Source organism: Paenibacillus sp. FSL H8-0122, assembly GCF_038005345.1.
Taxonomy (GTDB): domain Bacteria; phylum Bacillota; class Bacilli; order Paenibacillales; family Paenibacillaceae; genus Paenibacillus_AQ.
In genome coordinates this window covers 1786701-2709446 of record NZ_JBBOTB010000001.1, presented here as the reverse complement: position 1 = coordinate 2709446, position 922746 = coordinate 1786701, and the positions used below count along the sequence as shown (strand labels likewise).

General features: G+C 52.3%; 854 protein-coding genes, 1 tRNA gene, 6 pseudogenes, 6 riboswitches and 1 other annotated feature (2 of these 868 running past the window's edge). Of the genes and pseudogenes, 201 read left to right on the top strand and 660 right to left on the bottom strand.

Annotation, left to right across the window (positions count from 1 at the left end):
* Together NSS64_RS11935 and NSS64_RS11930 are read left to right on the top strand one after the other, a co-directional pair.
* On the top strand, window positions 1-1851 hold the 3' portion of the coding sequence (locus NSS64_RS11935) for a glycoside hydrolase family 3 C-terminal domain-containing protein (RefSeq protein WP_341140210.1). Its footprint begins 471 nt before the window's first position; only the last 1851 of its 2322 coding nucleotides appear in the window; its start codon lies beyond the left edge, outside the window; its stop codon occupies window positions 1849-1851.
* A gap of 33 nt (window positions 1852-1884) precedes the next feature.
* The gene (locus NSS64_RS11930; RefSeq protein ID WP_341140209.1) at window positions 1885-4476 is read left to right on the top strand and encodes a family 78 glycoside hydrolase catalytic domain; all 2592 of its coding nucleotides are present in this window, start codon (window positions 1885-1887) and stop codon (window positions 4474-4476) included.
* A 217-nt stretch (window positions 4477-4693) separates the two neighbouring features.
* Here NSS64_RS11930 and NSS64_RS11925 read toward each other — a convergent pair whose 3' ends face one another.
* Both NSS64_RS11925 and NSS64_RS11920 read right to left on the bottom strand, forming a co-directional pair.
* Window positions 4694-5545 carry an oxidoreductase gene (locus tag NSS64_RS11925; protein ID WP_341140208.1) on the bottom strand — a complete coding sequence of 284 codons (852 nt, stop codon included), beginning with the start codon at window positions 5543-5545 and terminating at the stop codon, window positions 4694-4696.
* Window positions 5546-5626: 81 nt separating this feature from the next.
* The gene (locus NSS64_RS11920) at window positions 5627-5995 is read right to left on the bottom strand and encodes a MerR family transcriptional regulator (RefSeq protein WP_340940545.1); all 369 of its coding nucleotides are present in this window, start codon (window positions 5993-5995) and stop codon (window positions 5627-5629) included.
* 198 nt (window positions 5996-6193) lie between these two features.
* On the opposite strand from NSS64_RS11920, the gene NSS64_RS11915 reads away from it, so the two are divergent.
* The 14 genes from NSS64_RS11915 (at window position 6194) to NSS64_RS11850 (ending at window position 24727) form a co-directional block, all read left to right on the top strand.
* Complete coding sequence (locus tag NSS64_RS11915; protein ID WP_341140207.1) at window positions 6194-6664, top strand: DinB family protein; 471 nt, start codon at window positions 6194-6196, stop codon at window positions 6662-6664.
* A 231-nt stretch (window positions 6665-6895) separates the two neighbouring features.
* Window positions 6896-9205, top strand: a complete 2310-nt coding sequence (locus NSS64_RS11910; RefSeq protein ID WP_341140206.1) for a helix-turn-helix domain-containing protein — start codon at window positions 6896-6898, stop codon at window positions 9203-9205.
* Window positions 9206-9363: 158 nt separating this feature from the next.
* Window positions 9364-10998, top strand: coding sequence for an extracellular solute-binding protein (locus tag NSS64_RS11905; RefSeq protein WP_341140205.1), 1635 nt, complete (start codon window positions 9364-9366; stop codon window positions 10996-10998).
* 2 nt (window positions 10999-11000) lie between these two features.
* Window positions 11001-11930 (top strand): ABC transporter permease, encoded by a 930-nt coding sequence (locus tag NSS64_RS11900; protein ID WP_341140204.1) that lies wholly within the window; start codon window positions 11001-11003, stop codon window positions 11928-11930.
* Window positions 11931-11945: 15 nt separating this feature from the next.
* Window positions 11946-12845, top strand: coding sequence for a carbohydrate ABC transporter permease (locus tag NSS64_RS11895; protein ID WP_341140203.1), 900 nt, complete (start codon window positions 11946-11948; stop codon window positions 12843-12845).
* Between the two features lie 39 nt (window positions 12846-12884).
* Window positions 12885-14708 (top strand): hypothetical protein, encoded by a 1824-nt coding sequence (locus NSS64_RS11890; protein ID WP_341140202.1) that lies wholly within the window; start codon window positions 12885-12887, stop codon window positions 14706-14708.
* A gap of 114 nt (window positions 14709-14822) precedes the next feature.
* Window positions 14823-15767 (top strand): aldo/keto reductase, encoded by a 945-nt coding sequence (locus NSS64_RS11885; RefSeq protein WP_341140201.1) that lies wholly within the window; start codon window positions 14823-14825, stop codon window positions 15765-15767.
* A gap of 22 nt (window positions 15768-15789) precedes the next feature.
* Complete coding sequence (locus NSS64_RS11880) at window positions 15790-16176, top strand: MerR family transcriptional regulator (protein WP_341140200.1); 387 nt, start codon at window positions 15790-15792, stop codon at window positions 16174-16176.
* 244 nt (window positions 16177-16420) lie between these two features.
* Window positions 16421-17386 (top strand): ABC transporter permease, encoded by a 966-nt coding sequence (locus NSS64_RS11875; RefSeq protein ID WP_445667790.1) that lies wholly within the window; start codon window positions 16421-16423, stop codon window positions 17384-17386.
* 13 nt (window positions 17387-17399) lie between these two features.
* Window positions 17400-18281, top strand: a complete 882-nt coding sequence (locus NSS64_RS11870; RefSeq protein WP_341140199.1) for a carbohydrate ABC transporter permease — start codon at window positions 17400-17402, stop codon at window positions 18279-18281.
* Between the two features lie 38 nt (window positions 18282-18319).
* Window positions 18320-19813, top strand: coding sequence for an extracellular solute-binding protein (locus NSS64_RS11865; RefSeq protein WP_341140198.1), 1494 nt, complete (start codon window positions 18320-18322; stop codon window positions 19811-19813).
* Between the two features lie 60 nt (window positions 19814-19873).
* Window positions 19874-21727, top strand: coding sequence for a sensor histidine kinase (locus NSS64_RS11860; protein ID WP_341140197.1), 1854 nt, complete (start codon window positions 19874-19876; stop codon window positions 21725-21727).
* Complete coding sequence (locus NSS64_RS11855; RefSeq protein ID WP_341140196.1) at window positions 21708-23336, top strand: response regulator; 1629 nt, start codon at window positions 21708-21710, stop codon at window positions 23334-23336. The genes NSS64_RS11860 and NSS64_RS11855 overlap by 20 nt, the downstream gene beginning before the upstream one ends.
* A gap of 41 nt (window positions 23337-23377) precedes the next feature.
* Window positions 23378-24727 (top strand): FAD-dependent oxidoreductase, encoded by a 1350-nt coding sequence (locus NSS64_RS11850; protein ID WP_341140195.1) that lies wholly within the window; start codon window positions 23378-23380, stop codon window positions 24725-24727.
* A 91-nt stretch (window positions 24728-24818) separates the two neighbouring features.
* Here the strand turns inward: NSS64_RS11850 and NSS64_RS11845 are convergent, their stop codons facing one another.
* Window positions 24819-25562, bottom strand: a complete 744-nt coding sequence (locus tag NSS64_RS11845) for a suppressor of fused domain protein (protein ID WP_341140194.1) — start codon at window positions 25560-25562, stop codon at window positions 24819-24821.
* Window positions 25563-26066: 504 nt separating this feature from the next.
* Between NSS64_RS11845 and NSS64_RS11840 the strand changes: the two genes are divergently transcribed.
* The 3 genes from NSS64_RS11840 (at window position 26067) to NSS64_RS11830 (ending at window position 30951) form a co-directional block, all read left to right on the top strand.
* Window positions 26067-28328 carry an AAA family ATPase gene (locus NSS64_RS11840; RefSeq protein WP_076075110.1) on the top strand — a complete coding sequence of 754 codons (2262 nt, stop codon included), beginning with the start codon at window positions 26067-26069 and terminating at the stop codon, window positions 28326-28328.
* Window positions 28329-29663 carry an HNH endonuclease gene (locus tag NSS64_RS11835; RefSeq protein ID WP_341140193.1) on the top strand — a complete coding sequence of 445 codons (1335 nt, stop codon included), beginning with the start codon at window positions 28329-28331 and terminating at the stop codon, window positions 29661-29663.
* A gap of 109 nt (window positions 29664-29772) precedes the next feature.
* Window positions 29773-30951 (top strand): hypothetical protein, encoded by a 1179-nt coding sequence (locus tag NSS64_RS11830; protein WP_341140192.1) that lies wholly within the window; start codon window positions 29773-29775, stop codon window positions 30949-30951.
* Window positions 30952-31027: 76 nt separating this feature from the next.
* Here the strand turns inward: NSS64_RS11830 and NSS64_RS11825 are convergent, their stop codons facing one another.
* The gene (locus NSS64_RS11825; RefSeq protein WP_341140191.1) at window positions 31028-32002 is read right to left on the bottom strand and encodes an NAD(P)H-dependent flavin oxidoreductase; all 975 of its coding nucleotides are present in this window, start codon (window positions 32000-32002) and stop codon (window positions 31028-31030) included.
* 144 nt (window positions 32003-32146) lie between these two features.
* Between NSS64_RS11825 and NSS64_RS11820 the strand changes: the two genes are divergently transcribed.
* A complete protein-coding gene (locus tag NSS64_RS11820) occupies window positions 32147-32710 on the top strand; it encodes a TetR/AcrR family transcriptional regulator C-terminal domain-containing protein (protein ID WP_076075098.1) in 564 nt (187 codons plus the stop codon).
* A complete protein-coding gene (locus tag NSS64_RS11815; protein ID WP_076075096.1) occupies window positions 32707-33240 on the top strand; it encodes a 3'-5' exonuclease in 534 nt (177 codons plus the stop codon). The genes NSS64_RS11820 and NSS64_RS11815 overlap by 4 nt, the downstream gene beginning before the upstream one ends.
* 19 nt (window positions 33241-33259) lie before the next feature.
* On the opposite strand, the gene NSS64_RS11810 is transcribed toward NSS64_RS11815, so the two are convergent.
* The 4 genes from NSS64_RS11810 to NSS64_RS11795 all read right to left on the bottom strand — a co-directional run bounded on the left by NSS64_RS11810 (window position 33260) and on the right by NSS64_RS11795 (window position 36268).
* The gene (locus tag NSS64_RS11810; RefSeq protein ID WP_076075093.1) at window positions 33260-33727 is read right to left on the bottom strand and encodes a hypothetical protein; all 468 of its coding nucleotides are present in this window, start codon (window positions 33725-33727) and stop codon (window positions 33260-33262) included.
* 205 nt (window positions 33728-33932) lie between these two features.
* Window positions 33933-34096: riboswitch (cyclic di-AMP (ydaO/yuaA leader) on the bottom strand.
* 346 nt (window positions 34097-34442) lie between these two features.
* Window positions 34443-34937: an arsinothricin resistance N-acetyltransferase ArsN1 family A gene (locus NSS64_RS11805; RefSeq protein ID WP_143803571.1), complete on the bottom strand. Its 495-nt coding sequence runs from the start codon at window positions 34935-34937 to the stop codon at window positions 34443-34445.
* A 21-nt stretch (window positions 34938-34958) separates the two neighbouring features.
* The gene (locus tag NSS64_RS11800; RefSeq protein ID WP_341140190.1) at window positions 34959-35765 is read right to left on the bottom strand and encodes an arsenite methyltransferase; all 807 of its coding nucleotides are present in this window, start codon (window positions 35763-35765) and stop codon (window positions 34959-34961) included.
* Between the two features lie 53 nt (window positions 35766-35818).
* Window positions 35819-36268 (bottom strand): MarR family winged helix-turn-helix transcriptional regulator, encoded by a 450-nt coding sequence (locus NSS64_RS11795; RefSeq protein WP_341140189.1) that lies wholly within the window; start codon window positions 36266-36268, stop codon window positions 35819-35821.
* Window positions 36269-36402: 134 nt separating this feature from the next.
* Here NSS64_RS11795 and NSS64_RS11790 point away from each other — a divergent pair, with 134 nt between their 5' ends.
* From NSS64_RS11790 to NSS64_RS11700, 19 genes are all read left to right on the top strand, one after another.
* Window positions 36403-36729: an ArsR/SmtB family transcription factor gene (locus NSS64_RS11790; RefSeq protein ID WP_339257071.1), complete on the top strand. Its 327-nt coding sequence runs from the start codon at window positions 36403-36405 to the stop codon at window positions 36727-36729.
* 111 nt (window positions 36730-36840) lie between these two features.
* The gene (locus NSS64_RS11785) at window positions 36841-38136 is read left to right on the top strand and encodes an arsenic transporter (RefSeq protein WP_445667839.1); all 1296 of its coding nucleotides are present in this window, start codon (window positions 36841-36843) and stop codon (window positions 38134-38136) included.
* Window positions 38137-38157: 21 nt separating this feature from the next.
* Complete coding sequence (arsC, locus tag NSS64_RS11780; RefSeq protein ID WP_076075075.1) at window positions 38158-38577, top strand: arsenate reductase (thioredoxin); 420 nt, start codon at window positions 38158-38160, stop codon at window positions 38575-38577.
* A gap of 468 nt (window positions 38578-39045) precedes the next feature.
* Entirely contained in the window at window positions 39046-41022 is a 1977-nt protein-coding gene (locus NSS64_RS11775; RefSeq protein WP_341140187.1) for a sigma-70 family RNA polymerase sigma factor, read from the top strand.
* Between the two features lie 303 nt (window positions 41023-41325).
* Window positions 41326-46671: a sugar-binding protein gene (locus tag NSS64_RS11770; protein WP_341140186.1), complete on the top strand. Its 5346-nt coding sequence runs from the start codon at window positions 41326-41328 to the stop codon at window positions 46669-46671.
* A gap of 266 nt (window positions 46672-46937) precedes the next feature.
* Window positions 46938-48086, top strand: coding sequence for an AMP-binding protein (locus tag NSS64_RS11765; protein ID WP_341140185.1), 1149 nt, complete (start codon window positions 46938-46940; stop codon window positions 48084-48086).
* Complete coding sequence (locus NSS64_RS11760) at window positions 48079-48360, top strand: phosphopantetheine-binding protein (RefSeq protein WP_340993071.1); 282 nt, start codon at window positions 48079-48081, stop codon at window positions 48358-48360. The genes NSS64_RS11765 and NSS64_RS11760 overlap by 8 nt, the downstream gene beginning before the upstream one ends.
* A gap of 23 nt (window positions 48361-48383) precedes the next feature.
* A complete protein-coding gene (locus tag NSS64_RS11755) occupies window positions 48384-48659 on the top strand; it encodes an acyl carrier protein (RefSeq protein WP_341140184.1) in 276 nt (91 codons plus the stop codon).
* A 1-nt stretch (window position 48660) separates the two neighbouring features.
* The gene (locus tag NSS64_RS11750; protein ID WP_341140183.1) at window positions 48661-49620 is read left to right on the top strand and encodes a DUF6005 family protein; all 960 of its coding nucleotides are present in this window, start codon (window positions 48661-48663) and stop codon (window positions 49618-49620) included.
* Window positions 49571-50944: a glycosyltransferase family 4 protein gene (locus NSS64_RS11745; RefSeq protein WP_341140182.1), complete on the top strand. Its 1374-nt coding sequence runs from the start codon at window positions 49571-49573 to the stop codon at window positions 50942-50944. The genes NSS64_RS11750 and NSS64_RS11745 overlap by 50 nt, the downstream gene beginning before the upstream one ends.
* A complete protein-coding gene (locus NSS64_RS11740; RefSeq protein WP_341140181.1) occupies window positions 50931-52727 on the top strand; it encodes an ABC transporter ATP-binding protein in 1797 nt (598 codons plus the stop codon). Before NSS64_RS11745 ends, NSS64_RS11740 begins: the two co-directional genes overlap by 14 nt.
* Window positions 52724-54268: a class I adenylate-forming enzyme family protein gene (locus NSS64_RS11735; RefSeq protein WP_341140180.1), complete on the top strand. Its 1545-nt coding sequence runs from the start codon at window positions 52724-52726 to the stop codon at window positions 54266-54268. The genes NSS64_RS11740 and NSS64_RS11735 overlap by 4 nt, the downstream gene beginning before the upstream one ends.
* Entirely contained in the window at window positions 54252-54509 is a 258-nt protein-coding gene (locus NSS64_RS11730) for an acyl carrier protein (protein WP_340940506.1), read from the top strand. Before NSS64_RS11735 ends, NSS64_RS11730 begins: the two co-directional genes overlap by 17 nt.
* Window positions 54506-55648, top strand: a complete 1143-nt coding sequence (locus NSS64_RS11725; RefSeq protein WP_341140179.1) for a hypothetical protein — start codon at window positions 54506-54508, stop codon at window positions 55646-55648. The genes NSS64_RS11730 and NSS64_RS11725 overlap by 4 nt, the downstream gene beginning before the upstream one ends.
* Before the next feature lie 4 nt (window positions 55649-55652).
* Window positions 55653-56645 carry a hypothetical protein gene (locus NSS64_RS11720; RefSeq protein WP_339314478.1) on the top strand — a complete coding sequence of 331 codons (993 nt, stop codon included), beginning with the start codon at window positions 55653-55655 and terminating at the stop codon, window positions 56643-56645.
* A gap of 46 nt (window positions 56646-56691) precedes the next feature.
* Window positions 56692-57501, top strand: a complete 810-nt coding sequence (locus tag NSS64_RS11715; RefSeq protein WP_341140178.1) for a sugar phosphate isomerase/epimerase family protein — start codon at window positions 56692-56694, stop codon at window positions 57499-57501.
* Window positions 57501-58787 carry an ATP-grasp domain-containing protein gene (locus NSS64_RS11710; RefSeq protein WP_341140177.1) on the top strand — a complete coding sequence of 429 codons (1287 nt, stop codon included), beginning with the start codon at window positions 57501-57503 and terminating at the stop codon, window positions 58785-58787. The genes NSS64_RS11715 and NSS64_RS11710 overlap by 1 nt, the downstream gene beginning before the upstream one ends.
* A complete protein-coding gene (locus NSS64_RS11705; protein WP_341140176.1) occupies window positions 58784-60055 on the top strand; it encodes a hypothetical protein in 1272 nt (423 codons plus the stop codon). Before NSS64_RS11710 ends, NSS64_RS11705 begins: the two co-directional genes overlap by 4 nt.
* Window positions 60056-60085: 30 nt before the next feature.
* On the top strand, window positions 60086-61147 hold the full coding sequence (locus NSS64_RS11700; RefSeq protein ID WP_341140175.1) for a hypothetical protein: 1062 nt from the start codon (window positions 60086-60088) through the stop codon (window positions 61145-61147).
* A 145-nt stretch (window positions 61148-61292) separates the two neighbouring features.
* Here the strand turns inward: NSS64_RS11700 and NSS64_RS11695 are convergent.
* From NSS64_RS11695 to NSS64_RS11665, 8 genes and pseudogenes are all read right to left on the bottom strand, one after another.
* Window positions 61293-61457: pseudogene (locus NSS64_RS11695) on the bottom strand (tyrosine-type recombinase/integrase); the annotation flags it as partial.
* Between the two features lie 182 nt (window positions 61458-61639).
* Window positions 61640-64456, bottom strand: coding sequence for a hypothetical protein (locus tag NSS64_RS11690; protein ID WP_341140174.1), 2817 nt, complete (start codon window positions 64454-64456; stop codon window positions 61640-61642).
* Window positions 64449-67436: a hypothetical protein gene (locus NSS64_RS11685; RefSeq protein ID WP_341140173.1), complete on the bottom strand. Its 2988-nt coding sequence runs from the start codon at window positions 67434-67436 to the stop codon at window positions 64449-64451. The genes NSS64_RS11690 and NSS64_RS11685 overlap by 8 nt, the downstream gene beginning before the upstream one ends.
* 27 nt (window positions 67437-67463) lie before the next feature.
* Complete coding sequence (locus tag NSS64_RS11680; protein ID WP_341140172.1) at window positions 67464-68054, bottom strand: SIR2 family protein; 591 nt, start codon at window positions 68052-68054, stop codon at window positions 67464-67466.
* 724 nt (window positions 68055-68778) lie between these two features.
* A complete protein-coding gene (locus NSS64_RS32750; protein WP_445667838.1) occupies window positions 68779-69996 on the bottom strand; it encodes a response regulator in 1218 nt (405 codons plus the stop codon).
* A 243-nt stretch (window positions 69997-70239) separates the two neighbouring features.
* Window positions 70240-71391: pseudogene (locus NSS64_RS32745) on the bottom strand (CHASE3 domain-containing protein); the annotation flags it as partial.
* Between the two features lie 294 nt (window positions 71392-71685).
* The gene (locus NSS64_RS11670; protein WP_340940494.1) at window positions 71686-72159 is read right to left on the bottom strand and encodes a C40 family peptidase; all 474 of its coding nucleotides are present in this window, start codon (window positions 72157-72159) and stop codon (window positions 71686-71688) included.
* A 124-nt stretch (window positions 72160-72283) separates the two neighbouring features.
* On the bottom strand, window positions 72284-74077 hold the full coding sequence (locus NSS64_RS11665; protein WP_341140170.1) for a glycoside hydrolase family 2 protein: 1794 nt from the start codon (window positions 74075-74077) through the stop codon (window positions 72284-72286).
* Window positions 74078-74207: 130 nt separating this feature from the next.
* Here NSS64_RS11665 and NSS64_RS11660 point away from each other — a divergent pair, with 130 nt between their 5' ends.
* The gene (locus NSS64_RS11660; protein ID WP_341140169.1) at window positions 74208-74987 is read left to right on the top strand and encodes a helix-turn-helix domain-containing protein; all 780 of its coding nucleotides are present in this window, start codon (window positions 74208-74210) and stop codon (window positions 74985-74987) included.
* 23 nt (window positions 74988-75010) lie between these two features.
* On the opposite strand, the gene NSS64_RS11655 is transcribed toward NSS64_RS11660, so the two are convergent.
* The gene (locus NSS64_RS11655) at window positions 75011-75568 is read right to left on the bottom strand and encodes a GNAT family N-acetyltransferase (protein ID WP_341140168.1); all 558 of its coding nucleotides are present in this window, start codon (window positions 75566-75568) and stop codon (window positions 75011-75013) included.
* Window positions 75569-75838: 270 nt separating this feature from the next.
* A complete protein-coding gene (locus tag NSS64_RS11650; protein ID WP_341140167.1) occupies window positions 75839-76030 on the bottom strand; it encodes a hypothetical protein in 192 nt (63 codons plus the stop codon).
* A 154-nt stretch (window positions 76031-76184) separates the two neighbouring features.
* Between NSS64_RS11650 and NSS64_RS11645 the strand changes: the two genes are divergently transcribed.
* A complete protein-coding gene (locus tag NSS64_RS11645; protein WP_341140166.1) occupies window positions 76185-76787 on the top strand; it encodes a TetR/AcrR family transcriptional regulator in 603 nt (200 codons plus the stop codon).
* On the opposite strand, the gene NSS64_RS11640 is transcribed toward NSS64_RS11645, so the two are convergent.
* Entirely contained in the window at window positions 76784-77737 is a 954-nt protein-coding gene (locus NSS64_RS11640) for an NADP-dependent oxidoreductase (protein WP_341140165.1), read from the bottom strand. The genes NSS64_RS11645 and NSS64_RS11640 overlap by 4 nt on opposite strands.
* A 203-nt stretch (window positions 77738-77940) precedes the next feature.
* Between NSS64_RS11640 and NSS64_RS11635 the strand changes: the two genes are divergently transcribed.
* Window positions 77941-78303: a 50S ribosomal protein L7/L12 gene (locus tag NSS64_RS11635; RefSeq protein ID WP_341140164.1), complete on the top strand. Its 363-nt coding sequence runs from the start codon at window positions 77941-77943 to the stop codon at window positions 78301-78303.
* Between the two features lie 97 nt (window positions 78304-78400).
* Here the strand turns inward: NSS64_RS11635 and NSS64_RS11630 are convergent, their stop codons facing one another.
* The 5 genes from NSS64_RS11630 to NSS64_RS11610 all read right to left on the bottom strand — a co-directional run bounded on the left by NSS64_RS11630 (window position 78401) and on the right by NSS64_RS11610 (window position 83872).
* Window positions 78401-79039, bottom strand: coding sequence for an ABC-2 transporter permease (locus NSS64_RS11630; RefSeq protein WP_341140163.1), 639 nt, complete (start codon window positions 79037-79039; stop codon window positions 78401-78403).
* Window positions 79032-79901, bottom strand: coding sequence for an ABC transporter ATP-binding protein (locus tag NSS64_RS11625; protein WP_340940478.1), 870 nt, complete (start codon window positions 79899-79901; stop codon window positions 79032-79034). The genes NSS64_RS11630 and NSS64_RS11625 overlap by 8 nt, the downstream gene beginning before the upstream one ends.
* Window positions 79898-80278, bottom strand: coding sequence for a GntR family transcriptional regulator (locus NSS64_RS11620; protein ID WP_340940476.1), 381 nt, complete (start codon window positions 80276-80278; stop codon window positions 79898-79900). Before NSS64_RS11620 ends, NSS64_RS11625 begins: the two co-directional genes overlap by 4 nt.
* Before the next feature lie 100 nt (window positions 80279-80378).
* Window positions 80379-81059: a succinylglutamate desuccinylase/aspartoacylase family protein gene (locus tag NSS64_RS11615; RefSeq protein ID WP_340940475.1), complete on the bottom strand. Its 681-nt coding sequence runs from the start codon at window positions 81057-81059 to the stop codon at window positions 80379-80381.
* Between the two features lie 266 nt (window positions 81060-81325).
* The gene (locus tag NSS64_RS11610; RefSeq protein ID WP_341140162.1) at window positions 81326-83872 is read right to left on the bottom strand and encodes a diguanylate cyclase domain-containing protein; all 2547 of its coding nucleotides are present in this window, start codon (window positions 83870-83872) and stop codon (window positions 81326-81328) included.
* A gap of 211 nt (window positions 83873-84083) precedes the next feature.
* Here NSS64_RS11610 and NSS64_RS11605 point away from each other — a divergent pair, with 211 nt between their 5' ends.
* Together NSS64_RS11605 and NSS64_RS11600 are read left to right on the top strand one after the other, a co-directional pair.
* Window positions 84084-84206, top strand: coding sequence for a hypothetical protein (locus NSS64_RS11605; RefSeq protein ID WP_341140161.1), 123 nt, complete (start codon window positions 84084-84086; stop codon window positions 84204-84206).
* 308 nt (window positions 84207-84514) lie between these two features.
* Entirely contained in the window at window positions 84515-85672 is a 1158-nt protein-coding gene (locus tag NSS64_RS11600) for a C45 family peptidase (protein WP_341140160.1), read from the top strand.
* 8 nt (window positions 85673-85680) lie between these two features.
* Here NSS64_RS11600 and NSS64_RS11595 read toward each other — a convergent pair whose 3' ends face one another.
* A complete protein-coding gene (locus tag NSS64_RS11595) occupies window positions 85681-86208 on the bottom strand; it encodes a GrpB family protein (RefSeq protein WP_341140159.1) in 528 nt (175 codons plus the stop codon).
* Window positions 86209-86304: 96 nt separating this feature from the next.
* Between NSS64_RS11595 and NSS64_RS11590 the strand changes: the two genes are divergently transcribed.
* The 4 genes from NSS64_RS11590 (at window position 86305) to NSS64_RS11575 (ending at window position 88850) form a co-directional block, all read left to right on the top strand.
* Complete coding sequence (locus tag NSS64_RS11590; protein WP_341140158.1) at window positions 86305-86475, top strand: hypothetical protein; 171 nt, start codon at window positions 86305-86307, stop codon at window positions 86473-86475.
* A 147-nt stretch (window positions 86476-86622) separates the two neighbouring features.
* Window positions 86623-87429, top strand: coding sequence for a glutamate racemase (gene murI / locus NSS64_RS11585; protein WP_341140157.1), 807 nt, complete (start codon window positions 86623-86625; stop codon window positions 87427-87429).
* Between the two features lie 6 nt (window positions 87430-87435).
* Window positions 87436-88209, top strand: a complete 774-nt coding sequence (locus NSS64_RS11580) for a GNAT family N-acetyltransferase (protein ID WP_341140156.1) — start codon at window positions 87436-87438, stop codon at window positions 88207-88209.
* Between the two features lie 44 nt (window positions 88210-88253).
* Window positions 88254-88850, top strand: a complete 597-nt coding sequence (locus tag NSS64_RS11575; protein WP_341140155.1) for a DUF2441 domain-containing protein — start codon at window positions 88254-88256, stop codon at window positions 88848-88850.
* Here NSS64_RS11575 and NSS64_RS11570 read toward each other — a convergent pair.
* The 17 genes from NSS64_RS11570 to NSS64_RS11490 form a co-directional block, all read right to left on the bottom strand.
* Window positions 88828-90030, bottom strand: coding sequence for a response regulator (locus tag NSS64_RS11570; RefSeq protein ID WP_339257161.1), 1203 nt, complete (start codon window positions 90028-90030; stop codon window positions 88828-88830). The two genes, NSS64_RS11575 and NSS64_RS11570, sit on opposite strands and share 23 nt — an antisense overlap.
* Window positions 90027-91814, bottom strand: coding sequence for a cache domain-containing sensor histidine kinase (locus tag NSS64_RS11565; protein ID WP_341140154.1), 1788 nt, complete (start codon window positions 91812-91814; stop codon window positions 90027-90029). The genes NSS64_RS11570 and NSS64_RS11565 overlap by 4 nt, the downstream gene beginning before the upstream one ends.
* A gap of 95 nt (window positions 91815-91909) precedes the next feature.
* On the bottom strand, window positions 91910-92734 hold the full coding sequence (locus NSS64_RS11560; protein ID WP_341140153.1) for a carbohydrate ABC transporter permease: 825 nt from the start codon (window positions 92732-92734) through the stop codon (window positions 91910-91912).
* Window positions 92735-92752: 18 nt separating this feature from the next.
* The gene (locus tag NSS64_RS11555; protein WP_341140152.1) at window positions 92753-93643 is read right to left on the bottom strand and encodes a carbohydrate ABC transporter permease; all 891 of its coding nucleotides are present in this window, start codon (window positions 93641-93643) and stop codon (window positions 92753-92755) included.
* A 145-nt stretch (window positions 93644-93788) separates the two neighbouring features.
* Window positions 93789-95165 carry an extracellular solute-binding protein gene (locus NSS64_RS11550; RefSeq protein WP_341140151.1) on the bottom strand — a complete coding sequence of 459 codons (1377 nt, stop codon included), beginning with the start codon at window positions 95163-95165 and terminating at the stop codon, window positions 93789-93791.
* 103 nt (window positions 95166-95268) lie between these two features.
* Window positions 95269-95709 (bottom strand): GNAT family N-acetyltransferase, encoded by a 441-nt coding sequence (locus NSS64_RS11545; protein ID WP_341140150.1) that lies wholly within the window; start codon window positions 95707-95709, stop codon window positions 95269-95271.
* A gap of 358 nt (window positions 95710-96067) precedes the next feature.
* Window positions 96068-96739 carry a hypothetical protein gene (locus NSS64_RS11540; protein ID WP_341140149.1) on the bottom strand — a complete coding sequence of 224 codons (672 nt, stop codon included), beginning with the start codon at window positions 96737-96739 and terminating at the stop codon, window positions 96068-96070.
* Between the two features lie 152 nt (window positions 96740-96891).
* Window positions 96892-99093, bottom strand: a complete 2202-nt coding sequence (locus NSS64_RS11535) for a DEAD/DEAH box helicase (RefSeq protein WP_341140148.1) — start codon at window positions 99091-99093, stop codon at window positions 96892-96894.
* Window positions 99090-100409: an ATP-binding protein gene (locus NSS64_RS11530; protein ID WP_076085734.1), complete on the bottom strand. Its 1320-nt coding sequence runs from the start codon at window positions 100407-100409 to the stop codon at window positions 99090-99092. The genes NSS64_RS11535 and NSS64_RS11530 overlap by 4 nt, the downstream gene beginning before the upstream one ends.
* Window positions 100410-100419: 10 nt before the next feature.
* Window positions 100420-102237 (bottom strand): TerB N-terminal domain-containing protein, encoded by a 1818-nt coding sequence (locus tag NSS64_RS11525; RefSeq protein ID WP_341140147.1) that lies wholly within the window; start codon window positions 102235-102237, stop codon window positions 100420-100422.
* 575 nt (window positions 102238-102812) lie between these two features.
* Window positions 102813-104432: a response regulator gene (locus NSS64_RS11520; protein ID WP_341140146.1), complete on the bottom strand. Its 1620-nt coding sequence runs from the start codon at window positions 104430-104432 to the stop codon at window positions 102813-102815.
* Entirely contained in the window at window positions 104429-106243 is a 1815-nt protein-coding gene (locus NSS64_RS11515) for a sensor histidine kinase (RefSeq protein ID WP_341140145.1), read from the bottom strand. Before NSS64_RS11515 ends, NSS64_RS11520 begins: the two co-directional genes overlap by 4 nt.
* A gap of 30 nt (window positions 106244-106273) precedes the next feature.
* Window positions 106274-107122, bottom strand: a complete 849-nt coding sequence (locus tag NSS64_RS11510) for a carbohydrate ABC transporter permease (RefSeq protein ID WP_076086200.1) — start codon at window positions 107120-107122, stop codon at window positions 106274-106276.
* Between the two features lie 3 nt (window positions 107123-107125).
* Entirely contained in the window at window positions 107126-108034 is a 909-nt protein-coding gene (locus tag NSS64_RS11505; RefSeq protein ID WP_341142800.1) for a carbohydrate ABC transporter permease, read from the bottom strand.
* Window positions 108035-108095: 61 nt separating this feature from the next.
* A complete protein-coding gene (locus NSS64_RS11500) occupies window positions 108096-109439 on the bottom strand; it encodes an ABC transporter substrate-binding protein (RefSeq protein WP_341140144.1) in 1344 nt (447 codons plus the stop codon).
* 187 nt (window positions 109440-109626) lie between these two features.
* On the bottom strand, window positions 109627-110844 hold the full coding sequence (locus tag NSS64_RS11495; RefSeq protein ID WP_340940442.1) for an MFS transporter: 1218 nt from the start codon (window positions 110842-110844) through the stop codon (window positions 109627-109629).
* An 82-nt stretch (window positions 110845-110926) separates the two neighbouring features.
* The gene (locus NSS64_RS11490; RefSeq protein WP_341140143.1) at window positions 110927-111694 is read right to left on the bottom strand and encodes a DUF1836 domain-containing protein; all 768 of its coding nucleotides are present in this window, start codon (window positions 111692-111694) and stop codon (window positions 110927-110929) included.
* 115 nt (window positions 111695-111809) lie between these two features.
* Between NSS64_RS11490 and NSS64_RS11485 the strand changes: the two genes are divergently transcribed.
* Both NSS64_RS11485 and NSS64_RS11480 read left to right on the top strand, forming a co-directional pair.
* Window positions 111810-113132: a hemolysin family protein gene (locus NSS64_RS11485; protein ID WP_341140142.1), complete on the top strand. Its 1323-nt coding sequence runs from the start codon at window positions 111810-111812 to the stop codon at window positions 113130-113132.
* Between the two features lie 86 nt (window positions 113133-113218).
* Window positions 113219-113503 carry a hypothetical protein gene (locus tag NSS64_RS11480; RefSeq protein ID WP_341140141.1) on the top strand — a complete coding sequence of 95 codons (285 nt, stop codon included), beginning with the start codon at window positions 113219-113221 and terminating at the stop codon, window positions 113501-113503.
* An 89-nt stretch (window positions 113504-113592) separates the two neighbouring features.
* Here the strand turns inward: NSS64_RS11480 and NSS64_RS11475 are convergent, their stop codons facing one another.
* Window positions 113593-114009: a GNAT family N-acetyltransferase gene (locus tag NSS64_RS11475; RefSeq protein WP_341140140.1), complete on the bottom strand. Its 417-nt coding sequence runs from the start codon at window positions 114007-114009 to the stop codon at window positions 113593-113595.
* Window positions 114010-114068: 59 nt separating this feature from the next.
* Window positions 114069-114428, bottom strand: a complete 360-nt coding sequence (locus NSS64_RS11470; protein WP_341140139.1) for a VOC family protein — start codon at window positions 114426-114428, stop codon at window positions 114069-114071.
* A 148-nt stretch (window positions 114429-114576) separates the two neighbouring features.
* Here NSS64_RS11470 and NSS64_RS11465 point away from each other — a divergent pair, with 148 nt between their 5' ends.
* Window positions 114577-115929: a TrkH family potassium uptake protein gene (locus NSS64_RS11465; protein ID WP_340993112.1), complete on the top strand. Its 1353-nt coding sequence runs from the start codon at window positions 114577-114579 to the stop codon at window positions 115927-115929.
* A gap of 224 nt (window positions 115930-116153) precedes the next feature.
* On the opposite strand, the gene NSS64_RS11460 is transcribed toward NSS64_RS11465, so the two are convergent.
* On the bottom strand, window positions 116154-116435 hold the full coding sequence (locus NSS64_RS11460; RefSeq protein ID WP_036695355.1) for a hypothetical protein: 282 nt from the start codon (window positions 116433-116435) through the stop codon (window positions 116154-116156).
* A gap of 162 nt (window positions 116436-116597) precedes the next feature.
* Here NSS64_RS11460 and NSS64_RS11455 point away from each other — a divergent pair, with 162 nt between their 5' ends.
* The 3 genes from NSS64_RS11455 (at window position 116598) to NSS64_RS11445 (ending at window position 119804) form a co-directional block, all read left to right on the top strand.
* Entirely contained in the window at window positions 116598-117842 is a 1245-nt protein-coding gene (locus NSS64_RS11455) for an aminopeptidase (protein ID WP_341140137.1), read from the top strand.
* Window positions 117843-117893: 51 nt separating this feature from the next.
* Entirely contained in the window at window positions 117894-119123 is a 1230-nt protein-coding gene (locus NSS64_RS11450; protein ID WP_341140136.1) for an aminopeptidase, read from the top strand.
* Between the two features lie 504 nt (window positions 119124-119627).
* Complete coding sequence (locus NSS64_RS11445; RefSeq protein WP_155991496.1) at window positions 119628-119804, top strand: hypothetical protein; 177 nt, start codon at window positions 119628-119630, stop codon at window positions 119802-119804.
* A gap of 156 nt (window positions 119805-119960) precedes the next feature.
* Here NSS64_RS11445 and NSS64_RS11440 read toward each other — a convergent pair whose 3' ends face one another.
* The 5 genes from NSS64_RS11440 to NSS64_RS11425 all read right to left on the bottom strand — a co-directional run bounded on the left by NSS64_RS11440 (window position 119961) and on the right by NSS64_RS11425 (window position 123134).
* Window positions 119961-120653: an AlkZ-related protein gene (locus tag NSS64_RS11440; RefSeq protein WP_341140135.1), complete on the bottom strand. Its 693-nt coding sequence runs from the start codon at window positions 120651-120653 to the stop codon at window positions 119961-119963.
* An 88-nt stretch (window positions 120654-120741) separates the two neighbouring features.
* On the bottom strand, window positions 120742-121026 hold the full coding sequence (locus NSS64_RS11435; RefSeq protein ID WP_341140134.1) for a hypothetical protein: 285 nt from the start codon (window positions 121024-121026) through the stop codon (window positions 120742-120744).
* Between the two features lie 23 nt (window positions 121027-121049).
* Window positions 121050-121409, bottom strand: coding sequence for a HesB/IscA family protein (locus tag NSS64_RS11430; RefSeq protein WP_341140133.1), 360 nt, complete (start codon window positions 121407-121409; stop codon window positions 121050-121052).
* A 29-nt stretch (window positions 121410-121438) separates the two neighbouring features.
* Window positions 121439-121771, bottom strand: coding sequence for a winged helix-turn-helix transcriptional regulator (locus NSS64_RS32740; RefSeq protein WP_445667789.1), 333 nt, complete (start codon window positions 121769-121771; stop codon window positions 121439-121441).
* Window positions 121728-123134, bottom strand: a complete 1407-nt coding sequence (locus NSS64_RS11425) for an MFS transporter (RefSeq protein ID WP_341140132.1) — start codon at window positions 123132-123134, stop codon at window positions 121728-121730. Before NSS64_RS11425 ends, NSS64_RS32740 begins: the two co-directional genes overlap by 44 nt.
* 167 nt (window positions 123135-123301) lie before the next feature.
* Between NSS64_RS11425 and NSS64_RS11420 the strand changes: the two genes are divergently transcribed.
* Window positions 123302-123961, top strand: a complete 660-nt coding sequence (locus tag NSS64_RS11420; protein ID WP_340940422.1) for a helix-turn-helix transcriptional regulator — start codon at window positions 123302-123304, stop codon at window positions 123959-123961.
* A gap of 37 nt (window positions 123962-123998) precedes the next feature.
* On the opposite strand, the gene NSS64_RS11415 is transcribed toward NSS64_RS11420, so the two are convergent.
* The 7 genes from NSS64_RS11415 to NSS64_RS11385 form a co-directional block, all read right to left on the bottom strand.
* Entirely contained in the window at window positions 123999-124583 is a 585-nt protein-coding gene (locus NSS64_RS11415; protein WP_341140131.1) for a TetR/AcrR family transcriptional regulator, read from the bottom strand.
* Entirely contained in the window at window positions 124576-125304 is a 729-nt protein-coding gene (locus tag NSS64_RS11410) for an MBL fold metallo-hydrolase (protein WP_341140130.1), read from the bottom strand. Before NSS64_RS11410 ends, NSS64_RS11415 begins: the two co-directional genes overlap by 8 nt.
* Window positions 125305-125380: 76 nt before the next feature.
* Window positions 125381-125662 carry a hypothetical protein gene (locus NSS64_RS11405; RefSeq protein ID WP_341140129.1) on the bottom strand — a complete coding sequence of 94 codons (282 nt, stop codon included), beginning with the start codon at window positions 125660-125662 and terminating at the stop codon, window positions 125381-125383.
* A 94-nt stretch (window positions 125663-125756) separates the two neighbouring features.
* Complete coding sequence (gene pstB, locus NSS64_RS11400; protein WP_036695365.1) at window positions 125757-126533, bottom strand: phosphate ABC transporter ATP-binding protein PstB; 777 nt, start codon at window positions 126531-126533, stop codon at window positions 125757-125759.
* A 51-nt stretch (window positions 126534-126584) separates the two neighbouring features.
* Window positions 126585-127481, bottom strand: coding sequence for a phosphate ABC transporter permease PstA (pstA, locus tag NSS64_RS11395; protein WP_036726586.1), 897 nt, complete (start codon window positions 127479-127481; stop codon window positions 126585-126587).
* Window positions 127478-128311: a phosphate ABC transporter permease subunit PstC gene (gene pstC, locus NSS64_RS11390; RefSeq protein WP_442792645.1), complete on the bottom strand. Its 834-nt coding sequence runs from the start codon at window positions 128309-128311 to the stop codon at window positions 127478-127480. Before pstC ends, pstA begins: the two co-directional genes overlap by 4 nt.
* Window positions 128312-128476: 165 nt before the next feature.
* Complete coding sequence (locus tag NSS64_RS11385) at window positions 128477-129424, bottom strand: phosphate ABC transporter substrate-binding protein PstS family protein (protein WP_340940417.1); 948 nt, start codon at window positions 129422-129424, stop codon at window positions 128477-128479.
* Between the two features lie 259 nt (window positions 129425-129683).
* On the opposite strand from NSS64_RS11385, the gene NSS64_RS11380 reads away from it, so the two are divergent.
* Entirely contained in the window at window positions 129684-130601 is a 918-nt protein-coding gene (locus NSS64_RS11380; RefSeq protein WP_341140128.1) for a LysR family transcriptional regulator, read from the top strand.
* Between the two features lie 37 nt (window positions 130602-130638).
* Here the strand turns inward: NSS64_RS11380 and NSS64_RS11375 are convergent, their stop codons facing one another.
* From NSS64_RS11375 to NSS64_RS11340, 8 genes are all read right to left on the bottom strand, one after another.
* Complete coding sequence (locus NSS64_RS11375; RefSeq protein WP_341140127.1) at window positions 130639-131475, bottom strand: class I SAM-dependent methyltransferase; 837 nt, start codon at window positions 131473-131475, stop codon at window positions 130639-130641.
* A gap of 73 nt (window positions 131476-131548) precedes the next feature.
* On the bottom strand, window positions 131549-132463 hold the full coding sequence (locus NSS64_RS11370) for a DMT family transporter (RefSeq protein WP_341140126.1): 915 nt from the start codon (window positions 132461-132463) through the stop codon (window positions 131549-131551).
* 200 nt (window positions 132464-132663) lie between these two features.
* On the bottom strand, window positions 132664-133482 hold the full coding sequence (locus NSS64_RS11365) for a VanW family protein (protein WP_341140125.1): 819 nt from the start codon (window positions 133480-133482) through the stop codon (window positions 132664-132666).
* A gap of 168 nt (window positions 133483-133650) precedes the next feature.
* Window positions 133651-134373 carry a 7-carboxy-7-deazaguanine synthase QueE gene (queE, locus tag NSS64_RS11360; RefSeq protein ID WP_341140124.1) on the bottom strand — a complete coding sequence of 241 codons (723 nt, stop codon included), beginning with the start codon at window positions 134371-134373 and terminating at the stop codon, window positions 133651-133653.
* Window positions 134366-134848 (bottom strand): 6-pyruvoyl trahydropterin synthase family protein, encoded by a 483-nt coding sequence (locus tag NSS64_RS11355; RefSeq protein WP_340940409.1) that lies wholly within the window; start codon window positions 134846-134848, stop codon window positions 134366-134368. The genes queE and NSS64_RS11355 overlap by 8 nt, the downstream gene beginning before the upstream one ends.
* Window positions 134848-135513, bottom strand: a complete 666-nt coding sequence (queC, locus tag NSS64_RS11350; protein ID WP_341140123.1) for a 7-cyano-7-deazaguanine synthase QueC — start codon at window positions 135511-135513, stop codon at window positions 134848-134850. The genes NSS64_RS11355 and queC overlap by 1 nt, the downstream gene beginning before the upstream one ends.
* Window positions 135514-135558: 45 nt before the next feature.
* The gene (gene queF / locus NSS64_RS11345; protein WP_340940406.1) at window positions 135559-136059 is read right to left on the bottom strand and encodes a preQ(1) synthase; all 501 of its coding nucleotides are present in this window, start codon (window positions 136057-136059) and stop codon (window positions 135559-135561) included.
* Between the two features lie 82 nt (window positions 136060-136141).
* A riboswitch (PreQ1 riboswitch) is annotated at window positions 136142-136185 on the bottom strand.
* A gap of 72 nt (window positions 136186-136257) precedes the next feature.
* Window positions 136258-136998: a ZIP family metal transporter gene (locus tag NSS64_RS11340; protein WP_341140122.1), complete on the bottom strand. Its 741-nt coding sequence runs from the start codon at window positions 136996-136998 to the stop codon at window positions 136258-136260.
* A gap of 174 nt (window positions 136999-137172) precedes the next feature.
* Here NSS64_RS11340 and NSS64_RS11335 point away from each other — a divergent pair, with 174 nt between their 5' ends.
* Window positions 137173-137508: a hypothetical protein gene (locus NSS64_RS11335; RefSeq protein ID WP_340940404.1), complete on the top strand. Its 336-nt coding sequence runs from the start codon at window positions 137173-137175 to the stop codon at window positions 137506-137508.
* 96 nt (window positions 137509-137604) lie between these two features.
* Here NSS64_RS11335 and murB read toward each other — a convergent pair whose 3' ends face one another.
* From murB to NSS64_RS11250, 17 genes are all read right to left on the bottom strand, one after another.
* Window positions 137605-138519, bottom strand: a complete 915-nt coding sequence (murB, locus tag NSS64_RS11330) for a UDP-N-acetylmuramate dehydrogenase (protein ID WP_340940402.1) — start codon at window positions 138517-138519, stop codon at window positions 137605-137607.
* Window positions 138520-138686: 167 nt separating this feature from the next.
* Entirely contained in the window at window positions 138687-139496 is an 810-nt protein-coding gene (locus tag NSS64_RS11325) for a (2Fe-2S)-binding protein (protein WP_341140121.1), read from the bottom strand.
* 43 nt (window positions 139497-139539) lie between these two features.
* Window positions 139540-140346, bottom strand: coding sequence for an ABC transporter ATP-binding protein (locus tag NSS64_RS11320; RefSeq protein WP_340940398.1), 807 nt, complete (start codon window positions 140344-140346; stop codon window positions 139540-139542).
* Between the two features lie 41 nt (window positions 140347-140387).
* Window positions 140388-141422 (bottom strand): FecCD family ABC transporter permease, encoded by a 1035-nt coding sequence (locus NSS64_RS11315; protein ID WP_341140120.1) that lies wholly within the window; start codon window positions 141420-141422, stop codon window positions 140388-140390.
* Entirely contained in the window at window positions 141419-142480 is a 1062-nt protein-coding gene (locus NSS64_RS11310; protein WP_341140119.1) for a FecCD family ABC transporter permease, read from the bottom strand. The genes NSS64_RS11315 and NSS64_RS11310 overlap by 4 nt, the downstream gene beginning before the upstream one ends.
* A 152-nt stretch (window positions 142481-142632) precedes the next feature.
* Entirely contained in the window at window positions 142633-143670 is a 1038-nt protein-coding gene (locus NSS64_RS11305; protein ID WP_341140118.1) for an ABC transporter substrate-binding protein, read from the bottom strand.
* 174 nt (window positions 143671-143844) lie between these two features.
* Entirely contained in the window at window positions 143845-145662 is a 1818-nt protein-coding gene (locus NSS64_RS11300) for an APC family permease (RefSeq protein ID WP_340993132.1), read from the bottom strand.
* A gap of 128 nt (window positions 145663-145790) precedes the next feature.
* A riboswitch (cyclic di-AMP (ydaO/yuaA leader) is annotated at window positions 145791-145951 on the bottom strand.
* 226 nt (window positions 145952-146177) lie between these two features.
* A complete protein-coding gene (locus NSS64_RS11295) occupies window positions 146178-146612 on the bottom strand; it encodes a disulfide oxidoreductase (protein WP_340993133.1) in 435 nt (144 codons plus the stop codon).
* On the bottom strand, window positions 146609-147373 hold the full coding sequence (locus NSS64_RS11290) for a DsbA family protein (RefSeq protein ID WP_340993134.1): 765 nt from the start codon (window positions 147371-147373) through the stop codon (window positions 146609-146611). Before NSS64_RS11290 ends, NSS64_RS11295 begins: the two co-directional genes overlap by 4 nt.
* Window positions 147374-147466: 93 nt before the next feature.
* Window positions 147467-149386, bottom strand: a complete 1920-nt coding sequence (locus tag NSS64_RS11285; RefSeq protein ID WP_341140117.1) for a sensor histidine kinase — start codon at window positions 149384-149386, stop codon at window positions 147467-147469.
* Window positions 149387-149547: 161 nt separating this feature from the next.
* Window positions 149548-150864, bottom strand: coding sequence for a hemolysin family protein (locus NSS64_RS11280; protein ID WP_341140116.1), 1317 nt, complete (start codon window positions 150862-150864; stop codon window positions 149548-149550).
* A gap of 315 nt (window positions 150865-151179) precedes the next feature.
* Entirely contained in the window at window positions 151180-151581 is a 402-nt protein-coding gene (gene gerQ / locus NSS64_RS11275) for a spore coat protein GerQ (RefSeq protein WP_341142799.1), read from the bottom strand.
* 174 nt (window positions 151582-151755) lie between these two features.
* A complete protein-coding gene (locus tag NSS64_RS11270) occupies window positions 151756-152178 on the bottom strand; it encodes a cell wall hydrolase (protein ID WP_340940390.1) in 423 nt (140 codons plus the stop codon).
* Window positions 152179-152417: 239 nt separating this feature from the next.
* On the bottom strand, window positions 152418-152816 hold the full coding sequence (locus NSS64_RS11265; protein WP_076079279.1) for a DUF2500 domain-containing protein: 399 nt from the start codon (window positions 152814-152816) through the stop codon (window positions 152418-152420).
* Between the two features lie 174 nt (window positions 152817-152990).
* Complete coding sequence (locus NSS64_RS11260) at window positions 152991-153167, bottom strand: hypothetical protein (RefSeq protein WP_179090460.1); 177 nt, start codon at window positions 153165-153167, stop codon at window positions 152991-152993.
* Between the two features lie 229 nt (window positions 153168-153396).
* The gene (locus NSS64_RS11255) at window positions 153397-154644 is read right to left on the bottom strand and encodes a WD40/YVTN/BNR-like repeat-containing protein (protein ID WP_340993136.1); all 1248 of its coding nucleotides are present in this window, start codon (window positions 154642-154644) and stop codon (window positions 153397-153399) included.
* 85 nt (window positions 154645-154729) lie between these two features.
* The gene (locus NSS64_RS11250; RefSeq protein ID WP_340940383.1) at window positions 154730-156115 is read right to left on the bottom strand and encodes an APC family permease; all 1386 of its coding nucleotides are present in this window, start codon (window positions 156113-156115) and stop codon (window positions 154730-154732) included.
* Window positions 156116-156314: 199 nt separating this feature from the next.
* Between NSS64_RS11250 and NSS64_RS11245 the strand changes: the two genes are divergently transcribed.
* Window positions 156315-157238 carry an L-lactate dehydrogenase gene (locus tag NSS64_RS11245; protein WP_340940382.1) on the top strand — a complete coding sequence of 308 codons (924 nt, stop codon included), beginning with the start codon at window positions 156315-156317 and terminating at the stop codon, window positions 157236-157238.
* 282 nt (window positions 157239-157520) lie between these two features.
* On the opposite strand, the gene NSS64_RS11240 is transcribed toward NSS64_RS11245, so the two are convergent.
* Together NSS64_RS11240 and NSS64_RS11235 are read right to left on the bottom strand one after the other, a co-directional pair.
* On the bottom strand, window positions 157521-158450 hold the full coding sequence (locus NSS64_RS11240; RefSeq protein WP_340940380.1) for a tyrosine-type recombinase/integrase: 930 nt from the start codon (window positions 158448-158450) through the stop codon (window positions 157521-157523).
* Window positions 158451-158484: 34 nt separating this feature from the next.
* Window positions 158485-159384 (bottom strand): LysR family transcriptional regulator, encoded by a 900-nt coding sequence (locus NSS64_RS11235; RefSeq protein ID WP_341140115.1) that lies wholly within the window; start codon window positions 159382-159384, stop codon window positions 158485-158487.
* Window positions 159385-159504: 120 nt separating this feature from the next.
* Here NSS64_RS11235 and NSS64_RS11230 point away from each other — a divergent pair, with 120 nt between their 5' ends.
* A complete protein-coding gene (locus tag NSS64_RS11230; protein ID WP_341140114.1) occupies window positions 159505-160779 on the top strand; it encodes an APC family permease in 1275 nt (424 codons plus the stop codon).
* Between the two features lie 321 nt (window positions 160780-161100).
* Here NSS64_RS11230 and NSS64_RS11225 read toward each other — a convergent pair whose 3' ends face one another.
* Both NSS64_RS11225 and NSS64_RS11220 read right to left on the bottom strand, forming a co-directional pair.
* The gene (locus NSS64_RS11225; protein ID WP_341140113.1) at window positions 161101-162480 is read right to left on the bottom strand and encodes a DUF4179 domain-containing protein; all 1380 of its coding nucleotides are present in this window, start codon (window positions 162478-162480) and stop codon (window positions 161101-161103) included.
* Complete coding sequence (locus tag NSS64_RS11220) at window positions 162477-163013, bottom strand: RNA polymerase sigma factor (RefSeq protein ID WP_341140112.1); 537 nt, start codon at window positions 163011-163013, stop codon at window positions 162477-162479. The genes NSS64_RS11225 and NSS64_RS11220 overlap by 4 nt, the downstream gene beginning before the upstream one ends.
* Window positions 163014-163150: 137 nt before the next feature.
* Between NSS64_RS11220 and NSS64_RS11215 the strand changes: the two genes are divergently transcribed.
* Window positions 163151-164101: an alpha/beta hydrolase gene (locus tag NSS64_RS11215; protein WP_340940368.1), complete on the top strand. Its 951-nt coding sequence runs from the start codon at window positions 163151-163153 to the stop codon at window positions 164099-164101.
* Window positions 164102-164241: 140 nt separating this feature from the next.
* On the opposite strand, the gene NSS64_RS11210 is transcribed toward NSS64_RS11215, so the two are convergent.
* The 4 genes from NSS64_RS11210 to NSS64_RS11195 all read right to left on the bottom strand — a co-directional run bounded on the left by NSS64_RS11210 (window position 164242) and on the right by NSS64_RS11195 (window position 167087).
* The gene (locus NSS64_RS11210) at window positions 164242-164598 is read right to left on the bottom strand and encodes a hypothetical protein (RefSeq protein WP_051478104.1); all 357 of its coding nucleotides are present in this window, start codon (window positions 164596-164598) and stop codon (window positions 164242-164244) included.
* Window positions 164599-164719: 121 nt separating this feature from the next.
* Entirely contained in the window at window positions 164720-165940 is a 1221-nt protein-coding gene (locus NSS64_RS11205; protein ID WP_341140111.1) for an aminotransferase class I/II-fold pyridoxal phosphate-dependent enzyme, read from the bottom strand.
* A 254-nt stretch (window positions 165941-166194) separates the two neighbouring features.
* Window positions 166195-166692 carry an AAA family ATPase gene (locus NSS64_RS11200; protein WP_341140110.1) on the bottom strand — a complete coding sequence of 166 codons (498 nt, stop codon included), beginning with the start codon at window positions 166690-166692 and terminating at the stop codon, window positions 166195-166197.
* Window positions 166693-166781: 89 nt separating this feature from the next.
* Window positions 166782-167087, bottom strand: a complete 306-nt coding sequence (locus NSS64_RS11195; protein ID WP_341140109.1) for a hypothetical protein — start codon at window positions 167085-167087, stop codon at window positions 166782-166784.
* A 169-nt stretch (window positions 167088-167256) separates the two neighbouring features.
* On the opposite strand from NSS64_RS11195, the gene NSS64_RS11190 reads away from it, so the two are divergent.
* The gene (locus tag NSS64_RS11190) at window positions 167257-167430 is read left to right on the top strand and encodes a hypothetical protein (RefSeq protein ID WP_200869554.1); all 174 of its coding nucleotides are present in this window, start codon (window positions 167257-167259) and stop codon (window positions 167428-167430) included.
* 72 nt (window positions 167431-167502) lie between these two features.
* Here NSS64_RS11190 and NSS64_RS11185 read toward each other — a convergent pair whose 3' ends face one another.
* Window positions 167503-169287, bottom strand: a complete 1785-nt coding sequence (locus NSS64_RS11185; RefSeq protein WP_341140108.1) for an ABC transporter substrate-binding protein — start codon at window positions 169285-169287, stop codon at window positions 167503-167505.
* Window positions 169288-169432: 145 nt separating this feature from the next.
* Between NSS64_RS11185 and NSS64_RS11180 the strand changes: the two genes are divergently transcribed.
* Complete coding sequence (locus NSS64_RS11180) at window positions 169433-170674, top strand: MDR family MFS transporter (protein WP_341140107.1); 1242 nt, start codon at window positions 169433-169435, stop codon at window positions 170672-170674.
* 769 nt (window positions 170675-171443) lie between these two features.
* Here the strand turns inward: NSS64_RS11180 and NSS64_RS11175 are convergent.
* The 8 genes from NSS64_RS11175 to NSS64_RS11140 all read right to left on the bottom strand — a co-directional run bounded on the left by NSS64_RS11175 (window position 171444) and on the right by NSS64_RS11140 (window position 180559).
* The gene (locus tag NSS64_RS11175) at window positions 171444-172784 is read right to left on the bottom strand and encodes an FAD-dependent oxidoreductase (protein WP_341140106.1); all 1341 of its coding nucleotides are present in this window, start codon (window positions 172782-172784) and stop codon (window positions 171444-171446) included.
* A 45-nt stretch (window positions 172785-172829) separates the two neighbouring features.
* Window positions 172830-173678: a carbohydrate ABC transporter permease gene (locus tag NSS64_RS11170; protein WP_341140105.1), complete on the bottom strand. Its 849-nt coding sequence runs from the start codon at window positions 173676-173678 to the stop codon at window positions 172830-172832.
* The gene (locus NSS64_RS11165; RefSeq protein ID WP_340993150.1) at window positions 173662-174576 is read right to left on the bottom strand and encodes a carbohydrate ABC transporter permease; all 915 of its coding nucleotides are present in this window, start codon (window positions 174574-174576) and stop codon (window positions 173662-173664) included. The genes NSS64_RS11170 and NSS64_RS11165 overlap by 17 nt, the downstream gene beginning before the upstream one ends.
* 18 nt (window positions 174577-174594) lie before the next feature.
* Window positions 174595-175287: a hypothetical protein gene (locus tag NSS64_RS11160; RefSeq protein WP_340993151.1), complete on the bottom strand. Its 693-nt coding sequence runs from the start codon at window positions 175285-175287 to the stop codon at window positions 174595-174597.
* A gap of 86 nt (window positions 175288-175373) precedes the next feature.
* Entirely contained in the window at window positions 175374-176663 is a 1290-nt protein-coding gene (locus tag NSS64_RS11155; RefSeq protein WP_340940357.1) for an ABC transporter substrate-binding protein, read from the bottom strand.
* A gap of 130 nt (window positions 176664-176793) precedes the next feature.
* Window positions 176794-177561 (bottom strand): response regulator transcription factor, encoded by a 768-nt coding sequence (locus NSS64_RS11150; RefSeq protein ID WP_341140104.1) that lies wholly within the window; start codon window positions 177559-177561, stop codon window positions 176794-176796.
* Window positions 177554-179383, bottom strand: coding sequence for a cache domain-containing sensor histidine kinase (locus NSS64_RS11145; RefSeq protein WP_341140103.1), 1830 nt, complete (start codon window positions 179381-179383; stop codon window positions 177554-177556). Before NSS64_RS11145 ends, NSS64_RS11150 begins: the two co-directional genes overlap by 8 nt.
* Before the next feature lie 204 nt (window positions 179384-179587).
* Window positions 179588-180559: a helix-turn-helix transcriptional regulator gene (locus NSS64_RS11140; RefSeq protein WP_341140102.1), complete on the bottom strand. Its 972-nt coding sequence runs from the start codon at window positions 180557-180559 to the stop codon at window positions 179588-179590.
* Window positions 180560-180660: 101 nt separating this feature from the next.
* Here NSS64_RS11140 and NSS64_RS11135 point away from each other — a divergent pair, with 101 nt between their 5' ends.
* The gene (locus NSS64_RS11135; RefSeq protein ID WP_341140101.1) at window positions 180661-181608 is read left to right on the top strand and encodes a Gfo/Idh/MocA family protein; all 948 of its coding nucleotides are present in this window, start codon (window positions 180661-180663) and stop codon (window positions 181606-181608) included.
* Between the two features lie 529 nt (window positions 181609-182137).
* Here the strand turns inward: NSS64_RS11135 and NSS64_RS11130 are convergent.
* The 5 genes from NSS64_RS11130 to NSS64_RS11110 form a co-directional block, all read right to left on the bottom strand.
* Window positions 182138-182626: a flavodoxin domain-containing protein gene (locus NSS64_RS11130; protein WP_341140100.1), complete on the bottom strand. Its 489-nt coding sequence runs from the start codon at window positions 182624-182626 to the stop codon at window positions 182138-182140.
* Between the two features lie 12 nt (window positions 182627-182638).
* Entirely contained in the window at window positions 182639-183538 is a 900-nt protein-coding gene (locus NSS64_RS11125; protein WP_341140099.1) for a hypothetical protein, read from the bottom strand.
* A gap of 1 nt (window position 183539) precedes the next feature.
* A complete protein-coding gene (locus NSS64_RS11120; protein WP_341140098.1) occupies window positions 183540-184172 on the bottom strand; it encodes a TetR/AcrR family transcriptional regulator in 633 nt (210 codons plus the stop codon).
* A gap of 189 nt (window positions 184173-184361) precedes the next feature.
* Window positions 184362-185384: a hypothetical protein gene (locus NSS64_RS11115; protein ID WP_341140097.1), complete on the bottom strand. Its 1023-nt coding sequence runs from the start codon at window positions 185382-185384 to the stop codon at window positions 184362-184364.
* 72 nt (window positions 185385-185456) lie between these two features.
* Window positions 185457-185966, bottom strand: coding sequence for a GNAT family N-acetyltransferase (locus NSS64_RS11110; RefSeq protein ID WP_340940346.1), 510 nt, complete (start codon window positions 185964-185966; stop codon window positions 185457-185459).
* A 135-nt stretch (window positions 185967-186101) separates the two neighbouring features.
* On the opposite strand from NSS64_RS11110, the gene xerS reads away from it, so the two are divergent.
* From xerS to map (NSS64_RS11090), 4 genes are all read left to right on the top strand, one after another.
* Window positions 186102-187196: a tyrosine recombinase XerS gene (xerS, locus tag NSS64_RS11105; RefSeq protein ID WP_340944526.1), complete on the top strand. Its 1095-nt coding sequence runs from the start codon at window positions 186102-186104 to the stop codon at window positions 187194-187196.
* A gap of 48 nt (window positions 187197-187244) precedes the next feature.
* Entirely contained in the window at window positions 187245-188111 is an 867-nt protein-coding gene (locus tag NSS64_RS11100) for a pentapeptide repeat-containing protein (RefSeq protein ID WP_341140096.1), read from the top strand.
* A 143-nt stretch (window positions 188112-188254) separates the two neighbouring features.
* Window positions 188255-188881, top strand: coding sequence for a TetR/AcrR family transcriptional regulator (locus NSS64_RS11095; RefSeq protein ID WP_341140095.1), 627 nt, complete (start codon window positions 188255-188257; stop codon window positions 188879-188881).
* A gap of 43 nt (window positions 188882-188924) precedes the next feature.
* Window positions 188925-189674 (top strand): type I methionyl aminopeptidase, encoded by a 750-nt coding sequence (gene map / locus NSS64_RS11090; protein ID WP_341140094.1) that lies wholly within the window; start codon window positions 188925-188927, stop codon window positions 189672-189674.
* Between the two features lie 629 nt (window positions 189675-190303).
* Here the strand turns inward: map (NSS64_RS11090) and NSS64_RS11085 are convergent.
* The 8 genes from NSS64_RS11085 to NSS64_RS11050 all read right to left on the bottom strand — a co-directional run bounded on the left by NSS64_RS11085 (window position 190304) and on the right by NSS64_RS11050 (window position 196869).
* A complete protein-coding gene (locus NSS64_RS11085) occupies window positions 190304-191671 on the bottom strand; it encodes a molybdopterin molybdotransferase MoeA (RefSeq protein WP_341140093.1) in 1368 nt (455 codons plus the stop codon).
* A 181-nt stretch (window positions 191672-191852) separates the two neighbouring features.
* The gene (locus NSS64_RS11080) at window positions 191853-192359 is read right to left on the bottom strand and encodes a DUF4178 domain-containing protein (RefSeq protein WP_036695414.1); all 507 of its coding nucleotides are present in this window, start codon (window positions 192357-192359) and stop codon (window positions 191853-191855) included.
* A 41-nt stretch (window positions 192360-192400) separates the two neighbouring features.
* The gene (locus tag NSS64_RS11075; protein WP_036726501.1) at window positions 192401-192811 is read right to left on the bottom strand and encodes a DUF350 domain-containing protein; all 411 of its coding nucleotides are present in this window, start codon (window positions 192809-192811) and stop codon (window positions 192401-192403) included.
* A 126-nt stretch (window positions 192812-192937) separates the two neighbouring features.
* Window positions 192938-193606 (bottom strand): PspA/IM30 family protein, encoded by a 669-nt coding sequence (locus NSS64_RS11070; RefSeq protein ID WP_340753376.1) that lies wholly within the window; start codon window positions 193604-193606, stop codon window positions 192938-192940.
* A 68-nt stretch (window positions 193607-193674) separates the two neighbouring features.
* The gene (gene lpdD, locus NSS64_RS11065) at window positions 193675-194025 is read right to left on the bottom strand and encodes a prenylated flavin chaperone LpdD (protein WP_339248860.1); all 351 of its coding nucleotides are present in this window, start codon (window positions 194023-194025) and stop codon (window positions 193675-193677) included.
* A gap of 87 nt (window positions 194026-194112) precedes the next feature.
* Window positions 194113-195045 carry a dihydroorotate dehydrogenase gene (locus tag NSS64_RS11060; protein ID WP_341140092.1) on the bottom strand — a complete coding sequence of 311 codons (933 nt, stop codon included), beginning with the start codon at window positions 195043-195045 and terminating at the stop codon, window positions 194113-194115.
* The gene (locus tag NSS64_RS11055) at window positions 195038-195742 is read right to left on the bottom strand and encodes a dihydroorotate dehydrogenase electron transfer subunit (RefSeq protein ID WP_340940340.1); all 705 of its coding nucleotides are present in this window, start codon (window positions 195740-195742) and stop codon (window positions 195038-195040) included. Before NSS64_RS11055 ends, NSS64_RS11060 begins: the two co-directional genes overlap by 8 nt.
* An 86-nt stretch (window positions 195743-195828) precedes the next feature.
* Window positions 195829-196869 (bottom strand): NADH:flavin oxidoreductase/NADH oxidase, encoded by a 1041-nt coding sequence (locus NSS64_RS11050; protein WP_341140091.1) that lies wholly within the window; start codon window positions 196867-196869, stop codon window positions 195829-195831.
* A 173-nt stretch (window positions 196870-197042) separates the two neighbouring features.
* Here NSS64_RS11050 and NSS64_RS11045 point away from each other — a divergent pair, with 173 nt between their 5' ends.
* Window positions 197043-197939, top strand: a complete 897-nt coding sequence (locus NSS64_RS11045; protein ID WP_340940338.1) for a polysaccharide deacetylase family protein — start codon at window positions 197043-197045, stop codon at window positions 197937-197939.
* A 116-nt stretch (window positions 197940-198055) separates the two neighbouring features.
* Here the strand turns inward: NSS64_RS11045 and NSS64_RS11040 are convergent, their stop codons facing one another.
* Window positions 198056-198739: a 3D domain-containing protein gene (locus tag NSS64_RS11040; protein WP_341140090.1), complete on the bottom strand. Its 684-nt coding sequence runs from the start codon at window positions 198737-198739 to the stop codon at window positions 198056-198058.
* Between the two features lie 299 nt (window positions 198740-199038).
* Between NSS64_RS11040 and ppk1 the strand changes: the two genes are divergently transcribed.
* Window positions 199039-201159, top strand: coding sequence for a polyphosphate kinase 1 (ppk1, locus tag NSS64_RS11035; protein WP_340993170.1), 2121 nt, complete (start codon window positions 199039-199041; stop codon window positions 201157-201159).
* Here the strand turns inward: ppk1 and NSS64_RS11030 are convergent.
* The 4 genes from NSS64_RS11030 to NSS64_RS11015 all read right to left on the bottom strand — a co-directional run bounded on the left by NSS64_RS11030 (window position 201107) and on the right by NSS64_RS11015 (window position 205071).
* Window positions 201107-202633, bottom strand: a complete 1527-nt coding sequence (locus tag NSS64_RS11030) for a Ppx/GppA phosphatase family protein (protein WP_340993171.1) — start codon at window positions 202631-202633, stop codon at window positions 201107-201109. The genes ppk1 and NSS64_RS11030 overlap by 53 nt on opposite strands.
* Window positions 202634-202742: 109 nt before the next feature.
* Entirely contained in the window at window positions 202743-203465 is a 723-nt protein-coding gene (locus NSS64_RS11025; protein ID WP_341140089.1) for an amino acid ABC transporter ATP-binding protein, read from the bottom strand.
* Entirely contained in the window at window positions 203452-204111 is a 660-nt protein-coding gene (locus NSS64_RS11020; RefSeq protein ID WP_076079313.1) for an amino acid ABC transporter permease, read from the bottom strand. Before NSS64_RS11020 ends, NSS64_RS11025 begins: the two co-directional genes overlap by 14 nt.
* A gap of 135 nt (window positions 204112-204246) precedes the next feature.
* On the bottom strand, window positions 204247-205071 hold the full coding sequence (locus NSS64_RS11015) for a transporter substrate-binding domain-containing protein (RefSeq protein WP_209873716.1): 825 nt from the start codon (window positions 205069-205071) through the stop codon (window positions 204247-204249).
* Between the two features lie 283 nt (window positions 205072-205354).
* On the opposite strand from NSS64_RS11015, the gene NSS64_RS11010 reads away from it, so the two are divergent.
* Entirely contained in the window at window positions 205355-207118 is a 1764-nt protein-coding gene (locus tag NSS64_RS11010; protein WP_341140088.1) for an alpha-glycosidase, read from the top strand.
* Window positions 207111-207482, top strand: coding sequence for a nuclear transport factor 2 family protein (locus tag NSS64_RS11005; protein WP_341140087.1), 372 nt, complete (start codon window positions 207111-207113; stop codon window positions 207480-207482). The genes NSS64_RS11010 and NSS64_RS11005 overlap by 8 nt, the downstream gene beginning before the upstream one ends.
* An 81-nt stretch (window positions 207483-207563) precedes the next feature.
* Here the strand turns inward: NSS64_RS11005 and glgA are convergent, their stop codons facing one another.
* Both glgA and glgB read right to left on the bottom strand, forming a co-directional pair.
* Complete coding sequence (glgA, locus tag NSS64_RS11000; protein ID WP_340940325.1) at window positions 207564-209000, bottom strand: glycogen synthase GlgA; 1437 nt, start codon at window positions 208998-209000, stop codon at window positions 207564-207566.
* Between the two features lie 46 nt (window positions 209001-209046).
* The gene (gene glgB / locus NSS64_RS10995; protein ID WP_341140086.1) at window positions 209047-210963 is read right to left on the bottom strand and encodes a 1,4-alpha-glucan branching protein GlgB; all 1917 of its coding nucleotides are present in this window, start codon (window positions 210961-210963) and stop codon (window positions 209047-209049) included.
* A gap of 216 nt (window positions 210964-211179) precedes the next feature.
* Here glgB and NSS64_RS10990 point away from each other — a divergent pair, with 216 nt between their 5' ends.
* Complete coding sequence (locus NSS64_RS10990; RefSeq protein WP_076079318.1) at window positions 211180-212403, top strand: glucose-1-phosphate adenylyltransferase; 1224 nt, start codon at window positions 211180-211182, stop codon at window positions 212401-212403.
* 100 nt (window positions 212404-212503) lie between these two features.
* Here NSS64_RS10990 and NSS64_RS10985 read toward each other — a convergent pair whose 3' ends face one another.
* The 5 genes from NSS64_RS10985 to NSS64_RS10965 form a co-directional block, all read right to left on the bottom strand.
* Window positions 212504-213937, bottom strand: coding sequence for a sensor histidine kinase (locus NSS64_RS10985; protein ID WP_341142798.1), 1434 nt, complete (start codon window positions 213935-213937; stop codon window positions 212504-212506).
* The gene (locus NSS64_RS10980; RefSeq protein WP_036695433.1) at window positions 213934-214632 is read right to left on the bottom strand and encodes a response regulator transcription factor; all 699 of its coding nucleotides are present in this window, start codon (window positions 214630-214632) and stop codon (window positions 213934-213936) included. Before NSS64_RS10980 ends, NSS64_RS10985 begins: the two co-directional genes overlap by 4 nt.
* Window positions 214625-215932 (bottom strand): hypothetical protein, encoded by a 1308-nt coding sequence (locus NSS64_RS10975; protein ID WP_340993178.1) that lies wholly within the window; start codon window positions 215930-215932, stop codon window positions 214625-214627. Before NSS64_RS10975 ends, NSS64_RS10980 begins: the two co-directional genes overlap by 8 nt.
* A gap of 33 nt (window positions 215933-215965) precedes the next feature.
* Window positions 215966-216691, bottom strand: coding sequence for a phosphonate ABC transporter ATP-binding protein (locus NSS64_RS10970; RefSeq protein WP_036726471.1), 726 nt, complete (start codon window positions 216689-216691; stop codon window positions 215966-215968).
* A gap of 89 nt (window positions 216692-216780) precedes the next feature.
* The gene (locus tag NSS64_RS10965) at window positions 216781-217941 is read right to left on the bottom strand and encodes an MFS transporter (protein WP_341142797.1); all 1161 of its coding nucleotides are present in this window, start codon (window positions 217939-217941) and stop codon (window positions 216781-216783) included.
* 160 nt (window positions 217942-218101) lie between these two features.
* Between NSS64_RS10965 and NSS64_RS10960 the strand changes: the two genes are divergently transcribed.
* From NSS64_RS10960 to NSS64_RS10950, 3 genes are all read left to right on the top strand, one after another.
* Complete coding sequence (locus NSS64_RS10960; protein WP_340993179.1) at window positions 218102-219019, top strand: ArsR/SmtB family transcription factor; 918 nt, start codon at window positions 218102-218104, stop codon at window positions 219017-219019.
* 24 nt (window positions 219020-219043) lie between these two features.
* The gene (locus tag NSS64_RS10955; RefSeq protein ID WP_340940318.1) at window positions 219044-219796 is read left to right on the top strand and encodes an HAD family hydrolase; all 753 of its coding nucleotides are present in this window, start codon (window positions 219044-219046) and stop codon (window positions 219794-219796) included.
* Window positions 219797-219905: 109 nt separating this feature from the next.
* Complete coding sequence (locus NSS64_RS10950) at window positions 219906-220643, top strand: DsbA family protein (RefSeq protein ID WP_209873688.1); 738 nt, start codon at window positions 219906-219908, stop codon at window positions 220641-220643.
* Window positions 220644-220727: 84 nt separating this feature from the next.
* On the opposite strand, the gene NSS64_RS10945 is transcribed toward NSS64_RS10950, so the two are convergent.
* From NSS64_RS10945 to NSS64_RS10935, 3 genes are all read right to left on the bottom strand, one after another.
* Window positions 220728-223007: a type IA DNA topoisomerase gene (locus NSS64_RS10945; protein WP_341140085.1), complete on the bottom strand. Its 2280-nt coding sequence runs from the start codon at window positions 223005-223007 to the stop codon at window positions 220728-220730.
* Window positions 223008-223110: 103 nt separating this feature from the next.
* Window positions 223111-223524 carry a hypothetical protein gene (locus NSS64_RS10940; RefSeq protein WP_341140084.1) on the bottom strand — a complete coding sequence of 138 codons (414 nt, stop codon included), beginning with the start codon at window positions 223522-223524 and terminating at the stop codon, window positions 223111-223113.
* 64 nt (window positions 223525-223588) lie between these two features.
* The gene (locus NSS64_RS10935; RefSeq protein WP_341140083.1) at window positions 223589-225319 is read right to left on the bottom strand and encodes a proline--tRNA ligase; all 1731 of its coding nucleotides are present in this window, start codon (window positions 225317-225319) and stop codon (window positions 223589-223591) included.
* A 523-nt stretch (window positions 225320-225842) separates the two neighbouring features.
* On the opposite strand from NSS64_RS10935, the gene NSS64_RS10930 reads away from it, so the two are divergent.
* Complete coding sequence (locus tag NSS64_RS10930; RefSeq protein WP_341140082.1) at window positions 225843-227843, top strand: methyl-accepting chemotaxis protein; 2001 nt, start codon at window positions 225843-225845, stop codon at window positions 227841-227843.
* A gap of 115 nt (window positions 227844-227958) precedes the next feature.
* Here NSS64_RS10930 and NSS64_RS10925 read toward each other — a convergent pair whose 3' ends face one another.
* The 7 genes from NSS64_RS10925 to pdhA form a co-directional block, all read right to left on the bottom strand.
* On the bottom strand, window positions 227959-229446 hold the full coding sequence (locus NSS64_RS10925; protein WP_340940310.1) for a glutamate synthase subunit beta: 1488 nt from the start codon (window positions 229444-229446) through the stop codon (window positions 227959-227961).
* 156 nt (window positions 229447-229602) lie between these two features.
* Window positions 229603-230094, bottom strand: coding sequence for a dihydrofolate reductase (locus NSS64_RS10920; protein WP_341140081.1), 492 nt, complete (start codon window positions 230092-230094; stop codon window positions 229603-229605).
* Window positions 230091-230885, bottom strand: a complete 795-nt coding sequence (gene thyA / locus NSS64_RS10915) for a thymidylate synthase (RefSeq protein ID WP_341140080.1) — start codon at window positions 230883-230885, stop codon at window positions 230091-230093. Before thyA ends, NSS64_RS10920 begins: the two co-directional genes overlap by 4 nt.
* A 250-nt stretch (window positions 230886-231135) precedes the next feature.
* Window positions 231136-232548: a dihydrolipoyl dehydrogenase gene (gene lpdA / locus NSS64_RS10910; RefSeq protein ID WP_076079331.1), complete on the bottom strand. Its 1413-nt coding sequence runs from the start codon at window positions 232546-232548 to the stop codon at window positions 231136-231138.
* Between the two features lie 3 nt (window positions 232549-232551).
* On the bottom strand, window positions 232552-234204 hold the full coding sequence (locus tag NSS64_RS10905) for a 2-oxo acid dehydrogenase subunit E2 (RefSeq protein WP_340940306.1): 1653 nt from the start codon (window positions 234202-234204) through the stop codon (window positions 232552-232554).
* 106 nt (window positions 234205-234310) lie between these two features.
* Window positions 234311-235288 carry an alpha-ketoacid dehydrogenase subunit beta gene (locus NSS64_RS10900; RefSeq protein WP_036726449.1) on the bottom strand — a complete coding sequence of 326 codons (978 nt, stop codon included), beginning with the start codon at window positions 235286-235288 and terminating at the stop codon, window positions 234311-234313.
* A gap of 15 nt (window positions 235289-235303) precedes the next feature.
* Window positions 235304-236371, bottom strand: coding sequence for a pyruvate dehydrogenase (acetyl-transferring) E1 component subunit alpha (gene pdhA / locus NSS64_RS10895; RefSeq protein ID WP_340753349.1), 1068 nt, complete (start codon window positions 236369-236371; stop codon window positions 235304-235306).
* Between the two features lie 265 nt (window positions 236372-236636).
* On the opposite strand from pdhA, the gene NSS64_RS10890 reads away from it, so the two are divergent.
* Window positions 236637-237368 (top strand): alpha/beta hydrolase, encoded by a 732-nt coding sequence (locus NSS64_RS10890; RefSeq protein WP_076079333.1) that lies wholly within the window; start codon window positions 236637-236639, stop codon window positions 237366-237368.
* A 135-nt stretch (window positions 237369-237503) separates the two neighbouring features.
* On the opposite strand, the gene NSS64_RS10885 is transcribed toward NSS64_RS10890, so the two are convergent.
* Window positions 237504-237977, bottom strand: a complete 474-nt coding sequence (locus NSS64_RS10885) for a low molecular weight protein-tyrosine-phosphatase (RefSeq protein WP_341142796.1) — start codon at window positions 237975-237977, stop codon at window positions 237504-237506.
* A 165-nt stretch (window positions 237978-238142) separates the two neighbouring features.
* Here NSS64_RS10885 and NSS64_RS10880 point away from each other — a divergent pair, with 165 nt between their 5' ends.
* Window positions 238143-238784, top strand: a complete 642-nt coding sequence (locus NSS64_RS10880; RefSeq protein ID WP_341142795.1) for a thiamine diphosphokinase — start codon at window positions 238143-238145, stop codon at window positions 238782-238784.
* 281 nt (window positions 238785-239065) lie between these two features.
* Window positions 239066-239605: a C40 family peptidase gene (locus NSS64_RS10875; protein ID WP_340940304.1), complete on the top strand. Its 540-nt coding sequence runs from the start codon at window positions 239066-239068 to the stop codon at window positions 239603-239605.
* 76 nt (window positions 239606-239681) lie between these two features.
* Here the strand turns inward: NSS64_RS10875 and NSS64_RS10870 are convergent, their stop codons facing one another.
* From NSS64_RS10870 to NSS64_RS10785, 18 genes are all read right to left on the bottom strand, one after another.
* The gene (locus NSS64_RS10870) at window positions 239682-240440 is read right to left on the bottom strand and encodes a winged helix-turn-helix domain-containing protein (protein ID WP_341140079.1); all 759 of its coding nucleotides are present in this window, start codon (window positions 240438-240440) and stop codon (window positions 239682-239684) included.
* A 133-nt stretch (window positions 240441-240573) separates the two neighbouring features.
* Complete coding sequence (locus NSS64_RS10865) at window positions 240574-240879, bottom strand: Dabb family protein (RefSeq protein ID WP_341140078.1); 306 nt, start codon at window positions 240877-240879, stop codon at window positions 240574-240576.
* A gap of 16 nt (window positions 240880-240895) precedes the next feature.
* Window positions 240896-241939: a ThiF family adenylyltransferase gene (locus NSS64_RS10860; protein ID WP_341140077.1), complete on the bottom strand. Its 1044-nt coding sequence runs from the start codon at window positions 241937-241939 to the stop codon at window positions 240896-240898.
* Between the two features lie 79 nt (window positions 241940-242018).
* Window positions 242019-243578 carry an ABC-F family ATP-binding cassette domain-containing protein gene (locus NSS64_RS10855; RefSeq protein WP_341140076.1) on the bottom strand — a complete coding sequence of 520 codons (1560 nt, stop codon included), beginning with the start codon at window positions 243576-243578 and terminating at the stop codon, window positions 242019-242021.
* Window positions 243579-243723: 145 nt separating this feature from the next.
* Window positions 243724-245244: a serine/threonine protein kinase gene (locus NSS64_RS10850; RefSeq protein WP_341140075.1), complete on the bottom strand. Its 1521-nt coding sequence runs from the start codon at window positions 245242-245244 to the stop codon at window positions 243724-243726.
* Between the two features lie 127 nt (window positions 245245-245371).
* Window positions 245372-246409, bottom strand: coding sequence for an SAM-dependent methyltransferase (locus NSS64_RS10845; RefSeq protein WP_341140074.1), 1038 nt, complete (start codon window positions 246407-246409; stop codon window positions 245372-245374).
* Window positions 246406-247188, bottom strand: coding sequence for an ABC transporter ATP-binding protein (locus NSS64_RS10840; protein ID WP_341140073.1), 783 nt, complete (start codon window positions 247186-247188; stop codon window positions 246406-246408). Before NSS64_RS10840 ends, NSS64_RS10845 begins: the two co-directional genes overlap by 4 nt.
* Window positions 247188-247511 carry a thioredoxin family protein gene (locus NSS64_RS10835; RefSeq protein WP_340993191.1) on the bottom strand — a complete coding sequence of 108 codons (324 nt, stop codon included), beginning with the start codon at window positions 247509-247511 and terminating at the stop codon, window positions 247188-247190. Before NSS64_RS10835 ends, NSS64_RS10840 begins: the two co-directional genes overlap by 1 nt.
* A 2-nt stretch (window positions 247512-247513) precedes the next feature.
* Entirely contained in the window at window positions 247514-248365 is an 852-nt protein-coding gene (locus tag NSS64_RS10830) for a deoxyribonuclease IV (protein WP_340993192.1), read from the bottom strand.
* The gene (locus NSS64_RS10825) at window positions 248355-249170 is read right to left on the bottom strand and encodes an Fpg/Nei family DNA glycosylase (protein WP_340940291.1); all 816 of its coding nucleotides are present in this window, start codon (window positions 249168-249170) and stop codon (window positions 248355-248357) included. The genes NSS64_RS10830 and NSS64_RS10825 overlap by 11 nt, the downstream gene beginning before the upstream one ends.
* Window positions 249171-249215: 45 nt before the next feature.
* On the bottom strand, window positions 249216-250004 hold the full coding sequence (locus tag NSS64_RS10820; protein ID WP_341140072.1) for a TIGR01457 family HAD-type hydrolase: 789 nt from the start codon (window positions 250002-250004) through the stop codon (window positions 249216-249218).
* A 293-nt stretch (window positions 250005-250297) separates the two neighbouring features.
* A complete protein-coding gene (gene rnz, locus NSS64_RS10815) occupies window positions 250298-251248 on the bottom strand; it encodes a ribonuclease Z (protein WP_341140071.1) in 951 nt (316 codons plus the stop codon).
* 235 nt (window positions 251249-251483) lie between these two features.
* Window positions 251484-254861, bottom strand: coding sequence for a methionine synthase (gene metH / locus NSS64_RS10810; RefSeq protein WP_445667837.1), 3378 nt, complete (start codon window positions 254859-254861; stop codon window positions 251484-251486).
* A 168-nt stretch (window positions 254862-255029) separates the two neighbouring features.
* Window positions 255030-255452 (bottom strand): FixH family protein, encoded by a 423-nt coding sequence (locus NSS64_RS10805; RefSeq protein WP_341140069.1) that lies wholly within the window; start codon window positions 255450-255452, stop codon window positions 255030-255032.
* Window positions 255453-255731: 279 nt separating this feature from the next.
* On the bottom strand, window positions 255732-256517 hold the full coding sequence (locus NSS64_RS10800) for an HAD family hydrolase (protein WP_341140068.1): 786 nt from the start codon (window positions 256515-256517) through the stop codon (window positions 255732-255734).
* Window positions 256518-256552: 35 nt separating this feature from the next.
* On the bottom strand, window positions 256553-257080 hold the full coding sequence (locus tag NSS64_RS10795; RefSeq protein WP_341140067.1) for a hypothetical protein: 528 nt from the start codon (window positions 257078-257080) through the stop codon (window positions 256553-256555).
* Window positions 257081-257127: 47 nt separating this feature from the next.
* Window positions 257128-257337, bottom strand: coding sequence for a DUF896 domain-containing protein (locus NSS64_RS10790; RefSeq protein WP_036695465.1), 210 nt, complete (start codon window positions 257335-257337; stop codon window positions 257128-257130).
* Window positions 257338-257446: 109 nt separating this feature from the next.
* Window positions 257447-257863: a LysM peptidoglycan-binding domain-containing protein gene (locus NSS64_RS10785; RefSeq protein ID WP_341140066.1), complete on the bottom strand. Its 417-nt coding sequence runs from the start codon at window positions 257861-257863 to the stop codon at window positions 257447-257449.
* Window positions 257864-258060: 197 nt separating this feature from the next.
* On the opposite strand from NSS64_RS10785, the gene lexA reads away from it, so the two are divergent.
* Together lexA and NSS64_RS10775 are read left to right on the top strand one after the other, a co-directional pair.
* A complete protein-coding gene (gene lexA, locus NSS64_RS10780) occupies window positions 258061-258687 on the top strand; it encodes a transcriptional repressor LexA (RefSeq protein ID WP_036695466.1) in 627 nt (208 codons plus the stop codon).
* Window positions 258688-258875: 188 nt separating this feature from the next.
* Window positions 258876-259214 (top strand): L,D-transpeptidase, encoded by a 339-nt coding sequence (locus NSS64_RS10775; RefSeq protein WP_076079347.1) that lies wholly within the window; start codon window positions 258876-258878, stop codon window positions 259212-259214.
* Between the two features lie 77 nt (window positions 259215-259291).
* On the opposite strand, the gene NSS64_RS10770 is transcribed toward NSS64_RS10775, so the two are convergent.
* The 4 genes from NSS64_RS10770 to NSS64_RS10755 form a co-directional block, all read right to left on the bottom strand.
* On the bottom strand, window positions 259292-259510 hold the full coding sequence (locus tag NSS64_RS10770) for a hypothetical protein (RefSeq protein ID WP_036695468.1): 219 nt from the start codon (window positions 259508-259510) through the stop codon (window positions 259292-259294).
* 114 nt (window positions 259511-259624) lie between these two features.
* Window positions 259625-259846, bottom strand: a complete 222-nt coding sequence (locus NSS64_RS10765) for a hypothetical protein (protein WP_036695469.1) — start codon at window positions 259844-259846, stop codon at window positions 259625-259627.
* Between the two features lie 91 nt (window positions 259847-259937).
* Window positions 259938-260297 carry a hypothetical protein gene (locus NSS64_RS10760; RefSeq protein ID WP_341140065.1) on the bottom strand — a complete coding sequence of 120 codons (360 nt, stop codon included), beginning with the start codon at window positions 260295-260297 and terminating at the stop codon, window positions 259938-259940.
* 15 nt (window positions 260298-260312) lie between these two features.
* Entirely contained in the window at window positions 260313-260585 is a 273-nt protein-coding gene (locus NSS64_RS10755; RefSeq protein WP_341140064.1) for a hypothetical protein, read from the bottom strand.
* 679 nt (window positions 260586-261264) lie between these two features.
* Between NSS64_RS10755 and NSS64_RS10750 the strand changes: the two genes are divergently transcribed.
* A complete protein-coding gene (locus NSS64_RS10750) occupies window positions 261265-261852 on the top strand; it encodes a GNAT family N-acetyltransferase (RefSeq protein WP_341140063.1) in 588 nt (195 codons plus the stop codon).
* Window positions 261853-263193: 1341 nt separating this feature from the next.
* On the opposite strand, the gene glnA is transcribed toward NSS64_RS10750, so the two are convergent.
* The 23 genes from glnA to NSS64_RS10635 form a co-directional block, all read right to left on the bottom strand.
* Window positions 263194-264522 (bottom strand): type I glutamate--ammonia ligase, encoded by a 1329-nt coding sequence (gene glnA / locus NSS64_RS10745; RefSeq protein ID WP_036724635.1) that lies wholly within the window; start codon window positions 264520-264522, stop codon window positions 263194-263196.
* 29 nt (window positions 264523-264551) lie between these two features.
* On the bottom strand, window positions 264552-264962 hold the full coding sequence (locus tag NSS64_RS10740; protein ID WP_019910684.1) for a MerR family transcriptional regulator: 411 nt from the start codon (window positions 264960-264962) through the stop codon (window positions 264552-264554).
* Window positions 264963-265238: 276 nt separating this feature from the next.
* Window positions 265239-265772, bottom strand: coding sequence for an AAA family ATPase (locus tag NSS64_RS10735; RefSeq protein WP_341140062.1), 534 nt, complete (start codon window positions 265770-265772; stop codon window positions 265239-265241).
* 28 nt (window positions 265773-265800) lie between these two features.
* On the bottom strand, window positions 265801-267054 hold the full coding sequence (locus NSS64_RS10730; protein WP_341140061.1) for a methionine gamma-lyase family protein: 1254 nt from the start codon (window positions 267052-267054) through the stop codon (window positions 265801-265803).
* Between the two features lie 202 nt (window positions 267055-267256).
* Window positions 267257-268546, bottom strand: a complete 1290-nt coding sequence (hflX, locus tag NSS64_RS10725; protein ID WP_341140060.1) for a GTPase HflX — start codon at window positions 268544-268546, stop codon at window positions 267257-267259.
* A 32-nt stretch (window positions 268547-268578) separates the two neighbouring features.
* Window positions 268579-269553 (bottom strand): AAA family ATPase, encoded by a 975-nt coding sequence (locus tag NSS64_RS10720; RefSeq protein WP_209880048.1) that lies wholly within the window; start codon window positions 269551-269553, stop codon window positions 268579-268581.
* A 90-nt stretch (window positions 269554-269643) separates the two neighbouring features.
* The gene (locus NSS64_RS10715; protein ID WP_076079355.1) at window positions 269644-270300 is read right to left on the bottom strand and encodes a YdcF family protein; all 657 of its coding nucleotides are present in this window, start codon (window positions 270298-270300) and stop codon (window positions 269644-269646) included.
* A 3-nt stretch (window positions 270301-270303) separates the two neighbouring features.
* Entirely contained in the window at window positions 270304-270858 is a 555-nt protein-coding gene (locus tag NSS64_RS10710; RefSeq protein WP_076079356.1) for a DUF402 domain-containing protein, read from the bottom strand.
* A gap of 158 nt (window positions 270859-271016) precedes the next feature.
* Complete coding sequence (locus tag NSS64_RS10705) at window positions 271017-273668, bottom strand: transglycosylase domain-containing protein (protein ID WP_341140059.1); 2652 nt, start codon at window positions 273666-273668, stop codon at window positions 271017-271019.
* A gap of 139 nt (window positions 273669-273807) precedes the next feature.
* The gene (hfq, locus tag NSS64_RS10700; protein WP_036724623.1) at window positions 273808-274047 is read right to left on the bottom strand and encodes an RNA chaperone Hfq; all 240 of its coding nucleotides are present in this window, start codon (window positions 274045-274047) and stop codon (window positions 273808-273810) included.
* 19 nt (window positions 274048-274066) lie between these two features.
* On the bottom strand, window positions 274067-275047 hold the full coding sequence (gene miaA, locus NSS64_RS10695; RefSeq protein ID WP_341140058.1) for a tRNA (adenosine(37)-N6)-dimethylallyltransferase MiaA: 981 nt from the start codon (window positions 275045-275047) through the stop codon (window positions 274067-274069).
* Window positions 275037-275816 (bottom strand): class I SAM-dependent methyltransferase, encoded by a 780-nt coding sequence (locus NSS64_RS10690; protein WP_340940257.1) that lies wholly within the window; start codon window positions 275814-275816, stop codon window positions 275037-275039. Before NSS64_RS10690 ends, miaA begins: the two co-directional genes overlap by 11 nt.
* A 41-nt stretch (window positions 275817-275857) precedes the next feature.
* Entirely contained in the window at window positions 275858-277963 is a 2106-nt protein-coding gene (gene mutL, locus NSS64_RS10685; RefSeq protein WP_341140057.1) for a DNA mismatch repair endonuclease MutL, read from the bottom strand.
* A 640-nt stretch (window positions 277964-278603) separates the two neighbouring features.
* Window positions 278604-281462, bottom strand: a complete 2859-nt coding sequence (gene mutS, locus NSS64_RS10680; protein ID WP_341140056.1) for a DNA mismatch repair protein MutS — start codon at window positions 281460-281462, stop codon at window positions 278604-278606.
* A gap of 1579 nt (window positions 281463-283041) precedes the next feature.
* The gene (locus tag NSS64_RS10675; RefSeq protein WP_341140055.1) at window positions 283042-283980 is read right to left on the bottom strand and encodes a putative amidoligase domain-containing protein; all 939 of its coding nucleotides are present in this window, start codon (window positions 283978-283980) and stop codon (window positions 283042-283044) included.
* 413 nt (window positions 283981-284393) lie between these two features.
* Window positions 284394-285038, bottom strand: a complete 645-nt coding sequence (locus tag NSS64_RS10670; RefSeq protein ID WP_341140054.1) for a hypothetical protein — start codon at window positions 285036-285038, stop codon at window positions 284394-284396.
* A 372-nt stretch (window positions 285039-285410) separates the two neighbouring features.
* On the bottom strand, window positions 285411-285968 hold the full coding sequence (locus NSS64_RS10665; RefSeq protein WP_076085230.1) for an outer spore coat protein CotE: 558 nt from the start codon (window positions 285966-285968) through the stop codon (window positions 285411-285413).
* Window positions 285969-286325: 357 nt separating this feature from the next.
* Window positions 286326-287345, bottom strand: coding sequence for an HD-GYP domain-containing protein (locus NSS64_RS10660; RefSeq protein ID WP_036699042.1), 1020 nt, complete (start codon window positions 287343-287345; stop codon window positions 286326-286328).
* Between the two features lie 136 nt (window positions 287346-287481).
* Window positions 287482-288471: an aromatic acid exporter family protein gene (locus tag NSS64_RS10655; protein ID WP_340940250.1), complete on the bottom strand. Its 990-nt coding sequence runs from the start codon at window positions 288469-288471 to the stop codon at window positions 287482-287484.
* Window positions 288472-288566: 95 nt separating this feature from the next.
* A complete protein-coding gene (locus tag NSS64_RS10650; protein WP_445322071.1) occupies window positions 288567-289319 on the bottom strand; it encodes an ABC transporter permease in 753 nt (250 codons plus the stop codon).
* Between the two features lie 80 nt (window positions 289320-289399).
* Window positions 289400-290179, bottom strand: a complete 780-nt coding sequence (locus NSS64_RS10645; RefSeq protein WP_076085221.1) for an ABC transporter ATP-binding protein — start codon at window positions 290177-290179, stop codon at window positions 289400-289402.
* A gap of 14 nt (window positions 290180-290193) precedes the next feature.
* On the bottom strand, window positions 290194-291204 hold the full coding sequence (locus tag NSS64_RS10640) for an ABC transporter substrate-binding protein (RefSeq protein WP_341140053.1): 1011 nt from the start codon (window positions 291202-291204) through the stop codon (window positions 290194-290196).
* 228 nt (window positions 291205-291432) lie between these two features.
* Entirely contained in the window at window positions 291433-292077 is a 645-nt protein-coding gene (locus NSS64_RS10635) for a hypothetical protein (protein ID WP_340993214.1), read from the bottom strand.
* A gap of 183 nt (window positions 292078-292260) precedes the next feature.
* On the opposite strand from NSS64_RS10635, the gene NSS64_RS10630 reads away from it, so the two are divergent.
* Complete coding sequence (locus NSS64_RS10630; protein ID WP_036699054.1) at window positions 292261-292500, top strand: hypothetical protein; 240 nt, start codon at window positions 292261-292263, stop codon at window positions 292498-292500.
* 144 nt (window positions 292501-292644) lie between these two features.
* On the opposite strand, the gene NSS64_RS10625 is transcribed toward NSS64_RS10630, so the two are convergent.
* Window positions 292645-292782: a hypothetical protein gene (locus NSS64_RS10625; RefSeq protein WP_179090468.1), complete on the bottom strand. Its 138-nt coding sequence runs from the start codon at window positions 292780-292782 to the stop codon at window positions 292645-292647.
* Between the two features lie 327 nt (window positions 292783-293109).
* On the opposite strand from NSS64_RS10625, the gene NSS64_RS10620 reads away from it, so the two are divergent.
* Window positions 293110-293736: an FMN-dependent NADH-azoreductase gene (locus NSS64_RS10620; protein WP_340940244.1), complete on the top strand. Its 627-nt coding sequence runs from the start codon at window positions 293110-293112 to the stop codon at window positions 293734-293736.
* Window positions 293737-294260: 524 nt separating this feature from the next.
* Here NSS64_RS10620 and rsgA read toward each other — a convergent pair.
* From rsgA to NSS64_RS10595, 5 genes are all read right to left on the bottom strand, one after another.
* A complete protein-coding gene (gene rsgA, locus NSS64_RS10615; protein ID WP_341140052.1) occupies window positions 294261-295364 on the bottom strand; it encodes a ribosome small subunit-dependent GTPase A in 1104 nt (367 codons plus the stop codon).
* Window positions 295365-295441: 77 nt separating this feature from the next.
* A complete protein-coding gene (locus tag NSS64_RS10610; RefSeq protein ID WP_341140051.1) occupies window positions 295442-295693 on the bottom strand; it encodes a hypothetical protein in 252 nt (83 codons plus the stop codon).
* A gap of 194 nt (window positions 295694-295887) precedes the next feature.
* The gene (locus tag NSS64_RS10605) at window positions 295888-296559 is read right to left on the bottom strand and encodes an HAD family hydrolase (RefSeq protein WP_341140050.1); all 672 of its coding nucleotides are present in this window, start codon (window positions 296557-296559) and stop codon (window positions 295888-295890) included.
* A gap of 158 nt (window positions 296560-296717) precedes the next feature.
* Entirely contained in the window at window positions 296718-297185 is a 468-nt protein-coding gene (locus tag NSS64_RS10600; RefSeq protein WP_340993217.1) for a DUF3939 domain-containing protein, read from the bottom strand.
* A gap of 120 nt (window positions 297186-297305) precedes the next feature.
* A complete protein-coding gene (locus tag NSS64_RS10595; protein ID WP_341140049.1) occupies window positions 297306-297902 on the bottom strand; it encodes a DUF2087 domain-containing protein in 597 nt (198 codons plus the stop codon).
* Window positions 297903-298100: 198 nt separating this feature from the next.
* Here NSS64_RS10595 and NSS64_RS10590 point away from each other — a divergent pair, with 198 nt between their 5' ends.
* Window positions 298101-299087, top strand: coding sequence for a YpdA family putative bacillithiol disulfide reductase (locus tag NSS64_RS10590; protein WP_340940238.1), 987 nt, complete (start codon window positions 298101-298103; stop codon window positions 299085-299087).
* A gap of 20 nt (window positions 299088-299107) precedes the next feature.
* Window positions 299108-299551, top strand: a complete 444-nt coding sequence (locus NSS64_RS10585; RefSeq protein WP_340940236.1) for a DUF441 domain-containing protein — start codon at window positions 299108-299110, stop codon at window positions 299549-299551.
* Between the two features lie 105 nt (window positions 299552-299656).
* Here NSS64_RS10585 and NSS64_RS10580 read toward each other — a convergent pair whose 3' ends face one another.
* Entirely contained in the window at window positions 299657-301405 is a 1749-nt protein-coding gene (locus NSS64_RS10580; protein WP_341140048.1) for an ABC transporter ATP-binding protein, read from the bottom strand.
* Between the two features lie 119 nt (window positions 301406-301524).
* Here NSS64_RS10580 and NSS64_RS10575 point away from each other — a divergent pair, with 119 nt between their 5' ends.
* Complete coding sequence (locus tag NSS64_RS10575) at window positions 301525-302040, top strand: ADP-heptose synthase (RefSeq protein WP_341140047.1); 516 nt, start codon at window positions 301525-301527, stop codon at window positions 302038-302040.
* A gap of 133 nt (window positions 302041-302173) precedes the next feature.
* Here NSS64_RS10575 and NSS64_RS10570 read toward each other — a convergent pair whose 3' ends face one another.
* The gene (locus NSS64_RS10570; protein WP_341140046.1) at window positions 302174-302476 is read right to left on the bottom strand and encodes a HesB/YadR/YfhF family protein; all 303 of its coding nucleotides are present in this window, start codon (window positions 302474-302476) and stop codon (window positions 302174-302176) included.
* A 519-nt stretch (window positions 302477-302995) separates the two neighbouring features.
* Here NSS64_RS10570 and NSS64_RS10565 point away from each other — a divergent pair.
* The 3 genes from NSS64_RS10565 to NSS64_RS10555 all read left to right on the top strand — a co-directional run bounded on the left by NSS64_RS10565 (window position 302996) and on the right by NSS64_RS10555 (window position 308363).
* Window positions 302996-304744: an ABC transporter ATP-binding protein gene (locus NSS64_RS10565; RefSeq protein ID WP_341140045.1), complete on the top strand. Its 1749-nt coding sequence runs from the start codon at window positions 302996-302998 to the stop codon at window positions 304742-304744.
* A gap of 22 nt (window positions 304745-304766) precedes the next feature.
* Window positions 304767-306860 (top strand): ABC transporter ATP-binding protein, encoded by a 2094-nt coding sequence (locus tag NSS64_RS10560; protein WP_341140044.1) that lies wholly within the window; start codon window positions 304767-304769, stop codon window positions 306858-306860.
* A gap of 183 nt (window positions 306861-307043) precedes the next feature.
* The gene (locus NSS64_RS10555) at window positions 307044-308363 is read left to right on the top strand and encodes a winged helix DNA-binding domain-containing protein (RefSeq protein WP_339310038.1); all 1320 of its coding nucleotides are present in this window, start codon (window positions 307044-307046) and stop codon (window positions 308361-308363) included.
* A gap of 327 nt (window positions 308364-308690) precedes the next feature.
* Here NSS64_RS10555 and NSS64_RS10550 read toward each other — a convergent pair whose 3' ends face one another.
* The 5 genes from NSS64_RS10550 to NSS64_RS10530 all read right to left on the bottom strand — a co-directional run bounded on the left by NSS64_RS10550 (window position 308691) and on the right by NSS64_RS10530 (window position 312603).
* A complete protein-coding gene (locus tag NSS64_RS10550; RefSeq protein ID WP_339310040.1) occupies window positions 308691-309155 on the bottom strand; it encodes a hypothetical protein in 465 nt (154 codons plus the stop codon).
* A 146-nt stretch (window positions 309156-309301) separates the two neighbouring features.
* A complete protein-coding gene (locus tag NSS64_RS10545; RefSeq protein ID WP_341140043.1) occupies window positions 309302-310012 on the bottom strand; it encodes a hypothetical protein in 711 nt (236 codons plus the stop codon).
* On the bottom strand, window positions 310009-310953 hold the full coding sequence (locus tag NSS64_RS10540; RefSeq protein ID WP_341140042.1) for an ABC transporter ATP-binding protein: 945 nt from the start codon (window positions 310951-310953) through the stop codon (window positions 310009-310011). The genes NSS64_RS10545 and NSS64_RS10540 overlap by 4 nt, the downstream gene beginning before the upstream one ends.
* Window positions 310954-311158: 205 nt before the next feature.
* Entirely contained in the window at window positions 311159-311506 is a 348-nt protein-coding gene (locus NSS64_RS10535; RefSeq protein WP_340940225.1) for a four-helix bundle copper-binding protein, read from the bottom strand.
* 95 nt (window positions 311507-311601) lie between these two features.
* Complete coding sequence (locus tag NSS64_RS10530) at window positions 311602-312603, bottom strand: CobW family GTP-binding protein (protein ID WP_340940224.1); 1002 nt, start codon at window positions 312601-312603, stop codon at window positions 311602-311604.
* A 182-nt stretch (window positions 312604-312785) separates the two neighbouring features.
* Here NSS64_RS10530 and NSS64_RS10525 point away from each other — a divergent pair, with 182 nt between their 5' ends.
* The gene (locus NSS64_RS10525) at window positions 312786-313301 is read left to right on the top strand and encodes a MogA/MoaB family molybdenum cofactor biosynthesis protein (RefSeq protein ID WP_341142794.1); all 516 of its coding nucleotides are present in this window, start codon (window positions 312786-312788) and stop codon (window positions 313299-313301) included.
* Between the two features lie 109 nt (window positions 313302-313410).
* Entirely contained in the window at window positions 313411-313626 is a 216-nt protein-coding gene (locus NSS64_RS10520) for a hypothetical protein (protein ID WP_081751113.1), read from the top strand.
* A 106-nt stretch (window positions 313627-313732) separates the two neighbouring features.
* Here NSS64_RS10520 and NSS64_RS10515 read toward each other — a convergent pair whose 3' ends face one another.
* From NSS64_RS10515 to miaB, 14 genes are all read right to left on the bottom strand, one after another.
* On the bottom strand, window positions 313733-314332 hold the full coding sequence (locus tag NSS64_RS10515) for a DUF1349 domain-containing protein (RefSeq protein ID WP_340940223.1): 600 nt from the start codon (window positions 314330-314332) through the stop codon (window positions 313733-313735).
* Window positions 314332-315540: an MFS transporter gene (locus tag NSS64_RS10510; protein WP_341140041.1), complete on the bottom strand. Its 1209-nt coding sequence runs from the start codon at window positions 315538-315540 to the stop codon at window positions 314332-314334. The genes NSS64_RS10515 and NSS64_RS10510 overlap by 1 nt, the downstream gene beginning before the upstream one ends.
* Window positions 315541-315786: 246 nt before the next feature.
* Window positions 315787-318093, bottom strand: coding sequence for a thiamine pyrophosphate-dependent enzyme (locus NSS64_RS10505; protein ID WP_036724568.1), 2307 nt, complete (start codon window positions 318091-318093; stop codon window positions 315787-315789).
* Window positions 318094-318119: 26 nt separating this feature from the next.
* Window positions 318120-319130 (bottom strand): 2-oxoacid:acceptor oxidoreductase family protein, encoded by a 1011-nt coding sequence (locus NSS64_RS10500; protein WP_036724606.1) that lies wholly within the window; start codon window positions 319128-319130, stop codon window positions 318120-318122.
* A 584-nt stretch (window positions 319131-319714) separates the two neighbouring features.
* A complete protein-coding gene (locus tag NSS64_RS10495) occupies window positions 319715-320227 on the bottom strand; it encodes a hypothetical protein (protein WP_341140040.1) in 513 nt (170 codons plus the stop codon).
* Between the two features lie 267 nt (window positions 320228-320494).
* Window positions 320495-320782, bottom strand: coding sequence for a hypothetical protein (locus NSS64_RS10490; protein ID WP_341140039.1), 288 nt, complete (start codon window positions 320780-320782; stop codon window positions 320495-320497).
* Window positions 320783-320962: 180 nt separating this feature from the next.
* Window positions 320963-322255 carry a group II intron reverse transcriptase/maturase gene (gene ltrA, locus NSS64_RS10485; protein WP_341138973.1) on the bottom strand — a complete coding sequence of 431 codons (1293 nt, stop codon included), beginning with the start codon at window positions 322253-322255 and terminating at the stop codon, window positions 320963-320965.
* Between the two features lie 56 nt (window positions 322256-322311).
* Window positions 322312-322611 carry a hypothetical protein gene (locus NSS64_RS10480; protein WP_341140038.1) on the bottom strand — a complete coding sequence of 100 codons (300 nt, stop codon included), beginning with the start codon at window positions 322609-322611 and terminating at the stop codon, window positions 322312-322314.
* Between the two features lie 273 nt (window positions 322612-322884).
* Window positions 322885-324114, bottom strand: a complete 1230-nt coding sequence (locus NSS64_RS10475) for a glycosyl hydrolase family 8 (protein ID WP_341140037.1) — start codon at window positions 324112-324114, stop codon at window positions 322885-322887.
* Between the two features lie 356 nt (window positions 324115-324470).
* Window positions 324471-325922, bottom strand: a complete 1452-nt coding sequence (locus NSS64_RS10470; protein ID WP_341140036.1) for a nicotinate phosphoribosyltransferase — start codon at window positions 325920-325922, stop codon at window positions 324471-324473.
* Window positions 325923-325940: 18 nt separating this feature from the next.
* Window positions 325941-326489 (bottom strand): cysteine hydrolase family protein, encoded by a 549-nt coding sequence (locus NSS64_RS10465; protein ID WP_340940217.1) that lies wholly within the window; start codon window positions 326487-326489, stop codon window positions 325941-325943.
* Between the two features lie 48 nt (window positions 326490-326537).
* On the bottom strand, window positions 326538-327308 hold the full coding sequence (locus NSS64_RS10460) for an NUDIX domain-containing protein (protein WP_036699096.1): 771 nt from the start codon (window positions 327306-327308) through the stop codon (window positions 326538-326540).
* A gap of 142 nt (window positions 327309-327450) precedes the next feature.
* On the bottom strand, window positions 327451-327903 hold the full coding sequence (locus tag NSS64_RS10455; RefSeq protein WP_076086829.1) for a RicAFT regulatory complex protein RicA family protein: 453 nt from the start codon (window positions 327901-327903) through the stop codon (window positions 327451-327453).
* A 24-nt stretch (window positions 327904-327927) separates the two neighbouring features.
* Window positions 327928-329478: a tRNA (N6-isopentenyl adenosine(37)-C2)-methylthiotransferase MiaB gene (gene miaB, locus NSS64_RS10450; RefSeq protein ID WP_341140035.1), complete on the bottom strand. Its 1551-nt coding sequence runs from the start codon at window positions 329476-329478 to the stop codon at window positions 327928-327930.
* 175 nt (window positions 329479-329653) lie between these two features.
* On the opposite strand from miaB, the gene NSS64_RS10445 reads away from it, so the two are divergent.
* Window positions 329654-330439 carry a MerR family transcriptional regulator gene (locus NSS64_RS10445; RefSeq protein WP_341140034.1) on the top strand — a complete coding sequence of 262 codons (786 nt, stop codon included), beginning with the start codon at window positions 329654-329656 and terminating at the stop codon, window positions 330437-330439.
* On the top strand, window positions 330432-330908 hold the full coding sequence (locus tag NSS64_RS10440) for a hypothetical protein (RefSeq protein WP_341140033.1): 477 nt from the start codon (window positions 330432-330434) through the stop codon (window positions 330906-330908). Before NSS64_RS10445 ends, NSS64_RS10440 begins: the two co-directional genes overlap by 8 nt.
* Before the next feature lie 112 nt (window positions 330909-331020).
* Here the strand turns inward: NSS64_RS10440 and NSS64_RS10435 are convergent, their stop codons facing one another.
* The 7 genes from NSS64_RS10435 to NSS64_RS10405 all read right to left on the bottom strand — a co-directional run bounded on the left by NSS64_RS10435 (window position 331021) and on the right by NSS64_RS10405 (window position 339215).
* Window positions 331021-331203 (bottom strand): hypothetical protein, encoded by a 183-nt coding sequence (locus NSS64_RS10435; RefSeq protein ID WP_341140032.1) that lies wholly within the window; start codon window positions 331201-331203, stop codon window positions 331021-331023.
* Between the two features lie 728 nt (window positions 331204-331931).
* The gene (locus NSS64_RS10430) at window positions 331932-332921 is read right to left on the bottom strand and encodes a BclA C-terminal domain-containing protein (protein WP_341140031.1); all 990 of its coding nucleotides are present in this window, start codon (window positions 332919-332921) and stop codon (window positions 331932-331934) included.
* Between the two features lie 224 nt (window positions 332922-333145).
* A complete protein-coding gene (locus NSS64_RS10425) occupies window positions 333146-334240 on the bottom strand; it encodes an NADH:flavin oxidoreductase (protein WP_341140030.1) in 1095 nt (364 codons plus the stop codon).
* A 117-nt stretch (window positions 334241-334357) separates the two neighbouring features.
* Window positions 334358-335203 (bottom strand): rhamnulose-1-phosphate aldolase, encoded by an 846-nt coding sequence (rhaD, locus tag NSS64_RS10420; protein ID WP_076078780.1) that lies wholly within the window; start codon window positions 335201-335203, stop codon window positions 334358-334360.
* Between the two features lie 87 nt (window positions 335204-335290).
* Window positions 335291-336547, bottom strand: coding sequence for an L-rhamnose isomerase (gene rhaA / locus NSS64_RS10415; protein ID WP_341140029.1), 1257 nt, complete (start codon window positions 336545-336547; stop codon window positions 335291-335293).
* An 11-nt stretch (window positions 336548-336558) separates the two neighbouring features.
* Window positions 336559-338034 carry a rhamnulokinase gene (gene rhaB, locus NSS64_RS10410; RefSeq protein ID WP_341140028.1) on the bottom strand — a complete coding sequence of 492 codons (1476 nt, stop codon included), beginning with the start codon at window positions 338032-338034 and terminating at the stop codon, window positions 336559-336561.
* 29 nt (window positions 338035-338063) lie between these two features.
* Window positions 338064-339215 carry an iron-containing alcohol dehydrogenase gene (locus NSS64_RS10405; protein WP_341140027.1) on the bottom strand — a complete coding sequence of 384 codons (1152 nt, stop codon included), beginning with the start codon at window positions 339213-339215 and terminating at the stop codon, window positions 338064-338066.
* Between the two features lie 264 nt (window positions 339216-339479).
* Here NSS64_RS10405 and NSS64_RS10400 point away from each other — a divergent pair, with 264 nt between their 5' ends.
* Window positions 339480-340235 (top strand): DeoR/GlpR family DNA-binding transcription regulator, encoded by a 756-nt coding sequence (locus NSS64_RS10400; protein ID WP_036724867.1) that lies wholly within the window; start codon window positions 339480-339482, stop codon window positions 340233-340235.
* 39 nt (window positions 340236-340274) lie between these two features.
* Window positions 340275-341330 carry an ankyrin repeat domain-containing protein gene (locus NSS64_RS10395; protein WP_340940197.1) on the top strand — a complete coding sequence of 352 codons (1056 nt, stop codon included), beginning with the start codon at window positions 340275-340277 and terminating at the stop codon, window positions 341328-341330.
* Window positions 341331-341361: 31 nt separating this feature from the next.
* Here the strand turns inward: NSS64_RS10395 and NSS64_RS10390 are convergent, their stop codons facing one another.
* The 7 genes from NSS64_RS10390 to NSS64_RS10360 form a co-directional block, all read right to left on the bottom strand.
* Window positions 341362-342654 (bottom strand): L-cysteine desulfidase family protein, encoded by a 1293-nt coding sequence (locus tag NSS64_RS10390; protein WP_341140026.1) that lies wholly within the window; start codon window positions 342652-342654, stop codon window positions 341362-341364.
* Window positions 342655-342754: 100 nt separating this feature from the next.
* Window positions 342755-342949 (bottom strand): hypothetical protein, encoded by a 195-nt coding sequence (locus NSS64_RS10385; protein WP_340993239.1) that lies wholly within the window; start codon window positions 342947-342949, stop codon window positions 342755-342757.
* A 1099-nt stretch (window positions 342950-344048) separates the two neighbouring features.
* On the bottom strand, window positions 344049-344942 hold the full coding sequence (gene gnd, locus NSS64_RS10380) for a phosphogluconate dehydrogenase (NAD(+)-dependent, decarboxylating) (RefSeq protein ID WP_341140025.1): 894 nt from the start codon (window positions 344940-344942) through the stop codon (window positions 344049-344051).
* 68 nt (window positions 344943-345010) lie between these two features.
* A complete protein-coding gene (zwf, locus tag NSS64_RS10375) occupies window positions 345011-346549 on the bottom strand; it encodes a glucose-6-phosphate dehydrogenase (RefSeq protein ID WP_340940186.1) in 1539 nt (512 codons plus the stop codon).
* A 189-nt stretch (window positions 346550-346738) separates the two neighbouring features.
* Window positions 346739-346969: a hypothetical protein gene (locus tag NSS64_RS10370; RefSeq protein ID WP_340940184.1), complete on the bottom strand. Its 231-nt coding sequence runs from the start codon at window positions 346967-346969 to the stop codon at window positions 346739-346741.
* Window positions 346970-346975: 6 nt separating this feature from the next.
* Complete coding sequence (locus NSS64_RS10365; RefSeq protein ID WP_341140024.1) at window positions 346976-348199, bottom strand: Ger(x)C family spore germination protein; 1224 nt, start codon at window positions 348197-348199, stop codon at window positions 346976-346978.
* Between the two features lies 1 nt (window position 348200).
* The gene (locus NSS64_RS10360; protein ID WP_341140023.1) at window positions 348201-349709 is read right to left on the bottom strand and encodes a spore germination protein; all 1509 of its coding nucleotides are present in this window, start codon (window positions 349707-349709) and stop codon (window positions 348201-348203) included.
* Between the two features lie 177 nt (window positions 349710-349886).
* Here NSS64_RS10360 and NSS64_RS10355 point away from each other — a divergent pair, with 177 nt between their 5' ends.
* Window positions 349887-350987, top strand: coding sequence for a GerAB/ArcD/ProY family transporter (locus tag NSS64_RS10355; RefSeq protein WP_340940177.1), 1101 nt, complete (start codon window positions 349887-349889; stop codon window positions 350985-350987).
* A 9-nt stretch (window positions 350988-350996) separates the two neighbouring features.
* Here the strand turns inward: NSS64_RS10355 and NSS64_RS10350 are convergent, their stop codons facing one another.
* On the bottom strand, window positions 350997-352604 hold the full coding sequence (locus NSS64_RS10350) for a glycoside hydrolase family 43 protein (RefSeq protein ID WP_340940176.1): 1608 nt from the start codon (window positions 352602-352604) through the stop codon (window positions 350997-350999).
* A 162-nt stretch (window positions 352605-352766) separates the two neighbouring features.
* On the opposite strand from NSS64_RS10350, the gene NSS64_RS10345 reads away from it, so the two are divergent.
* Both NSS64_RS10345 and NSS64_RS10340 read left to right on the top strand, forming a co-directional pair.
* Entirely contained in the window at window positions 352767-353627 is an 861-nt protein-coding gene (locus NSS64_RS10345) for an AraC family transcriptional regulator (protein ID WP_340993244.1), read from the top strand.
* Between the two features lie 102 nt (window positions 353628-353729).
* Complete coding sequence (locus tag NSS64_RS10340) at window positions 353730-354836, top strand: glycoside hydrolase family 88 protein (protein WP_341140022.1); 1107 nt, start codon at window positions 353730-353732, stop codon at window positions 354834-354836.
* 264 nt (window positions 354837-355100) lie between these two features.
* Here the strand turns inward: NSS64_RS10340 and NSS64_RS10335 are convergent, their stop codons facing one another.
* Window positions 355101-357218: a glycoside hydrolase family 52 protein gene (locus NSS64_RS10335; RefSeq protein ID WP_341140021.1), complete on the bottom strand. Its 2118-nt coding sequence runs from the start codon at window positions 357216-357218 to the stop codon at window positions 355101-355103.
* A gap of 176 nt (window positions 357219-357394) precedes the next feature.
* Between NSS64_RS10335 and NSS64_RS10330 the strand changes: the two genes are divergently transcribed.
* Entirely contained in the window at window positions 357395-358381 is a 987-nt protein-coding gene (locus NSS64_RS10330; protein WP_340940168.1) for an AraC family transcriptional regulator, read from the top strand.
* Between the two features lie 46 nt (window positions 358382-358427).
* Here NSS64_RS10330 and NSS64_RS10325 read toward each other — a convergent pair whose 3' ends face one another.
* The 6 genes from NSS64_RS10325 to NSS64_RS10300 form a co-directional block, all read right to left on the bottom strand.
* Complete coding sequence (locus NSS64_RS10325; RefSeq protein ID WP_445667836.1) at window positions 358428-359258, bottom strand: carbohydrate ABC transporter permease; 831 nt, start codon at window positions 359256-359258, stop codon at window positions 358428-358430.
* A gap of 7 nt (window positions 359259-359265) precedes the next feature.
* Window positions 359266-360204 carry a carbohydrate ABC transporter permease gene (locus tag NSS64_RS10320; protein ID WP_340940167.1) on the bottom strand — a complete coding sequence of 313 codons (939 nt, stop codon included), beginning with the start codon at window positions 360202-360204 and terminating at the stop codon, window positions 359266-359268.
* Between the two features lie 82 nt (window positions 360205-360286).
* On the bottom strand, window positions 360287-361639 hold the full coding sequence (locus NSS64_RS10315; RefSeq protein ID WP_340940166.1) for an ABC transporter substrate-binding protein: 1353 nt from the start codon (window positions 361637-361639) through the stop codon (window positions 360287-360289).
* A 240-nt stretch (window positions 361640-361879) separates the two neighbouring features.
* The gene (locus NSS64_RS10310; protein ID WP_341140019.1) at window positions 361880-363208 is read right to left on the bottom strand and encodes an ABC transporter substrate-binding protein; all 1329 of its coding nucleotides are present in this window, start codon (window positions 363206-363208) and stop codon (window positions 361880-361882) included.
* Between the two features lie 37 nt (window positions 363209-363245).
* Window positions 363246-365015 carry a cache domain-containing sensor histidine kinase gene (locus NSS64_RS10305; RefSeq protein ID WP_341140018.1) on the bottom strand — a complete coding sequence of 590 codons (1770 nt, stop codon included), beginning with the start codon at window positions 365013-365015 and terminating at the stop codon, window positions 363246-363248.
* Between the two features lie 21 nt (window positions 365016-365036).
* Window positions 365037-366635, bottom strand: a complete 1599-nt coding sequence (locus NSS64_RS10300) for a response regulator transcription factor (protein ID WP_341140017.1) — start codon at window positions 366633-366635, stop codon at window positions 365037-365039.
* A 233-nt stretch (window positions 366636-366868) separates the two neighbouring features.
* Here NSS64_RS10300 and NSS64_RS10295 point away from each other — a divergent pair, with 233 nt between their 5' ends.
* Both NSS64_RS10295 and NSS64_RS10290 read left to right on the top strand, forming a co-directional pair.
* On the top strand, window positions 366869-367621 hold the full coding sequence (locus tag NSS64_RS10295) for a YdcF family protein (protein ID WP_341140016.1): 753 nt from the start codon (window positions 366869-366871) through the stop codon (window positions 367619-367621).
* 60 nt (window positions 367622-367681) lie between these two features.
* Window positions 367682-368497: an aminoglycoside phosphotransferase family protein gene (locus tag NSS64_RS10290; protein WP_341140015.1), complete on the top strand. Its 816-nt coding sequence runs from the start codon at window positions 367682-367684 to the stop codon at window positions 368495-368497.
* Between the two features lie 46 nt (window positions 368498-368543).
* Here the strand turns inward: NSS64_RS10290 and ybaK are convergent, their stop codons facing one another.
* The 4 genes from ybaK to NSS64_RS10270 form a co-directional block, all read right to left on the bottom strand.
* Window positions 368544-369020, bottom strand: a complete 477-nt coding sequence (gene ybaK, locus NSS64_RS10285) for a Cys-tRNA(Pro) deacylase (RefSeq protein ID WP_340940156.1) — start codon at window positions 369018-369020, stop codon at window positions 368544-368546.
* Window positions 369021-369032: 12 nt separating this feature from the next.
* Window positions 369033-369305, bottom strand: a complete 273-nt coding sequence (locus NSS64_RS10280; protein WP_268748447.1) for a YolD-like family protein — start codon at window positions 369303-369305, stop codon at window positions 369033-369035.
* Between the two features lie 86 nt (window positions 369306-369391).
* Window positions 369392-370816, bottom strand: a complete 1425-nt coding sequence (gene aspA / locus NSS64_RS10275) for an aspartate ammonia-lyase (protein WP_340940152.1) — start codon at window positions 370814-370816, stop codon at window positions 369392-369394.
* A 239-nt stretch (window positions 370817-371055) separates the two neighbouring features.
* Window positions 371056-372729, bottom strand: coding sequence for a hypothetical protein (locus NSS64_RS10270; RefSeq protein WP_341140014.1), 1674 nt, complete (start codon window positions 372727-372729; stop codon window positions 371056-371058).
* A gap of 225 nt (window positions 372730-372954) precedes the next feature.
* On the opposite strand from NSS64_RS10270, the gene kduI reads away from it, so the two are divergent.
* Genes kduI through kduD form a run of 3 tightly spaced genes read left to right on the top strand, consistent with a single transcriptional unit; the run spans window position 372955 to window position 375372 of the window.
* Window positions 372955-373788: a 5-dehydro-4-deoxy-D-glucuronate isomerase gene (gene kduI / locus NSS64_RS10265; protein WP_340940149.1), complete on the top strand. Its 834-nt coding sequence runs from the start codon at window positions 372955-372957 to the stop codon at window positions 373786-373788.
* Between the two features lie 34 nt (window positions 373789-373822).
* Window positions 373823-374578: a DeoR/GlpR family DNA-binding transcription regulator gene (locus NSS64_RS10260; RefSeq protein ID WP_340940148.1), complete on the top strand. Its 756-nt coding sequence runs from the start codon at window positions 373823-373825 to the stop codon at window positions 374576-374578.
* Window positions 374579-374616: 38 nt separating this feature from the next.
* The gene (gene kduD, locus NSS64_RS10255; protein ID WP_340940147.1) at window positions 374617-375372 is read left to right on the top strand and encodes a 2-dehydro-3-deoxy-D-gluconate 5-dehydrogenase KduD; all 756 of its coding nucleotides are present in this window, start codon (window positions 374617-374619) and stop codon (window positions 375370-375372) included.
* 104 nt (window positions 375373-375476) lie between these two features.
* Here kduD and NSS64_RS10250 read toward each other — a convergent pair whose 3' ends face one another.
* Window positions 375477-375656 (bottom strand): hypothetical protein, encoded by a 180-nt coding sequence (locus NSS64_RS10250; protein WP_341140013.1) that lies wholly within the window; start codon window positions 375654-375656, stop codon window positions 375477-375479.
* 150 nt (window positions 375657-375806) lie between these two features.
* On the opposite strand from NSS64_RS10250, the gene NSS64_RS10245 reads away from it, so the two are divergent.
* Window positions 375807-376442, top strand: coding sequence for an NUDIX hydrolase (locus NSS64_RS10245; protein WP_341140012.1), 636 nt, complete (start codon window positions 375807-375809; stop codon window positions 376440-376442).
* Window positions 376443-376548: 106 nt separating this feature from the next.
* On the opposite strand, the gene NSS64_RS10240 is transcribed toward NSS64_RS10245, so the two are convergent.
* Window positions 376549-378627 (bottom strand): beta-galactosidase, encoded by a 2079-nt coding sequence (locus NSS64_RS10240; protein ID WP_341140011.1) that lies wholly within the window; start codon window positions 378625-378627, stop codon window positions 376549-376551.
* Between the two features lie 190 nt (window positions 378628-378817).
* Between NSS64_RS10240 and NSS64_RS10235 the strand changes: the two genes are divergently transcribed.
* Complete coding sequence (locus NSS64_RS10235) at window positions 378818-379690, top strand: AraC family transcriptional regulator (RefSeq protein ID WP_341140010.1); 873 nt, start codon at window positions 378818-378820, stop codon at window positions 379688-379690.
* 324 nt (window positions 379691-380014) lie between these two features.
* On the opposite strand, the gene NSS64_RS10230 is transcribed toward NSS64_RS10235, so the two are convergent.
* From NSS64_RS10230 to NSS64_RS10220, 3 genes are all read right to left on the bottom strand, one after another.
* Entirely contained in the window at window positions 380015-381337 is a 1323-nt protein-coding gene (locus NSS64_RS10230; RefSeq protein ID WP_076086935.1) for an IS4 family transposase, read from the bottom strand.
* Window positions 381338-381812: 475 nt separating this feature from the next.
* Window positions 381813-383552, bottom strand: a complete 1740-nt coding sequence (locus NSS64_RS10225) for an ABC transporter ATP-binding protein (RefSeq protein WP_341140009.1) — start codon at window positions 383550-383552, stop codon at window positions 381813-381815.
* Window positions 383549-385294, bottom strand: a complete 1746-nt coding sequence (locus NSS64_RS10220; protein WP_445667788.1) for an ABC transporter ATP-binding protein — start codon at window positions 385292-385294, stop codon at window positions 383549-383551. Before NSS64_RS10220 ends, NSS64_RS10225 begins: the two co-directional genes overlap by 4 nt.
* A gap of 155 nt (window positions 385295-385449) precedes the next feature.
* Between NSS64_RS10220 and NSS64_RS10215 the strand changes: the two genes are divergently transcribed.
* Window positions 385450-386319 carry a LysR family transcriptional regulator gene (locus NSS64_RS10215; RefSeq protein WP_076078711.1) on the top strand — a complete coding sequence of 290 codons (870 nt, stop codon included), beginning with the start codon at window positions 385450-385452 and terminating at the stop codon, window positions 386317-386319.
* Window positions 386320-386485: 166 nt separating this feature from the next.
* Here NSS64_RS10215 and htpG read toward each other — a convergent pair whose 3' ends face one another.
* Window positions 386486-388369: a molecular chaperone HtpG gene (gene htpG / locus NSS64_RS10210; protein ID WP_340940132.1), complete on the bottom strand. Its 1884-nt coding sequence runs from the start codon at window positions 388367-388369 to the stop codon at window positions 386486-386488.
* 229 nt (window positions 388370-388598) lie between these two features.
* On the opposite strand from htpG, the gene NSS64_RS10205 reads away from it, so the two are divergent.
* A complete protein-coding gene (locus NSS64_RS10205) occupies window positions 388599-388889 on the top strand; it encodes a GyrI-like domain-containing protein (protein ID WP_341140007.1) in 291 nt (96 codons plus the stop codon).
* Window positions 388890-389040: 151 nt separating this feature from the next.
* Here NSS64_RS10205 and NSS64_RS10200 read toward each other — a convergent pair whose 3' ends face one another.
* A complete protein-coding gene (locus NSS64_RS10200; protein ID WP_340993262.1) occupies window positions 389041-389937 on the bottom strand; it encodes a LysR family transcriptional regulator in 897 nt (298 codons plus the stop codon).
* A 119-nt stretch (window positions 389938-390056) separates the two neighbouring features.
* Between NSS64_RS10200 and dapA (NSS64_RS10195) the strand changes: the two genes are divergently transcribed.
* The gene (dapA, locus tag NSS64_RS10195) at window positions 390057-390962 is read left to right on the top strand and encodes a 4-hydroxy-tetrahydrodipicolinate synthase (RefSeq protein WP_341140006.1); all 906 of its coding nucleotides are present in this window, start codon (window positions 390057-390059) and stop codon (window positions 390960-390962) included.
* 112 nt (window positions 390963-391074) lie between these two features.
* Here the strand turns inward: dapA (NSS64_RS10195) and NSS64_RS10190 are convergent, their stop codons facing one another.
* The 19 genes from NSS64_RS10190 to sleB form a co-directional block, all read right to left on the bottom strand.
* On the bottom strand, window positions 391075-392604 hold the full coding sequence (locus NSS64_RS10190; RefSeq protein WP_340940127.1) for a DEAD/DEAH box helicase: 1530 nt from the start codon (window positions 392602-392604) through the stop codon (window positions 391075-391077).
* A gap of 220 nt (window positions 392605-392824) precedes the next feature.
* A complete protein-coding gene (pduL, locus tag NSS64_RS10185) occupies window positions 392825-393397 on the bottom strand; it encodes a phosphate propanoyltransferase (RefSeq protein WP_036692683.1) in 573 nt (190 codons plus the stop codon).
* A gap of 161 nt (window positions 393398-393558) precedes the next feature.
* Window positions 393559-394545, bottom strand: a complete 987-nt coding sequence (locus tag NSS64_RS10180) for a dipeptidase (RefSeq protein ID WP_341140005.1) — start codon at window positions 394543-394545, stop codon at window positions 393559-393561.
* A 158-nt stretch (window positions 394546-394703) separates the two neighbouring features.
* The gene (locus NSS64_RS10175; RefSeq protein ID WP_019910496.1) at window positions 394704-394964 is read right to left on the bottom strand and encodes a stage V sporulation protein S; all 261 of its coding nucleotides are present in this window, start codon (window positions 394962-394964) and stop codon (window positions 394704-394706) included.
* 240 nt (window positions 394965-395204) lie between these two features.
* Window positions 395205-395999, bottom strand: a complete 795-nt coding sequence (locus NSS64_RS10170; RefSeq protein ID WP_036724768.1) for a TIGR00282 family metallophosphoesterase — start codon at window positions 395997-395999, stop codon at window positions 395205-395207.
* Between the two features lie 146 nt (window positions 396000-396145).
* Complete coding sequence (gene rny / locus NSS64_RS10165) at window positions 396146-397687, bottom strand: ribonuclease Y (RefSeq protein WP_036724766.1); 1542 nt, start codon at window positions 397685-397687, stop codon at window positions 396146-396148.
* 309 nt (window positions 397688-397996) lie between these two features.
* On the bottom strand, window positions 397997-398734 hold the full coding sequence (locus NSS64_RS10160) for a regulatory protein RecX (protein WP_340993266.1): 738 nt from the start codon (window positions 398732-398734) through the stop codon (window positions 397997-397999).
* 116 nt (window positions 398735-398850) lie between these two features.
* Window positions 398851-399915, bottom strand: coding sequence for a recombinase RecA (gene recA, locus NSS64_RS10155; protein WP_076078685.1), 1065 nt, complete (start codon window positions 399913-399915; stop codon window positions 398851-398853).
* 297 nt (window positions 399916-400212) lie between these two features.
* Window positions 400213-401502, bottom strand: a complete 1290-nt coding sequence (locus NSS64_RS10150; RefSeq protein WP_340940122.1) for a competence/damage-inducible protein A — start codon at window positions 401500-401502, stop codon at window positions 400213-400215.
* Between the two features lie 58 nt (window positions 401503-401560).
* Window positions 401561-402148: a CDP-diacylglycerol--glycerol-3-phosphate 3-phosphatidyltransferase gene (pgsA, locus tag NSS64_RS10145; protein WP_036724758.1), complete on the bottom strand. Its 588-nt coding sequence runs from the start codon at window positions 402146-402148 to the stop codon at window positions 401561-401563.
* A gap of 149 nt (window positions 402149-402297) precedes the next feature.
* Window positions 402298-402789, bottom strand: a complete 492-nt coding sequence (locus tag NSS64_RS10140) for a YajQ family cyclic di-GMP-binding protein (RefSeq protein ID WP_036724757.1) — start codon at window positions 402787-402789, stop codon at window positions 402298-402300.
* A gap of 231 nt (window positions 402790-403020) precedes the next feature.
* Window positions 403021-403182, bottom strand: a complete 162-nt coding sequence (locus NSS64_RS10135) for a hypothetical protein (protein ID WP_179090467.1) — start codon at window positions 403180-403182, stop codon at window positions 403021-403023.
* Window positions 403183-403265: 83 nt separating this feature from the next.
* A complete protein-coding gene (locus NSS64_RS10130; RefSeq protein WP_341140004.1) occupies window positions 403266-404213 on the bottom strand; it encodes a RodZ domain-containing protein in 948 nt (315 codons plus the stop codon).
* 48 nt (window positions 404214-404261) lie between these two features.
* Window positions 404262-405044, bottom strand: coding sequence for a DUF3388 domain-containing protein (locus tag NSS64_RS10125; RefSeq protein ID WP_036724755.1), 783 nt, complete (start codon window positions 405042-405044; stop codon window positions 404262-404264).
* A 132-nt stretch (window positions 405045-405176) separates the two neighbouring features.
* On the bottom strand, window positions 405177-405437 hold the full coding sequence (locus NSS64_RS10120) for a DUF3243 domain-containing protein (protein WP_036692667.1): 261 nt from the start codon (window positions 405435-405437) through the stop codon (window positions 405177-405179).
* 132 nt (window positions 405438-405569) lie between these two features.
* Window positions 405570-406337, bottom strand: coding sequence for an elongation factor P 5-aminopentanone reductase (ymfI, locus tag NSS64_RS10115; RefSeq protein WP_036724753.1), 768 nt, complete (start codon window positions 406335-406337; stop codon window positions 405570-405572).
* Window positions 406337-407617, bottom strand: coding sequence for an EF-P 5-aminopentanol modification-associated protein YfmH (gene yfmH / locus NSS64_RS10110; RefSeq protein ID WP_341140003.1), 1281 nt, complete (start codon window positions 407615-407617; stop codon window positions 406337-406339). Before yfmH ends, ymfI begins: the two co-directional genes overlap by 1 nt.
* Window positions 407618-407619: 2 nt before the next feature.
* Window positions 407620-408900: an EF-P 5-aminopentanol modification-associated protein YfmF gene (gene yfmF, locus NSS64_RS10105; protein WP_445667787.1), complete on the bottom strand. Its 1281-nt coding sequence runs from the start codon at window positions 408898-408900 to the stop codon at window positions 407620-407622.
* A gap of 145 nt (window positions 408901-409045) precedes the next feature.
* Window positions 409046-409897: a spore cortex-lytic enzyme gene (sleB, locus tag NSS64_RS10100; protein ID WP_340993268.1), complete on the bottom strand. Its 852-nt coding sequence runs from the start codon at window positions 409895-409897 to the stop codon at window positions 409046-409048.
* 172 nt (window positions 409898-410069) lie between these two features.
* Here sleB and NSS64_RS10095 point away from each other — a divergent pair, with 172 nt between their 5' ends.
* Entirely contained in the window at window positions 410070-412046 is a 1977-nt protein-coding gene (locus NSS64_RS10095) for an AraC family transcriptional regulator (protein WP_341140002.1), read from the top strand.
* A 69-nt stretch (window positions 412047-412115) separates the two neighbouring features.
* Here the strand turns inward: NSS64_RS10095 and NSS64_RS10090 are convergent, their stop codons facing one another.
* The 10 genes from NSS64_RS10090 to dpsA form a co-directional block, all read right to left on the bottom strand.
* On the bottom strand, window positions 412116-414785 hold the full coding sequence (locus NSS64_RS10090; protein ID WP_341140001.1) for an FtsK/SpoIIIE family DNA translocase: 2670 nt from the start codon (window positions 414783-414785) through the stop codon (window positions 412116-412118).
* A 97-nt stretch (window positions 414786-414882) separates the two neighbouring features.
* The gene (locus NSS64_RS10085) at window positions 414883-415098 is read right to left on the bottom strand and encodes a YlzJ-like family protein (RefSeq protein WP_036724745.1); all 216 of its coding nucleotides are present in this window, start codon (window positions 415096-415098) and stop codon (window positions 414883-414885) included.
* Window positions 415095-415889, bottom strand: a complete 795-nt coding sequence (locus NSS64_RS10080; protein ID WP_341140000.1) for a ClpP family protease — start codon at window positions 415887-415889, stop codon at window positions 415095-415097. Before NSS64_RS10080 ends, NSS64_RS10085 begins: the two co-directional genes overlap by 4 nt.
* A 182-nt stretch (window positions 415890-416071) precedes the next feature.
* Window positions 416072-417091 (bottom strand): anti sigma factor C-terminal domain-containing protein, encoded by a 1020-nt coding sequence (locus tag NSS64_RS10075; protein WP_341139999.1) that lies wholly within the window; start codon window positions 417089-417091, stop codon window positions 416072-416074.
* Entirely contained in the window at window positions 417088-417585 is a 498-nt protein-coding gene (locus NSS64_RS10070) for an RNA polymerase sigma factor (RefSeq protein WP_341139998.1), read from the bottom strand. The genes NSS64_RS10075 and NSS64_RS10070 overlap by 4 nt, the downstream gene beginning before the upstream one ends.
* Window positions 417586-417738: 153 nt before the next feature.
* The gene (locus tag NSS64_RS10065) at window positions 417739-419424 is read right to left on the bottom strand and encodes a ribonuclease J (RefSeq protein ID WP_036724742.1); all 1686 of its coding nucleotides are present in this window, start codon (window positions 419422-419424) and stop codon (window positions 417739-417741) included.
* 625 nt (window positions 419425-420049) lie between these two features.
* Window positions 420050-420925, bottom strand: coding sequence for a 4-hydroxy-tetrahydrodipicolinate synthase (dapA, locus tag NSS64_RS10060; protein WP_341139997.1), 876 nt, complete (start codon window positions 420923-420925; stop codon window positions 420050-420052).
* A 16-nt stretch (window positions 420926-420941) separates the two neighbouring features.
* Window positions 420942-422162, bottom strand: coding sequence for an aspartate kinase (dapG, locus tag NSS64_RS10055; RefSeq protein ID WP_036692638.1), 1221 nt, complete (start codon window positions 422160-422162; stop codon window positions 420942-420944).
* A 218-nt stretch (window positions 422163-422380) separates the two neighbouring features.
* Entirely contained in the window at window positions 422381-422977 is a 597-nt protein-coding gene (locus NSS64_RS10050; protein ID WP_340940111.1) for a dipicolinate synthase subunit B, read from the bottom strand.
* The gene (dpsA, locus tag NSS64_RS10045; protein WP_341139996.1) at window positions 422978-423874 is read right to left on the bottom strand and encodes a dipicolinate synthase subunit DpsA; all 897 of its coding nucleotides are present in this window, start codon (window positions 423872-423874) and stop codon (window positions 422978-422980) included.
* 167 nt (window positions 423875-424041) lie between these two features.
* Here dpsA and NSS64_RS10040 point away from each other — a divergent pair, with 167 nt between their 5' ends.
* Window positions 424042-425490, top strand: a complete 1449-nt coding sequence (locus NSS64_RS10040; RefSeq protein ID WP_341139995.1) for a S41 family peptidase — start codon at window positions 424042-424044, stop codon at window positions 425488-425490.
* Between the two features lie 77 nt (window positions 425491-425567).
* Here NSS64_RS10040 and dut read toward each other — a convergent pair whose 3' ends face one another.
* The 69 genes from dut to NSS64_RS09695 form a co-directional block, all read right to left on the bottom strand.
* Window positions 425568-426020, bottom strand: coding sequence for a dUTP diphosphatase (dut, locus tag NSS64_RS10035; RefSeq protein ID WP_036724736.1), 453 nt, complete (start codon window positions 426018-426020; stop codon window positions 425568-425570).
* Window positions 425992-427257 (bottom strand): M16 family metallopeptidase, encoded by a 1266-nt coding sequence (locus NSS64_RS10030; protein ID WP_341139994.1) that lies wholly within the window; start codon window positions 427255-427257, stop codon window positions 425992-425994. The genes dut and NSS64_RS10030 overlap by 29 nt, the downstream gene beginning before the upstream one ends.
* Before the next feature lie 79 nt (window positions 427258-427336).
* Complete coding sequence (locus tag NSS64_RS10025; RefSeq protein WP_341139993.1) at window positions 427337-428323, bottom strand: polysaccharide deacetylase family protein; 987 nt, start codon at window positions 428321-428323, stop codon at window positions 427337-427339.
* Between the two features lie 264 nt (window positions 428324-428587).
* The gene (pnp, locus tag NSS64_RS10020) at window positions 428588-430690 is read right to left on the bottom strand and encodes a polyribonucleotide nucleotidyltransferase (protein WP_341139992.1); all 2103 of its coding nucleotides are present in this window, start codon (window positions 430688-430690) and stop codon (window positions 428588-428590) included.
* Between the two features lie 224 nt (window positions 430691-430914).
* Window positions 430915-431184 (bottom strand): 30S ribosomal protein S15, encoded by a 270-nt coding sequence (gene rpsO, locus NSS64_RS10015; protein ID WP_019910460.1) that lies wholly within the window; start codon window positions 431182-431184, stop codon window positions 430915-430917.
* 149 nt (window positions 431185-431333) lie between these two features.
* Window positions 431334-432281 (bottom strand): bifunctional riboflavin kinase/FAD synthetase, encoded by a 948-nt coding sequence (locus NSS64_RS10010; RefSeq protein WP_340940104.1) that lies wholly within the window; start codon window positions 432279-432281, stop codon window positions 431334-431336.
* A gap of 36 nt (window positions 432282-432317) precedes the next feature.
* Complete coding sequence (gene truB / locus NSS64_RS10005; protein WP_340940103.1) at window positions 432318-433232, bottom strand: tRNA pseudouridine(55) synthase TruB; 915 nt, start codon at window positions 433230-433232, stop codon at window positions 432318-432320.
* Window positions 433229-434206, bottom strand: coding sequence for a DHH family phosphoesterase (locus NSS64_RS10000; protein ID WP_341139991.1), 978 nt, complete (start codon window positions 434204-434206; stop codon window positions 433229-433231). The genes truB and NSS64_RS10000 overlap by 4 nt, the downstream gene beginning before the upstream one ends.
* A 26-nt stretch (window positions 434207-434232) precedes the next feature.
* Window positions 434233-434580 (bottom strand): 30S ribosome-binding factor RbfA, encoded by a 348-nt coding sequence (rbfA, locus tag NSS64_RS09995; RefSeq protein WP_036692621.1) that lies wholly within the window; start codon window positions 434578-434580, stop codon window positions 434233-434235.
* Window positions 434581-434598: 18 nt separating this feature from the next.
* Window positions 434599-437256: a translation initiation factor IF-2 gene (gene infB / locus NSS64_RS09990; RefSeq protein ID WP_340995636.1), complete on the bottom strand. Its 2658-nt coding sequence runs from the start codon at window positions 437254-437256 to the stop codon at window positions 434599-434601.
* Window positions 437249-437572 (bottom strand): YlxQ family RNA-binding protein, encoded by a 324-nt coding sequence (locus NSS64_RS09985; RefSeq protein WP_036724725.1) that lies wholly within the window; start codon window positions 437570-437572, stop codon window positions 437249-437251. Before NSS64_RS09985 ends, infB begins: the two co-directional genes overlap by 8 nt.
* On the bottom strand, window positions 437565-437873 hold the full coding sequence (gene rnpM / locus NSS64_RS09980; RefSeq protein ID WP_036692616.1) for an RNase P modulator RnpM: 309 nt from the start codon (window positions 437871-437873) through the stop codon (window positions 437565-437567). The genes NSS64_RS09985 and rnpM overlap by 8 nt, the downstream gene beginning before the upstream one ends.
* 30 nt (window positions 437874-437903) lie before the next feature.
* Window positions 437904-439001 carry a transcription termination factor NusA gene (gene nusA, locus NSS64_RS09975; protein ID WP_036692613.1) on the bottom strand — a complete coding sequence of 366 codons (1098 nt, stop codon included), beginning with the start codon at window positions 438999-439001 and terminating at the stop codon, window positions 437904-437906.
* A 26-nt stretch (window positions 439002-439027) separates the two neighbouring features.
* On the bottom strand, window positions 439028-439495 hold the full coding sequence (rimP, locus tag NSS64_RS09970; protein WP_340940101.1) for a ribosome maturation factor RimP: 468 nt from the start codon (window positions 439493-439495) through the stop codon (window positions 439028-439030).
* 191 nt (window positions 439496-439686) lie between these two features.
* Window positions 439687-444018: a PolC-type DNA polymerase III gene (locus NSS64_RS09965; protein ID WP_341139990.1), complete on the bottom strand. Its 4332-nt coding sequence runs from the start codon at window positions 444016-444018 to the stop codon at window positions 439687-439689.
* A 165-nt stretch (window positions 444019-444183) separates the two neighbouring features.
* On the bottom strand, window positions 444184-445632 hold the full coding sequence (gene proS, locus NSS64_RS09960) for a proline--tRNA ligase (protein WP_341139989.1): 1449 nt from the start codon (window positions 445630-445632) through the stop codon (window positions 444184-444186).
* 94 nt (window positions 445633-445726) lie between these two features.
* The gene (rseP, locus tag NSS64_RS09955; protein WP_076078643.1) at window positions 445727-447001 is read right to left on the bottom strand and encodes an RIP metalloprotease RseP; all 1275 of its coding nucleotides are present in this window, start codon (window positions 446999-447001) and stop codon (window positions 445727-445729) included.
* 147 nt (window positions 447002-447148) lie between these two features.
* Window positions 447149-448288 carry a 1-deoxy-D-xylulose-5-phosphate reductoisomerase gene (locus NSS64_RS09950; RefSeq protein ID WP_341139988.1) on the bottom strand — a complete coding sequence of 380 codons (1140 nt, stop codon included), beginning with the start codon at window positions 448286-448288 and terminating at the stop codon, window positions 447149-447151.
* Window positions 448289-448311: 23 nt separating this feature from the next.
* Window positions 448312-449115 (bottom strand): phosphatidate cytidylyltransferase, encoded by an 804-nt coding sequence (locus NSS64_RS09945; RefSeq protein WP_076078640.1) that lies wholly within the window; start codon window positions 449113-449115, stop codon window positions 448312-448314.
* A 20-nt stretch (window positions 449116-449135) separates the two neighbouring features.
* Window positions 449136-449903, bottom strand: a complete 768-nt coding sequence (locus tag NSS64_RS09940) for an isoprenyl transferase (RefSeq protein ID WP_340940097.1) — start codon at window positions 449901-449903, stop codon at window positions 449136-449138.
* A 78-nt stretch (window positions 449904-449981) separates the two neighbouring features.
* The gene (gene frr / locus NSS64_RS09935) at window positions 449982-450536 is read right to left on the bottom strand and encodes a ribosome recycling factor (RefSeq protein WP_036724711.1); all 555 of its coding nucleotides are present in this window, start codon (window positions 450534-450536) and stop codon (window positions 449982-449984) included.
* Window positions 450537-451265, bottom strand: coding sequence for a UMP kinase (gene pyrH / locus NSS64_RS09930; RefSeq protein WP_036692582.1), 729 nt, complete (start codon window positions 451263-451265; stop codon window positions 450537-450539).
* A gap of 102 nt (window positions 451266-451367) precedes the next feature.
* Window positions 451368-452018: a translation elongation factor Ts gene (gene tsf / locus NSS64_RS09925; RefSeq protein ID WP_036724710.1), complete on the bottom strand. Its 651-nt coding sequence runs from the start codon at window positions 452016-452018 to the stop codon at window positions 451368-451370.
* Window positions 452019-452163: 145 nt separating this feature from the next.
* Window positions 452164-452865, bottom strand: a complete 702-nt coding sequence (gene rpsB / locus NSS64_RS09920) for a 30S ribosomal protein S2 (protein ID WP_036692565.1) — start codon at window positions 452863-452865, stop codon at window positions 452164-452166.
* 161 nt (window positions 452866-453026) lie between these two features.
* The gene (locus tag NSS64_RS09915) at window positions 453027-453629 is read right to left on the bottom strand and encodes a hypothetical protein (protein WP_340993279.1); all 603 of its coding nucleotides are present in this window, start codon (window positions 453627-453629) and stop codon (window positions 453027-453029) included.
* Window positions 453626-454198 (bottom strand): hypothetical protein, encoded by a 573-nt coding sequence (locus NSS64_RS09910; protein ID WP_339310133.1) that lies wholly within the window; start codon window positions 454196-454198, stop codon window positions 453626-453628. The genes NSS64_RS09915 and NSS64_RS09910 overlap by 4 nt, the downstream gene beginning before the upstream one ends.
* 68 nt (window positions 454199-454266) lie before the next feature.
* Complete coding sequence (locus NSS64_RS09905; RefSeq protein ID WP_341139987.1) at window positions 454267-454575, bottom strand: hypothetical protein; 309 nt, start codon at window positions 454573-454575, stop codon at window positions 454267-454269.
* A gap of 69 nt (window positions 454576-454644) precedes the next feature.
* On the bottom strand, window positions 454645-456048 hold the full coding sequence (locus NSS64_RS09900) for a DUF342 domain-containing protein (protein ID WP_341139986.1): 1404 nt from the start codon (window positions 456046-456048) through the stop codon (window positions 454645-454647).
* 30 nt (window positions 456049-456078) lie between these two features.
* Window positions 456079-456867: a FliA/WhiG family RNA polymerase sigma factor gene (locus NSS64_RS09895; RefSeq protein ID WP_339310136.1), complete on the bottom strand. Its 789-nt coding sequence runs from the start codon at window positions 456865-456867 to the stop codon at window positions 456079-456081.
* A gap of 78 nt (window positions 456868-456945) precedes the next feature.
* The gene (locus NSS64_RS09890) at window positions 456946-457356 is read right to left on the bottom strand and encodes a hypothetical protein (RefSeq protein ID WP_340993283.1); all 411 of its coding nucleotides are present in this window, start codon (window positions 457354-457356) and stop codon (window positions 456946-456948) included.
* Between the two features lie 2 nt (window positions 457357-457358).
* Entirely contained in the window at window positions 457359-457856 is a 498-nt protein-coding gene (locus NSS64_RS09885; protein WP_036724701.1) for a chemotaxis protein CheD, read from the bottom strand.
* Window positions 457849-458475, bottom strand: a complete 627-nt coding sequence (locus NSS64_RS09880; RefSeq protein WP_339310138.1) for a chemotaxis protein CheC — start codon at window positions 458473-458475, stop codon at window positions 457849-457851. Before NSS64_RS09880 ends, NSS64_RS09885 begins: the two co-directional genes overlap by 8 nt.
* A gap of 3 nt (window positions 458476-458478) precedes the next feature.
* Window positions 458479-458940, bottom strand: a complete 462-nt coding sequence (locus NSS64_RS09875; protein WP_036692546.1) for a chemotaxis protein CheW — start codon at window positions 458938-458940, stop codon at window positions 458479-458481.
* Window positions 458941-458967: 27 nt separating this feature from the next.
* Entirely contained in the window at window positions 458968-461058 is a 2091-nt protein-coding gene (locus tag NSS64_RS09870) for a chemotaxis protein CheA (RefSeq protein WP_341139985.1), read from the bottom strand.
* A 34-nt stretch (window positions 461059-461092) separates the two neighbouring features.
* Window positions 461093-462484, bottom strand: coding sequence for a protein-glutamate methylesterase/protein-glutamine glutaminase (locus NSS64_RS09865; RefSeq protein ID WP_341139984.1), 1392 nt, complete (start codon window positions 462482-462484; stop codon window positions 461093-461095).
* Window positions 462485-462519: 35 nt separating this feature from the next.
* Window positions 462520-463401 (bottom strand): MinD/ParA family protein, encoded by an 882-nt coding sequence (locus NSS64_RS09860; protein ID WP_340993286.1) that lies wholly within the window; start codon window positions 463399-463401, stop codon window positions 462520-462522.
* Window positions 463398-464816, bottom strand: coding sequence for a flagellar biosynthesis protein FlhF (gene flhF, locus NSS64_RS09855; protein ID WP_339310141.1), 1419 nt, complete (start codon window positions 464814-464816; stop codon window positions 463398-463400). The genes NSS64_RS09860 and flhF overlap by 4 nt, the downstream gene beginning before the upstream one ends.
* The gene (flhA, locus tag NSS64_RS09850; RefSeq protein WP_339310143.1) at window positions 464813-466846 is read right to left on the bottom strand and encodes a flagellar biosynthesis protein FlhA; all 2034 of its coding nucleotides are present in this window, start codon (window positions 466844-466846) and stop codon (window positions 464813-464815) included. Before flhA ends, flhF begins: the two co-directional genes overlap by 4 nt.
* Before the next feature lie 20 nt (window positions 466847-466866).
* Window positions 466867-467961, bottom strand: a complete 1095-nt coding sequence (gene flhB / locus NSS64_RS09845) for a flagellar biosynthesis protein FlhB (RefSeq protein WP_339310144.1) — start codon at window positions 467959-467961, stop codon at window positions 466867-466869.
* 22 nt (window positions 467962-467983) lie between these two features.
* Entirely contained in the window at window positions 467984-468775 is a 792-nt protein-coding gene (fliR, locus tag NSS64_RS09840; RefSeq protein ID WP_339310146.1) for a flagellar biosynthetic protein FliR, read from the bottom strand.
* Window positions 468776-468779: 4 nt separating this feature from the next.
* Window positions 468780-469049, bottom strand: a complete 270-nt coding sequence (fliQ, locus tag NSS64_RS09835) for a flagellar biosynthesis protein FliQ (protein WP_036692523.1) — start codon at window positions 469047-469049, stop codon at window positions 468780-468782.
* A gap of 22 nt (window positions 469050-469071) precedes the next feature.
* Window positions 469072-469836 carry a flagellar type III secretion system pore protein FliP gene (gene fliP, locus NSS64_RS09830; RefSeq protein WP_339310147.1) on the bottom strand — a complete coding sequence of 255 codons (765 nt, stop codon included), beginning with the start codon at window positions 469834-469836 and terminating at the stop codon, window positions 469072-469074.
* On the bottom strand, window positions 469833-470363 hold the full coding sequence (locus NSS64_RS09825; protein ID WP_339310149.1) for a flagellar biosynthetic protein FliO: 531 nt from the start codon (window positions 470361-470363) through the stop codon (window positions 469833-469835). Before NSS64_RS09825 ends, fliP begins: the two co-directional genes overlap by 4 nt.
* Window positions 470364-470372: 9 nt before the next feature.
* Entirely contained in the window at window positions 470373-470738 is a 366-nt protein-coding gene (locus NSS64_RS09820) for a response regulator (RefSeq protein ID WP_036692515.1), read from the bottom strand.
* Window positions 470739-470764: 26 nt separating this feature from the next.
* Window positions 470765-472099 carry a flagellar motor switch phosphatase FliY gene (gene fliY, locus NSS64_RS09815; protein ID WP_340940082.1) on the bottom strand — a complete coding sequence of 445 codons (1335 nt, stop codon included), beginning with the start codon at window positions 472097-472099 and terminating at the stop codon, window positions 470765-470767.
* Window positions 472089-473087 carry a flagellar motor switch protein FliM gene (gene fliM / locus NSS64_RS09810; RefSeq protein ID WP_036692509.1) on the bottom strand — a complete coding sequence of 333 codons (999 nt, stop codon included), beginning with the start codon at window positions 473085-473087 and terminating at the stop codon, window positions 472089-472091. Before fliM ends, fliY begins: the two co-directional genes overlap by 11 nt.
* A gap of 39 nt (window positions 473088-473126) precedes the next feature.
* Window positions 473127-473594 (bottom strand): flagellar basal body-associated FliL family protein, encoded by a 468-nt coding sequence (locus NSS64_RS09805; RefSeq protein WP_076078616.1) that lies wholly within the window; start codon window positions 473592-473594, stop codon window positions 473127-473129.
* A complete protein-coding gene (locus NSS64_RS09800) occupies window positions 473591-473815 on the bottom strand; it encodes a flagellar FlbD family protein (RefSeq protein WP_036724671.1) in 225 nt (74 codons plus the stop codon). The genes NSS64_RS09805 and NSS64_RS09800 overlap by 4 nt, the downstream gene beginning before the upstream one ends.
* A 112-nt stretch (window positions 473816-473927) precedes the next feature.
* The gene (gene flgG, locus NSS64_RS09795) at window positions 473928-474746 is read right to left on the bottom strand and encodes a flagellar basal body rod protein FlgG (protein ID WP_340952140.1); all 819 of its coding nucleotides are present in this window, start codon (window positions 474744-474746) and stop codon (window positions 473928-473930) included.
* A 123-nt stretch (window positions 474747-474869) separates the two neighbouring features.
* Window positions 474870-475253: a TIGR02530 family flagellar biosynthesis protein gene (locus NSS64_RS09790; protein WP_076158282.1), complete on the bottom strand. Its 384-nt coding sequence runs from the start codon at window positions 475251-475253 to the stop codon at window positions 474870-474872.
* Window positions 475250-475777: a flagellar hook assembly protein FlgD gene (flgD, locus tag NSS64_RS09785; protein ID WP_341139983.1), complete on the bottom strand. Its 528-nt coding sequence runs from the start codon at window positions 475775-475777 to the stop codon at window positions 475250-475252. The genes NSS64_RS09790 and flgD overlap by 4 nt, the downstream gene beginning before the upstream one ends.
* Before the next feature lie 27 nt (window positions 475778-475804).
* Window positions 475805-477277: a flagellar hook-length control protein FliK gene (locus tag NSS64_RS09780; protein WP_341139982.1), complete on the bottom strand. Its 1473-nt coding sequence runs from the start codon at window positions 477275-477277 to the stop codon at window positions 475805-475807.
* Window positions 477278-477299: 22 nt separating this feature from the next.
* Entirely contained in the window at window positions 477300-478247 is a 948-nt protein-coding gene (locus NSS64_RS09775; RefSeq protein ID WP_341139981.1) for a MotE family protein, read from the bottom strand.
* Window positions 478248-478265: 18 nt separating this feature from the next.
* Window positions 478266-478709, bottom strand: a complete 444-nt coding sequence (fliJ, locus tag NSS64_RS09770) for a flagellar export protein FliJ (protein WP_340940068.1) — start codon at window positions 478707-478709, stop codon at window positions 478266-478268.
* A gap of 6 nt (window positions 478710-478715) precedes the next feature.
* Complete coding sequence (fliI, locus tag NSS64_RS09765; RefSeq protein WP_036692488.1) at window positions 478716-480029, bottom strand: flagellar protein export ATPase FliI; 1314 nt, start codon at window positions 480027-480029, stop codon at window positions 478716-478718.
* On the bottom strand, window positions 480022-480870 hold the full coding sequence (locus NSS64_RS09760) for a FliH/SctL family protein (protein WP_339310156.1): 849 nt from the start codon (window positions 480868-480870) through the stop codon (window positions 480022-480024). Before NSS64_RS09760 ends, fliI begins: the two co-directional genes overlap by 8 nt.
* Window positions 480863-481879: a flagellar motor switch protein FliG gene (gene fliG, locus NSS64_RS09755; protein WP_036692485.1), complete on the bottom strand. Its 1017-nt coding sequence runs from the start codon at window positions 481877-481879 to the stop codon at window positions 480863-480865. Before fliG ends, NSS64_RS09760 begins: the two co-directional genes overlap by 8 nt.
* A 4-nt stretch (window positions 481880-481883) precedes the next feature.
* The gene (fliF, locus tag NSS64_RS09750) at window positions 481884-483473 is read right to left on the bottom strand and encodes a flagellar basal-body MS-ring/collar protein FliF (protein ID WP_341139980.1); all 1590 of its coding nucleotides are present in this window, start codon (window positions 483471-483473) and stop codon (window positions 481884-481886) included.
* A gap of 34 nt (window positions 483474-483507) precedes the next feature.
* Window positions 483508-483816, bottom strand: coding sequence for a flagellar hook-basal body complex protein FliE (gene fliE, locus NSS64_RS09745; protein WP_036724654.1), 309 nt, complete (start codon window positions 483814-483816; stop codon window positions 483508-483510).
* Between the two features lie 29 nt (window positions 483817-483845).
* Window positions 483846-484292: a flagellar basal body rod protein FlgC gene (gene flgC / locus NSS64_RS09740; RefSeq protein ID WP_036692480.1), complete on the bottom strand. Its 447-nt coding sequence runs from the start codon at window positions 484290-484292 to the stop codon at window positions 483846-483848.
* 6 nt (window positions 484293-484298) lie between these two features.
* On the bottom strand, window positions 484299-484706 hold the full coding sequence (flgB, locus tag NSS64_RS09735; protein ID WP_036724652.1) for a flagellar basal body rod protein FlgB: 408 nt from the start codon (window positions 484704-484706) through the stop codon (window positions 484299-484301).
* A gap of 376 nt (window positions 484707-485082) precedes the next feature.
* On the bottom strand, window positions 485083-486483 hold the full coding sequence (gene hslU / locus NSS64_RS09730) for an ATP-dependent protease ATPase subunit HslU (protein WP_036724651.1): 1401 nt from the start codon (window positions 486481-486483) through the stop codon (window positions 485083-485085).
* Between the two features lie 33 nt (window positions 486484-486516).
* The gene (gene hslV / locus NSS64_RS09725; protein WP_036724650.1) at window positions 486517-487059 is read right to left on the bottom strand and encodes an ATP-dependent protease subunit HslV; all 543 of its coding nucleotides are present in this window, start codon (window positions 487057-487059) and stop codon (window positions 486517-486519) included.
* 40 nt (window positions 487060-487099) lie between these two features.
* Window positions 487100-488488 (bottom strand): FADH(2)-oxidizing methylenetetrahydrofolate--tRNA-(uracil(54)-C(5))-methyltransferase TrmFO, encoded by a 1389-nt coding sequence (gene trmFO / locus NSS64_RS09720; RefSeq protein WP_340940067.1) that lies wholly within the window; start codon window positions 488486-488488, stop codon window positions 487100-487102.
* A gap of 23 nt (window positions 488489-488511) precedes the next feature.
* A complete protein-coding gene (topA, locus tag NSS64_RS09715) occupies window positions 488512-490608 on the bottom strand; it encodes a type I DNA topoisomerase (protein WP_340940066.1) in 2097 nt (698 codons plus the stop codon).
* Between the two features lie 99 nt (window positions 490609-490707).
* Window positions 490708-491826: a DNA-processing protein DprA gene (dprA, locus tag NSS64_RS09710; protein ID WP_341139979.1), complete on the bottom strand. Its 1119-nt coding sequence runs from the start codon at window positions 491824-491826 to the stop codon at window positions 490708-490710.
* A 251-nt stretch (window positions 491827-492077) separates the two neighbouring features.
* Window positions 492078-493007, bottom strand: a complete 930-nt coding sequence (gene sucD / locus NSS64_RS09705) for a succinate--CoA ligase subunit alpha (RefSeq protein ID WP_036692470.1) — start codon at window positions 493005-493007, stop codon at window positions 492078-492080.
* Between the two features lie 35 nt (window positions 493008-493042).
* The gene (gene sucC, locus NSS64_RS09700) at window positions 493043-494200 is read right to left on the bottom strand and encodes an ADP-forming succinate--CoA ligase subunit beta (RefSeq protein WP_340940063.1); all 1158 of its coding nucleotides are present in this window, start codon (window positions 494198-494200) and stop codon (window positions 493043-493045) included.
* A 412-nt stretch (window positions 494201-494612) separates the two neighbouring features.
* Window positions 494613-495083, bottom strand: coding sequence for a MarR family winged helix-turn-helix transcriptional regulator (locus tag NSS64_RS09695; RefSeq protein WP_340940061.1), 471 nt, complete (start codon window positions 495081-495083; stop codon window positions 494613-494615).
* 148 nt (window positions 495084-495231) lie between these two features.
* Between NSS64_RS09695 and NSS64_RS09690 the strand changes: the two genes are divergently transcribed.
* The gene (locus NSS64_RS09690; RefSeq protein ID WP_076078603.1) at window positions 495232-495660 is read left to right on the top strand and encodes an organic hydroperoxide resistance protein; all 429 of its coding nucleotides are present in this window, start codon (window positions 495232-495234) and stop codon (window positions 495658-495660) included.
* Between the two features lie 103 nt (window positions 495661-495763).
* Here NSS64_RS09690 and NSS64_RS09685 read toward each other — a convergent pair whose 3' ends face one another.
* From NSS64_RS09685 to NSS64_RS09635, 11 genes are all read right to left on the bottom strand, one after another.
* A complete protein-coding gene (locus NSS64_RS09685; protein ID WP_341139978.1) occupies window positions 495764-497461 on the bottom strand; it encodes a YifB family Mg chelatase-like AAA ATPase in 1698 nt (565 codons plus the stop codon).
* 210 nt (window positions 497462-497671) lie between these two features.
* Window positions 497672-498181 (bottom strand): phosphoesterase, encoded by a 510-nt coding sequence (locus tag NSS64_RS09680; RefSeq protein ID WP_341139977.1) that lies wholly within the window; start codon window positions 498179-498181, stop codon window positions 497672-497674.
* A gap of 33 nt (window positions 498182-498214) precedes the next feature.
* Window positions 498215-498496, bottom strand: coding sequence for a hypothetical protein (locus tag NSS64_RS09675; RefSeq protein WP_341139976.1), 282 nt, complete (start codon window positions 498494-498496; stop codon window positions 498215-498217).
* 268 nt (window positions 498497-498764) lie between these two features.
* Window positions 498765-499151: a YraN family protein gene (locus NSS64_RS09670; protein ID WP_341139975.1), complete on the bottom strand. Its 387-nt coding sequence runs from the start codon at window positions 499149-499151 to the stop codon at window positions 498765-498767.
* Window positions 499148-499450, bottom strand: coding sequence for an EscU/YscU/HrcU family type III secretion system export apparatus switch protein (locus tag NSS64_RS09665; RefSeq protein WP_036692460.1), 303 nt, complete (start codon window positions 499448-499450; stop codon window positions 499148-499150). The genes NSS64_RS09670 and NSS64_RS09665 overlap by 4 nt, the downstream gene beginning before the upstream one ends.
* On the bottom strand, window positions 499447-501621 hold the full coding sequence (locus tag NSS64_RS09660) for a hypothetical protein (RefSeq protein ID WP_341139974.1): 2175 nt from the start codon (window positions 501619-501621) through the stop codon (window positions 499447-499449). The genes NSS64_RS09665 and NSS64_RS09660 overlap by 4 nt, the downstream gene beginning before the upstream one ends.
* Before the next feature lie 167 nt (window positions 501622-501788).
* Window positions 501789-502421, bottom strand: coding sequence for a ribonuclease HII (locus NSS64_RS09655; RefSeq protein WP_340940049.1), 633 nt, complete (start codon window positions 502419-502421; stop codon window positions 501789-501791).
* Window positions 502422-502909: 488 nt separating this feature from the next.
* Window positions 502910-503773 carry a ribosome biogenesis GTPase YlqF gene (ylqF, locus tag NSS64_RS09650; RefSeq protein WP_340940047.1) on the bottom strand — a complete coding sequence of 288 codons (864 nt, stop codon included), beginning with the start codon at window positions 503771-503773 and terminating at the stop codon, window positions 502910-502912.
* A gap of 38 nt (window positions 503774-503811) precedes the next feature.
* A complete protein-coding gene (lepB, locus tag NSS64_RS09645; RefSeq protein ID WP_340993302.1) occupies window positions 503812-504432 on the bottom strand; it encodes a signal peptidase I in 621 nt (206 codons plus the stop codon).
* Window positions 504433-504688: 256 nt separating this feature from the next.
* A complete protein-coding gene (gene rplS, locus NSS64_RS09640) occupies window positions 504689-505033 on the bottom strand; it encodes a 50S ribosomal protein L19 (RefSeq protein ID WP_173133107.1) in 345 nt (114 codons plus the stop codon).
* A 146-nt stretch (window positions 505034-505179) separates the two neighbouring features.
* Entirely contained in the window at window positions 505180-505563 is a 384-nt protein-coding gene (locus NSS64_RS09635; protein WP_341139973.1) for a hypothetical protein, read from the bottom strand.
* A gap of 189 nt (window positions 505564-505752) precedes the next feature.
* Between NSS64_RS09635 and NSS64_RS09630 the strand changes: the two genes are divergently transcribed.
* The gene (locus tag NSS64_RS09630; protein ID WP_341139972.1) at window positions 505753-506700 is read left to right on the top strand and encodes a hypothetical protein; all 948 of its coding nucleotides are present in this window, start codon (window positions 505753-505755) and stop codon (window positions 506698-506700) included.
* 75 nt (window positions 506701-506775) lie between these two features.
* Here NSS64_RS09630 and NSS64_RS09625 read toward each other — a convergent pair whose 3' ends face one another.
* Entirely contained in the window at window positions 506776-507033 is a 258-nt protein-coding gene (locus NSS64_RS09625; RefSeq protein WP_076078592.1) for a hypothetical protein, read from the bottom strand.
* A 228-nt stretch (window positions 507034-507261) separates the two neighbouring features.
* Between NSS64_RS09625 and NSS64_RS09620 the strand changes: the two genes are divergently transcribed.
* Window positions 507262-507456, top strand: coding sequence for a hypothetical protein (locus NSS64_RS09620; RefSeq protein WP_340940043.1), 195 nt, complete (start codon window positions 507262-507264; stop codon window positions 507454-507456).
* A 102-nt stretch (window positions 507457-507558) separates the two neighbouring features.
* Here the strand turns inward: NSS64_RS09620 and NSS64_RS09615 are convergent.
* From NSS64_RS09615 to NSS64_RS09575, 9 genes are all read right to left on the bottom strand, one after another.
* Window positions 507559-507632 (bottom strand) — tRNA-Pro (locus tag NSS64_RS09615).
* 920 nt (window positions 507633-508552) lie between these two features.
* Window positions 508553-509347: a tRNA (guanosine(37)-N1)-methyltransferase TrmD gene (trmD, locus tag NSS64_RS09610; RefSeq protein WP_341142792.1), complete on the bottom strand. Its 795-nt coding sequence runs from the start codon at window positions 509345-509347 to the stop codon at window positions 508553-508555.
* Window positions 509347-509871, bottom strand: a complete 525-nt coding sequence (gene rimM / locus NSS64_RS09605; protein WP_076078589.1) for a ribosome maturation factor RimM — start codon at window positions 509869-509871, stop codon at window positions 509347-509349. Before rimM ends, trmD begins: the two co-directional genes overlap by 1 nt.
* A gap of 104 nt (window positions 509872-509975) precedes the next feature.
* The gene (locus NSS64_RS09600) at window positions 509976-510206 is read right to left on the bottom strand and encodes a KH domain-containing protein (protein ID WP_020432321.1); all 231 of its coding nucleotides are present in this window, start codon (window positions 510204-510206) and stop codon (window positions 509976-509978) included.
* Window positions 510207-510228: 22 nt separating this feature from the next.
* Window positions 510229-510501, bottom strand: coding sequence for a 30S ribosomal protein S16 (gene rpsP, locus NSS64_RS09595; RefSeq protein WP_036701203.1), 273 nt, complete (start codon window positions 510499-510501; stop codon window positions 510229-510231).
* A gap of 348 nt (window positions 510502-510849) precedes the next feature.
* A complete protein-coding gene (gene ffh / locus NSS64_RS09590) occupies window positions 510850-512241 on the bottom strand; it encodes a signal recognition particle protein (RefSeq protein ID WP_341139971.1) in 1392 nt (463 codons plus the stop codon).
* Window positions 512242-512262: 21 nt separating this feature from the next.
* Window positions 512263-512619, bottom strand: a complete 357-nt coding sequence (locus tag NSS64_RS09585) for a putative DNA-binding protein (RefSeq protein WP_036733556.1) — start codon at window positions 512617-512619, stop codon at window positions 512263-512265.
* Window positions 512620-512789: 170 nt separating this feature from the next.
* Complete coding sequence (gene trhA / locus NSS64_RS09580) at window positions 512790-513437, bottom strand: PAQR family membrane homeostasis protein TrhA (protein ID WP_341139970.1); 648 nt, start codon at window positions 513435-513437, stop codon at window positions 512790-512792.
* 158 nt (window positions 513438-513595) lie between these two features.
* A complete protein-coding gene (locus NSS64_RS09575; RefSeq protein ID WP_340940039.1) occupies window positions 513596-515113 on the bottom strand; it encodes a carboxypeptidase M32 in 1518 nt (505 codons plus the stop codon).
* Between the two features lie 231 nt (window positions 515114-515344).
* On the opposite strand from NSS64_RS09575, the gene NSS64_RS09570 reads away from it, so the two are divergent.
* The 3 genes from NSS64_RS09570 (at window position 515345) to NSS64_RS09560 (ending at window position 516795) form a co-directional block, all read left to right on the top strand.
* Window positions 515345-515908 (top strand): beta-class carbonic anhydrase, encoded by a 564-nt coding sequence (locus NSS64_RS09570; RefSeq protein WP_036733547.1) that lies wholly within the window; start codon window positions 515345-515347, stop codon window positions 515906-515908.
* A gap of 165 nt (window positions 515909-516073) precedes the next feature.
* Entirely contained in the window at window positions 516074-516508 is a 435-nt protein-coding gene (locus NSS64_RS09565; protein ID WP_340940038.1) for a hypothetical protein, read from the top strand.
* Window positions 516508-516795, top strand: a complete 288-nt coding sequence (locus tag NSS64_RS09560; protein WP_341139969.1) for a YxcD family protein — start codon at window positions 516508-516510, stop codon at window positions 516793-516795. The genes NSS64_RS09565 and NSS64_RS09560 overlap by 1 nt, the downstream gene beginning before the upstream one ends.
* A gap of 269 nt (window positions 516796-517064) precedes the next feature.
* Here the strand turns inward: NSS64_RS09560 and NSS64_RS09555 are convergent, their stop codons facing one another.
* From NSS64_RS09555 to NSS64_RS09545, 3 genes are read right to left on the bottom strand one after another with little or no spacing between them, the layout of a single operon-like run.
* Window positions 517065-518057, bottom strand: coding sequence for a pectinesterase family protein (locus tag NSS64_RS09555; protein WP_341139968.1), 993 nt, complete (start codon window positions 518055-518057; stop codon window positions 517065-517067).
* Between the two features lie 47 nt (window positions 518058-518104).
* Window positions 518105-519607: an extracellular solute-binding protein gene (locus NSS64_RS09550; protein ID WP_341139967.1), complete on the bottom strand. Its 1503-nt coding sequence runs from the start codon at window positions 519605-519607 to the stop codon at window positions 518105-518107.
* Between the two features lie 40 nt (window positions 519608-519647).
* A complete protein-coding gene (locus tag NSS64_RS09545; protein ID WP_445667835.1) occupies window positions 519648-520505 on the bottom strand; it encodes an ABC transporter permease in 858 nt (285 codons plus the stop codon).
* A gap of 380 nt (window positions 520506-520885) precedes the next feature.
* Here NSS64_RS09545 and NSS64_RS09540 point away from each other — a divergent pair, with 380 nt between their 5' ends.
* A complete protein-coding gene (locus tag NSS64_RS09540; RefSeq protein WP_340940032.1) occupies window positions 520886-521770 on the top strand; it encodes a carbohydrate ABC transporter permease in 885 nt (294 codons plus the stop codon).
* A 132-nt stretch (window positions 521771-521902) separates the two neighbouring features.
* On the opposite strand, the gene NSS64_RS09535 is transcribed toward NSS64_RS09540, so the two are convergent.
* The 3 genes from NSS64_RS09535 to NSS64_RS09525 form a co-directional block, all read right to left on the bottom strand.
* Window positions 521903-524158 carry an AraC family transcriptional regulator gene (locus NSS64_RS09535; RefSeq protein ID WP_341139965.1) on the bottom strand — a complete coding sequence of 752 codons (2256 nt, stop codon included), beginning with the start codon at window positions 524156-524158 and terminating at the stop codon, window positions 521903-521905.
* Window positions 524159-524338: 180 nt separating this feature from the next.
* The gene (locus tag NSS64_RS09530; RefSeq protein ID WP_340753135.1) at window positions 524339-524707 is read right to left on the bottom strand and encodes a hypothetical protein; all 369 of its coding nucleotides are present in this window, start codon (window positions 524705-524707) and stop codon (window positions 524339-524341) included.
* 180 nt (window positions 524708-524887) lie between these two features.
* Window positions 524888-525727 carry a DegV family protein gene (locus tag NSS64_RS09525; RefSeq protein ID WP_036733524.1) on the bottom strand — a complete coding sequence of 280 codons (840 nt, stop codon included), beginning with the start codon at window positions 525725-525727 and terminating at the stop codon, window positions 524888-524890.
* 151 nt (window positions 525728-525878) lie between these two features.
* Here NSS64_RS09525 and NSS64_RS09520 point away from each other — a divergent pair, with 151 nt between their 5' ends.
* Window positions 525879-526106, top strand: a complete 228-nt coding sequence (locus NSS64_RS09520) for a hypothetical protein (RefSeq protein ID WP_340940027.1) — start codon at window positions 525879-525881, stop codon at window positions 526104-526106.
* 184 nt (window positions 526107-526290) lie between these two features.
* Here the strand turns inward: NSS64_RS09520 and NSS64_RS09515 are convergent, their stop codons facing one another.
* Window positions 526291-527160: a phosphotransferase family protein gene (locus tag NSS64_RS09515; protein ID WP_341139964.1), complete on the bottom strand. Its 870-nt coding sequence runs from the start codon at window positions 527158-527160 to the stop codon at window positions 526291-526293.
* A gap of 146 nt (window positions 527161-527306) precedes the next feature.
* Here NSS64_RS09515 and NSS64_RS09510 point away from each other — a divergent pair, with 146 nt between their 5' ends.
* Window positions 527307-528116, top strand: a complete 810-nt coding sequence (locus NSS64_RS09510) for an alpha/beta fold hydrolase (RefSeq protein ID WP_341139963.1) — start codon at window positions 527307-527309, stop codon at window positions 528114-528116.
* Between the two features lie 101 nt (window positions 528117-528217).
* Here NSS64_RS09510 and NSS64_RS09505 read toward each other — a convergent pair whose 3' ends face one another.
* A complete protein-coding gene (locus NSS64_RS09505; protein WP_341139962.1) occupies window positions 528218-528904 on the bottom strand; it encodes a metal-dependent hydrolase in 687 nt (228 codons plus the stop codon).
* A 204-nt stretch (window positions 528905-529108) separates the two neighbouring features.
* On the opposite strand from NSS64_RS09505, the gene NSS64_RS09500 reads away from it, so the two are divergent.
* Complete coding sequence (locus tag NSS64_RS09500) at window positions 529109-529897, top strand: PaaX family transcriptional regulator C-terminal domain-containing protein (RefSeq protein WP_341139961.1); 789 nt, start codon at window positions 529109-529111, stop codon at window positions 529895-529897.
* A gap of 48 nt (window positions 529898-529945) precedes the next feature.
* On the opposite strand, the gene NSS64_RS09495 is transcribed toward NSS64_RS09500, so the two are convergent.
* The gene (locus NSS64_RS09495) at window positions 529946-532048 is read right to left on the bottom strand and encodes a thioredoxin domain-containing protein (RefSeq protein ID WP_341139960.1); all 2103 of its coding nucleotides are present in this window, start codon (window positions 532046-532048) and stop codon (window positions 529946-529948) included.
* A 169-nt stretch (window positions 532049-532217) separates the two neighbouring features.
* Window positions 532218-534026, bottom strand: a complete 1809-nt coding sequence (locus NSS64_RS09490; protein WP_341139959.1) for a copper amine oxidase N-terminal domain-containing protein — start codon at window positions 534024-534026, stop codon at window positions 532218-532220.
* A 269-nt stretch (window positions 534027-534295) separates the two neighbouring features.
* Here NSS64_RS09490 and NSS64_RS09485 point away from each other — a divergent pair, with 269 nt between their 5' ends.
* Complete coding sequence (locus NSS64_RS09485) at window positions 534296-534514, top strand: helix-turn-helix domain-containing protein (RefSeq protein WP_076160374.1); 219 nt, start codon at window positions 534296-534298, stop codon at window positions 534512-534514.
* Between the two features lie 68 nt (window positions 534515-534582).
* Window positions 534583-534900 carry a hypothetical protein gene (locus tag NSS64_RS09480; RefSeq protein WP_341139958.1) on the top strand — a complete coding sequence of 106 codons (318 nt, stop codon included), beginning with the start codon at window positions 534583-534585 and terminating at the stop codon, window positions 534898-534900.
* 22 nt (window positions 534901-534922) lie between these two features.
* Here NSS64_RS09480 and NSS64_RS09475 read toward each other — a convergent pair whose 3' ends face one another.
* The 7 genes from NSS64_RS09475 to NSS64_RS09445 are packed head-to-tail and all read right to left on the bottom strand — an operon-like array spanning window position 534923 to window position 540048.
* A complete protein-coding gene (locus NSS64_RS09475) occupies window positions 534923-535522 on the bottom strand; it encodes a DUF4304 domain-containing protein (protein WP_341142791.1) in 600 nt (199 codons plus the stop codon).
* A gap of 25 nt (window positions 535523-535547) precedes the next feature.
* Window positions 535548-536942 (bottom strand): ADP-ribosylglycohydrolase family protein, encoded by a 1395-nt coding sequence (locus NSS64_RS09470; RefSeq protein WP_341139957.1) that lies wholly within the window; start codon window positions 536940-536942, stop codon window positions 535548-535550.
* Window positions 536927-537559, bottom strand: coding sequence for a hypothetical protein (locus NSS64_RS09465; protein WP_341139956.1), 633 nt, complete (start codon window positions 537557-537559; stop codon window positions 536927-536929). The genes NSS64_RS09470 and NSS64_RS09465 overlap by 16 nt, the downstream gene beginning before the upstream one ends.
* A 33-nt stretch (window positions 537560-537592) precedes the next feature.
* On the bottom strand, window positions 537593-538006 hold the full coding sequence (locus NSS64_RS09460; protein ID WP_340940009.1) for a hypothetical protein: 414 nt from the start codon (window positions 538004-538006) through the stop codon (window positions 537593-537595).
* 18 nt (window positions 538007-538024) lie between these two features.
* Window positions 538025-538354, bottom strand: coding sequence for a hypothetical protein (locus tag NSS64_RS09455; RefSeq protein WP_341142790.1), 330 nt, complete (start codon window positions 538352-538354; stop codon window positions 538025-538027).
* Between the two features lie 32 nt (window positions 538355-538386).
* Window positions 538387-539070 carry a hypothetical protein gene (locus tag NSS64_RS09450; protein WP_341139955.1) on the bottom strand — a complete coding sequence of 228 codons (684 nt, stop codon included), beginning with the start codon at window positions 539068-539070 and terminating at the stop codon, window positions 538387-538389.
* A 57-nt stretch (window positions 539071-539127) separates the two neighbouring features.
* On the bottom strand, window positions 539128-540048 hold the full coding sequence (locus tag NSS64_RS09445; protein ID WP_341139954.1) for a helix-turn-helix transcriptional regulator: 921 nt from the start codon (window positions 540046-540048) through the stop codon (window positions 539128-539130).
* A 105-nt stretch (window positions 540049-540153) separates the two neighbouring features.
* On the opposite strand from NSS64_RS09445, the gene NSS64_RS09440 reads away from it, so the two are divergent.
* Complete coding sequence (locus NSS64_RS09440) at window positions 540154-540636, top strand: GyrI-like domain-containing protein (RefSeq protein WP_341139953.1); 483 nt, start codon at window positions 540154-540156, stop codon at window positions 540634-540636.
* 136 nt (window positions 540637-540772) lie between these two features.
* On the opposite strand, the gene NSS64_RS09435 is transcribed toward NSS64_RS09440, so the two are convergent.
* The 4 genes from NSS64_RS09435 to NSS64_RS09420 form a co-directional block, all read right to left on the bottom strand.
* Window positions 540773-541627 (bottom strand): DUF1648 domain-containing protein, encoded by an 855-nt coding sequence (locus NSS64_RS09435; protein ID WP_341139952.1) that lies wholly within the window; start codon window positions 541625-541627, stop codon window positions 540773-540775.
* Between the two features lie 215 nt (window positions 541628-541842).
* Window positions 541843-542769 carry a hypothetical protein gene (locus NSS64_RS09430; protein ID WP_341139951.1) on the bottom strand — a complete coding sequence of 309 codons (927 nt, stop codon included), beginning with the start codon at window positions 542767-542769 and terminating at the stop codon, window positions 541843-541845.
* A gap of 129 nt (window positions 542770-542898) precedes the next feature.
* A complete protein-coding gene (locus tag NSS64_RS09425) occupies window positions 542899-543591 on the bottom strand; it encodes a metallophosphoesterase family protein (RefSeq protein ID WP_341139950.1) in 693 nt (230 codons plus the stop codon).
* A gap of 54 nt (window positions 543592-543645) precedes the next feature.
* On the bottom strand, window positions 543646-545127 hold the full coding sequence (locus tag NSS64_RS09420) for a serine hydrolase domain-containing protein (RefSeq protein ID WP_341139949.1): 1482 nt from the start codon (window positions 545125-545127) through the stop codon (window positions 543646-543648).
* 241 nt (window positions 545128-545368) lie between these two features.
* On the opposite strand from NSS64_RS09420, the gene NSS64_RS09415 reads away from it, so the two are divergent.
* The 3 genes from NSS64_RS09415 to NSS64_RS09405 all read left to right on the top strand — a co-directional run bounded on the left by NSS64_RS09415 (window position 545369) and on the right by NSS64_RS09405 (window position 548029).
* A complete protein-coding gene (locus NSS64_RS09415; RefSeq protein ID WP_341139948.1) occupies window positions 545369-547219 on the top strand; it encodes a hypothetical protein in 1851 nt (616 codons plus the stop codon).
* Window positions 547220-547325: 106 nt separating this feature from the next.
* The gene (locus tag NSS64_RS09410) at window positions 547326-547646 is read left to right on the top strand and encodes a MazG nucleotide pyrophosphohydrolase domain-containing protein (protein WP_036733455.1); all 321 of its coding nucleotides are present in this window, start codon (window positions 547326-547328) and stop codon (window positions 547644-547646) included.
* A gap of 32 nt (window positions 547647-547678) precedes the next feature.
* Complete coding sequence (locus tag NSS64_RS09405) at window positions 547679-548029, top strand: VOC family protein (RefSeq protein WP_341139947.1); 351 nt, start codon at window positions 547679-547681, stop codon at window positions 548027-548029.
* Between the two features lie 51 nt (window positions 548030-548080).
* Here NSS64_RS09405 and NSS64_RS09400 read toward each other — a convergent pair whose 3' ends face one another.
* The gene (locus tag NSS64_RS09400; RefSeq protein ID WP_341139946.1) at window positions 548081-548389 is read right to left on the bottom strand and encodes a DUF6809 family protein; all 309 of its coding nucleotides are present in this window, start codon (window positions 548387-548389) and stop codon (window positions 548081-548083) included.
* 269 nt (window positions 548390-548658) lie between these two features.
* Window positions 548659-549945, bottom strand: a complete 1287-nt coding sequence (locus tag NSS64_RS09395) for an amidohydrolase (protein WP_341139945.1) — start codon at window positions 549943-549945, stop codon at window positions 548659-548661.
* 78 nt (window positions 549946-550023) lie between these two features.
* On the opposite strand from NSS64_RS09395, the gene NSS64_RS09390 reads away from it, so the two are divergent.
* Entirely contained in the window at window positions 550024-551019 is a 996-nt protein-coding gene (locus NSS64_RS09390) for a MerR family transcriptional regulator (RefSeq protein ID WP_341139944.1), read from the top strand.
* 62 nt (window positions 551020-551081) lie between these two features.
* Here NSS64_RS09390 and NSS64_RS09385 read toward each other — a convergent pair whose 3' ends face one another.
* Window positions 551082-551810 carry an SDR family oxidoreductase gene (locus tag NSS64_RS09385; RefSeq protein ID WP_341139943.1) on the bottom strand — a complete coding sequence of 243 codons (729 nt, stop codon included), beginning with the start codon at window positions 551808-551810 and terminating at the stop codon, window positions 551082-551084.
* A gap of 112 nt (window positions 551811-551922) precedes the next feature.
* Window positions 551923-552846 carry a helix-turn-helix domain-containing protein gene (locus NSS64_RS09380; RefSeq protein ID WP_341139942.1) on the bottom strand — a complete coding sequence of 308 codons (924 nt, stop codon included), beginning with the start codon at window positions 552844-552846 and terminating at the stop codon, window positions 551923-551925.
* 270 nt (window positions 552847-553116) lie between these two features.
* Between NSS64_RS09380 and NSS64_RS09375 the strand changes: the two genes are divergently transcribed.
* Entirely contained in the window at window positions 553117-553470 is a 354-nt protein-coding gene (locus NSS64_RS09375; RefSeq protein WP_341139941.1) for a hypothetical protein, read from the top strand.
* 9 nt (window positions 553471-553479) lie between these two features.
* Window positions 553480-554139, top strand: coding sequence for an SMI1/KNR4 family protein (locus NSS64_RS09370; protein ID WP_341139940.1), 660 nt, complete (start codon window positions 553480-553482; stop codon window positions 554137-554139).
* 128 nt (window positions 554140-554267) lie between these two features.
* Here NSS64_RS09370 and NSS64_RS09365 read toward each other — a convergent pair whose 3' ends face one another.
* Complete coding sequence (locus tag NSS64_RS09365) at window positions 554268-554774, bottom strand: sensor histidine kinase (RefSeq protein ID WP_341139939.1); 507 nt, start codon at window positions 554772-554774, stop codon at window positions 554268-554270.
* Between the two features lie 389 nt (window positions 554775-555163).
* On the opposite strand from NSS64_RS09365, the gene NSS64_RS09360 reads away from it, so the two are divergent.
* Both NSS64_RS09360 and NSS64_RS09355 read left to right on the top strand, forming a co-directional pair.
* On the top strand, window positions 555164-556174 hold the full coding sequence (locus tag NSS64_RS09360) for a matrixin family metalloprotease (protein WP_341139938.1): 1011 nt from the start codon (window positions 555164-555166) through the stop codon (window positions 556172-556174).
* A 102-nt stretch (window positions 556175-556276) separates the two neighbouring features.
* Window positions 556277-556645 carry a hypothetical protein gene (locus NSS64_RS09355; RefSeq protein WP_341139937.1) on the top strand — a complete coding sequence of 123 codons (369 nt, stop codon included), beginning with the start codon at window positions 556277-556279 and terminating at the stop codon, window positions 556643-556645.
* A 111-nt stretch (window positions 556646-556756) separates the two neighbouring features.
* On the opposite strand, the gene NSS64_RS09350 is transcribed toward NSS64_RS09355, so the two are convergent.
* On the bottom strand, window positions 556757-558082 hold the full coding sequence (locus tag NSS64_RS09350; RefSeq protein ID WP_341139936.1) for a sensor histidine kinase: 1326 nt from the start codon (window positions 558080-558082) through the stop codon (window positions 556757-556759).
* A 2-nt stretch (window positions 558083-558084) separates the two neighbouring features.
* A pseudogene (locus NSS64_RS09345) lies at window positions 558085-558799 on the bottom strand (response regulator transcription factor).
* Window positions 558800-558993: 194 nt separating this feature from the next.
* Between NSS64_RS09345 and NSS64_RS09340 the strand changes: the two are divergent.
* A complete protein-coding gene (locus tag NSS64_RS09340) occupies window positions 558994-559890 on the top strand; it encodes a serine protease (protein WP_341139935.1) in 897 nt (298 codons plus the stop codon).
* Between the two features lie 99 nt (window positions 559891-559989).
* On the opposite strand, the gene NSS64_RS09335 is transcribed toward NSS64_RS09340, so the two are convergent.
* A complete protein-coding gene (locus tag NSS64_RS09335) occupies window positions 559990-560142 on the bottom strand; it encodes a hypothetical protein (RefSeq protein ID WP_341139934.1) in 153 nt (50 codons plus the stop codon).
* Between the two features lie 140 nt (window positions 560143-560282).
* Window positions 560283-560861 carry a TetR/AcrR family transcriptional regulator gene (locus tag NSS64_RS09330; protein ID WP_341139933.1) on the bottom strand — a complete coding sequence of 193 codons (579 nt, stop codon included), beginning with the start codon at window positions 560859-560861 and terminating at the stop codon, window positions 560283-560285.
* A gap of 169 nt (window positions 560862-561030) precedes the next feature.
* Here NSS64_RS09330 and NSS64_RS09325 point away from each other — a divergent pair, with 169 nt between their 5' ends.
* Window positions 561031-562017 carry an NADP-dependent oxidoreductase gene (locus NSS64_RS09325; RefSeq protein WP_341139932.1) on the top strand — a complete coding sequence of 329 codons (987 nt, stop codon included), beginning with the start codon at window positions 561031-561033 and terminating at the stop codon, window positions 562015-562017.
* A 39-nt stretch (window positions 562018-562056) separates the two neighbouring features.
* Here NSS64_RS09325 and NSS64_RS09320 read toward each other — a convergent pair whose 3' ends face one another.
* The 3 genes from NSS64_RS09320 to NSS64_RS09310 are packed head-to-tail and all read right to left on the bottom strand — an operon-like array spanning window position 562057 to window position 563949.
* Window positions 562057-562533: a DUF6756 family protein gene (locus NSS64_RS09320; protein ID WP_341139931.1), complete on the bottom strand. Its 477-nt coding sequence runs from the start codon at window positions 562531-562533 to the stop codon at window positions 562057-562059.
* 60 nt (window positions 562534-562593) lie between these two features.
* Window positions 562594-563211, bottom strand: a complete 618-nt coding sequence (locus NSS64_RS09315; protein ID WP_341139930.1) for a CPBP family intramembrane glutamic endopeptidase — start codon at window positions 563209-563211, stop codon at window positions 562594-562596.
* Window positions 563212-563241: 30 nt separating this feature from the next.
* The gene (locus NSS64_RS09310; RefSeq protein ID WP_341139929.1) at window positions 563242-563949 is read right to left on the bottom strand and encodes a MerR family DNA-binding transcriptional regulator; all 708 of its coding nucleotides are present in this window, start codon (window positions 563947-563949) and stop codon (window positions 563242-563244) included.
* Window positions 563950-564099: 150 nt separating this feature from the next.
* Between NSS64_RS09310 and NSS64_RS09305 the strand changes: the two genes are divergently transcribed.
* Entirely contained in the window at window positions 564100-564978 is an 879-nt protein-coding gene (locus tag NSS64_RS09305; RefSeq protein ID WP_341139928.1) for an alpha/beta fold hydrolase, read from the top strand.
* 505 nt (window positions 564979-565483) lie between these two features.
* On the opposite strand, the gene NSS64_RS09300 is transcribed toward NSS64_RS09305, so the two are convergent.
* The 9 genes from NSS64_RS09300 to NSS64_RS09260 form a co-directional block, all read right to left on the bottom strand.
* Window positions 565484-566710, bottom strand: a complete 1227-nt coding sequence (locus tag NSS64_RS09300) for a glycoside hydrolase family 5 protein (protein WP_341139927.1) — start codon at window positions 566708-566710, stop codon at window positions 565484-565486.
* A gap of 225 nt (window positions 566711-566935) precedes the next feature.
* Window positions 566936-569515, bottom strand: coding sequence for a glycosyl hydrolase (locus NSS64_RS09295; RefSeq protein ID WP_341139926.1), 2580 nt, complete (start codon window positions 569513-569515; stop codon window positions 566936-566938).
* 477 nt (window positions 569516-569992) lie between these two features.
* On the bottom strand, window positions 569993-570550 hold the full coding sequence (locus NSS64_RS09290) for a hypothetical protein (protein ID WP_341139925.1): 558 nt from the start codon (window positions 570548-570550) through the stop codon (window positions 569993-569995).
* Window positions 570551-570667: 117 nt separating this feature from the next.
* The gene (locus NSS64_RS09285) at window positions 570668-572065 is read right to left on the bottom strand and encodes a M56 family metallopeptidase (RefSeq protein ID WP_341139924.1); all 1398 of its coding nucleotides are present in this window, start codon (window positions 572063-572065) and stop codon (window positions 570668-570670) included.
* A 26-nt stretch (window positions 572066-572091) separates the two neighbouring features.
* Window positions 572092-572451 (bottom strand): BlaI/MecI/CopY family transcriptional regulator, encoded by a 360-nt coding sequence (locus tag NSS64_RS09280; protein ID WP_341139923.1) that lies wholly within the window; start codon window positions 572449-572451, stop codon window positions 572092-572094.
* Window positions 572452-572558: 107 nt separating this feature from the next.
* A complete protein-coding gene (locus NSS64_RS09275) occupies window positions 572559-574319 on the bottom strand; it encodes an ABC transporter ATP-binding protein (RefSeq protein ID WP_341139922.1) in 1761 nt (586 codons plus the stop codon).
* On the bottom strand, window positions 574316-576058 hold the full coding sequence (locus NSS64_RS09270; RefSeq protein WP_341139921.1) for an ABC transporter ATP-binding protein: 1743 nt from the start codon (window positions 576056-576058) through the stop codon (window positions 574316-574318). The genes NSS64_RS09275 and NSS64_RS09270 overlap by 4 nt, the downstream gene beginning before the upstream one ends.
* A gap of 281 nt (window positions 576059-576339) precedes the next feature.
* Window positions 576340-577434, bottom strand: a complete 1095-nt coding sequence (locus tag NSS64_RS09265; protein ID WP_341139920.1) for a radical SAM/SPASM domain-containing protein — start codon at window positions 577432-577434, stop codon at window positions 576340-576342.
* 9 nt (window positions 577435-577443) lie between these two features.
* Window positions 577444-577722 carry a PqqD family protein gene (locus tag NSS64_RS09260; protein ID WP_209869574.1) on the bottom strand — a complete coding sequence of 93 codons (279 nt, stop codon included), beginning with the start codon at window positions 577720-577722 and terminating at the stop codon, window positions 577444-577446.
* A 243-nt stretch (window positions 577723-577965) separates the two neighbouring features.
* Between NSS64_RS09260 and NSS64_RS09255 the strand changes: the two genes are divergently transcribed.
* Together NSS64_RS09255 and NSS64_RS09250 are read left to right on the top strand one after the other, a co-directional pair.
* Window positions 577966-578718: a LytR/AlgR family response regulator transcription factor gene (locus NSS64_RS09255; RefSeq protein ID WP_341139919.1), complete on the top strand. Its 753-nt coding sequence runs from the start codon at window positions 577966-577968 to the stop codon at window positions 578716-578718.
* Window positions 578719-578720: 2 nt separating this feature from the next.
* Window positions 578721-579419 carry a sensor histidine kinase gene (locus NSS64_RS09250; RefSeq protein WP_341139918.1) on the top strand — a complete coding sequence of 233 codons (699 nt, stop codon included), beginning with the start codon at window positions 578721-578723 and terminating at the stop codon, window positions 579417-579419.
* Between the two features lie 51 nt (window positions 579420-579470).
* On the opposite strand, the gene NSS64_RS09245 is transcribed toward NSS64_RS09250, so the two are convergent.
* Entirely contained in the window at window positions 579471-580634 is a 1164-nt protein-coding gene (locus tag NSS64_RS09245; protein WP_341139917.1) for an MFS transporter, read from the bottom strand.
* A gap of 130 nt (window positions 580635-580764) precedes the next feature.
* Between NSS64_RS09245 and NSS64_RS09240 the strand changes: the two genes are divergently transcribed.
* Window positions 580765-581661: a LysR family transcriptional regulator gene (locus NSS64_RS09240; RefSeq protein WP_341139916.1), complete on the top strand. Its 897-nt coding sequence runs from the start codon at window positions 580765-580767 to the stop codon at window positions 581659-581661.
* Window positions 581662-581756: 95 nt separating this feature from the next.
* Here the strand turns inward: NSS64_RS09240 and NSS64_RS09235 are convergent, their stop codons facing one another.
* The 4 genes from NSS64_RS09235 to murQ form a co-directional block, all read right to left on the bottom strand.
* On the bottom strand, window positions 581757-582608 hold the full coding sequence (locus NSS64_RS09235; RefSeq protein ID WP_340939946.1) for a MurR/RpiR family transcriptional regulator: 852 nt from the start codon (window positions 582606-582608) through the stop codon (window positions 581757-581759).
* A gap of 61 nt (window positions 582609-582669) precedes the next feature.
* Complete coding sequence (locus NSS64_RS09230; RefSeq protein WP_341139915.1) at window positions 582670-583722, bottom strand: DUF871 domain-containing protein; 1053 nt, start codon at window positions 583720-583722, stop codon at window positions 582670-582672.
* A gap of 28 nt (window positions 583723-583750) precedes the next feature.
* Window positions 583751-585169 (bottom strand): PTS transporter subunit EIIC, encoded by a 1419-nt coding sequence (locus tag NSS64_RS09225; protein WP_341139914.1) that lies wholly within the window; start codon window positions 585167-585169, stop codon window positions 583751-583753.
* Between the two features lie 26 nt (window positions 585170-585195).
* Entirely contained in the window at window positions 585196-586083 is an 888-nt protein-coding gene (gene murQ / locus NSS64_RS09220; protein WP_341139913.1) for an N-acetylmuramic acid 6-phosphate etherase, read from the bottom strand.
* A 264-nt stretch (window positions 586084-586347) separates the two neighbouring features.
* On the opposite strand from murQ, the pseudogene NSS64_RS32735 reads away from it, so the two are divergent.
* Window positions 586348-586569, top strand: a pseudogene (locus tag NSS64_RS32735) (helix-turn-helix transcriptional regulator); the annotation flags it as partial.
* Window positions 586570-586706: 137 nt separating this feature from the next.
* Window positions 586707-586892 carry a hypothetical protein gene (locus tag NSS64_RS32730; protein ID WP_445667786.1) on the top strand — a complete coding sequence of 62 codons (186 nt, stop codon included), beginning with the start codon at window positions 586707-586709 and terminating at the stop codon, window positions 586890-586892.
* A gap of 22 nt (window positions 586893-586914) precedes the next feature.
* Here NSS64_RS32730 and NSS64_RS09210 read toward each other — a convergent pair whose 3' ends face one another.
* Window positions 586915-587274 carry a hypothetical protein gene (locus NSS64_RS09210; RefSeq protein WP_340939940.1) on the bottom strand — a complete coding sequence of 120 codons (360 nt, stop codon included), beginning with the start codon at window positions 587272-587274 and terminating at the stop codon, window positions 586915-586917.
* A 209-nt stretch (window positions 587275-587483) separates the two neighbouring features.
* Window positions 587484-588401 carry a hypothetical protein gene (locus NSS64_RS09205; protein ID WP_341139912.1) on the bottom strand — a complete coding sequence of 306 codons (918 nt, stop codon included), beginning with the start codon at window positions 588399-588401 and terminating at the stop codon, window positions 587484-587486.
* 139 nt (window positions 588402-588540) lie between these two features.
* Between NSS64_RS09205 and NSS64_RS09200 the strand changes: the two genes are divergently transcribed.
* On the top strand, window positions 588541-588906 hold the full coding sequence (locus NSS64_RS09200) for a GNAT family N-acetyltransferase (RefSeq protein WP_341139911.1): 366 nt from the start codon (window positions 588541-588543) through the stop codon (window positions 588904-588906).
* Here the strand turns inward: NSS64_RS09200 and NSS64_RS09195 are convergent.
* Entirely contained in the window at window positions 588858-590450 is a 1593-nt protein-coding gene (locus NSS64_RS09195; protein ID WP_341139910.1) for a PucR family transcriptional regulator, read from the bottom strand. The two genes, NSS64_RS09200 and NSS64_RS09195, sit on opposite strands and share 49 nt — an antisense overlap.
* Before the next feature lie 132 nt (window positions 590451-590582).
* Between NSS64_RS09195 and NSS64_RS09190 the strand changes: the two genes are divergently transcribed.
* Both NSS64_RS09190 and NSS64_RS09185 read left to right on the top strand, forming a co-directional pair.
* Window positions 590583-591368 (top strand): acetoacetate decarboxylase family protein, encoded by a 786-nt coding sequence (locus NSS64_RS09190; RefSeq protein WP_340993365.1) that lies wholly within the window; start codon window positions 590583-590585, stop codon window positions 591366-591368.
* Between the two features lie 13 nt (window positions 591369-591381).
* Window positions 591382-592146, top strand: a complete 765-nt coding sequence (locus NSS64_RS09185; protein WP_341139909.1) for an SDR family NAD(P)-dependent oxidoreductase — start codon at window positions 591382-591384, stop codon at window positions 592144-592146.
* A 93-nt stretch (window positions 592147-592239) separates the two neighbouring features.
* Here NSS64_RS09185 and NSS64_RS09180 read toward each other — a convergent pair whose 3' ends face one another.
* Entirely contained in the window at window positions 592240-592857 is a 618-nt protein-coding gene (locus NSS64_RS09180) for an HAD family hydrolase (protein WP_341139908.1), read from the bottom strand.
* A gap of 351 nt (window positions 592858-593208) precedes the next feature.
* On the opposite strand from NSS64_RS09180, the gene NSS64_RS09175 reads away from it, so the two are divergent.
* Window positions 593209-594324: an amidase domain-containing protein gene (locus tag NSS64_RS09175; RefSeq protein WP_341139907.1), complete on the top strand. Its 1116-nt coding sequence runs from the start codon at window positions 593209-593211 to the stop codon at window positions 594322-594324.
* A gap of 52 nt (window positions 594325-594376) precedes the next feature.
* Here NSS64_RS09175 and NSS64_RS09170 read toward each other — a convergent pair whose 3' ends face one another.
* The 5 genes from NSS64_RS09170 to NSS64_RS09150 form a co-directional block, all read right to left on the bottom strand.
* The gene (locus tag NSS64_RS09170; RefSeq protein ID WP_340939929.1) at window positions 594377-594757 is read right to left on the bottom strand and encodes a hypothetical protein; all 381 of its coding nucleotides are present in this window, start codon (window positions 594755-594757) and stop codon (window positions 594377-594379) included.
* Window positions 594758-594951: 194 nt separating this feature from the next.
* Window positions 594952-595197 carry a hypothetical protein gene (locus NSS64_RS09165; RefSeq protein WP_341139906.1) on the bottom strand — a complete coding sequence of 82 codons (246 nt, stop codon included), beginning with the start codon at window positions 595195-595197 and terminating at the stop codon, window positions 594952-594954.
* 21 nt (window positions 595198-595218) lie between these two features.
* Window positions 595219-595851 (bottom strand): pyridoxamine 5'-phosphate oxidase family protein, encoded by a 633-nt coding sequence (locus tag NSS64_RS09160; RefSeq protein ID WP_341139905.1) that lies wholly within the window; start codon window positions 595849-595851, stop codon window positions 595219-595221.
* Window positions 595852-595892: 41 nt separating this feature from the next.
* Window positions 595893-596285, bottom strand: coding sequence for a VOC family protein (locus NSS64_RS09155; RefSeq protein WP_340939924.1), 393 nt, complete (start codon window positions 596283-596285; stop codon window positions 595893-595895).
* A 36-nt stretch (window positions 596286-596321) separates the two neighbouring features.
* Entirely contained in the window at window positions 596322-596786 is a 465-nt protein-coding gene (locus tag NSS64_RS09150; RefSeq protein WP_341139904.1) for a hypothetical protein, read from the bottom strand.
* A gap of 368 nt (window positions 596787-597154) precedes the next feature.
* On the opposite strand from NSS64_RS09150, the gene NSS64_RS09145 reads away from it, so the two are divergent.
* Entirely contained in the window at window positions 597155-597526 is a 372-nt protein-coding gene (locus NSS64_RS09145; protein WP_341139903.1) for an iron chaperone, read from the top strand.
* A 67-nt stretch (window positions 597527-597593) separates the two neighbouring features.
* Here the strand turns inward: NSS64_RS09145 and NSS64_RS09140 are convergent, their stop codons facing one another.
* From NSS64_RS09140 to NSS64_RS09120, 5 genes are all read right to left on the bottom strand, one after another.
* Entirely contained in the window at window positions 597594-598091 is a 498-nt protein-coding gene (locus NSS64_RS09140; protein WP_341139902.1) for a YcxB family protein, read from the bottom strand.
* 74 nt (window positions 598092-598165) lie between these two features.
* Window positions 598166-599089 (bottom strand): DUF7638 domain-containing protein, encoded by a 924-nt coding sequence (locus NSS64_RS09135; RefSeq protein WP_341139901.1) that lies wholly within the window; start codon window positions 599087-599089, stop codon window positions 598166-598168.
* A 16-nt stretch (window positions 599090-599105) separates the two neighbouring features.
* The gene (locus tag NSS64_RS09130) at window positions 599106-600284 is read right to left on the bottom strand and encodes a PTS transporter subunit EIIC (RefSeq protein WP_341142789.1); all 1179 of its coding nucleotides are present in this window, start codon (window positions 600282-600284) and stop codon (window positions 599106-599108) included.
* Window positions 600285-600346: 62 nt separating this feature from the next.
* On the bottom strand, window positions 600347-601903 hold the full coding sequence (locus NSS64_RS09125) for an ABC-F family ATP-binding cassette domain-containing protein (protein WP_341139900.1): 1557 nt from the start codon (window positions 601901-601903) through the stop codon (window positions 600347-600349).
* Window positions 601904-601997: 94 nt separating this feature from the next.
* On the bottom strand, window positions 601998-602318 hold the full coding sequence (locus NSS64_RS09120) for a DUF3888 domain-containing protein (protein ID WP_341139899.1): 321 nt from the start codon (window positions 602316-602318) through the stop codon (window positions 601998-602000).
* Window positions 602319-602672: 354 nt separating this feature from the next.
* Between NSS64_RS09120 and NSS64_RS09115 the strand changes: the two genes are divergently transcribed.
* The 3 genes from NSS64_RS09115 (at window position 602673) to NSS64_RS09105 (ending at window position 604249) form a co-directional block, all read left to right on the top strand.
* On the top strand, window positions 602673-603098 hold the full coding sequence (locus tag NSS64_RS09115) for a hypothetical protein (RefSeq protein ID WP_341139898.1): 426 nt from the start codon (window positions 602673-602675) through the stop codon (window positions 603096-603098).
* Window positions 603099-603119: 21 nt separating this feature from the next.
* The gene (locus NSS64_RS09110) at window positions 603120-603638 is read left to right on the top strand and encodes a hypothetical protein (RefSeq protein ID WP_341139897.1); all 519 of its coding nucleotides are present in this window, start codon (window positions 603120-603122) and stop codon (window positions 603636-603638) included.
* Between the two features lie 80 nt (window positions 603639-603718).
* Entirely contained in the window at window positions 603719-604249 is a 531-nt protein-coding gene (locus tag NSS64_RS09105) for a GNAT family N-acetyltransferase (protein ID WP_341139896.1), read from the top strand.
* Window positions 604250-604341: 92 nt separating this feature from the next.
* Here NSS64_RS09105 and NSS64_RS09100 read toward each other — a convergent pair whose 3' ends face one another.
* The 5 genes from NSS64_RS09100 to NSS64_RS09080 all read right to left on the bottom strand — a co-directional run bounded on the left by NSS64_RS09100 (window position 604342) and on the right by NSS64_RS09080 (window position 608625).
* Window positions 604342-605154, bottom strand: a complete 813-nt coding sequence (locus tag NSS64_RS09100) for an ABC transporter permease (protein WP_341139895.1) — start codon at window positions 605152-605154, stop codon at window positions 604342-604344.
* Window positions 605151-606173 carry an ATP-binding cassette domain-containing protein gene (locus tag NSS64_RS09095; RefSeq protein ID WP_340993379.1) on the bottom strand — a complete coding sequence of 341 codons (1023 nt, stop codon included), beginning with the start codon at window positions 606171-606173 and terminating at the stop codon, window positions 605151-605153. Before NSS64_RS09095 ends, NSS64_RS09100 begins: the two co-directional genes overlap by 4 nt.
* 181 nt (window positions 606174-606354) lie before the next feature.
* Window positions 606355-606891: a hypothetical protein gene (locus tag NSS64_RS09090; protein WP_341139894.1), complete on the bottom strand. Its 537-nt coding sequence runs from the start codon at window positions 606889-606891 to the stop codon at window positions 606355-606357.
* Window positions 606892-607015: 124 nt separating this feature from the next.
* Window positions 607016-607636, bottom strand: a complete 621-nt coding sequence (locus NSS64_RS09085; RefSeq protein WP_341139893.1) for an immunity protein Imm33 domain-containing protein — start codon at window positions 607634-607636, stop codon at window positions 607016-607018.
* A 107-nt stretch (window positions 607637-607743) separates the two neighbouring features.
* Window positions 607744-608625, bottom strand: coding sequence for an AraC family transcriptional regulator (locus tag NSS64_RS09080; RefSeq protein WP_341139892.1), 882 nt, complete (start codon window positions 608623-608625; stop codon window positions 607744-607746).
* Window positions 608626-608817: 192 nt separating this feature from the next.
* Here NSS64_RS09080 and NSS64_RS09075 point away from each other — a divergent pair, with 192 nt between their 5' ends.
* Entirely contained in the window at window positions 608818-609351 is a 534-nt protein-coding gene (locus NSS64_RS09075) for a CDP-alcohol phosphatidyltransferase family protein (RefSeq protein ID WP_341139891.1), read from the top strand.
* On the opposite strand, the gene NSS64_RS09070 is transcribed toward NSS64_RS09075, so the two are convergent.
* The 7 genes from NSS64_RS09070 to NSS64_RS09040 form a co-directional block, all read right to left on the bottom strand.
* The gene (locus tag NSS64_RS09070; RefSeq protein WP_340939905.1) at window positions 609352-609864 is read right to left on the bottom strand and encodes a DNA topology modulation protein; all 513 of its coding nucleotides are present in this window, start codon (window positions 609862-609864) and stop codon (window positions 609352-609354) included.
* Between the two features lie 38 nt (window positions 609865-609902).
* A complete protein-coding gene (locus NSS64_RS09065) occupies window positions 609903-610646 on the bottom strand; it encodes an N-acetylmuramoyl-L-alanine amidase family protein (RefSeq protein WP_341139890.1) in 744 nt (247 codons plus the stop codon).
* Window positions 610647-610724: 78 nt separating this feature from the next.
* Window positions 610725-611081, bottom strand: coding sequence for a DMT family transporter (locus NSS64_RS09060; protein ID WP_341139889.1), 357 nt, complete (start codon window positions 611079-611081; stop codon window positions 610725-610727).
* Between the two features lie 2 nt (window positions 611082-611083).
* Window positions 611084-611407 carry a DMT family transporter gene (locus tag NSS64_RS09055; RefSeq protein WP_036733186.1) on the bottom strand — a complete coding sequence of 108 codons (324 nt, stop codon included), beginning with the start codon at window positions 611405-611407 and terminating at the stop codon, window positions 611084-611086.
* 13 nt (window positions 611408-611420) lie between these two features.
* Complete coding sequence (locus tag NSS64_RS09050) at window positions 611421-611954, bottom strand: TetR/AcrR family transcriptional regulator (protein ID WP_340939900.1); 534 nt, start codon at window positions 611952-611954, stop codon at window positions 611421-611423.
* A 131-nt stretch (window positions 611955-612085) separates the two neighbouring features.
* Entirely contained in the window at window positions 612086-613222 is a 1137-nt protein-coding gene (locus tag NSS64_RS09045; protein ID WP_341139888.1) for an SGNH/GDSL hydrolase family protein, read from the bottom strand.
* On the bottom strand, window positions 613219-613473 hold the full coding sequence (locus NSS64_RS09040; protein WP_341139887.1) for a hypothetical protein: 255 nt from the start codon (window positions 613471-613473) through the stop codon (window positions 613219-613221). The genes NSS64_RS09045 and NSS64_RS09040 overlap by 4 nt, the downstream gene beginning before the upstream one ends.
* Window positions 613474-613653: 180 nt before the next feature.
* Between NSS64_RS09040 and NSS64_RS09035 the strand changes: the two genes are divergently transcribed.
* Window positions 613654-615534 (top strand): LTA synthase family protein, encoded by a 1881-nt coding sequence (locus NSS64_RS09035; RefSeq protein WP_341139886.1) that lies wholly within the window; start codon window positions 613654-613656, stop codon window positions 615532-615534.
* 88 nt (window positions 615535-615622) lie between these two features.
* On the opposite strand, the gene NSS64_RS09030 is transcribed toward NSS64_RS09035, so the two are convergent.
* Entirely contained in the window at window positions 615623-616498 is an 876-nt protein-coding gene (locus NSS64_RS09030; RefSeq protein WP_341139885.1) for an alpha/beta fold hydrolase, read from the bottom strand.
* 170 nt (window positions 616499-616668) lie between these two features.
* Here NSS64_RS09030 and NSS64_RS09025 point away from each other — a divergent pair, with 170 nt between their 5' ends.
* On the top strand, window positions 616669-617466 hold the full coding sequence (locus NSS64_RS09025) for a lipase family protein (protein ID WP_341139884.1): 798 nt from the start codon (window positions 616669-616671) through the stop codon (window positions 617464-617466).
* A gap of 24 nt (window positions 617467-617490) precedes the next feature.
* Here the strand turns inward: NSS64_RS09025 and NSS64_RS09020 are convergent, their stop codons facing one another.
* The 7 genes from NSS64_RS09020 to NSS64_RS08990 form a co-directional block, all read right to left on the bottom strand.
* The gene (locus tag NSS64_RS09020) at window positions 617491-619248 is read right to left on the bottom strand and encodes a glycoside hydrolase family 2 protein (protein WP_341139883.1); all 1758 of its coding nucleotides are present in this window, start codon (window positions 619246-619248) and stop codon (window positions 617491-617493) included.
* A gap of 153 nt (window positions 619249-619401) precedes the next feature.
* Complete coding sequence (locus tag NSS64_RS09015) at window positions 619402-620340, bottom strand: ArsR/SmtB family transcription factor (protein ID WP_341139882.1); 939 nt, start codon at window positions 620338-620340, stop codon at window positions 619402-619404.
* Between the two features lie 278 nt (window positions 620341-620618).
* Window positions 620619-621344, bottom strand: a complete 726-nt coding sequence (locus NSS64_RS09010; protein ID WP_341139881.1) for an MOSC domain-containing protein — start codon at window positions 621342-621344, stop codon at window positions 620619-620621.
* 257 nt (window positions 621345-621601) lie between these two features.
* A complete protein-coding gene (locus NSS64_RS09005) occupies window positions 621602-623545 on the bottom strand; it encodes an ABC transporter permease (RefSeq protein WP_341139880.1) in 1944 nt (647 codons plus the stop codon).
* Entirely contained in the window at window positions 623542-624297 is a 756-nt protein-coding gene (locus NSS64_RS09000; RefSeq protein ID WP_340753012.1) for an ABC transporter ATP-binding protein, read from the bottom strand. Before NSS64_RS09000 ends, NSS64_RS09005 begins: the two co-directional genes overlap by 4 nt.
* Before the next feature lie 98 nt (window positions 624298-624395).
* The gene (locus NSS64_RS08995) at window positions 624396-625400 is read right to left on the bottom strand and encodes a sensor histidine kinase (protein WP_340939883.1); all 1005 of its coding nucleotides are present in this window, start codon (window positions 625398-625400) and stop codon (window positions 624396-624398) included.
* Window positions 625397-626086, bottom strand: a complete 690-nt coding sequence (locus NSS64_RS08990; RefSeq protein WP_340939881.1) for a response regulator transcription factor — start codon at window positions 626084-626086, stop codon at window positions 625397-625399. The genes NSS64_RS08995 and NSS64_RS08990 overlap by 4 nt, the downstream gene beginning before the upstream one ends.
* A gap of 131 nt (window positions 626087-626217) precedes the next feature.
* On the opposite strand from NSS64_RS08990, the gene NSS64_RS08985 reads away from it, so the two are divergent.
* The 3 genes from NSS64_RS08985 (at window position 626218) to NSS64_RS08975 (ending at window position 627924) form a co-directional block, all read left to right on the top strand.
* Window positions 626218-626466 (top strand): DUF6199 family natural product biosynthesis protein, encoded by a 249-nt coding sequence (locus NSS64_RS08985; RefSeq protein WP_341139879.1) that lies wholly within the window; start codon window positions 626218-626220, stop codon window positions 626464-626466.
* Between the two features lie 83 nt (window positions 626467-626549).
* Window positions 626550-627131, top strand: a complete 582-nt coding sequence (locus NSS64_RS08980; protein WP_341139878.1) for a LysE family translocator — start codon at window positions 626550-626552, stop codon at window positions 627129-627131.
* 16 nt (window positions 627132-627147) lie between these two features.
* Complete coding sequence (locus NSS64_RS08975; protein WP_341139877.1) at window positions 627148-627924, top strand: helix-turn-helix domain-containing protein; 777 nt, start codon at window positions 627148-627150, stop codon at window positions 627922-627924.
* A 97-nt stretch (window positions 627925-628021) separates the two neighbouring features.
* Here NSS64_RS08975 and NSS64_RS08970 read toward each other — a convergent pair whose 3' ends face one another.
* From NSS64_RS08970 to NSS64_RS08955, 4 genes are all read right to left on the bottom strand, one after another.
* The gene (locus NSS64_RS08970; RefSeq protein ID WP_341139876.1) at window positions 628022-634162 is read right to left on the bottom strand and encodes an S-layer homology domain-containing protein; all 6141 of its coding nucleotides are present in this window, start codon (window positions 634160-634162) and stop codon (window positions 628022-628024) included.
* Between the two features lie 659 nt (window positions 634163-634821).
* Window positions 634822-635502 (bottom strand): hypothetical protein, encoded by a 681-nt coding sequence (locus NSS64_RS08965; RefSeq protein ID WP_341139875.1) that lies wholly within the window; start codon window positions 635500-635502, stop codon window positions 634822-634824.
* Between the two features lie 183 nt (window positions 635503-635685).
* The gene (locus NSS64_RS08960) at window positions 635686-636240 is read right to left on the bottom strand and encodes a hypothetical protein (RefSeq protein ID WP_341139874.1); all 555 of its coding nucleotides are present in this window, start codon (window positions 636238-636240) and stop codon (window positions 635686-635688) included.
* Between the two features lie 107 nt (window positions 636241-636347).
* Entirely contained in the window at window positions 636348-636890 is a 543-nt protein-coding gene (locus NSS64_RS08955; RefSeq protein WP_341139873.1) for a GNAT family N-acetyltransferase, read from the bottom strand.
* Between the two features lie 162 nt (window positions 636891-637052).
* On the opposite strand from NSS64_RS08955, the gene NSS64_RS08950 reads away from it, so the two are divergent.
* From NSS64_RS08950 to NSS64_RS08935, 4 genes are all read left to right on the top strand, one after another.
* Window positions 637053-637547, top strand: coding sequence for an RNA polymerase sigma factor (locus tag NSS64_RS08950; protein ID WP_341139872.1), 495 nt, complete (start codon window positions 637053-637055; stop codon window positions 637545-637547).
* A complete protein-coding gene (locus NSS64_RS08945; protein WP_341139871.1) occupies window positions 637548-638543 on the top strand; it encodes an anti sigma factor C-terminal domain-containing protein in 996 nt (331 codons plus the stop codon).
* Window positions 638544-638812: 269 nt separating this feature from the next.
* Window positions 638813-639373, top strand: a complete 561-nt coding sequence (locus tag NSS64_RS08940; RefSeq protein WP_341139870.1) for a hypothetical protein — start codon at window positions 638813-638815, stop codon at window positions 639371-639373.
* Between the two features lie 404 nt (window positions 639374-639777).
* Window positions 639778-640725, top strand: coding sequence for a serine hydrolase domain-containing protein (locus NSS64_RS08935; protein WP_341139869.1), 948 nt, complete (start codon window positions 639778-639780; stop codon window positions 640723-640725).
* Here NSS64_RS08935 and NSS64_RS08930 read toward each other — a convergent pair.
* The 5 genes from NSS64_RS08930 to NSS64_RS08910 all read right to left on the bottom strand — a co-directional run bounded on the left by NSS64_RS08930 (window position 640718) and on the right by NSS64_RS08910 (window position 646471).
* Window positions 640718-641791: a GerAB/ArcD/ProY family transporter gene (locus tag NSS64_RS08930; RefSeq protein ID WP_341139868.1), complete on the bottom strand. Its 1074-nt coding sequence runs from the start codon at window positions 641789-641791 to the stop codon at window positions 640718-640720. The genes NSS64_RS08935 and NSS64_RS08930 overlap by 8 nt on opposite strands.
* Before the next feature lie 35 nt (window positions 641792-641826).
* Window positions 641827-642051: a hypothetical protein gene (locus NSS64_RS08925; protein WP_340939855.1), complete on the bottom strand. Its 225-nt coding sequence runs from the start codon at window positions 642049-642051 to the stop codon at window positions 641827-641829.
* Window positions 642048-643250 carry a Ger(x)C family spore germination protein gene (locus NSS64_RS08920; RefSeq protein ID WP_341139867.1) on the bottom strand — a complete coding sequence of 401 codons (1203 nt, stop codon included), beginning with the start codon at window positions 643248-643250 and terminating at the stop codon, window positions 642048-642050. The genes NSS64_RS08925 and NSS64_RS08920 overlap by 4 nt, the downstream gene beginning before the upstream one ends.
* A gap of 2 nt (window positions 643251-643252) precedes the next feature.
* Window positions 643253-644752 carry a spore germination protein gene (locus NSS64_RS08915; RefSeq protein WP_340993406.1) on the bottom strand — a complete coding sequence of 500 codons (1500 nt, stop codon included), beginning with the start codon at window positions 644750-644752 and terminating at the stop codon, window positions 643253-643255.
* A 960-nt stretch (window positions 644753-645712) separates the two neighbouring features.
* Entirely contained in the window at window positions 645713-646471 is a 759-nt protein-coding gene (locus NSS64_RS08910; protein ID WP_340939846.1) for a CPBP family intramembrane glutamic endopeptidase, read from the bottom strand.
* A 167-nt stretch (window positions 646472-646638) separates the two neighbouring features.
* Between NSS64_RS08910 and NSS64_RS08905 the strand changes: the two genes are divergently transcribed.
* Window positions 646639-647007: a hypothetical protein gene (locus NSS64_RS08905; RefSeq protein ID WP_340939843.1), complete on the top strand. Its 369-nt coding sequence runs from the start codon at window positions 646639-646641 to the stop codon at window positions 647005-647007.
* A gap of 134 nt (window positions 647008-647141) precedes the next feature.
* Here the strand turns inward: NSS64_RS08905 and NSS64_RS08900 are convergent, their stop codons facing one another.
* The 3 genes from NSS64_RS08900 to NSS64_RS08890 are packed head-to-tail and all read right to left on the bottom strand — an operon-like array spanning window position 647142 to window position 651190.
* A complete protein-coding gene (locus tag NSS64_RS08900) occupies window positions 647142-649136 on the bottom strand; it encodes a chemotaxis protein CheA (protein ID WP_341139866.1) in 1995 nt (664 codons plus the stop codon).
* A gap of 15 nt (window positions 649137-649151) precedes the next feature.
* Window positions 649152-649577 (bottom strand): chemotaxis protein CheW, encoded by a 426-nt coding sequence (locus tag NSS64_RS08895; protein WP_036700854.1) that lies wholly within the window; start codon window positions 649575-649577, stop codon window positions 649152-649154.
* 23 nt (window positions 649578-649600) lie between these two features.
* Window positions 649601-651190, bottom strand: coding sequence for a methyl-accepting chemotaxis protein (locus NSS64_RS08890; protein WP_340939836.1), 1590 nt, complete (start codon window positions 651188-651190; stop codon window positions 649601-649603).
* Window positions 651191-651497: 307 nt separating this feature from the next.
* Between NSS64_RS08890 and NSS64_RS08885 the strand changes: the two genes are divergently transcribed.
* Both NSS64_RS08885 and NSS64_RS08880 read left to right on the top strand, forming a co-directional pair.
* The gene (locus tag NSS64_RS08885; RefSeq protein WP_341139865.1) at window positions 651498-652835 is read left to right on the top strand and encodes an MFS transporter; all 1338 of its coding nucleotides are present in this window, start codon (window positions 651498-651500) and stop codon (window positions 652833-652835) included.
* Between the two features lie 227 nt (window positions 652836-653062).
* Window positions 653063-653818, top strand: coding sequence for a PIG-L deacetylase family protein (locus NSS64_RS08880; protein ID WP_340993410.1), 756 nt, complete (start codon window positions 653063-653065; stop codon window positions 653816-653818).
* A gap of 451 nt (window positions 653819-654269) precedes the next feature.
* On the opposite strand, the gene NSS64_RS08875 is transcribed toward NSS64_RS08880, so the two are convergent.
* On the bottom strand, window positions 654270-655100 hold the full coding sequence (locus NSS64_RS08875) for a GNAT family N-acetyltransferase (protein ID WP_341139864.1): 831 nt from the start codon (window positions 655098-655100) through the stop codon (window positions 654270-654272).
* A gap of 137 nt (window positions 655101-655237) precedes the next feature.
* On the opposite strand from NSS64_RS08875, the gene NSS64_RS08870 reads away from it, so the two are divergent.
* A complete protein-coding gene (locus NSS64_RS08870; RefSeq protein WP_341139863.1) occupies window positions 655238-656275 on the top strand; it encodes an asparaginase in 1038 nt (345 codons plus the stop codon).
* Here the strand turns inward: NSS64_RS08870 and NSS64_RS08865 are convergent.
* Window positions 656272-657675 carry an ATP-binding protein gene (locus tag NSS64_RS08865; RefSeq protein WP_341139862.1) on the bottom strand — a complete coding sequence of 468 codons (1404 nt, stop codon included), beginning with the start codon at window positions 657673-657675 and terminating at the stop codon, window positions 656272-656274. The two genes, NSS64_RS08870 and NSS64_RS08865, sit on opposite strands and share 4 nt — an antisense overlap.
* 5 nt (window positions 657676-657680) lie before the next feature.
* Window positions 657681-658388, bottom strand: a complete 708-nt coding sequence (locus NSS64_RS08860) for a response regulator transcription factor (RefSeq protein WP_340993416.1) — start codon at window positions 658386-658388, stop codon at window positions 657681-657683.
* 157 nt (window positions 658389-658545) lie between these two features.
* On the opposite strand from NSS64_RS08860, the gene NSS64_RS08855 reads away from it, so the two are divergent.
* Window positions 658546-659217: a hypothetical protein gene (locus NSS64_RS08855; protein ID WP_341139861.1), complete on the top strand. Its 672-nt coding sequence runs from the start codon at window positions 658546-658548 to the stop codon at window positions 659215-659217.
* 96 nt (window positions 659218-659313) lie between these two features.
* Here NSS64_RS08855 and NSS64_RS08850 read toward each other — a convergent pair whose 3' ends face one another.
* From NSS64_RS08850 to NSS64_RS08835, 4 genes are all read right to left on the bottom strand, one after another.
* On the bottom strand, window positions 659314-659955 hold the full coding sequence (locus NSS64_RS08850) for a cupin domain-containing protein (RefSeq protein ID WP_341139860.1): 642 nt from the start codon (window positions 659953-659955) through the stop codon (window positions 659314-659316).
* A gap of 105 nt (window positions 659956-660060) precedes the next feature.
* Entirely contained in the window at window positions 660061-660927 is an 867-nt protein-coding gene (locus NSS64_RS08845; protein ID WP_340993419.1) for a methyl-accepting chemotaxis protein, read from the bottom strand.
* A 56-nt stretch (window positions 660928-660983) separates the two neighbouring features.
* Window positions 660984-666407, bottom strand: coding sequence for a diguanylate cyclase (locus NSS64_RS08840; RefSeq protein ID WP_341139859.1), 5424 nt, complete (start codon window positions 666405-666407; stop codon window positions 660984-660986).
* A gap of 12 nt (window positions 666408-666419) precedes the next feature.
* Window positions 666420-667586 (bottom strand): small-conductance mechanosensitive channel, encoded by a 1167-nt coding sequence (locus NSS64_RS08835; RefSeq protein WP_341139858.1) that lies wholly within the window; start codon window positions 667584-667586, stop codon window positions 666420-666422.
* Window positions 667587-667921: 335 nt separating this feature from the next.
* On the opposite strand from NSS64_RS08835, the gene NSS64_RS08830 reads away from it, so the two are divergent.
* Complete coding sequence (locus NSS64_RS08830; protein WP_340939816.1) at window positions 667922-668347, top strand: VOC family protein; 426 nt, start codon at window positions 667922-667924, stop codon at window positions 668345-668347.
* Between the two features lie 213 nt (window positions 668348-668560).
* Window positions 668561-668965: a CBS domain-containing protein gene (locus NSS64_RS08825; protein WP_036733033.1), complete on the top strand. Its 405-nt coding sequence runs from the start codon at window positions 668561-668563 to the stop codon at window positions 668963-668965.
* A 90-nt stretch (window positions 668966-669055) separates the two neighbouring features.
* Here NSS64_RS08825 and map (NSS64_RS08820) read toward each other — a convergent pair whose 3' ends face one another.
* The 8 genes from map (NSS64_RS08820) to NSS64_RS32725 all read right to left on the bottom strand — a co-directional run bounded on the left by map (NSS64_RS08820) (window position 669056) and on the right by NSS64_RS32725 (window position 677949).
* Complete coding sequence (gene map, locus NSS64_RS08820; protein ID WP_036733023.1) at window positions 669056-669802, bottom strand: type I methionyl aminopeptidase; 747 nt, start codon at window positions 669800-669802, stop codon at window positions 669056-669058.
* A 212-nt stretch (window positions 669803-670014) separates the two neighbouring features.
* On the bottom strand, window positions 670015-671103 hold the full coding sequence (locus NSS64_RS08815) for an RNA-guided endonuclease InsQ/TnpB family protein (protein ID WP_341139857.1): 1089 nt from the start codon (window positions 671101-671103) through the stop codon (window positions 670015-670017).
* A complete protein-coding gene (gene tnpA, locus NSS64_RS08810; RefSeq protein ID WP_340752970.1) occupies window positions 671075-671473 on the bottom strand; it encodes an IS200/IS605 family transposase in 399 nt (132 codons plus the stop codon). The genes NSS64_RS08815 and tnpA (NSS64_RS08810) overlap by 29 nt, the downstream gene beginning before the upstream one ends.
* 253 nt (window positions 671474-671726) lie before the next feature.
* Entirely contained in the window at window positions 671727-673442 is a 1716-nt protein-coding gene (cysI, locus tag NSS64_RS08805) for an assimilatory sulfite reductase (NADPH) hemoprotein subunit (RefSeq protein ID WP_340939811.1), read from the bottom strand.
* A 32-nt stretch (window positions 673443-673474) separates the two neighbouring features.
* Window positions 673475-675328 (bottom strand): assimilatory sulfite reductase (NADPH) flavoprotein subunit, encoded by a 1854-nt coding sequence (locus tag NSS64_RS08800; RefSeq protein WP_341142788.1) that lies wholly within the window; start codon window positions 675326-675328, stop codon window positions 673475-673477.
* Between the two features lie 250 nt (window positions 675329-675578).
* Window positions 675579-676043, bottom strand: coding sequence for a signal peptidase II (gene lspA, locus NSS64_RS08795; RefSeq protein ID WP_340939810.1), 465 nt, complete (start codon window positions 676041-676043; stop codon window positions 675579-675581).
* Window positions 676044-676253: 210 nt separating this feature from the next.
* A complete protein-coding gene (locus NSS64_RS08790; protein WP_341139856.1) occupies window positions 676254-677228 on the bottom strand; it encodes an aldo/keto reductase in 975 nt (324 codons plus the stop codon).
* 523 nt (window positions 677229-677751) lie between these two features.
* Entirely contained in the window at window positions 677752-677949 is a 198-nt protein-coding gene (locus tag NSS64_RS32725) for an IS66 family transposase (protein WP_445667785.1), read from the bottom strand.
* A gap of 760 nt (window positions 677950-678709) precedes the next feature.
* Here NSS64_RS32725 and NSS64_RS32720 point away from each other — a divergent pair.
* Window positions 678710-680266 (top strand): annotated as a pseudogene (locus NSS64_RS32720) (IS1182 family transposase).
* 95 nt (window positions 680267-680361) lie between these two features.
* On the opposite strand, the gene NSS64_RS08775 reads toward NSS64_RS32720, so the two are convergent.
* The 7 genes and pseudogenes from NSS64_RS08775 to NSS64_RS08745 form a co-directional block, all read right to left on the bottom strand.
* Window positions 680362-680805, bottom strand: a complete 444-nt coding sequence (locus tag NSS64_RS08775) for a copper amine oxidase N-terminal domain-containing protein (protein WP_341139854.1) — start codon at window positions 680803-680805, stop codon at window positions 680362-680364.
* Between the two features lie 82 nt (window positions 680806-680887).
* Complete coding sequence (locus NSS64_RS08770) at window positions 680888-681313, bottom strand: YrpD family protein (RefSeq protein WP_341139853.1); 426 nt, start codon at window positions 681311-681313, stop codon at window positions 680888-680890.
* Window positions 681229-682041, bottom strand: coding sequence for a YrpD family protein (locus NSS64_RS08765; protein WP_341139852.1), 813 nt, complete (start codon window positions 682039-682041; stop codon window positions 681229-681231). The genes NSS64_RS08770 and NSS64_RS08765 overlap by 85 nt, the downstream gene beginning before the upstream one ends.
* Window positions 682042-682208: 167 nt before the next feature.
* Window positions 682209-682505, bottom strand: a pseudogene (locus NSS64_RS08760) (IS5/IS1182 family transposase); the annotation flags it as partial.
* 513 nt (window positions 682506-683018) lie between these two features.
* Entirely contained in the window at window positions 683019-686306 is a 3288-nt protein-coding gene (locus NSS64_RS08755; protein ID WP_341139851.1) for an ATP-binding protein, read from the bottom strand.
* Complete coding sequence (locus NSS64_RS08750) at window positions 686293-686664, bottom strand: response regulator transcription factor (RefSeq protein WP_076079258.1); 372 nt, start codon at window positions 686662-686664, stop codon at window positions 686293-686295. The genes NSS64_RS08755 and NSS64_RS08750 overlap by 14 nt, the downstream gene beginning before the upstream one ends.
* 49 nt (window positions 686665-686713) lie before the next feature.
* Entirely contained in the window at window positions 686714-688348 is a 1635-nt protein-coding gene (locus NSS64_RS08745; RefSeq protein ID WP_341139850.1) for a GGDEF domain-containing response regulator, read from the bottom strand.
* Window positions 688349-688582: 234 nt separating this feature from the next.
* Between NSS64_RS08745 and NSS64_RS08740 the strand changes: the two genes are divergently transcribed.
* Together NSS64_RS08740 and NSS64_RS08735 are read left to right on the top strand one after the other, a co-directional pair.
* Window positions 688583-688852, top strand: a complete 270-nt coding sequence (locus NSS64_RS08740) for an ACT domain-containing protein (protein ID WP_036700808.1) — start codon at window positions 688583-688585, stop codon at window positions 688850-688852.
* Between the two features lie 25 nt (window positions 688853-688877).
* Window positions 688878-690236: a PFL family protein gene (locus NSS64_RS08735; protein WP_445322016.1), complete on the top strand. Its 1359-nt coding sequence runs from the start codon at window positions 688878-688880 to the stop codon at window positions 690234-690236.
* A gap of 98 nt (window positions 690237-690334) precedes the next feature.
* Here NSS64_RS08735 and NSS64_RS08730 read toward each other — a convergent pair whose 3' ends face one another.
* The 3 genes from NSS64_RS08730 to NSS64_RS08720 form a co-directional block, all read right to left on the bottom strand.
* On the bottom strand, window positions 690335-691231 hold the full coding sequence (locus tag NSS64_RS08730; protein WP_341142787.1) for a sigma-70 family RNA polymerase sigma factor: 897 nt from the start codon (window positions 691229-691231) through the stop codon (window positions 690335-690337).
* Window positions 691232-691326: 95 nt separating this feature from the next.
* Window positions 691327-691773, bottom strand: a complete 447-nt coding sequence (locus tag NSS64_RS08725; protein ID WP_341139849.1) for a carboxymuconolactone decarboxylase family protein — start codon at window positions 691771-691773, stop codon at window positions 691327-691329.
* 120 nt (window positions 691774-691893) lie between these two features.
* Complete coding sequence (locus NSS64_RS08720; protein WP_340939805.1) at window positions 691894-693348, bottom strand: MFS transporter; 1455 nt, start codon at window positions 693346-693348, stop codon at window positions 691894-691896.
* A gap of 167 nt (window positions 693349-693515) precedes the next feature.
* Between NSS64_RS08720 and NSS64_RS08715 the strand changes: the two genes are divergently transcribed.
* A complete protein-coding gene (locus tag NSS64_RS08715; RefSeq protein WP_340939804.1) occupies window positions 693516-693998 on the top strand; it encodes a MarR family winged helix-turn-helix transcriptional regulator in 483 nt (160 codons plus the stop codon).
* Window positions 693999-694007: 9 nt separating this feature from the next.
* Here NSS64_RS08715 and NSS64_RS08710 read toward each other — a convergent pair whose 3' ends face one another.
* Together NSS64_RS08710 and NSS64_RS08705 are read right to left on the bottom strand one after the other, a co-directional pair.
* Window positions 694008-695495: a response regulator transcription factor gene (locus tag NSS64_RS08710; protein ID WP_341139848.1), complete on the bottom strand. Its 1488-nt coding sequence runs from the start codon at window positions 695493-695495 to the stop codon at window positions 694008-694010.
* Window positions 695496-695832: 337 nt separating this feature from the next.
* Window positions 695833-696708 (bottom strand): SMP-30/gluconolactonase/LRE family protein, encoded by an 876-nt coding sequence (locus NSS64_RS08705; protein WP_341139847.1) that lies wholly within the window; start codon window positions 696706-696708, stop codon window positions 695833-695835.
* A 141-nt stretch (window positions 696709-696849) separates the two neighbouring features.
* Between NSS64_RS08705 and NSS64_RS08700 the strand changes: the two genes are divergently transcribed.
* On the top strand, window positions 696850-697476 hold the full coding sequence (locus tag NSS64_RS08700; protein WP_341139846.1) for a GyrI-like domain-containing protein: 627 nt from the start codon (window positions 696850-696852) through the stop codon (window positions 697474-697476).
* Window positions 697477-697478: 2 nt separating this feature from the next.
* Here the strand turns inward: NSS64_RS08700 and NSS64_RS08695 are convergent, their stop codons facing one another.
* The 5 genes from NSS64_RS08695 to NSS64_RS08675 all read right to left on the bottom strand — a co-directional run bounded on the left by NSS64_RS08695 (window position 697479) and on the right by NSS64_RS08675 (window position 701822).
* Complete coding sequence (locus NSS64_RS08695; RefSeq protein WP_340993440.1) at window positions 697479-698144, bottom strand: hypothetical protein; 666 nt, start codon at window positions 698142-698144, stop codon at window positions 697479-697481.
* Entirely contained in the window at window positions 698137-698823 is a 687-nt protein-coding gene (locus tag NSS64_RS08690) for a hypothetical protein (RefSeq protein ID WP_341139845.1), read from the bottom strand. The genes NSS64_RS08695 and NSS64_RS08690 overlap by 8 nt, the downstream gene beginning before the upstream one ends.
* Window positions 698824-698856: 33 nt before the next feature.
* Window positions 698857-699498, bottom strand: coding sequence for a DUF4004 family protein (locus tag NSS64_RS08685; protein ID WP_341139844.1), 642 nt, complete (start codon window positions 699496-699498; stop codon window positions 698857-698859).
* Between the two features lie 171 nt (window positions 699499-699669).
* Window positions 699670-701007, bottom strand: coding sequence for a vWA domain-containing protein (locus NSS64_RS08680; RefSeq protein ID WP_341139843.1), 1338 nt, complete (start codon window positions 701005-701007; stop codon window positions 699670-699672).
* A gap of 203 nt (window positions 701008-701210) precedes the next feature.
* Entirely contained in the window at window positions 701211-701822 is a 612-nt protein-coding gene (locus NSS64_RS08675; RefSeq protein WP_341139842.1) for a 50S ribosomal protein L25, read from the bottom strand.
* 359 nt (window positions 701823-702181) lie between these two features.
* Here NSS64_RS08675 and NSS64_RS08670 point away from each other — a divergent pair, with 359 nt between their 5' ends.
* Together NSS64_RS08670 and NSS64_RS08665 are read left to right on the top strand one after the other, a co-directional pair.
* Complete coding sequence (locus tag NSS64_RS08670) at window positions 702182-702457, top strand: GNAT family N-acetyltransferase (RefSeq protein ID WP_341139841.1); 276 nt, start codon at window positions 702182-702184, stop codon at window positions 702455-702457.
* 12 nt (window positions 702458-702469) lie between these two features.
* Window positions 702470-703327, top strand: coding sequence for a GNAT family N-acetyltransferase (locus tag NSS64_RS08665; RefSeq protein ID WP_341139840.1), 858 nt, complete (start codon window positions 702470-702472; stop codon window positions 703325-703327).
* Between the two features lie 331 nt (window positions 703328-703658).
* On the opposite strand, the gene NSS64_RS08660 is transcribed toward NSS64_RS08665, so the two are convergent.
* The 4 genes from NSS64_RS08660 to NSS64_RS08645 all read right to left on the bottom strand — a co-directional run bounded on the left by NSS64_RS08660 (window position 703659) and on the right by NSS64_RS08645 (window position 706493).
* Window positions 703659-704438, bottom strand: a complete 780-nt coding sequence (locus tag NSS64_RS08660) for a hypothetical protein (protein WP_341139839.1) — start codon at window positions 704436-704438, stop codon at window positions 703659-703661.
* A gap of 2 nt (window positions 704439-704440) precedes the next feature.
* Complete coding sequence (locus NSS64_RS08655) at window positions 704441-704893, bottom strand: flavodoxin (protein ID WP_340939781.1); 453 nt, start codon at window positions 704891-704893, stop codon at window positions 704441-704443.
* 262 nt (window positions 704894-705155) lie between these two features.
* The gene (locus NSS64_RS08650) at window positions 705156-705521 is read right to left on the bottom strand and encodes a VOC family protein (protein WP_341139838.1); all 366 of its coding nucleotides are present in this window, start codon (window positions 705519-705521) and stop codon (window positions 705156-705158) included.
* A gap of 105 nt (window positions 705522-705626) precedes the next feature.
* Entirely contained in the window at window positions 705627-706493 is an 867-nt protein-coding gene (locus tag NSS64_RS08645) for a helix-turn-helix domain-containing protein (RefSeq protein ID WP_341139837.1), read from the bottom strand.
* A gap of 279 nt (window positions 706494-706772) precedes the next feature.
* Between NSS64_RS08645 and NSS64_RS08640 the strand changes: the two genes are divergently transcribed.
* The gene (locus tag NSS64_RS08640) at window positions 706773-707636 is read left to right on the top strand and encodes a class I SAM-dependent methyltransferase (protein WP_209869861.1); all 864 of its coding nucleotides are present in this window, start codon (window positions 706773-706775) and stop codon (window positions 707634-707636) included.
* Between the two features lie 3 nt (window positions 707637-707639).
* A complete protein-coding gene (locus tag NSS64_RS08635) occupies window positions 707640-708386 on the top strand; it encodes an RluA family pseudouridine synthase (RefSeq protein ID WP_341139836.1) in 747 nt (248 codons plus the stop codon).
* A gap of 47 nt (window positions 708387-708433) precedes the next feature.
* Here the strand turns inward: NSS64_RS08635 and NSS64_RS08630 are convergent, their stop codons facing one another.
* The 25 genes from NSS64_RS08630 to leuC form a co-directional block, all read right to left on the bottom strand.
* Window positions 708434-708877 carry a MarR family winged helix-turn-helix transcriptional regulator gene (locus NSS64_RS08630; RefSeq protein WP_036732955.1) on the bottom strand — a complete coding sequence of 148 codons (444 nt, stop codon included), beginning with the start codon at window positions 708875-708877 and terminating at the stop codon, window positions 708434-708436.
* 177 nt (window positions 708878-709054) lie between these two features.
* A complete protein-coding gene (gene gyrA / locus NSS64_RS08625; RefSeq protein ID WP_340939774.1) occupies window positions 709055-711496 on the bottom strand; it encodes a DNA gyrase subunit A in 2442 nt (813 codons plus the stop codon).
* A gap of 389 nt (window positions 711497-711885) precedes the next feature.
* The gene (gene parE, locus NSS64_RS08620; protein ID WP_340939771.1) at window positions 711886-713868 is read right to left on the bottom strand and encodes a DNA topoisomerase IV subunit B; all 1983 of its coding nucleotides are present in this window, start codon (window positions 713866-713868) and stop codon (window positions 711886-711888) included.
* A gap of 73 nt (window positions 713869-713941) precedes the next feature.
* Window positions 713942-714931, bottom strand: a complete 990-nt coding sequence (locus NSS64_RS08615; RefSeq protein ID WP_036732948.1) for an ABC transporter permease — start codon at window positions 714929-714931, stop codon at window positions 713942-713944.
* Window positions 714924-715907 (bottom strand): ABC transporter ATP-binding protein, encoded by a 984-nt coding sequence (locus NSS64_RS08610; protein ID WP_036732945.1) that lies wholly within the window; start codon window positions 715905-715907, stop codon window positions 714924-714926. The genes NSS64_RS08615 and NSS64_RS08610 overlap by 8 nt, the downstream gene beginning before the upstream one ends.
* Before the next feature lie 48 nt (window positions 715908-715955).
* Window positions 715956-716876, bottom strand: a complete 921-nt coding sequence (locus tag NSS64_RS08605; RefSeq protein ID WP_340939768.1) for a GDSL-type esterase/lipase family protein — start codon at window positions 716874-716876, stop codon at window positions 715956-715958.
* A 392-nt stretch (window positions 716877-717268) separates the two neighbouring features.
* On the bottom strand, window positions 717269-718036 hold the full coding sequence (locus NSS64_RS08600; RefSeq protein ID WP_341139835.1) for a CAP domain-containing protein: 768 nt from the start codon (window positions 718034-718036) through the stop codon (window positions 717269-717271).
* Window positions 718037-718300: 264 nt separating this feature from the next.
* A complete protein-coding gene (locus NSS64_RS08595) occupies window positions 718301-720262 on the bottom strand; it encodes a WG repeat-containing protein (RefSeq protein ID WP_341139834.1) in 1962 nt (653 codons plus the stop codon).
* Window positions 720263-721790: 1528 nt separating this feature from the next.
* Window positions 721791-722798, bottom strand: a complete 1008-nt coding sequence (mglC, locus tag NSS64_RS08590; protein WP_076079225.1) for a galactose/methyl galactoside ABC transporter permease MglC — start codon at window positions 722796-722798, stop codon at window positions 721791-721793.
* A gap of 109 nt (window positions 722799-722907) precedes the next feature.
* On the bottom strand, window positions 722908-724419 hold the full coding sequence (locus NSS64_RS08585; protein WP_076079224.1) for a sugar ABC transporter ATP-binding protein: 1512 nt from the start codon (window positions 724417-724419) through the stop codon (window positions 722908-722910).
* Window positions 724420-724580: 161 nt separating this feature from the next.
* Complete coding sequence (locus NSS64_RS08580; protein WP_341139833.1) at window positions 724581-725651, bottom strand: galactose ABC transporter substrate-binding protein; 1071 nt, start codon at window positions 725649-725651, stop codon at window positions 724581-724583.
* A gap of 151 nt (window positions 725652-725802) precedes the next feature.
* Window positions 725803-726825 carry a substrate-binding domain-containing protein gene (locus NSS64_RS08575; protein ID WP_341139832.1) on the bottom strand — a complete coding sequence of 341 codons (1023 nt, stop codon included), beginning with the start codon at window positions 726823-726825 and terminating at the stop codon, window positions 725803-725805.
* Window positions 726822-728648, bottom strand: coding sequence for a sensor histidine kinase (locus NSS64_RS08570; protein ID WP_340993460.1), 1827 nt, complete (start codon window positions 728646-728648; stop codon window positions 726822-726824). The genes NSS64_RS08575 and NSS64_RS08570 overlap by 4 nt, the downstream gene beginning before the upstream one ends.
* Window positions 728649-728650: 2 nt before the next feature.
* Window positions 728651-730300, bottom strand: a complete 1650-nt coding sequence (locus NSS64_RS08565) for a response regulator (RefSeq protein WP_341139831.1) — start codon at window positions 730298-730300, stop codon at window positions 728651-728653.
* A 750-nt stretch (window positions 730301-731050) separates the two neighbouring features.
* Entirely contained in the window at window positions 731051-731515 is a 465-nt protein-coding gene (locus NSS64_RS08560; protein ID WP_076079220.1) for a GNAT family N-acetyltransferase, read from the bottom strand.
* Window positions 731505-732695 (bottom strand): formate-dependent phosphoribosylglycinamide formyltransferase, encoded by a 1191-nt coding sequence (gene purT, locus NSS64_RS08555; RefSeq protein WP_341139830.1) that lies wholly within the window; start codon window positions 732693-732695, stop codon window positions 731505-731507. The genes NSS64_RS08560 and purT overlap by 11 nt, the downstream gene beginning before the upstream one ends.
* Window positions 732696-733316: 621 nt before the next feature.
* The gene (locus NSS64_RS08550) at window positions 733317-736982 is read right to left on the bottom strand and encodes a dynamin family protein (protein WP_341139829.1); all 3666 of its coding nucleotides are present in this window, start codon (window positions 736980-736982) and stop codon (window positions 733317-733319) included.
* 701 nt (window positions 736983-737683) lie between these two features.
* Window positions 737684-737950 carry a hypothetical protein gene (locus NSS64_RS08545; protein WP_036697991.1) on the bottom strand — a complete coding sequence of 89 codons (267 nt, stop codon included), beginning with the start codon at window positions 737948-737950 and terminating at the stop codon, window positions 737684-737686.
* Between the two features lie 2 nt (window positions 737951-737952).
* Window positions 737953-738660 (bottom strand): endonuclease III, encoded by a 708-nt coding sequence (gene nth / locus NSS64_RS08540; RefSeq protein ID WP_036697993.1) that lies wholly within the window; start codon window positions 738658-738660, stop codon window positions 737953-737955.
* Between the two features lie 212 nt (window positions 738661-738872).
* On the bottom strand, window positions 738873-741689 hold the full coding sequence (locus NSS64_RS08535) for an S-layer homology domain-containing protein (RefSeq protein ID WP_341139828.1): 2817 nt from the start codon (window positions 741687-741689) through the stop codon (window positions 738873-738875).
* A 21-nt stretch (window positions 741690-741710) separates the two neighbouring features.
* A complete protein-coding gene (locus NSS64_RS08530; RefSeq protein ID WP_341139827.1) occupies window positions 741711-742379 on the bottom strand; it encodes a GerMN domain-containing protein in 669 nt (222 codons plus the stop codon).
* A 105-nt stretch (window positions 742380-742484) separates the two neighbouring features.
* Window positions 742485-743924: an N-acetylmuramoyl-L-alanine amidase family protein gene (locus NSS64_RS08525; RefSeq protein WP_341139826.1), complete on the bottom strand. Its 1440-nt coding sequence runs from the start codon at window positions 743922-743924 to the stop codon at window positions 742485-742487.
* A 199-nt stretch (window positions 743925-744123) separates the two neighbouring features.
* Window positions 744124-745701 (bottom strand): N-acetylmuramoyl-L-alanine amidase, encoded by a 1578-nt coding sequence (locus tag NSS64_RS08520; protein ID WP_341139825.1) that lies wholly within the window; start codon window positions 745699-745701, stop codon window positions 744124-744126.
* Between the two features lie 190 nt (window positions 745702-745891).
* Window positions 745892-746494, bottom strand: a complete 603-nt coding sequence (gene leuD / locus NSS64_RS08515) for a 3-isopropylmalate dehydratase small subunit (RefSeq protein WP_076079215.1) — start codon at window positions 746492-746494, stop codon at window positions 745892-745894.
* A gap of 29 nt (window positions 746495-746523) precedes the next feature.
* Window positions 746524-747948, bottom strand: a complete 1425-nt coding sequence (leuC, locus tag NSS64_RS08510) for a 3-isopropylmalate dehydratase large subunit (RefSeq protein WP_036727197.1) — start codon at window positions 747946-747948, stop codon at window positions 746524-746526.
* Window positions 747949-748116: 168 nt separating this feature from the next.
* On the opposite strand from leuC, the gene NSS64_RS08505 reads away from it, so the two are divergent.
* The 4 genes from NSS64_RS08505 (at window position 748117) to proC (ending at window position 753073) form a co-directional block, all read left to right on the top strand.
* Window positions 748117-749028, top strand: coding sequence for a LysR family transcriptional regulator (locus NSS64_RS08505; RefSeq protein WP_340939746.1), 912 nt, complete (start codon window positions 748117-748119; stop codon window positions 749026-749028).
* 738 nt (window positions 749029-749766) lie between these two features.
* Window positions 749767-750870, top strand: a complete 1104-nt coding sequence (gene proB / locus NSS64_RS08500; protein WP_341139824.1) for a glutamate 5-kinase — start codon at window positions 749767-749769, stop codon at window positions 750868-750870.
* Between the two features lie 58 nt (window positions 750871-750928).
* Window positions 750929-752176, top strand: a complete 1248-nt coding sequence (locus NSS64_RS08495; protein ID WP_341139823.1) for a glutamate-5-semialdehyde dehydrogenase — start codon at window positions 750929-750931, stop codon at window positions 752174-752176.
* A gap of 30 nt (window positions 752177-752206) precedes the next feature.
* Entirely contained in the window at window positions 752207-753073 is an 867-nt protein-coding gene (gene proC, locus NSS64_RS08490) for a pyrroline-5-carboxylate reductase (protein ID WP_341139822.1), read from the top strand.
* Between the two features lie 410 nt (window positions 753074-753483).
* On the opposite strand, the gene NSS64_RS08485 is transcribed toward proC, so the two are convergent.
* From NSS64_RS08485 to NSS64_RS08375, 23 genes are all read right to left on the bottom strand, one after another.
* Window positions 753484-754251 carry a DnaD domain protein gene (locus NSS64_RS08485; protein WP_340939741.1) on the bottom strand — a complete coding sequence of 256 codons (768 nt, stop codon included), beginning with the start codon at window positions 754249-754251 and terminating at the stop codon, window positions 753484-753486.
* 24 nt (window positions 754252-754275) lie between these two features.
* Window positions 754276-755571, bottom strand: coding sequence for an asparagine--tRNA ligase (gene asnS, locus NSS64_RS08480; protein ID WP_076156680.1), 1296 nt, complete (start codon window positions 755569-755571; stop codon window positions 754276-754278).
* A gap of 21 nt (window positions 755572-755592) precedes the next feature.
* Window positions 755593-756801: an acetate/propionate family kinase gene (locus NSS64_RS08475; RefSeq protein WP_340939739.1), complete on the bottom strand. Its 1209-nt coding sequence runs from the start codon at window positions 756799-756801 to the stop codon at window positions 755593-755595.
* Window positions 756798-757670, bottom strand: coding sequence for a 3-hydroxyacyl-CoA dehydrogenase family protein (locus tag NSS64_RS08470; RefSeq protein WP_340939738.1), 873 nt, complete (start codon window positions 757668-757670; stop codon window positions 756798-756800). The genes NSS64_RS08475 and NSS64_RS08470 overlap by 4 nt, the downstream gene beginning before the upstream one ends.
* Window positions 757671-757802: 132 nt before the next feature.
* Window positions 757803-759305, bottom strand: a complete 1503-nt coding sequence (locus tag NSS64_RS08465) for an AAA family ATPase (protein WP_341139821.1) — start codon at window positions 759303-759305, stop codon at window positions 757803-757805.
* Complete coding sequence (locus tag NSS64_RS08460; protein WP_341139820.1) at window positions 759298-759840, bottom strand: hypothetical protein; 543 nt, start codon at window positions 759838-759840, stop codon at window positions 759298-759300. The genes NSS64_RS08465 and NSS64_RS08460 overlap by 8 nt, the downstream gene beginning before the upstream one ends.
* A 225-nt stretch (window positions 759841-760065) precedes the next feature.
* Window positions 760066-760833: an aminoglycoside adenylyltransferase domain-containing protein gene (locus tag NSS64_RS08455; protein ID WP_445667784.1), complete on the bottom strand. Its 768-nt coding sequence runs from the start codon at window positions 760831-760833 to the stop codon at window positions 760066-760068.
* A 274-nt stretch (window positions 760834-761107) separates the two neighbouring features.
* Window positions 761108-761629 (bottom strand): cell wall elongation regulator TseB-like domain-containing protein, encoded by a 522-nt coding sequence (locus NSS64_RS08450; protein ID WP_340939731.1) that lies wholly within the window; start codon window positions 761627-761629, stop codon window positions 761108-761110.
* Between the two features lie 29 nt (window positions 761630-761658).
* Entirely contained in the window at window positions 761659-762960 is a 1302-nt protein-coding gene (locus NSS64_RS08445; protein ID WP_341139818.1) for an amidohydrolase, read from the bottom strand.
* Window positions 762950-763600, bottom strand: coding sequence for a redox-sensing transcriptional repressor Rex (locus NSS64_RS08440; protein WP_036698060.1), 651 nt, complete (start codon window positions 763598-763600; stop codon window positions 762950-762952). The genes NSS64_RS08445 and NSS64_RS08440 overlap by 11 nt, the downstream gene beginning before the upstream one ends.
* 156 nt (window positions 763601-763756) lie before the next feature.
* Window positions 763757-766618 (bottom strand): ATP-dependent DNA helicase DinG, encoded by a 2862-nt coding sequence (dinG, locus tag NSS64_RS08435; RefSeq protein WP_341139817.1) that lies wholly within the window; start codon window positions 766616-766618, stop codon window positions 763757-763759.
* A 115-nt stretch (window positions 766619-766733) separates the two neighbouring features.
* The gene (locus tag NSS64_RS08430; protein WP_340993474.1) at window positions 766734-767372 is read right to left on the bottom strand and encodes a tetratricopeptide repeat protein; all 639 of its coding nucleotides are present in this window, start codon (window positions 767370-767372) and stop codon (window positions 766734-766736) included.
* A gap of 114 nt (window positions 767373-767486) precedes the next feature.
* On the bottom strand, window positions 767487-767870 hold the full coding sequence (gene panD / locus NSS64_RS08425; protein WP_036727238.1) for an aspartate 1-decarboxylase: 384 nt from the start codon (window positions 767868-767870) through the stop codon (window positions 767487-767489).
* Complete coding sequence (gene panC, locus NSS64_RS08420) at window positions 767863-768753, bottom strand: pantoate--beta-alanine ligase (protein WP_340993475.1); 891 nt, start codon at window positions 768751-768753, stop codon at window positions 767863-767865. The genes panD and panC overlap by 8 nt, the downstream gene beginning before the upstream one ends.
* Window position 768754: 1 nt before the next feature.
* Window positions 768755-769621, bottom strand: a complete 867-nt coding sequence (gene panB, locus NSS64_RS08415; protein WP_340993476.1) for a 3-methyl-2-oxobutanoate hydroxymethyltransferase — start codon at window positions 769619-769621, stop codon at window positions 768755-768757.
* A 415-nt stretch (window positions 769622-770036) separates the two neighbouring features.
* Window positions 770037-770837: a biotin--[acetyl-CoA-carboxylase] ligase gene (locus NSS64_RS08410; protein ID WP_341139816.1), complete on the bottom strand. Its 801-nt coding sequence runs from the start codon at window positions 770835-770837 to the stop codon at window positions 770037-770039.
* A complete protein-coding gene (locus NSS64_RS08405; RefSeq protein WP_341139815.1) occupies window positions 770830-772113 on the bottom strand; it encodes a CCA tRNA nucleotidyltransferase in 1284 nt (427 codons plus the stop codon). Before NSS64_RS08405 ends, NSS64_RS08410 begins: the two co-directional genes overlap by 8 nt.
* A 10-nt stretch (window positions 772114-772123) precedes the next feature.
* Window positions 772124-773281: an N-acetyl-alpha-D-glucosaminyl L-malate synthase BshA gene (bshA, locus tag NSS64_RS08400; RefSeq protein WP_340939716.1), complete on the bottom strand. Its 1158-nt coding sequence runs from the start codon at window positions 773279-773281 to the stop codon at window positions 772124-772126.
* A gap of 91 nt (window positions 773282-773372) precedes the next feature.
* The gene (gene bshB1 / locus NSS64_RS08395) at window positions 773373-774077 is read right to left on the bottom strand and encodes a bacillithiol biosynthesis deacetylase BshB1 (protein ID WP_341139814.1); all 705 of its coding nucleotides are present in this window, start codon (window positions 774075-774077) and stop codon (window positions 773373-773375) included.
* Window positions 774074-774499: a methylglyoxal synthase gene (gene mgsA, locus NSS64_RS08390; protein WP_036727258.1), complete on the bottom strand. Its 426-nt coding sequence runs from the start codon at window positions 774497-774499 to the stop codon at window positions 774074-774076. Before mgsA ends, bshB1 begins: the two co-directional genes overlap by 4 nt.
* 17 nt (window positions 774500-774516) lie before the next feature.
* On the bottom strand, window positions 774517-775320 hold the full coding sequence (dapB, locus tag NSS64_RS08385; RefSeq protein ID WP_340939710.1) for a 4-hydroxy-tetrahydrodipicolinate reductase: 804 nt from the start codon (window positions 775318-775320) through the stop codon (window positions 774517-774519).
* 32 nt (window positions 775321-775352) lie between these two features.
* Window positions 775353-775874: a tetratricopeptide repeat protein gene (locus tag NSS64_RS08380; RefSeq protein WP_340939708.1), complete on the bottom strand. Its 522-nt coding sequence runs from the start codon at window positions 775872-775874 to the stop codon at window positions 775353-775355.
* Window positions 775875-775933: 59 nt separating this feature from the next.
* A complete protein-coding gene (locus NSS64_RS08375; RefSeq protein WP_036698080.1) occupies window positions 775934-776263 on the bottom strand; it encodes a nucleotide pyrophosphohydrolase in 330 nt (109 codons plus the stop codon).
* Between the two features lie 168 nt (window positions 776264-776431).
* On the opposite strand from NSS64_RS08375, the gene NSS64_RS08370 reads away from it, so the two are divergent.
* Window positions 776432-777304 carry a YitT family protein gene (locus NSS64_RS08370; RefSeq protein WP_341139813.1) on the top strand — a complete coding sequence of 291 codons (873 nt, stop codon included), beginning with the start codon at window positions 776432-776434 and terminating at the stop codon, window positions 777302-777304.
* 91 nt (window positions 777305-777395) lie between these two features.
* On the opposite strand, the gene NSS64_RS08365 is transcribed toward NSS64_RS08370, so the two are convergent.
* The 53 genes from NSS64_RS08365 to NSS64_RS08105 all read right to left on the bottom strand — a co-directional run bounded on the left by NSS64_RS08365 (window position 777396) and on the right by NSS64_RS08105 (window position 821761).
* Window positions 777396-778295, bottom strand: a complete 900-nt coding sequence (locus tag NSS64_RS08365; protein ID WP_341139812.1) for a sporulation protein YpjB — start codon at window positions 778293-778295, stop codon at window positions 777396-777398.
* 55 nt (window positions 778296-778350) lie between these two features.
* Window positions 778351-778998: a DUF1405 domain-containing protein gene (locus NSS64_RS08360; RefSeq protein ID WP_340939704.1), complete on the bottom strand. Its 648-nt coding sequence runs from the start codon at window positions 778996-778998 to the stop codon at window positions 778351-778353.
* Between the two features lie 120 nt (window positions 778999-779118).
* Entirely contained in the window at window positions 779119-779994 is an 876-nt protein-coding gene (locus NSS64_RS08355) for a menaquinol-cytochrome c reductase cytochrome b/c subunit (protein WP_341139811.1), read from the bottom strand.
* Window positions 779995-780017: 23 nt separating this feature from the next.
* Window positions 780018-780689: a menaquinol-cytochrome c reductase cytochrome b subunit gene (qcrB, locus tag NSS64_RS08350; RefSeq protein WP_036727267.1), complete on the bottom strand. Its 672-nt coding sequence runs from the start codon at window positions 780687-780689 to the stop codon at window positions 780018-780020.
* Between the two features lie 5 nt (window positions 780690-780694).
* The gene (locus tag NSS64_RS08345; protein WP_036727269.1) at window positions 780695-781249 is read right to left on the bottom strand and encodes a ubiquinol-cytochrome c reductase iron-sulfur subunit; all 555 of its coding nucleotides are present in this window, start codon (window positions 781247-781249) and stop codon (window positions 780695-780697) included.
* Between the two features lie 221 nt (window positions 781250-781470).
* Window positions 781471-781896, bottom strand: coding sequence for a DUF2487 family protein (locus tag NSS64_RS08340; protein ID WP_341139810.1), 426 nt, complete (start codon window positions 781894-781896; stop codon window positions 781471-781473).
* A 124-nt stretch (window positions 781897-782020) separates the two neighbouring features.
* A complete protein-coding gene (locus tag NSS64_RS08335) occupies window positions 782021-782200 on the bottom strand; it encodes an IDEAL domain-containing protein (RefSeq protein ID WP_036698090.1) in 180 nt (59 codons plus the stop codon).
* An 18-nt stretch (window positions 782201-782218) separates the two neighbouring features.
* Window positions 782219-782725 carry a gamma carbonic anhydrase family protein gene (locus NSS64_RS08330; RefSeq protein ID WP_340939699.1) on the bottom strand — a complete coding sequence of 169 codons (507 nt, stop codon included), beginning with the start codon at window positions 782723-782725 and terminating at the stop codon, window positions 782219-782221.
* A gap of 11 nt (window positions 782726-782736) precedes the next feature.
* Window positions 782737-783825 carry a hypothetical protein gene (locus NSS64_RS08325; RefSeq protein ID WP_340939698.1) on the bottom strand — a complete coding sequence of 363 codons (1089 nt, stop codon included), beginning with the start codon at window positions 783823-783825 and terminating at the stop codon, window positions 782737-782739.
* A gap of 90 nt (window positions 783826-783915) precedes the next feature.
* A complete protein-coding gene (locus tag NSS64_RS08320; RefSeq protein WP_339310367.1) occupies window positions 783916-784503 on the bottom strand; it encodes a histidine phosphatase family protein in 588 nt (195 codons plus the stop codon).
* A gap of 149 nt (window positions 784504-784652) precedes the next feature.
* Window positions 784653-785096, bottom strand: coding sequence for an anti-sigma factor (locus NSS64_RS08315; protein WP_340939697.1), 444 nt, complete (start codon window positions 785094-785096; stop codon window positions 784653-784655).
* 152 nt (window positions 785097-785248) lie between these two features.
* Window positions 785249-785836 carry an RNA polymerase sigma factor gene (locus NSS64_RS08310; RefSeq protein WP_209993900.1) on the bottom strand — a complete coding sequence of 196 codons (588 nt, stop codon included), beginning with the start codon at window positions 785834-785836 and terminating at the stop codon, window positions 785249-785251.
* A 642-nt stretch (window positions 785837-786478) separates the two neighbouring features.
* Window positions 786479-787573 (bottom strand): prephenate dehydrogenase, encoded by a 1095-nt coding sequence (locus tag NSS64_RS08305; RefSeq protein ID WP_076079185.1) that lies wholly within the window; start codon window positions 787571-787573, stop codon window positions 786479-786481.
* A 57-nt stretch (window positions 787574-787630) separates the two neighbouring features.
* Window positions 787631-788728 carry a histidinol-phosphate transaminase gene (hisC, locus tag NSS64_RS08300; protein WP_340939692.1) on the bottom strand — a complete coding sequence of 366 codons (1098 nt, stop codon included), beginning with the start codon at window positions 788726-788728 and terminating at the stop codon, window positions 787631-787633.
* 23 nt (window positions 788729-788751) lie between these two features.
* Window positions 788752-789576 carry a tryptophan synthase subunit alpha gene (gene trpA, locus NSS64_RS08295; RefSeq protein WP_340939691.1) on the bottom strand — a complete coding sequence of 275 codons (825 nt, stop codon included), beginning with the start codon at window positions 789574-789576 and terminating at the stop codon, window positions 788752-788754.
* Window positions 789573-790772, bottom strand: coding sequence for a tryptophan synthase subunit beta (gene trpB / locus NSS64_RS08290; RefSeq protein WP_340939689.1), 1200 nt, complete (start codon window positions 790770-790772; stop codon window positions 789573-789575). The genes trpA and trpB overlap by 4 nt, the downstream gene beginning before the upstream one ends.
* Window positions 790769-791449, bottom strand: coding sequence for a phosphoribosylanthranilate isomerase (locus NSS64_RS08285; protein WP_341139809.1), 681 nt, complete (start codon window positions 791447-791449; stop codon window positions 790769-790771). Before NSS64_RS08285 ends, trpB begins: the two co-directional genes overlap by 4 nt.
* The gene (trpC, locus tag NSS64_RS08280) at window positions 791442-792272 is read right to left on the bottom strand and encodes an indole-3-glycerol phosphate synthase TrpC (protein ID WP_341139808.1); all 831 of its coding nucleotides are present in this window, start codon (window positions 792270-792272) and stop codon (window positions 791442-791444) included. Before trpC ends, NSS64_RS08285 begins: the two co-directional genes overlap by 8 nt.
* Window positions 792262-793302 carry an anthranilate phosphoribosyltransferase gene (gene trpD, locus NSS64_RS08275; RefSeq protein WP_340939686.1) on the bottom strand — a complete coding sequence of 347 codons (1041 nt, stop codon included), beginning with the start codon at window positions 793300-793302 and terminating at the stop codon, window positions 792262-792264. The genes trpC and trpD overlap by 11 nt, the downstream gene beginning before the upstream one ends.
* 78 nt (window positions 793303-793380) lie before the next feature.
* Window positions 793381-794934 carry an anthranilate synthase component I gene (gene trpE, locus NSS64_RS08270; RefSeq protein WP_340939685.1) on the bottom strand — a complete coding sequence of 518 codons (1554 nt, stop codon included), beginning with the start codon at window positions 794932-794934 and terminating at the stop codon, window positions 793381-793383.
* A 354-nt stretch (window positions 794935-795288) separates the two neighbouring features.
* Window positions 795289-795660 carry a chorismate mutase gene (gene aroH, locus NSS64_RS08265; RefSeq protein ID WP_076079179.1) on the bottom strand — a complete coding sequence of 124 codons (372 nt, stop codon included), beginning with the start codon at window positions 795658-795660 and terminating at the stop codon, window positions 795289-795291.
* Window positions 795654-796757: a 3-dehydroquinate synthase gene (gene aroB / locus NSS64_RS08260; RefSeq protein ID WP_341139807.1), complete on the bottom strand. Its 1104-nt coding sequence runs from the start codon at window positions 796755-796757 to the stop codon at window positions 795654-795656. The genes aroH and aroB overlap by 7 nt, the downstream gene beginning before the upstream one ends.
* A 1-nt stretch (window position 796758) precedes the next feature.
* Window positions 796759-797928 (bottom strand): chorismate synthase, encoded by a 1170-nt coding sequence (aroC, locus tag NSS64_RS08255; protein WP_076079177.1) that lies wholly within the window; start codon window positions 797926-797928, stop codon window positions 796759-796761.
* Between the two features lie 182 nt (window positions 797929-798110).
* A complete protein-coding gene (locus tag NSS64_RS08250) occupies window positions 798111-798287 on the bottom strand; it encodes a hypothetical protein (protein ID WP_179090429.1) in 177 nt (58 codons plus the stop codon).
* A gap of 108 nt (window positions 798288-798395) precedes the next feature.
* Window positions 798396-799199: a CheR family methyltransferase gene (locus tag NSS64_RS08245; RefSeq protein ID WP_340939683.1), complete on the bottom strand. Its 804-nt coding sequence runs from the start codon at window positions 799197-799199 to the stop codon at window positions 798396-798398.
* Between the two features lie 27 nt (window positions 799200-799226).
* A complete protein-coding gene (gene ndk, locus NSS64_RS08240) occupies window positions 799227-799670 on the bottom strand; it encodes a nucleoside-diphosphate kinase (RefSeq protein WP_036727303.1) in 444 nt (147 codons plus the stop codon).
* Window positions 799671-799781: 111 nt separating this feature from the next.
* A complete protein-coding gene (locus tag NSS64_RS08235) occupies window positions 799782-800750 on the bottom strand; it encodes a polyprenyl synthetase family protein (RefSeq protein ID WP_340993487.1) in 969 nt (322 codons plus the stop codon).
* Window positions 800747-801607 (bottom strand): menaquinone biosynthetic enzyme MqnA/MqnD family protein, encoded by an 861-nt coding sequence (locus tag NSS64_RS08230; protein ID WP_340939680.1) that lies wholly within the window; start codon window positions 801605-801607, stop codon window positions 800747-800749. The genes NSS64_RS08235 and NSS64_RS08230 overlap by 4 nt, the downstream gene beginning before the upstream one ends.
* Before the next feature lie 3 nt (window positions 801608-801610).
* Window positions 801611-802213, bottom strand: a complete 603-nt coding sequence (locus NSS64_RS08225; protein ID WP_340993489.1) for a UbiX family flavin prenyltransferase — start codon at window positions 802211-802213, stop codon at window positions 801611-801613.
* Entirely contained in the window at window positions 802210-803085 is an 876-nt protein-coding gene (locus NSS64_RS08220) for a UbiA-like polyprenyltransferase (protein ID WP_340939678.1), read from the bottom strand. Before NSS64_RS08220 ends, NSS64_RS08225 begins: the two co-directional genes overlap by 4 nt.
* Entirely contained in the window at window positions 803078-803830 is a 753-nt protein-coding gene (locus NSS64_RS08215; RefSeq protein WP_340993490.1) for a demethylmenaquinone methyltransferase, read from the bottom strand. The genes NSS64_RS08220 and NSS64_RS08215 overlap by 8 nt, the downstream gene beginning before the upstream one ends.
* Window positions 803831-803833: 3 nt before the next feature.
* Window positions 803834-804703 carry a heptaprenyl diphosphate synthase component 1 gene (locus NSS64_RS08210; protein ID WP_341139806.1) on the bottom strand — a complete coding sequence of 290 codons (870 nt, stop codon included), beginning with the start codon at window positions 804701-804703 and terminating at the stop codon, window positions 803834-803836.
* Window positions 804704-804817: 114 nt separating this feature from the next.
* Window positions 804818-805357, bottom strand: a complete 540-nt coding sequence (locus NSS64_RS08205) for a hypothetical protein (RefSeq protein ID WP_341139805.1) — start codon at window positions 805355-805357, stop codon at window positions 804818-804820.
* 107 nt (window positions 805358-805464) lie between these two features.
* A complete protein-coding gene (mtrB, locus tag NSS64_RS08200) occupies window positions 805465-805713 on the bottom strand; it encodes a trp RNA-binding attenuation protein MtrB (RefSeq protein ID WP_051478165.1) in 249 nt (82 codons plus the stop codon).
* A gap of 104 nt (window positions 805714-805817) precedes the next feature.
* The gene (locus NSS64_RS08195) at window positions 805818-806090 is read right to left on the bottom strand and encodes an HU family DNA-binding protein (RefSeq protein ID WP_019909963.1); all 273 of its coding nucleotides are present in this window, start codon (window positions 806088-806090) and stop codon (window positions 805818-805820) included.
* Window positions 806091-806444: 354 nt separating this feature from the next.
* Window positions 806445-807923 (bottom strand): stage IV sporulation protein A, encoded by a 1479-nt coding sequence (spoIVA, locus tag NSS64_RS08190; RefSeq protein ID WP_036727319.1) that lies wholly within the window; start codon window positions 807921-807923, stop codon window positions 806445-806447.
* A 434-nt stretch (window positions 807924-808357) separates the two neighbouring features.
* A complete protein-coding gene (locus tag NSS64_RS08185) occupies window positions 808358-809107 on the bottom strand; it encodes a DUF3939 domain-containing protein (protein WP_341142786.1) in 750 nt (249 codons plus the stop codon).
* A 62-nt stretch (window positions 809108-809169) separates the two neighbouring features.
* The gene (locus NSS64_RS08180) at window positions 809170-809538 is read right to left on the bottom strand and encodes a 2Fe-2S iron-sulfur cluster-binding protein (protein ID WP_340993493.1); all 369 of its coding nucleotides are present in this window, start codon (window positions 809536-809538) and stop codon (window positions 809170-809172) included.
* Between the two features lie 27 nt (window positions 809539-809565).
* Window positions 809566-810186 (bottom strand): hypothetical protein, encoded by a 621-nt coding sequence (locus tag NSS64_RS08175; protein WP_341139804.1) that lies wholly within the window; start codon window positions 810184-810186, stop codon window positions 809566-809568.
* 80 nt (window positions 810187-810266) lie between these two features.
* Window positions 810267-810446, bottom strand: coding sequence for a DUF2768 family protein (locus NSS64_RS08170; RefSeq protein ID WP_036698144.1), 180 nt, complete (start codon window positions 810444-810446; stop codon window positions 810267-810269).
* A gap of 202 nt (window positions 810447-810648) precedes the next feature.
* The gene (locus NSS64_RS08165) at window positions 810649-810924 is read right to left on the bottom strand and encodes a stage VI sporulation protein F (protein WP_340939664.1); all 276 of its coding nucleotides are present in this window, start codon (window positions 810922-810924) and stop codon (window positions 810649-810651) included.
* Window positions 810925-810991: 67 nt separating this feature from the next.
* Window positions 810992-812032: an NAD(P)H-dependent glycerol-3-phosphate dehydrogenase gene (locus tag NSS64_RS08160; protein ID WP_340939662.1), complete on the bottom strand. Its 1041-nt coding sequence runs from the start codon at window positions 812030-812032 to the stop codon at window positions 810992-810994.
* Entirely contained in the window at window positions 812025-812642 is a 618-nt protein-coding gene (gene plsY / locus NSS64_RS08155; RefSeq protein ID WP_341139803.1) for a glycerol-3-phosphate 1-O-acyltransferase PlsY, read from the bottom strand. The genes NSS64_RS08160 and plsY overlap by 8 nt, the downstream gene beginning before the upstream one ends.
* Window positions 812643-812654: 12 nt before the next feature.
* Window positions 812655-813980, bottom strand: a complete 1326-nt coding sequence (gene der, locus NSS64_RS08150; protein WP_340939658.1) for a ribosome biogenesis GTPase Der — start codon at window positions 813978-813980, stop codon at window positions 812655-812657.
* A 175-nt stretch (window positions 813981-814155) separates the two neighbouring features.
* Window positions 814156-815484, bottom strand: a complete 1329-nt coding sequence (rpsA, locus tag NSS64_RS08145) for a 30S ribosomal protein S1 (protein WP_340939654.1) — start codon at window positions 815482-815484, stop codon at window positions 814156-814158.
* Between the two features lie 174 nt (window positions 815485-815658).
* Complete coding sequence (locus tag NSS64_RS08140; protein ID WP_341139802.1) at window positions 815659-816246, bottom strand: lysophospholipid acyltransferase family protein; 588 nt, start codon at window positions 816244-816246, stop codon at window positions 815659-815661.
* A complete protein-coding gene (cmk, locus tag NSS64_RS08135) occupies window positions 816243-816953 on the bottom strand; it encodes a (d)CMP kinase (RefSeq protein WP_340993496.1) in 711 nt (236 codons plus the stop codon). Before cmk ends, NSS64_RS08140 begins: the two co-directional genes overlap by 4 nt.
* Before the next feature lie 211 nt (window positions 816954-817164).
* Window positions 817165-817818, bottom strand: coding sequence for a flagellar brake protein (locus NSS64_RS08130; protein WP_340939649.1), 654 nt, complete (start codon window positions 817816-817818; stop codon window positions 817165-817167).
* 285 nt (window positions 817819-818103) lie between these two features.
* The gene (gene ypeB, locus NSS64_RS08125; RefSeq protein ID WP_341139801.1) at window positions 818104-819462 is read right to left on the bottom strand and encodes a germination protein YpeB; all 1359 of its coding nucleotides are present in this window, start codon (window positions 819460-819462) and stop codon (window positions 818104-818106) included.
* 87 nt (window positions 819463-819549) lie between these two features.
* On the bottom strand, window positions 819550-819696 hold the full coding sequence (locus NSS64_RS08120) for a hypothetical protein (protein ID WP_179090427.1): 147 nt from the start codon (window positions 819694-819696) through the stop codon (window positions 819550-819552).
* 78 nt (window positions 819697-819774) lie between these two features.
* Window positions 819775-820470: a glutamic-type intramembrane protease PrsW gene (gene prsW / locus NSS64_RS08115; protein ID WP_340939644.1), complete on the bottom strand. Its 696-nt coding sequence runs from the start codon at window positions 820468-820470 to the stop codon at window positions 819775-819777.
* 76 nt (window positions 820471-820546) lie between these two features.
* On the bottom strand, window positions 820547-821161 hold the full coding sequence (locus tag NSS64_RS08110) for a genetic competence negative regulator (RefSeq protein WP_036698160.1): 615 nt from the start codon (window positions 821159-821161) through the stop codon (window positions 820547-820549).
* Between the two features lie 231 nt (window positions 821162-821392).
* On the bottom strand, window positions 821393-821761 hold the full coding sequence (locus NSS64_RS08105; protein WP_341139800.1) for a hypothetical protein: 369 nt from the start codon (window positions 821759-821761) through the stop codon (window positions 821393-821395).
* Window positions 821762-821855: 94 nt separating this feature from the next.
* Between NSS64_RS08105 and NSS64_RS08100 the strand changes: the two genes are divergently transcribed.
* Window positions 821856-822728 carry a polysaccharide deacetylase family protein gene (locus NSS64_RS08100; protein WP_445667783.1) on the top strand — a complete coding sequence of 291 codons (873 nt, stop codon included), beginning with the start codon at window positions 821856-821858 and terminating at the stop codon, window positions 822726-822728.
* A gap of 69 nt (window positions 822729-822797) precedes the next feature.
* Here the strand turns inward: NSS64_RS08100 and NSS64_RS08095 are convergent, their stop codons facing one another.
* The 3 genes from NSS64_RS08095 to NSS64_RS08085 are packed head-to-tail and all read right to left on the bottom strand — an operon-like array spanning window position 822798 to window position 824634.
* Window positions 822798-823616, bottom strand: a complete 819-nt coding sequence (locus NSS64_RS08095) for a metallophosphoesterase (RefSeq protein ID WP_341139799.1) — start codon at window positions 823614-823616, stop codon at window positions 822798-822800.
* Window positions 823617-823666: 50 nt separating this feature from the next.
* On the bottom strand, window positions 823667-824044 hold the full coding sequence (locus NSS64_RS08090) for a hypothetical protein (RefSeq protein WP_340993501.1): 378 nt from the start codon (window positions 824042-824044) through the stop codon (window positions 823667-823669).
* Window positions 824041-824634, bottom strand: a complete 594-nt coding sequence (locus NSS64_RS08085) for a CPBP family intramembrane glutamic endopeptidase (protein WP_036698166.1) — start codon at window positions 824632-824634, stop codon at window positions 824041-824043. The genes NSS64_RS08090 and NSS64_RS08085 overlap by 4 nt, the downstream gene beginning before the upstream one ends.
* 85 nt (window positions 824635-824719) lie before the next feature.
* Here NSS64_RS08085 and NSS64_RS08080 point away from each other — a divergent pair, with 85 nt between their 5' ends.
* The 8 genes from NSS64_RS08080 to NSS64_RS08045 all read left to right on the top strand — a co-directional run bounded on the left by NSS64_RS08080 (window position 824720) and on the right by NSS64_RS08045 (window position 834704).
* Window positions 824720-825625 (top strand): hypothetical protein, encoded by a 906-nt coding sequence (locus NSS64_RS08080; RefSeq protein ID WP_341139798.1) that lies wholly within the window; start codon window positions 824720-824722, stop codon window positions 825623-825625.
* A gap of 113 nt (window positions 825626-825738) precedes the next feature.
* Window positions 825739-825966 (top strand) — a binding site (T-box leader).
* 210 nt (window positions 825967-826176) lie between these two features.
* Window positions 826177-827769: a phosphoglycerate dehydrogenase gene (gene serA / locus NSS64_RS08075; RefSeq protein ID WP_340752855.1), complete on the top strand. Its 1593-nt coding sequence runs from the start codon at window positions 826177-826179 to the stop codon at window positions 827767-827769.
* Between the two features lie 229 nt (window positions 827770-827998).
* The gene (locus tag NSS64_RS08070) at window positions 827999-828952 is read left to right on the top strand and encodes a helix-turn-helix transcriptional regulator (protein WP_341139797.1); all 954 of its coding nucleotides are present in this window, start codon (window positions 827999-828001) and stop codon (window positions 828950-828952) included.
* 73 nt (window positions 828953-829025) lie between these two features.
* Complete coding sequence (locus NSS64_RS08065; protein WP_340939628.1) at window positions 829026-830276, top strand: methyl-accepting chemotaxis protein; 1251 nt, start codon at window positions 829026-829028, stop codon at window positions 830274-830276.
* A 501-nt stretch (window positions 830277-830777) separates the two neighbouring features.
* Window positions 830778-830874: riboswitch (cyclic di-GMP riboswitch) on the top strand.
* A gap of 146 nt (window positions 830875-831020) precedes the next feature.
* Complete coding sequence (locus NSS64_RS08060) at window positions 831021-832634, top strand: thiamine pyrophosphate-binding protein (protein WP_445667782.1); 1614 nt, start codon at window positions 831021-831023, stop codon at window positions 832632-832634.
* A 50-nt stretch (window positions 832635-832684) separates the two neighbouring features.
* Window positions 832685-833065, top strand: coding sequence for a carboxymuconolactone decarboxylase family protein (locus NSS64_RS08055; protein ID WP_340939625.1), 381 nt, complete (start codon window positions 832685-832687; stop codon window positions 833063-833065).
* Window positions 833066-833217: 152 nt separating this feature from the next.
* A complete protein-coding gene (locus tag NSS64_RS08050) occupies window positions 833218-833568 on the top strand; it encodes a hypothetical protein (RefSeq protein WP_036727352.1) in 351 nt (116 codons plus the stop codon).
* Between the two features lie 143 nt (window positions 833569-833711).
* Complete coding sequence (locus tag NSS64_RS08045) at window positions 833712-834704, top strand: 3-oxoacyl-[acyl-carrier-protein] synthase III C-terminal domain-containing protein (protein WP_341139795.1); 993 nt, start codon at window positions 833712-833714, stop codon at window positions 834702-834704.
* Between the two features lie 98 nt (window positions 834705-834802).
* Here NSS64_RS08045 and glpK read toward each other — a convergent pair whose 3' ends face one another.
* The 21 genes from glpK to NSS64_RS07940 all read right to left on the bottom strand — a co-directional run bounded on the left by glpK (window position 834803) and on the right by NSS64_RS07940 (window position 858175).
* Entirely contained in the window at window positions 834803-836308 is a 1506-nt protein-coding gene (gene glpK, locus NSS64_RS08040; RefSeq protein ID WP_341139794.1) for a glycerol kinase GlpK, read from the bottom strand.
* 121 nt (window positions 836309-836429) lie between these two features.
* A complete protein-coding gene (locus tag NSS64_RS08035) occupies window positions 836430-837869 on the bottom strand; it encodes a HAMP domain-containing sensor histidine kinase (protein WP_341139793.1) in 1440 nt (479 codons plus the stop codon).
* The gene (locus tag NSS64_RS08030; protein ID WP_036727360.1) at window positions 837870-838586 is read right to left on the bottom strand and encodes a response regulator transcription factor; all 717 of its coding nucleotides are present in this window, start codon (window positions 838584-838586) and stop codon (window positions 837870-837872) included.
* A 78-nt stretch (window positions 838587-838664) separates the two neighbouring features.
* Window positions 838665-839927 (bottom strand): cytochrome c biogenesis protein CcsA, encoded by a 1263-nt coding sequence (ccsA, locus tag NSS64_RS08025; protein ID WP_341139792.1) that lies wholly within the window; start codon window positions 839925-839927, stop codon window positions 838665-838667.
* Window positions 839924-841612 (bottom strand): cytochrome c biogenesis protein ResB, encoded by a 1689-nt coding sequence (gene resB / locus NSS64_RS08020; protein ID WP_341139791.1) that lies wholly within the window; start codon window positions 841610-841612, stop codon window positions 839924-839926. Before resB ends, ccsA begins: the two co-directional genes overlap by 4 nt.
* Window positions 841609-842133, bottom strand: a complete 525-nt coding sequence (resA, locus tag NSS64_RS08015) for a thiol-disulfide oxidoreductase ResA (RefSeq protein WP_341139790.1) — start codon at window positions 842131-842133, stop codon at window positions 841609-841611. The genes resB and resA overlap by 4 nt, the downstream gene beginning before the upstream one ends.
* Window positions 842134-842245: 112 nt before the next feature.
* The gene (locus NSS64_RS08010) at window positions 842246-843004 is read right to left on the bottom strand and encodes a pseudouridine synthase (RefSeq protein ID WP_036727368.1); all 759 of its coding nucleotides are present in this window, start codon (window positions 843002-843004) and stop codon (window positions 842246-842248) included.
* 20 nt (window positions 843005-843024) lie between these two features.
* Complete coding sequence (locus NSS64_RS08005) at window positions 843025-843369, bottom strand: N-acetylmuramoyl-L-alanine amidase (RefSeq protein ID WP_076079153.1); 345 nt, start codon at window positions 843367-843369, stop codon at window positions 843025-843027.
* Between the two features lie 835 nt (window positions 843370-844204).
* On the bottom strand, window positions 844205-844738 hold the full coding sequence (locus NSS64_RS08000; RefSeq protein ID WP_339218805.1) for a spore maturation protein: 534 nt from the start codon (window positions 844736-844738) through the stop codon (window positions 844205-844207).
* 6 nt (window positions 844739-844744) lie between these two features.
* Window positions 844745-845416, bottom strand: coding sequence for a nucleoside recognition domain-containing protein (locus tag NSS64_RS07995; RefSeq protein WP_076079151.1), 672 nt, complete (start codon window positions 845414-845416; stop codon window positions 844745-844747).
* A gap of 54 nt (window positions 845417-845470) precedes the next feature.
* Complete coding sequence (locus NSS64_RS07990) at window positions 845471-846793, bottom strand: D-alanyl-D-alanine carboxypeptidase family protein (RefSeq protein ID WP_341139789.1); 1323 nt, start codon at window positions 846791-846793, stop codon at window positions 845471-845473.
* Window positions 846794-846966: 173 nt separating this feature from the next.
* On the bottom strand, window positions 846967-847461 hold the full coding sequence (gene ytfJ, locus NSS64_RS07985) for a GerW family sporulation protein (protein WP_076079149.1): 495 nt from the start codon (window positions 847459-847461) through the stop codon (window positions 846967-846969).
* 80 nt (window positions 847462-847541) lie between these two features.
* Window positions 847542-848240: a DUF2953 domain-containing protein gene (locus NSS64_RS07980; RefSeq protein ID WP_341139788.1), complete on the bottom strand. Its 699-nt coding sequence runs from the start codon at window positions 848238-848240 to the stop codon at window positions 847542-847544.
* A gap of 174 nt (window positions 848241-848414) precedes the next feature.
* A complete protein-coding gene (gene scpB, locus NSS64_RS07975) occupies window positions 848415-849011 on the bottom strand; it encodes an SMC-Scp complex subunit ScpB (protein ID WP_341142785.1) in 597 nt (198 codons plus the stop codon).
* Window positions 848980-849771 (bottom strand): segregation and condensation protein A, encoded by a 792-nt coding sequence (locus tag NSS64_RS07970; protein WP_076079148.1) that lies wholly within the window; start codon window positions 849769-849771, stop codon window positions 848980-848982. The genes scpB and NSS64_RS07970 overlap by 32 nt, the downstream gene beginning before the upstream one ends.
* A 133-nt stretch (window positions 849772-849904) precedes the next feature.
* A complete protein-coding gene (ribH, locus tag NSS64_RS07965; RefSeq protein WP_076079147.1) occupies window positions 849905-850372 on the bottom strand; it encodes a 6,7-dimethyl-8-ribityllumazine synthase in 468 nt (155 codons plus the stop codon).
* Window positions 850373-850414: 42 nt separating this feature from the next.
* On the bottom strand, window positions 850415-851668 hold the full coding sequence (locus NSS64_RS07960; protein WP_340939600.1) for a bifunctional 3,4-dihydroxy-2-butanone-4-phosphate synthase/GTP cyclohydrolase II: 1254 nt from the start codon (window positions 851666-851668) through the stop codon (window positions 850415-850417).
* Window positions 851669-851730: 62 nt separating this feature from the next.
* On the bottom strand, window positions 851731-852399 hold the full coding sequence (gene ribE / locus NSS64_RS07955) for a riboflavin synthase (protein WP_340939598.1): 669 nt from the start codon (window positions 852397-852399) through the stop codon (window positions 851731-851733).
* Between the two features lie 26 nt (window positions 852400-852425).
* Window positions 852426-853532, bottom strand: coding sequence for a bifunctional diaminohydroxyphosphoribosylaminopyrimidine deaminase/5-amino-6-(5-phosphoribosylamino)uracil reductase RibD (gene ribD, locus NSS64_RS07950; protein WP_341139787.1), 1107 nt, complete (start codon window positions 853530-853532; stop codon window positions 852426-852428).
* 223 nt (window positions 853533-853755) lie between these two features.
* A riboswitch (FMN riboswitch) is annotated at window positions 853756-853930 on the bottom strand.
* 106 nt (window positions 853931-854036) lie between these two features.
* Window positions 854037-854438, bottom strand: a complete 402-nt coding sequence (gene mscL / locus NSS64_RS07945) for a large conductance mechanosensitive channel protein MscL (RefSeq protein ID WP_340993514.1) — start codon at window positions 854436-854438, stop codon at window positions 854037-854039.
* Window positions 854439-854683: 245 nt separating this feature from the next.
* On the bottom strand, window positions 854684-858175 hold the full coding sequence (locus NSS64_RS07940; RefSeq protein WP_341139786.1) for a collagen binding domain-containing protein: 3492 nt from the start codon (window positions 858173-858175) through the stop codon (window positions 854684-854686).
* A 281-nt stretch (window positions 858176-858456) separates the two neighbouring features.
* Between NSS64_RS07940 and NSS64_RS07935 the strand changes: the two genes are divergently transcribed.
* Window positions 858457-859218, top strand: coding sequence for a YwaF family protein (locus NSS64_RS07935; protein ID WP_341139785.1), 762 nt, complete (start codon window positions 858457-858459; stop codon window positions 859216-859218).
* Between the two features lie 141 nt (window positions 859219-859359).
* On the opposite strand, the gene NSS64_RS07930 is transcribed toward NSS64_RS07935, so the two are convergent.
* The 5 genes from NSS64_RS07930 to NSS64_RS07910 form a co-directional block, all read right to left on the bottom strand.
* Entirely contained in the window at window positions 859360-859791 is a 432-nt protein-coding gene (locus NSS64_RS07930) for a peptidylprolyl isomerase (RefSeq protein WP_036727386.1), read from the bottom strand.
* Window positions 859792-859918: 127 nt separating this feature from the next.
* The gene (lysA, locus tag NSS64_RS07925) at window positions 859919-861253 is read right to left on the bottom strand and encodes a diaminopimelate decarboxylase (RefSeq protein WP_341139784.1); all 1335 of its coding nucleotides are present in this window, start codon (window positions 861251-861253) and stop codon (window positions 859919-859921) included.
* Between the two features lie 192 nt (window positions 861254-861445).
* The gene (locus tag NSS64_RS07920; protein WP_445667834.1) at window positions 861446-863176 is read right to left on the bottom strand and encodes a spore germination protein; all 1731 of its coding nucleotides are present in this window, start codon (window positions 863174-863176) and stop codon (window positions 861446-861448) included.
* 913 nt (window positions 863177-864089) lie between these two features.
* Window positions 864090-864515, bottom strand: coding sequence for a stage V sporulation protein AB (locus tag NSS64_RS07915; protein ID WP_339249408.1), 426 nt, complete (start codon window positions 864513-864515; stop codon window positions 864090-864092).
* On the bottom strand, window positions 864512-865177 hold the full coding sequence (locus NSS64_RS07910) for a stage V sporulation protein AA (RefSeq protein WP_340939590.1): 666 nt from the start codon (window positions 865175-865177) through the stop codon (window positions 864512-864514). The genes NSS64_RS07915 and NSS64_RS07910 overlap by 4 nt, the downstream gene beginning before the upstream one ends.
* Window positions 865178-865364: 187 nt before the next feature.
* Here NSS64_RS07910 and NSS64_RS07905 point away from each other — a divergent pair, with 187 nt between their 5' ends.
* Entirely contained in the window at window positions 865365-866522 is a 1158-nt protein-coding gene (locus tag NSS64_RS07905) for a hypothetical protein (RefSeq protein WP_341139783.1), read from the top strand.
* Window positions 866523-866665: 143 nt separating this feature from the next.
* Here the strand turns inward: NSS64_RS07905 and NSS64_RS07900 are convergent, their stop codons facing one another.
* A complete protein-coding gene (locus NSS64_RS07900; protein ID WP_340993520.1) occupies window positions 866666-867628 on the bottom strand; it encodes a DMT family transporter in 963 nt (320 codons plus the stop codon).
* A 127-nt stretch (window positions 867629-867755) separates the two neighbouring features.
* Window positions 867756-867903, bottom strand: a riboswitch (FMN riboswitch).
* Window positions 867904-868134: 231 nt separating this feature from the next.
* On the opposite strand from NSS64_RS07900, the gene NSS64_RS07895 reads away from it, so the two are divergent.
* Window positions 868135-869313: a substrate-binding domain-containing protein gene (locus NSS64_RS07895; protein ID WP_341139782.1), complete on the top strand. Its 1179-nt coding sequence runs from the start codon at window positions 868135-868137 to the stop codon at window positions 869311-869313.
* On the opposite strand, the gene NSS64_RS07890 is transcribed toward NSS64_RS07895, so the two are convergent.
* The 6 genes from NSS64_RS07890 to NSS64_RS07865 form a co-directional block, all read right to left on the bottom strand.
* Entirely contained in the window at window positions 869199-869759 is a 561-nt protein-coding gene (locus NSS64_RS07890; RefSeq protein ID WP_341139781.1) for a hypothetical protein, read from the bottom strand. The two genes, NSS64_RS07895 and NSS64_RS07890, sit on opposite strands and share 115 nt — an antisense overlap.
* A gap of 55 nt (window positions 869760-869814) precedes the next feature.
* The gene (locus NSS64_RS07885) at window positions 869815-871296 is read right to left on the bottom strand and encodes a carboxylesterase/lipase family protein (protein WP_341139780.1); all 1482 of its coding nucleotides are present in this window, start codon (window positions 871294-871296) and stop codon (window positions 869815-869817) included.
* A gap of 20 nt (window positions 871297-871316) precedes the next feature.
* Window positions 871317-872474 carry an AI-2E family transporter gene (locus NSS64_RS07880; RefSeq protein WP_036727430.1) on the bottom strand — a complete coding sequence of 386 codons (1158 nt, stop codon included), beginning with the start codon at window positions 872472-872474 and terminating at the stop codon, window positions 871317-871319.
* 101 nt (window positions 872475-872575) lie between these two features.
* A complete protein-coding gene (locus NSS64_RS07875) occupies window positions 872576-873307 on the bottom strand; it encodes an SDR family NAD(P)-dependent oxidoreductase (RefSeq protein WP_341139779.1) in 732 nt (243 codons plus the stop codon).
* A gap of 42 nt (window positions 873308-873349) precedes the next feature.
* Entirely contained in the window at window positions 873350-873598 is a 249-nt protein-coding gene (locus NSS64_RS07870) for a GNAT family N-acetyltransferase (protein ID WP_341139778.1), read from the bottom strand.
* Window positions 873599-873790: 192 nt separating this feature from the next.
* Window positions 873791-874150, bottom strand: a complete 360-nt coding sequence (locus NSS64_RS07865; protein WP_036727434.1) for a (2Fe-2S) ferredoxin domain-containing protein — start codon at window positions 874148-874150, stop codon at window positions 873791-873793.
* Window positions 874151-874298: 148 nt separating this feature from the next.
* Between NSS64_RS07865 and NSS64_RS07860 the strand changes: the two genes are divergently transcribed.
* The 3 genes from NSS64_RS07860 (at window position 874299) to NSS64_RS07850 (ending at window position 877391) form a co-directional block, all read left to right on the top strand.
* Window positions 874299-875885, top strand: a complete 1587-nt coding sequence (locus NSS64_RS07860; RefSeq protein ID WP_341139777.1) for an AraC family transcriptional regulator — start codon at window positions 874299-874301, stop codon at window positions 875883-875885.
* Between the two features lie 102 nt (window positions 875886-875987).
* The gene (locus NSS64_RS07855) at window positions 875988-877013 is read left to right on the top strand and encodes an ABC transporter substrate-binding protein (protein WP_341139776.1); all 1026 of its coding nucleotides are present in this window, start codon (window positions 875988-875990) and stop codon (window positions 877011-877013) included.
* A gap of 144 nt (window positions 877014-877157) precedes the next feature.
* Window positions 877158-877391 (top strand): hypothetical protein, encoded by a 234-nt coding sequence (locus NSS64_RS07850; RefSeq protein WP_340993528.1) that lies wholly within the window; start codon window positions 877158-877160, stop codon window positions 877389-877391.
* A 5-nt stretch (window positions 877392-877396) separates the two neighbouring features.
* Here the strand turns inward: NSS64_RS07850 and NSS64_RS07845 are convergent, their stop codons facing one another.
* The 12 genes from NSS64_RS07845 to NSS64_RS07790 all read right to left on the bottom strand — a co-directional run bounded on the left by NSS64_RS07845 (window position 877397) and on the right by NSS64_RS07790 (window position 891375).
* A complete protein-coding gene (locus NSS64_RS07845; RefSeq protein WP_341139775.1) occupies window positions 877397-878494 on the bottom strand; it encodes a GerAB/ArcD/ProY family transporter in 1098 nt (365 codons plus the stop codon).
* 34 nt (window positions 878495-878528) lie between these two features.
* Window positions 878529-879734: a Ger(x)C family spore germination protein gene (locus tag NSS64_RS07840; RefSeq protein WP_341139774.1), complete on the bottom strand. Its 1206-nt coding sequence runs from the start codon at window positions 879732-879734 to the stop codon at window positions 878529-878531.
* A complete protein-coding gene (locus tag NSS64_RS07835; RefSeq protein WP_341139773.1) occupies window positions 879724-881256 on the bottom strand; it encodes a spore germination protein in 1533 nt (510 codons plus the stop codon). The genes NSS64_RS07840 and NSS64_RS07835 overlap by 11 nt, the downstream gene beginning before the upstream one ends.
* A 184-nt stretch (window positions 881257-881440) precedes the next feature.
* Window positions 881441-882481 carry an NAD(P)/FAD-dependent oxidoreductase gene (locus tag NSS64_RS07830; RefSeq protein WP_341139772.1) on the bottom strand — a complete coding sequence of 347 codons (1041 nt, stop codon included), beginning with the start codon at window positions 882479-882481 and terminating at the stop codon, window positions 881441-881443.
* A 27-nt stretch (window positions 882482-882508) separates the two neighbouring features.
* On the bottom strand, window positions 882509-883543 hold the full coding sequence (locus tag NSS64_RS07825; RefSeq protein WP_340939566.1) for a FecCD family ABC transporter permease: 1035 nt from the start codon (window positions 883541-883543) through the stop codon (window positions 882509-882511).
* 2 nt (window positions 883544-883545) lie between these two features.
* Window positions 883546-884604, bottom strand: coding sequence for a FecCD family ABC transporter permease (locus tag NSS64_RS07820; RefSeq protein WP_340939565.1), 1059 nt, complete (start codon window positions 884602-884604; stop codon window positions 883546-883548).
* A gap of 240 nt (window positions 884605-884844) precedes the next feature.
* Window positions 884845-885759, bottom strand: a complete 915-nt coding sequence (locus NSS64_RS07815; RefSeq protein WP_341139771.1) for a phosphotransferase — start codon at window positions 885757-885759, stop codon at window positions 884845-884847.
* Window positions 885760-885958: 199 nt separating this feature from the next.
* The gene (locus NSS64_RS07810; protein WP_341139770.1) at window positions 885959-886270 is read right to left on the bottom strand and encodes a hypothetical protein; all 312 of its coding nucleotides are present in this window, start codon (window positions 886268-886270) and stop codon (window positions 885959-885961) included.
* Between the two features lie 123 nt (window positions 886271-886393).
* On the bottom strand, window positions 886394-888088 hold the full coding sequence (locus tag NSS64_RS07805) for an oleate hydratase (protein WP_341139769.1): 1695 nt from the start codon (window positions 888086-888088) through the stop codon (window positions 886394-886396).
* 130 nt (window positions 888089-888218) lie between these two features.
* Window positions 888219-888827 carry a TetR/AcrR family transcriptional regulator C-terminal domain-containing protein gene (locus NSS64_RS07800; RefSeq protein WP_076084289.1) on the bottom strand — a complete coding sequence of 203 codons (609 nt, stop codon included), beginning with the start codon at window positions 888825-888827 and terminating at the stop codon, window positions 888219-888221.
* Between the two features lie 87 nt (window positions 888828-888914).
* Complete coding sequence (locus NSS64_RS07795) at window positions 888915-889676, bottom strand: metallophosphoesterase family protein (protein WP_341139768.1); 762 nt, start codon at window positions 889674-889676, stop codon at window positions 888915-888917.
* 103 nt (window positions 889677-889779) lie between these two features.
* Window positions 889780-891375: a sigma-70 family RNA polymerase sigma factor gene (locus NSS64_RS07790; protein WP_341139767.1), complete on the bottom strand. Its 1596-nt coding sequence runs from the start codon at window positions 891373-891375 to the stop codon at window positions 889780-889782.
* A gap of 285 nt (window positions 891376-891660) precedes the next feature.
* On the opposite strand from NSS64_RS07790, the gene NSS64_RS07785 reads away from it, so the two are divergent.
* Window positions 891661-893856 carry a YDG domain-containing protein gene (locus NSS64_RS07785; protein ID WP_341139766.1) on the top strand — a complete coding sequence of 732 codons (2196 nt, stop codon included), beginning with the start codon at window positions 891661-891663 and terminating at the stop codon, window positions 893854-893856.
* A 105-nt stretch (window positions 893857-893961) separates the two neighbouring features.
* On the opposite strand, the gene NSS64_RS07780 is transcribed toward NSS64_RS07785, so the two are convergent.
* The 7 genes from NSS64_RS07780 to NSS64_RS07750 all read right to left on the bottom strand — a co-directional run bounded on the left by NSS64_RS07780 (window position 893962) and on the right by NSS64_RS07750 (window position 899668).
* Entirely contained in the window at window positions 893962-894501 is a 540-nt protein-coding gene (locus NSS64_RS07780; RefSeq protein WP_341139765.1) for an RNA 2'-phosphotransferase, read from the bottom strand.
* A gap of 525 nt (window positions 894502-895026) precedes the next feature.
* A complete protein-coding gene (gene sigF / locus NSS64_RS07775; protein ID WP_076084301.1) occupies window positions 895027-895782 on the bottom strand; it encodes an RNA polymerase sporulation sigma factor SigF in 756 nt (251 codons plus the stop codon).
* A gap of 11 nt (window positions 895783-895793) precedes the next feature.
* The gene (gene spoIIAB, locus NSS64_RS07770; RefSeq protein ID WP_036727460.1) at window positions 895794-896249 is read right to left on the bottom strand and encodes an anti-sigma F factor; all 456 of its coding nucleotides are present in this window, start codon (window positions 896247-896249) and stop codon (window positions 895794-895796) included.
* Window positions 896246-896599 (bottom strand): anti-sigma F factor antagonist, encoded by a 354-nt coding sequence (gene spoIIAA, locus NSS64_RS07765; protein WP_036727462.1) that lies wholly within the window; start codon window positions 896597-896599, stop codon window positions 896246-896248. Before spoIIAA ends, spoIIAB begins: the two co-directional genes overlap by 4 nt.
* A 172-nt stretch (window positions 896600-896771) precedes the next feature.
* Window positions 896772-898010, bottom strand: a complete 1239-nt coding sequence (locus NSS64_RS07760; protein WP_445667781.1) for a D-alanyl-D-alanine carboxypeptidase family protein — start codon at window positions 898008-898010, stop codon at window positions 896772-896774.
* A 131-nt stretch (window positions 898011-898141) separates the two neighbouring features.
* Window positions 898142-898567, bottom strand: a complete 426-nt coding sequence (locus NSS64_RS07755; RefSeq protein ID WP_339310445.1) for a hypothetical protein — start codon at window positions 898565-898567, stop codon at window positions 898142-898144.
* 90 nt (window positions 898568-898657) lie between these two features.
* Complete coding sequence (locus NSS64_RS07750; protein ID WP_341139764.1) at window positions 898658-899668, bottom strand: acyltransferase family protein; 1011 nt, start codon at window positions 899666-899668, stop codon at window positions 898658-898660.
* Between the two features lie 334 nt (window positions 899669-900002).
* On the opposite strand from NSS64_RS07750, the gene NSS64_RS07745 reads away from it, so the two are divergent.
* Window positions 900003-900362 (top strand): hypothetical protein, encoded by a 360-nt coding sequence (locus tag NSS64_RS07745; protein WP_341139763.1) that lies wholly within the window; start codon window positions 900003-900005, stop codon window positions 900360-900362.
* Between the two features lie 483 nt (window positions 900363-900845).
* On the opposite strand, the gene NSS64_RS07740 is transcribed toward NSS64_RS07745, so the two are convergent.
* The 9 genes from NSS64_RS07740 to NSS64_RS07700 form a co-directional block, all read right to left on the bottom strand.
* Window positions 900846-901808 carry an ABC transporter ATP-binding protein gene (locus NSS64_RS07740; RefSeq protein ID WP_340939548.1) on the bottom strand — a complete coding sequence of 321 codons (963 nt, stop codon included), beginning with the start codon at window positions 901806-901808 and terminating at the stop codon, window positions 900846-900848.
* Window positions 901805-902782, bottom strand: a complete 978-nt coding sequence (locus NSS64_RS07735) for an ABC transporter ATP-binding protein (RefSeq protein WP_341139762.1) — start codon at window positions 902780-902782, stop codon at window positions 901805-901807. Before NSS64_RS07735 ends, NSS64_RS07740 begins: the two co-directional genes overlap by 4 nt.
* Before the next feature lie 247 nt (window positions 902783-903029).
* Window positions 903030-904313: a M20 family metallopeptidase gene (locus NSS64_RS07730; protein WP_341139761.1), complete on the bottom strand. Its 1284-nt coding sequence runs from the start codon at window positions 904311-904313 to the stop codon at window positions 903030-903032.
* A gap of 108 nt (window positions 904314-904421) precedes the next feature.
* Window positions 904422-906026 (bottom strand): ABC transporter substrate-binding protein, encoded by a 1605-nt coding sequence (locus NSS64_RS07725; protein ID WP_341139760.1) that lies wholly within the window; start codon window positions 906024-906026, stop codon window positions 904422-904424.
* Between the two features lie 145 nt (window positions 906027-906171).
* Window positions 906172-907068 carry an ABC transporter permease gene (locus NSS64_RS07720; protein WP_036698280.1) on the bottom strand — a complete coding sequence of 299 codons (897 nt, stop codon included), beginning with the start codon at window positions 907066-907068 and terminating at the stop codon, window positions 906172-906174.
* A gap of 30 nt (window positions 907069-907098) precedes the next feature.
* Window positions 907099-908109: an ABC transporter permease gene (locus NSS64_RS07715; RefSeq protein WP_341139759.1), complete on the bottom strand. Its 1011-nt coding sequence runs from the start codon at window positions 908107-908109 to the stop codon at window positions 907099-907101.
* A 241-nt stretch (window positions 908110-908350) separates the two neighbouring features.
* Window positions 908351-909877 carry a PucR family transcriptional regulator gene (locus tag NSS64_RS07710; RefSeq protein WP_341139758.1) on the bottom strand — a complete coding sequence of 509 codons (1527 nt, stop codon included), beginning with the start codon at window positions 909875-909877 and terminating at the stop codon, window positions 908351-908353.
* 894 nt (window positions 909878-910771) lie between these two features.
* A complete protein-coding gene (locus NSS64_RS07705; RefSeq protein ID WP_341139757.1) occupies window positions 910772-911428 on the bottom strand; it encodes an aspartate/glutamate racemase family protein in 657 nt (218 codons plus the stop codon).
* Window positions 911429-911609: 181 nt separating this feature from the next.
* Window positions 911610-912554 carry an aminopeptidase gene (locus NSS64_RS07700; RefSeq protein ID WP_341139756.1) on the bottom strand — a complete coding sequence of 315 codons (945 nt, stop codon included), beginning with the start codon at window positions 912552-912554 and terminating at the stop codon, window positions 911610-911612.
* Between the two features lie 157 nt (window positions 912555-912711).
* On the opposite strand from NSS64_RS07700, the gene tnpA (NSS64_RS07695) reads away from it, so the two are divergent.
* On the top strand, window positions 912712-913110 hold the full coding sequence (tnpA, locus tag NSS64_RS07695) for an IS200/IS605 family transposase (RefSeq protein WP_340752970.1): 399 nt from the start codon (window positions 912712-912714) through the stop codon (window positions 913108-913110).
* Window positions 913082-914170 carry an RNA-guided endonuclease InsQ/TnpB family protein gene (locus tag NSS64_RS07690; RefSeq protein ID WP_341139755.1) on the top strand — a complete coding sequence of 363 codons (1089 nt, stop codon included), beginning with the start codon at window positions 913082-913084 and terminating at the stop codon, window positions 914168-914170. Before tnpA (NSS64_RS07695) ends, NSS64_RS07690 begins: the two co-directional genes overlap by 29 nt.
* A 153-nt stretch (window positions 914171-914323) precedes the next feature.
* On the opposite strand, the gene NSS64_RS07685 is transcribed toward NSS64_RS07690, so the two are convergent.
* The gene (locus NSS64_RS07685) at window positions 914324-914962 is read right to left on the bottom strand and encodes an AroM family protein (protein ID WP_341139754.1); all 639 of its coding nucleotides are present in this window, start codon (window positions 914960-914962) and stop codon (window positions 914324-914326) included.
* Between the two features lie 103 nt (window positions 914963-915065).
* Window positions 915066-916016 (bottom strand): DUF1177 domain-containing protein, encoded by a 951-nt coding sequence (locus tag NSS64_RS07680; protein WP_341139753.1) that lies wholly within the window; start codon window positions 916014-916016, stop codon window positions 915066-915068.
* A 245-nt stretch (window positions 916017-916261) separates the two neighbouring features.
* Here NSS64_RS07680 and NSS64_RS07675 point away from each other — a divergent pair, with 245 nt between their 5' ends.
* Complete coding sequence (locus NSS64_RS07675) at window positions 916262-917311, top strand: serine hydrolase domain-containing protein (protein WP_341139752.1); 1050 nt, start codon at window positions 916262-916264, stop codon at window positions 917309-917311.
* A gap of 119 nt (window positions 917312-917430) precedes the next feature.
* Here the strand turns inward: NSS64_RS07675 and NSS64_RS07670 are convergent, their stop codons facing one another.
* The 5 genes from NSS64_RS07670 to NSS64_RS07650 form a co-directional block, all read right to left on the bottom strand.
* Window positions 917431-918972: a hypothetical protein gene (locus NSS64_RS07670; protein WP_445667780.1), complete on the bottom strand. Its 1542-nt coding sequence runs from the start codon at window positions 918970-918972 to the stop codon at window positions 917431-917433.
* A gap of 151 nt (window positions 918973-919123) precedes the next feature.
* Entirely contained in the window at window positions 919124-919531 is a 408-nt protein-coding gene (locus NSS64_RS07665; RefSeq protein ID WP_341139750.1) for a hypothetical protein, read from the bottom strand.
* 159 nt (window positions 919532-919690) lie between these two features.
* Complete coding sequence (locus tag NSS64_RS07660; RefSeq protein ID WP_341139749.1) at window positions 919691-921022, bottom strand: pyrimidine-nucleoside phosphorylase; 1332 nt, start codon at window positions 921020-921022, stop codon at window positions 919691-919693.
* Window positions 921022-921885, bottom strand: a complete 864-nt coding sequence (locus tag NSS64_RS07655) for a purine-nucleoside phosphorylase (protein WP_340939530.1) — start codon at window positions 921883-921885, stop codon at window positions 921022-921024. The genes NSS64_RS07660 and NSS64_RS07655 overlap by 1 nt, the downstream gene beginning before the upstream one ends.
* 57 nt (window positions 921886-921942) lie before the next feature.
* Window positions 921943-922746, bottom strand: the 3' portion of a protein-coding gene (locus NSS64_RS07650) for a purine-nucleoside phosphorylase (RefSeq protein WP_341139748.1). 21 nt of this gene lie beyond the right edge of the window; only the last 804 of its 825 coding nucleotides appear in the window; its start codon lies off the right edge, out of view; it ends in the stop codon at window positions 921943-921945.

Genomic DNA, 922746 nt, shown 5'->3' with positions numbered 1-922746 from the left:
ATTGCGGTTAAGGAAGCACAGCCTGCTACGGTGATGTGTTCCTACAATAAGCTTAATGGCACCTACGCCAGTGATCACCGGGAATTGCTGACAGATATATTGCGGGAGGAATGGGGCTTCACAGGTGCGGTGATAACCGACTGGGGTGCAATGAATAACAGAATTGAAGGGTTCAAAGCAGGACTGGATTTGGAAATGCCGGGAAGCAAGGGAGCCTTCGATGAGCTTGTCCATCAGGCTGTGCTCTCCGGTCAATTAAGCGAAGCTGATATTGACCAGTCAGTGCTGCGTATCCTGCAGCTGATAGAGCGAACCGCTAACCACCCAGAGAAGCAGGGAAATGCACAGCAAATGTACAATCAGCATCATGAGCTTGCCCGCAAAGCCGCACAAGGCGGCGGTGTCCTGCTGAAGAATGAGAATAGCTTCTTGCCGCTAAGCAAGGACCAGCGCCTGTCTGTCATCGGGAAGCTGGCCGAACAGCCGCGGTATCAGGGCACAGGCTCCTCACTGGTCAACCCCATGCAGATCTATAGCTTTCTGGACGGCCTGGAGCAATATGGTGCAGACTTCAGCTTCTTCGCAGGGTATGAGCTTGAGGATGCCGAGAATGAGGAGCTATTGGAGGCGGCCATTGCGGGAGTCGAACAGGATGCAACAGTCATCGTGGTCATTGGCCTGACCGAGATTTACGAAAGCGAAGGCTTCGACCGCACCACGCTGTCCATTCCTAATAATCAGATTAGGCTGCTCAGCAGATTGGCGGAGACAACCGGTAATGTGATCGCCATCATGGTTGGAGGCTCAGCAGTAGAAACACCATGGATGAAAAAGGTGAGGGCCTGCCTTCATATGCAGCTGTCCGGACAGGCCGGGGGGCTGGCGGCGGCAGACCTGCTGTATGGGACGGTCAACCCTTCGGGGAAATTGACAGAGACCTTTCCGCTCCGGCTAAGCGATGTGGTGAATGCTTCCTATTATGGTGTAGATCCTAAACAGGTTCCGTACCGGGAAAGCATGTTTACCGGTTACCGCTATTTTGACAAAGCAGGCAAGCATGTGGCTTTTCCCTTCGGCTTTGGCCTAAGCTACACTACATTTGCTTATGACCAGCTCCAGGTAGAACGTCTGAAGGACAATGAATTTGTGGTTCGGCTTGAAGTAACGAATAACGGCCCCTCAGACGGGGCGGAAGTTGTTCAGCTATATGTATCCAGGCAAACGCAAGGAGCCTACGGGCCGCTCAAAGAATTAAAAGGATTTGCCAAGGTATTTCTCACCAGCGGCGAACGGCAGAGCGTGGCTCTCCAATTGGATAAGCGCAGCTTTGCCTTTTATGACCCTGACTCCCGGGATTGGCTAATTGAACAAGGGGAGTACAAAATACTGCTCGGCAGTTCCTCCGCTGATATCAGACTGGAATCGTCAGTGCATCTTGAAGGGATTACACCGGAAAAGAGCGCAGTGAATGAATGGTACTATACGCTGGAAGGGATTCCTTCCCTGAAGGATTTCAAATCTGTGTACGGGGATTTCAAGCCGTTTATCATGCCGGGTAAAGGCAGGTTTACGGTGGAATGCTCTGTCTTTGAGATGAAGGACCATAGTTTTATTTTCAAGCAATTCTATAAGGCCATTGAACGGGTCATTGCCAAATCAACTACGGCAGACGGGAAACCGGACTATGCCAACGTGCATTTCAAAATGCTGATGGCATCGGCCAGCGATAATCCGATCCGGACCATGGCGCTGCTCAGCCCCGGCTTGTTGACCTTCAGACGCATTCAGCTGCTGGTGGATTTGGCCAACGGACATTGGATCAAGGGATTTCGCAGATTCTTTACTAAATAATGCAGTTGAGCATAAGACAATGGAGGAGAATGCATGATTACAGCAGCTAAATTAAGAACGGAATATCTCGACAATCCGCTTGGCATTGACATTACCCGGCCGCGCTTCTTCTGGATTCTGCAGGGGGATTCCAATGATCAAACCGCCTACAGAATTGAAGTGCAGAATGACCGCCAAGAGCTCTACTGGGATTCGGGAAAGGTGGCCAGTGAAGATTATACGCACATTCCATACGGCGGCAAGGCATTACAGAGCCGGGATGCCCTGTCCTGGCGGGTGAAGCTGTGGGATGAAAGGAATATCGAGGGGGAGTGGAGTCTTCCGGCAACCTTTGAGATGGGACTCTTGAAGGAGGAGGATTGGAGTGCTTGCTGGATTACCGGCGATTATGAGGTGCTTAAAAAGCAGCGCTATCCCGCAGATTATTTCCAGAAGACGTTCATGGTGGCGGAACAGCCGCGTAAAGCACGTATCTATCTTACCGCTTGCGGCCTCTATGATGCCTATCTTAACGGCGAGCGCATTGGTGACCAACAATTTGCTCCAGGTGTGACAGATTACCGCATACGGCTGCAATACCAGACCTATGATATATCGGAACATCTGCGTGTGGGTAATAACGAGCTTATGATTATCCTGGGCGACGGCTGGCACCGCGGACATGTAGGTGCCTTGAGCTTCAGCAACGTGTTTGGCGATGAAACGAAGGTACTGGGACAATTGGAATATATTACAGAGCGGGGAGCACTGGAAACGGTCATCACCGATGGAACCTTTGACTGGACCAATAAGGGGCCGATCCGGGAGAATGATCTGAAGGACGGAGAGCGGGTGGATTCGCGCCTTGTACCTGCATTTAGCCATAAGGCTAAAATAACCGCCTGTAGTACACCGAAGTCCGCTTCCAACAATGTGCCCATCCGGGAGAAGGAAATATTCACACCGAAGCTGATCACGACCCCTGCAGGCAAAACAGTGCTTGATTTCGGCCAAAATATTGCCGGATATATCTCCATAAAGGTTCAGGGAGATGCCGGACATGCCGTTACCATCAAGCTGGGAGAAACGCTCGACAGCAAGGGTGAATTTACACAGCGGAACTTTCAGATCGAAGATGAAGCTCATGCACGCGGCAAAAAATATATCAAGCAGCAACTCGAATACATCTGCAATGGCCAGGAATCGACCTACAAGCAGCGCTTTGCGATCTCCGGCTTCCGTTATGCCTATCCCGAAAACTGGCCAGGCAAGCTTACAGAGGACAGTGTGACAGCGATTGCTGTTTATTCCGATATGGAGGAGACAGGCAGGTTTGCTGCGAGCGACCCCTTCGTGAATCAACTGGTGGCCAATACGCTCTGGAGCATGAAGGGCAACTTTCTGGATGTTCCAACCGATTGTCCTACCCGCGAGCGGGCAGCGTGGACTGGCGATGCGCAAATTTTCTTCAATACCGGCAGCTACCTGATGAATACCGCCCCTTTCTTTCGCAAATGGCTGAAGGATTTAACAGACCGGCAAGGTAAGGATGGAAAAGTGCCCAATATTGTGCCGACCGTAGGCAATGAGGGCTATCTGAAGGCCGTAGACGGCTCTGTAGGCTGGGGAGACGCTTCAATTATCGTGCCGCATCACTTCTGGAAAAAATATGGGGATCACACGTTGCTGGAGGCGCATTATCCATCCATGAAAGCATTCATGGAGTTTGAGATCAAACGTGCTTCCCGGACGTTTCCGACCCGGCTGTTCAAGAAGAATCCTTACCGGAAATATACGTATGACACCGGTCAGCACTTTGGGGAATGGCTGGAGCCGGAAAAATATGAAAATTTCATTATAGGTATGATTCTTCCTCGTCCGGAGGAATCCACCGCCTATCTCTCTTACGATGCCTCCTTGATGGCAGCGGCAGCGGCTGAAATGAACGATATGCCGGCCATTGCGCGTTATAAGGAGTATGAAACCGGGGCAAAGCAGGCGTATAATTATCTGTTTGTGAAGGAGAAGGATATTCGGGCCGACCGGCAAGCTAAATTGGTGCGTCCCCTCGGACTGGGGCTGCTGGAAGGTGAGGCCTATGACCGGGTGATGAAGCGTCTTGTGGACAACATTCGCAAGCGGCAGCATACGATTGGCACCGGCTTTCTGTCGACACCATTTGTCTTGCCCTTGTTGACCGAGAATGGCTATATAGAGGATGCCTATACCATGCTGAAGCAGGACAAGGCACCAGGCTGGATGTATCAGATCAAGAAGGGGGCGACTACCATTTGGGAAACGTGGACCGGGCTTAATGAGCAAGGGGAAGTGAATGCATCCTATAATCACTATGCGTTTGGCTGCATTACCGAGTGGCTATTTGCTTATGCAGCAGGCATTCAAGTCGCAGGTCCCCGGAGCTTCACCATCAGACCTTTTCCCGGAGGCGGGCTGAATTACCTGAACTGCTCCTATGACAGCATCTATGGCCGTGTATCCAGCAATTGGCTAGTGGTTAATGAGACTTGCGTGTTAAAAGTAGAAGTGCCCAAAGGGACAAAAGCCCGGATTATACTGCCGAGCGGAGACAAGGCGGATGTTGGACCTGGCGAGCATGAATTTCAGTGGAGAATGGGGGACCTTTAAATGAATATATCCCCCTTTTTGCGAGCTGGCGATGTGAGGGAACCATTTATAGCTCCTCGCAGGACCCGCATTCCAAAGAAGTTATCAAGGGTGCTGGAGAGAGGAAGTATCGAATGATTGATTTCTTGAGCTTTTCGTTTTAATTCAGGTTAAGAACAAGTGAGCCCAATAATTTCTGTAGGCTCACTTGTTCTTAAAGGTACCCTAACCTATACATTTATTGCTTATAATCTGTGTTTACCGTTACTTCTTTCCATTGTTCTATGCTGGCAAGCAGGTTATTAAATTTATAGGTTGCTGCTTCATAGGCTTGTTGTCCAAGCAACAAACGAAGAGGCGGCTCTGTTGTTTCCACGACTTTAATAACGGCTTCCGCAGCCTTTGCAGGATCTCCAGGTTCTTGACCCGCACCGAGCCCGATTCCTTGCAGCATTTGTCCGACGGCGGATTCTTTCAGCTCAGGGATGCTTGTCTCTGTTTTGACAGAAGAGCGGCCGCCCCAATCGGTGCGGAAGCCGCTTGGCTCTATCAAAGTCACATGAATATTAAAAGGGTGCAATTCTTGGGCGAGACTCTCGGATATACCCTCCACAGCGTATTTTGAAGCATGGTAATAGCCAAGGGTCGGGAAGGAAGTCAGACCGCCAATGGATGAGAAGTTTATAATGTGACCACTTTTTTGTGATCTCATATGAGGAAGAACAGCATTGGTTACATGCATAAGTCCCCAGAAGTTGACCTCGAACATCTTACGCGTTTCTTCCTCTACGCTTTCCTCAACAGAGCTGAAATATCCGATACCTGCATTGTTCACAAGCACATCAATACGGTTAAACCGCTCAATCGTGCGGTCAACCACATTACGGATCTGCTCTGGATTGGTGACGTCCAGTGGAAGAGCAATCACCTGATCCTCATGCCCGGCGGTAAGATCGGTTACCTGCTCAACATTCCGTGCGGTCACGACAACGTTATAGCCGGCTTCAATCGCTTGCTGCGCGATATGCCGCCCAAATCCTGTTGAACATCCTGTGATAAGCCATACTTTTGCTTCAGACAATGTAATCACTCCTTCAAGGGTATAACTTCACTATAAATCTTAAAGTTAACTTGAAGTCAATACTATTTTTAAAATATGATTCCTCATAGACTATTTCATCTTCTTATACATCAAAACCTCATAGAGTGCTATCTTGCGGATAATCTTCTCCAGATGAAACTGAGTCTGAGCCATACTGCGTTCCACTTTAGTTTTATGCATAAGCAAAAATTGTTTTCTGGCCTCCAGAGAGGGATCACCTTGCCGGATCAGCTCTGTATAAGCCTTAATATCTTCAATGGACATTCCCGTATCTTTCAGAGCGATAACCAGTTCAAGCCACTCTAAGACCTCGTCCGAATATTCTCTTCTGCCTGAAGCATTCCGTTCAACCTGTGGCAAGATGCCTTCTTGTTCATAATAGCGTAGAGTGGAGGGACGTAAGCCTGTGATCTTCTCAATTTCACTGATACTGTACATGCTAAAGTACTCCTTTCATAGTTAAAGCTAGCTTGAAGTGAATTATACCTTTTTCATGAAGCACAAGCGAACTTGTTATATCTTTGCTTTACGTATGAGCCTTGACATTATGAAATATAATAGTTATTACAGACACCTAAAGTCCTTATTAAAAATAACTATCAATGAGGTTCTCAAAAGCTAAAGGAGAGCGAGAAGATGGATGTATTCAAAAGCCAGTATGAAATGATCCAACGTACAAGGGAGTCATTATTTCGTTATTGCGAAACGATGTCGCCCACAGATTATGTGAAAGAAGTAGAAAGCTTTGGCGGAGCTTCTATTTGCAGTCTGCACGCTCATGTAGCCGATTGTTATCGGGTATGGTTAGGAATCCGTGCCCTTGGTAAACCACTTCCCAAAGTAAATCCGAAGTCCGTAGACACTTTACAGAAAATGCGTGAATTGTTTAAGAACACGGATGAACTGGTTTATGAATTTCTAAATGACTTTAAAACCAAAGGAGATACTCCCCCTTCAGCATCCTGGCAGAGTGACAGTGTAGAGTTAACCGAATTATGGTTATTTACGCACACCATCACCCACGAATTTCATCACAGAGGACAAATTGTTAAAATAGGCAGGCAACTCGGGTACATCCCGCCGAAAATGAACCTCGCTAAACTTTAGTGATTTCATGGAATAAGATTCCGCGCCCAGCGCGGTTTTTTTTGTTTTACTCTTTTACGCAATTGGCTTATCGTACTCTATGACAGAGCATACAAGAAAATGGAGGTTTAACTTTGAGACGTTCTCCTATACCTTTATTGTAAGCGATTACACAATAAACTGATGGCATTTTATACGAAACCGAAAATCATGAAGCTGGTATTTTTCAATGATTGCAAGGGGGGACACATCATGGTTACCGAGTTCATAAAGAGACATACGTCCTGGTTAATTTTCGGCAAACGCTTCATGAAATACGGTCTTATATTGGCCATTCTTATGCTAATGATCATTCCGCTGTATTTCAAATCCTATACGCTCGCCAAGCAGCTGACACTGGATAAAAGCGAATCCAAGCTGCTGGACGGCGTGGAATCGTTGGAGCAGCAGGTGCTGCGGGCCCAAAACATTACCAGCCTGCTGCTCCAGGAGGAATCGTTTATGCATTTGTTTTTTCTAAAAGGTGTTCCGTCCAGCGGATACTACATGGATATCAAAGTATTACAGACCAAATTAAAAACCCTGGCGCTGACCCAGGATATGTATTCCAACGTATATATCCGCTTCAAGGACAATCCGGTATTTATCTCCAACTATATTTCATCGGACGACTATGAAGATGTGTATGCCCAATACTACGGGTACGGAAAGCTCTCGGCGGAAGAGTGGCAGGACCGGCTGTTCGGCGAGAACTACACCATGAAGCTATTTCCGGCCAAGGAGGTATACTCCTCTTACTACAGCCGCAAGCCATTCGACGGCATTACGGCCGTCATTAACAATTCCTATTTCAACGCCATTGAGCAAAAAAGCGTCCTGGCCATCGACATGGACCGTGAGGACCTTGTAAGCAAACTTCTGTATGAGGATCAGACGGATGATCATTTCGTCTACATTGCCGACAGCGAAGGCCGTATTTTACTGTCCCATAATTATGAAAAAGGTGATCCGCTGGAATCGGCGGAGACGCTAGCCGAAACTGAGATTTCGGGCGGCAAGTATATCTTGCTTACGCGTTCAAGCGAACGGCTGGGACTTCAGGTCGTAGTCGGCATCCCGGCGGGAGCCTTCGAGGAGAACGTTAATTCCCTGCTCGAACTTGTAGTACTTTACGTCGTGGCGGGCATGGTACTTACCGTGCTTCTGGCATTCCTTTTTTCGATGAGGGAGACGAACGCTTTGAAGAAGCTGGTAGAGACGGCGGCAAGGTCGACCCAAAAAGGCTTAACGCTCCGCAATGAATTCGAGTACCTTGACAACGCCTTTACTGAGATTCATACACGGAGCGAGCAGCAGCAAGGGCGGATCGAAGCATTGAACGATTCCATTAAATATTCCATTGCCAAGCATATGCTCATTCTGGGTGCCTTTACGGAGCGGGAAAAGGAAGAAGCGGAAAGCTATTTCGGCTCTGCCTTCGAGCGGTTTTGTGTGGTGAAGGCCATGTACAAGGTGGACGGCCCCCATGCAGGACTTAAGGCTGTGCAGCACAATATCGGACTGGAGCTGGAGGAACGGTTTAACGCCGTCATGCGCCATCGTCCGCTTGCACTCAATTTTCATGCGAGCGAAACGGTTTTTATCCTGTTTTTTGATCCCGAGGAAAATGCAGTAGGGCGTTCGGAGATTAAAGTCCGGTTGTCGGAGTTAATCCGGTCGCTCAATGCCGAATCGCCGCTGGCGGTGACGGTAAGCATCGGCGTCAGCGAAATCATGTCCGGTCCTGAGCAGGCCAAGGCAGCTTATCAGCAAGCGAAATACGCCCTGGGTATCAATGAGAACGAGGTAGCCAGCGGAGTGTATCTGTTTGAACTTCCTTCCGATTCCGATAGTCGTCCGGCTTTCGACAATGCCGTGCTGTTGAAGCTGCACGATGCCCTGATCGCTGGTGAGACAAGCCTGGTATCGCAAATATTGGATGATTGTCTTGGACTTCTGGCCGACTATTCCCTAACGGAGCAAGAGCAGCTGCAGATCTTTTTCTCCGTCCGGCAGACGGTGTTCGGTGCCCATAAGGTGATCGGCGGAGACAAGAGTAGTCCGGGTGGACAAGCGTTGACGATTCCGGCTTACGACCAGTCGCAGGATATGATCCGGCTGGCTGACCGCCTGCGGAGGACCGCGTTCGATTTATGCGACATCGTCATAGGCAACAAGAAGAGCAACAATAACAGGCTGAAGTCCGACATTTTAAATTATATCAGGGCGCATTATGGAGATGCTGGCCTTTCTGCCGGCGGTATCGCCAGTGAACTGCTTATTTCCGAGAAATATGTCTTTTCCTTTGTCAAGGAGCAGACCGGTAAAAGTCTGGGCAAATATATTGAAGAAATTCGGCTGCTGAACGCGGAGCAACTGCTGTTAACCACCGATTATGCCAATAACCGGATTTGGAAGCTGTGCGGCTTTGGCAGCGAAAATACATTCTACCGGGCTTTCTCTAAAAAGCATGGTGTAACGCCGAACGTTTGGCGGGAAAACCAGGGAAGTCTTACCGACTGACAATGGGGAGGAGAATTGCCAGCCCCTCTGATCTTACCCGATGGCAGTGCATAGGAGAAGTAACGGTTTTCACGGTGGGGCTAAGGGCAATACAATCAACCTGTAAGCGATTACAAAAAAATTGTGGATCACACGATCCCAAAAGGGAGGAATACCGTTTGACCCAACAGATCAGTAAGGAAAGGAAGGCGCTGTCGGCAGGTTTGTTAGTTCTTCCTATGCTGGGAGCGCTGCTCTCGGCTTGCTCACAAGGCAATCAACAGGCGAATGAGAGCGGAGAAGGAGGACGCCCCGTCATTACGGTTGCCGTTCAGGCTAATCCGAATGTAGAGGACTATGAAACGAACCATTATACGAAGCTTGTCGAAGATGCGATGAACGTCGATTTGAAATTTCTGGAATTGCCCAGCCAAGCGGACGAAGCGTTAACCAAGCTTTCGCTGATGGTCTCCTCGGGAGCGGAACTGCCGGATGTCGTCAACATTTATTTAAATGAATCCACGGTCTTTGATTATGCTGCCAAAGGCGTGTTCATCCCCCAGGACGATTATTTGAATAATCCGGAGCTCGCTGTCAATTTCAATAAAATACCGGAAAAAGAATTCGTTCGCAGCTCGATGAAGCTCCCGGATGGCAAGGTGTACGCACTGCCCAGATACTCCCCGCAGAAATGGAATGAAGGCTCCAACCGTGCCTGGATCAACAGCGAATGGCTGGAGAAGCTGAAGCTGGACATGCCGAAAACGACAGATGATCTATATAATGTCCTGAAAGCGTTTGTAGAACAGGACCCGAACGGAAACGGCAAGAAGGACGAAGTCGGTTTTGTCGGCTCGCTGAACGGCTGGTCGCAGAACCCGCGCGTCTATCTGATGAATGCTTTTATTTACGCCGATCCGGGCAAGAGCTATATGAATGTGAAGGATGGCCGGATCTTCCCGGCTTACACCCAGACGGAATGGAAGGAAGGGCTGGAGTATATGAATAAGCTGGTTAAAGACGGCCTGTTCTCGCCCTTGTCCTTCACCCAGGATGAAACCCAGATGAAGGCGCTTATCAACGTGCCGGGCGGCATGGCTGGCGTTGTTACGGCCGGCAGCTACAGTACATTCGGTCCGGAGCTGGACAACAAAATGACGTTGCTGCCCCCGGTCAAAGGTCCTTCCGGCCTGAGTGCGACTCCGTACAGTCCCTCCCTGCCAACCCAGCTGTGGTTCATCACGAAGGACGCGAAGGATCCGGAGCTTGCTTTCAAGGTCGGCGATTATATGCTGGACCCTGAGCTGTCTATCGTCAGCCGCTACGGCGAGAAGGGTGTCGACTGGAGCGATGATCCAGCCGTTGTCGCCGGGTATGTCGGCCCGTTTGAAGATTTGGAAGGTGTGCCTGCAGCCGTTGCTGAGCTGAATCCGTCCATTTGGAACAACCCGCAAAATAAACACTGGAACGATGCCAATCCCGCTTACCGTTCACTGGAACTGGGGAAAACGGTATCCAACCTCAAGAAGGGTGCGGACGATGTACTGCCCAACTGGAGACCTGCATTTGAGGAAGGGTATGTACCCGCTTTTCCGGAAGAAGTCATCGTCAAGCTGAGCTATCTGCCGGAAGAGTTGAAGCAAATCGCCAACAGCAAAACGGCGATCGACAACTACGTGAATGAAAGCGCCGTTGCCTTCATCACTGGCAACCGTCCGCTGTCCCAGTGGGACGATTATATTGCCGAACTGAATAAAATGGGCATTGAGCAATATCTGGAAGTCACTCAAGCTGCCTATGACCGGTCGAAGTAGCCATGCGAGCATCTATATTTCATTGGCTGAAAAAAGAAGTTTTTCCGAGCTGGCAGTTGTATCTGTTTCTCATTCCGGCCACCGTGTACATCATCATTTTTGCTTATGTGCCGATGGCAGGCGTTCAGATTGCCTTTAAAAACTACAATTTCAATCTGGGAATCTGGGGCAGTGAATGGATTGGATGGGACAATTTCAGGCGGTTCTTCGATTCCTATCAGTTTACAACCCTTATTTGGAACACCATTAGCCTGTCCGTGTACAGTTTGCTGATTTCCTTTCCTTTGCCGATTCTGTTTGCCCTGATGCTTAATTCGTTTACGGGGCAGAAATTTAAAAAAATCGTACAATCCGTTTCTTATATGCCGCATTTTATTTCGACGGTTGTCATCGTCGGCATGCTGGTTCAGCTGTTCAATCCGCGCACAGGTGCTTTTGGAGCGCTGTATACGTTCTTTAGCGGTGAATTGCTGGCGGACGCCTTTGCCAATCCGGGCGCTTTCCAGCACTTGTATGTCTGGTCCGGCATATGGCAGGGCATCGGCTGGAGCAGCATCATTTACATCGCCGCCTTGTCTTCCGTTGACGAGCATTTGCACGAGGCTGCTCAAATCGACGGTGCTTCGCGTCTGCAGCGGGTGCGGCATATCGATTTCCCGTCTATTTTACCTACGGCTACCATCATGCTGATCCTTGCGGTCGGCAATATCATGGAAGTTGGATTTGAGAAGGTGTTTCTCATGCAGAATGAATTAAATATTTCGAAAAGCGAAGTTATCTCCACTTATGTATATAAGGTAGGGTTGACGATCGGTTCGGGCGATTTCTCGTTTGCAACTGCGATTGGGTTGTTTAATTCACTCATCAACTTTGTGCTGTTGATTATGGTGAACTACGCCGCCAAGAAATTCAGCGATACCAGCCTGTGGTAAGGAGGGAGACCGGCAATGGGCCAGACCAAATTCTCAACGCATCCAACCTCGGATAAAGTGTACTACATCATTTCAGGCTTTATTTTAACTTTTATTTTAATCGCTGTGTCTTATCCGCTTATTTACGTGCTTTCGGCTTCCTTCTCTTCCGGCAATGCCGTATCATCCGGCCGGGTTCTGCTGTGGCCTGTCGATTTCAGTCTGGAAGGTTATGAAGCTGTATTCAAAAACAAAGATATCGTCAGAGCTTACGGCAACACGTTTCTGTATACCATTCTGGGAACGCTGGTGAATGTCACTGTCGTTATGACCTGCGCCTACGCGCTGTCCAGACCGGGGCTGAAGGGCAGAGGCAGCTTTATGTTTCTGTTCACGTTCACGATGTTTTTCAGCGGCGGCCTGATTCCGTTCTATATATTAATGAAAGACCTCCATCTGATCAACACCATGTGGGCGATGGTGCTTCCGGGCGCGCTTTCCGTGTACAACATGATTATCGCACGAACCTTTATCCAGTCTTCCATTCCGGGAGAACTGATCGAAGCAACCAGCATCGACGGCTGCAGCGATGCGCGCTTTTTCTTCTCCTTCGTCCTACCGCTATCCAAAGCCGTGATCGCGGTCATCACACTGTTCTCGGCAGTGGGCCACTGGAACGCTTATTTCAATGCTCTAATGTATCTGAATGACCGCTCGCTGTACCCGCTGCAAATTATTTTGCGGGAGATTCTGATCATGAACCAGGTGGATGTCAGCATGATTATGGACCCTGAACTGCAGGTAGCCAAAGCTCAGGCGGCGGCCGTGCTGAAGTACTCCCTGATTGTCGTGGCGACGGTTCCCATTTTATGCGTGTACCCGTTCATTCAGAAATATTTTGTCAAAGGGGTAATGATCGGTTCGCTGAAGGGCTAGTCCTCCCAAAGAAACAGGCAAGGAGTTGAGCCATAGAAAATGAGTCCATTAAGTGAGTTGCAGCCGTTGTCCGGCGCCGATCTGTATGCATATATCGACGCGTTGGAGCGGCCGGCGGCTTTCAAGCCAACCGGTTTCTCCAAGGATATCTATCTGGATCTGATGGAAGGGTCGATTCAGGAATACGGGCTGGAGCAGGCAGATATGAGCTGGGGGACGGACCCGCAGGGGTGTCCTGAGGATCTCCAGACCTATTGCCGCGTGGTCTCTGTTCTGGCAGGATTGATGGCGGGCGGGCGCAAGCTTGAGCTTTTTCCGTTATGGGAGAGCATGATGGAGACGGGCTGCCGGGAACTGCCGCGAACGACGGGCAATCAGATGACTGATTTCAGTACCAAGGAACTGCTGCTGGCTTATAAGTCGATGAAGCCGTATGTTTCCGCAGAACAATCTGTAAAATGGAAAAATGAATTAGCCCGCATTGAGCCTGCGGTCAATTATGTGTATACGCTGGCTTCTGTTTCCGGACCTGAACGGCTGCACAATATCAATATTTACAACATGGCCGGGGAGTATTTGCGCGAAACGGAGGGGATGACAAGCGCCGCCGGTTATTTGGCCGAGCATTGGCCGGTGCAGCTGCGGAAATTCGACGGGAACGGAATGTATATGGACCCGGGCTGTCCGCTGTTGTACGATCTGGCGGCCCGCTGTCACATCCAGCTGATGCTCGCGGCCGGGTACCGGGGAGCGTATCATGAAGAATTGAACCGCAAGCTGGCTGCTGGCGGAATGATGACCTTGTTCATGCAGTCTGCCGCCGGTCATTTTCCCTATGGAGGGCGCAGCAGCCAGTTCCAGTTCAATGAAGCGCTGGCGGCGGCGTGCGCGGAATTTGAAGCCGCGCGGTACCGGCGTCAGGGCAGACTCAAGCTGGCCGGCGCATTCAAACGAAGCGCAAGACTGTCGGCGCAGGCTATCCTGCGCTACGTCCGTGATATTACGCCGCCTCGCCATGTCAAAAATCACTACGGTATCCGGTCCGGTTACGGGACGGAATCCTACGCGTATTACGACAAGTATATGATTACGCTAGGCAGCTTCGCTTATATGGCCTATTTGTTCGCGGAGGATGATATTGCCGAAGAGCCTTGTCCGGCCGAAAGCGGGGGATATGTACTGGCGACCTCAGAGCACTTCCACAAAGTATTTGCCTCTGCCGGAGGCCAATCCGTGCAATTGGATACTGCCGCTGATCACCGCTACGACTCCACGGGCCTGGGAAGATATCACCGTCAGGGTGTTCCTGCGGAACTGGCATTGTCCAGCCCGCTATGTGCCGCGCCTGAATACCGGTTGCCCGGAGGGGTCCGGTCCCTGAGCGCTGCGATTGGTCCGGGCTGGGAGCGGGAGGACGGGACAGCGGTATATCTGGCAGATTTGAGCGACGGGCTGGAGCATGAACTTCATGTCATCCGGCAAGACAGCGGCCGTGTGGAGTTCAGGATCACCTATCGCGGTCAGGGTCTGCCGGAAGACGGGCGGGTGACGGAAAGCTACGCTTTGTCGGAGGATGGGTTGGAGATTGTTTCCGAGCTTGCAGTGCAGGATGCGGGGCCTATTCTGTACCGGGTGCCCCTGTTCTGCAGTAATGGACAGGAACGGAGCGCGATAACAGTAGAGCCGCACGCCGCACATGTCGCGTTGGGCCCTTTCCGCTACACAGTTGGCGCAACCGGCTGCTCCTTCGAGATAGAGGAAGAACACTGCGGCAACCGGAACGGGGAATACCGTCTGGCCGTGATCCGGTCGCCCGGTCCATCCTTGAGTCTTCGGCTAAAATTATGGGCGGAAGGGGGATAGGATACGGAAAATGGATTAGTAGTATTGACTTAGAGTGCGCTTAAACTCGTATACTGGCTACGTATGATGCAGGTAAGCGTAAGTTAATTCAATTTGATAAAGGGAGGATATCGTGTGAAGCATTTTCCGTTGGGGAATACAGGAATGCTGGTAAGTGCTTATTCTTTGGGCTGTCTGAATTTTGGATCACGAACCGACAAAAAAACCTCTTTCCAGTTGCTAGATCATTTTGTTGAAGCAGGGGGAAACTTTCTGGATACAGCCAATAATTATGCGATATGGAACGAAGGCTGTGTTGGCGGAGAAAGCGAGTCTTTGCTTGGCGAATGGATGAAGGAAAGAAAAAACAGACATCAGATCATTTTGGCCACCAAAGCGGGAGCGAATCCGGTAGTGCCGAAAAGCGAAAAAATGGAAGGCTTAGGCCGCCAAGCGATTGAGAAGGCAATTGACGAAAGTTTGCTGCGGCTTGGAACAGATTATGTAGATTTATTTTATGCTCATATAGACGATAACGAAACTGAGCTTGAGGAAACCTTGGAGACTTTTGATTCCTTGGTCAAAACTGGTAAAGTAAGAGCTATAGGGTGCAGTAATTACCGGTTTTCCAGGCTCCTGGAGGCCATGGCGATTAGTCAGTCAAAAGGATGGGAGTCCTATTGCTGCCTCCAGCAGCGATATACGTATTTGCAGCCTAGAGCAGATGCGGATTTCGGAGTGCAGGTCAGTGCGGATGAGGACTTACTTGCTTACTGCAGTCAACACGATGATTTTACGCTCTTGGCTTATTCCCCCCTCCTTGGAGGCCTATACAACAAAAAGGAAGCTGTCCTGCCCGATACATACCGGAGAGAGGATCAGATGACCCGATTGCATACGCTAAGGAAGGTTGCTGGAGAGCTGGGAGCGACACCGAATCAGCTTGTCCTTGCTTGGATGCTGCACAAGCATCCGAGAGCTCTTCCTATTGTTGCTGCAAGCGCTCTAACGCAATTGGAAGAAAATTTGGGGGCACTTCAGCTACAAATTAGCTCAGAACAGCTTGATCAATTGAACTGAAGTTGAAAGGAGCGGACTCATTATGACCGATAAAGAACTGACCATTCAGCAGGCTGCTGAGATGACGGGGTTAAGCGTACATACCCTTCGCTATTACGAAAGGATCGGTCTGATGGACCCTATACCTCGTGCCGAGAATGGTCATCGGATATATCGGGAGCATGATTTTGAATGGATCGTATTACTCGCAAAACTTAAAACTACAGGAATGCCAATCGCACTTATGCAACAGTTCGCTGATATGATGCGGCTTGGCAATGAGGGCATTCCCGAGCGCAGAAAACTTCTGGAAGAGCATGAGCGGAAATTAATAGAGCAGGCTCAAACGATTCATCAAACTTTGGATATTCTGCGGGACAAAATTGATTACTACCGTTCTTGGGAAGAGGATACCAGGCGAGAGGCCTGAAAGAACAAGAGAAAGACTAAGTATACTGGGTAGACTAGAAGCTGGCATATTCGCCAGCTTTTTTCTTTATGTAAAGTAGCGTAGATGGTGAGCTTGGGTGTGGAATATGGTTGTTCTCGGCCAAGTAGTCAAGAAATTCACCTAAAAGGTCATGCAAATGGCCTTAAAGCAAATGCCAAACGGCAGGTACAATGAGGATGTCACACGGATAAGAGATTATGACTAAGGGTAAAGGAGGTAGCCTATGGATTCAGATTTGGCAGCGGCGGACCGGCAGCCTGAGAACCATCCCTTTCGTACGGTAAAGCCGGAGCGGTTTCAGGCCCTGAAAAAGTACTGGGACTTATACCTGATTATGCTGCCGGGACTCGCGTATTTTATCATTTTTAAATATGTGCCAATGGGAGGCATCATCGTTGCCTTTCAGGATTTCAGCGCCTTTGCCGGCATCCGCGGCAGCGAATGGGTGGGACTTGCGCATTTTAAAAATATGTTTACGGACAGCGAGTTTTACACGGTATTCAAAAATACGCTGCTGATCAGTTTATACAAGCTGATCTGGGGATTTCCGGGTCCGATCATCCTGGCCCTGATGCTGAATGAAGTCCGGCACATGCTGTATAAGCGTGGGGTCCAGACGCTTGTCTATTTGCCGCATTTTCTGTCCTGGGTCATCATCGGAGGCATTCTGATCAACGTGCTGTCCCCGGCAACGGGCATCGTCAATCAGTTTCTGGGCATGCTCGGTTTGGAGCCGATCTTCTTCCTGGGCAGTCAGGAATGGTTCAGAACGGTGCTTGTGGTCAGCGATATCTGGAAGGAAGCGGGATGGGGGGCCATCATCTATCTGGCTGCGCTGGCATCGATCGATCCGCAGATCTACGAGGCTGCTGTCGTAGACGGCGCAAGCAAATGGAAGCAGCTGATCCATGTTACCCTGCCATCGCTCATCGGGACCATCGTGATCCTGTTCGTACTGCGCCTCGGGAGCGTTCTGGATGTCGGGTTCGAACAGATCTTTGTGCTCTACAATCCGCTGGTATACAATGTGGCCGATGTTATCGAGACTTATGTATACCGGACCGGAATTACGCAGGGCCAATTCAGCTTTACTACCGCTGTCGGGTTGTTCAAATCGGTCATCAGTCTGATATTGGTCGTCCTCGCCAACAAAGCCGCCAGAAAGCTTGGCCAGGACAGCTTATGGTAGAGGGGGTGAATCTATGAGACTTACTAGGGGGGAACATCTGGCATCCAGGCTTAATTACCTGGCCCTGGGTTTCATTGCATTGCTTGCGCTTCTCCCATTCCTGCATATCGTGGCCCAGTCTTTCAGCAGTCATCAGGCGATAACCTCCGGCAGGGTGACGTTATGGCCGGTGGATTTCAGTTTCGAAGCGTATGTGAAGGTACTGCGCGAACAAGCTTTTATGAATGCCTTCAAGGTCAGTTTGCTGCGCACGGTCATCGGAACGCTGTTTAATGTGGTGATCACTTCTATGTTGGCCTATCCGCTGTCCAAGGCTTATATTAAAGGACGATCAGCTATCATGTTCCTGATTGTGTTCACGATGCTGTTTCACGGGGGCATGATTCCAACCTTTCTGGTCGTGAAAGCGACCGGGCTGCTGAATTCCTTCTGGGTCTATATCATTCCTGGAGCGGTTAGCGCGTTCAATGTTATTATTATGAAAAATTTCTTTCAAGGCGTGCCGCCTGAATTGGAGGAATCAGCCAAGATTGACGGCTCCTCCAATATCGGAACGCTCGTCCGGATCGTCGTTCCGTTATCCATGCCGGTCATTGCAACGATTACCTTGTTCCATGCGGTCGGACATTGGAACGCCTTCTTTGACACTGTCCTGTATGTGACGGACCGGAATCTTTTCCCGCTGCAGGTGTATCTGCGTGAGCTGATCATGTTCAATCAATCGAACATCAGCAATAACAACGGGTATTCCGCCAATATCGACAGCACCCTGCTGGCCTTGGAGTCCTTGAAGGCTGCGGCGCTGATTGCCAGCACGGTTCCGATCCTGATCGTGTATCCGTTTCTGCAGAAGCATTTTGTCAAAGGGATTATGCTTGGATCGGTAAAAGGCTAGAACGGCATGTAACATGAGATAAGAGAGGGGATTGTTATATGAAAGTCTCAATCTTTATAAAAAGATCCGTATCCATCCTGGCGGTGACCTCCATGCTGCTGGTGTCTGCGTGTTCATCCGGTACGAAGGAGGGAGGGGCCGAAGGGAAGGAAGAACGTCAGGCCATTGATATCGTATTAAGCAATGCCGGACGGAAGTTCCCGCCGGGTATGGACGAGAACAATAATCCTTATATTGATTACATCCGCGAGAACACGGGCCTGGACATCAAGCTGATCACGCCTCCTGCGGACGGTTACGGGGATGCCCTGAACGTGATTATGGCCTCCGATGATCTGCCGGATATGCTCCTGTCCTATGACGCCAATTGGTTCGAAAGCTATGTCCGGCAGAAGGCCCTTACCCCTCTGAATGATTTAATCGACGAATACGGACCGAATCTGAAGAAAAGTATCCCGGAGGAAGCCTGGAAGGTCGTCACCGTGGACGGAAAGATCTATGCGATTCCCGGCCTGAACCCGATCCCGGGCAATGAAATCATGTTTGCACGCAAGGATTGGCTGGACCGTCTGGGGCTCAAACCGCCGGCAACGCTGGAAGAATACAAAGAGGTGATTCGCGCTTTTGCACAGGATGATCCGGACGGAAACGGCAAAGACGATACGTTTGGCCTGATCCTGCAGGAAAACCTCGGCAGAGTAGCTCCGTTTATCGGGGCATGGGGAATCCAGCGGGGCCAATGGACTGAACGGGACGGGCAATTGGTGAATTCCAGCACACTGCCGGAAATGAAGGAAGCACTAAGCTATCTTGCCGATCTCTATAAGGAAAAGCTGATTGATCCCGAGTGGGCTTTAAATAAGATGGCCAATGTTGACGAGAAAGTCGCCAGCGGCAAAGTGGGCCTGTTCTCCGGGAACTGGTATGATACCCGCGGCCCGATCCTGACCAACCAGAAAAATGATCCCAATGCCGAGTGGATTACCCTCGAATATCCAACCGGACCTGACGGGAAGCAGGGAACCTGGGGCAATAGCTATGTTTCCGGATTTAATGTGATTCCGGTTACGAGCAAACATCCGGAGGCTGTGATTAAGATGCTTGATTTCATGATCGGAGACGGATACCGCACACTCATGCTCGGATTTGAGGGCGAGGTATGGAATATGGAGGACGGGAAGGTGGTTACGAACTTTGATGAGCACAACAAGCATATTTACCGGCTCACGCTCGGCGAAGCGATTGTACCGTTCAATTCCGAAGTATCCAGAGAACGTCTAGACTCGCTCGGTATGGAGTTTAAGCTGAATGAGATTGTCGACAAGATTAACGAGGTTGCCATCCGTAATCAATATCTGGGTGTACCGACGCCTGGAATGGGTAAATACGGGCCTAAGCTGTCTAAAATGGAGGTCGAAGCCTTCACGAAAATCATCATAGGCCAGCAGCCGGTAGACAGTTTTGATCAATTTGTTGAAGACTGGAAGAAAAACGGCGGCGAGGAAATGACGAAGGAGGTCAACGGGCAATGAACAGGACGGATAACGGGGTCTAAGCTATAATGAAGGCAGCATGAATCGTGGAGGAATCGTATGAAGTGGCTGACGCAATTCCGCAGCGTTTTGAAGCAGTCGATTCAGTTTAGGCTAACCTGTTATTTTCTTCTCATCCTGCTGCCGCTGGTGGCGTTCAGTATGTTTGCCAATGTAAAGTCTCAGCGGATTTTGGAGCAGGAGCTTGGCGAGCGCACGCTCAGTGCCATGAACTCCGCTGTGGAGTTTGTTGACCTGACCTTAAAGAGCATCCATAATCTGTCCACCTTGATCGCAACCGATACCAATTTATCCACCCTGCTGTCTCATCAGGAGAAGACCCTGACCTCCGGGGCGATTATGGACTTCACGCGTGTCATGGAAGAGATTACGAATATAACCATGGTCAACGAATATTTAAGCGACGTAATGATTTATCATCGTCCCTCCAACTCGCTGATCGCAACCAAGCTCGGGCTGCTGCACCGTGAATCCCAAGATCCTGAACCATGGTACGATGAGGCTCTGAAGGCAAATGGCGCAAGCATATACTACTTGTCAGAACGCCATGAAGAGAATTTGTCCGGACACCCGGATCCTATCTATAACCGGAATCAGCTTATTATGATGAGACTTATGGATTTCTATCGCTCCGAAAAAGGCGAAAATGTCCTCATGCTGTCGATTTCGAAGAATCAGTTGCTCCGCTCGTTGTCCCATTTGCTGGCGAACAGCAGCTCCAAGGTCTATCTGTTTGATGCCCGGGAGCGGTTGATCGTATCGAATGCTTCTACAGAAATGTTGTCTTTCGAATGGAGAGACGTCCAGCCAGGCAGTGTTGTTGTCCGGGAAACCCCGGAAACGGATGAGAAAAATTTGATTCTGCGGGTAACTTCTCCCCGAAGCGGATGGTCGCTGCTGCTGATCCAGCCCGAGCGTGAGATTTACAATAAGTCGAGGCCGCTGCAAATTTTTACCTACTGCATTATTGCACTCAGCGTCGTGCTTGCCGTCTGGATTGCATGGTTTATCTACAGCGGAATTGCTTCTCCGATATCAAGACTTGTGTCCGGCATGAGGCAGCTGCGTAAAGGCAATCTGAATATCAGGCTGGAGAACGGGCGGCAGGACGAGTTGGGGTATTTAACGGATGCTTTCAACGAAACGGCGAGTCAGCAGCGTCATCTGATCAAGGATATCTATGAGCAACAGCTCAGAATGACCAAGACGGAGCTCAAATTTCTGCAGGCTCAGATTAATCCCCACTTCTTGTACAACACGCTGGACTCGATTTATTGGACGGCCAAAAATTATGAAGCGGAAGAGATCAGTACAATGGTGTTGAACTTGTCGAACTTTTTCAGGCTGAGTTTGAGCAAAGGGCAGGAGTCTTTTACAGTGGAGGAAACGTTCAAGCACCTTCATTACTATATTCGAATTCAGCAAATCCGTTTTGCCGACCGGTTTACGGTGGGGTACTGCGCTTCCGAGGATAGCCATCATTTGCATATTTTGAAGCTGCTGCTTCAGCCACTGGTTGAGAATTCCATATTGCATGGATTGGAGAAACGGAAAAAAGGCGGAGCATTAAGCATTCAAACCGATGTGTCTAATGACCGGCTGATCATCCAGGTAACCGATAATGGAAGAGGGATTCCAGGGCCGAGGCTTATGCGGATTCAACAGGCCTTGGCAAGAATCAGGTTCGGGGATTACACGACCCCTCCCGAAAAGAACTCCGAGTTTTTTGCGCTGCTCAATGTCCAGGCTCGAATCGCCATTTACTATGGGGAGACGGCGGAATTGAAGATCGTCAGCGAGGAAGGGAACGGAACGACGGCGGTCATCGATTTACCGGCAGACCGCTGCCGGGAGGAGAGAGGGGAATCGGAGCATGAATCTCATGATTGTTGAAGATGAAATTCGAATTTTGAATAGTCTGGCCAACAATATACCGTGGAATGAGCATGGCATCGAAGTGGTAGCGCTTGCCGAGAACGGCTTAGAAGCACTGTCCATGATCGAGCGCAGGAAGCCGGATATCGTGCTGCTCGATATCGAGATGCCGGAGATGGACGGGTTGACCTTAGCGAAAACGGTGCTGCAGCAGGAAACGAACATGAAATTCGTGATTTTAAGCGGCCATGACGATTTCCCGTATGCGCAGGCTGCTGTGGGACTTGGCGTCATGAAGTACTTGCTGAAGCCGGCCGGAGACGATGAAATTTTGAAGGCTATTCTTGCGGCTGCGGAAGAGATTCGAGAGGAACTGATGGAAAAGCACAGTATGATTGAGCTGGAGCGGAAATGGTATGATCGCCTGCCTCAGCTCCAGGATGATTTTTATAGAAACTGGATACAGGGCCGGTATGCGGACTGGGAGCTCAAGAAGCATATGGAGGAGCTGAATCTGGAGCTTGCCCTCTATACTTGGTTTGCTGTAGCCGTATGTGAAATCGATCCGATTCACAGGCAAGGAGAACGATTTACGTCTTCGGATCAAGCGTTGCTGCAGTTTTCGCTGGAATGCATAGCGGCTGAATGTTTACAGCATGAAAGCTGCCGGGTCTTTAATGATGCGGACGGAGCAACCGTGCTGCTCTTTTTGGGACAACCGGAGGAATCGGTTCCCGATATCATCCAACGGATCAATGTCCACGTTCCCCGACTCTTCAACATTGTTAAAGAGTGTCTGAAGCTTACAGCCAGCGCCGGACTCGGGACCCCAGGCTCATGGGATCATGTTTCGCTGTCCTACCGGCAGGCACGCCGTGCGCTGCAGGAACGGGCCATTTACGGACATGAGGTGTTCGTTCCTTACCTGGACGTAACCAACAAGGAGCAGCCGTTTCATTATGACGCTGAGTTCGAAAAGCAGCTGGAGATTGCGGTTCATACGGATCACGCGGCAGTGGTTGCTGAGCTGATAGACTGCTATTTCAAGGACGTATACTCCCAGGCTGTCTCAACCCAAAAGGTATACGAGCATTTGCTGTATTTGAGCAGCTTATTTACACGTATGATTCAATCGCGGGGCTGGTCGATGCAGGAGGTGCTGCAAGAGGATTATTCGATGTTTCTGTCCTTTGAATCCCTGCTCTCCAAAGAGCAAATCGTAGAATGGTCCAAAAGAGTGGCCAGCCGCATTACCCAATACCGGGAACGCGAGCGAAAGCATTCAAGCCATCGGCTCGTTAAACAAATGATCGAGGCCGTGGAGGAAATGCTGGGGAAAGAAGAACTGACCTTGCACACACTGGCCGAAAGATTATATGTCAATCCCTCTTACCTTAGCCGGCTGTTTAAGCGGGAGGAAGGGAAATCCATTTCAGAATATCTGCTAAAGCGGAGTATGGAGCATGCCAAAGAGCTCTTACACAACGGCGTTAAGGTGTATGATGCAGCAGAAGCGGCAGGATATCGTGATGTCAGTTATTTTGCCAGAGTGTTTCGTAAATATTGGGGCGTAGCCCCGAGTGAATTAAAAAAACAAGAGCGTTCGGTCTCACCGCGTTCGATGTAAGTTGAAGCTGCAATGGAAGAAATCAGGTGGAGGTGGTCAGAATGACCGATATGGCACTAACCGTTAAAATACCCGAGCGCGATATTCCTGTCTACACGGAAGTGGATGTTGTCGTTGCCGGAGGAGGACCGTCAGGAGTAGCGGCAGCGCTCGCAGCGGCAAGAAACGGGGCATCCGTATTGCTGATAGAGCAAAGAGGATACCTGGGCGGCATGGCAACGGTCTCTCAGGTTCCTGCATTTTGCCCGTATACCGATCAGATCAAGCCGGTCATCCGTGGGATTGGGCTGGAAATTCTGCTTGATATGAAGAGCAAGATGGAGGAGACGTTTCAGGAAGCATGGAAGGACCGGCTGGATTGGGTGCCGATTGATGCGGAAATTCTAAAGCGCCTATTGGACGAGAAGATGATCGAGGCTGGCGTTAAAGTGCTGTATCATACGTTCGTCAGTCAAGTTCTTGGGCAGGACGGCATCCTTGAAGCGGCGGTCATTACCAACAAGACCGGAACCCAGGCAGTGAAGGGGAAGATATACATTGATGCAACCAGCGATGCGGATCTCACCTATCTTGCGGGCGGGCAATTCGCCAAAGGTGGAGATGATGGAGAGCTGCAGCCGGGGACGATGTGCTTCGTTCTGAATAACCTGGACCGGAACAAATTTCTCTCAAGTGTTGAGACGCACAGTCACGATCTGAAACATGCGATCAACAAGGCGAAGAGTGAAGGGCGGCTTCGCGTCGCCAGAGATTGGGCCGGTATTTCCTGGCTAAACGATCATACGGCAGGCTTCAATTTCGGGCATGTATTCGGGATTGATGGTTCAAATACGGATGATCTAACCCGCGGAGCAATCGAAGGCCGCGCGCTTGTTGAACACATTACCGGTTGGCTGCGGGAAGCGATTCCCGGATTCGAGAACGCTTTCCTGACGTTGACGGGCGAACAGATCGGCATTCGGGAAACCCGCCGGATCATCGGCGATTATATCGTCACCGCCGACGATTTTCTGGCGTGCCGTTCGTTCCCGGACGATATTGCCCGAAATGCCTACTTTATTGATATTCATATGGCAAAGCCTACGAGCGGCATGACGATGGTACGTCTATCGCCGGGAGAGTCGCACGGCATTCCTTATCGCGCTTTGCTTCCGGCCGGCATTCAGAACGTCATCGTAGCCGGCAGAGCGATATCAACCGATAGAGCGGCCCAAGGCTCCACCCGGGTCATGCCGAATTGCTTTGCAATGGGCGAAGCCTCCGGTACGGCCGCAGCGATTCTGACCGAGAGGGGCACGCGGGAAACGCGCAGTATCGACATCACGGAGTTGCAACGCAGACTTGTCTCTCAAGGCGCATGGTTAGGAGAGCAGATCAATGAGCGGTTCTAGGAAATAAGAAATAAAAAGGCTGAGCCCAAAGTCATATCCTTGACTTAGGCTCAGCCTTTTCAAGCTGTTTCAAACTTGTTCATCCGGGCAGTTATTTACAAGCGTTGCGTCTATTCGGATTCAGAACGAGGAAATCCTCTGGAAGCTCAAACAGCTTGGCGACCAGTTCATCCATACCGGACTCCAGCTTGAACTCCATTTCCTCCCGGTACAGCGGAACCAGAAAATAAACCTGAACCTGATTGCCGTCTTTCGTATGGACGGTGCTAACCTCTTCCGGCAGAGCATATAGGATCACGCCGGATAGCTCCGTATTAGCCGCATAAGGCTCGTAATCCTCCGTGTTGGGGATCGTATGGCCGTATCCAAGCCATGTCTGATACATATGCGGGAATCGGGCAAGCATCTTCATCAGCCGGATCGGCCAGTAGTTCTCCTCCGCCTCGAAATCCTCCTGCGTAAGCGGCCAGTCCGCCGGCAAAAACATCATCAGCTCCGCGCGTTCTAGATGCTTATACTCTTCACGGATCTCCTGCGGGAGCGTCAGCGGCAGATCGCTCATCCCATTGGTGTACAGCACCCGGTATGGCTCATCAGGTGTAGCTTCCATAATGTTCACATCAATATGTACGATGTCTGAAATCAGTTCGTGGAACACGCCGGTTTCCCGGTTTGGAAAGACCCGATTGAAATGTTCGTTTAAATCTTCCATGTACAAAATATTGGCGGGAGGCGTAACCTGCTGCTCATCCGAAGCGTCATAACCATAAATGGTGGTACCGTCTTCTGATTTGCCCATTGCATTGCCGCCAAACAGCTTTTTGAAAAAGTTCATGTCTTTGCGCTCCTCTAAGTGGGTTTATATTAAAGTGCGAAATGAAGTATTTGAAACCTCACTTGGAAGTATAACAAAAGACATAGCCCCGGAGCGATGGGTCTATCGATTCGAATTCCATGGGATATCCATGCAAAATGGTCGTAATATATTTATCTTAATTAAACCAAAAGAATTTTGTTACCACACTGATTGTTTCCAAAATAATCGATGTCTCCACCTGCGTATTTCAATCGCTACTTTAATGGAAAGAATAAGTAATGTAAATTAAATGGAAAAAATTATTACGGAATGAATTCTTCTTTAACTATAAATGCAGCAATCTATTTCACCAACCGAACGTGGTGATAAGGGAATGTTTTCATTCTGAAATGGCACATATAGCACTTTTATGATATAAGTCTTCTATCTATATGATATTATAACATTAATGGTTTACTTCTAAATTTTCTTACATAAATTGTAGGTAAGTAGCTTTTATAGTAAAATAAGGGAGATAAAAAGATGGATAATTTGCTGGAAATATCCGATTTAAAACCTGGTATGGATATTGATGAGTATAACCTAATTAATTTGTTTAAATGTAGCCGGCAAGGAAGTATGAGAAGATCTTTAAAAACAAATTCTCTTGTCCTATTGTCTTATAAAGATAGACCACCATATGCAAATGTATTCAAAGATAAAAATGGTTTGTGGCAATACACTGGCATGGGGAGAATTGGTGATCAAAATCTTCAGTATTCTCAAAACAAAACCTTGCTCAACTCAAACGATACTGGTGTTAATTTGTACTTATTTATTGTAGAAAATCGAAAGTATAGATTTGAGGGCAAGGTATTGCTTGCAGGTTTACCCCAAAAAGAGTTTCAATTAGATGAAGAAGGCCATAATAGATCAGTTTATGTATTTCCTTTGTTAGAAGTAGGAAGTTATATGAACGCATATGATTTTTTTATGGAACAAAGCAGAGAGGATCTTGTTATTCAAGGAGTATTAGGTGAGCCTCGGTACGAATTGTCATTACATAGTGTAAGAACCCTCCCGATGTACATGAAGTCAATGAAATTGGATACGTTAATCGGACCGGGTGGATGGTTTTATAATGTTAAAGGATTTTTCAACAATCCAAATACAACAAGCAAATTTAAAACTGGAAATATCAACAGTTTAATAGAAGAAACTAATATCAAGAAAATTTCGCGAATTGTTTTCGAAAATCAAAACAAATTTATTAATCCATTTTACGATACTGCATTTCAGAGAAAAAGTACTATTACATCTTCTGAAAAAGATGAAGGTGGTTTCTTAGTACACCATATAAAGTATATGAATTCAGTTAATACACAAAATAATTTTGATGTATCCTTTTTTGAAGATCCTCCATTTCGTGAACCTACTGAACCCTATATTTCACTAATTATTGGACCCAATGGCACTGGGAAAAGTACAATATTGTCAACTCTTCAAAAGATATTCTTAGAACTATATCGTTTGAAAAAATCTAAAAGAACCTTCAGTAAAAAATCAAATATATTATTCATCCTTACCTATCAGATCGGGGTAGACATTTTTAAAGTTATTCAAAAAGATGATATCCATAATTACTATAAAAACGGAGAAAACATTCATTTAAGCGACCTTCAGCTTCCCAACAAACTAATCGCGAGTGCTTATAGCATAAATGATAGGTTTATCTATAAAAATCAGTTAGATGATAAAGACAAAGAATATAGCTATTTAGGGATTAAAAGTTCAGATACTACAATTCGCATTGGTGAAACATCGAGAAATTTGATATTGAATATATTAAATTCATCGCAAAAAAACAATTTCGAATCAATATTAGAAAAAATATTAAAATTCGTAAGATTAGAACCCGTTATTAGAATAGTGTTCAAAACAGCTAATAATGAAACAATTGAAAAGGTTGCGGTAAAAGAGCACATATTACTTAACCAAAATAAATTGAGAAAGAATAAAACAAAGTCAGAATTAAACCGTATTCATTTTTCGGATTATCAAGAAATTATGGATTTTTTTGAAAGCCTAAGTGAAGAAAGAAACAATATATTTAAAATACGGGAGAATGCAATAAGTGTAACTTTCAAATTAGATGAACCTGGATACTTTGAAAGATATTATGATGATTTGTACATACTTTGGCATCTATTTGAAATTAATATTTTTAATGAGCCTACTGTCTTTATTAGAAAAGAAAAATATTTCAAGTTAGAATTCGCTAGCTCAGGGGAAGTGCAGTATATAACAACCATGATTAATATCTTATCTAACATTGAAAAAGATTCCCTCATCTTGATGGATGAGCCTGAAACTAGCCTACATCCTAATTGGCAAAATAAATATATTGAGGGCCTAAGAAATATATTTAGCCTTCACTATGCTTCTGCACACTTTTTGCTAGCAACACATTCTCATTTTATGGTATCAGATTTAAAACCTAATACGTCTTCTATTGTTTCAATTGAACGAGATAGTCAGTACCAAACTAAAGTGGTTCTACACAAAGAAGAAACGTTTGGCTGGTCTGTAGAAGACGTACTGTTTAATATTTTTGATTTAGCTACAGATCGAAATTATTATCTTGCTGATGAACTGGATCAAATAATGCTTGCTATAAGTACTAACAATCGGAGAGGGCTTGCTGCGAGAGTAGATCGCATAGAACAGCTAAGTACAAACCTAAAAGAAAGTGATCCGTTAAAAACAGTCATCGAGCTAATAAGTCAAAAAATAAAAGGTGAGTAAATGTATACTTTAACAGCTGATGACATTCATTTGATTATGAAACATGATTTTAATTGGGATAAAACTGAGTTGAAATATATAAAAAACAATATAAAACAGATACTCATTAATAATAATAGTGAATGTTTTTATTGCAAGTCACCACTTGATGAGGGAAGCAGTCCTGGAGATATTGAGCATATTGTACCTAAAGACCCTCATAAAATCTTTTCTTTTCTACCGATAAATTTAACACTGACGTGTAGGAGATGTAATACAGCCAAAGGAAGAAAAAACGTATTACAAGGATATACAAATCAAATTTTTAGCATTCCAGAGGACTATCCATCTACATCAGGTGACTTTCTTATTATTCATGCATATTACGACTTATATGAAAGTTACATAAAGTTAGAGGATTCAATCTTCTTTAAGGGTATTGACTCAGGGGGTAAGGGAGAAAGTACGATAAGGATTTGCAATTTAACAAGATTGGATCTTGCTCTATCAAAAGTTAAAATGAACTATCTTCAACGTAGTATTGAGGAGAATCTCGTTAAAAAAATGGTGAGTTCAAATAACAATTCCCAAGAAAATGAAATGCTACTTCATCTGTTCGAATCCAAGTTAAAATTGAATGTACCTGATGAGAAGATAAATATTGCCATTGAAAAAGTTAATAAGAATTACAATGTCGTAGATATTGTTGATGAGTTATTTAAGATAGAGGAATTGCATAATATAACAACTCATCAAATTACAAAATTAAGAGAGTGGCTAGATTACACAGATACCATAGGAACATACGTTAATTTGATTAATTATCTTCATACTTTAAAAACCTTAGTCCCCTTGATTAGTCCTCATTTGGAAAATATGATTTTTCAAAATAGTTCAGGATATTTATTGCTTAATCCGCAAGGACTTATTAAATTGAAGGATTTGTTAAACACTGTGGTATTTAAAGGTTTACAAGCAAAAAGCAAATCGAAACTACTCTCCATGATTGCCGAACTTGAAAATATCAATTTCAATAAAATTCCAAATGGTATTTTTATTGAAAGTGAAACTGAATCAATTCTAGACTGCTTGAACGGGATAAAAGAAATTTTTCAAAATCAAGTTATAAAGAGCGTACTTAATGGAATTAATTCACAAACATTCGATGAATTAAGAGATTCTATACTATTACTTTATAATAATGTGGATAAAAACCCTAAATTCGGAACATTAAGCAAGATAGAATGGTACTATCACGAAATTTTTACTCTTGAAAAAGAAAATATTTGGGACATTCACAAAAATCTTAAGGGCTTAATGAAATTAATGAACAGCAGTCACCTGAACAGCCAATAATTAGTCGGATGGTGAATTTTAGTGTGTTGCTCTTAAGGCAGCTATGTGCAAGTTTAATACGGGGTAACCCTATTGAAGATCAATTCAAAAAGGAAGTTGAGGTTTTCGTGTGAAAAAGAAGCTAATCAGTTTCATGGTTGCTGCCCTGATGTTTGCAAATGTTGGTGGGGTGGTGGCTGCTAAGAATTATGAATCCTTGCCACAAGCGGTTTGGACTCAGACACCGAATGAAGATTACATACCGATTCAACCAGAGAGTTATTATGTGCCGGGACAAGGAACGCTGTACTTACATGTTGGAGAAGAAAGATTTTCTGAGACAAAAGCTTGGTCACCCGATACCCTTAGGGCCGTAGATCCCAAAACTGGAAAGGTGAAGTGGGTATTCTCGTTTGCCAAGGCTGGATACGGATGGCCAAGTACAGAATATCCTTTTGCTTATGCACCAGACGGTACGGTATACGCCTATTTCTCGTTTCCAGGAGTTCTTTATTCTGTGAGCCCTGCAGGGAAGGAAAATTGGAGTAAGCGCGTAGGACAAGATCTGGGAGCATTTGACGGCAAGTTATACCGCATGAGTGACGGAAGCTTAATTATTGCAGGTCAGAAATCGGATACAATCGGTGCAGAAACGGTACAACTGCTAGCTTTCGATAAAAATGGCAAGCAGAAAGTAAGTAAGGTCGTATCCGGCAAGTTAACTACTGTTTCGAAGAACCAAATCGCCATAGAGATGTTAACCAAGCAGGGCAATGCTCAAAAAGTTGAAGTATACAACTCTTCCTTACAACGCTCATTTCAATACACTTTCCCAAAAGGAGCAGGAGTCAACTTTTATACTGCTTTTGCACTCGATGATGGTACTTTTGTGTTTTCAGTATATCAAGCAAATACGCGTAAACTAATAGCTTTATCTCCAAAAGGTTCCGCTATCTGGGGAAGAACAATCGATCAATTTGGGTTTGCTTTCCAAGCTGGGGATGATTATATGGTATTTAATCCTAAAACCAAAAAATTAAGCTTGTTCAATCAGAAGGGCTTAGTAAAGGATAGGGTACTATCGAATTTTAATATGCCTGAGGGAGATGGTCTGCCGACAGCAAAGAAAACGGTAGAAGGAAACCTATATGTCGATTTGCTTACCTCCCAGTATATTTTAGATGCAAAAACGCTGGCCTCTATTCACGAATTTAATGGAATACAAGGGTCTATATTGGACTATCGTGAGAATAGTGTCTTAGTATACGACTGGAATGAGAATAGGATCTCAAAGCATATATTGAAATAAGGTTGTAATAAAATGGACATGATTTTAAGCCGCTTTCAGAATATTTATCTGTTAGCGGCTTTTTTGGCGTTCTGTGCTACTCCCTAATAAAGTCAGCCATCAATTCATGAATGATTGCTTTACAGCTCTTCACTTCAGTGATCAGATCGATCGCGGTATTGATGGTGATGGGCCCCTCATCCAGCTTCCCATGCAGCATGCTATTAGACACACCTCCGTTTTCACTGATCCTCTTTTCGATATTTTCAGATGATTCCCCATTGCGGTACATAGCCTCCAACTCACGGGCAAATTGATGCGGAGTGGAGCGTGAATACGATGATAACATAATCAGATCTGAACCTTTGGATTGAATGATATCCTGTTTCGTTGCCTCAGCAGCAGGGCATTCTTCAGAGGCGATAAACCGTGTTCCCAAATATACCGCTTCAGCTCCAAGTGCAAAAGCCGCTCTCACTCCGCGAATATCATTGATGCCGCCTGTTGCCATAACCGGGATACTTACCGCATCCGCGATCGCGGGAACAATCGAGAAAGTGCCTATTTTGTTCTGGGGAATGGTTCCTCCTTCATCATACCCTGTGGCAATGAGTATATCTGCGCCATGCTGCTCAGCCATTTTCGCTGCTTCCGGGGAAGGAGTAAGCTCACGATGAATCCACATGCTATCGTTATCCTTGATTTCTTTGACCATAGCTCTATTCAGAGAACCAACGGTCACAAAATACCGTACGCCTTCCGCGACAGCAGCCTCAAATGTAGCTTTGGAATATGGATCGGATTGGCCATCCGGAGGTAGATACAGATTTACCGCGAACGGTTTTTCCGTCAATGATTTAATCTTACGAATTTCATTGCGAATCCTTTGACCCACTTCGTCCGGACTGGAGGGCCGCGTCTGATAACCCGCATGAGGCCCCATTACTCCCATGCCTCCCGCATTGGATACGGCTGCGACAAGCTTAGCATCGGTCAACCAGGACATGGCGGCCTGCACAATCGGGTATTGTATTCCAAGCATCTCTGTAACACGATTTTCTGTTTTCATCATCATTCACCCCGTTAATTAACTTAAATGCATTAGCATTGTATAATTAACTAAGTCTTATAGAATATAGACACTTGAAGGCAAGTGACAATTTTTTTGCCGTTGCTCATCATTTTGTCATAATAGGAATGGAAGGTGAAATCAACGATGCCTACAAAAGATATGACGAAGACCATGTTTGCAGAAGCCATAATTGAGCTATTAAATCACGTGCCTTTTAAGAAAATCACGGTAACCATGCTGGCAAATCACTGCCGCGTTCCCCGCCAGACATTCTACTATCACTTCCATGATAAATATGAATTGGTCAATTGGATTTACTCCTCGGATTTGAATAAAGTGATGGCGGAAAACGCAAACGAATCATGGAGCAAAGTCACCTCTCTTTTCTTTCAAAAGCTTAATGAGAAAAGAGCATTTTATAAAAAAGTCCTGATGGACAGTGGACAAAATTCCCTATTGGAGCATTCCCAGACATACCCGGCAAATTTGTTTCTGGCTTCACTGTCACAAGGCGCGCAAGCTCCTGTAATGAAAGATCTGCAATTTTCCTTGAACTACCATGCTTATGCCTGTTCCAATATGACCAGACATTGGCTGCTCAGTGAACCGCACGTTACTCCTGAAGAGCAGAATGACCGAACACTCCGGGCCATGCCGCAAATGTTGTATGACAAACTGAATGGTTATAGAGAAAAGGAGCAGGTATGAACTATATCATTTTTGATCTGGAAGCCACTTGTTGGGAAAATGACCGCAAAAGACAAAACGAAATTATCGAGATCGGAGCCGTAAAACTCAATGAAAGGCTCAAGACTGTGAGCGAGTTCCAAATTTTTGTCAAGCCTGCATTAAGCCCGCAGCTTTCTGATTTTTGTAAGCGGCTTACCTCCATCTCTCAGGCGGATGTGGATGCTGCAATGTATTTTCCGCAGGCAATAAGTCAATTCCAAGAGTGGATAGGCAATGAACCTCATGTCCTCTGCTCCTGGGGGTTTTATGATAAAAACCAGTTGCAGAAGGACTGTTCACTACATCAAATCGCAAGTGAATGGACGGATAACCATATCAGTCTCAAGCATCAGCACGGGAGGATGATTGGCAGGGAGCGGGGCGTAGGCATGGAGAGAGCCTTGACTATGCTTGAATTGCCGCTTGAAGGTACTCACCATAGAGGTATCGATGATGCCAAGAACATTGCGAAAATCTTCGTTAAGATTTTTGATCAACTGGAGTTTTGATAATTTAAATTGATCATGTCTATAGCAGTGAATAATAGGATACCGATTCTGCAAATAAAATGGTTGGATTCAGATGACTCTTCACCGTATTAATTGAATGGATTCTTTGCTCTGTCCTTTGATGGCGATACCGCTCCGATCCGGCTCCTACCTTCATTCGGATTTGGTCATTTTGAATGAACATACTATCGAGTGCAGTCTTGATCATGTTAAGTTGATTGGGAGCCCATTCTTGTCCGTGCATCCGGACGTATTCTGTGGCTTCTTCTGCAGTACAATGACATATCTCTTTCAGAAAAGAGCCCCATTTGATTAAATCCACCGCATTGTCACCCGCACAAAGAATGCAATTCCCATAGCTGATCTGTCCTCCGAAGGTTAACTTCAACACCCCATACCAGCATCCGTAAGGCTCTGAAATATGCAGGAAGGAAGGGCGGCAGCTAAATGCGAACAACTCGATTCGTGACAGTCTGGCGTTAATCATGAATAATGCCTCCTAGGTTGTCTATAGATTTCATATAACGCTGCAGATTATGGGTCTGCTCAGCTGTGGCTACATAGGCTGTCAGTTCAGTTTCATTCTCACATACAGCAGCATGCTCAAGCCAAACGGAATATTTGGTTTTCTGTACGATGGATAAGTGTAATGGAAAGGTTTTGCGGGATCGCAGCAAAAAAGCATGGTTAATGCAGGCTCTCTCCAGTGCTTACGAGGTTAGCTGACGGATTCGGACGGTGAGAGTCGTCCTACCAGTGAAGAGTTCAATCTTCTTTGGATTCACCCCATTTCGGCTGGTCACAGCCATTTGGTTCCCCCGCTTCCCGCCTGACGGGAATTCAGCATTTGTTAAAAGGAATCTTACGCTGAGCATCACTGTTTGTAAAATGCTGAAAGTTCTCTAGGAGACTAAATAAGACTCTATAGGATATAAAAATGAAGAAAATCCCTTGTAATCTAGCATTCATCCCCGATTTTCTGAAGTTATCGCGTATTTATTAACTTTTTAATGCAACCTAAATGGGGCTAAATGAATCTTAATGCTTCTTTAATCATGATATTAAGATCAGATATAATGTTTAAGATCCTCCTGTTTACAGGCCCGATATGCGGAGCCTCCATGAAAGTAAGATTGTAGGAATAGATCAAAAGGAGAAGTTCCTCCGTTTGCGGATGGAACTTCTCCTTTTGATCTTCATTTTTATAGTAGCTTCTCCATAATCATCACATCAATAAACGCTCCGTCCATCAATCCTTGCTTCTCAAATACACCAACCTGCCGGTAGCCCATCTTCCGGTACAAGCCTTGACCATTCTCATTAAACGGAAAGGTAAAGAGAACAATTTTATAAAAGCTATTTTCTTTTGCCGCCTTGTGTATGGACTCTAGGAGGGAGCTGCCTACACCTTGCCCACGAAAGCTTCGATCAATATATACAGAAAGGTCAGCGACGCCGTTATACGCGCAACGGTGAGAATATGGGTTCAGTGAGGCCCAGCCCACGACTGCACCTTCGCGTTCAGCAACCCAAACGCTAAAACGGCCTTGGTGATCGTTGAACCATGATTCCATATATGAGGAGTCTTTCATCTCTGTTTCAAGTGTAGCGATCCGGTCCTCGATCCCCTGATTGTAGATACGAAGAATGCTTTCAATATCCTCAGGTGTGGCCTGACGGACAGTTAATGTACTGATCATATCAACACCCCCTTAAGATTACTTTCTCGCTTTAATTACAGCAGAGACGATGTATTGGTCAACGTTCGCACCTGGAACCCAATCTTTAATGAATGTTTTAGATTCGTCCTTTGGTTCAATGCTGATATCAGTAAAGCCGCATTCCTGAAGTATGATCTCCAAATCGGCAATGGAAGAGGCGCCTGAGATACAACCCGAATATAATTCATCCAGGTCATTTTTGATCTCAGGAGGAAGCTCAGCTGTAGTTACGATATCTGATATGGCAAGACGACCGGCAGGCTGAAGAACACGATAAGCCTCACGGAATACTTGCTGTTTGTCTGGGGAGAGATTAATTACACAGTTGGAGATAATGACGTTGATCGAATGATCAGCGACAGGAAGATACTCTATTTCGCCCAATCTGAATTCAGTGTTACTGAACTTACCTTTAAGGGCATTATCTCTTGCTCGACTGATCATCTCAGGTGTCATATCCACACCTATAACATGGCCTTCATTACCTACCTGCCGGGAAGCCAGGAAACAATCAAATCCGCCGCCACTCCCAAGGTCCAAAACATATTCACCCGCCTGCAGTTCAGCAATAGCCTGCGGATTACCGCAACCAAGACCTAAATTTGCGCCTTCGGGAGCTGAAGCGAGGTCCTCACTGGAATATCCCAACTTAGCAGATATGGCACTGAAATCAGATGGGGAGTCACAGCAACTGCTGTCAGCAGAAGTTCGGCTGGATGGGGAAGTCTCAACGTTTCTTACAGCAATCTTTTGATAGCGGCCCCGTACATTTTGGCGGATTTGATCATTAGTAAGCTTGCTCATGATTATACACTCCTTAGCTGAAATAATTTGCAATATACAAGTAAAAGAGAAGGTCACCCTTTTACGGGTGCGCAGCAATTGCTGAGTTTTCCCATAGATTCGTTGAAAAGCTTAATGGACCGTAGTAATGTTTCTACTTCAAACTCACTCATGTGTGAGAAGGCCTCGTTCAGGTATTCATTCATTTGTTGATCAATAGTTGTAGCTACCATTTTACCTTCAGGAGTGAGTGACAGGTTATAAATTCTTCGATCTGTGGGATCAGATGTCTTTTTAACCAAATTCATTTTCACCAGAGATTGAACTTGTCTGCTGAAGGTTGTAATATCTGTGCCAAGTGTTTCGGCGACTTGTTGCATGGAAGGATTGTGACTCCGATCGATCTCATATAACAGATGACTTTGGGTAGCGGAAAGATTACATCCTCCTACGCTACAGCAATCCTTATTGAGTAATCCTAAACGCCGACTCATAATTTGGAGTAGTTCTCTTGGAGTTTCCATTGTTTTCACCTCTTGAACTAGTTATACTGCATTTAGTTGCAAAGTGCAAATATAAATTTTGCTTAGTTGATAATTGATGATAAAGGTATTAGAATATAAGTATTGTCTTATATACGAAGAGAGGAGATTCAAAATTGGATACATTAAATGATCTTGCAGAAGATTTAAAGCTCCTTGGAGATAAAACACGTCTCACAATTCTAATTCTTTTAAAAGAGCGAGAGTGGTGTGTATGTGAATTCGTGGATCTCTTTGACATTTCTCAGCCAGCCGTTAGTCAGCATCTACGTAAATTAAAAAGCAGCGGATTGGTAAAGGAACAGAAAAGGGGGCAGTGGGTCTATTATTCTTTAAATATAGTTGATAAACCCCATGTTAAGGCCATCCTAAATCTTACCCCGAATGCGAGTGACCTTTTACTGCATTTGAATAAACCGTCTAATGCTGTTTGCTGCGAATGACAGTTTTCTATTGAATATATAAGTGTATAATTATATAATGATGCCTGAGATTAAACTTAACTCTTTGAAGGGAGTGTTCGGATGCGTGGTATTTAGACATAAACTGGGGGAATACCATTGGTAGCTCTGGCAAGTCTGATATTTATAGTCACTTTGATTTTTGTCATTTGGCAGCCTAAAAAGTTGTCCATTGGATGGTCTGCCTGCGGCGGAGCGTTACTCGCTTTAATTGCCGGTGTCGTCAGCTTGAATGATGTTCTGGATGTTACGCTGATTGTGTGGAATGCCACACTGGCCTTTGTAGCAATCATCTTGATCTCGTTAATCCTCGATAAAATTGGATTCTTCGAATGGGCTGCTTTACATATGGCCAAAGCTGCTAGCGGGAATGGAACCCGAATGTTTATCTATGTCATCATTCTTGGTGCTGTAGTAGCGGCATTTTTTGCTAATGACGGGGCAGCGCTCATTCTAACACCCATTGTGCTGGCTATGGTCCGTGCGCTGAATTTTGATGAGAAAAAGGTTTTTCCGTTCATCATTGCTAGCGGGTTTATAGCAGATACTACGTCTTTGCCCCTGATTGTAAGCAATTTGGTGAATATCGTATCGGCCGACTTTTTCGGGCTAACCTTTATGGAATACGCCGGACGGATGTTAATGCCAACCTTATTTTCTTTAGGGGCAAGCATCTTTGTGCTCTATCTCTTTTTCCGTAAAAGTATTCCAAGAAACTTCGATAGCTCCCAGCTAAAAAAACCTGAAGCGGCTATTAAAGACAAGCAGATGTTTAAGCTATCCTGGTTTGTACTTGCGGTTCTGCTTGCGGGATACTTTGTCAGTGAATTCTTGAACATTCCGGTATCTGTCGTGGCGGGTATCATCGCGATCTTTTTCTTACTCATGGCAAGGAAAAGTCCCGCTGTCCCCACAATAGAAGTGGTGAAGGGGGCACCTTGGGCCATTGTGTTCTTTTCCATCGGCATGTATGTTGTTGTATATGGTCTGAGAAATGCGGGCCTTACGAATGTATTAGCTGATGCCATCCAGGCCATTGCAGATCATGGGCTGTTCACAGCAACGATGGGGATGGGCTTTATTGCCGCAGTGATTTCCTCCATAATGAATAACATGCCTACCGTAATGATCGATGCACTGGCTATTGATGCCACGAATACCTCGGGACTGATTAAGGAAGCTTTAATTTATGCGAATGTTATTGGCTCTGACTTGGGACCAAAGATAACACCGATTGGTTCTCTAGCTACCTTACTGTGGCTGCATGTGCTTTCCACCAAAGGAGTAAAGATATCCTGGGGCACGTATTTCAAAACAGGGATTATTTTGACCATCCCTACGCTGTTCATCACACTGCTTGGTCTATATATAACATTGACCTTATTTTAAAATCAAAGGAGAATGCGACTCATGGATAAGAAAACCATTTACTTTTTGTGTACAGGAAACTCCTGCCGGAGTCAGATGGCCGAAGGCTGGGCCAAGAAATATTTGAGCAATGAATGGAATGTGTATAGTGCAGGCATTGAGGCTCATGGGTTGAATCCGAAAGCCGTTCAAGCGATGAGTGAAGTAGGTATAGATATCTCAGGTCAAACGTCAGATATTATTGATCCGCAGCTGCTGAACAGCTCTGATCTCGTCATTACTTTATGTGGAGATGCAGCAGATAAGTGTCCCATTACCCCGCCTCAGGTGAAACGTGAGCATTGGGGATTCGACGATCCGGCAAAAGCGCAAGGAACAGATGAAGAGAAGTGGGCGGTCTTCCAGCAGGTTCGTGATCAAGTGGGAGAGCGCATCAAACAATTTGCTGAAACGGGTGAATAGTCACGATAGTGGAGTAACTGCTGCTAATGAGACAGGAGAGAAACTATAATGGTAAATTATCATGAACTGATTGAAGGTAAAGTATAATAGATCTTTTTTGCTAAAATTCCAAATTAAACCCGACCTTTATTACTAGGTCGGTTTTTTGGGTGCGCCTGGCATGGATGATAACTTGGCGGTGAAACGAGCTTGCCACATAAAGCGAAGTTCAATACTGCCCGAATCCCAGCATGTATATGTGGTGGTCTAACAAAGGACTGTGTGTTCTCCAATATCCGTACCGGGCTGGAAGAACTGCTTCAGTGGATGAAGGAGCTTCAGCAGGAACACGCCAAGAGTGACCTCCTCTTTGGCACCCGTGCTTACCGCATGCGGGTGGTCACTTGATCGGTCAGTTCCAGAATAATGTTATATTAATTAAATCCAAACCCCCGAGTTAGCTGTCTATATAACAGGAGGTGAACGACAATGATCGATGCACAGCAACAAATCAACGCCGCACAAAACGGAGATCACGATGCCTTCGTTTCTCTTATAAAGGATCGGACGGATAAGCTGCACCGAGTGGCTCGCCATTATGTACGGGAGTCCAAAGATGCGGAGGATATCGTTCAGGATGCCCTGGTTAAGGCTTATGAGTCACTGCATACGCTGCAGCAAGCCGAAGCGTTTGAGAGCTGGCTTACCAGAATTGTGGTGAACCGGGCGCTCAATCATTTGAAGAAATCCAAGCGTGTTCACCTGAGCGAAGACCCGCAGGCGCAAGAGACATTGGTCGTTAATGATATCGATCAAACCCTGGATCTGGAGCTTGCATTGGCCAGTCTGAATCCGAAGCTGCGTCAGCTCCTGTTCTTAAAATATAAGAAGGACCTGACCCAGCAGCAAATCGCCCATCTCCTGGACATGCCATTAGGTACTGTAAAAACACAATTACGGAAGGGGCTGGAGCATTTGCGCAACGAAATGGCTCAAGATTTTCCCGAACGAGACCTGGATACATTACGCCTGCAGTTAAGACAACAGGCAGAGCACCAGTTTGCCGTTTCACCGGATTATGATCTGATCGTCAATGATTATCAAGAGAACACCATGAGGGGAACAGGGAAGGGAGAAGCGGGATTCTTATGGGTTAAAACGGGGAGTGATGACGCCGTTTCTGCTACGCTCTCCAGGGACGGCAACTTGCTAGACTATGCCATTTCCTGGGCCTCATTGGACAACGGGACACGGCTATCTGAGGATGAGCTCAAACAGCAGGCAGAGCAATTCCTGGAAGATCATTATCCCGGCGCACTGCGTAATTTTCCGTATTGTGAGATGGAGTGGATGGAAGGGATGTTTGGGTACACACGACAGCAGAAGGCGATGGGGCTGCCGCTTCCTGAGACGGGATGCCTCATTATGGTTCACCCCAGCGGTCGCGTGGTCGGATTTAGGTACTACGGAACCGTTCCAGGGCCAGCACTCCCAACCATGATCACACCAGAAGAGGAACAGTTGGCGTGTATGAAGGAGAATTTTTTGCTACATGTGGAATATTGCGTATTGGACAAAGCCGTGTACACGGATGGTGACGATCAGGTCCATCTTGTTTACGCCCCCCGAAGTAGAGGACTAATCTATACTGCATCATCACAGGAGGAAGTTCCGACAGACTATAGGGCAGAAGCTGTCCCTTCTGACCCAAGAACTCTGGACGAGTGGCCAGGTGAGTTCCCGCCCGCACGAAGCCTAGAAGAGTGGATTGGCGTAGACAAGGAACAATTTCAGTTAGTACAAGACGACAATATTGGCTCGAACACCAAGTTGATGGTGTGGAAGCAACAGAATGAAGAGCGTCCAGCCAAGAATGACCGGTCTTGGAAGGCCTATTGGGCTGATCAGATGGAGGGAGCGGTTAAGGCGCGAGTAGACAGCCAAACCGGACAACTGATTGACTTTGTTTCGCATGTTAAGCCAGATCAACTAGCTCCATTAACCTGGGATCGAGACGCATGTATAGAAGTAGCTATGGACTATGTCCGAGGACTAGCAGCCGAAATGTTGCCGTATCTCAAGCTTCTAACTGAAGAGACCGACGACGAAGATCGTTTGGAAATCATTCGCTTTGGTGTATATGTTCAAGACGTATCTGTCAGGGATGAATGCTATCAACTAGCTGTTGACCGCTCTAATGGGAGGGTCAAAAGTTTGATGTCCCCCTCCATAAGGCCAGAACAGTTAAAGAAGCTGGAGACCGTGCCTTCATTTGATTCCCAGACAGCCATCCTCCGATGGACGGCACAGGCCAAGCTGCGTCTGCAATGGGAACGGATGCACAATGCTAGGGCGGAAGAGGCCCCGTACGAACTAGTGTATCGGATGATTGGTAGCGAGTACGAGCGGACGCCCGAAGTGCTTGATGCGCATACGGGGAAATTATACGAAAATACTTTTTACTGACGAACAAAAACATCTTTTGTCAGTGGACAAGAAAATAGCACTATTAGAACCCGCGCCCAGCGTGGGTTTTCTGTTTTAATGGACAAGAACATGGTACTATTGCAAATTTGGTGAATATCTAATCAAACTTGATCCTTGAATAAATTGTGAAATTCTACATAGGGTGAAATAACAACTAATTTATGGAGGAGGAAATTATGAAAGCGCTATATATCCGCTGCGATGAAGCAAGCTGTTGAAGCCTTGGTGTTTACGATAGGGGTAAGCCGTGGGTGCACGGATCGATAAAAAGGAGGATTTTCAATGATGTCAAAACGATTTGGCAGAGCGCTCGCGTTCCTCTGTTGCTTGCTAATGGTGGCGTCACTAATGCCTACCAGCTTTGCCGCCGCCACTGACAACAACGAGTATACAGAAGCACTTAATGGCGACAGCAGTTCTACAGCTCTTACAAGCTTGCAGACAAATGAAACACCGACCGCCATTTATGGAACTCCCGAACTCGGGTCAGACGACCCGCTGTGGGCCCTAACAATGGAGCATCTCATCAACAAAAGCACTGTGCCCGGCGACCCCAGGGCCCATTCCACAGGCACGGCCAGGCTCCTTTGGGACCAAGACTACCTGTATGCCCGTGTAGTCGTGGAGGACAGCAATCTATATCAGGGACCCGGCAATGATTATCAGTACGACGGCCTGGAGTTTTATGCCGGCGCTGGAACCCAAGGCGCGAATCAATGGCGCATCAGCGCGACGGGCGTGTTTTCAGGGCAAAACGCTCCGGGCAGAGCTGCGTGGACTGAGATCACGGACACAGGATATATCGTGGAGATGAGAATACCTAAAAGAACCTTGAACTTGCAGGCAGGTCCGTTTACCTTTGAAATTTATATCAATAACTCGTCGGAAAAGGGCGGTGACCGCTATGAAGTCGTTTCCTGTTTCGGAACTCCGGACGCTGCTTACAACAATGCCGCTTCTTATACAAACAGCCTGAATCTCATTGCCGCTAGTGGAGCGGACGAGAGATTCTCAATCACCGCCACGGCGGAATCGGGCGGCCGGATAACGCCGAACGCACCCGGCAATGTTCTGAGAATAGCTAGCGGCTCAGACACAACCTTAACGGTTACCCCCGATTACGGCAAAATTGTAGATACCGTAAAGGTAGACGGAGAGGACGCAGCTCTATCCGATGATGGCACTTATACCTTTTCAAATGTTGTCGCTAACCATACCCTTCAAGTGACATTCAAAAATGATTCGACCGCGGAGTTGCTCCCCTTTATTGTATGGAATGACAACTTCGCCCGTGGCGAGTACACGACGGCTGTCATCATTGACTTAGGCGAAGGGAAGTCGGCGGAAGGCTCCAAGCTTAATCCGGACTTGTTTACCGTCTCGGCCAGGAACACGACCCTGAACGGCGACTCGGTAACCTTTGAAGGGACGCGCAAGATTACTAGGGTATACGCCAATGACGAACCGAAGGTACGCGGCTATCTGGGGACGGTAAGCCATTCGCCGGATTATCAGGAGGGACTGGAACGCGGCCGTTACATCGTAGTTGAGTTTGAATTCTATTCAGAGAGCGGCGGCAATATAACGCTGGATGGCAACATGAACTCAACAAAACAGGTTTACAGCGTCGTCCAAAACGGCGAGATCCCACTGACAGAAGGGGATCCGCTTAACTACGCGGTTTTTGAACAGGACAAAGTTGTGAATCCGATCCTTGACCAATTTACAGCACCTACGGGCAATTCGGTCAATCGAGCGCTCTACCTTCACAAGGATGGAAACGGTGAAGTGTCGCGGGACTTGCCGCTGTATGTCTATACCCACGGCAGGGGACGCGGCGGCACAAGCGCTGCGACTGACCCAAAAGCGGCGATGAAATCCGCGAACGGCTCGGTCGCTCTGATGAAAAAAATGGAAAAGTCCCCCGAGAAATACGCCAGCCATATACTGAATATTTCCTATAATGGCACGAGTACTCCCTCCATAGCCAATGTTAAGAAGGTTATAGATGACCTGGTTGCCAGCGGTGCAGTAGACCCTAACCGTATTTACGCGGCGGGCTTCTCATGGGGCGGTCAGTATACGAACAGCTTAATTAACGCTTATCCCGGCTTCTTCGCGTCCGCCGCACCTATGTCTCCGGTAAGCGGCTCACCGAACGCGAACGCCAACTACGTTCACACCAACCTGGCCTATTGGATGTTTATCAATGAGTATAACGTTGGAGTATACCAGACTAACCTCGCTAACTTCATAAACACCAATATGCCAAAAATGATCAACGCGAAAGCTTCGCGCTTTGAGAGCAATGAGGCTCTTACCTGGCCTTACAATCAATTTGAACAGCCGAATCAGAAACCGGATCCGAACCATTCACCTGCCCTGAGTGATTCGGTGGCGCATGAAGTTGAAGCGGCTGTTCTTTACAATGACATAACGATGGGGACGTGGAGCATAGCGCCAACAGCGCAGTCCTCTAACTTGCCGGCTTGGAACAATGATTACACTGACGTCTTTGATTGGATGTTCGCGCAGACCACAGCAAACCATCGGCCTGTTGCCGGATACGGTTCACCTGTATTGGGTACTAACGACAAACTGTGGGAACAAGCTGCAGCGTTTGACATCAACAACAGTAGCGCACCCGACCAGAAGATAGGCCCCAAGGCCACCGGCAAAGCCAAAGTATTTTGGGACGAAGACTTCCTGTATGCACGCGTTGTGGTTACAGATCCAAATGTGTGCACCGGTCACACGCCTGGCACTGAGTACATGACCGACAGCGTGGAATTTTATGTCGGTGACGGAAAAAGTGGCTCAAACCAGTGGCGTATTGGCGCAAGCGGTATTTTCTCAGGTCAAGCCGCTGAGGGCCGCGACGGTTCAGTTACACGAACGGATACCGGGTATATCGCGGAAGTGAAGATACCTAGAAGAACCATTGAATTCACAAGCAATTCCCCGATTACGTTTGATGTGTATATCAATAACTCAACGGGTGCAGGCAATGACCGTTATGAGGTTGTATCCGCTTTAGGTAAGCCCGACGCGGGTTATGGCAGTTCTGACAGCTTCAAGAATAGCTTGCTGCTGCTTGGGAGCTCCACGGTAACCAGACACCCCGTTAACGCCACGGCAGGATTAAACGGCACCATCTCGCCATCCGGCTTGATTCGGGTAGCTGACGGCGGAAGCCAATCCTTTACATTCACTCCGATCGGCGGTTATGTCGTGGATACTGTAACTGTAAATGGAGAGTCTGTAGAGATTGCAAACAATACCTATACCTTGAATAACGTGAACACCGATGACAAGGTAATCCATGTTACCTTCAAACCCGATCCGGCCGCAACGTTACTTAACTTTATCGTATACAATGATAACTTTGCCACCGGAGAATTTACCACAGCTGTTATCATTGATCTGGGTGCGGGAAATGAAGCTGTGGGTGCCGGCCTTAGTTCAAACCTGTTTACAGTATCGGCGAGGAATACTTTGTTCGACGGTAGCCTGGCATATCAAGGCACACGCACCGTCAATAGAGTATACGTCAATGACCAACCTAGACCCAGAGGGTATAAGGGTGTGAACCAGAACTCCCCTGATTATCAAGCTGGACTTACTAAAGGCCGCTACATCGTTGTAGAATTGGAATTTTGGACATTAACCGGCGGACAGTCCACTTTGGAAGCATCCAAATCCACCGTCCAGAATTACAACATTGTATCTAGTGGCGATATCAAGCTTGATGGCAAGGCTGCCATTATTAAGTCGGCTTTCGCACAGTCAGGTACCGTCAATGAAATCATCGACAAATTTGAAGTGGGTCCCAAAATTGACAAAGCGGACGCGATGCAGTATGGACTCTATATTCATAAGGACGGCAACGGCGCTCCGGTAAAAGGGCTTCCCCTTTACATCTATGCTCACGGTTCTACCCGCGGCGGTACACAGGACGGGGATACCTTTGCGCCCATCAGGTCCGCCAACGGAGCCACCGCGCTTATGAAGAAAATGGAGAAGAACTCTAAATACGCCAGTCATATAATCGCTTTGCGGGCTCAAAACAACGTTCAGGCAACACCCGCTACCTTAAAGGCTTATATCGATGATCTGGTAAGCAAGGGACTTGTTGACCCCAACCGTATTTACATGGCAGGCTTCTCTATGGGATCCGCTTATACGAATACTTTCTTGACGACATATCCCGATTTGCTCGCAGCCGCAGCGCCTATGTCTTTTCCACCATCAATCAACGCGAAACAAGCAGAAACGCTTAAAAACTTTGCATACTGGTCATTCGTTAACACAACTGATTCTTCAACAATAAAAACAGGGGCGGAAACTTATATAGCGAATATAATGCCCCTATTGGAAAACTCCAGGCACACGTTCATCGACAGAAATGAAATATTCGTTTGGCCTTATGACCAATGGACAAAGGCGGAAGCACCTGTTAATGGAACCAATTGGATTCCTTCCGGCCATGAGATGGAAGCTTCAGTTCTGTGGAACAATATTTCAGGCTACACGGATACTTTGTCCAATGTAGGTTCCAACAAGGAGTGGAGCCTTAAGCCTACGGCGCAGTCCTCTAAGTTGCCGACTTGGAACAATAACTACACTGACGTCTTTGATTGGATGTTCGCGCAGAGAAAAACGAGCGTACCCAATCCTTCTGGTGGCAATACGGGCAACACTGGCAATACCAGCAATACAGGCAATACCAGCAATACAGGCAATACCAGCACCGGGACAGTCACTGGATCGTTGAAGCCGACCTACACAGTGAACACACCGAAGGATAAGCCTGCGGTCACGGACAAGAACGGCAACACCAACCTGCCCGGCGGCGGCGAGATTGTGACCAAGGGCGGGACGAAGATTAAGGTACCCGAAGGCACGACGATAGACTCAAAAGGTAAGGTGACACTTCCGGCGGGCAAGAGCGCCGAAGTAACACTACACGGCGGCGCGAGTGCCGGCTTAGACAAAGGCATGTCGCTGAACATCCATGAGGGTACGGAATTTGTGTTCGATGACGACACCCCGCTGGGCTTCCTCGTGATGTCTGGCAATCCATTCAGGGATGTCAACATGGACGACTGGTTCTACAGCTACGTAAACTCCGCCTACACATACGGTCTTTTCAACGGCACGACGTACACGACGTTCTCACCGGGCACTTCAATGACGCGTGCGATGTACGTGCAGGTACTGGCCAATCTGGAGAATGTTAACCGCTCCGGCTACACGAATTCCCGTTTTAGCGACGTGACGGATGGGCAGTGGTACACGGCGGCAATCGAGTGGGCGGCCGAAAGCGGCATAGTCAACGGTATAAACGCAGACCTGTTTGAACCCAATTCACCGTTGACACGCGAGCAGATGCTGGTGATGCTGTACAATTACATGAAGTACAAGGGCTATGAGATACCTGAAAGCCAATCTAAATCCTTTGCGGACGAGAGTCAGATCAGCTCATGGGCGTTGAAGGCCGTTCAGGCACAGCAGGGCATCGGAATTGTATCAGGCAAGCCGAACAACTTCTTTGCCCCCCAAGCTACCGCCACCCGCGCTGAAGTAGCTGCTATCTTTATAAAGCTCATCGAATATCTGGCTAAGTAAAAGCGTAAACAGAAACATGCGGACCCTTCCGGCTGGGCAAGATCCAGCCGGAAGGGTCTTTTTCAGCAATCCTGATTACAAGAGAAGGAAAACGTCGATATGTGGCGAAAATACCTAAAGAAGTAAATAAATCTCATGGGAAAGGAGACCCCATGTTCATAGTTAATAAAGAACATTATGACCAGAATGAACTGGAACGCCGAATAAATGCGATATACGCATTATTGGGTTCCTCGGTTTGGAAGGAACGGCGGACAGCTGTATGCATGAAGGAACCGGCGAATATTCTGGCCGCCACGGAGCTGATTATCAGGAATGAGGGTTCGGTGCTTCTGATCAACGGCGATACCCCGATTGAAAGCGCTCTCCGTCAAGCCGAAGACGCAGGCTGTACGGGTCTGCTGACCGAAGCAGGAGGCAGCGCCGTCTTTCACCCGCTACACTCACGCCTGGATCGGATGAATGGGGAGCCGTCCTTGCTTCAATTCAGCTCCGGCACGACCGGCGCTCCCAAGCTAGTTGAACGGTCTTGGTCTCATGTGCAAATGGAAATTGAGGCCTACAACAAGCTGCTGCCCTGCAGCGGGGAGGATAAACCGATCATTCTGGTGCCCGTCTCCCATTCCTTTGGATTCATCACAGGCATGCTTTCCGCACTGAAGCGCGGAGTCGAGCCGGTTATCGTGACGGACAAGAACCCCAAGTTCGCCCTGCATCTCATGCAGCAGCATGATCGCCATGTGGTGTATGCGGTGCCCTTCCTCTTTCAAATTCTGCTCAGTCTGATGAGAGAGAAGGTGCTGCTTAGAAAGATGGTATCCTCTGGTTCCCCGATGTCTGCAGAACTGCTGAACAGGCTTGGGGGTGCAGGTGTGGAGGTGATCCAGCAATACGGGTGCTCTGAGGCGGGCTGCATCTCGCTTGGCGGCCGGCCCTCCGGTTCTACGGATGCCGGGATGTTACTGGAGCATATGGCCATTGAAAGGGCCGGAACCCGGGATCAGCCGGATGAAATCATCATTGCCACAGGCGGACGCCGGATTCATACCGGAGATATGGGATATTGGCTCGGCGGCAGGCTTCATGTTCAGTGCCGGATGGATGATCTGATTAATGTGTCAGGACTGAAGGTAGCTCCCTCCGAGGTGGAGGATGTCATCCGGAGGCTGGACGGCGTTCAGGAAGCTGTCGTGCACAAGGCTCCGCATCCCGTCTGGGGGGAAGCGGTCAAAGCTCGAATCGTCCGGAAGGGCGATGCGCTGTCTCAGGAGGAGGTGAAGAGGTGGTGCGCGCGGTTTCTGCCTGCTTATAAAGTTCCGGGCTTTATTGCTTTTACGGAGGACATTCCGAAGACGGGTACAGGGAAGGTTATGCGAAAACAATTGGTAGAAGAGGAGTATGGTATTCATGGATAAGATACAAACGGTATCTCAATTGAGGCAGCTCATGTCCGAACAATTGGAGCTCTCTCTCCCGGACGTCATTAAAGAGGAAGACCGGCTGTACGAAGACTTAAACGTAGATTCGATCATGGTACTCCAATTGGTGGTATACATCGAGGAAGTGTTCAACGTAACTGTGCCCGAGGAGGAGATGGACCCTGCCGTCTTCCAAACGGTCGGTTCTTTAGTCGATTTCATCCACGCCCTTAAGGGGGAGCACATCGCCCAAGTGGAAACCAAATCTTAAGATCATAGAAAAGGATGGATATGATGACTAACATGAATGAACAGGATATCGTACAATTCGTAATTGTCCGGGTGGCCGATTTGACCTCCAGACCGGAGCTGGCGGAGGAATTGAATGGGGACGCACCGCTAGAGGATGCAGGCGTGGATTCGGTGCTGCTGGTTAACCTGATGATGCAGATTGAACAGCAGTACGACATTTTTTACGAGGACGACGAGCTTCTGCAGGAGAACTTCGCCACCGCGCGCTTGATCTCACAACGCATATTGGCCAAACGGGCCGTTAAAACCGGGGCTTGACGTGAAACAAGCCCATTGCTTTCTGAACGGACTCGGTTATGGCTTGGAGCAAGCCGGATGGGATGATCGTCCGCTCTATATCGGTGCTTGGGACGCGCCATTCAGCGTTACGGAGGACGGCAAGCTGACCTATTTCTCAGCGGACATCACACCGTCCGAATATTTGCGGCTGTTCACCCGCCTGTACGGGGAAGGGGCCGTGGAGTGGTATGATTACGGGGCCGAAAAACTCGTCAACCTGAAGAAGTTTCTGGAGGTCCTGCGGCGTCATCCGGAGCTTCCTGTTTTGGTACAGCTCGATCTGTTTCATATGCCCTATCAAAAAAGAACGTTTCAAACCATGCATCAGCCCCATTTTGTCATCGTACACGGAATGCGGGGCAATCAATTCGTGGTATACGACCGCTATTTTGAATGGGAAGGGTTACTGGCCGCAAGCCATGTACACGATGCTTTTCTGAGCAATGAGCTGGGCGGGGGACTGCTGCTTCATCCCGAATGGCTCCATGCGCCGGACGCCCACGAGGTGGCGAGAATCTTCGAGGATACGATAGAGACCGATCCGGGTGAACGATCGCTAACCGGCATGGTGAGGCGAAGGATTATGCAGACGGTGGAGTCGCCGGGTATGTATCCGCCCGGGACCTTGAAGGATTCTTTATCCCAGCTCGGCATCCTCGCCAAACGCAAATACAGCTACGGGCTGCTGTATCAATATTTTTCGGAAGCGCTTAATCAAGGTACGGAGCTGTATCAGGAGCAGCTGGAAGGATTCATAAAAATGTGGAGTACGCTCGCATACCTGGCGATCCGTACATCCATGCCGGGACGAACCGGGGAAATCGGACTGCTGGTGGATAAGGTGGAGCAGCTGCACAGGACGGAGCAACAGCTGAAGGAGGAATTGATCGATGTCTATCATCGCTGGAAACCCCGATTTGCATGCGGAGTGCAGACCTAGGGTGGGCTGCTTCGACGGCCATTCCCCCCGGTTGAACGAACGGGTGATTGATGACCAATGGACAGGGTATCTGGCTGAATATACGGAGCTCATCCGCATTCCGCCGGTACGCTTCGCCAAGATCTTCGGGAGTTCGCTTCGCCATTTCTCCAAGCAGCCGATGTCTTCGCTTCCGCAAGCGTCGGAGCGGCTGGCCCGATTATGCGAGGAATACGGAATCAATACGCTGTATGTGAACGCTCCTTATTTCATGCCTTTCCTGATGCTGGTTCGGAGCTTCGCCAAGCTTCCGCTTCGCTTCATGGTTATCGCCCATTCCGTCGCATCCGCCCGTTGGCTGACAACCTGGCTGTCCTGTGCGCCTTGGATTACAGAACAGGATGTGCTGCTTGCCAGTACGGAATCTTGCAGACAGGCGCTGGTTAATCTCTCACCCCGGTATGCGCATGCTCATAAGATCCCGTTATGCATCGACACCTTGCTGGCTGCGGAGCCGGTTCGGCCGCTTGCCGGTAAACGTCTGTTATCCATCGGCCGGCTGGAAGAGGTAAAGAACATTCATGTGCTCTTAGAGGCTATGGCGGCAATAAAGCAGCGTGTCCCGGACACTGTATTGACGATTGCCGGAGAATATACGGGGTCCTTGCAGGAAGCGGACCGGTATAAAGAACGGCTTGAAGCCATCGTAGCGGAATATAGACTGGAGCAAACCGTGGAGTTTACAGGTCCCGTCCACGGGAGTGAGAAAGACCGCCTGTTCCGGGAATCCAGGCTTCTGGTCAACCTCTCTACCGATCCGGGAGAGACGTTTGGCTTCAACCTCCTGGAAGCGAAAGCTCACGGTCTTCCTGTGGTCTGCACCCACTGGGACGGTTTCCGGGAGCTGCTTGTTGACGGCGAGGACGGTTGCTTCGTCCAGGTAGATTGGTCCGGTGAACATCCGAAGATAGATCTGGACGGGCTGGTCCGCAGCTGCACCGGGGTTCTGCTGGATGAGAAGCTTCACGGCAATCTCTCGCAAGGAGCGCGGCGTGGCGCTCTAATGTACGACTATCGAATCATCATGCCGCAGATCAGGAGGCTCCTGAATACTCCCCTTAGACAGATAGCAGGTGAGGCGGAGGAGACCGCCCTGCTGGAATCATCTATGAGAACGCTGAACGAAATCTATCATTGCAGCTTATTGGAAGCGACAGGCTGTTTGAGTGAATCGCCGCTGTCGGTTCTGGATTGGCAGCCGCAGGGTGACACGGAGGAATGGATGCGCAGGGTGAAGCCGCTTATTCAACATTTTGCCGGGAGGAACCATCATGCACACGTTTAAACTGTTCCGACGTCTTGCTCCCTACGTGAAGATCAAATGGAATTTAACCTTGATCGCTTATGTTTGCACGTTCCTGCAATTGGGACTCGTCATGCTTCAGCCCTTAATCTTCGCCTATCTGATCGACCACGTGCTGATTGGCGGAAACCGTAAGCTGATTGTCCCGCTGCTTAGCCTTTCCTTGGGAATAGGCGTTCTCTCCATCGTGTTCCTGTTTATCCGGGTAGGTCTGTTCCGCTACCTGGGCATCTGTAATATGCTGGATATCCGGAACGAGCTGTTGAAGCATGTCCGGCAGATCCCCATTCCGGAAATTCAGAAGGAAGGCCCCGGGAAATTCTCGGCCTTGCTCGGGATGGATACCGCTACGATGGGGAATTTCCTCAACCACATCCTGGTCGAGATTACCTCACAATTGTTTATGATGCTGATATCCCTCGGAATCCTGTACTCTATGGACTGGCGGCTTGGCATCGTTGCGACGCTTAGCATCCCCTTCCTCTTATGGGTGCCAGGGCTGTTCCGCAACCCTGTGGCGCGTTATTCGTCCGCCGTTCGAACCCATAATGAAGAGATCGGAACCTATCTCTATGAAGCGATCGAAAGTTCGCAAGAAATCCGGGCTTTAGGACTAGAGGGATGGGAACAGAAGCGGAATGAAACGATGTACAAGGGGCTGGTGAAGGCCAGCACCCGGGAAACGCTGTATGCCGTTATGTCGTTTCAAATCAGCGGTTTCGTGATTAGCCTGATCCTGGCTGCCATCTATTGGATCGGCAGCGATCAGGTGCTCCAGCAAATGATGACCGTTGGCATGATGGTTGCTTCCGTAACCTATCTGCAAAACGCTCTGAATCCGGTACAGCAGATTAACAACTTTTTCAGAGAGCTTCAAGGCGCAGAGGTTGCAATGGGCAGAATCGAGCAATTTATCCAGACCCCGATCGACCGCTATTCGGAAAACGAGAGGAAGCAGATTTCTCCTGCAAGGGAGCCTCAGCTTGAAGCAACGCCGTCCGGTATCGAAGTGTGCAATCTGCGCGTCGGGTACGGTGGAACAGAAATCTTGAAGGATCTGTCCCTGTCGCTGTCTCCGGGCAAGGTGTATGCTTTCGTCGGGCGAAGCGGGTCCGGGAAATCTACCCTTTTCCGGGCACTTATCGGGATGATGCCCGTTCTCGAAGGTGAAATTCGAATTGGCGGACAGAATCTGGAGGAGATGACCCGCAGCGCGATTAGCCGCAAGATTGGCATCGTGTTCCAGGAGCCTTACTTGTTCCGTGGTACCCTTATGGAAAATATTGCTGTCGGGAAGCTGGACGCGACGGAGGAAATGGTTATGCAAGCAGCCCTGAATGCGCGGCTCGGAGCTCTGCTGGATCAGCTGCCGGAAGGACTCCACACGAAGATTGACCATAAAGGCTTCCAGCTATCCGGCGGACAGCGGCAGAGGCTGGCTATTGCGCGTGCCCTTTTACACAATCCCGATATTCTTATCCTGGACGAACCGACCTCCGCCTTGGACCAGCTTACGGAGATTGAACTTATGGATTCCATACGCCAAGTCATGGCGGGCAAGACGATTCTGGTAGCCACCCATCGCCTGCAAACCATTATGAACGCGGACCGTATTCTGGTGATGGAGAACGGTTGTCTGGTGGCGGAAGGCGACCACGAAGAGCTCATGAAGCAATCGGCTGAGTATTATGCTATGGCATCGACCTTCGAGCGCGATACCTCTGTGGCCGGACAGGCATCTTATAAAGAGGGGGTTCCGGTATGAATGGCACAGGCACCCTCAGGGAATTGTTTCAACGTGCACGAAGGCATGACCGGGGAATCACTTACGCGGCACGAACCGGCGAGTCCGATTGGACAAGCTATGCGGAACTCGGAAACCGCATGGACCTTCTCGCTGAACGGCTGAAGCAGGAGCAGCTGCGTCCGAATTTTATCGGGGCCGTCTGGATGGCTCCGACGCCGGAGTGTCTGGCTGTCATTGGGGCAGTCATTTTGGCGGGAGGCATTCCGCTCCCCATCCACAGCTACATGCCAGGACAGGACATGCTTCGCCTCATCCGCAAATTTGAACCCGAAGCGGTGTTCGTCTCTGAAGAGAAGCTTCCAATCCTTGCGGAATGGAACATGCAAGGGGAAGAGTTGCCATTCTGCCTGTATGCAGGTATGGCAAGCGGACCGGTTGCAGGAATCAGCGCCGCTCCGCGGCCGGTACGCCGGTACACGCCGCCAGAGGCCGCGCGTATGATATTCCTCTCCTCCGGTTCAACGGGAGAGCCGAAGGGGATCATGCTGAGCGACCACAACATGCTGTCCAATGTGGACGCGATCCTGGAGTACACGACTCTGTGCGACGAGGACATCGTTCTGCTCTCGAAGTCCCTGGGGTATTGCTCGACAATTGTTGGGGAATGGTTAGCAGCCATGGCCTCTGGAGCCAATCTTGTTCTAAGCGGGGGCTTCGTGCATCCCTTCGAGATGATCCAGTGCGTCCGTACGAACAAGGTGACCTTCTTATGCACTGTGCCGTCTGCGATCCTGCCTCTAATCCATTCCGCCAAATGGGCGGCGGAGGATCTAATCACGCTCCGGCAGATACTCATTGTCGGCGGCCCGATGCCTGCCGTCATGCTGCTTCGTTTGGCTGACCGTCTGCCTCACGTGCGGCTGACGCCCTCCTATGGACTGACCGAAGCCTCTCCGCGCGTCTCGTATTTGCCCTACGCTCAGTTGAGGACGAAACCGCAATCCGCCGGGATACCCATTAACGGCGTCGAGCTGGCCATCGTTCAAGGCGGAAGGGAGGCGGCAACAGGGGAGAGTGGAGAGGTGGTCGTTCGGGGGCCGAATGTGATGATCGGCTATTATGACGATCCGGATCGCACCCGCGAGATCTTAGGCCCGCTTGGCCTGCACACCCGGGATACCGGGTATCTCGACGAGGATGGATATTTGCACTTGACCGGGCGAACCGATAACGCTCTGCTTGTCGGGGGACACACGGTGTATCCGGAAGCGGTCGAAAGCGTCCTGTTAAGCTTGCCTGGGGTGTCGGACGCTGCGGTGTCGGCCGTAGAAGACCTTCAATGGGGACATCGTCTGATTGCCGTGATCGTATCCGAAGCATCCACAGAGCCTGTCAGCAGCCCGGAACTGCATGTCTGGTGCGTAAAACGGTTATCCCCGGCCTTGCGTCCCAGGGAATTCCGCTTCGTTACGGCTCTGCCCAGAACAGCCAGCGGAAAGCTGGATCGCAAAGCCCTGAAATCTATGGTGAAGGAGGAAGAACATGTCCATAGAGCATGAAGATATACTCTTTAAGGTGAGAGAAACGATAGCCGCTGTGGCCAAGAGGCAAACAAGCGAGGTCGAGCTGGACCAGGCTTTGGTAGATGATCTGGGAATCGACTCCATTCAAATCCTGGAGCTTCTGTCGGCTCTGGAGGATACATTCGGCTTTGAGCTGGAGGTGGACGATATTCGCCCGGAATCGTTCCGAAGCGTCCAGGCCGTATTGCATTTTGTAGAACGCAAGGTGGCTTCATGAAGGTGTTCACCCCGGCCCATTTGCAAGAGCTGGCCGGCGAATTGCGCCGGACGTACCCGTTTTATAACCCTTATACGGACGTTGATTTCCATCAGCTGCCGATTACAGACAAACACTTAATCGCAGGCAACCGCGCCCTTTTCGAACATCCCGATGCGGGGCGGGTGATCGAATCGTTCACCTCGGGAACTACCGGAGTGCCGCTGCGCTGCGTGAAAACCCCGGAGGAGATATGGAAGCTCTCACTGACCCTGTATAAGCATAGAAAAAAGTGGGGGCTGCCGCTCAGGCACCGGATGCTGCTGCTGAGCAACCGTCTGCTGGCGGAGCCCAGGTCTCTTAGACATTATGCAGAGCTGATGATCAGGGAAGATCCTCATTTTATCCAGGGGAGAGCTTCCGCTCTCTGCGCGTTGGCCGAATATATGCGTGACGAGGGATATTCGTTGCCGTCTTCCCTCCTGTTTACCCAGAACTGGGGCGAAACGCTGCATGGCTCCCAGAAAGAACGGATCGAGGAGGTATTCCGCGTTCCATGCGTAGACTATTACGGACTGGAAGAGTTCTGGTGTATCGCGTTCGCCAGCCAGAGCGGCCAACTGGAAATCGATGAGTCCTCCGTATATGTGGAAATTATCGATTCGGCCTCCGGACTCCATGTAGAGGAGGGGGAATTCGGCGAAGTGCTGGTCACCTCGCTGATCATGAGGAGTCTGCCTTATGTCCGTTACCGGACAGGGGATATCGGAAGTATACGCAGGGACCCTGAAACCGGCCGTCTCCTTCTTGGGCTGCTTCCCGTCCGAACCTCCCAGATCCGGCTGCCTGGAGCGCAGGTGCATTCTGCCGTCTTCCGGTATTTGGACAAGTTTTTTTGGGAGCTTGCTGCAGCCAGAGGAGTCCGTCAATTTCAGATCGTACAGAATACGTACACCTCTTTTTCCGTCTCGCTGGCGACTGAAGCCCCGCCAAGCGAGTTCGGGGACGTACAGACCAAGTTATCCGCTTTTCTTCACCAAGCGGCGGGCAAGCCGGTGAAATTGTCCATAGAAACCGTCTCAAGGCTCGAAGCCGATCCTGTCAGCGGCAAAATACCGTCCTTTGTCTGCCGTATTTCCTCAAATGAAGAAGGAGAATGAAGAGATGACGTCTCATACGGATACGCCGGCTGCCAAGCCGGAAATGTTGAAGCTGGCGGCGATGGAATGTGCAGCTTCCTGCATCCTGACCCACTTATACCGGTCCGGGGCCAACCCTGATCTGTTTCTGCTGGATTACTGGAATGTCAATTATGTCTCGCGCATTATTACGGCGAGCCAGCATGTGCGATTGAACAAAAGCTTGCCCTTTCTGTACGGCATCCATCTGGTTTACAAGGGAACTGGACCTGAGGCGCTAAAGCAGTCTGTTCAGTCAGGGACCCGTGCGGTAGTGAAATGCCGCCCATCCGATCTGGATTTTTTCCCACCCCATATGCTGGGCATGGCGGAGAGCGGATTCGAGCATTATATCCTCGCAGACAGCTTCGATGAAGTGCGTAACGCCTTCAGAGTATTCGATCCCATTGTCGATTTCAACGGCTTCCTGACCGGTGAAGAGCTTATGCGGGCATCGGCGGAGCCGGGAGAGGAGGAAATCATTTACTACGAGCTTCAGCCGGATCTAGAAGGGAAGGGGTTCGAGTCTCCCGGCAAGCGTGATATCTTCGCCTATGCAGCCAAGCGAAACTACGAAATGTATGTCCGTTCTCAATACAGTTCGGGTACCGCCGCATTGGACAGCTTTGCCCGGGATTTGCAGGAATCTCTAGCTTTAAGCCCGGAACAAACGTCGAACTGGTTGAGCCAGAACTCGATCGGCATTGCTTCCATAACCAAGCTCCGCTCCTCCATATGGAAGAGCTTTACCGGGCTGGGCGTGATGGACAAGGGGCAGGTGCTGGAAGGGACGAACCGGATCAGCGGGATCGTGAAGTTATGGACGACACTGAATTTCATACTTGTGAAATACCGCAAAAACATCGGGGACGAAGCGCTGCTACGCTCAGCTCTTGCCAGGCTGCGGGAGATTCGGGATGCGGAACTTCAATTCCTGGCCTGGATGAATGGAATAGGCGGTGATCTGACTGAAGTATAATCTATGCACGATTTCTTTTCGGCACGAGCTGGTATCCTTCCGGGAGTTGCTCCGTTATGCTCATGATACGGGCTTCAACGGTATAGAACTGTGGGGCGTGCATGCCAAGGCTTTGCTTCGCCAACGGGGACAGGAGCTGGGAGGTATGCTGGACGAAATGTTCAGCTACGGGCTCGAAATCAACATGCTGAGCGATTATATCCCTCTCATGGGGAATATCCCAATGGACGTTCTGCTTAAGGAATGGCAGGAAACCGTACAGGCGGCCAAAGCATTCCACACAGATAAGCTGAGGATTTTCGCCGGAAACCTGAGCAGTCAATCTCTTGATGAGAAGGACTGGGAGCTTTGCACCGAACGTCTAAATCTCCTGTGCGCCGCAGCAGAGAGGGAAGGAGTCTATACAGTGGTTGAGACTCATCCGGGAACCGCTGCCGACGGCTTAGATTCCACACTTCAACTGCTCCGGCAAACCGATAACCCTGCCTTGAAGCTGAATTTGGACTTTCTGCACATGTGGGAATCGGGGGCTGATCCCCTTGCCGCCTACGAACGCTTGAAGCCATGGATTGTCAATATCCATCTGAAGAATGTGGAATCCCGGCAATGGCTCGAAGTATTCTCTCCTGACAATATATATTCTCCGAGCGGCAGCCGCAGAGGTATCGTACCCTTGGCCGATGGAGAAATGGACTGCCAAGCCATAATGAAGCACCTTATCTTGGACCCTACCCGGGCCCCGGTATCTCTGGAATGGTTCGGAGCCACACCCTTTCAAATCTTAAAGTCGGAGCTGGGCTGGCTTAAAGGGCTGGAGTCTGATCTCAAGCTGGAGAATGTGGAGGTGACGGGATAATGAATAACGCACCTTATATGGAGCATCTGACAGGAACGCGTGCACCGAAGCTCTGGTACTCCAATATTAATTGGGAACAAGGAAAAGCCGCGCAAGAGCTTCGCTTACCCCATATTAACAATGCGTCCGGAGATCGGCTCGTATCGCAAATGGATCTCTACCAGATTTATTTGGCTGACCGGGAGGATCTTGTTCTCCTGAAAGAGACTCCGGACCCTGAATTCCTATCTTATTTGGAAGAAAAGAAGATAGCACTACCATCAATCGCGATTGGCGCACGGTCTGAATATACGGGTGAGTTCCGCAACCGGATTGCTGTTCCTTACTTGATGGACGAGCAGGAGGAGCAGTTTCTCAAGGAAAACGGAGGGAGCTGGATCGGCCCGCCAGCCCGGTTGTCCGTGGAACTGAACAGCAAGATCGCAACGCGTAAATTATGCGAAGAAATCGGCTTTCCAGTCAGCGACGGCAGGATATGCGAAGGGCTTGACGCAATCCGCCGTACTTGCGCCGAGTTGGAGGGACGGCATCCTGGAGCCCGGCTGGTTGTAAAAACCGCTTACGGTTCTTCCGGTAAAGCGCTGTTCCATATCCATCGGGGCCCGGATTTGGAGATGCTGCTGGGATATTTAGAGAGGCAGATCTCGCGGGGAGGCGGGCAACCGGTTGTGACGGTGGAACGCTGGCATCAGGTCGAGCGCCATCTGACGGCACAGCTCTGGCTGGGGGGAACCGATTGCGAGATCCTGGCTATGACCGAGCAGAGGATTACGGATGCAGGAGTATACAGGGGGAGCCGTTTGCACCCGGATCTGCCTGAATCCTTGATCGCGGCTTATACCGGACAGCTGCAGCAGTTGGGTACATCTTTACATTCCCGGGGCTACGAGGGTTTCATCGGGGTAGACTCCATACTGGATGAAGACGGAACTTTAATACCGGTTATTGAGATCAACGCCCGTCTTACCATGGTCACGTATTTGCTAAAGATTCGCAAGCACTTGCTCGAACGCGAGTTTCCTAGAATGGAGACTCAATCCTATGATTTCAAGCTCCACCCTGGAGCCAAATTTGCAGAATTTTCCGAAAAGGTGGCATCGATAAGGATCTCAGCCGAACAAGGAGGGGCATTCGTGTATGGTTTCCACCAGGATGGGGAATCGGCAGACCGTATCCGGCCTTGCCGGGTCTCGACTTTGAGCTGGGGTGTGGACGATGAAGCTGAGAAGCTTGCCCGTCAAGGGCTGGAGGAAGCCATCATGGAATGGAGGGGAGCTGTCATATGACTATGGCTTCACAACGACTGTCTAATCAGCAGGAGGTGGGCCAACCCTTTTGGCTGGAAGCAGTCGAGCCGTTTGGATCACCCGTTTATGTATATGACGAGGGAAGGCTGGCCTCCGATTATTTTTCGCTGCGGGACGCTTTACCCAAGGATGTGACGCTATATTATTCCATGAAAGTCAACCCCAATCCGGAGGTATGCCGTCTCATCAACGGCTGGGGTTCGCCGATCGAAATCGCATCGGTTGGGGAATATGAGCTTGCCCGCTCTAACGGGGTAAATCCGAACAGCATCGTGTTTACCGGACCGGGCAAAAGCGCGGACGAGATTCATCATGTGCTTCGCCATGGGATCTACGCGATTAATGCGGAGTCCATCCCGGAGCTATTCGTCATTCACGATGAAGCTGTTGCGCTTGGTATTGCCGCTCCCGTTATGTTAAGGGTCAATTTGTCTACTGGAGCCAAAGGCTCGCGGATGTCATCGGTCGGACTTGCCTCCCAGTTTGGCATCGACGACAGTGAAATTAATGTGGCGGTGCAAACCGCCATTACCCTTGAAGGGCTAGAGCTTATCGGATTGCATACGTACCAGGGCACGCAAAATTTTCACCTCGACTTTTATATGGAGAGTGTTCCGATGATGTTCGGTCTCACCCGGCAGGTGCGAAACCAATTCGGCCTGCAGCTTCGATGCTTAGGGCTCGGCGGCGGTTTCGGCGTTCCCATGTTTGAAGGTGATGAGCCGTTTCCTGTTGAAGCTTTCGGGGCGTATCTTGCCGGGGAGTTAGAGCGCAACCGGGATCTGGAATTGGAAATGGTATTCGTAGAATCAGGGCGGCGAATTGCCGCAACGATGGGGATTTATGCGGTCAGAGTGCTGTACACCAAGCTCTCCAAAGGCAAAGCCTTCGCCATTGTCGATGGGGGGACTCACCATCGGGCTTTTTCCAGCCTGATGGGACGAAGCTTCAAGCAGCCTCTGCCTCTTCAGCTTTGGAAGGCGGGGGAGCGCAAGCTATACGAATCCGGTGAAGGAGAGGGGCGAGTCTCCTACAATGTTTGCGGTAAATTGTGCACTCCCGCAGATGTGCTGCAAGGCAGCGTCATGCTCCCGCCTCTAGAGCCGGGGGATTGGATCGCGTTTCCCCATATGGGGGCCTATGGCTTAACCTGCGGCAATGTTCATTTTCTGTCTCATGCTCTTCCGAAGGAAGTTATGCTTCGCCCTGACGGTACGTTAAATGATGTGAGCTGGCTATCCACCTAATAAGTGAGTTCATCATAGGGAGTTGACCATGTGACACCTACCGATCGGATTTTGCCTTATAATGACATATGGCTTGATTGTGTCAATAATAACTTGATGTCGATTCTCATTAGTCATCATTCATCGTTCGAGAAGCTGCCGCTGACTTTTAAAACGCAGTACTGGAAAAAACTCATCCACCAGACATTCCCCGAAGACAATTTTGAAAGCTTGCTGCATCAAGGATTAATGCTGCCGAAGGTTCAATATGACACGGAACAGCTCTATCATTATCTTCGGTTTGAGGATCAGCTTCTTGAGCAATCAGATATACCTTTGCTGGATGAGATGATTCAAAGCGCTTTAGACAAGAAGAAATATGTCTTTCTCGATGTGGACCGCTTTTTTTATTCCAGTGGAAGAGAATCCGGTAAAATACATTTTATCCATCCGACCTTTATTCATGGGAAATGCGCGAGTGGGGGGGCATACACAGTAATTGAAGATTGCTTATCTCCAGGGCGAATGCACGATTATCAAACTCCACTTGAAGTCATTATGGAATCTACCCGATATCTAATGACAAGCGGCAAAAAAGTTAGATTCATCATGGTTTCTGTGCATGAAGGATCGATAAGGAATTTTAACCATGAATTTTCAGTACAGGACTCGTTTGTCTCAGAACTCAGAAGCAATCTATTGGATAATAAAGTCGTTTTTCTTGAGCAATATGGTCTTCATTATCAGTTGGGACTAAAAGCGTTGACCGATTATGTAGAGGAATTCGAAGAACTTGTAGGTCATTTGAACGATACCAGCATATTTGCCTTGAGAAGCAGTTCTTTTGCACAGAATCATAAGAAGAATAACAGGCTTTTTAAGCTACTGGAAGATCAATCGTCCCATACAAATCTCTATAAGAAGTTAGCAGACCAAAGCGTGGAACTAAGTCGTTTATGGGAAATTTATAGAACGACAGTTATTAAAATGATCGCATCTAATAATCATGTTCATGATCAAGCTATCGTAAAACTCGAAGAGATTGTGAAGAAAGAATATAACATGGTCCAGACGATGAAAATGGCAACTGAGGTTAGTAACCAATGCAATTGAGATGATCTAAATGATAACTAATGAAAAAACGCCTTTTAGTCAGGCGTTTTTTTAATTGGAGAAGGTGTTTAATCTCCATACATACATATGTACAAAATACGGGTTTTGTGAATATGTATGATAGAAACCGCGAAGCACCGCGGGTTTATCGATCCTTATTGTTTACAGCCTTACGCATCTCTTCATCTGTTAAGTGTGTATATATCATAGTTGTTTGTATAGATGAATGCCCTAATTGATTCTTTAACCTTGGTACATCGTTGTTTTCCAAATGGTATCGCGTTGCAAACGAGTGTCTAAGCGAAAGTACTTCACCTCATTATAATTCTCAAACAGTTATCATGAATAAATATGACTTTATTAGTTTATAACACCCGTGAATTTTATCATTTTGTATGGATAAATATGTGTTTTCAGCTGAATTATAGTCTCATTTGAAGCAAAAAAAAAAAGCCCGGAATCCGGACTTTAAATAATTTAAAATAGATGGCTTTACAGCGGGGATGCATATGTTTCTAAAGCGTTAATCGTCATATCTAAAATATGAAGATACTGCTTGCGGCTGCGGGCTCCGCGGATAAAAGAGGTATCCATCCCTGCTTTCCGCAGTTTCTCAATCCAGTCTAGCGCTGCCTCACGCCCCATACCTTGCTGAAGCATTCCATAATACATATACACAAGTTCATTACTGACATTCGTGTTAAAAACCATCGGATCATCGGAGTTTACATTGACCAGCACATTTTCCAGTGCAGAATTACCCGCAGACTGCAGCTTAAAAAGCTGATTACCAAAAACGGAATCAATTTCTCCGATGGCTTCATTCGATGAGGGGTTAACTTCAATAACAATGCCGCTCACAGAAACCTTGTGAATCAGATATTTTTGCATATCACTCATCATTATCTGTTCTATTTCATCGGTCATTACATAAATGGGCTTTTCCATTTTCAACAGGGTTGCTTCCTGATGATAAGCTGCATACAGCTTATCCTGCAGTTTCATTGTACGCTCGTAATCCTCAGGATCTCCCTTATCTTCTCTATCTTGCTGAAGCTTCATTACTTCTTCAGTACGCCGCTTGAATCTGCGTTCATATACATTATACAGTACAGGAATACGTAAATCGCCTGCAGACACAACTTCACCAAACAGCTCTGCAGCAATACGGTCAATCGTTCGCTCCAAGTAAACCAGTGTCTCCGTCTGCAGACTGGCAGTATGACTATATACTCCCCAAATCCAGAGCAAATTGTCCAGATATTCTCCGCGGGGAATAATTACCAGCGGGTTATACCTTACCCATTCCGGAATATCTACACCTAGTGCTATACCGTGCCCGATTCGGTCTCCGGCATGAAGTTTGCAGTAGCGTATGACTTCATCAATACGGCGCAGGCCGGAAATGAGGTGCCTAAAGTCCTCGCCCGCATGAAAAGTAAAGAACAGGCTTTGCCGGGGTAAAATATTTCCTTGCGGATCGACGATGCGCAAGGCATCATATTTACTATCCCGTGCTTCTTCAAATACCGGGGCAAACACCTGCACAGGCGTGTTATTCTCAAGACTAGCTGCATCCAGACCAACAATAAAATTTGTAGCCATCGGTATGACTCTGCGCAGCTCCTGCAAATGCTGAACCTGCTTAATATACTGCTCCTGCAGATCACCGAAGTGCAGCGCTCTTTTTAGCGTATGATCCCGTTCCTGGTCGTATTGCCATAAATCCTTGTTTGAATTATCCGGCTGCTTGATAAGATGATAAACAATACCAAGCATAGGAAATTCTACTTGCGGGTCATCCTCGACCTTATAATCCTCCTGAAGTACCTCACGATATGAGCTTAATATTTCGTACAAAGTCTGCTTATTCGTCTGCAGCTTGTTTTTAATTGAGATCCTCAGCTCAACTTTTTTCAGGTAACCATTCTGGAATAAGGTTCGGAGCATTGTTTTATAGTAGTCCCTATTTTTAGCAATACCATCTGTCGCCCGGTCAAAATACCCCCGAAAGAAGTCAAGGCCGTGCATAACAGTCGGCTGGGTGACCTGCTGGTAAAATTCGTTCTTAATCGATACGTAAATGAAAAAAGTACGGAAAAACTGTTCAAAATACTCATCAAATGAAGGCAGCTGCTGAATAAGTTGTTTATACGATATAACGAGATGTAAAAATATATTTTCCCCGTAAGTCTTTATGCCGCCGTGATTCTTAAAAATACTGAAAATAAAGTCTGACGGTTCCGGATCCCCGATATCTATATAAGCAATCCTGACTCGTTCTATTGCACTTAACAATTCTTCCGATTTAGCAAACTCACAGCTCCGATCCCTGATCAAGCTCCACAACAGCTCAAGGGTTTGATTATCCTGCTGCTCAAAGCTATTTTTCAGCCAGACAAAAAACGGTAGATGTTGATCTACAACAGCTTCCACCTGGCAAGTCTCAGAATGATTTCTGTAAACTTGTTCGTTCAGGTAGATTGTCATTACTAACCGGAGAAGCCTGGCTGTCAAAATGTAGGACTCCACATTGTGCTTTGAGGTGGCAAGGTGATTGGGAAGAAACTTCTGCAGATATCCCGCTTCAATGCGGCCGTTCATCACGGTTTGCCACAGGATAGAGAAATTAAATGCAGCTGAGGCATGAATATGATTCTCTGCCACTCCCCGGCGCAAGATGTCATCCAGTGCTGCATCCGCCAGATTGACATGCTGATAGAACTCATGAAGTTGAATAGGATTTCGCAACCCATTTTTTATAAAATGCAGCATAATAATCAAGTCAAGCGGGATAAACCGGCTGATCGCATGAAAAAAACGGACCTTATCCTGTCCCTTGTATTGATCCATAAAGTCAATGAACCGCCACTTCTTATCTTGATTGACGTCGTTTTTCCAATACTTGAATACCACATCTCCGTCCCGGTAAGAGATAAGGGCATCACCGAACTCTTCCAAGATATGAAAATAGTGCAGATACAGCTTTTTCTCAATGGCAAGTGGATTTTTGGAGTCTTTAAACCGGAAGCCTGAACGCTCAGCTTCATCATCGCTGCAAAGCATCGGGTAAAATTTTTGCATAAGCAAATTGATTTCATCCATACTTTTAGGACGTGCTTTCCGTAAAACCTCATTCTGAATCTCAATCCGAAGCTCATTTTGAGCTTTTTGACGATCTGCTTTCCCCACTTCACTTTTCTCTTCTATGTAACCTAGAGCCGCGAAAATCTTTTTCTGGCCGAGGAAACTTAGATTCTGGAACGGGAATAGGGAGATGTTAATGAGGAGATTGATTTTGTTAATCATTCGAAATCTCCAAGTCCTCGAAATCATTGAAAAAATCATCATAATCATCAATTTTTTTTGGTTCATCTTGATCACTATCTAAATCGTTCAATTTAAGATTGTATCCTTTGATATCTGCAAGTGTCTTCGACTGGAATCTATTATGTGCTTCGTATAGTTTTCCTTGAATAAATTTCTTTGCGTTCTCATAGGTATCCATCTTTTTCTCAACTTCATTTGCTCCTATATATTTAGCATACTGATGGATTGTATATCTTTCCGATTCAGAAAATGCTTCAACTGAAAATCTTGAAGCATTTTTTAATTTAGGAAGGAAAACATTAGCTTCTAAACGTCCGTAGTAAACTCTATTATTTTGTGATAATTTTTCGATTGTTCTCAAGCCAAATCTATATGTTCTAAACTTTAAGTTATCTTTATTATTAAAAATCGGTTTGAATGCTTCCTTGGCTTGATTGAAACGGGTATTACTTATTCCCGCTGGAGCTTCCATAAAAATCTCTGCCTCTTTTTGATCAATTTCCTTCAATTCAACTGATACGTTTTGTTCTGAGAATTTTAGTAGAATATCTTTTGCGAACTTGTTCATTCTATTCTTTAGTGTCGAATAGATTGCATCAGGCACTTTGGTCAAGTTACCACTAGTTTCTCTATCACCATTAATCACATTTAGCATATATCCAATATCAGTAGATTTAAGATTAGATTTTGTTAGCACAACTGCTGTATTTTTAATGGTAATAATTGAATTCAGAAATAAAGATCGCTTAATTTGCAAATCCATAAACTCAACCGACCTTTTTTTTAGCTGTTCCTGGTTAACAGCTAAACTAAATTCTTTTTGCTTTTTATCAAGAGCAGCATCCCACACGTCCATTAATAGCTTAAATTGACGTTCTGCAATAACTACTTCTGCTGTTTCGGCACACAAAGATTCCAATAAATTCAGACTAAAGTTTGCCAGTTTACTATTTATATCATCTTGATTTGAATAAGCTTGGTAATAAAGTTTATCAAGTATTGTCATCGATTTTTTTTCAGAATTCTTTCCCTCCTGCATTCTGTAACTCAACATCGCTTCCTCTTGAAGTAATAGTGAATATATTACACTAATGACATATTCATCTTTTACTTGCGTATCTTCAGAAGTCCATCGATTTTTATAATACAAATTTAGATCTATATTATAAATTAATTCGGATATCAACGCGGAAATTTCAGGATTTGCGAATACAGCTAGTGTCTCGACTAGAAAAAATAATCGATAATCCGAATACTGATTATGTTTTAAATATTCTTGATCTATATATTGATCTGATTTTCTTTTAATATCGATTGGCTGGTTTAATAATTGATCCATTACGTCCTTTCTCCAATTTAAATAATGTACTTGATCATGAGTTACCTTTGGCAACAAATTTGTTACAAGTTCACCGATCACGTACAGGGTTACCCTCAAATTCTCAAAATCTTTATCTATTTCGTAAGGATTATTTATTTCATTCAACACATCGTATTGAATTGAAGAACTTTTCGCCTCACTTCCCCAAAGCAAATATTTCCCAAAAATAAACTCTTGGTGAGGCAGTAGTTTAGTATTTGATAAGATCAATGTGTCAATAAATGCTTTTACTAAATGAAAGTATTTATCCACATCAATTTCTTCCCCATTCTGTTTAGCTTTTATTAGTTGATTAAGATGATAATAAGCATTAACGATACCTCTTGGTTTCTCATCAAATATTACATAGCTTCTTTTAATTGGCTTATTAATTGTTTCATTAGCTTCTTTATCCTGATAACTGAATATAGACCATTTACCGAACAGTCTACTCAATTGCTCTAAAAGCGTCTCTTCTCCAAACGCAAAGAATGGAATTGTATTCTCATTCCATTTCACTAGTTGGTGACGTCTTGCTGGCGGGATAATTTTCTTCAAATATTCATGAGCTAAATCGGTTTTCCTTTTTAAGATGGTCAGTTTACCTTCTTTATCTGACTCTATCTCACTATCTTTAGCTGATACTTTCAATGAATCCTGCGCACCTAACCCCAGCTCTTTCAGCGGTTCATCCTGCAGCAAAGCCAGCGTCAATGATTCAGTCAAGATCTCATAATCCCCGGACAGAACAGTGATGATATTCGGATGATTGGTATACTGCAAGAGAGCATCCATCAGTTCGCGAGTTTTCGAGGTTTTTAGGTCGATATCGTCAATGAAGATATAAATAAGAGGAACTGGGGATTGACATTCTTCTGTTGCTCTGTCTTTTTTATTGTTTACTTCAAGAGTCATGAGCTTTTTCTTAACATCAATAATGGTATCTATCAGTATCATCAGCTTCTTTTTAAACTCGATATCAGGGATCAGCAGCCGCTCCGACTTACGGATATGGGTTGCGAGATCAGCGAAATTTTGTCCTAACATGTCCCGGTAGTGCCGTTCAGTATAAAGATGATATTCTATCGTCTCATCAATAATCTGCTTGAGCGGGTTGTTTGGCTTCAATGTACCGTTATAAAAATATGAGCTAAGATCAGGAGGGACATCCCTTTCATCATTTTTTAATATATGTAATTTCTTCAGTGACCTTATTAACTTATTCCCCTCTTCACACAATAATCCGACAATTGAGCCGATAATTTTTGTATTTTCACCAAAGTTATCCGGCTCGATTAGCGGAAGCAAGATATTCATCATATCTTTAGACAGATAATTCCGAAGTGTATAGAGCGCCGACGATTTACCGGTCCCCCGTGGACCAAATATACCTACCGTATTATTAAAATCTTGTTTATCATTCCCACCACAACGGTTTTGCTTTTTAAGAGCTTGTTTGGCAGCGGTCGACCGGATTTCCTGCAACTGCTCCAATAATAGATCGTATGTCGGCATGATTTTATACACTTGCTCTCCCAGTGCTCTGGCGCCGAGGATTACTTCCTCTTGATTCTCCGATGTATTTGTATTTAAAGTCACTGTTTAATCTTTCCTTTCAAATTCAAATTATTTATCTTTTCTGCAGGGTGTTTCCAGCTTCCTATTCAGCTCAACCAGTTGCTCCAAAAAAGCAATCGTTCCAGTGCGCGGATCAGGATTAGGCGAAATAACCGGCGTGATACCGCGGGCGCATAGAATACGCTCCTGAATTGGATTAGGTGTAGTCAGGAATAAATATACAGGAGGGCGGTCAGCAGAGGAGTTGAAGGATTTCCATATCTGATTCAGCTTATGAAGTAGCACCCGAATATTGATGTCACTCAGACTGTAACCGAGGAAAAAAATCGATTTGCCTAAGATATCGGAACGAAACTTGATATCTAGCGGAGATTCAAAATCCAAACGGTCAAAGAAACTGGACTCGGTCAGGACGATACTAGATTCATCTTTCGTCTCCATATCACCATGAAATTTAATGATTTGCGTATCGCATCCGCTGCTTTTGGCAATATCCTCCACGTTGGCGATTTTGTGATACTTGGTACATGGAGAGTATTCTTCAAACGCCATTTCCAATCCGTTATCGTAATTCGTCGTGTATATTATTGGAAATTTCAGCTGTATGAGCAATTCATGAACTTTAGAGGCTTTGACCATATCCGAGCTGACCACCCACTTGCTCTGGAATCTTTCCATCAGCGGAGCCATTGAACCTTATTTCAAAAAAAAATACTCTGCTAAGGGCAAATAATCTTTATTACCTAACTCCCAGTAAATCTCCGGATCGAAGCCCAGCTCCTTCCCCCCTATGTTGATAAAAACTTACAATCTATTATAATTCTGTTCCTTTTCTTGCTTTCCTGCTTTCTATAAAAAGAATGTCGTTTCATGATCGTAACCCTTTATCAGTCTTTCCATCAAAAAATCGGAATACCTACAATAGGATATCCCGATTTTTTGATATGAACTGTTTTCAGCACTCTTTTAGCCCCCTGGAAAGGGAAACATTAAGTTTGGTAAACCACTACTTATAGGCTAGAGAAGATGGTACCTATACTATATACTCTCGTATCATCTACAGAGAAAATAATAGTGATTTATTGAAAAGTGATTAGAGAAAATATCACATAATAATATGTGTCACAATATATATAGACCCACTAAAATTTTGTTTGAATTTAGATAATAATATACTAAAAGAAATACGGGTTTTGTGAAGAAGTATTATATAAAAGTCTTAACCCTAAGCATTTAACCTTATTCAAACAATTAAATCGTTAAAACAAATAATCAACCCGCACCAACGGGCTGATCATCATCTCAACATTTCAATATTCTGTTATATATTCATTTCTGTTATATATTCATTAATGATTGACCTTCATTTATCAGTTATCAACATCTTCATAAGCGCCAGCAACTGATCCATATTGATCGGCTTGCTTAGATACTCCGTAGCTCCAGCCATAATTACACGTTCCCGGTCTTCTTGCATGGCTTTGGCAGTCAAAGCAATAATCGGTACATCCTGGTGGCCGTGCAGCTCCTTGATCTGCTTAATGGTCTCATAGCCGTTCATGACGGGCATCATGATATCCATAAGGATGAGATCAAACGATGCGGAGTTCTGCAATGCCTTCAGCGCATCTTCTCCATTGTGTGCTGCCGTGATGTCCAGTCCTTTTTGAGACAGGATTGTGGTTAGCGCATATAAGTTACGTTCATCATCGTCAACCAGCAGCACTCTTTTGGAAAATAAAGGACTATGATTGTCTTGAGTCTCTATATCATCAATAGATTTATTCAAATCGACAGAAGTATATCCTTCTGCGGTAACCTGCTCATCCTTCTTCTGCTCTTGATGCACCGGGAGATACACACTGAATGTACTGCCCGCCCCTTCTGCACTCACTAGCTTAAGCTGGCCGCCAAGCAGCTCTGTAAGCTCTTTGGAGATCGATAATCCCAAGCCGGTTCCTCCGTATTTACGCTCCGTATCACCTTCCGCCTGCTGAAAGGCGTTAAAGATAAGACCTTGTTTGTTCTTGGCAATGCCGATGCCGGTATCAGTCACACTGAAAACAATGCAAGGCCCTGCCGCAATCCCTTGCAGCTCCAGAAGCTCTTCAGCAGCTGCCATGCGTATTTCCAAAGTTACCGTGCCTTGAGCTGTGAATTTGAACGCATTGGATAACAGATTTATGATGATCTGTCTTAAGCGGTGAGGGTCCGTGTATAGGATATCCGGCAGTTCGTCGCTTAATTTCACCTGCAACGGAATGCTTTTCTTCTGGGACAGTTGGCCAAAATGAAGGGATGCTGACTCCGGAATTTCGGATATATTCACTTCTTCCATGGTAATGTCCATCTTCCCGGCCTCGACCTTGGACAAATCCAGAATGTCATTGATCAGTGCCAGCAGATCCTGACCCGACGAATGAATCGCTTGGGTAAATTCAAGCTCCTCTGCATTCAGTGAGCCCGATGGATTCTCCATCAGGAATTCGGAGAGCAGCATAATCCCGTTCAGAGGCGTCCGCAATTCATGCGACATATTGGCCAGAAACTCCGATTTGTATTGTGTGCTCCGCTTCAGCATTTCGGCATACTGGGTCAGCTCCTCACGCGCATCTTGGGCTTCCCGGCTCTTTTGCTCGGCGATCGCGTTCTGATCTTCCAGCTTCTTGTTGGTGATCAGCAGGGATTCGGCCTGAATATGCAATTCTTCGGATTGCGTCTGCAGCTCTTCTGAATACACTTGCAGCTCCTCATTCTGACGCTGGGACTCTTCCAGTAACCGGTCAATTCTCATGCTGCTGACGGTACTGACAATGGCGGCTCCGAATTGTGCGGCAACCGACTCCAGAAACGCGATATTCGCTAAGGTCAGCGGCGCAAAAGAGGCAATCTCAACGACCGCCACCACTTCTCCCAGAAAACTCACCGGCAGCAGCAGCAGATGCTGCGGCGAAGAGGCCCCCAAGCCGGAACGGATATGAATATAATTCTCCGGGAGCGGAGCAATATTCAGGGTGTGCCCTTCTTTGGCACATTGTCCGATAAGACCTTCCCCATAGAGAATCCTCTCCTGCTCCGTATCCACGCTGCTCCCTGCAAACACCGCAGACCGGGTCAGGTAATCCTCCCCGCATTCCTGAGAACGGATATACAGCGTGCCATAGGGATAACCGATCATTTCTGCCGTCTTGCTGAGGAAGATATCCCCCAGCTTCGCAATTGTGGTAACACCCTGATACCCTTCCATCAAGCCATTGGCCCGCTCCTGGAACCATTCACGCTCCTGCTGGCTGTTCAGCAGCTGGTTCGTCGCATGACCGAGATCGCTGACTTCATCATTAGTGGTCATCGTCAGACGGGTATTCAGATCCCCGGTGCGGACAAGAGCCGTTAAGGTCCCGGTAATTTTCCGCACAGTCGCCGAGATAGAATGAGCTATGATCCAGGAGGCAGATATTCCTGCTGCGGCGATCAGGAACCAGACGATATACAAGATTTGCAGCAGAAATTGGTTGCGATCCGCTTGCTTATCTATCAGCAGGTTAGTATTCTCATTCATCGTCGCCCGATACCCGCTGATTTGGCTGCGAATCCGGTCCATCTGATCTATGCCTGCATCCGTATTGAAGATTTTTAGGATCTGCGCATCCTGCCCCTCTTTTTTGAGCTGAATGACCGGGTCTCCGGTGGCCGCAATCCATCGATCTACATTCTCCTTAATACTGTGCAGGCGGTTAAGCTGAAGGGCCCCGGCATTCGTTAGCGCAGCCAGTTGGTCGTAATTGCTGTCCAGGGAAGCCTGTCCCTGCCGGTAAGGCGCCAGATATTTGTCTTGCCCGGTGATAACATACCCCCGCTGTCCCGTCTCCATGTCCAGTATATTTTTCTCAAGCTGATTCGTTAAATTGGTCATTTCCCGGTCTTGTTGGGTAATGGAGTTAGTCGCTTGCTGTAAGGAATGAATGCGTCCGTGCACTACAATTACAAACGCCAGTAAGGCGGAAACAATGAGTACAGTGATAGATAATATCTTAAGTTGAACGGTAAAACGAATTCTCCGCACAAATAACCTCCGCTCTGTCTGCTCTATGGATGGATAAAATCCTATTCTACACGTTTATCAGAAGTTAATATAGCTTTATTGTCATAGATGCGAAGGTTTAATGTCTCTATCTGCAGCTGGTGTGATTGTCCTGCCCTGCAGCATACATCCATAACAAACAGCTAGAGCCTCTAGAAGTTCTAGAGGCTCGTAGTAGTATTACTATATTTAGTTGCCAGTCATCTTCTGATACATACTCTCCGAAATAGTTCTTCTGGCAGTTACATATCTATCCTTATAGTAGCTTGAAGACAGCTTGGTGATGGTTACTCCATTATTGCTTGAGGAATGTGCAAATTTGTTGTCGCCCACATAGATGCCTGCATGCGAGATGCCGTTGCCTCCGGTGTCGAAAAAGACAAGATCTCCCGGACGTAGATCGGACTTGGCTACATATTCGCCTGCACTTGCCTGCGACTTGGATGTTCTCGGAAGATCTAAGTTGAACTTGCCAAATATGTATATTATAAATCCGGAACAGTCAAACCCTTCAGATGCCTTGGTGCCCCCCCATTTATATGGAGTTCCCATAACCTCATTAACCTCTTGGTCAAGCCTGGAGCTGTCATCCGCAGATGCTCTTTCAGATCCAAACGATAGCAATAGTACAATCCCCAGTAGCCACACGATCCCTTTCTTCAAAAAGAACTCAGTCTCCTTTCTTGCCGGCTAATGCTGCCTGACATATATTAATTTTTTGTAACTATTATGAATGATAGTGTAATAATCTCCGTTCGTCAACCCCTTCGGCGCTTTTTGAAAGAGTTTACATTCCCAGGCCCAGGTTAATCTCCCGGATTCGCGCAAGCGGCACCTTCGGCTCACGTTCCGCAGTCATTAAGCCGTTGACCTCTTCCTGAACGTCCGTAACCTGCGTATAACAGTACCCGGAGATGAACGGAATGGCCTGAATCGCCCGGGTCAAGCTGCCGAACCGCTCCAGAAAAGCTTCCTCGCTATCCACCTGCTGGCCATACCCCCAGCCGTGCTCGCTCTTGAAGGCAATCCCCCCATACTCGCTGATGATAATCGGCTGCCCCTTATAGCTGTACCCTTCTGCAAAAGCAAACTTCCATTCGTTATACGTGCCGCTGCCGCCGGTAATAGAATCTTTATCCTTATAGGTTTCATATAACGCTTCGGCCCGCTCCACATAATCATGCAGGGTCAGGATGTCGGACACGGTGTGCTCCCAGCCGTCATTCGTAATCACCGGACGATAAGGATCGATAGATTTGGTCAAATAATAGATGCCCTCCGTGAATGTCTGCTGCCGGACGTCATGAAGAATATTCTGCACACCCCAAGATTCGTTAAAAGGCACCCAGGTGATGATGCACGGATGATTATACTGCTGCTGCACAACCTCCAGCCATTCTTTAGTGAAACGCTCCAGCGCCTCGTCGTTATATTCATAAGCGGCCGCCATCTCTGACCAGACCAACAGCCCTTTGACGTCACACCAGTACAAGAAACGGGCGTCCTCCACCTTCATATGCTTGCGCAGACCGCTCCAGCCCATCTCCATAATCGCCTCAATATCTTGAATCAGCGCTTCTTCTGACGGCGGGGTCAAATGAGTATTAGTCCAGTAGCCCTGGTCCAGGATCAGTCTTTGGTAGAGAGGGATATTATTTAGAAGGATCTGGCCGTCCTTGATCGAGATATTGCGCATACCGAAATAAGAGCCTACCCGGTCAATCTCCTGTTCACCCGCATACAGCACGAATTCTATGTCAAAAAGGTTCGGATTCCCCGGTGACCACAGGTTCTGCAGCCAAGGCCCGTTGATGCCGCCCATCATGCTGACCTCCACTGTCATGCATGATCTGTCCACTGGCAAGCTAAGCTTATTTACTCGCTCCCCTTGAAACGTAATTTCCGTCTCCAGCCGGAGATCCTTTTCTTCCGGGAGGCCGTGTACGCGATAATCCAGCCGGAGCATTTGGCGGTTAATGTCTGGCGTCATTTTCACGGAATCCAGCCGGGCCCTATGGACATGCTCCAGCCAGACGCTTTTCCAGATGCCTGTCGTCTGCACATAGAATGAATCGTGGTTCCGGCCCGCCCAGCGCTGCTTGCCCCGGGGCTGCAGACAGCTGTCGCTGTCAGTCACCATCAGTACGATCTCATTGCCGCCCTCGGGTCTAAGCAGATCGGTAATATCGAAGGAGAAACGGGTATACGCCCCCTCATGCTCTCCTGCATAGCCGCCGTTCACCCAACAGACCACCTTATAATCCACGCCTTCAAAATGCAGCACCGTCCGCTTCCCATCTTCCGCCCGGAACAGGTCCAAATGCTTGCGGTACCAGATCCGCGGGTGAAAGGTCTCTTCACCAATGCCGCTGGCCGCTGTCTCGTAGGTGAATGGAACGTTGATCGTGTGCGTGGCCGGAAAATGGTCCATCCAGCGCTCCGCAACGCCTGCATTGTCATCATCAAAGCTAAAATCCCATTCTCCGTTCAGATCCAGCCACTGGCTGCGGACAAATTGGGGTCTCGGGTAGTTAGGGGTATAGAATTTCGTAGCTGGCTTTGTAGTTGCTGTAGTAGACATCTCGAACCATCCTCTTTCTCATCACTGAAGTATTCTCTATTCACTATCACAGAGTACTCCCTTGTCCCGGGAAAGAAAATGAATTATCCTATCTATTGACTGATCTATTATCTAAAAGGTGGAATTGTGTGTGATCACCCTGAAGCGGTGCGGTGCGAATGTGATTCATCCGGAGGGCATGACAATCGACCGCCCGGAGGGCTCCGGCGATTATGTCTTCGTATTCTTTCGAAGCAAGATGGAGCTGAGGCTTCAATCGCGGAGCATGTATGCTGAACCGAATACTTACATCATCTATAACAGAGACAGCCACTATTACTACAAGGATGTGGAGCTTCCGCTGGTGCATGACTGGTTCCATTTTGAGCTTGAGGGTGCGGATGCTTGGTTTAACCGCTTGAAGCTGCCGCTGGACACCTTAATGAAGGCCCATGACCCGCTCTATATCACCAGAAAAGTAAATGAGCTGCACTGGGAGAATCTGCAGAACGGCACCTTCCGCCAGGAGATTATCGACTCCATTATGCGCTGCCTGTTCATGAAGCTTAGCGATATGCGGCATCACGTAGAGGCCAGCCATAGGGTCAGCAGATACTATGATTCGTTCCTGATTCTGAGAAATGAAGTACTCAGCTCCCCCTCCATCTGGTATTCTGTCGAAGCACTGGCAGAGCGGATGAACATGAGCCCTTCCTATTTCCAGCAGATCTACAAGCAGATCTTCAGTATCCCGGTCGTCAGCGACATCATTCAGAACCGGCTGGGGCATGCGTCCTATTTACTGAAGAGCACCACGTATAGCGTCAGCCAGATTTCTGCGATTTGCGGCTATGAGAACGATGTCCATTTCATGCGGCAGTTCAAGAAGTTCATAGGACAGACGCCGAGTGAATATCGAGGGAAGGGCTGATGGCGAAGGAAGGCAGACCGGGGTTATTGGCTTGGATGAGCGGGATTAACGATTCCGTAATAAACCAAATCCTCATACGAATTAATCTTATGTATTTGATCTTTCAATGTGCCTTCATAGGTCATTCCGCACTTCTGCATAATTCTTCCTGAGGCCGGGTTGGAGGCGAAATGCCGGGCATAGACCTTGTGATACTTCTTTTCGGTAAAAGCAAATTCAATAACCGCCCGCGCAGCCTCGGTTCCATAACCATGCCCCCAATGGGCTTCGCCGATCCAATACCCGATTTCACCGTTATGATGGGACAGATGATTAGATAACCCAATCGCTCCATATAACCGGCCGTCTGCCTTGTCAGTGATAGCGAAGTCATACATCTTATCCAGGTCAAAGTTCTGTTCATGGTTCGCGATCCAGTCCACCGCACACTCTATTGGATAAGGATACGGAAGCGTCAAAGTACTTTTGTATATATTGTAATTGTTACAATGATAGCTGACATCCATTGCATCCGTTTGCTTAAACAAGCGCAGCAGTAACCGATCTGTTTCAATCGCCCGCTCGGCCCGGTGATATATCATTTAGACCCTCTCCCTATCAATTCATGACTCTCCTAAACAATTCATTTGGAGATGTTATATAAGACGCACTAAAGAAATTAACAAAAAAAGCAAAAGAAGTGGAGGGGAAATTTGGAACTGTAGGAGCGTAGCGTCCGCCTTTGTATTTGGATTTCTACCGCAAGAAGCGGTTCTAATTATGAAATCCAAATTGGGCAGCGGCCGGAGGGCCAAATGTTCACCGCAGCGACGACCATGCTTCAATTGCTAATCTTAAGTGCTTTTTTATAATCAAAAAATCCACATGATCACAACAACAATAAAAGCAATAACACCTACTGCAATTAACAGATCAGAGATCTGCCGCCAAAATCCCAAAGGCCCTTCACGATGAAGCTTCTGTTCATTGACGTCATGGTTGGCCTTGTGCCCGCCGGGATCAGTCGAATTCGCATGAGGTCCCGGATTGAAGAAATCAGTCATTACAATCGCCTCCCTTTCCCACAATTATACACCATTTAATCTCATTTATGGTAAACGAAAAGAATTTGATATAGCTTACATTTGAATTTTAGTTGGAAATATCCTATTTTAAAAAGATAGAGTTTCAGCAGTTAACGGAAGAGGTGAGCGCAGCGTGGCGGAAATACATGAATTGATGTCAGCGGGAACCCGGGGTTTGATCGTGGATAACTTCCTCCAGCTCATGGAGCAGGAAGGATTTCACAAGGTGAGCGTACGCCAGCTGGCGCTTAGAACACATATTAACAGGGGAACGTTCTATCTGCATTTTACGGATAAATACGATCTGCTGGAGCAGCTGCAGCGGGAAATACTGACAGGTCTGGAGCAGGTGATGGTTGTCAAAATCGTACGCGAAGAGATGTCCGGGCATTATCTGAAAGGCTTGCCCTATCCGCCCTTGGTGCATATCCTTGAGTATCTGCACCAGCACGGCGAGCGAATCCGCTTATTTCTCGGGGCTAAAGGGGATGCGGCATTTCCGGGGCAATTCAAGGAGGTTATCAAACGCAGCTTCTACCGGAAGCTGGAGATGAATGGCGTATTTGCCGGCCACCCGGCGGTTCCTCCGGAGTATCTCGCTGCGCATTCCGCATCCATTTTTCTCGGAATTACGGAAGAATGGCTGCACAGCGGGATGCCTTATACTCCGGAGGAGCTGGCGGTGATCTATAATGAAGTGTTATTCATGCAGTCGACTCTGATCGCTAAGGGTTAAATTGTAATCAGTACCTTACCACGGAGCTTACCGGCCTCGCTCATGGCATGTGCGGCAGCCAGCTCGGCCAGCGGCAGACGGCCGGTAATCCAGAGCTTCAGCTTGCCCGCATCCACCAGCTCTGCAACCCGCGTCAGCAGCGTGCGATCCTCTTGTGCAAACAGCCGGTGTGCCTTAACGCCAAGCTGCGCTGCCAGCATTTCGTCCGCAGGATTCACCGCCGAGATCAGCGCTCCTCCCTCTTTTAGCAGCGGCAGCCATGTATTAAGTACCTCTGTACTCTCAGGGGACAGATTGAGGATCAGATCTACCTTGTCCTTCAGCTTGTCCGTAACGCTCTCCCTGGTGTAATCAATAATCTCGTCAATCCCCAGCTCTTGAAGCATCGGCACACTGGCCGCTGAGGAAGTCCCTATGACATACGCCCCATGCTGCTTGGCGAATTGCACCGCATAGCTGCCTACCCCGCCAGCGGCTCCCGCAATCAGCACACGCCCGCCCTGCGGCAGATTACCATGATCGAATAACCCCTGCCATGCGGTTAAGACACCAATCGGCAGCGCAGCTGCATCGGATAACTCCAGGGAGGCTGGAGCGAACGCAGCATGATGCGCTTTGGTGACCACATATTCTGCGGCAGCACCGTCCCGGGACATATCGAGCGCAGCATAGACCTTGTCCCCCGGCTGAAAGTCCGTAACCTCTGCGCCTGCTGCTTCCACCGTACCCGACACCTCAAAGTTAGGAATGTAAGGAAATTCATGCGGGAAAAAGGCTTGCAGGTAGCCCTTGCGGATTTTGACATCTGCCTGATTGAACGCGGTCCCTGCCACCTTAATCAGAATCTCGTCCGCTGCGGGAACGGGAATCGGCGCATCCTCATACTTTAACTCTTCCAGCCCTCCAAATTGATGTATCCGAATCGCCTTCATATGTGTGGCTTCGTTCATTGCGATCACTCCTATAGATGAATTGGGAATCCTCGTACCGTTGAAGCAAGAGGTGTACTGTTCCTGTAACTCATTGTAGGGTTCAGCACAGGTGGATACAATCAACAATCAGGCCTCAAGTGTTCATTCTTCTCTCTAAGGGGTAGTAGAGTATAATGGCACAGGCATCCTTGATGAAACCTGCTACTGAAAGGAGACTACCTATGGACAATATGGATACGATCGATCTCGTCGCCATTCTGGCGCTGGTGCTGGTATTATTGCTCATGCTTAGCGTGTTCAGCCTGAAGCGGCGTGTGAACGAGCTGGAAGCCCGGCTCAATCAAAGAGATCCTTACGGAGGAATGCCCGCTGGCCCCTCCTTCAGCCGAACCAGCCATATTCCTGCGCCGATGTTCGTGCAGAACCCGGAGCTGGCACCGGACCTCGAGCGGAGAATCCACCTGCTGATAGCCGAGGGCAAGAAGATCCAGGCAATCAAGGTCGTGCGCGAAGCGCGGAATCTGGGCCTCAAGGAAGCCAAGGACTTCGTAGAGAACCTGGAACGGAGCGGGAACTTCCGCTGAGTGAACCATGTGTGAATGATCAAGAATGACCTCAGACTGCCACTGGACGGTGGAAGCTGAGGTCATTCTTGTGATGAAGCTCATACCGGCAATGAAGCTAAATATCCTTATTCATATAAATCCGCGAGGAAATCAGATAGGAGGCATAAATAATGATGAGGTATGCCAGCACGCCGATGAATACGAGCAGCATATTGTCTATTTTACCGTCCTGAACCCATTGAGCAAGAGCCGGAAATTCCTTATTCAGGCTTCCAAATGTAGTGAAACTCAGCATAATCACCATCATAAAGATGAAATTAACGATCTGCATCCCTTTTTGCCCCAGCCAGTAATATAGCGGCAGGTAGAAAGCGGCAAGCAGCGGGATAACAGCTGTAATCAGTCCCAGCTCTCTCCAGCGCAGCGGTTCGTCCAGCTTGCCCATCTGTACAGCAACAAAGTACATCACAAGGGTACAGATCAGGCTGAACAGGGAAAGTGGAATGATCGTCAGATACTTGGCTTGAATCAGCCGCTGCCTTGGCACCGGCAACGTGGCCAGAAACTTCTGGTTGTTATGCTGCATATCAATCGTACAGGCGTTAATCAGTAACAATAGTGCCGGCAACAACGAGAATACCGTATAGGCTTGTGCATTGGAATATAACATAAGCACAAAATAGGGAATCAGCAGCAGAGCGAACTTCCGGGTAAGCATGAAGTCTTTACGGATCAGCGCGATGGAATTATGCATGGGCTTCATCCCCTTTTACCGTATAATACATAATCTCTTCCAGCGTAGGTGTCTCGCAGATTGCGGTGTCCCTGAAGTAACGTTCGCCCTCCGCACGATTGCTGATCAGCCCCTCGAAGCCCAGCCCGTTCTCCCTCAGCCCCACGAACCACCGCCGGACATCCCGGTCCAGCAGCTCCTTCCCGCCTTTGACCAGCAGATAGCGCTCGCTCAGACTCTCCTTCATTTCATTGAACACAATCCGTCCCTCATTAATGAATACAATATAATCGGCAATCCGGTCCAGATCCGTAGTGTTATGAGTGGAGAACAGAATCGACTTCTTCTCATCCTGGATATGCTCGCTGAGCAGCTCCAGCATCTCCCGGCGAAAAATCGGATCAAGCCCCGAAGTAGGCTCATCCATAATCAGCAGATCGGCACCATGGGACAAGGCTACGGCGAGTGAGAATTTGATTTTCATCCCCTTCGACAAGTCCTTAATCTTCTTGCCTGGAGACAGCTTGAACTGCTCCTGAAATCTCAGATATGTATCGTTGTTCCAACCGGGATAGAACGGAGCAATAATATTCTTCATCTGCTTCACGGTCATATGCTCATAATAGAAGCTCTCATCCGAGACGTAGCCGATCCGCCCCCGAATCGCAGCCTGCTCCTGACGGTTGTTCTGGCCGAAGACCCGGATGTCCCCTTGATCCTGCGAGATTAAGCCCATCATCAACTTGATCATTGAGGTCTTGCCTGCACCATTCGGGCCGATCAGCCCGGTAATGTAACCCTCCTTAATCGATAACGAAATATCCTTCAGCTCAAAACGGTCGTAGCTCTTCGTTACATGGTCCAGCTCAATTACAGTACTCATTCCTGTTCCTCCTCATAGAGCAGCTTCAGCATCTCCGCGAGTTCAGCGTATTCCATGCCCAGTTGTCTGCTCTCGTCAATAATATCCTTCAGCTTGCCCTCTACCATCCGCAGCCGCTGTTCCCGGATATATTCCTGATCGGCCCCGGAGACAAAAGACCCCTTGCCGACAATCGAGTTGATCAGCCCCTCCCGCTCCAGCTCCTCATAAGCCCGCTTGGTGGTAATGACGCTAATCTGCAGCTCCTTCGCCAGTAAGCGGATCGATGGCAGGGGCGTACCCGAGACCAGCTCGCCTTGGAGAATCATCTGGCGGACCTGTCCCACAATCTGGGCGTAGATTGGTTCGCCAGATGTACTTGATATCACGATATTCATGCAGCAGCATCAGCTTCCTTTGTGTTTGTTGTAACTAGTGTATATATGTAATATATACACTATGTCCAGTTGTGTCAATCTCTTAATGTCATCCCCTTAATTAGCCGATCATTCCCTGAGACCGCAGAAAGTGGTATACGATCTCACTCTGCAGCCTTACTCTTAAGGCGTAATCCAAGCTCCAGCAGGTCTCTACGGTCACCGCCCGGGCACCGAGCAGGCGCTGGAAGGCCATCCGTGAAGTTCCTGCACGCTCCCTATGCCGTATGTTGAAGCGGTAAGCTCTATTCGTGATCGTCTGATTCATCCGCATCACAATTTGCTTCGCCAGTCCATGCGCCCGGCTGACCGGGCTGATGATCAAGGTCTGGCCGACCCGCTTCGGATTCAGCTCGGACAACCCGTTCGCCTCATGCAGATCCAGTACCCACGAGGGACGGTAGCGCAAGGCAAGCTGCCATACGGCTGCCGACAATGGATGACGGGCCGGGGCGCCTTGTCCGCGCGGGAAGGTACGGTTCAGGTCGGGCTTCCCGCGAATCCCCTTGCGCCGTGCGATTTGATTCACCAGCGGGACGATAATCAGCTTTCCTGAACGCAGCATCAGATCTCCCCGGCTGAACCGGCTGGCGATGCCTTGCGCTGCACGGCTGCTCGCCGGCTCATTGCCATGAACACCGGAGATGATCATGAATACAGGTCCGGGGACGCCGCTGCTAATGACATAATAAGGTGTGGCATAGGGCGTTCCTGCCGCCAGCGTATGCTTCTCTACAGACACTGTGGTTCACCTCGCTCTGGATGATGTGGATCATGTGGATGATGGTATACAAGATTCTGGACAGCACCAACGGTTACTCTGTAATGTATGCGGATTACCTGCGGGGGATTGGACGAATAGGACAGCAAAATAACCCCACAAAGTGGAGCTTTAGCGTAGGTGATGACTCAGGTACTTTGCGGGGGCCTCAAAACATATAAAGCCGGACAAGTCCAATATGGACTCATCCGGCTTTATCTCTGGATGCACGCTAATACTAGCGTGTGTTAATAAAATACGACCTGGTTCTTCCCGGCGGACTTTGCTTCATAAAGAGCCTTCTCCGCCTTGGCAATGAAGTCAGACGGGCGGTCAGAGGGAACAGGTACCTTCAACAGGCCGCCTATGCTTACAGTGACCACACCCTCCTCTTCAAACCGGTCACGGGGAATCTGCAGATCAGAGACACCTTGACGGACGGATTCGGCTAATTGCTCCGCCTGGGAGGCGGACGCACCCGTCATTGTGAGGATGAAGTTCGCCCCGCTGAAGCGGGCCACGAAGGTGCCATGCGTGATGCTGATGATATTCAGTACATCGGCTACCGACTGGATGCAAAGATCGCCGCCCTTCAGCCCGTGCACCGCATTATAGGAATGGAAATCGTCGATATCAATCGACAGCAATAGCAAGGGTTCCCGGGTATTCAGCGTATCCTCCCAGCGCTGATCCAGCTCATGCACAAGGGCCTGGCGGTTCGGAAGATCGGTTAGTGAATCGGTCGTCAGATAGCTTTGCATCTGATTGGCCGCATCGGTATAGGCTTCGCCCTTCGCCTCTACACCGGTTCCTGCATTAAGGACCGCCATAATGGACGGTCTGCCGCCATGAATAACCGAAGCCAGACTCAGGCTTATCTCCAGCACTTGCCCGTTCCCGCTCATGAATTGGCCCTGATCGGATACGAACTGGGTCACATTCTGGCTCAGGTCTGAGAAGTGCTGCTTCAGATTTGGCCGGTAGGACTCCTGCACATAGTTCAGGAACGGCTGCCCGATGAGTGATTTGCCCTTCTCTTCACCCATCAGCTCTACTGCGCGGTTATTGCAGTAGGCAATCACATCATCGGTAATCATGAAGAAGGCTACGGGAGACAGGTCCATCAATTGCAGATACCGCTGTTCATTATGACGCAGACTGCGGGCGTTCTGCAGGGCCTGCTCTTCCGCCTGACGCAGCTGGTTCTCGGTCTGTCCGCGCAGTATAGATTTGAGCTGCGGCAGAATGTTAAGATGCTGCTCTCTCCACGGAAGTGAGGTGGACTGAACTACCTGCCGCCATTTCTCAAAGGACTTGCGGGGCGACAATCGCATTCCGTCATTCTCCTGAATGACAGCCTTAGCCGGATCTCCGGCCCAGTCCACTATCTCCACCACCTCAGGTCTGAACCAGATCATGTAATTCTGATGTCCTGGAGTGAGAGCGAGATAGATGACACCGGAGGCTTTATTCTTGTAAGCTTTGGCTGATTCATATTCCAGACTGAGCCTGGAGGTGCAGTATGTGTAATCCTTCGACTTCCCTGCCAGCCAGCCGGCAAGCTCCCGCACCTGCTCCTGGGAGGGTGCTACTCCGAACAGCATCAGCTTGTCCTGATAACACACGGCTGCGCCGGAAGCCTCCATCATCCCCAGTAGCGTCTGCTCTTCATCTCCGAGCTGTTCAATCACCCGGGAAGAGCTGACGTTACCTGTGAAAATATCGACAATTCTCATCGCCTTGGTCCGCAGCTCCAGCTCCGTCTGATAGTTATCTAGCTGCTGACGCTGGTACAGTTCACTGGAGAAGAAGGCGCCCAGGAAATTACACAGATTACGGATACGGTGCGGGACATACTTGGGAGAATAGTGATGACAGGTGATCAGTCCCCAGAGCTTGTTATTATTGATCAGCGAGATGGTGGTCGTTGCGCCTACCCCCATATTCTGCAAATACTCAATATGGAGCGGAGACACACTGCGGAGGATGGACAAGCTGAGGTTCAAGGGCTTACCGGTAAGCGGCTGCAGCACCGGGGTGATCGGAACCGGAAGATAGTTCACATCGACGATTGTCCGCAGCCAGTTGCGCAGATACAGCTCACGTGCCTGCTTCGGAATGTCAGACGCAGGATAATGATGGCCAAGGAACGGTTCCAGTCCTTCTTCCTTGGCTTCCGCAATCACCTTGCCGTTCCACTGCTCATCGAACTCGTAGATCATGACCCGGTCATAGCCGAGCATCTCCTTAACCTGCTCTGCGGCGGCCTGGCTGGCTTCCAGCCGGTTCGCCGTATGCTTCAGCCGTCCGAAGAAGGTGCGAATCCAGTCGAAATCATTGGTGCTGTCGCTCTGATCGATGGAGGCAGGCTCCAGTTCAACGATCATCAGACCTTCACTTTCGTGAATGATGCAGAAGAAGTCCTGCGGCTCACCCGCGACTTCAATCTGTAAGACAATATATTGCAAATCGGCTGTTTCTTTCGCATTCACGCTGCGGATAAGCAGCATCTCCAACTGATCCGGGCCTACCAGGTCAGCCATAGGCGTTCCTAACAGGGCTTCAGCATCTGTTCCCAGTAACTTATCCGTATTCAGACTGGTCTGGACAATCCTATGGGCTGTGTCCTGAGTTACGGCCAGCAATACGCCATGCGGCTGAATAAGCCCGGGAATATGGATGGGCTCCTTCTCGCAGTTATTAAGATCCACAGATTCCTTGGGGTCCAGCCCGGCTTCGTTCAGCAGGGTCCGGTTCAGCGGTTGATTCTCATGTTCTATATTAAAATCTGACATAGGTATATAGCCTCCATTGAAGTAAATGATTTCTAAGCTGTTTTGGCGTAGGTTCATTCTATCTTACTTTGGGCAGCAATAACAAACATAAGTTTGGTCCGCACAGCCTGTTTTGACTTGTATTACATACTTGGAATAATTATGTATAATATGGACGGATAGAGCATAACCTGTGACAGCTAATCCATTCCTATACTCCGAGGTGACCGTAATGCGGCGAACTACACGTTCAGGGAGAGAGATTGTTTCTTTTCTGCTCAGCGCCTTCTCCATACTAATCATTGCGTTCTTCGTGATCCGCTATGTGCTTCAGACCGTTTCATTCGCACCTTAACAGCCTGCCCACGCAAAAAGGAGCATTTGGGGGAAATGCTCCTCTTCGGCTTGCACATACCAAGTATTAGGTTGCACTTCCGGAAGAACTTTAATCCGAAAGTCTTACCAATAATTTACCTTAAAAACCTCAATAATACAAGTATTTCCTTCTATTCCAGTGAAAATGTGACTAATTCATAATTGCGCTTCGCCGCTTGGCTGCGCATCCGGGGATTTGAGGCACAGCGGGCTTTGCCGCCTGATCTATACGCCCGTTATAATGAACCTACTCTGCGCAGAGAATAACGAAAAAGAAGGAATATCCACATGGATGCTAATCCCCTGTTACAGCGCAAGACCGCACAATTTACACATCTCGTTACCGAAGGCACTCATTATGAGGTCGGACGCGCCTTGGGCGCCCATCATAAGAATAACTCCGCCATGCTATCCTTCATGTCCTCCCCCTTCATGGGAGCCTCCCCGCTGACTCCCTATGCTGCGGACAAAGCCATGGAGAGCTTCGAGCGCTACTGCCCCGGCTTGAATGAAGAAATTCAAGGCTTCGCCGATGAGACCGGCGTAGAGGCTGCCCATGTCGTATTCTATTATTCCTATTTTCAGGCACCGGGCCACTGCACACAGGCAGCCTACCGAACTGGAGCAAGTGGGGAACAGAGAGGACATATCTGTCATATGCGTAATTATGATTTTGGCTGGGAGGATGAGCCTTATAATCAGCTGCTGCTCAGCACAACCAGGGTGAAGGGCAAAGCGGCGCATACAGGCTTTGCGCTGCAGCTGTTTGGGCGTTATGACGGGATGAATGAGGCAGGACTTACCGTAACCACCACCTCGGGGAGAGTCCGGCCGGAGATGACCGGGGAGGGCTTTATTTTTCCAGGCGTAGTCCGGGCCTTGCTGGATCAATGTACTACTGCGGAAGAAGCGGCTCAGCTTATGCGCAGCATGCCGGTGGCCGACTACAGAAACTTCCTGATCTCTGACGCCCAAGGGAACATCGCCCTTGTAGAGACGGCTGGTACTGAGAAAGCGATCCAGTATCATCCGGCTGCTGCCAGCTTAAGCGCAAGCCAGCTTGTGCTCTCCGCGAACCATTACACCCTGCCCTCCATGCAGCTACATAATCAGCAAGTCATGGAGAACTCATGGACCAGATATGATGCGCTGCGGGCAGCACTTCTGGACGACAACACTCCTATCCATCCTGTAGAAGCCATGAAAGCTGCCGCAGGACGCGAATATCCCGAAGGAATCTGCTGTCACCATTACAGCGAAGGCTTAGGCACCTTATGGTCCATGGTCTGTGACAATACAGCCCGTGAGCTGCATATCTGCTTCGGTTCCCCGCAGCTGAACGGCTGGAGAACCTTCGGGTTTCATGACCCGGCGGGAATGCGTGTATACGAGGCAGTGCTGCCGGACAAGCCGTCCGCAGAGGGATTCTGGAACCGTCCCAGGTAAGCTCCCTCTTACTCTTGCTGCTGTAACACTCTCTGTAAAATAGACTGCACAAACGCGGTCTTCCCGTCACAATACGCATCAATGTCATAACGGTACTCTTCAGCCAGCCGCTGCTTGACCGCCTGATATTCCTCACGGGCAGCGGGATGGCTGCGCAGATAATCTCGGAACCGAATATGCTCCACGTAACCCTTGCCGTCCTTAGGGCATACATAGAGATGGTATTTCATGAATCCGTCATCCTGGTTGCTCTTGAAGGCTTCCCGGCCCTCGATGCCCAGATTGCCCTGATGCTCATAACCGAACGCCTGCAGTCTGCGGATGATCTCCGGCAGCTGGTCATAGCTCTCCATCACCAGATCGATATCAATCACGGGCTTGGCCCATAGCCCTTCAATTGAGGTGCTGCCCACATGCTCAGACCGGATAATCAGATCTCCCGCGATCTCCAGCATCCGCTTCTCAATTCTGCTATATTCCGCCTTCCAGGCCGGATCATATGGAACCACTTCTACAAACTTGGTCTTCTCAGCCATAATCCCTCTCCTCCTTCAGCTATAACCTAGACCCGCCACTGGAATAAAATACAAACCACTATCTCATACTAACCCACAGAGACGGAGGTGAACAGTATGCCCAAGAATAGTGCGGACCCGAAGCATGACCGTGCAGATAACCGTGCCGATTCAAAAAACAACCAGCAGAACCACTCCAGCATCAGCGAAATCCCCCAGATGGTAACTCCTGATAAAGCGGCAGATGTCGTGCCGAGCCTTAACGGGGTGACCAAGAACGAGAGCTGATTTCCGGTTTGATCTGCCCGCAGACCAGGCTTCTCCCTCCGGCAACAGAGGCGGAAGTCTGGTCTTTTGTCCATGCGCTATAGTTCTACAATAAGTCTAATGATAGAATAATAGAATCCTATTAATAATGACGGAAAGAGTGGACATATGCGAATTGGATTTTTTGACTCCGGAATTGGCGGGTTAACCGTGCTTCATCAGGCGCTTAAGCTCTTGCCGCAAGAGGACTACCTCTTCTATGCAGATACAGACCATGTGCCCTATGGGGAGAAGACGAAAGACGAAGTCAGGGAGTACATCCTGCAAGCGGTGGAATTCATGGCCAAGCAGCATATCAAAGCGTTGGTTATCGCTTGTAACACAGCCACCAGCATCGTGATCGAAGAGCTGCGGCAACGGTATGACTTTCCGGTCCTCGGGATCGAGCCGGCAGTCAAGCCTGCGGTTGAACAATCGGAGGGTAAGCAGAAGAAGGTGCTGGTACTCGCCACCCGCTTAACGCTGCAGGAGAAGAAGTATCATGATTTGGTGCACCGTATCGATCACGGGGAGATTGTAGACAGTCTGCCGCTTCCCGGGCTGGTTCAGTTTGCGGAGCATTTTGATTTTGACGAAGAGAGAATTATTCCCTATCTGAAAAGAGCGCTGGCACACTTGGACCTTAAGCGGTACAGCACGGTGGTCCTTGGATGTACCCATTTCCCCTACTTCGAGGGAAGCCTGCGGAAGATATTCCCCGAAGGGGTGAACTTCATCTCCGGCAGTCTCGGAACCGCCAGGCATCTGAAGCAGATTCTTCTAGCAGGGGGCCGGATCAATGAGGGGACGGGCGATATCCTTTTTTACAGGTCCAGTGTCCTGGTAGATGATCCTGCAATTTTATCTGAATATAAGCGCCTGTTCAAGCGTCTGGATGACATTGAACAATCTATTAATCTGAGCAAAAAGGAGTGATCCCGCATGAGTCACTATACAGCCATAATGGAGAAATTACGCCGGAATCCGCTGAAAAATGTTACGCTGCTCAAAATGATGACGGCTTATCACGCTCAGATCGACAGCGTACTGATTGAACAGCAGGAGGAGTGGGGCGTGCTGCTGCTTATGCCTGCCGCAATCTTCGGCTATGATCACCGGACCTACCCGGAGGCTGACACCGTTGTGCTGATGGACTACAGCAGTCCTGAGGTCTTCCCTGCCCTGCTGAAGCGGTTGCCGCGGGACGCCAACCTGGTCTTCAAGCTTCAGGAGGATGCGTACCGTCAGGCGCTGGAACCCTATTTCACGCTGCGGCGGGTCCGTAGTCTCTATTCTTATTCTTCGGCCGAAGGCCAGGGGTTCAGCGCAGATGAGGCCTGCATGGTCAGTGAAGCTATCGATGAACGGCTGCTGCCGCTGTGGATGGCGAATGATTATTCGCTAGAGGAGATCACGCAGTATTTTGCAGACGGGGCGTTCGCTGTGACGTTATTTGACGGGGATACGCCACTCAGTACATGTATGGTGTACCGCAATGAGGAACGAATCTGGGAGATTGGCGGTGTGCGTACCATAGAAGCTGCCAGACAGCGAGGCTTGGCACAGCGCGTAGTCCGCACAGCAGTCTTCCACACTCTGCAACGGGGCTACATTCCCAGGTACCAGGTGCTGGAGAACAACCTCGCCTCCATCCGCCTCGCCGAATCCATTGGCCTTACCCGCGCTGTTACGCTGGAGCACTGGGTTAATTATTGATGGATTGAATTAGTGTAATCAACCATATCTACAGGAGGCAGACTATGCAAGCAAGCGAAAAGTACGTTTACCACATTGTAACCCGGAAGAAGATGGCCCTGAATCAAATCATTAATTTTGACAACCAGCAAAAAAACACCTTGTATCGCTTCTTTTTTGAGCAAGAACAGTTGAATGCCAAAGGGGAAGACGTTATTCAAATCCTGCACGGCAATTATACTGAGGACGGTTTGAAATTGGATAAAGAGGATGCAGATGTTACGGTTAAGTATGCGGAGCAGACCATCCGAGCGGTTCGAGAGGTGATCGTTGAAATGGTAAGGCTACAGGAACATCCTGAGTATCCTTCACGTTTGTCTTGCTTATACGCAGCGAAGAGCTATGAAGACGCCCTGATGTGGAAAAGCATATTCGATTCGTATCACCGGAAAGTGCTGCAGATCGTGAAACTTAAGGTCACTGGAGCTATTTTTGAAGGGGACGGCAGTCTATTGCCCAAGGAAGACGGGGCCCCATTCTCCCGTAAAATCGAACAAGCCAGAGAATACTGGAAGGGTAATCTCAATAACGCGCTTCCAGAGCTGTTGATCAACGGAAGAATCGAAGTGGCAGACATCCTCACAGAGTACCCTTGCTCCTAAGAATGCTGATGCTCTCCTGCTGGCGGTACTCCGTCGGGGTAAGGTTGTATTTCTTGCGGAACATTTGGGTAAAATGGCGCATGTCCTGGTATCCTACCCGCTCCGCAATATCGGCCAGCTTCAGCCCCGGATTCAGTAGTAATAGCTTCGCCTGCTCCAGCCGCAGCGAGGTGACATATTCCTTGTACCCCTGCCCCGTCTTCTGCTTGAACAGCTGGCTGAAATACGCCGGATTCAGGAACACCACCGAAGCGATTCGCTCCAGCGACAGCTCCTCGTAGAAATGCTCCTTAATGTAGTGCAGCGCTACTTCAATCGCCTTCTCTCCACTCCCCTTGAGCGGCTCAAGCGGCGGCCCCTGGAAGGCCGAAGCTTCCCGCATCCGCTTCACGATCTGCGGCACCGTATGGAAGTCACAGCTCAGCCCGGAATAGATGATCTGAAAAGGGATTTTCAAATAATGCGTCAGATGCGTCTTCACCTCCTCCTGGAACTGCTCTACCCGGACACTCTCGCCCGGTGTGATCAGGCCCAGCAGATTCTGCCGGTCATAGTTGACCACGAAGCCCCGCCCATACCGCTCGATCAGCTCGGAGAGAACATTCTCAACAATGAAATGCTCCAGCCGGGCGCTCTGATCCCCCGCCTCCAGCTGAACCATCACCAGATAGAAGGAGTGATAATCTTCAATGAACGCGTCGATGTCCAGATTCCCGATATCCAGCCCGGAGGCCAGCCGCTGAAAAACCCCCTCGCGCAGGAACCGCAGACTGGCCTTCAGCCGCTCGCCTTGCCGCGAGAGCTGGTTATCCTGCTGGATTTCGCTTGTCAGGCTGTCGATCAGCTCGGTCAGCTTATGCTTGCCGATCGGCTTCAGCAGATAGTCGCGCGCACCCAGCCGGACCGCTTCCTGGGCGTAGGAGAATTCGCTGTGGGCAGAGATGACAATCCATTTCACGTACGGATACCGGCGTTTCGAGATTTTCATGAATTCCAGCCCGTTCATGCCCGGCATCAGAATATCCGTCAGCACGATATGGATATGCTGCTCCTCCAGGATCTTCACCGCTTCCTCCGCCCGGTCGGCTACGAACACCTGATGCTCCGCACTAATCTGCTTAATCGTGCGCTTGATCCCTTCACGGATGGCCCGTTCATCATCGGCTATAAGAATATTCATCCCGGCATCTCTCCTTCCACTGGAATAGGCAGCACGATCGCCACCTGCGTCCCCTCACCGGGGAAGCTCTGAATCTGCAGACCATAGCCCTCCCCGAACATGAACCGCAGGCGGCGGTGCAGGTTCTGGAGTCCGATCCCGCTTTTGCCGCCTTCTCTGCCACTGGAGCCCGAACTATCCGGACTATCCACATTCAGCGACTTCTGTAGCCTTGCAAGCTGCTCCCTATTCATTCCGTCTCCGTTATCCTCCACGATTAGCTCAAGGTGGTCGCTCTCTTGCCGGGTGTATACCTTAAGAATCCCCTGACGCGAGAGCGGCTCCAGTCCATGCTTGACCGCATTCTCAATGACCGGCTGCACCGTCATCTTCGGTACTCTTATGTTCAACCAGCGTTCATCAATATCTGTCACAATTACGAGGCGGCCCTCCAGACGGATCGAGATAATCTTCAGGTAATGCCCGATCTGCTCCAGCTCCTCACTCAGGCTTACATCTGCCCCGTCCTCCCACTGGCTGCTGTAACGGAACATAGATGACAGCGACAGCACCAGCTCACCAAGCTGTTCATTACCCTCCTCATCCAGCATCCAGTAGATCATATCCAGCGTATTGTAGAGAAAATGCGGGTTCACCTGGGACTGCAAAGCGTGCAGCTCCGCATTCTTCTCGCTGACCGAAGAGAGCTTGACCCGTTCAATCAGCTCCTCGATCCGCCGGACCATCCGGTTGAAGGAAGCGACCAGAATATTAATCTCCTGATAAGAGGACACGTTGACCAGCCCGCGGAAATTACCGACCTCCACCTGCCGCATCTCGCGGATCAGCTTCTTCAGCGGCGAGGAGATGGTCTGTGACACAATCGAGGCAATCAGCGTGGAGACGAAGATCAGCGCCGAGATCACGATCAGCAGATACCGCTTCATCTCCACCAGCTCTACATTCAGATCCTTGTCAGGGGTAATACTCATGATCCACCAGCCCGAGAAGCTCAGCTTCGAGGCCACAACCAGTTGTCCGTCTTTCTGCTGAACCATCATATCCTGCGTATCCGGTAACTTCGGTAAGGCTGCTGCGTCCGGCTGCGGGTCCGTGGCCGAGGTGACAAACCGTCCGTCCGGGGACATCAGGTAGACCTGACTGTGCCCGCCCAGCTTCAGATTCTCCAGAGCCTCCAGCACCGGCTGCGGGTCGGTCTCATACAGCACGATGCCGATCGGCTTATGCTCATTCAGATCATAGAGCTGCCGCCCGAAGGCGAAGACCGGACTGTCCTCCACCTGGTCGATCAGGGAGTGCGGATACACGCCGAGCCAGACCATTTTGCCCGAAGACGCCTCTAGCTGCCTGTACCAATCCTCCTGCGCATACTCCGGGTCCACCACATTCATAGAATTGCCGTAATTATAGATCTTGCCCCTGTCCGTAATCACATGGATGCCCACCAGATCGTCCCGCGAATAAAAAATCGAGCCGATAATATTCGTCACCGTCTGTTCATTGATATACGCCACCGCCGGCCCGTCCGTCTTCTCGTTAATGAGCCGAATCATCTCAAAGTTATTGCTGAGCGACTTGGACAAAGCGTCATACCCTTTATAGAGAAGCGTAAATAATCCTGCGGTCTGGGCGACATTCTTACGTGACAACTCGCTGATCTTCTCATGCAGTTGATCCGTAGTCCGGTTATAGTACAGCAGGCTGACAATAAGCAGAATACTGGACATGCAAAAAAGAAACAGCAAGAACAACCGATGATGAATGGAATGAAAGCCGATCTTCATAGACTCTCCCTCCCCTTTCCCGCACCCTGCTCTGCCGTTTCCTATTATAGAACCTTTCCATTTTTATGCAATGAGGGAATTTGCCGGCTTGCAGCTTATCCCTTCACCGCTCCGGCCACCATCCCTTTGGTAATCTGATTCGACAGGAAGAAGTAGATTAGAATCACCGGCAGCGCGCCCATCACCAGGAAGGCCCCGATATTGCCGTAATTGACCGAATACTGGCTGACGAAGGTGTAGACGCCGAACGGCAGGGTCTTCAGCTTCTCCGATGAGATGAACGTGGCGGCCAAGATATACTCATTCCAGATGTTGATGAAGGTTAAGATACAGACAGTCATGACAGGCGGCACGGACACCGGCAGGATGATGCTGCGGAAGATCCGGTACACGCTCGCCCCGTCGATGAACGCCGATTCTTCTATCTCATGTGGAATGGCTCTCATGAAGCCGCTCAATATGAACACGGCGATGGGTGTTGAGAATGCGATGTACGGCAGAATCAGCGACAAGTGGGTGTTGAGGATCGTCATATTTTTGAAAATAATCATCAGCGGCAGCAGCGTGGCCTGCATCGGGATCATCATCCCCATCAGAAAAATGGTCATCACCGCATTGCCATACTTCCAGCGGAACCGGGAGATCGCATAGGCCGCCATTGAGGCCAAAACAATCACACAGATCATCGTAACCGCGGTGACGAACACGCTGTTCGAGAGGTACTTCAGATAGCTGCCTGAGGTGTAAGCCTCATAGTAGTTATGCCACTGCAATTTATGGGGCAAAGAAAAGAAGCTTCCGTCCAGAATCTCCTCATTCGTCTTCAGGGAATATAACAGCAGCCACAGCAGCGGGTAGAGCTGGGTAATGACAGGAATGGCAAAAAGAAGATACACGATTGCTTTTTTGAGCTTACGCATGGTCCGCGCACTCCTTTGTTAGTTAAATTTTCGCTCCAGCCGGTTGAAGATGGTGTTGATCATCCCGGTGAAGATCAGACAGACAACAACCAGGAAGGTCGCAATCGCACTGCCGTAGCCATATTTGAAGGACAGGAACGAGCTGTTGTACATATGGGTGGAGATGACATCCGTAGCATGTGCGGGCCCGCCGCCAGTCATGACCATGACCAGATCGAAGGCCTGCAGAGAGCCGATGAACGCCAGAATGATCGATATTTTGAAAATAGGCACGATCAGCGGGAGGGTGATATAACGGTCGGCCTTGAAGCCGTCCGCTCCGTCGATTTTGGCCGCTTCATAGAGCTCATCAGGGATATTCTGCACCCCGGTATACTGGATCAGCAGATGATAACCGAAGTATTGCCACAGCGATACAAGATACAAGGCGTACATGGCAATAGCAGGCTCCGTCAGCCAGTTGTGGGTCCAGCTCTCCAAGCCCAGGGAGACGAGCACACCGTTCAGCATCCCCCCCATGGAGGTGGGGTTGTAGATCGTTTTCCAGAGTTGTCCGATAATGACGACCGAGAGAATAACCGGCGTGAAGTAGATCGACACCAGCGTGTTGCCCTTACGCACATAGCGGTTCAGCAGAATCGCCATCCCCAGACAGAGCGGAATCTCCAGCATTGAGGCTACCGCATACAGCAGGGTTCTCCGTACAGAGGGCCAGAACACCGGATCATGCCAGAACATATCCTTGAAGTTGCCGAAGCCGACAAACTGCGCAGAGGACAGTCCGTCCCACTTCAGCAGGCCTGTAATGAACGAGACCAGGATGGGAACAAACACCAGACCGACGTACAAGAGCAGACAAGGCACTATGAAGGCAGCGATTGTGCGTGCCGGCACCTTAAGAACTTTCATCTTTCCCGCCTCCTATCAAGCAGATTCTGTATCTGTTAATCCGATTAATCATTAATGTAATTAATTCAATAAAAGGCATAACAAACCCGATGCGAAGCAAGCAGGATGAAGCGGCTTCGCATCGGGAAGAGTGCTGATGGACAGGTTATTTGTTGGCTTCAAAAGCAGCCTGATGCTCCTTCGCTACTGCGGCGGAATCCATCTTCTGCACGAACAGGTTCTGAATGCTGCTGAGGTGGACCTGTGCGGTTGCAGGGTTCATGGTGTTATCGAACGCCAGGTCGCCGCCCTTCACTTGGTTGAACAGTCCGGCAATGTTCACTGCCAGATCGGAATAACCGGCAGCCTTGAGGTCGCCGTCCACCTTTTGGCCGATCCCTACAGCGTTCTTCAGCTCAAATTGCTTCTTGGGATACTGGGTGCCGAAGTAGTTGAGGAAGTCCTTGGTTTCCTGCAGATGCTCGCTGTTCGCCGATACCGCGAAGGCGCTGCCGGGGGCCAGCATGAATTCGTTAGGGTCGCCTTTGCCGTTCACCGTCGGGAACTGGAAGGCTCCCACTTTACCGGCTACCGGAGAAGCATCAATGGCACCGGTCTCCCAGGAACCGATGGACCACATGGCAGCTTTGCCTGTTTTGAAAATATTCCCGCCCGCATTGGCGTCAATAGAGGTTGCGCCGTCAGGGAAAGCACCCGCTTGAACCAACGCCTGGAACGCGTCAACCGCTTCGATGAACGCAGGGTCTTCAAAGGTCTTTTTGCCGTCCAGCACATCCTTCAGGAAGCCAGGGCCGCCGTTGGTGCGCAGCAGAATGTTCATGAACAGGAACGAGCCGGTCCAGGAATCCTTTTCGCCGATCGCCAGCGGGGTGATGCCCTTGTCCTTCAGGATCTTCACATCCTTCAGCATCTCCTCGAAGGTAGTCGGAGGAGCAGCAATGCCGGCCTGGGCGAACAGGTCTTTATTGTAGTAGACGACTTCAATGTTGTTGCCGTCGGGGATGGCATACACATTATTGTCGAAGCTGTAGTAGTCGAGGAGGCCCTTCTGGTACGTGTCCTTCAGGCCATTCTGATCAAGCATATCGTTCAGCGGAGCGAACAACCCTGCATCGACGAACGGTTTCATTTGTGCTGCCGGGTTCACGATGGTGATGTCCGGCACTTCTTTGGAGGCCGCCTGTGTCTTCAGCTTCACCTTCTGCTGGTCCGTGTTCAGCGTGTCCAGTTCAATTTTCACATTGGGATGCTCTTTCATGTACGCGTCGGTCAGTTCACGGATCATTTTGTAATTGGGCGTTGCGGGATCGGGGTAGATGTTCTGGAAGGTAAGCGTTACCTTTTTATCGCTCGGTGCGTCTGTTGCAGCGGCATTTCCGCTGCCTGTGGCGGCGTTCGGTGCGGCGGTGTCCTTCTTATCCGCCCCTGTGTTGCTGTTCGAATTCCCGCATGCGGCAAGGCTTAATGCCATCACTGCGGTGAAAGCGATGGTGGCTGTCTGCTTCATTTTTCTTTTGACCATAAATGAATGCCCCCTATAACGTGATAAGCTAATTATCATCGCGCAGAGGGCTTCCGGGCAAGGTAGGAACTGCAGGAGAAAGGTTTGTTTTTTCTAGGTATAGCTATGCTTGGAGCTGTTTCTCCAGCAACTGTTCATCGTCTTGAACATAATGGCAATGCTCATAGAACTGAATGGCGGCTGTGTTCGTTCTGCCGGTCAGTATGCGTATGCTTGTCACTCCGCGCTCCTGGAGGTTCTCTTCCAGACAAGACATAATGGCTCGTGCAACCCCTTGTCTCCGGGCGGCTTCTTCTACGTATAGTTCGGTGATTTCACCGTAAGGCTCATCATAGCAGAAGGAATGGAGGCTCTGGGCGCAGCCAAAACCCATGATTGCCCCGTTCAATTCGGCTACGGCAATTAACTCGTTGCGGTTGGTATGTAAATGCTCAATGATCTTCGCCGGAGACCTTGGTGCGCCGCCGTTGAATTCCTGATTCAGTCTGGAGAGTGCTTCAGCATCGGTAGCAGTTGCCAGTCTTGCGTGTGGAGCAGAGTTCATTTTCCGGTCACCTCGTTTGTTATTGGGAATAAGATCATTATCGATCCTTAACGAGCCAGCGCTCAATCCGCCGCAGTCATTGGGAAGCTGCGGATTGAGCGCTGGAAAGATAGCAACTGCACTTTGTACAATGGAATGCTGTAAAAAAGTCTTCGAAATAGAATCTATTGTATTCAGTACATTTGAATGTTGAATAAAGGCCCTTTTTCATCCAAAATTCAACATTCCATTGTATGAAGTATAATAGAATCTCATTTTACGGTCAGCTACGCGTTTTCTATTGCAGGAAATACAATTACTTACGTTTAAGCGAAATCCAGAATGGGCTTGGCCCACTTCTGGAACAGCTTCATCTTCATCATCGGGCGCTTCTCTTCGCCTGACTGTACGTGCGATCCACCGCAAATAGCTCTAATTCTTGAAGAACCTCCTTTACGTCACAGCTGGAATTCAAAATATGAATCATCTCTTCCGTAATGGGGAGATCCTCGTAGATTTTTGCAACAACCTCTAAGGATAGGGATAATTCAAAATAATCTGTTGCAAATTCCACAAAATCCTCTGGTGTATAGAATATACAGCCCAGTAAAAAATCAGAACCATCGCTTATCCCTTCTGGAATCTCAACGTTTCCTTTGTGCCAGCTAGTGTCACTGTTTTTACGCCAAACACAAAAAGTCACATCTTCTTTTTCAATTGCCTCATCTTCAAGTAATGATAATAATTCCTTTGGGACGTCATCATAAATCCCTTGCCATACTTTATGTTCATCTTGTGCATATGGGCTTAATTCAGATTCGTGATCGAAGCCTTTGATTATGGAGCCGTCATTGGAAAACAAAATAATTAAATGATCCCCTGCTCCATTATCTATTTTCGCCATAGACACACCTTCATTCCAATCTTGAATAAAGCTATGGTAACGAAGCCATTCCTCCTTACAAAGAATAATATTCAGTGAAGCTTGGATTTTCATTAGCTTTTGTAACATTGTTGGATCCGGTAAACGCTCTAACGCTTTTGCTTCCATAGAATCCTCACCCACCATATAATATTTTTCTAATTATACCGTAGTTCTTTGTATAATTTCCGTGGTTAAACAAGAAGCAGCTGATCACGATAGGATCGACTGCTTCTTGTTGAATAAGCGAGATACATCTCCGCATATTGGCCATCGCTATATTATGCCGGAGGCTGCTTCCACTGTTTGATCACGCTGATCAGTCCAGGGACATCAAGGCCGTCGAGCGAAAAGGCTTTGCGCAGCAGGTCATGGGGGATGAACTCATCGTATTTGCCGAGGTAAGGGGCTTCATCCGGCTTCAGGAGCGTGAGTGCATCGGTAGCGGCAGCGGTCTCGGCGATGATCTCATCCTCCAGCTTCTCTGCATCCACTTTACCGGCGACTACCATGTAATACGGTTCCATCGGCACGACCGAGCGTAAGCCAAGCGGCTCCTTCAGATTGTTCTTGAGCAGGCGCTCCAGCGTACGGAACTGGCGGCTGCCTGCCCACGGAAGGATGAACATGGAGTCTCCCCCGGCTGGCAGAACCGAACGTGTCAGCAGTCCGCTCTCCTTGGCGAGCCTGCGGGCCCGCTCCAGTCTGGCGGCTGCGCTTGGTGCAAGGTAAGGGTACAAGGCCGTAGATCCTAGTACCTCGCGGATCTTCGTCATAATTCGGGTATGGACATCTCCGCCTGCACCGAGCCATAAGGTGTCTACTTTGCCGCGTGAGCCTTTGACATAGACGGCCTTATGGCGGTTGTCTACCTCCTCGACCTTCCATAGCTTGCCTGCCAGGGTGAAGCAGTAGCCCGGAGGCGGAACGGTGGTAATGGACCCGATCTCCTCGGTTCCGTTATAGACGACATGCTCTTCGTCGTCCTTAAATACCGCATAGAAGCGGAAGTTGTTGACGATCTTCTCGCCCGCCATTCCGATCAGCAGGCTGCCCTCATCCATCTTCTCGATATGGCCCATACCCAGCATGTATTCCATGAAGTCATCATAATCCGCAGGATCGATGCTGCGGAAGGACGGCAGGCTCAGCACAGCCTCCTTAAGCTCCTCCGGCTCTGCTTCTCCCATGCTCTTCAGAATGCTCATCGTCTGATGATACAGGAGACCGACCGGCAGCTGGCGCACGGCCAGCGGCTCTACCCACTTCTCGCGTACGTACAGCTCGATGACGGCAATGGCCCGCAGCAGCGTCCACGGCATGCGCGCCGGGAGCTGCGCCTCCTCGTCCTCCTCCTCGGGTGTGACGAAGATCATCTCCGAGGCGGCGTCCCCGCGCCTGCCCGAGCGGCCCAGCCGCTGCACGAAGCTCGCGCAGCTGTAAGGCGCGCCGAGCTGGAGCACCCGCTCCAGCTCGCCCAGATCTATCCCCAGCTCCAGCGTCAGCGTCGCTGCAGCCACAGCCGGCCCCGCGCCCTCACGGAGCGTGGCCTCGGTCTCCTCGCGCAGCATCGCGGAGATGCTTCCATGATGCACATGGAAGACATCCCGCTCGCCGCGCTTAGCGGCAATGCGCCGCATCTCCAGAATGGCCTCTTCGGCATCGGTGCGGCTATTCGTGAAGATGAGCGCCTTCTTCACATGCGTGTGATCATAGATGAAGCCATAGTAAGCCTGGCGCGCCCGCTCCAGGTGTTCGGCCTCCTCTTCATTCCGCGCATCCGGGAACGAGAAATGCTCTACGCTCAGCCGCAGCTTACGCCCGCCCTGGGGTGCGCTGACCTCCACGCTCTCGCGCGTGCCAGCCGCCAGCCACTCCGTGACGGAGGCATAGTCGCTTAAGGTCGCAGACAGGCCGACCCGCCGCGGATGACAGCCCGCCATCCGCGAGATCCGCGCCAGCTGGCTCAGCACCTGAATGCCGCGGTCCGCGCCCATGAAGGCATGAACTTCATCGATAACGATGAAGCGCAGATCATGGAACAGGGCCGGGATCGCATTCGGGCGGTTCATCAGCAGGCCCTCCAGCGATTCAGGGGTGATCTGCAGCACCCCTGAAGGGTTCTGCATCAGCTTGGTCTTGTACGCCTGCGGCACATCGCCATGCCAGTGCCAGACCGGAATATTCCCTTCACGCAGCAGATCATTCAGCCGCGTGAACTGGTCGTTAATCAGCGCCTTCAGCGGCGCGATATATAGAATACCTACCGATGCAGACGGACGCTCATACAGCTCCGTAAGCGCCGGGAAGAAAGCTGCTTCGGTCTTGCCTGAGGCCGTTCCTGAAGCGATCAGCAGATGATGCGGCGTGTCAAACAGCACACGGCAGGCATCGACCTGCGCCTCGCGCAGCGTATCCCAGCGGTTCTTGTAGATGAATTCCTTGATGAACGGGGCCAGCCGGTAGAACGGATTATCGCTCATAGGTCGAACTCCGCCAGGAAGCCGTCAAGCTCATTCTGTTCCGTCTCGGCAGGCCGCGAAGTCCGCTCCCCGACCAGTTTCTCGAATGAAAGCTCCGGATGCTGGTGCAGGGTATGCAGCAGATCCATGAAGTCCCGCACGACCTCGCGTGCGGTGAGCAGTTCATCAGCTCCCAGCCGGTTGACCGCCTCCTCCATGAAATGCACCAGTTGCTCCTGTGTCAGTCTTGCTTCATATCCGTAGTGCAGCGCGTGGATATCCCGCAGCTTCTGGAGCAAGATCAGAATCTCTTCATGGGACAGCATGTCCAGCGCGATAATCGGCCCTGTGTAATTGTTCAGCCCGCTGCCTGCATACCGTCCGGCCACCAGCCGGGAGCGCAGCGCCTCATAGCTGAACAGTCCGCGCCGGTGGTCCTCCACGAACTGCGGCGTACCGCCAACGAAGATGCCCAGCCGCTCTGCTTTGCCTTGCATCGTATCATTGAACATGGTCAGCAGCTTCTCGTAATTGCTCTGCCGCGAGATGCTGTTGGTAATCTTGTAGAGGTTCACCCCTTCATCGATGAACAGCAGCAGACCCTTATAGCCGATGGCTCCGGTGAATTCCGCCCACAGCTTCATGTAGTCGTACCAGTTGTCATCATCGATGATGACCCCAACGCCGAGCGCCTTCCGCGCTTCCGTGCGGGTCGGGAACTCTCCCCGCAGCCAGCGCAGGGCATCCTGCTTCAGCCCGTCATCGGCCAGCTTGTGCCCGTTCCAGTAGGAGGCCAGCACCTTGGCGAAGTCGAAGCCATGCACCAGCCCGCGCATCTCGGAGGCCACCGAATAGATGCGCTGCCCGACCTCATCGCCAAGCTCCGGCGCATCAGGGCCATAGCCCTTATCCTGCATCACCGCCTGCTGCAGCGTCATGATCCACTTCTGCAGCATAATCTCCAGCGCCCCTCCATCCGGGCGGGTCCGGGTCGAGAGATGGCTCATCAGCTCGCGGTAGGTGGCGAGCCCCTGGCCCTTCGTGCCGACCAGCCGCCGCTCCGGCGACAGGTCAGCATCGGCAACCACGAAGTCACGGTCCATCGCATAGTTGCGGATGATCTGGAGCAGGAAGCTTTTGCCGCTGCCGAACTTGCCTGTTATCAGCTTGAAGGCAGCTCCGCCATCGGCGATATTCTCCATATCGCGGAGAATCGCCTCCACCTCCGGCCGGCGGCCGACGGCGATATGTTCAAGACCGATACGTGGTACAACTCCCGCTGTCAGTGAGTTGACGAGCGCGGTGGTCATCCGCTTCGGTATTTTGAGTGGGTTCATTTTACGAATTTCACCTCTTTATATAGTCCAGCATGGATAGACATTCTTCCGTCAGCTCTTCCCCGTCAATAATGAGGTCTCCCAAAGTGTCCATTGCCAGCTCATTAATCTCATCGTAGAGCAGCTCTGCCATCGTTCCTGCTCCCGCAGCCAGCCGCTGCACCTTCGCAGAACCGTCCTGCTCAGCCAGCGTCAGCACGGCCTCCCGTTGCAGCGGGGTCAGCTCTGAAGCGAACAGCGTCCAGTGCTCCGCTTCGCTATCAGCGGCAGGAGGCTGGGAAGCGGTAAGCTTCTGTCCGGCAGACGGCTGGTTCCCTGGAGGCTCTTCATGGCCCCGCTCGATCCGCTTACCACCAGCCATCCGGCCTGCTTGCTCTTCAGCTTTTGCAGAACTATCGGAATTACTTTCTCCAGCGCTATTCACATCGATTGTCCTAACTTTCCCAGCCGCGTTCGCATCATTTTTCTCGCCCGCTGATCCGGCTCTTCCATTTACTTCTGCATCACTCTTCACATCTGCTGATCCCGCTCTCCCAGGCACGTCCGCATTACTTCCGATACCAGACAATCCGGCTTCTCCATGTGCTTCTTCCGACTCAATTCCCCACTCCGCATCATCTTCATGACCCGGCTCCCCGGTGTCTTCCACCGTAAGCAAGGAACGCACCACCTCGGAGTCGCTTGCCAGCTGCTCCAGCTTCTGCTGGTCAATGACCACTGCCGGTCCCTTCTCTTCCTGCTCCGCCTTACGGAATTCACGCTCCAGGTAACGGGTGACGAGATCATCCATATCGGCATCAACCCGGACATCCTTCAGTCTTCCCCGGTAACCCATCAGCGCCCGCAGCTTATTCTCGGTCAGCCGGAACAGCCGGGTAATCAGACTTCGCAGCGGTGGAGACTTGCTGACCCGGATAACAGGCACAAGAACAGAATAGCCATACAGGGAGATATCGTATACCGCGCTGCGGAACAAATAACGCTCACGGACGACAGGCGGGGCGGGCGGAAACATCGTGATCAGATTCGAGCCGTGCTTCCGCGCGACATAAGCATCAATTAGGGCTACAACCTGGGGAATATAACGATCCGCAGCGATTTTACCCTCGCCGGTATAGAATTTCGACTTGCTGATATCATAGTCCGACATCACACTCAGCACCTCGATCCTAAGCTGCTCCGGGGCAGCCGACAGGCAGCGGACCAATTCAAGCTCAGCCAGATCCCCGGCTAGCCCGCGCGAACGGGCCACAATCTCCGAGAACGGGATATCCAGCTTATGGACAAAAGAGAAATCCGCAATCCACCCGCCAAGATACTGATCCAGACGTTTGTAACTATCACGGTAGGCCTCCCACAGCAGACTGAGCTGACGGCAGCCCTCCTGAGGCTCGTCCCAGCCCACACCGTTAATCAGCTCATAGATATGCAGGAAGATGTATGAGAGATCGGTCTTCGGGTATCTCCCCTGCCGCACTTCATCCCTCCAAAAGAAATACCATCTGCTCTGCGCGCCGGTCATATGCCCGTAGGTGGGCCAATAGCTTTTGAACGGGACGAACAGCGCCGCAGGCTCCTTATGTTCTACAAGCTCACGTGCACGCTGGACGAACTCGCTCTCTGTAGTGGTTACCGGCTCCACACTCTCTTCCATATCCCAGAGCTTAAGCTGGACTGTATCGTAACCGGACGTTGTCTTCTTAACCGGCTCTGACTTAGGCTTCCGGCTGCCTTCATCTACAGTACCGCGCGGCGGAATCGCCACATTCTGCTCCGTACTCTCCCAGACCAGCTCCGAGAAATGCAGCCCCTGCCTGTCTTTAGCCATGCTTCATCGCCCCACCCGTATGTCTTGGTAATTCTCACATTATATCATATACCCTATGCAGCGGATGCAGCCGTTCCAGTCATGTGTTGAAGCAGTCAATGAGGCTACTCTCACTCTCCACCCGCTGTGCCGGACTGAGAATCCGTTATTCTGAACAAATCCGGCAAATGCGAAGCCAAGCGGACTCAGAATCCCTTAATTAGACAATATCGTCTCATTTCAGGGCCGAATAACCCAAATAAGCGCTTCTCAGTCCGCTCGGGCCTCATAAAGTAGCTTTTTGAAGAAATAACTGATTCTCAGTCCGCATAACCGCTAAAATATCCAAACCGCTAAATATCCGAAGTGCCTGTCTATGTAGTCGCACAATAGCACAGTAGGCAGGAATGCACCCGCCGCCCGCGTCCCGCCATAAATCAATAAAAAGACCTTGAGAGACTAACTCCTCAAGATCTTGGATGAGAGCGTCTGTCACCGCACCGCAACTTGATGTAACCTGCAGGGCAATGAGAACGTTCGTTTGTGTCTCCATAAGAATATACTATACTCACCCTGCGGGCTGCAATAGCGGAGAATCACCCCTTCAAATAATCACTAGGGCTGCGCCCGGTAATCATCTTGAACACCTGACTGAAATAGGCGGGGTTGTTGAAGCCGACCATTTCACTGATCTCATACACCATATGCTGGCCGGATTGCAGGAATTCGATGGCCCGGTCCACCCGGTACTGATTCAGGTAGCTGACGAAATTCTCACCGCTGATCCGTTTGAACAGCTGACTGAGATATTTCGGATGCACATGCAGCTCCTGCGCGAGGCCCATGAAGCTGATCTCCTGATTGTAGTGGGCTTCCACATAGCTTTTGACGCTCTCTACCAGACGGTTCTTCTTGACATTCATCTCAGTGAACGCTGCGGTCAGGAAGGCCGGAATCATCTGCCCCATCCACTCCGTCAAGCTTCTCCAGGTATAGTACCCCGTTACCGCCTGCAGGAATTCGGACATGCTCATAGGGGGAGTGCGGCCCGGGCAGCAGGCATTCCAGTAATACATCAGCGTAGTAAACAGCCCGACACACACCGTCTGTATGTCCTGAATATTATTCTGGTCCTCCTGCCGGAGCCTGCCGAAGATGATCTCCCAGGTCTCCCATACTTTTGAGGAATCCCTGCACAGCAGCACCTCATTCCACTCTTGGAGCAGCCGGGAATAGTCCTCCAGCGTCCACGGGTTGGTGCTTTTGCACGGCTCATAGGCGTAGATGGGACTGGTCTCCTGAAACTCCGCAGAAGCAAGCGCCTCTCTGCTCTCCAGATAAGAATCGATCAGTTCATGGATGGCAGATTTGACCGAACCAATGCCGGCATAGGCCTGAAGCTGAATGTAATTCCGGATCTTATCCATCGTCTCCTGCACTACTTCCTTCAGAACCGGGATTGGCTCTCCCGCCTCACGGTCCAGCAGCAGCACCACCAGCAGATCGTCGGAATAGTCCAGCACATGCCCCTGTACAGAGGGATGTCCGGCAAGCTTGTGCTGGAGTGTCTCCCGGCAGATATTACCGGCTCCGAAGCGCAGCAGCTGCCATTCGCGCTCCTTCAGCTTATGCAGCGGCGAAGGCCGGTTCAGCTGGATGCTGGCCGCCGCCAGCCGTTGCGGGCGGGTAATCTGGAGATATCCGAGCCGCTCCTCGGAGCATTCCTCCGCACTGTAGCGGGTGGTCAACAGCTCCATAAGCAGGCGTTCCCGCAGAAAAGGAAGCGTGCGGCCGATTTCCTGCTGATAACGCTCCTCCAGCCGCTTCTTCTGCTCTCCGGCCTCCAGATCCAGCAGCACAGCGCGAAGCACTGCTTCGATCTCGTCTACCCGGGCCGGCTTCAGCAGGAAATGGCTGACGCCCCAGCGCATCGCCTGCCGGGCATTCTCGAATTCCTCGTAGCCGCTCAGGATAATAACCGGCAGCTCCGGGGCCAGCTCCCTCAGCGCCTCTGTAAGCTCCAGGCCGCCCATGCCCGGCATATAGACATCGGTCATCACCAGGTCGGGGGAGAGCCTGCGGAACAGCTCCAGCGCTTCATGGCCGTTGACCGCTGTTCCAGCCAGGGTCAGGCCCAGCTTCTCCCAGGCCACATGTCTCGTAAGGGCTTTCAGAATATGCGGGTCGTCATCCACCAGCAGTATAGAGCGGCTCATATTTGATCGCGCAGCAGCCGCTCCAGCTGCTCCTCCGTCTCAATGACTGGCAGTGTAATCATAGCCGCAACCCCTCTCTCCGGCCGGTTGGCCAAGTATAATCCGTACGGTTCCCCGCAGTACAGCTGAATCCGGCTCATCACATTCCGGGTGCCGATGCCGCTCACCTGCTCCATCGACCAGCCTTCCGCCAAGCCCCGGCCGTTATCCAGCAGCGTGATTTGCAGGTAAGGCTGGCTTCCCGGCGTCTTAATCTCCCGCACCTCCAGATGAATCTGCAAAGGGCTGGAGCCAGACTCCCGGCTGCCATGAATAATTGAATTCTCAATCAGCGGCTGTAGTATGACCTTCGGAATGAAATAACTCCGGACCGCCGGGTCTGCAATCGACTCCGTATACTCAATGGCAATCGGCAGCCGTTCCTGCTGGATGCTCACATAGCACCGCGCATGCTCCAGCTCGTCGCGCAGACGAATGAGCATTCTGCCGCCGCTCAGGCCGATGCGCAGCATTTTGCCAAGCTGGGTGATCATGTAGCTGATATCCTGGGCGTCGTAATCCATCGCCTTCCAGTGAATCATATCCAGTGTATTGTACAGGAAATGCGGCTTGATCTGGGCCTCCAGCAGCCCTGCCTGCGCCTCCCGCTTCGCGGCGCTTGCTTCCCGCTCACTCTGCACCAGCTCCTGCAGCCGGTTCACCATGTGGTTGAAGCCGTAAGACATCTGCGTGTATTCCTCTGTCAGCGACTCACTCATACTGGCCCGGAAATCACCGCGCTCCAGCTTCCGCATCTCCTGAATCAGCCTGCGTACCGGACGGATCATATTGCGGATGAAGAAGTACGCCAGCAGCGCCGACAGGAGCAGGCAGAGCAGTCCGATCCCGATCACCTGCCTGTCCGCCTTACGAACCTCCTGCAGCAGCTCACGCGTAGGGATGACCTGGACTAACCGCCAGGAGATGGTGCTCGGTCTGGAGAACAGGACGAGATAGGACTGGCTGTCCTTGTTCAGCAGTTCATAGCCTTCATTTCCCTCATACGTATGCTGGTAGAGCCAGTCCGCATCCAGTACAGTTTTGCCGGCAGAGCCTTCCTCCTTGTTCACCAGCAGCAGAAGATTACCGCTTGTATCCACCAGATGAATCTGGCCGTCCAGCACAGCCGGAATATCCTTGAACTGCTTCAGGATATCGTCTGCGGACAGCCGGATATAGAGGTAGCCGATCGTTTTTCCTTCATTTCCGAACAGATGCTGAATATGGCCGATCAGATAAGGCTCGTCTTCGCCGCCGCTGCCCTCCAGGGGAACCCAGAGTGAATCCGCCTGCTTCAGCTGGGGATACCAGCTCTCATTCTTAATCGAAGAGACCGGAAAAACGAGATCCGTCGAGCTTTGCGGCACCCCGCTGAACAAATCACTGTAAATCTCAATCGAGCTTACCCCTTCGTTCAGCACCAGCGAATGCTGGAGAATCTCCGTAATCTCCCGCCTTCTGGAGATCATCTGATACTTGGAGGCAGGCGTAGTCTCCAGCCCCTCAATAACGCTCTTGTTCGCGGCAATGGAGTAGGCGGTACCCGACACATTGGTCATGAAGTCGAAGCCGCGCTTCGTGCTCTCATTAAGCAGCGCAAGCCTGGTGGTGCTGATCTCCCTGAAGGTTACATCGGAGAAGGTCCGGTACGCCAGCAGGACTATGAACCCGAGAAAGATCAGATTGAACGTAATAATACTGGCCGCCATCAGCGTGGAGAGCTTGCTCCGCCTGATCCGCAGCAGCCAGGTGCCGAGCATTCTTTTTTGCATCTGCCCCATCCCTATGCTTTTCCCCAGATTCTATCCTTTCAGGCCGGATGTCGCAATTCCTTCCACGAAATACTTTTGCAGCGTGATGAAGAGAATGAAGCACGGCACCAGCGACAATACCGACATGGCGAACATCGGGCCCCAATCCGACTGCGAGCTGGAGTCCAGGAACAGCCGCAGGCCGAGCGGCACGGTGTATTTCCCGATATCGCTAAGGAAGATGAGCTGGCTGAAGAAATCATCCCAGGTCCACATAAAGGTGAAAATCATCGTCGTGATCAGCGCAGGCAGCGCCAGCGGAATAATAATCCGGCTGAAGATTTGCACCGGCCCGCAGCCGTCAATCGTTGCCGCTTCGTCCAGCTCCTTCGGCAAGCCGCGGATGAACTGCACCGTCAGGAAGATAAAGAAGCCGTCCGTCGCCATCCACTTGGGCAGAATCAGCGGCGCGAAGGTGTTCACCCAGCCCAGGCTGTTGAAGAGGATATAACGCGGGATAAGGGTCACATGCAGCGGGAGCATAATCGTCATCAGCATCAGCGCGAAGCCCAGTGCCTTGAACCGGAAATTCAGCCGCGCGAACGCATAAGCCGCCATGGAGCAGGTGATCACATTGCCGAGCACTGCCCCCAGAGAGACCAGAGCCGAGTTTTGCAGAAACCGGGCGAAGGAGCTGCCCTGGAAGCCAAACCAGCCGCTGACATAATTATGGAAATTCCACTGCCGGGGCCAGAACCAGATTTCCGAGAAAATCATATTCGCCGGCTTGAACGAGCTGCCTACCAGCCACAGCACCGGGTACAGCATGACAAAGGCGATCAGACAGATGATGAAGTGCTTGAGCCATATGGCACTTTTCGATGCGCTGCCTGTATCCATAGCTTATTTCCCCCCATCTTCATAATGCACCCACAGCTTGCTGCTGCCGAATAGCAGGAGTGTGAATATCCCGATCAGCAGCACCAGGACCCAGGCCATCGCCGAGGCATAGCCCATCTGGAAGAAGGAGAAGCCCTTCTTGTACAAGTACAGGGAATACATCAGGGTGGAATTCACCGGTCCCCCGCTGCCGTTACTGATAATGAACGCTTGGGTGAACGACTGGAAGGCGGTGATCGTCTGCATGATGACATTGAAAAAGATAACCGGAGACAGCACCGGCAGCGTAATATGCAGAAACTGCCCTACTTTACCTGCACCGTCCACCGATGAGGCGTCATAATATTCCGGCGGCACCTGCTTCAGCCCGGACAGGAAGATGATCATCGACGAGCCGAATTGCCATACCGACAGCAGGATAAGCGAATACAGCGAGTATTTGGGATTCGATACCCAGTCAGGCGCCTGTATCCCCGCCATGGCCAGTAGCTGATTCAGCAGCCCATCGCCGCCGAGCATCTTGCGCCACAGCATCGCAATAGCGACACTGCCTCCGAGCAGCGTAGGGATATAATAGACCGTCCGGTAGATGCCTAAGCCCCGTATCCCTTTGTTAAGAAGCAGGGCGACCGCCAGGGCAAACATCAGCTTCAGCGGCACCGACACGAATACGAAGATAAATGTCACCTTAAGCGACTGAACAAATAACGGATCTGCAGTGAGCATGGTGGTGAAGTTATCCAATCCGATCCATCTGGAGCTCTCCAGAATACTGTAATCTGTAAAAGAAAAATAGAGTGAGGCCGCCATCGGCCCCAGGGTCAGGCACACCAGCCCCAGCAGCCAGGGCGACAGGAACAGGAGGGCAATCCCGTTCTGATTGTAGCGCAGCTTTGTTTTACGCCGCTTCATGCCTGCTGGTCTATCTACTGTCATCAGATCTGCACTCAATGGCTCTCTCGCTCCTCTGTATTTATTTGGCCTTGTCCAGTATGGCGTTAGAACCGGAGATGAACTGCTCGCTTACCTGCGGAATGCCGGCCTGACCGAAGGAGATCTGCTCGCTGGCGCTCTTGAAGTTCTTATCAATCTCCGAGAAGCCCTGCGGGTAAGGCGGGTCAATATCACTGGAATGCTTGGAGACCACATCGATAAAATCAAAGATTAACTGCTCCTCGGCGGTAAGCGACGGCTTCAGCTGCTCCCGCACTGCGGAATTGACCGGCACTCCCCGTTCAGCCCCCAGAATAGCGGTGCCTTCCGGATCATTGACCATGAAGTCGATCAGCTTCGCCACCTCCTTGGGATACTTGGTCTTGGCATTCCCGGAGATGAACTGGCCGGGCTTCAGATATTCGCCGATCTTCTGCTCCCCTTCCATATGCGGAATCACCTGCATCTTCAGCTTCTGGCTCTGATCCTTCAGCACATTCTGATAGGTAATCAGCTGGTTGGACCAGGCAAAATCAAGGGCAGACTGGCCAACGGACAGCGGCCGGGTCTCCAGAGCATTCGTCATCGCGGCAGTTACTTCTGCCGTTGTAGCGCCGCCGCTGTCCCGCAGCTCCTGCCAGTAATTGAACCATTCATGGATGACCTCCCGGGAGACCCCGAGCTTATTCCCGGCGAACAGGCCGCTCCCGTTCTGGCGCACGAATACCTCGAAGATGTTCGTAGTGCCCGAAATATCCGGCGTACCATAGTAGCCGTTGCCTTTCTTCTTAGCAATCGTATTCGCCATCTCCGCAAAATCCTTCCACGTCCATGACTCCTGCGGCTCCGCAATTCCCAGCTCCTGAAGCACGGAAGCATTATAGACAACGCCTGGAGCGTTCACTCCAAGCGTAACGGCGTACAATTTGCCGTCAATGCTTCCTGCCGAGAGCATGCTGCTGTCATGGTCCTCCGTCCGCAGCGTTCCATCCCGGGTATAAGGCGTCAGGTCAAGCAAGGTGCCGCGCTTGGCATAATCGGACAGAAACGCATAGTCCATCTGAATGATATCCGGAGCATTCGAGCCTGCCACCTGGGTAGACAGCTTATCGAAATAGCCGTCCCAGCCGGAATATTCCGGCTTAATCGTGATGCCCGGATTCTTCTCCTCGAAGCGCTTGATCATCTTGGTGGTCAGATCGTGGCGTGTCTGCGAGCCCCACCAGGTCATACGCAGCTCAATTGCAGGTGCCGAACCCTCTGTCTTGGAAGAAGCCTTAGCGCCGTCCGGTGCATTCGATCCGCCGGATGAGCATGCAGCCGTAGTCATCAGCAATATGGAGCTTAGAAGCAGTACAAGTCCTTTGGTCCCCTTGATTGTCATCTGTTGCCTCCTCGAATTTGTGAAGTAAGCGGTTACATGAATGATTATACGGAACGCCCTGCATAGGGTAAATCCAGAAAAGTAAGGGGTTATATCAAATAAGTAAGACAAAAGCCAGCCGGAATCTTCCGGCTGGCCTGTTAATCCTGGTTAGTTCTGTTAAGTATGAATCTATTCCGTAAGCAGTCTACTCTAGCTCCAGTCCCTTCGTTTCTTTCCCCAGAAACAGGACCGCCAGAGCGCCGATTACAATCGTGACGAAGAAGATCATGAAGATGGAGCCGATCCCGACCGCCTTGCCGACCAACAGGCCAACCAGTGTTGGGGCAATAATGCCGCCAATCCGTCCAAAGGAGGTGGCGAGTCCGGCGCCTGTGGAACGGATCTTTGTCGGATACAGCTCAGGCGTGTAAGCATACATCCCGCCCCAGGCTCCCAGGTTGAAGAACGACAGGCAGATTCCGGCAGCCATCAGCATGCCCTCGGTCGTGGAATTCCCGAACCAGGCAGCGCTAACGGCTGTCAGCAGCAGGTAGATGACCAGTACGAACTTGCGGCCGTATTTCTCGATGAAATAAGCGGCGGTGAAGTACCCCGGCAGCTGGGCGAGTGTCATGATCAGCACATACTCGAAGCTTTTGACCAGACTGAAGCCCTTCAGCACCATTACCGTCGGCAGCCACAGGAACATGCCATAATAAGAGAAGACCACGGTGAACCACAGAATCCACAGCATGATGGTCGAGCGGCGGTACTCTGCCGACCAGACTGCCGCTACACGCTTCTTCAAGGGCACTGGAGGTGCTTTCTTGATCTCCGCGAACTTCGGTGAGTCATCGATTGCCCTGCGCAGATAGAGCGCATATAGCGCCGGTACCGCCCCGATGGCGAAGGCGATCCGCCAGCCGTAATCCGGAATGACGAAGTAAGCAATCAGCGCCGACAGAATCCAGCCCACCGCCCAGAAGCTCTCAAGCAGCACAACAGCACGGCCTCGTTCCTTGACCGGCATGCTCTCGGATACCAGCGTAGAAGCCACCGGCAGCTCTCCGCCCAGCCCGAAGCCGGCAATGAAGCGCAGCACACATAATACTGCATAACCTGCGGCGAATGCCGACAGTCCGCTTGCAATCGAGAAGATCAGCAGCGTCCAGAGCAGCACCGATTTGCGGCCGAAGCGGTCCGCCATAATTCCGGCTGCGGCTGCACCGACCGCCATCCCTACCGAGTTAATGCTGGTTAAATAGCCGATCTTTTCCGGTCCCAGCGACCATTCCTTGGCTAATGCAGCCACGACGAACGAGATCATCCCTACGTCCATTGCGTCGAACATCCAGCTTAGACCTGCACTGAAGAGCAGCTTCCGCTGCTTCCGATTCTGCAGCAGCGACATTTGATTCCACATGACTTAAGGCCCCTCTCCCCTGATTCCGGCTAATCCAATAATTCCTGATTAGTATCACTTACACATTCTAGAAGCGGATGATTCAAAAATCAAGGAATAACACCGCATTGAAATATTGCCGGGCCATCGCCTGAAAATAACAGGTCTGCACCGAGATCGCAGCGATCAGCAGCATATTCTGCACCGCATCCCGCTGCCCTCTGCTCAGGTGGCTGAGCCGCTTCATCATTCTGTCCATGGCGGACTTGATGGCGCTATCCGATTTCCACAGGTATTCCTTCGGATTTCCGGTTAGAGCCTGTCCTTGCGCCGGAAGCGGGGAACGGGTCTTAATCTCCTCGAACAGCTCGGCATACCCGTGATACAGCTGTGCCGGCTCCACCAGATCATCGTCATCACGCTCAGGCGCCAGGAACAGCATACGGAAGAGCTGTCTGATGCTCTCGAAATCAAGCGCAGCCTTCAGATCATCTATTATAAATAGAATAGCCGCCTGATTAATGGAGTACTTCTTCCCTTCACGCGGGGACCCGAGATATTCCTTGAAATCGCGCTTCACCCAATTCTGCATAGCAGAGACGGATAAAGTGGAATACTCAATCAGACCGCCAAGCGAAGCAATTTCACCCAGGGACAGCCCTTTGACGCCGCCGCCTTTGATCAGCTTTTGCAGAATCGGGGGGATATCCGTAGACAGAAAAGCGGGCAGGCTTGTCCCCTCCCGCACCTCGTCACGGTGGAACTTGGTCCAGGCTTCCTGCAGAATATGGAGCGGCTTCCGCTCCGAGTTTGGCCCTAGAGACAGTAATAGTCCGGACATCTCTATCCGGCTAAGTGTAAAAGCTTCCATAGCTGGCAACCCTCCACCATTTGATATTTCAATGAAAAGTTCGTACAATAGGTTCATATGAACTCATAATATGAGTATAACCTATTTTAGGGACGAAAGGGATGGTAAAGATTATATGGGTATAGGACTTAGTTTGACGCTCGTGGCAATTTTGATTATTTTAACCGCATTTTTTGTAGCGACGGAGTTTGCAGTAGTGAGATTACGGGGAAGCCAGGTCAGCCAAATGGTGCTGGACGGCAAGAAGAACGCACTGGCAGTACAGCGGGTAGCCGCTAACCTGGACGGATATTTGTCCGCCTGCCAGCTCGGTATCACGATTACTGCACTCGGGATTGGGGCATTGGCAGAGCCTGCTTTTGAGCAGCTGCTCATTCCATTGTTTGATCTGGCTGGTGTGAGTCACAACGTTAGTAAGCCCATTGCTTTTGCATTGGCCTTCATTATCGCCACCTTCCTCCACGTCGTGGTCGGAGAGCTTGCACCGAAGACCGCCGCTATTAATATTCCGGAGAAAATTGGTCAGATTACCGCACCGCTGATTATTTGGTTCTACAGAATATTGTACCCTTTGATTTGGTTCATGAACGGTTCCGCCAACCTGCTCGTTCGTATGTTCGGCATGAAGCCTGCCAGTGAACACGGTGACGCGCACAGCGAAGACGAAATCCGCCTGATCCTGTCCGAGAGCTATGAGAGCGGCAAAATCAACAAAGCGGAATATGGTTATGTTAACCGTATTTTCACCTTTGATGAGATGCTCGCCAAGGAGATTATGGTTCCCCGGACAGACATGGTCTGCCTGTTCACTGACCATTCGCTGCAGGAGAATATCGCGATTATCCGCAAGGAGCAATATACGCGTTTCCCTGTGGCCGACGGCAGCAAAGACAATATCATCGGCATGATCAACACCAAGCAGCTGTACCTGCAATATGACAACAACCCGGATTTTGATTTCAAAAGCCTGATTCTTCCGATTCTTACCGTATCTGAGGTTACACCGGTGAAGACCCTGCTGACCCGTATGCAGAAGGAGCGTGTGCATATCGCCCTGCTGCTGGATGAATACGGCGGTACCTCCGGTCTGATTACGATTGAGGACATTCTGGAAGAAATCGTCGGCGAGATCCGCGATGAGTTCGACGGGGATGAACGCAGAAATGTCGAGAAGCTGAGCGAGACTCATTATCTGTTTGACGGCAACGTGTCTCTCCTGGAGATTAAGGACCTCACCAAGCTTGATTTCCACGATGAGGAAGTCACTACCATCGGCGGATGGCTGTACAGTCATCTGGAAGAACCTGTGGTCGGCAAAAGCCTCACTTATGAGCATGTCACCCTGACCGTCCGCGAGATGAACCGCCACCGTATCTGCAAGGTGGAGATCCTGATTGATCTTCCGGTCTCTGAAGATTCTGCTGTACGCAGCGAGTAACCATATGCTGTAAAGGAAAAGGCGCTTCCCGTGAGTTATCGGGGAGCGCCTTTTTTCTTATTTTAGGAAATTATAGTTTCTTTCTTTTGTGGATAAGGGAGGCACAGAGACCGGGGGCGCCGCGTTGGCCGAATGTAATCGAAAAACCGATTACATTTGGATCGGGGGCGCCACGTAGGCCGAATGTAATCGAAAAACCGATTACATTTGGACCGGGGGCACCACGTAGGCCCAATGTAATCAAAAAACCGATTACATTTGGACCGGGGGCACCACGTAGGCCGAATGTAATCGAAAAACCGATTACAATTGGACCGGGTGCGCCACCTAAGCCGAATGTAATCGAAAAACCGATTACATTAAGCAAATGAGGGGTACTCCTGCCCCTGAATTCACCGGATGCCCTTGAAGTGGGCGATTTCCGTTCAGTTCCTCCTGGAGGTTGAAGCGATATGTATTTTTAGAAAAGCTTGCTTCCCTCTCCGTCGTACCCCAGACGCTCATAGAACCGGTGAGCATCCTTACGGATGCTCTTGCTTGACAGCATCACCTTAAGTGCACCTCTGGCTGCGGCAGCCTCTTCTGCGAACCGCAGCATGGAGGCTCCTATTCCCTTGCCCCGAAGCTTCTCGATGATGACAAAACGCTCTATCACCGCGAACGGACGGTCACCGCTAAGCGCATCCATACACAGATGCAGATGAACCGTACCGGCAACTTCCCCGCCCTCTACATAGACAAACAGCAGACTGTCCGGATTATCGGCAATTTGACTTATTCTTTGGGGGGACACATGAATATCGCTGGAATCCGGCAGCAGAATCCGGTATAAGCCCTCTATGCCGGCAGCGTCCTCCGCCCGTGCTTCTCTTATCATCTATAATCCTCCCCTTAACAATAATTAATGAGATTAACCTTTATAATTAATCTCATTAATTAATTGATATAACGGCAGATCATTAACACGTTTCCGTCAGGGTCCTTGAAGTTAAACCAGTGGTCATTCTCAATATCCGTAAGGATCTCTGCCCCGCTGGCTTTGACATAATCATAGGCGGCATCAATATCATCGGTAAGCAGATGGAAGGACGGCACCTTCAGCACGGCTTCGGCTGTGAATATTTTGCTGTCCAGTACGATCCCCGGCCCCTGCATCGGCACCTCATACAGATGCCCGAATAATACTTCACCGTCAAGCGGCAGTCCGAGCAGACTGCAATACCAGTTCTTGGACCTTTCGATATCACTAACCGGGATGAAGACAGCGCCAATCTGATTGCGTATCGGACTTGTCACAGCAGTATAGCCTCCTCATAGAGTGCAAGTTGTTGAATCCTACAGCCTTTAATGATTTCGATAAAATATGTCAATTTCCTGCCTGTTTAGGGATGAGAATATAAGTTATGCTATAATCTTGTCAGATCCTATCCCTATTGTCAGGAGAATGAACTTGGCTAACCTTTTCTTTGGGCATTTGAAGCTGACGCCGCCCAAAATACTATCGCTCGGCTTCGTGCTGCTGATTGCTGCCGGAACCCTGCTGCTGTCCCTGCCTGCCGCTTCTACGGGCGGAAGAATCTCGTTCATTGATGCGCTGTTCATGGCGACCTCTGCGACCTGTGTAACCGGACTTGCCGTCATCGATACGGGTACGCAGCTCTCGACCTTTGGACAGATCGTGCTGCTGGTGCTGTTCCAGTTCGGCGGTCTTGGATTCGTAACGATGGCTACGCTGATTACGCTGGTGCTGAACAAACGAATCTCATTGAAGGAACGCCTCTTGCTGCAGGAATCCATGAACCAGAATTCCATGCAGGGGATCGTGAAGCTGATCCGCCGGGTTCTCATCTATTCCCTGGTGATTCAATTAACCGGGGCCATTCTGCTGGCTGCCAGATTTGTAGTGGATATGCCGATAGGCAAAGCAGCTTATTATGGACTTTTCCATAGCATCTCCATCTTCAACAATGCGGGCTTCGATCTGTTCGGCGACGTTCACGGGCCATTCAGCGGTTTAACACGCTATGTGGAAGATCCTATTGTGAATATTACCTCCATGCTGCTGATTTTCCTCGGCGGTATCGGCTTCATTGTATTGTCCGATGTGATCGATTATCCCAAGCGCAAGCGGCTGACACTACATTCGAAGGTCGTGCTCGCAACTTCAGCAGTGCTGATTCTGGTCGGAGCTGTTGTCTTCTTCTGGCTGGAGCTGAACGCTACACTGAAGCCGCTGCATGCCGGAGGCAAGATTATGGCCTCCTTCCTGCAAGCTATTACGCCCCGTTCCGGCGGGGTGACAACCATTGAGATTCCGCTGCTGCGGGAATCCACCCAATTCCTAATGATTCTGCTGATGTTCATCGGGGCGGCTCCCGGCTCTACCGGCGGCGGAATCAAGATTACCACCTTTGCCATTCTGGCCAGCACCGCCTACGCCAAACTAAGGGGCAAAGAGGATATCGTCATGTTCCGCCACCGGATCTCGAAGGAGAATGTATACAGGGCTATTACCATGACCCTGCTCTCCCTAATGCTGGTGGTCATCTCCACCATGCTGCTGTCAGTCACAGAGAGCGCAGATTTCCTGAGCGTATTGTTCGAGGCGGTGTCCGCTTTCGGCACTTCAGGCATCACTATGGGACTGACCACAGAGCTGACCACGACCGGCAAGGTGCTGGTAATCATTCTTATGTTCGTGGGCCGGACCGGACCGCTTACTCTGGCCTATGCGCTTAAGCCGAAGAACAGCAAAGAGTTATACCGTTATCCGGAAGGCAATATCACCATCGGCTAAGGGCAGCGACTATTAAGAACAAAATCACCCATACGGGTGAATGAGATTACCTTCGCGCCAGCAGAATGTATGCTGTTTTCCGCATACATTCGGGCCACACGCCTGCACGCCACTTATACGTAACAGAAGAAAATCATAATCTCCTCTACTATTAAAAATGCGACCCTGCCCGTCCAAGGCAATCAGCCGGGACGGGGGTCGCATTGTTATATCCGCAAGTAAGCTTAAGCTTCCTCTTCCGGGATCTCTTGGGTATCCAGCGCTGCATCCAGCAACTGATTATACAGATCATCGTCATTCTCCAGCAGCGCATCCACTTCCAGGAACTGCTCCTCACTCCCCGGCTCCCCGGCGAAGCTCAGGCTGTAATCCCATTCGGTTCCACGGGAACTGTAGAAAGTAATCTCATAAGGGGAACGGTGATTCTCTAATGTAAATACCGTTCTCCCTACAAAACTTCTATCCTCTACGCGTTTCATTTCTGCTTTGGTGATTTCCAGGTTCATCCTCTTTCCTTCCTTTCATCTGATCATGCCCACAATATTCAGTATAACATTGATATGTCAGCATTTCTCTTTCCTTTTGCGCTGTAATTGACTTTTTTCATCCGGCGGTTAATAATTTAGTACAATGCTTATATAGAGCTAAAAATAATGGTAATGGAGGAAATGTCAATGACTGAAACAGAGCTTCAGGACAAGCTAAGTAAATATGCTGATTTGGCGGTTCAAATCGGTGTGAATGTTCAGCCGGGACAAATCCTGGTCGTGAACGCACCGATCACTGCGGCTGAGTTCGTCCGCCTGATTACGGCCAAGGCGTATGCCATCGGCGCCAGCCAGGTTAAGGTGAACTGGAGTGACGAGTTCATCACCCGCCAGCAGTTCGAGCATGCGTCGCCCGAAGTATTCACCAAAGCCCCAACCTGGTTTGCCGGTGAAATGACTGAGCTTGCAGAGAATGGTGCCGCCTTCCTGTCGGTCATTGCCGAGAACCCGGATGCCCTCAAAGGCATTGAGCCTGAGCGGATTGCGAACTTCCAGAAGACCCGGGGCGCAGCGCTTACGAAATACCGTGAATTGCAGATGTCCGACAAGGTTAGCTGGAGCATTGTAGCGATTCCTTCCCAGCCTTGGGCAGACAAGGTGTTCCCTGAAATTCTTGCTGACCAGCGTGTAGACAAGCTGTGGGAAGCCATCTTCCATACTGTCCGTCTGGACCGTGAGGACCCCGTTACCGCCTGGCAGGAGCATCTCGACACGCTTGAGTCGAAGGCTAATGTTCTTAACGCGAAGAAGTACGCCAGCCTGCATTACATAGCACCTGGAACTGACCTTAGCATCGAGCTGCCTGAAGGCCATTTATGGGCGCAAGGGGACAGCATAAATGCCAAAGGTCATTCTTTTGTCGCCAACATGCCAACGGAAGAAGTGTTCACAGCTCCGCTGAAAACCGGCGTTAACGGTACGGTCCGCAGCACGAAGCCTCTCAGCTACGGCGGGAATATAATTGACGGCTTCTCGATCACTTTTGAACAGGGCCGGATTACCAGTGTGAGCGCTGAGCAGGGCCAGGAAGCCCTTGAATATCTGATCAGCCTGGATGAAGGCGCCAAGTATCTGGGGGAAGTCGCACTTGTGCCGCATCAGTCGCCGATCTCGGAATCAGGAATTCTCTACTTCAATACCTTGTTCGACGAGAATGCCTCTAACCATCTGGCTATTGGCACCGCCTATGCCTTCTGTCTGGAAGGCGGCAAGGAAATGAACCAGGATGAACTAACCGCCCGCGGCCTCAACAACAGTGTAACCCATGTCGATTTCATGATTGGCTCAGCCGAGATGGATATCTACGGAATTACCGCTGACGGTGCGCGTGAGCCGGTCTTCAAGAAGGGCAACTGGGCCTTCTAGACCCCTTATAAGTTATTGCATTTCATTAGATGATGAATGGAGCTGAAGCTATTGCTGGATTTCAACCAAAAGCTGGAGAATTACGCACTGCTCGCTGTAAAGATCGGCGTTAATATTCAACCCGGCCAGACCCTTGTCGTGAATGCGGATATCGTATCGGCTGCACTGGTCCGCCTGATTGTACGTCAGGCCTATGAAGCAGGTGCGAAGCTCGTCAAGGTTAACTATTCCGATGAATTCGTCACCCGTACCCGCTATGATCTGGCGCCGTCCGAGAGCTTCCTGGAGCCGCCGAAGTGGCAGGCCGATGAGCTGGAGGATCTGGCACGGGGCGGAGCGGCATTCCTGACAATCATCTCCGCGAATCCGGACTTGCTGAACGGAGTAGATGCAAGCCGCATTGCGGACCATCAGAAGACTGCCGGCCAAGCTATGGCTCCGTACCGCGAGATGCTGATGGCTAACCAGGTCAGCTGGACCGGCCTCGCCTTCCCATCCGCCTCTTGGGCCGCGAAGGTGTTCCCGGACGCTGCACCTGAGCAGCAGATCGAACTGCTCTGGGACGCCATCTTCAAGGCCGTGCGCGCAGACCAGGAGAATCCGGTGCAGGCCTGGAGTATCCATCTGGCCGGTCTGAAGCAGCGCTGTGAGCTGTTAAACGCGAAGAAATACCGCAAGCTGCACTACACGGCTCCGGGCACCGATCTGACGATCGAATTGCCTGAAGGCCATATCTGGTGTCAGGCCGGTGCGGTGAACAGCCGCGGCATGTCCTTCCTCGCGAACATTCCGACCGAGGAAGTATTCACTGCTCCGCTGAAGACGGGTGCGAACGGCACGGTCCGCAGCACGAAGCCGCTCAGCTATGGCGGCAACATCATCGACCGCTTCAGCCTGACGCTGGAGAATGGTAAAGTTACAGACTTCACCGCTGAAGTGGGCCAGGAAGCCCTCGCTTCCCTGCTGGCCATGGATGAAGGTGCCGCCTACTTCGGTGAAGTGGCGCTTGTACCCTTCCACTCCCCAATCTCGGAGAGCGGCATTCTCTACTACACCACCCTGTATGACGAGAATGCTTCCTGTCATCTGGCACTTGGCGCTTCCTATGCCTTCACCCTGCAGGACGGCATTAACATGACCAAGGAACAGCTGGTGGACATGGGCATGAACCAAAGCCTCACCCATGTGGACTTCATGATGGGCTCCCCGGAGATGAATATCGACGGAATTGCCGATGACGGCTCCACCGACCCGATCTTCCGTAATGGAGATTGGGCCTAAGCTTAATATTTATACTATGAACGGGACCCCGCTATTTCCTCTTGAGGAGTGGCGGGGTCTTTGTTTTTACCAGGGGACTTTTCCCCTAAGAATGCTATGCGATGAGAGTGCTATGAGATTTAATGAGTGACAAAGTGGCTGATTGCACTTTCTGCAATAGATTTCACGGAAACTACGGTTAAAACACCTTCTGCTGTATTTCGTACAACAGATTTCTGGATTTCAGCTCAAAACCCCCGTTTTCTCAAAATTCTAGTGTATAAAGTGCAAGAGATTCATTTTTTCGGCGAAAATAGCGCTCATCTATTGTATAAAGTGCAACCGAAGGTGAAGTTAAGTGGGTCAAAGCAACTCAAACAGCCCAAATGTGAACATTCAGTCAAAGAATTTTCACAATATTGTTGAAATTAGTTCACAAATATGTCACAATACAATTATAGATAGTGTTTACAGTTCCAAAAGAGGAATGTTTTAGTCCATGAATAATCTAAGGAGGGAATTCTGATGAAAGAAACTTTCACTCATGACAACACGGATTCTATGGAAACAGAACGTCTGGAAGTCCAGGCTCCCAAAGACTTAAGTATCGTTGCCTCCGACGCTATCAAGTACACCGCCTACATCATGCTGCTGTTCGGATTCCTGTACTTCCTGGTTGCCTACCTTGGCCCTATGCTGTAAGGCTGCAATATACACAAGATACGTAGGACAATCACATATTCGTAAGCGCTTACGGCCGGTCTCCTGCGGGAATGAGATTAGCCGTTTTTATTTGTCTCCCCTGTCAAAACGCCAAAAACGGCAGCCCTTTTCATATGAAGGACTACCGTTCTTTGTCTATTTCCAGCCCAGAGCCTTATTGATCCAGGCAACTGCCTCCGGTGCCCACGCGTCTTCCATTCGCGAGCGCAACCAGGCTATCGCCTCTTCTCTCGATCCCTCAAACGGCGGAATGCCCGCTTCATGCATCCAGTGCCCCGAAGTTTCAAAAGAGGTGCTGTTCCAGCCATTCGGCTCTCCGTCCGCATTCACCCGCTGCTTCACGCCGGAGATTACGATATCCATAGACCCTTGCAGCTCCGTTACCGCATTGTCAAACGCCGTCTTCTTCTCCTTGGCCTTCATATCAGCCATTGACCGCAGCTGGCGTGTCTCAATTCCCTCATCCGCCCGGATAATCTCCAGCAGAGTCAGCGCTTCTCTCGTGGCCAGGCCGCTCTGATACCGCTCTTCCAGAGACTGCTGAGGCCCGGACGCTGCCAAGTAAGCCGGAAGCCACTCGCGGGATACGAGCACGGCTTTTTTCTTGATGAATTTTCCATAGCCGGCTAAGCCTTCTCCGGGAAATCTGACCCGCCAGCGCCAGGGGTCCAGCTCTGTATCGGTATGCCAATTCTCCGCCAGCGTCAGCCCGTTCACAGACGGATGCTCCGGGATCAGGGGTGCCAGCGGCACAATCCCCAGTCGGGCGACTACCTCAGCCATCTCTTCATAGGTGGTTACATTCTCTTGCTTACCTGCTTCGCCCACGTAATTCAGCCTCCTAAGTCAATCTGGCTTGTACACCAAATTAAGCTTATCATTATAAATGAGCAAATTCACTTCCTGCATATGCTCATTAGGAGATTTTGTTTAAAAATATACCATTTTCATTACAGCCAATCTGAAAATGTTCATCCTGTAAAATCCAGGCATCTGTTTTTTCAACAAAGAAATGAAAGCCTCCGATAGATTGAACCAATGCCGGATCGATCGGTGTAGCACTTGCATTTAGGCCAATCGTAAAAGCATCTGAGCCGCCACCTGCATATTTTGCATAAATTCTTACATATTGGGCCTCTGTCAAACCCCATTCATCCTTAAAAGAATCAATAGCTTGTTCCGTTACTTCAAATGATATCATCCCTGTTCTCTCCTTTCCCCAGGTTAATCACATTTTTTAACTTCCCCCCGATAGTTAGCCATCCGAAAACTGGCCCCGCATCCACATGAGGCTTTGGCATTAGGGTTATTCATGGTGAATCCGCCTATCATTCCGCTTTGTTCATAGTCAATTTCAAGACCGTCAATATATGGAATACTCTTCGTGTGAACAACTATACTGAACTTATCTTTATGGAATACCATATCCTCCTCTGTCTGCTGCTCATCCAAGACAAGGGTATAAGATAATCCGCTGCATCCCCCTTCTTCAACACCTACTCTAAGAAAAGAGTGCCGGGTATCAGCGGTTAACAAGATTTGGGCGATTTTCTCTGCTGCGATCTCACTGACCTCAATGTTCATCTTCATTCCTCCTCGTTTACAAGCTTAATTTAGTTTTGGCTACCCCAGTCCATTAAACAAGGTATGAACGTAGCAAGAGCCGCTCCTTTTGGTGTAAGTTCATACATGGTTTTTGTAGGGCGCTGCGGACTGGTTCTCTTGACCAGATTATGATGTTGAAGCTCCTTTAAACGCTGGGAAAGGATTCTTTGCGTAATGGAAGGGATACTCCGGTTGATTTCACTAAATTTCTTCGGACCGTAAGAAAGAGTGAATAAGATGTGGATCGTCCATTTAGACCCGATGATGTCAAAGGCTATAAGAAGTTTCTCCCTATCCTCATTGGACAATGACAGGCACACCCTCTTTCTTAGGATCAGCATTCTTGATGGATGGCTGTGAGATCCGGGTGCTGGCAATGATGCTAATAACGATCAACAAGAGATGGAAGCCCATGGCTGCAATTAAGCCGGATTGCAGTGACATTCCGCCAGCCTGACACACGACGAGGATGGAACCGCCAATCCCGATAACTACGCCGGGTGTAAAAGAATCCGCGAATTGCAGATTTGCCGAGGTTTGGCCCACGCCGCCTTCCCCTGTTTGGGAAAAGGCTACAACACCGCTAATCGGATGCGCCAATCCAATACCAACTCCTGCGATGATCTGACCCATAACTGCAACGGTAACGGACACAACCGGTATCCAAAATACGATGGCAATCCCGATGGCAAGCAGCAATACCCCAAGAATAATTCTCATATGACGTCCACGGCCCTGATCTGCCGCATCCCATCGTCCTTGCAGATACGCAATGATACACCAGCTTAATGCAGCACTCGCTACGATTAAACCGGCCTGAGAAGGTGTAATTCCTTTCACATTAATTAGAGCCAATACCAGGAAATTCTGTGTGCTGGTATAGGCAGCGAAGAACAACCCGCGTGTAGCCAGAATCGCCGGCATCCCTCTTCGCAGCGTAAGCGTTCCCTTCGGCAGCAATTGACGGAGCGGAAATATCATACCTACGAGGCCAATCATGACGAATACAAATCCCATCGTGCCCGGAAGCATACCTAGACCAACCAGGAAAAGACCTGTACCCATCGTTAAGAGTAACGCCATCCAAGTGGATGAAGATCCGCTAGCCTCTCCCGTCTGCTGCACTTTCAATTTCCTGAACGCAGGTAAACTAAGCACTGCTGAAACAACCAGCACAGGTAAAATCCCCCAGAAAACAAACCGCCAGGACCACTGGTCTGCTATAAGACCTGCTACATATGGACCGAGCATGGACGGAAGGACATAGGCTGTACCAAAGGCTCCAAGGATCTTGGCACGTAACTCATCCGGGTAACTTAAGGATATGGCTGTATACACACAAGTCATCATAGCTCCGGCACCCAAACCCTGCAGGGCCCGTGATCCTATCATGATATACATATCGCCTGCTGTTGCGGCAGCGACCAATCCTGCGATAAACAACAGAAGTGCATAAGTGAATGGTGCTGCAGGTCCTCTTTTATCTATGATTCGACCGACGACCAGCGTTCCGATAATCTGCGCAAGCAGGTACGTACTGAATATCCATCCGAACAGGCTAAGCCCGTTCAAGTCTCCGGCAATCGAAGGAGCAATGGTAGTTACGGATAGACCTTCGAATCCAACGGCCATCACGGACAGGATAATCCCTATGGATAGTGCAAAATAACGCGGGCTGAAAATACTTTGATGATTAGACGACATGAATGGTGACCTCCAAGGAAATTGGTATGTATACATCGTATCCGGATACTTAGTAAACATTTTTGTTTATAAAGTCTAGGCTACAGTCCGGCTTTGACTTTGTCAACATTTTTGTTTAAAATGTAGGGAGTGATGTGAATTCAGTTGCTGCAAAAAGGAGGTGCACCATGAGCCGGAATGAAATCAAAAAGGATGTCTCCACCCGTACCCGAAGAGCGATCATTGATCTGTTAAAGGAGCGTGGGGGCATGGATGTTATGACCCTCTCCGCTCATTTTTCGCTGTCTGGAATGGCTATTCGCCAACATTTGAATGCACTGAAGGAAGAGGGATTGGTTACGAATGTGGAAGAGGCCCGTCCCATGGGCCGGCCCACCAAGCTGTGGATATTAACACCAGCAGCTAATCGTTTTTTTCCAACCGGATATTCGGATTTATCCATCAGCCTCATTAATTCTATGAAAGAAGCTTTTGGCAATGAAGGGCTGGACAAGCTGCTGGATGTTCGAAATAAAAAGATGCAGGCACAATATCTTCAGCATCTTGGCGATGCATCGGATGTTAGAGAGAAATTGGAGAAGCTGGCCGAGATTCGAACCAATGAAGGTTATATGGCCGAGGTTAAGACGCAGGAGGATGGCAGTCACTTGTTCATCGAGAAACATTGTCCGATCTGTGAAGCTGCTGCTGTATGTACCGGGTTATGCAAGAATGAGCTGCATTTATTTAAAACGGTGCTAGGAGATGATGTTCATATTGAGCGAGGGGAGTACATTTTAGCGGGAGGCAGAAACTGCAGCTACACCGTTAGGCAAAATAAGCCGTGACAACAAGAGCAACCTCACTTGGAGATTGCTCTTTATTTCATTTGACGCTGTCTGCGTCCGATCCCATACAGCGGATTCCCGCAATATAGGTGTTAATCAGCCGGGTGAGCGTGACATTCAGGTCCAGCGGCATTCCAAATCCGCCCTGGTGCTCCAAGGTGGAGAATCCGTGCAGTATACTCCGCAGTCCACGGACGGCATGCAGATTGCCTTCCTCCTCCAAGCCGAATGCGGATATCACCTGGATGATGAGCGACAGGATCTTCCCTCCCGCCGCTTCCAGAGCGGTGTCTCCTTGTTCGGGTGCTTTTAGCGTCGTCTGGTACAGCCCCGGGTGCGCTCTGGTGAATCCGATGTAAGCCTGACTCATGGCATGTACTGCAGCCTCTCCGCTTAGCCCCTCCGTTGCCTCCGATATGACCTCATACAGCTGCTCCAGGCCATATACCGCCATCAGTGTACGCAGCCCAGCAAGCCCGTTGATGTGATTATAGAGTGACGGGGAACGGACACCCAGCTTCGCGGCAAGTGCAGCCAGCGTCACTTCTTCAATCCCGTATTCATCCGCCAGCTCTGCGGCAGCCAGCACCAGCGTGTGCGTGTCCAGACCTGCTCTAGCCATGTACTCTCTCTCCTCCCTTTAACTGTCCTTCAGCCTCCGAAGCCGCCCGCTTCATCGCCTCCACCGGAGCTATAAGCAGATCACCATGTCCTACCGCCAGTACAGAAGGGGCAAGATCAATCAGCCTGTAAGCACTCACCAAGGCCTGTTCGGGGCTCCAAGTCGCCATAGCCGGAAAAGGAAACCAGGCGACCTTCTTGCCGGACACTGCCGTGGCCCGGAAGGTCTGGAACGCATCACCAACGATCAGCGCTCCACTGCGCCGGTCCTGAAAAGACATCGACCCCGGCGTATGTCCGGGAGTGCTGAACGCTGTCAGCGAGCCGATGCTATCGCCCTCATGCAGCAGAATGTCGGGGCGGGTCACTATTTTGGCGGGTACACTGCCCTTAATAGGAGTCTGCAGCTCACCGGCTCTGAGCGAGCGGTCACCAGCCAACAATGCAGCATCCCGCTCCGAGATATAGACCTTAGCCTCCGGCACCTGTTTCTTCAAGGCATCAAGCGCTCCGACATGATCCATGTGGCCATGAGTCAGGATGATGCGGGTCAGCGGCTTACCGAGCTTGGCGGCCTGACTCAGAATACCTTGCAGACTGTAGGACATTCCCGCGTCAATAAGTGTAAGCTCCTGTTCTTCCTCGATCAAATAGCAATTCACTGGAAAAATACGCGGCAGCCACGTAAGCTGATGCAAACTGCCTTCTCGTGTCACTCTCAATGTAAAGCCCTCCTCAAAACTAATCTTATTAGTTAAAATATAAACTAATTATATTAGTTTTGCAAGAGATATTTACTCATACAAAAGTGAAGGGCTTAGGCAGGGGTGTGGCGACATCCAGTCTCTGCTCCTCGCTCCGCGCAATGTGATCGGTTTTTCGATTACATTGGGTCCGCACGCCCTCGCGCAATGTGATCGGTTTTTCGATTACATTGGGTCCGTCCCCCTCGTCCTGGCGCAATGTGATCGGTTTTTCGATTACATTGGGTCCGCCCCCCTCGTCCTGGCGCAATGTGATCGGTTTTTCGATTACATTGGGTCCGTCCCCCTCGCGGCCGATTATCTCCTGAACAGCCAAAAACACCACCCGCAATGGATGGTGTCCTGAACGATCAGTGTGATCGAATTTGTCTATTCCCTTCTATACGCGTCCCGGCTGGCCCGTCTCCCGATCAGCCAAACCGGCCCATAATGTACTCCTGCGTCATCTGGTTCTCGGGGTTCGTGAAGACCTTCTCGGTCTTGTCGTATTCCACCAGGGAGCCGAGATAGAAGTAGGCGGTATAATCCGAGATCCGCGCGGCCTGCTGCATGTTATGGGTGACGATCACGATGCGCAGCTCTTCCTTCAGCTCCTTGATCAGCTCCTCCACCTTACCGGTTGATACCGGGTCAAGGGCCGAAGCCGGCTCATCGAGCAGCAGGATCTGCGGGTTGACCGACAGCGCCCGCGCGATACACAGACGCTGCTGCTGTCCGCCGGACAACGCCAGCGCGGAATCCTTTAAGCGGTCTTTGACCTCGTCCCACAGGGCGGCGCGGCGCAGACTGCTCTCGACAATTTCATCCAGCGCCTGCTTGCCCTTGATGCCATGATATTTCGGGCCGAAGGCGATATTATCGTAGATCGATTTGTAGAACGGATTGGGCTTCTGCCATACCATTCCGATCTTTTGCCGCAGCTTAATTACATCCGTGCCTGTAGCATTGATATCGACACCGTCAATCCAGATGCTGCCCTTGGTCGTAGAGCCGGAAATATCGTCATTCATCCGGTTCAGCGAACGAAGAAAGGTTGATTTCCCGCAGCCCGAAGGGCCGATCAATGCGGTTACCGTATTCTGGGCAAAAGGAAGGCTGATCCCCTTCACCGCCTCATACGTGCCATAATAAATACTCAGATCCTCCGTTTGAAATGATTCGCGTACGACTGGCTCTGCGATTCCCATCTTAGTTCCTCCTACAGACTCTTTTTGAAAAGCGGATTGCCTTGTCTATTCTTAGCTCATTCTCTTGGATGCGGTAAGCTTGCGGTAGATGAATCTGCCGAAGTAACGGGCCGCCAGATTGAAGATTAATACGGTCAGCACCAGGACGGCTGAAGCACCCGCTGCGATCTGAAGTGCATCCGGTGCCAGGCCTTCACTGTTGACCTTCCAGATATGCACCGCCAGCGTCTCCGCCGGACGGAACGGGTTCAGCGGCGAGGACGGGCTAAGCGGATTCCAGTTGCTGAAGTCCAGGCGCGGGCTGCTCATCCCTGCCGTGAACATCAGCGCGGCCGCTTCACCGAACACGCGGCCGGCCGACAGGATCGTGCCGGTGATAATAGTCGGCAAGGCTACCGGGAGCAAGACCGAGGTAACGATCTTCCACTTGGACAATCCGAGCGCGAAGCCTGCCTCCTTCTGCTGCTTAGGTACCGTGCGGAAGGCTTGCTCCGTAATACGAACCATCAGCGGAAGGTTGAAGAAGGTTAACGCGAGCGCACCCGAGATCAGGGAGAACCCGAGATTGAAGGTGTTGACGATCAGCAAGAGACCGAACAGACCCACGATGATCGACGGGAAGGACGACAATACCTCCACGACCAGACGGATGAAGTTGGTCAGCTTGCCGGGACGGGCATACTCTGCCATGAAGATTCCGGCACCCAGCCCCAGCGGCACGGTGATAATTAGGGTCAGCACCAGCAGGAACAATGAGTTGAACAGCTGCGGCCCGACGCCTCCGCCTGCGCGGATCTTTTGCGGCGCGGAGGTCAGGAAGTCCCAGCTAATATGATTGAAACCGCGGATCAGGATATATCCGAGTAAGCTAACCAGGATGGCTACGATCAGCAATGCAAAGGTAACGATAACGACAGTGGCTATTTTATTCGCAGTTCTCGGCTTCAAATTTTATTTCTCCTTTCGAGCATTCTCACCAGCAGGACGAATACGAAGGTCATCAGCATCAGCACCAGCGCCATACTCCACAGCGCATTGTTCTGCGGTGAACCCATTGTTGTATTCCCCATGCCCAGCGTGATGACACTGGTAAGTGTGGACGCGGACTCGAACAGGGAGTGTGGCACGAACGGCGCGTTACCGATAACCATCTGCACGGCAAGAGCCTCGCCGAAGGCGCGGGCCATACCAAGCACTACACCCGTCATAATCGCCGGGAAGGTCGTCGGGAGAATGACCCGGGAGATCGTCTGCCAGCGTGTGGCACCGAGCGCAAAGGAGGATTCTTTCAAGTTTTGCGGCAATGAAGCAAGCGCGTCTGCAGCCACGCTGGTAATCGTCGGCAGAATCATGACCGACAGCACTAGCGCGCCTGCAGCCACCCCGATGCCCTGTCCGGGCAGCGTATCCCGCAGAAATGGAACAATGACGCTTAAGCCTACGAACCCGTAGACAACAGATGGAATGCCTGACAGCAGCTCGATGACCGGCTGCAGCAGCTTTTTACCCCAGCCCGGCACAATCTCTGTCATGAAGAGCGCAGCGCAGATACTGAGCGGACTTGCGATAAGCGCGGCCAGCAGCGTGACCAGGAAGGAACCCGAGATGAACGGGAAGGCTCCATAGGAAGGTGTATCTGCTTCAGGCGACCACTTCGTGCCGAACAGGAATTCTGAGACCTTGACCTCACCGCTCACGAAGTTGGCCACGCCTTTGGAGGCTACGAAATAGACCATGGATATAATAATGACAATGAGCAGCAGCACGCAAAAGGACATATAAATACGTCCGATTAAATTTTCTATATGATGTTTTTCCAGCCGCTTGTTTGTTGGTTGTCCCCTCAAGATGCTCCCTCTTTCTAAAGTGAAAAGAGAGGCAGAGTTTATCCGCCTCTAATCACATTAAAGTTGAAATCAATTAACCTTGCGAACGGGTGAAGCTTATTTAGGTGTTACAGTACCTGCAACATCACGCGATACCTGCATTTTGGAAGCCGGAATGTAGCCAAGCTCTACCACATCGCCAGTCTGTACTTCATCCGTCAGGAAGTAATCCAGGAAGGCTTTTACAGTCTCATTGGGTTCACCGTTAGTGTACATGTGCTCGTAAGCCCATACCGGATATTTACCGGCCACTACGTTGTCTACCGAAGGCTCAACGCCGTCATAGTTTAATGTTTTCACGGAATCATCCAGGTAGGACAGTGCCAGATAACCGATAGCTCCTGGTGTTTCGCCGATCATTTTCTTAACCGTACCGGAGGAATCCTCTTGAATTGAACCCTTCAGATCCTCTGTCTTGGTGCCAAGAGCAAAGCTCTCGAAGGTAGCACGGGTACCTGAGCTTGCCGGACGGTTGATGATCTGGATGGCCTGGTCTGCACCGCCGACCTCTTTCCAGTTCGTGATTTTACCTGTGAAAATATCTACCAGCTGCTGCTTGGTCAAGCTGTCTACGCCTGCCGCCGGGTTGCTTACTGCCGCAATCGCTACAACCGCCACCTGATGATCTACCAGTTCAGCCGCCTTTGCTGCATCCTTCAGCTTCTCTTCGGCGAATACGTCCGAGTTCCCGATATCGACTTGCTTCTCGGAGACCTGAGTCAAGCCCGTTCCGCTGCCGCCGCCCTGAACCTGAATGTCCACGCCTGCATTCGCATCCATGAATTTCTCAGCTACCTGCTCTACGAGCGGCTGAAGTGCTGTGGAGCCTGACGCCAGAACCGAACCGCTTAGCTTCGCACCGCTGCTGGTTTCTGTGTTTGTAGCAGCCGGTGTATTCCCTCCGTTATTGGTTGTTGCCTTATTTCCCCCGTTGTTGCCGCATGCTGAAAGTGCCAGTACGCTGGTAAGAGTCAAAGCCATGATCCACGATTTTTTGAATTGCATTGTTTGTTTTCCTCCTAAAGGTTTTGTGAGTGTCTGCTGCGTTCCTTCTGCTTCGTACAAAACTCACTCGGGAAGCATTATTGTGTGTCTATCAGCTTCTCTTCTGACTCTTCTTATTCTAGGACCCGTTCGTTAGATAAAAGTACTGAGTTTGTAAACCGAAGGATAAAAGTTATAATATAAATTGAATAATTAAATAGATAAAATCTATATCGAAACAACAATAGGGGGTTTTTTGCCCCCTCCCGGAGGAATCTTCATGAACCTTGTAAAGCTGCAAATCTTAGTTCTCATTGAAAAATATAAAAAAGTAACGGATGTAGCCGCCGAGATGAACCTTAAGCAGCCTACCGTCTCCTTCCATATGAAAAGTCTGGAGAGTGAGCTTGGCGCTTCCCTCTTCCAGTACCGGAGCGGCCGGGTCCTGCTGACGGATGCCGGACGCGCCTTGTATCAATATGCGGTCCGCATTGTCTCGCTGAGCGCCGAGGCCGAGCGGACGGTCAAGCAGTTCACCTCGCTCGCCTCGGGGAATTTGGAGCTTACCGCCAGCGATATCCCTGCCAGTTATCTTGTGCCCAAACTGCTGTCCCAATTCACACAGCATTATGACGGGATCGATGTCTATTTGTCCGTGCTGCCGGATGACGCCATCCGGGAACGTCTGCGCAGCCGGGAGATCCAGCTCGCCGTGCTGCACAGTACAGAGGGCCAAGACGATACCTTCCATACGCAAGTGATTGCTGAAGAGGAGACGGTGCTGGTCTTTGCGCCGGAGCATCCCTTTGCGGCGGAGCAGGAGCTGACCGCCCAAGCCGTAGCACGCGAGCCTTGGGTCCAGCATGAGGCCGCCTCCTTCCTGCGCGGAATCTCCGACCAGTGGGCACAGCTCAATAACGTAAGGGTATGGAACCATGCGGTGCTGGGCTCGCCGGAGGCAGTCAAGGGGATGCTCTACACAGGCAGAATGGTGGGCGTGTTCTCCCGCTCCGGGATTGAGGGTGAAGTATCGGCAGGCCGTCTGGCCTACGCCAAGCTGCCGGGAATCCTTCCGGCTGACGGGTCTTTTGTGCTGGCTTGGCGCAAGGACTATACGCTGTCTCCGCTCCAGCAGGCTTTTGCCGGGATGGCGGCGGATTCAGCACAAATAAACGGTATCCCCGGAGCGCCTGTGTAACTGCGCTAACGGGGATACCGTGTGATGGTGAACCTTATTATCTTTTGACAGCAACCAGGGTGAAGGTCTTGGGAATTCCCTTATCGTACACATCCGACGACAGGTTGGGCTCCTCCACCAACTCCTTAATCACCAGTCCGCTGGCTGCGGCAGCAGTAACCAGCTCGCCCAGCGTCCAGCGCCGCCAGTAGACGACATTCGGCTTGTCCGCCTCCGATGCTGCTCCTGAAGAAGGCATGTATTTGGAATAGGATACCTGCTTCTCTTCAAGCGCCGTATCGAAATAATCCCCGCTCACCTTATGCTTACGCACCTTGGCCGTCGACCCCTTGGAGGAGATCAGCTTGGTCGTTACCGGATGGAAATCCCGCAGCACGAACGTCCCGCCCGGTGCCAGCAAGCGGTAGGCCGTAGCCATGAACGGAGCCAAATCCGTAAAATAATGAACAATCCCCATTTCGGCAAAAACCGTATCAAAAGAGCCGTTCAGATGCGCTTCAGGCAGCTCCAGGACATCCGACACTATATATTCTAGCTGCACCCCAGCCTCCTGCGCGAGTTCTCCGGCATAACGGGCATTGGCCTCAGAGAAATCCGCTACAGTCACCTCAGCCCCCAGCAGTCCCAGTGCCACCGCCTTCATGCCGTTAGAGCCCATCAGATTCATGATCCTCCGGCCCTTCACTTCACCGAGATAGGTGTTCAGCGGATACAGCTTCCCCGCAGGGTCCTTCGACAGCTTCTCCGCAGCCTCCGCAGGGGTTCCGAACCGGCGGGTCCAGGCGGCAAAGGTATCCTCATTCCACAGCTCCTCACTGGTAGGGGCCGCCTCCTTATTGAGGCCATCCGTTTCATTCTGATTAGGTTCATTCATTGCTTTCGTTACCCCTTTATCTAAGTTCTATAAAATGTAATCAAGTTTGCCTCACGGGTCTGTCCGCGTATAGCTATGAAGCGTTCGGCAGAGACTGCCGGAGCTTCATAGCTTTCCTGCGCCCGGCATACAGATAGACGCCCAGCCCGGCCATGACCAGCACCCCGCCCGCCCACTGCAGGCCGCTAAGCTGCTCACCCAGCAGCAGGAATGCGAGAATACTAGCGCCAACAGGTTCTCCCAGGATATTCATGGAGACGGTAGTCGCCGACGTATATTGCAGCAGCCAGTTGAACAGGATATGGCCGAAGACGGTGGGCACCACCGCCAGCAGGACGAAGATGCCCCATTCCCGGGCCGGATAATCGAAGAACGGTGTGCCGGTCACGAGATTGTAGACGGCAAATACGGCGGCCGCTGCGATAAATACAATCAGGCTGTACAGATAGGACGGCATACGCGCCACCAGCTTTTGTCCAAGCAGCATATGTGCGGCTACCGCTACGGTTCCGCCAACTGAGAGCATGTCACCCTTCAGATTCTCAGCAGACAAGCCAATGTCTCCCCAGCCGATAAAAGTAACGCCGAAGATGGCAATCGCCATCCCCAGGATAGCAAAGACCGAATTACGCTCTTTATACAGTATGTACGCACCGAGCATAATGAATAACGGCTCCAGCGCCATAATCATCGTCGAGCTGGCTACCGAGGTATAATTCAGCGAACCCATCCACAGCAGAAAATGCAGGGCAAGCATGACACCGGACACTCCCAGCAGCAGCCAGTCCTTCCGCCGCAGCTGAAAGAGTGCCCCGCTATAGGGACGGGCGAACGGCAGCATCAGCAGCGAGGTGAACAGCAGACGGTACATCCCTTGGACCGATACAGGCGCGGAGGACCATTTAATAAAGATGGAAGAAAACGAAATGGCCACAATTCCGATTACCATCAGAAGAGGCACGGGAACGGGCGGTTTATTGGTACGCATGACAGAACGCCCCTTCATAGGATGTAAGACTCATTATGTTAATTTAACGTAAATCGGCGAAAAAAGCAGCATTTTTTCAAAATATAGAATCTATATGTTGCTATTCAGCACAAAAAAAAGGCACAGAATCCGCCTCTGACGGGTCCCATGCCTTATACTTGTTCTCCTTACACTAGGGTATAACCCCAACTCCACCGGATTTATCCGTGCAGCAGCGGAGAATACATCATCAGTGCGTGGTTCTCGGCCACTGCTTCGTCACCTGCCAGCTCCCCACTAAGCGTAAGCACCCTGCGGCGGATCGCATTGCGCCGGATATACCCACCCCACGGCTCCAGGCTGATGCGGTGGCCGTCTTCATAGATCTCATAACGGTAGAGCTGCTGTCCCTCACAGCGCCATTCCCCGTGTAGATGGGTCTCATCCAGATGCAGCTTAAGCTGATAAGCGTGCTGTGTATCATTGCGCAGCTGCAGATCCAGATAATTATACGCACAAGTAGCCCCGCTGCCAAAAGGCTGGGTCCGCTGCTCATCGGGAAAGACATCATAGCTGTGCCGGTGCCGCTCGGTAACCGTCAGCGGGGTATGCAGCGTCATCCAGTAGATCAGATTGGACAACTGGCAGAGCCCGCCGCCTGTGCCGGAACGGAACCCGCCATAATGGAGCACCATTCCGTCCAGGTAGCCTTTTCTCCGCGTGGGCTTGCCGATCCTGCGCCAATAGGAGAAGCTCTCGCCCGGTTGAATGACAAGCCCGTCCAGCTTCGTCACCGCGAGCCTCAGGTTCACGATTTTGTTGTGCTGGAGCTGCATATCGACATTGCGCAATTTGCGCAGCAGCGGTGTAGCATGACTGGCCGCCTCATACGGCAGAGCTTCACTGCGCTGTTCTGTAGCCAGACGTCCGCTGGCTGTGATCCATTTCCAGTATCTTTTCCAGGTGAAATACCGCTTGCCTGCAAATAATCGCAGCTTGGACCGCCGGATGGGCTTCATGTTGCTGATTACCGAATTCATGGAATGATTGCCTCCCTCTCCCACATCATTGTTCAATTATAGTACAACTGAACCGGCCGGAGGCTACAATTCTGTCCCATTTCTATTACAGCAAAAGACCGGAACTCCCCTGTAACGGAAGCCCGGCCATCAGTAACTCTATTCGGATTCATCCCGGCAGCGGGCGCGCTATTTCCCCCGCTTATTATGCCAGATCAGGGCATGCAGCTGCGGCAGCACCCGTGCGCGGTTCATCTGCGGATCGGCAATGACCAGGCCGAACAGCCATTCCAGCCGCCCCAGCAGACGGCCTGAGATGTCGCCTTCCTCCGTGACGTTATCGTTGCCCGGCTGCAGGAACAGCGGGACCTCAGGGTACCTGTAATGTACCTTGCGGGCATACTCATAATCCTCCTGGTTAAAAACAACCACCTTCAGGCTATGCGCAGCCTTGCCGTTATCAGCGGCTCTATGCATAATCTCATCCAGCTTATCCCAGTCCGTCTGCATCCCGGAGCTAGGCGGCTTGGGGCTGATCGTCAGCACATCCACCTCAAGGAACCAGTCCTGCCAACGGCTGCCCTGCGTCTCAATCGCCGCCTGGATGCCCCGCTCGTGGAGGAGGGAGATGAATTCGCCCATCGCCTCCCCGATCAGCGCCGGGTTGCCCCCGGAGATGGTCACACAATTGAAATTCTCCCCCGCCAGCTCCAGCAGCCCCGCGAGAATCTCCTGCGGCGACAGCATCGTTACTTTATCCTTAGCCGAGCCGTCCCAGGTGAAGGCGGAATCGCACCAGCCGCAGCGGTAGTCGCAGCCGTAGGTGCGGACGAACATCGTTTTGACGCCAATGACCGCCCCTTCCCCCTGGATTGTCGGGCCGAACATTTCAATGACCGGGATTCTACTCATTATCGCAGCCTCCATACAGCCGGTAAGCCGGTCCCTCCTCGGGGATATCTGCTGCCAGCACCTCAGCCCAGGAGGTCGGAGTCTCCCATAGCTTGACCGAATACACCGGCAACGCCGCTTGCTTCAGCTCATAGGCAATATAGGCAGACAGATTCTCCGCAGTGGTGCGGAAGGAGAGCATCGCTACCTTGGAGCCGGTCGCCTTCAGCGTCTCCAGCACAGGCTCATTGCCCATCGCCAGAAAAGCATGATCCAGACGCCCAACCACCGCCTCCTGCACAGCCGCCTTAATATCGCTGAAATCGATGACGAACCCCTCATCCGACTGTCCTTCCTGAACGGACGGCACACCTTTCAGCACTACCTCCAGCCTGTAAGTATGCCCGTGCAGATTACTGCATTTCCCCTTGTGTCCGATTAGCTGATGGGCAGCGTCGAAGGTGAATATTTTGCAGACGGCTACTTCGCCCCGCATTATAGTCCCGCCTCCTGACGCTCTGCCTCATACTGCTCCAGACCCCGCTTACGCAGAAGACATGCCGGACAGGTGCCGCAGCCGCTGCCGATGATTCCGTTATAGCAGGTCAGGGTCTGCTCCCGGACATAATCGAACTGGCCCAGCTCGTCTGCCAGCTTCCAGGTTTGCTTTTTGTCCAGCCACATCAGCGGGGTATGAATGACGAACTCCACATCCATGGACAGATTAAGCGTGACATTCAGCGACTTCACGAACACATCGCGGCAGTCCGGGTACCCGCTGAAGTCCGTCTGGCAGACCCCGGTGATAATGTTGGAGTAGCCGAGCTGCTTGGCCAGAATTGCCGCGAAGGACAGGAACAGCAGATTACGTCCATCCACGAAAGTGCTGGGCAGCTCTTCCCCTTCACCTGCGGTAATGTCAATATCCTCCCGGGTCAAAGCGTTCGGAGCCAACTGGTTCAGCAGCCCCAGGTCCAGAATATGCTGCTTCACGCCGAACCTTGCGGCTATCGCCTTGGCGACTTCAATCTCGGCCGCATGGCGCTGATTATAATTGAACGTGACCACCTGAACCTCCTGGAATTCCTGCAATGCCCACGCCAGGCAGGTCGTGCTGTCTTGGCCGCCGCTGAAGACGACTAATGCTTTTCTATTTACCATACTGATCTCTCCTCCTGATTGCTCTGCGAAGCTGGCTCCTGCGGATTAACGGTTGTCCACTTTCTCGGGATACAGATCATGATTCATCAGCCGGTGCTCGGCCATCGCCTCATATTTGGTTCCCGGACGCCCCCAGTTGCAGTAAGGATCGATGGAAATACCGCCGCGCGGCGTGAATTTGCCCCACACTTCGATATAACGCGGCTCCATCAGCGAGATCAGATCATTCATAATAATGTTGACACAGTCCTCATGGAAATCCCCATGATTGCGGAAGCTGAACAGATAGAGCTTCAGTGACTTCGATTCCACCATTCGGATATCCGGAATGTACGAGATGTACATCACCCCGAAATCCGGCTGACCGGTCACGGGACACAGGCTGGTGAACTCGGGACAGTTGAATTTGACGAAATAATCACGGCCGGGATGCTTGTTATCGAACGCCTCCAGAATTCCCGGATCATAGCCGAACTTGTACTGTGTGCCTTGGTTGCCCAGCAGGGTAACCCCCTGCATTTCCTCTTGCATTCTGCCTTCTGACATGACAAAAAACCCCTCTCTTTTCCCTAGGCCCCTGGCCTGAACTGGAAAGAAGAACGAGATTTCGAAAACCTGGCTCTACTAAGATAGCTTAGTTTTTTATAGAGGGAGTTCGCGAACCTCTCCTGCGCGCGGCGCAGATTCCTTCTTTAGCTTGGTGCGTCTTGAACTATACCATGATTGCAGCGGGCTTGACAACCCTCACAGCTGATCCAGAATCAGCGAGCACAGCAGTCCCATCGCAGCGATGAACCCTGTGAGCGGCCCCCCTTCTTCGTAGGCTTCGGGCATCATGCTGGAGGACACCATAGCAATAATCCCTCCTCCGGCAAAAGAGGCAATCAGCGCTTCCGTATACCCGCTTGCGTGATCCATGAACGCATATCCCGCCCCTGAGGCCAGTGTGGAGATAGCGAGTACGCCAAGCCACAGCAGCATAATCTTGCCTTTGCCATAGCCGTCCTGCTTCAGTCCAGCCGTGCTGGACAAGCCTTCGGGAATATTGCTGATGAAGATGGCAATGACCAGCAGTACGCTAACGCCTTGACCCGCAATGAGACTTGCGCCGATCATGATCGATTCAGGAATCGCATCCAGTACCGTTCCGGCAAAAATAGCCAGCCCTCCGCCCTTGGCATCGCTTTTCCCTGAAGAAGCTCTGGCTGAGCGCTTGCGTCCGGCTCCCCCTTTACGCGAGATCAGCCAGTCGAACAGCGTGAACACCAGCGCTCCGGCGGTGAAACCGATAATCGTCGGGGTCAGCCCGCCGTCACTGGCAGAATCCTCTAACAATTCATACGCCGCCGCGCCGATCAGCACACCAGTTCCGAACGCCATAATGAAGCCGATCAGCTTGCTTCGAATCTGCAGGAATAAGGCCAAGAGCGCGCCAATCATGACCGCCGAGCCGGAGACTGCGCCCCATAGCAATGCATTCCCCATCCGATTCACCTTCTTGTAGGATATTGGCATCATTACAATGCATAAGAATAGTTTACACACGAATGAAGAACGGCAAACACCTTGCATAGTTCAACTAATTTGCACGGATTCATTTGCATGGAAAGGGGTAACTTAGAATTAACAATCTCTATTAACCGAAGGATGGGATCACCTATGGAAGCAAACGTACAGAAGCTTATCGATTGGCTGGAAGCCCGGAAGGATACGACCCTTGTTATCGAAAAACGGGAGCTGGAGGATCTGGACACCGTCCACTTCAAGCTGGAGACCGTTGACTACCGGAACGCTGACGATGTCATTGATGATTATCTGGACAGTGCGGTCATTCTGCGCGGCACAGGCAGTACCCTGAATGCGGACGGAGAGCTGGTGCCCCTGCCGCAGCCGGGATATGAGCTGGCAGTGAGCGGTCTGCAGCTTCATGAAGTGTCCGAAGCCAAGGTGGATCTGCAGACTAGCCGGGCGAAATATTCGCTGGCTGTAAGCTGATTATCCGGCGGCTCCGGCCGTAAGAATCTAAAGAGGGTGCAGTGATAAGCCAACATCCCGGCTTAGAGCTGCACCCTCTTTTTCCACAATTATCGCCTATAACTCTTCCCCGATAATCTCCACTTCCGTCTCCAGCTCCACATCGAACTTCTGCTTCACCGCTGAACGTACATGCTGGATCAATCCGATATAATCACTTGCCGTTGCATTGTCGGCGTTAATAATGAAGCCCGCATGCTTGCGTGAGACCTCAGCGCCTCCGATGCGCGTGCCCTGAAGACCGCTCTCCTGAATCAGCTGCCCCGCGAACCGGCCCGGCGGCCGCTTGAATACACTGCCGCAAGACGGATACTCCAGCGGCTGCTTCGATTCCCGCAGATAGGTTAATTCATCCATGGATGCCTTAATCGCGGCAGGATCGCCTGGAAGAAGCGCAAATCTGGCCTCCAGCACGATATACTTTCCGCTGGAGAAGATGCTTTTGCGGTAGCCCCATTGAAGCTGGTCGCTGTGCAGGGTCACAAGCTGGCCGTCCGGGTCAACGACAAGCGCACTGTGCAGCACATCCTTCACTTCCCCGCCATAGGCTCCCGCGTTCATGTAGAGTGCCCCGCCTACCGTGCCGGGGATGCCGCAGGCGAATTCCAGACCGGTCAGCGCCTGCTCCAGCGCATAACCCGAGACATCGATAATCTTCGCCCCGCACTGCGCATAGAGCAGGCCGCCACGGATGCCCATCTCTGACAGATCGGAGGTCTGGAGCACGATGCCCCGGATGCCTCCGTCCCGGATAATGACATTGGAGCCGTTACCGAGAATTGTAAGCGGGATCTGATGATCATGGGCATAGGCAGAGATGCTCCGGATCTCTTCATATGTAACAGGGGCCGCCAAGATATCTGCTTCGCCGCCCATGCGGGTATAGACCAGATCCTTAAGGCTCTCACGGCGTTTCAGTGAGCCTGCTGTAATGAGCGGCTGCAAATCCTCATATATGTTGTCAATATTCATTCTTCATGCTCCTAACTCTATGAACAAGATAATAGTGGTACATATCGCCGGGCAATCACGCTTCAGCAACCACAACTTTAACAACGAACAGGCTCCCTTGTCAATGACAGGAGCCTGTTAAGAAGCTGCATACAGCATTATTATGTTTCGAAATTCCCATTTATACCCTATTCGCCTGCTGCTGCGCGCTCGGAGCGGAATTCCTCCCGCCGTGCGGACCGCTCCTCCTCCTTCATACGGGGACAGGTATAACACAGCCGCCCGCCCTCTGTCCGGTAATACATACAGCAGCGGTTGCGCATCTGCACCGTCTGCTGCGGGTCCGCGAGCGACTCGATTCTCCGCACCTTCACCTGGAACGGATTGCGCGGCAGCCCGAATACGGCAGCAGGCAGCTCATCCTTCAGATAGGCGTAATCCTCCTCCAGCCGGCGGAGCAGGAGCAGATCTGTAAGCTCAGCGGCAAAGGCTTCCGCATAATAATTGAATTTGGTCGGCATCTGTCCCCAGATCTCCACAAGCGAAAGGCCGCTCACTTGTGAAGCCATGCGTATCAGCGGTCCGGCTGTACTCTGATAGAAGCTCGTGAGCACCTCATTGCGCCAAGCCTTGCGGCCAGGCTCATCTGCAGGAGCTTGTCCCATCCCCCATTCACGAAGCGAGAAGGCAACACGGCAATAGCCGTCTGCCGGAACAAGATGCAGCCGCAGATTTCGTAAGCTGAAGTCTGGTACGCATAAGAAGCCGGTCACGGAATATTGGACAGCGAGTGCAATAATGCTTAAGTAACCGCCGAAATACGCACCGGCGGCTTTATCATCGAGCGCCTTCATCAGCGGACGGTAAGCCTCCATGAAGGTCCTCATCCCCGCCTCTTCTGCCAGTTCAGCAGCGGCGAAGGAATGCGCGGTCCCCTCCGGTACTGTAGAATGGAGATCGAACTTCGAGCTATATTCTTGCATCAGATGTTCATTCATGCTGCTGTCCACTCCCCGCTTGCACAATTCTGTATCATCCAGCCTATAACCCTACTGCCTTATATGCCGCCAGTTCGTATGGCAGACAGAGCGGCACACCTGTACGCGGATCAGGCACAATATCTGCCTCAATGCCGAATACCTCACGCAGCACCGCCGGTGTCATTACCTCATTCGGAGCGCCTTCGCTGATCACATTACCGGATTTGATCGCTACCATATGTTGCGCGTAACGCGAGGCATGGTTTAAATCATGGACAACCATAATAATTGTCCGGCCTTCCTGCTCATTGAGCTTCTGCAGCAGCTGAAGCACCTCCAGCTGATGGGCCATATCCAGGAAGGTCGTCGGCTCGTCAAGGAACAGAATATCCGTCTGCTGGGCCAGCGCCATGGCGATCCAGGCCCGTTGCCGTTGTCCGCCGGAGAGCCGGTCAATCGGCCGGTCACGGAATTCATTCATGCCGGTCAATTCAATCGCTTCAGCAATGATGCTGCGGTCTTCAGGCGTCAGGCTGCCGAAGCCCTTCTGATGCGGATACCGTCCATACCCTACCAGCTCAGATACCGTTAAGCCGTCCGGGGCCGTAGGATTCTGCGGCAGAATCGCCAGCTGGCGGGCCACCTCTTTGGTGGAGAGATTGTGAATGGACTTCCCGTCAAGCATTACATTGCCGCTCTTCGGCTTCATGATCCGGGCCATCGTCTTCAGAATCGTGGACTTTCCCGAGCCGTTCGCCCCGACAAGCGCTGTAATCTTCCCTGTCGGAAGCGACAGATTCAGCCCCTTTACAATCATAGTCTCCGCATATCCGATGCTCAGCTGCTCTGTATTTAAACGTTCCGACATGATACACACTCCTTAGTTTTTTTTATTTATATCCATCCCTGTTACGCTTTCGATGTAGCCAAAAGATATAAAAAGTACGGGGCTCCAATAATCGCCACCACGATACCTGCCGGCACCTCTGCCGGCTGCAGAATCCAGCGCCCAATGGTATCTGCCGCAAGCAGCAGCAGGGCTCCAATCAGGGCAGCCGCAGGCAGCAGGATCTGATGGCGCGGACCGACCAGCCTGCGGGCCAGATGCGGCGCAATGAGCCCGACAAAGCCAATGCTGCCGCTGACCGATACACAGGCTCCTGCCAGCGCAACAGCCGCCGCCAGCAGCCACCGCCGTTCCCGTTCCAGTGGCAGGCCCAGTCCCTTGGAGAGCTCATCGCCCAGATTCAGTACATTGAGCACCCGGGCTTTGTAGAATGCGAAGGGCAGCAGGATCACGATCCAGGGCAGCAGGGCCAGCACAAACCGCCAGTCTCCGCCCCAGATTTTGCCGGCCAGCCAGATGGCTACGAACTGATAATTCTGCGGGTCCAGTCTTAATGACAAAATAAGCTGAAAAGCATATATCCCGGCACCCACAGCAATCCCGATCAGGATCATCCTTGTCGGTGAGAGCCCGTCCTCACTCCTGTATGACAGGAAATAGACCAGCGTTGCTGTAAGTGAAGCTCCTGCCAGGGCCAGCAGCGGAAGCAGAAGGATCGGAGCTGCTGTTGTAGCCGGTACGAAGGAGATAAAGATCAGCACTGCGAATCCTGCTCCTGCATTGATCCCCAGGGTGGAAGGCTCGGCGAGAGCATTACGCGACAAGCCTTGCAGAATTGCTCCGGCTACCGCGAAGCCTGCACCAATCAGCAAGGAGATCACGATCCGCGGCAGCCGGAAATCAAACAGAATCAGCTGCTGCTGCTTGGTACCGTTGCCGGATAGGGTATGTAGAACTTCGAGCGGTGACAGCCGCATAAGGCCGGTATTCATACTGACCAGAAACAGAATGACGATAAGCACAGCAAGCAGTGTCAGAATACCGGCCTCTCTGGAACGGCGCGGTTTGGCCGGGGGGAATGAGATGGGGCGGTTCATTTCAGCTCCCCCTTGCGTTTGCTGGCCAGATAGATGGAGAACGGTACGCCGAATACTGCAATTAAGGCACCGATCGGTGTTTCGTATGGCGCATTAATCATTCTGGCCGCAATATCGGCCACCAGGACCAGAATGCTTCCAAGGACCGCGGAGCAGGGAATAATCCAGCGGTAGTCCACCCCGACGAGGTAACGCGTAATATGCGGAATCATTAATCCGACAAAAGCGATCGGGCCCACTGTGGAGACTGCCGCTCCGGCGAGGATAACCACAATAATCATCCCTGCGATCTGTACCAGACCGGTGCGCTGTCCGAGACCTGCGGCAACATCCCGGCCCAGGCTCAGAAGCGTAATCGAACGCGACAGCAGCAGCGCACCGGTCAGGGCCGCCGCGACCCAAGGAGATATAACCTGCAGCTGCTTCCAGCTCGCTCCGCCAATCCCGCCAGCCATCCAGAAGGCGATATCCCGGGAGAGGCTGAACAGAATAGCAATGCCCTGGCTGACCGCCAGCAGCATGGCGCTTACCGCCGCACCGGCGAGGGTCAGCCGGAGCGGGGTCAGTCCGCTATGGGAGAGTGAACCGATCCCGAACACCAGCAGCGAGGCCACAGCCGCTCCAAGGAAGCAGTACAGCATGATGTACGCGAAGGATAACGATGGCGCGAAGGCAAAAGCCAGGGCCAGCCCAACGCCCGCTCCTGCGTTAAGACCGAGCAGTCCGGAATCCGCCAGCGGGTTACGGGTCATCCCCTGCATAATCGCACCGGCAACGGCAAAGCATGCGCCGACCAGCGCCCCTGCGGCAGCCCGGGGAATCCGCAGCTCACGGATGACCTGATGCTGCGGCAGCTCCGGATTGAACCGGAAGACCGCCTCCCATACGGTAGCCAGGCGGATATCCGCCGCACCAACCGATACGGATACCATCAGGCCGAAGACAATCCCTGCTATTCCCAGCACCAGAATAACAGTAGCGGCAAGCGGCCGCGACCGGACAGTTGTGTTCCCTTCATCAGAAGGAGCTTGTAGAGCAGAATCTGTGGATGAAGCCATATGCCGTCTCCTCATCAGGATTATTAGGGAAATATAGATGATTATGATTCTCATTATCGCAAAGATATGAATATTGTTCAACTTAAAAAAAGAGGCAGGCTTCTATATCCTGAGGATATAAAAGCCTGCACCATTCTCCGGCCGGTAAAGAACTATTTTACAAAACTGCTCAGAATATCATCGATAGTCTTGGAATTGGCTATAGGACCGCTATACAGCCAGCTGGTATCTTTGCCGAATTCGTGAACATTCCCTGCCTTAACGGCCGGAATTCCCTTCCAGACCGCCCCGTCTGTAATCTCTGCTCCGTCCGCTTTGTCACTGTTCACCAGAATGATATGCTCTGCAGTCAGCTCGGACAATTTCTCAAGTGAAATCGGGTTCCACGGGGCTCTGGACTCCGCAGGAATATCGGTCACGAGATTCGGGAGCTTCACTCCAAGATCGCCATACAATACTGCGCCACTGCTGCGGGTCTCGTCCACGATGAAGAAGTTCTTTGACACCAGCCACAGAACAGCTACTGAATCATCTCCGATCGCCGCAGAGACAGCCGCTTTGGCCGAAGCCGCTTTCTGGTCATAGTCTGCAATAGCCTTCTCAGCTTCTGGTGTTTTATTAAGCAGCTCACCGATTTTGAGCGTAGCCGCGCGCCAGTCACTGCTGACTTCGTCGCCCAGTACATAGGTTGGTGCGATCTTGTTCAGCTGGTCATAGAGACCATTCTGAACCGAGCCTTCCGACTGGACGATGTGGAAATCCGGCATGAAGCCGGTGACGGCTTCTAACGGCAGGTCATAGCTGATCGGCGGAACGTCCTTAAGCTCAGCAGCGAGGTACGCCTGAGTACCGTTCTTCGTAGACCACTGCGCAACCGGAGTCACGCCGAGTGCTACCAGATAATCCTCCAGATAAGAAGCAATTACACGCTGCGGATTAGCGGGAACGGTCACCTTATGTCCCATGGCATCCGTTACGGTCTTCTCCACAGCGGGTGCAGCAGTTGCTGCAGGTACCGCAGTTGCCTCCGCAGTCGCTTCCACGGTTGCTGCAGGTGCGGTGCTTGCTCCACCGTTACTGCCTGCGTTGCTATTATTATTTCCGCAAGCGGACAGCAGCAGTGTTGTAGTCATAAGTCCGGCCACCGCCAGCTTCCCGCTTCTTGATCCTTGCAGGTTGAACGAAAACATTAAATACCCCTCCTGTATGTTGTCTTCATGATTGGCAAAAGTCCTTTTACCTTCAGCTTGTCTATACTGATGATATTGATTCTCATTCTCTATGTCAACCAATAACTTATAATAACGACCAAACGGCCGTCTCCGCATCAAGCAGAAACAGCCGTCTTCCTATAATCTTCTATATTATTTATGCAGATGGAAAGGAACCGTGGCGATGACAATGTCCTTCTGATTCATCAGATAGGAGCGGATGAACAAGCTGGTCTGATTATGCAGCACCGCCTGCCACCAGTGCTTGGTCACGAATTGCGGAATCAGGACGGTAATATGATCCGTTGAAGAGGTCTTCCACTCTACTGTATCGATGAACTTCACCAGCGGGCGGATAATGCTGCGGTAGCGGGAGCGCAGGACAATCAGGCGTACGCCGGGGTTCCACTCCTCCCACTTCTGCTCCATCTTGTGAATCTCTTCTTCATCGAAGCCTACATATACAGCGACCACATTATCCGTCAATGACTTCGCATAGCTGATCGAATGCAGTACAGCGCGAGTCACACCGGCGACCGGAACGACTACGGTGCTTCCTTTGATACAAGGCTTATCGGTAGCCGGACAGATCCGCAGCTGATCGGCAATATTCATATAATGGCGGTGAATCCGGTGGAACACGATGATAACAACCGGCAGGAAGATGAAGGCCATCCACACGCTGGAGAATTTAGTGATTATGAAAATCAGGGTGATCGTTAATGTAGTGAGCATCCCCACCGTATTGACGGCGAACTTGCTCTGCCAGCCTTTCGGCTTCGTTCTGTACCATTGGACCATCATGCCAAGCTGCGACAGCGTGAACGGAATGAATACCCCTACTGCATATAATGGAATGAGTCCTTCCGTATTCCCGTGAAACGCCGCTACCAGCACAGCCGACATGACACCGAGGAAAATAATGCCGTTGGAGAAGCCCAGCCGGTCGCCGCGCACCATGAAGGCATGGGGCAGATATTTGTCTTTGGCGAACATGAACGCCAGCAGCGGGAAGGCCGAGTACGCCGTATTGGCTGCCAGGAACAGGATAACCGCCGTAATCCCCTGAATGAAGAAGTACAGTCCGCCGCGGCCGAAGGTAGACTCTGTAATCTGTGAGACCACGGTTGCCTTCTCATCAGGCATGATACCGTACCAGTAAGCGAGCAGCGTAATACCTGTGAACATTACCCCGAGAATGAGGCCCATGAGCATCAGCGTTTTGGCTGCATTTTTCTCCGCCGGCGCTTTGAAGTTAGGAATGGCATTAGAGACTGCCTCAACCCCGGTCAGAGCCGAACAGCCGGAGCTGAAGGCCTTCAGCAGCAGGAACATACTCACGTTCGATACCGCCGAGCCAATCTCAGGAACATGGGCATGGGCACCGCCGGTCATATATTTGAAGACCCCCGAGATGATGAGCACGAAGATGGAAACAACGAACAGATAGACCGGGATAGCGATGAAGGAGGCCGATTCGGTCACTCCCCGCAGGTTAACAATCGTTAAGAGCACGATAACAGATACCGCTATGAGGACAGTATGATTATGGAGATTTGGAAAAGCTGAAGTGATCGCATCCGTCCCCGCCGAGGCGCTTACCGCCACCGTCAGAATGTAATCCACCAGAAGAGAGCCGCCGGCCAGTAAGCCGGTATGAACCCCGAGGTTGGTTTTGGCTACAATATAAGCACCACCGCCCTGCGGATAAGCAAATATCGTCTGCCGGTAGGATAGAATCAGAATGGCCAGCAAGCCCAATACGGCTAATGCAATTGGCAAAGAGTACCAGATAGCGGTGAACCCGGCGGCCACCAGTACAATCAGAATTTGTTCTGTTCCGTAGGCTACAGACGAGAGCGCATCAGAAGACAGGACAGCCAGTGCTTTCACCTTGGATAACTTTTCATGATCGAGTTCGTTCGACTTCATCGGACGCCCGATCAATAGTCGTTTTACCTTGCTTACCATTGTAGTAACAGTTCCTCTCTTGGTTAAGTTGAAATGGGCTTTCCCTGCGCTGTTTTCATAAGTGGATTTCATAAATGCAGGCACCAAAATAAGCATACGGAAATGATCCGCATGCCTAATGTGCATGGTCATTATCCCACTTGTGGCTTACGAGGTTAGCTGGCGGATTCGGACTGTGGTAGCCCTACGGTTACAGGCCCTTGCGGCCCGCTCCGATTCACCCCTTTTGGCCTTGGCCAAAGTGTGGTTCCCCCGTTTTTCCTTCCGGAAAATTCAGCGCATATTCAACTTCTCACAAGGACTAATATTAAGCTACAACACGTCTTCCGTAAAGCGTGGAAACAAATGAAAAAAGAATGAAAAGCACTCAAAACAACCAAATCCATCATCCGGTATGTCTTGATCTTTCATTCTCTTTCATTATCCCTTTAACACGTGAATTTACAGGGTTTTTGCATATTATTTTTTGCTAAAATTAAGGGTATTCTCTTCTCTTCCTTCTGCCCGTCAGCTTCTTACTCAGCAGGCTCTTCTTTGCGTCCTGTCCAGAGCAGAATGGAGATTAAGGCAAAGGCTATAAGTGCAAGCAAAGGGACTGTTACAAAACCGAACCAATTCAGATAATCCTTATTGCATGGTACGCCGATGGTACAGGGAAGCACCTTGCTGAGCGCCGGAATTTTCTGCTCCGCATAATGATAAATCGAGATGCAGCCGCCGATTAGGCTGAGCGGAAGCACATAAGGAATGATCCGCTTGTCCGCCCGGTAGGTGGCAATTCCCAGCAGGAACAGCTGCGGGTACATGAAGATCCGCTGGAACCAGCACAGCCTGCACGGTTCGTAATGCAGGACCTCACTGAGATACAGGCTTCCCGCTACAGCCACCACACAGACGAACCAGGCCAAGTAGAGACAGTTACGCCGGCAGAAGGCAGAGAAGGCGGTCATTGGGCGGCCCCTGCTCCCGCTGCTGCTGTTGCTGCCTGAATCTGGGCGTCAATCGCCTCCATATTGAAAGGCTCATTCACCTTGATTCCGTTCACGAACAAGGATGGCGTATTCGTTACACCCGCATCCGTGCCCACCTGAATATCCCGCTCCAGCTCATTTACATAAGTACGCTCGTCAATGTCCTTGCGCAGCAGGTCATAATCCACCGGCAGCTCCAGCTGCTTGGCGAGACTCACCAGGAAGTCAGGCGTAGCCCATTCCTCCTCTTCATTCCCCTGATTGGCATAGATCGCATCGAAGTACTTCCAGAATGCTTCCTGGTTCTGATGATACACCGATAGGGCTGCCAGGGAGGCCGTTCTCGAATCCTTGCCGATGAAGGCCAGATTCACGAAATAGAAGGCTGCTTTATTCTGATCTACATAGCCCTGAACGATCTGCGGCTTGATGACACCGGTGAACTGGGCGCATGCCGGACATTTGAAATCGCCGAATTCCACAATTTTGACCGGAGCATCCTCCTTGCCCAGCCGCATCATTTCACTGTAATTGAAGGCAACAGGCTTGCTGTCTGAGCCTGCAGGCGAAGAATCCTTGGAAGCAAGCATGAATAAGCCTACAAAAATAATAATGACGATGGCCACCGTACTCACGATCAGAATTCTCGTTTTCTGCTTCTGCTGCTCCTGCTCTGCCCTGCGCTTCTCCTGCTTGCTCATCTGGGGAGCCGTGACATTGTTCTTTTTTGTTTTGCTCAAAGAGAGTTCCTTTCCGTCCTCAGGACTATCGTGATAAAAGAATAGTTACTTTCAAATTATATAATGTTAACTCTCTTGTTGGCAATCGCTGTCTTATACGGCTTCATTCTCGTCTGCTGACTCCCCTTCCCCTGTATCCTTGCCGAAAAATACCTCCGGGGAATGCTCCTGCGACTGCAGCTTAATTCTGAAGAAGAATTGTGTGCCGCCCCCTTCTGCCGGTTCTGCCCAGATTTCTCCTTGCATCAGGTCCACCAGCTTCTTGCAGATCGCCAGGCCCAGACCCGTGCCGGGGTACTTGCGGGTATGCGACCCGTCCACCTGCGAGAAGGACTGGAAGAGCAGCTGCAGCTTATCCGGTGAGATGCCAATGCCGGTGTCGCGTACCATGAATTGCAGCGCCTGAGCGGTCTCCCTGACGCCATAGGACTCCACTTTAACCGTTACCGTGCCGGATGGCGTGAATTTCACCGCATTGCCGATCAGGTTGATGAGAATCTGGCGGATACGCGCAGCATCCCCGGTGAACTTGTCGGGAAGTCCCTCCTCGATCAGAAGCTCAAGAGATAACGGCTTGTCTTGTGTGCTCACCATGAACAGGTCCATACAGCCCTGGAGCAGCGCCTTCAGCCCGAAAGTATCCTTGTTCAGTGAGAGGCCATCCGCCTCCAGCCGGGAGATATCGAGAATATCGCTCATCACATGCAGCAGAGCGTGGCTGCTTGTACTCTGAAGCCGCAGGAGCTCCAGATGCTCAGGATTGCTGATCTCCTCGGACAGCAGCTGGTTGACACCGATAATGCCGTTCAGCGGCGTGCGGATCTCATGGCTCATGGTGGCGAGGAACTCGCTTTTCATCGTCACAGCACTCTCCGCGGCATCCCTGGCCTCCAGCAGCTCATACTGATACTTCATCAGGGCAGTCACATCCTCGGCCACAATATAGACCCACTGCTCCGTATGATGCAGCAAAGGAAAGACAGTGACACTACAGATCAGCTGCTCCCCGCCTTTGCTCCGGACCTTCAGCTCCAGCTTGGAGGACTGCCCCCGTGAAGCGCGCGTTATGGCATCCCGTACGGCCGCTTCATCCCGTTCGCTGTATAGTATCGCCTTATAATTCCCCAGTTCTTCGCTGCTATATCCGGTAATGTCCCGCAGAGCAGGATTAGCACTGATTATCTTCTTACGAGCAGGATCAATGCAGATCACCATATCAGGATTATGCTCGAACAGCGCAGTATACCGCTGCTCATTGAAGGCAGCTGACTGGAGTACCCGCTGCCGGTCCCTGTACAACAGGGCAAGGACGATCGACACAATAAACAGAAAGGAGCCGCAGAGGATCATTCCCAGTATCGAATCCTGCAAATAGAGCACATGCGCGGCTGCACTGGACGGTTCTCCTAGAGGGAAGGAAGCGCCCGCCATGGCAGCGTAATGGATGCCTGTGAACGCGCCGGTCAGGGTCAGGACAAGCAGCAGCTTTTTGAAGCTGAACATATTGTAGGCCTGCTCCAGCCACTTCGGATCGTAGGATGCGGTGATCACCGGGATGATCAGGGCGAACAATACCGCCAGAATAATGGAAAAGGCGCCTTGCTCATACGTTGCCGTAAGTCTCATCGACAGAATGCCGCTGAAATGCATAATCAGGATGCCGCTGCTGAACAAGAGGCCGCCCAGAGCCAGATAGACCCTGCTGCGGGTCTGCGGGTTATTCAGCATAGCTAACAGCATATAAGAAGCTGCTACGGGAATTACTAGAGAGAACGCCAGTAGTGGCAGATTATACGATACCGGAACGGCCATATCCATTGCGCGCATCCCGATGAAATGCATGCTCCACAGGCCTGTGCCAAGCACCAGGGAGATGAGCAGGATGAACCGGGAGCTCCGCTGGCCGCGAAGCAGACGTTCCGTCAGATCGAGCGCCGTGAAGCAGGAGAGAAAGGCTATCGCAACCGACAAGAGGACAAGCAGATCATTGTAATTGTTGTGAGGATGTTCCAACGCTCCCGCCCCTTTCTTGAATCGGATATATTACATGTATTTACACTTCCTTACCCGCCTTAAATCCGGCCGAATCGGAGACAGGTCAGAACTATTCGTCCTTATAATGACAAAAAAGCACAGCGCTGTAGTAGCGCCATGCTTATATTGTATGCAGCAGCTTATGCTCCGGCTTCTTCCGTCAATAACTGCAGCTTCAGCAGCTTGATCCGGGAAATCCGCTTATTATCGGTTTCTTCGACCACGAATAAATGATTGTCGAACTCAATGGACTGGCCCTTTTGCGGCGGATTGACCTCCAGCTTGGAATACAGCCAGCCGCCGATCGTATCATAATCATCAGTCTCCATATGGATTCCGAGCTTGTCGTTAATCTCTTCAATCAGCATCAGTCCGTCAACGGAGAACTCATCCTCTCCCAGCTTCTCAATGCCGGGCCGCTCCTCGTCGAACTCATCCTGAATCTCACCGACAATCTCTTCCATAATATCCTCCAGTGTAACCATCCCCGAGGTACCGCCGTACTCATCAATAAGAATGGCGATCTGGGTCTTGGCACGCTGCATGACCTTCAGGAGACTGCTGATCTGAATCGATTCCGGTACCGTCAATATCGGACGGATCAATTCATTATAGCTCGGCGCCTTCTCCCGGATCATATCCTTAATATGAATGAAGCCAAGAATATGGTCCTTGTCTCCGTCACAGACCGGATACCGGGTTCTCATTCCATCGAAGGCAATCTCCAGATTCTCCTCCGTCTCCAGATGCGTGTTCAGACAGATCATCTCGGTACGCGGAATCATAATCTCCCGGGCCATCGTGTCCGCAAATCCAAAAATATTATCCACCAGCGTCATTTCTGTGTTGTCGATGAGGCCGCTTTTGTTACTCTCCTGCATCAGGATGCGGATTTCTTCCTCCGTATGCGCAGTAGCCAGCTCGGAAGCCGGTGTCAGACGGAAGATCCGCAGCAGTCCCCGGGCCAGCCCGTTAACGACCCAGATGAATGGAAACATGATCCGGTAGAAAACGTTCATCGGTCCCGCAGTTAACAGAAGCACCGCCTCAGCCTTATTCACAGCAATGGTCTTCGGTGCAAGCTCGCCGAGTACGATATGGAGAACCGTGATGAACATGAAGGCAATAATCAGGGAGATGACAAATACAGTAGTATCATCAAAGCCCAGTCCCCTGACCAGCGGCCCCACAATCGTGGCCACGGCCGGTTCACCGAGCCAGCCCAGTGCAAGTGAAGCAAGGGTTACCCCAAGCTGGCAGGCCGACAGGAAGCCATCCAGATTATGGACGATGTTCCTTGCGGCCAGCGCTCTCTTGCTGCCTTCCTCAATCAGCGATTCAATGCGCCCGCTGCGCACCTTCACCATCGCGTACTCCACCGAAACGAAAAAACCGTTAAGCAGCACCAGCAAAATAATAAGTCCTACATGTAATATACCGGGTAAAGGGTCGCTCAATTTATACTCCTATCCACCGTAACCTGTACGGCTGGATAGGCCCACCTCCTTCGTTTGCTCAAAATGTCAGACTCGATTACGCCAAACGAACCCTTGCGTATCAATTCCCCAATGCCCTCATCTCCTATACAAAATCACGGATTATAAATAATACTTTCATTATATAAATATATTAGGTGAAACAGCAAGCATGCGTGTCCCCTCGAAAAATACAGCATATGTACGTACGGGAGCATAAGTAACGGCTGACCGCCTCAAACCAAGGCGGACAGCCGTTTTTGGATGATTCTATGGATAAATGGCCGGAAAAGCGGATTAACAGTTGCGCACTCCAAGCGGATTCCCGACAACGCCCGGATATTGATAGACAAGCGGCTCTTCGAAAGTAGCGTAATCAAAGTTAACCATCAGCAGCACCACCCGCTGTCCGGTAGCCCGGTCGCTGATAATCAGGTGGTCACGGCCCGCAGCTTCCAGCACCCCGGTATAGACCTTGGCATTCCAGTCCTTGTTGTTCTCATATGTGAAATAGAAGGTGCCTACCTTGCCCAGGTTCAGGCGGAAAATGTTCTCCACGTAGGACTGTTCAAACACAGGTGCGGCTGTGGAGACCACCGTACCGCCAGGCATCATGGGACTGCCGCTGCTGACCTGAGGCGGCATAGCGGCCATGTTCCCCATGTTCCCCATGTTCCCCATGTTCCCCATGTTCCCCATTTTCCCCATATTCCCGATGTGCCCCATGTTGTTCATGTTATTCATGTTCTCCATATTATTCATATTGTTCATGCTGCCTGCTGGATTGCTGCCCATCATATAAGGAACTGGGCGGTACGGTTGAACGATCATGTACGAATTACCTCCTAAATTGTAATAATGATTCTGTCCTGCTTAGTATACTGCCGGACAATCTCCCTGTGTCGGAGTGAAGAAGCAGTGAGCCTTGTAGCGTCCCGTATTCTGCTGATTGTACCAGGTCCCCGGACAGTCGCCGACAGGGCGGAAGAACCAGAGCGCATTCGAGGCCGGCCAGGTTCGCTCCCCGGCAATCGCACGTTTCGCCAGCCGGATATCGGCTTCCCGCGCCCGTTGATAGAAGTATCCCTTCTGCGGGGCTTCGAAGCCGCCGGGGCTCTGGTACACCATGTCGTTCACACTGCGGATGTTGTTGAAATCCAGACAATTGCCAAGAATCCGGTTCACGCCGACATTGCCGACCATCAGCATGCCTGACTCTCCATCCTCTTCAGCCTCTGCCCGCATCAGCCGTGCAAGCACTCTTACGTCCTCCGAGTTTGTTTTGATGACAGCCACGCGTTCTCCTCCTTACATTCATTTCATTGACGGGTGAAGCTATGCAGACTATGTGATTCTCCGTTGTTCTTTTGCTGCTCGCTGTATTGTATGTGTATTCGCCCAGGAGGTGACAGTCTGCGCCCAATTTGCTGTTTCCTCTTCTTCCGTCTCTATGCCGGATACACGCAAAAAACCCCTTGCTCCACAGTGGGAACCAAGGGGGTCCTATCACCATCTATAATACATTGCCATCTTAGCTACTCCGCCGTGGAGTAGTGAGGACGCCGCTGAAAGCCATGATACCGTGTCCCCTGATACGTCAGTATGCCTTGATCCCCCTCAGCGCTCATCCCGTATTCCTGTCCCTCCACCTTGAATTCCCTGCGCACCCCATCCTCAGCTTCATAGGTCAGATAGTAGGTGGTGCTGGTCCGGCTGGAGAGACTATCCTCCTGGGACTGCTGCTGGCGCACTTCGGTCCGCTTGCTCACGATACGGGCGGGAATGGACTGCAGGGGGGCATTATTGTTCCGGCTCCACTGAAGCAATCCCCGGCCAGCAGATACAGCGATGATCCCCACGACCAGAGCGAGAAAGACCGGCAATACCGTTCCTGTAAAATCGAACAGCCAGGATGGATCACTCCCCGTTCCCATTGTCTCTTCCCCCTTATTCCCAAGTAGTTAGCACACCTGCCTCTATAGGCTTCTCTACATGTATATGCCTCTTGTCTGTCTGGCAGCACCGGTACACACGGCAAAAAGACCATTCAGGCTCCGGTACTTCCGGGAACTTAAATGGTCTTCTATAATACCCGATTGGCGGTTACATTAAGCATGTACGAGGTCTAAGAGTTGTCTGGTTTCGTTCGTTTCTTCCGGCATCATGCCGTTCTCTGCCCAGCAGGCTTTGCATTGTTCTTCAGTCTGGCACAGATGAGCGTCATCACAGTTGTAGCACAGTTGCATCAGGTTTCTAGTCATATAATCCGTTTCAAAAGTTGTCATTGTAATCTCTCCTCTTCGGGTTGGAAGTTTGTTTGAAAGTTTGTGAAAAAAGTAACTTGTTCTCTATGTGTTAAATATATCACAGGATTCAAAATTTGTCATGTGATTTATTTCACATTTTTAAAGAAAATTTTAAATAAGATTTTTCCTTATATTGTAGAGGCCTTTAAACAGATTTAATGTGAAAAAAAGAGGCTGTCCGTCAGAACGGACAACCTCTTGTACAGTATTACATTACACGCCAGCTCTCGCCGCCGTTAGTGGTCTGAAGCAGGATCGACTTGCGGTCCTCCTCCTTCGAGATCAGCAGCCAGCCGACATCACTTGAAATGAACTGCAGCTTCACTACCTCCGGATACTCCAGGAGCTTGGATTGAAGTACCGTGCTGGCCGGGAGGGCCGTCCAGGTCACTCCTTGATTCACCGTCTTATAGAGCAGATTACCTTCCAGCGACCAGCCTGTCATAGAATTCAGGAAGTCAGGTGCCACATTCCGGTTCATGCCGGACAGCGCCGGCCGTCCGAATGTGGTGAATTTCCAGTTCTCTCCCCCATTGGCGGTAAAATAGCCGTTAAAGGTCATGCTGCCTTCCTTTTCCTTCTGACAGCCGACCGGCATCCAGCCCCCCGCTGCATGTTCTCCGAAGAATTCAGGGACACCCGTAACCACCCGGTCACATCCGGCAAAGCTGTCATTGACCAGGAATTCCGAACCCGATACCCAGGTCGCTCCTCCGTCTCTGGTCATATAAATCTTGGGCAGAGCGCCGGTCTGCAGCATAACAAACCCCCGGCTCTCGTCATTAAAGATCATCCCGGTCGTTACCCCCGCATGCGGAATGGAACTAGTCGGCAGATTCGGATTATACTGCTCATTCTGCATCACCAGATTCCAGGTGGCTCCGCCATCCTTGGTAGCGTACAAGGCTTTGCTCTCTTTGGTCGCACTTGCATCCCACTTGGTCATCAGCCAGCCGCTGCGGCTAGAGCTGAAATAGATGGAGGACAGCTTGTTGGAATCGGGGAACGCTGAGATCTGCCAGCTGTGTCCACCGTCTGTGGTACGCAGCACAACGGTCTCGGTGGAGCCGAACGAGCTGCGGATGATCCAGCCATGCTCGGGGTCGGTGAAAAAAATCTCTTTGCCGTAGACCGGATTGCTTAGAAATTGTACATTCGTAGCTGGAGAGATATTCGCCCAGGTCTTGCCGTTATTGAGCGTCATGTACATTCGAAGCTCGTTGCGCGTTACCCCCCAGGCTAGTCCTGCTGAGGGGTTGAGCAGCCGGAAATCGGTCAGCCGTGTCTGAATCTGGTATTTCTTTGCATTTTCGGGTTCGACATTCTTGTTATCCGGGGTAATGACTGTAATCATCTGCCCTTCTTCCGGCGCTTCAGTCGGCTGAGGAGGCCGGGTAGCCTCCGGCGGAGGGGCGGACGAGCAAGCCGAGAGAATCAGCAGAGTCATAAGAAGCATCAACGCCACTCTTAGAACCTTGGAACATGAAGCTTTGGCTGACAATGCTCTCTCTCCTTTTCTACATTAATGAGTATTTAAAAGATTATTTCTTCGTATTCAGATTACTGCGTTTGTAGCCGTACAATGAGTAAATTACCAGTCCGAACGCAACCCAGATGATGAAGCCAATCCAGGTCTCTCTGCCGAGATTATACATTAAGTAGCCGCAGGCTGCCGCACTAAGGAGTGGAACCAGCGGAACCCAAGGAACCCGGAAGCCTCTGCGGAGATCTGTCTTCGTCCGGCGGAGCATAATGACCCCGAGAGATACAACCAGGAAGGCAAATAAGGTGCCGATACTCGTCAGATTCGCCAGCCTGTCCAGCGGTACGAAGCCGGTAAGCACAGCGATCAGGCTGCCCACCATCCAGGTACTGCGCACCGGGGTATGCGTTGTGGCGCTAACCTTGGACAAGCTCTTCGGCAGCAGGCCGTCTCGCGAGATAGCGAACAGCAAGCGGGTCTGGCCAAACAGCATAACCAGCAGAACGGTCGTCATTCCGGCAATCGCCCCGATGGAGATCAGTCCGGCAATCATATTCTGGCCCACGAACCGCAGCGCAAAGGATACCGGATCGCTGACATTCAGGCTCTGATAAGGCACAATGCCCGTCAGGACCAAGGATACGGCGATATATAAAACTGTACAGATAGCAAGGGATGAGATAATCCCGATTGGAAGATCGCGCTGCGGACGCTTCACTTCTTCTGCGGCGGTTGAAATGGCATCAAAGCCGATATAGGCAAAAAATACAGTGGCCGCGCCGTTCATCACGCCATGAATCCCGAACGGCAGGAAGGGCGTCCAGTTCTCCGGCTTCACATAGAAAATACCGGTGATGATGAACAGCAGCACCACGGATATCTTGATGGCGACCATCACTGCGTTGAAGCGGGCGGTCTCCTTGACCCCCCGTGTCAGCAGATAGGAGATCAGCAGGATAATGATGACGGCAGGCAGATTGATGAATGTTCCCTTATCCGCATTATACGCTCCAGACAAAGCTGTGGGCAAATGTATCCCGAAGCCCTCCAGCAGACCCTGGAAATATCCGGACCACCCGCTGCTTACCGCTGCTGCGGCAACCCCGTATTCCAGGACAAGGTCCCAGCCGAGAACCCAGGCGAGCAATTCGCCAAATGCTACATAGCTGTAGGCATAGGCACTGCCGGATACCGGCAGGGTCGATGCAAATTCAGAGTAGCACAAGGCGGACAGCACACAGGCAATCCCCGCGATGATGAAGGACAGCACCAGCCCCGGTCCGGCATGCTCCGCAGCAGCCACACCTGTCATTACAAAGATCCCGGTGCCGATGATGGCTCCTACCCCAAGCATCGTCAAATCCAAGGCGCCCAGTGTCTTGCTAAGCTTCTCCGCTCCGGCATTCTGGGGAATAGCCAGCGGTTTTTTGCGGAATAAATCCATACTTCAGTTCGCTCCTGTCAAGTGGTTGAGTGGATAACAGAAAAATCGTTGTTAGCTTACCCTATTTCGGGTAATGGATGAAATACGGACAGCTTGAAAACACTATCCCTAGCGATTATGATGGATAAGATTGGACAGCAAGTGGAATGGCTCTGCCTTCCTTATATTACCAAAATACAAATGCTGGAGGAGATTTAACATGGCCCCATTTAAGCCCAATCGTGTTGTAGTCATCGGTACCGGTGCAGTCGGAACCACTACAGCCTATACGCTGCTGCTGCGTAAGCGCATGCCCGAGCTTGTACTGATCGATGTGAACCACCAGAAGGCGCTTGGTGAAGCGCTGGATATGAACCATGGTATGCCTTTTGTAGGAGGCGTGAAGCTTTGGGCCGGTACCTATGAGGATTGCCGCGAAGCCGACATTATTATCGTCACTGCCGGAGCCTCCCAGAAGCCTGGTGAAACCCGGATCGACCTGCTCCGCAAGAACATCTCGATCTTCAAAGATATCATCCAGAAAATCACGAAATACAACCATCACGCGATCCTGCTGATTGCGACCAATCCGGTCGATATCCTGGCGTACGCCACCCTGAAGATCAGCGGCTTCGACCGCAGACGGGTTATCGGCTCAGGAACGGTACTGGACAGTGCCCGCTTCCGTTACCTGATCGGGAAGCACAAGGAGATTGACCCGCGCAGCATCCATGGACAGATCATCGGGGAGCATGGCGATTCCGAGCTGCCGGTCTGGAGTCTCGCCAATGTCGCCGGGATTGATCTGGGCTTCGATGAAGACGAACGCAAAGAAATCTTCGAGGATACGAAGAATGCCGCTTACGAGATTATCGATGCCAAGGGATCGACCTCCTACGCCATCGCGCTTGCACTGGACCGCATTGTATCGTCCATCCTGAACAATGAAGGCTCCGTTCTGAATGTATCTACATTACTGAACAACTACAACGGAGTCTCTGATGTGTTCCTCGGCGCTCCGTGTGTTGTGGACCGCTCCGGTGTGCGTGAGGTGCTTGATCTTCCGCTCAGCGAAGAAGAACAGAGCTTATTCCAGCAGTCCGCTGACAAGCTCAAGAGTGAAATCGCCAAGCTGGAGCTATAATTCCAGCCGGAATGAGCCGGCCGCCAATCCGCAGGGATTGGCGGCCTTTTTTTTGAAATCTAAGCATTGAAATCTAAGCATCCAAGCATTTACAAGCCGCGAAGACGCGTTAAGCGGCTAAAGCGAATGTTGCGGTTGATTTCATGCCCCCGTTTTTCCCTTTCTCATGGTAGCAATTCAGAGACAAGTTGTCATCATAAAAATGCACATTCCATGTAATTTATGCGTTAGGGTTTGAACAAAAGTTCATAGTTCAAGTGATAATATTGCTAGACAGACGGATTACAGGCTGCCGCTCAGCTTATCAGCACTGCTGATTTGCAGTCTGGACATCGCCTCTTCCTTCTCCCGGCTCGTGATATGCGTATAGACTGTAGTTGTCTGAATGGAAGAGTGACCCAGCAGCTCCTGCACCGTCCGCAGATCCGCGCCCTTGCGCAGCAGCATAGTGGCGAATGAATGCCGCAGCTTATGGCTCGAATAGGCACGCTGCTGGGAAGAGGGCAGCTCACTCTGGAAGCGGCTGAAGGTATCCGCAGCAATGCCCTGAATTCCCCGGATCGACAGTCTGCGGCCCTTCTGCGAGATGAACATGGCCTCTTCTTTGCTGCGCCAAGGGACCAGCCGGTCCGCAATCGCCTGATCGAGATACGGGGCTACATCCTCCGGAACCGGTATGCCCCGCCATTTGCGCCCTTTGCCGAAGACCCGCAGCGTGCGCCGGTCTACATTATAATCACTCAGATTCAGCGTATGTACTTCCCCTACCCGCAGCCCCATATAGGACATAAGCAGGAAGACCGCCAGATTGCGGCTTCTGTACTTGCCGTCCACCGCCGACAGGAACCGCCCCAGCTCTTGCTCCTCCAGATAGACCGGCTCACGGTTTTTGTCGGTCTTGGATTTCTTGATCCCTGCCGCCGGGTTAATAGATAACAGCTCCAGCTCGGACAGTGCCTTGAACAGACAGTTAACCGAGGCGTGCTTGCGGTTACGGGTGGCATCGCTGACTCCCCGCTCACGGACCGAGGTCAGGTAGGACACCACATGCAGCTTCTTAACCGCTCCCAGCTCCTTGCCGTTCAGATGGTCCAGGAATTCCCGCACATCAGCAAGGTAGGATTTCTGGGTATGTGCTGTATAACCAGCGTCCTTCATCCAGATCAGGAAGGCCTCCAGCTCTTCTTCGTATGTTAGTTCCAGCTCATTCATGATCTGTCCCTCCCTCTTAAGTACAACTATTATATCATTCTTCCGCAGTAGCTTCCCTCCATCCGGCGGCATGCTTCCCTACCATTCTGAGGAATTCACTGAGCGCAGGAGACTTCCATTTCTTGTTATGGTAAGCGATCTGGGTGGCCACCCGCTGCGACTGGTCATTCCAGTTCAGCCGGCCCAGCTTGCCTTCCGCCAGCTCGCGCTTCACCGTAATCTGCGGCAGAAAAGAGAGACCGAGTCCGGCCATCACGCACTGCTTGATTGCTTCAATGCTCCAGAACTCCAGGCTCGGATCAGGAAACACACCGTGGCTGTTCAGATGACGTTCAAACAAGGTGCGGTAGGTGCAGCCCGCTTCGGTATGCAGAATCGTTACGTTCTTCAGCTGATACGGCTCCACTTCAGCAAGCTCCAGCAGCGGATGATCCAGCGGAGCCACCAGAGCCATGGCTTCATGGATCAGCGTCTCACAGTGCATATCCTTATACTCTGTTTCCGGCTGCAGCAGGAAGGCCAGGGAGCGGATGAATTCGGTCAGCTCCCAGCAGGCCCCCGGCTTAAGGGTAATCTGCACCTGCGGATACCGGCTGCGGAAATCCTTGATAATTCCCGGAAGCCGGAAGGCCGCCAGGGATTCCGGTGCACCAATCCGCAGCGAACCGGCGATTTCGGTCTCAGACCGGAGGGCATTCTCAGCCATCGTGTGCATCTTGGAGATTTCCTGGGCATACGGCAGCAGGCGGCGGCCTGCATCCGTGAGCATAATCTTTTTGCTGATCCGGTCGAACAGCGGCTGCCCCAGCTCTGCTTCCAGAGCCTGAATCTGTGCGGTAATGCTGGACTGGGCATAATCCAGCTTCTGCGCAGCGCGGGTAAAGCTTCCGGTCTCTACCACAACGAGAAAGGTGAACAGATGCTTCGATTCCATAGCGGACCTTCCTTTGATCCATCGGTTTTTTGAATGAATGTTATTTGATAATTCCGTTTTTCCAATGGATCTATTATCTGATACTCTAGAACTAAATACAAGGAAAGCGGGATTATACATATGAAGAAACACACCTCGTTACAACGTACCATCGGCATGCCTCAGGCCATTGCCTTATACATCGGGGCTGTCCTCGGTTCGGGGGTATTAATTGTCCCCGGGCTGGCAGCCGAGATGGCTGGCCCAGCTTCGCTGCTGGCCTGGGGCTTCATGACCCTGCTCATTCTTCCGCTTGCCTTATCCATGGGCCTGCTCTCTGCCAAGTTCCCTAACGCCGGGGGCGTCTCCCACTTCGTTACTCTAGCCTTCGGGCCGAAGGCCGGGGCCCTTGTCGGCTGGTTCTTCCTGATGTCCGTTCCGATCGGCGCACCAGTCGCTGCATTGACCGGTGCAGGATACATGACGGCAGCGATGGGCTGGGGCGATCCGGCCAGAATCGCCCTTGCCGCCGGGATGCTGGTGATCGGACTCCTAACGAACTGGATGGGTATGCAGGTCGCCGGTAAAGTGCAAATTGCTGTGGTGATCGCTATTATTGCCGTACTGGTCTTCTCTTTTGCCGCTGCGCTTCCGGGGATGGAGCGTGCCCACTTCACTCCGTTTGCGCCGCATGGCTGGATGAGTGTCGGGCAGGCGGCCGCTATCCTCTTCTGGTGCTTCATCGGCTGGGAAGCTGTCTCGCATCTGTCCGAAGAATTCAAGGAACCTGAGCGGGCTGCAGTCAAGGGTGTGACTATCGCTGCTGTAATTGTCGGCGTCCTGTATTTCCTCTCGGCACTTGCTACCGTAGGTACGCAGAGCTATCTGCACGGCGGGGCAGATAGCTCCCTGCTCTGGATCATCAGCCAGCCGCTTGGGGTATGGGGCGGGTTCATCGCCGGACTCACCGGTCTCTTCATCTGCACGGCGACGATCATTGCCTATGCTGGCGCGGCTTCACGCGTGGCGTATGCGTTGTCCCGGCAAGGCTATGCTCCCGGCTGGATGGGCCTTGTATCTAATCGGTATCAGACGCCTGTAGGGGCCATCGGCTTCCTGGCGCTCTGCTTCACCTTGATATTATCGCTCTACGGCAGCGGGGCGCTCTCGATTACGACACTGATCACCTTCCCTAATGCCACCTTCATTCTTACCTATATTGGGGGCTGCGCAGCCGGAATCCGCCTCTTGCGCGGTAGCCGTGCAGGCGTAACGATCAGCTTCATTTCTTTTGCCGCTACACTGGCCGTGTTCCCGTTCACAGGCTGGGCGATTCTGTACCCGCTGCTGATTACAGTGTTGTTTGCCGGAGTGGACTATTGGAGATACGGGGCAAGGCGTGTGGGGAAGCGGTGAGGGGATTTTAAGTTGGACTCGAAGGTACTATCAATACCACATACTTATGAGCTGGACTCGAAGCTTGGTCGTCGCTGCGGTGAACATTTGGCCCTCCGCTTCTTTTTGCTTTTCGTTATTTCTTAAGTGCATTAAACAAAGTCACCTGTGGGCTGTGCTTCCATCCCGTGTACCTGCATGCCTGCACATTGTCTTACATCTGGCCTGCACGCCTCCGCACTGCCCAATGTGTTCGTAAAATTCTTCTACAACCGCAAACAGGCCACGCCATCCATAACAGGACGGCGCGGCCTTTCTTTTATAAGCGTTGAATTTCAGCAGCTATTGGGTCCACTCAATTGGAATGCGAAGACGGAACTGTTGTATATCCTTCGTATAAGTGAAGGAATTAGCCACAATTTCGAGCTTATCGGATGGCTGCACCGGCGGGAAAATCAGCTTAAAGGCTAATTTATCCCGGCTAATGCGCACCGGCTGTCCTTTGGGGAAGATCGGATGATCCTTGTTCTGCTCCTCTTCTAACCGAAGCGGGGTATTCTGGCTCATGACCTGACTTGCCTCATAATATACAACCGTCTGCTTCTCCTCATAATCAACGGAAGTTATCTTCACTGTTCCTCCTTCATTGCCCTTCAACGTTATAGGGTAAGATCCATTCAGGCGCTGACGGTCCTCCGCTTGCTTCACTGCTCCATTCTCCAACGGTTCAGTAACGATCAAGGTCACATAGGCCGGCTTAGGATTGAGCGCTGTCAGCGGTGAGAAGTTGAAATAATAGTAGTCATTGGTTGCACCTCCTCCCTGATCTGTATACAAGGTTCCTATATCATCCTGGAGTATAACGTTCAGCTTCTCACGGGGGTATATATTCCGCATAATCACTTGTGTATTGACTGGACCAAGAGTCAGCTTCTCAAGCGTATATAATGACTTCCTGTAAGTGAAATTCAGATCTTTCGGATACACCGTGGAAGTCAGCGCCTTACTCTTGCTTGCATCCAGCGGAATGGTGAGATCCCAAATTCCTTTGGTAGCTCCGATTGTATTAATGGTCATATCCAGTGTTAACTGACCGGGCAGATCCTTATCTCCAAAAGATTGCCGGGTGGTCCCTATGAAGGTGTGGTCTCCTGTAATCGTAAAATCATGTGTATAAATAGACTGCGGTTCATGGCCTCTCAGATGTAGTTCATAGTAGACCTCCGCGTCCTTCTCTGAAATCGGCGGTGAGGATGCCGGATAAGTCACTTCGTAATTAAGTACCAGTTGAATACCGTCATAATACACCTCTGCCATCTCAAAAGTGATCCCCTGATCCTTGGCCTCAAGGCCCACGGGACTGCTAAGCTGCTTCTGCTCAATAACTTTGAGGTTTGCTGTGTACGCACCTTTAGCATACAAATAATCGAAGAACGGAATGACACGCAGCGCTTCAGCAACCGGAGGCGAGACGAATCCGATCCCAATAATGGATCCGGCTGTAACAGCTAGCGCAGCTGTGGCGCCGATGACCCACTTCCTGTACGATGATAACCGGTGTCTGTATCTTGGGGCTTTCCCTACTCCTCCAGTATGTAGCTGCCACAATTCATCAAAATCAACAGAAGAAGGCATACTGTGTATCATGTGTTCCGCTTCCTTTTGTAATTGTGCGGTTACTGCTCCGGATTCAACATCCAGCCTGTCCTTAGCTGTCGTCATTTCAGTCCCTCCTTCATCATCAGCACACCGGGGTCAAGCTCGCCGCATTCTCTCAGCTTGCGCAGTGCCGCATGAAGCCTGGATTTGCAGGTTCCCAGCGGAATGCTTAATACCTCTGCGGTCTCAGGTAGCGATAATCCGGCATAATAGTGCAGGGTGATTACTTCGCGCAGCTTCGCGGACAGATGGCTGACCGCCTGCCATAATTCCAGCTGATTCTCACTATGCAGGGCGAAGCTCTCGGCGGATTGCTCTTTTCCCTCTATAGGAACGCCCGCCAGGAGTTGTATCCAGGTCTTCCTGCGTAACAGGTTACGGGACGTATTGACGGCAATCCGGTACAGCCAAGGCCGAAGCGGCCTGGAGGGATCGTACAAATGATATTTTGCAAAGGCACGCAGAAAAGTCTCCTGGGTAATATCATCGGCCAGCACCCGCTGCTTGGTCATCATAAGGGCAATCCCATAAATATAAGCGGAGTGTGCTTCAAACATGTCCTTGGCCTGCTGCTCTGTGATGGGATAATTCTTCAACGCTCGCTTCCCCCCTTTCTTACTGGATATACGCTTTGACCCGGGCGATCCGTTCGCTTTACGTTTCAGAAACTTGTCAGGCGGTTATGGATGAGGATAGCTTGACCTAATCTGCTAGAAGAAGGAGACTGTATCCTATGTCTGATCATAAAAGAGTTATTCTTGAACCTGCAGCTCAGAAATTTGCCGATGATAATGCCAAGCCTCCCTTCCTGCCCGATCTGGGTCCGGAAAAAGGCCGCGAAACGGTCAACACCGTCCAGGCTGGCGATATCGAAAAACCCGAGGCAGATCTTCAGGATCTGACCGTAGCCGGCGGCCCCGGCGGTGAAGTGAAGGTCCGCATTGTCCGTCCGGTAGGCACCTCCGGCACTTCCTTGCCGGTCATTCTCTACATTCATGGAGCAGGCTGGGTATTCGGCAACAGTCACACCCATGACCGGCTCATCCGCGAGCTGACTGTGGGTACGGGCGCTGCCGTGGTATTCCCGGAATACAGCCTGTCTCCGGAAGCCAAATATCCTACGGCCATTGAAGAAATCTATGCGGTACTGGAATGGATCGCCAGTGAGGGCTCCACGTATGGACTCGACGCCTCCAGGCTGAGTGTCGCTGGGGACAGCGTCGGCGGTAACATGACTGCTGCCATCACCCTAATGGCCAAAGAACGCAGCGGTCCTGCTATCTCTAAGCAATTACTTTTCTATCCGGTTACGGACGCATCCTTCGATACGGAATCTTATCATCAGTTCGCAGAAGGATATTTCCTCCAGCGCGAAGGCATGAAATGGTTCTGGGATCAATATACCACCGATCCTGAGGAGCGGGCACAGATTACGGCCTCTCCGCTGCGGGCCAGTCTGGACCAGCTTAGCGGTCTGCCGGAAGCCTTGATTATCACCGGTGAAGCCGATGTGCTTCGTGATGAAGGAGAGGCCTATGCGAATAAGCTTCGCGAAGCAGGCGTTCCCGTTACGGCTGTGCGCTTCCAGGGCATTATCCACGATTTCGTGATGCTGAACGCGCTGGCAGACACTAAGGCTAACCAAGGGGCTTTGCTGCTGGCAACGGCTTGGTTGAAGCACTAAGTCCCTGGAATATAACTATGTAAAAATAATACAAGCCCGTACCGGTGAATTCCAGTGCGGGCTTGCTTACATATATGAGGTTGCCGGAACCTGCAGCAGTGCGGTTTAGACTACCTGCCTCAAACCAACCTGCGGTCCATCTATTTCCGCTGGGAATAGAACTCCGCTGCTTTGATCAGCATATCCTTCAGTGAACCGAAGGAAGTAGTCTTCGCTACATGCTCATCAAGCTGATCCGACGGGAGCGATTTTATCTCCTCTGCTGATCCGGCAGAGAAACCCCCTTTTTGCAGCAGATCCTTCAAGGACTCGAACGGAGTGAACTTTTGCAGAAAAGAACTAGATAGCAGTTGCTCCAGCGGCAGCTTCTGAAGCAGTTGCTCGACAGGCAGCTTGTCTAGCGGTAATTTCTGCAGCAGCTCGTAGGCACGGCCTTCTTTGAGGGAACCGACTACTCCTTGTATTTTATCGCCTAATCCTCCAATGTTAAATCCCATAAGGTCAACCTCCTGAAAATCTGTAGTTGATCCTTATTACCCCGAATTCAGATCAGCGAATTACATTGGTTGACATAATGTTGATTATGTTACTCAATGGCACTTCTCACATCTCACATCCTCATCTCCCCGAACGCAGAAACTTCCCGATCCTCCGGGCAGCTTCCAGCAGACGTTCTTCCTCCTCTACCAGTGCAATTCGCACATACCCTTCCCCCTGGCTGCCAAAAGCATCTCCCGGAATGACCGCTACTCCGGTTCTCAGCAGCAGGTCATGCGCGAAGCGGCGCGAACTTCCGGCTTCACCCCTACTCCCATAGGTATCCGGCAGCCTCGCCCAAATAAACATAGTAGCTTCCGGCGAGGGCACCGCCCACCCTTCAAGATGCAGCGCCTTTACCAGAAGATTCCGCCGCCGCTCATACAGCTCAGCCACCCCTTGGTCCGGCCCAGAGTTCATCGCTTGCTCCAGCGCCACAACCGCCGCTTCTTGAATCGGCTCGAAGACGCCGTAATCGACATTGCTTTTCAGCTCCCGCAGCGCCCCGACGGCCTGAGCATTGCCCGTCATGAAGCCGATGCGGCAGCCGGCCATGTTGAAGCTTTTGGAGAAGGAATGAAATTCAACGGCGGTGTCCCGCGCCCCAGGTACCTGGAGGATGCTGATCGGCCGGTATCCATCGAAGCCCATCTCTGAATACGCCAGATCATGCACGACCAGCACCTCCCACTTACGGGCAAGCTCCACGAGCCGTTCCATATAAGCCAGATCCACAGTAACCGAAATCGGATTGCCGGGAAAGCTGAGCAGAATAAAAGCTGCTTCCCGCCAGACCTCATCAGGAATTCGCTCCAGATCCGGCCGGAACGCATTCTCCTCCAGGAGTGGCAGCGGCCAAGACCTAACCCCTGCTATTGCGAGCGCCCCTGAATAAATGGGATAACCGGGGTTCGGCACAATCGCCAGATCACCAGGATTGCAGATGGCCAGGGCCAGATGCGAGAGTCCGTCCTGTGAGCCCATCAGGGACACGATTTCCTCCTCCGGATCTACCTCCGCGCCGAAACGCCACTGCATCCATCTCGCCGCCTGATTGCGCAGCGCTGCACTTCCCTTGGACGACGGATACGCATAGCTATCCTCCCGCAGTACTGCTTCACTTAATACCTGACGGATCTCGGGCAAAGGCGCCCGGTCCGGACTGCCGATTCCAAGATCGATAATGTTAAGTCCCGCTTGCCGGGCTTCTGACTTCCATGCCGCCACCTCGGCGAAGATGGATGATCCCAGATGAGACAGCTTGTCTGATCTCCATTTATGCTGCTTGCTGCTATGAATCAATGGACTCCCTCCAACGAATGTTTTTTCCAATAGTATAGCATGGGTCAGGAGCCTCGAAGCAGAGAAAGAACAGACGAATGCTCGAAATGGGCATTAATTCCATTATTAATATATTATTCTACTAAAATCACTCTATTTAAGGTGATAACTAGTGCGGGAATTGATATAAAAGTTGATCTGAAGTGAAACAGCGTATAATTTAAGTTATACGCTGTTTTTTTCGATGTTAATATGCGCCTTCATCGTTATCTTTTTTAATTCCCGCCGGCAATCATATGTAGGAACTCTTTTATGATGACATCAATCTCTTTGCCGTTCGTATTCAGCTTTTGTGTATTCATTTCTTTGTAATTCGCTAACCTGTTAATGCTATTTTCAATTTCACTCTCGCTCCTCTCATCCTGACGCATACGCTTTATCAATTCTTCCTCAGAGCACATTAACGTAGCTTTTATTAGCTCATATTCATTTCCTTTTAAGCCTGCAAGAATTTCATCGAATATGCTTTCCTTATGAATCACCCAAGAGAAGAAGACATACTTGAACATAGAATTGTCAAGGTACTGATTGAGCATATAATGGATGTTATTCATTACCATCTTTTTGTTCTCTTCGGTAACCACCCAGGGGTTCATTAACCAGCACCAATCTCCATCAAGCCACACAGAATGTTGTAATTCTTTATAGAGCTTACTAACAATCGTACTTTTTCCGACTCCCATGGTTCCGTTTACGATCACAAACTTTTTCATAATGTCCTCCTTCGAATGATTGACCAGCAGCTCCAAAATAGCAAAAATGCCCTGCATGGATTAGTCCAGGGCAAGGCATTTCTATTAGTCTATGAAGATTGGGAGAACTGGGTTAATCCGCGTTCGGTTAGTTCCTTCTGCCGCCGCGTTAACTCTTCCAAATTGTACAGTCTTTCGGACATATACTCAACATGCTGAAGCAAGGATGCGAATCCCAGTATGAAGATGCTTGAGACTGCGCCGCTAACCCAGAATGTTACCATGAATCCCCAGGCAAATGTCTTGTCATCAAATGAAAACTCCGGCTCCGGTGCAAAAATATTACCTGCTACGATTCCCCCAATGAAGGCTGCTGCAATAGTTATGTAGGCTACCCATTTCAATGCTTTTACCACTACGTTTCCTCCAAGCTCTATAGTATAAAACCACTTTACCAGATTCATACAATAGAGTAAACAAACAATTCATTAGATTCCTTTATGCCGCAATAAAATGCATCTCCGTCGAATCGATACCGGCTCCCGGGCATAGGATAGAGTATTACAGATGAAAGTGGGAATATACATGTCCAAGAATAAGCGCGGCAAAGCACTTTACACTACCCCCTCCCGGGCCAGGGGCACCTGTCCGATCTGCGGGAGCACCCGGATCAAGCTTTTGTATTTCGGCAAAGGCCCGGAGGGTGAGAAGCTGACGGTCTGCAAGAAATGTGACGGTAAGCAGCAGCAAGCGGTCTGAATCAAGTTGTAAGGTTATTGCACAAAAAAACGGCCTGCTCTCCCCTTCAGGAAAGCAACCGTTTCTTTGTGCCTACTCAAACCCCGATTTCACCCACAGCTTGGAGATATCCAAGAATCCGAAGGAGCCGGGCTCCAGTCCGAACAGATTCTGACTTAATTGCGCTTTTTTATTCATGTGACAGCCATACAGTACCCAACCGTTATCACGCAGCTTGCCTTCGGCCAGTTCCAGTACCTCTGCCCTCTCCCCGGCGGCCAGCCGGGCGAAAGGCTTCAGTAGCTCTGTCAACTCAGATTTCTGGCTGTCCAGCAAGAGGTGATGCAGATAATTCGACTCATTGCGAAAATAATTAATCATCCCCCACTGCCAGTCATCCTCCAGTACTTCTTCGCAGATCACAAGATCCGCTTGGTTCACCAAGTCCGGCAGATCATAATCCCCTAAAGGATACAGCTCAAGCTGTAATCCAATTTTCCTGCTGCGCTCCTGCAGCCAAATCGCCTCATCCTGATCCTCTTTGCAGGTCCGGTAGGCCAACTTCACTGCCTCTCCTCTGTATCCGCCTTCCTCAAGCAGCGCCCGCGCTTCCTCCAATTGTGGCTCAGCGAACTCATACTTGCTGCTCTGCCAGGGAAGGAAGCTGCCTGCCGGCATAATCCGGTTGCCTCCCAGCTCACGAATCAGGGCAAGCTGATTATAGAGGATACGCATGGCCTGCCGGAGCGCGGGATGATGGTGTACGCCTTCTTTTCGAAAATTAAACAGAACGTACCTGCACCCGACAGCCGGATAATCGATACTGTGGCTCCTTCCCTCCTCTGCTGCGGCCACACTGCTCAGACTGGTACTGGCACCCGTCAGCTGATATTGACGTACCCCCGAGGCCAAATGTGGCAGGTACCAGATCTCGACCCGGTCCAGCAGAGGACGGATTCCGTAGTAAAGATCGCAAGCGCTGAGTACAAGCACATCCTGGCTCAGATCCGCTACCTGATAGGGCCCCGTGCCGACCGGATGTACAGCGAAATCCACATCGTAAGGAACAATCGACATATAGATTGAGCTGAACAGATGCAGGAAGAAGAAATTAGGCTGCACCAGATCGAACCGGATACGGTAGTCCCCCTCCAGCTCCACATGAATGATATCCTCAAAATGACAGATCGCCGGACTTCTAAGTCCGATCAGACGTAGGAGGGTTTCTTTTACATCCCGGGAAGTCATCATGCGGCCGTGGTGGAACCGCACCCCCTTGCGCAGATAGAACAAATAGCTTGTACTGCTCTCGTTAGCCTCCCATGTGTGGGCCAGCCCCGGCAGGAAAACCCCGTTCTGTGCATCATAAGTAATCAGGGTACTGCAAATATGCCCCAGCAAATAGGTCTCAAAAGCGGTGTATACGGTGGCCGGGTCCAGCTTCTCCATCGCACGGTTACGGGAGATTCGCAGCACCTCCTGCCCGGATGTGGAGCCGGGTTCGCTCCAGAAGCCCATTTGCTTATCGAGAACTGCCAGCAGGCGTTCTTTGAGCGGCTCGTTAACCGGGTATTGACCAATCAATTCGATGGCAGGCTTAATCCGGCCTTTGCTGACCAGCTCCTGAAATCTCTCCTCCAGCACCTCATCTATATGACGTAAAAAAGTCATCTGCGAGCGATTTCCTCTCCCTCTTCCGGGTATCCAGGCAATCAGCTGCTGCTCCTCCAGCTTCCGCAGAATAAACTTCACATTGCGCGGTGTGCAGCACAGGATACCGGTCAACTGCTCAATTGTCACCGGAATCGGCTGCTGGAGGCTATATGCCGGAGCCAAGGCTGCGGCCAAACAGAGATAATGCGTGCTGCTGGTGTCCATATGATCAACCCCCTTTTAAAAGGTGAAAAGTGACATATAATTCTTACACTTTTATTTCCCCCTTTGTTCTATACAATTATACATAATCATTCGATAAGAAGTATGCTTCATATTCAAAAACATGGACTAGGAGACGGGGATTCAAATGAAACAACATCTGCGCCACATTCACCCGCTGGCCTGGACCATCATCATTGGAACGATGTTCGGCCGGCTGGTTACTTCAATGAGCATTCCTTTTCTCTCTATTTATCTCACGCAGGTGCTTGGCGCATCCGCTACCCAGACCGGGTTCACCGTGGCCGTCAGCTCGCTGGCAGGGGTAATGATCAGCTTCTACGGCGGTTATATCTCGGATGTGATCGGGCGCCGGATCGTCATGCTGGTCTCCGTGTTCGGCTGGGCCTGCGTATTCTTCGGCTTCGCCGCAGCACAGCATTTATGGGTCTTCTTCCTGGTGAACACGCTCAACGGACTGTGCCGCGCCGTATTTGAACCAACTTCACGGGCATTGTTGTCGGATATCACCCCGCCGGAGCAAAAGCTGCTGGTCTTCAATCTGCGGTATGCGGCGGTGAATCTGGGTGTGGTCTTCGGTCCGATTATCGGCCTCCAGCTCGGCTCCGCCAAGTCCACCTTCCCGTTCGTAATCGCAGGGATCGTCTATATCGCCTATGGACTTGTTCTGTTCCTGCAATTCTCGGTGCACCGTGCCAGTCTGCCTGTTCATGGAGAAGCCCGGACGCCGAAGCTGCTCGATGCGCTCGCGGTCACCGGAAGGGATAAGGTATTTCTGCCCGTTCTGCTGGGAACCATCTTCTGCGTCCTCGGGTATGGCCACTTCAGCTCTACACTGGCGCAATTTCTGGCGATGAACACCCATTTCAGCAATGGCAGCCAAGTCTTCTCTTATATGCTGTCGCTTAATGCAGTCACGGTGCTGGTTGTACAGTATCCCATCGTGCGTGCAGCCAGCAAGTTCCCGCCAATTATCCCGCTCATTCTGGGCAATGTCTGCGTAGCCCTTAGTCTGCTTCTGTTCGGGATGCCTGGAGGGGTGCCCCTGCTGATGTTCAGCGTGGTTCTGTTCACTGTCGGGGAAGTCCTGCTCTTCACGATGATGGATATGCTGATTGACCGGATCGCCAAGCCGGAATGGAAAGGCACCTACTTCGGTACGATTGGCTTCAATAATCTGGGCAGTGTAATGGCTCCTATCCTTGGAGGACTGCTGCTGGATCAGTTCGGCGCTCTGAATGGCCCTGCGGTGTTCGTACCGCTTGCGCTGACCACGGCGCTCGGCCTTCCTTTCCTGATTACCGCACATAAAAGACTCCGCATCCGCGAGGCCGCCGAAGCCACTGAAGCAAGGCGGGTTGGCGCTTGAGACGTTGAACACATTAATAAACCCCAGACCTGCGTAAAGCGGATTTGGGGTTTATTAATATATACTTATCATTGTTTTTAACTCTTGTGATCGTTAATAGATTAACATAATAATTGTTATGTTGCAAAGTAATGATTATACTGCAACTAAACGCCGCTGCACTAGCCTAATGTAATCGGTTTTCCGACTACATTCCGCCTACGAACCCTCCTAGTGCCTAATGTAATCGGTTTTCCGACTACATTCCGCCTACGGACCATCCCAGTGCCTAATGTAATCGGTTTTCCGACTATATTCCGCCCACGAACCCTCCCAGTGCCCGATGTAATCGGTTTTCCGACTACATTCCGCCCACGAGCCCTCCCAGTGCCCGATGTAATCGGTTTTCCGACTACATTCCGGCTACGAGCCCTCCCAGTGCCTAATGTAATCGGTTTTCCGACTACATTCCGCCTACGAACCCTCCTAGTGCCTAATGTAATCGGTTTTCCGACTATATTCCGCCCACGAACCCTCCCAGTGCCCGATGTAATCGGTTTTCCGACTACATTCCGGCTACGAGCCCTCCCAGTGCCTAATGTAATCGGTTTTCCGACTACATTCCGCCTACGAACCCTCCTAGTGCCTAATGTAATCGGTTTTCCGACTATATTCCGCCCACGAACCCTCCCAGTGCCCGATGTAATCGGTTTTCCGACTACATTCCGCCCACGGACCATCCCAGTGCCCAATGTAATCGGTTTTCCGACTACCTTCCCGCTCCGCAGCTCTATAGTACTACCCCATCCCGTTTCAGCTGCTCCTGCAGCTGCGGGATATCGAGCGCCTGCGGCTTCACCCCTGCGGCCGCCGCGAGCGCCGCTGCTGTTCCGGCCGCCTGGCCCGTGGCCATGCAGCTTGGCGTCAGGCGGGTCGTGGCCAGCGCTTCGTGCGAGGTCGAGATGCATCTGCCTGCAGCCAGCAGATTGGACACATTGGCGGATAGCAGACAACCGTACGGAATGTCGTAAGCGCCGTCTCCGGCGATGAAGGAAGCTGTTACCCCCTTGCCGGAAGGATCGTGAATGTCGATCGGGTAGCCGCTGCGGGCAATGACATCACTGAACTTCCGGCCTTCTATGACATCTTCTTGGGTCAGCTGGTAATAGCCTTTAATCCGCCGCGATTCGCGGATGCCGATCTGCGGTGCAACCGCTGAGATCGAGGCCCGTTCGAAGCCCGGAACGTCGCGCTTCAGAAACTCGGCCATGAGCAGCACCTGCTTGCGGCCCTCCTGCTCCGCCAAGGTCAGATCCTCCGCATTCGTTGCGTCCAGCCCCTGGACGCGGGTGCAGTTGATCAGCACCTCATCATCTGCCGGACCGGCAAAGAACAAGACCTGATCGCGGTTAATCGGCACCTCGGCCCGCTTCCATTGCGAGTAGAATCCGCTTACCCCGGTGAGCGGCAAGTCCGGCAGTTCAGCGATCGGCGTTTTGCTGTAGAACTCTTCGGGATGGCTGATCATATATGCTTTGACCTTGTGCAAATCAACGCCGCGCATTCTGAACTTCATCGTCATCGGCTGGGAACGGTTATCCCCCTCCCGGCCCTGCAGCGTTTCAGCCCCGGACAGCTTCGCTACATCGGCATCTCCGCTGCAATCCACGAAGATGCGCCCCGTTACAGGCGTACGCCCGGATTTATTAGTCACCACGACATGTTCAATTGCGCCGTCACTGACCAGCACCTCATCCACAAAGCTGTGCAGAAGCAGCTTCACCCCAGCTTCATGCAGCATATCTGTAGCTACCACTTGATAAATCTCAGGATGGTACGGCGTCAACGTATGCACGAAGCCTACCGTATCCCGGAGATGGCCCGGCGAACCACCGCTGGCCTGCAGCCGGTCTACGATTTCCTGGGCGATGCCCTTGATCACCTGCTCGCCGCTATCGGTGTGAAAGGTCATCCAAGGATAGACCATAGCAGCGGTGGACATCCCGCCCACGAACCCGTAACGTTCAATGAGCACGGTCTGTGCTCCCAGCCGTCCGGCGGCGATGGCCGCCGTGATTCCTGCAGGGCCTCCCCCCACGACAACGACATCTGCCTCTATTGCAGGATTCATATTATCTACTCCTTTTCGGTATGTGCTACTCCTTCTCGGTGTGTGCTATTCCTTCAGCCCTGTCATGGCTACGCCCTCGATGAACCGCTTCTGCGCCAGGAAGAAGACGATCAGCAGCGGCACGGTTGCCATGACGGTGGCACTCATCAGATAATGCCAGGAAGTGCCCACTTCATCTGTAAACAACGATAATCCCAGCGGCAAGGTCATCAGCTCACGCGTATTAATGAAAATAAGCGGGTCGAAGAACTCATTCCAGATGGACACGAACGTGAAGATCGTCAGTGTCGCCATGCCGGGACGGGCAATCGGCAGCATAATTGTCCAGTAAATGCGGAACCGGCTGCAGCCGTCGATCATCGCCGCCTCCTCAAGCTCCGTGGGTACAGTAATGAAGAATTGCCGCATGACGAAGATTCCGAACACGCCGCTTGCGCCGAAGATCGGCAGCAGAATCAGCGGCAGATGCGTATCAATCCAGCCCAGGTCGCGCATGAACAGGAACATCGGGATCGCTGTCACTTCATGCGGAATCATCATGGCGCTGAGCAGCACCAGGAACACGGCATTTCTTCCGGTAAAGGGAATTTTGGCAAATGCATAACCAGCCAGCGAAGCGAAAAACACGGTTCCCGCCACGACGACAAACGAGATATAGACACTGTTAAAATAGAAACGGTGAAACGGGATCAGCGTAAAAACATCCACATAATTCTGAAACTGGAATACCGGCGGAATCAGCTGCGGCGGGTAGGTGAAAATATCCTGCGGCCGTTTGAAGGAAGTGGACAGCATCCACAGGAACGGAACAAGCATAATCAGCGATACCGCCGTTAATGCGGCATACACTCCTGCTACAGACAGCCTTTTGCTGTTGTTAGGCGTCGCCTTCATTGAATACCCACCTCTTTCGCAGCTGCCACTGCAGCAGAGTCAAGATCAACACGACAAAGAACAACACAAATGCCAGCGCCGAAGCGTAGCCCATCTGGAACAGCTTGAACGCTTTTTCCCAGATGTAATAGACCAGCACCTTGGTGCTGTTACTCGGTCCGCCCTGGGTCATGACGTAGATCTGGCCGAACACCTTCAGCGAGCCGATTACGGTCATCACCACGGTCAGAAATACGGTGGGCGTAATCATAGGCAGGGTCACGTTGAAAAAGGTTTTGGTCTTGCCTGCCCCGTCCAGCTCAGCCGCCTCATATAATGAACGCGATACCTGCTGGATCGCAGCGATGAAGAGCACCATGTTCAGGCCCACGTTCTTCAGTACACTTGTCACAATAACGGCTGGCATCGCCAGTCTCTCATCATACAGCCAGGCGGCCCCTTTAATGTTGAACAGCATCAGCAGCTGATTGATCAGCCCGGAATCGGTGGCGAACATATACTTCCAGACGATGGACCATACGATCAGCGAAGTCATCACGGGAACGAAGATCGCGGTGCGGAAGAAGCCGATACCCTTCAAGCTTCGGGATAACAGCAGCGCCAGCATCAGAGCCAGCACAATGTTAAACGGCACCAGACCCAGCGTGAAATAAGCCGTGTTGCCGAAGACCTTCCAGAACAGCGGGTCCACCGCAATATCCTTGTAATTATCCAGACCGACGAACCGGTGCTCACCAAGCAGCGGCCAGTCATTTAGGCTCATATAGAGCGCTTTCCCCATCGGAAATAACAATAATAACGTGAAACCAAGCAGCATTGGCGATATAAAAAGCCATCCGGTCACCTGTGCCTCGCGGGCAAGCGGACCTTTGTTTCGTCTCTTGACCTTTCTGTTCATGCCGGAATTCACCGCCCCCTAGCTCAATTTGTCTATTGCACCACGGAACGAGCTAACCGCACGCCGCAGCTCATCTTCTGTCTTGCCCGTCACCACCGCACCTAACATGATCGCCTTCACTCCGGCACGCTGCAAGGCAGGAACATCTCCCTCTACCAGCTTGCGCTGGGAAGGCACCAGCACGGGAAGACCGGAATGGTCGGCCAGATACCGGTATTTCAGCAGGTCTGCGAAGCTGAGGGCCGTACCGTATTCGCTGCCAGGCACAATGGAAGCTTCAAGCGCCGTGATCCCGAATTGCGCCCCCGCCTGAACCTGACTGAGATCATAGGTGTCATTAATGGCAAAGGTCCGGTCCAATCCATGGTCCTCCAGCATAAAGGATGGCAGATGATGGGCATAGATCGAATAGAAATCGAACCCGAGCGGAGCAAGCCGCCTGATCTCTTCTTCCGCCACACCCTCTAAGCTGCCGGAGGGCACTACCCCAAAGGGACCGTCAAAGGCAGACCGGATGTCACTAAAAATATCCTCATAGCTGTCAAGCGGACCGAAATGAGTACCACTGGCCCGGTGGCCGACATTAAAATGAACCTTCAAAGCATCCGCGCCTTCCTCAAGCGCTGCCTTCGCCAATCTCACATCGTTAGCAGGAAGGCTGATGATCAAGGACAGGGCGTTTTGCTCCAATCTTTGCTTCAATTTACCCATTGTATTTCGCTCCCTGTTTCGGGCAGTCCGTCAAGCCGGACGCTGCTCTCTGCTGAACGCCGGTTGACGGTCCCTTGCCCGGAGTCTTATTTCAAAATAGCCTCGACATCAGTCTGCATCTTCGCCATATTGTCCTTGGCGGACGCCGATTGGCCGAACAGGCGGTCAAAGCCTTGCAGCACCGCATTGTCGATATCCTGCCAGCGGATGTGGCCCGGAATGATGCGCGCCTTCGGCATTTCATCGATAACAGCTTGCACGATGTGCTCGGCTGGCGGGTTGTTCGGCTGATTCAGGAACGCATCGGAACTCAGCACCGATGTACGCGGCGGCACGAAATAAGTGGATGTCGCTTCGATCCCCGACTGGCTGGCGAACAGTTTGAGCAGCTTTTTGGCTTCCTCCGGATGCTTGCTGTCCTTGAACAGCGTATAGCCTGCTTGACCCAGCATCGGAACACTGCCTGCGGAGCCGGACGGCATCGGCGCAATGCTCCATTCAAATCCTGTAATCTCACGCGCTTTCGAGACATAGCTGTAGTTGTCGAAGAACATGCCCAGATTCCCTGCATCGAAGCTAATCTGTTCGCCTGCTTTCGGGTGGGATTCGTCCTCATACATCATCCGCTCCAGCAGCTCCATGGTCTCCACGCCATACTGGTCATTCCAGGTGAACGCGGTCAGATCCTCATTGAACGGGCCGCTTCCATAAGACCAGGAGTACGAGGACAGAATGGCCCAGGTCTTCCAGTCACGGAAGAAGTTCGCGCCATACACCCGCCCCCCAGCATCTTTGACAGCAATCGCTTTGGCCGATTCCTCAAAGGTCTTCCAGGTCCATTTCCCTGCGGAAGCCAGCGTATTCGGGTCCGTCAGATTCGCCTTGTCGAACAGCGTCTTGTTGTAGAACATGACCACCGGCGGTGTCGAGAACGGCAGGCCCAGCAATTGATCCCCGTCCCGGAACAAATCTAGCGTGCTCGGAATATAATCGTCCAGGTTAAAGGAAGCATCGTCCTTGAAGGAGGAGACATCCGCCAGAATGCCGTTGGCCTTGAACTGCGGGATCATCCGCTCCGAGACCCAGGCGATATCCGGAAGGGATTTCCCTGCGGCCAGCACGGATATTTTCTGCTGATAATCCGTGAATGGCACCGAATCCATAGTCACCTTAATGCCCGGATTGTCTGCTTCAAATTGGCTGATCAGCTTGTTGTACACATCCATATGCCCTTGATTGCCCCACATTAGAAACTTTAACTCCACATCTTCCTGTTTCCCGGGACTCTCGGCATTTCCGCTTGCTGCGGGCTTGGCACAACCTGCCGTCAAGCCCAGCAGCATGGCTGAAAGAAGCACTGCTCCTGCTTTTTTCATGAACATCCCCCTTTGATATGTTAGTTTTAATGACTCTTTTAGTATAAAGGAGACGTATTCGGTGTATAAATCATCCAAAATACAGGAATGGTTCGTTATATTTATGTTTTACGTTAGATTAACTAACACTTCACTCTTGAATATTAAATTGATTACGGTATTCTCCCCCCGTCATCCCCGTCTGCTGCTTGAACACCAGCATGAAATGCTTCGGGCTTTGATGGCCGGATAACCGGGCGACATCATATATTTTGAGCTGGGTATGGCTGAGCAGCCATTTCGCACGTTCCATCCGGGAATCGGTTACATAGTCTGAATAATTGCAGCCCGCCTCTCCCTTGAACAGCTGGCTCAAATACGTAGCGTTCAGATTGACATGGGAAGCTACCGTCTGCAGCCGCAGATCACCGTCAATATGCAGTCTGACATATTCCTTAACATCCCGTATAATCTTGCGTGTATCTCCTCCGCTCTCCACCCGCAGCGGGCCTGGCGTCTGTTCCAGAGAAGTTATGCCATGACGCTTATCGAGCAGCAGCCGTGCTTTTTCCATCACGCTAACCAGCTCATGGCGTTCTACGGGCTTTAGCAGGTAATGAAGAACTCCGTATTCTATGGCTTTTTGGGCATATTCAAATTCGCCGTATCCGCTCACAATGATGACCAGCAGCCCGGGATACATCGACTTCACCTTCCCGGCCAGCGCCAGTCCGTCCATTTCCTTCATGCGGATATCGGTAATCATTACGTCCGGCAGCTCGGACTTTAAGTACAGGAGCGCCTCCCGTCCGCCCGGCATTTCAGCGGTCACCTCGAAAAAGGGCGCCGACCTGCTAATTAGCTCGCGCATCCCTTGTCTAATCACGATCTCGTCCTCTACGAGCAGCACTTTATACATTCTCTTCTCCCCCTGATTCCGGTATCGTTATCGTAATAGTCACAGCCAGCCCTTGTCCCGGACTTCCGTCAACCGTGAGGCTCCCGCCTTCCCCGTACAGCAGCTTGATCCGCTGGCCGATATTGCGCAGCCCCAGACTCTCCTCCTCGCTGCGCCGGAGCGAATCCATGGAAGGATCTTGTTCGATCTCCCGGTTCAGCGCCGTGAGTTCCTCCTCCTCTAAGCCGTTCCCGTCGTCACGCACCGTAATCAATAGCTCGTTGTCAAAACGCAGCGCTGACACCCAGATCGTCCCTTCTTCTCGCCCGGCGATCCCGTGATCGATGGCATTCTCCACCAGCGGCTGAATGGTGAGCTTCGGAATGCGCAAATGCTGCACATCCTCTTCAATCTCGTTATGCACCGTCAGCTTACCGCCAAAGCGGATCTGCTGGATACGGACATAGGAGTCCACGAACGCGATTTCCTCCCCCAGCGATACGAGCCGGCCGGCCTTGTCAATCGTATAGCGAAGCAGCTTGCCCAGTGCGGATACCATATCCGATACCTCATCATGCCTGCGCTGGACGGCCATCATATTGATCGATTCCAGCGTATTATAGATAAAATGCGGGTTGATCTGACTCTGCAGGGCGGACAGCTCAGCCTCCTTCTCCCGGAGTCCAATCACAAGCACCTCATGAAACAGGCGGTTGATTTCGTCCATCATCTTGTTAAATCCGCGCCCGAGCTGCCCGAATTCATCTCCCCCCAGCGGACTGACCCGCATGTTGAAATCGCCCCGCTCCACCCTGGACATATTGCTCTTGAGCTCCACCAGAGGAAGGGTGATCCGGTACGATACCGCATAAGCGAGCAGCAGCACCGTCACCAGGCAAAAGAGGGCAAGCCATAACGTGAAAATCATCATCGCGCGCGATTCCTTCAGCATCACTCCAATGGGAGTCAGGCCGATGACGGACAAGCCCGAATACGGGGACTTATGGCTGACAAACAAATAATCTGTGCCTCCCAGCCTCTCCCGCTCCCCGCCATGCAGGTCCTTGATTCGCCCGGAGCCCATCAGCTCGCCGTAGGCCGACTGCCCGTTATCCGGCTTTTGCTCATACAGCAAGCGCTGGTCTCCGTCAATGATCATCAGGTTCGTGGATTGTTCAATCTTCAGCTTAGAGAAGACGGAGCCGAAGGCTGACTGCTTAGCGTCGATGAGTATGTAGCCCAGACGCCTCAGTGTTCTGGGTTCCTTGATCACCCTGGCTACCGAAATATAGGCTGAGGGGTCGGTTCCGGCATAATAAGAGGGATGATGCGGGGGAAGAATGATCCACTCGCCGTCCGACTGCTCCAAGGCGCTGAACCATTCGTCATGCCGGCCATCCCATGAGGTGTTGACCGCCAGCGGCTCCACGTTGGAGAACAGGGTTCCGCTGTTGCTCAGCAGATGGATCCCCCGGATTTCCGGACGGTCGTAGGCCTGTGCAGAGGTATATAGCTTCATTTTCTGATAATCATCAGACAGCGCCCATGTGCCTGAGCCCATAGGACCATCGTATTTAGCCAGAATAGATAACACCTGCTCGTCATACAGAGGCATCAGCGACAACCGCTCCAGATCCTTCAGCAGCCTGTCCAGATTGGCGTTGGCCTGTCCGGCGACATCCACCGTATACTGTTTTGTTTTCTCGTTCAGGGTGGAGGAGAAATGACGGTACGTCACCATTCCCTGTACACTTAACGGCAGCAGCGTCAGCATGGTGAACAGGAGCAGCAGTCTGGTGCGCATTTTACTTCTTCTCAACCGTAGGATCAGCCCCCGCAGCATCTCAAGCCCTCCTTTTGTTAAGTAAGCTGACATCTAAACCTCTATACAGTTTATCGTATAATGTTCCGTAATTGAATTCTATCCTCTTATATTTGGAAAAGGTACGGTTCAACAAAGTCAATAAACCCCAAACCTGCTGAAAAGCAAGGTCTGGGGCTTATTATTTTCACTCTTCGATTGTTGAAACAGTTAACATAATACCGATTATGTCTCCTTGCTGCGATTATACATTTTATCCCACACTCGCACTTGATTGCTGACGTACTCTCTCAGCTCTGGCGGCCCCACAATTTCAGCATGAACCAGTAGCGGCAGCACCCTTGCACAGGCTGAGCTATAATCGTACATATTTACAGTAAAAATCCAGGCATCTCCATCAGATCCGGTATTCATGACCTCCAGCCCCTGCAACATCTGCTCATGCTTAACACGGGTACGGATGACCACCGGATAGAACTCCCGCGCTCTGCTGGTCTGAACGAAGGCTTGCTCTGCATGTTGCCAGTAATGCTGCAGGGAGAACTGCTCAGGGATGGCATAGGTCTCCTCCAATAAAGTAACAGCTGTGAACCGCTCGCACTTGAATGTCCGCAGATTCCCGGCGCTCTCGCAATAGGCGGCAAGATACCATTCCCCCTGCTTCACTATGAGTCCATAAGGCTGCAGCTTCCGCTGCGAGCTCTCCCCATTCACCTTAAGGTACTCTGCCGCAATCTTCCGTCCCCGCCATACCGCAGTGCGCAGAATCTCAAGATACGGCACCGCAACATGACCGCTCCACCACGGCGTATCATCGAACAGAAACCGGCGCTGCGCGGTACGGATATCCTCCTGATAGGGAGCGGGCAAGCTTGCTTCCAGCTTCAGGAGCGCATTTTTGAGCAGCAGACTAGTCTCTCCTGAACCGCCCGCCGGCATTCCCATCCCGGTCAAAAAGAGCTGGACCACCTCTTCCCCATGCAATCTCCGCAGACTCACCGTATAGCCTTCCATGAGCGAAATCCCGCCGTTCGGCCCGGTGGTGGTGACCAGCGGAATTCCCGATTCCGCCAAAACATCGATATCTCTGTAAATGGAGCGGACGGACGTTTCGAGGGCGATGGACAGCTCGTTCGCCTTCATCCGGCCCCGGGATTCAAGCAGTAAAAGTATAGCAATCAATCGGTGCAGCCGCATGCTTCTCCCCCAAACCTTCTTATTCGTCAACTATTCTTGCCACTCTGTTGTCAACAATACTGCGTTAAGATGAATGTATCAAAATCAAGGAGCTGCTGCAAATGAATATTGGCATATTAGGAACTGGGTTCGGGGCGTATCACGCCTCTCTTCTGAAGCAAATGGAGTTCGTGAACAGGATCGTCGTCTTCGGGAGAAATGAGGACAAGCTGCTGAAGCTGAAGGAAGAGCTGGGGGTAGAGATTACGATGAATGCTGAGGACATTCTGTCTGATCCCTCGATTGACGTAGTGGATATCTGCCTGCCGTCTGCGCTACATAAGACCTATGCGGTAGAGGCGATGAGACGGGGCAAACATGTTTTTTGCGAGACGCCGGTTGTTCTGGAGCCGGAAGAAGGGCGGGAGCTGCTGGACGCCGAACAGCGGTATGGCCGCAGAATCCTCGTCAATCAATTCATCAAATTCGATTATGCCTATGAATACCTGGAGCAGTCCGCCCGTGAATCCGCCTACGGCCAACTGCTGCATGTCAGCTTCCGCAGGGAGACCGCTCCGGTGTGGGGGGATCTTGGCCTGTCCGCGATCGCTGCCAATCTGATGATTCATGATCTGGATGCTATCGCGTGGCTGCTGGACACCCCTATATCCTCTTCCGTCTGGGGGACATCTGGAGGTGTGGACGGTCAGGCGCTGGTTCATGCTTCTTTCACTAACGCTGGTGTTAGCGCCCAGTTAACCGTCTCTTCACAGATGCCGGAAGCGTACCCGTTCACGGTTGGTTACGAAGCGTATTTCGAGCGCGGCAAGCTGGTATTCCAAGAGACCAATGCTGCGAACGGAGAGGTTGAAGCCAGCCTAACCAGCTATACTTCTGCGGGCAAGACGGCTATCCCGGTGACCCCGAACAATCCTTATGAGAAAAGCCTGCGGCATGCCTTATTGTCTCTCCGGGACGAGACGGACTCCTGCCTGGCGCTGGAACATGCACTGAAATCCGTGAACCTAGCCTTCCAGTTGACGGATCAGCTTACAGTAGCCCCGGTGTAACGGGCTTTTGGATGGAGTACGGAAAGAGTTGGATTTGCTACACTTGCTGATGAACGAACGGCCCCTGCTGGGGTAACAGTTGGAAAAATGGCACTTACTTAGGCGTATTCTCAGTAAATCTGCAAAATCGCCTCCAGCAGGTGCTGTTTTTCCAAAGCCTACTGACCCCCATAAGTCCATGTCAATAACGAAACCTCGCCCGGACGGTTGACAGCGAAGCCCTGTTTTGGCAGGTTTGGGCCTCACTTTCTCCTTTGTTAATGGCTAAGTCCGTCCAGCGTATGGGTTTGAGTGGTATGGTAAGGGGAGTGGGTATTTCAGGTTTTTCTATTGTGAATTTTTCATATGTTGAAATTATGTAATTAAGGGGGCGGGAAAGGTGTGTGTTTCATGCTTTTTTATACTACTCATCGATTAATGGTTAACATAATTATTTTTATGTCACTTCTATACCCCGACGTTATAACGCGTTGCTGCTACAATATAGTACCGTTTATTTTCGTTGCCGAACCCCTTGGTTCCCGCCCCTCTACTCCCCTGCCAACATCGTCTGCGCAAAGCGCTCCAGCTTATCCATGGACAGCCCGCCTCCTGTCTTGTGCTCCTTGCCTTTGACCATACGTATAACCCACTTATCCAGCGCAGATATCCGGTCCGGGTAGATCTCATCGCCCATGATCTCCCTGGCAAACGCCTTGTTATAGATGATCTCAGGATATGCCTCCTTCAGCTCTTGCTCCCCCTGTTCCCCTGTCATTCCTGCACAGATGAACAATCCGAGGCGTTTGGTTAAAAGCTCCTGCTTGTGCTGGGCTGTGAATGCAGCCATCTCCTTACGGATTCTGCCATAGTAGATGGAGCCGCCTAGAATTACTGTGTCATAGCCAGTTAGATCCGGCAACTGGCCAGAGCTCAGATTCACCACTTCGGCCGCGTTCAGCCTGGCTTGCAGCAGTAATGCGGCTTTTTCGGTACATCCGTATTTGCTTGCATACACGATCAAGATCCGATTGCTCACTTAAGTCCGCCTCTATTCTATAGGTAATGGACTTGCAGGGGGTGCGGGTTCCTGCGCGTTGCGCAGTACAAGAATGAGACACCAGATGACTGCCAGATTGAACATTGGAAACAGGATCAACTCTACCATGGAGACATGAACTCCTGCCCTTAACATTCCAATCATCATGGAGGAGATGGAGGTCAGCAGGGTTGCAGCTTTTACCAGGATAACTGGAGCCAGAAGGTAACCGTAAGACTGTCTGCGGACGAGCAATGCCCCTGTTAGCACCATGAGCGGAAGCAATACAGCTAAATCAAGTGCCTGAATCACCAGCGTGGTGTAATGCTCAAGCAGAGCAGGCGCGGTTCCATTCCGCCAGCCGCCGGCAATCCGGCCCAGCCATAGCATGATAATCAGGAAGGCGATCAGCAGCAGGATGAAGCCAATGCTTTTACCCGGAAGCTGCGTCTTCATCAACACCCCCTCCCGCTCCACCGAGCGAAAGACCAAAATAAATGCAAATAAGCTGCCCGAGAACAGCAAGACGTAGACCAAAAACAGATCATTATACATAGCCAGAAAACAATATGAAGCATAGGTATAGGTGAAGTATCCGAGCGCTCCAGCAAGTAGCAGCCGACTCCGTATTGTTCCTCTGAGACTCAGCAGCAGGGATACGAGCAGCAAAGGAATGCCCACGACTAAAGTAACGCCATCCTGAGCGATAGCCTGGGCTGCTGCGGACAAAGAATCATTCTTGTAGATTCCGCTTCCGTACAATTCAATCTGTTCTCCCCGGATGGAGATGTAGATGGGGTGGCTCCCCTCATTCTCAGATCCTTCACCTGAAAATAGCCCGATGCCTGACGCAACAACACCGAGCACGATCACCATCCACGTTAAAAAGGTAATGGCTCGTCTATGTCTCATCTTAATCCTCCGATCCTTGTGCAATATGCACCATGGCTTCTATGTGCCGGTTAATCAGAGCCTCCTTCTGCCCCTCAGGCAGATTCCCCTCCACCATCAGCCTCATAATCAGCCCGAAGGCTGCGCTCCAGATGATTTGGGCGGTGAGTTCAAGCTCCCTCTGCTCACAGGAGGCCATCCCGCTGAATTGACGGAGCGTATCACAGAGACCCGCGATCCCGCTGCGTTCCAGGGCTGCTCCCTGATGCAACACCCCGGTGTGGCTAAGCACGGACGGCGAATCATTCAGCATCATACTCCGGTATTGTGAGCCTTCTGCAGTTGTGACCTTAATGAACTGTCTCAGCGTGCGTCTTAAGCGCTCTTCTGGAGATTCTTCATCCGGTGAGGCCTCCGATCCGGCAATCAGTCCGCCCATTAGCTCCCGGTAGCCCCGCTGAAGAAGCTGCTCCACAATCTCCTCTTTTCCTTGAAAATAGTGATAAATAATGCCGGCCGAATACTCCATCCGTTCCGCGATTTTGCGGATCGACAGCTGCCTGATCCCCTTCTCTGCCAGCAGCTCGCCAGCCGTAGTCAGAATCAGATTACGCATCGCTTCGCGCTCCTGCTCTTGTCTCGCTGCTTTGCCCATGATCGTTAGACTCCTTCTGTCAGAGTGTTGCTGTTCCGTTGTATTGAACACTGTAATGTTTTTGAACATCGTTCAACCTAGATTATAGCCGCCGGTACTTGGAAAGGTTGTGATCATTTATACATTACGGCAAAAAAGCCTGAAACCCCGTAGGTGTCTCAAGCTTTCGAACTTCGGCAGGTGCTCTGCCTAATCAATACTAGCGATTTTCCACTCTCCCTGCTTATTCAGCAGCAAGGAGATCTCATTGTTGCTCTCCGTAATATAGCCCTCAGAGGTCATCTGCGTAAACTCCACATAGAAGGCCGCCCGTTTGGCTCCCTCGACAGGAATTCCGACTACGGTCAGTTTATGGAAACGGTAAACATTCTTATGATCCAGCAAGTACTGTAAGTTGTCATTAAGCAGCGGTGAATACATCGTGGCAGCGAACTTCTCTTTGTCTCCGGCGGCCCAGGCTGCAATACAGTCCAGTGTCTCCTGGAGCGCTTGCTTGTTGCCCGGACTGGAGCCTACATCAGGGACCTTGAAGAAGACTCCCGGCTTAATCGGCGGTTGCTTCTCCATGTACTCCATACCACTCAGCATGGATGTGAAGAGGGGAAGCAGCGCATCCCGTTGTTCGTCCTGAATATGGATCTCGGCCCGGTAAGTATCCTTATAGGCTGAGAAAATAAATGCCTCAACCCTCCGGTCCCCCTCCACCCTGCTCCCTTCATATTCCTTGAACTTCAGCAGTCCCGGGTCTGTACCGGGTTCGAACTTCCCGCCTTTTGTACCATTCTCAGAGCTTAGCTTAATCAACGTAATATAATTATGCTTGTCCGCAGTCCCCCATGCCGTTCTTCCGTCCTGTTCAAAACGGATCATCGTCTCCGGCAAAAACACCCCGAGCGGTAAAGCCGGGTCTGCGGAGTAATCCGCTTGGACATTGACGCCATCCAGCTCGTAGCCCCTGCCGCTTCCTGAATACTCCCGTACTTCGGGAATCAGCGACACGGATTTAACAGCAGGCGCAGCAGTTGCAGCCGGAGTAGGAACCTCGGTCGCAAGAGCAGCTATTGTAGCCGTTGCGGCTGCGGGCGTTGCTGACGGCTGATCCGTACGCTCTGCACCCGAAGAACTCTGATCCGCCCCATTGCTGCAGCCTGTGCTGATTGCTATTGTAACCGCTATACAGCCCGCTCCCCATAAGCTTATTCGCTTGGACAATCTAATCACCTCAGTTACCAGACGCCGGATACGATCCAAAGTTGCGCTGAAGTCTGCCAGGAACAGGTAAATTTATTTCTTAACTCTATTAGTGTTTAATGTACTGAAGTATTGACTCGGATTGCCTTGGCGGGAGTTGAACCGCTCCTGGAAATCACCGCCGGTGTAAGCTCCGATGACCCGGTGCCAGAAGTCCCGCGCAGGGGTGTTGGCACGAATCTGAGACACCTTCCAGTTGCCGGGGAACATGTCGAACAGCCGGTGTGCCGCCCAGGTCCCTACGCCGCTGCGCCGGTAGCGCTGCATCACAAAAAACTCCGTCATATAGAACTCGCCCTCCGGGTCGCGCAGCAGACGGTCGATCAGGGCAAAGCCTGCGACATTGCCGTCTACAGTAAGCAGGTAGGCGAATTTATTTTTACCGCTGTTCCAGTAAGCCTCCAGACCGGGATAGGAGGGGAACAACCCCTCACGGTCGACCTGCAGCTCCAGATAGCGGGTAAAGTCATACAAATAGAATTGCATCAATCTGCTGATAATCTGCTTCTGCTCTTTAGGAACCAGCTCGATTCCAAGTTCCATTAAGGTTCACCTCTGCCGTTTTCGTTTACTACCCATCATATAACTTTGTCTCATCAGGAGCAAGGTTTGCCAGAAACATGGTAAGATAGAAGGACAGCCCTCCCCCTGGGGGAAACTATAAAGAAGGTGAAGCTCATCAGTATTCAAAAAGCGACCGACCGGGCAAACCTGGATCAGCGGCTGCCGCAGATGCCCTGGTTTGTCCAGCAGTTTATCGACTATAAACGGCCGGATTTGTCCCCCTCCACGCTGCTGGAGTATATCCGGGACTATGAATCCTTTTTCGGCTGGCTGCGGGGTGAAGGTCTCTCTGTTGCGGCCAGCAATGCTGACATCACCCTGCTTGAGCTGGAGACGCTGCATATGGACAGCATTGTCGGCTACCGTCTGCACTTGACCACCCGGGCTGAGAATGCCAATTCGCGGGTGACCGTCTCCCGTAAGCTGTCTGCGCTGCGCTCGCTGTTCCATTATCTGAGCCAGATTGCCGAGGATGAGAACTTCTACCCGCTGCTGAAGCGTAACATTATGGCGAAGGTTGAGATCAAACGCATTCACAAACCGAAGGACACCGCCGCCAAGCTTAAAGGTAAAATTCTGGAGGACGAGGAGCTGCTGGAGTTCGTTGGCTACATTTATGAAGGATATGGCACAGCTGTGGAAGCCAATAAGCAGGCTTATTATTCTTGGCAGCTTAACCGTGAACGGGATGCCTGTATTGCCAGTCTGATTCTGAATTCCGGCCTGCGCGTCTCCGAGGTGGTCAACCTGAACGTGGATGATCTGGATGTCAACAATAAGCTGCTCTATGTCTTCCGCAAGGGTCATAACGACGAGACCTTCAAGACCCCGGTCTATTTCCGGGAACAGTCGAAGGATGATCTCAGCTTGTATCTAAGCCTCCGCCAGAGCAGGTACAAGACGCCGAAACGGGAAAAAGCGCTCTTCATCGCCCTGCCCAACGGCAGCAAAGAAGGCAAACGGATGACCAAACGGGCGATCCAGGAGATGATCATCAAATACGCCAAACGTTTCGGCAAGCCTTATCTGACCGTGCATAAGCTGCGGCACTCTTTTGCCACCGATTATTACCTGCAGAATGACATCTACCGGACGAAGGAACAATTGGGCCATGCCTCTACGGAGACTACCGAGATCTATGCCCATCTCACAGATAAAACGATGTCGGAGGCGATTGAACGCCGTATGGACAATGAACCGCCGCAGTAAGCTGCATGACCGCTATGTTAATCTCATTTATTTTTTGGAGGAATACGTTTGTTAGACAATCATTCATCTACTGAATTCCCTACGAATCCCGGACTGCCGGAGCTGCAATCGGATTGCCTGAACTGCTTCGGGCTATGCTGCGCAGCACTTCATTTCTCTGCATCCTCAGACTTCGCCATAGACAAGCCTGCCGGACAGCCCTGTCCCAATCTGCGGGAAGATTTCCTCTGCGGCATTCATACTGAGCTGCGAGAACGCGGCTTCAGGGGCTGCACCGTGTACGACTGCTTCGGGGCCGGGCAGAAAATCTCCAATCTGACCTATGGCGGACGCGACTGGCGTCAGGCTCCCGAGACCGCAGGACAGATGTTCGAGGTTCTTCCTGTAATGCGCCAGCTGCATGAGCTGCTATGGTATCTGCACGAGGCACTCACGCTGCGCGGGGCCGAGACCCTGCATGATTCGCTTATCAAAATGCTGGAGCAGACGCAGGCCTTCACCCTGCTCAGCCCGGACAAGCTGCTTCAGCTCGAAGTGCCCCTGCACCGCGCTGAAGTCAACGAGCTGCTGCTGCGTGCCAGCGAGCTGGCGCGCACCGCTGCCCGCAAGCAGCTCTCCCCGGCTCCGAAGCGCCAGAAGAACTATGGACGCGGGGCCGATCTCATTGGGGCCAAGCTGCGCGGAGCCGACCTCCGCTGCCTCAGCTTACGGGGCGCGTATCTGATCGCTGCGGATCTCAGCGGCGCGGACCTGCGGTTCGCCGATCTGATTGGCGCGGACTTCCGCGACACGAATCTGCGCGGAGCCGATCTGCGGGGCAGCCTCTTCCTGACCCAGGCGCAGCTGCAAGCTGCGCAAGGCAGCCCGTCTACCAAGCTGCCGGAATCCTTAAGGCATCCGGAGCACTGGGCTTGAGGAGAATTAACCGGATGATGTTCTATCCGGTTTTTTTTGTGTCGTCCAGAGGGTTGGTTCAACGATTTTCCCTTGCCATTTGCCTGCCGATGTTTTATATTGACATGACAGCAGGTCTAAAATAAATGAGGTGAACGGATAAGATGACTCCCCGCACGAAGGAACAGAACGAAGATATCCGGCTGCGGCGGCTGGTGCAGATCCGCAAAGCAGCAGCGGACGTATTTTTGAATAAAGGGCCTTTATTAGAAATCAGGGATGTGGCTGCGGAGGCCGGTCTAGGTTATGGTACGGTCTATCATTATTACAGCAATAAGGGTGACTTGCTTCACGACTTGTTATGGGATGCGCTCGACCGGGCCGGGGAATGGCTGAAGTCCCCGTCTATGGCAGAGCCCGGGCTACCGCTAAAGATCACGCTGGAGGGTTCTGCCGCCGGGGTGCGGCTATTGCAGCTATGGGCGGAGGATCACGCTATCTATCTGCTGTGTAAGCAGGCTGGTGAGGGATTCCCTTCCCTGCCTGAAGCCCGCTCTTCCCCGCTTACTGCCGAGTTCCGGCGGGAGGTGCTGACCCCGCTGTCCATGATGCTTGGCACTGGACTTACGGAGGAATCACATTCTCCTGGAGGGACAGTAGTCGATGCGCCGTCTGGATTACAATATACAGAGATGCTGTTAGCCGCTCTGGTTGGCTGTGCTGCTTTGTCCCTCCGGCGGGGACAGCTGAATGAAGAGGCACCGGAGATCGTCAGGGTTCTTAAACTATAAAAGATTGAAACTATTAAAGGATGAAGGAGCGGATACACACAGCATGATTATTCTTAAATCCCCCAGAGAAATTGAAGAGATGAAGCAAGCCAGCCAAATTGTGGCCGACTGCTACCGTGAGGTGTCCAAGCGGATTGTACCCGGAATCACTACGCTTGAAATTAATGACTTTGTGGCAAAACATATCACCAAGCTAGGCGGCAAGCAGTTCACCAAAGGCTACAACGGATTCCCTGCCGAGACCTGCATCTCCATTAATGATGTGGTAGCACACGGGATTCCATCCAGCAGACGGGTCGTGAAGGAAGGCGACTTGCTGAAGCTGGACATCGTTGCGCAATACGGGGGTTGGTTCGGAGATTCATGCATGAGCTACGCTGTCGGTGAGATTGGGCCGGAGGCGCAGAGATTAATGCAGGTAACGAAGGAGTGCCTCGATCTGGGGATCGCCCGGGCTGTTCCGGGAGGACGGCTGGGTGACATCACATCGGCCATACAACAGCATGCCGAAGCACATGGTTATTCGGTCGTACGCGATCTGCTGGCGCATGGCATCGGACGAAGCCTGCATGAGGAGCCGAACTACGTGCACATCGGCACCGCAGGCAAAGGCCTCCGACTCAAAGAAGGTATGGTATTTACGATTGAGCCCATGATTAACGAAGGCACATACCAAATCACCATCGACGATGATGAATGGACCGCAAGAACGGCTGACGGCAAGCTGTCCGCGCAGTATGAGCACACCATTGCCATCACCGAAGATGGACCGTTGATTTTAACGGCCCAGTAATCATTGAAGTAGAACGTTAACACATATAGGCTAGATTAAGTTGACCACTTACGAACCCTACAAACCCTCCCGTTTCTGTCTAGGGACTGACCCCAATTAGAGAACGGGAGGGTCTTGTTTTTTACCTTTATGACCGGGTTTTGCAGTTACGGCGTTGGATGCTGTCGTGCGATTGGGTGGTCCTGCTTGTTGGTTGCTGGGTAGTATTTTGGGTTAGGTTTTGAACTTACTATTGTGAATTTTTCATGTATTGAATTTTTAACTAATTTTGAGTTCAAAGCAGCAGTTAGTTAGGTGCTTTAGACGCTGGAACGACAGCAAATGTATTTTGTACAATAGAACGCGGTAAAAACGGCTTCGAAAAAGAATCTATTGTATTCGGTACAATTGAATGTTGTACCAAGGCCCTTTTTCATCCAAAACACAACATTCCACTGTATGAAATACAATAGAATCTCATTTCACGGTCAAGTATGTGTTTTCTATTGCAGGAAATACAATCAGCTACCGGTATCCAGATAAATGACCGGGTTTTGCGATTCTATTATGAATTTTTCATATGATGAATTTTAATAATTAAAATTTAGTTGGTTTGTCATTTGACTTGTCATTTTGCTGACCGGTCAATACTAGAAATGCTGAGACTTGCCGTGCCCCTCCACCCTGATCTCACCCGGCAGCTTCAGCACAGTTACCTTGTCACCGGCAGATAATTGTCCGCTGTCCGGCGGGATGACGATCAGGCAATCGCTGTCTTTGATCGTAACTGTGACGGATGACTCGTCCACGGCGGCTGGATAAGCATAGAGAACTGCTTCGCGGATCTCGAGACGGGCGCGGACATAGCGGGTGAAGCTGTTGGCCCGCTTATAATCTTCACCCAGCACCGCTGTCCACTCCGGCAGATACGGCTGTACTGCACCCTGCATCAGCCCGATGACCGGACGGGCAAACAGCTGGAATCCTACGAAGCAGGCACCCGGATTGCCGGATAAGGCAAGCAGGATGCTCCCGCCGCGAACAGCAGCTGTAGTGACACTGCCGGGGCGCATGGCTATTTTATTGAACAGCATCTCTCCGCTCTGCTCACGGACCAGATCCCCCATAATATCATAATCCCCTACGGATACGCCTCCGGTAGTAATCACCAGATCATAGCTCTCCAGTGCCATCTGCACCTTACTCCGGGCCAGCTCCAGATCATCGATAATCGCACCAAGCATCACGGGCTCCCCGCCCGCTTCCCGGATTAGCGCCTCCAGCATGGGGGAGTTGCTGTTGCGGATTTTGCCCGGGACTAACGGCTCGTCCACCTCCAGCAGCTCAGTTCCGGTAGCGAAGACCGCCACCTTGGGCCTGCGGCGTACAGGAACCTCCGGCACTCCAAGCGCTGCCAGAACAGCAATTTCGCCAGCGCCGATTAGAGTCCCTTCAGGAAGCACTGGATCACCTGTACTAAGCTCCAGCCCGCAAGGAGTAATATGCTGCCCCCGCTCTTGCGGCTTGCGGATACCGACATAAGTGACTCCAGCTTCCATCCGGCTCTCCGTGGCTTCCATCATAATCACTGTATCTGCGCCGTCTGGAATCTGCGCTCCCGTCATTATGCGCGCAGCAGTGCCAGCCGTAATCTCTCTGGAGGCTATTGCGCCGCAGGGTATGACATCGACGACTTCAAGCCACACCGTGTCAGGCTCTCCTGCCGCCAAAGTATCTGCCGCAATCACGGCGAAGCCGTCCATACTGGAGCGGTCAAATGCCGGAAAGGGATGTGGTGCAGCAACCGGCTCAGCCAGATAACGCCCGCTGCTGAGATGCAGGGGTACAGCTTCCGGCGCAAGCAGCGCAGCATACGGCTTCAGCCTGCTTTGAGCTTCTGCAACCTGAAGCGCTGACCGCTGAAATTTATCATTACTATAATCCTTATTGGAATCCTTATTGGATTGCTTGTTATTTTCCTCGCTAGATTCCTTGTTATGATTCTCTCGGTTAGTCACTGTTGAATTCACTCCTTCTGCTTCTCCGGTAGATTGCTGCTCATTAAACCAATTACGCCCTATTCTAACATGAAGGCATGGCAAAAGGGATGCACAGGCCTGTAACAAGCGCATGCATCCCTTATTCCATTGTGATTCTATTCCGCAGTCAGCAGCGCAGCCGCCCCTGCTTCAGTTCAGCTTAAGATGCGCGGATCACTCTGACATCAGCCGAAAGGACACTTTCACCCTCATAGAGCATAAACCGTCCATTCTGCCATTCCACGCGCAGCAGCCGCGAATCATCTGACTGGTATTGCCAGACATGCTGCTCCCCGCCGTTCATATAAGGCGTCTGCCCGGTAACGGCGGCATATCCTTCATATTCTTCCTCCAGATAAAAGGTCCGGTCATCCAGCTCCAACGTAGCCGGAACCTCGGATGGACTGTCCAGACGCCCGTCTATCGGGTGATACAATCTGTATTGCAGCTCTTCCCGCTCTTCTATATACAGATAGGCGATCCGGCTCCCGTCGCGCAGCGTCAGTACAACTGCATTACGGCCGCTTGTCTTCGTCCGGCCCGTCACTTCATAGGTGACCAGGGAGACCTCACAGATATCTCCGGGAGACAGGGTCAGCATGCTTGCGGGCGCTTTAGGCGCCTCCGGCTTCGAGAACAGATTGCCGATTCTTTTCCAAAGACCCAAAGCCATCATCCTCCTACAGATTGGTACGCTATTCCTTCTTCTTATCCGCGAATAAAGGCCGCAATAATCAAGGCTCCCGTCACATGCAGCGAGCCTGCCATCAGCCCGTAGCCGACCTTGCCAAGCTGGGTGCCGTGATCCAGTTCAAGGTTCCCCCACCGGCTCAGCAGCTGCTCTACCGTCTTCTCCAGTACGAATAACAGGATAAAAGATACTATAGAGACGATAAGGGCGGTCCCGAGCCGGTTCGCCGCAGCAATGGATGCCGATAAAATATAGCCTTGTGACAGCAGCTTCAACACCAGCCGGGTAGTCACGGCCATATTTCCTGCCTTCAGCTCCTCCATATCATTATAACGGGTAAACAGCGAATCCACGAGCATCAGCACACACAGCAGTACTGCGCCGCTGACCGTCCATACTACCATGGACACCAGGGTATCGAAATCCATTACTCCAGCCCCCGCTTGTTCATATTTCCTAACAGGTAAGACAAACATAAAGCGAAGGAGAAACCGCTGGTTCTGTCTCCCCTTCGCCTGTGACCATCAGCCTAAAGTCCGGCTTAAGCCCGTATTTTATTGTTTCTCGTATTGCTTCATCAGCGCAGCCAGCTCATCTTCAACCGCCTGGTCTTTGCCCAGCTTCTCGAACTCATCATCCAGCGATTTGTTGCCCGAGCTCATCTCGTTGCTGGCTTCTGCCTGTGCTTCGGCCTGCAGCATCTTGTCTTCCATCCGTTTGAGTCCGGCAGAAGCAGAGTCGGAGCTGAAGCCGCTCATCGCTTTGTTAATTTCGGTCTGTGCCTTCGCAGCGTTGTAACGGGCAACGAGTGTCTCCCGCTTGTTCTTCATCTGGGTAAGCTGTTTGCGCATTTCGTCAAGCTTGCCGCGCAGGTTGTCGGCGGAAGCCTTGTTCTGGTCGAAGCTGGTCTTGTATTCTACAAGCTTGGCTTCTGCCGATTTCTTCTCTTCAAGGGCACGGCGGGCCAGATCGGCGTTACCGGCTTGTGCGGCTGCATGAGCTTGCTGATTACGCTTGTTCACGAGCGCTTCCTGCTCTTCGTACAGCTGTTTGAATTTCTTCTCAATTGCGATCTGGGCAGCTACCGCTTTCTCGGCATCCTCCAGATCCTCCGTCATGTCACGAATGTACTGGTCGGTCATTTTAACCGGATCTTCCGCTTTATCGATAATCGCATTCACATTGGACATGGTCAGATCACGCAATCTTTTAAATATAGACATCGTTCATTCCTCCAAAATAAAAGTTAGTTGTTCAATGGTATCTTTTACGCAGGGAGACGGGGATCGTTTCAAAAATTTGTTCCGGCCTTCTGTACTAAATATTGCTCCACCTTATCATTCACAATATTTACGACCGCAAGAATGCCCTCTTTGCTCAGATCGTCATAGTGAATGCCCATCACAACCGTGACTGTCCGGTTCAATGCGGCAGCAGCCTTCAGCGCAATGGCTTCACTGATCGTATGCTCCTTATGATGGGGAACGGCAGAGGTCATCACCCGCGCGAATTCTCCGTCCATGTACGCCGTGCTTGCGGCACCGATATGGCGCACTCCCCCGGTAATCAGCAGCAGCAGATCACGGCCCACCTCGGTCTCGGACAGCACAATATCGTCAGGATGCACCAGATTCGTTGTCAAGCAGAACACCCCTCCCTTTATATTAACCATAGGCTGTAGAGATCTCTCATTCTGCGGCAAAAAGATCATTGCAAACCGGCTTGCTGCCTATACAATACCACGGATCTCATCCAGTGAGGAAATATTCTCATCCTTCATAAACTGCTGTAATTCTTCTACAAGCGTGCTGCCCGCCCGCAAATTCATGAAATTGTAGGTTCCAACCTGTATAACAGTCGCTCCCGCCATAATAAATTCAATAATATCCGTGGCCGAAGTGATGCCGCCCATGCCGATCACCGGAATAGTTACCCTGCGGGATACCTGATGCACCATACGCAGAGCTACCGGCTTAACCGCTGGTCCGGACAGTCCCGCATAGAGGTTATTGAACACACTGCGGCGGCGGCGGACATCAATCTTCATCCCGGAGATCGTGTTGATCAGAGAGACGGCGTCCGCGCCTTCTGCTTCGCACATCACAGCCATCTCTGCGATATCCTCAGCATTCGGCGACAGCTTCACGGCCAGCGGCAGACTTGTAGCCGCCCGTACCGCACGGACCACTTCCTGGGCTGCCGGAGTCTTCACACCAAAAGCAATCCCGCCCTCCTTCACGTTCGGGCAGGAGATATTCAGCTCAATCATATCCACGGCCGGCTTCCCGGCCATAAGACGGGCATCCGCATCCCGCTGGATCAGCTCCGCGCCCAGTACGTAATCCGCCAGCGTATTGCCGCCCAGATTCACGATACGTGCGGTATCCAGCGTCTCCCAATACGGCAGCTCCTTGGCCAGAAAGGCCTCAACTCCCGGATTCTCAAGCCCTACGCTGTTCAGCATACCGGAAGGCGTCTCATAGACGCGGATTCCGGGATTCCCGGCTTTGGCATGAAGCGTAAGTCCTTTGCCGGAGATTCCGCCCAGCAGGGACACATCGTATAACCGGCCATACTCACGGCCGAAGCCGAAGGTACCCGAAGCCATTACAATCGGGTTCTTGAAGGACACACCGGCAATCGTTGCAGTTGTATTAATCATGGAACAGTACCTCCTCAGCCAGGAAGACAGGACCATCTGCGCAGGCTTTGCGTTGCCCGTCCTTGCAGGAGACGCTGCAGACCAGACAAGCGCCGATTCCGCAGGCCATCCGGTTCTCCAGTGACAGATAGACGTCAGGGTGCTTACCCGCAGGATCTGGAGCGCTGCCTTTGAGCTGTGCAGCCTTCAGCATCGGATGCGGGCCGCAGACGAAGATATGGTCATACGCCGAGAAATCCACGCTGTCCAGAATCAGTCCGCCTACATCAACGGTCAGCTCAGCAGCCAGAGGACGGAAGGCTTCTGTACGGAACGGCTCGCGGCTGAAGCCGAGATAGATATCACTCCCTGGAAGCTTCTGCGCACAATAATACAGCGGAGCAATTCCGATCCCCCCGCCCACTAACGCTACCTTACCTTCGACCTGCGGGAAGCCTGTGCCGAACGGTCCCTCCAGCTCCAGCGGATCGCCCGGATTCAGTCCGGCAAGGATCTCTGTTCCTTCACCTACTACGTGATACAAGAATTCAACACCGTTATCATTCACCTGATGTATGCTAAGCGGTCTGGACAGCAGCGGATAGGCTCCCCATGCCCGCAGCATGTAGAACTGACCCATCTCCCCGCTGTTCCCCCCTTCAACTGCCAGGTGGTACACTCCTTCAGCCAGCCGCTCATTACTAATCACCGTCGCCACGTTATCAAGCTCCTTCAAATTTAATCTTATTAACCATGCCTTAGAAGGAACTTAAAATCTGTGACATTATTCACAAATGATGCCCTCTATTTCTTATTCCAGATTCCGCGCAAATAAGGTACGGGCAGATCGGACGTATTAATTCCGCCCAGCGCCTCCGCAGCATGAAGTGCCCAGTACGGGTCACTGAGCATACCTCTGCCTACAGCTACCAGCTCTGCCTTCGCTTCCGTAATCACCGCCTGCGCTTCCTCATACGACTCCAGACGCCCGACTGCGATAACAGGAACCTGTAATCCGCTGCGTATGTATTCGGCAAGCCCCACCTGATAAGCCGGCCCCGCATCAGGGCCTCCATTCGAGCCTATCGGCCCTTCCCCGCCCGAGGATACATGGAACAGGTCTACCCCTGCCTCCTTGTAGCGGCGGCAGAATTCCAGCGCATAAGCTTCATCATAACCGCCCTCGACGTATTCCTTGGCGGAGACCCGCATGATTAGCGGCATTTCAGCCGGCAGCACCTCACGCACCGCCTCCACCACTTGTTCCCCGAACAGGATAGGATCTTGGCCATACTCATCGTCCCTGACATTGGAGAGCGGGGAATGGAACTGGTGAATGAGGTATCCATGGGCTCCGTGCAGCTCGACGGTATCGAATCCCGCTTCAACCGCACGGCGCGCTGCTTCCCGGTAGGCGGTGATCAGCCCGGCGATCTCTTCACGGCTAAGCGCCTTGGGCATTGCATAGTTGCTGTCGAACGGAATCGCTGAAGGAGCAACCGGCGGGGCGGCATCGACAGCTTTGCGACCGGCATGACCGAGCTGAATCGCTATCTTCGCTCCATAGGCATGAACGGCCTCCGTCAACTGCTTGTACGCCGGAATCTGTCCATCGTCCCAGATCCCCGTGTCCTGATTCGAGATCCGTCCGTCCGGATGAACCCCGCTCATCTCTACAATAATGAAGCCTGTTCCGCCGACCGCACGGCTGACATAATGCACATGATGCCAATCCGTTGGAATACCGTCCTGCTTCTCAACCGCATACTGACACATTGGCGGCATAACCACGCGGTTCTTCAGGGTCAGAGCCTTCAGTTCATAAGGTGCAAACAAATCGGTCATTCTTGTCTCCATCCTTCCCGTATCTATGATCCATTTCAGTATACAACGATTTGCGGATGTGATAAATCTTTGAATGCTCCGCGGCACGTAGGGCATAAATTCACGGCTGCATGGAAATAACAACCTTATATTCTAAACTAACCGGACCCGTGGTTGGAGGAGGCATCGTTCCGATGAAACTGGTAAAATTCCGCCGCATTGTGCTGCTCATATCCGTCATTGCCCTGGCCCTGTCTGCACCGGCTGCGGAGCTTGTGTCTGTCTCTGCTGCAGCGGCAGATAGTCCTGCGCCAGTGCCGGCACAAGAGATCCTGCCATCTTCCCGGCCACAAGCTTCTATTGAAGAGGAAACGGCGGTACCGGCGGGATCAGCGGCCTCCCAATCTTCAGTAAAGCGCCATAAAAAAAGCAAAGGCCTCTCCCTCAGCCAGCTGCTGCGCAAATACCCGGAGACTCTCAAGACCCAGGGTCCCCGCCGCAAAATGATCGCTCTCACCTTCGATGATGTGCCTGATCCGCGTTTCACCCCGCAGCTCCTGGATGTGCTGCGCAAATATAAAGTCAAAGCTACATTCTTCGTGGTCGGCAGCCGTGCGGAGAAGCATCCCGCCCTGGTAGCCCGGATGATCCGCGAAGGTCATGCTATCGGCAATCACTCCTATAATCACCCCCAGTTCAGCAAGCTGAGTATGAATGCCTTCCGCATCCAGATTATCCGGACGGAGAATATTCTGCAGCTGCTGGCCGGATACAAGCCGAAGCTGATCCGCCCGCCGTATGGCGACATCAACGAGCCGCAGCTTAAATGGGCGAAGGCGCATGGCTATAAGCTGGTGAACTGGAACGTCGACTCGCTCGACTGGAGAGGGCTGTCCAAAAATCAGGTCAAGCATAACATCCTCTCCCGGGCCGGCAGAGGGGCCATCATCCTTCAGCACGGGGGCGGCGGCAGGGGCAGTAATCTTCAGGGAACATTGCAGGCCTTGCCCGAGATTATCAGCAATCTGCGCCAGCGCGGATACAGCTTCGTAACCGTTCCCCAGATGCTCCAGGTCAGCAAGAGCAAATAGCCGCTTGATAAGCAGGGTAACAAAAAAGGAAACAAAACCGGCGGAAGCTGCCTGGTTTTGTTTCCTTTTCATTAATACTTGTTATGCTTGCAATGGTGCAACTTATCATTATCGGTTTATTCAATAATATATAAATGTACATACTGATAACCGAAATTGGCTACAAAGCTCTGGCTGCCCGGAATAAAGATATCGATCCTGTTGCCCTTGATCGCACTTCCCATATCCGTGGCTGTAGCTACGAAGGCTTGCTTCGGAAGGCCCGGATGGGTATACCCGGTTACGAGCACCTTCGTCCCCAGCGGAATCACGCTCGGGTCAACGGCGATGGTTCCGAGCTTCAGCGTATTGCCGAAATAATCGACTGCGCCCCACTTGCCATTCTCGCTGGCTGCCGAGGAATAGGCGGAAGCCTTGACCTGCAGCACTTTGGCATAATTGAATTCTTTGCCCCAGGCTTGAACAGTGTTGGTTGCCGGCTGCACACTCAAGGCTTGAACTTCTGCAGCGTCCACAGCTTCTACTGAAGCTGCTGCCGTATTGGCTGCTGCCACAGTCTTGGCTTGAACATCACCCGGAATGGTGAATTTCAGCCCGGGATAGATATTTAGCGCTGAAATCTGCGGGTTCGCATTCATAAGCTCTTCTACACTTATGCCATAATGATTGGATAGAGTATAATAGGTTGTAGTCTCTCCAGCGATATGTACGCTGTCGGCTTGAACGGGAGCTGCGTGAAGCAAGGTGCCGAGTCCCAGTACGGCCGCCAGGGCGGTGATGGCTCTGATCTTGAGTTTCATGAATTGCCTCCTTCAATGGTGACGAGCGGTTTGTAAACTAACAGTAATGAATATATCACAACTTTGTAACCATTGGCTATGTTTTTGTGGATATTGGAAATAATTAGCCCTAATAAAGCGTTATCAAGGATGCAAATATTACATATTCTTAATCATTATGAAGAGACTCTGCAGAATTATGCCATGTTTCCTGAATATTCGCAAAAATTTTACACAGTTTTAACATTTCTCGCTTAAGCAAATAGTAGAATGAAAGAATACGATATCTTAACTAGACATTGAAGCAACTTGGAGGGTCCATGAACGTGAATACAGATGAGAAAAAAATCAACAATATCAGTCCTGCAACAGCCTATCTTAACCGTGACCTCAGCTGGATCGAGTTCAACCGCCGGGTGCTCGGCGAGGCACAGGACCCGGAGAACCCGCTGATTGAGCGGGCCAAATTCCTGGCCATTGTGTCCAGTAACCTGGATGAGTTCATCAGTGTCCGGGTAGCGGGCATCCAGGATCAGATCCGGGCGGGATATACCAAAAAAGATTTTACCGGCTACACGCCCTCCGGCCTCTATAAACGCCTCAGCAAACGGGTGACCAAAATCGTCGCCGACCAGTACCGCACCTTTAAGGATATTTCACGCAGCCTGCACAAAGAGGGCATTGTATTCGTTGATTATGAAGACTTGACACCGGCACAGGAGCTGTCGGTTGAGGAATACTACCGTGATATTATTTTCCCTGTGCTGACTCCGATGGCTGTGGACCAGAGCCGTCCGTTCCCGCTGGTTCACAGCCAATTCATCTATCTGGCTGTCGTGCTGACACGCAAGGACAGCCAGGAGGATGAGCCTTACTTCGCCATTCTGCAGATTCCGTCCAATCTGCCGCGCTGCATTCCCTTGCCTCACCGCTCGAACAGCAAAAAAAGGCAATTCGTATTCATTGAAGATGTGATCCGCCATCATATTCAGACCTTATTCAGCGGTTATGATCCGGTAGCTGTCAGTGAATTCCGCCTGACCCGCAACTCCGACCTGACGATAGATGAAGAAGGCGCGGAGGATCTGCTGGAGGAGATTGAGAAGGAGCTCCGCAAACGCCGCCGCGGCGTGCCTGCCCGTCTGGAGGTCCAGAAAGGCATCCATCCCTATGCACTGGAGCAGCTTCAGGCTGAATTTGAGCTGGAGGACTTCCTCTTCGAAATTGAGGGTCCGCTTGATCTAGGGTTCCTGCGCAGCTTCACCAGCAGTCTGAAGGGCTTCAGCTATCTGCTCAATCCGCCTGTCGAGCCGATGTATCCGGCAGAATTCGATGAGAATGAGGATTTCTTCGAGGTGCTGAGCAGCCGTGATGTGCTGGTCTATCATCCGTACGAATCCTTCGATGCGATGACGGATTTCATTATCCAGGCCTCCGAGGATGAGCAAGTGATGGCGATCAAAATGACGCTGTACCGGGTCAGCGGCAATTCTCCGCTGATCACTGCCCTCGCCAACGCGGCCGAGTCCGGCAAGCAGGTTACGGTGGTCGTGGAGCTGAAGGCCCGCTTCGATGAGGAACGCAACATCGCCTGGGCGCGTAAGCTGGAGCAGTCCGGCTGCCACGTGGTCTACGGTCTCGTCGGCCTCAAGACCCATGCCAAGGTGACGCTGATCGTCCGCCAGGAAGGCTCGGAGCTGCGCCGTTATGTTCATGTAGGAACAGGCAACTACAATGACAGCACGGCCAAGGCCTATACCGACCTTAGCCTGTTCACCGCCAATCATGAGATTGGCCTGGATGCGTCAGAGCTGTTCAATCAGATGACAGGCTACTCTGCCAATTACAACTGGAACTCCTTCATCGTAGCACCGACCAATATGAGTCTGTCGCTCCAGAAGCTGATTCTGCGTGAGGCGGAGCATGCCGCCGCAGGCCGGCCTGCCCGGATTATCGCCAAGATGAACTCCCTGTCGAACCAGGAGGTTATTGACTATCTGTATAGCGCTGCCCAGGCTGGAGTATCTATAGATCTGATCGTCCGGGGAGTCTGCTGTCTGCGTCCGGGAATTGAAGGCCTCAGTGAGCGCATTACGGTCCGCAGCATTGTGGACCGCTTCCTGGAGCATTCACGCATCTATTACTTCGAGAACGGCGGCGATCCCGAGGTCTACCTGTCCAGTGCCGACTGGATGACACGTAACCTGACCCGGCGGATCGAGCTGATGTGTCCGGTGAAGGATAGCAGTATCCGCGATCAGATTGTCAAGATTCTGGAGCTGTCGCTGATGGACAATGTCAAATCCAGCTTCCTTCAGCCCAACGGATATTATGAACGGATCGACGACAAAAAGGCCCCGCTCCGGAGCCAGTTCGCCGCTATGGATGTTACCCGCTGGAAGGGAAGCCGAGCTTTACCTTCACCGACCAAGCATTCCTGAAGGCTTTGAGTGCATTCTCAATGTCCTCCAGGCCGATAAGCACTTGTCCGCCCTGAAGCTCCAGATCCAGCGTATGATTATGCAGACGGGACTTCAGCCCGCTGACAATGCCGATCTCGGTGCTGTCAAGCGCAATGCTTAACTGCACTAATGTACCCAGCTTATGAATCCATTCCTCGTCGGAAGGCAGCAAAATGTCCTTATGCATCAGGGACAGCTTCTGCTTCCGGCTTTTTGTGCTGTAGGAAGCGATGTACGCGCTAAGAATCAGCTGGCGGTGCGTCAGTCCCCGGATGGGTGAATTCATCAGCCAATAGTGGGTGTGCCGCTTAGATTGATAATAATTAATGTTAGAGCCTGTCCGGTGCAGCATAATCGCCACATAGACCAGCATCTCCTGCTCCTCCCGGTTCCCTTCCCGCTCAAAGGCCCCCAGCAGACTCAGCGCCAGCTTGTTGATATGGTCGAGATGCCGCTTGGAGGTACGGATATCGAAGCGGATAATCGTATCCAGACTGTACTCCAGCGCGCTGTCACGCACCGGCTGCTCCGGCTCCAGCAGATCATGCAGCATGCCCTCACGCAGGCCTTCGCCGCTAATCAGCGCCCGGCTGGCACCAATGTAATGATAGACGGTATGGAAAATAATCAGCCCGGACACGATGATATCCGCCCGGCTTTTGGACAGCCCGTCCAGGTCCTTGCGCTTCTCAAACGAAGTAGCAGGCAGAACCTCCATGAACCGTTCGATCGTCTCGTGCTCCAGCGCGTAACCATGAGAATTAGGCAGCGAATAATCGCGGTTCCTCTGATCGAGCTTAGCCAGTGAGCGAAGCGTTCCTCCCAGCCCGTATAGCGGAAGTCCTGTGCCCGTCGATAGCCAGTCATGCTCCACCAGCCTGCCGGTTACGTATAATTGCAGCTTGCGGATCTGATCCGCATTCCAGTTGCCGCCCTGGCTGAACATCTGATTTGTGTTGACCGCACCGAACGGGAACGAGATACTCTGCTGATAACGCCGTCCGCGGAATAAGGTAACCTCGGTACTGCCACCGCCGATATCAATCACGAAGCCATCCTGGACGTCAAAAGCATTAATCACCCCAAGGAAGCCGAAATACGCCTCCTGATATCCGCTGACCACCTCAATCCGAATCGACGAGGCCTCTGACAGATAGCTGATGATCTCCGCTGAGTTCGCTGCATTCCGGATGGCGGCGGTGGCGCCTGCGCGGATTCTCTCTACTTCAAAATCATCACAAATCTCCTTGAACTGCTGAAGAACAGGTATGATCGTATCCATATCCTTCTTCTCCAGCCTGCCCTCCTTCGTAATCTTCTCGCTCAAACGGGCAGAGTACTTACATTCCTTGATGATTTTGTAGCCGCCTGCCTGCGTCGTGTCATAAATTACAAGCCGTATAGAGTTGGAACCAATATCAATAATGCCGATCCGGCAAAGATCATCTCTCATCTGTATGTACTCCTTTTCAAGTAGATTGATCATTTGTATACTATATCACCCATTGTGCACTCCGCCAAAATAAAATAACCCCATATGGTGGGGTTATTTAACCAGCCTTCTATAATACCTTGCTGAGAAAATCGCGTGTGCGGGCATGCTTGGGATGACCGAACACCTCTGCCGGTGTCCCCTGCTCCACAATCACTCCGCCGTCCATGAACAGGATCCGGTCCCCCACTTCACGGGCGAAGCCCATCTCGTGCGTTACAATCACCATCGTCATACCGCCCACGGCCAGCTGCTTCATAACCTCCAGCACTTCACCGACCATCTCCGGGTCCAGCGCCGAGGTCGGCTCGTCGAACAGCATGACATGCGGCTGCATGGCCAGCGCCCGGGCAATCGCGATCCGCTGCTTCTGTCCGCCGGAGAGCTGGGCCGGATAAGCATCGCGCTTGTCTTCAAGGCCTACCGTTCGCAGCAGCTCCATCGCGTACTTCTCCGCCTCGGCAGCCTGCTGCTTCTTCACCTTAAGCGGGGCGAGCATAATATTCTGCAGCACGGATTTGTGCGGGAACAGGTTGAATTGCTGGAACACCATCCCCATTTTCTCACGGGTCACGTTGATGTCATGGCGCTTCGCGGTAATGGATTCACCCTCGAAGCTGATCTCCCCGCCTGTGGGCTGCTCCAGCAGGTTCAGGCAGCGCAGAAAGGTGCTTTTACCCGATCCGCTGGGACCGATGACAACAACGACCTCTCCCTTGTGAATATTCAGATCAATGCCCTTCAGGATCTCCAGCTTCCCAAAGCTCTTCCGCAGGTTCTTAACCTCGATCATCCGTGTTCAGCCTCCGTTCCAATATACCCAGCAGCTTGGATAGTGTGAATGTTAGTACGAAATACATGACCGCAATCACAAGCAGCGGACTAAGTCCTTCATAAGTAATGGTGGTTATTGTTCTGGCTTGGAACAGCAGATCCGCTACACCAATCATCGATACGATAGAGGACTCCTTAATAATTGTAATGAATTCGTTGCCGATGGCAGGCAATACGTTCTTCAATGCCTGCGGCAAAATGATGTAACGCATGGTCATACCCTGCTTCATTCCGAGTGAACGAGCCGCCTCCATCTGGCCGCGGTCCACCCCTTGAATTCCGGCACGGAAAATCTCAGCCAGATATGCGGAGCTGTTAATCGTAAGTGTGATCGCACCCGACTGAATCGGGGACAGCGAAATACCAAACTCCGGCAGGCCGTAGTGAATCAGAAACAATTGCACCAGCATCGGCGTCCCGCGTAAGAATTCCACCCATGCGGTGGCAATAAAGCGCAGAATTCTCCATTTGGACATCCGCAGGAGCGAAACCAGGATGCCCAGTACGAAACCGAAGAATACCCCCAGCACCGCAAGCAGCAGTGTGTACTGCAGACCGGATAAGAATAAATTGCGGTACTCATAAGCCATATCGAATATATTCATTGCCCTCAAACCCTCCTCTTCTCAAAAAAATAGAAAACGGCGGATCACCGCCATTTTCTGCATGGTAGAGCATGATCCCGCAGCCGGCTGCGGGCTTATCTTGATCTCCGCTAACCGTATATGCGGCTTCGCGTGTTATTTGCTCTCAGCAAGCTCGCTTGCTGCCGCTACGAATTCATCAATCTTGCCTTCGGAGTTCAGGCGTCCGAGTGTCTTATTCACTTGATCGAGCAGCTCGGTGTTGCCCTTCTTCACACCGATGACATAGCCGTCATCTTCAACCTCCGGCTTGGCATCCGTGATCACGAGGCCCTTGACGTTCTTCACAAAGGACTTGGCAACAGGTCCTTCCATGATGGAAGCATCCACCCGGTTCGACTGCAGCTGCAGGACGATTTCGGAGATTTTGCTGAGGGAGGTCAGCTGTGCGCCTTCGATGCCCTTGGCAATCCCCTCCTGGATGGAACCGGTCTGAATTCCGATCTTGGCGCCCTTCAGTGCGTCCATGCTGGCGAATTTGTCCTTGTCGGCTTCACGCACTACGACAGCCTGCTCTGCCTTATAGTAGATGTCCGAGAGACCTACAGCTTCAGCGCGTTCCGGTGTCGGGCTAAGTCCCGAGATCACCATATCGATCCGGCCGCTCGCCAGCTCATTCAGCAAAGAGTCGAACGGAAGATCCTTAACCTCCAGCTCCTGGCCCAAATCAGCGGCGATCTCCTTGGCAATCTCGATATCGAAACCAACAATCGTATCTGTACCTTCAACCATCTTGTGGAATTCATATGGAGGAAAGTCTGCGCTTGTACCCATAATCAGCTTCTTGGCAGGAGCCTCTGTGCTTGCTGCTCCGCCATTTCCGCTTGCTGCGGTGTTGTTCTTATCATTATTGGAGCCGCATCCGGCCAAGAGTCCTGCTGCCAGCAGCAGCCCCATAGAAAGTTTACCCCATTTGTTCATTTGTTCCGTCTCCCTTACTCTATTTATATTCTATCTCTAATCTGTCCCAATGACTAACTGACCGATTGACCGATTTATTATAAAACACTTCGCATGAATATGCAAAGACGAATTTGTGACAAAAACCTGTTACGAAGACAAAAAAATGCACATCCTATGAAGGTGGTATATAATACTATCTACTATAGATTATCTCCAATTGCCGCACGAATCATTACACTGGCGTATATAGGAAGTATCGCATGTTTCTCAAGCTTCCACCCAACTTACAGGAGGTGCTACTATGCTGCTTGAAGCGATGTACCATGTTCCCCGTGACAAATGGGCCTATGCCTATGATACTGAAACGATTCATCTGCGTGTGCGCACCAAACGAGATGATGTGGACTACGTAGTTGCCCTGACCGGCGACAAGTACGATTGGCAGCATACCTCTTATGATATTATCATGGAGAAGGCCGCCTCCGATGACAAATTCGACTACTGGGAAGCGGCGGTCCGGCCCAAGTATAAGCGACTTAGCTATACTTTTCGCGTGAGTAAGGGGATGGAGACGGTCTATCTGCTTGATAACGGTATTCGCTCTGAGTGTCCCCCGCCGCCGAATCACTTCTACGAATTTCCTTATATCCACGGGATCGACTTGTTCCGGGTTCCTCCCTGGGCAAAGGATGCCGTGTTCTACCAGATCATGACCGAGCGGTTCGCGAATGGCAACCCCCTGATTAATCCGGAAGGCACGCAGCCTTGGGGCGGCAAGCCCGAGCTGAATAATTTCTTCGGCGGCGACCTTCAGGGCGTGCTGGATCATCTGGATGATCTGCAGGAGCTGGGCGTCAATGCCCTCTACTTCACGCCGCTGTTCGTCTCCCCTTCCAACCATAAATATGACATTGTGGATTACCGGAGAGTCGACCCTCATTTCGGCGATAATGAGCTGCTGAAGCAGGTCGTCGAGGAATGCCACAGGCGGGGCTTGCGCGTCATGCTTGACGCGGTGTTTAACCATTGCAGCGACCAGTTCCCGCCCTTCCAGGATGTTCTGGCCAAAGGGGAGTATTCAGTCTACCGGGACTGGTTCCATGTGAACTCTTTTCCGGCTGAGATTGCGGACGGTATTCCCACCTATGACACGTTCGGCTTCTACGGCAATATGCCGAAGTTCAACACCGCCAATCATGAAGTAAAATCTTATCTGCTGGAGGTGGCCGAATACTGGATCAAGGAGATCAAGGTAGACGGCTGGCGGCTGGATGTGGCCAACGAGGTGGACCATCACTTCTGGCGCGATTTCCGCAAGGTGGTCAAAGCCGCGAACCCGGATGCCTACATCGTCGGCGAGGTATGGAGCGACTCCTTAACCTGGCTGCTCGGCGACCAGTTCGATTCGGTGATGAACTATCCCTTCTCGGGGACGGTGCTGGAATTCTTCAACGGCGGGATGGACGGCATCACCTTCGGTCACCGGATCGGCGGCCTGCTCATGCGTTATCCGCAGCAGACGAACGAGGTGGTCTTCAATCTGCTCGGCAGCCATGACACTCCCCGCCTGCTCACCGTGCTTGGTGAAGACAAACGGAAGCTGAAGCTGACGGTCGTCTTCCTGTTCACCTTCATGGGCACCCCCTGCATCTATTACGGCGATGAGATTGGCCTGACCGGCCACGAGGACCCGGATTGCCGCAAATGTATGGAATGGGACCTGGACAAGCAGGACCGTGAGCTGTATAGCTTTTACCGGATGATGATTAATCTGCGCAAGGAGAATAAGGCGCTTCGTGAAGGCCGCTTCCGGATTCTTCAGGCTTGCGAGCATGACCCGTGCATCGTCTATGAGCGTGCAGATGAGCTGATCCATTTCACGGTCTGGATGAACAATTCGCCGCAGCCCCGCACGCTCAGCCACCCGATGGAGACCAGTGACTGGCTGGATGCGCTGACCGGCGAAGCAGTAGCCCCGGAACGCGGGATGATGAATGTGGCGCTGGAGCCGTACGAGTACCGGATTCTGTTCCGGCATATTGTGGAGGTGGGATCTAATGATTGAACGTGAGCAGCGGATCAGACAATATTTTGATTCGTGGATCAACAAGGACAGCTCTATGTTAAGCACCATCTTCGATCCGAACATCGTGTATACCGAAAGCTACGGTCCTCAGTACCGGGGATTAGGCACCCTGTTATTATGGTTCGAGGACTGGAATACACGCGGAACCGTATTGAACTGGACGATCAAGCAATTCATCCATCAAGGCCATATGACTGTGGTTGAATGGTACTTTAAGTATGAGTATGATGCAGTGAACGATGCGTTTGACGGAGTCTCCTTAATCGAATTGAATCCCGGGAACCAGATCGTGAGTCTAAAAGAATTTCAATCGAAAATACCGCATTCTTATCCTTATACTTGAGCTTACACCTAAACACAAAAAGGCACTCTCCTGTTCAAGCTGATCGGGTGAGTGCCTTTTTTTAAAGCAAAATCAATAATACTATTCCTCAGCAGCTACAGTAATCTTGTTATAAATATCAATATACTGCTGAGCGGATACGTTCCAGCTGTAGTCGCCGGAGAATGCGTTTTTGGCTACTTTTTTCCAGTGCTCGGGCTTGTGGTAGAACGATACGGCGCGGCGGAGCGTATGCATCATATCATGGGCGTTGTAATCCTTGAAGGTGAAGCCGTTGCCCTCTCCGGTATATTCGTTGTACGCCTGCACGGTATCGTTCAGTCCGCCTGTCTCACGGACCACCGGAATGCTGCCGTAACGCAATGCCAGAAGCTGGCTGATGCCGCAAGGCTCGAATTTGGACGGCATCAGGAAGATGTCGCTGGCGGCGTAGATTTTGCGGGACAAGGCATCACTGAAGGTAATCTGTGACGACAGCTTGGTCGGATAACGCCACTGGGCCTCGCGGAACCAGCGTTCGTAGACTTCATCCCCCGTCCCCAGCAGCACGAACTGAATGTCATCATAGTACAGCAGCTCATCCAGCACACGGGTCAGCAGATCCAGTCCTTTGGAATCCACCAGACGCGTAACCATCGCTACCATAGGAATGTAAGGGGCTACCGGCAATCCAAGCTCCTGCTGGAGTCCCAGCTTGTTCTCGGCTTTCTTAGCCAGGTTGGAACGGTACTTGGTGAAGATTGCACTGTCACTGGACGGATTATAGCTCTTGGTATCAATTCCGTTAACAATGCCGCTCAGCGCGTCAGAACGCGCAGTCAGGAGACCATCGAGACCATACCCGTAGTACGGGGTCCGGATCTCATCAGCATAGGTCGGGCTGACGGTGGTGACATGGTCACTGTAAACAATCCCGCCCTTCATATAATTCACATTCCCGTAATACTCCACGCCCAGGAAATAACTGTCGTCCAGACCCAGCAGCTCTCCCAGCACCGTATACGGGAAGACTCCCTGATACAGGAGATTATGTATGGTGAATACCGTACGCATCTCACTGTAGAACGGATTATGCCGGTAATGCGCCTGCAGCAGCAGCGGAACTACCGCAGCATGCCAGTCATGGCAATGGATTACATCCGGCTGGAAGCTAATGGCCGGCAGGCATTCCAGCACCGCCCGGTTGAAGTACGCGAACCGCTCGCCGTCATCCATATAGCCATAAATCCCGTCACGGCCGAAGTAATACTCATTGTCGATGAAATAGACGGGAATCCCTTCAAATACCACCTTTTCGATCCCGCAATACTGATTGCGCCAGCCAATCGGGACCTCCAGCGTGGCGACATGCTCCATCTGTGCGGAATACTTCTCAGGAATGCCTTTGTATTTGGGCAGAATCACCCGGACATCGACCCCGGCCGCCTTGAGGGCCTTCGGCAAAGCGCCGATGACATCGGCCAGTCCGCCTGTTTTGATAAATGGATGGGCTTCCGCTGCGGCAAATAATACTTTCATTCCATTCTCCCCCTTATATAGTTGCTTACTCGGACACTTCCTGCGTTTAAACGGTCTTGCGGCCTGACTTCTTAAGCACCACGAAGCTAAGCGGCGGCAGGGTCAGCTCTACACTGTTCACCTGATTATGCCACTCGGTCTTGGTGCTCTTCAGCGGCTCGTTGTGGAAGCCTGATCCGCCGTATTCGCTGTTCTCTGAGCTGAATAATTCCTCATATATGCCAGGGCGCGGTACGCCAATTCGGTAATGGCGGCGCTCCACCGGCTGGAAGTTGATGATAATGAGCAGCGTATCCACCGGACGTTTGCCTCTGCGGATATAGGATACAACACTCTGCCCGCTGTCGTCGGCATCGATCCACTGGTAGCCCGCCATGTCATGGTCCAGCTCCCACAAGGCTTTTTCGGCAAGGTACAGCTTATTCAGTGCAGCGGTATAGGCCAGCATCCGGCGATGGCTCTCATAATCCAGCAGCAGCCAGTCGAGCTGATCCTGATCCTTCCATTCAATGAATTGCCCGAACTCTCCGCCCATGAACAGCAGCTTCTTGCCCGGATGGCTGATCTGATATCCGAGAAGCTGGCGCAGACCGGCGAATTTCTGCTCATAGGACCCCGGCATTTTGTCCAGCAGCGACTTCTTGCCGTGCACCACTTCGTCATGCGACAGCGGCAGTGTATAGTTCTCTGCATACGCATAGCATATCGGGAAGGTCAACAAATTATGATGATAAGGGCGCGAATCGAAATCCCGTTCTATGTAGCCTAAGGTGTCATTCATCCAGCCCATATTCCATTTGTAGTTGAAGCCCAGGCCCCCTTCATGCACCGGCGAGGTTACGCCCGGCCAGGCACTGGATTCTTCCGCCATCATGAGCGCCTTCGGATAATACCGGAAGATCGTCTGGTTGAGCTGCTGAATGAACCGGATGGCCTCCAGATTCTCCAGCCCGCCATGCTCATTCGTCCGGTACTGATGGGGTTCCTTCTCGAAGTCAAGCCGCAGCATACTCGTAACCGCGTCCACCCGCATGCCGTCAATATGATACTTCTCGAACCAGAACAAGGCATTGGAGATCAGGAAGGATGAGATTTCCGGCTTGCTGAAATCGAAGGACAAGGTGCCCCAGCCCGGCTTCTCCGCCAGCATCGGATCGGCATACTCATACAGCGGCGAACCGTCGAACAGGCGCAGACCATGAGCATCCTTGGCAAAATGGGCCGGAACCCAGTCCAGAATGACTCCGATGCCTGCCTGATGCAGCTGATCGATCAGATACATCAGATCCTGCGGCTCTCCGAAGCGGCTGGTAGCCGCAAAATAACCGGTTCCCTGGTAGCCCCAGGACAGATCATAAGGATGTTCAGCGAGCGGCATGAACTCCACGTGGGTATAGCTCATCTCGCTCAGGTAAGGAATCAGCAGACTGCTGATCTCCCGATAAGTGTAGAGCTCGCCGTCCTCCTTCTGACGCCAGGTGCCCAGATGCATTTCATAAATATTCATGGGTGCCTGATACGGACCTTTACTCTTCCGCCGCCAAGCAGCATCCCCCCATTTGTAGCCGTCCAGATTCGCTACAACGGATGCAGTGGCCGGACGCACTTCCGCGTGGAAGGCATATGGGTCTGCTTTGAGGAAGCTTGTCCCATCTGCTCCTGTAATCCTGTATTTGTAAAAAGTTCCCGGCTCCATTCCCGGGAAAAAACGACTCCAAAATCCTGAATCGGGTATCTTATATAACGTATCAAGATCGGATGTTCCATCCCAGCTGTTATGATCTCCCGCCAGTCCTACATATGCCGCATGAGGAGCCCACACGGTAAAGCGAACGCCGGCCTGCCCTTCTTGGACGGCAATGTGCGCGCCAAGCATCGTATAGCTGCGATAATTCGTGCCCTCATGGAACAGATAAATATCTTCAGCGGACGGGAGGTTTTCTGTTTTTGGTAAATCGGCCAAATCATCACCACCTTAGGATATATGATGCACCTATTACATTACCCGAATATATAGATTTTGAAAATGATTTTGAGCGAAGCCGGGGCAATTTCTGAATATTGAAAATAAAAATGTAATTTTTGCAGATATGCAGCAATATAATTCACCTATGCCGTTTCAAGCGCCCAGCTTGCGTGTATATTACAAGCATTGACAAAAAAATGGGAGGGATAACACATGAGTAAGAAAGAATGTATCGCTATGCTTCTTGCAGGCGGGGAAGGCCGAAGATTGGCCCCGTTGACTTCCAGCATGGCTAAGCCTGCAGTCCCTTTCGGCGGACAGTACAGAATTATTGATTTTCCCCTCAGCAACTGTGTGAATTCCAAGATTGATACTATCGGAGTACTGACTCAGTACGAAGCAGAGTCCTTGCATCAGCATATCGGTGAAGGTGAGCCCTGGGGGCTGCACAGCCGCAGTGACCGGGGTGTAAGGCTGCTCCCTTCAGGGATTGAAGGCAGAGACAGCTATACAGGCACCGCCGATGCTATTTATAAGAATATTGAATATATTGACAGTCAGAACCCGGAGCATGTACTTATTCTGTCGGGAGACCATATCTACCACATGGACTACCGCAAAATGCTGGATTATCACATCGCCAAGTCTGCGAAGGCAACGATATCGGTTATGGAGGTTCCTTGGGATGAAGCGAGCCGCTTCGGCGTGATGAACGTGGATGAAGATTTCAAGATCTCTGAATTTGCCGAGAAACCGAAGGCGCCGAAGAGCAACCTGGCTTCCATGGGTATTTATCTGTTCGAGTGGGCGTATTTGAAGGCTCATTTGCTGCGGGATGCCGCAAATGCGGAGTCCGGTCATGACTTCGGTAAGGATGTCATTCCATCCATGCTGGATGCGAATGATGAACTGTTCGCTTACCGATTCGAGGGCTACTGGAGAGATGTGGGTACTGTTGGCAGCCTCTGGGAAGCTCATATGGATCTCTTGCAAGAAGACGGCTTCCAGCTTGATAACTCACGCTGGCCGATGTACAGCCGTGCACAACGCACCAAGCTGGCTGCGATCAGACCCCGCACTCAACAAGCTGCTTCAGCAGATTGCCTGATTCACGAAACCTGCCAGCTCGAAGGCAGCCCTCAGCGCTCGGTCATCTTCAGCGGTGTAGAGATCGGCAAGCAGAGCAGAATCAAGCAGAGTGTGGTAATGCCCGGTGCCCGTATTGGACGCGGTGTTCTGATTGAACACGCCATTATCGGCGAAGGAGCTGTAATCAAGGATGGCGCTGTCATCAAAGGCAGTGCAGACAACATCGTAGTTGTCGGCCCGCATGAGATTGTCGCCGCCAAGCCGCTGGTCCGTACCCAGCCTGCCCGCCTGCTTCAGGAGGTCTATGAGAAGGCCGGCCGTCTGCGTGCGGAAGGAATGCCTTCATAACAATCGTTCAGCACAATCGTTCAGCCCTTAGGGCTGCTACATACAAAGGGATACAGCTCCGGTCTGTCCGGATGAATGCTGTATCCCTTTTGTATGCCTTCTATGAAGTTACCGGTGAGTTGCCGGGACGGGTATTCCCCTGCTGGCCGTCATCCAGCGGCAGAATGACGGTAACCTGAGTGCCCTTGCCCAGCTCACTGTCCATTTCCAGCTTGCCGTTATGAAGCTCCACGATCTGCTGGGAGATCGCCAGCCCCAGGCCCGTGCCTCCGTTCAGGGCATCGACCTGGAAGAAGCGGTCCCGTACTCTGGACAGATGCGCTTCACTAATGCCAATACCGCTGTCACGAACAGTGACCGCCATCTCCGTACCGGACAGGCGTTCCGCCGACAGCACGATGCTAGAATCCTCGGGCGAGAACTTCACCGCATTATCCACCAGATTGAGGAAGACCTGCTTCAGGCGGTTGGCATCCCCCTTGATGAAGATCGTCTCCTCACATTCCAGCAGCAGGTGAATCCGTTTCTTCTCGGCCTTAGCCCAGATATTGAGCAGCGTCTCCTGCAGCAGAACCTTAATATCCACCTGCCCCATCGACAGCTTCATTTCGTTCTGCTGCAGCTTCGAGAAGTCGAGGATTTCTTCCACCAGCCCGATCAGCCGGTCACTCTCCCTGGAGATAATTCCGACCCCAAGCTTAGTCTCTTCAGGGTCGTAGCCCCCGGAGACCAGAGTCTCGCTCCAGCCCTTGATGCTGGTCAGTGGAGTGCGCAGCTCATGGGAGATCGAGGAGATGAAATCATCCTTAATCTGATTGCTGCGGACAATCTCGTCCGCCATATAGTTGAGCGTTGAAGCGAGTTCGCCGATCTCGTAGCGGTAATCGCCTTTGATCCGGGTCGTGAACTTGCCCTTCGCCATCTGCGCCGACACGGCCGTAATATTATTCAGCGGACGCACAATCGAATTGGCGAGCCCGAAGCTGAGCAGCAGCACGATGGTGAGGACTGCTGCACCGATGCCAAGGGAGAGCAGGGTCAAATTAAGCAGATCTTTATTTACGCCTTCCATGGAGGTCAGATACCGCAGAATATAAGTATCGTGAGCATTAATACGCACCATCTTGGATACGGCCATGACACTTTCATTGGTGCCGGCCTGCCGCCCCACCCAGCGTCCTGTACTGCCTCCCACCGCCTCTGGGACATCACTGGTGGTGATCGTCCGGTCCGGCTGAAACCCGGTGGAGCTCGTAATAATATCTCCTTTAAGCGTCAGGACCTCCAGCTCTGTATTTTCCAGATTGAACAATTCGAGTAACCCTTGCAACTGGTTCGCTGATGCGCCGTTTAAATTTCCATATTTAACCATACTTTCGGCTGCACTAATCTGTGTAGTGATCTTGGTGTAGATGCTGTCGTAATAATAGGTACGGATCGCCAGCAGAAAGGTTGTCTCGACCAGGAGAAGCGCTACAAAGACTACAAGAATATAGTGCAGTACGATCTGTCTGCGCATCCCCTTCTTGATCATTGTACCTGGCCTTTCCATTTATAGCCGTGTCCCCACACCGTCTGCAGGTATTCAGGCTCTGACGGATTGTTCTCGATTTTTTGGCGCAAGCGGCGGATATTGACGTCAACGATCTTAGGGTCCCCCATATATTCCTTGCCCCATACATGATCGAGCAGGGAATCACGGCTGAGCGGCGTATTCTCCTTCTCCAGGAAGAACTGCACCAGCGAGAACTCTGTTGGCGTAAGCTCAATGGCTTCCCCGCTCCGCTTGAACTGCTTGGAGATCAGATCCAGGGTGAACGGACCCGACTGGAACGATACCTTGGCTGACTGCTCGCGGTGAACATTGACCCGGCGCAGCAGCGACTGGATACGGGCGATCAGCTCGGTTGGACTGAACGGCTTGCTGACATGGTCATCAGCCCCTACGGACAGCGCATAGACCTTGTCCTGCTCCTGTACCTTGGCCGTCAAGAAAATAATCCCCAGCCGTTCATTGGTCTCCCGGATGCGTCTGCATACCTCAAAGCCGTCGATGCCCGGTACCATCACATCCAGCAGGGCGATATCAATATCATGTATAGTAGTAAGCTTATGCAGCGCCTCATGGCCATCCGCCGCCTCCAGCACCTCAAAGCCGTTGCGCTTCAGATTAATAACAATAAAACTGCGGATAGACTCTTCGTCCTCCAGTATCAGTACTTTACTCATTGATTCCCTTCCTTTCAATAGAGGATTGAATTCGCCCGTCTCCTCCTCCGATTGTATTTTGTTCCAGTCCTCCCCGGTACCCGATCATTTTATCCAGATCGCGGCCGAGCAGCTTCCAGCCGTTGTTCTTCGCATTGTCCCATTCTGCAGGCGAGAAGAACGTCACTTCAGCGACGGTCTCTCCGGTATCCGTCATAATGAATTTGAGCGATTTGTTCTGAACCGACTTCGTGTCCACCGTCACCCGCTCCTGCCATTCGGGGGCGAAGTTAATCGTGAACCGGTCCAGCGGATCATTATAGAGCTGGGTACTGAAGGTCAGGCCGTCTTTCCCGTCCCAATTGTAATAGGAATTGAAATACGGAATGGTCTCCGGATCGAAATATTCCCAGCCCTTAGGGGGAACCAGCATCCCTATCTCAATAATTCCGTCCGAATCAATATCCTCGCTGACAATTTTGCGGTCCTTGAAGGTGCTGGCATCCCCTGGAATAGCGACACGAAGCTTGTTATTCTCCATTACAACCACTGTTGTATACGCTGAGTGAGAATCCACGGCAGAATCCAGTACAATACCTTCTTTATTCGCAGCAACTTTTCCTGAGACAATATTGTAATAATTATTGAAATAAGGGTCCAGGTCGTCCAGTTGATCCAGCACCTTGAAGCTGTCATTGTACTGGTAGGTAGTTATTGTAGCGAATTCATTACGCTTGAAATACACGACGGTAATATCCGCGATTCCATCCTCGTTCAGATCATCGATGATGTATTTCGTGTAAGGCTTGGTTAGAATCTCTTCCAGCACTCCCCCTGAATAACTGTAAACAACCATGCCCTTCACACCCTTATCTTCCGTGCGGGAATACCCGGCAATAATGTTGAGCTTACCGTCACCTGTTACATCCTTAAGCTCCACAGAATCCAGCTTGGTGCCGTCGCCATCGAATGTAAGCTTCTTGACCCAGGTATCCCCCTGCTTTTCCAGAATCATCCCGTGATTAACCACGGCTTCATTCTTAGTCTGGTAGAACACAAGCGTCTCCATCACACCATCCTGGTCCAGGTCCTCTGTAAAAATAGATCTGTTATCATCATTGGCCGGACGGGTCAAGGTGCCATCCAGTGCCTTCAATGAAGAATTAATCGCTGCCATCAGCGAAGCCTTGTCCGCTGGCAGCTGGGGCACCCTCATCTGGGATACCGGATCGCTGATGAAGGTGCAGCCGGGCAGGGTAAACAGCGACAGGGCGGCTGCGGCAAGTCCTCCCAGCACACGCATACGCATATTCAACTTCATTTACGCTCTCCTTACTGAACGCCTTGCCTTACTTCACAGATGCAGCCGCTCCTGTGAGGTCAGCCGGCGTCCTTTGACATCATGCTTAATTCTTCCGTCCTCCAGCACCCACAGACGGCTGGCATAACGCTCGGCCAGCTCGATCGGCAGCACCGTAAGCACGGTAAGGCCTGTCTCCTTGCACAGATTGCGGAGGGTCTCCAGCACATTCTCCGCAGTCTTGGGGTCAAGGCCTGTCACCGGCTCATCCGCCAGGATGACCTTGGCGCCGTGGACCAATGCCCGGGCAATGGCTACACGCTGACGTTCACCGCCGCTGAGCTGGCCGGACTTCAGCTTGGCCTTGTCCAGCAGGCCAAGCAGATCAAGCTGGTCCATCGCCCCCATATAATCATCTGAGCGGACCATGCCTGTAGCCATCCGCCACAGCGGCGTCTGGGAGGCCTGTCCGATCAGCACATTCTTCAGTGCAGTGCGGTTCGGATTCAGCTCCGCATTCTGCTCCAGATAAGCCCATTCACGGCGGATCTTGCGTTTGCCGGCGAAGGGGCTCTTCATAATATCCTGCCCATCTACCCTGAAATTCCCTCTGTCCCACTTCTCACGCAGCGCAAGGCAGCGCAGCAGTGTTGATTTCCCGCTGCCGCTGGCTCCCAGCAGCGCTACAAATTCTCCCGGTTCTAATTGAAATCCGATATCCTGAAGCACCGGTGTTTTATCTTCCCCGACCGCTTTGGCCAAATGTTCAACTGTAATCATAGGTCAGCCTCTCCTGTCTTCGACTCTACTCTATAGTGTACTCTGAAAGCGGGATCAAATTCCATGCGAGCATTCGTTCTTATTCTACCTCATATCGTCTTCCGTGGCGAGAACAATAACCCTGCCAGCCCAAATACAATATACAGGCCGCCCATTACGGCAAACACACTGCCGCCCCAGCCGAATTGCAGCAGCAGCCCGCCGATACCCGGACCCGCAATACTTCCCAGACTATAATGGAAGGAAGCGACTACATTGGCAGCCGGAAGCAGCTTGCGCGGCAGGATATCAGCGGCATAGCTTAATCCTAATGAGAAAAAGGAGCCGACAAGTCCCCCGGCCGCCATCAGCACCAGCAGGGTGAGCAGGAAATGGTCGCCGGTAAGCGGAAGCAGTGTGAAGGCCAGGCCTCCTCCTGTCCCCGCAGCAATCAGGATGGCCTTGCGGCCATAACGGTCGCTCCATATGCCGAGCGGCAGCTGGAGGAGCAGGCCTCCAATGCCTGCAAAGGGCAGCAAAGCGGCAATCTGGTCTGCACTGAATCCGGTGCGCAGCCCGTATACCGGGAAGCTGCTGTTCAGGCTGGCTTCCATATAGCCGTATAGCAGCGCCGGAATCAGCGCATACCAAGCAAGCCGGTAGCTCCGGCCGAATCTGCTCGCCTGGCCTTCGCTGTGATCCATAGCTTCCGGCCGCGAGTCAGGCAGCTTGAAGCCCACAATCAGCAGCACGATTACGAACAGCAGGGCTGTAATCAGGAACGGTGCGGGCTGCCCGAACCGCAGCAGGCTGATGCCCAGCGGTCCGAGGCTGAAGCCCAGTCCGTAGGACATCCCGTAGAGCGACAGGTTCCGTCCACGGTGCTCCGCCGGTGTCATGAGCAGCACCCAGAGCTGCGCGGCGTAATTCACCGCCGAATCGCCGATCCCGACCAGCACGCGGAGCACGAACCAGACCTTCACGCCGGTAAGTAGCGGGAACAGCAGGAGTGATACCAGCACCAGCGCGAGACCGGCGGCGATTAGCTTCTTGAAGCCGATGGCGCCAAGTACCCTTTCTGCAATCAGGGTCATGGCAAATGAGCCTACATACAAGGCGGCCGCGTTAAGTCCGTTCAGCGAGGACGATACGCCTTCCTGCTCCAGCAGAATAGATAAAACCGGCAGCAGCATCCCCTGGCTCAGCCCTGCCAGAATAATCACGGCAATCAAAATCGAATAATTCATTCTACCGCTCTGTCCATGCGGCATCGGTGTAGAATCTGACACAAATAAATCCTCCTATGTAATTCATTGATGTGCGAACCTGATGTCCATGCAGGCAAACACCGAACATTATAGTAGACAACCCTCTTCAAAACAAGAGATAATATATAGAAGTGACTGATTTTCTGGAGGTGACCCGGCTTAAATGAAGTATGAACTGAGCATTGATGTTTCCCCCGTATACGAACTGCTGGACAGTTTCATGTTATATGTAACCAAGAAATGGACCTCCAATCTGGACATCGGCACCGACTGGATCCGGGATGTGGATGGCCGCTTCACCCCCGCACAGCTGGCTGCACTGAAGCAGGCCGCCGAGTGGCCGTTCGAAGATTATGATGTACTCTACGCCTGGGCCTACAGCCGGGGCGAGGCTTCCAAGGTGCTGCAGTTCCTGGCTGAGCTGGAGAGCTCGTCTCTGGAGGATTGCCTCCGGCGGACCGAGCCGTTCTTCCACAGCTTTACGGCCGAGGAATGCGCGCGGATCAAGAACGGATACACGCCTCTTTTGCGGATATGGTATGAGCATTATTTCCGCCATGTGGAGCATACCCTGCTGCCGCTGCTGATTGAAGACGCCTCTGAGAAAAAAATGCTGGAGAGCAAAATGGACATGGTCCCGCTGATCGAATATGCTTCCGGCGGAATTGTCATTGAGGACATACCCGGGCTGAAGACGATTGTGCTGCTGCCTACCGTGCATAACCGGCCGATCAACACGTATTGCTTCTACAAGAACCTGATGCTGGTGCAATATCCGGTAGATGTCCCTTCAGACAATGAGGAGGAGCCTCCAACGGTACTACTTCGTTTAACACAGGCTCTCTCTGATCCTACCCGGCTGAGACTGCTGCGCTTCGTAGCGAACGAACCGAAGACACTGTGGGAGATGCAGTCGGAGCTGAGCCTGTCCCGGGAGATGCTGATGCATCACCTGCTTAGTCTAAGAGTCGCCGGACTTCTGCGGGTCCATTTGCGCGGTGAAGGCACCGAACGCTACAGTATACGTCCTGACGGGGCCTCGGAGCTCCAGATGTTTCTGGAGTCCTACATCCGTATCTAACAGACCAACTTAGGAGTGAACCTCATGAAGTATTTGACCCAACAAGTGATCTTTGATCTCGACGATACCCTGGTGCATTGCAATAAGTATTTTGACCTTATCCTTGGACAGTATTTCGAGCTGATGTCTGACTGGTTCAGCGATTACCAGCCTACCATCGGCGAACTGCGCAGCAAGCAGGTGGAGATCGATGTCGAGACTGTTAGCACAAGCGGCCTGGCCAGCGACAATTTCCCGAAATCGCTGATTGCCACCTACCGTTACTTCTGCAGCAAATATAACCGCAAGCCGGATGCCTTCGAGGAGCGGCAGCTGATGAAGCTGGGAATGAGTGTGTACGACCAGGAGGTGGAAGCTTATCCCGGCATGGTAGAGACGCTGGATACCCTCAAGCAGGACGGCCATTCCCTCTATCTCTATACCGGCGGCGACGACACCATCCAGCAGCGCAAAATCGCCCAAATGAAGCTTGACGCCTATTTCGATGACCGCATCTATATCCGCCAGCACAAAAATGTGGAGGCGCTTGAGAATATCCTGACCACCTATCCGTTCGACCGCAAAATCACCTGGATGATCGGCAACTCCCTGCGTACGGATGTACTGCCCGCGCTGACTGCCGGGATCAATAGCATCTACCTGAAACAGCCGAATGAGTGGCTCTACAATCTGATTGAGCTGGAACGGGAGATGCAGCAGTCCGTCATGACCATCTCTGCCATTCACGAGGTGCCTCCGGTGATCCGCACCGCTGCGCTGCGGGAGCATCACGGCTGATGGACATGCATCATCAGAATCGGGCAATTGTTACAAATGGCATAGGCAGCCTGCCGCCGGTATGATTATACTATTTGAGTAGATTTTCACATCGTGCAGGAGGCCGGCCATGAATAACAAAGCTAACCGTTCCAGGAATACCCCGAATCACGGGCGTCTGCTCCCTATGCTGCTTGCAGTGATTGCCGTGCTGCTGATTGCCCTTCTTGCCTTCTTCCTTACGCAGGGCAAATCGTCCGGCACTGAGGCGCTCGATAATCTCCCCAACTACACCGATGTGAAGGGCAAGATCGTGGTGGACGGGCTGAAATACGAGAAGCAGCCGCATCTGGGCAGCGAATCCGCCAAGGTGAAGGTGATTGAATTCGCCGATTTCAAATGCCCTGCCTGCAAAAATTGGACCGCCTCCTACCTGGATACGTTCATCAAAGACTACGTAGACAGCGGGAAAGTCCAGTTTTACTTCATGAACTTCGCCTTCATTGACCGGGACTCTTACCTGGCCGCAAGTGCCGGGGAAGCTATCTATCAGCAGAATAATGAGAAGTTCTGGGAGTATCTCCACAAGCTCTACGAGAGCCAGGGCGATGAGAGCAAGATCTGGGCAACCCAGAAGTTCATCCTTAAGTTCGTGAAGGACAATATTGCAGGGATTGACCAAGAGCGGTTCGAGCAGGATCTGAAGAACCATACGTATATGTACGATGTCAAAGAGGATTTCAAAATCGCCGGAGCCTACGGCGTCAACGGCACACCGAAATTCATGGTGAACGGCGTCCTGCTGCCGGATTCCTCCTATGAAGGCTTAAGTGCCGCCATTGAAGCAGCTTTGAATGAATCCCCGTAATCTTGCTTGCAGGTGAAGCTCATCATCCTATAACAAAGCGCCCCGCCATGAAAATCTGGCCGGGGCGCTTTTGGTATTTAGGAATTATGATTCCACGGCCAGCTGGCCGGTATCCCTATTCTGCAGCACCAGCTTGCCTTCAAGCGGCGCGCCGTCTTCACCTGTCAGCTTCAGCTTCCCGGTTCGGCCCTTCTCAATCAGGGCCTTCACCTGGGTGTCGGTGAGCGTGCGTCCGTGATTCTCCTTCCAGATCACGAAGGCGCAGCCCTCCTTATAATGGGAGCAGCCGTAGCCCTTGCGGCCCATGAAGATCATACCGCCGCAGCCGGGACGCGGGCAGCTGCCGATAACCTTCGGCCCGGTATCCCCGCTCTTCCCGGCCGCGGCAGACACCGCGCTGCGCGGTTTGGCCGTTGCCGGCTTGCGTTCAGCCGCTTTGGATTCGGCGGGCTTGCGCGACCCAGCAGCCGGGCTGCGGCCCTTGCCGCCGCTGTTCAGCGAAGGTGTATCCCCTTCGAAGGAGGTCTTGGCGGCGCGCGACTGCACGCGGACCTTGTCCACAATCATCGAAGCGAACCGCTTGACGTTCTCCATGAATTGTCCGTCCGCTGCGGTGCCGCGGGCAATTTCATTGAGGCGGCGCTCCCACTGCCCGGTCATTTCCGGGGAGGTCAGCAGCTCCACGCCTGCCCCGCGGATCAGTTCAACCGCCGTCCGCCCCTTTTGGGTGATGGCGATCTTTTTCCCCTGCATCTCCACATAGCCGACATTCTTCAGCCGTTCAATCGTGGCGGCCCGGGTCGCCGGAGTGCCCAGCCCTGAATCCTTCATGGCATCGCGCAGCTCTTCGTCCTCAATCTGCTTGCCTGCGCTCTCCATCGCCTTCAGCAAGGTCCCTTCCGTGTAATGCTTTGGCGGCTGGGTGTCCTTCTCCTTCACGATCGCATCGCTGCAGAGCACTTCACCGTCTGCGTTGACCGAGAACGGCTCGTTCACCTCAAGCTCCTCTTCCTCGTCTTCCTCCTTGCCTTTGCCCTTGGCCGGTTTGGACTTGTCCTTCTTCTGGTCTGCGTAAATCACCTTCCAGCCGAGGCTGAGCAGTTCCTTGACCGTAGTCTTGAACTTCTCGGCTTCCACTTCGGTCATCACCGTATGCACCTTATATTCCGCAGCCGGGTAGAACTGGGAGAGGAAGCGGCGGACAATCAGATCGTACAGCTTAGCCTCGTCCGCACTCAGCCCGTTCGCCTTACGGTTCGTAGGCAGAATCGCATGGTGATCCTCGACCTTGGACGGATTACAAATAAACTTGTTACCTTTATGAACCAGGTTACGGTTCGCACCCTTCACCCAATCGTCGTATTGCGTACCCTGAAGGGCCGACAGCGTCTTGTGCATTTCAGGAATATTCTGCTCCGTGACATAGTTGGAGTTGGTACGCGGGTACGAGATTACCTTATGCTTCTCATACAGCGCCTGGGCGATGTCCAGTGTCTTCTTGGCGGAGAAAGCATATTTCCCGTTCGCCTCACGCTGCAGCAGCGTCAGATCGTACAGCTTATTCGGATATTCCTTGGTCTCTTTGACCTCATAGAGAACAATCCGGGCGGGCTTGCCTTTGACCTTGGCTGCAAGCGCTTCTGCCTTCGCACCCTCAGTTAACCGGTCGCCCTGCCACATTCCCTTATACGTCAGCTCATTCTGGGTGAAATGCCCTTCCACCTCAAAGAACTTCAGCGAGGAGAACGCTTCAATGGTCTTCTGACGGTCATAGATCAGCGCCAGCACAGGGGTCTGCACCCGGCCTACAGAGAGCAGCACATTATGCTTGGTGGTAAAAGCGCGCGAGCCGTTCATCCCGATCAGCCAGTCCGCCTCGCTGCGCGCCCGGGCAGCCTTGGTCAGATTCTCGTATTCCGATCCGTCCTTCAGCTCCTGGAAGCCCTTGCGGATCGTCTCCGGCGTCAGATCGGAGATCCACAGCCGCTTCACCGGCTGGTTCAGCTCCAGGTAGCGCTGGATCAGCGAGAAAATATGCTGGCCCTCACGCCCGGCATCGCAGGAGTTCACCAGCAGATCGCTGCGCTTCGCCAGTTCCCCGATCACCTTCAGCTGATCCATGGTGCGTGCATTGGGCAGCAGCTTGAACTCCTCGGGGATGATCGGCAGATCATTAATGTTCCATTTTTTATATTTATTGTCGTAGGCTTCGGGCTCTGCCAGGCCAATCAGATGCCCGATCGCCCAGGTGATGATGTACTGCTCCCCTTCCAGATAGGAACGGTAGTTTTTGGCCTTCGGTTCTATTGCGGCGGCGATATTCCGCCCCATGTCCGGTTTCTCCGCAATAATGAGTGTCTTCAACAATAATCGCTCCTTACCCTCGGTTCATTACAAAAGTTGTCCAGTAGTCTATTATACCATTCCTGGACCCCAAAATCCGCTGCTCATTATTGAGGCCTGCCGCTTAAGGGCGAAATACCGCCATCAGAATGAGCAGCGCCCCGATGATCAGGCTGAACAGCTCAAGCACATCTCCCCTGGACCAGTGCTTGCGGAAAAATACGATTGCAGGCTGGGCAAGCCCCGCGATCACATACAGAATAGCTAGCAGCAGACCAAAGGAAAGTATGGTGAAGACGGGCGCATTACTCTGCGGTCCCCCCAGGAAGGTAATCAGCACAATAAGCACGGTCAGAAAATACAGAATACACCGGAAGAAGATAATCCACGGCCCGGACTTTGCGGGTGCAGATGCAACCGGGACTTGCTGTTCCCTGGCCCGCTCTTCCAGTAGACGGCGGATCTCCTCAGGATGCTCCTTACGCATTTTCTGCATCTGTCTGGCATTGTCAAGCCTGCGCCTCAGGCGTCCAAACATGCATTTTCCTCCTCTCCAAGGCGGCATTTCATGCGGTATTCCCCTATTTTACCAGAGCTTCAATTCAAGCAAAAGCAGTATCCGGTGCGGACCTCAGACTGCTTACGCGCAGAACGGCCTCGCCAATATCAATTACTTCCTTGTTACCCGTTCTGCGGTCCATGTATTCAACCCTCTGCTCAGCGGCCAGCTTGCCGACCACCAGCGCAACCGGTATACCGATCAGTCCGGCATCCTTGAATTTGACCCCGGCCCGCTCATCACGGTCGTCCAGCAGGGTATCGATGCCCATGGCAATCAGCCGTGCATACAGGGCTTCGGCCAGCTCACGCTGCGCTGTGTCTTTGACCGACATCAGAAGAATATGAACTGTAAATGGAGCCAGACCCGGCGGCCAGATCAACCCCTGGTCATCGTTGTTCTGCTCAGCCACTGCGGCTAGCAAGCGGGAGATTCCGATGCCGTAGCAGCCCATTACCATAGACCGGGTGCGGCCGTCTGCATCCAAATAATCTGCCCCCAGCTTCTCACTATAGACCGTGCCCAGCTTGAAGACATGCCCAACCTCGATGCCCTGCTGGAAATCCAGCTCGCCTTCGCCGCACTGCGGACATCTGTCGCCGGTAACCGCATTACGGAAATCCCCCACCTGCGTCAGCGGAAAGTCCCGGCCGGGCACCACTCCACGCAGATGGTAATCCTCTTCCCCCGCGCCTGTGACTGCTTCTGTCATGGCTGCAACAGCAGCATCCACCAGGATAGGCACGGACAATCCGGCAGGACCGACATAACCGCTTCCGGTTCCGGCAGCCTCCTGCACATGCTCAGCATCAGCCAGTGTAATGTCACCGCAGCCGAGGTACTTTTGCACCTTCAGCTCATTCACCTCATGATCTCCACGGACCAGTACAGCAACTGTCTTGCCTCCGCCCGTATAGATTAATGTCTTGATGATCTCCTGCGGTCTGAGCTGACTCTCCTGCTCCAGCTGCTGAACAGTCTTCTGGGCAGGCGTATGGAATCGCTCAGGGGCAGGCGGTCCGGCACAATCTTGTCTATGCGGTACGGCCCCGCTCTGCACTTCGGCCTGCTCCAGATTTGCGGCATATCCGCACAGGGAGCACACAGTTATCGTATCCTCACCTATCTCTGACAGGGCCATGAATTCATGATTCTGGCCTTTGCCGCCAATCGCTCCGGCATTCGCCTGCACCGCCCGGTACTTCAGGCCGCAGCGGTCAAAGATCCGCTCATAAGCGCTGTACATCACCTGATAGGCCAGATCCAGGCCCTCCCAGTCGGTATCAAACGAATAGGCATCCTTCATCAGGAATTCCCTGCCCCGCAGAAGCCCTGAGCGCGGACGACGTTCATCCCGGAACTTCGTCTGAATCTGATAGACAGTCACCGGCAGCCGCCGGTAAGAGCTGATCTCTGCGCGCATTAGCGCTGTAACCACTTCCTCATGGGTCGGACCCAGCACGAACTCACGGTCGTGACGGTCCCGGAGCTTCATCAGCTCTTTGCCGTACACCTCATAACGTTCCGATTCTCTCCAGATCTCTGCCGGCTGCATCGAAGGCATGAGAACCTCCTGCGCACCGGCTGACTCCATCTCCTGGCGCACGATCTGCTCCATCCTGCGCAGCACCCGCCGTCCGAGCGGCAAATAGGTGTATACCCCGGCTGCCACCTGCCGGATATATCCGGCACGCAGCAGCAGCTGGTGGCTCCTTGTCTCTGCTTCGGCAGGAGCTTCGCGCAGAGTGGTAACTAGTAGTTTGGTTTGACGCATACAGATCAGCCTCTTTCGTCGAAAAGTGTGTACAGCTCCGGAACATTTCGCTGCCATAATGAGAACGCAAAAAAGACGCATCCGTCAGGGACGAATGCGCCGTGTTACCACCCTGTTTTAACCCCAAGACTATCCAAGCCTGCGGTCCTCTAATCCGGATAACGGCCGGTTCCGGCAGACTTATGCCCCTCTTCAGCATAAGCTGCAGCTTCCAAGGCAGGATTGGTGTCTTACGCACTCGGGGGATCTTTCAGCCGGTGAATCCCCTCTCTGCTTCCGGCGCTTACGGATACCAGGTCCTTGGTCAACGCTGTTACGTTATAAATGTTGGTTCTTAATCTATACGATATTCGAGGCCGCGTCAAGCAGGCGATGAATAGATTGTGAATGCAATTAAATATTTTACATCAAATCCTTAAGATATGAAAAGAATGTGTCGATAAACCGAATAGGAGTTGAGGTATTTAGAGAGAAACGGCTAGCTACCAGCCGATTTCCATGTACCAGAGGGGGAACCGTTACAATGTTCAAGTCAGTCAACCGCTTCACCGGCAAGCTCAGATCACGATCACTGCAAAGACAAATGATGATGCTGTTCACCATTATGCTGGTGATCCCGATCCTCTTGGTCAGTTATTTCTCCTATTCCAGTGCGAAACGGGAATTGGAGCTTAAGATGCAGAAAGCCACGCATTCCAGTGTCGATCTGGTCGCCGGGACCATCCAAGAATATGTATCCGCTGCTATGCGGAATGTAGATTTGCTCAGCCGCCAGATTGAGTCTTCCGGGCTCGATGTGAAGGCTCCCGCAACACGTGCACTCATCGATGAGTTCATGAAGGCACATCCCGAGCTGGAGATTCTTACGGCGGGTAACGAACAAGGTGCCTGGATGAAGGCCCCGGACCCCGGCAAACAGGATTATGATCCGCGTACACGGGACTGGTATAAGGCGTCCATGCAGAATGCCGGTACCACTACAATCATTGATCCCTTTGTCTCCGCAACAACCGGCAATTATACGCTGTTCATCTCCCATTCACTGGAGGATGGCAAAGGAGCTGTGACCACCAGCCTCAATCTCAAGGCAATGAGTGAAAGAATCCATACCACCCATCCAGGTGAGACCGGCTACTTCTACATTGTGGACCGTAATGATAAATTCGTCTCTTATCCCGGCAAAGCAGCAGGTGAGGATGTAGCAGATTATATAGTGAAAATGCTGGCAAACGACAGCGGGGACCTGCACTATACCAATCCGGACACGGAGATGGAGATGCAGGGTTATTATACAACGGATCCGAATACAGGGTTCAAAATTGTCGGCATCCTGCCTACCCAAGAATTCTCGGATGCCTCACAGCCCATTATCTATACAGGACTGATGGTTCTGGCTGTTGCCCTGCTTGTCGCCCTAACCCTGATGTACCTGATTGTCCGCTCCATCACGAAGCCGATCCGCAGCCTGAACCGTTCGGCACAGCGGGTAAGCGAAGGCTATCTGAATGAGCAGATACAGATGAACCGGGTGGATGAGATCGGTCAGCTGGCACAGAATTACAACCTGATGGTAGGCTCTCTGCGCGGCATCGTCTCGGATATTTCGGACACCTCGGGACAACTCGCTGCCTCCAGCCAGCAATTAAATGCCACAACCGAAGAGAACTCCAGAGCCACCGCTTACGTGGCTGAACTGGTGCAGGACTCCTCCGAGGGTGCGCAGACACAGACCTCGGCCATGGCAGAGACCTCGCGCGCGATGGAGGAAATGTCCTCCGGTATTCAAAGGATCGCCGAAGCCGCCGCCTCCATCGTCGATTCTTCCGCAAGCACTGAAGCAGATGTGCGCAGCGGCAGCCGGAAGATGGAACAGGTCAGCCAGCAAATGGATGCCATCCGGACCTCTACCCACCACTCTTCGCAGCTGATCGGGCAATTAAACGGCCTGAACGATGAGGTGTCCGCGATGAGCAGTGCGATTACGGCGATCTCCGTACAGACTAATCTCCTATCGCTGAACGCCGGCATTGAAGCGGCCCGGGCCGGAGAGCAGGGCCGGGGCTTCGCCGTCGTGGCTGCTGAGGTGCGGAAGCTGGCCGATCAATCGAAGAATACCGCCGGAGATATTCAAGATACCCTCCAGCAGATGACCCGGTTGATCGACCAGACCTATGAAGCGATCCGGCATACCGTCGCAGCTGATGTTGAGCTGGGTATTCAGGTCACCGCCGAAGCCAAGGAATCCTTCAACAGCATTGAACAGTCTACGGCCAAAATCAACAGCCAGCTGCATGACATCTCGGCTATTACCGAGCAGATGTCAGCGGGAGCGCAGGAGGTCGCCGCTTCCGTTCACGAGATCTCCGGCATCTCCCGTTCTACTTCTGACGCCTTCCAGAGTGTAACAGCAGCTACAGAGGAACAGCTCGCTTCCATGGAAGAGATCTCCGCCTCCTCTACGGAGCTGTCCAGGATGGCGGGCGATCTGCAGCTTAAGATTGAACGGTTCAAGCTGGAAGACTAGCCCCCGTGATCATGTGAGCGGTGAAGGCCATTCAATAATATAGCAGCATAATAAGAGCATAATAAAAAGCCGTCTCTCAGCAATGCTGAAGGACGGCTTTTTCGTACATATAGAATTAAGCAAGTACAGTCGAACCCATCAGGTATTTATCCACTTCACGCGCTGCTTCGCGTCCCTCGTTGATAGCCCATACCACCAGACTCTGTCCGCGGCGCATATCTCCGGCTGCGAATACTTTATCCACATTTGTGTTGAATTTGCCATAACGGGCCTTCACATTGGTACGGCGGTCCGTATCCAGCTTAAGCTCCTCAATGATATCCTGTTCCGGTCCGTCGAAGCCAATCGCAATCAGCGCCAGCTGGGCCGGATAGACAGCCTCGGTGCCCGGAACCGGCTGGTAGATCTTCCGTCCGGTCTCATCCACCATACGGCGGATCTGCACGGTGTGCAGCTCCTTCAGGTTGCCTTCATCATCACCGACAAATTTCGTCGTCATGATCGAGAATTCGCGCGGATCTTCACCGAAGACCGCCTTGGCTTCCTGCTGGGCATAATCCAGCGTATAGACATTCGGGAATTGCGGCCAAGGGTTGGCAATCGGATCACGCGTAAGCGGCGCTTTGTCATGCGTGCCGAATTGGGTAATGCTGTTGCAGCCATGGCGCAGGGAGGTCGCGACACAGTCAGAGCCGGTGTCGCCTCCGCCAAGTACGATGACATCCTTGCCTGCGGCGGATACGTAATTGCCATCCTCCAGATTGGAATTCAGATAGCTTTTGATCGTGCCGTTCAGGTAATCCATGGCATACATAACCCCTTTGAGGTCATGACCCTCCACATTGAAGCGTCTTGCCTTGGTCGCACCGCCGCAGAGAACAACGGCATCATATTCATCCACCAGTTGCTGCGCCGGAATGTCTTTGCCAATCTCAGTGTTAACCACGAACTCGATACCTTCTGCAGCCAGCAGATCGACGCGGCGCTGAACGACACGTTTGTCCAGCTTCATCGTCGGAATGCCGTACATCAGAAGGCCGCCGATCCGGTCACTGCGCTCGAAGACCGTTACCGTGTGACCCGCCTTATTCAGCTGCGCTGCTGCGGCCAGTCCTGCCGGACCGGAGCCGACAATGGCGATCCGTTTGCCTGTACGCTTCTCCGGCGGACTCGGGACTACCCAGCCCTCTTCAAAGCCCTTGTCCACAATGGCCAGCTCGATCGTCTTAATCGTAACAGGCTGTCCAATCAGACCGACGGTACAGGAGCCCTCGCAAGGTGCAGGACAGATGCTGCCGGTGAATTCAGGGAAGTTATTCGTCTTGTGCAGGCGCTCCAGCGCTTCCTTCCACAAGCCCCGGTAGACCAGGTTATTCCACTCCGGAATCAGGTTATGCACGGGACAGCCTGAAGTACCGCCGCTCATATCCATACCGGTGTGGCAATACGGTGTGCCGCAATCCATACAACGGGCACCCTGGGTCCGAAGCTCGTCCTCGGTCAGATGCTCGTGGAATTCTTCCCAATCCTTCACGCGCTGCTCGGGATCGCGGTCCCCTGGGAGCTGGCGCTTATACTCCATAAATCCAGTAGGTGTAGACATATATACGTTTCCCCCATCCGTTCTCTTCGTGTTGATGTATAGTACACCATTTCTAATTTTAATTATATTAGCATTCAATACTTTCGCACTGTAATGGACTAATCTGCTGATTATTTGTACTATTTCACATCTTGTGTCAGAGAAAACGCTTCATTGTCACTCCTTGCGGTCATACACCATAAAACGATAATCATACGGATTCTGCTCATTCTTGAGTCCCGGTGTATTGGAAACTTCCTTCCACTGGCTCCAGTCTACCTCAGGGAATCTCGTATCGCCTTCAATCTCCGCCTCTATCCGTGTAACACGCAGCTTGTCGGCATACGGCAGCATCAAGCTATAGATCTCGGCTCCGCCGATCACCATCAGCTCATCCTCCTTGCACCCCTCAGCCAGCGCCTCAGCCAGCGTATGGATGACCTCAGCCCCTTCGGGTGCGAAGCTCTTATCACGGGTCAGAATCAGGCTGGTACGGCCCTTCAGCGGCTTGCTGCCCAGCGACTCCCAGGTTTTTCGGCCCATCAGCATCCGCTTGCCGAGTGTCTCTGCTTTGAAATAAGCGAAATCCAGCGGCAAATGCCAGGGCATGTCATTATTTTTGCCAATTACGCCATTTGAGGCCATCGCCCATATCATGGTAATACTCATATAGCAACCGGTGCCTTGATTCCCGGATGATAGACATAGTCGGTAAATTCAAAATCCTCAAAGGTATAATCAAAAATACTGTCCGGTACTCTGCGGATGTTAAGCTTCGGCAGCGCATAAGGCTCCCGTGCAAGCTGTGTAGCCACTTGTTCCATATGATTTGTATATATATGCACATCTCCGCCGGACCAGATGAATTCTCCGACCTCAAGCCCCGTCTGCTGGGCCACCATATGCGTAAGCAGCGCGTAGCTGGCAATGTTAAACGGAAGCCCAAGGAACGTATCCACCGAACGCATCGTAAGCATGCAGGAAAGCTTGCCGCCTGCTACATAGAACTGAAACACGAAATGGCAGGGCGGAAGCTTCATCTGCTCGATCTCGCCTACATTCCACGCACTGACGATATGCCGCCGTGAATCGGGATTATGCTTAATCGAATCAATCACATTCGCAATCTGATCGATATGCTGCCCGTCCTTGCTCTCCCAGGCCCGCCACTGCGAACCGTATACCGGTCCCAGCTCCCCGTTCTCATCGGCCCATTCATCCCAGATCGAGACGCCATTCTCCTTCAGATACGTTGTATTGGTATCCCCTTTGAGGAACCATAGAAGCTCATGTACCACCGACTTCAGATGAATGCGCTTGGTGGTCATCAGCGGGAAGCCCTTCGACAGATCGAAGCGGAGCTGACGCCCGAAGACGGACACTGTACCTGTACCTGTCCGGTCGCTCTTAGCTGTACCGTTGTCGAGAATATCCTGCAATAAATCCAAGTAATTACGCAAGCCGTATCACACCCCACTCTCTTTTTTCTTCTATCAGTTTACCATGAGCTGACGGTCGTTGTAACTTCCCTAACGATAAAAAAACGCAAAAAAACAAACATTTATCTACCCGAATTGGGCTGGCTGCCAGCTATTTCCGAACGTTCATGACAGAGACTTCAGGCATTATCTAAAAAAGGATGTTCCCTGACCATCTGCATGGCTTCGGAAACATCCTCTTGGATTCTTACCGCATAAGCTTAAGCGGTTATTATTTCATTACGTGGATCGGGTGGCCTTCTACCAGCTCAGCCGCTTCCATAACGATCTCGCCAAGGGTTGGATGCGCATGGATGGTCAGTGCGATATCTTCAAGCGTTGCACCCATTTCAATCGCCAGACCCAGCTCAGCGATCAGGTTGGAAGCTTCGATACCGACGATTTGCGCGCCAAGCACCTGATTGTTGTCGCTCTTCGCTACAATCTTGATGAAGCCTTCAGGAGCATTCAGGGACACGGCACGGCCGTTGCCTGCGAACGGGAACTTGCCGGCCTTAACCGCATAGCCCTTATCCTTCGCTTCCTTCTCAGTCAGGCCTACGCTGGAGCATTCAGGATCTGTGAAGACTACAGCCGGCATTACCTTGTAATCCACAACCGATTTGTGTCCGGCAATGGCTTCCGCAGCAATCTTACCTTCGTAAGAAGCTTTGTGCGCCAGGGCGAGACCCGGAACGATATCGCCGATTGCGAAAATGTTAGGAATGTTAGTCCGTCCCTGATGGTCTACCTTCACCAGACCGCGGTCATCCAGCTCAACGCCGATCAGATCCAGGCCCAGCTCGCCGTCAGTATTCGGACGGCGTCCTACGGTTACCAGCAGGTATTCGGCAGTCACTTCTTTGGACTCTCCGCCTACGGAGTACTTCACAGTAACTTCCTTATCGTTCTGAACCGCAGATTCCGCTTTGGCGTTAGTCACAATTTCAATGCCGGTCTTAGCCATATTCTTGGCAACCAGACGGGTCATGTCTTTGTCGAAGCCAGGCAGAACAGTATCCAGACCTTCAATGATGGTAACCTTGGTGCCGAATTTGGAGTACATCTGACCCAGCTCCGCACCAATGTAGCCGCCGCCGATAACGATCATGCTCTTAGGGATTTCAGGCAGATCCAGCGCTTCCGTGGAGGACAGGATGCGTCCGCCGAACGGGAATGGCTTCAGTTCAATCGGACGGGAGCCCGTTGCGATAATGCAGTTATTGAACTTATAGCGCGGGGATTCATGATCATTGAACAGACGGGCTTCGTTTGTGCTGATGAACATAGCTTCTCCGCTGAATACTTCGATCTTGTTGCCCTTCATCAGGCTGGTAACGCCGGAAGTCATTTTCTTGACTACGCCGTTCTTGAAGGCCTGAGTCTTGGACCAGTCCACCTTGACGTTCTCGGCAGTAACACCGAATACTTCACCGTGCTGGGCAGCCTCGAATTGATGTGCGGCCGAGATCAGGGCCTTGGAAGGAATACAGCCGCGGTTCAAGCATACGCCGCCGAGTTCCGATTTATCTACAATGATTACCTTCTGGCCGAGCTGGGCGGCACGGATTGCCGCCACATACCCGCCGGGACCTGCACCAATTACCAATGTGTCGATTTCGATTGAAGCGTCTCCGACTACCATTAATTACACCTCCATAACTAACATATCAGGATTTGCAAGCAGGGTCTTAATGTAATTCATGAAATTCTGTGCTGTTGCGCCGTCAATAATCCGGTGGTCAAAGCTCAGGGACAGAGCCATTACAGGTGCTGCTACGATTTCGCCGTTCTTCACAACAGGCTTCTCAGTGATACGTCCGGTTCCGAGAATAGCAACTTCAGGGAAGTTGATAATCGGAGTGAAGAACATACCGCCGGCAGAGCCGATGTTGCTGATCGAGATCGTGCTGCCCTTCATTTCATTCGGAGCCAGCTTGCCGTCGCGTCCGCGTACAGCCAGATCTGTAATCGCGCTTGCGATCATCCAGATACTCTTACGGTCAGCATCCTTGATGACAGGAACGATCAGGCCGTTGTCTGTATCTGTAGCAATACCGATGTTGTAGTACTTCTTGTAGACAATTTCGTTCGTAGCTTCGTCAATCATCGCGTTAAGCGCAGGGAACTGACGGGAAGCGGCCACGAGTGCCTTCACGATGAACGGAAGATAAGTAACCTTCACGCCCTTCTTCTCTGCTACCGGCTTCATGCGGGCACGGAAGGCTACAAGCTCCGTAACATCCACTTCGTCCATGATGGTAACATGCGGTGCAGTGTAAGCCGATTTAACCATAGCATTGGCAATCGCTTTACGGATACCCTTGAATGGTACGCGTTCTTCTTCCAGGTTAGCATTGCCGGAAGCGGAAGCTGCTGGTGCAGCTGCTGCCTTAGCTTTTGGCGCTTCTGCTGCTGCCGGTGCAGATGCTGCAGGAGCCGCTGCTGGTGCTGCAGAGCCGCCCTTCAGGAAGGCTTCCACATCTTCAAGTGTGATCTTACCGTTCTTGCCGGAGCCGTTCACCTTGGAGATATCTACGCTCTTGTCACGGGCATATTTACGCACGCTTGGTGTTGCCAGCACTTCACGGTCAGGGGCTGGAGCTGCCGCCGCTGCCGGTGCAGTACCTTGGGAAGGAGCTGCTGCCTGGGCACCGGATGCTTCAGCGTGGCCGCCCTCCTGCTGAGGAACATCGCCTTCTGCAGCAATGATAGCCACAACTTCACCTACACGGCAGATCTGGCCGTCTTTGGTGAACACTTCGACTACAGTACCGTTGACTGGGGAAGGAACTTCCACCACCGCTTTATCATTCTGAACTTCCATAATGATATCGTCGTCGGTGATTTTGTCTCCAACCTTGATGTGCATCTTGATGATTTCCCCTTCATGCAGGCCTTCGCCCAGTTCAGGGAACTTGTATTCGAAGTTCGTTGCTCCGCCAGTAGCCGGGCTGCTGGTTGCCGGAGAAGAAGTAGTATCCGCTCCGCCCTTGGCTGCATCAGCTTCCTGGGAAGCCTGCTCTGCCGGATGGCCACCCTCTTGCTCAGGGATGTCGCCTTCTGCATCAATAATGGCTACAACTTCCCCTACACGGCATACTTGGCCGTCCTTGGTGAAGACTTCAAGCACTGTGCCGTTGACCGGACAAGGAACCTCTACTACCGCCTTGTCGTTCTGAACTTCCATTACGATATCGTCATCGGTTACTTTGTCGCCGGCTTTGATATGCATTTTGATAATTTCGCCTTCATGCAGACCTTCGCCCAGCTCAGGGAACCGGTACTCAAATTTTGCCACCTTGATAACCTCCTATAAATTATGTTGAGTTATTCCAACAGCTCTGTTTGGTAGAAGATAGAAACGGCTGCCGCCCTTTATACAAGGACGGCAAGGTCGTTACTTCCTAGAATTCCATGACTTTCTTAACTGCCGTGATGACACGTGCAGGGGTAGGAATCCAAGTATCTTCGATTTGAGCAAACGGGAAAATTGTATCTGGACCTGCTACACGAAGCACAGGGGCTTCCAGGTGCAGCAGAGCTTTTTCATTAATCTGGGCAATAACCTCAGCGGCTACGCCGGAGCTCTTCTGAGCTTCTTGCACAACAATCGCACGGTTAGTCTTCTTGATGGAAGCCACGATGGTGTCGATATCAATCGGGCTAACGGTACGAAGGTCGATAATTTCGACTTTGATGCCTTCTTTTTCGAGCTGGTCGGCCGCTTTGGTCGCTGTATGTACCATTAGACCGTAGGTAATGATAGATACATCCGTACCTTCGCGAACTACATTCGCTTTGCCGAGTTCAACGGTATATTCACCTTCAGGCACCTCTGCACGGAAAGCATGGTACAGGTTCAAGTGCTCCATGAAGAATACAGGGTCATTGTCGCGGATCGAAGCAATCAGCAGTCCCTTCGCATCGTATGGGTTAGAAGGAATAACTACCTTGATACCAGGACTCTGGGCAATCAGGCCTTCCAGGGAATCGGTATGCAGCTCGGCTGCCTTAACGCCGCCGCCGAATGGAGTGCGGAAGACTACAGGAGCATTGTACTTGCCCCCGGAACGCCAGCGCAGGCGCGCTGCCTGAATAACGATCTGATCAAGCGCTTCGAAGATGAACCCAACGAACTGGATCTCAGCGATCGGGCGGAAGCCCTGCACGCCAAGACCGAAAGCCAAACCGCCAATGGCGGACTCTGCCAGCGGTGTATCGAATACGCGCTCCTCGCCAAATTCCTTCTGCAGCCCTTCCGTTACACGGAATACGCCGCCAACATTACCAACGTCTTCTCCGAAGATAAGAACATTGGGGTCACGAGTCAGTTCAACGCGCATTGCGTCACGAATTGCTTCTTTCATATTCATCTGTGCCATTGCCTGATATCCCCCTTATTCAAAATCGGCTTTTTGTTCTTCAAGATGTTTCGGAGTTACCTCGAACATGCTGTCGATCAAGCCGGGAATGGTCATTTTTTCGGTCTGTTCTGCTTTCTTAATCTGCTCGTTAACCGTTGCTTTCGCTTCTTCTCTTACGCGCAGAGTGTCCTCTTCTGTCCAGAGGCCTTTCTTCTCCAGGTACTTGGCGAGACGGGCAATCGGATCTTTCTCATTCCATTGACCTTCTTCTTCCTTCGTACGGTACTTACTGGCATCATCGGACAGGGAATGCGGACGGAAACGGTAGGTTACCGCTTCGATCAGTGTGGCGCCTTCGCCTTTGCGGGCACGTTCAGCAGCCTGCTGTACAGCAGAGATTACTGCAAAGACGTCCATACCGTCGATCTTGATTCCGGGAATCCCTGCGGCAACCGCCTTGTGGGCAATGGATTTCGCTGCTGTCTGCTTCGAGAACGGAGTAGTGATGGCATAGCCGTTGTTCTGAACGAAGAAGATCACCGGCAGCTTATATACTCCTGCATAGTTAAGGCCTTCGTAGAAGTCGCCTTCAGACGAACCGCCGTCACCGGTATATGTGATTGCAACGTTCTGCTGTTTCTTCAATTTGAAGCCCATAGCAATACCGGTAGCATGAAGGATCTGTGCTCCGATAATGATCTGAGGCATCAGTACATTCACGCCATCAGGAATCTGTCCGCCATGCTGATGTCCGCGGGAATACAGGAACGCCTGATATAACGGAAGGCCATGCCATACGAGCTGTGGAATATCACGGTAGCCCGGGCAGACGAAATCTTCCTTCTGCAAAGCGTACTCGCTGCCGATCATTGTAGCTTCCTGTCCGGATACCGGAGCGTAGAAGCCTAGACGGCCTTGACGGCCCAAGTTAACAGCACGGTCATCCCAGGTACGGGTAAATACCATACGGTACATAATTTCTTTCAGTTGGTCATCAGTAAGGTCAGGCATCATTTCCTTGTTGATAATTTCTCCATCCGGGGAAAGAACCGTAAGGGCTTCAACGTCCTCTGTATACACTTCATAAGGAACTCTAGTCATTATCTTCACCTCAATAAAAAAATTTGAATATCAGTGGTCTCTGTTATAGAATTATTATACACCTGTTGTATCTGTTTCGTCAAAGAAATACGCATAAAATTTATGTTTCCATAAATTTTGTATGTATAACAGGCGTTCAAATATCCTATAACAGATTAAAGGATATTTATCAAGTAAATGATATATCCCACATTTGCCGCTTGGCTAATTTTAACGCAACACTAAGTCTTAAGCAAAATTCGACATGAAGGGTGACGATTTGACAATGAGCGAACCTGTTTTTCTGAAACGTACAATTGTAAAACAAACACTGTGGAGCGAACACCTGCAGGAAGAGCGCAAGCTGCGTATCTATCTTCCCCCCGGATATAATGAAGTACTCAGCTATCCCGTCGTCTACTGCCAGGACGGTGAAGAATTCTTCAACTTCGGCCGGATTGCCACCTTGGCTGGTCAGCTGATTCTGGAGCAGGATGTGGAACCCTTCATTATAGTGGGCGTCGAAGTGAACGTGGCAGTCCGCACCGCTGAATACGCACCGTTCGGCAGCCGCTTCAAGCAGTACCTTGCATGCTTCGCCGAAGAGATTATTCCCTTCATTGAACATAATTATCCTGTCCGGCGCACACCGGAGGAGCGGATCGTAGCCGGTGATTCCCTGGGCGGAAGTGTCTCCCTCCACCTGGCGCTGGCGTATCCGGGATTATTCAGCCGTGTGCTCAGCCTATCCGGCGCTTACTATCCCGAGACCCGCGAGCTGCTATCCCAAGAGGAGGATCTCTCCTGGCTTCAGATCAATATGGTTGTAGGGCTTCAAGAGCGCGACTACAAGACCGATACCGGCGTCTATGATTTCGTGGAGATGAACCGGGAGACCAAGGCTATGCTTGAAGCCAAGGGGGCCACGGTGTCCTACCGCGAGAAGGACGGCCAGCATCTTTGGGGTTTTTGGCAAAAAGAGCTCCCGGAATCATTACTCTATTTCTTCAGCTCCTGAAACAGCAAATAGAACCCCAAAAGTGAACATCTTACGAACTTATGTATGCAGCACGATTGACTGCGCTTTCATCACGAATCGGACATACGGTGCCGTTCCTTAAATCATAAGGACGGCAACCGGTCCGGCTGTACACTATGCCTGCTGTATCTTCTCCTGAATAATCCGTTCCAGCAGCACATCACAACCGGCGTTGATTAAATCATAGACCTGCTCGAAATTACCGGTGAAATACGGGTCAGGCACTTCACGCAGCTCCTCATCCGGCAACAGATCCATGAAGAACAACAGCTTGGACTGCTCACCGCCGGGAATTTTGCGCACATTCTCCCCGTTGGACTTGTCCATGCAGATGATATATTCGAATCTCTCGAAATCCTCACTGGCTACCAGCCTTGCTCTCATATGCTCATAGCTGATGCCATGCAGATCAAGGATACGCCTTGTCCCTTCATGCGGCGCTTTCCCGATATGCCAGTCTCCCGTTCCTGCAGAATCCACTGTAATCTGATCCGCAAGCTTACGCTGTTCAATCTTGCTGCGCAGCACAGCTTCCGCCATCGGCGAACGGCAAATATTCCCCAGACATACAAACAACACATTAACGATCCCTCTCACCTCCTGCGCTCAAGCACTCCTAATCATCCGTAAGGGATGGTGCGGCGAACCGCACTAACCCTATTTTAGCGTCAGCGGGGCAATTGTACAACTTTTGAAACTGCTATATACTGTTCAGGATGATGAACTTAATTGAACAACAAGGAGGGGGAGCTATTGCCATCCGGGCGTATTGTAATTGTTGCAGGCGGTGAACTGACCGCAGAATGCCTGCGCTTATTAGATGAAGAGGATTATATTATCGGTGCTGACCGGGGAGCGCTGTTCCTGATTGATCATGGCTTCACCCCCCAGCTTGCCGTTGGTGATTTCGATTCTGTCTCTCCTGAGGCACTGGGGCGGATTCAGGCGGGAAGCAAGGAGACTATAAGCTGTGATCCGGTCAACAAAGACCTCACCGACAGTGAAATGGCCCTGGATCTTGCCCTGAACCTCCAGCCGCAGTCTATTCTGATGATCGGGGTAACGGGTACGCGCATGGACCATACGCTGGCCAGCATTCAAATGATGACAAGAGCACTGCAACGGCAGGTAGCCTGCTCTATTATGGATGCGAACAACTACATTACGCTTACCGGCTCTCAGGCGGTTGTAGAGGAACGGGGGTATTCCTATGTCTCCTTGCTGCCTCTGACTCCCGAGGTAACGGGCATCACCCTTCAGGGCTTCCAATATCCTCTGGAGAACGCCACCCTCAAGTTAGGGCAATCCCTGGCCGTGAGCAATGTGCTGCTGGAGCAGAGCGGGACCGTTCAGATTGAGAGCGGACTTCTGCTGATTATTCAGAGCAAGGACTGAATACATAGATTTCTGGAGACATCGCTGTAACCTTTGTTTCAAAATCGAAAAGCCGGGATTCTCCTTGATGCTCAAGGGATTCCCGGCTTTTTTTGTTGAGCAAAATAGCTAAATATTAATATTTTGTAACTTTTAATGCGATTTTAATAAAACGCTTACATTGTATATCCCGCCTGCATTTAGCCCATCTCTTCCATAATTTAGGCCTGTCATAACCTGCTATACTACGAATCAGACGAACGAAACTACTAGAATTCATTACAACCTTGGAGGTATACAACATGAATAAGCAACAATGGTTCAAGCAAGCAATGACAATCGGTCTGTGCACAACAATCGGGTTCAGCGCCTTACTCGCAACCGGAGCAGGAACAGCCCCTGCTGCCGCTTCAGCTGTATCCGCCGATTCTGTAAGTGCCGATTCCGTATCCGCATCTTCCACCGGCTCCAAAGTGGTCAGCTTCGGTAAAAAGTATCTGGGGACGCGTTACCAGTTCGGTGCCTCCACTTCAACTACACGTTATTTTGACTGCTCCTCCTTTACTCAATTTATCTTCAAAAAATATGGTGTGGATCTGCCCCGTACGTCCGTAGCCCAATCTAAAATGGGTAAATCGGTCAGCAAAGCCAATCTGCGTGTCGGCGATCTGGTGTTCTTCTCCAGCGGAAGCCGGGCCAACGGCAAGAACGTAACCCATGTAGCGGTATATGCCGGCAATGGCAAGATCCTGCACACTTACGGCTCACCCGGCGTGACCATTTCCGATCTGAATTCGGGCAACTGGAAAAAAACCTACCTGAAATCACGCCGCGTACTATAACAGCGGAAAGCTTAATTGTAGCTTGTACCAAGAGAGTACAAGTTCTAATAGCCGGAGAGCTGCTTCGCAGCGGCCGTCAGCTTGTGGCCCCGCTCTCCGGTGCCCGCAGTACATATCCGGTTCCACGCACCGTATGAATCAGTTTATTCCGGCGGCCTTTATCCACCTTCAGTCGCAGATGCCGGATGTAGACATCCACCACATTGGTGTCCGCATGAAAATGATACCCCCATACCTGCTGTAATATCTCAGCACGGGGACAGACTTCACCCAGATGCTCTGCCAGATAATACAGCAGATCGAATTCCTTGGGGGTCATCTTCAGCTCGGCTCCATCCCGGCTGACCTGCCGGCGCCCGGGATCGAGGAGCAATCCGTCCACCTTAAGCAGCGAGGCCGTATCTCTGCGGCGGCCTGTCAGCTTAAGTAAATTCAATATTCTGCATTTGAACTCACCGGTATGTACAGGCTTCTCCATGTATTCATTGCCTCCGGCATCGAATACGGAGACAGCCGCTTCCCCCTTCACTTCAGGTGCCCCCCCGGATATGACCATCACCGGCAGAATCATCCCCTCCTTCCGCGCCTCCGAGACAGCTTCCCAGCCCGCCCAGCCTCCGGGTTCCTCCAGCTCCGCGAGCAGAAGCACAGGCTCACCGCCTGAGAGCAATAAGCGAAGACTATCCAGATCTTCGCTTATTGCTGTTCTTATACCAAGGCTATGGATGGCCTCCTCTAGCCCGATATGGCCGGCAGCCCTATCCTCTCTGTCTGCATCAGCTTCATGGCTATCCGGGCGCGGACCGGGTATATACCATGCTAACTTTTCATTCACCGGGATAGTCCCCCTGTACCAGTCTTGCACCGGCTATGCCGCTGCAGATGATACCTAGAATTCCCGCAAAACAAAGAGACCATTCGGGGGAATGGTCTCTTTGCGGTACTAATCGTGTGAAGCCTATAATTTCTTATATTTGTACGAAATCGATCTCCTGGAATGACGCTACCTGGGTGTCCCAGCGCTCTGCTACAAAAGCCTGGTGCGCCGGATGACTATTGTAAGCATCATAAGCCGCCTGATCGGCGAACTCCATCGAGAAGCCGTACTGATGCTCACACTTGGCGCTGACCTGACGCAGCACCTCGAAATTCTTCACCACCGGAATCCCGCTAAGAATCTCAGCTCCATCCCGCAGGAAAGCTCTGGTCTCCTCCGAATCCGGGGCAGATTTCAGTGTGAATACAGCCATATGACGGATCGTTCCTTTGTTCATTACGTTTCTCCTCCATTCAACCGAAATACCGGTGATAATAGCTGCGGGCGGCAGCGATATCACTGGTTCCATGTATTAAGGCTCTCCCGTCTGCGAACACAACCATCCGGTACGGCTCCTCTGTAAAAGAAAGCAGATACGGGTTGCGCTCCACCTTGCCGCTGCCGAGCCTGGACAGGCGGGCAGCCGTCTCCTCCAAGTCAAGACTTCTGCGGTGTGCCGGACGGATCTGCACCGTATCCCTGCCGCACAGCACGTCGCTGCGCTCTGTATTAGAGGCTGACAGATACGGATAGCTCCGTGATTCACCGCATGAGGGACAGTCGTTCTTCTTCGCCGCCCTCACGCCAATCTCCTGCTGCTCGTTATGCCAGATATCGAAGGTCAACAGCTTGCCGCGCAGCTTGTCCTTGAACCCGCCGAGCAGCTTCAGCGCCTCAGCCGTTCCGTTCGTGGTCACCATCTGCACTGCTTGCGGAAGAATGCCGGCTGTGTCGCAGGTATCCCCGCCCAGCGGAATCGTGCCCAGCAGACAATTCAGACAGGGGGTTTCACCCGGCAGAATCGTATACGTAATGCCGTAACTGCCGACACAGGCTCCATAGATCCAGGGAATGCCGTGCTTTTGCGCCAGGTCGTTGATAATCAGCCGGGTATCGAAATTATCGGTCCCGTCCATAATCAGATCCACGCCGGGAAGCAGGCTCTCCAGCTCCTCTGCACGTACATCCAGCACATGAGCCTCGATCACAATCTCCGAATTGACCGCCATCAGCCGGGTACGGGCTGCAGCCGCCTTGGGCGTGCGCACACGGGCATCATCTTCCGTATACAACTGCTGGCGTTGCAGGTTACTCCATTCCACATAGTCACGGTCAACAAGGATAAGCCGCCCAACCCCGCAGCGGGCCAAAGTCTCGGCGATGCCTGTTCCCAGCGCCCCCATGCCAACAACCAGCACACAGGAACGTCCCAGTCCCTGCTGTCCTGCTGCGCCGAACGGCGCGAAGCGGACCTGTCTTGAATATCTGCCAACCGGCGTGTTTTGATCAGGACCCATCTCTGAACAGCCCCCTATGTATGTAGGTTTTTGGTAAAAAACCGGGAAAAGCGCAGACCTCCACTTTTCCCGGACTCCATTAGTATACGGTCTGCGCGGACCACTGCTCCACATTCCAGACCTTCGTCACCCATTCCTCGTAAAACTCCGGTTCATGGGACACCAGCAGAATCGTTCCCTTGTATTCCATAAGCGCCCGCTTCAGCTCAGCCTTGGCTACAATATCAAGGTGATTCGTAGGCTCATCGAACAGAATCCAGTTGCTCTCACGCATCATCAGCTTGCACAAGCGGACCTTAGCCTGCTCGCCGCCGCTCAGCATGTTCATCGGACGGGTGATATGCTCGTTTTTGAGACCGCAGCGGGCCAGATGGCCGCGCACTTCATTCTGGGTCAGACCGGAGAATTCATTCCATACGTCTTCAATCGGCGTGATGTTCTCTGCTTTCAGCTCCTGCTGGAAATAGGCTGAACTCAGGTAGTCTCCCAGGTAGGTTTTGCCGCTGTACGTAGGGATGACACCCAGGATGGTTTTGAGCAGCGTCGATTTGCCGACCCCGTTGTAACCGACAATCGCAATCTTGTCCCCGCGTTCTATGATCATATTCAGCTTGCTTGGCAGCAGCGGACGGTCATACCCAATCTCGAAATCAACGCCCTCGAACACCGTCTTTCCGCTGGCCCGGCTCTCCTTGAACTGGAACACAGGCTTCATCGCCTCTTCCGGCTTATCAATCCGCTCCATCCGTCCAAGCTGCTTCTCCCGGCTCTTGGCCCGGCCTGAGGTGGAGGCACGCGCTTTATTGCGCTGGATGAAGTCCTCCTGCTTTTTGATGAAATCCTGCTGCTTCTCGTACGCATCAATATGCTGGGCCTTGTTCATCCCCGCCATCTCCAGGAATTTCTCGTAATTGGCCGTATAGCGGGTCAGCTTCGAGAACTCCAGATGATAGATCACATCGACCACTTTGTTCATGAATTCCGTATCATGGGAGATCAGCATGAACGCATACGGATATTGCTTCAGATAATTCGTCAGCCAGTCAATATGCTCCACATCGAGATAGTTGGTAGGCTCATCGAGCAGCAGTACATTCGGTTTCTCCAGCAGCAGCTTCGCCAGCAGAACCTTGGTCCGCTGTCCCCCGCTCAGGGAAGTGACATCCCGGTCCAGACCGATCGCCGTCAGGCCCAGTCCGTTCGCCATCTCTTCAACCTTCACATCGATGAGGTAAAAGTCGCCGATATCAAGCTGCTCCTGAATATCGCCCATTTGCTCAAGCAGCAGGTCCAGCTCCTCGGGACTCGCCTCCCCCATCTTATCGGTAATCGCCAGCAGCTCATGCTCCAGCTCCAGCAGCGGCAGAAAGGCATCTTTAAGTACATCGCGCACGGTTTTACCGGCGGTAAGCAGGGTGTGCTGATCCAGATATCCGTAACGGACCCGCGGCGTCCACTCCACCTTGCCGTTGTCCTTCAATAATTTGCCGGTCAAAATATTCATCAGCGTCGATTTGCCCACGCCGTTCGCACCCACGATTCCCACATGCTCTCCATCCAGCAGACGGAAGGAGACATCCTTGAACAACACCCGGTCCCCGAAATTATGGGAAACGTCTTCCACACTAAGTAAACTCATAAATTCTCTGCAAGCTCCATTCTATATTGTAAATACCAAGAGGTTCAATCATTATAGATATCGCTCCATTTTAGCACACCTGCACCCTGCACTGAAATAGAAATAAAGCCCGATTTCTGAAAAACTGTCAAAAATCTCTGAGCATTCAGCACTTTTTCTGAAACAATCTAATATTCTTTGCAGGAAAACGGGCACCCTTAAGCGGTCCAATCAGCCCCCTAATGGCCTGAACCAGCTTTCCTTTACTCTGAAAAGGGTCCTGCTGAAGCGGCAGGCTGTATACGCTCGCAGGTTCAAGCAGGGAGGCCAGCAGCGCTACAGTATGCTCCCCGGCCAGCGGCAGGCAGATCCGCCATTCCGGCCGGGGAATCAGGCCTCTGCGGCGCAGCCAGTGCAGGGTATCCTCCAGCCGCCAATCCGCAGCGGAGGCAATCAACAACGGGAAGCTGCTGCCTGTGAACGCTTCCAGCGCCCCCTCACCGCCGCCGGTTCCAAGATCCATGACGATGTAAGCATAGGCTTGCTCCGGCACCTGCGGGAGTCCCTCCGAAGGGAGCAGCCTCCAGTAGTCCACTCCCATCCAGTTGAACGGTTGCACCTGTGTCCCCTGAACACCGTTTATTTCAGGGCTCCCCGCCATTTCCTTCATGCGGTTAAATACCTGCGAACCGGGATTACAATCTACCCATGCCGTCCGTCCGGAGGACGACAGGCAGCGGCTGACAGCAAGCGAGGTATGCGTGGTCCCAATCCCGGGGGACACTCCTAATACTGCCACTACCACAGGCGATTGCTGCGAGTGTAGGTCATCCGCAGCCTTGCGTATGTTCGTCCGCTCATGTCTAGCTTCCCCCGCACCGCCAATCTTCAGCTGCTGGAGGACCCTCCTTACCTCCTCAGCACTGCCATACCGTTCCTCCGGGTGATGCCGCAGCAGCCGTCTGATGACCGGAATCATCCGGTCCGGGAGCTGACCCTGCAGCTTCCGCTCCATCCCGGGCTGCCAGGCGCTGAACTCCCCGCCGGAGGCCATATACAGCAGCAGCGCGCCAAGCCCGTACAGGTCCGACACCGGGCAGCTCTGCCCGCCGCCGTATTGCTCCGGGGCTGCGAACCCGGCTGTTCCAAGCTTCTCCGTGTCCTCACCGGAGCCGCCTCTCAGCCTGCGCGCAATCCCGAAGTCAATGAGCTTCAGCTCATGCTCTCCAGTCAGCATGATATTCGAAGGCTTGAGATCCCGGTAGACGATCGGCGGCTCATGGCTGTGCAAATAATGCAGCACCTCCAGCAGCTGCCGCGCATAGCTTAGGATTCGCTCGCCCGTCATTGAAGTAGACTGCTCTGCCATATACTGATGCAGGGTGATGCCCTCAATATAATCCATCACCAGATAGGTGTAGCCGTCAGCGTCCGGCGGAAAGAAATCCGCAATCTGCGGGAGCAGCGGATGACGTAGCGAGATTAACAGCTCCGCTTCCGCCTGAATGGCGCCCGCACCATAACTCCCCTCCCGGATGACGCTCTCTTTAATGGCCCGCAGCATACCCGGCAGCCGCATATCCTCCGCCAGATATACCCGGCTCATTCCGCCTGTCCCGATCAACCCGGTTACATAATAACGCCCTCCCAGAATCTGTCCGGGACTTAACTTTCCTGTGAATTCCATCTCTTCCCCGCCTGTTCATATAGAATGTTGTATAACGCAAAAAAAGCCCCCACTGCCCGCACCGGAACCGGCAAGAAGCCGGAGGTGCAGACTGCGGGATGCTTTCCCATAATCCTGCAAATATGAATTAATACTTAATCATATAAAGTGTAATCTCGTCCCGGTTGTGGAACAGCTGCTTCGCACGCTGGACCTGCATCCGCTGGCCTTCAAACATGGTGATGATCTCCTTGATCACCGCCATGGGCTTCTTGTGCATCAGCTTCACGGTAACAATCGCGCTGCCGCCCGGTGTCAGGCTATGCAGCAGCTCAGTGACCAGCTTCGCCATCAGCTTGGGGCTCCAGCTCATATCGCAGACCAGCAGGTCAAATTCGTTCTCACGGAATTTGACCTCTCCGGCATTTTTGCGCAGAATCTTGAGTGCCGGATTCTTACGTAAGGACTCGTGCATCAGCGCCGGATCAACAGCAGTAACCTTGAGACCGCGCTCCAGCAGGAACGAAGTCCAGCCGCCCGGAGAAGCGCCGATATCGACCGCATTCTTGAAGCTGTAGAACGGAATGGCGAATTCCTTCTCCGCCTCCATCAGCTTGAATTTGGCCCGTGAGATCTGTCCGTCCTCCTTGCGGAAGCGGATCATGCCGCCATTCCAGCTGGACAGGTTCGCCTCCGGCCGGGATACCCCGGCATACAGCGCGTCACCGTCCGCATAGATGGAGATCACCCAAGCGGGCTCCTGCACGGTGAACTCGGCGTCCAGGCTGTCAAGCCTGCCCTGCAGCCATTCACGCAGCTCGCCGGGACTCTGCTCCCAGAAGGAGGACGGGCCTTTGCGGACATGCAGCGACACCTTCTCGCCTTGCAGCTCCGTACGACGGCTTAAGTATACCGCCAGCCGTTCCAGAGCCGGCAGATCGCCGGTGTCCTGGAAATCTACTGGCTGAATGTGGCGCAGGAAGACCGGCAGGTTCTGTGCCAGCCGCTGCGCTACCTCCTCCGGCTCCGCCTCAAGCGTGGCCAGGAAGATTTCTCCAGGCAGCAGCAAGGTGCTTTTCACCGCTCCGAACAGGCGTCTTAGCTCCTCCTGTGCATAGGGGGCGAAGCCATGATTCGCCGTGCAGATATATCTTGAAATACTCTTGTCTTCCGTAACATCGTTCAAATCGCTTTGCCTCCAGAACTTATTTTTATCCAGGGACGTCCGTTATCCCATTCAACCTTGACCGGAAGATCATAGGTAGCCATCAGCATCTCCTGCGTCAGCACCTCATCCTTGGGACCGGCTCCTGCCAGCTTCCCGTCACGGATCAGCGCCACGTGAGTGAAGAGCGGAACAATCTCCTCCACATGATGGGTAACATACACCACTCCAACATTATGCTGCCGCAGCTTGTCGATCTCGGCGAGCATTTTCTCCCGTTCATATAAATCAAGACCGGCGCAAGGCTCGTCCATAATCAGCAGCTTAGGCTCTGCGATCAGGCAGCGGGCCAGCATAGCCTTCTTGCGCTCCCCCTGGGATAACAAGCCGAACGGATGATAAGCCAGTTCACCGAGGTTCATCTCCTCCAGAAGTTTAAGCGACCGGTCCTTCACACTTTGCGGAATCTCCTGGTAGAAGCGTAAATACGCATAGGCACCAGTAGCTACAACCTCCCAGACCGGGTCGGTTAGCGAGAGCTTTTCCATCAGGGACGGGCCGATATAACCGATTCTCTTGCGCACCTCGCGCAGATCACATTGACCATACTTGTACCCCAGCACTTCAACAGAGCCCTTACTGGGGAACAGGTAGCCGGTCATCATTTCCAGCAGGGTGGTTTTGCCGGAGCCGTTACGCCCGAGAATGACCCAGTTCTCCCCCGGCTTCATATCCAGCGATACATCGTCAAGAATCAGGCTCTCCTCCCTGCGCAGGGACAGATGTTGTAATGATATCATTATAATGTCACTCTCCTTATGTATGCCAGCACCCGTTCAACAGAGTGAATGGAATAGATGATGTCAGGTTCAGCGCTGCGGTCAGCAGATACGGCCAACAGAGCGGGCACACTTGAGATTTGATAGGTGTTCACCAGATCAGGGAGCCTATTGACATTCCCCTCAGCAATCAAAAGGCCAGGCGGAAGCAGATGCTCCGCCACCTCAATCATCCGCCGGGCTGCCTTACAGGTTCCGCATAGCGGGGTATGCAGGAACAGGACGAGCGGCTCGCCCTTCGTGGCCAGCAGCTCCAGCAGCTCCGGCTGATTCATTTCCTTCATTCTCAATCCTCCCCCGACTCAAACCAGGTCCTCACAGCAGCAATCTCCGCTCTGTGCGTGCCATCCGGTCCCTTTTCTGTTTCCATAACGATCACTTTATCAGCCAGGGCCTCCATCTTCACAAGCTGGCTAAGCGCCGCTCCCCCGATATATCCGCTGCCGATTCCGGCATGTCTGTCCCGCCGGGAGCCGTAGGGAAACCGGGAGTCATTCAAATGCACAGCCGCCAGATTCGCCCAGTACCCCAGCTGCTCACCGCGTGCGATAAGCTCCTCCGTCTGCTCCGGGTTCCAGATGCCCGCAGCGAAAGCATGGCAGGTATCGAAGCAAAAGCCGATCTTCTCCGGGTAGCGGCTCAGCTCACGGACCTTGACCAGCTCTTCGGGCGTCATGCCTTCATGCCCATGATTCCCTGCCATATTCTCAAGCAGCAGCTTGGTTCGTCCCGTCCAGTCTGCCAGTACCTCGTTCATGCATTGTATAATTTTTTGATAACCCTGTAACGGCTCCATCCCGGCAAAATGTCCGAAATGCACCACAATGCCCACCGATCCGCACGCCTCGGCAATCTCCAGATCGTTGCGCAGGGAGGCAATCATCACCTCTCTGTCGCCCGGGCCGGCAGCCAGATTCGTCGGATACGGGGTATGGGCAATGGAAGCCATTCCCTGCTCCCGGCAGTATTCTGCGCAGCTGCTTGCATCGCGGTAGTCTACCGGCTTCAGCTTCAGACTGCGCGGATTCTTCGGAAAATACTGAAAACATGTAGCACCGCTCTCCCTGGCGGACCGGGCAGCCTGCCCGTACCCGCCGCGTATGCTGACATGTGCCCCTATGAAGGGGCTATGCGTCATGCTGGCAATCCGGGCAATAGAACACCTTGCGTCCGGACAGCTCTGTCTTCACTATGGTTCCCCCGCCGCGCAGGCAAGGCTCGCCTTCACGGTCATACACTTTACAGGCATCATTATAAGAACCGGTCACCGTATCGCCGGTCATGAACGGCATTTCCATATAACCGCCGATTTCAGTGGCCTCCGTTAACACCTTACGCACGCTGTCGTACAGCCGGGTCACCGCTTCCGGTGACAGATTCTGAACCAGCGTAGACGGAAGCAGACGGGCTTCATAAGCAATCTCGTCAGCGTAGCAGTTGCCGATTCCAGCCATAACATGCTGGTTGACCAGCAGACTCTTCAGCGCACCGCGCCGTCCCTTGAGCAGTCCGGCGAAGCGTTCGGCCGTCATCCGGCGGTCCAGCAGCTCCGGTCCAAGCTTCCCCATTGCCGCTTCACCTTCCTTAACAGACAGCAGATGGAGATACCCCAGCCGCAGTCCCATGAAGTAAAGGATATGCTCACCGAACGCAAGCTCAACCTGTGTAGTACGGTCAGGACGTTCTTCCTCTGTACCATAGAACAGTAGTCCGCCCAGCATCAGATGCAGCAGCAGTCTGCGGCCGTCATGCAGGTGGAAGAGGATATGCTTGGCGCGGCGTTCCACGAATACAATTCGTGCCCCGACCAGCCCTTTCACGAATTCTTCAGTCTCCATATTGATGGTCTTTTCTCTATTTACGGTTACCCCTGTAATGGGTACGTTTATTAGATGCTGGCTAAGCAGCTTTCTGTAATTCTCCATTTCCGGCAATTCCGGCATATTGTCATCTTCCCTTCTTGGATGGTCAAATGGTCACCTTTGTCATTATACACCGAGCAGTACCATAAGTTCAGCTAAATCAGTACAAATTTCATCAGGCTTGACTCCGGTCAGCTGCTGGTAATGCTCCAGATTATCCCGGGTTGTAAGTCCCGTAAGCACCAGCACAGTCCGGCAGCCTGCATTGGCACCCGCCAAGATATCCGTTCTCATATTGTCACCCACCATCACCGCATCCTCCGGCTTGATGCCGAGCAGAGATGTCGCATATGTCACCAGGTGCGTCTCGGGCTTGCCGATGACCACGGGCGCCACTCCGCTGGCTGCTTCAATAGCTGCACCTATCGTACCTGCACCGGGCATCACTCCGTCATCGGAGGGAAGCATCAGGTCGGGATTGGTCAGGACGAATCTGGCTCCTTCACGAATCCAACGCGAGGCGCGGGCCAGTGCTTCATATGTAAAAGAACGGTCGATCCCCTGCACGACAACCTGCGGATGCTCGGAGACCAGGGTTAGCCCTGCCTCTGTGCAGGCTTCCACCAGCCCCTCTTCTCCAAGTATCGCCACGGATGCTCCCGGAGATTCTCCGGCAATGTAACGGGCCGCAGCCAGCGCTGAAGTGCAGACCTCCTCGGGCCTGGCTTCAATGCCCATTCCGCACAAATGTGCAGCTACACTCGCCGGTGTTCTGGAAGAGTTGTTCGTCACATACAGGAACGGAATCTCCGCCGCACGAAGCGCTGCTATCAGCCGCTGGGCCCCGGGAATCATTCTGCCGCCATGATACAACGTGCCATCCAGATCAATTAACAAGCCTCCGATATTGTTCATAACTCCTCCTGCCGATTCGAATTAAGTGATTCATCTTATTTATTATTAACCCTATGAATTATATTTCAGAGCAGCGGCAGCTTCTCCGGGAAGCGCGCTGTGAATGGATTTATTGCCCGCCTGCCTGCGATTTTTAGCCGCTTCGTTTCGGCATTTTCTCTACTGCTTCGTACGCTTAATCCTCAGCTTTTACTTTAAATTTAACGTTCTTCGTCGAACGCTAGCGAACTCCTGCAGCGCCCGGCTATTTTTGGCACAGCCCTGTCATTTCCTGCGCTTTCCCGGAAAATAATTCAGTCCGCAGCGTCATTTCCAGGGGTTCTCCGGTAGACCGGGAAGGTGCAGAACTCCTCTGCCAGCAGTGTATTCGGGAAGATCTCCTGTGCTTCCTTCAGCAGCGGAGCGAGCTCCTCCTGCGAAGTGTAACGCGAGCTGAAGTGGGTCAAGATCAGCTCAGCCCCGCCTGCATCCCTTGCCAGTTCCGCAGCCTGCTGTGCCGTGCTGTGATGATATTGATGAGCCATATCCGCCAGGCCATGGGCAAATGTCGCCTCATGAATAATCAGATCGGCATCCTGCGCCAGCGGCAGCGAGCCCGCACAAGGCCGGGTATCTCCCAGAATAACTACGATGCGTCCGCGCTTGGGTGCATGAATCACCTCGGCCGCCCGAATCAACACGCCTTCTTCGGTAGTGATATCCTCGCCTTTTTTTAACCGGCCATATAATGGTCCCGGCTTCAGTCCGTAGCTCTTCAGCAGTTCTGTATTCAGATTACCCGGACTGTCCTTCTCCGTTACCCGGTAGCCATAGCTGTCAATCCGGTGCTCCAGCAGTCCCGCTTCCACCTTGAAGGTCTCATCCTCAAAAATCAGCCCGCCGCTGTGCTCCACAATCTCCAGCTTATAAGGAATGCGGGACTGGCTGACAGATAACGATATGTCAAGATATGCCTTGAGCCCGGGAGGTCCGTACACCGTAAGCGGTGAAGTCCCGCCCTGGTAGCCCCTGCTGGAGATGAGTCCGGGCAGGCCAAACAGATGATCACCGTGCAGATGGGTGATAAACAGCTTCTCCAGCTTGCCCAGCCGCAGCGGCGAGCGCAGAACCTGATGCTGTGTCCCTTCCCCGCAGTCGAACATCCAGAAGGTCCGCCGTTCTTCAAGCAGCCGGAGTGCAACCGACGTCACATTGCGCTGCAGCGTCGGCACCCCGGCATTCGTTCCGAGAAAATAGATTTCCATTATGCCCCTCCCCTCTCTCATCCTGATGTCTTTATTATTTTTTGTGATCTTGTCTGTTCTTATGACAAGAATTCTACTCTGTTTTTGCTGCAAAAGCATCTTTTCTAGTGGAAACGGCTTTGCCGTATAGCGTGAACATATAAATTCTTATATTTGCAGCAAAAAACCTCCCGGTAACGGGAGGTTCCGAAAAGTCGGGGCATAGCCCCTTCTGACCGGTAAGCATGCGGAAGGCTCAGAGCTTCTCCACATTGAAGTACTGCGCTTCAGGGTGGGCAAAGACCATCGCCGAGACCGAAGCCTCCGGCTCCATCATGAAGCCCTCGGTAAGCTGCACGCCGATATCCTCAGGCTTCATGAGCTTGAATAACGGCCCCTGATCCTCCAGATCCGGGCAGGCCGGGTAGCCGAAGGATACACGGATGCCCTGGTAACGCGCGCCATGTCTTTGCTTCATAGTCATATCTGCCGGGTCCGGGAATCCCCAGGTATCGCGCATCATATGATGGACACGTTCAGCCAGACCCTCCGCGACCTCAAGAGCGACTGCCTGCAGAGCATGGGAACGGAGATAATCACCCTTATCCTTAAGTTCAGTCGATAATTCACGGACACCATGTCCCGCAGTAACCACCAGGAAGCCAACATAGTCCATGACTCCGCTCTCCACTGGCTTCAGGAAATCAGCAAGGCAGAGATACGGCTCCACATTCTGGCGCGGGAAGGTGAAGGTATGCAGCACCTTGGCCTGATCCTGCGGATCATAGATCAGAATATCATTCCCGCGTGACTGGGCCGGGAAGAACTGATACATCGCATGCGGCACAATCGTGCCTTCCAGCATCGCCTGATGCAGAATATCGTCCACGGTCTCTTTCAATTCTACCGTACGCGGGTCCCGCGCTGCCAATTGCGCCTCTACAGAGCCGCGCAGACCGAGATGATGGCCGAGCAGCATCTGCATATTCACATAAGGAATCACATGTCCCAGCGGATAATTCCGCAGGACATGACGCTCCAGATCAGGCGGGATGAACACCGGAGCATCAGCCGAGATTTTGGAGCGGACTGCGCGCGTAAGCTCGGGCAGCGGCGCTTGCGGAGCGACAGCTACGGCAGCCTCAGCCTCCTCGCGGACCTCCTCCTCAATCTTCACCCGCTCCAGCGGGTTCATCAGCCGGTTGGCGATATCCAGACCGTCCATGGCATCCTTGGCATATAAGACGAGCCCGTCATACTCCGGACGGATTCGGGTCTTGGTGAATTTGCGGGTCAGTGCTGCACCGCCCACCATAATCGGCACATCAATCCCGGCGGACCGCAGATCCTGCGCAGTCAGCACCATCTGCTGCGCCGACTTCACCAGCAGTCCCGACAAGCCGATGGCGTCAGCCTTTTCCTTGCGGAAGGCTTCAATAATATTCTCTGGCGGAACCTTGATCCCCAGATTGACGATCTCATAACCGTTGTTGGAGAGAATAATCTCGACCAGGTTTTTACCGATATCATGCACATCACCCTTGACGGTCGCAAGCATGATTCTCCCCTTAACCGAGGTCTCATCCTTCTGCATGAACTGCTCCAGATGGCTTACAGAGGCCTTCATGACCTCCGCACTCTGGAGCACCTCTGCCACGATTAATTCATTGTTATTGAACAGCCGTCCGACCTCAGACATCCCCGCCATCAGCGGTCCATTAATAATCTCCAGCGGAGGCGAGGTCTTCAGCGCTTCATCCAGATCCGGGATCAGTCCCTCCTTAGTGCCTTCTACCACATAGGAAGCTAGGCGCTCCTCCAGGGAGAGATTGGAGATCTTCTCCTTCTTCTCGACCTTTTTGCCGCGAAAAGCCGCCACGAACGCTGACAAGGTGTCGTCATTCGTATTATAGATCAGCTCTTCTGCGAGCTTGCGCTCCTCTTCAGGGATCGATGCGTACCGCTCCACCTTCTCGGTGTTCACAATGGCATAATCCAGACCGGCCTTGGTGCACTCGTACAGGAATACTGAGTTCAGCACCTCGCGGCCGGCTTCCGGCAGACCGAAGGAGACATTACTAATCCCGAGAATCGTGTGAACAGCAGGCATAGCCTCCTTGATCAGACGGATGCCGTCAATCGTCTCCTTCGCGGAGCCGATATACTGCTCATCCCCGGTTCCAACAGGGAACACAAGGGTATCGAAGATCAGATCCTCGGGAGCCAGACCGTATTTGTTGACAAGCAGATCATAGGAACGTCTGGCAACCTCAAGTTTGTCCTTAGCCAGGATGGCCTGACCGGTCTCATCGATGGTGCCTACTACAATCGCTGCTCCGTATTTATGAATCAGAGGTGTGACATGCTCGAATTTCTCTTCACCATCTTCAAGGTTAATGGAGTTAATGATCGCTTTACCCTGACAATACTGCAAGGCCAGATCAATGACCTTCGGGTCCGTCGTATCGATCATTAACGGCACCTTGACCTTCTTCACCACCAGCTCCAGGAACCGCATGATGTCTTCCGTCTCATCCCGGTCCGGGTCCTGCACGCAGACATCAATAACCTGTGCGCCGCTCTTCACCTGGGCACGGGCTATCTCCGAAGCTTCCTCATATTTCCCCTCGACGATTAGACGCTTGAACTTCCGGGAACCGAGGACATTGGTCCGTTCACCGACCATATACGGACGGTTCTCACTCTCCACGTACACCGGCTCTATCCCCGACAAAGCCGGAGGATGCTGGCCGTCAAGCTTACGCGGCGGGTAAGCCGCCATCACTTCAGCCATCGCCCGGATATGATCAGGAGTCGTTCCGCAGCAGCCGCCGGCAATGTTCAGCCAGCCCTTCTCAGCGAAGCCGCCCAGCTTACGGGCCAGAGAATCCGGGGATTCATGATAATTCCCGTTCTCATCCGGCAGACCTGCATTCGGGTAGCAGCTGACGGCCGCTGAAGAGATCGCGGACAGCGAACGGATGTGATCCCGCATGAACTCCGGTCCGGTAGCACAGTTCAGTCCGATGGACACCGGCTTCAGATGCTCCAGCGAAATATAGAAGGCTTCTATATTCTGACCGGCAAGTGTAGTTCCCATAGGTTCAATCGTTCCTGAAATCATCACCGGCAGTGTAATTCCGCTCTTCTCGAAGGCGTTACGGATGCCAATGCTTCCAGCCTTCACGTTCAGGGTATCCTGGGATGTCTCCAGGAGCAGCGCGTCCACCTTGCCGTCGATCAGGGCAACCGCCTGTTCTTCATAGCTGTCTATAAGCTCCTTGAAGGTGACTCCCCCGGTAACGGAAAGCGTCTTGGTGGTCGGTCCCATAGCTCCTACAACATAACGCGGGCGCTGCGGTGTATCATATTTATCAGCGGCATTACGTGCAAGTCTGGCGGCTGCAAGGTTAATCTCCCGGGCACGGTCCTGAATATCATATTCGGCAAGCACCACTGAAGTGGCACCGAAGGTATTCGTCTCAATCAGATCTGCACCGGCCTCCAGGTATTTCTCATGAATGTCCTGAATAACCTCCGGCCGGGTCAGGACCAGCATTTCATTACAGCCATCCAGGTCATCCCCGCCGAAATCCTCACCGGTGAGCGGCACCTGTTGAATCATGGTACCCATAGCTCCATCTAGTATCAATATGCGCTGCTGCAAGCTCTCAGCAAGTGTGTATTTAGCCACTTTCCATCCCCCCAGTGAAACATTAGAGTAATTTTAGCAGAATAAAGGGATTTCGGAAAGCCTTCCTTTCCACCCTGCATTATTTGTATTTCATTGATTTCATTTCTTTTAAGGCGCTACCACCAGTTGCTTGCTTGGCATGGAATGCTGCGTCCGGGCAGTCACATGTGAAGTGACACTGAATTCGCCTGCCTCTTCAAAGGTATATTCCCCGACATAAGCCCCTTCTCCAGCACTTTCACCCGTGATTTCAACCTTCCGGGTCTTATCCGCTGCCTCGTTGACTTCAAACATTACTTCTCTCGCATCATCAACCGGTTCACCGTCCTGTGTCACCACAGCCTTGAAGCTAACTGCCGTACCTGCGGTTACTTCCTCCGGGGTCCAGCTCAGCTCCACCTTAATCGGTGACATGGAGGAATTGGCCGCAGCATGCATCTGCATCTCATCTTCCTTATTCCCCGAGCATCCGGCTAGCGTCATCCCCATTATAATGCATATAAGTCCCCTGCGTATCCTTGGCTTCATCATCTGAAGTCCTCCCGGTTCATAGGTAGATTCTTCTTCATCCACGAACATATCAATTCTATATTACAATGAAAGTCAGATCGCTGCTCTTCTTATTATACACATTTTATTCAATTTGCCTTAAAGAAGCTGCATGATTCACTCGTTAACATGAGAATAGTCATATCTTTGATGGTGCGCACATGGGTTTTCAAATAAAAAAGTAAAGAGCAACAATTCTCCAGTGACGGGAGGACCGTTGCTCTTTGACCTTTTGCAGTTTTAAAAACACAGATGTTTGAATTATAGGGAGTCTACCAGCGGCAGAAGCTCTGAAAGATGGCTGATCTGGTAATCCGGCGTAATCTCCGGGTCCGAAGCTTTCGCGTTGCGGTTGATCCAGACCGTGGTCAATCCGGCAGACAAGCCGCCAAGAATATCTGTCGTAAGCTTATCGCCCACCATTATCCCTTGTTCCGGAGTAATATCCAGCAGTCCGAGCGCATGCTCGAAGATTCCCTTGTCCGGCTTGCCTTTGCCGAAGCTTCCCGAAATTACAATGTGGTCAAAATACGGGGTAAGCTCCGGCACACCATCCAGCTTCTCCTGCTGAAGGGCCGGGCAGCCGTTCGTCAGCAGCAGCAGCTTCACCTTACCGCGCAGTTCGTTCAGCACCTGAAGTGTCTCTTCATAGATGTAGGGACGGCTACGGCGCTCAGCGGCGAACTTATCAGCCAGCTGTGCAGCCAACGCTTCATCCTCTACCCCGAGTGCGGCGAGGCCGCGGCGCCAGGATTCCTTGCGGTAGACGGGGGCAAGCTGTTCCAATTGACGGAACTCCGGCTGCTCACCGGCAGTGAAGTTCGCCCACAGCGCTTCAAATGGGTTAATTCCGATCAGCTTCGTGAACGGATACGTCTCATAGGATTCATAGAGGGCACGGGCTTCTCTGCGTACAGCAGCTTCCAGCTCCTGCGGATCAACGGAATCTCCAGCAGCCTCACAAGCATAGCGGAAGGCTTCTTCCACACTGCGGTCATCCCACAGCAGAGTATCGTCAAGGTCAAATAGTACGGCGGTAATCGGCATTTGTTCTTCCACTCCCTATATGCTGGTCTGTCTTCCTATTCGTGCACAACCTCAATGTTGTTGTTCTTGGCGAACTGCTCCAGGCGTTCCCCCATCGCAGCGGTGTCATATCGGTTAATCAGCTTGGAGAAAATCCACTGCTTGCGCTTACCCTTATACTTAATAGTAACTACACTGCGCGATAAAGTGATCTTCTCAATATCCGCCGCAGCCAGGAAGCGTTCGCGGTTGTATTTAATAGTAGAGATACGCGCACGCTCAACCTTAAGGAAGGGACGGCGGAAGAACAGCAGCGCAGCAAGCAGGAAGTACAGCACTACACCCAGCCAGTTGGCCAGAATCCGGCTTCCTTTGGCTTCGTCAATTGAGCCGACCACCCAGAACATGATGCCAAGCAGCATCAGTACAACGGGGAATACAATATTGCGGCCTTTGAAAATATCGATGCTTTTCGCAGCAGTCTTAGTGCTGGAAGTGTAAATGGAGTCCTTCCCCTGCTTCTTTCTTTGCTGGTTAATTTGCTTGGTGTTGCGTTGAACCATTCTTTCCCAAGAACGGGCCATGTAAGTTCCCCCTAGTCATCCTGTATTATCTATGAAAAGGCAACAGGCTAATGCTTAAGTCCGTTATTGCCTTCTTCATGCTCCGGATTGTCCACAATTTCGATGGTATCAAGCTGGGCCCGAAAGTTAGTGCGGATATTCCCCAGGTAAATCTCGCGGAGCTTGGCACGTTCAGCCAGTTCCTCTTCATTCAGGCCGCCGTTCTTAGCTTTGCGTGCCAATTCATTGATGCGTGCGACCAATTCGTCAATATTCAATACGTTTCCCTCCCTCTAAATTCATTTTAACTTTGCCATGAGAAAAAGAGCTTGTCAAGGTCTACCCCCTGAAAGCTCTCCGAGTCGATCATTAGCCTGCTGCATTCCTTCAGTATAAAGGTAAAGTCAGAATATCTCCGGCCTTAATGAAGCTGTTCTCCAAATGATTACTCTTCATTATTCCTTCTATATATACGGCTGTCTTCATGTCCTCAGGCTTGTTGCTTAACGCAATACTCCATAAGGTATCCCCGCGTTCGACTACGATCCGCTTATCCGGCTTCATTGAAGAGACCGAACCGGCAAAAACATTCCCCACCACAGTGAATCCCGAAATAACAAGCATCAGCACCAGAACCAGCTTCATCAGGCTGACCTGACGGAATAGCGATGATAGCGCAGAGAGACTATGAAGAATCGCCCCCTTGATCTTGGTTACATTACTATGAGCAGTTGGATTACCGGGAGCGGACACCTTGATATCCTCATTATTGTAGATGCTGTTGTATGTACTATACTTTAACATGATTATCATCCTCCAAACACATGTTCTTGCTTTCGAAAATAATATAACACGAACATGTGTTTCGATCAATAGTTTTTTCGGAACATTTGTTCTCTTTATTTCCGTTCTCTTATTTTCCTCATTTTAGAACTTATGTTTGTACGAACGGAAGTTCTATGTTATAATTTTCCCAAACATAGTATATGGGGTTGATACCGATGTCAAAGATTTCTAGTCGTCAGCTGGCGATCCTGGAATTTATACGTAATGAAGTCCGCAGCAAGGGTTATCCTCCGTCCGTCCGCGAGATTGGCGAGGCTGTCGGACTGGCCTCCAGTTCCACCGTGCATGGTCACTTGGACCGGCTTGAGAAGAAGGGCCTGATCCGGCGTGACCCAACGAAACCGCGTGCCATTGAACTACTCGGCCAGGAAGATTCAGAGAATGTGCATCAATTCGTCCAGACCGTTACCCGCATCCCGGTAGTGGGTAAGGTTACAGCTGGTGTTCCTATTACAGCTACAGAGAATATCGAGGATTACTTCCCGTTGCCTGCTCATTATGTAGGCGATAACAAGGTATTTATGCTATCTGTCCTTGGTGACAGTATGGTGGATGCCGGAATTATGAACGGGGATTATGTCATCGTGCGCCAGCAGCAGACTGCCGACAACGGCGATATTGTTGTAGCGATGACCGAAGAGGATGAAGCAACTGTCAAGACCTTCTACAAAGAACGGGATCATATCAGGCTGCAGCCGGAGAATCCGGCGTACGAGCCTCTCCGCCTCAACCGCGTTACGATTTTGGGCCGGGTCATCGGATTATTCCGCGATATCCACTAATCTACTCCCCGCTTAAGAACAGGCTGCTCCGCACCATGCGAAGCAGCCTGTTGTATGTTCACTTCACTTCGTATAGTGGCCAAAAAGCCGAATGAGAACAAATGTTTGCATTTGGCTTTTTGGCCATTTTTTCTGCGAACCGCTGCATAGCTCCGCACATATCCTGTTACAAAGGAGTGCTGATCTGTATGCCCAATTACCGAATTATCGTCGATCTGTCACAGCGCATGCTGTACCTGCTGGATAATGACGTTGTCACCAGAGGCTTCCCTGTCGGCATCGGCAAAATGTTAACCGTCTCGCCTGTAGGCGAATACACCATCATTAACAAACAGCCCAATCCAGGCGGCCCGTTCGGTGCATTCTGGATGGGACTGTCCAAGCCGCATTACGGCATTCACGGAACCAATGACCCCTCCTCCATCGGCCATATGGTCTCTCACGGCTGTATCCGTATGTACAATGCAGATGTTCTGGCTCTAGCCGCCCTCGTTCCCATAGGTACCCGTGTCACCATCCGAGAATAGGAGTCACAAAAACCCTTGAGACGCCAGATTGCGCCCCAAGGGTTCCTGTGACTCCTATGAATTAGAGAGGATACAGACTACAGCACACTTCTCAACAGACGGATAGCCACTGTATTCAAACGAATGGCCTCGCGGATCGATTCTCTGGCTGCCAGCAGCTCTCTTCTGGCCCGCGAACCTCTAGGCACTCTACGCAGATTCTCATTGATTTCTTCCAGTCTCTCCAGCAGGACAGCCCGCTGTGTCAGCAGGACATTAATGGCTCTGCGAATCCGGTTACGTTCTCTTTGGCTCATCTTTACACCTCTTTTACACTTGGATAGTATAAGAGATGCCAAGAATGGCTCCAAAGATTGTGTGATTCGGCAGTAATGTTAGTTAGAGCTGCAGGTAGTGGGCAGCGAATCTGCTTACTTCTTGTTCAATCGTACCCGGAATTCAAATTCATCGCGTCTATAAGTCATTCCGGCCAGCACAATGTACTCCGGTGTCCATTTCTGTACAGGTCCGGCATAATCAGCAATCACATGCGGTTTGCCATCAACCAGCTGAACGACGTAGACCTGTACCTGTGCCAGTGCGGCAGCGAATAGATCAGCATCACTGGACAGTACTTTATAAGCCGTATTCAACTTCGTTCCTCCTTGTTCCACAACCATATTAAAGATTCCGTCTCGAATCTATTCAATTATACCGGGTCATGGAACAATATGTAAACCATATTTACAGCTTAATAAAAAGGATTTTGAACAATCCAATATACTTCTTCGTGGCCCCGCCATCCCGGGTAAAAAAATTGGTATTCTTAAGGTCCGGTACACTGAATACTGAGAACAAAATGTAGTTATCCCTCACGGTCAAAGACTCAATTACAGGCTGGGCCACCTGCTTGGTAATTCCGTCGCCTATTTCCTGACCGAGCGTATTTTCCAGATTCTTTACAGAATATTCACTGAATGCTTCCTTTCCCGGATTCGTAACCGCCATCACAATCAGAACAAGGATAAGGACCAGTAACGACTTACCGCCCGATCTCCTGCGGACTCTGCGTGCAGGGCTTGGCGCATCATAACGCGAATTCATTCTTTTCCCCCTCTACTACAGAATATATAGTATCTCTTGCAGCATGACCCCCAGCGGATTCAACATCATCCGGTACACGAACAGCATCCCACTGCTAATACCACTGCCCCCGACATCCATGCTGCTCCAATTCCACACCGGCAGAGGCGGCGCATCCAGCCCATATTGCTCCATAAGCCTCGCTTGGGTCTCCGCTGGCACAGCCGCTCCTTCCGCCCCAGCCACCGGACCTATCAACGCCAGGATGAGCATCAGCGAAAGCATAATCTTATATGTATTCTTCATCATCCGCTCCCATAACTCCCACTAGGATTCTCTTCTGGTTAAGTATATAGGAGATGGAATAGTATGTAAAATGGATTGATCTGAAGTTATAATTCCTTTATATTATGATGTAAGGGCTTTGCTCAGTCGTCATCTTCACTCCTCTCCCCCATACTAAAAATCGGGAGAGTTTTTTTATGTAGGAGATAAATGTATGAATGGAAATAAAGTTATCCTCATTCTTCTGTCCATATCCATACTGGGTGTAATCCTTTACTTCGGAATAGCTTATGGACTGCTATGGTATGCCTTCCGGTCCCCGGTTCCCATTGAAGAATAATCTATAAAACCTGGGAGGGAACGTGAATGGATTTTCGCTTAAGGCTATGCCGCTCATCCAAGGTGTTCTGATCAGCGAATATTCGCCAGAGATCCTCCCTACGATCAACCAACTTACAAAGCAGCTAGGCACATACTACGCTTGGTGGTAGTAGGCGCCTTTTTTATAAACATACTTCGGAATAACTTATATACTAATGTAGCAGATCTTCCGCCCCCCGTTTGACTTTGAACAATAATCTTAGAACTACACCATCTAAGTAATGTCATCATGTTAAGATTACTTATAATCAAAAAGCACCTCCAAAATATATATTTCATGAGATAAACTTATAGAATCGTGATATTATTTGGAGGTGTACTTATGCGAAATATAGATTATACAAACTATTATTGGCAAGATGATGAAATTAGATTGCGTTCAATAGAGGCTGAGGATTGGGAAAGTATATATTTAACTGCATTCGATACCCCTGCCCGTCGTTTTCTGGAATGTACTATTGAATTGCCGCCTACAATCTCGGATGCGAAGAAATTCGTTGAAGAGAACGTTGAATTTTCATCCACTAATGGCCGAATCATGTTTACTATTGAAAATATGAATGGTGAAACGGTAGGTGGTATTAATCTAAACAGCATTGACGAGAGGAATGGTACTTTCAGCATAGGTATTGTAATTGATCATCCCTATCGAGGTAAGGGTTACGGTACCAGGGCAGTGCACATGCTCTTAAAATATGCATTTTTCGAGCGTAGACTTAATAAATTTAATGATTATGTTCTGGACGCAAATAAGGCATCGGCTGCTATGCTTAGAAAAGTAGGATGCGTTCAAGAAGGAGTCCGACGTCAAATCTTCTATATCAATGGTAAATATCATGATTCTATGTTGTTTGGTTTAACAAAGAATGAATATAGGAATCTTCATCATAAGGATCACCAAAATATATAATCATACATTAACCTAATCAGAGACGTTCAGTTCCATATACCAACAGCAGTCCGGGATTTATTTCTCGGTAAAAGAGAGCTGTTGGTTTTTTATATTAGAGTTTGTTGAGGTGATCAAATTGAAGAAATACAACAGATCTGAAAAAGTCATTATTGGAGTGCTGCTTGGTATGACTGCTGTGCTAGCTTTAGGAAGCCTGTTCTTTTGGTATGTCTTCAGCACAATATAAAATAATCTCCTAGCTGCCGCCAATTGTATTCGGTTTTTTGCATACATTGGGCCTGGTCGTCTACGTGACACCCATTGTATTCGGTTTTTCGCATACATTTGGCCCTCATGTCCTCGCCACTGTCCAATGTATTCGCTTTTCCGTATACACTGGGCCTTGTCACCTCCCCGGCGATCCATTGTATTCTGTTTTCCGCATACATCCTGGCCCCCACATACGTAAGAGCACTAGATCCCCGGACAGATGTAAATCATACTCTCTAAAAAAATATAAAAAGCCCCCAGCGTGTATAGCGACAGGGGCTGCTTGTATCCTAGTAAAGCGTCATGTACTGATCTCTTTCATTTTTTACGATCATTTTTAATTATCCTATAGCTTTCTATTTTATGGATTGAGCTTTCATTTATCTATTTTTGATAGTTTTGTCTGTTGTAGCATTAGCTTGCCTACCTGGTACCTCTTTCGCAGATAATGCCCAAGCCTCTTTCTCAAAACAAAAGCTATAACCATAATGGGTGACGTATTTAATAGTCGGGATACGTACTTATTAAGTTCCGTCGAAACGTACACATTTAATTATGATAAAAGTGATGGGAGCTTTTTGAGATTTTATTTGGTAGACCAAAACCACAAAGGAACGAAAATAATAATATATTCGCCTACCGCTCCTGTCCCCGCAAAAAGAGACAGTGGCTCCAATTCCCCTCTAATTTGCAGGGGCTTGGTGGGGATTGAACAATTTTCGAGGAGAGGTTGGTTAACCCGCCCCTTTATTGAAGTGTAGTAACTACGTCCACTCCATATTGATCCCAGGAACATATTCTGTTATATGTCAAATCAATAGGAGGCAGCTACTATGTCTTGCCCGAAGCATCGAAAAGTAATTGTCGTAAAACTGCACCCGGGTCAAAAAGCGATTATCGTTTGTAAGCATAAAAAACGCCGGCGGCATTGCTAAGATGAATTACAAGGGGCTGTTCCAAAAGCCATGAAATGGCTAATGGGACAGTCCTTTATTTTGGAGTAGAACATCGTTAAAAACAAAAAGAAATCCTCCCGCGTCCACATACAAAAAAGCTCCCGGCGCTTAGAGCGCCGGGGGCTACTGTATCCTAGTACAATGTCATGTACTGATCTCTTTCCCACTCGTGAACCTGGGTCCGGTAGATGTCCCATTCGATTTCCTTCAGCTCGTAGAAGTGGGCCAGGGCGTGTTCGCCGAGGGCTTCTGTGATCACGTGGCTGCGGATCATTTCGTTCAGGGCTTCCTTCAGATCGGCTGGCAGACTTGGGATGCCTTCTTCGATCCGCTCTTCTTCGGACATCACATAGATGTTACGGTCGATAGGAGCCGGAAGATCGAGCTGACGCTTGATTCCATCCAGACCTGCCTTCAGCATAACAGCCAGTGCAAGGTAAGGGTTAGCCGCCGGGTCCGGGTTACGAACCTCAACGCGTGTGCTGAGTCCTCTCGAAGCCGGAATACGGATCATCGGGCTACGGTTACTTGCAGACCAGGCTACATAGCAAGGTGCTTCATAACCAGGCACCAGACGTTTGTAAGAGTTGACAGTCGGGTTAGTGATCGCTGCAAAAGCACGTGCGTGCTTCAGAATCCCCGCCATGTAATAACGGGCAGTCTTGCTAAGGCCCAGCTTATCGCTCTCATCGTAGAACATATTCTCTTTGCCTTTGAACAGGGATTGGTGAGCGTGCATACCAGATCCGTTCATACCGAACAGCGGCTTAGGCATAAAGGTTGCATGCAGGCCGTGATGGCGGGCTACCGTCTTCACGACAAGCTTGAAGGTCTGAATCTGATCCGCTGCCTTGATGGCATCGGCATATTTGAAGTCAATTTCATGCTGGCCGGAAGCCACTTCGTGGTGGGAGGCTTCAATTTCAAAGCCCATCTCTTCCAGTGTCAATACGATTTCGCGGCGGCAGTTCTCCCCAAGATCCATTGGCGCCAGATCGAAATATCCACCCTGGTCATTCAGCTCTGTAGTCGGATTGCCCTTCTCGTCTGTTCTGAACAGGAAGAATTCCGGCTCCGGTCCGACATTCATAGCTGTAAAGCCCATTTCTTCCGCTTCCTGCAGACAACGCTTGAGGATACCACGCGGGTCTCCGGCAAACGGTGTGCCATCCGGCATGTACACATCACAAATCAGACGTGCCACACGGCTGTCAGTCACCCAAGGGAAGATAACCCAGGTGCTCAGGTCCGGATACAGATACATATCGGATTCTTCAATCCGCACATAACCTTCGATGGACGAGCCATCGAACATCATTTTATTGTCGAGTGCTTTTTCAAGCTGGCTTACCGGAATCTCTACATTCTTGATCGTTCCCAGCAAATCGGTGAATTGCAGGCGAATAAACCGGACGTTCTCGTCCTTGGAAATGCGCAGAATATCCTCTTTAGTAAAGCTCACGTTACCCTCTCCCTTTCAACAGCTCTATATTATTTATTAAAAAACCGGGATAGCTCACCTTGGATCAGAGACACTTGTCCCGGTCTTTTACCGGAAACCAGCTCCTGCTTCAGCAGACGGTGAAGCTGCGAATCAGACAACTCTCTACGTCTCACCTCTGTGTCAGGGGTAATAACCGTAGCTTCTTCAGATTCCTTCGAGACAGGATTCATCACCTGCTTGATGCCGGCAATATTAACACCCTTCTCAATCAACGCCTTGATCTCAAGCAGACGTTCCACATCATTAAAAGAGAACAAACGCTGGTTGCCGGAGGTACGCGCAGGTACGATCAGGCTGTGCTGCTCATAATAACGAATTTGTCTGGCGGATAGATCTGTTAACTTCATTACGATTCCAATCGGAAATAATGCCATATTTCTGCGGATTTCATCACCCATGACTCATCCAACCTTCCAATGATCTTTTTCTCATCTCATTGTACATTTCCTTATATGGCGTGTCAATGGTATGTGAGTTTTTCTCACAAGATTTCTTTCACCCATTGTGAGATTAACAGATCAAAGTGTCCGATGCATGGGATTTGGTTCCCCGAAGTATATCACAAAGAGCAATCCGCAGGCAAAATCCGCCCACATAACAGGGCTTTAGTTCCGATGACGAAATAGATGCTTTGCGGGGGCCTTAAAGGCTTACTGTACATGTTTCATGGCATGTCACGCTTCAACGACCCATTCCCCTTCTCCAGCCGGAGTCTCGAATCCGTTCAGGAAACGGGTCAGAATCTCCTCGGTAATGGTGAATGCCGCATTGGCATCCATCCGCTCGCTTCTTAACAGGAGCCGCCGCCGTAGCTCTTCAGGCTGTACCTTGAGGAAGATCACAGCCCATTTCCCGCCATACTCCCCGATCAGATGCTTGTAATCATCCCGGCGCTGCCGCTGCCAGAAGCTGAAATCCACCACCACATGACGCTTCGCCTGAACCAGCTGCACCAGCTCTTTGCGCAGCTTGCGTTCCGACTGTTCCTTCAAGGATTCGTACTCCTCCTCAGGATAATCTATCCCGTAGCGGCCATATGTACTCCAGATATCCTCATCGATGGACAGCCGGACGAACCCTTCATGCTCCAGCTTAAGCGCAAAAGTCGTTTTGCCCGAACCCGCTACTCCGCACATCATGACGACTAGTGGAGCCTTGTCCGCACTCCTTTTCTGCAACAATCCCTCGATTGCTTCTGCTTCGTACATCGGCCTCTGCCTCCTATGTGTTCGAGAACTACAGCAGCTTGCGCTCCCTCATGCTCTGAAGAGCCATTAATACCCCGTATTTGACATGAGAATAGGTTAATCCGCCTTGCATGTACCCGATATACGGTGCGCGGATGGGCGCGTCGGCTGACAGCTCCAGGCTTCCGCCCTGGATGAATGTCCCGGCAGCCATGATGACTAGATGCTCATACCCCGGCATGTCCCAAGGCTCAGGCACGACATGGCTGTCTACCGCTGCTGCGCGCTGGATACCTTGTACGAAGGCAATCAGATGCTCGGGTCCGTCAAAAGCCACCGCCTGAATCAGATCCGTACGCGGCTCATGCCAGGCAGGCTTGGTGGTGAAGCCGCAGCGCTGGAATACCGCCGCTGCGAAGATACTTCCCTTCACAGCCTGTCCCACCGTATGCGGGGCCATGAACAGGCCTTGATACAGGCCGCGCGTCGTGCCGAGCATCGCTCCTACCTCACCGCCGATTCCAGGGGCAGTCAGACGGTAGGCCGCCAGCTCCACCAGCTCTGCACGGCCGCAGATATAACCGCCGGTCTCGGCGATTCCGCCGCCGGGATTCTTGATCAGCGAACCGGCTACCAGATCAGCGCCAACCTGCGGCGGCTCCAGCGTCTCGGTGAACTCTCCATAGCAATTATCCACGAATACGATCACATCCGGCTTAATGGCTTTTACCCGCGCTGCCATCTCGCCAATCTCAGCGACCGTGAAGGAGGAACGCCAGTCATAGCCGCGCGAACGCTGGATTCCGATGACCTTGGTCTTGTCATTTATTGCTAAGGCGACCTCCTCCCAGTCAACCTTCCCCTCTTCTGTCAGCGCTGTCTCCCGGTAGCCGATGCCGAAATCCGCCAGAGAGCCGCTCCCGTCTCCTGGCTTCCCCACCACCTTGTGCAGCGTATCATAGGGGCGTCCTGTAATGTACAGAAGCTCATCTCCGGGCCGCAGCACACCGAACAGAGCGGTTGATATGGTATGAGTTCCTGAAGCGAAATGCGGCCGGACTAGCGCAGCTTCCGCACCGAATACTTCAGCATAGACCAGATCCAGCACCTCACGCCCCCGGTCATTGTAGGCATAACCAGTAGAACCTGCGAAGTGAAAATCACTCACATGCTGACGCTGGAAGGCTTCGATCACCTTCCACTGATTATGATCCACAATCCGGTCCAGCGCCTTGACTGCACCTTCAATTTCAAGCTCTGCAGCTTCCGCTGCCTGTAATAAATCCTCTGCAAATCCTGCCATGTCCCCTTAATCTCTCCTAACATTCTGTATAATGATGCCCCGCTTCCGCAAGTGATGTACAGCCTGATAGGCATCGATTCCTGGAAAACCCGCACAACAAAGCCTGCCTGGATCAATATCCGAAGCAGACTGTTGCTATGCGGGCTATGAATGCTTCCTATCTTAGCGGTTCATGCCAACTCCCAGCGGGTCAGATAAGCCATTATTGCGGCTCCACGAATTCAGCCAGCTTGTAGCTCCATTTATCGTAATCCTCTTTATTCAGCCTCACGTTATAGAGTACATCGCTTCCATCATAATCCTGTTCAAGCACCTCGCCCACCCGGTAGAGCAGAGAGGACAGATCCCCGCGGTCACCGGGAATGCGGAAGATTAGAGTATCCCCGGCCAGCTGATCGCTGATGATCTCCGTGATCCGTGAGAGGTCCTCCTCATTAAAAGCACTGATCTTCAGGAAGCCCTCACCGGTCGGGAGCATCTCCAGCTGCTCCGGCTGACACAGATCGATTTTGTTGAACAATACGATCTGCGGCTTGCCTGCCGCGCCCAGATCCTGCAGAATACTCTGAACGACCTCCATCTGCTCCTCACGCATCGGAGAAGAGGAATCCACCACATGCAGCACCAGATTGGCTTCATTCACTTCCTCCAGCGTAGCGCGGAAGGAGGCTACGAGATCATGCGGCAGATTCTGAATGAAGCCGACGGTGTCCGTAAGCACGACCTCCTTGCTGCCCGGAAGCTGAAGCACACGCGAGGTCGGGTCAAGGGTAGCGAACAATTGGTTCTCGATGTACACATCGGCATCGGTCAGCTGCTTCAGCAGCGTGGATTTGCCCGCGTTGGTATAGCCTACCAGTGCCACCTGAACCGCACCGCTCTTGCGGCGGTGTTCACGGTGCAGCTCACGGGTCTTGACCACCTCATCCAGCTGGCGCTTCAGCTCGGTAATCCGGTCACGGATATGCCGGCGGTCCGTCTCCAGCTTGCTCTCTCCGGGACCTCTCGTACCAATTCCGCCTCCCTGACGCGACAGATTCTTGCCTTGCCCGGACAGGCGCGGCAGCAGATAAGACAGCTGGGCCAGCTCTACCTGGATGATCCCTTCCCGGGTCTTCGCGCGTCCGGCGAAGATATCGAGAATCAGCTGTGTGCGGTCAATGATTTTGAGATCCAGTGCCTCTTCCAGATTACGCACCTGCGCCCCGGACAGCTCCTGATCGAAGATCGCGGTATTCGCGCCAAGCCCGTCAGCGGCCATCCGAAGCTCTTCCACCTTACCCTTACCGATAAACCACCTGGAATCGGGGGTCTCCTTATTCTGCCGCAATACATCCAGCACCTCTACCCCGGCGGTCTCTGCTAATTGTACCAGCTCCTGGAGCGAGAGCTCAGGGTCGATCCCGGTGCGTTTGATCTTGTCAGTTACCAGACTGACAAGAATCGCCCGGTCCTGCACTTCTGTCTCTGTGTCATGTGTTGTAGTTGCCATTCGTTCCATGCTCCTCATCTATTCTTCCTGGACTATCCTTTGAAATCCTCGGTCCGCAGCGTCATCAGCTCCTGCTTGCCCGGACTTGTACTCTCATACTGGTTCAAGAGCCGCACAGCCTGTGCGCGTACCGCCTTCTCAATACTGTTGCGTACATACCTTGCATTGCTGAAAGCATGCAGACTCTCTGTCTTCTCCATAAGCAAATGCTGCTTGAGTCTGAGTATGGCCTGCGGCATCAAAATATAATCACGGTCCTTGGCCATCAGCTCGGCAATCTGCAGCAGCTGGTCGATGGTATAATCGGGAAATTCAACCTGGATCGGAAACCGCGAGGGCAGACCCGGATTGCTCATCAGAAAATAGTCAATCTCGCCGGAATACCCGGCCAGAATCAGGACAAACTGGCTGCGGTGGTCCTCCATCGATTTCACTAAAGTGTCGATGGCCTCCTTGCCGAAATCCTTGTCTCCGCCCCGGGCCAGACTGTAAGCTTCATCGATGAAGAGAATACCGCCGAGCGCTTTTTTTACCAGATCCCGCGTCTTCTGGGCAGTATGTCCGATATATTCGCCTACCAGATCTGCGCGCTCTACTTCAATCAGATGCCCTTTGCTGAGCACACCCATCCGCTGGAACAGCTTCGCCACAATCCGTGCAACCGTGGTTTTGCCAGTCCCCGGATTGCCCTTGAATACCATATGGTAGGCCTGGCCTCCGGTGGCAAGTCCGGCTTCACTGCGCATCTGGGCCACCTGCAGCAGGGCATAGATCTCGAAGACCAGCTCTTTGATGTTATCCAGACCTACAAGTGCATCCAGCTCCCGGCTCAGCTCCTGGAACAGTCCGCTATGGCTGCCGGGCTTGGGAGCTGCCGTGCCGCCTGCGCTATCAGCCGGCAAGCCGGACACCGGGGCCGGAGCCTGATTATTCAGCACAATGTTAATCTGCCTGGACGGTCTGCGTTCTTCCCGTCCGCTGCTTGCCGCCGCTACATGTCCGTTCACCTAGTTCACCTCATTATACAGGTCTGACTTGCTCTAACCAGTCTATTCCAGTATAAAAGGCGTTATTAGCAGTTTTGGAAATTAGCAGATTTACAGCGACAGCTCCTGCAACTTCCATTTGGTGTAGGCCAGAATCTCGCGGGACTTATACTTAAGCATCGACATCACTTTAGACTCTGTGACGCCAAGCTCCGGGTTCTTGTACCCCAGCTTATGCGCAATTTCCAAGGCGCGGCGGCCATGGAAATCATGGGTAATCACGACGGCTGAAGACAAGCCCTCCTGCTGCATGACTGTCTTGCTGAAGAGCAGGTTCTCGTAAGTGCTGGTAGACTGGTCCTCCAGATAGATCACCTTATCCGGTACTCCATGGGCAACCAGATACCTCTGCATGCCTTCGGCTTCTGTGTACTTATACTCCGGCTGATCCAGCCCTCCAGAGACAACAAAATGGCTGAATGCACCAGACTTGTACAGCTCAAGCGCATAATCCAGCCGTTCCTTCAGCCCGGGACTCGGTTCATCCCCCCACATCGACATCCCCAGAATAACTCCGGCGTCCGCCTTCACCATGGGCGAGGTGGTTGCTGCACTGTTAATTCTGTTAAAAGCTACTCCGCACCAGATGAATCCGGCCACAATCAGTACCAGCAGCGAAACCGCCAGCACCCGCTTTGTACGGTGATGGCGCTTGCGCGACACTTTACGGATCGGGGATGAACCCCGATGATAGACATACCAATCCATAATCTACTTCCTCCTAAATTCTCCGTGATGAAACAATTCGGCACGATGCTTCAGTGAAAGGGAGAAATACGGAAAGGCATGAGCGTCTATCGCACGCAGTATTGCATTGGCTGTTGACCAGGCTAACTGGTAATCACTGTCCGTGATATCTTCCCGCTCCAGCGCTTCCTCCAGCTCATCCTCATCCAGCAAAAACACTTCACCATTCCACAGTACTACAACATCCAGATACAGATCGTCGAACCAGGGAACCCCTTGATCTGTCACACCCTGGACCTTGCAGGTATCAATGTACCACTGCACAATATTTTGCCGTTCATCAAACATGGCCGTCACAATATAGTGGCTGTCCTTGGGAAAATACTGCAGCCATGAATATCCCTTGTCCGCAATGCGGTATGTATGCCTGCCGTAACTCTTCCATAGCGGCTCCTTCAGCCCGTATATAGTGTAGAGTGTGATGTAACCGCTGAACTCCCGGGTCTCCACATAGCGGCAGGCAAAATGGCGGCGGGTAATCCTGCGCCAGTTGGCCCGGTCTCCGAATTTACGTTTCATATGAATAACCCTCTTCTGATAATGGTGCATTCAGCTTAACACATTTTGCAGAGACACTCAAAACAAGAATACCCCGACATCCGGCAATTCTGCATAGCGCAGAGCTCCCGGAGCTGTCAGGGTAATCGTTCATGCTATGAATTTGACTTCAAGTCAGTCTAATGCACATTGCCGGGTCCTTCAACAAAACCGCTGCCCGGATCACTTGCCGGATCGGTTCCGGCATTCGGGTCAGGGATGATTCCGGGATCAACCGTACCGGTTGTCGCCTCCGGTGTCGGTAACGGCTCTGGCGTGGCAGGCGCAGGCGGCGGTGTCATCTCAGGCGGGGATGTGGCGGCTCCGCTGCCGTTATCCCCGCCTTGACCATTGCCGTTATTACCTGGACCGTGATTGCCTGGACCATTATTACCTGATCCGTTATTCCCAGGTCCATTGTCTGGCGGATTGCCGCCGTTCTCTCCATTTCCGGAATCGCCGCCGTTATCGGGGCTATCCGTAGGCAGATTCGGGTCAGGCGTCATCTCCGGCTCAGGGGTCTGAAGCTCATCCTGGACGGACACCGTTATAGTCTCAGAAGGCTCGCTCTCCTGATCAAGCTCCTGATAATATGCAGTAACATAATATTCGTAAGACAGTCCCGGCATCGCACTGATGTCCCCGATATTCGAGGCCATGGTGTTCATGAGCGGGGTGAAGTCTGCTTCAGACGTCTCGCGGCGGTAAATACGGTATTCTACCCCGCTGGCCGCAGCAGGATTCCAGCTCATATTGACCGTCATCGTGGATGGATCATACGCAGCCTGGAAGCCCGTTACCGCCGATACCGCTTCAGGCGTCGGCGTAGCCTCTACCTCTGGAGCAGCGCCCTTCGGTACCGGGAACTGTTTGGCAGGTACACCTTCGAGCGCCTTCTCCATGACCTTGCCCCAGAAGGCAGCGGCCAGCGGACTGCTGTTCTTCAGCAGATGGGTCTTGCTCGGCTTGTCGTAGCCCATCCATACCGCTGCCGTCCATTCCGGCGTATAGCCGACGAACCAGACATCACGGTTCGAGCTGATGCCCTTATATCCGCTTTGTGTTGTACCGGTCTTACCGGCTACCGGACGGTTAATTTTCGCTTTTTTACCTGTACCGTCCTGTACAACACGCTGCATCATCTCTGTCATCTGATAGGCCGTCTGTTCACTCATCACACGGTCTGCCTTGGTGTTCGCCTTGTAGACGGTCTTGTCATCAGCGTCAGCTATAGACTTGATCGAGTATGCCTCCCGCAGTTCTCCCCCGTTAGCAAAGGCACTGTAGGCCTGGGCCATCTCCATCGTGTTCGTTCCCTCACTCATCCCGCCGAGGGCGAGCGACAGGTTCTTGTCTTCATCCTTCAGGTTGATGCCAAGCTTCTTGGCGAACTGGAAGCCGGTATTCACACCGATCTCATTCAGCAGCCAAACCGCCGGAATATTCTCCGACTTCGTCAGCGCATCGCTCATACTGATCGACTTCGAGTACCCGTGCAGATTGTTCGGGCAATATTTGCCGAAGCACTGCTTCTCATTGCTCAGCATGGAATCATTTGTGAATTTGCCGGATTCCAGTGCCGGTGCATAGGATACCAGGGGCTTGAAGGCAGAACCCGGTGAGCGGCGGCTGCCGTCAATCCGGCTGTAGCCTTTTTTCTCATAATTACGTCCGCCCATCAAGGCTACGACGCTGCCGTTCTCCTGATTCACAATGGTCATCGAGCCTTGTACCAGCTCATCGTCCACACTTTTCTCGAAGTTATCACTGTCGGCAAAAGCATCCTCAATCGTCTCCTGGGCATGCTTATCCATAGTTGTATAAATCTTATACCCGCCGATGTTCAGATCATCCTCGGTCAGCCCGAATTTATCCTCAGCCTCACCAATCGCATAATCAATGAATGCCTGGTAACGCTGCTTCTTCTCAGGCGGCTTGTAGTTATAATCCACAGCCTTCGCCTCGTCCATCTGCTCCTTGGTAATCAGCTTCTGCTCATACATGAGTTGAAGCACTACGCCCCGGCGTTCCTTCGACAGCTCGGGGTTACGCAGCGGATTATAGCGGGACGGCCCTTTGGGCATTGCAGCCAGAGTGGCTATTTCCCAAAGCTCGAGTTTATTCAGATCGCTTTCCCCAAAATAACGGATGGAAGCGGCCTTGATCCCGTAAGTGGTTCCGCCGAACGGAATCCGGTTCAGGTACATCGTGATAATACTCTCTTTGGATTCTTTCTTCTCCAGTGCCACGGCAATGGATACCTCGGTCGCCTTGCGGAAGAAGGTCTTGTCACGGGTGAGGAAGATGTTCTTCGCCAGCTGCTGGGTAATTGTACTCCCGCCTTCTACCATACTGCGGGCCGCAATATCCTTAACGGCCGCGCGTCCGATGGACCAGAGGTCCACCCCGTTATGCTCGAAGAACCGTTTATCCTCGGTGGCTACGAATGCTTTAACCAGCATCTGGGGAAGATCCTCATATTCCACCGGATCGCTTTTCTCCAATGACAGCTCGCCGATCAGGTTCCGGTTCCGGTCAAAAATCTGTGTCGGCGGATTGATCGTCAGCTTATCCCTGTTCTCCTCCAGCAGCTTCTGCCCGTTCAGCATAATGAACAAATAGCCGCCCAGCGCACAAAAAATAGCCAGCGCAACTGAAAAAAACAAACTCCACAGCACACGTTTTTTGGTTAAGAATCTTTTCTTTTTTTTCTTCGGCTTCCCTTGGGAGCTTGGCGGCTGACTTCCTCTGTTTCTGTTACCGCCACTCCGGGTTAACTGGTCTCTGGACATGCTGCCTCCTGACTCCCTTAACGGAAAAAACATAAATGATGTTCACGAATGAAAAGAACAACCTTCGCAGGTTGCTCTCTCGCACTCTCTATTCAAACGATTTATAAACAAAAAGGTTTCGCTTCAAGACGGTAAAATCTTAATTCTCGCTGTTGTTGTCCTGCATCAGTGATACGCTCCGCTGCGGCGTAAATGTGGAGATCGCATGCTTGTACACCATCTGCTGGCGCCCGTCACTGTCGATGACAATGGTGAAGTTGTCGAACGCTTTGATAATTCCCCGGATTTGAAAGCCGTTGGTCAAATATACTGTAGCAGGGATATTCTCTTTGCGCAGCTGGTTCAAGAACGTATCTTGAATATTAATGGACTTGTTCATATGACGTACCCCCAATGGTTCAATTAGATTGTTCAGAAGTATATTCAAGACCTGTGAGAAACTTTCCTGCTATTATACCATTTAATTTCGCAAAATTCTCAGAAAAGTTTTGGCTCTCCAGGACGTCAATCCACTGAATCTCCTTCATGTGGCGAAACCATGACAACTGCCGCTTGGCAAACCGGCGGGTGTCACGCTTCAGCAGCACCACGGCTTCCGCAAGCGTCATCTCCCTCTCCAGGTAAGCGGCAATTTCCTTGTAGCCCAAACCCTGCATAGACACAAGACTCCTGCCGTAGCCTTGATCCAGCAGCTGCTGCACCTCAGACACGAGGCCATCCGCCAGCATCTGATCGATTCGCTCTTCAATACGTTTATATAGTATTTTCCGGTCCATTGTCAAACCGATCAGGCATAATTCATAGGGAGACTCCTTCTTCTGGACGGCCAGCGAGTCGGATAACGGGACGTTCGTCTGGTGATAAATCTCCAGCGCGCGGATGATCCGCCTGCGGTCATTGGGATGCAGCCGCTCCGCGCTGGCCGGGTCTACCGCTGCCAGCCGGGCATGCAGGGCATCAGCCCCATGCTCCTCGGCATAGGCCTCCTGCTGCTCGCGAAAAGCCTCGTCAGCCACCGCTTCGGAGAAGCGGAAGCCGTAGCATAACGATTCAATATACAGTCCAGTACCGCCCACAATAAAAGGTAGCTTGCCTCGCGCGCTGATCTCCTCGATCAGCCGGGCACCCTGCTCCTGGAATTCAGCCGTGGAATACGCATCCTGCGGATCATGAATATCAATCAGATGATGGGGGATGCCCTTCATCTCCTCCGGCGTAATCTTGGCCGTACCAATATCCATCCCGCGGTAGACCTGCATCGAATCCCCGGAGATGATCTCGGCTCCGTGGGCCTCGGCCAGCTCCAGACTCAGTCTGGTCTTTCCGACCGCTGTCGGACCCAGCAGTACAAGCACTTTGCGTTTCTTCTTAGTTGTCAATGGTAATCACCCCGTACGATGTTTTGGCATTGGCCCGCAGCAGCTCCTTGAAGCCCAGCCGGGTGAACTCTCCGCTCAGCGCCTTCTCCTTCAGCAGCACCGTCTTGCGCGCAACCCTGGTTGCCTCAGCCACGCTATCAGCTGACAATGCAGCCGGATTCGCGAATTGCCGCAGCGGCGAGATCGCCGCCGAATCCGTCAGCGGCACCCGGAACATCGGATCGAAGTAGACAATGTCTATGCTCTTGTCCGGCTGGGCCCGCAGATATTCCAGGTGATCCCCGTGCCGCACATCAATACGGCGCAGGGCCTCGTTCACCTTCACCTGGCCGGATACATAGCCGCTCATCCCTTCCAGCAGGAGGGCGTACAGCGGCAGCGAGCTCTCCAGCGCCGTCACCTTGGAGGTCTCCCCACCGGTGACGGCGAACAGCAGCGAATCCGCTCCGAGTCCGGCCGTGCAGTCCAGCACGCTATCACCGGGGAGCATGCCTGCGGCATCGATCATAGGGTCGGGCTCGCCTCTTAAGATTCTTTTGGCGCGGACAAACCCCATGCTGGGATGGAATTCCATCGGCGGCATTCCCGGCGTAATCAGCCGAACGGCCTCCTGCAGAACCACCAGAACCTGTTCGTCCCCGTAATGCTCCACCAGCTTGCCCATCGAGAATTTCGCTCTCGGAGCATAGGCGCAGCCTGTGCGGTCCGCAAGCTCCCGGGCCCGGGCCACCACTTGCGGTATCGGGTCAAAGCCCGTAGTTATAATCATGTTGCCTCCGTTCTGCACTCTATAAATGTACAATATAGCCACTACATAACGCGCTTAAACAGCTTCTCCAGATCATAGGCCGAGAACGACACAACGATCGGGCGTCCATGCGGGCAGGTATAAGGCTGACGGCAGGCCGCGAGCCTCGTGAGGAGCGATTCCACTTCCAGCTCTGTAAGCTTCTGGTTGGCTTTGATGGAAGCCTTGCAGGAGCAGAGAATGGAGGATTTCTCACGCAGCTTGGCGAGGTCAATCGACCGTTCACTCAGCACCCACTCCGCCATCTCTTCGATGACCGCCTTCTCATCCCCTTCCGGGAACCAGTACGGCAAGGAACGGACCAGGAAGGTCTGCCCGCCAAAATGCTCAAGCACGACCCCCGCCTGCTCGAACCAGTGCAGCCGTTCGCTAAGCTGCCTGCTCTCCGAAGGCGTGAACTCCAGCGTAATCGGCAGCAAAAGCTCCTGTGAGGCATCTTCAGGCTTGCCGAATTTCTCATAATAAAATTCATAATTCACCCGCTCATGCGCAGCGTGCTGGTCAATCAGGTACAATCCGCTGTCATTCTGGGCGATAATATAGGTTCCGTGGTGCTGGCCGATATAATTCAGCTCGGGGAACTGTGGAAGACCAGTGCCGGTCTGCTCCGCAGGAGCGTATAGCTCCCCGGCCGCCTGCTGCTGCCCCCGGCCAGCGATGGCTGCCGGAGGGCGGTAGCTGTCGCGGGGGCCGGAGGACGGCTGACGGTATGAACCCTGGGCGGCGTTCCCGCCGCTGTAAGCAGCGGCCGTCTCTCTGGCCTGCTGCTGCTCCTGTGCATTGCTGCCGCTATAAGGCCGGGTATTCCCGGATGCTTGGGAAGCCGCATAAGGGCCTTCTGCGGCTGGAGCGGCAGCGCCCGTTAATGGACCAGCGCTGCCAGAGAACGGAGCGCCGCTCCCTCCGCTGGAAGGCAGCTGGTTGCCCACTGCGACGCCAGCACCGCCAGGCATTCCCTGGCCGTTGCTGCGCGGAGCTGCTGACATATCCGCACCGCCCGCTTCCGTGCCTTGCTGGATATTGCCCGGAGCTGCGCCTTTGGAGAAGGCGAATTGCTCCTGAATGAAGGAGCTGCTGTTCTTGCCGCCGATGATCTCCTTGGTGGGGCGCGGAATCAGGCTCTGGCCCATCAGCAGCGAGCGGAGCTGCTGTTCTATGAAGCCGTACAGCTCGGGTTCCTTGCTGAAGCGCACTTCAAGCTTGGCCGGATGGACGTTGACATCCACGAGTGACGGGTGCATCTCCAGCTTCAGGACCAGCAGCGGATAACGGTTAATCGGCAGCAGCGTATGGTAAGCGCGCATGATGGCCGCGTTCAGCCCGTTGCTGCGGATGTAACGTCCCCCGACCAGCGTCGTCACCGCATTGCGGTTCGAGCGTGTCCACTCGGGACGGCTGATATAGCCGGAGATCCGGAAGTCCGGATCTTCCGCCGACACAGGGAGCATGGCCTTAGCCGCTGAGGTGCCGTATACAGCAGCAATCACCTGCAGCAGGTCTCCGTTGCCCAGCGTATGCAGCAATTGATTGCTGTTATGCTGGAGGGTGAAGGAGATATCCGGGTGGGCCAGCGCCATCCGGTACATGGCATCCGAGATATGGCCCAGCTCGGTCTGGATGCTCTTCATATACTTCAGGCGGGCAGGCGTATTATAGAACAGCTCCCGCACGGTAAGGTCACTGCCTTGGCCGGAAGCTGCATCTTCATTACGGATCAGCCTGCCGCCCTCAATGTCCAGCACCCGTCCCTTCCCGTCGTCTCCGCTTGCGGTCAGCAGCGTCAGCTTCGATACCGCTGCGATACTCGCCAGCGCTTCTCCACGGAAGCCGAGACTGGTGATCAGGAATAGATCACGGCCGCTGGCAATTTTGCTGGTCGCATGGCGGTAGAAGGCGGTCTCGCAGTCCTCCGGCTCGATCCCCGAGCCGTTATCCTTCACCCGGATGCTCTGCAGTCCCCCCTCTTCCACAGAGACTTCAATGCGGGTGCTGCCCGCATCGATCGCGTTCTCGACCAGCTCTTTCACCACAGAAGCAGGACGCTCGACTACCTCCCCGGCAGCAATCTGGTTGGCAATATGCTCATCCAGCACATGAATTTTGGCCATATTCGTTCACCCCGCATGTATTTATTTTATAGATAATATTGAACATTAACGCACTGTAAAAACCTTATTCGGACAAGTAGAAACGGCTTTGCTGTCCTTTGCGGTCCTTTTAAAGGACGTACCGTATCAGTGAGATAAACATTCTAACCGATGAATAAGATTACCTTCGCGCGAGCACAACGTATGCTGTTTTTCACATATATTCGGACCGTGTGCCTGCTTGAGAACACAATGTATGTTGTTTTTCACATAAATTCGGGCCGTGCGCTGCTTGCGAGCACATTGTATGTTGTTTTTCACATATATTCGGGCTGTGTGCCTGCTTGCGAACAAAATGTATGTTGTTTTTCACATACATTTAGGCCATATGCCTGCTTGTGAGCACAATGTATGCTGTTTTTCACAAACATCGGGCCGTATGCCTGCTTGCGAGCACAATGTATGCTGTTTTTCACATACATTCGGGCCGTGTGGCTGCTTGCGACCACAATGTATGCTGTTTTTCACATATATTCGGGCTGTGTGCCTGCTTGCGAACACAATGTATGCTGTTTTTCACATATATTTGCTACTTATTCCGCTGTAACAGCCAATCGTATTCGGTTTTAAGCACACCTTCAACGGCAGCAGTTCCGCTGAACTACAGCTCCCTTGCCTTCAGCTTCAGCTCATTCAAGAGGCCCATCGCCTGCAGCGGGGTCATGTTCATCAGATCCGCGCCTTGCACGGCGGTGATTAGCTCTTTGAGCAGCGGATTGTCTTTAACGGCAGATGCCACGGCTCCGCCCTTGCGGTTCTTGCGCGGCTCTTCCTCGCCAAAGATAGACAGCTGTACCACTTCATTGTCCTCTTCCTCTACAGGAGAAGCAAGGGTAACGGCAGCTTCACGCTGTCCGGCAGCCATAGAAGCTGCGGCTTCGGAAGACGGGTCCGAATGGGCTGAAGCTTGGGTGGTGCGTTCAGCCGAATAGGACTGGCTGCCTGGGGCAGCTCCTTCTCCGGCATCCGGCGTCTGCGCAGCGGTAGCCTGATGCTCCTGTATAACCGTTCCGCTCCCGCTCCGGTCACTGTAACCCGTGCCGTAATTCAGCGATGTACTGCCCGGCGGAGAAGCCTGTTCAATGCTCTGGAGCAGCCCGTAAGCCCGGTCAATAATTCCTTCAGGCAATCCAGCCAGCCTTGCACAATAGATCCCGTAGCTGCTGTCCGCAGCTCCCGGCACAAGCTTGCGGAGGAAGTTCACCTTGTCGCCGCTCTCCTGGACCGCCATCGAATAATTCCGCAGCCCCTCAAGGCTCTGCTCCAGATGGGCCAGCTCATGGAAATGTGTGGAGACCAGTGCCTTGCAGGCAATGGTATCATGCACATATTCGATCACCGCCTGGGCAATCGCCATCCCCTCGCTGGTTGAAGTCCCCCGGCCCAGTTCATCGATGATGATCAGGCTGCGGGCGGTGGCTTTCTCGGTCATGACCTGAATATCAGCCATCTCGACCATGAACGTGCTCTGGCCGCCGATCAGGTCATCCGCTGCACCGATCCGCGTGAATATGCGGTCGATCAGCGCCACCTCGGCGCTGGCTGCAGGCACGAAGCAGCCGATCTGGGCCATGATGCAGATGAGCGCCACCTGGCGCATATACGTGCTTTTGCCGGCCATGTTCGGTCCTGTAATCAGCAGGATATTGCCCTCGTCCTTGCTTAGCGTGCTCCCGTTCGCAATGAATGCCGAATCCTTCAGCACCGCCTCCACAACCGGATGGCGTCCGCCTTCAACCCGCAGATCATAGCTGTCGGACAGCTTGGGCTTCACGAACCGGTGCTCCGCACTGACTGCTGCAAGGCACTGATACACATCAATCTCTGCCACCTTCTCGGCCAGCGCCTGCAGGCGCGGAACCTGGCTGCTGATCCGCTCGCGCAGCTCGGTGAACAGACTGTATTCCAGATCTGTCATCTTATCCTGGGCCTCCAGGATCAGCGCTTCCTTCTCCTTCAGCTCCGGGGTGACATACCGCTCGGCATTAGCCAGTGTCTGCTTGCGCTCATAGCGGCCTTCCGGCAGCGCGGACAGATTGGAGCGGGTGATTTCTATATAATAGCCGAAGACTTTGTTGTAGCCGATCTTGAGGGATTTGATCCCGGTCACCTGGCGTTCCTTCGCTTCAAGCTCGGCAATCCAGCGCTTGCCGCTGCTGCTGGCTTCCCGCAGCTCGTCCAGACGCTCATGGTAGCCCGCGCGGATGATTCCGCCGTCACGTACGGATACCGGTGCATCCTCCACAATCGCCCGCTCGATATCCTCACGGAGCTCCGCGCATTCATCCATGGAAGCACCGATCTCCCTTAAGGTGGACGAGCCAGAGGTCAGGCACATCTCCTTCAGCGCAGGAATCTGAGCCAGGGACAGCCTCAGTGCGTTCATATCGCGCCCGTTTGCGCTGCCGAAGGCAATCCGCCCGACCAGCCGCTCCAGATCGTAGATCTCCTTCAGCGCCCCGCGCAGATCCTCGCGGACGATGAACTGGTTATACAGATAGTCGACGGCTTCCAGACGGCGCTCAATCGGCGCGCGCTGCAAGAGCGGCTTATCAATCCGGCGGCGCAGCAGGCGGCCGCCCATCGAGGTCTCGGTGCGGTCCAGGAGCCAGAGCAGCGAGCCTTTTTTGGAGCGTTCCCTCACGGTCTCGGTCAGCTCCAGATTCCGCCGGGTGAACGGATCGAGAATCATATAATTTCCCGGCTCGTAAGGTGAGATCTGGGTAAGCTGTCCGAGTGAACGCCGCTGGGTCTCGCTGAAATAGGAGATCAGCAGCGCCAGCACACGGCCGCGCTCCTTCTCCAGCCGGACCCAGGCCGCTTCGCCGAACTGGCGGCGGGCCAGCGCCTCCTCCTGCTTGTCCCACGGCGTATAGACCACAGGCTTGGCCAGCAGGGAAGCTTCACTGCGCAGCTCCTCCAGCAGGGCCGAATCCCCGATAATCTCTGCAGGCTCGTAGATGCCGATCTCGTCGCGCAGCCACTCGGTGCTTGCGAGTACCGATGTGACATACAGCTCACCTGTCGTTAAATCGCAGGCAGCCAGCGCCATCATCCCGTCTTCCTCTGTTACGCAGACGAGGTAGTTGTTGCTTTTGTCCGAAATAATCTTGCCGTCCATCACGGTACCCGGTGTTACGACCCGGACGATATCGCGGCGGACCATCCCTTTAGTCACGGCAGGATCATCCAGCTGCTCGCAGATCGCGACCTTGTAGCCCTTCTCGATCAGTCGCTGTATGTACCCCTCGGCGGCATGATACGGTACACCGCACATCGGAATCTTTTCCCCGATCCCGCCATCGCGGCCTGTTAATGTAATCTCAAGCTCTTTGGATGCAAGCAGCGCATCCTCGAAGAACATCTCATAGAAATCGCCCAAGCGAAAGAAAAGGAAAGCGTCTTTAGCCCCTTCCTTGACTTTGAGATACTGCTGAATCATCGGCGTATAGTTTGCCATCGTCTACCTCCATACCTACTTCATACTGTTCTCTATTATAGCAGAAACTCCGCTCCCCGGGTTACCCCTGGCACGCCCGCAAAGGTTCCTAAAAGTTGGTGGGGGTATTCAGGGGGATGTCGGGCGGGCTGGCGCTTGGGGATTAGGGGTTTGTGGGGGGAGGCTTGAATGTGAGTGTGTGAGATATATTAGTTGGGGGGTGGGAGGAATGTGGAGATGTTGGGGCGGGTGTAAGGGCGGGGTGAGACGGAATGCGGGACTGTGCGGGGATGTAGGGAGCGTGAGTAACTTGGGGGGATGCGAGTGTTAAGGGCTGAGTGAGGCGGAGTACGGGGCTGTACGGGAATGTGCGGAGCGTGAGTAACTTGGGGGCGAGTGTTAGGGGCTGAGTGAGGCGGAGTACGGGGCTGTGCGGAGCGTGAGTAACTTGGGGGATGCGAGTGTTAGGGGCTGAGTGAGGCGGAATGCGGGGCGGGGCAAGGCTGTGGGGAGCGTGAGTAACTTGGGGGGATTCGAGTGTTAGGGGCTGAGTGAGGCGGAGTACGGGGTTGTGCGGGGATGTGGGTGAGCAGTAAGAGCGGCTGAGAATGTTTGGTCAGAGTGCGGGCTATATGTGGTGGGAATACAGGTGAGAATACTTGGTCCAGATGCGTATACGCGAGTGCGAGTGCGGAGTGGCAAATGCGGATGCTTGTGTGAGTGCGAAATATGGTGACGGAGGCTCAGGCAAGCATAGTCAGGTATGGTGATGAGAGTTCCTGGCAGGTTTTTTATTCTATTGTAGTTTGTGCATTAGATGGCCCTGTAATTGTCTGAAAAATAGGATCTATTGCACTTCGTACATTAGAAATCCTTAAAAGCAGAGTTTTCGGACCAAATCCCAGAAATCTAATGTACGAACTACACCAGAATGGATCTCAGCGCTGGCAAACGGCGATTCTGCTGCAGTAAATGCAATCACTCAGATAATCAGCTTTGTTAATCACTTCGTTAATTACTTCAACAGACCCATATAGTTGCGATAGCGGGATTAAAATAGTAACTTGCACTGGTAAGAATACGTCAGATTTTTATTAGTGGAAGTAACGAACAGCAGTTTGACCAACCGCATCTTGAGGTTCTTCTGTGTCCCCTTTATATACAAGCTACAGTGGTATACATAATTGTAATTTGTACAACTAAAATGTCCGATATTCCACCGACTATCCGTTTAGTTGTAGTTTGTACATTTAAAAATCCATCTGTACACGGGTTCACGCCATTCGGGCAAATTTAGTTGTACAGACTACACTTAGAAAAGAAAAAGCTTCTTTTGGAGTGTGTTTAGTTGTACAGAATACACCTATGGCTATGCACCTATCGCTGAAGGTGTGCTTCAAACAAAATTTCATGAATGGGCGCACGTTTGAAGGGAGGATTGGTTGAGTAACTTAGGTAATGGAGAGTAAGCCAGAGTAATTGAGGTACATGAGTACGATTGTTTGTTTAAAAATATAGCCGCCATAGCTTCAGCTTCCCACACCTAGCGGTGCAGAAAAGCTGTAACTGGCGGCTATCGGGACTTGACGGGCGGCGGGCTCTATTGATATGCATCCGCCCGCCCGGAGGGCAGCGCCCCGGAGTCCGGCGGGGCGCTGCGTACCCAGGAGCCGCGGATATCCCGCGACTCATCCCAGCTCTGCTGCTCCGCTATGGCGCGCAGCAGCGGATCAATCCACCGGGCGGCGGCTGCGTAGCCGCCCAGTGCGCGCAGCTGCGCCTCCAGGGGAGGCCAGGCTGTGCGCAGAGGAGATTTGCCGCCGCTGTAGAAGGCGGCATGCAGGTCTTCCCGGTCGAGCGGGCGCAGCGGCAGGTCTTCATAATGGCTCACGATCAGGTGAGCCAGACAGACCGCGCCTTTGGCGATGACCGGGGAGACCAGGAAGCTCGGCAGGGTCCGGTACTCGAAGCCGCCATGCGGCTGCCGCCGGAAATCGCCGAGCACGCCATAGCGGGGACGCCGGGCCGCAGCCCGGATGTCCTCCAGCAGGAACAGGGGCAGCGCTAGATAGTTATCTAGCGCGCGCAGGAGCGGCGCACACAGCGTGACGCCGCTGAAGTGCAGGTGGCCGCCGAGGGCCCAGCCCCGCAGCGGCATACCTCCCGCCCGCCAGCGGAGCGAGCGGTCGGCAATGAGCCGGTCCGCCTCGCGTGCGGCGGACATCAGCTGCGCCAGCAGCGCGCGCGGTTCCCCGCGCGGCGCAGGGCGCAGCTCCGCCACCGGGAACACGCCGCGCGTTCCCGGGGGTCCGGCGTCGCAGCCCGCGACGCCGTCCATGGGCAGGTACCGCGACGCCGGCACGACGCGGCCCGAGGATTCCCGGAGCAGCAGGAACTCCGGGTCCATGCCCATGAGCAGCCCCGGCCGGCCCGGCTGCTCACTGTCAAGCATCCGCTTAAGCGCTGCGGATGCTGACCGGTACGGCTCAGGCAGCGCTCCTGCGGGATCAGGCAGCACCGGAGTGATGCCTGTCACCATATACCTCCGCCCGCCCATGGCCCGCAGCTCCACCTCGCCGCTATCCAGTCCCAGGCTATACAGCGCCCGCACCGCAGTAGTCCGCAGAACCCCCGCAGAACCCCGCAACTCACTTCCCCCGCCACCTAAACTGCCAAACTCTCCCCCTCCACTCACATACTCACCCTGCCCTCCAGCTCCTACCTCACCACTCCCATACTCACCCTGCCCTCTAGCTCCTACTCCACCACTCCCATACTCACCCTGACCCCCAGCTCCTACCCCACCACTCCCATACTCACCCTGACCCCCAGCTCCTACCCCACCACTCCCATACTCACCCTGCCCTCCAGCTCCTACCTCACCACTCCCATACTCACCCTGCCCTCTAGCTCCTACTCCACCACTCCCATACTCTCCCTGCCCCCCAGTTCCTACTCCACCACTCCCATAATCACCCTGCCCCCAGCTCCTACTCCACCACTCCCATAATCACCCTGTCCCCCAGTTCCTACCCCACCACTCCCATAATCACCCTGCCCCCCAGTTCCTACTCCACCACTCCCACACTCACCCTGCCCTCCAACTCCTACTCCATCTCTCTCATTCCCGCCTTGCCCCCCAACTCCTCCCCCGCCACTCCCATACTCACCCTGCCCCCCAGCTCCTACCCCACCACTCCCATATTCACCCTGCCCTCCAGCTCCTACTCCACCACTCCCATAATCACCCTGCCCTCCAGCTCCTACTCCACCACTCCCATAATCACTCTGCCCTCCAGCTCCTACTCCACCACTCCCATCCCCACCCAACCATCCAGCCCCAAGCCCCCCGCCCATAGCCGCCCCCGCTCCAAGGGGCTGGCAGTCCAGCACGGCCAGATTGAAGATGAGCACACGGTAGTGCTGTCTGTAGCTTTCGGAGTCTTGTCCATGCGACTGGGTACGGATGTCTCTTGTATCTTGCCGCCGCGACCCTCTGCCGATAGAATTGGAGTCGGCCTCAATCCCGCAGCGCCGGAGCCTGCGTTCGATCTGCTCCGGCGCAAGCTGCCGGAATACGTTCAGCCCTTCATTCATGTCTAATGCCTCCGCCCATACGAAAATTCCTCAGGGCCGTATCCCCTCGCGCACCGTCCTGTACCGGACAATACCCTTTGAGCGATAAGCCGCTGAGGAAGCCTGACCCCCAATTCATTTCGAAATCGCAATGACGCTATCATTTTACAGCCAAAGCCCACAGACAGTCGCTGCCGCTTCTCCCGCTCCAGCATCCCTCTCCGCTTCATTTCGCCTTGAAGGATAATGCTCAGCGTGAAGCATACATTTAACGTTCAAAAAATTATTTTGCATTTTTAAAAAAAAGAGGGCATTCGCCCTCTACGCCGCTGCCCTCTCATCATATAATGGATCATAACCCACACAGTACTTCAGGCAGCGGCGCATTCCTTCCTAGAGCTCATCATCCAGAGCGTCAGGGTCCATATCATCGTAATCATAGTTCTCGCCTTCAAAATCATAATCCTTGTCTTCCAGATCGTCACTCTGATCACTGACAAACACGCGGAGCTTGGTCTCAGCCACCAGTTCCGCATCGAACTCACGTTCCACCCGGAGTGTCACACTGCCTCCGCCCGGCGATACCCCGGCTTCCACACAATTGGGTTCCTGCGTTGCCTCCGCAGAGACCTGTGCCGTGGAAGCACGGTGTCTCGGGTCGAGGTACGACAATGGAATAAGCTCCACATAGGAGACCGTTTCCTTGGCAACCTCGGTCTGCTTGTTTTTGTCGTACGAATACCAGATGTTCACATCATAGGTACCGATTACTTCGATTCCGTTCCCGGCGGCAACCGCTTCGTACTGGTGGTTAATGATCCAAGCCCCCAGAATACTAGTCGGATGATGTGGCGGAGTCACGGTATGGGTTGCTGTAGAGAACTTACGACCTTTGCCGCAAATTGCCTTCGTAATGATCTCCCTTGTTTGACGTTTATGGCTTAATGACATCTTTGAACCTCCTCCATACAATCATTCACTATCAAGTGTATGCACGTTCTGGGCATTTGTTGATTGTTAGAGTAGAAATAAATTTGGGTAAGCCCTCAGATGCCGTAACTGAAGCCCTTTGCTTCATTTTATTGCCGGATTTAGTCCATTATGAGTCTCCTGACCTGAAAAACAAGTGGAAACGGCATTGCCGTCCTTAAAAGGACGGCACCGTTTCAGCGAGAAATAGAAAGATAATGTATAATGCAAAGACTATAAATTTTTATATTTAACAAAAGTAGCGGCTCCCCCAAACCGGGAAAACCGCTACTTTTTATTGTGCCAACATCTTAAGCCGGGAAGAGCAGAGGCCCCCTGCTAGGAAAGTACACGTACGATGCCAAGCTGCCGGTGGCGGCTGAGATCGATGAAGTCCTCACCGATGTTCACCAGCGGACGCAGCGGGTCATGGGCCAGAATCATAATGATTTTGCCGATCTGCCCGTCCGTCAGGAGCACCTCATTGCCGATCATCGACTGCATCAGCTTATTAATGAATACACTGCAGATATACGGGTCCAGCTTGCCGTAGACGTTCTCGTCCATCTGCTTGAGCACCTCATACAGCGGCGCGGCTGTACGGTAGAACCGGTCCGAAGTCATCGCGTGGAAAATATCCGCCACCGCCACGATCTTGCTGAAATCCGTAATCCGGTGGCCCAGCACGCCGAAGGGATAGCCGCTGCCATCCATCCGCTCATGGTGCTGCAGCGCCACAAGCGCCTGCATATGATTGGTGCCCACCGTATCGCGGATCATCTCATAGCCATAGGTGGTGTGCTTTTTCATCAGGGCATATTCATCCTCACTCAGCGGACCCGGCTTGGTGAGGATCTCGGCCGGAATCATAATTTTGCCGATATCATGAAGCGTCGCAGCAATCGTCAGCATGCTCAGCTCGTCCGGCTTCAGCTTCAGCCATTTGCCGAGCAGCGTAGAGATGATGCCCACCGCCACATTATGCCTGTATGTATAGTCATCCTTAGTCTGCAGCGCAGACAATATTCCGAAGAAATCATTCTTCTCGCTCACCTGCTGGATGAACGGGATCACTTCATTCCTGAGCTCAATCATCGGCAGACGCTTCGTCTTCGTATAACGCAGCTGCTCAAAAATACTCTCCATCGCCGCCGTACAATCATCCACAGCCAGCTGATAGAATGCAGCGCTGTCGACCTGGACCACATCCTGCGGCTCCAGAACAATCTTGTGCTGCGTAATCAGGCGGATATGCTCTCCGGTGAGCAGGGTCAATGCCGGCAAGACAAATACACCGCTATGATTAAAAAGGTTCGCTACCAGCTGTTTGCCGATATATTGATCATTGCTGTTATTCATATTCCTCACCTGCCAGACCAAGATTCTTGGGTTTTGGACATAACTTAAGAGACAAGCTCACTTTGGGTGCTTATGTTTCTTATCGTTATTTTACACCGGAATGTGAATACCTGACACCTAAATTACATGGATTTGCTTATGCTTTGCCTTTCGCAGGCTGCTTGTCCTTAGCCGGACGCAGCTCCACCGGGCTCTTATAGCGCTTGGCAATCTTAAGATACAGCGCAAGCTCGCGGCATAATTGCAGAATCGCGGAGCGGATCTCGAATTCCTCGCGCGAATCCGGCAGCTCCATCTCCTGGAACTCCTGCTGCAGCTCCTCCAGCAGCCGCTCGGTCCGGCCGGTATATTCCTCAGCCAGCACATCGCCGCTTAGCTGGTCGAACAGCTCTGCCACCATATCCCCATGCGGCAGCTGGCGGTACACCTGCGAGAGCAGCTGCATCATATTCTGGATGGACTCCAGCTGCTCCTTGCGCATATAGAAGTACACGTTCCAGGCTTCATCCGGATGAATCACATGATTCTCCATTTCCCTGGAAGCCGCGCTCAGCCCCTTTTGCACGGTCTCCCCTGCCCCGATCAGCTCTTTCCCGTCCCAGATATAGCCGGGATCACGGAGCGTCCTGGCCATCTGCCGGAAGATCACCGAGAAGTAGCCGTCCACCTCCTTGCGGATGCCTGCAATCATCCCGCCGGTCTCCGGCATATAGATGAAGTTCACAAGGCCGGCCGAGCCAAGGCCGATAATCAGCAGCTCCACCTGCTGCAGCAGGATATGAACCGTGATATCAGCTTGTCCAAATACGCGGAACACAATTACCGAGCTGGTGACGATCCCTTCCTTGAAGCCGGCTTTGACAATCAGCGGGAAGCCGAACAATACATACAGTCCGAGTACCCAATAATGAAAGCCCAGGGCGAAGAATAGAATACAGCCCAAAAAGAGTCCCACCAATGAGGCGAAGAAGCGCGCCGAAATCGTGCGTAGACTCCTTTTACGGGTCGTTTCCACCCCGAGAATGGCCAGCAGTCCCGCGCTTTGCGCATTAGGGATACCAGCGGCGGCTGCCAGCAGAATAGACAGCAGAGTTGCAGCCGCCGTTTTAATAATACGAAATCCCATGTGAATATCTCTCCTACACCGTTAAGCTTCATCATTCAAATAAAGATATAGTCATGGTACAAGATTTTGCCAAGAGACACAATATGACATGGTTCTTACCGTCTCGACAGCAGCAGCTTCTCCACATACACCACCAGCTGGTACATGGCCGTAGCCACAGCCGCAATAATGAGCAGACTCGACATCACCAGGGTGAAGTTGAACACCTGAAAGCCGTAGATGATCAGATACCCCAGCCCCGATTTCGCAACCAGAAATTCACCGACAATAACGCCGACCCAGGACATGCCGACATTCACCTTGAGGGTGGAGACCACCGCCGGGAACGACGCCGGGAGAATGACTTTGCAGAACTCCTGGCTTTTGGAGGCGCCGAAGGAGCGGACCACCTTGACCAGATTCGGGTCCACGCTGCAAAAGCTGTTGTACACTACCAGAGTCGTGATAATCACGGTAATAGATAAGGTGGTAATGACAATGGCGGTGAAGCCTGCCCCGAACATTACAATGAAGATCGGGCCCAGCGCCACCTTCGGCATACTGTTGAATACGACCATATAAGGGTCCAGGACGGCGGACAGAAACGGTGACCACCAGATGACGACAGCCAGCAGCGTCCCGATTAAGGTGCCCAGAATAAAGCCCACCGCGGTCTCGCCCACGGTCATTCCCAGATGCGGCCACAGACTGCCGCTGACCATGTCCTCCCAGATCTGACCGAAGACCTTCGTCGGATAACTGAACAGCAGCTCATCGATCCAGCCCATTCTGGCCCCGGCTTCCCAGAGCACGAAGAACACCAGCAGCAGGCTGCTCCGGACCATAAGCACCTGACTTTTGCGGCGCAGCTTCTTCTTCCTGTAATCCGCATGCTTCTGTTCGAGCCACTGCGCACGGGAAGCCGTCTCACGGGGCTGCGCTTCTGTATTCACATCTCTTCCCTCCCTGCCAGCTCCATTTCCTTCCATACCTCGTGAAAAAGCCCGGCGAAGCCCGGCAGGTCCCGCGCATACAGCGGCGGTGTTCTGCGAATCGCTTCCGGAATCTCAAAAATCCTGCGGATTCTGCCCGGATTCGGCTGGAGCAGAATGACCCGGCTGCTGACCGCAATCGCTTCAGACAGGTCATGCGTAACCAGAATCGCCGTGGTTCCCCGGCGCATCAGCGTCTCCGAGACCAGATCCTCCAGCTGCAGCTTAATCTGGTAGTCCAGCGCCGAGAATGGCTCATCGAGCAGCAGCAGGCCGGGGTCGGTAGCCAGTGTCCGCACCAGAGCGACACGCTGGCGCATCCCTCCCGAGAGCTGTGCCGGATAAGCCTGCTCCTTGCCCTCCAGCCCCATATCGGCCAGCAGCTGCAGCGATTTGGCACGAGAGCTTCCGGTGAGCCTTCCGGTCAGCTCCAGCCCGAGCAGCGCGTTATCCTCAATCGTCCTCCAGGGGAAGAGATAGTCCTGCTGGAGCATATAGCCGACCTCCGGCGAAGGTCCTGCGGCCTTACGTCCGCTGAGCAGCACCTCACCGCGTGAAGGCTGCAGCAGCCCGGCGATGATCGACAGAATCGTCGTTTTGCCGCAGCCGCTCGGTCCGACCAGGCTGACGAACTCGCCTTGGCCGACGCTGAGATTCAGATCCTCTATAGCAAGCGAAGCCTCGCGGTCTCCCAGATAGGCGTGCGTGACTTCCTTCAACTCGACTACTGGAAGCATAGTGGTCGGCCTCCTCACTCCTTAATGGTGCTCTCTGCGTGCTCTGCAAAGCTGTTATTCACAATCTTAGCGGCTGGAATCCGTTCCTTCAGCTCACCGGCCTGGTCAATGACATCCAGCAGATTATTCCATTCCTTGTCATCAATTACCGGATTCACCGCATAGGTATCCTGTTCCTTATAACGGCTGATGGCAGAGACCACAATGCCCCGGTCAATCTTTTCAAAATACGGCATTACCGCGTCAGCAATCTCCTCAGGACTATGAGCCTTCACCCATAACTGGGCACGCTGGACCGCATTGGTGAATTTCTGCACCGTGTCCTGATTCTTAGTCATGTAGCTCTGCTTGGACATGAATACCGTATACGGCAGATAACCGCTCTCAACCCCGAAGGAAGCGACCACCTGGCCCCGGCCTTCACTCTCGAAGATCGATGCCTGAGGCTCGAACAGCTGCACATAATCCCCGGTCCCGGAAGCAAATGCACCGGCAATATTGGCAAAATCAATGTTCTGGATCAGCGTCAGATCCTTCCCCGCATCAATCCCCTTGCTGCGCAGTGTGAATGCGCCCGCCATCTGCGGCATGCCCCCTTGCCGTTGCCCCAGGAAGGTCGAGCCCTTCACTTTGTCCCATGTAAAATGGCTGTCCGGTGTACGCGCGAACAAGAAGGTTCCATCCCGCTGCGTAAGCTGCGCAAAATTAATGACAGGATCATCCGCCCCCTGCTGGTACACGTAAATGGAGGTCTCCGAACCGACCAGCGCTACATCGATTGCCCCTGAGAGCAGGGCCGTCATGGTTTTATCTCCGCCAGGTATCGTCTGCAGCTCCACATCCAGCCCTTCATCCTTGAAAAAGCCCTGCGATAAGGCCACATATTCAGGCGCATAGAACACGGAACGGGTAACTTCGCCGATCTTCACCTTGACATTAGCGGATTTACTGCCGCAGCCTGCAAGAACAGAGCCAAGCACAAGCATCAACAAGAACGGCAATGACAGTCTTTTGAACCCTTTCATCCTCTCCACTCCTTTCCTCCCGGGTCTTTCGCCCTTGCTCTATGCATATGCGGGAGTCTATGGAAAGGTTAAAGTGCAATATGTGAAGCGCTTACATTATATTCGGTTCGTCAACCCCGCCCGCTCTATGAATGATCGCAGCGCCGTATTCACGCTGTACCGGACCAGCGAGCCGGACTCGTCAGAATGGGGCGGTGCTTCCGCCGAGGTTATTTTGCAAGAACAATCTTAATAGAGCAGCCATTCCCCAAAAGCTTGACACAGCTCCGCCCGGGTCAGCGGGAACGCAATGATATAACCGTCTTCCTGCTCACTGCTGCTGCGCATTAGCCATCCGCCCGAAGAAGCTTCAATGTAAGAAATCTCCTGCAGGGTCCAGCCTTCCCCATTCCTCGCACATAACCGCAGTTCACCGGACGCTGTCCGGTTCTTAAGCACTTTAGCCAATTCGGCAGAGCTGTCAGGATCACCTGTCTCCGCTTCCAGTGAAGCCGCCAGCACACACAACGTCCATGTTCCGGCCTTCTCATGAATCTCCTCATAACTCCGTCTGGACAGGAATACCGCAGGAGCGGACGGCTTCCGGGGCTGCGCACGCTCGAAGCAATTGAACAGGTAATAGCAGGCGCGCTTCATCTCTGCCGGCTCCTTCAGCTCGTATCTGAAATCGTCCTCTTCCGTTAACCCTGTCAGGAGGATCTTATCCTTATGTACTTGCAGGCATACATCCTGCGCATATTCACGCTCATTGAATTTCATTCTGCAGATCCGCTTGGAGCCGGAGGCTGTGTGCAGGAGCTCTGCCACCACTCTACGCCCGGTCTCACCCGGGAACAAATACTGTGCCAGACAGATACAATCTTGCTTATTCACATTCTTTATCCCTTCCTTTTAGGCATACATGTAAGTATAACTGTAAATGAGTGGCTTTCAAAAAAACTGCAAAACTATAAAACTTGCAATCTTTATGTTATCATAAGCTAATTTTAAGGTAAAATTAAGAAACACAGGGTAAGATCAATACCATGAAATACTTTTAGCGAGGTGGTTTTCAAAATGAGAATGCTCATCACTTTTCAAAACAAGCTTGTCCCTGTATATTTCACAACAGAAAACAAACAGCCGACCCAAAAAGTACTTCGACTGCTCAACAGTACGCTTGAACTCAAAATTCAAAAAGGCAAAAACGCCCTGCAGACCTGTTTGAATTCCCTGATCAGTATCGAAATTAAAGGCTCAGAAGCTATATTGCACAGTTACAGTGAAAATGATTCATTGGCCTTATCCCTCTATTAAACAGAGGGATATTTTTTTGCCTGAATAAGTACATACTTGCATAAATATAAAGGTACACAACAAATAAGCACATACCCGCATGTTGAGGGGATGCGCTTAGTTTATAGGATGGTAGGCGCTTAGCAGTCAATATTATACCGTCACTCAGCCAATCCGGAGGTTCCGGTTCTCCTCTTTCTCCGCCTTTTTAATTCGCAATTTGAACAACTTCACCAGGTTACGCCGGGTATGCTCTTCGTGACAGCTGTCCAGCTTCTTCAGGATGAAACGGTCGATGGACATGTCAATCGCTCCTTTAAATGGGGGCTTAGTCCCGAGATCTGGAGAGGGAATCATTTCCTCTTCTCCTTATATCACCTATATAACCGGACCGCTGATCCCCTAAACTTGTCCTGATGCGCACCTGCACCGCTTGCGAAATTAGTCAAACTACATATGGGCCTTTGAGCGGCAAATTAGGAATCCGTTATAGAAGATATGGTACATTTGCGAAGGATAGCAGCTTCTGTAAGCAGAAAAAAAATTTATCCGACGGATATTTACAAACTAAATATTAAATGCTATATTATCGATAGTTAATATTAAATATATACCTAAGGAGAAATCATAATGTCGAATGTACTGTTTATCAAAGCTAATAACCGCCCTGCCGAGCAATCCGTAAGTGTTCAGCTCTACAACGAATTCCTGTCCAGCTACAAGGAGACTCATCCGCAGGACCAGATCACTGAACTCGACCTGTTCGCTGAACAGCTTCCTTACTACGATAACACACTCATCACTGGCGTATACAAAGCAGCCCAAGGCTTCGAAGCCACTCCTGAAGAAGCAGCAGGCGCTGCACTTGTTAAGAAATATCTGGACCAGTTCCTGGCCGCTGACAAAGTAGTCTTTGCCTTCCCGCTCTGGAACATGACCGTTCCGGCTGTACTGCACACTTATATCGATTACTTGAACCAGGCTGGAACTACCTTTAAGTATACTGCTGAAGGTCCTGTAGGACTGTTGACTGGCAAAAAAGCAGCTGTTCTGAACGCCAGAGGCGGCGTGTACTCCGCAGGCCCGGCAGCAAGTGCTGAAATGGCCGTGAACTTCATCATGGGCAACCTGAACTTCTGGGGCTTCAAGGAAACTACACAGGTAATCATCGAAGGACACAACCAGAACCCGGATAAATCCGCTGAGATTATCGCTTCCGGTCTGCAACTGGCTAAGACAGCAGCAGCTTCGTTCTAATCTGATCATAAATAGCTTTTTGAAAGTCTCCGTAGGGAGACTTACCGAGAGCATATGAAGAGCTGTCCCAAATGCCATGAAGTGGCTGCTTGGGACAGCTCTTTTTTTTGGAGTTAGATCAACGTGAGCACTTGGGTGGACGCTGAGTGAACGGACCGTTGTTTGGGTCGCTGTGCTCTCCAGATACCACTGCTATAAAAGTTGCTGAAGCAGGTGGATTTTCTCCACTTGCCATCGAACAAGAGACCTCAAGCTAGAGAGCAGTTGGAAAAATGGCACTTAATCTCCTCCAACTCTTCCCAATCAAGGCTTTTACGGTGTAACAAATGACGTTTATCCAACTAATTTCCTCTATAGCTCCCGAACCACCAAATTAAGATACGTTTTTCCAACTACTCCAGGTGGCGTAGCTCCTGCTTACACAATGCACAGCATCTAGCAAGTTTATTCCGTCATGCAAACTTTCATCCCTATTCCCATGCTCGCTTCCATGCTCCAACAACGCCCTGCAATGTCATCGCCGCTCAATATTCGTCCAGCACCCGCTGCCAGCTGTTGCCCTTGGCACGGGGCGGGGTGCTTTTGGCGGAGGCGGCGGCTGTCTTGCGCTTCTGTCGCGCTTCCTTGCTGTTCTGGAATTGCAGCTCCTTCTGTGTCTTGTGGTAATTCTGCAGCCGCTTCCCGTCCAGCACACCGCTCGCGGCAGCCGCAAGCACGGCGCAGCCTTCCTCCCGTGTATGAGTACAGTCACTGAAGCGGCATTCCGCCGCAAGCGTGCTGATCTCACCGAACGCCAGGTCCAGTCCGCCGTCATCCTCCCACAATTGCAGCTCGCGCATTCCCGGCGTATCGACGATGATTCCGCCATCCGGGAGGACGAACAGCTCGCGGTGTGTGGTCGTATGACGTCCGCGGCTGTCCCCTTCCCGCACATCCTGGGTGAGCTGCAGATTCCGGCCGCTGAGCCAGTTGACCATCGTCGATTTGCCGCAGCCGGACGAACCGGTCAGGGCTACCGTCTGGCCGAAGCCAATATAAGGCTGCAGCTCCTCCCGCCCGTCGTTCAGCAAGGCACTGACCGCATGGACCGGGACACCGGGAGCCGCCTGCTGCATTTCGGCCATTTTCAGCTCCGCATCGGTGCACAGATCTGCCTTGGTCAATAGAATGACGGGATTCGCCCCGCTGTTCCAGGCCATAATCAGATAACGCTCCATCCGCCGTACATTGAAATCATCATTCAGTGCACTGACCAGGAATAAGGTATCCACGTTGGAAGCCACAATCTGCTCCTCCTGAGTCGGGCCCGCCACCTTACGTGAAATGACGCTGTGACGGGGAAGCACGCCATGGATCACCGCATGCGCTCCTCCATCCTGCATCGCCAGGACCACCCAGTCGCCTACCGCCGGATACTCGCCGGACCCGCTCAGCGAATGCCGGAACTTGCCTGACAGCTCGCCCCACATTTCACCTGCTGCGGTAATCACCCTGTATTTACTGCCGAAATCTCCGGCAATCCGCCCCGCTGCATATTCTCTGTCGTCCAGCAGCCGCAGCTTATCTGTCCATTTTCCGTTCCATTCTTCATTCCAGCCGTACTGTTCTAGCTTGATATCGATATTCATGCATTTCCTCCTGAATGGGTTATTATCATACATCCGCTTATCACATCATCCATGTATCTCCGGGCAGCATTGGCTCGTCACGCCGCACAAAAAAGCCGCCGGAACCCAAAGGTTCCGGCGGCAGAGGCAGACTCGGCTGCGGTCCGGCTTTTGCTGTTGTACAGCAAAGAACCGTCCGCTGCGGGCAGAGTCATTCCAGAATAGCGGAGGCTACTCCCTCTTAGGGAGAAGGAGCAGACACCGGTATTTCGGGCGTGATGCAGCAGACCTGCACACGCAAAAAAGCCGCCGGAACCGATACGGTTCCCGGCGGCTCTAGAAGGCATCATAGAGCTTACCTGCGAAGCTGGGGATCAATTATTACTCCACAGCCGCATTTCCCGGAAGACACGTATCCACAACAGTAGCAACCAATCCTGAAACGCTAGTATAAACTGCCATTTGACATCGTCTCCTTCCGAAATAATATGCTGTAATAATATACGGCCCGGATACCGTTTGTCAACAGCGGGCCCTAACTTGCTTAAATAATGCCCCGGAGCTCATCCAGCTCCTGAATCACAGCGAGAGGCTTCACGTTCAGTGATTCATCCCAAGGGTGGTTGCGCTTCAGCCAGATCGTATCCATCCCGCTCTGCGCCGCCCCCCAGATATCATTCACCGGATGATCGCCGATGAATATAGTCTGCTCCGCCGTGGAGCCCAGACGTTCCAGAGCTAACCGGTAGATCGCCGGATCAGGCTTGCTGATCCCGGCCTCACCCGAAATGACGATCGTGCGGAAGTAGCCGCGGAGTCCGAGCAGATCGATTTTGCCATATTGAATATCCCTGCCGCCGTTCGTGACCAGTCCCAGCGGATATCCCCGGTCCCGGCAATACTCCAGGGTCTCCACCGCATGCTCCATTATCGCCCCGTGGCGGATATAGGTCTCGTCATAATAGGCCCGGATGTCCGCAGCGGTCAATGCCTGCTCCCATGGGAGAACCTCGCTAAGCTCCGCGAAGAACCCATCCTTATCCCGGTATCCGTCGGCATCCCTGATAATCATATCCTCCACCACCTGCACGGCCTGCTCTTCGCTAAGATGTCCCAGGTGATCCTGCACAAACTTCATGCTGAAGCTGCGGAAGGTCTGATCCCGGTCCATCAGGGTATTGTCCAGATCAAACAGCAAAGCTTGTACCTCTCTCATGTCTATGCTCCCCTTTCTGTCGTCCATTTCTGCGGTCTACGCACCAGATGCTTATTGTACTACGCTCCCGGGCGCAAAATAAAGACCATTCCGCCAGGAAGGACAACCTCTCCTTCGTCAGAATGGCCTGTATAGGGGGAATCAGGTACGCAGAGCTTTCAGGATTCAAAGTGTTCAAAATGCTCTGCGCGATGCGTAAGCATCATTTCCTCATCGGTAATGTAGAGCGGGAACGGCGGTGTCTCCTTCAGATAACGCTCGGTGGACAGCAGCCGGTAATGAACCTCAGGGAGCCAGGCGTCTTCGAGCAGCGGCAGCTTGCCGGTGTCACTGATATAATTGTCTACCGCCGATTGAACCATATCGAGGTAGTAAGGCACCAGCTTGTCAGATTCTTCAAAAATCTCAAAGGTCTCGCTGGACATATAGAATTTCTGCTGCGGAACTCCGCCTAAATATCGTTTGAGCCGGTTCAGGTCAATACTCTTATCTTCCTGGATCAGAGCGGTACGGTTAATGGGAGCGGGCATATCTTCTTCAAATTGCCTTACAGCCTGCTTGATCTGCGGCAAGGTAACGGTTGGATGATTGGGTTGCAAGTTTTTTTTGGCACGTTTGAATATCATACTGAAGGTCTCCTTTCGAAGCTTTTGTCAGATAACGCTTACAATACCATTTTATTCGTTATTTGAACAATTAATCAGCAGTTTCGCACTTGTCATAAAAAATCCCCATTTATTAGATCATTATTTGACATTTTCCCAGTGAGTCCAGAGTTCGGGCGGGTTGAGCTCGTACTTATCATTCTCCCGGTACATGAACTGGTGCATAATGAACTCGCGGCGGATGGTGGCATAATCATCATGGAACGGCTTAATGAACTCGTTGATCTCTTTCTCCGTATAGACTGTGCCGGGTTCGAGCTTCTCCACCATATATTGCAGCGCGATTAATTTCTTCTTGTATTGTGCGGGAATCTGGCGCAGGCGTCCGTCTTTGGCAAAAAAATTACGGAGCACCGACTCCTTCAGACTGTGTTCAGGCGACTCTTCCTCCATCTCCTCCACCCCCTTTGCAAAAATAAATTTCAGCGAGGCCTCAGAGCCTGCCTGGATAAACTCGGGATTCAGCTTGAAATATACAGTGTTCTTGTCTCTGCGCTCCAGGATCAGTGCGGCTTCACGCAGCTTGGCTGCATGATGGGTCACCGTAGGCTGTGACAGATTCAGCTTCTCGGCCAAGGCATGACCGTGAACCTCGCCCCGTGACAGGAGCAGAAGAATACGCAGCCGGGTGGGATCGGATAAAGCTTTGTGATAGGCGACAATTTTGTCTAACTGCAAGCGGGATCACGCTCCTACGGATATTCGTAAGGCAGTCTGGGGGGCTGCCAATTTACATTTTAGATATATATCTAATTATATACCCATCTTGTCATCTGATCAATCCCCAATTTGCGGAATTCACCGGACATGGCAAAAAACAAAAATATAAGGTACCATTTACTGAATAGAATACTACCTTAGGAGGACATAGATATTATGCTAGACGTTATTATTATCGGCGCCGGTCCCTGCGGACTGTCTGCAGCCATCGAATGCCAGCGCCAAGGACTCTCCAGCCTGATTGTGGAAAAGAACTTCATTGTCCATTCCATCTACCTGTATCCGACCAACATGCAGTTCTTCAGCACCACCCCGCTGCTTGAGATTGGAGATGTGCCCTTCACCTCTCCGAATGACAAGCCCTACCGCCATGAGGCACTGGTCTACTACCGCCGTGCGGCCGCGCAGCATCAGCTTGAGATTGCCGCTTATGAAGAAGCGTTGTCCGTTCTGCCGCAGGAGGATGGCAGCTTCGTTGTACATACGGTCAACAAGCGCGGCGAGGAGCAGCAGCGCTACGCTGCGAACGTAGTCATCTCTACCGGTTACTTCGACCAGCCTAATCTGATCGGGATTCCCGGGGAGGAGCTGCCGAAGGTCACGCATTATTTTGGCGAGGCTCATCCGTATTCCGGCATGAAGGTAACTGTAATCGGAGGCAGCAATTCAGCGGTGGATGCCGCGCTGGAGCTGCTGCGGGTAGGCGCCAAGGTGGATATGGTCTACCGGGGAAGCAGTATCTCGGACAATATCAAGCCCTGGGTGCGTCCGATCTTCGAGAGCATGGTGCAGAAGGGGAGCATTACACTGCATCTGGAATCGCGCGTCACGGAGATCACCCCGGCCTCGGTGCGGGTAACCTCCTCCGTGAATGGGGATATTACCGAGCTGGACAATGACTTCGTGCTGGCGATGACCGGCTTCCGCCCGAGCAGGGCCCTGCTTACCTCTGCCGGGGTGCAGATGGATGACTCTATGGATAAACCAGCCTTTAACCCCGCCACAATGGAGAGCAATATACCGGGCATCTACGTCGCCGGGGTGATCGCTTCCGGACGGAACGCCAACGAGGTATTCATCGAGAGCGGGCGGGGGCACGGCAAGCTGATTGCCGATCATATTGTGAGCACAAGGCTTACTTAGAGAAGGAGTGTATCCAGGTTATGGATATAACCTCGTTATTGCTGCTGGGTCTGGCAGCGCTCGGTGTCGTCAGCAGCAACTCGCCGATTACCATTGCCATGGTCGTGCTGCTGCTGATCCGTGTGCTGGGACTTCAGCAGGCTTTTCCCTGGCTGGAGAAATACGGACTGACCGTCGGCATTATCATCCTGACCATCGGAGTCATGACGCCGCTGGCCAGCGGGAAGATCTCCCTCCAGACCGTCGGCCAGTCGTTCCTGCACTGGAAATCCCTGGCCGCCATCGGAGTCGGCGTCCTGGTCGCTTACCTGGGCGGACGCGGAGCCGTGCTCATGGGCAGCCAGCCGACCATCGTCGCCGGGCTTCTCATCGGAACCGTCCTTGGCGTGGCTCTGTTCAAAGGCGTTCCCGTGGGACCGCTCATTGCCGCCGGCATCCTGTCGCTGCTGATTGGCCGGATGTAAGCCGGTAGCCACCTCAAGACCAAGGCAAGACGAAACAGGCTGCAAGTCCACCTAAGCGGGTGGACTTGCAGCCTGTTTCTTTTGACCAAGAATAGTATAGCCGTGTTATGCATCCAGCCGCTGAACGTTGAACAGCCGGGCGTAGCTCCCCGCAAGTCCCATCAGCTCCTCATGGGTGCCGCGTTCGGTGATTTCCCCGTTCTCCAGCACGATAATCTGGTCGGCATGGGTAATCGTGGACAGCCGGTGGGCCACAATCAGCGTCGTCCGCTCAGATGCCAGGGACTGCAGCGCCTGCTGGATGAGATGCTCGGACTCCAGATCCAGCGCGGAGGTCGCTTCGTCCAGAATCAGCACCTTGGGGTCCTTCAGGAATACCCGGGCAATCGCCACGCGCTGCTTCTGTCCGCCGGACAGCTTCACACCCCGTTCTCCCACTTCGGTATCATAACCTTCAGGCAGCTGCATGATGAAGTCGTGGGCATTCGCAGACACCGCCGCCTTCATCACCTCCTCTTCCCCCGCTTCCGGGTTCCCGAACCGGATATTGTCGCGTACCGAACCGCTGAACAGGAAATTATCCTGCAGCACCATGCCCACCGTCCGCCGCAGACTTTCCTGGGTCAGCCCGCGGATATCGTGGCCGTCCATGCGCAGACTGCCGTCGCTGATATCATAAAAGCGCGGGATCAGGCTGATCAGCGAGGATTTGCCGCCTCCGCTCATTCCGACAAAAGCCACCGTCTGGCCCGGAGCAATGCTCAGATTAATGTCCCGCAGCACCCACTCGTGCTCGTCGCTATACTTGAACCACACGTTGTTGAATTCGATCTTCCCGGCTGGCTTCAGCAGCGGCTTCGCGCCCGGAGCATCGACAATATCATACGGCTCATTCAGCAGCTCCAGCACACGGTCAAGCGATGCCGAAGCCTGGGTCAGCACGGTCGAGGAGTTGATCAGGCGGCGCAGCGGCGCATACATCCGGTCCAGATAGCCGAAGAAGGCCACGAAGGTCCCGAGCGTCAGGTTGCCCTGAATGACCTGGTATCCGCCGTACCCGATCACGAGCAGCGGCGCAATATCGGTCAGGGTGTTGATAATCGCGAAGGTGAAGGCGTTCCACCGCGTTTGCGCCAGCGCTTTTTGCAGGAACTTGCCGTTGATCTCCTCGAATTGCCGCTGGTCCACCCGCTCCATCGTGAAGCTGCGGATGACCGCAATCCCCTGAATCCGTTCATGCAGATAGCCCTGAATGACGGCAAGTGCCTGCGACCGGTCTTTGGTCAGCACCTTGAGACGCTTGTACAGCGTATTGACGGCAATGCCATACAGCGGCAGAATCGCAATCGCTACCAGCGTCAGCACCGGATTCAGATAGAGCATGAAGCCCAGGGCGAAGAGCAGGGTGAACATATCCAGCCAGACATTCATCATTCCGACCTCAACCAGGTTCTTCGACTGCTCGACATCGTTAATGAACCGGGAGATGGCCTCGCCTACCTTCGTATTCTGGTAATAACGCAACGACAGCCGCTGCAGATGCCCGTAGAGCTTATTGCGCATATCGAATAGCACCTTGCTCGTAATCAGCTGGGCGAAATACTGGCGGTAATACTCCACCGGCCCCCGGACAATCACGAACAGTATCAGGCCCCCGCCTATCACTGTCATCAGCTTCGAGACCCGCTCCGCTATCGTCAGTGCCGGATTACCCAGCAGCTCATCGACCACATATTTCAGAATCATCGGCAGCGTCAGCGGAATGCTGAATTTGACCATCCCGATGATCAGAGTGAGCACAATCCATTTCATATAAGGCCGAACAAAGGTATAATAAGATTTCCAAGGTTTCACAGCGTGTCAGGTCCTTTCCAATTCATTCTTCATCAGGGTGCAGTTGACATTTGCGCGCTGCAGTGTTTTATTATTTTTAAACAGTTACGGTTGCAGTACCGAAATTCAGGAGGATAATGATGCCCAGACAATTTGTGACGGAAGCCGTCATGATGGCGATTTACGGCCAGCTTCTCATCCCGCGGAGCCCTGTAGAATATATAGTCCCTTATACCACAATTATGGAGCTTTACGAGCTGCGGGACAGCGAGGAGCCGGTGATGAGTCAGGCGGATGATGACAAGCATGTCAGACTCAGAATCCGCGAGCTGATCAACTATTTCGAGGAGCCGCTGAATGCCAAGAAGATCAACCGCTGCCTGAACGTCCCCTGGGCCAAAAGCTCCGGTATCCTCCTCGGCGGACACGCGCAGATCACCATTATCAACAGCGTTGACAATGCCTCCTACGGAGAAGCATTCGATCCGATTGAGACAGAGCTGCTGCTGGCGTCCCAGCGTGAGAAGGTGCCGATTCTGACCGACCAGTTCGAGCTGATCCAGCGCATCATCGAAGGCGGAGTTCCCGTCCAGGTCTATGACATTGATGATTTCGAGTTCGCCATGGAGGAAGAGACCTTCCGCAGCTCGCACTGATCGCGTCACCTGAGCGGCGGGCAGCTTCGTTGGCCTTGGGGCATATCCCCATGTAAAAGCCCTTGCCTCACGGCAAGGGCTTGTTCCGCATCCCCGGCAGTGCCGGGATCTGCCCTTTGCTGCAGCTCTCCCTTTATGCCACCGGCACAGGCTCATACTTATATTCGATGTCATCCTCAGCCTGAGAATAGACAATCGACAGATTGTACCCCTCCATATACCACAGATCCTGCTCTTCCATATAGAAGGTCAAGCCGCCCTCCATGAACTGCACAGCAGGACGTCCAGGCTGCTCGGTGGCAATGCCCAGCGAGCAGCCGGGATGCAGGCCTCCGCCTGAGCTGTACCGGGGAAACAACCGGATATATGCACCCTCCTGGAGGCTCAGTTCTCTTTTGAACCAGGCGGCTGCTTCCGGACTAATTAATATGTTCATCTCTCCACTCCTCCCCTCTACCCCAATCATACCCAAAAAACTTCAATTCACCAAATCGAAGCGGTATTACGGCAACATGCCGTCTCTGCCACAAAATTAAATTTGACAATTCTTAAAGTGTGATGATAAACTCGGAACATAACGAAACGTCTTCAAGTTATTACCAAAATGAAGAAAGGGTGATCTCGGTGTTTAACATTGATATGGTATACCTCGCCACTATTGTAGAAAACTATACCCAACTGAATACCGAAGCAGCCCGAGCAGTGGAGAATTCCTGAGGTTCATGCGTATTACGCGTAACGTATGAGAACAGGCTTAACTTATCTCTCACATGTCTCTGTGCTGCTTATAGCACCGTGGACATGATAACCGCAATTACAGGCGTATCATCCGTTTTCGGATGGTACGCTTTTTCGCGTGCTGTGAGAGTGTGATCTGCTGTCCAAGTGTCTATGAATGTTCCGTTAACCAAGCCAACTTAGTAATTACTCCAAGCACGAAAGGAAGGGATTCATCTTGTTCTCCGTACTCCGAAATCTCGGCTGGTTCTTCCGCCGGGAAAAAAGGCGCTATACTATAGGCCTTATTCTTCTTATCGTGGTAGGTGTGCTCGAACTGCTGCCTCCACGCCTGCTGGGCAACGCCATTGACGAAATCGTCACCGGTGCCATCACTGCAAGTTCACTGATGAAATACATTGGCCTGATCATACTTATGCTGCTGATCATTTACTGGATCACCTACATATGGATGCATAAGCTGTTCGGGGGTTCGAATCTGGTGGAGCGCCTGCTGCGCTCGCGGTTCATGAATCATCTCATGACGATGACCCCCGCCTTCTTCGAGCGTAACCGCACCGGCGATCTGATGGCCCGGGCCACCAACGATATCCGCGCCGTCTCCGCAACCGTAGGCTTCGGGATGCTCACTCTTGTCGACTCCACCGTATATCTCACGGTCGTCCTGTTCGCCATGGGGTTCCTGGTCAGCTGGAAGCTGACACTGGCTGCGGTCATCCCGCTTCCGATGATTGCGGTAGCCATGGTGTTCTACGGCAAAGCGATCCACGACCGCTACAGTCTGGCGCAGGATGCCTTCGGTGACATGAATGACCAGGTACTGGAATCCGTATCGGGTATCCGCGTCATCCGCGCTTATGTGCAGGAGCGGCACGATGAGAAACGCTTCTCTGACATTACAGATGATGTGTACCGCAAAAATATGGCGGTCGCCCGGGTCGATGCTTTCTTCGAGCCGACGATCCGCTTGTTCGTGGGTCTCAGCTATATCATTGCCCTGACCTACGGAATCTATCTCGTATTCCGCAATCAGATTACGCTCGGCGATCTGGTGTCGTTCAACATGTACCTCGGGATGATCGTGTGGCCGATGTTCGCGATCGGCGAGCTGATTAATATCATGCAGCGCGGCGGCGCTTCACTGGAGCGGATCGACGAGACGCTGAATGCGAAGCCTGATGTCAAAGATGTGCCTCAGCCGGTTAAGGTGGCCCAGCCAACCACCATCGAGCTGAAGAATGTGACCTTCCGGTATCCGACCTCTACCATCGATAATCTCAGCGGAGTCAGCTTATCCCTCTCCCAAGGCCAGACGCTTGGCGTGGTCGGACGGACCGGCAGCGGCAAATCGACGCTGCTGAAGCAGCTGCTGCATGAATACCCGGCGGGCACAGGCGAGATTCTGATCTCCGGTGTGCCGATCACCCAGATCGCCCTCGACCAGCTTCATAGCTGGATGGGCTACGTGCCGCAGGAGCAGATCCTGTTCTCTAAGTCGGTTCGCGAGAATATCCAGTTCGGATATTCCGGGGCCAGCGATGAGCGGATCATGCAGGCGATTACCGCCGCAGCCTTCCAGAATGACCTCGGCACCCTATCCGACGGGCTGGATACAATGGTTGGCGAACGCGGCGTCTCCCTCTCCGGCGGGCAGAAGCAGCGGGTCTCCATCTCACGCGCCTTCATCGCAAATCCTGATATTCTGATTCTGGATGACGCCTTGTCTGCTGTGGACGCGCGGACAGAAGCGAAGATCATCGAGAACATCCGCGAGGAGCGCAGCGGCAAAACCACGCTCATCTCCACCCACCGCCTCTCGGCGATTGAGCATGCCGATCTGATCGTTGTTCTCGAAGACGGGCATATTACAGAGCAGGGTACGCACCAGGAGCTGCTGGAGCTGAACGGCTGGTACCGTGAGCAGTTCGACCGCCAGCAGGTCGAGAATAATCTGACGAATGAATAACCCCATACAGGAGGTGTCACCGTTGACACAGAGTACAGGCAAACGTCTGCTGCAATATGCACTGACCGCCAAAAAGACCTTCATCGCCGCCCTTCTGCTCCTGACCATCGGAGTAGCGGCTGAGCTGGCAGGGCCTTTTATCGCCAAGAGCATGATTGACAATCATCTGCTTGCGATTGAGAAGCCCTATTTCCAGACAGCCTCACCGGAAGGTGCCGCTGAATATAACAACACTTATTACAAACGCGGTGACAAATTTGCCGCTGACGAAACCAAGGGCCAGGAGGTCCGCCTGCTTCAGGCGGGCAGAAGCTTCTACTTCATCAATGAAGCGGTAGCGAAGGCCGAAGGCGAGCGCAGCTTCGCGGACGGGAAGCTCCAGATTAAGTACGGTGAGCAGACGACGGCTTATCCGGCCGTCAAGCTGTCGGCGGGTGATCTGCTTTCCTTTTACAAGCCGGAGCTTCCTGGTATCTATCAGTTAGTCGCTCTATACGCCATGTTCCTTGTGATCTCCATTATTGCTGAGTTCGGCAAAACCTACTGGCTGCAATCTTCTGCCAATCAGGTCATCCGCAAGCTGCGGACCGATGTCTATGCCCATATCCAGCGCCTGCCGGTCTATTTCTTCGATAATCTGCCTGCCGGTAAGGTAGTGTCCCGGGTTACCAACGATACGGAAGCAGTCAAGGATCTCTTCATTGCCGTGTTATCCAACTTCGCTACAGGAATCATTAATATCACCGGTGTCTATGTGGCCCTCTTCCTGCTCGATGTGAAGCTGGGACTGGTCAGCTTGTTCATCGTGCCGATTATTATTCTCTGGATCGTGCTGTACCGCAAAATCGCTACCAAATACAACACGATCATCCGCTCGCGGCTCAGTGAGATTAATGCCATTATCAACGAATCGATTCAGGGGATGTCGATCATCCGTATTTTTCGCCGCCAGAAGCAGAGTAGCGCTGAATTCGAGCAGCTCAATGACGACTATCTGAAATATCAGAACAAAATGCTCAACCTGAACGCCTTCACCTCCCACAACCTGGTGAACTCGCTGCGCAGCCTCTCCTTCGTGCTGGTGCTGTGGTACTTCGGCTTCGGCAGCTTGGACGGGTCGACCTTCGTATCGCTTGGTGTCCTGTATGCCTTCGTCGATGTGCTGGGCCGGATGTTCCAGCCGATTACGGGGATGGTCAACCAGCTGGCGAATCTGGACAGCTCGATGGTCTCTGCCGGCCGCGTGTTCACGCTGATGGATGAGCCGGGAGAGCCCGTCACTGACGGATCGATGCCGCGTTACAAGGGAAATGTCGTGTTCAAGGATGTCTCCTTTGCTTATAAAAAGGACTTCGTCCTGCGCGATATCTCCTTCGAGGCGCGCCCGGGCGAGACCGTCGCCCTTGTGGGCCATACCGGCTCCGGCAAAAGCTCCATCATTAACCTGCTGTTCCGCTTCTATGATCCGCAGCAAGGAAGCATAACGATCGACGGGCAGAAGGTCAAGGATCTGCCGAAGCAATGGCTGCGCAGTCATATGGGCATCGTGCTTCAGGACCCGTACCTCTTCACCGGAACCATTGCCTCCAATGTCAGTCTGGGTGACGAGCGGATCTCTAGAGAGCGTGTCGAACGCGCCTTGCGTGAGGTAGGGGCTGATAAACTGCTGGCTCATCTGCCGCAAGGCTTCGATGAACCGGTGATTGAGAAGGGCAGCACCCTGTCCGCCGGACAGCGGCAGCTGATCTCCTTCGCCAGAGCCTTATCCTTCGATCCGGCGATCCTGATTCTGGATGAAGCAACGTCCAACATCGATACCGAGACTGAGAGCATTATCCAGCAGGCGTTGGAGGTGCTGAAAAAAGGCCGGACCACCTTCATCATCGCCCACCGGCTGTCGACCATCCGCAGTGCGGACCAGATTCTGGTGCTGCACCTGGGCCAGATTGTCGAACGCGGCAGCCATGATGAGCTGATGGCGCAGGGTGGAAGGTACTTCCGCATGTATCAGCTTCAGTTGGGTGCAGGAGCCGGGAACGGCTCAGGCGAGCCGGCTCCCCTATCCGAGGGCCATGCTTCTTCCGCTGTACTCCGTCCATCGCTGGAACAGCTCTAATCCAGTTGCTTAGGGCAGGCTGCTTAAGTCCGCGTGCGGGCAAGCGCTTGTACCGCTCAGATCGTTAATAATTCGTAACAAGAACACCCCTTGATGCTTACAGGCGTCAGGGGGTGTCTTATACTTGATATCAGAACATTTGTTCTGTATAATGAAGCAATACATATTATGGGTGAGGTGAAGATGATGATAACCTACAGTCTTAGCAAGCGGCAAGCCCGGCTGTTCCTGCTGCGCCATCAGCGGCTCGTCCCGGACGGATTGCCCGGCGGCAAGCAGAGCATCTATGACTTCGTCCGGCATGTAGGCTGTATCCAGTATGATCCGCTCAGCATAGCCGGACATAATCACGAGCTGGTGCTTCAGGCGAGAATCCCCGGCTTCGTGCCCGAGATGGCCAATGAGCTGCTATATAAGGACAGGCTGCTGATTGACGGCTGGGATAAGAACATGTCGATCTACTGCACGGAAGACTGGCCGTATTTCCAGCGCCGCCGGGAAGCTGCCGCCAGGCATCAGCATAACGAGGCCATGGCGGGCATGATTACCCATGTCCGTGCGGAGCTGGATGCACGAGGGCCACTCTCGTCACTGGACCTGGAGAGTACGGAGAAGATCGACTGGTCCTGGGCTCCGGCAAGACTCTCCCGGGCCGCCATGGAGAGCATGTACTTCTGGGGCGAGCTATCCATCCATCACCGGGTGCACACCCGGCGTTATTACGACTACACGGCCAAGCTGCTGCCTCCTGAACTGCTAGGCGCAAGCGATCCTAACGAGACGTTGGAGCAGCATCACGATTGGTATGTGCTGCGCCGGATCGGCAGCATCGGCCTGCAATGGAACCGGTCCGGGGACGGCTGGCTTGGCATCGCAGGCCTGAAGAGCAAGGAACGGACAGCGTCCGTGCAGCGGCTGCTGCAGAAGGACCTGCTCCGCGAGGTACAGGTGGACGGCCTGAAGCTGCCGCTATACATCCGCACAGCAGACGTCCCTGAGCTTGAAGCTATATTGCTTCAGGATGATACTGCGGGTGTGAATGAATCCACAGCCGGGCCACAGGCTGGTAATGAGGGTGGGGCCGGTCGTGCTGGAGGAGCAGCCTCCTTCGCGGCGGCACTGGCTCCGCTGGACAATCTGCTGTGGGACAGAGAGCTGATCCTCCAGCTATTCGGCTTTCAATACCGCTGGGAGGTCTACAAGCCTGTGCTCGAGCGGGAATACGGGTACTATGTCCTCCCACTCCTCTACGGCGACCGCTTCATCGGTCGGCTGGAACCGGTGATGAACAAGAAGACCGGCGTACTAACCATCGTGCGCTGGTGGTGGGAGGCCGGAGAGGCGCTTGAACGCTCAATGCTCCCCGCTCTCACCAGGGCCTTCTCTTCACTGCAACACTCGACCGGAGCCTCCTCAATCCGCTTCGCGCCGGATGTCGTTCAATCTTGCGGGCTGCAGGAGCTGGAGGAGGCCCTGTCTGCCAATGCGGTAAAAACAAATTAATCCGATTATCTGATAACCCTCCGGGCGGAGGATGGAAGGACTTATGCGGTCGTCCGCCCACCTCTGGGGCAATCGGCGAATTCAGGGGCACTAGTGCCCCTCATTTGGACGTTTGGCTCGTATTCGCTGAATTCAGGGGCACTTCTACCCCTCGCGGCTCTCCGTCAGCCCACATAACGCCTCTCCAGCACATTGTATTCGGTTTTCCGCATACATCCGGCCCAATATTACGCTCAGCTCGTATAACCAAAGAAAACTCCCGCTTTCGCAGTCTTACTGCGAAAGCGGGAGTCTTCTTGTAAGTGTAACTATATTTCATTGATTACCTTATTGGATATGCTCTTCCTCAAGGCCAAGCTTGCTGTACATCTCAGTACAATAGCCCTGCAGCTTAATCTCCAGCCGGCTCGCCTTGTTCTTGAAGCGTTTCAGTTCACGGATCATATGGGCCCGGCCGGCCGGGGTGAAGGTCTCTTGAATCCGTTCCTTGAAGTAATCATGGACAATATGATTGCGTTCCTTCCATACGGCCTGCAATTGACTCGTCTCTTCCTCAGAGAAGGGGAAGTGATGCTGGATTTCTTTGATGAGTTGGCCGAGTGAATTGCTAAGCTTGCGTTGATACAATTCTGCGATTTCGGCGTCAGTTGGCGTCTTGCCCCGCGACAGCTTCGTCAGCAGCAGCAGATTCGTTAATTGCTGCTCCAGCGCCTGGCAATAGTAGACAGCCAGCCCGAAATAGGCAAATAGCTCTTTGGACTGTTCACTCTCCGGTATTTGTGTATCCTTCATCGTTCCTCCCGTTCTTGATCTGGTTATTTGATTTGTGTGTAGATTGAACTTTTCGTTCTATTTCGGAATGGCCGTTGCTGCGGTGAACATTTGGACTTCCGGCCACTTTTTTCAAATTGTAAATCATCAAGGTCAAAGGACACAGCTCAGTTTGTTTTGTTATAGTCCATACGGCCGGTACGGTAAATGTAGAACCCGGCAAGCAATATTATGTACGCCAACGCGTGGGCATAGGCTCCTAGCACGGAGGACACTGGCAGAGTCTCTGCATTCATCATCCTGTCCATGACCGGGTATACCGGGGGCAGGAGAATAGATACAACAGGCCCCGGCACCACATCAGCCACTTTACCGGCGCTAATAGATAGAATGAGGAGGATCAGCATCATTCCGGCCGCATATCCAGCCCGCGGTACCCACGAGGATTGCAGGTACAAGGAGAGTGTAATCCCTAATAACCCCATTAGAGCATGTCCGGCCAAACCAAGCAATATCCGCTGAAGTCCGGCAGGTTCATGGAAGCTTCCGGTCAAGACGGGGTACATAACAATGATGACATCCAGCAGCAGCGTAAGCAGGACCAGGGTCAGCAGACCGCCGATACTGTAGCGGCGGGCACTGCGGAGCTGAACGATAACCACCTGCTTCTGCACCGCCTGCTCATGGTTAAGGAAGCTTAAGCCGAGCCACGCACAGGCTATGAATAGAAAGACTGCCGTAGCCGAGTAGCTGCTCATGACCGGATTAGGCTTATAGGAATAGAGAATTAATACCGCAATTATTACACCGGCAACCGGTCCGAAGAACCGCTGGGAGACTGTATAACTATGCAAAAAATAACCGATTAGCCCTTTCACCCGCGTCCACTCCCGCTCTGATCCTTGGGGTCCATCCACTCGGCCAGGTCACTTAATCCCCCGAGAGGCTTCACTGAAACTATGGAACCGCCCGCAGCAAGAATCTGCTGCAGGCAGGTATCTGACATTTTCTGTTCTACAGTCAACCCTGTACACGCTGTACCGGCGAAGTCCGGCTCCGGCAGCACGCGGATGACTCCAGGCAAGGCTTCCAGAGCCCGCTGGGCTTGTCCCGGCAGTGCTTTATAGACGATATCCACTACTGGAGCACTCTTCAGCTTCTCCGCTCCATGAATCGTCCGGAGGGTCTGCCCTTCATGTAATACATATACTGTATCCGCGACAGCTTCGATGATCTGCGGTTCATGAACGGACAAGACGAGTGCCGTCCCCTCCGCCTTCAGTTCCAGCAATATTTCGATAAGCGTATCTTGTGCGGGCAGATCCAGTCCCGACATGGGCTCGTCAAGCAACAGCAGCTGCGGCCGGATGAGCAGGCTCTGGATCAGGTTGACCTTCTGCAGCATTCCCTTGGAGAAGCCTGCCAGCTTGCGGCTGCGGGAGGCTTCGAGACTGAACAGCTGCAGCAGTTCGTTAATCCGGGACCCCGAAGCCGCTTCGGAGAGTCCGGCAATCCGGCCCATACAGCGCAGATAGTCTTCGGCGGTGAGCTTCAAGCCGGGAAACGCCTCAGGTGCATAACCTGTGGTTATCGCCCGACGGTCACAGATAAGATCACCGGAGGACAGCTTCAGCAGCCCCGCGAGGATGGATAACAGCGTACTCTTGCCGGACCCGTTACGGCCGATGAGAGCCGTGGCCGTGCCGGGAAGAACCGTCATCGATATTCCGGTCAGAACCGGGCGGCTTCCATATCGCTTGCTTCCTCCGGTAATTGTAATTAGAGATGTTGCATTCGTGGCTTCCAGGCCTCCTTCCATTCGTGCATGCCTCTGGGCCGCATCGAACGGCAGCCTGATTGTTCTCTTATGTAACATTCGCCGGAATGGCTTTATTCTCCTTTTTATTTTCGTGAATCCATGAATTTCACATTGAAAAAAACCAGAACTGTGCAGAAAAAATCCGCACCCGCCCTGGTTCCTGTTAAGTATTCAATGCTATATATGTTAGTCCTAATGGGTGATGTCAGGCGTAGACTTCAACAGCTTCACTGACCAATCTGCAGGCCATGGCTGCATTGCGGCAGGCATCAATGCAATCCTGGCAATGGTTATGCTTATGACGGCTGCTTGTGTCCGCGCAGCGGTCACAGATGTCAGCACATAATTTGAGGATTTCGGCCACGAACGGGCTTTGGCGGGTCATCGCCTGAATAGCGAAGGAACAGATGTCTGCGCATTCACGGTCCAGCTGGATGCTCTCCCGCAGATCGGCCAGATCATATTCCTTTAGGCTTGAGACATAGCTATAGTTACAGGCATCCATACATTTAATCAAAGCATTAATGCATTCCTGATATTGAATTCGGGTCATAGCCTTACAACCTCCTGCAATTAGTATAGGGTATGCCTATGTATTAACCTGCAAGAATAAGAACGAACCATTCATAAGGAACTGCAGATTGTTAACTATAGGCTTCGTTTGACCGCTGCGGGTCTGGACAGCAGACGTCCCTCCAGGCGCAGAAGTTCCCTGCGCAGCTCACCGGAGGAGAAATGCTCACCTATGAAAACCGCAACATCCGGCACCTCGCCCTGGGGCGTAATTCTCATGAAATCCGCTTCTCTGTAGGCGTACTGAAACAGAAACCGGCTGGAGGTATCGGTAAAAGTTACGATCCCCTTGGCCCGGTACACATCACGTGGCAGCTCCTTCACAAACCGTTCGAATTCCTCGCTGTTCACGGGATTCTGGAAATAATGCGTGTAAGCCATCACATGATCATGCGAAGCATGCATCGCCCCTTCAGCTCCGCCCTCCGTATGCTCCCCGCCCTCAGGCCGGTCTTCCCTATGAACGGCTCCCACACTGCCCAGCAGCACTTCCGGCTCCAGCTCACAGCGTACCGCCGGCAGAATCTCCGCGTACGCATTCCACTTACGCAGCACCTCCGAGATCTCTGCAATCTCTGCGGCTTGAATGCGGTCTGTCTTGTTCAGAATCAGGACGGATGCACAGCGGATCTGCTCCTGCATCAGACGGTAGGTAGCCCCTTGCTGGGAGCGGTACAGCTCCAGCAGATGGGCAGCATCGACGACGGTAATCAGCCCCTTCAGCTCCACCTGCTGATATAGCGAAGTCTCCGTTACTGCATCCACAATCTCCAGCGGGTTGGCTGCGCCTGTAGCCTCGATGATAACAACATCCGGCGATTCTTTTTTGACCAGCGTGGTCAGCTCCGTGCTTAAGTCCCCTCTGCTGGTGCAGCAGATACAGCCGCCCAGCATCTCTGCCATCGGCACAGACTGCTCCACCAGCAGGCCGTCCAGATTCACCTCACCCAGCTCGTTCATAATTACGGCCGGACGGAGGCCCTGAAGCTTCCAATGATCCAAGAGACGCTGCAATAATGTTGTCTTGCCGCTGCCGAGAAATCCCGACAAGATATATACTGGTAATGACTGTTCCAAGTTTGCTCTCTCCCTGCCTCAATCGGTTATGGTAGCGAGTGTACTACAATGACCGCCTCTGTGCAAGGCGGCACTGCCAGGTGAGGCATACATCAGCTTCCCCGGAGCTTGTTATTGCCGCTTCCATACCCTATCATGGGAAATATAAGCTGCACAGCAGTTACAAAAAGGAGCTGGTTCGTATCTCATCCGTCGAAGAACACCGGAGCGAAGCCCCGGATTCAGTCGCTTGCTACATCATAACGGTCTCGGACACCCGGACCATCGATACGGACACCGGAGGGCCGCTGATCCAGAGTCTGCTGGAAGCTGCCGGTTATACCGTGACCGGCCGCACCATCGTCAAGGATGATTATGAAGATATCCGGGAGCTGGTCTACAAAAGCTCCGTCCATTCCGGCATCGAAGCTGTGCTTCTGACCGGAGGGACCGGCATTTCCCCCCGTGACACCACCTATGAGGCCGTAGCCTCTCTGCTGGACAAGTCGCTGCCGGGCTTCGGGGAGATTTTCCGGCTGCTGAGCTTCACGGAAGATATCGGCTCTGCCGCCATGCTTAGCCGGGCCATTGCCGGGACGATCGGCAGTACCGCTGTCTTCTCCATGCCCGGCTCCACCGGTGCGATCAAGCAGGCCATGGAACGGCTGATCCTGCCCGAGCTGCGCCATGTCATGCGCGAGATCTACAAGCGTTCGTGAGACGCAGCATGGCCGGACACCTATTTTGCCGGAATCTAGACGAATGAACAAGCAGGCTCCTGCATAACGCGTATACTGGCATAAGTCCACTGCGAAGGAGCTGAGTGTAATGAGAAATTGTCCGAAATGTCCTGCTGAAACGGTTACAGATCCCACACAGGTTGTATATGAAGATTACTATCATCCCCAGGTGGTCCAGGTGGTCCACCATGTAGAGGTCGTCAGACGCCACCACTGTGTTCCGGTCCCTCACCATATCTACACTTATTCCGTCCGGGATGAAATGTGCGGGCCTACCGCAATGGTGCGCAGCAGAAAAAGATAGTCTAGTCTGCCTCTCCGGTCTATAAGATAGTATATTGTAAAAGGCAAAACCGCCGTCTGCGCGTGAAAGATACGCGCAGCGGCGGTTTTGTCTTTTCCGGGAAAGTCTATACAATTGGCGGGTCTGTATGAACGTCTGCATCGGGTGCTGTAGCCGCCCAGCGTGTGAAGGTGACCTGAAACCCGGCCCGCGTTGGAGCACACAGGAAGGGTCCTGCCTGGCTGCCAGTCTCATAGGGGAACCGGGCAACGCGGATAGTCCGCCAGGGATGATTCTCTGTTCGCGCTCTGAGGATTACTGCATCCTTCATCCGTGAAGCCCGCAGGGTAATTACTTCGCCCTTCCACTCGGGCACAGGGGACAATGACCAGTCAGAGTAACCATCCGTCACGACTGCACCTATATGGGGAACCCCGTCATTCACCTCAATACCGGCTTTGATCCATTGCTCACCGCTGTGCCATAGCATAATACCTGCCTGGTCGTACAGCTCCGTGAACCCGTCCAACGCAAAGCTGATCTCTACCGCTTCTGCCTTGTCCCAAGGGGCAAGCAGCGCATGACCGTTGTCATGCTGGAAGCCGTACATCGTCTTTTCCCAGTAATCACTGCCCTTCGCTGCATGGGCCACCAGTTGACCGTCTGCGGTCCTGCTGGACACCGGTTCATTGCTCCATACTCCATCCTGCCATTCTATGAATCTCATTACAGCCTCACCTCTCCTTGTCGTTTGCTCATCATCCGGTTAATGATTTCAGAGCTTACTATCATCACTATGATATACCCAATCATTGCCGGCGGGAGAATCATGAAGGTGCTCCGCGCCGCCGCCCAACCCAACAGTGGAGGCAGAAACGCACCGCCGGTGTAAGCCAAGGCCATCTGATACCCCATAATCTTCTGCGAATGCTCCGCTCCGAACCGGGCGGGCGTCTCATGCAGCATGCAGGGGAAGATCGGTGCTGAGCCCAGGCCAATCAGAATAAAGGCGACCAGTGAATACACATCCGGCAGCGGCAAGGCCAGCAGCAGCGAACCCGCGAGTGAGATCGCCAGCCCGCCGCGAATCAGCGTACGGTTGCTGAACCGGAAGGTAATGAAGCCGGTAATCAGCCGCCCGGCCGTGATTCCGCCATAATAGAGTGAGACCCATCCGGCAGCCGTTGCCGGGGATACCTCCTTGACGTTCACCAGATAACTGCTGCCCCATAGCCCCACCGTAGCTTCCACTCCGCAATAGAACAGGAAGGTGAGCATCGCCAGCTTCACGCCCGGGATGCGGAGCACCTTACCCTCAGCGGGAACGGCCGGAGGCCGGGAATCTAACTTCTCAGACCTCTCTACAGGCTGCTGGCCGCCCCGTTTGCTTACCTTTGTCCACAGCGGCAGACTGAAGAACAGTACCACGACTAACGCGAACTGAATCATGCTGACCGCGAAAAATCCCGTTCTCCAGGACTCGCCATTCGCAATATAACGCGACATCAGAATCGGCCCCAGCATAGCCCCTATCCCCCAGAAACAGTGCAGCCAGCTCATATGATGCGCTTTGTAATGAGTCGCCACATAATTATTCAACCCTGTATCAATCGAACCGGCCCCCAGACCCAGCGGCAAGGCCAGCAGAGCCACCCACACGACGGAAGAGGAATAAGAGAAGCCGAACAGGGCCAGAGCGGTTACCGCCACGCTGATAAAAGTAACCATCCCCGTCCCGAGCCGCTTCAGCACCACACTGCTGGCCAAGCTTGAGATAATCGTCCCGGCGACTACTATCATCGACAGCAGTCCGGCCAGCTCAACCGGCGCCCCGAAATCCAGCCGGATAATCGGCCAGGCTGACCCAAGCATCGAATCCGGCAGTCCCAGGCTGATGAACGCCAGATAAATAATGATTAAGAATACCGTTGCCATGTTACTCCCGCCTAACCTTTCATTGTAGGTGAACTATCCCATCGATAGAGTTGCCAGCTTCTTGGAAGCGACTTTTTTTCATTTGGGTTTCCCCTCGTTACTATATCATGTTACATAATTATTTTATAATATTCTTCCGGGCTAGTTATAGCTGCAAAATAGCCCGGCAGAGTGACTCTGCCGGGCGGGTACTAACTTTAGCTATTGCTTGCTTATGAATGCTAAGACTCCAATAGACCTTACACCTTACAAGTCTGGATGCTCATGCTTCGCCTTGAGGCGGCTCCAGCGGCGCTGTACTTCACCCTCGAAGCTGCGCAGGGCCGGTTCATTCTCCGGCTTCAGCAGATGGCGGGTCTTGCCCATTGTCTTCAGCCAGGCGGATACTTCTATCCGTTTGTCCTTATCTTCCGGGTTATAGGTGATACTCGTAATTCCCTGCTCTACTTCATAGAGCGGGAAGAAGCAGGATTCGACAGCCAGGGACACGATATCTGTGCCGTCCTTGTCGTCGCTCATCCAGTTCAACGGACAGGCAATGAGAATCTTGCCGTAGACCAGACCTTCATTTTGCGCATACCACTGGGCCTTCGCCGCCTTCTTCAGCATATCCTGCGGATAAGCTTCACAGCCGGTGAAGACATAAGGAATGTTGGTAGCCGCCATAATCTGCGCTGTATCCTTGTGCTGGGTCACCTTGCCCTGCTGGGTTTTGCCGATGCTTGAGGTGGAAGTCCGGTGTCCGAGCGGTGTCGAATAGGACTGCTGCGCCCCTGTATTCATATATCCTTCGTTATCATATTCCACAATGATCATCTTGTGGCCGCGCAGCGCTGCACCGATCGCAGGTCCCATCCCGATGTCCATCCCGCCGTCGCCGGTAACCATAACGAACGTGAAGTCTTCCTTCAGCCCCAGCCCGTCAAGCTCACCGCGGCGTTTGCGTTCCCAGAACATCTCAACCACACCGGACAGCGTAGCTGCGCCGTTCTGGAACAGATTGTGGATGAACGTCGATTTATGGGAGGAATACGGATAGCCGGTAGTCGTTACCATCGCGCAGCCGGTGTGGTAGAGCGCTACGATATCGCCTTCGATCCCTTTGAAGAACAGCTCCAGCCCGGAGAAAATCCCGCAGCCCGGACATGCCCCATGTCCTGGAGACAGGCGTCTTGGCTTCTTCATCAGCGAACGGACCGGCGGAACTCTGACACTCAGCTTGCCGGTCTCTTCGTTCCGGGTTACCGTGATCAGGCCGGTCTTCAGCTTATCGAAGTCCATCGGCTTCAAGAGGCGCTTCGGCGCATTCTCCGGCGCTCCCGGATTATGGCCATAGTAATCGAACGGAATCTCTACACGGTCCGCAACAACAGCATCCATAGCCAACTGGAAGAAGTGATGCCCGTCTTCGGCATAGAAGTCTTTACCGCCCAGACCGTAGATCCGGCTGATCACCTTAGTCGTTGTATTGCCGTAAGTGAACAGTGCAGCCTTAATCTCGTTCACCATGTTACCGCCGTGTCCGCCAACCGAATCGGCACGGTCACCTACAGTAATGGCTTTGACATGCTTCAGTGCTTCAGCAATCTGCTTCTGCGGGAACGGACGGATCATGTTCGGGGAGATTGCCCCTGCCTTGATTCCCTGCTCACGGAGCTGATCGACTACGTCCTTAATAATCTCCGAAGCCGAGTTCATCAGGAAGACAGCAACATCGGCATCCTCCATCCGGTACTGCTCGATCATCTCATAATGGCGTCCGGTCAGCTCTGCGAATTCCTGGGCGATTTCTTCAAAGACTTCACCCGCATTGTACATCGCAACGGATTGCTGATAGCGGTTGTTGATGTAATCCGGTTCATTCATGTAAGGTCCCACAGTGACCGGATTATTGCGGTCCAGGGTATCGGTGAAGCCTGCAGGCGGTTGTTCGCCAACGAACTTGTGAACATCCTCACGGTGGGCAAAAGCCTGTACCCGGCGCTTCTGGTGCGAAGTGAAGTAACCGTCAGAGGCTACCATCACCGGCAGCCGGACTTTGGCGTGTTCCGCCAGCTTCAGCGCCATCAGGTTCATATCATAGACCGACTGCGGATCACGGCACATCAGGATCGGCCAGCCGGTGTTCAGGGCGAAATACAGGTCGGAGTGATCTCCGTGAATATTCAGCGGTCCTGAGATCGAACGGCAGACTAGATTCATGACCATCGGCATCCGCGTACCTGCTTGTACAGGCAATTGCTCCAGCATGAACATGTACCCTTGAGCGCTGGTTGCGTTGAACACACGGCCGCCTGCCGTCGAAGCACCGTAGCAGATCCCGGCGGAGCTGTGCTCGCCGTCGGACGGTACCAGCATAATATCGTGCTGGCCGCTGGCTTTCATCGTATCGAGGAACTGAGCCACCTCAGTCGATGGGGAGATCGGGAAATAACCCATGACATGATAGTTAATCTGATGCGCGGCATAGGCCGCCATTTCATTACCGGACTCGTATAGGAATTTCTGCTCCACCTTGGCGGAGCCTAGTTCTTTTTCATAATCAATAGCCACAATGTATTCCACCTTTCTTCCGGGTTTTAGACTGGAGTTACCAGATCGAACTGATGCTTCACGGCATGGCTGTCCGCATAGCCTTCCTTCTCCCTCATGCTGGATAATGCCGAGGTCGGGCAGGCACCGATGCATTTCAGGCAGCCTTTACAGTACTGGTAGTCAATACCGAGCAGGAACATCTGCGAACGGCCCTTGCGGTCCAGGCGCTCTTCCCACACGAAGCATTGGTCAGGACATACCGTGTCACACTGTGCACAGTTGATACAGGACTCGATCTCAAATGCCGGAAGCATACCGGAACGGGAGATGCTGAGATTCTTCAGGAAGCTGCTGCCCGGGTTCGTGATCGTACCGCCCATCGGCTGAGTCTCGTAACCGAGAGCCGAGATATCAGAACGGACATATTCCGGCATGCTGTCGCCGGCAGCCAGCTCGAACTGCATGAATTTCACTTCATTGTAGCCGCGCTCAAAGGTGGTGATGGCCGACTGGACGGCCTGCGGATATTTTTTGCCGAGCGACTTCTCAATGACGCCCTTCATAATATCTGTATCCAGGAACGGGCAGAGCCGGAACAGCGCTCCGAGCATGGCCATGTTAACACGGTTCTTCTCCTTGAGTGCGATGCTGGTAGCATCGATTACCGCAATCGTGCCGGCCTTCATCTTCAGCAGCTCTCTGAGTTCTTCCGGCGTCTTGGCCGAGTTCACAAGAACGGTGCTGTGTTCATGAATTCCGCTGGTTACATTAACGGTCTTGGCAAGTGCTTCGTGAAATACGCCGACAACATGCGGACGCTCGACCGGTGAAGTATCGCGGATATGGGTATCCATATCACAGAAGCGGATGTGAGCCTTAACCGCAGACCCCTTCTTCTCCGAACCGTACGATGAGAAGCTGACGCCGTTCAGCCCTGCGCCGACCACTCCTGCTTCCGCCAGCATTTTACCTGCCAGGTTCGCGCCCAGGCCTCCAATGGATTCCAGACGAATCTCAAAGAATCCCAGTTCATTTACTATTGGCAATTGTACCACCGACATAACCCCTTTCTTAGTACATCCTTTTGACTTTTTCAACGATTGTAACTTGATTTTGCAAGCCGCGAAGTGACATATCTTGCATTTTCCACGCTCAGGAAATCACAGTTCTTTATAGATTTATGCAGGTTTCTTTATACGCGACAGTGCGGTGTTATTTCAATAGAAGGAAAGCTTCCATGAAAACGACAAAATGTGAAAATTCTGTGTAATCCCGCACTCTCCCAAGCAAACTGTGGATGAGATGTCATCCTTAATTTAGCAATAAAATTAAAAATTAAGATGTTAAAAATATCACAGAAATTTTGGGCGATGCACAGTACCGGCAGCATCGTCAATGATCTTCATCCCTTTTAGGACTGTGTTTACTGTAGGGAAAAGTAAATAAAGTAGATCCATTAAAACAGTGGGCAGATTTTAGTCCGCAAGTTATGCAGACATAACTTTATTCGATAGAGTTGATTTATGTACATTTGAACAACGGTCTGTCCTTGGAGCGTCCACCCAAGTCCTCGCTTCGATCCCACTTAAAAACAGAGGGCTATCCCATTGGGACAGCCCTATTAAATATTCAGCTCATATTAGAGTACTTCGTATGCAGAAAAATTCAAATGGTAAGCAGGTGGTGAACTAAAATTCGGAGCATCTACAACGATATATACTGTTGCACCTGGTGGCACAAAAATGTTACCAAAGGTTTGTGATTCTGTTGTACCCGCCTTTTCTGTATAAAACAATTGGGTTTCACCAAAACCATTATTATAATTAATTTTATAACCAGCTCTTGTCGGTCCGTTCCCAGTAAAACCTCCTACAGTCGCATATACTCTTTTATAAGTAGAAGTAGTATTAGTCCATTTAAACCAATCTTTTTCTGTGGAATTTTGAATAAAGAGATCGTAAATAACCCCGCCTAATACTCCACCTTCTCCATTTAATAATAAACTTATTGCAGTGGACTGGGTATCTCCAATTCCAACTACCATTGGCCGGACTTCAGATACCTGACTATTTTCTTCGGCAAATGCGGAAGCCGATGGAATCAAAACGACAGCAGAGATAAGAAGAACAGACAGGAACTTTTTAATTTTCACAATTCTTCCGCCTTTCCAACCATTGTTAATCGGCCGATTACATCTTAAATAATACATCTACCCCTATATTTTTAATATAGTCCATAAGATGTCAAATGATAGATATTTACCGAAGATTATTTTGTTATTATTTGTTATATTATTGAATTAAATATCACATTATGTCATATCCCTCTAATCATGCATATTCAATGTAGGGACAAAGTCTGACAGATGTAGACATAATATAAACGTCTCAAGAAAACAAGCCATTTATAACCAGTACTGCTAGAGTGATAATCTTCTCCATAATCCCAGAACAAAATGCCTCGGCATCCCCATTGTAGTCGGTTTTTCGACCATATCCGGCCCACACACCTCTGCCGCACCGAATGTAGTCGGTTTTTCGACCATATCAGGCCCACACGCCTCCGCCGCACCGAATGTGGTCGGTTTTTCGACCATATCAGGCCCACACACCTCTGCCGCACCGAATGTGGTCGGTTTTTCGACCATATCCGGCTGTTCGGTGAAATCAGCGAAGTCATTCCTATTACTGATCCAGAATATAGTCATCCTGCCGATTCTCCAAGACACTTCCCCCCCCAACTTTATGCACAACTTATCCATATCGGACGTAAATCATAATTTCCTCTAGAGTAAAGGGCTGGAGTAACCCAGCCCCTCCTCATCAAACCGTACGTGAGGTTTTCCCTCATACGGCTTTCCGATGTTTGTCATTCATGGGCATGCAGATTACAATAGCGTTTTTAGTCCGCACTTATTGGCCATATACTTGACCTCCGGGAATGAACTCATCCATCTCCTCCGATTTCTCTTCTTTGCATACCACCGGGTGAATCGCTGCAGAATATACCAATCCAGCTTCGCTAACCTCTTTTGGCTATACTTCGTGTAATAATAATTTCTCCATCCCTGTATCTTGGGATTGAGCCATTCCACGTGTTCCTCAAACGATTTCCAGCGCATGCCGGGTGGTGCTAATCGGTCTTTGACCACGCCCCGGATACGTTCCTCTGCCTTCTTCGTTAGCCACTGCTGTGTGGTATAGTACACCTTCCCTTGAGAGGTTTCTGCTTTCGTTTTTCGGTGGTGCATTCCTAAGAAGTCGAAGCCTTCGTCTCCTGTCCACAGACCTACAATGCGGGTTTTGGTCGGATGTAGCGTGAGTTCCAGACGTTCCATAATGTTGCGGATGAGTTCATACGCATGTTCCGCATCCTTTTTGGTTTTACAGACCACAACGAAGTCGTCTGCATACCTCGTCAGTTCTCCCAGCCCACTTCCGTGTTTCTCCCATAACCAATCAAAGTAGTTCAAATAGATATTCGCCAGCAGTGGCGAAATCACGCCACCTTGGGGTGTCCCTAAATCGGAGCGCCGTACGTTTCCTTCTTCCATCACTCCCGCATGTAGCCACTTCCGTATCAGCTTCAAGATCCGCCTGTCATTGATACGCATTTGTATTAACTTCATGAGCTTCTCCTGATTGATATTGTCGAAGTAGCCTTGGATATCGATGTCGACTATCCAATTTCCTTTGCGGTTGCAGGCTTTACGGATTCGCTCCAACGCTCCTTTCGCACTTCGTTTCGGACGAAATCCGAAGGAGACTTCTTTAAAATCGGCTTCAAAGATGGGTTCAATCACCAGTTTCGTTGCCATCTGTAGGACTCGGTCACGCACGGTAGGGATGCCTAGCGGTCTTGGCTTCCCGTCTTTCTTTGGGATATAGTGCCGACGTACGGGCTGCGGATGGTAGCTGCCTTCTTTCAGTTCTCGCTCGCATTCCTTGAGGAATCTTGTTTCTCCTTGTTCTTCAATATCTGCGAGCGTCACGGCATCCACTCCCGCAGCTCCCTTATTCGCTTTCACCCGTTTCCAGGCTTCGCCTAGCACATCCCACCGGTAGACTTTGTCATACAAGGCGTGGAATTTACGCTTGTTGTTCTCCTTGGCCGCATGACCTAGCTTTTCTTGGAGTTCTTGAACTTTTTCCTTGGGTGTCGTTAGCCGCTTGGCATTCACTCACTCGTACCTCCTCCAAAAGCGTAAACAAAGCAGGGCTCCTTCCCTCCCTAAGGTTATGTTGTCCTTAGGTTCTTCGGTACTATAAGCCCCTCGGACTCCCTTCCCACAGACGGTTCATTTCGTCTTCTGGACTTATAGAGCGTCTCTTTACGGGTTCCTAAAAAAAATTTTTTTCTTTTTTTTCTTTTTTCTTTTTTTTTCTTTTTTTTTCTTCCGTGTGGGGGAGGGTCTCCCCAGTTCACTGCATTATCTTTCAATCCATGCCGTTCCCTATACGCCGGAGGATTCTTCACTGCTGTTCCAAGTTCTGTACAGTTTCCTTGGCCTTCGTCTATTGATTCGAGACTCGGCATCCTCTCATCCCCTTCGCAGGGCCTTTTTGACGACGCGGCAAGATTCACTTCATGTTGCGGCCTGGATTGTTGCTCGCCCAGTCTCTGACCGGTACTTTTGTCGATGCGCTTTTACGCACAGATTTCGCCATGCGCAAGCATCCTAGCTACAAAGGTGGCTTGGTCCCTCCTTTGGTTGGACTTTCACCAACTAGATAATGCGTGCCTCTGGGCACGCAATCAATTAAAAAAAGCAGCTTCACCAGTTTACACCGGGAAGCTGCCAGGGAACGCTTAGTAAGCCCACCAGTTGCCTGACATGACAATCATCGAGAACAGCTTGAGGCTGTCTTCATAATAGTCCTCTGCTGCGCTGTTCGCCGTATGGCTCCAGAGGGAGTTCAGCCAGCTCTGGTTCGCGGATGAGGTCATTGCGCCTACACCGAAGGGGCCGTAAAAGGCTCCGCTGTTGTAGCTGCCAAAGGTGGTTCCGTCCAGCTTGTAGCCATCCTTGATATTGCCCGGCGTGCCTCCTGTCTTGGCCTTAATCCAGGTGTTGAGCTGGTTCAGCTGGGATAAAGCGCGGTTATCACCGGTGAGCAGATAATCGGTGGTAATCCGCCATGGCACCCGGCAGGAATTATAGTTGTAATCCCCGTCACGCTGAGATTCCAGGAAATTCGCCGCAGCAGGCTTATAGGTATTGTTAGAATAGACTACGAAGTCAGGAAGCAGACCGGTTGCAGAGCTATAACCCGTATAGAGGCTGTTGATTAAGGTGTAGGTCTTGTTCGTTACATTCTGCCAGCGGGCATCCCCGGTAGCGGCCTGGAAGGCTTTGAAATGATTCACCATGAAATCTGAAGGTCGGGTGGCTGTGTTATAGGAGCCGCTGGTCGCCCAGTCTCCGAGACGGATCGTCCACTGGGACTGATTGATGTCATTATTCATGATGGCATTGATGATATTGGTCGCAGCCTGCAAGTAGTTAACGGTTCCGCTGCTTCCCCATTGCTTGTGGGCGAGCAGCAGGGAGTAGGCAATATCCATGTCGCCGTCTGTAGCCGAATTCTGGCCTTCGACATTCTGGAAGCTGCTGTTCTGCTTCCAGGACATCAGGTAAGGATTAATAGAGCTCGGGTGTGCGGTGTAATAATTATAGAGTCCATTATAATAGTTCTGCGCGTTAGCGTCATAGCCGGCCATCAGGACGGTGAACAGCATCCCGTAGCCCTGAGCTTCCGATACGGTCTCCCCGGCTGAATTATATTTCACATAATACTTGCCGGTGCCAGCCGGTTTGAGGTATGCGCCTTTCCATGCGTCCCATTTGGACTTAACAGCGTTATCCATGACTGTCTGCGTGACATTGTTCGGCTTGATGGTTCCGCTCGTGTAGGTTGTGTGCTGCGGGAACGGCTTGTTGACTGCTGCGAAGGCGGACCCGGCAGGCAGGATGAACATGGCCACACATAAAAGCATCAGACTTGTCAAATGCAGCTTGCGCCTCGCTGGTTTGTTCATAACTCTATCACTCCTCATAAGTTTGGTAGATGCCGTATAGATTTGCTGGTTAAGTGAACAGACAACTGCGGAAAAGCTCACCTCCTCCTTCGAGTGTGGCGGCTACAGTAGATAGCGTAGCGGTTATCATGAGCTTGAGGACGAATTTTAAAGCGCTTATACTTTCGTTGCAAAATCAGGTATCTTTCTTCCAAATCTGTAAAACCTAACATATTTAATATATGATTTCAGAGACTTGCTGTCAATGAGCAGATGGTCGCTCACACGAAAAGCCCTCTCAGGCCTACCGCCGAGTTCACACGGCAGGCCTGAGAGGGCTGACTATATTCCGGTTCTAATGAAATTCATACCAGGTTCTATTCTACATCTGTAATCATGTGCTCCGCAATCAGCTGCTGCTTGCGGTTCCATAGCTGTTCGCTGAGATTCACGCGGAAGACTTCCGGGTTCAGCTTGCGCAGGTACTCCGGCCAGAAGAGGTCGAGCTGCTCCTCATGGTAACGGCGGATCTCCGCCAACTCCGGCAGAGTATAGACCTGGAATCCGTTCACCACAATCGGCTCCAGCATCCGCACCGCGTCGTAACGCTCCACATGCTTCTTCATATAAGGATGCAGCGGGTTGAACAGCTTCAGCCGGACACCGCTGCGGGGTGCAGGCTCATCGGCGGAGCTGATATAATCAGCCAGCGCCTTGCCGTTTTGCCCGATAATGCGGTAGACTTCCTTTTTGCCGGGCGTAGATACCTTCTCGGGATTGGAAGAGATCTTGATCGTAGGGATCATCTCGCCGCTAGGCGCTTCAATCTCGACCAGCTTGTAGACGCCGCCCAGTGAAGGCTGATCCGAAGCGGTAATCAGTTGGGTTCCGACCCCCCATGTGTCAATTGCCGCCCCTTGTGACTTCAAGTTCATGATGGTGTTCTCATCCAGATCGTTGGAGGCCACAATCTTCACATACTGCAGCCCGGCTTCATCAAGCATCTCGCGTGCCTTGCGGGACAGATAAGCAAGGTCACCGCTGTCCAGCCGGATGCCGTTCATCCGTTTGCCCTGCGCTTCCAGCTTCTTCGCCGTGTTGATCGCATTCGGCACACCGCTGCGCAAGGTATCGAAGGTATCCACCAGCAGCGTCACGCCGTCCGGCATTACTCGCGCGTAGGCGTCGAACGCCTCCTGCTCGCTCGGGAAGCTCTGCACCCAGGAATGGGCATGGGTGCCCTTCGTAGGGATGCCGAACTTTTTGCCGGCCAGCATGTTAGAAGTCGCATGGAAGCCGCCGACATAAGCGGCGCGAGCGCCCCAGACTGCGGCATCCGCTTCCTGCGCGCGGCGCGTTCCGAACTCCAGCAGCGTATCACTCGGGGCCACCTGCTTGATCCGTGACGCCTTGGTAGCAATCAGTGTCTGATAGTTCATGAAGTTCAGGATCGCAGTCTCGACAAGCTGCGCCTCCATAATCGTGCCTTCGACCCTGATCAGCGGTTCATCCTGGAACACAAGGGCCCCTTCCTTCATGGAATGGAGACTGCCCTGGAAATGGAACTGCAGCAGCTCCTCCAGGAAGGCCGGCGCATAGTTCTCTTCCTGCTCTGACAGGTAACGGATATCTTCTTCCGTGAACCGCAGCTCCGCGATGTACTGGGCGATCCGCTCCAGCCCGGCGAACACAGCGAACCCGTTGCCGAACGGCAGCTTGCGGAAGTAGGCTTCGAACACCGCCCGGCGCTTGTGTGTACCATTCATCCAATGGGCATACATCATATTGATCTGGTATTTGTCTGTATGTAGAGCAAGTTCTCTCCTCAAGTCCTCATCTCCTAGTCGTTACACTGTTGTATTTGTGACAACCTTCGCGCCAAGACTGCCGCGGAAGTGTCCAAGCGCCCACACGTGGCCGTCCGGGTTGAAGCTGGCTACGGCATCCTCATGCACCGTAATCCCGAAGCCGTGGTTGTAGGCATCCACTGCCGTATGCAGCACACAGATATCCGTACATACCCCGATCAGATGCACCTCGGTAATGCCCCGCTCACGCAGCTTCAGCGCAAGATCCGTGCCGCAGAAGGCGCTGTAACGCGTTTTATCCATCCAATAGATGGCTTCCCGGTTCGCCTCGTAGACAGCCTTCAGGCTGCCGTACAGCTCACGCCCCTCGCTTCCCCGCAGATTATGCGGCGGAAACAGCTTGGTCTCCGGGTGGTACGGGTCATCGGCTTCATGCAGATCTACAGCCATCACCACATAGTCCCCGCTGCGCACGAATTGCTCCGTCAGTTCACTGACTCGGGGTGCAATATCGATGCCGGGCTGGCCGACAGGCAGGTTCCCGTCAACGAAATCATTCGTGAAATCAATTACAATCAGTGCTCTCATGGTAGGATAGCCTCCTAAAAGGTTAATGGGCCTGCACTTCCCGGCAGCTTACGTATAAATGGATAATAACGGCTCATGGTCCGTGAACATATAGAGCTGTGCCGGGCGCTGGGAGTATTGATTGGAGCTGAGCGGATTCCCCGCTTCATCGCTCACTTCTTTTAATATACCCTGACGGCTGCGTGTTGACGTAATTTTGCGGATAAAATTCGGTTCTTTGAATTCCGGCACCACCGTCTGAATCACCTGGTACAGCTCGCTCAGCGTGAAATGGCGCGGCAGAAACTGCCGGGCAATCGTCGTCTGCAGCATCTGCTGCTGAATCCGCAGGTAGGCATCGGTAATAATATCATGGTGGTCAAAAGCCAGCTCCAGCTCCTCCAGCGCTTCCTGCAGTGTGAACAGGCCCACCTCGCCTGCATCATCCGAGGCCTGCCGCTGCTCCAGCATCCACTCTTCCACCAGTGCAAAGAAGGCATGGCTGATAATCCAGCCGCGCGGATCCCGGCCCGGCTGGCTGTAGACGCCGAGATATTCCAAATGCCCGCCGTCCACGCCGGTCTCTTCCTTCAGCTCGCGCGTAGCGGCATCATAGATCGATTCATCCTCCTGGCAAAAGCCGCCCGGCAGGGCCCACATGCCCGCACACGGCCATTTTTTGCGCCGGACCAGCATCACCTTCAGCTCGCGCAGCGGCAGCGTCTTCGTGACGGTCTTCCGCTCGCGCTTGGTCAGTGTAAACATGACAATATCCGCCGGAACGCCATCCGGAGTGCGGTACTTCTTGGCGTTATAGGTTTGTTCCGCGTTCTCAGTCACTATAGATCATCCTTTGCCGCAGCTATTGTTTGTTGTTCGTATCTTTTAATGTACCAAACCTGTCCGCCCAAAATCAACCGGAGCCGGCCCGCTGACTATGTAAAAAGGGACGGATTCACATCCGCCCCCGGGGTGTTCTGCATTAATCTCCGCATGTAGAGGGCGGCGCTTCAGTGCCTGCTTCCACATTGATTTTATCCGAAACGGTATCCCTGATCACTGAAATCACCATCTGCAGCAGATAATTGATGTCGCTCTGGCTCTGCTGGAACTCGTTCACGACCGGGATACTGTCGATTTCATCCTGCAGCTCTTCAATCTCACGTTCAATCTTCGCGACCATCGCCTGGTTCTTGAAGCTCTCGAACGCCACGATCTCCTTCTGCTTCTTCTTAATCGTAGCAATGAGTCCCTGCACACGCTCGTGATTCAGAATCTTCTGCTCGGCCTGCTGGAAATGGCGGACCTCCTCACTGGTGGAGATGAGTGCAGCCAAGTCCTTCGCCTTGCCCATAATATCTTCACGGACAATTAAATCCCGGGTATTGTGGGTCTGCATGCCATATTCATTCAGTCGTGCTTCTTCCTGGCTCATTCTTCTCGCCTCATTTCTCTATAATTAGAGGACCGCTGCGGCTTCCGCCTGATAGTCCCCCTGGATGTACCAAGTCTTCGCGCCGGTAATGCTCACCTGCACCAGTGTGCCGATCAGGGAGGACGGGCCTTCAAAATGCACCAGCTTACTGTCACGGGTACGTCCGGCCAGCATCCGGGCATTATTCTTGCTCGTACCTTCCACCAATACCTCCACCCGCCGGCCCAGCATCCGCTCATTCCCCAGACGGCTCTGCTCCTTGATCAGATCATTCAGACGCTGGAGACGCGCGCTCTTAACCTCTGACGGAACATTATCGTCCATCCCGGCTGCCGGAGTCCCTTCGCGCGGAGAATAAATGAAGGTATACGCCATATCATACCCTACTTCGCGCACCAGGGACAGTGTCTCCTCGAACTGCTCCTCCGTCTCACCGGGGAAGCCGACGATAATATCGGTAGTCAGCACCGCATCCGGCACGCCTGCCTTAATCTTACGGACCAGCTCCAGATAGGCTTCCCGGGTATATTTGCGGCTCATCCGCTTTAGCACGGCTGTACTTCCTGACTGCACCGGCAGATGGATATGCTCCACCAGATTACCGCCTTTGCCCAGCACATGAATTAATCGTTCGTCAAAATCACGCGGATGCGAGGTCATGAACCGGATACGCGGAATATCAATCCCCCGCATGTCGTCCATCAGGTCGCCGAAGGTATAATCAATGTCCGTAAAATCCTTGCCGTAGGCGTTCACGTTCTGCCCCAGCAGCGTTACTTCCTTGAAGCCCTGGTGGGCCAGCTCCCGCACCTCGGCAATGACATCCTCCGGACGTCTGCTCCGCTCCTTCCCCCGGGTGAACGGCACAATACAGTAGGTACAGAACTTGTCGCAGCCGTACATAATATTCACCCAGGCGCGCAGACCCTCCCGCTTCTTCGGCAGATTCTCAATGATGTCGCCCTCCTTGGACCAGACCTCTATGACCAGCTCGCGGCTGAACACCGCTTCCTTAATCAGCTCCGGCAGGCGGTGGATGTTATGTGTGCCAAAGATCAGATCCACGAAGCCGTACCGGCTCATGATCCGGTTGACCACGCCCTCCTCCTGGGACATACAGCCGCAGATCCCCAGGAGCAGGCCGGGCTTCTCGAGCTTCAGTGTTTTGAGATGGCCCAGCTCTCCGAATACCTTATCCTCCGCATTCTCGCGGATCGCACATGTATTAAGTAGTATAATATCAGCTTCGCTGCGGTCTTCAGCCGCCCGGTAACCGAGCTGCTCCAGCATTCCCTTCATCGTCTCCGTGTCATGCTCATTCATCTGGCAGCCGTAGGTGGTAATATGATAGCTCTTGCCTGCGCCGAAATCTGCCATCTCCGGCGGAATGTCGAAATGATACAGCACTTCAATCTCTTCCTTGCCCCGCCGCTTGCCTTCCTTGTAATCGGGCTGGCTGTTGATCTGTACGTTTCTGCCTTTGATCCGGTAGGTGGTCTTGCCTTCAGTCTCGCTGATGATCTTGGCATCCGTGAAATCGAAATACTGCCCGTAATCCTTACTCCCCTTCGCCATGCTACTAACACATCCTCTGCTGATGTCCCCGTATTTTCAGAGCTTTTCTAGTGTAAAATTATATCATAAGAATCCCAATAGATACCATTCTATGTCCGGGGTCAAGTTGGATTTAAAAGCTTTACTATAACGTATACGTTATCGTTTATAGTGTTGTTGAGGAGGGAACGTAACTATGATCCGCATTGGGGAGTTGGCGAAGACCGCAAATATCAGCAAAAGAACCCTGTATCATTATGAACAAATTGAATTGCTGCAACCCGCACATATCTCAGAGAACGGATATCGCTATTATGATAATCAAGCCATCCTTCGGCTGCAAAAAATTCTTTTACTGAAATCGATTGGCTATACCTTAGAAAAGATTAAAGGGCTATTGGAGAATAAGCATTCTGCGCAAGAAGATGATCATTGGATCGCTTCATTAAACGAGCAGATAGAGCTGATAGAACAGAAGAAGGAAGAGCTAAGCCGCAAGCAGTATTATCTCCGGTCAACCATTCATGCCATCCGGCTCAAGGGAACGGAGAATTTGCAGGATCTGACGCACATCATTAGTGCCATGAATAACCGCCCTTTGAGCGGAGAAATCATACCTGCCGAATTCACGGAGGACTCCCCCTTTACGGTTAAGGAAACCTGGATTCTTCAGCATCTCCCTGTGCTTGGCAGCAGCAACCAGCGATTGGAGGAGCTTGTAGACATTATGGGACAGGCAGCAGATATGATGTCCTCCTCTCCCTATTCTTCTGAAGCTCAGGCTCTGGCGGGCCGGTTGTACGACAAGGCACTGGAGCTATTCGAGGGTGATGCCAAGCTGCTGGATAAGTATTGGGAGCAGATTAGACCCGCTGACGGGGCAGAGCCTGTCGTAATGGGCATGGATCGCGCAATGATGTCTTTTATAGATGAGATGATCGGATATTATCTTGGACATAGAGAGGAGAACCGGCATGAATAAAGCTAAACAAATAGAGATGATGATCAGGAAAATAGGAAGGACTGCCCTGCTGGCCAGTGTACTGCTTCTATTATCGGCCTGCGGAATATCACAAGAATCCAAGGATGGAATGGTCGCTGAGCCCTCCCCAGTACAGGCTGAACCGGATGCAGGTGCCATACGTGTAGAGGTGCTGATTGAAAGTGACAGCGATTCGGCAGTTAATCTGGAGGTGGACATCGACGCCCGGAAGCACCCGGAGAGTGTATACCTGGATACGATTGAACTTCCATATCGAGAGGAATTTAACGTCCCCAAGGACACCTTCATCCCGCTGAATTCCACCAAGGTGCAGGCAGAAAAAGATGAAGCGGCCACTTGGATCAGCTGCACCATTCTGTATGACGGAGAGGTAGTCGCAACTCACAAATCCAGAGGGGATAAGGCGAAGGCCGTTTGCGAGAAGAATTTCCGCCTAGGGCCGGGATAACGAACGGATAAGATATCAGGCTTCCCGGACAAAAAAGAACACCCCATGCCCGAAGGCATCAGCGAACAGGCTGATGACGGGTGCACTGGGTGGTAGTGTTGACCTCTATCTATTAGTACAAAGTCTTGGTCGCCGCGGAGATGAACGGAATAATCTCATCCGTCTTGCCTGTCTGCACTTTGGCAGGCCATGCGGGATCGCTGATCAGCGCCCGGCCTACTGCTACCAGATCGAATACGCCCTTCTCCAGGCGTTCCAGCAGACGGTCGATGTTATCGTCCTCATTCTTCTCCATAACCGCACTGGTAAATGCGAAGATATCTACCCCGGTATTGTTGAGCGGGGTCAGGAAACGGGCCAGATACTCCAGCGTCTCCTCCAGCTTAGCGTCGTAGGCCCTGCCCTTCCACTACGAGAAGCGGAGTACGATCGGAAAATCCCCAGATTTAAAATAACTTCATTGCTTAGAGCTTCAATGTGAGGCACGCAACTCAGGAGTATCTCCAGCGCAACAAAATCACCCTTCGGGTGGATGAGATTACCTGCGCGCCAGCAAATGTATGCCGTTTTCCGCATACATTCGGGCCACCTGCCTGCGCGACAGCAAATGTATGCTGTTTTCCGCATACATTCGGGCCACAAGCCTGCGCGACAGCAAATGTATGCTGTTTTTCGCATACATTCGGGCCACCTGCCTGCGCGACAGCAAATGTATGCTATTTTCCGCATACATTCGGGCCACAAGCCTGCGCGACAGCAAATGTATGCTGTTTTTCGCATACATTCGGGCCACCAGCCTACGCGCCAGCAAATGTATGCTGTTTTTCGCATACATTCTGAGCTCTTCATATACTCATGCGGCCTCCGGATCATCCAAAGAGTGCTTCTCCCCACGCTATGCCCCCTTATCCACAACAGAGGGATAATATAATCTCCTATACGACAAAAAATACGACAAAAAAGCCCGGACTTAAATGTAAGGTCCCGGACTTATTTATTACAACCAGCTTGCCACCGGACGTCCTAATCCCCAAGCCTATAGATCAAAATCGATGCGTTGGAGTTGATCTGCGTTCCTCCGGCTAAGGTCTGTAAATTGATTGCAGCGGCACTGGAATGGTTCCTTAAAGTGATTACATCGCCGGGGACTACAGAGATAATCACCATCCCGGGGTTAGGCTGTGTTCCCGCTCCTGAACCATAGACACTGCCACCAACAGGTGCACCGTTCAGATACAACGTGAACTGATTCGGTTCCACTGCGGTGACAATATAGATTACCGCATAATCTCCTGCATTCTCAACATTAATCTGAGCTGTATTAGGGGTATGCGAGAAGCCGACAAGACTCTCATTGCTGTCAAAAGTAACATCTGCTTCCGTAGCCACGGTCTGGGCCCCCGTATTGAAAATATAGGCATAAGATGACGCCAATACGCCCGTCGCTCCCGTCACACCCGTTACTCCCGTCACTCCCGTTGCTCCAGTTGCACCCGTCACTCCCGTTGCACCCGTCACTCCAGTTGCACCCGTTACTCCCGTCGCACCCGTGGCTCCCGTTACTCCCGTCGCCCCCGTTACTCCCGTCGCCCCCGTTACTCCCGTCGCCCCCGTTACTCCCGTTACTCCGGTAGCTCCGGTGACTCCTGTTGCCTCTTCTCCCAGCAACTCCTGCGAGACCAGCCGGTGTGCTGTCACCAACTGCCCGCTGGTATTTTGGCCCCATAGGGACACCTGCGCTTCGGAGACCGCCGTTCCTGTCGTGTTGAACACGAATTCAAAAGCATCCAAGTCTGCATAGTAAATTTTGGTAACCACTTGGGAGGGGGCCACACTGATCTCCTCCTGCACATATAAGGTGCGTATGCCGTTCAGGGTATAACCCGAAATAAGGATATCGAAGAATCCGGTTATATTGCGGCCGTCTATTTTGAGTGTTACCCTTTGCGTCGGGCGGGTCCCCGTATTGCTTGCAATATTATTCTCAATCGGTCCTGTTGATAAAATTGCCATTTCCAGCTCCCCTCTCAACCTAAATCAAGCTATATTAATAGCAATATTCGAGAGAAAACAGAAGAGTGTTGGCAAATTGGCATTATTATAAGAAATAGTCATAATCAGTACATCTTCAAAGATTCACCCGCAAAAAAACACCCCATGCGGGCAGCCATGAGCGGATAGACTTGAAGTCTAACCTAATGGCTTGGCACAGGGTGTTACAGATCAAGCTCTATTGATTAAAACAATGTCTTGGTAGACTCCGAGGTGAACGGAATAATCTCGTTAATCTTGCCCGCCTGCACTTTGGCAGGCCATGCGGGATCGCTGATCAGCGCCCGGCCTACTGCTACAAGATCGAATTCGCCCTTCTCCAGGCGTTCCAGCAGACGGTCGATGTTGTCGTCCTGGTCCTTCTCCGTGACCGCACTGGTGAACGCACTATCCAATCCCACAGAACCTACTGTAATGGCAGGCTTGCCCGTGATCTTCTTCGTCCAGCCTGCCAGGTTAAGCTCCGAGCCTGCGAATTCCGGCTCCCAGAACCGCCGGGTCGAGCAGTGGAAGATATCCACACCAGCATTGCTGAGCGGGGTCAGGAAGCGGGTCAGGTCTTCGGGAGACTCGGCCAGCTTAGCATCATAGGCCCCGGCCTTCCACTGCGAGAAGCGGAGTACAATCGGGAAATCCGGTCCTACCGCGCGGCGGCAGGCATCGACCACTTCCACCGCGAAGGTGGTGCGCGCCTCCAGATCACCGCCGTATTCATCGGTGCGGCGGTTGGTCTTCTCCCAGAAGAACTGGTCGATCAGATAGCCGTGGGCGCCGTGCAGCTCTATGCCGTCGAAGCCGATGGCTTTGGCAGCCTTCGCTGCCTTGGCGAAGGCACTGACGATGGCCTGAATCTCGCTCTTCGTCATCGGCTCCGTCACCTGCTCACCGGCCAGATTCAGCCCGGACGGGCCAATCGGCAGCGCCGAAGCGTTAGGCTCCTCACCGATCTTACGGGCCATGCCGACATGCCAGAGCTGGGGCATAATCTTGCCTCCGGCGGCATGCACCTCGCGCACGACCTGCGCCCATCCCTCCAGAGCGGCTTCGCCATGGAAGTTCGGGATATCCTGATGGCTGACTGCCGCCGGATGATCGATGGCTGTGCCTTCGGTAATGATCAGGCCCACCCCGCCTTCCGCGCGCCGGCGGTAATACGCCGCCACCTCAGGACCAGGTACGCCTCCGGGAGAATACACCCGGGTCATCGGGGCCATCACCACACGGTTACTGAGAGACAAGCCCCCGTATTCAAAAGGTTCAAACAATGCAGCAGCATTCATAATTCACTAGCCTCCATTTCATACGATGATTACTTGATGATTACTTTAAGTAAGCATAGTATGACGCTTCCCGGCGGCAAATGCAAATGACTGCCAGTCTAAGCGGTTCGATAAGTCTTATAAGTCCAGCACTCCGGCTTTTGGAGTCACCCGGAAGGCTGCGGCCAGATCTGCCAGCTGCTGATCAGTGATCTTCTGCCGAATCTCTCTTCCGCCGATCAGGTTATAGACAATCGCGGCCTTTTCAATCGTTTCAACCAGTCCGAAGGTGGCATCCATCGTCGCCCCGGTCACAAAGATCCCATGCTGCGGCCAGATGACTACGCGGTACTCCTTCATTTTATCCGCGGTAGCCCGGCCGATCTCGCTGCTCCCCGGCACCATCCAGGGAATGACGCTGACGCCATCCGGGAAGACCACCAGACATTCCGTGCACATCTCCCACAGCGTCTTGGTGAATTTCAGCTCATCCAGATCATGGGTGAAGGTCATGGCAATTACATTCGTTGCATGGGTATGCAGCACAATCCGGTGCGCCGGATCTACCTTCAGCCGTTCGATATGGCTCATGAAGTGGGAAGCCAGCTCACTGGTCGGAACAGCGCCATTACGCAATCCCCATAACACCTCTACACTCTCGCCGCTGCTGCTGACACGCAGCACACCCAGATTGGCCTCCGGGTCCTTGATCACATTACGGAAATACTTGCCTGATCCGGTAACAATGAAGTATTTGCCCGCCAGCTCGGCTACAGGGAAGGTAAGGCTGATCGTGCGCAGCGGCTCGCGGATATTGATATACTTGGCTACCTCTTCTTCATCCAGGAGGTAACTGACATTGCCCCCATTCAGCTCATCCCAGCCCAAGGACCACATGTGATGGGTAATTTCAGACATTTCCTCGATAAAAGGCGCCGTGACGCCGGAGATATACCCTTTGGATTCAATTACGGAAGTACTCATATGTTCTCTCCTTCTATATGCACCCTAAGCGTGCGGGTACTTGTTATTTATTATTTCAGCAGTCATTGTAATTTCAGCAGCCTAATCTTATCTTAAAGCCAATACATCCTGTTCATAGCGCTTCACTTCAGCCAGCCATTGCTCGCGGACCGGGGTCCCCTGCGAAGCGCAGTAGTAATCCCAGACAGCACCGAACGGGTAGGACTTGAATTCTTCCACCAGGGCCAGCCGTGAGGTGTAATCTCCGGCCCGTTCAATGTCCCGAAGCTCCTCTACCGGCTCCAGCATAGCGCGCAGCAGCGCCTTGATCGTATTGCGCGTGCCGATTACCCAAGCTGCCAGATGATTGATACTGCCGTCGAAGAAGTCGAGCCCGATATGCGTACGCGGCAGCAGATCCCCGCGAACCAGCTCGCGGGCAATCTCCAGCAGCTCATCGTCCATCGTTACCACATGATCGCTATCCCAGCGGACCGGTCTGCTGACATGCAGCAGCAGCTGCTCGCTGAACATCAGGATGGAGCTGAGCTTGTTCGAGATCACTTCCGTCGGATGGAAATGCCCGGCATCCAGGCAGATTGCCTTGCCGCGTGTAAGGGCGTAGCCCATGTAGAACTCATGTGATCCGACCACGTAGCTCTCCGAGCCGATGCCGAACAGCTTGCTCTCCACGGCATCGATAGTATACTGCGGATCCATCTCCTCGCTGAAGATTTCATCCAGCGATTCCTTCAGTCGCATGCGCGGTGCCAGCCGGTCTACCGGAGTATCCTTGTATCCGTCAGGCACCCAGAAATTCGTCACACACGGCTGGCCCAGCTCGCGCCCGAAATGCTCGGCAATGCTGCGGGAAGCCTTGCAATGCTTAATCCAGAAGCTCCGGATCTCTTCGTCCGCATGGCTCAGGGTGAACCCGTCCGCCGCCTTCGGATGCGAGAAGCAGGTCGGATTGAAATCAAGGCCTAAGCCCTGCTCCTTGGCCCATTCCACCCAATTCGTGAAATGGCGCGGCGCGAGCTCATCCAGATCCACCTGCTCCTTCGTATCGGCATAGATCGCATGCAGATTGACCTTATGCTTGCCGGGAATCAGCGAGAGGGCCTTCTCCAGATCCTGACGCAGCTCATCCGGTGTACCGGCCCGGCCGGGGTAGCTGCCGGTCACGGCAATACCGCCGCTCAGCTCTTTATCCTTGAACAGGAAGCCCCGTACATCATCGCCCTGCCAGCAGTGCAGCGATACTTTGATCTGCCCCAGCTTCTCCAGTACCTCATCCGTATGAATCCCATGGGCTGCATATAATTTCTTGGCTTCGTTGTAGCTGTTAATGATGCTCTGATCCATGCTGTTGCCTCCTAATACGTATTGTGAACATCCGCTCCCGGATGAAGCTGCTCCCAGCGGACCAGCAGCTCCGCCAGCTGAGGAACCGGCTGCGGAAGATAAGACTGAATCGCGAAGGACTGAGAGATGATCTGCCGGGCTTCATGGATATCTGCCATACGGCCCGCCTCAACCATCTGCACAGCCAGATTACCCAGGGCTGTAGATTCGGTCGGTCCGGCCAGCACTTCCCTGCCGGTAACATCCGCCGTCAGCTGGCACAGCAGCCCATTGTTAGAGCCGCCGCCGACAATCTGCAGCACTTCGGTACGCTTCCCGGTGAGATCTTCCAATTCAGCCAGATGACTGCGGTAGGATAATGCCAGACTGTCAAAGATACAGCGGGCCAGCTCGCCCGTAGTCTGCGGCACAGGCTGGCCGCTCTCCAGGCAGGCCCGCCGGATCTCCTGAATCATATCCCCGGGCTTAAGGAACCGCGGATGATTGCAGGGAATCAGGCTGCGGAAGCCAGAGCATTCCCCGGCCTGCTCTGCCAGTTCCGCGAAGCTAAATCTTCCACCGTCCAGTCTGCGCACTTCCTGAATCAGCCAGAGGCCCATAATATTCTTCAGGAACCGGTAAGTCCCGTAAGCGCCCCACTCGTTGGTATAATTGGCGGCCATCGCTCTGCTGTTATTGATCGGGTGATCCAGTTCTACTCCCAGCAGAGACCAGGTTCCGCTGCTAAGATAGGCTGACGCACGGTCCTTCTGAGCAGGCACACCGAGCACCGCAGATGCTGTGTCATGCGTAGCCACGCAGATCAGGCGGCACTCCGGCAGATCATACTCCGCGCGCAGCTCCTGCGTAATGAAGCCGAGCTCTTCCCCAGGCTCGGTTAACGGAGCGAACTGTTCACGCCGCAGACCCAGAAATTCCAGCAACTCAGGATCGTATTCACGGGTCGCAAGATTCAATAGCTGTGTCGTGGATGCATTGGTAACCTCGTTCATCTTACGTCCGCCGAGCCGGTAGTACAGATAATCCGGCACCAGCAGGATCTGATCGGCCGCCTTCAGCTCTTCCCGGTCATGCGCATATAGCTGATACAGCGTATTGAAGGTAAGCTGCTGAATACCCGTTTTGGCGTAGACCTTCTCTGGCGGAAGGAGCCGCCCGACTTCTTCCATCACCCCGTCGGTCCGGTGGTCACGGTAGGCATAGACCCCGCTTATCCGCTTGCCTTCGGCATCCAGCAGCACATAATCTACCGCCCAGGTATCAATGCCGAGGGTGCATTTGTGAATGCCTCTTAGATTCGCCTGCTGCAGACCGTTAATAATTTCATTCAATAAATAATCCATATCCCAGAAGCAGGAGCCTTCCTGTTCCGTGAAGCCATTGCTGAAACGGTGAATCTCCTCCAGACGGAGGCTCCCGTCCACGAGCTGTCCGAGCACCAGCCGTCCGCTGGAGGCGCCGATATCGACGGCGATATGATAGGTCATAGGGAATCTCCTATTCTATGGGAGGTGATTTACAGAATTTTGCGGAATAACGCGATTACTTCATCTTTGGCAGGAATAAAAGGATTACCGGGCGCGCAGGCATCCTTCATAGCGTTCTCAGCCAGCAGATCAAGATCTACTTCCGCTACACCCAGCTCGGACAGCTTGGCAGGTATGCCAACCTCCTTCGACAGGGCCTTGATCGCCTCAATGACGTAATCCGCACATTCCTTGTCGCTGCGCCCTTCAGTCTGCATACCGGCCGCTCTGGCAATCGCTCTGAACTTCTCCGGCACATACTTGGCATTCTCTTCCTCCACGTAAGGCAGCAGCATGGCATTACATACGCCGTGCGGCAGATCATACACCCCGCCCAGCTGATGGGCCATGGCATGCACATAGCCTAAGCCTGCGTTATTGAAGGCCAGGCCGCCGAGGAAGATCGCATAGACCATCTGCTCACGCGCTTCAATATCCCCTCCGTTCGTTACCGTCCGCGCCAGATTACCGAAGATCAGCTCCACCGCAGCCAGTGCCGTAGCATCGGTCACCGGATATGCGCCTGGAGTGACCAGCGCTTCAATCGCATGTGTCAGTGCATCCATGCCCGTAGCTGCCGTCAGCGCAGCAGGCTTATCGACCATCAGCTCCGGATCATTCACCGAGATGGTGGCGATACTGTTCTTGTCTACCATGACCATCTTGATTTTGCGCTCTTCATCTGTAATCACGTAGTTGATCGTCACTTCACTTGAAGTCCCGGCCGTCGTGTTCACCGCGACAATCGGCAGAGATTTCTTCTTGGATTTGTGAACGCCTTCATAATCGGCAATATGCCCCCCATTGGTGGCCACAATTCCGATGGCCTTGGCCGTATCCTGCGGCGAGCCGCCGCCGATGGAGATCAGATAGTCACATTCGTGCTGCTTAAGGAAGTCTACGCCGTCATGAACATTTTTGCAGGTAGGGTTCGGCTTCACTTCATCATATACCACATACTGAATCCCCGCCTCCTCCAGCACAGCCAGCAGCTTGCCAGCGATTCCGCTCTTCATCAGGAACTTGTCTGTGACCACAAGCGCCTTGTTCAAATTCAGCTCTTGAATGTACGGGGCGATGTCCTTCAGACAGCCCTTCCCCATAATGTTGATTGACGGTACATAATAGACATGAGTAATCATTGCTTAACCAGCCTCCCGGGCACATGAATAATGAATGAACACTGTAAACGTACATCTACCTGTTGACCTTCTCATCGTATAGCCGTTAATCTGTGTTGTCAACATTATAAATACAAATAATGTTGTTTTTATTTGTTTAATGTACGTTTCGTGGAAAACAAACGATCATTATTGTGGGTTTCAGAGCAAATCGGGTTCATAATGTTGTACAACACAGAAATAACAGTCTATATTAAGACTATCAACTCTGGAAAGGTGATACGTATGCTCGCTGCCGAAAGACGCAAAAAAATAATCGACCTTGTCCATCAGGACAAGCGGGTGCTGGTGTCCGATCTGAGCCGGATGTTCGAGGTGACAGAGGAGACGATCCGCAGAGACCTGGAGAAGCTGGAGAAGGATGGCATTGTAAGCCGGACCTACGGCGGAGCCATGCTGAACAGGCATACCAATGAGGACCTGCCTTTTCTGACCCGGGGAGCGCTCAATACGGATATCAAACGCGCAATAGCGATCCAGGCGCTGGATCTGATTAATGACGGGGATACGCTGATGGTCGACCCCAGCTCGACTTCGTTTGAATTCCTGAAGCTGCTGGGTAATAAAAGTAATCTGACGATCATCACCAATTCGATCAACATTCTCCATGAGTTCGCAAGTTCGAGCCACAGCATTATTTCTACAGGCGGCTCACTCCGCCACCGTTCCCTGTCGCTTGTCGGCCCCGTAGCCCATGAGACCATTCAGCGCTACAATGTGGACACCGCTGTAATCAGCTGCAAGGCCCTTGATATGGACCGCGGGGTCACCGATTCCAATGAACCGGAATGCGAGCTGAAAAAATATATGCTGCGTCAGGCACACAAGGTTGTGCTGCTCGCGGACCATACCAAGTTCGACCAGACAGCCTTCGCGAGGCTCGCAGAGCTAAGCCGGATCGATGTGCTGATTACCGACCGCAAGCCTTCGGAAGCGTGGCTGAAGCTGTTGTCCGAGAAGAATGTGGAAGTATTGTATTAATATCACAAGAGATCATTTTGAGAGGGGATAAGTTTAGATATGGGCACAAAGAGGAAAACCTTACCCGCCGATTTCCGCGAGCTGGTTAAAACAGGGGATATCGATCTACTTAAGGCTGTTTTTGAGCAATGTGAATGGAATGCAACCTTGGGCTACTCCAAAGAACCTGCACTCAGCATCCGGCAAATTCCGGATGAGCTGGCCCGCTGGCTGGTGGAGCAGGGTGCTGACATTAACGCCAGGGATAAATATCAGCGTACCCCGCTGCATTCACAGGCCGGAAACTGGTCGGGTAATATCCCGCTGTTCCTTGAGCTTGGTGCTGAGCTGGAAGCCCTGGATTATCAGGACGAGACCCCGCTGCACGCCGCTGTCAACTACTACCGGACTGGGGCGGTCCGTGATCTTATCGCTCACGGCGCCAACATCCATGCTGTGAGCAAGCGCGGGAATACCCCGCTGGCAAAAGCCTTGATCAATTGCCGGAATGCCGATATCACCGGCATGGCTGAGATCGCGCAGGCAATGCTTGCAGCCGGAGCAGAAGCTACACCGGAGATGAGGGAATCCGTGAAGAAGATCGGCAAGAGCTTTGAATTCGCCCGCTCCAATTTCAATAAAGAGCGCTTGAGTGAAACCGCAGCTGCACTCGAATCCCTGTACAAGCTGTTCGATGTAGAGCCTGTAGCAGCGCGGGTGATGCATGACGGCGTTTCCAAGATCGAGGTAAACAGCACAAGATGGCAGGATCAGCACCAGGAGCTATGGGAATTACTCGTCCCGGCGTCAGGGCATGCGTTCACCGTGCAGGGAGAGGTCATTCGCATCACCGGCCGGATCTCACATGAAATCATGAATAACGGCGGAGGCAACTGGGATGCCGATTTCCGTAAAATGCTGAATGCGCTGCTCCGGCACTTCGCCTCGGGCACACCTCTGGACCCTGCGCACCTCAAGGAAGCGGCGGAATTAGCCGGTTACCTGCGCCATGGCAACGGCAATGATGAGCCGGCCAGATTATGCGAATTGGCCGTGAATTGGGTACTTGCCAATCCACAGCCTGTTTCGTTGCCGCAGCCGGATTACAAACGCTAAATGCTGAGACATCCAGCACTTGTCCTGCTCCCTATGAAGAAGCGGCTCCCTTGGAGAGCATAATATTCAGAATCGCCTGGTCTGTGGCGGCAAGCCCTTCCTGAACCAGGGTCTCCATATTCTTGATCGTATCCTCCACCTTCTCGAAGATGACACCGTCACTCGGACTAGCGGAAATATTGTTCATGGCGAGAGTAGCAGACTGAATGGCCGCATTGGTGGCCGTTGAGATTTTGAGCGCACAGGTTGGCTTGGCACCATCGCAGATCATGCCGGAAGTAGAGGCAATCGTATTCTGGATGGAGTGCTTGATCTGCGCCAGCGTCCCGCCCATCAGATAGACAATGCCGCTGCCCGCCCCCACTCCACCGGCAATGCCTGAGCCGCAGAGCGGGGACAGACGGCCAATGTAATGCTTCACATGAATGGTAATCAGATTGCTGAGCGCCATCGCTCTTGCCAGGGTCTCCTCATCCTTGCCGAGGAGCTCGGCCAGGGCAATGACCGGCATGGTACAGGCAATCCCCTGATTGCCGCTGCCCGCCGTCGTCATTACCGGCATGGCACTGCCGTCCATCCGTGCATCGGATGCGGCTGCCGTTGCGGCAATGATCCGGTTCGCCACATCCGCGCCGAACAGATTGAGGGCGGATTGCTGGCTCATTTTCCGGCCCACCTGAAGGCCATACTCCCCTCGCAGCCCTTCCTCCGAGATCGCCTTATTCATAACCGCTCCCTCCAGCAGGAAGCGAAGATCCTCGAACGGTGTATTCTGAACGAAGGCATAGATATCTTCGAGTGAGACCGAGTATACCTCAGGGTCCAGACTAAGCGGGTCACCGCAGTCGGCCTTGTCCAGCTTCGGCTCAAGCCGCTGGCCATCCTTCGCCAGAAACTGCACATTCGTGTGCTCTTTTACCAGGATCGCTGTGGCGGTATGGTTCTTGCTGTGTACTCTCGCTTCAATATATAGCTTCTCCGGCGTATCCTTCAGCTCAACCTCCAGCAGCTTACGCTCCAGCAGTCTCTCTGCACTTGCCAGCTCCTCCGGGGTCAGACCGGACAGAATCTCCAGCTTCCGCTCCGAGCGGCGCACCACCGCACCCAAGGCAGCCGCTATCGGCAAGCCCGTCTGGCCTGTACCAGGAATCCCCACACCCATCGCATTCTTGATGATATTGCCGCTGAGGAATAGCCGAATCGCCGTAATCTCCTCTTCCACCAGTTCAGCGGCCAACGAGACGGCATAAGCTACCGCTATCGGTTCGGTGCAGCCTTCTGCCGGCATAATTTCTTTGTGTAATACTTCCAGTAGGTTAACCATCTGTGCATCACCATTCCCTCTGTCTGTCGATCTATGTCTATATCTGTTTCTTTATATAGTACATCAGATAGACAGTCCGGGGAATCCCCGTTATTACCCATCACCCGCCCAGCTTCACCAGCCGCTTCAGCCCTTCCGTACAGGCCCAGCCTCCGGCACCTGCCAGAATCGCATTATGACAAATGTTCAAAGCCAGCTTATACGTCATACTGCCGATAATGATTTCGACCACAATGAACCGTAAGATATCTCTTTTCGTGATCAGATAAACTCTAAATTCCTGATTATGGGACACCGGCTATCTCCCCCGTCCAATTCATGTTTCTGTACTTATATGCCGCCTGCGGGTTGTCTGATTCTCTGTGCCAGGCACAACAAAGAGCACTACTTCTCCATTGGGCTACATTGCTGGAAAAGTACTGCTCCGTTGGCTTGATTGCTTAGTTGGCGGATATTCGGCGGATTCAGGTGCACTAGTGCTCTTCATTTGCGAGGTCGGCGGGTAGTCGGCGGATTCAGGTGCACTAGTGCTCTTCATTTGCGAGGTTGGCGGGTAGTCGGCGGATTCAGGTGCACTAGTGCTCTTCATTTGCGAGGTCGGCGGGTAGTCGGCGGATTCAATGGGGCTGTCTCAAAAGTCATGAAATGGCTGCTTGTGACAGCTCTTTATTGCGGAGTGGGACCAACATGAGCACTTAGGTGGACGCTCTGCAAACGGACCGTTGTTCCAATCGCTGTTGTGTCCAGATTTTTTTCATTCCCCTTAGCGGTGAAAATCCGGACACAAAGGCGACCGCTTCCGCTTTTACACAATCGTTCCGTCCGCACCGCTGTTTAAGCGGGAAACGACTCATCCATGCTAAAAAAGAAACAAAAAAATCGCTCAGAGGGCGTTCGGCAGTTGCGTAAGGAGGTGTTGCCTTAAAAGACGACCCATTAGCTGTACGCTGAATGACAGAACCGGAAATTGCTTGGACAACTGAAGAACAATCGAGGCTTCCGGGGATTTCTGCAAGTGGCTGTCATCGCTCATAGAAAATTACTTTTGGGACAGCCCCTTCATTTCTCCATCCGACCCACTTCCGGCCAATTTAATGGGATTTATCCCCTTCATTTCCCCATCCGGCCCGCTTCCAGCCGATTTAATGGGATTAATCCCCTTCATTTCTCCATCTGGCCCGTTTCCGGCCAATTTAATGGGATTAATCCCCTTCATTTTCCCATCCGACCCACTTCCGGCCAATTTAATGGGATTTATCCCCTTCATTTTCCCGTATAGCCCGCTTCCAGGCCCGCTTCCGGCCAAAGCCGAAACAGAAGAGGCTGCCCAAACAGCCATTACATGGCTATGGGACAGCCCCCTGATATCACCGCTTCAGCCTAATTGCTGCTGCTTATTTCGACTCCACCGCATGGCCGCCGAATTCGTTACGCAAGGCGGCGACGACTTTGCCGGTGAAGGTGTCGGTCTCCAGCGACCGGTAGCGCATGAGCAGAGCCATGGCGATAACCGGAGTCGCTGCCTGGAGGTCGAAGGCCGTCTCCAGTGTCCAGCGTCCCTCCCCGGAGGAATGCATGACTCCCTTGATGTCCTCCAGCTTGGCATCCTTGGAGAAAGCCCGCTCGATCAGCTCCATCAGCCAGGAGCGGACCACCGAGCCGTTGTTCCAGACGCGGGCCACCTGCTCGAAGTCGAAATCATATCCGCTTTTCTCCAGCACCTCGAAGCCCTCGCCGATCGCAGCCATCATCCCGTATTCAATTCCGTTGTGCACCATCTTGAGGAAATGTCCGCTCCCGGATTTGCCGGCGTACAGATATCCGTTCTCTACCGCAGTGTCACGGAACAGAGGCTCGACCACCGCCCAAGCTTCCTCATCGCCGCCAACCATGTAGCAGGCCCCGTTCCGTGCACCTTCCATTCCGCCGGAGGTTCCTGCATCCAGGAAGTGAATTCCGTGGGCACCCAGCTCCTCATGACGGCGGATCGACTCTTTATAATGTGAGTTCCCGGCTTCAATGATAATATCTCCCTTGGATAATAGCGGCGTCAGTTCAGCAATCACTGAATCTACAAAAGTATGGGGAACCATGATCCAGAGAACGCGCGGGGAATCAAGCCGGCCCGTAAGCTCCGTGAGGCTTGCTGCCCCGGATGCACCGCGTTCGGCCAGTTCCTGCACCGCAGCAGGATTCACATCATACGCTACCAATTCATGGGCATGCTCCAGCAGGTTCTGGCCCAGATTGAAGCCCATTTTGCCAAGTCCGATTAAACCGACTTTCATTACGAATCCCTCCGAATTGTGTAGTCATATATAAGCTAACTCTGTCCGCTTGCTGTTACCGCCGCCGCTTACGCTCCCGGCCGGATGACTTCCGGCTCTATCCCGGCTGTCCGGTGAACGCGTGCAGGCTCTGCATTCTCCGGCTCATCCAGCCACCAGTGGAACTCGCCAAGGAGCTGATCTGCCGCCGCCGGGCCGTTAGATCCGGCAGGATACTGGTGCAGCGGCAGGCTGCCTTCTGCTGTTGCTTCGATTATAGGCTGAACCCACTGCCAGGACAACTCTACTTCCTCCCAGTGGGCGAAGAACGTAGCATCGCCGAGCATAGCATCATAGATCAGATTCTCATAAGCCTCCGGCACATCGGGATTGCCCGGCTCATGCTTAATGCTGACCGGCTCAAGCTCCCCGTGCTGAAGCGGATTCTTGGTGTTCAGAGTCAGGGAGATGCCCTCATGCGGGCCAATATCAATCACCAGCAGATTAGGGTCAAGCGGCAGCTTGTTACGGTTCTTGTTATGCACATCATTAAACGGCTCTTTGAATTCTATAACAATCCGCGTGGATTTCTCCTTCATGCGCTTACCTGTACGAATGTAGAACGGCACATCATTCCACAGCGGATCTTCAATCCATAGGCGTGCTGCAATATACGTCTCATTCTGTGAAGTGGCTGCGATCCCCGGTTCAGCGGTATACGCAGGCACTTGCTGTCCGCGCATCTCCCCCGCTGCATACTGGCCGCGCACTACATGCTGAGCCACCTCTTCGGGCAGCAGCGGCCGGACGGAACGGATGACATGCCGTTTTTTGCTGCGGACGTCTTCTGGTGTACTGCCCTTCGGAAGCTGCATCGCCATCATCATGAGCAATTGGAGCATATGGTTCTGGAACATGTCGCGCAGCGCACCAGCCTTATCATAGTATCCCGCCCGCTCTTCCACCCCAACCGTTTCACTGGCAGTAATCTGGACATTTGCGATATACCGGTTCTGCCACAAAGCCCGCAGCACAGGGTTAGAGTATTTCAGCACCTCCAGGTTCTGCACCATCGGCTTGCCGAGGAAGTGATCAATACGGAAGATTTCCTCCTCTGCAAAAGCTGCGCTCAAGCTCTCATTAAGCACACGCGCCGACTGCAGATCCCGTCCGAACGGCTTCTCGATAATCAGGCGTTTCCAGCCCTTGGTATCCCCAAGTCCGCTGGCATTGATATTACCGGCAATCTCCCCGAAGAATTCGGGACCGACCGACAGATAGAACATCCGGTTCTGCGGAAGCCCCAGCTCTTCCTCCCGGCGCTGTACATGCCCAAGCAGCTTCACATAATCCTCAGGACGTCCGACATCCAGCACACTATATTCAAAGGCCTGCAGGAAATTCTGCAGCCCCGTTGTATCCTCTACCGGACGGCGCGAGAAGGTGCGCAGGGAATCCAGCACCTGACGCTGGAACGTCTCGTTAGTGAGCTCCCTTCTGCCCAGCCCAATGACTGAGAGAGGACCCGAAAGCTTGCCATCAGTGAACAGGTTGTATAGAGCGGGGAAGATTTTCCGCTTCGCCAAGTCCCCGGTTGCGCCAAAAAGTACAAATGTAGATGATTCCACTTTCATTCCTCCCGTTGTTATCATTTTAATATATAGTTACTTATTATTACTCAGAAACTTTATAACACACATCATACGACGATAAAATCAATTCGTCAATCTCAATTCGACATTTACGAAAATTAACCGGTGCATGACAAAAAGCAGGCCTTCTCGTTGAAGACCTGCCGGGTTGTTCCGAGCCCATGATCAGAACCATGAAGATACCAGATCATTGATCGGCTTGTAGATGAATATAATCAGCAGCAGCGGGCTGGGAACCTGAATTTTGAGCAGCGTGCATATCGTGGCAGTCATTCCGCCGATCCAGAGCAGCCCCCACACCACACGATCACGCCGCTTCTGCCTGCCCTTCAGGGAGGACAGATCCATGGCTGCACAGCCTGCGGCAATCAGAGCAAACATCAGCACCAGCAGCATACAGGCTCACTCCTTAATATCTTCATAAAATGAATTATCAATCGTACCGATCCGGTTGATCGTTACACTGGCCTCGTAATGGACAGGCAGGGTCTTAAGATAGCCTTCTCCCCTCCGTTCCTTCAGCCTCTCCCACTCCTTGGGGCTCTTACGGTAAATGGATTGGCCGAAGCCGAAGATATCCACGTTGAACTGCTTGCTGATTCCCTCTACAGCATCTTTCATCCGCTTGACAACCCGTTCCTCTGTCTCCTCTTCCAGTGATTTGATTTTGGCCTCCGTATCCAGCGTATCCGCGCCTTCAACTTCCTGCACATTGCATAGTGTTTCTGCACTCAAATATATATGCGGCTCGCCGTCTATGATTTTCACCTTCCGGCTGGTAGTGGAGGTAAGCGCCTCTATAATGATCAGGCCTCCGGCTTCGTCTTTGAAATGCCCCGTATTTTTGGTGACATTATCAGTGACATAATTGAAGCCAACCGTTAGATCATCTTCTATCCAGCCAACCAGCTTATCCTTTTTGAATACGGCAACACTCTCATACCGGAGCTTCGTTCTGGGGTCTGTCTGTTCCACATTGCTTTTCTCACTGCCAGCCTCGGGATCACCCTGCACCACCACTCCGGTCAACACCGGGCTCTTGCCCTGGTAGAGCAGATCTTCGATGAATTTGTCCAGCGTGACCGCGACGGTCTTGGATGAAATTTTGTAGGATTTATCCAGGGAACTGAATAATTTAGTCGCCGGCAGCCGGTCCAGCGGGGTCAGCACCTTCAGAACATTCTCGGCGGTCGTCTTCCGTGCAACCATCACATAGAAGTCCATGCGCGGCTCCCGGCTTCTTTTAATCACATCCAGCGTCTTGCCCACCCCTTCCCGCGCCAGCTCTTCTCCGATCACCAGCACCCGGATATGGCCCAGATACGGAGAGCGGGAGCTGATCAGATTGAACTTACGGAGGGATTCATAGACCGTGGGCACTGTAAAATTATACTCAACCACGGGAACCCCGCTTCCCCCTGTTCCTCCCGCATTCTGTGAAGAGATCGAAGAGGGTATGACCACCTGCATCGTTACGTTGTAGCCATTCTCCGCTTTATCGAGGCCCATCGCCAGCACAAAAGCCAGTTCATTCAGCTCCTTCCTCTCCCAGCACCCGCTAAGCAATAGCGAAAGCAGCAGCAGGGGAAGGCAAGCCGCGGCTGCTCTTTTTATTCTGCCTGCCATATCAGGAACCCCCGCGTCTGGATCTGTTCTGGCGGTGCAGATTCTGTGTTCTATTCTCTTGCGGTCTTGTTCTCAGGAACGGCCAGGGGAACCTGAAGAAAGAATCCTTAAGGTCTGCCGGCCTGAAGGGCCCCAGCGGACTCATATAAGGAACGCCGAAGGAGCGCAGGCTGACGAGATGCAGCACCACTAAGAATACTCCGCACAATATTCCGTACAGTCCCATGAACCCGGCCAGCGCAATCAGGAAAAACCGGATAATGCGTGCGGCAATGGACATCCCGGCCTCGGGAATCACAAAGCTTGAGATCGCTGTAATGGATACAATGATAACCATCGCCGAGGAGATGAACCCTGCCGCAACCGCCGCTTGCCCGATGACCAGTGTTCCGACAATGGATACAGCCTGACCTACATTCTTAGGAATCCGTACCCCTGCTTCACGCAGAATCTCATAGGTTAATTCCATCATCAGCGCTTCTACAAAAGTCGGAAACGGCACCGTCTCCCGCTGGGCCGCCAGACTGATCACCAGATTGGTCGGGATCATCTCCTGATGATAGGTTGTGATAGCCACATAGAACGCAGGGGCAAACAAGGTGAGAAAAAAAGCCAGAAACCGGATGAACCGCAGCAGGGTAGAGATATCCGCACGCTGATAATAATCCTCCGCCGACTGAAAGAAGGAGACAAATACGGTCGGGGCCAGCAGTACAAAAGGGGTTCCGTCAACCAGGATAGCCACCTTCCCTTCCAGAATCCCCGCCGCGATGGTATCCGGCCGGTCACTGTTATAGATTGTCGGAAAGGGAGTCGCCACCTTGTCCTGAATAAATTCCTCGATATAGCCGCTCTCCAGAATACTGTCCGTATCAATGCTGTTCAGGCGCCGCTTTACCTCGTGCACCAGCTCTTTATTCGCAATGTGGCTGAGATACATAATCGAGACACTGGTCTGGGTGACACGGCCAATCTGCATCGTTTCCAGCCACAGCTGGCTATCTTTGATTTTGCGCCGGATTAACGCGGTGTTGGTCCGCAGATTCTCGCTGAACCCCTCCATAGGTCCGCGGACCACAGACTGCGAGCTGGGCTCACTTACCCCGCGGTCTTCCCAGCCGGGCAGCCCGATTCTCAGTGCTGACATCGTCCCTTCCACCATCAGCATCACGTTGCCGGATAACAGGTCGTGTACGAACTGGGCGTAATCCTGAACCACGGCAAGATCGCCGGCCATTAGGACACGGTTCGTCAAGATTTCCAGTTTCTTATCGGGGTCCTGTTCCTCCAGCAGAGCCGAGGTCCGTCCCTCCTGAAGCGAATACAGAATTGAATTATGCAGCAGCTGATTATCTATCAGACCATCAATATAAAAAATAGCCAGCTCCGTATGCTCTCCCAGCTTCAGTTGCTTTCGCACCAGGTCAGTGCTCTCGCCCAGCAGCTTGTACAGCTGTTCATTATTGACCTCCAGCCGGCTGGACAACTTACCCTCAACCGTACTCTTCATCCGGGCCACCTCTCCTTCCCGTGAACATTCTATTCAGGTTAGTTTGGTAGCATTGCTTGATAATTATTCCTAAGATGAGATCCGTGCCTGATTCACATAATTCTGGAAGGGGATGCCATACTAAGAGGAATTCCGGGTTAATAGGCCCTGGCGGTCACAAGTAAATGGAGGATAGAGATGAGTATTGAAAAAGATCGGATCAGTACGGCACAGTTGGTAATCCTCGGTCTTTTTACCTTTATCGGAGACATGGCTCTGGTCTATCCGGCAGCCATGACTGCAGAAGCCCATCAGGATGCCTGGATCGCCGCCTTGTTCAGCATTCCTCCGGGAATTGCACTAGTGTTCCTGTTTGTCACAGTCGCTAATATTAATCCGGACAAAAATATTATTGAAATCAGCCAGCAGGTGCTGGGGAGATGGCTTGGCAGCGCGGTAGGCGGGTACTATCTGTTCTTCTTCATCATCGCGGCCTCTACGTATGTCCGGGAAATTGAGGATTTCATGTGTACCCAGATCTACGAGGGAACTCCCGGCGGAGTGATCCGGTTCATGAGCATTGTTCTGCTGGTGTACGGTCTGCGCCTGGGGCTTGAGACGGTCGGACGGGCAGCGCAGGTGTTCTTTCCGCTGTTTGCCTTATTTCTGGTGGCCCTGATGGTGCTCTTATTTCCGCAGGTCCGGCTGGATCGTGTCTATCCCATGATGACTACACCTTTACCGGATATGCTGCATTCGATCATGATCGGTGTGTTTTACCCGTTCGGAGAGATCTGCGTGTTCTTCATGGTCTATCCTTACACCCGTAAGAACAGTAAAATTAACCGTGATATCTTCATCGCGCTCTGTATAGGCTCTGTAGGCCTGAACCTGATTCTGTTCCTCTCGCTGACTGTTCTCGGTGTCTATTTCTCCGAGCATAATTTCTATGCCGCCTATATCCTGGCCCAAAAAATCAATATCGCCAACTTTTTGCAGCGGCTTGAAGCACTTATGGCTACAGCCTGGATTATCACGACCTATTTCAAGACAGCACTCTACTTCTATGCCTTTGTACTCGGAACCGCGCAAATATTCAAGCTGAAAAGCCACCGCCCTCTAATCTTTCCTGTCGCCTTCCTGATTTACGGACTTTCACAGCTCATCTCCAAGGATATCATCTTCTACGTCAAAGAAATCCCCCCCTACTGGGTGGACTGGAATTTAACCTATTCGCTCGCACTTCCACTTGTGATCCTCGTAGTATACAAAGTGAGGCAGCGCGCCGCTGCCTCATAAGCTGTAGAGCTATACGCTGTGCGGGGCTGATACGTCCAGACCTGTATACTCGAAGTAGTCAAAATATGCCGCCTTCGCCTGCTGGTCCAGATCCTGGGCGCAGATCCCGGCATAAGAGCCGGTAAAGCCCAGCTTGCCGCCGTGCTCATCCGAGAGAGTGCCGAAATCAAGTGGTGTACACATCGCTGTCCAGACCTCCCCGTCCCGCGAAGCGTAGAACATAATATCTCTGCCATGAATCTCTGCCTTCAAATAGTAACGCTCCCAGTCCTTCACCGATATCTGCATAGAGGAAATCTCCCCGTATTTGCCGGCCTGACACATTACGACCCCTAGAGCTACCCCTCTGAGTTCATCCGCTGTTACGCGCAGATAATAGTAATCCTTGTCATCATAGTAGAGCACCAGTCCAGCCATCTGCATGAAGCTATCCGGCTTGTATTCCAGGCAGGTAGTCACGGTGCAGGCAAAATGCTGAATCGGCCTCCCGATCAGACTCTGGTCAAACAGCGATGCCAGGGATTCCCGGCCGCGGAGCCGCAAGAATCCGGGACGCTCCTGCAGGCTCACCCATGATTCATCGAACGGTACACGCAGACTCTGGTAGGGATAACCCAGCACACGGCCGTCAAAATCATCCCGCTCCGGCAAGGCATCGAACGGGTGCGGGGGAAGCTCCGGCGCTTCGGTCCGCAAGGCCGGCAGCTTCCCGCCGTGTGCCAGGCGCAGCCAGCCGTCCTCCGTCCATACGCAGCGCTGGATGGCCGTCTCCCGGCCCAGCGGATTCAGCTTGCCCGTTCCCGGGATCGGCCGGGTGCACAGATGAGCCATGTACCATTCCCCCGACTGCGTCTCCACCAGTGAGCCGTGCCCTGCCTGCTGGAAGGCATAGGTCAGATCATGAGCCGTAGTCATGACCGGGTAATCGGGATCGGTCTCATAAGGTCCGGTTAGGCTGCGGCTGCGCGCCATCGTGACCATATGATTCACTCCGGTGCCCCCTTCGGCAACCAGCAGATAGTAATAATCCCCGCGCTTGTACAATTGCGGTCCTTCCGTTACTCCTGTAGGAGTCCCCTGGTATATTTCATGAATAGGGCCGCTCAGCCTGCCGCTCTCAGGGTCATACTCCTGCATCACGATGCCGGAGAAATTGCTGTGATTCTGCCGGAAATCCCAGCGCATATTCAGCAGCCATTTGCGTCCGTCACTGTCATGAAACAGGAACGGGTCGAAACCGCTGCCGTTCAGCCGTACCGGCGGGCTCCAGGGTCCTTCAAGACTGGCAGCAGTGATCAGGTAGTTATGCAGATCCTTATATACACTTGAGCGGGACTTTACATCCGTAAACAGCAGGTAATATAAGCCGTTATCCCAGGAAATGGCCGGTGCCCAGATGGAGCCGGAGCTTCCGTTGCCGCGCAGGTCCACCTGTGAGGTCGCGGTCAGCACTCTGGTAAGCGTATGCCAGTGCACCAGATCACGGGAATGATGAATCTCCACACCGGGGAACCATTCGAAGGTGGAGGTTGCGATATAATAATCATCACCCACCCTGAGGAAAGACGGATCGGGATGAAAGCCGGTCAACACCGGATTGACAATGGTTGAAGCCATGAATGTTACCCCCTGCTTGATGTAAGTTACAGATTGAATTATACCTCTTGGATTCTATTGAAGAATCCCCGCTTTTATTGTAGCGCGTGAGGGAGCAGAAAGTTATAATGGGTTATAATAAAATGTTTGTATTTTGTCTTGTTGGAGGCTTCATAGAGTGATATGAAACAGCTATTCGAACCTGTTCTGTTTGCGAACCGGCAGTCTCTGATCTGGGACTACCGCATCTATACCGACGACCATTACAAGGGATATTACCACTGGCATCAGTGCTGTGAGATCATGTTCGTGCATGGCGGGCAGGGCAGCATTGTTGTGAATCAGCAGATGTATGATATCCGGCCGGGCATGCTTTTCTTTTTCCAGCCGTATCAGCTGCACCGGATCTATTCAGAAGTATCACCAGCTTGTCCATTCGTACGCACGATCTTCTATCTCGATCCCCATATTGCCGAGAATCTGCTGCAGGGCTTCAGCAAGCGTAAGGCATTATTCTCTGCTCTCTGGCAGGGGGACAACCCGTATTGCGGCTTTGATCTTCGGGACCGGATTGAAGCCATAGAATGGTTCTATCAGAATTACAATGAGTTAAGGATGAAATCGTCCGAGGAAGACCCTGAGGATATCACGATGCTGCTCCTGCAGCTGCTAAGCTGCCTGGGAACAGACGGGCAGTCTCTGATCCCTGCCGGAGAACGGCGGAATCTCCGGTATTCGGAGCAGATCATGAACTGGATAGAGGCTCACTATCAGGAAGAGGTGAATCTGGATCAGCTTGCGGAGGAGACTCATCTCTCGAAATCCTATGTCTCGCGGATCTTTCATCAGGAAACTGGCGGCCGACTGGTCGACTATCTTACCGCCCGGCGGCTCAAGCAGGCCTGCCGGCTGCTCGGAACTACCGATATGCCTGTAGAGCAGATCGGCATCGCCGTCGGATTCCCGAACGCCTCCTATTTCAACCAGCTGTTCAAGCGGGTCCTCGGGACCACTCCGCTGAAGTACCGGAAAGGGAACATGTAGTTAAATGACAATATAACAATATTTCTTCATATCAAAGTGCAACTTTATATAACCATAGAACGCTATACTGAGGCCATATTCTAATTATTGGAGGCATCAGTGATGAGTACAGCATATTGGCAGGAAGTTATGAACCGGCTGGATACGAAGGTTACGCGGATGATCGAGCAGATCGGCGGGAAATGTCCGCATTTCGCCGGAGAAGACGGTAAGTTCGATGATATCGCCTCCGACTGGTGGACAACCGGCTTCTGGCCGGGGATGCTATGGATTATGCATGATATGACCGGCAAGGACCACTATAAGGATGCAGCCTGGCCCTGGGATGAGACGCTGGAGCAATGGTTCGTTAAGCCGACCGTGGAGCTGCATCATGATGTTGGTTTTCAGTTCCTGGCTACAGCCGTAATCAAGAACGTTCTGACCGGGGATGAGGACGGCTTGCGCCGGGGACTTGAGGCCGCTAATTTCCTGGCCGCACGCTATAATCCGGTTGGCAGGTTCATCCGCGCCTGGAATGAGGACAAACACGGCTGGGTGATTATCGACTGCATGCTGAACATCTCCCTCCTGTTCTGGGCAAGCAAGGTGACTGGCGATCCACGCTATAGACATATTGCGGTCAGCCATGCGGAGACTGCGATGCAGTATGGTGTACGGGAGGATGGATCGACCAAGCATATCCTCTCCTTCGATGCCGAGACTGGCGCATATATCGAGAATTTCGGCGGTCAGGGCTATTCCGCGGAATCCTGCTGGAGCCGGGGGGCTGCCTGGGGACTGTACGGCTTCATTAATACTTACCGCCACACCGGAGATGAACGTTTCCTGAATACTTCGAAGCGGATTGCCCATTATTTCATCTCTGCCCTTCCGGAGGATCATGTGCCTTACTGGGACTTCCGGCTGGCAGACGACAAGCGGATGTTCAGAGACAGCTCCGCTGCATCCATCGCGGCATCAGGCTTACTGGAGCTGGCTGACATCGTGCCGCTTGGCGAGAAAAGCCTTTACGCTAATGCCGCAGAGCGGATTCTGCGTTCACTGACCGAGAACTATGCTACCTGGGACCAGCCGGAGCATGAGGCGATTCTGCTCCATGGTGCAGGCAGCGGCGACTCCTTCATTGATGTATCGCTGATCTACGGTGACTATTACTATGTCGAAGCTGTCGCCAAGCTGAACGGCTGGAAGCATCGTATTTTCTAGTCTGGTTATGGCATAACAACAAACAGCGGGCCTCCCTATCCTTGGGGATTCGCGCATAATACAAACAGCGAACCCCCGCCATGGGAGATTCGCTGTTTGTTTTTTTAAACTTATGATTCTTAAAAGCTCAAAGATTTGCAGGTAGGATTCCTGCATTTCATGCAGCAATCTTCACGAATACACAACTATTCGGATTCAAAGTTGTAATACATGCAGCACTTATAATGTTTAACACGTTCCCCCGCTTATGCGGCGTACGAATGCTTATCCCCGCTGCTCATCCAGCCACAGAATAGCCGTCACACCGCGCGGATAATATTTGCTGCCGGTGATCTCGCCAGAGATAATCTGGTCGCTCCAGCTCCAGACCGAGAGCTGCGGATGCGTAAGCCAGCTTACATGTGCCGAATCGGCTGCATGGCCCTTGTCCCCCCACTCCAAACCGAGAATTTGTCTGGCGATGAACTGACACAGATAAATCTTGCTCAGCCAGCTGTTGTTGCTGGTGGAGGAGATTTTCCAGCCACCGTCTTCGAACAGGCAGACTCCCTCCACAAGCACAGCCTTCAGATGAGTGTCAAGTGCCCCGAGATATTCACCGAACCGCCCCCCGCGCTCCAGAGCTTCCTTGCAGCCGGTGAAGTAAGGGAACACGAGGCCTTCAATCGCCGGAATAATCTTCGAGTCATTGCCTTCTCCGATTACTGCCGGGATATAGCCGCCTTCGGTAACACTGCCCACGATGGTTGCTGCGCAGAGCTCGGCCTGTCTGCCGGCAGTCTGTGACAGCTCCGTATTGCCGTTATCGCGGAAAATCTTCTCCATCGCCAAATATGCTGCCCAGCACTTACCCGCCAGATAAATATTGTTGCGCGCCTGGCCCAGTGACACATCCAGACTGTCGTACGTAGTAATCTCCGCACCGCCCATGGTCCGTGAGCTGTCGAGCGCCATCACACCGTTGCGTTTCGCCGGGTCCGGATGATCCCGGTTGAGCATACTTTGCAGGCAGCTCTCCAGTACCGTCAGATTGCGCTCCATCCAGCTGCGGTCGCCCGTGTGCTCCACATAGGTTGCTGCAGTGAGAATCCAGTTGACCAATTGCTCGTGGGTCATATGCGAGAAGCAGCCGTCAATGCCGTACAGCTCATAGGAGGAATACCCCGGACGCGACACGGCGTTGGCTACTCCCATATCATGCGTGAAGCTAAGTCCGCCCGGATATTCGGTGCTATCTCCCGGGAAACGGACGGTGTCCACATAACTGAACCGGTCCACGAACATATCCAGCTCATTGCGTACGGTCCACGGGTTCATCTTCAGCTCGTAGAACAGCTGGTCTACCGTAAGGTCGAAGGTGTTCATCATCCGGTATTCGCCTTCGTTGACGACCCAGAATGGCTGGCCTTTGTACTCCAAGAGTTCGGTGGAGCCGTAATAGCTGCGGATGGCGTGAGCAAGCATGAAGGTCTGATCTTCGCTGAGCCCTGTTCCTTCCAGCATGGAATTAGCCTGCATGGCCTGCTGCTTCAGCTGATCGAAATGGGACAGCGCATATTCCGCTACCGCCTCTACATTGCTGTAATAACGGTTATAGTAATAACTGGCATCCATCCCCGAGGTCACATAGCCCGACCGGTGGAAGCAGACTGCGAAGCGGTAGACCTTACGTTCACCCGCAGGCACATCCATGACAAGTGCACCCACTTGACCCAGTCCGAAGGTCCAGTTCTCCTCCAGCTCCGCAGTGAGGATATCCTCCATAGTGAAGTGCATGGCGGACTTGACGCTTCCCTGTTCAGCGGCGATCGCCAGGAACCGGCCCTGGCCGACACCGGTCAGATCCTCCTTGCCTCCATCGAATCTTCTAAGGGCGCTATACGGGTCATTCCCCTGGAAGCCGAAGAAAGCACGGCGCGCAGAGCTGCCCGCTGTGTTATCGACTTCAAGCTCTACCAGCACGGCTGGCAACAGCACTTCCTTCAGCTCTGCATCCGAGGCCGTCTCCGGGTCCGGCACCGGCCGCACTGGTGACAGAATGCGGAAGGTCAGATCGCCTGCCTGCCAGCTGTCGGCGGTAAGCCGGAAATCGCGCGTAATCTCCTCTTCCCCGAAGTGAAACAGTATCTGCGGCTTATCCGGGCTCGGGTCCGGGTTCTCGATGTCATAGCGCTTGCTCTCATCGTCACTGCCCTGCTCATGGAAAGGCAAGGTATCAAAGCCGCGGCCGTCCTTACGTTCCAGGCCAATATATACGTTCTGTCTCGGCGGCTTACCCGCTTCCAGATCGAAACCGCCGGACGCTCCCTTGAACCCCAGAGTGAAGCTGGAAAAAGAACCAATCGGTGAATGATGGGCATTGAAAAACGGATTTGTCGGCATAACGTAAATGCACTCCCTCCAGACTGTGTCCCGGCACTACCGGGATCATAGCTCTATGTTAGCGCCAGCCCGGCTTATGTAACAGGCGTAAAGCGGCCAATTTTTTGGACAAATCAATCGGACGCGGCAGCCTATGTTATAATAAAGCCAACTTTTAGTGAAAAAGAGGCATGCGTATGAACGTTTTAGAACCCGGTACACAGCATTCCATGGACGGCCGGATGTCCCCGGATATACAGGCTGCCTTCCATATATTCGCTGCCCACTGGCGCAAGGTGAACAGGGAGTGGCAATATCCGGCACACACCCATCCGATGTTCGAGATCAATATCGTCCTGCAGGGTTCGCAGCAAATGACCGTAGGCGGGCAGTCTTACATCCAGCACAGCGGCGACATTCTGTTCATCCGCCCAAGTGTCCTGCATTCCAGTCTGGGTACGGTTTCAGAAGATGAGATGACCTATTATTGCCTGCATTTCGACATTGATGATCTGGTCCTGCGCCGTTCCCTGATGACGATGGACACTGTCAGCCTAAGCGGTGACACTCCGGAGCTGCAGGCGATCCGTTCTTCGCTCGATGCAATTATCAGCTCGACGATCCTCCCTGATGCCAGCGATACCCAGCGGGGCCGGCTGGTGACGCTCAATGCTTCGCTGCAGCTGTTCACCGCACTCAGCAGCTGGGTGCTGGCTGCATTGCCCTCCCCTGCCCGAAGCACCCTGCCGGGCGTTACGGAGAAAACCGTTGCCCTGGCGAATGCCATTGAAGGACTGCTGCAGGAATCCGTATTCACCGCTGCGGCAACCGGCAGCCGGGGCGGAAGCATCGAAGACATAGCCGCAAGGCTTGGCTATAGCCCGAGTCACTGTAACCGCGCCTTCCGGCAAATCTACGGACTGCCGCCAAGGCAGTATCTCTCTGACCTGATTATCCGCCATGCCAAGCTGCTCCTGCTGGATAACAGCCTGTCCGTGGAGAGTATCGCCTACAGGCTCGGCTACCGTGATGTCTCCCATTTCAGCAAGCAGTTCAAGCGCTGGACCGGCCTGCCGCCCATGGGCTACCGTCAGCTTACGGAGGAACCGGGGAAGACAGACGGCAATGCGTTATCCGCTACTGCGCAGGGAATTATAACAAAAACTCCGCAAACCATTATATAATGGCCTGCGGAGTTTTTTTATTCTCCCCCCAGAAGACACACACCTCTTACCCCTTGGTGGCCCCTGACGCAATCCCCTTAACGAAATACTTCTGCAGGCAGATAAACACGATCAGCACAGGCACGACCGACATGGCGGTTCCGGCAAAAATCATATCCCAGCGCGAGGAGAATTCCCCGATATACCGGTAGATTTCTACAACCATTGTCTTAGCCTGGCCTGAAGGCAGAACCAGCATAGGCATCAGGAAGTCATTCCAGATCCCCAGACCGTTCAGCACCACCATACTTGCCGTAACCGGCCCGAGCAGCGGGAAGACGATCCTCCAGAAAATCCCGTAGCGGGAGCACCCGTCAATCTCTGCGGCCTCTTCGATCTCCCGTGGAATACCTTTGACGAAGCTGGTATAGAGCAGGCATCCGAAGCCTACGGCACCGGCGACATAGATCATGATAGGTCCCGCCAGACTGCCGTACAGGCCGAGTATTCTCAGCTCTTTGAACAGCGGAATCATATACGCCTGGAACGGAATCATCATCCCGGCCAGGAAATAGATGAAGACCAGCCGCGTCCAGCGGGCATTTCTGCGTTCAATCGCGTAACCTGCCATCGGAATAATCAGCACCTGGGCGACAATCGCCACTACGGTCAGAATAAGACTGTTAAGGATCGCACGCGGAAATTCGGTCTCCGTAAGCAGATATTTGAAGCTGTCTAAATACAGTGTCTTCGGAAGAGCAACCGCATCGCGCATAATCTCGGCGTTGCTTTTGAACGCGGACATCAGATTAAAGAAAATCGGGAAGAAAAAGATAACCGCTACCAGGAGCGTTATGACAAACAGGACAATTTCAGTGATTCTCCGCTTGGTCTGCATCGTCATCTTAGAGCTGCACCTCCCGTTTCTGCAGGAATTTAACCTGGATGACCGTAATGATGAGAATAATCAGGAACAGGACCATGGCCAGAGCAGTGCCGAAGCCTTGTCTCAGCTCCCCGAAGCCTACTTTGTAGATAATATAAGTTAATGTCTCTGTCTCAAAGCCCGGGCCGCCGTCGGTCATTACGGCAATCTGGTCAAATATCTTCAGCGCACTGATCATAGAGAGCACCATGCACACGGTCATCGAACCCGCAAGCAGCGGGAACGTAATATGCCGGAACTGCTGCCAGCCGCCTGCACCGTCAATGCTGGCCGCTTCATTAAGCTCCTGCGGAATGCCCTGCAGTCCGGCCAGATAAATGATCATATAATAACCCGCGCCTTTCCAGACCGTTGACAGAATAATCGACAGCATAGCGTATTTCGGATTACCCAGCCAGTCCACGATATAGTCGCCTAAACCGACGGAGGTCAGGATCTGGTTAAACACGCCGAAGTTGTAATTCAGAATCATGGCCCAGACAAAGCCCATGACGATCCCGCTGAGCAGGGTCGGGAAATAGAAGATACTTCTGAATAAATTACGGAACCAGCGTACCTTGTCGACCATTAAGGCCATGGCGATTGCAGCAATGTTCTCAAGCAGTACCAGTGTAATTGTCATAACTAAAGTGTTCTTCAATGCGTTCTGCACCCGCGGACTCTGGAAGATCTCGACGAAATTGGCGAATCCGATATACCGGATATCGCTGCTGATCCCGTCCCATGATGTGAAGCTTAGGTAGACGCTGCCTGCTGTAGGGACAATGACAAACAGTGTGTATAAAAGGAATGACGGCAGGATGAACAACAGCGCGTAGGACTGCCATCTTTTCTTTTTCTTACCCGGCTTCTCTGCGGCTATCAATGACTTGTCTGTATTCACGATGGATGTAGCCATGGTTCTTCTCCCCTCCCTGGGACGCGCTTGTTCAGATAAGGGAACCGCTGCCGGAGCAGAGGTTCCCTTCCGGCGCTTTTATTTACAGTGAATTGGCTTTGACCTGATTGTCATATTCGGTATCGGCCTTCTTCATATATTCCGTGACGTCCGCATCGTTCACTACCATATCCTGGAGCAGCTTATAGTACCAGTTGCGGAATTGCGGAGGAATCAGGTTATCGCCCCACCAGTTGTTGATGGCCAGAGATTTGGTTACGTTCGTGTCGGCAATGAGATCAAGTGCAACCTGCATTTGCTCGCTGGTCTCATAGGTTACTTTCTCTTTGGTGGAAGGAATGGCATTGATCGATGCCAGATAGACCGAGTACTGTTCCGGTTCAAAGAAGAAGCGGATGAAGTCTTTGATCGCTGCCGTCTTATCGGCATCCTTAGCGGCATCCGCGGATAACGACCAGCCGGCCGGTGACGGCAGACCGATGACATTCACTTTACCTTCGCGGTCCGGGATCGCGTAGAAGCCGAATTCGAAGCCTGGATCAGCTTCAGCAATCTGGGTAAACATCCAGGTGCCGGAATACAGCTGTGCGGCTTTGCCGGATACCAGAATCGAAGCGGTCTGATTATCTGCGGTGCTCAGCCAGCCTTTGTCCACATAGTTCTTGAACAGCTCTTTGAAATCAGTCATGGCCTGAACTACAGCAGGATCTGCGAAGCTGACGGTCTTAGCCGTACGCTTGGCGTTCCAGTCCGGGTCTTTGCTGTAGACATCGTCAATCAGGAATTTATTGACCCAGAAGCCCATATGGAAGATATCCTTACCGCCTACTACCAGCGGGGAGATACCTGTTGTTTTCAATTTTTCCTGGATGGCAATGAACTCGTCATAGGTCTTGGGAAGCTCGGTGATCCCGGCGTCCGCGTAGGCTTTTTTGCTGTAAATGATCCCTTGCGGTGCATTGACCTGCATGGGAGCGTTCCATACTTTGCCGTCCACCTGCGGCGGCGATTCGAACAGATCCAGCAGATCGGCTGGAAGCTCTACAATTTTGCCGGCATCTGCGAATACCTGGGTGTCACGCATTTCCACCAGATCCGGGAATTCTCCAACCGCATCCTTCGTCTTCAGCCAGTCCAGATAAGCCGCCGATGAGGTTTCACTTAAGTCTTTGATGGTGACGTTAGGATTCGCTTCCATGAATTTCTTAACGGTATCGGCTATGGCTTTCTTGGTCGCCGGATCACCTGACGCATAACCGATGGTGAAGCTGACGTCCTTCTTCGCAGAATCAGTAGCTGCAGCATTCCCTGCCGGAGCTTCAGTCGCGGCTGCGTTGCCGCCGCTGGCCTTGTTATTGTTATTTCCGCCGCATGCGGTGAGTACAGTGGTTGCTGCGAGCAGCATGACGGATAATTTCGTAATGGTGTTCTTCATATCTTGAGTAACCTCCCCTTGGGTATACAGCCCGGAAGCTGGCGGCCCGATGTGCGCATCATCGCCCGTAAGCGTTTCCTTATGCTCCAAGAATAGCATTCAGCCCTCAGGGTTAGAATGAACTAATTTAAGAGGGAGGTGCGGTAAATTTAAGAAGATGTGCAACATGTAACTTCTTATATTCACAGAAAAAAACGAAGGTCCGCTGACCTCCGTTCTTGCGCGGGCTATAGGGTAATGTCACTGCCAGTATTCCGCTACCTGTCTGTCATATTCAGTATCGGCCCGCTTCATATATTCCAGTACATCCCCGTCCTTAACAACCATTTCCTGCAGCAGCTTGTAGAACCAGTTACGGAACTGCGGAGGAATCAGGTTCTCTCCCCACCAGTTGTTGATCATCAGGGATTTGGTAACAGCGGGATCAGCCATCAGATCAAGCACCACCTGCATCTGTTCACCGGCTTCCCGCCTGAACTCCTGCCTGGTCGAAGGAACCGAATGAATCCGGCTCAGGAATGCGCCATAAGGCTCCGGTGAGAAAAAGAAGCGGATGAAGTCTTCGATCGCCTGCTTTTTGAGCGGCTCCTTGGCCGCCTGGGCAGACAGCGACCAGCCGGAGGGCGACTGCAGACCGACCACATTCAGCTTCCCTTGACGGTCCGGCACAGCATAGAAGCCGAATTCGAAGCCCGGATCGGCTTCCTCGATCTGTGAGAACATCCAGGTGCCGGAGAACAGCTGGGCCGCCTTGCCGGATACCAGAATCGATGCCGTCTGGTTATCCCCTGTGCCCAGCCAGCCTGTATCCACATCATTCCTGAACAGCTGTTTGAAATCAGTCATGGCCCGGACTACATTCTCATCGGCGAAGCTAACCTCACCGGCCGTCCGCTTCGCGTTCCAGCCGGGATCGGCGGCATATACCTCATCTATCAGAAATTTATTAACCCAGAAGCCCATATGAAAAATATCCTTGCCGCCTACAACGAGCGGGGTGATTCCGCTTGCCCGCAGTCTGTTCTGGATCTCCAGAAACTCCCCGTAGGTTGCCGGAAGCGTCTTAATGCCTGCCTCGGCGTAAGCTTTCTTACTATAAATAATGCCCTGCGGGGCAGAGACAAACAGCGGGGCATTCCACACCTTGCCGCCGATCTGCGGCGGCTGATCGAACAATTCCGCCAGCTCATCGGGGAGCGGAACGATCTTTTCCGCACCGGCGAAGGCCTCGGTATCCCTCATCTCTACCAGATCGGGGAACTCGCCCACGGCATCCTTAACCTTTAGCCAGTCCAAATAAGCAGAGGAGCTTGTCTCACTGACATCCTGGACGATTATGTCCGGATTCGCCTGCATGAAGGCCTTAATGGTATCCCCGATAGCCTGCTTCGTCGCCGGATCACCGGAGGCATACCCTATAGTAAAGCTTATTTTACCGCTCCGGGATGCTGTATCCGGGCGGCTCTCCTGATTGGCCGCCTGGCTCCCGCCGATTCCGCCTGATCCCGTTTTGCCTCCACAGCCGGACAGGATCAGCGCCGCCGCAAGCGACACTATTGTTATTTTCATACCTGATATCCTCGGCATTTGCACCCCTGTGACCTCCTCATTCTGTGATAACCGGGAATGTCAGCGTAATAGAGGTCCCGACATGCTCTCTGCTGTTCACAGACAGGCCATACCCATCCCCGAAGCTGGAGCGGATACGCTCATGCACATTTTTCATGCCGACATTCTTGCTTGGAGCCTCCGGGTCTTCCAGAATCTTATTCATGCGGGACAGCGTCTCCCTGCTCATCCCCACGCCATCGTCATAAATCGTTATCGCCAGCACTTGCTCTCTCCGTTCGACCGTAATGCCGACGGTTCCTTTTCCCTGCCCCCGCAGCCCATGCTGAACTGCATTCTCCACCATCGGCTGCAGGGACAGCTTCAGGATGGGCCAGTCCAGGTTAACATCTTGGGCAATATCCAGATGCAGCTCGAAGCGGTTCTCATACCGCACAGAAATGATATAGAAGTAATTCTGCAGATGGGCGAGCTCGCTGGCAAGGCTTACACTGTCTTCCCCGTAATCAATGACATACTTCAGCTCATTGGATAACGCCAGAATCATATCCGCCACCTCGCCTGCTTCCTTATCCACCGCGTTCATCCGGATCACCTCAAGGGTGTTGTACAGGTAATGGGGCCGGATCTGACTCTTCAGTGCATTCAGCTCGGTCTGCTTCTGCTTGATCTGGGCCACATAGGCCTCATCAATGTAGACCTGCAGCCGTTCCACCATCCGGTTGAATCCGTGGGCCAGCCTGCCCATCTCATCATTGCTGTTCACAGAGAGCTGTATATCCAGCTTCCCCGATTCCACCACGGCCATCTGCCGGATCAGCTCCCGGATGGGAGCGGCGAGACGTCTGGAGAACCAGGCCCCCATTACAATCATCACAAAGGCACACATGCCAATAGCGATATATACCGTTGCCCGGGCCGACAGCAGCTGCTCGAACAGGTTGCCACGGTGGATTTTGGCGATAACCTGACCATTCAAAAAAGGGATCGGCTCACTGAGCACAATCATCTCATTGTTAGTTAGCTCAGCAGCTCCAGTTCCAGCCGCACCGGCAGGCTGGTTGCTGAAATACGTCCGACCCTCTCCGTCCAGCAGGTACAGCTCATCCTTCTCCCCGAGACTCAGCTCACGAAAGAACTGCTGGAATAACGAGGTATCAATATCGAGGAAAAGCGTTCCGACTACCTTGGGATCTTTGGTCACGCGCCCGGAGGTATCAATCAGGCTGCGCCCGATCGTGAACACCCGGCGGTCCGAGCCATAGAAATAACTGTCCTGATGGGTCGGGAAAATAGCCACCTTCGCAGGATCACCTGCCATGGCGGACAGCCACTCCGCATTCGGAACCGTCTCCATATTCAGCGACCGGTTGCCGCGCTCCTGAACATACAGCTTACCGTCAGACTGGCGGATAAACTGGACACTGGATATATAAGAATCACTGAACAGAATCGTCTTCAGGAAGGATTCTATCGGAATGGTGTTGATTCTCTCCAGCTCATTCACATTCTGTGTCTGATTCTGCGAATAGCTCTCGATGAACCCTTCATAACGCCCTGTATACATTAATTTGGATACTTCATTATACTGATTGAACGCTGAATTCAGATTATAGCTCATATAGAGCACCATTTGCTGCAGATTGCTGGTGGTATACCGCTCCACATAGCCCGAGAAGGTCTGTACGGAGAAGAAGCTCAGCGCAAACAGCGGAATCAGCCCGACCAGCAGGAAGGATGCAGAAAATTTAACAAAAATACTCTTCGGTCCCCGTCCCCAGACCGGCACAGGCCATCGTCTTATCACTCTATGATCCCCCCAATCCGCTTAGCTCCTGGCCGATTGCTTGTATTCCTGCGGCAGCTTGCCGAATTGCTTCTTGAACATGTCGCTGAAATGCCGCGCGTTGTTGTAGCCGACCCGGTCGGCAATCTCGTAGACCATCAGATCACTCTGCAGCAGCAGCCGCTGGGCATGACCCATCCGCACTTCAGTAACATAATTCTTGAAGTTCTGGCCGGTATGCTTCTTGAAGAAGCTGCTGAAATAATAAGGATTCATATACACCATGGCGGCTATGGACTCCAGCGTAATATTCTCGGCATAATGCTCCTCCACATAGGTTTTCACCTGCGCAAGCTGCGGCATTTCCTTGCTGGAGATCCGGCAGATCAGCTGCTCAGACATTTTGGACAGGACCGCTTCAAATTCCTGCTGCAGTGCGCCGAAGGTCGGGGCATCCGCCAGCTTTTCCAGCAGCGGCTTCTCTCCCTGATTCAACAGCCCCGCATCCGCGCCGAAGTCAGCCATATCCTGTTCAAGCTGGATCACGGCATTATACACATAGGACACCGCCTGGTTCCGGCTTTCTCCAGAGAGCAGCCGCACGGTCTTCAGCAGCTCGCCCGTTAATGCCGTTAGCCGCTCCTTGTCGAGTGATTTGAGCGCTTCCGGCAGGCTACTCTGGATGGCACCAAGTGCAGATACAGGTACAGCAGCCTCCAATGACTCTTCGGGATAGGGAATTACCCGGTTCAATCCGGCGAAATATCTGAATCTTAGCGCTTTCAGCGCAGACTGGTAAGAATCCGCCGCCTCTTCAATGCCGCTGGCCGGGCGGCCGATGCCTATTGAGACCTTCAGCTTCAGAAAGCTGTTGATTTTGTGATGCAGATCCTCCATTAATTGCTGCGGTTCATTCAGATGCTCATGCTGGAGCAGCACCCCGAAACGCTCTCCTTTTCGGAACACATACCCGTTGCCCCTGCTGTCCACTGTCTCCTTGATGATATTCAGCAAAGCGAACTCCACCAGCTTGCGTTCCCGTTCCTCCCAGCGTGAAGGCTGGCCGCCGTATTCATCCGTCTCAATGACGCACACGCTGACATAGCGGGTAATTGCCGTGTTGCCCATCCGGGCAAGCGTAGCTGCCGCCGCCTTATTGCCATCGGTCAGCTGCTCCAGCTGCTCCTCCACCGTAACAGACAGGTTCTTCCGCTCATAGGACTTGAGCATTTCCTTGTTGCGCTCTTCCTCGGATTCCTGGCGGATTACCGTAGCTGCGCGGATCACTACCTGCTCCAGCTGGCCCGTATTCACCGGCTTGACCAGATAATCCAGCGCCCCGTATTGTACCGCTTGCCGGGCATAAGTAAATTCCTGATAGGCGCTGATAAAGACCACCTTGATCGGACGCCCGGAATGATGAATTTCACGGATAATATCTATACCCGAATAACCCGGCATACTGATGTCACTGATAATCAGATCGGGATGACAGCTGTCGATCATCGCCTTCAGCTCTATCCCGTCACATGCTTCCCCTACTATATTAAGCCCGAGGCTCTCCCAGGCTATGAGCTTCTTCAGCCCGCGCAGAATAACCGGCTCGTCGTCCGCGAGCAGCACCCGTATGGTTCTGTTCATTGCTGCACCTCCGCTGGTTGTCATTGATATATTATTACAGGATTACGGCCGTTTCAGTCTGTATTCATTATTGAAGAGATTCATCCAATTATACTGTATCATGACACCTCCGGCAGCAGGGTGAAGCTTTTTAAGAGGAAAGCGCAGTTTTTTAAGACAACTGTGAAGCTGGGAACTCCTGCCGGGCTCGTGGTACAATATCTGATATGATCCTCGAAAAAGTTGGTGAACTCTTGATCTATCTCATTAAATTCGTATACAGCTTTGTCCTGCCGCCCGGGATATTCGTCCTGCTGCTGCTGGGCATGGTGGTCTGGCTGTGGAAAAATAGCCGCCGTCCCGCAATCGTGCTGCTGGCGGTCACACTCCTGCTCTATCTGTCGATGACCTCTGCTGTCGCCGACACGCTGATCGGGAGCTTGGAGCGGAAGTACCCTCAGCCTGCTTCCGCAGAGGGGGATGTGATCGTAATCCTCGGCGGCGGGGCCACCTCCGGCACCCCGGATCTGGACGGGCAAGGCAATATGTCCGGTCCGGCAGCGAACCGCCTGCTGGCGGCTGCGCGGCTGTACCGCGAGACTGGCCTGCCGGTTATTTTCTCCGGGGGACAGGTATTCGCCGACAGCGGCAATGAAGCGGATATCGCCCGGCGGCAGCTCATCGGCCTCGGCATCCCCGCAGAGGATATCCTGCCGGAGAACCGCTCGCTCAATACGGAGCAGAATGCGGTCAACACCGCGAAGCTCATGCAGGAGCATGGCTTCAGCCGTCCCGTTCTGGTGACCTCCGGCTTCCATATGCCGCGCAGCATGCTCCAATTCGAGCATGCCGGACTTACGCCGCAGGCTTTTCCGGTCGATTTCCAGGCCAGCCGTCCTATGTCACTCTATGTAAGCAAATTCACTCCGTCCGCCGGAGCCGTCTCCACAACCGGGCTGGCGCTGAAGGAGTATCTGGGGGTAATCGCCGCGAAGCTGCTGCCTTGACCCCTGCAGCTGGCTGCACGCGGCCGGACGCCCATCCCAGAAAGCGAGGTGCCGTAACCAGTGAACCCCTATGATGAAGAGAAGTTATCCGGCGGAAATGTAAACGAGATTATCCGCAAGGCAGACACTGTCCGCCGTCCCACAAGGAGCTGGAGCACAAGTATTCATGCACTGCTACAGCATTTGGAGCAGCAGAATTTCGCAGGAGCACCCAGATTCCTGGGTGTAGATGAAGCTGGGCGCGAAATCCTATCCTTTCTTCCCGGCGAGGTTCCGGGCAACGCTTATCCTGAGCTGAAGCCGTACATGTGGTCGGAAGAGACCCTTACGGGCCTGGCGCGCCTGCTGCGCAGCTATCATGATGCAACGGTGGGCTTCGTACCGAATAGTATACATACGGAGTGGCAGCTTCCCTATGCCGATCCTGACGCACATGAAGTGATCTGCCATAATGACGCGGCGCTGTACAACGTGGTGTTTCAGCATGGTTCGCCCGTGGCGCTGATTGATTTCGACATGGCCGGTCCGGGCCCGCGCCTATGGGATATTGCCTATACCCTCTATACTTCAGTTCCGCTCGCCGGTTTTGCACCCCACTATCTGACAGGCTCCACGGTACCATACCAGGCAGACCTGCATGCGGCAGACCGGCAGCGGCGGATTGAGCTGTTTTTTGAAGCCTACGGACTCGCTGTCCCGGAAGATCTGCATGTCTGGCTGACCCGGCGGCTCACGGCTATGTGCGATACGCTGAAGAAGGAGGCCGGGGCGGGCAATCCTGCTTTTGTCACAATGGTGGAAGAAGGCCACCTGGCCCACTACGAGCGCGAGCTGCAATTCATAGCCGACCATTACAGCGAATGGACTACTGCTTGAAGCAAAAGCCGGAACCCTACACACATAGGAGTTCCGGCTTTATTCGTTACACTTCCTCTTTAATCAACTCTGTAAAAACCGCAGACACTGCTTCGCCCAGCAGCTTCGGCTCAAGCTCCATCTGAACGCCGATCCGGCCTGCGCTGACCGCGATTGTCTCAAGCTCCGCCGCACTGCTGTGAATGAACGTAGGGTAAAGCTTCTTCATCCCGACAGGGGAACAGCCCCCGCGGACATATCCCGTGTGCTTCAGCAGGTCCTTCAGCGGCAGCAGCTCAATCTTCTTCACTCCGGCGGCTCTGGCGGCTCGCTTCAGATCCAGCTCCTCAGCAACCGGGATCACATAGACATACGGCTGCGGTCCGCTGTGTGCGACCAGTGTCTTGAATACTACCTCAGGAGGCAGACCAATCTTCTCAGCAACCGCTGTTCCGTGAATCAGCCCGTCCTCATTGTCGTAGCTATGAATGGTGTAGCTTATCTTCCTTGCATCCAGTATGCGCATGGCATTCGTTTTGTTCATCTGCCGCTCCCCCTAATCCCGGGGATAATTGATTTGCATAATGTCCATGAACGGCACCTTGATAATCTCTTCGTTATTTCTGACATGCACCCTGCCGGTACGCGAATCCATCTCTACAATCACCCCGCGCACCTCTTCTTCCTTCCCCCAGACCGTCAGCAGAATCTCGGAATCCTCCTGCTTCGCCTCTACCAGCTGGTTGCCCAGCTCCTCAAGCACGAATTCGTCGCGGGTGGGACGTTTTGCCACTTTTGCCTTCGCCACACTTTGCCTCCAGTAAGCCATTACAGAATATAGGATAATGCCCGGTGTAAATGCTCGTGTCTATTATACCATGAGAGGAAGCCTGATTTTACACAAAATCACGATTATTACTCATGATTCAAAAGCGCGGCCCCCGCGATGCCGGGATGGGTCATTTCATACGGGTCCAGAATCAGGTTCAGCTCTTCCTCGCTAAGCACATTGTACTTCAGACACAAGGCCCGCACCGATTCTCCGGTCAGAATGGCTTCCCTGGCAATCCGCGAGACGACCTCATACCCCAGATGCGGGTTCACGGCGGTAATGATACCGACGCTTCTCTCCACCTCACGCGCAAGCTTCTCCTTGTTGGCTTCAATCCCTGCCAGACAATAGTCGGTGAACACCCGGAAGGAATTGTTCATGATGCTGATCGACTGAATCAGATTGAACACCATCACAGGCTCCATAACGTTCAGCTCCAGTTGACCGGCCTGAGCAGCGAGGCAGATCGTATGATCATTGCCAATCACCTGAAAAGCCACCTGGTTAATCACCTCGGCCATCACAGGATTCACCTTACCGGGCATGATGGACGATCCCGGCTGGCGGGCCGGCAGCGTAATTTCATTGAAGCCGGAACGCGGGCCCGAGGCCATCAGCCGCAGGTCATTGGCGATTTTGGACATATTCATCATGCAGACCTTCAGCGAGGCCGAGACTTCGGTATAAGCATCCGTGTTCTGCGTAGCATCCACCAGATGCTCCGCGCTGACCAGCGGCAGACCGCTGATCTCGGCCAGCAGCTCGACGACCCGCTTGATGTACCGGGGATCGGCGTTCAGGCCGGTACCTACGGCGGTCGCGCCCATGTTCACCTCATACAGATGACCGCGCGTATGCTCGATCCGCTGAATATCACGCTCCAGCACCCGGCTGTACGCCTCGAATTCCTGTCCGAGACGAATCGGCACCGCATCCTGCAGGTGGGTCCGCCCCATTTTAATCACGGAATCGAATTCAGCCGCCTTCTGCAAAAACACACCGTGCATCGTCCGCATCGTAATCAGCAGCTGCTCCAGCAGCGATAGCGTGGCAATATGAATCGCCGTCGGAAAAGCATCGTTCGTCGATTGCGCCATATTCACATGAGTGTTCGGACTGAGCTGTAAGTAATCCCCTTTGGCCTTGCCCAGCAGCTCCAGCGCACGGTTCGCAATCACTTCATTGGCATTCATATTCAGCGAGGTACCCGCGCCGCCTTGAATCGGATCCACGATGAACTGCTCATCCCATTTCCCCGCAATCACCTCGTCAGCCGCTTGGACAATGACCTCACCCAGACCCTTATAGAGGCGGCCGATTTCCATGTTGGCGAGCGCAGCGGATTTTTTGACAATCCCCATCGCCTTGATTAATTCATGGTGCACACGGTAGCCGGTAATCGGGAAATTCTCCACCGCCCGGAGGGTCTGTATCCCGTAATAGGCCTGATGCTCCACTTGCTTGCTGCCCAAAAAATCCTTCTCCAGCCGATATTCCGTCTCTGTCATCCTGCTCTCCCCCATGTTTTCAGTAGTAGATCCTCTGCTGCAAATTAGTTAACTTATTCTTTCCTTGCAGCGTTAAAGATATTACCTTCATTGCTGCGCCATGCTCAGGGCCTATGCGGGTAGCGCAAAGAACCCGGCAGCCATTGCTGACCCCCGGGCTCTATGTCATTGTAGCTTAAAATTTGAGATAGTTCCAATCCGAAAAAATCTTAAGTTTCCCAGCGAGCGAAGTGTCCCGTTTAGACCATATAATGTTCAAATGATACCGGTTTGCCGTTAATTAGCGATTGTATTCCCGTATGCTTATTGTCTATGCTGAGCTGTAAATGCTCATTGCCGCTCCAGGCCGTATACGCTGCCGACAGGATCTCTCCCTCCGTAAATTCCGGTGCCCGCTGCATAGCGGCTGCGGCAAATTCCTCAAGACTGTGTATCCCCAGCTCCGCCGCCTGATCTGTGCTAAGTGCTTCGACTACGACGCCTCCCGGCATGTTCTTGGACGTTACCTCCAGATAGGATGGCCGCTCCAGAAGTTCGTATTCATGTGATACATAGACAGCAAAATACACATTGCCCGCATGTCCAAGCAGCGTCTTGGGCTGCCTGATCCATTCGCCTAACGGAAGCACCCCGACGATGGCCGTATCCTCTCCTTCAGGCACCGGGAACAGCGACAGGATCGTGTTCCGGTGATACAGCACCTCCATATAAGGACTCTGGTGCCGGGGATCGCCCGGCTGATAGCCTTCACCCGTATGGAAAAAATAAAGCCGGTTCACGCCCGCCGCCGCCGGAACCGGGAGCGAGAAGGCCCAGCGCAGCTGCTCATTGTCGAATTCCTCCACCCGCTCCCACATCCCGCCTGCCGCGTAATCCTTGCAGATATAGGCGTAAGAATGCAGCGCCGGCTGGCGCTCCGGGGAACCGGCAATCACCTTCTCGGTCTTCTTGCAGACCTCTGCCGGTAACTGGCGGTTCAGGGCAGCGGAGCGCACCTCCTCCGGCGCTTCATAATAGAGGAACCCTGCATATTCGGTACGGGGCATCTCCGCAGGCAGAGCGAAATCCCCGAACTGCACATAGTCATGCAGCACATTGCCGTCTGCCGGAACATCATGCGGCCAGCCCCGGGAATGCGCGCCCGCCCAGGCCCCTTGCAGGTACCACTGGCTCCGCTCGGTCCACAGGAAGTCCAGCATCTCGCCCAGCGTCTGTTTGATCCCGTTGTCCTCTTCCAGCTCCCAGGCGCAGGTGAACGCCTGCACCCAGTGCCAGAACCACGGCAGGCTGCCATATTCCGGCATGCCCTTCGCACGGATATGCGCCAGAGTCAGCTCCAGGCTGTGCCGCCCGTCTTCCCTCAGCAGATCATCCTCGAACAGCCTGCCGAAGATCAGCTTGGCGGCCGTATATTTGGCTTCATGATGGCCGAAGGTCGCTACCTGCTTACGGAAGAAAGCGCTGCGGTAGATATGGCCGATAGCCGTATGGAACGCCACCCGCAGTCCCGCGCTGAACCGGTCGGAATATTGCCGGTTGAACCAGACCATCAGGCTGCCCATAATCTCAACCGGCAGCTCATGCGGTGCAGCCTCTCCGGGAGTAGGATGCAGCCCCAGCGGCCAATGTCCATACAGTGGGGTCCCCGGCATCCGGTTTTGGAGCTTAACTGTTTCTAATAGTACAGACTCGGCTTTCCGCTTGGCATCCTCCTTGCCAAACGGCAGCTCCAGAGTGTCATCCACCGCAGCGGCAAACAGATAAGACGCATAATAGAAGTTGTTCCGCACATCATCATGGAACCAGAGTCCGCTGTACAACAGCGGGCGGCGCTCCGCCTCCACCGCGATAGCGGATATAATCTGCCTTTGGCGTATTTTAGAAGTCATCTGTTGCTGAGGCATATCTGCCATCTCGTTCACCCTCCGTAAGTATGAATTCCATATTTTTAATCCTGAATAAATTCCCTGTACTCCAGCTCTATTGTGCACGCTTTCAGTTCAGATGGCAATCTTATCGCTGAATAAATAAACTAAAATAAACGTACTAAAAAAGATTATACTTGATAAATGAACGTAAATGGATTAAATTGTACCTATACGAACGAAAATATGTTTTCTAAGGAGACTGAATATTCGATGGAAAGACGTTTTGCATCACATCCGAATGAAGTGAAGCAGTTTGACACTGAGCGCCTGCGTAAGGAGTTCCATATCCCAGTTATCTTTGCACCAGATGAGCTGAAGCTTGTCCTGACCCATGAAGACCGCATGATCGTTGGCGGAGCGAATCCGGTGAACGGCGAGGTGGCGCTGACCACGGACCTCAAGGAGCTGGGCGTAACCTATTTCCTGGAACGCCGTGAGCTGGGCGTTATCAATGTCGGCGGCAAGGGTTCGGTGGTTGTGGACGGAACTGAATATGAGGTTGATTTCAAGGAATGCCTGTATGTGGGCCAAGGCTCGAAGGATGTTATTTTCAAGAGTGCGGACAGCGCCAAGCCGGCCAAATTCTATCTGAATTCCGCTCCGGCACACCAGTCTTACCCGACTACGAAGACTACGCTGGCTGAATCCGAATCCGGAGCCATGGGCGGTCTGGAGAATTCCAACGAACGGACGATTCACCGCTTCATCCACACGAACGGTGTGCAGAGCGCACAGCTTGTCATGGGGATGACTCAGCTGAAGCCGGGCAGCATGTGGAACACCATGCCATCCCACACGCATCCGCGCCGGATGGAAGCCTACTTCTATTTCGATCTGCCGGACGACTCCATCGTCTTCCACCTGATGGGCGAGCCGACCGAGACCCGCCACATCGTCATGCACAATGAGCAGGCTGTCATCTCCCCGAGCTGGTCCATTCATAGCGGTGTCGGTACGCATAACTATACCTTCATCTGGAGCATGGCCGGAGACAACAAGCGGTATGATGATATGGACCCCGTAGGGATGAAAGAATTACAATAGTAGCAAATCAACTACGGAAAGATGAGGCAGGCGGATGAACCCGATACGGCGGCACGAGATGATTATGGAAGTTATGCTGAACCAGAAGGATGTAACCGTGAACGAATTGAGCGACAAGCTCCAGGTCACCGGCAAAACGATCCGCGAGGACTTAAGCAAGCTGGAGGAGCAGGGACTGATTATGCGCGTCCACGGCGGTGCCGTGCTGGCACAGAGCGATCAGTTCGGCATTCTGCCCCTGCGCAATCCGCTGGATAAATACGCTGAGGAGAAGACGGAGATTGCCCGGCGTGCGCTGGCGCATATCGCTCCGGATGATATCATTGCCCTGGACGGCGGAAGCACAACGCTTGAGATTGCCCGGCGGCTTACGAATATGCCTCTTACGGTCATTACCAATGATGTCTACATCATCAGTGAGCTGGTCCAGAGAGATAACATCCGTCTGGTCGTACCCGGCGGCTACCGTGTCCGCAATATGCTGGCCGGTCCCGAAGCCGTATCCTATGTACAGAAGCTTAATATTCAAAAAGCCTTTCTCTCGGCCACAGCCGTTCATATTGAACACGGCCTGTCCATCTATACCGGCGATCTTATAGATTTCAAACAGGCGTTAGTCTCCACGGCCCGTCAGGTGTTCGCCGCATGCGATCATCACAAGTTCGGTCAGACCGCGCTGCGCACCTTCGCTTCCCTGCAGGAGGTCGATGTGCTGCTGACAGACAGCGGGCTTGCCCCGGAGACCGCCGGGCTGTTCCGCAAGGCCGGCATCAACATTGAATGCGGATAATTATACAATTCAAATCGCTCAAAGGAGAGAATAATCATATGTCATCTTTATTCAGCTTGGCAGGTAAGACAGCAATCGTAACAGGCGCAGCACAAGGTCTTGGACAAGGCATTGCCATTGCCTTCGCAGAAGCCGGTGCAGACGTAGTCTCCGTATCGCTTAATTCCAGTGACGAGACCGTAGCTGCTTGTGAAGCTTTTGGCGTCAAAGCACTGAGCATCGCCGCTGATCTCAGCGACCATTCCAAGCTTCAAGCCATGTTCGATGAAGCCGTTGCCTTCACCGGCAAAGTAGATATCCTGGTGAACTGTGCAGGCATGATCCGCCGTACTCCAGCCAAGGACCACAGTGAGAAAGACTGGTTCGACGTGATTAACCTTAACCAGAACACCGTCTTCCTGCTGTCCCAGATCGTCGGCCGCCACTTCCTCGAAAGAGGCAATGGTAAAATCATCAACATCGCCTCCATGCTCTCCTACCAGGGCGGCATCAACGTGCCGGGCTACACCGCAAGCAAGCATGCCGTAGCCGGTCTGACCAAAGCCTTTGCCAATGAATGGGCAGGCTCGGGCCTTAACATCAACGCAATTGCTCCAGGCTACATGGCTACAGAGAACACCGCTCCTATCCGTGCGGACCAGAGCCGCTCCGACTCCATCCTTGACCGTATTCCAGCCGGACGCTGGGGAACTGCCGATGATGTGAAGGGACCTGCCGTATTCCTGGCCTCCGCCGCTTCCGACTACCTGAACGGCCACATTCTGAATGTGGATGGCGGCTGGTTGGCTAGATAAGGAACCGGCTGCTCTAAGCAGTTGCCGAACCATAAGACCCCCGGAGGCTTCGAAGGAAGCACATCCGGGGGTCTTTTATGGATTTTAGCAATCATGCTGATGGGTCACTGAAGAATTCTTCCGGCCTTGCCCGGATATAATCCGCTATGGTCTGCAGAAACCGGGCATAAAGCTCGCTGACTTTGGTTGAAGTCCGCTATCTGCTTCCAGGTCTGTGATAGCAGCGTCGCCCCAGCCCGGTACCAAGCAATAGCGTCCAGATTCAGCTTGAGTACAACCTTCATGGCGCTCCCCCCGTTCCTCCATGATAGTGCTCTACTCTTCTACCTTCTGGATATTACTGTATTTCCTTGTTTATGGTAAGCTGTTTAGGATGTAACATCAACACCTGCGGATTTCCGCAGCTACTATCGAACTTGCGAAGGAGCTTCTGTATGATCCAGGAAATACTGACTACGTTTGACGAGCAAGGCAACCGGACCGGAACCGCTCCCCGCGATGAGGTCCACAGGCAGGGGCTGTGGCATGAGACCTTCCACTGCTGGTTTGTCCGCAAGGCTGACAGTGGGCTGAGGATCAGCCTCCAGCTGCGCAGTCCGGAGAAGCGAGATTATGCCGGGCTGCTCGATATTACGGCTGCCGGACATCTGCTGGCTGACGAGACCGTTATGGACGGTATCCGCGAGGTGCAGGAGGAGCTGGGGCTTGAGATTGCTTTTGACGAGTTGCAGCCGCTGGGGGTCATCCCCTACCAGATGGACTCCGCCGGATTCATGGACCGTGAACGGGCGCATGTATATGTCTATGAGAACCGCTATGCACTAAGTGAATTCACCCCGCAGGTGGAAGAAGTGGCTGGAATCGTAGAGGCCCGCTTCGCTGACTTCCGCAGCTTCATCTCGGGAGCAGACAGCAAGCTTCATGTGCAGGGCTTCCAGGTCACCGGGAACGGGGAACGAATCGGCATCGACGAGCTGGTAGACTTCACGCACTTTGTCCCGCATGAGCGTGAATACTTCAGGCGGGTAATTGAGGGGATTGAGCGGTTGTACGGTCCAGCCACAACCTAAGGCATACTTAAAAGGCAGAACCCCGCGATGGGGTTCTGCCTTCTTTTGTAACTCAATGTATCTATGCCGATACTTGTAACTATATTACGCGGTTTAGCTGCATCACTTATGCTGTAGCCGCTGCGCGCTTCAGAATTGCAAGTCCGTTCACTGCCAGCTTCAGCTCGGCCGGAGCCGCAGCGCCGGATTCAACATCGGTGTATGCTTGTCCGTCCAGTGTCACTACTTGCTCGGAGCCGCTGAAATTCTGCACGAATACATACTCATGCTCACCATCGGAACGCAGCTGGGCGGTTACTCCGGTCGGAAGCTCGGTGTTCAGAGTGCGGCTGATCCGCTCTTTTCCGGTAATCGCGGCGTACAGGTCCACATAGAACTGCGCATCCTTAACGCGTGTTGCCAGATGATAAGCCTTACCTGCTCCCAGCTTGTTCACTGTGAGTGCAGGACGTCCGGCGTAGAAGTCGCTGCGGTAATGGCCCAGCGCCTCAGCGCCTTCCAGATGAATCAGCTCGGCGATCTCATGTGCATCGTATTCCCCGCTCAGCTTCAAGCTGTTGCCTGGGTCCATTACTAAACAGTTCAGATCGCGGCTATGCAGTCCTTCTGTCTCTTCGGCCCAAATGCCCAGCGTTCTGCGCAGCGGTCCAGGGAAGCCGCCCAGGTGACACAGATCGGTCTCGCCGACTACTCCCGACCAATAGGTGGCCAGGAAGGTTCCGCCCTGCTCCACATACTTCTCAATCCGCTTCCCGTTCTCTTCGCTGATCAGGTACAGCATCGGAGCAATCACCAGCTTATAGCCGGACAGGTCATCGCCTGAGCCAACCACATCCACCGGAATTCCCAGCTCCCACAGTCCCCGGTAATGCTGAAGCACAGTCTCTTCATATTTCAGGCCGGAATTGCGGATACCTTGGGCATCCTTAACCGCCCAGCGGTTATCCCAATCAAACAGAATGGCTGTCTCAGCAGGAGTTGTTGTACCTACAACTTCCTCCAGTCCCGCCAGGGTACGGCCCACCTCAGCTACATCCTTGAAGACACGGGTCTCCGTGTGTCCGCTATGGTCGATCACCGCGCCGTGGAATTTCTCGCTGGAGCCGCGGCTTTTACGCCACTGGAAGTACTGTACAGAATCAGAACCATGAGCAACTGCCTGGAGTGAAGACAGCTTGTGCATCCCCGGACGCTTCAGCTTGCTGACAATTTGCCAGTTCGTGAGGGAAGGTGTGCTTTCCATGAGCAGGAACGGCTTCTTTTTGAAGCTACGGTACATGTCATGGTGCATCGCTGTCCAAGCGGCCAGACGGGCGTCATCATCGTCCTCGGTATATCCCCAGTCCGGGTAAGCGTCCCATGATACCACATCAAGAATCTTGGCCATGTTGCGGTAGTCTACGCCGTCAATCATATGCATGTTAGTGGTCACCGGCAGGTCAGGGTTAAAGCCCCGCACCGCGTCAATCTCATGCTGGCAGAAATTGATCGTCTGATCGCTTACGAACCGGCGCCAGTCCAGATTAAGCCCGTGTACTTGTGTCTCTCCGTGCGGAGCCGGGGACTCGATCTGATCCCAGGAGGTATACGTATGGCTCCAGAAGGTCGTCCACCAGGCATGGTTCAGCTCATCCAGATCATTATTGTACTTCGCCTTGAGCCAGTCTCTGAAGGCATCCTGACAGTAATTACAATGGCATTCGCCGCCGAATTCATTAGAGATATGCCAGCCGATCACTGCCGGGTGATGCGCATAACGCTCAGCAAGCTTGGAGTTGATCAGCGCAGTCTTCTCACGGTAGACCGGAGAAGTGAAGCAGTGATTATGACGGACGCCATGCAGGTTGCGCACCCGGTTCCGTTCTACCCGCAGCACCTCAGGATACTTCTCGGACATCCATGCCGGACGCGCACCGCTCGGAGTAGCCAGGAAGGCATAAATGCCATTCGCCGCAAAACGGTCCAAGAGCTGGTCCATCCACTCAAAGTTAAATACCCCTTCTTCGCGCTCCAGCGATACCCAGGAGAAAATCCCGACAGACATGACATTACAGCCTGCCAGCTTCATCATACGGATATCTTCTTCCAGTACCCCCGGATATTTCAGCCATTGCTCGGGACTATAGTCGGCGCCATGAAGCATTACAGGAGCCTTGCTGCTAATTGCAGGAACTTTGCTGCTCATATGATTTCATCCTCTCGTTTATGTGTGATGGTAGATGTCAGGATGGGACTTTTCACTGATACAATTTCCTTTGTGGCTCTGTCCCTCTTGCTTGTTACGATTTATACTATTTATAATAAAGGATAATCTGTGATCAATGGTAGGATAATAATAGCGTTTTCATAGCACAAAATGAATATGAGGTGTTCGTATGCTCCCCTTCTCTCTGATTGAAATGCCGCGTGACCTGAATGCTTTCCCTCTCTATCCATACTCTGTCGGCCGTCATATCCAGTATCACCATGTGCGTCCTGCCGGATTCCCGGTGCATCAGATTTTTCTGATCCGCAGCGGCAGCGGGCGGTTCCGTGACCTGGAGGACGGCACTGAAACGGTGCTGCAGCCTGGAATGGCCTATGCATTTCCGCCTGACCGCGGGCATGAATATCATCCGTTATCCCACGAGCCGTGGCATGTCGGCTTCATCGGGTTCCACGGCAGCCAGTCTGCCTCCGTTCTGGAGGGTCTCGGCCTGCTGCCGCCAGCCCCGTTCCGCCTCGAACGGTTCGAAGAATGCTGGGAGATGCTGGGCGGGATCTGGCACACGGTGAATGGGAACAGCTCGTCGCGTCAGGAGGAACAGTCGATGCAGGACTTGTCGGTGACGCTGTACCGGCTGCTGCTGATGCTGCGCAGAAGTGAAGTGTCCACAGGTGCAGCGACCCGGCTGGAGAACGAGAACGTCCGCAATGATGCGCTGAACAAAGCAGTCAGCCTGATCAACGAGCATTTCACCGAGCCGCTGCTGATCACCAATCTGGCGGCGGCTGTCGGTTATTCCGTCCAGCATTTCCAGCGTCTGTTCCTGCAGGAATACGGGGTCACTCCGCATAAGTATCTGCAGAACCTCCGGCTGCAGCGCGCCATGCAGATGCTGACCGAGGACCCGGAGCGTCCCGTGCAGGATATCGCCCTCAACCTTGGAATGGAGACCAATTACTTCATCCGGGTCTTCCGCAAGGCCCATGGAGTAACTCCCGGGGTTATGCGCAGCCGGCTGCATCCGGGCAAGGATCACTCTTGAGCTGCTCACGGAAACCGATCAACCCGAACGGCCATGGCCTCAGAACCATGTGTTCGGTTTTCGGTATACATTGGGCCCAACTGCCTTCTCGACAGCAATTGTGCACCTCATTTCCGTCTTTCGCCCGCATCCGGTGAATTCAGGTGCACTTCTGCCAATGTCATTAAGATAAGTTCAAAGATAAGTTTGGAATTAATAAAGAGAATCCAAAACGGTATGGGGAAACGTCCTATGCCGTTTGTTTTTGGTGTAAGGAAGGAAAAAAGCGCATAGCAAACAAAGCGGATGGAAGATCCACTTAAAAAAATGTTCATGCGAACCGAATTATGCTACTCTGTAGACGAAGCTAATGGCGGATTTGCTACGTATTCTGCGTGTATTCCTTTGCCCAGGACGGGTGAGACGAATCGGCAAAATATTTTTGCGAATCAAAGCTTCCACATCAGGCGGGGGTCCATCGCCCTTGGAGCGCAGGAAATGTCTACAGACGTGAACGGCCACCGTGAAGTTGACTTGGTAGAGGTGCCGTTTATCCTTTTGGGAAATGACTACGTGCGAGGTAATCATTTCAGCGAAATTGTAGAGGATCATTCTTGCGAATATCTCTTGGGTAATGGACTCTTGCTTCTTTGCGTGAAAATGGGTCAGACCGATGGTGTATTTTAAGGCCCGGAAAGAGGTCTCAATCCCCCATCGCAGGTGATACAGTTCCCGGAGTTCATCCGGTGAGAATTCAGCAGCCGGTAGATTGGTAATGACGGTTTCATAATCGCCACTGGGCAGGAGGAAACGAACCACCCGAAAGGAAATCGGGTAAAACAGGTTCTTTTGCATGTCCAGAAAATCAAAGCTAGAGGTGGCCGGAAGAATTTTATAGATTTCGGGGTGATCCCTGAACGCTTTCGTTCGTTTTTTAGTCAGCGTCAGGTGAATCTCCTGATCAAACGCCCCTTCAAAGGTCAAGTGCAAGCCCGAAAGAATGCCATTCGAATGCAAATCCTTGACCCGTATGACGTACTTCCATCCTTTCCGTTCCAGATGCGCGAACGTATTGTAGCTTTCCAATCCTCGATCCGCCAACACAATGACGTTCCCCTGAATAGGGGACCGATCCACCATCGTGGACAGCGCCCTTCCTTCGTTGCGCAGCTTTCGAGGTTGAAGGATGGCGTCCACGTAAAGCCGGTTACAGAGGTCATAAGCAGCGTTCAAGTGCAGAAGGTTAAAGCCTTTCGAGTGGGGCTGACTTTGAGAATAGGTCAACGGGTCCGCAGGATCTGTTGCAATATGCAGATCGGAACCGTCAATGGCCAATAATCGATAGCCTCGATAATCCTTGAATTCCGTATGGGACGCGGTAAAGGTGTGAAACAAAGATTCGACCGCAGACGGCAAAATTTTATTTCTTTGCTGAACAAAAGCAGAAGAAGTTGCGGTGTTAACGTCATAGCCCTGCGATTCCAACAGTTCCTTATAGAGGCTGTTGCCGCCCATAAAGATCAGGGTTTGCATAACCATTTCAAAGGGTAGTTTTTTCGTTCGGGTAAAATCCTTTCCCGGGTTTCTGACGTAAGGCGCGGGGGCAGCCGCCATCTCACGGATGAGAGATGTCAGTCTGTCTTTCAGCGAATTTGCATAAGCATTCATTGGCGTAACCTCCTCGTTTTTTCAAGGGGCTTCGCCACACGTTTTCTACGGATTGTCAAGATTTTTTTGTGCAAAAAAAGAGCAGGCTATCTTTTCGATAACCTGCCTTTTTCTTGTTTTTGGCTCTATATCTTAACTTAATGACATTGGCACTTCTGCACCTCATTTGCCCATTTGGCTAGCATCCGGTGAATTCAAGTGCACTTCTGCACCTCATTTACCCATTTGGCCCGCATCCATTGAATTCAGGTGCACTTGTGCACCTCATTGTGTTCGGTTTTCCGCATACATTTGGTACAACTGCCTTCTCGCCAGCGATTGTGTTCGGTTTTCCACATACATTCAAGGCGCTGTTCCTCGCCGTCAGGTTTCCGGCGCCGCTTCCCCCTATTCCTTCTTCTTTCCCATAAAATAAAAACAGCTGCGGCAGACTTCCGAAGAAGTTCTGCCGCAGCTGTTCAAGCTAACCGTATGCCTACACCGCCGTAAACTGGCTGTTGTACAAGCGGGCGTAGTAGCCTCCGCTCTCGAGCAGCTCGTCATGCGTTCCGCTCTCCACGATATCTCCATCCTTCATGAACAGGATGAGGTCTGCCTCGCGGATCGTAGACAGCCGGTGGGCAATGACGAAGCTGGTCCGCCCGGTGATCATCGCCAGGAAGGCCTTCTGTATCCGCGCCTCTGTCAGCGTATCAATGCTGCTGGTCGCCTCATCCAGAATGAGCATCGGCGGATCAACCAGCATGACGCGGGCAATGGTGAGCAGCTGCTTCTGACCCTGGGAGAGATTATCGCCCGAGGTGCTGATCCTGGTGTCATAGCCTTCAGGCAGGCGCTTGATGAAGCTGTGCGCATTCGCGGCCTTGGCGGCCGCAATCACCTCCGCTTCGGAGGCCTCCGGCTTGCCGTAAGCAATGTTGTCGCGGATGGAAGCCCCGTACAGCCAGGTCTCCTGCAGCACCATGCCGAAATTGCGCCGCAGACTGTCGCGGGTGATGGAGGTAATATCTACTCCGTCAATCCGGATCGTTCCGCTGTCTACCTCATAGAAGCGCATCAGCAGGTTGACCAGCGTGGTCTTGCCTGCCCCGGTCTGGCCGACGATCGCCACGCGCGTGCCCGGCTTCACCTCCAGGCTGAAATCCTTGATCAGCGGGCGCTCCGGTGTATAGGCGAAGCTTACCTTGTCGAAGGTGATCGTTCCCCGGCTGTTCTCCATCACGTAGGCATCCGGCTGGTCCGGGGCCTCCTGCGGGAGATCCAGAATGGTGAAGATCCGCTGCGCCGAAGCTGTGGCAGACTGCAGCTGTGTGATCACACCAGTTATCTCATTGAACGGCTTCGCGAACAGACTGGAGTAGATCAGGAAGCTGGACAGATCCCCTACGGAGAACAGGTCTCCGATAACAAGCACACTTCCGATCATCGCAATCAGCGAGAAGGTGATATTATTAACCAGCCGCGTAGTCGGGTTCGAGAGCGAGCCATAGAACTGCGATTTTGTCCCTGTCTTGTACAGCTCATTATTCCGCTCGGCAAAACCTGCAAAGGAGCGGTCCTCGTAATGATAAGCCTGCACCACCTTCTGCCCGCCGACGATTTCCTCGACATAGCCGTTCAGCCCCCCGAGAATCTTGGCCTGCTCACGGAACAGCTGCTGGGAGCGCACCGTAATGAAGCGGGCAACGAAGAAGGTTGCCGGGGCAGACAGCAGTACCACCAGCGTCATTACAGGGCTGATATAGAGCATCAGCCCAATGGCTCCGGCGATGGTGACAAGCCCGGTCAGGAGCGTGGAGAAGCCCTGCAGCAGCCCGTCAGAGACGGCATCCATGTCGTTCACGAACCGGCTGATGCTGTCGCCCTGGGGATGGTTATCATGGAACTTCAGCGGCAGGGCGTCCAGCTTGTCAAACAGCTCGCGGCGCAGGTCATAGACCGTGCGGAACGCCAGCTTATTCGTATAATAAGTGAGCAGCCAGCCGAAGAAGCTGCCGACCAGATACACACTGCCCAGAATCAGCAGCAGGCGCAGAATTTCCAGGAACTCCACCCGATCCGGTCCGATCATATGGTCGATGGCGCGGCCAATCAGGAGCGGCCCGATCAGGCTGGCAACCACGCTCAGGATGGCGCAGAAGATAGCTCCATACGTTATTTTCCGGTACTCACGGGTATATTGAAACAGACGTTTCCAGGTCATTGTACTGTTCATTGTAAAGCCTCCTCGCTTGAGAGCTGTGACATGCAGATTTCCTGATAGACTGCGCAGCTCTCCAGCAGTTCCTCATGCGTACCGATTCCGGCAATCCGGCCTTCATCGAAGACGATAATCTGATCGGCCTGCCTTACTGTGCTCACCCTCTGGGATACAAGCAGTACGGTCATATCTGTACTGTTCTTGCTTAGTGCGCGGCGCAGTGCCGCATCCGTAGCGAAGTCCAGCGCGCTGGAGGAATCATCCAGGATAAGAATCGGCGGACGTCCGACGACAGCGCGGGCAATGGTCAGGCGCTGCTTTTGGCCACCGGACAGGTTATGACCGCCGCGTACCACCAGCGTATCCAGCCCTTCCGGCAGCCGGGTGATGAACTCCTCAGCCTGGGCTACTGCCGCCGCGGCCATGATCTCGTCCCGGGTAGCAGACGCCTTCCCCCAGCGGATATTCTCGGCAATCGTGCCGGTGAACAACACCGCCTTCTGCGGCACAATGCCGATTCTGCTGCGCAGCTGCTCCAGGCGGTAGTCCCGTACATTTACACCCTCGACCCTAACCTCCCCTACCACAGCGTCGTAGAAGCGCGGAATCAGATTTACGAAAGTGGTTTTGCCCGAGCCGGTACTGCCGATTAATCCTACCGTCTGCCCCTTGAGGATATCAACAGAGATATTCTCCAGGGCCAGTTCACCGGTCGTGTTATAGCCGAAAGAGACATTGCGGAAGGAAATCACCGGCGCTGCACCGTCCCGCTTCGCAGCAGGGGCATGAGCAGGCACCTCAACAACCGAAGCTGTCATCGCCAGCACCTCATTGATGCGGCTGGCAGACGACGAAGCTTTGGTGAACAGAATGACCAGATTGGAGACTACGATCAAGGCCAGCAGGATCTGGGTTACATAGTTAATGAATGCAATAATCTCACCCTGCGACAGACTCCCTTCTTCAATGTGAATGCCGCCTGCCCATAGAATGGCAATAATTGCTGCGTTCACTACCAGTGTCGTCATCGGTCCCAGCCAAGCGGAGATCCGTCCGACACGGATGGCCGTCTGCGTCAGATCCTCAGAGGCTTCATTGAAGCGCTGCTTCTCGCGGCGGCTCTCGGCGAAGGCCCGGATCACCCGGATGCCCGAGAGATTCTCGCTGAGCACCAGCGCAAGACGGTCCAGCTTAGCCTGATATTTGCGGTACATCGGCGAGCTGCGCGTAATAATGAAGTACAGAATGACTCCGAATACCGGAGTAGCAGCAATCAGGATCAGCGACAGGCGGAAATCCAGAATCATCGCCATAATAATAGCCCCGATACAGATGAATGGCGCACGGATGACCAGCCGGATGAGCATGGCTACTGCCAACTGCAGCTGGTTAACGTCGTTCGTGATCCGATTGATCAGCGAAGGCGTGCCGATGACATCCAGCTCGGCATACGACAGCGAAGAGATGTGCTTGAACATTTTGTTGCGCAGCGTGGTGCCGAACCCCTGTGAGGCCCGCGCCGCATAATATTGACATACCATGGAGCAGCCGAAGCCCAGAATAGCCATCAGCACCATCAGGGACCCCATCCGGTAGACATAGCTGCTATCCTGCTTGCCTATTCCGTTGTTGATGATCAGGGCTACAATCGTCGGCAGCAGCAGCTCGAGAACCGCCTCCAGCAGTTTGAAAATCGGCCCGATTGTCACTTCTTTCTTGTATGGTTTTAAGAAAACTGCAATTTTGCGCACATTCATCCTCACCTAACTTAGCGTAGTATGTAATCCTTCTTGAAAAAAATAAAAGACCCGTTATGATTATGTCATACCTGCTTATATATTCATAATATTGGTTTCGTATCTATCCCATATCTATAACGTATGTCATAACCCTAACAAATGGAGGCTATACCATGGATATCCGCCAATTAAAATATTTCCTGGCCATTGCCGAGGAAGGACAAATTACATCCGCAGCCAGGAAGCTGCAAATGGCCCAGCCCCCGCTCAGCCAGCAGCTGAAGCTGCTGGAGGAGGAGCTCGGAGTCAAGCTGGTGGAGCGCGGACCGCGCAGCATCCAGCTGACGGATGCCGGAATCATTCTGCGTAACCGGGCCCAGCAGATCCTGGAGTTAACGGACTCCACCGCCCGGGAGATCAGCGACTATGCGAAAGGGCTGAAGGGGAGCCTTACCATTGGAACGGTCTCTTCATCAGGCGCTACCCTGCTGCACGAGCCGCTGACAGCGTTCCATAAGCGCTATTCGGGCGTAACCTTTGAGATTCATGAAGGCAATACGTTCATGATTATCGACCTGCTGAACAAGGGCATTGTTGAGGTGGGCATTATCCGCACCCCGTTCAACACCAGCAATCTGGAATGCCTGTATTTCCATTCGGAGCCGATGATCGCGGTGATGACCGCTGATTATGACTGGGCCCCCAGCCAGAGTGCTGCCCAGCTGGGCGAGCTGCAAGCCAAGCCGCTCATCATCTACCGCCGCTTCGAGCAGCTCATCCGCGAGACCTGTCTGGAGCATGGCTTTGAGCCGCAGATCTTCTGTATGAACGATGATGCCCGGACCACGCTGCTCTGGGCCAATGCGGGACTCGGGATCGGCATCGTGCCCAAGTCGGCGTTCGAGCTGGCTAATCATAGCAACCTGATCTACAAAGAGATCCTTTGCGAGAGCCTGCGCACCCGCGTAGCCGCCGTGTGGATGAAGGATAAGTATTTGTCCACCATGGCTACCAAGTTCATCGAGACGTTCAAGTCGCTATGAACACGCCCGGCTCAGTCCCTCCCTTCTGGAGGATGTCCATTATCTGTGCCGGTCATCCTGCGGCTGGACGCTTTCCATATTCGCACCAAAATACCCCGCACCGGCCTAAGCCAGTCGCGGGGTTTCATAATCAGTCAAGGTCAACAGCCCGGCGGCAGCGCCGGTATTAGACCATGATTTTACAAATATCGTTCGTGAACTGCACCGGATCATTAACCTGCAGTCCTTCGATCAGGAGTGCCTGATTGTACAAGAGGTTGGTGTACAGACCCAGCTTCTCCTTGTCGCCTTCGGCCGCAGCCTTCAGGGACTTGAAGACATCATGGTGAATGTTGATTTCCAGTACCTTGTCCGCTTGCACATCCTGGCCGCCGTTAGGCATGGCCTTGAGGATTTTCTCCATCTCGATCGTCAGCTCGCCTTCGGTGGACAGGCAGACCGGATGGGATTTCAGCCGCTTGGAGGCTTTGACCGCCTTCACTTTGCCGGACAGAATGCCCTGCATGGCTTCGAACAATCCCTTGTTCTCATTCTCTTCCGCTTCGGATGGCTTATCCTCGGCACTCTCTTCAATGCCTAAGTCGCCGCTGGAGACATTTCTGAACTCCTTCTCCTTGTACGCCATGATCATCTTGATTGCGAATTCATCGATATCATCGGTGAAGTAGAGAATCTCGTAGCCCTTGTCCAGCACCATTTCGGTCTGTGGCAGCTTCTCGATGCGCTCTACCGATTCACCTGAAGCGTAGTAGATATATTTCTGGTCTTCCGGCATTCTCTCTACATATTCAGCCAGCGTCACCAGCTTCTTCTCCTTGGAGGAGTGGAACATGAGGAGATCCTGCAGCGTTTCTTTTTCCATACCGTAGTCGTTATAGACCCCGAACTTCAGCTGTCTGCCAAAAGACTTATAGAACGTCTCATACTGCTCGCGCTCATCCTTCAGCAGGCTCAGGAGCTGGCTCTTGATCTTGCTCTTAATGTTCTTGGCGATCATTGTAAGCTGGCGGTCATGCTGCAGCATCTCACGGGAGATATTGAGCGACAGGTCCTCGGAATCGACCATCCCCTTGACGAAGCTGAAGTAATCCGGCAGCAGGTCGGCACATTTGTTCATAATCAGCACGCCGTTGGAATAGAGCTCCAGGCCCTTCTCATATTCCTTGGTGTAGTAGTCGAACGGAGTATTCTCCGGGATGAACAGAATCGCGTTGTAGACCACTGCACCGTCGGCACTGATGTGGATATGCTTCAGCGGCTTGTCGAACCCGTAACGCTTCTCTGCATAGAAATTGTTGTAATCTTCATCAGTCAGCTCTTTCTTGTTCTTGCGCCAGATCGGCACCATGCTGTTGACCGTCTGCTCTTCCGTCACATCGATGAATTCATTCTCGGCGCCCTCTTTGGGCTGTCTGCCGGTAATGTCCATCTTGATCGGGAAGCGGATGAAGTCCGAATACTTCTTAATGATGGATTTCAGACGGTATTCTTCGAGGAATTCATCGTAGTTATCGTCTTCGGTGTTCTCTTTGATCTTCAGCGTAATTTCGGTACCGACCGTATCCTTCTCACAAGGCTCAATCGTGTAGCCGTCCGCACCCTGGGATTCCCATTTGAACGCCTGCTCGCTGCCCAGCGCCTTACTGATTACGGTCACATCGTCCGCCACCATGAATGCGGAATAGAAGCCGACCCCGAATTGTCCGATGATATTGTGACCGTCCTTGGCTTCATTATCCTTCTTAAAAGCAAACGAGCCGCTGTTCGCGATAATCCCCAGGTTATTCTCCAGCTCTTCCTGCGTCATCCCGATGCCCGTATCGGCAATGGTTAACGTGCGGCTTTCTTTGTCAGCGGTTACTTTAATGTAGTAGTCCTCTTTATTGAACACCAGACTATCATCGGCCAGTGCCTTGTAATAGATTTTATCGATGGCATCACTTGCATTGGAGATCAGCTCCCGCAGAAAAATCTCGCGCTGCGTATAAATGGAGTTAATCATCATTTCCAGCAGTCTTTTGGATTCAGCTTTAAACTCTTTTTTAGCCATGAATAAATAAATCTCCTTTCAAAAGTAACCTTCGGATTGCGGAGCATCGTTTAGCACTCCACACACTTGAGTGCTAACACTCCCTTTTATATACCATATTCTAGTTTTTGATGTCAACATCTTGCCGCCCAGGGAGCCCACAAAAAAAGAAATGCATTCTATTTTAGTCCATGTTAGCATTCGGGTTGTACTCCATTTGACCACAGAATCACAGAAAGGATCATGAACAATGATGAACATTCAGCTCGAAAGCATTCCGGCAAAACGCATAGCTTATGTACGGCAGGCAGGCCCCTACGGCCCCGCCAACGTTCAGGCAATGGAACAATTGAAGGGTTGGGCGCGGGAACAAGGCTTGCTTCAAGGCTCAGTTAGTGGCTGTTGTACATTGTTGCATCATTTGCAGGAATTCCGGGGATTAGAGCAAGTTAGCGCTGGCTTTGTTGCATCTCATGCAGGATTTCAGCACCGGTCGTTTCTATTGGTCCGTATTGTTGCATTTCATGCAGGATTTCACTAACAATGTTACAGGCTGCGGAGCATGGGGCGCATTCCTCATCGCAGCAGCACGATTGTATTCAGATTTCCGTATACATGTGGTCCGATTACCTTCGTAGTTCTAGTGGTATGAATCTGCGAGAGGCGACTCCCTGCTGCCCGGTACGTTACCTTCATAGCGCAACAGTCTTCGCCTTGGCATCCTCCAGCAGCATCTGAATCAGCGACTGGAGGGGCAGGGACTTCCACTTCTTCGGATGCAGCAGCAGCTGCAGATCGAAATGAATCTCCGGGTGGGCAAAAGACAGCTCGGACAGGTTCCCCCGCTCGATCTCCTCCTCCGCCACAATCCGCGGCAGCAGCGCTATGCCCAGGCCATTGCGTACACAACGCTTGATCGCTTCCAGATTCGACAGCTCAAAACCAATCCGAAACACGATTCCGTGGTCCCGGAGCAGGTTCTCGAACAGGCTGCGGTAAATGCAGCTCTCCTCGGAGACAATCAGCTCGCAGTTGTTCAGATCCTGAAGGGTTACCTGCTCCAGCCGGGCCAGCGGATGGCTGGCTGGTGCCACGAGGACAAGCGGCTCCTCACGGATGATCGTCCGCGTAAGCGTGCTATCCACCGTGCTGCGGTCCAGCAGAAGGCCGATATCGACCTCGCCGTCCCTGATCTTAGAGATCAGATTGGCCTCCTGCTCGGTCTGCAGATGAATATTCAGACCAGGGAACATCGTCCGCAGCTGCTGCAGGAACGGCGGCAAATAGAAGGCTGCGAGCGAATCAATCGTTCCGATAGTAAGCGTTCCGCCGATCTGCTGGGCAATCGTTTCCTTGGAGCGGTCATAGAGATCCAGAATCTCCACGAACAGCTTAAGCAGCTCTTCCCCGGGCGGAGTCAGGCGCAAGGCGCGGCCATGCCGTTCGATAAGCGGTACTCCGTATTCCTTCTCAATCTTCTGTATCTGCATCGTGACGCTGGACTGTGCATAGCCCAGCTCCTCAGCCGCACGCGTGAAGCTCTGCCGCTTGGCCACTTCGCGGAAGGTCCGCATATACGTTAAATCCATCGTCTCACCCTAACATCAATATTATTGATAACCCACATCATTTATTATAGCTAACAACGATGCAATAATCCATGGTACAGTAGAACAAACGGATTTTACATTTTTGGAGGACGATATTCATGTTAACAGAAGAACAGATTTATGGAATTTATGTTCCCGTGGTCACCCCGTTCCACGCTGCCGGTGAGCTTGATCTCGAATCGTATCAGCGTTATGTGAACAACATCATCAAGAACAATATTCATGGTCTGGTCGTCAATGGAACCACTGGAGAATCGCCGACAGTCAATATACAGGAATTACAGACACTCGTGGATACCTCACGGGAACTCTTGAAGTCCAGCTCCATCCCGCTCGTGGTGGGCACAGGTACGAATGATACTTACTCTACCGTGGCCCGTACTGAGCTGGCGGCCAACGCAGGCGCCGATGCCGCACTGGTGGTTGTCCCTTATTACAGCCGTCCGTCTCAGGAAGGCATCATCGCTCATTTCCGCAAGGCGGCAGAGGTGGGTCTGCCCATTATGGCTTACGATATCCCGGGCCGCACAGGGGTCGGCATGACGCTGGACACCGCCCGTACGATCCTGGAGATGAATAATGTCGTAGGGTTAAAAGACTGCTCCGGCTCCCCCCTGCTCGTCTCCGAGCTGTCTAAGAGCGGCGGCAAGCCCGTGCTCTGCGGCGACGATCTGCATTTCTTCGACATGCTGGGCTACGGGGCCGCCGGAGGCATGCTGGCCTCAGCCAATGTACATACCGGCCGCTTCCTCAGCATCTACGAGCAGTACAGAGCCGGTCAGATTGAGGCTGCACAGGCTGCGTATGATCAGCTGGTGCCGCTGATGAAGCTGCTGTTCAAGGAGTCCAACCCGGCCCCGATCAAATGGCTGCTCAGCGAACTCGGAGAGCTCGCCTCGGATACGCTCCGCTTGCCAATGACTTCCATTAGCGCCGCGCTGCGCGAGGAGCTGGGCGCCTACCTTGCAGAGGAAGCTGTCAGCGGCAGACAAGAAGCGATGTAACAGATAAGAGGACGTGTAACAGACAAACACCCGCCATTTTCAGTGAGAACCTGAGAATGGCGGGTGTTTGTGTTAGACACGGTCAAGCATTACTGCACGTTACAAAATCGAATTACGAGCGGCCCGCTTTAGCCGCTGGACGGCTGGACGGACGTCCGCTCTGACCGCCAGGTCTACTGCCCGAAGGGTTTGAACGGCCGTATGAGCCGCCAGACGATTTCTGGCTCTGGCTGCCGCCTGGACGCCCGTTGGCATTAGCCTGGCCCCCCGAAGCACCTCTCGCTCCACCGCCAGCATAACTGCTGCCCGATGCGCTTCTAGCCCCACTGCCTGCATGACCGCTTCCAGAAGCACCTTTAGCGCCACCTGTGTTGCCGCCGCTCTGCTGTTTGCCTTGCGCGAACCATTCCGACTTCGGCTTGCGGGGCGGATTCGTCTTGGCCTTCTGCGACGGTTTGACCGGCGCTTTGCCGGGACGGTCTGCCAGCAATGCCAGATTGCTCTTAGACATCGGATACGCATGCTCCTTGATCTCGGGAATCGTCTTGCCAATCAGCTTCTGGATATCCTTCAGATACGGAATTTCCTCCGCTTCGCACAGCGAGATGGCGATGCCGCTCATCCCCGCACGGCCGGTCCGGCCAATACGGTGAACATAGGTTTCCGGGATATTCGGCAGGTTGAAGTTGATAACATGGGACAGCTCATCAATATCAATTCCGCGCGCAGCGATGTCTGTAGCTACCAGTACGCGGGTCGCTCCGCTCTTGAAGTTTCTTAGCGCATTCTGGCGCTCATTCTGTGATTTGTTCCCGTGAATGGCTTGTGCTGTAATATTAATGCGGGTTAAATCCCGGGTTACCCGGTCCGCGCCGCGTTTGGTGCGTGTGAATACCAGCGCCGATACAATCGAAGGGTCCTGCAGCAGACGGTTCAGCTGATTCTGCTTATTTCCGTTCTCCAGCAGATAGATCGACTGCTCAATTCTGTCTACCGTGGAGGAAACCGGAGTAATCTCGATTTTCACCGGATTGACAAGCAGTGTTTTCACCAGCTGCGAAATCTCCGCAGGCATAGTCGCTGAGAAGAACAAGGTCTGCTTCTTGAGCGGCATCTTGGCGATAATCCGCTTTACATCATGAATGAAGCCCATGTCCAGCATGCGGTCCGCTTCATCCAGCACGAGAATCTGCACATGCTGCAGATCCACACGCTTTTGGCTGATCAGGTCGATTAGACGGCCCGGTGTAGCAATCAGAATGTCGGCACCGATGGCAAGCGCCCGCTCCTGCGCCTTCTGTGATACTCCACCGACAATGGCTGTCGAACGGATGGTTGTGAACTTGCTGTAAGCCTGAATGTTCTCCTGAATTTGCAGCGCCAGCTCGCGGGTAGGCGTAAGAATCAGGGAACGGATGCGCTTGCCTCCGCCGGTTCTGCCCGGCTGCTGGCTCAGCAGCTGAATAATCGGCAACGAGAAGGCCGCCGTTTTACCGGTACCGGTCTGTGCACAGCCCAGGATGTCTCTGCCGGCTAATGCCGCAGGAATAGACTCTTCCTGGATCGGGGTTGGGGATGTATAGTTTTCCAGGCTAAGCGCCTTAAGAATCGGGGGGATCAGGTTCAAATCGTTAAATGTCATTTTATCTCCTTCATTGGGCATACATATATTGGTGAATCCTTAATTCCGTTACTGTATATTCCTTTTGCGGCGTCTCCACATAGCGCTCAGCAAAGTCATAACACATAATGATACCACATAAAAGCGAATATGAAAACTTTCATTTCTTTCTTTTCAAAAAAATATACAACAAAAAAGCAGAGGAAGGGTCCCCTGCTCTTGTCTTACCTATTATAAAATACTAGTCTAGGATTTCAGCGGTATCGCCATTATTGGCACCGGCAGCGTTAGCTTCATCAGTATCGATGTGCATGTCCAGCTTGAAGCTGTCGGATACGCGTGCAATTACGTTCTCCAGCACCAGGCCGCGTTCGCCGCCCAGACGTACCTTCAGGAGCTGCTTATCGGCAATGCCCCAAGCTTCTGCTTCGGAAGTATGGAAGTGGATATGGCGTGCTGCTACAATAACACCAGTCTCCAGCTCAACTTCACCGGCAGGTCCTTTAATTGTAATTCCTGGTGTTCCTTCAATATTGCCGGATTCACGGACAGGTGCCTTCACGCCGAGGCTGAAGGAGTCTGTGCGGGATACTTCCAGCTGCGAAGCCGGACGGGCAGGTCCGAGGATTCTTACTTTGTCGAACTTCCCTTTCGAACCAATGACAGCCACTTGCTCATTCGCTGCGAATTGTCCGGGTTGGGACAGGGGTTTGAACTCGGTCAATTGATAACCAGGGCCAAACAATGCTTCTACGTGCTCCTGCGTAAGGTGAATATGCCGGGCCGACACACCTACGGGTACAGTCTTGCTCATTTTTAAGTCACTCCTTGTATTTTCTCTAGTATCTGTACAAGCCACTGAACATTATACATCTTATTACCCGAAAATAAAAAGACCCGCATCACAATGCGAGGCTTTTTTCCGGGCATATTACGATTCTGTGAATGCTTAATCCTGATTTTTCCAATTCATAGTCACTTCCTGGTGAGCGAAGAGGTTAAACCTGCGGAAGAAGGCAGCTGCTCTCTCAAGAACCCCAGCGCATTCTCATACAGCCAGCCCCGTACATCAGCTTCGGGATAGTATTTCAGCAGCATCTCGGCGAACTCCGCGTATTGCCCCGGATGCTCCAGCCCTTCTACCCACGCTTCAATTCCGTCAAAATCCGAGCCGAACATCAGCTGTCCGCTCCCGCCAAGACCACAGACATGCTCAATGTGCCTCCGCATATCCTCCCGCCGGGCAGCTCCTTCATCCCGCACGAACCAGGGGACAAAGGTAAGCCCGATTCGCCCGTCCCTTACAATCAGTGCCTTCAGCTGATCATCACTCAGGTTGCGGGGATGACTGCATACCGCTGCGCAATTCGAATGCGAAGCAATGAACGGACGGGTACTGTGCTCCAGCAGCTCCCAGAAGCCTGCCGGGGCCAAATGCGATACATCCAGCAGCATTCCGCTCCCGTTGCACCAGTCGATCAGCTTCCGGCCATGCTCAGTGAAACCGCCGTTCCGCCGCTCCAGCACACCGTCCGCCGCCCAGTTGGCATAGTTCCAGGTAATCCCCAGGCAGCGCACACCCAGCTCGAAGCATAACTGGGCATAGAACAGATTGCCCTCCAGACCGTCCACGCCCTCCAGAGAGAGCATTCCATAGGCCGGTGCAGTGAAGCTGCCTTCCTGCGCTTCTTCCTTCCACCTCAGCCACTGCAGCCCTCCTGGACCGGTAACCTTTTGATGGAAGCACTCGATTTGCCCCAGAATATCCTCGAACTTTGCCCTTCCGCGCACCGCAGACAAATAGATGGCAAAAACCTGCAGTCCGACATTTCCCTCTGCCAGCCGCGCTGCGGTCACATCCAGCCGGGGATCATTCTTGAAGTCTATCCCTGGATTCGCCTGCAGCTTACTCAGAGCATCACAATGAAAATCCGCCACCTTCAGCTTCCTGTTTCCCACCATAGGTCAGCTCTCCTTCTTCCTTCACCTGCTGAATATTTAAATGAACCGTTGACGGCCCAGCTCTATTTCATGTATATGCACCTAACTGAAGCGGCAGTCAGCACAGCAAAAAGCCTGTTTACAGTGTAAACAGGCTTAATCTAAATGATTCACTTGAGTTATCTAGGTTCCACAATAAGTTTGATTGCCGTCCGGTCTTCCCCATCAATCACTATATCCGTAAAAGCCGGAATACAGATCAAGTCCACTCCGCTAGGTGCGACAAATCCCCGGGCGATGGCAACGGCCTTCACGGCCTGGTTCAGTGCTCCTGCTCCAATAGCTTGTAGCTCGGCCGATCCACGTTCGCGAAGAACACCTGCTAATGCGCCAGCAACGGAATTTGGATTGGATTTAGCTGATACTTTTAATACATCCATAGTAAGTACCTCCCCTGGGAAAATGATGGTGTTCTTCTTCCACTACAGTAGATGTTATTCGCTTCAGAAGAATTAATTCCTTCTTTTTGCGGACCTCTCCGGAGAAAATAGTTCAAAAGATACTCTTTTTCGATATAATAAATATCACACTTCACCCAAAACAAAATGAGTATTACCTAATTACCTATTTGCAAGTAGAAACGGCATTGCCGACCTTCTAAAGGACGTTACCGTACCCTTCTAGCTCATCACCCATTCATCCTCACGCAGCCGGATCTTCTCCAGTCGTGTCGCTCTGCCTGTAGCTTCATCAAGTTCTGCGAATAGACCATGCAGCTGCCATTTGCCTTCGTCGACTACAAACCGGGAGGGAAGCTGAGTTGTAAATTTATAGATGATCGCATCCTTTTCCATACCCAGAATCCCTTCTCTTGAACCAACCATACCCGCATCTGTAAGATACGCCGTACCTCCAGGCAGGATCACATCATCATTACTCTGCACATGAGTATGTGTGCCGACTACAATCGAAGCCATTCCATCCATAAAATAGCCCATCGCTATTTTCTCGGAGGTTGCTTCCGCATGGAAATCCACCAGAATGCACTTATGCTCTCTGCGCAGTTCCTCCACAATCTCCTCGCCTACCCGGAACGGGTCATCGATCGCCGGAAGAAAGGTACGGCCCTGCAGATTCACAATCGCCAGCTGCTTGCCGTTCCCCTTAACAACTGTATAGCCCCGGCCCGGTGTCCCCGGCGGAAAGTTAGCCGGACGGATGATCCGCGGCTCGTCGTCGATGAACTCGAAGATATCCTTGTTGTCCCAGGTGTGATTACCCATCGTAATACCGTGGATACCCCAGTTAAAGAATTCGTTAGCGATAGCAGCGGTGATCCCTCTGCCGGCAGCGGCATTCTCACCATTGGCAATGATGATATGCGGCTGATATTTGCTTTTCAGGGAAGGCAGCATTTCACGCAGCGCTTTTCTGCCTGTATTGCCTACAATGTCTCCGATAAATAAAACTTTAATAATCTTCTCCTCCTAAATTTTTGGTTTGTGTATGCTCTGCCAACCATAAATCGCTGCTTAAGTATAATTTCACCTATTCTGCTTCATTCCAAACTCCACGGCGTGATGCATGAAAAAAGGCCCCGCAAGGGGGCCGATTTCCTTATTTATTTCGCATATTCTACAGCGCGTGTCTCGCGGATTACCGTAACCTTGATATGACCCGGATAGTCCAGCTCACTCTCAATCATCTTCGTAATATCGCGGGCCAGACGGAAGCTTTCGGCATCATCAATCTTCTCAGGCTGTACCATTACGCGAACCTCGCGGCCCGCCTGAATGGCATAGGATTTCTCGACACCCTCGAAGGACTCCGAGATCTCCTCCAGCTTTTCCAGACGTTTGATGTACGTTTCCAGGGTCTCACGGCGTGCACCTGGACGGGCAGCCGACAAAGCATCAGCAGCACCAACCAGCATAGCAATAACCGAGGTAGCCTCGCAATCTCCATGGTGGGACGCGATACTGTTGATAACCACCGGATGTTCCTTGTACTTCTTCGCCAGTTCGACGCCGATTTCAACATGCGAACCTTCCACTTCATGATCAAGCGCTTTGCCAATATCATGCAGCAGTCCGGCACGTTTTGCAAGCACGATGTCTTCCCCAAGCTCACCGGCCATAAGTCCAGTCAAATAAGCAACCTCCATGGAATGCTTCAGTACGTTTTGACCGTAGCTCGTGCGGAATTTCAGGCGGCCCAGAATTTTGATCAGATCCGGGTGCAGACCATGAACGCCAACCTCGAAGGTAGCTTGTTCACCGTATTCGCGAATCCGTTCATCCACTTCTTTGCGGGATTTCTCCACCATTTCTTCAATACGTGCAGGATGGATACGTCCATCTGCCACCAGCTTCTCCAGTGCCGTACGGGCCACTTCGCGGCGGATCGGATCAAATCCTGACAGAATAACTGCTTCCGGCGTATCATCAATAATAAGATCAATCCCGGTCAGAGTCTCCAGCGCACGGATATTGCGGCCTTCACGACCGATGATCCGGCCCTTCATCTCTTCATTCGGCAAGGTAACGACAGATACCGTAGTTTCCGCCACATGATCAGCCGCACAGCGTTGAATCGCCAAGGTGATAATCTCACGGGCTTTCTTGTCCGCTTCTTCCTTAGCCTGCTGTTCGATTTCCTTGATCATCTGAGCAGTTTCATGGCGAACTTCCTGTTCTACATTGCTGAGAATGATACTTCTGGCATCATCGATGCTCAGATTGGAGATACGTTCCAGTTCAGTAACCTGATTCTTGTAAATAACATCAATTTGCTGTTGGGTTTCATCAATTCGTTTCTCTTTGTTAGCTACTTGTTCTTCTTTTCGTTCAAGCGATTCCATTTTTTTATCCAGCGATTCTTCCTTTTGCAGCAAACGTCGCTCTTGCCGTTGGATTTCATTCCGACGTTCACGAGTTTCTTTCTCAGCTTCGGTACGGATTCTATGAACTTCGTCCTTAGCTTCGAGTACCGTTTCCTTCTTCAGCGCCTCCGCCTCTTTCTTCGCGTTCTCCACGATGACTACGGCTTCTTTCTCTGCGCTGGAAATCTTAGCTTCTGCAAGGGATTTACGAATAAAATAACCGAATCCAAAGAATGCTGCAGCTACAACGAGAACGACTATGACCCAGATCAATGGATCCATCTGTTCACCTCCTCGTTGATATCCTCCAAGGATCTTCCCTTGGGTATTTGTGCAGTTGTTAAACTATCCGTTCATCACCATACAAAAAACCGGTAATACACCGATTGCCATACTGCACATGCTGCACATGCACATTGCCCGCCTTATCCGGCGATTACATTTCATATGAGTTGTACGCGAACCGGAACATAAGAGTCTGCTTTTTGGGAAGGAAAAAGGAATCTTAGTTTATGCCGATTCATGTTATATTTTATTATTTATAAAAAGACCTTGTCAAGAGAGTCGATAACCGTAATAAAGTCAAGAGAATCAATCCGGGAAGTAAAACTCCTCTTCTTCCCCCTCAGAATTCTCCTCTTCACGCAGAATCCCGATCACCTGGCGCACCATTTCACCAGAGAATCCCCGGCGCATGAGGAACGCCCCTGTCTTCCGCCGTTTGTCGTTCACATCTCCCCGGATCGTATTCCATTTCTTCCGTCCGGTCAGCAGCGCGCTCTCCAGCTCCTGCTCGGGTGTGATCTCATCCAGCGCTTCCGCAATCAGCGACTTATCAATCCCTTTCTCCCGCAGCTCCTGCCGGATCCACATCTTACCCTTACGCTGATTCACAATCCGCTGCTCCGCCCACTGCTTGGCGTACAAGGTATCATCAAGCAGACGTTCCTCCTGCAGGCGGAGCAGAACTTCGGCAATAACAGTCTCCCCTATTTCCTTCTCCCTTAAACGGCGGGCCATCTCCTGTGCGGTTCTGGGCTTGCGCTCCAGATACCTAAGCCCCTCCACATACGCCCGCTGGCGCTCGTCTGCGGCAACAATATCCTCCAGATCTGCTTTTACAAAAGTACTCCCGGTAATCATCCGGTATTTAATCATGACATCTTCATGAACAGTCATGTTGTAGTCTCCGAAATGGATTAGATAACGATAATTAGACTTCTTAAGCCGCTCTACCTTTGTAATTACCAGCTCTTGATCTGCCGGGAAATCCGCCAGCACCTGCTGCTCATCCTGTTCTTCGAATTCCTCATCCAATTGTATAACCATCCTGCCGATCACCTGCTTAAGCTGAAATATTTGCGAAAAGGCACCCTGTAATATCCTCCACAGGGCGCCTATCCATCATGACTTCATTATTCAATTAGAAGTAGAGGAGTACTTAATTACTCGATCTCAAGCAGCAATTTCTCTTCTTCCTCTTGCTCCGCAACCACATCTGCTTCAGATGGTGCCGCTACCAGAGTTGTCAGATTACTTGCCTCACGGATCTTGTTCTCGATCAGCAGAGCAATATCCTGATGTTCCTTCAGGAACTGCTTGGAATTCTCCCGTCCTTGACCCAGACGTTCGCCTTCATAGGAATACCAGGCACCGCTCTTGTTGACAATATCCATCTCCGTACCGATATCCACAAGGCTTCCCTCTCTGGAGATTCCTTCGCCGTACATGATATCTACATCCGCTTGCTTGAACGGAGGCGCTACCTTGTTCTTCACAACCTTGATCTTCGTACGGTTACCCACAACATCGTTACCCATCTTGATACTCTCTACCCGGCGCACATCCAGACGGACGGAGGAGTAGAATTTCAGAGCGCGTCCACCCGGAGTGGTCTCTGGGTTACCGAACATTACGCCAATCTTCTCACGAAGCTGGTTAATGAAGATCGCAATGGTGTTGGATTTGTTAATGGCGCCTGACAGCTTCCGCAAGGCCTGAGACATCAGACGGGCCTGCAAGCCTACGTGGGAATCACCCATGTCGCCTTCAATTTCCGCCTTAGGTACCAGTGCTGCTACAGAGTCAACTACAATGATGTCTACTGCTCCGCTGCGTACAAGTGCTTCAGCGATTTCCAGGGCCTGTTCACCCGTATCAGGCTGGGACAGCAGCAACTCATCAATGTTAACGCCAAGCGCCTTGGCATACTTGGGATCAAGCGCATGCTCAGCATCGATGAAGGCAGCTTGTCCGCCCTGCTTCTGTACTTCAGCGATCGCATGAAGTGCAACCGTCGTCTTACCGGAAGATTCCGGTCCATATACTTCAATAATACGTCCTTTGGGAAGTCCGCCAATACCTAGTGCAATATCAAGTGCCAAAGATCCGCTAGGTACAACTTCCACTTTCATGTGAGTGGATTCTCCCAGTTTCATTACCGAACCTTTACCGAATTGTTTTTCTATTTGACGAAGCGCCATATCAAGCGCTGCACGACGATCTGACAATCAGACCACTTCCTTCACTGTTTATAGTATTATAATAACGTGTTTTGAAGGGCTTGCCAAGTCTTTTTTAGAACATACATTCGTTTTTTTTGCTCCCAGGGATAATACTCCCTTTTATTGTAAGATGCAGGCCTCCTTCCGGATGCAAAACTCAGCAGGTGCTTCTCTTCCGCTTCTTACGTTAACAGGAACAGCCATAGGATAATTTGTTATACCTAATATAAAACAAAAAACCGCAGCATGATCGCTCAAGCCACGGTTCTTCCGTATACATGAATTATATACCGGCACGTACAGTTATTGCAAGGCCGAGCCTTCCAGCGGAGTGGCAACCTTGCGTTCTTCCAGGCGGCGCCACAATCGGTACAGCAGCGCCTTGACGGTGCGCAGGCGGATGTTGTCACGGGTGCCCTTCAGATTCAGCTCATATACCTCTGTCTTGCAGCCCCGCTCAGCCAGTCCTACGAACACAAGACCCACCGGCTTGCGCTCGGAATATCCCGGTCCGGCTACACCGGTAACCGATAAGCCGAAGTCCGTGTCACCAATCATACGCACCTGCTCAGCCAGCACCTCCGCAACCTCGCGGCTCACCGCTCCCGGGGCATCTGGACCTTCAAGCATGGCGGAAGGCACATTCAGCAGTTTCTTCTTAATATCATTGGAATAACACACGATCCCCCCGGCAAACATGGAGGCGCTGCCCGGGATATTCGTAATGCTCTCCATCAGCAGACCGCCCGTACAGCTCTCGGCAGCACTCAGAGTGAGTCCCGCATCCGCCATCCAGTCCACAATCAGCTGCTCCAGCGGCACATCGATGTTGGCATACAGATGCTCCGGCAGAATGTCAGCAATCGTCTTCTCCAGAGCATCGAGCTTGACCATAGCTTCCCGCTCGGACGGCGCCTTGGTGGAGATGCGCACGGTCACTTCGCCTTCCTTGGCATACGGGGCAATCGTTGGATCGCTCTGGCTGCGGATCAGCTCAATCAGCTTGTCCTCCAGCAGCGACTCGCCAATCCCGGCGAACTTCAGCATCTTCGAGTAGAGCGGCATTTCACCAGTAAGAGCATGCTGCTGAAGCCATGGCTTGGCCTTATCCGTGAACATCGGCTTCATCTCCCGGGGCGGGCCGGGCAGCACGATATAATATTTGTCTTCTTCTGCAAAAGCAATCCCTACCGCAAGGCCGGCATCATTGGACAGAGGAGTCGTCCCTTCAATGACAAGCGCCTGCTTGCGGTTATTCTCAGTCATTACAATCTTGCGGTCATCGAAGAAGCGCTGCACATGATCCATGGCCAGCTGGTCGATATGCAGGGTCCGGCCAAGCGCCGCAGCCAGCGCATCCTTGGTCAGGTCATCCTCGGTCGGACCAATCCCGCCCGTGAACAATATAACATCCGCCCGGCTCTGAGCAATCCGGATCGCTTCCAGAAGGCGGCTTTTGTTATCTCCCACAACGGTCTGAAAATAAACGTCAATGCCTAATGCAGCCAGCTCGACTGAAAGAAACTGGGCATTGCTGTTCACGATTTGTCCAAGTAAAAGTTCTGTTCCAACGGCAATAATCTCTGCTTTCATAGCTGACGTTCTCCTCCTGATTGTAGGTATCCTGCAAGGTTCAGCCTGTTCCAGTGTCTTAGGCTTTGTTCAAATCCAGCAGATCCTTGTTCTTCACGAAATAATCAATGCCAGAGTAAATGGTAATGATGGCTGCCGCCCAGATCGCAATGTCATCCACAGGGATGCTGACGAACTGGAACGGGAAATTGTTAAGCAGCAGCAGGGAAATGGCAACAATCTGAATCACTGTTTTTACCTTTCCCCATTTGCTTGCGGCCACTACCTTCCCTTCCAGCAGTGCCACCTGGCGCAGGCCGGTCACAGCAAACTCGCGGCTGATGATGACAATGGCAATCCAGGAATCGCATCTTCCCAGCTCAACCAGCGAGATCAGCACGGCCGAGACCAGCAGCTTATCCGCAAGCGGATCGAGCAGCTTGCCCAGATTGGTGACCATGTTATATTTTCTGGCTATGTAACCGTCAATTCCATCGGTACTGGCTGCCAGCAGAAAAATAACTGCCGCGACCAAGTGATTAATTGAAAGCTGAAAGGAGCCCCAATGTATCGGTTCCGGATAGAAGCTGAAGTCCACCAGCAGAAAAAACATCATGATTGGGATAAGGCAAATGCGTGCTAATGTGATGCGGTTGGGTAAATTCACTGAAGGTTCCTCCCCTAGTCCATACGAATCCGGTATTCCAGCATTTTCTTCAAAACTGCTTAGCTAGTATATTATAGCCATAAATAAGTGTCAAAAAAACATGAAGCACCCCGCAAGTAAGGTAAGTATACACTGCGGGGCACATGATCTTACTTTAAATTGTTAAACTGTAAATCAAGCGGCAAATCAGCCTTGCGCAAGAGCTGGATAATCTGCTGGAGATCGTCGCGGCTTTTGCCGGTCACGCGGATCTGATCACCCTGGATCGTGCTCTTAACCTTCAGCTTGGAATCGCGGATCAGAATATTGATCTTCTTCGCGTTCTCCTGGTCTATTCCTTGCCGCAGTCCCAGCCGCTGGCGCACCGTGCCGAGCGAAGCCGGCTCCACTTTGCCGAAATCCATATTCTTCAGCGTGATTCCCCGCTTCACCATCTTGGTCTGGAGGATATCAATCACTGCATTCAGCTTGTATTCATCCTCTGAGGCGATGACAAGCGCATCCTTCTCCAGCTTCAGGCTGCTCTTGCTGTTCTTGAAATCAAACCGGTTATCGATTTCCTTCTCGGTCTGATGAACCGCATTGGTCAGCTCCTGCATATCCATCTTGGATACGATATCAAATGAACTTTCTGAACTCATGGTTCCACATCCTTTACTTACAATTAGTCTGTTCCTATTATATGAGATAGGGGCTCTTAAGTCTAATACTGGAAAAGAGTCAAGTGGAAACGGCATTACGTCCTTTGTAAGGACGGTACCGTTTCAGTGAGAAATAGAAGGATAATTTATAGCGTGAACATATAAATTCTTATATTTGCACCTAAAAACACGCCTCCCGGAACCTGTCCGGGAGACGCTCACCTCTAAATATTATCTGCTGCGTGCAGGAGCCCGGAACATATCCAGAATCCCCAGCAGAACATGTGCCAGTCCAAAGCCCAGAATACCATATCCCCAGGCGCCCGGTGTCAAATAATACCCCAGGAGACTGACAATAATGCCAAGCCCTGTTACAATCCAGCTGACGGTCATGAGAGAATACACCTCACTTTGGCGTAAGAACTGTTAAACACTTCTAGGTTCTCCATTCTGCCAAAGACTATACATCGGGTGTACTATTCTCCTGTAGTGCTACCGTCAGTAGCGCCGTCCGTCCCGCTATCCAGTTCAAGCAGCAGGCGCGAGGAGGTTTTGCCGTCGGTGATAGCCTGTCCGTTGACCGAAATCGCGGTAGCCGGTGAATATCCCGATTTGATATACATTCCGCCGCTGTCCAGTGTAAAGCTCAGATTCTCACCAGCCTTGGTGTTCCCGAAGCTGAGCTTCTCCCCCTTGGAGTTCTCGCCCTTGTACACTTCAAGCCAGCTGACTCCGGTCGCGGCAATCTGTACCTGAACCGGGGTTCCGGCAGGTGCAGAGACCTTGTAAATGGTCGTCTTGCCCGATTTACGGTCCTGAGTAACGGTGACAGAACCCGGAGAAGCCGATGGAGACGGCTCTGGAGTTGCAGCAGGCGCAGTGGTTGCCGCGGCTCCAGCATCAGGCGTAGCTGCCGCATCCGCTGTCGCTGAAGGCACTGCACCGCCTCCAGCGGCAGTAGGAGAAGGCTTCACCTTCGCCGGATCTTGCGTGGCAGTCGTCAGGTTTGCATTATCCGCTTTCTCCGGCGAATCATTATTCAGCGTGGAAGAGGCATATAAGTAGATGACCACCAGGATCAGCACCGGGAAGGTCCACATCAGCAAGGTCGGGAGCCACTTGGCGTTACGCTCCGTTTCAGGCTTGCGGCTCCGCTTCTGAATCACGGTCTCCATGGTAGTATCGACAGGAGCAGCAGGCACATTGCCGTGCTCCTCCATCAGCTCATCCGGGTTAACCCCGACCGCCTCGGCATAGGTTTTGATAAAGGCCCGGACATAAAAGCTGCCCGGAAGCACTTTATAATCCCCTGCTTCGATGGCTTCCAAATATTTTTTGCGGATCTTTGTTACTTCCTGGACATCATCAAGACTCATCCCCTTTTGCAGACGAGCCTCCTTCAAATGCCGGCCCAGTTCCGACATACCATCACCTCCTGAATGTTGTGTGAGCAATGCTCTTAATGAAATATATTAAAGATCTTCACTGTAGCTTGTCGTAAACGACTCGTACAATATCTCTTCGTTCGGTGAATTGCGCAGCTCAATAATAATATCGAAGTCATCGAAGGTGAATTCGGATTCCCGCACAAAAATATCAGGATGCTCAATCACCTTGGTGCTTGCCATACTCATGACATTCTGCAGCAGGTTATAATGCTTCTCGTTCGAGCGGATGGTGCTGACGATCCCGTCAATGATAAATACATTATGCGGATTCATCTCGTCTTCGGCGAGCTGGCTGCGGACGGTCTGGCGCAGCAGCGTAGAGGAGACAAACGTCCAGCGCTTCATCGCACAGACGCTGCCGGCAATAATCGATTCTGTCTTGCCAACCCGCGGCATACCACGTAGTCCTATAACCTGATTGCCTTCCCTCTTAAACAGCTCGCCCAGGAAATCGACCAGCAGCCCGAGCTCATCGCGGGTGAAGCGGAAGGTCTTGCGGTCATCCGAATCCCGGTCGATATACCGTCCATGCCGGACGGCCAGCCGGTCCACAAGCCGCGGTGTACGGAGTGCCGTAACCGTTATATTATCAACTTTCTTGAGCATTTCGCCCATCAGCATGATCTTCTCATCGTCGCTGGTTTCCAGCAGCATTCCGCGCGTCTTGCCTTCCACGCCGTTAATCGTCAGAATATTGACTTCCAGCATCCCCAGCATCGAAGCGATGTCGCCTAACAGACCGGGTCTGTTCTTATGTATCTTATACTCCATATACCATTGTTTATATTCCACTTGTGCGCACCTCATAGATTCCTTTTCCCTGCATGTTGTTTCAGATACACGGGTCATGTTAATGATATATAAAAAAAAATTGAAAGGCAAGGACACGATTGTAATAATTGCAGAAAAGCTCCCGCAAGGGGAGCTTCTTCCGCGTAGCTATGCGTTTTTCTTCGCCAGTTTGACCATGAGTCCGGCAATGGTATGCTTCTCATCATCCGTCCCGACATCCCACAGCTCTTTGATGGCCCGGTTGGAATAGTTGCCCGGATCGACCTTCTTGTCGAGGAATTCCCCGATTTCGAACGCCAGCTTGGTGATGGTCTCGTCGCTCATCCCCATTTTTTCGGCCTGAATGACCCGGTCGCCCAAAAAGCTTTTCCAGGTATCAAAGTTCTTCACTACGGAATCTGTTGACATCTTAAATCCTCCTCAGGTTTGTAATGATATTGAGATTTAGAAGCAACAGTTATAATATGTCTCAAGCCGGAAGGTCTTATGCTGGAGCATTTCTCCAGAGCAGGCTCATGGTTCCTGGCATTATACCGGTTATTACGTAATCCAGCCGCCGTTCGGACTGATGACCTGACCCGTAATATAACCGGACTCAGGCAGCGCCAGAAAATAAACAAGCGAGGAAATATCCTCAGGGGTAGCCAGCCTCCCCGCAGGGATCTCCTCCTCCAGCATTTTCAGTTCATCCGCCTGCAGATTGGACAGCATGGCCGTGTGAACTGCTCCAGGCGCTACAGCGTTCACAGTGACCTTGGAGGGGGCCAGCTCCTTGGCGAGCGCCTTGGTAAAAGCATTCACTCCGCCCTTACTGGCCGAATAAGCCACTTCACAGGAGGCACCAGAGATCCCCCACACCGAAGACACATTAATGATCCGGCCGTAACGCTGCGTGACCATATAAGGCATGAAAATCTGGCTGCACATGAAGGTGCCCTTCAGATTCACCGCCATGATATCGTCCCACTCCTCCTCGGTCAAATCGGCTAACATGCCATAATGAGCTTTCCCGGCATTATTGACCAGGATATCCGGCATCATGCCGCTGCTCTCCAGCCTTTCGGCCATGCGTACGAGCTGACTGCGGTCTTTCATGTCCGCCGCTACGGTCATTACCTTCGCCCCCAGCGCCAGACAGCGCCGGGCCACATCATTTGCCGCTTCATGCGAATTCATATAATGGATCACAATATTCATCCCCACCGAAGCAAAACGCTCAGCGATCGCGCCGCCGATTCCCCCGCTGCCCCCGGTAATGAGCACTGTCATTTCACCAATCGGTTTGCTGTCCTCTCCCGGTAACATCATTAAGGACTCACCACCAGCGACACGGCCAGCTGCTCCCAGTTCACATGGGCATGGAGCCGGGCATTCACTTCCTCCAGAGTGATCGATTCATACAGGGGAAGCACTTCAAACAGATCTCCTCCACGGAACTGGTAACGGGTGAACTCATGGGCAATGCTCTCCGGTGAATTCAGCATCCGCAGGAAGCCGCCGATTTTCTTTTTGCGGGCCCGTTCGAAATCCTTCTCCGCGAAGCCCGTCTCCAGAATACGTCCTACCTCTTCCTTAATCCGTTCAAGCAGCAGCCCCGGATCTTTGGTATCGCCGCCGATCGCCGAGAAGGCATACTCCGCAGAGCTGTTAAATTCGTGACCGAAGCTGTCGGAGATCAATTCCTCGTCATAGAGCTTCTGATACAATGCCGTACTGCTGCCAAACAGCAGATCCAGCATCAGCTTCGTGGTCAGATCACGGCGCACCGCCGCTTCACCGCTCAGACCATCCACCTTTTCCTTGAAGCCGAACATCATTTTGGGGATGGATACAGCGAGCCTGCTCTCCACATGCTTGGAGGCTACCTGCTCAGGCTCCTCCGCGAAGATACGCGTAATTTCACCCTGCTTCTCATAGCTCTTGCCCTGCTGATTGCTGCGGATCAGTTCAAATACCTGCTCAGGGTCCACTCCGCCGACAACGAACAGCAGCATATTGCTGGGATGATAGAAGGAATTGTAGCAGGTGTACAGCGTTTCTTTGGTGATGGTTGAGATCGACTCAATAGTACCGGCAATATCGATGTGAACCGGATGGGTAGCGTACATCGCTTCAATCAGCCCGAAATAGACGCGCCAGTCGGGATTGTCGGCATACATATTGATTTCCTGCCCAATAATTCCCTTCTCCTTCTCCACATTCTCATCGGTAAAATAAGGACGCTGCACAAAATCAACAAGCGTGCTTAGATTCTGCTCAATATTCTCCGTGGCCGAGAAAAGGTAGACCGTCTGGTCGAAGCTGGTGAAGGCATTCGCAGACGCACCATTGGAAGCAAAAGTGGCAAAAATGTCGCCTTCCGGCTCCTCGAACATTTTATGCTCCAGGAAATGGGCAATTCCGTCAGGTACTGTAGTCTCCTCACCGCCCGCCACCTTGAAGTGATTGTCTACCGAACCGTATTTCGTGGCAAAGGTGGCGTAGGTTTTGAGAAAAGCCGGCTTCGGCAGCACATACACCTGCAGTCCGTTATCCATAACCTCGTGATAAAGTGTTTCTTGAAGCCGTTCGTAATGGAGCTTCTCCATCCCTATTCCTCCTTCCCTGTCAGGAAATAAATCGTATCCAGCTCAAAAGTATCCGCCGCAGCCTTCACTTCAGCCGCCCCCATGCCGTCGACCTGGTCCATCAGCTCCTGGGCAGAACGGTCTTTGCCGGATAGCTGGCGGTTGAAATCAAAGGAAATCATCTCAAACGCCGAATCCTGAATCTCGGACAGCAGGTTGCGGATCATCGCCTTCGTCTGGCTAAGCTCCAGGTCAGTAATATTGCCGGCCTTCAGCTCATCCAGCTGCTTGCGGATAATATCAACGGCTTTGCCGTAGTTCTGGGTCTCGATCCCCGATTGAATCGTCCCGATGCCCTTATGCCCGTCATAACGGGAGGAGGCGTAATACGCCAGACTCTCCTTCTCGCGCACGTTGACGAACAGCTTGGAATGGGGGTAACCGCCAAGAATACCATTGTACATCAGCGCGGAAGCATACCGGTCATCCTTGTAGGTAATCGAGGTCCGCAGCCCCATGTTCAGCTTGCCTTGATTCACATCCAGCTTCTCCTCCACCGTCCGCACTTCCGTAACCGTGACTGACGTTATGTCCGAGGTGTAGCCTCCGGCTTCGGAGTGATGGGCCCGGCCAAAATGAGCTGTCACCAGCTTCTCGACCTCCTCAGGTGTGGTATCGCCCACAACATACAGATCAAGCGTAGCCCCATTCAGCCAGGAGGTATAGCTCTGGTACAGCGTCTCAGGCGTGATAGCATCCAGATCGGCCCGTTGACCGAGGGGATGAAGACGGTAAGGCTCGTTGCGGCACATTTCCTCAATGCAGCGTTCTGCCGCGTAGCGGATTTTGTCATTCACAATGGATTCCAGCTTCTTGCGGATCGTCTCGCGTTCTGTAGCTACATAAGAAGCCCGGAAGCTTCCATTCTCAAGCAGGGGACGGGTCAACACCTCTCCCAGAAAAGCAAAGGATTCCCCAAGCAGGCTCTCCTTGCTCTGCACAAAGGAATCATTGATCGTATCCATCCGGAACTGGACAATCTGGTAATCTCCGCGTTTATAAATATCGAAGCCGAAGCCGGCACCGTACAGCTCCTCCAGACGCTCGCGGAATTGGGTTGTTTCCGGGTAGGACGCTGTCCCCCGGCGGAGTACAAACGGAACCAGTGCGGTAGAGGTCACTGTACTTTCTTCAAGCGGAACGCCTGCATACAGTGAGATGGCGAATGTCTTGAACGCCTTGGTCGGCAGAACATGTATGCGCATGCTTGCGGCATGGCCATGTTGAAATCCATTATTAGTCAAGTCCAAAACTCCTTTGCAGCGTGGATTGATGCTCTATAACAAGTTTATGAAGTATTATCCATTCTAAACCATTCCAAAGTAAGGAAGCAACCGGAGGACAGCGTACCGGTTGCTCTTACGGAGGGTTGTATACAGACACAGTAAGCTACATGCAGAAAATATGCTGGCCGATCGTCTTCACCTGCGGACGGGACCAAATCCACTTGGAGGTCGCCGTCTTGGGATTGAAGTAATAGATACAGCCGCCCGACGGGTCCCAGCCGCTCAGAGCCTGCTGCACTGCCTTGCGTGCCTGTTCATTAGGCTCCAGATAGATCTGGCCGTCAGCTACGGCGGTGAAGGCTCCCGGCTGGAAAATGACGCCCGATGGCGTATTTGGAAAGCTTGGGGATTTGACACGGTTGAGAATGACTGCGGCTACAGCCACCTGTCCTTCAAAAGGTTCGCCGCGTGACTCGCCGTAAACCGCGTTAGCCATGATCTTCAGGTCGTTTTCGGACAAGCCCATGGTATTGCCGGAGGACAGCTCAGCCGTATTGGTTTTGGCTGCAGCTGCGCCGGAGGGCGTTTTCTTCTGGGCGGTAGACGTCTCGGGCGCTGTCGGCTTCCAGGCTGTAGTCGCATTGTATAGCTTAAGCTTCGTCTTGGCCCCGACTACCCCGTCGGATTTCAGGCCGAATTTCCACTGGAACCAGGTGACAGCATTCTTCGTCTTGGTCCCGAACTGACTGTCAATCTTCCCGTTAAAATAACCAAGATGCTTCAATCTTCCCTGCAGCTCATAGACATCCTGCCCGGAGGAGCCTACCTTAAGCGGAGTTGTGCCGAATACGGGCATGGCTTCCTCCCCTTCATCAGGGTGATCTGCGGCAACCTGTTCTGCTGCATATGGCTTGGCATAGATCAAATCATGATCTTTGAAGACTGCACCGGCAAACGGCGCAGCTGCAAGGGCAAGGGTAACGGCGGCAATGATCCACTGCTTATGTTTTGTCATGGGATTCGCTCTACCTTTCTCTTGGAAGTTCTGCATGAATGGCTAAAGTTATTATGACGACTGGCAGGGCTTCCTATGCATGACCGCAAATCAAGGAAACGTAAATCCATTGCAACTGAGAACGATTATCAACTATACTTGGGTTATGAAACAACAGGAGTTGAGAAGAAACATGGATTTTAAAGACCATATTGTACTGTGGAACCATGCTGCTGTAGAAGTTATCGATATCCGCAAGGCCTCATTCACTTCTGGACAACCTCCGCTGAACTATCGCCTTCCGGCTAGTACATACCTGTATATCGTTCGCGGCAGCGCAAGTCTGCTTATAGATGACAGCCGATATGAAATCAGCGGCGCAACTGTCTTTCACGGGGGCAAAGGCACTACGATTAAATTGCTGAAAACACATGAAATTCTGGATTATTACCTTATTATGTACCGTTCAACATTAACGCTGCCTGCCCGGCGCAACCTGACAGCGGTTCTGGAACGCAGCAAGCCTTTTACCGGAATCTATCACTTCACTCCTGTCCATCCCCTGCTGCTGTATGAGATCCTAGACCAGATGTATGGGGATTGGCAGACACGCCGCGCCCTGGAGCATCTGCATGTCAAAGTCCTGTTCTATCAATGGGTCCATGAGCTGCTTCATCAGATGCAGGAGCAGGAGCTGCACCCGCTTAGAGCAGATGTGCTCGACCAGGCTGTACGCTATATGCATGATTCTTACAGCAGGCCGTTCACCCTGGATACACTTGCCGACACTTTGGGCACCAGCCCGAGGACATTATCGAGGCTATTCCGCATGCGGCTTCAGACCAGCCCCGCCCAATATCTGGTTCAGATTCGCATGGATAAGGCACGTGAGCTATTGCTGGGCACAGAAGCCACACTGCATGATATTGCAGCTGCTGTGGGCTACCCGGATGCGTATTCTTTTGGCAAAATGTTCAAAAAGCACTTCGGAAACTCGCCAGTGAGGTACAAAAATTCTGAGCAGACCGCTTCCCCTTGGCGGGATATGATATCTGCGCTGTCTGCAAATGACATTGCCCGTGAAGGCACTCTCCGATATATTGATGATGATAATCATTATCAATATGATCAAAAAGGAGCGTCATCCATGTTCAGAACGGCCAAGCCATCCCTAATGTTAACCTTGTTGTTATGCTTCACCATAGTGTTAAGTGCCTGTTCCTCAGGAAATACCACTACAACGACGGCGGGCAACGGCAGCAATACGCCAACCTCTTCGCCTGCTGCGACGGCATCCTCTACAACGTCCCCTGACAACACTGCAGCCGAGGCACAGACCCGGACGATCTCTACGGTAAAAGGAGATGTCGTGGTGCCTGCCGATCCTCAGCGTGTCGTGGTGCTGTATCTGCTGGGCGATGTGCTGGCTCTGGGCATCAAGCCCATAGGGGTATCTGATGTATCCGAAGGCGCTGCCTTTGAGAATGAATTGAAGGATGTACAGAAGCTGGGCACCTGGTTCGAGGCTAGCCCTGAGGTTGTACTGTCGCTTGAGCCCGATCTGATCATTGTTCCTTCTGAGGAAACCTATCAGGCATTGCATGACATCGCACCGACAGTGCTGGTCCCTTATGAGAAGATGACGACCGATGAACGGGTAGGATTCATTGGACATATTTTCGGCAAGGAAGAACAGGCTACCAGCCTTCTGAACAATTTCAAGGCCAAAGTGGAAGACAGTAAGCAGAAGCTGCAGGACGCGGGAATCCTCGGTTCAACGGTCTCCATCATGGAAGGCGGCTCAGACCGCAGCATGGTAGTGGTGATGAGCAAACAGTACGGTCGGGGTTCACAGGTCATTTATGAATATCTCGGAATGAAGGCGCCTGAGCTCCTCCAGCAAAAAATTGATTCCAAGACCGATATGGGCGGTGATTCCGTATCCTTTGAAGTGCTGGCCGACTACAGCGGGGATTATATCTTCCGCTCCTCTTATGAAGGGATGGCTGATCTGACGGAAGACCCGCTCTGGAACGGCATCCCTGCAGTCAAAGAAGGCCGGTTGATGAATATCGACTTCGGATTATCCTATTACAACGATATTTACTCCCTGAACGCACAGCTTGATTTCATTGTTGAGCATTTGCTTGCAGCACCACGGGTGAAGTAATATTGTTGCCCCTGCAAAATAAAAGCTGTCCCGTAAGCCATTGATGGCTTGCGGGACAGCTTTTTGCATTTATGAACTGAGTCTATTATGCTGATACTGCTCCAGCGACATCAGCACCTCACGCGGCTTGCTGCCCTCGTAAGGGCCGATGACGCCTCTGGCCTCCATAGAGTCGATCAAGCGTGCGGCACGGGTGTATCCGACGCGCATACGCCGCTGAAGCAGCGATACAGAGGCCTGCTTGGCTTCCAGCACGATCTGGACGGCCTGTTCATACAATTCATCCTGCGGCTCCTGATCCTCGCTCATGGTATCGTCCACCTCAGGCACAAGCGACTCGTCGTAATTCGCTTCCCCCTGGCTGCTGACATACTGCACAATCGTCTCTACTTCCTGATCGCTCATGAAAGCGCCCTGAACACGGATCGGCTTGGAAGCCCCCATCGGCAGGAACAGCATATCGCCGCGTCCGAGCAGCTTCTCGGCACCCGGCATATCCAGAATGGTACGGGAGTCCACATTCGAGGAGACACCGAAAGCAATCCGCGAAGGAATATTCGCCTTAATCAGGCCGGTGATCACATCTACCGAAGGACGCTGTGTGGCGATAATCAGATGAATTCCCGCCGCCCGCGCCATCTGGGCCAGCCGGCAGATTGCATCCTCTACATCATTCGCAGCAACCATCATCAGATCGGCAAGCTCGTCCACGATGACAACGATATACGGCAGTACTGCTGCCGGATTATCCTTCATCAAGTTGTTGTAGCCCTCCATGTTACGTGTGCCTGATTTGGAGAACAGCTCATACCGCTTCTCCATCTCCACCACAATCTTCTTCAAGGCCAGACTGGCACGCTTAGGGTCTGTAACTACAGGAGCCAGCAAATGCGGAATGCCGTTATATACATTCAGCTCGACCATCTTAGGGTCAACCATAAGGAATTTCACTTCATTCGGCTTAGCCTTATAAAGAATGCTGGTAATAATACCGTTGATGCAGACTGATTTACCGGAGCCGGTTGCTCCCGCTACCAGCAGATGGGGCATCTTGGCGAGATTGCCGATAATCGTCTGGCCGGAGATATCCCGCCCGAAGGCAATGGATAACCGCGAATCCGCCTCCTGGAAAATCTGTGTCTCCATCACTTCCCGCATGGTGACGACCGAGACCTCCGAATTCGGCACTTCGATGCCGATGGCTGATTTGCCGGGAATCGGCGCTTCCATACGGATATCCTTGGCAGCCAGTGCCAGCGCGATGTCATCGGTAAGATTGACAATCCGGCTGACCTTCACGCCGATATCCGGCTGAATCTCATACCGGGTCACCGCCGGTCCGCGAACCACTTCCAGCACCTTCGCCCTTACACCGAAGCTCTCCAGTGTAGCCTCCAGCTTGCGTGCCGTCTGCATATAATCATTCTGATCGCCCGCCTTCGCCCCGTTAATCGGCTTAGCCAGCAAACGGAAGGACGGCAGCTTGTATGGCTTGGGCGGAGGTGGAGGCGGAATAATCGGAGCCGCTTCGCCCTCCTCTGCCGTTCCCAGCAGCCCGTCCAGCTCTACAGGCAGACCCTCCCCGGATTCCCCTGACGGAGCAGAATCTGCTCCCGCTCTCGTAAGCTCAGCAGCACCTGTTCCGGTGGCAGCACCACCACGTGCCGCTGGTGAGAATTCGCTCCATTCCTCCCGGTCCTCGGCATTCAGCCCTTCAGAGCGGATATGCTCGAAGAAATCCCGGATGATCGGCGTTACAGGCTCAAGCTCCTCATCCGGGAAGTCCTCCTCGCCATACTCCTCCAGAGGAACACCTCCCGCTGCTGTCATTCCGGAGATGACCGGACCACCCCGCGGATCCGTAATGATGATATCCGTCACTTCATCCTCCGGGTCACCCATGACTTCCGGCTGACTCTGGCGGGCAGCCCCGCTGAACCAGCCGGTTATTCTGCCCAGCAGCTTCGACTGTCCGCGTCTTGGCAGCTGCTGATCCGATCCGTCATCCTCTTCAAAGTAATCGTCATCATCCGCAGGTTCCGGCGTTGTAACTCTGCTGGCTCTAGCCGGTCTGCTGTTCACCACTGGAACGGCAGCCGGGCGGTTCGCCGCCCGTAGCTTAATTCCTTCAATCAGCTTGACGGCCCTTACCCGGAGTAAGGTAAACAGCTCTACATAGGAGAGATTGGTAATCAGCATGAAGCTGATGGCCAGAAGTACAATCATCAGCAGCTTGGCGCCCAGATTGCCGAACAGCCACAGGAGGGCAGCGTATTCAAGCGCACCGATGTACCCCCCGCTGATATCCTTGCCCAGCATGTATACGCTGCTGTCGCCGGCGCCCGGTGAGAGGGCGCCGGATAAATCATTATGTATTTGAGACAGCACATTGCCCGGATGCAGCATCCCGAGCGGACCCAGCTTCTGCTGCATTGCCGATATGGTACTCATCAGGCACATGGACAACAGCAGGAGCAGGCCGCCGGTATAGCGGCTGTTCCAGGTGGACGGCCATTTCCTGTGAATCATTACCATCAGCCCATAGAAAATTCCGGCCAGCGGCAGCACAAAATAGAATCTGCCAAGTAAATACCCCGCCATGCTTGAGAGCGAACGGCCGACAGCCGCTTCCCCCGACAATGCAATGACGGAAATCGTAATCAGCAGAATTCCGTAGATTTCATATTTTAAAACACTGCCCAGCAGCGCTTTCTTCTTCTTTCTTCTCCGTTTAGCCACGCCAGCCACCCCCGAGTCAACATTATACCATATAATGGCGTGGCGTACCTATGTTCTCTTTTGTCAGAATATGCATCTTTAGGGGGTTTGTTCGCACTTAGCGGTCCAGCTGAACGATTGCACCCGGGGAGAAGGCCGCATCCAGATATTTATCCAGCGGACACTGCAGCAGCCGGACCACCTTCGCCTGACCTCCATCCAGCAGCTCTACCTGCATCAGCATGCCCTGAATAGTCATCTCCTGCACGGGAGAGGCATAACTCAGTGCCCCCTCGAATACCTGCTCCATCGGAAGAATGGTATAGAAGGTCATTGGGTCAGCCCCCCTGGCGTAAGCGTATCGTTCGTCTGAGAAGGAGCAGCGGCAATCATCCGGTTCAGATGGGCCAGTGCGGCACCGATTCCGCCCACTTCATCCATCAGGCCGAATCTGACGGCATCCTGGCCGCCCACTGCGGTGCCGATGTCCCGGTTCAGCTCTCCGGTCTTGAACATCAGATCCTTGAACTGTGATTCCGTGATGCGGGAATGAGAGGTCACGAACTTCACCATCCGCTCCTGCATCCGCTCCATATACTCGAAGGTCTGCGGCACGCCGATCACCAGGCCGTTCATCCGGATCGGATGGATCGTCATGGTTGCACTTTCGGCAATAATGGAATATGTGGAGGATACCGCTATAGGCACGCCGATGCTGTGACCGCCGCCGATGACTACCGTTACTGTAGGCTTCGACAAGGACGCGATCATCTCAGCAATGGCCAGTCCAGCCTCTACGTCCCCGCCGACCGTATTGAGAATGATCAGCAGCCCTTTAATGGTCTTGCTCTGTTCAGCTGCAACGAGCTGGGGAATGATATGCTCGTATTTCGTGGTCTTGTTATGCGGCGGCAAGACGAAATGACCTTCAATTTGTCCTATAATCGTCATGCAAAAAATATCCGGCTCCCCTGTCGGCACCGCCGTCTGCCCCAGTTCCTTCAGCACCCCCACAGGTCCCGGCATTCCTGGAGGAACCGGATCATTCACCGCTGGTTTAACCTCGCCTGGCAGGATCTCTTCGTTACGCCCTCCGCCCGCCTTGCTTGCTTCTGTGATTTCCATCGTACACAGCGCTCCCCTTCTGCCTGCAACACCCGTCCGTGTGCTTCAGGATTCTGATTTCTATTAGTATGACATTCCGGGGGACTTCCTTATGCACTATATCAATTGCACTTGAATTTTTCTGCTGCTAATTCAAGAGGGCGGGCCCTCTCATTAACGGGCCGCCCTCAGTATTTCTTATTTTAATATTTGTCCACCACTGCTCCCAGTACTGCTCCGCGCACGTAGGTCTGACCTTTCAGGCTCTTTAACCCGTCCGCCGTCCCGGTCACAACTACGCCCAATATCCGGATATCACCGGCTTCCGGCGCCGCCTTGTCCTTTTTCAAATAATTGAAGATGCGCTGATACTCACTGTGGTGATTGTCCTTCTTGTCTACCCCAATCTGTACTGCGCCGATGAAATCCTCGGGCTTCGCCTGATTCCACTCCGGCTGGATGCCGAAACCGTAGACTCCGTAATTCGCACTCATCGGGGTCGGATAGTTCATTTTAGCGGGATCGTTCTCATTAGGAAACGGCTTAAAGCCGAACCCCTCGCGGTCATCATACGTATCGACCCAGTACCAGACCTGTTTTGCCCCAGCGGGCAGAATGCTCTTCGCTTCTTCAAACGAGTAGTCCTTGTCAAAAGATACCGCCAGCTCCACCCGCTTATCTCCGTTCATCCGGTCCAGCTCGGAGAGATCATTGATAATTTTTCCGTTGTAATCGACTCCCGGGATATAGAAGGCCATTTCTCTTTGTCCATTGTCGGAATTGTAATTCCGGTAATACTCGTACCCCTCCTGCTTCATACGCGAATCTTCTACGTTCAGGTTATTTGCCCCTCCGTATGCGCCCGTTGTAAAGGGGAACCACCAGGGATTGTAATTGAGCCATCTGGTTTTCCAGGGGATAGGTACGTCATCGACAATCTTGTAGGTATTCATTTCCAGGACGCCTGACAAAAAGCCGCGGTTATCCTTGTAGCCGGAATCGAATTCATTGGGACTGCTGATCCTCATATACTGCTGCTCGCTATAGTGGGCATTCATGGATAGATGACCTACAAGCTGCGCTGCTCCATAGAATACGATCAACAACGTAAGTATACTGACTCCGAGTGAAATCAGGATACTGCGGATCATACTCTTCCGTTTGGTTTTTTTCAGGGTGGTCATAATATTCTGGTCTTCTGCTTCTTCCCATGGGGCAGTCATTCGCCCTCACCTCCGTATAATTGTTTAAATTGCTGCCGCGCCCGGTAGAGCGTAGCCTTCACTGTTCCTTCCGTGATGCCGAGCATGGCGGAAATTTCCTTGTAGGACAGCTCCATTTCATATTTCAGCAGAATCAGCTGCCTGTTGGCTGGAATCATACCGGCCAGCACCTCTTCAATCTTCTCCTTGCGCTCCCGCCGCAGCAGCACCGCTTCCGGGAGCTCATGCTCAGGCGTAGGATGAACCTCCACTTCCTCGCTGTATTGAAACTTCTTCTTCCTGCGGCACAGGTCAAAATACCGGTTGATTGCAACCTTGTATAACCAGGCGCTGAATTTGCGCTCATCGATCGCTTCCAGATATAGCAGCGCCTTGTACACAGTGTCCTGCACAATATCCTCTGCATCTGAGGCCCCGGCACCGAGGCGGATCAAGTAGCGGCGGATCTCCGCCAGTTTGGGTTGGAGCACCTTCTCCAAGTCTCTTGGCTCCATGCTGCACCTCCTTGCCTGTATAACGGTCAGGTTGCCCAAATGTTATTTTGTGCAGTGAAAAAAAACATAAAAAAGCCCCTTCCCCAGGAAACCGTCCAATATTTCCGGGAAAAGAGGCTATTGCCAAAGCTATATTGTTAAGAAATGCTTCTCTTATACTTCCATAATAATCGGCAGGATCATCGGTCTGCGGCGGGTCTGCTCATAGAGGAAACGGCCGAGCGAGTCTTTGACACTGGTCTTCAGGGAAGCCCATTCATTGACCTTCTCACTCATCAGACGCTGCAGCGTACCCGCAACAATCCGGTTCGCTTCGTCCAGGAGACCTTCCGATTCCCGCACATATACGAATCCGCGGGAGATGATGTCAGGACCGGAGACAATCGCTCCGTTCTGCTTGCTGAGGGTAACCACAACCACCAGGATACCATCCTGCGACAACAGCTTACGGTCACGCAATACAATGTTGCCTACATCGCCGACACCCAGCCCGTCGATCAGTACGTTACCTGCAGTTACCTTACCCGCTCTGCGTGCAGCTCCACCGGAGATCTCAATCACTTCACCCAGCTCGGTGATGAAGATATTGCTTGGCTCTACGCCAACAGATTCTGCGAGAAGTGCATGCTTGCGCTGCATCCGGTATTCACCGTGGATCGGCATGAAGTATTTCGGCTTCATCAGGTTGAGCATCAGCTTCAGCTCTTCCTGGCTGCCGTGACCGGATACGTGAACGCCGGAGTTGGAGCCGCTGTATATCACATTGGCACCCAGACGGAACAATTCATCAATGGTACGGCCTACATATTTCTCATTACCCGGTACCGGTGTAGCCGCAATAATAACGGTGTCGCCCGGCATAATGTCTACCTTGCGGTGGCTGGAACGCGCCATGCGTGTCAGCGCAGACATGGGCTCGCCTTGGCTGCCTGTGCACAATACTACCACACGGTTGCCTGCCATTCTGTTCATCTCTTCAGGCTCAATGAGCATGCCGTCAGGGATATGCAGATAGCCAAGCTCGGAAGCAATGGATACTACGTTAACCATGCTTCGTCCAATAACGGTAATCTTACGTCCGGTGGCTTCAGAAGCGTTCACTACCTGCTGAATACGATGCACGTTGGAAGCGAAGGTTGCTACTACCACACGTTGTTCAGCTTTGCGGAAAATATCTTCCAGCACGATGCCGACATTCTTCTCCGAAGGGGTGAAGCCCGGCTTCTCGGCATTGGTGCTGTCTGACAGCAGGGCCAGAACGCCCTTCGATCCGATCTCAGCCATGCGGTGCAGATTGGCAAATTGACCGTTGACTGGCGTGTGGTCGAATTTGAAGTCACCGGTGTGGACAACGTTGCCCTCTGGTGTCTCAATGCATACCCCGACAGAATCCGGAATACTGTGATTCGTTCTGAAGAAGGTTACCTTAAGCGATGTGCCCAGTTCAACCTCGGAATCCTCGTTAATCAGAATCCGCTTAGTTTCACCCAGCAGGTTCGCTTCCTTGAGCTTGTTCTCCACAAGACCCAGGGTAAGTCTTGTTCCGTATACCGGAACATTCAGGTTCTTAAGCACATAAGACAAGCCGCCAATGTGATCCTCATGGCCGTGCGTAAGAACAATACCTCTTACCTTGTCACGGTTCTCGGTGAGGTAGGAGATATCCGGTATTACGATATCAATACCCAGCATATCTTCTTCAGGGAATTTCAGACCGGCGTCTACGACTACAATGTCGTTGCCATACTGAACTACGTACATGTTCTTACCAATTTCACCGACTCCGCCAAGTGCGAATATCGTCAGTTTGTCGTTGTTGTTATTGTTTTTTTTGGACAAATGAATCTAACCCTCCTATGATGTTGGACGTCATACTTTTTATTTGTTAACAATGAGCTTCAATATTTCAGCGGCGCTGTAATATACATCAAATTGCTGTTAACTCCTTATTTCGACAAGGAATTCCCGGTAAGTCTGTATACTTGCGCAGGTCTAAACTCCCGAATCCGGGCAGTAATATCCTCTTGAAGCGGGCAAATGCCCTCAAAATTCCACCACCGCGCCCCTCGCGCGTAAATCCGGCATATTTAGCACAGACTTATTCAAGGACCTATCCTGTCTTACAATGCAACAAATCCGCATTGCCGGAAGATTACCGCATATTCAATTAACCGCACCAAGTCACTTAAGTTCATTATACATGATTTTTTTGGCAAAAGACAAGTCACCCTGTACCTGGTCCTATTCTTTCCTTAACAAACAGCCAATATTTAAGGAAAAGACAAGCAAAAAACGCTGCAACGCCTGACTTTTTTAACATAGAGTTAATCCTGGAGAAATAATTACCATATGCGATCTGCGGCGGCTGGAAGTCCGTAACGTAAAAAAACCGGCCGCTCCATAAGAGCGGCCGGTTGCCGTTGTACCTATCTTCGCCTATTCATTTATCCACGCCTGGACTATTTTATCTTAGCAGGGCAGCAATGAAAGCCGCCTCTTCTTCCGTAGGTGAAACCAGCGGCAGGCGGACCGAGCCGACATCCAGCCCGCGCAGCCCCAGCGCATACTTCACGGCAGAGGGGTTAGGCAACGGCTGCGGACACTCGAACAGCCCCTTGAAGACCGGAAACAGCTGCCGGTGAAGCTCGCCTGCACGGCGGACATCCCCGGAGGTGAAGGCCTCGATCATCTCTGACATCTGCGCTCCGACAACATGGCTGGCCACACTGATGATACCGTGGCCTCCCACAGCAAGCGTCGCGAGGCCGGCGGAATCATCTCCGGTGTAGACATGGAAGTCTTCAGGACAAGCTGAGGCAATCCATGTAATCTGGTCTACCGAAGCACATTCCTTCGTAGCCACAATATTAGGAATCTCCGCCAGACGCAGGGTGGTAGCTACACTCATGCTTACTGTCGTTCGTCCTGGCACATTGTACAAGATGCAGGGCAGCGAGGTCGCAGCAGCAATTGCAGAGAAATGCTGGTAGAGCCCTTCCTGATTCGGTTTATTGTAATAAGGGACGACCAGAAGCACACCGTCCACGCCGATTTTCTCAGCTTCCTTAGTGAGCTCGATGGAATGTTTGGTGCTGTTGCTGCCGGTACCGGCAATAATTTTACAGCGTCCGCCTGCTTGCTGCTTCACGAAGGAGAACAGCTTCAGCTTCTCCTTATCGGTTAGGGTCGGCGATTCGCCGGTGGTTCCGCAGACTACGAGCGCAGCGGACTTTTGTTCCTCGATCAGATCATCGACCAGCCTTGAAGTTGCTTCCCAGTTGATTTCTCCTTCCCCGTCAAACGGGGTTACCATTGCGGTGATCAGTCTTCCGAAATCCACTTTGAATTCCTCCTTGTCAGCGGTGCAATTCAAACTTGGCATGCAGGGCGCGAACCGACTGCACCATATCTTCTTTTTTCACGAGAACCCAGATGGTTGTGTTGGAATCGGCAGACTGCAGAATCTGGATGTTCTGCGAGCTGAGCGCCTCGACGATATGCGCCATGATTCCCGGAACGCCGTTGATGCCCCCGCCGATGACGGAGACCTTGGCACAGCCGGACAAGCTCTTGGGACGCAGGCCCAGCTCCTGCAGCGCAGCAATCGCCTGCTCCGATTTGTCATCGAACACCGTATATACGGCCTCAGTCGGTGTCACATTGATGAAGTCCACACTGATCCCGTTATCGGCCATGCTTTTGAATATCTGCAGCTGCACGCCGGTTCCATTGCCCTCCGGGCATTCCACCGAGATCTGCGTAATATTGCTGACATAGGCAACCCCTGTGACGAAACGGTCCACGACTCCATGGGATACATCACTGAAGCCCTCGGGATGGGTCACCAGCGTCCCCTCCGCTTCGGAGAAGGTCGAGCGTACACGCACCGGAATCTGGGCCTGCATGGCAATCTCTACAGCCCGTGGATGAATGACCTTGGCTCCCTGATACGCCATGTTACAAATCTCGGTGTAGCTGACATAAGTAAGCTGCCGTGCATCTTCGACAATCCGTGGATCAGCGGTGAGTATTCCGTCAACATCCGTATAGATATCTACCATATCCGCACGCAGAGCTGCTCCAAGTGCTGTAGCCGAAGTGTCGCTTCCGCCGCGGCCGAGAGTGGTGAAATCACCAGCTTCCGTCTGACCCTGGAAGCCGGTTACTATTACTACTTTATGCTCACGCAGTTCCCGTAGAATGCGTTCTGTGCGCACATCCAGGATTCTGGCATTGCCATAGCTGTTGTCGGTCAGGAATCCGGCTTGCGCCCCTGTCAGCACCGTCGACCGAATACCTTCCTGCTCCAGCAGACCGCACAGATTGGCCGCCGAGATAATCTCCCCGCAGCACATCAGCAGATCCCGTTCCCGGTCCGGCAGTGAATTCCCGCTCTGAACCGCCAGATCAAGCAGTGTATCGGTAGCATAGGGCTCCCCCTTGCGGCCCATAGCCGAGACTACGACCACCAGACTGAACCCGCTGGCCAGCTCCCGTTTGACATGACGGATTACGTGTTCTCTGGCCACTGGTGTGGAGAGTGAGGTTCCGCCGAATTTTTGCACCAAAATACCCATGTATAATTCCTCCATTGCTTCTCTCAGCAGACTTACTGAACCCTACGTGAAATAAATCACCCCGCGAGGCAGAAGTGTTCGTAGCCGCGATAACCTGACTCTTATTATAGCGTAAAATTGTTCGTGCCGCCCCCGGGATGAGGACGGCAGAAATGAAGCTTATGGGTCCGTCAGCTAAAATTCGCTCTTCCGGGCCAATCCTGTACTGATTATATAAGCTATGCAGTATGAAATCGTTGTACTAACATAGGCTGTAACTGGTGACCCTGCAGGGCGGCGTAACAGGCTTCGGGAATGAGATCCATCTGCGCCACCAGCGAATTCGGCTTCCCCTCGGGATTATCCTGTCCGAACGGGACGAAATAAATATGTTTGGCTACCAGGAGCTTCGCAATATTCGCAGCGTTAAGGCCAAGTCCGTCATTCGTCGAGATCGCCAGCACCAGCGGACGCCCGTTGCGCATCTGCGATTTGGCTGCCATCAGCACCGGACTGTCCGTCATCGCGTTCGCCAGCTTGCTGGTTGTGTTCCCTGTGCAGGGAGCAATCGTCAGCACATCCAGCAGCTTGGAAGGACCCAGCGGCTCCGCTTCAACAATTGTAGAAATGATATCATTCCCTGTTATATCTTTCAACTGTTTTAACCAATTTTCCGAGGTTCCAAAGCGGGTGTCCGTGTTCAGTACCGAAGCAGACACAATCGGCACCACATTCGCTCCTGAATCCATGAACCGCTGAATCTGCGGCATCACCTCAGCGAAGGTGCAGTGTGAGCCGGTAATGGCATAACCTACTGTTTTTCCGTGCCAATCCATTCATTCATCCCCCCTGATTAAAGTCTCGTCCGATATCGACTGTACCAGCGCACCTGCCATAATGATTCCGGCGCTCTTGGGGGCAACAATCCCGGGCAGGCCCGGTGCCAGCATCGCCTTGATCCCGCGCTTCTCGGCATAACGGAAGTCGCATCCGCCCGGTGCGGACGCCAAATCGATGATCACGCAGTGCGGCTGAAGCCGGGACAGGACCTGTGCGTTGATAATCATAGCGGGTATGGTGTTGAAGATCAGATCCGCCTCAGGCGCATGCAGCAGCAAATCGTCTGTCATAAAAGGCTTCCAGCCCATTTCCTCCGCCCTTGCAAAGTGCTCCTGCTTCCTGACGCCTACTTTGACCGTGGCCCCCATTCCCTGGAGGGTTCTGGCCATGGTGAAGCCGGTCCGGCCCATCCCCAGCACCATCGATGTGGAGCCGTGTATGGTAAAGTCAGTGTTCTGCACGGCCATCACCAAAGCTCCCTCCGCTGTCGGGATAGAGTTGTAGATCGCCACATCGTCCCTGTTCAGCAGCTCCACCAGCTTCAGCGAATGTCCGGCACACAGGCCGCGCAAATAGCTTTTAGCCATGCCGGTGTATACCAATGCCCGGGACGGCAGAGCCGCGATATGCTCCTCCCGCAGCTGGAGGCGTTCCGAAGAATACAGCGCGTTAATGTAACCCTCATCATCGCAGCCGACCGCCGGCAGCACCAGCACATCCGCTTGACTTAGCAGCTCGGGCGACAACAGTTCAAGGCTTACCCCCGGGCATGGGGCATCCCATGTATCGAATCCGGCAACGCTTACGGCCGCATCCAATTCCACACATTTCCGAATCACTTCAATTTGTCTCGCGTCCCCGCCCAGGAACACGATCCTGATGCCAGTAAGCATAGGGATGACGCTCCTTTCCACAACCACATTCGACTATAGAGCATCTTATGCCGGAAGGCGCCGATGGGTGAAAAGCGGAGAGGAATTCCCGCAGCACAGATATTAATCACAGAGTTTGCTGATGTTTCAATCTATAATCAACTAAAAATGGATATGAAAGGAATGCTATGCGGAATAAATTCATTCGTTACATTGTACCAGTCCTCGCAGTTGCAGCAATCATTACAGCAGCAGTCTACTTGAATCAGACCGGTATTAGTGGCCCCAAGAGTGAACAAGCGAACTCTTTGCCGGAAAACAATAAGGTAGCCAGTTCTGCACACGCCCCCAGTCCTGCCATGGCAGAGCTAAGTCCGGCGCAAATGAAAGAGGACCTGGATAAGCTTGTACAGACACTTGTCCAGATGCACCCCCGTCTGATCAACGGTTGGACCAATGATGAGCAATCCGTTATTGACACTGCTTACGCCAACATTGAGCAATCCAAGACTCGCGGTGAATTCTATTTCATTGCAGACACTATAGTCATGCTGCTCCATGACGGGCACACGACGCTCTACCCGCTCCCGGAGGTAAATATCCTTGATTTGCCTTTATTTTGGAGCCGGGAGGGTCTGCTGGTGAAGGATAGACGGGGAGCCTTTCTGCCAGGGGATCGGATTACAGCCATTGGAGGACGCAGTGTCAAGGATCTCGAAAAGGATCTGCAGCAGCTTATTCCGGCAGAGAATGAGAGTTGGGTCAGAATGCAGGCAACCAGCCTGCTTCCTTCAGAGTGGTTCCTGCAGCATTTAGGACTGGTCACCGAAGGTACAGTCTTGATAAACGCAACAAGGGCCGGACATCAAATTTCGGAGAGCATTCCCTTGACAGCAGACAGCGGACAGAAGGAATACAATCCGTACCCGTCACATTCTGCTGCGTTCACTTTTGAAATCAAGCCTGAGCAGTCCCTGGGAATCTTCCAGATCAATGACTGTGTGTATTCAAAGGATTATAAGTTAATGGTTAAACGTTTCTTTGACGAGGTCTATACACAGCGAATCAGCAATATAGCGGTTGATTTAAGGAATAATGGAGGTGGGGATTCCAGGGTGGTTGACGAATTTCTCGCCTATACGGATGTCAGAAGCTACCGGAGCTTTGGAGGTGAGGTCCGCTTCTCCACACAAGTTAAGCAGCAATTCCCAGACTTTCCGGACGACGGTACAAGCAGGAACGAACCGGTTCCCGTCCAAAATATACAGCTCACCGATCATCCCTTCAAAGGACGCATCTATGTACTGACTTCTCCCCGTACCTTCAGCTCGGCGAACATGTTCGCACTTATCATACAAGATAACAAACTCGGTCAGATTATCGGAGAGGCGAGCGGTAATCAGCCGTCCGCTTACGGAAATGTTATCGGATTCCAGCTTCCGGCATCGGGCATCGGCTTTCAGGTCTCTTTCCAAAAATTCACCCGTCCTGATCCTTCCCGAGACCCGGCCACAGCCGTGATTCCTGATATTGAAGCCTATACAACTGCTAAAGATATTATTGATCGCAGGGATGCCCAGTTGGAGAAGCTGTACGAGGTCATTGTGCAGAAACAGACTGAGGGCCCTTCCAGCTAAGCGATATATTTCAAAAAAGCTTGCGGACGCGCACCTAAAGGTGCGCTTTCCGCAAGCTTTTTTATAATTCCTGTATACTATTTGCCAGTATGCCCGAAGCCGCCAGCTCCGCGGGCCGTGTCAGACAGCTCATCCACTTCCACCAGAGTCACTTCAGGCACAGCCTGGAATACCATCTGGGCGATCCGCTCGTTGCGGGCAATTGCAAACGGCTCCTGCCCCAGATTGATCAGCAGCACCTTAATTTCGCCCCGGTAATCCGCATCGATGGTGCCCGGTGTATTCAGGCAGGTGATGCCATGCTTCAAGGCCAGCCCGCTGCGCGGACGGATCTGTGCCTCCAGCCCGCCTGGCATCGCCAGAGATATGCCGGTGGGGATCAGTGTCCGCTCGCCCGGAGCAAGCACCACAGGCTCTCCTACAGCGGCATACAGGTCATACCCCGAGGCCTGCTCGGACATTTTGCAGGGCAGCAGCACATCCTCATTCCCCGGAAGCTTGTTAATTTGTACGTAATGAGGCAAGATCATCTCTCCTAACATTGGCTATCGCTTTATCGGTGGAGCCTACCATCGCCAGGGACAACGGCTGTGCGAACATAAAGTCCAGTAGAGCATTGATGTCCTCCATGGTTACAGCTCCGATTTTGGCTATCATTTCATCCAGCGTATCCTGCCGGCCGAGCATCAGCTCATTTTTGCCCATCCGGTTCATCCGGCTGCCCGTGCTCTCCAGACTGAGAATCAGGCTGCCCTTGAGCTGCTCCTTGCCTTTACGCAGTTCGTCCTCGCTCAGGCCGTTCACCGCCAGATCGCGCAGCATCTCTTTGATCAGCTCTGTAACTTCCTTGGTCTGCTTCGGCGCTGTCCCGGCATAGACCGTGAACAAGCCGCTGTCAGCCTGGGCGCTGTGGTACGAGAAGACGGAATAGGCCAGACCGCGCTTCTCGCGGATCTCCTGGAACAGCCGCGAGCTCATGCCGCCGCCGAACGCATTGTTGAGGAGCGCCATCGGATATTGCAGCGGCCCGCCGCTGCGGACGCCCGGCAAGGAGATGCAGATGTGATTCTGCTCGGTCTTCTTTTTGTGGAACACCAGCTCCCCCTGATATGCAGGCTCAGTCAGCTCCGCCGCTTCACCATGATTCGTGAAGGAACCGAAATGCTGCTCCAGCAGCGGGATCAGACCGTCGTTAATATTACCGGCTACGCTGATCACTGTATTCTCGATGGTATACTGCTCCTTCATGTACGCACGCAGATCATCCGGCGTCATCTCCAGCAGACGGTCCTTCAGTCCGAGAATCGTATAAGCCAGCGGGTGCTCACCGTAAGCGGCGGCACACATCAGCTCATGGACAAGATCATCCGGCGTGTCCTCGCACATGGCGATTTCCTCCAGGATTACATTCTTCTCCTTGGCCAGCTCCTCGGCATCCATCCGTGAGCGGAAGAACATATCTGCCAGCACATCCACGGCAATCGGCAGATGCTCATCCAGCACCTTCGCATAAAAGCATGTATATTCCTTCGAGGTAAACGCATTGACGTTCCCGCCAATGGCATCGAACTGTTCGGCAATATCCTTGGCGCTATAGCGGTCAGTCCCCTTAAAGAGCATATGCTCGATGAAATGGGAAATCCCGTTGTTGAGCGGGTTCTCATTGCGGGAGCCCGTCTTGACCCAGATTCCGAAAGATACGGACCGGCCGGTCGGGATCTTCTCGGTCACCACCCGGAGTCCGTTCGATAATAATATTTTGTCCAATGTGTAATCCTCCTGGCACAGCCCCTGGTTCTGTCTGTATTTGTTATTCGCGCCTCTTATCCTATCAGAAATAGGGCGTTCACTCAACTTCCGCAGTCACGATACGCTCAGGAGAGAGCGTCTGACTGACGGTTCCCAGCTGCAGGCCCTTGGCTCTGATCCCCCGGATCATCCCTCTCAGCGCTTGCGAGGAGGATGCCGTCGGATGCATCAGGATCAAAGTTCCCGGCTCTACCCGGCTGCTGATCTTGGCAACAACTGATTCGGGGGACGGATTGCGCCAATCGACCGTATCCAGCGTCCACAGCACCGTCTTCAGTCCCAGTGAGGCGGCGATCTCCACCGTCTGCTGGTTAAAGTCGCCTGACGGCGGAGCAAACCACTTGTTCGTCACACCCAGGCTTTCCTTCAGCAGCTTCTGCGTCTTCTCAATCTCGGCAGTAGCACGTGTCCGGCTTAGAATACTCATCTTAGGATGCGTATACGCATGGTTCTCCACCTCATGCCCGCGCTTCAGCATCTCTGCTGCAAGCTCCTTGTTGCGGCTTAACCAGCTTCCGTCCAGAAAAAAGGTAACCTTCACCTTCTCTGCATCCAGAATGTCCAGCATCGGACGGATATACTCATTCCCCCAGGCCACATTAATCATCAGCGAGGCCATCGGCTTCGCCGGATTCCCCCGGTAAATCGGCTGCGCTCCCAGATCATCCAGTGATACCTTAGGCTTAATCTGGCGGTACAACAGCTTAAGGCCTGCTTCGGGTCCCCGCAGCAGCGCGCTCCGGTAGGTTGCCTCTACATCGACCTCCAGCCCGTTATACCCTGGTATGGCTTTCCATACCCGGTCAACTACAGCATTCACCGGCTGCGCATTCAGCGCCTCGGCCCGGCGGGTAATCTGCGCGCGCAGATCATCCTCCGCCTGATTCAGAGCATAGCTCATCACCGCTGCATCCGCCTGAGGCTTAAGCCCGGCAATCATCTCTTTCACGGGTCCGTTCGTACTTCCGATTCCGATTACTACTGCGATGCAAGCCAGCACAAGCGCCGCCTTGTACGTCTTCATGACGTTATACCTCCCCGGCACAAACGGTCTGTTCCGTCTCCGCACCAGGGTCAAGCCGTGCGGGGACGCTTTGTCCCAGCCTATGCATGAAGGGTGCAAATTATGCATACTGCATAGATGCCACCTTCAAGCGGGTAAGGTATAGCCATCCTGTCAGGACCTTACCGTTTCCCTATACTTGTCCAAAAAAAAGAGCCAGAACTGTACTGCTTCTGTCTCTTCTTATCTATAGTCAGGATAGCGGTGAAGCGGCAGCGTAAATGCTTACGCCTTCGCTCCGCTCTCTGAAGTCAGCACCGCTTTGCGCGACAGGTTGACACGGCCCTGCTGGTCGATCTCCGTTACCTTTACGGTGATCGTGTCGCCAATCGCCACAACATCTTCAACCTTCGCTACACGCTCTGTAGACAGCTGGGAAATATGCACAAGGCCGTCTTTGCCAGGGATCAATTCAACGAATGCGCCGAATTTCTCAATGCGTCTAACCGTACCCACATAAATCTCACCAACCACAACTTCCTTCACAATTCCTTCGATGATGCCACGGGCCTTCTGGATCATAGCTTCGTCAGAAGAACCGATAAATACGCGGCCATCCTGCTCGATGTCGATCTTCACGCCGGTTTCTTCAATGATCTTGTTGATGATTTTACCGCCGGCACCAATTACATCACGGATCTTGTCGGGATTGATATTGATGATAATGATCTTCGGAGCATATTTAGACAGGCTCGGTCTTGGAGCAGCAATCGCTTCATTCATTTTACCCAGAATGAACATCCGGCCTTCTCTTGCCTGCTCAAGCGCCTCCTGCAGAATTTTGCGGTCGATGCCATCAATTTTGATATCCATCTGAATCGCCGTTACGCCTTCTGCTGTACCCGCTACCTTAAAGTCCATATCGCCGAGGTGATCTTCCATGCCTTGAATATCGGTCAGGATGGACACATGCTCTCCGTCCTTGATCAGACCCATCGCTACACCGGCTACAGGCGCCTTGATAGGTACCCCTGCATCCATCATCGCCAGAATACTGGCACAGATGCTTGCCTGGGAGGTGGAGCCATTGGATTCAATCGCTTCGGATACCAGACGGATGGTGTACGGGAATTCAGTCTCACTTGGAATCACCTTGGACAATGCGCGTTCACCGAGTGCCCCGTGGCCGATCTCGCGGCGTCCCGGTGCTCTTAGCGGACGGGCTTCCCCTACGCTGAACGGAGGGAAGTTGTAGTGGTGCATGAAGCGCTTGGTTTCAGCCGGATCAATACCATCCAGAATCTGCACATCGCCCAGTGCACCCAGTGTACATACGCTGAGAATCTGTGTCTGGCCGCGTGTGAACAGACCGGAACCGTGCGTACGCGGCAGCAGCGCTGTATCACATTCGATCGGACGGATCTCGTCCAGCTTACGTCCATCCGGACGAACCTTGTCATGCGTGATCAGTCGTCTGACTTCATCCTTCACGATATCATGCAGGGCTTCCTTAACATCCTTAAGAAGCTCTGGGGTTTCTATGTATTTCTCTGCGAAATACGCCACCGCTTCGTTGTTCACCAGATCGATAGCATCCTGACGGGCATGCTTCTCGGCAATTCTTACGGCTTCTACCAGACGGCTCTCAGCAAAAGCACGAACCTCTGTATTCACATCCGCATTAACCGCATGCAGCTTCACAGCCATCTTCTCTTTACCGGCAACGGCTACGAGCTGTTCAATCACAGCCACAATCTTGCGGACCTCGTCATGTCCGAACATGATCGCTTCAAGCATCACTTCTTCAGTCACTTCATTGGCTTCAGCTTCTACCATCATGATGGCATCCTTCGTACCGGCCACAACCACATAAATATCGCTGATTGCCTGCTGGGCTTGATCAGGGTTGATGATGAATTCTCCGTTAATCCGGCCGACAGCCACGCCGCCGATGGGTCCGTTGAATGGCACATCGGAAATACTGAGCGCAGCGGAAGTACCGATCATGGCAGCAATATCAGGCGCACAGTCCTGATCCACACTCATTACCAGGTTCAAGACTTGAACGTCATTGCGGAATCCTTCCGGGAACAATGGACGAATTGGACGGTCTGTCAGACGGCTGGACAGAATCGCTTTCTCGCTCGGACGTCCTTCACGTTTGATGAATCCGCCAGGAATTTTGCCTACTGCATATAATCTTTCCTCATAATTCACTGTAAGCGGGAAAAAATCCAGATCTTTAGGCTCACTGGATGCTGTAACCGTACACAATACTGAAGTATCTCCGTAACGCACCATCACGGCTGCGTTCGCTTGTTTGGCCAGACGGCCTGTTTCCAGCACAAGGCGTCTTCCGCCCAGCTGCATTTCCACACGTTGTTCCATAAAACCCCTCCTTGAATGGTAATAATACGTTCCTGTATGTTCTACAAGCAAAAACGGCTTGTCCTCCGCAGAAGTGCTATAGCCGTTTTTGCGAATGCTATCCACTTGTCAACTGTAAAAGTTTACCCTAAATTTTCAAAAAGCAACCCGGCTGTCCCGCTGTCGCTCGTAAGAAGGACATACGGTATACAACCAGGCTGCTTTTGGGCTTAACTTATGGAAAATTAACGACGCAATCCCAGTTTTTCGATCAGGGCGCTGTAACGTCTGATGTCTTTGTTCTTCAAATACGCCAGCAGTTTACGACGTTGTCCAACCATCTTCAGCAGTCCGCGGCGGGAATGATGATCCTTCTTGTGCGTACGCAAGTGGTCAGTCAAATTAACGATGTTCTCCGTAAGGATAGCAACTTGCACCTCAGGGGATCCAGTATCGGATTCATGAGTTTTGTGCTCGTCAATCAATTGGTGTTTACGTTCTTGAGTCAATGCCATCCTGTTCACCTCCTTCATTATAATCGCCAGTAGCCTCGTCACCGTCGGTGAGAACAAGTAACCAAGCTAAGGTTCACATGCTGTCATTCCAGCAACGTTAATCAGTATAGCACCTTCACAGGCAAAAGTAAACGGCTTGTCCGGAAAGATTAGGAATGATATCCCAGCATCCCTTTGGCCGTCTCAGCATCTGCGCCGATCTGTGCAATTAAGGCATCGATGGACCCGAACTTCCGCTCAGAGCGGATATAAGAGACCAGTTCCACCTTAAGTTCCTGCCCATAAATATCTGAGGCAAAATCAAACAGGTGAACCTCAAAGCTCGGAGTGGTCACGCCTTCGTGAAATGTTGGCTTCACGCCCACATTCATCACCCCGTACAAGACCTCGTCCCGGTAAAAGACCTTGACGGCGTATACGCCCTTGGCCGGAATCACATAGCGGTCTTCGAGCTGCAGGTTCGCGGTCGGAAAGCCAATGGTCCGGCCCCGCTTCTCCCCGTGACCGACGATACCGCGCAGGTGATAACAACGTCCAAACCAGGCATTGGCCTTACCCAGTTCCCCGCTCAGCAAGCTCTTGCGGATACCCGAGCTGCTGACCTTCTCTCCTTCAAGCAGGAACGGGGCGACCGTCTCTACCTTCATCGCACCCTGTCCCAGCTCCGAAAGCGTGTCCGCATCTCCCTCGCCCCTGTAGCCGAAGCGGAAGTCGAACCCTACAACTGCAGTTATAATCTGCAGCGGAAGCAGCATTACAGAGACAAAATCCGCCGGACTCACCCGGGAGAGCTCTTCATTAAATTCAATGATATATAAAAGCTCAACACCCATCCCGGCAAGCAGCTCCTGCTTATCCTTAGAAGGGGTCAAATATCCCTCATAATCCCCCTTGCCCATAACATCCTTGGGATGGGGGTAGAAGGTCATCACCGCAGCGGGTACACCTGCCTCGCGGGCAAGAGCAACGGCTGATGTGATGACACTGGCATGCCCGAGGTGCAGTCCATCGAACTGTCCCAGAGCAACTACTTGAGGCTGCGCGTACTGTGCTGCCGCCTCAGGCAGCATCGGATAGTTTAACGTTACGGTTCTCACGCTGTTTCTCACCTACATTCGCAAATAAATTAAAGTTTAGACCTGGGCAAAGACCTTGACAGGTGCAATAGCTCCGGTAGCCTCCAAAGCATAAATACCAAGGAACTCCCCTTGCTGATCATAGAGACGGAAATCTCCGGCCTGCTTCACTTCCGGCATTACAAACCGGGTCGACAGACGCTGCCCCTGCAGGGCTGCTTTCTTCTTCTCTGCCGCAACGGTATGTCTGGGCAAATGTGAAATCGCCTCGTCGGCAGCAATCAGATGCTCATCCAGTGTGCCGCCTTCCTTGTGCTGCGCAATTTGCTCCAGAGTCAGGCAATGACTGGCCGTGATCCCGGCCGACATCGTCCGCTCCAGCTTCACCATCACACCGGGAAGACCAAGCTTACGTCCGATATCTACACAGAGGGTGCGGATATAGGTTCCCTTGGAGCATAACGCCCGGAAAGTGATCTCCGGATAATTGCCGTTCCAGACCATTTCCTGCATCTCAATCTCATAAATCTCCACTTCACGGCTCTTGCGCTCTACGGTCTTGCCTTCCCGGGCCAGCTCGTACAGACGCTTGCCGTCCACCTTCACTGCGGAATACATCGGCGGCACCTGTGAGATCACGCCCTGAAAGGAGTTCAGCACAGCCAGCACTTCGGCTTCTGTGATATGAACCTCCTCTACAGATTCCGTAATCGTGCCGGTCAGGTCCTCTGTATCGCTGGCCATTCCCAGCCGCAGTGTGGCAACATATTCCTTGGGCAGCTCCTGGATATACTCCACTACTCTAGTAGCCCGGCCCAGACAGAGCGGCAATACTCCGGTTACCTGAGGATCAAGTGTCCCGGTATGTCCAATCCGCTTCATGCCCAGAATGCGCCGCGCCTTGGCCACAACATCATGTGAAGTGAACCCTGCCGGCTTATATACAGCCAGAACTCCTGTAAGCTCACTCATAAATGACGTTTGACCTCCTCAAGCACCTGTGCCACAGCTTCTTCCAGACTTCCATTAATACGCGCGCCCGCTGCCCGGGTGTGTCCGCCGCCGCCGAAGGCTTGCGCAAGCAGCGCCACATCCACCTTACCTGCTGAACGCAGGCTGGCCTTCACCGCATGGTCATCAATGACCTTGAACAGAATGCCTACCTCTACCCCGCGGATATTCCGGGGATAGTTGACAATCCCTTCAAGATCCTCATTGGCCGCTCCAGAGTCCAGCATATCCTGAGGTGTAACATACACCCAGGCTATATCTCCTTCAGGACTAAGCTGTAATGTGCTAAGTGCGCGGTTGAGCACCTTAACCTGGGGAAGCGTCATCTCTTCCAGCAGGGTCTCTGCCAGGTCCGGTCCATTCACGCCCAGTGTCAGCAGCTCGGATACCGCCGCCATCACTTTAGGAGAAGTATTGCTGTAACGGAAACCGCCGGTATCCGTTAACAGCCCTGTATAAATGGCTGTGGCAATATCAATATCCCACTTGAGTTCAAAGGTCTTCAGCAGATCGAACAGAATCTCTGCTGTCGCTGCCGCATCCGGCTTGATGAGATTCACCGCGCCGTAGCCGTTGTTCGTTGGATGATGGTCTATATTCAAGATCAGGGCATCACTGGTGAAATGCTGCTGGGTCAGCCCTACACGCTGGAAATCAGCACAGTCAACACATATCACATGGCTGTACTGGCGGGGCAAAGAACCTTCAGACAGATTGACAATCTGATCGGCATGCCATAAGTATTCCATCCGCTGTGGAATCTGGCCCTCGTTCAGCATCAGATATTTTTTGCCCAGACATGAGAGAAGCCAGCCCACCGCGAGGGTGGAGCTGACTGCATCTCCGTCCGGCTGAACATGCGACACTACAAGATAATCGTCGTGTTCCAGCAGAAACTTACGCGTCTGCTGGAGACTTTGTTCATAGCTCTGCATTCGCCGTCTCCTTTATGTTCCGTAGCCTATTCGTTTTTGCCGATTTCGCCGAGCAGCTTCTCAATATGACTTCCGTAAGCAACGGATTCGTCAATCTTGAAGATCAGCTCAGGTGTATGGCGCAGGCGGATCGCTTTGCCCAGCTCCGAGCGGAGAAAGCCATTGGCCTTCTCAATCGCTCTAAGCGAGTCTGACTTCTGCTCCTCGTCCCCGAATACGCTCAGGTATACCTTGGCCTGTGACAGATCGTTCGTCACATCTACGCCAGTTACGGTTACGAACCCGACACGCGGGTCCTTCAGTCCGCTTTGGATGAGCTGGCTCAGCTCTTTCTTAATCTGCTCGCCAACCCGTCCGGCTCTGATTTTAGACATCTTCTTTCACCTCTTCGCTTAGCGCTCTACCGTTTCCATGATGAATGCTTCGATGATGTCGCCTTCGGCGAGATCATTATAGCGTTCCAAAGTTATGCCACATTCATAACCCTGTGCCACTTCTTTTGCATCATCTTTGAAACGCTTCAAGGTGTCGATCTTGCCTGTGAAGACAACAATACCGCTGCGGATCAGGCGCATTTCAGCATTGCGGGTAATTTTGCCGTCAGTAACCATACAGCCTGCGACACTGCCCACTTTGCTGATTTTGAATACGTTGCGCACTTCGGCATGGCCGATAACGTTCTCTTTATAGATAGGATCAAGCATGCCCTTCATGGCACTTTCAATCTCTTCAATGACGTTGTAGATGATGTTATGCAGACGCACATCCACCTTCTCCTGCTCAGCCGCAGCTTTCGTCTGGGCATCCGGACGAACGTTGAAGCCGATCACGATAGCATTGGAGGCTGCTGCCAGGGTAATATCGGATTCCGTGATCGCACCGGCACCGCTGTGAAGAATCTTCACGCGTACGCCTTCCACTTCGATCTTGGCCAAGGAGCCCTTCAGCGCCTCTACCGAACCCTGTACGTCACCCTTGATGATTACGTTGAGATCCTTGATCTCGCCGTCCTTGATGTGCTTGAACAGATCATCCAGCGTAACGCGGGTGTTCGTGTTCAGCTCGGACTGGCGCTGCGTAGTAGAACGTCTGTCAGCGATCGCCCGTGCTTTGCGCTCATCTTCGAAGGCCATGAACGGATCGCCCGCCTGCGGCACTTCGGTCAGACCGGTAATTTCCACTGGAGTGGAAGGTCCCGCTTCCTTGATTTTGCGTCCCTTGTCATTCACCATGGCGCGTACGCGGCCGAAGCAGTTACCTGCTACGAATGCGTCTCCGACCTTCAGTGTACCGTTCTGCACGAGAATACGGGCAACCGGTCCACGGTTCTTGTCAAGCTCAGCTTCTATAACAGTACCGCGTGCCCGTTTGTCCGGGTTCGCCTTGTACTCGTTCACTTCGGCAACGAGCAGAATCATTTCCAGCAGCTCTTCCAGGTTAATGCGCTGCTTAGCGGACAGGTTGACGAAGATTGTATCGCCGCCCCACTCTTCCGGCACCAGCTCATAGTTGGTAAGCTCCTGCTTCACCCGGTCAGGGTCTGCGCCCGGCTTATCAATCTTGTTAACTGCAACAATGATCGGAAGTCCGGCTGCCTTGGCGTGGTTAATCGCTTCTACGGTCTGAGGCATTACGCCGTCATCTGCCGCTACGACGATAATCGTCATATCTGTGACCTGGGCACCACGGGCACGCATGGCGGTGAACGCTTCATGGCCCGGAGTATCGAGGAATGTGATTTTCTTATGATTAATCTCAGCCTGGTAGGCACCGATATGCTGCGTAATCCCGCCTGCTTCACCGCTTGAAACATTCGTGGAACGGATGGCATCGAGCAAGGTTGTTTTACCGTGGTCAACGTGACCCATGATCGTTACAACCGGCGGCCGTGTCATCAGATCGTCTTCGGAATCGTTCTCTTCCACGGTCTCGAAGCTGTCTTCGTCAACCGGAATCTTCACTTCTACTTCTACGCCGAATTCGCCGGCCAGCAGCAGAATCGTATCGATATCAAGCTCCTGGTTGATGGTGGCCATAACCCCCATCGAGATCAGCTTCTTAATTACTTCCGAAGCATCCTTGTGAAGCAGCTTTGCGGTTTCACCCACGGTCATGCTGCCACGGACAATGATCTTCTTAGGTGTGTTGTCAATCTTCTCACGATATACGGTCGGCTGGTTTCTGCCGCGGTTGTTCTTGCCGCCACGGCCGCGATAGTTGCCGCCCTTGTTGTCGTCGTAACGTTTCTGGCCGCTGTTATTGCCGCCAGGTCTGCCGCCAGTGGTATTCTTCTTAGGGCCGTCGTTGCGAGAGAAACCTCCGCCTGCATTGCCTTGACCTTGCGGACGGTCACCTGTACGTGGTGCGCCGCCTTGTCCTTGCGGACGGCTGCCAGTAGAGCTGCCCTGTGGGCGGCTTCCGCTAGTTGAGCTGCCTTGTGGACGGCTTCCGCCAGTCGAGCTGCCTTGCGGACGGCTGCCAGTGGTGGAGCTGCCCTGTGGGCGACTTCCGCCAGTAGAGCTGCCTTGCGGACGGCTGCCAGTGGAGCTGCCTTGCGGACGGCTGCCAGTGGAGCTGCCTTGCGGGCGGCTGCCAGCCGAACTGCTTTGTGGACGGCTGCTGCTTGAACTGCCCTGCGGGCGGGAATTCTGAGCGGAGCCTGATGTTTGTGTTCTGCGGGAATCTTGTCCGCTTTGGGGCCTTGGGGACGTCGTCGATTGGTTGTTGTTTTGGTTACTGTTCATACCTACCTGCTTTTCCGATTGAATTTTGTTGGTATTCTGAGCACTGCGTACTTCGGCGGTTGCCGCACCGGTAGTAACTACCGGACGGCTGCTGGTGCCGTTGTCCCGCTTGGCTGCAGCGTTTGACTTGATGTCCTTGAAGAACTGTTCAACTTTGTTCACGGAGCCATTCTCCATGACACTCATATGATTATTCACCGGGACATCCAAACGCTTCAGAATGGTAATAATTTCTTTACTGCTCATGTTCAAAGACTTTGCGTATTCGTATACGCGCAGCTTATCCTTATTATCTTCTTTAGTCAATAACTCCACCTCCGACAGTATCTCCAAGCGTTCTGGAGATCATTTCCGCGAATCCTTTATCCGTAACGGCCAGCACCACGCGCTGGTCCTTACCAATACTTGCACCGAGTTCATCCCGGTGAAATGCGATTACTAGTGGAATATCGTAGGTTCCGCATTTATCGCGGAACTTCTTCTGGGTATTATCTGAAGCGTCACCTGCCAGGACGACCAGCTTCGCCTCTGAAGACCGCACTGCCTTAAGCACAGCCTCATCGCCGGTGACAATCTTGCCTGCTCTCATCGCAAGCCCTAAATAAGAAAGTGTCTTACTCATTGTCCTCACTATCCTTCGCTGCCAAAAACTGCTCCTCCACGGATGCAAAATCCCGGGCAAGCTGGGCATAGATTTCAGGACTGACCTGACATTTCAATGCCCGGTCAAGTGCTTTGGTTTTCTGTGCTAGCTTAAAGTATTCCAGTTTACCGCAGATATAAGCGCCACGGCCCGACTTCTTGCCTGTCAGGTCGATCAGCACCTCGCCTTCAGGCGTTCTCACCACGCGAATCAGCTCTTTCTTGGGCATCATCTCCTGGCTGGCAACGCATTTACGCAGCGGCACCTTTCTTTGCTTCATAACAAAGCACCTCCCGTCAGTCAGCATTCATTAATCGATGGAGACGGAATCCTGATGCATTTCATCATTGGACGATCTGGGTCTGCCGTATTCCTGCTCCGCCTGCGTCTCGCTCTTGATATCGATCTTCCAGCCGGTCAGCTTGGCGGCAAGACGGGCATTCTGCCCCTTGATGCCGATAGCCAGCGACAGCTGATAGTCAGGAACAATGACGCGGGCCATCTTCTCAGGTTCAAAGACTTGCACCTCAAGCACCTTGGACGGGCTAAGCGCATTGGCTACGTACTCCTGCACCAGCTCGGAATATCTGACGATATCAATCTTCTCACCGCGAAGCTCAGTCACGATGGTCTGTACACGCGTGCCTCTCGGCCCTACGCAGGAGCCCACCGGGTCCACTTCAGGATTGCGTGAGAACACGGCGATCTTGGAGCGGAAGCCGGCTTCGCGGGCAACGGAACGAATCTCCACCACCCCGTCAAAAATCTCCGGCACCTCCAGCTCGAACAGACGCTTCAGGAGACCCGGATGACTGCGGGACAGCATGATCTGCGGTCCTTTGGTCGTGTTCTCCACCTTGGTGATATAAGCCTTGATACGCTCGCTCTGCTTGAACTTCTCTCCAGGCATCAGCTCGCTCAGCGGAAGAACCGCCTCGATTTTGCCAAGATCCACATAGATGTTGCGCATATCCTGACGCTGTACAAGGCCGGTTACAATATCATCTTCCTTGTCAATAAAAGCGTTATAGATCAGGCCGCGTTCCGCTTCGCGGATACGCTGGGTAACCACCTGCTTCGCAGTCTGGGCGGCAATGCGGCCGAAATCACGCGGCGTGACTTCCTGCTCGGCGATGTCCTCCAGCTGAAAATGCGGGTTGATCTCCCGGGCAGCCAGGAGCGAGATCTCGGTCCGTGCATCGAGAACCTCCTCCACAATCAGCTTGCGGGCAAACACCTTGATTACGCCTGTGTTGCGGTTCATATCCACACGCACATTCTGCGCCGCATTGAAATTGCGTTTATAGCTGGAGATCAGCGCCGCTTCGATGGCTTCGAACAGCACATCCTTGCTGATGCCTTTCTCCCTTTCCAGTTCATTCATAGCTTCAATAAACTCCATACTCATGAAATTCCGGTCCCCCTTTCAAGACGTTAAAAAATAATGGCCAATCTCGCACTGGCGACCTTGGCGTACGGTACCACATGTTCTTTTTTGCCCGCGGAGATGAGCAGTTCCTCGTTCTCGAACGAGAGCAACCGTCCTTCGAATTCTTTGAGTCCTTGAATCGGCTCATAGACCGTTACATATACGTCCTTGCCTACTGCCTTGGCGACATCCGCAGCTTTCTTGAGCGGACGCTCAGCTCCCGGCGAGGAGACTTCAAGGAAATACGCTTCGGAGAACGGATCATTCTCATCCAGCTTCTGGCTGATATATTCGCTGATGGACCCGCAGTCATCGATATCGATGCCGCCCTCTTTGTCTACGAATACGCGCAGAAACCAGTTGGAGCCTTCCTTCACGTATTCAACGTCCACCAGTTCGAAACCATTGTCCTCGAGATAGGACCCGAGCAGCTGCTCTACCGTTTGTTTAATTTTGGATTTGGGTGTGCTCAAAAGAAGATTACCTCCACGAACTTGTCTTTTGCTATATACCAAAGATAAAGAGTGGGTTTCCCCACTCTTTACACAACGGACTTATCTCATTATTACCAAAAAAATTATACCATAGTGAGGCAGCACTGACAAGTACCAGCCCTTGACTCCCCTTTTTAAAGGACTATATATGCTATCACTTAAGCCGGTTGTCAGAACAGTGAAAGCTGGTTACTCTCCGGCAATCCCCGGAAGCAGCCCATTCCCGTGAGCAGCTCAATCACCGTTTTACTGGCCTTGGATTTCTGCTGGAAATCCTCAATGGAGAGGAATTCTCCTGCGTCCTTGGCAGCGGCGATATTAATCGCAGCATTATCCCCGATTCCCGCAAGCGAGGAGAATGGAGGAATCAGGCTGGTACCGTCTACCGTAAATTTGGTAGCGTCCGAGCGGTACAGATCAATGTTCTTGAAGGTGAAGCCGCGTGCGGTCATCTCCAGGGCCATCTCCAGGACCGGAAGCATGGCTTTTTCCTTAGGCAGCGCCTGGAAGCCCTTGGCTTCGATCTCTACCAGCTGGCGCGCAATGGCTTCGTAGCCTTTGCAGCACAGCTCGATATCGAAATCCGCCGCGCGGACCGAGAAGTAAGTCGCATAGTATTCTATCGGATGATACAGCTTGAAGAAGGCTGTCCGCACCGCTGAAATAACATAAGCCGCGGCATGGGCCTTCGGGAACATGTACTGGATTTTGAGACAGGAATCAATGTACCACTGCGGCACCTTGCAATTCTTCATCTCGTCAATCCACTCCGGCGGCAAGCCCTTCCCTTTACGCACGCTCTCCGTAATTTTGAAGGCCAGACTGGCATCCATACCCGCCTTATAGATCAGATAGAGCATAATATCATCACGGCAGCCGATTACCGTCTTAATGTTGCAGGTGTTGTTCTTGATCAGCTCCTGGGCATTTCCCAGCCACACGCCGGTTCCATGGGACAGCCCCGAAATCTGCAGCAGATCGGCAAAGCTGGACGGCTTGGCTTCGACAAGCATCTGGCGGACGAACTTCGTCCCCATCTCCGGCACTCCGTAAGTGGCTACCGGGGTGCGGATCTGATCCGGCCTTACCCCGAGCGCATCCGTAGAGTTGAACATACTCATCACCTTCGGATCATTCATTGGAATGGTCGTCGGGTCGACGCCAGTCAGATCCTGCAGCATCCGCATCATCGTCGGATCATCGTGGCCGAGAATATCGAGCTTCAGCAGGTTGGCATCGAAGGCGTGATAGTCGAAATGGGTGGTCTTCCACTCGGCTGTAACATCATCCGCCGGGAACTGCACCGGAGTGATATCTTCGATCTCCATGTAGTCCGGCAAAACAACGATACCGCCGGGATGCTGCCCTGTACTGCGCTTCACACCGGTACAGCCGGCGGCAAGCCGTCCGACCTCCGCACCGCGCCAGCGCTTCTGGTGATGCTCCTCATATTTCTTGGTGAAGCCGAAGGCAGTCTTCTCCGCCACTGTACCGATAGTTCCCGCGCGGAATACATTGTCCGGACCGAACATTGTTTTGGTAAAATTATGGGCGTTCGGCTGATACTCCCCGGAGAAGTTAAGGTCGATATCGGGAACCTTGTCCCCTTTGAAGCCCAGGAAGGTCTCAAACGGAATATCCTGGCCTTCTCCCTTAAGCTTGCCGCCGCAATCCGGGCAGTCCTTATCCGGCAAGTCAAAGCCGCTCGGCACACTTCCGTCCAGGAACCATTCACTGTGCCGGCATTCGGGATTGGTGCAAATATAGTGAGCCGGAAGCGGATTAACCTCCGAGATACCGAGGAAGGTAGCCACCACAGATGAACCTACCGATCCACGGGAGCCGACGAGATAACCGTCCTGGTTCGACTTTTTGACCAGCCGTTCCGAGATCAGATAGTTGGCGGAGAACCCGTATTTAATAATCGGGGCCAGCTCCTTCTCCAGACGGGCAACCACCACTTCAGGCAGCTCCTCGCCGTAGATCGATTTGGCTGTGTCATAGCAGGTATTGCGGATCTCATCATCCGCCCCTTCAATAATAGGCGTGAAGAGATCGCTTGGGAACAGATCGTATTCCTCGAACCGCTCAGCCAGCTCAACAGTATTCGTGACCACGACTTCCTTCGCTTTGGCTGCACCCAGATATTCGAACTCGGCCAGCATCTCATCGGTTGTGCGGAAGTGGGCATCCGGCTTGTTCTGGTCCTTCAGCGGACTGAATCCGGTAATCCCGTGGATCGTAATATCGCGGAACAGCTTATCGCGCGGCTCCAGATAGTGCACATTCCCAGTGGCTATCACCGGCTTGTTTATCTGCTCGCCAATCTCACAGATTTTGCGTACAACTCCCCGCAGGTCCTCCGGACTCGCTACGAACCCTTTATCCACCAGATGCATGTACATGGTCAGCGGCTGGATTTCCAGCACATCATAGAACTGGGCAACCTCAATCGCCTCTTCCACGGTCTTGTTCAGTACAGCCTCGAAGAACTCGCCCCGCTCACAGCCGGATATGACAAGCAGTCCGTCACGATGCTCTTCGAGCTTCGATTTGGGAATGCAGGGCACCCGCTTGTAGTACTCGGTATGCGACATGGAGATCAGCTTGTAGAGGTTCTTTTTGCCGATGGGATTCAGTGCATAGATGCCGCAGTGAAACGGCCGCACATTCGACAGGTCATTGCCTACATAGTCATTCAGCCGGTCCAGCCGGGTCATCCCCTTCATCTTCTCCGCATCGGCCAAGAGACCGTTCAGAATCCCGCCCAGTGCTATCGTATCATCCACCGCACGGTGATGGCTCTCCAGCAGTACCTTGTACTTGTCAGCAAGCGTATTGAGCCGGTGGTTCTTCATTTTGGGGAAGAGCAGACGCGCCAGCTCCAGCGTATCCAGTGAAGGATTCGGCAGCTCCGGCTGCCCGAGCTTCTTCAGAGAAGCTTGAATGAAGCCCATATCGAACCGCGCATTGTGCGCAACGAGAATGCTATCTCCTACAAACTCCACGAACTCCTCCAGTACCGGCGCGAGATCCGGGGCATCCTTGACCATTTCATCCGTAATGTTCGTCAGCTGCTGGATGTGGTAGGGGATTTTCTCATGCGGATTGACGAAGGTGGTGTAGCGGTCCAGCTCCTTGCCTTCGCACATCTTGATCGCCGCAAGCTCCGTGATGTTATTGCGTGTGATGGACAGCCCCGTGGTCTCGATGTCGAAGACGACATAGGTTGCGGTCTTGAGCTCCAGCGGCTGTGCATTCTCCACGATATTGACCGCGTCATTGACGACATTGGCCTCCACACCGTAGAGCATCTTGAGCTTATGCTTATGGGAGGCATGATTCGCATCCGGGAAGCTCTGAACATTGCCGTGGTCGGTAACTGCAAGTGCCGGGTGGCCCCATTTCGCAGCTGTTTTGACATAGGCATCAATCGGTGCTACCGCATCCATCGTGCTCATAGTCGTATGCAGGTGGAACTCCACGCGCTTCTCCTTGGCATTGTCTTTACGGGCAGGCGGCGCCGACACCTCGGTCAGATCCGAAGGAATCATCACCAGCTCGGGAATCTGCATGAACCGGTCATACTCCACTTTGCCGCGCGCACGGACCCATTTGCCGTTAGCAAGCTGGCCCATGATCTTCAGCTCTTCCTTGGTTTTGGCGAACATCTTCATCTGCAGGGAATCCGTAAAGTCTGTGATGCAGAAGGTGAACAGTGTATTCCCGTTACGCAGCTCCTTGCTGTCCAGCCCGAAGATCGTCCCCTGGATCGTAATCTTCTTCTCTTCATCCTGAATCTCCAGAATGGAAACGGCCTGCTCCTTAATGTCATTCCCGATCTGAAGCTTAATGACCTCGCCCGGGTCCCCGGCTTCTTCAGGCTCGTCCGGCTCACTGTTCATCATCATCAGCTCTACCAGCTCACGCTGCTCCTGCTGGAGCTTCTGCTGGAATTCCTCATAGGCATCCGCTTTGTTCTTGGTCTCATCCTCGGACATCTGCAGCTTGACCTTGAGCGGGAGCGCGAAGTATTTATCATAATATTTAATAATGGCGGCTTCGATACCCTTTTTGCGGGCCAGTTCGAGCGACATCGAATCGTTCAGGCTAAGGATGAGCGTACCGTCCTGCAGCTCCTGGCTGGAGCGCGTCAGCCAACCGTTGACGGACGGAATCTCACGCTGGACCCACTCCAGGAACATGCCCCAGTACTCCTGCACAATATCGGCTCTGCTTACAGTATCATCATATAGGAACAAGAAGCTGACCTTGGCAATATGCTGCAGCTTCTCACGCATTCTAAGGATAAATGCCCGGTAGGTCTGGGCGGGAATCAGGGTTGTCTTCGCAATCACGATATGCCAGTCATGGTTGCCGCGGCTAATCTCCACCCGTTCAATCTGTCCGTCTACAAAATAAGGATCAATCATGGCAGGCGGAATCTCCCCCTGCTTCATCAACAGCTCAAATCTCTTTCTTCTCTCCACGTTCTGCTCCATGCATTCCCCACCTAACTCGGCAATAATTGGCGTAAGACTTCGACGTCATTCTAATACTCTATTGTAAGAAAAAGCCTCCGGCTTAAAAAGCATTGGGTACTTGCGGCCCGCCGACTCCTCTCGCCAGAAGCTGATATAATAAATGAACAAATATAACGTTACCGATTAATATGCTTTGGCAAATACAACCGTATGCTTAGCAGGCTTGCCGCAGCAAATACAGGTCTCTTTCGTTTCTGACGGGTGGAACGGAATATTACGGCTGCCTGCGCCGGTCTCTTCCTTGACCTTATCCTCACATTCCTCAGAGCCGCACCAGCCTGCAAGCGCAAAGCCGCGTTTCTCCTCCATGGAATCCTTCATCTGCTCAAGAGTGTCTACGGAATAGAAATGATCCTCACGGAATTTCAGTGCCCGCTCGTACATTTCCTGGTGGACCTGCGCAAGCATGGCATTCACTTCTTCAACCAGGTTCTCCTGCTGAATGACCTTCTTCTCGCCGCTGATCCGGGATACGAGCACGCAGACGCCATTCTCCATATCACGCGGTCCAAGCTCCAGACGGACAGGGACGCCGCGCATTTCATATTCATTGAACTTCCAGCCCGGGGTTACATCCGCACGGTCATCAACACGCACACGGATTCCGGCGCTCTTAAGCTCACCAAACAGTTCGTCGGTACGTCCGATGACTGCTTCGCGGGTCTTAGGCGGTCCGATTGGAATCATAATGACCTGTGTAGGTGCTACCTTCGGCGGCAGAGCCAGTCCGCGGTCGTCTCCATGCACCATGATGAGGGAACCGATCAGACGCGTGGTAGAGCCCCACGAGGTGGTGTGTGCATGTTCCAGTACATTCTCCCGGTTCAGATATTGGATATCAAAAGCAACCGCGAACTTGGTGCCCAGATAATGGGAGGTAGCGGCCTGAACAGCCCGTCCATCCTTCATCATCGCTTCAATGGAATACGTATCCACAGCACCGGCGAACCGCTCGGATGGCGTCTTCTGTCCGGTCACTACCGGAATAGCCAGAAAGGTCTCCACGAAGTCGCGGTAGTTATCAAGCATCTTCATCGTTTCTTCGCGTGCTTCCGTCTCATTCTCATGCGCGGTATGGCCTTCCTGCCAGAGGAATTCTGTCGTACGGATGAACGGCAGGGTACGTTTCTCCCAGCGGACCACGTTGGCCCATTGGTTGATCAGCACGGGAAGGTCGCGGTAAGACTGAATCCACTTGGAATACATATGGCCGAACATGGTCTCGGACGTAGGGCGGATCGCCAGACGTTCTTCCAGCACATCGCCTCCGGCCTCAGTGACCCAAGGCAGCTCCGGGTTGAAGCCCTCCACATGCTCCTTCTCCTTCTGGAAAAAGCTCTCGGGAATGAACAGCGGGAAGTAGGCGTTCCGGTGACCGGTCGCCTTCAGGCGGCGGTTCATTTCCTCCTGGATATGCTCCCAGATTTCATAGCCGTCCGGTTTGAACACGATACAGCCGCGGACCGGCGAATAATCCATCAGGTCCGCTTTTTTGATAACATCGATATACCAGCGTGAGAAATCCTCGCCCTGCGGCGTGATCTCTGTAACGAACTGCTTGTCTTTGGCCATGTGAAGAAATCCTCCTATTATTCGCCCCTCAGATTGCACATTAGCTATGAAGCCCAATCAAATGCATCACGGGATAAAAAAGATATGACATCCGTCAGCCGCTTATGAGGCGTAAAATATCATTATACGTAACAGCGATCATCACCAGGAACAGCAGGGCAAAGCCTACAAAGTGGACCATGCCTTCCCTGCTCGGGTCCACCGGCTTGCCGCGCAGTGCCTCAACACCCAGGAATACAAGCCGGCTGCCATCCAGTGCAGGAATAGGCAGAAGATTGAAGATCCCTAGATACAGGCTGAGAATAGCCGCCCAATAGGTCAAATACTGAATCCCCTGCTGGGCAATCTGCCCGGTCAATTGGAACGTGCCTACCGGCCCGGAGATATCATCCATATTAAATTTGTTGATCAGCTGCTTGAAGCCGATAAAAATCAGCTTGGTGGTGTCGACCATCGCTGTACCGGACTTGGTAATTGTCTCCCCCACTCCGGCCTTGCGGGTAGGAAGCTCCGGCGTAATTCCAACCTTGCCGCCTTGCTCCCCTTCCATTCCACGGGGAATCATGGTCACATTCAAGGTCTCTTCGCCGCGCTTCAGCGTCCAGTTCATTTCTTTGCCTTTGGAGGCTGAAGTCAGCTTGATCATCTTCTGGTAATCTCCGCCGATGGCCTGCCCGTCCACAGTGACGACGATGTCGCCCTTCTGAAGACCTGCTTCCTGTGCAGGCATTCCTACGCTGACGTCACCGATCTTCACATAGGTCGGATTCTCCACCGGGATTCCGGCCATCTGCAGATGAAGTGCAAATAGCACAAACGCCAGAATGAAGTTCATCACCGGTCCCGCCAGGATCGCTATCGCGCGCTGGCCGACGGTTTTGCTGCCGAACTGGCGGTCCTTGGGCGCAATTTGCGTCTGCTGGGTGCCTTTGATCATCATCGCCTGCGGATTCACATCATAGGTGGTCACTTCACCATCTACATCAAGGCGGATCTTCAGTTCATTCTCCAGATCCGTGAACTGCGCTTCGCCGCGGATAACATTTCTGCGCGTATCCAGGGAATCGAGGTAGATATTCTTTACCTTGTTATCCTGGCCCAGCCGGACAGCAATGGTCTGCCCGGGGCCGATCTCAACCATCTCCGGGTCTTCGCCGGCCATACGGGCGTATCCCCCGAAGGGCAGCAGGCGGAGCGTGAACTGGGTTTCACCGCGTTTATAAGAGAACAGTTTCGGACCGAAACCGATCGCAAATTCCCGTACAAGAATTCCGGCGCGTTTGGCAAAATAATAATGTCCCCATTCATGGACAGTCACCAAAACAAAGAACATAAACACCGTTAAAAAAACAACTCTTACCATCTCCATAGCGCAACATTCCCCCTTAAGGTGTAAGACCGAAGTATGTCCTCTTAATTTATCATTATTCCAAGGCAGGGCACAAGAGAATCAACAGTCCACACCTATTTTTCAGGGTACAGCCATATTCACCGTTTCCAAAGGCCTCTTATCCCTTTACAGGACAGCCGCAAGCTCCCGGGAAGCTATATCGCTACTGTGAATCTGTTCCAGACCGGGGTTCGCCTCACCCTGATGACGCTGAAGCACTTCATCAATAATCTCATCAATCCGCAGGAAGGGAATCTCACCGCGCAGGAAGCGGGCCACGGCGACCTCATTGGCTGCATTGAAGGCTGTTGTGAATGTGCCGCCCGCTATGCCGCAGTCAATAGCCATCTTCAGCGCCGGATAGCGCTCATAATCCATCTCCCGGAAGGTCAGGCTGGCTACCTGAGCCAGAGACAAACGCTTCGCAGGAGACGGCCAGCGGTCGGGATAGGTGAGCGCATATTGAATGGGAACCCGCATATCAGGAGTCCCAAGCTGAGCAATAATGCTGCTGTCGCAGAACTCCACATAGGAGTGAATGATACTCTCCGGATGCAGCACCACATCAATCTGCTCATACGGAAGGGCGAACAAATGGTGGGCTTCAATAACCTCCAGGCCTTTGTTAACCATGGTTGCCGAGTCAATAGTAATCTTGGCCCCCATGCTCCAATTGGGGTGACGCAGTGCGTCCGCTACGGTAACATTCGTAAGCTGTTCACGCTTATAATCACGGAATGAACCGCCCGAGGCAGTAATGGTAATTGAAGCCACATCTTCACGGTTCTCCCCGTTTAAGCATTGGAAAATCGCCGAATGCTCACTGTCCACTGGAAGCAGCTTCACGCCTTTGCGTTCAGCCAGCTCTGTAACCAGATGTCCGGCGGTCACCAGTGTCTCCTTATTAGCCAGTCCAATATGTCTGCCGGCTTCAATCGCCGCCAGCGTAGACTGAAGTCCTACACTGCCTACAAGCGCAGTTACGACTGTCTGTGCATCGCCTCCGGCAGCAATCTCCACCAGACCTTCACTTCCGCTATACAGCTCTACACCGGCAGGCAGACTGGATCTGATCTCCTCTGCAAGCTCCTTCGTGGATACCGATACACGGCGAGGCTTGAAACGGCGGACCTGTTCCAGCAGCAGTGAAGTATTACTTCCCGCCGCCAGTCCATCGACTTCAAAAGCTTCCGGATGCATAGCTACCACATCCAGCGTCTGGGTACCGATGGAACCCGTAGAGCCGAGAATACTAATTCTTTTCACAGTTGCTTTCCTTCTCCCTGTCGTTAATAGTAAGGCATCAGCATTACGATATGTACGAAAGGAAATACGATGATCCAGCTGTCGCAGCGGTCCAGGATGCCACCGTGACCCGGCAAGAGTGAGCCTGAATCCTTAATACCGTACACCCGTTTATAGGCAGATTGTACAAGATCTCCAAGCTGACCCAGCACAGCGCAAGCAATTCCAATCAGCAGCGCGCGTCCGATAGTCAGCAGATCAGGAACCAGTATAGCAAACACAATCGATATGACAGCAGAAATCAATACTCCGCCAAGCGCGCCCTCTATAGTCTTGTTAGGACTGATCGCAGGCCACAGCTTGTTCTTCCCGAAGCTTCTGCCGACAAAATAGGCTCCGGCATCACTGCCCCATATACAGCACAGCAGCAGGATCGTCCAGAAGAGGCCATGGCCATCTCCCGCACCGCGGGCGATTCCCATATACGAGAACCCCATTCCTATGTAAACAATGCCAGTGAACATCATCGCGGTGATTTTGATATCAAGCTTATTCTTACTGAAGACAGTGACCAGCAGGAATAGCAGCAATACCAGCCATATCCCCTGTTCCCAGGAGAATAGCTTATTCGTTCCCAGGAGATCCCAAGGAATCATAAAGCCTACTACAGAGGCATAACCAAATACAGCAGTCAGCCCGAAGGTGGCTGTACCTGTCATTTTCACAAATTCATAATAGCCGATGAGGGCCATCGCAGTCAGCATCAGCTGATACGGCCAGCCACCCCAATAGCATAACCCTAAAAACAAGGCCCCGGCAACAATTCCGGTAATCAATCGCTGCTTCAAAGAATCCCTCTCCCATCAGGCTACTTCAATCCACCATAACGGCGTGTGCGGCGCTGATATTCAGCCACAGCCTGCATCAGATGCGACTTGTCGAACTCCGGCCAGTACGCATCCGTAAACCAAAATTCACTATAGGCGATTTGCCACAGCATAAAGTTACTGAGCCGCATCTCTCCGCTCGTACGGATGAGCAGGTCAGGATCGGGTAATCCGCTGGATGACAATCTGTTGTCAATCAGCTCTGAAGTGATCTCTTCAGGTGACAGAATTCCTGCCTGGATATCCTTGCCCAGAGCGCGCATACAGTCCTCAATCTCTTTGCGCCCGCCGTAGTTCAGAGCAAAATTAAGTATAAGTCCGGTATTGCTTAGTGTGCGGGCGACCGCTTCTTCCATCGCCTTGCGGGTATGGGAAGGCAAAGCCTCCGTGTTGCCCATTACGCGCACCTGTACATTCTTCTCAATGAGTTCATCCAGTTCAATAGCCAGGAATTCTACGGGAAGGCGCATCAGGAAATCCACTTCATCCTTCGGCCGGGTCCAGTTCTCCGTAGAGAAAGCGTACAGAGTCAAAAATTCTACTCCGAGGTCATTCGCTGCAATCGTAGCACGTTTGACTGCCTTCATCCCGTTCTGATGGCCCACAACCCGGGGCATACCGCGCCGTTTCGCCCAGCGCCCGTTGCCATCCATAATTATCGCTACGTGCCGGGGAATATTATCCGGTGAAATCTCGACTGGCTCCTGCCTGTCTTTACGGCTCAGCCATTCTTGAATCCGTTTGATCATTTCCGTTTCCTCCAAGCTCTTATCAGAAAGAGACAAACCCCACCATTAACGGAGGGGCCTGAAGTCTCATGAATTTCGTTATACTTCCATAATCTCTTTTTCTTTGGACAAGAGCACTTTGTCGACTTCAGCTATGAACTTATCCGTTGATTTCTGGATATCTTCCTGATGTCCATGTGATTCATCTTCTGAAATGCCGTTCTTCTCCATCTTCTTGATGTCATCGTTGGCATCGCGGCGGATGTTGCGGATCGCTACCTTAGCTTCTTCACCGAACTTCTTGGTGAATTTCACCAGCTCAGTGCGGCGTTCTTCGGTAAGCGGAGGAATCGACAGGCGGATAATCGTACCGTCATTGGCAGGTGTAATCCCGATGTCGGATTTCATAATCGCCTTTTCGATGTCTGACATTGAAGTTTTGTCCCACGGCTGGATCAGCAGGGTCCGGGAATCCGGTGTGCTGATGTTAGCCAGCTGATTGATCGGAGTTGGTGCACCATAATACTCAACCTGGATGCGATCCAACAGCGACGTCGAAGCGCGTCCTGCCCGCAGTGTTGCCAAGTCGCGTTTCAGCGAGAGAATCGCTTTTTCCATACGCTCTTCGGCATTCTTCTTAACCGATTGTGGCATTTAATTTACACTCCCTTTAACGATCGTCCCGATCTTTTCGCCGAGAACGACGCGTTTAATATTGCCTTGCTCTGTAATAGCAAACACAATGAGCGGTATATTATTATCCATGCAGAGTGAGGAAGCGGTAGAATCCATAACCCCCAGGTTTTTGTTCAGAATATCCATGTAAGTAAGCTGCTCGTATTTCACGGCTGTGCTGTCCTTGAACGGATCTGCTGAGTAGACGCCGTCTACCTTATTCTTGGCCATGAGGATAACCTCGGCTTCAATCTCGGCTGCTCTAAGCGCTGCCGTAGTATCTGTCGAGAAGAACGGATTCCCTGTCCCTGCGGCAAAAATAACTACGCGGCCCTTCTCCAGATGCCGGATCGCCCGGCGGCGGATATAAGGCTCAGCAATCTGCTGCATGGCGATAGAGGTCTGAACCCGGGTAGGGACATCGATCTGCTCCAGAGCGTCCTGCAATGCCAGCGAGTTCATCACTGTTGCCAGCATTCCCATATAATCGGCTGTTGCCCGGTCAATACCGCTTGCACTTCCGGCGATTCCGCGCCAGATGTTGCCACCGCCGCATACAATCGCAACCTGAACTCCAAGCTCCACGACTTCCTTGACCTGCTCTGCAATAGAGATGATCGTATCGGCATCGATGCCATAGCCATTCTGTCCGGCGAGCGATTCACCGCTTACCTTAAGGACTACTCTCTTAAATACCGGTTGTTCCAATTATATACCCTCACTTTCTACAAAAGACGGAACACTACTTGTATGTGTTCCGCTCTTTTGATGCTTGCCTGTATTCAGTTCTTATTCAATGTCATGCAGTTATTATTGTTTTACTTGTGCCATAACTTCTTCTACGAAGTTGTCGACTTTCTTCTCAAGACCTTCACCCAGTTCGAAACGAACAAAGCGGCGGATGGTGATGTTCTCGCCAATCGTGCTAATTTTTTCATTCAGCAGCTGGGAGATTGTCTTGTCCGGGTCTTTAACGAAGGATTGCTCCATCAGGCAGTATTCTTCATAGAACTTGCTGATGCGGCCTTCCACCATTTTTTCAACGATCTTCTCAGGCTTGCCTTCGTTCAGCGCTTGTGCCTTAAGAATTTCTTTTTCCTTCTCTACGTCTGCAGAAGGTACTTCTTCACGGCGGACATACAGCGGGTTCGCTGCTGCGATTTGCATAGCGATGTCGCGCGCGAATTCTCTGAAGGAATCCGTTTTGCCTACGAAGTCAGTTTCGCAGTTGATTTCCACCAGAACGCCAATACGGCCGCCAGCGTGGATATAGGATTCTACAGTACCTTCAGTAGCAATACGTCCGGCCTTGTTCGCTGCTGCGGACAGACCTTTTTCACGAAGCAATTCTGCTGCTTTGGTGATGTCGTTGTTTGCTTCTTCCAGCGCTTTCTTACAATCGAGCATTCCTGCCCCTGTTCTTTCACGAAGTTCCTTCACTGCTTTTGCATCTACTGCCATTGTTATTCCCTCCAGGGTCATAGTCGTTGTCATACGCGGGCATAAAGCGGTACTTGCTTGCATTTTAAAAAAAGGGCAGTGAGAGGTTATCCACCTGCCAACCACCCTTTTCATTTAAGTTTATGTTTTATGTTCCGGTTACTACTTAAGCTGTAGTTGTGTCTTCGCCCTGATGAGCTTCAACAACAGCATCAGCCATCTTACCAGTCAAGAGCTTCACGGCGCGGATTGCGTCGTCATTGCCTGGGATTACGTAGTCAATTTCATCCGGATCGCAGTTAGTATCAACGATAGCTACGATAGGAATACCCAATTTGCGAGCTTCTGCTACTGCAATGCGCTCTTTACGCGGGTCAATGATGAACAGCGCGCTTGGAAGACCTTTCATGTTCTTGATACCGCCCAGGAATTTCTCAAGACGATCTTTCTCTTTGCGGAGAAGGATAACTTCTTTCTTAGGCAATACTGCAAAGGTACCGTCTTCTTCCCAAGCTTCCAATTTCTTCAGGCGGTCAATACGCTTCTGAATAGTCTGGAAGTTAGTCAAGGTACCGCCGAGCCAACGCTGGTTAATGAAGAACATACCCGAACGTTCAGCTTCTTCTTTTACGGAATCCTGTGCCTGCTTCTTTGTTCCTACGAATAGGATTGTGCCGTTGTCGCCAGCGACGCTCTTTACAAAGTTGTAAGCTTCCTCTACCTTCTTGACTGTCTTTTGCAAGTCAATAATGTAAATTCCGTTTCTTTCAGTGAAGATATAACGATCCATCTTTGGGTTCCAACGACGAGTCTGGTGACCGAAGTGTACCCCAGCTTCGAGAAGCTGCTTCATGGAGATTACTGCCATCTTCACACACCTCCTAAGTTTGGTTTATTGTGTGTCTCCTCCGCCGCGCGTCATCTTTCAGCAAGACTTTCTTCAGAAGAAAGCACCCCTTGTCGAAATCAACCGGCGTGTGTTTTAACACCGTCAATTAATATATCATATTAAAACAGCCTATGCAACGATTACTTTTTTACGGTAATCAGCTTGTCAATAATGGAGTTGATGCTCTCTCCCTTGGTGAAGCTGTAGCTGCCGTATTGAATGATAGTGTTCACCTTACGGCTGTTTGCCGTCTGGAGGAACTTGTTCTTATCCTCGATAACCCCGGCTTCCGCAAGCAGATCTGCCGTCTGGGCGAGCGTAATTCCAGTGGGAATCTTAAGAGAGATTACCCCGTCCACCGCAGCCACAGGCGCTTCAGGTGTGGCCGGAGCCTCTGTAACAGGCTCAGCAGTGTTCTGCGGCTGTGCAGGAGCTGAAGGCTTGCCCGGTGTCGCTGCGGCGCTTGGCGTTGCAGCCGGCTTGGGCGGGACAGCAGGCGTAGCTGCCGGCGTTGCTGCTGGCGTCACGGAAGCCTGGGCCTCGGCCGCTTCCTCCGGGGACGGCGTTGCTGTTGCAGCAGCTTCTGCCGGATCTACAACAGTCAGGTTCAGGCTAGCCGCTTGCCGGATCAGCTCTTCTTTGGTCAGAGGCGCCGTCCGTCCGGCTATCATCAGCTGCAGCAGCAGCGCGCCGGCGATCAGCCCGATCCCTAGTCCCAGCATAAAGAACCGGTTCTTCATCATACGGATTCCTCCTGCTGCGCAAGCTGCAGGATCAGCTGCACCTCGCCCCGCTGCAGACCGGCAGTCTTGGCGATAGAATCGATTGATTTCCCTTGCTCATGCAGCTCGAACAGCCGGGGATACCGCAGCTTGATGGAGCTGACGGGTCTTGGCTTAACAGGAGGCACTGCCTCGGCAGCCTGCTCCCTGCCCTGGGGCTTCTCCGCGTGTCCGGACGAGGCTTCCCGCGAGAAGGTTGCTGACAGCTGAAGCAGTCCCTTCTCTTCTGCGGTCAGCCGCGCATCCATCAGCAGCAGGCTCTTCTGCAGCTCGCCCACCTGCTCCCGCAGTACACCGATCTCTTCCTGCAGGGCCGCCTTATTGCTCTGTGACTGTGTCTTAATACTGCCCACCAGCTTCAGCAGCTCGGAGTTCTCATGCTCGATATCGGCCATGTAGAGCTCCAGAGCCGCCTCCGTCTCCTTCAGGCTCTTCTTCTCCGAGTCTTCCTTACCCGTTCTGGCCGGCAGCCGCAGGGCATAAACAATAGCAACTGCGCCTACCAGCACGATGTATACCCATGGTTCCAAGTGTGTAATCTCCTTCTGCGTTTAATTCATAGGATGCCTTAACTGCATTTGCGGTTATTCTGTCCCAATCAGAGACTGAAATCTATACGGTGCCCTTTATAAGGATGTTCGGCATCATGGGTGTTCTCCTGCTTATCCGGCTTGCGCGGATGAGGCTGACTGCCAGAGCCGCTCCCCTTGCCGCCATCCCGCAGCGCCGATTCGGCAGACTCGTCAACCTCACTGCTGCGCAGCGAGATTTCCTGGCTATGCTTGATATTCTGGCCTGCCAATTGCTGCTGGTCGAGTGCAGGACGCTGCTGAAGGTTGTTCTGAACTTTGCCCGCATCATGGGTACGGGGCAACGCAATTTGCAGTTCCACCGGTTTCAGACTCATAAGATCCCTCTTCTCCACTCATTGGTTACAGAATCAAGGAATAGCAGGCCGCCTCGGCTGCCTGCCTGATTATACATACGGTATTATGGATATATCCCCTTCACTGTAAATGAAGGATATCCGCTCCGTCGGGTCCTTGACGAACCTGGTATATCTGCCGATTACGATCTTAGAGCCTCCATAGATCGTCTTGACGACATCAACCCTAGCTCTGCCGGTGTCCTCCAGCATGCGCTCGATCTCCAGCACACGCTCTTTAATTCTCTTTTCATCACGCATATGGGATTGCTTGGTTGCATTAAGCTTGACGCGAAGCGCCACCTTATCTGGCGATAGCTGGCCATTGTTCGCCAGCTGATTAAGCAGATACAGCGCCTTATTGGTCTTGTCCTCATTCTCAAGAAGCTGCCGGAGCTCCTGGCGCAGTTCATTGATCTCATTTCTCAGCTCGGGAACAACGCCCACTTCAATCGCTGTAGCTGTAGACATGGTATTGCCGATGGTACGGGCGATCACACGCTCGCCTGCCTGTACGATTCCGCCGACGATTAAGCCTTTGGCCCCGTTACACAGTACATCTCGGCCAGCCCGGATGCTGGAATGCATAATGCTTTGGGAGACGATAATATCCTCACCGGCCACAACATTGCCATCCTGGATGAACGAGACCTTAACATTTTTACCGGCACTGACGAGGCCTTTATTATATCCGATGATGCCGCCCGTAATCTCGATGGACCCGCCCGATATCAGCTCGGCCCCCTCTACCCCGCCGACCACCCGGATATCTCCTGCGGATTTGACGGTGAAGCCGGTAAGCACATTGCCGCGGATGACCACCGTGCCCACGAAATCAATATTGCCTGTGCTGTAATCCACATCCCCATTGATTTCATACACCGGAAATACATTGATTTTGCCCTTGTCTGTCAGCGTGACCAATCCGTCAATCGCCGAATACATGGAGGTCTCTTCCTGATCCACCACCACATTCTTGCCTACCTTGAAATGAGCCTCCTTCCCTGCCCGGAACGGAAGCTCCTCCCCGGTTACCGTTCTGCCGCTCACACCGTTCTCTGCCGGAATAACCTTGGCAATAAGCTGGCCCTTCCTTACATTATGCAGCCGGACCAGCTCTTTGTAATCCACCCTGCCATCCTCTTTCTCCAGAGGCTTGCGGTCCTCCTCCATATCAACGGTCAGCACAATGCGGCCATCCTTACCGTTGACAGCAGGCTGTCCAATCGCGATCGGCACCCGGTTCCAGAAATATTCTTCCGGGTTGCTGCTAATCCGCTGCACAATATCATGCTGGATACCGAAACGAATATTGTGACTGGACAGGAAGCTCTCAAGGTCCTCGACCGAACAGGTGAAATTCTCATCCTTCTTGGTGAACTGAAGGTAAGCAATCCCCTTATCCTCCGAAAAAGTAATGCTCAGGTATTGGCTCAATACATATTGACCGATCAATTTCTGCTCCCCCTTGTCACCGTCACCCGGTTAATCATTTTGCATTAGAAGGTCCCGGTTCTTCTCAAGTGTTCCTCTTAGCCGCAAAATAGCTTTGGAATGAAGCTGGGAGATTCGCGAAGGAGACAGTGACATCACTTCCGCAATCTCGCTTAAAGATAAATCCTCATAATATAAAAGGGACACGACGGTCCGTTCTTTCACTGTTAGTTTCTCGATGCCTTTGGTTAGCGTATCCCGCAGGTAGAACTCATTCACTTTACGGTCCGGATTCTTGGCCTTGTCATCTACCAATATGGACATTCGTGTCTCTGATTCTTCTTCACGTATAGGATCTTCGAGTGAACAGAGCGACATTACTGCGACATCCTGCAGCATCGTCTGAAACTCCGTTTCCGAAATATTCAGATACTTGCTCATTTCATCGTCACTTACCGATCTCAAATACTTCTGCTCCAGCTGCTGGTAGGCATCCTCGATTTTTTTCGCTTTTTCGCGTACGGATCTGGGAACCCAGTCACTTTGCCGCAGAGAATCAAGGATCGCTCCCCGAACCCGCCACGATGCATAGGTCTGGAATTGAAGCCCCCGCTTGTAGTCGAATTTTTCGATCGCATCAATGAGTCCCATGACACCGTTGCTGGCCAAATCGTCCTTGGAGACGTTTTTGGGCAGCCCTACTGCCAGACGGCTGGACACGTAATCAACAATATGGAGATAACTCTCAATCAGCTTTTTTTTAGCTTCAGGATCGCCGTGCTCTTTCCACTGCTCCCAAAGCAGGTCTGTTTCCGACTGAGTTGCTTTACGCTCGTTCAACGGCTTTCACCCTTCCCAAAGTTTAGTCAGCGGGCAAACATGCGGCGCAAGATGACGGACTTTCGCCGCAGCACTCGCTTATTCTTCTTTCAGGTGACGAACGGCCTTGGCCAATTCTTCAGGATCTTTCATAGAGACTAGCTTCGGAGGCTGCAAAGGCGTGAACCCCCCGGGCTCTTCACTGACCGCCTCCCGTTTTGGGGTTAGCAGGTCTTTGAGCTCCTGATCCTCTTCAGGTGTACTAATATCAAGCTTCCCGCCAAGAGACTCTCCGTTATCGAACAAACCGGCTTCCGGGTCTGAGGATTCTTTTCCGATAATAAAACCCAATACCCATCTCAGGAAGAAAGCAAGCACAAACCAGATAATAAATCCGTACAGGCCCCGGATCAGGCTGGTACCCAGCAGGTTCTGTCCGTTGTTCGCAAGGAAGGTTAGTACAAATCCGATCAGTCCGGCCACAATATTCAGTAATAGTTTCCTGCTCATGGCTAAATTTCCTTCGGGCCTTTTTGAACGCTGCGGATAAAAATCACTCCGGTATTGCAGGAGATTTCTATCGTGCGCCCATAATTGCCGCCCGTGTCCTCCGCGATAAGCGGAATATGAAGGCTCTCAAGAGCAAGCTTGCAGGATTCCACATTCCGAGGCCCGATCCTCATGGTGTCACTCCCTCCGGCAAAAGCAAACATCTGCGAGCCTCCGGCCATCTTGGCCACAATCCGGCTTCTAACCGCCCCCAGCCCCAGCAGGCGGGCCAAAAGCTCAGGCACAGCAGTATCAGCGAACTTGGCGATATTCAGCTGTCCCTCCCTGGCAATCTCTGACGAGGGCAGCATGACATGAGCCATCCCCGCCAGCTTTTTACCGGGATCAAACAGAGTCAGACCTACGCAGGAGCCAAGACCGGTCGTACGAATAAGGCTGTCCTGGCTGCCTACGTTCAGATCCGCCATACCTACTTTAATGATGCTCTGCTCTTCAATCATTGTCGAACGGTACTCCTAAAGCCTTGAATATTTTGGGGAACGATTCCGGATCGGGAATAAGGAAGAATTGTCCTTCAATTTCATTTTGGCCTTCTAAAAAAGTCGTATCGATCAGCAGCGCATCATCGCCCATCTGACCGAACTGCAGCAGCCCGTAGCCAAGAATGGCTCCGGCCATATCCATCGCAAGCGCCGGCACGGTCGGATACATGGTCAGGGAGGTGAAGTCCGCCAGGGAAGAGAGATAAGAGCCGGCCAGAATATTGCCGATCTCGCTTAGTGCGGATAACTCCATCTCACTCAGCTCACCGCCGCCGGAGACTTCAATGCCGGCAATCCGGCTGAGCAGGTTGCTTGCCGCCTCCGGGGTAAGAATGAAGAACAGGTTGCCCGGGGCCTCACCTTCCACACGCAGGAATACCGCATATACGAGCTCCTCCGCTCCGCCCACCTTATCAGTGATCTCCTCGAAGCTGAGCAGCTGTACCTTAGGCACGGCCATGTCAATCGGCTTATTGAGCAGCTGGGACAAGGCAGTGGCCGCATTACCGGCCCCAATATTCCCTACTTCCTTAAGCACATCCATTTTGAAGTCTTTGAAATTCTTGAATAGCTCCATAGGCTAGCCCTCCAGGCTTTCCAGCTGCACGATTTCACTCTTGTTCAGCACTTCAGACAGGTTAAGCATAATCAACAGACGGTCATCCCCAATTTTGGCTACCCCATCCAGATACTTCGCCTTGATACCCCCTACAACATCCGGCGGTACATCGATAATATCACGGTTCAAGTCGATGACATCATTGGCTGAATCGACAATGAAGCCTACTTCCATCTCATTCACATTGACGATAATGATCCGGGTCTGGTCGGTGTGCTCCGCTTCCTCGATACCGAATCGTCCGCGCAGATCGATAACCGGAATCACAACACCGCGCAGATTGATCACACCTTTGATAAAGGAATAGGTCTTCGGTACGCGGGTAATCGGCATCATACGTTCAATCGTCTGGACCTTCTCTACTTCAATGCCGTATTCTTCAGTGCCAAGCTTGAATACAATTACTTTGATATCTTCAGCCATGGAATGACCCTCCCTGTTCTAACCTGATTATTTGATAAAAGCATTCGGATCGATAATAAGCGCTACCTGTCCGTCTCCAAGAATCGTGGCTCCGGAAATTCCCTGCACCTCTGGGAGATACTTGCCGAGATTCTTGATTACAATTTCGTTCTGGCCAATGAAGTCCTGCACAGCCAAGGCAACCAGCCGTTCTCCCTTGCGGACAACCACGATCTCCGTCTCCTCTTCCGTGCTTTCATCATAGTCCGGAATGGAGAAGATCTTGCTCAGGGAGACCAGCGGAATATGGCTGCCCCGGAACTCCAGCATCCGGTTGCCGTGAATGGTGCGGATCTGGGATTGCTTCACAATTCCAGTCTCCACGATGGAAGAGAGCGGAATGGCATATTTCTCTGAGCCAAGCCGAACCAGCATCGCTGCAATGATCGACAGGGTCAGCGGAAGCTGAACGGAGAAATTCGTGCCTTTGCCCGGTGTGGAATAGATGGTGACGTTACCGCCCAGGGAAGAGATTTTGGATTTGACCACATCGAGACCCACGCCCCGGCCCGATACATCAGAGATGACCTCAGCTGTACTGAATCCAGGCGCGAAGAGCAGCTGGTACGCTTCGTCATCTGTCATCGTGCCCGCCTGCTCTTGGGTAATCACACCCTTTTTGACAGCAGAGGCTAAGACATTCTTCGGATAGATGCCCTTGCCATCCTCTTCAATCTCGATGAACACATGATTGCCGCTATGGAAGGCCCGGAGCTGGACGGTCCCGGTCTCCGGCTTCCCGGCCGCAATCCGGTCTGCAATGGATTCAATCCCGTGGTCAACCGCATTGCGCAGCAGATGCACCAGCGGATCGCCAATCTCATCAATCACCGTACGGTCAAGCTCTGTATCTGCTCCAGTGATGATTAAATCCACCTTCTTGTCCAGCGATTTCGCCAGATCGCGGATCATCCGCGGGAACCGGTTAAATACGGTGTCTACCGGAACCATGCGGAGCTTCATGACGATATTCTGCAAATCGCCGCTCACCCGGCCCATATGCTCGACCGTTTCGGTAAGATCGCCGTTCTGCACCTCGGAGGCCAGCTGCTCCAGCCGGACACGGTCAATCAGCAGCTCGCTGAACAGATTCATCAGCACATCCAGCCGCTCAATATCCACACGGATGGTCCGGGAAGGCGACGGCGCTCCTCCTGCCCGGGCCGGGGCTGCCTTGCCGTTCTCATCCTTGGGATGCAGAGAAGCCGCAGGGGAAGCATTACCGGCAGCAACGGGAGCGGCTTCCTGCACCGGAGCCGGAGCGGGCGCTTCGGCTGTAGCTGCCGCAGTGTCTTGTCCCATTTGGCGAAGTGACTCCTGATCAAGCGCCACAGCGGTAACCGCTTCGATCTCTGACAGATTCAGAATCATCTTCTGAATCTCACTTGCATCCTTTTGGGTTATGTAGTAGAGGGAGAATCCGTAATCGAATTTCTCCTGCTCTATGTCCTGAACCGAAGGGAAGGATTTCACGACTTCTCCTGAACGCTCCAGAAGGTCGAAGACCATGTAGGCACGTACGGCTTTGAGCTGACAGTCCTTGCGGATCGCCACATCCACATACAGCACCTGATGGCCTTCCTGAAGGGATTGCTCCAGCACGGAGTACTGGAATTCATCCAGGAACACCTGGGCCGCGCTGGCATTGCCGGACGCAGCGGCAGTGACTTCAGCAGAAGCATTGCCGGCAGAAGGGACCTCTCCGCGTACGATGGCCTGCAGGGAAGAGACAATCGCTGTTACATCGGCCTTGCCCGCTCCCCCGCCGGTGATATCCTCCACCATGGATTCCAGCGCGTCAATACTTTGGAACAGGGTATCAAAAATGAAGTCCTGCATCCGCAGTTTGTTATTGCGCACCAGATCGAGCACGTTCTCCATTTGGTGCGTAAGCGAAGCCAAATCTTCAAACCCCATTGTAGCCGCCATACCTTTCAAGGTATGGGCGGAGCGGAAAATCACCTGAACAATACTCAGATCCTCCGGATTCGCTTCCAGCCCCATCATGCTCTCGTTCAAAGACTGCAGATGATCATTTGACTCATCAATAAACATGGATAAGTATTGGTTCATGTCCATGAGCGGGTACCTCCCCTTCGAGTTCGCTATTCCATTATTTAACGGCTTGTACCAGCCTTGGAGCAATTTCTTGCAAAGGCAGGATGTGTCTTACACACTTCAACTCTACTGCAGACCTCGGCATTCCGTATACCACACAGGTTTCTTCACTCTCTGCAAAGGTTGATGTCACCCCCGAATCATAGAGTGCTTTCATCATACGGGCCCCGTCGCTGCCCATCCCCGTCATAATGACGGCATGACGTTCCAGCGAGGTAAGCTGCAATACCGATTCAAACAGTGTATCTACAGAAGGACGATGTCCATTACGGACCTCTTCCTTAGTAAGCTCTATCATGTATTGGCCGCCAGGCGCAGGAACCACTGTCAGGTGATAGCCCCCGGGGGCAATATACGCCGCACCCTGCCGGAGAATCATACCGTGCTCCGCTTCCGCGACCTCCAGCGCGCTGAAGGTATTCAGACGCTGGGCCAGCGACTTGGTGAAGTTAGGCGGCATATGCTGGACAATGACAATCGGTGCCGGGAAGTCACCGGGAATGTTCTCCAGGAACGCCTTCAGCGCTCTCGGACCTCCGGTTGAGCAGCCTACAGCAACCAGCTTGCGCACGCTCCGGCTTCCGCTTGCCTGGCCTCCTGTTGCTCCAGGAGGTTCTGCGAACGAGCCTGCAGCAACTTCAGCAGCCGCCCGTTGTCCAGCCCATCCGGCGCCCGGCGCCTCCTGGGAGCGGCCTTTGAACCTCTCGGGAGCCGGTTTAGGCACTGCCGGCGCTGGCTTGACTACCCGCTTCGCAGTGGGCGGCTCAGTGCGGGCTTCCGGCTTCCGTTTGTCAGCAGGCGGTTCAAGCGGCGCCCTGACCCTCTGCTTCTCCGTGCCCAGAAGCGGCGCTTTATCCGCTTCTTTCTTGGACGGCTCCAGCTTCCTTCTTACCGGTTCCACAACAGCCCGCGGAGCAGGCGGTTCAGCAGCGGGAGGAGGAGGCTCAGGCGATTTGACGGCGGAAGCACGGGCTTCACGCCGCTCGCGCGCCAGCATCGCTTCCTTCATCTGCTCCCGGAGGGACACTCCGACAGCGATGATATCCTGGGAGTTTGAAATGGACGGCTTTCGGATGAAATCGAAAGCCCCCCACTCCAAGGCCAGAATCGTCTCCTTCATCCCCTCTTCATTGATGCCGGACAGCATAATCACCGGGAGCGGACGCTGGGCCATGATACTTTTGAGCGCCTCCAGGCCATTCATCTCAGGCATCTCCACATCCATGGTTACGAGATCCGGACGAAGCTCGTTAACCTTCTCAATCGCCTCGCGTCCGTTGGCAGCTGTCGCTGTGACTTGAAAGTCGGCATCATTCTCTATTAAATCGGAAATGATCTTGCGCATGAATGCAGAATCATCAACAACCAGAACTTTATATGGCCTCATAGCTTTTCCACCTCTGTGCCTCAAATTCAGAACAATTATCTGTTTCGTTTCAACCACTTGCTGATGAATCCCTTGATGCCTTGAACTTTAGCGGTTTCTACTGAATCCACAGCCAGATAGCTCTGCGCAAGCCTCTGCACATCCCTGGCTGCAATACTGTTCGGAAAAGCCACTGAGAATGGAATTTGTTTCTTAACGGCCTGTACTACATGCGGATCACTGCTGATGTAACCGAGGAAGGGAAGCTCAAGCTGCAGGAACCGGCTGGCCGCCATCCGGATTTTGTCACTGGTGGCCCGTGCCTCCCGTTCATCCCCTGCCTGATTGACAATCAGCCTGAACGAAACCTCAGGATGCGCATTATGAACAACCTTCATCAGCGCATATGCATCTGTAATTGCGGTAGGCTCAGGCGTGGTCACCACCAGGCAGTCATCGGCAGAAGTGATGAATTTCATCGTTTCCTTGGACAGCCCCGCCCCTGTGTCGAACAGGATGAAATCCATGGTATCGGCAATGCTTGCAATCTGTGTGGTAAAGTAATTCAGATCCGCCTCCGAGAGTGTGAACAGCTCGTCCATCCCGGAGCCCCCTGCAATGAAGGGCAACGCCTGCGGTCCGAGCTGAATGATCTGTCCGATATCCGCTTCCCGCTTGAGCAGGTGGTACAGATTGTATCTGGAGGAGACACCCATAAGGACATCAATATTGGCCATGCCGATATCGGCATCGAACAGAAGCACTCTCCGTCCCATGGCCTTCAGTGCAAGCGCGAAGTTAAGGGTGAAATTCGACTTTCCGACTCCCCCCTTCCCGCTGCATACCGTGATGATCCGGGCGGAGGCACCGCTTCCGGGAGCCTGCCTTGTATCCTGGCTGGAGACCAGCCGTCTTAATGCCTGCGCCTGGTCCATCACCCGCCCCCTGTTCCCAGCAGCATGCCGCCAATCTGCTCCCCTGTGGCCATAAGAAGATCATCAGGAACATTCTGTCCGTTGGTAATATAAGAGAGCTTCAGCGGATAATCATTCAGGACATTGAACAGCGGGCCGTAGCTCCCCGTTTCATCCAGCTTCGTGAATACAACCTTATCCAGCTGGTATCTGCCGAAGTGCTCCGCGATCTTTTTCATATCGCGGCTCTTCGAGGTCAGACTCAGCACCAGCAGAGTCTCGCTCTTAAGCTCCTTGGCCAGCAGGCTCTGCAGTTCTGCCACCAGCATTTCATTGCGGTAATTGCGTCCGGCGGTGTCCATTAGCACCAGATCACAGCTCTCCAGCCGGAACATCGCCCGCTGCAGATCACCCGGCGACTGGACAACCTCCAGCGGCATGTTGAGAATGGAAGCGTAGGTTCTAAGCTGTTCAACGGCAGATATCCGGTAAGTATCCGAGGTAATCAGCCCAACCTTGCGGCCCTGCTTGAACAGCTGCTCCGCTGCCAGCTTGGCAATCGTTGTCGTCTTGCCGACCCCAGTCGGCCCGGCAATATATACAATCCGGGTATCCGGGGCAATACCGCCGGCAATGCGTCCTGACAGAAAACCATCAATCTGCTCTCTGAGCACAGCCTCGAATTGCTCCGGCCCCCAGCTGCTTCCTTCCTCACGGTAACGCTCCAGAACATGTCCGATCCATTCCTCAACGAGAACAGCGTCAGTCTCCTGGTCAATCAGGCGGCTGCGTAAGGATTCCAGCGCATCAGGCAGCTCGGCTGCCCCTGAGGAATAACGTGCGATACGTTCCATCCATTGCTTCATATCCCGGATCTCCCGCAGAACATCGCTTTCAGTGGGAGCAGTATGCTCAGGTTCAGACTGCTCTGTTGCAAGCGATTCATAGATCGCTGCAAGCTTCTTCCGGTTCTCCTCCGGCTGCGGTACAGACGGCGGGCCTGCTGCAATATCCTCAGTGCGGATATCCGGCGGCTCCGTCTTGGTCAAAGGCGGCATCACAGCGACGCCTCCGCCCTGCTCCAGCGGATCAGCCAGCGCTGCGGCAATCTCGGCAAACGACTTGGCTGCTGCCGCATCTCTTACCGTCACAGGCGGCGGGAGAGGAGGAGCAGCGGCTGAGGCAGCCTTCTGATAGGCCTCTGGCACTGCATTTCGCGGTACATTCATGGGCGGTGCAGGAATCTTCTCCTGCGCGGCCGCCTTTGTACCGTTCTCCACAGCAGCCACAACCTCAATCTTCTTTTTCGTGAACATGCCCATGAATCCGCCAACCTTTATTTCTTTGGTGCTTAAAATAACGGCATCGCTTCCAAGCTCGCTGCGGATCGAATGCATGGCGTCAGGCATCGTATCGACCACATAACGCTTCACTCTCATAAGTTCACCACCCCGACGCTTTGAATTTCAATGTTTGGCTCCAGCTCGCTGTAGGAGAGCACCGGGATATCCTGCATGGTTCGCTCAATCACCTGGCGCAGATACATGCGAATCGTTGGAGAGGTTAGTACAATCGGCTGCTGGCCGGATTGCAGGAGACGGTTGATCTGCTCCGTAAGCCGCTGATAGACGGTTTGGGTAGATACCGGATCGAGCGCCAAGTAGCTGCCCTGCTCCGTCTGCTGCACGCTCTCGGAAATTTTTTTCTCAAGTCCGGGGCCTACGGTAATGACACGCAGGGTCTCCCCCGTCTGAGAGAACTGCTGGGTAATCTGTCTGGAGAGGGATTGCCGCACATATTCAGTCAGAATGTCAGGGTCCTTGGTATACGTGCCGTAATCGGCAAGCGTCTCGAAGATGGTGACCAGATCGCGGATGGATATTTTCTCCCGCAGCAGCTTGCCCAGCACCTTCTGAATATCCCCGACGGCAAGAATGGAAGGGATCAGCTCGTCCACCAGCACAGGATAATTCTCCCTGAGGTTGTCGACCAGCTGCTTCGTCTCCTGACGGCCCAGCAATTCGTGTCCATATCGTTTGATCAGCTCGGTCAGATGTGTGGCTACAACGGAAGGCGGGTCAACCACGGTATAGCCGGATAATTCAGCCCGCTCCTTCACCGACTCATCGATCCATAGGGCAGGCAGCCCAAAGGATGGTTCAATAGTCTCAATCCCGCTAATCGACTCATCATCATAACCGGGGCTCATGGCGAGATAGTGATTAAGTAATAATTCACCGCCGCCAACGTTATTTCCTTTAATTTTGATGACATATTCATTCGGTTTTAGTTGAATATTGTCGCGAATACGAATAACCGGCACGACAAGACCCATCTCCAGTGCACATTGCCGTCGAATCATGATGATACGGTCGAGCAGATCGCCGCCCTGCCCCGTATCCGCCAAAGGAATCAGACCATAACCAAATTCGAATTCGATCGGGTCCACCGTAAGCAGATTGATGACACTTTCGGGACTTCGCACCTCTTCGATCTGCTTCTCCTCGACCAGTTGTTCATCGGCAATCTGCTGCCTGCTGGCCTTCTGCCCCATACTGTAAGCCGCGTAAGCCATCAGCCCTGCCAAAGGAAGCGTGGACATAATCGTAATCGGGGTAAAGAAACCCAGAAACGCAATTGTCGCAGCCACTATGTATAGAAGCTTCGGATAAGACAGCAATTGTCCGGTCAGATCCTCGGCCAGATTGCCTTCCGAAGCCGCCCGGGTAACGATCAGACCGGAAGCCGTGGAGATCAGCAGGGCCGGAATCTGGCTGACCAGACCGTCACCGATGGTCAGTACAGAATAGGTTGAGAGTGCTGTCTGGAACGACATGCCGTGAACGGTCATACCGATAATGAAGCCGCCGATCAGGTTGATAATGAGGATGATGATACTGGCAATAGCGTCACCTTTGACGAACTTACTCGCACCATCCATGGCTCCGAAGAAATCCGCCTCGCGTTCGACATTACGGCGGCGTTCCCGTGCCTGCTGCTCATTGATCATCCCCGCATTCAGATCCGCATCAATACTCATCTGCTTACCGGGCATCGCATCCAGTGTGAAGCGGGCGCCTACCTCGGCCACGCGCTCAGAACCCTTGGTGATAACAATGAACTGAACCACAACCAGGATCAGGAAGACAATGAACCCGATCGCGATCTGTCCCCTGGCAATCCAGCTTCCGAAGGTCGCTACGACCTCCCCGGCATGGCCATCAGCCAGAATCAGCTTGGTTGTGGACAGGTTCAGCGCTAAGCGGAACAGCGTGGTGATCAGGAGCAGTGAAGGAAATATTGAGAACTGCAGCGGATCTCTGGTATTCATAGCGACCAATATAATGGTCAGGGCTATCGAGATATTGATAATTAACAGTACATCCAAAAGCCAGACAGGGATGGGCAGAATCATCATCAGCACGATACCGATAATGCCCAGTAGAACTGTTAGATCTTTAGCTTTCAATGTCCTTAACCTCCCCCGGCTTATCTCCTCTTGCCTTTAAGCTTGTATACATAGGCCAGCACTTCGGCAACTGCCTGGAACAGATCAGCCGGCACTACATCACCGATCTCCGCTCTCTGGAACAATGCCCGTGCCAGCGGCTTATTCTCCATCGTTACAACACCATGCTCCTTGGCCAGCTCCCTGATGCGGAGTGCCACATAATCCTGGCCCTTGGCTATAATCTGAGGAGCCTCCATTGTGGAACCGTCATACTTCAGGGCGACTGCAAAGTGGGTCGGGTTCGTGATGATAACATCGGCCTTGGGGACCTCCTGCATCATCCGCTGCATCGCCATTCTGCGCTGACGTTCCCTGATCTTGCCTTTGATGATGGGGTCGCCCTCCATCTTTTTGTACTCATCCTTAATGTCCTGCTTCGACATCTTGAGACTCTTCTCATGCTCGTATTTCTGATAGATATAGTCCAGTACAGCCATTATAAAAAGAGCCGCTGCAATCTTGATGCCCAGGCTCATGGTCAGCTTCGCAACGAAGCTGTATGTCCCTTCCGCATCGACATGCGAGAGACGTGAAAAGCTCTCCTTCTGTCCCCAAAGCGTACTGTAGACCAGATAGGCAATCAGGATGAGCTTGAAGACAGATTTGAGGAACTCTACTACGGAACGCATGGAAAAAATATTTTTGAAGCCTTTGATGGGGTTGATCTTGCTGAACTTAGGCGTAATTCCTTCGCCCGAAGCCATAAAGCCTACCTGTGCAAAGTTCGCCACAAGCGCCAGCAGGAAGGTGATGCCCAGCAGCGGAGCGAGCAGAATGAGGATCTGCAGCCCGTACTGGTTGAACAGTGCCGAGATATTCTCCGGTGTTACCTCAAGCATCATCCGGTTCTGGAACACATCTGTATACAGCTTGATAAACCGTTCTTTCATGAAGCCGCCGAAGACGCTCAGTGACAGCAGCGCCGAGAAGAGGACCACTGCACCTGACATTTCAGCACTTTTGGCAACCTGCCCCTTCTTGCGGGCATCCTGCCGTTTCTTCGGAGTGGCCTTCTCTGTCTTATCTCCCCCGAACAGCTGAAGGTTCAGTTTGTATCTTGCCTGTTTTGCCAAGACAATCTCTCCTTACCGTAGCCTAAGGACTCTTCCCAATGAGGCCAAGCAGGTTGTGCATGGACTCGAACATAATCTCGAAGAGATTCTGGAACAGCGCAGCCAGCCCCGGCATCAGTATAAGAAGCAGCGCCAGACCGATAATGATTTTGAGCGGAACACCGATGACAAACACATTATATTGCGGAGCCGTTCTCGCCAGGAAGGCCAGGCCTACATCCGTCAGGAACAGTGCAGCGACCAGCGGAGCCGACATTTGGAAGGCCAGCATAAAGGATTGGGCAAAGGTGCGGATCAGAAACTCAGACAAGCTTCCGCCGATCATTTTGAGGAACAGATCATTATCTATCGGCACCCATTTATAGCTGTATACGATAGCATCCAGCAGGTAGTGGTGGCCATTCATGCTCAGGAACAGCAGCAGTGCAATCATATACTTGAAATTGCCGATAATCGGTGCAGAAGCCCCGGTCATCGGGTCAATGACGTTCGCAATCCCGAACCCGATCTGAATATCGATAAAAGAGCCCGCAGTCTGAATCGTCATAAACATCAGGTAGGCGATAAACCCAAGCAACAGCCCGATTAATGCCTCCCTGATAATCAGGAGGATAAACCCCAGATCCTGCGGAACCGTAATATTCATGCTGCCTGAGCTGAAGATGACCATGGACACAAAAAAAGACAAACCGATTTTGAATGTTGCCGGCACGCTTTGTGACGAAAAGACAGGAACGACAACAAAAAAGGCGGTAATTCGACAAAAAATCAACAGAAAGACAGGAAAACTTTGCAGCAGGGTCTCTATATTCATAGTCTCAACCGATATACATATAGAGACTGCCCAGAATTTGGCTGGTGAAATCCACCAGCTTCGTTATAATCCACGGACCGAACAGCAGTAAAGCAAGCAGTACGGCAACGATTTTGGGAACAAACGCCAGGGTCTGCTCCTGAATCTGGGTTGTGGCTTGAAAAATACTGACGATCAGTCCTACCACCAGACCAAGAATCAGCATGGGGGCGCTGGTCTCCAGCACTAAATATACGGCTTGGCCGGCCAGACCGATAATAAACTCCGCATTCATCCCATGTGCCTCCTCTTACAAGTCAGGTGTTAAAACTCAGCAGCAGTGATTTGACTACTAGGTACCAGCCGTCCACCAGCACAAAGAGCATAATTTTGAAAGGCAAAGATATCATGACCGGCGGCAGCATCATCATCCCCATGGCCATCAGGGTGCTGGACACCACAATATCAATAATAAGAAAAGGAATAAAAATCATAAAGCCCATGGTAAAAGCCTTCTTCATCTCGCCGATTGCAAAAGCAGGTACCATTACTGTTAAAGGAATATCATTATAGCTGGCTGGCTTCACTGTAGCGTTATTGCCGGTATAGTTCATGAACAGCAGCAGGTCCTTCGTGTTCGTCTGCTTGAACATAAACTCCTTAATCGGCTCCTGCGCTTTGTTCAGTGCTTCGCTCTGGGTCAGGGTGCCCTTCATATAGGGCTGTAAGGCCGTCTCGTTCACGGTTGCCAGCGTCGGCGACATAATGAACAGGGTTAAGAATAGAGCCAGTCCTACAAGCACCTGATTCGGAGGCATCTGCTGTGTACCAAGTGAGGTTCTTACGAACCCAAGTACGATCACGATCCGCGTGAAGCTGGTCATCAGCACCAGGAATGAAGGAGCAATGCTAAGCACCGTTACCAGCAGCAGGATGGAGATGGAGCTTGTCCCCCCGCTTGGGGCATCGTTGTCCCCCACCGAGATATTGATATTAGGAATCGGGTCAGCCTGAACCGGATGCAGGAGCAGCACACTGAAAATACCAAGCAGCAAAAAAGAAAGAATCAGCTTTTTTTTCATAAATCCTCCGACTCTTTCCTGAGATCCTCATCCCTGCGCAGTTCCTCCAGCTTCTCTTTGCGCTCTGGCGCCAGGGCAAGCTTGGATTGCAGCGTCTCATAGAAAGACGAAGTCTCATGAATCTCAATTTCCTGGGACGGCACCTCACCGCGCAGCTTGGACTTAATTTTGGCGATAAGCGGTGCCATGAAGTTGTCCGTTCCTGAGGCCTGGTCTTCAAAAGCGGATATAATCAGCGCCACCTCTGCCGGATCGGTGATCTTATCCATCATGGTGATGTCCTCGCCCACTCCGATCAGATAGAGGCTGCCGCCCAGCTCAATGACCTGAACCGACTTATTCGGACCCAGCCCCAGCGCACCCAGCGTACGGATGGAACGGCCGCTCATCAGAGTCTGATTGCGGCGTCCCAGAAAACGGATCAGCAGCACGATAAGAATAACAATGACTGCCAGAAAAAAAACAACCTTCAATAAATTCAGCAGGGCATTACTACTGTCTCCGAGCGTTCCGGAAGCAAATAACATACCTCGTTCCTATATACCCAGCGTTTTATTGATGGCTTCAATGACACGGTCTGCCTGGAAAGGCTTCACAATAAAGTCCTTGGCACCGGCCTGGATTGCATCAATAACCATAGCCTGCTGACCCATGGCTGAACACATAATGACTTTGGCATTGGCATCTACTTTTTTGATCTCCTTAAGGGCGGCGATTCCGTCCATTTCAGGCATGGTGATATCCATCGTGATCAGATCCGGGCGCAGTTCCTTAAATTTCTCTATAGCCTGTGAACCGTCCTGAGCTTCACCCACTACCTCAAATCCGTTCTTCGACAAAATGTCCCGGATCATCATTCTCATAAATGCTGCATCGTCCACGATTAGAATTCGGTTAGCCATTTTTACAAAATCCTCCCTAAGTATGCTTATTGTAATTTTTGTATACGGTCCCACTGGCTGACGATATCCGTAACGCGGACACCGAAGTTCTCGTCGATAACTACGACTTCCCCCTTGGCAATGAGCTTGTTGTTAACCAGAATGTCAACAGGCTCACCTGCCAGCTTGTCCAGTTCAATAATTGAACCTTGCGACATTTCCAGAATATCTTTGATCTGCTTCTGGGTCCTTCCTAATTCTACGGTTACCTTCAGTGGTATGTCCATTAATAAATTTAAATTATTTTCGTCAATATTGCCAAAAGCCCCTGCACTCAGATTCGCAAATTGCACAGGCTGCACATTTACATTACGGCCCTGTGCCGGATTCTGCGGCTGAGCCTGCGGATATGGCGTGCCTTGCGGCGGCATTCCGTAAGGCGGCATGCCCTGCATCCCATACGCCGGCATCCCTGCCGGAGGATAATAATATCCCCCTTCCGGCATTCCCGGATAAGGCGGCATGCCCTGACCCTGCGGAGGATATTGCGGCGGGTACCCTCCCGCCTCCGGCGCTGGCATCTGCTGCTGAGCTGCAGGCGGCGCCTGCGCGGGTTCCGGTGCAGGCGCTGGTGCGGCTGCCGCAGCCGGAGGCGGTGTAGCTTCCGCAGAGGAGACTGCCGCTTCCTGGTCAGCCTGGCTGACATCGCCTAGCAGCATGGTCACCATATCCTTGGCGAATTGTACCGGTAGCAGCTGCATGATCGTGGAATCAATCAGATCACCGATCTTGAGGCGGAAGGAAATCTGGATCAGAGTCTCATCATCCGGCAGGCTGCCTACACCTTCTCCGCTGGACATGTTAAGAATATCAATGCCAGGCGGAGAAATGTTGACGAATCTGTTGAAGATCGTTGACATTGAGGTAGCGGACGAGCCCATCATCTGGTTCATCGCTTCCTGCACGGCACTGATATGAATCTCGTTCAGTTCCTCGTCTTTGGGATCTCCTTCCCCGCCGAGCATCAAGTCGGCAATGACCTGTGCATCCCGGATCTTGATCACCAGAGAATTAATTCCCTGGAAACCGTCAACATACTGTACGTGAACAGCTACATGAGGTTTGGGAAAGGCTTCCTCGAACTCTCCGCGTGTAATAATGGATACCTTAGGGGTAGTAATGTCTACCTTCTTACCCAGCAAGGTGGAGAGTGCGGTTGCCGCACTTCCGAAGGTGATATTGCCGATCTCTCCCAATGCATCCTGTTCAAAAGGTGTTAAGTAATCATCCACGGTCTTCGGTGAAGGAGCCAAATTGCCTTCCGCAGACTGTCTAAGAAGAGCATCTATCTCTTCCTGGGACAAATAATCTTTACTCGTCAAACTCTTCAACCCCTTCGCTGACAATCTCGTCTATTTGCACAGCCACACGTTCTTTGATCATCCCCGGACTTCCAATGAATTTCAGCTTGTCCCCCACCTTAATCGACAGACCGGAATCCACCGTCTTGTTAAGAGAAATCACGTCGCCGATGCTGAGCCCGAGAAATTCAGCAATGGATAAATTCGATTCGCCCAGCTCAGCCACGATGGGAAGCTGCGCCCGGTGCACTCTTGCCCGGATGGCTTCGAGCTCTACCTCATCCCGCACCTTTTTCTCAGAGACAAACCACTGGTGCACCGAGAGTCTTGACATAATCGGCTCCAGCACAACGTGCGGGATACAGAGGTTGATCATCCCCGTTGTGTCTCCTATTTTGGTACTGAGGGAGATCAGGGCAATCGTTTCATTTGGCGATACAATTTGCATAAACTGCGGATTCGTTTCCAGCGCCTCCATCCGGGGATGGATATCAAGCACCGTTTTCCAGGCTTCCTGCAGACTTTCAAAGCATCTGCTGAAAATCCTCTCCATAATGGTCGTTTCGATTTCAGTCAACGCGTTGATTTTGGAGGGTGCCGTTCCGAAGCCGCCAAGCAGACGGTCCAGCATGGCAAAAGCAATATTCGGATGCACCTCCATCACCATCCGGCCCTCCAGCGGCTCGGCCTCAAAAATATTCAATATCGTCATTTTGGGAATGGAGCGGATAAACTCGTCATAAGGGAGCTGCTCTACTTGAACGACATTGATCTGCACGAAGGTGCGCAATTGGGCCGAAAAGTACGTTGTAAGGTAGCGGGCAAAGTTATCATGAATCCGGGTTAAGCTGCGGATATGATCTTTGGAGAAGCGTACGGCCCGTTTGAAATCATAAGAGCGGATCTTTTTAGTAGTTTCTTCTTTTTTAAGTTCGTCGGCATCCATTTCACCGGATGAAAGTGCAGCAAGCAGAGCATCAATTTCGTTTTGTGATAGTACATCAACCAATTCAATCACCCCCCCATCAAAGAATTGACCCGCCTGCAGCTACATTGGTGCCATTATGAATTTGGTGAATTCAATCTGGGTAATAGAACCTTCTGTCAGGTTTTTGTTGATGATGTTCACCAGTTTGCTGCTGAACTGATCTTTGCCGCTGGCCCCATTCAGCTCCTCGGGTTTGGCATCGGCAATCGCTTTGATAATCAGCGGTGTTATTTTAATCGATTTTATCTTTTCGAATTCTTCCTTGGACGCCGCTGAATCTAATTGAAGCGCGATGTCAACTGAAAGGATGTAATCGGGATCGGCGAGATTAGTTTTGATATCCTGGATTTCGGCCGTCATCTTAACAATTTCATCAGCAGTCATCTTCTTCGTCTCCACGTTCTGGACAGCCTTGTTCACTTCATTCCCGTCACCCGGGAAAAATCTGTCCATCAGCAAGAATGCAGCGACTACGATAAGTGTAACGGCCAGCAATATCGTGATGAGCCATGGCAGCATCTTTTTCATGAAAGCTCCTCCATTGACTGGACTTTAATGGTGGCAGCGTGTGTGCCTATGTCCCTGTTATATTCCTTGATCTTGCTAATGACTTCATCGGCCTTCTCAAGCACGATCAGCCTTTTGCCGGTTACCAGCGTAATATACGTGTCCGGTGATTCTTCAACCATTTCAACCAGCAGGGCATTCAGCCACATCCCCGCCCCGTTCAATCTTGTTACCGAAATCATGACAGGCCTCCTAACCTAAATAGGGGGAGGAGCTCCTCCCCCACGACTGCAATAACATTTCCGCTGCAGGCAAAACGTTATTATTCAGCAAGTTACATATTACGGTTCAGGCTTAACGCTTCAGATTAACTACTTCCTGTAATACTTCATCGGAAGTGGTGATAATCCGCGAATTCGCCTGGAATCCACGCTGGGTAACAATCATTTCTGTGAACTCGCCGGTCAAATCCACATTGGACATTTCCAGCTGGCCGGTAACGATAGTACCTGTCCCGGCTTCTGGATCATTGGCAGTTGTCGGCTCCAGTGCACCTCCATCATTTGCATTTAAGGTCACCCGGTACAGATTTCCGCCGATTTTCTCAAGCCCCTGCGGATTGCTGACTTTAGCCATGCCAATCTGTACACCAGCCTCAGTAGTGCCGTCTGCCATTGTCTGCACAATCGTTCCGTCACTGGAGATGGAGAATGCCGTAACATCGTCAGCGATCTGAATGGGTCCGCCTCCGGAGTCAACGACATGCAGACCATCCGATGTAATCAGATTGCGGCCCGCATCCACATGAAAATCTCCGGCACGGGTCAGGAATGGAACCTCCTGATCACCCGAAAGCTTCACCAGAAAGAATCCGTCTCCATCGATTCGCAGATCTGTAGGGTTATTCGTTGTCATCGCACTACCAGCTGTGTGCAAAGTGTCAACGGAACCAATGGATACCCCAAGACCGATTTGCTTGGCATTGACACCGCCTTGTCCCTCTTCTCCGGGTGCTGTAACCCCGGAGACAGTCTGGCTCATAATATCCTTGAACATCACGCGTCCTGACTTGAAGCCGATGGTATTGACATTCGCAATATTATTACCAATAACATCGAGCTTGGTTTGGAATCCGCGCATACCTGAAACCCCTGAGTACATAGATCTTAACATTATTAATCGTCCTCCCGGTTATAGAGTCTTCTGACTCTTAAGAATTGAAAGATGAAGCTGGAGCGGTGGCCGCGTCAGTCGGTCGGCAGCCACATTCGGCTCTCCAGTAAGGACCAGCCGAGGTCAAGATATAATTACCGCACTGTCAATCTGCGTGAATACATTGTCTTTCATTGAATTGCCGTCCATCGCTGTAACCACTGTCCGGTTCTTTACACTTACAATCAATGCCATGTCCTTCATAAGAATCAGAGATTCTTTGCTGCCCTTAGCGGCTGCTTTATCTACCGCAGAGGAGATCTGATCCAACTGGCGGCTGCCAAGCTCAATTCCCCGCTGCTCCAGACGCTTGGCTGCATGATTGCTGAACTTCAGCATATTCTTCTGCAGCACACTCTCGAACGACGCCTCAGGACTTGATGAGCCCTTAACAGATTGCTGACGCTGCAAGGCGGAAGGATGTACAGCTGCCGGATATAATTGTCCGATAGTTATTCTGTCACTCATGATGTCTCCCCGCCGCTTGTTTCAGTCTCGCTGGCTGCCGGAGTCTCACTGGCCGCTGGTGTCTCGCTACCGGCTGGAGTCTCGCTACCCGCTGCAGGTGTAGTGCCGGCATTCTGAATTTGCGTAATATCCGTCAGAGCAATCCGCTCCTTGCCTACCACTGCATATTGCACACCGCTGCTGACAACAATCGATTCAACATTGCCTGATTTCGGCAATTTCGTCTCGGCATCCGTCCAGGTAATATCCTTCCCGATCAATCCTGACACAGAGCCAAGGGACTGATTCAGTGCTGTAAGCTGGGTGGATATGTTCATAAGCTGCTCTACAGATGAGAACTGAGCCATTTGAGCGATGAATTCCTTATCCTCCATCGGCTGCATCGGGTCCTGATTCTGCAGCTGGGTAATCAGTATTTTCAAGAACTGATCCTTGCCCAGTGTAGAGGTGCCTGTGGTCTTGGGTGTCTTATCATTCGCTACATAATTCCATTGGTTGCTGTTAGACACGGGAGTTGTTGCCATATCATTTCACCTCGCTTATCCTATCGATCAAATCTTGGTTGAGAATCCGCCGCTCTGGTTACTGTCCTGCTGAGCTGCTGATACCCAGTCTTTCCATTCTCCATTAAGCTCTGCGGCAAGCACGGCATCTGCCGATTCTTCCTGGCGTTCCCGTGAACGTCTGCCTTGCTGCTGTCCGCCCGCGCCTGTCTGCTGACCCTGACCTCCGGTCCACTGTGACTGAGGGGAGCTGTTGTTCTGCGTCACTTCGAGGCGCTCTACTTGAAGTCCCTGGGACTGCAAGGCCAATCGAAGCTGACTCATCTGCTGCTCAAGCATATCCTTGGTTCCGGCATGCTGGGTCATGAACTGTGCCACCAGATTACCGTTTTGCATGGAAATCTTCACATCCACTTGTCCCAGATTCTCCGGGAATAAGGTAATCGTAGCTTCAGCCACTCCACCCTTCTTGACAATCTCAAGCTTGCCGCTGATGAAGGTGTTCATCTCCTGGGCGAATTGCTGAACCGGCACTGGCGCGGCTTCCGCCTTGAGCGGTGCAGTAATTCCGTGCCGCAGGGATAATTGGCCGGCCGTTACAACCTCCGGCTCTGCGGTCGCTGCTTCGCCAGCGGGCAAAGCCTCCTCGGCTGATACGGTCTTCTTCATCGAAGCTGCCATTCCTGCAAGAACAGGAGTGGAGCCCTCATCTGCAATTACAGCTTCGGCGGTACCGGCTGCTGCTGCATCCAACATGGAACGAGTGCTAGCTGAAGCCCCTAACAACCTACGGACATCCGTTGCCAAATCTGCTTTGCTATACATTTCCACCTTGGGCTCGCTTTCCGTTGCCTGCTTAAGCGACACCGCTGGAGCATCCACAACTGCTGGAGCCTTGTTAGCCATGGACTTGTGATTAACAGGCGCACTCTCCGCCATAATAGCCGAGAATTGATTCAGCAGCGCCGCTCCTTTGGCAGCAGTCTCCTGATCCCCGCTGACAGCTGCCGTCTGAACCTGTTGAAGCAGGCTGTTCAGTTCATCTTGAACGGCAAAGCGCAGGGTTTCAGGGTTCTTGGCAAGCGGCGACAAGCTGATGGATGTATCAGCAGCAGTAGCCGAGGCATCCTGTGAACCTGTAGAGGGATTGCCGGACACAAAAGCAGATACTTGAAGCAGCCAGCCTTGAAGCGCTGCAATCAGCGCCGGATCAGCCGCAAGGCTGGTGTCCAGCTTCTCAATATCCTGCACAAGACCTTCCAGCAGATTCGTTTGCTTGACATCTGCGCTGCCTGTCTCTTCTCCCTTAGCCTGAACAGCACTCAGGAGTCCCTGCAATAATGAAGCCAAATTACCGGCTGCAGGAGTCTCAGTGCCTTTGACAGCGGTAACTCCCACCATGCTCTGCACAAGCGTCTGGGCAAATGGCGTCGCCGGATTAACCGTTCCGGTTGTTCCCTGCTTTGTGCCGCCGGAAGCAGCCAGATTGCCTGCGGTTAAGGTTTGTAGAATAATACTCATCTTTTTCACCTCCCTTCAAAGGTTATTTCCCGCCCATCAGACGGTTGACAATTTTGGCTGTCTGTTTGCTGTCTTTCTTGGTCATCTCCCCCAGAATCGAGGAGCGGACCGAATCACTGACCGTATTCAGCACCGTGATAACCTTATCCGGACTAAGGCTGTACATGGAGCCAAGCAGCACTGCCGCATCCGCAGCGGGCATACTGGTAAAGGTCTGGCCTAGCTTCTCCTGATCCAGATTAGCTGAAGGCTTGGGAGTAGAGGTACCCGCCTCCTGCTTCAGCCGGGATTGCAGGGCTGCAATAGCCATATCGGTTGAATTTGTGGTTTCTTTTAGCTTTATGGAGACATCTGCCGCTTTTTTGGCATCCATTTTTTCCAGGATGGCCGTTTTGCTGGCATTACTCATGACACTGAAGATTTGAACCATCTCATCGGTAGTCAAATTCTCCATAATCGGTGCCGCTTTGGAGGCCTTCATGCCGGCGTAGAGCTTGGCCAGATCCGTCACTTTCTTCAGATAAGGATCTTCCTCTTCCTCAGTGGCTGCAGCCGTTTCAGCGGCAGTCTTTAACTCTTCAACCTGCTTTTGAAGCGCTTCAGCCTTGGTGGTCTCCGCCGCCTTGTCTTCCTCAGCCTTCTTCAGCTTCTCCTCCTGGGCGGTAAGCTGTGCTTTGAGCTCTTTGATCGTGCTCGCGGAGCTGGCGGCTTGCTCCTTGCTCTCAGCCGGCGTATTCTCTGCGGCTTCACCCGGCGCTGCCGGGTCTGGGGGCGGATCAGGCACCCATTTCTCTATAACAGGAATTTTGTTGGCAATCGCCAGCACGTTGTTACGGATATCCATATTAAATAGGGTGAGCAGTACGCCAAGCAGTACAAGCGTGAAAATGATTGGAATCATCAAGAACAAAAAACGCTCTAATTTGCCTGCCGACCCTTCATCTTCAAATTCCATCTGATTATTTGCCACTGGCGGAAACCTCCCGGGTTAGAGGGATTTCATCGCGAAGCGGACGGTAGCCATCTCATCCAGTTCGTTTTGTTCCCGTAAACTCATATTCTGCAGAAATGCGGTTTGTGCTTTGTCTTTGGCCTTAAGCCATACCTTCTCATCCAGAACCTTAGTACTCAGGTGATCCTGCTTATTCTGAACCTCAACATGTGCCCGGCTGATATCGGAATGCTTGCGGGCAATGCATTTGTCGAGATAATCTACGTAATCCTGCATTTCGCGAAGCTTAGCCATCGGTGTCTTCTGCTGTGCTGCACTTTGCAGGGACAACATCAGCGTGCTGCGCTGGCCGATTAATTCATCAAGGCTTTTTTCCTGTGCCTGCAGTTCTCCGAGCGCGCTTGAGAGCATCCACTCTGCCTGTGTTTTTTCGTTACCCTTCAAGTCCACCACTTTTTGAAAAGTATAATGGAATCTCATGATCAATCAACTCCTCGAGAACTGTGAAATTAAAGTCTGCTGCACTTCGCTAAGGGTTACCTTCTCGTTCACTTTTTGCTTGGTGAAATCCCAGATGCTGTCGATGTAATGCATCGACTCATCGATTTGTGCGTTAGAGCCCCTCTGGTAGGCTCCGATGTTAATCAGATCCTCGGAATCCTTATACACCGCCATCAGGCGCTTCACATTCTCGGCTGCTGCAATCTGCTCCTCCGGGGCGATATCCTTCATCACCCGGCTGATGCTTGCGAGAACATCGATCGCCGGAAAATGTCCTTTGTTGGCTATATTCCGGTTCAGAACAATATGTCCGTCCAAAATACCGCGTACAGCGTCTGCTATCGGCTCGTTCATATCGTCACCGTCAACCAGCACCGTGTAGAACGCGGTGATTGAGCCTGTAGGACCCGTCCCGGCCCGTTCCAGCAGCTTAGGCAGACTGGCGAACACAGAAGGTGTGTACCCTCTCATCGCAGGCGGCTCACCGACAGCCAGTCCCACCTCGCGCTGCGCCATCGCATAACGCGTTACCGAGTCCATCATGAGCATGACATTCAGACCACGGTCACGGAAGTACTCGGCAATCGTAGTAGCGATCAGCGCCCCCTTGATCCGGATCAGCGCAGGCTGATCGGAAGTAGCCACAATGACTACCGAACGCTGAAGGCCTTCAGGTCCCAGATCACGCTCAATGAAATCAAGCACCTCTCTGCCCCGTTCACCGATCAGCGCAATCACATTGACATCTGCCGAGGTGTTGCGGGCAATCATCCCCATCAGGGTACTCTTCCCAACACCCGAGCCGGCAAAAATCCCCACACGCTGCCCCTTGCCGATCGTCAAAAGTCCATCGATAGCCCGGACTCCAATGCTGATCGGCTCGGCGACCCGCGGGCGGTTAAGCGGATTGGACGGAATATTGAAGGTGGAGCTATGCGGCATTCTGGCCGGTATGAGCGAACCGTCCAGCGGCTGACCCAGACCGTCGAGAACCTTCCCGAGCAGCTCCGAGCCGACTTGAACGCTCAGCGGCTTGCCGGTGCCCACCACATCACAGCCAGGCCCGATGGCCTGCAGTTCGCCAAGCGGCATTAACAGCACCTTGTTATCACGAAACCCCACAACCTCTGCTTGAAGCGGCTTACTTCCTTTGGCAGGATAGATATAGCACACATCACCGATGCTGGCGTCAGGCCCTTCCGACTCCACCATCAGCCCGATAACCTGTGTAACCTTACCGTTAATCCTTACCGGATCGAAGTTACGCAGCTGATCTTTGTATCTTCTGCTGTCAAGCATCGTCGTCCCCATTTCCGTGTTCTTCCGAGTCCAGAGCGATTCTTAGCAGCTCTTTTTTAATTTCGGCAAGCTGGGTATCAACCCGGGCATCGATACTGCCGAAGGAAGACCGGATCACACATCCCAGATCTCTGACTGTTGAATCCGGGAGGATCTGCAGTTCAGCCTGAGAGTCCACAGCAAGCGAGAGTTCTTCGCGGGCCGCATTGACAAAAGCAAACTGTGCAGGAGACACACAGAGTGAGATCAGCCCCTGCTCGCGTTTGCGGGCCAGGTTCTTACGGATCAAATCCATCGCAAATTGCGGTTCAACGGTCAGCTGCTTGTCCACGATTTTCTCAGCAATATCGCAGCTTAGCTCTACAAGAAACGGTTCCGCCTCCTGAATAATTACATCTCTTGCCCGGTAGGCTTCCTGAAGCACGGTCCGCGCTTCTTCCATCATCTCGGCGAGACGCCGGGACATCTCCTGCTCTGCTTGAGCCAGACCTTCCTGGTACCCTTGCTGATACCCCTCGGATTTGACGGCTTCGATCAGCAGCTCATCTTGTTCTCTACGCTCGCGCCACCATTCTTCAGCTTCCGTCCGTGCTGATTCCACAATATTCTCCGCTTCCTCGGAGGCGCTGCGGACTTGACTCTCCGCGAACTCCTGAGCATCCTTCAGCATTTGCTTGCGTGACTGCTCCGCTGCCTCTCTCGCGGGGTCCTGGTAGTGTACTTCACCCGGAGGCTCTTCAGGAGCCGGCTCTTCAGTCAGACCTGCATGATGCCTGGCCTGTTCAAGACGCTTCAGCACATCTACCGGAATATATTGAGAATGCTTGATCAGCTTAGACAATAATGTCATCTCCTCCGCCACGGGCGATGATAATTTCACCAGACTCTTCGAGTCTGCGGATCGTGCCTACGATGCGGGTCTGTGCTTCTTCCACATCACGCAGCCGCACAGGTCCCATGTATTCCATTTCCTCGCGGAAGGTCTCGGCCATACGCTTGGACATATTGCGGAAGATCACATCCCGCACTTCCTCGCTGGCCACCTTGAGCGCAAGCTGCAGGTCCGCGTTGTCGATATCCTTGATAATCCGCTGAATCGAGCGGTTGTCGACATTGACGATATCCTCGAAGACGAACATCCGCTTCTTGATTTCCTCGGCCAGCTCCGGGTCCTGAATTTCCAGGGAATCCAGAATGGTCCGCTCTGTACCGCGGTCTACGCCGTTCAAAATCTGTACAATCGATTCGATACCGCCTGCATTCGTATAATCCTGGGTGACTGTAGCAGACAGCTTCTGTTCCAGTACACGTTCGATTTGGGTGACCACCTCTGGAGAGGTGCTGTCCATAATTGCTATTCTTCTGGCCACCTCCGCCTGCTTCTCCTGAGGCAGGGAAGACAGGATGGAGGCCGCCTGTTCAAATTGCAGATAAGAGAGTACAAGTGCAATAGTCTGTACATTCTCGTTCTGGATGAAGTTGAGAATCTGGTTCGGATCAGCCTTACGGGCAAAATCGAAAGGTCTTACCTGCAGCGTTGCCGTCAGGCGGTTGATGACTTCGAGCGCCTTGGCCGAGCCGAGAGCTTTCTCCAGAATCTCTTTGGCGTAATTGATACCGCCCTGCGAGATATATTCCTGTGCGAGACAGATCTGATGGAATTCGGACATAATCGACTCTTTTTCCCCGCTGTCCACCTTGCGTACATTCGCAATTTCCAGCGTCAGCTGTTCGATTTCCTCATCCCGCAGATGCTTAAATATTTGTGCCGATACTTCAGGCCCTAGTGTGATAAGCAGGATCGCCGCCTTTTGACGGCCGCTGAGTCCCTGCTGGCTAGCTTTTGCCATCTCTTCACCTCTGTTCTTCAGCAAGCCAGGTGCGGAGCAGATTTACGAATTCATCCGGCTTCTTCTTCGCCAGACTTTCCAGCTGCTTGCGGACCTGACTTTCATTCGTCACGCTATCCATATTAATTGAAGGGAACTCGGTAGGAACCTGCAGCGGAATATCTTCTTCGACCTCTTCCTCCTGCTTGTTCTTGCGGCTGCGGTAGATCAGATATCCTCCGCCTGCACCGACCAGCAGAGCTGCCGCACCGATGGCCCAGATCATCCAGGTTGCCAGTCCGCCGGATGCGCTCTCGGCAGTGGCACCTCCAAATTGTTGCGAGAATACCGAAACTTTTTTGGTCAGGTCTGCGTCTGTATAAGTGATACCTGAATCTGCCAGGGACGCGCGGACAATGTTGACCAGAATGTTCTGTATTGCTCCTGAAGTAGCCTCGTCCAAAGTTGTTTGTCCTGCAGGTGGTTCAACCGCAACATTTATGGTTAAATCTTTTACAGTATATGGACTTGCGATAATATCTTTAGTGATTCTAGTAACTTCATAGTTCCTTGTCTCCGATGATTCCTCAGAAGAAGAAGCACCTGTGTCAGCCCCCGCAGGATAACCTGCAACATCTTCAGATCCTGTACCTGCGACTCCTCCGGAAGTGTTCCCTTGGCCCGAGAATGTTTTGCTGATAATCTGCGAGCTGATCTCAATCCCCTTCATATTCTCAGCATCCACCGGTACTACGACATCTTCCTTTCTGTTCTCCTTATCGAAATTAAGCTTGGAGAACACCAGGACATCGACCTTATCGGGACCTGTGAGAGTACTCAGGAATTGCTTCACATCTCGCTTCACATCATCTTCGAATTTCTTCTTGAGTGCGAAGTTCTCTTCAACTTGGCTGGAGATCCCCGCCTGGCCGCCCTTGGCCGTCGGTTTCAGCTCCACCTCGTTGTTGGTGATTGTAATGTTGTCGATGGGAAGATTCGGGACAGCGGTCTTCACGAGATTGAAGTAGCCGTCAATATTCTCCTGGGAAGGTCTGAATCCCGGATCAAAGCTCATCACCACGGAAGCCTGCGCTTTCTCCTGATCCTCCTGTGAGGCGAATACTGTCTCCTTCGGCAGGGTAATGAGAACCTTGGCGTCTTTGATCCCCTGCATCCTTCTCATCAGCTGTTCAACTTCACCATTAAGCGCATTGTTGTATTTAACATTGAATTCACTGTCTGTAGTACCGATCATGGACGAGGATTCATTGAATACCTTGTACCCGATTGAGCCTTGCTGAACGATTCCCTGAGAACCAACAGCTATCTTGATACGTGCAGCGTCCGTACTGGGAACTGAGATACTTTTACCATCCGGGCTTAAACGGTAAGACACCCCTGATGTATCCAAATAACTCATAACTCCCGCTGAATCGGTACTGTCCAGGTCCTGAAAAGCAACCTCGTATTCCACCTTCGATAACTGCATGGTCGTAACTACGATTATTATAATGATAATAAACAGAGTGGAGAAAAATAATATCTTCTGTTTACCGCTGAATCTGTTCCAATACTGGGTTATCTTCTCCCGGTACTGGGCCAATCTTTCATTCACAGTGTCACCCCATCCGAAACGTAGCTAGGATTATTTAGATTTGAGTTCTCATAATTTCCTGATAGGCTTCAATCACTTTGTTCCGGACTTGTGTAGTCAGCTGCAAACTCAGCAATGCCTGTTGGGACGAAATCATAGCCTCATCAATGTTGACCTCTCCCAGTACAAATTTGTTACTCATGTCTTTCGCCTGCTGTTCCTGATCTGCTACCTGGTTAAGCGCATTCTCCAGATATGAACCGAAGCTCTGTCCCGGCTCTTGCACGGCTGAGGATTCTGCAGCTACGGACTTCATAGCCAGCGGCTGAACCGCCTGGTTCCCGATCAATAAATTCTGTATCAATTCTTCTCCCCCTAGACAGTCAATTCATTCTACCGGCCGATTTCAAGCGCCTTGGTCACCATGGATTTGGATGCATTCAGCATCGTAACATTCGCTTCGTAAGAACGGGAGGCAGACAGCATGTCTACCATTTCCTTGGTCACATCCACATTCGGCATATAGACATAACCGTCAGCGTCCGCATCAGGATGGCTCGGATTATACACCGGCTTGAGCGGAGAAGAATCCTCGATAATCGATTTCACCTTGACGCCATCATTGCCGCCGCTCATCTTGGAGCCTAGTATATTCGCGAAGCTGTCAGCCTGAGTAGTCTCCAGAACTGTGAGCTTACGGCGGTAAGGTACGGCTTTGCCGTCCACCACGGAGGCTCTTGTAGTCTCGGCGTTGGCGATATTGGAGGAGATCACATCCATCCGCAGTCGCTGGGCGGTTAAAGCCGAGGCGCTAATACCAAAGCTGCTGCCAAAGTTCATTATTCATTACCCTCCCTGTACAACTGTACGCATCATTGTGATCTGACTGTTCAGCTGTTCAACATAGGAGTTGTATCTCAGCTGGTTCTCGGCGCTCAGTGCCTGTTCACGATCCATATCCACATTGTTGCCGTTGTTATTCATAGATGTAGTCTCATCGGTACTGACCACAGCGGCCGGCATACCGGTCACTGTCCCGAAGCGGAAATGACGGGAGTCTGATACTTTCGCACCCAGCGTGGCTTTAAGTCCGCTCTCCTGATCTCTCAGGAAGCTCTCAAAGCTGACATCTGAACGTTTAAAATTTGGTGTATCATTATTTGCTACATTATTAGCCAGAACACTTTGTCGTTTGGTGGCGGCATCTAGGCCTCCTTGTAATCTTTGAAAACTGACACTGTTCAGCAAACCCATAGTAATCCCCCTTCCAAACCTATCATAATGAAAAGAATTCCACAACTTTGTTCAAATCCCTGCTTATTTTCGACAAATAAAGTCATTTTTTTCACAACATATTCGTCTTAAAGTCGAACCATGTCGATGAATGATTCTTATGTCAATCTCACATACATTGATTCTCTTAGAATTTGTATATTATTACAATAAGAAATAAGCCCTATCTTTTCTGAAAAGAGAGGGCTTAAAGCATGTTTTTACAATTATTTTCCTTTTATATTACATTTTATGTTTTATTATAGATTTATTTAACTTTTTATGCATGAATTTAGAATCAAATTTGTATAACCATAATTCGAATTACCTATATTAATGATTTTATAGCTCTGCCTTCTCACAGAATATATTGGCTTAAGTCGCGGTCCTGCGCGATTCCTGCCAGTTTTTCGCGAACATACTCCGGAGTGATGACCATTGTGTCGAGCGTCAGCTCAGGCGCCTCGAATGATAGATCCTCCAGCAGCTTTTCCAGGATCGTATGAAGACGCCGTGCCCCGATGTTCTCCATATTCTGATTCACGGAGGCCGCGATCTTGGCAATTTCCTGAATGGCTTCCTTCTGGAACTGGATTTCAATGTTCTCCGTCTGCAGTAAATGCACATATTGTTTCGTAAGTGCGTTCTCAGGTTCCGTAAGAATAGATACAAAGTCCTCAAGTGTCAGACTGCTCAGCTCTACACGGATCGGGAAGCGCCCCTGAAGCTCAGGGATCAGATCTGAAGGCTTGGCAATATGAAAAGCGCCTGCGGCGATGAACAGCACGTAGTCTGTCTTCACAGGCCCGTATTTGGTCATGACTGTCGATCCCTCGACGATGGGCAGAATATCGCGCTGCACGCCTTCGCGGGATACATCGGGACCGGAGCCCTTGCCCTGGCTGGCCACCTTGTCGATCTCGTCGATGAAAATAATCCCGGATTGCTCTGCGCGTGCTACCGACTCCTGAATCATGTCGTCCGTGTCAATCAGCTTGGCCGCTTCATCCTGAATCAGCACCTTGCGGGCTTCACGGATCGGCAGCTTGCGCTTCTTCGTACGCTTCGGCAGCAGGTTCCCGAACATCTCCTGCATGTTCATACCCATCTGGTCATTGCCCTGCCCGGCGAACATATCCATCATCGAAGGCGTCGTGTCCTCGACATCAATCTCAATGACGTCATCCTCTAACTGGCCGGCGAGCAGCTTGAACTTGATCCCTCTGCGGCGTTCGCTCAGGCTTCCGTCCTCCGGCTCTTCCTTGGATTCTTCCGCCCCGCCGTTGTTCCCGCCAAAAATCATCTCAAACGGATTGCGCTGCGATTTCCCCTTTGAGGAGGAAGGGACCAGAATGGCCACAATCCGGTCATTCGCCAGCTCTTCTGCACGGTCCTTCACCTTTTCGGTGCGCTCCAGCTTCACCATACGGATAGAAGTCTCTACCAGATCACGGACCATCGACTCCACATCACGCCCCACGTAGCCGACTTCCGTAAATTTGGTCGCTTCGACTTTGATAAACGGGGCATTAACAAGCTTAGCCAGACGCCGGGCGATCTCTGTTTTACCTACACCGGTAGGGCCGATCATCAGGATATTCTTTGGCACAACCTCATCCCGCAGCTCCTCGGACAACAGACTGCGCCGATACCGGTTGCGGAGGGCAACGGCCACTGATTTCTTGGCCTGCTTTTGACCTACGATATATTTGTCAAGCTCTGTTACGATCTGGCGTGGCGTAAGCGATTGATTCACCATTGTGACTTCCTCCCTTTATATATGGCACCTTGCCTATAACTCTTCGACAATAATATTGGAATTGGTATATACACAGATCTCGGAGGCAATTTGCAGCGCTTCTCTGGCAATGTCACCGGCACCCAGATGGGAGGCATGGCGCTTGAGCGCCCGCCCGGAAGCCAGCGCAAAGTTACCGCCGGAGCCGATCGCCAGTACATCATCATCCGGCTCGATAATTTCACCATTGCCGGAGATCAGCAGCATGCCTTCCTTATCCATTACAATCATGAGCGCTTCCAGCTTGCGCAGAATGCGGTCCTGGCGCCAATCCTTGGCCAGCTCCACCGCTGCCCGCTGCAGATTGCCATGGTGCTCCTCAAGCTTCCCCTCGAACTTCTCGAACAGCGTAATCGCATCAGCAACGGAGCCTGCGAACCCGGCAATGACCTGACCTCTGTACAGGCGGCGGACCTTCTTGGCCGTCGTCTTCATAATGACACTCTCTCCGAATGTAACCTGGCCGTCACCGGCAATCGCCGCATGGCCGTTATGTCTTACCGCACAAATCGTAGTTGCATGAAAGCTGGGTAACATGATGGGCACCCTCCTCAGATTAGGTAATGCAGGTCTGAACCTATTGTGCCGGTTGTGCAGAACTATCCGCTTCTGCCGGATCAGCATCCACCGGCTCCGGCTCAGCATACTTCAATTCATGGGCTGCAGCATAAGCAGCAAGGCTGTCGAGCGCCCGGTAAGCCAGACGTTCATTCTTCTCTTTTTTGCTGCGGAACCGCGTCTCAAGCTTCGGCAGCAGGCCAAAATTGGCATTCATCGGCTGGAAGTGTTCAGGATCTGCCGAAGTAATATAGGCGGGCATGCTGCCCAGCACCGTATCCTCGGGGAAGATCAGGCTCTCTTCGCCAAGCGCTGCTCTCGCTGCGTTCATACCGGCGATCATACCGGAAGCCGCAGATTCTACATACCCTTCCACCCCGGTCATCTGGCCGGCAAAATACAGTCTCTCCCGGCCCTTCATCTGGTAAGTGGGCTGCAGCAGCTTGGGGGAATTAATGAAGGTATTGCGGTGCATGACCCCATAACGCACATATTCCGCTTGCTCCAGGCCCGGAATGAGTGAGAATACGCGTTTTTGCTCTCCCCACTTCAGATGGGTCTGGAAGCCAACCAGATTATACAGCGTACCGGCAGCATTATCCTGACGAAGTTGCACAACCGCGTAAGGCAGCTTGCCTGTATGAGGATTCATCAGTCCTACAGGCTTCATAGGGCCGAACAGTGCCGTCTGCTTGCCGCGTCTCATCATAATTTCAATCGGCATACAGCCTTCAAAGTAAATCTCTTTCTCAAAATCTTTGAGTGCAGCCGTCTCAGCCGAGATCAGCGCATCATAAAAAATATCGAATTCCTCTTCCGTCATCGGACAGTTCAGATAGGCGGCTTCGCCTTTATCATAGCGGGAGGCCAGATAGACCTTGCTCATATCGATGCTGTCTTTCTCTACAATCGGAGCCGCTGCATCATAGAAATAAAAATACTCTTCGCCAAGCAGTCCCTTGATCTCCGAGGACAGGGAGGGTGAAGTCAGCGGCCCGGTGGCAATAACAACAATCCCTTCCTCCGGTATATGCGTAAGTTCCTCGTTTATGACTTCCACCAGAGGGTGGTTATGCAGCATGGACGTGATTTCACCGGAGAATCCGTCCCGGTCAACAGCAAGAGCGCCTCCCGCCGGAACGGCATGCCTGTCGGCTGCACCCAGTACCAGGGAGCCCAGGCGCCGCATTTCTTCTTTTAGTACACCCACTGCATTTCCGAGGCCATTCGCCCGCAATGAGTTGCTGCAGACCAGCTCGGCGAACTGATCTGTATGATGCGCCGGTGTCTTCACGACAGGACGCATCTCATACAATCTGACCGGAACACCGCGCGAAGCGATCTGCCAGGCAGCTTCACTTCCGGCCAGACCTGCTCCGATAACGGTTACTTGTGCTTTTTCTGTCAATTTCCGTTCCTCCTGTAGCCCTATTATTCTGCTAACTCATCGCTTTCGATTACAGCCTCTGTATGATCACATGAAGTGCACTGCAGCTTGGTTCCCTGCTTGTTGCGCTTCTCTATCATCCAGGAGCCGCAAGCCGGACATGGCTTCACTGACGGCTTATCCCAGGAGACAAAGTCACAGCCCGGATATTGGTCGCAGCCGTAGAAGACACGCCCCTTCTTGCTGCGCCGCTCCACTACCTTGCCTTCATGGCATTTCGGACAGCTTACACCGATATCCTTAATGATCGGCTTGGTGTTGCGGCATTCCGGAAATCCGGAGCAGGCCAGGAATTTGCCGAACCGGCCCAGCTTATAGACCATCGGCTTGCCGCATTTCTCACACAGCTCATCGGAGACTTCATCTTCAATCTCGATTTCCTTCATTTCTTCTTCCGCATATAGGAGTCTTTTCTCAAAGGATTCATAGAACTGGGCCAGCACCTTCACCCAATCCTCCGCACCTTCCTCCACATGGTCAAGGTCCCCTTCCATATGGGCGGTGAATTCCACATTGAGAATTTCCGGGAAGAACTCTTCCATTTGCTCTATGATTAGTTCTCCAAGCTCAGTCGGCATGAACTTCTTCTCTTCAATCGCCACATACCCGCGCTTCTGGATCGTCTCCAGGGTCGGAGCATACGTACTTGGACGGCCTATACCCAGTTCCTCAAGCGTCTTGACGAGACGGGCTTCTGTATATCTTGGCGGCGGCTGGGTGAAATGCTGCTTCGGCTCAATCTCGCGCTTCTCAAGCTCATCGCCCGCCTTCAGCTGCGGCAGGAACTTCTCTTCGTCTGTTGTGCCGTCGTCATTCCCTTCCACATACACCTTCATGAAGCCCGGGAACGAGACCTTGGACCCTACCGCTCTGAATATCGCTGTACCGGCTGTAATATCTACCGACAACGTATCCAGCAGCGCGGAAGACATCTGACTGGACACAAAACGCTCCCATACCAGCTTATACAACCGGAATTGATCACGGCTCATGAATTCCTTGACCGTATCCGGCTCACGCAGTGCAGAGGTCGGACGAATCGCTTCATGCGCGTCCTGGGCGCCCGCAGCCTTCTTGGAATATTGACGCGGCGTCTCGGGAATGAACTTCTCACCGTATTTGGATTGGATCAGCTCCTTGGCTTCATCCTGGGCCGTAGTGGATATACGCGTGGAATCTGTACGCATATAAGTGATTAACCCGACAGTGCCTTCCTTGCCCAGCTCCACTCCCTCATAGAGCTGCTGTGCAACAGACATCGTCTTGGACGCGCGGAAGCCCAGCTTACGGGCAGCCTCCTGCTGCAGTGAGCTTGTCGTGAACGGAGCGGATGGATGCCGCTGTCTCTCCTTCTCTTTCACTTCTTTGACCTGGAAGGCCGCGTTCTTAATCGCTTCCAGCACTTCCTGCACATCGCTCTCTTGACCCAGTTCCTTCTTCTCGCCGTTCAGCCGGTGGAACTTGGCTTCGAATTCAGAATCCCGAATCGCTAGCCGGGCAGTAATGCTCCAGTATTCTGTAGGAATGAATTCAGAAATTTCATTCTCCCGGTCCATAACAATCTTGACCGCTACCGATTGTACCCGTCCGGCGGAGAGGCCTTTTTTGACTTTCTTCCATAATAGAGGGCTAATCTTGTAACCGACAAGCCGGTCCAGAATCCGCCGTGCCTGCTGGGCGTTCACCAGATCCATATTAATCTTGCGCGGTGTCTTGAAGGCATCCTTCACCGCCTGCTTGGTAATTTCATTGAAGACCACGCGGCATTCCTGTGTGTTGTCCAAATTCAGCGCATTTGCCAAATGCCAGGCAATAGCTTCCCCTTCGCGGTCCGGGTCAGCTGCGAGATAGACTTTTTTCACTTTTTTGCTGGCATCCTTAAGTTCCTTCAAGATAGAGCCCTTGCCGCGGATCGTTATATATTTGGGATTAAACTGATTCTCCACATCCACACCGATCTGACTTTTTGGCAAATCTATGATATGCCCCATTGATGCCTTAACAATATATTTGCTGCCCAGATATTTACCAATCGTTTTCGCTTTTGATGGTGATTCTACAATAACCAACGCATCTGCCATAGGTTTTCCTCCCAAAAGTTCGTAAGCAGATCACCTCCTGAACCAGTCCTCGGACCCGGCTGTACCAGAAAGTCTATGCTTACCACAGTTACTTCTATATTAAATTACCTTATAAATTGCACCCGGTAATTGTGTTACCGCTTTTTTTATGATTAAAGATAACAGAACTGAATGCAAATGTCCAAAATCCCACCTCGTTGACGTGAGCAGCTCATCGAGTGTAAACGGGCCTTGATGCAGTATATGGTAAAGGTGCAGCTCCTCACTTGTCAATTTCTTTTCCATCAGACCGGCTGGACTCTCCTGCTCTACTGCTCCTGCTGAAGCAGATGCAGCCCCCTTGGAAGGCAGGCAGGAGACGTATTCTTCCACAATATCTGAGGCGCAGGTTACCAGCTTCGCACCTTGCTTAATCAGCTCCAGTGCCCCTCTGCTCTTGGGAGAGGTCAGCGGCCCCGGCACGGCAAACACATCCCGGCCTGCTTCAAGCGCAGCATCGGCGGTGATCAGGGACCCGCTGCGGCTGTCTGCCTCCACCACCAGTGTTCCCAGCGACAAGCCGGCGATAATCCGGTTGCGCTGCGGGAATAATCCGGGATGACTCGGAGTTCCGATAGGATATTCGCTAAGCACCAGCCCGTTCCGCGAAATCTGCCGCTCCAGTTCACGGTTATCCGGAGGATAGACCTTATCCAATCCGGTTGCCACCACCGCAATGGTCCCTCCTGCACCGCCTAGCGCTGCTTCATGACAGACACTGTCAATCCCCCTCGCCAGGCCGCTTACAACCGTGAGACCGGCTGCACTTAGCTGTCCCGCCAGCATCTCCCCCACCTTGCGCCCATAAGCGGTAGGCACCCGGGTCCCCACCATAGCAACAGAGGGACGGGAAGCCAGCTCCAAACGGCCACGGTAGTACAATACCCAAGGCGGCTGAGGGGTTTCCCTCAGCTGTACAGGGTAGTGATCATCCAGAATAGTGACCATCGCTACACCGCTTTCTTCCATTAAAGAGAGGCGCCTCTGCACCCATGCTTCGTTGAAGTCTGCCGCCAGCCGGGCGGATATTACACCGCTGATTCCAGCCCGCTCCCACTCCTCAGCAGAACAGGAGAAGACAGCATTCGTCAAAAGACCCGCCCGGCGGATCTTGTCGATACTTTTCCAGCCGATCCCTTCCATCTCATGCAGACCGAACAACAGCTCCCGAATTTCCATATGTATTCTCTCCCCATGCGGAAGGTCCAGCCTTCCATATTGTCTTAAACAAAATTGTCTTAAACCAAAAAAAGCAACCTTTCATCCGCGTCATCCGGGACAAAAGGTTGCTTACCTTCGATATACATTATACCTGCTTCAGCAGGAAAAGCTGTGACAAAACAACCCCACAAAGTGGAGATTTAGCTTCGATGATAACTCAGGTACTTTGCGGGGAACCCAAAACATTTTGAACTAGCGTAAGAAACGCTCTAGTGGGTCGTGAAGGCATTCAGGATGCCGCGTTCCTCAAGCACGCTGACAAGAGTAGAGCCCATTTCAGCAGGTGTTGGCGCTACCTTAATGCCGCAGGACTCCAGCACAGCGATCTTCTCGCTCGCCGTCCCTTTACCACCTGAAATGATTGCTCCCGCGTGACCCATCCGTTTGCCTGGAGGTGCCGTAACCCCGCCGATGAAGCCCACTACAGGCTTGGTCATGTTCTCTTTGATCCACAGTGCAGCTTCTTCCTCCGCCGTCCCGCCGATCTCACCGATCATAATGACAGCCTTGGTGCCCGGATCTTCATTGAAAAGCTTCAGGATGTCGATAAACTCCGAACCCTTCACCGGGTCGCCCCCGATGCCTACCGCTGAGGATTGGCCGATTCCGCGCTCCGTCAGCTGATGTACGGCCTCATAGGTCAAGGTTCCGCTTCGGGAGACTACACCGACATACCCCGGCTTATGAATATAACCCGGCATAATGCCGATTTTGCATTCTCCAGGTGTGATGACACCCGGACAGTTGGGACCGATCAGCACCGTGGAGCGGCCCTCCATGTATCTGGACACTTTGACCATATCAAGCACCGGAATGCCTTCTGTGATACAAATGACCAGGTCCATCTCCGCATCCACCGCTTCCATAATCGAATCTGCGGCAAAAGCAGGCGGTACGTAAATGACACTTGCAGTTGCACCAGTGGCTGCTTTGGCGGCAACAACCGTGTCGAAGACAGGCAGACTTTTCTCCGTGCCGTTGTCCAGGGTAATCTGAACCGTAGTCCCCCCCTTGCCCGGAGTTACACCGCCAACCATCTGTGTTCCGTAGTCCAGCGCACCTTTTGTATGAAATAAACCCGTAGCGCCGGTAATTCCCTGGGTAATGACTTTCGTATTTTTATCTACAAGAATGCTCATGCGATAGGTCACATCCTCACTTTTATTGTCGAATATTACACCAGAGCAACGATTTTGCGGGCACCGTCCGCCATGGAATCAGCAGCAACGATATTCAGTCCGGAGCCGGCGAGAATCTCCTTGCCCAGTGCCACATTCGTGCCCTCAAGACGTACGACCAGCGGCTTGGTTAAGCCAAGCTGTCTTGCCGCTTCGACTACACCGGTAGCGATGACATCACAACGCATAATACCGCCGAAAATATTAACAAAGATACCGTTCACCTTGTCATCGGACAGGATGATTTTGAAAGCCTCCGTTACCTTCTCAGTCGTCGCACCGCCCCCTACATCCAGGAAGTTGGCCGGTTCGCCGCCATAATATTTAATGATGTCCATAGTCGCCATCGCCAGGCCCGCCCCGTTCACCATACAGCCGATGTTGCCGTCAAGTGCGATGTAGCTGAGGTCGAATTTGGACGCTTCGATTTCTTTGGCATCCTCTTCGTCCAGATCACGCAGCTCCAGGATATCCTTGTGGCGGAACAGACTGTTGGAATCGAAGTTAAGCTTGGCATCAAGCGCCATCACATTACCGTCTGCAGTAACGACCAGCGGGTTGATCTCCGCAATTGAGCAATCTTTATCCACAAAAGCCAGATATAGCGCTTGCATGAACTTGACCGCTTTGTTCACCAGTTCGGGAGGAATGGCAATGCTGTAAGCCAGTTTACGCGCCTGGAAGGTCTGAAGCCCCACCGCCGGATCAACGATTTCCTTGAAAATCTTCTCGGGATGTGTAGCCGCCACCTCTTCAATCTCCGTCCCGCCCTCTTCGGATGCCATCATGACGACCCGTCCGGAAGCGCGGTCCACAACCAGACCGATATAATATTCTTTGACAATCTGACAGCCTTCTTCAATCAGCAGCCGCTTCACTACCTTGCCTTCGGGTCCCGTCTGATGGGTCACCAGTGTCTTGCCGAGGATCTCGGACGCAAAGCTGCGGACCTCATCACTGTTCTTCGCCACCTTGACGCCGCCGGCTTTGCCGCGTCCGCCAGCATGAATCTGCGCTTTGACTACAACCACAGGTGTACCCAGCGCTGCGGCAGCTTCCACTGCTTCGTCCACTGTATAAGCAACTTTTCCGTTCGGTACGGCTACGCCATACTTCTTAAGTACTTCTTTTCCCTGATACTCGTGGATATTCATTCCGGAAGCCTCCTAAAGTGTTGCGGTGACCTGTGCAGGCAGCCTGCGGTCATTCCGCATTCCGTTTTGATTGTCCAAAGCCGGGTCCAGACCGGTTGTTAACCGGCAATATCCCGGTACAAGCAGAGCGCCTGCGCCTGAAGCATATGCTGCAAACGGTACGGTCCTCTGCCAGTAGCATATAGTTCCTATCACATAGTGATATCTATAATTACCTATATGCCAGAATGTGAAACCCAGAATATTGTAACATGTTTTAAAAACGCTTTCCTTAAAAACTTTCACTATTTATACATACATTTTCGCTCGGTTTCATGCCGGAATGCGAACGATTGCATTGACATCCATGCTGAAACGGCTTTACCGCCCTTATTCAGGACGGCGAAACCTATACCTTTATATGTGAGTGAGACTACGATTTCGAATTGCTAATGTTAGCTTCGTGCACCCGGTCCAAGAGATTTTTGAACTGTCCCAGCAAATCTATGAACTCTACCGGGGAGAGTTTCGTACCTTCTACCATTTTGCCGGGAATGTCCATAGCATTCTGCTGCAGCGACAAGCCTTGGGGTGTTAATGATATCAGCACCTTCCGCTCATCCTGCAAAGAACGTTCACGCAAAATTAGTCCTGCAGCCTGCAGCCGCTTGAGCAGCGGAGTCAGTGTGCCTGAATCGAGGAACAGTGCTTCACCCAGCTCCTTGACTGTACATTGCTGTCTCTCCCACAGGACCAGCATAACCAGATACTGCGAATACGTTAATCCGATCTTATCCAGATGAGGCTGGTATAGCTTCGTAAATTCACGTGAACAGGCATAAATCGTAAAGCAGAGCTGGTTCTCCAGCATAAGCTCAGGGGTTGTAGTGGATTCTTTTTGCATTTCTTCTTCACCTGCCTTTGTGACATTAGTTTATCACAATTCATCCATAATATCATGTTAATAGTGGAAAATAGATTGACTTTTATTTTAATTGTGTTAAATTAAGTTGTGTACAATACAATTTGAAAACGAACGGGAGCGATTTAATATGATGACCATCCAACAGAAAATGTACGAAACAACAGTAAAAGCCGTAGGCGGCAGACAGGGTTCTATCGAATCCGACAGCCCTAAATTGAATCTTGCGATCAGCACACCACGCGAAATGGGCGGCGCCGGCGGTGAAGGCACGAATCCTGAGCAGCTGTTCGCAGCCGGATATTCCGCTTGCTTCGACAGCGCGCTGAACATGGTTGCACGTATGGGCAAGGTAAAGATTGAAGGCTCTGAAGTAACGGCTACCGTCAGCTTCGGTAAAGTGGAAGACGGCGGCTTCGGCATTGCCGTGAAGATGGATGTTCTGGTCAAGGGTGTTGACCGCGAGACCGCTGAACGGCTGGTACAAGAAGCTCATGGCGCATGTCCTTACTCCCGTGCTACCCGTGGTAACATCGAAGTAGAATTGAACGTGCTGTAAGAATAGCTTCACAAGTAGAAACGGCATTGCCGTCCTTTTTAAGGATAGTACCGTTTCAGCATCCAACCCCTGTCCGGCGGCCCCGGACGGGGGTTTTGGCGTGTCAGGCTTCCTCCTCCACCATGACCTGCCTGTCCAGATTGCGGTATTGGACCGCTTCGGCCAGATGGTCAGCGCCAATCTTCTCCGCTGCTTCCAGATCGGCAATCGTGCGGGCCAGCTTAATAATCCGGTCATGCGCCCGCATGCTGAGTCCGAGACTCTCGAGAATACTGCTGAGCAGCATCTCCTCTTCCGGCCGCAGTGCAGCATAACGGCGAAGCGCCGCCCCGGACAGCTCGCTGTTCCAGGAAATCGGCAGAGTCTTATATCGCTCCGCCTGAATCGCCTGAGCCCGCAGAACCTCAGAACGCATCTGTGCCGTCGAGACCGGAGGTACACTCCTGTCGCCTGCTCTTGGACGCGGCACATCAACCTGCATATCCATCCGGTCCAGCAGCGGGCCCGAGATTTTGCCCCGGTACTGGGCGATTTTGGCCGGACTGCAGCTGCACCGCTGCTCTGCACTGCCATTGCCCAGAAACCCGCACATGCAGGGATTCATGGAGCAAGCGAGCAGGAACTGGGCAGGAAAAGTGAAGGATGCCCGCGCCCGGCTGATGGTGACAATTCCATCTTCCAGCGGCTGGCGGAGCACTTCAAGCACGGTCCGGGAGAACTCGGGCAGCTCGTCCAGGAAGAGAATGCCGCGGTGCGCGAGACTAACCTCCCCCGGCTTCGGAATTCCGCCCCCGCCGATCAATCCGGCTGCCGAGATGGTATGATGCGGTGAACGAAACGGACGCTCGCGCAGCAAGCCGCCTCCGCCGTCCCTAAGCTTCCCGGCAGCACTGAATATCTTCATCACTTCAAGCGATTCTTGATCATTAAGATCGGGAAGAATTCCGGGTAACCGCTTAATCAGCATCGTCTTGCCCGTACCTGGAGGGCCGATCAGAATAATATTGTGCATTCCCGCTGCCGCAATCGTAAGGGCACGCTTCACATGATTCTGGCCGATAACATCGCTGTAATCTTCATCCATAAGCTGCTTCACCCCAAGCAGGGAGGGAATATTCTCCGCTGGCTCAGAATGGTATCTCAAATGGTCCAGGGACAACGCCAGAACGGGCGGACGCTTCCTGGAGGTCGCATCAGCGCTTACAGATACCGATACCGGAAACGGTAAATCAGCCTGCGGCAAGGGCAAGTCTGATCCGGCTGCTTCAGACTGTTCAACCGGATTCGGCGGAGGAAGCTGACCGGGCTGAGGCAGCTCCCGCAAATGCCCGGCAGTGTACACCTTCATTCCCGCGATCAACGCAGCTTCAGCCGCATTGCCGGGCGGCACCAGAACAGCATGAATCCCGGCCTGCCGCGCAGCCTGGGCCATGGATAATACCCCATTTACCGGCCGCAGACTTCCGTCGAGCGCAAGCTCACCAATCAGCAGCATCTGCCCGGCTTCCGGCATAACAAGCTGGCCGCTGGTTGTCAGTATCCCCAGGGCGATCGCCAGATCAAATGCCGAGCCCTCCTTGCGCAGATCCGCCGGGGCCAGATTAATCGTCACCCGCTGTTGGGGATAGCTGTAACCGCAATTCTTGACGGCGGACCGTACCCGCTCCACCGCTTCCCTGACTGCTGAATCCGGCAGGCCGATAATATGGGTCTGCGGCAAGCCGTTAGCCAGATCCACCTCCACTCCGATCATTACACCTTCAATGCCATACAGGCATGCGCTATGCATTTTTCCGTACACAAATAAGCACCTCTTCTCCAGAAATACACCCGCAACGGGCGTTCGTTTCCAGGAAAAAAGGTGCTTCCTCTTTTTCCGTAAGCTCAATTACACTCAGTATACCTAAAACCCTACACAACATGCAAGGTTATTGCGCATATAGCGCTGCATAAAAATCGGTTTTCAATCGTCTTGCATAAATATGCAACTACGACCAAAGAATCATTTTATTCAGCCTTCTTCACTGGCTACCACCGAATCCCTTATCTGTTCAAAGGACAGCGGGGTGTAATTCCAGTGCTCCACACAAATATTAAAGTGATGATTGCCCTCATATTTCTGTCCATGAATATGACCGTGCACATTCACGTAAGGCATATGCTTGTTCATATACATCGGCTCATGCGAGAGCAGAAAAAACTCCTTGTATATCAGCGGATACTCACTGACCTCATCAAATCCGGCTTCCAGCCACCAGCCCCGTCCGCGTCCACGGTCATGATTGCCAAGAATCAGTATTTTGTACCCGTTCAGGGCAGCCACAATGCTCCGGGTCTCCTCTTGATTCCTGAAAGAAAAGTCCCCCAGATGAAAAACCGTGTCCTCCTCTCTTACGACTGCATTCCAGTTCGCAACCATCACCTTGTCCATCTCTTCCGCACTGGCAAAAGGCCGCGATTCAAAATCAATGATCAGCTTATGGCCAAAATGATGATCTGAGGTAAAAAATTCGTTGGACAAGATCGCTCCCCGCTTTCGCTAAGTGCCTGTTGCTTATTCATTCCACTTCCGTTTGGCTCCGCGCCGGTTCACATCCATTTGTATTAATTCCGCCACCGGCGGACCTTCCTCATGCTCGATCAGCCATTTGCGCATTTCCTTAATGGCCTCCACTTGCCCGTTACCCTTGTCGCGCCAGGTCAGCAGCTCAATCACATTGATGACCAGTGACAAGAGGCTGCTGTTGCTGTCTTGGGTTTTCTCAGCACGCATCTTGTGGAATAACGCTTCATTCTCCCAGTCAATCAATATCTCTTCCGCTATTGCAGGCCGCATAACGGTGAATGTCTTATTACAATTACTGCAGCATACAACGGATAAGGGCTCTGCGCCAAGTTCCGCTACTATATTATGCTCACAATTTTGGCAAGTAAAGCTTACCTGTATATTCATTGATTGATTCCTCATTCCGGCAGCCCTCCTCATGGTGGCATTAAAAGTTACACTAATGTTTACCCACTTCTTTTGAGAAATGACCCATGAAGTCCGGCATCTGTCAAGGATAATTGTTAAATTCTAACCTGTTTTTGCAAAACAGAGACAGCTAAAAGGCTTCCCGGAGATGGCGCAGGGAGGCGATGCTTAAATCCGGCTGAAGCTGTACAGCGATCACATCGAAGGCAATCGCAGCCGGCTGCAGTCCCTGCATGTGCAGGTAGACCCGGGCTGTCTCTCTCACCTGACGGATTTTGCGTGCATCAACCGATTCCTCCGCAGTGCCCTGCACGGTTGAGCCGCTCCGGCTGCGCACCTCAATGAAGACCAGAGCGCCTTCATACTCCGCGATAATATCCAGCTCTCCGCTGCGGCAGCGCCAGTTATAATCCCGGATGAGGTAGCCCCGCGAAGTCAGATACATTCGGGCCGCCTGCTCGGCAGCAGCGCCTTTCTCCTGACGGGTGTAGGTTCTGCCGTCTCCGTTATGGCTCACTTCTGTCTCCGTTCACCAGCTGTCCGGTCACTCTGGTATACATAGCTGAGAATTTCAGCCACCAGCTGATAGAGCTGAGGCGGAATCTGCTGGTCGAGATCCAGCTTCGACAGCACCTCTACCAGCGCCGCATCCTCCTGCACCGCTACTCCGTTTTCCTTTGCCTTTTGCAGGATGATGTCTGCAACCGAGCCTTGCCCCTTAGCGACAACCACCGGCGCTTCGCTCTGGCCCGGAATATATTTGAGCGCCACTGCCTTCTTGAGGTTCTGCGGAACCTTCTGCTCAGACTCACTCATATGCGGTAATCCACTCCTTTGTACTCCTGAGGAGCATAATCGGACGGCTTCACCGCAGCAGCGGCCACACTCCGTTCCGGCAATGCCTCCGTACGCAGGCTGGACAGCTGATAACCTATGCCTTCTACCGCCGCTTTCATCTCCTCGCGGCGGCCCTCCAGCAGCTCCAGTACCCATGGTTCATCGTTATGCAGCTTCAGGCTGACGATGCGGTCGACCACCTGTACATCGACCATCGTCTGGCCGAGCTGCTTCATGTCCAGATCGAACCACAAGCGGCAATTCGCCGCGTCGAGTTCCCCTTTGCTGCCGCGCCGTGACTGGATCTGGACGGAGGCCGTCTCCCGGCCATCCGGACCATGCAGCGGCAGGAACATCGTCACCTGCGCGAACGGCGCGGTGCGGTCTGTATTCAGCAGCAGCTGCTGGCCTGTCAGCTGCTGCACCAGCTGGCCCGCGGCTTCCTTCACCGCGGGCGGGGTCTCGCTGCTGCCCAGTACCTGCAGCAGCACGCCCTTGAGCGTACCGGCGGCATCTTCTGCGCCGCCGGACGCTGCCTGCGCGGCGGCGGTATGCGCCCCGCCGCCGCGCAGGATCTGCTGCTCGTGCTCCGCACCGAGCAGCTTCAAGATCCGCCCCACCCAGGGGTCTGTCCCCTGGGTGGCGGCGGGTTCCCCCTGCGGCGGCGCAGCCGCAGGGGCTGCACTGCCGCCCGCCGCGCCGGAGGCGGGCGGCGCTTCGGCGAGCTGCGGCAGAGTGCCGCGCAGCTCGGAGAGCACGCCCTGCAGCTTCGCGAGCAGGGCAGGCCCCGCAGCGCTCTGCGCCTGCGCGGCAACGCCCGCGCCCTCACGCACCCCAGCTGCGATTCCCGCACCTTCACGCGTTCCTGCCGCGTTCCCTGCGCTTTCTCGTACTCCAGCTGCGATTCCCGCACCTTCGCGCGCCCCTGCCGCGTTCCCTGCGCTTTCTCGCACTCCAGCTGCGATTCCCGCACCTTCGCGCGCCCCTGCCGCGTTTCCTGCGCTTTCTCGCACTCCAGCTGCGTTCCCCGCTCCTTCGCCACGCGTTCCTGCCACGTTCCCTGCGCTTTCACGCGCTCCAGCTGCGTTCCCAGCGCCGTCACGCGCTCCAACTGCGATTCCCGCACCTTCGCGCGCTGCTGCTGCAATTCCCGCACCTTCACGCGCCCCTGCCGCGTTCCCCGCTCCTTCACCACGCGTTCCCGCTACAGCACCCGCTCCTTCACGCGCCCCTGCCGCGTTCCCCGCTCCTTCACCACGCGTTCCCGCTACAGCACCCGCACCTTCTCGCGCTCCAACCGCATTCCCGCTTCCTGCCGGCTCCGAATCTCCCGCCGGTACTAATGCAGCTTGTCCATTGGCACTGCCAGCAGCTTGCGAAGTACCCGCATTACCGGTTACTCCTGCCTGAGTATTCACCCCGGCAGCCCCTCCCGGAAGAGCACCGGCTGCTGGAGTATTACCAGGCAGACCGGCATTCGCTCCGCCTGTCAGCAGCCCTCCCGCAGGTCTGCTATTCCCCGCTCCTTGACCTGATCCGTCACCGTCCGCTCCTTGCTGCACCCAGACGTTCAGCGCAGTCTCCAGCTTCGCCAGCAGATCATGCAGCTTCGGTCCGAATACAGCCTGCTGCAGCCCTTTCACCGTCTCAGCCGTTACAGGCAAGCCGCGCTTCACTGAGATTACAGCCGCCTCCAGCCACTCTGAAGCAGGGACACCTGGAGGCTTGGCATTCATGACTGCATCCAGCTTCGCTGCAGTCTCCTTGGTGAAGGCCAGCCCTCCGGCTTGCATCGCTTGAACAATCTCCCGTCCCGCCTTGGAATTGGCAAGTCCAAGCGACTCCAGCGCCTCGCCCATACTCTGCGGCGAGACCATAGCCGCCTCCCCCAGAGAGACCGGCTTAAGCACCGGCAAGCCGCCTTCTCCTGGTGCACCCACCTGCAGGTTCAACGTCTGACCGGCTGCCAGCGGTGTTTCCAGTTCAGCCCGTACCGGCGTTCCCTGAATCTGCACCACCGCTTCTTTTCCGGAATCGGATACGCTTAGCACAACGCCGCGAACAACCTGACCTTCCTTAAGCTCTACAGATTTGGCCTCCCCAGCCTTGCTGTCGCCAAGCAAACCGCGAACCAGTGATCCGATGTTCATGTTGTCCGCCTCCCTTCTTTCTATTTATATCGGTATTTCGTCTTCAATTGTGATTATCGGGATGATACGCCAAGTGGAAACTGCTATGCCATCCTTTTAGAGGACGGCACCGTTTCAGCGAGAAATAGAAGGATAATGTAGATGTGAAACTATACATTCTTATATTTTTAGAATAAAGACAACTGTTCCTGCTCGGCAAGAATATTGCCGATGAAGCTGCGCCGGTGCATCGGAGTTACACCCAGTGCCTTGATCTGTTCACGGTGCAGCTTGGTAGCATATCCTTTATGTACTTTGATCCCGTAATCCGGGTATAGCTCCTCCCACAAGCCCTCACAGAGCCGGTCACGTGTCACCTTGGCTACAATGGATGCGGCAGCAATCGACTGGCTGTTGGCATCCCCTTTAATGATGGCACGCTGCGGCAAGGGCAGGTCCACCTTCTCCGCATCAATCAGCATATAGTCCGGCTGCTGGCTTAATCCTTCTACCGCTAGGCGCATCGCCAGACGCGAAGCCTGCTTAATGTTAATTTCATCGATTACCGCCGCCTCCACATGCCCTAAGCTTACCGCCAGCGCCTGCTCCATAATGGTCTCATACAGAGCATCCCGCTTTTTGGCCGTCAGCTTCTTCGAGTCATCCACACCCTCAATAATCAGCCCCACCGGCAAAATTACCGCTGCAGCCACCACATCTCCGAACAAACAACCCCGCCCCACTTCATCCACACCTGCGATGTGACGGAAGGATTGCCCCCAGCCTTCTTTTTCGTACCCAAGCATATCTATCTCACTCATCATCTCTCCACCTGCCCACTAAAATTAAAATAAGCTACATCTATGATCAACCAGCGAATATATGACTTACCGCGAATCCCAAAGATACTTCAGGACTTACCCATTTCCATACAATCCCAGTCTCCGAATCTTAAAATTCTGCACTAAATACAACAATCCCTTCATTAATACTGCGTAAATCCAAAAAAGTTGTATGAATAACAGCATTTCTCTTCCCCTAAATAGCCCAAACGAGGACATTCCTGCATTTCCTACAACAATTCTGTTACACTGTATCATATCAATAGAGAAGAGTTGCAATTCTTACAACATAACTTCGCGCATCCCCTTTTGCCTCCACCCCCCCCATACTTCCGACGTCTTTTCGCTCCTTCTCACACTTCCCAGCACCTTCTATCGCCTTCCAGCTCTTTCTCCCCAACCCTCTACACGCAAAAAAGAGCCACCCCACATTCACGGATGGCTCTTCCATTCCATACAGTATTCTACTATTCAGGTGTCTCCAGCGTGAAACGTCCAAGCTTCCCTGCACGAAGCTCATGCAGCAGCGCGCGTGAAGCCTTCTCCAGATCCACCCGGCCGCCGCTCATCAGACAACCGCGCTTACGCCCGACTGCTTCCATAACGGCCACGATTTCGTCCGGGTTCTCTAAGTCCTCCGGCAGCTTATTGATATCGAAGCGTTCCTGGAACCGGCTTCCGTAATCCTTCACCAGATACTTCACCGCATAATAAGCGATATCCTCAATATTCAGGATCTCTTCCTTAATGGCCCCGGTTACTGCCAGCTTATAGCCTACCGTCTGGTCCTCGAACTTCGGCCAGAGAATCCCCGGCGTATCCAGCAGTTCCAGACTACCGCCAGTCTTAATCCATTGCTGGCCCTTGGTAACCCCCGGACGGTCACCGGTAATCGCAATATTTTTTCCAGCCATCCGGTTAATGAGAGTCGATTTGCCTACGTTGGGAATGCCCACAATCAGTGCCCGCATCGCACGCGGATTCATGCCCTTGGCAATTTGCCGGTCGATCTTGTCCTTCAGCAGCAGCTTCACCTGCTCGGGAATCTCTTTTATCCCGGTGCCAGTAGAAGCATCTACCGGATAGGCAACATGACCCTGCTGCTTGAAATAAGCCAGCCACTTGCGTGTAGCTTCCGGATCGGCCAGATCTGCTTTGTTTAGAATAATCAGCCTTGGCTTGTCCCGCAAAATATCGTCAATCATCGGATTACGGCTCGAGATCGGCAGACGGGAATCAAGCAGTTCTATTGCAACATCAATCAGCTTCAGCTTATCCTCGATTTGCCGTCTAGCCCTCGTCATATGACCAGGAAACCATTGAATGGCCAATGCCGTCACCTCCTTTGACTTCTGTCAGCTTAAAATAATTAATGATTTATTAATGAGATATTCTTCACCGGCCAGAAAATAAGGTCTGCACGGCCGACAATATCCCCCAGCGGCACATAACCGATCATCCGGCTGTCCGTACTGTCAGAGCGGTTATCCCCCATTACGAACACATGGCCTTCAGGCACCTTGTTGTCCGTAAACTGCTCATTCGGGAAGTTCTTATTGTTGTACAAAATGTTGTTAGTATGCGCATCATCAATCGCGCTCTGGATATACGTCTCGTTCACAGGTTCTCCGTTAACTGTAACGACATCCCCTTCAACTGTGACGGTGTCGCCTGCCACACCAATGACACGTTTAATGAAATCCCGGCCCTCAGAGGGCACATGGAACACAATGACTTCCCCGCGCTCCGGCTTGCGGATATCGTAGAGAATTTCATTAACAATCACCCGTTCGCCGGTATGGAAGTTAGGCTTCATGGAAGGGCCGTCTACGATAAACGGTTTGAACAAAAGCCAGCGTATTAGAATAACCAGAACCAATGCAATCGCTATCGCTTTAATCCATTCCAGGACTTCATTCTTTGGCTTCCGTGGGCTCTGGCCGTTAGAATCAATCACTTCGCCTTGCCCTTGCTGCAAATCCTGCTGCATAGTTCACCGTCCTCTCCAATAATTGTTATCTCCACTATACAATACAAAAAAGCTCCTGCCAAAAACTCCCCCGCGATTACTCCTTCAGGAGGCCTTTTCGGAGAAGCTGTTCCTAAGGCACATATGTCTAAAAACCCACAAAGTAAGGCTTTAACTTCGATGCTTACTAAGGTACTTTGCGGGGATCCACAATTCTGTAATCACAAGAAATAAACGAAAGGGGCTTGAATTCAAGCCCCTTTCCTTTGTCACTGTTCTAGCGACGAATTTCTTTAATTCTTGCAGCTTTACCGCGCAGGTCACGAAGATAGTACAGCTTCGCACGACGCACTTTACCACGGCGAGCCACTTCGATTTTCTCGAGTTTAGGGGAGTTGACTGGGAATGTTCTTTCCACACCAACACCATAAGAGATTTTACGAACCGTAAAAGTCTCACCGATACCGCCGCCGCGACGTTTGATTACAACGCCTTCGAACAGCTGGATACGCTCACGAGTTCCTTCGATAACTTTTACATGCACCTTCAAAGTGTCACCCGGGCGAAAACTCGGGATATCTGTACGAAGTTGCTCTTGTGTAATTGCTTGTAGGATATTCATTAAGGACTTCCTCCTTCCGTACAGGTGTTCTTGCCTCTTCCGGAGAGCCATTGCTCTCCCTCATTATCCGCAGAGGACCACCGTATTCCACACAACAGAAGTAATTTTATCATAAAAGACAGGCTCATGCAACATATATTTATTCATTAAAGCGGCAGCATATCCCGTTTCTTCGCCTTCACCTTGCAATCCTTGCAGAGTCCGACCACACTTCCGTCATCCTGGGCATAAAAAATCAGCTTGCCGTTCTTCTTCTTGCAGGAGGAGCACTGCTGATCCGCAGCATTCTGCTTTGCCTTACGGTGCCCTTCCATAGAAATCACATTACTGGCCTTCCCCTGCTTCGGCGCTTCAGACTGTTCTTGGCTCATCCGGCTGCGGTACACGGTATAGACAACTGCACCCACCAACACAACGATCAGGAATGCTGCATACTGCATTTGGCTCATCCGCCCCTCTGACTTGTTCAGTCCAAATAGTAAACAGCCCGTCTCCCGGGTCTGCTTCCGTGCCGGCCCTCCAGCTGTCACATTTCATTCTTCCGGTCCTTCATCTAACGACAGTGTACCATAATGCCTCTCTAAAATGTAGTAGCTAAGCTTACTGGACTATAGTCCAGTAGAACAACCCGCCGCCAGGCTGTTATCCAGTGTTTTCCCATAATATATAATACTGAGTATACATAAGCAAATAATCATGCCTTTAGGAGGGCCTATATAATGAAGAAACATCACAGCACAGCAATTATTGCAGCAATGGCCGTATTTTCTATTGCACTTACCGGTTGCCGGGAGCTTCCCGGCAAGGAAGCGGCGGATAACCAGCTGGAGCAGACGATCTCCGGCAGCTTCACCCAGGAAGCGGCAGAAGCCGTGAAGCAAAGTCTCAGCGATGCCAGTGCTGCTGTCGGTGACGCCACCCTGAACATAGCAGGCAGGATTGAAGAGCAAATAAACAGCAACGGAATCAGCCGGGAGTTCTCCACCTCCTTGCCTATTGCTTCTGCTTCCGTCCTTAAGCTGGATAATGCGGTTGGGGAAGTCGCAGTAGCGCCCGCTTCAGGTGACGAGATTACTGTCCAGGCCACCGTCATTGTCCATGAGCAGACAGGCCATAAGCTGGTATCCGGTGTGCTGGATCATACTGAAATTTCTATTGAACATAAAGGAGATGCTCTAATCGTCTCTGCTCATGGTGAAGGCAATTCGAAGAGGAATCTCTGGGAATGGGCGCAGCATGAGTATGGTGATTCCAACTTCAGCATTAATTATGTAATCGGGATTCCAGAGACCGTTGACCGGTTTGAGATTGATAATAATGTAGGCACCGTCCAGCTCCGCGGGCTTGAGGGGACTTTTGAGATTAACAGCAATGTCGGCAGCATCATCCTTCAAGACACCGTGTTCACAGGCAAATCCAGTGTGCAGTCAAATACGGGGAGTATTGAGCTTGGGGTATCCAGTATGACAAAGGGCAGCAGCCTCAAGGCCAAGAGCGATATTGGAAGAATCTCCGCCGATCTGTCAGCATCAACCGCATGTACGGTCAAAGCCAGCAGTGAGCTCGGCCACATCTCCGGCGCCGACAACGGTACATCGAAGGATTATAACGGCGGCGGTCCGCTGGTATCGCTAACCACGCAGATCGGAGCCATATCTGTTAAGTAGATCATTCTATAGTCACGCAAAAAGCGGGCCTTCCTGATTTCCAGGAGCCCACTTTTTGTGTTGTTCAGGCTATCGTCAGATTAACGCAATTGCCAGAAGCGTGAACAGGCTTAAGGTCAGGATCTGGCTGCCGTAGCCATAGTATCCGCCATAATAGTTACCTGCGCCGCCCGGATAGAAGGCCGAAGTTTGCATTCTGCCATTGCCCTTTGTTTTCAGATACACATTATTCCGGTCCACATCCACAATAATTCCTTCATGGCGTTTGCCGTCAGTAGTCATAATGCGTACACGCTTATCCTTGCAATGGAGACAATTATAATAAGCTTCCATCTGCTGTTTCCTCCTTAATCGTGGTTCTGTATCTTATGAGGGGAGGGATAAGCCGGTAACGGCTATCGTCACGCAGCAATTGTCTATATGTAAAATAGTTGTGAAATGAAGAACTTGTGAACATTGTGTATCAATTTTGTGTAAAAAGGGGTAATATTAAAGTAACAAAATCAATTAAACGCTTACGGTTGTGAACAATCTTCTACAATCCAAAAGGAGGCAGGAATCATGAGTACAGCAGGCAGACGTTTTATTAATGAAGGAGTACTGCGGATCGCCTGGTTTATCATTTTCGCTTCGCTCACCTACACTGTGCGCAATTATACTTGGGCCATTGTATTGCTTATGGTTGTTGCCTTGTATTCACTGGTCACGGGAGTTATCATGCTTACCCGCCGGGATGGAGACAGGGGCAGGTTTTAGCTTAACCGCACACACGGGCCTTATCACCTAAATAAAAACACTTCCTACAGAGCGTGATGCGCTGACGGAAGTGTTTTTTTGCGTTACTCGAAAACGGGAAAATCGGAGTAACAGGATTTGAACCTGCGACCTCACCCACCCCAAGGGTGCGCGCTACCAGGCTGCGCTATACCCCGATATTGCAAATCAACCCATTACTTCATACTTACGTTTGCCGCATCCCTACGATTAACATACGTTCATCTAATGCATAATATGCCGGTAAGCGGTTACTTACTGATATACTATAAATATACCTCACTAGTTCAGCAGTTTCAAATAGAGTTCAGCATTTTTATAGAGTTCAATATTTTTTCGCATCTTATTAAAATTTAATGGATTTTCTGTAAAGGCTGTGCTATACTCTTGGCACAAGGAAAGGAGGTGCGTTCACATCAAGCATGACATGCTGAACGTATCCCTTACCCGGACCAACGGCTGAATGATTAAGTCTTGGTGGCGCGGGATACGGATCAAAGTTACAAACTAGCGCCTCGGGTAGAGAGACCGTCTTCGGACGGTCTTTTTTTGTTTGCCCGCACTCATCGCACCCGGCAAACAAATAACCGCCGAAGCCAGCGAACCTGGGGTTCGTCTGTCTTCAGCGGTTATTTGTGGAATTTGCTGTATTACTGAGCCTATTGAACCTGCTTCCAGGTCTAATTCATTTCTTCGATTATAAGATTACGATTTACGATTCTTATAAAAATCAATAATATCACTTACCGTGCGGAGCGGCTCCGCCTCCTTGTGGACAGTGTCCACGGCTGGCTTGAATGATTCATGCGTATTCGTAGTCACTTCAGTCATTCCTTTCGATAATTAAGCTAGCTGCGTCTATAGCTGCATGTCTACTTGCGGCACCTCTATTCATTACCCTAGAAAAAGGGTATTGACGCACATCTGCTCGTATTTATTTCGCTGGCAAAACTTCTTCTATGCCTATCCGTTCTCGTTCGTAATTCCCGTTCCCGGTTCTCAGTACACAGCAAAAAACGCCTCCCTTACGTAATATACGTTAGAAAGACGCCAGCTATGACTCTATTCAGGCCCAAATTTACAGTTCATTCTTCTTAAGGCTTGCCTGCTCCTGCAGCCGCTTCAGCGTCTGCTTGTCCTTCACTGTCAGCTCCGCTGTCTCCAGCAGATCCGGTCTGCGTTCGAGGGTACGCTGCAGCGCCTGCTCACGCCGCCACACCTCGATATTGGCATGATGTCCGCTGAGCAGCATGTCCGGCACCTTCCAGCCCCGGAACTCTGCCGGGCGGGTATAATGCGGGTACTCCAGCAGCCCGGTGCTGAAGGAGTCCGAGATGGCAGAGGTCTCATTGCCCAGTGCCCCGGGCTGCAGACGCACTACCGAATCTATTACTGTCAGAGCGGGCAGCTCACCGCCGGTCAGTACATAGTCGCCAATCGACAGCTCGTCCGTCACCAGATGCTCACGGATTCGCTCGTCATAGCCCTCATAATGACCGCAGATGAAGATCAGATGCTGCTCCTGTGCCAGCTCTTCGGCGATCTGCTGATTATACGTCCGGCCCTGGGGGCACATCAGAATAATACGCGGCTTCACCGCCTCTGTATTCCCGTGATCCCCTTGCTCCCCGCCAGCGCTACTCTGAGCCAGCACATGCTCCACCGCTGCGAAGATAGGGTCAGGCTTCAGCACCATGCCTCCCCCTCCCCCGTAAGGCGTATCGTCCACGCTGTTATGCTTGTTGCCCGAGAAATCGCGGAAGTTCACTGTATTCAGTGAAGCAATGCCCTTCTCACGGGCCTTACCGAGAATGCTGGTGCCGAACACGCCCTCACACATATCCGGGAACAGCGTCAGCACATCGATGCGGATCATGGAAGCAGCCCTTCCATGAGGTGCACGGTGATTTTTTTGGCTGCAATATTGACGTCCAGCACTACATCGTTAATAACCGGAATCAGAATATCCTGGCCCTTCTTCGGCTTCACTACCCAGACATCATTGGCCCCGGGCTGCAGAATCTCCGTAATCGTTCCCAGCGGCTGGCTGGCATCTTCATCCGTATAGACCTCGCAGCCTACGATCTGGTGGAAGTAATACTCATTCTCCGGCAGCTCAACCAGATTATCACTAGGCACCTTGAGCATGCTGCCTTTGTATTTCTCAACCTCATTAATGTTCGTATACCCCTTAAGCTTGGCGATATACATCCCTTTATGCTCTCTCGCCGATTCGATCGTCACCTCGAATTTCGGGCTTCCGTCTGCGGGAATCAGCAGCAGCTTGTTACCGGCTGCGAACCGCACTTCCGGGAAATCGGTATGCGACAGGATTTTGATCTCCCCGCGAATGCCGTGCGTATTCACCAGCCTGCCTACGGTTAACTCTTCTGTCATGTGTTCATCTCCTTCACGTTGATTGCGTACAGCCTATAAATTCTTATATTTTCAACAAAAAGGAGCCGGGATATACTATCCCTAGCCCCTCCTTGTGCGCATCCTTAAGATAAAATATCCACGGTAACGCGTTTATCACTTTTGACTGCTGCAGATGTGACTACGGTACGAAGCGCTTTGGCGATCCGCCCCTGCTTGCCGATGACCTTACCGACATCATCAGGATGCACGGAGAGCTCATAGACAATCAGGTGATCCTTCTCCACGGTCCGTACGGCCACATCCTCCGGATGATCCACTAAAGCCTTAGCAATAACACCAACTAATTCTTCCATAGAGGACCCTCGCAATCAGTCATTATTTCTGAAGCTTTGACTCATGGAACTTCTTCATCACGCCAGCTTTGGAAAGCAGGTTGCGGACGGTATCAGATGCTTGTGCACCTGTCTGAAGCCATTTAAGAGCCTTCTCTTCGTCAATCTTAACGACTGCCGGTACTTCGATCGGATTATAATAACCGATTTCCTCGATAAAACGGCCGTCACGAGGAGACCGGGAATCGGAAACCACTACACGGTAGAAAGGCGCTTTATGTGCTCCCATTCTTTTCAAACGAATACGTACTGCCACGAAATTCACCTCCTTAAAAGAATATCGTTATCGATCCCTCCCAAACCCTCCCTTCCCGAAGGGAGGGCCCCAAGGGCTCTGCCCTCTGGACACCCGCTAAGTGCAACTAGCGTAGGCGTTCAGACTGGCGGGACTTGGCTGGGTTCGGCGGAAGACCGCTTTTCCTCCCTGCGGGATACGCTTGACTGGCGGCGTTCCCTGGCAACAGGGGGAAGAGATTTAAACATTAAGATCAAGGTCAAAAGACTAAGATCAAAAGATTAAGGTCAAGAGACTGTCCGATCTTCTGATGTTGTACTATATCAGATCTAGGGGTAAACCTTAAACATTAAACCGTAAAGATTAAGGTCAACGGAAAGGGAACTTCATTCCGCCTTTGCCGGCAAGGCCCTTGAGCTGCTTCATGGCGTTCTTCTTGCCGCCCTTACCGCCTCCGCCGCCCATCATGCCGGAGAACTGCTTCATCATCTTGCGCATTTCATCGAATTGCTTGATGAGCCGGTTCACCTCAGCGATGTTGGTACCGCTGCCTGCTGCAATACGCTTGCGGCGGTTGTGGTTGATGATCTCAGGCTGGGCTTTCTCGGCCTTGGTCATGGAATGAACAATGGCTTCAACGCGGCCCATCTGCTTATCGTCCACCTTCAGGTCCTTCATGCCCTTGGCCTTATTCATGCCAGGCAGCATGTCAAGAATCTGATCGATCGGGCCAAGCTTCTTCACTTGATCCATCTGCTCCAGGAAATCATCGAACGTGAACTCTGCGTTACGCATCTTACGTTCCATTTCCTTGGCTTTCTCGGTATCGATGTTGGCCTGAGCCTTCTCGATCAGCGACAGCATGTCGCCCATGCCGAGTATCCGCGAAGCCATCCGCTCCGGATGGAACGGCTCCAGCGCATCGATCTTCTCGCCGAGAGCGGCGAATTTGATCGGGCAGCCGGTGACCGCCTTGACGGATAATGCAGCACCACCACGGGTGTCGCCGTCAAGCTTCGTAAGCACTACCCCGGTAAGCTCCAGCTGCTTGTTGAAGCTGTCCGCCACATTCACGGCATCCTGACCGGTCATCGCATCGACTACCAGCAGCACTTCATCCGGAGTTACTACGTTATGGATCTGCTTCAGCTCTTCCATCAGCTCTTCATCAATATGCAGGCGGCCTGCGGTATCGATGATGACATAATCCAGGTTATTATCCTTCGCATGCTGAACACCTTGTCTGGCAATCTCTACCGGACTCGTCTGATCACCCAGCGAGAAGACAGGAACCTTAATCTGTTCTCCGAGCACCTGCAATTGCTTGATTGCAGCCGGACGGTAGATGTCGGCGGCTACGAGCAGCGGGCGGTGGTTGCCCTTCTGCAGCAGCTTCGCCAGCTTACCGGAAGTTGTCGTCTTCCCCGCGCCCTGCAGACCCGTCATCATGATGACCGTCGGCGGCTTGTTCGACTTAGCCAGCTTCGCCTGGCTTCCGCCCATTAGCTCCGTCAGTTCCTTGTTAACAATATCGATGATGACCATGCCTGGCGTGAAGCTGTCCATCACTTCCGTGCCAACAGACTTCTCTTTCACCTTGGACACGAAGTCCTTGACGACCTTGAAGTTAACATCGGCTTCCAGAAGGGCCAGCCGCACTTCACGCATCGCTTCGTTTACGTCATCTTCGGATACTTTCCCTTTGCCGCGCAGTTTGCTGAACACATTCTGCAATCTTCCGGTTAATCCTTCAAATGCCATAGGCGGCTCGCTCCCTTCTTCCTACTCTAGCCTCTGCAGCCGGTCCATGATTTCCATGAATTGCTGCTTATATTGCTCCGGCAGCATTCCACTGTCCGGGAATCTGCGCAGTTCTTCTAAGTACTTATTGCGGTCTTCATGCTTGGACAGCAGTCCAAGCTTCTCTTCATAATTCTCAAGGACTTGCTCCGCCCGCTTGATATGCTCGTACACAGCCTGGCGGCTAATTTCAAATTCCGCTGCGATCTCCCCCAGGGAGAAATCATCATGGAAATAATATTTGAGAAACGTCTGTTGCTTGTCAGTAAGCAGCCGTTCATAGAAAGCAAATAACAGGTTAATCCGGTTGGTTTTCTCGAGCCTATTCTCCTGACTCATTAAGGGCACTCCCTTCGTCAAGGAAAAACACTTTACAGCTTCACAACGTCCCTTATGATACCGAAAACAAAGAAAGATGTCAAGTCTTTTTACTTGTCATCTTTTTCTTTGCCCAAAACCGGCATTCCCGCCCTCAAATCCAGCACCAGTACTGCCCTATATCTCCCGCATTAATGAATAGGGAGAATGTATAACAATACAACGAAGAAGTGTAGAACGGTTCCCGCAAGCACGAATAAATGCCAGATCGCATGATGGTACGGGAAGCCGCGCCATACATAGAACACGGTGCCCAGAGTGTACAGCAGTCCGCCAATCATCAGCAGAGTCATCCCGCCGCTGGCGACAGCATGAGACAGAGGGCTCCAGGCGATTACGATCATCCAGCCCATCGCAATGTAGAAAACGGTGGACATGAACAGGAATTTTTTGACGAAAAAAGCCTTAAAGAAAACTCCGAATACCGCCACTCCCCAAGCGATGCCGAACAACGTCCAGCCCAGCGGTCCGCGGATCGCCACCAGCATAAACGGGGTGTACGTTCCGGCAATGAATAAGTAAATCGAAGAGTGGTCAAGGAATTCAAAGAAGTCCTTCGCCTTGCCGTCTCTGAGACTATGCACCATCGTTGAATTAAAATACAGGATCAGCATAGTAGCGCCGTAAATGGAGAAACTGACTACATGCCAGGCTGTGCCGTTCTGAACAGCATATACGACCAGCAGAACCAGCGCAGCAATACTTAATAGAGCGCCGATCCCGTGTGTAACCGCATTTGCTACTTCTTCCTTCCGGCTGTAAGTATGAGTATTTGCCATGCCACGATTCCTTCCGTTTGCGGTTTCCTTCTATTATAGCCGTTTCTCCGAAGTCCTTCCAGCTTGAAGTACGCCGCAGTCAGGCCGCTGCTGCACCATTCAGTCGCTTGAGAAGCCATTATTCGCAGCTGTGCTGTTGCAGCAGGGTTCTTCAAGACTTATAGCTTGTAGAGCTCGGTATACTTCGCTTCCAGATAATCCGCCAGATAATCGGGATTCAGCGGTTCGCCTGTGACTTGCTCGATAATCTGCGAAGGGGTCAGGCTCTGGCCGTAGCGGTATACCTTGTCAGTAAGCCATTCTTTGATCGGCAGCAGGTTACCGGCGGCAATCAGCTCTTCGAACTCCGGTAGTTCCTTACGCAGGGTGTTCAGCATTTGTGCCGCATACATGTTACCCAGGGAATAGGAAGCGAAATAGCCGAAGTCTCCACCGGACCAATGAACGTCCTGCAGTACGCCAAGCGCATCCGTAGGCGGTGTAATACCTAAGTATTCCTGATACTTCGCATTCCAGGTCTTAGGCAGATCCTTGACTTCAAGCCCTTCATTGAAAATCAGCTTCTCAATCTCATAGCGCACAATAATATGCAGGTTATACGTCAGCTCATCGGCTTCAATCCGGATGAAGGAATTGCCTACACTATTGATCGCCCGGTAAAAGTCTTCCATCTCCACGTTCGCAAGCTGCTCCGGGAAATGCTGCTGCAGATCGCCGTAGTAACGCTGCCAGAAGGCCCGGCTGCGGCCGATCATATTCTCCCACAGTCTGGACTGGGATTCATGAATTCCCATGGAGGCGCCCTGTGCCAGGGGTGTACCGATCAACTCTTCACCGAAATTCTGCTCGTACAGGGCATGTCCGCCCTCATGCAGCGAGCTGAAGATGGAGCTGGTCACATTGTCCAGCAGATAGTTCGTTGTAATGCGGACATCGCCGGGGTTCAGCCCTGTAGCGAACGGATGTACACTCTCATCCAGACGTCCTGCCTCGAAATCATAGCCCATCTGTTCGAGTAAGAAGAGGCCGAATTTCTCCTGCTGCTCCTTAGGGAAGATCTGGCTCAGGAATCCGGTGTCCGGCTTGTTCGGCGAAGCATTGATCGCTTCGGCCAGCGGCACAAGACGGCTGCGCAGACGGGTGAAGATCGCATCCACCTTCTCAACGGTCAAATCGGGCTCGTACATATCCAGCAAAGTGTCATAACGCGAGCCTTGCACACCCCAATAATCAATGAACTCTTGTTTGAAGGCCACAATCTTGGTCAGATAAGGCTCGAAGGAGGCGAAATCATTATCATCCTTAGCCTCTTCCCAGATCGTCTGCGCATGGGCGGTGAGCACCGAATATTCCTCGAAGGTCTTGGAGGGAATGCTTTTGCTGCGCTGGTACTCCTTGCGGGTATCCTTCACAATCTTATTCTGATTGCTGTCCAGCTGCTCCGCTACTTCCGGGCGGCTGAAATATGCTGTGAACGCCCCGATCTCCTCCGATACCTGGAGTCTGAATGCTTCTGCACTCAGCATCCCCAGCGTGGCGGAACGGATCTCTACACCTTTGCGGGGCGCGCCTGTACGCAGATCCCAGCCCAGAAGTCCAATTGCTTCATAATAGCCTTTGATTTTAGATAATAGCTCGCTGAATTTATCCCATTGTTCCCGGACCTGCTGTTCCATGTCTGAGCACCTGCCTTGTCATTTTTTTCTACTCCTCTTGATGATACTTTTTATAATCGTTATAATCAAATTCGGGCTGTATCTCTTCAAATTTGAAGTAGTTAACGGCTCACAGGCGCGGAGACAGACTCTGCTTAAATTTTGCAATATTTGATTACAGGAAGCCCTTTATGTTCGCGGCAAGACGCAGTACAATGGATTACAGTTTAATCTTAAGGAGGCACATGGCTTATGAGTCAGGTTACAGACATTTTAGAGTTCAACAAGCATTTTGTAGAGGAAAAAGCATATGAGAGCTATCTGACCAGCCGCTTCCCGGATAAAAAAATGCTGATCATCACCTGTATGGACACACGGCTTGTTGAGCTTCTGCCCAAAGCAATGAATTTCAAGAACGGTGATGTCAAAATCATCAAAAATGCCGGAGCCATCATCTCCCAGCCGTTCGGGAGCGTCATGCGCAGCGTAATGGTTGCGCTATACGAACTGGACGCGGACGAAGTGATTGTCGTCGGCCATTATGAATGCGGCATGGCTTCCCTGAATGCTGACCATATGATTAACTCCATCAAGGAACGCGGCGTGTCCGAGGAAGTACTCAGTACTTTGGAGAATTCGGGGATTAAGCTGACCAAATGGCTGCGCGGGTTTGACAACGTAGAGGAAGGGGTAATTCAGACTGTGGAGCTGATTAAGCGCCATCCCTTACTCCCCCCAAACGTACCTATTCACGGCATGATCATCGATCCGGCTACCGGAGCGCTTGAGCTTGTCTCGGACGGATACGCGGACTAAGGCAACTCTCTGATACTGCTGTTTGCGCGGGTCCCGGACCCGCGCTTTTTTTGTGTAAATTCTTATTTATTAAAAATTGAAACCTTAGCCTCCGCTCTGCGTATTACCGGGCAACAGCCGGGTAAACTGGGTGTTACCAATACTTCTAGGAGGTTCTTGTACTCAATGAAACCAATGAAACGTGTAATGATGATCGTTATGGCCTTCACACTGTTCTTCGCCGTCACTGTTCCTGACTTCGCAGATGCCCGCCGCGGCGGGGGCTTCAAATCAGGAAGCCGGGGCTTCACGACGACCCCGAAGAAATCAACCACTGATAATGTGAAAAAAAGCGATAGCACCAAAAGCAACACCAACGGAACTGCAGCGAACGCGAACCGCGGCTTCTTCAGCGGCGGCGGACTGATGAAAGGCCTGATGATCGGCGGAATCGCCGGCTTCCTCTTCGGCGGCATGTTCGCCGGAATGGGCGCTTTGGGCAATATTATCGGATTCATGATTAACATGCTGGCCATCTACTTCGTCGTGATGCTGATTATGAACTTCTTCAAGCGCAGACAAGAAAGACGCCGCCTGGAAGAAAGAGACGGACGCTACTAATGGGTGTTACCGTTCTTAGTATGGACGAGATTATCAACGCGATCTGCCTGCATATGGCGGAACGCAAAGCCGTACGGGTCGAGGAAGTCCAAGTCGAGCTCAGCTGGGACGAGGACACCGGCTACACCGCAGAGGTCTGGATACAGGGAAGAAGCCAGTATCTGGTGGAGTCCAACATGATTGAGTCCATTCTTCGCTACGTCCACAGCGAATACGGCATCCGTGCTTATCGTGAGGATGTACGGCTGGAGCTGGACGAAGAGATTACAGCGGTTGTGAAGTCGTAAGCGTTGCAAGACTTGATTCGAATAAAGGGATGGCCCCGGGTAGCGGGGTCATCCCTTTATTGTCCATCCATGATAATCACAAGATATAACAATTGTACTAAGACTTTTTATGTTTTGGGATTAGCCGTGACTCCAGAGAAGTTTTGGACTTCCGGCCGCTGTTGTATGCAGATTTCTTGATTTATCCCATTTTTAACGGTTGAAATCCGCATACAAAGGCGGTCGCTTCCGCTCCTCCAGTTCCAAAATTCCCCTCCGCCACTTTTCCCTTAATTTAAGTTTTCAAGTTCAATCTGTATAACTTCTCCTCCTGACGTCAGGAACCCGGCCAGTACATCCTCCCTGCTGACCCGCGCACTGCCGCTACCGTGCAGCTCAGCCCAAGGCGCACGCTGCTGCCGCAGAATCGCCGCAGTTCCTTCAGAAGTGTACTCCGCATGCCTGACCGTCTGCTCACCCCCAGGCTCGCCCCAATGAGCCCAGCCTTGGGGGTGGATATGCTGGCCCATCCGGCAATCCATAAAGACTGTCTTGGCATGCTCCCGCCATGGACGGCCCAGGTAAACCGGCGCTGTTCCCGGCTCAGCACTCAGATAACATTGATTGAATACATAACCAAAGGCTTGCCCTTCAGGAGTGGAGGCAGCCGTGATATAGCCTGCATGGCCTCCGCTATTCCGCAGGCTGTGCAGCGTACAATGCTCGAAGTAGGCCGTTGCTCCACCAAAGATATAATCTACCGTTCCCTCAATGTAACAGTGCTGGTACAACTGGCGGTACTGCGCATGATGCTCCCGCAGCGGAACGCCGCCGAACAGCAGACGCTCTCTGGGGGCTGGAGGCAGCGGACCGGTGAACAGCGTGTCCTGATGGCCTTTGAACGTACAATTTCGGAATACCGTCTCATCACAATGGGCGTACACCGCCACAGCCTGCCCTACCTCGCTGCCTTGTCCCGCTGTATTGGAGACGGTCAGATTCTCCAGCACCAGCTTCCTGCCGCCCAGGAACAGGGTGGGAGTGGCAAAGGTCCCGATCTCTTCCCCCTGCTCATCCAGCTCCCGGGCATAGCGGTTCATCGTGATCTCCACTTGTCCGATGCCGATGATACGGAGACAGGAGCGGTAGACCCGCACCTCCTCCTTGTACACTCCAGGCATAATGTAGAGTGTTGCCTCTGTGTCCGGGTCCAGCCCTTCCAGGGCATCGACTGCCTCCTGAATGGTCGAGTAATCGCAAAAGCCCTCCTTGCCCACCAGCATCCCTTTTCCCATCCCCTCTCAGACTCTAGCCTTCGCTTAAGGCTTGCTTACTTCTGTGTCAGTTTGTATGCAGCTTCGTATTCCTCGGTGATCTTTGTTCCGCCGGAATCCTTCCAGGTCTGCACGGCTTTCTTGAAGGCCGCCTCATCCGATTGGCCCATGATATATTTGAAGGTAGCATCTGTGATGATCTTTTGCAATTCCGTTCCCTGCTCATTATTGGTAGCCGAATCCAGCGGAACGGTGGGGTCAAGCACAGCGAACTTATCATTCTCGCGGATCAGCTCATTGGCCAGCTGCTTCTCAGGGTTCGCATCCTTAAGCGTATAGGCAATCTCACTAGGTCTGCTGGAGGAGAAAGGCTGCACATCCGCCTGCCACAACTCGGTGTTCAGAATCTTGAACGCGCCGTTCTCATCATATTCATAGTGGGTCCCTTCGATTCCACCCGTCATCAGCATGAACGCCTTCTCATCGATCAGGTCATTGACGAACTTCAACAGCCGCTTAAGCTCTGCTTCGGTCTTCACCTCTGATTTTGGAAAAGCCATCAATCCGCCGATCCCGCTGCCCTCAGACCAGATATGATACTGTCCATCCCCATTCGAGATCTTGTTCACCGGCACCAGCTCCATGCCCGGCTGCAGATCCTGCGCCAGTGTTCTCAGACTGGAGATGTCCACCATCCCGGTATAGATCCCGGTCTTCCCCTGCGCGAATTGCTGCTGCTGGTCCGTTTTGGCTGTAACTGCGAAATCCTGCGCCAGGTATCCGTTCTCATAGAGCTTTTTGGAGAAATTCATCGTGTCCATATATTCCGTTGTATCGAATTCAGGGATGAACTTGCCGCTATCGTCCACCTTCCAGCCATTGGGCGTGCCAAAATAGGAGCTTAGCGTTTTGAAGCTGCTGTATTTCAGCTCCGATCTGTCTCCAAAGCCTGTCGTGTCCTTCACACCGTTGCCGTCCGGGTCATCCTCTGTGAAGGCTCTGGCCACTTCATACACCTCATCCAGCGTCTTCGGAACCGGCAGACCCAGCTTATCCAGCCAGTCCTTGCGGAAGATCAGACCGGAACGCGCCAGATTCTTCTGGAAGGGAACACCGTACAGGACGCCTTCAATCGAAGCCGCTTCCTTCAGCTCAGGAGCAATCTTCGCCAGATTACTGAACTCTGAGAGATAAGGGCCCACATCCCAGAACAGCCCTGATTTCAGTGAGCTTCTAACCGATGAATTAGTCATCATGGTCAGGGTAACAATGTCTGCAAGCTCCCCGGAGGCCAGCGCCGTAGTGATCCGCTCTTCCTTGGAAGCATCGGGCACCCAGTTGAAGGTGATTTTGCTGTTGGTATATTCCTCAAGCAGGGATTTGATCGTATCGGTCGGCGGCGAAGCGGTGTGCAGAATATTCAGCCATGTTAATTCAAGTGTCGAATTCAGATCCTCTGCAGCGGCAGTCTCCTTCTCTTCCTTGTCTCCGCCGCAAGCCGAGAGCATAGAGGTAGCCATTGTAGCGATTGCAATTAGCGTGACCCATCTTTTGTTCATAACACTTCTCCTTTGGTAGATGAAATAGTTAGTCTTAGCCTTAATACACGCCGTCTTCGCCCATCTTCTTGGCCAGCTTATTGGAGAGCATCACGAGAATTAACCCGACAACGCCCTTGAACATGCCTATCGTGGTGCTGAAGCTTAATTGCCCGTTCTTGAGGCCCGCCGTATAGATATAGGTATCGAAAATCTCGGCGACACTGCGGTTCAGCGAATTCAGCAGCAGATACATATGTTCGAAGCCGAGATCCAGCGTGCTGCCGATTTTGAGAATCAGCAGGGTAATAATCACGGGACGGATCGCCGGCAGTGTAACATGCCAGGTCTTGCGCAGACGGCTTGCCCCGTCCATCTCTGAGGCTTCATAGAGCTGCGGGTCCACTACAGTAATAGCTGCCAGATAGATAATGGTCGACCACCCCAGCTCCTTCCAGATAATCTGCAGGATATAGATCGTCCGCAGCCACTCCGAAGAGGTGAGGAAGCTGATTTTGTTGCCGCCGAGACTGGCGATCAGCTCATTGATGACCCCGCCATCCACCGTCAGGAACACATACGTAATAGAGACAATAATGACCCAGGACATGAAGTGCGGGATGTAGATAATCGTCTGAATCCAGTTCTTGAGATAGCGTCCCTTCAGCTCGTTCAGCATCAAGGCTACAATAATCGGCAGCGGGAAGAAGATCACAATGTTCATGGCAAACAGAATCAGGGTGTTACGCAGCAGCTGCATGAACGTAGGCTCCGTAAATAATCGGATGAAATGCTTCAGGCCGACCCACTCACTCCCGGTAATCCCCTGGAACGGCTGATAATTCTGGAATGCAATGATCAGCCCGCCCATGGGCAGATATTTGAAGATGATGAAATACAGCAGCCCGGGCAGGATCATCAGATACAGCAGCTTGTATTTGTTCAGAGCCGTAAGAGCGCGTGCGCCTTTCCCCTTTTCGATAGTCAGATTTGGTGTTGCGGTGATGCTTGTTGCTTTCACATGTCAGCCTCCTTTGCTCGTTCCTGTTACGGTCTCAGCGTAAGAAATTTCTTACATTACGTATATAATCATTATGTGATAGCGTTTACAGAACCCGCGTGGCTGCGGGGTTAATGCCCATCAGATCTCCTCTCAGGATTACCTGCCTAGGCTAATGATTATTCTGCGGAGACGGGCTGGACAGGGCTGGCCTGCGAACACCTCATGCCCGGATTATATACGTAATTTCTGCTCCTTGTTACAGTGAAGAGGTACTGAAAACCGAGGAGGATCACAGAATGAACCCTAGCTCACGTAGAAAAGAATCGGTCGGCGGAAGGATCTTCACCTTCGTTAATACAGCCATACTCGTTCTGATTGCGCTTGTCTGCTTATTGCCCTTCGTTAATATCATTGCCAGCTCCTTCGCGACTACCCAGGAGGTCATGGCCAAGCGGTTCATCTTATTCCCTACTACCTTCTCCCTGGATGCGTACCGCTACATTCTCTCAACGCCTACCATCTTCCGGGGACTCGGGGTATCCGTAGGTGTCACCGTTGCTGGAACCGTAGTCAGTATGCTGCTTACCGCGCTGATGGCCTACGGCTTGTCCAGGCGATACCTGCCAGCCCGCAATACCATTAACTTCATCGTCGTCTTCTCCATGCTGTTCAGCGGCGGAATGATCCCTACCTTCCTGGTCGTCAAAAGTGTCGGCCTGATCAACTCGTACGGGTCCCTGATCTTCCCGGTTGCCGTCAATGCCTTCAACATGATTATCATGCGCAACTTCTTCCAGGCGCTGCCTGACAGTCTGGAGGAGTCCGCCAAGATCGACGGGAGCAATGACTTCGGAATCTTCATGCGGATCATGCTGCCGCTGGCCCTGCCTTCCATCGCCACCATCTCCCTGTTCTATGCGGTTGCTTACTGGAATACGTACATGAACGCGATCCTCTATATGAATGATTCGGCAAAATGGCCGATCCAGGTGCTGCTGCGCCAGATCGTTATTGTGTCCAGCGGGATGCAGGCCGAGGGAACCTCGGTCGATATTGTGCCGCCGGCCCAGACGATCAAAATGGCGGTCATTGTCATCGCCACCGTGCCGATGCTGGCCGCTTATCCTTTTGTACAGAAGCACTTCACCAAGGGCGCCCTGCTCGGAGCAGTCAAGGGCTGACGGCCCGCCGTTCTTCTTCCTTCCGAATCCAAAGAACATATGCAGAAACGGTACCGCCTTGAAGCAAGGACGGTACCGTTTCTGCATGAACCCCTGATCCAGGCTCTCTCCTGAACCAAGCCCCTATTCCTGCTAAAATATCTGCTGCTCCCCCTGCTTCAGCTTCCGGTAAGCGCCAGGCGTAACCTGCTCCTTCTTGCGGAAGGAGCGGATGAAATTCTGCGGATTATGATACTGCAGCCGTTCGGCAATCTCTTTGATCGTCATATCCGTCTCCGTCAGCCACCGTTTGGCCATCTCCAGGCGGTAGTTCATGAGGTATTCGCTGAAGGCGGTGCCGTACTCTTTTTTGAAGATGCTGCTTAGATAATTCGGATTGTAATGAAGCCGCTCGCCGATCCCCTCCAGCGTAAGCTCACGGTCATACTCCGCGTGCACAATGTCGGTGATCTTATCCGAGAGACAGCGGAACTGCTTGCTGGTCTTGTCCTTCATGCTGTACATCATGGGGTAAATAACCTCCTGCACCAGCATCCGCTCCATCTCTTCGGGATTGCGGATGTCCAGCAGGCGGTGATACAGCTTATTGTTATCCTGGGTCAACAGGACGCTAACCCCCAGATGCTGCTCCAGCTGGATCAGATTATTCACGAGCCGCACCAGCATGACCTCGAATTTCAGGGTGCTCTTGTTCTTGCCCATCAGCTCCGCCAGGAACGGATAGAGCGCAGCCGTAACCTGCTCCTTGTCCCCCAGCCGGATGGCATTGAACAATTGCGTCTCCAGCTCTGCCGGATAATGCAGCGACACCGGACCGGAGACGACCATGGATATATCCTCATAGAAGATAATTGATTCCTTACCCAGATTCAGCCGCTGATGCAATGCCTGCTTGCTCATCTCCCCGGCTTCCTTACTCTCTAACAGATTGCTGTAAAAGTTGCTGATGCCGATGCTGATCGACACCTTCAGATAATCGCGTACCGCCTTCAGCAGAGCTGCCGCATAATCCGTCACTTCCTTATTCATCCCGGCATCGCTGTACCCGGCGAAGGTCAGGATCGTAGCCTGGGTATCATCGTTCAGTATAATAGGCTGTAACCGCTGCTGTGCCGGGATAAGTTCCTCCACCATCTTATTGACGGCCAGCAGCAGGACATCCTTGTCCGAGGCCTCCCGGCCGCCCAGACTGTCCAGCTGAATCAGCATCGCCGCATAACGGTGCTTCTCTGACAGGTTATACCCGAACCGGAGCAGACTCTGCTCCAGCTCCTCGGCCGAGACGCGGCTGCGGAACAGATTAAGGATCAGCTGCGTCTCCAGCCGGGGCATTTCCGATTCGATCAGACTCTCAAGCGAAGCCTTCTCCGAGATAATCGTATCAATCGAATGCCGGATATATTCCAGCTCATTCCTGGAGTTCACCTGCGGAATAACGGGCAGGCTGCGCTTAAGCTGCTCAATCGGCTTGGTGAAATATTGGGAGATCATATAAGCCACCACCCAGATCAGGAGAATCAACAGCAGCCCCATCGCGGAGATCCCGAACTTGGTCATCTCCAGGGAGCGGGTAATCTCCGCCTGATCCAGCACGGTCAGATAGATCCAGTTATTGTACGAGGACTTGGCATAGATTAGCTTCAGACTGTCACGGCCGGAGAACTTCTGCTGTACCGTCCCTTTGTCCTCCATGGAATTGATCGTCCCGGCAAGCTGGCCGAACTGCTCCGGGGCTAACAGCCCATTGCCGGGATCAGATTCATACATCAGTTCACCATGCTTGTTCAAAATGTAGACGGCTGCGTCTTCCCCGCTGTTTATCGTGGCATTCAGGGTATGTAATGAAATGTCGGATAAGGCAATCGCCTGTTTCTTACTGGAGAACACCGGCAGTGTATTCACGAACCGGATGCCTTTGTCCGTCTTCATCCAGAAGAGGCTCTGCTCCTGATTCTCAATATACTGCTCCCGGAGCTGCTGGACCTCCCCGGCAGTGAGATTGCTGAGCTTCTCATTCAGGATCTGCCAGTTCTGCACCAGACTGATCAGCGAATATTCCGTTCCTTCAGCCGCCATGGAGGCGATATAATTCAGCTGCGAATTCACATTCCGGTAGGCGATGAAGTCTTGCACGGTAATCGGATGGGTCACGACCTCCTGAAAAGAGCTGGTGGTGCTATAGGTGTTGAACGCGTATTCTATCGTTTGGATTTTATGCTCCAGATTGTTCTTGATCTGCTCGATATAGCTCTGCTTGCTGCTGGAGAACCGCTCGACCACTGAATCGATGGTACTGATGTAGATATAGCTTCCGAAGCCGACCACCAGTCCCACGCCAAGAATTAATATAGGTATAAAGATGCCGTAGAACATTCTTCCTTTGCTCATTGTGTTTCCCCTTTGATTTGATAGACTCTACTAAATTATAGCGCTTTCATGAATGCGGTTCCATGATTATTTTCACGTGTGCAATTTGCAGACTGCCCGGTTAATACCAGTGCGCAGCAAAAAACCGGACCAGCGATAGGCTGATCCGGTCTGTTCACATCCTGGGGCTATAAGCCTTGCTTAGAGCAAGGAAATTGTCAGCAGTTCGAACAAGACCAGCGGCATAATTACATTGCTGTTCACCGTACCGGGATATGGGTAGCCCGGGCCCGGATATCCCGGACCTGGATAGGGCTTGTAATAAGGATTGTAATATCCGCGGCCCATATCTGTGGCTATGGTTACAACCAGGTACATATTCTTACTGTCCATACCGGCAAGCGTACCCTCATGCATCTGACCGTCAAGGGTCTGCACCTGCACTTGGTGATTCAGATACGGCTTACAGGACTGGTGAAGGGAATCGCGGACCCCGTTCAGATGCTGGACCACCGCCGGGTCTGCCTGATAGATCACCGGCGTCTGCGTGCCGGAAGAAGTTGTCGACATAGGTGTATGACCTCCGTGTAATTGGATTTGCTTCATACTATGCACCTGCCCAGTCCGGTGTGCCTAGCCTGCTCCCCGCCGTTCATTCGATCCGCATACACAGACCAAACAGCCGTACACCGGAAAGTCCGGTATACGGCTTAATTTTCACTTTTCTACAAGTGCTGTGCGTTTATATTTTTAAAAAGCCACGCCAATCCCGCCCTGGCCGGCATAGGTTCCCATTACAGGTCCCATCGTGGACAGCAGAACCTCCTTGAAGGGATGCTTCTCCAGAATACGCCGCTTAATCTCCAGCGCCAGTGTCTCACAATTGCTATGCACAATCGCGATTACCGCCTGCTCATAATCATGCTGCTTCTGGTCCAGCTTGGCCAGCAGATGGGTCAGCGCCTTCGGTAGTCCGCGCGTCTTCTCGACGACTTCAACGATTCCCTCGTCACTGATCTTCAGCAGCAGCTTAATGTTCAGCACGGAAGCCACCGCGCCGGAGATCCGGCTCAGCCGTCCGCCCTTGATCACATTCTCCAGGGTGTCCAGCGTGAAGTACGCCGTTGTCTCTTCGACCTTCTTCAGCACTCTGTCCTTCAGTTCAGCCAGACTTGCTGCGGTGAGTGACCATTTGGCCGCCATGGCGACAATCAGGGTCAAGCCGCCGGAGAACAGCTTGGAATCTATAATTTCAATCGCATTCGGATGTCCTTCTTCCTCGTACATCTCCTTAGCAATCATTGCGGTCTGATAAGTACTGCTAATATTAGAGGACATGCAGATGACCAGAATGTCAGTGCCTGCTTCCACTTGCTTGAAGCTGTCCAGGAAGGTCTGCGGACTCGGGCTTGCAGTCGTCGGCAACTCCTTCGATTCATGCATTTTGTCATAGAAATCCTTCGCATTCATATCATCCGGCATCAGCTCATGGCCGAAATGAACCGGCAAATGAACAATGGAGATGTCATACTGCTTCGTGTATTCAGGGGGTAGATCCGAACCGCTGTCCGTAATTATCTTGATGGGCATCAGAATGCTCTCCTTTCAATTCTATACCATTATAGTTACCCTTTCCGGAGATCAATAGTACAATTTATAACTTGTCAAAATCGGACTTTTGTGCTTAGTCCTACTTATGTTATGGTTGAAGCATATGGTTACAGAAATGGAGTGTATTAAGATGAGCAAGAACCGAGTATGGAACCGGGGCAAGCATAATGGCGCCGGCCTGTCCAAGAAAGCACCGGCTGCCGCAGAATCCGAGGGTGTTGCCGAGACCGCTGCGTCAGAGGACCACAGCGCCGAGGTAATTAACGAGCGGATTGATACCGTCAAGCCGATGAACCGCAGCAACTGGGTCACCCGGCCCGCCCGCGTGAAGCCGCAGAACCCGGAGCGTAAGAATTAAGCAGCTTAACAACTGACATGCTTCGCATTCTATGGAAGCACAATTCCCCCACAACCTTGCTTATCATGCAGGCACAAACGGCTACGCCGTCCTTATGAGGATGGCGTAGCCGTTTCTGCTTGCACTAGTCGGCCGGAGAACGGTGAGCTTGTTAGAACTGGTACCATCCAAGCGGGGTATCCCGCTACAAGGATTCAGTCAGACTATCCGGCACGTACCGGTTCTCACGCATTAGCGTCCGGATTACCTTCAGCGTGTTCCGCTGAACCGGGACACCCGTTGTCCGGTGCAGCTGAAGCCAGCGCAGGGCAGCCAGTGCCTCGAATCGCTCCAGCTCAGCCGGGCTGTAGCTGCTTTGGTCGATAAAGGCCGACCGGTATACGCCAGCGAACCGCTCCCCGGCGTATACCCGGAAGAGCAGTATAGACCACGCTATATCATACCTTGGATCGCCAAGCTGAACATTCGTCCAATCGATAATGGTAAATGCCCCCGCAGCCTCCAGAATATTGCCCAGATGATAATCACCATGAATCAGCTGGTGTGCGGTAAGCTCTGCCCGCTCCGCCAGCTCCAGCGCCAGCGTTCGGATCTCCGGCTGCTCCGCCCAGGCAGGGAAGAAGTAATCTGCGAAATCATAACGCGGTACCTTCAAGCCACTGGATGAATCGATCTCCAGCTTATGTACATCAAGCAGATTAGCGGCTATGGCTGTAAGGCTGGCGGCATTTACCTTCTTGACTGGTATACCATCGAAGCTGGTTAACAGCACCTGATGACCCTCAGCATCTAGCCCCCAGGCATACGGCCGTGAGACTGCGCAGCCCTGCCGGAGCATCTGCTCCAGCACCTGATACTGAATAGAGACATCCGGCCGGGACTCGCGGTTCCATATTTTCAGCACAAGCTTCATTTCCGGCAGTGTAATGCCGCACACCTCCGCTTCCAGTCCCCCCTTCATCGGGGTTACGGCCGCCTCTTCCAGCCTTGCCAGCAGTCCTCCACTATCTTCACCCTGCTCTTGCCAGCGGATATCGCTCAGAACATTATTCATAGTTATAATTCCCCTCTCCAAGGAACGATCTGCTGCTCATTAGGCTGCTCCGAATCCCTCAGACCATATTCTAGGCATCTTCCCTATTCCAATGAATAACATATTTCAACTATACAAATCAATAACAGAGAATTGAGGGATGCGAAATGGAACATTGGATTAGAGTAGAGCCGAATGTGAAGGTGTATGTGAATGATCTTAACCCGCTTGCCACCAAAACGATACTCTTCATTCATGGCTGGCCAGCAAATCACCAGATGTTCGAATACCAGTACAATCAGCTAGTGCCCATGGGCTACCGCTGCATTGGAATGGATATGAGAGGCTTCGGCCGGTCTGACAAACCGCTTGGCGGTTACGACTACAACCGTCTCGCAGATGATATCCGCTGTGTGATCGGCGCCTTGGGACTGCACAATATTACACTCGGCGGGCACTCTACTGGCGGAGCTGTAGCGATCCGGTATATGGCCCGGCACAAGGGATATGGTGTCTCCAAGCTGGCCCTGTTCGCTTCGGCAGCCCCCAGTCTGATTCAGCGGCCGGGCTTCCCTTATGGCACGACCAGAGAAGCTATAGAGCAGATTATCCAGTCCACCTATGCAGACCGGCCCAAGATGCTGAAGGATTTCGGTGATATTTTCTTCTATCAGCCGGTATCACAGCCGTTCTCGGACTGGTTCTTCCTCTTGGGACTGGAGGCGGCAAGCTGGTCCACTATCGCAGTCTCCAACGCCTGGCTGGCCGAAGAGTTGTTCGATGATCTCCCCCAGATCCAGGTGCCTACGCTGATTCTGCACGGGGTTCATGATCAGGTCTGCTTCTTCCCGCTGGCCGAGGCGCAGCATCAAGGGATTAAACATTCGGTCCTTATTCCCTTTGAGAACAGCGGCCACGGATTATTCTATGACGAGCGGGACCGGTTCAACCGGGAGCTGGCGGGGTTCGCGGGATAGATTTTCCGCCCAGCCAGAACAGGACTGCCCGAGAAGAAATAGCTTCATGGGGCAGTCCTGTGTTGATTCGCAGGCGTAGGTGCGTGTGCGAATGAGAAGCTCTACAGCTCCAGCGTCTCACCATATGCAAGTGCCGAGCCTCTGATCCCCGCCTCCTCCAGCGCCTGAACGAAGGCCCCGGCATCCTGCTTGATCGGCGGGAAGGTATTATAGTGAACCGGAAGCACCTGTCTTGCACCCAGCCACTTCGCCGCAATAAGCGCATGCTCCGGCCCCATGGTGAAATGTCCGCCAATCGGCAGAATCGCGAGATCGATGTCATACAGCTCACCGAACATTTTCAAGTCACCGAACAGCCCTGTATCCCCTGCATGCAGTACCGTGTGTCCGTCCGCCTCAATAATAAAGCCCGCCGGTGTGCCGCCATAGATACTCTGTCCGTCTTCTAGTGTAATGCTTGAGGTGTGGAATGCATGAATCATCGTCGCCTTGGCAAAGCCCAGGTCCACCGTCCCCCCGATATTCATCCCAATCGTCTGTGCCCCTGTGGATTCAAGGTAACCGGCCAGCTCCACGATGGCTACAATCGGCGCGTTATTGCTCTTGGCAATCGGCGCAGCATCCAGCATATGATCCATATGGGCATGAGTCAGTAGAACAGCATCTGTCTTAATCTCCTCTACCTTCGTCACCGCCGCAGAGTTACCACTAATGAATGGGTCGATGATCAGCGATTTGCCGTTCACCTCAATTTGAACACAGGAATGGCCGTGGTAGGTAATTTTCATAGATATCCTCTCCTCTTCTTGATTAATTTCAATAGGTACTAAGCAATGCATCGTGCAAAAACCCAAGGTTTACGATACAATGACAGCAAGTTGCTCTAAATCCAAATCCAGCAGTGCGATTGACGAATATAACATAAATTATTACGTTCGTTGTTTTTTATGATATATCTATTCCTGCCAGCTGTCAAGAGAGGTGTGAAGAAGTTGCTGTCCGTTGAGAAAACAATGCTGTTTCTGTTATCTAAGGTGAAGCAGATGGGCGCCCAGCAGTTTGTCGAGATCTATGAGCAAAGGGGGTACACCTCCACCTATATCCGCAATGCCCTATCCCGCTTGAAAAAAGAGGGCTATATCGCTTCCCCGGCACGCTCCTGGTATAACGTCACTGCCGAGGGCCTCGCCTACATTAAGGCGATTAACAGCAAGCCTGCCCGTTATCAGGAGCAGTGGGATCATACCTGGGATGTGGTGATGCTGGAGGTTCCCGAATCCGAACGCAAGAAGCGCGATCTGTTCCGCACAGCACTCGGGCAGCTGGGTTATGGGCTTTTATATAACAGTGTGTACATCTCACCATGGAACTATCAGGACGAAGTCGCATCCCAGATCCAGAAGCTGGAGCTGGAAGGCAAGGTGTCGATCCTCCAAGGCCAATTTCAGGAAGGTACCATTACACCGCTCAAAGCGCGGGCCATCTGGCAGCTGGACGACATTGAAGCCTTATACCAGAAGAAATCAGTCTGGCTGAAGGAAGAATTCGCTCCGCGATTGGCGGATACCCTTCAGGCGGGGCAGCCGTTACAGCTCTTCCTGCTATATTTGCAAATGGGAGAGGAGTTAAGCGGATTGTTCATGGCTGACCCCTATCTCCCGGATGAGCTGCTGCCGGACCATTGGCCGGGCAAACGGGTCCTCTCAGACATGCGTGAATACATGGTTAGAGCCGCTCAGGCGATACCTGCGGATTCTTCCTATGCGCCCTTCGTCCAATAAGGTATGGCAAAGAGCAGCCCGGACTCCGGGCTGCTCTTCGTATATGAACTACTCCTCACGGCTGCCGGAAGCCAGCAGCTCCCGGACCGCTTCCTTATTCGTAAGCGGGGCCCGGCAGGCGAAGTTACGGCAGACATAAGCGGTCGCTTCGCCCCGGATGGCCGGTTTATCAGCCAGATGCGGCAGCAGGCGGAGCATCTCTCCGCCGTCCCCTTCCCAGTTCAGGATGAGCGCCGCATCCGGCAGGTAAGTCTGCTGGACCTGAGCGAGCATGGCGTGCAGCGCGGGATCTTCTTTTTTGCCGGAGAGGACCCATTCTCTGCCGCCAGAGACCATCCCCAGATGGGCCTGCAAATACATCGCATACCCCGGCGGATACTCCGAAGCAGCGGAAGCAAGCACCGCAGCGGTGCGCTCCGCAATCTCTTTTAACTCCATATCCTGGGTAATAACCGACAGCTTCCACAAAAGCTTCGCCGCCACCGAATTCCCGGACGGAATCGCCCCGTCATACAATTCCTTCGAGCGGACCGGCAGCTTCTCCCCGTCATGCCCGGTGAAGAAGAACCCGCCTCCTTCGGTATCTAGGAACAGCTCCAGTATCCCATCCTTAAGCGTCAGCGCCCGCTCCAGATAGAGCGCTTGACCTGTAGCTTCATATAATTCGCTGAGACCCCAGATCAGGAATGCATAATCATCCACATATGCGGGAATCGCCGACTCCCCGTCACGGTAACGGGCCAGTAGCCGCTCATCCTCACGCCGCAGCTTGTCCCAGATGAAGTCCGCTGCACGTTCGGCGGCCTTGGCATATTCCGGCTTCTGGAGGGCTTTGGCCCCCAGGGCTAGCGCAGCAATCATCAGTCCGTTCCACGAGGTCAGCACCTTGTCATCCTTAAGCGGATGAATGCGCTGCTCCCGGTACTCGAACAGCTTCGTACGCCATTCCTCCATCCGGGTCCGCAGACCAAGCGGATTCATGCCCATACGCTCCGCAATCTCTTCCGGCAGACCGTGAAGGAGATTCGGAATATTTTCCCCTTCGAAGTTGCCCTCCGGGGTAATCCCGTACACATTGCAGTAGGAATGCATATCCTCCAGCCCAAGCGCTTCCTCAATCTCCTCACGGGAGAAGACATAGAACTTGCCTTCCACCCCTTCGGAATCGGCATCCTCCGCAGAGTAGAAAGCGCCTTCCGGTGAAGTCATATCGCGCAGCACATACGTGAAGATCTGCTCGGCAATCTCCGCATACAGCGGCTTCCCCGTAAGCTGGAAGGCTTCCAGATAGACATTCGCGAGGAGAGCGTTATCGTAGAGCATTTTCTCAAAATGCGGTACCAGCCACTCCCGGTCCGTGGAATACCGCGAGAAGCCGTAGCCTACATGGTCGTACATGCCGCCCCGGTACATTGACTCCAGCGTATGCTCGACCATCCGCAGCGCTTCCGGCTGATCATGCAGCTGGCTGTACGCCAGCAGGAAGGACAAATTATGCGGCGAAGGGAACTTCGGCGCATTGCCGAACCCGCCGTACTCCTCATCGAACTGCCGCCGGTACAGCTCATACGCTTCATGCAGCAGTTCTGCACCAGGAATCCCGCCTGCGGCTTCCGGGTTGTACGCATTCTTGCGGTCCAGCGTATGCAGCTCAGCCAGCAGATCATCGCCCAGCTTATCCAGCGCCTCGCCGTCCTGCTCCCACTTCGTATGAATCTGCTCCAGCACATCCATCAGCCCGATCCGCCCAAACATCTGACGCTTCGGGAAATACGTCCCCGCATAGAACGGCTTCTTCTCCGGCGTCAGCAGCACCGTCAACGGCCATCCCCCGCTCCCCGTCAGCGCCTGACACACCGACATATACAGCGCATCAATATCCGGCCGCTCCTCTCGGTCGACTTTGATCGCTACGTAGTGATTGTTGAGGAGCTCCGCGACTTCGGTATCTTCGAAGGATTCTCGCTCCATTACGTGGCACCAATGACAGGTCGAATAGCCGACAGATAAGAAGATCGGCTTGTTCTCCGCCTGCGCCTTGGCAAACGCCTCCTCTCCCCATGGATACCAATCCACGGGGTTGTGGGCGTGTTGGAGCAGGTAGGGCGATTTTTCGTTCGCTAATCTATTGGGTGTATTATGAGTCGTCACCAGGCGTCCCCTCATTTCGGATGATTTGGGTAAAGTACGTATAGGGTTAGTTTACCCAATTTGGTGGGGGAGGGCTCAGGATATAAAAAAGACTACAAACAACGAGAAGTATTTATTAATGATCCGGAAATTCTTGGCCATTAGGGTTTCGGACTACATCGACATAAACCTATAAATCGAAGTCACTGATCTTCCATTGACCGTCTTTCATCCGATTAATTGTAAAATGATTTGTCATTACTTTATCAAGTATGGCTTGATTCTCTTGCAAATATTGTTGATTTCGTTGTACAGTTTCCACAATCATTTCATCTTTACTAACGGCTTTAACAGAGATTGACTTTAGATCATATATTTGTTTGAAACTGTGATGAGTTCCAAGAAGTTTTGCAACTTTCAAATTCAAATTATTACTTGTAACTAAGGAATTCTTTATCTTTATCTCATCCCCCTGTTCAACTTGAAGCAAGAATCGTTCAACTGCGTTTTGTGCAAGACTAGCTGCTGTGCCTAATCGCGCTTCTTTTATACTTGGGTCCCATTCTATTTCCAACCCTGATACTTCAGCAACGAGTTGAAGTGGGATATAAGTGGTTCCATTGTGACTCTCAGCACCAACAGCAGGTCTCCGTTGTTTACCATTAAGATATACAGTGGTATCTCCTAGCTTAAACCGAATTTCCTTACTTTCCATTTTCCCGGTGATTTCGAGTGTTTTCTGGTTCTCTACTACTTTGAACCCCAATCTTTCAAGTACATTGCGATAGGGTACCAATACAACTCCACTTTTCACAATAGGCGGGTTAGTGAGCTTGAATAACTCTCCATTAATACGCATTGAAGCTTTCCGCAAACCTATTTTAAAAATACCTATATTATCTGTGATTCCGATTAAATCGCCCTCATTGTCCACAAGTAATTCAGTGAGGGTCAGCCCTGAATTATTACGTAATAAACAGAACATCTCATTTCCCATCTCATCTAATCCATAAATATTACCGTTAACATCCGAAAAAAACACATGTCCTTTAGAATTCGCAACAATATTTTCAGGTGGTCCATATTTCCTCAATTTATAGCTCCATTTTATTTTTCCCGATAAATTTTTTGCGATGAGAATTGCACCTTCACCAGCTTCATAAGAGCCACCTTTCCATTGATTGGTATCATCATTATTTGTGAATGAGCTTTGTAAATTCCCCGCTATTTTCTCGCTATTAACCGGTTTGCCTTGATCATCCAATATAATCTTCTTATTGCCTATTTCAACAATGAGATACCCGTTTAAATCAGCAAAATAAATATCGTTTACATTTGTTGTGGTGCCAAAAAGACGATCCTCCGAAACCAAAATATCTATTCCATAGGTCCAATTTTTCTGTCCAGTTTTATTGTAAGAAACTATTCCCGTTTGTTCCAATACAATTATATTCTCATTATTATCCAACCAATAAATTTCTGAGAAAGGACTATTAGGTTTTACAAAGTTTAGAATTGCCCGAACTGTTTCATCTGAATTGTATATTTTTATATATCCATGCTGAGTAATAGTTCTTGGTTCTTCATCTATAATCTGAAGGGTGCTTGTTTGATCATAAAATGTAGAAATAAGCGTCCCCTTCGCAGTGCGAGATATATTTGCCCGTTCGTCAAAAAACATCCAGTTTCTCTTTCCCTCTCCATCAACTGCTGTATAAATGTCATTAAAGTCCTTATAATAAACCATATTGTCCGAAAATTTATCAAAGCTAAATTGGTGTGCACTGCGAATCGTCCATTTCCATTCATATGTACCGTTGGTCAGAAAATTCAACGATGTGTTTGTCTTCTCTCCAGAACTATCATAAAGCGTTACTGGAGGTACGGTACTCTGTTCCTTGGTTAAATATTTTAATTTTGGGCTGGCTTCTGAAATTCCCATCTCTGAAAAACTAATAAATATCATGCAAAAAATAAGCAATCCTATTACTTTCCTCATAAATAATCGTCCCTTCAAAGTACTTCTTATCACTTCACTTTTTCTATTCGGGGAAACAAGATGAGCTGCTTTCAAGCCAAATGTATCACTAATTTCCAGATACTCTCCTCCCTATATAATTGGGTATTCCTTCTCATGAAGGATAGCATAAATCTATTTGTCAGTGGTATATTTTTTACTCTATTGTCATGTTTTGTTTATAAGATGTTTCAAAAGTCCAAACTAGCGAATAATTCGCTAAGATATACTTGCGTTGGAGGTGTTCAAATGTGTATCAACGTATCCGGGATTTACGCGAAGATAAGGATTTGACGCAAACTCAAATGGCGGAGTATTTGCAATGCAGCCAGCGAATTTATAGTAATTATGAACGCGGTGATGTTGATATCCCCACTGCTATTCTCATCAAGCTGGCAGACTTTCATATGACGAGTACTGACTATTTACTTAACCGAACAAACCAAAAGAAACCTTATCCCAAAAGTTAAACTAATTTTCGTAAGCGCCATAAACTAAGTTTATAGCGCTTACGAAAAACTCCGGAGGACTTAATGAAATGAAGAAACTTCTGTTTATTATATCTGTTTTCTTTCTTTTATTAAGATGCTCAAATGACAAGGTTACAAGCAACAATAATATGTCCAATAGCGATCCCGTCACTTGGCTCACAATTGATGGAAACAAATACTACTACACCACTACTTATGACAGTATGGATGAGACCACACTAGTTGATACGGGAAACGTAACTGATGAGGAAGACGGAATTCAACTTGGCCTTAAAATCTACAAAAGCAATGTCTTCGAAGAACGTTACTTCATAAAAAGCCAAGATTATGAAAACGCATGGCGAGAATATAAATTACGCGATTAACATTGTTCATATCAACACAGTCTTACACTTCCAACCCTAACCGCAAAGCCAATCCTGCGGAGAATTCTTTTTGTGACTCCAGTTGCAATTCATTATACACTCTGGTCATACGTGCCTGTGCTTGTTCCATATCACCTGTTAAGCAATAAAGAGCTGTTAAGTGATGCGGGTTCTCGTATATTCCAGCTTTCTCCCTTAGCTCCATTATCCGAATGGCATCTTTAATCTCTTGAAACTGCCGCAGGTAAGGGAACATATACTTTGCAATGTCAATTGTTATTCTTAGTTTAAGTTCCTCAACGTTCGAATCAGGGGTCAACTTGTACCAATTATCGTTTTTCGTTAGCTCGTTACCACGTATTTGTAGAACTGAACTCACGACTGTTGGAAAAGATGGTTTTGGGTATAGATAAACTGTTCCAAATAATTCCTCCATATTGATTCCAGTATTGAAACAGAATTCAACCTCATCTTGTGTGTTCCACTTGGATGCCTGAATGTTCGCTGTCACAGAGAAGTTAGGAGTAATACGGGCAAAGTTATTGCCCCGCCTCATAAATCCTTCTCCTTTAAACAAGGGAGCAATGGTCTCCTTGATAACATCCTTAAGTACTTCCTGCATTCCCACTCCCCTATCCTCCAAAAACTCAAATCCCCAAATTCTCATTCACATACAGCTCGCTAGGTTGAATTCGATGCTTACCTGTGTGCAATAGCTCTGGCAAACGCCCTATGCGCTCAGCCAAGCGGGAGAGTTGTTGCTCATGAAAATTAGATAAGCCCGTATGAATCCGGTCCTGGAAAGGCTCAAGCCATCTCGCATCCAAGCTATCCTGCCCAAAATACACCCCGAGCAGCGAGCCTGCTGTTGCTCCGAAGCTGTCGGTATCGTTGCCTTGCATGACCTGCTTGCATATTCCGTCTCCGACATTGTCAGCAAATCGAAATGTATTTATCAAGGTGCCAATTTCCTGATACACCTGACAGTGGGAATAATTCGCATACTTCTGATGAATCCCCTGATAAGCCTCCAGCCAGTTATCTGCATTCGCTACGATCTGGAGACAATCCGCAGTAATCTCATAGAATCGGCTCCTTCTAGGGACGAATTGCTGTGCAGTACTTATTATTTCAAGCGGATCGCGCAGCACATGTGCAGCAGCAATCGCGGCTGCAATGAACATCGTGGCATAAATTCCTGTCCGCCGATGTGTAAAACTGGCATCACGCCAAGCCAGCTCGGCCGCAAGCGCAGGTTGACCGGGACAGGCATAGCCGTAAGCATCTGCACGAATCGCCGCCCCGCATAATTCTGTATCTTGCACCAGGAAGTCGGGCCAGGCCTCAAATTCAGAATGATTGAATAATTCCCGGTCATGCTCCAAATAGCTAATCCCCGACCGAACCAGAATGGCCCTCTCCGGCCCCCATGTTGTACTGATCGGAAGATGATTTATCCATAGGTCTCTTAAATTCCTTTTCGTAAAACCCTTGCCGAATTGCTCCAACGCCATCATTCCCATTAAGGTGTAGTTGATATCATCGTCAGGTGCCACATAGCGAATACGCCCCCGCGTCGTCTCGAACCAGGACCAATGACGACGATCCAACGCATGGAGAGCTTTTTCAGAAATATAATCATTCAGCGGCCATTCGCCTACAGAGGTTAATGCTTGACGTAATTCCGACAAGGTGGGATTGACCTCAATCGGCTTGCCCAGCATTGAACCACAGACTGAAGCGAGGAAGCCTGCCTCTACACGCTTGGCGCTGTCCTTCAGATTCAAGACTCCGATCTGCCCAAGAGGTCTGTCCGGATCGCATTCCCGCCATATCTCCTGCAAATCGTCCGGTTCATAGTAAGGCCAATTGTCCCGAATTGGAAGATCAGCCAAGCTATGAGCGAATTCTAAATAAGCATCGTAGCTTGCCGGAAGCTGTTCCAACCTGGCCAAAAAACCGGAGGTCTGGTGCCCCTGTGCAAATTTATTACGCAGAATTCCCTCTAATTGATGTTTCAGAAACGTTAGTGATGGCAGCATGTTGTATCTCCTTTATTCTGATTGTCACAAAACCCCAGCAACTTAGAAAAATAAACAGATTTCAATAGTTCACTGTTTATCGCTTGAATCTCCTTAATAAATTCAATAATTTTAGTTCTTATCTCATTTATAAATTCACTTTTGTGTACTCTAATATTTGAGAATGACCCGTATGGTGCATCTATCAATAGGAACTTATCCGTTTGAATTAAATATCTATAGGGGATTTCATGATTTAACTCACTTAAGATTAGAACCTCATCATCAACTTGTATTTCTAACCATGTGCAGCTATTTTCAACATACTTCAAGGCTAAGTATTTATGCGAATTTAAGGAGTTGCAGCCATCGACAAGCAGATCCAAATGAGTCAGAATGAGTTCAGAAAAAGTGTGCTTAACGGTTAAAGGCATATTGGAAGTAGGATAAGAGATGAACTCATGACCGCCTATAACCAGAGTAAATGCCCCATAGATCTGGTGCCACTCTTTATCAAATGTCGCTGTATCCACCGTTCTCAGTTCCTCTATCTGATCTTCAAACACCTCATACTTAATCTCAAATGTTGGGCGCTTTTCCTCCGATACCACAATCAAATCATTGTGCATTTCAGACATTAACTTCATGATCCTTTCTTCGAAACTCAAACATCATAACATCAGCTCATTGTTATATTTCAATTTGATAGAATCAGGCAGTTGATTATAAATATGCATTGGTAATCCGAAATCTTTTTTTAACACTTTTTCCTGCCCCTCCAGATACCCGCTAAGGAAATCCCAGTAAACAATAAATAAACCATCTTCATGTATAAACTCCATCCACCCATCAGCAACTAATTCTTGATTAGCATTAAAAACCATGATGTTTGAGAAGTTTTCTACTTCACCATCTAAATACTTGGTTCGATGTCCTTCTATACAACAATCAGACCAATCAAATCTATAATCATCCTGGATGAGTCCATACCACTTCAAATCCTTAATTAACTGTCTCTCTACTTCAGCTTTTAATTGAATCCCCATACAGTCGGCGAAGCAGAACTGGGAATGCTCTGATGCCATCTGAGTTCCTCCCAACTATTAAGCCAGATCAATATGCTCCTCTTCACACCTGCTAAACACCACTTCAAACTCACCACTCATTATTAAATGTGAAACCACCTCTTCAATCCGCTTACGGCTGCACTCATCCACAAGCACCATGTCACTTCCCCACAAATACTTGCCGTGCAAGCACTCACCCGTCTGTTTATTCTTGTCAGCCAGCGTCTGTATGTTCCTGTATGTAAAAAATGAAGCCACCCACCTGGAACCATCTTCAAACGTTACTATGGCATCCGTGTTATCGCCATCTATGTTCCATTGTCCTTCCACCCATTCTTCAGCTTCAATCCAAATAGAATACTTCATTTCATTCACCCTAGCCCCTCCCCAATCCTGCCTCACAAAATAAACACAACCGCAATCAACACATAAGAATACCGCACATTCTTTCTCAACATTATGTATATCGTTCCATATAAAATGGACATAAAGAACGCATAAATCCCTGTCGCCCCGCCTTGAAGCAGAATATGGATCAGGCCCCAGGTGAGTGCGAGGAACGTCCCGCCATAGGGCAGACCGTCTCTTTTGAAGAGGGTTTCACCGAACTTTTGACCAAACGCAATCGTCAGCAGGATTATCGCAGCTTCAAACAAGTAATAAACATTCTGAAAAACGAATCTCACCGCATCCTTGTACTCCTGAACCGGCTTAAAGCCCTCCCATACTATAGTTGTCGCTGCAATGGCGATCACCGAAACCACAATCGCGAGTAGCCATCCCCTGGCTTTTGGCTCCGCATTTAACTTCATCATGTCAAAATCATATTTGCGCTTGGAGAGCCTGATCAGGAATAGGGCCATACTTCCCCACAGCAAGCAGGTAATTCCCCAGTGGATACATTGATGAAGCAGCGTATATTCAGAAGCTTTTACCCCGATTACTGATGGCAATACCATCAACAATACCACTTCAAGTCCAAACCCTGCAAACGCATACAATGCTAAAGACAGATAATCGCTCGCTCCAACCTTCTTCTCCACCATCCCGGTATCCCTCATCACCCGCATCCTCCAGTTCACTTAAATTCTCCTTCATGTGGAAAAATCTCACCCTGCCACGCTTACCAATTCACACCACTAATCTCCCTCATACTTCCTCATAATCCCCCGCACATATGCCTTGAACCCATTCCGTATCTCAGGCGGCCCCAGCACTTCACACTTATCTCCAAAAGCAAGCAGCCGGTCGTAGCCATAGTCATTCGCAATAATGGGATACTTGGCCCAGCAGTGGTGTTCATCCACCCGCAGAATATGGTCGGCACCGAACCGTTCGATCACCCGATCCATGACGGAGCGGTCCAGCCGAATCGTAACCTCCGCCCAGTCCTGGCTTAACCAATCTCCTCCGTCCATGGGAAGAGGGGTGAACGCTTTTGGAACGAACTGCTCCTTCGTCATCTGGAGACCGCTCATTCTGGCCAGCTTGAAGATCCGGTAGTCCTGCTTATCCAGACAATAGGCTTGCAAGTACCAGGTACTTTCCTTGAAAACCACCTGATACGGCTCCGCCTGCCGTTCACTGATCTGCCCCCGCGCATCCGTATACGCAAAAGTAAGCACACAATGCTCATTCATCGCCGTCTCCATCATCCCGAACAGGCTGCGCAGCGACTCGTTTCCTTGATTCAAGGACAGATCCATGACGAACGGCGCATTCGGCTGGCGCTCTGCGTTGTCCGGGTAGAGAGCGTTTAGCTTCTCCGCTGCATACACCATTTCCCGTCTTCCAAAAAGCTGCTTATAGCTCTGCATCCCATTTTGCAGGTTCTGGATTTCTTGTGGGGTGAATACGGTTTTGCCCACTTTGTAGGATTTCATCAGGCCGACACCGCCCCATGCCCCCATGAGCGTATAGATCGGCAGGCCAGCTCTATTCAGCGTATCAATATCCCGGTAAATCGTTCGTCTGCTGACTTCGAGCCGCTCCGCTAACTCGCGCGCACTAATCTGCTCATGCTCCAGCAGGATCATAATGAGCGCAATCAAACGATCCATTTTCATCATGACCACCTCAAAACAAGTATGCCATACAGATGTCACAGTTGGTAGATTATGCTTGCTTGGAATACACCAATCCCACGATCCAGGAGGTACATTGTCATGATTTCGACCAGAATTGAAACGAAAGCAGCATTCCGCATCATCGGGTACAAGACGGCTATAAGTGAAGGTGGAACGGTGCACGATCCGGCGTATTCTCCGCTCAAAACGGCTTTTTTCAAAAGCACGCTGGAGAACAGCTCCATGGCCGCCCTGCGTCCCCTGTCTGAGAGTCCATACGGCTTCGCCGCGATTGCCCAGGAGGATGGAAAGATCCTGTATATTGCAGGCGTTCAGTCGTCGAGGCCCCAGCCGGAGGCTGCGGTTGAAGTGCTTTTTCCGGGAGGAGAGTATTTGGTGTTGTCAGGCCAGGGCGGGTTGTCGCGTCTCGCATTTGACCGGCTGGAGGACGAGGCATTCGGTGATATCCTGAACGATAACTATGAGTATGTGTATACCGGACACCCGATCGCGGAGGTACTCACCAATGGTAATCCTATGGATGCCGAAGTCGAAGTATGGGTGCCGGTGAAGAAGCGGTAGGCAAATTGAGGATTAAGCTTGAGGAAATAGCGTTGGGCTGTAGGTAGAAGCAACTTCGTTGTGTTGGAGCGTGTTGGATCAGCGGTACTCAGAATTTGAGGTGTAGCTGATCCAGCGCTCAACCATCTGCTCATGTCTAGCGACTTTCGCGTTGACCCGCCCAGTACGTTAAGGTGCAGGCGTATAGGATGATAAAGGCTATTATGCTTAGGACAACGGGGATAACAAAATTAATGTTAAGTAGAGAGATCATATTGAGCTGCACGACGGATAACAGGATAACGAACAAGAAGCTTGCTGTAATCATAAAACTCGACCAGGCACGGCGGTAAGTTTCGTCTTCTCTAAACTGCTTCTTCCCTCTGCGGATACTCCAATACTCAAATATGAACAGAAAGGTTCCTAAGACCTGCATGATCGCAGGTATAAACACGATACTATAAGATTTATCTACATAGCGGTCTACGGTCCAACTGCCGTTGAAATGGACGGGAAGCTGGTCAGGAATCAGATCGTAATTGCGCAGCACTGTTACAATACTAACCACAATAATAACAGCATGAATGAGGAACCAATGACTGGACAGGCCAACATTTCCGTTCCGCAATCCAGGTTCCATGATCGATGATTCGGGAGCAGCAGGCAGCGTCGGCAGTACGCTTTTCATTTTCAAATGATACCTAAAGTTAATAACCAGGGAGATTACGAGGATGGCGAGTGTATAGGAGATAATGACCCAACTGATTTGCCTCGAATGTTCATCGCTGTAGATTAGGCATAGGAAGCCAACAATAAATAAGATGATATGTAAAATAGTACTAATTCTAGCATATGACCTCCGCATCTGGCGCAGAGGCTCACTGTGGAATTGTTCAGCGCTGACAGTGACACCGAAACTAATCGTCTCTTTTGAGAAATAAGGCATCCTCACGATGATTATAATGGAAGGTACAAATACTAGGATAAATATTATAACAGGCAGTATCGTCATATCATTCACCTCATTCTACATGAATTATTTCACATAATCCTCTCTCGAAATTGTAATTTCCGCACAATGCAATAACCCTACCATAATATAGTATATTTGTCACATCGCACTCCTATCCATTATTTAGACAAGCCGGTGCTGCTTACCCCAGGAAAAAGGGCTATACCAAGTCACTCTTTCTCTACCCGTCACAGCCCTATAAGGTACCCGCACCATCAGACCAATTCACTAACCGATACCTGATACAACATATCATCTGCACAGAACAGCACGAGATCTTCCCGAAAATCTTGCGTGACTGGCACAAGCGGCTCCGATTTTTCATTCAGAAACTGTATCTTGTGCCCTTTGGTCAAGCTTGATTGTTCAAGTTTTTTGATTACATATTCTCCGTGTTTGCCGTAACCGCCATCGAACAAGAAGTGATAACCATCTGTGCAGAACCCGGCCGAACCGGAGATCTCAGGATTCAGAAACGTAACCTTGGGCTGACCGGGTCCGCCTGAGATGCAGCCGAGCAGAAAGTCTGTATAATAATAAAACCAGACCTGCTCTTCACGGACAACATTCAAAGCGTAACAATCAGCAATATTAGATACATGATCTTCGTACAATTTGTTCCCATGCTCATCCCAGGCCACAAGGCCGTGTTCACCGACAGGCTGATCCCACCCGTTGTTCCCGAACACGCCTTCGTCAAAATAACTGGTCCAGATGGTCCCTTTCTCCGTCACTTGAACATTCTGAATCCCGTCTCCAAGCAGGAACTCACGGACGGTACGTCCTGTATAATCACACACTTTGGCGTTCAGATCATATTTACCTGCACCATAATATGAGCAGCGTGCTCCAACCAGCAGCAAATGTCTGCGCAGGGGCTGAACATAATGATAATTAAAATGCTGATCCGGAAATGTTATTTCATCGATATAATGTTGACTTTCTACCATCAAAACCTTGTAAGTATGCGGTTGCTTCAAAGCCGGTTGGACGAACATTCCTCGTTTCCGTACCGGGATCTGGTTAATCAGCAGGACATATACGCAGCCATCTCCACCTAATTGAGCCGAGACGATCTTGAACCCTTCAGTATACATCGAAATATCTGCAAAAGGCTGCAGCGTCACTGTTTTATGAAACATGCCAATTCCTCCTTAAGAGCTGGTGTAAACCATCCTCTGTTCTATTACCGTATTATGTCAGAGTAGATGGAACCAGAACATGGCGGAAGTATGGCGAAGCATAGACTTCATCTCTTTCGTTATACTCTGTTACACAATCCTCACCCTATCCTCATACAACAACACCTGATCCTCCGGCAGCTCTGCATTATGATGAAAATGCCCAAAATACCATCTTCCATAGTCCAGTCTGAACTTAATTTCGTTGAAATACGTATGCATGGGATCTGCCTCCACATTCGTATGATAGCGCTCTTTGATCCACTGAAGTGCATCATAAGAGCAGGTGTGGGTCAATACATAGTCCACTCTCCACTGATTCTTTTCCAGATTGCGGATGCCTTCCTGGTACTCTTCCGGGCTTGGCATTTCGCGTTCCCACCAAGATACGCCAGCCTTCCTGTACTCCTTGTCATGTGAAGCCGCCCCGCCAAAGGTGAAAAAGCTCTTGCCTTCAATCTCAAAGACTTGGCCGCGCATTAAGTGAATAATACTGGGGGTAATGTGATGCACCTGCCCGCCGTTCCATTCGGAGACTGGATAGGACTCCAGCAGATCAAAGTTCTCGTGGTTCCCGTCAATGAACAGGGTGGTCCACGGTTTCTCTGTAAGCCATTTTAGCCAAAAGCGGTCTTCCTTATCATCTGCCCACAACAAGCCGAAATCGCCGACGATAATAACGTAATCCTGCTTCGTCAGCGTCCTGCCTTCGGGGAAGTTCCTGGAGTTAAAGCGGCTGGCCACGCTGATCGAACCGTGAATGTCACCAGTGACATAGATCATGGGGTCTGCTCCTTTCGTGTGAGTAACAGTCTCGTAAACGGCTGGCAGCTCCGGTCACCGCCAATTCCTGCCTGCCAGAATCATCGACAACACGCAGCTAAGCGAAGCCAGCCCCATCCACAGCAATACGGAATAGGACATCCATACACTAATCATAGTGTAATTATAGTTTATCAATAAAGGCCAGCCTAGTACCAATAGTAACAACAGCGCTCTGATAAGCAGCGTAACACGTGCCCTGATTTTTTGACGGCGGATTCCCTTCTTCTCCATGGCGTATGTTCTTCTCCCTGCCGCCAGCCGGATGAGCTTAAAAGCAATACCGATCACAGTTAACACAACGAAAAATGAAGCTATCCCATCCATTAGGATATACGTATCGTCATACTTGAAGCTCTTCATCTGTTGTCCGTGCATCTGATCATAGATATTCTGGGCAATGAGTGTAGGGGCTGTTGAGTTCAGATTAGCCATTACGAACACCGCCTCCTTCCGCTCTACATCGATGATCGCCTGTGAGGCATAATTCGGGTTACTTCCACTATGACGGATCACCTGCGTATCCCGTTCTTGACTCCAGCCGAAGGCATAGCGCAGGTCCTCGCTTTCATGTCCCGCTGTACGGAGGTCAGGCTCATGCGATTGCCCAATGGCCTTTTTTAGCTCATCTGGAATGTCGCTGGTCCCCATCTGGGCGTTGACCCAGTGCTGCAAATCCTTCAGATTGGTCACCAGATACCCTGCGGCTATATTTCCGTAGTATCTTGGAGCATCATATGCCATGCTTTTGCCAAAAAACACCCGGTACCCCTGCGCAAGCTGCTCCGGCTTCCGTTCCTGCCCTGTCGAGAAATAGCTGTCGTTCATCCCCAGCGGCTTCAGGATCTGCTGCGTCACATAATCCTGATAGCTCATCCCTGTAACCTGTTCAATGATTGCGGCCAGAATATCATAGTTCACCGTTGCGTACTGATAGGTGCTCCCCGGATCGGTATCTAACTTAAGGCTGGACATCTTATGTATGGTTGCCGCAAGCTTCTCCTTATCTGAACCTTCAGGGATCAGGCGGATGCTCCAGGACGGTATTCCGCTGGTATGTGCGAGTAGCTGGTTAATTGTGATCTTAACCTTCTCCCCTTTATAGGCCGGAGCAAACTCTGGCAGATATTGAGTGACATCATCGGTAAAATTCAAGGCCCCCTGGTTCTTTAACAAAATCACAGCCAGTGCCGTAAACGCCTTGGTTGTTGAGCCTAGCTCAAACAGCGACTCCGCTGTGACCTCCTGCCCCTGCGCCTTATCGGCGTAGCCGTAGGTTTTGAATTCGGTTTTGCCTCCTTTGGCGAACAGGATCGCTATACCTGGAGTCGCTGTCTTGTCCATGACGCTCTGCACCATAGCGGACTCACTGTCAACCTTCCCTGAAGCCAAAAGAGTTCCAATCTCATGCCAACATGCAGCCGTAGCAAGGACTACGATCAGCAGCATCGCAATGCCTTTTAGCAGCAATTCTTTTCTTCGCGTTGTCTTCTTCATGATTAAGCTCCTTCAAGATCTGTCGTCTGGTTCAAGATGTACTTAACTAGTAAGACGTATTGACGCAGCCGTTCCCTGCACAACGAGGGTAAATCCCAAAGCTTCTGAATAAAACGCTACTGCCATATTTAATTTCTCTCCCTGCCTTGACCTTGAAGTATACTTCAACCCTTATAGTGAAATATAGTTAATGGTAGACTTAAAAAACGGGCAAATATGCTTTTAACGAAAGAGGTATATTATGAGAAGTCAATTAAAAGGAGAACTGTCGGGGATTCTATTCCTGATTCTAGCGATTTGTGCTTCTGTATTCATCGGGAAAGAAATGTTGTTCGCTGTACTAGCAATAATCTTTCTATTGGCACAATTAGGTATTTATACTCTTCTCCTCAAGAACAGAGGTAAAGTGTTTTGGGTCTTTGCAGTTGCCTTGGTAACCGAGATTTTATTCTTAGTCACTAAGGAGTTTTGGATATACGCACTTGCTATTTTACTGCTAATCGCAGCAGGGGTATGGAATGTGTTTTTTGCTGGTGATGTGCGTAAGAGCGGGAAGGTTTTTCTAGTGGTTCGGAGAGTGTTGTACGGTATTGTCGCTTTAGTTGCCAGTGTGGTTTGGATCGTTAACCTATATGCTCAGCCTATTACGAGGTCTGTTACTCTGCCTGCTGAACTGAATGTTGAAATAAACAATGACCAGCTTGATTCTCCAGCCCTCATGTTGGAAAACATAAAAAAAATGAATTCTTTTGGCAGCCGTACAACGGGCTCTGAAGGTCACAATCGGTTCATTGCCTGGTTACAGCAGCAGGTGACGGATATGGGGCTTACTGTGTATCGTGACAAGTACACTTTTGATCGCTGGGAAGAGAAGAGCAGCTCTGTGACCATCGATAACGAGGAAATTCATGTATCCTCTGCGTTTCCTTACTCTGGCGAGACCGATGCAAATGGAGTAACCGGAGAATTTGTCTACACCAAACCTGGTGAGTATGAGGAAGCCAAGGGTAAAATAGCCGTCGTTGAAATCAAGAACCTTAAGAATTTCCCTATGGCCCTGGTTATGAACATACGTGAAAAATTTCAAGCGCCGGGCGGTATTCCTTCAGATGAAGGCGATCTAGTCCTTACCACCGCTCTCAAGCAGGTGAAATTGGAAGAAGCCAAGGAACAGGGCGTGAAAGCAGTCATTATCGTCTGGGATGGCGTTTCAGATGACAAGGCTGAAAAGCAGTACCTCCCCTTCACCGAGCATTATTTCGGAATCCCGGCAGTTTGGGTCAACAAAACAGAAGGGCAGAAAGTGGTCAATGCAGCTAAGGAACATAAGGCGGGCACAGTGATTTTAGAGGCAGAGAAACAGGAACATGCGCCGACCGAATCTTTTTATGTGAAAATTGAAGGAAAGAACAAAAAGGAATCGATCATTATAAATACGCATACCGATGGTGTAAATGTGGTAGAAGAAGACGGTGCGATTGGCATGCTCTCCATGATTCGGTACCTGCAGCAGCAGGAGCAGCCAGAACGGACTATGATCTTCACCTTCGTAACAGGACATTTCCGATTGCCCGAATTCAAAGGTACGTCGCAGGCAACCTCAACCTGGATGCAGGCTCATCCTGAGCTGTGGGATGGTAAAGATGGACACCTGAAAGCCGTGGCAGGACTCACTGTAGAGCATCTAGGCAGCTTGGAATGGAAGGACAATGCTTCCGGTGAATATGGACCGACTGGAGAAATAAGCACTGAATTCGCCTATGCGGGAAATGAAATCATGGAAGCCATTTGGCGGAAAGCCGTTGAAGATAGAAGTAACACCCGGACCGTTATCTTACGCGGACATAATAAGTTTCAATTCGGTGAGAGTCAGCCCCTGTTCAATGCCGGGATTCCAATGATTGGACTGATCCCCATGCCAGATTATCTCCTGGTAGATATCGCAAATAGAGAAATGGATAAGTTCGATGTGAATCTGATGCGCGAACAAGTCGGGTCTCTATTGAAGGCATTACAGCTTATTGATCGTACAGAGACTACTGAGTTGGGGGCGGCAGATCGGTATTCGTTTTTCTTTGGGCGGACGAAGTAGTTGAATGATAACAGCTAACACTGATGCCACAGGATAATGAGTGTAATTATGGTATTATTATATTCGAGTTTTTGAGTCTATCAATCTTCTTATACCGGAGGGAAACATGGATATCACTGAATTTCAACAATGGGTTAGGGAATATTACAAGAATCGTAACTGGTCGGACTTAGATATATTTGTTCGTATTGGATTTCTTGCTGAAGAAACTGGGGAAGTCGCCCGCGCAATTCGTGCGCTAGAGATTGGCAGAGATCGTCCTGATGAGGTTGCAGGCACATTTCAAGAGAATAAAGCTGAATTAACAGAAGAACTTGGAGATGTTCTAGGGAATCTCATTGTCATCGCCAATAAATATGATATATCGCTTGAAGATATCTTGATATCGCATAAACAAAAGCTTCAGGCACGCTATTCAGAAAATTAGAACAAATGCAAAAATAGGAAGAAGGTATACATATGAAGCTTTGTGGAGTCTGTATCCTCACTGACAATGCGCCGCGCCTCGCTACTTTTTATGAAATCGTGCTCAAGGAATCTCCGGTTGTTGAAGGACAGCATTACGGATTCGATAGCGCCCAGCTTGCGGTCTACAATCCGGGCCAAGTGAACGTGGTCAATGACAAGAATATGTCACTAATGTTCTATGTTCATGATGTCTTGGCTGAATATGATCGTCTAAAGCAAGCCATCCCCGGTATCGGAATTACCTCTCCACCTGAGCGCAGACCGTGGGGCGCCTATTCCTTTTGGTTCCTTGATCCTGACGGAAATACGGTGAGCTTCATTGAAAAGAGGGATCTACAGTAATATACCAGTATACACCGTACTTATCGACAACTTCAGCACAGCAGGTCAAAGTTAATCCCCTAACTCATCGTTGGGCGTGATTTTGTGATTAGACTCCCTCTCCCCACCAAAAACCTCAATCATCATTAACGCACCTATTTTGTAGCCTTGGATAAAAGATAATGCCGAATGCAGCGAGCAGGATTCACTATGTAGCTCCAGTAATTTCTCGATCTGATCAAAATCTGCTTCGGGTAGTCTCTCTTTAAGCATCTGTAATGAATCAATAATCCGCTGATTAATCCTTCGTGATTCTGGATCGTTTGGCTTCATCCGCTCATTGGGACGCAAACTCCCATAATACAAATCCTCCAAAATCATGATTATCACTCCCTTTCTATGTGCCGCGATACTTGTACACAATAGTGATCCACACTTCCAAGTTTACTTGATATAGTGGGTATATATTGTTTTTTATGCAGTATTCGCATATAATCACAAACTCTACAAAAACAAGCCCATATGCCGATGTTAAAGAAAATAAAGTACTAGACTAGCGAGGACGCTTCGTTAAGCAAACGGACAGTCTAACGCAAGAAAATCAACGAAAAACGCGGACATTAGCTGCCCGCGTTTCTAGTAATTAGGAATTAAATGCCTTCAACGATGCGCTTAGACCTCAGTGAAACTTGCTCCAATAACTCGTCTTCATCAATAGTGAGCAGTTGACGGCCTTGCATTAACACTTTTCCGTTAACGATGGTGGTGTCCACGTCCGCACCGTTGACGCTGTATGCGAGTAGTGAATGGAGGTTGTGTATCGGTTGCAAGTGGGGTTTTCTCATATCAATCAAGATGATATCTGCCTTCTTCCCGATTTCGAGCGTGCCCACCTCATGGGCAATGCGCAGCAATTCCGCACTTCCGGCCGTCGCCATGCGAAGAGCATCCACTGCGGGAAGCTTCGTGGGGTCCCCGTAATCCAACTTTTGCAGCCATGTTGCCGCCCGGATCTCTTCGAACATGTCTAACGTGGTGGCGCTGCCCGCCCCATCCGTGCCTAAGCCTATCGTAATCCCTTGGTCAGCCATATCCTTGATCGGCGCTATGCCGCAGCCAAGCTTAAGATTGCTCACTGGATTATGGGACACTCCGCCCCGCATACTCTTCAGATAACCGATATCACGGCGATTTAGATGTACGCTATGTGCGAGGAGCACATGCGCCTGTTCAAACAGACCGAGGTGATACAAATATTCGGTTGGGGTCTGATTATACTTTTCCCGAATCTGAATGACTTCCTCTTTCGTTTCGGCCAAATGAGTATGTAACGGTATGTCCTCCTGCTCCGCTAATTCGATAAGCTCTCTAAATGGCTGCGGAGGAACAGTGTAAGGGGAATGCGGACCTAGCATGGTCGTGATTCTGCCTTCCGCTGCACCGCTCCAGTGACGAACGAGATCAAGCGCCTCGGACATTCGCCGCCCTCCGTCATTTTCGAGGAAGGTGAGCCCCCGTGTTAAAGAAGCCCGCATACCGGCCTCTTCTACCGCTGCCGCGATTTCATTCATGTGAATGTACATGTCAGCGAAGGTTGTCGTACCTGATTTAATCATTTCCGCCATCGCGAGCTTTGCTCCCCAATAAATATCCTCTGGAGTCATGCCTGCTTCAGCAGGGAGCATTTTCTGGTTCAACCAATCCATAAGCTTCAAATCGTCGGAAAATCCCCGCAATAAGCTCATAGACGAGTGTTGGTGGGCGTTGATCAGCCCGGGCATTGCAGCCATACCCCCGCCATGAATGACCACATCTGCCCCAGTGGATATAATGGACTGAATGTCCGCTATGCGGTCCCCATCGATGAGAATATCCCCGATATAGGGTTCCTCGTTTCCCATGGTTAAGATGGTCGCGCCTTTGATTAACGTCTTCATCGTGACAGCCTCCTTTTCTAGGGTTTATACTAAACCTTGACGTTAAGTGAGGGTCAAGAACATAAAGGGGTCTAGCTCATGAAAATAAAAGAAGTCGCTGATATGCTGAAAATATCGCAGCGCGCGATTCGGTTTTACGAAGCCAAAGGTCTCATTGCTCCTTCCAAACAACCTGACAATCAGTACCGGAGGTTTGACGAAGAAGATATTTGGCGCTTGCAGACGATCATTGCACTCAGGGAATCAGGAATGCCGGTTAGTGAGATTCGGACTGCACTATTGGATATTGAAGCCAAAGGAAACAGTCAATTACGATATTTGTTGGAACTCCAGCGATCCGTCATGTTCACCAAGTGGGTCGAAATGCAGCAGATTATCGAGACAACAGACCAAATGATTGAAACCCTCAAGAATGACCATACCCTTCCGCTTGACGACATTTACATTCTGGCAGAGGGTTCGAGAAGACTGAGAGAACAACGGACATGGAAGGATAAGTGGGGGTATGACCGCTTAGCCGGCGTTCACGATCAGTTGGTTCAAGAGGACACACGGAAATATGGGGACTATGATGAGGCGCTGCGGCTCGTCGTGCAATGGGTCTCGGCAATCCGTGGGGAACGGGGATTGGACATCGGAACGGGTACGGGAAATTTAGCCGGCCGACTGATCCATGAAGGCGCGGTGATGGCTGGAGTGGATCAGTCCAACGAAATGTTAAAGAAGTGCCAGCTCAAATTTCCAGAGATGGAGACCAAGCTTGGCAATTTCCTGGCACTTCCGTACCTTGACGGGAAATTTGATTTTATTGTTTCAAGCTTTGCCCTGCATCATCTGACGAGCGGCCAAATGCTGCTCGCTATTCAGGAGATGCGCAGGGTATTAAAACCTCACGGAAGGATCTGCATCGCGGATTTGATGATTGACGGGGAAGGAGACACAGCGCATGAAGGTGATGAGGATTCTATTCTACTCCCCAAGCTCATTGATTTATTAGAGGATAGCGGATGCATCACTAAACACCTTAAAGTAAATCGATTGTTGCATGTTGTTTTAGCAGTACCTGTCCGGTAAAAAAACCTTACCCCTGCGTCAAGGTTTACCGTATTGTATGTGATTTACAACAACGCCCCTTTTTACCAAGCCACAACTCCATGCTCATCAAAAAAGCCACCAGTTGGACCATCACTATTTATTGTGGCAAGCTCCACTACAATGGAAGCTGCTTGTTCGACTGAACGATAGCCACTATTACCATTTAGATCGGTAGCTGTAAATCCAGGGCAAACGGAGTTGATTTTAATAGGAGAATCGCTTAATTCTTTAGCAAAGGAAACGGTTAAAGCATTTACAGCCGTTTTAGAACTATTGTAGGCGAGCGAATTCGCCTTATAAAATTCCGACGTTGAGTCTGAATTCAAGGTTAAGGAGCCTAATGCGCTGGAAAGATTAACGATTCTTCCGGCAGAAGAATTTCTGAGCAATGGGAGCATTGCTTTAGTGACAGAAAATACACCGAAAACGTTTGTCTCATAGGTATTCTTGAGAACAGACAATTCCAGTTCAACGGGAGAGGTGTTTTCTTCGAAAAACACGCCTGCATTATTAATCAAGATATCAAGCAATCCATACTCTTGCTCAATCCATTCTGCTGCGGAGAGAACGGAGCTGGGGTTCGTGACATCAAGAACCACTGTTTTAGCTTTAATTTTCTCCTTTTCCAATAACGTTACGGCCTCACGTCCTTTATATTCGCTTCTTGCTCCTATTAAAATCTCGCACCCCATATTTCCCAATTGTCTTGCTGTCTCAAAACCGATACCTTTGTTTCCACCTGTAATTAATACGATCTTAGATTTATTCATAAAATTGCCTCCATACATTCTTGTTTTAATACGGCTGCGTTTACCGCATGAGATAAGAATATCAGGGAGACGAATACATTTCTTTGCCTACAAGCTCATTCTATTTGTTTATTTAGCTCATTTTTAAGCCCCTATAGTCATCCTTCTTCAACCTTAGCTGCCGTCTAAACTCTGACGGTGGAAGTCCGAATCTTTCCTTGAATACTTTGGAAAAGTGAGCGATATTTTCGAATCCGGTCGAAAAACAGATATCCGTAACAGATAACGCTGTTTCCGCTAACAGTTCCTTGGCTTTAACCAGCCTTCGATTGCGAACCCATTTGAGCGGGGAGGTGTTGTATATTGCTTGAAAATCCCTTTTGAACGTCGCCAGGCTTCTGCCGGACAAATAGGCCAGGTCGTTAAGGGAAACGGGATTCATGAAGTTCTCCTCCATGATCTTTGTGATGCTGCCACTGTACTTGCTTATGGGTTGTATCATTTGATGCAACAAACGATCATTCGAATCTGCTATGTGAAACAGCAATTCCATCAGTTTCACACGAACCAGTCCATCTTTGACTTCGTTAGGGTGCTCGAAATAGGGTTTTAACGACTCGATATAGCTTCCAATGCGGTCATTGATCGGAAAGACTGTTATCGGAACAACCTCATTCACGGGACAAACCGGTTTTAAACCGGCGAATTTGAGGAATTCATCTACTATCTTCTCGTTCAGGAAAAACATCATATAGTCGAGGATGTAATCGGAATCGGGTTCACCCGCTTTCTCGTATTCGACGCCCATTGATTTATGAATAAACATCATTTCGTTGCTCCGCATCGTATATTCTTGATCACCGAAGCGAACTGTATAGACACCCGACTTGATGATTAGCAGAAGATGATCCTGCAAAAAAAAGGTTCCTTTTATGCCTTGCGTGTAAAAGCAGAGTTCGATAACGGACATCCCATCCAGCTTCAAGCTCCCTTTTTTATTCGGAAACTTTACCAGTTCATTAGGCACCTTGACCATTTTACTTGATCTCATAGTCATGGACGTCCCGCCCTGCTTGTACCTGCGATTGCTCTAGTTTCCATTTCTTGATCATCCTTTCGGTTATGCCAGTCTGCGCTTACGTTTCAACACTTATCCTTTTAGTATAACTGGAACCCGGCGCGAATACTTTGCTGAAAAGCTCAAACGACTTGTTCATTTAGCTCCAGACGAGCAAGTGCTAAGATAGAATGAAAATACAGGATTAGACTGTGAAAATGTGGGTATGTATTGTTATCACTAACCAGCACAAAAGGGGAGAAATAAAGCATGGGAGTTTCTGTTTATTACACTTGTACGAGAAATCATAACCTTACGGGCAGTGAGGAGCAGGAGATCAGGGCCATCATTGATAAATTCAATGCGGGTTTTGAATTGAAGGATATTGGAGAAACATTTTATGTTTATGACTATGATCAGGATGAACCAACGGTGATCTTTGCAGGTTCGACAAAGCTGCCCCTTTCAAATGATTTTGAAGATACATTGAATGCGCTGTATTATTGGTTGGCCTGTTTGACGGATATTAGAAGAAGTATTTCTAGTGGGGATTGGCATGTGCATCTAGATGATACGGATGCTGTTTGGGATGAGGAAACGGGTTGGCAAATGCCAGAAGGTTAGTATTCTAAGGTGGAATATGAATGTAAACGTGCAATAATAGGCTCATTGCGAAGATTATTATATTTGGAGGTGAGTAAGATTTCTCAAATCAATGAATTACATAAAAAAATAGAGGGTTTATTAGCCGAAAATATTGTGGATGAAGACATTGAGTACTTTGAAGAATACAAGAAGATAACTGGAGTAATGGATAAACAAATGGACGACTTTGAAAGAGATTTTAGCATTTCATTGCCAACAGATTTTAAGGCGTTTTATACACTTAAGGATGGCAGCGGTTATCCGCTTAATCTTTTGTATACTTCATATGGAGATAGTGTTATTCCATTTACCTTACTTTCCTTTGATGATATTAGAGATACTAAGAAATTTTTCTGTGATCGCGATACTTTAATGAGCGAACATTACAGTGATGAGGAAATTAGCAAGCTAGATTCTCGTATTAAACCCTATTTATTTAACAAGCGTTGGTTTCCTTTTGCACAGGTTGTAGGAGGGGCATTGTACCTAATGTTAGACTTTGACCCGACAGAACAGGGTACTGCTGGGCAAGTTATCTTTTATGTACATGACCCTGATTTTGTTTATTTTATAGCTCCAACCTTTTCAAATCTTTTACAGGATACTATTCAAAATCTTGAAGACCATTGGTATGAAGAATGCCGATGAAAAACAAGAAACGCAAGTTGAACGAAAACAGCAGCAGTCTAAGACTTATCCAGTCTTATTCTGCTGCTGTTCCTTTTGATGACTTGTTTTTGGGTTAAACTACCGCCCGCGTCTACACATATAGTAGCTCATTCCCCAACCTTCTTCCTAAAACTAAACCGCGCCGCGCTCCGCCCAGCTCCGAGCGGGAATAGGTCAACTCCCCACTCCCCGTTCAGCCGAGCCGCTATCTGACGGCAGATGGCTAGGCCGAGGCCGGTGACGCCGTTCGTGCCAGTGAAGAAACGCTCGAAGACCGCTTCCCGCTCCTCATCCGCCAGCCCCGGACCGTTATACTCAATATGGATCGCCCACGCCGCTCCCGGAACCTCCGGGTCCACCCGGATGACCACCTGATCCGTGGTATGTCTAACCGCATTCTGTAACAGATTGACCAGGATACGGAATAGCTGCTTGCCGGGAATCGTAGCTTGCAGGCTCTCGCCTTCCACGATGAGCTTAAGGTTCCGCCGGTTGGCCTCGGGCATAAGCAGCATGGCGGCTTCTTCGGCCATGGTCGGCAGGTCAACGGTGGTGGCGGGCCAATACTCGTTTACGGCTTCCAGCCGGGAGAGCTGGAGCAGCTTGTCTACCATATCGATTAAGCGCTTGACTGGACGGCTATCGCCTAAGCCCCTCTTCGTGTCTGGATATTGAACGTCCAGTAATTCCTGAATTTGAAGTGACCCATCGACTTTTGTCCATCTTTCGCAAACCTGCAAATGACGTCATCCCGCTAACGGTTCAGTAAACAAGCTTCCCTTTCGCACGTACTAAAGGCCAGAATGTCAAAGAAAAAATCCCGCGTTTCCTTGGTCAAGGCACTAGTATTCTTAATTGTTTTTTATTGACAAATTTTGTCGAAAATAACCTTTTATTTTTTTGGTGAGTTATGATTATTATGTAAAAACCAAAAAAACATATCGAAAGAGGAGGTGGGCCTTCATTTAATATGTTCACATTTACTAATCTGAGGAGGATAAAAATGAAAAGAAACTTTCTGGTTGGTATAATTACTTTGTTCATAAGTACTTCATTCTTAGTAAGTAATGTGAACGCAGTTCCGGGAACTAATGGGAAATGGCCCAGTAGATTTAACACATTATATATTAATAGTAATAGCATAAACTCTCCTTGGGCTACAGGTGCTGCAAAATGGTATAACAACACAAATTTTAAAGTATCAACTTCTGTAGGTGTCAGTTCAACTTATTATGCCGTCAACGTATTTAATTCTTCTGTAACTTGGGATGGGTTGACTTCTAAGGCTGTAAATAATGGTATACTTCAAAGCGCTATATTAAATTTAAATACCTACTATACATCAAGTAGCATGTTTACAAACAGTATATTAGCTGGAGTGACAGGCCATGAAGTGGGACATTCTCTGGGCTTAACACATACATCAGTTGTAGAAAGCAGTTCAATTATGCATCCATATACTTTTAATAGTGATGGTAGTTTAGCCAGAGCACTTTCACCTTCGTCATCGGATATAGATTTTGTGAATGGACTTTATCCTGCTCTTGCTATTTCTTCTGAAGAGGCTGAATCAGAACTTGAAGATACTAGATATGATTCTTTAGAGGATGGAGTTTATATCCATCCTTCGTGGGCAGTGTATTATGAAGATAAAGAAGCTTTAACAAAAGCTGCTGATCTAGTAGTTAAAGGAAAAGTGATTGGAGAAGCAAAAAGTGACTTTACTAAGGGTGATTACCTCAATTACTCTACCAAAGTCAATATAGAAATTATTGATACTCTAAAAGGAGATGATAGTCCTGGGCAAATCATCACAATCTCGCAGATGGGAGGCACAGATGGTCAAGTAACTGTTTTTTCTGAGTCTTCAACTCACTTAAAGGATAATCAGGAGGCCATTTTATTTTTACGTAAAATAAATGAAAATACATTCATACCGCTTAATGAAGATGATGGTATTTTTATTTATGAATTAGGACAATTTAAAAATATAAAATCTAATAAAGAGTTATAAAATAATCTTGTAAATAATACTTTCTGAGTGACTTCAGAAAGTATTTTTGATTAAGGAAACATTTCCCCCTGAAGTTACGTCATGAAAGAGAGGTGATGATCAATGAAGAAAGTAATAATCTTGTTTTTAATAATCCTTACGGCATGCTCCAATGCTAATAATGCCGGAGAATTAAAAAACAATCCTGCCAATGTAGATGTAAATGTTGAGTCTTCCTTCCCCTACCCTTTAGTAATATGGGACAATCAAAAGTATAAGGTTACAACTGATGAAAAAATCAATATCAACAAAGTTATTGGAGAAATTCTAAACTATTCTACAGATGAAGCCCTAATTAAAGAAGATACTGATAACTTTTCAAACTATTACCCTAAAGGTACTCAAATTTGGTCAATTCAAGGAGTCGATACCAAACAAGCTGTTGCGATTGAATATGAGAAAAACATGTATGTAAAAGCTGTAGTAGAATAGGCGAGAACAGTCTAATTCGGTATGAGGTCAGCTGAATGACGACAGCAGCAGTCTAAGCTTATTTAGTCTTGTTCTGCTGCAGTTACTTTTAATGCGTCTGTCTGTAACACCTCATTCCCCAACCTTCTTCCTAAAACTAAATCGAGCCCCGCCCAGCTCCGAGCGGGAATAGGTCAGCTCTCCGTTCAATCGTGCCGCAATCTGGCGGCAGATAGCTAGCCCGAGACCTGTTACTCCGTTCGCTCCGGTATAGAAACGCTCGAAGACCGCTTCCCACTCCTCCTCGGCCAGCCCCGGACCGTTATCTTCAATATGGATTGCCCATGCAGCTCCCGCAACCTCCGGGTCCACCCGGATGACCACCTGATCTGTGGTATGTCTAACCGCATTCTGTAACAGATTGACCAGGATACGGAACAGCTGCTCACCGGGAATCGTAGCTTGCAGGCTCTCGCCTTCCACGCTGAGCTTCATGTCCCGCCGGGTGGCCTCGGGCATGAGAAGCATAGCGGCTTCTTCGGCCATGGTCCGCAGGTCAATGGCTGCGGCGGGCCAATGCTCGTCTACGGCTTCCAGCCGGGAGAGCTGGAGCAGCTTGTCTACCATATCTATCAAGCGCTGCGACTGATTGGTGATCACCTCCAGGCCTTCCTCCTGCGTAAACACCTGATCCTGAATGGCGAAGACGAAGCCGTTGATGGACATCAGGGGTGTTTTGAGCTCATGTGAGATATTCTGCAGAAATTCAATCGGGTTGCGCTGATGCTGCTGGATACGCCCCGACATGGATTGGAAGGTGGTCATCAGCTCCCCGATTTCAGTCCCGTCCCCCTGCGGAAAGGGATTGCCCTGTGCATAGGAAGGCTCATATCGCCCAACGACTTCCTTCAACCGGTTCAGCGGACGCACCACCCGTGAGACGGCGAATATTCCAATCGCAAGAATCACCACAAAGCTGGCGCCTATGGACAGCAAGGTGGTTCGCATAAGGGAGCCGTATAAAGCCCGAAGCGAGGACAGCGGCGAATAGATGAAGATTTCATCGGACAGCCCCCTCAGCTTTTCTTGCGCATATAGGACCTTCCTGCCATGCAGGAGGGCAATTCCCTTTTTCCCTGTGGGCGCGTAATGCAATAGCTTGCCTTCCTCCTTCTCATTGCTAGCGTCAATAATCTTCTGATCTGCATCCAGAATCATATAATCTGCGTTCATCATCAGTCCCTTGACGACATACTTGAACTGCGTGCTGCTCAGATTGTTGAGGTCACCATCGCTGAGCAGCTTCTGCGCCTTCCCCACCTGTCCGTGCAGCTCAGCCTTCACCTGATTCATCAGAATGTCGTCGATCAGGCGCACGAACAGCATCACCGTAATCGCTACAGTGACGAGCATGGCAATGCAGAGCGAGAACAGCATTTTACTGCGAATGGTTCGCATAGCTACACCTTCCGCACGGATGCCCGGTATCCGAAGCCCCACACCGTATCAATTAGGAGCGTGGAGTGGTGCTCGGCGAGCTTTTTGCGGATTCTTTTGACCACATCATCTACGACCCGGACATCCCCGAAAAAATCATATTCCCACACCTGCTGGATCAGATGCTCACGCCCGAAGGGCCGTTCCAGGTGAGAGGCCAGGAAGAGCAGCAGATCGAATTCGCGCGAGGTCAGGCTCACTTCCTCTGCATTCACCATAACCTTCCGGTAATCCGCGTCAATCTCCACATTCCCGGACTTGCAGACCTGCTTCGCTGCCGCCACTGGCGGGATCTCCTCCGCAGCGGCATTACCCGCTCTAGCCAAACGCAGCATAGATTTCACCTGTCCCACCAGCTCACGCGGATTGAACGGCTTACTTAGGAAGTCACTGCATCCCAGCTCCAGCCCCTGAATCCGGTCACTCTCCTCGCCGCGTGCAGAGATCATAATAATTAGGAAGCTCGGTGAAGGTGCGCAGTTCGGTGAGCAGTGCCAGACCGTCAATGCCGGGCATCATAATATCGAGAATCAGGCAATCCGGGTGCTCTACACGGACATGCTCGACCAGCGTGCGGCCGCTTGAGAACGAAGTTACGTCATACCCTTCCTTGCGCAAATATTCCGAGAGCAGCTGTAAAATGAAAAGATCGTCGTCTACGACTACAATTTTGGCCATTATGTATACCTCTTTACCTCCTAATCTAGTTCTATCATACAGGGTTATCTATGTAGATAAAAGACAGGACTCGTCATAAGCCCCGTCTTCCTCTTCTTCGAAAAAGATGTGGAGCTCTGTTCTTACATATCCGCATACTGACCGTCACAACATGTCTCACTCCTCAATAGTATAAAACTAAAGGGGGAGTGATTATGACTCGTTGGGTTAGCAGATTCCTCTCAAGCATACTGGCTGTTGCGGTTCTAACATTGGGCATGCATATAGCTGCTGCTTTTGCCGTCAGCAAGGTGTCCATTACATCCATGACTGTCACCAAATCCGGCATTACGGTTAGTCCTTATAACAGTAACCCGGCATTATCCAAGGAGCAGCAAGACAAAGCGTATCGTAATTACAAAAATCTGACACGCGTCGTGATGATAGAAAAGTATGTACTGTCCAGTCAAGGAACCAAGACAAAGATAGGCATTGGTGCAGGCTTTATGTTACCCGGCGGATACATTGTCACTAATAATCACGTGGCTCCCGCCAACTATAATGGTAAGAAATTACGATTCCAAATCACCTTTTATGCGCAAAAATCGGACGGGTATCTGCTTGGCTCACTAGTTGCTACAGATGTGAAGGAAGACCTCTCCCTGCTGAAGATTGACGCTAACAAAATCCCTAAGCCCTATCAAGACAGCTATTTCAAGAAATTCAACCTTGAGCCAAAAGCCAATGAAAAGGTGACAGTCATAGGGCACCCTACTAAGCCAATAGGAAACTCAGACACCGGTAATACCAAGAGGTACACCTGGACACCGCTCTACGGAACATTCACCGCCGATGATGTGGCTGTTATCCGGAAATCGAAAAATGCGTCAACACCCGATGTGTACACCCACTCCATGGAATTCAAAGTACAGACCTGGCCCGGAAATAGCGGCAGTGCTGTCATAGATTCGAGCGATAAAATAGTGGGGGTAATCTCCTCCACTATCCTGGGTGAACCCCGGTCCTTTGCCACCAGTTCGAAGCTTATCTTACAATTCATAGAGAACAACGATTTGTCTGAAGCCATTTTTGGACACGCCGTTGACGGATAATTTTCCTGAATTAGCATTGGGCGCTGAATAAAGACGGGACTCTGCATGAGTTCCGCCTTTTTTATGCGTATGTTGCTGCGATTGCACTCGTTGTTAGCGTCACAGAATGTGAACGGTGGCAATGTCCTTTCCTGCCCACAAGTTGAAGCTGTAACCCGGTACCCACAAATGCCACGGTGCGGCGTCCACAATAAAAGCCACATCCGCATACGTATCCCATGTCCCCTCCACTTGACTTGTGATTCTGACCAATACAGTCCAGGTATCCCCCTGCATGACCCTGTCAATGATCTCCCCATAATGAACAACGATATCTCGTATCCATTCATTTCTTGAAAATTTGCTGGGGTCTCGATGCCAGGTTATTAGAGCTTGAGCGTGCCTTATGTCGTTCATGGGGTTACCAGCCCCAAACCGTTCATTACATAAGGACGAGCAATGTCGACGAGCACATCGGTCCGATTATTCTCCCCGGCATTTAACCAATAATGTGCAGCGCCATAGATAGCTGAACCTGTCATGGCAGCCATGATTTTGATATGATGAACGTCCACCCCATGGCGGGTATGGCCTTTGAGAAAAATGCTCTCTATGGTTTGCTGCAGCATTTTCTTTATTTTGTCATCGACCAGCTTAGCCATCGGATTGGAATCTATTCTGCAGATCCAATAAAAATCTATGATGTATTGGTGCGTCATGATGATCAACTGGTCACAAATATCTTCCGTAAACTCCTCTGCATTCACCACTTGCTCAGGAATCCTCTCATGAAAAGCCTGTTCTGTGACTTCGTCCAGCAAAGCATATTTATCTTCAAAATGGGCATAAAAGGTGGCGCGGTTAATGGTTGCTTCCTGAGCGATATCTTTGATCGTGATTGCATCAAATCCTTTTCTCTGCAGCAAATCTCTGAACGCTGTTCTAATTAACTGTCGTGTGCGCAATACCCTCGGATCTTCCTGATTTACCATCCCTATATCTCCTTGTTAAACATCAATGTTCTCAATGTGTTGCCTATGCAACTTTCCTCGAACTCTGCCGGTTGAACTCTCAAGCACGCAATATTATTATCTTATCAAACAGGTGTTGCTTAAACAATCTGTGAATCATACTTATGTTCAATTTATGAGGAGGATCATTATGAAGGCTATTGCTTTGACAAGCTTTGGAATTCCCGAAGCGCTAGAAGAACTGGAAGTCCCCGTTCCCGCACTCACTGACACACAGGTTCTCGTTGAAATGCGCGCCTCATCCATCAATCCCGCAGATGTTCTATTTCGCAGCGGCGCAATTCTTGAGGGTCCGTTGGCCGATAAATTTCCGGATCAATTTCAATTGCCGCTTGTTCTGGGTAATGAAGTAGCCGGCATTGTTAAAGAGGTTGGCGGGAAAGTCCGGCATTTCAAGCCGGGAGATCGTGTCATGGGAATGATTCCGAGAGGTTCCTACATGGACTATGTTGCCGTGGAGGAAGATCTCCTGGCCGTTATTCCTGAGAGTCTCTCCTTCGAAGAGGCGGGCGCCGCGCCTGCCGTTGCCCTGCCAGCCTGGCAAGCGCTGTTTGAGCATGGCCAGCTTCAACCGGGACAACGCATCCTTATTCAAGCTGGCGCTGGAGGAGTGGGACATGCGGCAGTTCAGTTGGCTAAGCAACATGGAGCATATGTTATCGCAACTGCGAGGGACTACAATCACGATTTCGTCAAAGGACTTGGTGCTGACGAGGTGATCGATTATACAAAAACCGACTTCGTTACCCAAATCACAGAGCCTGTTGATTTCGTGTTGGATGCCGCTATGGACTCATCTACTTTCGGTACCGGGTTACCGGGAGACATCGGAAGGAAGAACTACTCGGTCATCAAGGATGGCGGGACCTATATTTCAGTGGTGGCATTCGCGCTCAATGAATACCCGAAGGTCCGCGGTATTAACGCCTATTTCTTCCAGGCAAGAGCTAACCGTACTGATTTTGAAGCCATTGTCCGCCAGATGCAAGAGAATAAATTGAATATCCATATCCATGAGGCTTACCCCTTTACTGCTCAAGGTCTGCTCAAGGCGTATCGCCAAAGCGAAGAGTTGCCCAAGCGGGGGAAGATCGTCATATCGAAACATCTTGGATAAACGCCATGACTAGGGAGTGCGTGAAGAAAGCCCCATCCTCTAAGGATTAGGGCTTTCATATCTCATCCATCGTTCAATGATCGGCTGGCCGCTCAGGTGGAGCATATCATGGTGATCTTCGCAGAGGAGCCATTGAAGCTTTTTGGAGATCAGGTAGTATTCATTCAGATGGCATAACTCTGGGATCAATTGGAGAATTGTTGTTGTCTTGCCCTCATAGAGCCACAGCTTATCATACCGGTCCTCGGCAATGAACCAGATGAATTCATCTTGGATGATGTCTTTTAGTTTGGAATAGTTTTTGTCTGCGAAGCTGGCGCTATACCGGGGTTCCTGCAGCCGGTTCCAGCCCCAGTGTAATCCCTGTGTATAATGGGTCTTCACCAGAAACCGTTCCTCGATTTCACTCAACATGCGTTTCCACTGGTCTTTGCGGACTTCAAATAACCCGCTCCGGTCCAGCTTCAGCGTCTTGATTAATTCTTCGATCTCTATTCGGACAGATAGGGAATCCACAGGTTCACCTCATTTTCAGATTCATAATGGATTTAGACAGCCGTATTGGTCTCCATCCTGCTATCCCTTCTCCCCTCTCATCTGAATCACTTTATATTTGAACAGCAGCGTAATCCCCAAATTCATGAAAAAATGCACAAGGATCGGGACCAGCAAATTATGCGTCTGCACATACACCCAGCCGAAGACCAGACTTGGGATGGTGATGTTCAGCAGCATCAGCGGCTTGCTGTAGTACTGGACATGCATTCCCGCGAACAGCACCGTGGTGATTCCGATGGCGAGCCAGGGCTGGGGAAGGTAGAGATTCAATACATTTTGTATAATTCCCCGGAACAGAAGCTCTTCAAATAAAGCTCCTGCCAATGTAAAGGATACAATCGCAGCGAGCGAATAGTTCTGATAGCTCTTATTCGTCTCGTCAATGTAGCTGGCAGGAGTGAGTAAGGTCAGGATGATTCCGAACAACAGCAGGCTGATTGTGGGAAAGACAACGTACAGCACCATTTTCAGCGGATGCTCAAAGGATAGCAGGTCCTGCAGGGTCAGGACCCTGTAGATAACAAGGGCAAAGATAACGGCTGCGCTGATCAGAGCGAAAGCGAAGAAGACCAGCACGGCGTCTTTCGGATTGAATTCTTTTTTGGCTGGTGGCAGGGTCTCCGTTGGACGATTCATAACTTAGCTTCTCTCCTTGTCTTCCAGGTTCTACTTCTCTAAGGACAATAGGTTCATATACTTCATCACTTCTGCAATTCCCATGCACTGAAGCGTGAGCCGGGTGTTCAGCTTCTCCAGCGCAACCTGGAAGGAGCGTTCGATCTCCTGATGATCCTGTGTGTCCAAAGTACTTAAAAGACTCCTCATATTGTCTATGTAATAGACAGTCTTCCGCAAGCTGCTAATCACAAGGATCTTGCGCAGTTCAGCTAGGGAGAACATCCGGAAGCCATTCTCCGGGTTGCGCTCGGAACGGATCAGTCCCTCGGCCTCCCAGTGGCGGATCGCTGAAGTCTTCACGCCCGCTAGGGCAGCAGCTTCTCCTATATTCAACGGCTCTTTCCATTCCGTATTAAGGGTTCTGGGGATATCCGTATGTCTGATCATGGCAAGGATGTCTTCGACCCGCTTTTTCTCCAGATGGATTTGGTATTGCTGCTCATTCATCATCCATAACGCCTGTTCCGTCTGCCCCTGCTTCATCCTTCTCATCACTTCATAGGCGACAGGAATATCATACCTTTGTAATAGAACCCGGATCGTCGTAAAAGCCTGAGCATGCACCTCTCCATAGTAACGGTGGTTGCTTGGCGTTCTAGGTACAGTTGGAACCAGGTCCTGTTCCTCATATCTTCTCAGGGTGGTGGTGCTCACCTGGAGCATACCGGCAATCTGGTTAGGGGTATATCTCTCCATCTGATGAGCCCCTCCTTTAAGTCTAACCTTCAAGTGCTACGATAACATATCTGAGATATAATGCCTATTCCGTATAGGCCCGAATCTCCCAAGCCGGAAGATTGCATGAATGTTATATGCTTACTATATAACCAATTAGGGAGTGAAGATATGGATAAAATGATTACACTATCAGACGGATCAGAGATAAAGGCTGGCCTCACAGGGCCTCCCGGCGCTCCAGTTCTCATGCTCCCGGTAGCCAAAGCTTCTGTATACGGACAAGAAGCGGATCACCTTCGCCTATGGGGCGTTGATCCTGAGCTGGGAGAACATTTCGTAGATGGATTGCGAGACAAATTTCAGGTGCTGTATTTCGATTACGAGGGCCACCGGCTGCACCAGCCCAATCCGCTTGATCTGACCGCTTCAAGTATCGCCCAAGACCTGTTGACTATTGCCGATAAAATGAATGTTAGCAAGTTCAGTTACTATGGCTATTCCTGGCTGGCCCTGGCCGGACTGCAATTGGCGATCCGCACGGATCGGCTGGAGAGCTTGGTGATGGGCGGTTTCCCACCCTTGGACGGTCCTTATACAGAGATGCTGATCGTCACCAACCATACGTTCCAGATGGCACTAAACCAACCGGCTCCAGCTGATCCCGTAGAGCAGGAGGCCACTACTCCCGAGGCGACCGATTGGAACAATATCCAGATCCAAATGGTCCCGGAGCAAACCAGGCAGTTCGTTACACTGTATGAGAGTTTGTCCGATTTTAGAGATCATGACATTCAGCATCTGCTGGTGATGCCGAGACTGGCTTTTGCCGGGGAGCAGGACAAGATAGTATACGGGGAGACCTTCGGAGGTGTAACGGTGGATATTGCCGGTAAGCTTGTAGCCCACCAATCTCGGCTGGAACAGCTCGGATGGGAAGTAGCCATTCTGAAGGGAGACAATATGGACCATACAAAAGCGATGCAGCCCGAGACCGTTCTGCCCGTTCTGAAGCCTTGGCTGATCCGACATGTGCTACGGGAGAGCTAAATCATCCGCTCGAACATACTTTGGCGGAACAAAATCATCCTAACGGATGAATAAGATTACCTTCGAGTGAACACAACGTATGCTGTTTTCGCCATACATTTGGTCCATATGCCTGCTTGCGAGCGCAATGTATGCTGTTTTTCACATACGTTTGGTTCATATGCCTGCTTGCGAGCGTAATATATGCTGTTTTTCATATACATTCAGGCCGTATGCCTATTGCGACCGCAATGTATGCTGTTTTTCACATACATTCGCATTTGGTCCTTATGCCGCGCTGTAACATCCAATTCTATAGGTTCTAAGCCTAATTTCCGCCACATTCAGCTTAAAAGTCACTCTACGAATCATTCCAAGAACTCTTTTCCACATATCTACACACACCTTTTCCACAGCAGCACGAAACTATAGTTTCTATACGTCAAAAAAGCTCCCGTGATCGCCACAGGAGCTTTCCTTCTTTTTTTGCAGATAGAATGTGATTCGCCGCTTCACGCTGAATAGCTTATTGCATCCCCTGCATAATGGCATTGATAATGCCTTGCTGGGTGACGGTGTTGTTATAACGGTTGAACAGGGCGAAGCCGTGCTGTCCGTTATAGCCGTTGTCCCAATAGACCGGCACGGCCTTGTACTTCTTGGCGGTTGCGGTTACGGCTTTGGCATAGGCGGCGCGGTAAAGATTATTGCTTGAATCATAGGAAGATTTGTCGATTGAACCGAATTCTCCGATCACTACCGGATAGCCTTGGGTCGTGAATTTATTGTACATGGATTGGAGCTGCGAGTTCAGGTAATCCTCCTGTCCCCAGGTGGATTTCTTGGCAGGGTTCGTCGCTGACGCTCCCCACTGCGTGATATTCCCCGATTCCTCACCGGCAAAATCCCAAGGGGAATAGTAGTGGGCGGAGATCATGATTCTTTTTTCCGAGCTGGGTATGGTGGATGATCTGTAGCTGTCGGTTGGGAGTACGAAGCCGTAATTGCCCGCCGTATAGTCGATGTTCGTATTCCAGCCCGGAATCAGCAGCCATCTGGCACTATTGTTGCCGCCTGTCTGTCTGACCGTATCCACGAAGATCTGATTATAGGCGTTCAAGTTGGCATAGTAAGCCAGATTCGGATTGTTGTAATTGCCGTCAAACACCTCGTTCATCGATTCCAAAATCAGCCGCTCCCCATAATTGGCGAACTTATTCGCGATCTGCTGCCAGACCTTCTGGTACTTCTGCTTAATGGCCGTCTGATTGCCGCTGTTCACCAGGAGCCAGCTGCCCTGAACGGAATTGAAGCCGTCCCCGTGAATATTAATGACGACATACAGGCCTTCATTGTAGGCGTAATCCACGACTGCTTTCACACGGTCCAGCCATGCCGAGTTAATCGTATAATTGGGAGCGCTGCCGATATAATTCAGATAAGAGACCGGGATACGGATCGTTTTGAAGCCTGCTGCCTTGACTTTTTGGATCAACTGCGGCGTAATGGTTGGGTTATTCCAGGCAGTCTCGCTGGGAATCCCGTTCACCGAAGCTTCGAGCGAGTTGCCCAGATTCCATCCTGCACCCATCTCGCTGACAATCTGCGAAGCCTGCAACGATCTGAAGTCCGAGGTCAGCGCGGCTGACGCCTCTGCCGCAGATGCGCGGGAACCCGTACTGCCGAGCAACGTGGAAGCCAGTAATACTAATGCTAGGCTGTAGACTCCGCATTTTTTGATTTTGGCTAACATATTAGAACCTCCGTTCCTTAGATTGAATTCTAACGATCAGGCAAGACACAAGCAGCGCTATGGAAATCCCGAAAATCAAAAAGTATCTACGTTTAACGCCAGCAGTATTATTGTTGACCCACACCTTCTTTTCAGAATAACACCTCCGGTATAATGTACTCCCCGCCAAATAACCTAATTTCATTAATTAGCGGAGAATGGGTCAACAACTGCGTTGGAGGGCGCTTAAGGCTCCATCCCCCACACCAGCTGCCCGTTCACATACCCAGTAATCTGCTCGTGATCGGCGAACTGGGTACCGGCGGAGCGGAAGGAGTAGTCGTTGGCCTGATTGTAATTGGACCAGTCTTGTTTAGAGAAGCGGGTCTGGAGCTCGGCGCTCTGGCCGGGGTTCAGGGTGCCCGCAGCGCTGGTGAAGCCAATCTCCAGAGCATAATCGGCACTGGCGGCCGGGGTGTCCAGCTTCACGAAGGTCCCGGTAACGTTGGCATTTCCGATGCTGGCCCAGTCGGTCCAGAAGCTTTGCTGCTGCTCGCCGTCAATCGTGTAGTAATACCGGAGCTTCACATCGCTGAGCTGGACCGGTGCATTCCCGGTGTTGATTACTTTGAACTTGGGTGCAATTCCATTGGTCGAAGCACCGGTGCTGCCGTTGTAGGCCTGGATGGTCAGCTCACCTGAAGGGAGCGGAACGCTGCTATCCTCTACATTCACAGTAAGCACAACCTCTGCTCCGCCGCTAAAATGAAAAGTGATCGCATGCGGGCCGAGCGGCAGCGTGGAGAGATAAGCTTTGCTCAGAACAACCGCAGTGTCAGTGGCCGTGTAATCCTGGCCGGATACAAGGGTGTAGTTCCCACTCTTCAGGCTTGTCAGCTGGTGCCCGTGTAAGGTAAGCGCTACAGATATGTCCTGTGCGAGATTCGCCGCCCGGTCAAACACCGCATGGTCTGGTGAGATGGCAGCGCCTGGTGTAGTATCGATGACTTTTACTTTTAACACGGGATCTTGGCCCTGATTGAAATCCAGAACGATCGAATGCTCGCCAACAGGCAGCGTTGCCAGGAACGCCTTAGTGAGCAGCAGGGTGTTCCCGCTTACGGTATAGTCCTCGTTCTCAGTCAAAATGGCGGTGCCGGAACGAAGGGCCGTTAACGTGTTACCGTTCAGATTCATAGTGACGGTCTGGTCAGTCTGATGCGCCGGAGCTTTGTCAAATTCGACCATGGATGGTGTAATGGTGGCGCTCGGGTGAGGGTTATTCCCCTTCAGATCAGGCAGCTCGTCGAGCGTAATGACATAGTCGCTCTGGTAAAGGGTGGTCAGCGTAGCCGGATAATTGAAGGCCGTGCTCATCAGATGCTCTCCGTACCACGGCAGGAAATAGAGCCAGCCCGCTTTTTCATCGGTCAGATTCTGCACGCTGGGAACGGTGTCGTTCTCGGTCATGGCTACCATCTTCTTGCCGCCGGTCAGATCCACCAGCTGATAAAAGGTCGAACTAATCGCATCCTCATTCGGCACGCCGGACAGTCCGTCATAGCGGTTGTAGATGGTGTTGTATTTATCGTAGCCGACAATATCCACCTGATCATCCCCCGGATACCAGGCCGGAGAAGTGCTGTACACATAACTGTTATAGGTCCAGATCAGGTTGTGCAGGCCGTAGGTCTCCGTAAGCTCGGTATAGAGCTGATCCCAGAGCTGCTTGTACACCTCAGCGCCTGCCGAAGCCCACCAGAACCATGCCCCTTCCCCGTTCAACCCGCCGTTGCCTTCTGCCTCATGATAAGGACGGAAGATCACAGGCACGTTGTTGTCCTGCAGAATCTGTAATTGTTCCGCCAGATCCTGGGTTGCGAGCTGCAGATACTGGTACTCTTTGGTTCCCGGAATGACAGCATTGGCGGTATTGAAGTTGGTCTCGGTTGGCTTGTAGGTGGCTTCCTTCCAATCCACAAATTCCCCAAGCTGGTAGCTCGTGAAGTCGCGCGGAACCGTAAGATGCCAGCTATTGGTCGCAATCCCTCCCTTGGTATTCACCCAGTCGATCATGCGGGCGGTAGTGCCGTCCTCCCAGCCATACAGCGGATTATAGTTCATGAGGTCAAACCCGCGGACTGCCGGATACTTGCCGGTCAGATTATGAATCCAGTCGAACTCCAGCTCGGAATTGCCGTCATTCCCTCCGCCGTAGATCTCCTGCTGGCCTGAGAGCATATGCTTCCCGTACACCTCTGTCAAATAATTCATCAGGAGCTGGGTTTCGGGCGTGGCCTGAGCATCAGAGAGAACGGGCTGCACAATCAGGGGGTCCAGGTTCGCATGGTCCACCGTGAAGGTGTCGAAGTAAGCGAAGCCCCAACCTGCTTTTACCTGAATGGTATTGCTGCCTTGCTTCAGCTTGTGATAACCGAAGTTGAAATCCTTCCATGTAGTGGTATAGGGCAGCATATACGAACCCTTGGCAGCACCGTTAACGATTAATGCCTGCTGTCGGCCGTCCGGGCTCAGCTCCTGCATATAACGGGTCGAGATCGTATACATGCCGGTTGCCGGGACAGTTACGGTGTAGGTTAGCGTACCGGAGTTCTGCATCCAGACAAAACCGCTTCCCGAATAGCCGGGCTTCGGCGTTCCGTAAATCTGGGTCGTCACTTGCAGATCCGGGGTGAGCTGGGCATCCTCGCTTTCGATGGTGATCAGTGCAGGGTCAGCGCGGGCCGCAGGCGGTGCAGTAAACCCTCCAAGCAGCAGCGTACAAGCCAGCAGCATTGTTCCTGTTCTTTTGAGCCATTTCTTCATTTTCTTCCTTCCTCCCCATGAACAAAATGGTAAAACCTTGGTTAACCTATCAGATCATGGTTGCGCTTTCATAGCTAAGATAGCATGTATCCCATAATTTGTAAATACAAATTAGTAAGTGTGCTCAACGGTATGAATTGCAGAGAGGAAAGAATGTTCAGTCTATCGCAAGCGAAGGGAATGCGGAGGGAATCTAGTGGAAAAAGTACAACTATTCGAGCGCCCATGGCGTACTTGGGGGGTAGCAGTTGGATAAACTACACTTAATTTGTCCAGATTCAGCGGATTTCATAGAATACATGGAACTAGGTGCCTTTTTTCCAACTGCTTCTTGAAAAGGGAACGGTTCGTCGGAAACAAGTGTTCTTTATCCAACTGCTGTGTTCTCTAGTGAGTGGATTGCAGGGAGGGCATTTGTCCGGCAGCACTCCGCGATTCTAACGGAAGCTTGTCCTACCAGAATCCGCCCTCCCCTGTTCAAGGAGCAAAAACCTCCGGGTTGTCGCTCGTCCAAGCACCGATGCAGCCGATCAGGCAGGCTGTGCAGCTTCTCAGCACCCGCCCGCGCAGGCTGTCCTCATACTCTAAGACGATATTGATGCCCTGCCCCCGCCAAGCGAGAATCCGGCCGGAGAAGCCGGGCCACTCACATTCCTCATCCATCGCGGGCTGGCCGTATGCCGCCATCGCCTGTACCGGAGAGGAGCTCATTGCAAGGCTCCCGGGAAGCAGCCCGGGATAAGGAGTCTTGATCCGGTCATCCGCTCCGGGCGCGAGGAACTGAACCGAACCGATAATCCATTCTTGCGGGTCCGGATGCTGGAGTCCGGTCAGATTCTCCAGCTTGGGCCCGCGGTACAGATCAATGCGTAGGGATGATTTTGCAGTCCAGATGATATCGTCGTTGAAATAGCTTTTTGGCACGGGCGGCAGTCTCCGGACACCGTAAGGCTTCAGCAGGGCCTGGATACGCTTGGGATCATACGGCTGGCCCAGCATTTCCACCAGTTGCTCGGAGGGTTCGTTCGTGATCATACCTGTCCTCTCCCCTTCACTTGTTCTTCTGTAATCCGCTCTTATTATAGCAAAAGCGCACTCCCAGATGAAGCTCAAGGAAGCGCGCTTACTTGCAGGTGCCATCCTAACGAAGGCTTAGTTGGCATTGCTGAATTTCAGCCCCTCCTTGCCCAGTTCAAAGCCATATGCCTGGGCCAAGGCCTGAAGCTCACTGTCATCCAGCAGCTTAATCTCCTTAACGGCATTGTCTTTGTCTCTGATGACCCGGAAATCAGCCGAGCCGTTCCCGTCATAGTAGAATTTGTTGAACTTGCCTTCATGCTGAAGGTCCGGGTCCATGAACAGGCGGATATGCTTGCCGTTGTAGAGGAAGCGGTCCTGGGCCTTGTCATACGTTAAGCCGTAGACTACGTAATCCTTCAGTGCATCGTAATTGAAATCGGTGAGAGCTCCGCTTCCATCCGACGAAGCCGCGGCCGCATCCGGCCCGCTGCTGTCTCCATTCTCCATTGCGCTCATTTCCGCAGCGCTGTCTGGTTGCACACCGCTCACGGCTCCGCTGGACTGCTCTGCGAACGCGGACACCGCTCCTGCGATCAGAATGAGTGAAATGGCCGCCGACAACACGGTCAATTTTTGCAATTTCATAATCGACACGATCCTTTCTTTGGTCGCATTCTTACTGAAGCCTGTATACAGGGGCGTGAACCCCCTCTGTTCTTCCGCCACTTCCAAGAGACATAACGCATAATCCGCCTTGTGCTCTGCACCCAGCTTACGGATGACTCTGGCATCACAGACCATCTCCAGCTCCCGGTTCAGATAGAAAACCATCAGCCAGACCAGCGGATTGAACCAGTGTAGGCATAGAGCCACGGACGCTGCCAGCTTCCATACCGTATCGAAATACCGGATATGCATATATTCATGGGTGAGAATATAATCCATGGCCTGTGCGTTCCCGGTATTCAGGGTCGTAGGCAGAATAATCTTCGGACGCCAGATTCCGCACGTTACCGGCGTATCCATCCGGTCAAATGTCAATATGGCAAGCTTACGCCGCAAGGGATGCCGGGCACACCAGGCCTCAATGACAGGCTCCCGCCTCTGCAGAGGCAGTGCAGTCCGCAGCTCTCTCTTGCTTCTGTAGAAGATTACCGCCAGGGTCATAAACAGTAGCGCCGCGCCGCCAAGCCATATGGCACCGAGAAGCTCGGGCCTCAGGAACGGCTGCTCAGGCTCCCCGTCTGCAAAGGCCGTGAACGCTATATCCCGGGCGAACATCCCTGTGTGCAAGGCAGAATGTTCCGGCAACTGAACTACGGCTGCTGTGTGCGTATTCACCTGATCGAGCGCAGCAGCAACCTCTATCTGAGTTGATAGGTGCGGAAGAACAGGCACAGAACCCGGAATCAGCAGTCTGGCGATGACAATGCCCCACAGGACCAGGAACAGCTGTCTGGGTAATTTGTGCAGGGTCACAGACCGCAGCGCGATCACAAGAACGATTAGCACGCTTGCTGAAATACTCATCTGTAGGATATCCATCATCTCTCGCCTCAGCGCAAGCTTTCCACGATTTGCCTCAGCTTGTCGATATCCGCTTTGCTGAGGTTCTTCTCATTGAGAAATGCCGAGAAGAAGATCTCCGCCGAACCGCCGTACATTTTGTTAATCAGCTCCTTGGTCTCATACGTCTGCACTTGCTCCTTGGCAATCAGGGCTGTGCAGACAAACCCGGGATCTGTCCGCTCGATGGCGTCCTTGGCAATCAGCTTCTTAATTACCGTATAGGTCGTATTCCTGTTCCAGCCTGTCTCCTGGTTCAGAATGGCGGCCAGATCCCCTGCGGGCAGCTTGCCTTCCCTCCATAGAATCTCCATGACCTTCAGCTCGGAATCATACAGCTTAATCTCCATGCACCAGCCTCCCTTCGTTTGACTACTGCAGTAGTCATACCTCAATACTACTCCAGTAGTCACCTAATGTCAATTATATCCTTTTAATCCTTGTTTATTCCATGTCATTAGGCATACAAATCACTCTGAGCTGTGTACATCTCATAATATTTCCCCCGCCGGTTCATCAGTTCGGTGTGCGAGCCTGCTTCACAGATCTCCCCCTGGTCGAATACATAGATGATATCGCAGAGCCGGGTCACTCCCAGACGGTGTGAGATCATGATCGTCGTCTTGTTCTCACACAGCGCCGAGAACTCTTCATAGATCTGCGTCTCCACCTTGGGGTCCAGGCTGGCTGTCGGCTCGTCCATAATCAGAATCTCTCTGTCCGCCCGGCTGAGCGCCCTGGCAATCGCCAGCCGCTGCCATTGTCCGCCCGACAGCTCCAGATCATTGTTCTCCAGCTGGCCAAGCTGGGTGTCCAAGCCTTGGGGCAGATGATCAATGAAGGCATCCATATGGAAGATCCGCAAGGACTGCTTCTGGAACGCTTGTCCGAAATTCCCCGCCCGGATATTATCCGCGACTGAGAACTGGTATTTAATGAAATTCTGAAATACACAGACCGTCTTCCTCCTGAACGAATCAATGACGTCAGCCAGCGGGTCTCCTCCGATCAGTACCTCGCCTGAGGAGGGCTTGTACAAGCCGAGCAGCACATGAATGAAGGTTGTTTTACCGCTGCCGTTTTCGCCCACTAAGGCAATTTTCTCTCCTTTATGAATCGTTAGTTCAATATGTTTCAGTGTAAGGTTCACGCTGCCAGGGTATTTGAAATCCACCTGCTTGAACTGAATAGTTGATGCATCTGCAAGCGTCTTATGCCCCCCGCCGGCATCCTCGGGGAGGTCCAGGAAATTCAGCATATCTTCCATATATAGCGTGTAATTGTTCATGGAACTGATTTTATTCACCATACTGCTCAGAGCACCCGTTATGGCCTGCATGGCTGTAATCACCAGCATAACATCGCCTATACTCATTCGATTATCTATAACGCCCAGGCAAGTAATGAGCAGGCAGATACCCAGCGCAATGTTCCGCAACAGATCGACGAGCGCTCCGCCCAGCGTATAATGCAGCAGCAGCCCGAACTTCTCTCTCCATACCTCGCTTCGGATCTCTTCCGTGCGGTCATTGAAATAATCAATCAATCCGAACATGCGGATCTCCTTGGCATATCTTCGGCTTGTCAGCACATCGTACATATAGTTCAACCGGCGCAGCGGCTTGCTCTGTTCAACCGCCTGGAAGTAGCTCCGCTTGCCCTGTGCATTCATCAGCAGCAGATAAGGAATGGTGGCAAGCACCGCGATTACGGGGAAATACCATTTAATATTCAACAGCAGCACTATAAAGGAGAACATGGAGAAGACGGGAAGCACGACAGACAAGGAGTTGTTGACGTAAGCCAGAATCCCCTTGTTCACGTTGGACTGGACCCGCTCCAGCAGATCATAGACGGCCGGGTTCTCCAGCTCTTCCATATCAATAACAGACAGCTTCTTGTTCACCTGTCTGATGAATTCACGGTTAATGTTATACTTCAGGCGATTATTAACATGCGCAGTAATATGCTCTATCCCTTCCAGGGCAATCTTCAGCACGGTATATCCAGCGATAAGGATCAGCAGCTTGTGCGTTACGGCAGATGCGGACTGGACGATAGCGAGGCCATCGATCAGGAGCTTATAGAGCCAGGCTCCAAGCGGGGCCAGCAATGCGCTGAGCGCCATAAGCGCCAGTGACAGGTACAGATCTTTGGTGCAGAACAGCTTAATGATCAGCTTGAGGTTGCGGACATGAACCAGCATTTTCGTTGTCATATGACCTGATCTCCCGTATCGTACCATTTGGCCTGATTGCTGAAGAAGCTGCAATATTCCCCCTTCAGCTGCATCAGCTCAGCATGGGTGCCTACTTCCACGATCTCTCCCTGCTTCATAAATACGATCCGGTCGGCGAGCTTGGCAATTCCGATCCGGTGGGAGATGAGTACAACACTTTTGCCGCGAAAATATTTGCCGATATTGCGGAACTGCTGAATCTCCGCCAACGCATCCAGGGAGGCAGACGGTTCATCGAAGATAATAAAATCGGCCTCGCGCATGAACGCCCGGCTGATTGCCACCTTCTGCCACTGGCCTTCCGACATCTCAATTCCGTCGGCATCGAATTTTTTGCCCAGAATCGTGTCCAGTCCCTTGGGATATTGCTGAATGACCTGGTGAATCTGGCCTTTCACCGTTGCTTCTGTGACTCTATCGTTGTCGTTGATACTCGCTACATCGCCCAGACCGACATTATCCCGGACCGAGAATTCGAATTTGGCATAATCCTGAAAAGCTGCGGTCGAGGTCTTACAGTAACTGTGGACGCTGCCTTCCGTCGGCTTCAGCAGACCGGCCATAATTTTGGCCAGAGTACTCTTGCCGCTGCCATTCTCACCGACAAGCACAATGCTCTCCCCTCTGCCGATGTGCAGATTAATATGTTGTAACACTGCGGACGAATTACCGTATGCAAAAGAGACATCATGCAGCTCCATCGCCATCCTGTTTCTGGTTAAGACCGAAGAAGGCTGGTGAGGAGTCTCTGCTGCTTGTGTCTCCGGTGTAATCAAATCTCTGAATTCCTTGATGTAGATGGTATTCTTGCGGGCTTCGGAGAAGAACTCGGCGAAGGAATTGACTCCCTCGATGATCTGTCCCTGTCCTTGAGTTAATACGATCAGCTGATCCAGGCTCAGCGTTGTCAGCGCCACAGCATAACACATCACCAGCAGCGTACTGTTCTCCAGGCCCAGCATCAGCCCGGACCATATACAGCCAATCACCGTCCATTTCAGGCTGAAGGCCATATTCATGTCTCTGATCTCATCGAATTTGGAGAGCCGCTTCGACTCCAGCCACTCAAAAATCTGAAAGCTCCTAATCTCCTTCTGGTTGCTCCGGTCTTGCATGAGACGGCTCAAATAATTCAGCTTGCGGTCCTCATGCTCCTGCCTCTTCATCACAGCGATATGTTCCTCCGTGTTGCGCTTCACGAAATAGTTATAAAGCAGCCCAAGCACAATAAAGGCCGCTACATATATAGCCCCCAGCCTGACAATAATCCATACAGACATGCAGAAGCCGGCAATGGACCCGAAGAAATGGAATACATCGTTAACGGCATTCGTGAGCTTATACCATAAGGTGTCCTTCGCCCGCTCGATTCGAAGCAGATAATCCGCCTGATCCAGCTTGTCTAAATCGGCCTGGGCAATAGCGGTGAACATCTGTCTTTGCAGCAGTGCGCCGACCTTATTCTCCAGCAATTCTATGAACAGCAGCGAAAAGGAATATTGGATATTCTTCAAGGAGTATACGAGGATATAGGCAATAATGAGGATGGCAATAGACATCACCCCGGACGGATGCCCAAGGCTGACGATGATCCGCCCGATCAGAAGCAGCTCTAAGGGCTGCAGGGCGTACATTAGGATATAGAGCAGGAGGATGGATACCATCGTTACCGGCTGTTGTCTGAAAAAGATGGACAGAACCCATTTATATTCCTTCAAGCGCTCCCCCTCCCTTTGTTAGACAAGAACATGATTATATGAAATAACCATGTTCTTGCCGGGTAATATGGAACTTGTTAAGTATGCCGAGGATCAGGGTTTACCAGTTTCCGCATTTAAAGTTTTTCTTACAGGAGTAGCTTCCGCAGTTAAAGGTTTTCGGGCAGCTGAAGCCATTAGTACACGCAGCAGGAGTGATCATAGAATCAGTGCTTGCTTTTTCAATCATAGGTCTGATATAGCTCATGTTCTCACCTCCCTTCAAGTCGCTGTCTGCCGGATTACTGCGGCACTAGTGCTTTTCTGTTCTTCTTCAGCTCAGAGACATAATATTTCGTTCTTACCTTGCAGCAGCCATCCGTATCCTGAATTGAGCCTCCGTTGGCTACTGCCAGCGCTACACACCCCTTGCCGCAAGTCCCATTCCATATACAGCTCTGGCATTGGTTCATATAATTCTGTCCCACTTGAAAGAACTTGACCAGGTTCACGAGTTCCTGAGATTCAAGCATGGAGGACAGGCTCGTCTGATTGACATTGCCGATGGCATACTGCGCGTCCGTGAACAATTGGCACAGGAACACATTACCGGAAGAATCTATTCTCGGTGTTAACGGAATCCGGTCAGCGTCTTCGGTCACTCCATTTAACAACGGGCAGGCTCCTGTAAAATCATCGGGCAGTGTGATCTTCATACCGCTGTCCATCAGCTTCACAATCTCTGGTTCCCGCTCCAGACGCTCCACCAGTGCCGACTTCTCCAGAATGTCCAGGTATAGGTTGTTCCGGTTATCTTCACTCCGGCCCAGGTTACTGAGGCTTGCGATCTCAGCCTGGGGAATCTTAAGCTCAGCGACCATCTTCAGCAGATGAACGATGTCATCCTTATTGAAGCCCGTAAGCACGCTGCGGATCAGGATACGTTCGCTCATGCCGGCATCGAGTAAATGCGTAAGGCCCCGCATCGTCTGGTTAAAGCTGCCGCGTCCGCATAATTGATCATGAATCTCCGCGCGTGAACCATTCACACTTAGCTGTATGGCCACTTTGCAGGCCGCGAATTTCTCAGCAACCTCCCGGGTGATATAGGTGCCGTTCGTGATGACCAGCACCATGCCGAACTGCTTCTTCTGCAGTGCCTCCATGAAATCCCAGAATTCAGGATGCGAGGTTGGTTCTCCCCCGGAGATGGTGATGCTTGTATCGGGATGATCCGGCAGATCATTAATAATGTTCATGAAGGTCGGCATATCAATCTGATCCTGCAGGACGCCGGATTCGTTATAGCAATGCAGGCAGCGCAGGTTGCAGTTTGAAGTGATCTCCAGGTAGCAACCGCCTAATCGAAAGCTCTTGGCTGGGGATAACAATTCCACACAAGCACCTCATTTCCTTATTTTCACGAAACCTCTCTGCTCCAGTTCTTCAAATGCGCCAATACAGTCCGTAATAATATCGCTTAATTCAAGCTGGTCCTTCTCCAGACACTGGTCATGGAGCATACCGGCAACCTCTGATACCGTTCTTCCATTGCAGTGCTCCCATAAATACTTGGCGGTCTGATTCAAGAAGAACATCTCATGATTACGGTCCATCACCAGTGATTCCTCACCAAGATCCTCATGGATAACATTGACTTTGGACAATAACGTGCTTGCGTTCATTCACTCACATCCTTACGGGAAATAACGGATTGTGTTGCTGGATAGCCACGGCATAACGTGATTTGTTTCACATTTGAATCTATCATTGATCTCTTCCATCTCTTCTGAATTCAATATAACGCATCCTTTCACTTTATGGAACATTATGTATGTTAATGGTATAATAAGGCATGCAAACGCATTCCCTGGTTCATTTTATTGCTAGTCTATGAGGGATAACGACATTTAAAAGGAGAGATCGAATTGTTTCATGTAGGCGTGTGCGATGATGATGCCGAGGTTCTGAGCAAGGTGAAGCAGTATTTCAAGCTGCTGTCGCTGTCGACCAACTATTCATTTGATGTCCACTGCTTCTCTTCCGGCGAACAGCTGCTGCAGCATTATAAAGCCATGCAGGGAGAATACACCTATCACCTGTTGATTCTGGATGTGGAAATGTCCGGGATCAGCGGAATTGAAACCGCTCAGGCTATCCGGTCTTTGCCTGACCGCGATGTGCACATTATCTTCCTGAGCAGCTATCCTGAATACATCATGGACAGCTTCGACGTTCAGACCTTCCAATACCTGCTCAAGCCAGTCCCCTATGAATTATTCCAAGACAAAATACTTAAGCTGTGCAGCTATATTCATTCCAGCCCGAACCGCTTCTTCACCATTAAGGTAGAGGATGATCAGGTGGTGCTGCGGCGGCCCGATATTATTGCTATTGTCAAAATTAAGCATTCCCTTGCCCAAAATAAGCTGAAGCTCATCACTGCCTCCCGGGAGTACCTCATTAATGGCACCTTGCAGAGCTATTCGGATAAGCTGGGCAATCCGTTCCTGCTGATTCACCGTTCCATAATTGTCAATCTGGAGCATGTCCGCAGATTCAACGCGAATTCCGTGGTTATGTCCAGTGATGAAGAATATCCTATTGGACGTTCCCAGTCGAAGGCCTTCAAGGATGTCTATGCCGGGTATGTGCTGGAAGAAATTCAAGGGAGAGGATAACGATGGTCTTATGGTTCAGGAGGAGGAATGAGGCTGCCCGGCTGGCGGAGTTGAATGGCCGTCTGCACAGACAGCTTGAAGCCCAGGAGCTCTGCTATCAGGATACCTTACATTCCTTCATGGACATCAAGCGAATCATTCATGATATCAACAAGCAACTGGTATACATACGCGCCTGTATTGAAGCAGGTCATGCGGCAGAGGGCGCAGATCATATTAACGGGATTTTGCAACAGATCGAGGCCTCCTGCAACACCATCACTACCGGCAACCTGGCGGTGGATGCCTTGGTCAGCCATGCGCTTAACCTCGCCTCTGACCTGAATATTGCCATGCAGCATAAGGTACAGCTCTCCGGTGCACCTGTTAACATTGAACACTACGATCTGTGCTTAGTACTTGGCAACCTTCTGGATAATGCCATAGATGCTGCGAGACAGGTCCGGCCGGCTCAGAACAGATCCATTCAGCTTCATATCCATTCGAACAACAATGCCCTCGTTATCTATATTGGCAACTCCATGGCCTCTCCCGCCAGCACAGCAACGCCATGCCGCCGGGCCCATCCTGAAATGCACGGAATCGGCTTAAGTACTATTCAACAGGTTACGGGCAAATACGGCGGGCACCTGAGAACCACCGTCAAGCCAGGGAAGTACGAAACGGTCGTTGTTCTGCCTTATGCGAAGACCGGAAGCTAAATACAGGTTGCCGCGCCGACTCGTATGGATCAAGAAGCCCGCACCGTCAGCCTATCCGTTCCTTAGAGCGTTGCTCTCGCGTGAGCTTCTGCCTATCATCAGTTGTACCGCGATCATAAGTACAGTGACCACAGCCATGCCGATCAGCGCGGGCTGGAAGGAACCCGAGGCATCGTAGATACGGCCAACCGCGAGCGGTCCCAAAGCTCCGAGAAAATACCCGCCCCCCTGATTAAGCGACGACCAGGAGCTGGCCTCTTCCGCCCGCTCCGTCATTAAGAGCGGCAGCATTAGAGCCAGCGGGAATAATCCACCGGCGCCAATGCCGAGCAGCACTGCGCTCAGCAGCGGTGAGGCTGAGCCCAGAAGGAGCAGCAGTCCGCTTAGCTCGAACAGACTGCACAGCACTAGCCATAACGTGCGCCGCTGGAATCTGGCCACAAGGATGGGCACGAGGATGCTTACCGGAATCTGTATCAAGGTGAACAGTGTGAGCAGATTGCCCGCTTCATGCTTGCTATACCCCATGGATGCTGCCACCGGCGCCAGCCAGGCAGTCAGCGAATAGAAGATACTAGCCATCAGTCCGAAGAACACGGTGAGCAGCCAGGCCCGCTTGTTCGCCAAGGGCAGCCGGGCATGTGCAGTCTGCTCCTTCAGCGGCTTGGACCGCGCGGCAATCCTCCACCAGACAGGGAGAGCGGCGAGCGACAAGACTGCCCATACCGCCAGGGACAGCTGCCAGGAATTGTCCAGCCAGGTATAGACCGGAACAGCCAGCCCGGCTGCGAGTGAAGCACCCATCACCATTGAGGCGGAATACACACTGACCATAGCCGAGCGGCCGGGAAAATGACGCTTAATGAAGCCGGACAGCAGGGGTCCGGCAATTCCGATCCCTACGCCTGCTGCCAGCGCCGTCAGAATGAGATCGGAAGATGAAGACAAGAACCCGCGTGCGGCTGTCGCCGCCCCGATCAGCACCATAGCTCCGAAGATCGTGCGCTCCAGACCGAAGCGCCGGCTGATGCTCACGGCAAGGGGTGCGAATATCCCCATACACAGGACAGGCAGTGTTGTCATCAGACTGGCCTGCAGGCTGTTCATCCCCAGATCACTCTGAATGTTACCCAGCAGTGGTGAGACCGAAGTGATTACCGGACGCATATTTAATGAGGCTGCCAGCAAGGCAACGAATAATAGTAAGAAAGGCATTTCCATCACTCCATATCAGTATTTTGTATTTAGCCTGAGTATACGGCGATGTCATATATTGATCAATACTATTGTTTATATTATTATAATAGTAATTGACTATGATCTTATCCTGAAAGGAGTGAATTCCATGGAAACCCGCCACCTGCACTATTTCATGGCCGTCTGCGAAGAACTGCATTTCACACGCGCCGCTGAGGGACTGGGCATCAGCCAACCGACACTAAGCCAGCAGATTAAAGTACTGGAAGGTGAAATGGGCATGCCCCTGTTCGACCGGATCGGCAAAAAGATTGCCCTTACCGAAGCTGGTGCCCTCCTGAAGGACTACGCAGCCCGGATGATTCAGAATGAGCAGAATGCCAAGGCAGCGATTAATGAGCTGCGCTCCGACAACCGCGGCATGATCCGGCTTGGGGTGCTGCCCTCTGACCTGGACTACCGCCTAACTCCGATGCTGGTTAAATTCCATTCCGATTTTCCGAATATCCGGCTCCAGGTCTTCGCTTCAACGCTTATTCAGCAGGAGGTGCTGGAGAACAAGCTGGACATCGGCATCTGCCTTCCGGGTCCGCGTGATTCCATGCTGACTCAAGTGGACCTGGGCTGGGAGTCTTATCATCTGATTGTCCGCGAGGATCATCCTTATGCCGCCAAGAGCCACATTGAGCTGTCATCACTTCAACAGATCCAGCTTGTAATGTACCCGCGCACCTATATCGGCAGAGAGCTGGTGGAGAATACCTGCCGGGAGGCAGGCTTCGAGCTGGAACCGATCATGGAGACCGGATCAGCCACCTCGCTGCTTCAGCTGGTCAAGGCCGGGATTGGCGGCACCATACAACCGCGCGGACTGCTTGAGGGCATGGAGAACAGCGGACTGCGCTCCATTCCGATCCTGAATACCGCCCCCTGCCGCAACCTCAGACTGATCTACCGGGCTGACCGCTACATCAGCCATGCCACCCATACCTTCATCAGCAGCCTGCGCCGGTTCCTGATCGACAATCTCCGGCTTGAGGAATGAGCGTCCACACGTTGATGCTACTTACCAAACAGGGGCCATCCCAAGCAGCCATTTCATGGCTTTTAGGACAGCCCCTTTTATAGAGAGGTTCAACATCAGTCATTCAAAACTTCAATCATCTGCCTTGTCTTCGCCAGTTGCTCCACAGTTAAATCATGCTGGGCAGAAGCATATACGCTAAAGACAATATCGAGCACAAATAATTGGGCAAACCTTGAGCTGGTTGCCGCACTGCGAAGTGTGGCTTCCGGGGCACGTGATGTAAATAAAGAAACATCCGCCAGCTGGGAAAGCTTGTTATTTCCAGGACGGGTAAGGCTGATTGTTTTGATCCCATGCTCCTTGGCCCGTTTGGTTAATTGAATGACCTCGCCCGTCTCCCCGCTATACGAAATTCCCCAGAAGACAGCGTTCTCTGATTTCGTAGCCATAGCTGCCGCCAATAAATGACGGTCTGAAATAGCATATACATTTTTGCCGAGCCGCAGCCATTTCTGTGCCGCATCCTCTGCAATAATGAAAGACGCCCCTATCCCATACACATAAATAACCTCTGCCTGCTGTAACAGGCTCACGGCCTGCTCAATCGAATGCGCGTCCAGTTGACTGGCTGTATTCTGAAAGGTCAATATGGTATTGGACAACATTTTATCAATGATCGAATGCACCGTCTCGTTGGATTCAACATCAAAGTAGCCGACATAATTCGTATTCTCTACTTCAGCGGATAAACGGATCTTCAGGGCGGGGAAGCCCTCGATGCCCAGTGACCGGCAAAAACGGACAACCGCCGCACTGCTTGCCTCCGCTTTAGCCGCTAACTCATGTATGCTCATATGCATCACTTCTTTAGCATTGGCAAGAATGTACTCCGCTACTTTTTTTTCGGATTCCGGCAGTTCATTTAATACCAGTTCAATTTGAGAAATCATACTTCCTGCTGCCAAGTTCTAAACTCCTCTCCTCAGTCTATTCTCCTTATTGTAACAAAATAGAAGGGAGTAATCATTAAGTAGCAGCCGTGAAGCTGAAGCTCCTTCCGCCTTGTCTGACGTAGTCCAATAGAGGAAGGTCCTCTTCTATCACATGACCAATCACATTAACAGCCTCATGTGCCGGCAGATCTCTTAATGCGATCTGTAATTCATGTTCATAGCGGCCATACAAATAATTATCGACGGTAATTGTTCCTCTGGGCCGCTTGTTCGTATGCATAGGCGCAATCCTTCGGGTCATTCCAAAACGCTCCTGATCTGTCCGTGCCGTCTCAGAGCGAATCACATCACGGGCAGCGTCAAGGCGGTTCCGGTGGACCTTATCCCATAAGGCATAAGGTAATTCTCGGGTTACCCGCAAAGGAATAACCCCTTCCTCATACCGCTGAAATTGAATCTGAGACCCTTCTGAGAGGGTTAAATCGCCAACGAAAATTTTGTCCACTGCACAATCTTGCTCTAATTCCAGGTAGGCTAGAAAAGAAGATTGATTCCGGTGCTTCTCCAGAGTAGGCAAGCTTTGAAATAACGGTTTTCTCTTCAGCCCGTCTCCCGGAATAAAGGCCATCGTCGTAATCCCTTCCGCTTGCAGCCACCTGTTCTTCGCTATGAACGGTTCCTTATCCAGACCTGTCTCCGGGCGGGGATAATAATTATGCCAGGCTTCAATGTTCTCAAGACAAATCGGATGCTCCTTCAATGCGGCTAAGAATTCCGGGGTTAAGGTGCTGGCATTTAAGGCGATTCTCATTTTGTTGGAGTAGGCGGCAATGTCACGGGCTTCAAAGCCGAAATCCATCCGCAAACCTGTAACACCAGCCTCTAGTAGAAAGGGTAACGAAAAGTTCTCCAATGCCTTCCCGGAGATATCCGCCATCAGGTCCATTCCTAACCGCCGGGCAGCCTTTGCGGTCTCCAGCAGCTTCTCCTTGAGTTGTCCGATATCATCTTCCGGCATATGAAGAGAGGTGAATATTTCGGTACAGCCTGCTTCCTTCATGTGTTCCATATACTTCACATTGTCTTCTAACGTGCGGTCCGCCACAAAAATTGAAATTCCGAGCACTGGAATCACCTCAATATTTCAGGGTTGCTTAATCCTGTTCTGCCATAGCCTCTTTAGGTGTACCGAAGAGGTAAGTGGCGATAAATCCGCCAGCGTAAGCTGCAATTAAGCCTATTACGTATTTCAGCCATAATCCACCCGCAATCAAGGGAATTAAGGCAACTCCGGAAGGGCCAATCGCAATGGCTCCAACGTTGCCGAATAAACCAATGACCGCACCACCAATCCCGCCTCCAATACAAGCTGTAACAAACGGCCGGCCTAGCGGTAAAGTAACCCCGTAAATCAATGGCTCGCCGATTCCCAGAATCCCCACCGGAAGAGCGCCTTTAATCATGTTCGTCAATGATTTATTCTTCTTGCAGCGAATCCATAAGGCGATGGAAGCCCCAACCTGGCCTGCCCCAGCCATAGCCAGCATTGGAAGCAGCAGCGTCATCCCTGAATCATTGATCATCTCAATGTGAATCGGCGTCAACACCTGATGCAGCCCTAACATAACAAGCGGCAGGAACGCAGTTCCTAACACAAAGCCTGAGAATGCTCCGCCCACTTCTAACGTCCAGTTAATCGCTCCGATTAAATTGCTTGAGATGAATCCGGCGAACGGCATGATGAAAAAGATGGTTACCAGCCCTACAGCCAGCAAGGCGATTGTAGGTGTAACGATAATATCAACCGCATCAGGAATCACTTTACGCAAATATCTCTCAACGATGGACAGCATCCATACGGCGATGAGAACGCCGATCACCCCGCCTTGCCCCGGTGTCAGAGGTGTACCCGTAAATATATTAGTAATGGTCAGGTCTGCTGTAACCCCTGTTAACAGTGTTACCCCACCGATTACTCCCCCGAGAGCAGGCGTAGCTCCGAATTCTTTGGCAGCGTTAATACCGACATAAATCACCAGGTAACTGAAAATCGCATTTTTGATGACATTTAATATCGTCACATATTGCTGCCAGGTTGCTGTGTCTAAATTACCCGCTGTAATATTGTTCGCCAGAATAGACCCAATACCCGCAATTAATCCGGCTCCAACGAATGCAGGGATAAGCGGGATGAATATATTTCCGATCTTCCGCAAAAAGTTTTTGAACGGCGTATCATTCTTCTTTTTTAGCTGCGCCTTCATTTGTGCGCCTTTGGCCTGTAATTGTTCAGCCGAAATTGTACTTTCGCCCGCTGAAGCACTTTCTTCAAGTACTTTACCGAATTCTTCAGCTACCTTGGTCACGACCCCAGGTCCGAGAATGACTTGATAAGTTTCATCATCCACTACTCCCAGAACCCCGTCGATTTGCTTCAAGTCCGCTTCAGCAATCCGGCTGCGGTCCACAACAGTTACACGAAGACGAGTCATGCAATGGGTGTACTCGGATACATTCGCACGGCCACCGATGGCCCCTAATATGTTGACCGCTAAATCATGATATTTACTCATGTTGTAGCCCCCTTCTTCTTATCGTATTATTGAATCGCCTGACGGACGAAGCCTTGTGATGCTTCCAGCCGCTGCACAGCTTCTTTCTTAGTTAGCCCCGCAAGAATCATCACAATGGCAATCTTCGGTTTCTGATCTGCCTGCTTCAGAACACGCTCCGCTGTTTCAGCGTCACACTCTGTCGCATCCATCACAATCCGTTTGGCACGTTCTACAAGCTTTTCATTGGTCAGCTGTACATCCACCATTAAATTTCCATATACTTTGCCCGTACGAATCATCGAAGCGGTTGATAGCATATTGCAGATTAATTTCTGCGAACTCCCCGCCTTCAAACGTGTTGACCCGGTTAATACCTCCGGTCCATTTACGACTTCAATCGCAATCCCGGCAATTCTGCCAATCGCTGAATCTTTGTTGCAGCTCACAGCTACAGTGGGTGTTCCAATAGAATTGGCATATTCTAATCCGCCGATCACATAGGGTGTGCGTCCGCTGGCGGCAATGCCGACGACAACATCTTTCGCTGTCAGCTTAATATCCTGTAGATCCTGCACCCCTAATTGTTCATTGTCCTCTGCGCCTTCAACGGCTTTGATAAACGCCCTCTCTCCCCCGGCAATTAGCCCGATGACCTCCTCAGGTGCTGTTCCAAAGGTTGGCGGACATTCAACAGCATCCAGCAGGCCGATACGCCCGCTTGTTCCAGCCCCCATGTAAATTAAGCGCCCGCCTTGTCTGATCGCCATTGTAATCACTTCCACGGCTTCGGCAATCTGCGGAATGACTTGTTTCACAGCTTGTGCGACCTTGTGATCTTCTTCATTCATCACTTCCAGAAGCTCAAGCGGTGTTAACTCATCCAGGTTCATGGTCTTCTTATTGCGGGTCTCCGTTGTCAAATGCTCTAACATGATTTCCATCATCCTTTTCCGTTTATGAAATCGCTCTCTAAATGCAGAATACCATTACTGAAATATTATTTCAACATAATTATTGTTTTATTAAAATTAAATATCAGTAAGAAATTGAACACATACAAAAACAAACCCCTGCGATGCACGCAGGAGCTTGTTCATGTATCCTTCTTCTATATTTCCCCTTTACGCCTCCATCAACCCTAACGCAGAATCGCCCCTTTTGTCATCCGCTATTGTTAGTCAGGAACCGGACTTCAGATGGCAAAATGGGATAATATGCTGGCTATGCTATGGATGCTGCGGTCCGGCAAAAAACTCACTGCCGCACAGATTGCGGACAGTCTGGAGATCAGCGTCCGTACCGTGTACCGGTATATCGACGCGCTTGGTGCCAGCGGTGTACCGGTGGTTGCGGAATCCGGGCATGACGGCGGAGTGTATATTCTGGACAGCTTCAGCGAGACCCCTCTGTTCTTCAACGCGTTAGAGCTGAAGGCTACTTCCGCAGCCAAGCGGAAGAGGAGCAGGAAGAAGCCGGCCCCCTTGCGGTTATCCGCATTGAAGGGGAGCCTGATACGCTGAACAAGCTATGCAGCAATTGGCATCTGCGTCACTACTTGACGGAACGGAACGGCCGGGAGGCGCGGTTCCTGCTCGATGTTCCGTCCATGAACAAGTACCTGCCCAAGTATCTGCTGTCGTTCGGTACAGCGATCCGTATCCGGGAGCCGCTTGCGCTGAAGCTTCTGATTCAGGACAGAGCCCGCGAGATCAGCAGACATTACATGGACGATGCCGATTGAACTTCACTGACAAGCGGTTTGTTTAGACCTTAAACAATATAATGATCTCGGTAAGCAGAACGAGCCCGGCGGCCGATACACCCAGCGAATTAATAATCGTCAGTGCATCCGGGTAGCTCTCTTTGCGGAACTGGGAGCACAGGGAGACCGTCCATAATACGCTGAAAAATAGTCCGGCAGACCCGCAGCCCTGCTCGTTCAGGACCTGTCTTCTGCGCCGAAAGAATCTGCCGAGTCCGGCAAAAGTGAATGCCATATAAATAATAAGCTCAGCCGATGAAATGGCGATGACTTCGCCTGCAGAAAACAGATGCATCAATGCGTACTGAATGCTAAAACCCATAATTACAAGCATGTTAAAGGAAACCTTGTGAATACTCAAGCCTCTTCCCCCTCCTGCGTAAAAACGTACACAGCATTTAGATAACGCTTACATTATAATTGTAATCGTTTTCCTTTTCTGTGATTAATGACGCTTCGGGCCTATAGGAAGATATGCTTTGCGGGTCTTTGCGCCCGGGTTCTGCGCACTAAGAACCGGGCTGCTTCGGCAACAGCCCGGTTTCTTCCACAAGATGTAAGTGGTCTTGACTACATAGCTTCCAGATAATCCATCACAGCCTGAGTCTTCTTATCGCCATTCTGCTCCACAAGCAGCAGGAAATCATCCAGCTGAGTCAGCAGCCTGCTGGCCTCAATCTGCTCAGGACCTGCCTCAGAAAGGGTATTCTCATACGCAATTGCCGCTTTTAGAAGGATGACCTGGGTCTTCTTGTCGAACAGCGGTGTGTTGGGGGCTCCGTTAAACACAATCTGCTTGGAAGCTTCAAAGGCTTCCTTCATGGCGGCGGCACGGTTAGAGGTCTTATACGTCTGCACAAAGGCTTCATATTGCACCGCCCGTTCCAGGACCTGGTACCAGTCCACCTGTAAAGTTCTGTTGATCACAGTGGGTTGCTCCGACTCTGCGGCCATCAGGTCAATATATACCTGGAGATCTTTGCTGAGGTACGGCTTGAATCCTTTGAAGCTCTTGTATTGAATGACCGGAACAAACCCGCCGCCGCCCCTCTCCAGCTTATAGTTCATGGCCGTCAAGTCTTGCAGTACAATCCGTGACTCGGACCGCTGCACCTTGGAGCGTGCCAACGCCATGGACATGCCGGGGGTGTATATATTTTTGATATCCAGTTGAACGACAGGCGCATTCATACGTTTGGTTGCTGTAGGAAGGTAAGCCTTTAGTGCATTCTCCAGATGCAGCACAGCCAGGTTAGCCTCGGATGGCATCATCTGACTGATACGGTTAACCAACGTAGCTTGGGCCAGGCCAAGAGAAGATGGCTTTTGCAACCTCTGTTCGAATAAAGCGAAGGCTGTTGTAGGCTTCACCGCCGCTGCCTCGATCTTCTGCGGGAAAGCGCCAAGAACGGTAATTCCGGTGCTAGTCAATAACAGTGCGGAGGCAAGCATGGCTGCCAGGTTTTTGGTTAATCTCTTCGGCCTCATAGGCACACCCCTTCAATAAATAGACGTAGTGCTTATATTTTACCATACATTAACAACCGGGTTCACGTTCATAGACAACCCGATTATATGATCGCATAATAATAGTATGAAATATTGCCCATGAATAGGAGAATCATCAATGAACTTATCCGAACCTTTTACAACCAGCCGTCTGCACTTCCGCTTACTGAATCAATCAGACACCGATGCCGTCTACAAGCAATTCTCAGACCCTGATATGTGCAGATACTTCAGTGAGCCGCCCTGCGATTATAACGAAGCTGTGGAGATTATTGAGCATTACGCCCAGCCTGAAGGCAAAGGCCATCACCGCTATGGGATGTTTGACCGGGAGACCGGTTCCTTCATTGGCACCTGCGGCTATCATTACTGGGACGCTGAGCGGAAGCAGGTGGAGATCGGTTATGACATCTGGAAGGACTATTGGGGACAAGGTTATATGTCGGAGGCCCTGCTCCCTCCCCCATTGAGCTTTTCCAGATAATCTGTCATTTGATAGGACATATATAGCCTCAGTACCTGATCGATCTGGTGCAAATCAAGCTGAATCAGTTCGTCGATCTGGCGTAAGCGGTACCGCAGGGTGTTGCGGTGGACGAATAGTTCGTCGGCGGTCTTTTGCAGCTGCTGGTTGTTCTTCAAGTAACAATAGAGGGTATGATACAAGTCCGCATGATGCTTCTCATCGAATACACGCAGGATCGTAAGCGCCGGATGGGTGACATCCCGGGAATCATGCTGCGCATGCGGGGATAACAGGTCATACAGCTGCACAGCTGCATATAGCACACGCGGTTCCGCAGGCCAGACGATCCGCCCGATCTCCAGCGCCTTGAGCGCCTGCAGATAATATTTGCGGCAGTCTGTAAGGCCGGTGAATTCCCGGCTGATCCCCAGACGGAGCTGATGGCTGACGAGAAATTCCCGCAAGCTTGGATCATACTCTCTTGACCTGGACGATGCAGTATCACCCTCACTGACCCCTACCATATATTCATGGTAAAAAATCAGGCGCTCTTCCCCGAAATGCAGGTGCAGCTGATCCCTTAGATAACCAGTCTGTTTGCCGGAAGCAGAGGCATTGTACCCCGCAAGCTCCAGCACCAGAATAGACAATCTGCCCTTAGGCAGATGCACTCCGCTCCGCAGGCTCTCCTGAATTAGTTGTGGACCGTTCTCCCCATTCTCCAGCAATTCATAGATCAGCTCTTCATATTCCGCCTGGCTTGAATTCCTGTAAAAGCTGTTCTTAGCCAGCTCCGCCGCCACCAGCCCGGCCGTAAAACCCGCCAGTTCATGATCCTTCTGTTCAATCGGGCGTGTGTCGCCCAGCACAATCACATTCCCGACAGGCTTGCTGCCGATCCTAATCCTGGCGACCAGCTTGGTCACCCGGCTTCCGCTGCATTCCACTTCGTAAGCCTCCAGCGACTCTATGCCGGTCTGCACACTCTTCAGTTGGTGGACGGCAGCTATGAAATCATAGGAACAGTAGCCTTTGTGCAGATTATCGTTCCAGATGGGATCGGTAACCCCGCTACAATCCGAAGAAGCCAGAACCTTATAGCTTACATCGATGATAATTACCGGATTGCCCATCAGCTCTGCCGCCGCACAGACGATTGCATCCAGTCCTTTGCCGGCGACACAGGCCTCAAGCATTCGGCCCTTAGCCTGCTCCCGTTCAGCCTCTTCCAGGAACAGCCCCCGGATCTGATTATAGAGCTCGAATACATCTTCCCCTGCCCCGAATTCCATACGGTTCTGTCTGCTATATATCTGCTGATGCTGGCCTGAAGCTGGCTCCACAGTATCATTAATCAGCATCAGGCTGGCCTGCTCCAACCCTTCTGCGTGATCCGGTAATCCGGACCGGTAGCCTACATAAATAAATTCAGGCGCAAAATGCGTCAGGCTCTTCGTAATCAGCATCGTATCTGAATATGCTGTCGTTATTGCTTTGTTCCACTGGATATGTAGGGCTTGCTTACTAAATTGTCTGCTAATCTGTTCAAAGGTTACATTCATCGCTCTCCCCCCTTGATTATTATAGTGCGCCGCGCACAATATTCCCATTTATTTTTATATTTTCCATATATATAATCACTGGAATAGTCATGTTACATTATTCGTGACCCTATATCACAGGAGGAGATTCAGATGAGCAGCTTCGTAAAAGATGTGAATGAGATTACCAAAAGAATCAATACACCTACGACCTTCTATAATGCCGAGACACTAACTGTCTATTGGGAGACTTCGCCCGAAGTGATCCGCAGCATTCTGCCTGCCCCGCTTACGCCGGGTCCAAGACCGCTTGTGCATGCTTTTGTAGCCAACTATCCCCGCACCAGCTTCTGCGAGCCTTACCGTGAAGCTGCGGTCTTCGTTCTGGCATCGTACAACGGGCAACCGGGCACCTACTGCCTGTCCATGCCGATCAGCGATGATATCGCGATGGGCCTGGGGCGTGAGATTTACGGCTTCCCCAAGAAGATGGCCGACATCGGTCTCCAGAAGGAGGATCAGCATATAGCAGGCAGCGTCTCACGGCGGGGCACTGAATTCTTCCATGTAGAAGCTGCACTTAGCGGTAAAATGAATGCCGTAGACGGACAGCGCATCATTTCTGAACATTATGGTGATGGCCTGCCTGTCTTCAATATGAAGTATTCTAAGTCTCCAGATGGACGCGGATTTGATCTTGGACCGCTGCTGATCCGGCAGACAGCCTCAATGGATATCAGTGTGCGCACAGCGGCAGAAGTTGAGATTCACCTGCATGACTCTCCGCATGATCCTTGGGCCGAGCTGGAAGTCGTTCGGATGCTTGGCGGCATCTACACGGTCAGCAATACCGTCCTTGAACGCGGTGAGGTTCTGACTGCTGTAGATCCTGAACAGTTCCTTCCCTACTCCAACTTGCGCTGGGATTGGTGGAATTAATGGAGGTGTGCCTGTGAGAAATCCATTTGATTTGAGCGAAAAAGTAGCAGTGGTGACAGGCGCAGCCGGGGGAATAGGCGCAGAATTGGCTCAAGCTCTGGCCGGGCAAGGGGCGGATGTTGCCCTGCTGGATGTAAGAGTGGACGAGCTGGAAGCGGCGCGGCAACAGATTGAAGCCCAGGGCCGCCGGGCGCTTCCGCTCCAATGCGACGTAACCCGCAGCACGGAGATTGAATCGGCAGTAGCAAGGATGCTGGAGCATTTCGGACGGATAGATATCCTGGTGAATAATGCCGGAGTTGCCTCCGCAGGCTCTGTCGAGGAATTGGCAGAAGCGGAATGGGACCGGGTGATGGATACCAATGTGAAGAGTATTTATCTCATGTCCAAAGCTGTGATCCCGGCCATGAAGGCACGCAAGGCGGGCCGCATTATCAACCTTGCTTCCATCTGCGGTGTGAAGGGCAGCAAGCTGGCCGCCCTGCATGCCTATAATGCCTCCAAAGGCGCTGTCGTGAATCTGACCCGCGGCATGGGCGCGACCCTCGCTCCTTACGGAATCACGGTGAATGCGATCGGACCCAGCCTGTTCCCCAGCGGGATGACCCGCGCACTCTATCAGGACCAATTTCTGGAGCAGTATAATACGCTATGCCCTATGGGCCGGCCCGGCAACCCCGATGAATTGAACGGCGCTGTCCTCTACTTCGCCTCAGATGCTTCCAGCTACACGACAGGCCAGACGCTATATGTGGACGGGGGCTGGACAGCCGTCTGATCCTAGCATAAAGAGCTGTCTTCCTAGCCTTGGAATGCCTGGAGGGCAGCTCTAGCTTTTACAGAAAGGGACGTCCCTTATATGGAGGGCGAATCAGAACAAATCCAACATCCCATCCAGCCGGTCAATCACGAAATCATGACTGCTCACTTCACCGAAGCCGTATCTTGCATATACAAAAGGAATCCTCGCGAACCTGGCCGCCTTCCTATCCCCTTCTGTATCGCCTACATAGACAGGACTCATCAGATGATTGCGGTCCATGACCAGCTTGATATTCTCTCCCTTGGACAGTCCGGTTCTCCCCGGATTCTCGAAGTCTGTGAAATACTTCTGCAACCCATGATACGCATAAAAAGCCTCAATGTACCCCGCCTGACAGTTGCTTACGATGAACAGCTTATATTTAGCTGATAATGCCTGAAGCACCTCTTCCACCTGTTCGTATAATCTTCCACCTTGTCTCGCCAGCACATCACATTCCATGTTACAGCAATCATCCAGCATCCTCTGCCGGGTCTCCTCATCCGTATCAGGGAACAGCCTTCGGCCAACCTCCGGCACCGGCAGACCCATAATTCCCTGTAAATCTTCTATACTTACTTCATTCGCAGCTCCATTGTAGCTGTTAATCACATGATTCCATCCTGCTACTACAGTCTCCGTCGGGTCCCATAACGTGCCATCCAGATCAAAAATAATACTATCCATTTCACATTCCCCTCACCTTTTACGCAGCCTTAATAAGGCTCAGAATACTATCAATTGTACTCCGATCAAGTCCCGATAACCAAGTAATCGTATCATGCTCTTCTCTTGTTACGCTTCAGCCAACCAACTCAATAGCTGAAGAACTAATACCTTTAGGGATAACAAAAACATTCTCTTTTAGCTATCCGTAAAGGTATACCTTTACGGATAGTGTGTTGCATATTGAATTGTACGAATATCTCAAAAATATATTTTTTAAAAAAAAGTTAAAATTTCAAGGAACCTTTTCCCTTTTTTGGCGTTTATAACTATGAACGTCATTACAAAATATGACAATGGGAGAGTGGCAAATTGAACTTCAAGAAGACTTGGTTGATTGTCGGAACGTTCGCTCTAGGCTTCAGCTTAGTAGGAAGTGCTGTTTCCGCCGAGACTTATTCTGAGAAGAATGCTGATATTCAAATTAAATCTAGTGATATCCAGTTTTACAATGTGCTTCCTGGAAAGTCAGCAGAGGTGAAGGAAAAAGCTCTTATTGAACACAAAGATGCTATCAACTTGGTTGAAAACCAGTTGAATAAAGATACTATCGCTATCAAAACAGACTTAGACAATGTGGAATATCAAAAATATGTACTCTCATTAGGAACTTCTTTTGAATTATTCTCTGCTGAGGACATGAAAAAAATAGTAGAATATGTAAAATTTATCGATTGGTATGAAAACTATGAACTTAATGTACAATTGAAAACATATCAAAATAAGCTTAAAAACAACATAACACTCTCCAATGCAGAACTTACTGAATTAAATGGTCTTTTACCGATTCCTTCAGATGCTCCTTCTACTGCTCCATCTACAGCCAATAGCGAAACAAACTTTGATTCTTTCGCAACAGACGAGGTTAGTCCACTAGCCGTTTCCGCAAATGGATATGACAACATAGCAGCCCGTGACTATGCTTATAGTTGGTGGAACAAAAGAAATCCCACGTATTCAATATATTATGCTGAAAAAGCTGGCTGTAATGTAGCGAATTCATCTTGTTGGTCGCAATGGAATGATTGCACTAACTTTGTATCCCAAGCGATTTATGCAGGAGGGATGAAATTTAGAACAGGTTCCCACGTAACTGCTGATGATGCTTGGAGGTTCGGACCTCTTATGCCTACTCACACGTGGGGAGGAGCGCAAAACTTCTATAAACATTGGAGTCAAAGAGCTGGCGTTGCATCAAGTGTGACCGCTCTACAAACAGGTGATGCCGTAAATGCGGACTTTGGAGCTGATGGACATGTCGATCACACTGCTATAATCACAAAAAATACAGGCAACAACAATAATAATAAATTCTTAACCCAACACACAACTGACAAAAAGGAAACTAGCACACTCCAAGATTGGTTTAGCGCTGGCTATAGTGTATATGGATACGAAATGGACAAAGCTAGTAACACTGGTAACTAAGTACAACGTAAAACAACGCCCCCTTTACAAAGTAGGGGCGTTGTTTTCTTGTCTAGTCCTCAAGGTTCGCAATTCCAGCATTCAAACTATATATAATATAAAAATGATTCCATTGCTGCGTAGTGACTATTTCTTCCCTACCGTCTTTCTTAAAAAAATAACCCGATCCCTCCTGTTGAGTATATACCCACCCTTCTCGTTCCATGCGTGACTTTAACAGTTCCTGTGGATCGCCCTCTTCTTTCGTGAGATAGCGCTCTCGGCCAGGCATATCGCTATCTATCCGAATAACAGATTTACCGGTTGATTCTAAACGATACATGTGTTTCACATTATTATATCCAACGTTATTGACGTATAATGCTCCTAACGTGGCTAAAAGGACAATAGCCCCAATAAAGCTAAATAAAATGATCTTCCATTTCTTCTTCATCCGTTCCCCTTCCCCTTCCCTCTTAAAAAATTGATTTCATCATATTTATAAACGGAAGCGGGCATCACTTAGTTACCAAAAAAATCGATTAGTCCTCTCCTTCCACGTTCTCATACAACTCCGTCAATAAGAAACCCTGAACGCTCCAAAGCCAGTTTAAAAGCGTCTGAGCTGAAATTTAGCGGCTCATCAATCTATTTCTGTTTGACCTCCAGCAACACCCATTTTCTCGGGAAAACAATAATTCCATTGATCGCTTGAACAGGAATAGACGTATCATAAGTAATGATCATAGTTGTTGTTCCACAGGCCCCGCCCAGATCAAATGCACCATATTCAGTGAATAGCTCTCTGCTCTGTGGATCTGCATCCCCGACTCCCGCACCAGTCCAAGAACATCCCGGGTCTGATGGCATCCGTATCAGCCGCTCTGTATCCATCCCCACCGTTCACTCCCCTTCTTAATACAGCCGCTTCTGGTAGCTCTCCTCTATCCCGCGCCGCACCACTTCCTCCGTGAACTCCGCTGCATTCACATGAGCGGCGATGATGGCCGGAGCAGACGGGAGCGTGGCTTCAGCAGGCCATGTGCCGGGGTCCCAGACCTGCGATCTTTTGAAGGCCTTGGCACAGTGCATATAGCATTCCTCCACCTTCACCCCGATCCCCAGCGCAGGCCGCTTGCCTCTGGCTCTCATCCGATCCAGAATAGGCTCATCCTTAATGATATAGGCTTGCCCGTTAACCCGCAGTGTCTCTTCAAGTCCCGGGATCACAAAAATCAGACCGATATGCGGATTAGCCAGGATATTCAGCAAAGAGTCCAATCTGCGGTTGCCCGGACGTTCAGGAATGACCAGATGTCCTTCATCCAGCACCAGCACCGAACCGGGCGCATCCCCGCGCGGAGAGACATCGCATGAGCCGTGTTCATCTGCTGTGGACAGAAATAATAGAGGGGACATCGCTATATAATCACGGCAGTGATGATCCAGCTGATGGATCGCTTTGCGCTTCACCACTTCACTCGGATAGCCCAGAAGCTCTCTAAGCTCATTTTCCGATGTCAGCATGTCATGAAAAGATTTATTCATCCCGCACCCCGCTTCTGATTATTATGTTAACCGTACTCCGCCTAACGCCAGACCTTCATCCGTTCATCCAGAGTAGAAGTATGCAGCTCCAGCTGAATCCCATCCGGGTCCAGGAAATTCACCGACCAGCCGGTTCCCCGCTGAACAGGTCCTCTGACGATCTCAACGTGATGCTTCTGCAGGATGTCTACAGCATCATTGAAATCTTCCTCTGCGATATAAAAAGCTACGTGATCCATCCCGGCGAATTCGTCTAAAGGCTCCTTGGTAACCGTTCGTTCAAGCAGACAGACCCAGGCGCTGCCCCACTCCAGATAGGCATCTATCCGGCCGCGGTGTCTGACATTCATACCCAGAATGCCCTGATAGAACTCCAGAGATGCCTTAAGATCGCGTACCTTAAGTGTGATGTGACTGAATCCGGTGACTTTCATTTGATCATCTCCTCCTATCATACGTTCCTTAGTTCACTACAACCATCTCACAAACTTCTTATGTACTACTTCGATCTGATGCCGATCTGCCCATTCCTTTAGCGCCTTTATCCCTTGATCTTCCTGCTCCGGGAAGCGAAAACAGTATTTGTAAGGAACCAACAGGTGCGCTTTAGGCTTTACTGCGATCACGGGCATGAGGTGTCCTTTGATGAAAATCCGCTTAATAGCAGAGGCTTCAATCTCTACATTCTTGATCTGCAGGGCTTCCGGCCTTATCCCTATGTTGAACACTCTGCTGAAGGTCAGCAAACGATAGATCATAATTCCTGCAACGGCGGTTGCGATTCCGACGACGAGATAGACCCAAAAATACTCCAGCGGAGTAGTTCGGTCAAAGCCAAGGAAATAGCATATCCAGAATACCATAAGGGCCACCACGCTTATAGTCGCCGGCAATTCAGCAGGACGTTTACCCTTGAACACGATCCTCTTCTCCATCCCTATCCCCCGTCTCATTTATCCTGAAGAACAACAAGCTTCTTCTATCATACAGGGAAATGCTGGAATGAGGAAGGGTAGGAGGGCTGACGACATTTATCAAGCCCATATATGCTTTTTTAGCCACACGACCAGAGTCTAAGGGTTTAGACTCTCATCGACCACTTTTATTAAGCAGCATTGTTGCATTTCTTGCAGCAATTTTCTAAACAACAATGAATGAGAGCCATCTGCCATAGGATGTTCCCTCATTCATACTCTACTCTCGCAAAGTACACTAAAATTTATTCATTAAAATTTTTGACTATCCTGCGGCTACAAGATATTATGGAGGGCATAAGGGCTGACATAGATCAGGAGGACGAACCATGGATGTGTTTGCAGAGTATCTGGCGAAGATTGATAATCCGGTCCATCAGGCAACGGTGGAGGAAGTACTCGCCTGGGTGTTGCAGGAGTTCCCGCAGCTCGAACCGAGAATTGGCTGGAACCAGCCGATGTTCACCGATCACGGAACATACATTATCGGCTTCAGTGTAGCCAAAGGGCATATGGCTGTCGCCCCGGAAAAAGCAGGCATGGATCATTTCGAAGAGATCCTGAAGCAAGGCGGAGTAGATCACACCAAGCTGCTGATCCGCATGAAATGGACGAATCCGGTGGATTACGGCCTGCTGAGACAGCTAATCGAGTACAATATTGCCGACAAGGCGGATTGCACAAGCTTTTGGCGGGTATAGCTGCAGCTAGTTATCCGCTCCCGGATATAGAAAAGGACATGCGCGGGTAGCATGTCCTTCTTTTTTGTCACCAAATCACGCCACTGACAATCTTGCGGTGATCTGACACATACGTTCTGAATTTATGCTCCTGTGCGGCATCCTCGAACGATTGCTTGGCAACGAACCAATATTCTTGTGGCCCATGGAACAGCAGATAGTAGCTCTGGTTCTCCCATACCCGGGTGAAAGAGCCCCATGTCATGACGGAAGCGTCCTTCTCCGGACTGAAATTGATCCCCTCTGCATCGAACAGATATTCAAAGTCCTTATTGTACCTTGTATCTGCCGACAATATCTTCGGTAAAAGCAAGGTTCGCATCACAATTGACATTCCCATGGTCAGAACCAGCGTAATCGATATGCCGAGCAGAATAACCGATTGGTTCTGAGTATACAGAATCATGCACACCGCTATAAATACCGCTTGAACGCCAATGGACAGTATGGATTTCCACGAGTGGAAATATAATGCCCGTGCCACCTTGGAAATATGCCGTCCATAATGAAAGCTGATTGTCTCCATCCTGCCACCCTCTATCTCTTCACTTCATCACTTATAGTAGTATAGCATCCAACGCGTAGAAAATCCTGTCCCGTTTACACTTCGCGTGTCTCTTCGGGATGATACAGGATTCGCTGGTAATCCCAATCCTTCGTATCCATATCGCCCAGGTACATCCGTTCATGCTCCGGGACAAGCTCATATTTGATTCTAAGCTGCTCCCGGTAGTATTCACCCGGATTCTCCAGATAAGCGTAATAGGCAGCCCGGCACGCTTCATGCGCCGTTTGCCCGCCGTTTAGCTGCTTGTGAAGGTTGTGCAGCTCTTTGAGCTTCTCTTCCGCATCGGCAGAGTATAGGGATTCGCCTAACGTAACCACGCCCAATTGCAGAATACGGACTGGAGTGGAAACATTCAGGGTAGTAAAGAGCGTCCCGTCTGCAAAAAGCCCGTCCAGCTCCTCCAGCGTATATTCTGCTTCAGCAGGCAGGTTATAGACCGCAACCTTTCCGTCCTTGTATATTACAACATCGACCAGGTATACTGCGCCGCTATACTTCATGAACAGATGGATACTTTTGCCCTCCGTCGTCTGGTAGAACATTTCGCTGTTGACATAGAATTCCGTGGCTGTTGGCGAAAGGGCGATCCGGCGCGTCTCATTGCGCTGCTGCTCACTAAGAGAAATGTCATAGATATTCGTAAGCTCAGGATTCAGACGGGCCACCGTATCCTTCACATGCTGATAATAACCCGCTTCATTGTAAGTCCACTTCGCCGACTCTACCGTATACGCACCCAGTCCATGAATGGACAGCTGCTTCCCGGAGGGGACTGCCGGCGTTAACCAGCCTGAATTTATTTTGCCGGATAAGCCCTTAAGATCTGTAAGCTCCCAGCAGTTGACCATGCCGTCTTCGTACACATCAACATTAATATAGAAGTAACTTCCTCCGTTATGGATGATTCCGGGAATGGAAGTCCCTTCCACCGTCTTCGTTCTTCTAATGGCTCTCATATGTAATCCTCCTTAGCTAGGACTTGGCAAGTGGTTCGACGGCTGGCTCCGGTCCAAGCTTCACGCACAACGTTGCAATCAGGGCTATCAGGAACCCGGTGGTACATGCGATCAGGAAGCCGCCGAACCCTTCCCCCAGATAAGCAGGCAGCGTAGCCAGCCCCGGAAAAGCGAATGAAATCGCAGACGAGCCGAACATCCCGACCATCCCGCCGCCAATCGAGCCTGCAATGCAGACAATAATCATCGGCTTACGCAGCGGCAGATTGACCCCGAACATTGCTGGCTCGGTGACACCGAACAAGGCCGATATCGATGCTGACAGGCTTAAGGTGCGGAACTGCTTGTCTTTGGCTTTGATGAATACCGCAAGCGCTGCTCCTGCCTGGGCAAATGCGGCGGGACCCATCAGCGCGAGGATGGTGTCTGAACCGCCCGTGCTGATATTATTGATCGCCAGCGGCACCAGACTCCAGTGCAGTCCGAAGATGACCATCGGCTGAATGATCGCCCCCAGCACCATTCCGGCGCCGACTGAGCTGAGATTATACACTGTACGGTACCCGTCTGCCAGGGCGTCACCGGCCAGCGCCCCCATCGGTCCGAATACCAGCAGCGTCACCGACGATACCACGATCACGGAGATCAGCGGAGTGAAGAAGCCGCGGATGACCTCCGGCAATATTTTGACACAGAATCGCTCGACATAGACCAGCAGGCCTACCGCCAGGATGATGGGAATAGCGCTTGCAGGATAATTCACCGGCTTGATGCTCATGCCCATAAACTCAATGACTTCGTTGTTCGCAAATAGTGTAGTCAGACTGGGATATAGCATAACCCCGCCTATAACGACCGCCGTAAAAGGATTCGCCCCGAATTTACGGGCTGCTGTAAACGCCAGCAGCAGCGGAAGGTAATGAAACAGACTGTCCGCCATAGCATTCAGCACCGTATAGGTGCCTTCCGTCTTGCTTAGAAGCTCCAGCGCCACTGCACCAGCCAGAAGCCCTTTCATGATTCCTGCCGCGCTCAATATATTAACTATGGGAAGAAAAATACCAGAAATGCCGTCAATAATGATATTGACCAGACTGCGTTTGGATGGCTTCACGACTGTCTCCTCATTCACTACGTTCATATGATCCCCCTGCATTCTTACTCCACTGTAATACGAATGACCCGCAAGAGTCACTTTTCGCAAAGTACCCTCCTACGGGTCAAGCTCAACACCGGCGTTATTGCCGGTTCGGTTCTCTAGAAGACTTTGGTCGTCCACGATTCGCAGTTCCAGGTATCGGTCACGATATCACGGTAGAATTCAGGCTCATGCGAGATCAGCAGAATGCTGCCCTTATACGCTTGGAGCGCACGCTGCAATTCTTCCTTCGCATCGACATCGAGATGGTTGGTAGGCTCATCGAGTACCAGCAGATTGCTCTCCCGGTTAATCAGCTTGCACAGACGTACCTTGGCCTTCTCGCCGCCGCTCAGGACAGCGATTTTGCTCTCAATATGCTTGGTGGTCAGGCCGCACTTCGCCAGTGCTGCACGAATCTCGAATTGGGAGTAGGAAGGGAATTCGTTCCAGATCTCCTCAATACAGGTGTTATAATTAGATTCCTTCATTTCCTGCTCGAAATACCCGATCTCCAGCAGATCGCCAAGCCGGGCTGTGCCCGAGATAGGCTGGATCTGGCCGAGAATACTGCGCAGCAGCGTGGTTTTACCGATACCGTTCGCTCCGACGAGAGCAATCTTCTGACCCCGCTCCATGCTCAGGTCCAGCGGACGCGACAATGGGGAATCATACCCGATCACCAGATCTTTGGTCTCAAAAACCATTTTGCCGGAGGTCCGCCCCTGCTTGAAGTTGAACTGCGGCTTCGGCTTCTCCTTGGCAATCTCGATGACCTCCATCTTATCCAGCTTCTTCTGCCGGGACATCGCCATGTTGCGAGTCGCTACACTCGCCTTGTTGCGGGCCACGAAGTCCTTCAGATCGGCAATCTCCTGCTGCTGGCGCTTGAACGCGGATTCCAGCTGTGACTTCTTCGCTTCATACACCTGCTGGAAATATTCATAATCGCCCACGTAACGCGACAGCGACTGGTTCTCCATATGGTAGATCAGGTTGATCACGCTATTCAGGAACGGAATGTCATGCGAGATCAGAATGAAGGCATTCTCATAATCCAGCAGATAACGCTTCAGCCAGTTGATATGCTGTTCATCCAGATAGTTCGTAGGCTCATCGAGCAGCAGAATGTCCGGCTTCTCCAGCAGCAGCTTCGCCAGCAGCACCTTGGTCCGCTGACCGCCGCTGAGGTCGTTGACATCCTTGTCCAGACCGATGTCGGTTAAGCCCAGTCCACGTGCGGTTTCATCGATTTTGGCATCGATCATATAGAAGTCCTGGCTGGTCAGCATGTCCTGAATCGTTCCGACATCCTCCAGCAGCTGCTCCAGCTCTTCAGGGGTCACATCCCCCATCTTGCCGTACATATCGTTCATCTCCTGTTCCATATCGAACAGGTATTGGAAGGCCCCGCGCAGCACATCCCGGATGGATTGCCCCTGCTGAAGCACCGCATGCTGGTCCAGATAACCGGCGCGCATCCGCTTCGCCCATTCCACCTTGCCTTCGTCCGGCTGCAGCTTACCGGTAATGATATTCATGAAGGTGGACTTACCTTCACCATTCGCACCAATCAGACCAATATGCTCGCCCTTCAGCAGACGGAAAGAGACATCTGTGAAGATGGCCCGGTCGCCGAAGCCGTGACTTAGCTTTTCTACATTTAATATGCTCATGAAGTTACACCTTTTCCTTTATTCTATATTCTCGTCATATTATAAAGGCTAACGCGCCACAACTCCAGAAGGTTTATGAAAAAAGCGGCTTCAATTACATCTTTCTCAACATATCCAGGTAATTTGGCGGAAAATCGTATACCTCCGGTCCCTTTATATGCTTATACTCTACAAGCTCAACTTTCGATGGTGAGATTCTATAAGTGAACAAATCCTCTCCCACACTGATATGCGGTCCCACTGTAGGGAAGGCTCTCAGCGTAATCTGAAAGTCAAAGCCGCGAAAGCCGTTCACCCGCTCCAAGTGTTCTACTTGAACGAAATACGGATAAAGCTCAGGACTGGTGGTTAAAAGACTGAAATAGGCTGACTTCAGCCGATCATCCATATAGGGAAGCAATTGGAGGACAAGCATGTCCTGCAGTTGCAGCTCCCGGGAGTCTTGCTGCGGATTCTGTAGCTGTGGTTGCGGATCTGCTGCGGTACGTTGAGCTGGTGCTAGCCCGTTGGTTATAAGCGCGATAATTAGCAGGATGGTAATGACTCGCAGATTTCTTTTCAGCGGAATCTCCCCTTGGTCAATAGTTATAGTATAAATTTTCCTAAAGGGGGAGGAAGTATGTGATACAGTAATGAAACTATTTTCTTAGCGTTCAATTTACCAAAAAGTAATATTTGGATTATAAACTTACTTTCTCCTATCTTTTGTATTATATTGGTTAGAGAGGTATCGGCTGATTTATAAATCATACATTTGGAGAAGATGCATATGACTTTTAAACCACTCAGAATTCCAACTATACTCTTGATACTTTCAGTCACCTTATTATCGGGGTGCGAAGGCGAAACTTCCAATAGTCTCGCGGCAGCAGATAATGAAGAGTATAATTTGACAATTACTAATAACAGCCCATTATTTTTGAAAAGTGTAGTTGTGACTGTAGATGAAAAAGACGACACACACATTAATTCTCAAATTGATAGTAATATTAATGTTGGTGAAGTCGCAAAGTTCAGGATCAAAAATGGAAATCACAGTTTCAAGATTACACTCAATCCCAAAAAGAACTACTCTGTAAGTAAAGAGGTTAGTGAAAAATTCGAACAAGACAAAGTAATTAATTATCAAGTAGAAATCGATAGAAATGAAGTCACTATTAATAAACAAACCGACAATGGGACATCTGGAGAATAACCCAAGTTAGCGGAGGTAAGAATGTTAGAAATCAAAGGAATAGGAATCAGTGTAGTTAAATACGCACTCCTAAATTTCATGCTGGTCATAACCAACTTACTATTATATGCTTCAGGACCAAATGGGGGCGGAACCGGGGACCGGGAGGAAGGGCTGATGTTCTATCAGATGTACTTGATCTGCCTGATTGCGGGATTTGCCATCTATGGGGTATGGTCCATTACAGCAGGTAGATATGAGAAAAAAACAAGAGGTCTAACTGCTATTCCTGTGTTATTATCCTCAGTTTTTATCACCAGTGTATTAATTTATGCTAACCGTAGGTACAAGAACCTGTATGATGGCGAGTTTGTGAATGACGCAGGGTCCAAGGTCCTGACACTCTACGCCGACACTTCCCTGTACCTCGTGTACTTCCTTCTGCTCTTCGCTGTTTGCATCAGCGTGCTTGGAATTGTTAAGCGGAACAAATTATCTATACTGGGGCTGCTGCTGAATCTATCGCTGCTAATACTCATAAACCTAATACAATTTGTATAAAACAATACTCTCCATTCTCGCAGAAATCATGGCATGCTACGATGAAGCTATGATGATCCGGAGTCAAGGAGGTGTACAAAATGTATATGGAACAAGGAAACTTGATCATACGGGAAGCAACTATGGCCGATACAGAGCTGTTATGCAACTGGTGGAACGACGGAGAAGTCATGGCGCATGCCGGATTTCCTGAGGGCTTAGGAATCACTGAACAAGAGGTGTTAATCCAATTGCAGACCGGGACAGATTCTGAACGTAAAGGACGTCTGATTCTGGAAATCGATGGTACTCCTGCAGGAGAAATGAGCTACAGTGCGGTTTCTGGACATGTGGCGGAGATTGGTATCAAAATCTGTGATTTCAACCAACAAAACAAAGGGATAGGCACACGATGTTTGGGAATGCTGATCCGCTATTTGTTTGAAGCACAGGGGTTTCACAAGATCATACTGGATACGAATCTTAAGAACACCAGAGCACAGCATGTGTATGAGAAACTCGGCTTCCGGAAAATAGCGGTGCGAAAGAATGCCTGGGCAGATCAGCATGGTGAATTACAGACTTTTATAGACTATGAGCTATCCCTAGTAGAATGGATTCAAGGTTCCTGACAGCGACTGGTCACATTGTGTTCGGTTTTTAGCATACAAAAAAACGCCAACAGATGCATCCCTGCATTCGTTGACGTATTACCGAACCAGTCTTACGTCCGGCGCATATACGCACGTACGGTAATCGGAGCGAAGACCGCCACAATCACAGCGGCTCCGATCAGCGAGTAGACCAGATCACTGCCTACCGTTCCATGGTTGACCAGTTCACGGACAGCAGTGACCAGATGCGAGATCGGATTGTTATTCACGAACCACTGAAGCCATTTCGGCATCGTATCAACCGGCACGAAGGCATTTGAGAGGAACGTTAGCGGGAATAACACAATCATTGAAATCCCCTGTACACTGGAAGCCGTGCGGGCGATTACACCGAAAAAGGCAAAGATCCAGCTGATGGCCCAAGAGCATCCGATGACCAGAACCGCTGCCAGGGCAACCCCGCCGATGCCGCCTTCCGGCCGTAAGCCCATGATGTAGCCCATTACGAAGGTAAGTACCGTAGCAATCGTGTAGCGTATAGTATCTGCTAACAGTGCTCCTGCGAGAGGGGCAATCCGGGCAATCGGCAGCGATTTGAAGCGGTCGAACACCCCTTTCTCCATGTCCTCCCGCAGCTGGACACCGGTGACGACAGAGGTCGTGATTACGGTCTGCACCAAAATTCCCGGAATGATTACCGGCAGATAACTGGCCACATCACCGGCAATCGCCCCGCCGAAAATATACGTGAACATCAAAGTGAAAATAATCGGCTGAAACGTGACGTCAAACAATTGCTCCGGTGTACGCCGGATTTTGAGCAGTCCTCTGTAGGCCATCGTAAAGGAATTACGTACCACTTGGCCGAAGCTGGTATGGTTTTTCAAATTACGGTCTGCACCCGGCTTAATTAAAGTACTCATGCTAATACTCCCTCCTTCTTCTGTGTACTATCCGGGATAAACCCCGCGTCTTCCTTGACACCATGGCCGGTTAGGGTCAGGAATACTTCATCCAGCGTTGGCTTCTGCACACTCATCTCAAGCAGCGGTATGCCTGCCTCACGAAGGGCGATCAAGAGATCGGTTACCCGGTCCACGTTCCCCATCGGTGCGATAATTTTGGCTGCTTCTGCCGACAGGTTAGAGCGTACCTGAAGCACCTGCTCCACAATCTGCCGCGCCTTCAGTAACTGCTGCGGTTGGACCACCTTCAGGTGAAGTGAGGAGTTGCCCACCGAGCTCTTGAGTTCATCAACTGTTCCCTCTGCAACCACCTTACCGGTATCAATAACGGCAATCCGGTCCGCCAGCTGATCTGCTTCTTCAAGATATTGGGTCGTCAGCAGGACCGTTGATCCCGTATTCACCAGCCTGCGGATCGTCTCCCACATCTGATTGCGCGTCCGGGGATCAAGCCCCGTTGTCGGCTCATCCAGGAAAATGAGCGGTGGCTGCGCAATTAGACTGGCCGCCAGATCCAGCCGCCGGCGCATCCCTCCGGAGAAATTCTTCAGCGGGCGCTTCGCTGCTTCCGTCAAGCCGAATTCCTCCAGCAGGTCGGAGGCTTTGCTGCGCGACTCCGCACGTCCCAGGCCATGCAGCCTGGAGAAGATCACCAGGTTCTCCGTTGCGCTAAGCGATTCATCCACCGATGCATATTGACCCGTCACTCCGATTAACTGACGCACGATCTGCGGTTCTTTTGCCACATCATGTCCGAAGATACGCGCCGACCCTGCGTCAGGCCGAAGCAGGGTCGCCAGCATGCGAATTACGGTTGTCTTCCCGGCACCATTGGGACCCAGCACCCCATAGATCATTCCTGTGCCTACTTTGAGATCCACACCATCCACGGCCCGGTTGCTCCCGTAGATTTTGACCAATCCTTGCGCTTCAATGGCGTAGCTGCCGCTCTGCCCTGCTGATTGTGTCTGCTTCATGCTTTATTCCTCCTTGGTTGCTGAATCTATAAGGATAGTAACCGACATATTTAAACTGTATTTAAACCTCCTTCTACTCGTCCGGTTGCTGTTACCCTATCCCATTAAACCAAAAATCCGATCCTTTGGGATCGGACTTGCGGAGTACGCTTGCAGTCGTACACTCTATATGCTGTTCTCCTTAATCATAGCCGCCTTCAGCTTCGGGTAATGCCTGGTACTCTTCTTTACCTGCTACAATGTCTGCAATGAAATTCCGCAGCTCCAGCAGCTGCTCTGCATCTTCCGTTAGCTCACAATTCTCGCCAGACCAGGACCAATTCCGTGTGAAGCCGTTGACGGTGATCCTCCAGCTGTCTTCCTGGTAAGGTACCCTCGCGCAGCTCTGCTTGAGGGGCACAAGCTCCAGCTTCCCCATGATGTGGATGCCTCTCATCCGCTCATAGATGCTGCGCATTTCATCTTCAGTCAGTGTAATATCCGCCGTGGCCGTTCCGTTCATGATCAGATCTTTGACCACGGTATCCTGATACGTATTGATCTCATTCTTAGTGACCTCCCCATACCCGTAACGGACGAGAAAATCGAAATCCGCAGGCATCTCTTCAGGCATTTCTCCCAATACCTCCGGCTGCTCCGGAGCGGGTTGTGCATCCTTATTGGTGCTACAGCCAGCTATGAGCAGTACGGCCAGCAGCAAGTAATATATGGGCCTCACGTTGGTCACCTCCAATATGTCTATTAATACTGTATGTAATTAACAGAATGATTACGAATTAAGCTTATATGGCAAAAAAGCCGGGGCCACAGTCACCTGTGTCCGCCAGCCTAGTATATCATGCTCACCGCCAATTCTTCACTTCTACCCACGCGGCACCCGGTCCGCTCCGTTCAAACGCTGTACCCACAGCTCCTTTAAAAGGCTCCAGCAAGCTCGGGTCCCGGTCGATCAGATCATACACATTCATGATGGCCGTATTCTTCGGGTCGCTCAGATAAGCGTTATCTTCTTCTCCAGTGAACAGCCGCCAGCCGCTGTCCTCCTCACGGGTAGGGGCCTCCCGGTACATCCAGCGCACACCGCTGCCTGGCGTCAGGCATTGTCTGGTGATCATACCCGCCTTCTCTCCAGCTTCCACCCATGCAGGGTCTCCTTGTCGCAGGATGGTCTGGGCGATATGTCTGGGTTCGAACTCTACCGGATCTCCGAGCTGGAGCGACTGGATAACTCCCGGTGTATTGGTCAACAGCCCCGTGTACCGCCCGGTAAGCGGATCTCTCCCGGTGATCTCCACCCACATCCGTTCAGCCCGTGGCTGCTCTTCAGCCGGATGGGTCAGCATGAAGTGCAATCGCACCATTCTCCCCGTGCCCTGCGCTTCCCGCTCCTGTCTGGAGGGAATAAAAAACGACTCAGGATGCAGCCTGCTCGTCTCTTCCACATCTTCCAAAGTCCATTCCATGAAGTACGCCTCCTAGTCAGTTATACTAGACTACCATTACCCGATTGTAGGAGACACTATTCATTCTGTTAGGAAGACCTGTTCGCTCCGGCTGTATACCTGCACCGTTAAGGGCGCTTTACTTCCCGCACCGGAATCCATATTTCACTTTTAAAGGTTGGCGAGTGGGTATCCTTGCTTTCATTCCACAGCAGCTCCGGCCCTTCGACCTGCTCGTAATTGGAGGAGGGGAACCATTCGGAATAGATCCGGCCCCAGACATTCTGGAGCGTACCCGGAAAGGGACCTACCACTTCGAACACGGCCCATGCAGATGCTGGAACCTCAAGCTTGGCGTAGGACGGCGGGCATTCCTGCGTGGTAGCCACTCCGATATAATGATCCAGCTCCCCGCGTTCATCCATCCGTCCTTCCGAGAAATTCACGGATGCGCTGATCAGCCCTGACGGAACCATATCCGACAGCCCCTTCAGCTCCGCGATCATCTCCATGCTCAGACTCTGCCACATGGCAGCAATCTCCGGGTTCACCCCGCTGAACTGGATAGCTACCCTTTTCTGGAGTCCAACGATCCGGAAACTCTCTTTCTCCTCAATACGGTAATTCATTTCACTGCCTCCTCTGATGGTTAACTGAAAAGTCATTCGAGGAAAGGCCTTCAGGGGTGTCCCTGCCGTTCTTGCTTCTGAAGGCGTTACGCCATGAAGCTGCTGAAAGGCTTTTGTGAATGCATCCGGCGAAGTGTATCCATACTCCAGGGCAACATCAATAATCCGGTGCTGGCTTCCCTGCAGCTTGAAGGCAGCCAGCGTAAGACGTCTGCGGCGGATATATTCCGAGAGCGGGATACCGGCCAGGAAGGAGAACATCCGTGTAAAATGATACTCCGAGCATAATGCGTAACCCGCAGCCACTTTTACATCGATCTCTTCCTCCAGATGCTCTTCAATGTAGAAGAGTGCAGCATTCATATCTTCCAGCAGGTTCACCGTGCACCACCCTTTCCTCACCATCAGATTAACAGCTACGCAGGGAATGCATCCGACAGTTCCTGCACCATATTAACGGGTACTTTCTTATTTAAAGACAATCCGCAAATTTAGAGGCATAATGAAGCATAGAATATATACGAATAAGCTAAACAGGAAATCCCCATTACATGGTTAAAAAGGGAGGTTGCCATGAAGCTTGCCCCCAACTGCATCACGCTCAGCCGGATCGCACTGGCTCTTCTGCTGCTGTACCTGGCGCCGCTGGGCACGGGCTTCACTATAGTCTACCTCCTGTGCGGAATTACCGATCTGCTGGATGGCCCTATTGCCCGAATGACCGGTACGGATAGCAACCTCGGTGCCAAGCTCGATTCCGTGGCCGACATGACACTGGCAGGCACTGCACTCTATACCTTATATCCGTTCCTTGGTCTTACCCTCGGCCTCATCCTGTGGGTCGTGCTGATTGCCGTCATCCGGGGAACCTCCATCCTGACCGCGCTGTGCAAATTCAGCACCTACGGCAGCATTCATACCTACGGTAACAAGCTTGCCGGATTGCTGCTATTCCTTACACCGATGCTGCTCCCCTATGTGAATCAGGCGATCTGGACAATAATTGTATGCTTAGTGGCCACTCTATCTGCAATCGAGGAACTGATCCTGCTTCTAATCTCAAGTGAGCTGCAGTTGGACCGCAAGGGACTGTATGTGCGGCGTTGATTAGCATTCTGCATAGCGATGAAGCAACTCCTTGACCTGCCGCCTTGTATTTACGATCAGCACTTGCTGGTGAGCTCCGGCCTGCTTGAGCCTCTCCAGGGTAGTAGCACGGCTACGTGCCTTATAGTTCCAGACCCATTTCACAAAAGCCCAATCCAGCTTCTCTGGGCAGCCTTCATTCATATCCGGCCGGGTCTGGTTATGGTACATGACACGACGCTTCACAATCCGGTACATACATAATAAACGGGGTAAATCCAGAAAAATAATGACCTCCGCACGCCTCAGTCTGCTATCCATGGTCCTTGAATAATTACCATCTATAATCCATTGCTCCTGATTTGTATATTGCCGTACCAGTTCATCCCACTCTTCATCCGGCTTAGGGACCCAGCCCGGGTTCCAGAAAAGGGTATCCAGATGTACAACCGGCAGATGTAGAAGAGCACCAAGCTGACGGGCCAGGGTAGACTTGCCTGATCCTCCTGATCCGAGAATTAAAATCCGGTTCATAGGCTTCTCCTTGTGCATTTTGACATCATAGTGATCCATCACTCCAGCCCCAGATACTCCCTAACGGCATCCACAACAGCAGAGGCCACGCTCTCCTGGAACCCGGAGGTCCACATCTTCGCCTCGTCGCCGGGATTCGTTAAATAGCCCAGCTCCAGCAGCACCGACGGCATTACAGTATCGCGCAGAACGAAGAAATTCCCTTTCTTCACGCCGCGGTCTTTGAGACCGGTAGCTTGAATGACATGCTTATGTATAGTCTCGGCCCAAGCCAAGGATTCTTCATGATAATAAAAGGTTTCTGTACCCGATGCTGATGCCTCCTCATAGGTATTGCCATGAATGGAAATGAACAGGTCTGCGGGCAGGTTATTGGCGAACTGGGGCCGGAACAGCTCTTGTGAAGAGATAAAAGCATCCCCGGTCCTTGTAAGCCCGATCTCAATCTGCGGGTCCTGCTCCACCTGGGCTGCAATTTTCTCTGACAGGCTCAGATTGAAATCCTTCTCCAGCCGTCCGCTGACGGAGACTGCCCCGGGATCTTCACCGCCGTGTCCCGGATCTACCACAACCTTAAAGACCCTGCCGAGGTAGGGTTGACTGCTGCTCTGCGGTTGACCCGATCTGGCAGTATGCACATGGAGAGCTGCATCCTCAGTCGGACCTGCACTTAGGCTGGTATCGGCAATCTTCCCGCCAGAACCGCTGCCGGCGCCATCGCTACATGCCGCCAGCAGCAATAGGCTGAGCCATATGGCGGCTATCAGGTACGTTTTCCTCATTCCGGTTGCTCCTTCTCGCTCACTTCCTGCACGTTGCCTACTTCCATTTCAGCATACCGGAGGCTTGATAAGCAAGACCTAATTCTCCGCAGCTTCAGGGGCGTTTTCCCCGCAAGCCTTATCCGGTGAATTCAGCAGCACCAGCCCCCCGATAATGATCAGTAGACTTATGCCGGTGAGCAGATTGAACGGATCATTCCAGATCAGGATGCCGATCAGTGCTGTCAGCGCTGTCCCCACGCCAGACCAGATGGCATAAGCCAGGCTCAGAGGTATGGTGCGAAGACTGATCGATAAGCAGTAAAAAGCCAGGCCCATTCCAAGCACTACTCCGATCGACGGCAGCACACTGCTGAATCCATCGGAGAGCTTAAGCATAGTCGTACCGAAGATTTCTGAAATAATAGCAATGCTTAGCGCTAAGTAACCTCTCATCTCTACACCCCCGTTGACAGCTTCAGCAGAACCACACCGCCAATGATGAGGATTAAGCCTGCTATTTTTCGCACATTCAGACGTTCCTTATAGACCAGCACGCCAACCAATGCAGTTAACGCCGTTCCCACGCCAGACCAGATGGCATAAGCTGTCCCGAGCGGGATTTCTTTCAGCGCCAGTGACAGATTGAAGAACGCCAGGCCCATGCCAGCGACCACCGCAATGGAGGGAAGCAGCTTTTTGAAACCGTTCGATGCCTTAAGCATAGAGCTGCCGAAGACCTCACTCACAATGGCTAAGGATAGTAACACATAAGCATTCAATGGGGTTGCCTCCTTAATGAATCATTTCATATAATTTCCGGATGACCTTATCACGCATGTCATCGCTGATCTCGCCGATCCCGAATACCTCCGATAACCACAGGCCGTCTACAGCCAGCCGGACAATGGAGCCAATTACCGGGTCCAGCCCATCATTCTCGATGTTCTCTTGCCAGACGGTGTAATGCTTCCTTAATTCATCCAGCAATTCACCGTTTGTAAAAAGCGCTGCGTTAAGAGCAACATTCATGTCCTGCCCATCCTGATCAGCTTCCACGGTAGACTGCAAATAAGCACGGCTCCACTTCCCTTGCTCCCGCGTATCCTGGGCCGCCCTCTTCTGGACATCTGCAACGAAATCATTTGTGATGCCCGAAACCATACTGTAGATTAATGCGTCTTTACTCGGAAAATGGTGCAGCAGACCGCCCTTGCTCACTCCTGCTTCAGCAGCCACCGCTTCAAGTGTAAGCTTCTCAATTCCGCTATTCCTAACAATCGTTGAAGCTGCAGCCAGAATCAGACTGCGTTTGGAATTACTGTTCACAATCATCACCTCGTCATTTACTATACCGTCCAGACGGTTTGTTTGTCAAGCAGATGAATTGCAGCACAAAGCGCTCATCAGCTGATGAGCGCTCCCGCAACTTATACTGTTCAATGGATATGCCGTTACTGTTAAGACCCTGACAAAAGTCCCCGGATATAGCCGCTTAACTCCCCGGCAGTCTGCTCGTGCGCCGGCAGGCCCGGATGGGTCCGCGCGCCCATTGTCTCATTCGTCACATTCGGCAGCTGGAACACCGACACGTTCTTGTCGCCCGTAGACCTCATGTACCCATCCACCGCCCGGCAGATCGCCGGCATCAGGGAGAGGCCCAGCATTCCATACACCCAGAGAAGATGGGCCCCGGGGTTATAGCTTCTGAGCTTCGCCAGGAACCTCGTGACTGCGGCCTCGAAGGCGGCCAGATCCTCCTCATGATAGCTTCCGTCTTCATTCAGCCGCTGCTTATAGATACGTCCGGTGTCCTCATCCAGCCACTCGGGGGAGTTGAACGCGCCGTCATCATTGGTGCCCAGGTTGACTACTACCACATCCGGCTGCCAGGCCGCAAAATCATTCATCGCATGCGCCCCAAGCGCTTCATTACGGGGACCGGTCAGCAGACCGCAGACCTGCTCGTAGATGTCAGGGATATTGCCTCGCGGATTGTTGTCCCAGCTGGAGAGCACGCCCCATCCGCTCTGTGAGATCACCCGGAAATCGGCCTCAACGGACTCAGCAGTCATTGCTGTATAGTTATGAACGCCGCTGAACCAGGCAGGAATCCAATCCTCTTCGGTCTTGGCCCCGATGACGCCTTCCCCTGAGGTGATGCTGTCACCGATGAACTCCAGCCGGTACGGCTTGTCTTCAACAGGCAGGAAGCTGCCGTCTGTGCGGACCGCATGGAACTGAAGATAAGCGCCGGGGTCCCCGCTCATCGCCTGGACCTCTTTTACAATCCGGATATTCTTCACCCGCTCAGGGTTCATTCCTCTGAATACGCAGACCCAGTGCCTTCCGGCATTCACCATCTGTCTGCTGACGGGAACGGAGTTAATCAATATACTAATCCAAGACTCGTGATGATCGTAACCGGACTCCACTTCAAGCCACAGCTCAGAGGCCTGGAGGTTCACCTCTATCGCACTGCCCGTCCAGAATAACGTCAGGGGGTTAAGCGCTCCGGTCGTTCTGCCATGAATCTTCAGATGCTTGATCTCTGTCAAAGGCTGTACCTGTAACTGCAAATGGGAATAGCTGCTCATTCTGATCCCTCCTGTTTGGCGGCAATCGAGAAGCTGCGGACCTTCATCCACTTCCCGTCTACCCATTCGTCAACGGTGCCCTTCCGCGTTCTAACACAGAACTTATGCGAGGTGCCGCGGTCAAAGCCCGTTGCTTCATATAACAGGTCTTCTCCCTGCTGTCCCTTGAAATACACCTGCTTCAGGCCGAGTCTGTTCAATAATTCCTGCTTCACACTGTCTGTATATTGGCGCGAGAATTCTTTTGTCATGGTTGTTCCTCCTGCTTCGTTTATCAACGGTTCAACTTCCCGGATGCTTCTTAGAGAATAACGTATATGCGGCGAATTTTCACCTTTATTTTTCACCAAACTGCCCTTAAATCCGGTTGATTTTGAACTCGGCCCTGTAATAGAATTAATGGATTATATAGAAAAGGATGCGCATACGCAATGCCTTACAAGGAATCACGTCCGCTTCGAAAAAGGTCGATTCTGTTCTTCTCGCTGATCATGCTGGTGAAGAGTTATTTCGCCTGGTATTACTTATTCGAGGACGGTCCAACCTGGACCACCTGGCTGAAGGAAATCCCGTTCGTGCTGCTGCTGTTCTGCCTCATCGAATGGTTCGCCACGAAGCACAAGGTCGCGATCTATCTGCTTGTCAATCTGCTCATTACCGTCCTGTTCTTCTCTCTCATCGTCTATCATAATCATTTTGGAATGATTGCTACGTCCCAAGTCTTCGGTCAGGTCAAGCAGGTAGGCGCCGTCAAAAAAAGTATATTCGCTGTCGTGCATCCGCAATATATGCTTATCTTCGTAGACATCATTATCATCAGCCTGATCATGCTCAGACGGAAGAAAGCGCTGGCCTGGAAGCATTCCATGTCCCGCCCCAGCAACCGCAAGGCGGTAGCTATCCTGTTCTGTATCTCGCTTACGCTGTGCATGATGAATATCTTCCCCAATAAAGCCAGTATGAACGAGAATGTCAAGGCAGAGCAGATGGGCATTCTCAATTATGAAGCTTACGCCCTGCTGCGTGAACCCGCAGAGGAGCCCATGGACCCTGCGCAAATCTCTCAGGCCGGCATCGATAGGACAAAGGGCATTCAGCAGAAGGCTGATCCAGTCCTGTTCGGAGCTGCCAAGGGCAAGAATCTGATCATCCTGCAGATGGAGTCGCTCCAGAACTTCCTGATCAACCTGTCGGTGGACGGAACCGAAATCACGCCGAACCTGAATAAGCTGGCTGGCGGGAGCTACTATTTCCCCCGGTTCTTTCAGCAGGTAGGCCAGGGCAATACCTCGGATGCCGAATTCATCGTCAACACTTCCTTTTATGTGCCGCCGGACGGTCCAGCCACAGATAAGTATGCTCCGAAGGAGCTGCCGAGTCTGCCGAAGCTGCTGGAGGCACAGGGGTATGATACCGCGACTTTTCATACCAATAATGTAGAGTTCTGGAACCGCGGGGAGCTGTATAAGGCGCTGGGCTTCAATCAATATTACGACAAAACCTACTTCGGTGAAGAGGATGCAGTCTTCTACGGCTCATCGGATGAAGTCCTCTACCGAAAGACCTCTGCCGAGCTTGCGCGGATGGATCAGCGTGAACAGCCCTTCTATGCCCATGTCATCTCGATGTCGTCACATAATCCGTTCTCGATCCCGGAGAGCAAATACAAGATGACCCTGCCGGAACGGTACGAGGGGACACTGGTCGGCGACTATATCCGGGCGGAGAATTATGCCGATTATGCCCTCGGCCAGTTCATAGAAGAGCTTAAGGGCAGCGGGGTATGGGACAATAGTGTAATCGTAATCTACGGCGACCACCGGGGACTTCCGATCTTCTCGCTGAAGGAAGCCGATAAGGTATTGCTGCAGGAGATACTGGAACATGAATATAATGAACGTGACCTGATTAATATACCGCTGATCATCTCAGCCACCGGCGTTACGGCACCGGCACTGAAGGAGCAGTTAGGCGGCCAGGTGGACATTCTGCCGACCGTTGCCAATCTGCTTGGTGTCCCGCTGGACTATCATATCCACTTCGGACAGGATCTGCTCAACCAGACAGCGTATAACCTGCTGCCGCAGCGCTATTACCTGCCTACGGGTTCATTCGTTAATAATGAAGAGCTGTTCCTGTCAGGCAGCGGGTTCGAGGACGGCCAGCATTATACGTTATCCGGTGACGGGACGGATCTGCTTCAATCGACAGAGGATGAATTCACCCGGGCGCTGGAGCTGCTGCGCATGTCCGACAGTTATGTTACTCAGCTGCCTGACCGGGTAGTTGAAGGTCCGCCGGAGGGCGAATAAGAACTGATAATAGGTACCATCCTTCACACAGCAAAGCCCGGTTCGGAGTCCTGTCTCTGAACCGGGCTTCTTTATATGCTTGGTAGGGTTAGCGCTGCTTGTCCAGAAAATCCCGCACAGCCTGACCCGCCTGAAGCGGAAGCTGCATCCAGACATACGCATGAAGCGAATCCGGGATCAGCGCAATTTCATAGCTGTCCAGCAGCTCTGCGAAGGCATTCAGACTGCTGCGGACCCGTTCATCGTTCCCTTCCGCTTCGCTGGGCAGGAACAGGACCGGACATTGTATTGTCTGATAATAGTGTTCAAAGGACAGCTCCCAATACTTCTCTATGTATTCGATTCTGACACGGTTCGGACAACAATTGGTATACTTGCCGTCTGGATGCTGCTCCAGGCTATGCGTATAGAACGCACAGAAATATTCATTCCACAGGCCCTCCGCTGTCAGCTCATCCCTCTGCCCGGCTACATACGATTCAAGGCTGTCATAGCACGGTTCCTTCCATTCCTCCAGTTCTGCCCGGAGCTGCGCTTTCTTCTGATTCATCTCTTCCGCCGTAACGTTAAATATACCGTATTCTCCAAATTCGTTATTCAGCGCACCTTCACACACCAGAGACGCTACAAGCTCCGGATGAGCCGCTGCCAGACTGACTGCTACCTGCGCCCCCATGGAGCTTCCTACTACGTGGCACTTGTCCACCTGCAAATGCCTCAGTAACAGATACATATCCTCTGCCATCTCGTCAATATGATAGCCAATCTCCGGCTTGTCCGAACGGCCATGCCCCCGGAGATCCGGTGCAAGGATGCTGTAGTCCTGCTCCAGTTGCGGGAGAACTCCATCCCACATATGCAGGTTCCCGCCGCTGAAATGAAGCAACAGGACGACAGGCTTGTCATTTAAAGAAAACTTGGCGTTTATGCTTAATTTCTTCAAAGGAATACGTTCCTCAATCATTTCCATTTCCTCCTCCATTCCCGCAATCCCTTACGTTTGCTTTACCTTATATGTATTTGGCAGACAATGGATTAATTATATACGCGGTCCGTCTATGCTGTCACCAGACGAATAGGCACCAATCCCGCCTTCTGATCATACACAGATAGAAAAGAAGGGCGGGATGCGGAATGAATAACAGGACAGATGAAGAAGAGTGGGCGATCTTCCTGGCGGCTGTCTGCGGACAGACCTACACTCAATTTGCCAATGCAGAGGGTGCATTCGTGGTGCCGGAGGGGTTCTCGGCCGTGCACAGCTTCCAGGCGAAATCGATGGGAAATGTCTGGGAGCTGTTCGGCTTCATTCTGGAATCCCCGCAGGAGATCATTGTGGCCTGGCGTGGCAGCATCTCCACAAATGATTGGCTCTCCAACATGAATGCCGCGCAAAAACCGTTCCAATACATTAAAGAGCCCTGCCTGACCCATAGGGGGTTCACGGATATTTATGCATCCGCTCGGGATGCCATTCTCTCCGTGCTTGGTACTCTGTCCCCGGAGAAGACGCTATATGTAACAGGCCATAGCCTTGGCGGGGCACTGGCCACTCTGTGTGCGCTGGATGTTGCTGCCAATTCTGCCTTCATCGCCCCGCGGCTGTATACCTACGGGTCTCCGCGTGTCGGGGACCCGGATTTTGCCAAGGCCTTCAGCCGGTACGTGCGCAGCAGCTACCGCTATGCCAATCTTTTTGACGTCACAACGTATGTTCCGCCAACCGTCTACAAGCTGCCCAAGCAGAAGACCAAATACTATTACACTCATGTTCAGACCCTTAAATCCCTCTCCTTCCAGAATGGCAGCCCTGAGCTGAACCATGTCATCCGTAGTTATTTCGCTGTGCTGAGGAAAACCCGGCCAGACTTCACCACTGCTCTGTGCGCTGCGAACCCCGGGTTCTGTCCGGTCCCGGAGCTGGTCACCTGATCTCCGCTCTGAGGATAGACCTTTCTACCGGTTGATCTTACGAATCTCGTCCAGCGGAATCTTCGGGGTCCGGTCCGCATTCAGCAGTCCGTTCACTTCCTGCTGCACATCCGTAACCTGAGTGTAGCAGTATCCGCAGATGTACGGGGTGTCCTTGATCGCCTGCGTGATGCTGCGGAACCGTTCAATGAAGGCTTCCGTGCTGCTGACCTGCTCCCCATAGCCCCACCCTTCGCCGGTGTCGAAGGCAATGCCGCCGAATTCACTGACTATGACAGGCTGACCCCGGTACTCGTAGCCCTGGGCCATCGCGAATTTCCAGTTATTGAACGAGGAGCTGCCGCCAAGCACGCTGCCGGAATCTGCATAACGCTCTAGCAAGACCGCTCCACTCTCCTCATAATCATGCAGGGTAATAATGTCGCTGACCGTATGCTCCCAGCCGTCATTCACAATAACCGGACGGTTCGGGTCGATGGCCTTGGTCAGATGATAGATGCCTTCCGTGAATTTCTGCTGCCGCTTGTTCGTGTAGATCTGCGGGATGCCCCAGGATTCGTTGAAAGGCACCCACGTAATGACCGAAGGATGGTTATATTGCTGCCGGACAATCTCGGTCCATTCGTTCGTGAACTGCTCCACTGCCTCATCATTGAACTCATAGGTGGCCGCCATCTCCGACCAGACCAGCAGCCCCTTCACATCACACCAGTACAGGAAGCGCGTATCTTCAATCTTCATATGCTTGCGGACACCGTTGTAGCCCATCGCGAGAATCGCGTCAATATCGGCAATCAGCGCCTCCTCCGAAGGCGGGGTCAGGTGGCTGTCCGGCCAATAGCCCTGATCCAGAATCAGCTTCTGATACACCGGCGTGTTGTTGAGCAGCACCTTGCCTTGTTCGATGGAGATTTTGCGGAGTCCGAAGTAGGAATAGACCTGGTCGATCACCTTGTCCCCCTCGTACAGAAGGAACTCTACCTCATACAGCACCGGCGAAGCGGGCGACCACGACTGGAGCTTCCACGGGCCATTCGCTTCATGGGTCAGCTCTACATCCAGCTGCTGCCAAGACCGGTCGATATGCAGCGAGACCTGCTTGAAGGTCTTCTCCTGCGTGCTGATCCGGGTCTCCAGGCGGAGATTCGGGGCTGCCACCTGGGCCTCGTATTCGAAGCGGACCGAGCGGTTATCGAGATCCGGGGTGATTTTGACAGACTTGAGATACGAAGGGGATACATACTCCAGCCACACACTTTGCCAGATTCCCGTCGTCTGCACGTAGAAGCACTCGAAATTGTCATCCACCCAGCGCTGCTTGCCCCGGGGCTGTGTGCAGCTCTGGCTGTCCTCTGCCTTGACGGTCAGACGGTTCACCGCTCCGGCACCCGTGTTCAGATAATCGGTAATATCCAGCGAGAACGCCGCATACCCGCCCCGGTGCCCCCCGGCATAGCTGCCGTTCACCCACACCTTCGCCACGTGGTCTACCGCCTGGAAGTTCAGCAGGACCCGCTTGTTGCCCATGCCCTCTTGCAGCTGCAATTCCCGCTCATACCATACATACGGATGGAACACGGTCTCACCGATTCCGCTGGCCTCCGTCTCATACGTGAACGGAACCTGAATCTTCAGATCACCCTTCAGCGCCTCGTACCACTTCTTCCGTTCACCGGCGTTGTCATCGTCATACCGGAAATCCCATTCCCCGTTCAAGCTCTGCCAGGCGTCACGGACGAACTGCGGCCGCGGATAATCCTTGATATAGTGCCGGGTTGTCATGGTAATACGCACGCTCCTTATGAACAATAATTTTGTTTTAATACAATAAATATGTATTAATTATTACAGAATCCGCTGAGATGTCAATGGCGACGCAAAAAAAGAACCGAAGCCAAAGCTCCAGGTTCTTCGCTAATCCCTATGTTATTCATCCTAAGGCTCCACGCTATAAAAAATCTTCATCACCAGGTCCTGCTCATAATCGCCGAACTTTTTGCCGAACAGGTTCATGCCGCCCTTGAAGACTGCATTCTCCTTCACGCCCAGCCGCAGATCCACGTGGTTCTGCCTTGTGAGACCCAGCTGCTCCAGATTAACAGCGGATAGCTCCTGGTGGTCGATGGTACTGCGTGTGTCATCTACACTCCAGGTCTTGAGTGCGCCGAACTGGGTTCCCGTATCTATCCACCACGAGGGATTCAGCTTCCCGCGTCTGCCGCCGAAGTCGCCGGGCGAGGTCCAGGTCCCCACCTCCACCTGGTTAATCCAGAGCGTAATATCCGAAGGCCAGTCATTCTCGTAATTCGGTGCCTCCGAGCAGATCTCCATGGAGAACTGAATCCGGTGAAGCACCGCTCCTTGCGGAATTTCCAGCGGATAGCGGTATTCGAGATAACCTTTGCGCAGCCAGAGCAGCTGGGCCTGTACCCGGTCCGGATGAAAAAATCCCGCCGGTGAATCTTCCGAAATAATTGGACCGTTCTCACTGACCATCCCGCAGGTAGGCGCCACTTCGCAGGCTGTGAAATTGCCGATCGGCATGGATATCTCATAGCAATATTCGCCTTGACCGGCTTGCAGGCGGCGCTGCGGAGCATTGATCGTGATCTTGATGTCATCATAAATCCGGCTGCATACCTTCATCGCCCCGCGTGAAGCGGGCAACAGCTCCGTCTCAATCAGCCCTGCCTGCTCAAGCACCTTCACATTGGAGGCTGCCGTGGATACCGGAATCTCCAGCGCCTCCGCCAGCTCCGCCACATTCATTCTCCGGCTGTTAAGCAGCGCCAGCATTCTGAGTCTTAGCTCCGTAGAGAGCGCGTGTGTCACCTTCACCAGCTCATCCGCATGCTCCATGGACAACTCCAGCATATCTTTCACCCCATTTAGCTGTCCGTAATTACATATCCTGCACGAATTGCAACATTCCCCGGATCTAACTCCCGCTAACCCGAGAATATTGCATAAAATGCAGCAATTCCTTCGCATAAGGCAGTTATTCCAGACAATTCCTGCAATCTGTGCAACAATTCTCCCAACGGTGCCGCTGCTGAGATATCAAAGTTGTAAAACTTACAACATTATAGTCGCTAAAGACATTATGTAGGTGACCGCCCACCTTTGGCAAGAGCGTAGGACTTCTGTCCAGCTTAGCTATCCAGCATCACTACCTGATCGCCCAGCCGGACCTCTCCCGGAGTGATAACGGAAGCGTAGACGCCGAACTGCTGCTTCAGCTCTTTGTGGACTTGCTTCAGCAGCGAGCTATCCCGCTCCAGCGTATCCGGATCGGTCGTAATCATCACGCAGCGCTCACAATAGCTATCCACTTGCAGCACTGTACTGCCAATCGACAGACGGCGGCCGAGCCACTCTTCCTCCCCCAGCGAGTCCTCACTCACTTCCACGAGGAAGTTGCCCCGGAAGCGGCGCTGGTCTATGGGCTTGCCCCACATCGCCTCCAGGTTCTTCAGACTCTTGTCGGTCACCAGCAGAATACTTGCCCCATCTACCGATAATAGCTCCGGGTACTGCTCCTCCGGGTGTGGTGCCATGAACTCAGACATGGTAATTTGGGTGGAAGTCAGACTTTGAATTTCATTCAGCAGCTCCCGATCCCAGCCGAACACCCGGCCATCCGCAGCCGTTACACGGATATCTTCCCCCGTATACTCCGCCTTATAAGACATCATCTTCGGAATCTTCCGGGCAGTAATATACTGTGACCAGTCTTTTTTGGTCATATCATAAAAGGAACAATACCGGTCCCCCTCCACTCCGTAAGATACAACCTTACAGGCCTCCAGTGCCTCTCCTGCAAAGGATTTTACCGGATAACGGTTAATCGATTTAATCTCCCCAACTGTAACTGACACGCCCCCACCTCTTCTGTCTATAATCTGATAGCTCTGCTACTTTTACTGTAGCGGCTTTAACTTCTGAATCTCTTCTACGGAAAGCCCTATTGCCGGGCGATAACATTTGGTCTGCTCCGTTTCGGTCTTATTATACCATTATCGCTGCCTGTTTTGCGTAAGGCAAGAGCTGAACCCTTATGAACTTGCAACAATATAATTACATACACGCAAAAAGAAAAGGACAGCCCCAAGGCTATCCTCATCATTGCATATAATTACAGGGATTCCCGGATTACCCGCTTGTAATACAGGACGGACAGAAGGCCGAAGATGGAATACAGCACGGTATACAGCCCCATAACGACGAACATCGGAGTAAGCATCTCGGTCCCGAAGAAGAACCAGCCGGATTTTACCGCAAAATAACTGTGGCACAGGCCGATTACCAGCGGAATACCGAAATTGAACAGCTGCTTGAACCGGATGCCGCTCAGGAGATCCCCTTGGGTGAAGCCCAGCTTGCGCAGGATCGTATATCCCTCCCGCTCCTCCTCGCTCTCATCCATCTGCTTGAAATAGAGAATACAGCCGGAGGTGATCAGGAACGTCAGGCCCAGGAATCCGACAATGAACATAATGAGACCCATATTGGTCCGCTGGTTGAACTCAAATTCATATTGCGAGAAGCTTTGCAGCTCCGGCTTGTGCTGTGTATAAATCTCATAAGCCTGCTTGGCCTGCGAGGACCCGGTAAGATTGATACCGTAATAGATTCCTTCGCCGCTCACTCTTTTTTGCTCATCCGGATCTTTATGCTGAAGCAATTCCTGGAAGACTGAATCATCCACCACGAACACCCCCAGGATCCCTCCGCCAAAATAATACGGCAGCACAGACTGCTCAGACAAACCTGTAAGCTGCTGCTTAATGACCCCACCCTTGATATACAAGTCCAATTCACCGCGATCCTTCAGCTTCAGCATGGTTTGCTTCGTAGTTGTGTAACCCATAATCCGTACCTCGCCCGGCTGCAAATCCATGTTTTTCAGACTGCTCTCACTAATCACGGTAGCCAATAGACTGGTGTCATTGTTGGAGAAATTTTTAGTATCCACGACCTCCTTAAGATCCACCTCTACCTGCACCGTTGGAATCTCCAGCGTGGTATAACCTATGCCAGCCTGATCCAGCGCCTCCCGGAATCCTGTCTCATCGGCCTTCTGAAGGAAGCCGTAATCATGCGGCGAGCTCTCACGCGCGGAGGACTCCACCGAATAATACGAGATATAACTCAGAGAGAGCAGGCCGATCGCCAGCGCGGATACCGTGGTGATGACCGTCAGCAGAAGGGCATTCGATTTCATCCGGAACATAATGGAAGAGAGTGATAATACCTCCCGAATGGACAGGTAGCCCTTCTTCCTGCGGCGGATGAGATTGAAGAGAAAGCTGACCGAGCCTTTGTAGAACAGATAGGTTCCGATAATCACCAGGGCGAGGATGGCAATCATTGCGTACATCAGCCCGTTCATACCCGTGAATCTGCCGCTGAACAGCTCCCCGGACACATAATACCCTCCGCAGATGCTGCCAATCCCGAGCAGGCCGATCACAACCTCCCACAGCGACATTCTCTGAATACGTGTCTGGGAAGTGGCCGTAGCCTTGAACAGCGACAGAATGCTCTGGGCCCGGATGAAGGTGTAATTCATGATCATAATCAGCACGTACACAGCGGCAAAAACAAGCACCGTCCGCTGCAGGGCCTCGGGGGAGAAGCGCAGCGCAGCGACCTGATCGACCTCCAGGATTTTGAACAGAATCATCAGGATCAGCCGTGACATCACGAACCCTGCACCGATCCCCGCGAACATCGATCCGAAATATAGAATCAGATTCTCGGCGCTCAGCAGCACGAAGATTCTGCTCTTGGTCAGCCCGATCAGCTGGAACAGCCCGATCTCCTTACTGCGGCGCTTGATGAAGATGGTGTTCGCATACAGCAGGAAGATGGCCACAATCGCAACCAGCAGGACGGAGGACGCGCCGATAGCAGCCCCGCCTTTGATCGAACCGCTGACCTCGTGCATGGCCGGGTCGAACTGCAGCGTCACGAAGGAGAAGTACAGGGCCACACTGAAAATAAGCGCGAACACGTAGAGATAATAGTTCTTAATGTTCTTTTTGAGGTTCCGCAGGATAATATAATTCAGACTCATTGTGTGACACCGCCAAGTACGCCCTGAGTGCTGATAATATCACCCAAGAAGGATTGCCGCGATTCCTCCCCCTTGTTCAGCTGGGTGTAGATTTGCCCGTCCCGGATGAAGACGACACGGCTGCAGTAGCTTGCGGCCACAGCATCATGCGTAACCATGACAATGGTGGCTTCACGCTTGCTGTTCATGGCGGCCAGCTTGTTCAGCAGATCGGACGCAGATTTGGAATCCAAGGCTCCAGTAGGCTCATCGGCAAAAATAATGCTCGGATCATGCACGAATGCCCGCGCCGCCGACGTACGCTGCTTCTGCCCGCCGGAGATTTCCGCCGGATATTTGTCCTTCAGCTCATAAATTCCCAGCTCGCCCGCCACCTGGTCGAATTTCTGGTGCGCCTCCTTCTTGGACATGCCTGTAATCGACAGCGGCAGCATGATATTCTCCTTGACGGTCAAGGTGTCGAGCAGATTGTAATCCTGGAAAATAAACCCGAGATGATGCTTGCGGAACTCGGCGAGCTGCTTCTCCTTCATCCCGGTGAATTCCTTGCCCTCAATTTCGATTGTGCCCTTGCTTACCCGGTCAATGGAGGACAATACGTTCAGAAGCGTCGTTTTGCCGGACCCGGACGGACCCATGATTCCGACGAATTCGCCCTTGTCCACCTGAAGATCAATGCCCCTCAGGACTTCCTGTTTATTGAATTTGTTACCATAGGTTTTATAGATTTTGTTAGCCTGCATAATAAGCATCTGTTCCCCACTCCTTTTCTATAGCTCTATCATAAGCGGGTGGATGATTATTCTCCTGCGCTTCGCCGAACAAATGGAACAGGCATGTGACACTATTGTCACATCCCTGTCAGCCGCTGAAAGTCATTTTCCCTTGGAAAAGTCAGCGTAAATACACTCCCCTGCCCAAGCACGGAAGCAGCGTGAAGTCTAATCAGCAGCGGCTCCGCAACCTGCCGGGTCAGGTACAGCCCCATGCCCGTAGCTGCCCCCTCCTGGCGGAAGCGCGATGAGGTGAAGCCCTTATCGTAGATCCGCGGCAGATCCCTGGGGTCAATTCCCTGTCCGCTGTCTTCAATGACAAGCACAACATGGCCGCCCTCCTCACTGCTCCGGATGAAGATATCGGAGGCTTCGCTGTATTTCACAGCATTGGTCAGGAGCTGCCGCAGCATGAAGGCCAGCCATTTACCGTCTGTCAGTACCGTTTCAGCTTCAAGCTCCACATCGAACCCGATGCGTTTGGAGATGCACCAGGATTTCAATGCCCGGATCTCCTTATTAAGAATAGGAGCAAGACCGACCTTCTCAATGAACAGATCATTGCGGATGAAGGGAATCCGCTTCTGGTGCAGCTGCTGGTCGAGCAGATGGTGAATCCGCAGCCATTCGTACATCATCTGTCTTTGCAGGGTCTCGTCCGGCAGGCGCTCTATCATCAGCTGCATAGCAGTCAGCGGGGTCTTGACCTCATGTATCCAGGCCAGCAGCTCGTCCTTCTCCGATTCCAGCAGCCCGACATTCACGGAGGATTCGCGCTTGTAACGGTCCGTCTGGGCGCTCACCGCCTCGTGGACGAGCCGCTCCATCGGACTGCCCGGCTCCAGGACCGCCTGCAGCTCATAGATCTGATCCCAAGAGGCAAGGCTCTTGTAGAACCGGGTCTCCCGGGAATACCTCAGGAAGACGAAGGCCAGGCAAAGCAGCGTATTGAGGAGCACAATGTACAGGACCGGCAGCAGCGGGATGGCAGAATCAATATAGGCCACGAATATAATAATCAGCTGGAGGGCGGCCAGCAGGAGCAGCCAGCTCCGCTTCTCGGTGATGTATTTCCTTATCATTCTGCCGCCTCTTCAGTCGCCATATACCCTTGCCCCACCTTAGTCTCTATGTAGGCATCCAGACCGAGCGGCTCCAGCTTCTTGCGCAGCCGGTTCACATTCACAGTCAGCGTATTATCGCTGACAAAATGCTCGTTGTCCCACAGGCTGGTGATGATCTCCTCACGCTCTACAATAGTGTTTTTACGCTCCAGCAGGATTTTGAGAATCAGCATCTCATTCTTGGTCAGCAGAGCCGCTCCCCCGCTGCCCGTGACCGTATTCTTCACGAACTCAATTGCCGCTCCGCGCCAGGTCTTCAGCTCCGTGCCTTCCTTGGCATAATTATAGACCCGGCGGAGGATGGCCTGAATCTTGGCAATCAGCACCTCGAAGTGGAACGGCTTCTGAATGAAATCATCGGCCCCAAGCTGCATCGACATCACCATATCGCTTGGATGGTCCCGGGAGGAGAGGAAGATAATCGGCACCTTGGAGTGGCTGCGCAGAATCCGGCACCAATGGAAGCCGTCGAACTGCGGCAGCTGGATATCAATCACCACCAGATCCGGCTTGACCTCCGAGAACTCCTGCAGTACCTTACCGAAATTTGTAATTCCGTACACCTCATAGGACCATTGGGCAAGTCTCTCCCTGATCTCCCCGAACAGGGTGATATCATCTTCGATTAGCATTATTTTGAACACAAAGGACTCTCCTTCAGAAGAAATACTATCGGACTATTATACTTCACGTTTATTATATTTGTGAAACCTCCCCTTAACCAAGTAACGTATTAGATATAAACGGCGACAAATTTGAACCTACTGAGGAGCTGATGATCATCGAAACTTTTAGCGCAATCTTCATCTTGTTATTTGGAATTGCAGTTAACTTATTTAGCTTATATGTGCGCAAAAACCCTACCTTCACCTGGCAGGCGAGTGAGGGCTGGAAAATGAAAGGTGATAGTGAACCCAGTGACGCCTACATCAGCTCCATGCGCTTCAGAGGGGCCGTGGGCTTATGGATGGGATCTTTCCTGATGGTGATGGGGATATTGACACTGTGGAGTTCTCTTAGCTAAAGGAATAGCGGATTGCAATAATGTACTATAGCGATTCGCAGCCCCGGTGTATATTCATGGAACTACTTTCACCGGAGGTCATCATGAATATCCTTTCCTTTATCATCTATTGTATTGTGGTTACCTTCACACCCGGCCCGACCAATATTGTGATCCTCTCCTCTGTGCAGCATCATGGGGCCAGGAAAACAATGGGATATGTCGGCGGAGCCACACTCGCGTTCGGACTGCTCCTTGCCGCATCCGCTCTGCTGAACCGCCTGCTTGCTGACATCCTTCCGCATATACTCGGTGTCATGCAGATCATCGGCAGCCTGTATATGCTCTACCTCGCTTATCAGGTGTACAGGATGGGCCGTTCTGAAGCGGCAGGCCAGCAGGCCTCAGGCTTCCTCTCCGGGCTGCTGACGCAGTTCGCCAATCCGAAGTTACTGCTGTTCACGCTGACGGTTATCCCGGGTTATGTCATGCCCTACTATAGCTCGCCCGCAGCTTCCTTCATCTTCGTCATCGTCATTACGGTGATCGGTTTCCTGGCTTTCACAGCCTGGGTCGTCTTCGGCTCCGTATTCAAGAGCTTTTTGGAGCGGCATCAGATGCTGATGAATAGTATAATGGCTCTGTTTCTAGTATACTCTGCTGTAATGGTATCCGGAATTTTATAGAACGGCGGTGGTCAGGATGGAGCAATTCAATTACAGGAAGTCTGCCGAGATCCTCGCCTTATCGGCCAGCATGACGGATTTCACCTACAAAAAACATTGCCACGAAGAATACGCCGTCGGCGTTACCCTGCGTGGCATTCAGCAATATACACTGGACGGCACCCGGCAGGCTTCGCACAGGAATGGTGTCATGCTGTTTAACCCGGAGCAGGTTCATGACGGCAGCTCTTATGACCGGGCAGGCATTGACTACATCATGCTGTATATCAAGCCGGACCTGATGACAGAGATTGTGGGCCAACAGGAACTTCGCTTCGCCACTCCTATCGTCTATGACAGGGAGCTGGCGCATTGTATCTGTAATCTCAGACACGCTGTCCAGAGCAGTGCCGATGAGTCACTTAGCAGCGAACTGCTTATCCGGCTCGCCAACCGCTTGTCCCATACGGAAATACAGACCGCACGGCGCATGAACAATGCTTTTGCCACCAAAGCCAAAGAAATGATGTACTGCAGCCTGGACCATGTACTGAAACTCGACGATCTCGCGCGCGAGTTCAATCTATCCAAATACCAGTTCATCCGCGAGTTCAAAGCTCATACCGGAACCTCGCCCTATCAATTCTTCCTGAACTGCAAGGTCGAGCATGCCAAGCAATTCATCGAGAAGAACAAGGATATCTATGCCGCTGTGGCCGAATTCGGCTTCACGGACCTGACCCATCTGAACCGGCATTTCAAAAGTGTGTATGGCATCACGGCCCATGAGTATAGGCTGCATCTGCAAAATTAAGCCGGAGCCCATACGAAAGATCATCTGATGAAGCATTCCAATAAAAGAAGGGCTGCCCCCGTCATCCTCATGACTTGGACAGCCCTTCCTTATTTATTTATGGCTTGATCATCATCTCGCCGCCTTCCGGCCGGCTTGTGTAGTTATGATCCCGTGAAGCTTCCTCAATCTGATGGAACGCCCAGTGGATCATCGGCACATCGGACCATACTGGCACGGTCTCACCGTACAGCGGCCCTCTTTCCAGAATCCGGTTGAACACAGTTACCCCCTCGGCACGGGTCAAGGCTTTGTCCGGCTGGAAGCTGCCATTCAGCATCCCTTCCATATAACCGGCCTCTTTCGTTTGGCCGATTGCCTTCTCCGCCCAATGGCCAAGAGCATCGTTATAGCTGTGTTCTCCTGTACCTGAGAGTGCTTTCCAGCGCGCAATGATGACTGCCATTTCCGCTCTGGTGATGCTCTGCTCCGGTCTGAAGCTTCCGTCTGTCATGCCCTTCATTAGTCCGGCACCTGTAACCTGACGGATAGCTTCTGCTGCCCAGTGGCTGCCTGAGACATCCGAATATGGGGCTGCGTCTGCACCTTGCAGCGCCAGCACCCGGTAGAGAATCATGGCTACCTGTGCTCTGGTCAGCGCGTTCTCCGGCTTAAACGTTCCGTCCGGCATACCGACCATATAAGCGCGGTGGCTTCCGTCTGCTCCGTTGTCCAGATTAAGAATAGTGAAGGTGCTGAACTTCCCGATTGGGAAAGTCAGGCCCAGCTTGTTGTCCCCGTAAGCTACAACTGCGGGCTTCACCAATTCCCGTTCTCCGTCACTGTGCTCAATGAACACAGCCAGCTTCGACAGATAAGCTTCTCTTGCACGTGCCTCTGCCGGTACATGACTGCTGTCGAGCGGCAGGGTGATTGTTACCGGGCGGCTTGTCATATTGGTTTCAATCGTTATTGGACGATCTACTACATAGACGTTGCCATTGTTCAGTGCCTTGCGGACAATCTGCTCCGTTCTGGCCCGTTCTTCTACCTGCTTGCGCTCGCTTTCCTGTTTGACAGGAATCAGGTGGAAATACAGGTTCGGATTCAGGCCGCTGAGCGAGGCATTCGGAATGGTAATCATGCCGTTATCAGTATAGATTTCCAGGTTTAGGCCAGCGTCTTGTACAGCCTTCACTGCCGCATCCGGCAGCTCCACACGGACATCTTTTACGATATCCTGTTTGTCCGGAATAAGAATACGTACGCTTGGCGAATGGGCTGCCAAGGTCTTTTCAACAGCTTCAAGAGCTTTGGCCGTTGTAAACGTCACTTTATCGCTCTTGCTGCCATCATTATTTGTAGTTCTTTCAATTTCTGTTTTGGCAACAATTCCATAGCCAATGGCCTCAACATCTACAGTTATTCTCTCTATTACCGGTAGAGCCGGTGTAGGTGTATTAGAAGGGACATAAGGTGTCTGAGAAGGCTCATTAGGCGCGGATTGGCGTCTCACGGTAACCGTGTACGTTTTTTCGCTGCCATCCGTTTCCCGAACTACGATGGTTACGGTATTATCGCCTACATTCAGAGTCACCGCAGCACTAGCTTGCCCCGTCCCGGCCGCCTGGCCGTTAACCGTAATGGCTGCGTCCGGATGAGCGGCTGCCAATGTCAGTTGAAGCTCGGAGACCTTGTACTCCACATTAAGACTGTACTCGTACACGCTCGCCGTCACATTGGGTTGAATCGCACCAGCCGATGGCGTAATGCTTGCCAGACCGCTCTTGGGAACCAATGCCCGGTAAGCCGCCTGCAATGCTTCCAGTGCAGTGTCCACTTCCGCCTGCGTGGCCGTGGCGCTTGCCAGTACTGCTTGCGCGTCGGTCAGCTTGGACTCGTAGCTCGCCCAGCTTGCTGGCGTGTAGGTCTCCTTGTCCAGAATAGCGGACAAGTCCACTTCCGCTTGCAGCTTGCTCTTATCCACTACTGGTACCACAGGCACTTCCACCAGCGCTTCACGTGCTGCTGTCAGTTCTGCCAGTGCTGTGTCCACTTCCGCTTGTGTAGCCGTGGAACTCGTAAGCACCGCTTGCGCGGTAGTCAGCTTGGACTCGTAACTCGTCCAGCTTCCAGGTGTGTAGTCTTCCTCATCCAATGTGGAAGACACATCCACTTCCGCTTGCAGCTTGCTCTTGTCCACCACTGGCTTCAGCACCAGCGCTTCACGCGCTGCGGTCAGCTCCGCCAGCGCCGTGTCCACTTCGGCTTGTGTAGCCGTGGCGTTACCGAGCACCGCTTGCGCGGTGGTCAGCTTGAACTCGTATTCCGTCCAGCTTCCAGTTGTGTAGTCTTCCTCATCCAATGTGGAAGACACATCCACTTCCGCTTGCAGCTTACTCTTGTCTGGCTTCAGCACCAGCGCTTCGCGCGCTGCGGTCAGCTCTGCCAGTGCCGTGTCCACTTCCGTTTGTGTAGCCGGGGAACTCGTAAGCACCGCTTGCGCGGTAGTCAGCTTGGACTCGTATTCCGTCCAGCTTCCAGGTGTGTAGTCTTCCTCATCCAACGTGGAAGACAAATCCACTTCCGCTTGCAGCTTGCTCTTGTCTGGTTTCAGTACCAGCGCTTCACGTGCTGCTGTCAGCTCCGCCAGTGCCGTGTCCACTTCGGCTTGCGTAGCCGTGGCGTTACCGAGCACCGCTTGCGCGGTGGTCAGCTTGGACTCGTAACTGGTCCAGCTTCCAGGTGTATAGTCTTCCTCATTCAATGTGGAAGACACATCCACTTCCGCTTGTAGCTTGCTCTTATCCACCACTGGTTTCAGCACCAGCGCTTCACGTGCTGCTGTCAGTTCTGCCAGTGCTGTGTCCACTTCCGCTTGTGTAGCCGTGGAACTCGTAAGCACCGCTTGCGCGGTGGTCAGCTTGGACTCGTAACTCGTCCAGCTTCCAGGTGTGTAGTCTTCCTCAATCAGCGTGGAAGACAAATCCACTTCCGTTTGCAGCTTACTCTTGTCTGGCTTCAGCACCAGCGCTTCACGCGCTGTGGTCAGCTCCGCCAGCGCCGTGTCCACTTCAGCCTGTGTGGCCGTGGCGTTACCCAGCACCGCTTGCGCGGTAGTCAGCTTGGACTCGTAACTCGTCCAGCTTCCAGGTGTGTAGTCTTCCTCATCCAATGTGGAAGACACATCCACTTCCGCTTGCAGCTTACTCTTGTCCACCACTGGTTTCAGCACCAGCGCTTCACGTGCTGCGGTCAGCTCCGCCAGTGCCGTGTCCACTTCCGCTTGTGTAGCCGTGGAACTCGTAAGCACCGCTTGCGCGGTAGTCAGCTTGGACTCGTATTCCGTCCAGCTTCCAGGTGTGTAGTCTTCCTCGGCCAGCGTGGAAGACAAGTCCACTTCCGCTTGCAGCTTGCTCTTGTCCACCACTGGTTTCAGCACCAGCGCTTCACGCGCTGCGGTCAGCTCCGCCAGCGCCGTGTCTACTTCAGCCTGCGTGGCCGTCGCATTACCCAGCACCGCTTGCGCGGTGGTCAGCTTGGACTCGTAACTCGTCCAGCTTCCAGTTGTATAGTCTTCCTCATCCAATGTAGAAGACAAATTCACTTCCGCTTGCAGCTTACTCTTGTCTGGCTTCAGCACCAGCGCTTCACGCGCTGCGGTCAGCTCTGCTAGCGCCGTGTCCACTTCCGCTTGTGTAGCCGTGGAACTCGTAAGCACCGCTTGCGCGGTGGTCAGCTTGGACTCGTAATTCGTCCAGCTTCCAGGTGTGTAGTCTTCCTCGTCCAACGTGGAAGACACATCCACTTCCGCTTGCAGCTTGCTCTTGTCCACCACTGGCTTCAGCACCAGTGCTTCACGCGCTGCGGTCAGCTCCGCCAGCGCCGTATCCACTTCCGCTTGTGTAGCCGTGGAACTCGTAAGCACCGCTTGCGCGGTAGTCAGCTTGGACTCGTAACTCGTCCAGCTTCCAGGTGTGTAGTCTTCCTCGGCCAATGTGGAAGACAAATCCACTTCCGCTTGCAGCTTGCTCTTGTCTACTACAGTAATTGTTTTGGAGGCCATGTTGGTTTTTCCGTTTTTGGCCGAAGTCACTTCTACCGTGTATTTGCCATACGGCAGTGCCGCTTCCGGCTTAAAGCTCCATGTGCCATCCGCATTCACAGTAACTGCGGGAGTTCCGATGGTTTTACCGTCCTCATCTTTGATGACTGCCGTTACTGTAGCCCCAGGATCTGTCGTTCCCTGGAACTCCGGCTTGGGATCGGTTACCGTCTCTCCGCCCGGAGCTGTGATCTCAATTGCGGGCACCGGAAGATTAACCGTAATCCCCTTGGTGGCAACTGCAGATTTCACACCTTTGGTTGCTGTCGCCTCAACGGTGTACTCCCCATCGTGTAAGTCGCTGCCCGGGGTGAACGACCATGTCCCATCCGCTTCGACGACAGCATTTCCGCCTGCGCCAGTTACGATCTGTCCATCTTTATCCCTGATTACAATTGCTACGGCAGAACCCTCTTCAGCCTCTCCTGTAATCTCAGGTTTAGGTACATTGACCGGACTCCCCGCAGGCTGGGTGATCTTAAGTGAATCAATGAATTGATCCCTTGGACTGACCGCAAACGGCTTAGCAGGGGCTCCGTAAGTGCTCTTGAGCGAACCCGTGCCATCATAGGACACGTTCACCGTTTTCCCTTTAACATCCGTACCCTCAGGCAGCGTCAAAATCAGCTTCTTGGAATCGGCAGAGTCCACTCTGTAGGTGAGGCTGCTTATAGGCACGGCTGTGCCTCCAATCTCAACAATGAAGCCTGCCAGATTGTCCGTGGTCATCTCCTGGTCGAAGGCCAGCACGATCTCATGTCCATCCTCCGCAATTTGTTCCAGCAGAGAGTTCTGAAGCTCAGGAGCCTCTGCCGCAAAAGTGAAGTATTGCCCATCCTTGAGCGTCACCTTCGCAGCATAGTGAGCTTTATTGGCAAGTGTGATTGAACTGAGCTCATACTCAGTGGCTTGTGCGAAGTCCGTGTCCGTATCGCTCACCAGCAGCTTTACGGCTCCCGGGGCAGCCGATGCAGGAATGGCGATTTCCACCTCTCCCACATCACCATTATTCTGAACCTTCCAGATCCGCTGGGCCAGATACCAATCCGTCGAGCCAAGCTGTTCAGTGAATTTAACAGGTTTGCCATTATCGCCCCAGATGAGGTATTGCCTATCAGCAAGCGCAGCCGTATTTCCGCTGTTTGCTTCAGCAAGTCCGCCCAGACCGATTGCGACTTGTGTGTCTTTATTAATGCTTCGGCTTTGCTTCTGGTCCAGCTCCTCCAGAATGTCTTTGCCAAGGCCCGCCACATTGTGATGATACGCCGCGTTGGCCGTCTTGCTCCACAGGAGAGTACCATCCGTACCAATGTAGTCATGGTCTAAAGTGATGCCGTATTTTACAGCAAGATATGTCTCAATCTTCGCTGCATCAGCACTTGTGATGGTTTCATATAAAATAATTTCCGCTACTTCCGCATTCAGACCTGTCCAGTTATTACTATTGGGTGCATTCGTAGCTCCGATCACAGGTATGAACGTGAATGGAGTAAAAGTTGTCGATTGAAATCTTACATTTTTGTTCTGACCATCAATACTGGCAGTATGAGCAGCATCTCCTATTTCGTAATTAACAAGCTGGTAACGATCCCGTATATTGGAACTAGCGTAGCTATATACCTTTTCTCTACCAGGACCGTTACTAATATCTGACCCATATCCGCCCATAACGATAACTCCGTTGGAAGGTTTAAGATCGGAACTGCCTACGAGAGTGCCTGCACTACCCGCTTCAGGCCATTTGTAAACGGCATATCCGGACTGGAATGTTATATTTTTATCACCGAGTAATTTCGCCGATGAATTATAATGGGACCAGTTCGCCGGATTGGCAAACTTCACACTCGGATTAAAATTCACTCCGCTTTCATTGTACTGCGGAACTTTTGCCCCATTAGGAAGGTCGAGCGTGAACGCCACAGGGTTAGGAGAACGATCCTGCCAGCCTGTCAATCCTCCATTTGTAGCCGCTGCGCCATCATCCGCCTTCAGCCATAATACCGGCGCCTGAAGACTTCCGCCTGGAGTTCCGCTGGCCGCGTGCACCTTCGATGTCACAACTGCCGAAGAGAAACCGCTGGCCACCAGTGTCAGCGACAGCAAGGCTTTCGCCGGCCTGCTCCACCAGCCTTTTCGTTTTGCATGAGATTCCATCTTTCACCTTCCGCCCCTTCTATAGTCCTTGTTTGAAACTCGAAGAGATAAAAAGGCAGACGGTTCCTTTGTGTAAATCGCCATTTCGAGCTCCAAACAGAACTCTTTGTAGTAGTAAATACAAATCCGGCAACTTCAACTCTGCTAACCTCTGAATCTTTCAGCAAGCTCAGCGTTCTTCCGTCCATGGCAATACCGCCATGCTTCAGCGGCAGCACTTCAAGATCGCTCTGATGAATCCCTCCTTTGACCTGCTGTTTTAAGAAATGCTGACAATGGGTCAGACTGCTCAGGGGAAGAACGCAGACGGTCACACATGCATTTAACTTAACCCGTTCCCGGACCTAAGCCATACTGGCACACAGAATAGTGCCTCCAACTATGTTAATTAGTGCATGTGAACAAAATCTGAACATTTTCGACAAAACGGTGGTTTTTTATACCAAAATCTCATATCACCCTATGAAATATGCGCTAAAACACTAGTGAATGATTCAAATTATATTTTTGTCAGTTATTTTTGTCACATCTGCTGATAAAGCTTTTTACAGACAAAAACTCCGGCAGTCCGCATAAATGCAGAGCCGGAGTCTTCGTTATTCTTCCATATCATAAATACCAGAGCTAATCACTCTACGCCAATCCTATACATGAATTGTTCACTTGCTTGAATCTATTGTCCCGCTGCCCCGGACATCTGTAATAACCTTGGTAGCAATAATCTTCCCGGCCTGATCCAGTCCTTCGATTTCGAACGGAACGCCCGCCGTCGCCGCTTGAAAAGCAAACCAAATCGTCCGGCCCTGCGACGTCTGAATCAGCTTCGCCTCGGACTTATCGGTCCCGGTCTGCTTTTGTTGAACGATAATCTGCTGAATAGACGGGTCCAGCACCTCACCGAACACCATAGGAAACGGAGTGGAGATTTGCTCCAGCTCCGGCAGCCTCATATAATTCATTGCCGACACAGAAGGGTCTCCGTCCATCCCGTAGCCCGCCCCCCAGACCCATTTCCAGCCGATCCAGGTTTTGCGGACATATTCGACTTGAAGATTGCTGCGGTCCTGATCACCTGAACGGGTCAGAAAAACAAGCTTCCCCCTGCCAACAGTCTCCTCATGTACCACCGTCATGGAATCAGACTCACGGAATAACCGTACGGCCTCCTCCGGACTTGAGCCCAGAGGAATCTGGAGCGACTGATTCATTCCCAATGAGCTGGACATCCGCTGGTCCGACCACCCGCCGGGTCTTTCATACATATATAACAATAAATAGAGTACCGCTACAGAAGCCAGAATCACTCCCGCAGCCATCCCCCATCTCCGTGTAGTTTTCATGAGTGCATCTCCCGTCCCGATTGTTTGCGCTTACAACAGCTTCCATTTAACTATAGATGATTTCGGTCCAGATTACAAAATCCCCCCATACCATATAAAAAGCCTGTAGCGCAAGCCCCTCCGGGACCCTGTCTACAGGCGGTATTTCCTTATAGTAATTGAATGAATTCCAATATACTTATTTTATTTAACTTCTGTAGCTCCGGTTACTTTACCTTCAAGCACAGCCGTTGCCTTCACATCTTCGCTGGAGAAGTACAGGTTGCCGTCGATTGTAGCATCCTTATACAGGTTGAAGCCGTTAGCTTCTACATATACATCACCTTTGATCGTACCGCCTTGAACGCGGAAGTTCTCGCTCTGTACAGTTACTTTTGGTGCTGTAAGGGTGTAAGTAGCTGTAACTTTGTGGTCAGCATCCTGTGCGTACAGGGCCAGCTTACGGTAGATTGGCTTAGCTGTATCGTTCTTGTCGTGGAATTCGCCTGCTACCACTACATCCTTGTCCACAGTCAGATCGTTCAGCACTGCAACAATCCAGGTTCCCTTATCGCTTACTGCACTAATGAAAGAATCTGCCTGGTTCACGATCGAAGCGGAGGTTTTTGCATCTGTCTGCTCTGTTGCCGGTGCAGTTGTCGCTGCTGCCCCTTTGTCTGCATTATTCTTATCCGATCCACAACCAGACAACAATGCTACCGATACCCCTGCTACTACTAATACTTTAAATAATTTCATTTTAATTCCCCCTGTTTCTTTAAGTTAACTTTATTATATATTAAAATTTTATGAATACAACGTGATAATTTTCACGAATTTGTGTCTTTTTTCACAAACATTCATATTTACTCTCTCAACGTATCCTCCCACTCCTCTCTAAGCAGCCCCATCCGGATAGAATCATAGTATATTCCGTTATAATATCGGCATTTTCTAAGCCTGGCCTCCATCGTCATGCCCAGCTTCATTCCTGCTTTCATCATTCGCTCATTCCCGGACCAGGTGGTGTAGCCGACACGGACTAGCGGAAGGGTAGTGAATAAATGACCAATCCACAGCTTGAGAGCCCTAGTCCCATAACCGCTGCTCCAATAGGCAGGATCATAGATGACAATCCCCATTTCCAGCCAGTATGACGGCTCATGCTCCCAGTAGTAGCTGACGTCACCTATAACAACGCCCTCAACTTCTATTACCCAATTGTTCACACAGCCAATAATTTCGGCTCGCTTCCTGTAATACGTCTCCCATGTAATTCGTTTGTGTTCATAATAAGGTGCATCCCATTTCTTCCATTCCGGCACCTCCTCTTTATAAGCGAGTTCCCACAGCCTAGGCAGATCCCCTTCAGCTATTGGGCGAATCTGCAGTTCATGATCCTGAATCATAGATACCCTCCGTTCAGCTAATATTTCACATACTTATATTATATTAACTGAACTGCTGAAACTGTTGCCAGTATTGAACATTTATAATTAAAGAATACAGATGTTCCGGCTGCTGTAAACTTTTCACGGAGCTTGGCGTTGTATAGGGGAAGGGGGCAAGACATGGCCAAAGACACCATTCATCACTTTCTGCAGCAAGCCGGTACTTTGCTATACCGGTATTTGAGGAAACGCGGGCTTGCCCGCGAGGACGCTGAAGATATCGTTCAGGACACCTGTTATAAATATCTGGTCTATCAGGACGGAATTGGCTCCAAGCAGGTTATGGGCTGGATGTTCCGTGTCGCGACGAATCAGTTCTATGACCTTAAGCGAAAAGACAAACGCCATCCTACGGTTGATGTTGACGATATTCAACTTTTTTCCTTGACCCATCTGCCGGAAATCCAGCTGCTGAGGCGGGAAACCGCACAGAATATCCGCGACACCCTTGCTTTACTCTCTGAGCAACATCAGGAGCTGCTGATTCTCAAATATGAGCTGAACCTTACTTACAAGGATCTCTCGTCCTTGTACGGTATGAATGAGAACACGCTCAAGACTCATGTCACACGCGCCAAAAACCAATTCATCAAACATTATAAGGAGGGTATTTAAATGGAACAGAATCAGGAGCAGGACCAGTTTATTCTCGGAGAGAAACAGACTCAGCAACTCATCAGAAAAGCCAGACTCCGCTCCACCCTGAAAACCATTGGAATCATTATGGTTGTGACCCCGGTTATACTTGCCGTTATTTGGTATGGCCTCTACCACTTAAGACTGAACCAGGGAGACAAGGTACAATCTGAAATTCTCTGGAAAAACGAGATCAGCGCCCCAAATGTGCACATCAGCAACCAGTCATTGAAATTGGATAGCTTTGGAGGTGAAACATACAATCAGACTTACAAATGGCTGGGAAACCAACCTTATATTTGGGAGACCGTCGAGGAATCATATAATTTATGGGGCCGATCCACCGGAAGATACGGCGCATCTGGAGCAATTTCGCCGCCGGAAAAGCTGCGCCCTTCCTCCTCATATCCCCGTTACAACTCTGCTACCGGTGACCGGGAAATGGTCTTTTATCATCCTGAGATCCAGTATGATTCGTATGAGGACAGCATCAGTCTGCTGAAGCAGCTCGGAGATGATACATTGGTGGAGCTGGCCTTGTCTTTTGACCATGCCTACACGCTGGAGGAGACGCAGAAGCTTCTGCCTGCCGGGCTGCAGCCTGTCTGGTTCTGGGCGGATGCCTATACTCCCTCTTATAAAAAATACCTGAAAGAAACGCGCCAGACCATCGCAGCTGATTCGATGATCATCTACGGATTTCACGGAGAGCAGTTTGCCCCCTATGGCGGTGTGAACTCCTTCATTAACAGTGTCGAACAGCTGCGGAAGCAGGGCAAAAACTTCATATGGGAAGCAGATCAGGTTCATGAGAGCCTTGCCGGGGATAATGATATTCTGGAACCGGGCGATATTACAATTATTGGTGTAGTCGTAACCGGTACTGCTAAACAGCTTGAAGCTCTGCAGAATCAGGCTTATATCCAAGGATCAACCTTCGGTGTGGTCTCAGATGCAATATCACTTCCTGACTAACCTGCGGCTAATAGAGATCTTCAGTCAAGGTGCAGCATGAATTGGACATCCATTCGTTAGACTGAGATAATACAGGGAAATCCATCAAAGGTGGTGTATGCAGATGCCGGCAACCTGGACATGTCATGCAAACAGAATCAGAGTATCCCCTACTGTTAACTAATCATTTACAGGGGGAATGAACAGTGAGAATTTCTGAGCGGTTATTGAAGCAATATCTGAAGCATGTGTACTGGATCTGTGGAGGACCCTGTGGGGGTAAAAGCACTATGGCAGATCTGATATCAACCAGGCGGGGAATGATTTTCTATTCTTCCGATGAGCATGCGTTTAAATATAAACAGCTGGCTAATCCGCAGGACCATCCGGCTATTCTAAGGTATTTCGTAGACTGGGAATGGTATTTCCTCGGTCAAGGCAACGACAGGAATCAGTGGCTGGTCTCTGCAGCGGAGGAAAGCATTGAATTCATCCTGCTGGAGCTGCTGCAGATGGGTAACAGCAAGCCGATAATAGTCGATACGGATATAGCCCCGGAGTTCCTGAAGAGTATAGCCGATAATAGGCAGATCGTGTACTTATATGCGGAGGATGAATTGATTCGCCGGGATTACTTCAACCGGGATCATGTGCGGGGAATGCTGGATCTTTTCCCTACCCTGTCAGACCCGGAACGCGCCAAGCGCGAGACACTGGACGGAATCATTGCGAATACCCGCAAATCTCTACAGCAAGCAAGACAGCAACATGTCCCGTATTATATAAGAAATGCCCGGACCACCAAAGAAGAGATGCTCACCAAGATTGAGGCGCATTTCGGATTAGCATAATTGCTGGCTTGTCCCCCCTTCTAGTGACATTCCCAGATGAAGCTGGAGTTGTTCATTCGGGCGTTTGGCAAGGCGTAACGGACTGAGGCGCACGTATTCCGGATGAAAGTCACCCCTTGAGCAAAGGAACGGACCCCATGGAGCTTATTCTTGGAATTCCTACTCTTAAACCTCTTGTAGAGAGACGATAAGGTCCACTCTGTCCGTTAAACCGCAAAAAGTGGTGTTTTCCGAGGAATAGGATCTCTCAGGTCCGTTAAGAGCAAACTCGGCCGGGCGCCGTAGTTCCGTGGTTTGGAGTCTCCGGGATTCAACCCTATTCACAGAATTAAATCTGATATCTACTAGAACCGCACGGCCACCTTCCACTCGGTGGCCGTGTATAAACAGAAAGGATAATCCCAATGAACCTGTCCACCCTATCGGCCTCGCTTGCGCCGTTGAATCTGCGGAGCTGCCTGATTCAGCAGCAAGGCAGGCTGATCTTCGAATATTATAGAGATCCGCGCACGGCCTCCGAGCTGGCGAAGATCAACTCCTGCACCAAGAGCATCCTCTCTGCCCTGATCTGCATCGCCATGGACCAGGGGCTGCTGCCCGGCCCTTCGGCTCCGCTCAGCAGCTTCTTCCCGCAGGTGCTGCGCGATAAGGATGCGCGGAAACAGGACATTACGCTCGAACAGCTGCTGACCATGTCAGCAGGCTTCCGCTGGACGGAATTCGGCGGGGCCAATTCCTTCCCGAAGATGACCCGTTCCCCCCACTGGGTGAATTATGTGCTGGAGCAGCCGATTGCGGATGAGCCGGGTACCCGGATGGAATACAATTCGGGAATCTCGCAATTGCTGTCTTCGATTCTGGTACAAGCCACAGGACAGAGCACAGCCAGCTATGCCGAACAGGTTCTCTTCGGACCGCTCGGCATCCGGGACTATGAATGGGAATCGGACCCCCAGGGCATCCATACCGGCGGCTTCGGGGTGAAGCTGCGGCCTGTAGACCTGCTGAACTTCGGACAGCTCTTTTTGCAGACGGGGGTATGGAAGGATTCGCAGATCATCTCCGGCAGTTGGGCTGCGCGTTCGGTACAGCCAGTCATGCACACAGAGCCTCCCCGCCACGGAGGGTATGGCTGGCATTGGTGGACCGATGCCCTGACCTGCAGCTCAGCCGCCGGAGAATCCAGTCTGGTAGACTACTATTACGCCCGCGGGTATGCCGGACAATTCATATATGTAGTGCCGGAGCTTCAGCTTGTTACTGTGCTGACCCAGGATAACAAGCGCGGGAAGAATAATCCTCCGGTGGATGTGTTCCGTGACTATATCGTGCCTGTACTGGGATCTATTTAAGCTTGCTCCTGACCCTGCTGGCAGCATACCACAAGAGCGGACACAACAAGTTGAAGAAGAATACATTGAGATACCAGACTTCATTCAGCTCGGCAACCACCGAGGGATTATCCCAGACATTCATCGCTAAGGGTATGGAGACCAGCGCCATGGGGATCAGCAGTCCCTTATAATGCTTAATTCCGAACAATTCAGCGCAGCCATGAGCTGAGACGAAGAGGGTAAGAATCAGCCGGTAAAAAATGACCATGAACCAGATGATCGTAACGATTGTCTCAATCCGCTCATAGAATCCGCCTATCGTTACCGTTTTGGCCGCGAACTGGCTGACATAAGGCATATTGGGCGGCAGGCTTTCTCCCAGCACCGCAATAATCAGCACCGTCAGCAGGAGCAAGGCGACACAGGTAATCCAAGTGCTGTGGACGAGCGCTTTTTGATAAGAGGCTTTGTCCTTAATGAATGGAACCAGGAACAAGCTTAAGGCCACCTCGCTGCTTGGATAACCCAGGAACATAACTGTGCCCTGGAATACAGGCTGAACCCCCTTCTCAAAGAGGGGCAGGAAGTTAGACCATTCCGCACCGTACAGCAGGGACAGCAGGAACAGCAGCAGTAGGAACATTGCAACCGGGAACGTAATTTCAGCAGACCGGCCGACCGCAATAATCCCTTTATACAGACAATAGACCAAGGCGAACAGAATCAGGACATATATCGCAGATGGCGGAGTCTCTATAAACAGGTCGTTGCTGGTAAAGTCCCCGAGGCTGCGGAGCGTCAGGACAAAGATGAGAAAGGGGACACAGAATATATACAGGGCCAGCATGATTTTACCGCCCGCCTTCCCCAGAACACGGCTTAGAAATTGTCCCAGGGAATCGCCGCTCATCTGGGTGTATAGCGCCACGAATAACCGGATGATCAGCAGTTGAACCAGCATGCCCAGCAGGATTGGTGCCCAGGAATCCCTACCGGACAGCCCGATGACCATAGAAGGCAGCCCCAGCAGCGCACTTCCCCAATAATGCAGCGTCAGCAGCATCATTAACTGGCGGGAGCTCATCTGTCCATCCCCTCCTTTATTAAGTCTACCCCCAGTTAGCCTAGAATGCCGCCCGGCTTCAAGAATTGCAGCAGGTTAATGAACGGCCGCAGCAGATCCGGGGTGAACCCGTCTTTAGCCGACACAATATTTAAGCCCAGTGCTATCGCGTACAGAGCATACACCAGCGTTTTCTCCCGGAGTCTGCCCCGTTTCTTGCGGTACCGGCTGAATTGCCACATCCATAACAGCATATTGATTGAGATTAGAAAAGCATTCATGCATCCGGTTCCTTAAATGGCGGATTTACGATTCTTCCTCTGCCCTTAATGATGTATTCCACAACCACCTTCACATCCATCCTGCTGAATTTCTCATTCCATTGATCCTTCCATTGACTCCAGTACCGGGGATGCTTCTGATGGAATTTGGTGCCGAAGCCAAAAATATCGACACCAAAATGATTCTGCACATCCCTGATTCCAGTCGCAATCAGCGCCTCCGTCCGTGCAATAGCCATCACCTTCATCTTCTCCAGCGTCTCCCGGCTGTTCAAATCAAGGTTACATCCCACCTCTCCCACATTCGCCTCAATTCTTACCTTGACAGTGGCCGAGGGCTCCCCGTTTCGCACCTCAGGCTTAATGGAGGTCTTGGCATCCAGTACCTCCATTACAAAATCCCCGTCCTTGTCCGGGCAGTCCACCTTACCCACTGTCGATTTCACTTTACCCGTCACATAGTTATAGGCTTTGCTGTCTCCTTCATTCAGCCAGCCTAGCAGGATGTCATCCTTCAGCACCCCGATGCCCCGATACTCAAATTTGAGCGGGCTGTTAATAGAATCTACATTTTCCTTCGTCTTCCCCTTCTCCAGATCGCCCACCAGTTTCAGACCGGTCAATACAGCCTCCTGGCCATCCAGATCAAACCATTTCATCAGGTCAAGCAGGCGTACCGCCGAAGTCGGTGCCCAATTCTTCTGCGACCCGTTCAGCGAATCATAGAGGTCTCTCGCCGGCAGCCGTTCCAGAGGTGTCATGATCGACAAGGCATCGTAAGCCGTTCCCTCCCGGACGATGGCCACATCGAAATCCGGCCGGACCTCGTGATCCCTGAACAGGAAATCCAGCGGCTTGCGGATGCCTTCCCTGGCCACAGCCTCGTCCAGCAGCAGCATGCTCAGATGGGATAGATAGACCTTACGCGGCAGCATGGTGGTCAATTTACGCAGAGCTTCCATAATCGTTGCCGACTCCGTGGCAACGACAAGGGCAGGCGGTCCTCCCGTGCCGCCGCTGCTGGCAGCCGCCAGACTGGGCGCAACAATCTGGACGGTTACCCGGTAGCCCTTGTCCGTACGGTCAATGCCAAGACCGATGGCGACCGCCAAATCGCCCAGCTCCTTGCGGCTCCAGCAGCCCGTTAACGGCATACTCATCAGAACCAGTGCGCAGATCAGGATGACCGTCCTTCTCATGGCTAGGCCCCATTCCTGGTGCGTTTATTCCGCGAGCTGGACCAATAAGGACTTCGGAAGACACCGTCTACCTGTTCGTTCTTCAGATAAGGCGCATAAGGCCGCATGTATGGAACTCCCGCAGACTCCAGGCTGCAGATATGCACGGTCAGAATAACGAACCCTACAGTAATCCCGTATATGCCGAACGAAGCCGCCGCACCCATGAACAGAAACCGGATGAGCCGGATGGGGATCGACATATTATAGGCAGGAATGACGAAGCTTGAGATCCCGGTGATCGCCACCACGATAACCATCCCGGCGGAGACAATCCCAGCGTCTACCGCGGCCTGTCCCACAATGAGAGTTCCCACAATGGATACCGCCTGACCGATGTTGCGGGGCATGCGGATTCCCGCTTCGCGTATGATTTCGAAGGTGATCTCCATCAGCGTTGCTTCAACGAATGCCGGGAACGGCACGCCCTCGCGCTGGAACATAATGCTCAGCAGCAGCCGGGTGGGCAGCAGATCCTGATGGAACGTTGTTATGGCGATGTATAGTCCGGGAGCAAAGATACTGACGATTACAGCGGTAAGCCGCAAGATCCGAATCAGACTGGAGAACAGATAAGGCTGATAGCTGTCCTCTGCCGACTGGATGAAATCCAGGAACAGGGAGGGAACAATCATGACAAAGGGGGTTCCGTCCACCATAATGGCTACCCTGCCTTCTGCCAGCCCTGCCGTGATGCTATCCGGACGTTCTGTGTTCAGTACAGTCGGAAACACCGTGTATTTATTGCTCTGCAGATATTCTTCAATGAATTCGCCTTCCAGTACGGTCTTCAGTCCGATCTGATCGAACATCTCCGAGACCCGGTTCAGCACCTGCTGATCGGCCAGCCCTTCGATGTAGAGGATTGAAATATCCGTCTGCGTGACCTGCCCTACGGTGCGGGTTACAATTCTCAGACGCTCATCCTTCATTTTCCTGCGGATCATCGTAATATTAGTGCGCAGATCATCCGTGAAGCCTTCCTGCGGCCCCCGGATCACCGTTTCCGTCTTGGTTTCGTCGATACTCTTCTTCTCATAGCCCTGAATGGCAAGCGCAAGCGCCTCTTCGCAGCCGTCAATCAGCACCAGGACACAGCCGGATAAAATATCCTTGACCGCTCCGCTCAGGTCCCCGGTCGTTCGGACCTGTCCTGCACTCAGGATGTGGTTGCTGAAATAGTCCAGCAGGCTGAGCCCGTCCGGGGCGGGCTGTGCGGACTGAATCGCCGGAATGAACGACTCCTCCAGGACCTGATTGTTCACCATCCCGTCCAGGAAGATTAACTGAATGATTGTTTCCCGCTGTACACCGGCCCAATCCAGACGAAGCGACCGGACGCTAACATCCGAGCTATTTCCCAGTCTGCGGCTGATCAGCTCCGTATTGATGTGAGACTCCCGGCTCAGTCGCTGTGGATGCTCATTATCCAAGTGACCGGGATGTTGTTCATGAAATTTCATGTGTAGTCTCTCCCTGCTGTATCGTCGCATAGTTATGTATCCAGTGTTGCCTAAGTGGGTTTATTTCTAAACCACGAAACAGCGGCTTTTCCAGTCAAAAAAAAGCCCTTCCCCCTGGCCAAGAGAGAAAGAGCTTATTATGTACAGACGCACAAATCCCCGCTGCCTGATTGCTTAAGGCCCGGGGATTCATGTGTTGATTACGCTATTCAATTCAATCATTTCCTCCAAGTAACAAAAGCCATATCCCTGACATGGTGATTGTTCTCAATTTCATGTTCACTTCATGCTTCCGTGTTGCCCGTTCGCTCCATTCCGGAGTGTTGCTCCATGTCCTGCATATGGGGTGGATTCCCGCGTACACGATTTCACGAAAAACGTTTTCACGGACGTTTTCCCTACTGTGAGGAATCGCAGTTGTACGCTTCGCTAACCTTTTTCATTGGAATCACGCTCTTTCTTCCGCAAGAGACTTCTCCTGCTTGAATGATAAGCTTCGTTCTTCTTCTAAAAAAGATTTGTTCCTGGATTCCCGCATACCCACGATCTGCCAGAAGATGTTATCATCCACCTTCTTCATCAGCAGCCGATTCCGGCATGCTTCGCTAACGCTAGTACATCGGGGCTCTCTCCTTTCCTTCATTCATTGCTAAATTTAGGAATGAGACCATCACCTGCGGTACCACTTGTAATGCTTGGTGCTCTTGATGCTGTGGTTCCTGTGGTGATGTCTACATTATACCTGAGAAACACTTAAATTTAAACTTTCAAAAACCTGCATATCCCCGCAGAATCTGCGATATTCCAGTAGGATTGCAAATAAAATGCCCATCTCTAAACATTGCTCCGTTTACGGATTATTTGCTCCTGTTAGCTGCTAATTTTTATGTATGCGCTATCATTTCACATGAAAATGAATGGCCAGCCTGAGGAATTCCTTCCCCGGACTGGCCGGTATGTCTACAGGGTGAGACTATGATTTCTATGCTTGCGGCTGAATACCACCAGCAGATAAATTCCATAGAGCAAATACAGAATATTAAGAATGGAGACGATGAGTACCTCATGCTCGAGATTCTCATTGCTGACCATGGCCAATGCATCGTAGATAAAATGGAACGCGATCAGCGGAACAATATTCCGGCCTGTCTCCATCAGCAAGGCGAGCACACAGCCCAGCAGCAGCGCATTGATAACCTGGAGAATCGTATGTATGATATCATTTCCGCCAAAGGCGTTGGCCATATGCAGAACCCCGAAGAAGATGGAGGAGAACACAATATAAAAGACCGGCCCTTTGGATTTCAGAACATTCCAGATCACACCTCTGAAAATAGCTTCCTCGGTATAGCCCACCAGCAGGGTCATAATGACGATACTGATGATTTCAGGCGCTCCCAGTTCAACGTTGATTCCATTCATCAGCGGCTGGGCCACCGCAATAATAAGCAGCGGGATGTAGAACAGCACCGCCCGGGACGGACCGGCCTCAAGCCTGCGGAAGCCGAAGCTGACGAGCGAAGAATCCTTTCTTTTCATATAAAGGGTTACAATAATGCCCATAACCAGGAAGGCGCAGGCCTGGGCATTCCGTATCCCCATATCTCCGAATTCCATAATCGTGGCTACAGCGGAGGCAACGGATACAGCCAGAGTCAGGACCACTCCCCATACCAGCGAGTATACGAGCGGATGTCCTTGTGCAGCAGTGTTTTTCATTTCAAATCTCCTTTATAGTAGGCTAACGTATTGCCGCTTCAGGACAATAATGGTCTAATTGTATGCTATGATGCCAAATTATACGATATCTATATAATCTTCCAGTGGGCATTGCGGTCTGTACATGCTATAATCTCTGAATCCTGCAATGAGAATGGAACAACAACATGAACAGTCCTATCAAGATCTTCAAAGTGACCGTGCAGCTGGAAAAGGATGAATATGGTCTTGAGGTCAGCCATTGGCGTCTGCTGGTGGAAACGAACCGCTATTACGAGATCAAGCCGGAGAGCGGACCGGTTAAACGGATCTACAAAGAAAAATTGAATACGGTAATGGATGACACCAAATCCTATACAGACGGCTATCTGGCCTGTTCAGCGTTCTGTAACGAGGACCGTATAGATGATATGCATACTGAAATGCTGCATGCGCTCCAGATGAAAATCAAGGCGTATATGGCGGAGCTTCATTTGAACCAGCAGGCCATAGAGCTGCAGTTCAAGAGTCCAAGGTCTATCAGAAGCTGGAAGTAGACACCTGTCTCGCCTTCGTCTACAACACAAAATACCGGAGAAGTCCGCAGGCTACTGCAACTTTTCCGGTTTTTTGGCCTTGCTATTCCGTTACAGCAGTCCTGCGTTCTTCATCGCGTGTTCCCAGCTAGTAATCAATGGCTAACGAGATAAGAAGCATCCAGAATCAGGGCGACCCGGCCGTTGCCCAGGATCGTTGCCCCGGACAGATGATTCATCGTCCCCAGATACGCGCCCAGGGACTTGATGACCACCTCCTGGTTGCCGATGATCTCATCGACTGCGAACGCAGCGATCCGGTCAACAGATCTTACAATTACGAGCGGAATCGTCTTGGAACGCCGCTCTGTGCGCGGGTAATGCAGCTTGTCTCTGAGCCAGGAGAGCGGAACAATCCGCCCGTGGTTGATAATCGCCTGCTCCCCTTGAACGACCTGTATCTCTTCGGGGGAGATCCGCACAATCTCAGCCACATTATACATCGGTAGAATCAGAACACGCCCGGACACCTTGACCAGCAGCCCCTTGATAATAGCCAGTGTAAGCGGCAGACGGATTGTAAACAGAGTCCCTGCCCCCGGCTCGGTCTGAATATCTATGATTCCGTTGAGACGTCCAATCTGACTGCGGACAATATCCATCCCCACACCCCGCCCAGACACTTCACTGACCTCGGAGGCTGTGGAGAAGCCTGGCTCGAAGATCAGACTAACGGCTTCCTGCGCGGTTAAATACCCTGCCTGCTCTTCTGTAATGATCCCTTTGCTGAGCGCAGAGGCTGTAATCCGGGCGGCATCGATGCCCTGTCCGTCATCCTCCAGACGAATCACGACCTGGTTCTCCTCATGAAAAGAAGTAAGCGTAATTCTGCCCTTCGGAGCCTTGCCCTGCTGCACGCGCACCTCTGGACTCTCGATTCCATGATCGGCGCTGTTACGGATCAAGTGGATTAGCGGATCACTTAGCTCTTCAATGATCATCCGGTCCAGCTCGGTCTCGCCTCCCTGAATCTGCAGCTCAATGTCCTTGCCCAGCTTCTGGGCCAGATCTCTGACCAGCCGCGGGAAACGGTTGAACAGCTGGTCGATCGGCAGCATCCGGGTCTTCATGACCCCTTCCTGGAGCTCCTTAATAATCCCGCCCATATGATCCGATATAGAGCCGATATCAGGCAGAACCTTGGCGGGATCCGTACGTTGTCCATTAGCGCTCAGATCGGCCAGAGAGGTCTGCTCGATCAGCAGCTCCCCCACCAGATTCATCAGATGGTCCAGCCGCTCCACACTCACCCGGACGGTTGACTGTACCTCATGGGATTTCCCCTTGCCTGGAGTAGAGGACGGAGGTTCTGCAGACACCGGTCCGGCCGTGGCCTGGACGCCAGTTCCGGCAGCAGGTGCGGGCACGAATGGCGTAATGACAATGCTCTCGACATCGGTCTCCCCTGCCAGCTGCTCGGACACCTGCCGGAGCTCGCGAGGGGAAGCAGCGACTACAGCAAATTGGCTGTAGCGGGCATCTTCATCGGTTCCCGGCGCCGCCGGGGGCGCCAGGGCAGCAGCAATCACCGGCCCGCAGACCTCTTCGATACGCTGCAAGAGGATATAATGCCGGGCCGCCTTCATCTGGCAGTCCTCTCTCAAGGTGACTACCAGAGCCAGCAGCGAGTAGTCCGCTGCCACGGCCTCTTCCGCCTGAAGCAGCTCCGCTGCATTTAAGACCGGAAGCAGCACCGGCTGAAGTTCAGCCGGCTTATTAATCAGCGCCTTGATCTCCGCAACCACAGCTGAGCAGTCTGTAAAGCTCTCCCCGCTGACATACTGAGTGCGCAGCAGCTTCATCGCATCCAGCGCCCGGAAGAGCGTATCAATCAGATGGCCGGTAATCTCCGGCTTCTTCTCCCGCACCCACTCCAGCGCATACTCCACCTCATGCGTGAGATCGCTCATCTCGCGGAAGCCCATCGTGGAGGCTGAGCCCTTGATCGTATGGGCTGCGCGGAAGATCGTCTGAATCAGCTCAGCGGTTGGAGCATGCTCCAGCGCAAGCAGGGACTGGTCGATCCGCTCTAATTGCTCGTTCAGCTCTTCTATGAATATATCGCGGTAAGCCGACAGTTCCATCATCATTGCTTGTTCCCCTTTTTACCCGCCCAATATTTCTTCGAGCTTCAGAATACCGATCAGCTGGTCATCCCGCTGCCCCACTCCGTGGAACACCGCATCGCGGCTGCGGTTATGTCCGCCTGCCGGCGGATGAATCTCGGCGTACGTAGTCACCTTGTTCACCTTATCTACAATCAGTCCGACGAATTCCTCGCGGTAGTTAACCACAATAATTCTTGTGCTCCGGGTATAAGGCTCATCCGCCATTCCCAGCAGATTGCGCAGGCTCATGACACAGACCACCTTGCCGCGCAGATTGACTACACCTTTGACTTCATTCCGGCTGAAGGGGATATCTGTAATGCTGAGCATTTTGATAATCTCATGAATCTCTTCAATCCGGATGGCACAGGTCTCGGCTCCTACCGCAAGCTCGATGTATTGTTCCTTCTGTAAGGATGACATGGCTTCACCTTCCGTCTGTTGAATTAATGGGTCTTGAATGCGGCAGCGGACTTGGCCAGATCCTCGGATAACAGCGCCAGGGCCTGGCAGGTAGCCGCCGTCTCTTCAGAAGCCGCTGCTGATTCCTCGCTGGAGGCCGCAATGGATTGAACCGAGTCCATCACCTCAGCAGCCTGTGCTGATTCCTCTTCGCAGGCGGCAGCAATCTCGTTGACCTTGAGTGAGGAGGTGTTGACCATCTTAATAATCTGCTCGAAGGCCTGGCTGGTCATCGAAGACTGCTCTACGCTCTCAGCGACCGCCCTCACACTCTGCTTCGTATTCTCCTGCATGACCTTGATAATCTTCGTAATCTCCTTCGTGGCATCGCTGCTGCGTTCGGCCAGCTTGCGGACCTCGTCCGCCACCACGGCGAAGCCGCGCCCCTGTTCTCCGGCACGCGCCGCTTCAATCGCTGCGTTCAGGGCCAGGAGATTGGTCTGCTCGGCGATATCGTCGATCACTTCGATGATATCCCCGATTTTGCTGGAATCGTCTTCAAGCTGCTTCATCTGGTGATTCACCGTCTGCATTCCTTGCAGCGAAGTCTCCACCACATATCCGCCTTCCCGGGCGGTCCGCACGGTATCATTGGAGAGCTCTGCCGCTTCCTCGGCACTGGAGGCCACAGAATCAATCGCCAGCGACAGCTCCTTGAACAGCTCGGTGATATTGGTCGCTGCCGCCGACTGATTGGTGCTGGTGCTTGCAATCTCCTGGGTGCTGGCTGAGATCTGTTCGGAAGAGGCTGCAACGCTCTGTGAATTCATCACAATTCCATTGATTAGATCCTTAAGGTTATGAACCATCCGGTTAAGGGCTGTGGCAAGCTGTCCGACTTCATCCTTAGTAGATATATCCGCTTGCTGCGTCAGATTTCCATTAGCCACTTCTGTAGCTACATGCAGCATCTGCATCAGGGGTCTGGAGATCGATCTTGCGATCAGGTAGCCGATCATAATACTGAGGATAACCGCCGCAATGACTACCGAGATTGTAAGGATGAACGCCGAGGAATAAGCGGATTGTGAATGGTTGTTCGCTTCATCTGCCAGCTCAACATTCACTTTGATCAGACCATCCAGATTGTTCAGCACATTCTGCCCCTGGACGGTCAACTGTGTAGTCAGAAATGTATTGAAAGCAGCCGCATCATCTTGCTCCGCCAGAACCAGCGCCTGATCGAACAGCTTCTCATAGCTTGCATACTCCTGGTCAAACGAGGCCAGCAGCTCCTTTTCACGGGCAGTGGTCGCCAGCGGACGGTAGTTATCCACCTTCTGGACAATTTCCTGACGGCCTGAGGCAATCTTTTGTTTATAATCGGTAATTTTATCTGTATCTGTTGTATTGCTCATATCCCGTGTATAGACCCGGTTAAGCTGATAGCTGATCTCGGCGGCAGACAAATCTCTGACCGAGATCAGGTTATTGCTGTACATTTCCTTCATATTCTGATTGCTGGTGCGCAGGGATAAGACCGAATAGACTCCAAGTCCTGCCAGGATTAAAGAGACGATCAAAAAAGCGGAGACGATCTTTGTAGCTGTTTTCAAATTCCCGAACCATTTCATAGTGCTTCCCCCTGTAGTTACAACATCGTGTCCATCTTGTCGGCGGTATCCTAACACTCCCCCATCAGCCGGCGGGACATCATTAGCTATATTTCGACATTTTATATCAAAAAAATTATATTCTAATTTGTGTTTTTCATATTTTTTTCATCAAACTCAGTGCAATCCTCCTCTTCACAAATTGAAATGTTCACTATTCCGTAGCTTGATGCAGAATCCGCTTGACAGAACATAGAAATAAGTTATAAATAGACATAATTAGCAATCGATTCATTCCCATTTTATCCCCCGCGAAAAGAGGCTTGTCATGTCAGCAAAAGTACCTGTGGCCGAAAAACTGGTGTACTCAGGCGGTCTGCTGGGCCAGAATATGCTCTACAGCTTCATGTCGATGTACATCCTGTTCTTCTATACGGATCTGCTGGGAATTCCGGCAACCACCGCCAGTGTCATTCTGGTCGCAGCAAGTATTATCGATGCTTGTCTTGATCCGCTCATGGGCATGATTACCGACAAAACACGCTCCAGATGGGGGAAATTCAGGCCTTATCTGCTGTTCGCCCCTTGTCTGATCGCGCTGGCGACCGTCCTCTGCTTCTGGGACTTCGGCGGTTCCCGGACTGTGACTCTTGTAATCGCTACCGTCTCTTACCTGCTATGGGGAATGCTGTACACGGTCTGTGACACACCGCTTTGGGCCTTGTCGTCCGTAGTCTCCACCGATCCGGGGGAACGTACCTTATTCGTCACACTGGGCAAAATCGGCGGGACGCTCGGCGCGGTCGTTATCACCATCGGCGGTATCCAGCTTCTACTCGCCTTCGGCGGTGAACGGAATACGCAGGCTTATCTCTACTCGGCAATCATTATCGGGGTCATCGCGGCGCTGTCGATTGTCCTGACCGGGATGTTCACCAAGGAACGGGTCGTCCCTTCCGCTGAGAAGATCTCATTCCGCCAGAACCTGCAAACGGTGTACAAAAACAAGCCGCTGCTCACCCTGCTCGCCTCACTCCTGATTATCAACCTGGTGAACGGCATCCGGCAGAGCATTCAGCTCTATTATGTGGTCTATGTCTGGGGGGACGCGGGGTATGCCACGCAGGTCGGGATCAGTCTGGTGGCCGGTATGCTGCTGGGGATGATCGCTACGCCGCCGCTGCTGCGCCGCTTCGCCAAGAAGAAGGTATTCATTGTCTCCTGCATTCTGGGGAGCGTAGCCTGCATTCTGCCTTATCTGCTCGGTGACCATAACGTATTGAACACCCTGGTGTTCTTTGGGATCAGCTTCTTTTTCTCCGGCATGACGACGATTGTCAGTACCTCGATGCTGCTCGATACGATAGATTATTCGGAATGGAAGCTGGGCTTCCGGGGCGAGGGCATTGTGTTCTCAACGAACACATTCATTACCAAGTTCAGCGGAGCGGTATCGCGGATGATTATCGGAGCCAGTCTCGGCCTGCTCAGCTATGTGGAGAATCAGCCGGCGACTCCGCAGCTCCAGCATGGTCTCAGCTTCGTGATGTTTCTGCTGCCTGCTCTCTGCTTCCTGGCCGCTATTCTGCCGATTCTCTTCTACAATATAACCGAGAAGCAACGGGTGGAAATCCTGAGCGATCTCAAGCATAGCCGGTCATTGTAGTGGGGCTGGCGGGGGAATGCTTTTCCCTGATGGAATCGTTCCTGGTCAGGGGTGCGGCTGGGTGTAACGGACTCCGTTGCGCTTATTTCTGCCAAAAGCTACGATTGGAACAAGTTACGGACTCTATGGCCTTTATTGCCGGATTTTCTGCGCCGTAACATTGATTATGGAGCGAATAAGGGCGCCTCAGTACCCTTACCACAGATTAATAAGGAGGTATTTGGATTATGGATATATCCACACTAGCGGCGTTGATGTCCCCTCCAGATCTTAGCGGGTGCCGGACAGTATTATGTATACAGCCGCACCCGGACGATAATGAGGTGGGCATGGGCGGCACGATCGCCGCATTCGCTGAGAGGGGCTGCGAGATTCACTATCTGACGATCACAAACGGGGATTTGGGCGCAGTGAACGAGCAGGTGTCTTCCGCCGAGATCGCTGCCATCCGCGCGCTCGAACTGAAAGCCGCCGGACAGAAGCTGGGAGCTGCCGTATTCCACCAGCTCGCCCACGGTGACGGCACGCTGGAGCATATTCCGGCGCTGGCGGGAGAGATTGCTGAGGTCATCCGTACCGTGCGGCCGGATGTGATCTTCTGCCCTGATCCGTGGCTGAGCTATGAGGCGCATTATGATCATATCGTCACAGGCAGAGCCGCCGCCCAGGCGCTTCTGTCGTCCGGTCTCCCCCTCTATCCGAGGGGGACAAGCACCCGTCCCTGGCAGCCACAGGCGATAGGGTTCTACTTCACCTCCGAGCCGAACACGGTAATAGACATTACCGCCCACTTCGAGCAGAAGTTCGAGGCCATGGCTCTGCACCGCAGCCAATTCAGCGAGGAGATTCTGGCCATGTACCGGATCTATTTCCGCGAGCAAGGCCGTCAGCTTGCCGAAGGCAGGGGCTTCGAGCTGGGGGAAGGCCTGAAGGTGTTGTCACCGCTGCACCTGCACTGCTTTGTGGATGCCCGGCGGATATGAGGGGAATTAAGCGGGGAATTAAGCGGAGATCTCCGGGCGAGGGAACGGGGGCGGGGATCGCTGAGGCACGCGCGCCCTTCCATTCATAAAACAAGTGGAAAAACGTATCTTAGTTTTGCGATTTTCAGCATTTGCAGGCAAACAAGTGGAAAAACAGCATCTAATTTCATTGTTTTTTCTATTTTATATAATTTGCGTTTAATTAAGTGCTGTTTTTCCAATTATTGTCGTGGCAAGCCTTTTCCGTTCATCAGCAAGTGTACAAAATCCACCTATTTTTTCTTTCCTGTATTTTGCAGCCAACGGGCTTATCGCTATGCCCCCACATACCGGCCTAAAGCATACTCGCCCAATCCGATTCAGTACTTATCCGCAACGGTTCAAACTAATACTGCCCCTTCTTTACAAAAATAGCAGCAAGCCCTCATCTACGGGGATTTGCTGCTCTTTCTTAAACGGGAAGCTCGGACAAGCGGTAGTAGGGGATGTTCAATAGCGGCTTGAAGCCCAGCTTCTGCGCCAGTCTGTAAGAGCCCACATTCTCTTGGCGGCAGCCCCATACCGGCTCCAATCCCTGCTCCAGACAGTAATCGATTAACTTACAGCACACTGAGAAGGCAAAATGCTTCCCCCGGTGACCCGGTGCCGATTCGATTCCAATCTCTAGCATATCCGCTGTCCGGTAAGCCGAGAATGCGCTGGAGGCCTGCTCTCCCTCCCACAATACAATGTATCCTTTGCCTGAAGCCAGGAAATGCTCCGCGTCACGCCAGAAGTACCGGGGAATGACCGCACCCTCCTGCTCGCCGAATCCTTCACCGTTCATCTGGACCATCTCAGCATCCTGCCGGAACCATTGCGCCTTCGCACGATAATAGACCGCCGGGTCGAACGTAAAATTCACCCGGGTCTGTATGTACATTCTGCGTGTATCCGCCGCATCAAGCCGTGCATTATGCTCAGCAAGCATAGCTTCAATCAGCGGGTCCCAGCCCCCTGCCGGATCAGCCTGCAGCCATTCTGCTGAATGCCGGTGCCCCGTCTTGTTCGTAATATAGTCAGATAAGCTCCGGTTAAACTCCTCATTGCCCGAATCCCCATAGACCAGCGACATCCCGTATTCATGAGCCACATAGAAGCTACGGGGGTCATTTACAGAATCCACATACACACTGCCGGTCGTCTGCCCGCTCAGAACGCCTTCAGCGAACAGCGTGTTGATCTTGACTTCCTTTAACAGCGGCCAGGCAAGAGTGTAATCCCGGCTGTCTAGCTTCAGCATGCTTATCTCCTCCCCTTCCATTTATATTTCCCACTTATTATACCTTACTATGTCGCCCATAGAGGAATGAATGTTATAATACATTCAATGTCATGCGAATGACTTGAATCCTGGCTCAACCTGAAAGGAAACGACCTATGATGAATACCATTCCCGAAGTGAATTTCGCGACTTCCCCTTACTATAATCCCGGCCTCAAAAATGTAGTCATCCTCGCCACCGGCGGTACGATTGCCGGCAGCGGCGAAGCCCATAAAACCTTGAATTACGAGCCTGGCGCTCTGCCCGTGCAGGATCTGCTGGATAGTGTGCCGCACCTGGAACGGCTGGCGAACTGCGCCGGGGTTCAGGTCAGCAATCTGTGCAGCGCCGATATTACCAGCGAACACTGGCTTACCCTGGCAACGTACATTAACACGCTCGCGCTCCGGGAGGATGTGCACGGATTCGTCATTACACACGGCACCGACACCCTGGATGAGACGTCCTACTTCCTGAACCTGGTAATCAAGACTGACAAGCCGGTAATTATTACCGGATCTATGCGCCCAGCTACTGCAATCAGCGCCGATGGTCCCCTCAATCTGTATCAGTCCGTTGCACTAGCAGCGAATCCCGAGGCTTCCGGCCAGGGCGTGATGGTTGTCTTCGCTGAGGGCATCTATAGCGGGCGGGATGTGCAAAAGGTGAACACCTTCAAGGCCAACGCCTTCGATGAGCGAGATTTCGGCTGCCTGGGATATATGCGTGACAGCCATGCCTTCTTCTATACGCGCACCCTGAAGCGGCATACCACCGCAACCCAGTTCGATGTATCTGTGATTCAGGAGCTGCCGGAAGTGTCCGTAGCTTATTTCCATGTGGATGCCAATCCCGGGATTCTGGATTATCTGGCTACGGTCTCCAAGGGGATTGTCATTGCCGGAGCAGGCGGAGGGATCTACAGCAAGCCTTGGATTGACAAGGTGGGTGAGCTGAAGAACAATAACATCCCTGTAGTCCGCTGCTCGCGGATTTCCAGCGGAATTACACTTAAGGATTCCTACATTGATCTGTCTGCCAATTCTATTCCCTGCAACAGTCTGGTCCCGCAAAAAGCCAGAATCCTGCTCTCCCTCGCGCTGACGCAAACCACCGGCTACGATGAAATTGCCGCAATGTTCAACGAGTATTAAACGCTGCCCGCAGCTGACGGGAACTCAAAGGTGAAGACTGCACCGCCCTCCGGGCGGTTCCGGGCACTAAGCTCTCCGCCGCAGCGTTCCACAATAGCACGTGCGATGGCGAGTCCCAGCCCGGATTCGCCATTTTTCCCTTTGACGAACCTGTGAAACAGGCTGGGCAGCAGCTCCTGCGCAATGCCCGCACCATCGTCAGCGACCGTCAATGTAATCCTTCCCCTGCTTGAATGCACCTGTACATCAATTCGCTTCTCTGCATAACGGACCGCATTGGATAATACGTTCAGCAGAGCTTGCAGCAGCTTATCCCGGTCTGCTCTTACCATCCCCCCATGGTCCCCGGAGACTGCCGGATACAGCGACAGCTTCCTTGCCGCCAGCAGCGGATTGACCCGCTCCACCGCCTCGCTCAGCAGCTCCTCCAAATCCGTATCCGCCGCCTGGTAAATATCCTCTTCACTGTCCAGCTTCGCCAGGAGGGTCATTTCGCTGACCAGATCACGTAAGCGCCCGCTTTCACTCAGAATAATATCCAGTCCTTTACGGACGCCCTCTCCTTCAAATACTCCATCCTTAATGCCCTCCGCATAACCGGCTATCGACATCAGCGGAGATTTCAGCTCGTGCGAGGCATTCTGGAAAAACTGCTTCTGCACCCGATTGAACTGGTGTAGCTCACCGGCCATCTCGTATACCGCCCTGGCGACAGAACCGATTTCACCGCCCGCCCGGATCAGATTCACCTCGGCAAACCGGCGGTTTTTCACTTTCCCCAGCTCCTGACGCAGGCTGATGAGCGGATCAATCAGCTTCCGCGTAATAAACATGCTGAACAGGAGCATCGCTGCCGCTCCCGCAGCAAAGACAAGGATCAGCCGTTTCAGCAGCGACTGCTCAATGGCCTTGATTCTGCTGACAGGAGTCAGCAGGGTGAGCTTGCCTTGGGGAAGCGTGTTGACCTGCACCAGATAACGCGGATCATTGCCATCCCATAAGCTCTGCAGGCTCCCCTGCTCCATAGCTGTGATATCTACCGTTAACCCGGATTCCATTGGCAGGGCCGGGAGAATTCCCGAGACCACATTCCCCTGCTGGTCGGTCACGATGGCCTGTACTCCGCTGGAGAGCGTAGGATATGGAGCCGTAAGCGGCTCGCTTTTTCCCAATGAGAATGCCCCCCCTTCCGCGAATGGAGGCTGCTGCAGAGTCGCGGTCAGGGAAGCGCCAAGCGTCCTTAATCCCTCTTGCTCCGTGCCGATGAAATGATCCATCAGCACATAGTGGATCATCACTCCCGTGATGGACAGGACCAGCAGCAGAGTCAGCCCAAAAGCAACGTTGATCTGATGCACCAGCTTCAGCTTTTTCATCCGCAGGTTTAGCCTTTCCGCCATCCTCTTCATTCCTGCACCCCTCTCATACGGTAGCCGTGGCCCCAGACCGATTCCAGCGGCAGGCCGTCCATTTTTTTGCGGATGCGCTTGATCAGATGGTCGACAGCACGGTCGCTGCCGAAATAATCCTCTCCCCAGACATGGCCCAGCAGCTCTTCGCGTGTAAAGGCCCGGTTCGGACTTCCCGCAAACACCATCAGCATCAGGAATTCCTTGCTGGTCAGCTCCACTTCAGCTCCTTGCCAGAAGGATCTTCTCTCCTCGGGATGCAGCAGCAGACTGCCCAGCTCTATCCCTGAATGCACAGCAGGCAGAACAGCCGCAGACCGGGAAGAGTGAAGGCGCTCCCACCGTTTCAGCTGGCGGTTAATCCGGGCTACCAGCTCACGGGGACTGAAGGGCTTGACGAGATAATCGTCGCTGCCAAGCTCCAGACCCAGGATTTTATCCACTTCATTATCTTTGGCAGAGATCATAATAATCGGCACCTCCGCCTCATCACGGATACGCCTGCACAGCTCATAACCGTCCATTCCCGGAAGCATAATATCAAGCACCCACATGGCGGGAGGATCATTCCTCCATAAATCCCACGCCTCCTCGGCACTTCCAAGACCAACTGTCCTGTAATTCTCCTTATGTAAATAAGCTTCCACCAGATTGCGTATATTCTCGTCATCGTCCACAACAGCAATGACCGTTTGATTGTTCATCCAGGTAACCTCCGTGATTTGTCTCTTCACCATTATAGCAAGCGGCGGAGCGGGATAGGGCACTGCCATTGTTTTTCCACATTGCTGACCCTCTCCTGCCACAGAAGCCCGCTATAGTGAGAGCTGTAAGACAAACCACCTGAAGGAGTGTTCGTACATGAATCGTCTAATCGTAAAAAGAATGGCTCTATCCACCCTGCTGCTGTCCAGTATCGCCACCCCGGTCTTCGCGGATACGGGAATCACTTCGCCCCCAGTACAGGGACCCACTGCCACTATAAGCATGGCCGCTGCATCCACAAATGGCAGTGAGCTGCGCCCCTTGCTTGAACCGCAGGTTCTGGCACTGGTGAACAGCTATGCACCGGAAACATCCCAGGACTGGCGGGATACGCTCAGCCGCTACCATGATTTGACAAGCACGAAGGCGCTTAACGTGGTTCTCACCACGCCGATGTCTGCTGCTCCATGGACAGAACAAGCTGGCATTGTGGACGTGCAATTAGCCATGCCTGGAACATTGACGGACGCAGAAACGACTCCCCTTACAGCTGTGACGGCATCCGGAATAACAGGGGTCCAAGCTAAGGCAGTCCCTTTTGAATTAGGAGCCGTAAACCTCACATTAGCGGGGCTTAACCATCTGGAATCCGGCAAGCTTGCCAATGTGGTAACCTTACATGCATCGTATATCGACGGCTTATTCAAAGAGCAGGCTGCACTGGCAGAGGCTGCACATTCCGCAGATGCAGCAGCCATTAAGCAGGCACTGTCCGGACTGCTGAGACAGTATAAAGACCTTAACCACAAGCTGGAAGAAGCGAAATAAACCGCGCATACCCTGTATCCATTAGAAAAGCAGGCCAAGGAATTCCTCCCTGGCCTGCTTTTTCTTTTTAGATCATTAATATAATGTAGCCGCCGCCTACCGGCGGGGATACATCGGATAAGGATAGAAAGCTGCGGCGGGCTGCTGGGCTGCGTAGGCGGGCATGCTTTTGGCGGGCGGGGCTATGTTCATTCCCCCGGCAGACCCTGCAACAGTGCAGCCCGGAGGCGGTCCAAGAATAATCGATTCCTTCAGCGGAGCCACGGCCTTGGCATATTCCTCTTCATTGATGCAATAGGCGCGCTGGATGACCTCTGCGGGAACAGCCCGCAGGAAGTCTGAACCATACACAATATCCGGTGTCGGCGCATCGAAGATCGCCAGGAAATGGGCCTGTTCACTCTCGGCCAGAATCCAGTGGAACCAGCCCTGCGGGAAGACAGCAATTTGTCCGGCCTTCAGATGATAGGTCATCAGCTTCTGGGTGAACGGATCGAACACGGAGGCAATCAGCTCTCCGCTAATCACGAAGATCATCTCTGTCACGTTCGTGTGCCAGTGCGGCTGGACAATGAAGCCCTTGCTCATATGTGCATTGAAGAACCCGTTACGTATCGCCGGCAGCTGCTCGGCAAAAAGCTGCGTAATATAATTGTTCGCATCCCGCTTATAATTAAGCACCTGGTTAGAATCGGCGGCAAGCTTCAGGTCCGGTGCCTGCAATACTGGATCTAGCATGATTTGTTCCTCCTCAGACTGGATTGTAGCCTTAATTAACACTGGGCATTCGTCCAGATACTATATGCGGGGGAGGAACCCTTTGACACTAGAGTCAGGTGCGGATTAGATCAGGCGAGCGATACTCTCAATCTCCACGGCGGAGGCTGCAAGCTGCTGCATCGAGGCGGTGATCTCCTCTGTGGCTGCGGCCTGGCGTTCGCTTTGCGCCAGACAATCCGTAAGCACGGCATCCATCTGGTTAATCTTCTGCTTGATCATCTGCAGAATGCCGGCAATATCCTTCGCCGATGAAGCACTGGATACCGACATTTTGCGGATCTCCTGGGCCACGATACCGAAGCCCCGTCCATGCTCAGCGGCATGAGCCGCTTCAATCGCTGCATTCAGCCCGAGCAGATTGGAGTTGTCTGCCACCTTGCGGATGAAATCGAGAATCTCGTCCGTCTGCTGCAGATCCTCAACCACCTTCTGGCCCAGCTCTTTCAGATCCCCTACAGTATTCGCCAGATCCGAGGCCGTTCCCGCAATCTCTACCGAGGTCGAGCTGATCTCGTCGGAGGTTACCGCCAGAGCATTCGCTGCATCGCTGAGCGTTACCTGATTACTGAGGCTGATTCCGATCGTGAACACACCTGTCACCACCCCGTTCCGGTCCCGGATCGGCATGGATGACGATTTAAAAGGAATCCCGTAGATCTCTCTTGGAATCGTAGCGCTGACTTCCTCCCCGCTCTCCAGAGCAGCCCGGATTCCTCCGCTGGGCGGTACTGGAGAACCCAATTCAATCTTGGCTTTCAATTCCTTCCCTTGCAGATAATAAATGAACTTGTCCCGATCTGCCAAAGCAAACATTACATCCAGCGGGAAAAGCCGCTGCACCAAGGGCAAAGATACTTCAAGCGCCTTCCGCAGCTGGTCCATTTCTGATGCTTGTCCTGATTCCTGTTCGGATTCGTGTTCGGTATTCATTGCTTCAACAGCTCCCTAATTCTATTTATTTATGTACATCTCTTATCACTTGAATCTTATCGCTTGAACAATGTAACACAGTTGCGCCCTTCCGCCTTGGACTGATACAGTGCATCGTCACCCAGCTTGTAGATATCCTCCTCGCGCAGACCGTCCACCAGCACGGCGGCTACGCCGATAGAGACGGTAATTCTTCCGTATTCCGGACTTAGGTCATGCTGAATCCCCAGCTCCGCAATGCTTCGTCTGATCAATTCGGCGAACACACGGGACTCTGGAGGGGTAAGTCCGGCGGCCACAATGCCGAATTCTTCACCACCCAGCCGGAACGCGGTTCCATCCGCCTGTTCAGCCAGCTCCTTCAGTACCCCGCCGATTCTGCGCAGTACCGTATCGCCTTCATAATGTCCGTAGGTATCATTGAATTTTTTGAAATAATCAATATCCAGCATCAGGTAGGTTAAATACCGTTTGCCTGCAGCAGCCTTGTCCACTTCATCCAGGAACAGCTTATTGAAGTATCTGCGGTTGTACAGCCCGGTTAATTCATCGGTGATCGAGATCTTTTCAATCAGTCCGATATATTTGCTCAGCTCCCCGTTGTTGAACTCCAGCTCCTTCGTCCGCTCGGCTACCAGTTCCTCCAGATGCTCCTTGTGGCGCCGCAGCTCCTCTTCCGCCTTCTTCCGCTCGGTAATATCCTTGATCGTTCCCTGAATCGCCGGCTTATCCTGATACATAATCCGGACAACCTTGTGAATGACGATAACTTCATGCGACTTATCCTTATGCAAAAGCCTAGTCTCATACTCTTCCGGTGCCTGCTTGCCCTCGACTCGTCTGGCATAATAATGCATCACCTTCTCCCGCTCCGGCGGCGTAACGAAATTCCCGAAGGGCTGCTCCAGCATCCCGCCCGGTTCATAGCCCAGCATCTGCTCCAGCGCCTCATTAACATAGACACACCGCATATCCTGGACCACGAATACCCCGTCCTGCAGGTTGTTGACTAATTGGCGGTATTTCTCCTCAGAGCGCTCAAGCTCATTATACAGACTGGCATTCTCAAGCGAGAAGACCATCTCTCTGGACAGCAGATTGATAATCTTCATCCGTTCCTCGGTGAATACGCCGGTGACCAGATTATTCTCCAAATAGATGATGGCAATCGTCTTATTCTGGTTAATCAGCGGCATGCAGACCATCGATTTCGGCTGCTGTCTCACAATATAAGGATCATTCACGAATGGAGTCTCGGAATAGGCATCATTGTAGATCAGACTCTCCCGGCTCTCCTCCACCTGTTTGATGATCGCAGCAGGCAGATTGTCCAGCTGATGCGACTCATGAATCGCCACAGAGATCCGGTCTGTGTCCGCTTTATATTCTCCTTCGACCAACAGATTGGCCTTGGAGGTCATCAGGATACAGCCCCGCTGCGCCCCGGCATTCTTGATCACAATCTCCATCAGCGCTTCCAGCAGGTGGTTCAGCTCAATTTCTTTGGAGATGGCCTGTGAAGCCAGAATGATGGAATTCAGATCAATGCTCTCAGTATAATCGGTCACCGTCCTGCCGTGCATGAACTCCTTGGTGCTGATTTTCTGGTCCAGAGCAGGGTATCGCTCCTTGATGAACACGATCTTCTCCTTGGCGCCCCAGACCGAATAATAGTATTCGGATTGTCTGAGCAGATAGGCAGCGAACTCGTTGAAGCCCTTGTCCATATAGTACCGGGCCGCCAGCTCGTTGCAGAGTGCCTTATAGCGGACGAAGCTTCCCTGCTCGCTGGCCTCAATTGCCAGATCATAATAATAGCCTGCGCGCGTGCTGTTCCCGGAGATCCGGGACCATTCGGCCCTCATCAGATATTCATGCTGGCGGAAGGTTCCCGGTGCATTGCTGGCCCATTTGCGTACCCGGCCGAGCTCCTTGCGCATTTTGGACCTGGCCTTCCGCTTGCCGTTCACACCCAAATCCTTGTAAGCATAAGCGAGATTCAGGAAGGTGTAGAGCGCGAATTCTTCCATAAAAGCCGAACCGGCCAGCGTCCCGATAATCGGATAGGCCCGCTCGATATACTCCAGCGCTTCATCATGCTTCTCGTAGAGAAACAGCAGCTTCATTTTGTAAATATAATAGATCGCAATTCCCGAGTAATACCTCGCTTCCTGCAATTCGTGCAGATAGACCTCTTCACTGAAGGCTTCATTGTTGAAAGAGGTGCGGTCCGGCAGCTCTCCGGCAAGACTGAGGTAATACTGGCGGGCCAGCTGCGCTGTGGCAAGCGACTCCCTGTACTTCGTGTTCTCAATCATAGAGATCGTACGCTCGTTCTCCTGAAGCAAAGCCGGGATGTCCATCGACGGATTCCAGAGATTCACATAGAAGGCGGAATGGGCCAGATAGAGCAGATCGCCTGTCCGCAGACTGGCTTCAATGGAGGTGCCGAACCAGTCCTGCAGCGTATCCCAAGGCTCGGTCCAGGCATGGCTGAACAGCGTATACAGGACATGCGCCGCGCCTTTCCATTGCAGATCATTGAATTTGTCATTAATTCTGATCCCGAGACGTCCATAAGCGAAGGCCCCCCGGGTATCGCCGAAGCCGGACAAGAGCATGGCATAGCCGATAAAAGCGAGCGCCGACTCCGGGGAGTTGCCGTATTTCAGCGTCAAGCCCACCTTCTTCAGCACCACCAGACCAAACAGTGAGGTCTCCCCGGAGATAAATGCAGGCGGTATAAAGTTAATCAGCAGCCGCATAACCAGCTTCATCTCCGGGTCCTGCATCTCCGGCAGTGCAAAAATCGTCTCCGGCGTTCTCCTCCGCAGCGCAGCCTTAATGACCAGCAGCTCCTTAAGGACGGCGGGCATTCCAACCTTAGCCGGAATCTTAATTCCGAGCGCCTTCAGCCCCCGTCTCCCTGAAGCAATCGACTCGGGCATCATACCGAGGTACATATAATGATTGGTCTGCATCTCATAGATTTCCGCAATAGCCATCCGCTCCGTAGTTTGCTCCAGCAGCAGACGGCAAGCCTGGTCCCCCTGACCGATATGATGAGTGAGATAGCTGCATTCCGCATACAGCCTGTAGATCCCCGCCGCCTGCCCCGGGTCTGTACTCCAGATCTGCTCCGGGAGCAATTCCATTGCCGCTTCAAGCAGTAAGAAGGCCGAATCATACCCGTATCCTGCTTTGGCCTTATAGGCTGCCCTCAGATTCAGAGCGACGATCTCACGCGCCTCCGAGCTATCGGTGATTAACTCCAGCCCTTTATTAATATGGGTTGCGATATCGACCAGCTTGTCCTCGATCTCCTCCTCTCCAAGATTCCGCAGCAGCAGCCGGCCGATACTAAGATGAAGTCTCTTCCCCCGTTCAGGATCAAGCAGCTGGTAGAAGGCCTGCTGAATCCGGTCATGGGCGAATTTCAGCCGGATGCCTACCTGCGCAGCCTCGCGGCCGGATTCAGCAAGTGTAGCCGAGAATATAGCGTACTTGTGGTCGGCAGGGACGATATATTCTTCCTGGACCGCCCGGGTAACCGCAGCCGCAATCACCTCCGGCGCTTCTTCTCCGATCAGCGTCAGCATCCCGTAATCGAACACACTGCCGGCCGCCGAGCTGAGCATCAGAATATGGCGGACCTCCTCCGGCAGATGCTGCAGCTGTCCAACCAGGAAATCCACCACACTGTCGTGGACCGGCAGCGCCTCCAGCTCCTCCAGGCTCCAGCTCCATTCCCCGTTCCGCTTATCGAAGTAGATAATCCCGCGCCGGTGAAGATCCTTCAGCATTTCCGTCAGGAAAAAGGAATTCCCCTTGGACCGCTTATATAACCGTCCGGTAATTCCTTCAACGCGTTCCATGCTGCTGTATAGCGTGTCCGCCACAAGGCTTTGTACATCTGTTTCTTGCAGCGGCTGAAGATGAATACGTCCAACCTCACGGTTTTTGCCGATCTTGGCCATCGCGGCGAACAAGGGATGACCTTCATGGATCTCATTCTGCCGGAAGGAGCAGATTACAAACATCCGCTGCAAATGGTTATCCAGCACCAGCTTCTCCACCAGCTGCAGGCTGGAATAATCCGCCCACTGGACATCATCCAGGAAGAGAACCAGCGGCCGGTCCGGATACGTTATGGCCTGCACGAACTTGGCAAAGGTCAGGAAGAACCGGTTCGTCTCCTCAGCCGGACTCAGCGGTTCCGGCTCTGGCTGAATCCCGATCCAGGTAGCAAGCTCAGGGATCAATCCCGTAATTACACCGCCGTTGCCGCCAAGCAATCGGGTAAGCGAACGGCTGATCTCACGCTTATACTCCTCATCCGGGCCCTCCAGCAGCTGGCTGACCAGCCTGCGGAAGGCCTGAATGAGCGCACTGTACGGAATGTTCTTATTGTACTGGTCGAACTTCCCTTCCGCGAACAGCCCCTTCTCCCGGCTGATCGTCCGGTGCAGCTCATGGACCAGTGCTGTTTTACCTGCACCTGCATCACCGGAGACCAGCATAACCTGTGAACTCCCGTTAACGCTGCTGCGGAAGGCCGCCTCCAGGGTGGACAGCTCCTGCTGTCTGCCGACTATTTTTTGCGGAATACGGAAGGTGTTCAGGAGATCCTCCGTTCCAATCACGAAATCCGCCTGCCCGGCCAGGCATCTCTTCAGATCGGCCTTAATGCCGTGAGCGCTGCGGTACCGGTCCTCAGACGACTTCTCCATCAGCTTCATAATGACTGCCGACAAGCCCCTGCTAACCCTGCCTCCGGTTGCATGGTAAGGAGAGACGGCTTCCTTCGCAATAATGGAATAGATCTGCTCCAGCATCTCGGACGATGGATACGGCATAAGGCCGGTCATCATCTCGTACAGGACGACACCCAGTGAATAGTAGTCACTCCGGTAATCAATATTCCGGTTCATCCGGCCGGTCTGTTCCGGTGAGATGTACAGCAGACTGCCCTCCAGCACGCCGCTGTTCTGGAAATCCCGTCTCTCCTTGGACAGCTTCACCGCAAGGTCGAAATCAATCACCTGGACAATATCCCGCTCCCGGTTCCAGATGATATTCGACGGCTTGATATCCTTATGGATCACGTTCTGCTCATGGATGGAGCCGAGAATATCCACAACCTTGACCGCCAGTCTCAGTAAATCCTCCTCCCCCGGCTGCTCCTCCGCCAGAATCCGCTTCAGCGAACGTCCGCATATATCCTCAAGGACCATGACATACAGACCGTTCTGCTCTTCAAGCCTCAGGGGACGGATAACCCCTTCTGTGGTGGTGCTAAGCTCAGTAAGCAGCTTATATTCCTGCTTGAAGCGCATCACCGCTTCGGTTCCGGCAAATTCCGATTTCAACACCTTGAGAATGACCGTTTCTGCAGAAGAAGCCTCTGTGCAGCGGTATACAGCTTTTATCGGATTATCTGAAATGGTCTCCAGGACCTGATAATGGTCATTAGCAATCATTGTACTCCACCTTTAGCCTTGTTCTTCCGTAACCTCAATATCGGCATTGAATTTAAATACATAGGCAGCAATCAGCCAGATAATCCAGCAATTCAGCCCAAAGAACAGATAACCGAAATACCCCAGAACCGGCATCTCGGAAAAAATATGAAACTTGTCCAGATAAGGCACAGAGTATTTCCAATAATTCGGGTTGGTGGGGGCATCATCATGGAACCATTCACTGCCAAAGTTCCAGAACTCCCAGAAGAAGCCGTTGAACAGAGTAGCCAGCCCCACCAGAATCACCTTAGACCAGTCTCCGTTCTTCACCGGGGTGAAGGGGGTCCAGTAACCGGCAAGCGCCATCGCTGCGGACAGCATCGGAACCAGCGCAACCCACAGCACCCAGAACAGCAGGTACGGATAATAGCCCATGCCGAAGGCCAGGATCAGCCCGAGAATATAATAGATGATCAGCCACATGCGTGATACGTTCAGCTTAGGCCCATGGCTATAACGGTTGCGGAACAGACGGAAGGTCTTGAGGAGTAAATACCATTCGAAGATGGCCGGAAGAACGGTGGTATAGGATAAGGAGAACCAGAACACATTGCCGAAGTTAGAGAACACTTCATTATTAGGGTAATACCAATTCTCCAGGACGAAGAAATTCAGGTATTCAAAAGCAAACCAGCTGAAGCAGGACACCACCGCCAGCAGCTGCATCACCCGGGGCTTACGCGAGATGATCGAGGCTCCATGATTTCTCCGGTAGACCAGCCCGTCCAGAATCAGAATAAAGGACCACCAGAGGGGAACAAACGTGTAATGCTCCAGTGAGATAAACAGCTTCACCCGGGCCCACATCAGGAACCAGCTAAGCGCAAACACCGGCAGGCTCCACCAGAACCAGACAGGGAAAGAGGTGGCCGCCCCCGCCTTCCGGGGTGCCTCCTCCGTCTTCTTGAAGCCGAACCATCCGGGGAATACCAGGACCAGTGTGATGATCAGGGCCACGACGCAGGCGAGCGAGAAATAGAGCAGGCTGAACCCGGGGTCAGCTTCGACCTTCTGAGCCGGGAAATCCCCGTAACCGGGCGGCATCCCCTTCCATTTCGCCAGACTGCCGAGTAACGGGAGCAGAAAGATAAGTCCGAAGGTAACGATCAAGAATGCTGTCTTTTTCCATGTTTTCATTGTGCAAAACCCCGCTTATGTATGTAGTTGAAAAGTCGAAATTTGTTGATAATCGCTAATATTCGATAACACTCCAGTTTATTCCTGCTGGCCGCACACAAAAAAATGCCCCACCGTCCACTTCCATGACGTATGGAGCATCTGTGCGGGGGCTGTGCGCCGAATAATTCGCGGCAATATGTATATCAAACGCCTCCCGGATCAAGGGAGTGATCCCCACAAGATCTGGACCGGCACAGTACACACCCCGAATATTTGTAAATGCACAGGCACATGATACAATGTGACCGTAACGTGGTGCTTGTCCCATAATTAACTCTTGAGGAGTGAAGGCTGTGGCAATTGATGTGTACTTGAATTTCAATGGCAATACCCGGGAAGCGGTAGAGTATTATGCAGAAGTATTCGGTACAGAAGCTCCGCATATTATGACATTCGGCGAAGCTCCGCCTGATCCGTCCCATCCTCTGCCCGAGGAGGCCAAGTCTCTCGTGATGCATGCCAGACTGCAGATTGCCGGCAGCACGGTGATGTTCTCTGATGTGTTCCCCGGCATGCCGTTCACGGAAGGCAATAATATCAGCCTGTCGCTGCTTCATACGGATGAAGCGAAGATTACGGAATGGTTCAATAAGCTCAAAGAAGGCGGTACTGTGAGCATGGAGCTGCAGCAGACCTTCTGGAGCAAGGCCTACGGGAACCTGAAGGACAAATTCGGTATCCACTGGCAGCTCAGCCATGACAACGGCCAGAACGGCTGATTTCCTACCCTTTTCTAGTACACAAAAGTGACTCAGGATATGACGGTTCTTCCCCTGAAAGGACCGCATATCCTTTTTTGTATGGCTTCATAACCGCAGCCTAACCGTAACATTTCAAAGTTGTAACCTGATTTTTAATGCGCTTACATCCTGTTCTATGTTTTAATTGTAATAACGTTATGTACTTCATCCTACTGTAAAGGAGACTAACCTATGGAAATATCCTCATTTTTGCTGCCCAAGGATCAGGTTGCGTACATTACCTCCTCGATCTCCATGCGGGAAGCGCTGGAACAGCTGGAGAATCATTATTATTCGGCCATTCCGATTATTGACGATGCCGGTAAATATGTTGGGACCTTGTCGGAGGGCGATCTGCTATGGAAGCTGAAGAACACCGACGGTCTGAGCTTCGCGAATATGAACGAGGTGACCGTCGGCACCATTCAGCGTCATGTGCATAACGAGAGCGTCGAGATCCACGCGCAGATGGAGGATATGCTGACCCTGGCTGCTGACCAGAATTTCGTTCCCGTAGTGGACGACAGCGGAATCTTCCTCGGCATCATCCGCCGCAAGGACATCATCGAGTACTACACACGCAATATTACGGATTAACTCAGGCGAAGCTGCAGCAAAGGCAGGACTGTCCTCCATGGACGGCCCTGCCTTTGCTGCGTCAAGCGGATCTGTATCCACTCAAGCCATTTACAGCTCTGTCAAAATAATCGTGCCCTGCGGGGTGACCGCCAATGTATGCTCATACTGGGCCGACAGACCTCCGTCAATGGTCCGCGCAGTCCACCCGTCGGCATCTACCTTGGTCCGGTAGCTGCCGGTATTGAGCATGGGCTCGATGGTGAACACCATGCCTTCCTTAATCCGCGGGCCTTTGCCGGCCGGGCCGTAATGAGGCACTTCAGGCGCTTCATGCATCTCGGAGCCAATCCCATGGCCGATGAAGTCCCGGACGACGGAGTAGCCGTTAGATTCGGCATAGACCTGGATAGCATGCGCTACGTCGCCTATACGGTTGCCGGCTACAGCCTGCTCGATGCCTTTGAACAGAGATTCCTTGGTTGTCGCCAGCAGCTTCTCCGCCTGCTCGCTAATTGTACCCACCCCGTAGGACCAGGCCGAATCCGCCAGCCAGCCGTTCAGGTTGACTACCATATCAATCGTTACAATATCTCCATCCTTCAGCTCCTCATGCTTAGGGAAGCCATGACAGATGACATCATTCACAGATGCGCAGGTGGCATACGGGTAACCGTGATAGCCTTTTTGCTCCGGGGTTGCTCCTTGGGAGAGGATGAACTTCTCGGCAAACTGGTCGATCTCCCAGGTCGTAATTCCCGGCTTGATCAACCCGGCAATCTGCCGGTGGCATTCCGCCAGGATTTTACCGGCTGCCCGCATCTTCTCAATCTCTTCCATCGATTTCATAATGATCATTCAATTCGCCTCTTCTGTACAGAATCCATTACTCACTATATATAATGGCTCTTGGTTATAATGGTGTATTGCTACTCTATATTATTTGAACTTCCACACCCTTAAAGGGCGGGATTCTTAGCTAGTTAGCAGGCGCATCCGTTTCCGCTTTGTTCTACTGCTAAGTTAAGGGCGAGTTCATTCGCCCATCCTAGATCAGAGCTTATAGCTATCTAGGCTGGTAGACTGTTACCATCTGCCACAGGTTGACGCATGATGTTGATTGCACCGACTCGATCCCGATGTGCTGTATAACCGCAGTCGCACTGATACGTTCGATCCTTTGCTTTGTTCCGCTGTCCACAAGAGGGACAGGTTTGCGAGGTGTATGCCGGATTCACTTCAACCACTTGGATTCCAGCAAGTGCCGCCTTATATCCGATGAACATTTGCAACTGATAGAACGACCATTGATGCAGATTTTTAGCGTTTTTACGACTTGTTCTTGTCGTCTTACGAATTTTAGTCAGTTTCTCCAGCTTGATGACAGACACCTTTTCTTGAATCGCCATATTCACGATCTGGCGGCTGATTTTGTGATTCTGATCTTTCATAAAACGACGTTCCTTGTCGTTCTGTTTACGGATCGCGGATAACTTTTTAAGCTTTCCTAATTTGCGGCGATAGCTACGGTACTTACGGCGAACAAACTTGTTTTTACGTCCGTTTCCGCAAAATGTGGTCTTCCCGCTAGAAGTTACGACAACAGCAGGCACTTTCAAGCCTAAATCAACTCCCATCACTTCATGACCATCGGCTGGCTTAGTGGGGCATTCGATTGAAATTTGAACAAACCATTTCGCTGATTTTTGAACCACGCGCAGAAGTCCAAGCTTCCCATTCGAAAGGATGTCTCGCTCCCGATCCGAAAGAAGCGCAGGAACCACAAGACGTTGTACTTTTCCATCCAGGATTACTGGGAACGAAATGTTGTTGCCCCAAATCGTATAATTTTGATTGTTCACGTAGTACACCCTCTTTTGGAGAAGAGGTCGCTTCTTCGTTTTCTTGAACCGCTGAAATAGGCTTTTGGCGTCTCGCATCACTTGATTCTTTACGGCAGAGGGTAGATTGGCATGAACGGTTTTTGAAGTTAGTTTCGGAAACGTTCCAGACCTTTCAGCTTGCTCCGTTAATTCGTTGACGGTTCGAATATATTCGCCCCCCATATCTACTAATATAGACGGACGGGGTGGAAAAATGCGGATTTGAATCGTTACGGTTTGCAGAGTCTCACCCCCTTGTTTTTTGTCCCTCAACATATCGTTTGATCGTTTCGCTTGAAAAGTTCCCTGCCGTACTGACCAAGTATGAACGAGTCCAGAGGGATTGCAAGTGGTTCAAGTGCTTAAATTGTTCACGGAGGCGCCGGGAAGTGATTCCTTTGAGTTTCGCCATCAGTTCTGCAGGAGAATCGGTGGGCAGTGCGTTTAGAAAAATATGCACATGATCAGGCATGACTTCCATTGCTAATAGCTGCCAATCCTGTTCGGCACATATCTCTGTAACGATTTGCTTAAACTGAATCTCGACTTGATCGACTAGCACTTTACGTCTGTATCTAGGGCAAAAAACAAAATGATAGTTAATGAAGGATACGGTTGTTTTGGTATTTCTGTAAGCTTGTCTCATACCTAGATTGTAGCATTTAAACAATTTAACTGCTACAAGAACACGCGCTCATTTAGTACAATTTTTACAACATAAGGATGTTTATTGAACAAAGACGGTTCATCCCAACCCTAAAGGAGTGGGCTTTCTCGACCAATTTCTGTAAGGAAATTGCCAAAAATCCAAATCCGCACAACAATTAAGCCTGTCTTCCGCCAAAAAAAAGCAGAAAACAGGCTCATGCCTAACGTTCTTCCTCAATAAGCGGCTGCGGTCAGTCGTGGAAATTGAGTCCCGAGGTAACCGCCTTGACATATCCGCTGCGGATCACATAATCCCCGAAGTGTTCACCAGCAATGCGTTCCTTGGCATAACCATGAATAATCGGCCCGAGGGTGTCTAGAATCTCCTGCTCGTCAATGTTCTCCTTGTACAGCTTGTTCAGCCGGTCTCCGGTAAAGCCTGCTCCCAGGTACATATTATACCTGCCCGGACCTTTGCCGATGAACGCAATCTCGCCGAGCGCCGGTCTGGCACAGCCGTTAGGGCAACCGGTCATACGGATGATAATCTCTTCATTCCGCAGCCCGGCTTCATCAATGATAACCTCCAGCTTATCCAGCAGGTGCGGCAGATAACGTTCCGCCTCCGCCATGGCCAGCCCGCAGGTCGGAAGCGCCACACAGGACATCGCACTTCTGCGCAGTGCGGAATGATGGGCTCCGTCTGTCAGCCCGTATTGCTTGGCAAGCTCCGTAATCTTACGCTTCTTCGCCTGGGTCACTCCGCCGATAATCAGGTTCTGGTTCGGGGTCAGCCGGAAGTCTCCGCTGTGAATCTTGGCAATCTCGCGCAGGCCGGTCATCAGCGGGTAGCCCTCCTGATCCTGAATCCGTCCGCTCTGGATATAGAGCGTCAGGTTCCATTTGCCGTCCATCCCTTTCACCCAGCCATAACGGTCACCATTATGATCGAAGTGATAGCCGCGCGCCGGCTCCAGCGTCCAGCCCAGCCGGTCGTGCAGCTCTCCCTTGAACCAGTCCAGCCCGTGCCGGTCGATCGTGTACTTGAAGCGGGCATTCTTGCGGACCGAACGGTTGCCGTAATCCCGCTGGATCGTCACCGTCTTCTCCGCCAGATCAATCATCTGCTCCGGACGGCAGAAGCCGATGATCCGGCCCAATTGGGGATACGTATTCGTATCGCCGTGTGTCATGCCCATACCGCCGCCGACCGAGACGTTGAAGCCAGCCAGCTTGCCGTCCTCCAGAATGGCGATGAAGCCCAGATCCTGGGAGAATACATCTACATCATTGGACGGAGGCACCGCCAGGCCAATCTTGAATTTGCGGGGCAGGTAGACCGGGCCGTAGATCGGCTCAACCACCTTGCTGTCCACGACCTTTTCGCCGTCCAGCCAGATCTCATGATACGCGCGGGTACGCGGGGCAAGGTGATCGCTGATTTTGTTGGCCCACTCTTGAACCTCGGCATGAACCTCCGACTGATACGGGTTCGGACCGCTCATCACATTCCGGTTCACGTCACCGCAGGCCGCAAGTGTGGTCATCAGGGTGTCGTTGATCGTTCTGATCGTCTTCTTGAGATTCCACTTGAGCACCCCATGCATCTGAAAAGCCTGCCGCGTCGTCAGTCGCAGTGTCCCGTTGCCGTACTTATGGGCCAGCTCATCCATGACAAGCCACTGTGCCGCAGACGCCACACCGCCGGGCGCTACTACCCGCAGCATGAACTGGAAAGCCGGCTCCAGCTTGGAGCGTTCCCGCTCACTGCGCAGATCGCGGTCATCCTGCATGTAGCTGCCGTGGAATTTCAGCAGCCGGTTGTCATCCTCCGGCAGACCTCCTGTAATCGGATTGCTGAGGGTCTCGACAAGCGCCCCGCGCAGATAATTGCTCTCCAGCTTAATATGTTCGACATCACTCGGTGGTCCGCCAATCGGCTTCACCGCTGATTCATTGTTTGCCATTGCTGATTCTCTCCTCTCCGCTTAGGTCCCGCTTAATAGACATCCCGCTGGTAACGCTGCTCCTGCTGAAGGGTCTCCAGATAGTCAGCAGCCGCTTCCGGGCTTAGTCCGCCTTCCTCCTGGATCACTGTAATCAGGGCGGAGTGGACATCATGGGCCATATGCTTCTCATCCCCGCATACGTATACATGCGCCCCTTCCTGCAGCCAGCGGTACAGTTCCTTGCTCTGCTCCAGAATACGGTGCTGTACGTATACCTTCTCCTCAGTGTCGCGTGAGAAAGCCACATCCAGCCTGCTGAGGACACCGTCCTTCAGCATCCGCTGCCAGTCCGTCTGGTAGAGGAAGTCTGTAACGAAATGACGGTCTCCATAGAACAGCCAGGTTGGACCCTCAGCACCCTGCTCTTCACGCTCCTCCAGGAAGGAACGGAACGGGGCAACGCCCGTACCCGGGCCGATCATAATGACCGGTACACTGGAATCAGCAGGCAGCTTGAAGTTCGGATTGTTCTGGATATATACCGGCAAGGTGGCACCCGGCTGTACACGCTCAGCACAGTGTACCGAACAGACGCCGTAACGCTCACGGCCATGTGACTCATAACGTACAGCCCGCACCGTGAAGTGTACTTCATCCGGGTTGGCATTGTAGCTGCTGGCAATGGAATAGAGCCGGGCCGGAAGCTTGCGCAGGATGGTCACGAAGAGACTGGCCGGAGCCTCCCAAGGTCCGTAGTCTTGAATAAGATCCAGCAGATCCCGGCCCTGGATATATTCCTTCAGCTCCTGCTGCCGCCCGGGGGTCAGCAGTTCCTTAAGGGCAGGTGCGGAGGTAAGCCCGGCAGCCTGTTCCAGGAGGGGCTTGGTCAGCACCGTAATTTCGTAATGCCGCAGCAGCGCCTCCTGCAGCGTGCCTTCTTCCCCCTTCTTGTTCAGCGGAACACGTTCATTCGCATCCCAGCCCATAGCGGCAATGATATCTTCTACCAGCTGCGGGTGATTCTCGGGGTAGACACCAAGGGAATCCCCCGGCTCAAAGGTAATATTCGATCCGGCAAGCGACAGCTCCAGATGGCGGGTCTCGCGGTCTGAGCCGCGGCCGTTCAGATTAAGATTCTCCAGTACTTCGGCATGGAAAGGATGATTTCGTGAATAAGCGGATTCCAGCGACTCTGCGCTCTCCGCAGCCTGAACCGCTGCATCCGCAATTCCTGCAGCATTCTGCGCACCGTTAAGCGCGCTGATGACCTGGCCGAACCATTCAGCCACCGGCTCATCATAATCGAGGTCGCAATCTACACGCGGGCTGAGCCGCTGTGCACCCAGCTCTTCCAGCTTCTGATCGAAGTCTTTGCCGGTCTGGCAGAAGAATTCATAGGAGGTATCGCCCAGCGCAAGTACCGAGAAGCGCAAGCCTGGAAGCTGCGGCGCTCTTTTGCTGTAGAGGAATTCATGGAAGGCCCGGGCATTATCCGGCGGTTCCCCTTCGCCATGGGTACTGACCAGCAGCAGCAGGTTCTCTGTCTTCTTCAATCCATTCGGCTTGAAGCTGTTCATCGCGGACACTGTGACCTTGAAGCCCTGCTCCTCCAGCTTGCGGGAGAGGCTCACAGCCAGCCGCTGGCAGTTGCCGGTCTGGGAGCCGAACAATACGGTCACTTCACGCGATGCTTGCTGCGAAGCGGCTGTTGCCGGCTCTGCTACTACTGCTGGAGCAGCGGGGGATACGGCCTGAACGCCTGATCCCTGGTTACCCTGCAGCGACAGGGCAGATAAGTACCCGCTTAACCATACCTGCTGTGAAGGTGTCAGCGTGGGCAGAAGCTGATTCAGCAGCTCTGCCTGGTTCTCATTAAAAGGACTGTTTGTAACTTGTAGTTGCAACAATATCGACCTCTCCTTAGCGTGCAATCTTCTTTCCTCTTAATATCATGAACTCAGGCTAACACAATACCGGCAAACGATCAACGAATCTTATAACAGGCATCATGTTCTTTAAAAGGTAAATACTTGCATAAAATGCACAAAACCCGGCTAAATCACAGTAAAATGCTCTGATTTAGCCGGGTTCATTACTAATTATGATAAGTTGCATTAGATAAAATGATAGACCGGAGACGTCTTTGCCTGCCATTTATAATAGTCTGCGGGTTGCTCTGTGCCGGAAATGGTCCACAAGCAGGTAGATTAGAATGAGAAGGCCTCCGGCATTGATCGCCAGATCGGCCAGATTCATAATCCCGCCACGATTCCCGAAGGCCAGGAAATCTGTCACCTGGTGGTAAACTGCCCGGTCGATGGCATTGCCGATTGCCCCGCCGACCAGGAAGCCGCTGGCTGCTTCGAGCAGGGGGCCGCGGATTTTGCCCTGGCGCCGGTAATAGAAGATTGCTGCTACAAAAATCACAGCCACAATCGCAAAATACTTCCCGAACCCCTGGAATGAGCTGAAGGCCGCGCCGCTGTTCTCATAGTATATAAACCGCAAATGCGGCGTCCAGGAAGGAAGCATCTCCCCAAGCTCCATATGGGTACGCACTATCCACTTGGTCGCCTGATCTAGCATCAGGACGAGGACAGCTATCAGATAAAAAAGCATCGGCAGTTCCCCTATCTTCTCTAGTTGTTCAACTCACAGAATCAGTCTACCACATTTATCTGGATACTTACAAAAATATAGCCGGACCATCCCTTCAGGGACAGTCCGGCCGTTACTGGTTAGATGATTCCGTATCATTCAGCTACTGCGGGATGTGCTGGGTTCCAAACCCTGCTTACCACAGGCATGGTTAACATTCGTTGGCTTCGCTTACCAGGCATACGCTTCCGGTGCCGGCTTGCCCGGTCCCGGGAAGATCTCGTCCAGCTTCTTCAGCGTGGCCTCATCCAGCGTGATCTCGGTCACCCGCAGGGAGTCCTCGAACTGCTCCATCGTACGCGGCCCGATAATCGGTGCGGTCACAGCCGGATTCGCCAGTACCCAGGCCAGAGCGACCTGATCCTCATGCTCGCCCAGTTCCTTGCAGAGTGTGGAGAACTGCTCCAGCTGGCTGCGGTGCTGCTCCAGCTTGGCTGAACGGGCGCTGCGCACCCCAGTCTTAGCGAGCGCATTACGTCCCAGCAGGCCTCCGGCCAGCGGACTCCACGGAATAACACCAAGACCCAGCTCCTGTGAGGCCGGCAGCACTTCCAGCTCCGGCGTCCGTTCCAGCAGGTTGTAGAGATGCTGCTCGGAGACAAGGCCGAGGAAATGGCGCTCCTTCGCCTTCGCCTGGGCAGCAGCGATATGCCAGCCCGCGAAGTTGCTGGAGCCAATATAGTCGGCTTTGCCCTGGGACACCAGGATCTCGAAGGCGCCCCACAACTCGTCCCACGATACGTTCCGGTCGATATGATGCATCTGATATAGTTCAATATGATCGGTCTGCAGGCGCCGCAGCGAGCCTTCGAAATGCCGTCTGATCTTGTAGGCAGACAAGCCTGAGCCGGAATTGGGACCGTCCTGCTCGTCGAACATGTCATTGTAGACCTTGGTGGCCAGCACTACCTTCTCGCGCCGTCCGCCACCCTGCTGAAACCAGCGGCCGATAATTTCCTCTGTCCAGCCCCGCCGGTCCTGGCCGCCGTACACATTCGCCGTATCGAAGAAATTAATTCCCGCATCGAGGGCCGCATCCATAATTCTGAAGGCTTCCTTCTCCTCCGTCTCCGGTCCGAAATTCATCGTCCCCAGACACAACTGGCTGACCTTTAACCCCGATTTACCCAAATAACTGTACTTCATCGCAATTCCTCCCTTTCACTCCTGCTAGATTGGCTGCTTCATATTCACTATAAACCTTAGAGTCCACTCTAAAGCAAGTTTTCCTGGGATACGAACAAGTTCACGCTATGTAAATTGTACTTGTAAGTTTTTCGTACCGGGATGAGTGACTCCAAAGAATGTTTGGCCCTCCAGCCGCTGTTGTCCCCAGATTTCTTAATTTAAACCCCTATCTGCGGTAGAAATCCGGTGACTGCTTATGCTTCCGAAGCTAGCTTTCCTACGGAAAGCTTTCAGGCGGACGCTAACGCTCCTACAGTTCCAAAATTCTCTTCCGTCACGTTTTCCCTCTCTGTCCATTCCCCAAGTTCATTTTACATAACGCCACATAACGCCTAAATAAAATTCTACTTCTCACCGGCATATTGCTTATGTTCGGGTTTTTCGTTACTACTTAGTTCACTTCAAAACAGGGTTATCAGAAAAAGCAAGAGATAGAGAGGAGAGGAAAGGACTTGAAGTTGTTGTTTAATGTATGTGGATACTACGCTCCGTAATCGGGCAAACCAAAGCGCAACGCCTTCTGTTCGAAAGGAACGTAGACTTTCTGCTTCACCTTGACCATTCGGACATCACTATCGGCTTGGTTATTATCAATCGGAATGTGGGGATACCAAAGAAACGAGAGGATCGCCTTTTGTGAACTAAAAAAACGTTCTCCCAGGTTGAGAGGACACTGCAAAACTAGCCTTTCTTAGAAAAGAAATATATTCATCAAAATGACTACAAGGAACTTTCAAGGAAATTCTCATAAAAAAACAATAGGGAGCGAGGATTAACTACCCTCAGCTACAACAACGGACAGGTTTCTATGTTATTGAGGTTTGCGGGGTAATTTTACACTCGATCTGGTTAGGTGAGGTATCCTCATTCCAGCAACAATCAATTACGGAGACCCTGTATGCCGTTGTTACCTATAATAGAAACAATCAGGAAGTAGTTCAACAATTATTGTATATTACGAAGTACCTCTTCTCAATATCAGGATCAATTTGAACAAATGAAACACATAATTAAATCCAAAGTTTAAAGTGTTATACGTGTAAAATGTCATAGCATCCTAAAATTTTAACGATGAACTATTCTCCTAAAGTAAGTAATCAGTAAATAAACTTAATTAGCTAAAAATGAGGGGATGTCCCATAAGCCATGAAATGGCTGGGCCCCCCCTTGTTTTGGAGCTGGATGGACGTTTGTGCTCGGTGAGGACGCTCCGCGAACGAAACGTTGTTACAATCGCTGTGCTCTCCAGATTTTTTTCATTCCCCTTAGCGGTGAAAATCCGAAGACCAAGGCGACCGCTATCGCTTTTCCACAATCATTCCGTTCTCTCCCCTGTTTAAGCGGGAAATGGACACAATATTTATAAAAACACAAAAAAAGAAACCCCTCTTTTGGTAAAATGGAGTTACCACACAACCATTTCAAAGGAGAGGTTTCTTTTGTACATTCAATATACCATGGACCAACTTTGCTTGCCAATGGATCTCGAAGAAGATATTCCAGAATATCACCTCGTTTGTGTCGTGAATGCCGCTGTCAATCGGCTGGACAACGCCATCTTTGACGCGGCCTACCCCGGTGGCGGCCGTGACAGCTCCCACCCCAAAATGCTGACCAAAGTCATCATTTACGCCTACACCCAGCGAATTTATTCTTCTCGTCAAATCGCCAAATCCGTCCGGGAGAACATCCTCTTCATGTGGCTCGCCGGACGGCTGCGGCCAGACTTTCGTACTTTGAATCGTTTCCGTTCCCAGCGGATGAAGACCATTCTCGAAACTGTATTTACCGCCGTGCTCCAATTTCTGGCTGACGAAAAATACGTTTCACTGGAGCAGTACTTTGTGGACGGAACCAAAATGGAGGCGAACTCCAACCGCTATACGTTTGTGTGGGGCAAAGCGGTCAGCAAACACAAAGCCAAACTACAGGAAAAGGTGCAAGCCCTGTTCGCTGACATTGAAACGGCAGAAGAGCAGAAAGAACAGCAGAATCAAGGAAAAGATCTTGTTGAACTCGGTTCAGGTTCTGAAGTGAGCAGTAAGAAACTCGAACAAGCCGTGCAAAAGCTTGAAGCTGAGCTTGCCCTAAAACCGAAAGACAAGCCCCTAAAAAAGGCAGTACGGAAGTTACGCAAAGATTTGCTTCCCCGACTGCTGAAGTACGAACAGTACCAAAAGCTGTTTGGTGACCGAAATAGCTTCAGTAAAACAGATTCAGACGCGACCTTTATGCGAATGAAAGAAGACCACATGCGAAATGGCTAGCTAAAACCGGGCTACAATGTACAGATTGGGACCGAAAACCAGTTTATTTTAGCCTACAGTCTACATCAAAAACCGACCGACACGCGCTGTTTACAGCCGCACATGGAAAAAGCACAGATCCTTGGGAAACTTCCAAAGACCGTCATCGCGGATGCTGGCTACGGCAGCGAAGAAAACTACGCCTACCTAGAAAAGAAAGAGATTCAGGCGGTAGTGAAATACGGCAGCTACCACAAGGAAAAGAGCAAAGCCTGGAAAGCGAATGCCGGAAAGATTGAGAACTGGGCGTACGACGAAACCGAGGATCGCTGGACATGCCCGGCAGGACAAACGCTGTATTTCCGTAAAGAGAGCAAGGAAATCTTAGAGAGCGGATACGAAATTCGGAAGCTTCATTACCGAAGTGAAAACTGCGAAGGATGTCCGCTAAAAGAAAGCTGCACGAAGGCAAGCGGAAATCGGAAAGTTGTGGTGAGTTTGGAACGCTTTCGGTACCAAAATCAGGCTCGGGAAATACTGCGAAGCGAGGAAGGATACCTCTTAGCCGTTCACCGAATGACAGAGCCGGAAAGCGTATTTGGACAACTGAAGAATAACCGGGGCTTCCGGCGTTTTCTGCTTCGCGGTATCGAAAAAGTGACGCTCGAGGTCGGTTGGCTTTCACTTGCCCATGATGTATTAAAACAAGCTGCAAATGACCAAAAACGCAGAGCAGCGATTCTCCAATAACGGGAAAATCGCTGCTTTTTGAGTTTTAAGCTTTTGAAGATAAAGGCCTGGCTCAGCTAGGTTACTTTTGGGACAGCCTCTTTAAACAGTAAAGTTTAACTTGGGAAATTAATATTTATTGAAGCATCATCTGCTGTTGTACTCCAGGTTACTTTTGCTCCAAGCGATTCAGATATAAATCTCAAATTCACATAAAAAATACTACTGGTTGGTTCTAGTGAAGGTGCTTGATTTAATTTTATCAATTTCCCATTTAAATAAGCGTCATATGAATTATCAGTCAATTTAATTGTAGTATCATCTTTTGTTGCAGTAACAGTTTTGCTACTATTATCCCACTTCACTGTCATTCCATATGCTTCGAAGATTGGACGCATAGGGACAAGCGTAGTACCAAGAGAAGTTACATTAGCATAAATATCCATTTTTTCGTTATTTATAAAAACACTCGGATGTTCTCGCGAAGCAAATACACTGCTTACCCCTGATACTAATAAAATAACCGTCGTAGATAATAATATTTTTTTCATTTTTCTCATAATGTGCCTCCAATTTAAAAATAATAGACAATGATCATCTTAATCCATTGCCTATTATTATAGTTGTTAAATATTGCTAGAGTCAATAAATACTACTATTTACAACAATTTGAACGGAAGAACTACTTGTTATATTAACATTTGATTGATCATTCTGAGGAGTTGTGATTGCCCCGCTTGGAAGTGGGGAACCATTAAATTGCAAACTTGAAAAAGTTGTTTGATTTTTCCCTGTATCATCATTACTAACAACAGTTGATAATAGTTTCCATCTGCTAATTGAAGGAATATTGTAACTACCGCTGGACTCTAATATGGTGATAAGATTTGTGTCCTGAAGACTGTATCCACCATATGTGGGTGAAATAGCCCATCCATCAACCTTCATTCTTGCTTTGCCATTATAATTATACCACCAGTAGATCAGTGGGCTTGTTCCAGGTTTATATCCATTCTTGTTCTGTACTTCACCATAACCGCTGCAAACGAAGTACCATATTGATCCCAACCAGTATCAACATTAGGTATGGTTGCACGCAACTTCTTTTTCAAAATAATTACTGGCTTCCAACCATAGGAAGTTGAGCTTGGTCCTAAGTTATTATAAAGTTCAAGACCCATATCCGCTGCCCAAGAGCCGATACCATTCGCATTGGTAGAGGAATATTCAAACCCTCCATAGTTAAAAGCAACATGCGTCGGTCGGTCTAAACTTACAACACTTGAGTTAGCTTCTGGAAGACTCATAAGCCCCATAAGATAACTTCCAGCAGAACCAGTAGTTGTTACGTTAACCCTTCCTCCCACTCCATCTGTAATAAATCCTGTACTTGTAGCAGCGGTTTTAAAAGTGTTTTCTTCAGAATTGGAAATTAATAAATCTTCCACGTTCGTTTCTGCTTTATCTACAACAATAAGTTGCGGCTCTTCATTAGCCGCCTCTTCATAAAAATACGTATATTGATCATCAAATGTAATGTAATCATAGGTTTTTTGATCAGAGGATCTTGCGAAACTAACTCCAGCACCTCTTTCTTCTGCAATTGCATCCTGTGCAACATCTAAAATACCCGCTAATTTGTCGACTGAAACCTCCTGAGTTTCTTGATGAACGACATTTACATCCGGCAACCCCAAATCTACTGGTGTTGAAGTATCCTCGGCAAATACCGAGGTTGGGATTGCTGTAAGACTTAAAATCAGAAGAGACATTAGCAACTTTTTACTTCGATTCATAAAATTACTTCCTCGTTGGAATGAGATAATTCTATCATTCGTTATTTTCTAAATATAGTAAATTTATCATTGTTATTATTTTACAGCAAGCATATAATGAGATACTTTCTTACTCTAATATCGTTTAGGAAAGGGGGAGTCTTTAAAGTCATTCAGGCACTGTTCGTTTCCTTCCCGTCGTTTCGTTCTCCCGTGGTAAGGGTCACTGCCTTAATGATTCGCTCTTCACTCATCGCGATATGGGTCTTGTACGCAGAAAATGTGGAATTTGCGCTTTTGTGGCCCGCTTTGGCATCAGGATCGGTAGAAGTCTGCATATGTTTAACATCGTCCACAACGGTTTCATTCAGCAAATTAAAGGGTTCTTTCACCTTGGGGAGTCCTGTGAAACGTCCGTCCTTCTCAATCACCCCAATAAGATCTTGGAAGTATAGAATTTCATCTTCCAGTGCATTCGTAACGGGAGGTGTCCGCAGATTCGGAGGCTTGCGAAGCCCGTCACTGGATGGGGGTTTAATGCCGTTATGACTTTGCTGTCCGAGTTGTCGTTCCAACTAATGTACTCGTTTTTTCAGCATAAGAATCTCTTCGCTTGTGTGTCTACAAGTTTTTGAAGGTGTTGATTCTGTTCGGTTAAGGCCCGATTTTGGTCGAGGAGCATTTGGATGAAGCTTGAAATTTCAGGATCACCCTTACTTATCTGATGGACTTACTGTAGGCTAACATCCATACCTCATTCACCTCCCGAGTTTTGTCTTTTTTCTATCGACAGAGCGACCTAAGTAGTAACGGTTTTTCCGATACATTTGGCCCCTTTCCCACCAGAGAACCCCCAAATATATAAAAAACAAGCCCCCCGAAAGAGACTTGTTCCGCTATAACTTTAATCAATCCTATTATTGCACTACCCATGTACTCACTGAGCACTCACTATACGCTCACTCTAGCTCTCACTCAGCACTTACTCAGCACCCACTCTAACTCTCACCAAGCGCCGCTCCATGCCCGGCTTCACCGTTATCCGGGAACAGCACCTCGCCTGTCTTCAGCTGAATGTCCACAATCTCCTGAAGCGTACCCGACAATTCGCCTGGCGGATAGGGCTTGGTCAGATATTTCTGCACATTATCCATCATGCTCTTATCGTCCTTGTCCAGCGCCGAGGAGATGACAATCGGCACCTTCTCGGTCCGGGGATCGTTCTTGAGCATGCGGATCAGATCCCAGCCGTCCAGCTCATCGCCCAGCATCAGATCGACAATGATCGCTACGAAGGGCGTTTTAACAGCCTGGTCAAAAGCTTTTTGCGGATGATAGTGATGGGTGACCCGGAAGCCCTTGCCCTTCAGCTCCTCCGAGAGCAGCAGGGACAGGCTGTAATCATCCTCCACAATCATCACATCCGGCTTCTGCTCCTTGCCAGCGCTCCATCTTAACGAATGTTCCTCCTCCGGGTGGCCGGTCTCCGCCTGCATCAGCGGAAGACGGAACCAGACCGTCGAGCCTTCGCCCTCCACGGATTCAATCCCGATCGTTCCCTTCTGCTTCTCTATAATCTCCTTGCAGATGGCCAAGCCCAATCCCGTACCGCCAATCCGCTTGGATGCACTATTGTCCACTCGGCGGAATTTCTGGAACAGTTGCCCGATCTGATTCTTCGGAATCCCGAGTCCGTGGTCCTGAATCCGTACCATAATCGATCCCGGTTCGTTATGAAGCATGACCTTCACTTCACCTGCGCCCGGCGAGAACTTGATCGCATTGCTCAGCAGGTTGGTCAGCACCTGGATAATCTTATCCTTGTCTACCTCAACCTCGGGATTCAGCGCCTCGTCCTCCAGAAGAATATGGTGGGTACCGCTTAGCTTGTACTGATCGATGACACTCAGGACCGTCTCGCTAAGGTTGACCTTCTCCACATTATACAGCTGTGTGCCGGACTCCATCCGCTGCAGGTCCAGGAAGTCGTTAATCAGCTCCGTCAGACGCTTGGCTTCCTTATGAATCGTCTCCAGATATTTCAGCTGCTTCTCCGGCTTCATGGTTTTGGACAGCAGCAGCTCCGTGAAGCCCAGTACACTCGACAGTGGCGTCCGCAGCTCATGGCTGACGGTGCTGACCAGCTCCGACTTCATCAGATCCAGCTCATACTCGCGGGTAATGTCCCGGTGGACGAACAGCGTCCCCACCCGGACCTCCCGGCGGAAGACCGGTATGGCATAGGCATCCACATGCTTCATATTTTCCTTGCCGATAGAATACTTCATCGCACTGGACTCAACAGTATGCTCAGACATCGCTTTCTGGTAGAAGCGTCCCAGCTCTTCCGATTCATTCACCCGGAGGGTGAAGTGCTCCATCCAGCGCTCCTTGGGAATCAGCATGCCTTCCGTCCAGTCCTCATAACTGAACAATTGGCTCAGGGCCTTGTTGATATGCTGAATGACACCGTCCGTGCTGACAAACTGGATACCCTCATTGACATTGTTCACAATATCCTGATTCAGCTTGCGGCCATTCTCAATCTCCTCGTACATGAACAGGCGTTCAATGGCCAGGGCGACCCGGTTCATCATCCCCTGGATTTCGCTGGTCTCTTCCTCCGTGAACGGATGCCCGATACGGGTTCCGCAGAAGACCGCCAGAATCTCATCCTCAGCATTCACCACAGTCGTATAGTAGTCGTAACAATACACCTCATTGGCGGAGATCCCCTGCTCTCTGACCGAGCCCACCCGCTTCACCATATACGACTTTTCCACGCTCAGGCGGTACAGAATCTCCTTGCTGCCCTCACCGATGTACCGCTCCACATTCTCCGGCGGAACCCCTTTGACCACCGCTATCTTATCCTTGACCAGCAGGAAAAGACTGGAGTCGAACGAGTACAGACGGTTCATGAATTTGTTGAACTTGTCGGCGAATTCCTGCTTGTCCAGCGTATAAGTGATCTCATGGTTCAGCTGATTGTTAAGCTCCAGCATCATGGATGTCTGCTCCGTGCTTTTCAGCGTCTCCGCCAGCTCCTGCTGCACATTCTTCATCGAGGTGACGTTATTAGCAATCAGGATGTACTGGTAGATCTGGCCTTCATCGTTCAGATAAGGCATGATTGTCAGCTGCAGCCAGAGCGGCGAACCTTCCTTGGCCTTCAGCTCCGTCTCTCCGCTCCACACACCGCCGGTCGATAGCTTGCGGATCATCTGCTCCACCTGTGATTCCGAAATATTATGCAGCTCAAACAACCGGTAGGTGTATCCGATTACCTCGGAGCTCTTGTACCCTGTGTAGACGCTCAGATTATCGTTCGCGTAAGTGAACACGCCTTTGTTCGACAGAATGCCGACGGCAGAGGTCTGATTCAGCGCCTTCATCATGCTCTCGATTTCACTGAGTGACCGCTCCAGTCTGTACTGCTGATCCTGCAGCTCGTCCTGCTGGGCGTGCAGCTCTTCATTCTGCATCATGAGCTCTTCCTCTTTGTCCTGGATGCTATGGGCCATATTCAGAAAGGCGTCATAGAGCCGCCCGATCTCATCCTGCTTATGCAGCTTACCGAGCAGAACCGCATCACCGGCCGCCAGCGAATTCGTTGCTTCCTCCAGCTTCACAATCGGATCGATGATAATTTTGAGCATCTGCCAGATCAGCAGCGTGAAGAACAGCAGCAGCAAGGTGCTAAGCAGAAAAGCAACAAAAGTGAACGTATCCGCCTGCCTGATGGAGCGGGAGTTCAGCTCATTCAGCAGCGCATCCGAATTGGCTTTGAATTGCTTCGTGTAGCTCAGGTATTCGTTCACAGCCCGGGTACTGCCGCTCTGGGACAAGTTCCGGATTCCCTCGTAATCATTATTCTTCACTAAGAGCATCACTTCGGGCAGGGTCTGGCTCTTGTACTGTTCATAGAACACCTTGAGGTCATCTCTGTACCGGACTTCTTCTGGCGACAGCTTCAGGGAGGCGTACTGCTCCAGAATGCCGTCAAGCCCCTTAAGCGCAGCGTTCAGCAGCGCAAGCTCATTCTCACTCTGAGTAGCCACATAACCTCTCGCCCGGAAAAAGACCTCGCTGAGCGTCACCGCCAGCTCGTTGATCGTCGCCGTCTTATGTTGCAGCACTTCACGTTTCTGATCCAGCTGTTCCTGCTGGACATTGATATAGAAGACAAGCCCGATTCCTCCGGCCATAATGGCAACGAACAGCAGCAGAAGAATCCGGTAATATTTCGTTTTGATGCTCCGGTCGGCAACCTTAAGGTTTCTCACTCAGAATGTCCTCCACGAGCTGCAGCAGCTCCATCGGGCTGAACGGCTTAGGCATGAAATAACGGGCTCCCGCCTCCCTGGCCCGGTTACGGTCCATCTCCTGTGCCTTGGCAGTCAGCATCATTATCGGCGTCCGGCTCTTCAGTTCCCCATCCAGCTCGCACAGCACTTCAATCCCGGTCATGACGGGCATCATGTAATCCAGAATCACCAAGTCGTAAGGCTCTGCCGCCAGCCTGGCGAGCGCCTCGCCCCCATTCTCGGCGGTATGGGTCTCCACATTCTCGAGATCCTCCAGCGTATCCTCAATCAGCATGCGCAGAACCTCTTCATCATCTACAATCAGTACCTTTTGCACCATAGCTCACTCTCACCTTTCAGTCATCCCTGCTTGGGATGCATTGCATTTAGAACAGAAACCGGTGGGCCAGACGCTCAATCCGGGTCAGCAGCTCCGGCAGATGGAACGGCTTAATGACATAATCGTCCGCCCCCATCTGCAGCGCATGGATAATATCCCGCTGGTTATTGCGGCCGGTCAGCATGATCACGAGAATGTTCACCTCAGGATAGCCGCTGCGGATCTTCTCCAGTACCTCAAGCCCGTCAAGCCCCGGCATGACGCCGTCCAGCAGAATCACATACTTCTCTTCAGGAGTATACCAGTCCGATTTCAATAAAAGAGCGCCGTCCGCGTAACTCGCAACCTTCACTCTGGCGTTAGTCCCGGGCTGCCAGGCAGCGAAGTGGGTCGTCACCATTCTGCGGATCAGCGGATCATCATCCACAATAATGACATTCAGCAGCGTCTCGCGCTGGCCCAGCAGCAGATCCTGGCTGTACAGGGTGCTCTGGTTCCTGCCGTTATGCTTGCTGGCATAGAGCGCCAGATCCGCTTCCTCTACCAATATATCGGCATCCTGCATCTCTCCGTTAACCTCGGTCACTCCGCAGGAGAAGGTCACATGGAAGCTCTCACGTTTGGCCTGGAACTCCCGGGCGGCGAAGACCTCCTGAATCCGTTCCATCACAAGCAGCGCCTGCTCTGCGGGGGTATTGGGCATGAACAAGGCAAACTCCTCGCCGCCGTAGCGGCAGAAGGTATCCTCCGTACGGATGGACTGCTTCACCACCTCCGAGAAGCTCTGCAGCACCTCGTCTCCCATCAGATGCCCGTAAGTGTCGTTAACCTGCTTGAACAGATCCAGGTCCAGCAGAGCAAGGGAGAAGGTCCGGCCTGTCCGTCTGAAATCGGAGATCAGCTGCTTCATCGTCTGGTTGAAGTACTTGCGGTTGAACGCCCCGGTCAGCTCGTCGACAATGATCGATTCCTGCCACTCCTTTTTCAGCTCGAAGCGGTTCTTGATCAGGACCAGGAACAAATCGATATCCACCGGCTTTTGTATGTAATCCATAACACCCAGCGAATAGGCATACTTCTGAACCTCTATCGAATGCTCGCCGCTGATCATAATGATCGGAATCCGTTCTTTCTTAGCCTTGCCGATAATCTGCTTCAGCACATCAATCCCGCTGCGGTCCGGCAGCAGAATATCAAGGAGAATCAAATCCGGCTTGTTCTCATAAAAAAGCTTCAGTCCGCGTCCTGCCGACAACGCAATGCTGACATAATAGGACTCCCGCTCCAGCGATTCCCGCAAAAAAGCAACCAGCTCCACATCATCGTCCACGATCAGAATCTCATACTGCTGGTGGACATTGCCGTGGGATAATGCAATCCCGGGAGTCAACGGCGGCACCGCGCCCAATGATTCCCGCTCCTCGAACAGCTCCAGCACCGGATAGATATAATCGCCCCATTCTGCTTCTGTCCAGCTTCTATGGTGATCATCCGAGAAATAGAGCAGCGCATTGCCCGAGAAAGCCTCTACGGTATCGAGACCCACAGTGCCCGAGGTGCCCTTCAAATTATGCAGGAAACGATAAATATCCTTCTCCTCGACTGCTGACTGTTCCGACCATTTCTGCAGAGTTTCTCTCGTGCGCTCTTCAACCAGCTCTTTATATTTTCTCGTTGTCATAATAGCTCCTTATATCCAGCTTATCGTTCAAAACTCAAATAAATCATATTTCACATCAAGTGTCAACATTATTATACGCTCAGGAAAATGCAGGCTCAAATCTCTGATCAGCCCCGACACAAAAGCTTTGGTTGATAACCTATCCTTGATTTGACATAATAATTAAAATCGTTCATTCCGTTAATGCGGCAATGAGCGAAGATTTCAGACCATGGATAACGGGAGGCTTTTCAATTGAAGGGGATTATTACGGTACTCGGAAAAGACAAGGTAGGCATTATCGCCAAAGTGTGTACATACCTCGCAGAGCACAATCTGAACATTCTGGACATCTCCCAGACGATTGTGCAGGATTATTTCAACATGATGATGATCGTGGACATCTCTGCCCCCAGCAAGTCCTTCGAGGAGATTGTGGAGGAGCTTCAGCAGGTAGGGGAAGACATCGGTGTGGAAATCAAGCTGCAGCATGAGGATATCTTCAATATTATGCACCGGATTTAACCGGCGAGGAGAGGAGTGAGCGCTAGTGATCTCGATAGTAGAAGTTCAGGAGACGAATAAAATGATCCGGGAAATGAACCTGGATGTCCGCACCATTACGATGGGCATCAGCCTGATGGACTGCGCCCATACCGATATGAAGGTGTTCAACCAGAAGGTGTATGACAAAATCACCCGCTCTGCCGAGAAGCTCGTGAAGACGGGTGAGGATCTGGAGCGCCAATTCGGGGTGCCGATTGTCAACAAACGGATCTCCGTAACGCCGATTTCGATTGCTGCGGGAGCTGTACATACCGATACCTACGTGCCTGTCGCCCAGATTCTGGACAAGGCTGCCAAGGAGGTTGGCGTCAACTTCATCGGCGGGTATTCCGCGCTGGTGCAGAAGGGCTGTACGAAGGGCGACCGGATTCTGATTGACAGTATTCCGGAAGCGCTGGCGGTAACCGAGCGAGTCTGCTCCTCCGTCAACGTCGGCTCCTCGCGCAGCGGCATCAACATGGACGCGGTGAAGCTGATGGGCGACATCATTCTCCAGACGGCGGAGCGCACCAAGGACCGCGACTCCATCGGCTGTGCCAAGCTGGTTGTATTCTGCAATGCGGTCGAGGATAACCCGTTCATGGCCGGTGCCTTCCACGGGGTCGGCGAGCGGGAGTGTGTGATTAACGTTGGCGTGAGCGGTCCGGGTGTGATCAAGCGGGCGCTGGAAGAGGTCAAGGGACAGGACTTCGAAACCCTGTGCGAGACGATCAAGCGTACTGCCTTCAAGGTTACCCGTGTCGGCCAGCTGGTCGCACAGGAAGCCTCCAAGCGGCTGAATGTGCCCTTCGGCATCATCGACCTGTCGCTGGCCCCTACGCCCGAGATCGGCGATTCTATCGCAGAGATCTTCCAGGTCATGGGCCTTGAAGAAGCCGGGGCTCCCGGCACCACAGCAGCACTCGCCATTCTTAACGACAATGTCAAAAAAGGCGGAGTCATGGCCTCCTCCTATGTCGGCGGCTTAAGCGGCGCCTTCATCCCGGTCAGCGAAGACCACGGCATGATCCAGGCCGTCCAGCGGGGTGCGCTGACGCTGGAGAAGCTCGAAGCCATGACTTGTGTCTGCTCTGTAGGCTTGGACATGATTGCCATTCCCGGCAGCACCAGCAAAGAGACCCTCGCAGGCATCATTGCCGATGAAGCCGCCATCGGCATGGTCAACAACAAGACCACAGCGGTCCGCGTCATTCCGGTTATCGGTAAGGACGTCGGTGAAATAGTCGAATTCGGCGGTCTGCTCGGATATGCTCCAGTCATGGCTGTCAACCCGTTCAATTGTGCGGGCTTCGTCAACCGCGGCGGACGGATTCCCGCGCCGATTCACAGCTTCAAGAACTAAGTGAGTGTGCTTAATGTGGCATATGTGAATTAACTAATAAAGACACGTTGCCTTCCCGCTCAGGGAGAGTAACGTGTCTTATTGGTTCTTGCTGGCCCTCAGTGCTGCGGCAGCTCCGGCGGTACGGTAATATGGGACAGCTTCGCAGGGTCCATCAGAAGATACAGGCTCTGAATCCGTTCCCCGCTGGAATCCGTACTCAGGCAGAGCACGCACTTCACGACTCCCTGATCGGTGAAGATCAGACCCGGCTCGCCGTTCAGCAGCCCGCAGGAAGGCTTCCACTCCCGCAAATAGTGCATAACCCGCTTCGAGGTCAGCAGTGCAGTCACTCCCCGGCGTCCGGTCATCGGCCGGAGTATGGTATGCACCTCACGGCCCCCGCCATCAGCAACCAGTACCGGATGCTCGGCCAGCAGCTCCAGCATGCCGCCCACATCGTAGGAGGTGAACGCGGCAGTGAAGCGCACCAGCAGATTCTCAGTGACTGCTCCATAGCTGAGCGAGGGCAACCGGGAAGCCGGCTCTGTCTGCAGGATACGCTTGGCCCGGCTGAAGATCTGCCGGCAGTTGCTGCCCGACTTGCCTACCATTCCGGCAATGGCTTCATAGTCGTATTCGAAGGCTTCCCGCAGTACGAATACCGCACGCTCCGTGGGAGACAGACGCTCCAGCAGCACCAGAAAAGCATACGACAGATTATCCTTCCGTTCTGCCGCCGCTTCCGGGCCGTCATATCCCTCGCTTACCGGCTCAGGCAGCCACTCTCCGATATAAGTCTCTCTGCGGCTGCGTGCCGAATTCAGCAGATTGAGGCAGCGGTTGGTCACGCCTTTGGCCACATAGGCTTTGATATTCTGAATGCCGCTCCGGTCCCGGTGCTGCAGCTCGGCGAACATATCCTGCACCGCATCCTCTGCATCGGCAATCACGCCAAGCATCCGGTAGGCAATGGAGAAGGCATAGCCTTTATAGCTCTGATACAGCTCCTCCATACCGGGATTCTCCGCTGCCGGTGTCTCGGCCTGAGTCCTTATTTTCCCCCTGTCCACTTCATGCCGCCCTCCTTCCTTACACTCTATCCTCTTCCTTAGCCGAAGCAGCCCGGGAACATCCCGGTCGTGATGGCAATCCGGTTCCAGCTGTTGATCGTATTGATCGCCATAATCCAGTCTACCAGCTCCTCTTCGCTAAAGTGCGTAAGCATCTTATTGTACAGCTCCAGCGGAACGCCAGCTTCGCTGATCAGCGTGACCTGCTCGGCGAATTCCAGCAGCACACGTTCCTTGGCACTGAACAACGGCGCTTCGCGCCACACACTCAGTAGCAGAATATGATCGGCATAGTTGCCCAGCTTCATCAGATCCTTGGCATGCATATCCAGACAGAACGCACAGCCGTTAATCTGTGAGACCCGTATTTTAACCAGTTCATACAGTACCTTATCCTTACTGCGGCTTCCTGCATGCTGCTCCAGCGCCATCATTGCCCGGAATGCCGGGCCGTTAACCTCACGATAATTCATTCTTAGACTCAAATTAGGTCGCCTCCATTATGGTTGTATTGCTCTTCATAACTGTAGACAAGATAGGGACGGAGATTGTGACACACCAAGAGCAGGACAGCGAAATTCCGCAGCCCTGCCCGTTTATTCATGTTATGCGCTCAGACTCTTCGCCCTGCGCGAGGAGAACAGCCGCCAACCGGTCAGGAGCGCCGATAACAGGCAGATCCCGGACGAAGCCAGGAAGACTGCATGCATCCCCGAGAGGAACAGCTCCGGACGTCCTTCTACCAGCCCGGTTACCCGGTAGCCGGCCTTGCTGCTCATTACATTGAACAGAATCGAGGTGGCTAAGGTAATTCCGACGACCATCCCCACATTACGGACCAGCGAATTCACGCTGCCTGCCGAGCCTAGCTGTGTTCGCGGCACCGTGGACATAATCAGCGAGTTGTTCGGTGAGCCGAACATCCCGCTGCCGATGCCGAGCATGGCGATCCAGACGCCGACCAGCATAACCGGACTGCCTTCATGCAGCCGGGCCAGCCCGAACTGGGCAACCACCATCACGATCAGCCCTGCGAAGGTGAGCAGCTCCGAACCGATTTTGTCCGACAATGCCCCGCTTAACGGAGCGACTATCACCATACAGATCGGGTAGAGCATCAGCAGGAAGCCTGCATCAAAAGGGGACATGTTCAGCATATTCTGCGCATAAAACGGCGCGATAATATTGAAGCAGAAGTTCGAGACGAACACCAGAAAAGCACAGAATATACTCAGTGAAAACAAGGGATTCTTGAACAGGCCCAGTTGAAGCAGCGGCTGGGCGCTGCGCAGCTCCACGATCAGGAAGACGATGAAGGTAATAACCGCAGCGGAGAGAGCGGCAATGATCCGGGTATCCCCGTATCCAAGCTGCTGGCCGAGCAGAAGTCCGGCGAACAGAGAGACAATGAAGACAGCAAACAGCAGGCTGCCGGGAGCATCAATCCCTGACTTCACGCGTACCAGATCCTTCGGCAGTACCTTCCAGCCCAGTGCAATCGCCAGAATTCCAATCGGCACATTCACCCAGAAAATATACTCCCAGCCCATCGACGATACGATAATTCCGCCTAGGCTGGGCCCCGCTATACTGCCGAGAGACACGAAGGTTCCAATCAAGCCGAGAGCCTTGCCGCGTTCCGTAGACGGGAAAATATCCGTAACAATGCCCTGGCTGTTCGCCATGGTCATCGAAGCGCCGACCGCCTGCACTACGCGCGAAGCAATGAGCAGCGGCAGGCTGTGGCTTAATCCGCAGAGCAGAGAGCCGATGGTGAAGACGACCATGCCCAGCTTGAACATCTTTATTTTGCCGGCGATGTCCCCCAGCTTCCCGAAGAACAGAATCACTGAACAGATCGCCATCAGATATCCGGTTGTCACCCACTCCACCTGGGCTACCGGCAGCCCCAGCTCCTTCACCAGCACCGGCAGCGCAATATTCACAATACTTCCATCCAGTGTAGACATAAAAGTAAACAAGTTAAGAACGATCAGAATCAGCCAGCGCTTCTTCTGTATCCCGGCATCCTCCTGATAGGTCGCCTCTAAGCTGCTCATCCGCTAACACCCTCTTGGTTCAAATGTAATCTAGTTGCACACGCAACAAACTAATCCTTCACAGTGTACTGCAAATTAGTTGCGCGCGCAACAAAATTACGGTAAGATCTGAGGCAGGGCGCTATGCCTTAGGGCTGGCAGCCGTTATAATCCTCAGCGAGGTGTCCATGGTGACTTCAAATAGAGAACCGGTTAGAGAACCAATCAGTGATCCGATCAGAGAACCAATTGGGAAGCTGATCTCCCATCTTCACCGTCAGAACCAAAAAATACTGGCCAAGGAGCTGCTTCCCTACGGCATCGGCAGCGGCGGCCAGCATAGCTTCTTAAAGCTGGTGCTGAGTCATCCGGGGATCACCCAGGATCAGATGACCAGCCGGATTAAATGCGATAAAGCGACAACTACCCGCTCCGTGAAGCTTCTGGAGGCCTCGGGATATATTGAACGCCGGACTGACCCGAAAGACCGCCGCTCCTTCCTGCTGTATCCGACCCCCCAGGCGCTTGAATTCGCTCCGGTCTTCCAGGCGCTGCTCGATGATTTCAACCGTAAGCTGTCCATGGACCTTACCGAGAGTGAGCTGGATACGCTGACAGAACTGCTCCACAAGGTCACCCGCAACTCAGACCGGCTGAACGGGCAGAGCTGATTGTATTGATTAAGTGGAGAAAATCAGGCTGTCCTTGCTGTCCTTGCTGTCCTTGCTGTCCTTGCTGTCCCTGTGTTCAGCCGCAAAGTGGACAGCTTGAAGCTGGCCTTCTGCGCGGTATTCACTCGGCAGCTTGCCGACATGCTCCCGGAACAACTTGCTGAAATAACGCTCATCCCCGAAGCCCGACCGGCAGGCAATTTCACACACCGGGGCACGGGTCTCCAGCAGCAGCGCTTTCGCCAGCTCCAGCCGCATGCGCCGCAGGCACTCCCCGAAAGTCTCACCGGCAAAGCGGGCGAAGCACCGGCTGAAATAGCCGCGGCTCATATGGATAGCAGCGGCAACATCGCCCTGATTGATTTTATCGCCGGCATGGCTCTTCATATAACGCACAGCGCTGATCAGGCAGAGCATCACCTCTTGGCTCAAGCCCAGCTCAATCATCCGGCGCTGGACATGCCCCGTGAACTGATGCAGCCAGACTTGCCAGTGCCGCCAGTGCCGGTTGCACTCTGCCGCCAGCGCGAGCTGCTGCGCTTCCTCCGCTGTAAGCAGCAGGCCGCTCCAGCCCTGCAGCAGCTCTTGGCCAAAGTCCGCCACTGCCGCAGGGTCCGGCTGCTGCATCGCAACCCCGCTGAGGAACAGGTCCCATTCTCTCCGCTCCAGCGTCCAGCGTAGATTCTGCGCCTGTACCAGCGCGGAAGGGACGCCCGTCTCCGGCCGTTGCCGCGCGGCCAGCGCCTGCAGTTCACCATAATGCAGCCTCGGGAGCGCCTGGCCGCCCGCCGCATAAAACAGCGCCTGCCGGGCCGACTGTTCAAGCACCGCAGCAATTCTCTTCAGCGGCTGACCGCGCACCCCCTCCAGCAGCGCCGCTGTCCAGCTTGTCCCAAGCGCCGCTCCCAGCTCTCCTCCGATCCGCGCTGCATCCACAGGATACGGCAGCGGAGACAGCCACATCCCCGGCACAGCATGCAGTGTGGAATTTCTCACCAGAGACAGCGCATACAGCTGCTCTTCCTTCAGTTCCGGCGTAAGCGGCACATAGAGCAGCGCGTTATCCTCAGCGATCACCTTCTGCTCTGCCTTCGCAGGGTTGCTTTTGTTCCTGTCCTCCCACCTGATCCGTTCCACCAGTCTACAGATGATTTCATCGGCATTCTCCGGCTCCAGCAGCGTTTTGACAATGTAATCTACCGCTCCCAGCCGCAGCGCCTCCTGCACCTCATCGAATTCATGATGGCAGGTCAGCACCACGCACCTTACCGCCGGATACCGCAGCCTCACCTCCCGGATCAGCTCGAACCCGGTCATCCCCGGCAGCGACAGATCCACGAACAACAGATCCGTCTCCTGCTCGCGCAGCAGCTCCAGTGCCGCATGCCCGTCTCTGGCCTCTCCGGTAATCACCACCCCGAAGGACGGCCAATCCAGCAGTGAGATGAAACCCTTGCGCACCAGACGCTCATCGTCTACGACAACAGCCTTAATCATCGAAGTCCTCCTTGCTTTTGATAGGAATAATGATGGATACCGGGTTCCGTCTTTCTCACCGCTCTTTGTGAAAGCGTTTCAATATATAGATACAATACCATATTTTGTTTATTCTGAAAATAAAAAGGCATGCACTTAAAGCTTGAACTCGATGCTTGGTCGCCGCTGCTGTGAACATTTGAGTCTCCGGCCGCTGTTGTCCCCGGATTACATGATTTTATGCAACATAAAAAGAGCTGCTCACAGGCAGAATATCCGCCGTATAAACAACTCCACTTCTGCTATTAGGTAATAGTAGAGCATCAGATTTAAAATGGTTGAGTCAGGGCTCCCCTCGTTAAAAAGCAGCCCGGTTAGCCTCCCGGCCCCTCACTCCCGGCTTAATGCGGAACAATCCGCCCGCCTGCGGCCAGCGTTCCAGCTCTTCTGCACTCATGTATCCGCGTGCCGTAGTGATGTACAGCTCGTCCAGATTCCCGCCGCCGAAGGTACAGGAGGTTACATAATGTGCCGGAACGTCGATTTTCTCCAGCTGCTCGCCTGTATGGGGATTCCACTTTGAGATACAGCCGCCGCGCCAATGGGCGACCCAGAGCATGCCTTCGCTGTCGATCGTCATTCCATCCGGCCAGCCTTCACCTTCCGCCAACCGGATGACCGTCCGGCGCCCGCTCACCGAGCCATCTTCCAGCGAATAATCCATTACATCGATCCCCTTGGTCAACGTGTCAATGTAATACATGACCCCCAAGCTGTCGTCCCAGGCCAAGCCGTTGGAGATACCGATCCCAGTCAACACCTGCCGGACCTCACCAGCGGATTCCATTACATACAGGCTGCCGTCTCTTCCCGCAAACCTTCTGTTCATCGAGCCGAACCACAAGCGTCCACGGCTGTCGCATTTGGCATCATTTAACCGGTTACCGGAAATTCCGGTCTCCACCGCTGCCAACAGCTCCACAGGCTGATGCTCCATATATCTGTAGATCCCATCCTCCATCGTCAGAATCCATCCGCCGCGCTCAGCCGGTACAGCTGCACTTACCTTTCGCTCAAAGGAATGAATATCATCCGTCCCCTGGCCGGGGTCATAGAGATGTAATTCATTGCTGTCAACATCCATCCAATACAACCTGCCCTTCCTGTGATCCCAATGGGGACCTTCTCCAAGGGCCGCCTTCGCAGCAACCACGCATTCCATCGTTCCGCTCAACCTAAATCCTCCTCTACTAAATACTTTTTCTATGTACTTGTACTATTACCATTCAGCCTCCGGCTGCCAACCTGACATACACCTGTCCGGTTCGCATGCTATGCTGAATACAGCACAATCCTATGAACTGAGGTGACCCGCATGAAGACCGAATGGAGAAAACAAGACAAAGCCCTATACCTGCCCCCTGCCGAGCCGGGGCTGATCCATGTACCCGCCTTCCCTTATTTCACCCTGCGGGGTGAAGGCAATCCCAACAGGAGCGCCTTCGCAGAAGCAGTCGCTGTGCTCTATTCCTTGTCCTATGCAGTTAAGATGCTGCCGAGACGAGGACCCGCGCCGGAAGGCTATTACGATTACACCGTCTTCCCGCTGGAAGGGGTATGGGATCTCAGCGAAGCCGGTCGCCGCTTAGCCGCTCTTGATAAAAACGAGCTGGTATATACCTTAATGATCCGGCAGCCGGATTTCCTGACCCCTCTGCTTGCCGCAGAAGTGCTGGAGCAGGTCAAGCACAGCAAACCGCACCCGCTGCTGGATAAGGCCGTCTTCGAGCACTGCGAAGACGGCCTGAGTGTACAAATGCTGCATATCGGCCCCTATGATGATGAACCGCACAGCTTCGCCAGAATGGAGCAATTCTGCACCGCTCAGGGCCTGGTGCGGGAGTCTCTCCTGCACCGCGAAATCTATATCTCGGATGCCAGGCGTGTCCGCCCGGAGAAGCTGCGGACCGTACTGCGGTTCAAGGCCGCCCGGCAGGATTAACGCTACATTTTCACCGCATTCCTTACCGTTGAGCTCTTATGCACCTCCAGCAGCTCCCCGTACTCCACCGTCTCAATCTCGCAGCCGGGCCCGATCACAACACTTCCGCCCCGGACAGTCTGCGCCTGCGTATGCTGAAGCTCGATCCGGTCTCCTTCGATCAGCCGGGCCGCGAAGCTCATCTTCTTCCCCGGTCTGAGCAACGCGCCGGAACGGCTGCGCTTGATGGAGATGCTGCCGCCGCCGACCGTATCCGCCCTACTGGGGCCGAATAATGTCAGGTCGAGCTTCTCCGCATTTAATAGTCCGCTGACCTCCAGGACTCCGGTAAGCTGCACCTGCTCTGCTTCACAATCGCCCGTAACTATGATCCCGCCGGTCAGCTTGATATCCTCAATCCGCAGCCCGCCGCCAGCCGTAACCTCTCCTTGTCCGCGCAGGCTGGCTGCGTCTACCCGGCCCTTCACCTTGCACTCCCCGGTGATTTTGATATCCTGTGCCCGAAGATTTCCTTCAACCGCTACCTCTCCGGTCTGCGTAAGCTTATGGCAGTCCACATCCCCGCCGAAGGTACATTCTCCCGTCACCTTCACATCCTTAAACACTCCGCCGACAGAGCTCGACGTCCCGAGTATCTTCAGATCATGGCGTTCTACCGTTTCATTCACCGGTCTTCTCCTCCTTTCCCACCTGGGCACCGGGATGTACAGTCAGTCCCGCTCTATACTCTACCCGGCCAATCGAGCAGCCCTGCCCGATAATGACCGTACCGCCCCTCACTACATCTGCACTCGTGTATTCCAGATCTAGCGTATCTCCCTCGATGAGCTTGGCCCGCAGCCCGATTTTGAGCTTGGGGATCATTCCGCCGAGCAGTCTGCCCCAGGCCGCGTTACCTTTTTTGCGGATCACCAGGCTCTCCACGCCAATCTCCCCTGCCTCAGACTGACCCTGTAGCCCGAACTCCATCCGGCCCGCACTCAGCAGGCCACCCACCGTGAATACCCCTTCACCGGTCAGCTCCTCCAGCTCACAATTGCCCTTCAGCTTCAGCATGCCGTCCATTACACAGCGCTCTCCCCGCAAACTGCCTTCTCCGTTGACTACTCCATTCAGCTTCATTTCACCAACCTGCAGATTGCCCTTCAGATTGAGGGTTCCGTCCATCTCCATCTCTTCCGCCGCAAGGTCGCCGTTCAGCTTCATTACGCCGTCACAGCTATAGGTATGTGCGCTTAGCGCTCCGTTAATCTTGCTGACGCCGTTGATGTTCACTTTGTTATATCTGCCTCCGGCAGCCGTGTTGACCCCATCCATCACCAGATCCGGCAGTTCATTCTTCTCCATGGTCCAGCCTCCTGTGGTTTACTGTTCCTTACTCTACAAGCCGCCTTCAGTCAAACGTCCATTCAGTAGTTCCGCCAGATCGGCAGAACGAAGCCTGCTCACCAGCCGTACTCCCTCTTCGAAGGCCAGCCCCGCTCCCGGCAGCGCCATAATGAAGAAGCTAACCCCCATCTTCCGCACAAAAAAAAGCTCCCAGCCCTTCTCCCCGTACCCCGGCGCATGACTCCCCAGCATCTGATAGAGCCGGTCTGCTTCTTCCCAGCTGAGCTCCCCCTTGCTGAGCAGCCAATCTGCCGCAAATACATGAAGAATCTGCTCGAAGCTCAGCGGTAAGCCCTCGGCCTCCGCCCTCCCGAACCGCTCCAGACTACCCACCGAAACAATGTTACGTTCCTTTAGCTCGGATAAAGTTAACCTTATGCTGTACGAGGATGCCGGCTCTGACAGCTTATCCGCCAATTCATCCAGGGAGAGATCATCCTTCTTCTGTAAAATATGCTGCACCCGCCCCAAAATCCGCGCCCGCGGAAAAAAGGTCTCCTGTCCCGTAAAGGTAGATTTGCGGATGAACCATTCCTCAGGAATCAGCTGCTTCCGCTTCCAGCGGTACAACTGCCCGTAAGAGATTCCTGTCTCATCGAGCAGCTCCTTTTTGGAGATTAAATCCTCTTCCATATCACCACTCCTTGCACCCATCGTAACATAACACTGTTACGTTGTAAACTGACAAGCTACCTACATCGCTCCCCTCCAGTGCAACAGCGCCTCCTTCTATTCACTCCTTCATAAAAAAACAGAGCAGACCCTAGCCCTTCCCGGCTTCGGATCTGCCCGCTATACTTCATTCTATGAACGCACAACGCCCTTCTGCCGGGCTTCACGCAGCCATTTCGGGTACTCGTTGAAGAGCCGGTCATACAGGTCCTCATCGCTGACCTCGTCCAGATCATCCAGCGCGAAGAAATCCGCATTATCCACATAACGGCCCCGCAGATCGTCAAGCTCACGGAGTACGCCATAATCCGCATTGCCCAGCCCCACAAACTGCCAGAAAATATTATGCTTCGAGCTCTGGATCAGCAGCTTCGATATTTTGGGCGTCTCATAGATGCCCCCGTCGCTGAAGAAGACCACATATACCGGCAGGTCGCCCGGCTCCTCCTTCGTATATTTCTTGATCAGATCCGCCATCACCACCGGCTCATTGTTCCCGATGCCCAGTCCCCCGAACATCTTCGGTCCCGGATAGGTCCGCTTCACATAATCCTCATACCCGTGTTCATTCACGCTTGGCATTCTTTTGCTCTTGGTGGCGAAGAACCAGACATCCAGCATTCCGTCATCATCCATCTTGGCAGCCACAGCCAGCACCCGTTCAAAAGCCCGCTGCACGACTCCCTTCGCATATAATTGCGCCATGGAGCCGGATGCATCGAACACCACGGCTACCCTTGCCTTCTCCTGGTCAAGATTCTTCTTGCGCAGTGAAATTCCGACCTGCTGCTTCAGAAGATCAATCTTCGTCAAATTCAGGGCAGGCCGGGGAGCCTCCTCCTGGACTGTATCCTTAGGCGGTCCGCTGTATGTAGCCGCTGCTTCCATATGGCCTGGCACCCCTTGTGCGTGTGGCTGTGCTCCGCTGCCGCTCTCCGGCGCATCGTCTTCCACTTCAACGCCGTGCGCTTCCGCCAGCGGCTTCAGTCCGCCATGGAAGCCCCGGCCGACCGCACGCAGCTTGAAGCCCCCGCCATGGCGGTACAGCTCTGCCAGCACGAGTGAGGTCTCGGCATTGCCGTCCATAATTTCATATACCAGCTCTGTACCCTTCCCCGCCGCGCTGATTCTGCAGCCTCTGACATCGGCGAAGGTTCCGGGACCGTCCAGCGTAGCCGCGAAGACGCATTTCTCAATGGCCGAATCACGGAGCGCGCGCAGATCAATGGCGAACTCTCCGCTGCATTTATCAATCGGATTGAATACGACCGTGTGCTTGGGGTCAGCCGGCTGATTATAAAAGATAAAGAAATCATCGGACGGCACCTTCCCGTTCCCGCCCACCATAAAGCAGCTGATATCCAGAATCGCCGGAGAACTGCTGCAGGATATCTTCACGGTTGCCTGGGTGGAAGCCTCGTCCAGCTTCGCATTGGAGCCGCTTACCAGCTTGATTATATTAGGATTCATGAATGCACTCTCCTACTCTCTCATATGTAGTACCAGGATGTACCAGATTCCCGCTTCTGCAAAAAGGAGCAGACCATTCCCTGCTAAGGATATGTCTGCTCCTGGTTGATCAAAGATTATGACTCTCCATATACAGCCGTTATCTCAGGCTGTCTGCGGAGTTCTCTGCATATAGAGATGCGATGGCTACAGCCAGAAAAGTCTTATTCTGCAGACTTCTCTGCTTCGGCTGCTTCCTCAGCTGGCGCGGCAGCAGCTTCATCAGCCGGCTCCTCCATCACGAGCGGAGGCGAAATCCGCACGATCAGCGTATCTTCAGGGGTAAGAATCTCCCAGCCCTCATGCTTCGGCAGATCGGATACCAGCAATTGATCACCGATATCGAGGCCGCTGATATCTACTTCGAGGTTTGCTTCCAGCTTGTCCGGCAAGGTCCGGATATCCAGCTCATACAGCTCAATCTGCTGCACGCCGCCGCTCTTGACGCCGATAGGATCACCTATGAAGTGGAAGGCTACCTTGGTATCCAGATCAGCCTTCATGTCAATCTGCTGCAAATCTACATGAAGCAGCGTACGGGATACCGGCTGGCGCTGCACTTCCTGAATAACCGCATTCTTCGAGCCGGAGCCCGGGAATTCCACCTTCAGGATGGCACGCGGGTTTTTGCCGAGAATATCATTAAGTGTTTTGGCATCTGCTGAGAAGGACTGGGTATCTGAACCTGCACCGTAAACTACAACCGGTACAAAACCTTTGCTGCGCTGGGAAGAATTTGATCCGGATCTTTCAGTCAAGCGTACTGTGGTATTCATGATATTTCCTCCTAATAGTTTTTTGAGCGCTACGCCCTTCGTTCAGAAGCCGGGTAAGTTGCCGGGGGCGGCGTACGCCAAGTAGTGTCAGCATAGCTGCATTAAAAAACAAGACCAATTAGCTCTTATGTCTAATCAGTCTCTTATTAACCATATTTGCCTGCTATGGAATCAGTATAGCACCGGGAAATAAACAAGTCAAAATAGGGTAATTTTCAAGCAAGATCCATTTTTATAAATGATTACGTTAAAATCACCTGCTGTAAATGACCTACGGTGCCTCTCTTCCCCTTTCTCGCTTTTTGCCGCACAGGGTAGTAAAATAAAGGCACTATACCGGAATGGAGTGAGGTTATAAGATGGATAAAATCGTAAAGGGAGAAGGACGTTTCTATATCGCTGGTGACGGAAAAGACCTGGCCGAGATTACATACAGAACCGAAGAGAACACAGGGAATCTGGTGATTGACCATACCTTTGTCTCCGAAGATCTGCGCGGCCAGGGTGCGGGAGAAAAGCTTGTTCGGGCGGTCGTTGACCTGGCCCGTGAGCAGAGTGTCAAGATTGTACCGGAGTGCCCGTATGCGGCGCATCAATTCGAGAAGCACGCTGAATACAAGGATGTGCTCAAATAGGAGGAAGACCGTTTGACGAACACAGACACACTGAAACAGATTGAAGAGCTCCAGCAGCGCTGCGAGCACTATGAAGGAATCTCGCTGAAGCTGAACTGGGACATGCTCCGGCAGCCTGGAGAAGCAGGCGGTGCGCAATACCTGGTAACCTATGAAAAGGATGTACTGACCGGATTCATCGGCCTGTACGGCATCGGCGGTGATATGGAGGTATGCGGCATGGTCCGGCCGGGCTACCGCCGCCGGGGGATCTTCAGCTCCCTCTGGGAGCAGGCCCAGGCCGTCATCCGCAGAGGGACAACGAAGACACTGCTGCTGAACACCCCTGCGGCTTCGGCTTCAGGCAATGCCTATCTGAAGACCTTGCCGCTTGCCTTCAGCCATTCGGAGTTTCAGATGAAATGGGATGGTGCGGGCAGCAAGGTCAGAGCCTCAGAGGCCAGCTCGGCCTCAGGCAATGTCATGCTCCGGCCTGCACGTCCGGAGGAGACCCCTCTGCTCATCGCCTTCGACTGCGACGGGTTCCAGATGACCGAAGAGGATGCCGCAGAAATGTATGTACAGCATGAACAGGAGGGCTCCCAGGAGCATATCATCATCGAGCTCAGCGGCCAGCCCGCCGGGAAAATGCGCCTCTGGTCCGAGGACAATGAAACCTGGATCTACGGATTTACGGTGGACAAGAAGCTGCGCGGTCTCGGCATCGGCCGGAGTGCCCTGCAGCAGACCATCGAGCGGGAGCAGCGGAATTATAACGGAGTGAATCTGGAGGTGGCGCTGGATAACCCGAATGCGCTGCGGCTCTATGAGAGCTGCGGCTTCGTCATTCAGAGCCAGCAGGATTATTACACCTATCCTTTGAACGGCTAGCCTGGCAACGAGTATTTCAAGAAGCATACATTAACCCATATGCCTGCGCACCAGCACAATGTATGCTGTTTTTCGCATACTTTCGGACCAAACGCCTGCATGTGAGCACAATGAATGCTGTTTTTCGTATACATTCGGCCCATGCGCCTTCGTGTGAGCACAATGAATGCTGTTTTTCACATACATTTGCGCCAAACGCCTGCTGGCTAGCACAATGTATGCTGTTTTTCGCATACAATTCCTAAACAATCAAAAAGCATCCCCTCACGGTCAAATGACCCTGAAGGAGATGCTTTTTGTATCGTCTCCAATTTCAATTCATCGTCTGCTTCTACATTAGCCCGTAGCCCCGCGCCTGAGCTTCATCCCGGTCGCTGCGGCGGTTGCTGCATTTCACGCAGCCTGCTCCCTGTTCTTCCCGTTCTAGGAAGACAGACAGCAGGCGCACATAATCCAGCGATTCCTGCAAAGGCATGTCTGCTCCGTCATACAGCTGCCTGCGGCCATCCAGCAGCGAGTAGATGGCGATCGTCTCCGCCGGCTTCCCGTAAGCCTTATGGCAGAATACATTCGCCATATGCAGAAATCCGGTAATCACCTGCTGGTCAGCATGTACCATGAATTTCTGGATATTCAGACTGCGTCCCGTAAGCTTCGAATTCCAGGCCAGCTGAAAAATCACCGCCAGCTCAATCTCAAGCTCCCGGACAGGAATATGCCACTGTTCGAACCGCATCACCGGAATCTCGCCGGTGTAACTGCCTGCGACAATCCGCATCAGCTCATCGGCCACCGCCTGCTTGACATCCCAGTAATGCATCAGGGAAGGAAAAGCATTGCCCTTCGGCGGCCAGCGGCGCTCCAGCAGAAACTGGACAGGCGTCTCCCGGCGCACCTCGGGCCGCAGACTGTAGTAGTCATTAAGCGTATGTCCGACTGCAAATTGAACCTGCTGTCTCCAGCGGGGAAGTCCGGTAGCGGGAGCTCCGCTGCCGGCCACCTCGGCCCCGCCCAGCATGATGTGCTCCATACGGTAATCATTCAGACGTCTGTACCGGCCAGCTTCAGCATCCGGCTTCGTTCCTGTGAATTCTCCTGCCGCCGCGCCCATCCTTAAGAGACCGCCGTGCAGATCTCGATGAACTGGCGCCCGTAAGTGCGGCAAGCCTCTTTCTCCGCTGCATTCGGACCATATTCAATCTTCAGGCTGGGCTGCACAATCTCAGCCCCGCGCTCCTTCAGCTTCTCTTCAATCTGATCCACTGCTCCACAGTAGATCGCATACCCGGTGTCTCCGCTTCCGAAGGCCGCCGCCTTACAGGCGCTGAGATCCAGCTCATCCAGCTCTTCATAGAAATCCAGGAATTCATCCGGCAGCTCGCCGTCTCCCCATGTGTACGCACCCAGCATTACAGCCTCATACGCTTTTATCTCATCCGCATTGCAGTCCATGACCGATTTCAATACGGCCTCTCCGCCTGCCGCGCGTATTCCTTCCACGATCAATTCAGCGATTTCCTCCGTATTGCCAGTCAAGCTGGCATATGCCACTAGCACTTTAGCCATGACTTTTATCCTCCCAGGGTCCAAATGAAATGTATTCTCTATAATCCGGTCCCCTAAGCAGACCGTATCTTGCTTACCTTAATACTGTGCTAATCTCATTCTATTTGATAATGATTATCATTGTCAATATTAAAAAGCGATCCTGCTCTTACCGAGGCCATCCTTGCCGCATAACACAAGCAGCGCCAGTCCAGGACATAACTGCTGCCCGGAGCTGACGCTGCTCATTATTATTATTATTATCATATGCTGTGTGGAATAATTAATATCCGCCTTCCAGCAAGGTAATGCCGTTGCCGTCGGGATCACGGAAATTCATTTCTTTACCGCCGTACTCCATGGTTGCCGGGGGATGACAATCCAGTCCTCTCGCCTTCAGCTGCTCATACGTCTCGTCCAGACTGCCGCAGGAGAATACCAGATTAACAGTTCCTGTCGTCAGATTCTCCCACTTGGCTGCGTTCCATATAATGATGCCGGGCTGGCTGCGTTCAAAAGCAATTTTGGCGCCGTCAGATTCTCCATAGCCCTCGAATGGAACCGGAATGCCCAGCACCTCTGAGTAGAATGCCGCCAGCGCCGCCGGGTCTTTACTGTACAGATTGATGCCGTCAAACGTTGTAATCATAATGATATCCTTCCCTTCATTGCTTGTATTGTGACCGGGCTGGTGTCAGCCGTTCTATCCTCATTGTACTTCTGCCTGTATGGCTTGTATTGCAAAAAAACGACATCAGCGCCGGGCATGACTCAGCGCATCCAGCGGAGTTCTGCCTGCGAATTTCTTGAAATTGTTGATCAAATGCGACTGGTGGCTGTACCCGTAAGTGAAGACTATATCTTGCATTACGCCCTTGGTCTGGGAGGAACGGTACAGGTCCAGCCAGACATTCTGGAAGCGGATAAGATCGGCCACCTTTTTTGGCGGAAGGCCGATATGCTGCCGGAACAGCCGTTCCAGCTGGCGGCTGCTCAAGCCTGAGCTGCTCTCCAGCGCCCCTGCCGTCATGATCCCGCGTGATGTAAGCAGTCTGTGGACCGCGTTCATCATCCCGTCGCTGCTGCGGTTTCCCCGTTCCAATCTCCGTAAAAGGAAAGCTTCAGCAGCAGCGATGCGCTCAGTCATTGTACGGATATGCTGGAGCCTGTCTCCCAGCTCCTTACGGAAGGTTCTGAAATAATACTCTACCGGAACATGCACATTCAATACCTCCGTCAGCGGCTCGTCTGCGAACAGATGAACGGCCCAGAAGTGAAACCGGATGGCGAAACGCTCTGTCGTAACAGGCTGTGCTGCTTGTCCTGCCTCAAACGGAGTGTCGTTAATCCCGCAAAAAATCCCGCCGGACGCCCCTGTCCGCTCATCCCATTCCCAAATGATGTCCATGCAGCTATCTGGTATGATAGTCTCCGTCAGCTGAGAGGCTGGTCCTTCGGCTGCTTCTGCACCGGATAGTGCCGCGTCCCCTTCACCGCATGCAGCGCCGTTAGATCCCCAGTAGCAGCGGATATACGGCTGAAGCAGCCTGCCCGGCAGATACTCGCCGCCCCCGGCCGGATTGGCCGTTATCGGATGATACAGCGCCGAAAGATTATACATCCCAGTGCAGCCTCCTTCCTTTGCTGTAACCTTGTATTCAGATCATACACAATCCCTGTACGAAGCGCCAGAACACCTGCTTTTCGATTGGCTAAGCCCCCGCTTACCGAATGATTATGTTGCAAAATGATCTGCCCTGCTTTTCCTGGTAATATTATACGCCTCTTGCTTGTTGGCTACACTGGGAATAGTCGCAGCTTTGCAACCATTTTGTTTGTTGCTGCGGGCTTAAATGTTGTACAATAAAGGCTAAATGACTTTTTGAAGGATGGATTAATAATGTATATAGCCAGTGATTGGAAAGACTATGAAGTGATTGATACCGGGGGCGGGGAGAAGCTGGAACGGTGGGGCGATATTATCCTGCGCCGGCCGGACCCGCAGATCATCTGGCCGCTGGCCAGCGAGAGCGCCAAGTGGCGGGATGTTCACGGACATTATCACCGCAGCTCCGCCGGAGGCGGGCAGTGGGAGATGAAGAAGACGATACCGGAGGACTGGAAAATCAGCTACGGCAAGCTGAAGTTCCACCTCCGCCCGACGAACTTCAAGCACACCGGGCTGTTCCCGGAGCAGGCGGCCAACTGGCGCTGGATGATGGACAAGATCGCAGCGGCTAACCGGCCGATCTCCGTCCTCAACCTGTTCGCATATACCGGCGGAGCAACTGTTGCGGCAGCAAGTGCCGGAGCCTCCGTCGTGCATGTCGATGCAGCCAAGGGGATGGTTCAATGGGCCAAGGAGAATGTAGCCCTGTCCGGTCTTGCCGACAAGCCGCTCCGCTTTATTACCGATGATGTATTCAAGTTCGTCCAGCGCGAACAGCGCCGCGGCAGCAAATATGATGCAATTATTATGGACCCTCCGTCCTACGGAAGAGGGCCGGGCGGTGAAATGTGGAAGCTCGAATCCAGTCTCTATCCGTTCCTGGAGAGCTGCATGGAGATTATGAGCGACCGTCCGTTATTCATGCTGATTAACTCCTACACGACCGGCATCTCGCCAACCGTACTGCGCAACATGCTGTCAATGACGATGGGCAAGCGCTATGGCGGCAAGCTGAATTCCGGTGAGATCGGCTTGCCGATTACAGCCTCCGGCATGAATCTGCCTTGCGGGATTCTGGGCCGCTGGGAGGCGTAAGCCATGAGCGGAACGAATAACGGCGCAGCAGGAGAATCCGGCAGCAGCCCCTCCCGGTTCGAGATTCTATATGAGGACAACCATCTGCTCGGCATTGTGAAGCCTGTGAATATTCCCGTTCAAGAGGATGCTACAGGCGACCCGGATCTGCTGACCCTGCTGAAGGAAGATGTGAAGCAGCGCTACGCGAAGCCGGGCAACGTCTTCATGGGCCTGGTTCACCGGCTGGACCGGCCTGTAGGCGGTGCGATGATCTTCGCCAAGACCTCGAAGGCGGCCTCCCGGCTATCCGAGAGTGTGCGCACCCACGCCTTCCAGAAGGTCTATCTGACAGTGGTGCATGGTCAGCTTCCGGGCGCAGAGGCCCGGCTGGAGCATACGCTGCTTAAGGACCCTAAGAGCAATACCGTCCAGGCCGTCCGGGAGGGAACGCCAGGCGGCAAGCAAGCCATCCTTGATTATACCGTGATTGGTACGGCAGAAGGCTATTCGCTGGTGAGGATTGACCTGCTGACCGGCCGCTCCCACCAGATCCGCGTCCAGCTCAGCGACGTTGGATGTCCGCTATATGGAGATCAGAAGTACGGTACTGCCGTGAACAGACCGGGACAGCAGATTGCCTTATGGTCTGCACTCACCCGGTTCCCGCATCCGGTGACCAAGGAAGAAGTCGAGCTGCTCTCCCTGCCTCCCCGTTCCTATCCCTGGAATCTTTGGACTCCGCAAATGCAAAAGCAGGCTATCCTTTAACGGACAGCCTGCTTTTTGGCATTATTATATAGGTTCTCAGTTGGTGCTTATACGGACTGTACCGAAGCTGCGTCATCCACGGCGGGGGCAACCGCCATCTTGCCCATGAGGTAGAGCAGCAGCTGCTGATTATGGGAGGAAATGGGGTCCAGCGCTTCTGCAAAAAAATCACTGCGGACCTTCAGTCCGCGCAGCGTCTCCCGCTGGCCTGTCTCGGTGATGCTCACCCAGACAATTCTGCGGTCTGAGGCATCGCGTTCACGGACAATCAGATTATGCTTCTCCATCCGGTCAAGCAGCATCGTCACGGCCGCCGGACTGGTTGCCAGATGAGGGGCCAAATCAGAAGGCTTCATCGCATCACGCTCCTGCAGCAATTCCAGTACGGTAAGCTGGGCATCAGTCAGTGTAGGGGCAAGCTTGCTGTCCATATGTAGCTTATAGTCCTTTAATATCTTATGCCAGATTTTACTGAATTCAGTGGAGTGCACACTTATTCCTTCCTTTCCTGCGGATCTCTATCCGGTATACTTAACTTTTTCGCCAGAAAAATTCCAAATCCTTCAAGGACGAAAAATAAAATCTTATCTGCAGCTATTCCCCCTAAATAAAAGCGCGGGCAGCCCGTTACTCTGAGCTGCCCGCACCGTTACATGCGGTATTATATTTTACTTGACTGCCTGAAAAAGAATAGCGATCTCGTCCTTCTTCTCGACAGCAACCAGCTGCTTGCCTGTAGAACGGCGTTCAGCAATCGGTGCCGATTCGGAAGAGAAGGAATGTACCGCACCGCTCTGGGTGATGGCGGTCACCTCCAGCGGCTCCTTGCAATAGAATGCGCCTGCCAGCCTGCTGCCGTTCGGACGGACACGCTTGCCTTCCTTGAACTCGAAGGTTGGCATCCCTTTGCCTCCGCGGCTCTGGGATGGATAATCCACCATCAGGGAGCGCTTGGCATAACCGATGTCGGATATAGCCAGGATCTCTCCTTCATCCTCGCTGACCCAGAAGCAGGAGACCACCTCATCTCCTTCACGGAGCTGAATTCCCCTAACTCCTGTGGCCACCCGGCCCATAGGATTCACTTCATTCTCACGGAAACGGATGCTCATGCCCTCACGGGTAATCAGCACGATGTCCTTGTCATTACTGCTCTGCGCCACTGTAATGATCTCATCGCCTTCCGCCACCTTACAGGCGGCAACGGCTCCGGAACGGCTTGTAGAGTACTCCTTGAGCTCGGTACGCTTCACCTGCCCCTTGCGGGTAATGAAGACCAGACTGGCCAGCGGGTCCTCCAGGTTGCCGACCGGCAGTACACTGACGACACTGTCTCCCTTATTCAGTCCGATCACGTTGACGATGGCCGTCCCCGGCTCTTTCCATTTGAACTCTGGAATCTGGTGCACGGGAAGCAGGAAGTATTGCCCCTTGCGGGTGAATACGAGCAGGCTCTCCCGGGTATTCAGATCCAGCAGCTTGACGATATGATCGCCATCCTTGACGCCTGAAGAGTGGCGCTCCCCGCCCGAACGGGTGAAGGACAGCATGCCGGTCCGCTTGATATAGCCGTCCGCAGAGAGTGCAACCAGCACATCCTCCGCATTGACCAGAACCTCCATGTTGACCTTAAGCTCCTCTACCTCGCCCTGAATCAGGGAACGGCGGTCGATTCCGTACTTGTCACGGATCTCCAGCAGCTCCTTGCGGATAACGGTAATCAGCTTCTTGTCGCTGTCCAGAATCCCCTGGAGCACAGCAATCCGGGCCAGCATCTCATCTAGCTCCTTCTGCAGCGAATGAATCTCCAGATTGGTGAGACGGTAGAGCTGCAAGGTAAGGATAGAATCAGCCTGACGTTCGCTGAAGCCGAACATCCATACCAGATTATTCTGGGCATCCTGGCGGTTCTTCGAGGCCTTGATGGCAGCGATCACTTCGTCCAGAATATTCAGCGCCTTGACCAGTCCCTCCAAGACATGGGCACGGTCCTCCGCCCGTTCCAGATCGAACCGGGTACGGTGAGTGACCACTTCGCGCTGATGGGCAATGTAGGCTTCAAGGATCGCTTTGAGCCCCAGCTGCTGCGGAGCCTTGTTAACGATGGCTACCATGTTGAAGTTGTAAGTGACTTGGAGGTCGGTTTTTTTGAGCAGATAGGCTAAGACGCCTTGTGCATCTGCCTCCTTCTTCAGCTCCACCACGATGCGCAGACCCTCACGGCCGCTCTCATCGCGGACCTCGGCGATCCCTTCAATCTTTTTCTCCAGACGGATGTTCTCCATGGAGGTCACCAGCCGTGACTTCACGATCTGGAAAGGCACCTCGGTGATCACGATCTGCTGCTTCCCGCCGCGCAGGTTCTCAATCTCCGTCTTGGAACGCAGATAGATACGGCCTTTGCCGGTGCGGTAAGCATCCATAATGCCGTCTCCGCCCATAATGGTGCCGCCTGTCGGGAAATCCGGCCCTTTGATGAAGGTCATGATATCCTCCAGCGCAATGTCCGGCTTCTGCATGACAGCGATGCAGGCGTCGATGACTTCCCGCAGGTTATGCGGTGGAATCTCCGTGGCAAATCCGGCCGAGATCCCGCTCGTCCCGTTCACCAGCAGATTCGGATAACGGGAGGGAACAACTACCGGCTCCTTGGCCGTATTATCGAAGTTGTCCTTGAACAGAACGGTGCGCTTCTCAATATCGCGCATCATCTCCATGGCAATCGGAGACAGACGCGCTTCTGTGTAACGCATCGCCGCTGCCGGGTCATCATCCATGGAACCCCAGTTGCCGTGTCCGTCTACCAGCACATGCCCCAACTTCCACGGCTGTGCCATCCGCACCATCCCGTCGTAGATCGAGGAGTCCCCGTGGGGATGGTAGTTACCCATGACATCACCAACGGTTTTGGCTGACTTGCGGTATGGCTTATCGGGCGTATTGCCGGAATCGTACATGGCATACAGAATCCGGCGCTGCACGGGCTTCAGCCCGTCGCGCACATCGGGGATCGCCCGGTCCTGAATGATATATTTGGAATACCGGCCAAACCGGTCACCCACGACCTCTTCCAGAAAAGCCGGCAAAAATTGCTCTGATAAACTGCTCATTTCCTCTTCACCTTCTGTTCCTCATTCTGTCCGCGTTTTTAAAGATTGATGATCTGACGCTTGGCGCTGAGATATTCAACCAATTTGCTTCAAAACGAGATCGTAATCTGAATAGAAGGGATGAGCGTAACTGCGGTGATTTTGGACTTCCGGCCGCTGTTGTATTTAGATTTCTAATTCATACGCTTTAGCGGATGAAATCTAAATACAAAGGCGGACGCTAACGCTCCTCCAGTTCCAAAATCCCCTCCGTCACTTCCCCTTCTATTCGATTAACAATTCTTATTTCAGCAAACCGTGAGTAACCCAACCGCTTCGCTTATGCAGATCATCAAAAAATTAAAAACGCGGAAGGTATCGTCACTTCCCACTACTACTTACGATCTTTGTTACTCCACGATCTCCGTGAAGTCGACGTTCTCGACAATCCAGCGCTTGCGCGGATCGACCTTATCGCCCATCAGGGTGGAGACGCGGCGCTCCGCCTTGGCGGCATCCTCGATCTGCACCTGAAGCAGCGTACGCGAATCGGGATTCATCGTAGTCTCCCACAGCTGGTCCGGGTTCATCTCACCCAGTCCCTTGTATCGCTGCAGCTCGAAATTCTTCCCGAATTCCTTCAGATAATTCTGCAATTCCTCATCGCTCCAGGCATAGCGGACCGTCTCCAGCTTGCCCGATTTACGTGTCAGCTTATACAGCGGCGGCTGGGCGATATAGACCTTACCGGCATCAATCAGCGGCTTCATGTAGCGGTAGAAGAAGGTCAGCAGCAGCACCTGAATATGCGCTCCGTCCGTATCGGCATCGGTCATAATGATGATTTTGGAATAATTGCTGTCCTCTACGGCAAAATCAGGCCCAATTCCCGCACCGATTGCCGAAATGATCGCCTTGTATTCGTCATTCTTCAGGATATCCAGCAGCTTGGCCTTCTCGGGGTTCATCGGCTTGCCCTTCAGCGGCAGGATCGCCTGAATCTTGGAATCCCGGCCTTGCTTCGCGGAGCCGCCGGCTGAATCACCCTCGACGATGAAGATCTCGGTACGCGTAACGTCCTTGGACTGTGCAGGTGACAGCTTGCCGCCCAGGTTCGAGCTCTCACTGCGCTTCTTGCCACTGCGGATCTCATCGCGGGCCTTGCGGGCCGCTTCACGGGCCTTGGAGGCCTGGATCGATTTTTTCAGCAGACTCTGTGCAACTTGGGGATTCTCTTCCAGGAACCGCGCCATCCGCTCGGAGACGATGAAGTCCACGGCGCTGCGGGCAGATGCGCTTCCAAGCTGATCCTTCGTCTGTCCGACAAACTCCACATCCGACATCTTGATGCTGATGACCGCCATCATGCCTTCGCGCAGATCATTGCCCTCCAGATTCTTATCCTTCTCCTTGAGCAGCTGCGTGCGGCGGGCGTAATCATTCAGTACACGGGTATAGGCTGTCTTGAAGCCTGTCTCGTGTGTTCCCCCGCTGCGGGTAGGAATGGAGTTGACAAAAGAAGCGATCGTCTCCGTATACCCCGCATTATACTGCAGCGCGATTTCCACCTCGATCTCGTCCTTCTCGGAGCTGAAATGGATTACATCGTGCAGTACATCCTTGCCTTCGTTCAGGAATTGCACGAACTGGCTGGCGCCGCCTTCGTAGAAGAATTCATCCTGACGGCCGCTGCGCTCATCGCTCAGAATGATCCGCAGGCCGGAGTTCAGGAAGGCAATCTCCTGTACCCGTTCTGCCAGCGTATCATAACTCAGCGCAATGCCTGCGGAGAAGACGCGAATATCCGGCTTGAAGGTAATCTTCGAACCGGTTTTATTCGTATTTCCCAGTATCTCAAGACCGGTTACAGGCTCACCGACATGCTCTTTGCCGTTCTTGTCGACCCAGTATTCAAAGCGCTGGCGGTGAATCTTGCCCTCCCGGTAAATCTCCACTTCCAGCCATTCGGACAACGCATTGGTTACCGAAGCCCCAACCCCGTGCAAGCCGCCCGATTTCTTGTAGCCGGAGCCGCCAAATTTGCCGCCTGCATGCAGAATGGTGAATACCACCTGCGGCGTTGGGACTCCTGTCTTGTGCATTCCGGTCGGGATTCCGCGTCCGTTGTCAATCACGGTTACCGATCCGTCTTTTTTCAAAGTGATATCAATCTTCGAGCAAAACTTCGCCAAATGCTCATCTACGGCATTATCCACTATTTCCCATACTAAATGGTGCAGACCCGAGGAACTCGTACTGCCAATATACATGCCGGGCCGTTTGCGGACCGCAACCAGACCTTCGAGCACCTGAATGTCGTCAGCATCGTATCCAGTCCGGCCTGCTTCGCCGTTCTTAGAGACTTTTGCAAACATATCGATCTGTTCGAGCATTCATGCTCCTCCTTCACTTGTCTTCCTGTCTCTCTAAAAATGCAAACAAACGTTTTCGTTCACTTTGTACATTCTAATTCAAAATATCCCGTTTCGTAAAGACGGCGAATGAAATGATTACGGCCGCAAGTCCCCAAATGCCCAGAACCGCCATCGAAAAGCCCAATGTCATGCCCTCTATCGGCGCGGGAGTGCCCGCTAAATAAGTCGTCAGCTCCATGTTGACCATAAATAAATATTTGGCCGCCGTCCAGGCGGAAGCCATATTCGTCAGGATCGTTCCGGCAATCAGCGCCGCCATCATCACTACAATACTAGCAGCCGTACTGCGGACCAGCACCGACACCATGAAGGCCAGCAGGGCCACCACGATGCTGACATACCAGATCAGCCCGCCCTGCATCAGCAGATACTTCCACTGCTCCACGGCATGAACCTTAGTCATATCCACAGTATCACCGTTCAGCTGGAAGCCAGTAAAGACTGGAACATTGAACCCCTTATAGCCAAAAGCCAGCCCCGATATCAGATAGCTGATTACGAATACGGACAGGACAATCAGCGAGACGAACATCAGCAGCGCTACCATTTTGCTGAACAGTACCTTCCAGCGTCTGACCGGGCGGGTCAGCAGCATTTTGATCGTGCCTGTCGTCCGCTCCCCGGAGACGAGGTCGGAGGCAACCGCCATGATTAGCAGCGGAATGAACAGGGAGACGGAATTATTGACAAACTCCCGGGTGAACGTTACTCCGCTCGGCTCGTTCGGATTCACATCATGGTCCAGATAATACTGCAATTGCTGGAGAAAAATCCGCCGGTACGACTTCCATTCCTCCGGAATCCGGTCGCTGCCGAGCGAGTTCTGGTTGTCGGTAATCTGCTGCTGGATCTCCAGCCTCCAGTCAGAGTTAAATTTGTCACGGCTGCGCTCGGCTATGCGCATTTGCGCATAGGTAAACATTGGCACCAGCACAAGCAGGATGAGCAGGATGACATAGAAACGTTTCTTTTTAATAATCTTCAGGCACTCATTTCGGATGAGCGGCAGCAGGTTAGTCAATGGCTTCACCTTCCGTTAGCTTCAAGAATAGCTGTTCCAGTGTAGGGTTGATTTTATGCACAGCCCGGACTTCCACCTCTTGTGCAACCAGCACGGCAACAATCTCCGGGATCAGCTCCTCGTCCATCGCCGTAACCAGGGAATTCACGCCCATGCCTGCGATGACCGAGTCATCCAGGGTAACCTCGTCCAGATGAAGCAGCGCGATATCCGGCCGCCCGGCCATGATGTCTCTTGCCCGCTGAAGCGGCTCCAGCTCCCACAGGACATAAGGCGAGTTACGGGCAACCAGCTCGTCTACAGCGCCAACAGCGAGTACACGGCCTTTGCTGATAATGGCTACCCGGTCGCACAGCAGCTGAATTTCGCTCAGCAGATGACTGGACACAAAGACTGCCAGCCCTTCGTCTGCCAGCTTACGGATGAATTCGCGCAGCTCCTTGATCCCCTTCGGGTCCAGGCCGTTGGTCGGCTCATCGAGAATCAGCAGCCGGGGACGGCCGAGCAGGGCTTGGGCAATACCGAGCCGCTGGCGCATCCCCAGCGAATACGTGCTGACTTTATCCTGAATGCGCTGATCGAGCCGCACGATTTCCACGACCTCGGCAATCCGCTGCTCATCCACTCCGGGCTGCATGCGGGCGAAATGCTGCAGGTTCTCCCAGCCCGTCAGATACGTATAAACCTCGGGATTTTCGACAATGGAGCCGACGTATTGCAGCGCTTTTTCCGGATTCCGGTTCACATTATAGCCGCAGACGGTAATCGTCCCTTCGCTCGGGCGGATCAGGTCCACCAGCATACGGATGGTTGTGGTTTTGCCGGCTCCGTTCGGACCGAGAAAGCCGAAGATTTCGCCTTTTTTCACATCAAACGTGACATCATCTATAATCCATTTGCGGCCGATTTTTTTGCGGACTCCCCGGGCGGACAGGACGACCTCTTCCCCCGGTGCCTCATGAATGGTTCTCGCCATCTTATACAGCTCCTTGCCACAGTCATTTCTGTTCAAAAAATTATTCTGTCAGCGAACCGCTTGAACAATCCGCTCACTCATCCGCTGATAGCCGTCCCCGTTCGGGTGAAAATGATCATTCGACAGGTATTTCGCCAAATGGCGGTCAAACAGATCAAAGGTCGGGACCAGCGTCATGTTCTGATGCTTGTTGATCATATCCATCGCCGCATTATTCCACGCCGTTACCGCCTGATTACCGGGAATTAGCAGCCCCTCGATATCTCCGAAGGGATTATACAGTCCGATGTAATAGACCTGGGCCTGCGGATTCACTTCTGCAACTGTATCCAGTATGCTGCCCAGCCGTTTGGCGGCCCCAGGCAGCGCGGAGAGAAGCGATTCCGGGGTCAGATCACCTGCAGACGCGGTTGGAACCGGGGTGGTGCCTTCTACCTTGTTATTGGCAGGGGCTTCCGCGCTCTGAGGTACCGCTTGCTCCGAAGGCTTCGCAGAGGCGGCTGCTTGTCCGCTGCTCCCGCCGGTCCCCAGAATATCCGAGCCCCGGAACAGGTCGTTCCCGCCGATGGAGATCAGGATGACATTCGCCTGACGCAGCGCGTATTGCACCCCTTCCTCCTGAAGCTTGCTCTGCAAGGCAGCCGTGGTCAAGCCGTTAATGCCCATATTGCCCAGCAGCTCTGCCTTTCCTCCATTGGCCGACAAGGCATCTACGGTCCGTCTAACAAACCCTTGCCCGGAGTTGTCGCCGGTCCCTTTGGCCAGAGAATCACCAAGCGCCAGAATCTTGTATTCGTCACTTGCCGCGGCTGTCGGTGCAGCCGTCTCCTGCGGAAGGGAGGAGAGGAACTGCTCCCCCTTCGGGTTCAGGATATCGCCCACTGCATACACAAATCCTGTAATCAAAAGTAAAGTTGCCAGGATGGACACCAGGCTTACTGTCCTCCAGGTCCATTTGGAATCCTTCAATGCTATCCCTCCATCTGCCGTACTCTTCTGCCTCTTCCATCATTCACAACATTATTAACTATGTAGATAAACATAATTCTTCTTTGCACAATTTGCAAACGAAAAGGGTTTGTTTAGGTGGGGGGCGCGGCTGCGGTGATTTTGGACTTACGGCCGCTGTTGTCTCCAAATTTATTGAATGAACCGTTATACGGTTAAAATTCGGAGACAAAGGCGGACGCTATCGCTCCTACAGTTCCAAAATCCCCTCCGCCGCTTCACACCTAAACGGTGGAAGCAGTAAGGGCGGCACGATGGCGCTGCGCTGATCGTGCAAGACCAATATTACTTTAATATCCTAAAAATCATAAAAACGCCCCCCGGCAATGCCGGAGGGCGGAGTTAACGTTGCTTTATTTACCGATGAATTCCTGAACCCAGTAGTTATTATCGAAGCCAACGCCGATGTAGTTGAAGTTCGCGCTCAGGATGTTAGCCTTATGACCCGGGCTGTTCATCCACGCGGTCATAACTTCCTGAGGGGTCTTCTGGCCCATAGCGATATTCTCACCAGCCGCCTTATACGTAATACCGAACGCCGACATCATATCGAAAGGTGATCCGTAGGTCGGAGAAGTGTGTGAGAAATAGTTATTCGAGCGCATGTCCGCAGCCTTCGCCGCAGCCACTTTGTTCAGGCTGTCCAGTGCGGAGACAGGAGCTAGTCCAGCTGCAGCGCGCTCTTTGTTCACCAGTGCGACTACTTGCTGTGTGTAACTGGAGGCGTTATTGCCAACTGCAGGAACCGCAGACGGGGCCGGGGTTACTACAGGTTTTGCTGTGGCCACGGGGGCCGGGGCTGGCTTAGCAGTGGCTACTGGTGCCGCTGTAGCCACTGGTGCTGCTGTTGCAACCGGCTTAGCCGGAGCTGCCGGGGCAGCTGCAACTGGCGTTGTGTATACAAAGGTTTTAGTGACAGTGTACGTATTACCATTCAGTACAAAAGTCTTCGAATTGTTCTGTGTGAAATAGTCCATGAGCTGTGCGAAATTCATATCTGATCCGGCTGCCGCAGGGGCACCGGCTGCTGCTGCGTTTGCTTGTAATGGAAGAGAAATGCCAAGCGCCATAACAGCGGCTACGCTTCCACCTATCACTCTTCTCAAAGTCTTGCTTTTCATTCTGCCATCTCCTTATTCTTCGTTGTGATGTATCGTGCTGCCAGGGCGTCGGTCTACAAATGTTACAAAGTTGTAATCTGTTCCTAGGTCATTGTAACACAAAACTATCAGCTGTGCGCTTCTAAATTCTGTCATTTTATAGATAGAAAGGATTTCATAGAATAGGAAGGCTTGTCCCTCCAGCAGCGGCAAAAGAAAACAGCATTGCCGTCCTTTTCAGGACGGCTGTATCTATCCTATATATCGGCGCTTCTATCGCTTATTTTAATGAAAAGACTGCCAGAACTCCCCTTCGGTCGAGATCAGGCCCATAATCTCAGCATACGGAATGCGGAAGGTTGGAAATCCTGCGGCGTACGGAGCAATCTCATAAGGTGCAAAATACAGGTACAGCGCCTCCGCATCCACATAAAAGGGCTGATCGGCTGTAATGCCTTTGTACGTATCAGGGAAAACATAGGAATACTGCGGATCATTCGCAATCTGCTTGCCGACAATGTCACTGAGCTTCTGCACGTATTTGCTGCCGGGCTTGAACAGATCGCTGAGCGTGTAGAACTTGCCGGTGCGCAGGTTGATATGCTCATAGATCCGGGTAGGCATGCCGTGCGCAGCGCCGAACGGAAAATGATAACCGCTAAGCTCCAGCACCAGCAGATTCTTACGGAAGAAGGATACGGCGAAATCTCCCGTATAGCTGAAATCCTGCGTACCTCCACCCGTCCCCGCGCCGTAAGCGAGCGACAGATTGCGCAGCTTGTCATTCACCGCCTTCGAGACCTCGGCAACCGCGATCCCTTCCACGACTGGATAATAGACCAGGTAATCCCGGTTAGGCTTGTATTTCTTCTCCAGCACAGAGTATGGCGGTCTGAGCGGAATGACCCCGTTTTGCCGCCAGACCTGCTTGCCTTTACGGTCATAATAGGAGGTGCGCAGATCAATATCCGCGCGGATCAGGCTGCCGCTGAAGGACAGTGATCCTGAGCCTGCGATGACCGGGGGCTGGGCGGCTTTTTTCCCGCTCGTGTCAATAAAATACGTATCCTTGGCATCATACACCGACGCGAGTCCCTGCTGATAATTGTTCACGCCCAGCAGCGGGTGAGTGCTGAGAATTCTTCCGGTCAGCGCATCGGCGATGACATAGCTGGAGCCTCTGTAGGGCTGATCTGCATACAGCGGGGTCCCCAGCGCCACTCGGTTCTCTCCCAGCTGCTGCACCTCATAATAGACGGCGGGAATGATCATTTTCCCCTGCTTGTCGATCAGACCGTAGGCGTTGCCATAATCAGCAGCTGTGTTAATCACCGCCCGGCCCTCCGAGAACGGCAGAGCTGCCGTATACTGCGGCTGGATAGCAATCGTGCCGTCCGTGTGGAGATAACCGTATTTCCCATCCTCCGTCGCCTGAAAGGCCAGCAGCCCATCCCCCGGATACCCGACAAAAGGATGTTTGTACGTATGCAGCACCACGCCATGAACATCAATCAACGCATATTCCCCTTCGGCTATTTTGACCAGTGCAGTCCCGTTCGAGAAATCCCCGGCGTCCAGATAGACGGCTGGCAGCACCTCTTTGCCCTGAGCATCCAGGTACCCATACAGCGAGTTCCCCCCGGTAGTATTCTGCTTGGAGAACAGCGCACGGCCTTCTTGCAGCGAATTCAGATAGTCATAGCGCGCGGACGTCACCTCTTTACCTTTTTCATCAATAAAAGTATAGCCCTTCGCATCCGACACCACGGCCCGCCCCTCGGAAAAAGGACCAATAAAATTATAGACCGGTTTGACCCGCTCCCGCCCGGAGCTGTCAATCAGACCGCTGACATTCCCCCGCTGCACCACCGCCAGGCCATTCTCCTGAAACTCCTCCGCATAATCATATCTCGGCTCAATCACAATCCGGCCTTCGTTGTTGATATATCCCCACAGCGTTCCGTCCTTAAGCTTAAAAGGAGCCGGATGCAGCAGCGCTGCCCGCAGGCCTCCGCCGTCATCCGGGAGCACAATGAGCGCCTCCAGTGGCTTTTTGGAGTAGTCTACACGGTATAAGCCCGCCTCTGCCGGGATTGTCACGAACAAATCCTCTTCCGCACGGATGAAATCCTCCTCCTGCTGCGGAATACACTCATTCCAGCCGATGCCGTCCCACCGCCATACCTCCGTCTGAATCAAACCGTTGTCGTTCCCTTTTCCCAGCTCGTTCAGCTTAATCCTCAGCATGTTGTCGTTCTCCTTTACAAAGGCTTTTGCCTATAGACTATGAGAGTGAGGGGGAAAGGGTGTGCTTGGGCGTTAAAAAACAGAAAGGCGATGTCGTAACTGCGGTGAGTTTTGGACTTCCGGCCGCTGTTGTCTCCAGATTTCTTGATTTAAACCGCTGATCGCGGTAGAAATCCGGAGACAAAGGCGGACGCTCCCGCTCCTCCAGTTCCAAAATCCCCTCCGTTACTGCTGCCTTTTTGTTGGTAAACCTTAAGGGCAACACAAACACACCCTTTCGGAGGGTGTGTACCGGGTGAACAAGGGCTGCTGTGCCTGCCCTTGAAATATGAGAATAACCCTTTTGCTGGGCAGGCAAAGGGTTATAAAACTCTATAAAGGATAGAGGTCTAAAACTCTATTCAGCGGACTGGACAAATTCGTCCGTAAAAATAGTGCTAATTCTGCCTGTTACCAGTCACTTGACTGCCACCCGACTACTAACTGCTGACTTGCTGACTGCTAACTGCTGACTATTCACTACTCACTGCTGACCGCTAACTATTTACCGTCTGCTACCTGATTAATAGCCACTTGTTACTTGCCGCCCACTGCCTGCTACCTGAATGCTAACTGCTTGTCTCCTGCTGCCTGCCGCCTGACTGCTAACTGCTTGCTACTTACCACCTGGCACCTCTATGCACACCCTCTGCCCTCTGCCGCCTCTCCGCGCCCCCTCTGCCCCTCTGTCGCCTCTAGATCAGAATAAAACTATTAATTAGTCACTATTAGCTGCGAAATCCTGCCCAAAATGCAACATTCGGCTACGTATATCGACTTTAAACTAACATTGTTGCCTAAAATGCAGCATTTGCCGGCCCACAAGCCAATTAGTAGAGGAAATGTTGCATTTCGTGCAGCAATCAAGCCAAGTCTCCCTGCTCCTGCCCGCCGGAGTTGCATTTATTGCAACAAATTATGATCACCTGTTCGAGTAGCGGAGGAAATTCGAGAACTGGAGGAACGATAGCATCCGGAAGTCCAATACTCACCACCACAGGCACATTCAATCATGTGATTTGGAGCAACGCTGCGACAAATCCGGGTAAGCCAAAAAGCGTTTGCGTGGGTACCGCAAACGCTCTTTGCCTGCCTTCCCCACCCTTGGTGAGGTGATAGGAGTACCGGAGGGGATTTTGGAACTGGAGGAGCGCCAGCACCTGCTGAGTTCTTGAATTCAATTGTAATGGAATTTGAATTATGAACTGATCCTCGGGTAGAAGGAAAGTGGCGGAGGGGATTTTGGAACTGGAGGAGCGGGAGCGTCCGCTTTGTCTCCGGATTTCTACCGCGATTAGCGGTTTAAATCAAGAAATCTGGAGACAACAGCGGCCGGAAGTCCAAAACTCACCGCAGTCACGATCATACCTTACACCCAAGATGCTCAGTTCAGTTCAAATTATATGAACACTTGAATTCAATAACTTAGGAGCGACAGCGGCCGGAAGTCCAAAATCCCCGCAGGTACGACTAATCACCGAACCCCAAGCTATTTTTTCGACGAATATTTCCGCATATCAAACGATACAGCCGCGATAATGATCAGGCCTTTGATGATCAACTGGTAGTAAGGGCTGATGCCGATGAAGGTCAGGCCGTAGTTGATCAGGGTGAAGATGATAACGCCGACCAGGACGCCCGGCACGGTACCGATCCCGCCGGTGGTGGATACGCCGCCGACGACGCAGGCTGCGATGGCGTCAAGCTCGTACATGTTACCATAGTTGTTGGTCGCGCCGCCGGTTCGGGCTGCTTCAAGCACACCGGCCAGACCGTACAGGGCACCAGCGATAGCGTAGATGTAGATCAGGTTCTTGGAGACATTGATCCCGGATACCTTGGCTGCCTGCATGTTGCCGCCGATGGCGTACATGTTTTTACCCAGCTTGGTTTTGTTGAACAGCACCCAGACTATCGCCGCGACTCCGAGGGCTATGAGCACGATGTACGGGATGGAATACTGGCCGCTGCCGATGAAGCCGGAGCCGATGTCGGTGAAGTCGGAACGCAATCCGCCGATCGGCTGGGATTGGTTCGGGTCCATATCGAAGTAGAGCGAGTTCAAGCCGTACACGATGAGCATAGTGCCCAGGGTGGCGATAAACGGCGGAACGTTGAGCTTAGATACGATAATCCCATTGACGAGACCGCAGAGCAGGCCGGCCACAATGGCAATCAGAATCGGGAGCCAGACCTGCACCTGGGGCAGATCAGGGAAGAAACGGCGGGAGTAGTCAGGTATCTGCAGCATGGAAGCTGAGATCACCGCTGTGAAGCCGACCACCCGGCCTGCCGACAAGTCGGTCCCGGCGGTGATCAGGATAAAGGCCACCCCGAGCGCAATAATCACGCGTGTGGAGGACTGGATCAGGACATCCCGCAAGGTGTTGATCGACATGAAGCTTGGCTCGTAGATGATGATCCCCATAATCAGCAGTACCAGCACGATGTAGATTGCGTTTTGAGTCACGAAGGACTGCGCTCTTTTAATAGTCATAATTGTGTTCCTCCTTAATTGTTACGCGAAGTTTAAGCATTCATTGCTAAGCTTCTTCAGCCTTGCAGCAGCCCTATGATCTTCGCCGTCCTGTGAGTATAGCTCCTGATTAATGCTGTGCAGCGAGACGCATCACTTCGGTTTCCGTAGCCTGCGCACCTTCTAATATTCCTGTAAGCCGTCCTTCCGACATCACCATAACACGGTCAGACATCCCCAGCAGCTCAGGCATTTCCGAGGAGATCATAATGATGCTCTTCCCCTGCTTCGCCAGGTCGGCAATAATCGTATAGATTTCGAACTTCGCACCGACGTCAATTCCGCGGGTCGGCTCATCGAGCAGCAGCACCTCAGGCTCAGTGAGCAGCCATCTGGCCAGCAGCACCTTCTGCTGGTTCCCGCCGGAGAGATTCATAATCTGTGTCTTGGTCGTTGGCGTTTTGGTCCGCAGCTTTTCAATCATTTTATCGACTTCAACCTTCTTCTTGCGGCCGTTCAGCAGCAGGTAAGGCGTCTTGTAGCGGTCCAGGTTGGCGATGGCGCCGTTCTCATGCACAGACAGCACCGGAAAAATCCCCGTCACGCGCCGCTCCTCAGTCAACAGGGCCAGCCCGTGCTTCTTCGCATCCTGCGGAGAGTTAATCTTCACCTTCTTGCCGTCAATCGAGATCGAGCCAGATTTCACCGCGCGAAGTCCAAACAGCGCTTCAATGACCTCGGTTCTCTGTGCGCCGACCAGACCGCCGACTCCCAGAATCTCCCCGCGTCTTAATTCGAAGGACACATCCTTGAAGGATCTGGGCTCGGGTGAGGTCAGACCTTCCACCTTCATGAACACCTTGCCTGGAACATTGGTGCGCTCCGGGAAACGGTTCGTCAGATCACGCCCGACCATCTTGGAGATAATCAGGTCCGTGGTCAGCTCGGCCGAGGGCCAGGTGCCGATCTTTTTACCATCACGCATAATCGTCACTTCATCGGAAATCTCCAGGATTTCTTCCATTTTGTGAGATATATAGATAATAGCTACGCCTCTTTTTTGCAGGTCCCGGATGATCCGGAACAGATGCTCCACTTCCACGCTGGTTAAGGACGAGGTTGGCTCATCCATGACAATCACGCGGGAGTGAAAAGAGACCGCCTTCGCAATTTCGATGGATTGGATCTTGGATACAGACAGCTTGCCCACCAGTGTTTCGGGATTCAGGTCGATATCCAGATCTTTGAATAAGTTTTCGGTGTCTGTGAACATTTTTTTGTGGTCAATGAACTGAAGCGGCCCGATGCCCTTGGTTGGAAAACGTCCCAGCCAAATGTTCTCCATCACGCTGCGGAAAGGTACAGGGTGCAGCTCCTGATGGATCATCGAGATGCCGTGCTTCAGTGCTTCGCTCGAATTCGAGATGGAGGCCTTCTGGCCATCCAGGAAGATCTCACCGGCATCCGGTGAATAGATTCCAAAGAGACATTTCATCAGTGTGGACTTGCCTGCCCCGTTCTCGCCCATAAGTGCATGAACCGAGCCCGGACGAACCTTAATGCTGACTCCATCCAGCGCCTTCACGCCGGGAAATTCTTTGGTAATGCCGTTCATTTCCAGCAAAAATTCCGTATTTGCCATGTTGTTACGCCCCCTACGCTTTTTTTCTTTTTCCATGAGAGGCACAGCGGTTCCATCCTGCTCCCTACCCGTAAGGAATTCCGGAGAGCGCATTGCAGCGCCCTCCGGGACTGGTATCTATGATACGTATCTGTATCTGTAGCCTTGCACCTGTTAACGGATTACTTGGCGTCTGCTACGTTGTCTTTGGTAATCTTTTTGTAGGAGATCCATACAAATTGGTTGTCTGTGATATCGAAGCCTATGTTCTCTTTGGTTGGCGTTTCGCCTTTGGCCAGCAGAGCGGCCAGGGTGATCGCTGCTTTACCTTGGTTGTTGGCATCGTTCAGTACGGTACCGAGCATCGTTCCATCCTGCAAGGCCTGAACCGCAGGAGCTGTTGCATCCACGCCTACAACCGGCATGTATTTGTCGCCGCTGAAGTAGCCTTGAGCCTTCAGAGCTTCGATCGCGCCGAGTGCCATGTCATCGTTGTTGGCCAGTACGGCTTCAATCTTGTCGCCGTGGGAGCCGAGGAAGGCGGCCATTTTCTCCTGGCCTTTTACACGATCCCACATCGCGGTATCTTCAGCCAGCTTCTCTACCTTGATGCCTGCATCTTCGATTGCCTGGATGGAATACGTTGTGCGCAGTTCGGCATCCTGGTGTCCCGGTTCGCCCTTCAGCATGACATACTGCAGCACGCCGTCGCCGTTCTTGTCCGCTTCAGGGTGTGCCTTCCAGTAATCCACGATCAGCTGGCCGGACATAGTGCCGGACTCTTCAGCTTTCGCGCCTACGTAGTAGACCTTATCCCATTTCTTCATATCTTCCGGCAGCGGCTCGCGGTTCAGGAAGACCACCGGAATGTTCGCGGTCTTGGCTTTGTCAATGATGACGCCCGCAGCGGTGCGGTCTACCGGGTTGATCAGCATGCCGTTATATTTCTTGGTGATGAACAGATCCACCTTATCGTTCTGTGTGGGCTGGGAATTCTGGCTGTCTACGATATCAACCGTGGCAATGCCCTTGGCAGCAGCATCGATGGCGTTGCGGACACCCGTCATGAACGTGTCGTCAAATTTGTAGATCGCTACACCGACCTTCGGAGTCTCAGCAGAACCGGAATTCGCCGTGTTAGCCGCAGTTCCTGTGTTAGCTGGGTCAGCCGCCTTGTTATTGTTGCCGCCGCAGCCTGCGAGAGCAGCACCCAGCAATGCACTTGCAAGTAGAACGGAAGTGATTTTTTTCATGTCTAATTGACCTCCTGAGGATATTTCTTTATTTGGGATGATCCCGGTGTGTCCCGGGTACATCCTTATTATGCCCTACGTGAAAACGGTTGCGAATATAAAATCCTACTCATTTCCATGAAAATTCTAATGTTTAATTCTTAAATTTCTGCTACCTTACAAACGGGAACAACAGCTTCTGATTCTCCGGCCACAGCATATTCTCCAGATCGATGAGCTTGGTGCCGGTGTCCACGCGTTCGGGAATATCCATGCCTTCGAGCGCCTCCACGGCATATTTCACCGCCAGATACCCGTTGCTGAACGGATTCTGGATGACGGTCGCCTGCACAGTGCCATCCTGGAGCGATTCCATCATGGAGGGCGAGCTGTCAAAAGCAATCATTTTCACACTATCCCTCTCCAGACCCTGAATCACCCTGGCCGCGCCCTGTGAAGCAATTTCATTCAAAGTGGCAATACCGCGCAGCCCGGGGTACTTGTTCAGCATCTCGCGGGTCAGATTTTCGGCGTCGGAGGTGCTGGAGGAGGTGTAGGCGATCGGTACGACCTTAACGTTAGGGAAGCGGGCGGCATAGTTCAGAAAACCCTTTTCCCGCTCATCAGCATCCCGCGCACCATAGTCGATGCTGCCCGTCTTGCCGGAGTCCGGGGTAAGCGACGAATTGGTGAAGTTAATGATCCCGATCTCGCCATAGCCCCCCAGCAGCTGAATCAGCCGTTCGGCGGACTTCTGTCCGGCCTCGTACCCGTTCGACCCCACGTAAGTCCGAACCTTGGCAGAGCCGACCTCCGCATCGACTGAAATCACCGGAATTCGGGAATACGCCGCCTGATCCACGACCTGCGCCAGTCCCATATAGCTGCTGGCCGCGAGAATAATCACATCCGCCTTCTCCTTAATGGACTCCTCCACCATGACGACCTGCTCCTCAATATCACTCTCCGAATCGGGCGCCTTGAAGGTCAGATTGACATTGAATTCCTTCGCCGCAGCCTCTGCTCCGAGCTTCAGGGTGTTCCAGTAATCCCCTTTGTTCATCTTGACAATCAGGTGGATATTCCGCGTCTTGCTGGTGCTGATATAAGCTGGCGAGGCGTTAAAGCAAGAAGATACAGAGATCCACAGCACGCCGCACAGCAGCACGGTGAGCCATACACGCAGGCTTTTCACAGGTTCGTCTCCTCCTTCTGCTTATCCATAGCCTCTCCCGCCGGGAGAGCCGGGAACACAATCGTCACAACCGTCCCCTCTTCCAGCTCACTCTGAAAAGCAAGCCCGTACTCCCGCCCGTAATACAGGCCGATCCGTTCGTGCACATTCCGGACACCGACCCCTGATCCGCTGGTGCTTTTGACGCTTCCGCTTAGAATGCCGTTCACCGTCTCCCTGGACATCCCGAGGCCGTTGTCGCTGACCCTGATGAGGATTAGCCCGTCCTGAAGCCCGGCGGTGATCGAGATCAGCCCCTCGTCCGGCAGCATTTCAATCCCGTGATAGAGCGCGTTCTCCACGATAGGCTGCAGAATCAGCTTGATCGTCTGGCACTCCAGGACCTCCTCCTGCGCCGTGATCTCATAACGGAATTTATTCTTGAAGCGGAAGCTCTGAATCACCAGGTAATGGCGGATGTGGTCCAGCTCTTCCTGGATGGTGATAATATTCTTCCCTTTGCTGAGGCTGATGCGGAAGAATCTGGAGAGCGACTGGATCATGGTGACGACTTCATCCGTTTTGCCGCGTTCTGCCAGCCGGATGACCGAATTCAGCGTATTGTACAGAAAATGCGGGTTAATCTGCGATTGCAGCACCTCAAGCTCGCCCTTCCGCTTCGTCTCCTGCTCATATATGATCTGCTCCATCAGCTGGCGGATACGCTGGAGCATCATGTTGAAGCGCCTCGACAGCTGTTCTACCTCATAGGCTCCGCTGACGTTAATCGGCGTATTCAGATCGCCCTCCGCCACCTGCTTCACGGTACGCTCCAGCTTGCGGATCGGGCTGGCAATCAGCCAGGACAGGAAGACAGACACCGCAATAACACAGACGAGAACAACCGCAAGAAACCACGCCAGGAACTGATTGAGATCCCGCTTGGTGGTGACAATCTCATCGTAATAGGCCACCCCGACAATCTTCCAGCCGGTCTGCGCCAGCGTGCGTACGGTGATAAACCGCTTCTCCCCGGTCGATTCGTCCAAGTAGCTGCGGTAGGCGTATTCCAGCACCGGCTCCACATTCTCATACTTCAGCCCGGCGTAGATGAGCTGCTGCTGCGGATGGTAGACGATATTGCCGAGCGGGTCGAGGATGTAGGCGTAGCCTCTTTTGCCCAGCTTGACCTGCTTGCTGAGTTCGTCAATCGTTCTGAAGTTGAAGTCCAGCAGCAGCACACCGGTTCTCAGCTCCCCGTTCTCCCTGTATTGAATCAGCTTGGAGATGGAGACTACCCAGGTATACCTGCCCTTGAACAGATTCTGGATATGCGGGGCGGAATAGGAGATCTCGGAGGTACGCTTGGCTGTGGTGAACCAGCTCTGGCTCTCAAGCCCCGTGTTCATGCGCATCGTCTGCCCCGGCGTCCCCACCACATACTTCCCCTGCGGTGTAAAAACAGCCACGGACACCAGATCCTCGCGGCTGCTCATCAGGGTATCCATCCGTTCATAGAGCAGCGGGGAATCGATGGAGGGCGTAGAGGTAATCTGCTTCTCGGCGGTCGCAAAAATACTGCCCATCCCCTTCACATACAGCTCCAGGTTATAGTTCACCTGCTCGATGATCTGCTGCATGTTGAGATTGGCATTCTCCTCGGCCGTGTTGGCGAACTTGCCGTACAGCATAATACTAACGATTACGGCCACCGCCGCAGTCACCGCCATGAACGTCAGCGTGATGATCAGCTGGATGCTCCGCAGCTTCGAGGACAGGCGCAGCCTGCCGCTCTTGCGGGACCCCGGCCGCAGCGGGAAAAAATAACCCCTCGGCTTGTTCATGGCTATTCTCCCCGCGCGCTGTTCTTATACTCTTTGGGGGATTGTCCGTATTTCTTGCGGAAGCAGAAGCTGAAATAGTTCGGGTCGGCAAAGCCGATCCGCTCGGCGATCTCGAACGCCTTCAGCTCGGTGGAACGCAGCAGCTCCTTCGCGGCCTCCAGCCGGATCTGCAGCAGATAGCTGACGAAGGTCATCTTCATTTCTTTTTTGAAAATGCTGCTGAAATAGCCTGTGCTGATATGCAGATGCTGGCATACCCTGCCGATGGACATATCGGATTCTTCATAGTGGCTGCGGATATATTCCTTAGCCTGGTCAATGAGCTGCTTATAGCTCGACTGGCGCTCCGAAGCAATGGAATCCATCAGCCGGCTGCATACGGTAATAATCCACTGCCGGGCTTCTTCCAGGTTGTTGAATTTGTTCATATCGCTAAGCGAGGTCAGGCCGGGTCCGATAAAATCATTCGTCCCGCTCCCGGATTCCTTCGCCACCCGCAGAATGGAGGTGATGATCTCCAGCAGGAAAATCTGATAATCCTGCGCCGAGACCTGCTCCGTATCCAGTCCCCGGAACAGCTCGTCCACGACTTCGCGCAGCTCCTGGACGGTGCCCAGCTTGATCGTACGGATCAGCGACTGCTGGGTCAGCTCATCATAGTCCAGCATCCGGCTGGACCGCGATTCCACATCCTCAATCCAGATGACCCGGTTGTTGCCGAGGATCAGCCGGTAATCAAGCGCTTGCAGCGCATCCCCGAAGGAATGGAACAGCATGGACGGTGCCTTGCAGACGGTTCCGGCCCCGGCAGTTACGGTCAGCTTCAGGAAACGCTGCACATTCTGGCAGATCTCTTCGAGAATGGCGAAGGTTCTGGAAGTAATGTCGCTCTCCTCCGGGCTCTGGCTGACCGAGAGCAGCACGACATCATCCCGGTGGATGAATACCTTGCCGAAGCCATGCTTCTGGCAGATCTCCTCCGCGATGTTCAGCACAGCATAGAGCTGGAGATTACGGTCGCCGGTATCCCGCAGGGACACGGGCCGCTGAGCTTGAACGGCGGAAGAATGGTCCGGGCGGATATAATCGATGCTGATCACAGAGGACTGGAAGCATTCACCGGTGAGGGGGATGCCGTACTCTGTGCTTTTCTCAGCAATCTCTGCGGAATGCAGGCGGCGGGACACCAGGGTAGAGAGGAACTGCTCGCGCAGAAGCGGCAGGCTCTTGCGGTAATGCTCGCTCAGCACGAACACATTCTCCTTCTCGGCAATCTCGGTCTCGATCGTGGCGCGAACCTTCAGCAGAACATCAATCAGCTCCTGGGACGAGAAAGGCTTCAGGATATATTCATCAATCTGCAGCTTAATTGCCTTCTGGGCGTATTCGAATTCATCATAGCCGGTCAGAATGATAATCTTCGTATTCGGATGGCGGCTGCGTATCCATTCCGCCAGCTGAAGGCCATTCATGAAGGGCATCTGGATATCGGTAACGACCACATCCGGCAGCAGCCGGTCGATCGCATCCGCCGCCTCCCGCCCGTTCTCAGCCTGCTCCACGACCTCGAAGCCGTACTGCTCCCAGTCAATCTGGGCGATAATGCCTTCTCTTACATCTTCCTCGTCTTCGGCGAGTATTAGTTTGTACATGCTTCATCCCTCTTCGGCATAGGATATGGAGGTTCACAGAACTATAATAGCTGATTCAAAAGGCCCGATCTATGGTTATATTAAAAAGGCCGCAGCCCGTTCCTGGTTAAGCTCATACGCAGGGTAGTTTACTATATAGGCTGCCTACATATTATGCAAGGAAATATTGTTTGCATTCGAAGAGTATTGGGATATACGAATAGAAGAGTATTGGGATATACGAATAGAAGATTATTGGGAAATACGAATAGTGAGAGGGAAGAGTAGGGGCCAGCGGAGCTAGTACAGCATCAGATTTAAATTAGTGAAAACCGTTTGTTGCAGCGCCCCGAGTACCGTATCCACTCATAGTCGATGGGCTTAATTGTATTTTGTACAACTAAAACGTCTGGTTTGCTCCCCAGTAGACGTTTAGCTGTATTTCGTACACTTAAAATCCCGCTTTCCCTGGTTTCCACCCGTTGGGGCAGATTTAGTTGTACAGATTACAGCTAGAAGAGGCAAGCCTTGTTTTTCGCTGTTTTTAAGTGTACATTCTGCAACTATCCCTGAATGTCTACTTGGAACAACACGCCATAAAGCACTGCATGGTTGAACTGAATTAACTTCTTTAGGTCTGATGCTCTACCAGAGGGATCACGGCAGGCACTTGTTCGGCGGATTCAGGGGTATTAGTGCACCTTATTTCCTTCACCAAAAAAAAACCATCCCGATTACGCCGGGATGGGGATGTTCGGTATACGTATAGGATTATAGCAGGGCTTTGTTGAAGCGGTAGCCTGTTGTCTTTTCAAAGCCGATATGGCGGTAAAACGCATGTGCAGGTGCACGTTCAACGCGGTTGCCGCTCCGCAGGAACAGCTGGCAGCAGCCTTGATGGCGTGCCCATTCTTCCGCTGCAGCTACGAGTCTTTTGCCAAGGCCTTGTCCTCTAAGCTCCTCTGCTACGATCAGCGCGGTAATCTCCGTAATACAATCGGCATGCTTGTAGTAGGACTTCACCTGCCGTAAACCGATCATTCCCACAACTTCGTTATTGAGCTCTGCGACCAGTGTGCAGTGGAACGGATCATGCTCCATGCCTTCCATTCTCTCTTTCATCACGCTAAGCGTTGTCGGATAGCCGAATTCACGCAAAAGGGCTGTCACTCTCTCCAGATCATTCATGCCGCATTTGCGAATTTGCAGTACCTGCTCCTGAGTACTACTGTTCATCCTTGTATACCTCCACTTGTAGCTTAGACGCAGCCTGCTTGGCCGTCATCCGCGCGATTTCAATATCTTCCGCTGAACTGAGTGTTACTGCCATCCGCCGTCCTGGGCGGATCTCCGGCTTGCCGAATATCCGGACCTGCGTGCGGGGAAGGGCCAGCGCCTCTTCAATCCCGGTCACCGCAAAAGCTTGTCCGGCTCCATCAGTCTTCAGGGTGGCCGAAGCTCCCGGTGTCAACAAACGTACCGCTTCCAGCGGAAATCCAAGAATGGCTCTGACATGCAGAGCAAATTCCGACAAATCCTGCGTAATCATTGTAACCATACCTGTGTCATGCGGCCGGGGGGACACTTCACTGAACAGAACCCCATCCGCGGTGAGAAACAGCTCCACACCAAAAATTCCATAACCGCCAAGCTGATCGGTAACCTTCCGGGCGATGGCCTCAGCCTCTTCCAGCTGCGCCCCGCTCATCTGATGCGGTTGCCAGGACTCTACATAATCCCCATCCTGCTGAATGTGGCCGATCGGCGGACAGAATACGGTTCCGCTAACCGAACGGACGGTAAGCAGTGTGATCTCGCTCTCAAACGTAACAAAAGCCTCCACGATGACGCGTGTTCCCTTCGCACGAGCGCCTTCAAGCGCCGTATTCCAGCAGCCTTCCGCATCCTCAGGTGTTCTGCACACACTCTGGCCTTTGCCGGACGAGCTCATAATCGGCTTAATCACACAAGGCGTTCCCAGCTCCTGCACGGCCTGGCGCAGTTCATCCAGACTGTCAGCGAACCGGTAAGCCGCTGTAGGCAAGCCCAGCTCTTCTGTCGCCAGACGGCGGATGCCTTCGCGGTCCATGGTCAGCCGTGCCGCACGGGCAGTAGGAACAACCAGGAATCCTTCTTCCTCCAGCTCCACCAGCGCACCGGTAGCAATGGCTTCAATCTCCGGTACAATCAAATCGGGCTTCTCTGCACGGATAAGCTGCTTCAGTGCCTCTGCATCCAGCATGTCCAGTACATAAGAGCGGTGGGCGACGCCCATCGCGGGTGCCGCTTCATAACGATCCACAGCTACGGTCTCTACGCCAAGGCGCTGAGCTTCGATAATGACTTCCTTACCCAGTTCACCGCTGCCGAGCAGCAGCAGCTTTTTACTCCGGGCTGATAAAGGAGCTCCCCACATTGTCGACTCCAACCTCTTTTCGCAAATTTGTCTGCTGACTTCTCTGTTTCTGTAAAATGTCGCAGTTTGATTGTAAATTTTCAGTCTTCTTTATTTTCATCCATCATCCACCAGATTGCAAGCGTTCTTCGACATTTTCCTACAAACTTCACAGATGGCTGTTCAACAGACAAGTGAAAACGGTTTTACTATCCCTTTTAGGGGGCGGCACCATTTCATTGAGAAATACAAGGATATGTTATCAAGTGCATTGAACAAATTCATCCTAACGGATGAATAGGATTACCTGCGCTCCGGCACAATGTATGCTGTTTTTCACATACATTCGGGCCACGCGCCTGTTTGAGAGCACAATGTATGCTGTTTTTCACATACATTTGGGCCACGCGCCTGCTTGAGAGCACAATGTATGCTGTTTTTCACATACATTCGGGCCACACGCCTGCTTGAGAACACAATATATGCTGTTTTTCACATACATTCCGCCTTTAGGTGAGATCAGATACACTCCTGCTCCTCACGGCGAGTCTTCAGCCACAAAGTCAATCTATGCATCATTCAAAAAACTCCTAATCACAAATTTAGCACACCTTGGCCACAACAGGAGGAAACTATAGGTTCCTATACAACGGCGAAGGCCTGCTCCTGAAGCCGTAATTCTTCGGCGATCCGGCCCCAATACTCCGCACCATCACCTCCCTTCAGCAGTGCCGACATGGCTGCCTCCTGTTCGGACAGGCCTTCACGCAGCTGATCTGCGGCCTGGGATAAGGCGGCTGCCGCTGCATCGGTATAGAATGTCAACAGAGAGTCCTCCTGTCCTTGCGCCGCCGCAGCCACCGCTTCTTTGAACCACGGCTCGGCAGCCGCGCGGATCTCTGCCCGGCCCGGTCCCTCAAAGAAGTGGCGCGGAGATTTGAAGCGGCTCCACAGTCCGGCCCAGTCCAGAGGAGCCAGAACACAGTCCAGCTTCGCCGGTGCCGGCCAGCGCTCATCCGGATTCTCCAGCAGCTGAAGCTCCTGATCCGGGATGGACAGCTCGGCTGCAGCCGCTGTAGCCGCCTGGGTCACGAATCTGCGCCCTGCCGACTCCAGACGCAGGGTCGTTGCCCACAGCTCCTGCTCCAGTTCACGCAGAATACTGCGCTCCAGCTCCCGCCCGCAGGCGATGAAGATGTCCTTCAGGTTCCCTCCGTCTTCCCGGAGAATAGAGGGATGGAAGGACTCCTGGAAGGAACGCCCGAAGGAAAAGGCAATCCGCTGCCGGACATGATAGAGCAGCTCCGCACCTTCACGGCGCAGGTCCCGGAGCGGGCGGTCTTCCTTAGCAAGTGCGGCCAGCCGCAAGTTCGCGGCTTCCCGGCGCTGCCGGAACTGCTTCATTCCCTCCTCCTGCTGGTCTGCCTCCATCAGCGCCAGCCGTTGCCATTCTTCGGCGCGCCCACGCACCGAGCTTAGGCTGTCCCTGGCTGCTGCCAGAGACAGTCCCGGCAGTTCATCACCGGCGAACGCGGAGAGTGCGGCTTCAAAGCTGCCGAATCCCGAGGCCTCATAGGCCTCCACCGCTCCGCTTGATTTGCCCTCCAGCGCAAGCAGGCTGGACACGCTGTAGATCCGCGGCGAGGTCAGGCCTCCGGCCCGCAGATTTTGCGCCACATGCTGCTTCACCTCTTCAAGCTCAACCTCGTCCGCTGCGAGGTCTGCGGCGTTGATGATGAAGAACATTTTGTCAAGCGCGAAGCTGTCCTTGATTCTACCCAGCTGGGCAAGCAGGCTGCGGTCAGCCTTGGAGAAGGCGTGGTTATAGTAGGTCACGAAGCAGATAGCATCGGCATTCTTCATGTAACCGAAGGTTACACCGGTGTGCCGGGCATGCAAGGAATCCGCTCCTGGCGTGTCTACTAATACAATGCCGCTCCGTGTCAGCGGGCTGTCATAATACAGATCCGTGCTCTGCACAAAGCAAGCGCGCTTCTCGTCTGCGACCAGACTGCGGTATTCCGCCAGACTGACCGTCCGCTCTGTTCCGAGCAGCGGACGGGATTCCTCCCATCCGGCGGCAGCTGCCCGCAGGAAGCCGGCATGCGGCAGCGCGGACGGATGGAGCCCGCCGGTCTGCAGCCGGGCCACGGCTGCGGTCCACGACTCGTGCTGCGGCGGCGCCAGCTGCAGCACGCTGAAGGAATGGAGGATGTCCTCCCAGACCTCCTCCGCCCGCTTCATGGTGATGGCCGCCGTCCCGTGGGCGAAGCCGCCCTCCGGCGCCAGAATCCGCCCGACGGCAGCCGTTGCCGGATGCGGCGACACGGGCAGCACCTCTTCACCCAGCAGAGCGTTGGCGAAGGAGGATTTGCCGGCGCTGAACGCTCCGAACAGCGCCATCGTGAAGCGGCCGCCGGCGAGATCCTCCGCCCGCGCCGCCAGGCTGCGCGCAGCCGAGGCCATCGCCGGCTCGCTCCGCAGCACCCCGGCCGCCGCGTGCAGCGCCGCTGCGGCCTGCGTCAGCCGGCGGCGCCCGCCCGCCGGCGTTGCCGTACCCGCCGCCCAGGCCGGGGCGGCGCTAGGGCTTGCCGCCGCCGCGCGTGGCAGCGGCGGCGGTTCCGGGCTGGCGGCGCTGAGCGCGCCAGCCGCCAGGGGCGGCACCCCCGGCAGCGCGCCGGGGGTGAGGGGGCGGCGCGGCGGCAGCAGCGCCGCAAGGGCGTCCGCGCGGGCAGCAGCCGCGCGGTCCAGGGCGGCCAGCGCGGCGTGGGCCGCAGCCTGCCGCCGCAGGGCAGCTTCGCGGCGCGCAAGCTCCGCGCGCCGCTCCTCCACAAGCGGCGGCAGCGCAGCCAGCAGCGGCTCGCCGAAGGCCAGGACCGTGCGGCGGAACTGCGCCTTAACCTCTGCCGCAAGCGTGCGGCAGAAATTAAGCAGCGCCTCGCCCGAAGCCCCGGTACCCGGCTTCACCTGATCCGCCAGCCACTGCTGGCTCACCGCCGGGAAGGCCTGCTTCAGCAGAGGCTCCGCTTCCTCCTGCCACAGCTCCAGGCCTTCCGCCCATTCGCGCACGAGCTGGAGAGTGTGCCACTCCAGCTGGGCAGTGATCTCTCTCTGCTGAAGGCTGTGCCAGTGCAGCAGCCGCGCCCCCTGCTCCTTCTCCCGCTTCGCAGCGGTGAAGAACAGGCCGCGCCGGAAGCCCGGCTGGAGGCTCTCGATGTATGCGCCCGCCGCGTCCCGCAGATCAGCCGGCATCAGATTCGTGTTGCCGAGCAAGGCGTCCAGCCTGCTGCGCAGCTCAAGCCGCGCCTCTTCAGGCAGCTCCTCCAGCGATGCTTCCTCCTGCATCGTTGCCCGGATCTCTGCTTCCACAGCTTCCGCCGCTGAACCGCCTGTCTCTTCCAGCAGCGCCGCCCGCTCCTCCTCCTGCTGCTCACGATAATCCGCCAGAACAGCATCCGCAGTATGATGCATGGAGCGGGACAAGCTGTACTCCAGCAGCTCCTGCCGCTGCTCCAGCAGACCGGAGATCACCGCCAGCAGATCCTTCCACTGATTCAGCGGATGCTCCTCCACCTTAAGCGAAGTGAACAACAGTCCCGCAGAATGAATCCCCCATTCCCGGAAAGCGCTTTCCACTTGCTGCCGGTATTCCTCCAGCGGAATTTCCTGCTCCCTGTGCTTGTCGATCTGATTGATGATCAGGTACAGCGGCTTGCCCCAGTCGCTAAGGCTTTTGGCAAACGCCAGATTATTCTCCGACTGCACATGATTGTAATCCATCACGTAGAACACGGCATCCGCCAGATGCAGCGCCGAGCGGGTCGCCGCCTGATGCCCCTCATCTGTCGAATCTACGCCGGGAGTATCCATCAGCACCCCGTGATTCCCAAGCACCGGGACATCCTCCCACACCTCTATCGCTGAATATTCAGTCCCCTGGCGGCAGTAATCCTGAAGCCGGTCAGGCGTAGTCTGGATTACCCCGGGATTCCCTCCGGTGCTTCCGTCCACCGGATGAAGCAGCACCTGCGGCGCTCCGCTGCGGATCGATACAATATTGGCGCTGGTTGGAACCGGACCCGAAGGCAGCACGGCCTTACCGCAGAGCTTGTTAATCATGCTCGACTTCCCCGCCGAGAAATGTCCGCAGAATGCGAGTGTCAGCTCATCCGCCTGCTCCTTGACCTTTAGATCCGCTACGATCTGCGCACTCTTCTGTTCTCCCCATTGCCTCAGCCGCTCCTCAAGCAGCCTAAGCGCTGATGACCCCGCTGTAACCAGCTTCACTCTTTCCCGTTCTGCTCCCACAACATCCCCGCCTCCGCTGCAATCTATAGCTACTTTCATTATTATTACATTTGTATGATTTATCTCACTGCAAGAATAGAACAATTATATTTTATCATCAGATCGTCACAAATCAAATGTCCACATTTACAAAATCAGCTATAATCCTTCACGAAAAACAAGATTTCGCAAATGGCATTCTAATCCTGCCCGCAAATCCTACTTCAATGGGTTCGGAACAACATCATCCTAACGGATGAATAAGATTTACTTCGCGCGAACACAATGTATGCTGTTTTTCACATACATTTGCTCCGTCCACCCCGTAGTTGCACAATGTATACTGTTTTTCACATACATTTGCTCCGCTCACCCCCGTAGTTGCACAATATATGTTATTTTCCACATACATTCGGCCCACACGCCCGCACATCAGCAATTGTATGCTGTTTTTCACATACATTCGGACCGCTCCCCCCGCTCCTGCACAATGTATTAAATTTTTTAAGAAGTACTGGGTTTTCACATACATTTGGTCATAAGCCGCTGTACCAGCCAATTATATTCGGTTTTAAGCATACCTTGAGCCTTCAATCATAATTCAGCATCAAAGTCATTCTACGAACCAATTAAAGAAAGTTTCCTATTCAACAAAAAAAAGAGGCTGCCCCGGCAGCCAATGCATGGCTATGGGACAACCTCTCTAATCAACTCCAACCGAATTAAGCTGTTTCCAGCACGGGAAGCAGGATTTCAAAGACTTTGCCGTGCTGCAGAATGGTCAGGCCACGGGATTTGTCTTTCATTACGACAACCTCGGGCTTCGCGGACATACGCTCCAGGTAGAACTCAGGCACATCGCCGGAATGGCTGATTGTGATGCCTTCCACTTCCTGCTCTTCGTTCTCTTCCATCGGGCTGTCCACAACGCGGTCAAAAATATCAGAGAACGCTTCAAAATTATCAGTATATACAGAAATGCACTTCATCTCTATCCCATCCTCTTCTTCTCTAATTCTTGGTTAGCTTTCGTATGATCCTTAGCTTTCCTGATTACAGCAGTTTTCATACGTTTTTTGCCCTCCCGGCATACATCCAGCAGCGGGCAGATCTGGCACCCGGGATTCTGAGCCTTACAGTGATATCGCCCGAAAAAGATCAGCCGGTGGTGCGTCAGCGTCCATTCGTCACGCGGCACCGCCTTCATCAGCTTCTTCTCCACTTCCAGCACGGAATCTTTCCAGCCCGCAAGTGCGAGCCGTTTGGCTACCCGTTCCACATGAGTATCCACGGCAATCGCCGGAACGCCAAACGCATTAGAGACGACCACATTGGCAGTCTTGCGTCCGACACCAGGCAGGGTTACCAGCAAATCATGGGCTTGCGGCACTTCACCCCCGTACTGCTCAATCAGGATTGCGCAGAGGTTCTGAATATGCTTGGCCTTGTTGCGGAATAGACCAATCCGCCGGATATCCAGCTCCAGCTCTTCCAGCGGCACTGAGATATAGTCGATCGGAGCCTTGTACTTCTGAAACAGGTCCTCGGTCACCTTGTTCACTGTTGCATCCGTACATTGGGCTGAGAGCAGCACGGCTATAGTAAGCTCAAAAGCGTTGCTGTGATTCAGCTCACAATGTGCATCAGGGAACATGCCTCCGATAGTGTCCAGGATGTGGCGGACCTCTGCAGCTTTCATAGCGTCCCCTCCACGGAGCAGGTATGACTGTAAGTTCTCTTACAGCATATCTTCTCAAATCTGAAGAAATATAAGCAAAGATACATTATATCGTATACTTTCATAGCGTTCAAGCGAACACCCTGCTGCCCTTATATTTCAAAAAAAACGCCTTGATCCAAGGCTAAACCAAGGATCAAGACGGTGTTTCACACGGAAAACCACCAAAACGATTATTGTTTCACAATTTCTACAACCTTGCCGTTGTTGAAATACATTATAATATTATCATTTTCTTTGAGAGATTGCACGGATAAAGTCGTGTCACCTTGATGAATATATACATTTGGGGCAAGCCCAAACGTATAATTATCAGTCAGCGTGGCGCGTTTGGTCAATATTTCATTCGTTGCGCTCTCATAACGGGCGAACGTCCGGTTCAACTGACTGAACACGGAGATGATCACTACACCGCCGGCATCCTTACGCACCAATACCCGGTCTGCTGTGGTAAGTCCGCTCAGGGCGTTCGTTGCAACACCGTCCCGGAGGATTCTCACTCCGCTGCCCGCAGCGAAAGGCTGGGAGGCTCCCGTATAATCCTTCACGGTGAACGTACCTGCTGCGGCATCCACTGCCGTTACCTGTCCGGCAACCTGTTTCACCGACTGCAGGGACAGCGGTGTGGAACCGTCGAAGCTGAGATTCACGAAATCTCCGGCCTTCAGCTCAGTCAGCGCGATCTTCTGGCCTGCTTCGTTGGTAAGCGGCACATTCACCAGGTTCAGCTCGCTGCTGTTGCTGCCACCCTCAAGCTTCACGGTCATTTTGTTAGTGCCCGCATTGATGGTAGCAATCTCGAACTGGGACGAGCCGTTCACCCGCAGCACGGAGATGAGCTCCTGATTGCTGGCAAGCACTGCCGTTACCGGCACATTGAGCGGAACATCGGTGATGACTGCCCCGCTTTTGCCAAACATTTCAATGGCCTGCGGATAAGACATCGTCAGCAATTGTCCATTGCCCAGCTTGAACACAATCGTTCTGGCCGAAGTATTGATAGCCGTCAGGGTGCCGGAATATTTGGTCGTCAATTCAACAGACATTGCACGCTCATTAATGGAGGTCACATCAATCTTGCGGTTCTCAACCAGTCTGGACCCCATGGTGGTCAGCGAAGTGGTAAGCAGGCCGCCGTACGACATCTTTGTTTTCTCGTCCATTTTGACCACATGAGCCTTGCCGTTGTTGTCCGTGAAGGTCAAGTACTGGGTCTTGGCGTTATAATCTACAACGGTAGCAGCCGCGTACTGTTCAATCTGGCGGCTGAGCACCTCAATCTTGGTCACCTGATCATTGCTGTTCAGCGTAAGCTGCACATTGTCTCCGCCTGTTTTGTCAGCAATCAGGTCAGCCATCACCGGACTCACAGCATTCGGAATCACAATGGCCGGATTAGTAGCAAGCAGATTAACCTCACGGGTGCCATCGCTCTTCTGATAGACAATTGTTGAATCTGTCAGCTCATAGATGAAGCCCTTCACTATGCGCTCCACTCCCGAGGTTACTTCCACAGAACGGATCGCATTATCCTTGATGGTATACGAGACAGCAGCACCGGCTTTCAGCTCTGCGGGCTGAATAATAGAGCTCTGGGAGCTGAACAGCGTAGTCCCTTCTTCCCATTTGAAGGTTTCTACTGTGCCGTCGGCATTCTTGAATGTAATGCTCTTGGCAGCAGTGTCAACGCTTTGAACCGTGCCTTTAGCCGTCTTGTTCACAATACCGGAAGTGACCTGCACCTTCACAACCTTTCGGGAGCCGGTGAAGGTTTCACGCAGCAGCGTAAGCTTGCTGCCGGCGGTGATCGAAGCAGGCTGAATAACGGCTCCATTCACATCCAGGAAGGCCGTGCCTGAATCGTAGGGATATTGATCATATCCGTTCGCGGAATCGACCCAGATGATACCCGGCGTATGCTTGGTGAACACACCTTCCGCCTGCTCAATCTGAACTGCCGGGTCTGTCAGCTCCACATATGCTGCGCTATAGGTGGCTCCAATTACAGTTACTTTGGTATAGGGCTGGATCTCGTTCAATGTGATGCGATTCTCGGAGGCACTGGTGTAGTAGGCAGTATTGGCATTCAGAGTGAATTCCAGCGTATTGCCGTTAGTGTACAATCCCAGCTTGCCGTCCTTGAGAGCACTTATTGTTCCTTTGAACGTATTGTCGTATTCCAGGCTGTTATGCGCTTCAGCACGGCTGAAGAAGGTAGCCAGCTGTGCACGGGTCACAGCGCCTTGCGGATCGAAGCGGTTGCCGGTCAGCCCGTTAGCCAGTCCCAGCTCCACCGCTGTGTTAATATAGCCGCGTTTGTTCGCGGACACTTTGGCATCATCGGCAAAGCCTGTCGGCCGGCCCGCAGCCGCAGAAGCGGATGCACTCTGGCCAAGCGCACGGATCAGCAGCTCAGCAACCCATTCACGGCTGGCCTTTCGCTCGCCCCACGAGCTTTTTAGATTATCTGCAGCCATCTCCGTGGTCTTGTCCAGCAGTCCTTGCTGGAAGGCCAGGATTACATATGGCTTATAATAGTTCGTAACCACAAAATCATTAGGCAGCGCAACTTCGGTACTGGTATTCACATTTCCCTGCAGCTTCATGAAGCGCAGCGCCATCAGCACCGCTTCCTGCTGGGTCACAGAATCGCCAGGACGGAACAGGCCGTTATTGCCGACCACAATTCCCTGGGTTGCCAGCTTATAAATATGCTTTTCGGCCCAGAACCCCGTCTTGACATCACTGAAGATCCCTGAACCAGTTGCAGCCGTCTGCGAAGCCGCTGCAGCAACGGTTGCCCCGGTTGAAGCGTTGTCGGCAAAGGCAGCCCCTGCCCCGCCAAGCACCATCGCACCGGCCAGAACGGCAGATACCGCTTTTACAGAATAAGATTGAACCGTACGCTTTAATCGTTTTGGACCGGACAATTCGATATTCCCCTCTCTATGGCTTATCTGGATTTCTATGTTGTTAATTTCGTTAGCCATCCGGCTTATTCCTGCCTAATGCTACAATCCGTTGTTCTCGCGGGTGATGGGATGTACAAGATCCACATGCCCCATCAGACTCTCCACCTGTTCTCCGTCTACCAGCACATCGATATTCTTCACTTCATCGAACTGGAAGAACATCTGGGACAATGCCCCGATTGCCAGAGCCTCGCCGCCTGCGCCAAGCTGTGCCTCGTCCGGCTTATGAATATCCATCACAATCTGTCCATTGGAGAACTCAAGTGATTTCAGTTCAATCTTGTTCCACAGCGGAATCTGGTCAGCCTTATCGCTCTTCTGGAGTGTTTTGAAGGCTTCCGTATATTTCTCCACCGCATCCTTGAAGGTGATGGAGACATCAGCAGGAACCAGGTCGTTCTGTTGCAGGTCTGTATAATACGTCTTGATCTTAAGGCTCTGCTTCTCAGGCACTGCCGGTGCCTCCGTAGCTGCCGGAGTGACCGTTGCTGCAGGCTCAGGCGTGCTTGTAGCTGCCGGTGTGGCAGTGGAACTAGCAGGACTAGCGGGACTGTCATTCCCGGCATTGTTTCCTTCAGCGCCGCTGGATACCGAGGTTGAATCCTGACCGGACGCATCGGCCGGTGCAGCAGTAGGTTTATCGCCGCAGCCCGAAATTACGAGAAGCAGCAGCGCAGCGATCCCTGCATATGTCAATTTCTTGTTCATTTGATTAACCCCCTCAGATGAATATGGGCAGGAGGGACCGCAAAGTCCTTTTGACCGCAATATAGGGTCTTTATCCGACTCTGCGGCCCCTGCTGCCGCCCGTTGTTATTGAATCCCGAGATACTCTTTAATTCCGCTGACCATCGATGCGGCTACATTGTTCTGCAGTGCTTCAGTGAACAGCAGAGCCTCGTCTTTCTTATTGCTGAGATAGCCCACTTCAAGCAGTACCGCAGGCATCTTCGTCTCGCGTATCACATGGAAGTTGCCGTAACGCACTCCCCTGTTGCTAAGCCCGGTCGCCTGCACAAGATACTTGTGCATCACATTCGCCAAGGCCTTGCTGTCCCCGCGCTGATAGTAGGTCTCCGTTCCGCTCGCAGCCGCTGATCCGCTGCTGTTGGCATGAACGGATATGAACAAATCTGCACCGAGGTTATTGGCCATTGCCGCCCTTTCCTTCAGTTCCAGGAAGGTATCATCGCTGCGCGTCAGCACCACGTCAATCTTGTTCTCCTGCCTCAGCAGTGCAGCCGCCTTCAGAATCACAGCCAGGTTGAAATTCTTCTCATATTTGCCGGTAACGCCTACAGCCCCTGAATCCTTCGCGCCATGTCCGGCATCGAGCACAACCAGCTTACGCCCGCTGTTGCCGAGCTGCGTTGAAGTGTCGCCTGGAGCCTGTGCGTTCAAATCAATGACAATGAGCTTGGAGGAATCCCCCGATACCTCTACGCTATAATTTTTGGGGGTATTAAGATCAATTACAAATCGGACAGTATAAGGATTAGTGCTATACAGCGAATAGCGGATACCGGAGACATCCGGATAATCCGTAACTGTCAGGTTCCCGTTCAGGTCAGGATCAAGTATTTGTCCTGTTCCGAATATATCCGAGAACGTGGCATTCGGCAGATCAACGATGATTCGGTCCGGACCGCTGATCTTAGAGACTTTAGGCTCGGCATTGCCGTCTATGGCAATCGTGAACCGGTTCTCATTGAAGCTGATGCCGTTGATCATGCTCAAGCTGCTTGAGGGTTCTCCCGGCGGCACTACAACCGTCCCTCCGTCTCCATTACTTTGTCCCGGGTCAATGTTAGGGTCGGAAACGGGCGGGGTAATAAGATCTACAACCTTCTTCGTGTTATCCCATTTGACCGTAAGTCCGAACTGCTCACCAATGAACCGGATCGGTACGAGCGTCGTGCCGTTCCGCAGGAGAGGGGCCGTTGACATCATTACCGTCTTGCCATCGACGGATGCCGCAGCCTGATCTACGATCAGCTGAATGGTCTTTCCCTGCTGTTCAATCTTGATGGTCTTGCTTGTCTGATTCCAATCCACCTTGTATCCAAGGTTCTCAGCGATCATTCTTAGCGGCACCATGATGGAGTTATTTACATTTTCCACCGGAACGTCTTGTCCTGCATTCAGTTCCTGGCCATCCAGGAAGATCTTGTTCTGGCCAGCAGCGGCTTGTCCATGCCCTGGCAGCACCACAACAAAGAGCAGCAGCAACAGCATAAAAGCAAATTTCTTCATTCTTCACCTCTAAGACTCTAGTATTCCGCCCCCAATCGAGCGTTCTTGATGGCATGCCAACTGACAACCTTCGACATAGTGTAGACGCCTTTAGAACTTAAAAGTTGCGAATAAATCCCAACCAAAGTGGAAATGTCTGTGTATTCCCTATAGCTAAAAGGTATGTAGTGCGGTTACAGACAACTCCGCTGATGCAGTGTTACAAACCAAGATATTCCTTAATTCCAGCTACGATTTCGCGGGCCAGATTATTCTGCAGCTGTTCACTATACAGGCCTGCTTCATCCCCCGCATTGGTCAGATACCCCGCCTCCAGCAGAACCGCAGGCATCCGGGTCTCCCGGGTAACATGCAGACTCTTCGAGCGGACGCCGTTGTCTTTAAAGCCGGTTCCCGCTACCAGATGCTTTTGCATAATTTCGGCAAGCGGCAGGCTCTCACTGCGGCTATAGTACGTTTCACTTCCGTTAACTTTGCTCCGGTTCGGATAGGATACATCCAGTGAATTCGCATGAAGGGATACGAACAGCGTAGCATTCGCCGCTTGGGCAATCTTCACACGATCCTGAAGACCCAATGTAATATCCGATGTACGGGTGTAGACGACATCAGCCCAGCCTTCCTGCGTCAGAATAGCTCCGGCTTTCAGGATGACCGCGAGATTGAAGGTCTTTTCCAGCTTGCCTGTAAGACTAACCGCACCCGATTGCTTCCCCCCGTGTCCGGCATCAAGCGCAATAATCGGTCTTCCGGTGAATCCCGGATTCACGGGTGCCCCCGTTTCGCTGCCCGTTGCATTGAGATCGATTGTGACTAGTCCTGTACTCTCATCTGTACTTACCTGATAATTCTGGTAGCCCGTAGTCTGGATTACGAACCTGACCGTCGGGGGATTCGTACTGAACAATGCATAACGTATTTCAGTTACAAGCGGGTAGCCGCTCACATCCAGCTTGCCCTGCGGACTTCCTCCAGTAGATACGCCCGGGAAGCTCCCGCTGAAATCAGGGGCAAATGCCGCTCCGGCAAAATCCACTACAATCCGGTCGGGTCCGGTAACTCTCGTAACCGTAGCCTTGGCTCCTCCGGCAGCGGCTACAATCAGCCGGTTCTCGCTGAATACCGCCCCTTTCACTACTGGGGATGTAGCTGGCGGAGTCGGAGTAGCTATAACGCTTCCGTCCAATTCCTCCAGAGTCTCTGTGCCGCTCTGAGGCGGATTGGTCGGTGAAGGACTCGGAACCGCCGCTGGAGGTGCTTCTGTTGATGCTGATGGAACCGGAGTAGCAGACGGCAGCGGATCTGAAGCGATTGGCGCTGTCTCCGTTATCCCTCCGCTCAAGTACACCGTCTTATCCGTATTGTCCCACCCGACGCTAAGACCGAATTGCTCGCCGACAAAGCGGATTGGCACTAATACCGTCCCGCCGTTCTGCTTGGGCGCGGCATTGAGCGTCAGGTTTACCCCATCGGCTTGTGCGGTGGTGCTGCCGACTGCAAGCTGTACGGATTTGCCGTCCTGCTGGACAGTTACCTTGCGGCTGCTCTGTTCCCACAGCACTTCGAAGCCCAGATTCTCCACTACTACACGGATCGGAATCATAACGCTTCCATTCACATTCTCGAGGATTACCCCCTTGGGCAGTGCAAGCTCCTTGCTGTCCATCACGATCTTACCGGGGGTTGTTCCGGCTGCCGCAGCTTTGTGGCCGGCGAATGACAGGAGGAGCAGTGGCAGCAGCAGTAGAAGCAACACCCGTTGTCCGGCTTTCTTCATCCTTTCCTCTCCTTTGGTCCATTGATAGATTTGCAGATAAGATTAAGACGACAATAATCCCCAAAAGTTGCCTTCGCAGGCAATAATATCTCGATTATAGCAAAAAAACTTCTATTTCCGACACCCGGAAATAGAAGTTTTGTGTAAATATAAGAACAAATACGCTTCAGCCGTTAACTTATCTTATCACTTAGGCAAAAAGCTTGGCCGCATGACGCTCTTCATAAGCGGCAATCTCATCAGCATGCTGAAGCGTCAGGCCGATATCGTCCAGCCCCTGCAGCAGGAACTGGCGGCGGTGCTCATCCAGCTCAAAGGTGATGGCCAGACCATACTCATCACTCAGCTTGTTGTTCTCCAGATCCACTGTAAGCGTGTAACCCTCATGCTCTGCTGTGCGGCTGAACAGATCGTCTACCTGGGCCTCTGAGAGCTTGATCGGCAGAATGCCGTTCTTGAAGCAGTTGTTATAGAAAATGTCGGCATAGGATGGCGCTATGACCACTCTGAACCCGTAATCCATGATGGCCCAAGGCGCATGCTCCCGGGAGGAGCCGCAGCCGAAATTCGCACGGGAGATCAGCACAGAGGCTCCCTCATAACGCGGTTTGTTCATCTCGAATGCCGGATTGTCATTCCCTGCTTCATCAAAACGCCATTCGTAAAATAAAAATTGTCCAAAGCCTGTGCGCTCGATCCGTTTCAGGAACTGCTTGGGGATAATCGCGTCCGTATCTACATTAACCCGGTCTACCGGGGCTACAATTCCTGTTAACTTCTTGAATTCTTCCATTGCTGAATCCTCCTGCTCTCTCAATTATTCTATGAGTTGACGGCTTCCGTCTTGTAGTTCCAGTCACGCACATCCGTGAAGCGTCCTTTGATGGCTGCCGCAGCCGCCATGGCAGGAGAGACCAGATGCGTGCGTCCGCCGCGTCCCTGACGTCCTTCGAAGTTACGGTTAGAAGTAGAAGCGCAGCGCTGGCCCGGCTGCAGAACATCCGGATTCATCGCCAGGCACATACTGCAGCCGGCTTCACGCCATTCAAATCCAGCTTCGGTGAAGACTTTGTCCAGACCTTCCTTCTCGGCCTGCATCTTCACGCGCCCGGAGCCTGGCACAACAATAGCTGTAACTTTGTCAGATACCTTATAGCCTTTGGCTACTTCAGCTGCAGCCCGCAGATCCTCAATCCGGCCGTTGGTGCAGGAGCCGATGAAAACATAATCAATTCCGATCTCGGAGATCGGTGTACCGGGAGCCAGATCCATATATTCAAGCGCCTTCTCGGCTGCTTTGCGTTCATTCTCGGTAGTGAAATCAGCAGGGTTCGGTACGGTGGAGTTGATATCCGTTCCCATACCAGGGCTAGTTCCCCAGGTAACCTGCGGGATAAGTGTCTCTACATCGAATTCGACCACAGTATCATACTGGGCGCCTTCATCACTAACAAGGCCCTTCCAGGTCTCAACGGCGGCATCGTACGCTTCACCCTGCGGCACATATTGACGTCCGCGCAGATAGTTGAAGGTTGTCTCGTCCGGTGCGATCAGGCCCGCTCTTGCTCCGCCTTCAATCGACATGTTGCAGACGGTCATGCGCTCTTCCATCGACAGCTCACGGATAGCTTCGCCGGTATATTCGATAACATAGCCAGTTGCAAAGTCCGTTCCGTATTTGGCAATTACGCCGAGAATCATGTCTTTGGCAGTCACACCCGGATTACGTTTGCCGGTGAAGCGCACTTCCATGGTCTTGGCCTTGGATTGCTGCAGACACTGGGTTGCAAGCACATGCTCCACTTCGCTGGTGCCGATCCCGAAGGCCAGTGCACCGAAGGCTCCGTGTGTGGAGGTATGGCTGTCCCCGCAGACAATCGTCTTGCCGGGATGGGTCAGTCCAATCTCAGGTCCCATGACGTGAACGACACCTTGGTCAATATCATTCAGGTCAAACAATCTTACGCCGAAATCACGGCAGTTCTGCGAGAGCGTATCAATCTGCTGCTTGGAGATCGGATCGGTAATATTGTAACGGTCCTTGGTAGGCACGTTATGATCCATTGTCGCAAAGGTAAGTCCCGGACGGCGGACTTTACGGCCGCTCAGACGCAGCCCTTCAAACGCCTGCGGAGAAGTAACCTCATGAACGAGATGCAAATCGATATAAATAATGCTCGGCTTGCCTTCTTCCTGATGAATAACGTGATTATCCCAAATCTTCTCAAACATTGTCTTGTTGCCCATGAATTTCACCTCATAATAGTAGAATCGTTCCTATTGACGAGAGCGTGGAGTCTCTCTTGAATGTTCTAAATATAACATCGCCACGTTTATAATTCCAAGATATGATTTCTATAGGGTTTATAGGTTATACTTATAAACAGATGATCTACTCATTAAAGGAGCTTATGTATGGAACTCAGACAATTGCAATACACGCTGCAGATTGCTGCAGAACGGAATTTCTCCCGTGCGGCGGAGAAGCTGCATATCGCCCAGCCCTCGCTCAGCCAGCAGCTGTCGAAGCTGGAGAAGGAGCTTGGCGTACTGCTCTTCCAGCGCAATACCAGCTCTGTGGAGCTGACCTATGCCGGTGAGAAGTTCGTTGAACAGGCCCAGGGGATTATCGATGCCGTTGAACTGCTGAGGCAGGAGATGTCGGATATCTCCCAGCTTCGCACTGGACGCGTAATGGTCGGCAGCATGCCGATCACCGGAGCACACCTGCTCCCGCATGTGCTGCCTGTATTCAAGAGCAAATACGCCGAGGTTGAAATCACCCTGCTGGAGGACTCATCCATGAATCTGGAGAAGCTGACAGCCAGCGGCCAGACCGATCTCAGCCTGCTCTCCCTGCCACTCGAAATTCCAACCCTGGCCTACGAGGTGCTGGGTGAGGAGCGGATCGATCTTGCCGTTCCGCCGGGGCATCTGCTGGCCGCCCGCGAACCGCAGGGCATCCGCACCAGCCTGGCCGAGCTTAAGGATGAAGCATTTATCGTGCTTAAGGAAGGCCAGGGCTTCCGTAAAATGACCGTGGAATTATGCCGCGAAGCCGGATTCGAGCCGCGGATCGTCTTCGAGAGCAACAATATGGAGACGGTCCAGTCGCTGGTTGCTGCCGGGATGGGCGTTACTTTGGTGCCTCACTTTATCGCACGCGCTGCCAGGAGTGAATTCGTACCGGTCTACCTTCCGCTGGCTGAGCCGGTGCCAGGCCGGACGCTGGTCATTGCCTACCGGCGCGGACGTTACTTGTCCCGTGCAGCCGAAGCTTTTATCGAGACCTTCAAGGCAACCGTGGCCGGACTGACCGATAACTAGTCCTCATACAATCAGCCTTATTCATGACAAATGCCCGTCCTGCTCAGCAGACCGGCAGGACGGGCATTTCTTCTATACTTAAGTTAAGGTATCCATATTATTTACGCAAGTTATGCTGTGAGATCAGACGGTTCTGATCATCTGGCAAGCGGGCTGTACTCTCATCCACAGGCCCCTTCGTACGGGTGTCCCCGGCCTTATCTTTTACAAATTCGCGGATCGCCTAGTTTTGAAATTCGGCGGCTTCTTTGGCATTTTGATTCTGCTCCTGCCTTGCATCGCTGTTCTTACTCAAATCAATCCACCTCCTGTGTAATAGATTATAAGTATTTTACCCCCTGCCCCGCAGGATAAACATAAATCGCACCGGCAACACTGCATGAAAAAATTTATCCGCGGCTCTTTGCAAACCCTGCTGCCCCATGGTATCCTAAGTGACAAATAGTGAAACGTGCTGACGGGACCAGTAAGAATGGACGTATATTCGTGTGCAGAGAGTAAATTCCTGAAGGCTGGGAGAATTTACCGCGAAGGTCCTTTCCGAATCCTACCCCTGAGCGGCCTGCCATGCAGGACGGATACTCCCGTTATGAGAATGAAGTCGGATGAACCCTCATCAATGAAGGTGGTACCGCGGAAGTTAATCAAGCTTTCGTCCTTTGCTAAGTCTAAGGATGGGGGCTTTTTGTCATTTTCGGGCGTTACAGGCATTTCAATTCGAGAGGAAAGTGAAAGACAATGACGACAAGAATTGTGGTCAAAATCGGCAGCAGCTCACTCACAGGTCCCGAAGGCGGCCTTAATCGTGAGGCGGTCGCCTTCTTCGCCGCCGAGATTGCAGCGCTCCGCAAGGACGGCTGTGAAGTGCTGCTGGTCACCTCCGGGGCGGTCGCAGCCGGCTTCCGGGGCATCGGCTATGCTTCCCGCCCAAGGCTGCTGCATGAGAAGCAGGCGGCGGCGGCGGTAGGACAGGTTATGCTGATGCAGGCTTATCAGGAGGCCTTCGCAGGCCACGGTATACCCACTGCTCAGATTCTCCTGACCCGTACGGACTTCTGCAGCCGCCGGGCCATGAACAACGCCATGATGACGGTTGAAGAATTGCTCCGCCAAGGCGCCGTGCCCGTGTTCAACGAGAACGATACGGTATCGGTGGATGAGCTGAAGTTCGGTGACAACGATACCTTATCGGCGCTGGTTGCCAATCTGCTGAAGGCCTCGCACCTGCTGGTGCTGACCGATATGGACGGCGTCTACAGCGGCGATCCCCGCAAGCACCCGGATGCTGTGCGGTATGAGCACATCGAAGAGATTACGCCTGAGATCTACGCCATTGCAGGCGGTGCGGGCTCAAGCGTGGGCACCGGCGGCATGCGCTCCAAGATCGACGCGGCTAAGATCGCCACGCGGGGCGGCGTGCCGGTCTTCGTGGGCCAGGTTAAGGAGCCCGGGGATTTATCGCAGGCCGCAGCCGGGACGGGCAAGGGCACTTATTTTGCCACCACACTCTCCTCTCTGCCGGTCAAAAAACAATGGCTGGGCTTCATGTCTACCCCGCTCGGATCACTGTATGTCGATGACGGTGCTGTTGAAGCGCTGCTCCACGGGGGCCATAGCCTGCTGCCAGTCGGGGTTAGACGTATTGAGGGGAGCTTCCATTCAGGGGATGTCGTCGAAGTGCTCGGCCCGGATGCGAAGCTGCTTGGGCGGGGCATCGTCAATTATGATGACAGCCAGCTCCGCAGCATTCAGGGTCTTCCGAGCCGCGAGATTGTGCCCAAGCTCGGTGAAGTGCACCGGCTGGAGGTTATCCACCGGGACGAATGGATCACACTGCGTTAATTTTGCACAACCTATTGTATATCCATATGCCAACATCATTTTTTGAGGAGGAATTGCCATGAGTGAAGTGGTTAACAAGACAACGCTGGCCAAAGCAACGACAGGGGTACTCGCAAGCCTGACTACCGCCCAGAAGAATGAAGCCCTGCTGGTGATGGCTGCCGCCCTGCGTGCCGAAGCTGATTACATTATTGCCGCCAACGCCGAAGACCTGGAACGCGGCCGGTTGAACGGCACACCGGAGTCGATGCTCGACCGGCTGGCCTTGGATGCGGGACGGATTGACAGTATAGCCGAAGGCTTGCAGCAGATTGCTGTTCTGCCTGATCCGGTTGGAGACAATCTGGAGACGATCGAACGGCCAAACGGCCTGCACATTGAGAAGGTACGGGTTCCGCTTGGGGTCATCGGCATTATCTATGAAGCACGCCCCAACGTCACCGTTGACGCTGCCGGACTATGCCTTAAGACCGGCAATGCCGTGGTGCTGCGCGGCGGCTCCTCCGCCCTCTCCTCCAACCGTGCCATCGCCGAGGTGCTGCACCGCGCACTTGCAGGCACCTCCCTTCCGCCGGATGCCTTGCAGCTGATCGAAGATCCTAACCGTTCCTCCGTGGATGAAATGCTGAAGCTGAACGGACTGCTGGATGTCATCATCCCGCGCGGAGGAAGCTCTCTGATTCAGAATGTGGTTTTGAATGCCACCGTACCGGTTATTGAAACAGGAGCAGGCATATGCCATACTTATCTGGATGCAAGTGCCAATCCGGAAATGGCCCGGCGTATTAGCTTGAATGCGAAGGCCCAGCGGCCTTCGGTCTGCAATTCAATGGAGACACTGCTGGTTCACCGTACTTACGCCGAAGAACATCTCGCCGCACTTGCCGAAGCCTTCCGCGAGGCCCGTGTGGAGCTGCGCGGCTGCCAGGATACCGTTGCTCTTATCCCTTGGGCTGTGCCTGCCACACCAGAGGACTTCGCTACAGAATACAACGATTATATTCTAAATATTCGTATCGTGGACACGCTGGAAGAGGCTCTCGGACATATCGCGGAATTCGGCACCAAGCATTCCGAATGTATTGTAACTGAAGACGCGGCGAATGCTGCACGCTTCCTGCAGGAGATTGACGCTGCAGCGGTATATCACAATGCATCTACCCGGTTCACGGACGGCTTTGAGTTCGGCTTCGGCGCCGAGATCGGCATCAGCACCCAGAAGCTCCATGCCCGCGGGCCAATGGGACTGCCTGCACTCACTTCAAGCAAATATATGATTCACGGCTCCGGCCAAATCAGGGGTTAACTCACTCAACTTATAGGGGGACTGCCAGCCATGTGCCAGCAACCAGCAATTCCGCTCATCAATCATAATATCGTTTTTTACGGCGCAGGCTCGATGGCTGAGGCCATTGTACGGGGATTGATTGCCCGGAATGTAGTGGAATCGGACCGGATTATTATGCTGAACCGCAGCAGCAGCGAGCGCCTGGCTGAGCTCCGCAGCCGTTACGGCGTGCTCGGCTATAATGCTCCCGAGTCCAAGCTCGAGGCTCTGCGCACTGCGCCGGTCATCGTTCTAGCCATGAAGCCCAAAGACGCTGCCGAAGCGCTTCGTTCCCTGGGACCGCTGCTGTCGCCGGATCAGCTCGTCATCTCCGTCATTGCCGGGATGACCATCCGTACGATGCAAGGCTTACTGGGTAATCCGCAGCCTGTGGTCCGCACCATGCCGAACACCTCCAGCTCCATCGGCCTTGGTGCTACCGGGATTGCCTTCTCCAAGGAGGTTGGCGAAGACAGCCGCCGCACAGCGCTTAATATCTTCGAAGCGGTCGGCCTGACGGCGGTCATTGACGAAGAACGGATGGAGACCTTAACCGGGATCTCCGGCAGCGGACCGGCTTACATCTATTACATGATGGAAGCGATGATCGCTGCCGGTATCCGCGGAGGGCTGCCGCTTGCGCAGAGCCGTGAGCTGACCGTCCAGACCGTGCTTGGCGCAGCCCGGATGGTGCAGCAGACCGGTGAAGAGCCTGCCTCCCTGCGCAAAAAGGTCACCTCGCCGAATGGCTCTACCCAAGCGGCGATAGAAGTGCTGGAGCGCGGCGATTTCTTCGAGACCGTCATTTCCGCCGTCAACCGGTGTGCGGAACGTTCCCGGGAGATGGGCTCGGCTCTGGAGCAGGAGCTGCACTAATTATTTGGCCTAGTTATTGATATTCTTACCACAACTTCTTACTACAACATAACAGCCCGCAGTTCCTTCCATGTGAAGGGACTGCGGGCTGTGTGCTGGTTGTGAGGCATAATTCCGCCATCGCTTCGACTGGCTTCGACCGAAATCTAGTGCATTTATACCCCTCATTTTGCTCGTTATGCCACTTTTGCTCAAATCAAGTGCATTTATACCCCTCATTTTGCTCGTTATGCCACTTTTGCTGAATTCAGGGGCACTTCTGCCCCTCAGCCCCATTCCCGGCCCACGTTCAGCCCACTCACAACCAGGAAATGAAAAAAAAAATGCCCCTTAAGCCACATACATGACTTAAGGGACACCTTAACCGGCCGGGACTTGCCCTGGACCGGCATATATCTATTTCGCTCCGCTCATCTGCCGCCGCCCCGGAATTTCTGGGAATAGGCTTTGACATCCTGGGCATTCTTCACCCGGTTGCGGGCCCATTCCAGCAGGATGCGGTCAATATAGCGGAAATGAACTTTTCCGGCGAAGACAGATTCCTTCAGCGCGAGCAGAATCAGCTCTTCGGGATAGCGGTCTTCATCCACCCAGCCGGAAATGGATTCACATTCCATGGGGGACAGCGGACGCCCGAATTCCTTCTCGAAAATGCTGAACAGACTGCGTCCGTCTTCTGACTCCTTGTCACCCGGCACAGCCGGGCGGCCATAGCCGCCATCCGGTGCGGTAGCCCCGGAGTAATGAGCCACTGCCCGGGCTCCTGGCTCCCGCCCGCTCTGGCTGGGCTTCTCCTGAGCATTCTCCCGGGAGAGTTCCGCCAGATAAGCACCCAGCTTCGCGTATAAGCCGGAGAAGTTATAGCGCTCATAATGGATGTCCCTCAGCTCGTCGTTATCTCCGTCGATGCTGATGAACCCCTCCTTCATGAGCTTCTGCAGCTCTCCGGCAATCACCGGAATACTGCGCCCGGTTACTGCCTGCAGCTCCTCCAGGGAAGGGAAATCAATCCCCTCTACCTGTCTGAAGGAGAGCAGGTGAATCAGCAGCATGGATTCACTGCCGGTCAGATTCAGCTTCCGGTAATATTTCAGGAGTGCATAAGGAATGACGGCCATTCCGTTCTCCAGGCCGAAGGCTACGCCCTCGCCCCAGGTATTCCAACCTTTTCCGTCCATACTTAAGCCCCCTTTCCCTATTCTTTAAGGGTAAAGACGGTACAGTGTACGAGGGAAGGCAATGGTCTCACGGACATGGTCCAGACCGCAGATCCAGGCTACTGTACGCTCCAGCCCCAGACCGAAGCCGGAGTGTGGAACCGTGCCGTAGGTGCGCAGATCCATGTACCATTTGTAGGTGTCCATCGACAGGTTATGTTCCTTGAAGCGGGCTTCCAGCAGCGCCGGATCATCAATACGCTGTGATCCGCCGATGATCTCCCCGTAGCCTTCAGGAGCGATCATATCCGCACACAGCACCACTTCCGGACGATCAGGATGCGGCTTCATATAGAAAGCCTTGAAGGAAGCCGGATAGTGGGTAATGAAGACCGGTCTGTCGCTCATCTCGGCAATCGCCGTCTCATGAGGAGCCCCGAAATCATCGCCCCAGGCAATTTCATAGCCCTTTTCATTCAGGAACTTAATCGCATCGTCATAGCTGATACGCGGGAATGGTGCTTTGATGTTCTCAAGCTTCGAGACATCGCGGCCCACCGCTTCCAGCTCAGCGCGGCAATTCGTAAGCACGGACTGCACGACAAAGCTGATGAAATCCTCCTGTACACACAGGCTCTCTTCATGGTCGGTGAAAGCCATTTCCGGCTCAATCATCCAGAACTCAATCAAGTGGCGGCGGGTCTTGGATTTCTCTGCACGGAAGGTAGGCCCGAACGAATAGACGCGTCCCAGCGCCATGGCTGCGGCTTCCATATACAGCTGTCCGCTTTGGGTAAGATACGCATCCTCTTCGAAGTACTTGGTGTGGAACAGGTTGGTTGTGCCTTCTGCTGACGTTGGTGTCAGAATCGGCGGGTCCACCTTCGTGAAGCCGCGCTCATTGAAGAACTGCTGAACCGCGCGGATAATCTCCGCACGAATCACCATTACCGCCCGCTGCTTGGAGGAACGCAGCCAGAGATGACGGTGATCCATCAGGAAATCGACGCCATGCTCCTTAGGTGTGATTGGATAATTCTCGGTAAGATGCAGAACTTCAATGCCCGTAACCGTCAGCTCGTAGCCTGACTGGCTGCGGGGCTCCTCACGGATGATTCCGGTCACATACAGCGAGCTTTCCTGGGTGAGGCTCTTGGCATCATCCCAGACCTGCTCAGGGACTTCGGATTTCACCACAACCCCCTGGATATAACCGGTACCGTCGCGAAGCTGCAGGAACTGAATTTTACCGCTGGAGCGCTTGTTGTTCACCCAGCATCCGATGACAACAGTCTCTCCGACATGCTCATTCACGTTCTTGATTACACTCTTGTTAGCCATGCCTGTAATCTCTCCTCTAATTTAGCCGTTAATTCCCTGCACAATACGATAGGTATCGCGTGCAATCACCAGCTCTTCGTTCGTCGGAACCACAAGTACCTGTACCTTGGAGCTTGCAGTAGAGATACGGCGCGGATCGCCCGAACGAACCTTGTTGGCTTCGGCGTCCAGCTCAATACCCAGGTAGGACAGGTTGCGCAGGACCTTCTCGCGAAGCAAGGACGCATTCTCCCCTACACCGGCAGTGAAGACGATAACGTCTGCACCGTTAAGTGCTGCGGTGTAAGCCCCGATGTATTTGCGAAGACGGTATTCGTACATTTCGAAGGCCAGCGAAGCATTCGGCTCGCCCTTCTCGTATCCTTCGATAATTTCCCGCATGTCGCTGCTGATCCCGGAGATCGCCAGCATACCGCTGTGCTTATTAAGCATAGAGTTGACTTCACCATGAGTCAATTCTTCCTTGTTCATTACGTAAGGAACAATAGCAGGGTCGATGTCACCGCTGCGTGTACCCATCATCAGACCTTCAAGCGGAGTCATCCCCATCGAAGTATCTACAGAGATACCGCCGTCTATAGCCGTGAGGCTGGCACCGTTACCGATGTGGCAGGTAATGATCTTCAGCTCTTCCAGCGGACGTCCGACAAACTCAGCCGCAGCCTTGCTTACATAATCATGGGAAGTCCCATGGAAGCCGTAACGGCGGATCTTGTATTTGCTGTACAGTACTCTTGGAATAGCGTATAAATATGCTTTCTCAGGCATGGTGGAGTGAAAGGCTGTGTCGAAAATAACGGTCTGCGGCACACCCGGCATATTGCTCTCGGCAGCCAGAATACCAAGCAGCGCGGCAGGGTTATGCAGCGGAGCCAGGTCGAACAGACGGCGGATTTCGGACTTGGCTTCCGTAGTAACAAGTGCGGATTCCTTAAAGCTCTCTCCTCCGTGTACTACGCGGTGGCCTACAGCATTAATCTCGTTAATGGATGCAATGACGCCGTGTTCCTTGTCAGTCAGATTCGCCAGAACCTTGCGGATCGCTGTAGTGTGCTCCAGAATTTCGCTAACCTCGGTAACTTCCTGTTTGCCGGTTGGTTTGTGGGTCAGAATGGAGGAATCCATACCGATACGCTCAACCAGACCTTTGGCAAGTACGGATTCATCCGTCATGTCATAGAGCTGATATTTCAGAGAAGAACTGCCTGCGTTAATTACTAATACTTTCATACCCGGTCACCATCCTTGTCATACTTGAAGAAGCCTTCGCCCGATTTCGCACCCAGTTGTCCAGCACGCACCATCTTCTTGAGAATGGTCGAAGGACGGTACTTGAGCTCGCCGTATTCACGGAACATGTTCTCCAGTGCGGCAAGAACGGAATCCAGACCGAAGCGGTCTGCCATTTCAAGCGGCCCGTTCTGGAACTGGTAGCCAATGCGCATTGCGTCATCAATATCTTCAGGAGAGGCAACCCCTTCCTGGAGCACATGCATAGCCTCGTTAATGAACAGGCAAATGAGGCGTGAAGATACAAATCCGGGGGATTCGTAGATCATAACGCCTTTTTTCTCAACAATCTCATCGACAAAGGCTTTGGTATCTTCAAATGTGCTGTCCGAGGTTTTCAGACCGCGCACGATTTCAACCAGATCCACCTTACCTACAGGGTGTATGAAGTGCATGCCGATAACGCGTTCCGGATACATTGTAGAGCTTGCAAGCTCAGTCAAGCTAAGCGTTGACGTATTGCTGGCAAGAATAATGTGGCTCGGACACACCTGATCGAGCTGATTGAATACCTTTTGCTTGGCTTCCAGATCTTCAACGATGGTCTCAATGACCATATCGCAGGAGCTCAGTTCAGCGAAGTGTGTAACCTTCTGGATACGGCCCAGGATCAGCTTCTTCTCCGCCTGGGTAATCGCCCATTTCTCCAGCTGTTTGTCGAGACTGGTCTCGATCATTTCGTAGGAGTAGTTCAGCCGTTCTGCAGTTTTCTCCACCAGCATGACATCCAGGCCCTTGGCTGCCAGCATTTCGGCAATCCCTTGTCCCATTGTGCCTCCGCCGATGACACCGATCTTCTTAAAATTCATGTAAAAGTCTCCATCCTTTCAGGTATCTATACTTCTGTATTGTACCTTGTCTGTCGAAAAAAATAAGTAGCCCGACATATAATGATATCTTAGCATGTCTGAAAAGTAAAAAAAAATAACCGGCATAAAGAATTATGCCGGTAAAAGGACACTGTCACGAAATTGACAACGAAATTGCTCTCCGGAGAGAACTTCTTCCTTCATTAAAATGTCAAGGGAGTAATCAAATATATTTCTCTGCTGCTCCAGCATGTCCTTCGTATGGATCATAAGCTCATCCAGTATCTTACTGTTTTCCTTCATTAATTCTTCGGTGGTAACCATTTGCAGATTCGCAATGCCCAGCGAGGTGAGCCCTGACTTCATCATCGTCTCAACGATATTCAGCGCCTGATCGAAGTCTCCACGGGAACCGGTACTGCGTCCGCCGTAATACATCTCTTCGGCAGCCGCTCCGCCAAGGGCAATCATAATCTGGTTCTCCAGGTAATCCTTCGTGTACAGATACTGCTCGGTCTGCGGATTATGCCGGACATACCCTAGAGCCTGACCGCGCGGAGTCAGTGTTACCTGGCTAACGCTTCCGGGGCGCAGCAGCTCAGCCATAATAGCATGTCCAAGCTCATGAATCGCTACCCGCTTCTTCTCTTCATGGTTGGTCTCACGGTCGGTCTTCTCACCCATCATCACCTTGTCGATCGCCATCGACAGATGACGCTGCTCTACCAGGGTCAGATTCTCGCGCATCATGTAGATCGCGGCTTCGTTCATCACGCTCTCCAGTTGCGCACCCGAGAAGCCGTAAGCTTCTTCGGCGATTTTATCCAGATCCACGGTGTCATGCAGCGGCTTGTTCTTGGCATGCAGGTCGAGAATCGACTTGCGGCCCTTCTTATCAGGCATATCCACCTGAATATGGCGGTCAAAACGCCCCGGGCGCAGCAGCGCAGAATCCAGCATCTCCTTGCGGTTCGTTGCGGCTACCAGCAGGATGCGCGGGGTATCATTGTTATAAATCCCGTCCATCTCCGTCAGCAGCTGATTGAGGGTCTGATCATACTCACGCTGTTGTCCGCCTTCGCGCTTCCCGCCGATGACGTCGATTTCATCAATGAAAATAATGGCACTTTGCTTATTCTCCTTGAGTGCGCGTGTGCGGGCATCCTTGAACAAATCGCGTACGCGTCCCGCACCCACACCGACATACATCTCAACGAATTCACTGCCCGAGGCAGCTACAAACACGGAGCCCGTATAATGCGCCGCAGCCTTAGCCATCAGCGTCTTTCCTGTTCCCGGAGGACCTGTAAGCAGAATTCCCTTGAGCGGGCGAATCCCGAACTTGCTGATTTCTTCGTGCCGGATCAGGAAGTCCAGCGCTTCACGCAGCTCCTGCTTGGCATTGTCCTGTCCGCCGATCTCTTCAAAGGTCAGCTTGGAGGGGCCGTTCTTCTTGCGCTTCTTATCTGCACCTGCATTAACCGTCAGACCGCCACGGGCATGGGCAATGAACAGGAGCGCGGCAACCATACCCAGCGCTATGATTACAGGGAAGATATTAATCCCCACAAAAGCCATAAAAATCAGCATGACCGGAACGAATCCGGCTACAACCTCTTTCCAGTACTTAAACATTGTTCCACACTCCCATCTTGGCTGCTGCACGCGGCAGAATAATGAATTTGCTCTCTGTGCCGTTGCTCAGGCTTACATATACATTATTGTCGTCAATCTCTGTGGCGGCTGTAACCCCGCTGTACTTGCTGTCCTGCTCCTTAAGTCCGTCCAGCTTCGCTGGTATCAATGTATACTTCCGGCTCTCCATCGCTTCTGCTACAGAGAACATCGCTTTATCCCAGTACTCATCCAGCAGCTCGCTCGGCTTCTGCTCCACATCCAGCTTCAGGGTCCGTCCGTCAATAGCAGTGCTGCCTTCTCTTGATACATACTGCACCAGTTCACGTAATTTCGTGCCCGGCTGCAAATCCAGTTTCAAAGTGACCTCATTGCGTTTAATAGTAATATGGGAATCCTTCACTCCCTCGTAGGATGATACCAGCTTCTGCAGCGGCTCCTGCACCGCGAATGTACGGTAAGAATACCAGCCGCCAAACAATAATGCAGCAGACAGCAGAGACGTTAGCAGTACAGGCATGAGACGCAGTTTCAAGAAACGTCCTCCTCTCAAAAATGACCGAGCATAACTCTATAATAAAGACCATCCAGCGTGTCTAGCGCCCTTCCGAGACTGACATGCTCTTAAGCATGTCCTGATACAAGTAGTAGTATATCACAGGTGTATATACGATTTTACATAAAGTTGTGAATATATTTAAAATTTTTGATACTAATTTCTGGATGTTTCATGCACTTATCATTTTTGCCCGGCCCATCTTCAGTTCGCAGTCCGCTTGATTTCAGCCATCATATATTCCGCAAAATCAGTTAATTCGCCCGGTTCATAGCCTTCGGCGTCCCCCGCACCGCTATATTCCTTCAGACACTGTCTAAGCAAACCGTGATAGACTTCAGGCAACTGCTGCAGCCCCCACTCCCCGCCTTCCTTCTTGGAAGAAACATGACCTTCCTGCATATAATAGAGTACCCTGCATAGATTCAGTGTGTAATACACCGGTGATTTCTTAATATTCTGCGGTGCATCATCGATATCCCTGATAATGGAATCCAGATAGTACCTGTTGTCTAGCGGCGCAAAGGCCTCGCGGATCGGCTCCCCGTACAAGATAAACCCGCGATGGTAGACTACTGTAAAATGCGCCGCCAGATCAGCATCCTCAAAGCCGCCGCACAGATAATTCTCATCAGCTCTGTACCGCTCTACATGTGCTTCCGAAAAGTGAAATTCAAAAGGCGTAGGATACACAAAATTGCGCAGGTATGTCTTAAGGACGATAGATAGTTCAATTCCGCGCTTATTCGGCAGACTGTCATGATAAGCTACAATACGCCTGGCAAGTCTATGACTGACCTCTGCGGGCAGCTTGTCATGTACGACGATCAGCAGATCGATATCGCTGGTATCGGGGTGAAAACAGCCCATCGCCAGTGAGCCATGCACGTAAATTCCCGACAGATTCTCCCCCAGCTCCTCCTTGAACAGATCCACCGCCTGATACAAATATGCCAATATTTCCAATTTCATCAACCTCCTTGTTACATTCAACATGCAAGTTATTGATAGCAGATTAGGGATTACTTTTAATATATCAATTGATATATCTCAGAAGTGAAGGGGTACCGATTTCCTTCATCCCTCACCGTCAAAATAATAAAATAACCCCACAAAGTGGGGCTTTAGCGTAGGTGTTGACTCAGGTACTTTGCGGGGACCCCAAAACATATAAATTTATCTGTTAAAAAAACGGGAGAACAGATAAACTGTTCCCCCGCATGTATTCTTCCGCTGAGCGCTTAGCTTAACGGTTCGGCAGACTGTACCCCTCACCGATGGCGCTGCCATCCTTGAAGCGGTAGAAGCTGTAATAGAATCGCCCGTCTTTTTTGTAAAATAGCTGCCAGGCATATTCCCCGTTGTATACACCGGGCAGCAGCCGTTCAATCGTAATGTCCGGCAGCTGAGCGGCTATGATTCCACGCATTTTCTCTTCTGAGGTGCCATTGCTCAGTTCCTCTGCATACAGGTCGTTGTCGCCTCCGGCAGGCTTGCCCTCCAAGGTGAAACGGACCCACACCATCAGATCGGTCCCTGCTTCATTTTTACCGGTCAGCACCCAGTAGATCTCATTCTCATTCCAGACAGATTTCTGGGCCTTGGTAACCTCTGTTAGTCCGGCACGCGCCCGGGCCAGCTCCTTGGCCTCACTCCGCTCGTTCCACTGGTCCTTCATAATGTAGGCATAGAACTGGCTTAGTCCGAACAGAAGGAGCAGCACCACGGTAATCCCCAGCCAGATCCATCTTCTCCTCTTCTTCTTCACCACGCTGCTTCCTTTCCCGTTTCCCTGAATTACCGTTTAAGCAGGCTCTCGAACGTCTCCTGTGCTTTGCGGCGGATGGCTTCCTCATCAAGTGTCAGGCATTGTCCATGCTTCACAACCTGCCGGCCGTTCACCCATACATGCTCCACATCCTTGGCACTTGCCGAATATACGGCATGGGAGAGCAGATCGGTATGCGGCAGCAGATGCGGCTGGTCAATATCAAGTGCGATGAAGTCGGCCTTCATTCCTGCGGCAAGCCGGCCTACCCCGCTTAGGAAAATAGACTGCGCCCCATACTCCGTAGCCATCAGAAGCGCCTCAGGAGCCGGTACCGCTGTGGGATCACCGCTTACGCCCTTGTGAATCAGAGCCGCCAGCCTCATCTCTTCGAACATATCCAGATTATTGTTGCTTGCCGCGCCGTCTGTACCCAGGGAGACCTTAATCCCGGCTCTCAGCAGTTCAGGAACACGCGCAACCCCGCTGGCCAGCTTCAGGTTACTGCCGGGGTTATGCGACACGCCAACGTTATGGCGGGCCAGAATCCCGATCTCTTCATCGTTCAGATGAACCCCGTGGGCAATGAGCGAAGGACGGGTGAACATCCCGAGCTTCTCCAGATGTGCGACCGGACGCAGGCCATAGTCGGCCACGTTCTGCTCCACTTCATGGCGCGTCTCGGACATATGGGTGTGCATTGGCAAGTCCAGATCATGGGCAGCCTGCACAAACTTCATGAAAAACTCTGGAGGACAGGTGTACGGGGCGTGCGGCGAGAGCATGGTCGTAATTCTGCCATCAGCCTTGCCGTGCCAGTTACGGGCAAAAGCAATCGCCTCAGCGAGCTTGGATTGCTGTACCTCTTCCGGGCATAGCCCAATTACGCCGCGCATCAACACCGCACGAATACCGGACTGCTCGGTCACTTCCGCTACCCGGTCCATATGATCATACATATCGAGGAAGGTGGTTGTGCCGCCCTTCAGCATCTCCAGCACGGACAACGAGGTTCCCCAATATACATCATCACCAGTGAATTTCTCTTCCATCGGCCACATCTTCTCCTGCAGCCAAGACTGAAGCACCATATCGTCGCCGTATCCGCGCAGCAGTGACATTGCAGTATGACCATGGGTATTGACCAGACCAGGCATGAACAGCAGACGGCTGCCGTCTACGACCTGTGCGCCATCCTCCACTGCCGGCTCAGCTTCACCTATGTAAGTAATCAAATCATTCTCCAGGGTCATGTACCCGCTCAGAACCGGCTTGTCACTGCCCGGAACCAGGAAGTGCCCATTCTTGATTATCGTGATCTTACTGCTCATCTTCAGCCTCATCCTTTCCATCATGCAAATAATAAGCCAAGCTCTGCAGATCTGTGGTGAAATCTGCGGCATGAATCCGGATATTGGCAGGCGTCTTGAGAATAACCGGTGCAAAGTTCAGAATCGCCTCGATACCGGAATCGACAAGAATATCAGCTACGTTCTGGGCTTCGCTGTCGGGCACGGTAATAATCCCGATCCGGATGCCCTGCGAGCGGATTGTACTGCTTAGCTCCTCCATCGGCTGCACAACCAGCGAGTTGATCTGCTGGCCTACCTTCGGCGGATAGGCATCGAAGATGGCAGTAATCTTCATCGTATCCTTTAAGTAAGCGTTGTAGTTAGACAAGGCATGACCGAGATTACCGGCTCCAACCAGTGCAACATTAATTTGCTGGTCAAGCTTCAGGATATGGCGGATCTTCTCAATCAGATAAGATACATCATAGCCGATGCCTTTTCTGCCAAAATCACCGAAATAAGCCAAATCCTTGCGGATCTGGGCGGGATTCAGATCAAGCTTCTGGCCCAGCTCCTGAGAAGAGACTGTGGAGATTTCACGTTTTTGGAGATCGTTCAGGAAACGCAGGTACACTGGGAGCCTGCGCACGACGGCCTCCGATATTTTATCCGATTTCATGTATTCTCCTCCTTCAAGTTGATGTAACATCACAAATTCGCTTCATGTAATGCCGATTATAGCAACCGTGCCCCGCCGCCTGCCGGAGTGGCAGGGCAGGCGGGAACGGATCTTCAGGTTAATCATGACTTATTAATAATAGCAATAGCAGATGAATTAGGAAACCCCGCCGTCATCCAGCCATTCGGCAATTCTCGGGACCATCTGCTCGGTGAGCATATGCTCCATCTTGGGACCGGGGAGCGAGTACAGGAAGTACTTTCCGTAATGCGATTCAATGACTCTGGTATCGTACACAATTACGATGCCCCGGTCCTGCGCCGTGCGGACCAGCCGCCCGAAGCCCTGCTTGAAGCGGATGACGGCCTGCGGCACGGACAGCTTCATGAACGGATTCTTCTTCTGTGCCTGAAGCAGCTCCGACTTCGCTTCTGCCAGCGGGTGATTCGGCGGCTGGAACGGCAGTCTGACAATCGCCAGGCAGGTCAATGCTTCTCCCGGGATATCCACCCCTTCCCAGAAGCTGCTGGTACCCAGCAAGACCGAAGCCGGGCTATCCTGGAAGCGGCGGATCAGCTTGCTCCGGCTGCCGCCTTCCACGCCTTGTCCCAGCACCGCAATATCCTGTGAGGCAAGCGCCTCCTTCAGCGGCTCATAGACCTGGCGCAACATCTTGTAGGAGGTGAACAGCACCAGCATCCGCCCCCGTGTTGTTACAGCTGTCTCGGCAAGGGAGTGCACGAGGGTGTCCACAAAGCGGGCATCCCCTATACTTCCCTTGACGCTCGGGAAGTCCCGGGGAATGACCAGGAGCGCCTGCTCACGATACTTGAATGGTGATGGAAGCAGTGCAGTCATCAGACGCCGCTGCTCGGCAGCCTCGCCAAGACCCAGGTTATCGATCATGAACTGGAAGGATTTATCCACGGATAAGGTGGCCGAGGTCAGGATAATGCTCTTCTTCTTATCGAAGAACAGCTCCCTAAGCTGGGTGCTGACATCTACGGGAACAGCATACATTTGCAGCGACTTACCCTTATAATTACCGCTTCCCTCCAGCCAATACACGATATTCTCATCATTCAGGCTCATGAAGAAGCGGATCTGCTCTCTAATGGATGCCAGATCTTTGAATAACCCGCCGATATCGGTCACAAGGCTGTCTGAGGAGGATTGGCTGTCCGTGTCACGCATCTCACTGAGCATTTTGTCGCCCTTGCGGATGATATCGCTCAGACTGAGGTTCAGTGTATTCTCAAGGGCAGCCAGCTCCTCCCAATCCTTCGGCTTCTTGCCCGGCTGCAGGCGTGCCACCAGCTGGCCTGCTTCACCGGCCCCGGCATCGCTGCGCTCGGGCAGCAGGCTGAAGAGCCGGTCACTAAGCGCATCCCAGGACTCCTTCACCGTCAGCAGATCTGGATAGATCCGGTCGATCACGCCGCTCCATTCGGAAGCCTGCTCACTGCCCGAAGACTGCAGACTCTGGCGGAGGGCAGGCAGCTGCCCGCTCCGGCTATCCTTATAGAGACGGGTGAGGGTATGGGCGAATGTGAAATATTTCATCTGCATGCCAAGATGCTTGCCGGCAATATCCTCCAGATGATGGGCTTCATCAATCACAAGATGGTCGTACGCCGGAAGAAGCTGATGCCCGGCTTTGACATCTGCGAACAGCTTGGAGTGATTGGTGACCACCACATCGGAGATCCCGGCTTCATGCTTGGCCCGGTGGTAATAGCATTTGCGGAACCAGGGACAGGCGCGTCCCAGGCAGGAGTCGGTATCACTGGCTACAGTCTCCCAGAAATCGCCGCCCCGCCCGCTTAAGTTAAGCTCCTCATCATCGCCGGTCGTCGTCTGGGTTAGCCAGACGAGCATTTGCGCAGCGGTGAGCGCTTCTTCCCTTGGACTCGTAAAGTCCTTTTTGTTCATTCTATGTTCGAATTTGCGCAGACACAAATAGTGCCCTCTTCCCTTAAAGATGGAGGCCTTGAACGGGAACGGCACAACACTGGTTAAGAGCGGGATATCCCGCTCCCGCAGCTGGTCCTGAAGGTTAATGGTATGAGTGCTGACCATCACCTTCTGATCACTTTTCACACTATGGTAGATGGCCGGAAGCAGATAACCCAGCGATTTGCCGGTGCCTGTTCCCGCTTCAATCAGCAGATGCTTGTCCTGCTCAAGCGCTGTAATGACCTCATGGATCATCAGCTCCTGGGCTTCCCGGCTCTCATACTGGGGAAGAACAGCCTTCAGCCGCTTGGTTACCTCATCCATATATTCTTCAAAGGTAATATTCTCCAGCGGATTGACGCTTCCTTCCTCCCGTGGCACAGCCAGCTCTGCCCAGTCCCCCACAGCCAGCGCAAGCTGGCGGTAGAAGCTCAGCTCACCTTCCGGCTGAAAGGTCTCCATCTCCCGCTCCCGCAGCAGACCGTCGAAATACCAGGCCAAATCACTGTCTTCGTCCGCGAACAGCTCATTCAGCCGCTGAATCGTCAAGAGCGGCAGACTCTGCAGCTCTTCCAGACATTTGAGCAGCACAATAGCCGTGGCAAGCGCATCACTGTCCGCCTGATGGGGTCGGTCATGCGTAATGCCGAAGTGGCTGCTTACCGCGCCAAGCTGATAGGTGCTCAGCGAGGGAAAGCATATTTTGAGAAAATCGATCGTATCCAGAATCCGCCCCTGAAACGGCAGATAGCCGCAGCGGTCCAGCGCATTCTGCAAAAAATGAAAATCAAACGCGACATTGTGTCCGACGAGGACGACATCATCCAGCAGCGGCACCAGCTCCATCATCATCTCATCGAGCTCCGGCGCATCCTGTACATCGCTGTCTGTAATTCCGGTCAGGCCCGTAATAAAAGGAGGAATTGGCGCTCCGGGCTTGACATAGGAACCATACACCCGGGAGATCGTCCCGTCTTCTTCTATAATGGCAAGGCCAACCTGGATGATCTCTCCCACAGATTGGGTTCCCGTAGTTTCAAAATCAAGCACGGCAAATTTCATTATAAGTTCTATTCCCTTTCACTTGAGACTCTTTATCAGCATAACAGAAGTTACGAAAAAAGGCGATGCACACCCCGGGAAACGGGGCGCATCGCCTAAAGAAACCGAGGATAAATTATAAAAGCGAAACCAGCTGATGGCCAAACTCCAGCTTCCCGCCCCGCCTGCGGCATACCTCCAGATTCACATTCGGCTCCGGCAGATCCGGGTCATGCAGCAGCGACAGGCTGAATAGCTCACTGGCCTCATTGAAGCGTTCCTGGGAAGCCCGGATACAGCCCAGCGCATTATAGATCATCGCCTTCAGCTTCTCCTCACGGATCAGGCCCAGCATGTGATTCAGATGTCCCCAGGCGGTATCGCCTTCTCCCTCCTGCAGATAAGCCATGGCCAGATACAGGCGGGCAGCGAGGCTGTCCGGATACTGTGCCGTAACCTCCCTGAACTGTTCAATGCATTTGCGGTACATCAGCAGCTTGTAATAGCCCTGGCCTCTGACAAAAGCATCCATCCCAAGCTCGGGCGCTTCCTCTTCCGGCAGCTCGTCTGGCGGAGCCTGAAAATCCGCCTGTTCCCGGAACTCGCTCAGCTTCTCGGCGAAGACCAGCCATTCGTCCATTACATTATCACTGATTCGGTGGAGCATATTATACTTGGATAAAAGATCGCTTCGGCGGGCACCCTCCGCAGTAGGATAGTCGGCTTTGATCTCCTGGAGCATCTTGTTCATCTCAGCAAATAAATGTTGAAACACCGGACATCCCACCCTTACTGATAATGAAGTCAGCTTAAGCTTGCCTTACTTCATTATCAGCAAGTACAGGGGTCTTCATCCCTGCCATTGATTACATGGCTCAAAGCTCAGAATTCAGGCAATCGTCGCGTGAATCTCATGATCCGCCAGCTTCACCGGCTTGTTGCCCGCATCAACGAACACTACAGTCGGCTTGTGCGCCGCCAGCTCCTCGGAGGACATGACAGCGTAGGATATAATAATCACTGTATCGCCAGGCTGTACCAGACGCGCCGCCGCCCCGTTCAGACAAATGACGCCGCTGCCGCGCGGACCCGGAATGACATAAGTCTCCAGACGGGAACCGTTATTATTATCCACGATCTGCACCTTCTCGTTCTCCAGCAGGTCTGCAGCTTCCATCAGATCTTCATCAATGGTAATGCTGCCCACATAATTGAGATTGGCTTCAGTGACCGTTGCCCGGTGGATTTTGGATTTCATCATATGTCTAAACAAGAGCGTGTGCCTCCTTAGGAATAAATACATTATTATCAATCAGACGGGTTCTGCCGAACTTCACGGCCAGAGCCATTATAACCTCTCCGCCCGCATCCGTCAGCCTGCTGCCGCCTTCCAGCTCTTCCAGATCAGGGAAGGTTAGAATCTCCGCATAATCAATGACCGCAAGCGGCGATTCAGCAATGACCGAGACCAGCAGGGCCCGTGCTTCATCTACGGTACGAATGCTGCCTTCTTCCATAGCCTGGCGCACCTCGCGCAGGGAACGGGACAACACCAGCGCCTGTCTGCGCTCCTCGCTGCTCAGATAGACATTGCGGGAGCTAAGCGCCAGCCCGTCTTCCTCGCGCACAATAGGACAGGCGATAATGTCCACATTCATGTTAAGGTCAGACACCATCCGGCGGAGAACCGCTACCTGCTGGGCATCCTTCAGTCCGAAGAAGGCGTAATCCGGCTGCACGATATGAAACAGCTTGCTGACCACAGTAGTTACTCCGTCAAAATGTCCCGGACGCGAAGCGCCGCAGAGCTGCGACGTAAGCGAGGAGACCGATACGCCTGTACGGATCGGCTGCGGATACATCTCTTCTACACTGGGGATGAACACCAGGTCCGCACCTTCACGTTCAGCCAGCGCCAGATCACGCTGCTCATCCCGCGGATAGGAAGCAAAGTCCTCATTCGGGCCAAATTGCAGCGGATTGACAAAAATACTCATCACCACCGTGCCGCTCTTCTCCCCTGCCTTACGCAGCAGGCTGGCATGTCCTTCGTGCAGATAACCCATGGTGGGTACAAAACCAACGGGGCCATGGCCCCCTTGACGCATATATTCAAGCGCTTCGCGCATTTCAGCAATCGTTCGGATGACTCTCATGTTATTTCGCTCCTTTGCCGGCATTGCCGTATAAAGATTCCAGGACCGTCTCGTCTGCGCTGAACACATGCTCTTCCGCAGGGAATGAGCGGTCTTTCACTTCCTGAACATAGCTGGTGATGCCTTCACGGATTAAAGTGCCGACATCGGCGTAGGTTTTGACGAATTTTTTCTCCCGGTAAGGTGAGGCATACCGCAGTACGTCATGGAACACCAGAACCTGTCCGTCACAGTAGCGCCCGGCACCGATGCCGATGGTCGGTATGCTGACTGCCTTGGAGATGGCTTCTGCCACTTCCTCCGTGACCAGCTCCAGTACCATGCCGAATGCCCCGGCTGCTTCCAGTGCCTTCGCTTCGTCCATCAGCCGCTGCGCATCCTTAGGATCCTTCCCTTGAATCCGGTAGCCGCCGATCATATTGACCGACTGCGGGGTCAGCCCGATATGGCCGAGCACCGGAACGCCAGCAGCTACAACAGCGGACACTGCGGAACAGATTTCGAGGCCGCCTTCCATTTTAACCGCATGGGCTTGGCCTTCCTGCATCAGTCTGCGCACACCGCGCAAGGTCTCATCCACGCTTCCGTGGTAGGTCATGAACGGCATATCAGCCACTATAAAAGTATTAGGCGCCCCGCGCTTCACCGACCGGGTATGGTAGACCATATCCTCTATGGTAACCGGCAGCGTGGTGTCATAACCAAGCACGACATTTCCCAGGGAATCACCGACCAGAATCAGGTCGATTCCGGCTTCTTCCGCCAGCAGGGCTGACGGGTAGTCATAAGCGGTCAGCATGCTCAGGGGCACACCGTCCGTTTTCATTTTTTTCATCTTGATAATATTCAGTGCGTGTTTGTCTGCCATTGCTCTCATTCCCCTTTTCCATAAAATACGCGGTATCCGCGCAAACAAAAAAACCTTTTAGCATGGTCCGCTAAAAAGGTCCGAAGGGCAAAAAAGAGTCACTCGCGATCGTCCCTTCTGTCTCGGTCCTTACGGCTCAGAGCAGAATCCAACGTAACCGTTACATCCAGTTATGAAGGTACATCCGGTAAACAATTTCCTGTTAAAAGATTGAATTGCGTGAGTACAGCTCGCCATGCGATGCCGCCTCATGAGCACAGTATACCAAAAAAACACAAAAATATATACCTCAAGTGGAAACAGCTTTACCGTCCTTATTAAGGACGGTACCGTTTCAGCGAGAAATAGAAGGATAAGTTATCGTGTGAAACAGATAATTCTTATATTTTAAAATGTGACATGTCCGCCCTGCCACCTAAATCATTTCAATTTCGCCGGACAGTACACTCACTACCTCACCGGATTCGTTACGTAACAGCAGCCCGCCGTTATCGCTCAGTCCGACAGCAGTGGCTTCGGTGCGGCCTTGGGGAGTATTCACACATACCTGACGCTCCAGTGTCACCGACATTGACTCCCACAGCTCCTTCACGGGCTGGAAGCCTTGCTCCAGATATAGATGATACAAATACTCAAGTTCCTCCAGCACGGCTTCCGCAAGCCTTGTGCGGTCTACAGGAATGCCCCCGCCTTCGATCAGCAGCGATGTACCGATCCCGCGCAGCTCCTCCGGGTAGTCATCCTCCGTCAAATTCGCAGCGATGCCGATACCGGCGATGCAATAATGCAGCCCGCCTTCGCGAAGCGAGGATTCCAGCAGGATTCCGCAGATTTTGCGGCCGCCGGCCAGCAGGTCATTCGGCCACTTGATGCCGGCCGGCACCCCGGTAACCTCACGGATTGCTGTGCAGACAGCCACTCCGGCGAGCAGCGTCAGCTGCGGAGTCAAGGCCAGCGGAAGATCCGGACGCAGCACCAGGCTCATCCAGATTCCTTTGCCGTGGGGGGAGTGCCATTTGCGGCCCATCCGCCCGCGTCCGCCGGTCTGCGCTTCGGCCATGACCGTTGTCCCTTCCGGGGCGCCGCCCTCGGCGAGTATTTTGGCTTCCTCCTGTGTGGAACCGACAGTATCCAGCCGCTGAATTCCTTTGGCCCAGCCGGGAACGAACGCCTCCCGTTTCAACACGCCGGAATGCTGCGCATGACCGCTATTCATCTCTATCCATCCTTTGCGCTGCTTGCAGCAGTAATTGGTTGTCATTGGCAAGGTCACCTGCCGCGACAGCCAGCAGAAGCTGGTTCAGCAATACGCCCAGCCACGGGCCGGGACGCTTCTCCAGCGCCGCTGTCACCTCATGGCCGCTCACCGCCAGCTCAGCGAGCGTACGGATCGGCATCTCTGCAGTCCAGGACCGCAGGAGGCTGGTGGTGACAGGGGACGCGGCGTCAGCCCCCGCCGCCTCAAGCACAGTCAGCCACCCTTCGGCGGCTGACTGGCCCTGGCCCAGCACGGCGGCGATCCACCGCCGCCGCAGCCGCTCCCCGGCGCCGGAAGCCTCCGGCCGCGCCGAGAGCAACGCCGCGTCCCAGGCTTCGCGGACGCGGAGCACGGCGACGACGCCAGTGCGCGTCGCCCCCGGGAACGTCCATGCCCGCAGGAGCTCATCGGCGCACTGCGCCGACGATCCCAGGGCATGCAGCAGGAGCGCCCAGCGCAGGCGGGCGCTCTCCAGGTTCCCGAGACCGGCGAGGCGGGCGGCGGCAGCCGCCAGGTCCCTGCCGGTCCAAGGGAACGGCGCTTTGCCGCGCGGCAGCAGGCCGCTGCGCAGCAGGAGCCCCAGCCCGCGCTGCGGGTGCGGGCCTTCCAGGATGCGCTCCACTTCGGCGCGCACCCGCTCCACAGCAATATGCGCCAGCTTGTCACGCTGGCGCAGCAGACCGCGCCAGGTATTCTTCGCAATCGCGAAATCCAGCACGGAAGCAAAACGTACGCAGCGCAGCATCCGCAGCGCATCCTCCTCGAAGCGTTCCTCCGCTTCGCCTACACAGCGGATCACGCGAAGCTTGAGATCCCGCTCTCCCCCGAAAGGGTCAATCCGCCCGCCGTCAAGGCCGCAGCAGATGGCATTGATCGTGAAGTCACGGCGGAGGAGATCCTCCCGCACATCCCTGACGAAGACGACATGCTCCGGACGCCGGTGATCGGCATAGCCGCTCTCCGTCCGGTAGGTCGTAACTTCCAAGCTGTAGCCTTCCTGCAGTACAGTGATCGTGCCATGTGCCAGTCCGGTAGGGACACAGCGCGGGAACAGGGCCATCACCTCCTCCGGCAGTGCGGAGGTAGTGATGTCTATATCGTGCACCGGACGGCCCAGCAGCTCATCGCGCAGGCAGCCGCCGACGAAATAAGCTTCATGACCGCCTGCCAGCAGGCCGGCAACAACAGTCCCGGCGGCTTCGGCCATGCCGGGTGGTGCCATTCTCCATTCCATAACGGACTCCTTACCCCCGGATCGGGTCTAATCCGGATACCTTGCGCCCAAGCACACGGTAATAGATATCTTCATATTGGTTGGTGATCATATCTCTGCTGAAATCATTACAGGACCGCTCCAGACAAGCGCGCCGGAAGCTCTCAGCCATTGCTGCATCCGAGAGCAGCCGGATGGCATACTCTGCCATCGATTCTGTATCGCCGACTGGCGCAAGGAATCCGGTCTTGCCATGCTGAATCAGCTCCGGAATCCCCCCGGCCTGTGAGCCGATAGTCGGAACGCCGCAGGCCATCGCTTCCAGGGCGACCAGCCCGAAGCTCTCCTTCTCAGAAGGCAGCAGCAGCAGGTCTGCCAGCGAGATCACCTGGGCAATCTCGTCCTGCTTACCCAGGAAGCGGACATGATCGTCGAGGCCCATCTCGCTGATCTTGGCTTGAATCTTAGGCAGGTCAGGGCCTTCGCCGACCAGCAGCAGCTTGGAAGGCACCTGCCGGTTCACCTTGGCGAACACATCCACCACATCACTCACCCGCTTGACCGGGCGGAAATTGCTGATATGCATAAGAATCTTCTCATCCGGGGCCGCGAAGTCGCCGCGCAGATCCGTTACATCCCGGGGATAATAGACACGCTTATCCACGAAATTATAAGTCAAATCGATTTCACGCGTAATATCAAGCGCCCTGCGGGTCTCCTTGATCAGATCACGGGAGACTGCGGTCACCGCATCACTCTCGTTAATGCCCAGCCGGATCAGATCCTTCAGGGATTCATCCTGGCCCAGTACTGTAATATCCGTACCATGCAGCGTGGTAACCACTTTGATATCATTACCAAGGATCTGCTTGGCCAGAAAAGCACATACCGCATGCGGAACCGCATAATGCACATGGAATAGATCCAGATTTTGCATTTTGGCTACCTGCGCCATCTTGGTCGCCAGCGCCAGATCATATGGCGGATAGCGGAATACATAATAATCGTTAACCTCTACCTCATGGTAAAAGATATTTTTCTGAAACGTTCCCAGCCGAAACGGGATGCTGTGGGTAATAAAGTGAACCTCATGGCCTTTTTCAGCCAATAGCTTGCCCAGTTCAGTTGCCACCACGCCCGAGCCGCCAAGAGAAGGATAACAAGTGATGCCTATCTTTAGCCGCTCCATAGCTCCGCCCCTTCATTTAACTTAGCTCTATTACTTCAAGTAACGATATGAATTAATTATAGTTGTTTTCCGGGCTTTGTCGAGTGGCGCCTTATCCGCGTGCAGCACTGAACAGATCTACGGTATACGGTACCTTACCGGCGAACCCTTCGGCATAAGGAATGAGCCTCCGCTGGCCGAGCAGCATGTCTCTGGAACGGACGCGCTCGATATACCCTTCCGTCAATGGCGTTGCAACGGCATCATCACCCGGAGCGAGTCCAAATTGGGAACGGTAGCAGGACAATGCCTGCTCCTTCAGCGGATACTGCGCAGTCACATCTACGATTAGATCCGTCCGTCCGAGATCATTAATGAAGTAGAAATATAACCCAGGCTCGGGGATAGCGGGCTTGTCCGGCATATATTTGCGCAGCTTGGCATTAAATACCGCTTCCTCCACCAGCTTACTGCAGGCAATATGATCAGGATGGCGGTCTTCCCAGTAAGGGGCAAATACCATAGACGGGGCATAGCGGCGGATTTCCGCTGTCACAGCCGCCAAATGGTCCTCTGTCATATACAGGCCGCGGTCAGGCAGCCCCAGATTACTCCGCACCGCAGCGCCCAGCAGTGCGGCAGCCTGCTGTGCTTCCTGTTCCCGCAGCTCCACCGTGCCGTTCGAGGACATCTCTGCCCGGGTCAGATCGCACATTCCTACCTTGAAGCCGGCAGCAGTATGCTTGGCAATCGTCCCTGCCATGCCGATCTCGGCATCATCTGCATGCGCGCCGAATACCAGAATGTCAAGCTTCATGACTCGTCCACACCCGGCTTGTATTTATGTACCAGCTCACGCCAGCCGAAATCCCCCCGGTCAATAGCCTTCACCAGAATTTCTGCTGTAGCAATATTCGTGGCCACCGGAATCCCGTACACATCGCACAGACGGAGCAGCGCTGTAATATCCGGTTCATGCGGCTGGGCCATCAGCGGGTCACGGAGGAAAATAATTAAATCCAGCTCATCCGTAGCCACCATCGAGCCGATCTGCTGGTCGCCGCCAAGCGGCCCCGACATGTAACGGTGAATGGAGAGCTTGGTCACTTCCATGATACGCTGGCCCGTGGTCCCGGTGGAGAATAATTTATGACCTTCAAAAACATGCTCATAAGCAGTTACGAAATTAACCATTTCATCTTTTTTGCGGTCATGTGCGATAAAAGCAATTTTCAACATTCTGTTTCTCTCCCCGTCTATTCTATAAAATGCTCAAAACCGTAAATTAAGCCGGTATAGCCCATCACCTTTTGAATTCCGAGCTTGACTCCAGGCATATAACCCGCTCGCTCATAGGAGTCATGACGGATCTTCAGCGACTGTCCGAACCCGCCGAATACAACCTCCTCCTGGGCAAAAACACCCGGAAGACGCACACTGTGAATACGGAAGCCGTTATAATACCCGCCGCGCGAGCCTTCAATAATCTCTTCTTCCTCCGGATGTCCCTGGCGGAGCTCCTGCCGCGCCTCAGAGATCATCTCTGCCGTCTTAATCGCTGTTCCTGAAGGAGCATCCAGCTTCTGGTCTCCGTGATATTCGATAATTTCGAGATGAGGGAAATACTTTGCGGCCTGGGCAGCGAATTTCATCAGCAGAATCGCACCGATGGAGAAGTTAGGCGCAATCAGTCCGCCGATTCCCTGCTCCTCACATTGCTTGTCCAGCCCGGCGATCTGCTCCGGCGTGAAGCCGGTGGTACCGATAACCGGACGGACGCCGTACTTGACCGCCAGCGCAGTATTGCTATATGCAGAGTGTGGAATCGTAAAATCAACCATTACATCGGCCTCTGTGTCTGCAAGCGCAGTCTCCAGATCCGAAGTCACAACTACACCGCAATCCTCAAGGCCAGCCAGCCGGCCGGCATCACTGCCATGTGCAGAGCGGTCAACCGCTGCCGCCAGCTCAAGTTCATCATCCTGCAATACCAGCTTCACAACCTCTTTGCCCATTCTGCCTCCAGCTCCGGAGACAATAACTCTGATCTTGTCACTCAAATGAATTCTCCCCGCTTTCCCTGGCTCTGTTATTATTGTATATAGTGTTGCAGCGATTTCTGCAGATCCTTCATCAGCAGACGCAGTCCGCTGTCATCCGGGTGCAGCGACATGACTTCTTTCAATACTGCAATCGCCTGCAGATGTTCATTCATCCGGCTGTGCGCAATCGCCAGCCATACATAAGCATCCCCGTAGAGAGGGTCAAGCGATACGGCTTCCTTCAGCAGCGTAATCGGATGGTACGGATTCACACTGTCCGCTGCTTCATCCTCCAGCAGCCGCTTCGCTTCCTGCACAAGCTTAAGAGCCTGCAGATGCTGAAGATGCAGCTGGTACTCCGGTTTGGTTCCATCCAGTCTGCGTGCGGCTACAGCATGTTCAAGCGCTTTATCCAGCATGCCGCTGCGGGCATAGGTAATAGCGCAGCGGTATCTGACTTCCGCATCATCGGGACTTGCGGCAATGGCCGCCTCGAACAAGGTGATGGCCTCAGCAAAGTCACTGCGGAGTATCGAGCGGTAGGCCGCTTTTACATAATCATTATGGTCCATATCCTCACCATCCTTACGGCTAAATCCCGTTCGTTTGGTACAGCATATGTAGCATAGGCCTAATCGGTGTTTTTGGGCGTCCAGCGCCCGGCATCACGCGTATTGAATTTGTGCATAACCTTATTATGGGCCTCAGTTAAGTCGATACCCAGTGAATTGGCGAAACAAACGGTAATGAAGAGAATGTCGCCCAGCTCCAGCTCAATCGAATTATCGGCTTCATCCGCTTTTTTCGGCTTCTCACCGAATTGATGGTTGACTTCGCGCGCCAGCTCCCCGACTTCCTCGGACATCCGGGCCAGCATCGACAGCGGACTGAAGTAGCCTTCTTTAAACTGTGAGATATAGGCATCCACCTCACGCTGAATGTCACCAAGACTTTTATCCATAAATTGTCGTTTCACCCCCGTGTGTTCTTGCCTTCTGTTTGCCCCTATGTTATCGTAAAGACGTTTTGAAGACAAATCTTTTTTTGCAATACCACCTGGAGCTAACATGCTCTCCGGGGGGATCATTACATATAAATTGCCCATTTAGAGGCGTAGGCGAGGGATGTTATGAGTTCAACCATTAAAATCAGCACAGTCAGCAAAACAGTGGCCCCCATCATGATGGGCACGGCCATCTACGCATTCGGACTCCTGTATTTCATCATTCCCAACCAGCTGATGGAGGGCGGAGTTACCGGGATTACCATCCTGCTCAATTACGCCTTTAACATCCCGATCTTCTTAACGACACTGCTGCTGAACCTTCCGCTCTTTCTGCTCGGCTGGAAGGTGCTCGGGGCGAATCAGATCGTCTATACCGGACTCGGCATCGGCTCGCTGTCTTTTTTCCTCTGGTTATTCGAGCGGATGATTAAGGCAGGCTGGATTGTGACGTTCAGTACCGAGCATGATTTTATTCTTGCTTCATTATATGCAGGGGTTACCCTGGGTCTGGGTCTGGGGATTGTCTTCCGCTTCGGGGGCACCACCGGGGGTGTAGATATTGTGGCACGGATACTCGGACGCAAGTTCGGCTGGAGTATGGGACAGATTATTCTGGCCGTGGATATCATCATTATCGGGGCTTCCCTGCTCTACATTCCCCGTGAAAAAATACTGTATACGCTCGTGGCGGTCTTCATCGCCTCACGTGTAATTGATTTCATCCAGGAAGGGGCGTACGCCGCCAAAGCCTTCACCATCATCAGCGACGAGGCTCCGCAGATTGCAGAGCTGATCACCGTAGAAATGGATCGCGGCGTTACCTTAATCCCGGCGATCGGCGCTTATTCCAAGCAAGCGAAGCATATGGTCTATTGCGTGGTCTCCAGACAGGAGATCCGCCGGCTAAGCCTGCTGGTGAAGTCAGTGGACCCTAAGGCCTTCGTCATTATCAGTGAGGTTCATGACGTTCACGGCGAAGGCTTCCGGGAGACCTGAACTATACACACATAAGGGCGGACCCCACAAGCCGGCAATGGCTGCTTATGGGGTCCGCCCTCTTTGTATCCTCTGTTGCCGCCGCTCAACCCTACACGGTTTTTAAATTCCCCTTCTGGCCGCGGTACTTACGGTAAGCTGTATACACGAGCACCGTAAGGATGAACGCGCCTGCCAGCAGAGCCCAGCCCCCGTATTGCTGCGGAGCCAGCGGCAGAGACAGGACCGGCTCGCTGCGGTCCTTGCCGAACATCACTCTTGCTGCATCCTGCCCGTAGGATACAATCTCCAGCAGGCGGGCCCGTTCCACGGGCTGCTCCGAGCCTGCAACCCCACCTGCGTAAGACATCCAGGAATCAAAGCTGCTCACCGCCTCAGCAGGCCGGGAGATGATCACCGCAGGCCGGATATTCGCATACCGGCTCTGAAGTCTTGCCAGCGCCGCTGTCCAGCTCTTCAGATCATTCGCGGCGGCGCTTTGCTCCATATCGTTCAGATCCTCACGGACCAGCTTATAATACTGCAGCCACATGGGCTGGCGGGGGTGATTCAGGCTGTTAGCGGCAAGCCGCAGCTTCGCCGCAGCCGCTTCCCATCTCTCCGGGGACGGCTGGGCCGCAGCCAGTGCCGACTTCATGTCCAGGATCACGGAGGATAGTGCATTGACCCCCTCTACTGAGGTCATCCCTTCAAAGGACGAAGAGATGAAGATCTGCGAGACCTGCTCTGCCTCCTGGCGGGCCTTTAGCACATCGCCTTCAAGCACATAGCCGTACAGAGCTTCCGCAGCCTGCTCCAGCCGCTGCGCTCCGCTTCTGGCTGTGAGAGCAGCGGGATCACTGGGCACACTTCCGGCTGCTTCTATGTAAGCTGTACTTCCCTGGTCTGCAGCGGCATCCCCTGCTTCAGCCTGAACACGGCCTCCGCTGATACCGGCCAGCAGCCAGCACAGCATGATTCCTGACAGTATGATTACTTTTCTGCGCGGCATAAGACATCCCTCCCACCTTAATGTATGGCGGAAGGACAAGAGTTAGAACAGAGGCTCAGTGCTTCATGGCAGTTCTGTCCGGAAGTGCGGGACGTCTTGTCCGGCCGCAGAACAGCCAGGCAGCAGCCGTACTGAACAGTGTAAGCCCCATGGTGAAGTACTGAACAGCGGTAAGATCATCATCAAGCACAGAAGGCAGCCATGGATACACGCCTTGTGAATAATCCACTACATCATTAGCGAACGTCCACGCAAGCGCCACAGGCAGCATTCTCCGGAAGGTGAAGAACCGGGCATAGATCAGAGCTTCCACGGCCATTCCGGTATGGGAGATCATCAGCATCCAGTCCTTCCAGGTGAGGGAATCTCCCTGATAACCGCCGGCCACAATGATGCTGACCGCCCATATTCCGTACTTCACAGAGGTTAGGACTGCCAGCGCTTCAATCAGCTCACGCACCAGCGTCCCTGTAAGCCCTCTTGGCGGATACAGCAGCAGCAGTAATGCAGCCGTGAAGAACAGACTGGCCGTAGGGCTGTCAGGAACGAACGGCAGGAGCCAGAGCGGTTCATTCTGCGCCGTGAATGTGAGCTGGTTGCCGTACCACATATACCCGTAGACCGTTCCGAGCAGATTCACGATAAACAGCAGCCATATTATTCTCCGGTCCCTAAATAACTTCTCAAACCAATGACCCGGCATATGTACAACTTCCCCCCGACTGTAGCAGCTTCATTTCAATACAACACTGATTTCATTACAACTCTTATGACATAACAAAGACCTGAGCGCATACACGATCAGGTCCTGCGTTACTTTATTTTACTGTCCGCTTTTTTGTTTGGCAAGCCAGCCGGCCAGCTCATCGATATCCTGCTCGGTCAGCCCTGCTCCCATAGCTGTCTCCACCATTGGCGGCATCTGACCCTTACCGTCTTTTATAATAGTAAGAATCGCCGCCTTATCATGCTTATCGCCTACACCCCGAAGCGAAGGAAAACTGCCGGAGCCCTTCATATCTACCGCATGGCAGGTTATACAGGTTGCTTGCTTATAGAGTGCCATCGCCGGATCATCCTTGTCCACAATGGCAATATCCTTCAGCTTGACGGCGCTGGTGGTTGGCAAGCCCGCCGCCCTGTTCTCGGCCGCTTTCTCCTCGCGCTGAACATCCTCTGGAATCTGGCCGGTTTCAGCCATCTCATGCTTGTATTCTGTCCAGGCTGTGTTGGTCAAATAGACGATTGCCGCGAGGGACAGGAACATCAGCGAGGATGCAATCGGTCTGCGGTAGAACCGCCGTTCGGGGCCGGTATCCAGGAAAGGCGCCAGCAGCAGCGCCCCGAAGGCCACGCCTGTCACGCCCAGCGTTCCCAGCACAATATAGTCACCTGATGCATAAGGAAGCTTCAAATACTGATAGAGAAAGAGAAAATACCAGTCGGGAATCGGAATTACCGTTGCTGCCGGATTGGCAGGGAACCCGAGTGGAGCCGGCTCCGAGATGGTCAGAACCAGGATTCCCACCAGCACCACTACGCCAACCATCCATTCCTTGAGCAGAAAGTTAGGGATAAAGGCTTCCGATTTGCCCGGATACGCCGTATAATCCGGCGGGGTAATGAATCCGTTTCCTCTGCGGACCCGGGAATCCCCGACGAATATCACCTTCTCTTTGGAGTCGTCTCCGTGTGCCATGACCGTGCCTCCTATACGTTATTTTACAGCGGACCGGATATGCCTTGTCTGCGGATCATAATGAAGTGCCCGACAAGCAGTATAAGCAGAACCGCCGGGAGGAAGAATACATGTAAGGCGAAGAACCGGGTCAGCGTCTCGGCGCCGGCAATGCTGCCGCCTTGCATCAGCTCCTTGAGCACCGGTCCCATGAACGGAACCGAATTGGCGATCTCCAATGTAACCTTGGTGGCGAAGTACGCCTTATTGTCCCATGGAAGCAGGTAACCGGTAAGTCCCAGTCCCAGCATGACAAAGAAAATCAGCATCCCAACTACCCAGTTCATCTCGCGCGGGGCCTTATACGAACCGGTGAAGAACACACGCATCGTATGAAGGAACATCATGACAATGACGAGACTCGCGCCCCAGTGGTGCATGCCGCGGACGATTTTACCGAAGGCGACCTTGGTCTGCAGATATTCCACGCTGGCGTAGGCATTAATGATATCCGGGACATAATACATGGTCAGAAACATTCCTGAGAGGATCTGTATTACAGTGATGAAGAAGGTTAGTCCCCCGAAGCAGTAGACAAAGGCTGAAAAGTGGTGTGCGGGATTGACATGCTCGGGGACCTCGTGGTCGGCAACATCTCTCCAGATCGGTGTAATATCCAGACGTTCGTCAATCCAGTTATATACGTTTTTGAACACGCCGTTCACGCCTCCTTCGCCGAAACAGTATTAGGGACGATTTCACCGAGATATACCCAGCCTCCGTCAATCTTGGTGGTGTACTGGTCCAGCGGCTTGGCAGCCACGGCCAGTTGCCGGCCCTGCTTCGTATAGCGGGCGCCATGGCAAGGGCAATGATATTCATCGGGATGCGCCTTGTTGTTATTCCAGCCTACGGTGCAGCCCAGATGCTTGCAGATCGGTGAAAGCGCATAAATATCTCCGTTCGCGTCTTTACGGATCCACGCCGTAAGCATCGCTGTACTGGCATACCATCCGTCCTGCTGCGGAAGCTCGAAGGTGAACTCCTGGGGCTCTTCTGTAATTTTGGACGCTTCCGCTACCTTGATGAATTCTCCCTCGCCTTTTTTCTGCAGAATCGGATCTACAGCAAACCGGACCATCGGCAAGATAACTCCGGCACCCATAAAGGCGGTAGCCCCTCCTAGTGTGTAGGTCAAAAACTGTCTGCGTGACATCTCGTTTCGGCTGGGCGGTTCTTGCGGAAGTGACTCTTCTTCTTCATTAAGGCTGCTCATACTGTATGTAACCCCCTTTTCAAAATGTGAGAAGGCACCTGCAGAGTTGTTGCATAGGTATTTTAGGTAAAAAATCCGTTTTCAATGAAAAATATCACAGTTCATATAAGTTCATCCTAATCATAGCTTAGGGTCTAAAACCCGTCAAGAATATTGTCTAAATTGTGACAGGCGTTTAAGGCCGTTTTTTGATAAATTGTTGATTTTCCGTCACATTTAACTCATTTTTCATTCTGCCACAGAGCCTGGATTTCACTCCGCACATATGCGCTTACCGGGGCTCTCGTATCGGCAGCTATCTCAGGCAGGCAAAGGAGTAAATCGCTTTCAAATACCTCCTCCCTGCGCAGCCCCTCATTGGCAGACATCACGATCGCGTACTGGAAGCCACTGGATTTGACTTTCCGGCAAAGTTCATTCAACAAAGCTGTCATTCCAGACCCTGTATACTGTACCGCCGGATAAGTCACGACCCGCCCCTTGTACGGTTGTTCGGCCAATTCCAGGAAATCACGCTGCCGTTCAAGTAACTTAACTGTCTCAGGCGGAGTCTCCGTGCCTTGAAGTCCGCTATACGGAATAATGCAGGTATCATAGTATTGTCCATCGGTCTCCCAGGCTCTACTGTCAAAATCACTGAATTTCATAGATTCGCCCCCTCTAGCCGCATTCCGCAGCATGCATTTAACTTTAAAAGCATCATAAACAAGTGTATATGGCTTGGCAATCTTTAATTTTGAAAAAAAAAAGAAATGCGCCAGGCGCATTTCCCTATGCCAAACTTTTCAGTTCTTCAGTCAGATTCCGGAAAGCCGCTTCATCACCAGCAGCCAGCGCCGTGTCGATCTTCCGGTACAACATGTCGGTACGACGCTTTCTTAACGCTTCATCCCACACCATTTCCGCAGCTAGCCCCAGCATCACTTCATAAGTAGCCTTCATTTTGTCCATTCGATACACCTCCGCTGTTTAAGAAATTCCGTATTCCAATGCTTTTTTCACATAGCTTTCACTTGTGCGTGCCATCCTCAGCAGATCCTGCTCAGTCAATTCACGGACCACTTTGGCCGGTGTGCCCAAGGAGAGCGTGTACGGAGGAATGATTGTGTTCTCGGTTACAATGGAGCCGGCTCCTACTAAAGCATATTCACCAATCTCTGCTCCGTTCAGTACAATTGCACCCATTCCGATTAATGTGCCCTTGCCTATCCGGCAGCCGTGGATGATTGCTGAATGCCCGACCGAGATGTCATCCTCCAGCACCAGCGGCAATCCGTCCGCCACATGGCCGACCACACCGTCCTGGATATTGCAGCGCTCCCCGATGATCACCGGCGCCAGGTCACCGCGAAGTACAGCGTTGAACCAGACACTGGATTGTTTGCTTATTCTTACATCGCCAACGAGCTTAGCGCCTTCCGCCACATAGACCGTTTCGTCAAGCTGCGGTATGTAACTCCCATAGGCAATCCGCATCTCTCTCCTCCTTACCTGAGCAGATGCTTCGGCACAGCCGCTTCACATCCCCAGGGTGTCATCATGACCACTGTTCCTGCGGCTTCCTCACCAAGCTTAAGCATGCCCAGATGCAGCATCATCCGCAAGATTCGCTGTTCGAGAATGGAAGCGGCATCATCGTAATAAAAGGGCTTGATCAGCCAGCCGATTCCTTCTGACAGCGAGGCTGTGGTCACCCATCTGCCGGCACTTAGACTAATCCAGTAGACCAGCGAAGGCAAATTGGGAATAGCCCCTTTATACAGTCTTAACCAAAAGGAGAATAACTGCATCAGCTTTTCCGATTTCCCCTCCGCCAGAAAATGCTCGCCTGCCGCTGTAAGCTGCAGCCTGTAGCCCTCCTCGGAGATCCAGCGGCGGTGGCGGGCATAATCGTACAGCAGGGCAAATCTCGGCGGATAATGCTCACAAGCCCTGCCGTAGCCGAACCTCCAGCCGCCCTTGCCGAGTAAAGGCTCTGCAATCTGCAGCGCATTCATCACTCCCTGCTGATTGCGCTTATAGAGTGCGCCTTCCTGGTTCAGCTCAGGCTCATTCTCCTTCACATACCGCAGGAACAGCAGCAGATCTCCGGCCAGCAAATCCCCCTCCCCCCTGTACACCGCCGGCTCCGGGCCCGGAACAATCCGCTCCTGCAAATACTGGCCCATCTGCTCACGGAAGCGCTTCTTCAGATCCAGCGGCACCTGGAACAGATACCGGCTCTGCTGGGAAGCTCCGCTGAACAGCCAGCCGCTGTTCTTAAGCCGGCTGACCAGCTCGCGGTAGTCACCGCTTTTGCCGGGCGGGGCATCGAAGGAAGCCTGCCTGGCCGCAGCCAGCAGATCCTCCAGGCTGAAGTGGCTGCGTTCATCGAAGAGCAGGCTGTTCAGCAAACGCAGCTCTCCCGGGGAACTCCCCTTAATATGGGACTCCATGAACTCCCGGCTGCCCAAGGTGATCAATATACTCTGAATCAAATCATGTTTGGAATTCCGTTTGCATTCACACTGATAGCGTCCCGCAATGGCGGTCAGCTGACCAATGTCTGCATAAGTGAGCATATCCGCCAGATTCATCTCTCATCGCCTCACTGTTTTACTACCATTATGGGAAATACAGCCCTTTTTATTCCTTTTGCCGCAAAAAAAATAACCCGAAGGGTCGGGTTAATGCTGTTTTTGTAAAATATGACGGGTACAGTTGTACAATAAAGGATTCCATTCCTGCTCGTTCTTCTCCAGAATCGTGAGTGAGAGATTGCCGAGCCGTTCCGAATATTTGTCTTTGTAGAGTGCGGTGTAGAGCTGTGCAAGGAATCCTCCATGGGAGATGACCAGGACATTCTTACCCGGGAACCGGGCCGTAATATCCTCCAGGAACGCAAGCCCCCGGACCTGAAGCGCCTCATCGCTCTCCTGTCCCAGAGACAGCAGCTTCCAATCCTTGCCCCACTTGGCTTCACGGGCTTCGGCTGTCATGCCCTCCACCTGGCCGTAGGCTCGCTCACGGATACGGTCATCCGGCTCAAGTAAAGGAATGCCCAGCTTGGCCGCTACGATCTTGCCGGTCTCTGCTGCACGGGACAGACTGCTCGTAATACAATAGTCCCAGTGATAAGGCTCCTGCAGCAGCCGGTCACCCAGCATCTCAGCCTGCCGCCTGCCTTCATCATTCAGCGGAATATCACTTTGTCCCTGAATTTTACCTACTGCATTCCAATCCGTCAGCCCATGGCGTATTAAGCCGATCAGCATCGCCTATCACCGTTCCCTTCCCTATTTATGTTTGCTTAATAATGTAACACGAATGAAAACAAATGTCTTCTTTTTTAGAACAAGTGGAAACACATACATTCTTGTATTCAAATCAAAAACCCTCTTCTCCATGCTCGGGAAGGGGGTTCTCATTGTCTGCGGTACCGGTTCAGACGGACCAGCAGGAATATGGATAATCCGACGCCCAGCGTCGACAATACCATCCAGTACTGCGGATGTGCAGGGCCCATACTGGCCACCAGCGGCTCAATAATCCCGCCCTCAGACTCCACCGGATATGAAGAAGACCAGTCCAGGGTTAAGCCTGCCACACCTGTCTCGACGATCCCGCTCTGTGCCGCCGTCGTATTCGAGGGGGTCTTGAACACGGTGAAATATAAGAAGCTTGAGATAAACACCGCTAAGAAACAGGCAATCCAGAGGCTTAAGCGATGCCGGAATACTGTAGAACTCCCTGCAGACTTCCCGTCACCGGGCATAAGCCAGGGGCTCTCCAGATAGATCCGCTCCATCACCTTACTGTTAATCGCTTCTGCCCGCTCATCGCTGACATCGAATCTTGTATCCTGCATAAGCTCACTGGTCTCCTGCCACAGCGCCCATTCGGCACTGCAGTAGGAGCAGGTTGCGATATGTCTCTCCAGTCTAATCCGCCTGGGATCTGTGGGGGGAGCGTCCCACAAGTGTGGAATGGAATCCTGCGCTTCCCTGCAATTCATAGGCCTTACACCCTCTCAGCCTGCTCTTCAACGTCAGGCTCATAGAAATAGGATTCGAGCTGGAGCTTCACACTGCTCCTTGCCCGGAACAGCAGTGACTTCACTGAGCTGACGCTCTGATCCAGAATCACGGCAATTTCCTGGTAATCCATCTGATCATATTCACGCAAAATCAGCGCGGAGCGCTGCTTCTCCGGGAGATTGTTAATCGCTTCGCGGACGAGCTCCATCCGTTCCTTGCGCAATGCTGCCTGTTCCGGGGCAACATCAAGCGGTGCCACAGGTGTATAACCGCTCTCTTCAAGCGACACATTCCCGGCACGGTTCTTGCGAAGCTCACTGAGCACTGTATTGCGGGCAATGGTGTACAGCCATGTGGAGAAAGAAGCATCCACTTCCCGGAAGGAATGAAGACTCCGGAAGGCTTTGTAGAAGGTCTCTGAACAGAGGTCTTCGGCAATCAGCTCCATATGGGAGTTCTTCAGCATGTGGTACACAAAAGCCAATATCTTGCGTTGATATCGTCGCATGAGTTCCGAATATAATTCTGTATCGCCTTGCTTGATTAGCTGGATCAACTGGGAATCCGTCATGGTGAGTCGGCCCTCCTCGCCCTTGCACGTGTAATCCCGTCCGGTCCGTATCTACTTATACCGGGCAGGTAACAAAAAGTTGCGGCATACCTTCATTTTTTGCAGCACAAAAATCCAATCTTCCTATGTATATTCAACTTACCGTTATTTAAGGCTTCCAACCTTCAATTCCTTTTCTGGACAGAAGAATGGCAGCATTCTCCTTACAGGACAACACAGCCCGTCTCCACTTGTTCAGCAAGCGGTTACCTATACTTGGAAGGAATCTATAAACATACTTAACCCAGTATAGCATAGTTTCTAACGGGAGGAAATTAATAGACTTTGAGAGATGCGCAGACAGTCCGATGAAAGCGGTCTTTTTTTCTTTAAATAAAGTGTTGACAATATGTAAACGGATACATATAATAAAAGTACAGTATGGTTTCTCTCCACTCCTATCCAAACACTACACGGTTCCAAGAAATTGTGAACTGTAACCGCTTATTATGTAAGCGGTCTTTTTTTTGTCCATTTTTACGAACATTTGGGTATTTACTGGCCGCTTGTATTATACTTCCGGAGCCGGGGCACCGTCTGATAGCAGTTGGATTTGCTCTATTAAATAAATAAGAGCCGAGGCATCCGGCCCCGGCTCTACTTTTACATATATACGGTATAATCATTCTCCTGCAGCAGAATTCTGGCCCGCTCCATATCGTTCTCCTGGCGGAAGGACAAGCGCATGATCCCGGGAACATCCTCGCGGCTCTCAATAATCTGCACGTTGCTAAGGTTGATGCCCTGGTCGCCCAGCTCCGTAGCAATCCGGCCGATAATGCCGGGGTGATCGGGAACATCAATATGCAGATCGAACAGCGGAGTGATCATTCCCTTCCGCCGCTCAGGAAGCTGGCTGCGGAATTGATTCGCCTCCTGGAAGGCCGACTCGATCCCTGCGCCATCCCCGCTCTCCAGCAGATGGATGAATGAGGACACCTCATCGTTCCAATCCTTCAGCAGCCGGAGCATCACAGAGCGGTTATTGAGCAGAATATCGCGCCAGATGATCGGATCGCTCGAGGCAATGCGGGTAATATCACGGAAGCCCCCCGCAGCCAGCGTGCTGTACAAGGAGTCCGAATGATCGTAGGCATGAATCTGATTCACCAGGGCTACCGCAATAATATGCGGCAGATGGCTGATCGCTCCAACAATCTCATCGTGACGCTCCGGATCAAGCCGGACAATCTGCGCTCTCGTATGCAGCAAGAGCGACTCCAGTGCCTGATATGCCGCTTCAGGTACACCCGGCGGGGGCGTAAGCACGTAGTACGCATTCTCGAACAGTAAGGAGGAGGCAGCTTCTACTCCCGAGCGCTCCGATCCGGCCATGGGATGGCCTCCGATGAAATGTACACCGGGAATATCCAGTGTAAGGGCACACTCCGCGATGCTGGCCTTGGTGCTGCCGACATCCGTAATGATGCAGCCCGGCTTCAGCGGCAGCTTGCTTAACCGCTGAAGATAGTCCTCAAGCATGCCTACCGGCACACACAGAAAAATATAATCCGCATCCAGTGCAGCTTCCTCAAGTGATAATGTAGCCTGATCAACCACACCTCTGCTCACATATTTGGCAGCAGATTCAGGGCGGTGGGCATGGCCTACAACGGTCAGACCCTCCTTGCCTTTGAAGCATAGGGCCAGTGAGCCGCCGATCAGGCCGACACCGAAAATTGCTATTTTTGTCGTCATGTTCTTAGTACTACCTGCCTTCTGTGGTATCGTCAATCCAGCTTCTGAGCCCTCACGTTATGCGCGAACTTCCTGCTCCTTCAGCGCCTGCTCCAGGGCAGCTACGAAGGCTGTGTTCTGCTCGGCGGAGCCGATGGTCACCCGCAGGTAGGTCGGATACCGGTGGAAGCCTGTTCTGACGATGATTCCTTGACGCAGCAGCGTATCGAAGACTTCAGCAGCCGGCTTGCGTACATCCACCATAATGAAATTCCCGTGAGCCGGGAACGACGTAAGCCCGAGACGCGCGAATTCCGCCTCAAGCTGCACAATCCCTGCACTGTTAAGCGCACGGCACTGCTGCACATATTCCTGATCGGAGAGTGCCGCCACCGCCGCCACCTGAGCCAGGCGGGTCGTATTGAACGGCTCGCGCACCTGATTAATCAGGGAGATTACCTGGCTGCTGGCCACCCCATAGCCGATACGGAGCGCCGCAAGACCATAGATCTTGGAGAAGGTACGAAGGACTACCAGATTAGGATATTTGTCGATCAGCTTAATGCCGTCGGTGTAGCTGAGATCCGTTACATATTCGTAATAGGCTTCATCCAGGACTACCATCACGCCGGCAGGTACTGCATCCAGGAACGAAATCAGCGCGTCCTCGGGCACAATGGTACCGGTTGGATTGTTGGGATTACAGATCCAGACGATCTTGGTCCGGCCGGTAATCTTCGCCAGCATCGCATCCAGATCATGCGTTCCGTCCTTAAGCGGGACTTCTATAGTCACAGCCCCTTCGATATCCGCATTGCTCTTATATACGGAGAAGGTCTGATCGGCCATAATTGTCTCGTCACCGGGCAGGAAGAAGGCACGAGCAATCAGCGCAATAATCTCGTCAGATCCGCATCCGAAAATAATACGCTCACCCGCCACGCCCAGATGCTTAGCCAGCGTCGCCGTCAGCTCAGCGGCAGAGCCGTCCGGGTATAAAAAGAGATTATCCAGCTCCGCTACAATAGCGGCCTTCGCACTTGGTGCAGCCCCGTAAGGGTTCTCGTTGGATGCCAGCTTAATGACTTCGCTTAAGCCCAGCTCCTTCTTGACTTCTTCAATCGGCTTCCCCGGCTTGTAGACAGGAAGGTCAACGATATTCGGTTTTGGATTCATGGGTGATCCTCGCTCTCCAAATATTAATTAGGTCTTAATTGTGCCACAAATTCACGAATTTGCAACAGTCCGGCGCTTCTCGTCTGCGGCTGGGACAGCAGGGGAATAACCTCCTCCACCTTGCGGACAATGGCGCTACCGACTACTACACCATCACAGATCTTGGCAAAACGGGATACCTGTTCTCCAGTGGAGATCCCGAATCCTACAGCGACAGGCAGGTCCGTAGACCGGCGCACGGACGCAATGAACTCATCTACTCCGCTGTGGAAGCTTGAGCGTTCCCCGGTTACACCGAGCGAGGATACGCAATAGACAAAGCCGCTGGCGCCGGATACGATCCGGGCAATCCGTTCGCTGGAGGTCGGGGCTACGAGCGGAATGAGATTCACTCCGGCGGCACGGCTGCGTGCACGCAGGTCCTCCGATTCCTCCACCGGCACGTCAGGGATGATCAGCCCGCTGATCTCATGGGCATTCAACTGCGCAAAAAACGTATCCAGCCCCATCTGCAGCACCGGATTATAATACGTGAACAGGATGAACGGCAGCCCGCTGCCTGCCTGCCGTGCTTTCAGCGCCGTCTCCATGCAGGTGCGGAGATGAACCTTGCTGCGCAGCGCTCTTGCGGACGCCCGCTGGATGACCGGACCATCGGCCAGCGGATCGGAGTAAGGAACGCCAAGCTCCAGGATATCCGCTCCGGCTGCCTCCAGCTCGGCAATAATATCAAGCGTAGTCTCGAGATCAGGATCGCCTACGGTAAGGAACGGAATAAGGGCGGTACGTCCTTCCGCCTTCAGCCGGTTAAACGTCAGGTCCATCCGGTTTGTCGTTTCAGTTGTCATTGCTGCTCCGCCCCTTCCGTATAAGCCATAATGGATTCCACATCTTTGTCGCCGCGGCCCGACAGGCAGATCACCACAATATCATCCTTGGTCAGCGTCTTGCCGAGCTTCACCACATGGGCAATGGCATGAGCTGATTCCAGAGCGGGAATAATCCCTTCCGTCACGCAGAGCAGCTTCAGCGCATCCAGCGCTTCCGCATCGGTCACCGGCACATACTGGGCACGGTGAATGTCCTTGAGATAGGAATGCTCTGGCCCCACGCCCGGATAATCGAGTCCGGCCGAGATGGAATGGGCCTCGATGACCTGTCCATGCTCATCCTGCAGCAGATAGCTCAGCGAGCCCTGGAACACGCCATGACTTCCCTTGCTCATGGTTGCGGCATGGAACGGAGTGTCTACGCCTTTACCGGCAGCTTCAACACCAATCATCGCCACCTGCTCATCCTCCATGAACGGATAGAACATGCCGATAGCATTGCTGCCTCCGCCTACTGCGGCAACCAGCAAATCCGGCAGACGCCCTTCCGCCTCCAGAATCTGGCGGCGGGTCTCATCCCCGATAATCCGCTGGAAGTTGCGGACCATCATCGGATACGGATGGGGGCCTACCGCAGAGCCAAGCACGTAGAACGTATCTTCCACATTGCTCACCCAGTAGCGGAGCGCCTCATTCCCGGCATCCTTCAGCGTTCTGGAGCCGGAGGTCACCGGAATAACCTCTGCCCCGAGCAGCTTCATGCGGAAGACATTCAGCGCCTGGCGGCGGGTATCCTCTTCACCCATGAACACCTTGCATTCCATACCGAGCAAGGCGGCTACCGTAGCTGTCGCTACTCCGTGCTGGCCTGCGCCGGTTTCGGCAATCACCTTGGTTTTACCCATCATTTTGGCCAGGATGCCTTGTCCGATAGCGTTGTTGATCTTGTGGGCGCCGGTATGATTGAGGTCCTCCCGCTTCAGATAGATCTTGGCCTCGCCAAGCTCCTTACTTAGACGCTCTGCATAATACAGCGGGGTCTCGCGGCCCGAATACTGCTTGAGCAGATAATCGATTTCCTTCTGAAAGGCCGGGTCTGCCGAGAATTTATTGTAAGCCTCTTCCAGCTCAATCAGTGCAGTCATCAAGGTCTCAGGAACGAAGCGGCCTCCAAAAGAACCAAAACGTCCATTTTTGTCCGGTACTTGTATCATGATTGCTTCACCCTTTCTACGAAAGCTGTCATTTTGGCAATGTCCTTACTGCCGTTACTCTCTACTCCGCTGGAGACATCCACGCCATAAGGGGCATAGCCGTCCAGCAGCTCGTTCACATTGTCCGGATGCAAGCCTCCGGCTATAAATAAAGGCAGCGCATGCTTCGCCGCCGCTTGCTGGTATAAGGGAATCTGCTCCCAATCAAATGTATGGCCGGTACCGCCGCGCTCCTGCGGGTCATAGGTATCCAGCAGCAGCGCATCAATGGTGCCCGCATAGCTGTCAAGCAGAGCTTGAACCTCATCCCCTGCATCAGGATCACGTCCGGCAACCGAAAGGGCCTTCCAGACCTTAACCTGGGGAAAAGCCTCCTTGACCTCCGCGCAGAACTGCGGGCTCTCTTGTCCATGAAGCTGCACAACATCCAGCGGTACAGTTCTCAGCAGCTCTGCCAGCTCGGACAGGCCGGGGTTAACGAATACGCCCACCGGGCGGGGTGCAGGCTCAGACTTCCAGTTGCCCAGCTCTGCAATCAGCTCCGCAGCCACATCAGCAGTAACCCTGCGGCGGCTGGGCGCAAACACCAGGCCCACGTAATCGAGCGGCAAACTATTCATAGATTTTAGCACTTCAACGCCCTGAAGTCCACAGATTTTTACGAGAGTTTCAGTCACGTTGCACACGGTCCTTCCCGGCAGGAAGCGGACCGAGCAGCTGATGGACCGCCTGCTCTACATCCGGCTGGCGCATCAGGTATTCTCCGACCAGCACACCGGTTGCCCGGGTCTTGCGGAGATACGCAATATCCTCCGGACCGGTAATCCCGCTCTCGCTGATTACCGGAAGACCGGCGGGCAGCAAGGCTGCCAGCTCCTCCGTAGCGGAGAGTGAGGTTTCGAACGTCTTGAGATTCCGGTTATTGATGCCCAGCAGAACCCCGGGATGTTCAGCCTTACCCGTAGACAATACCGTCTCCAGTTCAGTGCGGTCATGGACCTCAATCAGGATATCGAGTCCAAGCGCGGCAGCGGAGTCGGTGAACCCGGCGAGCTGTTGCGGGGTCAGAATGGCCGCAATCAGCAGAATCGCATCCGCGCCAAGCAGGCGGGCCTCATAGATCTGCTTCTCATCGATGATGAAGTCCTTGCGCAGCAGCGGAAGCTGCACCGCCTCTCTTACCTGCTGCAGATACACACCGCTGCCCTGAAAATAATCCTTGTCCGTCAGCACGGACAGGCAATCAGCGCCTGCCGCTTCATAGCCCCGGGCAATCGTCACCGGATCAAAATCGGCCCGGATCAGCCCCTTGGACGGCGAGGCCTTCTTCACCTCGGCGATCAGCCCCATCTCCCGGTTCCGGCGTTCAGTCAGAGCGCTGCGGAAGCCTCTGGTAACAGGCAATGCGGCAATGGAGCGCTCCGCCGCGGCGAGCGAGAATTGCTGGCTTAACGCTTCTACCTCTTTCACTTTCGTGGCAACAATCCGGTCAAGATACATAATCAAGCTCCTTTGTCATCGCTTTTAACTGTTCCAGCTTGCGCAGGGCCGCCCCTGAATCCACAACCTCTCTGGCACGGTCCACGCCTTCCTTTAGTGTATCCGCAAGACCGGCGACATAGATGCAGGCCCCGGCATTCGCCAGTACGATATCACGGTACGGGTTGATATTCCCCTCCAGCACTGTAGTGATAATCGCCGCATTCTCTGCGGCATCGCCGCCCATGACATCCTCCAACGGATGCTGGCTGAGGCCAAGCTCCTGCGGTGTAATTTCGTAGGTGGTGACTACGCCCTGCTTCAGCTCGGAGACCTGCGTCGGTGCCGAGATGCTGATCTCATCCAGGCCGTCCAGACTGCTGACAATCATCGCCCGCTTGGAGCCGAGCTCACCCAGAACCTTAGCGACAATCTCTGTCTTATTAAGGTCATAGATACCCATAAGCTGCCGGTCCGCGCCTGCCGGATTGGTCAGCGGGCCGAGCATATTGAATACGGTCCGTACCCCCAGCTCACGGCGGGGAGCAGCTGCGTGCTTCATGGACGGATGATAGATTTGAGCGAACAGGAAGCAGATGCCGATACTGTCCAGACATTGCCGCGCCTGCTCTGCATTCAGATGAATATTGACGCCGAGCGCCTCCAGCACATCTGCACTGCCCGCTCTGCCGGACGCCGAACGGTTGCCGTGCTTCGCTACTCTCACAGAAGCAGCAGAAGAGATGATCGCCGAAGCTGTGGAGATATTGAATTTATGAATACCGGAGCCGCCCGTGCCGCAGGTATCCAGCAGCTGGCTCCGCTCGGTAAGCACCTGTGTGCCGAAACCGCGCATCGCCTCTGCGAAGCCGGTGATTTCTTCAACGGTCTCGCCTTTGATCCGCAGCGCGGTCAACAGCGATCCGATCTGCGCGGGTGAAGCTGCACCTTCCATAATCGTGCCCATAATCTCGCGGGCCTGCGTACGGGTAAGATCCTTTCCCTCGATTAAACCGGCAATTCCTGATTGTAGTAACTGGCTTGCGTCCATAGTTCATGTCCTCCTAAAATTTTTAAGTTTTATGGAGCATTCTCTGCTCTTCTGATCTCGTCTCTGCTAATTCCCGGTTCACGGGGTATATTCATACATATAATCCTGGTTGATGACCTGCTTCTCCTTCATTTCAGCGGGGAACATCGCTTCCGCCATACGGATTGCCTTCAGCATTCCCTTGGCCTTGTTCACTGTCTCCTCATATTCCTTCTCCGGCACAGAATCCCAGACGATTCCTGCTCCGGCCTGCACATAAGCGCGGCCTTTGCGGAAGATAATCGTACGGATCGTGATGCAGGAATCCATATTCCCGGAGAAGCCGAGATAGCCGATCGCTCCGGCATAAGCACCGCGGGCTTCCCGCTCCAGCTCGGCAATAATCTCCATCGCCCGCAGCTTCGGCGCTCCTGATACCGTACCTGCCGGAAGGCAGGAGAGGAAGGCATCGAAGAAATCCTTATCCTCTGCCAGCGTTCCGGTCACATTCGAGACCAGATGCATGACATGCGAGTATTTCTCGATCTCCATAAATGTATTGCATTTCACGCTGCCGAATTTCGAGACCCGGCCCAGATCATTGCGGCCCAGGTCGACCAGCATGAGATGCTCCGCACGTTCCTTCTCGTCCTCCAGCAGCTCTGCGGCGAGCTGATGATCCTCTGCCGCGCTCGCTCCGCGCGGCCGGGTTCCGGCAATCGGCCGGGTCTCCACCCGTCCGCCGTCCACCTTGACCAGCGCTTCCGGCGAGGTGCCGACGATGATCTCCTCATCCATTTTCAGATAATACATATAAGGGGATGGGTTCAGAATGCGCAGCATCCGGTACACATGCAGCGGAGAGACCTCGGTCTCGATATGCATCCGCTGTGACAGCACCACCTGGAAGATATCACCGGCACGGATGTATTCTTTGGCCTGCTCTACGTTACTTATATACTGCTCCTTGGTGAGATTCGAGTGAATCTCTCCCAGCTCGATATCCTGCGGAATACTGCGGCGGTTGACGTTCTCCTTCGGGCCTTCCTTTTGCAGCTCCTCGGCCAGACTCACTAAGCGGTTGCTCAGTTCCTCGTAGTTCGCCCGAATATCCGAATCCGTATCGCCATCCTTAATATGAAGATTCCCCACCAGCAGGATCTGCTGCTTCACATGATCGAAGACGATAATGCGGTCACAGAACATAAAGCGGATGTCATCCATATTCAGGTCATCTACCGCATGTGCGGACAGCTTCTCATAATACTGCAGCAGATCATAGCCGAAGAATCCGATGGCTCCGCCCGTAAACGGCGGCATACCGTCCAGCTTGGGACTGCGGTAGGAACGGAGCAGCGCTTTCAGCTCCTCGACAGGTTTGCCGGACAGCTGTTTTTTCTCGCCGCCGACCTCCACCTGGATCTTCCCCTTTTTGCCGGAGATCATCAGGAACGGATCACTGCCGATAAAAGAATAACGCGCCCATTGAATGCCGCCCTCTACACTCTCCAGCAAAAATGCGCGATCCTGCTCGGCAAACCGCTGGAACAGCCGGATCGGCGTTTCCATATCAGCCAGCAATCTTGTTACGACCGGGATCAGATTGTATTCGCGCGACAGCGACACCACTTCTTCAATGCTCGGATTCGTCACTTGGGTAACCTCCTAGGGGATAACGGATATTGTCCGAAATACAGAAAAACCTCTACCGGAGTAGAGGTTTGTTGATAGTCAGTATGTGAATTAGCGTCTCGGACCGTCATGAACCCAATCGAATGCTAGAGATTCCTCCATGGATACAGGGATAGCGCAGATGCAACTCATTATAAGTTACGGCTATACAGGTATACCAAAAAAGAACACTGACAATCAAGGGTCTGCTCTGCAATAGGTCCTACACTCAGCTCAACTATACTCTACTCAACTCATTCTAAACTCTGCTTTACTCGGCTAACTTCACTATACATGATGACGGTAGTCATTGACAACCCCGCGGGCTATAATTTATTACTTGCTCTGTGAGAGATCCGGGCGAAGCCGCTGGGCTTCATTCAGATACACATGACGGATATCGCGCTGGGATTTGTCGGTGTTCACCTGCACCATCAGGCGGATGCAATTCGGCAGGCTGCCCTTCACAGGGATCTCCACGGAACACATCAGCGGAACCATCTCCCAGCCTTCAATCTCACGGATCGCCCGTGCCGGGAAGGTTGCATCCAGATCAGCGGTCATCGTAATCCACACACTGCAGATATCCTCTGCGATCACATCATTGCGCTCCACAATTTCCCTCAGCAGGATCACCGTTTCACGTAAAATTTCCGTCTCTTCATTCTGGGTTACGGTCGTTGCACCGCGTATGCCCCGGTTCACCATGGGCTCCCCTCCTTCTTAAGCTGGGCTATGACTTCTGAGACATCGCTTGCCTGCACATCACTGATGATACTTACATCACCAATGGCCTCCGGCACGATAAAAGTCATTCGGCCTTCCTTGAATTTCTTGTCATGCATCATCGCTTCCATCAGCTCTTCCCCGCTGTACTGCGAAGGAAGCCGGGTGGGCAGCGACAAGGCGTTGAGCATGGACACTGTGTCCTCGTAGATCTGTCTGTCCCGGCCCAGCTTCGCTGCGAGCAGAGCAGATCCGGCCATCCCGATTGCAATCGCCTCTCCATGCAGGAAGGTGCCATAGCCTCCGACAGCTTCAATGGCATGTCCGATGGTATGCCCCAGATTCAGAATCGCACGCTGTCCGTGCTCGCGTTCATCACCGCCGATTACCTCCGCCTTGATGGCACAGCCGCGTTCCAGCGCATATCCCAGCGCCTCGGGGTCCAGTGCCAGCAGCTTGTCCGCATGCTCCTGGCACCAGTAAGCGAACTCACGGTCCAGAATCAGCCCGTGCTTGACCACCTCAGCCAGGCCTGAAGCGACCTGCCGGGGCGGAAGCGTAGCTAAGGTGTCCAGATCATATAACACCATAGACGGCTGATAAAAGGCGCCCAGCATATTCTTGGCCATCGGATGGTTAACGGCCACCTTGCCGCCTACACTGCTGTCATGGGCGAGAATAGTCGTTGGAATCTGCATGAACCCGATTCCCCGCATATAAGATGCAGCAACGAAGCCGGCCAGATCGCCGACGACCCCCCCGCCAAGCGCCAGCACGGCGGAGTTGCGGTCCAGACCGCCTTGAATGGCTGTGGAAATGACTTCTTCATAGACGGCCAGTGACTTCGAAGCTTCGCCCGCCTGAATGACATGGCTGACCACTGTATATCCGCTGCTGCGGAGGGAAGTCTCCACCTGCTCCAGATAACGCGGCGCTACTTCGGTATCACTGACCACCAGCAGCGGGCTGCGCAGTGCGAATCCGGCTTCGGTGCAGCGTTCGCCGATACTCTGCAGCAGACCGCTGCCGATATAAATCGGATAAGAACGTTCCCCTAAGTCAACAGTAATGCTGCGCATCTTAGTAGCTCTCCAGCTGAGCCAGGTAATTATTGTAGTTCGCGCGGATCTCTTCCAGAGAGTCACCGCCGAATTTATCCAGGAACGCCTTGGCAATCTCCCAGGCTACTACACTCTCCAGTACGACACAAGCTGCCGGAACGGCACAGGCGTCTGAGCGCTCCACCTGGGCTGTGAACGGCTCCTTCGTGTCGATATCCACACTCTGCAGCGGTTTGTACAACGTCGGGATCGGCTTCATTACCCCTCTGACGACCACCGGCATTCCATTGGTCATTCCGCCTTCGAACCCGCCCAGCCGGTTGCTCGCCCGGAAGTACCCTTTCGAGGCTTCATACATAATCTCGTCATGGACCTGTGAGCCGCGCAGCTTCCCGGCTTCGAAGCCGATCCCGATCTCCACGCCCTTGAAGGCATTGATCGACATCACGGCTCCGGCGATGGCACCATCCAGCTTGCGGTCGGACTGTACATAACTGCCAAGACCAATAGGCAGACCTTCGACAATACATTCCACAATCCCGCCGATGGAGTCGCCTTCTTCCTTGATCTTGTCTATGTAAGCCTCCATCTTCTGCTCCGTCTCCTTGTCCACTACCCGCACAGAGGATTCTTCAGTCCGGGCAATCAGCTCATCGATAGGCAGATCGTTGGCAGGTGCTTCAATCTCTCCGATCCGGATGACTTGTCCGGCAATCTTCACTCCGAAGGCTGCAAGCAGCTGACGGGCAACCGCGCCTACAGCCACTCTTGCTGCCGTCTCACGGGCGCTGGAGCGCTCCAGCACGTTACGCAGATCGGTATGGTTATACTTAAGTCCGCCGTTCAGGTCCGCATGACCGGGACGCGGACGGTTCACCCGGCGCTTCTCTTCGTCACTGCCCGGAATCGGCTCAATGTTCATAATGTTCTTCCAGTGTGTCCAGTCCTTGTTCTCCACAATGAGCGCTACAGGAGCTCCGGTAGTATAGCCGTGGCGTACACCGCCGGCAATCTGGGCAGTATCCTTCTCAATCTGCATCCGGCGTCCGCGGCCGTAGCCCTTCTGTCTCCGGTGCAGCTGGAAATTAAGCTCTTCAAAGTCAAGTGTCAAATTACTGGGCAATCCCTCAATAATGGCTGTAAGCTGGGGGCCGTGCGTCTCCCCCGCTGTTAAATAGCGTAAACTCATGCTGCGTTCCCCCTTCACACTTTTGGACTGTAAACCGCTAAAATGTTAAATGTCTTTGCTTATTATAGTATAGGCTCTCCGCTTTGACAAGAAAGCAATAGCCCGGCCCGCTGCGTCCAGCAGAACAAAACAAGCGCCGCTCCTGCTCTTTCGAGTAGAAGCGGCGCTGCTGTGCCCCCCGTTCAGGAGCCTGTCTCCAGACTGTCGCTGCCTGGTGCCGGAAGGCGGCCGCCGGTTCTGCCCTCTTCCGCAGTAAGCAGGCTCTGGAGCTGCAGCTCCTCAATGCCGAGAATCTGCCCGCATTCGCGGACAGTGAGGAACCCCCGCCGGTAGGCGGTGATGACCTTGCTTTTGTCCATCTGGGTTAACGACCTTTCACTTGGCGTTAGGTTTCTTCCTACTTCCCAGTATCACTGAAAAGCGCCTAAAGTATACCCTGCACCAAGGGAGACTCCAGCAGACTACGGCTATTTCTTCCGGTAAAAGAAGGTTTCGGTCGACTCGAAGCCATACTGCGCAGGTGTGAATATCTGCTCCGTGCTGCCCACGAACAGATAGCCCCCGGGACGCAGACTGGCCGAGAATTTGTGATACAGCTTATTCTTGGCTTCTTCGGTGAAGTAGATCATGACATTGCGGCAGATAATCAGATCGAAGCCTTCGTCGAATTTATCCAGCAGCAGATTCTGCTTGCGGAAATCGATATTCTTCTTCAGTCCTTCACTGACCTTGAAGACCGGGCCATCGGGTGTAAAATACCGGTCTGCCACATCTTTGGGCACATCCTTCAAGGAGCGCTCCAGATAGATCCCCTGCTTCGCTTTGGCCAACGCCCCGTCATCAATATCTGTAGCCAGAATGCCGGTCTGGGCCAGAATATTCTTGTCCGAGAGAATCATCGCCAGCGTATAAGGCTCTTCACCTGTGGAACAGGCGGCACTCCATAGCTTCAGTCTGCGGCCGGAGCGCTGAAGATCCGGCAGAATCACATCCCTCAGCACTTCCCAGCGGTTCGGATTCCGCCAGAATTCGGAGACATTGATCGTCATGCGGTCCAGGAACTCATAGAACAGAGCCTTGTCCTTCATCATTGCCGCATAGAACTCATTAAAGGTATTGTAGCCGTTCTTCATACGGAGCGTCGTCAGCCGCCGCTTCATCTGTGCTTCCTTATACTGCGCAAGGTCAATGCCTGTGCTTTGTTTGATATTATGAATAAATCCGGTGTAATCAGGGTCCGGGGTTAATGAGGATTCTTCACGTTCAGCCATAATAATCTCCTGTCTCCTGCCCGGATCTTACATCCAGGCCGCGATGTCTTTATGATACTGTGCCAGCTCATCCGGAGCGAAGAAATTGGCGATCTCACGTGCTGCGCTGTCCGGCGAATCCGATCCGTGGATCAGATTAAGCGGAGTATGGCTGGCATAATCCCCGCGGATGGTGCCCGGCAGGGCCTCACCGACTTTGGTTTTGCCGATCAGGAGACGGGATAATGCGATGACATCATCGCCTTCCCACACCATGGCGAACACAGGGCCGGAGGTAATGAAGCTTACCAGCTCCGGGAAAAAATCCTTGCCGTCATGCTCCGCATAATGCTTCTTGGCCTGCTCCTCAGTAACGGTAATCAGCTTGGCAGCGACCAGCTTGAATCCCTTGTCTTCCAGGCGGGCAACGATGCGTCCGATTAGTCCGCGCTGTACACCATCCGGTTTGATCATCAGATACGTTTGTTCCATAGAGTCACTCTCCAATTCCCCTTATTCTAAATGAATAGGCTGTTTATGGTCTGATATTATCAGAAACCCCGGCATCTGTGAACGTAAATTTGCAGTGGAGTTCTTATATTTTCAATAAGCCCGGCCGGTCACGAAAAAGGCGATATCGCGCAAATTGCGCTTGGTCCGGTTGCTTGGCAGCTGCTCCAGCGCATCCAGCGCCTTGGCGATATAACGGGAGGCCAGCTCCTCCGCACGGGAAATCCCGTCGCCAGAGAGAATCAGATCGATCGCCCGGCCGACCCCGCTGTTCCCTTCACGAATCGCTGCAAGCTCTTCCAGCAGGCGGCCGCGGAGCCGGTCATCCTGCAGACTGTAGATGACAGGCAGAGTGATATTCCCCTGACGCATGTCGCTTCCGGGCGGCTTGCCAATTTGCTTCTCTGTTCCGGAGAGATCGAGCAGATCATCACGGATTTGAAACGCCATCCCAACGTTATATCCGTAATTATAGAGGAGCCTGGCCGTTCCCGGCTCCGCATCTGCAGCCAGAGCGCCAAGCTGACAGCTGACGGCAATCAGTAGCGCTGTCTTCCGGCGGATTCTCCGCAGGTAGTGGCGCACGCTCTGTCCGCTGTTGAAGAAGTCGCGGATCTGCTCCATCTCTCCGATGGACATCTCTACCATGGCTTTGGAGAGAATCTGATGAATCAGGGGATTCTTCAGTCCTGATGTCATCACGAGTGCCTTGGCATAAATATAGTCGCCGGTGTACATGGCGATCTTGTCGCCCCATTTCGCCTTGACGGTAGGCTCTCCCCGCCGGAGCTCCGCATCGTCAATGACATCATCGTGGACCAGTGAGGCGCTGTGAATCAGCTCCAGCGGAATCGCGACGCGCTTCAGCTTATCGAGATCATAGGTCCCGAATTTGCCGCCCATCAGAACGAATACCGGCCGGAGCCGCTTGCCCCCGGCTCTCAGCAGATGCAGCGAGGTCTCGCTCAGCAGGTCATCATCCCCCTGGACACTGCGGTACAGCTCTTTCTCAATCTGATCCATATCTTTGTTCAGCAAGCCGAATATTTGCAGTCGCTTCATTCTTTCACCCGTGTCAGCAGATTGTGGCTCCAAAGCTCCATCTTCACTTCCTGCGGCAGCAGGCCCATTTCATAGGCATAGCGGAAATAGAGGTTCAGACCTTCCTGCTGCCTTTCCCCAAAGTCATAACATAAATTACGGAAGTAATCTCTCCAATAGGAGGCCGTGCCCCCGATCGTGCAGCAGGCTTCGTGAATTACCGGTCCCAGCTCATTCAGGCCGCGTCTCTTGCTCCGCTCGAAGGCTTCAGCAATCTCGGCAATGGCCTCAGGATTGCGGGCCGCAGCCCTGCGGTTGACCGCCCATACAGCAAAGGTCATACTGTGGCCCGTCCATTCCTTCCACAGCTCGCCCAGATCCGTCACTTCATAGCCCTGATCCTGCCAGGAGGCGCGGATGGCATGGTCTCCGATCAGGAGCCCGGCATCCGCCTGCTGCATCATGGTGTTCAGATCGGGATCGCTGCTAATGTACTCCGGGCTAGTGCCTAAGGCCTTGTGCATCAGGATCTTCAGCAGATTGACCGAGGTAGCCGAAGTATTCGTCACGGCTATCGTTCCGCTGCCAAGCTGCTGTAACGGCTTTTTGGAGAAGAGAAATATCGACCTCACCGGACCGTCCGCGCTGACGGACAGACCGGGCAGCAGCAGCAGCCGGTCGCTGGCCGCTGCGTAAGCAAAGGAGGATAAAGCCCCAACTTGAATATCTCCTGCTGCCATGCCCCGGTTAAGCACAGCTGGCACCTCACTCACCATTTCAGCAGGAAAGCTTAAAGAAGAGGGATCGAAATAATGATAGACCGGCCATGAATTGGTATAGCTGATTTTGCCGATGACGGTGTGTTTCAGGTCTGTCACCCTTCATTCCCCCCATCTGCGAAATAAAGTATGCTCAATCCCGAAGCTGTCGAGCACCTTGCCCACCATGAAATTGACCAGATCATCCATAGTGGCAGGACCGTAATAGAACGCCGGCATTGCCGGAATCAGCTTGACGCCCATCCGCGACAGCTTCAGCATATTCTCCAGGTGAATCGCATGCAGCGGTGTCTCCCGGGGCACCAGAACGAGCGGACGGCCTTCCTTCAGCATGACATCCGCTGCCCGCGTCATCAGATTGTCCGAGCTGCCATGTGCTACAGCAGACAGTGTTCCCATCGAGCAGGGCATAATAATCATCCCCTCTGTCCGGAAGGAGCCGCTGGCAATCGAAGCGCCGATATCCTGTACCGGGTGATACAGAAGAGAACCGGGATAGCTGCCGAACTGCTCGTTCAGCAGTCCTTCCCGGTCAGTTACGGCATAACCCAGCTCCTCCTTGAAGACACGCCAGCCTGCATTACTGACAACCAGATGTACTGTATAACCGAGGGACAGCAAGGTCTCTGTCAGCCGGATGCCGTAGATCGCCCCGCTTGCACCGGTAATGCCAACCACGAAGTTCTTAGGCGTAAGTTCGGTCATTTGTTGAACTGCACCACCAGGTCAATCAGAGTAAAGGAAAAGACCACAATGCTAAGTACACCGTTCATGGTGAAGAAGGCGGTCTGCAGCTTGCTTAGATCACCCGGAGACACAATGTAGTGCTCATAGAACAGAATAATATAAGCAATCACCATGCCGGCCACATACCACCAGCTCAGTTCCGTGATGAACAGCAGAGAGATGAAGCCCAGGGCTGTCAGCAGATGAAAGACCTTGGCAATCCCCAGCGCACGGGCCACCCCGAAACGCACAGGAATCGAATACAGCCCCTCCTTGCGGTCGAAGTCCACATCCTGGCAGGAGTAGATGATATCAAAGCCTGCTGTCCAGAATACGATAGTGAAATAAAAGATCATAGCAGTCAAATCCACCGTTCCTGTAACCGCAACCCACCCGCCGAGCGGCGCAAGGGCAATTGTAAGTCCGAGAATCAGGTGACAGGCCCAGGTGAAGCGTTTGGTGAAGGAATAGAAGACCAGCAAAAAAACAGCAATCGGCAGCAGCTTCGCTGACAACGGATTGAGCTTGAAGGCTGCCCAGAACAGCAAAAAGAACGAGAACGCGATGAACAGCGTTACCTCTCCAACCTTCAGCAGTCCTGCCGGAATGGCTCTTCCCGCTGTCCGGGGATTCTTCGCATCACTGATCCGGTCGATCAGCCGGTTAAGACCCATAGCGGCGCTGCGTGCGCCGAACATAGCAACAACCACCCATCCGATCTGGCTCCAGGAGGGCAGTTCACCGAACATAACTACTGAACCAAGCAACGCTCCCATAAAGGCAAAGGGTAAAGCAAAAACCGTGTGCTCAAATTTAATCATTTGTAGAAAAATACCGATTTTCTTAAACATTACAGTTCTCCTTGACTCCAAGATGTAACGCCGCGATGCCACCGTTCAAGGGGAACGATTCCACTTTTGTAAGTCCGGTATCCCGGAAGATCTCCTCTAATTGCTTCCTGTCCGGGAAGAGTGCCAGTGATTCAGGAAGCCATTTATATTGCTCATACCGCTTGGCGAACAGCCTGCCGAGCAGCGGAAGCACACGCTGGAAATAAAAATAATAAATACCTTTGAACGGCTGCTTCATCGGCTTCGACAGCTCCAGGCAGACCACCATACCGCCGGGCTTCACCACGCGCTTCATCTCGCCCAGCACCTGAACAGGATCAGGCACATTACGAAGTCCAAAGCCAATCGTGGCGTAATCAAAGGAATTATCACCGAACGGCAGCTCCATCGCATTCCCCTGAATCAGGGAGATGCGGTCCTGCAGTCCGCGCGCCTCCACCTTGCGCCGTCCCACCTCCAGCATGCCTGCGCTGAAGTCCAGTCCCATGACATTTCCGGTCTCGCTCGCATCCGCGAGGGCAATGCTCCAATCACAGGTACCGCAGCACAGGTCTACTGCCGAGTCCCCGCGCTTCATGTTCATCTTGCGCATGGTGAACTTCCGCCAGGCCTTATGACGCCGGAAGCTCAGAATATCATTCATCAGATCATACTTGCCGGCAATGCTCTCAAATACCGAATGGACAAATTGCTCCTTCGGCTTGTCGCCCTGCCCGCCTGTTACGGTAACTTTATCTACTGTCATTCTCTAACCCTCCACGGCAGCTTGTCCGGAAATTTTCATTTGCAGAAGCAGGCGGTCCAGTGCAGCTCTAAGCTGACCCGCCAGATCCTCGTCCCTGATCCCCTGCAAAAACGACTGAATGGACGCAAGCGAGCTATGCAGCTTGTCCGTCAGCAGCGTATCGCATTTGCATCTCAGCTTCAGCTTCTGCCAATCCTTGGGGTCCAGAGTCTGCCCCTTAAGCTGCTGACGCTCCTCTTCGGTCGCCGACTCCATCACCTTCCAGTAAGCATAGCCCTCCAGCGCACTTGCCGGAGCTGCCCCCCGGCGCAATTCCAGGGCTGCTGTCTCACACTGGCTGAATTCGGCGAGCAGCTTCTGCCAGATGTCTCTAAGGGACTCTTCGATCATCGGTGTAAAAGAAAGAAACAGCCGCATATTGAGCTGTACCGTGTGCTTCAAGTATTGTTCGGCCGGGACAAGCGTTCCGCTCATCTTGCCGTAAAGATTGGCCTTCATCACATTGAAATCAGCGATAGCCGCGCTCAATGTGCCAACCATTTCAATCTGACCGTGTCTCGCGAGCAGATGGTAGAACCAGCTGCTGAAATAATCACCGGCCAGAACCTTCAGCTGGCGGGTACGCATAATATCGCCGCCGGGCTCTTCATGATTCCGGTCAATGCTCTCATGGGTATCCAGTCCAAGCTGGACGAGTCCGGTTACCAGGGTGAACAGCTCTGCCTGCTGGAAGTCTGCCCCCCGGCCTCTGCCGAGAAAAATATATAACAAATGACCCCGCCCGTCTGAGAACGGCGGCAGTTCCGTATGCCGCTGAATCATATCGTAGTCGGTGTAGGGTTTAGCCAGTTGCGGTATGCGGTACGGTTTCATTTTAGCCTCCGAAGCCATTGACGTTTGTCAAACTCTTTGTTCACAATCTTGTCTATTATATCACATGTTTTTTTGTCACGCACGGGTGAAGCCTTCTAGTTTCAATTACCCGGTTCAGGGATAAATGAACTGCTTTTTCCACAGCTCGCTTTCGCTAATGCGGAAGCCGTTCTTCAGCGAATCGGGAAGAGGCGAATTGCCTGCGTTCTCCAGCGCTTCCTGCAGCAGGGGGCTCCACTCGCTGCGGCGGATATCACCGGCAAGGAGCAGGCGGCGGGTATTCAGCCACCTATCCTCTGCCACCACACGCAGCAGCAGCTGGTCTACGTTCGAAGTCTCCTGAATCGCGAACCCGGTAGCCAGAGCCATGTTGCGGTACAGCTCCTGCGGTTCGTGGGCATCACCGTTCACCTTGAGATCCAGAGACAATACCCCGTTCTCCCAGCCTACCTTGTCAATCATCAGACTGAAGGGAATCTCACTGAGCGCATCTACCAGATTGTCATTCTCCAGTACCAGGCCATCCGGGCCTATCGTCTGTACTGCGCTATACTTACTCTGGGCAGTTATAACGTTGCCGGCCAGTTGCGGCAGCAGCAGGGTAACAGCTGCACTAAGCAGCAACGCCGTTCCGATCAGCCAGCTCCGGTTCATAACATGCCTCCCTACTCATAGTTTCCGCTGCTATGCAGGATTATACGGCACCGCAGAGCGGCCCATATCTAGTTATATTTTGAAAAAAAGCAGGCTATGCCTGCTTTTCAGCTTTCACTCTCTAATTGTCCGTGTTTGCTCCAGATTTCAGCCTTGCCGCGGATTTTCATTGCTGAGGTGTGATCGGTGAATTGGGCAATGAGCACCTCGCCTTTATCCAGCTTCTCCGTATGGTGAAACCGTGTGTCCAGCCCTCTGGTCAGCCCGATGACCTGAACACCGTTCTCCTTGGCCTTGACTACGATATAGTCACTGCCGGACGGTGCAGGATTCACTTCATTCTTCTTCTCAGTCATTGTAATCCTCCTCAAAGTTTATGAGCCTCTCTCAAAAACAAATGCCGCCCTGGAAGGCGGCATCGTTGGTATTCAAGGACTATGGGGCAGATATGTAGAAATCTTTATTTGATTCCGTCTTTCAGCGCTTTACCGGGTTTGAAAGCCGGTACTTTGCTTGAAGGAATTTCGATTTCTTCACCAGTCTGCGGGTTGCGGCCTTTACGTGCGGAACGTTCGCGCACTTCAAAGTTTCCGAAGCCAACCAGCTGAACCTTATCGCCGCTTTGCAGTGCACCTGTGATCGCTTCAAAAACTGCATCTACCGCTTTCGTAGCGTCTTTTTTGGGAAGTTCAGTTGCTTCTGTAACTACGTTGATCAAATCTGATTTATTCATGTCTTCTCACCTCCCTGGTTAAAAGTTCCGGTATCATACACTCTTTCCGTTTCAACGTAAAATATACGTGATAATCCCGTTTAACACTAGAAACTGGCACCTCTCTTCTAGAAGCGCAACAAACTTATAGTAATACAGCCCACCCATAATTTCAAGGCGTTCCTCAAAAAAGGAGCAGAAAGTAGCAGGTTTCCCTTCATTCCGCTGCAATTGCGCAGTCTATTACTACCAGTTATGCCGTAAAAACGGAAGCTTTCCAGGGAGAATTCCCCTTTTCCACTCTAGCAGCGAAAGGGCCCGGAAATAGCAAAAGAGCGGGAAAAGCTCCCGCTCCAAAGGACAAGCCTATTTCATTTAGAGGATGATGGCGATCAGGCCGCCTGAACCTTCATTGATAATCCGGCCCAGCGTTTCCTGCAGCTTGTAGCGGGCATTGTCCGGCATCATCGCGATCTTGCCCTGAATGCCCTCACGGACTATGGAATGCAGGGACCGGCCGAAGATATCGGATTCCCAGATTTTGATCGGGTCATTCTCAAAGTCCTGCATCAGGTAGCGCACCAGCTCTTCACTCTGCTTCTCTGTACCGATAATCGGCGAGAACTCCGACTCGACATCCACCCGGATCATATGGATCGACGGCGCCGTAGCCTTCAGCCGGACTCCGAAGCGGGAGCCTTGGCGGATCAGCTCAGGCTCATCCAGCGCCATCTCGGCCAGAGAAGGTGCGGCGATACCATACCCCGTGGTCTTAACCATTTCCAGCGCTTCCGAGAAGCGGTCATATTCGCGCTTGGCGTGGGAGAAGTCCTGCATCAGCTGGAGCAGGTGATCCTTGCCGCGAATCTCGACCCCGACTACCTCCATCAGCACCTGATCATACAGCTCTTCGGGAGCGTAGAGGTCAATCTCGGCTACCCCCTGGCCCATGTTCATGCCGCTGAGGCCTGCCCGGTCGATGAAATCATATTCGGTAAACTGTGAGACCAGGCGGTCCACATCGCGCAGACGGCGGATATCCTTCACGGTATCACGGACAGAATTCTCATAGCTGCTGCGCAGCCAGTGATTCTCGCCCAGCACCATCACCCAGCTCGGCAGGTTAACATTAACTTCATGTACAGGGAATTCATACAGTACTTCGCGCAGGACACCAGTCACATCGTCCTCGGTCATATTCGCAGCGCTGAGCGTCATCACCGGAATATCATATTTGAGGGCAAGCTCACTGCGGAGCTGCTGGACTTCCTCACTGCGCGGCCGGGTGGAGTTGATGACCAGCACGAACGGCTTGCCGACCTCCTTCAGCTCTGCGATCACGCGCTCTTCGGAATCGACATACGAGCTCCGTGGAATCTCGGCAATCGTACCGTCGGTAGTCACTACCACACCCAGAGTCGAGTGCTCCTGAATGACCTTGCGTGTCCCGATTTCAGCCGCTTCCTGGAATGGAATCGGTTCCTCGAACCATGGCGTCGAGATCATCCGCGGACCATTCTCATCCTCATACCCTTTTGCGCCTTCCACTGCATAGCCTACACAATCGACCAGCCGGACGTTAACCTCCAGGCCTTCGGCCACCTTAATCTGCACCGCATTGTTGGGTACGAATTTAGGCTCCGTAGTCATAATAGTTTTGCCTGCCGCACTTTGCGGCAGCTCATCGACCGCTCTTACCCGGTCTGCTTCACTCGTGATGTTCGGCAGAACAATCGTTTCCATGAAGCGCTTGATGAATGTCGATTTCCCCGTGCGAACCGCGCCGACGACGCCAAGATAAATGTCTCCGCCGGTACGCTCGGCAATGTCCTTGAAAATATCCACTTTTTCCAAAAGAGATCCCCTCCTCATATTACTCCGAAGAAAAAATGCCTGAAGAGCATCGACTTCGCGTTCCGCCGGCAAACTGACCCTTGCAGGACAACCACCGGACTAAGCTTTGCCCGCCCGAAGCCTAGCTTAATTGCCTGAGGCGAAGCAAGGTTGCCCCGCGCTAAACTCCGAATGCTCGGACATGCATTTGGACTAGTATCATCATATGTATCCGTAACGGATTTATGACCAGCGTCCGCGCATTTTTGCATCTGAAATTTCGTATACCCGCTCTAGCTCGCCACTGCGTCAAGACACCCGGAAGTCTTCTCATCAAGTCTATGAGGGCGGCTTGCGGCCTAGAACTACTATCCGTTCTGAGATTTACCGTATCAAAAAAAGCAACAATCCCCCGCTCCCGGAGAACTGCTGCCTTAATTGATATTATTATATTGCTATTCCTGCGAAGCCTGCGGGACGGGACGGCCATCCACCCACAGATAAGGGAGAGACTTGACGGGGACATAATAGGAGGCCTGCGCAAGCTCCAGACGCAGATCACGGTCTGCCGCCGGGCTGCTGCCGTTCTTATCAATGGCTGAGGAGATATCCGCGCTGTAATCAACATAGACTGCCCCGCTGCGATCCATCAGCAGCCCGAGCGGCTGGCCCGAATATACGCTGCTTAGCTTGATTGTCCCTGTCCCTGCCCGTTTGGCATCGATAGACACCAGGCCCGGATACAGCTCCTCCCCTGCCGGAAGCTTCCCGCCGTGTGCAGACTTATAGAGGTTCACCTTGCGCTGGATATCGTTAACCTTCTGCACGGTCACCAGGTCCATTAATTTGACCTGTGGGTCCGTCTCCTCATCCAGCACCAGAAAATGGGCGCTCCCCCCCTTCTCGAACGCTGCCGCCGGGATCTCGTCCAGATACCCTTCCTGCTGCAGCTTATTCAGGTCAATCACGAATTTCTCGTATCTGGGCGTGTCCTGATCGCTGGTCAAGATCGGCAGCAGCCCCTTCTGCTCCTGATAATCATCGACCGCCGCCTGCACCCGCTTCACACTCTCGCGGTAACTGCTGCCGGACTGCTGCTGCTCCCGGGGATACATGCAGCCGGTTAGAGACAAGATCAGCAGAACAAGCAGCGGCAGCAGCATCGCAGACCTATTCCGGCTCTGCCGGAGCTTCGCCAGATGCATAGAGTCCACTCGCAGGGCTCCTCTCTGTTCGTTCAGGGTTGCATTTGCACCGGGAGTAACCATCACCATAAGTCCTCCGCTTCGCCACGGCGCGCCGCTTCGAGTCTGCGGCGTACAGCCGCCTTCAGCGGGTCTTCGGGAATATGCACATGGACGTCGCCCCATACAGCGGCCTGACAAGCCAGGCGGACGCCTTCATCCAGCAGGCTGCCAAGCTTGCGCTTCTCTGCCTCCGCAGGAGGTCTGAGTGCCACGGCATCCGTACGCTCTACGGACACTTTGCACATCATGCATCCCGCCTTGCCTCCGCAGCGGGTAGGCAGGACGATTCCGGCTTTGCGCACAGCCTCCAGCAGCGTAACACCATGCTTGACAGAAGCTGTGCGTTGTTCCGGAAGGAAAGTGACCGTTATTTGCGATTTCGCATTCATCTTACAGCCTCCTTCCTTCGAATCAGGTTATATACGTATAGATTCGGATATCCCCAGCAGCTCGTCCAGCCTAGACTGCAGGCCGTCGGCTTCCAGATGATTCTCCGCAATGAGCTGCTCCAGAAGCGGCAGATGACCGGCTACATCCCGCTTCATCAGCTCCGCAATAGCCCGGCAGCGTTTTTCCCTGCCGCGCAGCAGATTGAAGATCAGCTCATGGACAAGCGGCATCAGGGCCAGGCGGCCGCTCCCTTCGAATGTACATTTCGGGGCATAGGACTGCAGCTTGCTGATATCCACTGCATATTGCCCGGAGCCGCTCCCGATCCTGAATCCGCCCACCAGCTCAACCTTCACCTCCCCGATGAAGTAGAGCCCGCGCAGAGAGTAACAGCCTCCGCTATAATCCTCCTCCGGTGCACAGACAGTGTATCTCAGCAGTGCCCGATGAAGCTGCACGGTATCCTCCAAATCACAATAGAGGTCAATATCGCGCGGAGCAGCACTCAGCTGAACCCCGTGCAGCAGCAGACCGCAGCTTCCCCCCAGCAGCCACACCGGCGGCTTACCCGGCCCGATAACATCCAGCTCCCGCGTTATGCTGCCCAGTGCCGTCTCCAGCACATAAGGAATTCCTGAACCGGCCATCAATCTACACACGCCCCATTCCTGTAAAATCAACTAACGATTCTGTCAGAAATACGTCTGCCTGAGTATAATGTAAATGCTTACATAATTGAAGCAGCCCCGCCCAGAACTCCGATCAGCAGGATGACAAAAGCAATGACCGATAAAACAGCTCTAAGCAGTCCCTTCGTCTTGCTGCGTGCAAAAGTAATCAAAAAAACAGATAAGCCCATAATCAGTACCGCAATCAGAGACAGCCACATTTTTGTCATCGGGTCCATAGGTCATGCGCCTCCATTTCACTTTTCCCGGATTGCGACTATTATAGCGTGAATCGCGGCATTTTTTAAGTATAAATTTTAAGCATCAGCCGATTCCCCTGCCAAAAAAAGGGCATAACCCGCGGAATCAGCTTACCTTCCGGAGTTATGCCCAGTCTGAAAAGGAGCCATCCCGGCAGGAATGGCTTACTTCACGGATATGCTATTTTTTCAGCATCATTTTCATTAAAGACTCCATCGTACCGGAACCGGCGCCGCCTTTTTTAACAGTATTGACGATCTCCTGCACGGTAGCCTCGCTGACTGGCACTTTAGCCATAGCTGATACCTGTTTAATTAACTGGCGGAGCTGGGCTTCATTCTGTGTGGTGCCCGGCTTAACCGTACCGGCCAGCTTTTTGATGGCACCTTCCGAAATGTTTTTGCCCGTCTTCTTGTTGATGGCGTTCAAAGCATCCTTGGAAAAATCTCTGCTCACTGTTCATCCCTCCTCCGTCAATCCCCATTAACAACATATGAGATATTCCGGCAAAAGGTGAACGTGATCAGGAATGCCACTGCTCCCAGGTCTCCTGGGAGATGGCCTCCATCTCCGTCTTACGGTCACGGCCCATCAGGGCTTCCACCGCATTACGCGGTGTTCTGCCCTTGAACAGCACATGATAGATCTGGTCGGTGATCGGCATCTGTACGCCCAGCTTCAGCGAGATCGCATAAGCCACCTCCGTCGTCCGGATGCCTTCGACAACCATCCCCATGGAATCCAGCACCTCATTCAGCGGCTGGCCCTGGCCCAGCATGGAGCCGGCGCGCCAGTTGCGACTGTGCTGGCTTGTTGCCGTTACGACCAGGTCACCCAGTCCGGCAAGGCCGGAGAAGGTTAAGGGATTCGCACCCATCTCAACGCCAACTCGGGAGATCTCGGCCAGGCCGCGGGTAAGCAGTGCCGCCTTCGCATTATCCCCGAACCCCAGCCCGTCGGACAGCCCCGCACCCAGCGCGATAATATTCTTCAGTGCACCAGCCAGCTCTACCCCTAGCTGATCCCTGTTGGTATACACACGGAAGTCGTTGTTAATGAACAGCTCCTGCGCCGCCTTGGCACGGCTCTCATCCGGCGAAGCCACGACGACCGTGGTCGGACAGAGCCGTACCACTTCTTCAGCATGGCTCGGCCCGGAGAGCACCACAATATCGCCTTCGCTGCAGCCCAGCTCCTCCGAGATCACTGTGGACATCCGCTTCATGGTCTCGGTCTCGAAGCCCTTCGTGGCGTGAATGCAGAGCATATCTTCCTTCCAGAACGGCTTAAGGCTATGCGCCACCTGGCGCATTCCGGAAGAAGGCGCCACAATGACTACCGCCTTCGAACCGGAGACGGCAGTCTCCATGTCCGTGGTGGCAATAATATTTCCAGGGAGCTTAATCCCCGGCAGGAAATGATGATTCGTATGTGCTTCGTTAATCTCGGCAGCCTGCTCAGGCTTTCGCGTCCACAGATAAACCTCCGAGTGGTTAGCCGCCAGCACAGTAGCCAGCGCAGTTCCCCAACTGCCCGCGACCAGCACGGTTACTTTATCAGACAACGCGATTCCCCTCCTTGGCTTTGGAGCCGATTTTGTTCTCACGGCCCTGCGAGATCTTCACGATGTTGCTGCGGTGACGCCAGAAGGCGAACACCACGATGACCAGGCTTCCCCATAGCTCCGGGGTCGTATGCTCCGTGAACAGCAGACACACCGGAGTCAGAGCCACAAAGATCAGCGAGCCCAGCGAGACATACCGTGTAAGTACAATAGCGAGAATAGCAATTACACCGGCAATCAGTGCAGGCCAGAATACCAGCGTAGCCATCACACCAATCGTCGTTGCAATCCCTTTCCCCCCGCGAAAGTGAAAATAGACCGGCCAGTTATGCCCGATGATGGCAGCAAGTCCGCAGACCACTGCGACCCAGCTTCCCCATCCCCCGGCCCATGTGCCAAGCCAGACTGCGGCAATTCCCTTCAGTACGTCCAGAAACAGCACCAGTATGGCCGGTCCCTTCCCCATCACACGCAGTGTATTGGTCGCTCCCGCATTGCCGCTTCCATATTGGCGGATATCAATCCCCTTAAGCAGCCGGGCGAGCAGTACACTGAAGCTGATGGAGCCAAGCAGATAGCTTATAACGATAACCAGAAGTTCAAACGCCACTACTCTTCTCCCCTAACCTTCGTTCTCGGATTTACGCCGTGTAAAGAGGCGGATCGGTGTCCCCTCGAAATTGAACGCTGCACGCAGCTTGTTCTCCAGGTAACGTTCGTAGGAGAAGTGCATCAGCGAAGGATCATTGACGAATACCACGATGGTCGGCGGCTTCGTTGCCACCTGGGTGACATAGTTAATACGCAGACGGCGGCCTTTGTCCGTAGGCGGAGGATTAATCGCCACGGCATCCGATACCACATCATTCACCAGATGGGTGGTAATCCGCAGGGCGTGCTGTTGGGCGACATGCTGCACGACAGGCAGCAGCTTCTGCAGACGCTGTTTCGTAAGCGCAGACAGGAATACCACCGGAGCATAGCTCATGAACAGGAAGTGATCACGGATGTTGCGTTCGAAGTTCTGCATCGTCTTGTCGTCCTTCTCAATGGCATCCCATTTGTTGACAACAAAGACCGAAGCCTTGCCCGCATCATGGGCATACCCGGCAATGTGCTTGTCCTGGTCGATGATGCCTTCTTCGCCGTTGATTACAACGAGTACAACATCAGCGCGCTCAATCGCCTTCATGGCTCTCATTACACTGTATTTTTCCGTGTTCTCATAGACCTTGCCGCGTTTGCGCATGCCCGCTGTATCGATCAGCACATAACGCTGGCCATCCCGTTCGAACGGCGTATCAATCGCATCGCGCGTAGTCCCCGCAACATCACTGACAATAACGCGTTCTTCGCCCAGAATTGCATTGACCAGTGAGGATTTACCCACATTCGGACGTCCGATCAAGGCTACACGGATGACATCTTCATCATATTCCTCATCCACCTTATCCGGCAGACGTTCAACAACCGCGTCCAGCAGATCGCCGATTCCGGTTCCGTGACTTCCTGAAATGCCGATCGGATCACCGATTCCAAGGGTGTAAAATTCATAAATATCTTCGCTGCGCTTCATGTTATCCACTTTATTGATAGCCAGAACGATCGGCTTGCCGGAACGGAACAGAATCTGTGCCACTTCCTCATCCGAACTTGTGAGTCCGCTCTTCGCCTCACACATGAAGACGATCACATCCGCTTCCTCAATCGCCAGCTCCGCCTGAACGCGGATGGATTTCAGAATAGCGTCTTCTCCGTCAATCTCAATCCCGCCAGTATCAATGACACTGAAGGATTTGCCGTTCCAGTCGGAGACTCCATATATCCGGTCACGTGTAATCCCCGGTTTATCTTCTACGATGGCCAGTCTATCGCCAATCAGCCGGTTAAAGATCGTCGACTTTCCGACGTTAGGCCTGCCGACAATGGCCACTACGGGTCTTGCCATATTCATTCCTCCTGTCTTCCTTACGTTACTCATCATAGCAAAAAACATTCCAATTGGCTAACCGTCTTACCCAGGTATTGCCGCTATCCTGTATGCCCTGGAAAAGACAATCGGCGAACCCTCTGATCGAGGGCTCGCCGATTACTTTACCCGTTATGATGAGATAACAAAGGGATTAGTTGTTACCCTTGAATTTGTCCAGCTTGTCGCCGAAACGTTCAGCCAGTGTGAAGCTGAGGCCTTCGTTGCTGAGCGATACGTTAGGATTGTTCAGCACTTCCTTAGGCGCTCTGTCTCTGCTGTTGCTGCGTTCTGGTCTGGCCGAAGGAGCCGGAGCTTCTTCAGTTTCCTTGATGCTCAGGCTGACGCGCTTCTCGGATGGGTTGAAGTCAAGTACTTTCACTTGTACTTCCTGTCCTTCCTTGAGCACTTCATGCGGAGTACCAATGTGCTTGTGGGAGATCTGGGAGATATGCACAAGGCCTTCAACGCCTGGCAGCAGTTCAACGAATGCGCCGAAGTTCACAAGGCGTTTAACTTCGCCTGTAACTACATCGCCAATGTTGATCTTGCCTGCTGCGGAATCCCAAGGACCCGGAGCAGCTGCTTTGATGCTGAGACTGATTTTGCCCTTTTCAGGATCAACCTTAAGTACTTTAACGCGAACCTTGTCACCTTCGGATACTACATCGGATGGCTTCTCCACATGGTTCCAAGCGATCTCGGATACGTGAACCAGTCCGTCTACGCCGCCAACATCAACGAATGCGCCGAATTGAGTCAGGCGTTGAACAGTACCTTCGATGATTTGGCCTTCAGACAGCTCAGCCATAATCTTCTGCTTGTTAGCTTCGAATTCTTCCTCCAGAACTTCTTTGGCGGAGAGAATTACCTTGCTGTTCTCACGGTCAAGCTCTTTCACTTTGACACGCAGTGTGCGGCCCTTGTAGTCGCTGAAATCTTCAACGAAGTGACGCTCAACCATGGAAGCCGGGATGAAGCCGCGTGCGCCAACGTCAGCCACAAGGCCGCCTTTGACAACATCAGCTACAGTAACTTCGAAGGATTCCTGGGAAGCGAAATACTTCTCCAGATCTTCCCATGATTTCTCGCTGTCGATGGCACGCTTGGACAGCACCAGGCTCTCCTTGTTGTCGTTGATGCTGACAACCTTGCATTCCACTTCCTGGCCGACTTCTACCGCTGCTGCGGCATTGTCCAGCTGAACGGAAGACAATTCGCGAATAGGAATAACGCCGTCGTATTTATATCCAATGCTTACATAAGCTTGGTTATCTTCAATTTTGACGATTGTTCCTTTCACGGTATCGCCTTTTTTCAGAGAAATGATTTCCAGACCTTCCTGGCTTGTCACTTCTTCTTCATTGCTGGCAACAACTTCTGCAGACTCGGTTACAGCGGATTCTACAGTTTCTGCCCCTTCTACGGTCTCGTTATTCTCAACGTTATCCGCAGCTTCTTGATTCTTGATTTCTTCAGACATGTGATTACCCTCCTCGATTCAAAACCCCATTTATTTAAACCCGCGTAGAGCAGAGTTCAAAACAATCATTGCTTCGTTAAACCATTTCACTGTGTTGATTAGTATGTTCCAAAAAATAGCGGTTATGCTGTAATTTATAAGCTATTCACCGAAACAGGAGATTGACTTCCGGACTTACCGCGAACTGGGCTTGCCGGTACTGATCATTTCATGGATGCGTCCCATAATTACATCGGTTACAGCGTCCAGAGAATCACTTCCCGCACCTTCAAATGCGCTGAGGTCTATGGGTGCCCCATACACAACAGTCATCCGGCGGAACGGCTTGTAGGACCCGATAATGGCTGCCGGTACAACGGCTGCGCCGCTGCGGAGCGCGAAGCTTGCCGCACCCTTCTTGGCTGAACCTGAATCGGAGTTCCGCGTTCCTTCCGGGAAGATGCCCATCACATGTCCGCTGCGAAGCGTATTGACGGACGTCTTAATGGATTCTTTGCTTACGCCGCCACGCTTGACAGGAAATGCACCCAATTGCTTAATGAGCCAGCCGAGCACCGGAACATTGAATAATTCCGCCTTGGCCATATATCGTACCTGTCGCTTCAGCTTAATGCCGATCGTCATGGGATCAAGCAGGCTGATGTGATTCGCGCAGAGCAGGACTCCACCCTCCTTCGGCACATTCTCTCTTCCCACAATCTTGAGCGGGAACAGTATGGCATAAATCATACGAAGCAAGGCCACGCAAAATGCATAAATCATAGATGATTTCTCTCCCCGTTAACATAGGTTCTGCAGTGGGAGACGATGGCTTCCACGGCCTGAAGGATATCCATATGCGTCGTATCCAGAAGAATAGCATCCTCGGCACGGCACAGCGGTGAAATCTCCCGGCCTTCATCAAGCCGGTCCCGCGCTGCAATATCATGTTCAAGCTGCTGGAGAGTCACTGTTTCCGTATCCTTCAGTTCCTTGTAACGACGGAGAGCACGCTCCTCCACACTTGCCGTCATGAAAATCTTCACTTCGGCATCCGGCAGTACGGTTGTACCGATATCCCGGCCATCCATCACGACTCCCTTGCGGAGCGCCATCTGACGCTGCAAGTGACTCAGTCTGGATCTAACACCCTCAATCTTCGAATACTGCGACACCTGGCCGCTGACCTGAAGACTGCGGATATGCGGGGTCATGTCTTCCCCATTAATCAGCACTTTCTGCACATCTTTCTCAGGCAGAAGCTCAATCGCCATATTCTGGACCTTCCGGTCCACCAGCTCATGCTCCTCTGCTGCTATGCCTTCACGAAGCATATACCAGGTGATTGCCCGGTACATGGCACCCGTGTCTACATAAATGTAAGACAGCTCCCGTGCTACCAATCGGGCTACAGTGCTCTTGCCTGCCCCGGCAGGTCCGTCGATGGCGACGTTAATTCGGTCGTTAGTATGTGTATCCTGCCTGTCCAACGGGGCATTCCTCCTCAAACACTCTTCCGCAGAAATACGCATATCGACATATCTCTCTTGGAACTTGCTGATATTCTCAAGAAAAAAGCAGGCATTGCCTGCGACTTATAAAATTATACCACAGTTTGAACCCCAGTGCAAAATGACATTGAGGTTTTTTAGGGAGAAAAAAGCTGATTCAGGGCCCTCTTGAAGATTCGCGCGCAGGGAATCAGCGGTTGCGGAAATCGAACTGGCGTTCAAAGCAGTACCGGATAATTTTTTGCCGCTCCGTATCGGAAATGGCCGAGAATTTAACCATGACCAGATTCCGCCCGGTCTCCAGCGGTTTGATCCGTACAATCTCGCCTTCGAAATTAACATGCTCCGTGCTTCCGTTGCGGTAGGAGACGAGCAGCCAGCAGGCCAGCTTGTCGGCCACCTCCAAAGCAATCTTCGCATCGCTTAAGAATGACGTCCCGCCGCCGCCAATATCCTCGGTGCGCACCAGAAAGCGGCTGCCCAGGGCATCCTTAACGGCCAGCTCCAGCTCGGCATTGACACGGAAGAAGCTGCGCCGCTGAATTTTGAAGATGGACTCCGCCGCTGGCTTGCGCAGCCGGACCATCCGGATGACATCTTCCTTGAAGCCGAGCACATGAGTATTGAAGTAATTCTTGATGCCGCCCTCTGTGAGAAAATACACCGACAGCTCATCACCGACGAACAGCTTCTTAAGCCGGCCGTTGCTCTCCTGCATAGGGATCTCTATCAGGATACTCTCATCCTCCATGTCCGCAATCCTTGCCCGGTACTGGATCTCAGACTCTGCCGCATCGCTGGACGCCACCTGGAGGTATAGATATTCATTGATTTTGGGATACAAACCTGTCACCGCCGCTTGAGTTAGTAATAAATGCTAAACCGATTATAGCACGCCCTCTTGAGACCGGTCAGAAATATTATTAGGCGTTGAACACCAGCAGCCGCAACCGGCGCGCAGCAACAAATTAACCCCACAAAGTGGGGCTTTAGCGTAGGTGTTGATTCAGGTACTTTGCGGGGACCCCAAAACATATAGATTCTTATCTTCAAAAAAGACGCCCTCCGTTTCCGGAAATGCGTCTTCTCTATTATAACCGGGCTTATCCGTCTTAAGTGGAACGTCCGGCTATTTATCCTGTGCTCCCGAGGAGGTGCGGATCTGTTCCACCGCTTCCTCATTACCGTCATCGGCGTTCAGATAAATTCTGAACTGTGAGCCGTTGATTTTGCCCCCAAATTCATAGGTCAGCAGCTCCACCGCATCTTCATTCTCGATCCAGGCCAGCCGGTTATAGAGCTCCTTGAACTCCGGGTTAAGCATCGCTCTGGCTTCAGCCAGGGAAAGCTTCGGCTTCGGCAGCACACGCTTCTCCTTATGCTCATTCACATAGTCGCTTGCCTGAAACCCTATGGCCTCCCCCGTATCCAGTCCGACACGAACCGTCATTTTCTCGGGATAGATGAGCACGCCGTCCTGGCTGCTGACAAAGGTCAGATTGCCCAGATTATCGTACCGGTCAGCACTGACTGCGGTCATGCCGGGATATCCCTTCTTCTCCAGGAACTTGCCCGCCTTCTCCACAGCCTGCTTCATGGATACTTTGGCCGGCCCTACCTCGCGGTTGTCGTTGTAAGAGATCAGCAGTCCGCCTTCCGCCGTGAAGTCCATCGAGACCGGCTTCTTATGCTCTGCTGAAGTCACAGTCGCTGTATAAGAAGCCCACTCCGTTCCCTTCCCATTCTCCTGAATCTTCACCTGTGCCTGCCCGCCCAGCTCGGCGAACTTCATCGCCTTGCCCTTGATCTGGTCAGCGGTAACCGGCTTGCCGCCCAGCTTTTTCACCGACCGCTTATCATAGATACTTGCAACCGAAGGGCCGTAGTCCAGCTCCGGGTAAGCCGCCACGCGTTTATCCACGGTTTTGAATCCGTCAATGATCGTGTTGTCTTCGGCCTTCTGCTCTGTAGCCAGTGCAGTCTCTACATCCATCCAGCGCAGCTTTTTGCCGATGACCTTGTCTTGAACCTTCTGCAGGTCCTTGGAGATTTCAGCCGAATTCTGGTAGAGTGTCTTCAGATTCGCCATCTCCCCCTCTGTCAGCGGCTTCTTGGTGAAGTCACGTACCGCAGCTTTGTAAGAGAAATTAGCGATCTTGGAGAGGAACTCCTCCGTCTCACTGAACGGCAGCAGCGTCAGCGGCAGCTGGTTAATCTCGTTCTGCGCCTCGCTGGTAATCCGCCATACATTGACCAGTCCCTTGCGGTGCATTCCATTAGAGGTGGTGTTCACCGCAAGCGTATTGCCCAGCTCACCGTGAAGCCGCTCTACATGGAAGGAGAGATCATGGAACGCGCGCTGATACTGATTCTCCGCTTTGATCAGAATCGAATTCTTCTCCTGATTCTCCTGATACCCCCAGACGAGCGCTCCAAGCAGCAAGAGTGCGGTAAGCGGGAACATTATGGCACTTAATCTTTTGTACATAGGTCCGCATAGCTCCTTTCAGTAGCTTATTGCCGTTAGTTTGACAATAACTGAGAAGTCTTATGCACTTTTTCAAGAATCCGGTCTTCAGGCCCGTTCCTCAATCTCAAAGCCGCTTACACAGCTGCACAGACATTGCTTGAAGCCGGTCTGGACAACACCCTGCTCCTTGTTCCCTCTTAATATGTAGGTTTCGCCGCACTGCTTGCAGACAATCCGAACTTTTACTCGCAAAAAAAGACACCTCTCTCTCCTTTCTGGAATTCCCCGCCTTAAGGAACTGCCCTGTAGGATTAAGTGTGTCCATCTCGATTATAGGTTAACCTCTTCCTCACGCTTCAAAAAGCGAAAGGGGGAACGGCTGTTAGCCCGCGCTACCTTCCCCATGCCTCCGTACCATAAAACTGCCATCAGAGGCACGATAAACCAGATCCAGTAGTTAGCTGTCGTCGCGAGCAGAAAATCATAGATTCCATGCCACAGCCAGGGCAGAAGCAAGGAAATCAGCAGAATCTTACGGGTCTTGACCCCGCCGGAGAACTTGGCTCTGCCCATATGGTAGCCCATAATTACCCCGAACATGGCATGTCCGGAGACTGGAAGCAGCGCCCTTAGAATCATGGTGCCGATTGAAGCATTGCTGTACCATGCATACATTACATTCTCTATTGTTGCGAAGCCGAGCGAAATCGCTACGGCATATAGTATTCCATCATAGGGCTCGTCAAATTCGGTATGATTGTAAATCATATGGTACAGCACAAACCACTTCAGGGCCTCTTCCACCCCGGCTGAGATCAGAAAGGAATCCACATAAGGACCGCCGTCCAGCCCCAGCACAAGTCCCCTCTGGATAATCATCACCGGCAGCACGATCATCAGGCCAAGCAGGAACACCTTAAGCACCATATGGAGCGGTTCCTGATCATACTTGTCTTTCAAGTAGAAAAAAGTCAGCAGCGCAAGTCCCGGTGCAACTGCTGACGAAATAACCGATAACAAAAGCACCGAATAGCCTCCCTTGCGCTAATACCTAATCTCTGCTGAAGCCGTTATAGCCGGACTGGTACCTTCCCGTTATCTCTTATTCCTGGCGTTTGAAATGATTGCACAGCGTCTGAATCGCATTCTCCGCCATAACCGTCTTGCCGTATTCGGCCAGAACAGCCTGAGTTACCGGAGAGGAATCTCCGAATTCAGCGAGCACGCCTACCAGCCCTGACAGTGCAGCCTCTTCAAATTCCTTCGGATCGAAGTAGAGGTACCATTTATCATTATAAGAATACAGTTGTCCTTGAGAAGTAATATTGCCGATGAGCACATGAGCTGCTTCCACCAGAACCTCGAAATCGCGGAAAGCATATACAATGGAGTCGCTTTGTTCAAGAGTAACTTCCATTTCGTAAATCTCTTCAGGCAATTCATCTTCCCCGGCCCCACCGTACTGATGGTGATCATATTTCCCCCGGGTCACAATAACGACCATGCCTTGCGCGGGCAATGCGAACACTTCCACGGCAAGCGGACCCGTAGCGTCAAAACCCAGCTCGCTGTACGCCTGATCCATCATTTCCGTAAAGAGGTCGTGCACCTTGGGAACCTCCTGCCACATGTCTTCCTTCTGGATGCCCCGCTCGCTCAGGTCGTCAAAAGTGAGGAAAATCCGTATCTTATCTTGACTTAATCGCTCTATTCTCATGACAGGATCCTCCTTTTGCAAGCTCATTTAATATTAATGTATGATGAGTCCCGAGTAATGAGCCAAAAATGGTTACTATGTATGTATGTTATCATTTTGAAGCTACAAATGCACGTAAATAAATATAGATTCAGCCCAATTTGCTGCCCATTATATGTAAAGCCATATTAAAAAAGAATCACTTCAGCGATGCCGGCATCGCCAAAATGATTCTGCAGCGGTTAAATCCGGTTACAAACCGGGTATGGCGGTATGAGTATCTTTGAGAATCTGCTCGACTTCATGCTTCACATCAGGGTTGCTGAGGATGAAATCCTTCAGCATGTTCAGATTTGATTCTTTGGACTTAAGGGAATCCTCTTTATGATCGCCACCGCCGGATACATGTGAGCCGGAGTGGTCATGGCTGCTGCCCGCTGCCGTGCTGCCGAAGCCGGTCATGGCCATCCCCATAATTTTGTCCTTGGCCTTGTCACCCGCATTGTAGGAAGAACCGTTCGAGTGCATCAGGGCCGACATCATGGCGCTGCGTTTTTTGGACATAATCATACTGGCGGCTGCACCAATCAGCACCCCGCACAGAAATGACGAAGTATTCATATCTCCAACCTCCTTGTATGGTAAAATCATGCTTAGTGTTCGCGGAAAGGTAGCCGCTCATACAGCCAAACAACAAGAAAGCGAGATGAAAAAAGTGGGTAAAGCAACAATAACGCTGCTCCTGGCGGCTTGTCTGCTGTCAGCTTGCACTAGCGGCGGGAATACAGGCAGCCAGGCTGCGGAGAAGACGCCTCAGCCTGCGGCAGCAACAGAGGCGGCGGAGACAGCCGCATCTGCTACACCTGGGGCAACAGCCTCAGCTGCACCTGAGGCCACCGCCTCACCGGAGGCTACGCCTGCGGCAGCCAGCGATGCGCAGGTACCGCTGCTGTATCATATGAACAAGAATTATGACATTGTCCCGAATGATCCGGCGACGAATAAGAAGGTAGTCCTGCTGACCTTCGACGACGGGCCGAAGGAAGCGGAATTAATCAATCCGCTGATGGATACGCTGGACAAGCACAAAGCCAAAGCGATCTTCTTCGTCAATGGTTACCGGGTGAAGGAGCATCCCGAGCTGCTGGAGCTGATCCACAAACGGGGCGGCGTGCTCGGCAACCATAGCTGGGATCACATCGTGCTGAAGGATAAGCCGGAAGCCGAAGTGAAAAAGCAGATTGAAGATGTGCAGAATATCGTCAAGGAAATCACCGGTGAGACCCCTCACTTCTTCCGCCCGCCGCATGGTGCCGGCGGTGACGTAGGCAAAAAAATTGCCGCTGCAAACGGCATGCTCTATATGACCTGGTCCAATGGCTCCCTCGACTGGGAGATGAAGGCCAAGGATACGGGCAAAACGGAGAAGCTGATCAAGAATGTAACCGATCAGCTGCACTCCGGCAGCAATATTCTGATGCATGAGCTGCCTTGGACGGTAGAGGCACTTGACACTCTGCTGACTACGCTTGAAGGCAAGGGCTACAGCTTTGTAGATCCGCGCAGCATTGAGCTGAAGATGCGCTAAGCTCCGAATCCGTCCATACAAGCAGAAACGGCTGCCCCGCAAGAAGGGCAGCCGTTTTTTTTGTCATGCTTATGTGTCCATCACATTGAATCTCTGCGATCCGGAGTGCTGCCGTCCGCAGCGCAGGGTCAGCACATGCATCTCGGCCGGACTGCGCCAGCGCAGCGGCAGATGCGCCGTACCGAACCCCCGGCTGATCAGCATCTTCAGCGGCGGGAGACCCGCATTATAGCTCCGGGGGATCTCATACATCCCCGCATTATACCTGCGGTAGAACTCATCGGTATGCCGGTTCCCGATCAAGGGCAGTACAACCTGGCCTCCATGGGTATGCCCGGCCAGAATCAGGTCAGCCGGAACCTCCTGCTGCCGGGACAGCCAGAGCGGATCATGCACGAGGATAATCCGGAAGGCTTCCGCATCCGCTTCAGCCACAGCAGGCAGCGGCCCGTAGGCCTTCTTGCCGCCTTGCCGCGGGAAATCCACCCCGGTCAGAATAAACTGCGCACCGTCCCGCTCAATGACACAGTTCTCATCCACCAGCAGCCTGGCTCCGCTTCCCCGGATGATGTTATCCACCAGACTGATATTCGCCCTGTAATCATGATTCCCATGTACGGCATATACAGGGGCAACCGAAGCGGCAAGAGTCATATTTTTCAACAGGCGTTCTATGGAAGCACCCTTCTCCGTCATATCACCGCCCAGGAAGACAGCGTCCACCTTCCCCCGCAGCGGGGTCAGCATCTCCTCCGGCAGACGGCGGCGGTGAATATCCGTAATGAACAGTATCCGGTAGCCGTCGAAGACGGCAGGAAGCCGCTCCAGTACAATATCCTGATGATTCAACCGTTTCTTGAAGGCAGCAGCAACCATAAAGAGGCCCATGACCCCTGCTCCCCCAAGGCTCACACCTAATAGAATCAGGAGCACCCTAGTCAACTCCATAGGCTGCCCAGATCCGGCGCCCCGTTAATTCCCCACCACAGGAGGAAGCCCAGCAGCATCAGAAATACAACAATCAGCGAATTGATGAACATTTTGCTGAACCGGATTCTCTCTGACGGATAGCTGTCCGCACGCGACGGTGTCTGCTCCCCTTCCTGCTGTGCCGCCTCACGCTCCGGCCTCCCGGGGGCCCTGCGCCCGGATAAGCGCTCCTTCCTGGACAGGGTCCCTGCCACCGGCACCGGACTTCCCGCACGCTCTTCTGCTGCCCCGGAGGCCGGCTGACGCTTGCCCGCTCTGGCCGGAGGCTGTTGTTCTCTCTTCTGCTGTTTCTGGCGGGACCTTACCCGGCTTAATTGTTCTGTCATGATACCCTCCTGTAACGAATAACCATACCGGAGAACAAATCTATAAGGAAATGGCACAAGATAGGTGCCCACAGACTGCCCGAATGGATGTAGATAAGTCCAAGACCATAGCTGCTGAGGAAGACCCAGCCCGTTGGAATCCAGTGCCGCAGATAACGGACATGAATAACGGCAAACAGTATACTCGTCCAGTACGGCCCAAGCGAATGCTGGATCGCTCCGCGGAAGAGCAGCTCCTCACACACCGCAACCACCGCCGAAATGACCACAATATGCCACAGCGGCCGTTTGCCGAACAGCAGCTCATTAATCCCCCCGTCATCCATGCTGTCTTCAGGAACAATATGGGTCAGCAGGAAGTCAACAGCAAGCATAATAACTGCAAGGCCAAGGCCCCAGTACACGAAATGTACACTATCCGGAAAATTTAATATGTGAATAGGATTTCTTTTCTGCAATAATATCCATATCAAACCGATAAATAAGGTAAGGCCCTGAGTAATGTACAGATTAATGAGTAACAGCTTGTCTGTTAACTGCTGTGGATCGGCCTTTTTAATTTTGATGTCACCCAATTTGAATTTTTTCATTATAACCTGCCTGTTCTATAAATGTTTTTACATAAGTAAATGTTTTTACATAAGTTAATTCACCTATACGAAGGAGCACCTAATCATGAACAGCCGTACCTCCCGCACTCAAATGATGTACACACTAGGTTTTTTGTTTTTTCTAATATCCGCATTCGCTTCATTTTTCACGGGAGTCAAGGTTGGAGCTGACAAGACAGAGGCCAAGTATTCACAGCTGAAGGACCACCCAAGCGCCCAGGAATTCTCCGGCTCCTACCAGCAGCAGGATCTTGTCACCTTTTATCATAACGTATTTTTGCCTTACCGGGAATTCAAGCGCAATTGGAACGAACAGGTGGGCGTTCTTGCCCGCAGCACGGATGCACGCCAGAATGCGGCAACACTGAAGAATCTGAGTATTCTCGCGGACAAGCAGTATGATAAGGTTACCCAGGATTCGCTCTTCACCAATTCGCCGATGCTCTATGAATCTCAGCTCAATATTCTTAAGAGTCTCACACTCTTCTCCCAAGCCTCCAGTAAGGTGACTGCGGGAGCTTCCGGCGCAGAAGCCGCCAAAGTGCTGAGAAGCGACAACTTCACAACCAGTGCCGTGAGATTCGGGCTGCTCGCCCAGAAGAACTTCTATGATTCCATGCTGAAATGGGGGTCGAAGACCCACCCGTCCATTCCGCAGCAGTCCGGTGAGCTGAAGACACTCTCTTTCATTCAGTGGAAAAAAATGCCGTTCCTGCTCAAGAATGCTTCCATCGCCAATATCATGCTCAACCGCGGCATCTACGCCGGATATGATCCGCAGGATATCACTGCCAAGATTGATGACATGATCTACTCCGGGACCGCCAGCTCGCTGAAGCTGAATGATATTCAGTCCTCCGTCACCCTGCTCATCTCCACCGGTGCGGTGCAGGAGCAGGACTTCATCAAGTGGCGGGAACAATATTACGGCAAAGAGATCATGCCGCAGCTCCCTTTCTTCTACGAGTAGGACCAGTTATTGCATCATAACGAAAATTACGGTCCACTTCAAGGCGGACCCGTGCAGAAGAATCCTATTGACACACTTGGCATCACCATGTTACATTATGACAAATTAATCAAGCAAAACCGATGATGGAACAAAGATTACTTGCAGTCTTCAGAGAGCCGGTGGGTGGTGAGAACCGGTGGCGGACATTAATCTTTAGCGCTCCTGAGATATTGTATTGAACACAAGAGTAGATACAATCGGATCACTCCGTTACCAGTGTGGCCTTTGCAGGCCAATGAGGCTGCTTCTTAACCGTCGCAGTGAATTAGGGTGGTACCACGACAACTCTCGTCCCTTACTACGGCAGTAGTATGGGGGTTGGGAGTTTTTTTATTGCCATATTCCTATGAATCCGGTACCTTTGTATGCTGTTTCTTTTATGCGACAGCGCGTTACCCTGATGTCAAGGTGCATATTACGCTCTTGTAAGTTCTGGTACTGCGGATTGCCTTACCCGGTGATCCTTGGCATATACAATAGCTTTCCCATTTGAAGGAGGACAAGAGACCATGTTTAAAGTATTAGTATCGGACCCGATCAGCGATTTGGGCATTCAGCAATTGATGGACGCAAGCGATGTGACTGTAGACAAGAAAACAGGACTAAGTGAAGATGAGCTAGTTGCAATCATTGGCGAATATGACGGCTTACTCGTTCGCAGCCAGACTACCGTGACTGACAAAATTATCGCCGCCGGTACTAATCTCAAGGTTATCGGCCGGGCCGGAGTCGGCGTGGACAACATCAAGCTGGAGTCAGCCACGCAGCGCGGTGTAGTCGTTATCAATGCTCCGGACGGCAACACCATTACAACCTGTGAACATGCTTTTGCCATGATGATGGCCTTGGCCCGTCATATTCCTCAAGCCTATGCGAAGACGATTTCCGGCGTATGGGACAGAAAAACCTTCCTCGGCGTAGAGCTGCGCGGCAAGACACTGGGCGTACTCGGCATGGGCCGGATCGGCAGCGAGGTGGCCAAGCGCGCCAAAGCCTTCGGCATGAGCATCCTGGCCTATGACCCGTTCCTGACAGCTGACCGTGCAGAGAAAATGGAAGTGAAGCTGGCTTCGGTAGACGACATTGTGCGCGGTGCAGACTTCATCACCGTTCACACACCGCTCACCCCGGAGACCCGCCACATGATCTCCCGTCCGCAATTCGAAGTGATGAAAAAAGGCATGCGCATCATCAACTGTGCCCGCGGCGGTGTCATCGATGAAATGGCGCTGGTAGAAGCGATTGACAGCGGTATTGTAGCCGGTGCTGCGTTCGACGTCTTCGAGAAGGAGCCGCCTGAAGCAGACCACCCGTTCCTTACACATCCGAAGATTATTGTGACTCCGCATCTGGGTGCTTCGACGATTGAAGCCCAGGAGAACGTGGCCATCGATGTATCCGAGCAAGTCCTCCATATCCTGCGCAACGAACCGTTCATCAACGCGGTGAACATTCCGCCGGTTGCACCTAGCGTGATGAACAAGCTGCAGCCGTACTTCACCCTCGGCGAGAAACTGGGCAGCTTCGCTACGCAGATTACGGACGGAGCGATCCGCGAGATCCATGTGGAATATGCCGGTGATCTCTCGGATGTGGATACCCAGCCGCTTACCCGCTATGTCGTCAAAGGTGTGCTCACCCGCCACTTTGCCGGAGATGTGAACATCGTCAACTCGATGCATCTGGCGAAGACCCGTGATGTGAATGTAGTGGTGACCAAGGCTTCCAAAACCAAAGGCTTCACCAACCTCATCACGGTAACACTCAAGGCTGAGCATGATGAAGAGCGTCTGGTCGCCGGCACCCTGCTGCAGGGCTATGGCGAACGGATTGTTAAGGTCAACAAGTTCCCGGTCGATATTGCTCCGGAAGGTCATCAGCTTGTCATCTCGCACAACGATAAGCCGGGTATCATCGGACTCGTCGGCACCCTGCTTGGCGAGAACGGCGTCAATATCGCATCCATGCAGGTTGGCCGTACTATCATCGGCGGAGCGGCCATCATGCTCCTGACCGTTGATAAGGGCGTACCGAAGGAGGTCCTGGTGAAGCTGGCCGGACTGCCGGAGATCAACACCGCTGAGGAGATCATTCTGCTCTAATTCTTATTTCTTCACAATAAAACACTCTTCGGGAGTGCAGGCCCCAGGCTGCGCACTTCCAAAGAGTGTTTTTTGCGTTATATAAGCGGAAACGGCTTGGCCGTCCTTTTAAAGAACGGTACTGCGGATTAGATGATCATTTGCGCTAATCCGTACTCTTGTCTAATATATACCTTATACATGACAACCATTGACATATATAAACAATACATTCAAGGGAGGTTGCAGAATGAGAGCGGATCGTCTGATCACTATCGTTCAAATCTTACAGAGCCGCGGCAAAATCAGCTCCAAAGAGCTGGCGCAAACGCTGGAGGTATCCGAACGTACAATCTTCCGGGATATGGAGGCACTTAGCTTCTCCGGCATCCCCGTGCTGGCCGAGCGCGGCCGGGAAGGCGGCTGGAGGCTGGCTGAAGGCTACCGGAATTCCCTGACCGGAATGAACACCAAGGAGATTGCCGCACTGCTGGTGCCCGCTGATCCGGCAATTCTGCACGCTCTGGGCATTCAGGAGGAGTTCTCCTCGGCCGCCCGCAAGCTGCAGGCTGTCGCTACCCGGCAGCCAGTCACCCCCTTCAGCTTCCTCAGCCAGCGGATTCACATCGACGGAGCCGGGTGGCATCCCTCCGGGGAGACCTATCCCTGCCTGACCGCTTTGCAGGGAGCTTTATGGGAGAACCGCAAGGTGAGCATCACCTATCTGCGCGGGGAGGACGCCGCCGAGCGGCTGGTTGCACCGCTGGGGCTGGTGGTCAAGCGCGGAGTCTGGTACTTGGTCGCAGGGCATGACAGCGAGCTGCGGACCTACAGGGTCTCCAGAATCACTGAGGCCAAAGTCACAGATGAGCTATTTGAGCTGCCGGAGGATTTCGACCTGTCCCGCTATTGGGAGACCTCCACCGCAGCGTTCAAGTCTGCCTTGCCCCGGTACCCCTCCAGCCTGCTTGTAAGAGAGCAAACAATGAAGGAGTTGCAGAAGGAGCGATACGTCGCCCTGTTGCACAAGGAGCCTTCTGAGGCCCCGGGCTGGATCAGGGCCGAGGTCGAGTTCAACACGCCGGAGTCTGCGTGCCGGATCATCCTGTCTCTGGGTCAGGGCATCAAGGTGACGGCACCGCCTGAGCTTGCGGATACGGTTGCTGCGGCTCTGCGCGAAGCGGCAGCATTATACGATTTTTAATAATAGACCAAATGCACTAGTATCCCCTATAATATTACAATACACATTATTATTTATAGGGGGACTTTACATTATGGACTGGATGAACAAGCTGCCGTTGAAACAAAAAATCGTCACCGGATGTTACCTGGTTGCCGCTTTATTCGCTGTCCCTGTCTTAATTACGCTAATCCTTATGGACAGGCTGCTCATCGGCATTATTCTTGTCGCCGTCCTGGCAGCGCTGACTTACCCGCTTGCGCGCTTCATTGAGAGAACGCTTACATCTTCATTTGAGGATATCTCCAATGTGACGCACACGATTGCCAAAGGCGACTTCACCAGCCGTGCCGACGAGAATGGCTCCATGGGCGACATTAGCCGCTCCTTCAATACCATGATTGACAAGCTCAAAAAAATCCTCACCGATGCCTCACAGATTACCCGTCAGGTTATGGACGCCAGCCGCGGGATTGAAGACAAGAATCAGAACCTGAAGTTTGTCATGGCGCAGGTGGCCTCCTCCTCCAATGAACTGGCCCTCGGTGCTAACGAAATCTCGGTGGATATCGCTGATATGACCGAATCGATCAAGGATATCGAAATCAAAGTCTCCAATTATACGAATTCCACCAAGGAAATGAATAGAAGGTCTGTACATACGCTGGAATTGGTAGAACAGGGACGGCAATCGGTGGATACCCAAGCCGAAGGCATGCGCAAGAACATCCAGGCTACCCGGAAGGTGGCGGATACCATCGAAGCCCTATCGCATAACGCACGAGGCATTACGATGATTACCAAGACGATTACTGAAATTGCTGAACAGACCAATCTGCTGTCGCTCAATGCTTCTATTGAAGCCGCCCGTGCAGGCGAGCATGGCCGCGGGTTCGCAGTTGTTGCCCAGGAGGTCCGCAAGCTGGCCGAGGAATCCACCGCTTCAACCAAAGAGGTGTTCGGTCTGGTACGCAGCATCGAAGCGGATATCAAGCAGGCTATTGATAACATCGCCATTAACGAAGAGGTAGTCCAGGTGCAGAATGAGATGATTACGGAGACGGCCAACATCTTTGCTCAAATTGTGCATAGTGTCCAATACATAACCGAGCAGATTGCCTCCTTCTCCGCAGAGAGTGACCTTATGCTGGAGAGTGCACTCAAGATCTCCGGGGCGATCGAGAATATCTCAGCCATCACCCAGGAGACCGCCGCAGGGACGGAAGAGGTGTCCGCAGCGATGAACGAACAGATTCATGCTCTGCAATCCGTAGCTGAGGAGACAGAGAAGATGACCTCCGCAGTCTTCAACCTGCAAAAAACGATTCATATTTTCAAATTTTAACCCCGGCACAAAGAGACACGCCTGCGGAATTTTCTGCGGGAGGTGTCTCTTTTTTTGGGCAAAACAAAGATTGTTATGTAATATTCACAAATTGTTGAAATTGTGCATAAGGGTAAAAAACGTGCTTTGCACTTCTTTACTATAGTCGTTCTATTGTCATAGATTGTCTATAAGCTAACGTCTCACATCACCGCTACTTAAGTCCTATCACCGAAATTTGCAATGCTGTATATCTAGCGATTTCTTAATATTTTTCAGTAAATCAGGAATGTAATGAGTCTTTGGGCTCACTTCCCATATTAACCAACCTAAATGGCCATTTGCATTTTAAGACTTTAGTCTTCCAGAGACAACCATTTTCAAAAGTTTGAAAATCCAAATATTTAGCCATTTTTACTCCTGAATATTCGTCAAATTCCGAGTTTCTTCTCACAGGGGTTATTGACAAAAGAGGAGCAAGGAATATATTGTAAAGGAAAATTCTCCACAAATTCATTTATAACCGCATACCGGCAAAATTCACCGAAAGGGAATGACGCAAAGCCATGGATCTACAGTCTCATTTCTGAAGTGGGATCATGACAGCCAGGTTGCTGAAAAACTGTGAACGCCTTAGGTTTCGCGTTTGATTATGGTGATTCGTGCAACAGACCTGTGCTCCAATGCTGAGTACAGGTTTTCTATTGCTGACGTATACAAATAACAACTTGCGGGGTGGATGTTCTGAAGACAGTTGCAGATTATATGGCGGAAGCATTACACAATCTGGGAGTCACTCATTCTTTTGGAATTATAGGCAAGTCTATTTGCCCCATCGCTTTGAAAATGGTTGACTACGGTATAGAGTTCATCCCCGGCCGGCACGAATCCAGCTCCGGCTTCGCCGCCGGCGGTTATGCTCTGAAGACCGGCAGTCTCGGGGTAGCCTTCGGCACCTCCGGTCCGGGCGGAACGAATCTGCTCACCGCAGCAGCGCATGCCAAGGCCAATAATCTTCCCGTCCTCTTCATCACCGGACATCAGTCCATCAAGGAGCTGGGCATTCCCCAATGTCAGGATTCCACTTCCTATCTGGCTGATTTGGCGGATATGTTCCGGCCGGCCACCCTCTTCAGCAAGCTCGTTGAACGCGGCGATCACTTCAGCACGATTTTCAACCATGCCCTATCCATCGCCCTCGGTGACCGGAAAGGTCCGGTCCATCTCTGCATTCCGTTTGATGTGCAGACAGAGCGGCTCGCGGAATGCCGGATTGTCCTGCCGGAACGCGAGGGACTGGTCAGTTATCAGAACTATGACCGGGTTATCTCGGCGATTAATCAATCTGCCAGACCGCTGATCATTGCCGGTAAAGGCGTCAACCGTTCAGGTGCCCATCAGGAACTGGTCCAGCTGGCCGAAACCTTCAACATTCCTGTAGTCACCTCTCCAGGCGGCAAAGGCGCCATAGCTTATGATCACCCGCTCTACCACGGTCCTGTCGGCGTCGGCGGCTCTTCGCACGGCGATGAATTGCTGAACAACAGCGATCTGTTCATTGTTCTGGGCTCCCGGCTGAGCGACATGACCATCTGCAACCTGAAGCCGGAGAATCATCCGCAGCAGTTGATCCAGTTCGATGTAGATCCAACCTTTGTCGGCAAAATACTGTCCTCATCCACTATCGCTGTCGGCGGGGACTTAAGGGACAACCTGGCACTGTATCTTCAGAAGCTGGACTCCTCTACGGTCACCAGGCATGAAATCACAATCTCCAATGCTTACAATGACGAGCTTCCCGTGCTGGCGGGGCTCTCTCTGGCTTCGGTAATGAGCACGATGAGCGGCTTGATTCCTTACAACAGCAGCGTGTTTGTAGATGACGGCAGCCATGGCTTCAATGCTGTGAAATGGTTCAATGTCCGCAGGCCCGGCAGCTTCATATTCGATGCCTACTTTGCCTGTATGGGCAATTCAATTGGCATGTCGATCGGCGCCAAGGCTGCCTCTCCCGGGGAGACTGTCTTCTGTATTACCGGGGACGGCTGTTTTATGATGCTCGGAGCTGAAATAAACACGGCCGTTTGCAAGGACATTCCGGTAATTTTCATCGTGGTGAACAATATGCAGCTGGATATGGCGCTCAAGGGCATGGAGAAAACGACCGGCCGGATTGACGGTACGATCTTCGAGGTTCCGATGGATGCCGTGAAATTCGCCGAATCGCTGGGTGCAGCCGGCTTCCGCTGCGAGACGCAGGAGGAGTTCGCTGCCGCAATCCGCGAAGCTGTGGCACTTAACAAGGCAGCTGTCATTGAGCTGCTGACTGACCGTGATGAAATGCCTCCTACGGCCCACCGCACGCTGGATCTTACGTAAGGAAGCCATATCCGCACACCTTTTCTAACCTACTGTCAGGAGGACATAACGTGAACAAGAGCATGAACAGCGGACTCGATCATTTCACTGATCTCTCAGGAGATTATGGGGCCAAGGCCCTGGCTCCGATCAAAGAGCATTTTCCGGAATTAGCCGAATATATCATGGGCAATGCTTATGGCGATATTTTTCAGCGGACCACGATTGGCTCTGACTGGAAAGAGATTGCAGTGATCTCGTCTCTGATTACGATGGGGCAATATGAACAGCTGGGGGTTCATTATGTAATGGCGCTCCGCGTTGGCATGACCGTCGAGCAGATCAAGGGTGTGCTGCTGCATCTGACCCCTTGCGTCGGTGCCCCCCGGGTGATTTCGGCCTTTAATGTGCTGCTGGATACCCTGGAGGAGATCAAAGAAAAATCTTCATAATTCTACAAATTTCGACTTTTCGATTGCACATTTCAGGATGATCTGGTTATAATGAAGGCAAAATATCCCAAATCGAACTGCGATTTTGTCGAATAGAGTCGCAGGAATAATGTTTTGGAGGTATTGGAAATTACACTTAGGGAGAGATCAACATGGGACAATTTATTTTGAAGACAGATACTGCGAAGAAAGTGATCAATATTGAGCTGGAGGGAACCTTCTCTAACGAGGACGGGCTCAAATCTATACAGGCTTACCAGCAGACCATTAACCCGATCAGCCCTGCTGAATATGCACTAGAGATCGACTGCCGCAAGCTGAATGTAACAGCTCCTGATGTTGTACCGCTGCTTGAAGGCTGCTTCATCATGTTCAAGGCTGACGGCTTCCAGAAAGTGAGTCTTACCCTGGAAAATAACCCGATCCTCAAAATGCAGCTGGCACGCCTGGGCCGCAAAGCCGGACTTGAGAACCTGGAGATCACTTCAACCGTACAAGCTTAATAAATACAATTTAAACCTAAATCAGCTGCTTGAAACGCACATGCTAATTCATTCATTGAACCGGCTGCTAATGCCGGAAGAGAGTTTTGTAAGAAGCAGATTCGTGAGAAGTATAGCTAACAAAACTTTAGGAGGTCTGTACTATGGCGGGGATTCGCATTAAGGACATTGATATCTACCATCCAGACAAAAGAATCGGCAATGACTTTTTCATACAGCATTTTGACGATAAAGGTATTGATATCCGTGGACTGCTGGCTACTCTGGGCCGTCAAAACCGCTACAGCATCGACAGCCCGGATGAGAACTCCCTGACAATGGCTTTTGAAGCCGCAAGTAATGTTCTGGAGAAGACCGGTCTTACCGGCCCTGACATTGACCTGATCGCTTATGCAAGCCAGACTCCTGAATATATATTTCCTACGAACTCATTGATGATTCACCGCCTGATTAACGGGGCCTCGCATACCATCTGTATTGACAGCAATGCCAACTGTGCCGGAATGACCGCCTCGGTTGAACAGGTCAGCCGCCAGATGATGGCGAACCCGAGAATCCGCCGCGCTCTCGTCATCGGCTCCGATTATGTGGCGCCGCATGCGGACAAGAATGATCCGGTATATTACGCGAACTTCGGTGATGCCGCTGCCGCTGTCATTCTGGAGCGCGATGAGCATTCGGTCGGCTTCATTGACTCTATCTACCAGACAGACACCTGTGTGTACGGCAACTCTCTGTTCCCGGCAGAAGGCCTGGCTAAGCTCGGACGCAACGGTGTGGCCGCAGGAGAGTTCAATGTGAAGTTCATTCCATTCGATGATTCCATCTGTGTGGATGCTGCTTCCGAATCGATCAACACTCTGCTGAGCAACAACGGGATTGCCCCTGAATCGGTCAAGGCTGCCTGCTTCTCACAGCTGTCTCTTCCGAACATCCAGGCCGTCTCCGGCAAAACCGGCATTAACCCTGAGGCCGCAGTCTACATAGGCGATGAGTTCGGCTATACCTCGACCAGCAGCCCGTTCATTGCCCTTCACAAAGCCGTCACTACAAGGCAGCTTGAACGCGGAGACAAGGTCCTGTTCTGGACCGTAGGTGCCGGATGGCAGAACGTTGCATTTGTAATGGAGTACTAGTCTTACTGACCGTTCACTTCTGTTTCAGAGTAAGCAAACGGCCCGCAGCAGAGTTTCTGCCTGCGGGCCGTTTCTGTTCTTAATGCCTCTACTCTGCTCTAAAGTCTGCCTTCGTGCTTGCCCTCATGCTTCTCCCAGCCCATCGTGCGCGATACAGCATCCTGCCAGGCGCCGTATCTGCGTTCCCGTTCCTCCGGCTCCATCTGCGGCGAGAAGACCTTCTCGGCCGTATTGAAGCTCTCCAGCTGCTCACGGGTCCATACCCCGGAGGTAAGTCCGGCGAGCAGCGCAGCGCCAAGTGCTGTAGTCTCCGCATAGGTTGTACGTGTCACTTCGCTGCCCAGAATATCGGCCTGGAACTGCATCAGCAGATTGTTGCGCACCGCACCGCCGTCTACCCTCAGACCGGTGAGCGGCATGCCGGCGTCCTTCTGCATCGCGTCGATGACATCGCGGGACTGGAAGGCCAGTGATTCCAGTGTAGCCCGTACCAGATGTGCGGAGGTGGTCCCCCGCGTCAACCCGAATATGGCGCCCCGCGCATACATATCCCAGTAAGGCGCACCCAGTCCGGTAAAGGCCGGCACCACTACAACTCCTTCACTCTCGTCCACCTCGCTGGCCTTCTCTTCCGAGTCGGCAGGCGCGACGATTAGCCCGAGCCCCTCCTGCAGCCACTGCACAGCCGCTCCAGCCACAAAGACACTGCCCTCCAGCGCATAATAGAGCTCATCGCCCATGCCCCAGGCTACCGTGGTCAATAGACCGTGACTGGATGCCACAGCTTCAGTGCCTGTATTCATAAGGATGAAGCAGCCTGTTCCATAAGTATTCTTGGCACTGCCGGCTTCCAGGCAGGTATGGCCAAAGAGCGCTGCCTGCTGGTCACCCAGCACCGACCGGATAGGAATCTCCAGACCGAACCACTGCTGGTCACAGACACCGAAGTCTCCGCCCGACATCCTCACCTCCGGCAGAATGGACGGCGGAATACGCAGCTTGTCCATCAGCTCTTCATCCCACTGGCGCTCATGCAGGTTATACATCATCGTTCTTGAAGCATTGGTAACGTCTGTAGCGTGTACGGCACCCCCGGTCAGCTTCCAGATCAGCCAGGTGTCTACCGTTCCCGCCAGGAGCTCTCCCTTGCCCGCACGCTCTCTTGCTCCCGGTACATGATCCAGAATCCATGCCAGCTTGGTCGCCGAGAAATACGCGTCGATGACCAGCCCCGTCTTGTCCGCAATGACTCCGGCCATCCCCTGCGATTTCAGCTCCTCACATTGGTCTGCTGTCCGCCGGTCCTGCCAGACAATTGCCGGATAGATCGGCTCGCCTGTAATTTTATCCCAGATAAGTGCGGTCTCCCGCTGGTTGGTAATGCCGATTGCCGTGATGTGATCAGCCGGTACGGAGCTTGCTGCAATGGCATCTCTGGCTGCTGCAAGCTGACTCTCCCAGATCTGCTCCGGGTCATGCTCCACCCAGCCCGGGCGGGGAAAGGATTGCCGGATCTCATATTGCCCCTGCGAGATCACTTCCGCCTCTGCATCAAAGAGAATTGCCCGTGAGCTGGTAGTACCTTGGTCCAAGGATAAGATCATAATGCCCAGCCTCCTGCAAGCCTTAGCTTGAAATATATGTTTCACGATGAACAATATTAATGTGCTGATTTCAACAAAAAGCACCTCTGCTCTCAGAGGCGCTGTCATGCATGGTCTTGGTTTACTGTTTTTCGACAGGAAGCCGCAGGGTAAATGTGGTGCCTTCTCCTAGCTTGCTGGAGGCATAAATGCTGCCGTGATGCGATTCGACGATATTCTTCACAATCGCCAGCCCCAGCCCCGTACCGCCCGACTCTCCGCGCAGACGCGCTTTGTCGGCTTTGTAGAAGCGTTCGAAGATAAACGGCAGATCCTCGGGGTTAATGCCGGCCCCCTGATCTCTAATCTGTATCTCCACATAGCTCCGGCCTTCCAGCGTTGTTGTATCCGCAAGGATGGTTATCCTCCGGTCAGCCGGGGTGTGGCGGAAGGCATTATCCAGCAGATTGGTCAGCACCTGCTCCAGCTTGTCTTCATCGGCAGCCCCCAGCAGCAGCTCCTGTTCAGGCCTCTTAAGCTCCAGCATGATATCCCGCTCCTTGGCTCTGACGGAGAACTTGCGGTATACCCGCTCCAGCAATTCTCCCACATCCACCCTGGACTTCAGCATATCCGTATGTCCTGCTTCCATGCGCGCCAGGTCCAGCAGATCCTTCACCAGACGGCCCATACGCAAGGATTCATCGTGAATGACCTGCACCAGTTCACTGCTCTCCTCCGGGGAGGAAGCCATCCCGTCTAATAGTGCTTCACTGTAGCCCTGCATCATGGATAACGGAGTGCGGATCTCATGGGATACATTGGCCACGAAATCACGCCGCATCTTCTCCAGACGTACCTCTTCCGTCACATCCCGCAGAACGGCAACAGCTCCGCGCAGATGATCTTCGGAATAGAGCGGTGCCATGTGCACCGACCATACCCCCTGCCGGACATGAACATTGGAGCGTTGATCGCCCCCGCCCTCAAGGGTGCTGAAGAACAGCGGACGCAGCGGAGGCGGCACCTCACTGGAAGCGGAGGCCTTCGGAACGAGTCCGGTATCCTCTTCCTCCTCCCAGGCAAGATCACTCCACGTTTCGAGGAGGGTCTGGCCATGCGGATTGGTGAGGATGATCCGGCCTTCGATATCGAAGGTGATTACCGCATCGCTCATGCTGCGCAGAACACTGGATAAATGCCCTTTTTCATTATTCAGACTGCGTATATTCTCTTCCAGCTCTTCCGCCATATGGTTAAATGATGTAGCAAGCTGGCCGATCTCATCGCTTGTGACCAGGGTCAGTCTTGTTCCATACTCGCCGCGGCGGATGTCATTCGCTGCCTCAATAACCTGCTGCATCGGCTGGGTGATCTTCGTGAACAGGAACAGGGCGAAGAAGGTGGTCAGAGAGAACCCGATCATGCATGTATACATGAACAGGCGCTTGATTGCCCCGGAATTGGTGAAATTACTGTCGATGTAAGGCAGCAGGAACAGCCCGAGTGTAATGAGCACGACAGCAACCAGGAAGATGATCGTGATCCACAGCTTACCGACAAGGCTTCTCCAGAAGTTCACTTATTTAGGCACCTCTAGCTTATAGCCTACTCCCCATACCGTTGTAATCATCGCTGCCGATTCCGGGGATACCTTATTCAGTTTTTCACGCAGACGCTTGACATGGGTATCCACAGTGCGCAGATCTCCGAAGAACTCATAATTCCATACATCCTTCAGCAGCTCCTCACGCGAGAACACCTTGTCCGGTGAGATGGCCAGATAATGCAGCAGCTCGTATTCCTTGGGCGTCAGACTTACCTCTTGGCCGCCTGCACTTACGCGGTGTGCATCATGCTCAATAATCAGGAACGGGAACACGATATTGTTGCTTGAATTACTCTCTTTGGACAAAAATGCCGTTGCGGAAGAACGGCGCATGATCGCCTTGACCCGGTAGATCACCTCGCGCGGACTGAACGGCTTGACGACATAATCGTCTGCCCCCATCTCAAAGCCCTGCACCCGGTTGATCTCCTCACCCTTAGCGGTAAGCATCAGGACCGGTGTGGACTTCACCCCTCTGAGCCGGGTCAGCACTTCAATCCCGTCAATCCCAGGCAGCATCACATCCAGCAGAATCAGACCGTAGTCATTCGCGGTTGCTTTGCGCAGGGCAATTTCCCCGTCCTCTGCCTCATCAATTTCATAGCCTTCTTTTTCAAGATACATTTTGAGCAGGCGGCGGATACGTTCTTCGTCATCCACCACCAGAATTCTATTCAAGTGCTCAGCCATTTACACAACAACCCCTTCATCAATTACAGTAGAACGTCACCCTGGATCATACGCATGCCTGAAAGAAGCCTGAGCTTATCAGTCCGTTCCCGCATATGAATGAAGTCCGGCGATAACCAGATTAACGCCGACCAGGGTAAACATTACGATTAGAAAGCCGAGTACAGCGAGCCAAGCGGATTTGCGTCCCTGCCAGCCGCGTGCCAGCCGCAAATGGAGATACGCACTGTAGAACAGCCAGGTGACGAGAGCCCAGACTTCTTTGGGGTCCCATCCCCAAAATCTGCCCCAAGCCACCTCGGCCCATATCATTGCAAAAATCAAAGCCCCCAGTGTGAAAATCGGGAACCCGATGGCGATTGCCCTGTAGGTAATCTCATCCAGGTCATTCTCATCAATTCCATCAAGTACCGGATGAAGGGCCTTCCCAAGCGGCTTACGCACAGCCAGCCGAAGAAGCCCGTACAGGAGCAGTCCGGACAGCAGTGACCAGATCACAGTGTTGAACTTGCGCCCTGCATTGACTCCATTCATCCAGGATGGTGCTTGAAACAAAGGCTTCTGAAGCCCGAGAAACGGCTGGAAGCTCTCAATTTCGCTATGGTACGGTGCCACAATCGGCGGCATTTTATAACTCACTTTCTCTATTGTACTATCTTCCTGCCCGGGGCTGTCAATCGTAACGTTCGAACGGACAAAAACAGATTCATAGCCCGCACTGCGGAAGGCAAATACTGATCCAAGAAACCCAATTATAACAATGATCGAGAACAGAGTAAATTCGACCAGCCGCTGCTGCTTGCGGTCACTGCGTTCCTTGCTGTCAAATTTCACTGTCCGCAGCAGATACATCAGCCCGGCGGCAAAGCCAACCGCGAAGAAGGATTCCCCGAGGGCAGCGAGCGTGACATGAATATTCAGATAGATCGACTTCAGCGAAGGAATGAGCGGCTGTACTTCCTGCGGAAATACCGCAGCATAGGCCATTACAACAATCGAGATCGGAACCGCGAATACCCCGAGAATCATCTTGCGGTAAATGGCGAAGATCACCGTAAAAGCCACCATCACCATCATTGATAGGAAGGTCATGAACTCATACATGTTACTTACCGGAATATGACCGGCCCCCATCCAGCGGGTAATGAAGTAAGCCAGATGGCAGAGCAGCCCGAGTGAGGAGGTAATAAAAGCAATCCGGCCCCAACGTGCAGTATGCTCCTCCGGCTTCCTGCCCGACCATTTGCGGCCCATAATAGCAATGGTGAACAACATGAAGGCACCGCTGTATAAGAAAAATGCGGCTATAAAGACGTCACTGCTGAAATCGAGCAAGTTCATGCCATGCCTCCTCCGTTGTCCAATGATTTGTCATCGACTGTCATGTCTATCTGCTCCAGAATAGAAACAAGCTCACGGCGGAAGCCGAACCAGTTCTTGTTCGTGTGGCCTCCAAGCACCAGCTGTCCATCCTCAACGATCAGCCAGATGCGTCTGTGCTGCCAATAGAAGCCGAGAATCAGCCCCAGCATGACAATACCCGCACCAATCCAGACGAACGGCATTGCCCGGTCCACACGTATATTGAGATAGGTGGTGGATTCCGAGAAATCCACATCCGTCATACTGCCGACCTCAAGCTCCAGAAACCGTGTGCCGCCTCCAAGCTTGTCGTTGATGGCCTCCTGCTGGAAGCGCTCCTTGTCCACCTGCTTCGGGAAATAGAAATATTGCTGCCCCTCTGCCGGCAGATCCGGACCACGGATCAGGAAGAGAAACGCCGGAGCGTTCGGATAAGGGGAGGTGGAGACCGGACGGCCTTCCTCATTCAATCCGAAATCCATATACTTCTCCTTCAGTTCAAGCGTGTATGGTCCCGCCTTGAAGCTGCGCTGCGGATTCTTCATATCCAGTCTGAACTTGCCGTAGCTCTCGCCGGTTGCAGCATTGACCAGATCAGGCTGCACGGAACGCAGCACAGGCGTAAGGTCATAGTCAAACTGATACGCTTTCATTCCCTGGTAGCTTAGCGGAGAATTCACCTGAATGTCGTGCCTGGCCACTTCCGCAAGCTGAGGCTCCTTGGAGGGATCGCTGCAGTCTGCCGTACATTCATATAGAACCGCCTTCGTCTCGTAGAGCTTAGGGAGAACCTTCTTGCCCCGGAATTCCTCGGGCATCTCTTCTTCACTATAGAATTCTACCGTGAATTTCTCATTCTTCAGGTACATGCTGGTGTCCGGTATCTTTACTGTCTCTCCCTGCGGGAAGGCAAGATGCTGATCCATATTCAGACCCGGCAATCCCCTGGCAAGCACAGCAAGCAAAAATATAATCAGGCCGATATGTATTACATAAGGTCCCCAGCGGCTGAAACGGTGTTTCTCGGCCAGTAAAGCGCCGCCCTCCGTCCGCACGCGGTATCCTTTCTTCCTAAGCGGCTGAACGATCCGTGCCACCCATTCCTCCGGCTCCCCCTCCACTGCTGTATTCAGCGTAAGCTTTTGACGGGTAAGGAACTGGCGGTGCTTGCGGATCTTCTGCCGGGTTAGTGCCTTGTAGAGCGGAAGCACGCGGTCCAGGCTGCAGATGACCAGAGAAGCTCCAATCATAACCAGCAGTGTCACGAACCACCAGGATTCATAGGTATGCGAAAGGCCGAGTCTATAATATATATTCCCGGCTGTTCCATACGTTTGTTCATAATAGGTTGAAGCGTCAATATTCAGAAAGGTGCTCTCTTGCGGAAATATCGTACCTAGCATCGCACCCAGCAGCGTCAGCACAATCAGGTAGATGGCTATTTTGACGGAGGAAAAAAAGTTCCAGACCTTGTCGATCACTCCCGGACTTACCTTTTGTGAACGGCGGGCCACCCCGTCGTAGCGCATCTCCAGGTTCCCCGAAGCGTTCTCTTCCTTCTCATCCAGCGGCTTGCCGCAGGCTTCACAGAGTACCGTTCCTACAGGATTCTGGTGACCGCATTCGCATTTGGTGTTGCTGATCAGCGGCTCATGCTTACTCATGGTCCCACCAGCTTCCCGATTTGCTCGTCAAGCGAGCTCAGATCCAGCTGGCCGATATGAATGCTGTCCACCCTGCCCTTCGTATTAATGAAGAAGGTAGTGGGCAGCGGGGAGACCCCGTAGCTGCGGACCGCGTCGCGTCCCTTATCCATTACAACCGGAAAATCAATATCCACGAGCTTCACGAAATTGTCCACCGTCATCTGATCCTCGCCCACATTCACGCCCAAGACCACAACACCCTGGTCCTTCCATTTCTCCCACTGTGCCTGCAAGGCAGGCATTTCCTTCACGCATGGTGCGCACCAGGAGCCCCAGAAGTTCAGAACAACCGACTTCCCTCTGAATTCCTCCAGCGTATGGGTCGCACCGTCCAGCCCAAGCAATTCAAAATTTGGCGCTTTCCCGCCTTCTTGAGGCTTGCCGTCTCCCCCGAACACAGAGGAGCTGATCGCATAACCCCCAAGCAGAACGATTAGTAATAGTATCACGATTTGGATTGGCTTCCTGGCTTTGCCCATGCAGGGGTACCCCCTTCTGTGACGCAACTCATTACTTTAGTTGTAAGGTGTGAACATCCTATGAACATTATAACGAATATTGTCACAGTTTTAGGAGGGGAAATTGTGAACTTTATGTGTCTTTGCGTGTCTGATTGTCCCGAAGCATTCCCGCTTTGGCAATTTGCTGCAGATGATTGATCTCATCCTTGGTCAAATGGCGGTAGGATCCGCGCTTGAGATTCTGGAGCAGGATATCCCCGAAGGAAATCCGCTTCAGGCGGATCACCGGATGCGACACGGCCTCGAACATCCGCCGGACCTGGCGGTTGCGGCCTTCATGGATGGTGATGCTGATTACCGCTTCCTTATTGGCTTCATCGATATCCTTGTACTCTACTTCCGCCGGAGCGGTCATGCCGTCTTCCAGCTTAATGCCGGCCTTCAGCTTGTCCAGCGCTGTACCGTGCGGCACACCCTTGACCGTGGCCAGATACGTCTTCGGCACATGATGCTTCGGATGCGTGAGCAGGTTGGCAAACTCACCGTCATTCGTCAGCAGCAGCAGCCCTTCCGTATCGTAGTCCAAGCGGCCTACAGGGTATACGCGCTCTGTGATTCCTTTCAGGTAATCCGTTACTACCTTGCGGCCCTTGTCATCCGAGGCGCTTGTAATTACCCCTTTGGGCTTGTTGAACATAATATAGATTTTATTCTCGCCCCGGATCAGTCTGCCCGAGACTTTAATAATATCGGTTGCGGGGTCCGCCTTCGTGCCAAGCGTAGTTACGAGTTCCCCGTTGACTTCCACTTTACCGGCCAAAATCATTTCTTCACATTTGCGTCTGGACGCAACACCTGCTTGCGCCAATATTTTCTGTAATCTTTCCATTTTCGACTACTCACCTCAGGTTAATGATAACCATCGGAGGCATAAATCACAAGATCATTCCATGGAAAAAATGCTCCGGGGCAAGTTTCACTATGCGGCTCCACCGTAAGCGGCGACATTTGATAACGCCCGGACAGCTCCAGTATAAGCTTCCCCGCCGCAAACAGCTGCTGCTGGCGCTCCGGAAGCTGGGGCAGCTGCTCCGCCTCCCCGTAGTTGCCTTCGAGGCAAATATGAATATGCTCCGGGTCTGTCAGCAGCGGCGCCGCATAGACCGAGCCGTTCAGCCCGACCCAGAAGTCGAAGCCTTTGCCGTTAATAGACGGACAGCGGGAATGATGCAGAATAAAGCCCTTGTAGTCCACCCTTTGTCGTCCTCCCTCCGTATTGCTGAAATAGCATATGAAGTGGGGGGGCGGGCGGTGAGGATTGTTTGTTAAAATGTTTGAGGAGCAGGATGAGAGCGAATAAAAGCGTTGACTAATCGTAACTCCAGGGAATGTTTGGACTTCCGGCCGCTGTTAAAGTTGGATTTCCTTGATTTGACTGCCCTGCGGCAGTAGAAATCCAACTTTAAAGGCGGACGCTGGCGCTCCTCCAGTTCCAAAATTCCTCTCCGTTACTCCGTCTACGCACGGGCAAACCTAATAACAAACAGTCCTCACCTCCCGGAAGGGGGTGAGGACTGTAGGGCAAGCGGCTGCGGGGCAGCGCTTGAGAACCGCAACCACTGGCGGCAGGTTGCCAGGGAAGTGATCAGGTGCATTAATACCCTTCATTCGCTCATCTAGCCGACTTTTCCTGAAATCAGGTGCATTAATACCCTTCATTCGCTCATTTGGCCAACTTTTGCCGGAATCGGGTGCATTAATACCCTTCATTCACCCATCCAGCCGACTTTTCCTGAAATCAGGTGCATTAATACCCTTCATTCGCTCATTTGGCCAACTTTTGCCGGAATCGGGTGCACTAATACCCTTAATTTCCACTCTCCTGAAAGCAAACAATTGGATAAATGTATCGTAATTTATGAGTTTCGGGGAAGTTGGCTGAAGCAGGTGGAAAAAGGGCATTTAATTTGTTTAATTTCATCACTTTAGCGAGAATACGTATAATTAAGCGGCATTTTTCCAACTGTTGTCTTCACAACGTTCATTCGTCTAGCAGCAGGTGGAGGAAATCCATCTATCAACCTGCCTCCTACCCGAACACCAGCAGACAAACGGCAATCGCAGCTATAAAGCCGACGATGTCCGAGAACAGGCCCACCTTCAGGGCATAGCGGCCGTTGCGGATGCCTACGGCGCCGAAATAGACAGTCAGCACATACAGGGTGGTGTCTGTGCTGCCCTGTATAGTAGAAGCAATCATACCGATGAGAGAGTCCGGGCCGTGGACGCGGATCAGGTCTGTAGTATAGGCGAGTGATCCAGTGCCCGTCAGCGGGCGCAGGAGACCGAGCGGAAGCACCTCTGACGGAATACCCAGTCCCTCCATCAGAGGGCTTACAAAGCCCATCAGGAAGTCCAGCGCACCGGACGCGCGGAACACACTGATCGCCACCAGCATGCCGACCAGATGGGGGATAATCGCGATCGCGGTACCGAAGCCATCCTTCGCCCCCTCCACGAAAGATTCATAGACCGGAACCTTGCGCGTGAAGGCATACAGCGGAATAAAGGTAACCATGACCGGAATCGCCCAGGCAGAGATCAGACTGATCAGTTGTAACACGGACGGTCACCCTTTCACCGAAGAATGTGGGAGCGCCCCGCTCCCGTTTGCCGGGCCGCTCCCGGCCTTCAGGACCGGCGGCGGTCCGGGCGGCCTGCGGAGCAGGGTCAGGCGGCGGAACAGCCTGTCCGCAGCAATCGCCGCCAGGGTAGCCACGGCCGTCGCCGCCAGTGTGGTCCCGACGATGGCCGCCGGGTCCGCCGATCCGTAATTCAGCCGGATCGCAATCAGCGTCGCCGGAATTAGAGTGATGCTGGCAGTGTTCAGCGCAAGCAGGGTACACATGGCCGGCGTCGCGGTCTCCTTATCCGGGTTCAGCGTCTGCAGCTCCTGCATCGCCTTAATGCCCATCGGAGTGGCTGCATTCCCCAGCCCCAGCAGGTTGGCGCTCATATTGGAGAGAATGTAGCCGATCGCGGGATGACCTTTGGGCACATCCGGGAACAGAAAGGAGACTACGGGACCCAGCACTTTGGAGATTTTCTTCAGCAGATCGGCATCCTCAGCAATCCGCATAATGCCCAGCCAGAACACCAGCACACTGATCAGCCCGAAGCTGACGGTCACCCCGCTCTTCGCACCATCGAATACGGCGGCGGTGAACTCGTTCATCCGTCCGTTCACTGCCGCAAAGCCAAACCCGATCAGAATCATCCCCAGCCAGATTCCATTTAACATCGGTATCCCCTCCCCCGGTTCATTCTTTATACTCTGACTAACTGAACAGCTTCACTATTCCCCCATGTGGAACAGCGCCCGCAGCGCACTGCCGAAGGCCTGCAGCCAATTGCCCGCCGGATAGGCATTAGCGCTTGCAGCGTTGTATTTTTCCACATATGGTGAGGTCTCCGGCGGGAGCTGGCCAGGCGTATACACCGGAACCCGCCCGATCTCCTCATCTCCCAGCTGCAGAATAATCACACCCCTGAAACCGAAGTTAACATCGCCCTCACTCCCGTTAGCACCCGCTTCTGTACTGCTTCCGCCCTCACTCCCGCTGGCATTCATACCTGCCCTGCCCGCACCTGCACTTACACCGGAGCCTGCACCTGCACTCCCCGTACCCGCAGCATTACCACTCTCAGCAGCCTGCGCTTCCGCATTAAGCACCAGCTTGTTAACGAGTCTTGCTTCCTCCCCCTGACCAAGCGGATACGCGAAGGCCTTGCTGGTCACCAGACTGTAGCCTTTGACGGCCTCGCCCCGCTCGACCAGCGTCTTCAGCGGATAATGGTTGAAGCCGAAGTCCAGCAGCGAGGAATGGTCGTTCCAGTCATTGCCGTCGTTCAGCGTAACCGCCACGAGCTGCTGCCCGTCCCTTGTAGCGGAGCTGACCAGGCAGCGCAGCGCTTTTTTGGTATACCCCGTCTTCACCCCGTCCGCTCCTTCGTAGAGGCGCAGCATCTTATTCTTGTTGCTCCATTTATAGTCCCATTTCTCATAGGGATTGTCCGCCGTCTTCTCTTTGGTGGCTACGATCTCCTTGAATACCGGGTTATGCATCGCATATGCGGTCAATACGGCCAGATCATTCGCGCTGGAAAAGTGGCCTTCTGCATCTAATCCATGCGGATTGGCAAAATGCGTATTTTTCAAATTCAGCTCCTGCGCCTTGGCGTTCATCAGATAGACGAACCCCTGCTCCGAACCGCCGACATGCTCGGCGATTGCAGTTGCCGCATCATTGCCGGAGCGCAGCATCAGCCCGTACAGCATATCCTTCAGCGTCATTTCCTCGCCCAGCTTCAGGTACAGGGAGGAGCCCTCCTTGGCAAAAGCATTTTTACCAACCTTGACCTTCGACGTAATATCGCTGTTCTCTATCGCCACAAGGGCGGTCATAATTTTGGTCAGACTGGCAATCAGCATCGGTTCATCCCCGCGGCTGCTGTACAGAATTCTTCCGGATGTCACATCAATCAGCGCCGCCGCCCTGGCATGGGTAGAGATCGAACGGTTCTCTGCACTAACGGCAGACACCGGCACCAGCGCAAGCAGCAGCACACACAACAGTAAGGACAGCATAGATTTTCGGGTTAATGTCTTCATGTTCATCCTCCGGCTTCTTATCCGTTCCTTACGCAACGGTTCATCAGTCTTGCCTGGTTGTACAAGTGTATGCGGGGCATGGGGCAGGTATGTCCTATCCTCCATCATCCGGCAAAAAAGGGATACCACCCTCTTAGGTGATATCCCTGACAATTCATACTTTGCTTAATTCGCTCAATCTAATGTGTTGACGAATGGTCAGACGAGCCGGACCCGGTCTCCACAACGGTTTTGGTTACCTTGGAGCCAGGAATATCTGAAGCTTCGGGAACCATGCCGGGCTGGAACATATTCTGAATTTTGTCGAGCAGATTAGGCGTGGCATCAATAATTTTCTCGAACAGATGAGTCTGATTATCCAGCGGCACAATATGTACCCCTTCCCTGCCAACGACCAGAAAAGCGATTGGACGAATAGACACGCCGCCCCCGCTGCCGCCCCCGAAGGGTAGCATTTTGACACCGGACCCGCTGCTGTTGACGCCCGGACCGTCATCCTCCACCCTGAAATCACTGCCGCCAGCTGCGAAGCCGAACGTCACCTTGCTAATTGGCAGAATGACCGTGCCATCGGGCGTTTCAACCGGATCTCCTACAATTGTATTTACATCAACCATGCCTTTAATATTCTCCATTGCGGTCTGCATGAGACCTTGAATCGGATGATCTGACATTGTTTGTCTCCTCCTCGTGTGTATATAAATGTACCTGCAGTATTTATCTTGCCCACTATAGATTGGAGTATGTAGATTATTTAGGAATGTTCACGGCTGAGCAATTTCTTCCACCGGCCCAGACCGCCTTCCACCTTCGAGGCGCGCCGCAGCAGGAGAAGCCCCGCATAGAGCGCATATCCGGCGGACAGCTTGCCGCTGCACACGGCTTCCGTTGCAAAAGACGGCTGATCCCGGAAGACAGGCGCCACAAATATTCCCGGCTTATGCACCAGTCTGACCATACGGGAGAGCACGCCGATCATCGTCCACTTCAGTCCCCATAAGGCCCCCACCGCCGTGGCGGTCGTTGCGGCCTCCCCCAGAGAGAAGTCTGTGGACCAGTCCAGCTTGGTGATTTGAATATGTGACAGGGTGTCTTTAAGCCATTTTTTCAGACCGCGGGTGGCATGTAGCGCAGTGCGTACATTCTTTAGCCATTGCGTCACAGATTCCTTATCGACCTGCCCTTCCTTCTCGCTATCCAGCTTCACCGGTGCGATTCCGGTTTTCTCCACCTTGAGTTTAATTCCCTGTTCAAGGCTCTGGAAGACCAGCGCAGGCACCTCATAATGAAATTTAACGAGGCCATACACAGCTCTGATATCGAATTCGATGCGGTCATCCTTACCCAGCCTGCGGACACGAAAATGAAAATGAATCGATGACGCCAGAGCCAGCAGGAACAGCAGAACAACGAGCAGCAGCAGGACTAAGGGTATTGCCAGCCATAACGTCACACGGTTAACCTCCAAGCAGACTTTAGAATAATAAACATGGAGCCTCTGGATTAGTATGGCAATTACGGCTGGATAACATTCGGTGATTTCGCAAACTTCTCCATTTTTTCATGAAAAAATGCCGCTGCCCCCGAAGGGACAACGGCATCTCTGTCACAGCGGCAGCCCGCTGCGTTATTCTTGCTCATCAAAAGTCATCTGGCTGTCCAGCTTGCTGAACAGCAGCTGGGTCTCCTCTTCCAGACCCTCGGAGGTGTCGAAGTTCGACGGCTCCGGCAGCTCCTTCAGGCTGGCCAGCCCGAAGCTGTCCAGGAAGGACTTGGTCGTGCCGTACAGAATCGGACGCCCGACAGCCTCCGCCCGGCCCACCTCGTGGATCAGATCCTTGTTGCCCAGCGTATGGATGGCCCGTTCGGATTTGACGCCCCGGATCTCCTCAATCTCCACTCTCGTAATAGGCTGGCGGTAAGCGACAATGGCAAGTGTCTCCAGCGCCGCCTGGGACAGGGACGACCTGGAGGGCGAATACGCCAGACGTTCGAAATACTGCGCATGCTCCGGGAGTGTCGCCAGCCGGTAATTCCCGGCAATCTGGACCACCTGAAGGCCACGGCTCTGCGAGTGGTAATCCTCTCTTAAGTCATCCAGCGCTCTTGTAGCCAGATCAGGCCGCTGCTCGGTAATCTCGGCAATCTGCCGGACCGACAGGCCTTCATCCCCTGAGAGAAACAGCAGGCCTTCAATAATTGATTTCAGCGTGTTGTAGTCCACTGACATCCTCTCCTCCTCTCCACTCCATCACAATATCCTCAAATAATTTCTCCTGGTAGCAGTAAATGGCCTTCATCTTCATCAGCTCCAGGATGGCCAGGAAGGTGGTCACAATCTCATGCCGGTCCATCTCCTCATGCAGCAGGGAAGAGAAGCGCATTCTGCCGCCGATCCCTTTGCGCTGGAGCGCTTCGGATACATCACGGATACGGTCTTTTACCGAGATCTCATCCCGGGTAATCCGCTGGTACGAGGTGCGCCGGGCAGCCTTGCTTAGCGCCTTGCGGAACGCAGCGATCAGATCGGCGGTATGCAGACCCTTCAGTGTATTGTCCGTCTGCGCAGGGACGAAGGGGCCCAGATCCTCCGGCTCCTTCGTAAAAATCAGGCTGCGCTCGCTCTCCATATCCAGCAGCTGCACCGCAATGCTCTTGAACTTACGGTATTCAATCAGTCGCTGCACCAGCTCCGCACGCGGATCATAGCCGTCATCCTCATAATAATCGAAATCCTCGATTTCAATGACGGGCGGCTTCGGCAGCAGCATTTTGCTCTTAATCGACAGGAGAGTGGCAGCCATCACCAGAAATTCACTCGTGATATCCAGCTCCAGCTCCTTCATTCCCTGTAGGAATTCCATATACTGCTCGGTGATCTCGCTGACCGGAATGTCCTGGATGTCGATTTCCGCCTTGTCAATCAGATGCAAGAGCAGATCGAGCGGACCTTCGAACGTCTCCAGCTTGTACAATACAGTCACGCGGTTTCCTCCAGCCCAAAAAAAGTAAAGTGCAGCGCCGCAAGGACGCTACACAAGTAGAAAGATCTATGATCATGCTTTCTTCTCATACCTATAAATAAGCACGATTTACGCTCTTTCGTCAAGAGGCGTATTATTTGAACTGCTTATTCAGGTTAGCCATTTCGATAGCGGCAGTCGCTGCATCCCAGCCTTTATTGCCGGCTTTGGTCCCCGAGCGCTCAATGGCCTGTTCGATATTCTCCGTCGTAACCACACCGAAAATGGTTGGAACACCCGTCTTAAGATTAATCGCCGCTACGCCCTTCGCAACCTCGTTGCACACATAATCATAGTGTGTTGTAGATCCGCGAATGACGGTGCCCAGCGTGATAACGGCGTCATATTTGCCGCTTTCGGCCATTTTTTGGGCGATCAGCGGAATTTCGAATACGCCCGGTACCCAGGCCACATCCACTTCATCATCGGCGACTCCATGACGTTTGAAGGCATCAAGTGCCCCGGAGAGCAGCTTGCTGGTAATGAACTCATTGAAACGTCCTACGACAACCCCATATTTCAAGCCCTCAGATACTAAATGTCCCTCAAAATAATTCGGCATGCTACTCATCAACCCTTCGTGTATAGGATAGGAAATCTATGATTAAATTTTGGTATTCTCATTCTGTTCGATCTTGTCAAAATTCAGCAGATGCCCAAGCTTCGCCTGCTTCGTATGCAGATAATTGGTATTGTCCTTATTCTCCGGCATCTGGATCGCTACGCGCTCCACCACCTCAAGGCCATAGCCTTCCAGCCCCTTGATCTTGCGCGGATTGTTGGTCAGCAGCCGGATCTGGCGGATGCCGAGATCCTTAAGAATCTGTGCCCCGATGCCATAATCCCGCAGATCCGCCGCGAAGCCCAGCTTCAGGTTGGCATCCACAGTATCCAGCCCTTCTTCCTGCAGCTTGTAGGCGCGCAGCTTGTTGATCAGGCCAATGCCCCGGCCCTCCTGGCGCATATAGAGGAGTACACCCCTGCCGGCTTCTTCAATCTGGCGCAGCGCCGCTTCGAACTGCGGGCCGCAGTCGCAGCGGTGCGAATGGAACACATCGCCGGTCAGGCACTCGGAATGCACACGTACGAGTACCGGCTCATCCCCGGAGATATCGCCTTTAACAAGGGCAACGTGCTCCTTGTCATCCACCTCATTCGTATAGGCAATGGTCTGGAAATCACCGAAATCTGTCGGCAGATTCACTGCTACCTCACGGGTAACCAGATGCTCCTTCTCGTTACGGTAGTGAATGAGGTCCTTGATGCTGATCAGCTTAAGATCATGCTTCTTAGCGATCTCAATCAGGTCAGGCAGGCGGGCCATCGTACCGTCCACCTTCACCACTTCACAGATGACACCTGCCGGATAAGCCCCGCACATGCGGGCCAGATCCACAGCAGCCTCCGTGTGCCCGGAACGCCGCAGAACTCCGCCTTTTTTGGCGATCAGCGGGAACATATGCCCCGGTCTGCGGAAGTCGGCCGGCTTCGCCTTCGGGTCCAGCATGGCCTTAATCGTCTGGGAGCGTTCACCGGCCGAGATGCCGGTCGTCGTATCCGCGTGGTCAATAGATACCGTGAACGCCGTACCATGATTATCGGTATTCTGGGACACCATCGGATGCAGGTCCAGCTCCTCTGCACGCTCTGCTGTGATCGGTACGCAGACCAGGCCGCGTCCTTCGGTAATCATGAAGTTAATCACTTCCGGGGTAGCCCGTTCCGCCAGAGCGACGAAGTCTCCTTCATTCTCACGGTCTTCATCATCTACAACGATAACGACCTTACCGCGCATTAAGTCGTATATCGCATCTTCAATCGGGTCTAGAATACTATCCTTATCAGCTTGCTGGCTCATATTACTGTCCTCCTAATGGCTATACGCTTGCCTGACGGCTTGCCTTATGCCTGATCTATAGATTATACGAACCCGTTGGCCGCCAAAAAATCATGGCTGATCTTCGAGCTTCCTCCATCCTCTTCATTGCCCGCACGCGAACCGTAATGGAGCAGATGGTCCACATATTTACCGAGCACATCACATTCAATATTCACCCGGTCTCCCGCCCGCTTGTGGGCCAGTACCGTCTCTCCCAGCGTGTGCGGGATAATCGATACGGTGAAGGTTGCAGCTTCCGTCTTCACAACCGTAAGGCTTATGCCGTCTATCGTAATGGAGCCTTTGGGAATAATGAATTTGAACAGGGATTTGCGGTCCGGGGCAATCTCGAACACCACTGCATTCTGATCGCGCCTGACGCTGCGGATCTCACCGGTTCCATCCACATGTCCCTGGACAATATGCCCTCCGAAGCGTCCGCCGGCCGCCATGGCGCGTTCCAGATTCATTTTGGACCCGGTGCGCAGCTCCTTGAGCGTACTGTTGCGGTAGGTCTCGGGCATAACGTCTACGGTGAAATGATGGTCTCCAAGTGAGGTTGCCGTAAGACAGACCCCATTGACCGCCACACTGTCACCGATCTTCAGATCTCCCATAATGAGCGAGGCGCCGATATTCAGCACCATCATCTCCCCGCCGCTGGTGACGCTGCGCAGGACTCCCACCTCTTCAATTAAGCCGGTAAACATACCATCCCTCCTTCCTGAATATTCGGTTACTGCAGAGGAACCGGGGTGCCGCTGATACACACATTATCCCCGAGCACTTCCACTTCCAATCCTTCAAGCTGGATGGCATCACGCATCAGCTCCACACCCCCGAAGTCGAAGGTACCCGCTGCTTGCGCGCCGCCGCCGACAATCTTCGGAGCGAAGAAGAGGACTACCCGGTCAACCAGTCCCTCCGCAAGCATCGCCCCATTCATCGTTCCGCCGCCTTCCAGCAGAATGGACCCAATCTCCATTGCACCGAGCGCAGCCATAGCCGCCTGCAGATCCACACGCGGACCGCTGCCCGCAGCAATCACCTCTACCCCTGCAGCCAGCAGCGCTGCTCTGCGGTCAGGATCGGCTGCCTCTGTCGTCACAACCACCGTAGGCGCGAGTCCGTCCTTGACCACAGCGCTGTCCAGCGGCAGGCGCAGCGAGGAGTCAATGATAATCCGCACCGGATTGCGTCCGGGTACATTCAGTCTAGTTGTCAGCGAAGGGTTATCGGTAATCACCGTGTTCACCCCTACCATAATCCCCTGATGGCGGTGACGCAGGGTATGTACAATCTCCCGTGCCTCTGCATTCGAGATCCACTTGCTGTCTCCGGTCCGGGTGGCGATTTTGCCGTCCAGTGTGCTGGCGCTCTTCAAGGTTATGAACGGCCGCTTCGTCAAAATATACTTGATGAATTTCTCGTTCAGCCGCAGCGCCCGGCCCCGCAGCAGACCTACTTCAACATCAATCCCCTGCTCGCGCAGCATCGCGATTCCCCGGCCTGCAACCTGAGGGTTGGGGTCCTCACAGGCGACAACCACCCTGGCCACGCCTTCATCGATCAGACGCTGGCTGCAAGGAGGCGTAATGCCGTAATGACTGCAAGGCTCCAGCGTAACATAGGCTGTACTGCCTTGCGCTTTACCGGCTGCCATATTGAGCGCATGCACCTCGGCGTGTCCGGTTCCGCGCTGCAGATGGGTTCCAATCCCGATCATGGCGCCGTCCTTCACGACTACGCAGCCGACCACAGGATTAATTCCCGTCTGGCCCTGTGCCCGCTCCGCCATATCCAGCGCAAGGGACATGTAAAACTCATCGTTCATCTTCTCCATGTCTTGCCTCCTATCCCAAGGCTGTAGTCTTCATGTGTACCAAACCCTAAACAGAAAAACCCGTCTCAATCTCCAGGAGGAGTTCAAGACGGGATATACGAGAGGTGATCGCAGCAAAGAATATATGCGTAAATAAACGCCGGACCTCCGGCATTGTGAAAGTTCGCACATAAGTTCCGAGAACACTGCTGCTCGGCCGCCTGTTGCAAGCGCGGCGCGTGAATCTCTCCTTCTTCCATCCAGACTATACTGTCGGTCCCGGAATTACACCGGGTCCACCGTCCGTAGCAATATCATACGAAGCGGGTAGCGGACTGAGCATCTGAAGCAGCAATTATTAAGCCAGCTCCAACAGCATCACCGCCGGTAGGGAATCACACCCTGCCCTGAAGGATTGATCTATTCAGTTGAATACCAAGTTAAGCCTACAACAAAATTATCACTTCGCCGGATGAAATGCAAGTGTGCTTCGGAAATTTACTATATTTATGTAACTTAATTCCCTTATACACCCGTCTCACGCTGCTTGTCCGCTCTCAGCAGATCGCGGATTTCCGTCAGCAGGAGGATATCCGGTGCCGGGGCGGGTGTCTCCACCACCTCAACCTTGACGGTCTCCTTGCGTCTGAATCGGCTGCTCAGCTTCACCACCATGAAGATGGAGAAGGAAATAATGAAGAAGTCGACTACGGTCTGGAGGAACATGCCGTATTTTACCGCAACATCTCCTATACCAAAGCTAAGTTCCTTCAGATCAATACCTCCGCTGATCAGACCGATAAGCGGCATAATAATATCTCCCACCAGCGAGGTAACAATTTTGCCGAATGCCGCTCCAATGATTACGGCAACCGCCAGATCAAGTACATTACCTTTCATGGCGAAGCTTTTGAATTCCTTCCACATGACGAACCATCCCTCCGAAACTTTGAATTTGAAATTATTATAGCATTTATAGCAACCTGCAAGCAGAAAAATAAATAAGTGGAGTAGGATTAACGTGTGCACTTGGATGGACGCTCCCTGTTTAAGCGGGATGTGAAGTACCTAATTTTCTAAAAAACGCAAAGGAGCGAGTCTCCAATAACGGAGAATCGCTCCTTTTTTACATGTTAAGCTATTGGAACCCTATCCTGCTGCTCTAATTCTGCTTAGTCCTGCTTGCGTGTTCTGCGGAATACCCGGCTGAGGATAAAGCCGCCCAGAATCAGGCCTGCACCCGTCAGGTAGATCGGCAGCGGGCTGCTCTCTCCGGTCTGCGGCAGCCTGCCGCTGCCGTCGCTTGTACCCGAGACCGTCCCTTGCGGAACCGGATCGTCTTCAACATCTACTTCCGGATTGCCCAGCGGGATATTATCGTCGATTGGCGTTACCACTTCAGGCGCTGCCGGTACCGGAGTAACAGTTGGTGCCGGTGCAGATGGCTGCGCCGTTCCCGGCAAGCCTGGTCCTGCAGGAATCTGTGGCTCATCGATAATGACTCCCGGTTCGAACGTACCGGCTGGTGTTGGTACCGGAGTAAATACCGGACCTCCGTCAGGCGATGTCGGAACAGGTGTGGCCCCTGGCCCCGTAGAATCTGTAGGCACCGGCGATGGAACTGTAGTCGGAACAGTGGTCTCTACAGGTGTCTCAGTCGGCACAGGTGTCTCAGTCGGCGTTGGTGTTACTGTCGGCGTTGGCTGCTCCGCCAGCTTATTATACAAGGTAAGATTCAGCACAGCGGATGAGCCGATCGTCACCGGATGCTCGGTGGAATCAAGCACATAGCCCTGTGGTGCTATTGTTTCAATCAGGACATAACTGCCCAGCCACAGATTGTTGAATGCCGCGATGCCTGCTGCATCAGTGGTGCGGGTATTCACCAGCACCCGGTCATTTCCGTTCAGGCGGTATAGCTCATAGGTAGCTCCCGCCAGCGGTTTTGCAACATTGCCTGCTTCCAGCTTGAAGACATTAAGCGTCCCTCTGACGCCGCTGCCTGTTCCCGAACCGCTGGACACTCCTACGATAATCTCCTTGGTCGTCTCCTTGGTGATAAGCTTAACGTTATTGCCGCTGAAGCTCACGGAGTTAACCAGCTTATCGCCAGTGTTCGCAACGATCAGCGACTGATATTCCAGCACATAAGCGGAATGGATGTCACCAGGGAATCTTAAGACGAAGGACTGTCTGCCCTGTGCATCGGCACTGATCGTTAAGGTGTAATCAGTATCCTTCTGAAGTGCAGGACCGCTCTTTGTCACTTCGCCGTTCACGGCCGTAACCGTACGGTACAGCTGGAAGCTGTCCGGCAGCAGGATCTGATTCGTGCTTGGCACATCGGTGATCACGGCATCTTTTACATGGGACTGGGTGCGGTTGATCGCAATGGTCCAGTTCAGCTTATCTCCATTCTGCGCGCCGTCTTTGAATACATATTCATCCCCGTGCGGGATATCTACCGTGGCCTTCAAATCCTTGGAGACCTTCTTCGTGCCGTCCAGCAGGTTCGCTGTATTGGCTACCTTGGTTCCGATTAGCTGTCCGGCCAGGCTGGTCTTGAATACGATGTAATAAGGCGAATTAATGGCTGTGTCAAAATCAACCTTCAGCTCATTGCCGCTGCCCACGCTATAGCTGAACTCATTGCCGTCCACCTCAGCGCCTGGGCTATGCGTTCCATCCTTGGCAATATTCATCTTGTATACCTTAAGTGAGCCAGGTACCAGAGACTGTCCGTCACCCAGTACATCCGTCACTACAGGATCGGCAATGGATTTGCTGTTGTAATTGACGCCTACGGTCCAGGTCAGCTCCTTGGCAGAAGCATCATACGCCCCGGATTTGAACCCGTTGTTCTTCACCTCGGAATTAGGAATGAACTTCCCGCTGGCTTCTGTCCACTGTGCCTTGTTCTGGCTGTCCTTCCAGTCAATCCGGGCCACGTTGATGAAATCACTCGTATTGCCGGTAAGCCAGTCATTGCTGAATTCCGTCTGATAACTAATGGTATAAGTACCTGTAACCGGTGCATTAAACTTTACCTGGAAGCCTTTATTAGGCTGAGCCGGTGAATTCACAATCAGGGTATAGGCCGATGGAGGGATCACTGTGCCGGATAGTGTACGGACCACCAGTGAACCTGAGATGTATTTCTGTCCTCCCTGCGGGAAGCTGTCTGTAACCACCACTTCGTTCATTGGATAATTGTCCCCGTTGAACGTGATTTTCCAGTCGGTGGTGTGTTTGTTGTAATCCACCCCGGACAGATTCTTATAGATAATAATAGGCCGGATCAGTTGAGTAGCGTTGCTGCTATAGGTGCTGTCAGAGACAGTGTTGGTAATATTCGTATCTTTGAACACACGGTCTGCGGCTTTGGTCGTATATTCGATCAGATAAGCCGATTTCACCGTATTCTTGAACTCCAGTCTGAATCCGTTGCCGGATTCGCCGTTGACAGGCGTGACTGTGTAATCACTGCCTGCATTCAGAGCCGTGCCCTTGGCAGCTTCTCCGGCTGCATTCAGCGTAACCGGATAGATCCGCACCGAGTTCTCCAGGAGCATCTGGGAGCTGTTGAACACATCCGTCAACACCGCGTTCTCCGGGGAGATCGTCCGCTTATTGTAGTTGTATTCGATAGCCCAGTTAATGGTCTGAGTGCCCCAGTCATAACGGATTACTTTTTTGTTAAGGCTGCCGCCCCGTTCAATAACTACTGTATCCGAAGCGCTTACCGGGTCACGGCCGTCCCCTGTGAAGGTTGCCGTATTGGTGAAGCTGGACAAGTTATCACTCACTACCTGCGTAGTATAAACGATACGGTATGCCCCTGTAATCACAGGGTCCGTGAACTGAAGCTTCAGCGTCCCGCCGGAGACGCCGGCAGTATATTTGCTGCTGTCTACCAGCTGGCCTTGCGTAACTGTGCCGTCAAGCTGAACATTCAGCTGGTACACGGCAAGCGTAACCGTGCTGTCCAGTGCCAGCCCGTCAGGAATCGGGTCAGTCACAGCCGCGCCGCTTACCGGCTCCAGTCTTTTGTTCACATCGACGGTCCAGTCAATATGATCTGCGTTGAAGCCGCTGGAGACTCCCTTCTTGGTAATCGTCGAGCCTACAGTAGGCTTGAATGATACTGTAATCGTCTGGACCCCGCCGTTCACCGGGAACAGAATCTGCTGGACGGTGCTGCCGCTGATCACTTTTTTGTCAAATTGGGTATTAATACGTAAGGTCCCCTGCACATTGGCATGGCTCTCGATGTAATCGTTAAATGTCATCACTACCTGATGGGTAGCCTGGCTGACCGTGAATGTGCCTACCGTCCCTTCGTCCGATTCCAGTCCGCCCTGAATGTCATTGAAGAGCTGGAACTGCTCGGGAAGCTGGAAAGCAAAGGTGTCTCCCTGGCTATAGCCGTGGCCGTTAGGAAGCGACCAGGTATAGTCCAGCCTCACGGTGGAATCCACATCATACACACTGCCTGTCACCGTCTGTCCATCCGGACCATATACCGCCATGGATACACTGGTAATAATGTCCTGGTCCTGTTCAATGGCCGCCGCTGTAGCCTGCTGGGTGAAGCCCAGCCCTGAGACCAATTGCACAAATAACATGACCAGGATCACTGCCAGGCTTGTTCTTTTTTTCACCATTTCCCATAAGCCCCCGTTCTATCGATTGAATGATTTGAAGCATACCTGCTAAAAAGATGGCTGCTGAACGCACCGGTAAGGACACACTCCACCTGAAGTTTCGTTATGTATACGGGCTAAGAGTCCATCTTATGTAAATAAACTAGTAAACCTGACTTTTCTGCCCACTACAGACGATATATACTTATATCACCTAAGAGTAGAACTTTAGAATCAGAAATGGTTAAAATTAAAGAAATTATTATGCAACCGTTAATTCAGGATTCAAGGAGAGATTCCAAGTGAACCGTACTTTATTCTGGGACCGTGCCCGTGACAGCGATTTCGTCATGCTCTCCGCCTCCCATCTCGTTGCGCTGTCCGTTATTGCCCTATGCTGCCTGGCGCTCTTTTGGGCCCGCTTCGCCCTGCGCAACAGGTCCGGCCTGCGGTTAGGCATACGCCTGCTGCTGATCCTGTTGCTGGCTGCTTCTGAGGGAGGCCTGCATGTCTGGTATCTGTCCCATGACAGCTGGAGCCGCAGCTCCTCCCTGCCGCTGGAACTATGCGGAATTACCCTGCTTCTGTCGATCGTGATGCTGCTCACACGCAGCAGGCTGCTGTACAGCTTTCTTTATTTTGCCGGGATCGGCGGTGCATTCATCGCCCTGCTTACCCCTAATCTGGTCTATCCGTTTCCGCATTTTCGCTTCCTGCTCTTCTTCATCGCCCACGGGTCGATCATACTCGCGTCCCTGTACATGACCTGGGTCGAAGGATATAAGCCCGCCTGGCGCTCGCTGTTCTTCACCATGCTCTGCCTGAACCTTGTCGCCGCGTGTGTCTACGCCGCCAATAAGCTGCTGGATTCCAACTATATGTTCCTGATGCGCAAGCCCAGCACGTTCTCGGTACTGGACTATTTCGGCCCTTATCCCTACTATCTGCTGGTTGAAGAAGGCTTTGCCTTCGTCATCTTCCTCCTGATGTTCCTGATTTTCTTCAAGCTGCCGGAGCTGTACATGAACCGCCGTGCCGCAGCCAGCCGGAAACTTGGCAGGTAAATAGAGTGGAGGAAATCCAACTACTATTTGTACAATTCCCCGCACGGCAAAAAGCACCCGGCTGGATAACCCAGCCGGGTGCTTCGGCGATGCCTTAGGAAGAGGAGAACCTCCCCCTATAGCGTCAATGGAGTGCTTGTATTAAGCTTCTACAATTTCAACGGTCGTCATCTTGTCGCGGCCTTTGAAAGCGTCAACCAGATCCATGCCCTCAACCACTTTACCGAATACCGTGTGTACTCCGTCCAGGTGCGGCTGTGGAGCGTAAGCGATATAGAACTGGCTTCCGCCTGTGTTCTTGCCGGCATGGGCCATAGCCAGGGAGCCGCGCTCGTGCTTGTTCGGGTTGATCTCGCAGTTGATGGTGTAGCCAGGACCGCCGGTGCCTGTTCCATTCGGGCAGCCACCTTGGGCTACGAAGCCTGGAATCACGCGGTGGAACAACAATCCGTTGTAGAAGCCGTCTTTTGCCAGCTTCTCAAAGTTTGCTACTGTATTAGGCGCATCCTGATCGAACAAGTCGATCAGCACGACACCGCCGTTTTCGAGTGTAATTTTCGCTTGCTTAGCCATATGTAAATGACCCCTTTCGAAATGACAGATGTAGAACTCGTTTATTAGTTTACTATGAAACGGGGCACAAAGCAAAGCAAGCGGGAAGTCTTCCCGCCTGCCGCTATAGTACAACCCTATAGTCTTCTTATTTCGTAACGGCTTGTTTGGCAATCCGTGCAGGCACAATATCATTGGCAACAATGTCCTGATGGGACTCGCGGCGTACAACCAGATCGCTCTGCCCGTTCTGCACGAACACCACTGCCGGACGGCGGATACGGTTGTAGTTGCTGGCCATGGAGTAATTGTACGCGCCTGTGCAGGCCACAGCCAGCAGATCGCCGCTCTCCACCTTAGGCAGCTCAACGTCCCAGATCAGCATATCGCCGCTCTCGCAGCATTTGCCGGCGATGGATACCTTCTCCACGTTTGGCTCAGTCGCACGGCTTGCCAGCAGCGCTTCGTACTTGGATTCATACAGGGCCGGACGCGGATTATCGGTCATGCCGCCGTCAACAGCTACATATTTGCGCACTCCCGGAATTTCCTTGCTGGTTCCAACCGTGTACAGAGTCGTTCCGGCATCCCCTACGATGCTGCGGCCCGGCTCCACCCAGATCTGCGGCAGCGAATCGTTAATGCCGGTGAAGTGGGTCTTCACTGCATCTGTGATGGCTGCGACATATTCGGACACCTGCAGCGGCGTGTCGCCGTCCACATAACGGATTCCGAAGCCTCCGCCCAGGTTGACTACAGGGAAGGAGACTCCCAGCTCTTCCTTGACGGTACGGGTGAACTCGGCAATACGTTCAACGGCAAGCTGGAAGCCCTCGGTCTCAAAAATCTGCGATCCGATATGCGAATGCACGCCGAGCAGGTTCAGATTAGCCAGGCTGTCAGCCAGGCTGACCGCTTCCCGGGCCGAGCCGTTACCGATATCGAAGCCGAATTTGGAGTCGGTCTGTCCTGTGGAAGCGTAGGCATGATGGGCATGGGCTTCCACTCCAGGCGTCACGCGCAGCAGAATATTAACCGTCACTTCTCTGCGGGCGGCAATGGACTGAAGCAGACGGAGCTCCACCAGATTATCGGCGACAAAGCAGCCAATCCCTGCATCGATCGCCATCTCAATCTCATCCGGTGTCTTGTTATTGCCGTGGAAGTGAATGCGTTCCGCCGGGAAACCGGCTTGCAGCGCAGTATACAGCTCTCCATCGGAGACCACATCCAGCGACAGACCTTCCTCATCCGCAAGCCGGCACATCGCCATTGTCGAGAACGCCTTGCTGGCATAAGCCACCTGGAACCCGAGACCGGAAGCTGTGAACGCCTCCATATACTCGCGGCAGCGGCGGCGGACCAATTGCTCGTCCACTATATATAGCGGTGTTCCATACTCCGCCTTCAATTCGGTTACATCACATCCGCCGATCTCCAAATGACCTGCATCATTGATTCGGCTCGTCCCGTGTAAAAACATTGCGCAGTCCTCCAATTTCTGTGGAATTATCCGTTCCACCCTGTCTAGTATATGATTTGGGGCCCCGATGCGTTCCTGAAACAGATGCTCAGAATACAGATCCGGCTTATTGCGGGGCTGTTCAGTATATTCAGTATAACAGACAGAGGGAACACCATTGAATGGACTTTTTTGCAGTTGATTTGTATTTTCCTACGACTTGCGCGGGGCATCCTTATTCTCAGGCATCCGGGTGTTATCTCTTGTTTTGTTGAAGGATGGCCTTGTTTTGGAGCTGAGCACCGGCTGGCGCAGGAGGATCTCCGCCATAGCTTTTGCATTAAATGGTATAAACGGCCACATGTAAGGAGAGTTATACGAACGGTGCGTGGTCAGCAGCACCACCAGCAGCGTCGTCCCGATCATGAAGCCGGGGATGCCGTAAGCAGCCACCGCCAGCAGCAGCGCAAGCCGGACAATCCGGTTGGCCAGCCCCAGCTCGTAGCTCGGCGTTGCAAACATCCCGATAGAGGCCACCGCCATATAGAGCACCACTTCATTGACAAAAAGACCGGTCTGCACAGCGATATCACCGACCAGAATAGCGGCGATCAGCCCCATCGCGGAGCCGAGCGGCGTCGGTGTATGCACTGCAGCCATCCGCAGCAGGTCTACCCCCAGCTCAACGATCAGGAACTGGGCAATGAGCGGGAGATTGGCAGATTTTTGCGGACCGATGAAATCAAGCATGCCGGGCTTCAGCTCCGGATGGAGAACCATCAGCATCCACAGCGGAAGCAGGAACATCGATGCAAAGATCCCGATGAAGCGGACCCAGCGGAGATAAGTCCCCATAAAAGGCGTCTGGCGGTTCTCTTCCGCATGCTGGCACAGATCAAAGAACGTCGTCGGCAGCACCATGACACTCGGGGAAGTATCGACAAACACAACCACCCGGCCCTCCAGCAGATGGGAAGCGACGATATCCGGCCGTTCCGAATAACGGACCAGCGGATAAGGGTTCCAGCCGCCGCCGACAATCGCTTCCTCCAGCTGCTTGTCCGCCAGGGGAATGCCGTCGAGATTGACGCTTTTCAGCTTATCCGTAACGGCCTGCACCTGGGTCTTATCCACGATATCATCGATGTAAGCTAAGCAGACATCTGTCCGGGTCCGCCGTCCAATCTGATGCATCTCCAGCTTCAGCCCAGGGTCGCGGATACGTCTTCTAACCAGAGCCACGTTGCTTAGCAGCGTCTCTGTGAAGCCGTCCCGCGATCCGCGGACCACCCGCTCAATCGACGGCTCATCCGGGCTGCGGGAAGGATACGAACGGGTATCCATGATAATAACCTGCGATTCCCCTTCAATGAAGATCGCGCTCATGCCAGCTAACACTTTGTTGATGCTCTCGCTGAACAGCTCGCCCTTCTCCACCTGGACATGGGGAATATATTCACTCATGAAGCTGGCGAGGACATCTGTCGATACATTTTCGGGGGTCAGATACGTCAGGCGCTTCAGAATTTCATCGATAATCGTATCCTTGGCGAAGCCGCTGATGCAGAGCAGCGCAGCGCTTTTCCCGCCGAAGGACATTTCCCTGAACACAATATCGAAGGAGGAGCCCAGCCCAAGTACCTCGGTCAGTGTATTCTTCGTATCCGCCAGGGATTGCGGGATCTTGTCGTTGCCTTGCCAATAGGTAATCGACTGCTCCAGGGAGTCGGAGCGTTCATTATCCCTTTTTTGCTGCATAGGGTCCTCAGGCTTGCTTGCAGAATCCGCTCCCTGACCGGCTTTGGCCTTCTTAGGGGCGGACTGCTTCGGCTGCCGGGACTGACCAGCTTCCTGACCGTCCTCCTGATCCTCAGGCTCTTCATCATCTCCAAATAATCGGGCAAAAAAGCCTTTATGGCTCTTATCCTCACTTTGTTCGCCCAGTTCGTCCGAAGCTTCCATATCCTGTGACTGGCCTCTGCCGTCTTCATGGGCTCCCTGTCCCGCGCCGGAATCCGCAGCTGAATTATCCGTTCCTGAATAATCTGTCCCTGCCTGTGCAGCTCCGGTCTGCCCGGGTGTACCCGCACCTTCGGAATCTTCTGATTCCGGGCCTGCAAAACCGGCGGAGGCAGAATCCCCGGCAAAATGTGTTCCCTGCTGCGAATCGTCTGCTGCCTGGTCTCCCATACCGGATTCCGCAGATGCTTCCTCCGGCTGACCAGACTTGCCCAGTTCATCTGCAGCTTCCATCTCCTGAATCGGTCCATCCATATTGCCGGAGCCGTCCCCGTCCTGCTCCTCCGGCCCGGCATCGTCGCCGAACAGACTGCTTAAGAACCCTTTGATCCCTCCGCCGGACGATTCCTGATCGTCTCCGTTCTCGGATGCGGGATCATCCCCTGGACTGGCCTCATCATCTGTAGCCGCAGCATCTTTCCCGCCGACAGCCCCGCCATCTCCAGATGCAGCGTCCTTACCTCCGCTATCCTCACCTTCTCCAGTTGCAGCGTCCTTACCTCCGCTATCCTCACCTTCTCCAGATGCCGCACTCTGACCGCCACCAGCTTCTCCAAGATTCGCCGCCTGGGCTACTTCATTTCCGTCCCCGCCACTATCTGACGGAGCAGCATCCAAGCCAGATGGGCTCTCCTGCCCGCCCTCAATCGGGCGCGTCACCGCCCCCAGCTCCGCTGACGCCTCCAGCTCCTGACCCTTGCCGCTCTGGGACGCAGCCGGTTGCTCTTCCTGCTCCGGTGCCTTTTTCTCCGGCGATTTCTGCTGCGCAGACCGGTCTTTCTTTTTATCCGTCTCTACCCGATCACCGCTGTGAATATACTTCACTCCCTAGCCCCCTTTACTGTTGATAGACAAACCAGTCGAACAATGACCCTGCCACCTTGCCGCATACCATCGCCATCAGGAGACCAAGCAGCAGATGGGTCATATGCAGACGTTTGGCCAGGATCGGCAGAACATTCAGCACCTCGGTCAGAGCCGCCGCCAGCATGCCGATGAATATGCCGTTGAACAGGCCGACCCCCAGCTCGATCAGCGGGCCGGCCGCCATTTTCCAGTTCCAGAAGTCGCTTACCGTTCCCAATAGGGAACCGCCGACCATCGCTCCCTCATACCAGTGAACCTTGTCATAGGAGGAGGTAAGCTGCGCCAGCCGGGGGATGATGTCCAGCACTACGAATAATGCAATCACTCCGCCGCCCACCGCGATTCCCCCGGCAATCCCGAGCAGCAGATGAAGTCCGAGCGACAGCGGTGCGGTCATGCGCCCCCCTCCCGTCTGCCGGGTGCTTCGTCACTGCGGCGTTTCATTTTGCGGTACTCCTCGTTGATTACATATTGATCGATATTCTTCTGATACAGGAACATTTCCACCTCAAGGGGAGTCGGCTCCTCGTTCCATTTCTTTTTGAACAAATGATTGAAAAAAATCACCATCCCAAGTCCGATGCCCAGCGAATAGGCAATCTGAAACAGATAAGGATGCTCGTCCCTGCGTCCCGTCAGCATCTCCACAATCCGGATCTGTACCTCCAGCATGCTGACATCGGCATGGAAATTCATAATCGTCAGCGCCGAGCCGAAGAACAGCAGCAGCCAGACCAGAACGAACAGGGCTATAGAAGGTTTAGCAGCCGTAGCCGGACCTTCAATCTGTACAATGGTGCGGCCTTCGCCAATCGGCTGAATCTCCGCATCGGGGTACACATCCTGAATCCGGGGAATGACGGTCAGCAGATCAATCAGAATCAGATTGCCGTCACTCTCCTTCGGCTGAAGCACAAGCAGTGTATACAGCGGCTCCCGCCACTGCGGATCAGTGATCAGATAAGCGACATCGCGCAGCAGCACCCCCTTGCCCTTGGGCACCGTCACCCGGTTCTTAAGCTGGATATATATGGATGTAGCCGGAGAATCAGTGTTCATCTGCGGGCCTCCTTAAGCTCAGGTGTGATGCGGTCCTACGGCAAGAATAAGGGTAGTATGGGAAAAAAGGCTTATTTTTACTCTTCTCCTCCGCAATTCATCGTGAGTAAGCAGGACCACCGAAACTTTTTCTGCCTCAGAGCCGTCTATAGTTACAGTTATTTACACAGAAGGGATGGAAGGTCATATGAGAAAAGCATTGCACCACTCCTTACGGATGGTTCTCTCTGCATCGATGCTTATGGCATTCGCTGCGCCGCTCACAGCACATGCAGCCGAGAAGATCGAGGTATACGATTCCTATACCAGCAAGAGCAGTAACGTCCAGCTGTATTCGGTGAGTCAATTGGACGGGAACCAGTTCATCAATGCCGTCATTGCCCGGCAGCCGGATGGGACCTATAGTAAATGGCCGGAGGCTTTTCAGCATTTCCGGAAGAGTGACAGCGGGAACCTGCAATTGACGGGGATGGATGATCCGGAGCAAGCCTATGTCTACGATACGCAGAGCCAGTCCATTATGCGCAAAAGCGAATACACCCTATCCCCTGACGGCCGCTGGGGTGTGCTGGAGCGTTCCCGTTACGAACGTCAGCCAGAGGGCTATATCGCGAAATTCAACGATCAGTATCTGAGAAATACCGTAACCGGCAAAGTATCCGTCTATTATTCTACTCAGCAGTATTACAATGCCCGGTGGATCAACCAGCATACGCTGCTTGAGAGCGGATATAATGAGGCTGCCAGGCAGAATGTGATCAGTACGTACGATCCGTCCACCGGGAAGCGGCAGGAGCTGCTGAAGGGGACCTTGAACAACTGGAACTTGACGAAGGGACTGCTGCAATATGTCAAAAACGAGCCCAAACGTCTCCCTTGGATCTATAATCTGAAGGACGGATCGTCACGCCTGGTCAAGGACACCCGCGAGCTTGAAGCCTTGTTCCCTGCTCCTCCATCTTCAAGACCGGAAGTCACATTCCCTAAGGGTATGCTGTTGAATGACCTGCCTGTCACGGAAATGCCGATCACCTTAGCCTATGAACACAACCTGAATCTGGACGGAAAAAGTGTGGATGTATCCACCGTATTCACTAAGGGCGGACAAGAGTGGATACCGGTGAAGCCGCTTGCCGCGGCCCTCGGCTGGAAGATCGAAGTCATGAACCTTAGCGCAACCGGCGACCCTTCCGCTGCTTATATCTACAAAGTTACAAACGGCAGCAATCACGCAGTCCTCACCCCTGTGAACAGCTTCAATTCGGCAAGCAGGCTGTATATCGCACCAGCGCAGCTTAAGGAGCTTGGGTACAAGAGCATCAAGGTCACTCCATATGTGAAATAAAATCACTCCAGCGGCGGCTTCCCCTGCTTCTGCTATAAGGCAAAGAGGATGTTCCCGGACGGCGCGGCCGTGTAGGAACATCCTCTTTGTCTATGATGCGCTGGGTCCTGGGGTATGTCCCCTCAGACTGCAGCGCTATGAAGTTAATTCTGTTTGGCCGGCTGCAGCTGACCCCGCTGCTGACTGGAGATGAAGAACAGTGCCGTCCAGATCAGCGCGAAGCCGACAATCTGCGGCAGGGTTACAAGCTGCTGATAGACCACCCAGTTAATCAGAATACCGGTCATCGGGAAGCTGAGTTCGGCCAGGGTTGCTACCGAAGCTTTGGTCGTATTCAGTCCCTTGTAGTAGAGCAGCATGCTGAGCAATCCGGGCAGCAGCGCCTGCAGCAGCAGGTTAATGGCAACTGCCGCCGAACCGCTTACTCCGCCGCTCATCTGCCACGGGGCGCCTTCCATACTTGTAATGACGAACAGCAGCGGAAGCGCCAGAATGAAGCGCAGTGAGGTTACTGTCTCATATTTCATTGAGCCCAGCAGGTAACGGCCCATGACTGTAGAGCCGCCCCACAGGGCTGCAGCGCCCAGCGCCATCAGGCTTCCTACGCCCATGAAGCTGTTCACATGGCCGAAGGGAATCGTCCAGCCGAAGGTCAGCAGGTACGTCCCGGCCAGCGCAACAATAAGCAGCGGTGCGAAATTGCGCGGCAGGCGTTCTTTTAGAATAACAGCGGCAAGACCAATGGCGAACAAGGGCTGAAGCTTCTGGAGCAGCAGCACGGCATTGAAGTCTCCGCTGGACAGGGCTTTGGTGAACAGAATGGTCGCTACGGCTGAGCCGCCCCACGATACCACGAGCAGCGCTGCGGCCTGGCGCAGACGGACACCCTTCAGCTCTGCGCGATTGCGCCACATTACCGGAGCGGCAACCAGGAAGAGCACAACATGCTCAAGCAGGACAATCTGGGACGAAGTCAGGGATTTCAGCAGGATAATGCGGAACAGCGGGTCAACTCCCCATAAGGCCGCCCCCAGAACCACCAGCCAGAATCCGCTGCGCACCGGTGCGGTACGCACGCCTTGGGATGAAGCAGATACATTACTCATCTTTCATTCTCCTTGTCGATACAAACCCTCGATAGAGACCAAAAACCCCCGTGAGTCCAGAAAACAGGACAAACATCGGGGGCGTTATCAATAAAGACATACGGAATAGACCCGCCTGCCTTTATCTTATGATCCTCTCCCATCCGGACTTTACCGTCGGCTCTGGATTGTCACCAGATCAGTCGCTTCCTCTTGTGATAGAGTAACGAGTCGCGGGCTTAGTTCTCTCGAACATCACCGCCGGTCAGGAATTTCACCTTACCCCGAGAATCTTGTATTCTGTTATTATTTTCACAATCCCAGAATACCTCTGATTCTTCATTTCGTCCAGCTTTTTATGAAAATAATCATTATATTTCATTCAATAATCATCAAAACAATCATTCTGCCAACCAAATCTGCGTGCCGCATCCAGGTTCTGGTTCGTTTGGCAGAAACGGCGGCTTGCGATACACTATAGTATGAGCATTAATCATACCCAATATAGAGATTTTTTGGAGGTCATCATGAAAAGAAGCTTTCCGACCAATCTGCTGTATTCCATCTTTGCTCTGGCCGGCATTGCCATTAGCGGCTTTTTTACTTACTTTATTGTCTCTTTTACCAGAGGGATGCTGTTCTATGGCCCACTTGTCCTGGTCGTTGCATCAGGGCTGGCTGTATTCTCCATACTCAGCATCTTCGGCTTGTTCAGCAGGAAGCTGCGCCGGATGCTCCTGGCTGCTTTTGCCGGAATCTGTGTGCTGGCAGCCGCAGGCCATGAGATCAGGCAATCGTATGTGAACAGCCTTGCGGAAGTGAGGGAGCCTGAAGTGGACTTGTACCAATATGCCCCCTTTGAGGCGAATACCAAAGCTGCCTCTCTTGAGCATAAGGCGTCCTATCAGCTTACGGAGCAAATGCCCCGTCTGGATGGTGCAACCGCGCTGTATCCGCTGTATTCTGCTTTTGTCCAGGCGGTGTATCCGCAAGATACCTATAACTCCAGCATTGAGCTGACCGGAAATGATCTCGTCCTGTGCACCAGCACTTCCGAGGCTTACAAGCGGTTGATCGCCGGAAACGCTGATATTATCTTCGCTGCGGCACCTTCGCTGGCCCAGACGAAGCAGGCGAAGCTGGCAGGCCGTGAACTGAAGCTCACCCCGATCGGGCGCGAAGCATTCGTCTTCTTCGTCAACAAGCGCAATCCGGTGGACAGCTTAACGATAGAGCAGATTAAGGACATCTATTCCGGCACGGTCACGAACTGGTCGGAGGTTGGCGGCAAGAAGGCGTCTATCCGTGCTTTTCAGCGGGCAGAGAACAGCGGCAGCCAGACCAAGCTGCAAAAAATCATGGAGGACCGCCAGCTAATGGCTCCCCCGAAGGAGAATGTCGCGGATGTGATGAGCGGGATTATCAGCCTGACCGCCAGCTACCGCAACTTCAATAACGCGCTCGGCTTCAGCTTCCTGTTCTACGCCTCACAGATGAATGCCAGCGATGAGATTAAGCTGCTGGCCATCGATCAGGTGCCACCCTCCAAGGAGACCATCCGCAGCGGCGAATACCCGCTCACCGTGGAATTCTACGCCGTAACGGCCGGCAGCACCAACCCGAACATCGAGCCGTTCCTGGACTGGATTCTATCCGCCGAAGGCCAGGAGCTGGTGGAGAAGACCGGGTATACGCCAGTTAAATAAGCAGAGGCACCAGCATCCTTTACAGGGGAAGGATGCTGGTGCCTGCGCTTGCCTATTGTAATCGGTTTTCCGCATACATCCGGCCGCACGCCGCTGCGCTCACCCATTGTAATCGGTATTTCGATTACATTTGGTCCACGCGCCTCGCGCCTGCCCATTGTAATAGGTTTTTCGATTACATTTGGTCCACGCGCCCCGCGCCTGCCCATTGTAATCGGTTTTTCGATTACATTTGGTCCACACGCCTCGCGCCTGCCCATTGTAATCGGTTTTTCGATTACATTTGGTCCACACGCCCCGCGCCTGCCCATTGTAATCGGTTTTTCGATTACATTTGGCTCACACGCCCCGCGCCTGCCCATTGTAATCGGTTTTTCGATTACATTTGGTCCACACGCCCCGCGCCTGCCCATTGTGTCCGGATTTCCACTTACATTCCAGCACACACAGACAGCAGCCCTCCCGGAGGTCTTCCTCCGGCGAGGGCTGCTGTCTGTAAACTTATCCCTTATAATACTCAAAAATCCGTCTGCGCTTCTCCCAGTCCGGGTCGTTCACCACACGCGAGGACTGGTCAAATATCATCGTTGCCCGCATCTCTGGTGTGTACTGCGGCCAATCCAGTCCCGGCGCTGCCGGATCTCCACCATGGGCGAAGGCTGTCCAGGCGGTCTGCATTGCCTCCGCCACTGCCTCCATGTCCGGCGTCACGTTCAGGCCATACTGCTTCAGCAGCGGGAGATTGTTGAAAACATATAGAATCTCCGCTCCGTGAATGGCCTTCTCCAGCAGCGGATGCCCGGGCACCGTCCAGTCGAAGCGGTACATCCAGACGGGGGCATGTCCCTGCTGCTTCTCCGCGAACGAAATCGAGCTTGCCCAGAAGAACAGGTCGGTCAGCACCTCCGCCTGTCCTTCCCAGGTATGGCTGTAATCCGAGGTCAGCTCGGAGAGGTCGTCCACTCCCATCAGCTGCTCCAGCGCTTTGAGCGATTGCTCGAAATTATCGGCCTTCTGCCCCTCGCGGAAGAACAGATTGCCTTCGTGCAGATTCGTTCCGATCAGCACGGGAATGCCGCTGGCGGCTCCAGCCGCAATGGCCTGTACCGGCTCAACCGGCAGGGTTCCCGGCTCAACGACCGGCTGGAAGAACATATTCATCGAGTCTCCGGACAGCTTGTACGCCATCCGGCCTGCGGCTTCCATAATCTCTCCGGCCGGGAGCTTATGCAACAGCTGTGTACCGCTGCCGGGCTGAAGGCCCAGCTCGGCTAGCAATGCGGCGGCAATCTGCCCGCCCTGCTCCCCATTCAGCGTCTGCGCCGCCCCGCTCTCCATAATGGCCCGGGCGAACAGTCCCTTCGCCGCAGGCATCGCCAGCAGCGCGGCAATGCTCATGCTTCCTGCCGATTCACCAAAGACCGTGACCCGCGCCGGATCACCGCCGAATGCAGCGATATTCTGCTGCACCCACTCCAGGGCAGCAATCTGATCCAGGAGGCCCAGGTTGCTGCCCAGCCCTCCGCCCAGCGGAGAGAGATGCAGGAACCCGAGCGGACCCAGCCGGTAATTCACGGTAACCACCACGACATTCCCGGAGACGGCCATATTGCTGCCCTCGAACATCGGCTGGCTGCCTGCGCCGGTAACGAAGGTGCCGCCGTGAATCCACACCATCACCGGCAGCGCCCCGGTCTCCTCCGCTGCCGCCGGGGACCAGACATTCAGATATAGACAATCTTCATCGTAGACCGGGGTGGTCCCACCGAACCGCGTCCCGCTGGTGCTGACCGGCTGCAGGCTGACCGGTCCGAACTTGATGGCCTCCCGTACGCCACTCCAGGACTCCGGCGGCTGCGGTGCCCGGAAGCGCAGCTCTCCGAGCGGCGGAGCAGCGAACGGGATGCCGCGCCACACGTTCACGCCGTTTCCCGCTTCTCCCTTCAGTTGCCCATAAGCTGTATTCACCAGTTGTCCTGACATTGCACTCATTCCTTTTCGCTTTATTCCTCAGTCTTTTCTTCAATGACTCTGTAGAGCCCGGAGCGGAAGCGGAACCACTGGAAGATATGGGTCATTACCACTTTAAGCACGGCATAGCCCGGAACCGCCAGTATGATACCGAGTACACCGAACATTTTTCCGGCAAAAATAATCACAAAAATAATCGTAATCGGGTGAATCCTAAGCGATTTCCCCATAATCTGCGGCGAGATGAACTTCCCTTCGATCAGTTGAACTGCGGTCCAGACAATGACCATCTTCAGCAGCATGAACGGTGAGGTAACCATCGCCACGATCAGCGCAGGGGTAATCGCAATGGCCGGCCCCAAATAAGGAACTACAGCCGTACAAGCGGCAACGATCGCCAGAACCAGCGAATACTCCAGCCCGATAATCAGGTACCCGATATAGAGCAATGCTCCGATGCAACAGCTGACAATAATCTGGCCGCGGATATACGATGCGATCTGATTGTTCATTTCCTGCATCACCATCCGGGACTGCGGCCGCAGTGCGGTAGGGATGAGTCTCATGAGATAGTCGGGCAATCTTTTGCCATCGCGCAGGAGATAGAAGAGAATGAAGGGTGTAGTCACTACAGCCAGAACAATTTCGGTCAGGGTTCCAACGAAGCTGCCTACGCCGCTGACGGCATTATTCAGGAAGGTTGTGGCCCAGGTCGTCACCTTGCTGGTGATATCACTAAGGTCCGTGCCTACGCTCGACTGAATCTTATTGAACAGTTCACTGCCGGTAAGCTGGAGGAATTCCTCCTGGATCTGCTCACTGTAGACGGGGAAGTTGTCAATCAGGCCCATAAGCTGGGTGCGGATGATCGGGATGACCATAAGCAGAACCAGGGTAATGATCCCCATGATGATCAGATACAGAATGACAATGCCATACGCCCGCTTCACCCGGCTTCTCTTCTCCAGACGGTCCACCAGCGGATTCAACAGATAATAGGCGATCCCGGAGAGCAGCAGCGGCGCTGCCACCGTATGCAGAAGCACAGACAGCGGCTTGAACACAAACGGAATCTTTGAGAATACGAGTATCGTTAAGCCCACCAGCAGCGCAATCAGCAGACCCACCACAAACTTGTTGTTCAGAAAAAACTTTTTGAATTTATCCGGCCATACCTGCCGTCTATCCATATCCTGCCGCCCCCTAGCTGCAACTCTTACCTGTTAAGTGTGATTATTTGCACTATGTATAAGCATAGTAACCCTGTGGCTGCAAGTCAAATCAGGGACAATCAACGCAAATAGCAGCCATTGTTAATATCAAAGGTGGCTCCTGTATAGGCTCTGGCTCTGCTGCTCAGCATAAAAATCACCGTATCGGCCACATCCTCCGCCAGCAGCGGTTCAGGATTTAACTGGTGTTCCCGGTATTCCTGCTGCCTCCAGGCGGGGATATGTCCCATCATCGGGGTGTCCGCCATGGTCGGAGCCACTGCATTCACGCGGATCAAAGGGGCAAAATTCATTGCGCAGCTCTTGGTCAAGCCAAGAATAGCAGCCTTCGTTAGACCGTATACTGCATCGGAGCTGCCTTCCTGGCCGGAGACTGATGACATGTTGACGATGACGCCCTTTTGCTTCTGCTCCAGCAGCATGCGTCCGAAGGCCTGGGAGAAGTAGACATACCCTTTGATATTGATATCCATCACCCGGTTGATCTCCTCCGGTGTATACTCCAGCAGGCTGCGGCCCAGATAGATCCCTGCATTGTTGACCAGCCCGCTCACATCGGCATGCTCTTGCTGAAGGGCTGAGAAGAAGTGCTCCACCCCGCTGTAATCGGCGACATCCAGCCGGTAGGTGTAGAGCTTATCCGAAGCGGCTTCGTGCTTCAACTCCTCCAGACGGGGACCATCCAGGTCACAACCAATGACCTCAGCTCCCGCCTCCAGACTATGTCTGACAATGGCCTTACCAATACCTGAAGCAGCACCGGTCACTATTATTTTCATTCCTTGCAGCATCCTTTGACATTCCTCCTTGTAATAGACTTAATAATTACAACCTTACTGAAAGCGCAAATCAACAATGCTTCCGGTCCGCTTGAAGCCCACCGACTGATAGACCTTATTGGAATCGGGATTCGCCGCATCGGCGTAGAGCATGGGCGTCACGCCCTGTGTGCTGAGCAGCTCAGCACATAGGGCAGCTACAGCCGCACTCGCATACCCGTGCTTGCGGAACTCACGCGGAGTGAACACTTCATTAATCCGCGCTTGCCTGGCAGACTGATGTGCCAGATTAACCATGGACACCGGCTGTTCCCGGTCGATGAGATTATGTTATGAACAGCCTGCTGTGCAGCACATCATCCCCCGGCCCGAAGCTTACAAACATCCCGTTTCCCCCTCTTAGACTTTTCTATCTATTGTAAAGCCCTCTTTGGAAAAAATAAACAGCCCTTAGCCGGAGAATTCCAGCGGCGGGCTGCACTGATCACTATATTATCATTTCTTCTTCTTACCTTTGGCACCCTTGGGAGTAGCGGCCTTGAAGCCTTCTTCATACGTATAGAGCAGATTCTCTTCGAGCTGTTCTCCCTTCAGCACCTTGCGCACCAGGCTTTTGGCAGATTTAGGGGTGACATCCCTGTACCATACGCCTTCCGGGTAAGAGATCACGACACAGGCATCCGAGCATCTTCCGTTGCAGCGGGTTACTGTTGTATGTATCAGCGCATCTGCCCCTTGCTTCGTAATCTCATCCTCAATCGCTTCCGCTACCTCTTCACCCTTATGCTTCTTGCAGTCACTTCCGTTACAGATCAGCAAATGGCTGACCGTTCCTTGCAGATTCCAGGTTGTCATGGCCTTCTTCGCCCCCTCTAATACAACTATACCCTGCTTGTCTCTGACCCTAAACTTTACCTTCCGATTCGAGGATCGTCAATAGCAGGAAAGACTGTTATACTATTACTGAGAATGATTATCATCTAAGAAAAGAGTGACTCGAAACATGCAGACGCGAAATGCCGGCAGTTCATTGCCTAATCCTCATAGCTTTTATATTCCGGTACATGTAACGGCACTGGATAAGGCTACCTTTGACCGGGAAAATCCCATCCCCCCCTTCACCTCATTCCTGGTAGTAGTCACCGGCGGAAGCGGAGTCATCGAGCGAAATGGAGAACGTATCCGTCTATCCGGCGGTCATACCTTGTGCAGTGACAGTCCGGTGGATATCAGGCTGCCCCGCAGCCATAAGCTGCAGGGTGTGTGGATCGAATATGCGGTGATCTCCGGCAACAGCCGGCCCTTCAGCCCGCTGAACCATGATCTGCCGGTCCGAAGCTGCCCTCCCCAGGTAAGCACGCTTGCTGTGCAGCTTCTTAGCAGCTGGAACCAGCCGGAGCAGCGCACGCCATTTGCCTTACAAGCTCTGTTCACTGAGCTGCTCACTGAGCTGCATAAAAGTGCTGCCGAGTACAAAGAACCGCAGGCTCAGTGGATTGACCGTGTACTACATCATATAGAGTCTAATTATAATGAAGATTTGACGAGAGAACAGGCTGCCGGACTTGCCGGAGTGACCCCGGAGCATTTCTCCCGTGCCTTCCGCAGATTCACCGGGCAGACCTTCAATCAATATATAACGCTGCTGCGCATCCGTAAGGCCCAGCAGCGTATCCTTACAGGAGCCCCGAATCTGAGTACGCTGGCGCTTGAGGTTGGTTATAGCGAAGGAACCTATTTAAGCCGCAAATTCAAGCAGGTTGTAGGGATTTCGCCTTCAGCCTATCACCGTAAAAGCAAATCCGTAGTCTCGCTGAACTTCAATCATACGGCCAGCCTCCATGCGCTCGAAGTCGTTCCCCGGCTGGGAGTCTATTCGTCCTGGATGGAGAACATGCAGCCCGTTCCCTCCAGGAAGCTGCTGGATGAAGGAATCGGCTCCGCAGGTCTATACGAACGTCTATCGTCAGCCCGGCCGGATGTCATTATCAGCTACTCCTTGCCTGACAAGAGCAAGCAGCTCCTGTCCGTCGCACCGGTGATTGAGATTTCCTTCATGCAAATGGACTGGCGGGAGCAATTCCGGCTGATTGCCGAGGTGACCGGACGTCAGCCTCAGGCAGAGGCCTGGTTAAGCCTCTATGACTGGCATTGTTACCAGGCTAATCAGCTGCTGGACCGGCGGATCGGTGACCGTGGAACCGCCATGGTCCTGGAGCTTGGCGCAGAGACGGCCTACTGCTTCAGCAGCAGCTACGGGCGCGGGACGCAGATTCTGTATCATGATCTTGGCTTCCGCCCGCCGCTTGGCCTCGTTGCCGAGGGACTGCTGGATAAGGGCTATCTGGAGATTGCCTTCCATAACATCGCCCGCTACCCCGCTGACCATATCTTCATTACCTCTAGTAGGGAGGCTGCTGAAGCGCTGGAGCCGCTGCAGAGCTTTCTTCACCCTGTACAGCAATATCATATCGATGACTCTCCAGGCGGAAGAATCTATTACCTGAATCAGCCTGGCATGTTCTACGGATTCGACCCGCTCTCCTCCGAGGCTCAGCTGAAGGTCCTGGTGCAGGCGCTGACATCATAAATTTACATAGCCGGACATCACATTCAGCCATAGTCTAATCATAGCAAACTCTGTAAAGTGTTATTGAGAATGATAATCGTTCTACATTAAGGAGGCTGCATCTTGAAAATCCCGTATTTACGTTCTCGCCGCATTCACCCGAAAGCTTGGATAGTCCTGTCTTTGCTTCTGGCATTGACTCTTATCGTCTCGGCTTGTGGGAACAACTCTTCTAATAGCAGCAATGGTGCTGCTTCAGCTAAGGCTACCGGAACACCCGCTTCCTCCACTCAGCCAGAGAAGGCTGCTGCAACCGCAGCTCCCGCCTTCCATACTGTGACAACTGTGAATGGAGATATTGAGGTGCCGGCAGCACCGAAGCGGATTGTTGCCGAGGAATATCTGGGCAGCTTGATTGCCCTGGATACGATACCGGTCGGTGCGCCCGGGCTTACCCTGGAGAATATGTACTTCAAAGAATTCCTCACAGGAGTCGCAGATACCGGCACATACGGTAAAATGTCACCGGAGAATATCATCGCGCTGAATCCCGACTTGATTATCTCCGGCAATGCAGACAGCTATGCGGCGCTCAGTCAGATTGCCCCAACGGTCATTGTGCCATATGGCGATTTGAAGAATGCGCATGAAGAGCTGACCTATTTCGGTAAGCTGCTGGGCAAGGAGCAGGAAGCGGTAGCCTGGCTGGCTGATTACGATAAGCGTATTGCTGACGCCAAGGCCCGTGTGGATGCAGCCATTCCTGCCGGGGCCACCTTCAGTATTCTAGAGCATGCAGACAAGTCCACCTGGGTCTATGGGGATAACTTCGGACGCGGAGGACAGCCTATTTATCAGGCGCTGGGGCGCAAGCCGCCGGCTGGAGTGGCTGCTGAAATTATGGAGAAGCAATGGGCAGAATTATCCGCTGAGACCCTGGGTAAATATGCGGGTGATTATCTGGTCATCACTGACAATACATGGACTGCTCAAGACTTCCAGGCAGACCCGATCTGGGGCAGCCTGCCGGCAGTCAAGAACGGGAAGATCTACGTATGGAAAGAAGAGCGCTCCTGGTACTATGATCCGATTGCCGTTCTGGCCCAGACGGAGGAGCTGGCCGATTGGCTGACCGGGGCACAACAATAATGGAGTCATGAATAAGCTGCCCGGAGCCTTCAATGGCTTCCGGCAGCTTTTGGCGTTTACCCTATCCATTACTCGGAGATAATAGCTGTAGCCCGCCGCGCCGGAACCGGCAAAATTATTCTTGCGGTGCACAAGGAGACCTCCATGAAGATTATCAGTATCTATGTTCTGTTAGCTGTTCTTACGCTTATGTTAATAGTCATCATTGATGTGATGTCCGGCATCAGCCTGCGTGCATCCATTCATTCGCTCTCGACCATCTTTGCTACAACCACACTACAGGAAGCCATATGTATCACAATCTTCCTGCTTCTCCCGTTCGTTCAGGTAGCCGTTCATGCCTCTAAGAAGCGTCAATCCCGCCGGAAACCGTCTTAATTCTTCTAACGGTACAATCCGAACTTGCGCCGGACAAGATGAATCAGCAGCAGCAGGATTGGAATCACCGCACAGAATACCGGCAGAAGCGTCTGCAGAAAAGTCTTCCCGTCATTCATATGCTCCGGATAATTCTGCGCGCTGACAAAAGAGCTGAACAGCATAATCACGCCTGCCGGAATAACCAGCCTGCTTGTATCGTTTACCTTGAACAGATCGTTGGCAATCGCAACAGCAGCATAACAGTAGACGGTCAGCTTAAAGAACGCCCCGATAATCAGTGTAAGCATAACCAGGGCATCCAGCCGTTGAATGAAATTGGCCATATTCACAAGGGTAATGGTCGTAAACATGGGAAAGGCGGTACGGCTGTACAGATTCTCGCCAAGCACAGACATTTCGATTGCATGTGTGAAGCTGAGCAGACAGGCGCTGACAATGATGGCTGCGATTCCGATTTTCTTAATTTTCCGGGATTTGTTGAAGTGGGGCAGAATGGTAGTGAAGCACATCATTTCGCCGAACGGAAAGATCAGGATGTTGGGATAGGCTGATTTCAAGGCTTGCTTGTAATCATTCATATGAAGCGGAAACAGATTCTTATACTCCACCAGCCCGGCTGAGATTACAGCAATAATACAAATGCACCCCATAATGATCACGATCCACAGGACAATCTCGGCAGTCCTCGCGAACACTTCTATCCCTTTGCTCAGGATATACATCACTGCAATAATCATGATTGAATTAATGATCAGAATCGGGGTTTTGTCATAGGAGGCCGAGATCAGCAGATCACCCGCTTCCCGCAGATTTCTTGAACCGTTATAGAGAAGCACCGGCAGGAACAGCAGACTTACCGGCCAGCCCAGCCATGGCCCGAGGATAGAACGCGTATACCCGCTTATGATCTGGTTCGGGAATTGGAGGCAGAGATGTGCGAACACCAGATACAGCAGAACGCCCCCGGGAAGGGCAATCAGAATGGCGAGCCAGACTGCATGTCCGCTCTCCAGGCCAATAGGTACAAGCACGGCGGTTCCCAGCTCAAACAGAATGATCAATGCAAGCAGCTGGCTCGGGCCGATCACTTCTTTTTTCATAACATCAATCACCTGATTTCTGCGGTTAAGCCAATTATTTACCTTCGGGGATATAAGGTTTCAGACTCATGCCTGTACTGCGGATGTAAGCCTTGATCTTGAGGTCCAGCTTGCCCTCCGCGAAGATCCGGCCCCAGTCCCCGTCCAGCGCCGCCCATTCCTGCGGATTCGTCCGCTTCAGCTCATTGCCGAAATTGAAAATATCGCTCTCCAGCTCTTGTCCCTTATGAAAAGCCTGCATCACTTCAATCCTCGTCTTCTTCTCCAGCTCTTGCTCAAGCTTCATAATTTCTTCCCGCTTGCTGAGATCCACGAAGCTGTCCGTTTCATTGACGCTCCCCTCCTCTGCAATCGTCACATGAAAGACGGGAAGGCCGTCTTCCATCGTGGTCTTCACCTCTGTTCTGGAATAAATGATATTGACGGCAATGGACTCTTTCTTATCCTTCGAATCAATATCAAGCACGGTTTCTTCTATTTGGTTAAGCAGCCACTCGGTTCCTCTTGCTTCTGAGTCCTTCATCCAATAGAGCAGCTTTCCCTGCCTGAAGACCCCAAGTCCGCTCATTATCGTCTCCGTCAGGGTCTCCGACCCCTCCAGATTGCTTTTCTTCTTCCCTTCCTCAGCGTCTCCCTTAATCTTCACCGCATTGATTGTCAGATCCCCTTCTCCTGTAATGCCATGAATGACATCGAATACGCTAATGGGCCGGTTCTCTCCCCAGACGCTGGAGGTATTCTGCGCTTTTTTGACCAGCCCCAGAGCAGGCAAACTCTCTACAGGGGTCAGGAGCTTCAAGACAGCGGCGGCATCGCTGCCGCGGGCAACCAGTATTTCTGAATTGAGCCGCAGCTCATGGGACCGCTCGAAGATATCGAAGATATCGTTAATCCCGTCCCGCGCCAGGGACTCTCCAAGTACAATAAGCTGGGTATGAGCAAAAAAAAGCTGGCGGGTCACATGCTTCGACGCCCGCCGCAGCGCACCGAACATCGTTTTGTCGGTGGCTGATACCACCACTACAGCAGGCTTACCGCTTCCGGGAGAGGTACTTGTAGATGTTGAAGACGGATTAACCAGCTGAAAGGTGACCCGGTATTCATCGGTCTCCGGAACGAGATCCATCCCGATGCCGCTTACGACGGCCAGCTCGTTCAATTCCCGGCTGTTCCAGCAGCCGCCCAGCGGCAGGACCAGCACCGCTATGGCGATCAGGCGCAGCAGCCTCTTACCGTTCATCCCGTTTCCTCCCGGCGTCCCCTTTCCCTGCAGGAGAGGCTGAAGAGCGGCTGCTGTTGTTCACCAGCCGCTTTCTGAGCTTCGTGAAGCTCTGGGGGGAGCGGATGAAGGTATCCTTCAGATTCCCCGGAACAAAGGGGCCTATAGGAGTCATGTACGGAACACCGAGCGAGCGCAGGCTGCACAGATGGGCAATCAGCATAATAGTAAATATAGCGATGCCATACAGCCCCATAAATGCGGCGATGCCCATGATCACAAACCGCAGCATGCGGATGGAGAGCGCCATGTTGAAGGCAGGCGTAGCAAAGCTGGATATTCCTGTGAGCGAGACCACGATGACCATCGCCGGCGAGACGATCCCTGCCTGAACCGCTGCTGTCCCCAGCACCAGACCGCCGATGATGGATACGGTCTGGCCGATCGGCGAAGGCATACGTACCCCTGCTTCCCGGATAATCTCGAAGGTAACCTCCATCAGGACCGCTTCTACAAAGGCAGGGAACGGCACCCCCTCCCGCTGTGAAGCCAGATTGATCAGCAGCGGGGTCGGAATCATCTCCTGATGGAAGTTCAGCGCAGCGACGAAGATCGCCGGACCATACATCGAAATGACCAGGCACACAAAGCGGAGCATCCGGATCAGCGAGGAGATATCATACCGCTGATAATAATCCTCGACCGTATGAAAGAACATGAAGAAGGTAGTTGGGGCAATCAGCACAAACGGAGTACCGTCCACGAAGATGGCAATCCGTCCATCGAGCAGATTGCCTGCCACACTATCCGGGCGCTCTGTATTGAAGATCGTGGGGAACGGGGAATATTTATTGTCCTCCACGATCTGCTCAATATATCCCGACTCCAGAATCATATCGACCTTAATCTCCTTAAGCTTATCCTTAAAGGCCTGAATCGTCTCTTCGTCGGCAATGCCGCGGATATACATAATCGTGATATCGGTGTGGGTTACATCGCCCAGCTTCATCGTTTCGGTCCAGAGGTCCGGGTTCTTGATGATTTTGCGGACCAGGGCAATATTCGTGCTGATGGTCTCGGTGAAGCTTTCTTTGGAGCCGCGGATGGCGACCTGGGTGCCCGCCTCAGTAACCGCGCGGGACTCCCCGCCGCAGGTGCTTCCACTGATGCCTCCCCCCACTCCGTTCACCAGAATAACCGTATCGCCCGAGAGCAACGCCTCCAGCAGTCCGTTAATATCTGTAACCAGCTTCTCCTTGCCGATACTAAGGGCATTCTCTTTAATATAGCTGTAGACTTCCTCCGGGGTTACCGCAAGCCGCGCACGGTCATTCAGAGCTTGAAAGGACATCACATGCGAGATGTAGTCATCGACCATCACTCTGTCGGTAATGCCGGCGATATATATTGCAGCCACACGGGCTGTTCTATTAATTAATTCATAGGTGCGTATAACCAGATCGGGACTGTTCCCGAGCCTTGCTTGAATGGTACTGATGTTGTCTTCCAGCTTAGGGGAGACCGGCGAATTTATATTCTCCATATCCGCACCTCCTGGCTCTTACTATTCGCCTGCTATCCTTTTTTTATACAGCATATGGAATGTGTAAAAGCTGAAACAAGCTGCCCCCGGTACGGAATAATCCGTGTAAGGGACAGCTTGTGCAGGTAGAGCTTATGGTATAGCGCCGGTACACCGGCTGGTATCTCAGAGCGGGGGGAAGATGTTAATGATTATCTACTACGCCAAGCGCCTTGTTCTTCTCCTTGAACCGGTCATTATGGGAGGAGACGTAGGCCACCTTCTCAGCGGTAGGGTCCATGTACAGCTTCGCGCTGTTCAGGGCAAGCACCGCGTCGGTGAATGTTCCGGCAATGAGCCGTACCTTGCTCTCATGATCCACGAAATCTCCGGCAGCGAAGATACCCGGCAGATTGGTCTCCAGCTTCCCGCTGACGTTCGCACACCATTCTCCCATATCCAGCCCCCAGTCCTTAAGCGGGCCGAAGTCACTTCTCAGCCCGTGGTTGACAATGACGGCATCGACCTCAAGCTGCTCATGCTCCCCGGTCTGTATATGGCAGACGGTCACCTGATCGATCTGCTCTCCGTCGCTGCTGTGCAGCTGGCTTACCGCACAAGGCACACGCACATCCACCGAGGAGGCCTTCATCCGGGCAATATTCTTCTCATGCCCGCCGAACTGCTCCCGGCGGTGCACCACGGTTACGCTGGCGGCAATCCCCTCCAGCTCATTCGCCCAGTCCACTGCGGAATCTCCGCCGCCCGAGATCAGCACCCGTTTGCCGCGGAAGGGCTCCAGCTCCTGTACCGTGTAGTGCAGGTTCGTCACCTCATAGCGGTCCGCGCCTTCAATCTCCAGCTTCGCCATCTGCAGAATACCGTATCCGATGGTAAGTATGACGGTACGGGTCCAGTGCTGCTCGCCTGTGGCTGAGGTCAGGATATACGTACCATCCTCCTGGCGGGCCTGGTGAACAATCTGCTGTCCGAATACAAGGGTAGGATCGAAGGTGCGGGCCTGCTCTGCCAGCTGATCAATTAACTGGCGGCAGAGAATAGGTGTTACTCCTCCGACATCCCAGATCATCTTCTCAGGATAGATCAGCATTCTTCCGCCCAGCTCATCCTTCGCTTCAATCAGCTTGGTCTTAAGATCCCTCATTCCGCTATAGAACGCTGTATACATGCCTGCGGGGCCGCCGCCAATAATCGTCACATCGTATAATTCCATTGATTCGTTCATTGATATCCCTCCAAGGTCTGGTTGTATTTAAGATTTGGTACGGGCCAGAAGATACAGAAAGTATGGAGCACCGATGACAGCTACCACAATACCGGTAGGAATCTCGGACGGCTGCAGAATCCGCCGTCCGATCGTATCCGCCGCAATGACAAGCAGCGCGCCGATCAGCGCGGAGGCGGGCAGCATCAGCTGATGCTTCGGTCCAACCAGCCGCCGCGCCAGATGCGGGCCGACCAGCCCGACGAAGCCGATGCCTCCGCTGACCGCTACGCTAGAAGCCGCAAGCCCGACCGCTGCTGCCAGCAGACGGAACTGCTCTCTGTTCACATTAGCACCGAGTCCTGTCGCTGTCTGCTCACCCAGATTAAGTACATTCATCACCCGTGCCTTGTAGATGACATAAGGCAGGAGAATCACGATCCAGGGCAGCAGGGATAAGACAAACTTCCAGCTGGTGCCCCAGATGCTGCCCGCCAGCCAGGTGGCAACGAACTGATACTTGTCCGGGTCGAGGCGAAGCGTCAACACGATCATCGCCGCGCTCATGCCTGCCGCCACTGCGACCCCGGTAAGCAGCAGCCGGATCGGCGAAATGCCCTGATGCCGCTTGTAGGCGAGGCTATAGATCAGAGCAGCAGTACAGGCCGCCCCGGCAAAGGCCACCACAGGCAACAGATAGACCGGTGCCGCCGAGGTCGTCGGATAGAAAGAGATCAGCAGCATAACCATCAGTCCGGCCCCGGCATTAATGCCGAGAATTCCCGGATCGGCCAGATCATTGCGGAAGACCCCCTGCATCACTGCGCCGGATACGGCAAGTGCGGTACCAATTAACAGAGAAATGACAATCCGCGGCAGGCGGAACTGGAACAGAATCAGCTCCTGCTTCTCCGTCCCCTTGCCGACCAGCGTATCCAGCAGCTCAAGCGGTGTAAGTCTTATGTATCCTGTATTCACACTTATAATGAACATCATCACAATCAGAACGGCCAGCACGCCGATCACCCTCAGGCCATACTTACGCCTTGCATCTTCTGAAGAAATTATCTTATGGCTCTGCATCTTTACAGCTCCCTTCTTTCTTTTCGGGCCAGATACAGGAAGAACGGTACCCCAATCAAGGCTATAATCGCACCCACCGGCGTTTCATGAGGCGGATTGATCATCCGGGCAGTCAGATCGCCCCCGACCACCAGCAGCGCACCCAGCACCGCAGAGCAGGGAATAATCCAGCGGTAATCCACACCCACCAGATAGCGCGTCAGATGGGGGATGATCAGGCCGACGAACCCGACAGCTCCCACTACAGCTACCGAGGCTCCGGCCAGTATCAGGACAATTAGCGTACCGGCCAATTTCACCAGTCCTGTGCGCTGCCCAAGCCCCTTGGCAATATCCTCACCCAGGCTGAGCATCGTAATCGAACGGGACAGCACGATGGCTCCCAGGATAGCCGCTATCACCCATGGGGACATGATCTGCAGCTGGAACCATTTCGTTCCTGCCAGACCACCGGCATACCAGAATGCGAGATCTTGTCCGATGCGGAAATAAAGGGCGATGCCTTCGCTTAGCGCAGAGAGCAGCGCACTGAGAGCAGCACCTGCCAATACGAGTCTGGCCGGGGTTAGTCCGCCCTTCGCCAGCGAGCCTACACCGTAGACAATTCCCGCTCCGGCTCCGGCGCCAACGAAGGAATAGAGTATGAGATACATGAACGGCAATCCCGGAAAAAATGCAAAGCAGACAGCCAGCGCAAAGCCTGCTCCAGAGTTAATGCCCATCAGTCCCGAATCCGCCAGCGGATTGCGGGTCATCCCTTGCATAATAGCCCCTGCCACAGCGAGGCCGGCTCCCACCATTACGCCGCCCAGCACACGCGGCAGCCTAAGCTCGCGGATGATCTGATGCTCGGTAATATCGGGATTGAAATGAAAGACTGCGGTCCATACGACCGACAGCTTAATATCTGCGGCCCCGAACGATACGGAAATAGCGATACCCAGCGCCAGCGCAATCAAACCGCCAATAAGAATTAATGTTGCCGCCCAGGGACGGGACCGCAGCTTCAGCGGCTTGGCCTTCTCATCCAGCCCGCTCCCGGACACTGCCTGTTGATTCATGAATGTCACCTGTTTCTTTGAAATTGATTCTCATTATCATTATCAATATTGTAAAGGAACAGGTCAAGGTTTGGCAATGGACAAAATAAAAACAAGTAGAAACGGCTTTGCCGTCCTTTAAAAGGAGGGCAAAGCCGTTTCAGCGAGAAGGCGGATCGTACCGGATCGCGGCCTTTAAACAACCAAATGGTCCCGCTAGCCCTAGCCCCATAGCCGCATAGCCGCAACCAAATAATGAGCCTAATCCGACAGTGCCCGCATAATATTGGATTTCGCCTCTGCCGCAATCGCTTCATTCCCGTCATCGACCGCTTGCATTAAGATCAGCATGGGGATGTATACCGCGATCAGCCGCGCCAGCAGCTTCGTGTCCTCGTCCGCTCCTCCGTACGTTTCGAAAAACACGCCGCGAGCGTAAGGTGGTAAAAAGCTATAAGCAACGCTCAAATCGCAAGCCGGATGGCCTACGCTCAGATCGCCCCAATCAATGATGCCGGAAACGATCCCGTTCTCATTCACAAGCATATTTTTGAAATGAAGATCGCCATGCAGCAGTACATTCACCGCCTCTACACGGTCATTTTGCAGACTGTTAATATACGCTTCGATCACACCGGACTCCTCCGGCGACAAGTGTTCAGCCAGCTTCGATAGAAAGCCCTCCATCTTCACTTTGCGCGATGCGATGTCCGTCAAGCTTCGATGATCCTGCTGAACTCCGCACTCCAGCGCCGTCTGCACCGGAAATTCATGCAATCTCCGCAAAAATCCCGCCAGCGTCTCTGCCGATAAAGCCCGGCGTTCTTCCGTCAAACCGATTGGGAAATCTCCCGGCACGTGGCCATAGCCAAGAAATGGTGCCGGATATTCATCACTTGCTTCGCCATAAAACAACGGTTTCGGATAGGGGATGGTCAAATAGGCCTCCAGCTTCGGCAGCAGCTTCCCTTCCATACGAATCGCGCCCACTGCAAACGTTCTTCTTGGAAACCGGAACACGTACTCGTCACCGATGAGAAAAACCGTATTGTCCCAGCCCCAGCCCAATCGCTTCACTTGCTTCGATGACAGCTGAGAGAATTGTCTGCCGATCAGCGTCCGCGCCTGCTCTTCGTTAACCTCCCACTCCGCATCCCATACATTCGTTCCTCCCATGAATTGTCTGCCTCCCCGTTCCTTCGCTCAATCATGCATTCGATACACCGAACCCACCTATGAGGTCGCCTCATTTTTTATGCTTATCAACAACAAAGTTTAACATAGCTATATTATTAAAAACAGCCTATCCTCCCGGTTCCATCCTGTTAGAGATGTAGCTGGAGCATAGGCTGTCAGATTGGCGGTTAGTTGAGTTCTATACATTCTGAAGCGTACCGCCGAATATTTTGCGGATGTACCCTTGCAGCTTGCCGATATGCGGCACGAAGAGGCTTTTGTCATACACATAATTGGATTGGGTTACCAGCTGTGAATAGAGCAGGAAAAGGATGGCCGCGAGCTCCCGGTCAATCTGCCGCTCATGCTCCATCAGAGCATACGTCTCATCCAGCGCCTCATAGAGCTGAAGCAGAGCCGTCTCATTAATGAGCTTACGGCGCAGAGGTACAAGAATATCTATAGCAATAGCATCAATCCGCAGAATAACAGCCGCCAGTCTCTCGTTCACACTATTCTCCTCCTGCAGTGACTGAATGGTTAAGCGCTTGCTTATTACCATCCTATGTCTGCCGGACCCCAGGCATGCCTGGGCAGCGGAATCAGCTACCTCGTGTAATCCTCGTATTCGTCTCTAGATCATTTTCGAGAGTACCGTTCCCGCCAGCAGCTCCCCAAGCGTCTTATCCAGCGGCAGCGGCTTGTTGCCCAGGCAGGTGCGGAGCGCGGTCAGCAGCACACGGACATCATATTTGCTGGGATGGACCGGAATCACTTCTTTGTCCAGCGCCAGCAGATTATAGACGGCCATCATTGCGGAGCGGACCGAATACTCCACGGTGAATACGCAGTCGTCCGGCACTTCGGCGAACTGGCCGAGGAAGGCCAGATTCACACTGCCCTGCGGCACGACCTGCGGACGGTCACCAAGAACGCGCGGCATGAACTGCGCAGTGATATAAGGCATCATACAAGGGATGACGTTAGTGGTATGCTCCAGAATCCCGGGAATGCGGTCCGCAAGACCCATATGGTAGCACAGTTCCTCCAGCAGCTCGCGTCCGGTGCAGTCGCTCATTTTTTTCTTAATATAGTCGCCTTCGGCATCCGGGAACAGGCCATACGCCCACAGTACCTTCACATTGTCCGGCTGATTGATGAAATGCGGCTGCTTCGGTGCGGTCCAGGACATCATCCACCTGGAGTCTTTGATCGTGACCACGCCGCCCATGCCGGGAGCATCACCCGTCAGCTCCAGCAGATAAGGGAATACAATCTCATCATCGGTAAAAGTCATTGTGAACGACAGCCATTTGGACTTGTCGATATCCCCGCAGAACACTTCAGGGCGGCCGAAATCCGGGGATTTGGCAGCAAGCTTCTCCCAGAGGCTCCAGCACCCGCGTTCAGTAACGGACCGGTTCAGCACCGCCGGGTGGTCCAGATCGCCAAGGGTAGAATTCTCTGTCATTGAGCCGTTCGTGACCATGACCAGATCCCCGCGTGTCACCGGAATCGTCTTCGGGGAACCATTAACCTGCACCTGAATCGCGGTTACAACCTTCTCATCGCCGCTCATACTAAGCTCCAGATCCGTAACCTCATGCCCTTTGTCAAAATGAACGCCCTCACGCTCCAGCCATTTTATCAGCGGCAGGATCAGCGAGTCGAACTGGTTGTATTCGGTGTGCAAAATTCCTTTCAGCTGGTTCATCCCGGAGATCAGGTGCATGAACCGCTCCATATAACGCTTCACCTCTACCACACTATGCCAATTCTCGAAGGCGAACATGGAGCGCCAGAAATACCAGAAATTCGTCTCCAGGAAGCTCGGGTCAAAAAACTGCTCAATCGTCACCGCGCCCAGTCTCTCTTCGGTAGCCAGCGTAAGCTTACCTAATTGCAGCGCATGTGCGGTAGAGAGCCCAAGTGATGAGAAGTCGGCGGGGGTGCCTTGCTTTTCAACCAAACGGCAATGCGATTCAATCGGTTCAGCCAGGTTGAGCTCCCGGAATTCATCCAGCACCGTCCGGTCCGGATTGGTCAGGGAAGGGATGAAGCCGAACAGCTCCATGAAGCACTCGAAGTGCTCTTCAATCTCGCGTCCGCCCCGGGCGCTGTAGCCGTCCTTGGCATTGCCCGCCCCGTCCATGGAACCGCCGTATACAGCTGATTGCTCCAGAATATGAATATTCCGGCCGGGCATATGCCCGTCACGGATCAGGAATGCCGCCGCCGACAGGGAGCCGATCCCTCCTCCGACGAGATAAGCCTTGCGTGAAGCGATGCCTTCCTGTACCTGCGGATGAATTCTTTGATATGTACCCATGTGTCCTCTTCCTTCCTTGATCAGGGGATAAGTGCCTGCTAACTGCCTTCACTATAACCGCCGTGAACCAGGGATTCTATGGACAGCCGGACGCAACTGTCCAGGGATTACACATCCGCCCGATATTGTGTCATAACTTCACCGGATGAACTGCAGACTGATAATGCTCAAGCCCCCGGGCAATGCATCCGTCCATAATCCGTGACACCTTGTCCACCACTCCGGCCGGATCTGTATTGGCCCCGGCTCTGAGCCAGTGGATCACCTGTTCAAGGATGGCCAGCGTGTAGAAATCGGCTATATCGAGTCTGGCCTGCATTCTCACAGGCTCCGGAATCTGCTCCTGTCCCGGCCACGCCTGCCCGTCCAGCTCCTCCACTACGCTGATCATGACGCGGTAAATCACTCCGTACAGGAATTGCTCCAGATGCTCGCGTCCCAGCGAATGGAAGGTATTCAGACAGATGGTTTTGTTATTTACGGTGTAACGCAGGACGCTTAAGAATCCTTGCTTCCAGCCCGCCCAGCAGCAGTATTGGTCCAGTCCTTCAATCACTTCTGACTTGTAGATCCAGCCGAGCAGCTCATAGATATCCTGAAAATGATTATAAAATGTATGGCGGGTCACCCCGCAATCCGCTGTGAGCTGCTGGATCGTTATTTTGTTCAGGGGCTTGGTGAGCATAAGCTTCTTCAGAGACCGGGCTAACGCGTTCTTCGTTAAGAGTGAATTGGACATCTCTGCCTCCTGTGAGCGCTTGGATTTGATATTCCAATTATAACCAATTGGGAGTTTGTTTTCATCCCGCCTGCTCCGCAGCTCTTGTTACTCCCGCTCCCCCAGCCGGACTGCATAGGTCTTGTATCCCGCTTCGCTAATCTCAAGGCAGTTCAACTGCTCCCCGTACACGCAGCCGCCGTCGATGCCTATTTTGTCGCCCAGCGGACTGAACCAGACACCTGCCCCGTCCTGCAGATCTACCGTAGAGGTATGCCCGAATACAACCGTCTTCTCCGTAGAAGTTACAGGATGATTGTAGAAAGGCTCCCGAATCCAGATAAAATCATACTCCCGCTGCATCCGCCAGTCGGCAAGGGAAGGATCAATACCCGCATGAACGAACAGATGGGTCTCCGTCTCATAGTAGTATGGCAACGAACCCAGGAAATCCAGATGCTCCTTATACTCCGTACGCATGAACCGCTTCATCTCCGTGTAATCCTTCCAGCCTGAATCCGGGTGCAGCAGCACCGAATCCCGCCCTCCGCAGTAGCTCAGAAGGGTGTGGAATCCCCCATTGGTTATCCAGTGGGTATCCCGCTTATCATCCTCTCCCGCCAGCGCATCGCAGGCCATCTGATCATGGTTGCCCCGCAGCACAATCACCCCTTCCGCTTCGGCAAGCCGCTTCACCTGTTCCACGACCGCTCTGCTGTCCGGGCCTCTGTCCACATAATCGCCCAGCAGGATCAATTGATCCCTGGAGGGGTTATACTCCGCCCGCCGGAGCAGCAGGCCGAATTCCTCTATACAGCCGTGAATGTCACTGATCACTAATGTTCTGATGCCGCTCTCCTCCTTCTTCACTTGTAACTGTCTTGACCTGGAGTATTCATTATACTATATAGGCATAAAAAAGAGGTTCACCCGCCAAGCGTTCAGCTTAGCAGGGAAACCTCCTGGTTACATTCTATTCCATCCGCGCGGATGACGGGTGCTGTACCGGCCGTTCCGCAGCACGGTTCCAGCGCCAGGGGGTGTCATGCCCCTCCAGATGCAGGCCGCCGTACCATTCATCGATACTTTGCAGGTGTAACCGGTCGGCTGCTCCGGCCAACACCTGCTCTCCCCATGCAGTCAGCGTAACGCTGCGGTTCAGGAATTCCGGTACTTCCCTGTAGTCTGTAAGCTCTGCCGCACCGTCAATCTCAAGCAGAGGCTTCGTCCCGGCCGTCAGTGTGCGCAGGATCTTCCAGTATTCCGTATCACCCATGCCAAGCCGGTGCAGCTCATCCGTCACCTGGCGGAACAGCTTAAGCGGCGTATCCATTCCGTTAGCTACAGCTTGGAGAGTGGTCTGTTCGACGATCCCGAGACCGTTCTCTACAGAAGGCAGACGGGAGAGGTGGGCCTTGAAGGCATCATAGGCAAAAGCAAGCGCGCCCGCAGCCAGCTCCTCCCGCTTCGCCGCAAGCAGGTCTGCGAGCTTCCGGGGATCGGCAGCGGCATAGGCCTCCCACAGCAGGCTTCCCAGCTGCAGCTCCTTGCGGCTTATATTCCGCCAGGTTCCCGGCAGGGTACTCAGCTGAGCTTCCGTCAGCTGTCCCAGACCATGGAACAGCTCAATCCCGGGGAATTCTCCGATGCAGAGCAGGCTCAGCTTCGTGTTGCCCAGCTTTTGCCCATTGAACCAGTGTAATAGATAGGCCAGCATACTCTGGTCGAACAGATCATGCTCGAACCATAGCACCACCTCATCATACTGGCGGAATCCGCTAATCCTCCGCTCCTGCTCCGCACAGCCCGCCAGATATTCAGCCGCCGGAATGCCCATCGTGGCCTGTAGCACCTCCGCCCGCAGCAGCCGGTTCTGCTCTTCCGCCGGATCGATGAATACCGGTCCCGCCGAATAGATCTCTCTCCACACCAGCACCTCCCCCTGGACAATCCCCTGCTTCAGCTTGTCTCCCACCGTGTCACCATTCACAATATGCAGCATTCGCTGTCCTCCCTCATGTAACAAATGAAATGCAGCCGCCAGATCGACAACAGGCAATGCCCCCTTCAGCTTGCGTCTGCCGTCATACAACCTTTTCTTCAGCGTACCCGCCGGAATTCCCAGATAGACGGAGATCTCCGGCAGCGAATATCCATAGAAGTAGAACAGTTGCAGCGGTACCCGCAGCTTGGCAGACAATTCCGACACTGACCTGTGGAGCACCTGTGTCCATTCCCGGTATTCAACAATCTCCGCTGCGCCGGGAGAAGAGCCCGCGACATGCACCGCTGCCTCCAGAGGCAGCAGGGCTTGACGCTTACGCCGCAGCAGCCGGTGACACTGCCTGACCACAATGGTTTTGAACCATCCCGGAAACGCCGCAGGCTCCTGCAGGCTGGCAAGGTTCATATACGCCTCCAGCAAGGATTCCTGTACCGCGTCTTCCGCAAGCTGCACATCTCCCAGCCTGTCGTAGGCCACTACGTAAGCCATCCCACGGACATGCCCGCTAAGCTGCCGGAAGGCTTCGGCATCGCCCTTCTGCGCCTTTTCAATCCAATGCAGCATACGTCTGCAAACCTCATTTCTGTATTTTTATCGTGTTCTAATGATAAGTGCCGATTCGGGAGGAAAAGGTTACAAAGAGGGTCCAGAATGTATTGACCAGTGTTAGATTTATATTTTGGAAAATTAAATTTGTAATGATTATATTTATTTAAATTAATTTCGAATGATATGTGTTACTATTATTTCATTTAGCCCAGCTCGGAGGCCAAGTCTGTTACCCTGAAGGATCTAGTGATACCCAAGGCCTATGTCAGCGAAGACAATACACTTTCGGGAGGCTTAATATTGAATCATAAACCGGGCAAGCTTTTTCTCTCTACACTAATGATAGTAACTGCACTATATTCTTCTGCCGGAACAGCTTTTGGCGCAGCAGCTCCTCAATTAACTGGAATCACAGGCCACTGGGCACAGAATGAAGTTACCGACTGGGTTGACAAAGGGCTCATTCAGGGATACGCCGACGGCAGCTTCAAACCGGACAATAGTCTGAAAAGATCAGAGTTCATGGCGCTCATCAACCGCGCCTTCGGATTCACCGAGACGGCACCTGTTGCCTATAAGGATCTCTCTACAAGCAACTGGGCCTACACCGAGGTTGCCAAAGCCGTGAAAGCCGGATATATCAGCGGATATTCAGATGGTACCATCGGTACCGGCAAGACGATCAGCAGACAGGAAGCCGCAGTGATTATCAACCGGTTATTGAAGCTGGATGCCGCGCAGACCGGCGCTCTTTTCAGCGATTCCAAGGATATTGCCGCCTGGGCACTGGATTCTGTCAACGCCGTGGCTGCCGCAGGAGTCATGAAGGGTTACTCCGAAGATAACAGCTTCAGACCCGGCAGAGATATTACCCGTGCGGAAGCCGTAGTGTCCTTAACGCGCACCAAAGTTATTGAGGAAGCTCCGGCCAATACTCCTGGAAATGTTGGAGGCACCCCTTCAGCAACCATCTCTCCAACAGCTAGTCCAACTGCCACACCAACTGCTACACCTACGCCTGTCCGGAGCACCTATGTCCCTTCCGATCCAACGGCTACTCCTACAGCTACACCAGTAGCGACACCAACACCTGCAGTTACACCTACACCAGAACCTTCACCAGAACCTTCACCAGTTCCTACACCAGTTCCTACACCCACTCCTACTCCTGATCCGGGGGATACGTCAGCCCCTCTACTTACCAGTGTGACCCTTGGAGCGGTTACTGTAGGAGATAACGTGTACGGGACAAGCAACGAAGCGGGTTATTTGTACCTGGTTCCTTCCACAGTGGTCGGAACTACAACGGGGCTGGAGGATTCTATTCATGCTGCTCTGGGTAAAAAGCTGGCGGTAACCGCCTCCGTCTATTCCCCGCTGAATACACAGAGTCTGCCTGCCGGTCATTATGTTGTGTATGCTGTAGATGCCTCCGGCAATATCTCCGTCCCTTCCAGCACAATTGAGGTTAGAGCGATTGAACTGACTATAGGGCTTCCTGCCTCCTTGACAGTGTCCAAAACCTATGACGGCACTGCTTCAGCAGCTGTAACCGCGAATTCGCTGACCGGTGTGCTGAGCGGTGACGATGTTAATGTTCATGCCTCTGCTGCCTACAACAGCGCGGCGCTTGGGGTGAACAAGACGATAACCGTTACCTATTCATTAAGCGGAGCCCAGGCAGCCAGCTATATCGCACCTGCTCCCTATATCGTGAATACGGGCAGCATCGCACTCCATCCGTTAACCATCGAAGCTCCGAATTTGACCTTGGCGAAGTTCAAGGACGGAACCACGGCAGCAGCGGTGATTCCCGGACAGCTTATGGGGGTAGTTCCCGGAGAAGATGTCACTGTGAGCGCCGTTGCCAACTATGACACATCAGCCGTTGGGACGAACAAGACCATAACTGTAGTCTATACGCTTAGCGGAGCAGATGCGGGCAATTATATTGCACCTGCGAGCTACATTGTCACCAACGGGGAGATTGACCGGGATCAGATCACACGCTCCAGAGTCTATGACGGAACGACTGCGGCAGCGGTAATCGTTGGTGCGGTAAACGGTATCATCGACGGGGATGATGTGACTGTGCATGCCTCCGGGACCTATGACAGTCCTAATGTCGGTGTGGACAAAATCATCACCATCTCCTACACCTTAACAGGAGTAGATGCAGGTAACTATTTCCCACCTGTTAGCTATTCCATTAATACAGGTATTATCACAGCCTTACAGTTGGACATTACAGCACCCGTTCTCACAGAGTCTAAGCTCTATGACGGGAATACATCGGCCCAGATCACTCCAGGAACCCTGATCGGAGTGATTCCGGGGGATGATGTTACCGTCAGTGCAACCGCAACCTACAGCGATGCCGCTGCGGGCAGCGGCAAACTTATCACCGTGGTCTACACCTTATCCGGCGACGATGCCGGTAACTATGCGGCACCGGGGAATTATATGATTTCCACAGGTGTGATTGTAGCGCCTTAAGCAGAGATTTGTGAACATATGGTAAAAGATAAAAGCGTCCCGCGAGCCGCGAACTGGCTGGTTGGGGCGCTTTTGTTGTAATTGGTTGGGGTTGGATAAACTAGGCTACAAGTTAGCAATGAATTCTGGCGGAATATAGTCTGCGAGCCAGATATTATGATTTCCGTGATAGAACTTGATTCCTTCCTGTGCGGCCCGCCCGGCATCGATGGTTAAGATCACAGGACTTGAGTCCTTTCGTCCTCCCACCAGCTTCGCTGTATCCATATCCACCGAGAAATGAACATACTGCCTCTTCATGGGTTTCAGTCCTTCGTGCAGAATCGTCTCCACCCATTGCCTGGCTGTACCGTGGTACAGAATGGGGGGCGGAGTTTCATTTTGCTTGATTATTTTTTGCGGGACAGAGTGACCATACAGCGCCCTGATTCTGCCCTCCGCAAGCTCATGCCGCTGCTTATCCGATGCTGCGATCATCTTGTCCAGATCCTCTGCACCGACCGATTCCCACTTCTTGTCCTGATGCAGCGAGTGGAGCAGTTGCTCGATATCCACCCATCCCTGTGCATCCAATTCCAGTTCATATTCCCACGGTGCGTGACGCAGGGCGTAGGAGACCTCTTTGCTGAGCTTTGCATAATCCATCTGTGTTTAGCCCTCCATAGTCATTTAGCATTGTTGTCAGTATTCAAAATCAACGATTGTTACGAGTTTAGCCTAGTTTAGCATATGTGAAGCTTCCGGTATAACCATGCGCAAGGCCATAGGCGTGCTCCGTCAACAAGCAAAGAGGACTGAGATTCCGCTATGCCTGCGTATGAGCCGGATATGCCGGAGCACGCGGACTCAGAATCCGCTATGTGACCAGATTCCGCTTGATCAGGAGCCGAAAAGACAAGATAACGGAATCTCAGTCCGTTTCAGGCTCAAAAAGAGACGTTTCGGCCAAATAAGGGAATCTGAGTCCGGTTCGTACAATGATCGGCAGTAGGGGGCATGTTCTCACTTTGAGTGCACGCAAAAAGCCGCCCCTCTAGGAGGCGGCTCCCTTGCACCCGTCACTGTACATCACATACTTAACTCTTGCTAAGCACCACAGCTAACCCGACTGCTGTATCGGACTTACGGAGCTGCGGCAGTATCAGCCGAGACGCGCTGTAACTTCCACCCTTACTGCGCAATCTGCTCGCGGATGTTCGCGAGGATCTTCTTCTCCAGCCTCGACACCTGCACCTGCGAGATGCCGAGGCGGCTGGCGACTTCCGACTGGGTCTGATCACGGTAATAGCGCAGATACACGATCAGACGCTCGCGCTCGGTTAGCGCACCGATGGCCTCGTTCAAGGCCAGCTTGTCGAACCAGCGCTCCTGCGACTCGTCGGCGATCTGGTCGATCAGCGTGATCGGATCGCCATCGTTCTCGAAGACGGTCTCGTGGATCGAAGTCGGCGGCTTGTTGGCTTCCTGGGCGAAGACGATTTCTTCAGGCGTGACGCCCAGCGCTTCGGCCACTTCACCGATGGTCGGGAGGCGGTCGAGCGTTTTGGACATCTCATCCTTCATCTTGCGCACCTTGTTGGCCATCTCCTTCAGCGAGCGGCTGACCTTGAGCGTGCCGTCATCGCGGAGGAACCGCTGGATCTCGCCGATAATCATCGGCACCGCATAGGTGGAGAACTTGACCTCATAGCTGAGGTCGAATTTATCAACGGACTTCAGCAGTCCGATACAGCCGATCTGGAACAAATCATCCGGTTCATATCCGCGGTTCATAAACCGCTGCACCACCGACCAGACGAGGCGGATATTGCAGTTGACCAGCGTGTCGCGGGCCGTATGGTCCCCGGCTTGACTGAGCGCGATTAGACGTTTGACCTCCGCATCGTCCAAATAGGTCGGCGGAGCTTTTTTTGCTTCTGCATCCATGGCTCCAACCCCTAATTGTATAAAGCTTTTTTCGAGACGATGGTTTTCTTCATGGAGATTGAGGTTCCGCGTCCCGGTTCGCTGATAACCTCGAATTCATCCATGAAATTCTCCATAATGGTGAAGCCCATACCTGACCGCTCCAGCTCCGGCTTCGAGGTATACAGCGGCTGCTGGGCCAGCTCCAGATCCTCAATGCCCCGGCCCTTATCCTCAATCGTCAGATGCACGGTCTCATTCTCAAGCGAAGCGGATATGCTGACAACGCCTGCGGGATCACTGTCATAACCGTGAATAATACAATTGGTGACGGCCTCCGAGACTACCGTCTTCAGGTCATTCAGCTCCTCCATCGTCGGGTCGAGCCGGGAGACAAAGGCAGCCACTACCACACGTGCAAACGATTCATTCTCCGACAGCGCGGCAAACTGGACACTCATGAAGTTACGAGCTTCGCTACTAGTCATAACGCGACCTCCAAATCCGAGAGTGCAGCGCTCTCGTCGTCATATAGGGGCATGATTTTGAACAGGCCCGACATTTCCAGCAGGCGCTTCACAGGCGCTGTGGCATCGCAGACTGCCATTTTGCCGCCCTTACTGCGGATCAGCTTGTACCGCCCCAGAATCACTCCGAGACCCGAGCTGTCCATGAACTGCAGCTCCTTGAGACTCAGGATCAGATGCTCCACCTGGCCCCGCATAATCGCTTCATCCATATCCATACGTACATAATCGGCTGCGTGATGGTCCAGTTCCCCGGACAACCGGACAATCAGCACACCCCGGTGATGCTCCATCTCCACATGAGAATTCATGCTTGCCACTCTCCTCTTCGTTGCTTGGACAACCGCCCTGTAACTATTTCTTTCCCCTACAAGGACAAGGTTTCTACACCGCAATTGAGGATTCCTGCCTCACGACAAAACTAGAAGAAAACCCCTAAGAACTTACACAAAGCCCCTGGTTCAATCTACAAAATGCAAGAAATTAATCATTCGTAAACATAGCGCCCGTTGCCCGCTTGAACAGCTTCCACCAGCCCGCCTTGGCTACTGTTTCGCCTGCCTTCAGCTCGTATTCCTTCAGGACACCGGTTCCCTGGTAGACCACCAGCTTGCCGACCGTCTGGCCTTCGGCCACCGGAGCCTTCACCTGCTCATTCAGCACCAGCTCATGGCGGATCCCCTCCTGGGTTACTCCTTTGCGGAGCAGGACACTATAGTCTTCCTTCGCCACCAGCGGGAGCTGCGACTTCACGCCCTTCTCAATCCTCACCGTGCCGATGGTGTCGCCTTCCTTGTGAATCGTATGCAATTTATATTGGGAAAAGAGGTAGTCGAACATCGCCGAGACCTCGCTGTTGCGGGTCTTGGTGTTCGGCTCGCCCAGCACCACTGCTACAGCGCGCAGGCCGTCTCTGGCCGCTGTCGCCGACAGGCAGAACTTCGCTTCGGACGTATATCCCGTCTTCAGCCCGTCAGCTCCCGTGTAGAACCGCACCAGCTTGTTGGTGTTGACCAGCCAGAACGGCTTGGTGGAATCCTTGCGCAGGTAATCCTGATAAGAGCCGGTGTATTTGATAATCTGCTCATGCTTCAGCAGCTCCCGGCTGATGACGGCAATATCATGCGCGGAGGAATAATGATTCGCAGCCGGCAGGCCGTTGCAGTTGGCGAAATGAGTATCCTTCAGGCCCAGGTCCTGCGCCTTCTGGTTCATGAGATCGACGAAGGCGCTCTCCGAGCCGGCGATTTTCTCCGCCATAGCTACGGAAGCATCATTGCCGGAGGCCATCGCGATGCCCTTCAGCATATCGTCAACCGTCATTTCTTCACCCGGCTCCAGAAAAATCTGCGAACCGCCCATCGATGCCGCATACTCGCTGGTCCGAACCTTGTCGGTCAGCTGCAGTTTGCCCTCGTCCAGCGCCTCCACCGTCAGCAGCATGGTCATAATCTTGGTAATACTGGCCGGCGGAAGTTTATCATGGCTGTTCTTCTCATAGATGACCGTGCCCGTGCTGGCATCCATGAGAATGGCAGAACGCGCCCCCGGCGCCAGCTCCGCCGCCGCCCCTCCGGCATTGCCGGAATTTGCGGTGCCTTTGGCTTTTTCCTCGGCCCAGGCTCCGGTAGCGCCTCCCAGAACCGATACAGCAATGCACAGCACAAGCGTAACATAACGAATTTTCCTCACAATGGTTCCCCTCCTGAACTTAACCTTCATTTCACAGGTACTGTGTTCCAGTTTCGTCAGAATCGCAGGAAATTATTCCATTTCACGCACAAAAAAAAGGGCTTCCCCCGGTATCTTCACAGATCCTTGAGAAAGCCCCTTTCCGGTACTGCTATGATAGCCTAGCCGCCGATAGCCAAAGCGCTGAAAATTACAGGTCCCACCACTGTAGCAACGGAGCCGACATCCTGGTTCTCTACAATCAGCTGATAGTTCTGGACCCCGGCCGGAACGTTGACATCTACCATATGCAGCGAAATAATACCGTCGTCATTGAAATTCTCCTCCAGCTCTGTCCGAGCGTAGAAGATTTCTGTACCTGCCCGCCAGATGCGGACCAGCACATTGGGCGTATCCAGCGTAACATCCACGCCGATGGTAGCTTTCAGTTCAACCTTATTGGGAAAATGTCCTGGAACTGCGGGATCGATATAAACCGATGTCCCTGCAATCTGTATCCCTGCCGGAGAAATGGGAACAGGTATGGAGACCCCGTTAGTAATAGGTGTAACTACGGATGCGTTATAATCCAACAGTGTTTTGGCCACGCATGATCACTCCTTTTCATATTCTACTAAAGTATATGAAAGATATGAAAAAGAGCTTGTGCATTTCTATCACTAGTATCACCTATTTATCTAGCGTGCGTTGCTATAATTCACTGCCGGACGGCTGCCGCCCTTATGCCCGAGATACAGTCTGGACAATAGAGGAGAACGTACCGCCCAAGTGGCGGCCAGCAGCGGCACCCCCACTCCGATCAGCGTAAAGGGCAACAGCCCGTAATCCGTCCCGAGGAGATATTTGAGCCCGTAATTCAAAGGCAAATGCAGGTACATAATCGCAATGGAATTGCGTCCCAGACTGCCCATCCAGTCCAGCGGCACAAGCTTCGAGAGACGGTACACAGCGGCGCAGATAGTCAATGAGATGAGTAGCGGCACGGCCAGATCGAGCAGCAGCGAAGTATACTCCTTGTATTTCATATTCAGGCTGTATTGAAGGACACCTGTCCGCTCCAGCAGCAGCACAAGAACACATAATGGAAGCAGCACCGGCAGCGCCGAATAGCGGCGGATTAGCGCAGGGATGGCCTGTTTGCCGTAGAATCCGATCGCATAATAAGTAATGGCGAGCAAGGACACATCTGCATTCCAGGGAAGGTTGAAGTTCTTGAGCGAGGTCAGGGAGATGAGATGTGACAGGAGGTAAGCAGAAGCGATCAGGAGAAATTGCGTGCGGCGGGAATAACGGACAATGTATCCGAAGAGCAGTTGGGTGAACAGCAGGCAGGTGATGAACCAGAACACCCCGTAAGGACCCGTAAGTGACAGTCCCCCGTAGAGCAGTCTCGCTATATTCTCGGCGAACCCTTTTACATTGAAGTTGAACAGCAGCAACACTGCCGCAATCAGGAGTCCGTAGGCAAAATAGGGAGTCATCAGCCCCTTGGTCCGTTTGGCTGCCCAGCCCAAATACCGCCCGGGTTCAACCGGCTTAAATACAAGTCCGCTAAGCATAAAGAACAAAGGCATCCGGAACCAGGACAGATAATGATTCGCTGCCGCATCGCCGGAGTGGCCCATTACTACAAAAATAATACTGAATCCCTTGGCGGCATCAATCCATAATTGTCGTGGTTTGTTCACGTCTTCGTCCCATCTCCTCCCAAATCAGTTTTAATTTAAAGTAATTATAAAAGGGTTTGTTTTTATTTTCAAATTCCGATGAAATATTTCAGTGTTATTTCTGAAAGGATATTCACTTAACAACGGAGCAAACTCTGTAAAAATAAGTCATTCTGCCTAGACGGGAGACGTTGTCCCATCCGGGTAATAAATAGGGCTAAAGTCCGGCGGTGTTGCCGGTGACGTAGCAGGCAGGAAAAGCGTCTGGTATGGTGCGGGGAAGTAGGAGGCGGGATGCCAAATGTGATCGATTTTTTCGATTACATTTGGACCACACGTCTCCGCAGCGCCGAATGTGGTCGGTTTTCCGATTACATTTGGACCACGTGCCTCCGCAGCGCCGAATGTGGTCGGTTTTCCGATTACATTTGGACCACCTGCCTCCGCAGCGCCGAATGTGATCGGGTTTCCGATTACATTTGGACCACGCGCCTCCGCAGCTCCGAATGTAATCGGTTTTCCGATTACATTTGGACCACGCGCCTCCGCAGCTCCGAATGTGATCGGTTTTCCGATTACATTTGGACCACGCGCCTCCGCAGCGCCGAATGTGATCGGTTTTCCGATTACATTTGGACTACGTGCCTCCGCAGCGCCGAATGTGATCGGTTTTCCGATTACATTGGACCGCGCGCCTCCGCAGCTCCGAATGTGATCGGTTTTCCGATTACATTTGGACCACGCGCCTCCGCAGCTCCGAATGTGATCGGTTTCCGATTACATTTGGACCACACGTCTCCGCAGCGCCGAATGTGATCGGTTTTCCGATTACATTGGACCCGCGCAACTCCGCAGCACCGAATGTGATCGGTTTTTCGATTACATTTGGACCACGTGCCTCCGCAGCGCCGAATGTGGTCGGTTTTCCGATTACATTGGACCCACGCAACTCCGCAGCGCCGAATGTGATCGGTTTTCCGATTACATTTGGACTACGTGCCTGCGTGCGAACCCATTGTATGCTGTTTTCAGCATACATTCGGTCCACGGGCCTGTGTGTGAGCCTATTGTATGCTGTTTTCGGCATACATTCGGCCCACGGGCCTCCGTGCGAGAACAATGTATGCTGTTTTCCGCATCCAGCAAAAGCAAAGGGCCATCCGCTGCCGGATGGCCCCTCCTCACACTGCCCCTCTGCTTAATACAAATGACAGGCCGTCTGATGGCCTGAATCCAGCTCCCGCAGCACCGGCGCTTCCGACTTGCAGCGGTCCATCGCATGCGGACAGCGGGGGTGGAAGGCACAGCCTGTGGGCGGAGTCTCAGGGTTCGGAACATCCCCGGTCAGGACGATGCGCTGCTTTTTCAAGCCCGGATTCGGCACTGGAACGGCAGACATCAGCGCCTGCGTATACGGATGCAGCGGCTTCGCGAAGAGTGCCTTCGTCGGCGCCAGCTCGACAATCCGCCCTAGGTACATGACGGCCACCCGGTCGCTGATGAACTTCACGACTGACAGGTCATGCGAGATGAACATATAAGTGAGGCCGTATTGCTCCTGCAGATCCTGCATCAGATTCAGCACCTGGGCCTGGATGGAGACATCAAGTGCCGACACCGGCTCATCGCAGACAATGAACTTCGGGTTCAGCGCAAGCGCCCGGGCAATCCCGATCCGCTGCCGCTGGCCGCCGGAGAATTCATGGGGAAAACGGTGGGCCTGATAGGGGGACAGACCCACCACCTCCATCAGCTGCTCAACCCGGCTCTTCAGCTCTCCGGCGGGAGCTGATCCGTGGGTACGGAGCGGCTCCTCCAGAATGCGCTGGACGGTCCAGCGGGGGTCGAGCGAAGCGTAAGGGTCCTGGAACACCATTTGCATATCGGTACGGAACCTGCGGAGCTGCTCGGTATTCAGGCTGCGCACATCGGTGCCGCCGAACATAATCTCGCCTTCTGTCGGCTCAATCAGCCGCAGAATGGCCCGTCCGGTGGTCGACTTCCCGCAGCCGGATTCTCCGACCACAGCCAGCGTCTCTCCCTGCTCTACGGATAAGGTTATGCCGTCAACGGCTTTGACTGCACCTACCTGCTTAGAGAAGAAGCCCCGGCGGATCGGATAATGCTTCTTCAGATTGCGGACTTCCAGTAATGTGGTCATAGTACTCCCTCCTGCTGCAGGATACAGCGGCATGTGTGGCCCGGCTGTACCTCAAGCAGCTCCGGGAGCTGCTCCCGGCAGCGGTCCACCGCTACAGGACAGCGCGGCGCGAACCGGCAGCCGGGCGGCAGATTGGCCGGATTCGGCACCTGGCCCGGAATCGAGCTGAGGCGGTCCTCATCCCCCGCCAGCTGGGGCAGGGAAGCCAGCAGCCCTTGAGTATAGGGATGCAGCGGCTGGCTGTACAGGGTAGCCACATCCGTCTCCTCGACGATCTGACCCGCGTACATGATGACGACCCGGTCGCACATCTCGGCGACGACCCCCAGATCATGCGTGATCATCAGGATTGACATCCCCTCGTTCTTTTGCAAATCCCGCATCAGATCAAGGATCTGTGCCTGAATCGTCACATCCAGCGCTGTCGTCGGCTCATCGGCAATGAGCAATTGGGGGTTACAGATCATCGCCATCGCAATCATCACCCGCTGCCGCATCCCGCCGGAGAGCTGGTGGGCATACTGCTGGGCAATTTTCTCGGGGCGGGGAATTCCCACCTTGCGCAGCATCTCCACTGCCCGGGCGTCTGCTTCCTTCTTACTCAGCTTCAGATGGTAACGGGCAGATTCGGAGATCTGGCGCCCGATCTTGAACACCGGATTCAGCGAGGTCATCGGCTCCTGAAAAATCATCGCAATCCGGTTCCCCCGGATGCTCCGTACCTCATTCATGGACATCTCCAGCATATCCTTGCCCTCGAAGCGGATCTGGCCGGAAGCAATCCGGCTGATCCGCTTCGGCAGCAGCTGCATGATGGAGAGTGAGGTGATGCTTTTGCCGCAGCCGGATTCACCGACAATGCCCAGCGTCTCTCCCTTGCGCACTGACAGACTGATGCCGTCCACCGCACGGATCGTACCCGCCGCTGTCTGAAACTCGGTGCATAGCCCTGATACTTCCAGCAGTTCTGTCATGATTGCCCCTCCTTAAATATCCCTGCACAAATTAAAACTTGAAGCTTCGTCGTCACTGCGGTGAACATTTGGACTTCCGGCCGCTGCCCATCCCCAGATTTCTTGATTCAATCCGCTGTTCGCGGGTGAAATCCGGTGACAAAGCGGTCGCTACCGCTCCTTCAGTTCCAAATTTCCCCTCCGATTCTTTTGCTTTTTGTTTATTTCTTTAGTGCCTCTTATATAAATCGGTTCCCTTGTTGTGTAATTAGCTCTCTCTATCCTCTACACCCAGATATTTAAGCGCCGTCAAGGCATACACCTTCGCACACTGGATAATCTGCCAGACAGGAGCTTTCTCGTTGAAATTATGAATGGTTGACAGCTCGGCCGGGCCGTATTGCAGAACGGGAATGTTATGAGTGCGGAAATGACGTGCATCGCTGGAAGCCCATTGCAGCACACCGTAGGCTTCTTCCCCGCTCACCTCACAGATACTCTCAACCAGGTCCTTGACCACCGGCTCCTCATTGGAGGTCCAGTTGGCATTGCCCTGGAAGCCGAAGCCCTTGACCTCGGATTCAATGCCGGCTTCAAGCAGCAGGGAGCGGGCACGGTCCAGCACATCCCGATAGTCTACCCCGAACGGTACACGGGAATCGACCTGAATGGTGCAGCGGTCCGCCACTACGTTCACCTTGGTTCCGCCCTGAATCGTTCCGATGTTGACCGTCACATGGTCGAATACCTGATAGGCGAGGGAATCTTCTTCTTCGCTGCCCTTCACGTAATCCTGCGAGATGCGAATAATCTCCTTAACTTCCTCGGGAATGTCCACTTTGATATCCCATAGCCGCTGTAAGGCTTCAATCCCTTTGGCGGCCTTCACAATGGCGCTGTCTCCAACCACAGGCGACAAGCTGCCGTGACCCGGTGTGCCTTCCACGGTGAATTCGAACCAGCAGCTGCCCTTTTGCCCAATGGTGGGGTTCAGCGGGCCGGAAGGCTCGGCAATCACAGCGGCGGTTCCGGTAATCAGGCCGCGCTCCAGCACCCAGGGAACCCCGAGATGACCGCCGGTCTCTTCATCTGGCACGATCAGCAGGGAGAGATCCCCTTGCAGCGGAACGCCCAGCTTCGACAGCAGCGCAGTAACGTAGATTAACCCGGCCAGGCCCGCTTTCATATCCGAAGCCCCTCTGCCCAGCAGATAGCCGTCCACAATATCGCCGCAGAAGGGATCGAAATCCCAGCGCGAGCGGTCTCCCGCCGGAACGACATCGGTATGTCCGCAGTAAATCAGCTTTTTGCCGGTGCGCTCCTCCGCTCCTGCACCCAGTGTGGACACCAGATTGAACATCGTTTCGGTGGCCGGATAGATCGCGGTATCGATACCGGCTTCTTTCAGATAACCAATAATATAAGCGCTGATCTCCCGTGAATCGCCCGGCGGATTCTCCGAAGGGTAACGGATCAGCTGAGAGCAGAGCGCAAGCAGCTCCTCCTGCCCGGCATCAATGGCCTCCAGCACCTTGCTTTTCCAGTCCGTCATGGGTTACGAATTCTCCTTTGTGTTCCCCTCTCCGGGGGACTGCTTGAATTTGTGACAAGAAGAGGGACAGAGCCTATGGCTTGTCCGCTCTCTTACCGTAAAAGCTGCTTATTCTGTAATCGACAGCGGATAGAAACGGATCACTTCATCCGGGTAGAAGGCATAGCCGCTGATCTTGTTGCTCATCCCTACAATGCGGTTATACTCGTAGAGATACGCCCAAGGTGCTTCTGTCGTGATGATCTCCTGAGCCTGCTTGTAGAGCTCTGTGCGCTTCGCTGTATCTGTCTCCAGGTTCGCCTGCTCCCACAGCTTGTCTACTTCAGCATTCTGGTAGTTGATGTAGTTGGAAGATCCCTTGCCGTACAGCAGGAAGCCGAGGTGGTAGCCGGGATCATTGACGAAGGAAGTCCATTTAGAGATATAAGAGGTCAGATTATTGGTCTTCTGCTGCTCCAGGAACTGGGCGCGGGCCAGCTTGTTGATCTTCATGTTGACTCCGATTTTGGCCAGCTCAGCCTGGATCAGGACCGCATCATCTTCCCAGTCATCGAAGCCGGAGCCGAGCGTGAAGTCGAAGTCAAAGCCCTTCTCATAGCCAGCTTCCTTCAGCAGTGCCTTGGCCTTGTCCAGATTATACTCATACACATAGCCTGCATCGGTGAAGCCCGGCGTATTGCTCGCAACCGCACTCTTCATCTGCTTGGCCTGGCCGTACATCACCCCGCTCAGCAGCTGATCGTAAGGAATGGCATAGTTGATCGCCTGACGGACTTTTACATTGTCGAACGGCTTGACTTTGTTGTTCATGGCGAAGAACAGAATCCGGTTACTTGCATTGGAAGCAACGGTCAGCGCCTTATTGGTCTCAAGCGTTGACACATCCTTCGGAGGAATCTCAATCGCCATGTCTACATCGCCTTTACCCAGCAGCAGCACGCGGTTCGAAGCTTCCTTGGTGAACTTCAGGGTTACCTTGCCGAGGCTTGGCGCACCCTGCCAGTAGCTGTCATTAGCTGTGAAAACAGCTTCGGTAGCCGGGTCCCACTTCGTAAGCTTGAACGGGCCGGAACCGGCGGCATTCGTCTTCAGGTAGTCTGCACCCTGTGCTTCTACCGTCTTCTGGTCCACGATGGAGAAGGTGTACATTGCCAGAATCTGCAGGAAATTATGATTGGCCCCCGTCAGAGTAACTTCAACGGTCGAAGCGTCTTTTACCGTAACAGATTTAATTGAAGCCATGCCGTAGAGGAAGCTGCCGGAGCTGGACTTCGCCACACGTTCAAAAGAGTACGCCACCGCTTCGGCATCCACCGGATTGCCGCTCTGGAAGCTCACGCCGGATTTCAGCTTGAACGTATACACCGTGTTGTCAGCATTCACTTCCCAGCTCTCTGCGAGCATGGGCTTGATGTCTTCGGTATTGGCGATACTCGCGCCATTCTCGGTCTTGATGCCGTAGGTGACCAGCTGATCATATGCGGCCAGCACAAGCGTATCGGAGGTCAGATCATTGGCTTCCGCCGGGTCGAGCGTGGTGCCGCCCTCGGAATAGGCCACCGTCAGGTTCTTTTTGACCGGGGCTGCCGTTGCTGCTGCGGTATCTGTTCCTGCCGAAGTAGCAGCAGGGGTCTGCGGATTGGCGCTGCTGGCGCATCCGGCAAGCATGATTGAAAAAGCGACGAGTGTGGACAACATTTTAACTTTTTTCATCGTGTAATTCCTCCCTTTTCTATATCCTGCCTGCATAACAACTACTTGTGCTGCTGATGATTGTCTGCCGCTTGCGCTCCAGCTGACGTTAATTTATCTATCTCTATCGGGGACGGGCGGCCTTGGGGGATTCCCTTGCTCCGCCTCATTTCCCCGAACGCAACCGCGGGTCAAGCACATCCCGGAAGCCGTCTCCGAGGAGGTTGAAGCCTAAGATGGAGGTGGCAATGCCGAGGCCTGGAAAAGTAACCAGCCACCATTGCCCGGAAATGATATATTCCCGGCCTTCGGAGATCATCGCGCCCCATTCGGCAATCGGGGGTCTGACCCCAAGCCCCAGGAAGCTGAGACTGGACGCGGTCAGGATGGCGAAGCCCATCCCGAGCGTAGCCTGCACCATTAGCGGAGCCAGGGCATTCGGCAGAATGTGGCGGTACAGAATGACTCTATCCTTCACTCCAATGGCCCGGCTGGCTTCGATATACTCCTTCTCCCGCAGCGAGACCGTCTGGCCGAACATCAGCCGGGCGAATTCGGGAATGCCGACAATGCCGACAGCGATCATTGCGCTGCTGAGACCGGCGCCGATCGAGGCGGCAATCGCCATCGACAATACCAGTGACGGGAAGGACAGCAATACATCCATGACCCGCATAATGATGGTTCCGGTCCGGCCGCCGTAGTAAGCGGCAATCCCGCCCAGCGGCATCCCGATCAGGAAGGAGATCGAGACTGCGATCAGGCCGGTCCAGATGCTGATCCGTGCGCCGTACAGCACCCGGCTGAGGATATCCCGGCCGAAGTTGTCGGTTCCAAACCAATGGCTGCCGGAGGGCGGCTGCAGCTTGCTCGCCATATCCGTGACGAACGGATCATGCGGAGCCAGCCAGGGGGCGAAAATGGCTACCACGGTCCAGATCAGGATGAAGGTCAGCCCGATGGCCGCCAGGCGGTTGTGCAGCAGCAGGGATAATAGGGTCCGGGGCTTGGCCGGTGCGGGCTTCGCCGGGCTGCCCTGTGCTGAATGTGCTGCAGTGCTCACAAGCAATCTCCTCCTCTCACACAAGCTGTTCTATTCATAACGGATTCTCGGGTCAATGAACCCGTAGATCAGGTCGACCGCCAGGTTAATTCCGCAGTAGAGCACGGCACTGACCAGGGTGAACGCCTGGATCGGCGCGTAATCCGCTGCCAGTATAGAGTCGGTGACATAGCCGCCGATTCCCGGCCAGGAGAAGATGGTCTCCGTGATGACCGCGCCGCCCATCAGGAAGCCGAACTGGAGTCCGAGCACGGTTAATGTAGGAATCAGCGCATTGACCAGTGCGTGCTTGTAGATGATGGCCGATTCCCGCAGCCCCTTGGCCCGGGCGGTGCGGACGAAGTCCTGATCGACCACCTCCAGCATGCTGGAGCGGGTCATCCGGGCGATGATCGCCATCGTGCCGGTACTGAGGCAGATCGCCGGAAGCAGTAGATGCGCGAGGCTGCTTTTAAGTGCAGCGGTGTCGCCGGAGAGTATACTGTCCAGTACGTACAGCCCGGTGATATGCACCGGCGGGTTAAGATCCCCGCTGATTCGGCCCATCGGTGCCGGTGCCCAGCCCAGAATGGAGTAGAAGATATAGATGAACATCAGTCCGAGCCAGAAGATCGGCACACAAGCACCTATCAGGGAAAATACACGCGAGATGTGATCCAGCAGCGATTCCTTACGGGTAGCGGCCACAATGCCTACCGGAATGGCGATTAGAACCGCAATCAGGATGCTGGCCAGGGTCAGCTCAATCGTAGCCGGGAAGCGTGAGGCCAGGTCGCTGGCGACCGAATGTCCGGTGTGATAGGCATAGCCGATATCGCCTTGCAGCAGTTGCCCGATGTAAGCGAAGAACTGGATATACAGCGGCTTGTCCAGCCCCATATCCTGGCGGATCTTGTTCACAATCTCCTCCGGAGCCTGCTCTCCGGCCAGCATAATCGCAGGATCGCCCGGCAGGACTCTCGACAGAATGAAGGTGATGACGATAATGCCGAGCAAGGCTGGAATCATCTGCACCAATCTTTTTAATGTATAAGCAAACAATGAATCAACCCCCTTACGACTTCGACTGCTGTGCCTCTGTGACGGAATTCCGCTCTCATGTCAGGTAATACGTGTATGCTGTGTCTTATTAAAGTGTTGAGCTAATTCTACATAGAATTTCACAGCCCCTCTACGTCCCGTTCAGCTAAAAAAATGCACAACCGTTTGTCGGTTGTGCACTATCATGGACTATAAATGTTAGATTTACTCACACGACATTCCAGAAATCTTCCACAGCGCCCTATTTTTCCTGGAGGTAATAGTAAATCAGGCACAAATGGCAGACGAATTGTTCGCGCGGATCATTCAGATCGAAGCCGGTGATATCCCGAATCCGCTCCAGCCGGTATTTGACCGAGTTGCGGTGGATATAGAGGCTGTTCGCCGTCTCAATCAGACTGCCCCGGCACTCCAGATAATGATAGAAGGTCAGCAGCATATTGCTGTCATGCTCCCGGTCGTATTGCAGCAGCTTGCCCAGCTTGCGCTCGAACAGCCGCCCGAATCCGGGACCGTCCAGCCCCTCCAGCAGATGATAGACCTCCATCTCTTCGTAGCGGGTAATCCCGCCGGGGCCTTGTCCGAGTCTTCTGGAGATGGACAGCGCTTTGCGCGCCTCGTTATAGCTGGTGTGGATGTCCCACAGGTATTCCGAGGTGCCGATACCGCAGCGGTAGCTGCTTAAGCCTTCTGCCTTGTCCTGTAGCCAGCTGCTGAGCGTCTTCTCCCACGGCTCCTCCGCATCACCGCCCGGCGTGAACCTGCGCCCCTCCTGCGTAGGCAGGAACAGCACTGCCCGGCTCGAACGGTACTCGACGTGCGGCGTGACGCCGCGCTTCTTCGCCTCCCGCTCCAGCAGCCGGTTCACCGTCTCCTCGCTCGGCGCCGTCTCCCCTTCGATGACGGCCACCTCCCACTTGTGCTCCGGGTTCATCCCGAGCTGGCGGGCGCGCCGCTGCACCTCATGCCTCGACGGCAGCGGCGGGGTCAGCAGCTCATCGATGAAGTTGCCGCGCAGCCGGAATTCCGTATCCTCGGCTACCTTGCGCCGCATAATTTCAAGGGCAAACACAAGCCGGGCTTGCTCGATGCCCACCTCCTCCATATCATCCAGCCGCTCCTTGTCGACGAGCAGCCGGGCGACCGTCCGGCGGTCCACATGGATGTTCCAGCTAAGCGGAGAGCCGCTCTGCGTCCAGTCATAGTCTGCCGGGGAGGATACGATAATCTTCCGCTCCGTATCCACGAGTGCCACCGGGGCCTTAAGGAACTCGGCCACACTGTCGCTGACCGCCTGAATGCCGCTGTTCTCCAGCACCATGGTGGTCAGCGTGCGGTAGACCTCCTCCGCCCGGCGCAGCAGCATCGCCTGCCGTCCCAGCAGCAGCTCCATCACCGGCTGGGTGATATCCGTGTACGGAATCTCGGGCGGGATCTCCACAATCGGCAGACCGCAGGCATTGCTGGCCTCGATGGCTCCCTGAGGGATCTCCTTGAGGAAGCGGGCCGGCTTGATCGCCAGCGCCGCTGCGCCCAGATTGTCGAGCGTGTAGATCACCTCGGTCAGCAGTGAAGGATCATGCCGGATCGAATAGGCCGTCGTCAGCAGCATCACCCCTTCGCTGATCCAGCCCTTCAGATCCGGGACCTCCATAATATCCACGAACCGGACCACCCGGTCCAGCCCCTGCTCGCCGCTAATGACCTTCGCCTTCCCAAGAACCGAGAGCTCCATCAGCTCCCGCAGCGTAATTCCTCGTGTATTCACCCTTCCGCCTCCCTCTGCTTTCTTCAGTATTTCATGATTTTTCCTGAAATATGCCACATACATGCCGCCAGCCACTTTTTGCGTTCCCGCTAGTTTATCAGAGATTCCCTCCGAGCCACAGGAAAATCATATCCAGTTGGCGATATTTTCGGTGTGAAAACGCATTAGGAAGAAATTGGATGGTGGTGGATGGATCGGGAGCGGTTGCTGGGAGGGGGCTGGGGAGGGTTGAGAAGCGTAGGGGCGCGATAGGGGAGACAAATGGGAAGTTGGTGAGAGAGTGAAAGGGGAGGCGGATTCAGAGGGATTTATCCCTTTGATTACAGGCGGCAGGCACGTTTTGCCGGATTCAGAGGGATTTATCCCTTTGATTACAGGCGGCGGGCACGTTTCGCCGGATTCGGAGGGATTTATCCCTTTGATTACAGGCGGCGGGCACGTTTCGCCGGATTCAGAGGGATTTATCCCTTTGATTACAGGCGGCGGGCACGTTTCGCCGGATTCAGAGGGATTTATCCCTTTGATTACGGACGGCAGATGTATACAGATATGTTACCTATGGCAAAGTGCTCTAACCCATTTAGTTACTCTACACCATCTGGCTATTTCCCATCCTATAGCTATGCTCCTCATTCTCTCCCATTGCCCGCATACGCCAAGTTCAGGGGCACTATTGCTCCTTCGCTACCCTAAAAACAAACAAGCGTCCCCCGGGCCTGAGCCAGGAGGAGCGCTTTAAGGAGATCATAGCTATTAGTTTGCCACACATTAGTTTTCACCCATTGATTTTCACGCATTATTTGCCATACATCGCCTACACACTTAGTCTGCCCCACACTTACAAGGACGCGAGTTCTAGCAAATTGCAAAGCCTGCCCAACACAAAAAGCCATTCTACATGCGATGCACAGCTCCCGCAGCAGAGGCTGACGCAGCAGCAGCCGCCCCGAGGCAGAGAATCGGATCGAACGCACGGATGCCCAGCCGTTCTTCCAGCTCCGCTGCCAGCCCTATGGTCGCGAAGCCTGTGCACGCCAGCACCAGCACTTCCGCTCCGCGCTCCACGAGCCGGGCGGCACCGGCCAGCGCGCCTGCCCGTCCGGTAGGCGTGCCCAGATCCAGTGTGGTCGTCACGCCGTCGGGGCGGTCCATGCCAACGTAGGCATCGCCGAGAATGCTGCAGATGAGCGGCGGCACCTCTTCCAGAATCGTCAGCACCCCCACCCGGCTGCTGTACGCCATGGCCATATGAGCCGCACAGGAGCCTGCTCCCAGCACAGGAACATTCACCACTGCCCTGGCTTCTGCCAAGGCAGGGTCAGCTGCACAGCTGATGCCGATAGCCGTGCATCCCTGCTGCTCCAGTTCCCCGGCAAGCCTTATAATCTTCGGAATGGATTCCGCCTCTGTCTGCGCATCATACACACCCTGAGGCTGATCCGGGATGCAGCGGCTTATCACCGGCAGACCGTACCGCCGCTCAATTAGATCCCCATGTAACTGAATTGCAGAGCTCACCTGCAATGTAATGACACGTATGATTCCAAGCATCCTATCTCCTCCTGATCCGCCATGATTTAGATGCTGCAAAAGCATAACCAGCCACCCTATTTCAGCCGTAAACAGCAATAGCAGCCGGAAATCCAAAGGTTCACTACAGTGGCGATTGCACCCACCGTCCAAATCTGTGGTGCGGCTTATTTAACCTTGCATTCTGCTGCTTCCACTACGCTTACAGCAATTCCCCAGCCTGCATAATCAGCTTGTCGTCGATATACACATCCGGCTTCATGACCACAGCATCAATATGCACGCCAGCCGCAACGACCCCGCCGAACGTGTTATTGCTGCCAAAAGCCACATGGATTGTCCCGTAGACCTTCTCATCCTCCAGCACGACACCTGTAATTCTGGCCTTGTTGTTGGTCCCGATGCCGAATTCGCCCAGCAGCCTGCCATCGCCATCGCCAAGCATGTCCAGCAGCTTGCCGCCATGCTCCCCGCCGGCATGGATCAGCCGTCCATCTTCCACGGTCAGCACCATCGGGCCGTCCAAGGCACCGATCCCTGCAACCGAGCCGTCCACCTTAATCTGGCCGGTGGCCGTGCCTTCCAGGGGTGCAATATAAGCTTCACCTGAGGGCAGATTGCCTGATTCGCCCGGATTGAGGTATAATCCGGTACTGAGAATACCTTCCCGGCCGTCAATAGAGAAACTAAGAACCAGCCCCTCCTTCTCAACACGCACCCGGCTGCCAGCAGATAACAGCGCAGCAACCTGCTCAGTCAGCGCCTTCACCTGCCCATAATCCGCAGTAATCGCCCCGTTGCTGAACATATCGTCGGTGATTCCCGGCATAGTCGCTACCCGGGTTCCCGCTGCGGCTGCCTGCTTGCGCGCCGCCGTATGTGTCATCGAGTGGGTCGTGATGCATACGGCCACATCTGCCTTAGTCATAGCTTCGGCAACGGGAGCCGGAGGCTCCTCCCCCGATCTGCTCCGCGGCTGCATAACCAGCAGCATTGATTCTGCTCCCAGCCTTTTGCCCGCCTCATAGACCGACTCGGCCAGATCACGCTTATCATCGTCGGCTACTACAGCCAGCAGTTCTCCGCTGGCAAGCCCGAGACAATCCTTAAGAACATTCATGCTAATTCCAATTCTTGCTTCACTCATCTTCATTTCCTCCCGAATTACAGTAATTAGAAAGCCCGCTCCTTTAGGGTTGGGATGAACCGTCTTTGTTCAAGAAACATCCTTGTGTAGTAAAAATTGTACTAAATGAGCGCGTGTTCTTGTAGCAGTTAAATTGTTTAAATGCTACAATCTAGGTATGAGACAAGCTTACAGAAATACCAAAACAACCGTATCCTTCATTAACTATCATTTTGTTTTTTGCCCTAGATACAGACGTAAAGTGCTAGTCGATCAAGTCGAGATTCAGTTTAAGCAAATCGTTACAGAGATATGTGCCGAACAGGATTGGCAGCTATTAGCAATGGAAGTCATGCCTGATCATGTGCATATTTTTCTAAACGCACTGCCCACCGATTCTCCTGCAGAACTGATGGCGAAACTCAAAGGAATCACTTCCCGGCGCCTCCGTGAACAATTTAAGCACTTGAACCACTTGCAATCCCTCTGGACTCGTTCATACTTGGTCAGTACGGCAGGGAACTTTTCAAGCGAAACGATCAAACGATATGTTGAGGGACAAAAAACAAGGGGGTGAGACCCTGCAAACCGTAACGATTCAAATCCGCATTTTTCCAACCCATCCGTCTGTATTGGTGGATATGGGGGGCGAATACATTCGAACCGTCAACGAATTAACGGAGCAAGCCGAACGGTCTGGAACGTTTCCCAAACTAACTTCAAAAACCATTCATGCCAATCTACCCTCTGCCGTAAAGAATCAAGTGATTCGAGACGCCAAAAGCCTATTTCAGCGGTTCAAGAAAACGAAAAAGCGGCCTCTTCTCCAAAAGAGGGTGTACTACGTGAACAATCAAAATTATACGATTTGGGGCAACCACATTTCTTTCCCCGTGATCCTGGATGGAAAAGTACAACGGTTTGTTGTTCCTGTGCTTCTGCCGGATCGGGAGCGAGACATGCTTTCAAATGGGAAGCCTGGACTTCTGCGCGTGGTTCAAAAATCAGCGAAATGGTTTGTTCAAATTTCAATCGAGCGCCCCGCTGAGCCAGCCGATGGTCATGAAGTGATGGGGATTGATTTAGGCTTGAAAGTACCTGCTGTTGTCGTAACCTCTAGCGGAAAGACCAAATTTTGTGGAAATGGACGTCAAAACAAGTTTGTTCGCCGTAAGTACCATAGCTATCGCCGCAAATTAGGAAAGCTTAAAAAGCTATCCGCAATCCGCAAACAGAACGACAAGGAAAGTCGTTTTATGAAAGATCAGAATCACAAAATCAGCCGCCAGATCGTAAATATGGCGATTCAAGAACAGGTGTCTGTCATCAAGCTAGAGAAGCTGAAGAATATCCGTAAGACGACAAGAACAAGTCGTAAAAACGCTAAAAATCTGCATCATTGGTCGTTCTATCAGTTGCAAATGTTCATTGGATATAAGGCGGCACTCGCTGGAATCCAAGTGGTTGAAGTGAATCCGGCATACACCTCGCAAACCTGTCCCTCTTGTGGAGAGCGGAACAAAGCAAAGGATCGAACGTATCAGTGCGACTGCGGGTATACAGCACATCGAGATCGGGTCGGTGCCATCAACATCATGCGTCAACCTGTGGCAGATGGTAACAGTCTGCCAGCCTAGATAGCTATACGCTCTGATCTAGGATGGGCGAATGAACTCGCCCTTAACTTAGCAGTAGGGCAAAGCGGAAACGGATGCGCCCGCTAACTAGCTAAGAATCCCACCCTTTTAAGGGTGTGGAGGTTCAAACCATTTCTGCTACCAGCTTGCCCATCAGGGCATTGGACAGCACGGCGGGCACTCCTGCGGAGGCCGCCCACTGTCTATGCTGCTCCACATATCCCATACGTCAAGCACTAACACATCCGCATGACCGCTCAGACGCTCTGCTGCGGCGCGAAAATCCGCTTCCGTACCCGTATAAGGTGAAGCCGCTGCGAATGGCAGCCTTGCTCCGGCTCCTGCAAATTTCTCAATCATTGCGTCCTCCTGCTCCGGCAAAGGGCCAATCAATCCCAGACGGCGCCCGTCCAGCATCGCCTGCACAACCGGAGGAATGATCCGGTCCGGTTCAATCAGGTGAGCAACAGACGTATGCAGCCCCGGGAAAACGCCTGTGCACGCCAGCAGGATCGTCCGAATTCCAGCGGCTTCCATAGCATCAATCTTCCCTTGGAGAACAGACTGTATCCGCTCCCGGGAGATTACCGCAGCGGACCCGTCCGCCATGCGGGTGGTCAGTACATACTCTCCCGGCCCCGGACTATAGAATTCACGCACCTGTTCCGCCGTGAACCCGTCCAGCGCCCCAGCCTGAACCAGTCCCGTCTTGCCTTCCAGATATTTCTCAATGATGGGCGCGACATCCTGCCTGGGTGCTTGTCCAATCGTAATCAGCCCGATATTCTTCATTCTTGTCCCTCCAGACGCTATAGGTTACAAACCAAGCTGTGCTAACAGAGCAGGCGCTGAAGGAAGCTCAGCGCCTGACTGTACATGTACATCTGTTATCCTGTTAGTGAGAGGTGACTGCCGGTTTACCCAGCGTCTGCAGCACGCTCATGGAGCCGTACAGCTCGGTAATCTTCGCAAACTCTGCTTCGTTGTAGAAGGAGCATGTCCCCTGCGTTACTTCCTTGGCCGTCTCGATAGCAAAACGCACCGCCTGAGCAATATCCACCTCATGGCTGGCACCGGTACCACAGCCCGGAACCATAGACTGGGCAGTAATCGCGAGGCCCACCACCGGAGCAGAGGTAGCTACCGCAGGCTGAAGAATGGAATTGATATGATACAGCCCGTTGCCGTAAGGGGTAATATCCTGAGTCGTCACCGGGAAAGTAACCGGGTACTGTCCGGTCGTCATTTCCTTGATCCGCAGCAAATCTTCGCTGACCCGCAGAATATAGCCTTCTTTAACCGTCGGTGAGATGGCGATCCCTTTGTGGTTAACCACACGGTTGCCTTTGGTCGTATCAATCGATAGAACCGCTTCCATCTCCGGCAGCACTTCATGCTCATTCATCTGCAGAATATCTACAGGAGAATCCATGAAATCCACCGGCTCGTGCGGCAGGGTTGGAGCATCCGGGCAAATATGGGTGGTAACCAGCACATCCCCCAGCAGCACATCCCCCTTGGTCTGCATGTCTGCCAGCTTCAGCGCAGAAGCAATCGCCGCTACCGCACCGTCTGCATCAGAGACCAGGCCGATCCGGCTCGGGCGCGCTCCGATACCACCCAGTCTGCCGACAATGCCGAACGTTGGGGCAGATCCGCCGCCAAGCTTGCCTTCGCTGCCCGGGATTGTGATTTTGACGAATTCTGTGCTGCCCTTCTCCCCTTCGACCTTCTGAACCTCAACCTTAACCGCAGGATATTCTGCGAATAACTGCTTGACCTGCTTACCGTTAACATAAGCGCTGTCCAGTGCGTTCAAGACTGTAATCGTTTGCTGAAGTGCCATTCTAATTCCTCCCCGGATGCATGCTCATGTTTGTCATGTTTGCATTTATACTATCGCATCCGGCAAAATGTCCACAATGTACCGCCCTGCCAAACTGGAACAGCATTTCTTGTCCTTTGCAGATAAACCTTACGCGCAGCGTACACTCTTACGGCTTACCGCCAATGAATAAAGGTTAATTCTCCCAAGCAGCGAAATATAACAGGGTACTGATGCTTATTTTCACACAGGAGGTGCTTCATACGATGAAGCCTGCACATCAGATTAATAAGGATAAGCTGATCCAGATTATCAGTGAAGAGGCCCGGCGGACGGGGTTCTCAGGGGTCGTACAAGTGACGGAACGGGAGCATGTCCTTGCAGCGGCAGCTTTTGGGATAGCTAATATCGGGGACGTACGGCTCAACCAGGCTCACACCCGCTTCGCCATCGCTTCCGGCAGCAAGCTATTTACCGCCATTGCAGTCTGCCAGCTCGCAGAGCAGGGTTTGTTTTCTTTTGACGCCAAAATACTGGACATCCTGCCGAAGCAGGAATTCCCATTGTTCGATCCGGCGATCACAGTGCATCAGCTATTGACTCACAGCTCGGGCATACCGGATTACTTCGATGAAGAAGAGATGGAAGATTTCGCGGCACTGTGGAAGGAAACCCCGATGTACACGCTGAGGCGGCCTGCGGATTTCCTTCCGCTGTTTGCTGGACTTCCTATGAAATTCGTCCCAGGCGGGCGGTTTCACTATAACAATGCAGGATATATCATGCTTGCTATGCTCGTAGAAGCTGTCAGCGGGCAACCGTTCACGGAATATGTAGAACAGTATATTTTTTTGCCTTGCGGGATAAAGGATTCCGGTTACTTCGCGCTTGATGCGCTTCCGGCCCACACCGCTCAGGGATACATCGACAGCAGCAATGGGAAAAAGACCAGCAACATCTACTCCATTCCGGTGGTCGGAGGCGGGGACGGAGGGGCATTTGTTACGGCGGCGGATATGCATAAGCTGTGGAGCGGCTTGCTTGAACACAAGCTGTTACAGGCAGAGACCACGGCTCTGCTGCTGACACCGCATATTTATGAGCGAAAGGACAGCTATTACGGTTATGGCGTGTGGATACAAGCCGGCCCCAGCGAAAAGGTGCTAAAGTACCATATCATGGGCTACGATCCCGGGATCAGCTTCCACTCCGCATACTATCCCGAACGGGGCCTAACGATTACTGCTCTCTGTAACAAGAGTAACGGGGCTTACACGATGATGTCCGCTATGGAGGGCTATCTGCCGGTGGGGTAGCGGTATGTTCCGTTTAGAAGTTACGGAGTATGATTTAATTGTCCTCAGATACACTTATAGCCTTAGCTCAGCTTCTGGGCTAAGGCTATTTTACTTTTAATCTGCCGGGTGGAGTGGGATTAGGGCGTGAAAGTAATAATATTGAGATTTCGATTGATAACTGTTGCTGAGGTTACATTGGTATCCGTGGTGACAATTGCACGAACTTGGTAGGATACAGAAGCAGTAGCAGGAGCTGTATCAACATAAGTGTCCGCAATCGGAAAACGTTGCGTTCCCGATGCATTTCCGCTACGGTTAAGTGTTCTGGTAGAGATCAACGTTGCATCGCGGTAGATTCGAAGCTCAGCAACAAGTGACCAGTTGGACGAAGTGATCGCTTCTAATGATATAGCGTAATCTATTTTCAGCCGCTGGGATACCACTTCGTTCTGAGTCACCGAAACAACAACGACTTCTGTATTCAAAGGAGGATAGATAGCTATTGAGCCTGTAGTGTTGGTAAATGCCAGAGTAGGTGTCCCCGTTGCGCCTGTAGCTCCTGTTACACCTGTCACTCCTGTTACTCCGGTTGCTCCTGTGATTCCCGTTGCCCCGGTTACACCTGTCGCTCCCGTTACACCTGTCGCTCCTGTCGCTCCTGTTACTCCGGTTGCTCCTGTGATTCCCGTTGTTCCTGTTACACCTGTCGTTCCTGTTACTCCGGTTGCTCCTGTAATTCCCGTTGTTCCTGTTACACCTGTCGCTCCCGTTACACCTGTCGCTCCTGTTACTCCTGTTACTCCTGTTGTTCCTGTTACACCAGTTGCTCCTGTAGCTCCAGTTGCTCCAGTTGCTCCAGTGACTCCTGTTACGCCTGTAACTCCTGTTACTCCGGTTGCTCCGGTGACTCCTGTTGCGCCAGTGATTCCGGTCTCTCCCGTCGCCCCTGTAATTCCAGTTGCCCCGGTTGCTCCCGTTCCTCCCGTAACTCCCGTTACACCTGTGGTCCCAGTCTCGCCCGTTGCCCCCGTTACTCCAGTTGCCCCGGTTACTCCCGTTGCTCCGGTAGCTCCGGTAGTTCCCGTCACACCTGTGGTCCCGGTCTCGCCCGTTGCCCCCGTAACTCCAGTTGCCCCGGTTGCTCCCGTTGCTCCGGTAGCTCCTGTAGCTCCTGTAGTTCCCGTCACACCTGTGGTTCCGGTCTCACCCGTTGCCCCCGTAACTCCTGTCGCCCCGGTGATTCCCGTTCCTCCCGTCACACCTGTCGCCCCCGTGGCTCCAGTTACACCAGCCGCTCCTGTTGACCCTGTGACACCACCTCCTCCAGAATAACCTAGTAATTCTGCAGAAACTAAGCGATGAGGGGTAGTTAGCTGTCCTGAACTTCCTTTTCCCCATACAGATATTTCTGTGTTATCAACAGCTCCACCAGTGATTGTAAATACAAATTCAAAGGAATTAAGATTACTGTAATAATCTCTTGAAATCACCGTATTGGGTAAAATCTCATCCTGGCTTAAGATAAACAATGATCTCATCCCACTGAGATTGTAACCCTGTGTTAAGACGATCACGGGTTGGGTTGTACTTTGATTGGCGATTATTACAGTCGATGATATCGTTGGTCTTGAGCCGTTTACAGCATTATTCTCAATAGGCCCCGTATTCCATACCGCCATTCCCCGGCCTCCTTCTCCAGAATTTAGCTACTTCATTGCTTAAAGTGTCAATCTCTATTAAATGAACTGCAGATTCATCCAGAACCTATCGGCTCCTTCCATATGAATCCGGTAATAAAATATAATGTAGTCTATCCTATTCAAACCAATTTCAACTGCGTATGCTGTTGACCCTAGTAATCAGTAGTTTGGTTCCATTCGTTACGAGATTCAGGCTTATGCAAAGGGAATTACTAGGTACGTAGGGAACAGGCGGAAGAATTACCCGGATGTCTTCAGAACAAAATGCCTGCGGCATCCCCATTGTGATCGGTTTTTCGACCATATCCGGCCCACGCATCTCTACCGCACCGAATGTAGTCGGTTTTTCGACCATATCCGGCCCACGCATCTCTACCGCACCAAATGTGGTCGGTTTTTCGACCATATCCGGCCCACACGACTCCGCCGCACCAAATGTAGTCGGTTTTTCGACCATATCCGGCCCACACGCATCCGCCGCACTGAATGTGGTCGGTTTTTCGACCACATCCGGCCCAGATGACCACGCGCTGTTCATGTGTTCGGACCTCCCCCCAACTTTATGCACTACTTATCCCCATCGGACGTAAATCATAATTTCCCTAATCAAAAATAAAACAAGCCGTACGCCAGCAATCTGCTGATTCGTACGGCTTGTTTGTATTAACAGGATTCCAGCGTAATACTCCGTTTCCAGCTAGTAACGCGTTACCCCGTCCTTGGTCACCAGCGCAAAAACCAGCGGCTGCGGCGGAACTGGCTGGGCGGAGATGCGGTAAGCCTCCAGCACTTTGGCTTCGGCCTCCTTCACCTTGCCTTCGCCGGCATCGTTCACGTGGAGCACTGCCAGCGTATCGCCTGCGGCCACGGCGTCGCCGACCTTCAGCGAGAGCTGAATGCCGACCGCCAGATCGATCACGGACTCCTTCGTCTCGCGTCCGGCACCGAGCAGCATCGCGGCCACACCGATCTCTTCGGCCTGGATGCTCTCCATATAGCCTGCGGTTGCCGCCTTCACTTCAATGAATCTGCGGGCAGCAGGAAGGGTATCAGGCGAATCAATCTGCGAGACATCGCCGCCCTGGGCTGACACCATCTGCTTGAACTTAGCGAGGGCGCTGCCGTCTTCGATATGGGACAGTAGCATAGAGCGCGCTTCTTCCTCATCCTTCGCCTTGCCGCCGAGCACCAGCATCTGGCTGCCCAGGATCAGGCAGACCTCCTGCAGATCCTTCGGCCCGTGACCGTTCAAGGTTTCGATACCCTCTTTGATCTCCAGGGCATTGCCGATACCGAAGCCCAGCGGCTGGTCCATATCGCTGATGACCGCTACCGTGTTGCGGCCAAGGTGAGTGCCGATATCCACCATGGCCTGGGCCAGCGCGATGGAATCGTCCAGCGTCTTCATGAATGCGCCGCTGCCGGTCTTCACATCCAGCACGATGGCGTCCGCGCCTGCGGCGATCTTCTTGCTCATGACGGAGCTGGCAATCAGCGGGATCGATTCCACCGTGGCCGTCACATCACGCAGGGCATACAGCTTCTTGTCCGCCGGCGTGATGTTGCCGGACTGGCCAATCACCGCCGCACCGATCTCGCCCACTTGGGCGAAGAACCGTTCCCGGTCCATCTCCACCGAGAATCCCGTGATCGACTCCAGCTTGTCCAGTGTGCCTCCGGTGTGGCCGAGGCCGCGCCCGGACATTTTGGCTACCGGAACTCCGGCCGCTGCGACCAGCGGTGCAAGCACCACCGTCGTCTTATCACCCACGCCTCCGGTAGAATGCTTGTCCACCTTGATGCCCGCAATCGGGCTAAGGTCCACCTGGTCGCCGGACATTGCCATCTCCAGGGTCAGGTCGCCGGTCTCCCGCGCGTTCATTCCGCGGAAATACACGGCCATTGCCCAGGCAGAGATCTGATAATCCGGGATTTCCCCTTTACTGTAGCCTTGGATCAGGAACGCTATTTCTTCGCGGCTAAGCTCACCGCCGTCTCTTTTTTTCTGAATAAGATCAACAGCACGCATCAGATCTGTACCTCACGGACGAAGGCGCGCACCAGTCCGATGAATTTAGGCTTGGTCAGGTTCGCCACTTTGACCACCTGCTCATGGGTGAGCGGCTCCAGCTCATCGCCAATCGCCATGTCGGTGATACAGGTAATGCCGAGCACGCGCAGCTTGCTGTGACTGGCCACGATAACCTCCGGCACGGTGGACATTCCCACGGCATCGCCGCCGAGATAGGCCAGCATTTTCAGCTCAGCCGGGGTCTCATAAGTAGGGCCGCTGATGCCGGCATATACGCCTTCCTGCAGGACAAGCGCTTCACCGTCCACACCTGTAACGCCCCCTGCAAGCTTCTTCGCCAATGCAATATATTCAGGGTCATAGGCACTGGACATATCAGGGAACCTTACGCCCAGCTCCGGATCATTCGGTCCGATCAGCGGGTTGTCGCCGGTCATATTGAGGTGGTCGGTAATCAGCATCAGGTCGCCTGCCTTGAACGCTCTGTTCATCCCGCCGCCTGCGTTGGTAATAACAAGGGTGCCGATGCCCAGCTTAGCCATTACATAGACCGGAAGAACTACCTTGCGCATCTCATAACCTTCATAGTAGTGAAAACGGCCCTGCATGATCATAACATCCTTGCCTTCCAGCTTACCGATCACGAATCTTCCGGCATGGCCTTCTACCGTTGAATGGGGGAAATGCGGAATTTCTTCATAAGGCAGGTAGACTGCATCTTCGATCTGATCGCCCAGGTCGCCAAGACCTGAACCCAGAATAAGGCCGATTGCCGGTGTATAACCGCCGAATTTGGATTGAATATATGCAGCAGCTTCCTGAACCTGAGTGCCGTATGGGACTGTTGTTGGTGTTGTCATCGATTGATCCTCCCGGATATGGATTGTGTATAGATTAACGCGTATGTGAAGCAGTACCTACATTTTGGGAATAAAAGCAAGCACAAGCTTCAGGAACTGCTCGCGCACACGCTCAGCGGTCTCCATCACCTCTGCATGATTCAGCGGCTGTGGAAGAATACCGGCTGCCATGTTGGTGATACAGGAAATGCCCAGCACTTCAATTCCGGCATGACGGGCAACGATGGTCTCGGATACGGTGGACATGCCTACGGCATCTGCTCCCTGGCGGCGCAGCATCACGATCTCAGCAGGCGTCTCATAGTTCGGTCCGAGCAGACCCGCATATACGCCTTCCTTGAACTCAAAATTCAGTGCGGCGGCAGCTTCCTTGGCAGCTGCAATCAGACGCGGGCTGTACGCCGAGGACATATCCGGGAACCTTACGCCCAGCGCATTGTCATTCGGTCCGCTCAGCGGATTGCGGCCGGTCAGATTCAGATGATCCGTGATCAGCATGAGATCCCCCGGTGTGTATTCCGTATTGACGCCACCGGCTGCGTTGGTGACCAGCAGGCTGGTTACGCCCAGCTCCTTCATCACCCGTACCGGGAAGGCTGTAACCTCAGGGCCGTAGCCTTCATACATGTGGAAGCGGCCCTTCATCATGACCACGCGGCGGCCTTCGATGATGCCGATCAGCAGCTCGCCTTCATGTCCTTCTACCGTGGACACCGGGAAATGAGGAATCTCATGATAAGGAATAACGACTTCATCTGTGATCAGATCCGCCAGAACGCCGAGGCCGGAGCCTAGGATCAGCCCGATTTCGGGGGCGACGGTGCATTTATCTTTGATATATACGGCTGCTTCTTGAATATG

Coding starts and splice junctions, on each gene's coding strand:
- NSS64_RS11930 (WP_341140209.1), top strand. CDS start 1,885: ATGATTACAGCAGCTAAATTAAGAACGGAATATCTCGACAATCCGCTT.
- NSS64_RS11920 (WP_340940545.1), bottom strand. CDS start 5,995: ATGTACAGTATCAGTGAAATTGAGAAGATCACAGGCTTACGTCCCTCC.
- NSS64_RS11915 (WP_341140207.1), top strand. CDS start 6,194: ATGGATGTATTCAAAAGCCAGTATGAAATGATCCAACGTACAAGGGAG.
- NSS64_RS11910 (WP_341140206.1), top strand. CDS start 6,896: ATGGTTACCGAGTTCATAAAGAGACATACGTCCTGGTTAATTTTCGGC.
- NSS64_RS11900 (WP_341140204.1), top strand. CDS start 11,001: ATGCGAGCATCTATATTTCATTGGCTGAAAAAAGAAGTTTTTCCGAGC.
- NSS64_RS11895 (WP_341140203.1), top strand. CDS start 11,946: ATGGGCCAGACCAAATTCTCAACGCATCCAACCTCGGATAAAGTGTAC.
- NSS64_RS11890 (WP_341140202.1), top strand. CDS start 12,885: ATGAGTCCATTAAGTGAGTTGCAGCCGTTGTCCGGCGCCGATCTGTAT.
- NSS64_RS11880 (WP_341140200.1), top strand. CDS start 15,790: ATGACCGATAAAGAACTGACCATTCAGCAGGCTGCTGAGATGACGGGG.
- NSS64_RS11875 (WP_445667790.1), top strand. CDS start 16,421: ATGGATTCAGATTTGGCAGCGGCGGACCGGCAGCCTGAGAACCATCCC.
- NSS64_RS11870 (WP_341140199.1), top strand. CDS start 17,400: ATGAGACTTACTAGGGGGGAACATCTGGCATCCAGGCTTAATTACCTG.
- NSS64_RS11865 (WP_341140198.1), top strand. CDS start 18,320: ATGAAAGTCTCAATCTTTATAAAAAGATCCGTATCCATCCTGGCGGTG.
- NSS64_RS11860 (WP_341140197.1), top strand. CDS start 19,874: ATGAAGTGGCTGACGCAATTCCGCAGCGTTTTGAAGCAGTCGATTCAG.
- NSS64_RS11855 (WP_341140196.1), top strand. CDS start 21,708: ATGAATCTCATGATTGTTGAAGATGAAATTCGAATTTTGAATAGTCTG.
- NSS64_RS11850 (WP_341140195.1), top strand. CDS start 23,378: ATGACCGATATGGCACTAACCGTTAAAATACCCGAGCGCGATATTCCT.
- NSS64_RS11845 (WP_341140194.1), bottom strand. CDS start 25,562: ATGAACTTTTTCAAAAAGCTGTTTGGCGGCAATGCAATGGGCAAATCA.
- NSS64_RS11840 (WP_076075110.1), top strand. CDS start 26,067: ATGGATAATTTGCTGGAAATATCCGATTTAAAACCTGGTATGGATATT.
- NSS64_RS11835 (WP_341140193.1), top strand. CDS start 28,329: ATGTATACTTTAACAGCTGATGACATTCATTTGATTATGAAACATGAT.
- NSS64_RS11825 (WP_341140191.1), bottom strand. CDS start 32,002: ATGATGAAAACAGAAAATCGTGTTACAGAGATGCTTGGAATACAATAC.
- NSS64_RS11820 (WP_076075098.1), top strand. CDS start 32,147: ATGCCTACAAAAGATATGACGAAGACCATGTTTGCAGAAGCCATAATT.
- NSS64_RS11815 (WP_076075096.1), top strand. CDS start 32,707: ATGAACTATATCATTTTTGATCTGGAAGCCACTTGTTGGGAAAATGAC.
- NSS64_RS11810 (WP_076075093.1), bottom strand. CDS start 33,727: ATGATTAACGCCAGACTGTCACGAATCGAGTTGTTCGCATTTAGCTGC.
- NSS64_RS11800 (WP_341140190.1), bottom strand. CDS start 35,765: ATGAGCAAGCTTACTAATGATCAAATCCGCCAAAATGTACGGGGCCGC.
- NSS64_RS11795 (WP_341140189.1), bottom strand. CDS start 36,268: ATGGAAACTCCAAGAGAACTACTCCAAATTATGAGTCGGCGTTTAGGA.
- arsC (WP_076075075.1), top strand. CDS start 38,158: ATGGATAAGAAAACCATTTACTTTTTGTGTACAGGAAACTCCTGCCGG.
- NSS64_RS11775 (WP_341140187.1), top strand. CDS start 39,046: ATGATCGATGCACAGCAACAAATCAACGCCGCACAAAACGGAGATCAC.
- NSS64_RS11770 (WP_341140186.1), top strand. CDS start 41,326: ATGATGTCAAAACGATTTGGCAGAGCGCTCGCGTTCCTCTGTTGCTTG.
- NSS64_RS11765 (WP_341140185.1), top strand. CDS start 46,938: ATGAAGGAACCGGCGAATATTCTGGCCGCCACGGAGCTGATTATCAGG.
- NSS64_RS11760 (WP_340993071.1), top strand. CDS start 48,079: ATGGATAAGATACAAACGGTATCTCAATTGAGGCAGCTCATGTCCGAA.
- NSS64_RS11755 (WP_341140184.1), top strand. CDS start 48,384: ATGACTAACATGAATGAACAGGATATCGTACAATTCGTAATTGTCCGG.
- NSS64_RS11745 (WP_341140182.1), top strand. CDS start 49,571: ATGTCTATCATCGCTGGAAACCCCGATTTGCATGCGGAGTGCAGACCT.
- NSS64_RS11740 (WP_341140181.1), top strand. CDS start 50,931: ATGCACACGTTTAAACTGTTCCGACGTCTTGCTCCCTACGTGAAGATC.
- NSS64_RS11735 (WP_341140180.1), top strand. CDS start 52,724: ATGAATGGCACAGGCACCCTCAGGGAATTGTTTCAACGTGCACGAAGG.
- NSS64_RS11730 (WP_340940506.1), top strand. CDS start 54,252: ATGTCCATAGAGCATGAAGATATACTCTTTAAGGTGAGAGAAACGATA.
- NSS64_RS11725 (WP_341140179.1), top strand. CDS start 54,506: ATGAAGGTGTTCACCCCGGCCCATTTGCAAGAGCTGGCCGGCGAATTG.
- NSS64_RS11720 (WP_339314478.1), top strand. CDS start 55,653: ATGACGTCTCATACGGATACGCCGGCTGCCAAGCCGGAAATGTTGAAG.
- NSS64_RS11710 (WP_341140177.1), top strand. CDS start 57,501: ATGAATAACGCACCTTATATGGAGCATCTGACAGGAACGCGTGCACCG.
- NSS64_RS11705 (WP_341140176.1), top strand. CDS start 58,784: ATGACTATGGCTTCACAACGACTGTCTAATCAGCAGGAGGTGGGCCAA.
- NSS64_RS11690 (WP_341140174.1), bottom strand. CDS start 64,456: ATGATTAACAAAATCAATCTCCTCATTAACATCTCCCTATTCCCGTTC.
- NSS64_RS11680 (WP_341140172.1), bottom strand. CDS start 68,054: ATGGTCAAAGCCTCTAAAGTTCATGAATTGCTCATACAGCTGAAATTT.
- NSS64_RS32750 (WP_445667838.1), bottom strand. CDS start 69,996: ATGCTGAAGCGGAGCACACAATACAAATCGGAGTTTCTGGCCAATATG.
- NSS64_RS11665 (WP_341140170.1), bottom strand. CDS start 74,077: ATGTCTACTACAGCAACTACAAAGCCAGCTACGAAATTCTATACCCCT.
- NSS64_RS11655 (WP_341140168.1), bottom strand. CDS start 75,568: ATGATATATCACCGGGCCGAGCGGGCGATTGAAACAGATCGGTTACTG.
- NSS64_RS11650 (WP_341140167.1), bottom strand. CDS start 76,030: ATGACTGATTTCTTCAATCCGGGACCTCATGCGAATTCGACTGATCCC.
- NSS64_RS11640 (WP_341140165.1), bottom strand. CDS start 77,737: ATGAACGAAGCCACACATATGAAGGCGATTCGGATACATCAATTTGGA.
- NSS64_RS11635 (WP_341140164.1), top strand. CDS start 77,941: ATGGACAATATGGATACGATCGATCTCGTCGCCATTCTGGCGCTGGTG.
- NSS64_RS11630 (WP_341140163.1), bottom strand. CDS start 79,039: ATGCATAATTCCATCGCGCTGATCCGTAAAGACTTCATGCTTACCCGG.
- NSS64_RS11625 (WP_340940478.1), bottom strand. CDS start 79,901: ATGAGTACTGTAATTGAGCTGGACCATGTAACGAAGAGCTACGACCGT.
- NSS64_RS11620 (WP_340940476.1), bottom strand. CDS start 80,278: ATGAATATCGTGATATCAAGTACATCTGGCGAACCAATCTACGCCCAG.
- NSS64_RS11610 (WP_341140162.1), bottom strand. CDS start 83,872: ATGTCAGATTTTAATATAGAACATGAGAATCAACCGCTGAACCGGACC.
- NSS64_RS11605 (WP_341140161.1), top strand. CDS start 84,084: ATGCGGCGAACTACACGTTCAGGGAGAGAGATTGTTTCTTTTCTGCTC.
- NSS64_RS11600 (WP_341140160.1), top strand. CDS start 84,515: ATGGATGCTAATCCCCTGTTACAGCGCAAGACCGCACAATTTACACAT.
- NSS64_RS11595 (WP_341140159.1), bottom strand. CDS start 86,208: ATGGCTGAGAAGACCAAGTTTGTAGAAGTGGTTCCATATGATCCGGCC.
- NSS64_RS11590 (WP_341140158.1), top strand. CDS start 86,305: ATGCCCAAGAATAGTGCGGACCCGAAGCATGACCGTGCAGATAACCGT.
- murI (WP_341140157.1), top strand. CDS start 86,623: ATGCGAATTGGATTTTTTGACTCCGGAATTGGCGGGTTAACCGTGCTT.
- NSS64_RS11580 (WP_341140156.1), top strand. CDS start 87,436: ATGAGTCACTATACAGCCATAATGGAGAAATTACGCCGGAATCCGCTG.
- NSS64_RS11575 (WP_341140155.1), top strand. CDS start 88,254: ATGCAAGCAAGCGAAAAGTACGTTTACCACATTGTAACCCGGAAGAAG.
- NSS64_RS11570 (WP_339257161.1), bottom strand. CDS start 90,030: ATGAATATTCTTATAGCCGATGATGAACGGGCCATCCGTGAAGGGATC.
- NSS64_RS11565 (WP_341140154.1), bottom strand. CDS start 91,814: ATGAAGATCGGCTTTCATTCCATTCATCATCGGTTGTTCTTGCTGTTT.
- NSS64_RS11560 (WP_341140153.1), bottom strand. CDS start 92,734: ATGCGTAAGCTCAAAAAAGCAATCGTGTATCTTCTTTTTGCCATTCCT.
- NSS64_RS11555 (WP_341140152.1), bottom strand. CDS start 93,643: ATGAAAGTTCTTAAGGTGCCGGCACGCACAATCGCTGCCTTCATAGTG.
- NSS64_RS11550 (WP_341140151.1), bottom strand. CDS start 95,165: ATGGTCAAAAGAAAAATGAAGCAGACAGCCACCATCGCTTTCACCGCA.
- NSS64_RS11545 (WP_341140150.1), bottom strand. CDS start 95,709: ATGAACTCTGCTCCACACGCAAGACTGGCAACTGCTACCGATGCTGAA.
- NSS64_RS11540 (WP_341140149.1), bottom strand. CDS start 96,739: ATGGAAGCAAAAGCGTTAGAGCGTTTACCGGATCCAACAATGTTACAA.
- NSS64_RS11535 (WP_341140148.1), bottom strand. CDS start 99,093: ATGAGCGATAATCCGTTCTACCGGCTGGCCCCGTTCATCAAGGAATTC.
- NSS64_RS11530 (WP_076085734.1), bottom strand. CDS start 100,409: ATGAACCCACTCAAAATACCGAAGCGGATGACCACCGCGCTCGTCAAC.
- NSS64_RS11525 (WP_341140147.1), bottom strand. CDS start 102,237: ATGGCTAAAGACAGGCAGGGGCTGCATTTCTCGGAGCTGGTCTGGGAG.
- NSS64_RS11520 (WP_341140146.1), bottom strand. CDS start 104,432: ATGAGCCGCTCTATACTGCTGGTGGATGACGACCCGCATATTCTGAAA.
- NSS64_RS11515 (WP_341140145.1), bottom strand. CDS start 106,243: ATGCAAAAAAGAATGCTCGGCACCTGGCTGCTGCGGATCAGGCGGAGC.
- NSS64_RS11510 (WP_076086200.1), bottom strand. CDS start 107,122: ATGGATACAGGCAGCGCATCGAAAAGTGCCATATGGCTCAAGCACTTC.
- NSS64_RS11505 (WP_341142800.1), bottom strand. CDS start 108,034: ATGAAGCGGCGTAAAACAAAGCTGCGCTACAATCAGAACGGGATTGCC.
- NSS64_RS11500 (WP_341140144.1), bottom strand. CDS start 109,439: ATGACAATCAAGGGGACCAAAGGACTTGTACTGCTTCTAAGCTCCATA.
- NSS64_RS11495 (WP_340940442.1), bottom strand. CDS start 110,844: ATGTGGAATCAAATGTCGCTGCTGCAGAATCGGAAGCAGCGGAAGCTG.
- NSS64_RS11490 (WP_341140143.1), bottom strand. CDS start 111,694: ATGGAAGCTTTTACACTTAGCCGGATAGAGATGTCCGGACTATTACTG.
- NSS64_RS11485 (WP_341140142.1), top strand. CDS start 111,810: ATGGGTATAGGACTTAGTTTGACGCTCGTGGCAATTTTGATTATTTTA.
- NSS64_RS11475 (WP_341140140.1), bottom strand. CDS start 114,009: ATGATAAGAGAAGCACGGGCGGAGGACGCTGCCGGCATAGAGGGCTTA.
- NSS64_RS11465 (WP_340993112.1), top strand. CDS start 114,577: ATGAACTTGGCTAACCTTTTCTTTGGGCATTTGAAGCTGACGCCGCCC.
- NSS64_RS11460 (WP_036695355.1), bottom strand. CDS start 116,435: ATGAACCTGGAAATCACCAAAGCAGAAATGAAACGCGTAGAGGATAGA.
- NSS64_RS11455 (WP_341140137.1), top strand. CDS start 116,598: ATGTCAATGACTGAAACAGAGCTTCAGGACAAGCTAAGTAAATATGCT.
- NSS64_RS11445 (WP_155991496.1), top strand. CDS start 119,628: ATGAAAGAAACTTTCACTCATGACAACACGGATTCTATGGAAACAGAA.
- NSS64_RS11435 (WP_341140134.1), bottom strand. CDS start 121,026: ATGATATCATTTGAAGTAACGGAACAAGCTATTGATTCTTTTAAGGAT.
- NSS64_RS11430 (WP_341140133.1), bottom strand. CDS start 121,409: ATGAACATTGAGGTCAGTGAGATCGCAGCAGAGAAAATCGCCCAAATC.
- NSS64_RS32740 (WP_445667789.1), bottom strand. CDS start 121,771: ATGCTGATCCTAAGAAAGAGGGTGTGCCTGTCATTGTCCAATGAGGAT.
- NSS64_RS11425 (WP_341140132.1), bottom strand. CDS start 123,134: ATGTCGTCTAATCATCAAAGTATTTTCAGCCCGCGTTATTTTGCACTA.
- NSS64_RS11420 (WP_340940422.1), top strand. CDS start 123,302: ATGAGCCGGAATGAAATCAAAAAGGATGTCTCCACCCGTACCCGAAGA.
- NSS64_RS11415 (WP_341140131.1), bottom strand. CDS start 124,583: ATGGCTAGAGCAGGTCTGGACACGCACACGCTGGTGCTGGCTGCCGCA.
- pstB (WP_036695365.1), bottom strand. CDS start 126,533: ATGGGAATCGCAGAGCCAGTCGTACGCGAATCATTTCAAACGGAGGAT.
- pstC (WP_442792645.1), bottom strand. CDS start 128,311: ATGTCCTTTTGCGTGCTGCTGCTCATTGTCATTATTATATCCATGGTC.
- NSS64_RS11385 (WP_340940417.1), bottom strand. CDS start 129,424: ATGCAATTCAAAAAATCGTGGATCATGGCTTTGACTCTTACCAGCGTA.
- NSS64_RS11380 (WP_341140128.1), top strand. CDS start 129,684: ATGAACCTTGTAAAGCTGCAAATCTTAGTTCTCATTGAAAAATATAAA.
- NSS64_RS11375 (WP_341140127.1), bottom strand. CDS start 131,475: ATGAATGAACCTAATCAGAATGAAACGGATGGCCTCAATAAGGAGGCG.
- NSS64_RS11370 (WP_341140126.1), bottom strand. CDS start 132,463: ATGCGTACCAATAAACCGCCCGTTCCCGTGCCTCTTCTGATGGTAATC.
- NSS64_RS11365 (WP_341140125.1), bottom strand. CDS start 133,482: ATGAATTCGGTAATCAGCAACATGAAGCCCATCCGGCGGTCCAAGCTG.
- queE (WP_341140124.1), bottom strand. CDS start 134,373: ATGAGTAGAATCCCGGTCATTGAAATGTTCGGCCCGACAATCCAGGGG.
- NSS64_RS11355 (WP_340940409.1), bottom strand. CDS start 134,848: ATGCGGGGCGAAGTAGCCGTCTGCAAAATATTCACCTTCGACGCTGCC.
- queC (WP_341140123.1), bottom strand. CDS start 135,513: ATGGTAAATAGAAAAGCATTAGTCGTCTTCAGCGGCGGCCAAGACAGC.
- queF (WP_340940406.1), bottom strand. CDS start 136,059: ATGTCAGAAGGCAGAATGCAAGAGGAAATGCAGGGGGTTACCCTGCTG.
- NSS64_RS11340 (WP_341140122.1), bottom strand. CDS start 136,998: ATGGGGAATGCATTGCTATGGGGCGCAGTCTCCGGCTCGGCGGTCATG.
- NSS64_RS11335 (WP_340940404.1), top strand. CDS start 137,173: ATGGAAGCAAACGTACAGAAGCTTATCGATTGGCTGGAAGCCCGGAAG.
- murB (WP_340940402.1), bottom strand. CDS start 138,519: ATGAATATTGACAACATATATGAGGATTTGCAGCCGCTCATTACAGCA.
- NSS64_RS11325 (WP_341140121.1), bottom strand. CDS start 139,496: ATGAATGAACATCTGATGCAAGAATATAGCTCGAAGTTCGATCTCCAT.
- NSS64_RS11320 (WP_340940398.1), bottom strand. CDS start 140,346: ATGTCGGAACGTTTAAATACAGAGCAGCTGAGCATCGGATATGCGGAG.
- NSS64_RS11315 (WP_341140120.1), bottom strand. CDS start 141,422: ATGAACCGCCCCATCTCATTCCCCCCGGCCAAACCGCGCCGTTCCAGA.
- NSS64_RS11310 (WP_341140119.1), bottom strand. CDS start 142,480: ATGGCTTCATCCACAGATTCTGCTCTACAAGCTCCTTCTGATGAAGGG.
- NSS64_RS11305 (WP_341140118.1), bottom strand. CDS start 143,670: ATGTTTTCGTTCAACCTGCAAGGATCAAGAAGCGGGAAGCTGGCGGTG.
- NSS64_RS11300 (WP_340993132.1), bottom strand. CDS start 145,662: ATGGTAAGCAAGGTAAAACGACTATTGATCGGGCGTCCGATGAAGTCG.
- NSS64_RS11295 (WP_340993133.1), bottom strand. CDS start 146,612: ATGACCGCCTTCTCTGCCTTCTGCCGGCGTAACTGTCTCTACTTGGCC.
- gerQ (WP_341142799.1), bottom strand. CDS start 151,581: ATGGGGAACATGGGGAACATGGGGAACATGGGGAACATGGGGAACATG.
- NSS64_RS11265 (WP_076079279.1), bottom strand. CDS start 152,816: ATGGGAACGGGGAGTGATCCATCCTGGCTGTTCGATTTTACAGGAACG.
- NSS64_RS11260 (WP_179090460.1), bottom strand. CDS start 153,167: ATGACAACTTTTGAAACGGATTATATGACTAGAAACCTGATGCAACTG.
- NSS64_RS11255 (WP_340993136.1), bottom strand. CDS start 154,644: ATGCTTCTTATGACTCTGCTGATTCTCTCGGCTTGCTCGTCCGCCCCT.
- NSS64_RS11250 (WP_340940383.1), bottom strand. CDS start 156,115: ATGGATTTATTCCGCAAAAAACCGCTGGCTATTCCCCAGAATGCCGGA.
- NSS64_RS11245 (WP_340940382.1), top strand. CDS start 156,315: ATGGCCCCATTTAAGCCCAATCGTGTTGTAGTCATCGGTACCGGTGCA.
- NSS64_RS11240 (WP_340940380.1), bottom strand. CDS start 158,450: ATGAATGAGCTGGAACTAACATACGAAGAAGAGCTGGAGGCCTTCCTG.
- NSS64_RS11235 (WP_341140115.1), bottom strand. CDS start 159,384: ATGGAATCGAAGCATCTGTTCACCTTTCTCGTTGTGGTAGAGACCGGA.
- NSS64_RS11230 (WP_341140114.1), top strand. CDS start 159,505: ATGAAGAAACACACCTCGTTACAACGTACCATCGGCATGCCTCAGGCC.
- NSS64_RS11225 (WP_341140113.1), bottom strand. CDS start 162,480: ATGACGACAGCTAAGGACAGGCTGGATGTTGAATCCGGAGCAGTAACC.
- NSS64_RS11215 (WP_340940368.1), top strand. CDS start 163,151: ATGTCTGATCATAAAAGAGTTATTCTTGAACCTGCAGCTCAGAAATTT.
- NSS64_RS11210 (WP_051478104.1), bottom strand. CDS start 164,598: ATGGGATTTAACATTGGAGGATTAGGCGATAAAATACAAGGAGTAGTC.
- NSS64_RS11200 (WP_341140110.1), bottom strand. CDS start 166,692: ATGAAAAAGTTTGTGATCGTAAACGGAACCATGGGAGTCGGAAAAAGT.
- NSS64_RS11190 (WP_200869554.1), top strand. CDS start 167,257: ATGTCCAAGAATAAGCGCGGCAAAGCACTTTACACTACCCCCTCCCGG.
- NSS64_RS11185 (WP_341140108.1), bottom strand. CDS start 169,287: ATGGACACCAGCAGCACGCATTATCTCTGTTTGGCCGCAGCCTTGGCT.
- NSS64_RS11180 (WP_341140107.1), top strand. CDS start 169,433: ATGAAACAACATCTGCGCCACATTCACCCGCTGGCCTGGACCATCATC.
- NSS64_RS11175 (WP_341140106.1), bottom strand. CDS start 172,784: ATGAATCCTGCAATAGAGGCAGATGTCGTTGTCGTGGGGGGAGGCCCT.
- NSS64_RS11170 (WP_341140105.1), bottom strand. CDS start 173,678: ATGAAGGCGACGCCTAACAACAGCAAAAGGCTGTCTGTAGCAGGAGTG.
- NSS64_RS11165 (WP_340993150.1), bottom strand. CDS start 174,576: ATGAACAGAAAGGTCAAGAGACGAAACAAAGGTCCGCTTGCCCGCGAG.
- NSS64_RS11160 (WP_340993151.1), bottom strand. CDS start 175,287: ATGGGTAAATTGAAGCAAAGATTGGAGCAAAACGCCCTGTCCTTGATC.
- NSS64_RS11155 (WP_340940357.1), bottom strand. CDS start 176,663: ATGAAAAAAGCAGGAGCAGTGCTTCTTTCAGCCATGCTGCTGGGCTTG.
- NSS64_RS11150 (WP_341140104.1), bottom strand. CDS start 177,561: ATGTATAAAGTGCTGCTCGTAGAGGACGAGATCGTGATTAGACAAGGG.
- NSS64_RS11145 (WP_341140103.1), bottom strand. CDS start 179,383: ATGCTGCGGGGGCTGATCCTACGGTTGAGAAGAAGTAAAATGCGCACC.
- NSS64_RS11140 (WP_341140102.1), bottom strand. CDS start 180,559: ATGCGGCTGCACCGATTGATTGCTATACTTTTACTGCTTGAATCCCGG.
- NSS64_RS11135 (WP_341140101.1), top strand. CDS start 180,661: ATGAATATTGGCATATTAGGAACTGGGTTCGGGGCGTATCACGCCTCT.
- NSS64_RS11125 (WP_341140099.1), bottom strand. CDS start 183,538: ATGAGACATAGACGAGCCATTACCTTTTTAACGTGGATGGTGATCGTG.
- NSS64_RS11120 (WP_341140098.1), bottom strand. CDS start 184,172: ATGGGCAAAGCAGCGAGACAAGAGCAGGAGCGCGAAGCGATGCGTAAT.
- NSS64_RS11110 (WP_340940346.1), bottom strand. CDS start 185,966: ATGGAACTTGGAATCGAGCTGGTTCCTAAAGAGCAGAAGCAGATTATC.
- NSS64_RS11095 (WP_341140095.1), top strand. CDS start 188,255: ATGACTCCCCGCACGAAGGAACAGAACGAAGATATCCGGCTGCGGCGG.
- map (WP_341140094.1), top strand. CDS start 188,925: ATGATTATTCTTAAATCCCCCAGAGAAATTGAAGAGATGAAGCAAGCC.
- NSS64_RS11075 (WP_036726501.1), bottom strand. CDS start 192,811: ATGGATTTCGATACCCTGGTGTCCATGGTAGTATGGACGGTCAGCGGC.
- NSS64_RS11070 (WP_340753376.1), bottom strand. CDS start 193,606: ATGTCTATATTTAAAAGATTGCGTGATCTGACCATGTCCAATGTGAAT.
- NSS64_RS11060 (WP_341140092.1), bottom strand. CDS start 195,045: ATGATTAATACAACTGCAACGATTGCCGGTGTGTCCTTCAAGAACCCG.
- NSS64_RS11050 (WP_341140091.1), bottom strand. CDS start 196,869: ATGACCGATTTGTTTGCACCTTATGAACTGAAGGCTCTGACCCTGAAG.
- NSS64_RS11045 (WP_340940338.1), top strand. CDS start 197,043: ATGAAACTGGTAAAATTCCGCCGCATTGTGCTGCTCATATCCGTCATT.
- NSS64_RS11040 (WP_341140090.1), bottom strand. CDS start 198,739: ATGAAACTCAAGATCAGAGCCATCACCGCCCTGGCGGCCGTACTGGGA.
- ppk1 (WP_340993170.1), top strand. CDS start 199,039: ATGAACGTGAATACAGATGAGAAAAAAATCAACAATATCAGTCCTGCA.
- NSS64_RS11030 (WP_340993171.1), bottom strand. CDS start 202,633: ATGAGAGATGATCTTTGCCGGATCGGCATTATTGATATTGGTTCCAAC.
- NSS64_RS11025 (WP_341140089.1), bottom strand. CDS start 203,465: ATGATCGAGGTTAAGAACCTGCGGAAGAGCTTTGGGAAGCTGGAGATC.
- NSS64_RS11020 (WP_076079313.1), bottom strand. CDS start 204,111: ATGAATATATTCGATATGGCTTATGAGTACCGCAATTTATTCTTATCC.
- NSS64_RS11015 (WP_209873716.1), bottom strand. CDS start 205,071: ATGAACAAATGGGGTAAACTTTCTATGGGGCTGCTGCTGGCAGCAGGA.
- NSS64_RS11010 (WP_341140088.1), top strand. CDS start 205,355: ATGCTGCTTGAAGCGATGTACCATGTTCCCCGTGACAAATGGGCCTAT.
- NSS64_RS11005 (WP_341140087.1), top strand. CDS start 207,111: ATGATTGAACGTGAGCAGCGGATCAGACAATATTTTGATTCGTGGATC.
- glgA (WP_340940325.1), bottom strand. CDS start 209,000: ATGAAAGTATTATTTGCCGCAGCGGAAGCCCATCCATTTATCAAAACA.
- NSS64_RS10990 (WP_076079318.1), top strand. CDS start 211,180: ATGAGTAAGAAAGAATGTATCGCTATGCTTCTTGCAGGCGGGGAAGGC.
- NSS64_RS10985 (WP_341142798.1), bottom strand. CDS start 213,937: ATGATCAAGAAGGGGATGCGCAGACAGATCGTACTGCACTATATTCTT.
- NSS64_RS10980 (WP_036695433.1), bottom strand. CDS start 214,632: ATGAGTAAAGTACTGATACTGGAGGACGAAGAGTCTATCCGCAGTTTT.
- NSS64_RS10975 (WP_340993178.1), bottom strand. CDS start 215,932: ATGAAGTTGAATATGCGTATGCGTGTGCTGGGAGGACTTGCCGCAGCC.
- NSS64_RS10970 (WP_036726471.1), bottom strand. CDS start 216,691: ATGATTACAGTTGAACATTTGGCCAAAGCGGTCGGGGAAGATAAAACA.
- NSS64_RS10965 (WP_341142797.1), bottom strand. CDS start 217,941: ATGCCGCATGGACAGAGCGGTAGAATGAATTATTCGATTTTGATTGCC.
- NSS64_RS10960 (WP_340993179.1), top strand. CDS start 218,102: ATGAAGTATGAACTGAGCATTGATGTTTCCCCCGTATACGAACTGCTG.
- NSS64_RS10955 (WP_340940318.1), top strand. CDS start 219,044: ATGAAGTATTTGACCCAACAAGTGATCTTTGATCTCGACGATACCCTG.
- NSS64_RS10950 (WP_209873688.1), top strand. CDS start 219,906: ATGAATAACAAAGCTAACCGTTCCAGGAATACCCCGAATCACGGGCGT.
- NSS64_RS10940 (WP_341140084.1), bottom strand. CDS start 223,524: ATGTTTGGACGCCTGAGGCGCAGGCTTGACAATGCCAGACAGATGCAG.
- NSS64_RS10935 (WP_341140083.1), bottom strand. CDS start 225,319: ATGCGTCAAACCAAACTACTAGTTACCACTCTGCGCGAAGCTCCTGCC.
- NSS64_RS10930 (WP_341140082.1), top strand. CDS start 225,843: ATGTTCAAGTCAGTCAACCGCTTCACCGGCAAGCTCAGATCACGATCA.
- NSS64_RS10925 (WP_340940310.1), bottom strand. CDS start 229,446: ATGTCTACACCTACTGGATTTATGGAGTATAAGCGCCAGCTCCCAGGG.
- NSS64_RS10920 (WP_341140081.1), bottom strand. CDS start 230,094: ATGAGTATTACCATGATATGGGCGATGGCCTCAAATGGCGTAATTGGC.
- lpdA (WP_076079331.1), bottom strand. CDS start 232,548: ATGGTAGTCGGAGACGCTTCAATCGAAATCGACACATTGGTAATTGGT.
- NSS64_RS10900 (WP_036726449.1), bottom strand. CDS start 235,288: ATGGCACAGATGAATATGAAAGAAGCAATTCGTGACGCAATGCGCGTT.
- pdhA (WP_340753349.1), bottom strand. CDS start 236,371: ATGACTAGAGTTCCTTATGAAGTGTATACAGAGGACGTTGAAGCCCTT.
- NSS64_RS10890 (WP_076079333.1), top strand. CDS start 236,637: ATGAGCGAACCTGTTTTTCTGAAACGTACAATTGTAAAACAAACACTG.
- NSS64_RS10875 (WP_340940304.1), top strand. CDS start 239,066: ATGAATAAGCAACAATGGTTCAAGCAAGCAATGACAATCGGTCTGTGC.
- NSS64_RS10865 (WP_341140078.1), bottom strand. CDS start 240,879: ATGAACAAAGGAACGATCCGTCATATGGCTGTATTCACACTGAAATCT.
- NSS64_RS10860 (WP_341140077.1), bottom strand. CDS start 241,939: ATGGGTCCTGATCAAAACACGCCGGTTGGCAGATATTCAAGACAGGTC.
- NSS64_RS10855 (WP_341140076.1), bottom strand. CDS start 243,578: ATGAGTTTACTTAGTGTGGAAGACGTTTCCCATAATTTCGGGGACCGG.
- NSS64_RS10850 (WP_341140075.1), bottom strand. CDS start 245,244: ATGGAATTCACAGGAAAGTTAAGTCCCGGACAGATTCTGGGAGGGCGT.
- NSS64_RS10840 (WP_341140073.1), bottom strand. CDS start 247,188: ATGATATCATTACAACATCTGTCCCTGCGCAGGGAGGAGAGCCTGATT.
- NSS64_RS10835 (WP_340993191.1), bottom strand. CDS start 247,511: ATGAAGGAAATGAATCAGCCGGAGCTGCTGGAGCTGCTGGCCACGAAG.
- NSS64_RS10830 (WP_340993192.1), bottom strand. CDS start 248,365: ATGACGCATAGCCCCTTCATAGGGGCACATGTCAGCATACGCGGCGGG.
- NSS64_RS10825 (WP_340940291.1), bottom strand. CDS start 249,170: ATGCCGGAATTGCCGGAAATGGAGAATTACAGAAAGCTGCTTAGCCAG.
- NSS64_RS10820 (WP_341140072.1), bottom strand. CDS start 250,004: ATGAACAATATCGGAGGCTTGTTAATTGATCTGGATGGCACGTTGTAT.
- rnz (WP_341140071.1), bottom strand. CDS start 251,248: ATGGAAATCTATTTTCTCGGAACGAATGCCGGGGTGCCGACGCTGCAG.
- metH (WP_445667837.1), bottom strand. CDS start 254,861: ATGGGTACCATGATTCAACAGGTGCCGCTCACCGGTGAGGATTTCGGC.
- NSS64_RS10805 (WP_341140069.1), bottom strand. CDS start 255,452: ATGATGAAGCCAAGGATACGCAGGGGACTTATATGCATTATAATGGGG.
- NSS64_RS10800 (WP_341140068.1), bottom strand. CDS start 256,517: ATGCCGATTACCGCCGTACTATTTGACCTTGACGATACTCTGCTGTGG.
- NSS64_RS10795 (WP_341140067.1), bottom strand. CDS start 257,080: ATGGCCCGTTCTTGGGAAAGAATGGTTCAACGCAACACCAAGCAAATT.
- NSS64_RS10785 (WP_341140066.1), bottom strand. CDS start 257,863: ATGTTAAAGTATAGTACATACAACAGCATCTACAATAATGAGGATATC.
- lexA (WP_036695466.1), top strand. CDS start 258,061: ATGTCAAAGATTTCTAGTCGTCAGCTGGCGATCCTGGAATTTATACGT.
- NSS64_RS10775 (WP_076079347.1), top strand. CDS start 258,876: ATGCCCAATTACCGAATTATCGTCGATCTGTCACAGCGCATGCTGTAC.
- NSS64_RS10770 (WP_036695468.1), bottom strand. CDS start 259,510: ATGAGCCAAAGAGAACGTAACCGGATTCGCAGAGCCATTAATGTCCTG.
- NSS64_RS10760 (WP_341140065.1), bottom strand. CDS start 260,297: ATGAATTCGCGTTATGATGCGCCAAGCCCTGCACGCAGAGTCCGCAGG.
- NSS64_RS10755 (WP_341140064.1), bottom strand. CDS start 260,585: ATGATGAAGAATACATATAAGATTATGCTTTCGCTGATGCTCATCCTG.
- NSS64_RS10750 (WP_341140063.1), top strand. CDS start 261,265: ATGCGAAATATAGATTATACAAACTATTATTGGCAAGATGATGAAATT.
- NSS64_RS10740 (WP_019910684.1), bottom strand. CDS start 264,962: ATGGGTGATGAAATCCGCAGAAATATGGCATTATTTCCGATTGGAATC.
- NSS64_RS10735 (WP_341140062.1), bottom strand. CDS start 265,772: ATGTACGAAGCAGAAGCAATCGAGGGATTGTTGCAGAAAAGGAGTGCG.
- NSS64_RS10730 (WP_341140061.1), bottom strand. CDS start 267,054: ATGGCAGGATTTGCAGAGGATTTATTACAGGCAGCGGAAGCTGCAGAG.
- hflX (WP_341140060.1), bottom strand. CDS start 268,546: ATGGCAACTACAACACATGACACAGAGACAGAAGTGCAGGACCGGGCG.
- NSS64_RS10715 (WP_076079355.1), bottom strand. CDS start 270,300: ATGGATTGGTATGTCTATCATCGGGGTTCATCCCCGATCCGTAAAGTG.
- NSS64_RS10710 (WP_076079356.1), bottom strand. CDS start 270,858: ATGAAACGTAAATTCGGAGACCGGGCCAACTGGCGCAGGATTACCCGC.
- NSS64_RS10705 (WP_341140059.1), bottom strand. CDS start 273,668: ATGTCCAGAGACCAGTTAACCCGGAGTGGCGGTAACAGAAACAGAGGA.
- hfq (WP_036724623.1), bottom strand. CDS start 274,047: ATGAACAAGTCCATTAATATTCAAGATACGTTCTTGAACCAGCTGCGC.
- NSS64_RS10690 (WP_340940257.1), bottom strand. CDS start 275,816: ATGATTATAACTACGGGCTTTGACCCGATACCGCAAGTGGTGGCCCGG.
- mutL (WP_341140057.1), bottom strand. CDS start 277,963: ATGGCCAAAATTCATGTGCTGGATGAGCATATTGCCAACCAGATTGCT.
- mutS (WP_341140056.1), bottom strand. CDS start 281,462: ATGGCAAACTATACGCCGATGATTCAGCAGTATCTCAAAGTCAAGGAA.
- NSS64_RS10675 (WP_341140055.1), bottom strand. CDS start 283,980: ATGGTGACAGGCATCACTCCGGTGCTGCCTGATCCCGCAGGAGCGCTG.
- NSS64_RS10670 (WP_341140054.1), bottom strand. CDS start 285,038: ATGAATGAAGGGCTGAACGTATTCCGGCAGCTTGCGCCGGAGCAGATC.
- NSS64_RS10665 (WP_076085230.1), bottom strand. CDS start 285,968: ATGTCATTAAGCCATAAACGTCAAACAAGGGAGATCATTACGAAGGCA.
- NSS64_RS10660 (WP_036699042.1), bottom strand. CDS start 287,345: ATGAATAACAGCAATGATCAATATATCGGCAAACAGCTGGTAGCGAAC.
- NSS64_RS10655 (WP_340940250.1), bottom strand. CDS start 288,471: ATGGGATTTCGTATTATTAAAACGGCGGCTGCAACTCTGCTGTCTATT.
- NSS64_RS10645 (WP_076085221.1), bottom strand. CDS start 290,179: ATGCTTCCAGTAGTCGAGTTGAAGGAAGTCACGCACGCCTATCTGGGA.
- NSS64_RS10640 (WP_341140053.1), bottom strand. CDS start 291,204: ATGAAAGGGTTCAAAAGACTGTCATTGCCGTTCTTGTTGATGCTTGTG.
- NSS64_RS10630 (WP_036699054.1), top strand. CDS start 292,261: ATGAGAATGCTCATCACTTTTCAAAACAAGCTTGTCCCTGTATATTTC.
- NSS64_RS10625 (WP_179090468.1), bottom strand. CDS start 292,782: ATGTCCATCGACCGTTTCATCCTGAAGAAGCTGGACAGCTGTCACGAA.
- NSS64_RS10620 (WP_340940244.1), top strand. CDS start 293,110: ATGTCGAATGTACTGTTTATCAAAGCTAATAACCGCCCTGCCGAGCAA.
- rsgA (WP_341140052.1), bottom strand. CDS start 295,364: ATGAATATCGATATCAAGCTAGAACAGTACGGCTGGAATGAAGAATGG.
- NSS64_RS10610 (WP_341140051.1), bottom strand. CDS start 295,693: ATGATGCCTTCTAGAGCCGCCGGGAACCGTATCGGTTCCGGCGGCTTT.
- NSS64_RS10605 (WP_341140050.1), bottom strand. CDS start 296,559: ATGAGAGAGGTACAAGCTTTGCTGTTTGATCTGGACAATACCCTGATG.
- NSS64_RS10600 (WP_340993217.1), bottom strand. CDS start 297,185: ATGATATTCAAACGTGCCAAAAAAAACTTGCAACCCAATCATCCAACC.
- NSS64_RS10590 (WP_340940238.1), top strand. CDS start 298,101: ATGCTAGACGTTATTATTATCGGCGCCGGTCCCTGCGGACTGTCTGCA.
- NSS64_RS10585 (WP_340940236.1), top strand. CDS start 299,108: ATGGATATAACCTCGTTATTGCTGCTGGGTCTGGCAGCGCTCGGTGTC.
- NSS64_RS10575 (WP_341140047.1), top strand. CDS start 301,525: ATGCCCAGACAATTTGTGACGGAAGCCGTCATGATGGCGATTTACGGC.
- NSS64_RS10570 (WP_341140046.1), bottom strand. CDS start 302,476: ATGAACATATTAATTAGTCCGGAAGCAGCCGCCTGGTTCAAAAGAGAA.
- NSS64_RS10555 (WP_339310038.1), top strand. CDS start 307,044: ATGATGATAACCTACAGTCTTAGCAAGCGGCAAGCCCGGCTGTTCCTG.
- NSS64_RS10550 (WP_339310040.1), bottom strand. CDS start 309,155: ATGAAGGATACACAAATACCGGAGAGTGAACAGTCCAAAGAGCTATTT.
- NSS64_RS10540 (WP_341140042.1), bottom strand. CDS start 310,953: ATGGAAGGAGGCCTGGAAGCCACGAATGCAACATCTCTAATTACAATT.
- NSS64_RS10535 (WP_340940225.1), bottom strand. CDS start 311,506: ATGACCCGAATTCAATATCAGGAATGCATTAATGCTTTGATTAAATGT.
- NSS64_RS10520 (WP_081751113.1), top strand. CDS start 313,411: ATGAGAAATTGTCCGAAATGTCCTGCTGAAACGGTTACAGATCCCACA.
- NSS64_RS10515 (WP_340940223.1), bottom strand. CDS start 314,332: ATGAGATTCATAGAATGGCAGGATGGAGTATGGAGCAATGAACCGGTG.
- NSS64_RS10510 (WP_341140041.1), bottom strand. CDS start 315,540: ATGGCAACGGTATTCTTAATCATTATTTATCTGGCGTTCATCAGCCTG.
- NSS64_RS10490 (WP_341140039.1), bottom strand. CDS start 320,782: ATGACTATATTCTGGATCAGTAATAGGAATGACTTCGCTGATTTCACC.
- NSS64_RS10480 (WP_341140038.1), bottom strand. CDS start 322,611: ATGCCGAGTCTCGAATCAATAGACGAAGGCCAAGGAAACTGTACAGAA.
- NSS64_RS10475 (WP_341140037.1), bottom strand. CDS start 324,114: ATGAACAAACCAGCGAGGCGCAAGCTGCATTTGACAAGTCTGATGCTT.
- NSS64_RS10465 (WP_340940217.1), bottom strand. CDS start 326,489: ATGAGAGCACTGATTGTAATTGATTTCACGAATGATTTCGTTGACGGG.
- NSS64_RS10455 (WP_076086829.1), bottom strand. CDS start 327,903: ATGAGCCAGGAAGAAGCACGACTGAATGAATATGGCATGCAGACCCAC.
- miaB (WP_341140035.1), bottom strand. CDS start 329,478: ATGGCGAAGGGGAGTAAGGATTACGGGCAGTATTTCGATTTCACGGAT.
- NSS64_RS10445 (WP_341140034.1), top strand. CDS start 329,654: ATGATCCGCATTGGGGAGTTGGCGAAGACCGCAAATATCAGCAAAAGA.
- NSS64_RS10440 (WP_341140033.1), top strand. CDS start 330,432: ATGAATAAAGCTAAACAAATAGAGATGATGATCAGGAAAATAGGAAGG.
- NSS64_RS10435 (WP_341140032.1), bottom strand. CDS start 331,203: ATGGAGAAGAATGAGGACGATAACATCGACCGTCTGCTGGAACGCCTG.
- NSS64_RS10430 (WP_341140031.1), bottom strand. CDS start 332,921: ATGGCAATTTTATCAACAGGACCGATTGAGAATAATATTGCAAGCAAT.
- NSS64_RS10425 (WP_341140030.1), bottom strand. CDS start 334,240: ATGAATGCTGCTGCATTGTTTGAACCTTTTGAATACGGGGGCTTGTCT.
- rhaD (WP_076078780.1), bottom strand. CDS start 335,203: ATGAGTACTTCCGTAATTGAATCCAAAGGGTATATCTCCGGCGTCACG.
- rhaA (WP_341140029.1), bottom strand. CDS start 336,547: ATGGATCAGAGCATCATTAACAGCTACAACGAAGCCAAGAAATTATAT.
- rhaB (WP_341140028.1), bottom strand. CDS start 338,034: ATGACCTATCATATCGCCGTCGATATCGGCGCCTCCAGCGGACGGCTG.
- NSS64_RS10405 (WP_341140027.1), bottom strand. CDS start 339,215: ATGATTACTCATGTCTATTATGTACCGTCAATCAACATTATGGGGAAG.
- NSS64_RS10400 (WP_036724867.1), top strand. CDS start 339,480: ATGCTCGCTGCCGAAAGACGCAAAAAAATAATCGACCTTGTCCATCAG.
- NSS64_RS10395 (WP_340940197.1), top strand. CDS start 340,275: ATGGGCACAAAGAGGAAAACCTTACCCGCCGATTTCCGCGAGCTGGTT.
- NSS64_RS10390 (WP_341140026.1), bottom strand. CDS start 342,654: ATGGTTAACCTACTGGAAGTATTACACAAAGAAATTATGCCGGCAGAA.
- gnd (WP_341140025.1), bottom strand. CDS start 344,942: ATGAAAGTCGGTTTAATCGGACTTGGCAAAATGGGCTTCAATCTGGGC.
- NSS64_RS10370 (WP_340940184.1), bottom strand. CDS start 346,969: ATGCTGCTGGTGCTGATGTTTGCTCTGATTGCCGCAGGCTGTGCAGCC.
- NSS64_RS10365 (WP_341140024.1), bottom strand. CDS start 348,199: ATGGCAGGCAGAATAAAAAGAGCAGCCGCGGCTTGCCTTCCCCTGCTG.
- NSS64_RS10360 (WP_341140023.1), bottom strand. CDS start 349,709: ATGAAGAGTACGGTTGAGGGTAAGTTGTCCAGCCGGCTGGAGGTCAAT.
- NSS64_RS10355 (WP_340940177.1), top strand. CDS start 349,887: ATGAGTATTGAAAAAGATCGGATCAGTACGGCACAGTTGGTAATCCTC.
- NSS64_RS10350 (WP_340940176.1), bottom strand. CDS start 352,604: ATGGCTTCAACCATTGTCAATCCGGTGTTGACCGGCTTTCATCCCGAT.
- NSS64_RS10345 (WP_340993244.1), top strand. CDS start 352,767: ATGAAACAGCTATTCGAACCTGTTCTGTTTGCGAACCGGCAGTCTCTG.
- NSS64_RS10340 (WP_341140022.1), top strand. CDS start 353,730: ATGAGTACAGCATATTGGCAGGAAGTTATGAACCGGCTGGATACGAAG.
- NSS64_RS10335 (WP_341140021.1), bottom strand. CDS start 357,218: ATGCCGACAAATCCGTTTTTCAATGCCCATCATTCACCGATTGGTTCT.
- NSS64_RS10330 (WP_340940168.1), top strand. CDS start 357,395: ATGAACGTTTTAGAACCCGGTACACAGCATTCCATGGACGGCCGGATG.
- NSS64_RS10325 (WP_445667836.1), bottom strand. CDS start 359,258: ATGCAGACCAAGCGGAGAATCACTGAAATTGTCCTGTTTGTCATAACG.
- NSS64_RS10320 (WP_340940167.1), bottom strand. CDS start 360,204: ATGGCTACATCCATCGTGAATACAGACAAGTCATTGATAGCCGCAGAG.
- NSS64_RS10315 (WP_340940166.1), bottom strand. CDS start 361,639: ATGAAGAACACCATTACGAAATTATCCGTCATGCTGCTCGCAGCAACC.
- NSS64_RS10310 (WP_341140019.1), bottom strand. CDS start 363,208: ATGAAAATAACAATAGTGTCGCTTGCGGCGGCGCTGATCCTGTCCGGC.
- NSS64_RS10300 (WP_341140017.1), bottom strand. CDS start 366,635: ATGAACAGAACCATACGGGTGCTGCTCGCGGACGACGAGCCGGTTATT.
- ybaK (WP_340940156.1), bottom strand. CDS start 369,020: ATGAACAAAACGAATGCCATGCGCATACTGGATGCAAGGAAGATAAGC.
- NSS64_RS10280 (WP_268748447.1), bottom strand. CDS start 369,305: ATGGCTTACTGGAGGCAAAGTGTGGCGAAGGCAAAAGTGGCAAAACGT.
- aspA (WP_340940152.1), bottom strand. CDS start 370,816: ATGACAGAGACGGAATATCGGCTGGAGAAGGATTTTTTGGGCAGCAAG.
- NSS64_RS10270 (WP_341140014.1), bottom strand. CDS start 372,729: ATGGCAGATATGCCTCAGCAACAGATGACTTCTAAAATACGCCAAAGG.
- kduI (WP_340940149.1), top strand. CDS start 372,955: ATGGAAAGACGTTTTGCATCACATCCGAATGAAGTGAAGCAGTTTGAC.
- NSS64_RS10260 (WP_340940148.1), top strand. CDS start 373,823: ATGAACCCGATACGGCGGCACGAGATGATTATGGAAGTTATGCTGAAC.
- kduD (WP_340940147.1), top strand. CDS start 374,617: ATGTCATCTTTATTCAGCTTGGCAGGTAAGACAGCAATCGTAACAGGC.
- NSS64_RS10250 (WP_341140013.1), bottom strand. CDS start 375,656: ATGAAGGTTGTACTCAAGCTGAATCTGGACGCTATTGCTTGGTACCGG.
- NSS64_RS10245 (WP_341140012.1), top strand. CDS start 375,807: ATGATCCAGGAAATACTGACTACGTTTGACGAGCAAGGCAACCGGACC.
- NSS64_RS10240 (WP_341140011.1), bottom strand. CDS start 378,627: ATGAGCAGCAAAGTTCCTGCAATTAGCAGCAAGGCTCCTGTAATGCTT.
- NSS64_RS10235 (WP_341140010.1), top strand. CDS start 378,818: ATGCTCCCCTTCTCTCTGATTGAAATGCCGCGTGACCTGAATGCTTTC.
- NSS64_RS10230 (WP_076086935.1), bottom strand. CDS start 381,337: ATGAATGCTTATGCAAATTCGCTGAAAGACAGACTGACATCTCTCATC.
- NSS64_RS10225 (WP_341140009.1), bottom strand. CDS start 383,552: ATGAACAGTACAATGACCTGGAAACGTCTGTTTCAATATACCCGTGAG.
- NSS64_RS10220 (WP_445667788.1), bottom strand. CDS start 385,294: ATGAATGTGCGCAAAATTGCAGTTTTCTTAAAACCATACAAGAAAGAA.
- NSS64_RS10215 (WP_076078711.1), top strand. CDS start 385,450: ATGGATATCCGCCAATTAAAATATTTCCTGGCCATTGCCGAGGAAGGA.
- htpG (WP_340940132.1), bottom strand. CDS start 388,369: ATGGCTAAAAAAGAGTTTAAAGCTGAATCCAAAAGACTGCTGGAAATG.
- NSS64_RS10205 (WP_341140007.1), top strand. CDS start 388,599: ATGATGAACATTCAGCTCGAAAGCATTCCGGCAAAACGCATAGCTTAT.
- NSS64_RS10200 (WP_340993262.1), bottom strand. CDS start 389,937: ATGGATTTAACGTATATGCGGACCTTCCGCGAAGTGGCCAAGCGGCAG.
- dapA (WP_341140006.1), top strand. CDS start 390,057: ATGTTAACAGAAGAACAGATTTATGGAATTTATGTTCCCGTGGTCACC.
- NSS64_RS10190 (WP_340940127.1), bottom strand. CDS start 392,604: ATGACATTTAACGATTTGAACCTGATCCCCCCGATTCTTAAGGCGCTT.
- pduL (WP_036692683.1), bottom strand. CDS start 393,397: ATGAGCAAGACTGTACCCGTAGGTGTGTCGGCCCGGCATATTCACCTT.
- NSS64_RS10180 (WP_341140005.1), bottom strand. CDS start 394,545: ATGGTGGGAAACAGGAAGCTGAAGGTGGCGGATTTTCATTGTGATGCT.
- NSS64_RS10175 (WP_019910496.1), bottom strand. CDS start 394,964: ATGGATGTATTAAAAGTATCAGCTAAATCCAATCCAAATTCCGTTGCT.
- rny (WP_036724766.1), bottom strand. CDS start 397,687: ATGGATCCATTGATCTGGGTCATAGTCGTTCTCGTTGTAGCTGCAGCA.
- NSS64_RS10160 (WP_340993266.1), bottom strand. CDS start 398,734: ATGGTTATACAATTGGATGAGGAATTCGAAGAACAGGATGAGCAGCAG.
- NSS64_RS10150 (WP_340940122.1), bottom strand. CDS start 401,502: ATGAAAGCAGAGATTATTGCCGTTGGAACAGAACTTTTACTTGGACAA.
- NSS64_RS10140 (WP_036724757.1), bottom strand. CDS start 402,789: ATGAGTTCAGAAAGTTCATTTGATATCGTATCCAAGATGGATATGCAG.
- NSS64_RS10135 (WP_179090467.1), bottom strand. CDS start 403,182: ATGACCGTCAGCTGGATTGTAACAGGGCTTGGCATTATTGTCAGTCTC.
- NSS64_RS10130 (WP_341140004.1), bottom strand. CDS start 404,213: ATGTCGGAACTGGGCCGGCATTTGAAGGAGGCTCGTCTGCAAAAGGGG.
- NSS64_RS10125 (WP_036724755.1), bottom strand. CDS start 405,044: ATGAGGTGCGCACAAGTGGAATATAAACAATGGTATATGGAGTATAAG.
- NSS64_RS10120 (WP_036692667.1), bottom strand. CDS start 405,437: ATGTCAACAGATTCCGTAGTGAAGAACTTTGATACCTGGAAAAGCTTT.
- ymfI (WP_036724753.1), bottom strand. CDS start 406,337: ATGATGTTACCGGGAGAGGACAGCAAACCGATTGGTGAAATGACAGTG.
- yfmH (WP_341140003.1), bottom strand. CDS start 407,617: ATGGAGAAGCTCCATTACGAACGGCTTCAAGAAACACTTTATCACGAG.
- sleB (WP_340993268.1), bottom strand. CDS start 409,897: ATGACAAAACATAAGCAGTGGATCATTGCCGCCGTTACCCTTGCCCTT.
- NSS64_RS10095 (WP_341140002.1), top strand. CDS start 410,070: ATGGATTTTAAAGACCATATTGTACTGTGGAACCATGCTGCTGTAGAA.
- NSS64_RS10085 (WP_036724745.1), bottom strand. CDS start 415,098: ATGACCTTCTATACCATTCTTCCGATGGAGCAGGTATTCGAGGGGGCA.
- NSS64_RS10080 (WP_341140000.1), bottom strand. CDS start 415,889: ATGGAAATCACAGAAGCAAGCAAGGCGGGCGGAGGGCGTAACGAAGAG.
- NSS64_RS10075 (WP_341139999.1), bottom strand. CDS start 417,091: ATGACTGCCCCATGGGAAGAAGCAGAAGACCAGAATATTATGACCACC.
- NSS64_RS10070 (WP_341139998.1), bottom strand. CDS start 417,585: ATGGAGCCAAGAGACTTGGAGAAGGTGCTCCAACCCAAACTGGCGGAG.
- dapG (WP_036692638.1), bottom strand. CDS start 422,162: ATGGGTATTTTGGTGCAAAAATTCGGCGGAACCTCACTCTCCACACCA.
- NSS64_RS10050 (WP_340940111.1), bottom strand. CDS start 422,977: ATGGATTGGCACGGAAAAACAGTAGGTTATGCCATTACCGGCTCACAC.
- dpsA (WP_341139996.1), bottom strand. CDS start 423,874: ATGCTTACTGGCATCAGGATCGTGTTCCTGGGCGGGGACGCGAGACAA.
- NSS64_RS10040 (WP_341139995.1), top strand. CDS start 424,042: ATGCGGAATAAATTCATTCGTTACATTGTACCAGTCCTCGCAGTTGCA.
- dut (WP_036724736.1), bottom strand. CDS start 426,020: ATGATCTTGCCTCATTACGTACAAATTAACAAGCTTCCGGGGAATGAG.
- NSS64_RS10025 (WP_341139993.1), bottom strand. CDS start 428,323: ATGAAGACGTACAAGGCGGCGCTTGTGCTGGCTTGCATCGCAGTAGTA.
- pnp (WP_341139992.1), bottom strand. CDS start 430,690: ATGGAACAACGTGTGGAAATGCAGCTGGGCGGAAGACGCCTTGTGCTG.
- rpsO (WP_019910460.1), bottom strand. CDS start 431,184: ATGGCATTGACTCAAGAACGTAAACACCAATTGATTGACGAGCACAAA.
- truB (WP_340940103.1), bottom strand. CDS start 433,232: ATGAGTGAGCTTACAGGAGTTCTGGCTGTATATAAGCCGGCAGGGTTC.
- NSS64_RS10000 (WP_341139991.1), bottom strand. CDS start 434,206: ATGCAGAGCTATGAACAAAGTCTCCAGCAGACGCGTAAGTTTCTGCTG.
- rbfA (WP_036692621.1), bottom strand. CDS start 434,580: ATGTCTAAAATCAGAGCCGGACGGGTTGGCGAGCAGATTAAGAAAGAG.
- NSS64_RS09985 (WP_036724725.1), bottom strand. CDS start 437,572: ATGAGTAAGACACTTTCTTATTTAGGGCTTGCGATGAGAGCAGGCAAG.
- rnpM (WP_036692616.1), bottom strand. CDS start 437,873: ATGAAGCAAAGAAAGGTGCCGCTGCGTAAATGCGTTGCCAGCCAGGAG.
- nusA (WP_036692613.1), bottom strand. CDS start 439,001: ATGAGTATGGAGTTTATTGAAGCTATGAATGAACTGGAAAGGGAGAAA.
- NSS64_RS09965 (WP_341139990.1), bottom strand. CDS start 444,018: ATGGAGCAGAACGTGGAGAGAAGAAAGAGATTTGAGCTGTTGATGAAG.
- proS (WP_341139989.1), bottom strand. CDS start 445,632: ATGGCCAAAGACAAGCAGTTCGTTACAGAGATCACGCCGCAGGGCGAG.
- rseP (WP_076078643.1), bottom strand. CDS start 447,001: ATGGAGATGGTAAGAGTTGTTTTTTTAACGGTGTTTATGTTCTTTGTT.
- NSS64_RS09940 (WP_340940097.1), bottom strand. CDS start 449,903: ATGATCAAACGGATTCAAGAATGGCTGAGCCGTAAAGACAGGCAGGAG.
- frr (WP_036724711.1), bottom strand. CDS start 450,536: ATGCCACAATCGGTTAAGAAGAATGCCGAAGAGCGTATGGAAAAAGCG.
- tsf (WP_036724710.1), bottom strand. CDS start 452,018: ATGGCAGTAGATGCAAAAGCAGTGAAGGAACTTCGTGAAAGAACAGGG.
- rpsB (WP_036692565.1), bottom strand. CDS start 452,865: ATGGCAGTAATCTCCATGAAGCAGCTTCTCGAAGCTGGGGTACACTTC.
- NSS64_RS09915 (WP_340993279.1), bottom strand. CDS start 453,629: ATGATGAAGAACCGGTTCTTTATGCTGGGACTAGGGATCGGGCTGATC.
- NSS64_RS09905 (WP_341139987.1), bottom strand. CDS start 454,575: ATGAGTCTGAAACCGGTGGAACTGCAAATTGCGTTGCCCCGTACCCAT.
- NSS64_RS09890 (WP_340993283.1), bottom strand. CDS start 457,356: ATGAGCAGGAAACTATTACTGAATATTGTGGCCGGACTGATCGGATTT.
- NSS64_RS09885 (WP_036724701.1), bottom strand. CDS start 457,856: ATGATTGAAGAGCAGAGCATCATTAAAGTAGGTATGGCGGATCTGAAC.
- NSS64_RS09880 (WP_339310138.1), bottom strand. CDS start 458,475: ATGGAGCTATTCAAGAATTTCAAAGACTTCAAAATGGATGTGCTTAAG.
- NSS64_RS09875 (WP_036692546.1), bottom strand. CDS start 458,940: ATGGCTGAAGATATCAAAGTAATTGTATTCAAGCTTGGCACTGAAGAA.
- NSS64_RS09870 (WP_341139985.1), bottom strand. CDS start 461,058: ATGGACATGAACCAATACTTATCCATGTTTATTGATGAGTCAAATGAT.
- NSS64_RS09865 (WP_341139984.1), bottom strand. CDS start 462,484: ATGAGGCCATATAAAGTTCTGGTTGTTGATGATTCTGCATTCATGCGC.
- flhF (WP_339310141.1), bottom strand. CDS start 464,816: ATGAGAGTGAAGCGTTATGTGGTCGATACGATGCCTGACGCCATGCAT.
- fliR (WP_339310146.1), bottom strand. CDS start 468,775: ATGAATATAGAGACCCTGCTGCAAAGTTTTCCTGTCTTTCTGTTGATT.
- fliQ (WP_036692523.1), bottom strand. CDS start 469,049: ATGAATGCGGAGTTTATTATCGGTCTGGCCGGCCAAGCCGTATATTTA.
- fliP (WP_339310147.1), bottom strand. CDS start 469,836: ATGAAAAAAAAGCTGATTCTTTCTTTTTTGCTGCTTGGTATTTTCAGT.
- NSS64_RS09825 (WP_339310149.1), bottom strand. CDS start 470,363: ATGTTATTTGCTTCCGGAACGCTCGGAGACAGTAGTAATGCCCTGCTG.
- NSS64_RS09820 (WP_036692515.1), bottom strand. CDS start 470,738: ATGGCTAACCGAATTCTAATCGTGGACGATGCAGCATTTATGAGAATG.
- NSS64_RS09805 (WP_076078616.1), bottom strand. CDS start 473,594: ATGAAAAAGATGCTGCCATGGCTCATCACGATATTGCTGGCCGTTACA.
- NSS64_RS09800 (WP_036724671.1), bottom strand. CDS start 473,815: ATGATTTCGGTAACAAGATTGAACGGGGCGGGGATGTGGCTGAATGCC.
- flgG (WP_340952140.1), bottom strand. CDS start 474,746: ATGTTAAGATCTATGTACTCAGGGGTTTCAGGTATGCGCGGATTCCAA.
- NSS64_RS09790 (WP_076158282.1), bottom strand. CDS start 475,253: ATGAGTGACAGAATAACTATCGGACAATTATATCCGGCAGCTGTACAT.
- flgD (WP_341139983.1), bottom strand. CDS start 475,777: ATGGCAACAACTCCCGTGTCTAACAGCAACCAATGGAATTATGTAGCG.
- NSS64_RS09780 (WP_341139982.1), bottom strand. CDS start 477,277: ATGAGTATTATTCTACAAACCTTAACCGCAGGCAATCTGGCTGCTTCC.
- fliJ (WP_340940068.1), bottom strand. CDS start 478,709: ATGAGATTCCATTATACTTTTCAAAAAGTGGTGGACTTGAAGGGTAAC.
- fliI (WP_036692488.1), bottom strand. CDS start 480,029: ATGCTTGACAGCAGAAGATACAAAGATCAGCTGCGTAACTTCGATCCG.
- fliG (WP_036692485.1), bottom strand. CDS start 481,879: ATGGCAAAAGCTAGCCAGCAGGGACTCAGCGGCCGTCAAAAGGCGGCG.
- flgC (WP_036692480.1), bottom strand. CDS start 484,292: ATGAACTTTGGCAGCAGCTTTGGTATTAGCGCCTCGGCTTTAACCGCC.
- flgB (WP_036724652.1), bottom strand. CDS start 484,706: ATGGGTTTGCTGAACAGTGTCAGTTTTCAAAGATTACAAGGAGGCCTA.
- hslU (WP_036724651.1), bottom strand. CDS start 486,483: ATGGTGAATCAATCGCTTACGCCACGCCAGATCGTAACAGAGCTTGAC.
- hslV (WP_036724650.1), bottom strand. CDS start 487,059: ATGTTACCCAGCTTTCATGCAACTACGATTTGTGCGGTAAGACATAAC.
- topA (WP_340940066.1), bottom strand. CDS start 490,608: ATGGCAGATGCGTTGGTTATTGTAGAATCACCATCAAAAGCGAAAACG.
- dprA (WP_341139979.1), bottom strand. CDS start 491,826: ATGGAAATTCGGGAGCTGTTGTTCGGTCTGCATGAGATGGAAGGGATC.
- sucD (WP_036692470.1), bottom strand. CDS start 493,007: ATGAGCATTCTTGTAGATAAAAATACGAAAGTCATTACCCAGGGAATT.
- sucC (WP_340940063.1), bottom strand. CDS start 494,200: ATGAATATCCACGAGTATCAGGGAAAAGAAGTACTTAAGAAGTATGGC.
- NSS64_RS09695 (WP_340940061.1), bottom strand. CDS start 495,083: ATGCAAAAAGAATCCACTACAACCCCTGAGCTTATGCTGGAGAACCAG.
- NSS64_RS09690 (WP_076078603.1), top strand. CDS start 495,232: ATGATGACCATCCAACAGAAAATGTACGAAACAACAGTAAAAGCCGTA.
- NSS64_RS09675 (WP_341139976.1), bottom strand. CDS start 498,496: ATGCGGCCTGCAATAGCGGAAGAGATATTGATTGACTGGGAGAATGAA.
- NSS64_RS09665 (WP_036692460.1), bottom strand. CDS start 499,450: ATGAGTGAGTCTGAGCAGAAGGTTCCGCAGAACCTCAAGAAGGCAGTG.
- NSS64_RS09660 (WP_341139974.1), bottom strand. CDS start 501,621: ATGAACATCGGATCACTGGTTCGCGGTTTGCTTGGCGACAGCAAGGCT.
- NSS64_RS09655 (WP_340940049.1), bottom strand. CDS start 502,421: ATGAGTGAGATAGATATGCTTGGGTACGAAAAAGAAGGCTGGGGGCAA.
- lepB (WP_340993302.1), bottom strand. CDS start 504,432: ATGCAGCAGGATTTGCAGCAAGGGCAAGGCGAAGTGATTGATTCTAAC.
- rplS (WP_173133107.1), bottom strand. CDS start 505,033: ATGAATATCCTACAAGCAATTACACAAGAGCAACTTCGTACAGATATC.
- NSS64_RS09630 (WP_341139972.1), top strand. CDS start 505,753: ATGAAGAAACATCACAGCACAGCAATTATTGCAGCAATGGCCGTATTT.
- NSS64_RS09625 (WP_076078592.1), bottom strand. CDS start 507,033: ATGGAAGCTTATTATAATTGTCTCCATTGCAAGGATAAGCGTGTACGC.
- NSS64_RS09620 (WP_340940043.1), top strand. CDS start 507,262: ATGAGTACAGCAGGCAGACGTTTTATTAATGAAGGAGTACTGCGGATC.
- rimM (WP_076078589.1), bottom strand. CDS start 509,871: ATGACAGAAGAGTTAACCGTAGGCAGGCTGGTGAATACGCACGGCATT.
- NSS64_RS09600 (WP_020432321.1), bottom strand. CDS start 510,206: ATGGAAGAATTAGTTGGTGTTATTGCTAAGGCTTTAGTGGATCATCCG.
- ffh (WP_341139971.1), bottom strand. CDS start 512,241: ATGGCATTTGAAGGATTAACCGGAAGATTGCAGAATGTGTTCAGCAAA.
- NSS64_RS09585 (WP_036733556.1), bottom strand. CDS start 512,619: ATGAGTCAGGAGAATAGGCTCGAGAAAACCAACCGGATTAACCTGTTA.
- trhA (WP_341139970.1), bottom strand. CDS start 513,437: ATGGCAAATACTCATACTTACAGCCGGAAGGAAGAAGTAGCAAATGCG.
- NSS64_RS09575 (WP_340940039.1), bottom strand. CDS start 515,113: ATGGAACAGCAGGTCCGGGAACAATGGGATAAATTCAGCGAGCTATTA.
- NSS64_RS09570 (WP_036733547.1), top strand. CDS start 515,345: ATGAGTCAGGTTACAGACATTTTAGAGTTCAACAAGCATTTTGTAGAG.
- NSS64_RS09565 (WP_340940038.1), top strand. CDS start 516,074: ATGAAACCAATGAAACGTGTAATGATGATCGTTATGGCCTTCACACTG.
- NSS64_RS09560 (WP_341139969.1), top strand. CDS start 516,508: ATGGGTGTTACCGTTCTTAGTATGGACGAGATTATCAACGCGATCTGC.
- NSS64_RS09555 (WP_341139968.1), bottom strand. CDS start 518,057: ATGCTGGTGGGCAAGGAGGGCTTTTGCGATTACTCGACCATTCAGGAG.
- NSS64_RS09550 (WP_341139967.1), bottom strand. CDS start 519,607: ATGAACAAAAGATGGGTCACGCTAATTGCAATCGCTACAATGGCTACC.
- NSS64_RS09545 (WP_445667835.1), bottom strand. CDS start 520,505: ATGATCCTGCCCGGGCTGCTGTATTTCATCATCTTCAAATATCTGCCC.
- NSS64_RS09540 (WP_340940032.1), top strand. CDS start 520,886: ATGAACCCTAGCTCACGTAGAAAAGAATCGGTCGGCGGAAGGATCTTC.
- NSS64_RS09535 (WP_341139965.1), bottom strand. CDS start 524,158: ATGAGCAAAGGAAGAATGTTCTACGGCATCTTTATACCTATATTAATT.
- NSS64_RS09530 (WP_340753135.1), bottom strand. CDS start 524,707: ATGTCGACAACTTCTTCCGGCACGCAGACGCCGGTGATCTATCAGGCA.
- NSS64_RS09525 (WP_036733524.1), bottom strand. CDS start 525,727: ATGCCCATCAAGATAATTACGGACAGCGGTTCGGATCTACCCCCTGAA.
- NSS64_RS09520 (WP_340940027.1), top strand. CDS start 525,879: ATGAGCAAGAACCGAGTATGGAACCGGGGCAAGCATAATGGCGCCGGC.
- NSS64_RS09515 (WP_341139964.1), bottom strand. CDS start 527,160: ATGAATAATGTTCTGAGCGATATCCGCTGGCAAGAGCAGGGTGAAGAT.
- NSS64_RS09510 (WP_341139963.1), top strand. CDS start 527,307: ATGGAACATTGGATTAGAGTAGAGCCGAATGTGAAGGTGTATGTGAAT.
- NSS64_RS09505 (WP_341139962.1), bottom strand. CDS start 528,904: ATGAAAATTACCTACCACGGCCATTCCTGTGTTCAAATTGAGGTGAAC.
- NSS64_RS09490 (WP_341139959.1), bottom strand. CDS start 534,026: ATGAGGAAAGTAATAGGATTGCTTATTTTTTGCATGATATTTATTAGT.
- NSS64_RS09480 (WP_341139958.1), top strand. CDS start 534,583: ATGAAGAAACTTCTGTTTATTATATCTGTTTTCTTTCTTTTATTAAGA.
- NSS64_RS09475 (WP_341142791.1), bottom strand. CDS start 535,522: ATGCAGGAAGTACTTAAGGATGTTATCAAGGAGACCATTGCTCCCTTG.
- NSS64_RS09470 (WP_341139957.1), bottom strand. CDS start 536,942: ATGCTGCCATCACTAACGTTTCTGAAACATCAATTAGAGGGAATTCTG.
- NSS64_RS09465 (WP_341139956.1), bottom strand. CDS start 537,559: ATGTCTGAAATGCACAATGATTTGATTGTGGTATCGGAGGAAAAGCGC.
- NSS64_RS09460 (WP_340940009.1), bottom strand. CDS start 538,006: ATGGCATCAGAGCATTCCCAGTTCTGCTTCGCCGACTGTATGGGGATT.
- NSS64_RS09455 (WP_341142790.1), bottom strand. CDS start 538,354: ATGAAGTATTCTATTTGGATTGAAGCTGAAGAATGGGTGGAAGGACAA.
- NSS64_RS09445 (WP_341139954.1), bottom strand. CDS start 540,048: ATGGATCGTTTGATTGCGCTCATTATGATCCTGCTGGAGCATGAGCAG.
- NSS64_RS09440 (WP_341139953.1), top strand. CDS start 540,154: ATGATTTCGACCAGAATTGAAACGAAAGCAGCATTCCGCATCATCGGG.
- NSS64_RS09435 (WP_341139952.1), bottom strand. CDS start 541,627: ATGACGATACTGCCTGTTATAATATTTATCCTAGTATTTGTACCTTCC.
- NSS64_RS09430 (WP_341139951.1), bottom strand. CDS start 542,769: ATGTTTCATAAAACAGTGACGCTGCAGCCTTTTGCAGATATTTCGATG.
- NSS64_RS09425 (WP_341139950.1), bottom strand. CDS start 543,591: ATGATCTATGTCACTGGTGACATTCACGGTTCGATCAGCGTGGCCAGC.
- NSS64_RS09420 (WP_341139949.1), bottom strand. CDS start 545,127: ATGAAGAAGACAACGCGAAGAAAAGAATTGCTGCTAAAAGGCATTGCG.
- NSS64_RS09415 (WP_341139948.1), top strand. CDS start 545,369: ATGAGAAGTCAATTAAAAGGAGAACTGTCGGGGATTCTATTCCTGATT.
- NSS64_RS09410 (WP_036733455.1), top strand. CDS start 547,326: ATGGATATCACTGAATTTCAACAATGGGTTAGGGAATATTACAAGAAT.
- NSS64_RS09405 (WP_341139947.1), top strand. CDS start 547,679: ATGAAGCTTTGTGGAGTCTGTATCCTCACTGACAATGCGCCGCGCCTC.
- NSS64_RS09400 (WP_341139946.1), bottom strand. CDS start 548,389: ATGATTTTGGAGGATTTGTATTATGGGAGTTTGCGTCCCAATGAGCGG.
- NSS64_RS09395 (WP_341139945.1), bottom strand. CDS start 549,945: ATGAAGACGTTAATCAAAGGCGCGACCATCTTAACCATGGGAAACGAG.
- NSS64_RS09390 (WP_341139944.1), top strand. CDS start 550,024: ATGAAAATAAAAGAAGTCGCTGATATGCTGAAAATATCGCAGCGCGCG.
- NSS64_RS09385 (WP_341139943.1), bottom strand. CDS start 551,810: ATGAATAAATCTAAGATCGTATTAATTACAGGTGGAAACAAAGGTATC.
- NSS64_RS09380 (WP_341139942.1), bottom strand. CDS start 552,846: ATGACTATGAGATCAAGTAAAATGGTCAAGGTGCCTAATGAACTGGTA.
- NSS64_RS09375 (WP_341139941.1), top strand. CDS start 553,117: ATGGGAGTTTCTGTTTATTACACTTGTACGAGAAATCATAACCTTACG.
- NSS64_RS09365 (WP_341139939.1), bottom strand. CDS start 554,774: ATGGTAGACAAGCTGCTCCAGCTCTCCCGGCTGGAAGCCGTAAACGAG.
- NSS64_RS09360 (WP_341139938.1), top strand. CDS start 555,164: ATGAAAAGAAACTTTCTGGTTGGTATAATTACTTTGTTCATAAGTACT.
- NSS64_RS09355 (WP_341139937.1), top strand. CDS start 556,277: ATGAAGAAAGTAATAATCTTGTTTTTAATAATCCTTACGGCATGCTCC.
- NSS64_RS09350 (WP_341139936.1), bottom strand. CDS start 558,082: ATGCGAACCATTCGCAGTAAAATGCTGTTCTCGCTCTGCATTGCCATG.
- NSS64_RS09340 (WP_341139935.1), top strand. CDS start 558,994: ATGACTCGTTGGGTTAGCAGATTCCTCTCAAGCATACTGGCTGTTGCG.
- NSS64_RS09330 (WP_341139933.1), bottom strand. CDS start 560,861: ATGGTAAATCAGGAAGATCCGAGGGTATTGCGCACACGACAGTTAATT.
- NSS64_RS09325 (WP_341139932.1), top strand. CDS start 561,031: ATGAAGGCTATTGCTTTGACAAGCTTTGGAATTCCCGAAGCGCTAGAA.
- NSS64_RS09315 (WP_341139930.1), bottom strand. CDS start 563,211: ATGAATCGTCCAACGGAGACCCTGCCACCAGCCAAAAAAGAATTCAAT.
- NSS64_RS09310 (WP_341139929.1), bottom strand. CDS start 563,949: ATGGAGAGATATACCCCTAACCAGATTGCCGGTATGCTCCAGGTGAGC.
- NSS64_RS09305 (WP_341139928.1), top strand. CDS start 564,100: ATGGATAAAATGATTACACTATCAGACGGATCAGAGATAAAGGCTGGC.
- NSS64_RS09300 (WP_341139927.1), bottom strand. CDS start 566,710: ATGTTAGCCAAAATCAAAAAATGCGGAGTCTACAGCCTAGCATTAGTA.
- NSS64_RS09295 (WP_341139926.1), bottom strand. CDS start 569,515: ATGAAGAAATGGCTCAAAAGAACAGGAACAATGCTGCTGGCTTGTACG.
- NSS64_RS09290 (WP_341139925.1), bottom strand. CDS start 570,550: ATGATCACGAACGAACCCTCCGAGCAACTGGTGGAAATGCTGGGCCAG.
- NSS64_RS09285 (WP_341139924.1), bottom strand. CDS start 572,065: ATGAGTATTTCAGCAAGCGTGCTAATCGTTCTTGTGATCGCGCTGCGG.
- NSS64_RS09280 (WP_341139923.1), bottom strand. CDS start 572,451: ATGGAGATTAAGCTGTATGATTCCGAGCTGAAGGTCATGGAGATTCTA.
- NSS64_RS09275 (WP_341139922.1), bottom strand. CDS start 574,319: ATGACAACGAAAATGCTGGTTCATGTCCGCAACCTCAAGCTGATCATT.
- NSS64_RS09260 (WP_209869574.1), bottom strand. CDS start 577,722: ATGAACGCAAGCACGTTATTGTCCAAAGTCAATGTTATCCATGAGGAT.
- NSS64_RS09250 (WP_341139918.1), top strand. CDS start 578,721: ATGGTCTTATGGTTCAGGAGGAGGAATGAGGCTGCCCGGCTGGCGGAG.
- NSS64_RS09245 (WP_341139917.1), bottom strand. CDS start 580,634: ATGCCTTTCTTACTATTATTCGTTGCCTTGCTGGCAGCCTCATTAAAT.
- NSS64_RS09240 (WP_341139916.1), top strand. CDS start 580,765: ATGGAAACCCGCCACCTGCACTATTTCATGGCCGTCTGCGAAGAACTG.
- NSS64_RS09225 (WP_341139914.1), bottom strand. CDS start 585,169: ATGAGTAAATATCATGATTTAGCGGTCAACATATTAGGGGCCATCGGT.
- murQ (WP_341139913.1), bottom strand. CDS start 586,083: ATGTTAGAGCATTTGACAACGGAGACCCGCAATAAGAAGACCATGAAC.
- NSS64_RS09205 (WP_341139912.1), bottom strand. CDS start 588,401: ATGAGGCCGAAGAGATTAACCAAAAACCTGGCAGCCATGCTTGCCTCC.
- NSS64_RS09200 (WP_341139911.1), top strand. CDS start 588,541: ATGAACTTATCCGAACCTTTTACAACCAGCCGTCTGCACTTCCGCTTA.
- NSS64_RS09195 (WP_341139910.1), bottom strand. CDS start 590,450: ATGAATGTAACCTTTGAACAGATTAGCAGACAATTTAGTAAGCAAGCC.
- NSS64_RS09190 (WP_340993365.1), top strand. CDS start 590,583: ATGAGCAGCTTCGTAAAAGATGTGAATGAGATTACCAAAAGAATCAAT.
- NSS64_RS09180 (WP_341139908.1), bottom strand. CDS start 592,857: ATGGATAGTATTATTTTTGATCTGGATGGCACGTTATGGGACCCGACG.
- NSS64_RS09170 (WP_340939929.1), bottom strand. CDS start 594,757: ATGAAGAAGAAATGGAAGATCATTTTATTTAGCTTTATTGGGGCTATT.
- NSS64_RS09165 (WP_341139906.1), bottom strand. CDS start 595,197: ATGGATACAGAGCGGCTGATACGGATGCCATCAGACCCGGGATGTTCT.
- NSS64_RS09160 (WP_341139905.1), bottom strand. CDS start 595,851: ATGAATAAATCTTTTCATGACATGCTGACATCGGAAAATGAGCTTAGA.
- NSS64_RS09155 (WP_340939924.1), bottom strand. CDS start 596,285: ATGAAAGTCACCGGATTCAGTCACATCACACTTAAGGTACGCGATCTT.
- NSS64_RS09150 (WP_341139904.1), bottom strand. CDS start 596,786: ATGGAGAAGAGGATCGTGTTCAAGGGTAAACGTCCTGCTGAATTGCCG.
- NSS64_RS09145 (WP_341139903.1), top strand. CDS start 597,155: ATGGATGTGTTTGCAGAGTATCTGGCGAAGATTGATAATCCGGTCCAT.
- NSS64_RS09140 (WP_341139902.1), bottom strand. CDS start 598,091: ATGGAGACAATCAGCTTTCATTATGGACGGCATATTTCCAAGGTGGCA.
- NSS64_RS09135 (WP_341139901.1), bottom strand. CDS start 599,089: ATGAGAGCCATTAGAAGAACGAAGACGGTGGAAGGGACTTCCATTCCC.
- NSS64_RS09125 (WP_341139900.1), bottom strand. CDS start 601,903: ATGAGCATATTAAATGTAGAAAAGCTAAGTCACGGCTTCGGCGACCGG.
- NSS64_RS09120 (WP_341139899.1), bottom strand. CDS start 602,318: ATGCTTGTCCTCCAATTGCTTCCCTATATGGATGATCGGCTGAAGTCA.
- NSS64_RS09115 (WP_341139898.1), top strand. CDS start 602,673: ATGACTTTTAAACCACTCAGAATTCCAACTATACTCTTGATACTTTCA.
- NSS64_RS09110 (WP_341139897.1), top strand. CDS start 603,120: ATGTTAGAAATCAAAGGAATAGGAATCAGTGTAGTTAAATACGCACTC.
- NSS64_RS09105 (WP_341139896.1), top strand. CDS start 603,719: ATGTATATGGAACAAGGAAACTTGATCATACGGGAAGCAACTATGGCC.
- NSS64_RS09100 (WP_341139895.1), bottom strand. CDS start 605,154: ATGAGTACTTTAATTAAGCCGGGTGCAGACCGTAATTTGAAAAACCAT.
- NSS64_RS09095 (WP_340993379.1), bottom strand. CDS start 606,173: ATGAAGCAGACACAATCAGCAGGGCAGAGCGGCAGCTACGCCATTGAA.
- NSS64_RS09085 (WP_341139893.1), bottom strand. CDS start 607,636: ATGGAATGGACTTTGGAAGATGTGGAAGAGACGAGCAGGCTGCATCCT.
- NSS64_RS09075 (WP_341139891.1), top strand. CDS start 608,818: ATGAAGCTTGCCCCCAACTGCATCACGCTCAGCCGGATCGCACTGGCT.
- NSS64_RS09070 (WP_340939905.1), bottom strand. CDS start 609,864: ATGAACCGGATTTTAATTCTCGGATCAGGAGGATCAGGCAAGTCTACC.
- NSS64_RS09065 (WP_341139890.1), bottom strand. CDS start 610,646: ATGAGGAAAACGTACCTGATAGCCGCCATATGGCTCAGCCTATTGCTG.
- NSS64_RS09060 (WP_341139889.1), bottom strand. CDS start 611,081: ATGAGAGGTTACTTAGCGCTAAGCATTGCTATTATTTCAGAAATCTTC.
- NSS64_RS09045 (WP_341139888.1), bottom strand. CDS start 613,222: ATGAGCAGCTATTCCCATTTGCAGTTACAGGTACAGCCTTTGACAGAG.
- NSS64_RS09040 (WP_341139887.1), bottom strand. CDS start 613,473: ATGACAAAAGAATTCTCGCGCCAATATACAGACAGTGTGAAGCAGGAA.
- NSS64_RS09035 (WP_341139886.1), top strand. CDS start 613,654: ATGCCTTACAAGGAATCACGTCCGCTTCGAAAAAGGTCGATTCTGTTC.
- NSS64_RS09030 (WP_341139885.1), bottom strand. CDS start 616,498: ATGATTGAGGAACGTATTCCTTTGAAGAAATTAAGCATAAACGCCAAG.
- NSS64_RS09025 (WP_341139884.1), top strand. CDS start 616,669: ATGAATAACAGGACAGATGAAGAAGAGTGGGCGATCTTCCTGGCGGCT.
- NSS64_RS09020 (WP_341139883.1), bottom strand. CDS start 619,248: ATGACAACCCGGCACTATATCAAGGATTATCCGCGGCCGCAGTTCGTC.
- NSS64_RS09015 (WP_341139882.1), bottom strand. CDS start 620,340: ATGCTGGAGTTGTCCATGGAGCATGCGGATGAGCTGGTGAAGGTGACA.
- NSS64_RS09005 (WP_341139880.1), bottom strand. CDS start 623,545: ATGAGTCTGAATTATATTATCCTGCGGAACCTCAAAAAGAACATTAAG.
- NSS64_RS09000 (WP_340753012.1), bottom strand. CDS start 624,297: ATGCTTATTATGCAGGCTAACAAAATCTATAAAACCTATGGTAACAAA.
- NSS64_RS08995 (WP_340939883.1), bottom strand. CDS start 625,400: ATGATAAGGAAATACATCACCGAGAAGCGGAGCTGGCTGCTCCTGCTG.
- NSS64_RS08985 (WP_341139879.1), top strand. CDS start 626,218: ATGATCATCGAAACTTTTAGCGCAATCTTCATCTTGTTATTTGGAATT.
- NSS64_RS08980 (WP_341139878.1), top strand. CDS start 626,550: ATGAATATCCTTTCCTTTATCATCTATTGTATTGTGGTTACCTTCACA.
- NSS64_RS08975 (WP_341139877.1), top strand. CDS start 627,148: ATGGAGCAATTCAATTACAGGAAGTCTGCCGAGATCCTCGCCTTATCG.
- NSS64_RS08970 (WP_341139876.1), bottom strand. CDS start 634,162: ATGGAATCTCATGCAAAACGAAAAGGCTGGTGGAGCAGGCCGGCGAAA.
- NSS64_RS08965 (WP_341139875.1), bottom strand. CDS start 635,502: ATGAAAACTACACGGAGATGGGGGATGGCTGCGGGAGTGATTCTGGCT.
- NSS64_RS08960 (WP_341139874.1), bottom strand. CDS start 636,240: ATGAAATTATTTAAAGTATTAGTAGTAGCAGGGGTATCGGTAGCATTG.
- NSS64_RS08955 (WP_341139873.1), bottom strand. CDS start 636,890: ATGATTCAGGATCATGAACTGCAGATTCGCCCAATAGCTGAAGGGGAT.
- NSS64_RS08950 (WP_341139872.1), top strand. CDS start 637,053: ATGGCCAAAGACACCATTCATCACTTTCTGCAGCAAGCCGGTACTTTG.
- NSS64_RS08945 (WP_341139871.1), top strand. CDS start 637,548: ATGGAACAGAATCAGGAGCAGGACCAGTTTATTCTCGGAGAGAAACAG.
- NSS64_RS08940 (WP_341139870.1), top strand. CDS start 638,813: ATGGCAGATCTGATATCAACCAGGCGGGGAATGATTTTCTATTCTTCC.
- NSS64_RS08935 (WP_341139869.1), top strand. CDS start 639,778: ATGAACCTGTCCACCCTATCGGCCTCGCTTGCGCCGTTGAATCTGCGG.
- NSS64_RS08930 (WP_341139868.1), bottom strand. CDS start 641,791: ATGAGCTCCCGCCAGTTAATGATGCTGCTGACGCTGCATTATTGGGGA.
- NSS64_RS08925 (WP_340939855.1), bottom strand. CDS start 642,051: ATGAATGCTTTTCTAATCTCAATCAATATGCTGTTATGGATGTGGCAA.
- NSS64_RS08920 (WP_341139867.1), bottom strand. CDS start 643,250: ATGAGAAGGACGGTCATCCTGATCTGCGCACTGGTTCTGATGAGTATG.
- NSS64_RS08915 (WP_340993406.1), bottom strand. CDS start 644,752: ATGAAATTTCATGAACAACATCCCGGTCACTTGGATAATGAGCATCCA.
- NSS64_RS08910 (WP_340939846.1), bottom strand. CDS start 646,471: ATGAAAAACACTGCTGCACAAGGACATCCGCTCGTATACTCGCTGGTA.
- NSS64_RS08905 (WP_340939843.1), top strand. CDS start 646,639: ATGAACAGTCCTATCAAGATCTTCAAAGTGACCGTGCAGCTGGAAAAG.
- NSS64_RS08900 (WP_341139866.1), bottom strand. CDS start 649,136: ATGATGATGGAACTGTCGGCTTACCGCGATATATTCATAGAAGAGCTG.
- NSS64_RS08895 (WP_036700854.1), bottom strand. CDS start 649,577: ATGTCATCCTTACAGAAGGAACAATACATCGAGCTTGCGGTAGGAGCC.
- NSS64_RS08890 (WP_340939836.1), bottom strand. CDS start 651,190: ATGAAATGGTTCGGGAATTTGAAAACAGCTACAAAGATCGTCTCCGCT.
- NSS64_RS08885 (WP_341139865.1), top strand. CDS start 651,498: ATGTCAGCAAAAGTACCTGTGGCCGAAAAACTGGTGTACTCAGGCGGT.
- NSS64_RS08880 (WP_340993410.1), top strand. CDS start 653,063: ATGGATATATCCACACTAGCGGCGTTGATGTCCCCTCCAGATCTTAGC.
- NSS64_RS08875 (WP_341139864.1), bottom strand. CDS start 655,100: ATGCTGAAGCTAGACAGCCGGGATTACACTCTTGCCTGGCCGCTGTTA.
- NSS64_RS08870 (WP_341139863.1), top strand. CDS start 655,238: ATGATGAATACCATTCCCGAAGTGAATTTCGCGACTTCCCCTTACTAT.
- NSS64_RS08865 (WP_341139862.1), bottom strand. CDS start 657,675: ATGGCGGAAAGGCTAAACCTGCGGATGAAAAAGCTGAAGCTGGTGCAT.
- NSS64_RS08860 (WP_340993416.1), bottom strand. CDS start 658,388: ATGAACAATCAAACGGTCATTGCTGTTGTGGACGATGACGAGAATATA.
- NSS64_RS08855 (WP_341139861.1), top strand. CDS start 658,546: ATGAATCGTCTAATCGTAAAAAGAATGGCTCTATCCACCCTGCTGCTG.
- NSS64_RS08850 (WP_341139860.1), bottom strand. CDS start 659,955: ATGCTAGATCCAGTATTGCAGGCACCGGACCTGAAGCTTGCCGCCGAT.
- NSS64_RS08845 (WP_340993419.1), bottom strand. CDS start 660,927: ATGAATACCGAACACGAATCCGAACAGGAATCAGGACAAGCATCAGAA.
- NSS64_RS08840 (WP_341139859.1), bottom strand. CDS start 666,407: ATGATTGCTAATGACCATTATCAGGTCCTGGAGACCATTTCAGATAAT.
- NSS64_RS08835 (WP_341139858.1), bottom strand. CDS start 667,586: ATGAAAACATGGAAAAAGACAGCATTCTTGATCGTTACCTTCGGACTT.
- NSS64_RS08825 (WP_036733033.1), top strand. CDS start 668,561: ATGGAAATATCCTCATTTTTGCTGCCCAAGGATCAGGTTGCGTACATT.
- map (WP_036733023.1), bottom strand. CDS start 669,802: ATGATCATTATGAAATCGATGGAAGAGATTGAGAAGATGCGGGCAGCC.
- NSS64_RS08815 (WP_341139857.1), bottom strand. CDS start 671,103: ATGTTGAGGGACAAAAAACAAGGGGGTGAGACTCTGCAAACCGTAACG.
- tnpA (WP_340752970.1), bottom strand. CDS start 671,473: ATGAGACAAGCTTACAGAAATACCAAAACAACCGTATCCTTCATTAAC.
- cysI (WP_340939811.1), bottom strand. CDS start 673,442: ATGGCAAACAATGAATCAGCGGTGAAGCCGATTGGCGGACCACCGAGT.
- lspA (WP_340939810.1), bottom strand. CDS start 676,043: ATGCTTTTTTATCTGATAGCTGTCCTCGTCCTGATGCTAGATCAGGCG.
- NSS64_RS08790 (WP_341139856.1), bottom strand. CDS start 677,228: ATGAAGTACAGTTATTTGGGTAAATCGGGGTTAAAGGTCAGCCAGTTG.
- NSS64_RS08775 (WP_341139854.1), bottom strand. CDS start 680,805: ATGAGAAAAATGAAAAAAATATTATTATCTACGACGGTTATTTTATTA.
- NSS64_RS08765 (WP_341139852.1), bottom strand. CDS start 682,041: ATGAATCGAAGTAAAAAGTTGCTAATGTCTCTTCTGATTTTAAGTCTT.
- NSS64_RS08745 (WP_341139850.1), bottom strand. CDS start 688,348: ATGACAACGAGAAAATATAAAGAGCTGGTTGAAGAGCGCACGAGAGAA.
- NSS64_RS08730 (WP_341142787.1), bottom strand. CDS start 691,231: ATGGAGGAGCTGTATCAGAGCTATAAAGGCTATGCCTTCTCCATTGCC.
- NSS64_RS08720 (WP_340939805.1), bottom strand. CDS start 693,348: ATGAGCAGCTTAGAGGCGACCTATCAGGAGGATGCCGGGATACAGAAG.
- NSS64_RS08715 (WP_340939804.1), top strand. CDS start 693,516: ATGGTGACTTCAAATAGAGAACCGGTTAGAGAACCAATCAGTGATCCG.
- NSS64_RS08710 (WP_341139848.1), bottom strand. CDS start 695,495: ATGATTAAGGCTGTTGTCGTAGACGATGAGCGTCTGGTGCGCAAGGGT.
- NSS64_RS08700 (WP_341139846.1), top strand. CDS start 696,850: ATGAAGACCGAATGGAGAAAACAAGACAAAGCCCTATACCTGCCCCCT.
- NSS64_RS08690 (WP_341139845.1), bottom strand. CDS start 698,823: ATGGAGAAGAATGAACTGCCGGATCTGGTGATGGATGGGGTCAACACG.
- NSS64_RS08685 (WP_341139844.1), bottom strand. CDS start 699,498: ATGGAAGAGGATTTAATCTCCAAAAAGGAGCTGCTCGATGAGACAGGA.
- NSS64_RS08680 (WP_341139843.1), bottom strand. CDS start 701,007: ATGAATCCTAATATAATCAAGCTGGTAAGCGGCTCCAATGCGAAGCTG.
- NSS64_RS08675 (WP_341139842.1), bottom strand. CDS start 701,822: ATGAATACCACAGTACGCTTGACTGAAAGATCCGGATCAAATTCTTCC.
- NSS64_RS08670 (WP_341139841.1), top strand. CDS start 702,182: ATGGATAAAATCGTAAAGGGAGAAGGACGTTTCTATATCGCTGGTGAC.
- NSS64_RS08660 (WP_341139839.1), bottom strand. CDS start 704,438: ATGGGCGCGGCGGCAGGAGAATTCACAGGAACGAAGCCGGATGCTGAA.
- NSS64_RS08655 (WP_340939781.1), bottom strand. CDS start 704,893: ATGGCTAAAGTGCTAGTGGCATATGCCAGCTTGACTGGCAATACGGAG.
- NSS64_RS08650 (WP_341139838.1), bottom strand. CDS start 705,521: ATGATTACAACGTTTGACGGCATCAATCTGTACAGTAAAGACCCGGCG.
- NSS64_RS08645 (WP_341139837.1), bottom strand. CDS start 706,493: ATGTATAATCTTTCGGCGCTGTATCATCCGATAACGGCCAATCCGGCC.
- NSS64_RS08640 (WP_209869861.1), top strand. CDS start 706,773: ATGTATATAGCCAGTGATTGGAAAGACTATGAAGTGATTGATACCGGG.
- NSS64_RS08635 (WP_341139836.1), top strand. CDS start 707,640: ATGAGCGGAACGAATAACGGCGCAGCAGGAGAATCCGGCAGCAGCCCC.
- gyrA (WP_340939774.1), bottom strand. CDS start 711,496: ATGAGCAGTTTATCAGAGCAATTTTTGCCGGCTTTTCTGGAAGAGGTC.
- parE (WP_340939771.1), bottom strand. CDS start 713,868: ATGCTCGAACAGATCGATATGTTTGCAAAAGTCTCTAAGAACGGCGAA.
- NSS64_RS08610 (WP_036732945.1), bottom strand. CDS start 715,907: ATGGCGAGAACCATTCATGAGGCACCGGGGGAAGAGGTCGTCCTGTCC.
- NSS64_RS08600 (WP_341139835.1), bottom strand. CDS start 718,036: ATGAAAAGCAAGACTTTGAGAAGAGTGATAGGTGGAAGCGTAGCCGCT.
- NSS64_RS08595 (WP_341139834.1), bottom strand. CDS start 720,262: ATGCTGAGGATTAAGCTGAACGAGCTGGGAAAAGGGAACGACAACGGT.
- mglC (WP_076079225.1), bottom strand. CDS start 722,798: ATGACTATTAAAAGAGCGCAGTCCTTCGTGACTCAAAACGCAATCTAC.
- NSS64_RS08585 (WP_076079224.1), bottom strand. CDS start 724,419: ATGGCAAATACGGAATTTTTGCTGGAAATGAACGGCATTACCAAAGAA.
- NSS64_RS08580 (WP_341139833.1), bottom strand. CDS start 725,651: ATGAAAAAAATCACTTCCGTTCTACTTGCAAGTGCATTGCTGGGTGCT.
- NSS64_RS08570 (WP_340993460.1), bottom strand. CDS start 728,648: ATGAACAAGCCGAGGGGTTATTTTTTCCCGCTGCGGCCGGGGTCCCGC.
- NSS64_RS08565 (WP_341139831.1), bottom strand. CDS start 730,300: ATGTACAAACTAATACTCGCCGAAGACGAGGAAGATGTAAGAGAAGGC.
- NSS64_RS08560 (WP_076079220.1), bottom strand. CDS start 731,515: ATGAACAGTAGTACTCAGGAGCAGGTACTGCAAATTCGCAAATGCGGC.
- purT (WP_341139830.1), bottom strand. CDS start 732,695: ATGTGGGGAGCTCCTTTATCAGCCCGGAGTAAAAAGCTGCTGCTGCTC.
- NSS64_RS08545 (WP_036697991.1), bottom strand. CDS start 737,950: ATGAAGTGCATTTCTGTATATACTGATAATTTTGAAGCGTTCTCTGAT.
- nth (WP_036697993.1), bottom strand. CDS start 738,660: ATGAAAGCTGCAGAGGTCCGCCACATCCTGGACACTATCGGAGGCATG.
- NSS64_RS08535 (WP_341139828.1), bottom strand. CDS start 741,689: ATGGCTAACGAAATTAACAACATAGAAATCCAGATAAGCCATAGAGAG.
- NSS64_RS08530 (WP_341139827.1), bottom strand. CDS start 742,379: ATGAACAAGAAATTGACATATGCAGGGATCGCTGCGCTGCTGCTTCTC.
- NSS64_RS08525 (WP_341139826.1), bottom strand. CDS start 743,924: ATGAAGAAATTTGCTTTTATGCTGTTGCTGCTGCTCTTTGTTGTGGTG.
- NSS64_RS08520 (WP_341139825.1), bottom strand. CDS start 745,701: ATGAAGAAAGCCGGACAACGGGTGTTGCTTCTACTGCTGCTGCCACTG.
- leuD (WP_076079215.1), bottom strand. CDS start 746,494: ATGGAAGAATTCAAGAAGTTAACAGGAATTGTAGCCCCGGTAGACCGG.
- leuC (WP_036727197.1), bottom strand. CDS start 747,948: ATGGGCAACAAGACAATGTTTGAGAAGATTTGGGATAATCACGTTATT.
- NSS64_RS08505 (WP_340939746.1), top strand. CDS start 748,117: ATGGAACTCAGACAATTGCAATACACGCTGCAGATTGCTGCAGAACGG.
- proB (WP_341139824.1), top strand. CDS start 749,767: ATGACGACAAGAATTGTGGTCAAAATCGGCAGCAGCTCACTCACAGGT.
- NSS64_RS08495 (WP_341139823.1), top strand. CDS start 750,929: ATGAGTGAAGTGGTTAACAAGACAACGCTGGCCAAAGCAACGACAGGG.
- proC (WP_341139822.1), top strand. CDS start 752,207: ATGTGCCAGCAACCAGCAATTCCGCTCATCAATCATAATATCGTTTTT.
- NSS64_RS08485 (WP_340939741.1), bottom strand. CDS start 754,251: ATGGACGGAAAAGGTTGGAATACCTGGGGCGAGGGCGTAGCCTTCGGC.
- asnS (WP_076156680.1), bottom strand. CDS start 755,571: ATGGCTAACAAGAGTGTAATCAAGAACGTGAATGAGCATGTCGGAGAG.
- NSS64_RS08475 (WP_340939739.1), bottom strand. CDS start 756,801: ATGAAAGTATTAGTAATTAACGCAGGCAGTTCTTCTCTGAAATATCAG.
- NSS64_RS08470 (WP_340939738.1), bottom strand. CDS start 757,670: ATGAATTTTAAGAAGATCGGTGTCATCGGCGGAGGCACAATGGGACAA.
- NSS64_RS08465 (WP_341139821.1), bottom strand. CDS start 759,305: ATGTTTAAGTACTGGAAAGAGGTTGTAGCCGGATTCGTTCCGGTCATG.
- NSS64_RS08455 (WP_445667784.1), bottom strand. CDS start 760,833: ATGAAATTGGAAATATTGGCATATTTGTATCAGGCGGTGGATCTGTTC.
- NSS64_RS08445 (WP_341139818.1), bottom strand. CDS start 762,960: ATGAGCAGTAAGATCACGATAATCAAGAATGGGCACTTCCTGGTTCCG.
- NSS64_RS08440 (WP_036698060.1), bottom strand. CDS start 763,600: ATGAAATCGGATAAAATATCGGAGGCCGTCGTGCGCAGGCTCCCAGTG.
- dinG (WP_341139817.1), bottom strand. CDS start 766,618: ATGAAATTTGCCGTGCTTGATTTTGAAACTACGGGAACCCAATCTGTG.
- panC (WP_340993475.1), bottom strand. CDS start 768,753: ATGAGAGTCATCCGAACGATTGCTGAAATGCGCGAAGCGCTTGAATAT.
- panB (WP_340993476.1), bottom strand. CDS start 769,621: ATGGCAGACAAACACGCACTGAATATTATCAAGATGAAAAAAATGAAA.
- NSS64_RS08410 (WP_341139816.1), bottom strand. CDS start 770,837: ATGAATAGCGGTCATGCGCAGCATTCCGGCGTGTTGAAACGGGAGGCG.
- NSS64_RS08405 (WP_341139815.1), bottom strand. CDS start 772,113: ATGGAATGGAGAATGGCACCACCCGGCATGGCCGAAGCCGCCGGGACT.
- bshA (WP_340939716.1), bottom strand. CDS start 773,281: ATGGAGCGGCTAAAGATAGGCATCACTTGTTATCCTTCTCTTGGCGGC.
- bshB1 (WP_341139814.1), bottom strand. CDS start 774,077: ATGAAGCTTGACATTCTGGTATTCGGCGCGCATGCAGATGATGCCGAG.
- mgsA (WP_036727258.1), bottom strand. CDS start 774,499: ATGTTGAAAATTGCTTTTATCGCACATGACCGCAAAAAAGATGAAATG.
- NSS64_RS08380 (WP_340939708.1), bottom strand. CDS start 775,874: ATGGACCATAATGATTATGTAAAAGCGGCCTACCGCTCGATACTCCGC.
- NSS64_RS08375 (WP_036698080.1), bottom strand. CDS start 776,263: ATGGATAAAAGTCTTGGTGACATTCAGCGTGAGGTGGATGCCTATATC.
- NSS64_RS08370 (WP_341139813.1), top strand. CDS start 776,432: ATGAGTTCAACCATTAAAATCAGCACAGTCAGCAAAACAGTGGCCCCC.
- NSS64_RS08365 (WP_341139812.1), bottom strand. CDS start 778,295: ATGCCGCGCAGAAAAGTAATCATACTGTCAGGAATCATGCTGTGCTGG.
- NSS64_RS08360 (WP_340939704.1), bottom strand. CDS start 778,998: ATGCCGGGTCATTGGTTTGAGAAGTTATTTAGGGACCGGAGAATAATA.
- NSS64_RS08355 (WP_341139811.1), bottom strand. CDS start 779,994: ATGGCACACGGAGACGACTCCAAAGAGAAGGTGATATTCGTCGGGGAT.
- NSS64_RS08345 (WP_036727269.1), bottom strand. CDS start 781,249: ATGAGCAGCCTTAATGAAGAAGAAGAGTCACTTCCGCAAGAACCGCCC.
- NSS64_RS08340 (WP_341139810.1), bottom strand. CDS start 781,896: ATGAAATTCAGTGATTTTGACAGTAGAGCCTGGGAGACCGATGGACAA.
- NSS64_RS08335 (WP_036698090.1), bottom strand. CDS start 782,200: ATGGACAAAATGAAGGCTACTTATGAAGTGATGCTGGGGCTAGCTGCG.
- NSS64_RS08330 (WP_340939699.1), bottom strand. CDS start 782,725: ATGCGGATTGCCTATGGGAGTTACATACCGCAGCTTGACGAAACGGTC.
- NSS64_RS08325 (WP_340939698.1), bottom strand. CDS start 783,825: ATGAATCTGGCGGATATGCTCACTTATGCAGACATTGGTCAGCTGACC.
- NSS64_RS08320 (WP_339310367.1), bottom strand. CDS start 784,503: ATGCTGATCGGCTTAATACGCCATGGGCTGACGGATTGGAATGCAGTA.
- NSS64_RS08315 (WP_340939697.1), bottom strand. CDS start 785,096: ATGCAGGATACAAGATTCGATGTCAGCGATGAGCGGGCAGAAGCGATT.
- NSS64_RS08310 (WP_209993900.1), bottom strand. CDS start 785,836: ATGACGGATTCCCAGTTGATCCAGCTAATCAAGCAAGGCGATACAGAA.
- NSS64_RS08305 (WP_076079185.1), bottom strand. CDS start 787,573: ATGACGACAAAAATAGCAATTTTCGGTGTCGGCCTGATCGGCGGCTCA.
- hisC (WP_340939692.1), bottom strand. CDS start 788,728: ATGAATCCAAAACCGAATATCGTTGACCTTCCTGTCTACAAGCCGGGG.
- trpA (WP_340939691.1), bottom strand. CDS start 789,576: ATGACAACTGAAACGACAAACCGGATGGACCTGACGTTTAACCGGCTG.
- trpB (WP_340939689.1), bottom strand. CDS start 790,772: ATGATACAAGTACCGGACAAAAATGGACGTTTTGGTTCTTTTGGAGGC.
- trpC (WP_341139808.1), bottom strand. CDS start 792,272: ATGTATCTTGACCGGATTGTTGCCACGAAAGTGAAAGAGGTAGAAGCG.
- trpD (WP_340939686.1), bottom strand. CDS start 793,302: ATGGACGCAAGCCAGTTACTACAATCAGGAATTGCCGGTTTAATCGAG.
- aroH (WP_076079179.1), bottom strand. CDS start 795,660: ATGGTGAACCGGGGCATACGCGGTGCAACGACCGTAACCCAGAATGAA.
- aroB (WP_341139807.1), bottom strand. CDS start 796,757: ATGCGCAGCATTACTGTTGACTTAGGGGAACGTTCTTATCCGATTTAT.
- aroC (WP_076079177.1), bottom strand. CDS start 797,928: ATGAGTTTACGCTATTTAACAGCGGGGGAGACGCACGGCCCCCAGCTT.
- NSS64_RS08250 (WP_179090429.1), bottom strand. CDS start 798,287: ATGGACAAAAGCAAGGTCATCACCGCCTACCGGCGGGGGTTCCTCACT.
- NSS64_RS08245 (WP_340939683.1), bottom strand. CDS start 799,199: ATGGCTGAACGTGAAGAATCCTCATTAACCCCGGACCCTGATTACACC.
- ndk (WP_036727303.1), bottom strand. CDS start 799,670: ATGGAACAAACGTATCTGATGATCAAACCGGATGGTGTACAGCGCGGA.
- NSS64_RS08235 (WP_340993487.1), bottom strand. CDS start 800,750: ATGAAGCGACTGCAAATATTCGGCTTGCTGAACAAAGATATGGATCAG.
- NSS64_RS08225 (WP_340993489.1), bottom strand. CDS start 802,213: ATGACCGAACTTACGCCTAAGAACTTCGTGGTTGGCATTACCGGTGCA.
- NSS64_RS08220 (WP_340939678.1), bottom strand. CDS start 803,085: ATGTTTAAGAAAATCGGTATTTTTCTACAAATGATTAAATTTGAGCAC.
- NSS64_RS08215 (WP_340993490.1), bottom strand. CDS start 803,830: ATGACAGTAGATAAAGTTACCGTAACAGGCGGGCAGGGCGACAAGCCG.
- NSS64_RS08210 (WP_341139806.1), bottom strand. CDS start 804,703: ATGAAACCGTACCGCATACCGCAACTGGCTAAACCCTACACCGACTAC.
- NSS64_RS08205 (WP_341139805.1), bottom strand. CDS start 805,357: ATGAACCGGAGCTGGCTGATCGGAACGGCGTTGCTGCTTAGTGCAGCT.
- mtrB (WP_051478165.1), bottom strand. CDS start 805,713: ATGACTGAGAAGAAGAATGAAGTGAATCCTGCACCGTCCGGCAGTGAC.
- NSS64_RS08195 (WP_019909963.1), bottom strand. CDS start 806,090: ATGAATAAATCAGATTTGATCAACGTAGTTACAGAAGCAACTGAACTT.
- NSS64_RS08185 (WP_341142786.1), bottom strand. CDS start 809,107: ATGCATCTGGCGAAGCTCCGGCAGAGCCGGAATAGGTCTGCGATGCTG.
- NSS64_RS08180 (WP_340993493.1), bottom strand. CDS start 809,538: ATGAATGCGAAATCGCAAATAACGGTCACTTTCCTTCCGGAACAACGC.
- NSS64_RS08175 (WP_341139804.1), bottom strand. CDS start 810,186: ATGGCCGGTTCAGGAATTCCTTATGTGCTGGAGACGGCACTGGGCAGC.
- NSS64_RS08170 (WP_036698144.1), bottom strand. CDS start 810,446: ATGGACCCGATGACAAAAATGTGGCTGTCTCTGATTGCGGTACTGATT.
- der (WP_340939658.1), bottom strand. CDS start 813,980: ATGGCAAGACCCGTAGTGGCCATTGTCGGCAGGCCTAACGTCGGAAAG.
- rpsA (WP_340939654.1), bottom strand. CDS start 815,484: ATGTCTGAAGAAATCAAGAATCAAGAAGCTGCGGATAACGTTGAGAAT.
- NSS64_RS08140 (WP_341139802.1), bottom strand. CDS start 816,246: ATGATTTATGCATTTTGCGTGGCCTTGCTTCGTATGATTTATGCCATA.
- ypeB (WP_341139801.1), bottom strand. CDS start 819,462: ATGTACAAAAGATTAAGTGCCATAATGTTCCCGCTTACCGCACTCTTG.
- NSS64_RS08110 (WP_036698160.1), bottom strand. CDS start 821,161: ATGAGAATAGAGCGATTAAGTCAAGATAAGATACGGATTTTCCTCACT.
- NSS64_RS08105 (WP_341139800.1), bottom strand. CDS start 821,761: ATGAATACTTCGTCATTTCTGTGCGGGGTGCTGATTGGTGCAGCCGCC.
- NSS64_RS08095 (WP_341139799.1), bottom strand. CDS start 823,616: ATGGGCCTCTTTATGGTTGCTGCTGCCTTCAAGAAACGGTTGAATCAT.
- NSS64_RS08090 (WP_340993501.1), bottom strand. CDS start 824,044: ATGACAGAACAATTAAGCCGGGTAAGGTCCCGCCAGAAACAGCAGAAG.
- NSS64_RS08085 (WP_036698166.1), bottom strand. CDS start 824,634: ATGAAAAAATTCAAATTGGGTGACATCAAAATTAAAAAGGCCGATCCA.
- NSS64_RS08080 (WP_341139798.1), top strand. CDS start 824,720: ATGAACAGCCGTACCTCCCGCACTCAAATGATGTACACACTAGGTTTT.
- serA (WP_340752855.1), top strand. CDS start 826,177: ATGTTTAAAGTATTAGTATCGGACCCGATCAGCGATTTGGGCATTCAG.
- NSS64_RS08070 (WP_341139797.1), top strand. CDS start 827,999: ATGAGAGCGGATCGTCTGATCACTATCGTTCAAATCTTACAGAGCCGC.
- NSS64_RS08065 (WP_340939628.1), top strand. CDS start 829,026: ATGGACTGGATGAACAAGCTGCCGTTGAAACAAAAAATCGTCACCGGA.
- NSS64_RS08060 (WP_445667782.1), top strand. CDS start 831,021: ATGGCGGAAGCATTACACAATCTGGGAGTCACTCATTCTTTTGGAATT.
- NSS64_RS08050 (WP_036727352.1), top strand. CDS start 833,218: ATGGGACAATTTATTTTGAAGACAGATACTGCGAAGAAAGTGATCAAT.
- NSS64_RS08045 (WP_341139795.1), top strand. CDS start 833,712: ATGGCGGGGATTCGCATTAAGGACATTGATATCTACCATCCAGACAAA.
- glpK (WP_341139794.1), bottom strand. CDS start 836,308: ATGATCTTATCCTTGGACCAAGGTACTACCAGCTCACGGGCAATTCTC.
- NSS64_RS08030 (WP_036727360.1), bottom strand. CDS start 838,586: ATGGCTGAGCACTTGAATAGAATTCTGGTGGTGGATGACGAAGAACGT.
- ccsA (WP_341139792.1), bottom strand. CDS start 839,927: ATGAACTTGCTCGATTTCAGCAGTGACGTCTTTATAGCCGCATTTTTC.
- resB (WP_341139791.1), bottom strand. CDS start 841,612: ATGAGTAAGCATGAGCCGCTGATCAGCAACACCAAATGCGAATGCGGT.
- resA (WP_341139790.1), bottom strand. CDS start 842,133: ATGGGCAAAGCCAGGAAGCCAATCCAAATCGTGATACTATTACTAATC.
- NSS64_RS08010 (WP_036727368.1), bottom strand. CDS start 843,004: ATGGAAAGATTACAGAAAATATTGGCGCAAGCAGGTGTTGCGTCCAGA.
- NSS64_RS07995 (WP_076079151.1), bottom strand. CDS start 845,416: ATGTTAAATGGAATCTGGCTGGGGATGATTCTGATCGGGTTTGGCTTT.
- NSS64_RS07990 (WP_341139789.1), bottom strand. CDS start 846,793: ATGAACATGAAGACATTAACCCGAAAATCTATGCTGTCCTTACTGTTG.
- ytfJ (WP_076079149.1), bottom strand. CDS start 847,461: ATGTCAGATCATCCGATTCAAGGTCTCATGCAGACCGCAATGGAGAAT.
- ribH (WP_076079147.1), bottom strand. CDS start 850,372: ATGCCGAATTATTTTGAGGGACATTTAGTATCTGAGGGCTTGAAATAT.
- NSS64_RS07960 (WP_340939600.1), bottom strand. CDS start 851,668: ATGAGCCAGCAAGCTGATAAGGATAGTATTCTAGACCCGATTGAAGAT.
- ribE (WP_340939598.1), bottom strand. CDS start 852,399: ATGTTTACCGGCTTAATTGAAGAGGTGGGAGTCCTGCGCAGCGTCACC.
- ribD (WP_341139787.1), bottom strand. CDS start 853,532: ATGGAGAAGATGAACGATGAGTTTTACATGTCCCTTGCGCTGGATATG.
- mscL (WP_340993514.1), bottom strand. CDS start 854,438: ATGTGGAAGGAATTCAAAAGCTTCGCCATGAAAGGTAATGTACTTGAT.
- NSS64_RS07940 (WP_341139786.1), bottom strand. CDS start 858,175: ATGGTGAAAAAAAGAACAAGCCTGGCAGTGATCCTGGTCATGTTATTT.
- NSS64_RS07930 (WP_036727386.1), bottom strand. CDS start 859,791: ATGGCTAAGCAAGCGAAAATTACACTCGAAAACGGCGGTGTCGTGCTG.
- lysA (WP_341139784.1), bottom strand. CDS start 861,253: ATGTTTTTACACGGGACGAGCCGAATCAATGATGCAGGTCATTTGGAG.
- NSS64_RS07915 (WP_339249408.1), bottom strand. CDS start 864,515: ATGACCGCACCGCTGTCGCTCGGACTTCATCTGCTGCTCGGGATTGCC.
- NSS64_RS07910 (WP_340939590.1), bottom strand. CDS start 865,177: ATGAACACTGATTCTCCGGCTACATCCATATATATCCAGCTTAAGAAC.
- NSS64_RS07905 (WP_341139783.1), top strand. CDS start 865,365: ATGAGAAAAGCATTGCACCACTCCTTACGGATGGTTCTCTCTGCATCG.
- NSS64_RS07900 (WP_340993520.1), bottom strand. CDS start 867,628: ATGAGTAATGTATCTGCTTCATCCCAAGGCGTGCGTACCGCACCGGTG.
- NSS64_RS07895 (WP_341139782.1), top strand. CDS start 868,135: ATGAAAAGAAGCTTTCCGACCAATCTGCTGTATTCCATCTTTGCTCTG.
- NSS64_RS07885 (WP_341139780.1), bottom strand. CDS start 871,296: ATGTCAGGACAACTGGTGAATACAGCTTATGGGCAACTGAAGGGAGAA.
- NSS64_RS07880 (WP_036727430.1), bottom strand. CDS start 872,474: ATGGATAGACGGCAGGTATGGCCGGATAAATTCAAAAAGTTTTTTCTG.
- NSS64_RS07875 (WP_341139779.1), bottom strand. CDS start 873,307: ATGCTGCAAGGAATGAAAATAATAGTGACCGGTGCTGCTTCAGGTATT.
- NSS64_RS07865 (WP_036727434.1), bottom strand. CDS start 874,150: ATGACAACCTGGAATCTGCAAGGAACGGTCAGCCATTTGCTGATCTGT.
- NSS64_RS07860 (WP_341139777.1), top strand. CDS start 874,299: ATGCAGACGCGAAATGCCGGCAGTTCATTGCCTAATCCTCATAGCTTT.
- NSS64_RS07850 (WP_340993528.1), top strand. CDS start 877,158: ATGAAGATTATCAGTATCTATGTTCTGTTAGCTGTTCTTACGCTTATG.
- NSS64_RS07845 (WP_341139775.1), bottom strand. CDS start 878,494: ATGAAAAAAGAAGTGATCGGCCCGAGCCAGCTGCTTGCATTGATCATT.
- NSS64_RS07840 (WP_341139774.1), bottom strand. CDS start 879,734: ATGAACGGTAAGAGGCTGCTGCGCCTGATCGCCATAGCGGTGCTGGTC.
- NSS64_RS07835 (WP_341139773.1), bottom strand. CDS start 881,256: ATGGAGAATATAAATTCGCCGGTCTCCCCTAAGCTGGAAGACAACATC.
- NSS64_RS07830 (WP_341139772.1), bottom strand. CDS start 882,481: ATGAACGAATCAATGGAATTATACGATGTGACGATTATTGGCGGCGGC.
- NSS64_RS07825 (WP_340939566.1), bottom strand. CDS start 883,543: ATGCAGAGCCATAAGATAATTTCTTCAGAAGATGCAAGGCGTAAGTAT.
- NSS64_RS07820 (WP_340939565.1), bottom strand. CDS start 884,604: ATGAATCAACAGGCAGTGTCCGGGAGCGGGCTGGATGAGAAGGCCAAG.
- NSS64_RS07815 (WP_341139771.1), bottom strand. CDS start 885,759: ATGGGAGGAACGAATGTATGGGATGCGGAGTGGGAGGTTAACGAAGAG.
- NSS64_RS07805 (WP_341139769.1), bottom strand. CDS start 888,088: ATGGGTACATATCAAAGAATTCATCCGCAGGTACAGGAAGGCATCGCT.
- NSS64_RS07800 (WP_076084289.1), bottom strand. CDS start 888,827: ATGTCCAATTCACTCTTAACGAAGAACGCGTTAGCCCGGTCTCTGAAG.
- NSS64_RS07790 (WP_341139767.1), bottom strand. CDS start 891,375: ATGCTGCATTGGATTGAAAAGGCGCAGAAGGGCGATGCCGAAGCCTTC.
- NSS64_RS07780 (WP_341139765.1), bottom strand. CDS start 894,501: ATGGATTATGCAAAGCTCAGCAAAGAGGTCTCCTACGCCCTGCGTCAC.
- sigF (WP_076084301.1), bottom strand. CDS start 895,782: ATGGATGCAGAAGCAAAAAAAGCTCCGCCGACCTATTTGGACGATGCG.
- spoIIAB (WP_036727460.1), bottom strand. CDS start 896,249: ATGACTAGTAGCGAAGCTCGTAACTTCATGAGTGTCCAGTTTGCCGCG.
- spoIIAA (WP_036727462.1), bottom strand. CDS start 896,599: ATGAATTCTCATGTGGAGATGGAGCATCACCGGGGTGTGCTGATTGTC.
- NSS64_RS07760 (WP_445667781.1), bottom strand. CDS start 898,010: ATGAAGGTTAAGTTCAGGAGGGGAACCATTGTGAGGAAAATTCGTTAT.
- NSS64_RS07740 (WP_340939548.1), bottom strand. CDS start 901,808: ATGACCACATTACTGGAAGTCCGCAATCTGAAGAAGCATTATCCGATC.
- NSS64_RS07735 (WP_341139762.1), bottom strand. CDS start 902,782: ATGACAGAACTGCTGGAAGTATCAGGGCTATGCACCGAGTTTCAGACA.
- NSS64_RS07730 (WP_341139761.1), bottom strand. CDS start 904,313: ATGACGGACTGGAAAAGCAAGGTGCTGGAGGCCATTGATGCCGGGCAG.
- NSS64_RS07725 (WP_341139760.1), bottom strand. CDS start 906,026: ATGAAAAAAGTTAAAATGTTGTCCACACTCGTCGCTTTTTCAATCATG.
- NSS64_RS07705 (WP_341139757.1), bottom strand. CDS start 911,428: ATGCTTGGAATCATACGTGTCATTACATTGCAGGTGAGCTCTGCAATT.
- NSS64_RS07700 (WP_341139756.1), bottom strand. CDS start 912,554: ATGAGTGAAGCAAGAATTGGAATTAGCATGAATGTTCTTAAGGATTGT.
- tnpA (WP_340752970.1), top strand. CDS start 912,712: ATGAGACAAGCTTACAGAAATACCAAAACAACCGTATCCTTCATTAAC.
- NSS64_RS07690 (WP_341139755.1), top strand. CDS start 913,082: ATGTTGAGGGACAAAAAACAAGGGGGTGAGACCCTGCAAACCGTAACG.
- NSS64_RS07685 (WP_341139754.1), bottom strand. CDS start 914,962: ATGAAGAATATCGGGCTGATTACGATTGGACAAGCACCCAGGCAGGAT.
- NSS64_RS07680 (WP_341139753.1), bottom strand. CDS start 916,016: ATGGCACTTCAGCAAACGATTACAGTCTTGAACGCACTGGACAGCGCT.
- NSS64_RS07675 (WP_341139752.1), top strand. CDS start 916,262: ATGAAGCCTGCACATCAGATTAATAAGGATAAGCTGATCCAGATTATC.
- NSS64_RS07670 (WP_445667780.1), bottom strand. CDS start 918,972: ATGGCGGTATGGAATACGGGGCCTATTGAGAATAATGCTGTAAACGGC.
- NSS64_RS07665 (WP_341139750.1), bottom strand. CDS start 919,531: ATGAACAGCGCGTGGTCATCTGGGCCGGATGTGGTCGAAAAACCGACC.
- NSS64_RS07660 (WP_341139749.1), bottom strand. CDS start 921,022: ATGCGTGCTGTTGATCTTATTCAGAAAAAAAGAGACGGCGGTGAGCTT.
- NSS64_RS07655 (WP_340939530.1), bottom strand. CDS start 921,885: ATGACAACACCAACAACAGTCCCATACGGCACTCAGGTTCAGGAAGCT.